At 67.2% G+C, this 904,081-nt stretch carries 816 protein-coding genes, 4 tRNA genes, 1 pseudogene and 1 riboswitch (2 of these 822 running past the window's edge); of the genes and pseudogenes, 473 read left to right on the top strand and 348 right to left on the bottom strand.

What is annotated here, in order from left to right:
* The 5 genes from BCEP18194_RS36020 to BCEP18194_RS36000 form a co-directional block, all read left to right on the top strand.
* Window positions 1-1,595: the 3' portion of a DUF2334 domain-containing protein gene (locus tag BCEP18194_RS36020; protein ID WP_011356247.1), read on the top strand. It extends 46 nt beyond the left edge of the window; 1,595 of the gene's 1,641 nt are visible here — the last part of the coding sequence; its start codon lies off the left edge, out of view; it ends in the stop codon at window positions 1,593-1,595.
* A 106-nt stretch (window positions 1,596-1,701) separates the two neighbouring features.
* Window positions 1,702-2,670 (top strand): hypothetical protein, encoded by a 969-nt coding sequence (locus tag BCEP18194_RS36015; protein ID WP_011356246.1) that lies wholly within the window; start codon window positions 1,702-1,704, stop codon window positions 2,668-2,670.
* 316 nt (window positions 2,671-2,986) lie between these two features.
* Window positions 2,987-4,186: a PLP-dependent aminotransferase family protein gene (locus BCEP18194_RS36010; protein WP_041493387.1), complete on the top strand. Its 1,200-nt coding sequence runs from the start codon at window positions 2,987-2,989 to the stop codon at window positions 4,184-4,186.
* 12 nt (window positions 4,187-4,198) lie between these two features.
* A complete protein-coding gene (locus BCEP18194_RS36005) occupies window positions 4,199-4,390 on the top strand; it encodes a hypothetical protein (protein WP_011356244.1) in 192 nt (63 codons plus the stop codon).
* A gap of 95 nt (window positions 4,391-4,485) precedes the next feature.
* Window positions 4,486-5,073 (top strand): pyridoxamine 5'-phosphate oxidase family protein, encoded by a 588-nt coding sequence (locus BCEP18194_RS36000; protein ID WP_011356243.1) that lies wholly within the window; start codon window positions 4,486-4,488, stop codon window positions 5,071-5,073.
* 35 nt (window positions 5,074-5,108) lie between these two features.
* On the opposite strand, the gene BCEP18194_RS35995 is transcribed toward BCEP18194_RS36000, so the two are convergent.
* Together BCEP18194_RS35995 and gcvA are read right to left on the bottom strand one after the other, a co-directional pair.
* Window positions 5,109-5,390: a hypothetical protein gene (locus tag BCEP18194_RS35995; protein WP_011356242.1), complete on the bottom strand. Its 282-nt coding sequence runs from the start codon at window positions 5,388-5,390 to the stop codon at window positions 5,109-5,111.
* Between the two features lie 33 nt (window positions 5,391-5,423).
* Window positions 5,424-6,356 carry a transcriptional regulator GcvA gene (gene gcvA / locus BCEP18194_RS35990; protein WP_011356241.1) on the bottom strand — a complete coding sequence of 311 codons (933 nt, stop codon included), beginning with the start codon at window positions 6,354-6,356 and terminating at the stop codon, window positions 5,424-5,426.
* A 134-nt stretch (window positions 6,357-6,490) separates the two neighbouring features.
* Here gcvA and BCEP18194_RS35985 point away from each other — a divergent pair, with 134 nt between their 5' ends.
* Both BCEP18194_RS35985 and BCEP18194_RS35980 read left to right on the top strand, forming a co-directional pair.
* Window positions 6,491-7,195, top strand: a complete 705-nt coding sequence (locus tag BCEP18194_RS35985; protein WP_034188601.1) for an SDR family oxidoreductase — start codon at window positions 6,491-6,493, stop codon at window positions 7,193-7,195.
* 204 nt (window positions 7,196-7,399) lie between these two features.
* Window positions 7,400-8,677: an epoxide hydrolase family protein gene (locus tag BCEP18194_RS35980; protein ID WP_011356239.1), complete on the top strand. Its 1,278-nt coding sequence runs from the start codon at window positions 7,400-7,402 to the stop codon at window positions 8,675-8,677.
* A gap of 95 nt (window positions 8,678-8,772) precedes the next feature.
* Here BCEP18194_RS35980 and BCEP18194_RS35975 read toward each other — a convergent pair whose 3' ends face one another.
* The 8 genes from BCEP18194_RS35975 to BCEP18194_RS35940 form a co-directional block, all read right to left on the bottom strand.
* A complete protein-coding gene (locus BCEP18194_RS35975) occupies window positions 8,773-10,167 on the bottom strand; it encodes a spinster family MFS transporter (RefSeq protein WP_011356238.1) in 1,395 nt (464 codons plus the stop codon).
* Between the two features lie 79 nt (window positions 10,168-10,246).
* Complete coding sequence (locus BCEP18194_RS35970; RefSeq protein WP_041493386.1) at window positions 10,247-10,438, bottom strand: hypothetical protein; 192 nt, start codon at window positions 10,436-10,438, stop codon at window positions 10,247-10,249.
* A 13-nt stretch (window positions 10,439-10,451) separates the two neighbouring features.
* Window positions 10,452-11,618, bottom strand: a complete 1,167-nt coding sequence (locus BCEP18194_RS35965) for a CaiB/BaiF CoA transferase family protein (protein ID WP_011356236.1) — start codon at window positions 11,616-11,618, stop codon at window positions 10,452-10,454.
* 2 nt (window positions 11,619-11,620) lie between these two features.
* The gene (locus BCEP18194_RS35960; protein ID WP_011356235.1) at window positions 11,621-12,859 is read right to left on the bottom strand and encodes a CaiB/BaiF CoA transferase family protein; all 1,239 of its coding nucleotides are present in this window, start codon (window positions 12,857-12,859) and stop codon (window positions 11,621-11,623) included.
* Between the two features lie 130 nt (window positions 12,860-12,989).
* Window positions 12,990-14,156: an acyl-CoA dehydrogenase family protein gene (locus tag BCEP18194_RS35955; protein ID WP_011356234.1), complete on the bottom strand. Its 1,167-nt coding sequence runs from the start codon at window positions 14,154-14,156 to the stop codon at window positions 12,990-12,992.
* Window positions 14,157-14,178: 22 nt separating this feature from the next.
* The gene (locus BCEP18194_RS35950) at window positions 14,179-14,640 is read right to left on the bottom strand and encodes a MaoC family dehydratase (protein ID WP_011356233.1); all 462 of its coding nucleotides are present in this window, start codon (window positions 14,638-14,640) and stop codon (window positions 14,179-14,181) included.
* 32 nt (window positions 14,641-14,672) lie between these two features.
* Entirely contained in the window at window positions 14,673-15,560 is an 888-nt protein-coding gene (locus BCEP18194_RS35945; RefSeq protein WP_011356232.1) for an HpcH/HpaI aldolase/citrate lyase family protein, read from the bottom strand.
* A gap of 571 nt (window positions 15,561-16,131) precedes the next feature.
* The gene (locus BCEP18194_RS35940; protein WP_244273019.1) at window positions 16,132-17,022 is read right to left on the bottom strand and encodes a LysR family transcriptional regulator; all 891 of its coding nucleotides are present in this window, start codon (window positions 17,020-17,022) and stop codon (window positions 16,132-16,134) included.
* 182 nt (window positions 17,023-17,204) lie between these two features.
* On the opposite strand from BCEP18194_RS35940, the gene BCEP18194_RS35935 reads away from it, so the two are divergent.
* From BCEP18194_RS35935 to BCEP18194_RS35880, 12 genes are all read left to right on the top strand, one after another.
* Complete coding sequence (locus BCEP18194_RS35935; RefSeq protein ID WP_011356230.1) at window positions 17,205-18,626, top strand: MmgE/PrpD family protein; 1,422 nt, start codon at window positions 17,205-17,207, stop codon at window positions 18,624-18,626.
* Window positions 18,627-18,667: 41 nt separating this feature from the next.
* A complete protein-coding gene (locus tag BCEP18194_RS35930; RefSeq protein ID WP_011356229.1) occupies window positions 18,668-19,009 on the top strand; it encodes a DUF4286 family protein in 342 nt (113 codons plus the stop codon).
* A 420-nt stretch (window positions 19,010-19,429) separates the two neighbouring features.
* A complete protein-coding gene (gene fabI / locus BCEP18194_RS35925; protein ID WP_011356227.1) occupies window positions 19,430-20,239 on the top strand; it encodes an enoyl-ACP reductase FabI in 810 nt (269 codons plus the stop codon).
* Between the two features lie 61 nt (window positions 20,240-20,300).
* Window positions 20,301-22,649, top strand: coding sequence for a DUF3141 domain-containing protein (locus tag BCEP18194_RS35920; RefSeq protein WP_011356226.1), 2,349 nt, complete (start codon window positions 20,301-20,303; stop codon window positions 22,647-22,649).
* Window positions 22,650-22,667: 18 nt separating this feature from the next.
* Window positions 22,668-23,606, top strand: a complete 939-nt coding sequence (locus tag BCEP18194_RS35915) for a phosphate acetyltransferase (RefSeq protein ID WP_011356225.1) — start codon at window positions 22,668-22,670, stop codon at window positions 23,604-23,606.
* 4 nt (window positions 23,607-23,610) lie between these two features.
* Window positions 23,611-24,789: an acetate/propionate family kinase gene (locus BCEP18194_RS35910; RefSeq protein WP_011356224.1), complete on the top strand. Its 1,179-nt coding sequence runs from the start codon at window positions 23,611-23,613 to the stop codon at window positions 24,787-24,789.
* A gap of 28 nt (window positions 24,790-24,817) precedes the next feature.
* Window positions 24,818-25,072 carry a hypothetical protein gene (locus BCEP18194_RS35905; protein WP_011356223.1) on the top strand — a complete coding sequence of 85 codons (255 nt, stop codon included), beginning with the start codon at window positions 24,818-24,820 and terminating at the stop codon, window positions 25,070-25,072.
* Between the two features lie 268 nt (window positions 25,073-25,340).
* A complete protein-coding gene (locus BCEP18194_RS35900; protein WP_011356222.1) occupies window positions 25,341-26,384 on the top strand; it encodes an alpha/beta fold hydrolase in 1,044 nt (347 codons plus the stop codon).
* Window positions 26,384-26,929, top strand: coding sequence for a cytochrome P460 family protein (locus BCEP18194_RS35895; protein ID WP_011356221.1), 546 nt, complete (start codon window positions 26,384-26,386; stop codon window positions 26,927-26,929). Before BCEP18194_RS35900 ends, BCEP18194_RS35895 begins: the two co-directional genes overlap by 1 nt.
* A gap of 303 nt (window positions 26,930-27,232) precedes the next feature.
* Window positions 27,233-27,577: a DUF4148 domain-containing protein gene (locus BCEP18194_RS35890; RefSeq protein ID WP_011356220.1), complete on the top strand. Its 345-nt coding sequence runs from the start codon at window positions 27,233-27,235 to the stop codon at window positions 27,575-27,577.
* A gap of 83 nt (window positions 27,578-27,660) precedes the next feature.
* Complete coding sequence (locus BCEP18194_RS35885; protein WP_011356219.1) at window positions 27,661-28,452, top strand: alpha/beta fold hydrolase; 792 nt, start codon at window positions 27,661-27,663, stop codon at window positions 28,450-28,452.
* Between the two features lie 76 nt (window positions 28,453-28,528).
* Window positions 28,529-29,929 carry an amidase family protein gene (locus tag BCEP18194_RS35880; protein WP_011356218.1) on the top strand — a complete coding sequence of 467 codons (1,401 nt, stop codon included), beginning with the start codon at window positions 28,529-28,531 and terminating at the stop codon, window positions 29,927-29,929.
* A gap of 175 nt (window positions 29,930-30,104) precedes the next feature.
* Here BCEP18194_RS35880 and BCEP18194_RS41500 read toward each other — a convergent pair whose 3' ends face one another.
* A complete protein-coding gene (locus BCEP18194_RS41500) occupies window positions 30,105-30,347 on the bottom strand; it encodes a hypothetical protein (RefSeq protein ID WP_157687372.1) in 243 nt (80 codons plus the stop codon).
* A 9-nt stretch (window positions 30,348-30,356) separates the two neighbouring features.
* On the opposite strand from BCEP18194_RS41500, the gene BCEP18194_RS35875 reads away from it, so the two are divergent.
* From BCEP18194_RS35875 to BCEP18194_RS35855, 5 genes are all read left to right on the top strand, one after another.
* The gene (locus BCEP18194_RS35875) at window positions 30,357-30,827 is read left to right on the top strand and encodes a rhodanese-like domain-containing protein (protein ID WP_011356217.1); all 471 of its coding nucleotides are present in this window, start codon (window positions 30,357-30,359) and stop codon (window positions 30,825-30,827) included.
* Window positions 30,828-30,855: 28 nt separating this feature from the next.
* Window positions 30,856-31,794 (top strand): serine O-acetyltransferase EpsC, encoded by a 939-nt coding sequence (gene epsC, locus BCEP18194_RS35870; protein ID WP_011356216.1) that lies wholly within the window; start codon window positions 30,856-30,858, stop codon window positions 31,792-31,794.
* Window positions 31,795-31,802: 8 nt separating this feature from the next.
* Complete coding sequence (locus tag BCEP18194_RS35865) at window positions 31,803-32,024, top strand: helix-turn-helix domain-containing protein (RefSeq protein ID WP_011356215.1); 222 nt, start codon at window positions 31,803-31,805, stop codon at window positions 32,022-32,024.
* A 138-nt stretch (window positions 32,025-32,162) separates the two neighbouring features.
* Complete coding sequence (locus tag BCEP18194_RS35860; RefSeq protein WP_006479760.1) at window positions 32,163-33,095, top strand: family 2A encapsulin nanocompartment shell protein; 933 nt, start codon at window positions 32,163-32,165, stop codon at window positions 33,093-33,095.
* Entirely contained in the window at window positions 33,070-35,070 is a 2,001-nt protein-coding gene (locus BCEP18194_RS35855) for a family 2A encapsulin nanocompartment cargo protein cysteine desulfurase (protein ID WP_011356214.1), read from the top strand. The genes BCEP18194_RS35860 and BCEP18194_RS35855 overlap by 26 nt, the downstream gene beginning before the upstream one ends.
* A gap of 59 nt (window positions 35,071-35,129) precedes the next feature.
* Here the strand turns inward: BCEP18194_RS35855 and BCEP18194_RS35850 are convergent, their stop codons facing one another.
* The 8 genes from BCEP18194_RS35850 to BCEP18194_RS35815 all read right to left on the bottom strand — a co-directional run bounded on the left by BCEP18194_RS35850 (window position 35,130) and on the right by BCEP18194_RS35815 (window position 42,097).
* On the bottom strand, window positions 35,130-36,023 hold the full coding sequence (locus BCEP18194_RS35850; protein ID WP_011356213.1) for an acetylglutamate kinase: 894 nt from the start codon (window positions 36,021-36,023) through the stop codon (window positions 35,130-35,132).
* Window positions 36,024-36,082: 59 nt separating this feature from the next.
* A complete protein-coding gene (locus BCEP18194_RS35845) occupies window positions 36,083-36,604 on the bottom strand; it encodes a PTS sugar transporter subunit IIA (RefSeq protein WP_011356212.1) in 522 nt (173 codons plus the stop codon).
* Window positions 36,605-36,736: 132 nt separating this feature from the next.
* The gene (locus BCEP18194_RS35840; RefSeq protein ID WP_011356211.1) at window positions 36,737-36,955 is read right to left on the bottom strand and encodes a hypothetical protein; all 219 of its coding nucleotides are present in this window, start codon (window positions 36,953-36,955) and stop codon (window positions 36,737-36,739) included.
* A 58-nt stretch (window positions 36,956-37,013) separates the two neighbouring features.
* Complete coding sequence (locus BCEP18194_RS35835; protein WP_011356210.1) at window positions 37,014-37,385, bottom strand: DUF6697 family protein; 372 nt, start codon at window positions 37,383-37,385, stop codon at window positions 37,014-37,016.
* A gap of 542 nt (window positions 37,386-37,927) precedes the next feature.
* On the bottom strand, window positions 37,928-38,542 hold the full coding sequence (locus BCEP18194_RS35830; RefSeq protein WP_011356209.1) for a LysE family translocator: 615 nt from the start codon (window positions 38,540-38,542) through the stop codon (window positions 37,928-37,930).
* Window positions 38,543-38,727: 185 nt separating this feature from the next.
* Complete coding sequence (groL, locus tag BCEP18194_RS35825) at window positions 38,728-40,368, bottom strand: chaperonin GroEL (RefSeq protein WP_011356208.1); 1,641 nt, start codon at window positions 40,366-40,368, stop codon at window positions 38,728-38,730.
* A 12-nt stretch (window positions 40,369-40,380) separates the two neighbouring features.
* Window positions 40,381-40,671: a co-chaperone GroES gene (locus tag BCEP18194_RS35820; protein ID WP_011356207.1), complete on the bottom strand. Its 291-nt coding sequence runs from the start codon at window positions 40,669-40,671 to the stop codon at window positions 40,381-40,383.
* Between the two features lie 142 nt (window positions 40,672-40,813).
* Entirely contained in the window at window positions 40,814-42,097 is a 1,284-nt protein-coding gene (locus tag BCEP18194_RS35815) for an alpha/beta fold hydrolase (protein WP_011356206.1), read from the bottom strand.
* Window positions 42,098-42,485: 388 nt separating this feature from the next.
* On the opposite strand from BCEP18194_RS35815, the gene BCEP18194_RS35810 reads away from it, so the two are divergent.
* Together BCEP18194_RS35810 and BCEP18194_RS35805 are read left to right on the top strand one after the other, a co-directional pair.
* Window positions 42,486-43,166 (top strand): class II aldolase/adducin family protein, encoded by a 681-nt coding sequence (locus tag BCEP18194_RS35810; RefSeq protein ID WP_011356205.1) that lies wholly within the window; start codon window positions 42,486-42,488, stop codon window positions 43,164-43,166.
* A gap of 120 nt (window positions 43,167-43,286) precedes the next feature.
* A complete protein-coding gene (locus tag BCEP18194_RS35805; protein WP_011356204.1) occupies window positions 43,287-44,405 on the top strand; it encodes a sigma-54 interaction domain-containing protein in 1,119 nt (372 codons plus the stop codon).
* Here the strand turns inward: BCEP18194_RS35805 and BCEP18194_RS35800 are convergent.
* The 4 genes from BCEP18194_RS35800 to BCEP18194_RS35785 are packed head-to-tail and all read right to left on the bottom strand — an operon-like array spanning window position 44,396 to window position 48,230.
* The gene (locus tag BCEP18194_RS35800; RefSeq protein ID WP_011356203.1) at window positions 44,396-45,184 is read right to left on the bottom strand and encodes an ABC transporter permease; all 789 of its coding nucleotides are present in this window, start codon (window positions 45,182-45,184) and stop codon (window positions 44,396-44,398) included. The genes BCEP18194_RS35805 and BCEP18194_RS35800 overlap by 10 nt on opposite strands.
* Before the next feature lie 16 nt (window positions 45,185-45,200).
* Window positions 45,201-46,016 (bottom strand): ABC transporter permease, encoded by an 816-nt coding sequence (locus tag BCEP18194_RS35795; protein WP_011356202.1) that lies wholly within the window; start codon window positions 46,014-46,016, stop codon window positions 45,201-45,203.
* On the bottom strand, window positions 46,016-47,122 hold the full coding sequence (locus BCEP18194_RS35790; protein WP_011356201.1) for a PhnD/SsuA/transferrin family substrate-binding protein: 1,107 nt from the start codon (window positions 47,120-47,122) through the stop codon (window positions 46,016-46,018). The genes BCEP18194_RS35795 and BCEP18194_RS35790 overlap by 1 nt, the downstream gene beginning before the upstream one ends.
* A 31-nt stretch (window positions 47,123-47,153) precedes the next feature.
* A complete protein-coding gene (locus tag BCEP18194_RS35785; RefSeq protein WP_011356200.1) occupies window positions 47,154-48,230 on the bottom strand; it encodes an ABC transporter substrate-binding protein in 1,077 nt (358 codons plus the stop codon).
* Window positions 48,231-48,685: 455 nt separating this feature from the next.
* Between BCEP18194_RS35785 and BCEP18194_RS35780 the strand changes: the two genes are divergently transcribed.
* The 8 genes from BCEP18194_RS35780 (at window position 48,686) to BCEP18194_RS35745 (ending at window position 57,816) form a co-directional block, all read left to right on the top strand.
* Window positions 48,686-49,858: an LLM class flavin-dependent oxidoreductase gene (locus BCEP18194_RS35780; RefSeq protein ID WP_011356199.1), complete on the top strand. Its 1,173-nt coding sequence runs from the start codon at window positions 48,686-48,688 to the stop codon at window positions 49,856-49,858.
* A gap of 50 nt (window positions 49,859-49,908) precedes the next feature.
* Window positions 49,909-50,955 carry an ABC transporter substrate-binding protein gene (locus BCEP18194_RS35775; RefSeq protein ID WP_011356198.1) on the top strand — a complete coding sequence of 349 codons (1,047 nt, stop codon included), beginning with the start codon at window positions 49,909-49,911 and terminating at the stop codon, window positions 50,953-50,955.
* Window positions 50,956-50,988: 33 nt separating this feature from the next.
* The gene (locus BCEP18194_RS35770; protein WP_011356197.1) at window positions 50,989-51,810 is read left to right on the top strand and encodes an energy transducer TonB; all 822 of its coding nucleotides are present in this window, start codon (window positions 50,989-50,991) and stop codon (window positions 51,808-51,810) included.
* Between the two features lie 41 nt (window positions 51,811-51,851).
* Window positions 51,852-52,568 carry a MotA/TolQ/ExbB proton channel family protein gene (locus BCEP18194_RS35765; RefSeq protein ID WP_011356196.1) on the top strand — a complete coding sequence of 239 codons (717 nt, stop codon included), beginning with the start codon at window positions 51,852-51,854 and terminating at the stop codon, window positions 52,566-52,568.
* Window positions 52,568-52,978 carry an ExbD/TolR family protein gene (locus BCEP18194_RS35760; RefSeq protein WP_011356195.1) on the top strand — a complete coding sequence of 137 codons (411 nt, stop codon included), beginning with the start codon at window positions 52,568-52,570 and terminating at the stop codon, window positions 52,976-52,978. Before BCEP18194_RS35765 ends, BCEP18194_RS35760 begins: the two co-directional genes overlap by 1 nt.
* Window positions 52,979-53,012: 34 nt before the next feature.
* A complete protein-coding gene (locus BCEP18194_RS35755; RefSeq protein WP_011356194.1) occupies window positions 53,013-54,089 on the top strand; it encodes an ABC transporter substrate-binding protein in 1,077 nt (358 codons plus the stop codon).
* Entirely contained in the window at window positions 54,086-55,303 is a 1,218-nt protein-coding gene (locus BCEP18194_RS35750) for an MFS transporter (RefSeq protein WP_041493385.1), read from the top strand. Before BCEP18194_RS35755 ends, BCEP18194_RS35750 begins: the two co-directional genes overlap by 4 nt.
* Window positions 55,304-55,494: 191 nt before the next feature.
* On the top strand, window positions 55,495-57,816 hold the full coding sequence (locus BCEP18194_RS35745) for a TonB-dependent receptor (protein WP_011356192.1): 2,322 nt from the start codon (window positions 55,495-55,497) through the stop codon (window positions 57,814-57,816).
* Between the two features lie 69 nt (window positions 57,817-57,885).
* Here the strand turns inward: BCEP18194_RS35745 and BCEP18194_RS35740 are convergent, their stop codons facing one another.
* On the bottom strand, window positions 57,886-58,845 hold the full coding sequence (locus tag BCEP18194_RS35740; RefSeq protein WP_011356191.1) for a LysR substrate-binding domain-containing protein: 960 nt from the start codon (window positions 58,843-58,845) through the stop codon (window positions 57,886-57,888).
* Between the two features lie 184 nt (window positions 58,846-59,029).
* On the opposite strand from BCEP18194_RS35740, the gene BCEP18194_RS35735 reads away from it, so the two are divergent.
* From BCEP18194_RS35735 to BCEP18194_RS35725, 3 genes are read left to right on the top strand one after another with little or no spacing between them, the layout of a single operon-like run.
* Window positions 59,030-60,151, top strand: a complete 1,122-nt coding sequence (locus tag BCEP18194_RS35735; RefSeq protein WP_050781682.1) for a M20 aminoacylase family protein — start codon at window positions 59,030-59,032, stop codon at window positions 60,149-60,151.
* 50 nt (window positions 60,152-60,201) lie between these two features.
* On the top strand, window positions 60,202-60,990 hold the full coding sequence (locus tag BCEP18194_RS35730) for an ABC transporter substrate-binding protein (protein ID WP_011356189.1): 789 nt from the start codon (window positions 60,202-60,204) through the stop codon (window positions 60,988-60,990).
* Window positions 60,991-61,042: 52 nt separating this feature from the next.
* Window positions 61,043-62,227 (top strand): porin, encoded by a 1,185-nt coding sequence (locus BCEP18194_RS35725; protein ID WP_011356188.1) that lies wholly within the window; start codon window positions 61,043-61,045, stop codon window positions 62,225-62,227.
* Window positions 62,228-62,280: 53 nt separating this feature from the next.
* On the opposite strand, the gene BCEP18194_RS35720 is transcribed toward BCEP18194_RS35725, so the two are convergent.
* Window positions 62,281-63,300, bottom strand: coding sequence for a zinc-dependent alcohol dehydrogenase family protein (locus BCEP18194_RS35720; protein WP_011356187.1), 1,020 nt, complete (start codon window positions 63,298-63,300; stop codon window positions 62,281-62,283).
* Window positions 63,301-63,426: 126 nt separating this feature from the next.
* Here BCEP18194_RS35720 and BCEP18194_RS35715 point away from each other — a divergent pair, with 126 nt between their 5' ends.
* The 3 genes from BCEP18194_RS35715 (at window position 63,427) to BCEP18194_RS35705 (ending at window position 66,976) form a co-directional block, all read left to right on the top strand.
* Window positions 63,427-64,338, top strand: coding sequence for a LysR family transcriptional regulator (locus BCEP18194_RS35715; protein WP_011356186.1), 912 nt, complete (start codon window positions 63,427-63,429; stop codon window positions 64,336-64,338).
* A gap of 232 nt (window positions 64,339-64,570) precedes the next feature.
* Complete coding sequence (locus tag BCEP18194_RS35710; protein WP_011356185.1) at window positions 64,571-65,464, top strand: DMT family transporter; 894 nt, start codon at window positions 64,571-64,573, stop codon at window positions 65,462-65,464.
* A 204-nt stretch (window positions 65,465-65,668) separates the two neighbouring features.
* On the top strand, window positions 65,669-66,976 hold the full coding sequence (locus tag BCEP18194_RS35705) for an MFS transporter (protein ID WP_041493652.1): 1,308 nt from the start codon (window positions 65,669-65,671) through the stop codon (window positions 66,974-66,976).
* Window positions 66,977-67,058: 82 nt separating this feature from the next.
* Here BCEP18194_RS35705 and csgH read toward each other — a convergent pair whose 3' ends face one another.
* The 6 genes from csgH to BCEP18194_RS38890 all read right to left on the bottom strand — a co-directional run bounded on the left by csgH (window position 67,059) and on the right by BCEP18194_RS38890 (window position 71,565).
* Window positions 67,059-67,379: a curli-like amyloid fiber formation chaperone CsgH gene (gene csgH, locus BCEP18194_RS35700; RefSeq protein ID WP_011356183.1), complete on the bottom strand. Its 321-nt coding sequence runs from the start codon at window positions 67,377-67,379 to the stop codon at window positions 67,059-67,061.
* Between the two features lie 71 nt (window positions 67,380-67,450).
* Window positions 67,451-68,824 carry a curlin associated protein gene (locus BCEP18194_RS35695; protein ID WP_011356182.1) on the bottom strand — a complete coding sequence of 458 codons (1,374 nt, stop codon included), beginning with the start codon at window positions 68,822-68,824 and terminating at the stop codon, window positions 67,451-67,453.
* Window positions 68,825-68,955: 131 nt separating this feature from the next.
* Entirely contained in the window at window positions 68,956-69,498 is a 543-nt protein-coding gene (locus BCEP18194_RS38895; RefSeq protein ID WP_011356181.1) for a hypothetical protein, read from the bottom strand.
* Window positions 69,499-69,527: 29 nt separating this feature from the next.
* Window positions 69,528-70,466, bottom strand: coding sequence for a CsgG/HfaB family protein (locus BCEP18194_RS35685; RefSeq protein ID WP_011356180.1), 939 nt, complete (start codon window positions 70,464-70,466; stop codon window positions 69,528-69,530).
* Window positions 70,467-70,491: 25 nt separating this feature from the next.
* Entirely contained in the window at window positions 70,492-70,914 is a 423-nt protein-coding gene (locus BCEP18194_RS35680; RefSeq protein ID WP_241026793.1) for a curli assembly protein CsgF, read from the bottom strand.
* Between the two features lie 45 nt (window positions 70,915-70,959).
* Window positions 70,960-71,565: a CsgE family curli-type amyloid fiber assembly protein gene (locus tag BCEP18194_RS38890; RefSeq protein ID WP_011356178.1), complete on the bottom strand. Its 606-nt coding sequence runs from the start codon at window positions 71,563-71,565 to the stop codon at window positions 70,960-70,962.
* A gap of 459 nt (window positions 71,566-72,024) precedes the next feature.
* Here BCEP18194_RS38890 and BCEP18194_RS35670 point away from each other — a divergent pair, with 459 nt between their 5' ends.
* From BCEP18194_RS35670 to BCEP18194_RS35640, 7 genes are all read left to right on the top strand, one after another.
* Window positions 72,025-72,744: an SDR family oxidoreductase gene (locus BCEP18194_RS35670; protein ID WP_011356177.1), complete on the top strand. Its 720-nt coding sequence runs from the start codon at window positions 72,025-72,027 to the stop codon at window positions 72,742-72,744.
* Between the two features lie 212 nt (window positions 72,745-72,956).
* Window positions 72,957-74,915, top strand: coding sequence for an arylsulfatase (locus tag BCEP18194_RS35665; RefSeq protein ID WP_011356176.1), 1,959 nt, complete (start codon window positions 72,957-72,959; stop codon window positions 74,913-74,915).
* Between the two features lie 16 nt (window positions 74,916-74,931).
* Window positions 74,932-75,981: a formylglycine-generating enzyme family protein gene (locus tag BCEP18194_RS35660; protein ID WP_011356175.1), complete on the top strand. Its 1,050-nt coding sequence runs from the start codon at window positions 74,932-74,934 to the stop codon at window positions 75,979-75,981.
* Window positions 75,978-76,787 carry a MetQ/NlpA family lipoprotein gene (locus BCEP18194_RS35655; RefSeq protein ID WP_011356174.1) on the top strand — a complete coding sequence of 270 codons (810 nt, stop codon included), beginning with the start codon at window positions 75,978-75,980 and terminating at the stop codon, window positions 76,785-76,787. Before BCEP18194_RS35660 ends, BCEP18194_RS35655 begins: the two co-directional genes overlap by 4 nt.
* Window positions 76,781-77,767 (top strand): YkgJ family cysteine cluster protein, encoded by a 987-nt coding sequence (locus tag BCEP18194_RS35650; protein WP_011356173.1) that lies wholly within the window; start codon window positions 76,781-76,783, stop codon window positions 77,765-77,767. Before BCEP18194_RS35655 ends, BCEP18194_RS35650 begins: the two co-directional genes overlap by 7 nt.
* Before the next feature lie 65 nt (window positions 77,768-77,832).
* A complete protein-coding gene (locus tag BCEP18194_RS35645; RefSeq protein ID WP_011356172.1) occupies window positions 77,833-78,159 on the top strand; it encodes an antibiotic biosynthesis monooxygenase family protein in 327 nt (108 codons plus the stop codon).
* 197 nt (window positions 78,160-78,356) lie between these two features.
* On the top strand, window positions 78,357-80,057 hold the full coding sequence (locus BCEP18194_RS35640) for a hypothetical protein (RefSeq protein ID WP_011356171.1): 1,701 nt from the start codon (window positions 78,357-78,359) through the stop codon (window positions 80,055-80,057).
* 91 nt (window positions 80,058-80,148) lie between these two features.
* Here BCEP18194_RS35640 and BCEP18194_RS35635 read toward each other — a convergent pair whose 3' ends face one another.
* On the bottom strand, window positions 80,149-81,081 hold the full coding sequence (locus BCEP18194_RS35635; protein ID WP_050781640.1) for a hypothetical protein: 933 nt from the start codon (window positions 81,079-81,081) through the stop codon (window positions 80,149-80,151).
* Window positions 81,082-81,249: 168 nt separating this feature from the next.
* A complete protein-coding gene (locus tag BCEP18194_RS35630; RefSeq protein ID WP_011356169.1) occupies window positions 81,250-82,182 on the bottom strand; it encodes a LysR family transcriptional regulator in 933 nt (310 codons plus the stop codon).
* Between the two features lie 211 nt (window positions 82,183-82,393).
* On the opposite strand from BCEP18194_RS35630, the gene BCEP18194_RS35625 reads away from it, so the two are divergent.
* The 4 genes from BCEP18194_RS35625 to pdeR all read left to right on the top strand — a co-directional run bounded on the left by BCEP18194_RS35625 (window position 82,394) and on the right by pdeR (window position 90,883).
* The gene (locus tag BCEP18194_RS35625; protein ID WP_011356168.1) at window positions 82,394-83,167 is read left to right on the top strand and encodes a putative hydro-lyase; all 774 of its coding nucleotides are present in this window, start codon (window positions 82,394-82,396) and stop codon (window positions 83,165-83,167) included.
* Between the two features lie 78 nt (window positions 83,168-83,245).
* Complete coding sequence (locus tag BCEP18194_RS35620; protein ID WP_011356167.1) at window positions 83,246-84,544, top strand: MFS transporter; 1,299 nt, start codon at window positions 83,246-83,248, stop codon at window positions 84,542-84,544.
* Window positions 84,545-84,664: 120 nt separating this feature from the next.
* Entirely contained in the window at window positions 84,665-88,315 is a 3,651-nt protein-coding gene (locus tag BCEP18194_RS35615; protein WP_011356166.1) for a hydantoinase B/oxoprolinase family protein, read from the top strand.
* A gap of 564 nt (window positions 88,316-88,879) precedes the next feature.
* On the top strand, window positions 88,880-90,883 hold the full coding sequence (gene pdeR / locus BCEP18194_RS35610) for a cyclic di-GMP phosphodiesterase (protein WP_011356165.1): 2,004 nt from the start codon (window positions 88,880-88,882) through the stop codon (window positions 90,881-90,883).
* 48 nt (window positions 90,884-90,931) lie between these two features.
* Here pdeR and BCEP18194_RS35605 read toward each other — a convergent pair whose 3' ends face one another.
* Window positions 90,932-91,795: a crotonase/enoyl-CoA hydratase family protein gene (locus tag BCEP18194_RS35605; protein ID WP_011356164.1), complete on the bottom strand. Its 864-nt coding sequence runs from the start codon at window positions 91,793-91,795 to the stop codon at window positions 90,932-90,934.
* A 476-nt stretch (window positions 91,796-92,271) separates the two neighbouring features.
* Here BCEP18194_RS35605 and BCEP18194_RS35600 point away from each other — a divergent pair, with 476 nt between their 5' ends.
* The 3 genes from BCEP18194_RS35600 to BCEP18194_RS35590 all read left to right on the top strand — a co-directional run bounded on the left by BCEP18194_RS35600 (window position 92,272) and on the right by BCEP18194_RS35590 (window position 95,508).
* Window positions 92,272-94,242, top strand: a complete 1,971-nt coding sequence (locus tag BCEP18194_RS35600; protein WP_011356163.1) for an APC family permease — start codon at window positions 92,272-92,274, stop codon at window positions 94,240-94,242.
* 158 nt (window positions 94,243-94,400) lie between these two features.
* The gene (locus BCEP18194_RS35595) at window positions 94,401-94,877 is read left to right on the top strand and encodes a DUF3617 domain-containing protein (RefSeq protein ID WP_011356162.1); all 477 of its coding nucleotides are present in this window, start codon (window positions 94,401-94,403) and stop codon (window positions 94,875-94,877) included.
* A 310-nt stretch (window positions 94,878-95,187) separates the two neighbouring features.
* Window positions 95,188-95,508 (top strand): DUF1840 domain-containing protein, encoded by a 321-nt coding sequence (locus BCEP18194_RS35590; protein WP_011356161.1) that lies wholly within the window; start codon window positions 95,188-95,190, stop codon window positions 95,506-95,508.
* A gap of 122 nt (window positions 95,509-95,630) precedes the next feature.
* Here the strand turns inward: BCEP18194_RS35590 and BCEP18194_RS41805 are convergent, their stop codons facing one another.
* From BCEP18194_RS41805 to BCEP18194_RS35580, 3 genes are all read right to left on the bottom strand, one after another.
* A complete protein-coding gene (locus BCEP18194_RS41805; protein WP_167316043.1) occupies window positions 95,631-95,789 on the bottom strand; it encodes a hypothetical protein in 159 nt (52 codons plus the stop codon).
* 45 nt (window positions 95,790-95,834) lie between these two features.
* Window positions 95,835-96,110 (bottom strand): hypothetical protein, encoded by a 276-nt coding sequence (locus tag BCEP18194_RS35585; protein WP_011356160.1) that lies wholly within the window; start codon window positions 96,108-96,110, stop codon window positions 95,835-95,837.
* Window positions 96,111-96,186: 76 nt separating this feature from the next.
* Window positions 96,187-96,372 carry a hypothetical protein gene (locus tag BCEP18194_RS35580; protein ID WP_011356159.1) on the bottom strand — a complete coding sequence of 62 codons (186 nt, stop codon included), beginning with the start codon at window positions 96,370-96,372 and terminating at the stop codon, window positions 96,187-96,189.
* A 374-nt stretch (window positions 96,373-96,746) separates the two neighbouring features.
* On the opposite strand from BCEP18194_RS35580, the gene BCEP18194_RS35575 reads away from it, so the two are divergent.
* The gene (locus tag BCEP18194_RS35575) at window positions 96,747-98,654 is read left to right on the top strand and encodes a DUF3857 domain-containing transglutaminase family protein (protein ID WP_011356158.1); all 1,908 of its coding nucleotides are present in this window, start codon (window positions 96,747-96,749) and stop codon (window positions 98,652-98,654) included.
* A 56-nt stretch (window positions 98,655-98,710) separates the two neighbouring features.
* Window positions 98,711-98,878 carry a hypothetical protein gene (locus BCEP18194_RS41800; RefSeq protein ID WP_167316042.1) on the top strand — a complete coding sequence of 56 codons (168 nt, stop codon included), beginning with the start codon at window positions 98,711-98,713 and terminating at the stop codon, window positions 98,876-98,878.
* A 200-nt stretch (window positions 98,879-99,078) separates the two neighbouring features.
* Here the strand turns inward: BCEP18194_RS41800 and BCEP18194_RS35570 are convergent, their stop codons facing one another.
* The gene (locus tag BCEP18194_RS35570; RefSeq protein ID WP_011356156.1) at window positions 99,079-100,128 is read right to left on the bottom strand and encodes an AraC family transcriptional regulator; all 1,050 of its coding nucleotides are present in this window, start codon (window positions 100,126-100,128) and stop codon (window positions 99,079-99,081) included.
* Between the two features lie 70 nt (window positions 100,129-100,198).
* Between BCEP18194_RS35570 and BCEP18194_RS35565 the strand changes: the two genes are divergently transcribed.
* Window positions 100,199-101,410, top strand: coding sequence for an MFS transporter (locus BCEP18194_RS35565; RefSeq protein WP_011356155.1), 1,212 nt, complete (start codon window positions 100,199-100,201; stop codon window positions 101,408-101,410).
* Window positions 101,411-101,440: 30 nt separating this feature from the next.
* On the opposite strand, the gene BCEP18194_RS35560 is transcribed toward BCEP18194_RS35565, so the two are convergent.
* The 4 genes from BCEP18194_RS35560 to BCEP18194_RS35545 form a co-directional block, all read right to left on the bottom strand.
* Window positions 101,441-102,286, bottom strand: coding sequence for a helix-turn-helix domain-containing protein (locus tag BCEP18194_RS35560; RefSeq protein ID WP_011356154.1), 846 nt, complete (start codon window positions 102,284-102,286; stop codon window positions 101,441-101,443).
* A 48-nt stretch (window positions 102,287-102,334) separates the two neighbouring features.
* Window positions 102,335-102,892 carry a carboxymuconolactone decarboxylase family protein gene (locus tag BCEP18194_RS35555; protein ID WP_011356153.1) on the bottom strand — a complete coding sequence of 186 codons (558 nt, stop codon included), beginning with the start codon at window positions 102,890-102,892 and terminating at the stop codon, window positions 102,335-102,337.
* Window positions 102,893-103,024: 132 nt separating this feature from the next.
* A complete protein-coding gene (locus BCEP18194_RS35550; RefSeq protein WP_011356152.1) occupies window positions 103,025-103,786 on the bottom strand; it encodes an isocitrate lyase/PEP mutase family protein in 762 nt (253 codons plus the stop codon).
* Between the two features lie 136 nt (window positions 103,787-103,922).
* Complete coding sequence (locus BCEP18194_RS35545; RefSeq protein ID WP_011356151.1) at window positions 103,923-104,390, bottom strand: MarR family winged helix-turn-helix transcriptional regulator; 468 nt, start codon at window positions 104,388-104,390, stop codon at window positions 103,923-103,925.
* Window positions 104,391-104,471: 81 nt separating this feature from the next.
* Between BCEP18194_RS35545 and BCEP18194_RS35540 the strand changes: the two genes are divergently transcribed.
* Window positions 104,472-104,840: a hypothetical protein gene (locus BCEP18194_RS35540; RefSeq protein ID WP_011356150.1), complete on the top strand. Its 369-nt coding sequence runs from the start codon at window positions 104,472-104,474 to the stop codon at window positions 104,838-104,840.
* Between the two features lie 88 nt (window positions 104,841-104,928).
* On the top strand, window positions 104,929-105,546 hold the full coding sequence (locus BCEP18194_RS35535) for a glutathione S-transferase family protein (RefSeq protein WP_011356149.1): 618 nt from the start codon (window positions 104,929-104,931) through the stop codon (window positions 105,544-105,546).
* A gap of 130 nt (window positions 105,547-105,676) precedes the next feature.
* Here BCEP18194_RS35535 and BCEP18194_RS35530 read toward each other — a convergent pair whose 3' ends face one another.
* The 4 genes from BCEP18194_RS35530 to BCEP18194_RS35515 form a co-directional block, all read right to left on the bottom strand.
* Entirely contained in the window at window positions 105,677-106,399 is a 723-nt protein-coding gene (locus BCEP18194_RS35530; RefSeq protein WP_011356148.1) for an HAD family hydrolase, read from the bottom strand.
* Window positions 106,400-106,421: 22 nt separating this feature from the next.
* The gene (locus tag BCEP18194_RS35525) at window positions 106,422-107,393 is read right to left on the bottom strand and encodes an ornithine cyclodeaminase family protein (protein ID WP_011356147.1); all 972 of its coding nucleotides are present in this window, start codon (window positions 107,391-107,393) and stop codon (window positions 106,422-106,424) included.
* 109 nt (window positions 107,394-107,502) lie between these two features.
* Window positions 107,503-108,633, bottom strand: a complete 1,131-nt coding sequence (locus tag BCEP18194_RS35520; protein WP_041493383.1) for a DSD1 family PLP-dependent enzyme — start codon at window positions 108,631-108,633, stop codon at window positions 107,503-107,505.
* Between the two features lie 128 nt (window positions 108,634-108,761).
* Entirely contained in the window at window positions 108,762-109,721 is a 960-nt protein-coding gene (locus BCEP18194_RS35515) for a LysR family transcriptional regulator (RefSeq protein WP_011356145.1), read from the bottom strand.
* Window positions 109,722-109,850: 129 nt separating this feature from the next.
* Between BCEP18194_RS35515 and BCEP18194_RS35510 the strand changes: the two genes are divergently transcribed.
* The 4 genes from BCEP18194_RS35510 to BCEP18194_RS38885 all read left to right on the top strand — a co-directional run bounded on the left by BCEP18194_RS35510 (window position 109,851) and on the right by BCEP18194_RS38885 (window position 114,565).
* Window positions 109,851-110,726, top strand: a complete 876-nt coding sequence (locus tag BCEP18194_RS35510) for a LysR substrate-binding domain-containing protein (RefSeq protein WP_011356144.1) — start codon at window positions 109,851-109,853, stop codon at window positions 110,724-110,726.
* 221 nt (window positions 110,727-110,947) lie between these two features.
* Window positions 110,948-112,090 (top strand): iron-containing alcohol dehydrogenase PsrA, encoded by a 1,143-nt coding sequence (gene psrA / locus BCEP18194_RS35505; protein WP_011356143.1) that lies wholly within the window; start codon window positions 110,948-110,950, stop codon window positions 112,088-112,090.
* A gap of 16 nt (window positions 112,091-112,106) precedes the next feature.
* Entirely contained in the window at window positions 112,107-113,552 is a 1,446-nt protein-coding gene (locus BCEP18194_RS35500) for an MFS transporter (RefSeq protein ID WP_011356142.1), read from the top strand.
* Window positions 113,553-113,710: 158 nt separating this feature from the next.
* On the top strand, window positions 113,711-114,565 hold the full coding sequence (locus BCEP18194_RS38885; protein ID WP_011356141.1) for a hypothetical protein: 855 nt from the start codon (window positions 113,711-113,713) through the stop codon (window positions 114,563-114,565).
* A gap of 27 nt (window positions 114,566-114,592) precedes the next feature.
* On the opposite strand, the gene BCEP18194_RS35490 is transcribed toward BCEP18194_RS38885, so the two are convergent.
* Window positions 114,593-115,507 (bottom strand): NAD(P)/FAD-dependent oxidoreductase, encoded by a 915-nt coding sequence (locus BCEP18194_RS35490; RefSeq protein WP_011356140.1) that lies wholly within the window; start codon window positions 115,505-115,507, stop codon window positions 114,593-114,595.
* 146 nt (window positions 115,508-115,653) lie between these two features.
* Between BCEP18194_RS35490 and BCEP18194_RS35485 the strand changes: the two genes are divergently transcribed.
* The 4 genes from BCEP18194_RS35485 to BCEP18194_RS35470 all read left to right on the top strand — a co-directional run bounded on the left by BCEP18194_RS35485 (window position 115,654) and on the right by BCEP18194_RS35470 (window position 121,466).
* Window positions 115,654-116,094: an Rrf2 family transcriptional regulator gene (locus tag BCEP18194_RS35485; protein WP_041493382.1), complete on the top strand. Its 441-nt coding sequence runs from the start codon at window positions 115,654-115,656 to the stop codon at window positions 116,092-116,094.
* Window positions 116,095-116,344: 250 nt separating this feature from the next.
* Window positions 116,345-116,878 (top strand): DUF2760 domain-containing protein, encoded by a 534-nt coding sequence (locus BCEP18194_RS35480; RefSeq protein WP_011356138.1) that lies wholly within the window; start codon window positions 116,345-116,347, stop codon window positions 116,876-116,878.
* The gene (locus tag BCEP18194_RS35475; RefSeq protein ID WP_011356137.1) at window positions 116,875-118,716 is read left to right on the top strand and encodes an Hsp70 family protein; all 1,842 of its coding nucleotides are present in this window, start codon (window positions 116,875-116,877) and stop codon (window positions 118,714-118,716) included. The genes BCEP18194_RS35480 and BCEP18194_RS35475 overlap by 4 nt, the downstream gene beginning before the upstream one ends.
* Before the next feature lie 5 nt (window positions 118,717-118,721).
* Window positions 118,722-121,466, top strand: coding sequence for an Hsp70 family protein (locus tag BCEP18194_RS35470; RefSeq protein ID WP_011356136.1), 2,745 nt, complete (start codon window positions 118,722-118,724; stop codon window positions 121,464-121,466).
* 90 nt (window positions 121,467-121,556) lie between these two features.
* On the opposite strand, the gene ctlX is transcribed toward BCEP18194_RS35470, so the two are convergent.
* Both ctlX and BCEP18194_RS35460 read right to left on the bottom strand, forming a co-directional pair.
* A complete protein-coding gene (gene ctlX / locus BCEP18194_RS35465) occupies window positions 121,557-122,558 on the bottom strand; it encodes a citrulline utilization hydrolase CtlX (RefSeq protein WP_011356135.1) in 1,002 nt (333 codons plus the stop codon).
* A 59-nt stretch (window positions 122,559-122,617) separates the two neighbouring features.
* Complete coding sequence (locus BCEP18194_RS35460) at window positions 122,618-123,697, bottom strand: ornithine cyclodeaminase (RefSeq protein ID WP_011356134.1); 1,080 nt, start codon at window positions 123,695-123,697, stop codon at window positions 122,618-122,620.
* 298 nt (window positions 123,698-123,995) lie between these two features.
* Here BCEP18194_RS35460 and BCEP18194_RS35455 point away from each other — a divergent pair, with 298 nt between their 5' ends.
* Together BCEP18194_RS35455 and BCEP18194_RS35450 are read left to right on the top strand one after the other, a co-directional pair.
* Window positions 123,996-124,427, top strand: coding sequence for an Lrp/AsnC family transcriptional regulator (locus BCEP18194_RS35455; protein ID WP_006479718.1), 432 nt, complete (start codon window positions 123,996-123,998; stop codon window positions 124,425-124,427).
* A gap of 432 nt (window positions 124,428-124,859) precedes the next feature.
* Window positions 124,860-125,504: a methyltransferase family protein gene (locus BCEP18194_RS35450; RefSeq protein WP_041493381.1), complete on the top strand. Its 645-nt coding sequence runs from the start codon at window positions 124,860-124,862 to the stop codon at window positions 125,502-125,504.
* 109 nt (window positions 125,505-125,613) lie between these two features.
* On the opposite strand, the gene BCEP18194_RS35445 is transcribed toward BCEP18194_RS35450, so the two are convergent.
* Genes BCEP18194_RS35445 through BCEP18194_RS35430 form a run of 4 tightly spaced genes read right to left on the bottom strand, consistent with a single transcriptional unit; the run spans window position 125,614 to window position 129,226 of the window.
* Window positions 125,614-126,207 (bottom strand): peroxidase-related enzyme, encoded by a 594-nt coding sequence (locus tag BCEP18194_RS35445; RefSeq protein ID WP_011356132.1) that lies wholly within the window; start codon window positions 126,205-126,207, stop codon window positions 125,614-125,616.
* Window positions 126,204-126,734, bottom strand: coding sequence for a CMD domain-containing protein (locus BCEP18194_RS35440; RefSeq protein ID WP_011356131.1), 531 nt, complete (start codon window positions 126,732-126,734; stop codon window positions 126,204-126,206). The genes BCEP18194_RS35445 and BCEP18194_RS35440 overlap by 4 nt, the downstream gene beginning before the upstream one ends.
* A 45-nt stretch (window positions 126,735-126,779) precedes the next feature.
* On the bottom strand, window positions 126,780-128,213 hold the full coding sequence (locus BCEP18194_RS35435; protein ID WP_011356130.1) for an NAD(P)-binding domain-containing protein: 1,434 nt from the start codon (window positions 128,211-128,213) through the stop codon (window positions 126,780-126,782).
* Window positions 128,210-129,226: a LysR family transcriptional regulator gene (locus BCEP18194_RS35430; RefSeq protein WP_041493380.1), complete on the bottom strand. Its 1,017-nt coding sequence runs from the start codon at window positions 129,224-129,226 to the stop codon at window positions 128,210-128,212. Before BCEP18194_RS35430 ends, BCEP18194_RS35435 begins: the two co-directional genes overlap by 4 nt.
* A 355-nt stretch (window positions 129,227-129,581) precedes the next feature.
* Here BCEP18194_RS35430 and BCEP18194_RS35425 point away from each other — a divergent pair, with 355 nt between their 5' ends.
* Genes BCEP18194_RS35425 through BCEP18194_RS35410 form a run of 4 tightly spaced genes read left to right on the top strand, consistent with a single transcriptional unit; the run spans window position 129,582 to window position 134,257 of the window.
* Entirely contained in the window at window positions 129,582-130,775 is a 1,194-nt protein-coding gene (locus BCEP18194_RS35425) for an ABC transporter substrate-binding protein (RefSeq protein WP_011356128.1), read from the top strand.
* Window positions 130,776-130,815: 40 nt separating this feature from the next.
* Window positions 130,816-132,627: an ABC transporter permease gene (locus BCEP18194_RS35420; protein WP_011356127.1), complete on the top strand. Its 1,812-nt coding sequence runs from the start codon at window positions 130,816-130,818 to the stop codon at window positions 132,625-132,627.
* Between the two features lie 11 nt (window positions 132,628-132,638).
* The gene (locus BCEP18194_RS35415) at window positions 132,639-133,496 is read left to right on the top strand and encodes an ABC transporter ATP-binding protein (RefSeq protein ID WP_011356126.1); all 858 of its coding nucleotides are present in this window, start codon (window positions 132,639-132,641) and stop codon (window positions 133,494-133,496) included.
* Window positions 133,493-134,257, top strand: a complete 765-nt coding sequence (locus BCEP18194_RS35410; RefSeq protein WP_011356125.1) for an ABC transporter ATP-binding protein — start codon at window positions 133,493-133,495, stop codon at window positions 134,255-134,257. The genes BCEP18194_RS35415 and BCEP18194_RS35410 overlap by 4 nt, the downstream gene beginning before the upstream one ends.
* Window positions 134,258-134,306: 49 nt before the next feature.
* On the opposite strand, the gene BCEP18194_RS35405 is transcribed toward BCEP18194_RS35410, so the two are convergent.
* The 3 genes from BCEP18194_RS35405 to BCEP18194_RS35395 are packed head-to-tail and all read right to left on the bottom strand — an operon-like array spanning window position 134,307 to window position 137,046.
* On the bottom strand, window positions 134,307-135,185 hold the full coding sequence (locus tag BCEP18194_RS35405; protein ID WP_011356124.1) for an NAD(P)-dependent oxidoreductase: 879 nt from the start codon (window positions 135,183-135,185) through the stop codon (window positions 134,307-134,309).
* A complete protein-coding gene (locus BCEP18194_RS35400; RefSeq protein WP_011356123.1) occupies window positions 135,182-136,408 on the bottom strand; it encodes an MFS transporter in 1,227 nt (408 codons plus the stop codon). Before BCEP18194_RS35400 ends, BCEP18194_RS35405 begins: the two co-directional genes overlap by 4 nt.
* Before the next feature lie 53 nt (window positions 136,409-136,461).
* Complete coding sequence (locus BCEP18194_RS35395; RefSeq protein ID WP_011356122.1) at window positions 136,462-137,046, bottom strand: TetR/AcrR family transcriptional regulator; 585 nt, start codon at window positions 137,044-137,046, stop codon at window positions 136,462-136,464.
* 245 nt (window positions 137,047-137,291) lie between these two features.
* On the opposite strand from BCEP18194_RS35395, the gene BCEP18194_RS35390 reads away from it, so the two are divergent.
* Entirely contained in the window at window positions 137,292-137,738 is a 447-nt protein-coding gene (locus tag BCEP18194_RS35390) for a hypothetical protein (protein WP_011356121.1), read from the top strand.
* Between the two features lie 42 nt (window positions 137,739-137,780).
* On the opposite strand, the gene BCEP18194_RS35385 is transcribed toward BCEP18194_RS35390, so the two are convergent.
* The gene (locus tag BCEP18194_RS35385; protein WP_011356120.1) at window positions 137,781-139,202 is read right to left on the bottom strand and encodes a sensor histidine kinase; all 1,422 of its coding nucleotides are present in this window, start codon (window positions 139,200-139,202) and stop codon (window positions 137,781-137,783) included.
* Window positions 139,189-139,854, bottom strand: a complete 666-nt coding sequence (locus BCEP18194_RS35380; protein WP_011356119.1) for a response regulator transcription factor — start codon at window positions 139,852-139,854, stop codon at window positions 139,189-139,191. The genes BCEP18194_RS35385 and BCEP18194_RS35380 overlap by 14 nt, the downstream gene beginning before the upstream one ends.
* A gap of 140 nt (window positions 139,855-139,994) precedes the next feature.
* Here BCEP18194_RS35380 and BCEP18194_RS41495 point away from each other — a divergent pair, with 140 nt between their 5' ends.
* From BCEP18194_RS41495 to BCEP18194_RS35370, 3 genes are all read left to right on the top strand, one after another.
* Window positions 139,995-140,144 carry a hypothetical protein gene (locus BCEP18194_RS41495; RefSeq protein ID WP_157687363.1) on the top strand — a complete coding sequence of 50 codons (150 nt, stop codon included), beginning with the start codon at window positions 139,995-139,997 and terminating at the stop codon, window positions 140,142-140,144.
* Complete coding sequence (locus BCEP18194_RS35375; protein ID WP_011356118.1) at window positions 140,141-141,157, top strand: ABC transporter substrate-binding protein; 1,017 nt, start codon at window positions 140,141-140,143, stop codon at window positions 141,155-141,157. The genes BCEP18194_RS41495 and BCEP18194_RS35375 overlap by 4 nt, the downstream gene beginning before the upstream one ends.
* 122 nt (window positions 141,158-141,279) lie before the next feature.
* Window positions 141,280-142,590: an MFS transporter gene (locus BCEP18194_RS35370; protein WP_011356117.1), complete on the top strand. Its 1,311-nt coding sequence runs from the start codon at window positions 141,280-141,282 to the stop codon at window positions 142,588-142,590.
* A gap of 12 nt (window positions 142,591-142,602) precedes the next feature.
* Here BCEP18194_RS35370 and BCEP18194_RS35365 read toward each other — a convergent pair whose 3' ends face one another.
* Complete coding sequence (locus BCEP18194_RS35365; RefSeq protein WP_041493379.1) at window positions 142,603-143,283, bottom strand: hypothetical protein; 681 nt, start codon at window positions 143,281-143,283, stop codon at window positions 142,603-142,605.
* A gap of 131 nt (window positions 143,284-143,414) precedes the next feature.
* Between BCEP18194_RS35365 and BCEP18194_RS35360 the strand changes: the two genes are divergently transcribed.
* Window positions 143,415-143,705, top strand: coding sequence for a prevent-host-death protein (locus BCEP18194_RS35360; protein ID WP_244273015.1), 291 nt, complete (start codon window positions 143,415-143,417; stop codon window positions 143,703-143,705).
* Between the two features lie 82 nt (window positions 143,706-143,787).
* Here the strand turns inward: BCEP18194_RS35360 and BCEP18194_RS35355 are convergent, their stop codons facing one another.
* Together BCEP18194_RS35355 and BCEP18194_RS35350 are read right to left on the bottom strand one after the other, a co-directional pair.
* On the bottom strand, window positions 143,788-145,572 hold the full coding sequence (locus BCEP18194_RS35355) for a sensor histidine kinase (RefSeq protein ID WP_011356114.1): 1,785 nt from the start codon (window positions 145,570-145,572) through the stop codon (window positions 143,788-143,790).
* On the bottom strand, window positions 145,569-146,213 hold the full coding sequence (locus BCEP18194_RS35350) for a response regulator (RefSeq protein ID WP_011356113.1): 645 nt from the start codon (window positions 146,211-146,213) through the stop codon (window positions 145,569-145,571). Before BCEP18194_RS35350 ends, BCEP18194_RS35355 begins: the two co-directional genes overlap by 4 nt.
* A 322-nt stretch (window positions 146,214-146,535) precedes the next feature.
* On the opposite strand from BCEP18194_RS35350, the gene BCEP18194_RS35345 reads away from it, so the two are divergent.
* Entirely contained in the window at window positions 146,536-146,988 is a 453-nt protein-coding gene (locus tag BCEP18194_RS35345) for a hypothetical protein (protein WP_011356112.1), read from the top strand.
* A 102-nt stretch (window positions 146,989-147,090) separates the two neighbouring features.
* Window positions 147,091-149,109, top strand: coding sequence for a VTT domain-containing protein (locus BCEP18194_RS35340; protein ID WP_011356111.1), 2,019 nt, complete (start codon window positions 147,091-147,093; stop codon window positions 149,107-149,109).
* 16 nt (window positions 149,110-149,125) lie between these two features.
* Here BCEP18194_RS35340 and BCEP18194_RS35335 read toward each other — a convergent pair whose 3' ends face one another.
* The 6 genes from BCEP18194_RS35335 to BCEP18194_RS41795 form a co-directional block, all read right to left on the bottom strand.
* The gene (locus BCEP18194_RS35335; protein ID WP_011356110.1) at window positions 149,126-149,455 is read right to left on the bottom strand and encodes a DNA-binding protein; all 330 of its coding nucleotides are present in this window, start codon (window positions 149,453-149,455) and stop codon (window positions 149,126-149,128) included.
* Window positions 149,452-149,784: a type II toxin-antitoxin system RelE/ParE family toxin gene (locus BCEP18194_RS35330; protein WP_011356109.1), complete on the bottom strand. Its 333-nt coding sequence runs from the start codon at window positions 149,782-149,784 to the stop codon at window positions 149,452-149,454. Before BCEP18194_RS35330 ends, BCEP18194_RS35335 begins: the two co-directional genes overlap by 4 nt.
* A gap of 355 nt (window positions 149,785-150,139) precedes the next feature.
* Window positions 150,140-150,694, bottom strand: coding sequence for a protein-tyrosine-phosphatase (locus tag BCEP18194_RS35325; RefSeq protein ID WP_011356108.1), 555 nt, complete (start codon window positions 150,692-150,694; stop codon window positions 150,140-150,142).
* A 212-nt stretch (window positions 150,695-150,906) separates the two neighbouring features.
* Window positions 150,907-153,357, bottom strand: coding sequence for a flavin-containing monooxygenase (locus BCEP18194_RS35320; protein ID WP_011356107.1), 2,451 nt, complete (start codon window positions 153,355-153,357; stop codon window positions 150,907-150,909).
* The gene (locus tag BCEP18194_RS35315; protein WP_011356106.1) at window positions 153,344-155,059 is read right to left on the bottom strand and encodes a GMC family oxidoreductase; all 1,716 of its coding nucleotides are present in this window, start codon (window positions 155,057-155,059) and stop codon (window positions 153,344-153,346) included. The genes BCEP18194_RS35320 and BCEP18194_RS35315 overlap by 14 nt, the downstream gene beginning before the upstream one ends.
* A gap of 26 nt (window positions 155,060-155,085) precedes the next feature.
* Window positions 155,086-155,241: a hypothetical protein gene (locus BCEP18194_RS41795; RefSeq protein ID WP_167316041.1), complete on the bottom strand. Its 156-nt coding sequence runs from the start codon at window positions 155,239-155,241 to the stop codon at window positions 155,086-155,088.
* 145 nt (window positions 155,242-155,386) lie between these two features.
* Here BCEP18194_RS41795 and BCEP18194_RS35310 point away from each other — a divergent pair, with 145 nt between their 5' ends.
* Together BCEP18194_RS35310 and BCEP18194_RS35305 are read left to right on the top strand one after the other, a co-directional pair.
* The gene (locus BCEP18194_RS35310) at window positions 155,387-156,418 is read left to right on the top strand and encodes an AraC family transcriptional regulator (protein WP_011356105.1); all 1,032 of its coding nucleotides are present in this window, start codon (window positions 155,387-155,389) and stop codon (window positions 156,416-156,418) included.
* Window positions 156,419-156,473: 55 nt separating this feature from the next.
* A complete protein-coding gene (locus tag BCEP18194_RS35305; protein WP_011356104.1) occupies window positions 156,474-156,983 on the top strand; it encodes a GNAT family N-acetyltransferase in 510 nt (169 codons plus the stop codon).
* Window positions 156,984-156,999: 16 nt separating this feature from the next.
* Here the strand turns inward: BCEP18194_RS35305 and BCEP18194_RS35300 are convergent, their stop codons facing one another.
* The 3 genes from BCEP18194_RS35300 to BCEP18194_RS35290 form a co-directional block, all read right to left on the bottom strand.
* Window positions 157,000-157,953 (bottom strand): hypothetical protein, encoded by a 954-nt coding sequence (locus BCEP18194_RS35300; RefSeq protein WP_011356103.1) that lies wholly within the window; start codon window positions 157,951-157,953, stop codon window positions 157,000-157,002.
* Between the two features lie 58 nt (window positions 157,954-158,011).
* Window positions 158,012-158,134 (bottom strand): hypothetical protein, encoded by a 123-nt coding sequence (locus tag BCEP18194_RS42335; protein WP_006766865.1) that lies wholly within the window; start codon window positions 158,132-158,134, stop codon window positions 158,012-158,014.
* 373 nt (window positions 158,135-158,507) lie between these two features.
* Window positions 158,508-158,963 carry an Lrp/AsnC family transcriptional regulator gene (locus BCEP18194_RS35290; protein WP_011356102.1) on the bottom strand — a complete coding sequence of 152 codons (456 nt, stop codon included), beginning with the start codon at window positions 158,961-158,963 and terminating at the stop codon, window positions 158,508-158,510.
* Window positions 158,964-159,080: 117 nt separating this feature from the next.
* Between BCEP18194_RS35290 and BCEP18194_RS35285 the strand changes: the two genes are divergently transcribed.
* On the top strand, window positions 159,081-159,626 hold the full coding sequence (locus BCEP18194_RS35285) for an RBBP9/YdeN family alpha/beta hydrolase (RefSeq protein ID WP_041493643.1): 546 nt from the start codon (window positions 159,081-159,083) through the stop codon (window positions 159,624-159,626).
* A 227-nt stretch (window positions 159,627-159,853) separates the two neighbouring features.
* Entirely contained in the window at window positions 159,854-161,122 is a 1,269-nt protein-coding gene (locus BCEP18194_RS35280; RefSeq protein WP_041493378.1) for a YbfB/YjiJ family MFS transporter, read from the top strand.
* Window positions 161,123-161,142: 20 nt separating this feature from the next.
* On the opposite strand, the gene hpaC is transcribed toward BCEP18194_RS35280, so the two are convergent.
* Entirely contained in the window at window positions 161,143-161,688 is a 546-nt protein-coding gene (gene hpaC, locus BCEP18194_RS35275; protein WP_039354714.1) for a 4-hydroxyphenylacetate 3-monooxygenase, reductase component, read from the bottom strand.
* 353 nt (window positions 161,689-162,041) lie between these two features.
* Between hpaC and BCEP18194_RS35270 the strand changes: the two genes are divergently transcribed.
* On the top strand, window positions 162,042-162,674 hold the full coding sequence (locus tag BCEP18194_RS35270; RefSeq protein ID WP_011356098.1) for a response regulator transcription factor: 633 nt from the start codon (window positions 162,042-162,044) through the stop codon (window positions 162,672-162,674).
* A 106-nt stretch (window positions 162,675-162,780) separates the two neighbouring features.
* Here the strand turns inward: BCEP18194_RS35270 and BCEP18194_RS35265 are convergent, their stop codons facing one another.
* The 5 genes from BCEP18194_RS35265 to BCEP18194_RS35245 all read right to left on the bottom strand — a co-directional run bounded on the left by BCEP18194_RS35265 (window position 162,781) and on the right by BCEP18194_RS35245 (window position 166,946).
* The gene (locus tag BCEP18194_RS35265; protein ID WP_011356097.1) at window positions 162,781-163,524 is read right to left on the bottom strand and encodes an SDR family NAD(P)-dependent oxidoreductase; all 744 of its coding nucleotides are present in this window, start codon (window positions 163,522-163,524) and stop codon (window positions 162,781-162,783) included.
* A gap of 59 nt (window positions 163,525-163,583) precedes the next feature.
* The gene (locus BCEP18194_RS35260; protein WP_011356096.1) at window positions 163,584-164,708 is read right to left on the bottom strand and encodes an amidase; all 1,125 of its coding nucleotides are present in this window, start codon (window positions 164,706-164,708) and stop codon (window positions 163,584-163,586) included.
* A 31-nt stretch (window positions 164,709-164,739) separates the two neighbouring features.
* Complete coding sequence (locus BCEP18194_RS35255) at window positions 164,740-165,261, bottom strand: nuclear transport factor 2 family protein (RefSeq protein WP_011356095.1); 522 nt, start codon at window positions 165,259-165,261, stop codon at window positions 164,740-164,742.
* Window positions 165,262-165,269: 8 nt separating this feature from the next.
* Entirely contained in the window at window positions 165,270-165,647 is a 378-nt protein-coding gene (locus BCEP18194_RS35250) for a hypothetical protein (RefSeq protein WP_011356094.1), read from the bottom strand.
* 105 nt (window positions 165,648-165,752) lie between these two features.
* The gene (locus BCEP18194_RS35245; RefSeq protein ID WP_011356093.1) at window positions 165,753-166,946 is read right to left on the bottom strand and encodes an acyl-CoA dehydrogenase family protein; all 1,194 of its coding nucleotides are present in this window, start codon (window positions 166,944-166,946) and stop codon (window positions 165,753-165,755) included.
* A gap of 156 nt (window positions 166,947-167,102) precedes the next feature.
* On the opposite strand from BCEP18194_RS35245, the gene BCEP18194_RS35240 reads away from it, so the two are divergent.
* The gene (locus BCEP18194_RS35240) at window positions 167,103-168,668 is read left to right on the top strand and encodes a sensor histidine kinase (RefSeq protein ID WP_011356092.1); all 1,566 of its coding nucleotides are present in this window, start codon (window positions 167,103-167,105) and stop codon (window positions 168,666-168,668) included.
* A 77-nt stretch (window positions 168,669-168,745) separates the two neighbouring features.
* Here BCEP18194_RS35240 and BCEP18194_RS35235 read toward each other — a convergent pair whose 3' ends face one another.
* From BCEP18194_RS35235 to BCEP18194_RS35225, 3 genes are all read right to left on the bottom strand, one after another.
* Window positions 168,746-169,132, bottom strand: coding sequence for a tautomerase family protein (locus BCEP18194_RS35235; protein ID WP_011356091.1), 387 nt, complete (start codon window positions 169,130-169,132; stop codon window positions 168,746-168,748).
* Between the two features lie 181 nt (window positions 169,133-169,313).
* Window positions 169,314-169,817, bottom strand: coding sequence for an aromatic-ring-hydroxylating dioxygenase subunit beta (locus BCEP18194_RS35230; protein WP_041493642.1), 504 nt, complete (start codon window positions 169,815-169,817; stop codon window positions 169,314-169,316).
* Window positions 169,814-171,097: an aromatic ring-hydroxylating oxygenase subunit alpha gene (locus BCEP18194_RS35225; protein ID WP_011356089.1), complete on the bottom strand. Its 1,284-nt coding sequence runs from the start codon at window positions 171,095-171,097 to the stop codon at window positions 169,814-169,816. Before BCEP18194_RS35225 ends, BCEP18194_RS35230 begins: the two co-directional genes overlap by 4 nt.
* 139 nt (window positions 171,098-171,236) lie before the next feature.
* On the opposite strand from BCEP18194_RS35225, the gene BCEP18194_RS35220 reads away from it, so the two are divergent.
* The gene (locus tag BCEP18194_RS35220; protein WP_011356088.1) at window positions 171,237-172,157 is read left to right on the top strand and encodes a LysR family transcriptional regulator; all 921 of its coding nucleotides are present in this window, start codon (window positions 171,237-171,239) and stop codon (window positions 172,155-172,157) included.
* Between the two features lie 187 nt (window positions 172,158-172,344).
* Here BCEP18194_RS35220 and BCEP18194_RS35215 read toward each other — a convergent pair whose 3' ends face one another.
* Both BCEP18194_RS35215 and BCEP18194_RS35210 read right to left on the bottom strand, forming a co-directional pair.
* Window positions 172,345-173,337 (bottom strand): PDR/VanB family oxidoreductase, encoded by a 993-nt coding sequence (locus tag BCEP18194_RS35215; protein WP_011356087.1) that lies wholly within the window; start codon window positions 173,335-173,337, stop codon window positions 172,345-172,347.
* A gap of 167 nt (window positions 173,338-173,504) precedes the next feature.
* On the bottom strand, window positions 173,505-174,902 hold the full coding sequence (locus tag BCEP18194_RS35210) for a spinster family MFS transporter (protein ID WP_011356086.1): 1,398 nt from the start codon (window positions 174,900-174,902) through the stop codon (window positions 173,505-173,507).
* A gap of 411 nt (window positions 174,903-175,313) precedes the next feature.
* On the opposite strand from BCEP18194_RS35210, the gene BCEP18194_RS35205 reads away from it, so the two are divergent.
* Window positions 175,314-176,432, top strand: coding sequence for a porin (locus tag BCEP18194_RS35205; protein WP_011356085.1), 1,119 nt, complete (start codon window positions 175,314-175,316; stop codon window positions 176,430-176,432).
* 44 nt (window positions 176,433-176,476) lie between these two features.
* On the opposite strand, the gene BCEP18194_RS35200 is transcribed toward BCEP18194_RS35205, so the two are convergent.
* Window positions 176,477-177,511, bottom strand: coding sequence for a LysR family transcriptional regulator (locus BCEP18194_RS35200; protein ID WP_011356084.1), 1,035 nt, complete (start codon window positions 177,509-177,511; stop codon window positions 176,477-176,479).
* Entirely contained in the window at window positions 177,508-178,482 is a 975-nt protein-coding gene (locus BCEP18194_RS35195; RefSeq protein ID WP_011356083.1) for an AraC family transcriptional regulator, read from the bottom strand. The genes BCEP18194_RS35200 and BCEP18194_RS35195 overlap by 4 nt, the downstream gene beginning before the upstream one ends.
* Before the next feature lie 149 nt (window positions 178,483-178,631).
* Between BCEP18194_RS35195 and BCEP18194_RS35190 the strand changes: the two genes are divergently transcribed.
* Together BCEP18194_RS35190 and BCEP18194_RS35185 are read left to right on the top strand one after the other, a co-directional pair.
* The gene (locus BCEP18194_RS35190; RefSeq protein WP_041493377.1) at window positions 178,632-179,747 is read left to right on the top strand and encodes an NAD/NADP-dependent octopine/nopaline dehydrogenase family protein; all 1,116 of its coding nucleotides are present in this window, start codon (window positions 178,632-178,634) and stop codon (window positions 179,745-179,747) included.
* Window positions 179,744-180,754, top strand: coding sequence for a 3-hydroxybutyryl-CoA dehydrogenase (locus BCEP18194_RS35185; protein WP_011356081.1), 1,011 nt, complete (start codon window positions 179,744-179,746; stop codon window positions 180,752-180,754). Before BCEP18194_RS35190 ends, BCEP18194_RS35185 begins: the two co-directional genes overlap by 4 nt.
* Window positions 180,755-180,978: 224 nt before the next feature.
* Here BCEP18194_RS35185 and BCEP18194_RS35180 read toward each other — a convergent pair whose 3' ends face one another.
* Together BCEP18194_RS35180 and BCEP18194_RS35175 are read right to left on the bottom strand one after the other, a co-directional pair.
* Window positions 180,979-182,316 carry an MFS transporter gene (locus tag BCEP18194_RS35180; RefSeq protein ID WP_011356080.1) on the bottom strand — a complete coding sequence of 446 codons (1,338 nt, stop codon included), beginning with the start codon at window positions 182,314-182,316 and terminating at the stop codon, window positions 180,979-180,981.
* Between the two features lie 144 nt (window positions 182,317-182,460).
* On the bottom strand, window positions 182,461-183,351 hold the full coding sequence (locus BCEP18194_RS35175; RefSeq protein WP_011356079.1) for a LysR family transcriptional regulator: 891 nt from the start codon (window positions 183,349-183,351) through the stop codon (window positions 182,461-182,463).
* A 101-nt stretch (window positions 183,352-183,452) separates the two neighbouring features.
* Here BCEP18194_RS35175 and BCEP18194_RS35170 point away from each other — a divergent pair, with 101 nt between their 5' ends.
* The 13 genes from BCEP18194_RS35170 to BCEP18194_RS35110 all read left to right on the top strand — a co-directional run bounded on the left by BCEP18194_RS35170 (window position 183,453) and on the right by BCEP18194_RS35110 (window position 197,751).
* Window positions 183,453-185,006: an AMP-binding protein gene (locus BCEP18194_RS35170; RefSeq protein ID WP_041493376.1), complete on the top strand. Its 1,554-nt coding sequence runs from the start codon at window positions 183,453-183,455 to the stop codon at window positions 185,004-185,006.
* An 11-nt stretch (window positions 185,007-185,017) separates the two neighbouring features.
* Entirely contained in the window at window positions 185,018-186,205 is a 1,188-nt protein-coding gene (locus BCEP18194_RS35165) for an acyl-CoA dehydrogenase family protein (RefSeq protein ID WP_011356077.1), read from the top strand.
* The gene (locus BCEP18194_RS35160; protein WP_011356076.1) at window positions 186,202-187,347 is read left to right on the top strand and encodes a CaiB/BaiF CoA transferase family protein; all 1,146 of its coding nucleotides are present in this window, start codon (window positions 186,202-186,204) and stop codon (window positions 187,345-187,347) included. The genes BCEP18194_RS35165 and BCEP18194_RS35160 overlap by 4 nt, the downstream gene beginning before the upstream one ends.
* A 44-nt stretch (window positions 187,348-187,391) precedes the next feature.
* The gene (locus BCEP18194_RS35155) at window positions 187,392-188,690 is read left to right on the top strand and encodes an MFS transporter (RefSeq protein ID WP_011356075.1); all 1,299 of its coding nucleotides are present in this window, start codon (window positions 187,392-187,394) and stop codon (window positions 188,688-188,690) included.
* Window positions 188,691-188,805: 115 nt separating this feature from the next.
* Complete coding sequence (locus BCEP18194_RS35150; RefSeq protein WP_011356074.1) at window positions 188,806-189,864, top strand: porin; 1,059 nt, start codon at window positions 188,806-188,808, stop codon at window positions 189,862-189,864.
* A gap of 37 nt (window positions 189,865-189,901) precedes the next feature.
* On the top strand, window positions 189,902-190,291 hold the full coding sequence (locus tag BCEP18194_RS35145) for a BON domain-containing protein (RefSeq protein WP_011356073.1): 390 nt from the start codon (window positions 189,902-189,904) through the stop codon (window positions 190,289-190,291).
* A 46-nt stretch (window positions 190,292-190,337) separates the two neighbouring features.
* Complete coding sequence (locus BCEP18194_RS35140) at window positions 190,338-191,687, top strand: serine hydrolase domain-containing protein (RefSeq protein ID WP_011356072.1); 1,350 nt, start codon at window positions 190,338-190,340, stop codon at window positions 191,685-191,687.
* Between the two features lie 423 nt (window positions 191,688-192,110).
* Window positions 192,111-193,238, top strand: a complete 1,128-nt coding sequence (locus BCEP18194_RS35135) for a porin (protein ID WP_157687505.1) — start codon at window positions 192,111-192,113, stop codon at window positions 193,236-193,238.
* Between the two features lie 39 nt (window positions 193,239-193,277).
* Window positions 193,278-193,490, top strand: coding sequence for a DUF3311 domain-containing protein (locus BCEP18194_RS35130; protein ID WP_011356070.1), 213 nt, complete (start codon window positions 193,278-193,280; stop codon window positions 193,488-193,490).
* Window positions 193,487-194,965 carry a sodium:solute symporter family protein gene (locus BCEP18194_RS35125; protein WP_011356069.1) on the top strand — a complete coding sequence of 493 codons (1,479 nt, stop codon included), beginning with the start codon at window positions 193,487-193,489 and terminating at the stop codon, window positions 194,963-194,965. The genes BCEP18194_RS35130 and BCEP18194_RS35125 overlap by 4 nt, the downstream gene beginning before the upstream one ends.
* A gap of 48 nt (window positions 194,966-195,013) precedes the next feature.
* Window positions 195,014-196,486 (top strand): amidohydrolase family protein, encoded by a 1,473-nt coding sequence (locus BCEP18194_RS35120; RefSeq protein ID WP_011356068.1) that lies wholly within the window; start codon window positions 195,014-195,016, stop codon window positions 196,484-196,486.
* Window positions 196,487-196,569: 83 nt separating this feature from the next.
* Window positions 196,570-197,034 carry an Ivy family C-type lysozyme inhibitor gene (locus tag BCEP18194_RS35115; RefSeq protein ID WP_011356067.1) on the top strand — a complete coding sequence of 155 codons (465 nt, stop codon included), beginning with the start codon at window positions 196,570-196,572 and terminating at the stop codon, window positions 197,032-197,034.
* 66 nt (window positions 197,035-197,100) lie between these two features.
* Complete coding sequence (locus BCEP18194_RS35110; protein WP_244273013.1) at window positions 197,101-197,751, top strand: GNAT family N-acetyltransferase; 651 nt, start codon at window positions 197,101-197,103, stop codon at window positions 197,749-197,751.
* A gap of 58 nt (window positions 197,752-197,809) precedes the next feature.
* Here the strand turns inward: BCEP18194_RS35110 and BCEP18194_RS35105 are convergent, their stop codons facing one another.
* Together BCEP18194_RS35105 and BCEP18194_RS35100 are read right to left on the bottom strand one after the other, a co-directional pair.
* Entirely contained in the window at window positions 197,810-198,895 is a 1,086-nt protein-coding gene (locus tag BCEP18194_RS35105; RefSeq protein WP_011356065.1) for a DUF1176 domain-containing protein, read from the bottom strand.
* Window positions 198,896-199,060: 165 nt separating this feature from the next.
* Complete coding sequence (locus BCEP18194_RS35100; RefSeq protein WP_011356064.1) at window positions 199,061-199,582, bottom strand: GNAT family N-acetyltransferase; 522 nt, start codon at window positions 199,580-199,582, stop codon at window positions 199,061-199,063.
* 203 nt (window positions 199,583-199,785) lie between these two features.
* Here BCEP18194_RS35100 and BCEP18194_RS35095 point away from each other — a divergent pair, with 203 nt between their 5' ends.
* Window positions 199,786-200,169 carry a hypothetical protein gene (locus tag BCEP18194_RS35095; protein ID WP_011356063.1) on the top strand — a complete coding sequence of 128 codons (384 nt, stop codon included), beginning with the start codon at window positions 199,786-199,788 and terminating at the stop codon, window positions 200,167-200,169.
* A 78-nt stretch (window positions 200,170-200,247) separates the two neighbouring features.
* On the opposite strand, the gene BCEP18194_RS35090 is transcribed toward BCEP18194_RS35095, so the two are convergent.
* The 3 genes from BCEP18194_RS35090 to BCEP18194_RS35080 all read right to left on the bottom strand — a co-directional run bounded on the left by BCEP18194_RS35090 (window position 200,248) and on the right by BCEP18194_RS35080 (window position 203,455).
* The gene (locus tag BCEP18194_RS35090) at window positions 200,248-201,018 is read right to left on the bottom strand and encodes an ABC transporter substrate-binding protein (protein ID WP_011356062.1); all 771 of its coding nucleotides are present in this window, start codon (window positions 201,016-201,018) and stop codon (window positions 200,248-200,250) included.
* A 134-nt stretch (window positions 201,019-201,152) separates the two neighbouring features.
* Window positions 201,153-202,382, bottom strand: a complete 1,230-nt coding sequence (locus BCEP18194_RS35085) for a cyanate transporter (RefSeq protein ID WP_011356061.1) — start codon at window positions 202,380-202,382, stop codon at window positions 201,153-201,155.
* 215 nt (window positions 202,383-202,597) lie between these two features.
* Entirely contained in the window at window positions 202,598-203,455 is an 858-nt protein-coding gene (locus BCEP18194_RS35080; RefSeq protein ID WP_011356060.1) for a helix-turn-helix transcriptional regulator, read from the bottom strand.
* A gap of 95 nt (window positions 203,456-203,550) precedes the next feature.
* Here BCEP18194_RS35080 and BCEP18194_RS35075 point away from each other — a divergent pair, with 95 nt between their 5' ends.
* Window positions 203,551-204,444: an SDR family oxidoreductase gene (locus BCEP18194_RS35075; protein ID WP_011356059.1), complete on the top strand. Its 894-nt coding sequence runs from the start codon at window positions 203,551-203,553 to the stop codon at window positions 204,442-204,444.
* Window positions 204,445-204,503: 59 nt separating this feature from the next.
* On the opposite strand, the gene BCEP18194_RS35070 is transcribed toward BCEP18194_RS35075, so the two are convergent.
* The 5 genes from BCEP18194_RS35070 to BCEP18194_RS35050 all read right to left on the bottom strand — a co-directional run bounded on the left by BCEP18194_RS35070 (window position 204,504) and on the right by BCEP18194_RS35050 (window position 209,291).
* Window positions 204,504-205,493 (bottom strand): zinc-dependent alcohol dehydrogenase family protein, encoded by a 990-nt coding sequence (locus BCEP18194_RS35070; protein WP_011356058.1) that lies wholly within the window; start codon window positions 205,491-205,493, stop codon window positions 204,504-204,506.
* Window positions 205,494-205,616: 123 nt separating this feature from the next.
* Window positions 205,617-206,519, bottom strand: a complete 903-nt coding sequence (locus BCEP18194_RS35065; RefSeq protein ID WP_011356057.1) for a LysR family transcriptional regulator — start codon at window positions 206,517-206,519, stop codon at window positions 205,617-205,619.
* A gap of 91 nt (window positions 206,520-206,610) precedes the next feature.
* Window positions 206,611-207,990 (bottom strand): FAD-containing oxidoreductase, encoded by a 1,380-nt coding sequence (locus tag BCEP18194_RS35060; RefSeq protein ID WP_011356056.1) that lies wholly within the window; start codon window positions 207,988-207,990, stop codon window positions 206,611-206,613.
* Between the two features lie 208 nt (window positions 207,991-208,198).
* Window positions 208,199-208,777 carry a hypothetical protein gene (locus BCEP18194_RS35055; RefSeq protein ID WP_011356055.1) on the bottom strand — a complete coding sequence of 193 codons (579 nt, stop codon included), beginning with the start codon at window positions 208,775-208,777 and terminating at the stop codon, window positions 208,199-208,201.
* 49 nt (window positions 208,778-208,826) lie between these two features.
* Window positions 208,827-209,291: a GNAT family N-acetyltransferase gene (locus BCEP18194_RS35050; RefSeq protein ID WP_041493374.1), complete on the bottom strand. Its 465-nt coding sequence runs from the start codon at window positions 209,289-209,291 to the stop codon at window positions 208,827-208,829.
* A gap of 151 nt (window positions 209,292-209,442) precedes the next feature.
* On the opposite strand from BCEP18194_RS35050, the gene BCEP18194_RS35045 reads away from it, so the two are divergent.
* Window positions 209,443-210,081, top strand: a complete 639-nt coding sequence (locus BCEP18194_RS35045) for a LysE family translocator (RefSeq protein WP_011356053.1) — start codon at window positions 209,443-209,445, stop codon at window positions 210,079-210,081.
* 87 nt (window positions 210,082-210,168) lie between these two features.
* Here the strand turns inward: BCEP18194_RS35045 and BCEP18194_RS35040 are convergent, their stop codons facing one another.
* Window positions 210,169-211,380, bottom strand: coding sequence for a hypothetical protein (locus BCEP18194_RS35040; RefSeq protein ID WP_011356052.1), 1,212 nt, complete (start codon window positions 211,378-211,380; stop codon window positions 210,169-210,171).
* Window positions 211,381-211,911: 531 nt separating this feature from the next.
* On the opposite strand from BCEP18194_RS35040, the gene BCEP18194_RS35035 reads away from it, so the two are divergent.
* Genes BCEP18194_RS35035 through BCEP18194_RS35020 form a run of 4 tightly spaced genes read left to right on the top strand, consistent with a single transcriptional unit; the run spans window position 211,912 to window position 216,999 of the window.
* Window positions 211,912-212,691 carry a DUF3348 domain-containing protein gene (locus tag BCEP18194_RS35035; protein WP_011356051.1) on the top strand — a complete coding sequence of 260 codons (780 nt, stop codon included), beginning with the start codon at window positions 211,912-211,914 and terminating at the stop codon, window positions 212,689-212,691.
* Window positions 212,692-212,701: 10 nt separating this feature from the next.
* Window positions 212,702-215,749 carry a DUF802 domain-containing protein gene (locus BCEP18194_RS35030; protein WP_011356050.1) on the top strand — a complete coding sequence of 1,016 codons (3,048 nt, stop codon included), beginning with the start codon at window positions 212,702-212,704 and terminating at the stop codon, window positions 215,747-215,749.
* A 3-nt stretch (window positions 215,750-215,752) separates the two neighbouring features.
* The gene (locus BCEP18194_RS35025; protein ID WP_011356049.1) at window positions 215,753-216,397 is read left to right on the top strand and encodes an OmpA family protein; all 645 of its coding nucleotides are present in this window, start codon (window positions 215,753-215,755) and stop codon (window positions 216,395-216,397) included.
* Window positions 216,394-216,999 carry a DUF2894 domain-containing protein gene (locus BCEP18194_RS35020; RefSeq protein WP_011356048.1) on the top strand — a complete coding sequence of 202 codons (606 nt, stop codon included), beginning with the start codon at window positions 216,394-216,396 and terminating at the stop codon, window positions 216,997-216,999. The genes BCEP18194_RS35025 and BCEP18194_RS35020 overlap by 4 nt, the downstream gene beginning before the upstream one ends.
* 33 nt (window positions 217,000-217,032) lie before the next feature.
* On the opposite strand, the gene BCEP18194_RS35015 is transcribed toward BCEP18194_RS35020, so the two are convergent.
* Entirely contained in the window at window positions 217,033-217,536 is a 504-nt protein-coding gene (locus BCEP18194_RS35015; RefSeq protein ID WP_011356047.1) for a DM13 domain-containing protein, read from the bottom strand.
* Between the two features lie 240 nt (window positions 217,537-217,776).
* Between BCEP18194_RS35015 and BCEP18194_RS35010 the strand changes: the two genes are divergently transcribed.
* Window positions 217,777-218,094: a DUF4148 domain-containing protein gene (locus tag BCEP18194_RS35010; protein WP_011356046.1), complete on the top strand. Its 318-nt coding sequence runs from the start codon at window positions 217,777-217,779 to the stop codon at window positions 218,092-218,094.
* Window positions 218,095-218,174: 80 nt separating this feature from the next.
* On the opposite strand, the gene BCEP18194_RS35005 is transcribed toward BCEP18194_RS35010, so the two are convergent.
* Window positions 218,175-218,747, bottom strand: a complete 573-nt coding sequence (locus tag BCEP18194_RS35005; RefSeq protein WP_011356045.1) for an NADPH-dependent FMN reductase — start codon at window positions 218,745-218,747, stop codon at window positions 218,175-218,177.
* A gap of 296 nt (window positions 218,748-219,043) precedes the next feature.
* Between BCEP18194_RS35005 and BCEP18194_RS35000 the strand changes: the two genes are divergently transcribed.
* Window positions 219,044-219,733, top strand: a complete 690-nt coding sequence (locus tag BCEP18194_RS35000) for a hypothetical protein (protein WP_041493641.1) — start codon at window positions 219,044-219,046, stop codon at window positions 219,731-219,733.
* 26 nt (window positions 219,734-219,759) lie between these two features.
* Here BCEP18194_RS35000 and BCEP18194_RS34995 read toward each other — a convergent pair whose 3' ends face one another.
* On the bottom strand, window positions 219,760-220,341 hold the full coding sequence (locus BCEP18194_RS34995; RefSeq protein ID WP_011356043.1) for a hypothetical protein: 582 nt from the start codon (window positions 220,339-220,341) through the stop codon (window positions 219,760-219,762).
* A 710-nt stretch (window positions 220,342-221,051) separates the two neighbouring features.
* Between BCEP18194_RS34995 and cml the strand changes: the two genes are divergently transcribed.
* Window positions 221,052-222,284 carry a CmlA/FloR family chloramphenicol efflux MFS transporter gene (gene cml / locus BCEP18194_RS34990; protein WP_011356042.1) on the top strand — a complete coding sequence of 411 codons (1,233 nt, stop codon included), beginning with the start codon at window positions 221,052-221,054 and terminating at the stop codon, window positions 222,282-222,284.
* A 66-nt stretch (window positions 222,285-222,350) separates the two neighbouring features.
* On the opposite strand, the gene BCEP18194_RS34985 is transcribed toward cml, so the two are convergent.
* Both BCEP18194_RS34985 and BCEP18194_RS40915 read right to left on the bottom strand, forming a co-directional pair.
* Window positions 222,351-223,634, bottom strand: a complete 1,284-nt coding sequence (locus tag BCEP18194_RS34985) for an isoprenylcysteine carboxylmethyltransferase family protein (protein ID WP_041493373.1) — start codon at window positions 223,632-223,634, stop codon at window positions 222,351-222,353.
* A gap of 120 nt (window positions 223,635-223,754) precedes the next feature.
* Window positions 223,755-226,157 (bottom strand): collagen-like triple helix repeat-containing protein, encoded by a 2,403-nt coding sequence (locus BCEP18194_RS40915; RefSeq protein ID WP_095211910.1) that lies wholly within the window; start codon window positions 226,155-226,157, stop codon window positions 223,755-223,757.
* A gap of 359 nt (window positions 226,158-226,516) precedes the next feature.
* On the opposite strand from BCEP18194_RS40915, the gene BCEP18194_RS34970 reads away from it, so the two are divergent.
* Window positions 226,517-226,915 carry a carboxymuconolactone decarboxylase family protein gene (locus BCEP18194_RS34970; protein ID WP_011356039.1) on the top strand — a complete coding sequence of 133 codons (399 nt, stop codon included), beginning with the start codon at window positions 226,517-226,519 and terminating at the stop codon, window positions 226,913-226,915.
* 57 nt (window positions 226,916-226,972) lie between these two features.
* Here BCEP18194_RS34970 and BCEP18194_RS34965 read toward each other — a convergent pair whose 3' ends face one another.
* From BCEP18194_RS34965 to BCEP18194_RS34955, 3 genes are read right to left on the bottom strand one after another with little or no spacing between them, the layout of a single operon-like run.
* Complete coding sequence (locus BCEP18194_RS34965) at window positions 226,973-227,956, bottom strand: alpha/beta fold hydrolase (protein ID WP_011356038.1); 984 nt, start codon at window positions 227,954-227,956, stop codon at window positions 226,973-226,975.
* 7 nt (window positions 227,957-227,963) lie between these two features.
* Window positions 227,964-229,538, bottom strand: coding sequence for a flavin-containing monooxygenase (locus BCEP18194_RS34960; RefSeq protein ID WP_011356037.1), 1,575 nt, complete (start codon window positions 229,536-229,538; stop codon window positions 227,964-227,966).
* Complete coding sequence (locus BCEP18194_RS34955; RefSeq protein WP_011356036.1) at window positions 229,535-230,437, bottom strand: SDR family NAD(P)-dependent oxidoreductase; 903 nt, start codon at window positions 230,435-230,437, stop codon at window positions 229,535-229,537. Before BCEP18194_RS34955 ends, BCEP18194_RS34960 begins: the two co-directional genes overlap by 4 nt.
* A gap of 103 nt (window positions 230,438-230,540) precedes the next feature.
* Here BCEP18194_RS34955 and BCEP18194_RS34950 point away from each other — a divergent pair, with 103 nt between their 5' ends.
* Together BCEP18194_RS34950 and BCEP18194_RS34945 are read left to right on the top strand one after the other, a co-directional pair.
* Window positions 230,541-231,182: a TetR/AcrR family transcriptional regulator gene (locus BCEP18194_RS34950; RefSeq protein ID WP_244273011.1), complete on the top strand. Its 642-nt coding sequence runs from the start codon at window positions 230,541-230,543 to the stop codon at window positions 231,180-231,182.
* Between the two features lie 63 nt (window positions 231,183-231,245).
* Window positions 231,246-231,713 (top strand): hypothetical protein, encoded by a 468-nt coding sequence (locus tag BCEP18194_RS34945; RefSeq protein WP_011356034.1) that lies wholly within the window; start codon window positions 231,246-231,248, stop codon window positions 231,711-231,713.
* A 130-nt stretch (window positions 231,714-231,843) separates the two neighbouring features.
* On the opposite strand, the gene BCEP18194_RS34940 is transcribed toward BCEP18194_RS34945, so the two are convergent.
* Complete coding sequence (locus tag BCEP18194_RS34940) at window positions 231,844-232,785, bottom strand: LysR family transcriptional regulator (protein ID WP_011356033.1); 942 nt, start codon at window positions 232,783-232,785, stop codon at window positions 231,844-231,846.
* A gap of 126 nt (window positions 232,786-232,911) precedes the next feature.
* Here BCEP18194_RS34940 and BCEP18194_RS34935 point away from each other — a divergent pair, with 126 nt between their 5' ends.
* The 11 genes from BCEP18194_RS34935 (at window position 232,912) to BCEP18194_RS34885 (ending at window position 249,328) form a co-directional block, all read left to right on the top strand.
* Entirely contained in the window at window positions 232,912-233,556 is a 645-nt protein-coding gene (locus BCEP18194_RS34935; protein WP_011356032.1) for a glutathione S-transferase family protein, read from the top strand.
* Between the two features lie 36 nt (window positions 233,557-233,592).
* Window positions 233,593-235,734: a pyridoxamine 5'-phosphate oxidase family protein gene (locus tag BCEP18194_RS34930; protein WP_011356031.1), complete on the top strand. Its 2,142-nt coding sequence runs from the start codon at window positions 233,593-233,595 to the stop codon at window positions 235,732-235,734.
* A gap of 122 nt (window positions 235,735-235,856) precedes the next feature.
* A complete protein-coding gene (locus tag BCEP18194_RS34925; RefSeq protein WP_011356030.1) occupies window positions 235,857-236,060 on the top strand; it encodes a DUF2970 domain-containing protein in 204 nt (67 codons plus the stop codon).
* A 603-nt stretch (window positions 236,061-236,663) separates the two neighbouring features.
* Window positions 236,664-238,895 (top strand): TonB-dependent siderophore receptor, encoded by a 2,232-nt coding sequence (locus BCEP18194_RS34920; RefSeq protein ID WP_011356029.1) that lies wholly within the window; start codon window positions 236,664-236,666, stop codon window positions 238,893-238,895.
* Between the two features lie 59 nt (window positions 238,896-238,954).
* The gene (gene pnuC / locus BCEP18194_RS34915) at window positions 238,955-239,587 is read left to right on the top strand and encodes a nicotinamide riboside transporter PnuC (RefSeq protein ID WP_011356028.1); all 633 of its coding nucleotides are present in this window, start codon (window positions 238,955-238,957) and stop codon (window positions 239,585-239,587) included.
* Window positions 239,588-239,628: 41 nt separating this feature from the next.
* A complete protein-coding gene (locus BCEP18194_RS34910) occupies window positions 239,629-240,819 on the top strand; it encodes a phosphotransferase enzyme family protein (protein ID WP_011356027.1) in 1,191 nt (396 codons plus the stop codon).
* 243 nt (window positions 240,820-241,062) lie between these two features.
* Entirely contained in the window at window positions 241,063-242,385 is a 1,323-nt protein-coding gene (locus BCEP18194_RS34905; protein ID WP_011356026.1) for a TolC family protein, read from the top strand.
* A gap of 34 nt (window positions 242,386-242,419) precedes the next feature.
* Complete coding sequence (locus tag BCEP18194_RS34900; protein ID WP_011356025.1) at window positions 242,420-243,886, top strand: efflux RND transporter periplasmic adaptor subunit; 1,467 nt, start codon at window positions 242,420-242,422, stop codon at window positions 243,884-243,886.
* A gap of 125 nt (window positions 243,887-244,011) precedes the next feature.
* Window positions 244,012-247,224, top strand: a complete 3,213-nt coding sequence (locus tag BCEP18194_RS34895) for an efflux RND transporter permease subunit (protein ID WP_011356024.1) — start codon at window positions 244,012-244,014, stop codon at window positions 247,222-247,224.
* Entirely contained in the window at window positions 247,224-247,907 is a 684-nt protein-coding gene (irlR, locus tag BCEP18194_RS34890) for a heavy metal response regulator transcription factor IrlR (protein ID WP_011356023.1), read from the top strand. The genes BCEP18194_RS34895 and irlR overlap by 1 nt, the downstream gene beginning before the upstream one ends.
* A complete protein-coding gene (locus tag BCEP18194_RS34885; RefSeq protein ID WP_011356022.1) occupies window positions 247,904-249,328 on the top strand; it encodes a heavy metal sensor histidine kinase in 1,425 nt (474 codons plus the stop codon). The genes irlR and BCEP18194_RS34885 overlap by 4 nt, the downstream gene beginning before the upstream one ends.
* 79 nt (window positions 249,329-249,407) lie before the next feature.
* Here BCEP18194_RS34885 and BCEP18194_RS34880 read toward each other — a convergent pair whose 3' ends face one another.
* Window positions 249,408-249,695, bottom strand: a complete 288-nt coding sequence (locus BCEP18194_RS34880) for a DUF4148 domain-containing protein (protein ID WP_011356021.1) — start codon at window positions 249,693-249,695, stop codon at window positions 249,408-249,410.
* Between the two features lie 141 nt (window positions 249,696-249,836).
* Here BCEP18194_RS34880 and BCEP18194_RS34875 point away from each other — a divergent pair, with 141 nt between their 5' ends.
* Window positions 249,837-250,241 (top strand): hypothetical protein, encoded by a 405-nt coding sequence (locus tag BCEP18194_RS34875; protein WP_244273009.1) that lies wholly within the window; start codon window positions 249,837-249,839, stop codon window positions 250,239-250,241.
* 200 nt (window positions 250,242-250,441) lie between these two features.
* On the opposite strand, the gene BCEP18194_RS34870 is transcribed toward BCEP18194_RS34875, so the two are convergent.
* On the bottom strand, window positions 250,442-251,602 hold the full coding sequence (locus tag BCEP18194_RS34870) for a porin (protein WP_011356019.1): 1,161 nt from the start codon (window positions 251,600-251,602) through the stop codon (window positions 250,442-250,444).
* Window positions 251,603-251,919: 317 nt separating this feature from the next.
* Between BCEP18194_RS34870 and BCEP18194_RS34865 the strand changes: the two genes are divergently transcribed.
* Window positions 251,920-252,195: a DUF4148 domain-containing protein gene (locus BCEP18194_RS34865; RefSeq protein WP_011356018.1), complete on the top strand. Its 276-nt coding sequence runs from the start codon at window positions 251,920-251,922 to the stop codon at window positions 252,193-252,195.
* A 65-nt stretch (window positions 252,196-252,260) separates the two neighbouring features.
* On the top strand, window positions 252,261-252,764 hold the full coding sequence (locus BCEP18194_RS34860; RefSeq protein WP_011356017.1) for a hypothetical protein: 504 nt from the start codon (window positions 252,261-252,263) through the stop codon (window positions 252,762-252,764).
* A 22-nt stretch (window positions 252,765-252,786) separates the two neighbouring features.
* Here the strand turns inward: BCEP18194_RS34860 and BCEP18194_RS34855 are convergent, their stop codons facing one another.
* A complete protein-coding gene (locus BCEP18194_RS34855) occupies window positions 252,787-253,512 on the bottom strand; it encodes a ZIP family metal transporter (protein WP_011356016.1) in 726 nt (241 codons plus the stop codon).
* 186 nt (window positions 253,513-253,698) lie between these two features.
* A complete protein-coding gene (locus BCEP18194_RS34850; protein WP_011356015.1) occupies window positions 253,699-254,994 on the bottom strand; it encodes an O-acetylhomoserine aminocarboxypropyltransferase/cysteine synthase family protein in 1,296 nt (431 codons plus the stop codon).
* A 132-nt stretch (window positions 254,995-255,126) separates the two neighbouring features.
* On the opposite strand from BCEP18194_RS34850, the gene BCEP18194_RS34845 reads away from it, so the two are divergent.
* The gene (locus BCEP18194_RS34845) at window positions 255,127-255,795 is read left to right on the top strand and encodes an O-methyltransferase (protein WP_011356014.1); all 669 of its coding nucleotides are present in this window, start codon (window positions 255,127-255,129) and stop codon (window positions 255,793-255,795) included.
* Window positions 255,796-255,831: 36 nt separating this feature from the next.
* On the opposite strand, the gene BCEP18194_RS34840 is transcribed toward BCEP18194_RS34845, so the two are convergent.
* The 6 genes from BCEP18194_RS34840 to BCEP18194_RS34815 all read right to left on the bottom strand — a co-directional run bounded on the left by BCEP18194_RS34840 (window position 255,832) and on the right by BCEP18194_RS34815 (window position 262,229).
* On the bottom strand, window positions 255,832-257,136 hold the full coding sequence (locus BCEP18194_RS34840) for an XAC2610-related protein (protein WP_011356013.1): 1,305 nt from the start codon (window positions 257,134-257,136) through the stop codon (window positions 255,832-255,834).
* A 62-nt stretch (window positions 257,137-257,198) separates the two neighbouring features.
* Entirely contained in the window at window positions 257,199-258,347 is a 1,149-nt protein-coding gene (locus BCEP18194_RS34835; protein ID WP_011356012.1) for a DUF1176 domain-containing protein, read from the bottom strand.
* Window positions 258,348-258,604: 257 nt separating this feature from the next.
* The gene (locus BCEP18194_RS34830; RefSeq protein WP_011356011.1) at window positions 258,605-259,417 is read right to left on the bottom strand and encodes a nucleotidyltransferase domain-containing protein; all 813 of its coding nucleotides are present in this window, start codon (window positions 259,415-259,417) and stop codon (window positions 258,605-258,607) included.
* A gap of 55 nt (window positions 259,418-259,472) precedes the next feature.
* Window positions 259,473-260,696, bottom strand: coding sequence for an RtcB family protein (locus tag BCEP18194_RS34825; protein ID WP_041493638.1), 1,224 nt, complete (start codon window positions 260,694-260,696; stop codon window positions 259,473-259,475).
* A 59-nt stretch (window positions 260,697-260,755) separates the two neighbouring features.
* Entirely contained in the window at window positions 260,756-261,898 is a 1,143-nt protein-coding gene (locus BCEP18194_RS34820; RefSeq protein WP_011356009.1) for a slipin family protein, read from the bottom strand.
* Window positions 261,899-262,156: 258 nt separating this feature from the next.
* A tRNA-Cys gene (locus BCEP18194_RS34815) sits at window positions 262,157-262,229 on the bottom strand.
* 336 nt (window positions 262,230-262,565) lie between these two features.
* Between BCEP18194_RS34815 and rtcR the strand changes: the two genes are divergently transcribed.
* On the top strand, window positions 262,566-264,182 hold the full coding sequence (gene rtcR / locus BCEP18194_RS34810) for an RNA repair transcriptional activator RtcR (protein ID WP_041493371.1): 1,617 nt from the start codon (window positions 262,566-262,568) through the stop codon (window positions 264,180-264,182).
* A 64-nt stretch (window positions 264,183-264,246) separates the two neighbouring features.
* Here the strand turns inward: rtcR and BCEP18194_RS34805 are convergent, their stop codons facing one another.
* On the bottom strand, window positions 264,247-264,837 hold the full coding sequence (locus tag BCEP18194_RS34805; RefSeq protein ID WP_011356007.1) for a nuclear transport factor 2 family protein: 591 nt from the start codon (window positions 264,835-264,837) through the stop codon (window positions 264,247-264,249).
* Window positions 264,838-264,965: 128 nt separating this feature from the next.
* Between BCEP18194_RS34805 and BCEP18194_RS34800 the strand changes: the two genes are divergently transcribed.
* Window positions 264,966-265,508: a MarR family winged helix-turn-helix transcriptional regulator gene (locus BCEP18194_RS34800; protein WP_011356006.1), complete on the top strand. Its 543-nt coding sequence runs from the start codon at window positions 264,966-264,968 to the stop codon at window positions 265,506-265,508.
* Between the two features lie 56 nt (window positions 265,509-265,564).
* Here BCEP18194_RS34800 and BCEP18194_RS34795 read toward each other — a convergent pair whose 3' ends face one another.
* Complete coding sequence (locus BCEP18194_RS34795; RefSeq protein WP_011356005.1) at window positions 265,565-266,776, bottom strand: IscS subfamily cysteine desulfurase; 1,212 nt, start codon at window positions 266,774-266,776, stop codon at window positions 265,565-265,567.
* A 255-nt stretch (window positions 266,777-267,031) separates the two neighbouring features.
* Here BCEP18194_RS34795 and BCEP18194_RS34790 point away from each other — a divergent pair, with 255 nt between their 5' ends.
* The 4 genes from BCEP18194_RS34790 (at window position 267,032) to BCEP18194_RS34775 (ending at window position 270,292) form a co-directional block, all read left to right on the top strand.
* Window positions 267,032-267,580 carry a flavin reductase family protein gene (locus BCEP18194_RS34790; RefSeq protein ID WP_011356004.1) on the top strand — a complete coding sequence of 183 codons (549 nt, stop codon included), beginning with the start codon at window positions 267,032-267,034 and terminating at the stop codon, window positions 267,578-267,580.
* 36 nt (window positions 267,581-267,616) lie between these two features.
* A complete protein-coding gene (locus tag BCEP18194_RS34785; protein ID WP_011356003.1) occupies window positions 267,617-269,095 on the top strand; it encodes a 4-hydroxyphenylacetate 3-hydroxylase family protein in 1,479 nt (492 codons plus the stop codon).
* Window positions 269,096-269,143: 48 nt separating this feature from the next.
* The gene (locus BCEP18194_RS34780; protein WP_011356002.1) at window positions 269,144-269,530 is read left to right on the top strand and encodes a hypothetical protein; all 387 of its coding nucleotides are present in this window, start codon (window positions 269,144-269,146) and stop codon (window positions 269,528-269,530) included.
* A gap of 72 nt (window positions 269,531-269,602) precedes the next feature.
* A complete protein-coding gene (locus BCEP18194_RS34775; protein WP_011356001.1) occupies window positions 269,603-270,292 on the top strand; it encodes a DUF2848 domain-containing protein in 690 nt (229 codons plus the stop codon).
* A gap of 20 nt (window positions 270,293-270,312) precedes the next feature.
* On the opposite strand, the gene BCEP18194_RS34770 is transcribed toward BCEP18194_RS34775, so the two are convergent.
* The 3 genes from BCEP18194_RS34770 to BCEP18194_RS34760 form a co-directional block, all read right to left on the bottom strand.
* Window positions 270,313-271,065 carry a class I SAM-dependent methyltransferase gene (locus BCEP18194_RS34770; protein ID WP_011356000.1) on the bottom strand — a complete coding sequence of 251 codons (753 nt, stop codon included), beginning with the start codon at window positions 271,063-271,065 and terminating at the stop codon, window positions 270,313-270,315.
* Between the two features lie 8 nt (window positions 271,066-271,073).
* On the bottom strand, window positions 271,074-272,489 hold the full coding sequence (locus BCEP18194_RS34765; protein ID WP_011355999.1) for a hypothetical protein: 1,416 nt from the start codon (window positions 272,487-272,489) through the stop codon (window positions 271,074-271,076).
* 83 nt (window positions 272,490-272,572) lie between these two features.
* Entirely contained in the window at window positions 272,573-273,199 is a 627-nt protein-coding gene (locus BCEP18194_RS34760; RefSeq protein WP_011355998.1) for a LysE family translocator, read from the bottom strand.
* A gap of 173 nt (window positions 273,200-273,372) precedes the next feature.
* Between BCEP18194_RS34760 and BCEP18194_RS34755 the strand changes: the two genes are divergently transcribed.
* The 3 genes from BCEP18194_RS34755 to BCEP18194_RS34745 all read left to right on the top strand — a co-directional run bounded on the left by BCEP18194_RS34755 (window position 273,373) and on the right by BCEP18194_RS34745 (window position 275,928).
* Complete coding sequence (locus tag BCEP18194_RS34755; protein WP_011355997.1) at window positions 273,373-274,173, top strand: AraC family transcriptional regulator; 801 nt, start codon at window positions 273,373-273,375, stop codon at window positions 274,171-274,173.
* A gap of 131 nt (window positions 274,174-274,304) precedes the next feature.
* On the top strand, window positions 274,305-274,724 hold the full coding sequence (locus BCEP18194_RS34750) for an ATP--cob(I)alamin adenosyltransferase (protein ID WP_011355996.1): 420 nt from the start codon (window positions 274,305-274,307) through the stop codon (window positions 274,722-274,724).
* A gap of 100 nt (window positions 274,725-274,824) precedes the next feature.
* Window positions 274,825-275,928, top strand: coding sequence for a LysR family transcriptional regulator (locus BCEP18194_RS34745; protein ID WP_081436716.1), 1,104 nt, complete (start codon window positions 274,825-274,827; stop codon window positions 275,926-275,928).
* Between the two features lie 89 nt (window positions 275,929-276,017).
* Here the strand turns inward: BCEP18194_RS34745 and BCEP18194_RS34740 are convergent, their stop codons facing one another.
* From BCEP18194_RS34740 to BCEP18194_RS34720, 5 genes are all read right to left on the bottom strand, one after another.
* A complete protein-coding gene (locus BCEP18194_RS34740; RefSeq protein ID WP_011355994.1) occupies window positions 276,018-276,812 on the bottom strand; it encodes a polysaccharide lyase family 7 protein in 795 nt (264 codons plus the stop codon).
* Between the two features lie 341 nt (window positions 276,813-277,153).
* Window positions 277,154-277,651 carry a shikimate kinase gene (locus BCEP18194_RS34735; protein ID WP_041493370.1) on the bottom strand — a complete coding sequence of 166 codons (498 nt, stop codon included), beginning with the start codon at window positions 277,649-277,651 and terminating at the stop codon, window positions 277,154-277,156.
* A 231-nt stretch (window positions 277,652-277,882) separates the two neighbouring features.
* Window positions 277,883-279,217, bottom strand: coding sequence for an argininosuccinate synthase (argG, locus tag BCEP18194_RS34730; RefSeq protein ID WP_011355992.1), 1,335 nt, complete (start codon window positions 279,215-279,217; stop codon window positions 277,883-277,885).
* Between the two features lie 329 nt (window positions 279,218-279,546).
* The gene (locus tag BCEP18194_RS34725; protein ID WP_011355991.1) at window positions 279,547-280,617 is read right to left on the bottom strand and encodes an FUSC family protein; all 1,071 of its coding nucleotides are present in this window, start codon (window positions 280,615-280,617) and stop codon (window positions 279,547-279,549) included.
* 163 nt (window positions 280,618-280,780) lie between these two features.
* Window positions 280,781-282,313 (bottom strand): sensor domain-containing diguanylate cyclase, encoded by a 1,533-nt coding sequence (locus BCEP18194_RS34720; protein ID WP_011355990.1) that lies wholly within the window; start codon window positions 282,311-282,313, stop codon window positions 280,781-280,783.
* Between BCEP18194_RS34720 and BCEP18194_RS41790 the strand changes: the two genes are divergently transcribed.
* The 5 genes from BCEP18194_RS41790 (at window position 282,252) to BCEP18194_RS34700 (ending at window position 287,018) form a co-directional block, all read left to right on the top strand.
* Window positions 282,252-282,494 (top strand): hypothetical protein, encoded by a 243-nt coding sequence (locus BCEP18194_RS41790; protein WP_167316028.1) that lies wholly within the window; start codon window positions 282,252-282,254, stop codon window positions 282,492-282,494. The two genes, BCEP18194_RS34720 and BCEP18194_RS41790, sit on opposite strands and share 62 nt — an antisense overlap.
* A gap of 409 nt (window positions 282,495-282,903) precedes the next feature.
* A complete protein-coding gene (locus tag BCEP18194_RS34715; RefSeq protein ID WP_011355989.1) occupies window positions 282,904-284,439 on the top strand; it encodes an amino acid permease in 1,536 nt (511 codons plus the stop codon).
* A gap of 264 nt (window positions 284,440-284,703) precedes the next feature.
* A complete protein-coding gene (locus BCEP18194_RS34710) occupies window positions 284,704-284,949 on the top strand; it encodes a DUF3717 domain-containing protein (protein WP_011355988.1) in 246 nt (81 codons plus the stop codon).
* A gap of 181 nt (window positions 284,950-285,130) precedes the next feature.
* Entirely contained in the window at window positions 285,131-286,048 is a 918-nt protein-coding gene (locus tag BCEP18194_RS34705; RefSeq protein WP_011355987.1) for a LysR family transcriptional regulator, read from the top strand.
* Window positions 286,049-286,157: 109 nt separating this feature from the next.
* A complete protein-coding gene (locus BCEP18194_RS34700; RefSeq protein WP_011355986.1) occupies window positions 286,158-287,018 on the top strand; it encodes an alpha/beta fold hydrolase in 861 nt (286 codons plus the stop codon).
* A 37-nt stretch (window positions 287,019-287,055) separates the two neighbouring features.
* Here BCEP18194_RS34700 and BCEP18194_RS34695 read toward each other — a convergent pair whose 3' ends face one another.
* From BCEP18194_RS34695 to BCEP18194_RS34685, 3 genes are all read right to left on the bottom strand, one after another.
* Entirely contained in the window at window positions 287,056-287,409 is a 354-nt protein-coding gene (locus BCEP18194_RS34695; protein WP_011355985.1) for a hypothetical protein, read from the bottom strand.
* A gap of 179 nt (window positions 287,410-287,588) precedes the next feature.
* Window positions 287,589-289,229, bottom strand: coding sequence for an intermembrane transport protein PqiB (locus BCEP18194_RS34690; protein ID WP_244273007.1), 1,641 nt, complete (start codon window positions 289,227-289,229; stop codon window positions 287,589-287,591).
* Window positions 289,230-289,252: 23 nt separating this feature from the next.
* Window positions 289,253-289,915 carry a DUF3313 domain-containing protein gene (locus BCEP18194_RS34685; RefSeq protein ID WP_011355983.1) on the bottom strand — a complete coding sequence of 221 codons (663 nt, stop codon included), beginning with the start codon at window positions 289,913-289,915 and terminating at the stop codon, window positions 289,253-289,255.
* A gap of 390 nt (window positions 289,916-290,305) precedes the next feature.
* Here BCEP18194_RS34685 and BCEP18194_RS34680 point away from each other — a divergent pair, with 390 nt between their 5' ends.
* Window positions 290,306-290,908, top strand: a complete 603-nt coding sequence (locus BCEP18194_RS34680) for a TetR family transcriptional regulator (protein ID WP_011355982.1) — start codon at window positions 290,306-290,308, stop codon at window positions 290,906-290,908.
* Between the two features lie 120 nt (window positions 290,909-291,028).
* Here BCEP18194_RS34680 and BCEP18194_RS34675 read toward each other — a convergent pair whose 3' ends face one another.
* Window positions 291,029-291,649 carry a TetR/AcrR family transcriptional regulator gene (locus BCEP18194_RS34675; RefSeq protein ID WP_011355981.1) on the bottom strand — a complete coding sequence of 207 codons (621 nt, stop codon included), beginning with the start codon at window positions 291,647-291,649 and terminating at the stop codon, window positions 291,029-291,031.
* Between the two features lie 94 nt (window positions 291,650-291,743).
* Between BCEP18194_RS34675 and BCEP18194_RS34670 the strand changes: the two genes are divergently transcribed.
* Window positions 291,744-292,985: a glycosyltransferase gene (locus tag BCEP18194_RS34670; RefSeq protein WP_011355980.1), complete on the top strand. Its 1,242-nt coding sequence runs from the start codon at window positions 291,744-291,746 to the stop codon at window positions 292,983-292,985.
* A 15-nt stretch (window positions 292,986-293,000) separates the two neighbouring features.
* On the opposite strand, the gene hutC is transcribed toward BCEP18194_RS34670, so the two are convergent.
* The 4 genes from hutC to BCEP18194_RS42200 all read right to left on the bottom strand — a co-directional run bounded on the left by hutC (window position 293,001) and on the right by BCEP18194_RS42200 (window position 296,075).
* Window positions 293,001-293,696, bottom strand: coding sequence for a histidine utilization repressor (gene hutC, locus BCEP18194_RS34665; protein ID WP_011355979.1), 696 nt, complete (start codon window positions 293,694-293,696; stop codon window positions 293,001-293,003).
* Between the two features lie 182 nt (window positions 293,697-293,878).
* Entirely contained in the window at window positions 293,879-295,006 is a 1,128-nt protein-coding gene (locus tag BCEP18194_RS34660; protein ID WP_011355978.1) for a porin, read from the bottom strand.
* A gap of 179 nt (window positions 295,007-295,185) precedes the next feature.
* On the bottom strand, window positions 295,186-295,500 hold the full coding sequence (locus BCEP18194_RS34655) for a hypothetical protein (protein ID WP_011355977.1): 315 nt from the start codon (window positions 295,498-295,500) through the stop codon (window positions 295,186-295,188).
* A 209-nt stretch (window positions 295,501-295,709) separates the two neighbouring features.
* Entirely contained in the window at window positions 295,710-296,075 is a 366-nt protein-coding gene (locus BCEP18194_RS42200) for a hypothetical protein (protein WP_244273005.1), read from the bottom strand.
* Between BCEP18194_RS42200 and kdpA the strand changes: the two genes are divergently transcribed.
* The 9 genes from kdpA (at window position 296,055) to BCEP18194_RS34610 (ending at window position 306,558) form a co-directional block, all read left to right on the top strand.
* Window positions 296,055-297,758 (top strand): potassium-transporting ATPase subunit KdpA, encoded by a 1,704-nt coding sequence (kdpA, locus tag BCEP18194_RS34650; protein ID WP_011355976.1) that lies wholly within the window; start codon window positions 296,055-296,057, stop codon window positions 297,756-297,758. The two genes, BCEP18194_RS42200 and kdpA, sit on opposite strands and share 21 nt — an antisense overlap.
* Window positions 297,759-297,768: 10 nt before the next feature.
* Window positions 297,769-298,470 (top strand): potassium-transporting ATPase subunit KdpC, encoded by a 702-nt coding sequence (kdpC, locus tag BCEP18194_RS34645; protein ID WP_011355975.1) that lies wholly within the window; start codon window positions 297,769-297,771, stop codon window positions 298,468-298,470.
* Between the two features lie 56 nt (window positions 298,471-298,526).
* Window positions 298,527-300,575 (top strand): potassium-transporting ATPase subunit KdpB, encoded by a 2,049-nt coding sequence (gene kdpB, locus BCEP18194_RS34640; RefSeq protein WP_041493368.1) that lies wholly within the window; start codon window positions 298,527-298,529, stop codon window positions 300,573-300,575.
* A gap of 80 nt (window positions 300,576-300,655) precedes the next feature.
* Window positions 300,656-302,362, top strand: coding sequence for a DUF4118 domain-containing protein (locus tag BCEP18194_RS34635; RefSeq protein ID WP_011355973.1), 1,707 nt, complete (start codon window positions 300,656-300,658; stop codon window positions 302,360-302,362).
* Window positions 302,359-303,111, top strand: coding sequence for a response regulator (locus tag BCEP18194_RS34630; RefSeq protein ID WP_011355972.1), 753 nt, complete (start codon window positions 302,359-302,361; stop codon window positions 303,109-303,111). The genes BCEP18194_RS34635 and BCEP18194_RS34630 overlap by 4 nt, the downstream gene beginning before the upstream one ends.
* A gap of 299 nt (window positions 303,112-303,410) precedes the next feature.
* Window positions 303,411-304,184 carry an ABC transporter substrate-binding protein gene (locus BCEP18194_RS34625; RefSeq protein ID WP_011355971.1) on the top strand — a complete coding sequence of 258 codons (774 nt, stop codon included), beginning with the start codon at window positions 303,411-303,413 and terminating at the stop codon, window positions 304,182-304,184.
* Window positions 304,185-304,358: 174 nt separating this feature from the next.
* Complete coding sequence (locus BCEP18194_RS34620; RefSeq protein ID WP_041493367.1) at window positions 304,359-305,048, top strand: ABC transporter permease; 690 nt, start codon at window positions 304,359-304,361, stop codon at window positions 305,046-305,048.
* Window positions 305,045-305,758, top strand: coding sequence for an ABC transporter permease (locus tag BCEP18194_RS34615; protein ID WP_011355969.1), 714 nt, complete (start codon window positions 305,045-305,047; stop codon window positions 305,756-305,758). The genes BCEP18194_RS34620 and BCEP18194_RS34615 overlap by 4 nt, the downstream gene beginning before the upstream one ends.
* Window positions 305,759-305,790: 32 nt before the next feature.
* Window positions 305,791-306,558 (top strand): ABC transporter ATP-binding protein, encoded by a 768-nt coding sequence (locus BCEP18194_RS34610; protein WP_041493635.1) that lies wholly within the window; start codon window positions 305,791-305,793, stop codon window positions 306,556-306,558.
* A gap of 71 nt (window positions 306,559-306,629) precedes the next feature.
* Here BCEP18194_RS34610 and BCEP18194_RS34605 read toward each other — a convergent pair whose 3' ends face one another.
* Window positions 306,630-308,948, bottom strand: coding sequence for a PA14 domain-containing protein (locus BCEP18194_RS34605; protein ID WP_011355967.1), 2,319 nt, complete (start codon window positions 308,946-308,948; stop codon window positions 306,630-306,632).
* A 390-nt stretch (window positions 308,949-309,338) separates the two neighbouring features.
* Window positions 309,339-310,379, bottom strand: a complete 1,041-nt coding sequence (locus BCEP18194_RS34600) for a LacI family DNA-binding transcriptional regulator (protein ID WP_011355966.1) — start codon at window positions 310,377-310,379, stop codon at window positions 309,339-309,341.
* 301 nt (window positions 310,380-310,680) lie between these two features.
* Between BCEP18194_RS34600 and BCEP18194_RS34595 the strand changes: the two genes are divergently transcribed.
* The 8 genes from BCEP18194_RS34595 to BCEP18194_RS34565 all read left to right on the top strand — a co-directional run bounded on the left by BCEP18194_RS34595 (window position 310,681) and on the right by BCEP18194_RS34565 (window position 317,886).
* Window positions 310,681-311,610, top strand: a complete 930-nt coding sequence (locus BCEP18194_RS34595; RefSeq protein WP_011355965.1) for an aldose 1-epimerase — start codon at window positions 310,681-310,683, stop codon at window positions 311,608-311,610.
* Between the two features lie 125 nt (window positions 311,611-311,735).
* A complete protein-coding gene (locus BCEP18194_RS34590; protein ID WP_081436693.1) occupies window positions 311,736-312,764 on the top strand; it encodes an ABC transporter substrate-binding protein in 1,029 nt (342 codons plus the stop codon).
* A 49-nt stretch (window positions 312,765-312,813) separates the two neighbouring features.
* Entirely contained in the window at window positions 312,814-314,370 is a 1,557-nt protein-coding gene (locus tag BCEP18194_RS34585) for a sugar ABC transporter ATP-binding protein (RefSeq protein WP_011355963.1), read from the top strand.
* 33 nt (window positions 314,371-314,403) lie between these two features.
* Window positions 314,404-315,381, top strand: a complete 978-nt coding sequence (locus BCEP18194_RS34580) for an ABC transporter permease (protein WP_011355962.1) — start codon at window positions 314,404-314,406, stop codon at window positions 315,379-315,381.
* 1 nt (window position 315,382) lies between these two features.
* Complete coding sequence (locus BCEP18194_RS34575) at window positions 315,383-316,378, top strand: ABC transporter permease (protein ID WP_011355961.1); 996 nt, start codon at window positions 315,383-315,385, stop codon at window positions 316,376-316,378.
* Window positions 316,379-316,461: 83 nt separating this feature from the next.
* Window positions 316,462-316,896: a cupin domain-containing protein gene (locus BCEP18194_RS34570; RefSeq protein WP_011355960.1), complete on the top strand. Its 435-nt coding sequence runs from the start codon at window positions 316,462-316,464 to the stop codon at window positions 316,894-316,896.
* Window positions 316,897-317,210: 314 nt separating this feature from the next.
* Window positions 317,211-317,348 carry an HHHH-motif protein gene (locus tag BCEP18194_RS41785; RefSeq protein ID WP_167316040.1) on the top strand — a complete coding sequence of 46 codons (138 nt, stop codon included), beginning with the start codon at window positions 317,211-317,213 and terminating at the stop codon, window positions 317,346-317,348.
* A 61-nt stretch (window positions 317,349-317,409) separates the two neighbouring features.
* On the top strand, window positions 317,410-317,886 hold the full coding sequence (locus tag BCEP18194_RS34565) for a DUF3761 domain-containing protein (protein ID WP_011355959.1): 477 nt from the start codon (window positions 317,410-317,412) through the stop codon (window positions 317,884-317,886).
* 105 nt (window positions 317,887-317,991) lie between these two features.
* Here the strand turns inward: BCEP18194_RS34565 and BCEP18194_RS34560 are convergent, their stop codons facing one another.
* On the bottom strand, window positions 317,992-319,347 hold the full coding sequence (locus BCEP18194_RS34560; RefSeq protein ID WP_011355958.1) for a polyhydroxyalkanoate depolymerase: 1,356 nt from the start codon (window positions 319,345-319,347) through the stop codon (window positions 317,992-317,994).
* Between the two features lie 288 nt (window positions 319,348-319,635).
* On the opposite strand from BCEP18194_RS34560, the gene BCEP18194_RS34555 reads away from it, so the two are divergent.
* The 10 genes from BCEP18194_RS34555 to BCEP18194_RS34510 all read left to right on the top strand — a co-directional run bounded on the left by BCEP18194_RS34555 (window position 319,636) and on the right by BCEP18194_RS34510 (window position 328,465).
* Window positions 319,636-320,298: a glutathione S-transferase family protein gene (locus BCEP18194_RS34555; protein ID WP_011355957.1), complete on the top strand. Its 663-nt coding sequence runs from the start codon at window positions 319,636-319,638 to the stop codon at window positions 320,296-320,298.
* 202 nt (window positions 320,299-320,500) lie between these two features.
* Window positions 320,501-320,887, top strand: a complete 387-nt coding sequence (locus BCEP18194_RS34550) for a hypothetical protein (protein WP_157687360.1) — start codon at window positions 320,501-320,503, stop codon at window positions 320,885-320,887.
* Window positions 320,888-320,901: 14 nt separating this feature from the next.
* A complete protein-coding gene (locus BCEP18194_RS34545) occupies window positions 320,902-321,285 on the top strand; it encodes a hypothetical protein (protein WP_011355955.1) in 384 nt (127 codons plus the stop codon).
* Window positions 321,286-321,338: 53 nt separating this feature from the next.
* On the top strand, window positions 321,339-321,806 hold the full coding sequence (locus BCEP18194_RS34540; RefSeq protein ID WP_011355954.1) for a lytic transglycosylase domain-containing protein: 468 nt from the start codon (window positions 321,339-321,341) through the stop codon (window positions 321,804-321,806).
* A 277-nt stretch (window positions 321,807-322,083) separates the two neighbouring features.
* Entirely contained in the window at window positions 322,084-323,328 is a 1,245-nt protein-coding gene (locus BCEP18194_RS34535) for a Crp/Fnr family transcriptional regulator (RefSeq protein ID WP_011355953.1), read from the top strand.
* 13 nt (window positions 323,329-323,341) lie between these two features.
* On the top strand, window positions 323,342-324,106 hold the full coding sequence (locus BCEP18194_RS34530; RefSeq protein WP_011355952.1) for a flagellar motor protein: 765 nt from the start codon (window positions 323,342-323,344) through the stop codon (window positions 324,104-324,106).
* A 39-nt stretch (window positions 324,107-324,145) separates the two neighbouring features.
* Window positions 324,146-324,826, top strand: a complete 681-nt coding sequence (locus BCEP18194_RS34525) for an OmpA/MotB family protein (protein ID WP_011355951.1) — start codon at window positions 324,146-324,148, stop codon at window positions 324,824-324,826.
* 169 nt (window positions 324,827-324,995) lie between these two features.
* Entirely contained in the window at window positions 324,996-326,858 is a 1,863-nt protein-coding gene (locus BCEP18194_RS34520) for a methyl-accepting chemotaxis protein (protein WP_011355950.1), read from the top strand.
* Window positions 326,859-326,963: 105 nt separating this feature from the next.
* Window positions 326,964-327,752, top strand: coding sequence for a hypothetical protein (locus tag BCEP18194_RS34515; protein ID WP_041493633.1), 789 nt, complete (start codon window positions 326,964-326,966; stop codon window positions 327,750-327,752).
* Window positions 327,753-327,844: 92 nt separating this feature from the next.
* Entirely contained in the window at window positions 327,845-328,465 is a 621-nt protein-coding gene (locus BCEP18194_RS34510; RefSeq protein ID WP_011355948.1) for an SLATT domain-containing protein, read from the top strand.
* A gap of 297 nt (window positions 328,466-328,762) precedes the next feature.
* Here BCEP18194_RS34510 and BCEP18194_RS34505 read toward each other — a convergent pair whose 3' ends face one another.
* The 3 genes from BCEP18194_RS34505 to BCEP18194_RS34495 all read right to left on the bottom strand — a co-directional run bounded on the left by BCEP18194_RS34505 (window position 328,763) and on the right by BCEP18194_RS34495 (window position 332,399).
* Window positions 328,763-330,025, bottom strand: a complete 1,263-nt coding sequence (locus BCEP18194_RS34505) for a metal-dependent hydrolase family protein (RefSeq protein WP_011355947.1) — start codon at window positions 330,023-330,025, stop codon at window positions 328,763-328,765.
* 12 nt (window positions 330,026-330,037) lie between these two features.
* Complete coding sequence (locus BCEP18194_RS34500) at window positions 330,038-331,354, bottom strand: MFS transporter (protein ID WP_011355946.1); 1,317 nt, start codon at window positions 331,352-331,354, stop codon at window positions 330,038-330,040.
* A gap of 133 nt (window positions 331,355-331,487) precedes the next feature.
* Complete coding sequence (locus BCEP18194_RS34495; protein WP_011355945.1) at window positions 331,488-332,399, bottom strand: LysR substrate-binding domain-containing protein; 912 nt, start codon at window positions 332,397-332,399, stop codon at window positions 331,488-331,490.
* Between the two features lie 207 nt (window positions 332,400-332,606).
* Between BCEP18194_RS34495 and BCEP18194_RS34490 the strand changes: the two genes are divergently transcribed.
* The 6 genes from BCEP18194_RS34490 to BCEP18194_RS34465 all read left to right on the top strand — a co-directional run bounded on the left by BCEP18194_RS34490 (window position 332,607) and on the right by BCEP18194_RS34465 (window position 335,513).
* Window positions 332,607-332,867 (top strand): hypothetical protein, encoded by a 261-nt coding sequence (locus tag BCEP18194_RS34490; RefSeq protein ID WP_157687357.1) that lies wholly within the window; start codon window positions 332,607-332,609, stop codon window positions 332,865-332,867.
* Window positions 332,868-332,910: 43 nt separating this feature from the next.
* On the top strand, window positions 332,911-333,138 hold the full coding sequence (locus tag BCEP18194_RS34485) for a hypothetical protein (protein ID WP_011355943.1): 228 nt from the start codon (window positions 332,911-332,913) through the stop codon (window positions 333,136-333,138).
* Between the two features lie 212 nt (window positions 333,139-333,350).
* Window positions 333,351-333,761, top strand: coding sequence for a TIGR02594 family protein (locus tag BCEP18194_RS34480; RefSeq protein ID WP_011355942.1), 411 nt, complete (start codon window positions 333,351-333,353; stop codon window positions 333,759-333,761).
* A 149-nt stretch (window positions 333,762-333,910) separates the two neighbouring features.
* On the top strand, window positions 333,911-334,543 hold the full coding sequence (gene yfcF / locus BCEP18194_RS34475; protein ID WP_011355941.1) for a glutathione transferase: 633 nt from the start codon (window positions 333,911-333,913) through the stop codon (window positions 334,541-334,543).
* A 144-nt stretch (window positions 334,544-334,687) separates the two neighbouring features.
* Window positions 334,688-335,311 carry a LysE family transporter gene (locus BCEP18194_RS34470; protein WP_011355940.1) on the top strand — a complete coding sequence of 208 codons (624 nt, stop codon included), beginning with the start codon at window positions 334,688-334,690 and terminating at the stop codon, window positions 335,309-335,311.
* Between the two features lie 7 nt (window positions 335,312-335,318).
* Window positions 335,319-335,513, top strand: coding sequence for a hypothetical protein (locus BCEP18194_RS34465; protein ID WP_041493365.1), 195 nt, complete (start codon window positions 335,319-335,321; stop codon window positions 335,511-335,513).
* A 50-nt stretch (window positions 335,514-335,563) separates the two neighbouring features.
* Here the strand turns inward: BCEP18194_RS34465 and BCEP18194_RS34460 are convergent, their stop codons facing one another.
* From BCEP18194_RS34460 to BCEP18194_RS34440, 5 genes are all read right to left on the bottom strand, one after another.
* Window positions 335,564-337,000, bottom strand: a complete 1,437-nt coding sequence (locus tag BCEP18194_RS34460; protein WP_011355939.1) for an efflux transporter outer membrane subunit — start codon at window positions 336,998-337,000, stop codon at window positions 335,564-335,566.
* A 19-nt stretch (window positions 337,001-337,019) separates the two neighbouring features.
* Window positions 337,020-338,594, bottom strand: a complete 1,575-nt coding sequence (locus tag BCEP18194_RS34455) for a DHA2 family efflux MFS transporter permease subunit (RefSeq protein ID WP_011355938.1) — start codon at window positions 338,592-338,594, stop codon at window positions 337,020-337,022.
* Window positions 338,595-338,607: 13 nt separating this feature from the next.
* Entirely contained in the window at window positions 338,608-339,702 is a 1,095-nt protein-coding gene (locus tag BCEP18194_RS34450; RefSeq protein WP_011355937.1) for an HlyD family secretion protein, read from the bottom strand.
* Window positions 339,703-339,766: 64 nt separating this feature from the next.
* Window positions 339,767-340,198 (bottom strand): MarR family winged helix-turn-helix transcriptional regulator, encoded by a 432-nt coding sequence (locus tag BCEP18194_RS34445; protein ID WP_011355936.1) that lies wholly within the window; start codon window positions 340,196-340,198, stop codon window positions 339,767-339,769.
* A gap of 81 nt (window positions 340,199-340,279) precedes the next feature.
* A complete protein-coding gene (locus BCEP18194_RS34440) occupies window positions 340,280-341,200 on the bottom strand; it encodes a LysR family transcriptional regulator (protein ID WP_011355935.1) in 921 nt (306 codons plus the stop codon).
* Window positions 341,201-341,290: 90 nt separating this feature from the next.
* On the opposite strand from BCEP18194_RS34440, the gene BCEP18194_RS34435 reads away from it, so the two are divergent.
* From BCEP18194_RS34435 to BCEP18194_RS34425, 3 genes are all read left to right on the top strand, one after another.
* On the top strand, window positions 341,291-341,719 hold the full coding sequence (locus BCEP18194_RS34435) for a MarR family winged helix-turn-helix transcriptional regulator (protein ID WP_041493364.1): 429 nt from the start codon (window positions 341,291-341,293) through the stop codon (window positions 341,717-341,719).
* A 187-nt stretch (window positions 341,720-341,906) separates the two neighbouring features.
* Window positions 341,907-343,154 (top strand): aconitase X, encoded by a 1,248-nt coding sequence (locus BCEP18194_RS34430; protein ID WP_011355933.1) that lies wholly within the window; start codon window positions 341,907-341,909, stop codon window positions 343,152-343,154.
* Window positions 343,147-343,611 (top strand): aconitase X swivel domain-containing protein, encoded by a 465-nt coding sequence (locus BCEP18194_RS34425; protein ID WP_011355932.1) that lies wholly within the window; start codon window positions 343,147-343,149, stop codon window positions 343,609-343,611. The genes BCEP18194_RS34430 and BCEP18194_RS34425 overlap by 8 nt, the downstream gene beginning before the upstream one ends.
* Window positions 343,612-343,661: 50 nt before the next feature.
* Here the strand turns inward: BCEP18194_RS34425 and BCEP18194_RS34420 are convergent, their stop codons facing one another.
* A complete protein-coding gene (locus BCEP18194_RS34420) occupies window positions 343,662-344,081 on the bottom strand; it encodes an ester cyclase (protein ID WP_011355931.1) in 420 nt (139 codons plus the stop codon).
* Window positions 344,082-344,236: 155 nt separating this feature from the next.
* On the opposite strand from BCEP18194_RS34420, the gene BCEP18194_RS34415 reads away from it, so the two are divergent.
* Window positions 344,237-345,127: a LysR family transcriptional regulator gene (locus tag BCEP18194_RS34415; RefSeq protein ID WP_011355930.1), complete on the top strand. Its 891-nt coding sequence runs from the start codon at window positions 344,237-344,239 to the stop codon at window positions 345,125-345,127.
* On the opposite strand, the gene BCEP18194_RS34410 is transcribed toward BCEP18194_RS34415, so the two are convergent.
* The gene (locus tag BCEP18194_RS34410) at window positions 345,124-346,224 is read right to left on the bottom strand and encodes an AraC family transcriptional regulator (protein WP_041493363.1); all 1,101 of its coding nucleotides are present in this window, start codon (window positions 346,222-346,224) and stop codon (window positions 345,124-345,126) included. The two genes, BCEP18194_RS34415 and BCEP18194_RS34410, sit on opposite strands and share 4 nt — an antisense overlap.
* A gap of 85 nt (window positions 346,225-346,309) precedes the next feature.
* Here BCEP18194_RS34410 and BCEP18194_RS34405 point away from each other — a divergent pair, with 85 nt between their 5' ends.
* Window positions 346,310-348,343, top strand: coding sequence for an NADPH-dependent 2,4-dienoyl-CoA reductase (locus tag BCEP18194_RS34405; protein WP_011355928.1), 2,034 nt, complete (start codon window positions 346,310-346,312; stop codon window positions 348,341-348,343).
* Between the two features lie 198 nt (window positions 348,344-348,541).
* Here BCEP18194_RS34405 and BCEP18194_RS34400 read toward each other — a convergent pair whose 3' ends face one another.
* Both BCEP18194_RS34400 and BCEP18194_RS34395 read right to left on the bottom strand, forming a co-directional pair.
* Complete coding sequence (locus BCEP18194_RS34400; protein WP_011355927.1) at window positions 348,542-348,946, bottom strand: DUF2471 family protein; 405 nt, start codon at window positions 348,944-348,946, stop codon at window positions 348,542-348,544.
* A 164-nt stretch (window positions 348,947-349,110) separates the two neighbouring features.
* Window positions 349,111-350,004, bottom strand: coding sequence for a LysR family transcriptional regulator (locus BCEP18194_RS34395; RefSeq protein ID WP_011355926.1), 894 nt, complete (start codon window positions 350,002-350,004; stop codon window positions 349,111-349,113).
* Window positions 350,005-350,090: 86 nt separating this feature from the next.
* Between BCEP18194_RS34395 and BCEP18194_RS34390 the strand changes: the two genes are divergently transcribed.
* Together BCEP18194_RS34390 and BCEP18194_RS34385 are read left to right on the top strand one after the other, a co-directional pair.
* Window positions 350,091-350,879: an NAD(P)H-dependent oxidoreductase gene (locus BCEP18194_RS34390; protein WP_011355925.1), complete on the top strand. Its 789-nt coding sequence runs from the start codon at window positions 350,091-350,093 to the stop codon at window positions 350,877-350,879.
* A gap of 149 nt (window positions 350,880-351,028) precedes the next feature.
* Complete coding sequence (locus BCEP18194_RS34385) at window positions 351,029-352,219, top strand: hypothetical protein (RefSeq protein WP_011355924.1); 1,191 nt, start codon at window positions 351,029-351,031, stop codon at window positions 352,217-352,219.
* Window positions 352,220-352,324: 105 nt separating this feature from the next.
* Here the strand turns inward: BCEP18194_RS34385 and catC are convergent, their stop codons facing one another.
* The 3 genes from catC to BCEP18194_RS34370 are packed head-to-tail and all read right to left on the bottom strand — an operon-like array spanning window position 352,325 to window position 354,726.
* Window positions 352,325-352,615, bottom strand: coding sequence for a muconolactone Delta-isomerase (catC, locus tag BCEP18194_RS34380; RefSeq protein WP_011355923.1), 291 nt, complete (start codon window positions 352,613-352,615; stop codon window positions 352,325-352,327).
* A gap of 43 nt (window positions 352,616-352,658) precedes the next feature.
* Window positions 352,659-353,561, bottom strand: a complete 903-nt coding sequence (gene catA, locus BCEP18194_RS34375) for a catechol 1,2-dioxygenase (protein WP_011355922.1) — start codon at window positions 353,559-353,561, stop codon at window positions 352,659-352,661.
* Window positions 353,562-353,592: 31 nt separating this feature from the next.
* The gene (locus BCEP18194_RS34370) at window positions 353,593-354,726 is read right to left on the bottom strand and encodes a muconate/chloromuconate family cycloisomerase (protein ID WP_011355921.1); all 1,134 of its coding nucleotides are present in this window, start codon (window positions 354,724-354,726) and stop codon (window positions 353,593-353,595) included.
* A 91-nt stretch (window positions 354,727-354,817) separates the two neighbouring features.
* On the opposite strand from BCEP18194_RS34370, the gene BCEP18194_RS34365 reads away from it, so the two are divergent.
* Window positions 354,818-355,708 carry a LysR family transcriptional regulator gene (locus tag BCEP18194_RS34365; protein ID WP_011355920.1) on the top strand — a complete coding sequence of 297 codons (891 nt, stop codon included), beginning with the start codon at window positions 354,818-354,820 and terminating at the stop codon, window positions 355,706-355,708.
* A 147-nt stretch (window positions 355,709-355,855) separates the two neighbouring features.
* Here the strand turns inward: BCEP18194_RS34365 and andR are convergent, their stop codons facing one another.
* Window positions 355,856-356,815, bottom strand: coding sequence for an anthranilate 1,2-dioxygenase regulatory protein AndR (gene andR / locus BCEP18194_RS34360; protein ID WP_041493362.1), 960 nt, complete (start codon window positions 356,813-356,815; stop codon window positions 355,856-355,858).
* Between the two features lie 213 nt (window positions 356,816-357,028).
* Here andR and andAc point away from each other — a divergent pair, with 213 nt between their 5' ends.
* From andAc to andAa, 4 genes are read left to right on the top strand one after another with little or no spacing between them, the layout of a single operon-like run.
* Window positions 357,029-358,300, top strand: coding sequence for an anthranilate 1,2-dioxygenase large subunit AndAc (andAc, locus tag BCEP18194_RS34355; RefSeq protein ID WP_041493361.1), 1,272 nt, complete (start codon window positions 357,029-357,031; stop codon window positions 358,298-358,300).
* A 12-nt stretch (window positions 358,301-358,312) separates the two neighbouring features.
* Window positions 358,313-358,801 carry an anthranilate 1,2-dioxygenase small subunit AndAd gene (gene andAd / locus BCEP18194_RS34350; protein WP_011355917.1) on the top strand — a complete coding sequence of 163 codons (489 nt, stop codon included), beginning with the start codon at window positions 358,313-358,315 and terminating at the stop codon, window positions 358,799-358,801.
* Window positions 358,802-358,821: 20 nt separating this feature from the next.
* A complete protein-coding gene (gene andAb / locus BCEP18194_RS34345; RefSeq protein ID WP_011355916.1) occupies window positions 358,822-359,148 on the top strand; it encodes an anthranilate 1,2-dioxygenase ferredoxin subunit AndAb in 327 nt (108 codons plus the stop codon).
* Entirely contained in the window at window positions 359,138-360,358 is a 1,221-nt protein-coding gene (andAa, locus tag BCEP18194_RS34340) for an anthranilate 1,2-dioxygenase system ferredoxin--NAD(+) reductase (protein WP_011355915.1), read from the top strand. Before andAb ends, andAa begins: the two co-directional genes overlap by 11 nt.
* A gap of 47 nt (window positions 360,359-360,405) precedes the next feature.
* Here the strand turns inward: andAa and BCEP18194_RS34335 are convergent, their stop codons facing one another.
* From BCEP18194_RS34335 to BCEP18194_RS34310, 6 genes are all read right to left on the bottom strand, one after another.
* Window positions 360,406-361,365: a DUF1177 domain-containing protein gene (locus BCEP18194_RS34335; protein ID WP_011355914.1), complete on the bottom strand. Its 960-nt coding sequence runs from the start codon at window positions 361,363-361,365 to the stop codon at window positions 360,406-360,408.
* A gap of 79 nt (window positions 361,366-361,444) precedes the next feature.
* The gene (locus BCEP18194_RS34330; protein WP_011355913.1) at window positions 361,445-362,590 is read right to left on the bottom strand and encodes a porin; all 1,146 of its coding nucleotides are present in this window, start codon (window positions 362,588-362,590) and stop codon (window positions 361,445-361,447) included.
* Between the two features lie 54 nt (window positions 362,591-362,644).
* Entirely contained in the window at window positions 362,645-363,400 is a 756-nt protein-coding gene (gene pepE / locus BCEP18194_RS34325) for a dipeptidase PepE (protein ID WP_011355912.1), read from the bottom strand.
* A gap of 47 nt (window positions 363,401-363,447) precedes the next feature.
* Window positions 363,448-364,632, bottom strand: coding sequence for an aminotransferase class V-fold PLP-dependent enzyme (locus tag BCEP18194_RS34320; RefSeq protein WP_011355911.1), 1,185 nt, complete (start codon window positions 364,630-364,632; stop codon window positions 363,448-363,450).
* Window positions 364,633-364,656: 24 nt separating this feature from the next.
* Window positions 364,657-366,276 (bottom strand): OPT/YSL family transporter, encoded by a 1,620-nt coding sequence (locus BCEP18194_RS34315; protein WP_011355910.1) that lies wholly within the window; start codon window positions 366,274-366,276, stop codon window positions 364,657-364,659.
* 67 nt (window positions 366,277-366,343) lie between these two features.
* The gene (locus BCEP18194_RS34310) at window positions 366,344-367,084 is read right to left on the bottom strand and encodes an IclR family transcriptional regulator (RefSeq protein WP_011355909.1); all 741 of its coding nucleotides are present in this window, start codon (window positions 367,082-367,084) and stop codon (window positions 366,344-366,346) included.
* 327 nt (window positions 367,085-367,411) lie between these two features.
* Between BCEP18194_RS34310 and BCEP18194_RS34305 the strand changes: the two genes are divergently transcribed.
* Window positions 367,412-368,698 carry a DUF445 domain-containing protein gene (locus tag BCEP18194_RS34305; RefSeq protein WP_011355908.1) on the top strand — a complete coding sequence of 429 codons (1,287 nt, stop codon included), beginning with the start codon at window positions 367,412-367,414 and terminating at the stop codon, window positions 368,696-368,698.
* 48 nt (window positions 368,699-368,746) lie between these two features.
* Here BCEP18194_RS34305 and BCEP18194_RS34300 read toward each other — a convergent pair whose 3' ends face one another.
* Both BCEP18194_RS34300 and BCEP18194_RS34295 read right to left on the bottom strand, forming a co-directional pair.
* Complete coding sequence (locus BCEP18194_RS34300) at window positions 368,747-369,046, bottom strand: addiction module antidote protein (RefSeq protein WP_011355907.1); 300 nt, start codon at window positions 369,044-369,046, stop codon at window positions 368,747-368,749.
* Window positions 369,047-369,049: 3 nt separating this feature from the next.
* Window positions 369,050-369,367 carry a type II toxin-antitoxin system RelE/ParE family toxin gene (locus BCEP18194_RS34295; protein WP_041493359.1) on the bottom strand — a complete coding sequence of 106 codons (318 nt, stop codon included), beginning with the start codon at window positions 369,365-369,367 and terminating at the stop codon, window positions 369,050-369,052.
* A 351-nt stretch (window positions 369,368-369,718) separates the two neighbouring features.
* Between BCEP18194_RS34295 and BCEP18194_RS34290 the strand changes: the two genes are divergently transcribed.
* From BCEP18194_RS34290 to BCEP18194_RS34235, 12 genes are all read left to right on the top strand, one after another.
* The gene (locus BCEP18194_RS34290; protein ID WP_011355905.1) at window positions 369,719-371,359 is read left to right on the top strand and encodes an acetolactate synthase large subunit; all 1,641 of its coding nucleotides are present in this window, start codon (window positions 369,719-369,721) and stop codon (window positions 371,357-371,359) included.
* A gap of 29 nt (window positions 371,360-371,388) precedes the next feature.
* On the top strand, window positions 371,389-372,822 hold the full coding sequence (locus tag BCEP18194_RS34285) for an aldehyde dehydrogenase family protein (RefSeq protein WP_011355904.1): 1,434 nt from the start codon (window positions 371,389-371,391) through the stop codon (window positions 372,820-372,822).
* 242 nt (window positions 372,823-373,064) lie between these two features.
* Window positions 373,065-374,648 carry a Na+/H+ antiporter gene (locus BCEP18194_RS34280; protein ID WP_011355903.1) on the top strand — a complete coding sequence of 528 codons (1,584 nt, stop codon included), beginning with the start codon at window positions 373,065-373,067 and terminating at the stop codon, window positions 374,646-374,648.
* A 483-nt stretch (window positions 374,649-375,131) separates the two neighbouring features.
* Entirely contained in the window at window positions 375,132-376,265 is a 1,134-nt protein-coding gene (locus BCEP18194_RS34275) for a hybrid sensor histidine kinase/response regulator (protein WP_011355902.1), read from the top strand.
* Window positions 376,266-376,388: 123 nt separating this feature from the next.
* Window positions 376,389-378,065 carry a methyl-accepting chemotaxis protein gene (locus BCEP18194_RS34270; RefSeq protein ID WP_011355901.1) on the top strand — a complete coding sequence of 559 codons (1,677 nt, stop codon included), beginning with the start codon at window positions 376,389-376,391 and terminating at the stop codon, window positions 378,063-378,065.
* Entirely contained in the window at window positions 378,062-378,574 is a 513-nt protein-coding gene (locus BCEP18194_RS34265) for a chemotaxis protein CheW (RefSeq protein WP_011355900.1), read from the top strand. The genes BCEP18194_RS34270 and BCEP18194_RS34265 overlap by 4 nt, the downstream gene beginning before the upstream one ends.
* Window positions 378,571-379,983: a CheR family methyltransferase gene (locus BCEP18194_RS34260; RefSeq protein WP_011355899.1), complete on the top strand. Its 1,413-nt coding sequence runs from the start codon at window positions 378,571-378,573 to the stop codon at window positions 379,981-379,983. Before BCEP18194_RS34265 ends, BCEP18194_RS34260 begins: the two co-directional genes overlap by 4 nt.
* A gap of 46 nt (window positions 379,984-380,029) precedes the next feature.
* Window positions 380,030-380,737 (top strand): chemotaxis protein CheW, encoded by a 708-nt coding sequence (locus BCEP18194_RS34255; RefSeq protein ID WP_011355898.1) that lies wholly within the window; start codon window positions 380,030-380,032, stop codon window positions 380,735-380,737.
* Window positions 380,734-383,043: a hybrid sensor histidine kinase/response regulator gene (locus BCEP18194_RS34250; RefSeq protein ID WP_011355897.1), complete on the top strand. Its 2,310-nt coding sequence runs from the start codon at window positions 380,734-380,736 to the stop codon at window positions 383,041-383,043. Before BCEP18194_RS34255 ends, BCEP18194_RS34250 begins: the two co-directional genes overlap by 4 nt.
* Window positions 383,040-384,059 carry a chemotaxis response regulator protein-glutamate methylesterase gene (locus BCEP18194_RS34245; RefSeq protein WP_011355896.1) on the top strand — a complete coding sequence of 340 codons (1,020 nt, stop codon included), beginning with the start codon at window positions 383,040-383,042 and terminating at the stop codon, window positions 384,057-384,059. The genes BCEP18194_RS34250 and BCEP18194_RS34245 overlap by 4 nt, the downstream gene beginning before the upstream one ends.
* A gap of 70 nt (window positions 384,060-384,129) precedes the next feature.
* A riboswitch (Fluoride riboswitch) is annotated at window positions 384,130-384,233 on the top strand.
* Between the two features lie 79 nt (window positions 384,234-384,312).
* Window positions 384,313-385,554 carry a voltage-gated chloride channel family protein gene (locus BCEP18194_RS34240; RefSeq protein WP_011355895.1) on the top strand — a complete coding sequence of 414 codons (1,242 nt, stop codon included), beginning with the start codon at window positions 384,313-384,315 and terminating at the stop codon, window positions 385,552-385,554.
* Window positions 385,514-386,218: a shikimate kinase gene (locus tag BCEP18194_RS34235; RefSeq protein ID WP_244273003.1), complete on the top strand. Its 705-nt coding sequence runs from the start codon at window positions 385,514-385,516 to the stop codon at window positions 386,216-386,218. Before BCEP18194_RS34240 ends, BCEP18194_RS34235 begins: the two co-directional genes overlap by 41 nt.
* Window positions 386,219-386,236: 18 nt before the next feature.
* On the opposite strand, the gene BCEP18194_RS34230 is transcribed toward BCEP18194_RS34235, so the two are convergent.
* Complete coding sequence (locus BCEP18194_RS34230; protein ID WP_011355893.1) at window positions 386,237-386,950, bottom strand: riboflavin synthase; 714 nt, start codon at window positions 386,948-386,950, stop codon at window positions 386,237-386,239.
* Between the two features lie 208 nt (window positions 386,951-387,158).
* Window positions 387,159-389,021: an ABC transporter ATP-binding protein gene (locus tag BCEP18194_RS34225; RefSeq protein WP_011355892.1), complete on the bottom strand. Its 1,863-nt coding sequence runs from the start codon at window positions 389,019-389,021 to the stop codon at window positions 387,159-387,161.
* 490 nt (window positions 389,022-389,511) lie between these two features.
* On the opposite strand from BCEP18194_RS34225, the gene BCEP18194_RS34220 reads away from it, so the two are divergent.
* Entirely contained in the window at window positions 389,512-390,393 is an 882-nt protein-coding gene (locus BCEP18194_RS34220) for a Dyp-type peroxidase (protein ID WP_011355891.1), read from the top strand.
* Window positions 390,394-390,495: 102 nt separating this feature from the next.
* Here BCEP18194_RS34220 and BCEP18194_RS34215 read toward each other — a convergent pair whose 3' ends face one another.
* Both BCEP18194_RS34215 and BCEP18194_RS34210 read right to left on the bottom strand, forming a co-directional pair.
* Window positions 390,496-390,897, bottom strand: a complete 402-nt coding sequence (locus BCEP18194_RS34215) for an OsmC family protein (RefSeq protein WP_011355890.1) — start codon at window positions 390,895-390,897, stop codon at window positions 390,496-390,498.
* A gap of 98 nt (window positions 390,898-390,995) precedes the next feature.
* Window positions 390,996-391,919 (bottom strand): LysR family transcriptional regulator, encoded by a 924-nt coding sequence (locus tag BCEP18194_RS34210; RefSeq protein ID WP_041493630.1) that lies wholly within the window; start codon window positions 391,917-391,919, stop codon window positions 390,996-390,998.
* 501 nt (window positions 391,920-392,420) lie between these two features.
* Between BCEP18194_RS34210 and BCEP18194_RS34205 the strand changes: the two genes are divergently transcribed.
* The 6 genes from BCEP18194_RS34205 to BCEP18194_RS34180 all read left to right on the top strand — a co-directional run bounded on the left by BCEP18194_RS34205 (window position 392,421) and on the right by BCEP18194_RS34180 (window position 398,446).
* Complete coding sequence (locus tag BCEP18194_RS34205; RefSeq protein ID WP_011355888.1) at window positions 392,421-393,350, top strand: helix-turn-helix domain-containing protein; 930 nt, start codon at window positions 392,421-392,423, stop codon at window positions 393,348-393,350.
* A 71-nt stretch (window positions 393,351-393,421) separates the two neighbouring features.
* Window positions 393,422-394,738 (top strand): Nramp family divalent metal transporter, encoded by a 1,317-nt coding sequence (locus BCEP18194_RS34200; RefSeq protein WP_011355887.1) that lies wholly within the window; start codon window positions 393,422-393,424, stop codon window positions 394,736-394,738.
* Between the two features lie 81 nt (window positions 394,739-394,819).
* Complete coding sequence (locus BCEP18194_RS34195; protein ID WP_011355886.1) at window positions 394,820-395,410, top strand: phosphatase PAP2 family protein; 591 nt, start codon at window positions 394,820-394,822, stop codon at window positions 395,408-395,410.
* Between the two features lie 469 nt (window positions 395,411-395,879).
* Window positions 395,880-396,668 (top strand): SDR family oxidoreductase, encoded by a 789-nt coding sequence (locus tag BCEP18194_RS34190; protein ID WP_011355885.1) that lies wholly within the window; start codon window positions 395,880-395,882, stop codon window positions 396,666-396,668.
* A gap of 37 nt (window positions 396,669-396,705) precedes the next feature.
* Window positions 396,706-397,722, top strand: coding sequence for an NADP-dependent oxidoreductase (locus BCEP18194_RS34185; protein ID WP_011355884.1), 1,017 nt, complete (start codon window positions 396,706-396,708; stop codon window positions 397,720-397,722).
* Between the two features lie 208 nt (window positions 397,723-397,930).
* Window positions 397,931-398,446, top strand: coding sequence for a hypothetical protein (locus tag BCEP18194_RS34180; protein WP_011355883.1), 516 nt, complete (start codon window positions 397,931-397,933; stop codon window positions 398,444-398,446).
* Between the two features lie 43 nt (window positions 398,447-398,489).
* On the opposite strand, the gene BCEP18194_RS34175 is transcribed toward BCEP18194_RS34180, so the two are convergent.
* From BCEP18194_RS34175 to BCEP18194_RS34160, 4 genes are all read right to left on the bottom strand, one after another.
* Entirely contained in the window at window positions 398,490-399,542 is a 1,053-nt protein-coding gene (locus BCEP18194_RS34175; RefSeq protein ID WP_041493358.1) for an AI-2E family transporter, read from the bottom strand.
* A gap of 236 nt (window positions 399,543-399,778) precedes the next feature.
* On the bottom strand, window positions 399,779-400,363 hold the full coding sequence (locus BCEP18194_RS34170; RefSeq protein WP_011355881.1) for a BPSL1445 family SYLF domain-containing lipoprotein: 585 nt from the start codon (window positions 400,361-400,363) through the stop codon (window positions 399,779-399,781).
* A 64-nt stretch (window positions 400,364-400,427) separates the two neighbouring features.
* Window positions 400,428-400,814: a DUF883 family protein gene (locus BCEP18194_RS34165; RefSeq protein WP_011355880.1), complete on the bottom strand. Its 387-nt coding sequence runs from the start codon at window positions 400,812-400,814 to the stop codon at window positions 400,428-400,430.
* Window positions 400,815-401,099: 285 nt separating this feature from the next.
* Entirely contained in the window at window positions 401,100-402,965 is a 1,866-nt protein-coding gene (locus BCEP18194_RS34160) for an ExeM/NucH family extracellular endonuclease (protein WP_011355879.1), read from the bottom strand.
* A gap of 204 nt (window positions 402,966-403,169) precedes the next feature.
* On the opposite strand from BCEP18194_RS34160, the gene BCEP18194_RS34155 reads away from it, so the two are divergent.
* The 8 genes from BCEP18194_RS34155 (at window position 403,170) to BCEP18194_RS34120 (ending at window position 410,397) form a co-directional block, all read left to right on the top strand.
* A complete protein-coding gene (locus BCEP18194_RS34155; protein ID WP_011355878.1) occupies window positions 403,170-403,523 on the top strand; it encodes a YciI family protein in 354 nt (117 codons plus the stop codon).
* 125 nt (window positions 403,524-403,648) lie between these two features.
* Window positions 403,649-404,068: a YciI family protein gene (locus BCEP18194_RS34150; RefSeq protein WP_011355877.1), complete on the top strand. Its 420-nt coding sequence runs from the start codon at window positions 403,649-403,651 to the stop codon at window positions 404,066-404,068.
* Between the two features lie 42 nt (window positions 404,069-404,110).
* Window positions 404,111-404,527, top strand: coding sequence for a VOC family protein (locus BCEP18194_RS34145; protein ID WP_011355876.1), 417 nt, complete (start codon window positions 404,111-404,113; stop codon window positions 404,525-404,527).
* Window positions 404,524-405,792 carry an RNA polymerase sigma factor gene (locus tag BCEP18194_RS34140; RefSeq protein WP_011355875.1) on the top strand — a complete coding sequence of 423 codons (1,269 nt, stop codon included), beginning with the start codon at window positions 404,524-404,526 and terminating at the stop codon, window positions 405,790-405,792. Before BCEP18194_RS34145 ends, BCEP18194_RS34140 begins: the two co-directional genes overlap by 4 nt.
* Before the next feature lie 435 nt (window positions 405,793-406,227).
* The gene (locus tag BCEP18194_RS34135) at window positions 406,228-406,650 is read left to right on the top strand and encodes a rubrerythrin family protein (protein WP_011355874.1); all 423 of its coding nucleotides are present in this window, start codon (window positions 406,228-406,230) and stop codon (window positions 406,648-406,650) included.
* A 123-nt stretch (window positions 406,651-406,773) separates the two neighbouring features.
* On the top strand, window positions 406,774-408,111 hold the full coding sequence (locus BCEP18194_RS34130; protein ID WP_011355873.1) for a heterodisulfide reductase-related iron-sulfur binding cluster: 1,338 nt from the start codon (window positions 406,774-406,776) through the stop codon (window positions 408,109-408,111).
* Between the two features lie 31 nt (window positions 408,112-408,142).
* Window positions 408,143-408,724, top strand: coding sequence for a DUF3501 family protein (locus tag BCEP18194_RS34125; RefSeq protein WP_011355872.1), 582 nt, complete (start codon window positions 408,143-408,145; stop codon window positions 408,722-408,724).
* A gap of 731 nt (window positions 408,725-409,455) precedes the next feature.
* Window positions 409,456-410,397, top strand: coding sequence for a transposase (locus BCEP18194_RS34120; RefSeq protein ID WP_011355871.1), 942 nt, complete (start codon window positions 409,456-409,458; stop codon window positions 410,395-410,397).
* A 122-nt stretch (window positions 410,398-410,519) separates the two neighbouring features.
* On the opposite strand, the gene BCEP18194_RS34115 is transcribed toward BCEP18194_RS34120, so the two are convergent.
* Window positions 410,520-412,046, bottom strand: a complete 1,527-nt coding sequence (locus tag BCEP18194_RS34115) for a mannose-1-phosphate guanylyltransferase/mannose-6-phosphate isomerase (protein WP_011355870.1) — start codon at window positions 412,044-412,046, stop codon at window positions 410,520-410,522.
* A gap of 428 nt (window positions 412,047-412,474) precedes the next feature.
* On the opposite strand from BCEP18194_RS34115, the gene BCEP18194_RS34110 reads away from it, so the two are divergent.
* The 10 genes from BCEP18194_RS34110 to BCEP18194_RS34065 all read left to right on the top strand — a co-directional run bounded on the left by BCEP18194_RS34110 (window position 412,475) and on the right by BCEP18194_RS34065 (window position 425,297).
* The gene (locus tag BCEP18194_RS34110; RefSeq protein ID WP_011355869.1) at window positions 412,475-413,848 is read left to right on the top strand and encodes an undecaprenyl-phosphate glucose phosphotransferase; all 1,374 of its coding nucleotides are present in this window, start codon (window positions 412,475-412,477) and stop codon (window positions 413,846-413,848) included.
* 80 nt (window positions 413,849-413,928) lie between these two features.
* Complete coding sequence (locus BCEP18194_RS34105) at window positions 413,929-415,341, top strand: UDP-glucose dehydrogenase family protein (RefSeq protein ID WP_011355868.1); 1,413 nt, start codon at window positions 413,929-413,931, stop codon at window positions 415,339-415,341.
* Between the two features lie 30 nt (window positions 415,342-415,371).
* A complete protein-coding gene (locus BCEP18194_RS34100; RefSeq protein WP_011355867.1) occupies window positions 415,372-415,815 on the top strand; it encodes a low molecular weight protein-tyrosine-phosphatase in 444 nt (147 codons plus the stop codon).
* Window positions 415,809-416,987, top strand: a complete 1,179-nt coding sequence (locus BCEP18194_RS34095) for a polysaccharide biosynthesis/export family protein (RefSeq protein ID WP_011355866.1) — start codon at window positions 415,809-415,811, stop codon at window positions 416,985-416,987. The genes BCEP18194_RS34100 and BCEP18194_RS34095 overlap by 7 nt, the downstream gene beginning before the upstream one ends.
* Before the next feature lie 50 nt (window positions 416,988-417,037).
* Window positions 417,038-419,263, top strand: coding sequence for a polysaccharide biosynthesis tyrosine autokinase (locus BCEP18194_RS34090; protein WP_011355865.1), 2,226 nt, complete (start codon window positions 417,038-417,040; stop codon window positions 419,261-419,263).
* 64 nt (window positions 419,264-419,327) lie between these two features.
* A complete protein-coding gene (locus BCEP18194_RS34085; protein ID WP_011355864.1) occupies window positions 419,328-420,287 on the top strand; it encodes a glycosyltransferase family 2 protein in 960 nt (319 codons plus the stop codon).
* Between the two features lie 49 nt (window positions 420,288-420,336).
* The gene (locus BCEP18194_RS34080; RefSeq protein WP_011355863.1) at window positions 420,337-421,473 is read left to right on the top strand and encodes a glycosyltransferase family 4 protein; all 1,137 of its coding nucleotides are present in this window, start codon (window positions 420,337-420,339) and stop codon (window positions 421,471-421,473) included.
* 10 nt (window positions 421,474-421,483) lie between these two features.
* Window positions 421,484-422,950 carry an O-antigen ligase family protein gene (locus BCEP18194_RS34075; protein ID WP_011355862.1) on the top strand — a complete coding sequence of 489 codons (1,467 nt, stop codon included), beginning with the start codon at window positions 421,484-421,486 and terminating at the stop codon, window positions 422,948-422,950.
* Window positions 422,947-424,131: a glycosyltransferase family 4 protein gene (locus BCEP18194_RS34070; RefSeq protein WP_011355861.1), complete on the top strand. Its 1,185-nt coding sequence runs from the start codon at window positions 422,947-422,949 to the stop codon at window positions 424,129-424,131. Before BCEP18194_RS34075 ends, BCEP18194_RS34070 begins: the two co-directional genes overlap by 4 nt.
* Window positions 424,131-425,297 carry a glycosyltransferase family 4 protein gene (locus tag BCEP18194_RS34065; RefSeq protein ID WP_011355860.1) on the top strand — a complete coding sequence of 389 codons (1,167 nt, stop codon included), beginning with the start codon at window positions 424,131-424,133 and terminating at the stop codon, window positions 425,295-425,297. The genes BCEP18194_RS34070 and BCEP18194_RS34065 overlap by 1 nt, the downstream gene beginning before the upstream one ends.
* A 131-nt stretch (window positions 425,298-425,428) precedes the next feature.
* Here the strand turns inward: BCEP18194_RS34065 and BCEP18194_RS34060 are convergent, their stop codons facing one another.
* Window positions 425,429-426,664, bottom strand: coding sequence for an MFS transporter (locus tag BCEP18194_RS34060; protein WP_041493357.1), 1,236 nt, complete (start codon window positions 426,662-426,664; stop codon window positions 425,429-425,431).
* A 153-nt stretch (window positions 426,665-426,817) separates the two neighbouring features.
* Between BCEP18194_RS34060 and BCEP18194_RS34055 the strand changes: the two genes are divergently transcribed.
* Both BCEP18194_RS34055 and BCEP18194_RS34050 read left to right on the top strand, forming a co-directional pair.
* Window positions 426,818-427,288 (top strand): winged helix-turn-helix transcriptional regulator, encoded by a 471-nt coding sequence (locus BCEP18194_RS34055; RefSeq protein ID WP_011355858.1) that lies wholly within the window; start codon window positions 426,818-426,820, stop codon window positions 427,286-427,288.
* A 68-nt stretch (window positions 427,289-427,356) separates the two neighbouring features.
* Window positions 427,357-428,292, top strand: a complete 936-nt coding sequence (locus BCEP18194_RS34050; RefSeq protein WP_011355857.1) for a hypothetical protein — start codon at window positions 427,357-427,359, stop codon at window positions 428,290-428,292.
* A 10-nt stretch (window positions 428,293-428,302) separates the two neighbouring features.
* Here the strand turns inward: BCEP18194_RS34050 and BCEP18194_RS34045 are convergent, their stop codons facing one another.
* The 3 genes from BCEP18194_RS34045 to BCEP18194_RS34035 all read right to left on the bottom strand — a co-directional run bounded on the left by BCEP18194_RS34045 (window position 428,303) and on the right by BCEP18194_RS34035 (window position 431,093).
* A complete protein-coding gene (locus BCEP18194_RS34045) occupies window positions 428,303-429,751 on the bottom strand; it encodes an MFS transporter (protein WP_011355856.1) in 1,449 nt (482 codons plus the stop codon).
* Between the two features lie 191 nt (window positions 429,752-429,942).
* Window positions 429,943-430,716 (bottom strand): helix-turn-helix transcriptional regulator, encoded by a 774-nt coding sequence (locus BCEP18194_RS34040; RefSeq protein WP_011355855.1) that lies wholly within the window; start codon window positions 430,714-430,716, stop codon window positions 429,943-429,945.
* Between the two features lie 35 nt (window positions 430,717-430,751).
* Entirely contained in the window at window positions 430,752-431,093 is a 342-nt protein-coding gene (locus tag BCEP18194_RS34035) for an FKBP-type peptidyl-prolyl cis-trans isomerase (RefSeq protein ID WP_011355854.1), read from the bottom strand.
* 581 nt (window positions 431,094-431,674) lie between these two features.
* Here BCEP18194_RS34035 and BCEP18194_RS34030 point away from each other — a divergent pair.
* Entirely contained in the window at window positions 431,675-432,592 is a 918-nt protein-coding gene (locus BCEP18194_RS34030; protein WP_041493629.1) for a metal-dependent hydrolase, read from the top strand.
* 450 nt (window positions 432,593-433,042) lie between these two features.
* Window positions 433,043-434,524, top strand: coding sequence for a sigma-54 dependent transcriptional regulator (locus BCEP18194_RS34025; protein WP_011355851.1), 1,482 nt, complete (start codon window positions 433,043-433,045; stop codon window positions 434,522-434,524).
* A gap of 28 nt (window positions 434,525-434,552) precedes the next feature.
* Here the strand turns inward: BCEP18194_RS34025 and BCEP18194_RS34020 are convergent, their stop codons facing one another.
* Together BCEP18194_RS34020 and BCEP18194_RS34010 are read right to left on the bottom strand one after the other, a co-directional pair.
* Window positions 434,553-434,939 carry a GtrA family protein gene (locus tag BCEP18194_RS34020; RefSeq protein WP_011355850.1) on the bottom strand — a complete coding sequence of 129 codons (387 nt, stop codon included), beginning with the start codon at window positions 434,937-434,939 and terminating at the stop codon, window positions 434,553-434,555.
* A gap of 1,130 nt (window positions 434,940-436,069) precedes the next feature.
* The gene (locus BCEP18194_RS34010; RefSeq protein WP_011355847.1) at window positions 436,070-436,852 is read right to left on the bottom strand and encodes an ABC transporter substrate-binding protein; all 783 of its coding nucleotides are present in this window, start codon (window positions 436,850-436,852) and stop codon (window positions 436,070-436,072) included.
* 233 nt (window positions 436,853-437,085) lie between these two features.
* Here BCEP18194_RS34010 and BCEP18194_RS34005 point away from each other — a divergent pair, with 233 nt between their 5' ends.
* Together BCEP18194_RS34005 and BCEP18194_RS34000 are read left to right on the top strand one after the other, a co-directional pair.
* Window positions 437,086-437,505 (top strand): MbcA/ParS/Xre antitoxin family protein, encoded by a 420-nt coding sequence (locus BCEP18194_RS34005; protein ID WP_011355846.1) that lies wholly within the window; start codon window positions 437,086-437,088, stop codon window positions 437,503-437,505.
* Between the two features lie 2 nt (window positions 437,506-437,507).
* The gene (locus tag BCEP18194_RS34000) at window positions 437,508-438,203 is read left to right on the top strand and encodes an RES family NAD+ phosphorylase (RefSeq protein WP_011355845.1); all 696 of its coding nucleotides are present in this window, start codon (window positions 437,508-437,510) and stop codon (window positions 438,201-438,203) included.
* Window positions 438,204-438,235: 32 nt separating this feature from the next.
* On the opposite strand, the gene BCEP18194_RS33995 is transcribed toward BCEP18194_RS34000, so the two are convergent.
* Window positions 438,236-438,967: a metallophosphoesterase gene (locus BCEP18194_RS33995; protein ID WP_011355844.1), complete on the bottom strand. Its 732-nt coding sequence runs from the start codon at window positions 438,965-438,967 to the stop codon at window positions 438,236-438,238.
* A 137-nt stretch (window positions 438,968-439,104) separates the two neighbouring features.
* Here BCEP18194_RS33995 and BCEP18194_RS33990 point away from each other — a divergent pair, with 137 nt between their 5' ends.
* Entirely contained in the window at window positions 439,105-439,758 is a 654-nt protein-coding gene (locus tag BCEP18194_RS33990) for a DUF1345 domain-containing protein (RefSeq protein WP_011355843.1), read from the top strand.
* A 24-nt stretch (window positions 439,759-439,782) separates the two neighbouring features.
* Here BCEP18194_RS33990 and BCEP18194_RS33985 read toward each other — a convergent pair whose 3' ends face one another.
* Both BCEP18194_RS33985 and BCEP18194_RS33980 read right to left on the bottom strand, forming a co-directional pair.
* Window positions 439,783-440,451 (bottom strand): glutathione S-transferase, encoded by a 669-nt coding sequence (locus BCEP18194_RS33985; RefSeq protein ID WP_011355842.1) that lies wholly within the window; start codon window positions 440,449-440,451, stop codon window positions 439,783-439,785.
* Window positions 440,452-440,590: 139 nt separating this feature from the next.
* Window positions 440,591-441,298 (bottom strand): class I SAM-dependent methyltransferase, encoded by a 708-nt coding sequence (locus BCEP18194_RS33980; RefSeq protein WP_041493355.1) that lies wholly within the window; start codon window positions 441,296-441,298, stop codon window positions 440,591-440,593.
* Between the two features lie 309 nt (window positions 441,299-441,607).
* Here BCEP18194_RS33980 and BCEP18194_RS33975 point away from each other — a divergent pair, with 309 nt between their 5' ends.
* The gene (locus BCEP18194_RS33975; RefSeq protein ID WP_041493628.1) at window positions 441,608-443,260 is read left to right on the top strand and encodes a DUF3459 domain-containing protein; all 1,653 of its coding nucleotides are present in this window, start codon (window positions 441,608-441,610) and stop codon (window positions 443,258-443,260) included.
* A gap of 73 nt (window positions 443,261-443,333) precedes the next feature.
* Here the strand turns inward: BCEP18194_RS33975 and BCEP18194_RS33970 are convergent, their stop codons facing one another.
* The 5 genes from BCEP18194_RS33970 to BCEP18194_RS33950 all read right to left on the bottom strand — a co-directional run bounded on the left by BCEP18194_RS33970 (window position 443,334) and on the right by BCEP18194_RS33950 (window position 448,030).
* On the bottom strand, window positions 443,334-443,918 hold the full coding sequence (locus BCEP18194_RS33970) for a thiamine phosphate synthase (RefSeq protein WP_011355839.1): 585 nt from the start codon (window positions 443,916-443,918) through the stop codon (window positions 443,334-443,336).
* Window positions 443,919-443,940: 22 nt separating this feature from the next.
* Window positions 443,941-445,284 carry a hemolysin family protein gene (locus BCEP18194_RS33965; RefSeq protein WP_011355838.1) on the bottom strand — a complete coding sequence of 448 codons (1,344 nt, stop codon included), beginning with the start codon at window positions 445,282-445,284 and terminating at the stop codon, window positions 443,941-443,943.
* A 76-nt stretch (window positions 445,285-445,360) separates the two neighbouring features.
* Window positions 445,361-446,140: a sensor histidine kinase gene (locus BCEP18194_RS33960; RefSeq protein ID WP_011355837.1), complete on the bottom strand. Its 780-nt coding sequence runs from the start codon at window positions 446,138-446,140 to the stop codon at window positions 445,361-445,363.
* Between the two features lie 67 nt (window positions 446,141-446,207).
* The gene (locus BCEP18194_RS33955) at window positions 446,208-447,131 is read right to left on the bottom strand and encodes a DMT family transporter (RefSeq protein ID WP_011355836.1); all 924 of its coding nucleotides are present in this window, start codon (window positions 447,129-447,131) and stop codon (window positions 446,208-446,210) included.
* A 41-nt stretch (window positions 447,132-447,172) separates the two neighbouring features.
* The gene (locus BCEP18194_RS33950) at window positions 447,173-448,030 is read right to left on the bottom strand and encodes a LysR family transcriptional regulator (RefSeq protein ID WP_011355835.1); all 858 of its coding nucleotides are present in this window, start codon (window positions 448,028-448,030) and stop codon (window positions 447,173-447,175) included.
* A 115-nt stretch (window positions 448,031-448,145) separates the two neighbouring features.
* Between BCEP18194_RS33950 and BCEP18194_RS33945 the strand changes: the two genes are divergently transcribed.
* From BCEP18194_RS33945 to BCEP18194_RS33935, 3 genes are all read left to right on the top strand, one after another.
* A complete protein-coding gene (locus BCEP18194_RS33945; RefSeq protein ID WP_011355834.1) occupies window positions 448,146-448,529 on the top strand; it encodes a tautomerase family protein in 384 nt (127 codons plus the stop codon).
* Between the two features lie 126 nt (window positions 448,530-448,655).
* Complete coding sequence (locus BCEP18194_RS33940; protein ID WP_011355833.1) at window positions 448,656-450,293, top strand: CHAD domain-containing protein; 1,638 nt, start codon at window positions 448,656-448,658, stop codon at window positions 450,291-450,293.
* 48 nt (window positions 450,294-450,341) lie between these two features.
* Entirely contained in the window at window positions 450,342-451,178 is an 837-nt protein-coding gene (locus BCEP18194_RS33935) for a TOBE domain-containing protein (RefSeq protein WP_011355832.1), read from the top strand.
* A gap of 167 nt (window positions 451,179-451,345) precedes the next feature.
* Here the strand turns inward: BCEP18194_RS33935 and BCEP18194_RS33930 are convergent, their stop codons facing one another.
* The 4 genes from BCEP18194_RS33930 to BCEP18194_RS33915 all read right to left on the bottom strand — a co-directional run bounded on the left by BCEP18194_RS33930 (window position 451,346) and on the right by BCEP18194_RS33915 (window position 454,436).
* Entirely contained in the window at window positions 451,346-452,047 is a 702-nt protein-coding gene (locus BCEP18194_RS33930; RefSeq protein ID WP_011355831.1) for a sulfate/molybdate ABC transporter ATP-binding protein, read from the bottom strand.
* A 64-nt stretch (window positions 452,048-452,111) separates the two neighbouring features.
* Window positions 452,112-452,789, bottom strand: coding sequence for a molybdate ABC transporter permease subunit (modB, locus tag BCEP18194_RS33925; RefSeq protein WP_011355830.1), 678 nt, complete (start codon window positions 452,787-452,789; stop codon window positions 452,112-452,114).
* Window positions 452,790-452,799: 10 nt separating this feature from the next.
* On the bottom strand, window positions 452,800-453,600 hold the full coding sequence (gene modA, locus BCEP18194_RS33920) for a molybdate ABC transporter substrate-binding protein (protein ID WP_041493354.1): 801 nt from the start codon (window positions 453,598-453,600) through the stop codon (window positions 452,800-452,802).
* 137 nt (window positions 453,601-453,737) lie between these two features.
* Window positions 453,738-454,436 (bottom strand): phosphatase PAP2 family protein, encoded by a 699-nt coding sequence (locus BCEP18194_RS33915; RefSeq protein WP_011355828.1) that lies wholly within the window; start codon window positions 454,434-454,436, stop codon window positions 453,738-453,740.
* Between the two features lie 247 nt (window positions 454,437-454,683).
* On the opposite strand from BCEP18194_RS33915, the gene BCEP18194_RS33910 reads away from it, so the two are divergent.
* On the top strand, window positions 454,684-455,793 hold the full coding sequence (locus tag BCEP18194_RS33910; protein WP_011355827.1) for an extracellular catalytic domain type 1 short-chain-length polyhydroxyalkanoate depolymerase: 1,110 nt from the start codon (window positions 454,684-454,686) through the stop codon (window positions 455,791-455,793).
* Between the two features lie 81 nt (window positions 455,794-455,874).
* Complete coding sequence (locus BCEP18194_RS40540) at window positions 455,875-456,051, top strand: DUF3563 family protein (protein WP_011355826.1); 177 nt, start codon at window positions 455,875-455,877, stop codon at window positions 456,049-456,051.
* Window positions 456,052-456,164: 113 nt separating this feature from the next.
* Here BCEP18194_RS40540 and BCEP18194_RS33905 read toward each other — a convergent pair whose 3' ends face one another.
* From BCEP18194_RS33905 to BCEP18194_RS33885, 5 genes are all read right to left on the bottom strand, one after another.
* The gene (locus tag BCEP18194_RS33905; protein WP_011355825.1) at window positions 456,165-456,584 is read right to left on the bottom strand and encodes an organic hydroperoxide resistance protein; all 420 of its coding nucleotides are present in this window, start codon (window positions 456,582-456,584) and stop codon (window positions 456,165-456,167) included.
* 156 nt (window positions 456,585-456,740) lie between these two features.
* Entirely contained in the window at window positions 456,741-457,193 is a 453-nt protein-coding gene (locus BCEP18194_RS33900; protein WP_011355824.1) for a MarR family winged helix-turn-helix transcriptional regulator, read from the bottom strand.
* 188 nt (window positions 457,194-457,381) lie between these two features.
* Complete coding sequence (locus tag BCEP18194_RS33895; RefSeq protein ID WP_011355823.1) at window positions 457,382-458,191, bottom strand: BPSS1780 family membrane protein; 810 nt, start codon at window positions 458,189-458,191, stop codon at window positions 457,382-457,384.
* Window positions 458,182-459,180 (bottom strand): homoserine kinase, encoded by a 999-nt coding sequence (locus tag BCEP18194_RS33890; protein ID WP_011355822.1) that lies wholly within the window; start codon window positions 459,178-459,180, stop codon window positions 458,182-458,184. Before BCEP18194_RS33890 ends, BCEP18194_RS33895 begins: the two co-directional genes overlap by 10 nt.
* A gap of 101 nt (window positions 459,181-459,281) precedes the next feature.
* Window positions 459,282-459,677: a hypothetical protein gene (locus tag BCEP18194_RS33885; protein ID WP_011355821.1), complete on the bottom strand. Its 396-nt coding sequence runs from the start codon at window positions 459,675-459,677 to the stop codon at window positions 459,282-459,284.
* Between the two features lie 129 nt (window positions 459,678-459,806).
* Between BCEP18194_RS33885 and BCEP18194_RS33880 the strand changes: the two genes are divergently transcribed.
* Window positions 459,807-461,333, top strand: a complete 1,527-nt coding sequence (locus BCEP18194_RS33880; protein ID WP_011355820.1) for an AMP nucleosidase — start codon at window positions 459,807-459,809, stop codon at window positions 461,331-461,333.
* A gap of 173 nt (window positions 461,334-461,506) precedes the next feature.
* On the opposite strand, the gene BCEP18194_RS33875 is transcribed toward BCEP18194_RS33880, so the two are convergent.
* The 3 genes from BCEP18194_RS33875 to BCEP18194_RS33865 form a co-directional block, all read right to left on the bottom strand.
* Window positions 461,507-462,478, bottom strand: a complete 972-nt coding sequence (locus BCEP18194_RS33875; protein WP_011355819.1) for an aldo/keto reductase — start codon at window positions 462,476-462,478, stop codon at window positions 461,507-461,509.
* 26 nt (window positions 462,479-462,504) lie between these two features.
* Window positions 462,505-463,308 carry an SDR family NAD(P)-dependent oxidoreductase gene (locus BCEP18194_RS33870; RefSeq protein ID WP_011355818.1) on the bottom strand — a complete coding sequence of 268 codons (804 nt, stop codon included), beginning with the start codon at window positions 463,306-463,308 and terminating at the stop codon, window positions 462,505-462,507.
* 64 nt (window positions 463,309-463,372) lie between these two features.
* Window positions 463,373-463,873 carry a cupin domain-containing protein gene (locus BCEP18194_RS33865; protein WP_011355817.1) on the bottom strand — a complete coding sequence of 167 codons (501 nt, stop codon included), beginning with the start codon at window positions 463,871-463,873 and terminating at the stop codon, window positions 463,373-463,375.
* Between the two features lie 122 nt (window positions 463,874-463,995).
* On the opposite strand from BCEP18194_RS33865, the gene BCEP18194_RS33860 reads away from it, so the two are divergent.
* A complete protein-coding gene (locus BCEP18194_RS33860) occupies window positions 463,996-464,928 on the top strand; it encodes a LysR family transcriptional regulator (protein WP_011355816.1) in 933 nt (310 codons plus the stop codon).
* Between the two features lie 278 nt (window positions 464,929-465,206).
* On the opposite strand, the gene BCEP18194_RS33855 is transcribed toward BCEP18194_RS33860, so the two are convergent.
* From BCEP18194_RS33855 to BCEP18194_RS33840, 4 genes are all read right to left on the bottom strand, one after another.
* The gene (locus BCEP18194_RS33855; protein WP_011355815.1) at window positions 465,207-465,770 is read right to left on the bottom strand and encodes a tautomerase family protein; all 564 of its coding nucleotides are present in this window, start codon (window positions 465,768-465,770) and stop codon (window positions 465,207-465,209) included.
* A gap of 149 nt (window positions 465,771-465,919) precedes the next feature.
* On the bottom strand, window positions 465,920-466,912 hold the full coding sequence (locus tag BCEP18194_RS33850; protein WP_011355814.1) for a GlxA family transcriptional regulator: 993 nt from the start codon (window positions 466,910-466,912) through the stop codon (window positions 465,920-465,922).
* Window positions 466,913-467,083: 171 nt separating this feature from the next.
* A complete protein-coding gene (locus tag BCEP18194_RS33845) occupies window positions 467,084-467,380 on the bottom strand; it encodes a hypothetical protein (RefSeq protein ID WP_011355813.1) in 297 nt (98 codons plus the stop codon).
* Window positions 467,381-467,773: 393 nt separating this feature from the next.
* Entirely contained in the window at window positions 467,774-468,532 is a 759-nt protein-coding gene (locus BCEP18194_RS33840; protein WP_011355812.1) for a TIGR00730 family Rossman fold protein, read from the bottom strand.
* 1 nt (window position 468,533) lies between these two features.
* On the opposite strand from BCEP18194_RS33840, the gene polA reads away from it, so the two are divergent.
* The 3 genes from polA (at window position 468,534) to BCEP18194_RS33825 (ending at window position 474,192) form a co-directional block, all read left to right on the top strand.
* A complete protein-coding gene (gene polA, locus BCEP18194_RS33835; protein WP_011355811.1) occupies window positions 468,534-471,287 on the top strand; it encodes a DNA polymerase I in 2,754 nt (917 codons plus the stop codon).
* Between the two features lie 271 nt (window positions 471,288-471,558).
* On the top strand, window positions 471,559-472,893 hold the full coding sequence (locus tag BCEP18194_RS33830) for an NAD(P)/FAD-dependent oxidoreductase (protein WP_041493352.1): 1,335 nt from the start codon (window positions 471,559-471,561) through the stop codon (window positions 472,891-472,893).
* 423 nt (window positions 472,894-473,316) lie between these two features.
* A complete protein-coding gene (locus tag BCEP18194_RS33825) occupies window positions 473,317-474,192 on the top strand; it encodes a dienelactone hydrolase family protein (protein WP_011355809.1) in 876 nt (291 codons plus the stop codon).
* Window positions 474,193-474,246: 54 nt separating this feature from the next.
* Here the strand turns inward: BCEP18194_RS33825 and BCEP18194_RS33820 are convergent, their stop codons facing one another.
* Together BCEP18194_RS33820 and BCEP18194_RS33815 are read right to left on the bottom strand one after the other, a co-directional pair.
* Window positions 474,247-475,116, bottom strand: a complete 870-nt coding sequence (locus tag BCEP18194_RS33820) for a sulfurtransferase (protein WP_011355808.1) — start codon at window positions 475,114-475,116, stop codon at window positions 474,247-474,249.
* A 117-nt stretch (window positions 475,117-475,233) separates the two neighbouring features.
* The gene (locus BCEP18194_RS33815) at window positions 475,234-476,340 is read right to left on the bottom strand and encodes an aromatic ring-hydroxylating oxygenase subunit alpha (protein ID WP_011355807.1); all 1,107 of its coding nucleotides are present in this window, start codon (window positions 476,338-476,340) and stop codon (window positions 475,234-475,236) included.
* A 270-nt stretch (window positions 476,341-476,610) separates the two neighbouring features.
* Between BCEP18194_RS33815 and BCEP18194_RS33810 the strand changes: the two genes are divergently transcribed.
* The 4 genes from BCEP18194_RS33810 to folE2 all read left to right on the top strand — a co-directional run bounded on the left by BCEP18194_RS33810 (window position 476,611) and on the right by folE2 (window position 480,735).
* Window positions 476,611-476,904, top strand: coding sequence for an exodeoxyribonuclease VII small subunit (locus BCEP18194_RS33810; protein ID WP_011355806.1), 294 nt, complete (start codon window positions 476,611-476,613; stop codon window positions 476,902-476,904).
* Window positions 476,901-477,785: a polyprenyl synthetase family protein gene (locus BCEP18194_RS33805; RefSeq protein WP_011355805.1), complete on the top strand. Its 885-nt coding sequence runs from the start codon at window positions 476,901-476,903 to the stop codon at window positions 477,783-477,785. The genes BCEP18194_RS33810 and BCEP18194_RS33805 overlap by 4 nt, the downstream gene beginning before the upstream one ends.
* 81 nt (window positions 477,786-477,866) lie before the next feature.
* On the top strand, window positions 477,867-479,771 hold the full coding sequence (dxs, locus tag BCEP18194_RS33800) for a 1-deoxy-D-xylulose-5-phosphate synthase (protein WP_011355804.1): 1,905 nt from the start codon (window positions 477,867-477,869) through the stop codon (window positions 479,769-479,771).
* Window positions 479,772-479,925: 154 nt separating this feature from the next.
* On the top strand, window positions 479,926-480,735 hold the full coding sequence (gene folE2, locus BCEP18194_RS33795) for a GTP cyclohydrolase FolE2 (RefSeq protein ID WP_011355803.1): 810 nt from the start codon (window positions 479,926-479,928) through the stop codon (window positions 480,733-480,735).
* A 91-nt stretch (window positions 480,736-480,826) separates the two neighbouring features.
* Here folE2 and tsaD read toward each other — a convergent pair whose 3' ends face one another.
* The gene (gene tsaD, locus BCEP18194_RS33790) at window positions 480,827-481,867 is read right to left on the bottom strand and encodes a tRNA (adenosine(37)-N6)-threonylcarbamoyltransferase complex transferase subunit TsaD (RefSeq protein WP_011355802.1); all 1,041 of its coding nucleotides are present in this window, start codon (window positions 481,865-481,867) and stop codon (window positions 480,827-480,829) included.
* A gap of 130 nt (window positions 481,868-481,997) precedes the next feature.
* Between tsaD and BCEP18194_RS33785 the strand changes: the two genes are divergently transcribed.
* The 7 genes from BCEP18194_RS33785 to BCEP18194_RS33750 all read left to right on the top strand — a co-directional run bounded on the left by BCEP18194_RS33785 (window position 481,998) and on the right by BCEP18194_RS33750 (window position 490,671).
* On the top strand, window positions 481,998-483,218 hold the full coding sequence (locus BCEP18194_RS33785; RefSeq protein WP_011355801.1) for an NAD(P)/FAD-dependent oxidoreductase: 1,221 nt from the start codon (window positions 481,998-482,000) through the stop codon (window positions 483,216-483,218).
* Between the two features lie 107 nt (window positions 483,219-483,325).
* Window positions 483,326-483,538, top strand: a complete 213-nt coding sequence (gene rpsU / locus BCEP18194_RS33780) for a 30S ribosomal protein S21 (RefSeq protein ID WP_006479415.1) — start codon at window positions 483,326-483,328, stop codon at window positions 483,536-483,538.
* 210 nt (window positions 483,539-483,748) lie between these two features.
* Window positions 483,749-484,195, top strand: a complete 447-nt coding sequence (locus tag BCEP18194_RS33775) for a GatB/YqeY domain-containing protein (RefSeq protein WP_011355800.1) — start codon at window positions 483,749-483,751, stop codon at window positions 484,193-484,195.
* Window positions 484,196-484,264: 69 nt separating this feature from the next.
* Window positions 484,265-486,133, top strand: a complete 1,869-nt coding sequence (gene dnaG, locus BCEP18194_RS33770; RefSeq protein WP_041493351.1) for a DNA primase — start codon at window positions 484,265-484,267, stop codon at window positions 486,131-486,133.
* An 88-nt stretch (window positions 486,134-486,221) separates the two neighbouring features.
* Window positions 486,222-488,648, top strand: a complete 2,427-nt coding sequence (gene rpoD, locus BCEP18194_RS33760; protein WP_011355798.1) for an RNA polymerase sigma factor RpoD — start codon at window positions 486,222-486,224, stop codon at window positions 488,646-488,648.
* A 129-nt stretch (window positions 488,649-488,777) separates the two neighbouring features.
* Window positions 488,778-488,853 (top strand) — tRNA-Ile (locus BCEP18194_RS33755).
* A 267-nt stretch (window positions 488,854-489,120) separates the two neighbouring features.
* Window positions 489,121-490,671 (top strand): phospholipase D family protein, encoded by a 1,551-nt coding sequence (locus BCEP18194_RS33750; RefSeq protein WP_011355797.1) that lies wholly within the window; start codon window positions 489,121-489,123, stop codon window positions 490,669-490,671.
* 22 nt (window positions 490,672-490,693) lie between these two features.
* Here BCEP18194_RS33750 and BCEP18194_RS33745 read toward each other — a convergent pair whose 3' ends face one another.
* The gene (locus tag BCEP18194_RS33745) at window positions 490,694-492,160 is read right to left on the bottom strand and encodes a PLP-dependent aminotransferase family protein (RefSeq protein WP_011355796.1); all 1,467 of its coding nucleotides are present in this window, start codon (window positions 492,158-492,160) and stop codon (window positions 490,694-490,696) included.
* A 319-nt stretch (window positions 492,161-492,479) separates the two neighbouring features.
* On the opposite strand from BCEP18194_RS33745, the gene BCEP18194_RS33740 reads away from it, so the two are divergent.
* A complete protein-coding gene (locus tag BCEP18194_RS33740) occupies window positions 492,480-493,130 on the top strand; it encodes a pyridoxamine 5'-phosphate oxidase family protein (protein WP_011355795.1) in 651 nt (216 codons plus the stop codon).
* 136 nt (window positions 493,131-493,266) lie between these two features.
* Here BCEP18194_RS33740 and BCEP18194_RS33735 read toward each other — a convergent pair whose 3' ends face one another.
* Window positions 493,267-494,928 carry a DUF3300 domain-containing protein gene (locus BCEP18194_RS33735; protein WP_011355794.1) on the bottom strand — a complete coding sequence of 554 codons (1,662 nt, stop codon included), beginning with the start codon at window positions 494,926-494,928 and terminating at the stop codon, window positions 493,267-493,269.
* 451 nt (window positions 494,929-495,379) lie between these two features.
* Window positions 495,380-497,212, bottom strand: coding sequence for a S53 family peptidase (locus BCEP18194_RS33730; protein ID WP_011355793.1), 1,833 nt, complete (start codon window positions 497,210-497,212; stop codon window positions 495,380-495,382).
* Between the two features lie 781 nt (window positions 497,213-497,993).
* On the opposite strand from BCEP18194_RS33730, the gene BCEP18194_RS33725 reads away from it, so the two are divergent.
* The gene (locus tag BCEP18194_RS33725; RefSeq protein WP_011355791.1) at window positions 497,994-498,788 is read left to right on the top strand and encodes an APH(3')-II family aminoglycoside O-phosphotransferase; all 795 of its coding nucleotides are present in this window, start codon (window positions 497,994-497,996) and stop codon (window positions 498,786-498,788) included.
* A 118-nt stretch (window positions 498,789-498,906) separates the two neighbouring features.
* Here the strand turns inward: BCEP18194_RS33725 and BCEP18194_RS33720 are convergent, their stop codons facing one another.
* The 6 genes from BCEP18194_RS33720 to BCEP18194_RS33695 form a co-directional block, all read right to left on the bottom strand.
* The gene (locus tag BCEP18194_RS33720) at window positions 498,907-499,377 is read right to left on the bottom strand and encodes a VirK family protein (RefSeq protein WP_011355790.1); all 471 of its coding nucleotides are present in this window, start codon (window positions 499,375-499,377) and stop codon (window positions 498,907-498,909) included.
* Window positions 499,378-499,456: 79 nt separating this feature from the next.
* Window positions 499,457-500,068 carry an ankyrin repeat domain-containing protein gene (locus tag BCEP18194_RS33715; protein WP_011355789.1) on the bottom strand — a complete coding sequence of 204 codons (612 nt, stop codon included), beginning with the start codon at window positions 500,066-500,068 and terminating at the stop codon, window positions 499,457-499,459.
* Window positions 500,069-500,145: 77 nt separating this feature from the next.
* On the bottom strand, window positions 500,146-501,681 hold the full coding sequence (locus BCEP18194_RS33710) for a catalase (RefSeq protein WP_011355788.1): 1,536 nt from the start codon (window positions 501,679-501,681) through the stop codon (window positions 500,146-500,148).
* Window positions 501,682-502,011: 330 nt separating this feature from the next.
* Window positions 502,012-503,499: an efflux transporter outer membrane subunit gene (locus tag BCEP18194_RS33705; protein WP_011355787.1), complete on the bottom strand. Its 1,488-nt coding sequence runs from the start codon at window positions 503,497-503,499 to the stop codon at window positions 502,012-502,014.
* A gap of 13 nt (window positions 503,500-503,512) precedes the next feature.
* Window positions 503,513-505,099: an MDR family MFS transporter gene (locus BCEP18194_RS33700; protein ID WP_011355786.1), complete on the bottom strand. Its 1,587-nt coding sequence runs from the start codon at window positions 505,097-505,099 to the stop codon at window positions 503,513-503,515.
* Window positions 505,092-506,213, bottom strand: a complete 1,122-nt coding sequence (locus BCEP18194_RS33695) for an HlyD family secretion protein (protein WP_011355785.1) — start codon at window positions 506,211-506,213, stop codon at window positions 505,092-505,094. The genes BCEP18194_RS33700 and BCEP18194_RS33695 overlap by 8 nt, the downstream gene beginning before the upstream one ends.
* Window positions 506,214-506,305: 92 nt before the next feature.
* Here BCEP18194_RS33695 and BCEP18194_RS33690 point away from each other — a divergent pair, with 92 nt between their 5' ends.
* Window positions 506,306-507,139, top strand: a complete 834-nt coding sequence (locus BCEP18194_RS33690) for a CerR family C-terminal domain-containing protein (protein WP_011355784.1) — start codon at window positions 506,306-506,308, stop codon at window positions 507,137-507,139.
* A gap of 27 nt (window positions 507,140-507,166) precedes the next feature.
* Here the strand turns inward: BCEP18194_RS33690 and BCEP18194_RS33685 are convergent, their stop codons facing one another.
* Window positions 507,167-509,632 carry a mechanosensitive ion channel domain-containing protein gene (locus tag BCEP18194_RS33685; protein WP_011355783.1) on the bottom strand — a complete coding sequence of 822 codons (2,466 nt, stop codon included), beginning with the start codon at window positions 509,630-509,632 and terminating at the stop codon, window positions 507,167-507,169.
* Between the two features lie 300 nt (window positions 509,633-509,932).
* Window positions 509,933-510,892 (bottom strand): LLM class oxidoreductase, encoded by a 960-nt coding sequence (locus BCEP18194_RS33680; RefSeq protein WP_011355782.1) that lies wholly within the window; start codon window positions 510,890-510,892, stop codon window positions 509,933-509,935.
* A 198-nt stretch (window positions 510,893-511,090) separates the two neighbouring features.
* On the opposite strand from BCEP18194_RS33680, the gene BCEP18194_RS33675 reads away from it, so the two are divergent.
* On the top strand, window positions 511,091-511,489 hold the full coding sequence (locus BCEP18194_RS33675; protein ID WP_157687354.1) for a lysozyme inhibitor LprI family protein: 399 nt from the start codon (window positions 511,091-511,093) through the stop codon (window positions 511,487-511,489).
* 21 nt (window positions 511,490-511,510) lie between these two features.
* Here the strand turns inward: BCEP18194_RS33675 and BCEP18194_RS33670 are convergent, their stop codons facing one another.
* On the bottom strand, window positions 511,511-512,242 hold the full coding sequence (locus BCEP18194_RS33670) for a GNAT family N-acetyltransferase (protein ID WP_011355780.1): 732 nt from the start codon (window positions 512,240-512,242) through the stop codon (window positions 511,511-511,513).
* Between the two features lie 1,034 nt (window positions 512,243-513,276).
* Here BCEP18194_RS33670 and BCEP18194_RS33665 point away from each other — a divergent pair.
* From BCEP18194_RS33665 to BCEP18194_RS33650, 4 genes are all read left to right on the top strand, one after another.
* A complete protein-coding gene (locus BCEP18194_RS33665; protein ID WP_041493349.1) occupies window positions 513,277-514,173 on the top strand; it encodes an NAD-dependent protein deacetylase in 897 nt (298 codons plus the stop codon).
* Window positions 514,170-514,811 carry a DUF938 domain-containing protein gene (locus BCEP18194_RS33660; protein WP_011355776.1) on the top strand — a complete coding sequence of 214 codons (642 nt, stop codon included), beginning with the start codon at window positions 514,170-514,172 and terminating at the stop codon, window positions 514,809-514,811. Before BCEP18194_RS33665 ends, BCEP18194_RS33660 begins: the two co-directional genes overlap by 4 nt.
* A 97-nt stretch (window positions 514,812-514,908) precedes the next feature.
* Window positions 514,909-516,321 carry an NADP-dependent phosphogluconate dehydrogenase gene (gene gndA, locus BCEP18194_RS33655; RefSeq protein WP_011355775.1) on the top strand — a complete coding sequence of 471 codons (1,413 nt, stop codon included), beginning with the start codon at window positions 514,909-514,911 and terminating at the stop codon, window positions 516,319-516,321.
* Between the two features lie 201 nt (window positions 516,322-516,522).
* The gene (locus BCEP18194_RS33650) at window positions 516,523-516,867 is read left to right on the top strand and encodes a DUF4148 domain-containing protein (RefSeq protein WP_011355774.1); all 345 of its coding nucleotides are present in this window, start codon (window positions 516,523-516,525) and stop codon (window positions 516,865-516,867) included.
* Between the two features lie 118 nt (window positions 516,868-516,985).
* Here BCEP18194_RS33650 and BCEP18194_RS33645 read toward each other — a convergent pair whose 3' ends face one another.
* The gene (locus BCEP18194_RS33645) at window positions 516,986-517,306 is read right to left on the bottom strand and encodes a hypothetical protein (RefSeq protein ID WP_011355773.1); all 321 of its coding nucleotides are present in this window, start codon (window positions 517,304-517,306) and stop codon (window positions 516,986-516,988) included.
* 425 nt (window positions 517,307-517,731) lie between these two features.
* Between BCEP18194_RS33645 and BCEP18194_RS33640 the strand changes: the two genes are divergently transcribed.
* Window positions 517,732-518,466: a peptidoglycan DD-metalloendopeptidase family protein gene (locus BCEP18194_RS33640; RefSeq protein WP_011355772.1), complete on the top strand. Its 735-nt coding sequence runs from the start codon at window positions 517,732-517,734 to the stop codon at window positions 518,464-518,466.
* 48 nt (window positions 518,467-518,514) lie between these two features.
* On the opposite strand, the gene BCEP18194_RS33635 is transcribed toward BCEP18194_RS33640, so the two are convergent.
* Window positions 518,515-519,153: a Pr6Pr family membrane protein gene (locus BCEP18194_RS33635; RefSeq protein WP_011355771.1), complete on the bottom strand. Its 639-nt coding sequence runs from the start codon at window positions 519,151-519,153 to the stop codon at window positions 518,515-518,517.
* A 225-nt stretch (window positions 519,154-519,378) separates the two neighbouring features.
* Here BCEP18194_RS33635 and BCEP18194_RS33630 point away from each other — a divergent pair, with 225 nt between their 5' ends.
* The 5 genes from BCEP18194_RS33630 (at window position 519,379) to BCEP18194_RS33610 (ending at window position 525,014) form a co-directional block, all read left to right on the top strand.
* Entirely contained in the window at window positions 519,379-519,915 is a 537-nt protein-coding gene (locus BCEP18194_RS33630; protein WP_011355770.1) for a cytochrome b, read from the top strand.
* A gap of 155 nt (window positions 519,916-520,070) precedes the next feature.
* Window positions 520,071-520,439 carry a DUF2946 domain-containing protein gene (locus tag BCEP18194_RS33625; RefSeq protein WP_011355769.1) on the top strand — a complete coding sequence of 123 codons (369 nt, stop codon included), beginning with the start codon at window positions 520,071-520,073 and terminating at the stop codon, window positions 520,437-520,439.
* A gap of 81 nt (window positions 520,440-520,520) precedes the next feature.
* Window positions 520,521-522,653 carry a TonB-dependent copper receptor gene (locus BCEP18194_RS33620; RefSeq protein ID WP_011355768.1) on the top strand — a complete coding sequence of 711 codons (2,133 nt, stop codon included), beginning with the start codon at window positions 520,521-520,523 and terminating at the stop codon, window positions 522,651-522,653.
* A gap of 228 nt (window positions 522,654-522,881) precedes the next feature.
* On the top strand, window positions 522,882-523,976 hold the full coding sequence (locus BCEP18194_RS33615) for a triacylglycerol lipase (RefSeq protein ID WP_011355767.1): 1,095 nt from the start codon (window positions 522,882-522,884) through the stop codon (window positions 523,974-523,976).
* Between the two features lie 3 nt (window positions 523,977-523,979).
* Window positions 523,980-525,014 (top strand): lipase secretion chaperone, encoded by a 1,035-nt coding sequence (locus tag BCEP18194_RS33610; RefSeq protein WP_011355766.1) that lies wholly within the window; start codon window positions 523,980-523,982, stop codon window positions 525,012-525,014.
* Between the two features lie 36 nt (window positions 525,015-525,050).
* Here BCEP18194_RS33610 and BCEP18194_RS33605 read toward each other — a convergent pair whose 3' ends face one another.
* Complete coding sequence (locus tag BCEP18194_RS33605; protein WP_011355765.1) at window positions 525,051-526,574, bottom strand: PLP-dependent aminotransferase family protein; 1,524 nt, start codon at window positions 526,572-526,574, stop codon at window positions 525,051-525,053.
* Window positions 526,575-526,682: 108 nt separating this feature from the next.
* Here BCEP18194_RS33605 and BCEP18194_RS33600 point away from each other — a divergent pair, with 108 nt between their 5' ends.
* The 6 genes from BCEP18194_RS33600 (at window position 526,683) to BCEP18194_RS33575 (ending at window position 533,804) form a co-directional block, all read left to right on the top strand.
* On the top strand, window positions 526,683-527,789 hold the full coding sequence (locus tag BCEP18194_RS33600; RefSeq protein ID WP_011355764.1) for an ABC transporter ATP-binding protein: 1,107 nt from the start codon (window positions 526,683-526,685) through the stop codon (window positions 527,787-527,789).
* 77 nt (window positions 527,790-527,866) lie between these two features.
* Window positions 527,867-528,913, top strand: a complete 1,047-nt coding sequence (locus BCEP18194_RS33595) for an ABC transporter substrate-binding protein (RefSeq protein ID WP_011355763.1) — start codon at window positions 527,867-527,869, stop codon at window positions 528,911-528,913.
* A gap of 102 nt (window positions 528,914-529,015) precedes the next feature.
* Window positions 529,016-530,272 carry an ABC transporter permease gene (locus BCEP18194_RS33590; protein WP_011355762.1) on the top strand — a complete coding sequence of 419 codons (1,257 nt, stop codon included), beginning with the start codon at window positions 529,016-529,018 and terminating at the stop codon, window positions 530,270-530,272.
* Between the two features lie 37 nt (window positions 530,273-530,309).
* On the top strand, window positions 530,310-531,146 hold the full coding sequence (locus tag BCEP18194_RS33585; protein WP_011355761.1) for an ABC transporter permease: 837 nt from the start codon (window positions 530,310-530,312) through the stop codon (window positions 531,144-531,146).
* Window positions 531,147-531,367: 221 nt separating this feature from the next.
* Window positions 531,368-532,786 (top strand): MFS transporter, encoded by a 1,419-nt coding sequence (locus BCEP18194_RS33580; RefSeq protein WP_041493624.1) that lies wholly within the window; start codon window positions 531,368-531,370, stop codon window positions 532,784-532,786.
* 85 nt (window positions 532,787-532,871) lie between these two features.
* Window positions 532,872-533,804, top strand: a complete 933-nt coding sequence (locus BCEP18194_RS33575; RefSeq protein WP_011355759.1) for a LysR family transcriptional regulator — start codon at window positions 532,872-532,874, stop codon at window positions 533,802-533,804.
* A gap of 14 nt (window positions 533,805-533,818) precedes the next feature.
* On the opposite strand, the gene BCEP18194_RS33570 is transcribed toward BCEP18194_RS33575, so the two are convergent.
* Both BCEP18194_RS33570 and BCEP18194_RS33565 read right to left on the bottom strand, forming a co-directional pair.
* The gene (locus BCEP18194_RS33570; RefSeq protein ID WP_050781676.1) at window positions 533,819-535,210 is read right to left on the bottom strand and encodes an MFS transporter; all 1,392 of its coding nucleotides are present in this window, start codon (window positions 535,208-535,210) and stop codon (window positions 533,819-533,821) included.
* Window positions 535,211-535,397: 187 nt separating this feature from the next.
* Complete coding sequence (locus BCEP18194_RS33565) at window positions 535,398-537,131, bottom strand: S53 family peptidase (protein ID WP_011355757.1); 1,734 nt, start codon at window positions 537,129-537,131, stop codon at window positions 535,398-535,400.
* Between the two features lie 287 nt (window positions 537,132-537,418).
* On the opposite strand from BCEP18194_RS33565, the gene BCEP18194_RS41485 reads away from it, so the two are divergent.
* The 4 genes from BCEP18194_RS41485 to BCEP18194_RS33550 all read left to right on the top strand — a co-directional run bounded on the left by BCEP18194_RS41485 (window position 537,419) and on the right by BCEP18194_RS33550 (window position 538,959).
* The gene (locus tag BCEP18194_RS41485) at window positions 537,419-537,634 is read left to right on the top strand and encodes a hypothetical protein (protein WP_157687352.1); all 216 of its coding nucleotides are present in this window, start codon (window positions 537,419-537,421) and stop codon (window positions 537,632-537,634) included.
* Window positions 537,635-537,773: 139 nt separating this feature from the next.
* Entirely contained in the window at window positions 537,774-538,097 is a 324-nt protein-coding gene (locus BCEP18194_RS33560) for an ArsR/SmtB family transcription factor (protein ID WP_041493622.1), read from the top strand.
* Window positions 538,097-538,528: an SRPBCC family protein gene (locus tag BCEP18194_RS33555; RefSeq protein WP_011355754.1), complete on the top strand. Its 432-nt coding sequence runs from the start codon at window positions 538,097-538,099 to the stop codon at window positions 538,526-538,528. The genes BCEP18194_RS33560 and BCEP18194_RS33555 overlap by 1 nt, the downstream gene beginning before the upstream one ends.
* Window positions 538,525-538,959, top strand: a complete 435-nt coding sequence (locus tag BCEP18194_RS33550; protein ID WP_011355753.1) for a DUF1801 domain-containing protein — start codon at window positions 538,525-538,527, stop codon at window positions 538,957-538,959. The genes BCEP18194_RS33555 and BCEP18194_RS33550 overlap by 4 nt, the downstream gene beginning before the upstream one ends.
* 104 nt (window positions 538,960-539,063) lie before the next feature.
* Here the strand turns inward: BCEP18194_RS33550 and acnA are convergent, their stop codons facing one another.
* From acnA to BCEP18194_RS33525, 5 genes are all read right to left on the bottom strand, one after another.
* A complete protein-coding gene (gene acnA / locus BCEP18194_RS33545) occupies window positions 539,064-541,781 on the bottom strand; it encodes an aconitate hydratase AcnA (protein ID WP_011355752.1) in 2,718 nt (905 codons plus the stop codon).
* 52 nt (window positions 541,782-541,833) lie between these two features.
* Entirely contained in the window at window positions 541,834-543,285 is a 1,452-nt protein-coding gene (locus BCEP18194_RS33540; RefSeq protein WP_011355751.1) for a bifunctional 2-methylcitrate dehydratase/aconitate hydratase, read from the bottom strand.
* 22 nt (window positions 543,286-543,307) lie between these two features.
* Window positions 543,308-543,823, bottom strand: a complete 516-nt coding sequence (locus BCEP18194_RS33535; RefSeq protein ID WP_011355750.1) for a hypothetical protein — start codon at window positions 543,821-543,823, stop codon at window positions 543,308-543,310.
* 230 nt (window positions 543,824-544,053) lie between these two features.
* Entirely contained in the window at window positions 544,054-545,061 is a 1,008-nt protein-coding gene (locus tag BCEP18194_RS33530; RefSeq protein ID WP_011355749.1) for an HpcH/HpaI aldolase/citrate lyase family protein, read from the bottom strand.
* Between the two features lie 184 nt (window positions 545,062-545,245).
* The gene (locus BCEP18194_RS33525; protein ID WP_011355748.1) at window positions 545,246-546,232 is read right to left on the bottom strand and encodes a malate dehydrogenase; all 987 of its coding nucleotides are present in this window, start codon (window positions 546,230-546,232) and stop codon (window positions 545,246-545,248) included.
* Window positions 546,233-546,520: 288 nt separating this feature from the next.
* Here BCEP18194_RS33525 and BCEP18194_RS33520 point away from each other — a divergent pair, with 288 nt between their 5' ends.
* From BCEP18194_RS33520 to gltA, 7 genes are all read left to right on the top strand, one after another.
* Complete coding sequence (locus tag BCEP18194_RS33520; RefSeq protein ID WP_011355747.1) at window positions 546,521-547,345, top strand: GntR family transcriptional regulator; 825 nt, start codon at window positions 546,521-546,523, stop codon at window positions 547,343-547,345.
* Between the two features lie 170 nt (window positions 547,346-547,515).
* Entirely contained in the window at window positions 547,516-547,932 is a 417-nt protein-coding gene (gene sdhC / locus BCEP18194_RS33515) for a succinate dehydrogenase, cytochrome b556 subunit (protein WP_011355746.1), read from the top strand.
* A 4-nt stretch (window positions 547,933-547,936) separates the two neighbouring features.
* Complete coding sequence (gene sdhD / locus BCEP18194_RS33510) at window positions 547,937-548,305, top strand: succinate dehydrogenase, hydrophobic membrane anchor protein (protein ID WP_011355745.1); 369 nt, start codon at window positions 547,937-547,939, stop codon at window positions 548,303-548,305.
* 3 nt (window positions 548,306-548,308) lie between these two features.
* A complete protein-coding gene (gene sdhA / locus BCEP18194_RS33505; RefSeq protein ID WP_011355744.1) occupies window positions 548,309-550,087 on the top strand; it encodes a succinate dehydrogenase flavoprotein subunit in 1,779 nt (592 codons plus the stop codon).
* 21 nt (window positions 550,088-550,108) lie between these two features.
* Window positions 550,109-550,810, top strand: a complete 702-nt coding sequence (locus BCEP18194_RS33500; RefSeq protein ID WP_011355743.1) for a succinate dehydrogenase iron-sulfur subunit — start codon at window positions 550,109-550,111, stop codon at window positions 550,808-550,810.
* Window positions 550,811-550,817: 7 nt separating this feature from the next.
* Window positions 550,818-551,090 (top strand): succinate dehydrogenase assembly factor 2, encoded by a 273-nt coding sequence (locus tag BCEP18194_RS33495; protein WP_011355742.1) that lies wholly within the window; start codon window positions 550,818-550,820, stop codon window positions 551,088-551,090.
* 53 nt (window positions 551,091-551,143) lie between these two features.
* Entirely contained in the window at window positions 551,144-552,445 is a 1,302-nt protein-coding gene (gene gltA, locus BCEP18194_RS33490) for a citrate synthase (RefSeq protein WP_011355741.1), read from the top strand.
* Window positions 552,446-552,534: 89 nt separating this feature from the next.
* On the opposite strand, the gene BCEP18194_RS33485 is transcribed toward gltA, so the two are convergent.
* Window positions 552,535-553,512: a helix-turn-helix domain-containing protein gene (locus BCEP18194_RS33485; protein ID WP_011355740.1), complete on the bottom strand. Its 978-nt coding sequence runs from the start codon at window positions 553,510-553,512 to the stop codon at window positions 552,535-552,537.
* A 72-nt stretch (window positions 553,513-553,584) separates the two neighbouring features.
* Between BCEP18194_RS33485 and BCEP18194_RS33480 the strand changes: the two genes are divergently transcribed.
* The 5 genes from BCEP18194_RS33480 to BCEP18194_RS33460 all read left to right on the top strand — a co-directional run bounded on the left by BCEP18194_RS33480 (window position 553,585) and on the right by BCEP18194_RS33460 (window position 558,500).
* Complete coding sequence (locus BCEP18194_RS33480; RefSeq protein WP_011355739.1) at window positions 553,585-553,974, top strand: VOC family protein; 390 nt, start codon at window positions 553,585-553,587, stop codon at window positions 553,972-553,974.
* Window positions 553,975-554,083: 109 nt separating this feature from the next.
* Window positions 554,084-555,334: a DUF1479 domain-containing protein gene (locus BCEP18194_RS33475; RefSeq protein ID WP_011355738.1), complete on the top strand. Its 1,251-nt coding sequence runs from the start codon at window positions 554,084-554,086 to the stop codon at window positions 555,332-555,334.
* 209 nt (window positions 555,335-555,543) lie between these two features.
* Window positions 555,544-556,302, top strand: a complete 759-nt coding sequence (locus BCEP18194_RS33470) for a dimethylarginine dimethylaminohydrolase family protein (protein ID WP_041493620.1) — start codon at window positions 555,544-555,546, stop codon at window positions 556,300-556,302.
* Window positions 556,303-556,400: 98 nt separating this feature from the next.
* The gene (locus tag BCEP18194_RS33465; RefSeq protein ID WP_011355736.1) at window positions 556,401-556,865 is read left to right on the top strand and encodes an Lrp/AsnC family transcriptional regulator; all 465 of its coding nucleotides are present in this window, start codon (window positions 556,401-556,403) and stop codon (window positions 556,863-556,865) included.
* A gap of 102 nt (window positions 556,866-556,967) precedes the next feature.
* The gene (locus BCEP18194_RS33460) at window positions 556,968-558,500 is read left to right on the top strand and encodes an amino acid permease (protein ID WP_011355735.1); all 1,533 of its coding nucleotides are present in this window, start codon (window positions 556,968-556,970) and stop codon (window positions 558,498-558,500) included.
* Window positions 558,501-558,598: 98 nt separating this feature from the next.
* Here BCEP18194_RS33460 and BCEP18194_RS33455 read toward each other — a convergent pair whose 3' ends face one another.
* Window positions 558,599-559,513, bottom strand: a complete 915-nt coding sequence (locus tag BCEP18194_RS33455) for a LysR family transcriptional regulator (protein ID WP_011355734.1) — start codon at window positions 559,511-559,513, stop codon at window positions 558,599-558,601.
* A gap of 215 nt (window positions 559,514-559,728) precedes the next feature.
* Between BCEP18194_RS33455 and BCEP18194_RS33450 the strand changes: the two genes are divergently transcribed.
* Together BCEP18194_RS33450 and BCEP18194_RS33445 are read left to right on the top strand one after the other, a co-directional pair.
* Window positions 559,729-561,114 (top strand): MFS transporter, encoded by a 1,386-nt coding sequence (locus BCEP18194_RS33450; protein WP_011355733.1) that lies wholly within the window; start codon window positions 559,729-559,731, stop codon window positions 561,112-561,114.
* A 15-nt stretch (window positions 561,115-561,129) separates the two neighbouring features.
* Window positions 561,130-561,528, top strand: coding sequence for a hypothetical protein (locus tag BCEP18194_RS33445; protein WP_011355732.1), 399 nt, complete (start codon window positions 561,130-561,132; stop codon window positions 561,526-561,528).
* A 50-nt stretch (window positions 561,529-561,578) separates the two neighbouring features.
* Here BCEP18194_RS33445 and BCEP18194_RS33440 read toward each other — a convergent pair whose 3' ends face one another.
* Complete coding sequence (locus tag BCEP18194_RS33440; protein ID WP_011355731.1) at window positions 561,579-562,304, bottom strand: glutathione S-transferase; 726 nt, start codon at window positions 562,302-562,304, stop codon at window positions 561,579-561,581.
* A 128-nt stretch (window positions 562,305-562,432) separates the two neighbouring features.
* Window positions 562,433-562,756 carry a cupin domain-containing protein gene (locus BCEP18194_RS33435; protein WP_011355730.1) on the bottom strand — a complete coding sequence of 108 codons (324 nt, stop codon included), beginning with the start codon at window positions 562,754-562,756 and terminating at the stop codon, window positions 562,433-562,435.
* Window positions 562,757-563,157: 401 nt separating this feature from the next.
* Between BCEP18194_RS33435 and BCEP18194_RS33430 the strand changes: the two genes are divergently transcribed.
* The 7 genes from BCEP18194_RS33430 (at window position 563,158) to asd (ending at window position 569,837) form a co-directional block, all read left to right on the top strand.
* A complete protein-coding gene (locus BCEP18194_RS33430; protein WP_011355729.1) occupies window positions 563,158-563,979 on the top strand; it encodes a hypothetical protein in 822 nt (273 codons plus the stop codon).
* Between the two features lie 32 nt (window positions 563,980-564,011).
* On the top strand, window positions 564,012-564,770 hold the full coding sequence (locus BCEP18194_RS33425; protein WP_041493619.1) for a hypothetical protein: 759 nt from the start codon (window positions 564,012-564,014) through the stop codon (window positions 564,768-564,770).
* Between the two features lie 221 nt (window positions 564,771-564,991).
* Window positions 564,992-566,401 (top strand): 3-isopropylmalate dehydratase large subunit, encoded by a 1,410-nt coding sequence (leuC, locus tag BCEP18194_RS33420; protein WP_011355727.1) that lies wholly within the window; start codon window positions 564,992-564,994, stop codon window positions 566,399-566,401.
* 3 nt (window positions 566,402-566,404) lie between these two features.
* On the top strand, window positions 566,405-566,551 hold the full coding sequence (locus BCEP18194_RS33415; protein ID WP_041493348.1) for an entericidin A/B family lipoprotein: 147 nt from the start codon (window positions 566,405-566,407) through the stop codon (window positions 566,549-566,551).
* Window positions 566,552-566,618: 67 nt separating this feature from the next.
* Window positions 566,619-567,269 carry a 3-isopropylmalate dehydratase small subunit gene (leuD, locus tag BCEP18194_RS33410; protein ID WP_011355726.1) on the top strand — a complete coding sequence of 217 codons (651 nt, stop codon included), beginning with the start codon at window positions 566,619-566,621 and terminating at the stop codon, window positions 567,267-567,269.
* Window positions 567,270-567,348: 79 nt separating this feature from the next.
* Window positions 567,349-568,416, top strand: a complete 1,068-nt coding sequence (gene leuB / locus BCEP18194_RS33405) for a 3-isopropylmalate dehydrogenase (protein ID WP_011355725.1) — start codon at window positions 567,349-567,351, stop codon at window positions 568,414-568,416.
* A gap of 299 nt (window positions 568,417-568,715) precedes the next feature.
* Window positions 568,716-569,837 (top strand): aspartate-semialdehyde dehydrogenase, encoded by a 1,122-nt coding sequence (gene asd / locus BCEP18194_RS33395; RefSeq protein WP_011355724.1) that lies wholly within the window; start codon window positions 568,716-568,718, stop codon window positions 569,835-569,837.
* A 104-nt stretch (window positions 569,838-569,941) separates the two neighbouring features.
* Here the strand turns inward: asd and flgE are convergent, their stop codons facing one another.
* Window positions 569,942-571,186 carry a flagellar hook protein FlgE gene (gene flgE / locus BCEP18194_RS33390; RefSeq protein WP_011355723.1) on the bottom strand — a complete coding sequence of 415 codons (1,245 nt, stop codon included), beginning with the start codon at window positions 571,184-571,186 and terminating at the stop codon, window positions 569,942-569,944.
* Between the two features lie 38 nt (window positions 571,187-571,224).
* Here flgE and BCEP18194_RS41480 point away from each other — a divergent pair, with 38 nt between their 5' ends.
* The 14 genes from BCEP18194_RS41480 (at window position 571,225) to BCEP18194_RS33330 (ending at window position 585,508) form a co-directional block, all read left to right on the top strand.
* A complete protein-coding gene (locus tag BCEP18194_RS41480; protein ID WP_157687349.1) occupies window positions 571,225-571,410 on the top strand; it encodes a hypothetical protein in 186 nt (61 codons plus the stop codon).
* Window positions 571,411-571,420: 10 nt separating this feature from the next.
* Complete coding sequence (locus BCEP18194_RS41475) at window positions 571,421-571,621, top strand: hypothetical protein (RefSeq protein WP_157687346.1); 201 nt, start codon at window positions 571,421-571,423, stop codon at window positions 571,619-571,621.
* Between the two features lie 412 nt (window positions 571,622-572,033).
* Window positions 572,034-574,241 (top strand): FimV/HubP family polar landmark protein, encoded by a 2,208-nt coding sequence (locus BCEP18194_RS33385; protein WP_041493346.1) that lies wholly within the window; start codon window positions 572,034-572,036, stop codon window positions 574,239-574,241.
* Complete coding sequence (gene truA / locus BCEP18194_RS33380; RefSeq protein WP_011355721.1) at window positions 574,241-575,053, top strand: tRNA pseudouridine(38-40) synthase TruA; 813 nt, start codon at window positions 574,241-574,243, stop codon at window positions 575,051-575,053. Before BCEP18194_RS33385 ends, truA begins: the two co-directional genes overlap by 1 nt.
* Complete coding sequence (locus BCEP18194_RS33375) at window positions 575,050-575,751, top strand: phosphoribosylanthranilate isomerase (RefSeq protein WP_011355720.1); 702 nt, start codon at window positions 575,050-575,052, stop codon at window positions 575,749-575,751. The genes truA and BCEP18194_RS33375 overlap by 4 nt, the downstream gene beginning before the upstream one ends.
* A gap of 54 nt (window positions 575,752-575,805) precedes the next feature.
* A complete protein-coding gene (gene trpB, locus BCEP18194_RS33370; RefSeq protein ID WP_011355719.1) occupies window positions 575,806-576,999 on the top strand; it encodes a tryptophan synthase subunit beta in 1,194 nt (397 codons plus the stop codon).
* A 9-nt stretch (window positions 577,000-577,008) separates the two neighbouring features.
* On the top strand, window positions 577,009-577,860 hold the full coding sequence (locus BCEP18194_RS33365; RefSeq protein WP_011355718.1) for a DNA-methyltransferase: 852 nt from the start codon (window positions 577,009-577,011) through the stop codon (window positions 577,858-577,860).
* 88 nt (window positions 577,861-577,948) lie between these two features.
* Window positions 577,949-578,764, top strand: coding sequence for a tryptophan synthase subunit alpha (trpA, locus tag BCEP18194_RS33360; RefSeq protein WP_011355717.1), 816 nt, complete (start codon window positions 577,949-577,951; stop codon window positions 578,762-578,764).
* Between the two features lie 64 nt (window positions 578,765-578,828).
* Window positions 578,829-579,701, top strand: coding sequence for an acetyl-CoA carboxylase, carboxyltransferase subunit beta (gene accD / locus BCEP18194_RS33355; RefSeq protein ID WP_011355716.1), 873 nt, complete (start codon window positions 578,829-578,831; stop codon window positions 579,699-579,701).
* A 100-nt stretch (window positions 579,702-579,801) separates the two neighbouring features.
* Entirely contained in the window at window positions 579,802-581,112 is a 1,311-nt protein-coding gene (folC, locus tag BCEP18194_RS33350; protein WP_011355715.1) for a bifunctional tetrahydrofolate synthase/dihydrofolate synthase, read from the top strand.
* A gap of 29 nt (window positions 581,113-581,141) precedes the next feature.
* On the top strand, window positions 581,142-581,987 hold the full coding sequence (locus BCEP18194_RS33345; protein WP_011355714.1) for an SPOR domain-containing protein: 846 nt from the start codon (window positions 581,142-581,144) through the stop codon (window positions 581,985-581,987).
* Between the two features lie 6 nt (window positions 581,988-581,993).
* On the top strand, window positions 581,994-582,488 hold the full coding sequence (locus tag BCEP18194_RS33340) for a CvpA family protein (protein WP_006491262.1): 495 nt from the start codon (window positions 581,994-581,996) through the stop codon (window positions 582,486-582,488).
* 51 nt (window positions 582,489-582,539) lie between these two features.
* On the top strand, window positions 582,540-584,072 hold the full coding sequence (gene purF, locus BCEP18194_RS33335) for an amidophosphoribosyltransferase (RefSeq protein ID WP_011355713.1): 1,533 nt from the start codon (window positions 582,540-582,542) through the stop codon (window positions 584,070-584,072).
* Between the two features lie 245 nt (window positions 584,073-584,317).
* Window positions 584,318-585,508 (top strand): O-succinylhomoserine sulfhydrylase, encoded by a 1,191-nt coding sequence (locus BCEP18194_RS33330; protein ID WP_011355712.1) that lies wholly within the window; start codon window positions 584,318-584,320, stop codon window positions 585,506-585,508.
* Window positions 585,509-585,618: 110 nt separating this feature from the next.
* Here the strand turns inward: BCEP18194_RS33330 and BCEP18194_RS33325 are convergent, their stop codons facing one another.
* Genes BCEP18194_RS33325 through BCEP18194_RS33315 form a run of 3 tightly spaced genes read right to left on the bottom strand, consistent with a single transcriptional unit; the run spans window position 585,619 to window position 588,723 of the window.
* Window positions 585,619-586,590, bottom strand: coding sequence for an NAD-dependent epimerase/dehydratase family protein (locus BCEP18194_RS33325; RefSeq protein WP_011355711.1), 972 nt, complete (start codon window positions 586,588-586,590; stop codon window positions 585,619-585,621).
* Window positions 586,577-587,623 carry a GDP-mannose 4,6-dehydratase gene (gene gmd, locus BCEP18194_RS33320; protein ID WP_011355710.1) on the bottom strand — a complete coding sequence of 349 codons (1,047 nt, stop codon included), beginning with the start codon at window positions 587,621-587,623 and terminating at the stop codon, window positions 586,577-586,579. The genes BCEP18194_RS33325 and gmd overlap by 14 nt, the downstream gene beginning before the upstream one ends.
* Before the next feature lie 35 nt (window positions 587,624-587,658).
* Window positions 587,659-588,723, bottom strand: a complete 1,065-nt coding sequence (locus BCEP18194_RS33315; protein WP_011355709.1) for an acyltransferase family protein — start codon at window positions 588,721-588,723, stop codon at window positions 587,659-587,661.
* A 498-nt stretch (window positions 588,724-589,221) separates the two neighbouring features.
* Between BCEP18194_RS33315 and BCEP18194_RS33310 the strand changes: the two genes are divergently transcribed.
* Genes BCEP18194_RS33310 through BCEP18194_RS33300 form a run of 3 tightly spaced genes read left to right on the top strand, consistent with a single transcriptional unit; the run spans window position 589,222 to window position 595,369 of the window.
* Window positions 589,222-591,414, top strand: coding sequence for a hypothetical protein (locus BCEP18194_RS33310; protein ID WP_041493345.1), 2,193 nt, complete (start codon window positions 589,222-589,224; stop codon window positions 591,412-591,414).
* Window positions 591,415-591,440: 26 nt separating this feature from the next.
* Window positions 591,441-592,907, top strand: coding sequence for an oligosaccharide flippase family protein (locus BCEP18194_RS33305; protein ID WP_041493344.1), 1,467 nt, complete (start codon window positions 591,441-591,443; stop codon window positions 592,905-592,907).
* A complete protein-coding gene (locus BCEP18194_RS33300) occupies window positions 592,904-595,369 on the top strand; it encodes a glycosyltransferase family 4 protein (RefSeq protein WP_011355706.1) in 2,466 nt (821 codons plus the stop codon). The genes BCEP18194_RS33305 and BCEP18194_RS33300 overlap by 4 nt, the downstream gene beginning before the upstream one ends.
* Window positions 595,370-595,908: 539 nt before the next feature.
* Here the strand turns inward: BCEP18194_RS33300 and BCEP18194_RS33295 are convergent.
* Window positions 595,909-597,084 (bottom strand): acyltransferase family protein, encoded by a 1,176-nt coding sequence (locus tag BCEP18194_RS33295; protein WP_011355705.1) that lies wholly within the window; start codon window positions 597,082-597,084, stop codon window positions 595,909-595,911.
* A 217-nt stretch (window positions 597,085-597,301) separates the two neighbouring features.
* Here BCEP18194_RS33295 and BCEP18194_RS41780 point away from each other — a divergent pair, with 217 nt between their 5' ends.
* Window positions 597,302-597,445 (top strand): hypothetical protein, encoded by a 144-nt coding sequence (locus tag BCEP18194_RS41780; protein WP_006479318.1) that lies wholly within the window; start codon window positions 597,302-597,304, stop codon window positions 597,443-597,445.
* A gap of 230 nt (window positions 597,446-597,675) precedes the next feature.
* Window positions 597,676-598,563: a UTP--glucose-1-phosphate uridylyltransferase GalU gene (galU, locus tag BCEP18194_RS33290; RefSeq protein WP_011355704.1), complete on the top strand. Its 888-nt coding sequence runs from the start codon at window positions 597,676-597,678 to the stop codon at window positions 598,561-598,563.
* A 606-nt stretch (window positions 598,564-599,169) separates the two neighbouring features.
* Here galU and BCEP18194_RS33285 read toward each other — a convergent pair.
* Window positions 599,170-600,288: an acyltransferase family protein gene (locus tag BCEP18194_RS33285; protein ID WP_011355702.1), complete on the bottom strand. Its 1,119-nt coding sequence runs from the start codon at window positions 600,286-600,288 to the stop codon at window positions 599,170-599,172.
* 257 nt (window positions 600,289-600,545) lie between these two features.
* On the opposite strand from BCEP18194_RS33285, the gene BCEP18194_RS33280 reads away from it, so the two are divergent.
* Complete coding sequence (locus tag BCEP18194_RS33280; RefSeq protein WP_011355701.1) at window positions 600,546-600,995, top strand: HU family DNA-binding protein; 450 nt, start codon at window positions 600,546-600,548, stop codon at window positions 600,993-600,995.
* 279 nt (window positions 600,996-601,274) lie between these two features.
* Window positions 601,275-602,066: an AadA family aminoglycoside 3''-O-nucleotidyltransferase gene (locus tag BCEP18194_RS33275; RefSeq protein WP_011355700.1), complete on the top strand. Its 792-nt coding sequence runs from the start codon at window positions 601,275-601,277 to the stop codon at window positions 602,064-602,066.
* Window positions 602,067-602,217: 151 nt separating this feature from the next.
* Here BCEP18194_RS33275 and BCEP18194_RS33270 read toward each other — a convergent pair whose 3' ends face one another.
* The 3 genes from BCEP18194_RS33270 to BCEP18194_RS33260 all read right to left on the bottom strand — a co-directional run bounded on the left by BCEP18194_RS33270 (window position 602,218) and on the right by BCEP18194_RS33260 (window position 605,579).
* Window positions 602,218-602,691: a VOC family protein gene (locus BCEP18194_RS33270; protein ID WP_011355699.1), complete on the bottom strand. Its 474-nt coding sequence runs from the start codon at window positions 602,689-602,691 to the stop codon at window positions 602,218-602,220.
* Window positions 602,692-603,082: 391 nt separating this feature from the next.
* Window positions 603,083-604,240, bottom strand: a complete 1,158-nt coding sequence (locus tag BCEP18194_RS33265) for a porin (protein ID WP_011355698.1) — start codon at window positions 604,238-604,240, stop codon at window positions 603,083-603,085.
* A gap of 403 nt (window positions 604,241-604,643) precedes the next feature.
* Window positions 604,644-605,579 (bottom strand): YihY/virulence factor BrkB family protein, encoded by a 936-nt coding sequence (locus BCEP18194_RS33260; protein WP_011355697.1) that lies wholly within the window; start codon window positions 605,577-605,579, stop codon window positions 604,644-604,646.
* A gap of 142 nt (window positions 605,580-605,721) precedes the next feature.
* Here BCEP18194_RS33260 and fdnG point away from each other — a divergent pair, with 142 nt between their 5' ends.
* From fdnG to BCEP18194_RS40515, 12 genes are all read left to right on the top strand, one after another.
* Complete coding sequence (fdnG, locus tag BCEP18194_RS33250) at window positions 605,722-608,793, top strand: formate dehydrogenase-N subunit alpha (RefSeq protein WP_081436691.1); 3,072 nt, start codon at window positions 605,722-605,724, stop codon at window positions 608,791-608,793.
* A 10-nt stretch (window positions 608,794-608,803) separates the two neighbouring features.
* Window positions 608,804-609,718, top strand: a complete 915-nt coding sequence (fdxH, locus tag BCEP18194_RS33245) for a formate dehydrogenase subunit beta (RefSeq protein WP_011355694.1) — start codon at window positions 608,804-608,806, stop codon at window positions 609,716-609,718.
* Complete coding sequence (locus tag BCEP18194_RS33240; protein ID WP_011355693.1) at window positions 609,715-610,341, top strand: formate dehydrogenase subunit gamma; 627 nt, start codon at window positions 609,715-609,717, stop codon at window positions 610,339-610,341. Before fdxH ends, BCEP18194_RS33240 begins: the two co-directional genes overlap by 4 nt.
* Window positions 610,342-610,448: 107 nt before the next feature.
* A complete protein-coding gene (gene fdhE / locus BCEP18194_RS33235) occupies window positions 610,449-611,384 on the top strand; it encodes a formate dehydrogenase accessory protein FdhE (protein WP_208860718.1) in 936 nt (311 codons plus the stop codon).
* A gap of 73 nt (window positions 611,385-611,457) precedes the next feature.
* Window positions 611,458-612,897 carry an L-seryl-tRNA(Sec) selenium transferase gene (gene selA, locus BCEP18194_RS33230; RefSeq protein WP_011355691.1) on the top strand — a complete coding sequence of 480 codons (1,440 nt, stop codon included), beginning with the start codon at window positions 611,458-611,460 and terminating at the stop codon, window positions 612,895-612,897.
* Window positions 612,894-614,819 (top strand): selenocysteine-specific translation elongation factor, encoded by a 1,926-nt coding sequence (gene selB / locus BCEP18194_RS33225; RefSeq protein ID WP_011355690.1) that lies wholly within the window; start codon window positions 612,894-612,896, stop codon window positions 614,817-614,819. The genes selA and selB overlap by 4 nt, the downstream gene beginning before the upstream one ends.
* Before the next feature lie 32 nt (window positions 614,820-614,851).
* Window positions 614,852-614,947: transfer RNA gene (locus BCEP18194_RS33220), tRNA-Sec, on the top strand.
* Between the two features lie 56 nt (window positions 614,948-615,003).
* Window positions 615,004-615,759: a Fic family protein gene (locus tag BCEP18194_RS33215; RefSeq protein WP_011355689.1), complete on the top strand. Its 756-nt coding sequence runs from the start codon at window positions 615,004-615,006 to the stop codon at window positions 615,757-615,759.
* Between the two features lie 110 nt (window positions 615,760-615,869).
* Window positions 615,870-615,965 (top strand) — tRNA-Sec (locus BCEP18194_RS33210).
* Window positions 615,966-616,591: 626 nt separating this feature from the next.
* Window positions 616,592-618,184, top strand: a complete 1,593-nt coding sequence (locus BCEP18194_RS33205; RefSeq protein WP_011355688.1) for a PAS domain-containing hybrid sensor histidine kinase/response regulator — start codon at window positions 616,592-616,594, stop codon at window positions 618,182-618,184.
* A gap of 27 nt (window positions 618,185-618,211) precedes the next feature.
* Complete coding sequence (locus tag BCEP18194_RS33200) at window positions 618,212-619,399, top strand: adenylate/guanylate cyclase domain-containing protein (protein WP_011355687.1); 1,188 nt, start codon at window positions 618,212-618,214, stop codon at window positions 619,397-619,399.
* A gap of 224 nt (window positions 619,400-619,623) precedes the next feature.
* Window positions 619,624-619,836 (top strand): hypothetical protein, encoded by a 213-nt coding sequence (locus tag BCEP18194_RS40515; protein ID WP_081436690.1) that lies wholly within the window; start codon window positions 619,624-619,626, stop codon window positions 619,834-619,836.
* A gap of 76 nt (window positions 619,837-619,912) precedes the next feature.
* On the opposite strand, the gene BCEP18194_RS33195 is transcribed toward BCEP18194_RS40515, so the two are convergent.
* Window positions 619,913-620,338 carry an NUDIX hydrolase gene (locus BCEP18194_RS33195; RefSeq protein ID WP_011355685.1) on the bottom strand — a complete coding sequence of 142 codons (426 nt, stop codon included), beginning with the start codon at window positions 620,336-620,338 and terminating at the stop codon, window positions 619,913-619,915.
* Window positions 620,339-620,660: 322 nt separating this feature from the next.
* On the opposite strand from BCEP18194_RS33195, the gene BCEP18194_RS33190 reads away from it, so the two are divergent.
* A complete protein-coding gene (locus BCEP18194_RS33190; RefSeq protein ID WP_011355684.1) occupies window positions 620,661-621,377 on the top strand; it encodes an SDR family NAD(P)-dependent oxidoreductase in 717 nt (238 codons plus the stop codon).
* A gap of 165 nt (window positions 621,378-621,542) precedes the next feature.
* Here the strand turns inward: BCEP18194_RS33190 and BCEP18194_RS33185 are convergent, their stop codons facing one another.
* The gene (locus tag BCEP18194_RS33185) at window positions 621,543-622,931 is read right to left on the bottom strand and encodes a nucleobase:cation symporter-2 family protein (protein WP_011355683.1); all 1,389 of its coding nucleotides are present in this window, start codon (window positions 622,929-622,931) and stop codon (window positions 621,543-621,545) included.
* A gap of 151 nt (window positions 622,932-623,082) precedes the next feature.
* Window positions 623,083-624,039, bottom strand: coding sequence for a LysR family transcriptional regulator (locus tag BCEP18194_RS33180; protein WP_011355682.1), 957 nt, complete (start codon window positions 624,037-624,039; stop codon window positions 623,083-623,085).
* A gap of 103 nt (window positions 624,040-624,142) precedes the next feature.
* Here BCEP18194_RS33180 and BCEP18194_RS33175 point away from each other — a divergent pair, with 103 nt between their 5' ends.
* On the top strand, window positions 624,143-624,880 hold the full coding sequence (locus BCEP18194_RS33175; RefSeq protein ID WP_011355681.1) for an SDR family oxidoreductase: 738 nt from the start codon (window positions 624,143-624,145) through the stop codon (window positions 624,878-624,880).
* A gap of 8 nt (window positions 624,881-624,888) precedes the next feature.
* Here the strand turns inward: BCEP18194_RS33175 and BCEP18194_RS33170 are convergent, their stop codons facing one another.
* On the bottom strand, window positions 624,889-625,866 hold the full coding sequence (locus tag BCEP18194_RS33170; protein WP_011355680.1) for a LysR family transcriptional regulator: 978 nt from the start codon (window positions 625,864-625,866) through the stop codon (window positions 624,889-624,891).
* 133 nt (window positions 625,867-625,999) lie between these two features.
* Between BCEP18194_RS33170 and BCEP18194_RS33165 the strand changes: the two genes are divergently transcribed.
* From BCEP18194_RS33165 to BCEP18194_RS33130, 8 genes are all read left to right on the top strand, one after another.
* Window positions 626,000-626,716, top strand: coding sequence for an SDR family oxidoreductase (locus BCEP18194_RS33165; RefSeq protein ID WP_011355679.1), 717 nt, complete (start codon window positions 626,000-626,002; stop codon window positions 626,714-626,716).
* A 250-nt stretch (window positions 626,717-626,966) separates the two neighbouring features.
* A complete protein-coding gene (locus BCEP18194_RS33160) occupies window positions 626,967-628,430 on the top strand; it encodes an MFS transporter (RefSeq protein ID WP_041493342.1) in 1,464 nt (487 codons plus the stop codon).
* Entirely contained in the window at window positions 628,427-629,968 is a 1,542-nt protein-coding gene (locus BCEP18194_RS33155) for an FGGY family carbohydrate kinase (RefSeq protein WP_011355677.1), read from the top strand. Before BCEP18194_RS33160 ends, BCEP18194_RS33155 begins: the two co-directional genes overlap by 4 nt.
* Window positions 629,969-629,986: 18 nt before the next feature.
* Window positions 629,987-631,666 carry a glycerol-3-phosphate dehydrogenase/oxidase gene (locus tag BCEP18194_RS33150; protein ID WP_011355676.1) on the top strand — a complete coding sequence of 560 codons (1,680 nt, stop codon included), beginning with the start codon at window positions 629,987-629,989 and terminating at the stop codon, window positions 631,664-631,666.
* Window positions 631,663-633,225 (top strand): FAD-binding oxidoreductase, encoded by a 1,563-nt coding sequence (locus BCEP18194_RS33145; RefSeq protein WP_011355675.1) that lies wholly within the window; start codon window positions 631,663-631,665, stop codon window positions 633,223-633,225. Before BCEP18194_RS33150 ends, BCEP18194_RS33145 begins: the two co-directional genes overlap by 4 nt.
* A gap of 5 nt (window positions 633,226-633,230) precedes the next feature.
* Window positions 633,231-633,806: a glycerol-3-phosphate responsive antiterminator gene (locus BCEP18194_RS33140; protein WP_011355674.1), complete on the top strand. Its 576-nt coding sequence runs from the start codon at window positions 633,231-633,233 to the stop codon at window positions 633,804-633,806.
* Between the two features lie 28 nt (window positions 633,807-633,834).
* Entirely contained in the window at window positions 633,835-634,170 is a 336-nt protein-coding gene (locus BCEP18194_RS33135; protein ID WP_011355673.1) for a putative quinol monooxygenase, read from the top strand.
* Entirely contained in the window at window positions 634,167-635,324 is a 1,158-nt protein-coding gene (locus tag BCEP18194_RS33130; RefSeq protein ID WP_011355672.1) for an iron-containing alcohol dehydrogenase, read from the top strand. Before BCEP18194_RS33135 ends, BCEP18194_RS33130 begins: the two co-directional genes overlap by 4 nt.
* Window positions 635,325-635,361: 37 nt before the next feature.
* Here BCEP18194_RS33130 and BCEP18194_RS33125 read toward each other — a convergent pair whose 3' ends face one another.
* Entirely contained in the window at window positions 635,362-636,543 is a 1,182-nt protein-coding gene (locus BCEP18194_RS33125; RefSeq protein ID WP_011355671.1) for an MFS transporter, read from the bottom strand.
* A 216-nt stretch (window positions 636,544-636,759) separates the two neighbouring features.
* A complete protein-coding gene (locus BCEP18194_RS33120; protein WP_011355670.1) occupies window positions 636,760-638,940 on the bottom strand; it encodes an ornithine decarboxylase in 2,181 nt (726 codons plus the stop codon).
* A 509-nt stretch (window positions 638,941-639,449) separates the two neighbouring features.
* On the opposite strand from BCEP18194_RS33120, the gene BCEP18194_RS33115 reads away from it, so the two are divergent.
* On the top strand, window positions 639,450-641,750 hold the full coding sequence (locus BCEP18194_RS33115; RefSeq protein WP_011355669.1) for an Orn/Lys/Arg decarboxylase N-terminal domain-containing protein: 2,301 nt from the start codon (window positions 639,450-639,452) through the stop codon (window positions 641,748-641,750).
* A 46-nt stretch (window positions 641,751-641,796) separates the two neighbouring features.
* A pseudogene (potE, locus tag BCEP18194_RS33110) lies at window positions 641,797-643,182 on the top strand (putrescine-ornithine antiporter).
* Between the two features lie 21 nt (window positions 643,183-643,203).
* Here potE and BCEP18194_RS33105 read toward each other — a convergent pair.
* Window positions 643,204-644,112 (bottom strand): LysR family transcriptional regulator, encoded by a 909-nt coding sequence (locus BCEP18194_RS33105; protein WP_011355668.1) that lies wholly within the window; start codon window positions 644,110-644,112, stop codon window positions 643,204-643,206.
* Window positions 644,113-644,286: 174 nt separating this feature from the next.
* Here BCEP18194_RS33105 and BCEP18194_RS33100 point away from each other — a divergent pair, with 174 nt between their 5' ends.
* Window positions 644,287-644,871, top strand: coding sequence for a putative glycolipid-binding domain-containing protein (locus BCEP18194_RS33100; protein WP_011355667.1), 585 nt, complete (start codon window positions 644,287-644,289; stop codon window positions 644,869-644,871).
* Between the two features lie 39 nt (window positions 644,872-644,910).
* On the opposite strand, the gene BCEP18194_RS33095 is transcribed toward BCEP18194_RS33100, so the two are convergent.
* Window positions 644,911-645,903, bottom strand: coding sequence for a sulfonate ABC transporter substrate-binding protein (locus BCEP18194_RS33095; RefSeq protein ID WP_011355666.1), 993 nt, complete (start codon window positions 645,901-645,903; stop codon window positions 644,911-644,913).
* A gap of 376 nt (window positions 645,904-646,279) precedes the next feature.
* The gene (locus BCEP18194_RS33090) at window positions 646,280-646,687 is read right to left on the bottom strand and encodes a DUF427 domain-containing protein (RefSeq protein ID WP_011355665.1); all 408 of its coding nucleotides are present in this window, start codon (window positions 646,685-646,687) and stop codon (window positions 646,280-646,282) included.
* Window positions 646,688-646,978: 291 nt separating this feature from the next.
* Here BCEP18194_RS33090 and BCEP18194_RS33085 point away from each other — a divergent pair, with 291 nt between their 5' ends.
* Window positions 646,979-648,640 carry an ABC transporter substrate-binding protein gene (locus tag BCEP18194_RS33085; protein WP_011355664.1) on the top strand — a complete coding sequence of 554 codons (1,662 nt, stop codon included), beginning with the start codon at window positions 646,979-646,981 and terminating at the stop codon, window positions 648,638-648,640.
* A gap of 99 nt (window positions 648,641-648,739) precedes the next feature.
* On the opposite strand, the gene BCEP18194_RS33080 is transcribed toward BCEP18194_RS33085, so the two are convergent.
* From BCEP18194_RS33080 to BCEP18194_RS33055, 6 genes are all read right to left on the bottom strand, one after another.
* Window positions 648,740-649,687, bottom strand: coding sequence for a TauD/TfdA dioxygenase family protein (locus tag BCEP18194_RS33080; protein ID WP_011355663.1), 948 nt, complete (start codon window positions 649,685-649,687; stop codon window positions 648,740-648,742).
* Window positions 649,688-649,845: 158 nt separating this feature from the next.
* Entirely contained in the window at window positions 649,846-650,799 is a 954-nt protein-coding gene (locus BCEP18194_RS33075; RefSeq protein ID WP_011355662.1) for a TauD/TfdA dioxygenase family protein, read from the bottom strand.
* A 148-nt stretch (window positions 650,800-650,947) separates the two neighbouring features.
* Complete coding sequence (locus BCEP18194_RS33070; RefSeq protein WP_011355661.1) at window positions 650,948-651,793, bottom strand: ABC transporter ATP-binding protein; 846 nt, start codon at window positions 651,791-651,793, stop codon at window positions 650,948-650,950.
* A gap of 38 nt (window positions 651,794-651,831) precedes the next feature.
* Window positions 651,832-652,653, bottom strand: coding sequence for an ABC transporter permease (locus BCEP18194_RS33065; protein WP_011355660.1), 822 nt, complete (start codon window positions 652,651-652,653; stop codon window positions 651,832-651,834).
* 39 nt (window positions 652,654-652,692) lie between these two features.
* Window positions 652,693-653,535: an ABC transporter permease gene (locus tag BCEP18194_RS33060; RefSeq protein ID WP_011355659.1), complete on the bottom strand. Its 843-nt coding sequence runs from the start codon at window positions 653,533-653,535 to the stop codon at window positions 652,693-652,695.
* A gap of 15 nt (window positions 653,536-653,550) precedes the next feature.
* A complete protein-coding gene (locus tag BCEP18194_RS33055) occupies window positions 653,551-654,618 on the bottom strand; it encodes an ABC transporter substrate-binding protein (protein ID WP_011355658.1) in 1,068 nt (355 codons plus the stop codon).
* A gap of 857 nt (window positions 654,619-655,475) precedes the next feature.
* Between BCEP18194_RS33055 and BCEP18194_RS33050 the strand changes: the two genes are divergently transcribed.
* From BCEP18194_RS33050 to BCEP18194_RS32995, 12 genes are all read left to right on the top strand, one after another.
* The gene (locus tag BCEP18194_RS33050; RefSeq protein WP_041493341.1) at window positions 655,476-655,658 is read left to right on the top strand and encodes a Flp family type IVb pilin; all 183 of its coding nucleotides are present in this window, start codon (window positions 655,476-655,478) and stop codon (window positions 655,656-655,658) included.
* Between the two features lie 88 nt (window positions 655,659-655,746).
* Window positions 655,747-656,220: an A24 family peptidase gene (locus tag BCEP18194_RS33045; RefSeq protein ID WP_011355656.1), complete on the top strand. Its 474-nt coding sequence runs from the start codon at window positions 655,747-655,749 to the stop codon at window positions 656,218-656,220.
* Between the two features lie 20 nt (window positions 656,221-656,240).
* Window positions 656,241-657,269, top strand: a complete 1,029-nt coding sequence (gene cpaB / locus BCEP18194_RS33040; protein ID WP_011355655.1) for a Flp pilus assembly protein CpaB — start codon at window positions 656,241-656,243, stop codon at window positions 657,267-657,269.
* Window positions 657,270-657,323: 54 nt separating this feature from the next.
* On the top strand, window positions 657,324-658,706 hold the full coding sequence (locus BCEP18194_RS33035; RefSeq protein WP_011355654.1) for a type II and III secretion system protein family protein: 1,383 nt from the start codon (window positions 657,324-657,326) through the stop codon (window positions 658,704-658,706).
* A gap of 15 nt (window positions 658,707-658,721) precedes the next feature.
* Complete coding sequence (locus BCEP18194_RS33030) at window positions 658,722-659,102, top strand: CpaD family pilus assembly lipoprotein (RefSeq protein ID WP_011355653.1); 381 nt, start codon at window positions 658,722-658,724, stop codon at window positions 659,100-659,102.
* Between the two features lie 20 nt (window positions 659,103-659,122).
* Window positions 659,123-660,346 carry an AAA family ATPase gene (locus BCEP18194_RS33025; RefSeq protein ID WP_041493340.1) on the top strand — a complete coding sequence of 408 codons (1,224 nt, stop codon included), beginning with the start codon at window positions 659,123-659,125 and terminating at the stop codon, window positions 660,344-660,346.
* Window positions 660,343-661,767: a CpaF family protein gene (locus BCEP18194_RS33020; protein WP_011355651.1), complete on the top strand. Its 1,425-nt coding sequence runs from the start codon at window positions 660,343-660,345 to the stop codon at window positions 661,765-661,767. The genes BCEP18194_RS33025 and BCEP18194_RS33020 overlap by 4 nt, the downstream gene beginning before the upstream one ends.
* A complete protein-coding gene (locus BCEP18194_RS33015) occupies window positions 661,764-662,741 on the top strand; it encodes a type II secretion system F family protein (RefSeq protein WP_011355650.1) in 978 nt (325 codons plus the stop codon). The genes BCEP18194_RS33020 and BCEP18194_RS33015 overlap by 4 nt, the downstream gene beginning before the upstream one ends.
* Window positions 662,738-663,682, top strand: a complete 945-nt coding sequence (locus tag BCEP18194_RS33010; protein WP_011355649.1) for a type II secretion system F family protein — start codon at window positions 662,738-662,740, stop codon at window positions 663,680-663,682. Before BCEP18194_RS33015 ends, BCEP18194_RS33010 begins: the two co-directional genes overlap by 4 nt.
* The gene (locus BCEP18194_RS33005; RefSeq protein WP_011355648.1) at window positions 663,679-664,557 is read left to right on the top strand and encodes a tetratricopeptide repeat protein; all 879 of its coding nucleotides are present in this window, start codon (window positions 663,679-663,681) and stop codon (window positions 664,555-664,557) included. The genes BCEP18194_RS33010 and BCEP18194_RS33005 overlap by 4 nt, the downstream gene beginning before the upstream one ends.
* Window positions 664,554-664,982: a TadE/TadG family type IV pilus assembly protein gene (locus tag BCEP18194_RS33000; RefSeq protein ID WP_011355647.1), complete on the top strand. Its 429-nt coding sequence runs from the start codon at window positions 664,554-664,556 to the stop codon at window positions 664,980-664,982. The genes BCEP18194_RS33005 and BCEP18194_RS33000 overlap by 4 nt, the downstream gene beginning before the upstream one ends.
* On the top strand, window positions 664,975-666,015 hold the full coding sequence (locus BCEP18194_RS32995) for a TadG family pilus assembly protein (protein ID WP_011355646.1): 1,041 nt from the start codon (window positions 664,975-664,977) through the stop codon (window positions 666,013-666,015). Before BCEP18194_RS33000 ends, BCEP18194_RS32995 begins: the two co-directional genes overlap by 8 nt.
* Here BCEP18194_RS32995 and BCEP18194_RS32990 read toward each other — a convergent pair.
* Both BCEP18194_RS32990 and BCEP18194_RS32985 read right to left on the bottom strand, forming a co-directional pair.
* Window positions 665,988-667,241, bottom strand: coding sequence for a glycosyltransferase family 87 protein (locus BCEP18194_RS32990; protein ID WP_011355645.1), 1,254 nt, complete (start codon window positions 667,239-667,241; stop codon window positions 665,988-665,990). The genes BCEP18194_RS32995 and BCEP18194_RS32990 overlap by 28 nt on opposite strands.
* Window positions 667,242-667,256: 15 nt before the next feature.
* Window positions 667,257-668,336 (bottom strand): glycosyltransferase family 2 protein, encoded by a 1,080-nt coding sequence (locus tag BCEP18194_RS32985; protein WP_011355644.1) that lies wholly within the window; start codon window positions 668,334-668,336, stop codon window positions 667,257-667,259.
* A gap of 347 nt (window positions 668,337-668,683) precedes the next feature.
* Here BCEP18194_RS32985 and BCEP18194_RS32980 point away from each other — a divergent pair, with 347 nt between their 5' ends.
* A complete protein-coding gene (locus BCEP18194_RS32980) occupies window positions 668,684-669,058 on the top strand; it encodes a phage protein NinX family protein (protein ID WP_011355643.1) in 375 nt (124 codons plus the stop codon).
* Between the two features lie 22 nt (window positions 669,059-669,080).
* Here the strand turns inward: BCEP18194_RS32980 and BCEP18194_RS32975 are convergent, their stop codons facing one another.
* Both BCEP18194_RS32975 and BCEP18194_RS32970 read right to left on the bottom strand, forming a co-directional pair.
* Window positions 669,081-670,067, bottom strand: a complete 987-nt coding sequence (locus tag BCEP18194_RS32975; protein WP_011355642.1) for an ABC transporter substrate-binding protein — start codon at window positions 670,065-670,067, stop codon at window positions 669,081-669,083.
* A gap of 168 nt (window positions 670,068-670,235) precedes the next feature.
* A complete protein-coding gene (locus BCEP18194_RS32970) occupies window positions 670,236-671,114 on the bottom strand; it encodes a LysR family transcriptional regulator (RefSeq protein ID WP_011355641.1) in 879 nt (292 codons plus the stop codon).
* Between the two features lie 100 nt (window positions 671,115-671,214).
* On the opposite strand from BCEP18194_RS32970, the gene BCEP18194_RS32965 reads away from it, so the two are divergent.
* Together BCEP18194_RS32965 and BCEP18194_RS32960 are read left to right on the top strand one after the other, a co-directional pair.
* Window positions 671,215-672,786 (top strand): MFS transporter, encoded by a 1,572-nt coding sequence (locus BCEP18194_RS32965; protein ID WP_011355640.1) that lies wholly within the window; start codon window positions 671,215-671,217, stop codon window positions 672,784-672,786.
* 87 nt (window positions 672,787-672,873) lie between these two features.
* Entirely contained in the window at window positions 672,874-673,815 is a 942-nt protein-coding gene (locus BCEP18194_RS32960; RefSeq protein WP_011355639.1) for an AEC family transporter, read from the top strand.
* A 135-nt stretch (window positions 673,816-673,950) separates the two neighbouring features.
* On the opposite strand, the gene BCEP18194_RS32955 is transcribed toward BCEP18194_RS32960, so the two are convergent.
* The 4 genes from BCEP18194_RS32955 to BCEP18194_RS41930 form a co-directional block, all read right to left on the bottom strand.
* A complete protein-coding gene (locus BCEP18194_RS32955; protein ID WP_011355638.1) occupies window positions 673,951-675,126 on the bottom strand; it encodes a LysR substrate-binding domain-containing protein in 1,176 nt (391 codons plus the stop codon).
* A gap of 61 nt (window positions 675,127-675,187) precedes the next feature.
* The gene (locus BCEP18194_RS32950; RefSeq protein WP_011355637.1) at window positions 675,188-675,916 is read right to left on the bottom strand and encodes an aspartate/glutamate racemase family protein; all 729 of its coding nucleotides are present in this window, start codon (window positions 675,914-675,916) and stop codon (window positions 675,188-675,190) included.
* Between the two features lie 22 nt (window positions 675,917-675,938).
* The gene (locus tag BCEP18194_RS32945; protein WP_011355636.1) at window positions 675,939-677,489 is read right to left on the bottom strand and encodes an NCS1 family nucleobase:cation symporter-1; all 1,551 of its coding nucleotides are present in this window, start codon (window positions 677,487-677,489) and stop codon (window positions 675,939-675,941) included.
* Between the two features lie 251 nt (window positions 677,490-677,740).
* Entirely contained in the window at window positions 677,741-677,935 is a 195-nt protein-coding gene (locus BCEP18194_RS41930; protein WP_208860717.1) for a hypothetical protein, read from the bottom strand.
* A 234-nt stretch (window positions 677,936-678,169) separates the two neighbouring features.
* Between BCEP18194_RS41930 and BCEP18194_RS32935 the strand changes: the two genes are divergently transcribed.
* Entirely contained in the window at window positions 678,170-678,700 is a 531-nt protein-coding gene (locus tag BCEP18194_RS32935; RefSeq protein WP_011355634.1) for a DUF3005 domain-containing protein, read from the top strand.
* 68 nt (window positions 678,701-678,768) lie between these two features.
* On the opposite strand, the gene BCEP18194_RS32930 is transcribed toward BCEP18194_RS32935, so the two are convergent.
* Window positions 678,769-679,533: a DUF4397 domain-containing protein gene (locus BCEP18194_RS32930; RefSeq protein WP_011355633.1), complete on the bottom strand. Its 765-nt coding sequence runs from the start codon at window positions 679,531-679,533 to the stop codon at window positions 678,769-678,771.
* 505 nt (window positions 679,534-680,038) lie between these two features.
* Here BCEP18194_RS32930 and BCEP18194_RS32925 point away from each other — a divergent pair.
* Window positions 680,039-680,371 (top strand): hypothetical protein, encoded by a 333-nt coding sequence (locus tag BCEP18194_RS32925; protein ID WP_011355632.1) that lies wholly within the window; start codon window positions 680,039-680,041, stop codon window positions 680,369-680,371.
* Between the two features lie 120 nt (window positions 680,372-680,491).
* On the opposite strand, the gene mmsB is transcribed toward BCEP18194_RS32925, so the two are convergent.
* The 3 genes from mmsB to BCEP18194_RS32910 all read right to left on the bottom strand — a co-directional run bounded on the left by mmsB (window position 680,492) and on the right by BCEP18194_RS32910 (window position 684,357).
* On the bottom strand, window positions 680,492-681,382 hold the full coding sequence (gene mmsB / locus BCEP18194_RS32920; RefSeq protein ID WP_011355631.1) for a 3-hydroxyisobutyrate dehydrogenase: 891 nt from the start codon (window positions 681,380-681,382) through the stop codon (window positions 680,492-680,494).
* Window positions 681,383-681,398: 16 nt separating this feature from the next.
* Window positions 681,399-682,925: a CoA-acylating methylmalonate-semialdehyde dehydrogenase gene (locus BCEP18194_RS32915; RefSeq protein WP_011355630.1), complete on the bottom strand. Its 1,527-nt coding sequence runs from the start codon at window positions 682,923-682,925 to the stop codon at window positions 681,399-681,401.
* 112 nt (window positions 682,926-683,037) lie between these two features.
* Window positions 683,038-684,357, bottom strand: a complete 1,320-nt coding sequence (locus BCEP18194_RS32910; RefSeq protein WP_011355629.1) for an MFS transporter — start codon at window positions 684,355-684,357, stop codon at window positions 683,038-683,040.
* A 157-nt stretch (window positions 684,358-684,514) separates the two neighbouring features.
* Between BCEP18194_RS32910 and BCEP18194_RS32905 the strand changes: the two genes are divergently transcribed.
* The 3 genes from BCEP18194_RS32905 to BCEP18194_RS32895 all read left to right on the top strand — a co-directional run bounded on the left by BCEP18194_RS32905 (window position 684,515) and on the right by BCEP18194_RS32895 (window position 686,953).
* Window positions 684,515-685,474, top strand: coding sequence for a LysR family transcriptional regulator (locus BCEP18194_RS32905; RefSeq protein WP_011355628.1), 960 nt, complete (start codon window positions 684,515-684,517; stop codon window positions 685,472-685,474).
* A gap of 115 nt (window positions 685,475-685,589) precedes the next feature.
* Entirely contained in the window at window positions 685,590-686,396 is an 807-nt protein-coding gene (locus tag BCEP18194_RS32900; RefSeq protein WP_011355627.1) for a hypothetical protein, read from the top strand.
* Between the two features lie 59 nt (window positions 686,397-686,455).
* Window positions 686,456-686,953 (top strand): SRPBCC family protein, encoded by a 498-nt coding sequence (locus BCEP18194_RS32895; RefSeq protein WP_041493615.1) that lies wholly within the window; start codon window positions 686,456-686,458, stop codon window positions 686,951-686,953.
* On the opposite strand, the gene BCEP18194_RS32890 is transcribed toward BCEP18194_RS32895, so the two are convergent.
* Both BCEP18194_RS32890 and BCEP18194_RS32885 read right to left on the bottom strand, forming a co-directional pair.
* The gene (locus BCEP18194_RS32890) at window positions 686,950-687,876 is read right to left on the bottom strand and encodes a hypothetical protein (RefSeq protein WP_011355625.1); all 927 of its coding nucleotides are present in this window, start codon (window positions 687,874-687,876) and stop codon (window positions 686,950-686,952) included. The two genes, BCEP18194_RS32895 and BCEP18194_RS32890, sit on opposite strands and share 4 nt — an antisense overlap.
* Window positions 687,877-688,015: 139 nt before the next feature.
* The gene (locus tag BCEP18194_RS32885) at window positions 688,016-688,738 is read right to left on the bottom strand and encodes a haloacid dehalogenase type II (RefSeq protein WP_011355624.1); all 723 of its coding nucleotides are present in this window, start codon (window positions 688,736-688,738) and stop codon (window positions 688,016-688,018) included.
* Between the two features lie 378 nt (window positions 688,739-689,116).
* On the opposite strand from BCEP18194_RS32885, the gene BCEP18194_RS32880 reads away from it, so the two are divergent.
* The 4 genes from BCEP18194_RS32880 (at window position 689,117) to BCEP18194_RS32865 (ending at window position 694,199) form a co-directional block, all read left to right on the top strand.
* The gene (locus BCEP18194_RS32880) at window positions 689,117-689,542 is read left to right on the top strand and encodes a hypothetical protein (RefSeq protein WP_041493338.1); all 426 of its coding nucleotides are present in this window, start codon (window positions 689,117-689,119) and stop codon (window positions 689,540-689,542) included.
* Window positions 689,543-689,615: 73 nt separating this feature from the next.
* On the top strand, window positions 689,616-691,250 hold the full coding sequence (locus tag BCEP18194_RS32875) for an LVIVD repeat-containing protein (RefSeq protein ID WP_011355622.1): 1,635 nt from the start codon (window positions 689,616-689,618) through the stop codon (window positions 691,248-691,250).
* The gene (locus BCEP18194_RS32870; RefSeq protein WP_244273000.1) at window positions 691,250-692,665 is read left to right on the top strand and encodes a DUF6765 family protein; all 1,416 of its coding nucleotides are present in this window, start codon (window positions 691,250-691,252) and stop codon (window positions 692,663-692,665) included. The genes BCEP18194_RS32875 and BCEP18194_RS32870 overlap by 1 nt, the downstream gene beginning before the upstream one ends.
* Before the next feature lies 1 nt (window position 692,666).
* Window positions 692,667-694,199, top strand: a complete 1,533-nt coding sequence (locus BCEP18194_RS32865; RefSeq protein ID WP_244272998.1) for a hypothetical protein — start codon at window positions 692,667-692,669, stop codon at window positions 694,197-694,199.
* On the opposite strand, the gene BCEP18194_RS32860 is transcribed toward BCEP18194_RS32865, so the two are convergent.
* Together BCEP18194_RS32860 and BCEP18194_RS32855 are read right to left on the bottom strand one after the other, a co-directional pair.
* Window positions 694,162-695,097, bottom strand: a complete 936-nt coding sequence (locus BCEP18194_RS32860) for an AraC family transcriptional regulator (RefSeq protein ID WP_011355619.1) — start codon at window positions 695,095-695,097, stop codon at window positions 694,162-694,164. The two genes, BCEP18194_RS32865 and BCEP18194_RS32860, sit on opposite strands and share 38 nt — an antisense overlap.
* Window positions 695,098-695,329: 232 nt before the next feature.
* Window positions 695,330-697,183 carry a sulfatase-like hydrolase/transferase gene (locus tag BCEP18194_RS32855; RefSeq protein ID WP_041493612.1) on the bottom strand — a complete coding sequence of 618 codons (1,854 nt, stop codon included), beginning with the start codon at window positions 697,181-697,183 and terminating at the stop codon, window positions 695,330-695,332.
* 134 nt (window positions 697,184-697,317) lie between these two features.
* Here BCEP18194_RS32855 and BCEP18194_RS32850 point away from each other — a divergent pair, with 134 nt between their 5' ends.
* Window positions 697,318-698,334 (top strand): LysR substrate-binding domain-containing protein, encoded by a 1,017-nt coding sequence (locus BCEP18194_RS32850; protein WP_041493611.1) that lies wholly within the window; start codon window positions 697,318-697,320, stop codon window positions 698,332-698,334.
* A 337-nt stretch (window positions 698,335-698,671) separates the two neighbouring features.
* Complete coding sequence (locus BCEP18194_RS32845; protein WP_011355616.1) at window positions 698,672-700,921, top strand: putative bifunctional diguanylate cyclase/phosphodiesterase; 2,250 nt, start codon at window positions 698,672-698,674, stop codon at window positions 700,919-700,921.
* A gap of 20 nt (window positions 700,922-700,941) precedes the next feature.
* Here the strand turns inward: BCEP18194_RS32845 and BCEP18194_RS32840 are convergent, their stop codons facing one another.
* Entirely contained in the window at window positions 700,942-702,009 is a 1,068-nt protein-coding gene (locus BCEP18194_RS32840) for a response regulator (protein ID WP_011355615.1), read from the bottom strand.
* 67 nt (window positions 702,010-702,076) lie between these two features.
* Window positions 702,077-703,081, bottom strand: a complete 1,005-nt coding sequence (locus BCEP18194_RS32835; RefSeq protein WP_011355614.1) for a chemotaxis response regulator protein-glutamate methylesterase — start codon at window positions 703,079-703,081, stop codon at window positions 702,077-702,079.
* Window positions 703,082-703,380: 299 nt separating this feature from the next.
* Here BCEP18194_RS32835 and BCEP18194_RS32830 point away from each other — a divergent pair, with 299 nt between their 5' ends.
* Together BCEP18194_RS32830 and BCEP18194_RS32825 are read left to right on the top strand one after the other, a co-directional pair.
* Window positions 703,381-703,701, top strand: coding sequence for a hypothetical protein (locus BCEP18194_RS32830; protein ID WP_041493337.1), 321 nt, complete (start codon window positions 703,381-703,383; stop codon window positions 703,699-703,701).
* A gap of 143 nt (window positions 703,702-703,844) precedes the next feature.
* The gene (locus BCEP18194_RS32825; RefSeq protein ID WP_041493610.1) at window positions 703,845-704,273 is read left to right on the top strand and encodes a hypothetical protein; all 429 of its coding nucleotides are present in this window, start codon (window positions 703,845-703,847) and stop codon (window positions 704,271-704,273) included.
* A gap of 46 nt (window positions 704,274-704,319) precedes the next feature.
* Here BCEP18194_RS32825 and BCEP18194_RS32820 read toward each other — a convergent pair whose 3' ends face one another.
* The gene (locus tag BCEP18194_RS32820; RefSeq protein WP_011355611.1) at window positions 704,320-704,544 is read right to left on the bottom strand and encodes a hypothetical protein; all 225 of its coding nucleotides are present in this window, start codon (window positions 704,542-704,544) and stop codon (window positions 704,320-704,322) included.
* Between the two features lie 348 nt (window positions 704,545-704,892).
* Between BCEP18194_RS32820 and BCEP18194_RS32815 the strand changes: the two genes are divergently transcribed.
* From BCEP18194_RS32815 to BCEP18194_RS32805, 3 genes are read left to right on the top strand one after another with little or no spacing between them, the layout of a single operon-like run.
* A complete protein-coding gene (locus BCEP18194_RS32815; RefSeq protein ID WP_011355610.1) occupies window positions 704,893-705,582 on the top strand; it encodes a DUF969 domain-containing protein in 690 nt (229 codons plus the stop codon).
* Entirely contained in the window at window positions 705,579-706,529 is a 951-nt protein-coding gene (locus BCEP18194_RS32810) for a DUF979 domain-containing protein (protein WP_011355609.1), read from the top strand. Before BCEP18194_RS32815 ends, BCEP18194_RS32810 begins: the two co-directional genes overlap by 4 nt.
* A gap of 19 nt (window positions 706,530-706,548) precedes the next feature.
* Window positions 706,549-707,571 carry a DUF2891 domain-containing protein gene (locus BCEP18194_RS32805; RefSeq protein ID WP_041493609.1) on the top strand — a complete coding sequence of 341 codons (1,023 nt, stop codon included), beginning with the start codon at window positions 706,549-706,551 and terminating at the stop codon, window positions 707,569-707,571.
* A 27-nt stretch (window positions 707,572-707,598) separates the two neighbouring features.
* Here BCEP18194_RS32805 and BCEP18194_RS32800 read toward each other — a convergent pair whose 3' ends face one another.
* Entirely contained in the window at window positions 707,599-708,057 is a 459-nt protein-coding gene (locus BCEP18194_RS32800; protein WP_011355607.1) for an SRPBCC family protein, read from the bottom strand.
* Entirely contained in the window at window positions 708,054-708,422 is a 369-nt protein-coding gene (locus BCEP18194_RS32795) for an ArsR/SmtB family transcription factor (RefSeq protein ID WP_244272997.1), read from the bottom strand. The genes BCEP18194_RS32800 and BCEP18194_RS32795 overlap by 4 nt, the downstream gene beginning before the upstream one ends.
* Before the next feature lie 82 nt (window positions 708,423-708,504).
* Between BCEP18194_RS32795 and BCEP18194_RS32790 the strand changes: the two genes are divergently transcribed.
* Together BCEP18194_RS32790 and BCEP18194_RS32785 are read left to right on the top strand one after the other, a co-directional pair.
* Complete coding sequence (locus BCEP18194_RS32790; RefSeq protein ID WP_011355605.1) at window positions 708,505-709,128, top strand: FMN-dependent NADH-azoreductase; 624 nt, start codon at window positions 708,505-708,507, stop codon at window positions 709,126-709,128.
* A 217-nt stretch (window positions 709,129-709,345) separates the two neighbouring features.
* A complete protein-coding gene (locus BCEP18194_RS32785) occupies window positions 709,346-709,669 on the top strand; it encodes a hypothetical protein (RefSeq protein WP_011355604.1) in 324 nt (107 codons plus the stop codon).
* 135 nt (window positions 709,670-709,804) lie between these two features.
* On the opposite strand, the gene BCEP18194_RS32780 is transcribed toward BCEP18194_RS32785, so the two are convergent.
* Window positions 709,805-710,629: an IclR family transcriptional regulator gene (locus tag BCEP18194_RS32780; protein WP_011355603.1), complete on the bottom strand. Its 825-nt coding sequence runs from the start codon at window positions 710,627-710,629 to the stop codon at window positions 709,805-709,807.
* 187 nt (window positions 710,630-710,816) lie between these two features.
* Here BCEP18194_RS32780 and BCEP18194_RS32775 point away from each other — a divergent pair, with 187 nt between their 5' ends.
* The 7 genes from BCEP18194_RS32775 to BCEP18194_RS32745 all read left to right on the top strand — a co-directional run bounded on the left by BCEP18194_RS32775 (window position 710,817) and on the right by BCEP18194_RS32745 (window position 722,429).
* Entirely contained in the window at window positions 710,817-712,472 is a 1,656-nt protein-coding gene (locus BCEP18194_RS32775; RefSeq protein WP_011355602.1) for a GMC family oxidoreductase, read from the top strand.
* Between the two features lie 127 nt (window positions 712,473-712,599).
* The gene (locus BCEP18194_RS32770) at window positions 712,600-713,904 is read left to right on the top strand and encodes an MFS transporter (protein WP_011355601.1); all 1,305 of its coding nucleotides are present in this window, start codon (window positions 712,600-712,602) and stop codon (window positions 713,902-713,904) included.
* Window positions 713,905-714,477: 573 nt separating this feature from the next.
* The gene (locus tag BCEP18194_RS32765) at window positions 714,478-715,893 is read left to right on the top strand and encodes an NAD(P)/FAD-dependent oxidoreductase (RefSeq protein ID WP_011355600.1); all 1,416 of its coding nucleotides are present in this window, start codon (window positions 714,478-714,480) and stop codon (window positions 715,891-715,893) included.
* Between the two features lie 180 nt (window positions 715,894-716,073).
* Complete coding sequence (locus tag BCEP18194_RS32760) at window positions 716,074-717,495, top strand: amino acid permease (RefSeq protein ID WP_011355599.1); 1,422 nt, start codon at window positions 716,074-716,076, stop codon at window positions 717,493-717,495.
* 241 nt (window positions 717,496-717,736) lie between these two features.
* Window positions 717,737-720,673: a molybdopterin oxidoreductase family protein gene (locus BCEP18194_RS32755; RefSeq protein ID WP_011355598.1), complete on the top strand. Its 2,937-nt coding sequence runs from the start codon at window positions 717,737-717,739 to the stop codon at window positions 720,671-720,673.
* A gap of 16 nt (window positions 720,674-720,689) precedes the next feature.
* On the top strand, window positions 720,690-721,436 hold the full coding sequence (locus tag BCEP18194_RS32750; protein ID WP_011355597.1) for a 4Fe-4S dicluster domain-containing protein: 747 nt from the start codon (window positions 720,690-720,692) through the stop codon (window positions 721,434-721,436).
* Between the two features lie 39 nt (window positions 721,437-721,475).
* Window positions 721,476-722,429 (top strand): dimethyl sulfoxide reductase anchor subunit family protein, encoded by a 954-nt coding sequence (locus BCEP18194_RS32745; RefSeq protein ID WP_011355596.1) that lies wholly within the window; start codon window positions 721,476-721,478, stop codon window positions 722,427-722,429.
* Window positions 722,430-722,461: 32 nt separating this feature from the next.
* Here BCEP18194_RS32745 and BCEP18194_RS32740 read toward each other — a convergent pair whose 3' ends face one another.
* Window positions 722,462-723,214 carry an IclR family transcriptional regulator gene (locus tag BCEP18194_RS32740; RefSeq protein ID WP_011355595.1) on the bottom strand — a complete coding sequence of 251 codons (753 nt, stop codon included), beginning with the start codon at window positions 723,212-723,214 and terminating at the stop codon, window positions 722,462-722,464.
* A gap of 186 nt (window positions 723,215-723,400) precedes the next feature.
* Here BCEP18194_RS32740 and BCEP18194_RS32735 point away from each other — a divergent pair, with 186 nt between their 5' ends.
* Window positions 723,401-724,390 carry an AAA family ATPase gene (locus BCEP18194_RS32735; protein WP_011355594.1) on the top strand — a complete coding sequence of 330 codons (990 nt, stop codon included), beginning with the start codon at window positions 723,401-723,403 and terminating at the stop codon, window positions 724,388-724,390.
* Window positions 724,387-726,219, top strand: a complete 1,833-nt coding sequence (locus tag BCEP18194_RS32730) for a cobaltochelatase CobT-related protein (RefSeq protein ID WP_011355593.1) — start codon at window positions 724,387-724,389, stop codon at window positions 726,217-726,219. Before BCEP18194_RS32735 ends, BCEP18194_RS32730 begins: the two co-directional genes overlap by 4 nt.
* On the opposite strand, the gene BCEP18194_RS32725 is transcribed toward BCEP18194_RS32730, so the two are convergent.
* The 6 genes from BCEP18194_RS32725 to BCEP18194_RS32700 form a co-directional block, all read right to left on the bottom strand.
* A complete protein-coding gene (locus tag BCEP18194_RS32725; protein ID WP_011355592.1) occupies window positions 726,105-726,872 on the bottom strand; it encodes a sulfite exporter TauE/SafE family protein in 768 nt (255 codons plus the stop codon). The genes BCEP18194_RS32730 and BCEP18194_RS32725 overlap by 115 nt on opposite strands.
* Window positions 726,869-727,903, bottom strand: coding sequence for a phosphate acetyltransferase (gene pta, locus BCEP18194_RS32720; protein WP_011355591.1), 1,035 nt, complete (start codon window positions 727,901-727,903; stop codon window positions 726,869-726,871). The genes BCEP18194_RS32725 and pta overlap by 4 nt, the downstream gene beginning before the upstream one ends.
* A gap of 128 nt (window positions 727,904-728,031) precedes the next feature.
* A complete protein-coding gene (gene xsc / locus BCEP18194_RS32715) occupies window positions 728,032-729,849 on the bottom strand; it encodes a sulfoacetaldehyde acetyltransferase (RefSeq protein ID WP_011355590.1) in 1,818 nt (605 codons plus the stop codon).
* Between the two features lie 160 nt (window positions 729,850-730,009).
* Window positions 730,010-730,408 (bottom strand): nuclear transport factor 2 family protein, encoded by a 399-nt coding sequence (locus BCEP18194_RS32710; protein WP_011355589.1) that lies wholly within the window; start codon window positions 730,406-730,408, stop codon window positions 730,010-730,012.
* A 374-nt stretch (window positions 730,409-730,782) separates the two neighbouring features.
* The gene (locus BCEP18194_RS32705; protein ID WP_011355588.1) at window positions 730,783-733,668 is read right to left on the bottom strand and encodes a GH92 family glycosyl hydrolase; all 2,886 of its coding nucleotides are present in this window, start codon (window positions 733,666-733,668) and stop codon (window positions 730,783-730,785) included.
* 482 nt (window positions 733,669-734,150) lie between these two features.
* Window positions 734,151-735,677 carry a PLP-dependent aminotransferase family protein gene (locus tag BCEP18194_RS32700; RefSeq protein WP_011355587.1) on the bottom strand — a complete coding sequence of 509 codons (1,527 nt, stop codon included), beginning with the start codon at window positions 735,675-735,677 and terminating at the stop codon, window positions 734,151-734,153.
* 271 nt (window positions 735,678-735,948) lie between these two features.
* On the opposite strand from BCEP18194_RS32700, the gene BCEP18194_RS32695 reads away from it, so the two are divergent.
* Window positions 735,949-736,296 carry a GNAT family N-acetyltransferase gene (locus BCEP18194_RS32695; RefSeq protein WP_011355586.1) on the top strand — a complete coding sequence of 116 codons (348 nt, stop codon included), beginning with the start codon at window positions 735,949-735,951 and terminating at the stop codon, window positions 736,294-736,296.
* A gap of 44 nt (window positions 736,297-736,340) precedes the next feature.
* Window positions 736,341-737,795 (top strand): phosphonoacetaldehyde dehydrogenase, encoded by a 1,455-nt coding sequence (phnY, locus tag BCEP18194_RS32690; RefSeq protein ID WP_011355585.1) that lies wholly within the window; start codon window positions 736,341-736,343, stop codon window positions 737,793-737,795.
* 45 nt (window positions 737,796-737,840) lie between these two features.
* On the opposite strand, the gene BCEP18194_RS32685 is transcribed toward phnY, so the two are convergent.
* Window positions 737,841-740,081, bottom strand: coding sequence for a TonB-dependent receptor (locus BCEP18194_RS32685; RefSeq protein ID WP_041493335.1), 2,241 nt, complete (start codon window positions 740,079-740,081; stop codon window positions 737,841-737,843).
* 324 nt (window positions 740,082-740,405) lie between these two features.
* On the opposite strand from BCEP18194_RS32685, the gene BCEP18194_RS32680 reads away from it, so the two are divergent.
* Entirely contained in the window at window positions 740,406-741,470 is a 1,065-nt protein-coding gene (locus tag BCEP18194_RS32680; RefSeq protein WP_011355583.1) for an asparaginase, read from the top strand.
* A gap of 114 nt (window positions 741,471-741,584) precedes the next feature.
* Here the strand turns inward: BCEP18194_RS32680 and BCEP18194_RS32675 are convergent, their stop codons facing one another.
* A complete protein-coding gene (locus tag BCEP18194_RS32675) occupies window positions 741,585-742,553 on the bottom strand; it encodes a LysR family transcriptional regulator (RefSeq protein ID WP_041493334.1) in 969 nt (322 codons plus the stop codon).
* Between the two features lie 141 nt (window positions 742,554-742,694).
* Between BCEP18194_RS32675 and BCEP18194_RS32670 the strand changes: the two genes are divergently transcribed.
* Together BCEP18194_RS32670 and BCEP18194_RS32665 are read left to right on the top strand one after the other, a co-directional pair.
* A complete protein-coding gene (locus BCEP18194_RS32670) occupies window positions 742,695-744,101 on the top strand; it encodes an aspartate ammonia-lyase (RefSeq protein WP_011355581.1) in 1,407 nt (468 codons plus the stop codon).
* 107 nt (window positions 744,102-744,208) lie between these two features.
* A complete protein-coding gene (locus BCEP18194_RS32665) occupies window positions 744,209-745,720 on the top strand; it encodes an amino acid permease (protein WP_011355580.1) in 1,512 nt (503 codons plus the stop codon).
* 52 nt (window positions 745,721-745,772) lie between these two features.
* On the opposite strand, the gene BCEP18194_RS32660 is transcribed toward BCEP18194_RS32665, so the two are convergent.
* The gene (locus BCEP18194_RS32660; protein WP_011355579.1) at window positions 745,773-746,456 is read right to left on the bottom strand and encodes an alpha/beta hydrolase; all 684 of its coding nucleotides are present in this window, start codon (window positions 746,454-746,456) and stop codon (window positions 745,773-745,775) included.
* Between the two features lie 656 nt (window positions 746,457-747,112).
* Between BCEP18194_RS32660 and BCEP18194_RS32655 the strand changes: the two genes are divergently transcribed.
* The 7 genes from BCEP18194_RS32655 (at window position 747,113) to BCEP18194_RS32625 (ending at window position 754,723) form a co-directional block, all read left to right on the top strand.
* Window positions 747,113-747,421 carry a DUF485 domain-containing protein gene (locus tag BCEP18194_RS32655; RefSeq protein WP_011355578.1) on the top strand — a complete coding sequence of 103 codons (309 nt, stop codon included), beginning with the start codon at window positions 747,113-747,115 and terminating at the stop codon, window positions 747,419-747,421.
* A complete protein-coding gene (locus BCEP18194_RS32650) occupies window positions 747,418-749,148 on the top strand; it encodes a cation acetate symporter (RefSeq protein ID WP_011355577.1) in 1,731 nt (576 codons plus the stop codon). The genes BCEP18194_RS32655 and BCEP18194_RS32650 overlap by 4 nt, the downstream gene beginning before the upstream one ends.
* Before the next feature lie 456 nt (window positions 749,149-749,604).
* A complete protein-coding gene (locus BCEP18194_RS32645) occupies window positions 749,605-751,986 on the top strand; it encodes an MCP four helix bundle domain-containing protein (RefSeq protein WP_011355576.1) in 2,382 nt (793 codons plus the stop codon).
* A gap of 7 nt (window positions 751,987-751,993) precedes the next feature.
* Window positions 751,994-752,737: a methyl-accepting chemotaxis protein gene (locus tag BCEP18194_RS32640; protein WP_011355575.1), complete on the top strand. Its 744-nt coding sequence runs from the start codon at window positions 751,994-751,996 to the stop codon at window positions 752,735-752,737.
* Entirely contained in the window at window positions 752,734-753,315 is a 582-nt protein-coding gene (locus BCEP18194_RS32635; protein WP_011355574.1) for a hypothetical protein, read from the top strand. The genes BCEP18194_RS32640 and BCEP18194_RS32635 overlap by 4 nt, the downstream gene beginning before the upstream one ends.
* A 42-nt stretch (window positions 753,316-753,357) precedes the next feature.
* Entirely contained in the window at window positions 753,358-754,317 is a 960-nt protein-coding gene (locus BCEP18194_RS32630; RefSeq protein ID WP_011355573.1) for a chemotaxis protein CheX, read from the top strand.
* 40 nt (window positions 754,318-754,357) lie between these two features.
* On the top strand, window positions 754,358-754,723 hold the full coding sequence (locus tag BCEP18194_RS32625; protein ID WP_011355572.1) for a response regulator: 366 nt from the start codon (window positions 754,358-754,360) through the stop codon (window positions 754,721-754,723).
* 46 nt (window positions 754,724-754,769) lie between these two features.
* On the opposite strand, the gene BCEP18194_RS32620 is transcribed toward BCEP18194_RS32625, so the two are convergent.
* Window positions 754,770-755,300 carry a DMT family transporter gene (locus BCEP18194_RS32620; RefSeq protein ID WP_011355571.1) on the bottom strand — a complete coding sequence of 177 codons (531 nt, stop codon included), beginning with the start codon at window positions 755,298-755,300 and terminating at the stop codon, window positions 754,770-754,772.
* 90 nt (window positions 755,301-755,390) lie between these two features.
* Between BCEP18194_RS32620 and BCEP18194_RS32615 the strand changes: the two genes are divergently transcribed.
* Window positions 755,391-756,299 (top strand): LysR family transcriptional regulator, encoded by a 909-nt coding sequence (locus tag BCEP18194_RS32615; RefSeq protein ID WP_041493333.1) that lies wholly within the window; start codon window positions 755,391-755,393, stop codon window positions 756,297-756,299.
* 150 nt (window positions 756,300-756,449) lie between these two features.
* Here BCEP18194_RS32615 and BCEP18194_RS32610 read toward each other — a convergent pair whose 3' ends face one another.
* The 3 genes from BCEP18194_RS32610 to BCEP18194_RS32600 form a co-directional block, all read right to left on the bottom strand.
* A complete protein-coding gene (locus BCEP18194_RS32610) occupies window positions 756,450-756,947 on the bottom strand; it encodes a YybH family protein (protein WP_011355569.1) in 498 nt (165 codons plus the stop codon).
* 77 nt (window positions 756,948-757,024) lie between these two features.
* Window positions 757,025-758,011 carry a zinc-binding alcohol dehydrogenase family protein gene (locus BCEP18194_RS32605; protein WP_011355568.1) on the bottom strand — a complete coding sequence of 329 codons (987 nt, stop codon included), beginning with the start codon at window positions 758,009-758,011 and terminating at the stop codon, window positions 757,025-757,027.
* Window positions 758,012-758,096: 85 nt separating this feature from the next.
* Window positions 758,097-758,711, bottom strand: coding sequence for a nitroreductase family protein (locus BCEP18194_RS32600; RefSeq protein ID WP_011355567.1), 615 nt, complete (start codon window positions 758,709-758,711; stop codon window positions 758,097-758,099).
* A 110-nt stretch (window positions 758,712-758,821) separates the two neighbouring features.
* Here BCEP18194_RS32600 and BCEP18194_RS32595 point away from each other — a divergent pair, with 110 nt between their 5' ends.
* The 4 genes from BCEP18194_RS32595 (at window position 758,822) to BCEP18194_RS32580 (ending at window position 761,881) form a co-directional block, all read left to right on the top strand.
* Complete coding sequence (locus BCEP18194_RS32595; RefSeq protein WP_011355566.1) at window positions 758,822-759,712, top strand: LysR family transcriptional regulator; 891 nt, start codon at window positions 758,822-758,824, stop codon at window positions 759,710-759,712.
* Window positions 759,713-759,891: 179 nt separating this feature from the next.
* Window positions 759,892-760,479, top strand: a complete 588-nt coding sequence (locus BCEP18194_RS32590) for a hypothetical protein (protein WP_011355565.1) — start codon at window positions 759,892-759,894, stop codon at window positions 760,477-760,479.
* Between the two features lie 10 nt (window positions 760,480-760,489).
* Entirely contained in the window at window positions 760,490-760,942 is a 453-nt protein-coding gene (locus tag BCEP18194_RS32585) for a DUF3592 domain-containing protein (RefSeq protein ID WP_011355564.1), read from the top strand.
* A 144-nt stretch (window positions 760,943-761,086) separates the two neighbouring features.
* On the top strand, window positions 761,087-761,881 hold the full coding sequence (locus BCEP18194_RS32580; protein ID WP_011355563.1) for an enoyl-CoA hydratase: 795 nt from the start codon (window positions 761,087-761,089) through the stop codon (window positions 761,879-761,881).
* Window positions 761,882-762,049: 168 nt separating this feature from the next.
* Here BCEP18194_RS32580 and alr read toward each other — a convergent pair whose 3' ends face one another.
* Window positions 762,050-763,171 (bottom strand): alanine racemase, encoded by a 1,122-nt coding sequence (gene alr / locus BCEP18194_RS32575; protein ID WP_011355562.1) that lies wholly within the window; start codon window positions 763,169-763,171, stop codon window positions 762,050-762,052.
* A 301-nt stretch (window positions 763,172-763,472) separates the two neighbouring features.
* Here alr and BCEP18194_RS32570 point away from each other — a divergent pair, with 301 nt between their 5' ends.
* Window positions 763,473-763,844, top strand: coding sequence for an MAPEG family protein (locus BCEP18194_RS32570; RefSeq protein ID WP_011355561.1), 372 nt, complete (start codon window positions 763,473-763,475; stop codon window positions 763,842-763,844).
* A 27-nt stretch (window positions 763,845-763,871) separates the two neighbouring features.
* Here the strand turns inward: BCEP18194_RS32570 and BCEP18194_RS32565 are convergent, their stop codons facing one another.
* Entirely contained in the window at window positions 763,872-764,834 is a 963-nt protein-coding gene (locus BCEP18194_RS32565; RefSeq protein WP_011355560.1) for a LysR family transcriptional regulator, read from the bottom strand.
* Window positions 764,835-764,953: 119 nt separating this feature from the next.
* On the opposite strand from BCEP18194_RS32565, the gene BCEP18194_RS32560 reads away from it, so the two are divergent.
* From BCEP18194_RS32560 to BCEP18194_RS32525, 8 genes are all read left to right on the top strand, one after another.
* Entirely contained in the window at window positions 764,954-768,493 is a 3,540-nt protein-coding gene (locus tag BCEP18194_RS32560; RefSeq protein ID WP_041493332.1) for an ABC transporter ATP-binding protein/permease, read from the top strand.
* 614 nt (window positions 768,494-769,107) lie between these two features.
* Window positions 769,108-769,860 (top strand): glutamine ABC transporter substrate-binding protein GlnH, encoded by a 753-nt coding sequence (gene glnH, locus BCEP18194_RS32555; RefSeq protein ID WP_011355558.1) that lies wholly within the window; start codon window positions 769,108-769,110, stop codon window positions 769,858-769,860.
* A 66-nt stretch (window positions 769,861-769,926) separates the two neighbouring features.
* Complete coding sequence (gene glnP, locus BCEP18194_RS32550; RefSeq protein WP_011355557.1) at window positions 769,927-770,583, top strand: glutamine ABC transporter permease GlnP; 657 nt, start codon at window positions 769,927-769,929, stop codon at window positions 770,581-770,583.
* Entirely contained in the window at window positions 770,580-771,308 is a 729-nt protein-coding gene (gene glnQ / locus BCEP18194_RS32545; protein WP_011355556.1) for a glutamine ABC transporter ATP-binding protein GlnQ, read from the top strand. The genes glnP and glnQ overlap by 4 nt, the downstream gene beginning before the upstream one ends.
* A 20-nt stretch (window positions 771,309-771,328) precedes the next feature.
* The gene (locus BCEP18194_RS32540; protein WP_011355555.1) at window positions 771,329-772,378 is read left to right on the top strand and encodes a C45 family autoproteolytic acyltransferase/hydolase; all 1,050 of its coding nucleotides are present in this window, start codon (window positions 771,329-771,331) and stop codon (window positions 772,376-772,378) included.
* 15 nt (window positions 772,379-772,393) lie between these two features.
* On the top strand, window positions 772,394-773,728 hold the full coding sequence (locus BCEP18194_RS32535; RefSeq protein WP_011355554.1) for an aspartate aminotransferase family protein: 1,335 nt from the start codon (window positions 772,394-772,396) through the stop codon (window positions 773,726-773,728).
* A gap of 32 nt (window positions 773,729-773,760) precedes the next feature.
* Entirely contained in the window at window positions 773,761-774,315 is a 555-nt protein-coding gene (locus tag BCEP18194_RS32530; protein ID WP_011355553.1) for a carboxymuconolactone decarboxylase family protein, read from the top strand.
* A 160-nt stretch (window positions 774,316-774,475) separates the two neighbouring features.
* Complete coding sequence (locus BCEP18194_RS32525) at window positions 774,476-775,255, top strand: hypothetical protein (RefSeq protein ID WP_011355552.1); 780 nt, start codon at window positions 774,476-774,478, stop codon at window positions 775,253-775,255.
* A gap of 95 nt (window positions 775,256-775,350) precedes the next feature.
* On the opposite strand, the gene ahpF is transcribed toward BCEP18194_RS32525, so the two are convergent.
* The 4 genes from ahpF to BCEP18194_RS32505 all read right to left on the bottom strand — a co-directional run bounded on the left by ahpF (window position 775,351) and on the right by BCEP18194_RS32505 (window position 779,160).
* Window positions 775,351-776,949 (bottom strand): alkyl hydroperoxide reductase subunit F, encoded by a 1,599-nt coding sequence (gene ahpF, locus BCEP18194_RS32520; protein ID WP_011355551.1) that lies wholly within the window; start codon window positions 776,947-776,949, stop codon window positions 775,351-775,353.
* Between the two features lie 125 nt (window positions 776,950-777,074).
* Window positions 777,075-777,638, bottom strand: coding sequence for an alkyl hydroperoxide reductase subunit C (gene ahpC / locus BCEP18194_RS32515; RefSeq protein WP_006488685.1), 564 nt, complete (start codon window positions 777,636-777,638; stop codon window positions 777,075-777,077).
* A gap of 287 nt (window positions 777,639-777,925) precedes the next feature.
* Window positions 777,926-778,135 (bottom strand): CopG family transcriptional regulator, encoded by a 210-nt coding sequence (locus BCEP18194_RS32510; RefSeq protein WP_041493331.1) that lies wholly within the window; start codon window positions 778,133-778,135, stop codon window positions 777,926-777,928.
* A gap of 128 nt (window positions 778,136-778,263) precedes the next feature.
* Window positions 778,264-779,160, bottom strand: coding sequence for a LysR substrate-binding domain-containing protein (locus BCEP18194_RS32505; protein WP_011355549.1), 897 nt, complete (start codon window positions 779,158-779,160; stop codon window positions 778,264-778,266).
* Window positions 779,161-779,337: 177 nt separating this feature from the next.
* On the opposite strand from BCEP18194_RS32505, the gene BCEP18194_RS32500 reads away from it, so the two are divergent.
* Genes BCEP18194_RS32500 through BCEP18194_RS32490 form a run of 3 tightly spaced genes read left to right on the top strand, consistent with a single transcriptional unit; the run spans window position 779,338 to window position 782,331 of the window.
* On the top strand, window positions 779,338-780,504 hold the full coding sequence (locus tag BCEP18194_RS32500) for a branched-chain amino acid ABC transporter substrate-binding protein (protein ID WP_011355548.1): 1,167 nt from the start codon (window positions 779,338-779,340) through the stop codon (window positions 780,502-780,504).
* Window positions 780,505-780,548: 44 nt separating this feature from the next.
* Window positions 780,549-781,073, top strand: coding sequence for an L-2-amino-thiazoline-4-carboxylic acid hydrolase (locus BCEP18194_RS32495; RefSeq protein ID WP_011355547.1), 525 nt, complete (start codon window positions 780,549-780,551; stop codon window positions 781,071-781,073).
* Window positions 781,066-782,331 carry a Zn-dependent hydrolase gene (locus tag BCEP18194_RS32490; RefSeq protein WP_011355546.1) on the top strand — a complete coding sequence of 422 codons (1,266 nt, stop codon included), beginning with the start codon at window positions 781,066-781,068 and terminating at the stop codon, window positions 782,329-782,331. Before BCEP18194_RS32495 ends, BCEP18194_RS32490 begins: the two co-directional genes overlap by 8 nt.
* A 92-nt stretch (window positions 782,332-782,423) precedes the next feature.
* Here BCEP18194_RS32490 and BCEP18194_RS32485 read toward each other — a convergent pair whose 3' ends face one another.
* From BCEP18194_RS32485 to BCEP18194_RS32430, 11 genes are all read right to left on the bottom strand, one after another.
* Window positions 782,424-782,903, bottom strand: a complete 480-nt coding sequence (locus BCEP18194_RS32485; protein ID WP_011355545.1) for a GNAT family N-acetyltransferase — start codon at window positions 782,901-782,903, stop codon at window positions 782,424-782,426.
* A gap of 34 nt (window positions 782,904-782,937) precedes the next feature.
* Window positions 782,938-783,771 carry a c-type cytochrome gene (locus BCEP18194_RS32480; RefSeq protein ID WP_011355544.1) on the bottom strand — a complete coding sequence of 278 codons (834 nt, stop codon included), beginning with the start codon at window positions 783,769-783,771 and terminating at the stop codon, window positions 782,938-782,940.
* A 502-nt stretch (window positions 783,772-784,273) separates the two neighbouring features.
* Window positions 784,274-785,542 (bottom strand): hypothetical protein, encoded by a 1,269-nt coding sequence (locus tag BCEP18194_RS32470; protein ID WP_011355543.1) that lies wholly within the window; start codon window positions 785,540-785,542, stop codon window positions 784,274-784,276.
* Window positions 785,539-787,362 carry a glutamine--fructose-6-phosphate transaminase (isomerizing) gene (gene glmS, locus BCEP18194_RS32465; RefSeq protein WP_011355542.1) on the bottom strand — a complete coding sequence of 608 codons (1,824 nt, stop codon included), beginning with the start codon at window positions 787,360-787,362 and terminating at the stop codon, window positions 785,539-785,541. The genes BCEP18194_RS32470 and glmS overlap by 4 nt, the downstream gene beginning before the upstream one ends.
* Window positions 787,363-787,479: 117 nt before the next feature.
* The gene (locus tag BCEP18194_RS32460; RefSeq protein WP_011355541.1) at window positions 787,480-787,968 is read right to left on the bottom strand and encodes a hypothetical protein; all 489 of its coding nucleotides are present in this window, start codon (window positions 787,966-787,968) and stop codon (window positions 787,480-787,482) included.
* Window positions 787,946-789,217, bottom strand: coding sequence for a poly-beta-1,6-N-acetyl-D-glucosamine synthase (pgaC, locus tag BCEP18194_RS32455; protein WP_011355540.1), 1,272 nt, complete (start codon window positions 789,215-789,217; stop codon window positions 787,946-787,948). Before pgaC ends, BCEP18194_RS32460 begins: the two co-directional genes overlap by 23 nt.
* Window positions 789,214-791,307 carry a poly-beta-1,6-N-acetyl-D-glucosamine N-deacetylase PgaB gene (pgaB, locus tag BCEP18194_RS32450; RefSeq protein WP_011355539.1) on the bottom strand — a complete coding sequence of 698 codons (2,094 nt, stop codon included), beginning with the start codon at window positions 791,305-791,307 and terminating at the stop codon, window positions 789,214-789,216. Before pgaB ends, pgaC begins: the two co-directional genes overlap by 4 nt.
* A gap of 15 nt (window positions 791,308-791,322) precedes the next feature.
* Window positions 791,323-794,010 (bottom strand): poly-beta-1,6 N-acetyl-D-glucosamine export porin PgaA, encoded by a 2,688-nt coding sequence (gene pgaA / locus BCEP18194_RS32445; RefSeq protein ID WP_011355538.1) that lies wholly within the window; start codon window positions 794,008-794,010, stop codon window positions 791,323-791,325.
* 105 nt (window positions 794,011-794,115) lie between these two features.
* Window positions 794,116-794,943: a hypothetical protein gene (locus BCEP18194_RS32440; protein WP_011355537.1), complete on the bottom strand. Its 828-nt coding sequence runs from the start codon at window positions 794,941-794,943 to the stop codon at window positions 794,116-794,118.
* A gap of 63 nt (window positions 794,944-795,006) precedes the next feature.
* Window positions 795,007-795,444 carry a hypothetical protein gene (locus BCEP18194_RS32435; RefSeq protein ID WP_011355536.1) on the bottom strand — a complete coding sequence of 146 codons (438 nt, stop codon included), beginning with the start codon at window positions 795,442-795,444 and terminating at the stop codon, window positions 795,007-795,009.
* Between the two features lie 720 nt (window positions 795,445-796,164).
* The gene (locus BCEP18194_RS32430; RefSeq protein ID WP_011355535.1) at window positions 796,165-797,163 is read right to left on the bottom strand and encodes a LysR substrate-binding domain-containing protein; all 999 of its coding nucleotides are present in this window, start codon (window positions 797,161-797,163) and stop codon (window positions 796,165-796,167) included.
* A 601-nt stretch (window positions 797,164-797,764) separates the two neighbouring features.
* On the opposite strand from BCEP18194_RS32430, the gene BCEP18194_RS32425 reads away from it, so the two are divergent.
* The 7 genes from BCEP18194_RS32425 to BCEP18194_RS32395 all read left to right on the top strand — a co-directional run bounded on the left by BCEP18194_RS32425 (window position 797,765) and on the right by BCEP18194_RS32395 (window position 809,018).
* Window positions 797,765-799,180, top strand: coding sequence for a circularly permuted type 2 ATP-grasp protein (locus tag BCEP18194_RS32425; protein ID WP_041493330.1), 1,416 nt, complete (start codon window positions 797,765-797,767; stop codon window positions 799,178-799,180).
* A 64-nt stretch (window positions 799,181-799,244) separates the two neighbouring features.
* Window positions 799,245-800,186: an alpha-E domain-containing protein gene (locus BCEP18194_RS32420; protein WP_011355533.1), complete on the top strand. Its 942-nt coding sequence runs from the start codon at window positions 799,245-799,247 to the stop codon at window positions 800,184-800,186.
* Window positions 800,187-800,194: 8 nt separating this feature from the next.
* On the top strand, window positions 800,195-801,184 hold the full coding sequence (locus BCEP18194_RS32415) for a transglutaminase family protein (protein ID WP_011355532.1): 990 nt from the start codon (window positions 800,195-800,197) through the stop codon (window positions 801,182-801,184).
* Window positions 801,185-801,280: 96 nt separating this feature from the next.
* Window positions 801,281-804,709 carry a DUF2126 domain-containing protein gene (locus BCEP18194_RS32410; protein WP_011355531.1) on the top strand — a complete coding sequence of 1,143 codons (3,429 nt, stop codon included), beginning with the start codon at window positions 801,281-801,283 and terminating at the stop codon, window positions 804,707-804,709.
* 215 nt (window positions 804,710-804,924) lie between these two features.
* On the top strand, window positions 804,925-807,531 hold the full coding sequence (locus tag BCEP18194_RS32405) for a circularly permuted type 2 ATP-grasp protein (RefSeq protein WP_011355530.1): 2,607 nt from the start codon (window positions 804,925-804,927) through the stop codon (window positions 807,529-807,531).
* Complete coding sequence (locus BCEP18194_RS32400; protein WP_011355529.1) at window positions 807,525-808,559, top strand: transglutaminase family protein; 1,035 nt, start codon at window positions 807,525-807,527, stop codon at window positions 808,557-808,559. Before BCEP18194_RS32405 ends, BCEP18194_RS32400 begins: the two co-directional genes overlap by 7 nt.
* Before the next feature lie 186 nt (window positions 808,560-808,745).
* Window positions 808,746-809,018: a hypothetical protein gene (locus BCEP18194_RS32395; RefSeq protein WP_011355528.1), complete on the top strand. Its 273-nt coding sequence runs from the start codon at window positions 808,746-808,748 to the stop codon at window positions 809,016-809,018.
* A gap of 61 nt (window positions 809,019-809,079) precedes the next feature.
* On the opposite strand, the gene pip is transcribed toward BCEP18194_RS32395, so the two are convergent.
* The gene (gene pip, locus BCEP18194_RS32390; RefSeq protein ID WP_011355527.1) at window positions 809,080-810,012 is read right to left on the bottom strand and encodes a prolyl aminopeptidase; all 933 of its coding nucleotides are present in this window, start codon (window positions 810,010-810,012) and stop codon (window positions 809,080-809,082) included.
* Between the two features lie 276 nt (window positions 810,013-810,288).
* Here pip and BCEP18194_RS32385 point away from each other — a divergent pair, with 276 nt between their 5' ends.
* The 8 genes from BCEP18194_RS32385 (at window position 810,289) to BCEP18194_RS32355 (ending at window position 815,841) form a co-directional block, all read left to right on the top strand.
* Complete coding sequence (locus BCEP18194_RS32385; protein ID WP_041493329.1) at window positions 810,289-810,537, top strand: helix-turn-helix domain-containing protein; 249 nt, start codon at window positions 810,289-810,291, stop codon at window positions 810,535-810,537.
* A 7-nt stretch (window positions 810,538-810,544) separates the two neighbouring features.
* Complete coding sequence (locus tag BCEP18194_RS40460; RefSeq protein WP_011355525.1) at window positions 810,545-810,700, top strand: LuxR C-terminal-related transcriptional regulator; 156 nt, start codon at window positions 810,545-810,547, stop codon at window positions 810,698-810,700.
* 169 nt (window positions 810,701-810,869) lie between these two features.
* Window positions 810,870-811,247: a hypothetical protein gene (locus BCEP18194_RS32380; RefSeq protein WP_011355524.1), complete on the top strand. Its 378-nt coding sequence runs from the start codon at window positions 810,870-810,872 to the stop codon at window positions 811,245-811,247.
* Window positions 811,248-811,355: 108 nt separating this feature from the next.
* A complete protein-coding gene (locus tag BCEP18194_RS38880; RefSeq protein ID WP_011355523.1) occupies window positions 811,356-812,663 on the top strand; it encodes a DUF2589 domain-containing protein in 1,308 nt (435 codons plus the stop codon).
* A gap of 61 nt (window positions 812,664-812,724) precedes the next feature.
* On the top strand, window positions 812,725-813,576 hold the full coding sequence (locus BCEP18194_RS32370; RefSeq protein WP_011355522.1) for a hypothetical protein: 852 nt from the start codon (window positions 812,725-812,727) through the stop codon (window positions 813,574-813,576).
* A 4-nt stretch (window positions 813,577-813,580) separates the two neighbouring features.
* Window positions 813,581-814,222: a DUF2589 domain-containing protein gene (locus tag BCEP18194_RS32365; protein WP_011355521.1), complete on the top strand. Its 642-nt coding sequence runs from the start codon at window positions 813,581-813,583 to the stop codon at window positions 814,220-814,222.
* Complete coding sequence (locus BCEP18194_RS32360) at window positions 814,219-814,458, top strand: hypothetical protein (protein ID WP_011355520.1); 240 nt, start codon at window positions 814,219-814,221, stop codon at window positions 814,456-814,458. Before BCEP18194_RS32365 ends, BCEP18194_RS32360 begins: the two co-directional genes overlap by 4 nt.
* Before the next feature lie 231 nt (window positions 814,459-814,689).
* Window positions 814,690-815,841, top strand: coding sequence for an acyltransferase family protein (locus BCEP18194_RS32355; RefSeq protein WP_011355519.1), 1,152 nt, complete (start codon window positions 814,690-814,692; stop codon window positions 815,839-815,841).
* Window positions 815,842-815,869: 28 nt separating this feature from the next.
* Here BCEP18194_RS32355 and BCEP18194_RS32350 read toward each other — a convergent pair whose 3' ends face one another.
* A complete protein-coding gene (locus tag BCEP18194_RS32350; RefSeq protein ID WP_011355518.1) occupies window positions 815,870-816,694 on the bottom strand; it encodes a hypothetical protein in 825 nt (274 codons plus the stop codon).
* 260 nt (window positions 816,695-816,954) lie between these two features.
* On the bottom strand, window positions 816,955-818,223 hold the full coding sequence (gene fabF, locus BCEP18194_RS32345; protein WP_011355517.1) for a beta-ketoacyl-ACP synthase II: 1,269 nt from the start codon (window positions 818,221-818,223) through the stop codon (window positions 816,955-816,957).
* Window positions 818,224-818,402: 179 nt separating this feature from the next.
* Between fabF and BCEP18194_RS32340 the strand changes: the two genes are divergently transcribed.
* Window positions 818,403-819,434: an AraC family transcriptional regulator gene (locus BCEP18194_RS32340; RefSeq protein ID WP_011355516.1), complete on the top strand. Its 1,032-nt coding sequence runs from the start codon at window positions 818,403-818,405 to the stop codon at window positions 819,432-819,434.
* A gap of 149 nt (window positions 819,435-819,583) precedes the next feature.
* Here BCEP18194_RS32340 and BCEP18194_RS32335 read toward each other — a convergent pair whose 3' ends face one another.
* Genes BCEP18194_RS32335 through BCEP18194_RS32305 form a run of 7 tightly spaced genes read right to left on the bottom strand, consistent with a single transcriptional unit; the run spans window position 819,584 to window position 826,793 of the window.
* Window positions 819,584-820,648: a 2-aminoethylphosphonate aminotransferase gene (locus BCEP18194_RS32335; protein WP_011355515.1), complete on the bottom strand. Its 1,065-nt coding sequence runs from the start codon at window positions 820,646-820,648 to the stop codon at window positions 819,584-819,586.
* Window positions 820,648-821,829 carry a phosphonopyruvate decarboxylase gene (gene aepY / locus BCEP18194_RS32330; RefSeq protein ID WP_011355514.1) on the bottom strand — a complete coding sequence of 394 codons (1,182 nt, stop codon included), beginning with the start codon at window positions 821,827-821,829 and terminating at the stop codon, window positions 820,648-820,650. Before aepY ends, BCEP18194_RS32335 begins: the two co-directional genes overlap by 1 nt.
* Complete coding sequence (gene aepX / locus BCEP18194_RS32325; RefSeq protein WP_011355513.1) at window positions 821,826-823,511, bottom strand: phosphoenolpyruvate mutase; 1,686 nt, start codon at window positions 823,509-823,511, stop codon at window positions 821,826-821,828. The genes aepY and aepX overlap by 4 nt, the downstream gene beginning before the upstream one ends.
* The gene (locus tag BCEP18194_RS32320) at window positions 823,508-824,275 is read right to left on the bottom strand and encodes an NTP transferase domain-containing protein (protein WP_011355512.1); all 768 of its coding nucleotides are present in this window, start codon (window positions 824,273-824,275) and stop codon (window positions 823,508-823,510) included. Before BCEP18194_RS32320 ends, aepX begins: the two co-directional genes overlap by 4 nt.
* Before the next feature lie 36 nt (window positions 824,276-824,311).
* Window positions 824,312-825,313 (bottom strand): HpnL family protein, encoded by a 1,002-nt coding sequence (locus BCEP18194_RS32315; protein ID WP_011355511.1) that lies wholly within the window; start codon window positions 825,311-825,313, stop codon window positions 824,312-824,314.
* Window positions 825,310-826,116 carry a HalD/BesD family halogenase gene (locus tag BCEP18194_RS32310; protein ID WP_011355510.1) on the bottom strand — a complete coding sequence of 269 codons (807 nt, stop codon included), beginning with the start codon at window positions 826,114-826,116 and terminating at the stop codon, window positions 825,310-825,312. The genes BCEP18194_RS32315 and BCEP18194_RS32310 overlap by 4 nt, the downstream gene beginning before the upstream one ends.
* On the bottom strand, window positions 826,113-826,793 hold the full coding sequence (locus BCEP18194_RS32305) for a CDP-alcohol phosphatidyltransferase family protein (protein WP_011355509.1): 681 nt from the start codon (window positions 826,791-826,793) through the stop codon (window positions 826,113-826,115). Before BCEP18194_RS32305 ends, BCEP18194_RS32310 begins: the two co-directional genes overlap by 4 nt.
* Before the next feature lie 653 nt (window positions 826,794-827,446).
* Here BCEP18194_RS32305 and BCEP18194_RS32300 point away from each other — a divergent pair.
* Window positions 827,447-828,961, top strand: a complete 1,515-nt coding sequence (locus tag BCEP18194_RS32300) for an acetyl-CoA hydrolase/transferase family protein (protein ID WP_011355508.1) — start codon at window positions 827,447-827,449, stop codon at window positions 828,959-828,961.
* A 36-nt stretch (window positions 828,962-828,997) separates the two neighbouring features.
* Here BCEP18194_RS32300 and BCEP18194_RS32295 read toward each other — a convergent pair whose 3' ends face one another.
* Window positions 828,998-830,527: a DHA2 family efflux MFS transporter permease subunit gene (locus tag BCEP18194_RS32295; RefSeq protein ID WP_011355507.1), complete on the bottom strand. Its 1,530-nt coding sequence runs from the start codon at window positions 830,525-830,527 to the stop codon at window positions 828,998-829,000.
* Between the two features lie 134 nt (window positions 830,528-830,661).
* Here BCEP18194_RS32295 and BCEP18194_RS32290 point away from each other — a divergent pair, with 134 nt between their 5' ends.
* Window positions 830,662-831,102: a MarR family winged helix-turn-helix transcriptional regulator gene (locus BCEP18194_RS32290; RefSeq protein WP_011355506.1), complete on the top strand. Its 441-nt coding sequence runs from the start codon at window positions 830,662-830,664 to the stop codon at window positions 831,100-831,102.
* A gap of 249 nt (window positions 831,103-831,351) precedes the next feature.
* On the opposite strand, the gene BCEP18194_RS32285 is transcribed toward BCEP18194_RS32290, so the two are convergent.
* Complete coding sequence (locus BCEP18194_RS32285; protein ID WP_011355505.1) at window positions 831,352-831,849, bottom strand: DUF2938 domain-containing protein; 498 nt, start codon at window positions 831,847-831,849, stop codon at window positions 831,352-831,354.
* A gap of 140 nt (window positions 831,850-831,989) precedes the next feature.
* Between BCEP18194_RS32285 and BCEP18194_RS32280 the strand changes: the two genes are divergently transcribed.
* Both BCEP18194_RS32280 and BCEP18194_RS32275 read left to right on the top strand, forming a co-directional pair.
* The gene (locus tag BCEP18194_RS32280; protein ID WP_011355504.1) at window positions 831,990-832,415 is read left to right on the top strand and encodes a helix-turn-helix domain-containing protein; all 426 of its coding nucleotides are present in this window, start codon (window positions 831,990-831,992) and stop codon (window positions 832,413-832,415) included.
* Complete coding sequence (locus BCEP18194_RS32275; protein ID WP_167316039.1) at window positions 832,337-833,299, top strand: hypothetical protein; 963 nt, start codon at window positions 832,337-832,339, stop codon at window positions 833,297-833,299. The genes BCEP18194_RS32280 and BCEP18194_RS32275 overlap by 79 nt, the downstream gene beginning before the upstream one ends.
* 1 nt (window position 833,300) lies before the next feature.
* Here the strand turns inward: BCEP18194_RS32275 and BCEP18194_RS32270 are convergent, their stop codons facing one another.
* Together BCEP18194_RS32270 and BCEP18194_RS32265 are read right to left on the bottom strand one after the other, a co-directional pair.
* The gene (locus BCEP18194_RS32270; protein WP_011355502.1) at window positions 833,301-834,203 is read right to left on the bottom strand and encodes a helix-hairpin-helix domain-containing protein; all 903 of its coding nucleotides are present in this window, start codon (window positions 834,201-834,203) and stop codon (window positions 833,301-833,303) included.
* Between the two features lie 181 nt (window positions 834,204-834,384).
* Window positions 834,385-835,920, bottom strand: a complete 1,536-nt coding sequence (locus BCEP18194_RS32265) for a sigma-70 family RNA polymerase sigma factor (RefSeq protein ID WP_011355501.1) — start codon at window positions 835,918-835,920, stop codon at window positions 834,385-834,387.
* A gap of 298 nt (window positions 835,921-836,218) precedes the next feature.
* Between BCEP18194_RS32265 and BCEP18194_RS32260 the strand changes: the two genes are divergently transcribed.
* Both BCEP18194_RS32260 and BCEP18194_RS41465 read left to right on the top strand, forming a co-directional pair.
* On the top strand, window positions 836,219-836,659 hold the full coding sequence (locus tag BCEP18194_RS32260; protein WP_011355500.1) for a hypothetical protein: 441 nt from the start codon (window positions 836,219-836,221) through the stop codon (window positions 836,657-836,659).
* Window positions 836,660-836,692: 33 nt separating this feature from the next.
* Window positions 836,693-837,520 carry an SH3 domain-containing protein gene (locus BCEP18194_RS41465; RefSeq protein WP_011355499.1) on the top strand — a complete coding sequence of 276 codons (828 nt, stop codon included), beginning with the start codon at window positions 836,693-836,695 and terminating at the stop codon, window positions 837,518-837,520.
* A 137-nt stretch (window positions 837,521-837,657) separates the two neighbouring features.
* On the opposite strand, the gene ilvD is transcribed toward BCEP18194_RS41465, so the two are convergent.
* The 5 genes from ilvD to BCEP18194_RS32230 all read right to left on the bottom strand — a co-directional run bounded on the left by ilvD (window position 837,658) and on the right by BCEP18194_RS32230 (window position 845,260).
* Window positions 837,658-839,517 carry a dihydroxy-acid dehydratase gene (gene ilvD / locus BCEP18194_RS32250; protein WP_011355498.1) on the bottom strand — a complete coding sequence of 620 codons (1,860 nt, stop codon included), beginning with the start codon at window positions 839,515-839,517 and terminating at the stop codon, window positions 837,658-837,660.
* A 284-nt stretch (window positions 839,518-839,801) separates the two neighbouring features.
* The gene (locus tag BCEP18194_RS32245) at window positions 839,802-840,824 is read right to left on the bottom strand and encodes an Ldh family oxidoreductase (protein ID WP_011355497.1); all 1,023 of its coding nucleotides are present in this window, start codon (window positions 840,822-840,824) and stop codon (window positions 839,802-839,804) included.
* Window position 840,825: 1 nt separating this feature from the next.
* Entirely contained in the window at window positions 840,826-842,409 is a 1,584-nt protein-coding gene (locus BCEP18194_RS32240; RefSeq protein WP_011355496.1) for an aldehyde dehydrogenase (NADP(+)), read from the bottom strand.
* Between the two features lie 75 nt (window positions 842,410-842,484).
* Complete coding sequence (locus BCEP18194_RS32235; protein ID WP_011355495.1) at window positions 842,485-844,110, bottom strand: APC family permease; 1,626 nt, start codon at window positions 844,108-844,110, stop codon at window positions 842,485-842,487.
* A gap of 229 nt (window positions 844,111-844,339) precedes the next feature.
* On the bottom strand, window positions 844,340-845,260 hold the full coding sequence (locus BCEP18194_RS32230; protein WP_006484863.1) for a dihydrodipicolinate synthase family protein: 921 nt from the start codon (window positions 845,258-845,260) through the stop codon (window positions 844,340-844,342).
* Window positions 845,261-845,511: 251 nt separating this feature from the next.
* Between BCEP18194_RS32230 and BCEP18194_RS32225 the strand changes: the two genes are divergently transcribed.
* The 4 genes from BCEP18194_RS32225 (at window position 845,512) to BCEP18194_RS32210 (ending at window position 849,194) form a co-directional block, all read left to right on the top strand.
* Complete coding sequence (locus BCEP18194_RS32225; protein WP_041493601.1) at window positions 845,512-846,444, top strand: 4-hydroxyproline epimerase; 933 nt, start codon at window positions 845,512-845,514, stop codon at window positions 846,442-846,444.
* Window positions 846,441-847,568 (top strand): NAD(P)/FAD-dependent oxidoreductase, encoded by a 1,128-nt coding sequence (locus tag BCEP18194_RS32220; protein WP_011355493.1) that lies wholly within the window; start codon window positions 846,441-846,443, stop codon window positions 847,566-847,568. Before BCEP18194_RS32225 ends, BCEP18194_RS32220 begins: the two co-directional genes overlap by 4 nt.
* A gap of 127 nt (window positions 847,569-847,695) precedes the next feature.
* Entirely contained in the window at window positions 847,696-847,929 is a 234-nt protein-coding gene (locus BCEP18194_RS32215; protein WP_011355492.1) for a 2Fe-2S iron-sulfur cluster-binding protein, read from the top strand.
* On the top strand, window positions 847,926-849,194 hold the full coding sequence (locus tag BCEP18194_RS32210) for an NAD(P)/FAD-dependent oxidoreductase (RefSeq protein ID WP_011355491.1): 1,269 nt from the start codon (window positions 847,926-847,928) through the stop codon (window positions 849,192-849,194). The genes BCEP18194_RS32215 and BCEP18194_RS32210 overlap by 4 nt, the downstream gene beginning before the upstream one ends.
* Window positions 849,195-849,405: 211 nt before the next feature.
* On the opposite strand, the gene BCEP18194_RS32205 is transcribed toward BCEP18194_RS32210, so the two are convergent.
* Window positions 849,406-850,350 (bottom strand): LysR family transcriptional regulator, encoded by a 945-nt coding sequence (locus BCEP18194_RS32205; protein ID WP_011355490.1) that lies wholly within the window; start codon window positions 850,348-850,350, stop codon window positions 849,406-849,408.
* A gap of 164 nt (window positions 850,351-850,514) precedes the next feature.
* On the opposite strand from BCEP18194_RS32205, the gene gtdA reads away from it, so the two are divergent.
* The 8 genes from gtdA to BCEP18194_RS32165 all read left to right on the top strand — a co-directional run bounded on the left by gtdA (window position 850,515) and on the right by BCEP18194_RS32165 (window position 856,979).
* Window positions 850,515-851,558 (top strand): gentisate 1,2-dioxygenase, encoded by a 1,044-nt coding sequence (gtdA, locus tag BCEP18194_RS32200; protein ID WP_011355489.1) that lies wholly within the window; start codon window positions 850,515-850,517, stop codon window positions 851,556-851,558.
* A 90-nt stretch (window positions 851,559-851,648) separates the two neighbouring features.
* Entirely contained in the window at window positions 851,649-852,347 is a 699-nt protein-coding gene (locus tag BCEP18194_RS32195; protein WP_011355488.1) for a fumarylacetoacetate hydrolase family protein, read from the top strand.
* Between the two features lie 25 nt (window positions 852,348-852,372).
* Window positions 852,373-853,014: a maleylacetoacetate isomerase gene (gene maiA / locus BCEP18194_RS32190; RefSeq protein ID WP_011355487.1), complete on the top strand. Its 642-nt coding sequence runs from the start codon at window positions 852,373-852,375 to the stop codon at window positions 853,012-853,014.
* Between the two features lie 19 nt (window positions 853,015-853,033).
* Window positions 853,034-854,242: a 3-hydroxybenzoate 6-monooxygenase gene (locus BCEP18194_RS32185; RefSeq protein WP_011355486.1), complete on the top strand. Its 1,209-nt coding sequence runs from the start codon at window positions 853,034-853,036 to the stop codon at window positions 854,240-854,242.
* A gap of 80 nt (window positions 854,243-854,322) precedes the next feature.
* Entirely contained in the window at window positions 854,323-855,684 is a 1,362-nt protein-coding gene (locus BCEP18194_RS32180; RefSeq protein WP_011355485.1) for an MFS transporter, read from the top strand.
* A 96-nt stretch (window positions 855,685-855,780) separates the two neighbouring features.
* Window positions 855,781-856,131, top strand: coding sequence for an ArsR/SmtB family transcription factor (locus BCEP18194_RS32175; RefSeq protein ID WP_011355484.1), 351 nt, complete (start codon window positions 855,781-855,783; stop codon window positions 856,129-856,131).
* The gene (locus BCEP18194_RS32170) at window positions 856,121-856,555 is read left to right on the top strand and encodes a YeeE/YedE family protein (protein ID WP_011355483.1); all 435 of its coding nucleotides are present in this window, start codon (window positions 856,121-856,123) and stop codon (window positions 856,553-856,555) included. Before BCEP18194_RS32175 ends, BCEP18194_RS32170 begins: the two co-directional genes overlap by 11 nt.
* Window position 856,556: 1 nt before the next feature.
* Window positions 856,557-856,979, top strand: coding sequence for a DUF6691 family protein (locus BCEP18194_RS32165; protein ID WP_011355482.1), 423 nt, complete (start codon window positions 856,557-856,559; stop codon window positions 856,977-856,979).
* Between the two features lie 153 nt (window positions 856,980-857,132).
* Here the strand turns inward: BCEP18194_RS32165 and BCEP18194_RS32160 are convergent, their stop codons facing one another.
* Window positions 857,133-857,483, bottom strand: a complete 351-nt coding sequence (locus BCEP18194_RS32160; RefSeq protein ID WP_011355481.1) for a hypothetical protein — start codon at window positions 857,481-857,483, stop codon at window positions 857,133-857,135.
* A gap of 203 nt (window positions 857,484-857,686) precedes the next feature.
* Between BCEP18194_RS32160 and BCEP18194_RS32155 the strand changes: the two genes are divergently transcribed.
* Window positions 857,687-859,171 (top strand): PLP-dependent aminotransferase family protein, encoded by a 1,485-nt coding sequence (locus tag BCEP18194_RS32155; RefSeq protein WP_011355480.1) that lies wholly within the window; start codon window positions 857,687-857,689, stop codon window positions 859,169-859,171.
* 81 nt (window positions 859,172-859,252) lie between these two features.
* Here BCEP18194_RS32155 and BCEP18194_RS32150 read toward each other — a convergent pair whose 3' ends face one another.
* The 3 genes from BCEP18194_RS32150 to BCEP18194_RS32140 all read right to left on the bottom strand — a co-directional run bounded on the left by BCEP18194_RS32150 (window position 859,253) and on the right by BCEP18194_RS32140 (window position 862,483).
* Window positions 859,253-859,528: a hypothetical protein gene (locus BCEP18194_RS32150; protein ID WP_011355479.1), complete on the bottom strand. Its 276-nt coding sequence runs from the start codon at window positions 859,526-859,528 to the stop codon at window positions 859,253-859,255.
* A 97-nt stretch (window positions 859,529-859,625) separates the two neighbouring features.
* A complete protein-coding gene (locus tag BCEP18194_RS32145) occupies window positions 859,626-860,963 on the bottom strand; it encodes a cytochrome-c peroxidase (protein WP_244273125.1) in 1,338 nt (445 codons plus the stop codon).
* Between the two features lie 56 nt (window positions 860,964-861,019).
* The gene (locus BCEP18194_RS32140) at window positions 861,020-862,483 is read right to left on the bottom strand and encodes a metallophosphoesterase family protein (RefSeq protein WP_011355477.1); all 1,464 of its coding nucleotides are present in this window, start codon (window positions 862,481-862,483) and stop codon (window positions 861,020-861,022) included.
* Window positions 862,484-862,684: 201 nt separating this feature from the next.
* Between BCEP18194_RS32140 and BCEP18194_RS32135 the strand changes: the two genes are divergently transcribed.
* Window positions 862,685-863,533, top strand: coding sequence for a class I SAM-dependent methyltransferase (locus BCEP18194_RS32135; protein ID WP_011355476.1), 849 nt, complete (start codon window positions 862,685-862,687; stop codon window positions 863,531-863,533).
* Window positions 863,534-863,632: 99 nt separating this feature from the next.
* On the opposite strand, the gene BCEP18194_RS32130 is transcribed toward BCEP18194_RS32135, so the two are convergent.
* The 5 genes from BCEP18194_RS32130 to BCEP18194_RS32110 form a co-directional block, all read right to left on the bottom strand.
* Entirely contained in the window at window positions 863,633-863,944 is a 312-nt protein-coding gene (locus BCEP18194_RS32130; RefSeq protein ID WP_011355475.1) for a hypothetical protein, read from the bottom strand.
* Between the two features lie 52 nt (window positions 863,945-863,996).
* Window positions 863,997-866,018: a BCCT family transporter gene (locus BCEP18194_RS32125; protein ID WP_041493600.1), complete on the bottom strand. Its 2,022-nt coding sequence runs from the start codon at window positions 866,016-866,018 to the stop codon at window positions 863,997-863,999.
* A 318-nt stretch (window positions 866,019-866,336) separates the two neighbouring features.
* Window positions 866,337-867,524 carry a porin gene (locus BCEP18194_RS32120; RefSeq protein WP_011355473.1) on the bottom strand — a complete coding sequence of 396 codons (1,188 nt, stop codon included), beginning with the start codon at window positions 867,522-867,524 and terminating at the stop codon, window positions 866,337-866,339.
* A gap of 103 nt (window positions 867,525-867,627) precedes the next feature.
* A complete protein-coding gene (locus BCEP18194_RS32115) occupies window positions 867,628-870,048 on the bottom strand; it encodes a glycoside hydrolase family 31 protein (protein WP_011355472.1) in 2,421 nt (806 codons plus the stop codon).
* Between the two features lie 27 nt (window positions 870,049-870,075).
* Window positions 870,076-871,347 carry an MFS transporter gene (locus BCEP18194_RS32110; RefSeq protein ID WP_011355471.1) on the bottom strand — a complete coding sequence of 424 codons (1,272 nt, stop codon included), beginning with the start codon at window positions 871,345-871,347 and terminating at the stop codon, window positions 870,076-870,078.
* 472 nt (window positions 871,348-871,819) lie between these two features.
* On the opposite strand from BCEP18194_RS32110, the gene BCEP18194_RS32105 reads away from it, so the two are divergent.
* The 8 genes from BCEP18194_RS32105 (at window position 871,820) to BCEP18194_RS32070 (ending at window position 881,164) form a co-directional block, all read left to right on the top strand.
* Window positions 871,820-872,764, top strand: a complete 945-nt coding sequence (locus BCEP18194_RS32105; protein WP_041493328.1) for a MurR/RpiR family transcriptional regulator — start codon at window positions 871,820-871,822, stop codon at window positions 872,762-872,764.
* Complete coding sequence (locus BCEP18194_RS32100) at window positions 872,761-873,768, top strand: isoaspartyl peptidase/L-asparaginase family protein (protein WP_011355469.1); 1,008 nt, start codon at window positions 872,761-872,763, stop codon at window positions 873,766-873,768. Before BCEP18194_RS32105 ends, BCEP18194_RS32100 begins: the two co-directional genes overlap by 4 nt.
* Window positions 873,769-873,797: 29 nt before the next feature.
* Window positions 873,798-875,699 (top strand): dipeptide ABC transporter ATP-binding protein, encoded by a 1,902-nt coding sequence (locus tag BCEP18194_RS32095; protein ID WP_011355468.1) that lies wholly within the window; start codon window positions 873,798-873,800, stop codon window positions 875,697-875,699.
* Between the two features lie 95 nt (window positions 875,700-875,794).
* Window positions 875,795-877,357, top strand: coding sequence for a glutathione ABC transporter substrate-binding protein GsiB (gsiB, locus tag BCEP18194_RS32090; protein WP_011355467.1), 1,563 nt, complete (start codon window positions 875,795-875,797; stop codon window positions 877,355-877,357).
* A 79-nt stretch (window positions 877,358-877,436) separates the two neighbouring features.
* Window positions 877,437-878,357 (top strand): glutathione ABC transporter permease GsiC, encoded by a 921-nt coding sequence (gene gsiC, locus BCEP18194_RS32085; protein ID WP_011355466.1) that lies wholly within the window; start codon window positions 877,437-877,439, stop codon window positions 878,355-878,357.
* Window positions 878,358-878,364: 7 nt separating this feature from the next.
* Window positions 878,365-879,258: a glutathione ABC transporter permease GsiD gene (gsiD, locus tag BCEP18194_RS32080; RefSeq protein WP_011355465.1), complete on the top strand. Its 894-nt coding sequence runs from the start codon at window positions 878,365-878,367 to the stop codon at window positions 879,256-879,258.
* Complete coding sequence (locus tag BCEP18194_RS32075) at window positions 879,258-880,340, top strand: P1 family peptidase (RefSeq protein WP_011355464.1); 1,083 nt, start codon at window positions 879,258-879,260, stop codon at window positions 880,338-880,340. Before gsiD ends, BCEP18194_RS32075 begins: the two co-directional genes overlap by 1 nt.
* Window positions 880,337-881,164 (top strand): M55 family metallopeptidase, encoded by an 828-nt coding sequence (locus tag BCEP18194_RS32070; RefSeq protein ID WP_011355463.1) that lies wholly within the window; start codon window positions 880,337-880,339, stop codon window positions 881,162-881,164. Before BCEP18194_RS32075 ends, BCEP18194_RS32070 begins: the two co-directional genes overlap by 4 nt.
* Window positions 881,165-881,202: 38 nt before the next feature.
* Here the strand turns inward: BCEP18194_RS32070 and BCEP18194_RS32065 are convergent, their stop codons facing one another.
* Entirely contained in the window at window positions 881,203-881,982 is a 780-nt protein-coding gene (locus BCEP18194_RS32065; protein WP_011355462.1) for an alpha/beta fold hydrolase, read from the bottom strand.
* A 142-nt stretch (window positions 881,983-882,124) separates the two neighbouring features.
* Here BCEP18194_RS32065 and BCEP18194_RS32060 point away from each other — a divergent pair, with 142 nt between their 5' ends.
* Complete coding sequence (locus BCEP18194_RS32060) at window positions 882,125-882,904, top strand: AraC family transcriptional regulator (RefSeq protein ID WP_041493327.1); 780 nt, start codon at window positions 882,125-882,127, stop codon at window positions 882,902-882,904.
* A 459-nt stretch (window positions 882,905-883,363) separates the two neighbouring features.
* Here BCEP18194_RS32060 and pcaG read toward each other — a convergent pair whose 3' ends face one another.
* The 3 genes from pcaG to BCEP18194_RS32045 form a co-directional block, all read right to left on the bottom strand.
* Window positions 883,364-883,957, bottom strand: a complete 594-nt coding sequence (pcaG, locus tag BCEP18194_RS32055; protein WP_011355460.1) for a protocatechuate 3,4-dioxygenase subunit alpha — start codon at window positions 883,955-883,957, stop codon at window positions 883,364-883,366.
* 3 nt (window positions 883,958-883,960) lie between these two features.
* Window positions 883,961-884,668, bottom strand: coding sequence for a protocatechuate 3,4-dioxygenase subunit beta (gene pcaH / locus BCEP18194_RS32050; protein WP_011355459.1), 708 nt, complete (start codon window positions 884,666-884,668; stop codon window positions 883,961-883,963).
* A 273-nt stretch (window positions 884,669-884,941) separates the two neighbouring features.
* Window positions 884,942-885,517 carry a YiiX/YebB-like N1pC/P60 family cysteine hydrolase gene (locus tag BCEP18194_RS32045; protein ID WP_011355458.1) on the bottom strand — a complete coding sequence of 192 codons (576 nt, stop codon included), beginning with the start codon at window positions 885,515-885,517 and terminating at the stop codon, window positions 884,942-884,944.
* Window positions 885,518-885,637: 120 nt separating this feature from the next.
* On the opposite strand from BCEP18194_RS32045, the gene BCEP18194_RS32040 reads away from it, so the two are divergent.
* The 4 genes from BCEP18194_RS32040 (at window position 885,638) to BCEP18194_RS32025 (ending at window position 888,298) form a co-directional block, all read left to right on the top strand.
* Window positions 885,638-886,375, top strand: a complete 738-nt coding sequence (locus BCEP18194_RS32040; protein WP_011355457.1) for a helix-turn-helix domain-containing protein — start codon at window positions 885,638-885,640, stop codon at window positions 886,373-886,375.
* A gap of 77 nt (window positions 886,376-886,452) precedes the next feature.
* Window positions 886,453-887,439: a pca operon transcription factor PcaQ gene (gene pcaQ, locus BCEP18194_RS32035; protein WP_011355456.1), complete on the top strand. Its 987-nt coding sequence runs from the start codon at window positions 886,453-886,455 to the stop codon at window positions 887,437-887,439.
* Window positions 887,440-887,569: 130 nt separating this feature from the next.
* A complete protein-coding gene (locus tag BCEP18194_RS32030) occupies window positions 887,570-887,929 on the top strand; it encodes a type II toxin-antitoxin system RelE/ParE family toxin (protein ID WP_011355455.1) in 360 nt (119 codons plus the stop codon).
* A 72-nt stretch (window positions 887,930-888,001) separates the two neighbouring features.
* Window positions 888,002-888,298, top strand: a complete 297-nt coding sequence (locus BCEP18194_RS32025) for an XRE family transcriptional regulator (protein ID WP_011355454.1) — start codon at window positions 888,002-888,004, stop codon at window positions 888,296-888,298.
* A 162-nt stretch (window positions 888,299-888,460) separates the two neighbouring features.
* Here BCEP18194_RS32025 and BCEP18194_RS32020 read toward each other — a convergent pair whose 3' ends face one another.
* From BCEP18194_RS32020 to BCEP18194_RS32010, 3 genes are all read right to left on the bottom strand, one after another.
* On the bottom strand, window positions 888,461-889,735 hold the full coding sequence (locus BCEP18194_RS32020) for an APC family permease (protein WP_011355453.1): 1,275 nt from the start codon (window positions 889,733-889,735) through the stop codon (window positions 888,461-888,463).
* Window positions 889,736-889,870: 135 nt separating this feature from the next.
* On the bottom strand, window positions 889,871-894,418 hold the full coding sequence (locus tag BCEP18194_RS32015; RefSeq protein WP_011355452.1) for a DEAD/DEAH box helicase: 4,548 nt from the start codon (window positions 894,416-894,418) through the stop codon (window positions 889,871-889,873).
* A gap of 201 nt (window positions 894,419-894,619) precedes the next feature.
* On the bottom strand, window positions 894,620-895,144 hold the full coding sequence (locus BCEP18194_RS32010) for a metal-dependent hydrolase (RefSeq protein ID WP_011355451.1): 525 nt from the start codon (window positions 895,142-895,144) through the stop codon (window positions 894,620-894,622).
* Window positions 895,145-895,538: 394 nt separating this feature from the next.
* Between BCEP18194_RS32010 and ggt the strand changes: the two genes are divergently transcribed.
* A complete protein-coding gene (gene ggt / locus BCEP18194_RS32000; RefSeq protein ID WP_011355450.1) occupies window positions 895,539-897,260 on the top strand; it encodes a gamma-glutamyltransferase in 1,722 nt (573 codons plus the stop codon).
* Between the two features lie 86 nt (window positions 897,261-897,346).
* Here ggt and BCEP18194_RS31995 read toward each other — a convergent pair whose 3' ends face one another.
* Window positions 897,347-898,270 (bottom strand): alpha/beta fold hydrolase, encoded by a 924-nt coding sequence (locus BCEP18194_RS31995; RefSeq protein WP_011355449.1) that lies wholly within the window; start codon window positions 898,268-898,270, stop codon window positions 897,347-897,349.
* A 353-nt stretch (window positions 898,271-898,623) separates the two neighbouring features.
* Between BCEP18194_RS31995 and BCEP18194_RS31990 the strand changes: the two genes are divergently transcribed.
* The gene (locus BCEP18194_RS31990) at window positions 898,624-899,073 is read left to right on the top strand and encodes a winged helix-turn-helix transcriptional regulator (protein ID WP_011355448.1); all 450 of its coding nucleotides are present in this window, start codon (window positions 898,624-898,626) and stop codon (window positions 899,071-899,073) included.
* Between the two features lie 39 nt (window positions 899,074-899,112).
* On the opposite strand, the gene BCEP18194_RS31985 is transcribed toward BCEP18194_RS31990, so the two are convergent.
* The 6 genes from BCEP18194_RS31985 to BCEP18194_RS31960 form a co-directional block, all read right to left on the bottom strand.
* A complete protein-coding gene (locus BCEP18194_RS31985; protein ID WP_011355447.1) occupies window positions 899,113-899,724 on the bottom strand; it encodes an ANTAR domain-containing response regulator in 612 nt (203 codons plus the stop codon).
* A gap of 6 nt (window positions 899,725-899,730) precedes the next feature.
* Entirely contained in the window at window positions 899,731-900,873 is a 1,143-nt protein-coding gene (locus tag BCEP18194_RS31980) for a transporter substrate-binding domain-containing protein (protein WP_011355446.1), read from the bottom strand.
* A 32-nt stretch (window positions 900,874-900,905) separates the two neighbouring features.
* On the bottom strand, window positions 900,906-902,465 hold the full coding sequence (locus tag BCEP18194_RS31975; protein WP_011355445.1) for a nitric oxide reductase activation protein: 1,560 nt from the start codon (window positions 902,463-902,465) through the stop codon (window positions 900,906-900,908).
* A complete protein-coding gene (locus tag BCEP18194_RS31970; protein ID WP_011355444.1) occupies window positions 902,462-903,301 on the bottom strand; it encodes a CbbQ/NirQ/NorQ/GpvN family protein in 840 nt (279 codons plus the stop codon). Before BCEP18194_RS31970 ends, BCEP18194_RS31975 begins: the two co-directional genes overlap by 4 nt.
* Window positions 903,301-903,783, bottom strand: a complete 483-nt coding sequence (locus tag BCEP18194_RS31965) for an AmiS/UreI family transporter (RefSeq protein WP_011355443.1) — start codon at window positions 903,781-903,783, stop codon at window positions 903,301-903,303. Before BCEP18194_RS31965 ends, BCEP18194_RS31970 begins: the two co-directional genes overlap by 1 nt.
* A gap of 68 nt (window positions 903,784-903,851) precedes the next feature.
* A protein-coding gene (locus BCEP18194_RS31960) for an aliphatic amidase (protein ID WP_011355442.1) crosses the window boundary here: on the bottom strand, window positions 903,852-904,081 show its final stretch. The gene runs 808 nt beyond the window's last position; only the last 230 of its 1,038 coding nucleotides appear in the window; its start codon lies beyond the right edge, outside the window — the gene reads right to left on this strand; the stop codon is at window positions 903,852-903,854.

Below are 904,081 nucleotides of genomic sequence, written 5' to 3'. Positions count from 1 at the left end.
AAATGACATTGCCGGGCACCGCGCACGCGCAGGCCACCACCGCCCATACGCTCATCCTGTACGACAATCCGGCCAACGATCCGTTTTCGAAGCTGGGACTGATGTACAGCATCATGCTGAGGAACCTGCTGGGCCACTTCAATACGACGGTCGATATGGTTCCGATCCAGAACTACACGGCCGGCATGGTCGGGAGCCACGACGCGACGTTCTATATCGGCGACTACTACAACAACCCGATTCCGACGGCGTTCATGAGCGACGTGATGACCACCACGAAGACGGTGGTCTGGTTCAAGTACAACCTGTGGCAACTGGCATGGAACACGGCCTACACGTTCAACCAGACCTTCGGGTTCAGCTTCCTGGGCCTCGCCGGGATGAACGCGACGCCTTCGGCGAGCAATCCGAATCCCGGTTTCTACGACACCGTCACGTACAAGAACCTGTCGATGGTCAAGTACTACGCGTATAACGCGTCGACCGGCGTCATCAGCGCCGATCCGGATGTCGGCCTGACCCAGATCAATACCACCAAGGCGCAAGCGCTCGTCACCATCAAGAACAGCCAGAGCGGGGCAACCACGCCCTACATCGTGCGCTCGGGCAACTTCTGGTACTTCGCGGACATGCCGTTTTCCTATATCGGACCGACGGATCGCTACCTGGTGATTTGCGACATCCTGCACGACATCCTGCAGACCAATGCACCGGTGAATCATCGTGCGCTCGTCCGCCTGGAGGACCTCGACGCGTACACGACCACGAGTTCGATGCAGCTGCTGACGAACTACATGTACTCGAAGAAAATCCCGTTCACGATGGCCACCATCCCGTTGTATACGGACCCGAACGGCTATTACAACGGCGGCGTGCCGGAGACGATCCACCTGGCGCAGGCAACGGGCCTCAAGAAAGCGCTGAATTACGCGCTCTTGCGCGGCGGCTCGATCGTGATGCACGGCTATACGCACCAGTACGATTCGACGCCGAACCTGCTGAATGCCGTCAGCGGCAGCGACTACGAGTTCTGGTATGCGGTGCAGAACCGGCCGGTCGATGAGGACTCCATCCCATGGGCGGAAGGCAGAATGGCCGATGGCCTGCTCGAGTTCACGACCAACGGCTACAAGATCGTCGGCTTTGCCGCGCCGCAGTACCAGATGTCGCCGGCCGCATCGGCAGCCACGGCGCTCACGTTCCCGACCACGTTCCAGCGGGCCGTGTATTACACCGCGACCAATCCGCAACTCGGAACGGGGGCGGCCAACCAGGACTTTTCCGCCGGGCAGTTTTTCCCGTACATCATCAATTCCGATTACTACGGGCAGCGGATCGTTCCGGAGAACCTGGGCAGCGTGCAGTACAACATCTGCAATATCGACCCGTTCTCGTGCATCACGTACACGTGGCAGCAAATCGTGACCAATGCGCAGTATGGCCTGGCGGTGCGGGACGGTTTCGCGTCCTTCTTCTTCCATCCGTACTGGCTTGAACCGGATCTCGGATTGCCGGCGTACCAGGACTTCCAGAGCATGATTACCGGCATTACGAATCTCGGCTACAAGTGGGTGGACGGCACGACGGCCAAGTGACGCCGACGTAGCGACAACCTCGTGCGACCCGCATTGGCAACGCGGGTCGCACGTTTGCGTTTGATCGGCTACGATGACGCGCAGGCATGCTTCCGGGGAACCAGCGATGACCACGTACGCGATCCCGGCCTGGCGCAGGATTCGACAGCGTATGGGCCGGTTCCGGCTTGCAGCGCGACCGGGCTCGCCCGCCGTCGCGCCGCGTTCGCCTCGCGCGGCGACGCTCGCGGCGATCGGTGCATCGCTCGTCGTGGCCGCCTGCAGCTGGACCGCGCACGACGTGCACGCGGACGGCATCGTCTGGCAGCTGGACAACGCGACGACCAATCCGGTCGGCAGCTGGCAGATACTCGGCATACACGATCTGCTGATTCAGTGGACCGTCGTCGACGATACGGCGTTCATCGCCAACACCCGCATCCAGCCTGCCGCGCATCTTCCCGACTGGGAACGTATCGGCCGTGAGCCGTGGGCCCGCAACGTGATCCTGGGGCTGGCCGGCTACCAGGACGAAAAACGGGCGCGCACCCATCTGTCGACGCTTGCCGACCAGTCGCTGGAAGTGGCGCACGCAACGGTCCCGCTGCATGTCACCGGCTACTACTTCCCGGTCGAGATCGATCCGACCTGGCAGGACGCGCCCAAGCTCGCCGCGATCCTGCAACGGCTGCCGCGCCCGCTCTGGGTGAGCGTGTACGACCAGACCAATATCGGCGGAAAGGCGCTCGCGGAGTGGCTCGCCGCGTGGCTGCCCGCGGACGTCGGCGTGTTCTTCCAGGACGGCTGCGGCGTCTATGCCCGCGAGCCGTATGTCGCGCGCAGCTACCTCGACGAGCTGGTCGCACGGTTGGGCAAGCAACGCGTGCGGGTCATCGCCGAGGCGTTCCGGCCCGCCGAGCGGGGCGGGTTCCGTTCAGCGAGCGCCGACGAGTTGAGCAAGCAGCTGGTGGCGTATCGCGGCTATCCCGTCTATCTGTTCGACGGTCCGCACTATGTGTCGGACGACCTCACGCACGCGCTTTCGACGTGGAAACCCAAGCCGCCGCCGGCCACGCCCTCCGGGACGCCGCACTGATTCGGTTCGATTCCGGCAAGCGGTGCAGGGTAAGCGCACAAGCGCATGGCGAAACAATCGTCGAGATTGGCTTTCCGCCGGCAACACACGCCCGCAACCCGGTGTCGTCGCGCCGCTGGACGGGGCGTTTCGCTGCTCCCGCCTGAGCCCCATGTGATGACCAAACCGCAAGACCTAGTGCATAGATATCGTTTGCCGCGGCCTTAATGACTATCGACAATCGTGGCTCGATTTCACCGCCGTGGCGCCAGAAGCGCCGCGGTGGCCGGTATCTGGCGGCTATCCCGGCCGTCCGCGCCATCCAGCTTACGACGACATGTACGCGTTCACTCCCTCATTCCAGAATCCCGCCGGCTCGCCGATCCGCGAGCTGTTCAAGTACCTGTCCGAACCGGGCATGATTTCCTTCGCCGGCGGCTATCCGGCCAGCGACCTGTTCGACGTCGACGGCCTGAACGCAGCCGCCGAGCGTGCGTACGCGCAGCCCGTGCGCTGCCTGCAATACGGCCCGACCGACGGCCTCGCCGAACTGAAGCAGCAACTGATCGCGCTGATGGGGCGCCGCGGCGTCGCGTGCACGCCGGCCGAACTGCTCGTCACGACCGGTTCGCAGCAGGGCCTCGACCTGCTGCTGCGCGTGATGGTGTCGCCCGGCGACGTCGTGCTGACCGAGCAACCGGCTTACCCGGCGACGCTGCAGGCAATGCGTCTGCAGCAGGCGCGCATCGTGACGATTCCGGTCGACGGCGCGGGCCTCGACGTCGATCGTCTCGGCGAACAGCTCGCGTCCGGTGCGATTGCGCAGCCGAAGCTGCTCTACACGGTGCCGACCTTCGCAAATCCGACGGGCGCGACGCTCACGCGCGAGCGCCGGCTGAAGCTGCTGCGTCTCGCGGTGCAATACCGCTTCCTGATCATCGAGGACGATCCGTACGGCGACCTGCGTTTCGCGGGCGAAGCCGTGCCGTCGATGCTCGCACTCGCCGATGAAGTGGACGGTGCGCGCGACTGGATCGTGCATTTCGCGAGCCTGTCGAAGATCGTCGCGCCTGGGCTGCGCGTGGGCTGGACGATCGCGCCGGCCGAGATCGCGCGGCGCTGCGTGATCGCGAAGCAGACGGTCGATCTGTGCAGCACGCCGTGGACCCAGGCGGTGGCCGCCGAGTATCTGGCCGACGGTGCGCTCGAACGCCATCTGCCGCGCATCACGGCCGCCTACCAGCGCAAATGCGAGGCGATGTGCGACGCGTTGCGCGACGGCCTGGGCGATGCGATCGAATTCCATCGTCCCGAAGGCGGGATGTTCGTGTGGGCGCGGATCGGCGCGGTGTCGTCGGACGTGCTGCTGCAACAGGCGATCGCGAACAAGATCGTGTTCGTGCCGGGCAAGGCATTCTTCGCGGACAACGTCGACGCGGCCTCGCTGCGCCTGTCGTTCGCCGCGCCGGACGTCGACGCGATCCGGGAAGGCGTGGCGCGCCTCGTGCGCGCGTATGGCGCGGCGCTGGCCGCGTGAGGAGACCACAACGTGAATATCACCGTCAATGAAGTCGTATCGATGAGCGCGGCGCCGGGCGCGGGCGATAACCGGCCGGTTGCACACCGGTCGTCGCAGATCAGCGCGGGGCCGCAGTATGTGGCCGACGTGCTCGGCCGCTTCGGCACGGAGCCGGCAGCCGACCTCGGCGAAGCCGCATCGGTCGTACTCGGCTACAACTGAGCTGCACGGCGACGGCGGGCGTGCCGCACGCGTGCCGTCGCCGCTGCAAACGGTTAAGCTGGCGCGATCGCAACCTGCACGATCGCTGCTTCGACATGCCCGACTCCACTTCCGAATCGCTCGCGCAAACGTACGAGCGCTTGTGGTCCTGCCTTGAATCCGGCGTGAGCGCGCAGCGCTCGCCGTTCACGATGCTGCAGGCCGCGACGCTCGGCATCGACGGCGCGCCGAAGGTGCGCACGATCGTGTTGCGTCAGGTGAGCCGCGTCGATCGCGTGCTGTCGTTTCATACCGATGCGCGTTCGGAGAAGGTCGCCGAGCTGCGCCGCGATCCGCGTATCGCGCTCGTCGCCAACGATCTCGATGCGCTCGTGCAGATTCGTGTGGAAGGTGTGGCATCGATCTGCAACGACGAAGCGCAACGCCGCGCGATCTGGCAATCGAGCCGTCCGCATACGCTGCTGATGTATCGCGCACCGTTGCCGCCGGGCACACCGGTCGAGTCGCCGGAAGCCGCGCATGTCGACAGCGCCGCATCAACCGATGACGGCTACGGCAACTTCTGCCTGCTTCACGTGACCGTGACGCGCATCGACTGGCTCGAACTGGCGCGCGCCGGCCATCGCCGCGCGGCATTCGACTTGCATGAAGGCGGCTACGAGGGCCGCTGGATCGCGCCCTGAGTGCGCTCGGGGGCCGTCCGTCAGGACGTGATCTTTCACGAGCCGCGTTCGACGAGATTGGCCAATGCCGCGGCGAGGTACTGCTCGGCGTCATCGATCGACGGGACCATCGCGGGCGCCGTGACTTCTCCCCAGAACGGCAGGCGCCACTGCGGATCGGAGCGATGCCCCAGGACGACGGCCCGATAAAGACCATCAGGCCGTCGGGCAATCAGCGTGACCAGATGGTGATCGGCGCGATGCGTTTCGGCAACGGACATCTCGCCGGGCATCAGCACGCCCGTCCAGATGCCACCGTACTTTTCTTCCCATCCCATCGGACCACCTCCTCACGCCATGACGCCCGGCGCCTAGGCGTTGTTTTCCGCGCCGCGACTGCTGGCTGAATCGGGGCGCTGCCCGTCCGACACCACCTGCGCGGCCATCCACTCGCGCATCACGACGATTGCATCGTCGTCGCGCCGCTCGGCCGGATACACGAGATAGAACCCCACCGATAGCGGAAACGCGAAATCGAACGGCTTGCACAGCCTGCCCGCGGCGATGTCGCGCTCGACGAGCGGATCGGTCGCAAGCGCGATGCCCTGGCCGGCGACGGCCGCATCGATCGCGAGCGACGTCTGGTTGAAGCGCAGCCCCTTGTGCGGATCGAGGTCGACGGGCTCGGGCATCGCGGCGAGAAACTCGGGCCACAGGTCGTGCGCGTCGTGCAGCAGCACGTGGCCCGCGAGCGCGCGCGGCGAGGCGGGCGCGGCCAGTAGCGCCGGGCTGCACACCGCACACACGTCGAGCGGGAACAGCGCATGCGTGGCGAGATGCTTGCCGAACGGTGGCTTGCCGTAGCGGATCGCGAGATCGACGCCGTCGTGGCGGAACGTCGCGATCTGCGGGTCGGCGATCACGCGCACGTCGTAGTCGGGATGCGCATCGGTGAACTGCGCGAGCCGCGGGATCAGCCATTTCGACGCGAACGACGGCGTCGTGCTGATGGTCAGCGCGGCGCGCCGCTTCACTAGCTTGTCGGTCGCGTCGGCGATCGCGTGCAGTGCGCGCTGCACGTCGGAGAAGTAGGCGGCGCCGTCGTGCGTCAGCGCGAGGCCGCGCGGCAGGCGTTCGAACAGTTTCAGGCCGAGCACGTCCTCCAGGTGGCGCACCTGCTGCGCGACGGCGCCCTGCGTGACGCCGATCTCGTCGGCGGCGGCGCGGAAATTGAGGTGCCGTGCGGACACTTCGAACGCGCGAAGCGCGTTCAGCGGCGGCAGGCGGGAGGGGCGAGGCGGCATCTTCAGGCTGTAGAAAAACTATCGGCTGGAGGCAGAAATACTGGTTCGACAGTCGTGATTGATGCGCCTACATTACCACCATGGCGCGCCGAACGGCGGCTGCGCGGTGGCGGGATTCGAACGAGGAGCATATCGTGACTGTAGAAAAAGTAGCGTTGATCACGGCGGCAGGCAAGGGCATGGGCGCGGCGATCGCGCGCGAACTGGCGGCGACGGGCTATCGCGTCGCGCTGATGTCGCCGTCGGGCAGCGCGGTGGCGCTCGGCGAGGAGCTGGGCGGGTTCGGCATCCAGGGCTCGGTGACGGAAGAGGCCGACATTGACCGGCTCGTGCAGGAAACGGTCGCGCGCTACGGTCGCATCGATGCGGTCGTGAACAACACCGGGCATCCGCCGAAGGGCGATCTGCTGGCGATCACCGACGACAACTGGCACGCGGGGCTCGACCTGATCCTGCTGAACGTGGTGCGCGTGATGCGCCGTGTGACGCCGATTTTCCAGAAGCAGGGCGGCGGCGCGGTGGTCAACATCTCGAGCTTCGCGGCGGACGCGCCCGAGCAGCCGATGCCCGTTTCGTCGGCATTGCGCGCCGCGCTGAGCGCGTGGACGCGTCTTTACGCGGAACGCTACGCGGCCGAGAACATCCGGATGAACGCGGTGCTGCCGGGCTTCATCGACAGCTGGCCGGAAACGCCGGAGATCGTCGCACGCATTCCGGCAGGCCGCTTCGGCAAGACCGGCGAGATCGCGAAGACGGTCGCATTCCTGCTGTCGGACGGCGCGGGCTACATCACCGGGCAGAACATTCGCGTCGACGGCGCGATCGTCAAGGCGCTCTGAGCGTTGCACCGGCGAGCGGCCGCAGGGGCCGGGCCGCTCGCCGCGCAACCGCTACAAACGCGTACAAATCAGACAAATCCGGGATACATCAGACCTTTCAAATGGGCGACGCCGCGTGACGAGGGCGCGCCGGATTGAAAGCCTGGGCGCGTTTCCCGCGCGCGGCATGTTCACTTTCCACTTCACGAAAGGAGATGCCGAACGATGTCTTCCACACCGTTTTCCCCAATGCGTCGCCACCTGCTGGCCACCTCCGTGGCCGCCGGGGTCTCGGCGATGCTGCCCACCGCGCTGCATGCGGCGACCGGCGCCAGCGGCATACGCCCGTTCACCGCGCACATTCCCGATGAAGCTGTGGCCGACCTGCGCCGTCGCATTGCCGCGACGCGCTGGCCGGGCCGCGAGACCGTCGCCGACGAATCGCAAGGCGTGCGGCTCGCGCGCATGCAGGCGCTGCTGCGTTACTGGGGCAGCGACTACGACTGGCGTAAGGGCGAGGCGCGCCTGAACGGTTTCCCGATGTTCATCACGGAAATCGACGGGCTCGACATTCATTTCATCCACGTGCGTTCGCGCCACGAGAACGCGATGCCGATGATCATGACGCACGGCTGGCCGGGCTCGATCTTCGAATTGCTGAAGGCGATCGGCCCGCTGACCGATCCGACCGCGCATGGCGCGAGCGCGGACGATGCGTTCCACGTCGTCGTGCCGTCGTTGCCGGGCTTCGGCTTCTCGGGCCGGCCGACGCAGACCGGCTGGGGTTCCGACCACATCGCGCGCGCATGGGGCGAGCTGATGGCGCGGCTCGACTATACGCGCTTCGTGTCGCAGGGCGGCGACTGCGGCTCGGTGATCTCGCACCGGATGGCGATGCAGCGCGTGCAGGGCCTGGCCGGGATTCACGTGAACATGCCGGCGACGGTGCCGCCGGATATCGCGACGCTGCTCGCGACCGATGCGCCCGCACCGGCTTCGCTGTCGCCGAAGGAGAAGGCCGCGTACGAGAAGCTTGCGACGTTCTATCGCGACAACTGCGGCTACTCGGCGATGATGGTCACGCGCCCGCAGACGGTCGGCTATGCGCTGGCCGATTCGCCGTCCGGGCAGGCTGCGTGGATGTACGACAAGATCTCGCAATGGACATACAGCGGTGGCGTGCCCGAACGCTCGATTCCGCGCGACGAGATTCTCGACGACATTTCGCTGTACTGGCTGACGAACACCGCGACGTCCGCCGCGCAGATCTACTGGGAGGATCACTCGAACAACTTCAACGCAGTGGATATCTCGCTGCCGGCCGCGATCACGGTGTTTCCGGGCGAGATCTATCAGGCGCCGCGCAGCTGGGCCGAGCGCAGTTATCACAACCTGATCTACTTCAACGAAGTCGACAAGGGCGGGCATTTCGCGGCATGGGAGGAGCCGGAACTGTTCGCTCGTGAAGTGCGTGCCGGGTTCCGGCCGTTGCGGCGCGTGTAAGCGAAGGGAGTGTGACGAACGCGGGCCGGGGGCATGCGGCCTGCGTTCGTTCCTGCCGTCCGCTTCGACGAGATCGTGAAGCCGGTCACATAGCGTCAATCCACTGCGTGCCCACGCCCTTCCTCAAGCAATCGCCGGTAGGGCGACAGCGCCGCGAACAGCAACCACGCGGCCAATGCCGCCGCGATCGTGCAGACGATGCCGATCGAATGGCCGGTCATCTTCGGGTTGCCGAATACGCGGTCCGTGACGAGCGCAATCAGCGTCGGTCCGAGTCCGAAGCCGATCAACTGGGCAAAGAACGAGTAGAGCGCCCCGACGATGCCGCGCATCCGGCTGGGTGCGACGTTCTGCAGTGTCGCGGCCATGCAGCCGGTCGGCAGGCTGAAGAAGAACACGGTGCCGGCCGCTGCCGCCAGCGCGCCCTGCGTGCCGGGTGCGAACGGAATGCTGGCGCAGCAGATCATCATGGGAATCATCGAGATCGCGGCGGTACGCAGCGGCGCATCCTCGTAGCCCCGATTTTCGAGCCGGCGGGAAATCCATGGCCCGGTCAGCACGCCCGCGATGCCGAAGCCGACGACCAGCAAGCCGAAGCGGAATCCGACCTGTGCCGCGGGCATCCCGTGCGCGCGAATCAGGTAAGCGGGCATCCACGCCGGCATGCCGAGCACGACGATCGCCAGCATGCCGACACCCAGCAGGATGCGCGCGTAGAACCTGCGTCGCTCCCAAAGAAACGCGAACGATTCGCGGGTCGAGTACTGACGCTCGTCCGTGCTGCCGCCGGCGACCTTGCCGCGCACCGGCTCCCGCACCGTCAGCCACACCAGCAACGCGAACAGGATGCCCGGCAACCCGATCAGCACGAACGCAAGCTGCCAGGTCTCGAATCCGGCGAGCATCGGGATATGCTGGTGGACGTCGCGCGCGAACGAGATCACGAGGCCGCCGGCGACGAGCGAGAGCCCCCCGCCGAGCAACGGGCCGAGGACGAAGACACTCATCGCGCGTGGCATCTGCTTGGCCGAAAAGCAGTCGGCGATCATCGACAGTGCAACCGGGAACACGCAGGCTTCGCTGGCGCCGACGCCGAAGCGCGCGAGGAACAAGCCTTCGAATGTCGTGGCCTTGCCGCACAAGGCCGTGAACATGCACCACAGACAGATGCCGATCAGCAGGATGTTGCGACGGTTGGTGATGTCGACGAGACGGCCGAACAGCGGCGACGCGATCAAGTACGCGGAAATGAACGCAATGCCCTGAACGAGACTGAGCTGGGTGTCGGAGATCGCCAGCGAATGGCGGATCGGGTCGACGAGCAGGTTGAGGAGCTGGCGATCGATGTATGCAAGCGAATACGCGAGCATCAGAACGATCAGGATGTACCACGAGCGCAGGCTGTCATGCCCAGGACGAACCGCGGTTCGGACCGCTGGCGAGTCGCTCGGGCCGCCGGCAGGCGGGACTTCATTCACGGCATGCTTCATATCTCCTCCGTTGTCATCATTCAGTTGTTTTAACTATTGTTTGGCGAACCCGGAAGACGCGGCACGGGAGACGGTAGGTTCATGCCGTCATTCGACGCAGCGTCAAACCGGTAAAGCGCGGCTTCGTCGAGCCGGTGGTCATGCGCTCGCGTTGCCGGACGATGCACCGCGCACCGCCGTCATGCGGATGGCCTGCATCGCCGGCGGACACGCGCGATGTGCGGTTGCCGGGGCCGAAGCCCAGCGCGGGCGCGACGGTCCGGGTCGTCACGCACGCGTCGTCGTCAGATGAACACCGCCTGCGCGCGATACGCGTCGATGCGTGCTTCAGGCAGCCAGTCCCGCAGTGCGACGACTGCGTTTTCGGTACTCAACGCCGCAGGCGCCTCGGGGCGCGCGGCCGGCGTGCGCGAAAAACGCGGGCCGGGCGCCGGGTGCGTCACGCCGTCCAGGTCGACGAACATGCCGCGTGCCTGAGCGTGCGGGTGGCTCGGTGCTTCGTCGAAGTCGAGTACCGGTGCGACGCACACGTCGAGGTGGCCGAGCCGTTGCGTCCATTCGTCGCGCGTGCGTTCCCTGAATTTCTCGGCCAGCACCTGCTTGGCCTGCGGCCACTGCGTGCGATCCATCTGCGCCTGCAGCAGCGGGTGGTCCTGCAGGTCGAGTTGTTCGAGCAGCAGCCGATAGAACTTGCTTTCGATGGGGCCGACGCTCACGTACTTGCCGTCCGCGCAGGCGTAGACCTCGTAGCAGTGCGCGCCGGTGTCGACCAGGTTGGTGCCGCGTGCGTTGTCGAGCATGCCGGCCGCATGCAGGCCCATCATCACCGTCATGATCGACGCGACACCGTCCACCATCGCGGCGTCTACCACCTGGCCCTGGCCGGAGCCGCGCGCTTCGAGGATGCCCGCGAGCAGCCCGAACGCGAGATACAGTGAGCCGCCCGCATAGTCGCCGAGCACGTTGAGCGGTGGCGTTGGCGCTTGCCCCGCGCGGCCCATCGCGTGCAGTGCGCCGGTGATTGAGATGTAGTTCAGGTCGTGCCCGGCCACCTGCGACAGCGGGCCGTCCTGCCCCCAGCCGGTCACGCGGCCGTAGACGAGGCGCGGGTTGCGCGCGAGGCACGGTTCGGGCCCGAGGCCGAGGCGCTCCATCACGCCGGGGCGAAACCCTTCGATCAGCGCGTCGGCGTTGGCGATCAGGTCGAGCACCATGTCGACGGCGGCCGGATCCTTCAGGTCGACGCGAATCGACTTGCGGTTGCGCAGCCCGAGATCGAACTGCACCGGGCGCGGTGCGCCGATGCCGGACGGCTCCTTGCGATCGACGCGGATCACGGTGGCACCGAGGTCGGCGAGGAACATCGCGGCCAGCGGCCCGGGGCCGATGCCCGCGATCTCGACGATCTTGATGCCGGCCAACGGGCCGGAACGGGAGGGGGCTGCGGGCATGATCAGATCACTCCCGCGTCGCGCAGTTGTTGCAGTCGCTCTTCCGGCAGCTTGAGCAGCTCCCGGTAGATCTCGTCGTTGGCGGCGCCGAGTGCCTGCGCGGGCTGGTCGAACTGTACAGGCGTCCCGGACAGCTTGATCGGCAGGCCCATGCCCATCGCGTTGACGTCGGCGAGGCCCGGGTGCTCGAGCCGCACCACGGCGCCGCGCTCCTGCAGCGCCGGGTCATGCAGCACCTCCTGGGGCGAGCGCACTTTCGCGGCGGGAACGCCGCGCTTTTCCTGCAGTTCGCGAATGACTTCCTCGCTCGTGTGCTGCTGCGTCCATGCTTCGATGAGCGTGTTCAGCCCTGCTGCGTGCGTCATGCGCGGGCCGCGCGTGGCATAGCGTGGGTCGGTCAGCAGCTCGGGTTGTCCCATGGCTTCCGTGAGGCTCTGGAACCAGTCGGGCTGGAACGCGACGAGTGCGACGTGACCGTCTTTCGTGCGGTAGACGCCGAACGGCACCAGGCGGTCCTGGAAATTGCCCGAGCGCTTGGGGTAGCCGTGTGCGTGGAAGATGTCGAAATGCTCCTCGGCCACGAGCGATGCGAGGCAATCGAGCATGGATACCTGCACTTGTTGCCCTTCGCCCGTCTTGCCCCGATGAATCAGTGCGGCGAGGATGCCGTTCACCGCGAACAACGGCGCGATCATGTCGGCCATCGGAATCCCGATGCGTGTGGGCGGGCCGTCGGCGAACCCGGTCACGTCCATGATCCCCGACAGTGCCTGGACGATGATGTCCATGCCCTTGAGCTTCGGGTAGGGGCTTGGCTCGCCAAACGCCTTGACCGATGCATAGACGATCTTCGGGTTGACTTGCCGAACACGCTCGTAGTCCACGCCCAGGCGCGCCGTGACGCCTTCGCTGGCGTTCTCGATGACGACGTCCGATTCCTTGACCAGCTCCATGAACAGCGCGCGGCCCTGTTCGGATTTCAGGTCGAGCGTGATGCTTTTCTTGTTTCGCGCGCGGTTGAGGGTGGTCAACGACACTTCGTCGTCGCCCTTCACGCCGAAGTGGACGCCGTCGTTGCCGACGTATGGGGGATTGTTGCGCGCGATGTCGCCGCCGCCGGGGGACTCGACACGAATGACCTCGGCGCCCAGGCCGCCGAGCAGCAGGGAGCCATAGGGGCCCGCGAGCGCGACGGTCAGGTCGAGTACGCGGATGCCTTCCAATGGTTTGGTAACTGACATACGTTGTCTCCGGAAAACCTGTGTGCGACCGAGGCCCGTCCTTGCTTCGACGAGCTCGCGTCCTCGACCGGTTTTTCTATTGGAACGTGGGCGCCCGTCGATCGCCGGACCGACGGGGGCTCACGGCTCGTCAGTACGATTTGGGCAATCCGAGCTTGCGCTCGGCGATGTTCGACAGAATGAGTTGCGGGGTGACGGGGGCGATGTAGCCGATCCACGCCTCCCGCATGAACCGCTCGACGTGATACTCCTTCGCGTAGCCGAAGCCGCCGTGCGTGAGGATCGCGGTCTGGCATGCCTGCATGCAGGCCTCGGACGCGAGCAGCTTCGCGGCGTTCGCCTCCGAGCCGCAGGACAGCCCCTTGTCGTAGAGTTCTGCGGCGGCCAGCATCATGTGATTGGCTGCCTCCAGCTCGGCCCAGTTGCGGGCCAGCGGATGCTGGACACCCTGGTTCTGACCGATCGGGCGACCGAACACGACGCGATCCTTCGCGTATTGCGTCGCGATCTTGAGTACGGCGCGGCCCATGCCGACCTGCTCGGCGGCAACGAAGACGCGCTCGGCGTTCATCCCGTGGAAGATGTAGCTCAGGCCCTTGCCTTCCTCGCCGATCAGCTCGTCCTTCGACACCGGCAGGTCGTCGATGAAGAGTTCGTTGGTGTCGACCGCCGCGCGGCCGAGCTTGTCGATCTCGCGGATGTCGACATATCGACGATCGAGCTTCGTGTAGAACAGGCTCAGCCCTTCGCTGTGTTTCTTGACCTGCTCGATCGGCGTGGTGCGCGCGAGGATCAGCATGTGGTCGGCCACTTGCGCGGTCGAGATGAAGACCTTCTTGCCCGAGATCAGGTAATTGCCGTCGGGCTGCTTCTTCGCGACGACCTTCAGCTTCGTCGTGTCGAGGCCGGTGTCCGGCTCGGTCACCGCGAAGCACGCCTTGTGCTCGCCGCGCGTGAACGGCGGCAGCCACGCCTTCTTCTGCGCGTCCGAGCCGAAATGCACGACCGGCTGCAGGCCGAAGATGTTCATGTGGATGGTGGACGCCGCGGCCTGGCCGCCGCATTCGGCTGCGGCGCGCAGAAAGAGGGCGGCTTCGGTCACGCCCAGGTTGGCGCCGCCAAACTCTTCCGGCATGCAGATGCCGAGCCAGCCGCCGCTCGCGACCGCGTCGAAGAACTCGTGCGGAAATTCGTGGTGCTTGTCCTTGTTGCGCCAGTATTCGAGCGGAAACTTCGCGCAGATTTTTTGCGCGGCGTCGACGATCGCCTGTTGGTCGTCGCTGAGTTGATAGTTCATGGTCTTCTCCGGTAGGGCGAATTCAGGCGTGGCTGGCGGGACGCAGCAGCATCAGGCCGGTGCGCAATGCGGTGCACACGATCTCGTCGCGCTGGTTCTTCGCCACGTGCTTGAACTTGACGATGCCGGAGTCGTTGCGGCTCTTCGACAGCCGCGTTTCGAGGATCTCGGTCTCGACGCGAATCGTGTCGCCGTGGAACGTCGGCTTCGGAAACGCGATTTCGCCGAAGCCGAGGTTGCCGAGCGTCGTGCCGAGCGTGGTTTCGTACACGGTGATGCCGGCCACCAGCGCGAGCAGGAACATGCTGTTCACGAGGCGTTGGCCGTAGAGCGAGTCCTTGCTGTATTCGGCATCGATGTGCAGCGGCGCGCAGTTGTAGGTCATCGCCGAGAACAGCACGTTGTCCGTTTCGGTCACGGTGCGGCGGATCGCATGCTCGATCACCATGCCGGGCTTGAATTCTTCGAAGTAAAGGCCTGCCATTTTTTCTGTCTCCTTGGGTGTCCGGGAAGCGATCAGCGATTGAACGACTCGGCGAGCGCGATGATTTCGCGTGCCGTCTTCGCGTGGGCGATGTCGATGTGTTCGCCGTCGTAGATGCACGATGCGCGCCCTTCGGCCTGGGCCTGGTCCAGCGCGTCGATCATGCCTTGGTAGAACGCCACGTCCTCTTCGGTCGGGCTGTAGGTGCGGTTGACGATCTCGACGTTCGACGGATGCAGCACCAGCTCGCCGCTCATGCCGAGCTGGCGGTCGTTCGCGGACGACACCTTCAGTCCTTCGAGGTCGCGCACCTGCTGCCACACGCCGCCGATCGGCAGCTTGCCGGCGGCGCGCGCGGCCATCACGACGCGCGATTTCAGGTAGTGGGCTTCGCGGCCTTCGAGCGACCACACGGTATTCAGCGCGCGGGCCACGTCGGCGTTTTTCGCGGTGGCACCGACGATGGCCGGCACGCGCTCGTGCTGCGCGATCTCGTACGCCAGTTGCAACGCGCGCGCGGTTTCCAGCAGCGGGATCACCTTCGTATGGCCGACCGGGACGCCCGCGCGATACTCGGCTTCGGCCAGCATCGACGACACGGTGTGGATGTCCTCCGGGCCGCAGGGCTTCGAAATGACGACGCCTTCGAGCGCCGGGTTCACGATCGCGAGGATGTCGTCGAAGTCGTACAGGTGTGCGCTGCGGTTGATGCGTACCCACACACGCTGCTTCTGCTCGGCCAGCCACGCGAGCTTGGAACGGACGATTTCACGCGCCTCGACTTTCTGTGCGGGCGGCACGCTGTCCTCGAGATCGAGGATCAGCGCGTCGGCCTTCGATTCGACGGATTTCTCGATCCAGGTCGGCTTGTTGCCTGGAACGAAGAGGAGGGAACGGATGCGTTTCGTTTGCGTCAACATGGTTGCGTATGCCCAATTGATCGTCGTTCATCAGGCGAGGGCCTGACTATTACGTCTGTTCAAAGGTCGGAACGGGTCGGCAGATGGCAACGTGCATGGGCTGTCTCCTGGGTGGGTGGCCTTGTCCGCAGCCATCGCATCGGTCGTTGCGACTATTACATTCGCAAGTCAGGCGGCAAGAAAGGCATCGAGGCTTATGAAAAAAATAAGCATCGGTTATGGGGCGGCACTTGCCCGGGAGATGAGGGGAGACAACGAGGGATGCGCAAACGGGTGGGGGGCTCGGGATATCAGGCCGTCCCGCTTGCTGTTTCCGGGGGGGGGGATTCGGGGGAATTTCGATGGCGGCGCCTGGTGCCGTGCGTCCGATGTTCCGTCGGCCCCCGGTACAGGGCGCGAGAACCCGTGGATGCACGCATGCGCGTTCACCGCAGGCGGCGCGGTGGCATGCCGTTGCGACTACGACACCATGAGCGCCTTAGGGCGCGCTGAGCCGCATGGATGCGGTCTTCGCGCGCGTAACCGGACTAAAGCGGGGTAGTCCGAATTTTCTTCACATGATTCTGGCGTGTCAGACCAGCGCGGACACCCAATTGCGATAAGCGGTCTCGACCAGCTTGCGCAGCCAGATGTGACTGGCGTCGCGTTGAAATCGCTCGTGCCAGATCATCCGCGACGTGAGCGTTCCGACCTCGAACGGCACGGGATGCAACCGGACTGGAAACAGGGCCGTCAACTGCCGGCCGGCCGGTTCTCCGACCGTGCAGATCGCATCCGTCTTCACCACGGTCTGGGCCGCGACGAAATCGCTGGACACGCTGGCCACCGCGTTCCGGTGAATTCCGGTGGCCTGCAGACGCTCCGAGATCGGGTCGGTGGTGTCGGCAATCCGGCGTACGCTGACATGCCGCCCGTCGATATAGTCCTGAAGGGTGAGCGGCGCCGTGGCCCATTTGCCCTGCGCCGACACCATGCACACCATCCGGTGTTCGGCGAGCCGTTGCTGACGCAGCGACGGCGCGGCGCCTGCGAGGCTGCCGGCCGCGAGGTCGACTTCGCCTTGCTCGAGCATCGACAGCAACTGGGAGTGGTGCACCCGGATTCCCCGGATACGGCATCGCGGCGCATGCAGCGCAAACTCGGCCGCGACGCTCGGCAGCACGGCAAACTCTGCCACCTCGGACAGGCTGACGATGAATTCCTGTTCGGCCGTCGCGGGATCGAAGCCGTCCGGCGGGCGCGAGAGCATGTCCAGGTCGCGAAGCAGGCGCGCAATGACGGGCTGCAGGGCGAGCATGCGTGGCGTCGGCTTCAGCATGTTGCCGCTCCGCACGAACAACTCGTCGCCGAAGTGCTCGCGCAGCCGGCGGAGATTCTGGCTGATGGCGGGTTGCGTCACGCCGAGCGCGATCGCGGCCTTGGAGGCATTGCCGGTATCCAGGATCGCCTGCAGCGTCGCCACGAGGTTCAGGTCGATGCGGCCTGAACGCCCGGATTGCCTCGACCTATACAAAGACATAAGTGCCGATTATGTATTTCATAAGCATGGGTGCCTTTCTTGTCAGCGCGCTTGCGCATGTAATAGCAGCCAATGACCAAGACGATGGATGCGCGCGGCAGTAGCCATCCATCACGGAGACAGCCATGACTACGATCGTCGAGCAATTGGCGAACTTTAGCACCAACACGCCATTTGACGACATTCCCGCCCCTGTCGTGGACGAAGCCAAGCGACTGGTGCTCGACTCCATCGGATGCGCTCTTGCCGCCGCCAGCCATCCCAAGGGGCACATCGGCATCGAATACGGCAGATCGATGGCGGGCCACGGGCACGCCACGATCATCGGCACGCCGCATCGGGCCGCGGCACTGGGTGCCGCTGTCGCCAACGGAGAACTGATCAACGCACTCGACATGGATGCCGTCGTGCCGCCCGGTCACGTGACGCCGTATGTGTTGCCCGGTGCGCTGGCCATCGGCGAAACGACTGGGGCCTCCGGGCGCGACCTGATCCGGGCAATCGCGGTGTCGCATGAAATGTCCTGGCGCATCGGCAAGGCCATGGACTATCTGCGCGACGTGAAAGACGGCCGGCTCGACACCCCGAAGGTGTTCGGCTTCGCGAGTACGATCTTTGGGGCCACGGCGGCCATCGGCATGTTGCAGCGGCAGTCAGCCGACCTGCTGGCGCATTCGTTGAGCATTGCCGGTTACGTGTCGCCGGTGCAGTCGATGATGGCCTTCTTTCACCACGCACCGAGCACGACGATCAAGTACACGATGGCTGCCGCACTGGTGCAGTCGGCGCTGCTGGCGGCGAACATGGGGTTGCTGGGCCACCGGGGCGACTTCCAGCTGCTGGACGACGCGGAGCATGGCTATGCCCGGTTCATCGGCACCCGGCGCTGGGCGCCGGAGCGGATCACGTCGGGCCTGGGCGAGACATGGGGCTTCGTGTCCGAGCAACTCTACAAGCTCTATCCGCACTGCCGCATCCTGCACGGGCCGCTCGACTGCCTGATCGATATCGTCGAGCGCAACGACATCCAGCCTGACGAAATCGACCATATCGACCTGCTCGTCGAGGGGTTCGTCGAGAAGCCGACGTGGCTGACGCAGGATATCCGGCATGTTCATGACGGCCAGTTCAGCATTGCGCACGGCATGGCCATCGGCGCACATCGCCTGGCGCCGGGACGGGACTGGCAGGATCCCGAACATGTGTTCAGTCCGTCCGTGCTGAGCCTGATGAAGAAGGTCCGGCACCGGGTGCATCCGGATTACCTCAAGGAATTGTCGTCGCATGCGTCGGCGCGTCCGTCACGGGTCGAGGTGACGGCGCGCGGCCAGACGTTCGTGGCCGAGCGTCTCTATCCCAAGGGAAGCCCGTCACCCGATCCGTCGAATCTGCTTTCCACCGACGAGCTAGTCGCGAAGTTTCATCGGAACGCCGACGGCGCGATGCCGCGCGACCGGGCCGATGCCGTCGTCGACGCGGTGATGGCGCTGGATCGCGACTGCAACGTGCCCGGGTTGATGGCATTGGTCGCGCCAGCCGCTGCGTAAGCCGTCCGTGCACGGACAACACATCGACAAGGAGACTCGGCATGAAATTCACGTATCTCGTCCTGACCAACCCGACGCCCGGGAACGACGCGGCGTTCAATCGCTGGTACACGGAGCAGCATGTGCCTGACGTCTTGCGTGTCCCGGGGGTGGTGAGCGCTCAACGCTTCAGGCGCACGGAACAACAGCGGGGATCGGGTGCGCAACCGTGGCAATACATGGCGCTCTATCAGTGCGAGGCCGCCGAACCGCAAGTCGTCACGGACGGTATCCAGGCGCGGTACAACACGCACGAGATGCCGATCAGCGATACGTTGGCCGACGTGCGCTATGCCTGCTACTTCGAACCCGTTACCGACGTGGTCTTGAAGCAGGGCGATTGAGCCGCGGCGATCGCTTGTGTCGGTGTGATGTGTGGTGCGGTGCGCGCGGCCGCAGCCGCTGATCACTTCAATTCCCCTCGCTCAGCCGCGTGACCTCACCGCGGCTGTGTTGTCTGTTGCGGGTGTCGCTCATCAAAGTGACCGCTTGATAGCGGACACGGCAGCGGCTTTATTGGGCGCTGCGGAATCAGCACGCCACTTCCGCGCACGATTGAATGACAGGTCGATGAAATCCATCCTTCCCGGGCGGAACATTCCATCGTAATTATTTGATTTCAAAGCGATTTTGATAAAAATCAAAAATATATCGCACGAATGATCTGAGGATTTGAAACCCTCAATACAATGATTCGCGACAGAAAGGCCAATCGGCCCTTTCACCGTTTCGCCCGGCGAAAAAATACGACCCGAGGTTTCGCGATGACGAACAACGACGTGCGCGCGTCGCGCGTGTCCGGCAATGGCATGCGGCCGCTTGAAGGCAAACGAGGCATCGTCGTCGGATTGGCGAACGAGCAGAGCATCGCGTGGGGATGTGCGCGCGCCTTTCACGCAGCGGGTGCCGAGCTGGCCGTGACCTGGCAATCCGACCGCGCGTTGCCGTACGTCGAGCCGCTGCTGGAGCAGTTGAAGCCGGCGATTGCGATGCCCGTCGATGTCAGCCGGACCGACCAGATGCGCGCGGTGTTCGACACGATCGGCGAGCAGTGGGGCGGCCTCGATTTTCTGCTGCATGCCGTGGCCTTCGCACCGCGGGCCGACCTGCACGGGCGGGTCGTCGACAGTTCGCCGGAAGGGTTCGCGCTCGCGATGGACACCTCCTGCCACTCGTTCATCAGGATGGCGAAGCTTGCCGAGCCGTTGATGACTTCCGGCGGCAGCCTGATGGCGATGACCTATATCGGCGCCGACCAGGTCATCGCCGAGTACGGCGTGATGGGGCCGGTCAAGGCGGCGCTGGAGGCCACCGTTCGCTACCTGGCCGTCGAACTGGGGCCGGCAGGCATTCGCGTGCATGCGGTGTCGCCCGGTGCATTGGCCACGCGGGCGGCCTCCGGGCTGCCGAACTTCGATCACCTGCTCGACGACACCGCCCGGCGCGCGCCATTGCGCCGGCCGCTCGACATCGACGACGTCGGCGCGCTGTGCACCTTTCTCGCCAGCGATGCCGCACGCGCGATGACCGGCGGCGTTCATTACATCGACGCCGGGATGCACGTGCTCGGCTGACGCGAGACGGCCGCTCGCGGAATGCGTCGAGATTCACCTTGCCCCTCTGGAGAACAGTGTTATGGATGCTGCCACGCAACTGGCGCGCAGTCATGAGATCGCCGCGGAGATCGTCCACGTCCTGCAAAAGCGCACGCAGCACGCGCTCGAACAGTACGGGAAGCGGTTGAGCGAAGCATTCGACGGCAGCGACAGCCCTGGCCACGACCCGGGCGCGGCCCCGTTCGCCACACCTCTTTCGCCGCTGAGCGCATGGCATTACGCAGTCGACGCCGTCCAGCGCTCGGTGCTGTTCTGGGACACGCTGCGCGAGCGCGGCACGCAATACGTCGAGCGCACGGCGCAGGGCCTCAAGCCGGTGCTGCATTTCGACTACGACGTCGTGCTCGACGGCCGGCAGTTCGAGCGGCCCGTCAATTACGCGCTCGTTCACATCCAGCCGCCGGATGGCGTGATCGTCGACGCCGCGAAGCGGCCTTACCTGATCATCGATCCGCGCGCGGGGCACGGCCCCGGGATCGGCGGCTTCAAGGACGATTCACAGGTCGGCGTGGCGTTGCGCGCGGGGCATCCGGTGTACTTCGTCGTGTTCTTCCAGGAGCCCGAGCCCGGCCAGACGCTGCTCGACGTGTGTGCGGCGGAACAGGCGTTCGTCCGGAAGGTGCGGGCGCTGCATCCGGACAGCCTCAAGCCGGCCATCGTCGGCAACTGCCAGGGCGGCTGGGCCGCGATGATGCTCGCGAGCTCGTCGGCGGACGACACGGGCCCGATCGTCATCAACGGTGCCCCGATGTCGTACTGGAGCGGTGCGTGGAGCGAGGGGCCCGGCGACAATCCGATGCGCTATGCCGGCGGCCTGCTCGGCGGCACCTGGCTCGCGTCGTTCTCGTCGGACCTCGGCAACGGCAAATTCGACGGCGCGTATCTCGTGCAGAACTTCGAGAACCTGAACCCGGCGAACACGTTGTGGGACAAGTATTACCACGTGTACGACAACATCGACACCGAGCCGCCGCGCTTCCTCGAGTTCGAACGCTGGTGGGGCGGCTACTACCTGATGAACCGCGAGGAGATCGAATGGATCACGCGCAACCTGTTCATCGGCAACAAGCTCTGGTCCGGCGAGGTGCGGGACGGGGCGGGCAACGCGTTCGACCTGCGCGAGATCCGCTCGCCGATCATCCTGTTCGCGTCGATGGGCGACAACATCACGCCGCCGCAGCAGGCGTTCAACTGGGTCGCGGACATCTACGGCAGCACGGAGGAGATCAAGTCGCGCGGGCAGGTAATCATCGGGTTGGTGGAAGAGGATGTGGGGCATCTCGGCATCTTCGTGTCGGGCAAGGTCGCGAAGAAGGAGCATGCGCAGATCGTCAGCGTGCTGGATGCGGTCGAAACGCTGCCGCCGGGCCTCTATGCGATGTCGATCGAGGAGGTGAAAGGCGCCGACGGGAAGGTCGCCTACGAGGTCACCTTCGCCGAGCACCGTCTCGAAGAGATCGCGCAACACTTCAACCGTTTCGGGCGCAAGGACGAACACGCGTTCGAGGCCGTCGCCGAGCTGTCCGAATTCACGCAGCGCGCGTATGAACTGTTCATGCAGCCGTTCGTGCAGCAGGCCTCGAACGAAACCACGGCCCGCCTGTTGCGCGATTTTCATCCTCTGCGTTTTCAGCGCTGGGCGTTTTCCGACCTGAACCCGTGGCTTGGCTGGCTGAAGCCGGCCGCCGACACGGTCAAGGCGAACCGCCCGCCGGCCGACGATATCGAGCCGTGGCGCAAGCTCGAACGCCGTGGCTCGGACGTCGTCAGCGCGTCGCTCGATTTTTTCCGCGCGATGCGCGATGCGAGCACCGAGTCGCTGTTCTTCACGCTGTACACGCAGCCGTTCATGCTTCATTTCGCGGAGCAGTATCGCGACCATCATGCCGCTTCGCCGGCGGCGACGGACCCCCGCGACCTGCCGTTCGTGAAGGATGCGCTCGCATCGATCGATCGGGGCGGCTACACCGAAGCGGTGGCGCGCGCGGCGTTCATGCTCGAACGCAGCGGCGAGCCGTTTCCGCTGGCGCAGCTGGCGACCGAGCGTGAACTCGCCGAAACCTACGCCGAGTATCTGCCGGACCTGCCGCCCGACCAGTGGCGGCGCATCTATGGCGAGCAGGAAATCATCGCGACGTACGCGCCGCAACAGGCCGTCGCCACGCTGCCGGCGCTGCTTGCCAGGCCGGAGGACCGCCAGCGGCTGCTGACGTTGCTGGACAAGCTGCTGGGAGATCCGCGCGTGCAGAGCGCGTCGGTGAGCGAGCAACAGTGGGCGGCCTTGCAACGCATCCGCGCGGTGCTGGGCGCACCGCCCGCGAAGCGGCCGGCCAAGGGGCCGGTGGCGGCCCTCGATCGTGTGCAGTGACGGACAGCAAGGAATGTGATGGAAACCAGACACGAGAAATATCACCGCCTCATCGAACACTGTCAGACCCTGGCGCCGATGCCGACGGCTGTCGTGCATCCGTGCGATCGAAGCTCGCTCGAGGGAGCGCTGGAGGCGGCGCGCAAGCGGCTGATCGAACCGATCCTGGTCGGCCCGCGTGCACGGATCGAAGCGACCGCCGCGGCGTGCGGGCTGTCGATCGGCGATCACGAGATCGTCGATGCGCCGTACAGCGAGGCATCGGCAGCGGCGGCGGTGCGGCTCGTGCGCGACGGGCGGGCGTCCGCGCTGATGAAGGGCAGCCTGCACACCGACGAGCTCATGGCTGAAGTCGTGCGTCACGATGCCGGGTTGCGCACCGGCCGGCGCATCAGCCATTGCTTCGTCATGGACGTGCCCGCGCATGCCGATCCGCTGATCGTGACCGACGCGGCGATCAATATCGCGCCGACGCTCGCGGAAAAGGTCGACATCCTGCAGAACGCGATCGATCTTGCGCATGCGCTGGCATTTCCGCAGGTCTACGTGGCGATCCTGTCGGCGATGGAGACGGTCAACCCGAAAGTGCCGTCGACGCTCGAAGCCGCCGCGCTGTGCAAGATGGTGGATCGGCGGCAGATTACCGGCGCGCTCGTCGACGGTCCGCTTGCGCTCGACAACGCGATCGATCCCGAGGCCGCGCGCATCAAGCAGATCGATTCGCCGGTGGCCGGGCATGCGAACGTTCTGATGGTGCCGGACCTCGAAGCGGGCAACATGCTCGCGAAGAGCCTGTCGTTCCTGGCCGGCGCGGACGCGGCGGGGATCGTGCTCGGCGCGCGCGTGCCGATCATCCTGACGAGTCGCGCCGATTCGTTGATCACCCGGCTGGCTTCATGCGCGGTCGCGATGCTCGTCGCGAACGTGCAGCGTGAAGCGACCACGCGCGAGGGGTGACGTCATGGCAGACGTGATTCTGGTGTTGAACGCTGGCTCGTCGAGCATCAAGTTTTCCGCATTCGACGTGCAGGGCGACACGCTCGGGCTGATCGTGCATGGCCAGGTCGACGGGTTGTACACGGCCACCGCGCACTTCAGCGCCGTCGACCATCACGCGGAACGTCACGAGCAGCAATGGGCCGGCGGCGAGTCGTTCGGCCATCACGAAGGGCTCGAGCAGATCGCCGTGTTCCTGGAGGCTCACCAGGAGGGGCATCGTCTCGCGGCGGTGGGCCATCGCGTCGTACACGGCGGGCAGCGCTTCAGCGGCCCGGTGCGCGTCACGCCCGAGATCGTGGCCGAGCTGGACAAGCTCACGCCGCTCGCGCCGCTGCATCAACCGCACAACCTGACGCCGATTCGCATCCTCGAAACGGTGCAGCCCGGTATCGAGCAGGTGGCCTGCTTCGACACGGCGTTCCACCGCACGCAGCCCGCGGTGACCCAGGCGTTCGCGCTGCCCGAATCGATCACCAGCCGGGGCGTGCGCCGCTATGGCTTCCACGGGCTCTCGTACGAGTACATCGCGAGCGTGCTGCCCGACGTCGCGCCACCGGCGGCGCGCGGGCGCACGGTCGTCGCTCACCTCGGCAACGGCGCGAGCATGTGTGCGCTCGTTGCAGGCAAGAGCGTCGCGAGCACGATGGGGTTCACGGCCGTCGACGGGCTGCCGATGGGCACGCGTTGCGGCAACCTGGACCCGGGCGTCGTGCTGTTCCTGATGGAGGAACTCGGGATGGACGTGCGCGCCGTCGAGGATCTGATCTACCGGCGTTCCGGGCTGCTCGGCGTGTCCGGCATATCGAGCGACATGCGCACCCTGCTCGCGAGCGACGATCCGCACGCACGCTTCGCGATCGAGCTGTACATCTACCGCATCGCGCGCGAACTCGGTTCGCTGGCCGCCGCGATGGAGGGCATCGACGCCATTGTCTTCACGGCGGGGATCGGCGAGCACGCGGCGCCGATTCGCGAAGGGGTGATGCGCCGTGCGGCGTGGCTCGGCGTCGAGATCGATGTCGAAGCGAACAACATGGGCGGGCCGCTGGTCACGACGGCGTCGAGTCGCGTACCGGTGTGGGTGATCCCGACCAACGAAGAACTGATGATCGCGCACCATACGCGCCGGCTGATCCGGTGACGGCGGTCGAATCAAGAAAGGAGCCGCGATGGCCGAACTGTTGCTGATCAATGTCGAAGAACACGCACGCGACGACGAGGTCGGCGCGTTCCTGACACGGTATGGATTTCCGCTGTTCGATTCGATCGAGCGGGTGCCGGCCGGGATCGGTGACCCGATCGCGCTGCTCCGGTTCAGTACGCTGTCGTCGGTGGCGCTCTACACGCTGCGCGCGCGGATCGATCACATGTCGTGGCGGGGGCGGTCGATCCGTGCGCATATCCTGCCGGATCGGAAGGTGTGAGCGGCTTCTCGCGTCGACGTGGTTGAAGGGGGGATGCGGGCCGACTCCCCCGCAAACAGGCGTCTCCAGCCTGATTTTTGAATCGCCGTGTGTCGTGTTCGCACACAGATACGTTGGGATACAAAGCCTCCCGAGGGCTCGGGTATAAATCCGGTGAAGCGATTCACACGGCGGCGCGGTGCCAGCGCCGCCGCCGAGAACGCCGATTCCCGAGCGCCCGCCCGTGCCGCGGGCCCCTTTCGTAGCGATCGACAATGGAGAACGAGTCATGCCTGATACCGTGAACACCCGCCGCCGCCTGATCCTGGGTACGACGCTGGCGAGCCTGAGCCTCGCCGACCTCGGCTTCAGCGCCCTCGCGCATGCGCAGTCGGCGCCTGATGCCTCGCCTGCGAAGCGTTCGGCCGGCGTCGCGTCGCTGGGCACGATTCACCAGATCGACGCGGGCGTGCTCAACGTCGGGTATGCGGACCTCGGGCCGAAGAACGGCCCCGTCGTGTTCCTGCTGCACGGCTGGCCGTACGACATCTACAGCTATGCGGAAGTCGCGCCGCTGCTCGTCGCGGCCGGCTATCGCGTGATCGTGCCGTACCTGCGCGGCTACGGGTCGACGACGTTCCGCTCGGCCGACACCGTGCGCAACGGCCAGCAGGCCGTGACGGCCGTCGACATCATCGCGCTGATGGACGCGCTGAAGATCGACCGCGCGGTGTTCGGCGGCTACGACTGGGGCGCACGTACGGCCGACATCATCGCGGCGCTGTGGCCGCAGCGCGTGAAGGCGCTGGTATCGGTGAGCGGCTACCTGATCGGCAGCCAGGAGGCGAACCGCAAGCCGCTGCCGCCGCAGGCCGAGTTCCAGTGGTGGTATCAGTTCTACTTCACGACCGAGCGCGGCGCGCTGGGCTACGCGGCGAACCGCGACGCGTTCAACAAGCTGATCTGGCAACTCGCGTCGCCGAAGTGGCAGTTCTCCGACGAAACCTATGCCCGCTCGGCCGCGTCGTTCCAGAACCCCGATCACGTGGCCGTCGTGATCCACAACTATCGCTGGCGCCTCGGGCTCGCGAAGGGCGAGGCGCAGTACGACGACATCGAGCGGCGCCTTGCCGCCGGGCCCGCGATCACCGTGCCGACGATCACGATGGAAGGCGATGCGAACGGTGCGCCGCATCCGGAACCGGCCGCGTACGCGAAGAAGTTCACGGGCAAGTACCAGCACCGGACGATCACCGGCGGCATCGGCCACAACCTGCCGCAGGAAGCGCCGCAGGCGTTCGCGGATGCGATCCTGCAAGTGGAGCATCTGTGATGCGGGCACGCGTGGGCGTGGTGCAGCGCGGCGCGCGCCGGGCGTTCGTTGCGGGCGTGCTGCTGATCGGTGCGTTGTCGGCCAGCGGTCCGGCCGCGTTCGCGGAGCAGCCGAAGCCAGCCGGCGCCGCCGCTTCGCCGATCTACGGCGTGACGATTCCGCCCGGCTACCGGAAGTGGGAAATGGTCGCGCCGGCCGAGGAGGCTGCGCCGCTCGATGAACTGCGCGTGGTGCTCGGTAATCCCGTCGCGATCCGTGCGCTCGAACAGGCGACGCTGCCGTTCCCGGACGGCACGATCCTCGTGAAGCTTGCGTACAAGCGCAAGCAGTCCGACGAGTTCGCACCGGCGACGGTGCCGGGCCAGGCGACGACCGTGCAGGTGATGGTGAAGGACTCGCGCCGCTATGCGTCGACGGGCGGCTGGGGCTTCGGGCGCTTCATCAACGGCGTGCCGGCCGATATCGGCCAGCATCAGACGTGCTTTGCGTGTCACCAGGCGCGTGTGAAGAACCACGACTACGTGTTCACGCGGCTTGCGCCGTGACGTGCGTGGTGTGACGGGTTCGACGGAAAGGCGTGCCATGCGTGGCACGCCTTTTTTCATGGGGGGCGCTTTTGGGGAGCACCTCGGCAGAGCGCGCCAGTGCGCCGACGCGGTAGGCGGGTTTGTATCGCACTGTATCTGCGGCCGTTCCTGAAAAACTGGCATGCAGAAAGCCCCGGTTTCGGAAACATGGCAGATACGTGCGCGGGTTCTACTGTCGACATGCAGGAAACGTTCGATGCCAGATGAACTGGATCGGATGCCGAATGATCGACTGACCTACCTCTCTCAAGGAGAACCCTCATGAAAGCCGCTCGAATCCTCGCCGTTGCCGTCCTCGCTGCCATCCCCGCCCTGTCGTTCGCCGATACCGGCCACGGCCTCACGCGTGCCGACGTGCGCGCCGAACTCGTTCGCCTGGAGAAGGCCGGCTACAGCCCGGCCACCAGCGAAGCGAACTACCCGAGCGATATCGCGGCCGCAGAGAACGCCGTCGCCGCGCAGCAGGTCGCGCGTTCCGATCAGAACGGCCCGTCGAAGTCGCAAGACGACAACGTGGCCGATGCGTCGACGCCTGCCAGCCATCGCGATGCGGCCCAGTCGCGTTCCGCACGGAATGCCGCCGACGACCTGTACGCACATTCGTGATCCGGTGCGCGCCCGCAGCACGGGGGCGCGGTCTCCCATGCAGCACTTCATTTGAATAACACGATACAAATAGGAGCATGACGATGGCCGGTTTGATGAAACGCGTTCTCGTGTCCACCGCAGTGATCGGCGGACTGTTCGGTGCGGTGGCGGCGCAGGCTGCGCCGAAGGACGACCTGAAGGGCACGAACGTCGTGCTCGTGCACGGCGCGTTCGCCGACGGGTCGAGCTGGAACCGCGTGATTCCGCTGCTCGAGGCACGCGGGCTGCACGTGGTGTCGGTGCAGAATCCGTTGAGCTCGCTCGCCGACGATGCGGCCGCAACGAAGCGCACGATCGACGCGCAGAAGGGGCCGGTCGTACTGGTCGGCCATTCGTGGGCCGGCGTCGTGATCAGCGAGGCGGGCAACGACGACAAGGTGAAGTCGCTCGTGTACGTCGCCGCGTTCGCACCCGACAACGGCCAGTCGATCGCCGACGTCACGCAGGGGTTGCCGGCCCCCGCGTGGGCCGGCGAGCTGCGCAAGGATGCGGGTGGCTTTGCGACGCTGTCGGACAAGGCAATCACGCAGGACTTCGCACCGGACCTGCCGCCTGCTCAGCAGCGCATCGTTGCGGCGACCCAGGGGCCGTGGTATAGCGGTTGCATCTCGGAGAAGATCACGCAGGCCGCGTGGCACGCGAAGCCGTCGACGTTCGTCGTCGCGACGCAGGACAAGATGATCGCCCCGACGCTGCAGGAAACGATGGCGAAGCGGATCGGCGCGACGGTCACGCGCGTGAACGGCAGCCATGTGTCGATGCTGAGCCAGCCGAAGGCCGTGGCCGACGCGATCATCGCGGCCGCCGAACGCGCGAAGCAGGATACGCAGTGAGTGAACATGGCGCCGCGCTTTCGTGGGGAAGCGCGGCGCCACGAGTGATTGTGATGTCCTTCCAAAAGGAGAAGTCATGACGCAACTCTGGCAACTGCCGGCAACCGAACTCGCGAAACGCGTGCGGCATCGTGAGGTATCCGCGCGCGAAGTGGCCGACGCGGTGCTCGATCGTCTCGATGCGGTGAATCCGGCGATCAACGCGGTGATCGAACACCGGCCCGACGAGGTGCGGCGGCAGGCCGACGCAGTCGATCGCGCGATCGCGCGCGGCGACGATCCGGGGCCGCTCGCGGGCGTGCCCGTTACCGTGAAGATCAACGTCGACCAGGCGGGTTTCGCGACGACCAACGGCACGCGCCTGCAGGAGCACCTGATCGCGCACGCCGACAGCCCGGTGGTCGGCAATATCAGAAAGGCCGGCGGAATCCTGCTCGGCCGCACCAATTCACCGACGTTCGCGTTGCGCTGGTTCACGTCGAATCTCGTGCATGGCCACACGCGTAATCCGCGCAATCCATCGCTGACGCCGGGCGGATCGAGCGGCGGCGCGGCGGCAGCCGTGGCCGCCGGGATTGGCCCGCTTGCCGTCGGCACCGACATCGGCGGCTCGGTGCGGTATCCGGCCTACGCGTGCGGCGTGCACGGGATCCGGCCGTCGCTCGGACGTGTACCGGCGTTCAATGCGTCATCGCCCGAGCGGGCGATCGGCGCGCAGCTGATGTCGACGGCGGGGCCGATTGCTCGCACGATCGACGATCTCTCGCTCGCGCTGCGTGCGTTCGCCGCGCCGGACCCGCGCGATCCGTGGCACGTGGCGGTGCCGTTCGACGGGCGCGAGGTGCCGAAGCGCGCGGCGCTGTGCGTGCGGCCGGGTGGCTTGCAGGTCGTGCCCGAGGTCGAGGCCGCGCTGCGCGACGCCGCACGGCGGTTGATCGATGCCGGCTGGACCGTCGACGAGATCGACGACACGCCGCCGATGCGCGAAGCGGCACTGTTGCAGGAGCAACTCTGGCTCGGCGACGGATTCGACGCATTGACGAACGCGGTCTTGAAGGACGGCGATCCGGGTGCGGCCGCCGTGGTCGAAGCCGTGCGCGGCAAGGTGCGCGATTTGCCGGCCGACGTGATCAGCCGCGCGCTCGTCCGGCGCACGACGCTGACGCGGCAGTGGCGGCTGTTCCTTGACGACTATGCGGTCGTGCTGCTGCCGGTGTCGTCGGAGCTGCCGTTCCCGGACGATCTCGACCGGCAGGGGCAGGGCGGGTTCGATCGCGTGTGGGAAGCGCAGCTCACGTTGCGCGCGCTGCCGGCGATGGGGCTGCCGGGGTTGGCCGTGACGACGGCGCTCGTGAATGGCGTGCCGGTCGGTGTGCAGGTGGTTGCCGCGCATCACCGCGAGGATCTGTGCCTGCTGGCGGGGCGCGATATCGAAGCGCGCGGCGTGCCGGTCGCCCCGGTCGACCCGGTGCAGTAACCGGTTGACGGACAGGCGAATGCATCGGCAATGCCCGTCGGGCATCGTGCCGATGCATTCCACCAGCCAGCCGGATTTCATCAGTCGTCCCTGCATGCGCGCCCGCGCATGCATTGCATTTCGGATTCCGTTGCAACGCGCTGTACGCCGCGTTGATCGTCTCCCTCGATACTTTTCAAAGTCCTTCGATGCTTGACATCGAACGGTCACCATTCTTCCCGTCCTGCTCGCCCGCGAACCCGCCCGAATAGCGCGCGTCTGCTATTGCATTCCCCGCGCCGCTGATTAGGAAATGAATTTTTATTGGTTCTGCTTGCCCGGCCGCACTCGCATAGTGGCGCTGACGGCTATAGACAGCACGCAAGCTGCAACGGCCGCTTTCCCGGTGTTTTTTGATCATACGAATCAACGAAAACAAGGAAGTGTCATGACGGTTGCATTGGAAGAACGAACCGCTGCGCAGCAGGCGCTCGAAGACGCGCGCGCAGCGGCGGCAGCGGCCGGCACGCCCTATGCGGGTGGCGTCGCGCCGGAAGCGGCGTGGGCGCTGTTCTCGTCCGGCGATGCATTGCTGGTGGACGTGCGCACCGCCGAGGAACGGAAATTCGTCGGCCACGTGCCGGAGTCGCTACACGTGCCGTGGGCAACAGGCACGAGCCTGACGCGCAACCCGCGCTTCGTGCGCGAACTGGAAGCGAAGACGGGCAAGACGGCCGTCGTGTTGCTGTTGTGCCGCAGCGGCAACCGCTCGGCGCAGGCGGCCGAGGCGGCGACGAAGGGGGGCTTTACGCAGGTATTCAACGTGCTCGACGGGTTCGAAGGCGACCTCGACGAGCGGCAGCATCGCGGCGGCAGCAATGGCTGGCGTTTTCGCGGCCTGCCGTGGGCACAGGACTGATTCACGGCCGTTACAGGGAGAAAGCAGCATGGCCGCATTCGACATCGACGACATCGTTCAATCGCTGCAGACCGTGCGCCGCGCATGGCGCGAGAAGCAGCGGCGCTCCCTCGAACCGGGTGGGCGCGACCTGCCGGCGCGCGAGGCGCTCGCGCAGATCATCGGCGCGCTGAAAGGCGTGCTGTTCCCGATGCGGCTCGGGCCGCCCGACCTGCGCCAGGAGAGCGAGAACTTTCACGTGGCCCATGCGCTCGACGCGGCACTGAATGCGCTGCTCGCGCAGGTGAAGCTGGAATTGCGCTACGCGGCGCGACAGCGCAATGCCGACGGGCCGGTCGATCGCGTCGATGACGTGGCGTCGACGGCCGTGCAGGCATTTGCCGCACGCTTGCCCGAGATTCGCCGGCTGCTCGACAGCGACGTGCTGGCCGCCTTCCACGGCGATCCGGCGGCGGGCAGTGTCGACGAGGTGCTGCTGTGCTACCCGGGCATCCTCGCGATGATCCACCACCGGCTCGCGCACGAGCTGTACGGCCTCGGCCTGCCGCTGCTCGCGCGGATCATCGCCGAGCAGGCGCATGCGGAGACGGGCATCGACATTCATCCGGGCGCACGCATCGGCGCGGGTTTCTTCATCGATCACGGCACGGGTGTCGTGATCGGCGAGACGGCGATCATCGGCGAGCGCGTGCGCGTGTACCAGGCCGTCACGCTCGGCGCGAAGCGCTTTCCGCGCGATGCGGCAGGTCACCTCGAGAAGGGGCTGGCACGTCATCCGATCGTCGAGGACGACGTCGTGATATATGCGGGCGCAACGATCCTCGGCCGCGTGACGATCGGGCGTGGCGCGGTGATCGGCGGCAACGTGTGGCTCACGCAGGACGTGCCGGCCGGCGCGAACATCACGCAGGCCGTGCTGCGCAGCGAAGCGAACACCGCACCGCGCGCGGCCGCGCGTGTCGCCTAGGAGGCGCGATGAGCGACCTCATCCATCACTTCGGCGCCAACGTGCGCAAGCTGCGCGAAGCGCGCACGTGGTCGCAGGAGCAGCTGGCCGAGCATGCGGGGTTGAACCGCTCGTATGTCGGCGAGATCGAGCGCGGCGAGGCGATCGCATCGATCGTCACCGCCGACAAGATCGCGCGCGCGTTCGACGTGTCGATCTCGACGCTGCTGCCGGGCGCGTACGTCACCTGAGGCTGCCCCGTTCCATTTCCCCTTCGGTTGCACGCGACATGACGGCTATAGCATGTTGAGCCGGCAGGTGCGTGCTTCCGATAATCACCGAGCGTCATAAGCAATCCCGTTTTTCATCTAAAGAACCCGGAGCCACACATGTCGACCGTTGCAAGCGGCACGGCCGCGCTGAGCGATCACGCCGCCCGCCAACTAGCGAACGCTACCAAGACCGTCCCCCAGCTTTCCACGATCACGCCGCGCTGGCTGACCCACCTGCTGCAATGGGTGCCGGTCGAGGCCGGCATCTATCGCCTGAACCAGGTGAAGAACCCGGAAGCCGTGCGCGCCGCGTGCACGCAGCTCGAGGACGAAAGCGTGCTGCCGCAGACCTTCGTGCCGTACGAGGAACAGCCGCGCGAGTATTTCCTGAACGCGGTGAGCACGGTGCTCGACGTGCATACGCGGATCTCCGATCTTTACAGCAGTCCTCATGACCAGATCAAGGAACAGCTGCGCCTGACGATCGAGACGATCAAGGAGCTGCAGGAAAGCCAGCTGATCAACAACCCCGACTACGGGCTGCTCGCCAACGTGACCGACGAGCAGCGGATCTTCCCGCTGACGGGCGCGCCGACGCCGGACGATCTCGACGAACTGCTGACCAAGGTGTGGAAGGAGCCCGCGTTCTTCCTCACGCACCCGCTCGCGATCGCCGCGTTCGGCCGCGAATGCACGCGGCGCGGTGTGCCGCCGCCGACGGTCAGCCTGTTCGGCTCGCAGTTCCTCACGTGGCGCGGCATTCCGCTGATCCCGTCGGACAAGGTGCCGGTTGCCGACGGCAAGACCAAGATCCTGCTGCTGCGCGTCGGCGACAAGCGCCAGGGCGTGGTCGGCCTCTATCAGCCGGGCGTCGCGGGCGAGCAGGGCCCGGGCCTGTCGGTGCGCTTCATGGGGATCAACAACCAGGCGATCGCGTCGTACCTGATCTCGCTGTATTGCTCGCTCGCGGTCCATTCGCCGGATGCGCTGGCTGTCCTCGATGACGTCGAAATCGCCAAGTTCCATGACTATCCCGACACCTACCGTTAATCCCGGCCTGGCCGGCGGCGACGCGCACGCGCTGCCGCATGCGCCGCTGCCGGCCGGCTTGCCCGACCCGGCGACGCTCGCGCGGCTCGCGTCGGAGTTCTTCGCGACGCCGCCCGGGCAGGCCACCGCGCCCGGGCTGTCGGCAGGCAGCGGCGCGGTCGGCGGCGTGCCGTCGGCGTTGCCGGCCGCCGCGCCGATCCTCGCGTCGGTCAGCAACCCGGTACCGGGCGGCTCGCCGCTCGCAGGGCCGGGCGGTGCGGGCACCGGCGTGCCCGGTCTCGCGCTCCCGCAAGGGAAAGTGCCCGGTGCGAACCTTGCGCCGTCCGCGCCGACGCACGTGCTGTCGCTCGGCAACCGCGCACCCGCGCTCGCGCCGCATGCGGCCGCGCAGAACGGGTTGCCCGACAACGTCGTGTCGATCGCACCTGCGCTCGAACCGCGCGTCGGCGGCGCGGCGCTCGGCGTGCCGCAAGTGAATGCGCCGGCACCGGAAGGCGCGGCGAAGGCATCGCCGTACTACTTCACGGACGGTTCGCTGCAGGGCTGGCAGGCGACGCCGCAGGACATCGTCGTGCCGTCGAACGGCCTTGCATCGCCGGAAGCGTTCGGGTTGCCGGGCGACGATGCGCTGCGCGCACTGCTCGCCGTGCATCGCGACGTGCCGGTGTCGCGCACATCGGGCGCTGACGTGCCGCGTTACTTCATCGACGATGCGCATGCCGCGGAGCCGCAAGGCCAGTTGCATCGCGGCGCGCACCCGCCGTTCGACGTGAACGCGATCCGCCGCGATTTCCCGATCCTGCAGGAACGCGTGAACGGCAAGCAGCTCGTGTGGTTCGACAATGCGGCGACGACGCACAAGCCACAGGCCGTGATCGACCGTCTCGCGTATTTCTATGCGCACGAGAACTCGAACATCCACCGCGCCGCGCATGCACTGGCCGGCCGCGCGACGGACGCGTACGAGCATGCGCGGGACACCGTGCGGCGATTCATCGGCGCATCGTCGCCTGATGAAATCGTGTTCGTGCGCGGCACGACCGAGGCGATCAACCTGATCGCGAAGACGTGGGGCGTGCAGAACGTCGGCGAAGGCGACGAGATCATCGTGTCGCATCTCGAGCATCACGCGAACATCGTGCCGTGGCAGCAGCTTGCCGCGCTCAAGGGCGCGAAGCTGCGCGTGATTCCGGTCGACGATTCGGGGCAGGTGCTGCTCGACGAATACCGGAAGCTGCTCAACGACCGCACGAAGATCGTGTCCGTCACGCAGGTGTCGAACGCGCTCGGCACGGTCGTGCCGGTGAAGGAGATCGTCGATCTCGCGCATCGTGCGGGGGCGAAGGCGCTCGTCGACGGCGCGCAGTCGATCTCGCACCTGCGCGTGGACGTGCAGGCGCTCGATGCGGATTTCTTCGTGTTCTCCGGGCACAAGATCTACGGTCCGACCGGGATCGGCGTCGTGTACGGCAAGCGCGCGATCCTCGACGACATGCCGCCGTGGCAGGGTGGCGGCAACATGATCGCGGACGTGACGTTCGAGCGCACGGTATTCCAGCCGCCGCCGAACCGGTTCGAGGCCGGCACCGGCAACATCGCGGATGCGGTGGGGCTGGGTGCTGCGCTCGACTACGTGAGCCGGGTCGGCATCGAGAACATCGCGCGCTACGAGCACGACCTGCTCGCGTATGCGACGAGCGTGCTCGCGCCGGTGCCGGGCGTGCGGCTCGTCGGCACGGCGCGCGACAAGGCGAGCGTGCTGTCGTTCGTGCTGAAGGGCTATGAAACCGAGGAAGTCGGGCAGGCGCTGAACGAAGAGGGCATCGCGGTGCGCTCGGGGCATCACTGCGCACAGCCGATCCTGCGGCGTTTCGGGCTCGAGGCAACGGTGCGGCCGTCGCTCGCGTTCTACAACACCTGCGATGAGGTCGATGCGCTGGTGAGTGTCGTGCGGCGTCTCGCGACGCGGCGTTGACGTCATGCGCTTGCGGCGGCCTTTGCGGGTCGCCGCAAGCGTTCCATCGCTTAAAAAAGTCAGAACCGCACGACCTGCTTCTGCTCGACGCTGAAGCCGTCGCGCAGCACGCTGGCCGAATCCGCGAAGTAGCGGCGGGTTTCCGACAGCAGGTCGGTGTTGCCGCGACGGCAGAACACGACCCCCGATCCTTCCTCCGTGAGCAGTTCGTCGATCAGCGATTCGGGTTGCCCGATATCGGCGAGATGGACGTTCTGCACGCCGTGTGCGAGCGCATCGAGCGCTTCGCGCACACAGGGCGCCGCGGTGGCGGCCGGGTGCTCGGCCAGCCAGTGCTCGAGTTCCGTGATGCCGTACAGCCCGGCGAGCTCGCCGAGTTCGCGCAGCAGCGTGCTGTCGACCATCATCACCAGCGTCACGGCGCCCGTGCGTTGCGCGAAGAGGCTGCCGAGCCGTTCCGCGCGCAGCAGGTGGTCACGGCCTGCGTCGTCCGGGGCGACCGGCATCACGACGGGTACCAGTCCGTTCTCGAGAAACGCATTCAGTGCGGCGCCGTCGAAGCGGGCGACCGCGCTCGTGCCGGTGCGGTCGGCATCCACGCTTGCCACGAGCAGGCCGCCGTCGTGACCGTCGATGCCGATCGCCTTGGCGCCGTGACTGCCGATCAGGCGCACCAGTTCATGATTGACGCCCGCCATCGCCGCGTGAACGGCGTGGATCGATTGCGTGCCGGATGTGGCCGGCACACCCTGGACGACGATCGGTCGAACGCCGGTGAGCGCGAGCAGCGCGACATCCTGCGCGAACGCCTGACGGGCGCGCGCATCGCTCGCGGCGCCGCCGTCGACGATGACGACGGTCTGCCCGTGCAGGGCCTGCATGAACGGCAGTGAGCGCGCCAGGCCGGCTACGCGACGGGACGTAAGAGTGGGACTTTCAGGGTCTGGGAACATGGGAATCCGGATGGATGAAGGGAGTGCGTGCCGCCGCACGGTGCGGCATCAATACGGCATCAATGCGTGTGTTGCATCAGCTGGTGAATCTCGTCGGGCGTCTGCGCGTCGCGCGATGCCTGCCGGAACGGGCGCTCGCTGAAGCACCGCGCCGCGTCGGCGAGCAGTTCGAGATGCGCGCGGTCGTCTTCTTTCGGGAGGACGAGCACGATGAATTCGCGCACGGGCTTGCGGTCCGGCGCGTTGAAGGTGAACGGATACTGCGCGCGAACGAACAGCGCGATGGCCGAGCGAAGCCCGTCGACACGCGCATGCGGAATCGCGACGCCCTGGCCGAGGCCGGTCGAGCCGAGTTGCTCGCGCTTGATCAGTTCGGTCCTGATCCGTTCCGCGGCGACACCGCTGCTGCGCTCGATATATCGCGCGACGAGGTCGAACAACTGGATCGCGCTTTCGACCGGTACGTCGAGCAGGATGTTGTCCGGCGGGCAGGCGTCGGCCAGCCGGGTCGCGAACGGTGCGCCGCCGCGTCGGTGGGGAAGGTCGGGGTGGCCGCCAGCGGCGGCCTGCTGCGTTTGCATGCGGATCTCTCCGTGTCGGGATGACAGGGAAATCCTAGACAAAAGCGCGTAAAGACGGTGTTAGATACGCGTGGGCCCGGCATTAAAATCGTGTATCGATCGCCGATGGAACCGAGCCCGACACGTATCGCTTCAGGTACCCGACAGCACGAACGGCAGCGTCGTCAGCAGGAAGACCGAAATGCCGACGACGGGCGCGCCGAACGCGATCGCCGCGAACGCCACCGCGGCGCTGGTCAGCACGAGCGTCCTCGACACCCGTCGGTGCCGGTCGTGTGCAGCCGCCCTGTCATCGCGGATTGCATCGGTCCGCGCACCGATCACGTGTTTCCAGAACGTCAGGCCAAGCATGATTGCTCCTGTATGAAAGTTGACCGGGACAGGGCGCGCAACGCGCCTGCCAGGCGGGTCAGCAGCGCTTGAGCTTGAGCACGCGCGAGATCTGCCCCGGCGTGAAGCTGCTGTTGCGCACGTACGGCGCGCAGTCGAGCGGGGCGGTGAGCGATTCGCTGACGACGTACTGGCCGACGAAACGGTATGCGTCCGTTGCCATGCGGATGAACACCGGAATCGCATTGCGTTGTGCGGCGAGAGTCCTGCCGGCCGCCCGCGCGGACGCGCTGCCGTCGCAGAGGATCACGTCGGGTGCGTGCGGGTTGAGGTCCGTGCGCAGGCAGGCGGCCACGACCTTGCCGTTCTTCGTCGGCAGGAACGCCTGTTTGCTGCCACCGCACGCGGTGTGGATGAATTCGCGGGTGTACTGCTTGTCGATCTCGAACATGTTCGGGCTCCGGTATCGGAAACTTACGTGGGTTAAATCAGGTATGCAAATCAATGCGGCCGGATCGACATGCCGGATGCAGGGATGCCGATCGATCATTGCCGGGGCGGCGGATCGATGGCGCGTCGTGATACGGAGATTTCCGCGCGAATACGCTCGCATGGCGCGATGCGCGGCTAACGCATCGACGTCGTGTTCAAGCGTGCACGGGAATGACTACGGCGCGCACCGTCCGCCTGCTGGCAGGACGGTGGCTCGGGAAAAGAGAGACGCAGGCGTCCTGCCTGTCAGGCAGAAAAGCAACTCGGAGGGCGAGGACTTCGGATGCGCATGTGCGTACTCGGTGAGGGATGGACTGCGAACACATTCTAGTGAACGCATGCGCGGGCGCAAGTAAAAAGGTCGTAAAGGTTGCGCGACCCGTGCGGGATCGCGCCGTGTGCTACGTGCACTGCCGGAGATGCTGGATTGTGCTGTCAGCGTGGCGGGGAAGCGGTGGGGGTTCGACGCGTGTGCGCTTGTGTGAACGGAAACGCAGCCGATCAGCGTCCGGCGAGCATCCGCCCACCAACGCCCATCAGCAGCAGCCCGGCCGTTGTATCGAGCATGGCCTTGCGTCGAACCAGCAGCCCGCGCACCGACGGGTGCGAGGCGAGCAGCGCCATCGTGCAATACCACGCGGCCGAGATCGCCACCGACAGCGTGACGACTGCGAGATCGAGCCAGGCCGGCGCGTGGGCCGGCACCATCAGCGCGAAGATGCTCCCGTAGAACGCGACCGATTTCGGATTCGTCATGCTGACGACGTAGCCCTTCTTCGCGGCGTGCCAGTCGGACGCGGCGGCCGGCGCGGCGACGGGCAGCGGCTTGCGCGCGGTCACGATCATCTTCAGGCCGAGCCAGATCAGGTAGGCGGCGCCCGCCAGCCGCAGCGCCGTGTGGACCCATGCGACATGCGTGACGAGCAAGCTGAGCCCGGCGATCGCGATCGCCGCCCAGGTGCCGGACGCGGCGGCCAGGCCCAGGCCCGTCATCACGCCGGCGCGGCGCGACTCGACCGCGGTCGACGTGACGATCACGAAGTTCGGCCCGGGGCTGGCGACGCTCAGCAAGAGGACGCCGGCAAGCGGAAGCAAGGTAGCGAGGGTGGTCGACATGGCGTGGAGGGCAGTGCGACGGGACGGGCGTTCATCTTACCCGAGCGCGGCCACCGGCCTGCCACGGCGCGGTTTCATCGATCCAATGAAAAAAGCGCGTGACGACTTTCATCGCCACGCGCAGGGGGAGTCTGCAAGGTCGCGCGCATGCCGGCGAACCGGCACACGGCACACACGTCACACCATCAGAAATCGAACCCGGGCCCACCCGCACCCGGCCCGCCCGGCGCCGCCGTCGGCGCCGCATCCTTCGGTGCTTCGAACACGGTCGCATCGGTCGTCAGCAGCAGCCCCGCGACCGACGCCGCGTTCTGCAGCGCCGTGCGCGTGACCTTGGTCGGATCGAGCACGCCCGATTCGACGAGGTCGCCGTATACGCCCGTCTGCGCGTTGTACCCGAAGTTGCCCGAGCCTTCGGCCACCTTCGCGACGACGACGCTCGCTTCCTCGCCTGCGTTCGTGACGATCTGGCGCAGCGGTTCCTCGAGCGCGCGCAGCACGATCTTGATGCCCGCGTTCTGGTCGGCGTTCACGCCCTGAAGCTCGCGGATCGCCTGCCGCACGCGGATCAGCGCGACACCGCCGCCCGGCACAATCCCTTCCTCGACGGCGGCACGCGTCGCGTGCAGCGCGTCGTCGACGCGATCCTTCTTCTCCTTCACCTCGATCTCGGTGGCGCCGCCGACCTTGATCACCGCGACACCGCCCGCGAGTTTCGCGACCCGCTCCTGCAGCTTTTCACGGTCGTAGTCCGACGTGGCTTCGTCGATCTGCACGCGGATCTGCTTCACGCGCGCCTCGATGTTCTTCGCATCGCCCGCGCCGTCGATCACGGTCGTGTTTTCCTTGCCGACCTCGATGCGCTTCGCCTGGCCGAGTTCGGCGAGCGTCGCTTTCTCGAGCGTCAGGCCCGTTTCCTCGGCGATCACCTGCCCGCCGGTGAGGATCGCGATGTCCTCGAGCAGTGCCTTGCGGCGGTCGCCGAAGCCCGGCGCCTTCACGGCGACCGTCTTCAGGATTCCGCGGATGTTGTTCACGACCAGCGTCGCGAGCGCTTCGCCTTCGACATCCTCGGCGATGATCAGCAGCGGCCGGCCCGACTTCGCGACCTGTTCGAGCACCGGCAGCAGGTCGCGGATGTTCGAGATCTTCTTGTCGTGCAGCAGGATGTACGGGCTTTCGATCTCGGCGATCTGCTTGTCGGGATTGTTGATGAAGTACGGCGACAGGTAGCCGCGATCGAACTGCAGCCCCTCGACGACATCGAGTTCGTCCGCGAGCGACTTGCCGTCCTCGACGGTGATCACGCCTTCCTTGCCGACGCGGTCGATCGCTTCCGCGATGCGCTGGCCGATCGATTCCTCGCCGTTCGCGGAGATCGTCGCGACCTGCGCGATTTCCTTGCTCGTGGTGGTCGGCCGGCTGATCTTCTTCAGCTCGTCGACGGCGGCCGCGACGGCCTTGTCGATGCCGCGCTTCAGGTCGAGCGGATTGAGCCCGGCCGCGACGTATTTCTGGCCTTCGCGGACGATCGCCTGGGCGAGCACGGTCGCCGTCGTGGTGCCGTCGCCGGCCGCATCGCTGGTGCGCGATGCGACTTCCTTCACGAGCTGTGCGCCGATGTTCTGCAGCTTGTCCGCGAGTTCGATTTCCTTCGCGACCGACACGCCGTCCTTCGTGACGACGGGTGCGCCGAAGCTGCGTTCGAGCACGACGTTACGGCCCTTCGGCCCGAGCGTGACCTTCACCGCATTCGCGAGAATGTTCACGCCTTCCGTCAGCTTGGCCCGTGCGACGTCGCTGAAAATGATTTCCTTCGCTGCCATGATTGCGCTCCGTTATTGGTTGACGACCGCGACGATGTCTTCTTCGCGCAGCACGAGAAACTCGTTGCCATCGACCTTGACGGCCTGGCCTGCGTACTTGCCGAACAGCACGCGCTCGCCGACCTGCAGGTCGGGCACGATGCGCTGGCCGTCCGCATCCTTGCGGCCGGGGCCGACGGCGATCACTTCACCCTGATCGGGTTTTTCCGCGGCGCTGTCGGGGATCACGATCCCCGACGCGGTGGTGGTTTCCTGGTCGAGTCGCTTCACGATCACGCGGTCGTGCAAGGGGCGTAGGCTCATTGGTTCGTCCTGTGCTGATCTGTTGAAATTGGCTGGCACTCTTTAACAGAGAGTGCTGACGAGTATAAAAATGCGCGGCGTCGCGATCCAATAACGGATTCCGAAATGCATTCGCGCCGTCGTGCAAAGCGCGTCGCCTCTGCTATTGCGACACGGCCGGCTGTGCGGCCGGCGTGCAGACCGGGCGGATCGTTTCGCCGGCGAGCACGCGCTTCACGAACGGAATCGAATCGGCGAGCGACGCGTTCACGGTGCCGTTGTGTTCACGGCCCGCATACAGGTGCGCCTCGACGGTCGTGCCCGCCGCGCATGCATCCTTCGCGAGCGCGAGTTCGAGCGGTGCGAGCCCGTCGTCCGCGCCCGCACCGATGAAGACGGGCGTGGCGATCTTCAGCGTCGGGTATTTCAGGTACTCATCCCACCATGCCTTCAGCCGCGCATCGCCGCCGGGCTTCACGGTGTTCGCATGCGTGAGGTGCGCGAGCGCCGCGTCGTCTTCGAGCGACGCGAGGCAACTGATGCGCGACTGTTCGAGGATCGGCAATGCGTGGTCGGTCAGCACCTCGTCCGCGCGCAGCGACGGGTCGATCTGCTGCGCGGAGAGCACCGAGTAGAACTGGTACGCGAGTGTCGGATCGACGCGTTCGGGATCGCGCCGGTACGCGCTTTCAAACTTCGGCAGCGACGCGAGCGTGGCGGGCGACGCGTTGTAGATCGTGCCGGTGGCAACCGTTGCGCGGATCGCGAGTTCGGGCGCATAGGCGGGGGCGTAGCCGGCCGCCGCGAACACGGCCGAGCCGCCTTGCGACTGGCCGACGAGCACGACCTCGTTCGCGAGGCCCCGCACGCCGCCGAGCACTGCGCGCACGCTGTCGAGCAGCGTATAGCTGTTCGAGCGGTTGTTGAGCTGCGGATTCGGGCCGGGCGTGCCGAGCCCCTGGTAGTCGGTCGCGACGACCGCGAACCCTTGCTGAAGCCACGTGTTCAGGTAGCGCACGTCGCGATACGAGCGGCCGAACCACGACGGCGCGCAGATGTCGGCCATCCCGAACGTGCCGTGCGCCCACGCGACGATCGGCCAGCCGCCCGCGGGCGGCGTGCCGCGCGGCACGAACAGCGCACCCGACACGGCGATCGGCGTGCGGCCGCCGACGCCGTCGGTCGATGCATAGAGGATGCGCAGCTGGCGGCCGGCGCTCGCGAGCCCGAGCGTCGCTGGAAGCGGCTCGGAACGCAGCAGCACGCCGGGCGTCGCCGGAATGTCGCGGTCCCACGTGTAGAACGCGGACACGCGGCCGTCGCCCTGCAACGGATCGGGCACGGGAACGCGGCCGGGCGAAGCCGCCTGCGAGAGGAGAGACGATACGGCGAGCGCCGAAGCCAGCAGCGTGCGCGCGGTGTTGCCGCGCAGGGGGAGGAGCGTCATGGTCGGATGGGTGTCGGTGAAGTCGGATCGGACGCGCCGGACAGCGCGCGGCGCGGGCCGACCACGACGCAAGTTTCGAACCAGCGCAGCCGTTGGGCACGTGGCGCGAGGTACGACGGGCCGCTGCGTCGTACGGTGTGCCGCACACGCTGTCGGCGGCTGCGCGTCGCGCAGCAATCCGGGCCGGCAGGCTGTTGCTCCCGCAACAGAGGCGCTCGCGTGAGTCGCACGGCGCGCGTCGTGCCAGGCGCACGCGCACCGTGGCGCGGGCCTTCGACGCGTGCATGCCCGGCTGGCACGATTGCTGCTGATCCGGTGGCCGTGCGTCGCGGTGTCACGACATCGCGATGCGAGCTCATCCGTCCACCCAATCAAGGAAACCGTCCTCATGTCCGTCACCTCAACCCTCGACAGCGGCGAACTCGTGGCATTCGTCGAGCGCGCCACGCGCGAATTCACGCAGGCCGAGCGCGTGCTGAAGGACACGCGCACGCTGTCCGCGACCAACACGTTCCAGGCGTTCCAGCGTGTGCCGGGCACCGAACTCATCGTCGCGCTGTCGGCGCCGAGCCCGTGGGCCGCGTCGCAGGAGATTCAGCCCGTCGTCGTGACGTTCGACGGCGACGTGCTGCACGGCGACGCGCGCGCGGGCGGCAACGGGCCGCGCTATGCGGACGTGTTCCGCGAGGCGCCGGAAGTCGGCGTCGTGATCCACGTGCACGGCCCGTACCTCGGCGCCTGGGCGAGCGCGCATCGCCCGCTGCCGATCCGCTATGCGCCGGCCGCGCGCTACACACGCGCCCGCGAGATTCCGGTGTACGTCGATCGTCGTCCCGGCGAGCCGCGCTTCATCGTCGACACGATCCGCCGCGACCCGGAGGTGCCGGCGATCATCGAGGCAAATGGCGGCGCGACGTTCTGGGGCAAATCGATCCTCGATGTTTCGAAGTACATCCTGATCCTCGAGGAGGCTGCGTATTTCCAGGCGCTTGCGGAACCGCTCGGCGGCTCGCTCGAATTCGGGCCGGGTGCGCTCGAGCAGCAATGGAAGATGACCGGCCTCGCGTGACGCCGCGCGGCGGCCGGCGCAATCCGGCCGCCGTCATACCGATAGCTCGATGAATTGGTTCGTGGCCGGCGCGCACCTTGCTATCGTCGAACCTTCCCCGTTCAACACGCCGGTCGTGCCATGGCCATCTTCAGCTTGCCGGACCCGACTTCGCACGCGATCACGATTCGTGCGAAGGCGCTGACGTTCGACGATCCCAAATCGCGGGTGCTGCTCGAGCGCATCCAGCTCGTCGCGCCCAGCGACGCGACCGTGCTCGTCACCGGCGAGAGCGGCACCGGCAAGGAGCTGATCGCGCGCCTCGTGCATTCGCTGAGCGAGCGTCACGAAGGCCCGTTCGTCGCGGTCAACTGCGGCGCGTTCTCCGAGACGCTGATCGAAAGCGAACTGTTCGGCCACGAGCGCGGCGCGTTCACCGGCGCGATCAACAGCCAGCCCGGCTGGTTCGAATCCGCGAACCGCGGCACGCTGTTTCTCGACGAGGTGGGCGACCTGCCGCTGTCCGCGCAGGTGAAGCTGCTGCGTGTGCTGCAGGAGCGCGAAGTGACGCCGGTCGGCTCGCGCAAGACCGTGAAGATCGACGTGCGGCTCGTCGCGGCCACCAACGTGAATCTCGAAGCCGCGGTGCGCGCGGGCAATTTCCGCGAGGATCTTTACTACCGCCTCAACGTCGTGAAGCTGAGCCTGCTGCCGTTGCGCGAGCGGCCCGGCGACATCGCGCCGTTGATCGAGCACTTCATCGACACCTATGCGAAGCGGCTGCGCGTGGCCGCGCCGACGCTGACCGATACCGCACGCGCCCGGCTGCATGCGCACGCGTGGCCCGGCAACATCCGCGAACTCGAGAACGTGATCCACCACGCGGTGCTGATCTGCGCGGGCGGTGCGATCGACGTGAGCGACCTGCAGTTCTCCGCGCTGTCGCTCGCGCCCGATGCCGGCGACCCGCGCACCGCGGCGGCGGCCCCGCCGCGCCGGGCGCGCGACGTGGCCGAGGCCACCGATGCGCTGCGCCACGCGGTGATCGAACTGCTGGATCTCGGCACGCCGGCACTGTGGCAGCACATTGAAGACACCGTCTATCGCAGCGTGTTCGACTACAGCGACCACAACCAGCTGCGCATGTCGCGCCTGCTCGACCAGTCGCGCAACATCGTGCGCGCGCGGCTCGCGCAGCTCGGCATCCTGAAGCCGCGCGACGCGGGCGACGCCGACGCGCGGCTGCGCCGTCAGGCGTGATCGCGCCAGCGCAGCGCGCGCTGCGCGATTCGCTCGCATAGCGCACTCATGCCGACGGCGAGCGCCGTCACCCCCAGCACGCAGACCAGCAACACGTCGGCACGCGCGCCGGCCTGCGCGTTCTGCATCAGGCTGCCGACCCCCGCACCCGCGTTGAACAGCAGCTCGCTACTGGTCGCGGTGATCCACGCAAACGGCACGGCCTGCAACACGCCCGCGAACAGGTCGGGCAGCGCGCCCGGAATCAACACGTCGCGCCACAGGCCGATGCGTGTCAGGCGATACGACTGCGCGAGTTCGACATAGCGCGGGTCGACGCGGCGCAGCCCGTCGAAGCTGGCGGTGGTCATCGGGTAGAACGCGGCGAGCGCGATGATGAACACCTTCGCGAATTCGCCGGTGCCGGCCCACAGGCTCAGCAGCGGAATCAGCCCGAGCAGCGGCACGTAGCGTAGCGCCTGGAACGCCGGTTCGCCGAGCTTGCGCGCGAGCGTCGAGCGCGCCATCGCCGCACCGAACACGAGCCCGAACGCGACGCCGGCCGCCAGGCCGAGGGTCGTGCGGCGCAGGCTCGCGCCGAGATCGGTCGCGAGTTCGCCGCTGCGTGCGAGTTCGACGAGCGCGGCGCACACCTGCTGCAACGGCACGAACGCATATTGATGGGCCGCATCGCCGGACGACGCGTATTGCCATGCGGCGACCAGCAGAGCCGGCACGACGAGGCCGCGCGCACGACGGCGCAGCGCGGCGAACGGGAAGGCGGGTAGGGCGAGGGTCATTCGGAAACCTGTTCGTTCAGCGAGTGGGTGTCTGCCAGCGCAATGCGTAACGTTGCACGAGCGCGATCGACCGGTCGATCGCGAAGCCGATCAGCCCGATCACCGCGACGTCGATGAGCACGACGTCGAGGCGCAGCATCTGCCGCGCCAGTTCCATCATCTGGCCGATCCCGCTGTCGGCGCTGAGCAGCTCGACCGCGACGAGCGCAAGCCACGCGCGCGCGAGCGCGATCCGCACGCCGGTCAGCAGCGGTGGCAACGCGGCGGGCAGCAGCACGTCGCGCAGCAGCGCGAAGCGGCCGAGCCCGTAGTGCCGCGCCATCTCGACGAGATCGCGCGGCGCGTCGTGCACGCCCGTGTACGCGGCCAGCGCGACCGGAAAGAACACGGCCTTGCCGACGACGACGAGCTTCAGCGGTTCGTCGACGCCGATCAGCAGGATCAGCAGCGGAATCAGCGTGAGCGTCGGCACTTGCCGCAGCAGGTCGAACGTCGGCCGCAGGTAGTCGGCGAACAGCCGGCTGCGCGCAAGCAGGATGCCGAATGCGGCACCGCCGGTCGCGCCGATCGCGAAGCCGAGCGCGAGGCGATGCAGCGTGATCAGCAGGTTGTCGCGCAGTTCGCCGGTGTCGAGCAGCGTGCGCAGCGTTGCCGCGAGCCGGTCGGGCGGCACGAGGAGCTGAGGCGGGAACCAGCGCTGCGCGCTCGCGAGCCACCACAGCGCGACGAACGCGACGGGCGTGGCCCACCACAGCGCGAGCCCGCCGAGCCGTGCCATGCCGGGCAGGCGGAGCGCGCGTGTGCCGTTCGACGCGAGGGCATGCATCGGCATCAGCGGCTCGCGACGCGCGCGGCGTCCGCGCGCCAGTAGCCGTCGAGCCCGAGCTGCTTGAGCGCGGTTGCGACGAACGTCGGCGCGAGCAGCGCATTCACGTCGACCGGCGTGGACGTCAGGCCGGCCTGGCGGCTGTACGCGATGACGTCGCGGTAGTGGCCGGTCAGCGCGGGCGTGAAGAGCGGCGTCCATTGCTCCTTCCACGGGGTCGCCTCATCCGCGTATTCGCGGCGCACGATGCTTTCCGGCTGGCCGGACGCGCTCAGGATCTTTACGTACGCGTCGCGGTTCTGCGGCTGCGAGATCCAGTGCGCCGCGCGCACGTAGGCGGTCGCGACGAGCTGCGTGATGTCGGGATAGCGCCGGACGAAATCGTCGGACGCCCACAGTTCCGCGCGCATCTTCCAGTCGTCGGGCGCGGTCTTGGTCGACCAGATGATCTTGCCGACGCGCTTGTCGACGAGCGAATACGCGTCGGACAGCGTGAAGAAGCCGTCGACCCGGCCGGCCGCGACGGCCGCCGCCCCGGCCTGCGGGTCGAGGTTGTAGATCTTGAAGTCGGACAGCTTCAGCCCGTTCTCGGCGAGCAGCTTGCTGAACGTGACTTCCCAGGGCCGGCCGCGATTGAGCGCGATGCGCTTGCCTTTCAGGTCGACGATCGACTTCGCGGTCGACGCGGCCGGCACGACGAGGTACGTGTTGCTGCCGACGCCGCCCGGCACGATCAGGCGCGTGTGCGTGCCCGACGCGTTGACGACAACCGACGGCAGGTCGCCGTAGCCGGCGAAATCGATGCTGCCGTTCGTGAACGCTTCGTTCACGAGCGTGCCGACCGCCGCGGTCGACACGGGCACCCATTGCAGCGTCACGTGCCGCGCGGCGAGCGCGTTCGCGAGCGACTTGTCGGCGTCGATCAACGCGGACGCGCCCGCGTATTGCGTCTTGCCGCCGCTCGAATAGGCGACGACGGCGATCCGCACGACCTTGGGCGCGTCGTCCGCCTGCGCGGCCGGTGCGGCGAGCGATGCCGCGGCGAACGGCAGCGCGGCGAACAGCGCGCGCAGCGGGCGGCGCAGCGACGTGAGGGAGAGCGTGTGTTTCATGGTGGTCCGGAACAGTGGGCGGAAAAGGGGCTCACGCGCGCTTCTGCAGCGACGGCCGCAGCACGTCGGCGAGCGGACGCGGGTCAATCCAGTCGGCGACGTCGAAGTCGGCTTCCAGAAAGCCGTGGTCGTGCAGGAAGGTCTTGAAGTCGTCGAGCGCGGCGACCGATTCGTCGTCGAGGTTGACGCCGAGATGCCGGTGCAGCTGGTTGCCGTACGCGGCGCGCACCCAGTCGATCGACGATGCGGTTTCGCCGGCCACGTAGTGCGCGGTTTCGTCGGGATGCGTGCCGGCCCAGTCGCCGGCTGCGACCACGAGCTTCAGGAAGCCGGCGACGATGTCCGGATGGTTCGCGAGCACGTCCGCGTTGACGGTCAGCGGGCGCGGCGTGCCGTTGTTGTTGCGGATCGAGCGCTCCGGATGAAAGCCGATGTCGATCACGACGTGCGCGCCGATCAGCTGCGCGATCTCGAGGCCGGTCGAACCCTTCACGTAGATCGCGTCGACCTCGCCGCGCAGCAGCGCACCGGCTTCGGCCGCGTACAGCGCGCGGCTCGAAAAGCCGTGCGGCGACACGAACAGGTCCGCCGCGCGCGCCGGCCCGACGGCCTGCAGCGTGCGCGCGTGCACATCGACGCGTTCGACGTCGCGCGTGGTCAGCCCGTCGAGGCTCAGCGCGTTGACGAAGCCGCGCAGCGCCGACGCGCGAAAGATGTCGATGCGGTCGTCGGGGCGGCTCGGAATCGCGATGCGGCGCCCACGCAATGCCTTCACCGAGCGGATGCCCGACTCGGGCCGCGCGAGGATCAACTGTGATTCGTCGACCCACGACAGCCCGATCACGCGCGTGTTCGCGCCGTTCGAGCGCGCCCACATCGCGGGGATGCTGCCGCCCTGGCGAAACGACTGCGCGAGCGTGTGATCGCTGATCGACGACACGTCGTGCCGCGTGGCGCCGCGCGGCGAGCGGATCGCGACGCCGTCGGCCGACGTCTCGCCGTTGAGCCAGCCGAGATGCACGGCGATGCCGAGCGGGGTCGGCACGGGCGATCGGGCGTACCAGAACGTCTGCTGCTTGTCCGATGACGAATCGGGCCTGTCTGTCATGGGTGAGATTCCCTCTCTGCGTAAGCATGGATGAAACCCGGTCGCGCACGGTGTCGGTGTCGCACGCGCGGGCCGGTCAACGTTGCAAGTTCCGGGCCAGTGAACGGAAACGGCGCGGCCGCACGCGGCGCGGGCGTCGCGCGGGAGGGGCGATGCGCGTGCCGATGCATGGCCTGTTGCGCCAGCAACAGTCGCGTCGGCCGCTGTTGCGCGCGCAGCAGCGGTGGGGTTGGTGCAGCAGCGCGGTGCGGGCGTGTTTTGCCGTGTCCGCGAACAACCGGTGAGCGCTGAGCGATTCCCGCTGATGCCCGACCGACAAGGCGTTGTGCACATTCATCGACGGGCCGGCACGCGCAGTGGCGAGCACGTTGGCACACCGCGTGCTTTACAGCGCAGCACACGCGCGGCACGCCGATGCCGCACGCAATCCGAATGGCCCGACCAGGAGAACTCCGATGGCTGTTGAATTTCTGTGGCGCCTGCCGATGCATGGTGACGGCCGGCGCGCACACGACCTGCATACGCGCGGCGAATGGAATCGCCAGCGCGCATCGCGCGTCGCGCCGAAAGTCGACGACGACGATTTCGGCTACATCGACTATCTGTCGCAGGTCGCGCGCGCGGCCGATATCGCCGGCTTCCACGGCGCGCTGATTCCGATCTTCCGCTTCACCGAGGAGCCGTGGGTCGTGGCGGCCGCGCTGGCGCGCGAGACGCGCCGGCTGCGGCTCCTGATCGCGTTGCAGCCGCATTTCGTGCATCCGGTCTATGCGGCGCAGATGGCCGCGAGCCTGCAGCGGATCAGCCGCGGCCGCGTGGAGTGGAACGTCGTCACCGGCGGCGGCGGCCCCGATCAGCGGGCATACGGCGATTTCATCGATCACGACAGCCGCTATGCGCGGACCGACGAATTCCTCGATGTCGTGAAGGGCGTCGCGGCCGGCGAGCCGTTCACGTTCGACGGCCGCTTCTACCGCGTCGAAGCCGGTGGCCTGCTGCCGCCGCTGAGCGGCCAGAAGCCGCCGCGCATCTACCTGGCCGGCGCGAGCGACGCCGCGCTCGCGGTCGCCGCGAAGCATGGCGACGTGCACCTGAACTGGGGCGAGCCGCTCGCGAAACAGAAGGAGGTGATCGATGCGGCACGCCGCGCGCTCGATCGCCAGCACGCCGAGCGCGACCTGCGCTTCGGCATGCGCATCGACATCCTCGCGCGCGACACCGAGGAGCAGGCGTGGGCCGAGTTGCGGCAGATGTTCGCGACCGTGGGCGACGCGACGCGCAACGGCTTCGGCGGGCGCGGCGAGTCGTCGGAATCGGTCGGCGCGAAACGCCAGTTCGCGCTGCACCAGGGCAACACGCAGCACTTCGACGACCTGATCGTCGGCCCGAACCTGTGGGCCGGGATGTCGCAGATTCGCGGCGGCCCCGGCTGCGTGATCGTCGGCAGCCACGAGCAGGTGGCCGAGCGGCTCGCGGAATACGTCGACATCGGCGTCTCGACGTTCATTCTGGCGAGCAACCCGCATCTCGAGGAGGCGTACCGCGTAGGCGAGGAAGTGCTGCCGCTCGTCGACGGCGCGCGAAACGCGCGCGCCACGCAGGCGGCGCTGCGTGTGGCCGGCGCATGACCGCAACGGCATTCCCGCGCCTTCCAACCCCATCGACAAGGACATTCACCATGACGACACTCGCTGCGCAGGCCACGGCCTGCGACGCACTCTGGTACACGCGTTGCCCGGTGCCGACCGCGCTCGGCATCGCCGTGCATCGCGGCTGGTTCGATGAGGAGTTCGGGCCGGACGGCATCACGCTGAATTCGCTGCAGGAGACGGCCGATGCCGGCAAGCGCGAATCGCATTTCGATCACAGCCTGCCGCACTCGTTCCGGCAGGGCGGCAACATTCCCGCGCTGTGGGCGCGAGCACGCGGCGCCGATACGCGCGTGATCGGCCTGTCGTGGACCAACGAATTCCAGGCGATCGTCACGTTGCCCGAGCGCGGCATCCGCTCGGTGCGCGATCTGCGCGGCCGGCGGCTCGGGTTGCCGCGCCATCCGATCAGCATCGACTTCTGGCGGGCGGCCGCGCTGAAAGGCTTCCTGAGCGCGCTCGAACTGGAAGGGCTCGGGCACGGCGACGCCGAATGGGTCGACCTGCCCGACGAACGCGAACGTCGCACGGGGCCCGCTTCGTTCACGCGCGGCCCGCACGAGTACGGGCTCGAGATCGCGGCGCTCGTGCGCGGCGAGGTCGATGCGGTGTTCGTGAAAGGCGTCGAGGGGCTCGAAACCGTGCATCTGATCGACGCGCAGGTCGTCATCGATCTCGGTGCGCACCCCGATCCGCTGGTGCGGATCGGCAACGGCACGCCGCGCACGCTGACCGTCGACCGCGCGCTGATCGACGCGCGCCCCGATCTCGTGAGCCGCTTCCTGTCGGTCGTGGTGGGGGCGGGCGATTGGGCCGCGCGCCATCCGGCGGAGACGGTCGCCTATATCGGCCGCGAGACGCGCGCATCCGACGAGTGGGTGCGCTATGCGTACGGCGCGGACGTGCATCGCCATCTGGAGACGGGGCTCGCGCAAACGTCGATCGACGGGCTGGTCGCGTTCAAGGACTTCCTCGTCGAATGGGGCTTTCTCGAACAGGATTTCGATGCGCGCGCGTGGATCGACCCGGCGCCGTTCACGCACATCGACCGGCAACGCCATGCGTGGGTCGCGTAGCGCGCCGCGGCGCGTCATTGCAAGGAGTCGAGCATGACAGGTCTGACGATCGAATACGGCGTGCCGCCGGCACGCCGGCATGCGGCGCGTGCTGCGCCGCGCGCAGGTGCGAGCGGGGTGGCGGGCAGGGCGGTGGCAGTGGCGCGTCCGCCGTCCGCTTCGCCTTCGCCTTCGGCACGGCCGGATCCGCGAGCGGCGAAGCCGGGCGCGTGGCGCGTCACGGGTGCGATCGCGCTTGCAGTCGCGGCACTGCATGCGGGTGTCGCGCTGCTGGCCGCGCGCGCGCCGGCCGCGCCGCCCGTGCAGCCGCCGCGGCCGCTGCCGATGACGGTCGAGCTGACGCGGCCGCCCGAACCGTTGCCGCAGGCCGCGCATCCACCGCCACCGGTGGTGCCGCCGAAGCCGCTGAAGCAGGCGCCGACGCCGACGCCGACGCCGCGTGCGGCCATCGTGCATCCGGCGCCTGCGCCCGCTGCCGCGCCGCAAGTCACCCGCGAGGCGGTCACCGCGACGGCGGTACCGGCCGTCGCTGCGCAAGCCGCACCGGCTCCCGCGCCTGCCGCACCCGTGCGTGAAACCGCACCGATCGGCGACGCGGCCTACCTGCGCAACCCGGCGCCCGACTATCCGGCGTTCGCGCAGGACCAGGGCTGGGAAGGGCGCGTCGTGCTGCGCGTGCACGTGCTCGCGAACGGCTCGCCCGATTCCGTCGAGGTCCGCACGAGCAGCGGCCGCCGCATGCTCGACACCGCGGCGGTGGCCGCGGTGAAGCGCTGGACGTTCGTGCCCGCGAAGCGCGGCGACGAAGCGGTCGACGGCTGGGTCAACGTGCCGATCGATTTCAAGCTGGGCTGACCCGCCGGGCGGCCCGCCACATTTTTCAAGGAACTCACATCATGAACGGTATCCCGACCACCTTCATCGTCCAGGGCGCGCTCTGGCTGCTCGTCGTCTTTTCCGTCGTCACGTGGACGCTGATCGTCGTGAAGGCGATCCAGAGCCTGCGGGCGAGCGTGCGCAACCGGCGTTACGTCAGCGCGTTCTGGGCCGCGAACAGCTTTCACGAGGCCGCCGCGCTCGACGGCGCGAACAGCCCGGTGGGCGAACTCGCCGCGACGGGCTTCGACGCGCTGCGACGCGCCGACGAGAGCAACGCGCACGATCTCGAACACAGCTGGAGCCGCCACGACCTGCTCGAACGGCATCTGCGGCAGCAGATCCACAACGCGCGCCGGCGCGAAGAGGCGGGGCTGGCGGTGCTCGCGTCGATCGGCAGCACCGCGCCGTTCGTCGGCCTGTTCGGCACCGTGTTCGGCATCATCCACGCGTTGACCGCGATCACGCACAGCGCGTCGGCGAGCATCGACGTCGTGGCCGGGCCAATCGGCGAGGCGCTCGTCGCGACCGGGATCGGCATCGCGGTCGCGGTGCCGGCCGTGCTCGCGTACAACTTCTTCGTGCGCCGCGTGAAGGCCGCGTCGGCCGATCTCGATGCGTTCGCCACCGATTTCGTCACGCTCGCGCAGAGGGCCGGCTTCCGCGTGCCGGCCGCGGCCGTCGCGCCCGCGCCGGCGCGCCGTGCCGGCGACACCCGTCAGGAGGCGTTCGCATAATGGCTTTCTCTTCTTCCTCCGACAACGACGACGTGCTCAGCGAAATCAACATCACGCCGCTCGTCGACGTGATGCTCGTGTTGCTCGTCGCCTTCATCGTCACGGCGCCGCTGCTCAACAACGCGGTGCACGTGAATCTGCCGAACACGGTCGCCACGGCGCCGGCCGATCGCAAGCCGAACGTCACCGTGAGCGTCGACGACAAGGGCGTCGTGTATCTCGACAAGCGCGTGGTCGCACTCGCCGCGGTGCCGGCCGAGCTGGCCGCGCTGAAGGCCGGCCGGCCCGACGTCGCGCTCGACCTGCAGGCCGACGAGCACGTGCCGTACGGCACGGTCGCGAAGCTGATGGCCGCGATCGAGCATGCGGGCATCACGCGGCTGTCGGTGCTCACCGCGCCGCGCGGCTGATGCGCGGCTGACGACTCTTTTTCCGAACGCATCCATGAGCATCACGGCTTCCCCTAACGTCCAGTCGATCTGGTACACCCGCTGCCCGGTGCCGACACCGCTCGGCATCGCCGCGCATCTCGGCTGGCTCGACAGCGAATTCGCCGGCGACGGCATCACCGTGCGCGCGCTGCAGGAGAGCCAGCACGCGACGCTGCATCACGCACATGTCGATCATTCGCTCGACAACGCATTCCGGCAGGGCGGCAGCATTCCCGCGCTGTGGGCGCGCGCGGCCGGCGCCGATACGCGCGTGGTCGCACTGACCTGGGTTGACGAGGCGCAGGCGATCGTCGCGCTGCCGGAAAGTGGCCTGACGCGGCCGAAGGACCTGCGCGGGCGCCGCGTCGGCCTGCCGCGCCGCGACGCCGAGCGCATCGACATCTTCCGCGCGGCGGCGCTGCGTGGCTTCGTCAGCGCGCTGTCGCTCGACGGGCTCGGTCCCGCCGACGTCGAATGGATCGACGTGCCCGCGTCGAACCTGCGCGCACCGGTGTCGACGCCAGCGACGCGCGACGCGGCATTCAGCCATCCCGCGAGCCTGTCGAGCCGCCGGCTCTATGCGGCCGAAGCGGCCGCGCTCGTGCGGGGCGAGGTCGACGCGATCTACGTGAAGGGATCGCTCGGGCTCGAAACCGCGCACCTGATCGGCGCGCAGCCGGTGATCGACATCGGCTTTCATCCCGATCCGCAGATCCGCATCAACAACGGGTCGCCGCGGCCGCTGACCGTCAATGCGTCGACGCTCGAACGGCATCCCGACATCGTCTGCCGCTTCCTCGCGCGCGTGACCGATGTCGAAGGCTGGGCGCGCGAGCACGAGCAGGAAGTGCTCGGCTATCTCGGCCGCGAGACGGGATCGGGCCATGACTGGCTGCGGCTCGCGTACGGCGCGGACGTGCACCGGCGGCTGCGCACGGACCTCGACGAAGCGTCGATCGCCGCGCTCGACGATTTCAAGCGCTTCCTCGTCGACTGGCGATTCTTGCCGGCCGACTTCGACGTGCGCGGGTGGATCGACCGGCGCGCACTCGACGGCATCGCGACGCTGTCTCGCGACGCCGCGCGGTGAGCGCGCCGGCACGCGTCGCCGACGCCTGGCGGCGCGAGCGCTTCACCGGCGGCTTCATGCTACTGGCGCTCGCGAGCGGGACGACGATCAGCATGGCGCAACTCGCGACGACGCTGTACGCGCTCGCGCTCGGCGTCGACAGCGCCCGGCTCGGCATCATCGCGGCGATGGAGCCGCTCGGCATCGCGTTGATGACGCTGCCGGCCGGGTTGCTCGTCGCGCGCTACGGCGCGCGGCGCGTGTACTTCGTCGCGAGCATGGGCCCGATGCTGCTCAATCTCGTCGTGCCGTTTACCGGCGCATGGCCGCCGATCGCGCTCACGCAAGTGTTGATCGGGCTGTGCATTCCGTTCCGGATCGTGTCGATCAACGGCGTGTTCCTCGCGCGTCTCGCGCAGATCGGCCTCGCGCGCGCCGGCTGGTACCGCGCGGCGATGTCGGTCGGGTCCGGCATGGTCGGGCCGTGGCTCGCGAGCTGGCTGATCGGCGCGCATGGCGCGGTCGCGACGTTCTGCGCGGCATCGGCAAGCTTCGCGGGCATGGCGCTGTTCAGCCGGACGCTGCTCGGCGACGCGGAGCGTGCGCCGCGCAGTGCGCAACCCGAAACCGGCGGCCTGCGCGCGTTGCTGGCGCTCGCATGGAGTCACGACGTGCGCGAACAGCTCGTGCTGGAAGCCGTGAACAGCGCGACGCGTTCGCTCGCCGCTGCCTATACGGTGGTGCTGGCGATCCAGTCGCTCGGGTTGTCGCAGACGAAGGCCGTCGCGCTGCTGACGCTGCAAGGCGTCGTCGCGGTGATCGCGCTGTTCGGGCTCGGGCATGTCGCGCAGCGGATGACGGCGCGCCGTTGCCAGGCGCTCAGTCTTGCCGGCGGCGTGACCGGGTTGCTCGCGCTGGGTCTTGCGCATGACGTATGGCTCGTCGGCGCGGGACTTGCCGCGCTGTGCGCCGGTTCGTCGCTGCTGCATCTCGCCAACATGCAGCGTCTCGGTCGTCACCCGGCCGACAAGAGCCAGGTGTCGAGCCTCTACAACCTCGCGTCGATGACGGGCGCGTTCTGCGGCCCGCTGGCCGGCAGCGCGCTCGTACCGGTCGTCGGGTTGCCGGGCGTGTTTCTGTGCTGGCTGCCCGTCGTCGTGCTGGTCGCGTTCGCGTTACGCGTCGCAACGGGGCGGCGCGACGCATCGCAGCCCGTGACTGCAAAGCTATCCTGACGACCTCATCGAGTGTTGCGTGACAAGCAGTTTGCTTCCCGTCACAGATGCGCATGCAACACCACCTGCGCCACACACATGCCGGAAGCCCCGTGCGACGGGCTTCTCGATGCTGGCATCCGAATTGCAATAGGTAACCCGTGCGTCGCGCACGCACGTGCGTTCAACCGATCAAACAGGATGACTCATCGATGTTCAGGAAAAAACTAATCGTCACCGCGCTGGGGGGACTGCTGACGGGCGGGGCCGTATCGTTGCCCGCATGGGCGGAAGAGGGCGCGGTGACGGCGGCGCCGGACGCGAAGCCGGCGCAACCGGGCGCGGACGATGCAGCCGCGGCCGCACCGGCGGCAGCCCGTGCATCCCGTGTGAGCCGCGGCACGGCGACACGCGAAACGAACCTCGGCACGGTGACGGTGACCGCGCGCCGGCGCAAGGAGAGCATCCAGGATGTGCCGGTCGCGGTGAGCGCGTTGAGCGGCGACACGATCAGGAACAACGAGCTGCGCGTGGTCAACGACGTCACGAAGTACGTGCCGAACTTCACCGGGCAATCGACCGAAGGCCGCGAGCGGCCGCGCTGGTTCATGCGCGGCGTCGGCAGCAACGATCCGTCGGACCTGTCGCTGAGCCCGATCGGCGTGTACTTCGACGACGTCTACATCAACAGCGTGTTCGGGCAGGGCTTCCCGTTGTTCGACCTCGATCGCATCGAAGTGCTGCGCGGCCCGCAGGGCACGCTGTGGGGCAAGAATACCGTCGGCGGCGCGCTCAGCATCACGTCGCAGAAGCCGACCTTCGACGTGAGCGGCTACGGCAAGATCGGGCTCGGCCAGTACAACAGCCGGCTCGCGGAAGCCGCGATCGGCGGCCCGATCGGCAAGAACGACGTGCTGGCTGCACGCGTGTCGGTGTATCACGAGAACGCCGACAGCTTCTACACGAATACCGTGCAGCAAGGGCGTTTCGGCGGCTTCCACGACAATGCGGTGCGCTTCCAGGTGCTCGCCGTGCCGACCTCGGATACCGACTTCCTGTTCAACATCCACGGCCGCAACTACACAGGCGGCGGCAATGCGTGGCACGCGCAGGGCGCGGGGACGGGCGGCGCGAACCAGTTCGGCTTCGTCGGGTCGAGCGATCCGTACACGGTGTCGCTCAACGCGCCGTCGAGCGATCACATCTCGACCTGGGGCACGTCGCTTACCGCGCACTGGCGCATCAACCCGGCGGTGACGCTGACGTCGATCACCGCGTTCGAAGGGCTACACCGCTGGTACCAGGACGACGAGGACTATTCCGCGTTCGACGCCGCGCGCTCGCACGATCGCTTGTCGAGCCGCCAGTTCTCGCAGGAATTCCGGCTCGAATCGCCGCAGAACGACCGGTTCAGCTGGCTCGTCGGCACGCACCTGTTCACCGAGCAACTGGCCGAGCAGGGGGCCGGCGGCGGCCTGCCGGGCTCGCCGTCGCCCGCGTTCTACCACTTGACCGACCTCACGCAGCACACGCAGAGCGCGGCGATCTTCGGCAGCGTGAAGTACCGGTTCACCGACCGCTTCAACGTGACGGGCGGGCTGCGTTACACGATCGAGCGCAAGAACATCAACCTGACCGGGTTGCAGGACACCGGCAACGTGACGTTCAGCAATCCGGGCAGCTGGTGGGATCCGTCGTCGGTGTCGTCGCCGCTGGCGGTCAGCGCGCGGCAGAACCAGACGAACACGTGGCGCGCGCCGACCTGGGACCTCACGCCCGAATATGCGCTCAGCAGCAACGTGCGCGCGTATTTCCGCTATGCGCGCGGCTTCCGGTCGGGTGGTTACAACGGCAATGCGTATACGCAGAGCACGATATCGACCGTGTCGCCGGAGTACCTGACCGACTACGAAGTCGGCATCAAGAGCGAGTGGTTCGACAAGCGGCTGATCGTCAACGCGAGCGTGTTCCACTACGACTATCGCGACATCCAGGTGTTCGCGCTGGCGCCGAACCCGTTCGGCGGGCCGCCGGTGTCGACGCTGTCGAACGCGGGGCAGGGGCGCGCGGACGGCTTCGAGCTGGAGCTGAAGGCGCAGCCGGTCAACAGCCTCTACCTGTTCGCGAACCTCGGGATGCTGAACACGCGCTACACGGAGTTCCGCTACGTGCCGACCGCCGTCGGCAACTCGTTCGCGCGTTCGCCGCATACGACGATCAACGCGGGCTTCGACTATCGCGTGCCGGTGTCGTTCGGCACGCTGACGGCCGGCGGCGACGTGAATTACCGCAGCCGCGAGTACTTCAGCGCGACGCGGCAGACGATGCCGCAGCTCTGGCAGGGCGGCTACACGGTGCTGAACGCGCACGTGTCCTACACGACGCCGAACCAGAAGTACATCGTGACGGGCTATGTGACGAACCTGACCAACAAGGTCTACAAGAAGCTCGAGCTGCTGCCGTCGTATGGCGCGTATCCGGTGCTGTACGGCGATCCGCGCACGGTCGGGATCACGCTCACGGCGAAGATCTGACGGGCAGCACGTGCATGAGGCGCAGGCGGCGGCGCGGCGGCGAGCCGCGACTGCCGCGCCTGCCGCGCGTCAGATCAGCAGCGACAGCGTCCTGAACAGCGCGAGATCCGCCTTGCGTGCCGATCGCGCATGTCGGCGGATCACGTGCAGCAGGCAGTCGATGAAGAAGCGCGCGGCGTCGCTGAGCGTGCTGCTGCGCCGCGTGACGATCCCGAGGTCGCGCGGCTCGAAGGTCTCGTTCAACTGCAGCGCGCGCATCCGTTCGCCGAACGACGGCACGGCCGCGAGGATCGTCGGGCACCACGTGCACATGTCGGCCTGCTCGAGCATCGTCTGCAGCATCGCCACCGACTGCGCACGCACGATACGCCGTTCGTCGATGTCGGCACCGTGGCGCGTGAACAGGTATTCGACGAGCGCGGCCTGTCCGTCGGCCGCGAAATTCAATACCCAGTCGTTATCGAGCAGGTCATGGATCGACCGCGCGTGTTCGAGCGGATGGCCGGCGCGCACCATCACCGCGGTCTCGTAGCGCAGCATCGGCTCGAATGCGAATTCCTGCGTGCCGCCCGGTTGCACGTGCCCGAGCGCGAAGTCCATGCTGCCGTCGCGCAACAGCGGCTGCGCAACGGCCATCAGCGCTTCGTAGAGTTCGAGGCGCACGTCGGGCATCTGCGCGCGAAAGCGCAGCACCGCTTCCGCGAGGAACGTCATCGTGAGCCACGGCGTGACGCCGATGCTCAACCGGCCTTCGACGCGGCCGCGCATGCGTTCGAGATCGCTCTGCGCGTGTTCGAGCTGTTTCAGCACGAGCTTCGCGTGCGTGAGCAGCGTCTTGCCGTATTCGGTGAAGCCGATCCCCTCCGGCGCGCGGACCAGCAGCGGCAGGCGTTCGCTGGCCTCCAGCTCGCGCAGCGCGCGTGTGACGGCCGCCTGCGACAGCCCGAGCGTGCGTGCCGCGCCGCGGATGCTGCCGGCCTCCGCGCTCGCGACGAGCGCCTGCAACTGATGCAGCTTGATCGTGCTCATGGTGCGATACCCGACAACGAAAGGTTGTCATCATAACGAAACCGCGGCTGTTCGCCGGGATTTTCGCTGCCTACGATGCGGCCACGATCGGTCATTCGGGCGATCGGCAACCGGAATGCATCGAGGAGAATCGGGGTTGGAACATAAACATATCCAGCCGGAAATGGCGGCCATCGAGGCGGAGATGATTGCGCTGCGCCGCCGGCTGCACGCGCATCCGGAGCTTGGCTTCGAGGAGCACGCGACGAGCGATCTCGTGGCCGGCTTCCTGACAACGTGGGGTTATCGGGTGACGCGCGGTCTCGGCGGCACCGGCGTGGTCGGCACGTTGACGCGCGGCCCCGGAAAACGGCTCGGGCTGCGCGCGGACATGGACGCACTGCCGATCCGCGAGACGACCGGGCTGCCGCACGCGAGCCGGTGCGACGGCGTGATGCACGCGTGCGGCCACGACGGCCATACGGCGATGCTGCTCGCGGCGGCGCGCTGCCTGGCTGAGCGCGAACGCTTTACAGGCACGCTGAACCTGATTTTCCAGCCGGCCGAGGAAGGGCTCGGCGGCGCGAAGCGGATGATCGACGACGGGCTGTTCGAGCAGTTTCCGTGCGATGCGGTGTTCGCGATGCACAACGTGCCGGGCCTGCCGGCCGGCGTGCTCGGTTTCTGCGACGGCCCGGCGATGGCCTCGGCCGACGAGGTGCGCGTGCGCGTGACCGGGCGCGGCGGGCATGGCGCGGCGCCGCATACGACGATCGATCCGGTGGTCGTGTGCGCGTCGATCGTGATGGCGCTGCAGACCGTCGTGTCGCGCAACGTGAACCCGCAGGACCTGGCAATCGTGACGGCCGGCTCGATCCATGCGGGCACCGCATCGAACGTGATCCCGCCACACGCGGATCTGGAACTCAGCGTGCGCGCGCTGTCGCCGGACGTGCGCGCGCTGCTGGAGCGGCGAATTCGCGAGATCGTGCACGGGCAGGCCGCGAGCTATGGCGCTACTGCCGAGATCGACTACCGGCACGAGTACCCGGTGCTGGTCAATCACGCAGAGCAAACCGCGTTTGCACGCGACGTCGCCCGCGAATGGGGCGGCGATGGCGCGCTGATCCCGCATCTGCGGCCGATCGCGGCCAGCGAGGACTTCGCGTTCATGCTGAACGCATGCCCCGGCAGCTACCTGTCGATCGGCAACGGCGACGGCGCCGCCGGATGCGGGCTGCACCACCCCGGCTACGATTTCAACGACGCATGCCTCGCCACGGGCGCGAGCTACTGGATCGCACTGGCGGAACGCTACCTCGCGTGATGTGCCCGTACGAATTTGACTGAAGATTCACACAAGGAAGGAGACTGGCAATGAAGCAATGGAAACGGATGGCGGCGCTCGCGATGGCGCTGGCGGCGAGCGCGGCGCATGCGGGCGACTGGGCGGGCAAGGAGATCCGCCTCGCGGTCGATCCGACTTACCCGCCGCTCGAATACAAGCTGCCCGACGGCACGCTGACGGGCTTCGGGATCGACATCACGAACGCGTTGTGCGCGGAGCTGCGTGCGCGCTGCGTGTGGGTCGAGTCGAGTTTCGACGGGATGATTCCGGGGCTGCTCGCGCGCAAGTTCGACGTGATTGCGTCGTCGATGACGATCACGCCGAAGCGGCAGCAGCAGATCGCCTTCACGAACCGGATCTCGAATGCGCCGGCGCGCCTCATCGCGCGCAAGGGCTCGCCGCTGCTGCCGACGGCCGATGCGCTGAAGGGCAAGCGCGTGGGCGTCGAGCAGGGTTCAGCGCAGGCCGACTACGCGGTCGCGAACTGGCAGCCGGCCGGCGTCCAGATCGTGTCGTACCAGAACCAGGACCAGGTCTATGCCGATCTCGTGACGGGCCGGCTCGACGCGGCGTTCCAGGCATCGATCGCGGCCAGCGACGGTTTCCTGAAGAAGCCGCAGGGCAAGGATTTCGCGTTCGTCGGCGCGGCGATCGACGACGTGAAGTACTTCGGGCAGGGCGACGGGCTCGGGCTGCGCAAGCAGGACAACGACCTGCGCGACGCCTTCAACCGCGCGCTCGCGACAATCCTCGCGAACGGCACGTACCAGCGGATCAACAAGAAGTACTTCGACTTCGACATCTACGGCGCGAAGTAAGCGGCGACGCCCGGACAACGGGCGGTCACGAAAATATAAATAAGGAAACCGAATGAACTGGAGATCGTTATTCGTCGCGATTCCGGCGCTGTGTGCAGCGCCCGCGTTCGCGCAAGGCAGTGTCACGCTGTACGGCCTCGTCGATGCGGGCATCGACTACACGAACAACGTCGGCGGCCACAGTGCGTGGCAGATGGCGAGCGGCTTCGCGCAGGGCAGCCGCTGGGGGGTGAAGGGCACCGAGGATCTGGGCGGCGGCTACAGCGCGCTGTTCCAGCTCGAGAACGGCTTCAACGTGAACACCGGCACGCTCGCGCAGGGCGGCCGCATGTTCGGGCGGCAGGCCTACGTCGGGCTCGGCAGCGCGCGTTTCGGCACGCTGACGCTCGGCCGGCAATACGATGCGGTGGTCGACTATCTCGCGCCCACGACCGCAAACGGCAGCTGGGGCGTCTACCCGTTCTCGCATCCGCTCGACAACGACAACACCGGCAACACGTTTCGCGTGAACAACACGGTGAAGTATGCGAGCCCGGATTTTGCCGGCTTCTCGTTCGGCGGCACGTACAGCTTCAGCAACGACACGGGCTTCGCGAACAACCGGCAGTGGAGCGTCGGCGCGCAGTACGAGCAGGGCGGGTTGCTCGTCGGCGCGGCTTTCCTGAATGCGGACAACCCGGGCGCAACGTCGGGCGGCGCGATCGCGGGCTCGGGATCGGTCGGCGCCGATGCGAACTTCGCGTCGGCGCGGCTGCGGATCTTCGGTGCGGGCATCAACTACACGGCGGGGCCGGCGACGGTCGGGTTCGCGTACACGAACAGCAACGTCACGCGGCCGACCGCGAACGTCGGCTACCTGTTCGGCGACGAAACGATCGAGCCGGTGACCGGCCCGCTCGCGGGTGGCACGGTGTCGGCGATCAAGTACCAGAACTTCGAGGTGAACGGCAAATACCAGTTCACGCCCGCGCTGTTCGTCGGTGCGCAGTACGTGTACACGACGGTACGCTATGACGCGACGACGGGCAGCGCGAAGCCGAAGATCCATTCGCTCGGGCTGATGGCCGACTACAACCTGTCGAAGCGCACGGACGTGTACCTGATGGGCGCGTACCAGCGGATCGCGGGCGATGCGACGGGGTCGTCGCTCGACCAGGCCTATATTCCCGGCGCGGCGGACCTGTCGTCGACCTCGAAGCAGCTGATGGTTCACGCGGGGATCCGTCACAAGTTCTGACGGCGCGATGACGGAAGAGGTGGCGGGCCGAACTGCCCGCCGCCTCGACGCGCTTACTGCGCGACGCGAATCACGACCTTGCCGAAGTGCTGCCCCGACTGCAGGTACGCATACGCCTGCGGTGCTTCGTCGAAGCCGAACACGCGATCGACCACCGGCTTGATCCGCTTCGCGTCGACCAGCCGCACGACGTCGTCGAGCATCGCGCGGCTGCCGACCATGATCCCGTGCAACTGGCGGATCCCGCCGATCAGCGACAGCAGCCCGAGTTCGGGGCCGGCGAAGCTGCTGAGGCCGCCGATTACCGACACGATGCCGCCCATCTTCGTCGCGGCGACCGAGCGCGGCAGCGTATCCTTGCCGCCGACTTCAACGACCAGACCCGCCCCCGCGCCGCCGGTGAGCCGCAGCACTTCGTGCTGCCAGTCGGGCGTCGCGCGATAGTTGATGGTTGCGTCCGCACCGAGTGCGCGGGCGCGTTCGAGCTTCGCATCGCTCGACGACGTGACGATGGTGCGCAGCCCCGCCGCACGCGCGAGTTGCAATGCGACGATCGACACGCCGCCCGTGCCGAGCAGCACGACGGTCGCGCCGGGCCCCAGGCCGCCGTCGGCGAACAGTGCGTTCCACGCGGTGATGCCCGCGCACGACAGCGTCGCCGCCTCGTCGTAGTTCAGGTGCGCGGGAATCGCGACCAGCGCGGCTTCGTCGGACACGAAATGTTCGGCCAGCACGCCGTCGAATTGTGCGCCGGGCGATCCGGATACTTTCCGCGGCGTCGGCGGCCCGTCGATCCAGTGCGGGAAGTACGTGTTGATCACGCGATCGCCCGGCTTGAAGCGCGTGACGTCGCGGCCGGTTTCGATGACTTCGCCGGCGCCGTCGGCAACCGGGATCAGCGCGTCCGTGCCGATGCCGAGATAGTCGCCGCGCGCGAACATCAGGTCGCGGTAGTTCAGTCCGGCTGCGTGGATCTTCACGACCACGTCGGTCGGCCCGACCGCGCGGCGTGTCGCGTCGATGCGCCGAAGCCCGGCCACGCCGTCGCCCGGTTTCACTTGCCATGCGTGCATGTCGACTCCTTTTCGAGATAGAGCGGACTATCATAGTGTTGCGCATGGGGACGCATTGGCGAGAAATCGGCCAATGACTGTCGCCTGTGCGGAAACAACCCTGTGACCCAACCGGAGCGGAATGGCATGGACGAGCGGCTGAGAGGCGTGGCCGAATTTGTCGACGTGGTGGAGTCGGGCAGCTTCGCGGCGGCCGCGCTGCGGCTCGGCGTCACGCGCTCGGCCGTCGCGAAGGTCGTCGCGCGGCTCGAACGCCGTCTCGGCACCCGGCTCCTGCAGCGCACGACGCGCCAGCTCGGCCTGACCGACGAAGGGCTCGTCTACTACGAGCAGTGCCGGCGGCTGCTGGCCGAACTCGGCGAGACGGAGGCCGCGCTCGACGCGGGGCAACGCGAGCCGGCGGGGCGGCTGCGGGTCAGCGTGCCCGTGCTGTTCGGGCGGCAATGCGTGGCGCCCGTCATGCGGCGCCTCGTCGAGCGCCATCCGCGGCTCGAGATCGACGTGTCGTTCAGCGATCGCGTGGCCGACCTGGTCAACGACGGCTTCGACATCGCGGTGCGCATCGGCGAGCTGGCCGATACGAGCGCGCTCGTCGGCCGGAAGCTCGGCGTGCAGCGCATGGGCATCTGCGCGTCGCCCGCGTATCTCGAACGTCATGGCCGGCCGGCGGGGCTCGACGCACTCGCGTCGCACGTCGGCATCGCGTATTCGCGCGGCGGGCAACCGACGCCGTGGCGGGTCGTCGGCGCGGACGGCGCGGTGCACGACCATCGCCCGGCCGGCCGCCTGCGGCTCGACGACCTGCTGGCGATCGCCGATGCGGCCGCCGCCGGCGCGGGCCTCGCATGGCTGCCGTGCTGGCTGATGGCGCCTTACCTGCGCGACGGCCGCCTCGCGCTCGTGATGGACAGCAACAGCGTGTCGGGTGCCGAAGTGTTCGCGGTGCGGCCGGCATCGCGCCAGGTGCCGTCGAAGGTGCGCGTCGTCATCGATGCGCTCGTCGACGAGATACCGCGCATGCTGGCGTCGGATGATTGAGGTTGGCGCGAGATCCCCACGAAGCATGATCGGCTGACGCGGCGTATGATCGTCGCACGCCGAATATACCGGGGGCATGCCGTGATGAAGCGGGAACCGCAGGTCGTCATCGTCGCGACCGTGACCGTACCGAACTTCACCGGTCACCCGGTGCGCCGCTGATGCGCGCACATACACGCGGCCCCGGCGCAAGCGGGGCGGATATCCCGGCGACGACACACTGGGAATGCGCATGACGGCGATCGATACTCCGAATGCCGCCCGGCAACCCGGCTGGCTGCGCATCGCGCCCGCGCTGTTCCTGCTGCTGTGGGCAAGCGGCTTCGTGTTCCTGAAGCTCGGCTTGCGCTATGCCGATCCGCTCACGTTCCTCGCGCTGCGCTATGCCTGCGTCGTCGCGCTGCTCGCCGGCCCGTTCCTGTGGCTGCGCCCCGCGTTGCCGCGCACGGCGCGCGCATGGCGCGATCTCGTCGTGGTCGGCCTGTTGCTGCAGGCCGGCTATTTCGCATTCACGTACCTGAGCCTGAAGCTCGGCATGTCGGCCGGCGCTGTCGCGCTCGTCACGTCGCAGCAGCCGATTCTCGTCGGGCTGCTCGCGCCGATGATTGCCGGCGAGCGCGTCGGCGTGCTGCGCTGGATCGGGCTCGCGCTCGGTGCCGCGGGCGCGGTGCTGGTGATCCTCGCGCGTTCGTCGGTCGACGTCGCGTCGCCTTGGGCGCTCGCGTTCGCCCTGTTCGCGCTCGCATGCATCACCGGCGGCACGCTGTGGGAAAAGCGCTTCGGCACCGACGTGCATCCGGTCACCGCGAACCTCGTGCAGTACACGGTCGGCCTGGCGGTCACCGCGCCGCTCGGGTTCGCGCTCGAACCGATGCACGTGCAATGGACCGCCGGGCTCGCCGGTTCGCTCGCGTACCTCGTCATCTGCAACTCGCTGATCGCGATCTCGCTGCTGCTCGCGATGGTGCGGTACGGCGAGGCGTCGCGCGTGTCGGCGCTGTTCTTCCTGATCCCGCCCGCGACCGCGCTGATCGCACTCGTCGCGCTGGGCGAGACGATCGGCGCGCTCGCGTGGCCGGGCATGGCACTCGCGGCCGCCGGGCTGTTTCTCGTGATGCGTTACTGAGCCGAATCGACCCATACGCACGCGGGGCGCCGATCGCCACACGCATCTCACATATCGAGATGACGTCCCGGTAATTGACGCGAAATTCACGCGGCTCCTAGACTGGCCTGGATGACGCCGCGCCTCACGCGGCGCGACGCTGCCGCCGCGTGCGGCGGCCGTACCGTCCCGCACGACGCGCGGGACGAACCAGGAGACACACCGATGACCGCTGCCGCCCCGCCGTTGCACGCCGCGACGATGCGACGCCTGAACCTGCGCCTGATTCCGTTCCTGATGCTGCTGTATCTCGTCGCGTATATCGACCGCTCGAACATCTCGGTCGCGGCGCTGCAGATGAACGCCGATCTCGGGCTGAGCGCCGAAATGTACGGGTTGGGCGCGGGGCTGTTCTACGTGACCTACATCCTGTTCGAGGTGCCGAGCAACCTGTTCCTCGCGCGCGTCGGCGCACGCCGCTGGATCGCGCGGATCATGATCACGTGGGGCATCGTCGCGGCCGCGATGAGCACCGTCCATACGCCGGGGCAACTCTATGCGATGCGCCTGCTGCTCGGCGCGGCGGAAGCGGGATTCACGCCGGGAATCATCTACTACCTGTCGGCGTGGTATCCGCCGAGCGATCGTGCGCGCGCGATGTCGTTCTTCTATATCGGCGCGACGCTCGCGTCGGTGATCGGGTTGCCGCTGTCCGGCGCGCTGCTGAACCTGAACGGCGTGCTGGGCATCGAAGGCTGGCGCTGGCTGTTCCTGCTCGAAGGCGTGCCCGCGCTGCTGCTCGGGTTCGTCGTGCTGCGCCGCCTGCCCGACACGCCCGCGCATGCACGCTGGCTGCCGGCCGACGAGCGCGCGTGGCTCGAAGCGACGCTGCGCGACAGCGCGCCGCGCGAGCACCTGTCGCATGGCGCCGCGCTGCGGCGTGCGTTCGGCGACGGCAAGGTGTGGGCGCTCGCCGCGTTCTGGCTGCTGCAGGCATTCGGCACGATCGGCCTCACGCTGTTCCTGCCGCTGCTCGTGAAGAGCCTGTCGGGACAATCGAGTTTCGCGGTCGGCAGCCTGTCCGCGCTGCCGTTCCTGTTCGCGTGCGTCGCGATGTACGTGAACGGCCGGCATTCGGATCTCGGCGGCGAACGCGCGCTGCATCTCGGCGTGCCGATGCTGCTGGCCGGCGCGTTGCTGATCGCGGCGATCTATACGCCGACGCTGCCCGTCGCGTATGCGCTGCTCGTGCTCGCGGTCGGCTTCAACTGGGCCGCGACGCCCGTGTTCTGGGCCGTGACGACCGAGTACGTGTCGGGGCTCACGGCCGCCGCGTCGATCGCGTTGATCAACGCGGTCGCGAACATCGCGGGGCTTGCGCTGCCGCCGGTGATGGGGCGGATCAAGGACGTCACGCATGCGTACGACCTCGCGCTGCTGCTCGTCGCGGTCGCGCTGCTGGCCGGCGGCGTGCTGGCGTTGCGGATCGCGTCGCGACGCACGATGCCGGTCGCGGCGGGGCGGGCCGGCTGACGACGGCGCGCGCGGATGCCGGGAGCGTCGGGCCGCCGACGCATGCCCGGCATGCGGCACGACGCGCCGGCGCCGCACCGGTTCAATTCGACGCCCGCTGCGGATTGCAGTCCACCGAATACTCCGCGTGCTCGCCATTGACGTGCAGCACCAGCGTCGCCTTGCAGATATCGCCCGAATCGACGCTCAGCCGCAGCGTCGCGAGCGGCCGATCCTCGCCGCCGGCGAGTCGCGATTCGCCGGAGCGTGTCAGCGAGGCCGAGCCGGCGCCGCCGGTTTTGGTGATGCGCAGGCTGTACGACACGTCGACCGGCGCGGCCGCCTGCACGTGCGGCACGATGTTCACGCCGCCGGCACTGGCGGCGACGTCGAAATAGGCGTTGAGATCGTGAATGCCAACCATGATCGTCCCCTGTCGAATGAAAAAAAGGCCGAACGGGCAACCGTCCGGCCTTTTCGTGACGCCGGCGGTGCTTAGTGCTGCTTGAGCGAAACGGTGTTGTAGGCGCCGTTCTGGTTGATGCTCGCGTAGTTCGCGTTGCCTTGCTGTACCAGCGTGGCGTTGTTGAAGTAGCCGTTCTGCGTCACGTAGCCCTGGTTGCCCGAGCCCGACACTTGCGATGCGTTGATGATGTTGAAGCCACCGGCCTGCGAGAGGCTCAGCACGTCATCCGCACCCGTCTGCGATGCATTGGCGTAGTTGCCGATGTCGCCCGACTGGCTCACCGTCGTCGACGAGCCCGATGCCGTTTGCGCCACAGACGCCTGGTTGTCCGCCGAAGCCTGCGTGATGGATGCCGACGAACCGGCCGAGTTGTTTTGCGAGATCGACGCCGTGTTGAACGCGGCCGTTTGCGTGATGGACGCGCTGTTGCCGTAGCCGTACTGCTGCGTGATCGTCGCGTTGTTCGACGCTGCCGACTGGTTGATCGTCGCGTTGTCGCCGAACTCGAACCACTGATTGACCGTCGCGTTGTTGCCGTCGGCGGTCTGCGTGATCGACGTCGTGTTGCCGGCCGCCGCGATCTGGTTCACCGTCGCGTTGTTGCCGTTCACGCCACCCGATTGCGAGATCGTCGTGTTGTTGCCGCCGCCGAACCACGAGCTCACGGTGGCGGTTTCGGTGCCGCTCTGGGTCGTCGTGACCCGGTCGCCACTTTCGGCGAACTGCGTCACGCTGGCGTTGGTCGTGCCGCCCGTTTGCGTGATCGACGTCGCGTTCCCGCCGGCCCAGGTCGTCTGGACGTTCGCGGTGCCGTTGTTGCCGGTCTGCGTGATGCCGACGGTGTTGCCGGTCGTGTCCGCCTGCGTCACCGTCGCGTTGTTGCCGATCGCCGACTGGCTCGGCGTGCCCTGGTTGATCGTCACGGTGTTCCAGCCGCCGCCCGATTGCGAAATCGACGCGCTGTCGATGTAGCTGTACTGGTTGATCGTGTTGGTGTCGTATTGCGGGCCGCCGGTGTAAACCGACGCCGATTGCGTGATGGTCGCCGAGAAATCGCCGCCGCCGGATTGCGTCACGTAGTTCCGCTCGTTCGACGTGTTCGTCTGCGACACGTTCACGCTCGAATACGGCTGCGCCCACCAGGAGTTCTGCTGGATCACGGTCGTGTCGCCGTTGCCGCCCTGGGTCGTCACGTTGGCGACGAACCCGTAGCGGGGATCGTTGCCGGCTGCCGACTGGTTGATCGTCACCGAATCACCGCTCGTCGCCGTCTGTTCGACGGTTGCCGAGTTGAAGTTGCCGGATTGTCCGATGTTCACGTTGTTCCCCGACGAATCGGCCTGTGCGGCAGCCGATGCGAGCATCAGCACTGCGATTGCGATTGCAGACTTGGTCACCTTCATTTGTTGCTCCTGATTCGAAAGAAAATTCGCCGGAAAAGTCGATCTTTAGCCGGCACCCCCGCCAATTGAGGACGCTCTCACGTCCACACCTCACACCACTTCGAGCAAAGCACGTGCAAACCGCGTAACCGTTACCGCGTCACCACCGTGGCGCGCGCGCCGTTGCCGGTCTGGATCACCTGGATGCCGGTGTTCGATCCGCCCTGCACGATGTTCACCGCGTTGTTGATGCCGTTCTGCGTGACGCGCGCCGACAGCGACGTGCCGACCTGCGTCGATTCGACCGAATTGCCGACGCCGTTCTGTTGCACCTGCAACGTGTTGCCGTTGCCGCGCTGGGTCGCATTCAATGTGTTGCCCAGGCCGACCTGCGACGCCGCGATCCAGTTCTGCGCACCGGTCTGCCGCGCGACGATCGCGTTGCCGTCGCCGGCCTGCCAGATCAGCGCACCGTTGTGGCCCGCCTGGTCGAGCGATGCGTTATTGCCGACGCCGCTCTGCCGGACCGCGACGATGTTGCCGCTGTAGTCGAACGCGGGTTCCGGCGGGCCGAGGTCGTTGAGCGGCACGGGTGCCGCCGACGCCGCCTGCATCGCTGCTGCTGCCCCCACGATCGCGAGCACCCGTCGCATCGCGCGGGCGCGCCCGTTCCGATCACGCTGTCGATTCATCATGTTTTCTCCGCTGGCCGGCGTGATGCCGGTTAATGAGTGGACGCAGCCGAACGATCGATCTTCTGCGGGTCGTACGCGGTGTTCGCGTCCTCCATGTCCTGCGCGTATTTCCGGTCTTCCTGCAGATACCGCTGCATCGTCGGGTCGTACCAGTCCTGATCGTTCTTCAGCACCCAGGTCTGGTTCGCGACGCCCTGGACGATCAGGTGCGTGAGCGCCGATTCGATCGCTTCGTTCACGCAGATCTGCGCGGGTTCATTACGCGTCAGCCCGGCTTCCGCCTGCAGCAGGTCCTTGAAGCCGACGAAGCGATAGATGCCCGTGTCGACCTGATAGGAGTAGACGGTCTTGGTCGTCGACACGCTGTTGAGCACCTGGCCCGTGCGGATGTCGATCGCGCGCAGGTTGACGGTGACCTGGTCGATCCGGTACTGCGTCGATCCGCTGATCCCGAGGTAGGCGACGCCGGCCCCGCCGGTCCGGACGTTCGTGTCGTAGCCGACGATGCCGCCCTCGAGCACGATGTTCGCGGGCATCAGCGGCGCCATCGCGTCGTTCTGCGCCTTCTTCGCATCCGAGCCGTCGGTGGCGCGCATGATCTTGCGTTCGGTCAGCAGATCCTGCAGGTTCTCGCGTTCCACCGGCGTGAACCAGCCGGAGTCGCGCATCGCCTTGACGAGGAACGACGCGCCGCCCTGCGTGACCTGCGACGAGAAGGAGCTGTCCGGCGAGGCCTTGTACTGCCCCGTCAGGTCGCGAAAGCCGTACACGGCCGCGACGATCTTGCCCTTCGGCGGCGGGAGATGCGTGAGGTCGCGCGTGGTGCGCGTCGGCGGCGTCAGCGTCGCGTTGCTCAGTGCCGGCATCGGCCGCGTGACGCAGCCGACCAGCGACAGCAGCAACACCGCACCCATCGCGATCCGTGTCATCCCCGTGTTGAAGCGAGTGCGTTCAGCATTTTTTTTCATGATTCGCTCAGTCGTTTTTTTCGATTTATTGGCCGTTGCTGACGATGAACGTCGAGGTCGCACCCGTCGTCTTGTCGGTGGTCGTCACTTGCAGGCTGCCGTTGCCGGCTGCACTCACGACGATCGTGAAGTTGCCGGTGCTGATCGTCCCCGGCTTGAGCTCGCCGTTGGTGCCGACGATCGAGTTCGTCACCGAGCCGGCGACGCGCGACAGGATCGCCTGCTGCAGCTGCGCATTGAACTGGTCGAGCGACGACGTGGACGTCGGCGACGAATACGCCGACAGCGACGGATCCGTGTGCTTGTTCTGCGCATTGGCCTCGTTGAGCAGATTCGGGCCGTTTGCCGGGTTGCCGCCGAAGTTCGGGTTGTTCGGCTGGTAAACCAGCGTCGACGACCACGCATACGGCGACACCGCGGTCATCGCGACCAGGGCGATCAAGCTCAATCTGATTCGATTCATTTTCCCTAACCCCTGTTTTTGATTAATCGACTAAATCTCGTCTTTGGCCAGATCCGAATCGGGAAACAACAAATTCGACAGATCGTCCTGAATGACGGTTTGAAAGGAAATATTGGCGGCGCTTTCCGCCACGGCCTTGACGTTGGCCCGTGCGATCGGCAGGAAGGTCTGGAATACGCGTTTTTGCTGGAATTCGACCCAGATCAGGCTGCCGTATCGCCCGGACGGGCGTTCGTGAATGGCGACCATGTAGCGCTCGCTCAGCGGGATTTCCGACCACGTCTGCGAGAAGTAGGTATAGAAATCGCGGCCGGCGAGCGTCACGGCATCGGTCGTGACCGTGCCGCCGAGCTGGTCTTCCGGAAGGGCATGGCGGGCGGCGGCCTGGGCACCGGCCGACGCGGCGCCGGTGGCCGGCTTCGCCGTGGCCGGGCCCGCGCCGGGCGCGGGCTTCGGTGCTTCGAGGACGCGTTCGGCGTTCAGCAGCGTCGAGGGCGGCGCAATCGGATGTCCGCCGTTCGCCGCGGCGGCAGGCGCCACGTCGACGGTGTCTTGTGCCAGTGCGTGTGCCGTCGCGAATAGCGACAGGCACGTCACGGCCCCCCAGGCCAATCGCCTGCTTGCGCTCGATACCATTTCCCCGACCCCGGAATCATTTGTACGAAATAAGGTGCCGCCCGATTTTCGGGTTATTCGTTCCTGGTCGAACGCGGCACATGGTGGGGGGAGTCAGCAAGAGGCATGCCTGCCGCTGTTTTAAACGGTTTATATTTTTAAGTCGTTATTCGTCTAATTTTTGGGTGCCATGTTTCTTTCACGTAAAACGTTTGCGAGTTCGATATTCATTAACAAACTTTCTTTTATAAATGGAGTATTACAATTAAATCAGACGATATTTCCGGAAAATCCTGATTTGGAAATTCCTGGCGATGCTGATCGAAGAAAACGTAACGTGTTGCTACGGGTTCGCCCGTAACGACACGACGTAACGTCCCGTTACGCACGTAGAATCGTCCGACGAAAGTGCAGGTTCCGGGCTTCCGCCCCGGAAACATCTCTCCACGCTATTCACATGAACGGACTTCGGGAGCACGCATGTCATCTCGCACCTATCTCGTCACCGGCGCATCGCGCGGCATCGGCCTCGCGGTCAGCACGTTGCTCGCCCGGCACGGTCATCACGTCATCGGCCTTGCGCGTCACGCGCAGGGCATCGACTTCCCCGGCGAATTGCTCGCGTGCGATCTCGCCGACATCGAGCAGACGGCGGCCACCCTGGCACGCATCAGCGAGCAGCACGATGTCGACGGCATCGTGAACAACGCGGGCATCGTGTTGCCGCAACCGCTGGGACAGATTGATTTCCAGTCGCTGCAGACCGTGTTCGATCTCAACGTGCGGGCCGCGATCCAGGTCACGCAGCACTTCGCGGATGCGATGAAGGCACGCGGCCACGGACGCATCGTCAACATCTGCAGCCGCGCGATTTTCGGCAGCCTCGATCGCACCGCGTATTCCGCCGCGAAGAGTGCGCTCGTCGGCTGCACGCGCACGTGGGCGCTCGAACTCGCCGAACATGGCGTGACCGTCAACGCGGTTGCGCCGGGGCCGATCGAGACGGAGCTGTTCCGGCAGACGCGGCCCGTCGGCAGCGAAGCCGAGCGCAAGGTGCTCGCGACGATCCCCGCGCGCCGGCTCGGCACGTCCGACGACGTGGCCGTGGCGATTGCATTCTTCCTGTCGGACGAGGCGGGCTTCGTCACGGGGCAGGTGCTGGCCGTGGACGGTGGCGGCAGTCTCGGCGGGCGCAGCTGAAGCCGGCGTCGACGCATCGGGCGCCGTAGACGCGGCGCCCGGCAGCGCCGGTTTCTGCGTGCTTTGCGGGCGCGCACATGCGTGTGCGCTGATGGCGGGCATTCTGCTGGCGCGCATATTCCGTCACCCCGTTAGCATGTGACGAATCGGACTTTGGGTGCCGCGTGCGCGACGCTAAGATCGCCGATCCCGTAGATCGAGCGTTCAGAACAATGAAAAAGTCCGCGTCGCCGTTACATGCTTTTCGTTTCCGTGTCGTCTGCGCCGCGATTGCCGGCGCGCTGTCGCTCGCATCGTGCGGCGGCGTCGACAGCGATCCGCCGCCGTCACCCACCAGCACCACGCCGCCGCTGGCTCAGAAGCGCCCGAACATCCTGTACATCATGGCCGACGATCTCGGCTATTCCGACATCCATGCATTCGGCGGCGAGATCAACACGCCGAACCTCGACGCGCTCGTCGCGTCGGGCCGCATCCTGTCGAACCATCACACGGGCACCGTCTGCGCGATCACGCGCGCGATGCTGGTGTCCGGCACCGACCACCATCTCGTCGGCGAAGGCACGATGGGCGTGCCGACCGACGAACGGCGCGGGCTGCCCGGCTACGAGGGCTACCTGAACGATCGTGCATTGTCGTTCGCACAACTATTGAAGGATGCCGGCTATCACACGTACATCGCGGGCAAGTGGCACATCGGCTCGGGGATCGTCGGCAGCGCGACGGGCAGCGGGCAGACGCCGGACCAGTGGGGCTTCGAGCGCAGCTACGTGCTGCTCGGCGGCGCGGCGACGAACCACTTCGCGCACGAGCCGGCCGGCTCGTCGAACTACACGGAAGACGGCCGCTACGTGCAGCCTGGCCAGCCCGGACAGCCGGGCGGCACGGGCGGCAGCCCGGCCGTGTTCTATTCGACCGACTTCTATACGCAGAAGCTGATTTCGTACATCGACTCGAACCAGCGCGACGGCAAGCCGTTCTTCGCGTACGCGGCCTTCACGTCGCCGCACTGGCCGCTGCAGGTACCCGATCCGTGGCTGCACAAGTACGCGGGCGTGTACGACGCCGGCTACGACGCGATCCGCAACGCGCGGATCGCGCGGCAGAAGGCGCTCGGCCTGATCCCCGCCGATTTCAAGCCGTTCGACGGCCTGCCTGAAACGACGGCCGCGTCGCCCGCGACCGCGAACAACGGCACGGCCGCCGCGAAATACATCAGCGCGGTGCATTCGGCCGCGGACGGCTACAGCGACTACGGCCCCGGCAAGGTCGACAAGCTGTGGTCGAGCCTGACGCCGGCCGAGCGCAAGGCGCAGGCGCGCTACATGGAGATCTATGCGGGGATGGTCGAGAACCTCGACTACAACATCGGCCTGCTGATCCAGCACCTGAAGGACATCGGCGAATACGACAACACGTTCATCATGTTCCAGTCGGACAACGGCGCGGAAGGCTGGCCGATCGACGGCGGCGCCGACCCGACGGCGACCGACACCGCGAACGGGCAGGACCCGATCTATTCGACGCTCGGCACCGACAACGGCAAGCAGAACGCGCAGCGCCTGCAGTACGGGTTGCGCTGGGCCGAAGTGAGCGCGTCGCCGTTCCGGCTCACGAAGGGGTATTCCGCTGAAGGCGGCGTATCGACGCCGACGATCGTCCGCCTGCCGGGCCAGACGCAGCAGTTGCCGACGCTGCGCGCCTTCACGCACGTGACCGACAACACGGCGACGTTCCTCGCGGTCGCGGGCGTCACGCCGCCGTCGCAGCCGGCGCCGCCGCTCGTCAACACACTGACGGGTGTCGACCAGAACAAGGGCAAGGTCGTCTACAACAACCGCTACGTGTATCCGGTCACCGGCCAGTCGTTGCTGCCGGTGCTGACGGGCACGGCGACGGGCGAAGTGCATACCGCGCCGTTCGGCGACGAAGCCTACGGCCGTGCATACCTGCGCAGCGCCGACGGCCGCTGGAAGGCCTTGTGGACCGAGCCGCCGCTCGGGCCGCCCGACGGTCACTGGCAGCTGTACGACCTCGCGTCGGATCGCGGCGAGACGACCGACGTGTCCGCGCAGAACCCGTCGGTGATCAGCACGCTCGTCGACCAGTGGAAGACCTACATGAGCAACGTCGGCGGTGTCGAACCGCTGCGTCCGCGCGGCTACTACTGAACCCGGGAGCGACACGATGCGGTTCCGGTTCTGGACGATCGGTGCGGCGCTGGCCGCCACGCTGTTCGCCGCCGCGTTCGCGGCCGGCTATGCGAATCCCGTCGCACCGGCGGGCGATGCATTCGACGACGCGAATCACGGCCGCGCGCTCGCGCCGCTCGGCACGGAGCGACAGTGCGCGCGCTATTCGGGGCTGCCGGCCAAGTGGCGCGACGACCCGAAGGCCGGGATGGTGCACTTGCGCGGCGGCGCGTTCGTGTTCGGCAGCACGCGCGGCTATGCGGACGAGCGCCCGGTCGGTGACGGCCGCACGCGTGTCGGCGGGTTCTGGATCGACCAGACCGACGTGACGATCGCGCAGTTCGCCGCGTTCGTGCAGGCGACCGGCTACGTGACCGAGGCCGAGCAGCAGGATGGGGCGGCCGTGTTCCATGTGCCGACGCGCGACGAGATGAACGCGCGCGACCTGGCGTGGTGGTCGTGGGTGAAGGGCGCATCGTGGCGTCATCCGCGCGGGCCGGGCAGCGGCGTCGACGGGCTCGGCAACCTGCCCGTCACGCTCGTGACGCAGCGCGATGCGCTCGCGTATGCGCGCTGGCTCGGCCGCGACCTGCCGACCGAGGCCGAATGGGAATACGCGGGCAAGGCCGGTCGCGACGATGCGTCGCTCGACGCGGCGCCGCGCGATGCGCAGGGCAAGCCGGCCGCGAACTACTGGCAAGGCGTGTTCCCGGTGCTCGACACGGCCGAGGACGGCCATGCGGGGCTCGCGCCGGTCGGCTGCTACGCGGCGAACGGGTTCCGGCTCTACGACATGATCGGCAACGCATGGGAATGGACCAAGGACGCATACACGGGCCCGCACCAGTCGCACACGAACGGCGACACGGCGGCCGTCGCGCCGCCGACGCGCCGGCACGATACGCCGATGGTCATCAAGGGCGGCTCGTTCCTGTGCTCGCGCGATTACTGCGTGCGCTATCGCGCGTCGTCGCGCGAACAGCAGGAAGCCGATCTCGGCGCGTCGCATATCGGGTTTCGCACGATTCTGAGGGATGCATCATGAAGCGTGTCTTGCATGACGTGGGCGCGTGGCTGATCGTTGCGTGCGCGGTCGGTCATTCGGGTTTGACCGCTGCCGCCGAATCGGCCGCACCGGCGGTGCGCGTCGGCGTGACGCGCGGTGTACATGCGCAGGTCCTGGACGAAGTGAAGCGGGTCGCCGCATCGCGAGGATTCGGCATCGACGTGGTCGAGTTCGACGATGCATCGCGCATCGACGCGGCGCTGGCCGACGGCCAGATTGACGCGGCCAGCTTCGAGGATGCACAACAGCTTGCCGCGACGCGCGCGCAGAAACGCTACGCGCTGACCGGCATCGCGCCGACCGTCACGTTGCCGATGGCGCTCTATTCGCGCAAATTGAAGAACCTGAACGAACTGCAGCCCGGTGCGACGGTTGCGATTCCCGCCGATTCGCGCGGGATGGCGCGCGCGCTCGTGCTGCTGCAGAACGATACGCTGGTGACGCTGCGCGAGCGGGCCGGCCTGCGTGCGACGCTGCGCGACGTGACCGGCAATCGGCTCGGGCTGAAGCTCGTCGCGCTGCGTCGCGATCGCCTCTACGCGGCGCTCGATACGGCCGCGTTCGTCGCGATCGACAGCGACGATGCCGCGCGTGCCGGGCTGCAACCCGCGCGCGACAGCATCAGCCTCGAGGATGCGCGCTCGCCGTATGCGAACGTGCTGACCGTGCGCGATGCCGATCGCGCGAAGCCGTGGGTGACGCAGCTCGTCGCCGCGTACCACTCGGACGACGTCGCGCGTTTCATCCTCACGCGCTACCAGGATTCGGTGCGGCGGCCGTGGTAGACACTTACCTGCTCGCGTGCAACGCCTGCGGACGCTGCTGCAACAGCGCGCCGACGCTGTCGTTGCGCGAACTGTTCCGGCATCGGCATCGCTTCGTCGGTGCGCTGACGATCCGTCGCGTGCCGAAGCGGCGCATCGGCGAGCGTTGGCGTGCGGGCGGCCGCGAGCATGCGCTCGATGCGGACGACGTCGCGGCGTCCGATGCGCTGGCGGCGCGGTTGTTTCATCGCACCGACGGCGCGGGGAACGAATGGATCGCGCTGACGCTGCAGGGCTACGACTATCCGTCGCTCGGCCGGTGCGCGGCGCTGGCCGACGACGGACGCTGCAGCGTGCATGCGGACAAGCCGTCGATCTGCCGCGCGGTGCCGCTCGATCCGATGCTGCCCGACCGCTTGCAGTCCCGCGTGCTGGCCGCGCGGCGTGACGATGCGGGATGGCTCGGCGCGAACTGCATCGTCGAAGCGGCGAGCGCGCGATCGTCCGTTGCATCTTCCTTTCCGATTCCGCTGGTGACGGCCGGGCAGATCGAAGACCGTGCGGCGCTCGACGCGTATCGCGATGCGCTCGTGTTCGAGCGCGCAGTGTGGCGGGATGCGGTGTTCGCATCGTTGACCGATGGCGGGCAGGACGTGCGGCATGCGCTGTCGCGGCTTGCGCCCGGCGGCTATCTGACCGTGTCGATCGTGCCGGTCCTGTCGGCTGTTGCATCGGTGTCCGCGCAATGCCACGCGCTGTGCATCGCATTCATCGACGCGCAACTCGCGTTGATCGGTGTGAACATCGAAGCAGCACTCGCGCGCCGGCATGCCGACGACCGGCCCGCGACGCGCGAGCTGCGGGGCTTCGCTCAGGCGCTTGAACGTGCACGGCACGCACTGGTCGCGATGCCGGCGCCCGCGGCCGGCCTGCGTGACGACGCACCGCGCATCGACGCGTGGCTCGCCGACCGTCCGGACCTCGGTATGCTCGCCGCGTAACAATCCCGACACGCTACATGTGCCTTACAATCGGCGCTCTTTCAATCGCTTTCGATGGAGCGGGCATGTACGCGTCGACCTTCATTTTCCGTGCCGGGCAATACGACGACGAATTCCACCGGCTCGACCGGCAGATTGCCGACATGGCGCGCGCGACGCCCGGCTATCTCGGCGAGGAGACGTGGGAGAACGCCGAAGCGGGGCTGATCCAGAACGTCTACTACTGGGAGTCGGAGGCGGCGCTGCAGCAGCTGATGCAGCACCCGGCGCATCTCGAGGCAAAGACGAAACAGGCACGCTGGCTGGACGGCTATCGCGTGGTGATTTCGAAAGTGTTGCGCGAGTATGGCGACGGCAAGCTCACGCAGCCGCATGCGGGGAAATCGGCCTGAATGGCTGTCTGATTCATTTCTTTCGCATTACGGATAAATAACAAGGCGCTGCACCGGGAAACCCGTATACGCAAGCGGGTTTCCGCGAGATCGCGTGCAATCAATTCTTCATCAAGCATGGCTAAGGTGGCGGGGCTTCACGTCGTCAGTCTGTCCACCAACAACGTCCTCACTCGATGTCGTACGGAGCCTTGTCCATGCCGAATTTCGCCTTGTCCGCGAAGCGCCGCCGCGCGTTGCGCGATCGTACCGTTCCTGTCTTTGCACTGACGCTGATTGCCGCGAGCATCGGCGCGCAGGCTGCCCCGCACGACAACGACGGCGACAGCCGTTTTACGCCGGGCTTCGTGCCGGGCTTCCTGGTCCTCAGCCGCAGCGTGTACGACAACGTGTCGAGCAACGTCCAGCCCGGCGCGATCCTGCCGCCGAACTGCGCGAAGACCACCGGCGGTTGCGGCGCGGCATCCGGCGCGCCGAACGACGGTACCTATCCGTATGTGTGGAACAACGACCGCTACGACGGCAGCTTCGGCATCACCTCGCGCATCTTCCTCGACCAGATCACGCCGGCCGGCGGTGTCGTCAGCACGCTCGAAGTGCCGAACAGCCTGCAGAAGGGCTTCGCGCACGACCAGATGGTGACGAGCTTCAGCTCGAAGTCGGAGCTTGGCCTGCACCTGTCGCTCGACGGCAGCTACCTGACGTTCATGGGTTACGTCGCGCCGGTCAACACGGTCGACGTGTCGAACTCGAACACGCCGCTCGCGGTCGATACGACGAACCCGGACGGGCAGAACTTCTACCGCGCGATCGCGCGCATCGATCGCCACGGGCATTTCCGCTTCACCGAGACGAATGCGTACAGCGGCAACAACGGCCGCGCGGCGATCCTGAACAATCGCGACGGCCGCGAGATTTACTACACGTCGGGCAACGCCGGCAACGGTTCGAACCCGCAGCCGGACAACGTGATCCTCGGCGCGGGCGCGCAGCTCATCGACGGCGCGAAGCATCACGAAGCGCAGCAGGATCCGGGCGTGCCGACGCCGCTCGCGAGCTTCTCGGTCACGGAGCTCGGCGCGAAGGCCGACAAGATCGGCAAGGACGACAACTTCCGCGGCATCGCGGTGCACGACAACGTCGTGTACTACACGAAGGGCAGCGGCGGCAACGGCGTGAACACGGTGTACTTCGTCGATACGACCGGCACCGCGTGCCCGTCGGGCGTCGGCGTGCCGTCGCCGAAGGCCGTGCTGCCGACGGCGCCGCTCGCGTACAACGCCGCCACGTTGCAGACGGCTGGCCTGCCGAACAACATGTGCGTGCTGGCCGGCTTCCCGACCACGCCGAACAAGACCGCGACGACGCTCTCCTATCCGTTCGGGCTCTGGTTCGCCGACGCGAACACGCTGTACGTCGCGGACGAAGGCGACGGTTACACGGGCGGCGCGGACCTGTACACGCATGCCGCTGCGCAGACGACGGCGGGCCTGCAGAAGTGGGTCTACGACGCAGGCACGAAGCAGTGGAAGCTTGCCTATACGCTGCAGAGCGGGTTGAACCTGGGCCAGCCGTATTCGGTCGCGGGCTATCCGGCGGGCAACAATTCGGCGACGGGCCTGCCGTGGGCACCGGCGACGGCCGGCCTGCGCAACCTGACGGGCCGCGTCGAACGCGACGGCACGGTGACGATCTGGGCGATTACGTCGACGGTCAGCGGCAACGGTGACGTCGGTGCGGACCCGAACCGGCTGGTGGCGGTGCGCGACGTGCTGAAGAACACGAGCGCGACGACGGCGGCGCATGAGCAATTCGCCGTGCTGCGGACTGCGAAGTTTGCGGAAGTACTGCGGGGTATCGAGTTCGCGCCGGGGACGGATACGGGGCGGTCGCACTAAAGAAGGTGACCCCGGCTGGCTGATGCCGGGTGACAGGGGCACGGCCGTGAGTCTCCACGTCCGTGCCCTTCAACTTTGCTGCGACGCGGATTCAGTCGGCCCGTTGCGCTTCACCGTCTTTCGCCTCCACCCGCGCCGCACGCTGCCAGATCGGGAACATCGCGTTCCTGACCGACGTCTGCGCGTCGATGACCTTGCGGTGATCGATGCCCGGCAGGTCGAGCAGCCGGTCGACCGCCGCTTTCGCGCCGTCGGCGCCCTGCGGGAACCCGCACGCGAACTGCTTGTTCGTATCGAACAGGATCCACCAGACGGACGACCCGTACGGCCCCTGGTCGTTGGTTTCGATCACGACCGCGCCAAGGTCGGACAGCGCGATTCCGTGCGTTGCGCCGTTGTGATCGGTCACGTCGATACGCGTATCGGTCGCGGTCACGGTCCAGTGGCTCGGCGGAATCGGCGAAACGGGCGGTGACGGTGCGGTGTCGAGTTGCGCCGCGCCGCCGGAATCGGCACGCTCGGCGGCCTCCATCGCATCCATCGGATCAATGAAATCCATCGGATCGATCGATGCGGCCGGGGCATCCGGCGCGATCGCCGCCGCTGGCGCGGCGGCATCCTGCTTCAGGCGCCCACCGATCCACGGCAACGCGGCGCCGCCGACCATCGCTGCCATCCACAGGTAGTACCCGATGCCGAACGCGTGGATCGGCTTGAAGTCCGGGCCGGTCGGGATCGTGTGCCATCCGAGCGCGAACACCACGGCCACCGCAATCAGCGCGGACACGATTCGGTTCGGCTTGATCAGCGCAACGAGCAGCAGCGGGTTGCCGAGCCACGCAAATTGCAGGTCGAGGATTGCGAGCGGGCCGATCGCGAGCACCATATAACCGCGCAGCCAGGTCACGGCGCCGGCCGCATTCGGCGGTTCGGCGGCGACCGGCAGCAGCAGTGACACGACGTACAGCGCGACGATGACGGCGCGCGCGAGGTTCAGGCGAGCGGAAGCGGTGCGTGTCTGCATGTTGCCTTCTTGTTGTGCAGGGGCGTGCGAAGCGGTCAATGCCGGACGGCCGTGCCGGCATTCACGACGCGTGGCGGCCACGCGTCGCTGGGGATTGTGGGCGATTCGCGCGGCGATGTCGAATGCGTGCCGGATGCCCGACCTCGCCATCCACCGGCCCGCACCGCATCAAAGCGCTTCGACCAGCAACCGCTTGCTCTTCTCGCAATACTCGTGACATGCGGCCCGCGCCGCAATCGACGCGCCATGCACGAACCGCGGCGCATCGGCTCGTCGCGACATCGACACGACGATCGACGGCGGCGACGGCTGTAGCGGCAGCTCCACGACTTCACCGCTTTCGATCAACGCATCGACGAACAGCACCGGAATCGCCGCCACGCCAAATCCGTCGCGCACGAGCTGCACGATCACCGAGATCGACGGCGACCCGGTGATGCGCGTGTCCGACAGCGGCACGCCGTGCGCGTGCGCGAGCGTGCGGACGATATCCTCGAGCGCACGATGGGGCGCCGTACCGCGCCCGTAGGTGAGAATCGGCTGGCGCAGCACCTGCCGCGCCAGCCCCGTGCGCGTGTTCGGCAGCAGCCCCGCGCGCGCGATCCAGCGCACCGGATAGTTCGCGAGCGCATCGCACACGACCGACGCCTCGTCGCTGCCTTCCACGCGGATGATCAGGTCGAGCTCGCCCGCCATCAGCCGGCGTTGCAGCACGACGCTGACGTCGACGGTCAGGTCGATCTCGAGCTGCGGATAGTCGGCCGCGAGCCGCCGCATGTAGTGCGGCAGCCAGCTGTGCACGACGGTCTCGATCACGCCGAGCCGCAGCTTGCCGCGCAGTGCGCTCTCGCCGGACGCGGCGGCCTGCAGCTCCTGGGTCGCCTCGACCACGGCTTTCGCATAGCCGAGCAGGTATTCGCCGTTCGGCGTGAGCCGGAACTCGCGGCTGTCGCGGTCGACGAGTACCGTCTGTAGTTCGTCCTCGAGCGCCTTCAGGCGCTGCGAGATCGCGGCCGGCGTCGCGTGCAGCGCGGCGGCCGTCGTGCGGAAGTTGCGCAGCTTCGCGAGCGTGACGAAGGTTTCGAGAAAACGCGTGTTCATGGCGGCCGGACGGAGGGTGGATGCGCACTTTGCCGGTGAGGAAAAGTGAACGAAGCCGGGGAAAACCCCAAGATCCGTTAAGAAATTCTATACACGAAGCGCAAAAAAACTCGTTGGCGACAAAATTTTTTCTTTTCTATTCTTCGCCGTATCCGATGACACGGCACCGTCATCCCGACGACATACCGATCTGCCACAAGCCTTGACCACCATGACGCCTTCCGAATTCCGCCAGTCCGTGCGCCACGGCGCGTTCCGCGGCCCGACCGCCGGCCACTGCGGCCCGTACGCGCAAGCGAACCTCGCGATCCTGCCTGAAGCGGTCGCGCACGATTTCCTGCGCTTCTGCCAGGCGAACCCGAAAGCCTGCCCGCTGCTGGGCGTCGGCGAACCGGGCGCGTTCCGGGTCGACGCGCTCGGCGAGGATCTCGACATCCGCACCGACGTGCCGAGCTACAACGTCTACCGCGACGGCCGCCTGACCGAACGCGTCGAATCGCTGGAAGCGCTGTGGCGCGACGATTTCGTCGTGTTCGCGATCGGCTGCTCGTTCTCGTTCGAGGACATGCTGGCCCGCGAAGGGATTGGCTTGCGCCACGTCGAGGAGGGGCGCAACGTGCCGATGTACCGCACGTCGATTCCGAATCGCCGCGCGGGGATCTTCGGCGGCCAGCTCGTCGTGTCGATGCGGCCGATGCGCGGCGCCGACGCGATCCGCGCGGTGCAGATCACGAGCCGGTTCCCCGGCGTGCATGGCGCGCCGATTCATCTCGGCGATCCGCGCGAACTGGGCATCGCCGATCTGAATGCCCCCGAGTTCGGCGACGCGGTGACGATCCGCGACGGCGAGCTGCCGGTGTTCTGGGCGTGCGGCGTGACGCCGCAAACCGCGCTGATGGACGCGAAGCTGCCGATCGCGATCGCGCATACGCCCGGCCACATGCTGATGACCGACATCACGAACGCGTCGCTGGCCGTATTCTGATTTCGGGCGACGACCACCCGCACGACAAACCGCACGCACGATTGCCATTCGACGGCGCATAACGACAGGAGCACCACCATGGAAAGCAAGACCCTCGCGGCGAACGCCGCGGAGCCCGCGAGCCCCGAGCGCAACGGCCTGTTCTCGTGGTACGCGGATGCGCAGCCGCGCGAGCGCCGCGCGTTCTGGAGCTGCAAGGTCGGCTACATGCTCGACGGGATGGACACGCAGATGCTGTCGTTCGTGATCCCGACGCTCGTCGCGACCTGGGGCATCTCGCTCGCGGATGCGGGCTTCATCGGCACGATCACGCTGCTCGCGTCGGCGCTCGGCGGCTGGATCGCCGGGATCCTGTCCGACCGGATCGGCCGCGTGCGCACGCTGCAGCTCACCGTGCTGTGGTTCGCCGTGTTCACCGCGCTGTGCGGGCTCGCGCAGAACTACCACCAGCTGGTCGCGGCGCGCGCACTGATGGGCTTCGGCTTCGGCGGCGAATGGACGGCCGGCGCGGTGCTGATCGGCGAGGTGATCCGCGCGCGCGATCGCGGCAAGGCGGTCGGCCTCGTGCAGTCGGGCTGGGCGATCGGCTGGGGGCTGTGCGCGCTGCTGTATGCGCTGCTGTTCTCGGTGCTGCCGGCCGAGCAGGCGTGGCGCGCGCTGTTCCTCGTCGGGCTGGCACCGGCGCTGCTGGTCGTCGCGATCCGCCGCTACGTGAAAGAGCCGGACGTCTACGAGAAGGAGAAGGCCGCGCAGGCGAAAGTGGCCGATGCGCCGCGCCTCACCGAGATCTTCGCGCCGAAGCTGATCACGACGACGCTGCGCGCGGCGCTGCTGACGACCGGCGCGCAGGGCGGCTACTACGCGATCACGACGTGGCTGCCGACCTTCCTGAAGACCGAGCGTCACCTCACGGTGATGGGTACCGGCGGCTATCTCGCGATGATCATCTTCGGCTCGTGGGTCGGCTACCTGACGAGCGCGTACCTGACCGACCGCCTTGGCCGCAAGCCGAACTTCATCCTGTTCGCGGTCGGCTCGATGGTGATCGCATTCGCGTACACGTCGCTGAACCTGACCAACGCATCGATGCTGTGGCTCGGCTTCCCGCTCGGCTTCTTCGCATCGGGCATCTTCTCCGGAATGGGCGCGTTCCTCACCGAACTGTTCCCGACCCGCGTGCGCGGCTCCGGCCAGGGCTTCTGCTACAACGTGGGCCGCGCAATCGGTGCGCTGTTCCCGTTCCTGATCGGCGCGCTGTCCAAGCAATACGGGCTCGGCATGAGCATCGGCATCTTCGCGGTCGCCGCGTACGGCGTGGTGATCGTCGCCGCGCTGACGCTGCCCGAGACACGCGGCCGCGAACTCGACGCCGCATAAGCGGCGGGGCGCTCCGCCCTTCGTTTTTCTTCCCCTTTGACCGACCCCGTGACACGGCGCGCGACGCGCGCCGTGCGGCGGCGCTCGTCCTACGATTCCACGACGCATCGACCCGACATCATGACTGACCGACACCTTTCCCCCGTTCCCTCCGACACCGCACGCTGGCAATTCTGGATCGACCGCGGCGGCACGTTCACCGACATCGTCGCGCGCCGGCCCGACGGCACGCTCGTCACGCACAAACTGCTGTCGGAGAACCCCGAGCAGTACCGCGACGCGGCCGTGGCCGGGATCCGCCACCTGCTCGGCCTCGCGGCCGGCGAGCCGATCACGCCCGCGCGCGTCGACATGGTGAAGATGGGCACGACGGTCGCGACCAACGCGCTGCTCGAACGCAAGGGCGAACGCACGGCGCTCGCGACGACGCGCGGCTTCCGCGACGTGCTGCGCATCGCGTACCAGAACCGGCCGAGGCTGTTCGATCTCGACATCGTGCTGCCCGACGCGCTGTACGAGACCGTCGTCGAGATCGACGAACGCATCGGCGCGCACGGCGACATCGTCGTGCCGTTCGATGCGCAAGGCGCCGAAGCATCGCTGCGCCGCGTGTTCGACTCGGGCGTACGTGCGCTCGCGATCGTGCTGATCCACGGCTATCGCTACACCGCGCACGAACGCGCGCTGGCGGAACTGGCGCGCCGCATCGGCTTCACGCAGGTGTCGGTGTCGCACGAGGTGTCGCCGTTGATGAAGATGGTGTCGCGCGGCGATACGACCGTCGTCGACGCATACCTGTCGCCGATCCTGCGCCGCTATGTCGAGCAGGTCGCGCACGAGATGCCGGGCGTGAACCTGCAGTTCATGCAGAGCAGCGGCGGGCTGACGCGCGCCGACGCGTTCCAGGGCAAGGACGCGATCCTGTCGGGCCCGGCCGGCGGCATCGTCGGGATGGTGCGCGCCGCGCAGGCGGCCGGCTTCGAGCGTGTGATCGGCTTCGACATGGGCGGCACGTCGACCGACGTGTCGCACTACCACGGCGAGTTCGAGCGCGTGTTCGAGACGCAGGTGGCCGGCGTGCGGATGCGCGCGCCGATGATGAGCATCCATACGGTGGCCGCGGGCGGCGGCTCGGTGCTCGGCTTCGACGGCGCGCGGCTGCGCGTCGGGCCCGAATCGGCCGGCGCGAACCCGGGGCCGGCCGCGTACCGGCGCGGCGGCCCGCTGACGGTGACCGACTGCAACGTGATGCTCGGCAAGATCCAGCCCGATCATTTCCCGCGCGTATTCGGCCCGCACGCGGACGAACCGCTCGACCGCGACGGCGTGGTCGCGAAGTTCGCGGCGCTCGCCGACGAGATCCACGCGGCCACCGGGCGGCGCGAGACGCCCGAGGCGCTCGCTGAAGGTTTCCTGGAAATCGCGATCGGCAGCATGGCGAACGCGATCAAGAAGATCTCCGTGCAGCGCGGCCACGACGTGTCGCGCTACGTGCTGACGACCTTCGGCGGCGCGGGCGGCCAGCACGCGTGCGGCGTGGCCGACGCGCTCGGGATGACGCAGGTGTTCGCGCATCCGCTCGCGGGTGTGCTTTCCGCGTACGGGATGGGCCTCGCCGACCAGACCGCGATGCGCGAGCGCGCGGTCGAGGCCGTGTTGTCGGACGATTCGCTGCCGGCGCTGAATGCGGCGCTCGACCGGCTGGCCGACGAGGCGGTCGGCGCGCTGCTCGAACAGGGCGTGCCGCCGGCGCGGATCGCGATCGAGCGGCGCGTGCACCTGCGCTACCAGGGCACCGATTCGGCGCTCGACGTGCCGGCGGGCAGCGTCGCCGAGATGCAGCAGGCGTTCGAGGCCGCATACCGGCAGCGCTACGCGTTCCTGATGCCGGGCACGCCGCTCGTCGCCGAGCTCGCGTCGGTCGAGGCGATCGGCCGCTCGGACGCGCCGGTGGAGATCGCGCCGCTCGCGCCGCGCAACGCAGGCAACGGCGACGATGCCGCGCTGCGCGCCCATTCCGCGGTGCGCTTTTATTCCGGTGGCCAATGGCACGACGCGGCGCTGTACGTGCGCGACACGCTGCTGGCCGGCGACGCGATCGACGGCCCGGCAATCGTCGCGGAGAAGAACGGCACGACCGTCGTCGAGCCCGGCTGGCGCGCCGAGATGACCGCGCAGGGCAACCTCGTGCTGACACGCACCACGCCGCTGCCGACGCGCCGCTCGCTCGGCACCGACGCCGATCCGGTGCGGCTCGAGATCTTCAACAACCTGTTCATGTCGATTGCCGAGCAGATGGGGCTGCGGCTGCAGAACACCGCGTACTCGGTGAACATCAAGGAGCGCCTCGACTTCTCGTGCGCGATCTTCGACGGCGACGGCAACCTGATCGCGAACGCGCCGCACATGCCCGTACACCTCGGCTCGATGGGCGAGAGCATCCGCACGGTGATCGAGCGCAACCGCGGCCGCATGCGCGACGGCGACGTGTTCATGTTGAACGACCCGTATCACGGCGGCACGCACCTGCCGGACGTGACGGTCATCACGCCGGTGTTCGCGGACGGCTCGGACGCGCCGCTGTTCTACGTCGGCTCGCGCGGTCACCACGCGGACATTGGCGGCACGACGCCGGGCTCGATGCCGCCCGATTCGACCCACATCGACGAGGAGGGCGTGCTGATCGACAACTGGCAGCTGGTGTCGGCCGGCACGCTGCGCGATGCGGAGACCCGTGGGCTGCTCGCGTCGGGCCGCTACCCGGCGCGCAACGTCGAGCAGAACATGGCCGACCTGCGCGCGCAGGTCGCCGCGAACCAGAAGGGCGTCGACGAGCTGCGCCGGATGGTCGCGCAGTTCGGCCGCGACGTCGTGCTCGCGTTCATGGGGCACGTGCAGGACAACGCGGAAGAAGCCGTGCGGCGCGTGATCGGCGCGCTGCAGGACGGCGCGTACCGCTACGCGCTCGACAACGGTGCGGAGATTCGCGTCGCGATCCGCGTCGACCAGGCGGCGCGGCGCGCGGAAATCGATTTCACGGGCACGTCCGCGCAGCTCGACAACAACTTCAACGCGCCGAAGGCCGTCTGCATGGCGGCCGTGCTGTACGTGTTCCGCACGCTGGTCGGCGACGACATCCCGCTGAACGCCGGCTGCCTGAAGCCGCTCACGGTGATCGTGCCCGCCCGCTCGATGCTGAACCCCGAGTATCCGGCGGCGGTCGTGTCGGGCAACGTCGAGACGTCGTCGGCCATCACCAACGCGCTGTACGGCGCGCTCGGCTGCGTCGCGTCGAGCCAGGGAACGATGAATAACTTCACATTCGGCAACGATCGCTACCAGTACTACGAGACGATTGCGGGCGGCAGTGGCGCCGGCGACGGTTTTGCGGGCGTCGGCGCGGTGCAGACGCACATGACGAACTCGCGGCTCACCGATCCGGAGGTGCTCGAATGGCGCTACCCGGTGCGGCTCGACTCGCACCGGATCCGCGCCGGATCGGGCGGCGGTGGGCGCTGGCGCGGCGGCGACGGCGCGGTGCGGCGCATCCGCTTCCTGGAGCCGATGACCGCGTCGATCCTGTCGAACAACCGGATCCACGCGCCGTTCGGTGCGGCGGGCGGCGAGGCCGGCGCGCTCGGCCGCAACACGATCGAGCGCGCGGACGGCACGGTCGAGGCGCTCGACCATATCGGCCGCGCGCAGATGGCGGCGGGTGACGTATTCGTCGTCGAAACGCCGGGCGGCGGCGGATACGGCGCGGCGGGCTGAGCCGTGCAACCGGCACCGGCGCCCCACGCCGGTGCTCGAACGGCATTGCAACGGACTGTGGAATAAAGTCGCGCATTAACGCACAAAAAGAATCAAATTCGACGGAAAGTCGGGTCGCTTGACGGCGATCCGACCCTGTCGTCATGGTCTTGTCACAGCGCTTTCCGCGATTGCCGGAATCAGCCGCAAACGCCCGCCTGGCGGGGCACTCAGCCCGATTCGCCGAACCCGTTGCGCACCGCCGCAACTGGAATTGAGCGAGCTGCCAATCATGAAAAATCCGGCTTGCCAATCGAGTCCCAATTCCTTGACACTCTGCTCTAAATGTGAGTGCCAATCCTGATCGTCATTTGATAAGATGGCTCTCATCATTCGTTAGGCAGCACCTGCGCGCATGACGCGCGAACGCCGGGTCGCATTAGCGGGAAACAAGTACGGGACGAGGCCCATCATCACGGCAATCACGGTCGCCTTGCCGGGCGCGCACGATGCGCGGCCCGGAACGGCGGTCGGCCGGCTCGCCTCCGTCTACACTGTGCGTTTTTTCTGGATCGGGGCGTCTTCATGGATGACGAAAACGATAGCGCGGTGCTCGAGGCGCACGTCGGTACGCGCAGCCCCTGCTGGCGTCTCGGCAGCGACAGCAATGCACTCGAACTGGCGGCCGTCCGCGGCCTGACCAACGTTGCCGTCGCGCTGACGGGCGAACAGGCCGCGCACATCCGCGCGCTGACCGGTGTCACGTCGCACCTCGTGCTCGACATCACGCTGTTCGGCGAACCGGTTCGCCTCCATCTCGTCGGCCGGAAGGTCGACACGACCAACTGGGCCGGCACGGCGTCCGCCTATTCCGATGCCGAGTCCGTCGCGGGCGATCTCGCGAACGGGCTTGCGTTCGCCGAGCAGGTCGTGTCCGAAGTGAATTCGCTCGTGGTGATTCTCGACCGCAACGGGATGGTGCAGCGCTTCAACCGCCTGTGCGAGGAAGTGACGGGCAAGCGCGAGGTCGACGTGATCGGCCGCAGCGCGTTCGAGCTGTTCATGACCCCCGAGCAGGGCGCGCAGTCGCGCAGCAACATCACGGGCTTTTTCGCGAGCAACCACTCGTTCGCGGTCGAGCGCTACATCAACACGGTCAACGGGCCGCGCCTGTTCCAGTTCCGCAACAAGTTCGTGCAGAGCGGCAGCGGCGTCGAAGAGCAGTTCCTGATCTGCTCGGGCATCGACATTACCGAGGAGCGCAGCGCGCAGCAGCGGCTCAGCGAACTCGCGAACACCGACGTGCTGACCGGCCTGCCGAACCGCCATGCGATCAGCGAGCGCATCCACGCGGCGATCGCGGCCGAGACGGCCGCGACGCGCGGGCAGGTCGGCATCCTGTTCCTCGATCTCGACAACTTCAAGCGCGTCAACGATCACTACGGGCACATCACCGGCGACCGGCTGCTGCAGGACGTGTCGGCGATCATCAGCGGTTGCCTGCCGTCCGGCGCGACGCTCGCGCGGCTCGGTGGCGACGAATTCCTCGTGCTGTTCGAGCACGGCACGCGGCCGCTGCTCGAAGCGACCGCGCAGATCATTCTCGAACGGCTGCGCACGCCGATTCATCTCGGGCTGATGGAGGTCTACACGAGCTGCTCGATCGGCATCGCGATGCATCCGCAGCACGGCGATTCGCTCGAGACGCTGATCCGCAGCGCCGATACGGCCATGTACGTCGCGAAGGAAGAGGGCAAGCATACGTATCGCGTGTTCTCGCTGGAGATGAACCAGAAGGTCGCGAAGTACATGTGGCTCGACACGAACCTGCGCAAAGCGCTCGAAGAGGAGCAGTTCGTGCTGCACTACCAGCCGGTCGTCGATATCGCGACCGGCGACGTGCACGGGGTCGAGGCGCTGGTCCGCTGGCAGTCGCCCGATCGCGGGCTCGTCGCGCCGGTCGAGTTCATCCGCTTCGCGGAGGAGTCGGGCCTGATCGCGCCGCTCGGGCGCTGGGTGATGCGTACCGCGGCCGCGCAGGCCGCCGCATGGAAGGCGAAGGGGCTCGGCATCCGGATCGCGGTGAACGTGTCCGCGCGGCAGTTGCAGGACATGAACATCGTGCACCAGATGGCGTCGATCCTCGACGCGGCGGGGCTCAAGCCCGGCCTGCTCGACATCGAGCTGACCGAGAGCTGCTTCATCGAGGACGAAGACGCGGCCAACGGCTTGATGCGGCAGTTCCGCCAGCTTGGCGCGGAGATCCATCTCGACGATTTCGGCACTGGCTATTCGTCGCTGTCGCAGTTGTCGCGCCTGCCGCTCGACGCGATCAAGCTCGATCGCACGTTCATCACGGCCATCGACCGCAATCCGCGCTCGCAGGCGCTGGTGCGCTCGGTTGTGTCGCTCGCGAAGGCGCTGAATTTCGCGGTGGTCGCCGAGGGCGTCGAAACGCATGCGGAAGCCGAATTCCTCAAGCAGCTCGACGTCGATCATGCGCAGGGCTACTACTACGCCCGCCCGATGCCGGCACAGGCGTTTGAGGCGTGGCTCGCGGAGACGAGAAAGCTCAGGCTGATCGCCTGAGCTTCGTTCACGAACGGGCGCCGCCGGCCAGCGGCGGCGCTCGCCGCGTTACACCGTGCGCAGCTTCGACACGCGCCGGTTCTGCAGCATCACGAGGCGTTCCATATACGCGAGATCCTTCGGCTCGATCGTGAACGCCGCATGCACCCACGCTTCCGTGATGTCCATCAGCTCGGAGCGCGTGAGCTGGAACACCCGCTCGCGCGCGCGCAGCATCGCGCGCACGCCGTTCAGCTTCGGCTTCATCACGTCGATGAAGGTGCGCGTCGCGAGATATGCGTCACCTGCGTCGAACGTCTGGTCGACCAGGCCGCGATCCTCGTACCACTCGGCTGCGTGCGCTTCACCGGTCGAGATCAGTTGCTCCGCAACGCCCCGATCGGCCTTGCGCGCGACGAGCGAATAGCCGCCCATGCCCGGGAACAGGTTGAACGCGATCTCGGGGAACCCGAGCTTCACGCCCTTCTGCGCGAGCATGTAGTGATGCGCGAGCGCGGCCTCGAAACCACCGCCGAGCGCGCTGCCCTCGACCATCGCGATCGAGATCGCCCCGGTGCCGAAGCCCGTGTAGATCTCGTACACGCCGTCGATGCACGAGCGCGCATAGGCCATCAGCAGGTCACGCTTGCCGCTGCGGATCGCGTCGACGAAAAAGCTCAGGTCGCCGCCGACGTTGAACAGCTCGGGGACGAGCGAGCCCGTCACCCAGAAGTCGAACGGCAGGCCCGAGTCGCGTGCAACGCGTGCGAGATGGATGATGTCGGTAACGAGTTGCTGGTTGAAGCACGGCCGCGGCTCCGATCGCAGCATCATCCACATGACATTACGTCCCTCTTCATAAAAGGCTGTCAGTTGCGTGAGTTCGCCGGCTTCATAAAACGGGCGGCACGCGGGATGGGATTGGAGTTGCATGGTATGTCCTCGTGAGATGTGGTTTTCGAAGACCGTCGCGCCCGGTGCCGTGCGGGAGGCGAGTTTCCCGCAGGGCGCCGGGCGCGAGGCATCGCCATTGTTGCGCGCGCACAAAAGTCGAATTGCGAGGAACCACGCACGACCGGGACGCGGGTGCCGGCCGCATCGGTGCGGGCGGGGAGGTGGGCGGCGAGCGGGGCGGGTCGGCTTCGGCCGGCGGCGGCCGATGCACCGGGCGGGGCCGGCACGCGTTTGAAGGCGGCCGGAAAGGTAGCCGGCAGGTTCGCCGTGTTGCGCGAATGCGTGTAAACGGACGATCCGGCGCGTGCCTGCCGGCGTTGTCCGCTTACATGCTGAAAGCGGTGCCGGGCCGCCGTGCGGCCCCTATGGAAGATGCGGACTGGCGCCGCGCCCGTGTGTCGATTAGCTTTAAAGGATCACGCAGCGCGTGGCGCCGGGCGTGCCGGGAGGGGACCATGACCACGTTCCAGAAGGTGTGGCAGTTGCTCGTCGGAAAGCCGCTCGACCCGCTCGATCCGCGCACGCGGCATGCGATTGCCGTGACCCCGTTGCTGGCGTGGGTCGGGCTCGGCGCCGACGGGTTATCGTCGTCGTGCTACGGCCCTGAGGAGGCGTTTCTCGCGCTCGGCCAGCACCATGCGCTCGCGCTGTTCCTCGCACTTGCGACCGCCGCAACCGTGTTCATCATCGCGCTCGGCTACAACCAGGTGATCGAGCTGTTCCCGACGGGCGGCGGCGGCTACCGCGTCGCGACGTCGCTGCTCGGATCGAAGCCGGGGCTGGTATCCGGCGCGGCGCTGCTGGTCGACTACGTGCTGACTGTCGCGACGTCGCTCGCGAGCGGGGTCGACGCGTTCTTCAGCCTGCTGCCGGTGAGCGCGCAGGCGTTCAAGCTCACGACCGAGATCGTGCTGATCCTGATGATGACGGGCCTCAACTTCCGCGGGATGCGCGAATCGATCATGGTGCTGCTGCCGATCTTCATCGGCTTCGTGATCCTGCACTTCGGGCTGATCGTGTACGGCGTCGCCGTGCACGGCAGCAACCTCGTGATGGTGGTGCCCGACGCCGTGCACGAAGCGCACGGCATGTCGCAGTCGCTAGGCCTGTTCGTGCTGCTCGCGCTGCTGATGCGCGCGTTCTCGCTCGGCGGCGGTACCTATACGGGCCTCGAGGCCGTATCGAACAACGTGAACATGCTGGCGGACCCGCGCGTGCCGAACGGCAAGGTGACGATGTGGTACATGTCGACGTCGCTCGCGTTCACGGCCGGCGGCATCATCCTGCTGTACATGCTGTGGCATGCGAAGCCCGTCGACGGCGAGACGCTCAACGCGGTCGTGTTCGGCAGCGTGATCGACCATCTCGGGCTCGGCTCGGCGTTCGCGCGCCACGCATTGCTCGCGGCCGTGCTCGCGTTCGAGGCCGGGCTGCTGATGGTCGGCGCGCAGACGGGCTTCCTCGACGGCCCGGCCGTGCTGTCGAACATGGCGTCGGATTCATGGGTGCCGCGCCATTTCCGCGACCTGTCGGGGCGCCTCGTGCGGCAGAACGGCATCATCGTCGTCGGGCTGTCGAGCCTGCTGATCCTCTTGTGGACGCACGGCAGCGTCGACGTGCTCGTCGTGCTGTACAGCATCAACGTGTTCCTCACGTTCAGCCTGTCGCTGCTCGGGCTGTGCACGTACTGGTGGCATCATCGCAGCCAGCAGGGCTGGTTCAAGCACTTCTTCCTGTCAGCACTCGGGCTGAGCGTGACGGCGACCGTGCTCGTCATCACGCTGATCGAGAAGTTCACGGCGGGCGGCTGGCTCACGGTGCTCGTGACGAGCGCGGTGATCGCGCTGTGCTTCATGATCAACCGCCACTACGCCTATACGCGCCTGCAGCTCGCCAAGGAAGACGAACTGTTCTCGGGCAAGCCGCCCGAGATCGACGAGGCCGACGCGCCGGGCAAGCCCGACCCGTTGCAGCCGACGGCCGTGTTGCTGGTCGGCAAGCATCGCGGCGCGAGCATGCACGCGCTGCTGTGGGTCAACCGGCTGTTTCCCGGGCACTTCCGCAACGTGATCTTTCTCGCGGTCGGCGAAGTCGATGCGAAGGCGTACGACGGTCACGAACATCTCGAACGGCTGCGCCATACGATCACCGATTCGCTCGACTACTATGTCGCGCACTGCCGCCGCCACGGCATCGCGGCCGACTACCGGATCGCGTTCGGCACGAATCCCGTCGTCGAATTCATGAACCTCGCATCGTCGACGCTCGACGAGTACCCGAACTCGGTGTGCTTCGCGAGCAAGCTGATCTTCCGGCGCGTGAATTTCCTCACGGCCTGGCTGCACAACCAGACGCCCGTCGAGCTGCAGGCGCGCCTGCATGTCGAGGGCAAGCAGATGGTGTTGTTGCCGATGAATGTCGGGTAGCGGGCGGGCAAAGCGGCTCCGCCGGCGGATGAAAACGATTCAACCTGACGTATCGCGTCAGATCGTAAGCAATAGAAAACAATTAGCCGGTTTCGTCGGAAAGATTTGGTAAGATTCGCGCGCTTCGAATCAACAACAAATCCTTTCCGAGAGACTTCATGACGATCGCCGCCACGACTGCCACCCGTTTCCTGCGCCACGGCGCGCGCGCATTGTCCGCCACCGTGCTCGCGGGCTTCGCCGCCGCGTCCTTTGCGCAGACCGTATCGCCAGGCATCTGGCACGACGACACCGCGTACACGCTGAACGGCAAGCCGCTGCCGCAAGGCACCGATCCGATGCCGGACCAGTGCCTGACCGATGCGGATGCGAAAAACCTGCGCAAGACGATGGCCGCCCGCCTGCAGCGCGACAACGTCCACTGCACGATCACGAACTGGGACTACGCGGGCACGACGCTGAAGGTCGCGCTGTCCTGCGCGAACGAACAGGGGCGCGGCAACGGCACGGTGACGGGCGCCGTCACGCCGACGAGCTACGACCTGAAGGGGCAACTGCACGGGCAGCACGCACAGGCCGGCGCGTACACGCTCGCGTGGACGTGGCGCGGCAAGCGCGTGGGCGACTGCAAGTAACGGGGAGAAGCGGCGCGCATCACACGGTGCGTGCCGCACCCGTCGGCGCATTCGCCACGGGATTGCGGCCATTCAGGGTCCGTACGCTTGAATACATCACAATGTGATATAAAATCAAAGCAGGCCTTGGTGGCATCCGGCCATTACGCCACAAACGAACCCGGCCGCGCGACGCGCGCATCGTGCCGGGCGAACGTCCGGTTCAGAAGAACGGGCGGCGCTTATGCGCAGCGGGATGGCCACCGGGCCTCGCCGCGACCGGCGGCACGATGCGCCGTACGGTTCGCGGCGACGACAAGGGGAAATGACGATGCTGATCACGTTTCGAACCTCCGCCGCACCCGATATCGTGATGTTGCGCGACCTGGCGCAGTATCTGCTGGGGCTGGTCGGCAAGGGGCTCGACGTCCGCGGCGTGATTTCCACCGACGAGCTGCCGGGTGCGATCGCGCGGCTCGAACAGGCCATCAGGGACGATGCGGCGCGCGAACGCGCACACGAGCATTCGACGCAGGCGCTGCGCGACGAGGTGTCGCCGCATGCGGGCGGGCTCGCGCAGCGCGCGTGGCCGCTGCTGGACATGATGCGTGCGGCTCGCGAGCAAGGGCGGCACGTGATGTGGGGCGTGTAGGCGCGCATCGCGCGCACCGCCCGCGGTACCGGACCTCCGCTGGAAGGCCGGCGGCATGCGCGTCGTTCGACGCGCGGCCGCCGGCCGATTTTTATGCGCGGTGCGGTCGCGTGATGACGCGATTACGGATGATGATGCGGATGCGAGCGTGACGAGCGTCGCGCGGGCCGGTGCAGCAGCTTGTCGCGCGTGCGGTCGCGGCCGCGCCCGGCCGTGAAGAACAGCACCGCAAACACGAGGAGCGCGAGCAGCAAGAGCGTCTGGACGATACCGTGTTCCATGTCGCCTCCAGCATGACGAAGGACGAAGGGCGTCGCGGCCGGCCGTCAGCCGGCGGGCATGAACGTGCCGGCGAGCATCGTGTCGATGAAACGCTTGGCCAGCGCGATCGAGATCCTGAGTGCGTCCGCGTCGTTGCGGAACACGTGATGTTTCGGGTCGAGCAGGTGCGCCTCGTGGCATCCGCTGGCGTCGCGCCACACCACGACGGCGAGCGGCTCGTACAGCGCGCCGAGTTCGAGCCCTTCGCCGGCCACCGGGTCGACGAGCGCGACTGCGCGAATCCCGCACTGGCGATAGGTCAGGCAGAGCGGCGAAGCCATGACGGCCTCCGTGTCGGGCGCCGGTCGTTCCGACCCCGCACGGCGCGTGATCGGACGAATGGGCGCCGGCCCGTGTTCATGTCAGCATCGGCATCGCTTCGATCAGCACGATGCCCAGCAACGCGCCGAGCGCGGCGCCGACCAGCTTCGGATGCCACCGTTCGAGATGCAGCGCCGTCAGCAGCGCGCCGAACAAGATCACGCCCAGCAGCGCGAACGCGATCACGAGGTAGCCCATTTCGAAGTCGCTATTGATCAGCATGATGTCTCCTTCCCCATGTCGGCGTGTCGCGTTCGGCGGAGTGGTGTTCCGCCGACGTCGCACGCACGGATGATCTGCCTGAATTATATATCGCAACGTGATACAAAAGGCACGCTAGCCCCGAGCAGGATGCACCGGGGCGGCAATGGCGGCGTGGCGACGCCGGCGCGGCACGCGTGGCACGTGTGGCCGGCTCGCCGCATCGCGCGCAGCCTCGTCGCCGCGCGGCTTGACGCTCGCCGGTACGTCACCCACACTGGTTCGCACGACGGGCACGCGGCGTGTGAGGTGTCGCGTGCTCGTCATGCGGATCGAACCATCCGCGCCGGCACACAGCCGTGGCGCCCGGCAATGAACGCGCGGAGCGCTTCGACGTGGTGCTTTTTCCTTCCGGATGGACCGGCCGCCTGCTCGCCTGCGCGATCGCGCTCGGCGCCGGCGCGGCCATGGCCGACGTGCGCGACCCGGGCGCCGCACGCGATACGGGCGGCGACGCGCCCGTCACGGTCGTCAGCGATGTCCACGAATTCGTGATCCAGCACGACGGCGCGCTCGACGAGCACGACGATTCGACGCTGCGCGCGAACGACGCGAACGGTATCGATGCCATCGCGCAGCGCTACGTGTGGTTCGACAAGAATCTCGAGAAGGTGGACCTGCTCGCGGCCGAGACGATCGATCGCGACGGGGTCGCGCATCCGGTCGGCGCGGACGGCATCCGTGACGTGCAGGAACCGCGCTCGGCCGGCGCGCCGACGTTCCAGGACGGCCTGCTGCGTACCGTCGTGTTTCCCGGCGTCGAAGCCGGGTCGAGCACGCGCGTGGCGTTCCGCAAGACCCGCACGAAGCCGGTCAACCGCGGCTACTTCGGCTATACCGTGGAGCCGTCGCGCGAGCCGGTCGACAGTCAGCGGCTGATCTTCGACGTGCCGGCCGACATGCCGCTGTACGCGGATGCACGCGGCTACGTCGCGCTGCCGCCGGTCACCGCGAATGGCCGCACGCGCTACGAATTCGACTACCGGCACGGCCCGTACGACCGCATCGAGAACGGCGCGGTCGGCTACGCGACCTACGGCGACCGGCTCGTCGTGTCGACGCTGCCCGACTATGCGGCGTTCGCCGCGCGCTATCGCAACGCGGCCGTCGATCCGGGCGCGGACGATCCGGCCGTGGCGCAACTGGCGCGCACGCTCACCGCGGGCGTGGCCGATCCGCGCGACAAGGCGCGCATCCTGTACGACTGGGTGCAGGCGAACATCCGCTATGTCGGGCTGTTTCTCGGCGAAACGGCTGCCGCGCCGCATCGCGTGACGGACATCCTGCGCAACCGCTACGGCGACTGCAAGGATCATGTCGCGCTGTTCGGCGCGCTGCTCGCGGCGGTCGGCATTCGCAGCGAACCGGTGCTGCTCAATCTCGGGTCCGTCTACACGCTGCCGTCGGTGCCCGGCTACGGCGGCGGTGCGATCAATCACGCGATCACGTGGCTGCCCGATCTCGCGCGCTTTGCGGATACGACGACGGCCGGCATCGCATTCGGCTATCTGCCGCCGATCGTGATGGACCGGCCTGCACTGCTGGTCGACACGGGCGTGCTGTCGCGCACACCGGCCACGCAGCCGCGCGGCCGCATCGCGCGGGTCGAGATCGATGCGGCCGGGCCGGGCGCCACGCGTTTTCAGGCGTACATCGAGGACGACGGCTGGACGGCCGAACTCGAGCGCAACCTGTTTCGCCGCGCGACACCCGACGGCATCGCGCAGCTCGCGAACAACCGTTTGCGGCAGAGCGGCTTGCGCGGCCGCGCGCAACTGTCGACCAGCGACCGGCGTGTAACCGACGGGCCGTTCGACGTGACGATGTCGGGCACGCTCGATCATTTCGTGTGGCCTGACGGCACGACTGCGTTGCCCGCACTGTCGAGCCTGACGGGCGGCATCGCGACGCAGGTCGAGAACTGGCTCGCCGAGCCCGTGCGCACGCAGCCGTGGGGCTGCATCGGCGGCACGTTCGACGAGACCGGCCAGATCGCGCTGCCGGCCGACGTCGCGGTGACCGACCTGCCGGCCGATACGGCCGTACACGACCGCTTCGTCGACTTCACGTCGCATTACGTATTCGATGCGGCCGCGCGCGCCGTGCAGGTCACGCGGCGGATGACGGCGAATTTCGGCCGTCAGGTGTGTACGCCGGACGAATTCACCGCGCTGCGCGCGTCGCTCGAGCGCATCGAACGCGACACGCAGGCGCAGATCGTCGTGCGGGCGAAAGGGCGTTGAACGGGCAGGGGATGTGAGCGCATCGATGCCATCGGTCGACGCGCAGGAGGAACATCATGACGGAACGGGACTACGAGATCGCCGATCTCTCGAAGGATTTGCTGGGTCGGATCGTGCAGGGCACCGTGGCGAGCGGGGCAGTCGTGGATGCCGAGCAGTGTGCGGCGCTTGCGGTGCAATGCGCGACGGCGCTGGTCGACAGGCTGGCAGCGCGCAACGATTGAACGCTGCGGTCACACGTGGCGGCGATTTGCGCGACGTGTGGCGGCAGACGCAAGCATCACGCGTCACGCATTACGCTTCGACAGGCACGTAGCACGTAGCACGTAGCACGCAGCACGTAGCGACTAAGCGCTGCCGTCACGCGTGATGACGACGACTTGCGCGACGCCAGGCAACCGCCGCGAGCATCACGTGTCACGCATTACGCCTCGACACGCACCTCACCGTCCGCGCGCACGGCGCCCGGCGGCTTGCCCACCACGCGCTTGAACGCGCGGCTGAACGCGGCGAGCGAGCCGTAGCCGAGCCGGTACGCGACGGCCTCGATCGTCTCGTGGTCGCGCGTGATCCATTGCGCGGCGAGCCGCATCCGCAATTCGGTCAGGTAGCGCACCGGCGTCATCCCGGTGGCCGCGAGAAAGCGTTCGGCGAACACCGAACGCGACACGCCTGCTTCGGTCGCGAGTTCCGCCACGCTCCAGTTGCGGCCCGGATCGCGATGCAGCGCGACGATCGCGCGGCCGAGCTTCGGCTCGCGCAGCGCCTGCACCCAGCCTGTCGCATCACCGCATCCGCACTCGACCCAGCCGCGCACGATGAACGCCGCGACCACATCCGCGAGCCGCGCGAGGATGCCCGCGAAGCCCGCGCGGGCCGAGCACGCTTCGCGCTCCATCGCATCGAGCATCGGGCGGATTTCCGGGTAGCGCGCGAGCAGCGTGCCGACGTGCATGAACTCGGGCATCGTGCCGACGAGCGGCTGCATGCCGCCGAGATCGAGCTCCATGCACGCGCTGAAGATCAGCGCATCGCCGGCGCCCGGCTCGGTCGTCGCGCAACTGGCGGGCGACACGCCGGCCGACGCCACCGACGCCACCGTATCGCAGATCTTCGCGACCTCGAAGCCGTTGATCTCGCGGCACGGTGCATCGGGGTCCGACACCAGCGCGTGCATGCCGCCGTGCGGCAACAGGATCGCGTCGCCGGCCTCGAGCCGCATCGTGTCGCCCGACGCGTCGCGCAGCAGCACGGGCCCGCGCCCGACGAAATGGAACTGCGCGCGGCCCGTCACGTGGCCGAAGTTCAGCCCGAACGGCCGCGCGACCTGGATGCGGCGGTACTGGACGCCGCTCAGGCGCATCCCCAGCAGCAGCTCGCTGACGAGGTCGTGCACGTCGGGGATGGGCGGAAGCAGGGGCTCGGACATATTGAGATTCGGACGTTCGATCAACAAGAACGGATTGTATGTCATAGACCGTCCTGATGTGGTTCCTTACGATACGCCCTCATCAGTACTTTCCCTAACCGACACGGAACCACGCATGAATCCCGGAATCTCCTCGGCCGCCTCGACGGCGGCCCCCCGCGAACCGGCCTGGGGCGCGGTATTCGCGATGACGCTCGGCGTCTTCGGGCTCGTCACGGCCGAATTCCTGCCCGCCAGCCTGCTGACGCCGATGGCCGACAGCCTCGGCGTGACCGAAGGCGTGGCCGGGCAGGCCGTCACCGCCACCGCGACGGTCGCGCTGGTCACGAGCCTGCTGATCTCGGCGCTGACGCGCACGATCGACCGGCGGCGCGTGCTGCTCGTGTTCTCGGTGCTGCTTGTCGCATCGAACCTGGCGGTCGCGTTCGCGCCCAACCTGACGCTGCTGCTGATCGGCCGCGTCGTGCTCGGCATCGCGCTCGGCGGTTTCTGGACGATGGCGACGGCCACCGCGATGCGGCTCGTGCCGACGTCGATGGTGCCGCGCGCGTTGTCGATCATCTTCAGCGGGGTGGCGGTCGCGACGATCGCGTCCGCGCCGATGGGCAGCTACTTCGGCCACCTGATCGGCTGGCGCAACGTGTTCCTGATCGCGGCCGCGCTCGGCGGCCTCTCGTTCGTGTCGCAGGTCGTCACGCTGCCGTCGATGCCGCCGAGCGGCACGACGCGGCTGCGCACGCTGATCGACGTGCTGCGCCGGCCGACCGTCGGCCTCGGCATGTTCGCGACGATCCTCGTGTTCACCGGGCACTTCGCGTTCTTCACGTATCTGCGGCCGTTCCTCGAGCAGGTCGCGGGCGTCGGTGTGAACGGGCTGTCGGCGATCCTGCTCGGCTACGGCATCGCGAACTTCGTCGGTACGTCGCTCGCCGGCCGCGTGCTCGAGCACCGGTTGCGGCCGATGCTGATCGGGATGCCCGCGCTGATGGTCGTGCTCGGCGTCGCGCTCGTCGCGCTCGGCCGCGCGCCGATGATCGACGCGGTGCTCGTCGCGTTGTGGGGGATGGCGTTCGGCGGCGTGCCTGTTGCCTGGTCGACGTGGATCACGCGTACCGTGCCCGATGAGGCCGAGAGCGCGGGCGGGCTGATCGTCGCGGCGATCCAGCTTGCGATCGCGACGGGCGCGGCAGCCGGCGGCGTCGTATTCGACGCGAACGGTGCGGCCGGCGTGTTCGTTGCCGCAGCCGTCGTGCTGGCTGTCGCGGTGGCGACGATCGTGACCGGTGTGCCGAAGCGTGTCGGCGTGGTGCCCGCGCTGGCGGAATGACCGGCACCGGCGGGCCGCCCGGCCCGCCGCTCAGCGCACCGGTGCGTGCGTGTCGAGCAGTTGCCGATGGCGCGCTTCGGTCGCGTCATCGGCGGGGAACATGCATTCCATGCGCAACTCCTGGGCGGCGGCGCTTTGCGGCGTCCCCACCGTCGTGACCAGCGAGAAGTAACGCAGCACGACGCCTTCGTGCACGAAGCCGATCGGGATGACCGGCAGCGACGGTGCGGCGGCCGGTGCCGGCGGCGTTTTCCAGTCACGCGGCGCATCGGGACTGGCGAGCAGGTCGTCGAGCAACTGCCGTGTGTCGTCATCGATCACGCGCCCGACCGATTCGCGATGCACGCGCTGCAACAGGCTGCGCGACACCGTTTCCCAGTCGGCCAGGAACGGCCGCATGCCGTGCGGATCGAACATCAGGCGCAGCAGGTTGCGCGGGCCGTCGCGTGCGGCCATGTCGATGAAGCAGCCAAAGAAGCGCGGCGCCGCGTCGTTGGTCATCAGCACGTTCCAGTGACGATCCATCACGATTGCCGGAAACGGATCGTGCTGGCGCACGACCCGTTCGAGCGCGCCGATCACGCCCTGCATCTCCTGCGCATCCCACGGCGCTTCCGAATACACGGGCGCATAGCCGGCCGCGAGCAGCAGCGCGTTGCGCTCGCGAAGCGGCACGTCCAGCGTTTGCGCGAGCGTCAGCAGCGTGTCGCGGCCCGGCACGCTGCGTCCGCTTTCGATGAAACTGATCTGGCGCTGCGAGATGCCCGCGTCGAGCGACAGGTCGAGCTGGCTCACGCCGCGCACGTCGCGCCAGTAGCGCAGCAACTGGCCCAGTTCGTGCGGCGGCGCGTGCGGTTCGCGGCGGCTGGCGTTCATCGTGCCTCCCAGGGCGTTCCGTGAGCGACGCGATCGACTATATCGGACTCACGCGGCGTTCGCATGCCATGCGAATGCGTCGAACGGCGCCTCGAGCGCGGGCTTCGTCACGCTGCCGACGTAGTTCGTGATCGTCGATGCGGCGACCACCGCGATCACTTCCAGCAACTGTTCGTCGCTGAAGCCGGCGTCGAGGAACGCTTGCCGGTCGGCATCGGCCAGGCGGCCGCGGGTGTCGATCAGCTTGCGTGCGGTGGCCGACAGCGCGGCCAGTTTCGCGTCGCCGGGCAGATCGCCGCGGCGGATCGCGTCGACGTCGGCGTGGGTCACACCCTGTTTCAGCGCAAGGGCGGTATGGAAGGCGACCGGCCATTCGCTCGCGTTCGTGACCGCGTTGGTGAGCAGGAGTGTCTGGATCTGCGGCTCGGTGAGGCTGCTCGCGTGCACGCGCTCGAACAGGCCGATGAAGCCGTTGATCAGCACCGGCGACGCGGCCATGGCCGCCGCGATGTTCGGGACGATGCCGAAGGTTTGCTGGAGCTGCTGGAGGACGGGCTTTGAGGCGGCCGGTGCCGAGTCGATGGTGTGAAGCGGATAGGCGGACATGATGTCTCCGGGGTGGTGAGCGCCGCCGGAATGGCGGCGCGACACCCGAAGCGTAGGAGCGGCCGTGTCGTGCGCCAATTACATGCAATGTAATCAGTCGATGCGCGCGAGGCCGTCCGCTCCGTGATTCTGTTACCCGCCTTGCCTGACCATCTCCGCCAGCGTGTTCATCGCCTGCAGGTACGGATACGGCCCGTGACTGATGCGGGCCACGCCGTATTCCGCGAATTCGGCGAGCGTCGGCGTTGCCGAGACGCGCATCACGTTCACCGGCAGCGGCGACGCGGCCGTCAGCGCGCGAATGAGTGCCGGCGAGCGCAGCCCCGGCACGAACAGGCCATCGGCACCGGCCGCGGCATAGGCGCGCGCGCGGGCCAGCGTGGCATCGAGCAGGCGCTCGTCGTGCGTGTCGGCCGGCGCCTTGAAGAACACGTCGGACCGCGCGTTGAGGAAGTAGTCGGCACCCGCGCGATCCGCGGCCTGCCGTGCCGCTGCGAGACGGGCTGCGGCGGCGTCGACGTCACGCAATTCGCCGGTCGCCGGGAAGCTGTCTTCGAGGTTGCAGCCGATCGCACCGGCTTCGATGCTCAGCGCGATCGTCTCGGCCACATCCTCCGGCCGCTCACCGTACCCGCTTTCGAGATCGACGGTGACGGGCAGGTCCGTCGCGCGTGTGATCCGCTCGAGCACTTCCATCATCAGCGCGCGCGGCATCTGCTCACCGTCGACGAAACCGTTGGCCGCCGCGACCGACCAGCTGCCGGTTGCCAGCGCGACGGCGCCCGCGTCGGCCGCCGTGCGCGCACTGCCGGCGTCCCACACGTTGAACAGCGCCAGCGGCTGGCCCGCGCGGTGAAGCGAACGGAAATACGCGCCTTTCTCATTGCTGCTCATGCCTGTGTCTCCTTGTGGAAAACCGGGTTGGTTGTCGTGCCGAGCGATATTGCCACCGAATCAAGCGCCGCGAGGGATTCGTCCGATCACAACTGACAAGGAATGGCAGGAGTCGAGCGACCTGCCGCGTGTAGGTTCAGCCGCGTTCAGCCGGATCGACCGACAACGCGCGCAACTGGCCGCGCAACTGATCGACTTCCCCCGGCGCGAACGGCCGTTCGATCTCGGCGTGCGTCTGCTGCCACAGCGGAAACGCTTCGGCGAGCAGGTCGTGGCCGGCCGGCGTCAGTTCGAGCAGGCGGCTGCGCCGGTCGTCCGGGTCCTGGATGATCGTGACCAGGCCGCGCCGCTCGAGCGGCTTGAGCGCGGCCGTGAGCGTCGTGCGGTCCATCGCGAGCAGCGACGCGACCGACTTCATCGGCGCCGGCTGGGGCCGGTTCAGCGACATCAGCAGCGAAAACTGGCCGTTGGTGAGATCCAGCGGGCGCAGCACATCGTCGAAGATCCGCGCAAGATTGCGCGCCGCGCGCTGCATGTGCAGGCACAGGCAGCAATCGCGCACCATCAGCGTCGTTTCGAAAGGGAGCTTTTCTTTTCGTGCCATGTTGCAATTGTGTTGATATCAACCTATCTTGTCAAGGTCGAGGCGCGGCAGCCCGTCGCGTCCGTCACCGGAGGAGACAGCATGAGTGCTCAACAGCAGTTGTATCTCGCGGTATTTCTCGGGACCAAGGATAGCCCGGCGATGAAGGCCTGGATGGCGTTGCCGGACGAGGAGCGACGCACGCGCGAGCGCGACGGAATCGCCGCGTGGCATGCCTGGGTCGACCGGCATCGCGACGCGATCGTCGAGATGGGCGGGCCGCTCGGCAAGACGAAGACCATCGATGCGGCCGGCGTCAAGGACACGGCGAATGCGATGAGCGGCTTTACCGTCGTTCGGGCGGCCTCGCACGAAGCCGCGGCCGCGCTGTTCGAAGGCCATCCGCATTTCACGCTGTTCCCGGGTGTGGCGATCGACGTGATGCCGGTGCTGGCGATTCCCGGCGCGTGAACGACACGCGAGGCCAGGCGTCGTGTATCGGCGAAGTGCCGTGGCCGGTAGGCGGAAGTTTTCCCGACATTCTGGATGGAGACTGGCGATGAAGCTTTACGGATTTGCCGGCACCCGCTCGCAACGCGCGCTGTGGGGGCTGAAAGAACTGGATGCCGATTTCGAGTTCATCTCGGTGAACCTGCTCCAGGGCGAGCACAAGCGGCCCGAATTCCTGCGCCTCAATCCGGCCGGCAAGGTGCCGGTGCTGGTGGACGGCGACCTCGTGATTCCCGAGTCGGCCGCGATCGTGCTGTATCTCGCGGACAAGTACCCGGAGAAGGCATTGCTGCCGGTTGATCCCGCGTTGCGGGCCGAGGCTTACCGGTGGGTCATGTTCGCGGTGACGGAGCTCGAGCAGCCGCTGTGGCGGATCACGCGGCATTCGTTCATCTATCCGCCGGAGAAGCGCTCGCCGGCCGATATCGAGCTGGCGCGCGAGGATTTCAAGACGATGGCTGCGATCCTCGACAAGCATCTCGAAGGGCGCGAGTTCATCGTCGGCGACACGCTGACGGTGGCCGATTGCGTGACCGCTTACCTGATCGACTGGGCGGGCGAGTGCAACCTGATCGAATCGTTTCCGCAATTGCGTGCGTATCTCGAACGGCTGTATGCGCGGCCGAAGGCACCGCAGCGGATCGCGGACGCGCGCAAGGCGGCGTGAACGTGCGGCGGTCGGCCATGCGCTGCATCGGCATGGCCGACCGCTACATCCGTGCAGTCGGCGAGCGGCAGTCTCGCCGCGTTCATGGTGGTGATGAAGCGTGCGTCGCGAACGCGGCGCACGCGAGTGTTCACGCGACGTCGTCAGGCCCGCCGAGCATGCGGCACAGCATCGACAGGTCGCTGAGCGTGAGGTGCGGCGTCGCGGCCTGTTGCTGCGCACGCTCCGCTTCCGGATGCGTATCGCGAACCACCCACGCGGCCTGAAGCCCCGCGTTCAACGCACCGACGATATCGAGGTGATAGTCGTCGCCGACATGCAGCAGTTCCGCCGGCTGCACGTCGAGCGTTTCCGCTGCCGCATGAAAGATCCCGGGCTCAGGCTTCGCGACGCCGAACGCCTGCGCGCTGAGCGTCGCACGAAAGAATTCGCCGCCGCCGGTCAGCCGGAGGTCCGCGTTGCCGTTGGTCACCGCGATCAACGGAAACCGCGCGCTCAGCCACGCGAGCGCCGGCAATGCATCGTCATAGAATTCGACCCGGTTGCGCGCGGCATAGAAGGCGGCGTACGCACGGTCGGTGAGCGCGACATCTTCGTTCGCACGCTCCAGCGCAAGCCTGATCGACCCGATTCTCATGGCACGGAAGTCGCCGGCAAGCTCGGGACACAATCGTTCGTATTCCTCACGCAAGTCGCTTAGCGACTGCTGCGTGGGCAGCACACGCTCGGTACCGGGCGCATGCTCGATCAGCCACGTGCGAAGCGTCGCTTCGGCCCGTACGACGGACGGCCCGAACGGCCACAGGGTGTCGTCCAGGTCGAACGAGAGAGCGGAAACTTGGGTGAGGCGCATGGCGATTGACGGGGAGTTTCGTTTACCAGGGCCACGGAATGGCGATTCCGGTGCCGTTTTCGAGGGCCTGCCGATACAGGAAGCGAGCGACGGTCAGGTCCTGCAGCGCGAGCCCGGTCATGTCGAAGACGGTGATCTCATGCGGCGCGCGGTCGACCGTCGCGGTTCCGGCGAGGATGTCACCGATTTCCGTGCGTGGCAAATCCGGCGCCCACTGGCACTCGCCGATGCTGCGGGCCTGGTCGTGATCGTCCACGACGATGCGCGCGCGTTCCAGCACGCCTGCCGGAAGCTCGCGCTTGCCGGCGGTATCGGTGCCCACGCAGGTCAGGTGGGTGCCCGGCTGAACCGCATCGGCGTCGAACAGCGGGCCGCCGCCAGGCGTGGCCGTGATGACCACGTCGCTAACGGCCACCGCGTCGTTCCGGTCGCGCGCCACGGCGATCGTGCATCGTTCCCGGAAGGCTGATTCGAACACCGGGTCGGGCTCGCCGCTGACGTTCACGTACTGCACCGTGCACGGTTGCGGCAGTAGCCCGAGTGCATAGTCGAGCTGGACGCGCGCCTGCACACCCGTGCCGAACACGCAGAGGCGCGTGCTGTCGCGACGCGCGAGCAATTGCAGCCCGAGGCCGCCGGCGGCGCCGGTTCGCGCGGTGGTGATCGCATTGCCGTCCATGATGCACAGCGGCCGGCCCGTGGCCGGGTCGAACAGCGCGACGGTGGCCTGATGCGGTTCGCCGCCGAGCCCGCGGTTGCCGGGCCAGAACCCGGCCGCCTTGAAACCGAGCAGATCCTGATTCGCGACATCGCCCGACTTGATGCCGAACACGCCGCCGGTGTGCAGTTTCTCGCGGACTACCGGGAACACGCGCCCGGCCCGTTGACTGTGCAGCACGAAGGCTTCGCGGACCGCCGCCGTCACTTGCGCGGCCTGGAGGGCGGGTGCGACGGCATCGCGGTCGAGAAGCAGGAGTCGGGCGTCTGTCGGCATGTTCAGGCAAGCGCTTGCGGCGCCAGGCGAATCGAGATGGTTTAAATTTTGTCCAGATTTGGATAAATGGTCAATTAATCGATGGAGCGACGCGGATACGTGGTCGGGGTCACCACCCGTAGAAGCGCGGCCACGTCTGCGCGCCGCCGTCTTCGGCGATCGCCTGATACTCGGGATGTTGCGCGCCGGTGGCGCACGCGTGATTCGGCAGGATGCGCAGACGGGTGCCGACCGGAAACCGTTGCGCGATGCCGGCGTCGGGCGAGCCCGCGCGCGACACGATTCCGTGCTCCTGGTTGGCGGCGCTCATCACGTAGTCGCCGAGCACGTCGCCGTGTTCGGTGCAGACCTGCCCGTAGCCGAAGTCGTGCGCCTGGCGCTGCGTGCCGCGGTCGCGGCTCATCGCCATCCAGCCCGCGTCGACGATCGCCCAGCCTTTCTCCTCCTGGTGCCCGATGACGGTGGTCAGCACCGACAGCGCGATGTCGGACAGGCCGCACACGCCGATGTTGTGCATCACGAGGTCGAACATCACGTAGACGCCGGCGCGCACCTCGGTGACGCCTTCGAGGTGTTCCGCCGCGAGGGCGGTGGGTGTCGAGCCGATGCTCACGACCGGGCAGGGCAGCCCGGCGGCCCGGAGGCGCTCCGCCGCCCGCAGTGTGCGGCTGCGTTCCTGCTCGGCAATCGCCGCCAGTGCTTCGGGTGTGTCGTATTCATAGCTGGAGCCCGCGTGCGCCAGCACTCCGCCGAGCATCATCCCGCCGTCGAACAGTGCGCGGCCCACGTCGATCAGCAGGTCGGCGTCGGGCGGAATCCCCGAGCGGTGGCCGTCGACGTCGACCTCGATCCACACGTCGAAGCGCTCGCCGTGCGCGCGCCCGAATTCGGCGATCGCGTGCGCGGCCGGCAGGCTGTCGGCGACCAGCTTCAGGTCGCAACCCTGCCGGCGCAGCGCGAGCGCCTGACCCAGCTTCGCGGGCACCATGCCGACCGCGTAGACGATGTCCCGGATCCCGTGCGCGAAAAACTGTTCGGCTTCCTTGAGCGTCGACACCGTGATGCCCTGCGCGCCTGCCGCGAGCTGGGCATCGACGACCTGCGTGCATTTGGTGGTCTTGACGTGCGGCCGGAACCTGACGCCGAGCGCGTCCAGATGCGCCTGCATGCGGCCGATGTTGTGACGCATGCGGCCCACGTCGATCAGGGCGGCCGGGGTGTTGAGGGTTTGAAGGTCCACGATGCGTTGCCTTGGAGTATTGCCGATGCGAACACTGTAGGGCCGTCGATGCGTCGCGTGTTTAACGCATCGCTAATTCGGTATTAAGCACAGTTTAATCAGCCGGATCGCGTGGACTGTGGCACGGCTCATGCGTCGCCGCGCCACGGCGGCGGGCTGAGAAACCGCGTCGCGGCTTCGAGAAACACCCGTTGCCGCGCGGAACGGCCGGTGCGCGACGGCAGCAGCGCGGTCACCGGCGCGGCCGGCAGGTGCCAGTCGGGCAGCAACCGGACGAGCTTGCCGTTCGCCAGCAGCGGCGCGACGTCCCACTCGGAGCGCTCGACGATCCCGAGACCGGCCAGCGCCCATTCCGTGATGACGGTACCGTCGTTCGAGGACAGCGCGCCGGTGACGCGGATCACGGCGGAGCGGCGCTGTTCGCCCTTGACGTCGCCGCCTTGCGAGAAGCGCCAGCGCGGGATGTCCTCGTCGTTCTCGCGCAGGCACAGGCAGTCGTAGCGGGCCAGGTCGGACGGATGGTTCAGTTCCTTGATGCGACGTGCGTAGGCCGGGCTCGCGCACAGAAAGCGCTCGTTGGGCGCGAGCGGATACCCGATCCACGACGACGACTTGAGGCTGCCAACGTGAACGACCACGTCGGCCCCCGACGCGCTGGTCAACGGGCTCTCCGACAGGTGGAGCGCGATGTCGAGCTTCGGATGCGCACGTTGCACGTCGCGCACGATCCGCGCGACGTACTTGCGGCCGAAGCCGAGCGGGGCGACGACGCGCAGCGTGCCCCGCACGTCGCCGTGGTCGCCTGAAATGCTGACCGGCAGCGCTTCCACGCGCTCGAGGATGTCGACGGCTTCCTGGTACAGCCGTTGCCCTTCGTCGGTCAACGCGATCCCTTTCGGCTGCCGCACGGCGAGCCGTGCGTTCAATCGCGCTTCCATCCGTTGCAGGCGAATCGTGACCGCGGGCGGCGTGAGATCGAGCAGCCGCGCGGCCGAAGCCAGCGAGCGCGACGTACCGATCGCGCGGACGAGTCGAAGGTCATCGAGGTCGAGCATTTCATGTCTCTTAATGCTGATGATGCCGGGCATTAAACCGCAGATCACGCGTCGCAGCCATCGAGGCGGCGGGAACGCGCGTGTCACATTCGCCCGATACATTGGGTTTCCCGATGCTTTCCGGCATTCGGCACGAAATTCCCGATCGATCGCCTGCCCCTCATGACCCTGACCCAGCTTCGCAGCTTCATCGCCGTCGTCCAGCATGGCGGCTTCACCGCGGCCGCCCGCGTGCTGTCCACCAGCCAGACGACGATCACGTCGCAGATCCAGACCCTCGAACAGGAACACGGCGTCGAGCTGTTTCACCGGCGCGGGCGGCGCGTCGAACTGTCGGCGGTCGGTCTCGAATTCCTGCCGATCGCGCGCCGCATCTGCAGCGACGAGACCGACGCCGCCGCGCTGCTGCGCGACAGCGGCGCGTTGCAGCGCGGTTCGCTGAAGATCGGCGCGGTCGGCCCGTTCCATGTGACGGAGATGATCGAGGCGTATCACGCGCTGCATCCGCACATGCACCTGTCGGTCGCGCTCGGCAATTCGGAAACCGTGCTGCGCGATCTCGACCAGTACGTGTGCGACGTCGGCGTGGTGGCCCGCGCGTTCGAGGACGCGCGCTACTTCACGCAGCGCTATGCGAGTTTTCCGGTGATCGCGTTCGTGCGGACGACGCATCCGTTCGCGAAGCGCGACGCGATCGCGCTGCATGAACTGGCCGGCGAGCCGCTGCTGATGCGCGAACCGGGTTCGACGACACGCCGCGCGCTCGAAGACGCGATGGAGGCCGCCGGCCTGACGCCGCGTATCGCGATGGACATCGGCAGCCGCGAGGCGCTGCGCGAGGCCGTCGCGCGCGGGCTCGGCGTCGGCACGGTGTCGAAGGCCGAATACGTGCCGGATGCGCGACTGCGGCCGTTGCGGATAGACGGCGATCCGGTCGTGACCCATATCCACGTGTGCTGCCTGAGCGAGCGGCGCGAAAGCCGGCTGGTCGCGTCGTTTTTCGATGCGGTCGCGCGGTGCCGGCCGCTCGATGCATGACGGCGCCCGGTCGCGCGCCGGCCCACGGCGCGACCCATCGAAAATTTCGGTCGATCCATAGCCGATAACCGGGATTTTCGATCACGAACGCGTCATCGCGGATGCCTAACCTGATGCTCAACCCCATTCGATCCAGGTGCGAGCATGAATTTCGATGATCCGTTACCCCATGACATGATTCGTCATACTGATGATGGTGCGACGCTCGCGGGAGCCGCGGCATGAGCGGCTGGCGCTTCCACAATCCCGTGCGCATCCGCTTCGGCGTCGATGCGCTGGCCGGCGCGAGCGACGCGCTCGCCGGCCGCAGCTACGCGATCGTCACGTATCCCGATGCGGTGTTCGCGCGGCTCGCCGACCGGCTCGAAGCGCAGCTCGGGCCGGCGCTCACGCGGATCGACTGCGTCGAAGCGAACCCGTCGGTGCCGATGCTGCGGCGCGCATGCGATCAACTCGCCGCGCTGCCCGGCAAGCCGGACGTGCTGATCGCCCTCGGCGGCGGCTCGGTGATCGATTCGGCGAAAGTGCTCGCCGCCGAGCACGGCGACTTCGAGCGCGTGCTGCGCATCCTGTCGGGCGATGCCTGCGCTGATCGCGGCGACGCGGTGCGACTCGCGCTGCCGATCGTCGCGATCCCGACCACGGCCGGCACCGGCAGCGAAGTGACGCACTGGGCGACCGTCTGGGATCCGCACAACGCGCGCAAGCTGTCGCTGTCGCGGCCTGACCTCTATCCGGAAACGGTGATCGTCGATCCGCGCCTGATGGTCGGCCTGCCGATGCAGCCGACGCTCGCGAGCGGCCTCGACGCGCTGTCGCACGCGCTCGAAAGCATCTGGAACATCCATGCGAACCCCGTCACACGCGGCCTCGCGGTGCAGGCGGCGCGCGAGCTGATCGGCGGACTTGGCCGCGTGAATGCGCATCCCGACGATCTCGACGCACGCAGCGACATGGCGCTCGGTGCGCTGCGCGCGGGGCTCGCGTTTTCGAATACGCACACGGCGCTCGCACACAACATCTCGTATGCGATCACGTTGACGCGCGGCGTCGCGCACGGGATCGCGTGCTCGTTCTGCCTGCCGGCGGTGATGCGGGCGGCGCTCGGCGTCGACGACGCATGCGACGCCGCGCTGCGCGAGATCTTCGGCGACACCGCATCCGCGCCCGCGCAGCTCGAGGCGCTGCTCGACACGCTCGGTGTCGCGAGCCACCCGGCCGCGTACGGGATCGACGCACACGAATGGGCGCGGATCGTGGATCACGCATTCGACGGCGCACGCGGCCGCAACTTCATCGGCACGCGCGCGCGCTTTCCGCATCTGGACTTCAGCCCGGAGCAGCCCGAACGGGCGCTTCACTGACGAGGAGCCACTCATCATGAAACCGTCTCACCCGATCGAAACGGACGCGCTCGCGCGTCTCGACAACCTGCCGTGGACGCGCTTCCACACGCTGATGCTGGTCGCGCTCGGCGTCGGCTGGGCGCTCGACTCGTTCGAAACCAACATCATCGGCAGCGTATTCGGCGTGCTCAAGTCGCACTGGCACCTGAGTGCCGCGCAGGGCTCGCTCGCGGTCAGCATCTGGGTGTTCGGGATGCTGGTCGGCGCGATCGCGTTCGGCTATCTCGCCGACCGCTACGGCCGCAAGCGCCTGTTTCTCGCGACGCTGCTCTGGTACGCGTTCTTCAGCGTCGCGACCGTGCTGTCATGGAACTACGAGTCGTTCCTGTTCTTCCGCGCGATGACGGCGCTGGCCGTCGGCGGCGAATATTCGGCGGTCACCGCGACGATGGGCGAATTCATTCCGAAGCGCCATCGCGGCCGCACCGACGCGCTGATCCTGTCGGGCTTTCCGGTCGGCGCGCTGCTGTCGGCGGCCGTGTCGTATCTCGTGTTGAACCAGTTGCCGGCCGAGTGGGCGTGGCGCGTGGGCTTCGGCCTCGGCACGACGATGGCGCTGGTGTTCTTCTGGATTCGCCGGGTGATTCCGGAGTCGCCGCGCTGGCTGATTCAGCAGGGGCGCGTAGCGGAAGCCGACGCGATCGTCGAGCAGGTCGTCGCGAGCGCGGCGCGCGATCCGCTGGCCCAGGCCGATCGCGCCCTGTTGACGAAGCGCTATGCGCCGACCCGCTACGCGCACCAGGCGCCCGCGTTCTGGCGCAACGTCGGCGAGCTGTTCGGCGCCTATCGCGCGCGCTGCGCACTCGCCGGGGCGCTGAACTTCTCGCAGGCGGCCGTCGTGTACGGCGTGCTGTCGCTGATGGCGCTCGTGATCCTGCCGTACATGAAGGTAGCGTCGACGGACATGCCGCTCTACTACATGATCGGCAACGCGGCGGCGCTTGCGGGCGGCATCGTCGCGGCTGTGCTGGTCGAGGCATGGGGGCGACGCGCGTCGCTGTTCGTGAGCTACACGTTCACAGTCGCGGCGATCGTGTTCATCTACGCGATGCATGCGCTGCCCGGCATGGTGCTCGGCTACTGCCTGATCCAGTTCGGCGTCACGTGGGCGTACATCTCGGGCTATGTCGTGTCGTCCGAGATCCTGCCGACGCGGATTCGCGCGACGGGGCTCGGCGTGTCGGTCGCGATCGGCCGGCTCGGCGCGGTGGTCGCGCCGCTGATGCTGACGAACGTCTATGCGATGTCGGGCTCGCCGTCGGCTGCGCTGATCGTGTTGCTCGTGCTCGCGTTGCCGGGGCCGCTCGCGGCCGGCCTGTGGTGGATCAACGGGCGCGAAACGCGACGGATTTCGCTCGAGGAATGCAGCACGGAAGCCGACGCGCAGCCGGCGGTGGACGCCGCGCCGCGCGTGGCGTGAATGGGCTCGATGGTGCTGGCCACGGGCTTAAAGAATAGTCGCGTCGCGCCGATATAGAGACGAGGTCCGGCCCTTTGCGCTCCGTGTCCGGACCAGCACGGAGCGTGTTGCCGAGGGCCGCGACATATTCCAACGACAAAAATGGAGCGTCTCATCTTATGAAGCCAGTCTTTTCCCGCCACTTGGCCGGCCGCATCGCAATCGTCGTCGCAGCCACTTCGCTTGCCGCATGCGGCACGACGAATCCGCTGCAGCAGGCTGGCCAGGGGATCATGGGGGCCTTGACGTCCGACGCCGGTCGGACCGACGTGTCGATCCTGAAGCCGATCGTCCTGAAGATCCCGAACGATGCCGGCATCCAGCCGCGCAAGGTCGCGCCGTATTCGACGGTCATTGTCCGCGACGTCGGCTACGACAGCCGCAGCGTGCAGGTCATCGCGAACGCGCAGTATTACCGGCTCCGGTTCGAGAACCTGACGCCCGGTTCGTTCGTCGTGCATGCCCGCACGGACAACGGCGTCGCCGGTTCGGGCGTGAAGTACGACGTCAACTTCAACGTGCAGGAATCGCCGAAGGGCTATCAGGTCGCGTTTCAGCCCATGACGCGCAATGCCTATCAGCAGGGGCTGATCGGCAAGTTCCCGGTGCCGAACTTCAACGATGCCGACCTGCGCACGCAACTGACCTCGTTGCAGATCGTCTATCGCTTCGAGGTCGATTCGCCGTACAACTCCGAATCGGTGACCGCGAACTTCATGCGTCTCGCGCGGCCGATGACAGCGCGGCAGGGCTGGGCAGACCCCGTGACGGGCAAGATCTACAGCAGCTACTTCGTGTCGACGCTGCACGGCCGCGACATGACGTACGTCACGCAGGTGTATCCGTATCACAACGGGTCGAAGGCTGTGATTACAGCGGTGATCACCGGCGTCGAGACCGCGCCGGATACGGTCGATTTCAGCGTGCTGATCAACGACGCGCGTCACATGCTCGAAGGCATCGCGAAGTCCTGATCGCGTGACATGCGGCTGCCCGCCCGCTTACGCGTGCAGCCCCCAGATCAGCGACCGGTGCGCGGCAACTCCGGCCATCACGCCCGACGCCGATGCGAACGTCGCATTGGTCATCGGTGTCGACGCGTCGCCGGCTGCGAATACGCCGGCGACGCTCGTCTGCTTCAATGCATCGACGCGCACGACCGGGCCGAGCGGCCCGTCGTCGAACGCGCAGCCGAGCTGCTGCGCGAGATCGCTCGCCATTACCGTGCGCGCGCCGACGAACAGCGCATCGATCGGCACGATCTGCCCGTCGGCGAGCCGCAACGCATCGATCCGCGGCGCATCGCCGAGAATTTCCACGACCGGCGAGCGCTCGATACGCACGCCGCGCGCGGCGAGCAGTGCGGCCTCTTCTTCGTTCGCTTCGGCCTGGCCCTGCGTGAACCACGTCGTCGGGCCCCAGTCCGGAATCAGGATCGCCTGATGCACGGACAGCGGATGCGAGGCCAGCACGCCGAGCCGCTGGCCACTCACCTCGTACCCATGACAATACGGGCAGTGCAGCACGTTGACACCCCAGCGTTCCGCAAGCCCCGGCAGCGCGGGCAACTCGTCACGGATACCGGTCGCGAGGATCAACCGGTCGGCACTCGCACGGCTGCCGTCGGCCAGCGTCACGTGGAAGCGGCCGTCCGCATCGCGCTCGGCCGTGCGCACGTCGCCTGCGATTCGCTGCACGGTCGGATATGCGGCGAGCTGCGCGGCAGCTTCGTCGACGATCTGCGCGGGCGGCTTGCCGTCCTGCCCGAAAAAGCCGTGCGCGTGCGCGGCAAAGCGGTTGCGCGGCTGGCCGGCGTCGATCACGAGCACGCGGCGGCGCGCCCGTGCAAGCTGCATCGCGGCCGACAGCCCGGCAAAGCTGCCGCCGATCACGATCACTTCATGATGGTCTTGCATGCACCCACTCCTTTCCTGAACCTGCGCGAATGACGGATGTGTCCCGGTGGCGATCCACTCAACTCATGAAACACGAGAAGTTGCATGATAGGGCGATGGTATCATTCACGCAACTTCAAAAGTTTCGAGAGAGGGGAGCACCGCTCGTGAGAACCGACAGTCGCTTGTCGCGCATGCTGCATGCGCTGATCCACATGGACCAGGTCGACGGCCCGATGACGTCCGAAGCGATCGCGACGATGCTGTGCACGAACCCGGTCGTCGTGCGGCGCCTGCTTGGCGGCTTGCGCGACCGTGGCTACGTGCAGTCGGAGAAGGGGCATGGCGGCGGCTGGGTGCTGAGCGTCGCGCTCGACGACATCACGCTGCTCGACGTCTATCGCGCGGTGGGCGAGCCGCCGCTGTTCTCCGATCTCGTGACCGACGACGAGGCCGAATGCCTGGTCGAGCAGGCCGTCAATGCGCACCTGTCGGCCACGCTGAAGGAGGCCGAGACGACGCTGCTGGCACGCTTCGGCGAAGTCACGCTCGGCATGCTGTCGCGCGATTTCGAAGCGAAGCACGCGAAGCGGCGCAAGCCGCGCTGACGCGCCGCAGCATCGCGGCCGGTCGCGCTTGACGCGCCCTCCGGCTCGGCCCAAAACGCTGCGCCGCGATGTTCTGTCCCCCAACTTCTGCCCGGTTCGCCCGCCACAGGGCAAAATACGGGTTTTCCGCACCCGCGAGGGCGCGACCGAATCACGCGCCGGGCGGCGGCAGTGCGCAATCCGCACGCCGCCGCCGGGCGCCCAGGCAAGATCGCTCGCCATGTCGCGAGCCCACAGGAGTCCAGACCCCATGCCCGAATCCAACCTGTCCTTCTTCGGCCGGCTGTCGCTGGCCGTCGGCACGTTTTTCTCCGTGCTCGGCAACCGCGAGTTCGCGGCCGGCGTGCTGCGCGTGCGCGATGGCGCCCCGGCACCGGTCGCGCCGGCACCCGAGTTGCGCGAAGCGAGCCCGCAGGCCGCACTGCAACTGCTCGGCCTGCTGCAGCGCGATGCGCGCTTCATCGACTTCGTCGAGGAAGACATCGCCGGCTACGCGGACGCCGAGATCGGCGCAGCCGCGCGCCTCGTGCACGACGGCTGCCGTGCCGCGCTGCGCGAACACTTCACGATCGTGCCGGTGCGCGACGAAGCCGAAGGCAGCCGCGTGACGCTGCTGGCCGGCTTCGACGCAACGGCCGTGCGCGTGACGGGCAACGTGGTCGGCGCCGCGCCGTTCACGGGCACCGTCAGCCATCGCGGCTGGCGGGTGGCCGACGTGCGCCTGCCGAAGCTGACGGGCAGCCACGACGCCTCGGTCGTCGCACCGGCGGAGGTGGAACTGTGAGCGATCCGCGCTATTCGATCGGTATCGATCTCGGTACGACCCACTGCGCGCTGTCGTATGTCGACAGCGCCGCGAGCGACGGCGAAACCATCACGCAGCAGGTGCTGCCGATCGCGCAGCTCACCGCGCCCGGCGCGCTGGAGTCGCGCGACCTGCTGCCGTCGTTCCTCTACCTGCCGCATGAAAGCGAACTCACGCAAGGCGACCTGACGCTGCCGTGGACGGCCTCGCGCGCGTTCGCGGTCGGCGAAATGGCCCGCACGCGCGGCGCCGGCACGCCGATCCGCCTCGTGTCGAGCGCGAAGAGCTGGCTGTGCCACCCGGGCGTCGATCGCCGCGCGGCGATCCTGCCGAGCGATGCGCCGCCGGAAGTGTCGCGCGTGTCGCCGCTGGAAAGCTCGATCCGCTACCTGACGCACCTGCGCGAAGCATGGGACCACAGGCATCCCGACGCGCCGTTCGCGGACCAGGACGTGACGGTCACGATCCCCGCGTCGTTCGACCCGGCCGCACGCGAACTGACGGCCGAGGCCGCTCGCGCCGCCGGCTACTCGCGGATGACGCTGCTCGAAGAGCCGCAGGCCGCGCTGTACAGCTGGATCCAGAAGAGCCAGGGCGGCTGGCGTAAGCAGGTGCAGGTCGGCGACCTGATCCTGTGCGTCGACGTCGGCGGCGGCACGACCGACCTGTCGCTGATCGCGGTGGTCGAGCGCGAAGGCAATCTCGAACTGCATCGCGTGGCAGTCGGCGAGCACATCCTGCTCGGCGGCGACAACATGGACCTCGCGCTTGCGCATATCGTGGCGCGCAAGCTCGCGCAGCAGGGCACGCAGGCCGATCCGTGGCAACTGCGCGCGCTCACGTACGCGTGCCGTTCCGCGAAGGAAACGCTGCTGTCCGACCCGACGACCGACGCGGTGCCGCTCGTCGTGCCGAGCCGTGGCTCGAAGCTGATCGGCGGGTCGATCCGCACGGAGCTCACGCGCGCGGAACTCACGCAGACGATTCTCGAAGGCTTCTTCCCGCAGGTGGACGTAGCCGCGCGCCCGGTGAGCCGCGCGCGTGTCGGCCTGACGCAGCTCGGCCTGCCGTATGCGCAGGACGCGGGCATCACGCGCCATCTCGCGGCGTTCCTCGGCCGCCAGGTCGCGGCGCTCGACTCGCTCGAAGGCGTGCAGCGCACGCTGCCGCAGGGCGCGACGTTCCTGCATCCGACGGCCGTGCTGTTCAACGGCGGCGTGTTCAAGTCGGCGCTGCTCACGCAGCGCGTGCTCGATACGCTCAACAGCTGGCTCGCCGCCGAAGGTGCGCCGCCCGCGCGCCTGCTCGAAGGCGCGGATCTCGATCTCGCGGTCGCACGCGGCGCGGCGTACTACGGCTACGTGAAGCGCGGCCGTGGCGTGCGCATTCGCGGCGGCACGGCGCGTGCGTACTACGTCGCGATCGAATCGGCGATGCCCGCGGTGCCGGGGCTCGAACCGCCGGTGCAGGCGCTGTGCGTCGCGCCGTTCGGGATGGAGGAAGGCTCGGACGCGGCGCTGCCGCCGCAGGAGTTCGGCCTCGTCGTCGGCGAACCGGTGCAGTTCCGCTTCTTCGGTTCGTCGGTGCGCCGCCAGGATCAGGTCGGCACGCTGCTCGACTACTGGTCGGCGGAAGAGCTGCAGGAACTGGAAGAAATCCAGGCGACGCTGCCCGCCGAAGGGCGCACGGTCGGTGAGGTCGTACCGGTGAAGCTGCATGCGCGCGTGACCGAAGCCGGCACGCTCGAACTCGAGGCGATCCCGAGCGGCACGAACGAGCGCTGGAAGGTCGAGTTCGACGTGCGCGGCGCCGCCTGAGCGCGATGAAGCGCTATACGGTCGGGATCGACCTCGGCACGAGCAATACGGTCGTCGCATACGTCGAGGCCGGTTCCGACGCGATCCGCGTGTTCGACGTCGAGCAACTGGTCGGCCCCGGCGCGGTGGCCGCGCAGCCGCTGCTGCCGTCGGTGCGCTATCACCCGGCGGCGGGCGAGCTGCCGCCGGACACGCTGCGGCTGCCGTGGGCGGCCCCTGCGAAAGCAAATGCGGCCGATGCGACGCCGGCCGTGATCGGCCGCTACGCGCGCACGCTCGGCGCGCAGGTGCCGGGCCGGCTCGTGACGAGCGCGAAGAGCTGGCTGTCGCACGCGTCGGTCGACCGGCTCGCGGCGATCCTGCCGTGGGGCGCGGCCGACGGCGTCGACAAGGTGTCGCCGGTCGACGCGAGCGCGAGCTATCTCGCGCACGTGCGCGACGCGTGGGACGCCCGTTTTCCCGATGCACCGCTCGCGAAGCAGGACGTGATCCTGACGGTGCCCGCGTCGTTCGACGACGGCGCGCGCGCATTGACGGTCGAGGCCGCACGGCGCGCGAAGCTGCCCGCGCTGCGGCTGCTGGAAGAGCCGCAAGCCGCGTTCTACGACTGGCTGTACGGGCAGCGCGACACGCTGCGCGACACGTTCGCCGCCGCGCGGCGCGTGCTGATCTGCGACGTCGGCGGCGGCACGACCGACCTCACGCTCGTCGATGTCGCGCCGGGCGACGACGGCGAGCCGACGTTCACGCGGGTCGGGGTCGGCAACCACCTGATGCTCGGCGGCGACAACATGGACCTCGCGCTCGCGCGCCTGATCGAATCGCGGCTGACCGAGCCGGGCACGCGACTGTCCGCCGCGAGCCTGTCGCAGCTCGTCGAGCGTTGCCGCGTCGCGAAGGAGCGGCTGCTCGGCAACGACGCCCCCGAATCCGTCAACGTCACGCTGCTCGGCGCGGGCAGCAAGCTCGTCGGCGGCGCGCGTTCGGCCGAGCTGACGCGGCAGGAAGTCGAGCAGATCGTCGTCGACGGTTTCTTCCCGCTGGTCGAAGCCGGCGAGTTGCCGCGCCGTGCGCGCGCCGCGATCGTCGAATTCGGGCTGCCGTATGCGAGCGATGCGGCCGTCACGCGGCACGTCGCCGCGTTTTTGAATCGTCATGCCGAAGGCCCGCTGCCCGACACGCTGCTGCTCAACGGCGGCGTGTTCCGCGCGGGCGCGCTCGCCGGCCGTCTCGCGCAGACGCTCGGCGCGTGGCGCGGCACGCCGCTCGACGTGCTGCACAACGCACATCCGGACGTCGCGGTCGCGCGCGGCGCGGTGGCCTACGGGCTCGCGCGTGCCGGGCATGCGCCGCGCATCGGCGGCGGTTCCGCGCGCAGCTATTTCCTCGTGCTCGACGACGGTGCCGAAGGAGCGGCGGCGCGCGGCGTCTGCCTGCTGCCGCGCGGTGCGGAAGAGGGCCACGAGATCCGGCTCGACGATCGCACGTTCGCGCTGCAACTCGGGCAGCCGGTGCGTTTCCACCTCGTGTCGACGGTGGCTGACACCGCGTACCGGCCCGGCGATCTCGTCGATCTCGACGGCGGCGATTTCGTGCGGCTGCCGCCGATCGCGACGGTCGTCGACGCGAAAGCGGGCGGCGATGCGCGCGAAACGCCGGTGAAGCTCACCGCGTCGCTGACCGAGGTCGGCACGCTTGAAATGCATTGCATTGCGACCGACGATGCGGCGCGCCGCTGGCGGCTCGAATTCCAGCTGCGCGGCGATGCGCCCGCGCAGGGCGACGACGCTGCACTCGCGCGGCATCCGCGTCTCGACCAGGCGATCGAACTGATCGAGCGCTCGTTCGGCAGCAAGGCCGCCGGCGTCACGCCGAAAGACACGCGCCGGCTCCGCGCGCAGCTCGAACAGGTGCTCGGTGCGCGTGAAGCGTGGGACGTCGCGCTCGCGCGCGAACTGTTCGATGCGTTGCTCGCGCGCGCACGGCGGCGGCGGCGCTCGGCCGATCACGAACGTGCGTGGCTGAACCTCGCCGGCTATTGCCTGCGTCCGGGCTTCGGCCATCCGCTCGATGCGTGGCGCATCGAGCAGCTGTGGCCGCTGTTCGACGACGGGATTCAATACGTGACCGACGGCCAGGTGTGGTCCGAGTGGTGGACGTTGTGGCGGCGTGTGGCAGGCGGCCTCGACGACGATGCGCAGACGCAGGTGCGCGACGCGATCGCATTCCTCGAACCGACCGACGACAAACGACGCAAGCTGCCGTTCGATCCGGGCAAGGTCGGGCCGGCCGACATGACGCGGCTGTCCGCGTCGCTCGAACGGCTGCCCGTCGAGCGCAAGGTCGAGCTGGCCGAGCGGCTGATTGCGCAATTGCAGAAGCCGGGCGAGCGTGCGCTGTGTGCGTGGGCGCTTGGTCGCATCGGTGCGCGCCGGCCGTTCTACGGCAGCGCGCACAGTGTCGTGCCGGCGGAAGTCGTCTATGGCTGGCTCGATGCACTGTTCGCGCTCGACTGGAAACAGGTCGAGCCGGCCGCATTCGCGGCAGCGCAGATTGCGCGGATGACCGGCGACCGTTCGCGCGACCTGCCGGACGACACACGTGAGGCCGTGATCAAGCGTCTGTCGGCCGCGAACGCGTCGACGGCGTGGATCGACATGGTGCGCGAGGCAATCGCGTTCGACGAAGCCGACACGGTGCGCGTGTTCGGCGAAACGCTGCCGGCGGGGTTGAAACTGCTGGCGGGGTGACGTTCAGTCACGAAACGGATGCTTCGACCTCACTCGCAGGACGAAGCATCCGGTTGCATCAGTCAGTGCGTAACGTGACGGCCGTTTCCTTCAGGCATGCGACACCGCTTCGCGCTGCCGTTCCACCGATTCGATTTCCGATGCATCGCGCGCTGTCGAACGCCGCGCGAGATGAATCCCCGCGAGCATGCAGCGCACCGATCCGCCGGCCAGTTCGATCGTCGGCACGTCGAGCGGCAGCAGCCGTGCGGAACGTTCGATCGTCGCGCGCTGCACCGGCGTGAGGCAGTCGTACGCACGCCGCGACAGCGCGAGCACCCGCCCTTCCTTGCCCGACAATTCCAGCGTATTGCCCGCGAAATTCGCGATCTGCGATGCATCGAGCGCGATCACCGTGCGCCCCGTTTCGGCCAGCCGTTGCGCGATTTCTTCACGACGGCGGCTGCCGGCGATGAAGTCGAGGCCGACCATCGCGAACTCGGTCGCGACACTCATCATCACGTTCGTGTGATAGATCGGCCGCCCGTCGGCATCGGCCGTATCGAAGCAGATCGGCTCGAAATTGAAGTTCGTGCAGAAGCGTTCGAGCGCGACCGGATCGGCGCGGCGCGAACGCGCGGTGTACGCGATTCGTGCGACGTGGTCGAGCACCATCGCACCGGTGCCTTCGAGGAACACGTCGTCGTATTCGAGGCCCGAATAGTCGATCACGTCCTGCACGCGGTACTCGGCTTTCAGCATCTCGATCACGTCCGCGCGCCGCTCACGGCGGCGGTTCGCGCTATACATCGGAAACAGCGCGACATGGCCGCCGGGGTGCGTCGAGAACCAGTTGTTCGGGAACACCGAGTCGGGCGTGTCGCGCTCGCCGTGGTCGTCGAACACGTGCACGCGCACGCCGGCGTCGGCGAGCGTCTGCGCAGCCGCGGTGACTTCGTCGCGCGCGGCGGCCGACACCGACGACGTGTCGTTCGCGGCGCCGCCGGACGTGCGCTGGAAAGCGTTGTCAGCCGCGGTCTGCGGGTTCGGCAGGAAGCGGTGCGGCCGGATCATCACGACGGCGGCCGGCGCCTGGATCGATACGAGATTCATGGAAGGCAGGAGCGAAAGGCAAGGGGCCGGGCGGCGCACGGGCCGCCCGGGGATGACGGTCAGCGCGCGAACGCGGCGACGGCTTCGGTCACGTACGCCGCGTGACCCTGCGCGATCGCAGCTGGGTCGTCGATCAGCGCGAACAGGTTCTTCGGGTCGACGGCCGGCGGAATCAGCGCGATCTCGACGCCTGCGTTGTGCTGCTGCGCGAGCGCATACAGGTAGCGCAGCGCCGAGTAATCCTCGAGCGCGAAGCCGACCGAGTCGAACACCGTGACTTCGTCCGCGCGTTCGCGGCCGGTCGTCTCGCCTTGCAGCACGCGCCACAGCTCGGTGACGGGGAAATCGGCCGGCATCTGCTGGATCTCGCCCTCGATGCGCGACTGCGGCTCGAATTCGACGAACACGCGGCCCGCATGCAGCACGCCCGCTTCGAGTTCGGTCTTGCCCGGGCAATCGCCGCCCACGGCGTTCAGGTGCATGCCGGGCTCGATCATGTCGGCGGTGACGATCGTCGCGTACGCCTTGTCGGCGGTGACGGTCGTCACGATGTCGGCGCCGCGCACGGCATCGGCGGTCGACGCGGCGCGCACGACGCGCAGCGCCGGGTACGCGGCGAGGTTCTGCACGAGCTTGTCGGTCGCGTGCGGATCGACGTCGAACACGCGGATTTCTTCGATGCCGAGCAGCGTGTGGAACGCGATCGCCTGGAATTCGCTCTGCGCGCCGTTGCCGATCAGCGCCATCGTGCGCGCGTCGGGGCGTGCGAGGGCCTGCGCGGCGAGCACCGACGTGGCGGCCGTGCGCAGCGCGGTGGTCAGCGTGAGTTCGGCGAGCAGCAGCGGGTAGCCGGTATCGACTTCGGCGAGCGCGCCGAACGCCATCACCGTGTGCATCCCGCGCGCGGCGTTGACGGGGTGGCCGTTCACATACTTGAACGCGAACAGCGACGCGTTCGCGACGGGCATCAGTTCGATCACGCCGTCGCGCGAGTGGCACGCGACACGCGGTGATTTGTCGAAATCGGCCCAGTGCAGGTAATCGGCGCGCAGCGTGTCGACGAGCTCGCGGAGGAACGTCGTGACGCCGGTTTTGGCGATCAGTCGGGCGGTGGCGGGAACGTCGAGGAAGCGGGTCATGCGTCTGTCTCCATATGCTCAGCGCCGGTACGGGTGTCCCTGGCGTTCTGGTCGACCGGGCGGGGCTTCGGCGCCGGTCCCGGCTTCCCGGAAAGCGGCGGCGCGGCCTGTCCCGCCGGTCGATAGAGTCATTATTTCCGCGAGTCGAGCCAACAAAAAGACGGCAAAAGTGGCAGATTTATCGATAGACTTGTCAAAATGATGGCCGAATCTGGCAATTTGACCAAGTTTCGCTGGTCGGAATGTGCAGTCTCCGGCACGCTGGCGGCCGGGATACGTTCAACAGGAAGCTCCGCTCATGATCACGCTCGACGACGTCGACCGGCAGCTCATCGCCCTGCTGCGCGACAACGCGCGACTGCCCGTCGTCGCGCTGGCGAAGGAATTGCGCGTCGCGCGCGCGACCGTGCAGAACCGGCTGACGCGGCTGGAGAAGAACGGCGTGATCGTCGGCTATACGGTGCGGCTGAAGCCGGCGGCGGAACGGCACCGGATCCGCGCGCTGATGTCGATCGCCGTGCAGGGCAATCGCGGCGCGGAAGTAGTGAAGGTGCTGCGCGGGCATCCGAACGTCGCGTCGATCCACAGCACCAACGGGCGCTGGGATCTCGTCGCCGAGCTGCATGCCGATTCGCTCGAGCACTTCGATCGCGTGCTCGGCGCGATCCGGCTGATCGACGGGATCGCGAATACCGAGACGAGTATTCTGCTGTCGACGCACAAGGCGTGACGCGGGCCTCCCTGCGAAGCAGCGGCGGCCGTGCAAAAGAGGGGGCTGGTGCGAAGTCTACGGCCGGCCGGGCGTCGTTGTGCCGTTGCGATCACAGCCGTCGCGTGCCTGATGTTGACCCGGCCCCAATTCATTCGGAATACAAGCCAGTCATTTCCGGAGGGCGGATGTTATTTCGTCCCCCAGAGCGTGAAACGCGCTGCGCATTGTCCCGCAACTGCGACATTCAACCCTGCCAGTTTTCCTTTTGTCCGTGTTCTCGGGACTTACACCAATCAACGTCACAAAGTCAGAACTTTGGTCTGCTTCAATAGGGTGAGCATGCTAATCTGAAACGGCAATATAAAAAGCCGTAATAAATGACGGGGCGATAAGATGAAACAGGCCATACAGGATGCAGGGGGGCGGGGAGAATGTGCGCAAAGTGCCCTGATGCCGCATGCTGCAGTTGCGGAAGGGGAGTCGGAGCCGATCAATCTGATTGAGCTTGGCGCTCGCGTGTCGTCGGTGACCGTGCTGGGCGTATTTGCCTATCTGACCTACATGGCATGGCGCCAGAATCCAGGCCGGATCACGTTGATCTTGCTGCTGGTCTCCTCGGCCTTGACCGTCGGATTGTCGGCATTTGCGAAATTGCCGAAGCGGCGCGACTGGCATCCCGTTGCGGTGTGCTTTTCCCTTGGGGGCACGTTCTACTACCTCACCTATCAACTGGACGCCAGTACACAACTGATTCCCCAGTGGGCCGGCGGAAGCCTGCAATTGTGCGGGATTGCGTTTCAGCTGTTCGCGAAGCTGTCACTGGGGCGTTCGTTCGGTCTGCTGCCCGCCAATCGCGGCGTCGTTTCGGTCGGCGCATACCGGTTCGTGCGTCACCCGATCTATGCCGCCTACTTGTTGTCCGAAATCGGTTTCGTACTCGCCAACTTCAGTCCCCGAAATGTATTCATGATCACCATCTGGATGCTGCTGCAGATCGGGCGCATCTGCCTGGAGGAACGCGTGTTGTCGGAAGACGCGGACTATCGCGCGTACAAGGAGAAGGTGCGGTACCGGCTGATTCCGGGCCTGTTTTGACGCGAATGCGGAGCGCCCGCCACACGCGTCGTCGATGACGCACATTGGCGCGGGGTGCCGCACCGCGATCGGGGCGGCCACCTGTCAAGGTGCAGGTGCCGCCATGTGGTCAGGCGCCGGCCGCCGGCTCCGGAAACACCGGTTCGCCTAGCGTCAGCATCAACCGGTTCGCCCACGCGAAGATCGCGACCGCGTGCGACAGGTCGAGAATCTCCTCATGTGTCAGCCCTTCGGCTTCCAGCGCGGCGATGTCGCGCGCGTCGACCGTATCGGGCCGCTCCGTCAGCGCGATCGCATAGCGGATGATCGCGCGTTCACGCGCCGTCGTGCCGGCCGTCCCTGGATCGTCGAATACCTGCTCGATCGCGTCGGTGCGTTTCGCGAGCTGCGTGAAGCGCTGCGCATGCACGGACGCGCAGTACACGCAGCCGTTCACGCGCGACACGGCCGTGCTGGCCAGTTCGCGCTCCGCACGCGACAGTCCACCCGGGCCGTACATGATCGCGTTGAATACGCCCGAACGTTGCCGCAGGATCTCGGGAAGATGGACGAGCAGCAGGTAATAGTCGGACGTCTTCGCTTGCGGGTGGCTCGCTTCGAGCACGGCAAGCTGATCCGGCGTCGCGGCGTCGAGCGAAACGGTGTCGAGCCACGCACGCCAGCCGAGCGTGTCGGACGTGAAGCCGTGGGCGGTCGTCGTCATGCGGCCTCCCTGGCGGTACGTGCCTGCAGCGCTTGCGCGGCAACGGCGACGCGCAACTGATATGCGACGAACGCAACGAGCTGCGACAGTGCGACGATCGCGGGCGTCGTGAGTCCGGCCGACTTCAGCGCGTCGAGATCGGACGGGCGTGCGTCGACGGGCGAGCGCGTCAGCAGGCGTGCATGCGCCAGGATTGCGCCGGTGCGGCGCGGCAGTGCGTCGAATGCATCGGCGTCTGCACGTGCGATATCGTCGAGCGTGCCGCCTGCGTCGATCAGTCGTGCGTGATAAGTGCCGGCCAATGTGTGCGCATTCGATTTGTGAGCGACATACCGTGCCGCGTGCAGTCTTTCGATCAACGAAAGATCGGGCAGCGCGGGATCGAACAGCGCAGCTTCGCTCAGCCGCGTATGAAGCAGCACCTTGTCGCGTGCGCGGCGCAGCGCGGCGACCGCATCGCCGTCGTGCAGCCCGGCTACCGCGTCGATCGTGTCCGGCGCAGCGGCCGGCGTGATGGATTCAGTCATCGTTTCGGGTTCCCTTCGTCGTCAGTGTGATCGATGGACGTGCGCTCACGCGTCGGCGTCGCGCCATTCGTCGCCTTGCAGTTCGGCGTTCGCGTACGCGACGAGCGCGTCGTAGTGGCGATCGCGGTCCGCGTCGAACAGTCGGCTCGCAATCCCGCGCGCGAGCCGCTTCGCGCCAGCACTGATGGCCGGGATGTCGCCGGACAGCTTGCCGTGGCTCAGGCTCGCCGCATGGTTGAAGCAGTGGATCCGCGTAATGGCCGCGCACGTGCCGGGCGCGCGCTCCTGGAATGCGAACGCGGGGCCGAGATCGGGCGACTCGGCGAGTTCGTCGATCCACGTGCCCGGCTCCGGTCGATAGCGATCCTTCCAGCGTCGCACCTGCGCGCCGAACGACGCGAATTCCGCGCGTGTCGTCCAGTCCGAATGAAAGCCGGTCGCGAAGATCAGGAAGTCGACCGTGTAGCGTCCGCGCGGCGTCGTCACGTCGAGTCCGCCTGCGTGTTCCGCGAGCGTCTCGATCGGGCTGCCCGCATGAAAATGCGCATGCTCGTGACGCGACACACGCAGCACGCTGTCGCGCGGCGGAGGTGTCTGCGACGTCAGCGCGTAGTGCATGAAGCGCCATTTCGTCGCGTCGTCGAGATCGGCGTAGCCGTGCACGAGGCCCGGGCTGCCGATACCCGTCAGCTTGTTGATGCGCGGAATGTCCGTGCGGCGGAAGAACAGGTCGACGCGTGCGGCGCCGGCTTCGAGCGCGGTGCCCGCATTGTCGAATGCGGACGCGCCCGCGCCGACCACGCCGATGCGCTTGCCCGCGAGCGCCGCGAAATCGATCGGTTCGGACGAATGGGCCCAGCGCGTGCGCGGCGCGCGTTGCGCGACGGGCGGTACGTACGGGCCGCCGAGCCCGTCGCGGCCGGTGGCGAGTACCACGTGCCGCGCGAGCAGCGTCTGCGCTTCGCCGTTGCCGCGCACATCGAGCGCGAGCAGGCCGTCGTCGCGCGGACGCAGCGCGACGAGCGTGGTGTCGTTGCGCACCTGCAGGTCGAGCACGCGCCGGTACCAGCGCAGGTAATCCATCCATTGCGCGCGCGGAATCTTGTAGAGCGCATCCCACGCGTCGCGGCCGTATTGCGCTTCGAACCAGGCGCGGAACGTCAGCGCGGGCAGCCCGAGCGCGGGGCCCGCGAGCTGCTTCGGCGAGCGCAGCGTGTCCATTCGCGCGAACGTGACCCACGGCCCTTCGTAGCCGGCCGGCGCGCGGTCGATCACGCACTGGTTGTCGATGCCGAGCAGGCGCAGTTCGGCGGAGGCCGCGAGCCCGGCCATGCCGCCGCCGACGATCGCGACGTCGAGCACGCGTGTGCCGTCGGCCTCACGCGGCGGCACCCACGACGGCGCGGGCAGGTCGAGCCAGCGCAGGTCCTGCGCGAGCCGGGCTTCGAGTGCGTGGAGTGCATCGTGCGGTGTCGTCATGCGGCCTCCGGGCGTGTACGGCGCGCACGCGTCGTGCGGGCCGCACCACGCGGCGCGCGCTCGGCGCGCAGCCGGTCGCCGCGCAGCAGGGCGTCGTGCGCGGCGGCTTCGTGAAAGGTCACGTCGCCGAGCAAGGTGCGCGTCGTACGGTGCAGCGCGTCGAGCAGCGCATCGACGGCGGACGTGCGTGCCTTGCCGGCCGGCGTCGCGACGCCGAACGCGAACGGGATGTCGACGTCGAGCGGGCGTGCGACGACGCCGTCCACCGGCAGTGCCACGCCCGTCGCCGGATCGACGATGCCGACCCCGATGCCTGCACGCGCGGCCATGACCGCATTCAGCGACGCATTGGTTTCGATGAAGACGCGTGCGTCGACCCGCGCGGCCGCGAATGCCGCATCGATCCGCTGGCGCAGCCGGTGCCGGTTCGCGACCGTCACGATGCGGCGGCGTGCGAGATCGCGCAGCGCGATGCGCGGCTGCGCCGCGAGCGGGTCGCCGGCGGGCAGCACGGCGACGCACGGCGTCTGCGCGATCCAGTGCACGTCGAGCCCCGCATGCGCCATCGGCAGCGTGACGACGCCGACATCGGCCGTGCCGGCCAGCACCTCGTGCACGACATGCTCGGCCGATTCGCTGCGCAACTGGTAGTGCGGTGCCTGCGCGCCGTCGGGCAGCGCGGCGAGCGCGGCCGGCACGAGCGTGGCCGCGAGCGAAGGGGTTGCCGCGATGCGGACGGGTTCGGCGGTTTCAGCGCCGAGCGCCCGGGCGCGCGCTTCGATCGCACGCAGGCCGACCAGCGAGCGCTCGACTTCCTCGTAGAGCAGGAACGCGCGCCGCGTCGGCGTGACGCGCGGGCCGTGCCGGTCGAACAGCGCATAGCCGAGATCGGCTTCGAGCTCCTGGATCTGTCGCGTGACGGCCGGCTGCGAGCGGCCGAGCAGTTCGCCCGCGCCGGTCACGCTGCCGGCCGACATGACCGCGGAAAAGGCTTCGAGTTGATGCAGCTCCATGACACCTTCCGATGATGCAATTTGCGCATTGTAGAAGTGTGAGCATGCGCGATTCATATAATGATTTTTGCTATCGACAGCGCGAAAACTTCGAAGCGCTCGATCGTCGCGATGCCCGGTGGTGCGTGCGTGTACGTCGGTTGCGACGGGTGACCTGAACGAAACGCCAATCGAATCAACGTGATGCGATCCAAGCTGACATATCGCGCGATGCAGGGCGTGCAGGCGAGCGTTCGCGAGCCCCCACCCCTTCGCGCCGCGCACGATATCGATATGCGCAAAACTTCGTTGGATCGTCCTGAACCGGATGGTTACATGCCCTCACTCTTTTCGACTGACTGAAGCTGGGGGACGCATGAACGTTTCGGGGAACGACGCACGCGGTGCATGGCGGCGCGTGCTGGGCACGGTGGCGGCGCTCGCTGCCGCATGGGGTTTGTCGACGGGCGGCGCGCTCGCGGCGGGCGTGTCGGGCGAGCCGGTGGTGATCGGCGTGAGCGGTCCGCTCACGGGGCAGGATGCGCAGTACGGCGAACAATGGAAACGCGGCTTCGATCTCGCGCTCGACGAGATCAACGGCAGCGGCGGCATTCATGGCCGTCCGCTGGCAGTCGACTTCCAGGACAGCCGCAGCGACCCGCGCCAGGCGGTGGCGATCGCGCAGAAGTTCGTCGCCGATCCGCGCATCGCGATCGAGCTGGGCGACTTCTCCAGCGCGACGTCGATGGCCGCGTCGCCGATCTACCAGCGCGGGCAACTGATCCAGTTCGGCTTCACGAACTCGCATCCGGACTTCACGAAGGGCGGCGACTATCTGTGGAGCACCGCGCTGAGCCAGGCCGAGGAGCAGCCGCTGCTCGCACGCTACGCGGTGAAGGAGCTCGGCTTCAAGCGGATCGCGGTGCTGTACCTGAACACCGACTGGGGCCGCACCAGCAAGGACATCTTCGCGAAGGCGGTGGCCGGGCTCGGCGCGCAGGTCGTCGCGGCCGAAGGGTATCAGCCGACGGAGAAGGATTTCCGCTCGACGCTCGTGCGGATCGGCGCATCGAAGCCCGATTCGATCGTGCTGATCTCGTACTACGCGGACGGCGCGCAGATCGTGCGGCAGGCGCGCACGTCCGGTGTCACGCTGCCGATCGCCGCAGTCGGTTCGGTGTACTCGCCGAAATTCCTCGAGCTGGGCGGCGCGGCCGTCGACGGCGTCTATACCGAATCGAACTTCTTCCCGGCCGAGCCGCGCCCCGAGGTGCAGGCGTTCGTGCAGCGCTATCGCGCGAAATTCCATGCGGATCCCGATTCGTTCGTCGCGCGTGCGTACGACGCGCTGATCCTGTCGGCCGAGGTGCTGCGCCGCTACGGCACGACGCGCCAGGCCGCGCACGACGGTTTCGCAAAAATCAGCGACGTACCGAGCGTGATCTTCGGCAAGGTGCGCTTCGATCCGCAGACGCGCCGCGTCGCGGGCGCACGTACCGTGTATCTCGTCGTGAAGCAGGGGCAGTGGGCGCTGTGGGACGGCGCGAAACCGCAGCTCGCCGCGCGTTGAACCGGAACCTGAACAGCATGCACGCAACGGACGCATCGTGATGGCTTCCTGGCTCGACTACACGCTCAACGGCCTCATCGTCGGCAACATCTACGCGCTGCTCGCGGTTGGGCTCGCGCTGATCTTCGGCGTGTCGCACCTGATCAACTTCGCGCACGGCTCGGTCTACATGGTCGGCGCGTTCATCGGCTGGCTGTGCCTGACGCGCTTCGGGCTGCCGCTGCCGGTCGCGCTCGCGGCGGTCGTCGTCGGTTGCGGTGCGCTCGGCGTCGCGATCGAGCGGATCGGGCTGCGGCCGCTGCGTCATGCGGCACGCATCGCACCGCTGCTCGCGACGATCGGCATCAGCTTCATTCTCGACCAGCTCGCGCAGCTCGCGTTCGGCGCGGACCCGCGCGCGGTGCCGACGCCGCTGCCCGACTGGCACGTGCGGATCGCCGGCGCGACGCTCGGCTCGCTCGACCTGCTGATCGCGGGCATCGGCATCGCGGCGGCCGCGCTGCTGTACGGCTTCCTGCGCTTCACGCGGCTCGGCTGGGCCGTGCGCGCGACTGCGCAGGATCGCGATGCGGCGCTGCAGATGGGCGTCGACGTCGACCGCGTGAACCAGACCGTGTTCGCGATCGCGTGCGCGCTCGGCGGCGTGAGCGGGCTGCTGGTCGGCATGTACTACAACAGCATCGATCCGGCGATGGGCTTCCAGGCCACGCTGAAGGGCGTGGTCGCCCTGCTGATCGGCGGGCTCGGCAACGTGCCGGGCGCGATCGCGGGCAGCCTGCTGCTCGGCCTCGTCGAAAGCTACGGCGTTGCGCTGTTCGGCACCAGCTATCGCGACCTGTTCGCGTTCGGGCTGCTGATCGTGTTCCTCGTATGGCGGCCGAACGGCCTGTTCAGCGCGAACCGCGCGCTGCCGCCCGAGCCGATGACGGGCACCTTCCTCGCGGCCGCGAAGGCCGTGCGCGTGCCGCGCCCGGTACTCGTCGCGCTGATCGCGCTGGCGGCCGTGCTGCCGTGGCTGGGAGCATCGCCGTACGTGCTGCAGACGCTGACCAACGCGTGGCTGTACGGGCTGCTCGCGCTGAGCCTCACGCTGGTCGCGGGCACGGTCGGGCAGATCTCGCTCGGCCACGCGGCGTTGCTCGTGATCGGCGCGTATGCGTCGGCGCTGCTGTCGTCGGATCTCGGCTGGTCGCCGGCCGTGACGATCCCGTGCGCGGGCGTCATTACGGCCGTGCTCGGCACGCTGCTCGTCTATCCGGCGTTCCGGCTGCGCGGGCACTATGTGTCGATCGCGACGCTCGGCATCGGCGAAGTGGTGAGCCTCGTGATCCTGAACTGGGACGGCCTCACGCGCGGGCCGCTCGGCATCACCGGCATCGCACCGCTGCCGTGGGCGACGACCGCGCGGGCCGCGTACTGGTTCACGTTCGCGGTGCTCGTCGTGTTCGCGCTCGTGCAGGTGCGGCTGCTGCGCTCGCATCTCGGCCGCACGCTGCGGGCGGTGCGCGAGGACGACGTTGCCGCGCGCGCGCACGGCATCGCGCCGAACCGCTACAAGGCGATCGCGTTCGCGGTCGGCGGCGTCGCGGCCGGTGTGAGCGGCGGGATTGCCGCGCATCTGTACAGCTACATCAATCACCAGACCTTCGACTCGCAGGTGTCGATCCTCGCGCTGACGATGGTGATCCTCGGCGGGCTCGGCAACGTGCTCGGCGGCATCGCCGGCGCGATCGCGCTGATCGGGTTGCCCGAGCTGTTCCGCTGGGCGGCCGACTACCGGATGCTGATCTACGGCCTCGTGCTGCTGCTGCTCGTCCGGTTCCGGCCGCAAGGCTTGCTCGGCACGGTGTGAGGAGGAACGCGATGACCATCAATCGACCCTTGCTCGACGTACAGGGCCTGACGCGCCGCTTCGACGGCGTGACCGCGCTCGACGGCGCGAGCCTGACCCTCGCCGATGGCGAACTGCTGAGCGTGATCGGGCCGAACGGCGCGGGCAAGTCGACGCTGTTCAACCTGATCGCGGGCGCCGACCGGCCCGATGCCGGCTGCGTGACGTTCGACGGCCGCGACATCACGGGCACCGCGCCCGAACGCCTCGCGGCGCTCGGCATCGCGCGCACGTTCCAGCACGGTCGCGTGTTCGGCAACCTGAGCGTGCTCGACAACGTGCTGATCGGCGCGCATGCGCGGCTGCGCGCGGCGCGGCCGGGCTGGCCCGCGCTGGGTGCTGCGGCCGAAGTGCTGCGCGCGCTCGTGCGGCCCGCGGCGGTGCGGCGCGAGGAGGCCGCGCTGCGCGACGAGGCGCGCGCGATCGTCGCCGGGTTCGGCGAGCGGTTGACGCCGCGCATCGATCATCCGGCGCACAGCCTGTCGTATGCGAACCGGCGGCGCGTGGAGATCGGTCGCGCGCTCGCGCTGCATCCGCGCCTGCTGCTGCTCGACGAACCGACGGCCGGGATGAACGAGACGGAAACGGCCGAGATGCTGCAACTGATCCAGTCGCTGAAGGCGCGCGGCCTGACGATCCTGCTGATCGAACACAAGCTCGAACTCGTGATGCGCGTGTCCGACCGCGTGATGGTGCTCGACAACGGCGTGAAGATCGCCGAAGGCGCGCCGCGCGACGTGCGGCACGATCCGCGCGTGATCGAGGCGTACCTCGGCCGCCGACATGCGGGTGGTGTGCCGGCCGACCGCGCAGCACAGGCGGCCGCATGACCGCACTTTCTTCCGAACCCGATACGACGATGACCGACGCGCTGCTGAAACTCGAACACCTCGACACGTTCTACGGGCCGGTGCAGGTGCATTTCGACGTGAACTTCGAAGTCGGCCGCGGGCAGATCGTCAGCCTGCTCGGCGGCAACGCGAGCGGCAAGTCGACGACGATGAAGCTGATTCTCGGACTGATGCGGCCGCGCCGCGGCGTCGTGCGTTTCGACGGCGACGACGTGACCGCGCTCGCGACGCCGCAGCGCGTGCGCCGCGGGATCGCGGCCGTGCCCGAGGCGCGGCGGCTGTTCGGCGACATGAGCGTGCGCGAGAACCTGCTGATGGGCGCGTATACGCGTGGCGACCGCGCGGCGGTGGCGGAAGACTACGAGCGCGTGCTCGACCTGTTTCCGCGGGTGCGCGAGCGGCTGACGCAGCGCGCGGGCACGCTGTCCGGCGGCGAGCAGCAGATGCTTGCGATGGCGCGGGCGCTGATGGCGCGGCCGAAGCTGATCTGCATGGACGAGCCGACGATGGGGTTGTCGCCGCTCTACGTCGACAAGGTGCTCGAACTGATCGACGCGATCAACCGGCAGGGCGTGACCGTGTTCATGGTCGAGCAGAACGCGAGCCTCGCGCTGGAGATCGCGCATTACGGGTACGTGCTGCAGACGGGGCGTGTCGTGCTCGAAGGGCCCGCGCAGGCGCTGCTCGACGACGAGCGGGTGCGCGATGCGTATCTCGGCGGGGAGGCGGCGCTCGCGTGAGCGGCGCGCGCACCGGCACCGCCGGCCGCGCACGCACGCGGATTCCACGCTATGCGAGGAACGACGCTGCCATGTCCTTGTCCCCGTGCCCCGCGTCGACGGCACGCCGGAATCGCGCGAGGCTTGCATTCGCGACGTCGGCGTGCATGCCGGCGTCATGCGCGGCCTGCGCGATCAGCGTGGCGTCCTTCACCGCATTGGCGACCGTGAACGCCGGGCGGAAGTCGTCGTTCAGGATCAATGCGCCCTTTGCCTGAAAGTAGCCGTTGTCCATCGGGCCGCCCGACACGACATCGATCACGTCGCGCGGATCGGCGCCGAGCGCGCCGGCCAGTTTCAGGCTTTCCGCGATCGCGTGCGTGAGCGTGAACGCATAGTGGTTGAGCGCGAGCTTGAGCCGGCTGCCTGCGCCTGTCGAGCCGTCGTCGGCGACCCACAGCGTGCGCCGGCCGATCGCGTCGAACAGCGGCTGCACCTGTGCGCGATCCGATTCGGGCCCCGCCGCGAGCACGACGAGTTGCGCATTTTCGGCCGGCTGTCGCGAGCCTTGCACGGGTGCATCGTAGAACACGAGGTCGTGCGTCCGCGCGAATGCCGCGAGTCGTGCGATGCCGCGCACGCCTACCGTGCTGACCTGAACCCAGATTGTTCCGGCCGCCAGCTTCGGCGCAGCGGCCTCCATCGCCTTCAGCACGCCGTCCGCATCGTTGAGCACCGTGACGACGACGCGCGCGTCGCTGACGGTCTCGGCCGGCGTGGCGAACGCGGCGACACCGTCGGCGGCGAGTGCGTCGGCTTTGGCACGCGTGCGGTTCCATGCGCGGACCGTGAATCCCTGCCGGGCCAGATTGCGGGCGATCGGTGCGCCCATCACGCCGATACCGAGGACGGCGACGGTGGTGGCGTTGCGTGTAGCGGACGTGCTCATGACGTTTCTCCTGTCGAACGTGCGTATGAAGCGGAAGAGGACGGCGCGTGCGGACGCGTCGATGCGAGTGCGAGGACCAGGGCCAGTGCGGCGAGCGCGACGCCGACCCAGACCGTCGACACGAAACCGAGCCCGGCGTTGATCGCGACGCCGCCTAGCCACGGGCCGACGGTGTTCCCGACGTTGAACGCCGACGTGTTCGCCGTCGTCGCGAGCGTCGGTGCATGCGGTGCTTCGGCGATCGCGCGGGCCTGCAGCGCGGGATTGATCGAGAACGCCGCGATACCGAACGCGGCCAGTGCGACGATCGTGCCGGTGCGGCTGTGCGCGAGCGCGCCGAACGCGGCCATCGTGACGATCAGCCCGACGAGGCCCGCGACGAGGATCCCGGCCGGATAGCGATCGGTATAGCGGCCGCCCACGACGGTGCCGGCAAAGCAGCCTATGCCGAACAGCGCCTGCAACGCCGGCACGGCTGCGCGCGCGAAACCGCCGAACTCGGTGAAGATCGGCGAGAAATAGCTGTACGCGGCGAACAGGCCGGCCTGGCTGAGCGCCGAGATGCCGAGCGCGGCCCATAGCCGCGGCTGCCGGAACGATGCGAACTCGCGCGCGATGCCGTGATACGGCGGCCGGCCCTGCATCGGGACGACGAGCGTGGTGGCGACGAGGCTCAGCACGGCGAGCGCCGTGACGACCCAGAAGCTCGCACGCCAGCCGTACTGCTCGCCGATCAGCGTGCCGAACGGCGCGCCGGCGATATTGGCGATCGTCAGCCCGCCGAACATCACCGCGAGCGCGCGGCCTTTCGCGTCGGGGCCCGCCAGGTCGATCGCGAGCAGCGAGCCGATGCCGAAGAACGCGCCCTGCGCGAGCGCCGCGACGACCCGCGAGGTCATCAGCAGCGCATAGTTCTGCGCGAGCGCGCCGAGCGCTTGCCCGGCGATGAAGACGCCGAGCAGCACGAGCAGGGCGGTCTTGCGGCGCGTGCGCAGAAACGCGAGCGTCATCGCGGGGCCGCCGACCACCACGCCGGCCGCATAGCCGGAAATCAGCAGGGCGGCCGACGGAATCGACACGCCGAAATCGCGCGCGAGCAGGGGCAGCAGGCCTGACACCATCACTTCGGTGGTGCCGATGCAGAACACGGTGAGGCCGAGCACGAAGACGGCAAGCGGCAGCCGCGCGCCGCGACGGGGAACGGAAGAGAGCGAAGCGTTCATCGGGGTTCCTTGTTGTGGAATGATCATTCCATAATGGCGAAAAATTTTTTTGGTCAGCCCAGTGCGTGCAGGGTCCGGTCGACGATTGCGACGAGCCGCTTGCGGTCCTTGCCAGACGACGTCCTGGCGAGCACCCGCAACCCTTGCATTGCATTGAACACGAACCACGCGAGATCCTCGGCGTGCGCGTTGGCATCGATTTCGCCGGCGGCTTGCCCGCGCTCGATCGTTTCCTGGATGCCCGCGTGCATGATCCGGAAGTTCTGTCGCACGAGTTCGGCGACATGCGCGTCGCGGCTCGCGCGCTCGATCGCTGTGTTCGTCGCGAGACAGCCGCGTTTTTCGGGCGCCTTCAGGTCGGCGTCGACGATGCTTGTCAGCAGCGCACGCAGGCGCTCGGTCGCCGGGCCGGGGGCGCGCAGCAGGTCGACGTTGTCGCGCGAGCGCTGGTTGTAGCGCAGCATCGCCTGCTCGAACAGGCCGTCCTTGTTCGTATAGGCCGCATACAGGCTGCCGCGGCCGAGCCCGGTCGCCTGCACGAGATCCTGCGCGGACGTCGCTTCGTAGCCGTGGCGCCAGAACGTGTCCATCACGGCGTCGAGCACCTGGTCTTCGTCGAATTCTCTTGGCCGCGCCATCGGGCTCTCCTGATTTTTGAACGACCATACCATAATTGACCGGCGTGCTGCCGTCAAGCCGGATGGCGCGAATCGGTTCAAAGGGCGCTGTGGTCGAACCGGTGGTTCAAGGGCCGCGCAGACCGCACGATGACATTCCACACTGGCGTCCGCGCGTCGGCGACGCGCAGCAAAAAGCTGACGAATACCGAAAATCGGCGTAGCTTGGCGATCTTCTGATCCTGAATGCCACGGAGCGCCGCGCCATGTTGACCTATTCCATTCAGAAAGTCGGCTACGATTTCAAGCAACTGGATTCTCAGGGGGCGACGGATTACCCGTCGTTCACGCAAGCATTCGACGCGTTCCCGTGGGCGGCGCAGCATGCCGAATGGGACGACAAGCAGGACGGCCCGTTGCCGGCCCTCGTGCTGCAGCATGCCGACGATCAGCGGGAATTGTGGGTAACTGCCCTGAGCGATGCGCATGCGGACGGCTTCCAGCTGAATGCCGTCTCCATGCGGATGAAGAAGGGGCTTTTCGGGATCGGCAAGGGCAAGCTGGAGCAGCAAGTCGACACGATCGACGTCAGGAAGCGTACCGACGTCGATACGTTGTGCCGGCTGTTCTGCGATCGTCAGTACGACGAGTTGGACCGGGAGGTGGCGCGGCACGTGGAGCGCAACCGCTTCGATGACGACAGCGACGATTGAGCGCCCACTGCGCAAGCGCCTGAACCGGCGCAGTCCGTCAAATCATGCCTGCTTTGCGACGCTCCCCGCCGCGCGCGGAAACGTCAGCACCACCGAAAACCCGCCCGCGTCGGGAAACGCAAACCCGACGCGCCCGCCGTGCGCCTTCATCACCTCCTGCACGATTGCGAGCCCGAGGCCCGACCCGGTGCGCCGCTCGCTGCCGTCCGGCGCGATGCGCACGAACGGCTGCAGCGCGGCGTCCCAGTGCTCGCGCGGAATCCCGCGACCGTTGTCGGTCACGGTCAGCGTGACTGCATCGTCAACGTTGAGCTGCGTCGCGACCGAGACGACGATGTCGTCCGCATGACCATGCAGCAATGCATTGTGCAGCACGTTCGACAGCGCTTCCTGCAGGCTGATCGCATCGCCGTCGATCCAGGCGAGCGGCGCGTCGCTCGCGAACGCGACGGCGACATCGCGCTCGCCCGCGAGCGGAATCGTGCGGCCGAGCACATCCTTCGCGAGTGCGACGAGTTCGACGGGTTGCAGCGGCACGGCCTCGGTGCGATGGATCACCATCGCATGATTGAGCAGCTGGCCGGTGAGCCGCCCGACGTCCGAGCAGGTCGCGCGCAGCGCGTCGAGCCGTGCCGCGTGACGCGCGGGATCGGCTTCGCCGTCGAGCAGTTCGATCTGCGCGTCGAGTCGCGCGAGCGGCGTGCGCATCTGGTGCGCGGCATCGGCGATGAAGCGCTGCATCGCGTTGATCCGCTCGGCGAGGCGGCGCATCAGCCCGTTGATCGACCCGATGATCGCGTCGATCTCGCTCGGTGTATCGACGGCCACCGGCCGCAGGTCGGCCGGGTCGCGCGCGGCGATGATCGTGCCGATCTGCGCGAGTGGGCGCAGGCCCCGCCGGATCGCGAGGCCGCTTGCGCCGATCGCGAGCACGCTCATCAGCAGGATCAGCGTCCACACCTTGAAACTCATGTCGTTCGTGAGCTGCTGGCGCGCGTTGGTGGTTTGCGCCACCGTCACGAGCGCCCAGCCCGGCGTGCTTTCCTCGGGCATGTAGCGCGCGATGGTCGCGGTGCGGATCCGGTGCCCCTGGTACATCCCGTTCGCGAACGCCGGGCCCTGTTTCGCGGCGGCAAGCGTCGCGGGGCTCGCGAGATCGTTGTAGCCGGCTACGACGATGCCGCGCGAATCGACCACCTTGTAGTAGACGAGGTCGTAGCGCGACAGCGTCGACAGCGCGGCCACCGGCGGATTCAGCGCGAGCACGCCGCCTTGCACGTAGAGGTTTTCCGCGACCTGGATCGATGCGCCCGCAAGCAACTGGTCGTATGCGCGTTCGGCCGCGACGCCCGCGTAGTAGCGCGCGATCGCCGCGAGCGCGAGCGCGCCGGTCGCGACGACGAGCGCGATGAAGAGCAGCGTGCGCCCGAACAGCGTCTTCGGGAACCAGTCAGTGCGCCGCAATCTGATACCCCATCCCGCGCGCGGTACGGATCTCGACGGAGCTGCCCTGCAGCTTCTTGCGCACGCGTGTCACGTACTGCTCGACCGCGTTCGCGGTCGGTTCGTTGCCGAAGCTGAACAACTGGTTCAGCAGTTCGTCCTTCGAGAAGATCCGCTGCGGGCGGCTCGCGAGGATTTCGAGCAGTGCGAACTCCTGGCGCGACAGCGACAGCGGCTGGCCGTCGAGTTCCGCGAGACGGCTGCTGCGGTCGATCACGAGGCCGCCGAGCGTCAGCACGTCGTTTGCATGGCCGCTGTTGCGGCGCAGAAGGGCCTGCACGCGCGCATCGAGTTCGCGATAGTCGAACGGCTTCACCAGGTAGTCGTCGGCGCCGAGGCCGAGGCCGCTCACGCGGTCGTCGATCGCCGAGCGCGCGGTGACGAGCAGCACGGGCGTCGTGCTGCCCGATGCGCGCAGGTGGCGCAGCACCGTGAAGCCGTCCATGCCGGGCAGGTTCGCATCGAGCACGACGAGGTCGAAGCGCTCGACGCGCAGCAACCCGTTCGCGGTCGCGCCGTCGGTTTCGAGATCGACGGCATGGCCGAGCCGCGCCAGGCGGTTGCGGATCGCCGCGCCGATTTCGGCATCGTCCTCCACGACGAGAATGCGCATGGTGCCGTTTCGCAGATGGGTGGGTTAGGGGTTTTCCCGAGGCCGGGATGTCAGCATTTTCTCAGACTCGATCGATAACCTGTGTCGAGCCGGACGTTGCAAGGACGGCCATTAATACCAGAACCACAGGAGACGGCAACATGCAGCAGCAAACGGGCGCGACGAACGCGCGGCGCAGCACGCCGCCGGCCGGCGCTCGCCGGGGCGGCGAAGCGGGCCGCAGCCGGATGGCGGTCGATGCGATGGCGTTCGCGGCTCATGCCGCGCGTGCCGGGCAGGCCGGCGCATGACGATGTTGCCGCGACGCCGCGCGTTGATCGCCGCCGGGCTTGGCGTGCTCGCCGCACCGGCGCTCGTGCGTGCGAAGCCGCGCACGGTGCGGATCTCGAAAGGCTATGGCGTGCTCTACCTGCCACTGCTCGTGATGGAGAAGCAGCGGCTGTTCGAGCGGCACGCGGCGCGCCACGGCGTGCGCGACGTCGCGGTCGACTGGGTGCTGCTCGATGGCGGCAATTCCGTCAACGACGCGATGATGGCCGGCACGCTCGACTTCGCGGGCGCCGGCGCGCCGGGTTTCATCGAGCTGTGGGCGCGGGCGCGCGGCATTCCGAACGTCGAGGTGATCGGCATCAGCGGGTTGTCGACCACGTCGCTGTCGCTGAACACGAACCGGCCGGGCCTCGTGTCGCTGCGCGACTTTACGCCGTCCGACCGGATCGCGGTGCCGGGTATCCGCACGTCGCTGTCGGCGGTGGTGCTGCAGATGGTCGCGAGCAAGCAGCTCGGCCCCGCGCATTTCGCGCAGCTCGATTCAATTACCGTGAGCCTGCCGCATCCGCAGGCGATGCAGGCGCTGATTCGCCGCGAGAACGGTGTCACCGCGCATTTCACGTCGCCGCCGTTCTCGACGCTCGAGCTGCGGCAGCCGGGCATCCACCGCGTCGTGAATTCGGTCGACGTGCTTGGCCCGATGACGCACGACGTCGTATTCGCGCCGAAGCGACTCGTCGATACGGAGCCCGCGCTGGCCGTCGCGTTTCTCGGCGCACTCGACGAAGCGAACCGCCTGATCGTGCAGGACCCGCGCGCGGCGGCGGCGCTCTTTGCGTCGTCGTCGGGCGTCGGCATGTCGCACGACGACGTGATGCAGATGCTCGCCGCACCCGAAACGCGCTTCTCGGTGCTGCCGAACCAACTGATGGACTACGTCGAATTCCTGTACCTGGCCGGCACGATCAAGGCGAAGCCGCGTGCGTGGCACGAGATGTTCGCGCCGATGCTCGACGCCTACCGGTCGGGCTGATACGGCCGCTCCCTTTCATCGACACACCTCGCGCCCGTGCATTCGTCGCGCGCGGCGCCGACTCAACCGAAATGCAACTGCCAAGCAACCGCTATGCAACCGATTCACGCAAGGAGCCTGAAGTGAACGCGACCGAAACCCTGGACCCCGCGTCCGCCGAAGAACAGCGCATCATGTCGAAGATGGCGCGGCGCCTGCTGCCCATCCTCGTCGTGATGTTCCTGATCGCGTTCATCGACCGGCAGAACGTCGGCTTCGCGAAGCTGCAGATGGTGCACAGCCTCGGGATGACGGAAGCCGCGTTCGGGCTCGCGTCGTCGCTGTTCTTCATCGGCTATCTGCTGTTCGAGGTGCCGAGCACGCTCGCGCTGCATCGCTACGGCGCGCGCGTGTGGCTCGCGCGGATCATGCTGACGTGGGGGCTCATCACCGTGCTGATGGGCTTCACGACATCGATGCCCGCGTTCTGCGCGCTGCGCTTCGTGCTCGGCATCGCCGAGGCCGGCTTCTATCCGGGCGTGATCTACTACCTGACGCTGTGGTTTCCGCAGAGCTATCGCGCGAAGGTGCTCGGCATCTTCACGCTCGGCAGCGCGCTCGCGAACATGCTCGGCTCGCTGGTCGGCGGCGTGCTGCTGAGCCTGAACGGCGTGTGGGGGCTCGCGGGCTGGCAGTGGGTGTTCGTGGCGACGGGCATCCCGGCGGTGATCGTCGCGATCGTCGTGTTCCGCGTGCTGCCCGCATCGGTGCGCGATGCGCGTTTCCTCGACGACCGCGAGAAGCAGATCGTCGAGGCCGCGCTCGAACGCGAGAAGCCCGCGCAGGCCGAGCACGGCCAGCCGTGGAAGGCGCTGCTCGATCCGCGCGTGATGCTGTTCGCGGCGACCTACATGCTGATGTCGACGTCGCTGTACGGCGTGACGTATTGGTTGCCGACGCTCGTAAAGTCGTTCGGCGTGTCGAGCACGACGAACGGCTTCCTGAGCATGCTGCCGTGGGCGCTTGCGGTGCTGCTGCTGGTGTGGCTGCCGGGGAAGCTGCGGCGCGCGAAGAGCATCCTGCGCACGATCGCGATCGTTGCAGCACTTGGCGCGCTCGGCTTCCTGCTGAGCCTCGTGCTGCCGTCGACGCCGCTGCGCTTCATCGCGCTCGTGCTCGGCGGTGCGTGCATCCCGTTGCTGTATCCGTGCTTCTGGTCGATGCCGCCGCGCTACTTCACCGGCGCGCGGGCGGCGGCGAGCGTCGCGGCGATCAACTCGATCGGCAACCTCGGCGGCTTCTTCAGCCAGAACCTGATGCCGTTTGCCGGCAAGGTGACGGGCACCGCGTTCGGCCCGATGATCGTGCCGATCGTGTGTCTCGCGCTGCTCGGGATCGGCGCGCTGGTCGCGTGGACGCGGTCGGAGCGGGGGATGGTGGCGACGCGGGCGTGACGGCGCGCGGCGTTACCGCTTCATCAACTGGTTTCCGACGAACGAGAAGTTGGCTGTCGCGTGCGTGTTCGACAGCAGGTACCTGAGCGCGTGGATGTCGGGGGCGGTCGTCGTGAAGCGGTTGTCGCCGTCGAAGATGAAGTCCCACGTGACGATGCCGCGGCTGGTGCCGGGATCGTCCACGTGAATCTCCTTCATTGACGCAAGCGGATACGCGCGCTCGTGCCAGTCGAACAGGTGCCGCACGTAGAGGTGATCCGCTGTGACGATCTCGTAGCGCCGCAGGAAGGGCGTTGCGATGACGACGAGCACCGTCGTGAAGATCAGCCACGAGCGGGCGCCGCGCCACAGGACGGCCCGCGCCGACGGGCGTCCGGGCACCATGACGCGGTAGCGCGCGTAGGTGGGCTGCAGGATAAGCGCCGTGCCGAACCACCAGAAGATCGCGATGAACCCGAGCGGCATGTTCATGTACGGCACCGAAAACGCGCCGACGAAGCTCGTCGGGAAATCCAGGAACCGTGCGGTCGATGCGAACCCGAGCCCGATGTAGCTGCCGGCCGGATGCGGGATGAACACGGCCGTCGTCAGGGCCTGCAGCGCGAGCAGGACGGGCCAGCACAGCAGCGATATGGTCAGCCAGACGGTCAGGGTGCCCAGGAAGAAAAGTGCAAGTTGCGGGATGGATTTCATCGTGGTGGAAGCGCGAGGTCCGGACGGCCGACGCGTTGGCGCGAGAGCGAGGCAGGACGGTGACAAATTGTAGCGTTGTGCCGAAGCGAATCATGCGGGCAATGTTGCCTTGGGCAGGCCGATGGCCGAGCATGACCATGCAGCGCATGCGTCGTGGTCAGGAGGCTGGAATTTTGTGCATCCTGTCGATCCGTTACGATGCGTCGCAGGCGTGGCTCATGGAACGGGAAATGAAAACGACGACGATGAACAGGTTGGGCGATGGCAGTTCGCGCCGACGCATGCAGCGCGAATTTGTCACACGTGGCCAGGCATCGCGCGACGAGGCGCGGCGGACCGGCGAATACTTCGATGCCGCGCACGTCCTTGCGGAACTCGAGCGCATGCTGGAAGTGGCACGCGCGACGAAAGCCGTCGATTAAGCCGGCGGATCAGGGGCGTATGTCACCTGGCAGGCACCGATCGTCGCTGTTCGGCACCCACCTCACCGCCTTCGCCGGGTTCCTACCCGCGCGCGCCCCCAACCCCGCCATGCGCGACCGTCACCTGCGCAGGCGACAGCGGAATCTCCACCTCGACCGTCGTTCCTTCGCCGAGTGTCGTCGCGATCCGCAGCGTACCGCCGACGAGATACGCACGCTCGCGTAACCCCACCAGCCCGAACGATCCCGACTTGCGTGGCACGCCTGGATCGAATCCCGCGCCGTCATCACGAATCGTCAGTTCGATCGCATGGTTCGCATGCACGAGTTCGACGGTCGCATGCGACGCGGCCGCGTGCCGCGCGACGTTCGCGAGCGCTTCCTGCGCGATGCGGAACACCGCCGTCGCGTAAGGCTCGTCGAGTTGCAGCTCCGGCGGGTCGACATGCAGCGCGCATGCGATGCCGTGACGGTGCCGGAAATCCTCCACGAGCCATTGCATGGCCGCGGCGAAGCCGAGATCGTCGAGCATCAGCGGGCGCAGGTCCGATGCGATGCGGCGTGTCGCGGCTACCGCACCGCGCGCAAGCGCGTGCATCGCCGCGATCTTGCGCGCCAGTTGCGCATCGTCCTGCGGCACGCGGTCGATCAGCCATTCGAGATCGTTCTTCAGCGTCGCGAGGGTCTGCGCGAGTTCGTCGTGCAGCTCGCGTGCGATGCGGCGCTGCTCGGCCTCGCGTGCGCTCGCGCTGATCGCGGCGATCTCGCGCAGCTCCTCGCGCGACGCCTGTAGCGCCCGCTCGGCGCGCACGCGGTCCTCGACTTCGCGTCGCAGGTCGCGGTTCGACGCGCTCAGTTGCGCGGTGCGCGCGGCGACGCGCTGTTCGAGCCGTTCGTTCGCGTCGTTCAGCTGCGCGCTCTTCTGCACGACGAGCAGATGCTGGTAGCGCGCGCCGGCCAGCGCGCGCACCGTCTGCGCATGCAGCCGGCCGTTCTCGAACAGCATCGCGAACAGCACGACGCCGGAGGCGACGAGGCCGTACGCGCGCCCCGCGTAGAAGCCGAGATCGTAGCGCCCGTGATTGAGCATCGACGACAGCGCGATGTCGAACAGCCACGCGACGAGCACCGTCATCACCCACAGGTCGAGCACGGAATGGCGTCGCCGCCGCTGCCACATCAGCATCAGCGCGACCAGGTTCAGCCCCCAGACGATCGTGATCGCGTTCGTCATCGTCGCGGCCATCCGGTTGCCGTTCATGATGCGCGGCAGCAGGTCGTGGCCGGCCGTCGCGAGCAGCGCGAGCGCGACCGTCGCGCCGACTGCGGCCGCGATGCACAGCATCACCGGAATCGCCGCGCGGCGCTGCGGGGCCGGGATCGGGCCCGGTGTACGCGACGTCGCGCGCAGCAGCGCGTACGCGGCGACCGCGAGCGGAAAGCCGCCGTGCCAGAACAGGTACAGCCAGGCGGTGGTCTGGTCGCGGGCGCCGAGCAGGCCGGTCGGCGTGAACAGCCCGGGAAAGGTCAGCATGTGGGTGCCGGCCATGAAACCTGTGAACAGGTAGCCGCCCGCGAGCACGAGCAGCGGCCTCTGGCGCAGGATCGCGTACTGGCCGAGCAGCAGGCCGGCCGTCACCATGTCGTTGACGACGATCGCCGACTGGTACACGGGGATGAACGCCGCGCCCGGCGCCAGCGGCCTGCCGGCGAAGGGTGCAAGCGCGGCGAAGATCACGGCGGAGATGAGCACGGTCGCGAGCGCGAGCCGCCGTTCGCGCCGGCCCGGCGGCAGCGACGACATGAACAGGTGCGACGCGTCCGGGTTGTCGTCGTCCGGGGGCGGGAAGCGGAACGCGGCCGTCATGCGTCGCCGCCGGGGTCGAGGTCGTGGCGCACCGCGTAGCGAACCAGCGCGGCTTCGTGCGGCAGCTCCATCTTCTCGAGAATCCGTGTCTTGTACGTGCTGACCGTCTTCGCGCTGAGCGCGAGTTCGGTCGCGATCTGCGTGACGGTCTGGCCCGCGACGATGCGGCGCATCACGTCGAGCTCGCGCGCGGACAGCCGTTCGTGCGGAAGCGTCGCGGCCGGCGTGCGCAGCGTGAGCGCGAGGCTTTCTGCCGCCGACGGGCTCACATAGACGCCGCCCGCGGCCACCTTGCCGACCGCCTCGACGAGCTCGGCGGTCGCGCTGTCCTTCGTCAGGTAGCCGGTTGCGCCGGCCTTGAACGCGCGCGCCGCGTACTGCGCCTCCGCATGCATCGTCAGCACGAGCGTGCGCAGCGACGGCGCCTGGCGCTTCACCAGCCGGATCAGCTCGATGCCGGTCGGCGCGGGCATCGACAGGTCGAGCAGCAGCACGTCGGCGGCGCCGCGCTCGACCAGCGCAAGCGTGGCCGAGCCGTCGCTCGCCTCGCCGACGATTTCGAAACCGCCGGCCGTTTCCAGGATGTAGCGCAGTCCGTCCCGCATGACTGCGTGATCGTCAGCCAGAATTACCCTGATCATCTAGCGATCCTCTTCGGGATGACGCCGCGCACTGCTGTCCGATGGTTGCCGCGGCCGTTCTTCTGATCAATATATTCCGCCGAATCCGAAAACGGTACACATCCGGGAAATTTTCGAGATAGAAGATCGCGGAATGTGTACTGAAACGAAATAATCGCGGGGAAAAGGTATGCGGTGGAGCGGGTGCGGATCGGGGTTTTCCCTAATGAGTGCGATGGCGGGAACAGGCAGGCGCCGCGCGTCGCGAGCCGCCCCGCGAGCCGTCCCGATTCGGGACTAAACTGGTGCCCGATGCCACTACAACGACCCGAGGAGCCCCGTGATGATCGATCTTGCCGATATCTTGCCGTCCGCATTGCCCGCCGCCGTCGCATGGGCCGAAGCCGAGGCGGCGCGCGGGATCGCGCAGGGGGCGCCGCTGACGCCGGCGCAAGCCGACGACGCGCGCACGGTGGGTGTCGCGCAGCCGGAGCGGATCCGCGTGGTGATCGTCGACCGCATGCCGTTCCCCGAGGTGCCGTCGCTCGCCGCGATCGCCCGCGACACGGGGCTCCTGGCGCCGGGAACCATCGGGCTCACGCTCGGCCATGCGGTGTACGTGCTGCGCGGGCAGGACACACGCCGCCTGTTGACCCACGAATTCCGCCACGTGCATCAGTACGAGGCCGCCGGCTCGATCGGCGCGTTTCTCGCGCGCTATCTGCAGGAGATCGCGACGGTCGGCTACCACGACGCGCCGCTCGAGGCCGACGCGCGGCAGCACGAGTTCGATTGACCCGTCACGCCGGCGCGACCGCGCGCACCTCCCGATGAACGTTCCCCATGCCATCGCCGGCCCGGTGTCCGCACACCGGGGCGCCCCGCCTTGGAGCGTGCGATGAGCGACACGATCCACGCGTGGATCGGCACGATCGGCGCACATCCGCTGCTCGTGCTCGCGATCGTGTTCGTGACGGCCTGCGCCGAGGCGATCGCGCTGATCGGCACGGTCGTGCCGGCCGGCGCCGTGATGTTCGCGGCCGGTGCGCTGATCGGCGCGGGCGCGCTCGACGGATGGACGACCATCGGTGTCGCGGCGGTCGGTGCCGTGATCGGCGACGGGATCAGCTACGAACTCGGGCGGCACTACCGCGGCGTGATCCGCAATGCGTGGGCGCGCTTCGGCTATGCGGCCGCCTACGCGCGCGGCGAGGAGTTCGTGCTGCGTCACGGGATGAAGAGCATCGTGCTCGCGCGTTTTCTTGCGCCGGTGCGCGCGGTTGTGCCGGTCGTCGTCGGCTGCGCGACGCTGCCGCGCCGGTCGTTCTATCCGGTCAACGTCATCTCGGCGCTCATCTGGGCGCCCGTGCACGTCGCGCCAGGCATCCTGTTCGGGGCGTCGGCCGCGCTGGCCGCGGCGATCAGCGTGCGGGTCGCCGTGATCCTGCTGGTCGTCGCGGCGCTGGTCGCGCTCGTGTGGATCGGTGTGCGCGTGGCGTTGCAGCGCGGCTGGCCGCTGCTGCGCCGTGCGCTCGTCGAAGGCGTGCACGCCTGCGCGCGCCGCTGGCCGCGGTTCGGCGCGCGGCTCCACGACGCGATCGCTTACGTACGCGGCCTGCCGGGCGCGGTGCCGGTGCTTGCGCTGCTGTTCGTCGGTTGCGTGTGGCTGTTCGCGGGCCTCGTGCAGGATGTCGTCGCGAACGATCCGCTGATGCACGCGGACATTGCGCTGTATGCGTTCCTGCAGAACCTGCGCACGCCGCCGGTGGACGCCGCGATGCGCGCGCTCGCCGTGCTGCACGGGCACGATACGGGGCTGATCGTCGCGGCCGCGTTTCTCGTCTGGCTGATGATCCACCGCTGCTGGCTGACGTCCGCGTGGTGGCTGGTGACGGTCGGCGTTGCCGTCGTGCTCGTGCCGGTGTTCGGCGCGGGCGTGCCCGGCGCGACGCCCGCGAGCTTGCCGCCCGGCGCGCTGCACGTGCCGCTGCCCGATGCCGACGCCGCGTTCGCGATTCTCGCGAGCAGTGGCCTCGGCTGGGTGCTGACGCGCGACCGGCCCGCGCTGTGGCGGATCCCGGTCGTGACGGCCGTGGTGCTGTGGATCGTGCTCGGCGGCTTCGCGCGGCTGTATGTCGGCGACACGTGGCTGTCGGGCCTGCTGGGCGGCTGGAGCCTCGGGCTCGCCTGGTTCGCGTTGCTGGCCGGCGCCTATGCGTACTGGCGCGTGCGCGAGCACGTGCAACCGAGGGGCGCGCTCGTCGCGGTGACGGTGGTGCTCGCGACGGCCGGCGTGTGGACGGTTCCGGTGCAATGGCAGCTCGATCGTGCGTCGCGCCCGCATGTCGGCGACGTGGTCGCGATGACCGTCGACCAGTGGCTGCGCGGCGGGTGGCAGCGCGTGCCGGTGCGGCGCACCGAGATTGGTGGCGACCGCGAGGAATATCTGCCGCTGCAATGGAGCGCGACGTCGGACACGCTCGACCGGCATCTCGCGCAGGCCGGCTGGCAGCGCGCGACGCCGTGGTCGCCGGCCACCGCGCTGCGCTGGCTGTTGCCGCAGGCGCCGGCCGATGCGCTGCCGGTGCTGCCGCGCTACACGCACGGCGAAAGCACGCGCCGCGTGTTCGTGCGCGTCGATCCGGCCCAGCCGGAAAGCCGCCTCGTGTTGCGGTTGTGGCGTTATCCGTACGTGCTGCAGGACGCGCTCGGCATGCGGCCGCTGTGGTACGGCGCGCTGTATCGCGAGACGCTGCACCGGCCGGCACGGCTGATGACGATCGTGCGCACGACGACGATCGACGATGCGGCGACGCTTGCGAAGGCGCTGTCGGTCGAGCCGACGATCGAGCATCCGCCGGCGGGGATGACGAACGCGCCGGCGGAGATGCTGCTGGTGTGGATGGTGCGGCCGTGAGCGGGCGGTGTGCCGCTTAGGCGTGCGCTGGCTGCGCGGGGACGACGGACAGGCGCAGGCCGACGGTCTTGAGCACCGCGAGCAGGGTTTTCAGAGTCGGGTTGCCGTTGGGGGAGAGCGTGCGATACAGCGATTCGCGGCTGATGCCGGCTTCGGCCGCGACGGCGCCGAGCCCGCCGTACGCTTCCGCGACCGTACGCAGCGCGAGCAGGCCGGCCGCGCGGTTGTCGGGATCGTCGAGCGACTCCATCGCGACGCGCAGATAGGCCACCGCGAGTTCGCGGTCGGCGCCGAGTTCGGCGACTTCCGCGTCGTGGTGCGATACCGCACCTTTGAGCTTGGTCATGTTTGCCTCCGTTTCCAGTTCGACCAGTGTTCCTTTGCACGCCTGATGTCGTCGGGTTGACTGCTTTTGTCGCCACCTGAAAGCAACAGCACCAGTGCGCCGCCGTACCGCCCGAAATACACGCGATAACCAGCGCCGACATGGACGCGCAGTTCGATCACCCCTTCGCCGACGGGCTCGCAATCGCCGAAGTTGCCTGTCTGCACGCGGCGCAGGCGTTCGCGAATCCGTGCCTGCGCAGGCTTGTCGCGCACGGCGTTCAACCATTCGGTGAAGGGCTCGCGACCGTCGTCGCGCTGGTAGCGAAGAAGTTCGAACTTGGAAAGCATTGTAACTTATAAGCTACAAAAAGGTGAAGGGTAAATGGAGTGGTCGTGTGAGCTGCCGGGTGGTGTGCGCGGGGGCGTGCGCGCGTTGCCGGGTCGGGGCGACACACAACACCGCATGCACGTTGCGGCGCATGCGGTGCCTTCGAAGTGCGAGATATCAGGCCGCGAAGCCGGCTTCCCGGACGAAGATCATTCTTTCATCCGGTGCGCAGGGTGACGATTCGGCCGGATGGCCAAAGTCGATGGCCCGGTGACGGGCACGCACGGTGAGTGGGGCGTATGGCGGGAACAACGTGAACAACAAACCTGTCGGTGCCGGCGCGTCGCGCCTCGCGAGCCGACAGGCCTCCTGACATTACTGCTTCGCCGGCGCGGCCGTCGCAACCTTGTCGAGCGCAGCGGGGATGTACGTGTCGAGCTGCGTGGTCACCGATTCGTAGAAATCGATCGGCTTGCCCCACGCGTCGGGCACGTCGACGTGCTTCCCGGATGCATATTCGGCGAGCGTGAACACCTTGCCGGCGGCCGACGGATAGAGCGCGAGCACCTTCTCCTTGTGCTTGTCGGTCATCGTCAGGATCACGTCGGAATGCTTGATGTCGTTTGCGTTCAACTGCACCGAACGGTGCGCGGACGTGTCGATGCCGCGGCGCTTCATCAGGATCACGCCGTTTTCTTCGGGCTTCTCGTCATAGGGATCTTCGTCGACTGCGCGTGAAATCACCGCGATGTGCGCGTGGCGTTGCGCGATCAACTGGCCGGCGATCGCTTCGGCCATCACGCTGCGCCCGGTGTTGCCGGTGTCGACGAATGCCACCTTCTTCGGCTCGTCGGCGAATGCCGAAGTCGCGCACTGGATGCCGACGCAACAGAGCAGTGCCAGCGTATTGAGGGTGTGCCTTCTTTTCATGATGTCTCCGCGAGGGTGGGGGAACCCCGGCGGCGCGCCGGGGCTTGCGGGAGATCATGACGGCCGCATGCGACGGAAAAAAATAAACGGCCGGTTTTTGCAAGACAGCGTCGCTTCGTGGCAAGCCGGCCCGGTAACGGCGCATGCGCCGCGCACCCGATCGGGGAGGCCGCGAACCACGGCCCCGATCGCGGCGCATGACGGCTTCATCGTCACGCCGTCACCGCCACCCGCTCCGCCGCAAACCTCGCCAGCGTCCGCAATGCGTCGCGCGCCGACCGCAGGTAAAACGCCTGCAGATGAAACACATGCCAGCGCGCCGCATGAACCTCCAGCCGGCACGGCACGCCACAGGCCTGCGCATGACGGGCCAGCCGCAGCGCATCCGACAGCAGCACCTCCTGGTCGCCGGCCTGGACCAGCATCGGCGGCAGGCCGCGCAGGTCGGTGTCGAGCGGGCCGCGGGCCGCCACCGAACCGGCACCGTGATACCAGCGCAGCCCCTGTTCGAGCCAGCCGCGGCGGATCATCGGATCGTCGTGGCGGCGCGAAGCCAGCGTCGCGCCGCCGAGCGCCGGATCGGTCACGGGCGAGATCAGCAGCAGCGCGGCGGCGGCCGGTTCGCCGCGCTCGCGCAGCGCGATGGCCAGCGCGAGCGCCAGCGCACCGCCGGCCGAATCGCCGGCGATCACGATCCGGTGCGGCGCATGGCCCTGCGCGCGCATCGCGTCGTAGACGGCCAGCGCATCGTCGAGCGCGGCCGGGCTCGGATGCTCGGGCGCCAGCCGGTAATCGGGCACCCACACCGGCAGGCCGGCCTCGTTCGCGAGCCGCGTCGTCACGCCGCGATGCGTGTGCGGCCCGCCGAGGCAGAATGCGCCGCCGTGCAGATAGAGGATCGCGCCGCCCGCGTCGCCGCGCTTCGGCGCCACGACTTCGACCGGCACGCGGTGCGCGGACGTGCGGTAGCGCAGCGTGCCGCTCGTGCCCGGCATCAGCGGCGACAGCAGCGCGACGACGCGGCGCTGCATGCGCGCGCCGAACGGCGGCCCGATCAGCGGCCGGAACGCCACACGCAGGAAGCCGCGCAGCGATGCGGCCGTGAGGGCCTCCAGCCGGCCGGCGGGCGGCGCGACCACCACGTCGCGCGCCGGTGCGACCGACTCGGGCAACGGATGCGTGAAGCGGTATGCGGACATCCCGGTGAAGCGCGTGATCCACCGGTAGGTCAGCGTGAAGCCCGGCCAGTTCGTGCTGTTGTGCCCCGACGCATCGACGTACCAGCTCTTGCAGCTGTTCCACACCGATCCTTCGAGCCGCTGCTGCACATGCACGTTGAAGCGCCGGTAGCGGCGCGCGTCGACGTCGATCTCGCGCGCACCGTCGCGCCGCATCGTGCGCAGGCAGCGCATCACGTGCGCGATCTGGCTTTCGAGCATGTAGACGATCGAGTTGTGGCCGAGATTGGTGTTCGGGCCGTACAGCATGAAGAAGTTCGGAAAGCCGGGCACGGTGAGGCCGAGATACGCCTGCGCGCCGCGTCGCCACGCGTCGTTCAGGTCGAGCCCGTCGCGGCCGGTGATGCGCATCGGCGACAGGAACTCGGTTGCCGCGAACCCCGTGCCGTACACGATCGCATCGACCGGATGGTGCACGCCGTCGACGGTCTCGATGCCGTCCTCCGTCACGCGCCGGATCCGCTGCGTGACGAGCTCGACGTTGTCGCGGCTCATCGCGGCAAGGTACTCGCTCGACAACAGGATGCGCTTGCAGCCGATCGGGTAGTCGGGCGTGAGTTGCGCGCGCAACGCGGGGTCCGGCACGTCGCGCGCGAGCAGCTTGTGGAACGGCCGGCCGACCGCGACCTTCATCAACTTGTGCAGGCGCGTGAACGCGATTGCGCGCGATTCGTAGCGCAGGTAGATCGATGCGCGATGCAGCTTCATCGCCCACGGCAACCTGCGGAACAGCGCCTTCTCCCACGGGTGGTACGCGCGGTCGGGGCGCGGCATCACGTAGGCCGGCGAACGCTGGAATACGACCAGGCGCTTCACGTCGCCCGCGATCGCCGGGACGAACTGGATCGCCGACGCGCCGGTGCCCACGACCGCCACGCGCTTGGCCGTAAGCGAATAGTCGTGATCCCAGTGCGCGGAGTGGAAGGCGCGGCCGCGAAACGTGTCGATGCCGGGCAGGTCGGGCATCGCGGGACGGCTCAACTGCCCGGTGCTGCTGACGAGCACGGCGGCGCTGAGCGTCGTGCCGTCGGCGAGCGTGACGCGCCACAGCGCAGCGGCTTCGTCGTAGCGTGCATGCGCGACTTCGGCGCCGAAGCGCAGGTAGCGCGCGAGGCCGTACTTGCGCGCGCAATGCTGCAGGTACGCGTGGATTTCCGGCTGCGGCGCGAACACGCGCGACCACGCCGGATTGGGCTCGAACGAGAACGAGTACAGGTGCGAGGGCACGTCGCAGGCGGCGCCCGGGTAGCTGTTGTCGCGCCACACGCCGCCGACGTCGTGCGAGCGTTCGACGATCGCGAAATCGTGGATGCCCGCACGTTGCAGCGCGATCGCCATGCCGATGCCGGCGAAGCCGGCGCCGATGATGATCGCCGCTAGCGGGGCGGCGGATTCGGCGGTGCGAGAAGTATCAGGCGACAACATGGCGGGTTTCCTCGGGCTGGATGGCATCGCGCGCGGCGCACGTGGCAGGAACGATGTCGCGATTCGTCGAAGTGTCGGTGCCGTCGTCCTGCGGCTGCGCGGTCGTGCGACACACGCCCCGGATCATGTCGACGGCCTTCTCGGCGATCATGATCGTCGGCGCGTTGGTGTTGCCGCCGATAAGCGTCGGCATGATCGACGCATCGACGATGCGCAGCCCCTGCAGGCCGCGCACGCGCAGTTGCGGATCGACGACAGCGAGTGCGTCGTGCCCCATCCGGCACGTGCCGACCGGGTGATACACGGTGTCGGTGCGCCGCCGCAGCACGTCGCGGATTTCATCGTCGGTGTTGACGTTCGCGGTGAACAGGTCGCGCGTGGTCCAGCCGGCGAGCGCCGGCGCTTCCATCAGCCGGCGTGTGATCCGGAAGCCCGCGACCATGTCGTCGAGGTCACGCGGATCGTCGAAGAACGCGGGATCGATGCGCGGCGCGGCGAGCGGATCGGCGCTGTTGAGCGTGACCGAGCCGCGGCTGCGCGGCCGCAGCAGGCACACGTGGCACGACAGCCCGTGACCGGCGTGCAGCTTGCGCGCGTGATCGTCGACGAGCGCGACGACGAAGTGCAGCTGGATGTCCGGCGCGTCGAGCTCGGCGCGCGTCTTCAGGAAGCCGCCGCCTTCCGCGAAATTCGACGTCAGCATGCCGCGCCGTTCGCGGCGAAAGCGCGCCAGCTCGCGCAGCATGCGCAGGCCGCCGCCCGCGGACACGCCCATCGTGTCGACGCTGCGCGTGCGGTAGCCGAAGATGAAATCAGGATGATCCTGCAGGTTGAGGCCGACACCGGGCAGGTCGGCGTGCACGGCGATGCCCTGTTGCTGGAGCGCGCGGCCCGGGCCGACGCCCGACAGCATCAGCAACTGCGGTGTTTGCAGTGCGCCAGCCGCGAGCACGACTTCACGCCGTGCGCGCAGCGTGCGGACCTCGCCATGCTGCCGCACCTCGACGCCGATCGCGCGCGTGCCGTCGAACAGGATGCGCAGCACCTGCGCGTGCGTCTCGACCGTCAGGTTGTCGCGGCGGCCGACGTGCGGCAGCAGGTACGCGCGCGCCGCGCTCCACCGCTCGCCGTGCTTCTGCGTGACCTGGTAGATGCCGATGCCTTCCTGCTGCGCGCCGTTGAAATCGTCGGTGAGCGGCAGGCCGGCCTGCTGCGCGGCTTCCAGGTAGCGCGCATGGAACGGGTTGCCGGTGCGCAGGTCGCTCACCCACAGCGGGCCGTCGCGGCCGTGCCACGCATCGTCGAAGCGCTCGTTGTGCTCGCTCAGGCGGAAGTACGGCAGCACGTCGTCGTAGCTCCAGCCTTCGTTGCCGAGCGCGGCCCAGCCGTCGTAGTCGACGCGGTGGCCGCGGATATAGACCATCGCGTTGATGGCCGACGAACCGCCCAGCACCTTGCCGCGCGGCTGGTAGCCGATGCGCCCGCCGAGGCCCGGCTGCGGCACCGTGTCGAAGGCCCAATTGTTGATGCGGGTCGGCATCATCGCGACCGCACCGGTCGGCACGTTGACGAGCGTGCCGTCGCCGCGGCCACCGGCCTCGAGCACGCAGACGGTCACGGCCGGATCCTCGGTCAGCCGCCCGGCGACGACGCTGCCGCCCGAACCGCCGCCGACGACGATGTAGTCGAAAGTCTTGCTCATGGATGTGTCCTCTGACGGTCGATGGATCAAGCGGGGCGCGGCAGCGCGCACTGGTCGCCGGCGAGCGGCAGGCGGGGCGCGAGTGGCAGGGCGGGGTCGCGGGCAAACGTGGCGAGCGAGGTGAATTCGGCGCGCTGACGTGTGAAGCGGGCTGCGGGATCGGTCGGGCGACTCGGTCGCATGGTGTCTCCTCCGGAGGGCGATGGCGTCGTTCGGATGACGACTGGATGACGCCGATGGTGCTGGCCGCATGGGAAAACACCAATACTGCTTCGGGACAATTGTTTTAGTATTTGGGCCAAATCGGCGCTTCGAGGGTTTCTCCGCATGAGCTTCTGGGATTTCACCCGGAGTCCGGCCAGCGCCCGGCTGCTGGTCGATTTCGGTGACGAACGCGGCGTGCCGCACGCGACGCTGCTGGCCGGCACGGGGCTCGCTGACGCGCAACTCGACGATCCGAAGGTCGAGGTGACGGCCGCGCAGGAACTGCGGTTGACCGGCAACCTGCTGCGCGCGCTCGGGCGCGTGCCGGGCCTCGGGTTCGAGGTCGGCCAGCGCTATCACTTCTCCGCCTACGGCGTGTGGGGCTACGGGCTGATCGCGAGCGCGACCGCGCGCGATGCGCTGGCGTTGGCGCTGCGTTTCCTGCCGCTCACCTATGCGTTCACGGTGATCACGTACCGTGAGGAAGACGGGACGTGCGTGCTCGGGTTCGGCGCGCCGGAACTCGACGGCACGCTGAGCCGGTTCGTCGTCGAGCGCGACATGATGGCCGCGACCGTGTTGCTGCAGGAAATCGGCGGCGACGCATTCGCGTTGTCGCGTTTCACGGTGCAGGCGGCGCGCACGCCGGCCATGGCGGTGCCGCGCATCGCCGGCGTCGAACCCGTGTTCTCGGCGCGCGCGAACAGCCTCGCATTCGATCGCGTGTTTCTCGACCGGCTGCTGCCGCACGCGAATCCGCTGACGGTATCGATGTGCGAGCAGATGTGCGGCCAGCTGCTCGACGCGCGGCGTGCGCGCGTGGGCACGTCGGAGATGGTGCGCCAGTACCTGACCGCGACGCCCGGCTCCGCGCCGTTCTCGCTCGAGGACATGGCGCGGCTGATGAACACGAGCCCGCGCACGCTCAAGCGCCGGCTGCAGGAGGAGGGCACGACGTTTCGGGCGCTGCTCGCGCAGGCGCGCGGCGCAATGGCCGAGACGCTGCTCGGCGACGCGCGCCTGTCACTCGCGGAAGTGGCGGAGCGGCTTGGCTTCAGCGACCTGTCGAGTTTCTCGCAGGCATTCAAGCGCTGGTACGGCGTGCCGCCGGGCGCGTATCGCAGCGCGGCGCAACGGGACAGCGGCCGTTCCTGAATCACGGTACGATCGCCGGCATGCCTGCCGACATTCCAATCACGAGAGACTCCGCATGATCACGATTCGCCCGATGACCGACGACGATTTCCCGCGCTTCTGGCCGACGTACCACGCCATCGTCGCCGCTCAGGAAACCTATGCATTCGATGCGGCGCCGACACAGGAAGCGGCGCGCGCACTGTGGCTCGATGCGCCGCTGTGCACGTGGATTGCCGAAGAGGACGGCGTGATCCTTGGCTCGTACTACCTGAAGGCGAACGCGGGCGGCCCCGGCAGTCACGTGAGCAACTGCGGCTACATGGTGAGCGAGGCCGCACGTGGCCGCGGCGTCGCACGCCTGATGTGCGAGCACTCGCAGCAGGTCGCGCGCGAGCGCGGCTTCCTCGCGATGCAGTTCAACTCGGTGGTGTCGACGAACGAGGTGGCGGTCGCGCTGTGGCAGAAGCTGGGGTTTGAAATCGTCGGGCGCCTGCCGCGTGCGTACCGCCACGCGCGGCTCGGCTTCGTCGACTGCCTCGTGATGTATAAGTGGCTCGGCGACGCGGAGGCCGCCGAAGCCTGAGCGCGCAGCCGCTTCGTCAGACGGCGAACGCGCCGTCGAATACGATCCGGTCGTCGAGCGCGAGCGTGCCGCGCGCGAAGATCAGGTCGAGATGGTGGCTGCCGTTCTCGCCGCCGCCGAGCCCGAGGTGCAGGCCCGGATGGCGTTCCTCGAACCCGGCGTTGCGGCCGTACAGCCCGCGAATCCCGAGGTTCGTGCCGATGCCGAATTCCTCGATCCGCCGGTGATTCGCATGCCGGTCGAGATACGTCGAGAAATCGCGCCGGAAGCCTTCGTTGTCGGTGTCGAACCCGACGATCATGCTGTTCTCGATCTGCAGCGTGGCCAGTTGTTCGGCCACCTTGTACTTGATCGCGAACGGCACGGTGCCGAGAAAGGTGCCGCTGAAGACGACCGAGCCGTTGAGATCCGTGACGTGCGTCGCGATCTCGCCGGGCACGACGTCGAGGTTGCCCATTCCGTCCACGCTCGTCCATTTCTGGTCCGGCGCGAGCGAGCCAGTCAGCGTGTTGCCGGCTTCGTCGATGAAGCGGATCTGCGATGCGCGTGCGGCCGCGTCGATCAGCCGGCCGTTGCGTGCCGCGATGTCGTCGAGCGATTCGGCGAATGCTTCGTCGAGATGCGGGCCGTAATCCTTGAACAGTACCGACTTGCTCCAGTGCTCGACGATCGCAGGGCGGATCGCGGCGAGGAACGGCGGCCCGCTCGGCGATGGCGTCGGCAGGCACGACGAGTCGTACAGCAGCACGAACAGATCGGCGCGATCGAGCGCGGCGGCAATATCGGCGGGCGGGGTGCTTTCGAGGCAGAGTGTGGTCGCGTCGAGCGAATCGGGCAGGGCGGAAAACGCGCGCAACGCGATGTCGCGGTTGCGGGTGTCATGGCCGACCAGCAGTTTTCCCGATTCGCCGCGCGCCAGCTTGTCGCGCAGCGCGGGGTGGAAGCCCAGCGCGCGGTGCAGGTTCAGCATGCGTGTCTCCGGAAACGGCGGAAGGGCCGCAGCCCTTCCGCGAGAACGGGTGGCCCGCTCAGACCGGCCAGAGCGCGGTGCCGAACGGCACCACGGCGTCCTCGACCATCATGTCGACGGCCTCGGGGTGCGTGTCTTCCTGCATCCAGTCAAGCAATTCGATCTGCTGGGTGTCCTGCATGTCAATTCTCCTGTGGTGAACATGAGTGATTCAACATGAAAGCGCGGCTAAAAAGTTGCCACTCCTCATCACACATTTCGTGAATGTGCGGCGAGTGGCGTTGATATTAGTCTGACGAATTTGCGAATGCAATGCGTTGCAAGGTTTTTAGCCGAGGCATGCTAAACACGGGGGATTGGCGGGGCGCGTGCCGTAAAACACGGATAAAGCGAATGACGGATTCGAGGTCATTTTTTCAATGACCTGAATCTGAAGCGATGCATTGCGTTCGGCGATTTTTTATCGGAAATTCAATCGCCGCGATCGATGGCGTTCGCGGCGACCATGCATGCGCGCGAACGCATCGTCGGTCATCGGCGGCCCGACGCCCGCGTCAACCGAGCAACGCCTTGCCGAGCGGCTTGGCCGGCTCGGACCGCAGCACCAGCGACGTCGTGACCGCGCCGAAGCGGGCAATCGCATCGATGATGGTTTCGAGTTGCCCCGGTGTCGGCACCAGGACCTTCAGCAGGAAGCAATCCTCGCCGGTCATCCGGTGGACCTCGATCACGTGCGGCATCTCGGCGAACGCGCGCAGCGCAGGCTTGATGTGTTCATGCGTGGTTTTCAGCCGGATGATGGCCATCATCCCCAACCCGAGCGCGGCCGGGTCGATCCGTGCGCCGTAGCCCGCGATGATGCCGCGCTCTTCCAGCCGCTTGACGCGCTCCGACGTGGCCGGTTGCGACAGCCCGATGCGCCGGCCGACTTCGGAAAGCGGCATCCGCGCATTTTCCTGAAGCGCCTCGAGGATCGAAAGATCCAGGCGATCGAGCTCTCCGTTCGACATGTCCGCTTTCCCGCTCCGTTAATTCATCGGCATATTGTCTCAATATCCGATGATTTGCCATTCCTGGTTGGTGTCCGGCAGGCCAGACTGCGAGCTCGCTTATTCATGGAGACGGAGATGGACCAGACGATCGTGATCGTGCCGGGGATCGGCAACTCGGGACCGGATCATTGGCAGAGCCACTGGGAGGCCGCGCTTCCGGGCGCCATCCGTATCGCGCCTGCGTCATGGGATGCACCCGACCTGCGTGACTGGATGGCGGCGCTCGATGAAGCCGTCGCGCAAGCCGCGACGCCGCCGGTGTTGATCTGTCATTCGCTGGGTTGCCTGCTGTTCACGCACTGGCGTGCGGCGTCGACGCGGGTCGTGCGCGCTGCATGGCTCGTGGCGGTGCCCGATCCGGGCGGCCCGCGTTTTCCGGCCGCGGCCAGGGCGTTCGCGCAGGTGCCTGAGGGCGATTTCGGCGGCTTGCCGGTGCTGGCGATTGCCAGTTCGGATGACGGGTACGACCCGTCAGGACGCGGCATTGCGTGGGCAAGCGAGCGTGGTGCGACGCCGTTGCTGCTCGGCCCGCGCGGCCATCTGAATACGGAAGCGGGATTGGCGGAATGGCCCGAGGGACGCGCTTTGTTCACCGCCTTCATGACGGGATTGCGGGGGTAGCGTCGGCAAGTGGCCCGACGTGCTCCCGCGATGGCCTGCGGCGGGCGATGCATGGGTGATCCCGCTGCTGAGGCCGGATGCCTGTTGCCGACGCATGCCGGCCCGCGACGGCTCAAGTATGATCGGTCGACAGAATCGGAAGCCTCGACAGTCGGGATTGGCGCATGCGGAACACCGGTTCCGCCGTCACGACCTGCCGCGGCTTCGAACGAAACAGGAGACATGCGATGCGCGCAGCGCCGCAACCGGAGCATGCCGGCCCGTCGCGGCCGGACACCGGCGCGACCGGCACCTACCCCGACCGTGACCCCAATCGCATGGCTGCATGGCGGCTCGCGATCTGCCTGTCGCTCGGCAGCGCGATCGCGCTTGGCCTCGCGCGCTTTTCGTATGCGCTGCTGCTGCCGCCGATGAAGGCCGATCTCGGCTGGACGTTCGCGCAGGCCGGCGCGCTGAACACGGCGAACGCGGCCGGCTACCTGGTCGGTGCACTCGCGTTTCCGTTGCTGTCGCGGCGCTGGCGAGCAGGCTCGCTGCTGGCGGCCGGGTGCGTGCTGACCGCGTTGCTGATGGCCGCGTGCGGGGTCACGTCCGGCATGCATGCGCTGCTCGTGCAGCGGCTCGCGACCGGCGTCGGCAGCGCGCTGATCTTCATCAGCGGCGGCGTGCTGGCTGCGCGGCTCGCGTCGGCGTCGCCGCGCGATGCGGGGTTGCTGCTCGGGCTCTACTACGGCGGCACGGGATGGGGCATCGTCGCATCGTCGCTGCTCGTGCCGGCGACGCTCTCACACGGTGTACACGGTTGGCAGCCTGCGTGGTTCGCGCTCGCGTTCGCGTGCGTGCTGTTCTCGGCGGTGGCCGTGTCGGCCGCACGCCGCATCGAGCGCGTGCACGCGGCACCGACCGCGCCGCGTGATGGCGCGGCGCCGGCCGCGACCGCGAGCCCCGCGCGCTTCGCACTCGCGCTGGCCGGCTACGGCCTGTTCGGTGTTGGCTATATCGGCTACATGACGTTCATCGTCGCGCTGCTGCGCGGCGCGGGGATGAGCGGTACGGTGGTCGCCGCGTTCTACGTGATGCTCGGTGTCGCGACCGTCGTGTCGGCGCGGCTGTGGTCGGGGCTGCTCGACCGGATGCGCGGCGGCCAGGCGCTCGCCGTGCTCAACGCGCTGCTCGGCATCGCGACGCTGATGCCGGCGATGTTCGTGCATCCGGTGGCCGCGTTTGCGTCGGGCGTGCTGTTCGGCGCGACGTTCCTGTCGGCCGTCGCATCGACGACGGCCTTCGTGCGTCACAACCTGCCGCCCGACGGCTGGGCAAAAGGAATCAGCGCATTCACGACGGTCTTCGCATTCGGGCAGATTGCCGGGCCGGTTGCGATCGGCTGGGTGTCGGACAGCGCGGGGCTCGCGCGCGGGCTCGTGTATTCGGCGCTGACGCTGTTCGCGGGCGCGGTGCTCGCGGCCGGGCAGCGCGCATTGCGGGCCGCCGCGTAATCACGCGCGATACGCGCCTTTCATCGCACGCACGCCGTGCGCGACACGCGATGAAACGCGCGGCTGAAGTAGATCAGGCTGTCGCCGTCGTCGCGCACGCGGATCGACGTCGCCTCGATGAACATCACCGAATGCGAGCCGACTTCCTTCATGTCGGCGATCGTGCCCTGCAGGCTCGCGAGCGCGTCGCGCAGCACGGGCACGTCCTGCTCGCCGCGATCCCACACGGGCAGGTCGAAGCGGCGCTCCATCGGCAGGTCGGTGAGCCCCGCGAAATGCCGCGCGAGTTGTTCGTGTTCGGCCGGCAGCACGTTGATGCAAACGTGGCGGTTGCGTTCGAACGTCGCACGCATCGCGCTCGACCGGTTGAGGCACACGAGCAGCGTCGGCGGCGTATCGGTGACGGAGCACACGGCGCTTGCGGTGATCCCGCAGCGGCCATGCGGCCCGGCGGTGGTGATCACGTTGACGGCCGCGCCGAGGTGGGCCATCGCTTGCCGGAAGGCCTTCTGCGCGTCGGTCGGTTCGACGCGTGCCGGTCGCTGGATATCGGTCGTGGAAGACATGGGCGCTCCTGAGTGGACGAAAGCGGCGATCGTGCGGCACTGCCGGTGCCGCGCCGGATCGCCGACGATGACCCAAGCGTACGTCGCGAAAATGCCGGCGACCATTCGCACGATTGACGATGGAGATGGCGTTCTCGCCAACGCGTCTAAAGGTTCTACCTAGATGCGCGGCGCACCGCGCGAAAAAAATCGGGATTGCGCGTTCGTGTGGCCCGTGAAGGGGTTTTCAGCGGGTTTTCGGCTCGTTATGATGTGCCGCACACCCCCAGCGAACGACGCGCGCGACGAGCCGGCACCCGGCCCTGAATGCGGCGCGTGCGATACCCATACCGATATTCAGTGAGACACCCGCGATGACGTCACCCGCACCGATCGTATACATCGTCGACGACGACAACGGCATGCGGACGTCGCTCGCGTGGCTGCTCGAATCGGTCGGCATCGCGTCCGAAGGATTCGCGAACGCGACCGATTTTCTCGCGCGCTTCGACGTGAACCTGCCCGCGTGTCTGGTGCTCGACGTGCGGATGCCGGAGAAGAGCGGCTTCGACGTGCAGGCCGAGCTCAACGCGCGCGGCGCGACGCTGCCGGTGATTTTCGTCAGCGGGCACGGCGATATCCCGATGTCCGTGCGCGCGCTGCAGAACGGCGCGATCGATTTCGTCGAGAAACCGTACAACTCGCAGCAGATGCTCGAGCGCGTGCAACGCGCGCTGCGGCTCGCGCAGCAGCGGCATGCGGTGAGCCAGCGTCACCGCGAGCTGCGCCAGCGGCTCGATGCGCTGACTGCACGCGAGAAGGAGGTGCTGCGCGGCGTGGTGGACGGCAAGGGCAGCAAGCAGATCGCGTCGGATCTGTCGATCAGCGTGAAGACCGTCGACGTGCATCGCGCGAGCATCAAGGAGAAGCTCGGCGCGACGTCGATCGCCGCGCTCGTGCGCGACGTGATGGTGGTGTGGGGCGATGACGGGGAAGCGTCGCGCTAGCGTACGTTCCCCTGTCCTGAGAAGTTCGTTCGCGGGCCGGCGCATAGGCTGCCGTTGGCGTGAACCGGCCCCGAGCGTCGCAGGAGACGCGACGAGGCCGTCGTGTTCAGCGCATGTACAACCCGCCGTTGATGTCCCAGCACGCGCCGTTTGCGAAATGAGCATCGCCCGACGCGAGCAGCACGGCCGCATCCGCCACGAAGCCGGCCGACCCGAGCTTGCCGCCCGGCAGGCTCGCGAGCACCTGGCGCAGTTTCTCCGGTGCGACGCTTTCATACACGATCGGCAAATCGAGCGGGCCCGGCGAGATCGCGTTGACGGTCACCCCCTGGGCGGCGAGATCGCGCGCAAATACCTTGGTCAGCGTCAGCGTGCCGCCCTTTGCGGCCGCGTAATGCGCGCCCGTCGCCGAGCCGCCGTTCTGCCCGGCGAGCGACGCGATGTTGACGATACGGCCCGCGCCGCGCGTCGCGAAGTACTGGCCGAACACCTGGCAGCCGAACAGCACGCTGCGCAGGTTCACGTCGATCACCTGGTCGAACTGCTCGGCCGTGATCTCCATCGCAGGCACGACCTTCGATGCACCCGCGTTGTTCACGAGCACGTCGATCGTGCCCCAGCGCGCGACGAGCGCATCGCGCGCGGCTTCGAAATCGCGTTTGGACGTGACGTCGAGCGGCAGCGCGATCGCGCGCTCTCCGCTAGGGTCGAGTTCGCGTGCATGCGCCTGGATGGCGTCGGCCGCGATATCGGCCAGCGCGACGCGGTAGCCGGCCGCATGAAAACGTTCGGCGATGACGGCGCCGAGCCCGCGCGCGGCGCCGGTGACGAGGACGACTCGGTCTGACATGGTGCGTGATTCCCTGGTTCGCGAGCGCGTGCTGGATACAGCCGCGCCCGCATCGTGGTTCATGCGGCAAGTGCCGCTTCGAAGTGTGCCGCGATCGCGCAGACCTGCTCGTCCGCGCCCTTGCGCCCGACGATCTGCAGGCCGGCCTTCAGCGGCGAACCGGCCAGCGGCAACGGCAGGCTGAGCGCCGGATGTCCGCTCAGGTTGAACGGTCGGATCAGCGACGACATCGCGATCACCGATACGCCGTCGCGCGCCTGCTGCAGCGTGATCGGCAGCGCGGGCAGCGTCGGCAATACGAGCACGTCCGCGTGTTCAAGCGCGGCATCGACTTGTGCGGTGAAGCGTGTGCGCACGGCTTCGGCTTCTTTCAATGCCGCAGGCGTGGTCGTTGCGGCCGCACGCAATCGCGCATCGAGGTCGGCGCCAAGTTTGCCGGTCGCGACCAGATGGCCGAACGCGCGCGACGTTTCCGCATTGATCACGGTGAGCCCCGCCGCGAACGACGCCGGCATTTCGTCGAGCACGACCGCGTGCGAACGCAGGCCCGATGCGCGCACGGCCGCGTCGAGCGCGGCAGCGATTGCCGGATCGGCATCGACCGTGATGTGCGCAACCGTGCAGCCTGCGGCAGAGGCCGCGGCTTGCACACGATCGAAGCCCGGCGCGATCGCGGCCATCACCGCAACCAGCGTGCGGATATCGCGTGCGAACGGCCCGACGCAATCGAGCGTCGTCTCGATGGGCGAGACGCCGCGCCGCGACACGCGGCCGAACGTCGGTTTCAGCCCGGCCACGCCGCAGCAGGCGGCCGGCCCGCGGATCGAGCCACCGGTATCGGTGCCGAGCGCAGCATCGACGGTACCGAGCCCGACGAGCGAAGCGGAACCGCTCGACGAGCCGCCCGGAATGCGCGTCGCGTCCTGCGGATTGACGGGCGTGCCAGTGTAGTCGTTGATGCCGGTCATGCCGAACGCGAGCTCGTGCATGTTCGCCTTGCCGGCGATCTGCCAGCCCGCGTCGAGAAGCAGGCGGACCACGTCCGCGTGCCGAGTGGCCGGCGGTGCATCGGCGAGCGCCCGGCTCGCCGCGCGGGTCGGATAGCCTGCGATGTCGATCGTGTCCTTGATCGCGATCGTGGGGCCGGGGCCGCCGAGCGTGAAGGTGTCGATGAAGCCTGTCATGGTCGGTATCGTGGGCAAGCGTTGGAAAGCGTCAGGACCGTGGCGCGGCGGCGAGCGGCCAGGGGCCGTCGAGCACGCGCTCGGTGCGGAAATGATGGATCAGCCAGGTCGAACCATCGCCAGCCGGTGCGAAATCGACGGTCAGCCGTGCGGCGATCAGTTCGGCCGAGCCGTCCGCGTAGCGCGACGCCTGCAGCATGATCCAGCGGCCCCGCGCGCTCGCGTTGCCGGCGCCGATCTCGATCGACTCCGACGTCAGGAAGTGCAGGTTCGCCGAGAAGTGCGGATCGGGCGGCAGGTAGCGGCCCAGCATCGCGACGATCGCGGCCGTGCCTTCGAGACGGCCGAACTTGTGCGCATACTGCGGGCCGATGCCTTCCCACACGGCATCGGGCGTGAACAGCCCGGCGAGCGACGGGCCGTCGCCGGCATCCTCGGGCACGTCGCACAGCGCCATGTAGCGCGTGATCGTCGCGCGCACCGCGCGTTCGGCGTCGAGCGCCGCCAGGCGCTGCGCGAGCGTGTCGATCAGGCCGGGAGACAGGTCGGTCATCGCGCGCCTCACGCCGCGGGCTTCGCGGCCGGCGGCACGGTCAGCGCACGGCCGACGCGCGCTTCGATCTTGCCGTAGCGCCACAGGTTGTATTCGCCGACCGGCGTCGTGCGATACAGGTTGCACACGGCGACCGTCGTGTCGAAGTCGGCGACGTCGGCCATGATGTAGAAGGTCCACGGCGCGCCGTCGGCCTGGCCGACCACGAGACGGTCGTCATCCATTACGCCGAGCACGCGCACGCCGGGCATCGCTTCGACGGCAGCCAGCATCGCGCCGTACGCCTGCCACACTTCGCCGATCTTTTCGCGCGGCAGGTCGAAGAAGTTTTGCGACACGCCACAGCAGAACAGGACGCGCAGCGGCAGCGGATTCGAATCGGACATCGTGGGTTCTCCAGAAGAATCGGTTGAGTGCACGAGCCGGCAGGCGAGAGCGCTTCGGCATCGGCGTCATGCACGTTCAGAAAAACAGCGCCGGTCAGGCGCAGGTTACAGATAGCCGGGAAACGGCGTGACGCCGGTGAACACCGCGCCGGCGCCGTCGAAGTTGCCTTCGCCGAGAAATGCGTGCTGCGTGACGACCATCGCATCGCGCAGCAGCCGCTGCAGCGGGTGCGTGCGATAGATCGCCGCCGTGCCGCCGAGGCGGTACGCGCGTTCGACGACGCTCGCGCCTTCGCGTGCGATCTGCGTGGCCGCGAGCCGCAGCAGGCTGACCTGGTCGGGCGTCACCGGGTTGCCGGCGAGGATCGATTGCCACACGCCGTCGGTTGCGTCGTAGAAGAACGCGCGTGCCGAGCGCAGCTGCGCTTCGGCCTTCGCGAGTTCGATGCGGTAGTACGCGCGATCGGCGAGGCGCGGTGCACCGGTCGTCGTCTGCCGGCCGCCCGACATCCGGTTCACGACGTCGAGCGCCGCGCGCGCGAGGCCGAGGTTCACGACGGCCAGCACCTGAGCCGCATACGCGACGGTCGGATAGCGGTACAGCGGCTCGTCGACGGTCGGCTCGCCGCCGCGCACGAAGGTCCACGCTTCGGGCACGAAGCGATCGTCGACGCGCAGGTCGTGGCTGCCGGTGCCCTGCATGCCGACCACGTTCCAGTTCTCGACGATCTCGACCTGGTCGGCGCGGAACACGGCCGTGCGCGGCTTGTTCGGCGCGGCGTCCTGCGCGCCCGGCACGGCGATGCCGACGCCGAGCCAGTCGGCGCCCTTGCAGCCGCTCGCGAATTTCCACGTACCGTTCACGCGCCAGCCGCCCGGCGCGGGCTGGGCCGGCTGCACGGGAAACAGGCCGCCCGCGAACACCTGGTCGGGGCCGCTCGCGTACAACTCGGCCTGGGTCTCGAGCGGCAGCGCGGCCAGATACACGTTCGCGGAGCCGAAGCTCGCGACCCACGCGGCCGAGCCGTCGGCGGTCGCGATCCGTTCGATCATGTCGAGGAACGCGGTCGGCGCGAGCGCATCGCCGCCGAAACGGCGCGGGGTGCCCGCGCGATAGATGCCGGCCTGCTTGAACAGCGCGATCACGTCGCGCGGCACGTGCGACAGGCGGTCGAATTCTTCGCGGCGCGCGGCGACGGTCTCGATCACGGCGTCGAGCGGCGACAGCCGGGCGGCCGGTTCGCTGGCCGCGTGGGGAGCACTCGGTGCGGTGTCGAGGGCGAGGGCGGCGTGGGGCATGGCTGTCTCCTGGGGGGCGAATGGGGTTCGATTGCTTGGGTCGCATGCGCATCGCATGACATTGCAACCAGTCTAGAAACGCCGAAAACACGCAGCAATTGGGACGAAAGGCCGTGCGACTGGTGACGTTCCGTGCCGCACTAAAGAAATCTTCAGATGCGGGCGGCGCGCGCCGGTGCTATGTTGGGTTTCCGGTCGCGCGATGCCGCGCGGCGTCATCCGAAGCCGATCATGAGTTTCCCCGACGAAGACGATTTCCACCGGCTGCTCGACGCGCTGACGACCTGCGTGCTGCTGCATGACGCGCATACCAAGGCGATCGTGTGGGCGAACCGCGCCGCGTGCATCGCGCTCGGTTTTTCCGTCGAGGAACTGCTGCCACTGAAGGCGCCGGACATGACGCGCCCCGAACCGAAATACCAGCGCGAGATCGCCGTGAGCGCGTGGGACCGCGCGCTTGTCGACGGGCCGCAGGTGTACGAGTGGTGCTACCGGTCGCGCACGGGCGTCGACATGCTGTCCGAGGCGACCGCCACCTACGTGCCGCTGCGCGGGCGCGACGTCGTGATGGTGCAGTTCCGCGACATCAGCGCGGAAGAAGCGGTGCGCCAGCAGTTGCGCCGCTACGAGGCGCGGCTGCGCGAATTCATGCAGGACCTCGACGAAGGCATCGCGGTCGTCACGCCGCACGGCGGGGTGCAGTTCATCAGCGAGTCGGGCCGCCGCGTGCTCGGGCTCGCGCCCGACGAAGCGCTCGGCGAGGTGCTCGACTACTGCTCCGAGGCCGATCGCGACCGGCTCGTCGCGCAACTGCGCGATGCGCCGTCCGCGTATCCGTCCGCGCCGCAGCGCTACCGGATCGTGCGGCGCGACGGCTCGCCGTGCTGGCTGCGCATCCTGTGCCGGCAGGTCGAGATCGAGGACGATCTCGACGGGCTGCTCGTGCAGTTCCGCGACGTGAGCGACGAGGTCGCGATCGAGGACGCCCGCCGTGCCGAAGCGCGCATGCTCGAACACGCGGGCCGTTACAACGCGATGGGCGAGATGGCGAGCGTGATCGCGCACGAGCTGAGCCAGCCGCTCGCGGCCGTGCGCAATTTCATCGAAGGCGCGGTGCAGCGGCTGAACGCGCGCGGCGCCATCGACGACGCGATCTGGGGGCTGCGCAGCGCGGACCGGCAGGCCGAGCATGCGGCGCTGATCATCAAGAGCGTGCGCGAATTCATCGTGAAGCGCGAGCCGGTCGTCGCGCTCGCCGACCTGCGCGACATCCTCGCGGACGTCGCGTACTTCATCGAGCTGCGCGCGAAGGAGGCCGGTGTGACGGTCACGATCGTGCAGGCCGATGTGCCGCTGCCGATCCGCTGCGAGCGCGTGCTGATCGGGCAGGTGATCCTGAATCTCGCGTTCAACGCGATCGAGGCGTTCGCCGGTTGCGAACGCGTGCCGCGCACGCTGACGCTCGGCACCGCGAACGTTGACGGGCATGCGGAGTTGCGCGCGATCGACAACGGCCCCGGTATCGCGGTGGGCGCGCACGACCGGCTGTTCGACGGCTTCTCGTCGTCGAAGGCCGGCGGCAACGGAATCGGGCTGTCGCTGTGCAAGAGCATCGTCACGCGCCACGGTGGCCGGATCGCTGCAAGCCCGGCCGATGGCGGCGGGCTCGACTGCCGCGTGACGCTGCCGCTCGCCGGGACGAAGGCTCAGGCGGACGCCTAGTCGCGGGCGAACGCTCGATGCCGCGGCCGCTCGGCGGCCGTTGCGCATGAGCGGGCAGGCACGCGCGCAGCGCATGATCAGCGCCCGAGCGCCCGTGCGGTTTGCCCGCCGATGCCGAAATCGGTGTTCGGGATGTCCTTGATCATCACGCGGGTGGCTTGCAGGGGCGCATCGAGCACGCTGGCGCTCGTCTCCGACAACGCGGCGATCAGCGCGCGCTTCTGTTCGTCGGTGCGGCCGGCGATCAGGATCGCGACGATCACGGGCAGCGACGGCGGCGCGCCGTCCGCGGCGCTGCGGCCGCCGAGGCCGATGTGCGTCGCGGGCAATTCGGTGAGCAGCACGCGCACCGATTCGATCGGTGCACCGATCGAATCGACGGTCGCACCGGTCAGCCGTGCGATCAGTTCGGCCTTGCGGGCGTCGTCATGGCCGGCCGGCAGGAAAACTTCGAGTGTGGGCATGGTCGTCCGGAAAGGTGAAGGTGACCGGCTCACCGTTGCGCTGGCGATGGGCGAACCGGTGGCCGCTTACAGGTGAAGGTGGCCGGCTCACCGTTGCGTTGGCGATGGGCGAACCGGTGGCCGCTCACGGGTGAAGGTGACCGGCTCACCGTTGCGCCGGCGACGGCAACCCGGCGGCCGCTTACAGCAGGAAGCCGATCGCGCTGAGCGCTTCGGTCGAATCGATCAGGCGCACGACCTTCTCGGCGATCCGCATCTCGCCTTCGGCGTCGACGTGCAGCTTGTGCGTGACGTCGGCCGCGAACAGCGTCGCGACGCCGCGCTTGTACGCGACGACGACCTGTGCCGATTTCAGCTCGACGGTGTCGGCGCTGCCGCTCTCCAGCGTGAAGCGCGATACGGTGCGCACCGTGCGCGCCGCGTCGGTCGCCGACGCCGAATAGCCCGACACCATCCGCTGCACGCGCTTCTCGCGCATGTCCTGGTCGTCGAACACGTAGTTCAGCGTGGCGGCGAAATCGGTCGTGTCGGGATCGATCGGCACCACGTAGTGGCCGGCCGGATCCCACAGGTCGAGCCACGCGCGATAGTCGCGGCGGTCGAGCATCTCGGCCTCGCGCCACACGAATTCGACCGCGCGGGCGAAGGTCTGCTCGGAAAAGAGGGCGTTGCGGTCGTCCATTATTGTTGCTCCATCATCTTGCGCCATTGCTGGTAGGCCTCGCGCATGCCGGTCTCGTCGGTCGCATGTGCGGTCTTTTCGCCGTTCGCGGCGGTCGTCTCGCGGTTCAGCCCGCGATTCACGAGGATCGGCACATCGGGGCCCGCATGCGCACCGCGTTGTACGCGTTCCCATGCTTCCGCGTCGTCGGGGCTGCCGAAACCGAACGGGCCCTGGAAGTGCTCGTGGATGCGCAGCCGCTCGCGGTTCGCTTCGTCGGGGCCGCCGTCCATCGCGAGCGCGACGTGGCGGATCTCGGTTTCGCTCGCCGAGATCGGCCGCAGCACGCGGAAGAACGCCATCGATAACGCGAGGTTCGGGAACAGGTTCAGGTTGAAGCCGACGCCCATCAGCGAGCGCACGATGCGGCGCACTTCTTCCGGCGAGTGGCGCTCGGCGAGCTTCGCCGCGAGCGGTGCGAAGCGCTCGGCCAGCGGTGCGCCGTCGTCTTCGTCGAGGTCGATCAGCTCGGGCATCAGCACCGCGAGGCTGTGGCCGTTGCCGAGCCCGCGGCAGAACGCGTCCTCGCTCGTCATGAAGCTCGTGATCGCGGCGGCCGTCTCGTCGTCGATCGACTTCATCCACGATTTGTGCACGACCGGGAAGTGATAGAGGTCGGTCGTGTTCTCGAGCTGGATCTTCCAGTTGCCCTTGAACTTGAACTTGTGCTCGCCGTTCGCCTTGATCGGGTAGCCGGCGCCCTGTTTCATGAACAGGTCGATCCACGGCTTTGCACCGCCGAGGAAATCCTCGAGCGGTTCGATCGCGTCGTTGAAGCTCGCGAAAATCAGCCCCTGGTACACGCCGACGCGCAGCTTCACGAGCGGCAGGTCGCCTTTCTCGCACACGCCCTCGTAGCCGTCGCCGTACGGCAGTGCGCGCAGCGTGCCGTCGAGCGCGTAGGACCAGCTGTGATACGGGCACGTGAAACCCTTCGCGTTGCCCTTGTGCGATTCGCACACGGTCGCGCCGCGATGGCGGCAGCGGTTCTGCAGCACGTTGATTTCACCGGTCTTGTCGCGCACGACGATCACCGGCTGGCGGCCGATCGTCGTCGTGATGAAGTCGCCCGGGTTCGGCAGCTCGCTCTCGTGCGCGACCCAGATCCAGGTGCGGTAGAAGATGCGGTCGAGCTCGGCTTCGAACAGCGCGGGATCGTGATACATCGCGGGCGCGATGCGGTCGGGTTGCGCGAAACCATGCAACGCGCTGGTGTCGATCGTCTGGTAGGAAATGTCGCTCATCGTTGTCGTGGGGAAAGAGTCGCGAAATCGGGCCGCGCAGCGCGCGGTTTCGAGTACCCAGTCTCGTCTCCCACTACATATCCGTCAAATTGATCTAAAATTGGCAGGTCAATAAATACGGCAAATGATGGAGGCTAGGATGACATCGGTCGATCATCTCGATCTGAACCTGTTGCGCGTATTCCAGGCGATCGTCGAGGAGCGCAGCCTGACGAAGGCCGGCGAGCGGCTCGCGCTGTCGCAGCCGGCCGTCAGCTATTCGCTCGGCCGGTTGCGCACACTGTTCGACGATCCGCTGTTCGTGCGCACACGCTCGGGCATGCAGCCGACGCCGGTCGCGCTCGAACTCGCGGGGATCGTCGGCAAGGCGCTCGACATGGTGCGTGTGGCGCTGCGCTACGCGGAGCGCTTCGATCCGGCCACCAGCACGCGCACGTTCCGGCTGTCGTTGTCGGATGCGGGCGAGATGGCGTACCTGCCGGCGATCTGCCAGGCGCTGCGCGAGCGCGCGCCGCGCGTGACGCTGAGCGTGCAGCCGCTGCCGGTCGAGGAGATCGAGGAAGCGCTGCGCGCGAGCCGGCTGGATTTCGCGATCGGCAACCTGCCGGAACTGATGCCGCGCACGCGCCACCAGGTGCTGTTCGAGGAAACCTACGTGTGCATGACGGGCCGCCGGCGCGGAGTGCCGAGCGGCACCGCGCTGAGCCTCGACCAGTTCGTGCGCGCCGCGCACGTCAACGTGAAATCGGTCGAGCACAGCCACCACGCGCTCGACGATGCGTTGCGCGCGCAAGGCGTGGGCCGCAACATCGCGCTCGAAGTGCCGCACTTCGTCGCGCTGCCGAGCGTGCTGTCGGTCACGGATCTCTATGCGACGCTGCCGAAGCGGCTCGCGCAGATCCTGAACCGCGACAACGCGTTCCGGCTTTACGACCTCCCGGTCACGTTGCCGCCCGCGCCGGTGACGATGCACTGGCACGAGCATTTCCATGAAGACGAGGGCAATGCGTGGATGCGCACGCTGTTGACTGAGCTCGTCGAGCGGTTCGACGATGCGTGATTCGTGGGGCGGAGGTAACGCGCGGATGGGCGAGCCGTTGGTGGAGATCGACGAGCGCTTCGACGACGCGTGACCCATGAAGACGAGGGCAACGCGCGGATGTGCGCGTTGCTCGCCGAGTTTGTCGAGCCATTCGCCGGGGCGAGACGTCCTGAACCGGCGTCGCTCGTGCCGCGCGCGTCGGTAATCAGAGATCCAGAACGAGCACCGCCGAGCGCGCACGCGACACGCAGCAGCAGATCACCGTGTTGCTCGCGCGCTCGGCCTTGCTGAGACAGTGATCGCGATGATCGGGCTCGCCGTCGATGACGGGCACCATGCAGGTGCCGCACACGCCTTCGCCGCATGACGTGTCGACCTCGATGCCGATGCGGGCGAGTGCGTCGACGATTGACGTGTCGGGCGTGACGCGCACCGACTGCCCGCTGCGCTGCAGGCGCACTTCGAAGCCGTCGGTGGCCGGGCCGGCGCCCGCATCGGTATGGCCCGCATCGGCGGCGGCCGGTTCCGCCGCGAAGCGTTCGAGATGGATCGAATCTTCAGGCAAGCGCGTCGCGGCTGCCGCGACGACCGCATCCATGAACGGCCCCGGGCCGCACGTATAGACGTGTGCGCGCGCGTCCACCGATTCGACGCAGCGGCCCAGCTCGGCCGCGAGCGCTGCGGGCTCGATGCCGTAGTGGAACGTCACGTGCGACGCGAACGGCTCGGCCGACAGTTCGGCGACGAAGGCCGCATGCTCGCGGCTGCGTGCGAAGTAGTGCAGCCGGTAGCTTGCGCCGCGCTGGTGCAGCGCATACGCCATCGACAGCAGCGGCGTGATGCCGATGCCGGCCGCGATCAGCACGTGCTCGCTCGCGTCATCCGTCAGACGAAACAGGTTGCGCGGCGCGCCGATCGACAGCTCGGCGCCGACTTGCACGTCGTCGTGCAGCGAACGCGAGCCGCCGCGCGACTGCGCTTCCTTTTTCACCGCGAACAGGTAGCTGCCGCGTTCGTCGGGGTTGCCGCACAGCGAGTATTGCCGCGTGATGCCCGACGGGGCGGTGACGTCGATATGGGCGCCCGGTTCGTATGCGTCGAACGGCTGGCCGTCGACGCGCGACACCCGGAAACAGCGGATGTCCTGCGCCGCGTCGATCAGCGCGTCGATCCGGACTTGGTGGCGGTTCGCTTGCATGGGGAAATCCGTGGGGTAGGGGAAACGCGGCGCGGCAGACACCGCGCCGTCATGCGATCGAGAATAGGGATGGGCATCGCATAAATCAAATCGATTAAAAATCGATGCCTGAATCAGTGGGATGGATGATGGTCGGGCGACCGATTATGACCGATCGCGCCCGGGGTTCAGCGCGCGGCGATCGCGTTGCCGGCCTCGGCCGCATGCGGCGCGGCTGCCGGCGCATGGCCGCGTTCGCGATCGAGGCTGCGGCGATAGTGCCGGCAGCCGGCGGCGAGCAGCAGCGCGGCGAGCGTGGCGGCCGCGACGTTGACGATCGACATCGAATGACCGACCGCCGCCGGCGCACCGAACACGCGATCGGTGAACAGCGCGACGACGGTCGTGCCGATCCCGAGTGCGATCAGGTTCGACACGAGCAGGAACAGCGCGGAGATCTGCGCGCGCATCTGGTTCGGCGCGAGCGTTTGCATCGCGGCGGTCGACGTCGGCATCGGGAACGACGCGAAGAACATCGCGACGACGAGCGTCGCGAGCGACGCGGGCAGCGAGTCGAGCTGCGTGAACAGCGTCGCGGGGATCACCATGCACGCGGCGCCGATCGCGCCGGCGCGCATCGGCGCATCCTCGCGGCCGCGCCGCAGCAGCCAGTCGTTGAGCCAGCCGCCGCAGAACACGCCGGCCGTGTTCGCCACCAGCAGCACGATGCCGAGCGTGTAGCCAGCTTCGACGGCCGTCATCCCGAAGTGGCGGATATAGAACGCGGGCGTCCAGCTCAGCAGGCAGTACAGCGTCATCGCGTAGAACGAGAAGCCGAGGTAGTGACACGAGAAAGTCGCGCGATGCGTGCCGACGAAGCGCAGCGAATCGCGCATCGACACGCGCCGCACGGCGCCCGAGCGATCCTGCGCGAGCCCCTTGCGCTGCGGGTCGCGCACGGTCGCGGCGAACAGCAGCGCGACGAGGATCCCCGGCAGCCCGACGATCAGGAACGTGACCTGCCACGCATGCACCTGCCCGACCACCGGCAACGTGAACGCGCTCGCATGCTTGAGCAGCGCGATCACGTAGCCGCCGATCAGGAACGCGACGCCGCCGCCGATGAACGAGCCGAGCGAATACACGGCGATCGCGCGCCCGAGCTTCTCCTTCGGGAAGTAGTCGGCGAGCATCGAATACGCGCCGGGCGACAGTGCGGCTTCGCCGACGCCGACGCCCATCCGCGCGATGAACATCTGCACGAAATGCTGGCTGAGCCCGCATGCAGCAGTCGCGACGCTCCACAGCGCGATGCCGAGCGCGATGATCCGCGGGCGCGCGTAACGGTCGGCGAGATAGGCGACGGGCAGCCCCATCACCGCATAGAACAGCGAGAACGCGAAGCCGTTCAGCAGGCTGAACTGTGTGTCGGACAGGTGCAGGTCGCGCTTGATCGGCTCGATCATCAGCACGAGGACCTGGCGGTCGACGAACGAAAAGACGTACGCGAGCATGCAGATGACGACGACATACCATTCGTACGTATAGCGCTTGCCGTCGGCAGCGCGGGCCGTGGATGCGGACATGCGGATTCTCCAGGAGCGGGCGGTGGAAAAGCGCGGCAGCGGCCTTGGCGGGCCGGGCGCCGTCGCGGCGCGAAAGCGTGCGGGGGCACGTGTCGGAGACGCAGCGTAGTCGGCCAAATTCGGCCGCCATAGCCGGAGTGACAGCCGCACCACACGGGCATTTACCGACCCGGATAAAGAAAACACCAGGGTCTCGCGCGCCGGCCGCCGCGCAGCGCGCGTGCGGCGGGGCGCGCGCCCATCATGTGGCGCATCTATAAGCGTTATAGAGCGCATTGCGTCGACGTCCGAAATTGTCGTTCCTAGACTCGGCCCGTTTTTGATCGGCAGCGTTGGCCCTTCGCGGCGAACGCGCATCACACCACGCGGCGCGACGCCGAACTGCGCCGGAAACTCTACGGGACGACGACGATGAACCAACCGAACGGGCGGGCCGACCGGCTTGCCGTACCGCTTGCCGCGCTGCTTGCCTGCGCGGCGCTGCCCGCATTCGCACAATCGAGCGTGACGCTCTACGGCCGCGTCGACACCGCGATCGAATACGCGAACGCCGGGCCGAACCACGTGACGCGCATGGGCAGCGGCAACCTGTTCGCGTCGCAGTGGGGGCTGAAGGGCGTCGAGGATCTCGGCGGCGGCTACGCGACGATCTTCAAGCTGGAAGATGGCTTCAACGCGGCAAGCGGCGCGCTGTCGAACAGTAGCGCGCTGTTCGGCCGCGAAGCGTGGGTCGGCATCACGGGGCCGTTCGGCGGCGTGCAGTTCGGCGAGCTGTACACGATCCTGCATACGACGCTCGTCACGTACAGCCTGCCGGGCCTCGGCGCGGGGCTTGCGTGGGGCAACGCGACGAACAACTTCGTCGGGCCCGCGTTCCTGCGCGTGCGCAACTCGATGCGCTACACGTCGCCGCGCTACGCGGGCTTCATGCTGCGTGCAATGGCCGCGCGCGGTACCAACGGCGCGGCCGGGCAGCCGGCGACGCTCGGCGATACGTACGGGGCAGGGCTCAACTACGTGCAAGGCGGGCTGTCGGTCGACGTCGACTACATGCAGCAGAAGTTCAGCCCGGTGGCCGCGTCCTCGCTCGGCGACTCGAGCCCGGCCGCGAACGGCAACTACACGCTGGGCGCGATCTCGTACGATTTCAGCGTCGTGAAGGTGGCCGCGCTGTACATGCGCCATCGCGGCGGCCCCGACGTCGCGACCGCGATCGACAGCCAGAGCGCATATCCGCACAGCGACATCATGGAGCTGAGCGCGACGGTGCCGATCGGGCGTGCGTCGCTGCTGCTGAGCGTCGGCCACTACCGCAAGGTCGCGGACAGCGACGGCAACGCCGATTCGTACGGCATCCGCTTCGACTATCCGCTGTCGAAGCGTACCGTGCTGTACACGGGTGCCGCGATGGTGCGCAACGGCGCGCATGCGCGCTTCGTCGTCAACGGTGCGGCGGGCGGCGGCGTCGCGGTCGCCAAGCCCGGCGCGACCGCCAGCTCGATCGTCGTGGGCATGCTCACGGCGTTCTGACCGTTTGGGCCGGCCCGAGTCCGCGTGCCTTTCCGCTTGCGCCGCTATGCGCAGGCGGGCGGCTGCGGCGCGAGCCATGCGTCGAACGGCGCCAGTTCGCCGATGTTGAACAGTTCGAGCAGCAGCGCGCGCAGCCAGCGATGGCCGGGGTCGGCGTCGAAGCGCCGGTGCCAGTAAGCGTTGACGGCCCATTCGCCGGCACCGGCGATCTCGTACAGCGCGCACGGCTGCCGCGCCGCGAACGTGATCGCGATCGTCTCCGGCAGGATCAGTGCGTAATCGCCGTCCTGCAGCAGCGCGGGCACAACCATGAAATCGGGGAGCGCCGCGCGCACGCGCGGCATCAGCCCGTGCCGCTCCAGCAGCTGCATCGATTGCGGATGCGACGTGACCGCGACGAAGCGCAGCGTATCGGGCGCCTCGCCATCGAGCACGTAATCGTCGGGTAGCCCGACGCGCTGCGCGGTACGGCGCGGCATCAGCAGCACGCAGCGCTCGTGCAGCAGCGCGGCGCGCTGGAAGTGGCTTGACGCATCGGCGAAATGCCCGAGCGCGAAGTCGATCCGCCCTGATTCGAGCGCGACGTTGAGCTGGCACTCGTCGACGTGCAGCGTTTCGATCACGGCACCCGGTGCGCGGCGGTCGAATGCGCCGAGCAGTGTCGGCAGGAACGCGCTCGCCGCGAAATCGCTCATGTGCAGGCGGAACACGCGCTGCGTGCTGTCGGGCGTGAAGCGCGAGCCTTCGTCGAGCACGTCCTGCAGGATCGCCAGCGCCTTGTCGACCGACACCGCGAGCCGCTGCGCGCGCGGCGTCGGCTCGACGCCGGTGCCGGTGCGCACGAACAGCGCGTCGCGGAACATCAGCCGCAGCCGGCCGAGCGCATAGCTGACGGACGGCTGTGTGACGCCGAGCCGCAGCGCCGCGCGGCCGACGTGCCGTTCCTCATAGACCGCGCGAAAGGTCTTCAGCAAGTTGAGATCGAGATCCTGCACGCGCAGTTCGGATGGATCGTTGTCGTGCGGCGCGGATTCGGCGCGGGTCGGGGCCGCCGGGCGGCCGGTTGCGGAGTGCGTCATCGGGGTTGCCTCGCGGTGACGGAAGGCGCGTGGCCGTAACGCCGCGCATACGCCTTCGCGAAATGGCCGAAGCCATGAATGCCGTGTGCGATCAGCACGTCGGTCACGCTGCGCGCGTCGCCGCGTTGCAGCGCCGCGTGCACGGCGGCGAGCCGGCGATCGCGCACGTAGGCGGCCGGCGTGGTGTGCAGGAACGCGCGAAACGCGTGCTGCAGCGTGCGCGGCGCGACGCCCGCGACGGCCGCCAGCGCGGCGAGCGCGAGCGGTTCGCCGAGGTGCGCGTCGACGTGATCGCACGCACGACGCACGTGCGCCGGTAGCGGCGGCGTGCCGCGCGCGAGCGCATCGCTGTACGAATGCGGCAGGTGCGTGAGCAGCAGCGACATCAGCCACGCGGTGAGGTCGGCGCCGAAGGTCGTCGCGGCCGTGCCGATGCCCGGTTGCGCGCCGAGCCGGCACAGGTATTCGAAGGTCGGCAGCAGCAGCGCCGCGCCCGCGCCGGCACCGCCGGCCGCGAGATCGAACTGCAGTGGCCGCGTGAGCGTGGCCTGCAGCATGTCCTGCAGCTTGCGTTCGAGCGCGCCGCGTTCGAGCCGCAGCACGAGGTTGCGGCAATCGGGGCTCGTGCTCAGCCGGCTCGCGAGCGCGGGTGACGACACGGTCAGCTCGCCGGGGCCGGCGCGCGCGACGACGCTGCCGGCCTGCAGCTCGCATGCGCCGGCGAGCGTCAGCCTGAACAGGAAGTGTTCGGCATCGTCGCCGAAGTCGATGCGCGTTTCGCGGCCGTAGCAGAGTTCGAGCAGCGCGCCGTGATGCAGCGGCACTTCGTACAGCTCCGCATGAAACGGATCGCGGCCGCGCGCGGCCATCCGGTGCGGCCCGAGACGGTGCGCGACCGCGCGTTCGACTTCGTCGGGGGCGTGCAGCGTGCCGAGCCGGTTCAGCGCATGGCGGGACAGGGCGATATCCATTGACGGACCTCGTAGCGGATGCGGGGGCGCGGCGGCATGCGCATCGCCGCGATTGCGTTGCGCGAACGGGCGTGCCGTTGCGCGTTTTGAAGCGACGCGGCGGGGGCGGCCGCGTAGTCTCGGTAGCACTCAATCACCGGGAGAAGACGATGAAGGTATGTGTTCTGGGCGGCGGCCACGGCTGCCATGCGGCGGCAATCGACCTGCTCGAGAAGGGCCACGACGTGACGTGGTGGCGGCGCGACCGCGAGCCGCATGCGCGGTTGCGCGAGCTCGGCGTGCTGAATGTGACCGACTATCGCGGCACGCGCGCGGTGCCGCTCGGCGATGCGCCGGGTGCGATCCGCCTGACCGGCGATCTCGCGGCCGCGTTGCGCGGTGCGCAACTCGTCGTGGTGCCGCTGCCTGCCACGTCGCACGACGCGCTCGCCGCGCAGGTCGCGCCGTTGCTGGAGGACGGCCAGGTCGTGTTCCTGCCGCCCGGCACGTTCGGCAGCTTCGTGTTTGCGCAGGCGGCGGCCGACGCCGGTAACCGTTCGCGCGTCGCATTCGCCGAGACGGGCACGCTGCCGTACCTGGTGCGCAAGCATGGCGACAACGACGTCGTGATCAGCGCGTACGCGACGCGCTTGCCGACCGGTGTGTTGCCAGCGAATGCGGCCGGCTGGGCGTTCGACGTGCTGCGTGCGGGCTATCCGTCGGTTGAGCCGGTCGAGGATGCGTTGTCCGGTGCGCTGATGAACGCGGGGCCCGTGATCCATCCGCCGCTGATCCTGATGAACGCCGGGCCGCTCGAACATTTCGACGCATGGGACATCCACAACGAAGGCACGCAGCCGTCGATCCGCCGCGTGACGAACGCGCTCGACGCCGAACGCATCGCGGTGCGTGAAGCGCTCGGCTACCGTGCGCCGCATTTCCCGCTTGCGGATCACTACGCGGCGGAAGGCGACGAATGGATGTACGGGCGCGGCGCGCACGGCAAGCTGACCGATAGCGGCGACTGGCGCGAGAAGATCGATCTGCGGTCTCATCGCTACATGCTCGAAGACACCCGGCTCGGGCTGTCGTTCATCGTGTCGTGCGGGCGCTGGGCCGGTGTGCCGACACCGGTTGCACAGGGGCTGCTGAGCATCGCGAGCGCGGTTGCGGTGCGCGACCTGTATGCGGAAGGCCGCACGCTGGAGCGGCTCGGGATCGCGGCGCTGTCGAAGGGCGCGATGCGGGCGCTGCTCGACAAGGGAGTCGCCGGAGTCGCCGCATGAGCGCGGCCGCCGAGGTGACGCGCATCCACGTACTCGGCGCGGGACGCATGGGGCAGGGGATCGCGCTCGTGTTCGCGTTTGCCGGGATCGATGTGACGCTGATCGACTTCAAGCGGCGCGATGCGGTTGGCCAAAGCGCGTTCGACGATCGTACGCGCGACGAGATTGCCAGGCCGCTGCACGCGCAGGTCGCGCTCGGCCGCATCGATGCCGCGCAGGCGGATGCGGTCGTCGCACGCATCGCGATCGTTGCGCGTGACGGTGCTGCGGAAGCCGTGCGCGATGCAGACATCGTGTTCGAAGCACTTCCCGAAGTGCTCGACGCGAAGGCCGATGCGTTGCGCTGGCTCGGCGAGCACGTCGATGCGCGCGCAACGATTGCGTCGACCACGTCGACGTTCGTCGTTACCGAATTGCAGCGCCATGTCGTGCGCCCCGAACGGATGCTGAACGCGCACTGGCTGAACCCGGCGTTGCTGATGCCGCTCGTCGAGATCAGCCGTAGCGACGCAACCGACCAGTCGGTGGTCGATGCGCTCGCCGCGCTGCTCGAACGCGTCGGCAAGAAGCCGGTGATCTGCGGGCCGGCGCCTGGCTACATCGTGCCGCGCATCCAGGCGCTCGCGATGAACGAGGCCGCGCGGATGGTCGAGGAAGGCGTCGCGAGCGCGGAAGATATCGACACGGCCATCCGCACGGGCTTCGGCCCGCGTTTCGCGGTGCTCGGGCTGCTCGAATTCATCGACTGGGGCGGCTGCGACATCCTGTACTACGCGTCGAAGTACCTGGCAGGCGAGATCGGCCCGCGTTTCGCGCCGGCCGCGAGCGTCGTGCGCAACATGGAAACCGGGCGTGATGGCGTACGCACGGGTGCCGGCTTCCACGACTATGCGAACGTGGACGTGCCCGCGTACATGGGGCAGCGGCTCGGCGAATTCGCGCGATTGCTCGATCATCTGGGGTTGGCGCCGGTGTTCGATGGCGGGCGGCGCGACTGGGACGCGTAGCCCGGCCGTCGCGGCCGCGTGCGTTCGCGGTGCCGCACAAGTGCGCATGTGGCACCGTGAACCGGCGTGTTGCGCACCCGGCGGCAAGGGCAAAGGCCCGGCCGTCGCGGTCGCGTGCGTTCGCGGTGCCGCGCAAGCGCGCACGTGGCACCGTGAACCGATGTGTCGCTCACCCGCCGGCAGGGGCAAGGGCACGGACTTGGTGGCCGGCGCGGGCCACATGCTCATGCCGTATCGCCGCGCGTATCGGCGGCCGGTGCGGCACGCGTCTCGCGCATCACGCACAGCGTCGCGACGGTCACGAGCCCGAGCGCAATGAGGAACAGCGAAACGGGCCACGACGCGTGATAGTGCGCGAGCAGCGCGGTCGCGATCAGCGGCGACATCCCGCCCGCGAAGATCGACGCGACTTCATGCCCGAGCGCGACGCCCGAGTAGCGCACCTCGGTGCTGAACAGCTCGCCGACGAGCGCGGGCAGCGTGCCGATCATCGCGCCGTGGCTCACGGCGGTGCCGACCGTGAGCGCGAGCCACACGAGCGGCGTCACGCGCGTATCGAGCAGCCAGAAGAACGGGAACGCGCATGCGACGAGGCTCAGCGCGCCGATCAGGTACACGGGCTTGCGGCCGATCCGGTCGGACAGCCGGCCCCACGCGAGCATCGCGCCCATCTCGACGATCATCGCGATCATCACGCCGGTCAGCATCACGCCGTTCGGGATGCCGACGTATTTGCCGTAGACGAGCGAGAACGCGAGGAAGATGTACGCACCGCCGTTCTCGGCCACGCGCAGCCCCATCGCGAGCAGGATTTCCTTCGGATGGCGACGGATGCATTCGACGATCGGCAGGTGCGTGTGCGCGCCGCGCTTGCCGGCCTGCTCGAAGTCGCGGCTTTCCGGCAGGTGGCGGCGGATATAGATGCCGATCGCGAAGATGACGATGCTCGCGAGGAACGGCAGCCGCCAGCCCCACGCGCGGAATGCGTCGTCCGGCAGCGCCTGCGCGGCGAGAAACGCAGCCGACGACAGCACGAAGCCGCCGCCCACGCCGAGCTGGCTCCACGCAGCGTAGTAGCCGCGCTGTTCCGGCGGCGCGTTCTCGCTGATCATCAGCACGCCGCCGCCCCATTCGCCGCCGGACGCAACGCCTTGCAGCAGGCGCAGCACGACGAGCGCGGCCGGCGCCCACACGCCGACCTGCGCATAGGTCGGCAGCAGGCCGATCGCGAAGGTCGATGCGCCCATGATCAGCAGCGTCCACACGAGCGACGCCTTGCGCCCGTAGCGATCGCCGACGTGGCCGAACACGATCCCGCCGAGCGGCCGCGCGACGAAGCCCAGCGCGAAGGCCGCGAACGCGGCGAGGCTGCCAGCCAGCGGCGACGCGCCTGGCGGAAAGAACACATGGCCGAACACGAGCGCCGCGGCCGTGCCGTACACGAAAAAGTCGTACCACTCCATCGCGTTGCCGGCGACGGAGGCGATGACGATCCGGCGCAGTTGCCGGTCGGCGAGCGGCCGGGCGGCGCTCGGGGATTGCACGGTGTCGGTCGGGTACATGGCGGACTCTGAAGGGGAGGCGGGCGCGTGCCGTCTGTGCAGCACTGCGGGCTAGTGTTGTCGGCACCGTGCCCCCGGTCAAATCCGCAGAAAAAGGGGAGGGTCATCACTCCCGCAAATGATGGTCGCGCCGCTTCCCCGCGCCTAGCCCACGCTTTCCCGCAGCAGCGCGATCATCCGCTGCGCCAGTGGCGGCACGTACGCGCCTGCCCGATGCATCGCGCCGATGCGGCGATCGAGTTCGAGCTCGCCGGCGCGCAGGTCGAGCGCGCGCAAGCCGGTCACCTGGTCGAGCGCATCCGTGCCGCCGACACACAGCAGCGGCGTGCCGCGCAACAGCTGCAGCAGGGACGTATTGCCGAAGTCCGTCTCGATGCGCAGGCGCGGCGCGGGCAAGCCGCGTGCGCGGAACGCGTCGTCGATCCGGTGCCGCACGGGAATCGTCGCTTCCGGCAGCAGCCATTCCTGATCGGCGAGATCCGCGAGCGTGAGTCCGCGCTTGCGCTGCAGCGGGTGCGCGGCGTCGGCGAGCACGGTCAGCCGGTCGTCGAACAGCGCGATGGTGTCGAGGCCGGCGTCCTGCTGCTGCGGCTCGGGCGCGATGACGAGATCGAGTTCGCCGGCCGCGAGCAGGTCGAGCAGTTCGCGCGCGAGCCGGCAGCGAAGCCGCAGCCGCGCGGCCGGCCGTTCGCGGATCAACTGCCGGCACGCACCGAGCACGAACGCGTTGGGCACGGTCGGCGAGTAGCCGATCCGCACCACGCCCTGTTCGCCGCCGCGGATCGCGCGCATCTCCTGCATCGCGTCGTCGAACTCGAGCGCGATCCGCTGCGCGCGCGCGACGAAGCGTGCGCCGGCCGGCGTCGGCGTCATCCCGTTCGCGGTGCGCTCGAACAGCGTCACGCCGACTTGCGCTTCCAGCCGTTGCACGGCTTTCGTGAGCGCCGGCTGCGACAGCCCCAGCGCCTCGGCGGCCTTGCCGATGCTGCCGTGCCGCTCGACGGCCAGCAGGTACTCCAGATCGCGCGTGTCCATCGAGGGATTCCTGTTGGTTATGACTTTATATCCGGTGATGCATTGTGGTGATGCCTGGGCATCTTACAGACTGGCGGCACTGTTCGACCAGGAGAATCGTTTTGAGCTTCGCCTACTTTCTGCGGCGCGCGGCCCGTTACTGGGGCAGCCAGCCCGCCGTGATCCACCGCGACCGCGCCGTCACGTACCGTCAGCTCGACGAGCGCTCGACCCGGCTCGCGAATGCGCTGCGCGGCCTCGGCTTCGCGCCCGGCACCCGCATTGCCGTGCAGGCGCGCAACTGCATTGAGCTCGTCGAGATCGAGTGCGCGCTGTACAAGGCCGGCCTCGTGAAAGCCGCGCTGAACCCGCGCTTCACGGCCGCCGAGGCCGCCGACGTCGTCGGCAACTGCGCACCCGCCGCGTTCATCGGCGGGCGCGGCTACACGGATTACACGCCCGATTCGCCGGGCTTTTCGTCGGTCGAGCGGTTCGTGTCGATCGGCGGCGCGACGACCGGCTATCTCGACTACGACACGCTGGTCGCCAAGGGCAGCGATACGCCGCCCGACTACCAGCCGGCGCCGGACGATCTCGCCGTGCTGCATTTCTCGTCCGGCTCGACGGGGCGCATCAAGGCCGCGATGCAGAGCTACGGCAACCGGCTCGCGTCGCTGCGCAAGATCGTGCTGGGAATGGACCGCCCCGTGCAGCCCGGCGACCGGCTCGCGCTGATCGGCCCGATCACGCATGCGTCCGGGATGCTGATGCAGCCGTACCTGTTCTGCGGCGCGACGCTCGTGCTGTTCGACGCGTTCGAGCCCGCGCATTTCCTCGCCGATGTCGCGCGCCAGCGCATCACACACACGTTCATGGTGCCGGCGATGGTCAACATGCTGCTGAACGCGCCGGAGCTCGCGCAGGCCGACCTGCGCAGCCTGAAGGTGCTCGGCTACGGCGCGGCGCCGATGGCGCCGGCGCGCATCGAGGAAGCCTGGGCGCGCATCGGCCCCGTGCTGTCGCAAGGCTATGGCGCGAGCGAATCGACGTCGGGCGTCACGCGGCTCGGCATTGCCGACCACGCGCATGCGCTGCTGCACGACCGCGAACGCCTCGCGTCGTGCGGCCGGCCGCTCGGCGAAACCGAGGTGCGGGTGGTCGATGCCGACGGACGCGAAGTCGAAGGCGACGCGATCGGCGAGATCGTGATTCGCGGCGCGGACGTGTTCCAGGGCTACTGGAATGCACCGGAGCTGACGCGCGAGGTGCTGGTCGACGGCTGGCTGCACACGGGCGACCTCGCGCGCACCGATCGCGACGGCTTCATCTATCTGGTCGACCGCAAGCACGACATGATCATTTCGGGTGGCTTCAACGTGTATCCGACCGAAGTCGAAGCGGCGCTCTACCGGCACGAAGGCGTGCTCGAGGCCTGCGTGGTCGGCGTGCCCGACGACAAGTGGGGCGAGGCCGTGAAGGCCGTGGTCGTGCTGCGCGCCGGCCGTGACGCGCAGGCGAACGATCTGGTCGTGCATTGCCGCGCGCAACTCGCCGACTACAAGCTGCCGCGCTCCATCGATTTCGTCGCCGAGCTGCCGAAGAACGCGAACGGCAAGATCGCCCGCAAGCTCGTGCGCGAGCAGTACTGGCGCGGTGTCGCGCGCCGCGTCAACTGAAGGAGCCCGCCATGTTCGATCATCTGCAACGCCCTGAATTCGTCGCGCTGCGCGCGGCCGTGCTGCGCTTCGTCGACGACGAACTGCGCCCGATCGAGCGCGAGCTGCGGCTCGACTCGGAAGACGTGTGGCCGCGCGACGTGCTGCGCCGCGTCTGGCAACGCTCGGCCGCGCTCGGCTTCTATACCGCGAGCCTGCCCGTCGAGATCGGCGGGCAGGGGCTGTCGATCGCCGAGGTGTGTGCGCTGAAGGCCGACCTCGCCGCGTGCGGCGCGGCACTCGCGCCGCACGTGCTCGGCGAACTCGGCGGGCCGCCGCGCGTCGGCAACATGCTGAAGTACGCGACGCCCGCGCAGCTCGATCGCTATTTCAAGCCGGTGATGCGCGGCGAGAAATCGACGTGCTTCGCGCTGACCGAACCGCACTCGGGCTCGGATGCAATGAGCATCCGCACCACGGCGGTCGAGGATGGCGATGCGCTCGTGATCAACGGCACGAAGCACTACATCAGCGGCGCGCCGTTCGCCGATTTCGCGATCGTGATGTGCGTGACCGATGCGTCCACGACGCCGCCGCAGATCACGGCCGTGCTGGTCGATCTCGACCTGCCGGGCGTGAGCGTCGAGCATGAGTACGTGCCGATGTCCGGCCAGCACATCGATGCGGACATCCGCTTCGTCGACGTGCGCGTGCCGCGCGAGAACGTGTTCGGCGGGCTCGGCAACGGCTTCCGGCTCGGCATGTCGCGCATCAACGTGAACCGGCTGCTGCATTGCCCGACGATGCTCGGCCTCGCGATGTCGGCGTACCGGGCGTCGCTCGATTACGCACGCACGCGCCGGCAGTTCGGCGGACCGATCGCGCGGTTCCAGGCGATCCAGCACATGCTGGCCGACATGGCCGCCGCGCTGTGGGCATGCGAAAGCATGATCGCGCATACGGCCGCGCTCGCCGATGCGGGCGCCGACCTGCGGATGACGGCCGCCGCCTGCAAGCTGTACGTGTCGGAGCGCTGCTTCGAGGTCGCGGACAAGGCCGTGCAGATCCACGGCAACGTCGGCGTCACGCGCGGCCATCCGGTCGAGCAGACGTTTCGCAAGCTGCGGATGTTCCGGATCCTGACCGGCACCAGCGAGATCCAGCGCAACACGATCGCGAAGGCGATTCTCGAACCGGCCGGCGCGGGAGGCGGCGCATGACGGCGCCCGACGACGCACGCGACGCGTGGCCCGCCGCCGCTGGCGACGCGCCGGCCTGGTCGTGCCTGCGCGGCGTGCGGATCGTCGATGCCGGCCAGCTGCTGCCCGGGCCGCATGCGTGCGCGTTGCTGCGTCAGCTCGGCGCCGACGTGATCAAGGTCGAGCCGCCGGGCGGCGACGCGTTGCGGCAGTTCGGTGACGACACGTTCGCGCAGTTCAACCGCGGCAAGCGCTCGATCGTGCTCGACCTGAAAACACCCGACGGCCGCGCCCGCTTTCTCGATCTCGTGCGCGAGGCCGATGCGGTGGTCGAAGGCAACCGGCCCGGCGTGATGGCGCGGCTCGGGCTCGGCTACGACGTGCTGGCGCACGCGAACCCGCGCGTCGTGCTGTGCTCGATCACCGGCTACGGGCAGGACGGCCCGTATGCGAACCGTCCCGGCCACGACCTGAACTTCCTTGCCGATGCCGGTTACTGGTCGGTGCCTGCGCAACTGCACGACACCGTTGCACGGCCGCGCGTGCGGCTGGCCGATCACGCGGCCGCGCTGCATGCCGCGCTCGCGCTGGCGGTTGCCGTGATGAGCGCCCGCGCGAGCGGGCGCGGCCAGCATCTCGACGTGTCGATCCACGACGCGATTTTCGCGTGGACCGCGCCGGCCGCGTGGGCGCTGCGCACCGGTCGCGATTCGCACGACACGGCGCGCTGGGTGATGCCCGACAACGATCTGTTCGAGACCGCCGACGGCCGGCACATCGTGCTCGCGACGCTCGAGGACAAGTTCTGGGCTGCGTTCGCCGATGCGCTCGGCGACGCGTATCCGGCGCTGCGCGAGCCGCGTTTCGCGCAGCGCGCGGGCCGGCAGCAGCATCGTCACGCGCTTGGCGCGCTGCTGCGCGCGACTTTCGCGACGCGCACGCAGGACGACTGGATGCGCGTGCTCGGCGCGCTCGGGCTGCCGGTGTCGCGCGTGCCCGACGCGGGCGCGGTGTTCGACGATCCGCACGTGCGCGCGCGCGGCGTCGCACGCGAAGTGACGGCCGACCGGTCGTTCGCGGTGCGCTTCCCGGTGAAATTCTCGCTCGGCCTGCCGGACGGCGACGACCGGGTGCCGGCGCCCGGCGAGCACGGCGGCGGATAGCGCGACGCCACCGGCCGCCGACGATAACGAAACAGGAGACAGCCATGACGAATGGTGCGCAGTACCGCCCCGGACGGGCGTGGTCCATCGCGACGATGCTCGCGCTGATGATGCTGGTGAATTTTCTCGACAAGGTCGTGCTCGGCCTCGTGTCGGTGCCGATGATGCGCGACCTGCATCTAAGCCCGACGCAGTTCGGCGTGATCGGCGGCAGCCTCAACTGGCTGTTCGCGGTCGCGGCGGTCGCGGGCGGCATTGCCGCGAACCGCTGGCCCGCGAAATGGCTGCTGTTCGCGATGGCGGCCGCATGGGCGCTGCTGCAGTTGCCGATGCTCGCCGCGAGCTCGATCTGGGTCGTCATCGCGTGCCGCGTGCTGCTCGGCATCGGCGAGGGGCCGGCGTCGCCGGTCGCGACGCATGCGATCTACAAATGGTTTCCCGATACGCGGCGCAATCTCCCGGTCGCACTGCTGCACCAGGGCAGCGCGCTCGGCCTGCTGATCGCGGGGCTTGGGATTCCGGTCGTCACGTCGCACTGGGGCTGGCGAGCGAACTTCGCGCTGCTGGCGGTGCTCGGGGCCGTGTGGTGCATCGCGTGGGCGGTGGTCGGCGAGGAGGGCACGCTGTCGCGCGGCCCGCGCGCGGCGGGCGGCGAACGCGTGCCGTACGGGCGGCTGCTGACCGACCGCACGGTGCTCGGCAACTTTCTCGGCCATTTCGCGGCGAACTGGATTCTCGCGATGACGCTCACGTGGATGCCGACCTACCTGCAGCTCGGGCTCGGCTTCGGGCCGCACGAGGCGGGGCGCATGTTCGCGCTGTTCGTCGCGGTCACGTCGCCGCTGAGTCTCGCGCTGGCCTGGTTGTCGCAAACCTTGCTCGCGCGCGGCATGCCGTCGCGGCACGGACGCGGCACGTTCATCGCCGTCACGCTCGCCATCGCCGGCGCCATGCTGGCCCTGCTGCCGGTGCCGGAGGTGCCGCGCGCGGCGAAGCTCGTGCTTCTGACGCTCGGCAGCGGGCTGACGCTGACGATGTACTCGGTCGGCCCCGCAATGCTCGCCGAGGTGACGCCGGACGCGCAGCGCGGCGGCGTGCTCGCGCTGAGCAACGGCTTCGCGTCGCTCGCGGGCCTCGGTGCGCCGGTCGTCACCGGGATGCTGATCGAGGCGAGCGGCGCGTCGGTCGCGCGCGGCTTCGAACAGGCGAGCGTCGTGTGCGGCGTCGTGCTGATCGCGTGCGGCGTGCTCGGCGCGTGGTGCCTCGATCCGCAGCGCTCGCTGCGGCGCCTCGCGGGCGACACGGCGCACGCCGCGCCGCCGGTCGGCGCGTGCGGCCGCTAGCGCCTGCCGCGTACATCGCATCGCATTCGGCGTACGGCCCGCCAGCCGGGCCGCGGCGCCTTTCGACGGGAAGCAGTACCACGATACGCCGCGCGACGACGCGGCAGGAGGAGACATGAAGAAGATGATCGCGGCGGCGCTGATCGGCGCGCTGTGGGGGAGCGCGCACGCGCAGTCGAGCGTGACGCTGTTCGGCCGGATCGGCGGCGGCGTGCGCTGGGTCAACGGCCTGCCGGGCGGCAGCCAGGTCGGCTACAACAACAACATCATCGCGGGCAACGAGTTCGGCATTCGCGGCAGGGAGGATCTCGGCGGCGGGCTGAAGGCGCTGTTCGTGCTCGACGGCGCGTTCAACAGCGGTACCGGTGCGCTCAAAACGTCGGGTACGCTGTTTTCGCAGGCCGCGTACGTCGGCCTGGCCGGCGATTTCGGCCGCCTGACGCTCGGCCGCCAGTTCAACGCCGCGGAGGATCTCGGCATCGCGCTCGATCCGCTCGGCGGGCGCGGGCAATCGCTCGCGGTCGAGCCGGGCGTGCAATTCGACGGCAACTTCTTCACGCTCGACTCGCGTTTCAACAACACGATCAAGTATCTCGGGCAGGTGGGCGGCCTGCGGTTCGGCGCGAACTATTCGCCCGGCGGCGTCGCCGGCAGCTCGCATGCAGGCACCAGCTATTCGACGGCCGCGATGTACACGTATTCGGACCTGATGGGCGGCGTGTCGTATGCGAAGACGTATAGCCCGGACGGCTCGCAGTCGGCGCAGACGATCCAGGCGGGCGGCACGCTGCAGCTCGGCCGTACGCGCTTCTACGTGAGCTACGCGTCGCTGAACGTGAGCGCGAACAAGGCCGGCGCGCCGTCGCGGCGCGATGACATTCCGTCGTTCGGCGTGGTTGTGCAGCCGCTGCCGTCGGTGCAGTTGAGCGCGGCCGCGTTCTACGACCGCGCGCGCAATCTCGGCAACGTGTCGGGCGCGGACGGTCACAAGCTGACGACCTACGCGATCGCCGAATACTTCCTGTCGAAACGCACGGAGCTGTATGTCGAGGTCGACCGTAACGGGATGACCGGGGCGTACATGCGCGACCCGGCAACGATCGCGGCGCTGAACCTGCGGCGCGGGGCGAGCGCGACGACCGGGGTGTCGATCGGGCTGATGACGCAGTTCTGAGTGCCTTTCAACGATTTTTCAGGAGTGTGATTCGATCATGCGTACTTCATCCCGACTGACTGTGGCGTTGCTGACGGCGGCATGCTGGACCGTCACCGCCCACGGACAACCCGATGCCGCGAGCGCGGCGATCCCGGCATCGGCGGAGGCGGCCGTACAGGCGTCGGCACCGGTGCCGGCCGACCTGTCTCCGGCACAACGCAAGGCGGCCGACCGCAAGCTGAAACGCCGCGTCAGCACGGCGCTCGCGCGCACGAAGAACCTCAACGTCACGCGCATCCTCGTGCGGGTGCGCGACGGCAGCGTGACGCTCAGCGGCTCGGTCACGGATACGAACCAGGTGACGCTCGCGGCGGCGGTTGCGCGGCGCGTCGACGGGGTTGCGTCGGTGTCGAACCTGTTGCGCATCGACGGCCAGCAGCCGTGATGGCCGGACACAAGGTCGTTTTCTTTCCACTACGAGACATGATTCGATGCGAATTCCTCGACGCTTTACCGCCGCCCGGCGCATTCGCCGGTTGTCCGGCGCCTTCGTTCTGGCCGGTGGGCTCGCACTCGCCGCGATCGCACACGCGGTGCCCGCTGCACCCGCTGCAACCGACACCGTCATGCCGGGCATGATGCACGGCTTCCCGCCGCCGGCCGACCAGGTCGTCAACAAGGCGAACGCATTCACGCCGGCGCGCCTGCGCTGGGCGTTGGGCAATACGCGGCTGCTCGCGCCGACGGCCGGCATCCGGCATGCGACCACGCCGATGCTGTTGCCCGAGCAGCCGGCATCCGGTCTCGACACGCTGCCCGTGACGATCGGCGGCGAGACGCTGACGCTCGACGCCTACCTGCGCGCGACGCATACGGACGGCTTCATCGTCGTGCAGCGCGGCCGGATCGTCTACGAGCGATACTTCGACGGCTTCCGGCCCGACCAGCCGCACGCATGGGCGTCGATGACGAAATCGGTGACGGGCCTGCTGGCCGCACAGATGATCGAATCCGGCGTGCTCGACGCGGGCGCGCCGCTTGCGCGCACGGTGCCGGAACTCGCCGACACGCCGTTCGGCGGTGCGACGCTGCAGCAGAACCTGGACATGGAGGTGCCGACCGCGTACGCGCCGGGCATCCCGCCCGATCTCGGCCTGTTCGGCGCGGTCGGGCTGGTGCCCCACCGTGAAGGCGCGCCGGCCAGCATCGCCGACTTCCTGCTGACCGTGCAGCGTGTGCCGGACGTGGCGCCCGGCGGCACGTGGTTCTACCAGAACGGTTCGCCGGAAGCCGTCGCGTGGGCGATGCAGCGCGCGACGGGGCAGCCGTGGAGCGCGCTGGTCGAGCGGTGGCTGTGGCGCGATTTCGCGGAAGACGATGCGTACGTCGTCGTCGACCGCAATGCGATGGCGATGGCGAGCGGCGGGCTGTACACGACGCTGCGCGATGCCGCGCGCTTCGCCGAGCGCGTGCGCACGGGGCTCGGCGGGGCACGCGGCGCGCTGCCCGCCGCGACGATTCGTGCGGCGCTGCAGCCCGCGCACAACGCGGCGCTGTTCGCGAAGGGCAACGTGATTGCGGGCAAGGACGGCTATGCGTATCGCGACTACTGGTACCAGGTGAACGACGGCGACGGCTCGTTCGCGGCGGCGGGGCGGTTCGGCCAGTCGATCCTCGTCGATCCGACGCATGCGCTGACGATCGTCAAGTTCTCGTCGTCGCCGGACTTCGCGCCGCGCTCGCTCGATGCGCACGGCGCATCCACACGGCCGCGCGCGGCGCTCGAACGCGGCGATGCGTTGAGCGCGGTGGCGCGCGCGGTCGACGACCGGCTGCGGTAGCACGCCGCGACAGCGATGTGCCCGGCGAGAGGGGCGGCGTTGCGTCGCCGCTCCTCGATCGCGTCGGCGATCGGGCCGAAGTCGCACTGCGATAGCGCGATGCACGGGCTATCCGGGAAAACCGCATAGGCGCATCACGCGTCGCCGTTTCGTCAGCTTGCTTACGCGAGCCATTCACGTCTGAGCAAAGCGTGCCGCGTCCAGCGGACCTGCGCGCTTTCGTTTCTCTTGCAGGGGCGCATCGTCCCCGCTCATCTCCCCGCCATTCGTTTTCCAACTGCCGCCCAGTTGAACATTTCATTTCTTGATGTGATTGCGGCTGGATACCATCCAGCGACTGTCTATACAACCTGATCGGGCGTATGGGCAGGATCAAAAAAACACAACACATCGATGAACAGGTTTGGAGAGGAGAAGACGGAGATGGTGCGAATGAAGGGTGGGAAGGCGGGCGCCGCAGGCGTGGGCGTAGCCGTTGCAATGCTGTTTGCCGGCGCCGCGCACGCGCAGTCGACGGTGACGCTGTACGGGATCGTCGACGCGGGCGTGACCTACACGAACAACGCGAAGGGTCATGCATTGTGGCAATTCACGGGCGGCAACGAATCGGGCCCGCGCTTTGGCTTGATCGGCACCGAGGATCTCGGCGGCGGCCTGAAGGCGAACTTCCGCCTCGAGAACGGCTTCAACGTCGCGAACGGCGCGCTCGGGCAGGGCGGCCGGATGTTCGGGCGTTCGGCGTGGGTCGGCCTGAGCGGCGCGAACTGGGGCGCGGTGACGCTCGGCCGCCAGTACAACTCGACGCAGGACATCCTCGGCTCGTTGCAGATGAGCAGCTTCCTCGCGCAGTACTCGACGCACCCGTTCGACAACGACGACATCAACAACACGTTCCGCACCAACAACGCGGTGAAGTACGTGTCGCCGACGATCGCGGGCCTGCAGGCGAACCTCGTGTATGGCTTCTCGAACTCGACCGGCTTCGCGAACGACAACAGCTGGAGCGCGGGCGTCACGTATGTGAACGGGCCGCTCAACGCCGGCGCCGCGTATGCGCGCGTGAACCATCCGGCGGTCAGCGCGAGCGGCGCCGTTGCTTCGGATAACTACTATCCGGCGTCGGAATCGGTGTTCGGTGCGAGCCTCGGGAACGCGATCCGCCAGCAGATCTGGGGCGCGGGCGGCAGCTACGCGATCGGGCCGGCGACGCTCGGCCTGTTGTACACGGGCTCGAACTTCGGGCAGGCGACGGGCGGCGCGCTGCGCTTTAACAACTACGAAGGCAGCCTGCGCTACATGATCACGCCGGCGCTGATGGCGGCGGCCGGCTACACCTATACGCAGGTCGCGCGCGCCAGCGACACCGGCCACTACCACCAGGTATCGGCCGGCATGCAGTACCTGCTGTCCAAGCGCACCGACGTGTACGTGAACGGCTTCTACCAGAAGGCGTCATCGGGTGTCGGGCAGGCGTGGATCGACGGCACGGACAGCGCGTCGTCGACGACGTCGCAGGTGGCGGTGGTGGTCGGCATCCGCCAGAAGTTCTGATGTTCTGACGCACACGCGCGTCTTCCGGAGGAGGCACTCATGAAACTCAAACTGTTGCTGGCGGCGTTGCCGTTCGTCGGGATGTATGCGGGTGGCTCGCTCGCCGAGGTGCGGCCGCTGCTGTTCGGGCTGCCGTTCCTGCTCGTCTGGAACCTGGTCTGGATGGCGGCCACCGCCGCGATCCTCGCGATCCTGTTCCATCTCGACGAGCGCGACGCGGCCCGCGCCGGCCGCCCGGGAGACGCGCGATGAACGCTTCGATCATCATCATCGCGGCGTTCGCCGTGTTCGCGCTCGCCATCGGCGTGATGGCGCGCCGCGGCCGCAAGCTCACGCTCGAGCAGTGGGCGGTCGGCGGGCGCGGCTTCGGCTCGCTGCTGACGTTCCTGCTGATGGCCGGCGAGGCGTTCTCGACGTTCTCGTTCCTCGGCGCGAGCGGCTGGACCTACAGCAAGGGCGTGCCCGCGTTCTACATCCTGTCGTACGGCTGCCTCGCGTTCGTGATCGGCTACTGGATGTTGCCGGCGATCTGGCGTTACGCGAAGGAGCGCGGGCTCGTGTCGTTCGCCGACTACTTCGCGGCGAAGTACGACAGCCGCGCGATCGGCGTGCTGGTGTCGATCGTCGCGGTGTTCGCGATGGTGTCGCTGCTGATGATCCAGTTGCGCGGGCTCGGCGTGATCGTGTCGGAGATGTCGTACGGGCTGATTCCGCAGGCGGCCGCGATCTGGATCGCCGCGACGCTGATGGCCGTGTACATGGTCGTATCGGGCATCCACGGCTCGGCGAGCATCGCGATCTTCAAGGACGTGCTGATCCTCGCGATCGCGATCTTTCTCGGCCTGTATCTGCCGATGCACTACTACGGCGGCCTCGGCGAGATGTTCGCCAGGATCGACGCCGCGCATCCCGAACTGCTGCGCATGCCCGAGCACGGCTTCAACCTGAGCTGGTACAACTCGACGATCCTGCTCACGTCGCTCGGCTACTACCTGTATCCGCACGGCTTTACCGCGATCTACGTCGCGAAGGACGAGCGCGCGCTGCGCCGCAACGTGATCCTGATGCCGCTGTACCAGGTGCTGATCGCGTTCCTGTTCCTCGTCGGCTTCGCGGCCGTGATGACCGTGCACGGGCTCGAAGGCGCGCAGACCGATCTCGCGCTGCTGCGACTCGTGAAGCAGACCTTCCCCGCATGGTTCGTCGGCATTGTCGGCGGCACGGGCCTGTTGACCGCGCTGGTGCCGGGCTCGCTGATCATGCTGAACGCATCGACGACGATCGCGCGCAATATCTACCGCGAAGGCTTCGCGCCGAACGCGACCGACCGCGAGGTGACGCGCGTCGCGCGGATCGCGCTGCCGATCTTCACGCTGGTGGTCGTCTACTTCGTGCTGCGCGGCGGTGCGACGTTCGTCACGCTCGCGATCTTCTCGTCGAGCCTGCTCACGCAGCTCGTGCCGATGCTCGCATCGAGCTTCCTGAAGCGGCCGTTCGGCACGCGTGAAGGCGCGTTCGCGGGCATCGTCGCCGGCGCGATCGTGATCGCGATGACGAACTACTATGGCGTGACGCTCGCGTCGCTGTTCCCGGGCGCGTCGAATACGGTGACGTCGATCAACCCCGGGCTCGTCGCGCTCGCGGTGAATGCCGTGGTGTTCATCGTGATCAGCGCGGTGCAGCGCAAGCTGAAGGCGCGGATCGCGGCGCCGGTCGGTTCGGCGTGACGGCTGGACGGCAATGAAATCAATCGAACGACAACAGGACACTGTGCGATGACTACCGAGGACAAGCGAGCGGACAACCGCGAAGCGATCGACACATTGATCGCGAACGGCTGCGTGATCACGATGGACCCGCAGCGGCGCGTGATCGAGCACGGCGCGGTTGCCGTGAAGGGCGATCGTATCGTCGCCGTGGGCAGCACCGATGAATTGCAGGCGCGCTACCGCGCCGCGCGCACGATCGACGCACGCCGCAAGGCCGTGCTGCCGGGGCTGATCGATGCACATGCGCATGCCGGCCACGCGATGCTGCGCACGATCGGCGGCGCGGACGGCGACGCATGGTCGGCCGCAGCCGAGACGATCTACACGCGTGCGTCCGACGAGGCGTTCTGGGAGGCCGAGTCGCACCTTGCCGCGCTCGAACGGCTGAAGGCCGGCGTGACGACGGGCGTGTCGCTGCTCGGCGGCGGCAACTCGATCATGCGCGTCGACGATCCGGTCTATGCACGGCGCCATTGCGATGCGGTCGTGCGCACCGGTACGCGCTCGATCGTCGCGGTCGGCCCGTCGCGTCCGCCCGCGCCGCGTGCTTATACGCGCCACACGCCGGACGGCAACGACACGCGCGACATCGATTTCGACACGATGTATGAAGTGTGCGAGCGCATCATCGACGAATGCCACGGCGATGCCGATGGCCGGATCCGCATCGCGCTCACGCTGCCCGTGTACGGGCCCGAGCATGATCCCGAACTCGCACAGTACGAGCACGAATTCCGCGACCAGGCCGCGCGCTACGGCGCGCTGGCGCGCGAGCGCGGGCTGACGTTCACGCAGGACGGCCACCGCGCGGGCACGCTCGCGTTCGCGCATCGCGAGCTCGGCTTGCTCGGCCCGACGTCGTTCATGTCGCACAGCATCGACCTGACCGACGACGACATCGCAGCGTGCGTCGAGACCGGCACCGCGATCGTCCACAACCCGAGCGCGATCATGTCGATCATCGGGCGCTGCCCGGTGCCCGAGCTGATCGATGCGGGCGTAACGGTGGCGATCGCATCGGACGGCGCGGCGCCCGATCGCGGCTACGACATGTTCCGCCACATGTGGCAGTGCATGCACTACCACCGCCGTCATTTCCGCGATCCGGACGTGCTGCCGCACGGCAAGGTGCTGGAGATGGTGACGATCGACGCGGCGAAGGCGCTGTCGGTCGATCACGAGGTCGGTTCGCTGGAAGCCGGCAAGCTCGCCGACATCATCCTCGTCGACCTGTTCCGGCCGCACATGATGCCGATGAACATGCCCGTCTATCGCGTGACGTGCTTCGCGAATGCTGCGGACGTGTGCATGACGATGGTCGGCGGAAGGGTGCTGATGGAGGATCGGCGCGTGTTGTCGGTCGATGAAGGCGCGGTGCTCGAGCGGGTGAACGAAGTCGCGGAACTCACGATCGAGCGCAGCGGGTTACGTCATTTGCTCGACGAACCGAAGACGCTGTGGGGGCGGAGCCGCTATTGATTGACAAAAGTTGACACGACGGGCAGAACTCCTTGCGGTGGTGCGGCACTAACGAATCCCCCCATCGCCAGGAGTAGCGTTAAATGAAATTCAGGATTCCTCTCGCCGCTGTCGCGCTGATCCTCGCCCAGGCCGCATCGGCCGCAGGCCCCGCGCCGACGAAAGCCTGGGCGATGAGCGCCATCCCCGGCGATCGCGCGGCGAGCGACGCGTTCGCCGCCATGAAGAAAGGTCACACGGTGCCGGCATGGGTGACGAGCGGCACTGAATCTCCGGGAACCACGGTCGTGTTCGGCGGGCACGACGTCTACGTGATGACGGCCTGCAAGCCGCACAACTGCGGCTCGGAGCGCATCGCGGTGCTGTACGACCCGCAGAAGAAGGTGATGTACGGTGTGCTGTCCGTCGCGGGTCCGAAGGACGGCACCGAGAAGCTGACCTGGCTCAATATCGGCGGCGGCAGCGAATCGATCGACGGACGGACGATCTTGTATGCGGCACTGACGGGTAGCCTCGAGAACCACCCGGACGCGTTCAATTACAAGTGACGCCGGCCGATTGACGGCCAGTCATGCACCAATCGCCGTCGCTGCACGAACGGGCCGGCCGAGGCAATGGCGCGGCGGCGGGTCGACGAGGTCGGCCCGTTCGTTCGACAACGCCGCCCGGATCGTCGACAATGCGCCGGTCGGCCGCCCCCAGCGTGGCGGCACTCCCCGGGAGCATGCCCGATGAATGAAATCGCCATCCGGTCGGCCGGTCTCGACGATGTACAGGCGGTCGCCGAATTTCACGTCAAATCATGGCGGCATACCTATCGGAATCTGGCGCCGCCGCACGCGTATGCGACCCTCGACGTGCCCTATCGCCGCAAGATGTGGACGGCCAAGCTGTCCGCCAACGATGGCACGCTGATCGTGCTCGTGGCAGAGCTGGCCGGCAGGATAGTCGGCATGGGCGCCGCAGGCGAATCATCGAAACCCGAATACGGTGGCCGTGGCGCGATCAGGTCGCTGTATGTCGATTCCGATTTCAAGCGTCACGGTATCGGCCGCACGTTGCTTTCTCGGCTCGCGCTTCATTTGACGAGCGCGCAGTATCGGGGCGCCGCGTTGAGCGTCGTCAGGGAAAACGCGCCCGCGATCGCATTCTATGAAGCGCTGAACGGGCGGCAGGTCGGCGAGTACGTCGATCCGGGGGCGGTCTGGCCGTCGCACAATCTCGTCTTTGCGTGGGACGACCTGGCGAGCCTCGTCATTCGCTGAGGTTCGATGGCGGAAAAGCGAGCGCATCGAGCCGCCAACACCGAACGAGATCGCTGCCTTACTTCTTTCGCGACCGATAGAGTGTGGGCCAGTCGCCCGGTGCCGTACCGCCGCACGTCTCCTGCTGCGACGCGGCCGAAATCTGAAATGCCCGGCCGTCCCAGATCCATTCGGCCTGAAAACCGCAGTCGGCCAGACCGCGCCCCTTGGCAAAAGTCGACAGGGTGCCGGTAGCCGGGTCAAAGTGTGGTTCGACCAGCGAGGGATCCATCACGCCTCCCACAGGGCCCCCCAGCTTGATCGGCTGCGGTGCGCCGCCACCGGTGCGTGGCGCGATGAACACGTCCGACGATCCCTGGTAGGCACCCGCGATGCAGGGAAGAAAGACCAGCGCATTCCGTGAGTCGAGCGCATAGGCGGCTTCTTCGAGATGCGCCGACGCATTCTCTTCGCAGCTGCTGGCGTCCTGGATACGTTTCGTGCGCGCGATCAGGCGCGCTTCCTCCTGATCGGACAACTGCGCAGCGATCTTCCGTGCCGGTACGACCGGTAGTGAAGGTGCGGGCGTCACTTGTGAGGCGGGCGCGAGGCCCTTGCGGATCAACGCGCTAACACCGCCGATGCGCCCCTGCCGGTCATCGATGCGCAACAGGGCGGCGGCCAGGCCGTCGAGGGGAACATAAGCGTTCGTATCCGAACCGACCTCGAGCCTGGCGCCGTTGCGAAGCCGGGATACGAAGGCTGCCACGGCTGCCGGCCGCTTTGTCGACAACGTCGCGATATCGTTGGTGGAGTCGAGGTTCACGCTCCAGGCCGACGCGTCCAACCGCAGCGGCTTTCCATCTACACGCAAATCATCGAGATCGATACTGGCATGAGTGACGACCTGCAGCCGCGCTTCGAGCGAGCCGTCCGGCCCGGCGGCCCGAATGAAGCGCAGGTCCGCACTGGCTTCACCACCGCTCGCGAAACCCTTCGCTTCGCAGGTCAGGCCGTTGTCGCACGCGACCCACCACGACTTGTAGGTGTCGTAGCTGGCCGCGCTGGTCTCCTGGGGAGGCGTTGCCTTGGCGACAAGCGGGACGGCTATGCCGGCGAAAAGCGCAATGAGCGCCGCGTTTAGCGCAATGGCACGCGTTTTCATGGATGTCCACGGAATTGAGGATGACGTGCATCGTAATGCGCGTGATGCCACGGGAACGAAAGGGCCCGGTGTCGCGTCGGTTCGAAATCAGGTCAAGCGACTCACGATCAGGACAATCCGATCGGCCGCGGCGTGTCGATTGCTCCGGCGTTTCCATCCACGGCATCAACGACGGTAGATGAACTCCAGGTCGGTCGCTTCACCGACCTTGAAATCGTACGTGCCGACGCGCTTGAAACCTGCTTTCTCGTAGAAGGCGATGGCCTTCGCGTTGCCGGACCACACGCCGAGCCACACCGGGCCGGGGCGCTCCGTGGCCAGATAGTCCAGTGCGGAATCGAACAACGCACGCCCGGCGCCGGTCCCTTGCGTCCCGCGCCGAAGGTAGATCTGATGGATCTCCCCGGAACCGTCGGCAACGTCCGGGTGCGGGAGCTTGCACGGCCCCGCTTGCGCATATCCCACCAACTGGCCGTCATCGCTTTCGGCGACCCACGTGCGGCACTGGGGATCGTTGAGCTGGCCCGTGATCGCTTCTACCGAGTAGGTCTTGGTCTCGTACGCAGCCAGATCGTGCGGCGGGTAGTCGATATTGAATCCGTCATGCAGAAAGGTTTCGCGAAACGTGTCGCGCTTCAATTCGGCAAGCGGGATGGCATCGGACGGCGTAGCAACGCGGATCAACATGGAGGATGGCTGGGTTCGTGGGTCGGGCAGACAGTTTATCCCGGCTGACGGGAGGCTTGCGAGCGCCGGGCCGACCTGCGTGCGAGCCGTGCCAGGGGCGTGTGTGCCCGAATCTGATCGACCGCAAGGCAATCGTGCCGATGCCGGTGGTTGACCGCCGACGGACATGCTAGGATTTCCGACAAACAACTTCGGAGACTGCCATGCCGTTCATCTGCGAAAACGTTGCATGCCGCGCCGTGCTGGCTCGCGGGCAGGTCAGACCCCATCAAGAGGACTCAGGATGGTGCTTCTACTGCCCGGACTGCAAAACGAGGAATGAGTTGATGTATGTCGACGTGGCCGGTGGCGCCGTCGAGCTGGTTCAGCCGGAGCGCGCCAGCCCTCCGCACAAGGTTGTTGCAACGGCCCGGCCGCTGCAGGATGGCAAATACGCAGCACAGTTGAGCGTTCAGCGGGCGCTCGCCGTGAGGGGAACGTATGCGGCCGAAGAACACTGGGATGAGCTCGGTGTGTTCGGCGACGCGCAAGAGGCCGTCGCGCATGCGAATTCTTTCGCAACGGACCTGTTGCAGCGAGCGGCATAGTCGACATTATTCGGTGAGCGAAGAAGAGGCGTCGCGCATTCATGCGTGACGCCTCTTTGCGTTATCCGTTCCCGCCCGTCAGTTATAGATATCGAACGAGAAATACTTCTTCGAGATCCGCTGGTAAGTCCCGTCCTGGATCAGGCTCGCCAGCGCCTGGTTGATCTGCGTGCGCAGCGCGTCGTCATCCTTGCGCACGCCGATCGCCGAACCCACGCCGAGCGTCTTCGGGTCATGCAGCGGCGGCCCCGCGAATTCGAAGTTCGCCCCCTTCGCGGTTTTCAGGAACCCGAGGTCGGCCTGCACCGACGATTGCAGCGACGCGTCGAGCCGCCCCGACAGCAGGTCCTGGTAGACGAGATCCTGCGTCTGGTACGTGCGGACGATCACACCCTTCGGCTCCCAGTACGTGCGCGCATACGTCTCCTGCGTCGAACCCTGCTCGACGCCGACGCTCTTGCCCTGCAGCGATTCGGGCGTCGGCTGCAGGTTCGAGCCGCGCCGTGCGACGAGCCGGGGCGGCACGTTGTTGATCTTGTCGGTGAACGCGATCTGCGCGAGGCGCTTCTCGGTCACGCTCATCGACGACAGCACGCCGTCGAACTTGCGTGCCTTCAGCGCCGGGATCATCCCGTCGAACGCGTTCTCGACCCACACGCAACGCACCTTCATCCGTTCGCAGATCGCATTGCCGAGATCGATGTCGAAGCCGACGAGCTTGCCGTCGGGCGCGAGCGATTCGAATGGCGCATAGCTGGGGTCGACGCCGAGGCGCAGGACCGCCGGGTCTTTCGCGGCGGCGGCGCCGGCCGTCAGCGCGAGCGCAACGGCCAGGACGAGCTTTTTCATGTCTGTCTCCAATACCGATTGATGTAGTTTGTTTTGAAGCGAACCAGCGGCCGATGGGCGTGACTGCCCGCGCCCGGCCATGCGCGGGCGGCTGGACGAGTGCCGAAGGCGCTCGCCCGGATTCGAAGGGAAAGTTATCGAGCGGCGCCGGTGATGCGCGCCATGCTGTGCCGGTAGCCGGCGGGCGAGAACGCGGCATTCAGCGCGGCCATTGCGGCGATCACGCCGAGATGCATCCACCACGCGATCGCGAAGCCGCCGCCCGCGTCGCGCAGCCAGCCGATCAGCCAGGGGCTCGCCGCGACCGTCAGGAAGCCGATGCCCTGCACGAACGCGGCGAGCGCGCCTGCGAGCCGTGCATCGGGCAGGTGGTCGAGCGTGACGATCAGGCTCATCGAGAAGAAGCCGCCGAGACCGAGGCCGACGCTCGCGACCCAGAACCACGGTGCGACCGCGGGCAGCGTCGCGAACCCGATGAAGCCGGCTGCCTGCAGCGCGAGCGTGAGCCACAGCACGGCGCGGCGGTCGGGCGAGCGTTTTGCAAGCATCGGCATCGCGAGTGCGCCGGTCGCCTGGAACAGCGCCATCCACGCGAGCAGGTTGCCGCTTGCTTGCGGACTCATGCCGATGCTGCGGTAGAACGCGGGCAGCCATGCGACGAGGCTGGCGTAGCCGCTGTTGCTGAGCCCGAAGAACAGCGCAAGCTGCCACGCGCGTGGAATGCGGGCGAACGCGGTGATCGGGGCCGATACGGCCGTCGCGTGCACCGTGTCGCGCGGCGCCTTCGCACGCCACAGCGCGAGGGTGACGAGCGCGGGCACGGCCCACACGGCGAGCGAGAGATGCCAGCCGCCATGCGCGGCGAGCCACGGGCTCGCGACCGCGCCGAATGCGCCGCCGCCGACCAGCGCAGCCGAGTAGAGGCCCATCGCGAGCGGCAGCCGGTCGACGAACCAGCGTTTCGCGAGGCCGGGCACGAGCGCCTGGATCACGGCGACGCCGGCGCCCGCGACGATCGCGGTCGCGATCAGGCCCGCGCTGCCGCCGGTCCACAGGCGCGCCGTGCAGCCTGCCGCGATCAGTGCCAGCGCGACCGTCAGCGCACGCTGTTCGCCAAAGCGTCGCGCGAGCCCGACTCCGACTCCGGCGACGACCCCCATCAGCACGAACGGCAGCGTGGTCAGCAGCGCGGCCGCACGAAAGCCGAGGCCCGTGTCGGCGCGCACGACGTCGAGCACGGGGCCGAACGCGGTCAGGAACGGTCGCAGGTTGAGGCCGGCCAGCACCAGCAGCGCGAGCGCGCCATAGGACACGGAAGCCGCATGCGGGCGGTGGACGGCTTGCGCGGTGCCGGGGTCGGACATCGGGATGCTCCAGGGAGGGGGCCGGGGGCCCGGTGATGCGATGCCGAAAGGGTAAGCGCGCGCTACGCCAGGTGAAAATTAAATATTCGACTGGGAATCAGTGCGGAATGCGATGGGTTCACCCGGGGCGATGGGGCCGGATGGGCGCAGCTGGCGGGGTGGGCGATACGGTGCGACGGCGCTTTTGCCTGACGAGTCAGGCGAAACGGGCGCCGTCATGCGACGGGCATCCGCTCGGCCAGCGCTTGCTTGCGTGCGGCCACCAGCGTCCGGACGAGCGCGCGATCGGCTGCCGTTTCCGGCGTAAAGATCACGAGCGTCTGGTCGGGCCGGCCGCTCACCGCGAACGCCGAGTATTCGAGCGCGATTCGCCCGACGGCAGGATGGTGGAGCTCCTTGGTCCCTTCCTCGTGCGAGCGGATATCGTGGTCGCGCCACAGCGCGTCGAACTCGGCGCTCGTCGCGCGCATCTCGTCGACGAACGCCTGCACGGCCTGCGTCGCGCCGCCGCGTGCGACGTCGGCGCGAAACGCGCCCACCGCGAACCGCGCGACGCGCTCCCAGTTCGCCTGCACGCCGCGCACATGCGGATCGACGAAGATGAGCCGCAGGATGTTGCGCCGTTCCGGCGACAGCGTCGTGTAGTCGGTCAGCGTCGCGGCCGCCGCATCGTTCCACGCGACGACGTCCCACGTCGCCGAGCGCACGATCGCGGGGCTCGCGTCGAGCGAATCGAGCACGTGCTGCACGCGCGGCGACACATGGTCGGCAGCGTGATAGCGCACTTCCGGCAGGTGGCCGACGCCGATCAGGAACAGGTGTTCGCGCTCGGCGTCGTTCAGCAGCAGCGCGCGGGCGAGCCGGTCGAGCACGTCGGCCGACGGCGCACCGCCGCGCCCCTGTTCGAGCCACGTGTACCACGCGGCGCTCACGTGCGCGCGCTGCGCGACCTCCTCGCGCCGCAGGCCAGGCGTGCGGCGGCGCGTGGCCGGCAGCCCGAGCGCGGCCGGGTCGAGTTTCTCGCGGCGGTCCCGCAGGTACGCGCCGAGCAGGTTGTCGGGGGCGTCAGCCATATCCTGTTAATTCGTTTACCGGTAAACCGTCACGACTTCACCGCGAGCGGCCGTCGACAGATAGTAAGCCTCCATGCCATCCGGAGGTGTTGAACATGCGTGTCTTTGTTACTGGAGCGTCGGGGTTCGTCGGCTCTGCCGTCGTGGCCGAACTCATTGCCGCTGGCCACGCGGTGCTCGGTCTCGCGCGGTCCGATGCGGCCGCAGCGTCGGTCGCGGCGGCGGGCGCCGACGTCCATCGCGGGTCGCTGGAGGATCTCGACAGCCTCACGCGCGGCGCCGAAGCCGCCGATGCGGTGATCCATACGGGATTCAATCACGACTTCTCGCGCTTCGCGCAGAACTGCGAGCTCGACCGTCATGCGATCGAGACGATCGGTGCGGTGCTCGCGGGCTCGGCGCGGCCGCTGGTCGTCACGTCGGGCCTCGCGCTCGTCGCACCCGGGCGCGCGGCGACGGAAGACGATCCGCACGTGCCGGTGTCGTCGACTTACCCGCGTGCGTCCGAAGCGACCGCGGTCGCGCTCGAAGCGCGCGGCGTGCACGCATCGGTCGTGCGCCTGCCGCCGTCGGTACACGGCGACGGCGATCACGGCTTCGTGCCGCGCCTGATTGCATTCGCGAGGGAGAAGGGGGCATCGGCCTATCTCGGCGATGGCGGCAACCGCTGGCCGGGCGTGCACCGGCTCGACGCGGCGCGCGTCTATCGGCTCGCGATCGAACGCGGCGCGGCCGGCGCGCGCTATCACGCGGTCGACGATACGGGCGTGCGGTTCCGGGAAATCGCGGAGGTGATCGGCCGGCGGCTGAACGTGCCGGTCGTCGCGAAAACGGCGGCTGAAGCCGGCGAACACTTCGGCTGGTTCGCGATGTTCGCGGGGATGGATGCGCCGGCCACGAGCGAGCGCACGCGTGCGTTGCTCGACTGGGCGCCGACGCAGCCGGGGTTGCTGGCCGATATCGACCGGCCGCGGTATTTCGAAAGCTGAGCATGCGGCGCGCGGCGGGCGTGCCGTCGTTGTCGAACGGCACGCCCGCCTTGCTACGTTCAGACCGTGACGACGATCTTCCCGACCTGCGCACCGGCTTCCATGTACCGATGCGCTTCCGCAATGTCGTCGAACGCGAACGTGCGATCGATCAGCGGCTTCAGCGCACCGGCTGCGAGCCCGTCGACGATGAAGCGCTTCGCGCGTTCGAGCCGCTGCGCATCGCCGGTGATTTCGAACAGCTCGTAGCCGCGCAGCGTCAGGTGGCGCGCGAGCAGGTCCATCACGGGCACCGGGATGTCGCGCGTGTCGAGCGCGCCGTACTGGAAGTACGTGCCGTTCGTGGCCAGCGCGCGCAGCAGGTTCGCCGCATCCGGGCCGCCGACCGGATCGAACACGAGGCGCGCGCCGGTGCCGCCGGTGAGGTCCGCCACGTGCTGCGGCAGGTCGGCAGGGCTGCCGACGATCACGTGCTTCGCACCCGCGTCGAGCAGCGCCTGGCGTTTCGATTCGCCGCGCGTCAGCGCGATCGGCACCGCGCCGACGTGGTTCGCGATCTGGATCGCCGCTTGCCCGACGCTGCTCGACGCGGCGCCGATCAGCACCGCGTCGCCGCGCTGCAGCCCGCCGAGCTCGATCAGCGCGCCCCAGGCCGTGACGAACATCATCCACGTCGCGGCTGCTTCCTCGAACGACAGCCCTGCCGGATGCCGAACTACAGCATGCACGGGCACGTTGACGACCTCGCCGTACATTCCGTAGTCGGCGAACGAGAACGCCGGCACGACGCTCACCGCATCGCCTTCGGCGAACGCCGTCACGTTGGAGCCGCGCGCCGCGACGATGCCCGATGCCTCGTAGCCGAGCGCTGCAGGGAAATGCGGCATGAATGTGTATTCGCCGCTGCGGTACATGATTTCCGCGCGATTGAGGCCGATTGCCTTCACGCGCAGCTGGATTTCATCGGGGCCGGGCGCGGGCACGTCGACGGTGTCGATCTGCAGGACGTCGGGGCCGCCGACGCGGTGGAAACGAACGATGCGGGACATGGAGGGCTCCTTCAATGAACAGGTGTCGATGAAGGAGCACTGTAGGCGGGTACCCGCGCCGGATAAACGCGCGACCCGATCATTGATTGTTATTCGACGAATAACAATCGACGCACACCTGTTCTACGCCGGATAACGCCGCGCAAACAGCTCGGTCAGCCAGTCGATGAACGCGCGTACCTTGTCGGACAGATGGGCGCGGTTCGGGTACAGCACCGACACCGGCTTCGGCTCTGCCGGCACGCCGGGCAGCAGCTCGATCAGCTGGCCCGAATCGATGCTCGGCTGCAGCGCGGGCCGCAACCCATGCACGATGCCGAGGCCGGCCAGCCCGCAGGACAGCAGCGCTTCCGAGTTGTCCGTGAGCAGGCTGCTCGCGAGCTTCACGGAGACCGTTTCGCCGTGCGGGCGGAACGTCCATTCGAGCAGCTTGCGATTGCTGCCGGTAAAGAAGTTCACGGCGCGATGCGTGCGAAGGTCGTCGAGCGTGCGCGGCAAACCGTGGCGGGACACATAGGCGGGCGACGCGCACGTGACCATCGGCACCGCGCCGACCGTGCGCGCGACCATGCTCGAATCCTTCAGCTTGCCGACCCGCACGACGCAGTCGATGCCTTCGCCGATCAGGTCGGCCGGCTGGTCGCTCGCGCCGAGCACGAGCTCGATCTGCGGATAACGCTGCTGGAAATCGGGCAGCGCCGGAATCACGACCGTCTTCGCCAGCGCGAGCGCGATGTCGATGCGCAACCGGCCCTTCGGTATCGCGCGCTGCTTCGGGAATGACGCGAACGCGTCGTCGATGCTGCCGAGTAGCTGGACGCAGCGCGCATGAAACGCCTCGCCTTCGGCGGTCACGCTGACGCGCCGCGTGCTGCGGTTCAGCAACCGCACGCCGAGCTCCTGCTCGAGCTGCTGCACGGCTTTCGTCACGGCCGGCCGATGCAGCTGCAGCGCGTCGGCGGCCTGCGTGAAGTTGCCGCGCTCGACGATCTGTACGTAGATCTGCATCGCTTGCAGGCGGTCCATGGCTTTCCCGGGTGTCGTGGCGAGCGGCCATCTTCGCATACCGCTCGCCACCGATACGACACCCGCGCGTGACCGCCCGTCGGGCCGCGCGTCATTCGACCGGATGCAGATCCTGCAGCAGCGTCGGCACGAGCTCCGATACGGTCGGGTGGATGTGCATCGCGCGGCTGATCGTCGTGTACGGCGCGCCGGCGGCCATCACGTCGAGCATCCCGTGCACGACTTCGTCGCCCGTCACGCCGAGGATCGATGCGCCGAGGATCGCGTGGCTGTCCGCGTCGACGATCACCTTCATGAAACCCTGGCTCTCGCCTTTTTCCACCGCGCGGCCGACGCGCGTCATCGGGCGCGTGCCGACGAGCAGCCGGCGGCCCGTCTGCTTCGCTTCCGCGAACGTCATGCCGACGCGGCCGAGCGGCGGATCGATGTACAGCGCGTACGCCGCGATGCGATCGGACACCTTGCGCGGATCGCCGTCGAGCAGGTTGGCCGCGACGATCTCGAAGTCGTTGTACGCGGTGTGCGTGAACGCGCCGCGCCCGTTGCAGTCGCCGAGCGCCCAGATGCCGGGCACGTTTGTGCGCAACTGTTCGTCCACCTCGATATAGCCGCGCGCGTCAGTCGCGACACCCGCACGGTCGAGCCCGAGATCGTCGGTGTTCGGCACGCGTCCGACCGCGAGCAGCAGGTGCGAGCCTGCGACCTCGCGGCCGCCGCCCACGCAGTCGAGGCCGACCGCGATGCCGTCGCCGTTGCGCCGTGCGCTCAGGCAGGTCGCATCGAGTTGCACGTCGATTCCTTCCTTCTCGAGAATGTCGCGCACGGCTTGCGACACGTCCTCGTCCTCGCGCCGGATCAGGCGCGAACCCTTCTCGACGATCGTGACCTTCGACCCGAAGCGGCGATACATCTGGCCGAATTCGAGCCCGATGTAGCTGCCGCCGACGATCACGAGATGGTCGGGCAGGAAGTCGACGTCCATCATCGTCGAGTTGGTCAGGTACGGCACCGTGTCGAGGCCCGGCATGGCCGGCACCTGCGCGCGCCCGCCGACGTTGATGAAGATGCGTTCCGCTTCGAGCAGCGCGTCGCCCACGCGCACCGCATCGGCGCGCTCGAAGCGGGCGTGACCCTGAAACACGGTCGTGTTCGCGAGGCCGCGCACCCATTGCTCGACGCCCTGGTTCGAGCGGCCGGAGATCTGGTCCTTGCGCGCCTTCACGGCTTTCATGTCGACGGTGACAGGGCCGCCGACCGACACGCCGTATTCGCTGCCCCGCCGCGCGAGGTGCGCGGCGTACGCGCTCGCGATCAGTGTCTTGGTCGGGATGCAGCCGGTGTTCACGCAGGTGCCGCCGAAGCGGCCGCGTTCGATGATCGCGACTTTCATGCCGGCGGCGGACAGCCGCGCGGCGAGTGGCGGCCCGGCCTGCCCGGTGCCGATGACGATCGCGTCGAAGTGTTGCGTCATGACGTCCTCCTGTGCGGGTGCAGCGAGGGAACGCGTGCGGGCGAGCCGCGTGCGGGGCCGGCGCACGGTCGCGCGACGGCGAGCGCTTATGGTAGTCCTGTTGGCGTGTGCTCGCGAGTGCGGGAGAAGCGGGGGATGACTGGGTCCGGCCGCGCCCGCGCCGGCCGGCGTGCGACGCAACCGGTTGCAGCGCGTTGCCCCGGCCGCGTCAGTCCTTGCGTTGCCACTGACTGAACGACACCGGCCGGTGCGCGTCGGCGCGCGTGACGGTGACGTGGTCGGGCTGGTCGTCGAGCGGAAACGATTGGGTGACGATCCGGTTCGAAAACAGCCACCCGTGCGTGCGCGGGTCGTAGCGGAACGTCACGTAGTCGCTCCAGTGCTGCCCGCACGCAACGAAGTTCTGCACGGTGAAATAGCGGCCTTTTATCGCGAAGCCGTTGTCGGCGGCGTCTTCCGGATCGAACGGATCGCACTGGCCGCCTTCATTCGCGCGCAGCACGACGTGGTCGTTGCGCGCGACGAGCCGGAATGCGTGATCCGGTTGCTCCTCGAAGATCAGCAGCGGGCGCGGCGACGGCTGTTCGCGCGTATCGACCGCCCGATGCACGACGACGAGAAAGCTGTGCCGCCCGTTGTCGAGCTCCGGCCCGGCATGCGCGAGCAGCGGCTGGTAGCCGGGCGGCAACTGCGCGGCGATCGATTTCGGCAGGTCGCCGGCGCGGGCGTTGAACGAAAACGCGGCGAGCAGCGGGAGGAGCACGAAGGGCAGGCGGGAAACGCGCATCACGGGGTGTCCGGTCGAAATGAAGAAAGAGGTGCCGATGGCGTGGCGGTTACAGGTCCCGCCCGAGAAACTCGGTGCCCGGCACCGGATTGAACGCGACCGGCGGCGCGGGCGTGAAGCCGAGCGATGCATACAGTTTCCTGGCCGCGACGAACTCCGGCAGCACGTCGAGGCACATGCGCGCATAGCCGGCCGTTTTCGCGTCGTGCAGCAGCCGTTCGACGAGCTGGCGGCCGACGTTCAGCCCGCGCGCTTCGGGGCGCACGTAGACGCGCTTCATCTCGCACGTCGTGTCGTCGATCTCGCGAAACGCCGCGCAGCCCACCACGCGTTCGCCGTGCCAGGCGAGCAGCAGCAGCCCGCGCGGCGCCGCGTACTTGCCGGGAAGCGCGGCGATCTCGGGCTCGTAGTCCTGGAATTCGAGGCTGACGGTGGGGCTCGCGATGTACTCGCGGAAGATCGCCTCGACGACGCGGGCGTCGTCGGGATAGCGGGCGGCGCGGATCTCGATCATGGGGGGCGGCGCGAATGACGGGAAAGAGGGCCAGCATAGCAGCGCACGGCGGCTTTCGGCCATGTGCGAAGCGTGCCAGAATCAGCGCTTCGACCGTCGGAAACGACACGCAGGCGTCGGCGATTCGGCGTCGCTCACCAAGGAGACTTCGATGACTGCATCGGCTGCCGTACTCGCCATCCTGGCTGCGCTGTTTCTCGGCGCGATGATTCCGGGCCCGAGCTTCGTGCTGGTTGCCCGCAATTCGATCGGGCTGTCGCGCCGCGACGGGCTCGCCACCGCGCTCGGCATGGGCATCGGCGGCATCGTGTTCGGCGGCGTCGCGCTGGCCGGGCTCTACACGCTGCTGCAGGCGGTCGAATGGTTGTACGTGGGCCTCAAGCTGGCGGGCGGCGCGTACCTGATCTACATGGCGTCGAAGATCTGGCGCGGCGCTGACCGGCCGATCGCGATGGACGATCCGCAGGCGATGGCCGGCGGCAGCGCGCGCAAGTCGTTCTGGACGGGCCTCACGACCCAGCTCAGCAACCCGAAGACGGCAATCTGGTACGGCAGCATCTTCGCGGCGCTGCTCCCGCAGCATCCGCCGCTGTGGTGCTATCTGGCGCTGCCGCCGCTCGTGTTCGGCGTCGAGTTCGGATGGTACACGATCGTCGCGCTGTGCTTTTCCACGCGCCGGCCGCGCGAGCTTTACCTGCGCGCGAAGAAGTGGGTCGACCGCGTCGCCGCCGGTGCGATCACACTGCTCGGTCTTCGACTGATCCTGAATGCACCGAAAGCGGGCATCTGACCGCTTCCATTCCGTATCCACATCGCACGGCGGCCGGCCATTCCCGTGGCTGGCTGCCGGCGCGCACCGCGCGAACGCGCATCGGCATCACGCTTCGCTGAACCGTGCCAGCAGCGCCGCGAACCGCGTGTCGTCCGGAAATGCCTTCACTTCATAGCGCACCGGGCGATGCCCGGTGGCCGTCATCAGGTCGCCGCAGGTGCGCAGCAACTCGGTCATCGGCACGTAGGCCGACTGTCCGGTCGACTCACGATGGAGCGCGACGATATCCGTCTCGGGCAGCAGGGACGGCACCCCCTCGCTCCACACGCCGACGCTGAACAGGCTGCCGTCCTGGCGCTTGTACACCGAGTAGCTCGCCACGAAGATGTCGGTGCCGTCGCGCTCATGCACGTCGTTGAGCAGCATCCGCTGATCCTGGTAGTCGCCCGCGAGCTCGCCGATGCGCAGCGCATGCAGCTTCGCTTCGAGCCCTGCCGGCACGAAGCGCTGCCAGGCGGTGCCATCCCAGCGCAGCATCAGCGGCGGCAGCGCGCGCGGCTGCGCCTGCGCCTGTTCGGCGAGGTCGACCATGGCGGCGAGCCCGGCCGGATTGCGGTCGCCGGTGAGCAGCAGCACCGCGCGGTTCGGCGCCATCACGACCGGCGCGCCGGCGATCGGCTGCCGGTGGAGCAGGTCGGTCAGCAGCAGCCGTGCCGCGTCGTAGGAATCGTCGAATTGCGACAGGAATACCCCGTTCGGCAGCGCGGCCCACGGCGTCGACGATGCGGCCCGCAGGTTGTCGATCGCGATGGCGCAGGCTTCGTCGAACGAGACGCCCCATTGGTCGAGCGTCGAGGTCGGCAGGCGCGCGATGTTGAACTCGCCGTCGTACGCGATGCCGATCTCGATGTTCTCGCACAGCGGCCGGAACGCCAGCGCCAGTATGCCGGGCTGCCCGGCCAGTTGCAGTGCGGTCACGCAGCGTTCGGTCGCGCTGCGGATCACGGGGCGCAGCTTCGCGCGCGCGGCGGCGAAATCCGCCGGGATCTCGTGCTGCATCATCGCGTTCGCCTGCCGCTTCAGCACGGTGTCCCGCTCGGACGGCTTCGCGGCCGCATAGTCGCGAAACAGGTTGTTCAGGTTGATGATGTTCGACGGGACATCCGACTGGACGAGACAGCCCTTGTCGTCCTCGTGGCGCCAGGTGCGGGTGTCGCCCGATGCGCGCAGCGTGGCGATCAGGCGTTCGGCGAAGGCCTGCGGGGTCGGCGGTTTGCCGAAACGGTCGCGCAGGCGCGTGACGAGATTGGCAAGCATCGTGGGCGGTCGGGCCGGGCCCGTCTGTTGTCGTTGTGGGTCGGTGGCGCCCGCTCTCAGGGGCGTCACCCGCGGCCGGCACGCGTGGCTCGACGGGTGCTGCGATGGTAGCGCAACGCGGCAGGTATCGTCGGACGATATTCGCAACCGGCGGGCGACGTGGTTGAGGGCGAGGGCGAGGTCGAGTTCGAGGGCGAGGGCGAGGGCGAGGGCGAAGGCGAAGGCGAAGGCGAAGGCGAAGGCAAGGGCAAGGGCAAGGGCAAGGGCAAGGGCAAGGGCAAGGGCAAGGGCAAGGGCAAGGGCAAGGGCAAGGGCAAGGGCAAGGGCAACGGCAACGGCAACGGCAACGGCAACGGCAACGGCAACGGCGCGGCCGGACCGTCGCCGCAGCCACCCCCGGTCGCCCGCCAAGCCTTGCGCGGCGGGCGTTCGCGTGTGTCGCGCGCCGCGCCGAACGGCGCCGCTTCCCCGATTCTGGCGGCCGACCTCCCGGCGACGTGTAAACTGCTGCCTTTTTTGACGGTTTGCAGCATGGTGCAAGCACCTCCGCGCCCGGCGCTGAGCGGCCCGGCGCTCGTCCGGCTGCTCGCGCGCCTGGCCGATGCCGACGTCGCGGAATCCCGGCAGACGCTGTCCGACCGGCTGAGCCAGTGGCTCGGCTGGACCGACGCGATCACGCTGTCGTCCGCACTGAATGCGAGCCCGCCGGGCGTCGCGGCCGGCGTGCGCGGCTACGACGCGGAGCGCGACGGCGCGCGCGTGCGCCACGAGCTCGCGCAGGCGATCACGGCCACCAACCGGCCGCGAGCGCGGCGCCGGCCCGGCGATCCGCCGCCGCCGGCTGCCGACACGGCCGATTTCGCGGACTTCCGCCAGCGTTATCTGTCCCTGCAGCAGGACATGGAAACGGCGATCGGCCAGTTGCGCGGCCGCCTGCGGGTCGCGGTCGCCGCGCGCTCGTCCGGGATGGCGCGGCTCGCGACGCTCGACGCGATCATGGAGCGCGTGCTCGGCGCGCGCGAGCGCAGCCTGCTCTCGGCCATTCCCGCGCTGCTCGGCACGCGTTTCGGGCGGCTGCGCGACGCGGAGCGGCAGGCGCTGGCCGATGCCGAATCCGCGGCCGCAGCCGCAGCAACGGCCGACCCGGCCGATGACGGCGCGGTAGTGGCCGATGGCACGGCCGTCGCGGCGATCGTGCCCGGCGCATGGCTCGATACGTTTCGCGACGAGATGCAAAGCATCCTGCTTGCCGAACTCGAAGTCCGGTTTCAAACGGTAGACGGGCTGCTCGCGGCCCTTCGCACCAGCTAATCAACACGCTATGTCCAGAATTCGCCTTGATCTCGTTGTCTTCGTCGCCGGTCTGCTCGCTGTGGGCTGGATCGGCGTCGGCTATGTCGCGTCGAACCCGCTGGCGTCGGCCGTCACGCTGCTGATCGCCGCGTGCTACGTCGCCGGCGCATGGGAGCTGCTGCGCTACCGGCAGGCCACCGCAACGCTGTCGCGCGCGGTCGCCGGCCTGAGCGAGTCGCCCGCGAAGCTCGACACGTGGCTCGACACGCTGCATCCGGGCCTGCGTGGCGCCGTGCGCGCACGGGTCGAAGGCGCGCGCGTCGCGCTGCCGGGCCCGTCGCTCACGCCTTACCTCGTCGGCCTGCTCGTGCTGCTCGGCATGCTCGGCACGCTGCTCGGGATGGTCGTCACGCTGAAGGGCACCGGCGCCGCGCTCGAAAGCGCGACCGATCTCGACGCGATCCGCGCGTCGCTGATCGCGCCGGTGAAGGGCCTCGGTTTCGCGTTCGGCACGTCGATCGCCGGCGTCGCGACGTCCGCGATGCTCGGCCTGCTGTCCGCGCTCGTGCGCCGCGAGCGGATCGACGCGGCCCAGCAGCTCGACGCGAAGATCGCGACGACGTTGCGCGTGCATTCGTCCGCGCACCAGCGCGACGAATCGTTCCGGCTGCTGCAGCGCCAGGCCGACGTGATGCCGGCGCTGGTCGATCGTCTGCAGACGATGATGACGTCGCTCGAGGCGCGCAGCGTCGCGCTGCACGATCGCCAGATCGAAAGCCAGCAGGCGTTTTTCGACCGGACCGAGCGCGCGTATGCGGGCCTCGCGTCGAATGTCGGCGACGCGCTGAAGGAAAGCGCCGCCGAAAGCGCGCGCGTGGCGGGTGCCGCGCTGCAGCCGGTCGTCGCCGCGACGATGACGGGGCTCGCGCAGGAGATGGCCGCGCTGCGCGATACCGTGACGGGCGCCGTGCAGCGTCAGCTCGACGGGCTGACGGACGGTTTCGAGAAGACCACCGGCAACGTGACGGCCGTCTGGAACCGCGCGCTCGACGAACAGCGCCGCGCGGGCGACGCCGTCGCGCAGCAGCTGCAGACGACGCTCGGCCAGTTCACCGATACGTTCTCGCAGCGTTCGACGGACCTGCTCGACGGCGTGGCGACGCGCCTCGAATCGACCGAAAGCCGCCTGTCGGACGCATGGCGCGATGCGCTGTCGCGCCAGGAGCAGGTCGGCGAGACGCTGGCCGGCCAGCATGCGCGCGCGCTGGGCGACGCCGCCGCGACGTTCGAACGTCATTCCGGCGCGACGCTCGCCGCGATGCGAGAGTCGCACGCGGGGTTGCAGTCCGACCTGGCGGCGCGCGACGAACAGCGCGTCGCTGCGTGGAACGATTCGCTGGCCGCGATGGCCGCGAAGCTCGGCGACGAATGGCAGCGCGCAGGTGTGCACAGTGCCGGCCGTCAGCAGGAAATCTGCGACGCACTGGCGCAAACGACGCGCGATCTCACGGCACAGGCTTCGACGTTCGAACAACGCTCGAACGAGCTGCTGTCGACGATTCGCGATTCGCATACGGGCCTGCAGACGCAGCTTGCCGCACGCGATGAAGAACGCCTGTCGGCATGGAACGATTCGCTGGCCGCGATGGCCACGAAGCTCGGCGACGAATGGCAGCGCGCAGGCGTGCATAGTGCGGGCCGTCAGCAGGAAATCTGCGACGCACTCGCACAAACGACGCGCGATCTGACTACGCAGGCATCGACGTTCGAACAACGCTCGAACGAGTTGCTGTCGACGATTCGCGATTCGCATACGGGCCTGCAGACGCAACTGGCGGCGCGCGACGAAGAACGTCTCACCGCATGGAACGATTCACTGGCCGCAATGGCCACGAAGCTTGGTGACGAATGGCAGCGCGCAGGCGTGCACAGCGCGGGCCGTCAGCAGGAAATCTGCGACGCACTCGCCCAAACGACGCGCGACCTGACCACGCAGGCGTCGACCTTCGAACAACGCTCGAACGATCTGTTGTCGACGATTCGCGATTCGCATACGGGCCTGCAGACGCAGCTTGCCGCACGCGATGAAGAGCGCCTGTCGACATGGAACGATTCGCTGGCCGCGATGGCCACGAAGCTTGGTGACGAATGGCAGCGCGCAGGCGTGCACAGCGCAGGCCGTCAACAGGAAATCTGCGACGCACTCGCCCAAACGACGCGCGACCTGACCACGCAGGCATCGACCTTCGAACAACGCTCGAACGAGCTGCTGTCGACGATTCGCGATTCGCACGCCGGCCTGCAGACGCAACTGGCCGCGCGCGACGAACAGCGCCTGTCCGCATGGAACGACTCGCTCGCCGCGATGGCCGCCGCGCTGCGCGACGAATGGGCGCAGACGAGCGCGCAGGCCGCGACGCGTCAGCAGGACATCTGCGACACGCTGGCCCGCACCGCGAACGACATCACCGCGCAGGCGCAGGTGCATGCGAGCGACACGATCAACGAGATCGCGCGCCTCGTGCAGGCTGCATCGGAGGCGCCGAAGGCCGCGGCCGACGTCGTCGCCGAGCTGCGCCAGCGTTTGTCCGACAGCCTGGTGCACGACACTGCGATGCTCGAGGAACGCAGCCGCCTGCTCGCGACGCTCGAAACGCTGCTCGGTGCGGTCAACCACGCGTCGACCGAACAGCGCACCGCGATCGACGCGCTCGTCAGCACGTCGGCCGACCTGCTCGACCGCGTCGGCGCGCGCTTCAACGACACCGTCGATGCCGAAACGCGCAAGCTCGACTCGGTGGCCGCGCAAGTCACGGCGGGCGCTGTCGAAGTCGCGAGCCTCGGCGATGCGTTCGGGATGGCCGTGCAGGTATTCGGCGAGTCGAACGACAAGCTGCTGACCCATCTGCAACGCATCGAGGCCGCGCTCGAGAAGTCGCTCGCGCGCAGCGACGAGCAGCTCGAGTACTACGTCGCGCAGGCGCGCGAAGTGATCGACCTGAGCATGATGTCGCAGAAGCAGATCGTCGAAGACCTGCAGCAGCTCGCCGGCCGGCGGGCGAGCGTCGGAGCGTAACGCATGCACGACGAAATCGACGGCGGCGCGTCCTCCGCACCGGTATGGCCCGCGTTCGCCGACCTGATGTCGGTGCTGCTCGGCGCGTTCGTGCTGATCCTCGTCGGCGTGATCGGCATGCAGCTTCAGCTCACGTCGAAGCTCGAGGAAGCCGTGCGCGCGCGCCAGCAGGAAGCGCAGCAGCGCAAGTCGCTCGAGCAGGCGCTCGCCGGGCCGCTCGCGGCCGGCCGCGTGACGCTCGTGAACGGCCGCATCGGCATCAGCGGCAACGTGCTGTTCGCGCTGAACTCCGACCAGTTGCAGCCTGCGGGCCGCGACCTGCTGAAGACGCTGGCCGCGCCGCTGGGCGCCTACCTGAAGACACGCGACGAGATCCTGATGATCAGCGGCTTCGCCGACGACCAGCAGGTGCATGCGGGCAACCGCCAGTTCACGGACAACTGGGAACTGTCGGCCAAGCGTGCGTTGACGGTCACGCGTGCGCTGATCGACGCCGGCGTGCCGGCGTCGTCGGTGTTCGCGGCCGCGTTCGGCTCCGAGCAGCCGGTCAGCTCGAATGCGGACGATGAAGGCCGCGCGAAGAACCGCCGCGTGGAGATCGCGCCGGTGCCGCGCAAATCGGCATCGAACGGAGGGAAGGCGCAGTGACCGGCGACGCGACGCACGTCCGCACGACGCTCGACGCTTGGCGCGAGCAAGGTGCCGACCGGCTCGATCCGGTGCGCTTTCACCGGATCGACGCGCTCGAACGGCGCGCGGCCGCGCTCGAAGGCGATGCACGCGCGTTGCTCGACGCACGGCTGGCGACGTTGCTCGAAGGCTTCGCGGAGGTGGTGGCGTGCGCTGGTGAAACGGCCACCGCAAGCGCCGCGGTAGAGGCGCCCGCGCGTGGCGCGCTGGCGGCACTCGTCGAGCGGCTCGCGCGCGATGCGCAGGCCGACCGGCGCGGGCTCGATCCCGAGCTGGTCGACTACTTCCGCACGATGTGGTCGAAAGTCCGCACGGAACAGCAGTACCGTCAGTCGCTCGACCAGGTGCCGCGTAACGCGGGGCCGCTCAATTCGAACAGTCTCGTGCACCGGTCGCTCGCGACGATGCGCGAGTTGTCGCCGGCTTATCTGCAGCAGTTCCTGTCGTATGTCGACGCGCTCGCGTGGCTCGAGGATCTCGCCGGCGGCGGCGCGCAGCCCGAGAAGGAAGCGCCGCGCGCGAAGGCGGTGAAGAAGGGCACGCGCGGCAAGAGCCGCTAGCGTGCGACCGCATGCGGCGGCGATCGGAGTCCGTTACATCGACACACGGCCCGACGTCGTCGCGTTCCGATACCGGGCCGCGCTGATGAACTTCGAAAAGCGCTCGCACCAGATCACGACCGACGTGTACTGCGCCGGGTTCACGTCGGCGGGAAGCGGCACGACGAAATTGCCGAATGTCTTCAGGTCAGCCACTCGTGCGGCACGCGCCTTGATCGCGAGGAACGACGCCCGGGTATCGACAAATTCCGGCACGAGATAGATCTTGTAATCGGGCCCCGGCGCAATGTCGCCTTCGAAGGCGATCGACGAATCGGTGATGGTCAGCTTGCCGTCGGCCCAGTGCAGCGCATCGCTGCCCGGCAGGTCGCGTTCGAAACGGCTGGTATGACGTGCGTTTTCGGCGGCCACCTGCAGTTCGACGGCGCTTGCGCCTTCCGATGCCGTCAGGATCGGAAGGACGTAGATGCCGGCGGCGAATGCAACGAGCCCCGTCGCGACGTGCGACGCGATCAGCATCCAGATTCTGGTTTTCATATCGGACCCCATGAGCGAGAACGGTGGTTGGCGCAAGGCCACAACCCTGTAGTCGCACGGGCCGGCAAAATCTGACACCCGGTCGGCATTCGCTTGCGCACGCCGTATGCATCGGGCAGGACGCCCGACTGCCGCACGGCGGCACGATGCCGAAAAAATTCAGCGGGCGCGTGTCATCTTTGCGCTGGCGGATCGACTCACTCTCCGTCGACAACGTCGTCGACGCTCAGGAGAGATCAGATGAACAAGCTTGCCCTGTATGTTCTCGCGACAGTTGCCGCGACCGCCTCCGTTTCCATTTCCGCATCCGCATGGGCCGCGCCGGAATCCACCGTGACGCGCGCGGAGGTCACGGCCGAACTGGCTGCCGTGCGTGCGGCCGGCTACCGTCAGACCGGCGAAGACCCGCACTATCCGGCGCGCCTCTCGGAGGCGCTGACGAAGATTGGTTCGAACGGGCCGTCGACGGCCGATACGAGTGGATACGGGACGATGTCGCCGACGGCGAGCGAATCGGGCTCGATTGCCCGCGAACTGCCGATCTATCGGGGACGATGAGCCGGGCCGGACATGATGCCTTTCGACCGGCGTCATGTCCGATTATTCCGGACTGCGACATGTTTTTTGAATGTGCAGCGTCAGGGTGATGGCTCGCCTTCCGTGATTGCCGCGCGCAGCGCATGCAACGCATCGGCCAGCGCCGACGCGAACGGCGGATGCGCGGCGATCCCGGCTGCGTCGAGCTGGCTTCCGAGGATCGGCAGCGTGATCGACGCGCGCTCGACGATGTTCGCCGACATCACCGACAGCGTTTCCCGCAGTGCCGCGTCCGCATGCGTCGCGCGCGGCGACGCATTCAGTACGGCGACCGGCTTGTACACGACGGCGTCGCACCCCACGATCCAGTCCAGCGCATTCTTCATCACGCCCGTTACGCCGTGCGCGTATTCCGGGCTCGCGATCAGCAGGCCGTCGGCGGCATTCACGCGGTCGATCAGGTCCCGCACGGCGGCCGGCGACGGAAATTCGGCGTCGGGATTGAACAGCGGGAATTCGCCGAGACGATCGAAGCGCACGATGCGCATGCCGCGCGGCGCGACGAGCGCGGCCGCATCGAGCAGCGCGGCGTTGTACGACTGCGCGCGGAGGCTGCCGCACAGCGCGACGATGTCGAGATGGCGGTCGGCGTGGGGGCGGGGATCGGTGGTCATCGATGTGCGTGTCGGTTGGCGCGTGGCGTAGCGGCGAGCGTCGCGCGGATCGCACGGATTATCGCACCGGTGTTCGAGCCGCGCTGCGCATGAACAGCTACCGCTACAATCGCTGGGATCGATCCCGTACGCGTGAGAGGGCGGATGCCTGGAAACGGAATGAAACAACAGGGGGCTGGCATGAACCAGTGTTCCGGAACGACTGTGGCAGCGCCGTGCGCTGCAATCAGGTGTGGGGGTACGGCCAGGCGTCGTGCCGTTGCACGCCGGTTGAACAGCAAGCGACAGTGACGTCGATGCCGTTCCGCAAACGCATCGGCCATGCCGACCTGCCGCCGACGGTTGTGGCAGCGATTCCGGCAGAAAGCTATCTAACGGCGCGCGATCGTCCCGACACGGCGACGTTGGTCGTCTGGGTCATCGATCCGACGCTCAATCGCCAGCGCGAACGCGAGTATTCGCATGCGACCGGCGCGTTCCTGACACTCGCCGAGCGTCACGCGCTGTGTCCGCCGAACCGGACGTTCGCGATGCCGGACGGGCGAGTGACCGTCCACGTCGGCTATCGCTTCGATCCCGACACGGGCGTCTGCAGCGAGACCTATGCGGCGTACGACAATGCAACCTCAGCGTTGCTCGTGCAGAGCGAGCAAATGTGTTTCTCGCCCGCGACGCGCGATCCGGAAGACGTCGTGCGCGATGCGCTGCGCAAGGCCGAGTTCCCGCGTACGTATGCCGGCTGGATCGTGCCGGAGCGAATCGGCTACTGGGTCGGCGTGCTGTACCGGCAGCGCCGTCAGGCCGGAGAGTCGGGCGCACACGAGGATGCGGCGTTCACGGCCGCGCTGGTCGAGCAGATGAAGCGTGTCGATCCGAACATCGAATGGCTGCTTCCGTCGGTGCTCGCCGAGCTCGCCCGGATGGAGATGACGGACGCACACCTCTTGCGTGCGGCGTTCAGCGAACGAACGGGCATCGCGATCTAGCGCGGCGTTGCCCGGTGCATGAACGCTCACATGCCGGCGGCACCGGCCATCCCCGTCACGCGCGCGAATTCCCCGATTCCCCATCCATTGCCGAGCATCAGCCGCCGCGTATGCAGCGCACCGTGCACGTCGTCGGCGACGGTTTCACCGAGATAACGCAACGCACGCCCGTCGATATCGACGAAGCCGTGCCGGTAATCCTGCGCGAGCGCCGTCCACAACTGCGCGGCGCCGACCGACTGGCGCGCGCCGCTGATCAGGCACAGGCCCGCGCCGAGCCCCCAGCGATACAGCGTCGTCGCGACACCCTTGCGTTGCGCGGACCCGCGCAGCCGCGTATGCGGCGCGCGCAGGTAGCGGTCGGCGCGACGCGGGATTTCAGGCAGGCGGTTGAATACCGTATAGCCGGCGAGCTGGCGCGCGGCCGGATCTTCGACATACAGGAAGTATTCGCCGTCCGCTTCGCGGTGGCGGACGATCAGGCCGGAGCAGCCGAGCGCGACCGCCGGCAGGCCGTGCAGGCGATGGCCCGGCTGGTGGAGACGCGCGTAGAGCGTGTCGAGTTCATCGTCGATGTCGTGCTGGGAATGCTGTACGTCGATACGCATGGCAAAGGTCGCCCGTCCCGGGCGGTCCGAGAAAGTGGTTCATCGCAAAAGGGGGAAAGGAATGGGTGCGGCCCCCGGGCTCGGCGAAGCGAGCCGGGGCCGCGAATCAGCTGGGGATGTGCTGGAAACCGGCGGCGATCGCGGCGAGGCCCGCGATGCAGAGTGCGAACAGGATCAGGACTTTGTGGATCACGTCTCTCTCCTCATGAATGCGCGGCGCCGAAGGGCGGCATCGCGGAGACGGTGAGCGGCGGGCACGGCCCGCGCGGCCGTCGTGCGGGACGACGGTCGAAGGTCCGGGCGACAGCGCGCGGGTCGGGCGCTGTATCGCACGCGGACGGCCAGCACCATACGCGACGCGATTCCGGTGGGCAATCGGACAGGAGATGAAAAGCGACGAAAGGCGAAGAATCGCGTCGTTTCGCGACAATTGGCCGCATGAGGTCGTGCCGCCGCCTGAGCGGAAGGCGACGCGGGCCGGCCCGGCGGGTGCGGTCGGGCAGCGCGCACGCGGCTGGTGCCGCTCAGTCGAACCGACTACACTGCGCAGTCAACGCACACCGCAAGGATTCCTCCATGGGAGCCGGCCCGTCCACGGATCGCTAAGCCGCAACGACCTTCGTCAACCGGTCGTTGCGGCGATCTCCCGTTGTCCCTCGCTGACCAGGCAGATCGCCGCCAGATTCCCTTTTCTGAGCGGATGCCTTGTCATGCCTGAACAATCCACGCCCGTCTGGGCCTATTCGTTGCCGTCGGCGCTGCTGCTGATGGCGCCTTTCGATCTCCTCGCGTCGCTGGCGATGGATGTGTACCTGCCGGTGATCCCGGAGATGCCGTCCGCGTTGGGTACGTCACCGGCCATCGTCCAGTTGACGCTGAGCGTCTACATGGTCGTCCTCGGCCTGGGCCAGATGATCTTCGGCCCGTTGTCGGACCGCGTCGGCAGACGCCCGGTGGTGCTGGGCGGCGCACTGTGTTTTGCGGCGGCTTCCCTGGCGCTTGCGATCGCCACCGGCGGCGGCTTGTTCGTCGCGCTGCGCGTGCTACAGGCACTGGGCGCGTCGGCCGCCCTCGTTGCCACGTTCGCGACCGTTCGCGATGTCTACGCCGATCGCCCCGAAGGCCGCATGATCTACAGCCAGTTCGGTGCGATGCTGGCGTTCGTGCCCGCGCTGGGCCCGCTGCTGGGCGCGGCCATCGCGACGGCCTGCGGATGGCGCGCGATCTTCGCGACGCTCGGCCTGCTGGGTCTGCTCGCGTGCGGCCGCGCGTGGCCACGCTGGCACGAAACGCGGCCGCGGACGGCGAACCGGCAGGGGCTGTCCGTCGCAACGATTCTCGGCAGCCGGCCTTTTCAGGTTCATACGCTCGCGTTTGCCGCCGCGATGGGGGCGTTCTTCGTGTTCTTCTCCACCGCGCCGCGCGTGCTGGTCGGCGGTGCCGGCTATTCCCGCGAGGCGTTCAGCGTGGCCTTTGCGACCGTCGCGATCGTGATGGTTGTCGTGTCTCGTTTCGCAGGGACGTGCGTGTCGAGGTGGGGCGAGGCGGGCTGCGTTGCGCGAGGGGCGCTCACGATGATGACGGGGGCGATCGTGCTGGCCGTCTGCACGGTCCTGGCGAAGCCGTCGTTCGCGACGTTCGTGATGCCGATGTGGCTGGTTGCGGTCGGTATCGTGCTGATGTCGTCGGTGTCGGCGAACGGTGCGCTGCGCGATTTCGGCGCTGCCGCCGGCAAGGCGGTTGCGCTCTACTACGCGGTGCAGGGCATGATCGTCACCGGCGTGGGGACGCTCGCGACGCTGGTCTTCGACGGCGCGACCGCGTGGCCGCTGGTGGCCTGCTGCTTCGGCATGGGCCTCGCGAGCTTCGTCGCGATCACGGCGCTGACGCGTGCGACCGGTCGCGCGTGTGACGGGCGCGACCGCGGCGCCTTGTTCGACTGAGCATGCAGCGCCGCGCGGCGTTTCCGTGAAGTGGCGGGGCCGCAGGCCCCGCCTTTTGCCGCCGCGTCAGGCCGGCGCGCGCTGCCCGAATGCCTGCTTGATCCGCGCGAACAGCCCGTGTTGGGCGATCCATTCGGCATACGCGCGATAGTCGGGATCGCGCATCAGGTGGCGCTCTTCCGTCTTCGCCCGCGTGTAGTAGATCAGGTTGACCGCGACGAGCCCCGCGCAATGCATGAGCCCGATCTGCCAGCCGAGCGGCTCGACGAACGGCACCGACACCATCCAGTACGACAGGTTCTTCGTGATGTACGCCGGATGCTTCGTGAAGCGGTACGGGCCCGACGTGATGATCCCGCGGTTGGTGAGGTTCGAGAAGCGCAGCCCGAACGAGATCGTGCACAGCGCGTAGGTCAGCAGCAGCAGGATGATCACGGCGCCCCAGATCACGCGCAGCGTCGGCGCCGACATCAGCCAGTTGTCCCAGAACATCGAGCCTTCGTAGCGGATGTAGTTGTTCGAGAACAGCGACCAGAACGGCTGGTAGCACATCAGCGCGGCCACCCAGCCGAGCGTCGTCGGCTCGACGGTGCGCACATGGCTGTCGAGGATGCGGAACGTGCACAGGTAGCCGACGGTGCCGAACATCAGGTCCATCGTGAACGACAGGTCGTACATGAACACGAAGGCCGCGATCGTCATCGGCGCGTGCATCGCGTTCGTGAGCGACGCGGTCAGGTGATCGGCGTCCTTCGACAGGTAGACGGTCATCAGCGGCAGGAAGAACGCCTTCACGCCCCAGCCGGCCAGCATCTCGCGCACCGGCTTCCAGCTCGCGGGCTGCTCGCGGCGGAACAGGTAACGGCCCCACAGCAGGTACGCGTCGTCGGTCTCGCGCTGGTGGCGGTCCATCCACGCGAAATAGAACGGCGCGGCGACGATCACGTACGGCGCGAGCGAGCGCAACAGCGACCAGAACGGCAGGTAGAACGCGCCGTGGTATTCGGGCAGCAGCCAGTAGATCGTGCCGATGCCCGCATAGATCGACGTCAGCGCGCCGAGCCGCGTCGCGACGCGTGCGATGCCGAGCGGCCGGACGGCCTGCCGCGACAGGCCTGCGCTCGGGCGCAGGTACACGCGCGAGATGAAGATTTCGTGCAGCGCGATCGTGCCGATGATCGCGAGGCTGGCGATGACCGCGCGCGTGGCTGCATCGAGCGTCGGGTGGTCGCGCGTGATCCACAGCGCGAAGAGCCCGGCGGCGATGCCGAGCAGGCCGGCGCGCAGCGGCGTGGCGGAACGGGGTGGGCGGTCCTGGACCGCGGCGATGCCGTCAAGCGTGGAATTCATGATCGGATCCTCGTACGGATGAGGGCCGGCGCCCCCGCTTGGCGGGTGACGCCGGCCGTCGGCCGGGCTTTGTATGGATGCGCGCCCGGCCATTGGCCTGTGGTTCTGATAGGTAAAGCGTTACTTCTTGTTGCCGCCGCCCAGCAGACCGCCCAGGAGGTTCGTCACCGGCGACAGCAGGTTGCCGGCGCCGCCCGCGGCACCGCCGTTCGAGCTGCCGGTCAGGCCGCCCACCACCGAGCCGCCACCCGCCGGCGTCGTGACCGCGCCGGCTGCACCGCCGGGGCTGGCCGTGCCGATGGCGCCCGCGGCGCCTGCCGGCGTCGTCAGCGCACCCGCCACCGTGCCGACCGGGCCGCTCGACAGCAGGCCGCCGAGCGTGCCCGTCACGTTGCCGCCCGGCGTCGTGACCGTGCCGGTGAGGCTGGCGCCGAGCGGGGTCAGCGAGTTGACGAGGTTGGTGACCGGCGCCAGCAGGCCGCCGATACCCGCGCCACCGATGCCGCTGGTGCCGCCCGTGCCACTCGTTCCGCCGGTACCGCTCGTGCCGCTCGAACCGAGGCCGCCGAGCGCACCCGTCAGCGAGCCCAGCAGGCCCGTGACCGGTCCGAGCGGGCCGCCGCTGCTCGTGCCGCTGGTGCCGCCCGAACCGCTCGAGCTGCCGCCGCCCAGGCCGCCCGTCAGCGTGCCGAGCAGGCCCGTGATCGGGGCGAGCGGGTTGCTGCCGCCCGTGCCGCTGCTGGAGCTGCCCGCGTTGTTGTCGTGGACGAGGCCGCCGGTGGACGTCACCGTGTTGCCGAGCTGCGCCACGACGCCGCCGAGACCGGCGCCGAGCGGGTTGTCGGTTGCGCCGCCGACCTTCGTGCCGGCGCTGGCGAGGCCGTTGCCGAGTGCGCTCAGCAGGCCGTTGAGCGGCGTGCCGAGCAGCGTGACGCCGCCGAGCGTCTGCGTGGCGCCCGGCGTCGTGACACCGCCGGTCAGCGTGTTCGTGATCGGGTTGATCACCTTGCCGACCTGCGTTTCGAGCTGCTGGACCGGCGAGCTGTTCAGCGCCGTGTTGAGGCCCGACGCGGTCGAGTTGACGGCGCCGCCGACGGTGTTGACGAGATCGCCGACGAGCGTCGTGACCGGCGACAGCGGCGACAGCGGGCCGGAGCCGAGGCTCTTCACCGCGTTGCCGAGATTGTTGACCGCGCCGCCGGCGCCGGTCAGCAGGCCGGTGGTCGACGTCAGCGTCGGTCCGAGCGGGTTGGCCGACACGCCGATCGAGCCGAGGCCGGCCGCGACGCCGTTGCCGAGCGCCTGCACGCCGTTGCCGAGGCTCGTGACTGCGTTGCCGACGCTGGTGGCCGTCGTCGGGTTCGTGCCGGGGATCTGCACGCCGCCGATCTGGCCGCCGCCGTTCGCGACCGTCGTGCCGACTGCCGTCACGAGGTTGCCGGATTTCTGGAGGACATTGCCGAGGGGGGTGATGCCGGTGCCGGAGGTGCCCGACGTGCCGGACGTGCCGGACGTGCCCGACGTGCCTGACGTACCGGAAGTGCCCGACGTACCGGAGGTGCCCGAGGTGCCGGAAGTACCCGACGTACCGGAAGTACCCGACGTACCGGAAGTACCCGACGTACCGGAAGTACCCGACGTACCGGAAGTACCCGACGTGCCGGAAGTACCTGAGGTGCCGGAAGTACCCGACGTACCGGAAGTGCCCGACGTGCCGGAAGTGCCCGACGTACCGGAAGTGCCCGACGTACCGGAAGTGCCCGACGTGCCGGAAGTGCCCGACGTACCGGAAGTACCTGAGGTGCCGGAAGTACCCGACGTACCGGAAGTACCCGAGGTGCCGGAAGTGCCCGACGTACCGGAAGTGCCCGACGTACCGGAAGTGCCCGACGTGCCGGAAGTGCCCGACGTACCGGAAGTACCCGAGGTGCCGGAAGTACCCGAGGTGCCGGAAGTACCCGAGGTGCCGGAAGTACCCGACGTGCCGGAGGTGCCCGAGGTGCCGGAAGTGCCCGACGTGCCGGAAGTGCCCGACGTACCGGAAGTACCCGAGGTGCCGGAAGTACCCGAGGTGCCGGAAGTACCCGAGGTGCCGGAAGTACCCGACGTGCCGGAGGTGCCCGAGGTGCCGGAAGTACCCGACGTACCGGAGGTGCCCGAGGTGCCGGAAGTACCCGACGTACCGGAGGTGCCCGACGTACCGGAGGTGCCCGACGTACCGGAGGTGCCCGACGTACCGGAGGTGCCCGACGTACCGGAAGTACCCGACGTACCGGAAGTACCCGACGTACCCGAGGTACCCGAGGTGCCCGACGTCCCGGAAGTCGTACCCGACGTGCCGGAAGATCCCGAGGTACCAGAAGAACCCGACGTCCCCGAAGTCCCCGAGCTGCCGCCCGTCCCTGACGTGCTCGGCTTGATCGTCGGCGGCGTCGTCGGTCCATCGACCGAGCCGCAGCCATAGAGTGCGAGCAGCGACGAGACGGCCATCGTTACCGTCGTCTTCTTGAAGAGTTTGTGCATGTTGGCCTCGACATTGGAAGTGTGTCCAAGCCTCCTCTGCAAATTCCGCGCCACGACAGCATTCCCGAAACGGTGGCGCGCTTTATTGCAGGAATCGGGAATATACGCGCGATTTAAACGGAGTTCCGGCGCTTTCGCGCGACGGGCACGCAGGGTGCGCCGGCGTGGCGGTTGCGATGTTCCCGAAAGCCGCCGTAACGCGCGGCGCGATGTTACGTAGCGTTCGATATCGCGTGACGCCGGCGGCCGCGAACCGAGGGCCGCATCTTTGACGAAACTGGCCGGCCCGATGAACATGGCGCGACATCCCCGGCTGCCGACGACGCCGCCGCAGCCACGACTCCACACAGGACACGGACATGAGCGAACAGGACAGGGAATACGGCAAGGCGCGACGCACCGACGTGATGGGCGAAGCGTTCGTCGAGCGCGCGATGCGCGACCTCGACGGTTTTTCGCGCCCGCTGCAGAACTGGCTGAACGAGCACGCGTGGGGCAGCACGTGGCAGCGGGGCGGGATCGACCTGAAGACGCGCAGCCTGTGCACGTGCGCGATGCTGGCGGCGCTTGGCCGTAGCACGGAACTGAAGGGTCACATTCGCGGCGCGCTCAACAACGGCGCGAGCCTCGTCGAGATCCGCGAGGTGTTGCTGCACAGCGCGCTGTACGCGGGCGCGCCGGCTGCGGTCGAGGCGTTCCGCAGCGCACGGGAGGTGATCTCGGATCTCGGGCTGTCGGTGCCCGACGACGAAGCCTGATTCCGCCGCCGCACCGGCGGCACGCCACGGAATCAGGCCCGGTCACGCGGTCGCGGCTTACGCGATGCGTGCCGCCGGCGCGGCCACCTCGACCGGCGCGGCAGCGACTTCGAGCAGCCAGTCGGCCGTCGCTTCCGGAATCGTGACCGGCAGCATGTGCCCGCCCTCGACGACCTTCAGCCGCACGCGCGCCGACTTTTTCGCGAGCGCTTCGCCGTGCTCGCGCCAGTTCAGGATCGGATCGGCACGGCCGTACAGCACGTCGACCGGCAGCGCGAGGTCCGGGTAGCGGCGCTCCATCGCGGGCAGGTCGACCGGTGCCGACAGCAGGTCGGTCGCGGTCGCATAGAACACGTGCGGGCGCATCCCGAGCAGTCCACCGCCCTTGACCGGGAAGTCGCGCGGCACGTCTTCCGGCGCGAACACCTGGCGCACGGCCTTGCGGCCGGTCAGGATCGTCAGCGGAATCGCGAAGGTCCACGACACGAAGCGGCGCACCAGCGGCGAGGGCAGCATCAGCGGCTTGAACGGCGCGGGCGGCTCGCTCTGCTCGTGCGACAGCGGCGCGATCAGCGCGAGCCGGCTCACGCGGTCCGCATGATTGAGGCCGACCGCGAGCGCGATCGCGCCGCCGAGCGAATGGCCGACCAGCACCGGTTTGTCGAGCTGCAGCGCGTCGATGAACGCGGCGACCGTGCGGGCCTGCGCGAACACGTTCGCCTGCGAGCCCGCGCCGCGGAGCGAGCGGCCGGCGCCCGGCCGGTCGATGAGGATCACGCGATGCTGCTGCGCGAGCCGCGCGAGCGGCAGGTACGCGAAATTGCGCAGTTGCCCCGCGAGCCCGTGGACGAACACGAGCGGCGGGCCGTTGCCGTATTCGACGTAGTGGATGCGGTCGCCGCCGATGTCGACGAAGCGGCCTTCGGGCGGAAACGCGCGCGTCACGCGGCGGGCCACGTAACCGGTAAACAGCGCGAGCGCGGCGAGCACCGCGACGACGCCGAGCAGCACGTTCTGGATCAGATGGAGCGTATGGGTCATGTCGGCCTCAGCGGGTTTCGAGTGCGGGTTCGGCAACCGGCGTCGTGGCGGCCGGGCCGGCTTTCGCGCGGCGTTCGAACTGCATCGCCGAATCGGCGAGTCCGCTGAACTTCAGCGATGCGAGATCGAGCACGTAGTTCTGGTGGAACTTCCACGGCTTGCTGTGCCCCTGCTTCGGCAGGATGCCGGCCGCGCGCTGGATGTAGCCCGAGCTCAGGTTGACGGCCGGCACGTTGCCGGGATCGCCGGTGCCGAGCCGTGGCACGCAGGTGTCGTAGCCGTTCGCGCGCATGTGGTTGAGGAGCCGGCACACGTAGCGCGCGATCAACTCGGCCTTCAGCGTCCACGACGCATTCGTGTAGCCGAACGACGACGCAAGGTTCGGTACGTCGCTGTACATCATCCCCTTGTACGACACGGTGTCCGGCAGGTCGACCGCGCGGCCGTCGACGGTGACGCGCGCGCCGCCGAGCATCTTCACCTTCAGCCCGGTCGCGGTGACGATCACGTCCGCGTCGAGCTGCTGGCCGCTCTTCAGCTTGAGGCCGGTCGGCGTGAAGCGCTCGATCTCGTCGGTGACGATCGACGCGCGACCCGAGCGGATCGACTTGAACAGGTCGCCATTCGGCACCAGGCACACGCGCTGGTCCCACGGCATGTAGCGCGGCGTCAGGTGTTTCGCGACGTCGAAGCCGGGGCCGACCTGCTTGCTGGCCGCGCGGATGATGAACTGCTTCGTCCGGTCGGGCTTGCGGCGCGACACGTTGTACAGGTACATCGTCAGCAGTACGTTCTTCACCCGCACGAGCCGGTGCGCGAGCCGCGACGGCAGCACGCGGCGCAACGCGTTCGCGATCTTGTCGCGGGCGGGCAGCGACACGATGTAGGTCGGCGAACGCTGCAGCATCGTCACGTGCTGCGCATCGGCCGCCATCGACGGCACGAGCGTGACGGCCGTCGCGCCGCTGCCGATCACGACCACGCGCCGGTTCGCGTACGACAGGTCCTTCGGCCAGTGCTGCGGATGCACGAGCTTGCCTTCGAACGTGTCCATCCCCGCCCAGTCGGGCAGGTAGCCGGCGTCATAGTCGTAGTAACCGCTGCACATGAACAGGAAGCGGCAGGTGTACACGAGCGTGTCGGTCGCGCCGTCCCGCGTGCGCTCGATGCGCACCGTCCAGCGCGCGCGGTTCGAATCCCAGTCGGCCGCGACCACCTTCTGGCCGTAGCGAATCGTCTTGTCGATGCCGTATGCGCGTGCGGTGTCGCGGATGTAGTCGAGGATCGTCTGACCGTCCGAGATCGCCTTGTCGCTGTGCCACGGCCGGAAGCTGTAGCCGAGCGTGAACATGTCGGAATCCGAACGGACGCCCGGATAGCGGAACAGGTCCCAGGTGCCGCCGATCGCGTCGCGCGCCTCGACGATCGCCACGCTGGCATACGGGCAGCGCTGCTTCAGGTGATAGGCCGCGCCGATGCCGGACAAGCCGGCGCCGACGATCAGCACGTCGAGGTCGTAACTGTCGCCACGGGCGTCGGGAGCGGGCGGCGCGGTGCGCCGGTCGGTCGTCGTCGAGGTCATGCGAGGTCCTTGGTCGGCGTGGTCGGGAGCGCGGCCGGGGTATCGGCGCGTTCAAGGTTGCGGGCACGGGCGCGGCGTACGTGGCGCAGCATCAGCCACTGGTAGCCGGCACCGAGCAGGCGCGCGATCCGGTCGAGCCGGCGCGCGTCGGCGCCGACGAGCACGCGGCGCGCATTGCGCTCGACCCCCGCGAGGATCTGCCGCGCGGCGTCGTCGGCCGTCGTCGCGTTGATCAGGCGGTTGGCCTGGCGGCGATGAGTCGCTTCGTCCTGGCCGGTGAGCGCATGGATGCTGGTATCGACGCGGCCTGCGTCGACGATGTTCGTCGCGACGCCGCCCGGATGCACGCAGGTCGCGCTCACCGGCGCACCGTCGAGTTCGAGCTCCATCCGCAGCGCCTCGGTGAAGCCGCGCACCGCGAACTTGGTCGCGTTGTACGCGCTTTGGGTGGGCATTGCGACGAGGCCGAACAGGCTCGACGTGTTGACGATGTGCCCGTCGCCCGATGCGCGCAGATGCGGCAGGAATGCCTGGGTGCCGTGCACGACGCCCCAGAAGTTGATGCCGACGATCCACTCGAGATCGGCGATGCGCGCGGTCTCGGCGCTGGCGGCCAGCGACACGCCCGCGTTGTTGAAGACCAGGTTGACCTTGCCGTGCTCGGCGCGCACGAAATCGGCCCACGCGAACACCGCATCGCGGTCGGACACGTCGAGCCGCCGCGTGCTCACGCGCACGCCGTGCTGCGCGCAGGCGGCCGCCGTGCCGGCGAGCCCGACGTCGTTGACGTCGCTCAGTGCGACCTCGCAGCCGCGCCGCGCGAGCTCGACCGCGAGGCTGCGGCCCATGCCCGAACCGGCGCCCGTGATCGCGGCGACTTTGCCGGAAAACCCGTTCATCTGTTGCTCCTCCCGTTCCGCTTGCACTGCGCCGGCGGCGCGTCTAATGTGGTGTTGTTCGTCACCACTTTAGTTTTCGGGTGTCCTGATGTCAAATAGCGGAATGGAGAAAGCACTCGAAACGGAAAAAAGGGGCCGGTCGTATGGCGGCGTGGCGCCCGAGGTGCGGGCCGCGGAGCGTCGCGACGCACTGATCCGCGCGGCGACGCGCGTGTTCGGCACGGTCGGATTCCGCAAGGCGACCGTGCGGTCGATCTGCCAGGAAGCGAAGCTGAACGATCGCTATTTTTATGCAGCGTTCGAGAGCACCGAGGATTTGCTGCGCTGCACCTACCTGCATCACGCGCAGCAGCTGCACGAAGCGGTCGCGCGGGCGGTGGCCGAGCGCGGCGGCGATCTGCGCGAGAGCGTCGATGCGGGGCTCGCCGCGTTCTTCGCGTTCCTGCGCGACCCGTGCGCGGCGCGCGTGCTGCTGCTCGAGGTGATGGGCGTGAGCGCGGACACCGACATGACCTACCAGCGCATGCTGATCGACTTCGGCAAGCTGATCATGGCGATCGGCGCGCCGCGCGAAGCGGCGACGCCCGCGGAGCGCATCGAGCAGCGGCTGATCGGGCTCGCGCTCGTCGGCGCGATGACGAACGTCGGCGCGGCGTGGCTGCTTACCGAATATCGCGATCCGGAGGCACAGATGGTCGCGAGTTGCAGGAAGGTGCTGCTGGGGACGCTGCGGGAGGCGGGGTAGATTCGCGGGAACGGGGCCGGTTGCCCGCGATCATGCATGCCGATAATCGATAACAAGGAACCTATGCAAGCACGAAACCGATGGTTGCGCCGCATGACGTCGGCAGGGATGGCTGTCTCTGCCCTGGGGCTGACGGGCTGCGGCTGCTGGCCGTTCAGCGAGTCCACGACCTACGAAACCGTGTGGAAATCGCAGACTTTCGCGGCGAAATTCAAGAACCGGGACCAGGAAGGGGATCGATGCCGCGATGCGATCTACACGCGACACCTCAAGGGCGCCATTGCGGCGTGCAAGAACGGGGAATATGAAAAGATCCGCAACGTCATTACCGGTGAGCCCGTGAAGCTCAGCCTGGCAAAGGCGACTTGCGAAGAGGCGCAGGACGAACTGGATCATGGCCTGCCCACCGGGTTTGACCAGCGGATCTTCAATCTGAAGCCGCTGCCCGACGAGTACGAAGCGTGCATGGCCGACAGCGGATTCAAGCGCGAACAGGTCGAGAAGAAGGCGTGCTACGTCAAGTTCATGTGACAGGCTTGCTGTCTGGCGAGACTGGCGTTGGACCATGGCAGCGGCGAAGCGGAACTTGCCGTCATGGATGTCGGATCATGCGACGCGCATGAAGAGATTCGTCCTCGGCCCGCCGCGCCGCCTTCTTTCGCTAAGCAGGGCGTGAACGCTTCGCCATGGGCGCCCCCACCGTCTCCCCGATCCTCGCCTTCATCGCATCGACGAACGCCCGCACTTTCGGCGAAGGCAGCCGCGTCGACGGATACACCGCATGAATCCCGGCCGGTGCCGAGCGCCACGCGGGCAGCAGCCGCACGAGCCGGCCGGCCGCGACGTCGTCGGCGGTCGAGAAATCCGTCAGCAGCCCGAAGCCGCCGCCCGCCAGCACGATCGCGCGGCACGCGGTGGCAGTGTTCGACACGACCTGCGCGACACAGCGCACGGAAGCGGTGCCGCCGTTCACATCTTCGAGTTCGACCGTTTGCGGGCGCGGCAGCGTCGACAGCATCACGAACGGCAGCGCGGCGAGCGCATCCGGATCTTGCGGTCGCCCGTGGCGCGCGACGAACGCGGGGCTGGCGACCAGCCATTTCTCGTACGTGCCGAGCTGCACCGCCCGATAGTTCGAATCGGCGAGGCGGCCGATGCGGATCGCGACGTCGAGGTTGTCCGCGACGAGATCGACCACGCGGTCGTTCGCGACGAGTTCGACGTCGAGCCCCGGATGCCGGTCGCGCAACGCGACGACGGCAGGCGCGACGACCAGCGCGCCATAGTCGATCGGCACGCTCACGCGCAGCGTGCCGCGCAGCGGCCCCGTGTCGGACGACACCGCGTCGAGCGCGCTTTCGGCAGCGCGCACGATGTCGCGGCACGCGTCGTAGAACGCCCGCCCCGCGTCGGTCACGCTCAGCCGCCGCGTCGTGCGCACCAGCAGGTTCGCCCCGACCTCGGATTCGAGGCGCTGCATGTGCGTGCTGACGACCGTCTTCGCCAGGCCGAGCCGCTCGGCCGCGGCTGTCAGTGAGCCGGCGTCGACCACCGCGACGAAGATCGCCAGCCGGTTCAGGTTCACGTCGCGCAGATCGGCCATCGTCGATTGTCCTATGAAAGCGGATAATGTTTCCTTGATTATCCGTCTTCTGGCGACGAACGGCGAGCGCTACGCTGCGGTTGTTCGTCGCCGATCCCCGGCGGCGCGAGATTCCGGAGTGTTTCCATGTCTGCCGCCAGCAAGCCTGCTTCGCCGATTCGTGTCTATTCGTTCCTGCTCTCGGGGCACGCCCATCGCGTCCGGTTGTTCCTGTCGCTGCTCGGCCTGCCGTCCGAGACCGTCGACGTCGATCTCGCTGCAGGCGCGCAGCGTGAACCGGCATTCCTCGCGCTCAATCCGCTCGGGCAGGTGCCCGTGATCGACGATGGCGGCACGGTGATCGCCGATTCGAACGCGATCCTCGTGTACCTCGCGAAGCGCTATGGCGACGCGCACTGGCTGCCCGACGACCCGGCCGGCGCGGCCGTCGTGCAGCGCTGGCTGTCGTATGCGGCCGGGCCGATCGCATCGGGGCCGGCCGCCGCGCGGCTCGTGACCGTGTTCGGCGCGACGCTCGACCAGGAGGCCGCCAAGCGCACGGCCGCGAAGGTGCTCGACGTGATCGACCGCGAGCTGGCCGGCAAGCCGTTTGCCGCCGGCGCACAGCCGACGATCGCCGATATCGCCGCGTATTCGTACATCGCACACGCGCCGGAGGGCGGCGTGTCGCTCGAGCCGTATCCGCACGTGCGTGCGTGGCTGGCGCGCATCGAGGCGCTGCCGGGCTTCGTCGCGATGCCGACGACGCGCGCGGGCCTGCTCGCCGCGTAACGCACACCGAAGCCGGGCCTGCTCAGGGAGAACGCGATGAACACCCCGACCGCCGTCGTACCGGGCTGGGAACTCGACAGTGCGCCGTTTCACGCGGGCGAACTCGCCGTGCAGCAGCGCGCGGGCGTGACGGAGGCTGCGGGTTCGGCCGGCCGACGCGGGATCCGGCGCTTCATGCCGGACCAGCACCGGACGTTTTTCGCGCAACTGCCGTTCTTCGTGCTCGGTGGCGTCGATGCGCACGGCCAGCCGTGGGCGACGCTACGGGCCGGCGCGCCGGGGTTCGTGACGTCGCCCGACGCGCGCACGCTGCGTATCGCGGCGCGCGCGCTGCCGGGCGATCCGCTGGCCGGCGCGTGGCAGCCGGGCGCGCCGCTCGGCGGGCTGGGCATCGAATTCGATACGCGGCGGCGCAATCGCGTCAACGGCGTCGTGCGCGCGATCGACGGCGATGCGTTGACGATCGCGGTCGAGCAGAGCTTCGGCAACTGCGCGAAGTACATCCAGGGCCGCAAGCCGACGTTCGTCGCACGGGAAGTCGATACGTCCGCCGCGCCCGACGTGTCGGACGCGTTGAACGATGCCGATCGCGCGCTGCTCGCGCAGGTCGATACGTTCTTCGTCGCGAGCGCGAACACGTCGGCGGACGCGGGCGCCGCGCGCGGCGCGGACGTGTCGCATCGTGGCGGGATGCCGGGCTTCGTGCGCGTCGACGATGCGCGCACGCTGACGACGCCGGATTTCAGCGGCAACCGCTTCTTCAACACGCTCGGCAATTTGCAGCACGATCCGCGCGCGGGGCTGCTGTTCGTCGATTTCGACAACGGCGACCTGCTGTATGTGGCTGCGCGCGCCGAGATCGTGTGGGACGGGCCGCTCGTCGCGTCGTTCGACGGTGCGCAGCGGGTCGTGCGGTTCCATGTGCGGGAGGTGCGGCGCATGCGCGCGGTGCTGCCGTTCCGGTGGTCGGCGGTCGAACGTGCGCCGCAGTTCGCGGCGATGGCGGCGGGTGCGGGTGCAGGCGCGAACGCAAACGCAAATGCAGCCGCAGCCGCAGCCGCAGTGGTGGTGCCGTCCGCATCCACACCCGAATCAACATCGGAATCAACATCAACATCAACATCGGCATCGACGCCCGCATCGACATCGGCACCCGCATGGCGGCCGCTGCGCATCGCAAAGATCGTCGACGAAGCGCGTGCGATCCGCTCGTTCCATTTCGAACCGGTGGACGGCGGCACGTTGCCCGCCTACGAAGCCGGGCAGCACCTGACGCTGCGCGTTGCGCTGCCGGGCAGCGATTCGCCGGCGATTCGTAGTTACACGCTCTCCGATGCACCGGGCGATGCGCATTACCGGATCACCGTGAAGCGCGAAGGGCGCGTATCGGCCTGGCTGCACGATCACGCGCACCTGGGCATGACGGTCGACGCGCAGATGCCGCGCGGCCGCTTCTCGTTCGATCTCGCGAGCCCGCGTCCGGCCGTGCTCGTGTCGGCCGGTATCGGCATCACGCCGATGATCGCGATGCTGCGCCGTGCACTGGCCGACGACCAACCGTCGCGTCGCGTGGTGTTCGTGCACGGTGCGCGCGAATCGGATGATCGCCCGTTCGCCGAGGAACTGGCACGCGTCGCGGCCACCGACGAACGGTTGTCACTCCACTGGTTCGACAGTCATCCTCAGGAAGGCTCGGCAGCCCATGCCGGCCGCATCGACATCGCTCAACTGAAACGGATCCTTTCGTTCGACGATTACGACTTTTACCTTTGCGGGCCGTCTGCATTCATGCGCGACTTGTACGACGGATTGCGCGCGCTGAACGTGCCGGACGAACGCATCCGTTTCGAGGCATTCGGGCCGTCGAGCGTGGTACGCAGCGCGACCCGCGCGGCCGCAACGCCAGCGGTGGCGAGCGTGCCGATCGTGTTCCGGCGTACGGGCCGCGAAGCCGCGTGGACGCCCGCCGACGGCACTTTGCTCGAATTCGCGGAGGGGCAGCGCGTGGATGTGCCGTCTGAATGCCGCTCCGGGTCGTGCGGCACGTGCGCGACGCGCGTGTTGTCCGGCGCGGTCGACTACGAGCAGGCGCCCGATGCACCGGTCGAACCCGGGTGCGCGCTGCTGTGCGTCGCGCGGCCCGTGCAAGGGTCGGAACCGCTCGTGCTCGACCGCTGACACACCCTGCGACATGCCGCCGCAGACGGCCTGCTGCGCGAAAAGCGCGCGCAACTGCTTCTTTTTTCGGATGCCGGTCGGATCGACGATAGCGTCAACCGATAGATGAAAGGAGCGCAATCATGAAACTGTTCGGCATGATCAAACTGGTCCTGTGGAGTTTCTTCGGCGTACGCAACAGCAAGGCGCACGCAACCGATCTCGCGAACGCCAACTTCACGCTGCTGCCGTTCGTGGCGATCATCCTCGCGGTACTCGTTGGGGCGGTCATCTACGGCGTCGTGCACCTGGTCGTCGATCCGACCGTGACGATGCAGGGGTTCTGACCAACCGGCCGCCGGATCGCGAGCGGGCACACGCTCCCGCTCCGAATCCCAGCCGCATGACCGGCGCGCACCTGCGCCGGTTATCGAGGCGGCCGTGCACGACGCCAGTCACGCGCACATCGGCACCGTCGCCGTGCCGCCCGAGTCGCACTTTCGCGATTCCCGCCTTCGACGCCTCCCATTTCGCCCGATTCCAGGGCGGCCAGCCCTGTCCGGGGTAAAATGCGCGCCGCGCCGCGATGTCGCGCGCGACGGGCACGCCGCTGTTCCATCGAACGGTGCGCGCAAGTACGTCGCGCCCGCACCGAGGCGTTCGAAGCGTCCCCCCGCATGACCAGACCGCGCGATGCAGCCGGCGCCCGACACGCCCCCGACGAATCCGTCGACGGCTGCGTCGGTTCCCGGTGCGTCACCTGAATCCGAGTCCCATCCTGCGTCTTTCCGGCCGAGCGGCCCGCTTGCGTGCCGTATCGTTCGGTTCGTCTGATGAATGTCGAGCCGGTGCATGCGTCCGGCGGAAGGGCTGGGTCCGGTCGCGGGCACGCTTCGCAGCTTCGTAACGGGTTTCGACAGGGTCGAGTGGCGAGTTTTCCATCCAGAACAATGACGGTGAATAGAACAACAGCGTCGCCCGCACGGCGGCGGCGCGCGAAGGTCGGGCTTGGCGTCGGTCTCGGCATCACGCTTTTCGCGGCACAGGCCGCCGCGGCGCAGGGCGACACGCCGGCGCCGGACGCCGACGCAGCTGGCAGCGCGACGCTGCCGACGATCACGGTGAGCGGCGAGCGCGGCAACGCGCTGCGCGTACGCAACGCGTCGGTCGCGGGGCTCGACGACACACCGCTGCGCGACACGCCGGCATCGGTGAGCGTCGTCACGCGCGCGCAGCTCGACGACCAGCAGGCGAAGCGGCTGAGCGACGTCGTGCGCAACGACGCGTCGGTCGTCAACGACTATGCGCCGGTCGGTTATTTCGAAGGCTTTGCGATCCGCGGCTTCCCGGTCGATCTTGCGAGCGCGATCCGGATCGACGGGCTGACGGTGTCCGGCGAGCAGAACGTGCCGCTCGAGAACAAGGAGCGCGTCGAGATCCTGAAGGGGCTGGCCGGCATCGACAGCGGCGTCGTCGCGCCGGGCGGCGTGATCAACTTCGTGACGAAGCGCTCGGCGAACGTCGCGAGCGTGACGGGTGGCGTCGACAGCCGCGGCTCGACGTCGGCGGCCGTCGATCTCGGCCGCCGCTTCGGCCCCGACAACCAGTTCGGCTTCCGGATCAATGCCGCGAAGGAGAACATGCACTCGTACATCGACGGCACGAACGGGCGGCGCACGTTCGGCTCGATTGCCGCCGACTGGGACATCAGCCCGCGCGCGAGCTTGCAACTCAATGCCGAATTCCAGCAGTGGATCCAGCGTTCCGCACCCGGCTACCAGCTGCTCGGCGGAACCGTCGTGCCGTCGATCAAGACGACATCGAAGGCACTCGGCACGCAGCCGTGGGCGAAGCCGGTGACGACCGACGCGCTGAACCTGAACGCGCGCTTCGACTACCAGTTCAACGACGACTGGAAGGCCTACATCGCCGCCGGCCGCAGCCGCACGATGATCGACGACAACAGCGCGTTCGCATACGGCTGCTCGTACGCGGCGAGCTGCACGGCCGGCGCGACGTCGCCGTTCTTCTTCGGCGCGAACGGCGACTACGACGTCTATGACTTCCGCAGCCCCGGCGAATATCGTCGCAACGACGACCTGCGCGCGGTCACGACCGGCAAGTTCGCGACGGGCCCGCTGCGACACGAGCTGACGCTCGGCGTGAGCGTGCAGCGCCGCGTCGTGAGCATGGCCGACGCCGTGTACGACTACGTGGGCAGCGAGAACGTCTACGGGCCCGACACGACGTTTTCGCCGTCGCCGAATTCGCCCGGCCCGTCGTATCCGCGCCTCGACGCGTGGCAGTACGGCGTGTTCGGGCTCGACCGCATCAGCATCGGCGAACACTGGCAGGTGCTCGCGGGCGGCAAGCAAGTGCTGCTGCGTCAGCGCAGCTGGAGCAGCCTCGACGGCGACACGACGCATACCGACCGCTCGGTGTTCCTGCCGCAGGTCGCGCTCGTCTACAAGCCGGTGAACGTGCTGTCGCTGTACGCGTCGTACAGCAAGGCGCTGTCGCTCGGCGACCAGGCACCCGTGCGCGCGACCAACGCGTATGCGTTCCTGCCGCCCGTCGAATCGCACCAGTTCGAGGTCGGCGCGAAATACGACTGGCTCGACCGGCTGAGCCTCACGGCCGCCGTGTTCTCGATCAGCAAGCCGTTCCAGTTCGCGGACCCGGATGCATCGGGCACCAGCTACACGTTCGTGCAGCGCGGCACGCAGCGGCATCAGGGGATCGAGCTCGGTGCCGCGGGGCGCGTGACCGAGCGGCTCGGGCTGACGGCCAGCGTCGCGGCGATTCGCGCGCGGGCATACGATTCGGGTTCGCCGGCGTATGAAGGGCACCAGATCATCAACGTGCCTGCACTGCGCGCGACGGTGTATGCGGATTACGCTGTGCCGGGCGTCGCGGGGCTGAACGTGCTGGGCGGCGTCGAATACAGCGCGGCCCGCAATGCGAACGAGGAGGGCACCGCGCGCGTGCCGTCGTGGTTCGTGTTCAATCTCGGCGCGCGCTATACGACGAAGATCGGCGGCCATCGCACGGTGCTGCGCGTGTCGGTCGACAACCTGTTCAACAAGTTCTACTGGCGCGACGCGGGCGAGCAGCAGAGCGATGCGTACCTGTTCCCGGGTGCGCCGCGTACCGCGCGCGTGTCGTTGACCTATGATTTCTGACCGTCCGGAACCGGCCGCATGACGCGCGGCCCCGGCAGCTAACCTGGAGAGCACAGACGATGTCCCCACTCGAAATCGCCGGCGTGATCGTCAGCGCGCTCGCGATCTGGCTGACCGCGAAGCGGCGCATGCTGTGCTGGCCGGTCGGGCTCGTGTCGGTCGCGCTGTACGGCTGGATCTTCTTCGACGCGAAGCTGTATTCGGACATGCTGCTGCAGGGCGCGTTCGCGGTGCTGCAGGTGTACGGCTGGCAACGCTGGCTGGCACAGCGCGCCAGCGAGGCCGACGGCAGCGCGGCGCCTGCGGGTGACGTCGCGCCCGTCACGGGCGTGCGGCCGATGCAGATGCTGCCCGACCTGATCGCGGCCGTCGTCGGCAGCGCGCTGCTCGGGGGCATGATGGCGCGCTGGACCGATGCGGCGCTGCCGTTCGTCGATGCCTCGCTGACCGCGTTCAGCCTCGTTGCGCAATACTGGACCGCGCGGCGCTACATCGCGTCATGGGGGCTGTGGATCGTCGTGAACGTCGTGTACGTCGGGATGTTCGTGTTCAAGGAACTGTATCTGACGGCCGGACTCTATGCGCTGTTCATCGGGCTGGCCGTCGTCGGCTGGCGCGACTGGAGCCGCACGGCCGCGGCGCTGCGCGCGGCGGCCGGCGGTGCGCTGGCAACGGGCGGCGGCGCGCGTTGAGCCACGCGTCGATCTGAATCAACCACGGAGCAACGTCGTTCATGTCATTCCCACTCGAGCCGGACGGATCCCTGTCGCGTGACGTCGCGCCGCCGCAATTCGGTGTCGACGGCGAGCTGGCCGAACGCGACTGGCCGCTGATGACGCACGACGAGGTGGCGGCGGTGCTCGCACGGATCGACGGCGCCGGCGAGCCGGCGCGGCTCACATGGCATAGCCCGCGGCAGTTCGCGGCGGCGGTCCTGGTGCAGATGACGGACGGGCGCGGGCTGTTCGTCAAGCGTCATCACGTGAGCCTGCGCGATGTCGAAGGGCTCGAGGAAGAGCATCGCTTCATCGCGCATCTGCGCGAACGCGGGATGCCCGTGGTCGACATACTCGCGGATCGCGATGGCGCGACCGCGTTCGCGTCCGGCGACTGGACCTACGAAGTGCACGTGCGGGCGCCCGGTGTCGACCCGTATCGCGGCGTGATGTCGTGGCAGCCGTTCACGCATCCATCGCACGCGTTCGCGGCCGGCCGCGCGCTGGCCGAGCTGCATCGCGCGTCGGCCGGCTACGATGCGCCGGCGCGGCCCGTGCGTACGCTGCTGTCGAGCTTTCGCGTGCTGTCGTCCACTGATCTGGCGGGTGCGCTCGAACGCTGGGTCGACGCGCAGCCGCTGCTTGTGCGCGCGCTCGGCACGCGCGACTGGCGCGGCGACGTGGCCGATGCGATCGGCCCGTATCATGCGCGCCTCGTGCCGCTGCTGCCTGCGCTTCCGCCGCTGTGGACACACGGCGACTGGCATGCGTCGAACCTGCTGTGGACCGAGGCTGGGCCCGGCGCGCAAGTGCGGACCGTGCTCGATTTCGGGCTGTCGGATCGCACCTGCGCGGTGATGGATCTCGCGCTCGCGATCGAGCGCAATACGGTCGACTGGATGGCGCCGGCCGATGCGCGCCGTGTCGAGTATGCGCAGATCGATGCACTGCTCGACGGGTATGAATCGCTCGAACCGCTGAGCGACGAAGCGTATGCGGCGCTGGTTGCGCTGCTACCGATCGTGCATACGGAGTTCGCGCTGTCGGAAGTCGCCTATTTCGGCTGCATCATCGATGCGCCGGCCATCGTCGACATCGCGTACGACGGCTACCTGATCGGTCACGCGCGCTGGTTCGGCGAGCGCGACGGCCGGCAATTGCTCGACTGGCTCGTGCAGCGGCGGCGCGCGAAGCAAGGCGCTGCCTGATTCGCCTGCGGGGGATCGCCGCGCACGCGTACCGATTCCCCGTGTCACCGCCATCTTCCGTGCGATCGTTGCGTCGCACGTTCATCGAATTCTCCTGATCGCCGAAGCGGGGCATGGCTCCCGCGGGTCGCTGCACGCGTGCGCGCGGCTGCGCCCAAGATGACGGAAATGTCATCTTCGCCTCATGTTCGCACTGCGGCCGGACCGTAGCATCGGTCGCGAACCGTTACCGCAGAACCGAACATGCTCAAGCTCAACCTCGCCGTGGCCATCGTCTTCGCGATGGCCGCGACCGCTCATGCGCAGCCGTCGCTGTCGCCGGGGCCGGCGCCGGCTGCCTCCGGCAGCGCCGCGCCGATCGGCGCACCGCCCCCCGACGCTCTCCCTTCCACTTCGTTGACGCTCACCGATGCGCTTTCCGTCGCAGCCCGGAACAATCCGGCGCTGCGCGGCGCGCGCGCGGACGTCAACGCGTCGGCCGGCGCGCTGATGCAGGCCGGCGCGCGCCCCAATCCCGAAGTGTCGTTCCTGCAGGAAGGGTTTCGTCGCGCCGAACGCACGTCGACCGCGATGATCAACCAGACGATCGAACTCGGCGGCAAGCGCAGCGCGCGGCTCGATGTCGCGTCGTACGGCAGGGAAGCGGCCAATGCATCGCTCGACGAGCAGGGCGCGGTCGTGCGCGCCGACGTGATCGCCGCGTTCTACGGGCTGCTCGCCGCGCAGCGCCAGCTTCAGGTGACCGAGGAATCGGCCGCGATCGCCGCGCGCTCTGCGGATCTCGCGAACCGCCGTGCGCAGGCCGGCAAGGTGTCGCCGGTCGAGGCGACCAAGGCGCACGTGGCGGCGGCCGGCGTGCAGATCGAAGTCGTGACCGCGCGCGGCCGTGTCGAGGTCGCACGCGAGAAGCTGAATGCGGTGATGGGCGAAGCGCGCGACGGCCGGCTTGCCGTGCAGGGCGATCTTGAAGCCGTGCCGCCGGTCGAGCCGCTGACCGCGCTCACCGCGCAGCTCGACGATGCGCCGCTCGCGCGGGTTGCGCGCGCCGAGATGCTGCGCTCGAACGCGGCCGTGTCGCTCGAACGCGCGCGGCGCATTCCGGACGTGACGATCAGCGCCGGCGTGAAGCGCGTGACCACGGGCGGCGTGCCGGACAACCAGGCGGTGGTCGGCGTGTCGATCCCGATTCCGCTGTTCAACACGAACAAGGGCGCGTTGCTCGAGGCGACACACAAGGCCGAGCGCGCGAATGCCGATCTCGATCGCGAACGTACGCGCCTGCGGCTGGACCTCACGCAGGCGTACACGAATTTCGAAGCCGCCGCGCAGGAAGCGCAGCGGCTGAAGGCCGACATCCTGCCGGCCGCGCGCCTCGCGCTCGATGCGATGTCGCGCGGCTACGAGCTCGGGAAGTTCAGCTTCCTCGACGTGCTCGACGCGCAACGCACGCTGTTCCAGGGCCAGTCGCAATACGTGCGCGCGCTCGCCGATGCGCATACGGCCCGCGCCGACATCGGCCGGCTCGTCGGTACGCCGCTCGCGCCGCTTGCACCGGTCGCGCAATAGCGCACCAGACGCCTCTCTTACCTGAAGGATCACCATGTCACGCAGCAGAATCCTGATCATCGCGACGGTCGTGCTCGGCAGTGCCGGGATCGTCCTCGGCGCACTCGGCGTCACGCGCAACAGCGGCGGTAACGGCGTGGCCACCGCCGTTGCCGCTTCATCCGCCGAAGCCGCCGGCGAGCGCGGCGGTGTCGTGCTCAAGCGCGGCAAGCTGTCCGTCGAAATCGTGATGACGGAGAAGCCCGGCGACGCGCGCCTCATCGTCTATCCGTTCGTCGACGGCAAGCCGGCCGACAAGGGCGTCACCGTGTCCGGCACGCTGGTTCGCTACGACCGCACGCACGAGCCTTTGCGTTTCGACGCTGCTGGCCAAAAGTTCGTGTCCGCGCAGTCGATCGGCAAGCCGCACGTGTTCGATGCGACGATCGACGTGAAGGCGGGCAATGAAGCCGCGTCGTTCCCGTTCGCCCGCGCCGATGGCGCGATCGCACTGACCGACGCGCAGCTCGCGACCTCGAAGATCGCGCTCGCGAAGGCCGGCCCCGCGCAGATCGCGACGCCGTTCCAGTTGCCGGGCGAGATCAAGTTCAACGAGGACCGCACCGCGCACGTGGTGCCGCGCGTGGCCGGCATCGTCGAGCAGGTGTCGGTGTCGCTCGGGCAGAACGTCGCGAAGGGGCAGGTGCTGGCCGTGATCGCGAGCACCGATCTTGCCGACCGGCGCAGCGAGCTGCTGACGGCCGAGCGCCGGCTGTCGGGCGCACGCGCGACCTACGAGCGCGAACGCACGCTGTGGAAGGAGCGCATCTCGGCCGAGCAGGACTACCAGCAGGCGCAGGTGCAGTTGCGTGAAGCCGAGATCGCCGTGCAGAACGCGCGGCAGAAGCTCGCCGCGCTGAACGCGCCGGTCGGTGCGGGTGCGCTGAACCGCTACGAACTGCGCGCGCCGTTCGCGGGCACGATCGTCGAGAAGCACGCGACGCCGGGCGAAGCGATCGCGGCCGATGCCAGCATGTTCGTGATTTCCGATCTCTCGACGGTATGGGCCGAGATGGCCGTGCCGGCGCAGCGGCTGAATGACGTGCGGGTCGGCCGCGACGCGACGGTGATCGCGACCGCGTTTGAATCGCGTTCGAGCGGCCCGATCGCGTACGTGGGGTCGCTGCTCGGCGAACAGACGCGCACCGCGCCCGCGCGCGTCGTGCTGCCGAACCCGGACGGCGTGTGGCGGCCCGGCATGTTCGTGAACGTGTCGGTCGATGCGGGCAAGCAGGGCGTGCCACTCGCGGTCGCGAGCGATGCGCTGCAGGACGTCGACGGCGCGCCGTCCGTCTTCGTGCGCTCGTCGAAGGGCTTCGTCGCCCAGGCGGTCGAAACCGGGCGGCGCGACGAACGTGCGACCGAAGTGTTGAAGGGCCTCAAGCCGGGCCAGGAATACGCGGCATCGAACAGCTTCGTGCTGAAGGCCGAACTCGGCAAGGGGGGCGCGGAGCATGAATGAGCGTTACGTGTGCGCCGTTGCGCGACTCGCGGCCCGATATGCGGCCCGCTTTCCGGCCCGCCGGGTGACCGGCCGGGCGGCCCGTCCGTCGAGGGTGACCGTGCCCCGCTTCAAGGAATCCCGTCATGTTTGAGCGCCTGATCCGCTTTGCGATTGCGCACCGCTGGCTCGTGATGCTGGCGATCGCGGCCGTGGCCGCGCTGGGCGTGTTCAGCTACCAGAAGCTGCCGATCGACGCGGTGCCCGACATCACCAACGTGCAGGTCCAGATCAACACATCCGCGCCCGGCTATTCGCCGCTGGAGGCCGAGCAGCGCATCACCTATCCGGTCGAGACCGTGATGGCCGGCCTGCCGGGCCTCGAGCAGACGCGCTCGATCTCGCGCTACGGGCTGTCGCAGGTCACGGTGATCTTCAAGGACGGCACCGACATCTATTTCGCGCGACAGCTCGTCAACGAGCGCATCCAGGAAGCGAAGGACAAGCTGCCGGCCGGCATCGCGCCCGCGATGGGGCCGACGTCGACGGGCCTCGGCGAGATCTACCTGTGGACTGTCGAAGCCGACGCCAATGCGCGCAAGCCCGACGGCACGCGCTATACCGCGGCCGACCTGCGCGAACTGCAGGACTGGGTCATCCGGCCGCAGCTTCGCAACGTGCGCGGCGTGACCGAGGTGAACTCGATCGGCGGCTACGTGAAGGAATACCGCGTCGCGCCGAATCCGGCAAAGCTGATGTCGTACGGGCTGACGCTCGCCGACGTCGTGCGCGCACTGGAGCGCAACAACGACAACGTCGGCGCCGGCTACATCGAGAAGCGCGGCGAGCAGTATCTCGTGCGCGTGCCGGGCCAGGCACGCACCGTCGACGATATCGCCAACATCGTGCTGACCAACGTCGGCGGCGTGCCGGTACGGATGAAGGACGTCGGGCTGGTCGACATCGGCCGCGAGCTGCGCACCGGCGCGGCGACCTCGGACGGCGAGGAGGTCGTGCTCGGCACGGTCTTCATGCTGATGGGCGAGAACAGCCGCACGGTCGCGAAGGCCGTCGCCGCGAAGATGGAGGACGTGAACCGCACGCTGCCGTCGGGCGTGAAGGCGATTCCGGTGTACGACCGCACGGTGCTCGTCGAGAAGGCCGTCGCGACGGTGAAGAAGAACCTGCTCGAAGGCGCGATCCTCGTGATTGCCGTGCTGTTCCTGTTCCTCGGCAACATGCGCGCGGCGCTGATCACCGCGCTCGTGATCCCGCTGTCGATGCTGATGACCTTCACCGGGATGGTGAACGCGAAGGTGAGCGCGAACCTGATGAGCCTCGGCGCGCTCGACTTCGGGATCATCGTCGACGGCGCGGTGGTGATCGTCGAGAACTGCGTGAGGCGGCTCGCGCATGCGCAGACGGCTGCCGGCCGGCCGCTGACGCGTGACGAGCGTTTCGCGGAGGTGTTCGGCGCGTCGCAGGAAGCGCGCCGCGCGCTGATCTTCGGGCAACTGATCATCATGGTCGTGTACCTGCCGATCTTTGCGCTGACGGGCGTCGAGGGCAAGATGTTCCACCCGATGGCCATTACCGTCGTGATGGCGCTCGCGGCCGCGATGGTGCTGACCGTCACGTTCATTCCGGCGGCCGTCGCGCTGTTCATCGGCGAGCGTGTCGAGGAGAAGGAGAACCGGCTGATGGGCTGGGCGCGGCGCGCGTACGAACCGGCGCTCGCCGCGTTCATGACGCGCCCGGCGCGTGTGATGATCGGCGCGGGCGTGATTGTGCTGGCCACGCTCGGGCTTGCCACGCGGCTCGGCAGCGAGTTCATCCCGAGCCTCAACGAGGGCGACCTCGCGGTGGCCGCATTGCGGATTCCCGGCACGAGCCTGTCGCAGTCGGTCGAGATGCAGAAGTCGATCGAGAAGACGCTGAAGGCGCGCTTCCCCGAGATCGAGCGCGTGTTCGCGCGCACCGGCACGGCCGAGATCGCGGCCGACCCGATGCCGCCGAACCTGTCGGACGGCTACATCATGCTGAAGCCTGCCGACAAGTGGCCCGACCCGAAGAAGCCGCGCGACCAGCTCGTGCGCGAGATCGAGGAAGCGCTCGCCGAACTTCCGGGCAATGCCTACGAGTTCTCGCAGCCGATCCAGCTGCGTTTCAATGAACTGATCTCGGGCGTGCGCAGCGACGTCGCCGTGAAGATCTTCGGCGACGACATGGCCGTGCTGAACCAGACCGGCGAGCAGATCGCGGCCGCGCTGCAGAAGGTGCCGGGCGCGTCCGAAGTGAAGGTCGAGCAGACCACCGGCCTGCCGGTGCTGACTGTCAACCTCGATCGCGACAAGCTCGCGCGCTATGGCGTCAGCGTCGCCGACCTGCAGGACTCGGTGGCCGCGGCCGTCGGCGGGCAGAAGGCCGGCACGCTGTTCCAGGGTGACCGCCGCTTCGACATCGTCGTGCGGCTGCCCGACGAGCTGCGCTCGGACATCGAGGCGATCAAGCGGCTGCCGATCGCGCTGCCCGCACCGGCGGCCGGCGCCAGCGCACCGCTCGCGGCGGCGCCGTACGTGCCGCTCGCGGAGCTCGCGACGATCGACGTCGCGCCGGGCCCGAACCAGATCAGCCGGGAGGACGGCAAGCGGCGGGTGGTCGTCAGCGCGAACGTGCGCGGCCGCGACGTCGGCTCGTTCGTCGCCGATGCGCGCGAGCTGTTGCAGCAGGACGTGCGCGTGCCGGCCGGCTACTGGGTGTCGTGGGGCGGGCAGTTCGAGCAGCTGCAAAGCGCGAGCGAGCGCCTGAAGCTCGTCGTGCCGCTCGCGCTGTTCATGGTGTTCGTGCTGCTGTTCGTGATGTTCAACAACGTGAAGGACGGGCTGCTCGTGTTCACCGGCATTCCGTTCGCGCTGAGCGGCGGCGTGGTGTCGCTGTGGCTGCGCGGGATTCCGCTGTCGATCACGGCGGCGGTGGGCTTCATCGCGTTGTCGGGCGTGGCCGTGCTCAACGGGCTCGTGATGATCTCGTTCATCCGCAACTTGCGCGACGAAGGGATGCCGCTCGAGGCCGCCGTGCGCGAAGGTGCGCTCACGCGGCTGCGGCCGGTGCTGATGACCGCGCTCGTCGCGTCGCTGGGCTTCCTGCCGATGGCGTTCGCGACCGGCACTGGCGCCGAGGTGCAGCGCCCGCTTGCGACGGTCGTGATCGGCGGTATCCTGTCGTCCACGGCGCTGACGCTGCTGGTACTGCCCGTGCTGTACCGTGTCAGCCATGCGGTGTCGTGGCGCGCGGCGTTGCGCGGCGGCTTCGGCCTGGGCGTGCTGCGCCGGCTGGGTTTCTTCAAGGGTAATGCGTGATGCGAATTCTGATTGTCGAAGATGAACCGAAGACGGGCGCGTACCTGCGCAAGGGGCTCACCGAGGCCGGCTATGTCGTCGACTGGGTCGAGGACGGCATCACGGGCCAGCACCAGGCCGAGACCGAGGAGTACGACCTGCTCGTGCTCGACGTGATGCTGCCCGGGCAGGACGGCTGGACGCTGCTGCAGAACCTGCGACGCAGCAAGTCGACGCCCGTGCTGTTCCTCACTGCGCGCGACGATGTCGGCGATCGTGTGAAGGGGCTCGAGCTCGGCGCCGACGACTATCTCGCGAAGCCGTTCGACTTCGTCGAGCTGACCGCGCGCATCAAGTCGATCCTGCGGCGCGGCCAGCCGCGCGATTCGAACACGCTGCGCGTGGCCGACCTCGAACTCGACCTGACGCGCCGCAAGGCCACCCGGCAGGGCGACACGATCCTGCTGACCGCGAAGGAATTCGCGCTGTTGTGGCTGCTGATGCGCCGCGAGGGCGAGATCCTGCCGCGCGCGACGATCGCGTCGCAAGTCTGGGACATGAATTTCAACAGCGACACGAACGTCGTCGATTCGGCGATCCGGCGGCTGCGCTCGAAGATCGACGACGCATACGACCCGAAGCTGATCCACACCGTGCGCGGGATGGGCTACGTGCTCGAGGCGCGCGGCAGCAGCACGACATGATCGCGCGCCTGCTGCCGCGCACGCTGCGCGGACGCCTGACCGCGCTGATCATCCTGTCGACGTCGGTGATCCTCGCGTCGAGCGGCGTCGCGCTCTACGAGGCGCTGAGCAATCGCGTCGAAACGACGGCGACCGAGCAGATGGCCGGTATTTCCGCCGCGTTGGGCGCGCACCTGGCCGAAGCGCGTTCGACGGCCGACGTCGCGCGCAACACAGATATCTGGATCGACCAGTTGCACGGCCATCCGAACATGGATCTCGCGATCTTCGATGCCACCGGTACGCGCCTGGTCGGCACACCCGGCTTCCGTCTGGTCGCGCCGCTGATGTCGCTGGATGCAGGGCGCGTACCGGTCGGTGTCGCACCGCCCGGCGCGCGGCAGCAGTATCTCGTGGCGACCGTGCCGCTTGCCGGCGCAGGCGCGCCCGTGGTGCGCGTCGTGGTGCAGTACGACCGTAGCGCCGACGTGCTGCTGCTGCGCACCCACGCTTACACGATTGTCGTGATCGAGGTGTTCGGCGTGGTGCTCGCAGCCGCGATCGCGTATGGCATTGCGGCGCTCGGGCTGAGTCCGCTGCGGCGCTTCGCGGCGCGTGCCGAACAGATGTCGACGAGCCGGCTCGCCCATCCGTTGCCCGAGCTGGATACCGCCGGTGAGCTGAAGGAGCTCGAGCACGCGTTCAACGGCATGCTCGAGCGGTTGAACGAATCGTTCACGCGGCTGAGCCAGTTCTCGTCGAACCTCGCGCACGACATGCGCACGCCGCTCACGAACCTTCAGGCGGCCGCGCAGGTCGTGCTGTCGCAGCCGCGCAGCGCGGAGGAATACCGGAACGTGATCGAGTCGAGCATCGACGAATACCAGCGGCTGTCGCGGATGATCGAGGACATGCTGTTTCTCGCGCGTTCGGAACAGGCCGGCACGTCAATCAGTGTGCGGCGCCTGGATGCGTCGGAGGAGGCGGGGCGCGTCGCGGGCTACTACGAGCCGCTCGCGGAGGATGCCGGCGTGACGGTGAAGGTCGACGGCCATGCGTGGGTCGATGCGGATCTGACGCTGTATCAGCGCGCGCTGAGCAATCTGCTGTCGAATGCGCTGGCGTACGCGCCGCGCGGCAGCATCGTGACGATCGATTGCGTGGAGCAGGGCGGAGGAACGACGATCGCCGTGTCGGATACGGGGCCCGGCATCGAGGCCCAGCATGTCGGGCGGATCTTCGAGCGCTTCTATCGCGTCGATCCGTCTCGGCACAACTCGGCGCAGGGTACCGGGTTGGGTCTCGCGATCGTCCGGTCGATCATGGACAATCACGGCGGCGAATGTGGCGTCGACAGCGACCCGGGCCGGCGCACGACGTTCTGGCTGCGCTTTCCGCGACGGCCGGCCGAGCTGAATCGGCCGGCGGCCATCCATACCTGACACCGCCGGCGGGCACGCCCGCGCGTTCGCCATGAGGCGGCCGCGCGCGGCGCGCTGCCAGCGGTGGTATGACCGAGCGTCATTTCTGCGCGGTCAGGTTGTCGTGATTGTCGGTCTGCGGCTTCTTCTCGCCGCCATGCACCGAAATCCCGTGAAGCTCCTTGTTGCGCGTGACGAGCTCGCCGGTCGGCGGGTACTGCGTCTTGCTCACCGGCACGACGCCGTCGTGCTGCGCCTGCTTCAGTTCATTGACGACCTGCGTGCGGGACTTGCCCTGCGTTTGCGTCTGCGCAAATGCGGCCTGCGTGGCCATGCCGAGCGACAGCGTGGCGGTGACGAACAGTGCTGCGAGTTTTGCCGTTTTCATCGAGTGCTCTCCTTGATCAGGGCCGCCGGGTGGCGAACCATGGACCCAGTATGCGAAAGCAGCCGTGCGTGATCGTGATCGCGAGATGAAAAATGCGTCAGATTGCGTGATGAGGAGATGCGCCGCTCGGACGCGACCGACATGACGCAATCGTCATGTTCGGGTCATGGGCGCGATGAGCGGGAAGCGGAACATGAAGTCTGCCGATGGTCGATGTGGCCGGCGGCATTCATGCTGTTCGCGATAGCTGTATGGAAAGCGTTCGGCCTTGTTCAGACTTCCCTTCCGGACCGAAAAGTGCATCGTCCCGCCATTCGCCTATCCTTGATCGCAGTCCTGATCGTCCCGTTGTTCGCGGGCTGCGCATCGACACGTTCCGGCACCACGCCCACTGCGCAGACCAAGCCCGCCACTGCGAAAAAACCGGCGCCGGCCGATCTCATGCCCGGCGAGCAGATCGACTACGCCGGCCATCGTTGCGGCAATCCGAACCTGTATGTGAAAACGCATACGTGCCTGTTCCCGCAACGCAATTCAACACGCTGATCGTCAAGAGCGCGACCAAAAAAAGGCCCGGCACTCGACGTGTCCGGGCCTAACGCGTGACGTGCCGTGCGGCAACGACCCGCTTGCGTGGTCTGGAACGGGCGCTGCCCGTCACGTTTCCGATCGTAGCGATACGATGCTTCGCGAACCTGATCGGAACATGAAATTTTCGTCACGCGGCGTGCGTCATGCTGCCGCGATCAGAACCGGTGGCGCAACCCGAGATTGACGATGCCCTGCGTGCGCGTTCCGCCGTAGCCATACGAGCCGATCGACGCCTGCGCCGTTTGCGTGCCGCCGTCGAGCGTGCGCTGTTCGCCGTTCGCGCGTTGCCATGCACCGACTGCATAGAGATCGGTGCGCTTCGACAGCACGTAATCGGCGCCGGCGGACACCTGATGGTAGGTCGCGCTCGTATCGCCGCGGGCGCGCGTGTAGCTGTAGCCGACACCGACGAGCAGACTGGGCGTCGCCTGGAAATTGAAGAAACCGCGAGCGGTGTCGTACTTCTGCGTGCTGTGAAACGCGGACATCGCATCGGCCTTGTACAGCGCGTTGCTGTAGTCGATGCCGACCGCGAACGGCGCGAAGTTGTAGCGCAATGCGCCGCGCGCGATGCCCATCGATTTCGCGGAGATGTAGCCGCCGTTGACCAGCGATCCGTCGAACGTGCCGTCGGAGGTACCGTTCCAGCCAGTCCGGATGCCATTGGCGAGCGACGAGCGATTGGCCGCGTAGTAGTAGCCGCCCGCCACGTCGACCGGGCCGTTGCTGTACGACAGGCCGGCCGACCAGGTTTGCCCGGCGCCGCTCTTGCCCGCTACGCCGCCGAGCGCGTACATGCCGACGAACTGGAATCCGTTGATCAGCGGTGACGTGTATTTCACCGCGTTGTCGGTGCGTGACGACGTGTCGTAGTTGTCGACGTCGCCGGGTGTCGCGTAGACGCTGCCGAAGTAGAAGTCGCCGGTGACCGGCCAGATGAGATCGGCGAGCGGGTCGTACTGGCGGCCGAGCGTCAGCGAGCCCCAGCGCGCGCTTTCGAGGCCGACGAATGCCTGCCGGCCGAACATCCGGTTGCCTTGCCCGAGCGCCCCGGTGTTCGGATTGAAGCCGTTTTCCAGCGTGAAGATCGCCTTCAGTCCGCCGCCCAGATCTTCCGCGCCCTTCACGCCGAAGCGGTTGCCGAGCAGGTTGCCGTTGCCGAGGCCGACGAGATTCTTGCCGTCCGCGTTGGCGTTCCATACGTACGTCAGCGACGTATCGAACAAGCCGTATAGCGTGACTTCCGACGCGTGTGCCGCGTGAGCGGTTGCGAGTAGCGCACCCGACATCATGGCGAGCCGAACTGGAGTTTTCATGGTGAGCCCCTGAATTTCAAGATGATCGTTTCGTGCATCGGTCGATTCGGCGCCGCGTGTCGTGCCGGCGGGCGCGGAATATCGCAATGGCGCTGCCGATTCTGGAAAGCGTTCGGATCGTGAAGGTGAGGGACAAATGAGAAAAATGTCATCGCCGCGTCATCAGTGCGGAAACGCATGACGAATTTTCATTCGCAGTGCGATGCAGGGCATGTCGCGGCGGTGACGAAACGGTCATGCTGCGATCACGATTCCGCACCGCTGCCGGATCAAAGTGAACGCTCCTGTAACGGATTTCCACGCAAGGAGCGAACAACATGAATATTCCGCGACCGATGATCGTCATCGCCGCTGCCGCACTGTCGATGGCGGCCTTTACGCAGGCCGTGGCCGCGCAGCAGAAGACCCGGCAGGAAGTCCGTCAGGAACTGGTGCGTGCGCGCCACGACGGCGTGATCCCGAGCCCGAATCACGACTACCCGGCGAGCCCGGCCACCATCGCGCGCAACCAGGAAATCCATCGCGCGACGGTGCATCGCGGCGAGACGGCGCCGCTGGTCGATGCGCACGACAACCGTCTTGCGGTTCGTTGATCGTTCATTCGCGGCCGCCCGGCGTGGTGCCCGCCGGCCGCATCCCACATGAAGAGGAGAGGGTCATGCGCAATTTCGCGAAAGGAATCGTGCTCGCGGCGTGCCTGATGTCGATGGCCGCGATGGCGGCTGGCTGGCCGGAGCGTGCGCTGTCGCACGCGTCGGCGCATGACGTCGGCCGGCGCGCGAACGAGCGGATGCGCTGCGAGTTCGCGGCCGTGCCGGCCGGTGCGTGGAGCGCGACGTTCACGCGCGGGCAGTGCGAGGTCGACAACGGCCGGCTGACGTTCGTGCCGGCCGATGCAGGCGACGGATCGAATGCCGCGGAGAAGCGGATCCTGCTGGGCGATGTCCGCACCGCGTCGCATCAGTCACGCAAGCTGAAGGAGCAACTGCAACTGACCACAGGCGACGAAGTGATCGCGCTGAACGTGCTGGCCGATGACGGCAGCCGCAAGTCGCGCGAACATGCGATCGACCTCTGGGCCGCGCTGCGCAACGAAGGCGTGACGCCCGTCAACGGCACGCGCATCGTCGAGACGTATCCGACGGGCGCGACGACGTGGTAGCCGGTGCGCCGCTGCGCCCGGCTTATCCGGCCTTCACCGATCCTTCGATCAGGAAGAACACGATGAAGCCGATGAAGAACGCGGCCGTCGCGTATGGCGTTTCAGGTACCTCGTGCGCTTCGACCAGCAGTTCTTCGGTGACGAGGTACAGCAGCGCAACGGTGCCCAGCCCGAGCAACGCCGCGTAGATATTGGACGGAAGTCCGGCGAACGCCGCGTTGCCGGCCACGGCCGCGATGCTCAGCAGCGCCGCGAGCCCGACCGGTACGACGATCGACAGCAGGCGGCCGATCCCGGCGGCCGCGAGCGCCGCGCTTACCGACAGCGCGAGGAACAGCACCTCGAGCGTCAGCGCGACGGTCAGGATGATGCCGCTTTCGTCGCTCGCGGAGAACGCGATGCCGAGCACGAGGCCGTCGATGACGAGATCGATCGCGGTGACGATGATGAGGCTCACGGGCAGCCGCGCTTCCTCGAAGCGCGTCTCGATCGCACCCGACAATGCACGGATCGCAAGCATCAGCGCGATACCGAGCACGAAGCCGACGACGACCGGAAACAGCGCATGTGCACGGTCCTGCGGCAGCAGTTCGAGCGCGGCGGCCGCGAACACGATGCCGCCGGTGAAATGCTGGATGACGCTGGAAGTTTTTGGGCCGGGCGCGCGCCAGGCGGCCGCGACGGCGCCGAAACAGGCCGCCAGCAACGGCGGTAACGTGAGCAGCGCAAGCTTCGCGGTCGGTGTCATGAGGCCTCTCGGACGGTTGGCGTACCGCAGCGGGCTCGGCGTCTGGCTGCCCGGCTGCAGGGTACGGTTGGTTCGTACACGCCGGGCGTTGCCCCGGCTTCAACCGGGGATTGAACACCTTGAAGCCGCTTCAAGGTCAACACATTCGATACGGGGCGCACCGGCAAGCCGGCACGCCCGTTTCTGTTACAGCTGCGCGAGCGCCTGGTCGAGATCGGCGAGGAGGTCGTCGATATGCTCGATGCCGATCGACAGCCGCACCGTTTCTTCCTTCACGCCGGCTTTCGCGAGTTCGGCCGGCGACAGTTGACGGTGCGTCGTCGATGCCGGGTGCGTCGCGAGCGATTTCGTGTCGCCGATGTTGACGAGCCGCGTGAACAGCTTCAGCGCGTCCTGGAACTTCGCACCGCCGTCACGTCCGCCCTTCACGCCGAACGTCAGGATGCCCGGCGCGCGGCCCGACAGGTAGCGCGCGACGAGCGGATGGTCGGGGTGGTCGGGCAGGCCCGCGTAGTTCACCCATTCGACGTTTTCGTGACGCGCGAGATGCTGCGCGATCTTCAGCGCGTTGTCGCTGATCCGCTCGACGCGCAGCGCCAGCGTTTCGATCCCCTGCAGGATCTGGAAGGCATTGAACGGCGAGATGGCCGCACCCATGTTGCGCAGCGGCACCACGCGTGCGCGACCGATATAGGCGGCCGGCCCGAACGCTTCCGTGTAGACGACGCCGTGATAGCTGACGTCGGGCTCGTTCAGCCGCTTGAAGCGGTCCGCATGCTCGGCCCACGGGAACTTGCCCGAATCGACGATCGCACCGCCGAGGCTCGTGCCGTGCCCGCCGAGATACTTCGTCAGCGAATGCACGACGATATCCGCGCCGTGCTCGAACGGGCGCAGCAGGTACGGCGACGGCACCGTGTTGTCGACGATCAGCGGGATGCCGTGGCGATGCGCGACTTCCGCGAGCGCGGCGATGTCGGTGACGTTGCCGAGCGGGTTGCCGACCGATTCCGCGAAGATCGCCTTCGTGCGCGCGTCGATCAGCGGCTCAAACGATGCGGGGTCGCGCGGATCGGCGAAGCGCGTCGTGATCCCGTATTGCGGCAGCGTATGCGCGAACAGGTTGTAGGTGCCGCCGTACAGCGAACTCGCGGACACGATGTTGTCGCCGGCTTCGGCGATCGTCTGGATCGCGTACGTGACGGCCGATTGCCCCGATGCAAGCGCCAGCGCGCCGATGCCGCCCTCGAGCGCGGCGATCCGCTGCTCGAGCACGTCCGTCGTCGGGTTCATGATCCGCGTGTAGATGTTGCCCTGCACCTTCAGGTCGAACAAGTCGGCGCCGTGCTGCGTGTCGTCGAATGCGTACGCAACGGTCTGGTAGATCGGTACGGCAACCGCGCGCGTGGTCGGGTCGGGACGATAACCGCCGTGCACGGCGATGGTTTCGAGGCGCCAGTTCGATGCGGCCTGATCGGTCATGGGTGCTCCGTCTATTGTTGTGGTGGTCGAGCGATTATAGGAGCACGCGCACAACTGCCCTTAGAACGAATGGTTTGTTGCTTATGGCGGTGCGACGCATAAAATGCCTGTTCCGCAAACAAGGGGTGCTCGATGAATCAGGATCATTGGAACCAGGTGGATGCGTATTTCTCCGCGACGCTCGTGCCGTCCGACGACGTGCTCGACGCCGCGCTGGCGGCCAGCGACGCAGCAGGGCTGCCCGCGATCAACGTCGCGCCGAACCAGGGCAAGCTGCTGCAACTGCTCGCGACGATCCGCGGCGCACGCCGGATCCTCGAGGTCGGCACGCTCGGCGGCTACAGCACGATCTGGCTTGCGCGCGCGTTGCCGCCGGGCGGCACGCTCGTGACGCTCGAACTGAACCCCGCGCATGCGAAGGTTGCGACGCAGAACATCGCGCGTGCCGGGTTCGCGGAAGTCGTGACGGTGGTGGTCGGCAGCGCGAAGGACAGCCTCGCGCGGCTCATCGACACAGGTGAAGCGCCGTTCGATTTCATCTTCATCGATGCCGACAAGGACAACAACCCGGTCTATCTCGATGCGGCGCTGAAGCTGTCGCGGCCCGGCACGGTGATCGTCGTCGACAACGTCGTGCGCGGCGGGCGCGTGGCCGATCCGGACAATCGCGAGCCCGACGTGGTCGGGGTGCGCGACGGGTTCGCGCGGCTCGTCGCCGCCCCGAACCTCACGACCACGGCCGTGCAGACGGTCGGGCAGAAGGGCTGGGACGGGTTCTCGATCTCGATCGTCGGCGCGTGACGTGATGGCGGTACGCGCGTGCGGTCGTATCGCACGCTAGTTCTTGTCGGGATTCTTCTCTTCGCACTGGTCGGGATCGTCGCGCAGCACGATGCGGCGGATGCGGCCGTTGTCGTAGAACGGCACATCGGGGCAGAACTTCATGCCAGCGCGGGTTTGCGTGCGCTTCCACGTGACCTTTTCGGTGCGCACAAGCGTCGGCGCGTGGCCGGGTGCGCCCGGCTTCCAGATATCGATGTACACGCGCGACATCCACGGTGAATCGTTCGCCTCGCACTCTTTCGGGTTGCCCAGCGTCGAACGCAACTCGGTGTCGGTCTGCTCGATGCGCTGCGGAAACTCGATGTAACCGTCGCCGTAACTGGGTACGACGTAGCAATAACGACGCGTGTTCCCGTCGAGCACGGGCAGCATGTAGCTGCTGGCCGTGTCGACCTCCTTCACGTCGTTGCCTTGCCAGCGGTAGGTCGTCACGCCGTGCTCGCAGCAGCTTGCGCGCCAGCTCGTCCAGATGATCCGGTGCACAGGATCGAAATCCGGCGACGTGATGCCCTGCAGCCCCTGGGGCGCATCGACGAAGCGCCGCGTCTTCGGGGCGAAGATCCACGTTTGGTAGGGAATATTCGGGCTCGCCCCCATTCCTTGGGCAAGCATCAGGTCGGGCCAGCCGTCGAAGTTCACGTCGGCGAATTCGGGCGTGGACAGGCCGCAGGTGCCTTGCGAATCGGTCTGCAGGGTCTGCACCAGGCGGCCGCGATCGTACAGGCGGATCGCGGAGACGTGTGGCGGGTCGTTGCACGAACCGCCGTCGTCCGGCAGCTTGTCCGCGACGAGGCGGATTTCGTAAGGGAACGGCCTGCCGTCTGGTTTCAGTGCGAGCGAGACGGGCAGTGTGCGCTTGCCGTCCGGCGATGCCCACGTGCCGGTCACGGCGTTGTCGAGGGACGGGACGCGCCACGTGCCCGTTACGCGATCCGCGTCGGCTTTCGCTCCGCTGTCGCGTTCCGACAGCGTCGCACCGTGCGCGTCGAGCGTTCCCTTCAATGCGAGCCGATAGCGTTTGTCGGACGTGCAGGGCGCGTAGCAGTACCAGCCCGAAACCGCGTCGGCGACGCGCGACAGCGAGACTTCGACATGCCGGTTGCCGATCGTGCCGGTCCAGTTACGCGACCAGAACGGGATTTCGACCGTATCGTCGGTGCTTGCCGCGTGTGCCGGCGAGAAGGCGAACGTGGTGAGTGCGGTGACGGCAATCAGCGCGAACGCAAGCGCGCTGCGCCAGCCGCGCGTGCGCCGCGTCGCGCTCGCGTGGCGCGACGCGGCGATGAACGGGTGATGCATGGTTCGGCCCCTCGGTTTGTTATGGGTTATCCATGCCGGCGTGTTTCGGTGCGATGCGCGCGTCAGCGGTTTCCTGCCGCATCGGCCCGTCGATACAGGCGTGGCCACTGATCGTCGAACAGGCCGTTGCACGTGCCGTGCGTGGCGATATCGCCGAGCATGAAGCGCCGGCCGTCGAAGATCCACGATGCGGTCGAGCCGCAATCGCCGGCACTGCGCAGCCGGACCTTGCTCGACAGCGTCGCGCTGGCGGAATCGTAGCCGGCCTCGGTCAGTTCGTTCGCGAACGATGCCGAATCGAGCCCCGCGTTCGCGTTCTCGCCGAAATTCATCGCCGTCGGCGAGTAGGGCGCAGTTCGTCGCACGCGATACCACAGGTCGGTGTGGTTATACATGCTGCTGGTCTGGCACGGTATTGCGACCAGCGCTTCGTCGGCGGAGATCGCGACGGCAGTCGACGCCTTCCTGCGATCGCTCGCCGGCATTTCGTCTTCGACATCGGCCGCACATTGCTTCACGTCGCCGCCGAACTTCGCGAGCACTGCATCGACGAGCGGGCGCTGCTCGGCGGCTGACAGGTTCGCGACGGCCGGTGCCGGCGTGACGGCGGGCGGCAATGCCGGCGCGGCCGGCACCGACGACGCGGGCCGGGTGCCCGGGCGCAGCAGGGCCGTGACGGTACCGACACGGCCCTGCGTGTCGTCGATCAGCAGCAGCGCGGCATTCAATCCCGTCAACGGCGTGCGGGCGGTTTGGGCCGACGCCGGATCGCCGAAGCTCAGCAGTTGCGCATTGCGCGATGCGGTGAGCCATGCGGCAACCGTTGCCGGATCGTTGGTCCGGATCCTGAACGGGTGCGCTTCGTCGTCATCCGGTTTGCCGCCGAACGCATGCCATTGGGCCGCCATTGCATCGAACGGGCGGCCATCCACGCGTGCGGTGCGCAGGTCCAGCGGCGCCGAGGCGTAAATGTCGAGCGAGGCTTGCGCATCGGGGCCGGCATCGCGCGTCACGCGCAGGATGAGGCTGGTGCGTGCGTCGTCGATATCGTCGGCGTGGCTTTCGGCAATGCAACGGTTGCCGTTGTCGCAGACGACCGACCAGTTCTTGAAATCGCGCTCGACCGGCGGCCGCGCGAGCGGGCGAGCCTGGGCAACGATCGGGGAAACGGCGAGGAGGGCGGCGATGGCGAGCGAAAGGCGGTGCGACATGACGGTTCGTATCGACTGTGGATGGGCGGGCGGAAGCGTCGGACTGCAAGCGCATCGTCAGCAAGCGGGGCAGGTCGAGGGCTGCGGCGCATGCGGCGGCGCGCTTTACCGAACGGCATCGAGTATACCGCCGCAATGGGCCGAGATCGTGACGGCGACGCGTAGTGTGCGGGCACGTCCATTGCTGGCCTGGATTGATCGGACAAGTGCGGATGCGAAAACGGCGCGATGTCCAAAGGCATCGCGCCGTTCGCTTTTCATCGACCGTCGACCACGTCGCGCAGGAACGCGTCGAGCATCGCCACGTCGCCCCACGGCCGCTTGTATTCGCGATCGTGTTCGGCATCGGCGAGCATCGTCTCGACGAGCGTGTGCACGGCCGGCCTGCGCGGCCCGTATTCGCTTTCGTTCGCGCTCATCTTCAGCGCGAGCAATGCGTCGAGTTCCGCGCGTACCGCCGGCTCGTGCACGGTGCCGTCGACGAGATCCACGAAGCGCATCGGCGGCATCCCGAGCCCCATGTCGATCCAGCGCACCGCGAGCAGCGGCCGCAGCACGTACAGGTACTTCTTGTAACGCACCGTGTCGCCTTGCAGATAGCCGCGAAAGTTCTTCTTCGCCATCGCGAGGTAGTGATGACGCCCGCGCACCGGCGAGAAGAACGCGGACGCCAGCGACCTGAGCCGTGGCGCCCAGCGTGCGTCTTCGCGATACACGACGGGCGAGTCGAGCCATTCGAGCAGCGTCGGGTTCGAGCGGCGCAGCAGTTGCAGCGCCTTGCGCAGTTCCCAGCCGCTGACGTCGAGCTCGTCGTCGAGCGGCCGCTCGATCACGTCGCGTTGCGGTTCGACGCTCAGGTACCAGTCGCGCCGGTGCGCATACACGAAGCGCACGTCGTAGTCGCTGTCCGGCGATGCGAACCCCCAGCCGCGGCTGCCCGATTCGCACGCGAACAGCACGCTCACGCCGTGGCGGCGCTCGACTTCCGCGAGCTCCGCCATCACGCGTGCCCGCACGGCCGGGTCGACCGGGTGCGCACTGCGCACCGCTGTCAATTTTTCCGTTTTCATTGTTGTTGCTTCCTTTTCGTTGTGCGCGGCCGCCGGCCATCGACCGCGCACCGCGCTATCCTTTCACGCACACCACCTGGCGCAGCGTATGCACCACTTCGACAAGGCTGCGCTGGGCCGCCATCACCGCATCGATGTCCTTGTAGGCCATCGGGATTTCGTCGACGACGCCCGCGTCCTTCCGGCATTCGACGCCCTGGGTTGCTTTCACCTGGTCGTCGACCGTGAAGCGGCGCTTCGCTTCGGTGCGGCTCATCGTCCGGCCCGCGCCGTGGCTGCACGAGCAGAAGCTGTCCGGGTTGCCGAGCCCGCGCACGATGAAGCTCTTCGCGCCCATCGAGCCCGGAATGATCCCGAGCTGCCCCTTCTGCGCGGACACCGCGCCCTTGCGGGTCACGAGCACGTCCTCGCCGAAGTGGCGTTCGCGCTGCACGTAGTTGTGGTGGCAGTTCACCGCGTGCTCGTCGACCGAGAACGGCTTCGCGATCACGCCGCGTGCTGCACCGATCACCGCGTCCATCATGGCCTGCCGGTTGCGGCGCGCGTAGTCCTGCGCCCAGCCGACTGCTTCGACGTAGTCGTCGAAGTGCCGGCTGCCCTCGGTGAAATACGCGAGGTTGCGATCCGGCAGGTTCGCGATGTGCTGCCGCATGTCGGCCTGCGCGAGTTCGATGAACAGGCTGCCGATCGCATTGCCGACGCCGCGCGAGCCGCTGTGCAGCATGAACCACACGTGGTCCGCTTCGTCGACGCACACTTCGATGAAGTGATTGCCGGTGCCGAGCGTGCCGAGGTGCGCGTAGTGGTTCGTCTTCTCCAGCTTCGGATACTTGTCGACGATCCGCTGGAAGCCCGGTTGCAGCGACTTCCACGATTCGGTCACGGCGGCCGGCGTGCGGTCGCCCCACGCGCCCGGATCGCGGCGGCCCGGCGCGCGGCCGTGCGGCACCGCGCGTTCGATCGCACTGCGCAGGCCCGCGAGCGAATCCGGCAGGTCGGACGCCGTCAGCGTCGTGCGCGCGGCCATCATTCCGCAGCCGATGTCGACGCCGACCGCGGCCGGAATGATCGCGCCCTTCGTCGGAATCACGCTGCCGATCGTCGAGCCCTTGCCGAGGTGGACGTCCGGCATCACCGCGACGTGGCTGAAGATGAACGGCATCTGCGCGGTGTTGCGCAGTTGCGCGCGTGCTTCGTCTTCAACGGCGACGCCTTGCGTCCACATCTTCACCGGCTTGCCGTTGGCCAGTTCCATCACCTGGTAATCCATTTCACTCATGTTCATCACCTTGCTACCTTGTTCGTGAGGCACGGCGCCCGTGCGCCGTGCCTGTCCATTCATTGCGCGCCCTTGATGCTGACGAGTCCGTTCAGCACCTGGTCGAGACCGCCGAACACCGAGATGCGGTCGATCCGTTCCGCGACGCGCTCGAGCGTTTCCAGCTCCTTGAGCCGCAGCGCGGTCGGGTTTTCTTCCATCACCTTCGCGGTGTTCAGCAGCGAACGCGTGGCCGCGGTTTCCTCGCGGCGACGAATCACGTTCGCCTGCGCGGACTTCTCCGCTTCGACCACCTGCGCGAGGATCGTCTTCATGTCGCCCGGCAGCACGATATCCTTCACGCCGACGCTGCGCACCTCCACGCCGGAATGGCCGAGGCGGGCGCGCACCTGCGTGATCACGACGTCGTCGATCGACTGCTTGTCTTCCAGCAGTTCGTCCAGCGAGCGCGTGCCGACCGCCGATCGCAGCGCGAACTGCAGCTCGCGATACAGGTGCTCGACCGGCTTCTGCAACTGGCCGAACGCGTGCAGCACGTCCGCATAGCACCACGTCGCCGACAGGTTCAGCCGCAGCGCGACCTTGTCGCGCGTCAGGATTTCCTGTCCGCCGACTTCGATCGCCTGCAACCGCAGGTCGACGAGTTCGACGGCGACGTCGCGGTTGAAGCGCCAGAACGCCGCGACGCCCGCGTCCAGCAACCGCTCGATCTTGCCGTCGATCTTCAGCACGCCGACGTGGTACGCCGGCACCTGTGCCAGCAGCACGCCCGTCAGGCCCGCCACACCGCGTGCACGCAGCGCCGGCTGCGCGATGCGCTTCACGAGCGCGGCCGGCAGCATGCTGTCCTGCGCGAGATCGACGCGTTCGAGGCGGTGCGCGGTCAGGCCGCGCCAGTACAGCCGGCGCGTACCCGGCGCCAGGATCTCGACGAGCACGTCGTCTTCGTAGCGCAGGCCCGCTTCATCGTCGGCGAGATCCATCGCGACGAAGTGCTGCGCGAGCACGTCCGGTGCGTCGTGACGCAGGTAATCGGCCAGTGCCGTGTCAGCGAGCGGCGCGTCGAGACGCGCGGTCTGCACCGACAGGCGCTTGAACGGATCGAAGGCCTTGAACACACCCGGTTCCAGCACCTTCACGAAATCGCCCTCATTCATCAGCAGCGCGCGTTCGTTCTTTTTCACTACATGTCGCATCCACATATTCTTGTCCTTTTCTTCAATGACCGCCGGGTGACACGCATCGTGCGGATCGCGGGGCGACGCAACCGGGCGGGCGGCGCGCTGGCCCGGCGTCGAAGTGCGCGGCGACGCATCCTGCATCGCGTCGTCGTGCGCCTTCGCGCGGGCCGTGCGGCCGTCCGGCCGATCGCGCGGAACCGCAACCGGTCCGACGCGCGGCGGGCCTTGCGGCCCGCACCGGCGGGTACTGCTTCTATCAAGAGACTGTCCTTGCGGACAGTGTTCGAGCGGGATTCGAACCCGCTACACACCGGCTTGCGCCGGCTGCTCTACCCAAATGAGCTACCGAACGGAGGGCGCCCCGGGACTCGAACCCGGGCGAAGTTCCAGTACGCGCCCGTTTGCCTTCGTCTGCCCATGGCGGCATGCGCGACCGCGACGAACCAGGTTCGGCGGCGGCGCACCAGCAGGGCTTTGTGAACCCTGGCTCGTGGGCCAGCGGGACATCCGGCGCTTTCTATTTAGCGAGGAGCGTGCCAGTGGGCGCGTTTGTGCTTCGGATATTTTTTAAGGCATTGAAAATAAATGGGATTTATTTTTTATGGGTGGTTGGGTGCCGATGCTTCCTGCATCTCGTTGCCGAGAAAATCCGATACAATCGGATCGCTTCTTATCCCATGAGATAAACATGCGAAAGACTGTTGCCATCGGCTTTCTCGGCACCGTGCTCGATCAGGGCGGCGGCTCGCAGCGCCGCTGGCGTAACTGGCGGCCGACGATTTCGCTGTGCGAGCAGCGCGACACGCCGATCGACCGGCTCGAACTGCTGCACTCGCCGAACTACGCACGTCTCGCGAACCGCGTGAAGCGGGACCTGGAGCGCGTGTCGCCGCACACCGACGTGCGGCTCATCCCGATGGAGATTCGCGATCCGTGGGATTTCGAGGAGGTCTACGCGACGCTGCACGATTTCGCGCGCGCCTACCCGTTCGATCTCGACCGCGAGGACTACCTGATCCACATCACGACAGGCACGCACGTCGCGCAGATCTGCTGGTTCCTGCTCGCGGAGGCGCGCTACCTGCCTGCGCGTCTCGCGCAGACGGCGCCACCGCAGAAGACCGATGAAGGACTGAGCGGTCCCGGCACGATGTCGGTGATCGATCTCGACCTGTCGCGCTACAACCGCATCGCGCAGCGCTTCACGCGCGAGCGCGACGAAACCGTGTCGTTCCTGAAGGCTGGCATCGCAACGCGCAACGCGCGCTTCAACGCGCTGATCGAGCAACTGGAGCGCGTGGCCGTGCGTTCGCGCGCGCCGATGCTGCTGGTCGGGCCGACGGGCGCCGGCAAGTCGTTTCTCGCGAAGCGCGTGTACGAGCTGAAGCGCGGCCGCCATCGGCTCGCGGGGCCGTTCATCGAGATCAACTGCGCGACGCTGCGCGGCGACGCGGCGATGTCGACGCTGTTCGGTCACGTGAAGGGTGCGTTCACGGGCGCGCAGTCGGCGCGTGCCGGGTTGCTGCGCGCGGCGGACAGTGGCCTGCTGTTTCTCGACGAGATCGGCGAACTCGGGCTCGACGAACAGGCGATGCTGCTGAAGGCGATCGAGGAGAAGCGTTTCCTGCCGGTCGGTGCGGATGTCGAGGCGACCAGCGACTTCGAACTGATCGCGGGCACGCACCGCGACCTGCGGCAGATGGTGGCGGCCGGCACGTTCCGCGAGGATCTCTACGCGCGGATCAACCTGTGGACGTACGAACTGCCGGGGCTCGCCGAGCGCCGCGAGGACATCGAGCCGAACCTCGAATTCGAACTCGACCGTTTCGGCCGCGAGCAGGGCGAGCAGGTGCGGTTCAACGTCGAGGCGAAGCGGCGCTATCTCGCGTTCGCCGCATCGCCGCGCGCGGCATGGGCCGGCAACTTCCGGGAGCTGTCCGCGTCGGTCACGCGGATGGCGACATTGGCCGATGCCGGGCGGATCACCGAGGCGCTTGCTGAACAGGAAGTCGAGCGGCTGACGCGCACGTGGTCGTCGCCGGGCGGCGCGGGTGCGTCCGATGGGTATGTCGACGCGGTGTTCGGCGCGCGTGCGGCGGAACTCGACCTGTTCGACCGTGCGCAGCTCGAGCGCGTGCTCGACGTATGCCGCGTGTCGGCAAGCCTGTCCGAAGCCGGGCGCACGCTGTTCGCGGTATCACGACAGAGCAAGAAGCAGCCGAACGATGCGGACCGGCTGCGCAAGTATCTTGCGCGGTTCGGGCTGGATTGGGAGGGCGTGCGGCAGGTGCTCGACGGGGTGTGACGAGTACGACGGCGCGAGCGCCGCACGGAGCCGGAGGGGCCCCGCACGCGGCCGACGGGATCGGCTACGCCGCCGCTGCTGCCTGCCGGAACGGCGCCAGAAATGCCCATTCCGGCTGCGCTGCAGCGACATCCGCGAGCCCGCGCGCGAATGCGTGCGCCGGTAGCCACGGATACCCGAACGCCGCGTGCAGCGCATCGAGTTTCGTCGACTGCGGATCGTCGATCGTATCCATCCGTGCGATATGAAGATGCAGCGCGGCAATCCGCGCGGCATCTTCGCCTTTGTCGTCGCCCGCGAATTGCCAGCGGTACGTGCCATGCCCGATCCGCAATGCGCCGTTGTCCTTCTGCCGCATCACGACGAGCCACGACATCCCGCTGACACCGTGCGCGTCGACTTCGGGTTCCGTGCAGACGTAATAGGTCCGGCATCGCTCGAACCGCTCGCCGAATTCCTCGACCAGCGTGCGCGCAATCGCAGCCGCGCCCGTGACGCGCGGCGGAAAATCGATGTCGTCGCTCGCGAGCGAAAAGCTCAGTTCGGCATCGGCCGCGAAGCAGTCGGCGATCAGCGCGGGCCGGTTCAGGTCCTTCGCTCGCAGATAGCATTCGAGCAGCGCGCGAACCGACGCGGGATGAAGTGAAAAGGGCATGGACGAGCCTCCTGTATCGGGAAATCGGGCCACATGTACCGGCCGGGTCTGGCCCGGAGCGCATGTGCCTTTGCCGTATAATTTCGTTTCAAAGCTAAATTCGCATGACCGTACGGAGCGTCGAAGTCATGGCCAAGCAGCAAGAGGAGTCCGTTCTGACCATTACCAACCCGGCCTGCCTGATCGACGGCACGGACACGGAGTTTCGCCACCTGATCAACGGGCTGCTGCCGTTCGCGGCCCGGCTGCTGTCGGTGCGCGACGGCTTCGGCTCGCTGATCGGCCTTACCGGCATCCAGTATTCGCTGCTCATTTCGGTCGCGCATCTGTCGCAGGACGACGTCGTGACCGTCAACCGTCTCGCCGATCACCTGCACCTGAGCGGCGCATTCGTCACGATCGAGACCGGCAAGCTGAAGAAGCTCGGCCTGATCGACAAACGCTCGGACCCCGACGACAAGCGCAAGATGCGGCTCACGGTCACGCCGGCCGGCTCGAAGCTGCTGAAGGCGCTCACCGAGACGCAGCAGCGCATCAACAACGTGCTGTTCGAGGGTGTGACGAAGACCGAATTCAAGGCACTCTGCTCGGTGATCGACCGCCTCGTCACCAATGGCGATCGCGCGACGCTCGATCTCGCCCACCTGATCGCGCGCCAGGAAAAAGGCTGACGCGCGAGCCGCAGGCCCGCCCGCGATCGCTGGCCGGCCTGACGCTTCGGCCGTGCTCAGTGCGCGGCCCACTCGATCGCATTCAGGTCGACCCCTTCGAGATGCATGTCCCACAGCGGGCTCAGCTCACGCAGCTTGCCGACCGTGTCGCGCACCTGCGCGATCACGCTGTCGACTTCAGCCTCGGTCGTGAAGCGGCCGAGCGTGAAGCGGATCGAGCTGTGCGCGAGCTCGTCGCTGCGGCCCAGCGCGCGCAGCACGTACGACGGCTCCAGCGATGCCGACGTGCATGCGGAGCCTGACGACACCGCGACACCCTTGATGCCCATGATCAGCGATTCGCCTTCGACGAAATTGAAGCTGACGTTCAGGTTGTGCGGAATCCGGCGGGCGAGATCGCCGTTCACGTAAACCTCGTCGAGCGTCGACAGGCCGGCCAGCAACCGGTCGCGCAATGCACCGACGCGGCGGCTTTCTTCCACCATCTCTTCCTTCGCGAGCCGGAACGCCTCGCCCATCCCGACGATCTGGTGCGTCGGCAGCGTGCCCGAGCGCATCCCGCGCTCGTGGCCGCCGCCGTGCATCTGCGCTTCGATCCGCACGCGCGGCTTGCGGCGCACGTACAGCGCGCCGATCCCCTTCGGGCCGTAGACCTTGTGCGCGGTCACCGTCAGCAGGTCGATGTTCAGTGCATTCACGTCGACCGGAATCTTGCCGGCCGCCTGCACGGCGTCGCAATGGAACACGATGCCGCGCGCGCGGCACAGCGCGCCGATCTCGGCCACCGGCTGGATCACGCCCGTTTCATTGTTCGCGAGCATCACCGACACCAGGATCGTGTCGGCGCGCAGCGCCTGCCGCACGGTATCGACATCGAGCAGGCCGTCTTCCCGCACGTCGAGGTACGTGACGTCGAAGCCCTGGCGTTCGAGTTCGCGGCAGGTATCGAGCACGGCCTTGTGCTCGGTCTTCACGGTGACGAGGTGCTTGCCCTTGCCCTGGTAGAAGTGCGCGGCACCCTTGATCGCGAGGTTGTTGCCTTCGGTCGCGCCGGAGGTCCACACGATTTCGCGTGGATCGGCGCCGAGCAGTGCGGCGACATGCGCGCGCGCTTCCTCGACGGCTTGCTCGGCGTCCCAGCCGTAGCTGTGGCTGCGTGAAGCCGGGTTGCCGAATTGCTCGTGCAGGAACGGCACCATTTTGTCGACCACGCGCGGATCGACGGGCGTCGTCGCGCTGTAGTCCATATAGATCGGACGGGATTGCATCGATGCGGCTCCGGAAAGCGGTGTCTCCCGTCGTGCCCGAAAGCACCGGGGAATAGGGTAGCCGCAGTGTACGTGGACATTCCCGGACACCGCACAACATCCATCTCGCCAGTAGGGTTGTCTTTCAAACAAAGCTTTCAAGGTCAGGGTTTACGACAACTTGAATCCGCCTTTGTGTTTACATTTAATAAAAGCTAAATAACAAAGCTAAATGACGGTGCTTTGTTGGACCGGATTCCACAGCGGAATCCGGCGATGCAACCCAAGGAGGACGAGATGAGCGAGAAGCATGCCGGAACCGGCGCGGGCACCGACGAGCAGCGGCGCTTTCGCACCGCGCTGTCGATGTTCGCGACGGGCGTCGCGGTGATTACTGCCCCGCGCAAAGAGGGGATGCCGATCGGCATCACGGTCGCGTCGTTCAATTCGGTGTCGCTGGACCCGCCGCTGATCCTGTTCTCGGTCGACCGTCGCAGCCTGAGCCTCGGCGACCTGGCCGGCGCGGGCGGCTATGCGGTCAACGTGCTCGACGAGTCGCAGCAGCACCTGTCGAACTGCTTTGCGAAAGCGAACGGCGACAAGTGGGGCTGGCGTGCCGACGCAGCCGATGACGATGCCGCGGTGCTGCTGCCCGACGCGCTTGCGACGTTCGAATGCGAACCCTATGCGCAGTACGACGGCGGCGATCACGTGATCTTCGTCGGCCGCGTGACGCGGCATTGCGCGCGTTCGGAAGGGCGCCCGCTGATCTTCTTCGGCGGCCGCTACCGCACGCTCGACGGCATGCACGCGCCGTCTGCCTGAATGCAACCCATGTTTCATTCCACCCTGGAGGACACCATGATCAAGAACGGGACTCAGCACATCGCGTCGCTGCGCGACGGACGGCAGGTCTACCTGAACGGCCAGCCGGTCGGCGACGTGACCGCGCACGCGGCATTCCGCAATTCGATCCGCAGCTACGCGAGCCTGTACGACTACCAGGCGCGCGACGAGAACGTCGAGAAGATGACGTTCGTGTCGCCCGACTCGGGCAATCGCGTCAGCCGAATCTGGCAACTGCCGACGTCCTACGACGAACTCGTCGAACGTCGCGCCGCGATGGAAGCGTGGTCGGAGCTGCATTACGGCTTCATGGGCCGCTCGCCGGATCACGTCGCATCCTGTCTTTCCGGGATGGTTATGGGCGCCGACGTGTTCGAGCAATACGATCCGGCGCGGGCGGGCGCACTGCGCGACTACTACCGCTATGCACGCGACAACGACCTGTTCCTGACCTACGTGATCGTGAATCCGCAGGCGAACCAGTCGAAGTCCGCACACGAGCAGGAGGACAAGTATCTCGCGGTCGGCATCGTCGATCAGGATGCCGAAGGCATCACGGTGCGCGGCGCGAAGATGCTCGCGACCAGCGGGATCATGGCGAACGAGGTGTTCTGCAGCTGTATCCAGCCGCTGCGCGAAGGCGACGAGATGTACGCGCTGTCGTTCGCGGTGCCGATGAACGCGAAGGGCATGAAGATCCTGTCGCGCAAGTCATACGAGGAGAACGCGACGTCGGTGTTCGACAACCCGCTGTCGAGCCGCTTCGACGAGAACGACGCGGTGCTGTATTTCGACGACGTGAAGGTGCCGTGGGAACGGATCTTCGTCGCCGGCAACACGGCGATGTGCGCGAAGCAGTTCCACGCGACGCCCGCGCACGTGTACCAGAACTACCAATGCCAGGTGCGGCTGATGACGAAGCTGCGCTTCCTCGTCGGGCTCGGGCTGAAGATCTCCGAGGTCAACGGCACGAATACGTTCCCGCAGGTGCGCGAAACGCTGGGCCAGCTCGCGGCCGAAGCGTCGATGGTCGAGGCGTGGGTCTACGGGATGGAAGCGAAGGGCACCGTCGTCAACGGCTTCTACGTGCCCGACCGCAACATGCTGTACGGCTCGCAAGTCGTCACGCAGCAGCTCTATTCGAAGGTGCTCAACACGCTGCGCGAGCTCGCCGGCGGCGGAATGATCATGCTGCCGTCCAGCGTGCGCGACTTCGAGAACCCCGACCTGCTGCGCATCATCGAGAAGACGCAGAAGTCGCCCGTATGTTCGTCCGAGGAGCGCGTGAAGTTCTTCAAGCTCGCGTGGGATGCGGTCGGCTCCGAATTCGCGTCGCGCCACAACCAGTACGAGCTGTTCTATGCCGGCGCGTCGTTCGTCACGAAGGGGCACGCGTATCGCACGTACGACTGGCAGCGCGCGTCGCATCTCGTCGATTCGATGCTCGGCAGTTATTCGTTGAACCAGGAACTGTCGACGCCGCGCGCCGCCTGATGCGTCGCCGTGCGTCCGACTCACCCGCTATCGCCACAGGAGAGACAGATGGCCATCAACAAGCTTCACGACGAATTCCATACGCTGGACATGCAACGCGACTGGCGGCTGCCGGAAGGCTATGACCCGGCGTCCGGCGCGCAGGAACTGATCCTGTCCGGCGCGCTCGACACCGAGCGCAAGCGCGGCAGCCGCACGCGCCTGCTGCGCCTGCCGGCCGGGCTGCACACGAAGAAGCCGTTCGTGCACGACTACTGGGAAGAGGTGTTTCTCGTCGAGGGCGACCTGACCGTCGGCAACGACGAGCACGGCAACGGCGGCACGCCGTTCAAGGGCTACACGTACGCGGTGCGTCCGCCCGGCGCATGGCACGGCCCGTTCAAGTCGAACGGCGGCTGCGTGCTGCTGGAAATCCACTACTACGACCCGGCGTAAGCACGGCCGATCAACGACATACGGCGGGCGGCGGCACGCAGCGCGTGCGCTGCCCGCTACGAGGAGCATTCGATGAAAACCATCACGTTCGCGATCGACGGTCGCGACGGCCGCACCGAGCGTGCGATCGAGATCGACACGCTCGTGATCGCGGGCTGGACCGGCCGCGACACGGTCGCCATGGAGAAGCACATTCGCGAGCTGGAGGAACTGGGCGTCAAGCGCCCGGCGACGACGCCCGTGTTCTACCGCGTCGCGGCCGATCGCCTCGATCCGTCTCCCGCGATCCAGGTATCGGGCGGGCAGAGCAGCGGCGAAGCGGAATTCGTGCTGGTGCGCGACGGCGGCGAGACCTTCGTCGGCATCGCGTCCGACCACACCGACCGTGAAGTCGAGACCTACGGGATCACCGTGTCGAAGCAGATGTGCGGCAAGCCGTGCGCGAATACGCTGTGGAAGTTCGACGACGTGGCCGGGCACTGGGATCAGCTCGTGCTGCGCGCGTACGCGACGATCGACGGCGAGCGCGTGCTGTACCAGGAAGGCAAAGTGACCGCGATGCGCACACCGGACGACCTGCTCGCGCAGTTCGCGCACCATGACGGCCGCTTCGTCGACGGCACCGCGATGCTGTGCGGCACGCTTGCGGCGATCGGCGGTATCCGGCCGGCCGAGCGGTTCGAGGTCGAGCTGGAAGATCCGGTGCTGGGCCGCACGCTGCGGCATGCGTATGCGGTGGACACGCTACCCGTGGCGGGCTGACGCGTTCGACGAATGCGTGGTTATGCGCGGCAGATCGCGATGATCTCCGCGCTGGTCGCGTCGTCGAACGGCGTGTGCTGCCAGTCGCCGTACCAGTCGGCCGACGAGAATCCGGTTGCGATCACGCGCGCCTGCAGCTCGGGTTGTGCGATGAAACGCAGCCGGCTCGTGTTCGTCAGCACCGTGTCGTCGCGGCGGAAGCGGTAGTGCGTGTCGAACGTCACGATCGCGCCGTCTACCGAGCGCACCGCATGATGAAGGTCGACGATGCCCGCTTCGCGCGACTCGGCGCTGCGAGCCGAGTGTGCCGGCGTCCACGCACGCCACGGCGCGACGCGCGGATTGCGGGTGTCGAACAGGAAGCGGCCGCCGTCGGCGAGTACGCGCCGCACGCCGCGCAGGGTCGCGTCGATGTCGGTGTCGGTCAGCAGGCACTGGAACGCATGCCCGGTCATCACGACTGCATCGAACGGTGGTGCGCCAGGCGGCAGGCTGTCGAGCCCGCACGCGAGCCAGCGCACGGCGTCGGCGCCTGGCTGGCCTCGGGCATATTCGATCATCGCCAGCGCGGGATCGATCGCGACGACATCGTGCCCGGCCGCCGCGAGCCGGCGCGCGAACGTGCCGGTGCCGCAGCCGAGATCGAGGATGCGTTGCTGCGCGGCGCCGATCACGGAAGCGTAGAACGCAAAATCCTGGTCGCCCGCGTTGAACAGGTCGTAGATCGCGACGAGGCGCGGGTCGGTGTAGAGGATGTCTGCATCTGCGGGCATGGGGGGCGTCAGTGGTCGGCGACGGGCTTCAGCACCGTGCGGAATTGCAAGTATGAACGTGCTTCGGCTTGCAGCGCGTCATAGGGCCTTGCCATCCAGCTCCTGATCTCGGCGAGCGCATCGCGCCCGGCCGCCCGCACGTCGGTGCTCGCGGCCTGCGCTTCCGGATTGCGGGCGATGTCGTCACCGCAGATTACGGCGTCGTCGCATGGTCGGCTCGTCGTCTGCGTGAACACGGTCTTGCCGTCGTGGAAATACTGGTCCCAGTGCGTATTGAATATGACGATGCCGTTTTCGGTGTTCATGACGTAGTCGATGTCGGCCGTGTAGCCGACGAGCGCGTCGTCGAAAAACGTCCAGCGTTCGGTGCGGATCGGCAGCATGCCTTTGACCGGCTGCGCGTTGTCGAAGCGCATGCGGACCTCGAGCTGGCGGTACGGGCCGAATTCGATCAGGTACGCATCGGGGCCCTCTTCATTGCGCTGATACCAGCGCGTCATCGCGGCGGTCGGCACGATCGGGCCCGACAGCCGCGTGGCGCCGTCCTGATGATCGAGGTCGAGCCCGACCTGCGCGCCGGCGATCCGGCCGGGCGGCAAACGGCCTGGTGTGGCCGGCACGCTGACGCCAGGGATCACATTGACTGCACGAAGGGCGTCGGCTGCACCGTCCGACAGCGCGCAGCGCGCGCTGCCGGTCAGCGATACGTGCGGCGATCCCGTCGTTATCGTGACGACGATCGGGATGCCGATCGAGGGCATGCCGCTCGGCAGGATCGTCTCCAGGCAGTCCTGCACGACTCGCGGCTCGCGGGCGGCCACCTGGTCATCGAAGCGGACTGCGTAGTTGAGGTGCGGCTCGACGTCGCGGGACGCCCCGGTGTCGGGCTGGCGGGTGCGCGCGAGCAGCGCGTGGTAGCCCGGCTGGCGTGTCAGCGCGTCCGCCGATAGCGACAAGTGAAACGAGACGACCGAATAGCCGCCATCGAGCCGGTGCGGCAGGTCGAAGCTGATCGTGCGTTGCGTGTCGGGGCCACCGCGCGGCGTGACGTGGGCGGGAAGGGTACGCATCGCGTCGTCGATATGCTGGTCCCATTGCGCACCGGGTAGGCAGCCGAGGCCTGCACTGCACGACAGCAGGCTGTAGGACGTGGTCGTATGCGTGTAGTGCGCGACGATGTCGACGCTGTCGGGCAGCCGGTTGCGCAGGTCGGCGTTTTCTTCCGGCGTGAGGAACGGCATGTAGAGATCGCTGAGCGCGATGGTCACGTGCGACGTGCCGGGCGGCGCTAGCACCTCGGGCGGCCGCGGATCGCGGGGCGTCAGCAGCCAGCCTGTCGCCGCGGCGAATACCGCGACGATGGCGAGCGGCCAGACGATGCGCCGGACAGTGCGTTTGCGCGGCGCGCGAGGGGAGTCGGCCATGTATCGGAGCGTCGCTGCCGGTTGTTGTCGTGTCGTTGTTCGGTTTGCCGGCGCTCGCCGGGCCGCGTGGCCCGCCGGTGCGCCTAGCGCTGCTGCACGGCCACGCGCAGCCCAAGTGCGATGAAGATCGAGCCGATGATCTTGCCCTGCCAGCGCGTGAGCCACGTGAGCCGCTTCACGAGGCGGCCGAGCGGGCGGATCGAGCACGCGATCAGCGTCGTGTAGAGCGAGCTGAGCACGACGAAGATCAGCCCGAGCACCGCGAACTGCACGAACGTCGAGCCGCGTTCCGGATGCACGAACTGCGGCATGAACGCGAGGAAGAACAGCGCGGTCTTCGGATTCAGCACTTCGGCGGGAATCGCCTGCAGGTACGCCTTGAGCGGCGTGACGGGCGACACGCTCGGCAGCGACGGATCGGACGGTTTCTCGATCAGCGCGCGCACGCCGAGATAGATCAGGTACGCGGCGCCGACCACCTTCACGACATTGAACGCAAGCGCCGACGTCATCAGCAGTGCCGACAGGCCGACGGCCGCGAACAGCGTATGCACGAAATCGCCGCTGGCGACGCCGAGGCCGGTCAGGATGCCGGTCTTGCGGCCGCCCTGCACGGTGCGGCTCAGCACGAGCAGCACGGCGGGGCCGGGAATCAGGAACAGGCCCAGGACAACGGCCGTGAAGGTGGTCAGCGTGGTCAGGTCGAACATGGCGGCTCCGGCAGGTGGGCGCAGCGACGGGGGGATCGGGGCATTGTATTCGCTTCGGCGTACGGCTGCAGACGTAGCCCGGGCAACCGCACGGCTGCACCGGCACCTTTCTGGTATAAGCACGAAAGGACGCGCGGGCAGCGCGTCCGGCTTCCTCCATCGTCCACCGTTTCATGCGCAAGCTTCCACCGACCACCGATCCCGCAGCGGATGACGAAGTCTTCCACGTGCCGCGCCCGCTCGTCGTGTTCGGCGGCTCGGTCGTCGAGCCCGAATGGCGGCTGGAGCGGCACAGCCATCCGCAGGCGCAACTGCTCTACACGTTGAGCGGCGTCATCTACTGCGAGATCGACGGCGGCGTGTGGAGCGCGCCGCCGCAATGCATGGTGTGGATTCCGGGCGACGTCCCGCATGCGGCGCGCGGCTCGGCCGGCGCGACGTTCTACGCGGTGCTGGTCGAACCCGACGCCGCGCTCGACCTGCCCGCGCGCTGCTGCACGCTGTCGGTGTCGCCGCTGCTGCGCGAGCTGCTGCTGAAGGCGGCGAGCTTCCCGAACCTGTACGACGTCGACGGGCCGCAGGGGCGATTGATCGCGACGCTGCTCGACGAACTCGTCGCGGCACCGGTCGAGGATCTGTACCTGCCGATGCCGGCCGATCGCCGGCTGCGCAAGCTGATCGACCATCTGCTCGACGATCCGGCCGACAAGTCGCCGCTGCCCGAACTCGCGCGACGCGTGGGCATCAGCGAGCGCAGCCTGACGCGGCTCGCGACGAAGGAGCTCGGGATGAGCCTCGGCGACTGGCGCCGGCGGCTGCACGTCGCGCTGTCGCTGCGGATGCTGACGACCGGCCGCCGCGTGCACCAGATCGCGATCGATCTCGGCTACGAGAGCGCGAGCAGCTTCGTGACGATGTTCCGCAAGGCGACCGGCAAGTCGCCGACACAATTCCTGACCGACCGGCAACGCTGAACGGCGCGGGCGGCGTGGCCCGCGCCACGCATGCGCGATTGGCCGGATTGAGCAAGCGGTTGGCCGGGGCGATAAATGACGCGGTGGGCCTCAATCCATAAAATGAGAATCGTTCTCATCTGGAGGCCAACATGCAAATCGTCACGACCGAATTCCCGTTTGTCTGGTTGCGTTATACCGGTTCGACGCACACCGATCCTGCCCACCTGATTGCCGAACTCGACGCGTTGCTGGCGCGTCGTGAACCGTTCGTTCTTCTGACCGACGACGCGCCGTCCGGCGACGATCGCGGCGGCGACGATCACGAGTTGCGCAAGCAGCTGGCGAAGTGGAGCAAGGCCAACCGCGCGCAGTCACGTGAATGGATCCCCGCGATGATCGCGATCGAGCCCGATGCAGCGCGGCGCGTGGCGCTCAATGCATTCTCGGGTGCGTTCGAGAAGGTGTGGGGCTATCCGCTGAACGCGGCGGCCACCCGCGACGACGCGCTCGCGCTGGCGCAGCGGCTGCTTGACGAACCGGCGCGCGGCGCCGTGGCGGCGAACGGCTGAACCGTCCCGGCCGCGCCGGCGGCGCGGCGTTGTTCCTCGATACGCATGCCCGGTGCGCGAACGCGCGCCGCGGCATGCGGCAAACATGCAGGGGTGTCCGGTGGACAATCCGATTCGCGCGATGCGCATTTTCACGCGCATCGTCGAAATGAACAGCTTTACGCGTGCGGCGCAGGCGCTCGGCATTTCGCGCGCCACCGCGACGCGGACCGTACAGGAGCTCGAAACGGCGCTCGGCATGCCGTTGCTGGTGCGTACGACGCGCGCGTTGCGGGCGACGCCCGAAGGCGACGCGTATTACCGGCGCTGCGTGCGTATCACGGCGGACGTCGACGAGCTCGAAGCCAGCATCCGCGGCGCCGCACTGCATCCGAGCGGGCCGCTGCGCGTCGAATTGCCGGCGGCGGTCGCGGACACAATCGTGCTGCCGGCGCTCGGCGCGTTTCATGCACGGCATCCCGACCTGGTGCTGACGTTGGGCGTCTCCGGGCGCGCGGCCGATCGCGTCGGCGATGCGATCGACTGCAGCGTCCGGCTCGGTGAGCTGCCCGATTCGTCGCTCGTCGCGCGCCGGCTCGGCATGCTCGAGCGCGTGACCTGCGCGAGCCCCGCGTATCTCGATCGCCACGGCGTGCCGCGCACGCTCGACGATCTGGCCATGCATCGCGCGGTCAGCCTGTCGTCCGTGCCGGGCCAGCGCACGGCCGAACTCGATTTCCTCGTCGATGGCGCGGTGCGCAAGGTGCGGCTCGACGGGATCGTCAGCGTGGACGACGAGCCGGCGTACCTGGCGTGCGGCGTGCATGGCCTCGGGCTGATCCAGCCGCCGCGCGTCGCCGCGCAGCCGCTGATCGATGCGGGGCGGTTGCGGGAGGTGCTGCCGCGCTGGCGGCCCGACGCGGTCGCGGTGTCGGCCGTCTACGTGAAGCGTCCGCATGTGTCGCCCGGCGTTCGCGCGTTCGTCGACTGGATTGGCGAGCGATTCGCGCAGGCTGCGCACGAGCATGAAGGGCTGGTGGCGGCCGGTGCGCCGGGATGGCGGGTGACGCAGGAGGGGCGTGTCGCGCACATGCCGGAATCGACTGCCGGGTCCGTGGCCGCGCTCGGCGACATGCGGCGCGGCGGAGTTGCCGACGGCGAGCGTCCTGTGTTCGCAGTCACCGCCGAGGATCTCGATCACGCCGCGTTGGCCGCAGTGAGCTGAGCTCGCAGCTCGCAGCTCGCCGCTTGTGCCTTAAAGCAGGGCAGGCACGCAGCGCGAGCCTGCCCGGATTCATGCATCGGGACGCGCGATCAGCTATGCGTGAGCGTCAGCGCATAGAACTTCACGATCGTGCCGGGCGTCGTCAGCGGCGTGCCGGACACGGCCGTCTGGTCGTAGTCGCCGGCCTTGAAGTAGAAGCTCTCGCCGTCGAAGCTCGAATCCATCGTGAAGGTTCTGGTCGTGCCGTTCGCCGTGACGGTGATCGTCGTCCCGCTCAGGCTCAGCGCGTAGCTGAACTTCTTGCCGACGCCGACGGTGGTGATCGGCGTGATCGTCGATTTGCCGCCCTGGTTGGTGCTTTCGAGCAACAACTGCACGACGCCGCCCGACGTGAACTGCAGCTCGCACAGCGGCTTGCTCGGGCCGGTGCCCTGGAAGATCTGGCCGATCGTCGTGTGATCGGGCACCTGCGTGACGGCCACCGTCGCATTCAGCCGGTTGGTGCCGGAGGTCGGCCAGATCGCGTTCTCGCGCAACTCGGTGCGCGGATGCAGCGAGCCGGACGTCGTCCAGCCCTGCGTCGGGTCCATCATCACCATCGATCCGTCGCTGCCGTCCGTATAGAAATACGTCGGGTTCACGTAGCCACCCGCGAGCGACGAACCGCTCACCGTGTCGACCTTGCCGGACGAGCCGGTCGGCAACTGCAGCGTGAACGGCGCGAGGTTGAAGTTCGAGCCGGGCGGGTTCGACGGGCTGAGCGCCATCGCGGTGGCCTGCTGGCGGGCGGCGGCGGCCGGGCTGGCCGGATCGTCGCCGCCGCATGCGGACAGGCAGGCAACGGACAGAACGGCGACGATGCACGGGATGATCCTGTTCTTCATGGTGTCTCTCTCTGATGGTCCGTGGCTGGGCGCCACGTTGTGGATAACGTTTTCCTATTCAGGCGTGCGATCGTCGAAGCGAGATCGGTTGCCCGTAGAAAGCACTCCAAAATACAGAAAGCAGGTAAGACTCGACGGCTGGAACAGCGATGCAGAATATTGCGCGGTTTCCAAGGCTTGCAATCGGCTTTCCGTGAACCCGCTCAGGCCGACCGAGGACGATGCTAGCAAGAAGCATCAGAAGAGTAAACGTTTTCCTATTTCGGCCGGAGGAGTTGCTTTCCACCGACGACCGCGAGGTATCCGCGTGCCGACTTGAGGGGCGCGGGCAGGTGTGCCGGTTACGACTCCGTCGCCGCGACGTGCTGCGCGATACGCGCCGCACAAACATCGGGCGTCGCATCGGACGTATCGAGCACCATCTGGCTGAACGGCCGCGACGCATAGCCTTCGCGATACATCTCGGCGATCCGGTTCCGCTCCCAGTCCGTCAGCGCGCGCGAGCCGCGATTCGACGACGCGACCGCTTCGGGCGGCGCGAGCGTCACGACGAACAGCCGCGCGTCGCGCGCTTCGCAGGCGGCGCGCAGCCGCTCGTATTCCGTTTCGCCGATCGGATAGGCGATGACCAGATGACGCTCACGCGCGTTCGTGATCTGCGTGACGAGACGTTCGAGCGCGATGGCCCACTGTACGTCGAACGGTGCATCCTCGGGCGCGTCGTGATCGTCGCCGTCGATGAAGCGTGCGTCGGGCAGCACATGCGCGAGCGCGAGACCGATCGTCGTCTTGCCGCTGTTGATTGGGCCGTTCAGGTGGATGACGGTAAGGGCGGTCATGAGTCGGCGCTGGAATCGGAAGACTCGCAGCTTGCCATGACTGGCGCGGCGATGCAGTGCCGTTGGTACGTCACACGGGGCGATGCGATTGCGGAGCGGAAAGGCGGAAAGGCGGAAAGGCGGGGAAGAGGCTGCGGGAGCGGCAGGCCGAGTGCGCGAAGACGATGCACCCACACAGCCTGCCCAACCGTACCGCATCGAGCGATGCGGTACGGCGTCGAGCGAAGCGACTTACTTGTCGTCGCCCTTGATCTGCGGCAGCGCCGACGTCTCACCCGGCGTCAGCAGGCCGACTTGCGAGTACACGCGCAGCTTGTCGCGCGTATCGGTGATGTCGAGGTTGCGCATCGTCAGCTGGCCGATCCGGTCGCGCGGCGAGAACGTCGACGCCACCTTCTCCATCGACAGGCGTTCCGGCTGGTACGTGAGGTTCGGCGACTTCGTGCTCAGGATCGAGTAGTCGTTGCCGCGGCGCAGTTCGATCTTCACTTCGCCGGTGATCGCGCGTGCGACCCAGCGTTGCGCGGTTTCACGCAGCATGATCGCTTGCGGGTCGAACCAGCGGCCCTGATACAGCAGGCGGCCGAGGCGGCGGCCGTTCTCGCGGTACTGCTCGATCGTGTCTTCGTTGTGGATGCCGGTGACGAGACGCTCGTACGCGATGTACAGCAGCGCGAGGCCCGGGGCTTCATAGATGCCGCGGCTCTTCGCCTCGATGATCCGGTTCTCGATCTGGTCGCTCATGCCGAGGCCGTGGCGGCCGCCGATGCGGTTCGCTTCCAGCAGCAGTTCGACCGGGTCGGAGAACTCGACGCCGTTCAGTGCGACCGGCTGGCCGGCTTCGAAGCGCACCGTCACTTCTTCCGCGGCGATCTTCACGTCGTCGCGCCAGAACGCGACGCCCATGATCGGGTTCACGATCTTGATGCCGCTTTCGAGGCTTTCGAGATCCTTCGCTTCGTGCGTCGCGCCGAGCAGGTTCGAATCGGTCGAGTAGGCCTTCTCGGCCGACATCTTGTACGCGAAACCAGCCTGGTTCATGAATTCGGACATTTCGGCACGGCCGCCGAGCTCGTCGATGAACGTCTGGTCGAGCCACGGCTTGTAGATCTTCAGATCCGGGTTCACGAGCAGGCCGTAGCGGTAGAAGCGCTCGATGTCGTTGCCCTTGTACGTGCTGCCGTCGCCCCAGATGTTGACGCCGTCTTCCTTCATCGCGGCGACGAGCATCGTGCCCGTCACGGCGCGGCCGATCGGCGTGGTGTTGAAGTACGTGACGCCTGCCGTCGTGATGTGGAACGCGCCGCTTTGCAGCGCGGCGATGCCTTCGGCGACGAGCTGCGCGCGGCAGTCGATCAGGCGGGCGCCGGCTGCGCCGTATTCGATCGCGCGTTTCGGGATCGCGTCGTAATCGTCTTCGTCGGGCTGGCCGAGGTTCGCCGTGTATGCGTACGGGACGGCGCCCTTGAGTTTCATCCAGTGCAGCGCTGCGCTGGTGTCCAGGCCGCCGGAGAAGGCGATACCGACCTTCTGGCCGGTCGGGAGGCTTTCGAGAATCGTGCTCATAGGAATAACCGTGGATTGAAGCCGGTGGGATCGTATTTCGCGGAATATGCGAGTATCGGCTGTCCGGGAGGTTGGGGCAAGGGCTGATTTTCGCGCGGAACCGACGTCGGGCCTGTCGCAGCGGGCCTGGCGGGCGGTTAACCGGGTGGAGAACACCGCGCAAACCGGCGCGAAATCGCAGTAAAAACAGGCCCCGACGCACCCGGCCGCGGGCCGTGTTTCCGGGGCCGGATCGGCCGAAAGGCGGGGCTTCCACCGTCAGGCTGCCGGCGCGCCATCCCGAAAGGCATATGAAAGATTGGCGCGCGAAGCCCGGATTCCCGTGAGCGTCAGATGTTCCACGACTGCGCGGTGTCGAGCAGTTTCTCGCGCAACTGTTCGACTTCCCCGGCCAGCTTGGCCGTGATCGACACATAGCCGGACAACTGCGGCGGCGGCGCGTCGTGCGGCGGGCCGGCCGGCCGGCGGCGCGGCGAGAGCCGGCTCGGCGTGCCGAACTTGAGCGCGCGGCTCGCGCCGACCAGCGTGTCGCGGATGCGCCGGTTCACGCCCTTCATGTCGACGCGCATGTATTCGCGGGCCGCGATGTCGTCGCGGGCCGGCACCGCGCTCGACAGGATCTCCAGATAGCCGATGCACAGGCGTAGGCTGCGCTGGATCGCCTCGAGCTGCGTCATCGACGTCTCGCATTCCTTCGACACCGACGGCATCAGCGAGCGCAACTGCACGAGCAGCGTGCTCAACGCGGCCATTTCCTTCAGGTGCGCATCGTCGCTGACGTGGCGGTCGCCCGCGAGCCGTGCATGCACGGCCGCGCACGCGCGCAGTGCGTCGGCGAGCTTGTAGCGCCACGAGTAGGTCGCATAGAGCGGCAGCGCGAACGAGAACGCCAGCGCGATCGCGATGCCGGTCAGCACGTTCACCGCGCGCCACAGGCCGTCGACGATCTCGTTGTCGCCGTGCCCGGCGACGATCACCATCGTGATGGCCGACAGCAGCGCGATGTAGCCGGCCTTGCCGATCGCGTGATACGCGCAGAAGCCGCACGCGAGCGCCATCAGCAGGTAGATCGCGAGCGGCGCGTGCACGAACGAATACAACAGGATCAGCCCGAGCCCCGCGAGCGCGCCGATCGACGTGCCGAGCGCGCGCTCGGCCGCCTTCTTGCGGATGTTGCCGTGGTGCTGCAGCCCGCCGACGACGATCAGCACGGTGATCGTCGACCACTCGCCGTGCGGTACGTTCAGGCCGGTGGACAGCGCAATCGACACGAGAATCGCAAGCGAGACGCGCGCCGCATGGATCAGCTTCGCGTGCCGGTAGCGGCGATACGGGTCGAGCAGCGGGCGGAGTGCGTTGCGCAGGAGCGGTGGCAGCCGGGTAGGGAGCGGGGTGGTCATGGCGGAACTGGAGTGGCCGGAACGCGCACGGCGGCCTGCGCGGGCCGGCGCCGCGCCGCATGCGCAGCAGATGTCACGCTAACCGAACGCGGGAGGACTGTCCACGGCGCGGTCATCCGGCCCGGCCGGCCGCCGCGTGGCTTCGCGTCATGTCATGGCGCCGTCATGCGTCGGCGGTGCTCGGCAGCGCCTCCAGCACGCGGTTGCGGCCGCCGGACTTCGCGCGGTACAGCGCCTCGTCGGCCCGCCGTAACAGCGTCGCGGCGTTCACGCGGCCGTCGGTGGAGGTCGCTGCACCGATGCTCGCCGTGACGCGCCCGTACGGGCTTTTCGCGTGTTCGATGCCGAGCGCCGCGATTGCGCGCCGGATGCCCTCGGCGACGGTCAATGCGCCTTGCGCATCGGTGTCGGGCAGCGTGACGACGAATTCCTCGCCGCCGTAGCGCGCGACGTGATCGCTGTCGCGGCGCAGGCAGCGCGATGCGGTCTGCGCGACGCGCCGCAGCACGTCGTCGCCGGCCGGGTGGCCGTAGTAGTCGTTGAACGCCTTGAAGTGATCGACGTCGACGAACAGCACCGACAGCGGGCGGCCGCTGCGCGACGCCCGCTGCGCCTCCTTCGCGAGCACCGTATCGAACGTGCCGCGGTTGTCGACGCCCGTCAGCGCATCGGTGTGCGCGAGCCGGTACAGCTTCGATTCGGCGACCTGCCGGCGCTTCAGTTCGCGCGACAGCGCCAGCGATCCCCACGCGATGAATCCGGTGAACAGGCACATCAGCACGACGGTCCAGACCGCGCGGTGGTGCCACGACGCGTAGATGTCGATTTCGGCGGGCGCGACGTCGACGATCAGCGGCAGGCCGGCGAGATGCTTGTAAACATAGATGCGCCGGATGCCGTCGATCGCGCCGACCCCGGTCAGCGCGCCGTCGCGGGTGCGCTGCGATTCGATGAAGAGTGGCGAGCTGTGCAGGTCGAGGCCGACCACGTGCGGGTCGTACGGCAGGCGCGACACGAGCGTGCCGTTGTCCTCGACGATCGCCGCGCTGCCGTGCTTGCCGACCGCAAGGCCGTCGAGCAGCGCACGGAAGTAGTCGATGCTGAGCGTGCCGACGACGATGCCGGCGAACGTGCCGTCGGGCCGGTTGATCCGACGGCTGAGCGCGATCGTCAATGCGCCGCTGCGCAGCCGGGCCGCGTATGGCTTGCTGATGTAGAGGCCCTGCGCGAGCCCGTCGCGATGCACGGCGAAATAGTCGCGGTCGGCGAAATTGCCTTGCCGCGCGGGCGACGCGCTCGAATCGATCACGATATTGCCGTGCGCATCCATCACGAAGATCGACCCGAGATACTCGCCGGTCGCTGCGCGGTCGAACAGCAGCCGGTGGCGCTGGCGCGGCGGCAACGTCATCAGTTCCGGGTCGGCAATGCCGTCGACGACGTTCTGCAGCGACAAATCGTAGAGTTCGATATTGCGCGCGATATCGCGTTCGATCAGCAGCATCAGGTTGCGTGCATTTTCGACCGCATGGTCATATGCATCGCGCCGCGCCTCGATTAAAAGCGACGTGGAAAGGCCCCAGCTGAACATCAGCAGCACGATCCCCGCAACGAGTACGCCGCGGGGCGACAGAATGCGTGCCACGATCGACGCGGTATGGCGGCGCAGCGCGGCGGGCAGCGTGAATGACTTCATCCTCGAGGGTGGCGGGCGGCGGATTTTCGCGTCGTTGGCGATTCCGTCCGCTGTTTATTTTGAATCGGGCCGCATTATCTCGCGAATTCCCGACATTCGCGTGCGCATGCAAAACATGCATGCGGATACGTCGATTCTAAATTGTTACGCATCATTACTGCTTTACGTGAGGGTGATTTGATTTGAATCAATCGTCGATATCGATTGTATTGTCTGAATAATCCCGTGATTACCCGGCGATTATGAATGCTGGAGCGGTATCGGGCGGATTGCGACCGGACAGTGGAGAAACACCGGGCGGATCGGAGAACCGGATAACCCTCTGATACGCGGGGTTTTCAAGCCGGCCGGCGACAACGGCCGGATTCGACGCGGCCAACCCCTTGATTCTGCGAAATCTCCGCGGTGGCGGCGGGCGGCGGCACCTGAGCTGTCCCCGTGACGAATCAGGTAGAATCCGCGCTTCGCCGCAGGCGCCCGCCGCGCAACGCGTATCGGGGCCGCATCGAATGCATCGCAGGACGCGCACCGCGCTCCGATTCCGCATGCGCCGGCTACGGATGCCGGCCCGCTCAACGTTCGTCTCGTTTATGTCCGCAATTCCGAAATCCGACCCATCCGGTTCGTCAGCGAACCCTCCCAAGCTTCATCGCGCGCTGAAGGCGCGCCACCTGACGATGATCGCCATCGGCGGCTCGATCGGCACGGGCCTGTTCGTCGCGTCCGGCGCGTCGATCTCGCAGGCCGGCCCCGGCGGCGCGATGGTCGCGTACATGGCGATCGGCCTGATGGTCTACTTCCTGATGACGAGCCTCGGCGAAATGGCCGCGTTCATGCCGGTGTCGGGTTCGTTCGCGACCTACGGCGCGAAATACGTCGACGAAGGCTTCGGCTTCGCGCTCGGCTGGAACTACTGGTACAACTGGGCCGTGACGATCGCGGTGGAGCTGGTCGCCGCGCAGCTCGTGATGCATTACTGGTTTCCCGACGTGCCGGGCGTGTGGTGGAGCGCGGCGTTCCTCGGCGTGATGTTCCTGCTCAACGCGCTGACCGTGCGCGGCTTTGGTGAAGCCGAATACTGGTTCGCGCTGATCAAGGTCGTCACCGTGGTCGCGTTCATCGGCGTCGGCCTGCTGATGATCTTCGGCATTCTGAAGGGCGCGCCGAGCAACGGCTGGGGCAACCTGACGATCGGCGACGCACCGTTCGCGGGCGGCCTGCCGGCGCTGATGGGCGTCGCGATGATCGCCGGCTTCTCGTTCCAGGGCACCGAGCTGATCGGCGTCGCGGCCGGCGAATCGGAAAACCCGCGCACGACGATCCCGCGCGCGGTGCGCCAGGTGTTCTGGCGGATCCTGCTGTTCTACGTGTTCGCGATCTTCGTGATCGGCGTGCTGATTCCCTATACCGACCCGAACCTGCTGAAGACGGACGTGACCGACATCGGCGTGAGCCCGTTCACGCTCGTGTTCCGCCACGCGGGCCTCGCCTTTGCCGCCGGCGTGATGAACGCGGTGATCCTGACGGCCGTGCTGTCGGCCGGCAACTCGGGCATGTATGCGTCCACGCGGATGCTCTACAACCTCGCAACCGAAGGCCGTGCACCGAAGATCTTCGCGAAGCTGTCGCGCGGTGGTGTGCCGCGCAACGCGCTGTACGCGACGACGGCCGTCGGCGCGCTGTGCTTCTTCACGTCGCTGTACGGCGACAAGACCGTGTACCTGTGGCTGCTGAACACGTCGGGGATGACGGGCTTCATCGCGTGGCTCGGCATCGCGGTCAGCCACTACCGGTTCCGCAAGGGCTACGTGAAGCAGGGCTACTCGCTCGACCAGCTGCCGTACCAGTCGAAGTGGTTCCCGTTCGGCCCGCTGTTCGCGTTCGTGCTGTGTCTCGTGATCGCGCTCGGGCAGGACTATCAGGCATTCCTCGCGAACCGGATCGACTGGGCCGGCGTGGCCGCGACCTATGTCGGCATTCCGCTGTTCCTCGTCGTGTGGCTCGGCTTCCGGTTCCTGAAGAAGAGCCGCCTGGTGCGCTACGAAGACATGGAAATCGCGCCGTGGATCGCCGCGGGCCGCGGTGCGCAGCAGCAGCCGGTGGCGAACCGCGAAACCGCGGGCTGACGCGGGCGCGGCCGGTGGCCGCGCGACGTGCGATGAAACGGGAAGCCGCGCGCTTCCCGTTTTTTTTGCCCGGCTTTTGCCTGCACGGGGTCAAAGCCGGTTATATTGCCCGACCCTACCGGGCTGCGGCCCGGCCGGCGCGAGGCGCGCAGCGCGGATCGGCATCCGGCGCGCGCGACGTGCGGCGGCCGGCGAAATGCCCGGCGTTTTCATCGTTCCATCCGGGCCGATACGGCCCGCGGAGCGCGCAACCCAGAGGAATCCATGAGCGCATCACCCGCCGAGCGGAAGGCCGGACCCGTTTCCATCGTGCGACTCGAAGCCGCGATCAACGCGTGGCGCGAAGTGTACCCGCCGGCGCCGGACGGCGAGGACGGCTACGCGCTCGACGCCGGCAGCAATTGCCTCGCGGAACTGTACGGCACGATGATTTGCTACAAGTTGCCGGACGTGCCGCTCGATTCGCTGAGCGACGAGCAGCGCGACGCGCTCTACGCGACCGAAGTGTGACGGGCGGTCGTGACGCCGCCGCGCCGCGGCGTCGATGAAACTGACGGGAAGCTCGCGGGCTTCCCGTTTTGCTTTGGGCGGCGCGGGGCCGCGCACGTGGCGGTTTGCGCCGCCTGCGGTATCGTGACGACATCATCCGGCCGGGATTGAACGCCGGATCGCTGTCCGGGAGGCATCGAACATGGAGTTGAGACACCTCCGCTACTTCGTCGCGGTTGCCGAGGAGCGGAATTTCACGCGGGCGGCCGAACGGCTGCATATCGCCCAGCCGCCGCTGAGCCGGCAGATCCAGCAACTCGAGGAAGCGCTCGGCGTGCCGCTGTTCGAGCGCAATGCGCGGCCGCTGAAGCTGACCGACGCGGGCCGCTTCTTCTATTCGCACGCGGTGCAGCTGCTCGCGCAGACGACCGAGCTCGAATCGATGACGAAGCGGGTCGGCAAGATCGAGCGCAGCATGTCGGTCGGCTTCGTCGGTTCGACGCTGTACGGGATGCTGCCGAAGATCATCCGGCGCTTTCGCAGCGAGTATCCGGCCGTCGAGCTGAGCCTGCACGAGATGTCGACGATGGACCAGATCAAGGCGCTGAAGGAAGGGCGCATCGACGTCGGGTTCGGGCGCATCCGCCACGAGGATCCGAGCGTGCGGCGCGTCGTGCTGCGCGAGGAGCGGATGATCGTCGCGCTGCCGGTCGGCCATCCGCTGGACAGCGCGAAGCCCGTGCTGTCGCTGCACGATCTCGTGAACGACACGCTGATCATCTTTCCGAAGGCGCCGCGCCCGAGCTATGCGGACCAGGTGCTCGCGGCCTTTCACGATCGCGCGTTGCAGCCGCGCAAGATCTACGAGACGCGCGAACTGCAGATCGCGCTCGGTCTCGTCGCGATGGGCGAGGGCGTGTCGGTCGTGCCGCACAGCGTGTACGGGCTGAAGCGCGACGACATCAGCTACAAGCCGCTCGACGATCCGAACCTCGTGTCGCCGATCATCATGAGCATGCGGATGCTCGACGAATCGGAGGACCTCCGCGCGATGCAGGCGCTGATCTACCGGCTGTACGACGAGGCGCAGATGGAGTATCTGCCGCCGCAACCCGAATGAACGCGTGGGCAGTGGGGGCTTGCTTGACGCTGCGCGCGGGCGCGGGCCACCATCGCGTGATCCGATAAGGCCGCCGAGTGGCGGCCGCTTTCATGCAGACGACACACACATGACCGATATCCTGATCGAGGAGACAACTGTCGAGACGCCGCAAGGGCGCCTCTTTGCGAAACGCTGGCGTGGTGGGGTGGCGCAACAGGCGGCGGGGGCGTCGAAGCAGCACGCATCGGAGCCGGCCGCACCTGAGTCGCTCGCACCTGCGCCGGCCGCACCGATCGTGCTGCTGCACGATTCGCTAGGCTGCGTCGACCTATGGCGCGACTTCCCCGCGCAACTCGCGAGCGCCACGCAGCGCGACGTGATCGCCTACGATCGCCTGGGCTTCGGTCGTTCCGATCGTCATCCGGGGCAACTCGGCACGACGTTCGTGCGCGACGAGGCCGATCACGCGTTCGCGGCACTGCTCGAACAACTGGGCGTCGACGCGTTCGTCGCGCTCGGCCACAGCGTCGGTGGCGGGATGGCGGTCGGGTGTGCGGCCGCGCATCCGCAGCGTTGCCGCGCGCTCGTGACGATCGCCGCGCAGGCGTTCGTCGAGGATCGCACGCTGGCCGGCATTCGCGACGCGGGGCAGCAGTTCGACGAACCGGGTCAGCTCGACCGGCTCGCGCGCTATCACGGCGACAAGGCCGAATGGGTGCTGCGCGCGTGGGTCGACACGTGGCTGTCGCCGGCGTTTCGCGACTGGAGTCTCGACGACGACTTGCCGCGCGTGCAATGCGCGACGCTCGCGATTCACGGCGAAGACGACGAATATGGATCCGACGTGCATCCGAAGCGGATCGCCGCGCGCGTCGCGGGGCCGTCGTCGTATCTGTTGCTCGGCCGGTGCGGGCACATGCCGCACCGCGAGCGAACCGACGACGTGCTGGCCGCCGTGACGACGTTCCTGCGCGACGCGCTCGCCTGAGCGCTGCTGCCACCGGCGGGCGTGCGCCCGCCGGCTATCAGAACGCGAGCTGGATCGCGAGGTCGATCGCGAGCAGCGCGATCGAGCAGCCGATACCGAGGACCACGTTCGGCAGCCGGTGCTCGAAATCGCGATGATCCTTTCGCATCGCGGCGCCGAGCAGGAAGATCGCCTCGACGACGATCTGCAGCCCGACGAACAGCAGCATCAGCAGATACTCGTAACCCATCTGCTTGAACGCGGCGAATTGCATCCCGTGATCGCGGATCCATTGGCCGACGCGCAGCAGTTCGTAAACGAACAGCAAGGCGGGAAACAGGTAGCTGATGAAATAGGTCGGCGCGGTGGCGTGCCGTAGTTCGAGGTGGAAATGCTGATGCGTGGTTGCCATCACGAATCCCTCCTTGCAACGCATGATTGCGGTCGCGACGGCAGCGCGACAACGTGCAAACGAAGGGATTACCCGAAGCGTCGTGCGCGGCCGTACGACATCAGCATACTGCTGCGCGGGAAATTTGGCATGCGATGCGTGCGTTCGTCGTAAAAATGCATCTGCGCCGTGCGACGCATCTATCGCGCCGCATTCGCCGCATTCGCCGCATTCGCCGCACTCGCCGTATTCGCCGGATGCGCTGCACCGGCTGGTTGCGTGGTGCTCGATGCATTCGGCAATAACCACTCGGGATGCTGCTCCATATCGTCGGCCAACGCGCGTAGCGCGCTTGACGTGCGTGCGAATTGCGTCAGCGTGCGGCGCACGTTCGATGTATCGGCACCTTGTTGCACGAGCATCGTCTGCGCGGCCATGAACGATTGCCGTGCGGTGCCCAGCGCGATGCGTGCATGCGGTGCGAGTTCGGTATCGAGTTGCTTGAACAGTGCATCGGTGCTCACGAGTGCCGCATTCATGTCCGTGCCGATGCGATCGAGCGGCAACCGGGAAAGCGTGCCGGCGATATCGGTCATCTGGACGCGCAGCACGTCGAGCGTGCCGGGCACGGTCGGCAACGCGATCGGCTCGCGATTCGTGTCGACCGATGCGGGCGGTGCATGCGGAAACATGTCGAGCGCGACATACGAGCGGTTCGCGATCGGGTTGCCGACGCGCAACTGGCCACGCAAACCGCGCGCGACGAGCGTGCGCAGCAGCACCTTGCCGGCTTCGCTGGCACCGTTGCCGAGTACGTCGCGGTAGCGCTGCCCGAGGCGATCGGGGTAGAGCGCCATCGTCACGCGCATCGTGACGTCGCCGCGTGCTGCGTCGTATTCGGTACCGACGGCCGTCACGTTGCCGAGTTCGATGCCGCGAAACTCCACCGGCGCACCGACCTCGAGGCCGCGCAGCGAACGATCGAAACGCATCACGACGGGCGCGGCCGGTGCGTTCGGCGTGCGCATCGCATCGATTTCGTCATCGGCCACGCGAAAGCGTGCGCCGTCTGGTGCCGCGACGCTTGATGCGCGCCCAGGCGGCGACGCGAACGCAAGGGCACCGCTGAGCAACGCGGCGATCGACGGCGTGTCGAGTGTCATGCCGCCCGCACCGAGCCGCAGGCCGAGGCCGCTTGCCTGCCACCAGCGCGCATCGACGTCGACGGTTCGGTCGAACGGCGCGGCGACGAACACGTCGATCGAGACGCCGTGCCCGTCGGCATCGAGCGCATAGCCGGTCACCTGGCCGACGCGTGCGCGCCGGTGATAGACGGGCGAACCGATCGCGACCGAGCCGAGCGATGTCGCGCGCAGCGTGTAGTGACGGCCGCCTTCTTCGGCGACCGGTGGCGCGTCGAGCCCGGTGAACGTCGTGCGCGGCTCGCGCGCATGGCCAAGCGCGGCCGCGATGTATGAACCGGACAACACCGCATCGAGACCGGAGAGGCCACCGGCCCCGATGCGCGGCCGCACGATCCAGAAGCGTGAATCCGCCACCGCCAGTGCCTGCGCGTCGGCGTTCAGTCGCACATCGATCGTCACGCCCGGTTGTCCGCGCAATGCGCGAACGCGCGTGACGCGGCCGATGTCGACATTGCGCAGCCGCAGCGTCGATCGGCCGGCTGCCAGCCCGTCGGCGCTCGCGAAGACGATCGTGATCGTCGGCCCGCGACTGCCGAGCGACGTGATGCCCCATGCGATGCAGAGCGCAGCAGCCACGAGCGGCACGATCCAGAAGCGCGCCGCTCGCGCGCGAGCCGGCACGCGTCTGCGCAACACGGGCCAACGTGTGCCGGCGGGTTTCAGTCGAATTGCGCGACGAGTGCATCGGCGCCCTTGTCGATGCCCGTCCTGGCCGCGCTGAGCGCACCGAAACTCGCACCGATGTTCATCGCATTCGGATACTGCTTCGTCACGTACGCGTTGATCAGCCGGTTCGTCGCCGCATCGCGGATCTCCACCGCGTACATGACCGAGCCCGTGAACGCGCCTTCGCGGCCGCGGATCGCCTGCACGCCGTTGTACACGTTGCCCGCGAGATCGAAGTGCGCGAATGCGCCGGCAAACGTCGTCGTCGTCACGGCGCCCGTCAGCGTCAGCTTCACGCGCAGCGTGCCGGGGCCCGGCGTGTTCGTCAGTTCGAAGCGCTTGCCGAGCTTCTTCGCGAACGTGTCGCCCATGTACGCGGCGAGCGTCGTCTTGTCCTGGTCGGTCAGGTCGCCGAACTGGTGGTCGGTGCCGTGATAGATGGCCACGGGGTCGAGGATCAGCTTGCGGTAGGAGTGCCAGTCAGCCGGCAATGCGTAGCGATAGGGCACGCGGCCGGACTTGTCCTGAGGATCGCTGCGCAGGTACGGCGACGATTCGATGCTGCTGTAGCGGGCGGGCTGGACGCCGGCGCATCCGGCGAGTGCGACGCAAAGCGCGACGTTGAGCAGGTGGCTGGACTTGAACAAGGGGTTCATCTGACGCTCCGGGTCGGGGTTCGCACCGGTGGAGCCGGGCGAAGGGTGGTGAAACAGGGCGGCATCGCCGCTTTCGGGTTTATGAAAAAAACCAACCAGACGGTTTGTTTTTGAGGCGCAATGCCCCCGTGAATCTCAGGGGCGGGAAGCCGTCGGGCAGGGGTTATCGACCGGACAGCCAGGCTGCATGCGGCGCTTGCATCACGCCGCGCGACGCGCGGTGCGGTCCGGCATCAGGCCGGGGCCGATGCGGGAGCCGATCGTAGCACCGCCATTTCCGGATGTAAACCGACCAGGCGGTTTGTTTGTGATAGACTCCGCGCACTTCCTTCATACGATCGTGCCGGTCCGGCGCGGTCGCATTGCACGACTCCATAGCGGGGACAGTTCATGGACAACCCGACGCGTTCCGAGCGAACGCGCACTGCCGCGATCCAGGCGGCGCTCGCGATCCTCGAGCGCGACGGCCCGGGCAAGCTCACGTTCGATGCGATTTCACGCGAAAGCGGTATCAGCAAGGGCGGGCTGATGCATCAGTTCCGCACGAAAGGCGATGTGCTGAACGCGCTGATGGAACATCAGCAGGACTACTACCAACGATTCCAGCGCGAGTATCTGGCCGCGCGCGATCCGGGCGAGACCCAGCCGACGCTGTCCGCGCAGATCGCGACGATGCGCGAAGTGATCGACCAGCAACCGTCGGCCGCGCTCGCGATCATGGCAGCGCTGGTCGAGGATCCCGCGCCGTTGCAGCAGGTGCGCGATATCGACGCCGAGAACGCGAAGCGCATCGCGGCCGAATCCGGCGATCCCGATCTTGCGTTGCTGCGCTGGAAGGCGGCCTGGGGGCTCGCGCTCTCGGCGATGTTCGGGCTGTGCCCGCTGTCGGCCGACGAACGGGCCCGACTGTTTGACCGATTGCTCGACGAGTCGCAATGGCCGTCGGGCGACAGCGCTGCCGCACCGGCCGCGAAATCGGCGCGGAAGAAATGAAGCGCGCATTCGTCGCATGTGGAGTGGCGGTCGTCCGCTTCGGGCGCTCGCTACTTGCGGTCGTGTTCGGGCGCTTGTGATCCAGTGAGCGCGTGACCGGCCACTGGCCACCGGCTCCCTTCAGCCTTTCGCTTCCGCGCCTTCGACGAACAGTTTCGCGACCGCCTGGAACTCCCGTTTCAGCGACAACCCCGGCACGGTCAGCCAGCGCAGCATCGCCGCGAGATACAGGTGATGGAACCACGTCGCGAGCTGGTCGGCCCGCAGCGTGCCGTTCAGTTCGCCGGATTGCTGCCCGGCTGCGATCAGTTGCTGCCACACGAGCGCGATATCGCTGCCGCTCTCTCCACTACTTTCCGACTCCACCGCGCCGATGCTCAGGAAGCGATGGCGCAAATACGCGAGCAGGTACGCGGGATGCTGCTCGCACCACGCGGCCGACGCATCGAGCACGCAGCCGATGCGCGACGCGAAGGTCTTGCGTCGCGCGACGTCGCGCTGCAAATGCGCGAGATCGCGCGCGAGTTCGCCTTCGAGCCAGTGCGCGAGCACGGCTTCCTTCGTTGCAAAGTGGTTGTACAGCGTGCGCTTCGCGACATCGGCCTGCGCGGCGATCTGTTCCATCGTGACGGCTTCGTAGCCGTGCGCGTCGAACAGGCGTGCGCCGGTGGCGGCGAGATGCGCGAGCATCTGGATGCGCTTGCGCGCGCGGCGGCCCGGATCGTCGGTGGGAGTCGTCATGTCGGGGGATTGACTGAAAGTGCACGAGTTGCATTAGTATACGACGTGCACTTTTCTGAATCCACCCATTGCCGCCGTGCACGAGGAGTCACGCATGAAGCTCGTCATCGCCACCTACGGCACCGAAGGCGACACGCGCCCGCTCGCGGCGCTTGGCCGTGCGCTGATCGATGCCGGCCACGATGTCCGGCTGCTGGCCGATGCGGCGACGCTCGGGTCGGCCGCTGCGCTCGGCGTGCCGTCGGCGCCGTTGTCCGGCGATATCCGTCGTGCGATTGTGCCGGATGGCGCATTGGCGGATGCAGTGCGCGGGCGCGGTGGTTTCAACGACACGTCGAAGGCGCTCGCGGCGATCGCCAATGCAAACACGGCTGCGTGGATGCGCGAAATCTCGGATGCGTCGGAAGGCTGCGACGCGATCCTCGTGTCGGGGCTCGCATCGTTCGTCGGCTTGTCGGTCGCCGAGTATCGTGGCGTGCCGGCGATCGGCACCGGCATGATTCCGATCACGCCCACCACGGAATTCGCGTCGCCGTTCCTGCCGCCGGGGAGGTTGCCGCGCTGGCTGAACCGCGCAAGCCACCGGTTGGTGAACGCGCTGTTGTGGCAGGCGTTCAAGAAGGCGACGAATGCGGCGCGAGCGAGCGTGTGCGGGTTGCCGCCGCGCAAGCATGTGTGGACCGATCATCCGATGCTGTACGGCGTGTCGCCGGCGCTGCTGTCCGGCCCTGGCGACTGGCCGTCGAATGTGCTGGCATGCGGCCAGTGGCGGATCGATGCGCATGCTTGGGAACCGTCGCCTGAACTTTCGGATTTTCTCGACGCGGGCGATCGGCCCGTGTACATCGGTTTCGGCAGCATGGCCGGCTTCGATCGCGCTGCGATGGTCGATGCGCTGACGCACGCGCTCGCAGGCCGGCGAGCGTTGTTCTACCCGGGCTGGAGTGGTATAGACGCATCGATGCTGCCGGCAAACGTGCACGCGATCGGCGATACGCCGCATGACTGGCTGTTCCCGCGCGTATCGATGGCGATTCATCACGGCGGATCGGGCACCACGCATTCGGCTGCGCGGGCCGGTATTCCTTCGGTCGTCGTGCCGTTTGCCGGAGATCAGTTCTTCTGGGCGAACCGGCTGCAACGGCTCGGCGTGGCGGATGCGCCGGTGGCGGGGCGGCGTGTGGACGCTGCCGCGCTGGCGCGGGCCATCGCGTTTGCCGAACGGGACGAAGCGAAAGCGCGCGCGATCGAACTCGGCGCGCGCATCGCGCAGGAGGACGGGTTGAAGCGGGCCGTCAGTGCGATCGAGCGATGGGGGCGTGCCGCAGCGCGGTGAGCCCGCCCATCGACATCAGAAATGCCCGGTGAACCGGTAACGGCTGCCCGGGTGCCACAGATTGGCGACCGACGCGACTATCCCCTGCGACCACGTGCGCCGATGCAGCAGCAGGCACGGCTCGCGGTCGTCCATCGTCAGGTGGCGGCGCGTTTCGGTATCGGGCATCGCGGCCTCGATCCGGTATTCGACGCGCTGCAGCGGCGCGACGCGCGTCAGGTACTGGTTCGGCGTCGTCGTCGTGAAGTCCTGCAACGCATACTCGGGCGCGCAGGCCGGATTGACCCAGCGTTCCTCGAGCTGCACCGGCGTGTCGTTCTCGAAGTGCAGCACGCGCGAATGGAAGATCGGGCTGCCCGTGTCGATTCGCAGTTCGTCGGCGAGCTTCGCATCGGCGACGGCTGCGCCCACCTGCAGCACCTGCGCGCGATAGTCGTGGCCGCGCGCGGCGACTTCGTCCGAGATGCTGCGGATCGCGACGAGCGTCGATTCGTACTTCGGCGATGCGACGTACGTGCCTGAGCCGCGCGTGCGCGTGAGCACCTGCTCGGCGGTCAGCTCGCGCAGCGCGCGGTTGACGGTCATCCGCGCGACGTTGAATTCGCGCGCGAGCTCATTCTCCGACGGCACCTGGTCGCCTTCCGCCCATTCGCCGGCATGAATGCGCGCGAGGATGAAGTCCTTGATTTCCTGATAGATCGGTGTGGTCATGGGATCACGATTCCAGAGTCGGCAGCGGCCCGCCGCCGAATGCCGATCCGGCGCGCGCCCGGCGCCGAGTGTACCGGTTTCGCGGACGCGCGGGCCCGGATTTCCCGAATGATCCCTGTTCGGCCGGCGCGCGTCCATGCGGGATTGCACAGAGCGGCCGGCTTTCGATGGCCGGCGCGCGGTCAGAACCGATGCCGGATGCCGACCGTCCCGACCACCTGCGTGTTGGTCGACGAAGCCGCGAGCCCCGTGACGTTCGCGAACCCGAGCGTCGCGCCCGACGGCACGCCGAACTGGTGCTGGTAGACGGTTTCCGCGTACACGTCGGTGCGCTTGCTCAGCGCGTAGTCGGCCATCAGCGTTACCTGGTGCCATTTCGGCCGATGGCTGCCGGTTGCGTCGTCGTAGCGGCCGTTGGTGAACGTATAGGCGCCCGCGAACGAGACGGCCGGCGTCAGCGCATAGCGCGCGTTGACCTCGAAGTTGTCGAAGCGCAGCGCGTTCAGCGCGCCGGGCAGCGACGACGCAGCCGTTTCATCGAACATCGAATGCGTCCACAGCGCGCCGACCGTCAGCCGGTCGAATGCGTAGCTGCCGCCCGCGCCCATCACGCGCTGGCGCACGGCCGGGAAATTCGGCCCGTCGTTGGTCGACAGCGCACCGCCGGCCGTCAGCCCGCCGCGGTTGAGCTGCAGGTACGCGGCGCCGAGGCTCACCGGCCCGTTCGCATACGACACGCCCGCGCTGTACGCGCGATTGTTCGCGAAGCCGCCGGCCGCGTTGCTGAACCCGTACAGGCCGCCGAACTGCCAGCCGGCGAGCGTCGGGCTCGTGTATTTCACCGCGTTGTTGATGTAGAACGAATCGTCGAGGTTGTCGTTGTCGAACGGATGCGAGGCGAGGTTGTTGCCGTCGCCGTTGTTCGCCATCGCGAGCGGGCCGAGGTAGTCGACCACGGCGTCGTACTGGCGGCCGAGCGTCAGTGCGCCGTACTGGTCGCTCTGCAGGCCGACGTACGCGCGGCGGCCGAACATCGTGTTCTTGTAGGACTGCGTGCCGTTGTTCAGGTTGAAGCCGTTTTCGAGGCGGAACAGCGCATGCAGGCCGCCGCCGAGATCCTCGTTGCCGCTCAGGCCGAAGACCGTATTCGACAGCAGGCCGCTGCCTTGTTGCCACGCGCTTTTACCGGACTGGTTGTTCGTATAGACGATACCCGCATCGAGCATCCCGTAGAGCGTGACGCTGCTTTGCGCGTGCGCGGCGGCGCTGAGGAATGCGAGGGAGAGGGTACCGGCGACTGCTTTTTTCATTGTGAGTGCTTCCTGGAAGGGCCCGTAGCGACGGGAACGACGATCCGGCGCGCGCACCGGTGGCGAACGGGCGCGGCTCGTGACGAGCCGCACGCGTTCGCGTCGGCAACGCGCGTTCGAATCGATGAAAGGGGAGCGGGCGCGTGATCCGTGTCACGCGCGGCCGCAACGGGCGCCGGCTAGTGTTGCAGCAGGCGGATCGTGCCGAATTCGGCGGCGGGCAGCAGGCGAAGGATCGACAGGATCGCCGGCGACGCCTGCGACCGTGCGACTTCAAGCTCGATGCACGCGCGCCCGGTGCGGTTGTCGATCGCGGCCGTGTAGAAATTGAGCGCGGTGCCGACCGCCTGGTGCAGCAGGCGCCGCACGACGGCGAGGTTGTCCGATTCGACGCGGATCGACAGCAGCACGAGCTCGTCGGCCGGGTACCGGCGCCGCGAACGAACGGGCGGCAGAGCGCGTGAAGCGGCGGATTCGATTCTGGTCGGTTTCATGCTGGCACCCCGGGTCGCATCGTGCTCCGCACCGCGGAGATCTCGTCTTGGACATGCCGCCCATTCTAGGAATCGAGGTGACGATACGGTGTATAGACTCGAACCGGCCCTGAAAATAACCTGTAAAAACGCCATCGCCACCAGCTTTCGTCTTTACAGCTTTTTTATTCCTTGTAAAGAAATTGAACACCGCTTTGATACGCGGATTTCTACACTGTCGCATCCCATTCGCCAGATGAGCATGGGGGCGTCACACGGGCTTGCGCCGATACGGCAAGGCCCGATACGCCGACGATCGCGCGGCGTTGCCGCGCATACGAAAAAAGGGGAAAGCCATGTTGTGGATCACCGGCGCGTTGTCGCTCGCGCTCTTTATCTATCTGTTTCATGCCCTGATCAAACCCGAGCGGTATTGATCGGCGCGATTCAACAGGAATTCGAAAATATCGGTGAATGTCATGAGCGATCTGCTTTTCATTTTGTTCACGCTCGCGTTCTTTGTCTTGACGGCGGGTTTCATCACCGGCCTTGACCGGATCTGAGCGAGCGTCGACATGTTCAACAATCTCATTCAATTCGCGATCGTTCTCGCGATCATGCTGGCGCTGGTGCCCGTCGTCGGGAAATGGCTCGCGCACGCCTTTACGAGCCCGCGCCACGCGTGGGTCGAACGCCGTACCTATGTGCTGCTCGGCGTGAACCCCGACGAAGCGATGTCGTGGCAGCGCTACGGGATGGTGCTGCTGCTCAGCAATGCCGGGATGATGCTGGTCGGCTACCTGCTGCTGCGCATCCAGGACGCACTGCCGTTCGACGCATTGCAGCGCGCGTCGCAAAGCCCCGACCTCGCCTTCAACACGGCCGCGTCGTTCATCACGAACACGAACTGGCAGGCGTACGCAGGCGAGAGCAGCCTGTCGAACTTCTCGCAGATGGCCGTCATCACGTTCCTGATGGTGGTTAGCGCGGCGACCGGCGTTGCGGCCGCGGGCGGCTTCATCCGCGGGCTGAGCCGCAAGAGCGCGACGGACATCGGCAACTACTGGGTCGACTTCACGCGCGTGACCTATCGCGTGCTGCTGCCGCTCAGCTTCGTGATGGCGCTCGTGTACGTGTGGCAGGGCATGCCGCAGACGCTCGCCGCCGATGCGTGGGCAACCACGCTCGAAGGCGCGCGCCAGCAGATCGTGACGGGGCCGGTGGCCAGCCTCGAATCGATCAAGCACATCGGCACCAACGGCGGCGGCTTCTTCAGCATGAACGCAGCGCACCCGTTCGAGAACCCGACGCCGCTCACCAACACGCTGCACATGCTGTCGATGCTGCTGATTCCGTCCGCGCTGACCTATGCGCTCGGCACGATGATCGGCCGGCGCCGCCAGGGCTGGGTGATTCTCGGTGCGTTCGTCGTGATGTTCGTCGGCTTCCTGGCCGTGATCTATTCGGCCGAGCAGCATGGCAATCCGCTCGTGGCCGGGCTGGGCGTCGACCAGCAGATGAGCGCCACGCAGCCGGGCGGCAACATGGAAGGCAAGGAGATGCGCTTCGGCATCGCGCAGACGAGCCTGTTCGCCACCGTCACGACGGCCGCGACCACCGGGTCGGTCGACGCGATGCATGACTCGCTGACGCCGCTCGGCGGGCTCGTGCCGATCGCGCAGATGATGCTGAACAACGTGTTCGGCGGCGACGGCGTCGGGCTGATCAACCTGTTCACGTTCGCGATACTCACGGTGTTCCTGGTCGGGATGATGATCGGGCGCACGCCGGAGTTCCTCGGCAAGAAGATCGAGGCACGCGAGATGAAGCTCGTGATGCTCGCGGTGCTCGCGCATCCGTTCAGCATCCTCGGTTTCACCGCGGTGGCAGCGATGCTGCACTCGACGCTGGACAGCCTCGCGAACCTCGGCCCGCACGGCTTCAGCGAAGTGCTGTATGCGTACACGTCGGGCACGGCCAACAACGGCTCCGCGTTCGCGGGCCTGAACGCGAACACGCCGTTCTTCAACACGACGATCGGCTTCGCGATGCTGATCGGCCGCTACCTGACGCTGCTGCCGATGCTCGCGGTCGCGGGCAGCCTCGCCGCGAAGAAGAGCGTGCCGGAAAGCGCGGGCACGCTGTCCACGTCGACGGGCCTGTTCGCCGGCCTGCTGGTCTTCGTGATCCTGGTCGTCGGTGGCCTCACATTCCTGCCGGCGCTCGCGCTCGGCCCGGTCGTCGAGCACCTGATGATGTCGGGCGGCCAACTGTTCTGAGGAAAACATCATGATGCAAGGCAATCGCCAGGCAGCGGCCGCCGCCGCGCCGGCACCCGGTTCTTCGTTCGGCGCGGCGACGCGCGGCCTTGTACGGCCCGTGATCGCTTCGTCGGTGCTGTTCATGCTCGTCACGGGTGTCGCGTATCCGCTGCTCACCACGGGCGTCGCGAACGTGCTGTTCCCGTCGCAGGCGCGCGGCAGTCTCGTGCAGCAGAACGGCGCGACGGTCGGCTCGGCGGTGATCGGGCAGAACTTCACGCGCGCCGGTTACTTCCACGGGCGGCCGAGCGCGACGGTCGGCACCGATCCGGCGGATCCGTCGAAGACGGTCGACCAGCCGTACAACGCGGCCGGCAGCGGCGCCAGCAACCAGGGCGCCACCAGCAAGAAGCTGCTCGCCAATATCGCGCAGCGGGTGCGCGCCTATCGGCAGGAGAACGCGCTCGCCGCCGGCACGCCGGTGCCGGCGGATGCGGTGACCGCGTCGGCGTCGGGGCTCGATCCCGAGATCTCGGTCGCAAACGCCCGGCTGCAGGCGGCACGCGTCGCACAGGCACGCGGCGTCGATGCCGCACAGGTCGCGGCGCTCGTCGACCGCATCGCGTTGCCGCGCCAGCTCGGTGTGCTCGGCGAACCGCGCGTGCGCGTGCTCGACCTGAACCTGGCGCTGGACCGCGCATTCGGCCACGCGGCCGGCGCGAAGCAATAGCAGGAACCACGGAGTCACTCATGTCCCATATCGAAACCCCGATCAATCCAGCGGCGATGCCGGTCGGCGGCGTGCCGTCGATGCGCTGGACGGCCGTGCTGCGCGAGGCATTCCGCAAGCTCGCGCCGCGCGTCCAGTTGAAGAATCCTGTGATGTTCGTCGTGTATCTCGGCAGCATCGTCACGACCGTGCTGTGGCTGCAGGCGCTGACCGGCACGGGCGACGCGCCGGCCGGCTTCATCTTCGCGGTCGCGTGCTGGTTGTGGTTCACCGTGCTGTTCGCGAACGCGGCCGAGGCGCTGGCCGAAGGGCGCGGCAAGGCGCAGGCCGACGCGCTGCGTGCGGCGCGCAAGCGTGTGTACGCGAAGGTGCTCGACGAGCCGAAGCAATTCGGCAGCACCAGCCATCGCGTGCCGAGCGACGAGCTCGCCGCCGGCAGCATCGTGCTCGTCGAGGCCGGCGACACGATTCCGGCCGATGGCGAAGTGATCGACGGCGTTGCGTCGGTCGACGAATCGGCGATCACGGGTGAATCCGCGCCGGTGATCCGCGAGTCGGGCGGCGATTTCTCGTCGGTGACGGGCGGTACGCGCGTGCTGTCCGACTGGATCATCGTGAAGATCACCGCGCAACCGGGCGAGGCATTTCTCGACCGGATGATCGCGATGGTCGAAGGCGCGAAGCGCGGCAAGACGCCAAACGAAGTCGCGCTGACGATCCTGCTCGTCGCACTGACCATCATCTTCCTGCTCGTGTGCGTGACGCTGCTGCCGTTCTCGCAGTTCAGCGTGCTGCTGAACGCGTCGGGCACGGCGGTGAGCCTGACCGTGCTGATCGCGCTGCTCGTCTGCCTGATCCCGACGACGATCGGTGCGCTGCTGTCGGCGATCGGCATCGCGGGGATGAGCCGCATGATGCGTGCGAACGTGCTTGCGACGTCGGGCCGCGCGATCGAGGCGGCCGGCGACGTCGACGTGCTGCTGCTCGACAAGACCGGCACGATCACGCTCGGTAACCGCGAGGCCGTGCAGTTCCGGCCGGCGCCGGGCGTGGACGAGCGTGCGCTGGCCGAGGCCGCGCAACTGTCGTCGCTCGCTGACGAGACACCCGAGGGGCGCTCGATCGTCGCGCTCGCGAAGCAGCGCTTCTCGCTGAACGTGGCCGCGACCGCCGGCAGTGTCACCGTGCCGTTCAGCGCGCGTACGCGGATGAGCGGCCTCGACATCGGCGAGCGTCAGGTGCGCAAAGGCGCGGCGTCGGCGATCCGCGCGCACGTCGATGCGCTCGGCGGCGTGTTTCCTCAAGCGGTCGAGACGGCTGTCAACGATATCGCGCGACGCGGCGGCACGCCGCTCGTCGTCGCCGACGGCTCGCGCGTGCTCGGCGCGATCGAGCTGAAGGACATCGTCAAGCACGGGATCGCCGCGCGCTTCGCCGAGCTGCGCAAGGTCGGCGTGAAGACCGTGATGATCACCGGCGACAACCGGCTCACCGCGGCCGCGATCGCGGCGGAAGCCGGCGTCGACGACTACCTCGCCGAAGCGACGCCCGAGGACAAGCTGCGGCTGATCCGCGAGCACCAGGCGAAGGGCCATCTCGTCGCGATGACGGGCGACGGCACCAACGACGCGCCCGCGCTTGCGCAGGCCGACGTGGCCGTCGCGATGCACAGCGGCACGCAGGCGGCGAAGGAGGCGGCCAACATGGTCGACCTCGACAGCAACCCGACGAAGCTGATGCAGGTGGTCGAGGTCGGCAAGCAGATGATCATGACGCGCGGCGCGCTGACCACGTTCAGCGTGGCCAACGATCTCGCGAAGTATTTCGCGATCATCCCGGCCGCGTTCGTCGCGACGTATCCGGCGCTCGGCGCGCTGAACGTGATGGGGCTGCACAGCCCGACGTCGGCGATCCTGTCGGCGGTGATCTTCAATGCGCTGATCATCGTCGCGTTGATCCCGCTCGCGCTGAAGGGCGTGAAGTATCGCGCGGAGCCGGCCGAGAAGCTGCTGGGGCGCAACCTGCTGATCTATGGCGTGGGCGGGATCATCGCGCCGTTCATCGGCATCAAGCTGATCGACATGCTGTTGACGCCGTTTATCTGACCGAACGCGCCGTCGCGGCCCCGCTCACGCCTTCGCGGCGTGCGCGGGGCCGTTCGGCGTTTCAATTGCCGGAAGCGATCATGGATGTGAATGTGAACGTGAGCGAAGCGAATCGACGGGCAACGGGGCAGCGGGATACCGCCGCCCGCCGCAGCGAGGCCGGCGTGCGCCGCGACCGCTGGCGCGGCGTGCTGCGCGCGTGCGCGACGCTGGCCGACCGCATCGCAGGTGCCGGGCCCGACAAGCAGCCGACGCTTGCCGTACGCGAAGCGCACCCGCGTACGCACGTGTGGGTGTCGGAATATGCGGTGCCGCTACTGCTCGCCACGCTGGTATGCGCGCTGGCGACGCTTGCGGCGAGCGCGCTGCTGCGCGTGTTCGACCTGTCGAACGTCGTGATGCTGTTCCTGATGACCGTCGTGCTGATCGCGCTGCGGCTCGGCCGGCTCGCCGGCGCGTGGGCCGCGTTCGTGTGCGTCGGTTGCTTCGACTTCTTCTTCGTCGAGCCGAGGCTGTCGTTCGCGGTGTCCGATACGCAGTACGTGTTCACGTTCGCGCTGATGCTGGCCGTCGCGCTGGCGATCGGCCAGCTCGCGGCGCGCTTGCGCGCGGAGGCACGCGCCGCGCGCGCGAACGAGAAACGCTCGGCGGCGCTCGCGCGCGTCGCGCATGACCTGTCGGCCGCGATCGAGACCGAGCAGATCGCGTCGATCTGCACCGGCACGATCGCGGCGCTGCTCGGCGTGCGCGTCGCGCTCGTGCTGCCCGATGCGGATGACCATCTGATGCCGGCGCAGCACGCACGTTTCGTCGAAGCACCGATCGCGCGCTGGGTCTACGAGAATGCGCGCGGCGCCGGGTGCGGGCTGCCGCCGTTCGAGCGCGCGGCCGCGCAGTACCTGCCGCTGAAGGCGCCGATGCGCGTACGCGGTGTGCTCGTGCTGTTCGGCGACGCGCAGCCGGTCCCCACGGACCCCGACGATCGCCGCCTGATCGACGCATTGTGCTCGTCGATTGCGATGGCGCTCGAACGTGTGCACTACGTCGGCGTCGCGCAGCACACGCTGGTCCGCATCGAAGGCGAGCGGATGCGCAATGCGCTGCTCGCTGCGGTGTCGCACGACCTGAAGACGCCGCTGACCGCGATCCGCGGGCTCGCCGAGACGCTGGAGCGGCCCGAGCGGCTGGCCGACGGTCAGCCGGCCGCGCTCGCACACGGCATCCGCAACCAGGCCGAAGCGCTGCACGGGCTCGTCGTGAACCTGCTCGATCTCGCGCGCATGCAGAGCGAGGGCGTGAGGCTGAATCGCGAGTGGCACATGCTCGACGAGATCGTCGGCAGCGCGCTCGCGCATTCGGCCGGCGTGCTGGCCGGCCGCGACGTGAGCGCCGACTTGCCGGCCGACCTGCCGCTGATCGATGTCGACGCGCTGCTGATCGAGCGCGTGCTGATGAACCTGCTCGACAACGCGTCGAAGTACGCGGGTACGGACGCGGCCGTGGCGGTGCGTGCCCGCGTGTTCGGCGAAACGCTTTACGTGTTCGTCGAGGACGACGGCCCCGGCTTCATTGCGCGCAATACCGAGCCGCTGTTCGAGCCGTTCGAGCGCGAACGCAAGGAGTCGTCGATCAGCGGCGTCGGGCTCGGGCTCGCGCTGTGCCGCAGCATCGTCAACGCGCACGGCGGCTCGATCCGCGCGGTGCCGCTCGATCCGCACGGCGCGCGGTTCGAGATTCGCCTGCCACTGGGCGCGCCGCCCGATATCGAACACGAGAGCCGGACATGATCAGATCGCGCGTACTTATCGTCGAGGACGAATCGGACATCCGCCGATTCGTGCGGATGGCGCTGGAACAGGAGGGGCTCGACACCTGCGAGGCGTCGACGGCCCGCGAGGCGCGGATGTATGCGTCGAGCAGCAAGCCCGATCTCGTGATCGTCGATCTCGGGCTGCCGGACGACGACGGCAAGACCTTCATCCGCGAGCTGCGCGAGTGGTCGACGGTGCCGGTGATCGTGCTGTCGGCGCGGCAGCAGGAGGTGGAGAAGGTCGCGGCGCTCGATGCGGGCGCGGACGATTACCTGCCGAAGCCGTTCGGCGTGCCCGAACTGCTCGCGCGGGCACGCGCGCAGTTGCGGCGCGCGGCGTTCGTGTCGGCCGACGGGCAATCGTCGTCGATCGTGCGGTTCGGCGACGTGACGGTCGATCTCGGCAAGCACGAAGTCGCCCGCGGCGGCGATCCGGTCCATCTGACGCGCCTCGAATTCCGGCTGCTCGCCGCGCTGATTCGCGCGCGCGGCGGTGTGATCGCCGCGCGGCAATTGCTGGCCGAGGTCTGGGGCATCCACGACGCGGACCGCGCGCACTACGTGCGCGTGTACATGACGAACCTGCGGCAGAAGCTCGAACCGGTGCCGGCACGCCCGCGGCACCTGCTGACCGAGTTGCAGTTCGGCTACCGTCTGGTCGGTCTGGAAACGGTCGGCATGGCGGACGGGCAGCGCGGTGCGGCATTGCCAGGTCTAGACAAGTGAAAGCTCGCGCCGGGTGGCGCGCGTACGGGTGGAGAAAGCTGTTGTTTAGCTTGTCGTAATTCGTAATTAATTGAAAATTAAGGAAAAATGCCATTAGTGAAACAATCCGCCGACAACTAGTGATAAACACGGATTGCTGGCTAACCTGCGGAAAAGGCAAAGTTGTATGTACAACTTGGAGTGTCGCCGGAAAGGGCGATTTCCGGGTTGGAAGGGTTCACGGCGGGGCGCCGTGCCGGCCACACCGGTGCGGATCGCCCGACGGGACCCCTGCCCAGTTCGCCTCTGACAGGAACGCCATGAAGAAACTCGCGCTCAGTATTGCCCTTGCCTGCATCGCGGTCGGTGCCCACGCCAAGGATTGGTCGACGATCCGGTTCGGCGTCGACGCCAGCTATCCGCCGTTCGAATCGAAGGACGCAAGCGGCAAGGTCGTCGGCTTCGACGTCGATCTCGGCAACGAGATCTGCGCGCGCCTGAAGGCGAAATGCGTGTGGATCGAGAACGACTTCGACGGGATGATCCCCGCGCTGAAGGCGAAGAAGTTCGACGGCGTGCTGTCGTCGATGTCGATGACGCCGGCGCGTGCCGAGCAGATCGCGTTCTCCGACAAGCTGTTCAACACGCCGACGCGCCTCGTCACGAAGAAGGGCGCGAACCTGCAGCCGACCGCCGAATCGCTGAAGGGCAAGTCGGTCGGCGTCGAGCAGGGCACCATCCAGGAAACCTACGCGAAAGCCTACTGGGCGCCGAAGGGCGTGCAGGTCGTGCCTTACCAGAACCAGGACGGCGTGTACCAGGACCTGATGTCGGGCCGCCTCGACGCGGCGCTGCAGGACGCGGTGCAGGCCGACATCGGGTTCCTGAAGACGCCGCGCGGCGCGAACTTCGAATTCGCCGGCAAGGACATCGACGATCCGAAGACGCTCGGCAACGGCGCCGGCATCGGGCTGCGCAAGGACGACGCCGACCTGAAGGCGAAGATCGACCACGCGATTGCCGACATCATCAAGGACGGCACGTACAAGAAGCTCGAGAAGAAGTACTTCGCGTTCGACGTCTACGGCGGCTGACCGTCCATGCGGCGCGCATCGGTTGCGGGGCGCGCCGCGTCGGTCGTGGGTGCAACCCGCGTCGCGTGATGCGTCCGACTTGATGAGCAGGCTGCATCAGGTAGTGCGCAGATATCGTTTGATGCGGGGTTAATGGCTGTCGAAAATCCAGCCACATCGTTCTGGATCCCTCATATGATCTTCCAAGGATTTGGCCCGCTGTTGTGGGCCGGCACGGTGGAAACCGTGAAGCTCGCGGTGCTGTCGCTCGCTGCGTCGCTCGTGCTGGGCCTCATCGGCGCAAGCGCGAAACTGTCGACGAACCGCATGCTCAAGTCGATCGGCACCTTCTACACGACGCTGATCCGCGCGGTGCCGGACCTCGTGCTGATGCTGCTGCTGTTTTACGGGATCCAGATCCTGCTGAACAACGTCACCGACATGCTCGGCTGGGACCAGATCGACATCGATCCGTTCGTGGCCGGCGTCATCACGCTCGGCTTCATCTACGGCGCGTACTTCACCGAGACGTTCCGCGGTGCGTTCCTCGCGGTGCCGCGCGGCCAGCTCGAAGCGGGCTTCGCGTACGGGATGAGCGGCTGGCGCGTGTTCCGCCGCATCCTGTTCCCGCAGATGATGCGCTTCGCGCTGCCCGGCATCGGCAACAACTGGCAGGTGCTCGTGAAAGCCACCGCGCTCGTGTCGATCATCGGCCTCGCCGATGTCGTGAAAGCGTCGCAGGACGCGGGCAAGAGCACGCTCGATTTCTTCTTCTTCACGCTGGCTGCAGGCGCGATCTACCTCGCGATCACGACGGTCTCCAACGTCGTGCTGCATCACCTCGAGAAGCGTTATTCCGTCGGCGTCCGGAGGCTCGCACTGTGATCGAACTCGTCAGCCAGTACTGGCAAAGCTATCTCTACACCGACGGCTACCGCTTCAGCGGCCTCGCGATCACGCTGTGGTTGCTGGTGGTGTCGATCGCACTGGGCTTCGCGCTCGCCGTGCCGCTCGCGATCGCGCGCGCGTCGTCGAACCGCTGGATCTCCGGCCCGGTGTGGCTCTATACGTACGTGTTCCGCGGCACGCCGCTCTACGTGCAGCTGCTGATGTGCTACACGGGCATCTACAGCCTGCAGGTCGTGCACAACCACGTGCTGCTCGACACGTTCTTCCGCAACGCGATGAACTGCACGCTGCTCGCGTTCGTGCTGAACGAATGCGCGTATGCGACCGAGATCTTCGCGGGTGCGATCAAGGCGACGTCGGCCGGCGAGATCGAGGCCGGCATGGCGTACGGGATGTCGCGCTTCAAGCTCTATACGCGGATCATCCTGCCTTCCGCGTTGCGCCGCTCGCTGCCGAGCTACAGCAACGAAGTGATCCTGATGCTGCACGCGACGACGCTCGCGTTCACCGCGACCGTGCCCGACATCCTGAAGGTCACGCGCGACGTCAATTCGGCGACGTACATGTCGTTCCAGGCCTACGGCATTGCAGCCGTGCTGTACGCCGTCGTCGTGTTCACGCTCATCTGGGCGTTCCGCAAGCTCGAGACGCGCTGGCTCGCGTACCTCTCGCCGCGCGGCCATTAATGCATTCGCAGATTCGCAAGGAAGGACCCAGCATGTACAAGCTTACCGTTGACAACCTGCACAAGAAGTTCGGCGACAACGAGGTGTTGAAGGGCGTGTCGATGAAGGCGAAGGCCGGCGACGTGATCAGCATCATCGGCTCGAGCGGCTCCGGCAAGAGCACGTTCCTGCGCTGCATCAACTTCCTCGAGCAGCCGTGCTCCGGGCAGATCACGATCGGCAGCGAGCCGATCCAGACCACCCGCGACCGCAACGGCTCGCTGCGCGTGGCCGATCAGAAGCAGCTGCAGCGGATGCGCACGAAGCTGTCGATGGTGTTCCAGCACTTCAACCTGTGGGCCCACATGACGGTGCTCGAGAACATCATCGAAGCGCCGATGGCCGTGCTCGGGGTCAGCAAGGACGAAGCGATCGCGCGGGCGCGCAAGTACCTGGAGAAAGTCGGCCTCGCGCCGCGTGTCGAGGGCATGTATCCGTCGCACCTGTCGGGCGGCCAGCAACAGCGCGTGGCGATTGCACGCGCGCTCGCGATGGAGCCGGAAGTGATGCTGTTCGACGAGCCGACGTCGGCGCTCGATCCGGAACTCGTCGGCGAAGTGCTGAAGGTGATGCAGAAGCTCGCGGAGGAGGGCCGCACGATGGTCGTCGTCACGCACGAGATGGGCTTCGCGCGCAACGTGTCGAACCACGTGATCTTCCTGCATCAGGGGAAGATCGAGGAAGAAGGGAATCCGCAGGAGATTCTCGTGAATCCGAAGAGCGAACGGCTCGGGCAGTTCCTGTCGGGGCGGTTGAAGTAAGGTCGCGCGTGAGCATTGCCTTAGCGCCCGTGACGCCGCAAGGGCGCCACGGGCGTTGATGCGAACGACGCCTACTGTTGCGCAAGCGCGTCCGTCAAAGGCCGCTGCGCGACCCGCACCAGATTGTCGCGGCCCGCGCTCGGGCTCGACCATTGCAGATGCATGCTGGCGGGCCCGCTCGCATGCACGTACTCGACGCGGATCGGCACGTTGCGCTTCTGCGCCAGGTGAATGCGGCCCTTCGCGGTCGCGAGCCCCGGCTGTTCCTTGTCGATCACCTTGCGGCCGTCGATCCACACGCGCGCGACGTTGTCGCTCGTCACGCTGAACGTGTAGTTGTCGGCCTTCGGAATGTCGAGCGCGCCGGTCCAGCGGATCGCATAGTTCGTCGCATTCATCCCCTTAGACGCATCCGGCGAATCGGTGCCGCGCTCGGTGTTCAGGTCGAAATCGACCAGTGGCGTGATCGACGAGAACACCGGTGTCGTGAACGTCGTGTCGTTGTAGTACGTCGCGTTCAGCACGCGCAGCCTCGAGCTGAATGCGCTCGCGAGCGCCTGCACCTCGGCCGTGCTCCACGGATGGCCGTCGGGGTAGAGCGTGCCCTGGAACGGCGTCGCCGGTTCGACGGTCGCGGGCGCGGACGCCGTCTGCCCCCAGTGGAAGCGCGTATTCGTGCGGCCGATCATCAGTTCCCACACGAGGAAGCCCGTCTTGCCGCCGTAAGTGGACGCGATGCCGGCCATCGTCTGTCCCGCCTGGCCGCCCGGCCAGCCGCGCTGCAATGTTTCCGAATTCAGGCTGTCGAGCAGGCTCGGCGGCAGCGAGTAGTCGGGCGTCGTCGCATTCTTCGCGTACGGATGGAATGCGTGGAAATCGGAGAAGTAGTCACCCTCCGGTTCCTGCACGTTCGGCGAATTGATCGGCTGCGTTGCGCCCGCATTGAGGATCGCGATGCGCGCGTCGTTCATCATCAGCGCGCGCGTCGGCTGCAGCGCGCCGTTGCCGCTGCAGCCCGGCTCGTTCATCGGTTCCCAGTACAGGATGCGCGGATCGTTGCGGTGCGCGGACACGAAGTCGGCGATGTAGTGCTGCAGATCCTGCTTGAACGTTGTCGATGCGCCGGCCGCGATCGGCTGCAGATACTGCTGCTCGACCGACTGCCCGGGCGACTGCACCCAGCGGCTGTTGTGCACGCCGAAGATCGGCGCGGCCTGCGGGCCGTACGCGGGATCGACGTGCCAGCAATCGTCGTAGAAGATCGGCGCGACCTTCAACCCGTGGCGCGCGGCAATGCCGAGCAGGCTGTCGAACTTCGCGAGGAATGCGTCGCGATCGTTGACCCAGTTCAGGTAGTGCAGGTACACGGTGATCGTGTTCATCCCGTACGTCTGCGCGTAGTCGAGCTCGCGGTCGACGGTGGCCGGATCGTAGTTTTCCCAGAAGTCGATCGCGTTGACCGCATTCCACGGGTTGTACACGGCGCCGACCACGCGCGAGAAGTCGTACGTTTTCGGTGCGACATCCGGATAGCGGCTGACCGTCACGTTGCTGAAGGCGACGCTCGCGCCGAAGCGGCGCAGCCCGAACGCACCCGCGCGCAGCGCGGTCGTCAGGCCGCTCGTCGCGTCGTTGACGCTTATCACCTGCGTGCCGTCCACGTACACGTCGATCGCGTTGTTGCGCGTGACGACCTTCAGGTGATGCGTGCTGCCCGCGACGACCGCGGGCGCCGGGTAGTCGATGAAGTCGGTCCAGTTGTCCTGTTCGCGGCCGACCTGTACCACGTGGCGCACCGCATCGAGCCCGATGTAGTAGCCCGTCAGCGCGTCGGTGCCGACCGTCGGGTTCGTCACGTGCACGATGAAGCCGGCGTTCGCGGTGGTCGCGCCCGGTGCCGGTGCGCCGATCGTGACGTCCGCTTCATACGATGCGTGGCCGTAAGCCGGATGCTGCGCGTTCGTGACGAGCTTCGCGCCGTCCGTGCTCGTGCCGCTGATCTGGATCGTGTTGCCGCCGCCGCTCGTCCAGGCCGGGCCGTAGGTATCGAAGTCGGCGAGCGTCAGCGTTTGCGTGTCGATTGCGACGGGCGGAGCCGGCGGCGCATACGGCGGCACCCCGCGCGACGACACGCGCAACGCGGGCGTCGGCCCCGGCAGGCCGAGCGTGACGAGCTGGTTCGGGAAACGCGACGGGCCGCCGTAGCCCGTATTCATGAAATCGCTGGAGGCGGCGGCAGTGGTGGCGGCGCTGTCGCTCGACGCGGCGTCGACGGACGCGCGTGCGGCGAGCGCCGAGGCCGATGGCGCGGACGAATCATCGCCGCCGCACGAGGCGAGCACGACGAGGATAGCCAGTGCGGCGGGCTTGAGACGAGACGTGATAGTCATTCTGGACTCCGGATCAATGAGGAGAAGCGGACGACTGGTGACTCGATGCGGATGAAACGGTGTCCGGACAGGAAGCGTCACGGGACGGTAGGCGTGTGAGGTGCGGACGGGCGGAGCGGGCAGCGCGGCGGGTTCGCGCGCATTCGCTTCCGGTCACCGTCTCGTCGTGCTGCTGTGTCGTGGCGCGGGGTTGTGCCCGACGCCGACGCAAGTATAGAAATGCTTTTAAATTATTACTAATAATTTAGTGATGGTGTTTACCCTGAAGCTGGCGTTGGAACAGGGGCGAGCGGGGCGGGGTAATGGCCGGGGAGGAATGGCGGGCGTACGGCAACACGAAGCACGGGCAGCGCATGCGCTGCCCGTGCCGTATTCAGGGGAGGGTGTGGCTTACGCGTTCGCCGACTGCGTGACCGTCTCGACGGCGCGCACCGACCCGCGCTCGACCAGCGGGCCGTCGAGCTTGATCGCGCGACGGCGCACGGGCATCCCGACCGCGCGGTTCTGCTCTTCCTGCAGCAGGATCTCGACCGCCCAGCGGCCGAGCTCATAGTTCGGCAACACGATCGTCGACAGCGGCGGGTGCGTGTGTCGCGCGATTTCCTGGTCGTCGTAGCCGAGCACCGATACGTCGTCGGGCACGCGCATCCCCAGATGCTTGACGGCCTCGATCGCGCCGAGCGCCATCAGGTCGTTCGCGCAGAAGATCGCGGTGGGCGGATGCGGCTCGCGTAGCAGCGACAGCGTCTGCTCGAAGCCGGTATCCGAACCCCAGTCGCCGTCGCGCACGAGTTCCGGCGCGAACGGGATGTCGGCCGTCGCGAGCGCGGTGCGATAGCCCTTCAGGCGGTCCTTCGCGGCGTCCTGCCACGGCTCGCCGTTGATGTAGCCGATGCGCCGGTGGCCCGCGCGCAGCAGGTATTCGGTGGCTGCATGCCCGCCCGCGACTTCGGCCGGCACGATCGACGACAGCCCGCTTTCCGCCGTGTAGCAGTTGAGCAGCACGGCCGGCACGCGCAGCAGTTCGGACGGCAGCGTGACCTTGCGCGTGTAGACGGTCGCATAGACGACGCCGAGCAGGTTCGGCATCGCGAGCACGGATTCGAGCACCTGGCGCTCGATGTCGACGTTGCCGTGCGTCGAGTACACGGCGAGCAGCTTGCCGTTCGCGTAGGCCGCGTCGCGCGCGCCGTCGATGTTGACGACCGGGTGCGGGCTCGTCGAGATTTCGTCGGCGAGATAGACGATCAGGTCGCGCTCGCCGTCGTGCGTCATCGCCACTTCGCGCGGCAGGAAGCGGTAGCCGAGCTCTTGCGCGATCTTCACGACCTTGTCGCGCGTGGCGTCCGAGAACTTCGTGCCCGCCGCGTTGTTCAGCACGAGGGAGACGGTGGATTGCGACACGCCGGCAAGCTTGGCGATGTCGGTCATCGTGGGGCGACGTTGAGTAGAGCGTTTCACGGTAGGAGCGCGGTCCGGCCTCGACAGGATGAACAAATAACGACGGCGATAAACAGCGGGTCGGATCAATCTGACCGACGGTAACATCGGCCAACCAGGCCGGCAATCAAGCTTTACGCGTGCCCCGCCAGGCACGCCGTTTCCCAGATAATAATATCAACAAATATTATTGACCGCGCGTGCCGCACCGTGCCATGCTTTGCCGCACATGCCCGCGGCCGGGTGCTGCCATCCTGCCGACGGGGTCGCCAGTGTCATCCCGGGATGAACGATGCCGATGGGAACGCCCCGCAACGCCGACCTGATCGAACTCGCCAGTGGCGCGACCCGCGTGTGCGTCGCGCCGCAGGCCGGCGGCTCGATCGCCGCGTACTACGAAGCCGCGCCCGACGGCCCGCGACACTGGTTCCGGCCGGCTACCGACGCGGCGCTCGCGAGCGGCGATCCGCTCGGCATGGCGAGCTTTCCACTGTTCCCGTACTGCAACCGCATCCGCGACGCGAAGTTCGACTTCGACGGCCGCACGATCGACCTGTCCGGCCCGGACGATGCGTATCGTCATGCGCTGCACGGCCACGGCTGGCGGCGGCCTTGGCAGGTCGAACGGCTCGACGACACGCAGGTCGACCTGCGTTTCGAGCATCGTCCTGAAGCAGGCCGCGCCGGTGACTGGCCGTTCCATTACGAGGCGCGCCAGTCGATCCGGCTCGACGGCGATACGCTGTCGATCACGCTTTCCGCGCGCAACCTCGGCGCGCTGCCGATGCCGTTCGGCATGGGCCATCACCCGTATTACCTGCGCACGCCGCACACCGTCGTGAAGGCGCACGTCGATGCGATGTGGCACGCCGATGCGGACGTGCTGCCGCTCCGCGTCGGCGCGCATCCCGCCGTCGACGCACTGCGCAACGGGATGCCGGCCGACGCATTCGATCTCGACAACAATTTCGTCGGCTGGTCGCGCGAGGCCACGGTGATCTGGCCGGAGCGCGGTCGCCAGGTCGTGCTGCGGGCCGAGCGGCCGTTCGACCAGCTCGTCGTGTACGCACCGGCCGGCGCCGACGCGCTGTGCGTCGAGCCCGTCACGAACACGACGGACAGCTTCAATGCGAAGGAACCTGCCTCGCTCGTCGGCGGCTGCGTGCTGGCGCCCGGCGAGTCGCTGCAGGCGACGTTGCGATGGACGCCGGGCCCCGCCTGACGGGTGCGGCGGTACGGGATTATCCCGAGTCGGGCGAGCGATAATATCGAGTAATAATATTAGTTCGTGAAGCCGATGCCGGCCATGTGCGACGGCGTACGGACCGATCACAACACTTGGAGACGATGATGCCGAGCCGTGCAAAGCTGCAACGTATCGTGGTGACGATGGGTGTGACGCTCGGATGCGTCGCGATCGCGCAGGCGCAGGACAATGCGCAGAAGGTCGGGTCCAGCTCCGCGCAGACCTGCACGAACCCGAAGCCGGGCAGCGTGAAGCTGAGCGATCTCGTAGTCGGCTTCTCGCAGTCGGAGAACGAGCAGAACCCGTTCCGCGCGACCGAAACCGCGTCGGTGCGGGCGGCGGCGAAGGCGGCCGGCGTCAAGCGGCTGCTGTATACGAATGCGAACGCGAACCAGGCGAAGCAGGTCGCCGATATCGAAAGCATGATCAACCAGGGCGCGCAGGCGCTGATCGTCGCGCCGAACGATTCGACCGGCCTGCAGCCCGCGCTCGCACAGGCGCGCGCGAAGGGCATCCCGGTCGTGACGATCGACCGGCAGACGGCCGGCACCCCGTGCCAGGATTTCATCACGTTCCTCGGTTCCGACTTCTTCCGGCAAGGGCAGCGCGCCGCGCAGGCGCTCGCCGATGCGACGGGCGGCAAAGCCACGATCGCCGAGATCCAGGGCGGCTACGGCAATACCGTCGAGAGCCAGCGCACCGACGGCTTCGCCGACGGCCTGAAGAAATTCCCGAACATGAAGATCGTTGCATCGCAGACGGCCAACTGGTCGGCCACCGAAGCGCAGAAGGTGATGGAGCAGGTGCTGCTCGCGCATCCCGACGTGACCGCCGTCTACGCGCAGGCCGACACGATGGCGCTCGGCGCGATGACCGCGCTGCGGCAGGCCGGCAAGCAGCGCGGCGTGACGGTCGTGTCGATCGACGGCACGAAGGATTTCGTCACCGCGATCGCGAACGGCTCGGCCGCCGCGAGCGTCGAGACGAACCCGCGCTTCGGCCCGCTCGCGTTCAAGTCGCTCGAAGCATGGTTCGCGGGCAAGCCGGTTGCGCAGAAGCAGATCATGGACGACGCGCTGTATGACAAGGCGAACGCGAAGCATTCGCTCGAAGCGAACCTCGTCTACTGACCTGTTGATCGACCGGCGCGCCAACGCGCCACCCTGAACGCGAGGCGCGATGGACGCACAGCTTCCCGCCGCAACCGATGCCGCCGATGGCGGCGAAGCGAAGCCCGTCGTGCTCGAGACGCGCGGCGTCGGCAAGACCTTCGGTGTCGTGCGCGCGCTCAACGGCGTCTCGCTGTCGCTGCGTGCGGGCGAGGTGCACGGGCTGATGGGCGAGAACGGCGCCGGCAAGTCGACGCTGATCAAGATCCTCACCGGCTTCCACCAGCCTGATGCGGGCGAGATCCTCGTCGATGGCGTACCGGTGTCGTTCGACAGTCCGCGTGCCGCGCAGCGTGCAGGCATCTGCGCGGTCTACCAGGAAATCAACCTGATCCCCGAGCGCAGCGTGGCCGAGAACATCTTTCTCGGTCACGAGCCGCGCCGCTTCGGCCCGTGGATCGACCGGCGCGAGATGCTGGCGCGCACGCGCGAAATCGTCGAGCGCTACGGGCTCGCGGTCGACCCGGCAGACAAGGTCGGGTCGCTCGGGCTCGGCCAGCAGCAGATGGTGTCGATCGCGCGCGGCGTGTCGCTCGGCGCACGCGTGCTGATTCTCGACGAACCGACGTCGGCGTTGAGCGGGGCGGAAGTGGAGGTGCTGTTCGGTGTCGTCGATCAACTGCGTGCGACGGGCATTGCGATCGTGCTGGTGAGCCATCGATTATCCGAGTGCTACCGGATGTGCGACCGGCTCACCGTGCTGCGCGATGGCGCGGTCGTGCGCAGCGATACGCCCGACCGGCTGCCGCGCATGGCGCTGATCTCGGCGATGCTCGGCCGCGAGGTTGGCGCGCACGGCCCACGCGAACAGGCGGAAGCGGCCGCTGCCGATACGACGCAGACACCGGCGCTCGCCGTCGACCGCTTGCGCTGGGGCACGCGCCTGCGCGACGTGACGTTCCGTGTCGCGCCGAAGGAAATCGTCGGGCTCGCGGGCTTGCTCGGCGCGGGCCGCACCGAAACCTTCAAGGCCGTGTTCGGCGCGCAGCAGCCGGACGGCGGCACGGTGCGCGTCGGCGGCCGTGTGCTCGACGGCGCGGACCCGGCGCGGGCGATTCGCGCGGGGCTCGCGTTCCTGTCCGAGGATCGCCGCTCGGAAGGCATTTTCTCGAAGCTGTCGGTGCGCGAGAACATCGTCGTGTGCGTGCTGCCGCGTATCGCGCGGTTCGGCTTCATTTCCGTGCGCAAGCAGGAGGCGCTCGTCGAACGCTATATCCGCGAGCTCGGCATCAAGACGTCGCATGCGGGCGCGCCGATCTCGACGCTGTCCGGCGGCAACCAGCAGAAGGCGCTGATCGCGCGCTGCCTGTCGACCGAGCCGACGGTGCTGCTGCTCGACGATCCGACGCGCGGCATCGACGTCGGCGCGAAGGCGGAAGTACACGACCTCGTCAAACGGCTCGCCGATGCGGGGCTGGCGGTGGTCGCGACGTCGTCGGAGATGGAAGAACTGCTCGAGCTGGCCGACCGGCTCGTGATCCTGCATGAAGGCGCGACGAGCGGCGAGCTGTCGACGCGTGGCGCGAGCCCCGACGACGTGACCGCGCTGCTCGCGAACCAGGCGTAACGCGCCGGACATCGACCAGAGGATGAGGAAAGCGTGAATCTAGCCAACCTGATGAGCGAACCGGAAGGCGCACGCCGTACGTCGCGCCGCTCGCTGTTCGTGCAGGCGCGCGACCACAGCGTGTATCTCGCGTTCATCGCGCTCGCGGTCTTCAACCTGATCGTCACGCCCGGGTTCTCGAATCCGCTCGCCGCGCGCAGCTTGCTGTTCCAGGCCGCGCCGATCGTGCTGATCGCGCTCGGGCAGAACCTCGCGATCGCGACGCGCGGGATCGACCTGTCGGTCGGGTCGGTGATGGCGCTGTCGAGCGCGATCATTGCCGTGTGTTTGCCATACGGAACGGGCGCCGCGTTCGCCGCGGCGATTGCGATCGGGCTCGCGGTCGGCCTCTTCAACGGCGGGCTCGTCGCGCGTCTCGGCATCGATCCGCTGATTTCCGGGCTGGCGTTGCTGGTTGCCGCGCGTGGGCTTGCACAGGCATTGCTCGGCGGTTCGCGCGTGAGCCTGCCGCCTTCCGATGCATTCGATTTCATCGGCATCGGTACGTTTTTAGGGTTGCCGGTCGTGATGCTGATCGCGCTCGCTTGCGCGGCGATCGTGTTCTTCGTCGTGCGCAACACGACCTTCGGGCGCTACACCATTCTCGTTGGCGCGAGCCGCGATGCCGCGCATCTCGCCGGCGTGCCGGTACGGCGCACGTTGCTCGCCGTGTATGCGGCGAGCGGAGCGCTTGCGGGGCTCGCTGGCCTGTTCGCCACCGCACGGCTCGGTGCGGGTGATCCGAACTACGTCGGCGTGAACTTCGAACTCGATGCGATCGCCGCGTCGGTGATCGGCGGCACGCCGCTCTCCGGCGGACGCGTGTCGATCGTCGGCACCGTGTTCGGCGTGCTGCTGCTGCAACTGCTCGATGCCAGCTTCATCATGAACAACATCAGCTTCACCTATGCGCAGATCCTGAAGGCGGCGTTCATCCTCGGCGCGCTGTACCTGCAGCGCTCGGGGGCCTGACATGTCGACCGCGCCGATTTCCACGCACACCGCGCAGGACGCGAGCCGCGCGCGACGCGCGCAGGTTGTCCGGCTCGTGCAGGCGCGCGGCGCGATCGCGATCCTCGTGCTCGTGTGCCTGATCGCCGGCCGCGTGTTCCCGCATTTCCTGAGCGCGCCGAACCTGCTCGACATCGTCGCGGCCGCCGCGTTCGTCGCGCTGATCACGATCGGGCAGAGCTTCGTGATCATCCTCGGCGGCTTCGATCTATCGGTCGGCTCGCTCGTCGGGCTCGGCACCGTGATCGCCGCGTATGCGGCGCCGTACGGCTGGGGCGCCGCGCTGGCCGCGCCTGTTGGCGCGGGGCTGATCGTCGGGCTCGTGAACGGCTGGCTGATCGCGCGGGCGCGGATGGCGCCGTTCATCGTCACGCTCGCCGCGTTGCTCGGGTTGAAAGGGCTGTCGCTCGTGCTCGCGAGCCAGGACATGCTGATCGCCAACCCGGGGTTCTTCGCGACGATCGCGAACGGTTCGCTGTTCGGCATCGGCAACCTGGTGTGGATCGTGGTCGTCGCGTATCTCGTCGCCGCGTTCGTGCTGAATCACACGCGCTACGGCGCGGGCGTGTTCGCGATCGGCGGCAACGAAGAGGCGGCGCGCATGCTCGGCGTGAACGTCGAAGGGCTCAAGATCGTCACGTACGGGCTGAGCGGGGCGCTGGCCGGGCTGGCTGGTGCGCTGCTCGCGTCGCGGCTCGATTCGGGGCTGCCGGGCGCGGGCAACAGCTATGAGCTGCAGTCGATCGCCGCGGCGGTGATCGGCGGCGTGCTGCTGACGGGCGGCGTCGGCACGCTGTTCGGGCCGCTTGCCGGCGTGCTGCTGCTCGGCGTGATCGAGAACGTGATCAACCAGGTCGGGACGTTGAGCCCGTACTACCAGAACCTCGCGAGCGGCGCGTTCCTGCTGCTCGCGGTGATCGCGCAGACGCTGCTCACCGGGAAGCGGCGCAAGCGGTAGCGATCGGGCGCGGCTTCGCGCTGCCGCACACTGGAACGCTAAATGCTTGTCACGCGGGATCCTTTCGATGAAGGAGCACCGCGATGAGCACACCGACCCCCACCGCTTTTTCCCATGTGAAGCCGCAGGACACCGCGTATCGAGGCGAAGGCCTGCGCGACTTCTTCCTGTACCGCGATCTCGGCATCGCGGCCGCGACGAACGGCAAGGTCGTCGCGCAACTCGTCAGGGCGAATCATGCACCGGAGGCGGGCACCGGCTGGCACCGTCACGAGGCCGAGTTCCATATCGTGATCATGCTGAAGGGCTGGGCGCGCTTCATGTACGGTGAACTCGAGACGCTGGTGGCCGCTGGCGACTGCGTGCACCAGGCGCCGGGGATCGTCCATTACCTGTTCGACTATTCGCCGGACATGGAGTACCTGGAGATCGTCGGGCCCGCCGATTTCAAGTCGATCGATGTCGAAGGGCCGTGCGCGGTGCCGCCGCCGACACCGTGGGGAGAGGCGGGGGCGTAGTTGCCTGGTTCCCCGAGACATGCACCATCGGTACGCCTGTTTGTGACAAACCGCCCTCGGGCGGTTTTTTGTTGGACCTTCCACGAAGGTTTCCGTGCGATCCGCTTTCCGTGCTTCACATTCTTTCGAATTCCGAACGGTCGAGAAGCTGAAGATCCGGAAAGAAAAGAAAGACATTCGTCAGCTTCGAAGCCTTGGCGGCGCCGCGATGTCAAAGATCGTCAATTGCAGGTGGATGCGGTGCACGGCCTGTCGACGACCGGCGTTAAGGAGGTACCAGCCGGATCACCGGTTGACTTACCCGGGAGAGTTTCATGAAGCGCATCGCGAAGATCCTGACGGCCACCGCAGTGGCATGTGCCGTCCTTGCTCCGGCACTGGCCGAAGCGCATTCGCACCGTGTGTGCCACGTCGATCATCACCACCATCGCGTGTGCCGCTGGGTGCGGTAATCGCGACTTTCCCGGGGATCCCCGGAACGCATTCCTTATTCAGGCAAATCAGGAGAGGACTATGAAAAAGACGATGTTGATCGCCGCGCTGGTCGCCGGCATGGGTATGTCGATCGGTGCATTCGCGCAGGTTCCGGCCAGCGCGCCGGCCGGCACGACCGGTCTGTGCAAGGACGGCTCGTTCTACTCGGGCGCGTCGAAGAAGGGCGCATGCGCGGGCCACAAGGGTGTGAAGACCTGGTACGGCGCATCGTCGGCGGCCGCCGCGAGCGCACCGGCCGCCGCGCCGGCCATGGCCGCCTCGGCAGCCCCCGCATCGGGCACCGCGCCGGCGAAGAGCGCAGCTGCAACGACCGCAGCGACCACGGCCGCAGCGCCGGGCGGCGGCCCGGGCAAGGTGTGGGCCAACGACAGCACGAAGGTCTATCACTGCTCGACCGACAAGTACTACGGCAAGACGAAGCACGGCAGCTACATGTCGGAAGCCGACGCGAAGGCGAAGGGCTATCACGCGTCGCACGGCAAGGCCTGTTCGTAACGCAGGCTGACGCGCGAGCCGCTCCTTCGCGCGTCGTCCGCCCGCCGCAGCACCTCACGCCCCGCCACCCCCGGCGGGGCGTTTCATTTTCTGCGCCGTACAGCTTCAGTGGGTGTGATGCGACTCCGTATCGGTCGCTGCATCGTGTGCGGTTGCGCGGGCATCGAGCAGCGCGCGCAGCGTCACGTAGTGCGTGCCGTTCGCATCGCCTTCCGCACCCGCGGTGCGATCGTATGGCTCGTTGTCGTGGATCGTCGCACGCACGATTGGATAAATCTGCGTTTCCCAGCGGCTGCCGTTGAACACGCCGTAGTGGCCTGCGCCCGTCTGCACGTGGTGCGTCTTCAGGTACGGCGGCAACCCCGAACACAGCTCCTGCGCGGCCACCGTCTGGCCGACCGCGCAGATATCGTCCTTCTCGCCTTCGATCGTCAACAGCGCGGTGCGATGAATCGCCGCCGGTTCGACGAGCCGCTCGCCGACCGTCAGCTCGCCGCGTGCGAGTGCGTATTGCTGGAACACCTTCTCGACCGTTTCCAGATAGAACTCCGCAGTGAGATCGGCGGTGGCGAAGTATTCGTCGTAGAAGTGCCGCAGCGTGTCGGCTTTCTCCGGATCGCCTTTCGCGCGTTCGTAATACAGGTCGGCGAACGACGCCGCGTGGCGATCGGGATTCATCGACATGAACGCGCCGACCTGCACGAAGCCCGGATACACGCATCGCTGCGCACCGACGAAGCCCGCCGGCACGACGCTGATCAGGTTCCGCGCGAACCATTCGATCGGCTGGCTCGTCGCGAGCGCGTTGACCTTCGTCGGATTCACGCGGCAATCGATCGGCCCTGCCATCAGCGTCAGGCTCGCGGGCTGCGCCGGATCGCCGCCGGCCGCCATCAGCGCGACCGCCGCGAGTGCGGCGACGGTCGGCTGGCAGATCGCGAGCACATGCGCGTCCGGGCCGATCTGGTGGATGAAGTCGATCACGTGCGCGACGTATTCGTCGAAGCCGAAGCGTCCGGCCGTCAGCGGGATGTCGCGCGGGTTGTGCCAGTCGGTGATGTACACGTCATGGTCAGCGAGCATCGTATGCACGGTGCCGCGCAACAGCGTCGCGAAATGCCCGGACATAGGAGCTACGATCAGCACACGCGGCTGACGCGCGACCGGCAGCGCCTTGCGGAAATGCAGCAGCGTGCCGAACGGTGTGGCCGCGGCGGCTTCCTCGACGATCGGCACCGTCTCGCCGTCGGCGACGATCGACGCGATGCCGAACGGCGGACGCCGATGCGAGAACGCGCAGCATTCGAGCAGCTCGCACACTGCGTCGAGCATGCGGCCGGTCGGCGTTGCGGTGGCGGGTGGCCACAGCGACATCGTCGCGCGTGCGGCGGCGGCCCATGCGCGCGCCGGGCGCGTGCATTCGGCAGACCATTGATAGAACGGATAGGCAAGCAGATTCATGGCCGTCACTCGTTGTGCCGCGTTGTATCGAACGAGGCAAGCGATGTGCCAGCCTGCGGCTGGCACGCGCGTTGCACGCGGTTCGGGAACGCTGCGATGCAGGCAGCATGCGACAACCGGCAGCCGCACGCAATGCGTGGCCGAGCCGATCCGGCGTGCGACACGTGCCGCGACAGCGTGCGGGGCTGCGCCAGTTCGGCGAATGCGCGGCACCGGCATGGTGCGGGCGATGCCGCGTGGTGTCCGTTTCGGTGCAGGGGCACGAACGGCTTTGAACAGGGGAGCGATATGGAAGTCACCGGACAGACGACGTTGACCATCAGCAGCCGCAACTACTCGTCGTGGTCGATGCGCGGCTGGCTGCTCGCGAAGCTGAGCGGGCTCACGTTCGAGACGGTGAGCGTGCCGATCGATGCCGCGTCGCGCGCAGAGTTGCTGCTGCTGTCGCCGTCGATTCTCGTGCCGTGCCTGACGCACGACGGCAACACGGTGTGGGACACGCTCGCGATCGCCGAATACCTGAACGAAATCCGGCCGCAGGCTCGGCTGCTGCCTGAAGACCGGCAAGCACGCGCGCATTGCCGGTCGATCTGCGGCGAGATGCATTCCGGTTTCAGCGCGTTGCGATCCGCGTTGCCGATGAACCTGCGCGCGCATTTCCCCGGCTTCCGGATCTGGTCGCGCGCGCAGCACGACATCCAGCGGATCGTGACGATCTGGCGCGAGTGCCTGGCCGCGTACGGCGGCCCCTGGTTGTTCGGCGCGGAGATCGGTATTGCCGACGCGATGTATGCGCCGGTCGTCACGCGCTTCCTGACCTACGACGTGAAGCTGGAACCCGATATCGCCGAGTACTGCATGCAGGTGCTTGCGCATCCGTTCGTGGCCGAGTGGATCGATGCGGCGAAGGCGGAGCACGAAGACATCGACGAACTCGACATGGAGTTCTGACGCGCCGGATCACGTGCGGCGCACGCGTCGTAACGCATGACGCGCTCAAATATCGGACGAATGGCGTCTGACCAAAGCGCGCTTAAATCGGACGAATCGCCGCACGGCGTGAGGCCCCGTGCGGCGGGCCTCGCACGCAATCGGGGTAAACATCCCGGGCGCGGTGCCGATAACGCAGGTCCAGTGACCGCAAGAGAAACACGTGAAACCGTTCGTCATGCTTGTCTTTGCCGCTGCGCTCGTCATGTCAGCCGGCTGCGCCCAACTTCAACCCGGACGCCAGGATGCGAATGCGCACACCGACGCACCTTCCGCGTCGACGTCGCTCGTCGATTTCGTCATACCAGCCGATGCCCTCGGCGCACGCGATCCTCAACTGACCGCGTTGCTCGCGAAAGTCGGCGCGCTGGCATCGAAGCAGACGCAACCGATGACGATACGCGTGGCCGCGTTACCGCAGGATTTCAGCTACCTGAACCAGTCGATCCGGCGTGGCATCGCGACGCCGCGTGTCGCATCGGTACGCGTCGAGAACGTCGCGGCCGGCAGTTGCCGGCCGTACAGCGTCCAGGTCGGACCGACCCAATAACAGGAGCCCCCGCGATGCTACGACTGTCGATCTGTGCCGCCATGCTCGTGTGCGGCGCCGCGTTTGCGGCACCACCCGGCGACGGTGCGCCGTTTGCCCCTGCCGCATCCAATCAGGTGTTTCCGCCGCTGCCGCCGTTCGCGTCGCTGCCGCCGGGAGCGGGCGGCGACGATGAGGTGCAGGCCCCCGCGCCGGCGGGCAGCCGTCACGCGAAGAAGCTGCGCCACGCACCGTCCGTGAAGAAGGCGCCGGAATTTCAGGTGCGTCTCGTCGTGACCGACGAGTCGCGCGCGGCGCTCGCCGCCGAAGACAAGAAGCTCGACGACGCGCTGGCGAAAAGCACGCACGAGCGGCGCACGACGGGAGCCGGTGCAGCTTCGCTGGCGATGACGCCATGAACCCGCGGCATCGAAGCGGCGGATACGTGACGGCCCGCACCGGGGTCGCCTCGATGCAACGACGCTGCACGCCATGGCTGTGGTTTGCGATGTTGTTGTTGAGCGCACTCTTCGTTGCGCCGGCGCGTGCGGACGACGCCGTGCCCGGTAGTGAATGCTTCGAGCGCGCGGCCGGCTATCAGGGCGTCAACCCGCAGATCCTGCGCGCGATCGCCTGGTACGAATCGAAGGGCAATCCGGCTGCCGTGCATCGCAACGCGGACGGCAGCATCGACGTCGGCCAGACCCAGATCAACTCGGTGCACTTCGGCGAGCTGCGCCGTTACGGTGTACCGCCGGGCGCGCTGAAGGATGCCTGCGTGAACATCTACGTCGCGGCCTGGATGCTGAAACGCAAGATGGTCCGCTACGGGAACACCTGGCAGGCGATCGGCGCCTATCACTCGGAAACGCCGCGCTATCGGGACGAATACGCGCGAAACATCCACGCGGTGCTCGTGTCGTGGGGCTTGCACGAGTGAGCCGATTTTTTGTGCGCATTGAAGGCCGAAAGTAAGGATCGCGGCGGGCCCGGCCGATTCGAGGAACGTGCCGCAGCCTGTCGTTTTCCCGAATGCATCAAGCCGTTTCCGCAGCGCAAACGTTTTGCATCAAATTCTGCTCACTTGACCCCTGCGACGAGGTTAAAGAACTCCACTGCGCGTGTCGTAAACGGGAGCACGGGGAACGGCGGCGACGATCGCGCATGCAGCGCGACGCGCCGCCGCACAAGAAAGCAAGCGCAGCAGGGGAATCGACTTGAATCGTCAGCAATCGTGGACGCGTACGGCGGCGCCCGGAGAAATCATTTACTCCGAGGGCTTTGCGGGTGAGCCCGTCATCTTCTTGATCACCGACGGCAAGGTCGAGCTGTCCACGCGATGCGACGACAAGCGCGTCGTCGTCGCGACGCTCGGCCGCGGCGAGTTCTTCGGTGAATCGGCGTTGCTCGCGGCCGAGCCGCGTGCCCATACCGCGAAGGCGCTTTCATTCTGTCAGCTGACGGTCGTGCCGGCCGGCATGCTCGACGAGGAAATCGAGCGCGTGTCGGCGCTGTTGCGCCACATCGTGCGGACGATGATCCGCCGCGTGAAGCGCAAGGACGACCAACTCGCCACCTACACGCATGCCGACTTCATGCCGGGTGTGCTGTCGTATGCGCATGTGCTGTCGCTGATGGCGGGCGCCGAAGCGCGCGATGGCGGCGACTCTTGGGCGCGCCGGCCGATGCAGACCCATGCGGCCGAAACCTCGGTGCCGCTTGCCGAAGTGATCCGCAAATGCCGCGCGATTGCCGGCCACTCGCGGCCGCACGTGCTCGCGATGCTTCGACGCATGGAGAAGCTCAATCTCGTCACGATCGAAGCGGCGCAGGCGGACCATGCAGGCGGGGCGGTCGACTATGCGGCGTCGTCGGATGCGCGCCAGGTCGTCACGTTCGATGCCGCGCGCGTGATCGATCGTGCGCAACAGGTGGCCGATCACGATCTCGACCTGTCGATCAACAGCGAGCTCGAGCTCATCGAGCTGGCCGATCTTGAAGCGCTGATCGGCGTCGAGAAGACGATGCTGCTTAACAAGTTGTCGAACGGCGAGATTGCAGACGAGTTGTTCGCGTTCCGCAAATCGAAGGTCCTCAGTTACGTCGAACAGAAGGGCGTGACGTACTTCTCGCGACGCAATGCGCGTCGCGGCGGCGACGTGCGCGCGCTGGAGGATCTCGTGTGGATCGACCAGCGCACGCTGTTCGACGTCATCAGCGCGTTCGATACCTACGATCTCGCGAAGCTGATCGCGAATCTCGACGATCGCGCGGTGGCCGACAAGCTGTTCTCCGTGATGACCGAGGCGCGGCGCAACGAGGTGTCGTGGGTGATGCGCCGCGAGCTCAAGCTCGATCCGATCGAGATCGAGGACATCGAGCGGCGCGTGCTGGATGCCGTTCGCGCGGCGAAGGCGCCGGCGGCGGGCACTGCGCCTGTCGCATCGGCATCGGATGCATGACGAGGAGGCGCGTATGGATCTGTTGACCCTGGCCGGTGTGGTGTTGGGCGGCGCGGCGATCGTGTTCGGTTTCGCGCTGGAAGGCGGCCATTTTTCGATGCTGTTCCAGTTCGAGGCGCTCGTGATCGTGCTCGGCGGCACGCTCGGCGCGGTGATGATCCAGAACACCTGGGCGCGCTTTTTCGACGCGGTGAAGCAATTGCGGCTCGCGTTCGTGCGTGCGCGCGAAGTCGATCGCAAGAACCTGTCCGACCTGCTCGAATGGGGCGACCGCGCGAAGCTCGACGGGCTGCTCGCGTTCGAATCGATGGACGTGAGCGGCATCCATCCGTTCGCGCGCCGTGGGCTCGAACTGCTGGCGAACGGTGTGTCGACCGCCGTGCTCGAAGACGCGTTGCAGCGCGAACTCGATGCCTACGAACGCAGCCGCCTCGCCGCCGCGCGTGTATGGCAGCAGGCCGGCGGGTATGCGCCGACGTTCGGCATTCTCGGTTCGGTGCTCGGGCTCGTGCAGGTGACGAGCCATATTCTCGAACCGGCGCAGCTCGGGCCGGGCATCGCGGTTGCGTTCATCGCGACGCTGTACGGGCTGGCGTTCGCGAACCTCGTGTTCCTGCCGCTGTACGGCAAGCTGCGCGCGCAGATCGACAGCGAGCTGCGGTTTCGCAAGCTGTATCTCGACGGCTTGCTGGCGATTTCGCGCAAGGAGTCGCCGCATACGATCGAGACGCGCCTGACCGGTGACGTCCGCGGGCGCGCGGTCGAATCGCTCGCGTGATGCGCGTGTGTCATACGACGAACCCGGAATTCCACTCGCATGACTGCTCGAACTGACGGTGCATCCGCCGTCGATCGCGACGACGACGAACTCGAAGGCGCGCAATCCGGCCGCTGGCTGATTTCGTACGCGGATCTCATCACGACGCTGATGGTGCTGTTTCTCGCGCTGTACGTGCTCCAGCTCGCGAAATACAACGCGCTCGATGCGCGGTACCAGACGCTCGCGCGGCATGCCGAAAGCGCGGCGAGCGCATCCGCTGCTGCTACCGCTGCCGTGACGCCTGAGCACGCACCGCCGTGGCTCGCGTTGCTCGATTCGTTGAAATCGAACGGCCGGATCTCGCTCGTGAAAGCGCCGCATGGCGTCGAGATTGGCATCGACGCGAAGATCCTGTTCAACGTCGGCGATGCGCGCCTGCTACCCGATTCGTCGCCCGTGCTGAACCAGATCGCGCAGGCACTGAGCGATCACGCGACCGGCGACATTCTCGTCGAAGGCCACACCGACAGCGTGCCGATCGCGAACGCGAAATACGAATCGAACTGGGAGCTGTCGTCGGCGCGTGCTGGGAGCGTCGTGCGCTACCTGACCGAGCGTGGCGTGGCACCGCACCGGCTCGCCGCGATCGGACGGGCCGATACGCAGCCGCTCGTCGCGAGCGACGATGCGGCCGCGCGGGCGCGAAACCGGCGTGTCACGATCTTCGTTGCATACTGATTCGCGCTGAATTTTCGTTGTTCGCGCATCTATAAGCGGCCGCATATGTCCGCCTGACAACAACATAACTAATCTCGCATGATGAACATGTGAAATCAGCGATGCGGTTCTGCGCGTGCATGCCGATAACCCAAGCTGGCTCAGACCGAGCGGCTATCGAGGGTTCCCCATGCATTTCTGGCGCAAGCTTTCCATACAGAACAAGCTGATTCTCAGCATGACGAGTTGCCTGCTCGTGTTCGTCGCGATCTCGAGCGGACTCAGCATCCGTCTGATCGGCAACGCGGTGCGCGATCGCGTCGTCCGCGAAGAGCTGCCGACGGCCGTGAACGGCATCCGCGCCGACGTGCAGCGGCAGATGGCCGGGCCGATCGCCGCGTCGCGGATTCTCGCGCGCGACGCGTTCCTGCTGCAATGGGAAGCCGACGGCGAACCCGACGCCGGCACGCGCAACTGGATCCAGCTCGCGAAGAACGTGAAGGACGAGCAGAAGGCGGCGTCGGTGCAGTGGGTGTCCGTGAAGAGCGGCAACTACTACAACGAATCCGGCCTGCAGCGGAAGGTGACCGACAAGGATCAGTGGCTGACCGGCTTCCTGTCGTCCGGCAAGGCGTTCGACGTGAACATGGACCGCGAGGTGACGGTCGGCGGCTACATGATGTTCATCAACAGCCGCGTCGAGCTTGATGGCGTGCCGATCGGTGCGGCGTGTATGAGCTTGTCGGTCGATGCGCTTGCGAAGGGTATTGCTGCGTACCGGATTGGTGAGACCGGGTTTGCGTATCTCGTGCGTCCCGATGGCGCGATCATGATGCATCGCGATACGGCTCTGATCGACGGCAAGCATTTCATGAAGGATCAGCAGGGGCTGCCGGGTGATGCGTCGTCGACGCTGTTGGCTGGGCAGCCGTATGCGTATCTGAGCTACAACGGCGACGGCGGTGCGCGGTTCATTGCGACGTCGTTCATTCCGGAATTGAATGCGTATGTCGTCGTCGAGGTGCCGCAGGCGGAACTGCTCGGGCCGGTGACGCGTGCGATTCGTAGCGCTGCGCTGGTTGCTGCGGTGGTGGGGCTGGGTGTTGCACTGCTCGTGATCTGGCTGGTGGGGCGTGCGATTGCCGCGCCGATTCGTCGCGCGGCGACGCTGCTGTCGGAGATCGCCAGCGGGCAGGGTGACCTGACGCGCCGGATGACGGTTGAGAGCGAGGACGAGATCGGGCAGTTGTCGGATGCGTTCAACCGGTTCGTGTCGTCACTGTCGACGCTGGTGCACAGCATTCGCGCGGCTTCCTCGTCGATTGCCACCGGGTCGGCGCAGATTGCAACCGGGAATGCTGACCTCAGCGAACGCACCGAAGGGCAGTCGAGCAACCTGGAGCGCACGGCTTCGTCGATGGAAGAGATCACGGCTGTGGTGCGGAACAACACCGAGACGGCGACGACGGCCGCGAAGATGATCAACGGCGCTTCCGATACGGCGGCGCGCGGCGGACAGGTGGTGGGTGAAGTCGTGACCACGATGCAGGAGATCAGCGACGCGTCGCAGCGGATCTCCGAGATCATCGTGATGATCGATAGCATCTCGTTCCAGACGAATATTCTGGCGCTGAATGCGGCGGTGGAAGCGGCGCGGGCCGGGGAGCAGGGGCGCGGGTTTGCGGTGGTGGCTTCGGAAGTGCGGAATCTGGCGCAACGCAGCGCGCAGGCGGCTAAGGAGATCAAGGTGCTGATCGAGCATAGCGCGGGGACGGTGAATACCGGGTCGCGGCTGGTCAGTGAAGCCGGGAAGGTGATGCGTGATGTCGTGTCGCAAGTGCAGGGCGTGAGCGCGATGATGAGCGAGATTGCCGAAGCGAGCCTGGAGCAGAGTGCTGGTATTGATCAGATCGGCGACGCGGTGCAGTCGCTCGATCAGATGACGCAGCAGAATGCGGCGCTGGTGGAAGAAAGCGCGGCGGCCGCGGCGAGCTTGAAGCAGCAGGCGGCGGAATTGACACGGCTGGTGTCGGCTTTCAAGGTGGATGAATAAAGTCTGATTCGCGATTTAGAATAGGGCGTTTCTGAGGGACGGCTGCCGTGGGTTCACGGCAGCCGTTTTTGCATGTTGGTGCGGGATTTGGTGACGTCTATAAAAATGAAACGCATTTCCAAGTGGAAGATCGGGGTGGGGGCGGCGGTGTTCGTCGCGGTGGCGGCTGCGGTGGGGGCGAAGGTTGTTGGGTCGCCGACGGATTCTTATCTTGCTTATCGGGAGAAGGTTGCGGCGGAGGTGAGCGGGGCCAAGATGGAAGATCGGGCGGATCTAGACAAGAAATATGCGGCCGAGGTGAATGCGCGGCTGGCCAAGCTCGTTGGCGCGGTCAAGGCGAAAGGGTTTTCCCGGAAGACGGGGAGTAACGTGCAAAGCGTTATGCCCGATGATGGGATGACGCCCGGGCCGGATGGGCTGTTCTTGAAGTCGGATGACGGGAAGGTGAGTCTTCTAGTTACGACAGTTCCGCTTTTGAAGGCTTGGGTGAAGAGGGCGGATGCGGGGATCAAGTCCACGGATGATGTTGCCGTTATCTTCGATAACGAGACCTTTTATACGGATGTGTTCGCCGATGATGCAGCGGCGTTTCGGTTTGCCGAGTTGCCGGTGAAGCGGAAGCCGGCTGATGCGGTTGTGAAGGCGTTGCTGCTCGGGGAAAGCCAGGATGGGGTGCCGGAGGGGCCGAATACGTTGGCTGTCTCTGTCAAGCGAGGAGAGAGGGTTTATGTCCTCTGGCGGGAGGTGAAGGTGCCGGGGATTGCGGCTTGTGGGGTGGGGCGGGTGGATGAGGAGGCGCGACAGAAGTGTTTTGCTAAACACTTACCGATACAGAGGAGCTATTCGAGGCTCGTGTCAGATGTGCAAGCAATTGTGGATGACGTTGTTGAGTAGATCATAGCCTCTCGATTCTGCTGGTGATTTGGCTTGGGTGTGTGTGATGCAGTAAAATTCGATGAAAATAACTGAGGAAACGGGGAGGGGATGTGAAAAAAGAGGCTGATTTTTCAAATTTATATAAAAAAATTGATGCGACATCGAAGACGCGATTTCACTCCTCGAGACGATTAAAGTTGCATACAAAGCTGTCCACTGCGACAATAGTATTTATTTCGTTGGTTTTGATATTTACATCTCTTATGCAGGCGTATGAGTTGGGTGTGAATATAAAGTCTAAATATTTGGCGCTGATACAAGTTTTTTCGTCGATAACGGTGTTGGTATACTCTTTATTGATCGACAAGAATGATTTCTCAAGTCTGTCGGAGAAGATGTATGCTTGTGCGGCTAGGCTTGGTGAGCTGAAGCAAAAAATATATCCACATATGGAGAGTGGGACTGTGGATCAATATGATGATTTTAAAGATGAATACCATTCCATACTAAAATTGTATGAGACGGCGGCCATCAATGATTTTCGGGCGGATTATGTTCGTGCGCAACTTGATATGCCTGAAAATTATTCATTCGGATGGTTGAGGCGTCGGTACTTGATGTCGAAGGTCATGGTTTTGTATGTAATTAATTTTGCGCAATACGTGTTTGTTTTTGTTGTGTTTGCATATCTGCTTTTTTGGTTGTGGTGCGGTCCGCTGGCTGATCGATGAGCCTTTGATCTGAATGTGACGGCGAGGAAGTTTGATAGGGGTGCCCTCCTACATCTCGATTTCCTTGCCGACAGCTAGAAGTAGGGCAACCAGGGCGACGGACAGAAACTTTACCGGTACATCATGTTCGTGGCCAAGTGCGAGAACTCGGCCCCCACCAATCAGCGGTAGTCGAAGAATCGGCCCTCGATGACCAGCGGGCAACCGAAGTGCATGCCCGGAGTTACGAAAACGGGCCCTTTCGCTCTCCTTCAGCTGCGGTTCTGAGACGAAGGCGAAGTACCCCGTCAGATTGCATCAGATTCTCTCCCGAGCCATGGTTCGCCGGAACTCACGTGCCTTCACGATCCTCCCTCGCTGCAATACATATTCAACTCGCTCACCCTGACCGGCCACCACCCCAATATCCTCAAGCGGATTCCCATCAAGCACGACCAGATCCGCGATCGCTCCCGCCGCCACGACCCCGAGCTGCCCCTGCATGTTGACGATCTCCGCTGCCACGGTCGTTGCCGACCTGAGCGCTTCCAGATTCCCCAGCACCTCGGCCCGGATCCGGAACTCTCCGCTTTGAAATTCGTGCATTTCCCCGAGCAGATCCGACCCGAACCCCATCTTCACGCCGGCGTTCGCATAGATTTCCAGCGATTCGCGTCCTTTCTGCTGAACGGAAGCCACCTTCGCCACCGATTCCGGCGGCATCCCGAACTCCGCGCCGTGTTTGGCAAGCGCGTCATAAGTGACAAGCGTAGGCACCACAAACGCCCCATGCTCATGCATCAACTTCGCCGCAGCCTCATCCACAAGATTCCCGTGCTCGATCGTCCTGACCCCACACCGCACCGCCCGCGCAATCGCCCGCCCCGTATACGCGTGCGCCATCACATAAGTATTCGCGGCCTCGGCTTCATCCACGATGGCCCGAATCTCATCCTCGGAGTACTGCGTGTTCGCAATCGGATCAGTCGGCGAAGCCACGCCCCCTGACGCCATGATCTTGATCTGCGTCGCGCCTTTCTGAATTTCTTCACGAACCGCGAGCCGCACACCTTCGACCCCGTCCACCACCCGAGCAATCGCCCCCGTCCTGAAACAGCAAGAACAAGGCTCCAGCAAATCCCCACGAGGCCGAAAGTCCCCATGCCCGCCGGTCTGCGACAACGCCTTTCCTGACGGAAAAATCCGCGGCCCCGACACCAGCCCGGTTTCGACCGCCTGCATCAAACTCCAGTCCGCGCCCCCAGCATCACGCACGCTGGTGAACCCGCGCGACAGCATCGCATCAAGAATCGGCAACGACCGAATCGCGGCAAGAATATTCGGCTGCGTCGCATTCGCGCCGAGATTCGCATTCGACGCCAGCACATGCACATGGCAATCGATGAACCCCGGCATCACGGTCTTGCCGCGCACGTCGATCACCTGCGCATTCGGAAAATCCACCGGCCGATCGGTGACTTCGACGATCCGGTCGCCGTCGATCACAACATGATGATGGTCGAGCAGCACGCCCCGTTCGAGATCGAGTACGTTGCCGCCTTGAAGCACGGTAATGGTCATGGAGAGAGATCCTTATCGATTGACGGAAGCGGCACGCTTGGCGTCCTTCACGAAGCGCGTCCCGATGAAGCTGACGGCCGCCGCGAGGGTCACGTAGAAGGCCGGCGCCATGTTGCTGCCGGTGCGGGCGATGAGCCACGTGATCAGGAACGGCGCGAAGCCGCCGAAGATCGTGACCGCGAAGTTGTACGCGACGGACAGCCCGGTCGACAGCACCTTGGTCGGGAACAGTTCGGCGAACGCCGCGAGGATCGGCCCCGTGTAGATCGCGATCAGCACGCCGAACACGGCCTGGAACACGATCAGCGACGTGAACCCGGGCGCATGGTTGATCCACGCGAACATCGGCCACGCGAGCACGAAGATGGCCAGCGCCGATCCGGACAGGAACACGCGCCGTCCCCACACGTCGGCGAGCCGGCCGACGATCGGCGAGCAGCACATGATCATCAGCCCGCCGACCATGCCGGCCGCGAATCCGGTCGATTGCGGCAGATGCAGCGTGCGCACGGAATACGTCGGCATGTAGAAGAGCAGCACGTAGGTGCAGACTGTCCACAGAATGACCATCGAAAAGCTCGCGAACGTCTCGCGCGGGTAGGTGGACAGCACTTCCTTCAGCGGCGAGCTCTCTTTCGCCTGCGCTTCGACGGCGCTGAAGGCGGGCGTCTCGTCGATATGGCTGCGGATGAAGTAGCCGACGGGCCCGACGATGATCCCGAGCAGGAACGGTAGCCGCCAGCCCCAGCTATGCAGCGCCTGCGCGTCGAGCGACGTCGTGACGAAAGTGCCGGTTGCCGCACCGAGCAGCACGGCGAAGCCGATGCTCGACTGGATCCAGCTCGAGTAGTACGCGCGCTTCTCCGGCGGTGCGTATTCGGTGAGGAATGCGGTGGCGCCACCCATCTCGCCGCCGGCCGAGAAACCTTGCAGCAGCCGCGCGACGACAATCAGCAGCGGCGCGGCGATACCGGCCTGTTCGTAGGTCGGAGCGAGCCCGATGAGCGCGGTGCCGGCGGCCATCATGAGGATGGTGAGCGACAGCGCGGCCTTGCGCCCGACCTTGTCGGCGTAGATGCCGAGCACGATGCCGCCGACGGGCCGCATGAAGAAGCCGACGCCGAACGTCGCGACGGTCAGCAGCACGGACGTCAGTTCGTTGCCGGTCGGAAAGAACAACTTCGCGATGATGACCGCGAAGAAGCTGTAGACGGTGAAATCGAACCATTCGAGACCGTTGCCGATCACGGTCGCGACGATGGCGCGGCGGCGCTGCTGCACCGCCGCATCGACGGCAGGCGCGGCGCGCGGGGAAAGCGTTCCTTGCATGGTCTCTTCCTTGGTCAGAAGACGGGACGGGCGCCCCGCGTGAACCCCATGCTAAGGACAGCGCGATTTTTTTCTGAAACGAAAGATTCGCATGCACGCATGCGCTGGACGCATGCGTCGTGTTCTGGATGCGTCAGGGCGCCGTCTGCCGCTCCGCCTGTTCGAACAGCCAGCGGGTGAACAGGCGCGCGGCATGGTTCTGCGCGCGGTCGTTGGGCGAGATCACGTAGTAGCCGCCGCCGTGGCTCGCGGATGCGTCGGTCACGCGCACGAGCAGCCCGGCCTCGATGCACGCGTCGATCATGTAGCGCCAGCCGAGCGATATGCCCTGGCCGAGGATGGTCATCTGCACGATCTGCGGATACGAGTTGATCGTGATGTCCTGCGGCTGCGCTTTCTGCCGGTCGATGTCGTTCTGGTCGAACCATTCGGACCACGACATCCACTGACGCTGCCCGTCCTCGAGGCGCAGCAGCGTCTCGTTCGCGAGATCGGCCGCGTCGAGCGTGCGGCCGGCCAGGTAACCCGGCGCGCAGACGGGAAACACTTCCTCGTCGAACAGACGGCGCGCGGTGTATTCGGCGGGCGCCTGCTGGCGCACATAGTAGACGCCCACGTCGAACTCCGCCGGCGACATCGACGCGAGCCCGTCGCGCACGATCAGCCGCAGCTTGATGTCCGGATACGCGGCGCGAAACTCGGGCAGGCGCGGCGTGAGCCACAGCAGCGCGACACCGGACGAGCACGCGATCGTCAGTTCGAGATCGCCGTAGGGTTTCATCACGTCGTGCGTGGCTTCCGCGCATTGCGTGAGGAGACGGTGCACCTGCTCTGCGTATTGCTCGCCGGCGATCGTCAGCCGCAGCGAACGATGTTCGCGCACGAACAGCGAGCGGCCGAGGAATTCTTCGAGCTGCTGGATCTGCCGGCTGATGGCGCTTTGGGTCAGGTGCAGCTCGGTGGCGGCGCGCGTGAAGCTCGCATGCCGCACGGCGGCTTCGAACGCGATGAGGCACTGAAGGGGCGGCAGGGGCGTGATGCGCATGGCGGGCGTGAAGGTCTCGTGGCTCGCGACATCATAAGCGCGGATCGAAAGGAAATCACAAGCTGACGCATGGGGGAAAGCCCGACCGTCCGGGGCGTAATACAGATTTACAAAGTCCGGGTGATGCGGCGTCAACAGTGGGCGGGGACGCGGCGTTCACTACTGCAGCAACAATCCTTTTCACGACAAGACGGAAGAACTGCACTCATGAAACTCAAATCCATCCCCGTGATTCTGTGCGCCGCTTTGATGGCGAATGCCGCGTTCGCCGACGAGCTTCACAACAAGGCGATGGCCGCCACGCACGATCTTCAGCGGTCCATCGAAGAGATGCACGTGATCCAGCAGGAGCATGGCGGCGAGTTCGGTGGCCACATGCAGCGTGCGGAGCAACTGGCCCGGCAAGCCGAGCAGGAACGGAATGCCGCGCTCGAGTACTACCGCGCGCGACATCCCGGCTGGCAGTAACCCCTGTTCGCTTCACATGGCCACGACGTTTGGATGATCGATCATGAAATCTAAAACCTGTTACACCCTGGTCGCGTCGCTGCTGCTGGGCGCGTCGCTGTCCGGCTGCGTGGTGGCGCCGGCTGAACCGCCGGCGGTCGCTCCCGCGGGCGTCGTCTACGTTGCGCCGGTCGGCGTGATGCCGGCTCCCGGTTATTCGTGGCGCTATCACCCGCACTATGGGTGGGGATGGTGGCATCCGCACTACGGTTGGCATCGCGGCTGGCGCTAAAGTGAGGTCGCGCGGGAATGCCTGCGCGACGAATGCGGACGTAGGAGCAAGGCACGGGGAGGTTTCCCCGTGCTTTTTTTTGAGGGCTTCACGCCATTGCGTCCGTCGCGGATCGCATTCATGCGAAGATTGACCGCACAACACACTCGCCCGAGAACGACGTGACCCTATTCAACCCTGAGAGCAAACCGGACGCCGCCCATCCGCCGTGGATGCCCGTCGCGATGGCCGAACTCGGCATCCGCCGCCATCCGCCCGGCAGCATCAACCCGCGCATTGTCGAATACAACAACCAGACGAACCTGGTCGGCTACGACGACAAGATTTCCTGGTGTTCGTCGTTCGTCAACTGGTGCATGACGCACGCCGGTATTCGCGGCACGGGCTCTGCACTCGCGCGTTCGTGGCTCGAATGGGGGAGGCCGCTGGAACGCCCAGTCTACGGCTGTATCGCGATCCTGACGCGTGACGATCCCGCGAGCTGGAAAGGGCATGTCGGTTTCTATCTGCGTCACGACGACGAACAGGTGTATCTCTTCGGCGGCAACCAGCTGGAAGAAGTGCGCGAACTCGCGTACCCGTTGGACGAAGTGATCGGCTACCGCTGGCCCGTCGCAGGATGATCTCGCCGCGATAGCGGTCACAAAACAGCAAACACTGCCTTTTCCGCCGCTGCTAATCTGTCACGCAATCACGCAAATAACGACCCACTCGGAGGCCGTCGGTGCATCAACGAGCAACCGCCGACCTCCGCACCCACAAGGAGCCAGCAGTGCAAACCGGTAATCTCCGTCTCTACGCAGATACGCAATACGCGAGCCCTTACGCGATGTCGGTCTTCGTTGCGCTCGAGGAAAAATCGCTGCCTTACGAACTGGTGACCGTCGATCTCGGCAACCGCGCGCATTTCGCGCCCGACTACGCGGCGACATCCCTGACGCAACGCGTGCCGACGCTCGTGCACGATGATTTCGCGCTGTCGGAATCGTCGGCGATTACCGAGTATCTCGACGAGACTTTCCCGGGCACGCGGCTCTATCCGGTCGAGCCGCGCCAGCGCGCACGTGCGCGCCAGGTGCAGGCATGGCTGCGCAGCGACTTGATGCCGGTTCGTACGGAGCGGTCGACCGAAGTGCTGTTCTACGGGCCGTCGAGCGAGCCGCTGTCGAGCTTGGCGCAGGCCGCCGCGCAGAAGCTGTTCGCAGCCGCCGACAAATTGCTCGCGCCGGGTGCGGCAAACCTGTTTGGCGAGTGGAGCATTGCCGATGTTGACCTGGCGGTGATGCTGAACCGTCTGGTGCTGAACGACGATCCGGTGCCGCAGCGCCTCGCCGACTATGCGCGTGCGCAGTGGGAGCGGCCGTCGGTGCAGCGCTGGGTGAAGTTGAAGCGGCCGCCGCTGTAATTCGTGGGTGCAACGAGCGCGGCGGCTCGAAAGAGCGGGGCTGGCTGCCGCCGCGCCGCGTCTCAGACCGTCCCGCATGCAACCAAAATCGGCGTGCTAGAGTAAGCCGGCTTTCCCCCTTCACTCGAATCCTCCCGAACCGCCATGAGCTATCTTCCCCAACTCGCCGCAGTCGGCGGCGTGATGTTGCTGGCGTGCGTCAGCCCCGGTCCCGACCTGATCGCCGTTTCGTCCCATGCACTCGGCAATCGCCGCGCTGGCCTGCTGGCCGCGCTGGGCATCGCGTCGTCGCATGCGGTTTGGGCGGCGATGGCGATTTTCGGGCTCGGGCTGATCGTCGCGAAGCTCGCGTGGCTGTACGAGGCGATCCGCATCGCCGGTGCCGCGTACCTGATCTATCTGGGCATCAAGACGCTGTCGGGCCTGCGCCAGTCGGCACAGCAGGCTGAAGCTGCAAGCCAGCCGATCGTTCGCGGCGGCGTGCACGCCTACCGGAAAGGGTTGCTGGTCGGCCTGACCAACCCGAAAGCCGCGGCGTTCTTCGGCAGCCTGTTCGTCACGCTGCTGCCCGCGCATGCGCCGGCATGGGTGCATGGCGCGACGCTGGCCGTGGTCGTCGCCGTATCGCTGACGTGGTTCTGCACGGTCGCCGTGCTGTTCTCGACGAACCGTGTGCAAGTCGGCTACGCGAAACTGCGCAAGCCGATCGACGCGGTGATGGGGACGATCCTGCTGGGGCTCGGCGCGAAGCTGGCACTCGACCGATAACGCTGCAATGAGTGTGCTCGGCCCGATCCTCATCGTGCTCCTGCTGGCTGCAGGCGTGTTCGTAGCGATCCGGTTCTGGCACAAACCCATCACGCGTATCTTCACCGTTATCGTCGCCGTTATCGCAGGACTGGGTATTGCGTGGGCGGCGGTTTATCTGATCGCGTTGTCGTCGGTCCAATGTCTGGGATCGTGTGGCTGACGGGCGGGGCGCCGGCAAGTGTTGATGCCGGCGCCGTATCGTGATCACGCTCAGTTCTTCGCCACCGCCTCCACCTCCGGCCCACCCGCGGCCTCATTCCTGCTCCACCCACCCCCAAGCGACCGATAAAGCGCCACCGCCGCCAGCGCATGCTCGCGCTTGACCTGATTCAGTGAATCCGAATCCCGCAGATACACCTCCTGCGCCGACAGCACGTCCAGAAAATCCGTCGCACCGCCCTTATAAAGCTGATTCGCCAACCCAAGCGCTTTATCCGAAGCAGCCAGCGCACTACCAAGCCTCCGCGACGCCTCATCGGAACTGACGAGATTCGCCCGCGCATCCTCGACTTCCCTCAACGCCTGCAGCATCGTCTGTCGCAACCCGAGTTCCGACTCGCGCATCCGGCTTTCGCTCTGCGTGATATCGGCGGTAATGCGCCCTGCATTGAAGATCGGGCTAGTCGCGCTCAACGCAGCGCTGAACAGGTTATCGGTCAACGTAGGCAACCCGAGATACGAAGCCGCCAGAATCCCGTCCGTCAGGTTCAACGAAAACTTCGGATACCGCTCGGCCTTCGCCACCCCGACTTGCGCCGCACGCCGCTCGACCTGCGCATACGCGGTCAGCACATCCGGCCGCCGCAGCAACGCCTGCGACGGCAACGTCCCCGGCGAGCCCACCGGCGGCGCCGGAATCTCCCCAGCCTGCGCGAGCACGAGCCGATCGACCGATTCCGGCGTGCGCCCCGAATACACGGCGATCAGATTGAGCTGATGCGAAACCTGCGCCTGCGTCGGCGGAATCCGCGCTTCGAGTGCATCGAGCTGGTTCTGCGCACGCGTGACGTCGAGCTCCGTCGACAGCCCGAACGCCTGCCGCTTGCGCGTGAGTTCGAGCGCATGCTGCCGGATCTTCGCGTTGTCCTGCAGGATCTTCAATTCCTGCTGTGCCCAGCGCAGATCGACATACGCGGAAGCCGCATCGGCCGCGAGCGCGAGCCGCATCGCATCTTCCGCATGCTTCTGCCCGACGAGTTCGGCCTGCGCGGCAAGCAGATCGAGCCGTTCGCCGCCGAACACATCAGGCGACCAGCTCAGCGCGAGCCCCGCACCGGCCTGCCGCACATAGCCGAGCGGCGGCGGCGTGTTCTGGCGTGCGTCGGCCGCATGCGCGGTCGCATCGAGTTCGGGCAGCAGTACCGCACGCTTCTGCACGGTCAGCGCCTGCGCCTGCTTCACGCGTTCGGCGGCCGCCTGCAGATCGAGGTTGTCATTGAGCACGGTGGCAATCAGCCGGTCGAGCACGGGATCGCGGAATTGCGCCCACCACGCGGCGGCGTCGATGTCCGCACGCGGCACATCGGTATCCCAACCATCCGGCGCGAGCGTTCGAACCGAATCCTGAAGCGCCGGATGCTGCGCGGGCTGCACCGCACATCCTGCGGCGAGTGCGCTGACGGCGAGGGCGACGAGAAGTTTTTTCATGATGGTGATGACCTCAACCTCAGTGCGCATCCGGCGGCGGCGCGTTCAGGGAAATGGGTTTGGAGAAGACGACCGCGATCAACGCGACGACGAAGCACAGCGACAGCGCGTAGTACGCATCCGCGTAGGTGAGCGTCAGCGCTTCGCGATAGATCAGGTGGTGCAGGTTCGCGAGCCCGGCTTGCGCGGTGTCCAGCGTGTTGCCGGCCACGGACGTCCAGTACGCGGCCTGGCGATCGAGCAGCGATGCGACCTGCGGCTGGCCGGCGCTCACGTGCTCGTTCAGGCGCAGGTAGTGAAAATTCAATCGGTCGTTGAGCATCGTCGCACTCACCGCGATGCCGATCGCCCCGCCGAGATTGCGCATCAGGTTGAACAGGCCGCTCGCCGATTTCAGGCGCGACTGCGGCAGCGAGCCGAGCGCCATCGTCACGATCGGCGGCACGCTGAACTGCTGGCCGATGCCGCGCAGCGCCTGCGGCAGCAGCAGTTCGCGCCAGCCCCAGTCGTGCGTGATCGGCGTGTACAGGTAGCAGCCGAGCCCGAAACAGATCAACCCGAACACCAGCAGCGCGCGCAGGCTGAAGAAGCGCGCGGCGAACGCATACGCACAGAGCGCGACCAGCTGGAACGCGCCGACCGACAGCAACGCCATGCCGATCTGCAGCGAGCTGAATGCGCGCACCTGCGCAAGAAAAAGCGGCGTCAGGAACACGGTCACGAAGATCCCGATGCCGGTCACGAACGACAGCAGGCTGCCGATCCCGAAGTTGCGCACGACGAGCGCGCGCAGGTCGACGATCGGATCCTTCGCGGTCAGCGCATGCACGATGAACAGGAAGCCGCAGATGCCGGAGATCCACGCGCAGATCACGATCGCGTCGTCGCCGAACCAGTTCTTGCGCGGGCCTTCTTCCAGCACGTATTCGAGGCAGCCGAGGAAGCCCGACATCAGCACGATGCCGAGATAGTCGCCGCGCTTGATGAGGCTGAGGTCGGGTTCGTCGATGTGCACGTAGCGCGGCACGAGCGCGGCCACAGCGATACCCGGCACGAGGTTCAGGTAGAACAGCCAGTGCCACGACCACTGGTCGGTGATCCAGCCGCCGATCACAGGGCCGATCGCCGGCGCGAGCGACGCGAGCGCGCCGATGGTCGTCGATGCGATCAGCCGCTGCTTGCCGGGGAACAGCACGAACGCGGTGGTGAACACGGTCGGGATCATCGCGGCGCCGAGGGCGCCCTGCAGCCCGCGAAACAGGATCATCGAGTTGATGTCCCAGGCGACGCCGCACAGCATGCTGGTGATCGTGAAACCGACCGCCGATGCAGCGAACAGCCAGCGCGTCGACATCACCTTCGACAGCCAGCCCGACATCGGGATCACGATGATCTCGGCGATCAGGTACGCCGTTTGCACCCACGACAATTCGTCCTGGCTGGCGGAAAGCCCGCCGCCGATGTCGCGCAGCGACGACGCGACGATCTGGATGTCGAGCGTCGCCATGAAGAAGCCGACGCACATCAGCGCGAAAGCGAACACGCGCTGCTTGGTGGGTTGCGACGCGGGGTCGCCGGAAAACGCGGTGGTCATCGTCGTCTCCCGTTCAGTTCGCGTGATCGGTATGCACGGTCACGACCGCGGACAGGCCGGGGCGCAGCACGTGGTCGAGTCCCGGCTGCGGATCGAGATGCACGCGCACCGGTACGCGCTGGACGATCTTCGTGAAGTTACCGGTCGCGTTCTCGGGCGGCAGCACGCTGAAGGTTGCGCCGGTGGCGGGCGCGAGGCTGTCGACGCGGCCGTGCAGTTTCGTGCTCGACGCATCGAGCGACACGTCGACGCGATCGCCCGCGTGCATCTTGCGAAGCTGGTCTTCCTTGAAGTTCGCGTCGACCCACAGTCCGGCAGCCGGCACGACCGTCAGCAGCGGCACACCGACGTTCGCGAGCATCCCCACGCGGCCCGTGCGGTTGCCGACGTAGCCATCGACCGGCGAGCGGATCGTCGTGTATTCGACGTTGAGCGCGGCGACACGCTGCGCGGCAAGCGCGGTGTTCACTCGCGCCTGCGCATCGGCGAGTTGCGCGCCGAGCACGTCGAGCTGACGCTTCGATGCGAGCAGCGCGGCGTCGCTGCGCTCGACGGCGGCGCCGGCCTTCGAGTAGTCGGCGTCCGCGCGTTCGACGATCTGGTTCGACACGGCGTCGGATTTGACGAGCTCGCGATAGCGCACGCGATCCGATGCGGCGCGTGTCAGCTCGGCCGACGACGCGTTCTTGTCGGCTGCCTGCTGGCCGATCACCGCGTATTGCAGTTGCTGCTTCGCCGCGAGTTCGGTCACGGCGGAGCGGGCGCTGTCGACTTCGGCACTGGCCTGCGCGAGCTTTGCGTCGTAGTCGCGCGCATCGAGCTGCACGAGCACGTCGCCGGCCTTCACGCGCTGGTTGTCGGTCACGAGGATCTTGTCGACGAAGCCGTTGACCTTCGGCGCGAGCACCGTCACGTCGCCGCCGACATACGCATCGTCGGTGCTCTCCTGGAAGCGCAGCACGAACAGCCAGTCGAGCGCGGCGGCGACGACGACGATGACGACGGCACCCACCGCGATGCGCATCCACGGCACGCGGCGCTGTTGCTTCGCGGGCTGGTCGAGTGTGGCTGCTTCACGGGATGTGGCAGCGGCTTGGGTCGTATCCATCGATTCACCTATGTATATGCACTTATCAAGTCGATCGACGACGGGTCGTCGATCGGGGAAGGGGCTAGCGTTCCGGCAGGTTGTGCGTGATCCGGAACAATTCGTCTCTCAGGCGGGCCGCCTGCGTCGACCCGAACCGCTGCTCGAACGCTTCCTGCGCGGCGAGCCAGTGCACCTGCGCGTCGGCGATTTTCGTTTCGCCGTGCGCGGTCAGCGCGAACGTCTGGCGGCGGCATCGCGGCTCGATCCGGCCGGCTACCAGCGCTGCGCCGACGAGCGGCTTGAGCGCGCGCAGCAGCGCGGTGCGTTCGATCACCAGCACGGCCGACAGTGTCGCCATCGTCAGGCCCGGCCGGTCGCGCAGCAGCGCAAGAATGCTGTACTGCGACGACGTCACGCCCGCCCGCGACAGATAACGCTCGTAGAACTGCGAGATCCGGCGGGCGGCTTGCCGGACCGCGAAGCAATCGTCATCGGTGAGCGTGGTCTTGTGCATGTACACATGTTAGGGGGCAATACCGCGCGAAGCGAGCGGCGGGGCGCGATCAGATTGTTGTCATGGCTGTACCAATCGGCGTCAGGCTGCCGCCGGAACGATCCAGCCTTCGCGGTCGCAGTAGGCGGCCGTGTAGTCGATGAATGCCTTGACCTTCGCGGGCAGCAGCGCGCGGTTCGCGTACGCGAGCTTGATCTCGACGAATTTGTCGACGAGATCGGCATCCGCGAGCAACTGCACGAGCGCGCCCGACGCGAGTTCGGCCTGGACGAGCGTTTTCGGCACGACGCCGATCCCGAAGTCGTGCATCACCATTTCGCGGTTGAAGACTGGGCTGTTCGACGAGATGTCGAAGCGGAACGGCACGGTCAGCAGGTCGCCGTCGACGCGGAACGACAGCGCGGGCCGGCGCAGCGACGGTGACATCGGCACGAACGGGTGGTCGGCGAGATCGGCCGGCATGACCGGGCGCGAATGGGCGCGCAGGTAGGTGGGCGTCGCGACGATCACGAGCGGAATCCGTTCGACCAGCCGCACGACGGTCGATTCGTTCGTCAACATGTACGGCACGACGATGCCGATGTCGTAGCCTTCGCCGACGAGATCGATGGGCCGCTCGGTCAGCGTCACGTCGAGGCGCACCTTCGGGTGCGCGGCCTTGAAGCCGGCGATCAGCGGCACCAGCCGGTTCAGCGCGGCCGTCGTGTGCGCGACGAGCCGCAGCAGGCCTTCGGGCTCGCGCGTCGGCGCCTGCGCTTCCGCTTCGAGCGAGTCGAGTTCGTCGAGCACGGCCGCGCAGCGCTCGTAGATGCGCTCGGCCGTTTCGGTCAGCGACACCTGGCGCGTGGTCCGGTGCAGCAGCCGGCTGCCGAAACGCGCCTCCAGATCCGCAACCGCGCGCGACACGACAGGCCGTGCGAGGCCGTGCATGTCGGCGGCGCGCGTGAAGCTGCGCATCTCGACCACCGACCGGAAAATCCGCAGCTTGTCGATGTAGTCCATGTCCGTCTCCTTGACGCGAGGCCGGCCACCGGCCTTGTTACGGCGGAGTGTACATTGACTTTATGCATATGCACATATAAATTGCGAAGCATGAACGACACCTCGATTGCCCACGCGTGCAACTGTCTCGCGCTGCGTCAGGCGGCGCGCTTCGTCACGCAACTGTACGAGCGCCATCTGGCCCCGGTTGGCGTCACGCCCGCCCAGTTCTCGATCATGGCGAACCTGATGCGCCAACCCGGCCTGCTGATGAGCGAACTCGCCGATGCGCTCGTGATGGACCGCACGACGTTGCTGCGCGCGCTGAAGCCGCTGCAGCGCGACGGCTTCGTCGCAACGGCCGCGTCCGAGCACGATGCGCGCGCGCACGCACTGAGCCTCACGAAGCTGGGCGAGCGCACGTTCGCGCAAGCGAAGGTCGCGTGGCAGGCCGCGCAGGACGAATTCGAGACGCAGTTCGGCCGCGACCGCGCGAAGGCGCTGCGCGACGAACTGTTCAGTGTGACCGCGGAACGCTAGACGGCGGGCTGGCGGCAAACTGGAGCGGAATTCGAGCCATTGGCCACTTCATTGGCGTTCCAGAGTGGGAATTGGTTTTTAAACTGTCCGGATCGATCGCGATCTGGACAGTTTTTATTTCCAGTTGTAGAGTCCTCTGACAGATTTCACGGGCCGGCGCCGCCGGTACGCGTCAGAGGAGCAACCGATGCTGCAGTTGAGTGACCGCGACAGCGCGATGCTGCGCGGAGATTTCGGCGATGGCGTCGCACGCGCGATGCGGATCGTCGCGCGCACGGCGCAAGTGATGTCCGCGCCGCACCTGATCGACATCACGTCCGCGCATATCGACGGCTGCCTTTATCACGGCCAGACCAGCCTCGATTTCGTCGAGTATTTCGTCGACACCGGCGCGAAGGTCGCGGTGCCGACCACGCTGAACGTCGGGTCGCTCGACCTGATCCATCCCGAGCTGTACCACGGCGACCGCACGATCCAGCGCGATGCGCAGCGCCTGATGGACGCGCATCTGCAGCTCGGCTGCGAATCGAGCTTCACGTGCGCGCCGTATCAACTGAAGAACCGTCCCGCGAAGGGCGAGCAGATCGCGTGGGCCGAATCGAACGCGATCGTGTTCGCGAACTCGGTGCTCGGCGCGCGGACGAGCCGGTACGGCGATTTTCTCGACCTGGCCGCCGCGATCACCGGGCGTGCGCCGTATGCGGGGCTGCATGTCGAAGCGAACCGCGCCGCGCGGATCGTGTTCAACGCGCCGGACTTCAGCCGCCTGCCGTCGCGCGACATCTATTTCGCCGCGCTCGGGCTGCTGATCGGCAGGATCGCGGGCGCGGTCGTGCCGGCGATCGTCGGGTTGCCGGCGGACACCACCGAAGACGAACTCAAGGCACTCGGCGCGGCCGCCGCGTCGAGCGGCGCCGTCGCACTGTTCCATGCGGTCGGCGTGACGCCGGAGGCGCCCACGCTCGACGCCGCATTGCACGGGCAAGCGGCGCAGCGCACGGTCGATGTCGCGATGGCCGATCTCGACGAGATTCGCCGCACGCTGAACCACGGCGCGGCCGGCGACGCGCTCGTCGCGGTGGCGCTCGGCACGCCGCATTTCTCGCTGGCCGAATTCCGCACGCTCGATGCGTTGCTCGATGCATTCGACGGCAAGCCGGCCTGCGATTTCTACGTGAACACGAGCCGGTTCATCTTGTGGGAACTGGACGAAGCCGGCCTCGCGGAGAAATTCGCTGCACGCGGCATCCAGATCGTCGTCGATACCTGCACGTACATCACGCCGGTGATGAAGCAACTGTCGGGGCTCGTGATGACCAATTCGGGGAAATGGGCGTCGTATGCGCCCGCGAACATCGGCGTGACGGTCGCGTACGGCAGCATGCGCGAATGCGTGCGTTCGGCGTACGAAGGAAAGGTGCGATTCGATGACTGAGGCCGCGCGCAAAGAATTGACGGGCGACACGCTCGTGCCGGGCAGCGCATGCGCGCGCCCGTTCGTGCTCGACAAGCCGCTCAGCTTCTGGGGCGGCTACGACTCGGGCGCGGGAAAGATCGTCGATCGCGGGCACCCTCAGGCCGGTGCGAGCCTCGCCGGCAAGGTGATGGTGATGCCGCACGCGAAGGGCTCGAGTTCGAGCAGCAGCGTGCTCGCGGAAGCCGTGCGCAACGGCACGGGGCCGGTTGCGATCGTGCTGAAGGAGCGCGACCTGATCATCTCGATCGGCGCGATCGTGGCGGCCGAGCTGTATGCGATCGCGGTGCCGGTGGTGTGCGTGACCGATGACGTGTATGACGCGATCGTCGCCGCGACGGGGGAGGTGCGGATCGAGGCGGGCGAGGGGGATGGTGGGGCGAGGATTGATCTGGGCGACGCGGCGCGTTCGGCCTGACCGATTCGCGCGCGGCACGGCGAGCGTTCCCGTTCGCCGCCGCCCGGGCGCTACAGCTGCGACCCCTTCAAGTTGCGGTGCACTTCGAGCGCATTGCGTTCGACCCAGTTGTGCTGCAGCAGCCCGTCGTCGCGCACGTGCCAGACGGCCGTGCCCGTCATGTCGATGGGCGACCCGCACGGGGCCGATCCCATGAACCCGTTGTTCTTCCCCGTCACGCGCCAGCGGCTCGCGACGCGGTCACCTGCTTCGTTCTGGAACGTTTCGACGACTTCGAACCGGAAGTCGTCGATGCTCGCGAGGAACGCCGCGACCCACGTCTTGAATGCCGTGCGCGAGCGGATGACCGTACCACCCGACGTGATCGCGAAATCCTCGGCGACGAGTGCGTCCACCGCGTCGGGGTTGCGCGCCTGCCAGACTTCCCGCCAGAAGTGCTCGACGATCTCGACCGAATTGCGTTTGCTCATCTTCCTGCTCCGTTGAAACAACGACGTTGATCCGTTTCCTGCCGCGACTCGCCATCGAGTCCGGCTGACACGAAGCCATTGTGTGAAGTTGCGAACAAGAAGACAAACGAATAATCTTTCTTGCATCTAGAAGATTATCGAATGGATGGGGCACGATGCTGGATCTGGATTTGCTGCACGCGTTCGTTGCCGTGGCCGAGACGGGCAGCTTCACGGCGGCGGCCGACGTCGTCGGCCGTTCGCAATCGGCCGTCAGCCAGAAAGTGTTGCGGCTCGAGGATGCGCTGGGCGTGCGCGTGTTCGAGCGCACGAGCCGCTCGCTGAGGCTGACGCAGGAAGGTGAGCGCGTGCTCGCCGGCGGGCGGCGGTTGCTGGCGCAGTACGACGCGTTCATGCACGAATTGCGGGAGCCGCCGCAAGTCGAGCGGCTGCGGCTCGGCGTGTCCGAAAATCTCGTGCACGCGCAACTGCCGCGCATCCTGGCGCGCTTCGGCGAGCGCTTCCCGGCCGTTCAGCTGGAACTCGTCACGGGATCGAGCCCGGAACTCGTCGACGCGCATCGGGCCGGCCTGCTCGACGTGTTTTTCGCCCGGCAGAAGCACGACGGCGCGCCAGTGCGCGGTCGCGTAATTTGGCGCGAGCCGCTGGTGTGGCTGGCTGCGAAAAACTACCGGAACGACCCGGGCCGCCCCGCGCGCCTCGTCATGATGCCGCCGCCTTGCGCCTATCGCGAAGTGATGACGGAAAGCCTGGATGCGGCACGCCGCGAATGGTCGGTGGGTTGCACGGCCAGCAATCTCGTCGGCGTGCAGGCCGCCGTCGCGGGCGGGTTGGGGGTCACCGCGCTGGGCAAGTCGTTCCTGCAGGCCGGCATGAAAATCCTGCCGACGTCCGCGCAATGGCCGGCGCTGCCCGCGTCCGAAGTCGCCGTGATCGGTGAGGACCCGGCCACGCAGCCCGTCGTCGAGCCGCTCGTCGGGATGTTCGTCGAGGTCCTGACGGCGCGTTCGTCGACGAGCCTGGATTCCGCGATCGAACCGGATTAGCGTGCGCTTTCCGGCTTCTGTACCGTCAGCCCCGCGGCCGCCTCCCGATAGGCACTCGGCGTCTGCCCCGCCCAGCGCCGGAACGCGCGCGTGAAATTCGCCGGGTCGGTGAATTGCAGCCGCTCGGCGATGGTTTTCAGGTCGAGATCCGATGCGGCAAGCAACTGTTTCGCGTCACGAAACCGCGCTTCATCGAGCAATTGCCGATAGCTCGAACCGGCGTCTTCCAGCCGGCGCCGCAGCGTGCGCGTCGACACGAGCAGTGCGTCGGCGAGCGTCTCCGGCCCTGGGTAATCGCCGGCTCCGCGTGCCAGCTCCGCCCGCACGCGTTCGACCAGGTCACCTTCCTCCTGGCGCACCTGCGCATACTCGCGCTCCACCTGCACGAGCGCTTGCCGGTGCGCGACTTCGTCGGCGAGCGGCAGCGGCCAGTCAAGCACGTCGTGCGCGATCCATAGCGCGTTGGCGGCACAGCCGAATTCGACCGGCGGCAACTGGTCGCGATAGCGCGCGAAATAGGGCGGCTCGGGCCACGCGAATTGCAGCTTGATCGACGGTGACGTGTGCCCGGACCATTGCGAGATGTTCTGCGCGAGCCCCGTCAGCACGAACTCGAACATCACGTGATGCTGCAGCACGGGGCTCGCTTGCACGCCGTGCAGTTCGAGCGTCGCGCCGCGTTCGTCTTCGTCATAGGTCAGCCGGTATTGGCGGTTGCGCATCCGGAAGTAGCGCTGCGTGACGGAGAGCGCCTCCCGGATGTCCCGCGCGGTCAGCGTCGCGTAGCCGAGAAAGCCGTGCACGGTCGGCTTCAGCAGCAGCCCGAACGCGAGCCCGATGCCCGGATCGCCACCGATCTCGATCGCATTGAGCACGAGCCGTCCCCATTGCGAGGGCGCGACGCGCGCGTCCGGTTCGGCCAGCACCGCATCGCGCAGGCCCGTGCCGGCGCGCACGGCGGCCAGATCGACTCCGCGCGCGGCCAGCGCCTGCAGCAGCAGGCGCGTATAGGCAACCGGAATCGTCGGCCGGCGCAGCCCGAGGCGGTCCTTGGCGAGGGGGGAGGTCATGTCGTTTTGGCCGGAAATGACAAGCATTATGGCTGTTTGCCCCCTCACGTTCAAGGCGGCGCGCGCCTACGATGTCACGCATCGCTTACCGGCACGAATTGGCACGCTCATCATGACCACGACCTTTCCCCACCTGCTTGCACCGCTCGATCTCGGCTTCACGACGCTGAAGAACCGCGTGCTGATGGGCTCGATGCACACGGGCCTCGAGGACAGCCGCAAGACGCTGCCGCGGCTCGCCGAATATTTCGCCGAACGCGCCCGCGGCGGTGTGGGCCTGATCGTGACGGGCGGCTTTGCGCCGAACGTGGCCGGCTGGACCAAGCCGTTCGGCGGCACGCTGATGACGTCGGCTGCCGCCCGGCGACATCGCGAGATCACGGACGCCGTGCACAGGGAGGACGGCAAGATCGCACTGCAGATCCTGCATACGGGCCGCTACGGCTATCACCCGTTTGCGGTCGCGCCGTCGAAGATCAAGTCGCCGATCTCGCCGTTTGCGCCGCACGAACTGAGCGCAGGCGGCGTCGAGCGGCAGATCCGCGCGTTCGTCCGCTGCGCGAAGCTTGCGCGGGAAGCCGGGTATGACGGCGTCGAGATCATGGGCTCTGAAGGCTACCTGATCAACCAGTTCATCTCGATGCATACGAACAAGCGCACCGACCAGTGGGGCGGTTCGTACGAGAACCGCATCCGGCTGCCGATCGAGATCATCGAGCGCACGCGCGAAGCGGTCGGCCGCGATTTCATCCTGATCTACCGGCTGTCGATGCTGGACCTGATTCCGGACGGCAGCGACTGGAGCGAAACCGTGCAGCTCGCGAAGGCCGTCGAGCGCGCGGGCGCGACGATCATCAACACGGGGATCGGCTGGCACGAGGCGCGTGTGCCGACGATCGCAACGTCGGTGCCGCGCGGCGCGTTCGCGTGGGTGACGAAGAAGATGAAGGGCGAGGTCGGCATTCCGCTCGTGACGACCAACCGGATCAACCGTCCCGAAGTGGCCGAGCAGATCCTCGCGGACGGCTGCGCGGACATGGTGTCGATGGCCCGCCCGCTGCTTGCCGATGCCGAGTTCGTGGTCAAGGCCGCGCAGGGCCGTGCCGACGAGATCAACACCTGCATCGGCTGCAACCAGGCGTGTCTCGATCACGCATTCAAGAACAAGATCGCGTCGTGCCTGCTGAATCCGCGCGCGTGCCACGAGACGGAACTGAAATACACGCCCGCCGCGCAGCCGAAGCGCATCGCGGTGGTCGGCGCGGGACCGGCCGGGCTCGCCTGCTCGACCGTGCTCGCGCAGCGCGGCCATCAGGTCGACCTGTTCGACGGCGCGGCCGAGATCGGCGGCCAGTTCAACATGGCGAAGCGCGTTCCCGGCAAGGAAGAGTTTCACGAAGCGCTGAGCTACTTCGGCCGCCAGGTCGAGCTGACCGGCGTGAACCTGCACCTGAACCGCCGCGTCGACGCGAGCGACCTGATCGCCGGCGGCTACGACGAGATCGTGCTCGCGACCGGCGTGGCGCCGCGCGATCCGAAGATCCCGGGGCAGGACGGGCCGAACGTGCTCAGCTACATCGACGTGCTCGCGGGCAGGCAGCCGGTCGGCCGGCGTGTCGCGGTGGTCGGTGCGGGCGGGATCGGCTTCGATGTCGCCGAGTACCTGGTGCAGGAGGGCGAATCGCCGGCGCTCGATCTGGACGAGTGGAAGGCCGAGTGGGGCGTGACCGACCCGGCCGCGACGCGTGGCGGCGTGACGCGTGCGCAGGTGACGGCGCCCGCGCGCGAAGTGACGCTGCTGCAGCGCAAGGCCGCGCCGCTCGGCAAGGGGCTCGGCAAGACGACCGGCTGGATTCACCGTGCGACGCTGAAGATGAAGCAGGTGAAAATGATCGGCGGCGTGAACTATGAACTGATCGATGCGCGCGGCCTGCACGTGTCGTACGGTGAGCAGCGCACCGATCACGAGCTGATCGAAGCCGACACGATCGTGCTCTGCACGGGGCAGGAGCCGCAGCGTGCGTTGCTCGCGCCGTTGCAGGCGGCCGGGCGTTCGGTGCACCTGATCGGCGGCGCGGAACTGGCGGCCGAACTCGACGCAAAGCGCGCAATCGATCAGGGTTCACGGCTCGCGGCACGGCTGTAACGGGCGGTCGCTGCAACGGGGGGCACTCGGACGTACTGCGCGAGGCGGTGATCCGTCTGCACGGCGGTTCGTGGCTCACCGTCCGCTGCACCGATTCGCTGGCGCAGGACCGGGAAGAGCCGCAGCGCTGGCCGCGTCGCCACGCAACGTGGCGGCGCTACCCCGACAGACCGTGACCGCGAACGGTCATCATCCGGCTCAGGCCGCTTCGGCCCGTTCTTCCTCTTCCGCGTCGAGCATCGCCTTGACGATCAGGTAGATGGCCGGCAGGTCGTCATCGTCGCGGCGCCAGTCGACCGGCTCCTCGACGTCTGCCGCGACCAGGCGGCTGTCGCGCAGCCGGATGAACGCGTCGACGACGGCCGGCTCGTTGCGGTTCAGGAAGCCGGCATTCGAGAATGCCAGCTCTTCGACGTTCAGCAGCGCCTGCCAGCTCATCGTGCGGACGGCCGCAGGATGGGTGCGGCGCCGCAGGCCAAGCGCCCGCTGCGCGGGACCGCCCGCGACACGTTGCAGATCGACGACCGCCCGCTGCGCGGCGCGCTCGAAGTGGACGGGGTTGAAGCCGGGTTGCTCGGGATCGAATGCGGATGCCTGGAACATGGTCGCCTCACAAAAGTCCGTTCGTCTGTGGATGACGGAATTCGGGTCAAATGGTGCAAAAGCACTGTAAATATATACAGTGTTCGGCGCGGTTTCAAGCCCCGGATGAAGGATTTCGTGCGATGGCGATCGACGCGGGCGGCCGCGCCAGGCGGTCGACCGATCTACACCGCTGCCGCGATCGTCTCCCGCAACCACCGATGCGCCGGATCGCGATGCACGCGTTCATGCCACAGCATCGACATTTCATAGCCGGGCACCTCGACCGGCGCTTCCACGACACGCAGCGCGGGCACGTCGCGCACCAGCCGCTCGGGCAGCATCGCGACGAGATCGGTGCTGGCCACGGCCGACATCACGAACAGGAAGTGCGGCACCGACAGCACGACGCGCCGCGTGGCACCCACCTTCGCGAGCGCTTCGTCCGTCACGCCGAAGAAGCCGCCGCCGTCGGGCGACACGATCACGTGCTCGAGCGTGCCGAACTGTGCGAGCGTCGGACGCCGCTTCAGCTTCGGATGCCCGGCGCGGCCGATGAGCACGTAACGCTCGGCGAACAGCGGCAAGCGCCGCATGCCGGGCGGCGACCCTTCGGTCGTATGGAAGGCGAGATCGATGCCATTTCGTTCGGCATCCTGCTCGATGCGCGGCGGTACCAGTTCGACCACGGCGAGCCGTGTGGCGGGCGCGGCCGAACGCAGCGTGCTCAGCGCGGGCAGCACGATCGTCGATTCGCCGTAGTCGGTCGCGGCCACGCGCCATGTGTTCGTCGCGGTCGCGGGATCGAACGGCGTGGCCGGAATGACCGCACGCTCGACGGCTTCGAGCGCTTCGCGCAACGGCTCGCGCAGCGCTTCCGCGCGCGCGGTCGGCCGCATTCCACGCGGCCCCGGCAGCAGCAGCGGATCGCCGAACAGGTCGCGCAGCTTCTGCAACTGCACGCTCACCGACGGCTGCGACATGTTCAGTTTCTCGGCCGCGCGCGTGACGTTGTGCTCGGCGAGCAGCACGTCCAGCGTGACGAGCAGATTGAGATCGAGTCGTCTGAGATTATTCATGGCTATACCTGGGATATCAGGAATTCATTTCAAATATACCGTTGGTCACGGCATCCTGCAGTCATTCAATCAACGGAGTACCGAACATGAACGTGCTGATCGTCTATGCCCATCCCGAACCGCGCTCGCTGAACGGCGCGTTGCGCGACTTTGCCGTCGAGCATCTCGAAGCGGCCGGCCACACGGTGCAGGTGACCGACTTGTATGCGATGAACTGGAAGGCGGCGTTTGATGCGGATGACCTGACCGGGCGCGAGCCGGATGCGCGTTTCGATCCGTCGAACGACTCGAAGCACGCGTTTGCATCCGGCACGCAGCGCGAAGACATCGTGCGCGAGCAGGACAAGCTGAGGTGGGCCGATGCGGTGATCCTGCAGTTCCCGCTGTGGTGGTTCTCGATGCCGGCGATCATGAAGGGCTGGTTCGAGCGCGTGTATGCCTGCGGTTTTGCGTACGGTGTCGGCGAGCATTCCGATACGCACTGGGGCGATCGCTACGGTGAAGGCTCGTTTGCCGGCAAGCGCGCGATGGTGATCGTCACGGCGGGCGGGTGGGAATCGCATTACAGCCCGCGCGGGATCAACGGGCCGATCGACGACGTGCTGTTCCCGATCCAGCACGGGATGCTGTATTACCCGGGCTTCGACGTGCTGCCGCCGTTCGTGATCTATCGCACCGGGAAGATGAACGACGCGCGCTTCGACGAAACGCGTGCGGCGCTCGGCAAGCGGCTGGATGCGCTTTGGACCACGCAGCCGATCCCGTTCCGGCGGCAGAACGCGGGCGATTACGCGATTCCGGCGTTGACGCTGAAGGACGAGATCGCACCGGGGAAGGTGGGGTATGCGGCGCATCTGGCGCACGAACATGGATGATGCATGGCCGGCCCGCGCGAGAAAGCGACGCGCGGGCGTATCGACACCTGCGCCGGAATCAAGTAGTTTCCGGAGATCGACGCGATTCGTCTGCACAATAGGCCGGCATGGCCCGCGCAGCGAATCGGTCTCGACGGAGAACAACAACGATGACTTTCGAACAACCGGGCCAGGCAGAACCGATCGATGACAACCGCGCCGTCCTGCTGATCGAACTCGAAGCCGGCGGTTATCTGACGGAGGAGCAGGCGGCGCGTGCCACCCAGCGTCTGAGGGATGCACCGGCCGAGTTTCCCGATACCGATTCCGTGCGCAAACTGCTCGACTGGCTGATCGCCGAGGGCTACACGACGGCGGAAGCCGAGGCGAAAGCCACGCATGAACTGCTGGACGGCCGCTACGCGAGCGGCAACGCGAAAATCGTCCTGCTGACGGTGCTGGAGGAGATCGATCCGCCCCGGTTCGAACAGCGTCGGAACGAAACGGTCGCATCGATGCAGCGCGAGCAAAAGAAGAAGCAGATGCTGATCGGCTTCGGCGGCCTGGCTGCCGCGCTGGCGGTGGGCGCCTACCTGTTGTGGCCCGCATCGGCGCCCGCGTGCAGCGCGTCGAGCACGACCAAGGCACTGAACTCGCTGATGTTCGACGCGCGCATGGACATGATGCGCAAGAACCCGATGCAGATGCTCGACCAGGGCAGCAAGTCGTTTCCGCACGTCAGCAACCCCCGTGAAGTCGGCTACGACGAGGCCAATCGCGCGCGCGGTTGCCTGGCGGACGTGAGTATCGCCGACGAGCACGCGACGCTCGGCTATGTGGTTCGGCACGACGACAAGGACAAGAGCGCCTTTGTCGTGCAGATGTTTCCGCCCGAATACGTGACGGTTCGCTACAGTGCGCAGGGCCTGAATCCGAAGCTCGGCGCACCGCTCGGCCGTGACGTCATCAGCACGGCTTTCATGGCGGGCGTCGCGCAACTCGACAAGGAGGTGTCGGCGCGCATGCCGAGCTATGGCAAGCCGATGTTCGGCGATGACAAGCCGACGACGCTGACGAGCAACGTGCTGGGCGTCATGCCGGCTGCCGACTGCAAGCAGATCGACGGCGACCATGTGTCGTGTCCATTGCTGATCGACTATCGCGACCGGCTGCTCGGCGCGATCGGTGCGCCGTCGATGCTGCAGTTGAAGGGCGATTTCACGTTCGTCAAGGACGGTAGCGGCTGGAAAACCGCCGACGATTTCGACAAGACGCTGATGGAGGCGATCGTCGCGCGACGCGTCGCGAAGGTGTATGGCGACGAAGTCGCCGACAAGATGGAGGCGGAGAAGCAGAAGTAGGGCGCGCGGCAACCTGATCCGCCGCTGCGGATGACGCAATGAAACGGGCGGCCTGCGAGGCAATCGCAGGCCGCCCGTTTTTCCTGTCAGTGCTCGACCGCCTGCTTAGCGATCGTCTTCCCGCACCGAAGACGGATGCCGGCACAGCGCCCGCACTTCCATCTCCATATACGGGAACAGCGGCAGCTGGCTCAGCAGGTCATGCAGCTGCTGCACGCTTTCGACGTCGAAGATGCTGACGTTCGCATACTGCCCGGCGATCCGCCACAGGTGCCGCCAGGTTCCTTCGTTCATCAGCCGCTGGCACATCGCCTTTTCTTCGGCCTTCAGCGTGGCCGCCTTGACCGGATCCATGTCGGTCGGCAGACGGACGGTCATTTCCACATGAAACAGCATCCTGCACTCCTTGCTTTATCGGTTCGTCGAATCGGAAGGCCACTCACGCCTGCGCGCGGGCTCGCTCGACTTCGCTGCCCGGCACGTCCTGCTTGTCCTTGAGCAGCGAGAAGTCGAAGTCGATCAGCGCGAACTGCCCGTCGACGCCATACGGCTTGCCTTCCGCGCCTTCGGCCTGCTTCACTGCCGGGATCAGCCCTTCGCGCGTTGCAAAGGCGAAGTCGTCCCACAGATGCGGATCGCCATCGATGTTGATCTGCGTCGTCAGCTTACGATAACCGTCCGCCGAAACGAAGAAGTGAATGTGCGCCGGACGATGGCCGTGGCGGCCGAGCTGGTCGAGCAGTTGCTCGGTCTTGCCGCCCGGCGGCACGCTGTAGCCGACCGGCAGCACGCTGCGGAAGCTGTAGCGGCCGTCGGCATCGGTGCGGATCGAGCGGCGCAGGTTGAACGCGGGCTGCGACTGATCGAAGTACGAGTAGTTGCCAAGATGGTTCGCATGCCACACCTCGACCAGCGCGTTCGCGACCGGTGCGCCGTCGTGGCCGAGCACCTGGCCGCGCATGATGAGCGTCTGGCCCGGATCGGTGCCGTCGTCGAGACGCGCATGGCCGACCGATTCCGGTGCGCCGGCAACATACAGCGGACCTTCGATCGTGCGCGGCGTGCCGCCCTGGATACCGGCCTTCGCTTCGGCTTCGTCCATTCGCACGTCGAGGAAGTGTTCGAGGCCGAGACCGGCGGCGATCAGGCCGAGTTCCTTGCCCGCTTCGTTCAGGTAGTTCAGCGCCGTCCAGAATTCGCTCGGCTGCACGTCGAAGTCCTCGATCGTGTAGCAGATGTCCTTCACGATCCGGTTGACGATCGCGCGCACGCGCGGGTTGCCCGGCTGCTCGGCGGCGTCGTCGAAGGTCTTCAGCAGTGCGTCGATGGCTTGCTTGTTCATCTGTGTCTCCGGTTTCGGTTGTCGTGTGGGGTCAACGGGCGTCGCGTCGCATCCGTTCGATGCGGGCCCAGTCGAAGGTGATGCCGAGGCCGGGCGTCGCCGGCAGGTGCAGCTTGAAATCCTCGTAGCGCAGCGGCTCGACGAGGATTTCCTCGGTGAGCAGCAGGGGGCCGAACAGCTCGGTGCCCCATTTCAGCGAGTCGAACGTGCTGAACAGTTGCGCGGACGCCATCGTGCCGGCCGCGCCCTCGAGCATCGTGCCGCCGTACAGTTCGATGCCGGCCGCCGCCGCGATCGACGCGACGCTCGCCGCACCCTGCAGGCCACCCGATTGCGCGATCTTCACCGCGAACACGTCGGCCGCGCGATCCTGCGCGAGTGCGAACGCGTCGACGGGGCCGTGCAGCGCTTCGTCGGCCATGATCGGCACCTGTGCGAGCTGCGTCAGGCGTTTCAGCCCCGCGCGGTTGGTCGCGGCGATCGGTTGCTCGACGAGGCTCACGCCGGCTTCCGCGAGCCGTGCGCCGGCCCAGATCGCGTCGGTTTCGCTCCATGCCTGGTTCACGTCGACGCGCACGTCGCCGCGCTCGCCGAGCGCGCGCTTGATCGCGATCACGTGCGCGACGTCGTCGGCCACGGCGTTCGAGCCGATCTTCAGCTTGAACGCGCGGTGGCGGCGCGCGTCGAGCATCGCTTCGGCTTCTGCGATGTCGCGCTGCGTGTCGCCGCTCGCGAGCGTCCATGCGACATCGACCGCATCCGTGCGGCGGCCGCCGAACAGCTCGGACAGCGGTACGCCGAGGCGGCGCGCCTGCGCGTCGAACAGCGCGGTCTCGATCGCGCACTTCGCGAAGCGGTTGCCCTGGAACAGTTTGCGGGCGCGCGCCAGCGCAGCGCCCGGACGCGTCGCGTCCATGCCCTGCAGCAGCGGCGCGAAGTAGGTGTCGATGTTGACCTTGATGCTTTCGGGGCTCTCCTCGCCGTACGCGAGGCCGCCGATGGTGGTCGCCTCGCCGACACCTTCGATACCGTCCGTGCATCGAACACGGACCAGCACGAGGGTCTGGCAATTCATCGTGGCGACCGACAATTTGTGGGGCCGGATCGTCGGCACGTCGACGAGCAGCGTCTCGATGCGTTCGATGGTGGCGGCAGTTGCTATCATGCGATTCCTCCTGTTGGTGCACATGGTAGGAATTCCCGCCCCGCGTCGTCCAACACTCTTTCCGACTACTTCCATACCTTTGAGGCATGAAATGGAATTGCGTCAGCTCCGCTACTTCATCGCCGTCGCCGAGGAAATGAACATCACGCGGGCGGCCGAGCGGCTGCACATGACGCAGCCGCCGCTCAGCCGCCAGCTCCAGGCGATCGAGGACGAGATCGGGCTGCCGCTGTTCGAGCGCGGTGCGCGGCCGCTGAAACTGACGGATGCGGGGCGCGTGTTCTATGCGCAGGCGAAGCGCCTCGTCGACCAGGCCGACGAGCTCGGCCCGCTGACGCGGCGGCTTGCGCAGCTGTCGGAGCGGGTCGTGATCGGCTTCGTGCCGTCGACGCTGTACGGCGCGCTGCCGGACGTGATCCGCGCGTTTCGCGAGGCGCAGCCGGACGTCGAACTGTCGCTGATCGAAATGTTCACGCTCGAACAGCTCGGCGCGCTGAAGGGCGGGCGGATCGACGTGGGTTTCGGCCGGCTGCGTTTCGACGACGACCAATTGGTGCGCGAGGCGCTGATCGAGGAAAAGCTGATCGCGGCGCTGCCGATCGGGCATCCGCTGGCCGATCCGGCCCGGCCGCTGACGCTCGCGGATATCGCGAACGAGACGCTGATCGTCTATCCGAGCACGCCGCGGCCGAGCTTCGCCGATCAGCAGCTGTCCGCGCTGCGCGACGGCGCGCTGGTGCCGGCGGCCGTTCACGAGGTACGCGAGCTGCAGACGGCGCTCGGGCTGGTGGCCGCGCAGGTGGGCGTGTCGCTGGTGCCGGAGAGCGTGGAAGGCGTGCGCGTGAAGGGCGTGGTCTACCGGCGGTTGCCGGAGCCGGCCGCGACGTCGCCGATCATCATGAGCCGCCGGCTGCACGGCGAAAGCGCCGTCACGGCGGCGTTTTGCGCGATCGCGCGGGAGATGATCGTGCCGGCAGGATGACGATCGTCGTTGTTTCTATAAATCGCAACTAACGGTCTGTTTCGGCAGGCACCCGCAAATGCGGGGAGCGCGTCGCGGTTTCATATCGTTCCGGGCAAGGTCGAGACCCGGCCGGGCAAGCCGCCGGCCGCGCGAGCGTACGCGGCGTCAGCGCTTCCCGTCGAGCGTTTCCGACGGCGATTCGCCAAACTTCTCCCGGTACGCGATCGCGAATCGCCCCAGGTGCGTAAACCCGCAATCGAGCGCGACATCGGCGATCCGCCGGTCGGACGCCGAGCCGCGCAGCAGCTCGCGCGCATGGTCGAGCCGCGTCGCGCGCAGGTATTGCATCGGGCTCATGCCGCGGAACTGCAGGAACGCGTCGCGCAGGGTCCGTTCCGGCACGTTGGCGGCCTGAACGATATCGGCGAGCTGCAGCGGCTGCGCATAGTGCGCGTTCACGAACTCCTGCGCGCGCCGCACGAAGCCCGGTGCCGGGTCGCGGTGCGACGCCCGCAGCACGGACGGCGGGTGGCCTTCGATCAGCAGGTCGATCAGCAGGTGCTCGAGCTGGGAGGCGACGCGCGGGTTCGCGTTCGCGCGTTCGAGCAGTTCGGGCGACCGTGCGACGAGCATCAGTTGCTGGCGCCACGCGGCAAGCGCGGCGTCGCTGACGTGCAGCACGGGATCGAGCGTCGCGCGCGGGTCGCCGGTCAGCGAGCCGACGGTCGCCGCGTCGATGCGCAGCACGAACTGCTCGCAATCGGCCGACAGCACCGCGTCGAAGCGCTCGCCGGGCGCGCACAGCACGCCGGTCTGGCCGTCGACGCCGAGCTGCCGCCCCATCGCGCGCACCTCGGCCTGGCCGGACAAACAGAACATCAGCAGGTAGTAGCCGTCGACCGCGTCGACCTGCACGCGCATCGCGTCGCCGAACGCGATCGTGCCGATCCCGAGCCCGCCGAGCCTGACGAAATCCATGTGCGACGCACCACGCGTGCGGCCGCTCGGCAGCAGCGCATGCGGCTGCATCACGCGCGAGATCCGCTCGCGCGTCTCGTCGAGATCGCGGGATTCGAACAGCCGGTGCGCGCGCAGCGCGAGCGGCTCGAACGACGTTGGGGACATGGGCATCAGCCTTGGTGTAGACGGCCTGCGCTTCGATCCGATCAATGGGTCGCGATCGTGCGCGGGGTCGTATGTGCCGTCATGCTAGCGCAGAAATCCGCCGAAAGTGGATATTGCACCGCCGCAATCGCACTTTCCGGATAGACGGCGAATATTAGCTTTTCAAAAATCGGCTCCATGCATTCAACGAAACGGATCGACCAGGAGTCCGACATGGAGCAGACAGAATCGCCCGTCGTTTTCGCCACGCGCGACGACGCATCCGACGTGACCTTTCCGCACGAAGACGGCTCGCGCGTGCCGTACAAGGTGTTCAGCTCGCGCGCGGTCTACGATCGCGAGCAGGAACGCATCTTCCGCGGCCCGACGTGGAACTTCGTCGCGCTGGAAGCGGAAATCCCGAACGCCGGCGACTTCAAGAGCACGTTCGTCGGCGATACGCCGGTGGTCGTCACGCGCACCGAGGACGGCACGCTGTCCGCATGGGTGAACCGCTGCGCGCACCGCGGCGCGCAGGTGTGCCGCAAGTCGCGCGGCAACGCGAACTCGCACACGTGCGTCTATCACCAGTGGAGCTTCGACAATTCGGGCAACCTGCTCGGCGTGCCGTTCCGGCGCGGCCAGAAGGGGATGTCCGGGATGCCGGCCGACTTCGACCCGAAGCAGCACGGGCTGCGCAAGCTGCGCGTCGACAGCTATCGCGGGCTCGTGTTCGCCACCTTCAGCGACGACGTGATGCCGCTGCCCGACTATCTCGGCGAGCAGATGCGGCCGTGGATCGACCGGATCTTCCACAAGCCGATCGAGTATCTCGGCTGTACGCGCCAGTATTCGAAGTCGAACTGGAAGCTGTACATGGAGAACGTGAAGGACCCGTATCACGCGAGCATGCTGCACCTGTTCCATACGACCTTCAACATCTTCCGCGTCGGGATGAAGGCGCGCTCGATCCCGGATGCGAACCACGGGCTGCACAGCATCATCACGGTGACGAAGACGGGCGACGACACGTCGGCCGCGTACAAGCAGCAGAACATCCGCTCGTTCGACGAAGGTTTCCATCTGGAAGACGAATCGATTCTCGACCTCGTGTCGGAATACGACGAGGACTGCACGAACCATATCCAGCCGATCTTCCCGCAGCTCGTGATCCAGCAGATCCACAACACGCTGGTCGCACGGCAGATCCTGCCGAAAGGCCCCGACAACTTCGAACTGATCTTCCACTTCTTCGGCTACACGGACGATACGCCCGAGCTGCGCGCGCTGCGCATCAAGCAGGCGAACCTCGTCGGGCCGGCCGGCTACATCTCGATGGAGGACACGGAGGCGACCGAGCTCGTGCAGCGCGGCACGGTGCGCGACGGCGACGCGACGTCGGTGATCGAGATGTCGCGCGGCAATCCGGACCAGCAGGACACGGTGATCACCGAAAGCCTGATCCGCAAGTTCTGGGTCGGCTACCAGAAGCTGATGGGCTATTGAAGCGGGAGCGGAATGATGGAAAACCTGACGGAAGACATGAAGACGTGGTTCGAGATTTACATGCTCCAGAACCGCTATATCGGGCACCTCGACAACAACCGGCTCGAAGCATGGCCGACGATGTTCACCGAGGACTGCACGTACGAAATCGTGCCGAAGGAAAACGCCGACCTCGGGCTGCCGGTCGGGATCGTCCACTGCACGAACCAGCGGATGCTGCGCGACCGCGTGGTGTCGCTGCGGCACGCGAACATCTACGAAGAGCACACGTACCGGCACATGACGTCGGGCCTGACGATCGTCGCGGAACGCGACGGCGAGATCGACACCGAGAGCAACTACGTCGTCGTGCAGACGCGCAGCAACGGCGAGTCGAACGTGTACCAGGCCGGCAAGTACTACGACACGGTCGTGCGCACGCCGGACGGGCTGCGCTACAAGACCAAGCGGGTGATCTACGACACGTCGCGCGTGCAGACGCTGCTCGCCACCCCGATCTGAAACGGAAGCAAGGAACAGACATGACCGAAGCAACGCTCGCCGAGTGGCATCCGCTTGGCGCTTTCGACGAATTCTCCGAAGACGAACCGGCGGCGCGCGTCGCCGGCCAGAAGCCGATCGCCGTGTTCCGGATCGGCGACGAACTGTTCGCGATGCACGACCTCTGCACGCACGGCCATGCGCGGCTGTCCGAAGGCTATGTGGAGGACGGCTGCGTCGAATGCCCGCTGCACCAGGGGCTGATCGACATCCGCACCGGTGCGCCGAAATGCGCGCCGATCACGGAGCCGGTACGGACCTATCCGATCCGGATCGTCGGCGGGCAGGTGGAAGTCAATGTCGGCTGATCCGTTCGTGATCGTCGGCGCCGGGCATGCGGCGCGGCGCACCGCCGAAGCGCTGCGCGAGCGCGATGCGGCGGCGCGCATCGTGATGATCGGCGCGGAGCGCGAGTTGCCGTACGACCGGCCCGCGCTGTCGAAGGACGCATTGCTGAGCGACGGCGGCGAGCAGCGTGCGTTCGTGCGCGATGCGGCTTGGTACGACGCGCAACGCATCGAGCTGCGGCTCGGCACGCGTGTCGACGCGATCGAGCGCGATGCGCAGCGCGTGCGGCTCGACGACGGCACGACGCTCCCTTATGCGAGTCTCGTGCTCGCGACGGGTTCGCGGGTGCGCACGTTCGATGGTGCGATCGACGAAGGCGTCAAGCCGCATTACGTCCGTACGGTCGACGATGCACGTACGTTGCGCGCGCAACTTTTGCCGGGGCGTCGAGTGGCGGTGCTCGGAGGCGGCTTCATCGGCCTCGAGGTCGCGGCGGCGGCGCGCCAGCTCGGCTGTGAGGTGACGGTGATCGATCCGGCGCCGCGCCTGCTGCAGCGCGCGTTGCCGGAAGTGGTCGGCGCGTATGCGCATCAGTTGCACGATGCGCGCGGCGTGGTCTTCCAGATGGCGACGCTGCCGCGCGCGATTCGTCGCGCACCGGGCGGCGGCGCGATCGTCGAGACCGATCGTGGCGACGTGCCGGCCGACCTCGTCGTGGTCGGCATCGGCGTCGTGCCGAATGTCGAGCTGGCGCAGGCGGCGGGACTCGATATCGACAACGGGATACGCGTCGACGCGGGCTGCCGCACGGTCGATCCCGCGATCTTTGCGGCGGGCGAGGTGACGATGCACTTCAATCCGCTGCTCGGGCGTCACGTTCGGATCGAATCGTGGCAGGTGGCCGAAAACCAGCCGGCTGTCGCGGCCGCGAACGTGCTCGGCGCCGACGACACCTATGCCGAGCTGCCGTGGCTGTGGTCCGATCAGTACGACTGCAACCTGCAGATGCTCGGGCTGTTCGGCAGCGAGCGCACGATCGTCGTGCGCGGCGATCCCGCAAACGGGCCGTTCACGGTGTTCGGGCTGGGCGATGACGGCAAGATCGTCGCGGTGGCCGCGGCGAACCTGGGGCGCGACATCGGCGCATCACGTCGTTTGATTGCGGCGGGGGCGGTGCCGGACCCGGTGAAGCTTGCGGATCCGGCGGTCAATCTGAAGGCGTTCATGTAACAGGGAAGGCGCGGCCCGATCATCCGGCCGCGCCGCGCGCTGCTTCGTCAAGCGGCCTTGCCGTACCCCTGGAACACGCTCAGGTCCGGATACACGTTGCGAATCTTGCGCCATTCGTTCGCATCGTAGAACTCGCACGCGCCGGCCGTGAAGCGCTTCGCGACTTCGACCGAGAAGCGCACGGCTTCGGCCAGATCGACTTCGTGGCTCGCGCTCGAATCGCTGCCGCCGACCACCGCACGCGCGGTGATCGCGACGCCGACCACCGGCTTGTCGGTGCCGACGTGCGGCTGCATGATGCTGTTGAAGTGCGACAGCCCGTTGTCGTACGGCGTGATGTCCTGCAGCGAGATCGGGAACGTGACGGCCGGCATGCCGGTCGTCGATTCCATGATCGACACGAGATCCGGCGCCATCCGCAGGATGTAACCCTGCATCGCGGTCGGCGACAGCGCGAAGCCGCGCTGCTTGACGATCCGGTTGCCCTTCGACGCATCGAGCGACAGGATGGCATCCATGTCGGGCGTCACTTCATGGCGGTTCATCGTGGCCGACGAAACCGGCATCCCCATGAACGGCACGCCGTTGTTCTCGCTCATCGATACATCGGTCGACAGGTGTGTCGTGACGATCACGTCGCCGGGCAGCACGTCGCCGTTCGCCTTCATCTCCGCGAGTTTCAGCGCGGCCGCGAGCGAGCCGATCGGGCCGTCCGCGTCCGACACCATCCCGAACTTCGCGGGCCGCGCGCCGATCGCGCCGTTGCGGCCGACGATGCCGAGCGTGCGGGCATCGCCGCCGGCCGTCTTGCCGCGCGAGCCGGGAATCACGATCGTGATGAAGTCGGTCGTCTTCGTCGGGTCTTCCGGCGGTTCGTTATTGACCGTGGTGACCTCGACCGTCACGCCATGCGCCGCATACGGCGCAAACAGCGCGGCAATGTGCTGCCCGTTGACGATCGCGCCATCGAGCGCGTCGAAAATGACGAGGGTCTGTTTCAGTGCCATCGAATGCCTCTTGATTCAGGTTGCCGATGCGGCGGTCGTGCGCCGCGCCGCGGGCCGCATCGGTCGAATGCGCGGTGGGTCAGAAGAAGTGCCGCAGGCCGAGCAGCACGGAAAGCTGCTCGTTGCGGCCGTTGAGTGCGGAGCCTTTCGCGGCTGCCGCGTTGGTCGTCGTGTTGCCGAACAGGCCGGACCAGCCGCCACGCGTCCATTCGTACGACGTTGCGACGTACACGTCGGTGCGCTTGCTGAGGCTGTAGTCGGCGACGCCGTACACGGTGCTGCGCGCGCCGTTGAAGCCGTCGGCGAGCGTGCGGTTGTGCATGCCCGCGACCACGAAGTTCCACACGGGCGTCGCGCGCCAGCTCGCGCCGACGGTGAAGAAGTCGTCACGGCGATGCGAGTCGAACACCGAGTTGATCGTGACGGCGGCGGTCGGCGAGCCGGACGCCATGCTCGTGATCGACGCGGTGTCGGCGCCGCCGTTCGACGAATCGAAGCCGGCATCGCGATCGCTGTGCAGGTAGTTCGCGAACACGTTCACGCTGCCGATCGCGGCCTTCGCGCCGGCGAGGTAGATCCGCGCGCGGCGGCTTTGCGTGTCGCGTGTCTGCTGCGCATCGCCGATCAGCGTCACCGGGCCCGATTCGTACTCGACGCCGAGCGACATCGACGAGCGTGCCCGCGTGTCCCCTGCGATTCCGCCGAACGCGTACTCGGCGATCACCTGCATCGGCCCGTAGGTGCCGGTGTAGCTGACCGCGTTGTCGTAGCGCTGGCCGACCAGGTAGACCTGCCATGAATTGGTCGGCGCGGCGCCTACGCCGAGCGGATCGACGTAGTACAGCATCGTGTTGCCGGTCGTGTACTGCCGGCCGAGCGCAAGCTCGCCCCAGCGCTCGTGACCGAGCTTCACGAACGCCTGGCGGCCGAACAGCTGGCCCTGCTGGTCGAGCTTGCCGTTGTTCGCGAGAAAGCCGTTCTCCAGCGTGAAACCGGCTTTCCAGCCGTTGCCGAGCGCCTCGTTGCCCTTCAGGCCGAAGCGGCTGCCGGACAGGAAGCCCTCGTTGCCCTGCTGCAGGCCGATCGTGCGATCGCCGGACGGATTGGTGTGCGTCTGGTAACCGATTGCGACGTCGATGACGCCGTACAGCGTCACGGTGGACTGGGCATGCGCGACACCCGTCGCGCCGGCCAACAGCGCGAGTCCGGCAAGCTGCTTCTTCATGAAAAGGTCTCCTAACCGATATGGGACTGTTTTTTTAAAAGGGGTAACCGGCGCTTATTTCTGGAAGTCAGGCCACGAGTCGATGCCGGCCGGGCCCGTGATCGACGCGAGCGGGAAGGTGGCGTTCTCCGCAAGCGTGCGCACGTCGGTCTTGCTCGCGAAATGCAGCGCGCCACGCTCACCGAGCACGGTGCCCGTCGTGCCGTCGGACAGCAGCGCGGAGCCCTCGGGCAACGCGAATACCTGCTCGGGCGCGTTGATGTCGAGGAATTCGCCGAGACGTTCCTCGCGGCTCTCGCCGTTGTGGCCGGCCGGCTTGCCGCTGATGAAGTGCGGGTTGATCTGGAACGGCGCGAGGCCGAGCGCGCGCAGCGTCGGCGGCTGCACGACCGGCATGTCGTTGGTCGTGCGGATCGTCGGGCACGCGACGTTGCTGCCCGCGCTCCAGCCGACGTACGGCACGCCCGCGTGCACGCGCGCGCGGATCGCGTCGACGATATTCGCGTCGTACATGCGCTTGAGCAGCGCGAACGTGTTGCCGCCGCCGACCGCGATGGCGTCGGCGTTCTCGATGGTCTTGCGCGGGTCGGTGCTGTGATGCAGCGATTCGAGCGCATAGCCGAGCTTCTCGAACACCGGCTTCACCATGCCTTCGTAGGTGTCGAAACTGAACGACACGCCGGCGTAGGGCACGAAGACGATCTTGCGCACTTCGTGGCGGAGCAGCGCGTGGATCTGTTCGGTCGCGTGTTCGAGATAGCCGAGCGCGTCCTTGCGGGAGCTGCTCATCAGCAGAAAGCGTTGGTTCATGGTGGCTCCTGTTTCTGTATCGGTAGTCGGGTCGGGTAGGGCGGGGGTCAGCAGGCCGCCGCGCGGATCAGCTCGGCGACGCGGTCGATTTCTTCGCGGGTATTGAAGTAGTGCAGCGACACGCGCGCCATCGTCGACACGCCGTAGCGCGCGAGGATCGCGTCGGCCATGAAGTTGCCGGCTTCGATGATGCAGTGCTGCGCCTCGAGCGCCGCGACGATCGTCGCGGGATCGATGCCGCGCAGGTTGAACGGCACGATGCCGATGCGGCGCGCCGCATCGCGCGGGCCGTACAGCTCGAAGCCGGGCAGCGTCGCGAAGCGCTCGACCGCATAGGCGGTGAGGTCGCGCACGCGTGCCTCGATCTGCGCGACGCCGATGCGCTGCGCATAGTCGAGCGCGGCGCCGAGGCCGAGGATCGCGGGCACGATCGGGCAGCCGGCTTCGAAGCGCTTCGCGCCGGCGACGAACGACAGCGCACCGGTCGTCCGGTCGTACGCGCCGTTCCACCAGCCGGCGAGCACCGGTTCGAGCGTGTCGATTTGGTCGCGCTGCACGTAGAGGAAGCCGGATCCTTCCGTCGCGCGCAGTGCCTTGCGGCCGCAGCCCGCGAGGAAATCGCAGCCGAGCGTGCGCACGTCGGTCTGGACCATCCCGACGCTTTGCGATGCATTGACGAGCGACAGCACACCGTTCGCGCGGGCGACCGCGCACAGCGCGGCGGCGTCCTGCAGCGCGCCCGACGAGTTCGGCACGTGCGAGAACGTGAGCAGGCGCGTGCGCGGCGTGATGGCCTGCGCGAATGCGTCCGGCGCGAGCAGCCCTTCGTCGTTCGCGGCGATCATCTTCACGACGATGCCGTGCGTCGCTTCGAGCCGCTTCCACGGCAGCAGGTTGCTGAGCATCTCGGTATCGGCGACGAGTACTTCGTCGCCCGGCTGCCAGCGCAGCCCCTGCGCGACGAGCGAGATCGCTTCGGTCGCGTTCTTCGTGAATGCGATCTCGTCGGCCTGTGCGCCGAGGAAGGTGGCGAGCTGCGTGCGCACGGCATCGACGCGCGCATAGGTGGCCTTGCGGAACGCGGGCAGGTAGATGCCGACGCGGCCGGTGTCGCGCAGATAGTCGTTGACGGTGTCGAGCACGGGCTCGGGCGGCAGCGACGCGGCGGCCGTATCGAGGTAGATCGTCGATGCGGTCAGCGGCGTATCGGCGCGGATTGCAGTGATGTCCATCTGAAGTCCTGTTGGTGAAACGGATTACTTGAGCTTGATGAGCGAGCGCGTGAAGCTGAAGAGCGCATCGCCCGCGATCACGCCGCCCGCGAACGCACTCATCTCGGCGATGTCGCGTTCGCCGCGCGTGCGCAGCAGGATGAAGCGGATCGCGAGGCCGATCAGCACGGCGAAGCCCGCGAGCGGCGACGTGAGCAGCATGCCGGTCGACAGCAGCACGCCGAGCTGGCGCTTCGCGCCGCCGAGCCACTGCAGCAGCGCACCGGGCACGGCCCAGATCGCGAGGTCGCGCGCGATGTCCCACGACGAGCCCGCCTTGATCGACGCCGCGTAGACGCGATCGACCGGCGGCAGCATGTCGCGGCTGAAGAAGCCGTGGTGGAACAGCACAACCACGATGCCGGCGACGACGAAGCCGAGCGTCGCCGCGAGGAACTGCTGGCGGCGGCCGGCCATTTCGAGGGCCGGGTCCTGGCCCGAGCCGCGCAGCAGGAACCCGGTCTTCAGGTCGTAGCCCATGTCGGCGAAGGCGGGGCCCGTCGCGGCCGAGAAGCCGACCAGCACCGCGAGCGCGGGCGCCGGGAAGCCGATCAGGATGCCGATCGTCAGCGTGATCAGCGCGACCGCGAAGGCCGGGAACCAGCCCGAGTGCATCGCGGCGATGCCGACGATCAGCTCGTGGATATACGCCGAAAACGCCGCATACAGCACGAACACGATCAGCATGCCGGTCGACATTTCCGAGAAGCCGCCGGTGCAGCCGACGATCACGAGCGCGATCAGCATGTAGACCACGTAGCCGAGGCCGAGGATGCGGCCAGCACGCAGCGGCGACACGTCGCTGGTGCCCGCTTCGTCGATCGGCGCGCGGCGCGCGCGGCGGATCTCGGTTGACACCTGCAGCATCGCGACGATGCCCGCGCCGATCATCACGCCGTGCGGGATGTAGGCCTTCGCGATGTCGACGCCGGTCAGCGCGACCGAGTAGCCGCGGATCAGCAGGCCGAGGCCGAACATCGTCAGTGCGGCCAGGTTGCCGAGGAATGCCGCGCCGAACGCGGACATCGGAATGCCGAGCCACGCGCCGGCGACGCCGACCGCGACGCCGATCCCGAGGAACGCGGCTTTGCGGCCGCCACGGTCACCGGCCCAGATCGCTTCGGCGGTCGCGACGCCCGACGGCCAGCTGCCTGTGGCCGGGAAGATCCGGCTGCCGAACAGCAGGTACAGCATCGTGCCGTCGACGAGCATCGCGGCGAGCGCGCCGATCAGCATCGGCGTCGCGAGTTCGGGCATGCCCATCGCGTACGGCACGCCGATCGGGATCATCAGCGAGTTCGCCGCGCCGAACGTGGCCGACGAGATGGCCGTCTGCACGAGGTTCTGGCGTTCGAGCACGCGAAAGCGCCGCGCGAGTTCATGCGGGATGCGCGAGAACACGATGGCGATCAGCGCACCGATGATCGACGTGTTTGCCGAGATGCCGAGCGACACGATCAGCTGCATGCCGATGATCGCGCCGAGCACGGACAGCACGACCGACACGATCAGCAGCACGGGTTCGGCGAAACGGACGCGCGTGGCGCCGGGCGGGGTGGCGGGCGCGGCGGGTTCGCCGGCCGGCGCGTCTTGAAGGGCGTTCATGGGTTCTCCTCCGGATGCCTGTCGTTTGTTGTGGTGTGCGACAGCGGTAACGGGTGGTGGAACGTGCTCAGCGCATCAGGCTGAGCACGCTTTCGATCTTGCGGCGCGCGTCGTTCAGCGCGTCGAGCAGGCGCGGCACGGCCGATTCGTCGAGGCGCTGCATTGGCCCCGAGATCGCGAGCGATCCGGCGACCGAGCGGCTGCCCTTTGCGGTGAGCGGCACCGCGAGGCCCGCGACGCCGGTGGCCGCTTCTTCGCGGGTATAGACCCAGCCGTTCTCGCGGATCACGTCGAGGCGTGCCTCGATGGCCGCGCGGTCGACCGTCTGGCCGGCCTTCGTCGCACGGGCGAAGACTTCGTCGCGCATCGCATCGGGCTGGAACGCGAGGATCGCCTTGCCGTGCGCGCCCGCATGCAGCGCGAAGCGCTGGCCTTCCTCGATCGAGAAGCGCAACTGCTGGTCGCCATGCGCGATGTCGAGGCACAGCCCTTCGTAACCGTCGAGCAGCGACAGGAACACGGTCTCGCCGCTTTGCTGCGCGAGCCGGTGCAGCGCGGGCTCGACGATCTGCGACGGCGACAGCGAGCGCCGCACGATCTCGCCCATCTCGAACCAGCGCAGCCCGAGCGCGTAGCGGCCCGCGTCGTCCTGGACGAGGTAGCCCTCGGCCGCGAACGTCGCAAGCACGCGATGGACGATCGCGTGATGCACGCCGCTTTCCTTCGCGAGTTCGCGGACGCCCCAAACGGCCTGCTGGGCGGTGAAGTACTGCATCAGTTGCAGCGCGCTGCTGAGTGTCTTGAGCATGATGTTCGTCTCTATATGAGAGACAGTGTCTCGAAATGTGAATACAGTCTGAGCGGACGCGACGACGTCGTGCTATCCGGGTAAACGCGAGATTGAGAGACAGTCCGGCTGGCAAGGCTGAGCGGGCGACTGGGCGTGTCCCGGCGGTCGTTGTGAAGGGAGGAAGCCAGCCGGAGGCGGGTGGGGCGTCGCCTGAAAAACGGGGGGGAATGGCTCGACCGCCTGGCTGGCGGCTGCTGCGATCAGGCCATTAAAAAGGGCCGGTCATTTGTCGGCGGCCGCCGACTCGGTGCATATTGGCGGCATCGTTCGCCCGACCGGTTGCCCATGACGCCAGACAAAGCCCTCGAACTGAAACGCAGCAAGCGCCGCGCACTGTGGCTGCTGCTGGCCGCCGTCGCGGTATTCGTCACGACGATCCTGTTGCCGCGCGGCCCGTGGGTCGATGGCGTCAAGGCCGTGGCCGAAGCCGCGATGGTTGGCGCGCTCGCCGACTGGTTCGCGGTCGTCGCGCTGTTTCGCCGCGTCCCGATCCCGTTCGTGTCGCGCCATACCGAGATCATTCCGAAGAACAAGGACAAGATCGCCGACAACCTAGCGGTGTTCGTGCGCGAGAAATTCCTCGGCCCGGACGCGCTCGCCGCGCAGATCCGCCAGCACGATCCCGCGCAGAAGCTCGGTGCGTGGCTCGGCGAGCCGGCGAACACCGAGGCCCTCGGCGGCTATGTGACGAAGCTGATGAGTTTCGCGCTCGACATGACCGACGACGCGCGGATCCAGTCGTTCGTGCACGACGCGTTTCGCGCGGTGATCGACCGGGTCGACCTGTCGCAATCGGCCGGTGCGATCCTCGACACGCTGACGAAGGACGGCCGTCACCAGGCGCTGCTCGACGATGCGATCGAACAGGTGGTCGACGTGCTCGACAAGGAGGAGAACCGCGAGGTGATCGCGGGCTTCATCGTCGAATGGCTGAAGACGCAGTACCCGAAGGTCGAGAAGATCATGCCGACGCAGTGGTTCGGCGAGAACGGCGCGCGGATGCTCGCGAGCGCGGTGAGCCGCGTGCTGGAAGGCGTGGCGGCCGATCCCGAGCACGAACTGCGGCAGCGCTTCGACCGGACGGTCGTGCGCTTGACCGAGCGGTTGAAGCACGATCCCGCCTTCATCGAGAAGGGCGAGGAGATCAAGCGCTATATCCGCGACGGCGCCGCGTTCAACGAGTATGCGCGCGACCTGTGGGATCAGTTGCGCGCGTGGCTGAAGGCCGATCTCGCGCGCCCCGATTCGACGCTGCACCGGCAGGCCGCGATGCTCGGCGGCTGGCTCGGTGCGCGGCTCTCGGAGAGCCCGGCATTGCGCGCGTCGCTGAACGAGCACGTCGAGAAGGCCGTGCACGAGATGGCGCCGGATTTCGCGGATTTCCTGATGCGCCATATCCGCGACACGGTGCGTAACTGGGATGCGGGCGAGATGTCGCGGCAGATCGAGCTGAACATCGGCAAGGATCTGCAATACATCCGCATCAACGGCACGCTGGTCGGCGGGCTGATCGGGCTCGGGTTGTACCTGGTGTCGCTGGTGCCGCGCTGGGCGGCCGGCTGGCTGCACTGACGCGGCCATCGGCATCGCGCGGTGGCCGCGACGGGCCGCGCCCGCCCATCATGCGTGCGCTTTCGAGCCGTGCAGTTGCAGGCCGAGCGCCTTGATGACCTTCAGGATCGTGCCGAAGCTCGGGTTGCCGTCGTGCGACAGCGCCTTGTACAGCCCTTCGCGCGACAGGCCCGCATCGCGCGCGACCTGCGACATGCCGTGTGCACGCGCGATCACGCCGAGCGCGTGCGCGATGAAGGCCGGATCGTCGCCGCCTTCCTGCAGGCACGCTTCGAAGTAGTCGGCCATGTCGTCTTCGGTTTTCAGGTGATCGGCCGAATCCCACGGCCGGGTGCTGATCTTGTCCATCGGTTACTCCATGTCGAGATGCGCGAGCATCGCGTGCGCGGCGCGGATGTCGGCCTGCTGTGTCGATTTATCGCCGCCGCAGAGCAGGATGACCCAGATCGTTCCGCGCCTCACGTAGTAGACGCGATATCCGGGGCCGTGGTCGATCCGCATCTCGACGACCGGCGAGCCGGCGGACTTCCAGTCGCCCGGATTGCCCATCGAGAGGCGGTCGATGCGCGCCTGGATGCGGCGCTTCGCGACGCGATCCGGCAGGCGGGAAAACCAGGCGTCGAAGACGTCGGTGGTCCGGATGCTGAACGTAGGCGCACTGTAGGGCATGGATTGCAGTGTGTCAACCATGGTTCACATGTCTGATGTGTCGAGTTTCGTTGCCGCTACAGTAGGGCCGCGCGCTTCGTTTGCGTGCCGATTGGCCGTTCGGCCGAAGTCGGGATCTTCCGAATCCGTCTACAATCAAAAACGTCTTTGCCGCCCGTGCGTGCTTGCCGCGCGCGGGCGGGTCCGTTTGTCCTCCGGCTTCCGGAGGCGCCGCCGTGCAGCGCGCGTTGCGCGGCGGGCAGTGCCGTGGTTTGTGTCCAGTAGGTAAAGCGTCCGCGTGCCGTAGGCCGGCGCGCGTTCTGAACGCTGCGTGTCCGTAGGCCGGGCAGGCGGCATCAACCGAGAGTCCCCATGAAAGCATCGGATCTGTTCGTGAAGGCGCTGGAAGCCGAAGGCGTCGAGTATGTGTTCGGCATTCCCGGCGAAGAAAACCTCGATCTGCTCGAATCGCTGCGGCGATCCAAGATCAAGCTCGTGCTGACCCGGCACGAGCAGGCGGCCGGGTTCATGGCCGCCACCTACGGCCGCCTGACGGGCCGCACCGGCGTGTGTATCGCCACGCTCGGGCCCGGCGCGACGAACTTCGTGACGGCCGCCGCGTATGCACAGCTCGGCGGCATGCCGATGCTGATGATCACCGGGCAGAAGCCGATCAAATCCAGCAAGCAGGGCCACTTCCAGATCGTCGACGTGGTCGACATGATGCAGCCGCTCACGAAGTTCACGCGGCAGATCGTGTCGATCGGCAACATCCCGTCGGCCATACGCGAGGCGTTCCGTCGCGCGGAGGAAGAGCGCCCGGGCGCCGCCCACCTCGAACTGCCGGAAGACATCGCGCACGAGGAGGGCGACGGCAAGCCGATCCCGCGCAGCTACAGCCGGCGGCCGGTGGCCGAGGAGAAGGCGGTCGCGCATGCGGTCGACGCGATCCAGGCCGCGCGCCATCCGCTGCTGATGATCGGCGCGGGCGGCAACCGCAAGACCAGCTGCAAGATGCTGCTCGAATTCGTCGACAAGACGGGCATCCCGTTCTTCACGACGCAGATGGGCAAGGGCGTGATCGACGAGACGCACCCGCTGTGGCTCGGCAACGCGACGCTGTCCGACGGCGATTTCGTGCACCGCGCGATCGAGCATGCGGACTGCATCATCAACGTCGGCCACGACGTGATCGAGAAGCCGCCGTTCTTCATGCGTACCGACGACAAGACCGTGATCCACGTGAACTTCCTCGGTGCGCAGGTCGACCCCGTCTACTTCCCGCAGATCGAGGTGGTCGGCGACATCGCGAACGCGGTGTGGCAGATGAAGGAGGCGCTCGCGCCGCAGCCGCACTGGGATTTCGCACGCTTCGCGATGATCAAGGAGCATTTCGACGCCCATCTGGAGAAGGGCCAGCACGACCCGCGCTTCCCGATGTACCCGGTGCGGATCGTCAACGATCTGTACAACGCGATGCCGGTCGACGGCATCGTCTGTCTCGACAACGGGATGTACAAGATCTGGTTCGCGCGCTACTGGCGCGCACACGAGCCGAATTCGCTGCTGCTCGACAACGCGCTTGCGTCGATGGGCGCGGGCCTGCCGTCGGCGATCGCGACGAAGATCGTGCATCCGCAGCGCAAGGTGATCGCCGTGTGCGGCGACGGCGGCTTCATGATGAATTCGCAGGAGCTCGAAACGGCCGTGCGGCTGAAGCTCGACCTCGTCGTGATGATCGTGCGCGACGACGCGTTCGGGATGATCCGCTGGAAGCAGGAGAACATGAACTTCCCCGATTTCGCGATGACGCTGCAGAACCCCGATTTCGTCGCGTATGCGCAAAGCTACGGTGCACACGGGCATCGCGTGGAAACGGCCGACGATCTCGAGCCGCTGCTGCGCGAGTGTTTCTCGTCGCCGGGCGTGCACGTGATCGACGTGCCGATCGACTACTCGGACAACGAGCGCGTGCTGAACCGCGAGATCAAGCGCCTGTCGGCGCAACTCTGAATGTCCCGTTCACAGGAAGGAGTCGTTCCATGCTGAAGGAAACCTATCCGTACTACCTCGCCAACGAAGCCGTCTACGCGAACACCGATCTGGAAGTGACGGACAAGTTCAGCGGCAAGGTCGCAACGCGTGTCGCGCTGGCCGATGCGAAGGCCATCGACGCGGCGATCGGCGCGGCGGTGGATGCCGCGAAGCCGATGCGCGAGCTGCCGGCCTTCAAGCGGCAGGCCGTGCTCGACCATTGCGTCGCGCGCTTTCGCGAGCGCTTCGACGAGCTGGCCGAGGCGCTGTGCATCGAGGCCGGCAAGCCGATCAACGATTCGAAGGGCGAAGTCACGCGGCTGATCGACACGTTTCGCGTGGCGTCCGAAGAATCGGTGCGCATCGACGGCGAAATCATCAACCTCGAGATCTCCGCGCGTGCGCAGGGCTATACGGGCTACACGAAGCGCGTGCCGGTCGGCCCGTGCTCGTTCATCTCGCCGTTCAACTTCCCGCTGAATCTCGCCGCACACAAGGTCGCACCGGCGCTTGCGGCCGGCTGTCCGTTCGTGCTGAAGCCCGCGAGCCGCACGCCGATCGGCGCGCTGATCATCGGCGAGGTGCTCGCGGAAACCGACTTGCCGAAGGGCGCGTTCTCGGTGCTGCCCGCGCATCGCGACGGCGCCGACCTGTTCACGACCGATGAGCGTTTCAAGCTGCTGTCGTTCACGGGTTCGCCCGCCGTCGGCTGGGCGCTGAAGGAGAAGGCCGGCAAGAAGAAAGTCGTGCTGGAACTCGGCGGCAACGCGGCCGCGATCGTCGATGCGGACCAGCGCGACCGGCTCGACTACGTGGTCGAGCGTCTTGCGTTCGGCGCGTACTACCAGTCGGGCCAGAGCTGCATCGGCGTGCAGCGGATCCTCGTGCATGCCGATCTGTACGACGCGCTGCGCGAGAAGCTGATCGCGAAGACGCGTTCGCTGAAGATGGGCGATCCGAAGGATCCGTCGACGTTCGTCGGCCCGATGATCTCCGAATCCGAATCGCGCCGGCTGTCGGGCTGGATGGACGCGGCCGTCGCGGCAGGCGCGAAGATCGTCGCGGGCGGCAAGGTCGATGGCGCGATGTTCGAGGCGACGCTGCTGGAAAACGTCGGGCACGAGCAGGACCTGTACCGGAAGGAGGCGTTCGGCCCCGTCGCGATCCTCGAGAAGTTCGACCGCTTCGACGATGCGCTCGCGCGCGTGAACGATAGCGACTTCGGGCTGCAGGCCGGCGTGTTTACCGATTCACTCACGCATGCGCAGCGTGCGTGGGACGAGCTGGAGGTCGGCGGCGTCGTGATCAACGACGTGCCGTCGTTCCGCGTCGACAACATGCCGTACGGCGGCGTGAAGGATTCGGGCCTTGGCCGCGAAGGGATCCGTTACGCGATCGAGGACATGACAGAGCTGCGGCTGATGGTCGTGCGGCGCCGGTAACACGCCGGTAACGCGCAGGCAGCGCGGTGCCGCGACGGCACTCGGGCGGGCGATCGGGCCGGCCCGCGTGCCGTTTTTCATGGCGCCGCACGCACCGGGCCGGCACCGGGCTTGCCATGTGCCCGTAGCGCGCTGCCCGAACGCGCTCGACTGCGGGTCGCGCCTCGTGATGTAATCGCGCCAAACTGCCGACCGGGGTACGACACCGGAAAGCGCGAATTCATTCTTCACGAGGTCGATTCATGTCTCCCGTCTCGGCATTCAAGCTGGTTTTGTTGTCATTCCTTGCGATCGTCGCGCTCGAATGCATCGCCAAGCGGCTGCGGTTGCCGCCCGCCGCCGCGCTGCTGATCGGCGGCATCGGCATCGCGTTCATCCCCGGCCTGCCGCCGATCAATCTCGATCCCGAACTGGTGCTGCTGGTGTTCCTGCCGCCGTTGCTGATGGATGGCGCGTACTTCTCGGTGTGGGAGGAGTTCAAGCGCAACGTCGGCGGCATCCTGCTGCTGGCGATCGGTGCGGTCGTGTTCACGACATTCGCGGTCGGCTTCGCCGTGCACTGGGTGGCGCCGTCGCTGCCGTGGGCCGCATGCTTTGCACTCGGCGCGATCGTGTCGCCGCCTGACGCCGTTGCGGCGAAGGCCGTGCTCGAGCGCGTCGCGCTGCCGCGCCGGCTGATGGTGCTGCTTGAAGGCGAGAGCCTGCTGAACGACGCGGCCGGCCTCGTGCTGTTCCGCTTTGCGGTTGTCGCGGCGCTGTCGGGCACATTCAGCCTCGGCCACGCTGTCGTGGGTTTCGCGGAACTCGGGCTCGGCGGCGTGGTGGTCGGCATCGTGGTCGGCAAGCTCGTCGTGTGGTTCCTGAAGCTGCTCGACGACGACTATCTCGTGATCACCGTTGCGGTGATCGCCGGCTGGATCGCGTATATCGCCGGGGAAATGGTTGAAGTGTCCGGCGTGATCGCCACCGTCACGGCCGGCATGATCGTCGGCTGGCACCAGCACGAGGTGTTCTCGGCAGCCGTGCGCACGCGCGGCACCGCATTCTGGCAGGTCATCGTGTTCCTGCTCGAAGCGATGGTGTTCGTGCTGATCGGGCTGTCGCTGCGCGGCGCGATCCACCGGCTCGGCGGCTTCGAGCAGGTGCTCGCCACGATGGTGTCGCCGATGTTCGCGGTGCTGGCGGCGGTGATCGTGTCGCGCTTCGTGTGGATCTACGCGGTCGAGGCGCTGAAGTGGCCGGTGCGCGGGATCGCGCGGCGCGGCGAAGCGCCCGACTGGAAAGCCGCGACGATCATGAGCTGGGCCGGGATGCGCGGCGTCGTCACGCTGGCGATCGCGTTGTCGCTGCCCGAGGCAATGCCCGGCCGCGACGTGATCCTGGTCGCGTCGTTCGCGGTGATCCTCGTCACCGTGCTGCTGCAGGGCACGACGATCGGGCCGCTGATCCGGCTGCTGCGCCTGCCGCAGCGCGAAGAACGCGCGGCGCACCACCTGACCGAGCCGCAGACGTGGGCGTACATCGAGGCGGCGCAGCTCGCGGCGATCCAGCCGCTCGTGCGCGACGAGAACGGGGTCGTGATCCATCCGCGCCTGCTCGAGCAGTACACGTATCGCGCGGAATTGACCGAGCGGGCGAAGAACGAGCCCACGTATCCGGCAGAAGTGCGTGCCGCACACTACGACGTCGTGCTGGCCGCGATCAAGGCGGGGCGTACCGAACTGTTGCGCCTGCACCGTTCGGGCCACATCCACGACGAGATGCTGCACGCGCTCGAACGCGACCTCGACCTGCAGGAAGTGTCCGCGCAGCACGCGCGCGGGTAAGGCCGCACGCCTTCGTCATTCCGCCATCGAGCAGCCGGTGCCAGCCGGCCCGAAGCGCGCCCGGGCCGATCGCTGCCCGGCGCGCTTTTTTTCTTTCCCGCACCCGCCGATTGCGCGGATTTTAATCCGGCCCTTGAATGCGGCAGGCAGCCAGCCTTGCAGCGCATGCAAACCTTATCGCGCCGGTGTCGCAAACGTTATCGTCTTTCGAATCCGGAAATGATCTGATTTAACTGTTTCCGTCTCATTCTGCATATTTGGCAAAACTAAACCGGAAGGAGATAGATGCTGTGTTCTAATTTCATTTAGAATCAGCCGGTTATGTTTATTGAGAGAAAGGATGCGGAGGTAATGCGGCCGCCAACGGGGAGAAATCGGCGTCCGGAGCCCTGCAAGGCAGCGCCGACAGGCCATATCGGCGGAATCAGGCGGGTTTTTCAACCGCCAAAATAAGATAGCGTCCAAGTCTGATAAACAACTCCTATGAAAGAATCGATTGGAGAATCGGCGTTTGAAACTGTATTTATGAAAGAATCGAGCGGTGATAATGCCTCGGATTGTCTTGAATCGGGGTTATCGGTCCTTCTCGTCGACGATCAACCGTTCGTCGGTGAGGTGATCCGCCGCGCGCTGCGCAGCGAACATGACATCGACCTGCATGTGTGCACCGATGCGCACCGGGCGATGGCGGTGGCGCGCGACGTGAAGCCGACTGTCATCCTGCAGGATCTCGTGATGCCGGAGATCGACGGCCTCGATCTGGTCCGCGCGTGGCGTGCGGACGCCGGCACCGCTCGCGTGCCGATCATCGTGCTGTCCGCGAAGGAGGAGCCGATCGTCAAGCGCGAGGCGTTCATCGCCGGCGCGAATGACTATCTGGTGAAGCTCCCCGACGCGATGGAGCTGGCCGCCCGCATCCGCTATCACTCGAATTCCTACCTGATGTCCCGGCAGCGCGACGAGGCACTCGATTTCCTGTCGCACGACATGCGTTCGCCGCAGACCTCGATTCTCGCGCTGCTCGACGTCTACCGGACCGAGCACGGCGAGATGCCGGCGATCATGGAGCGCATTGCCGGCCATGCGCGGCGCGCGCTCGCGCTGGCCGACGGCTTCATCCATCTGACCCGCGCGCAGTCCGAGCGCCGCGCGCACGAGGTCGTGAGTCTCAACGAGATCGTGCTCGACGCCGTCGACCAGTTGTGGGAGAAGGCGGCCGGGCTCGGCAGCCGGGTCGCCGCGCACGTGCCCGATACCGAATGCGTGACGATGGGCGACCGCATGATGCTGACGCGCGCGGTCGCGAACCTGATCGACAACGGGTTGAAGTACGGCCCGGCCGGCACGGACGTGCACTGTACGCTGAGCAGCGAGGACGGTGCATGGCTGATCGGTGTCGAGGATACCGGCGCCGGGATCGCGCCGGAGCAGCGCACGGCCGCGACCGAGACGTTCGTGCAACTCGAATCCGCGCATGGCGCGGCGCGCGGCGGCTTCGGCCTCGGGCTCGCGTTCGTCCGCGCGACGGCGGCGCGGCATCGCGGCCAGATCCTGATGCGCAATACGGCGCGCGGCTTCATGGTCGCGCTTCGGCTGCCGGCGCAAGCGGAGCGGTGATTTCGCGGCGCGGCCTGCCGGCGCCGCGCTGCCCGCAGACCCCGATGCGCTCGTGGCGCGCCGTCCGGCGCGCAGGCGGGCGCGGATTTTTTCAACGCAGATTTTATAAAGCCCATAACGAACATGGCCACCGTGACGCCCCGCGCGACCAATGAAAGCCTGCATCCGACGATCGGCGCTGCCCGGCTGACGCTCGGCAATCGCATCCTGCTCAGCTTCGGCGTGCTGTTCGTGCTGATGCTGGTGACAGCCGGCGTGTCCTACGAGCGCCTGCGCGCGATCAATAGCGAAGCCGTCAGCATCGAGCGCGACTCGCTGCCCGGCGTCTACCTCGCGTCGTCGCTGCGCGGTTCGGTCAACGAATCGTTCACGCTGCTGCAGCAGGCGACCTTCGTCGACACAGAGGCCGAAACCGTGCAGCGCGATCTCGCGAAGATCTCCGACGCGCTGAAGGACATCGAATCGCTGTCGGTCGACTACCAGAGCACGACGTTCCGCGACGACGACCGGCAGCGCTTCGCGGCGTTCCGCGGCGCGTACGACCGCTACGTGCCGCTGCTGAACGAAGCCGTGCAGAAGAGCCGCGTGTCGCGCGAGGAGGCCGTCGCCGCATACGCGAAAACGCTGCCCGCGTGGACCGAGGTCGTGCGCAACGCGAACGTGCTGGTGCAGGAAAACCGCAAGTTCGCCGAGCAATCCGCGAAGCTGATCCGCGAATCCGTGCAGGACACCGAAGTCGTGCTCGCGGTCGCGGTGGCGTTCGTGCTGCTGTCCGCGCTCGGTCTCGGCTACGTGCTGTACCGTTCGGTGACCGTGCCGATGGCGCGGCTCGTCGAGGTGCACGACGTGATGCGCACCGGCAACCTGACGCACCGCCTCGACCTGCGCCGCCGCGACGAATTCGGCACGCTCGAGACGGGCTTCAACCGGATGGCCGACGAGCTGACCGAGCTCGTCGCACGCGCGCAGCAGTCGTCGCTGCAGGTGACGACGTCGGTGGCCGAGATCGCGGCGACGTCGCGCGAGCAGCAGGCGACCGCGAACGAAACCGCGGCGACGACGACCGAGATCGGCGCGACGTCGCGCGAGATCTTCGCGACGTCGCGCGACCTGCTGCGCACGATGAACGAAGTGGCCGGCGTGGCCGAGCAGTCGGCGACGCTCGCGGGCGTGAGCCAGAGCGGGCTCACGCGGATGGGCGAGACGATGCGCAGCGTGATGGACGCGGCCGGTTCGGTGAACGCGAAGCTCGCGATCCTCAACGAGAAGGCGCTGAACATCAACCAGGTGGTGGCGACGATCACCAAGGTGGCCGACCAGACCAACCTGCTGTCGCTGAACGCGGCGATCGAGGCCGAGAAGGCCGGCGAGTACGGCCGCGGCTTCGCGGTCGTCGCGACCGAGATCCGCCGCCTCGCCGACCAGACGGCGGTGGCGACCTACGACATCGAGCAGACGGTGAAGGAAATCCAGTCGGCGGTGTCGGCGGGCGTGATGGGGATGGACAAGTTCTCCGAGGAAGTGCGCCGCGGCATGCTCGACGTGCAGCAGGTTGGCGGGCAGCTGTCGCAGATCATCGCCGAGGTGCAGACGCTCGCGCCGCGCTTCCAGATGGTCAATGAAGGGATGCAGACGCAGGCGAACGGCGCCGAGCAGATCACGCAGGCGCTGTCGCAGCTGTCGGAGGCCGCGCAGCAGACGGCCGAGTCGCTGCGCCAGTCGTCGCAGGCGATCGACGACCTGACGCTCGTCGCGAACCAGTTGCGCACCAGCGTGTCGCGCTTCAAGGTCGACGCGTGACGCGCGCCGACCCGCAGAACGGCGCCCACGCGCTGTTCCTGATGTTCGAGCTCGATGGCGAGCGCTATGCGCTCGACGCAGCCGGCATCGACGAGGTGCTGCCGCTCGCGGTCACGAAGGCCGTGCCCGGCGCACCCGAATGGATCGCCGGGCTGCTGATGCGCGGCGGCCAGCCGGTGCCGGTGATCGACGTGCCGATGCTGGCGCTCGGGCGCCGCGCGCATGCGTTGCGCTCGACGCGGCTCGTGATGGTCCGCTACCGCGCGGACGAAGCGGGCGGCGAGCGCACGATCGGGCTGATCGTCGAGCGTGCGACGCAGACGATGCGGATCGACCGCGCGGCGTTTCGGTCGAGCGGCATCTCGACCGCGCGCACGCGCTGGCTCGGGCCGGTCGCGAATACGCCCGACGGCGTCGTGCAGCAGGTATCGGTGTCCGACCTGATCGACGACGTCGCGCGCCTGTATCTGTTCGACGGCCTGCCGGGCCACGGGGGAGAGTCAGCATGAAAGAGTCCGAATCGCGATTTCGCGGCTGGCTGCTGCGCGAGACCGGCATCGACCCCGATTCGCTCGGTAACGATTTCCTGACCCGTGCGCTGACGGAACGCGTGCACGCGCTGCAGGCGGACGGCGAGCGCCTGCCGTCGGCGGCGCGGCCGCCCGTGACGCAGGACGCGCTCGATGCCTACTGGCAGCAGCTCAATGCGTCGGCCGATGAAAGGCGGGCGCTGATCGAGCTGTTCGTCGTGCCCGAGACCTGGTTCTTCCGCGACCGCGAGGCCTTCGCGACGCTCGCGCGGTTCGCGACCGAACGGCTCGCCGCGCTGCCCGGTCGGGTGATCCGCGTGCTGAGCGCGCCGTGCTCGACCGGCGAAGAGCCGTATTCGGCGGCGATGGCGCTGCTCGACGCGGGGCTCGACCCGGCCAGCTTCACGATCGACGCGATCGACCTCAGCGCGCGAGCGATCGAGCAGGCGCGGCTCGGCTGCTACGGGCGCAATGCGTTCCGGGGCACCGCGACGGAGTTTCGCGCGCGGCACTTCACGCCGACCCGCGACGGCTGGCTGCTCGACGAGCGCGTGCGCGCGTGCGTGCAGTTCAGTCAGGCGAACCTCGTCGAACCGGCCGTGGATACCGGCATTCGCTACGATTTCGTGTTCTGCCGCAACGTGCTGATCTACTTCGATCGCGACGCGCAGGATCGCGTGATCCGCTCGCTCGACGAGCGTCTGGCCGACGACGGCATGCTGTTCGTCGGGCCGGCCGAAACGGGCGTCGCGATGCGGCACGGGATGCGCTCGGCCCGCGTGCCGCTGGCATTCGCGTTTCATCGCGAACCCGCCGGTGCGGCGGCCGACGTATTCGCGGCCCGGCCGGCGGCACCGCTGTCGGCGGCCGCGCCGTACCGGCGCGCGGAGCGCTTCACGGTCGCGCCGCTCGCGGCAACGCGCCCGGTGCTGGCGGTCGTACCGCCGGCCTGGCTCGGCGATGCGGGTCAGCCGTTCGCGGCGGCGCCGCCGCCGGCCATGCACACGGCGGCGTTCGACGCACGGGCTGACCTGCCGGTGGCGATGGCCGAACCGGCGTCGTCGCTCGCACCGGTCGCCGAAAGCGCCGCGCCGACGCTGGAAGATGCGCAGGCGCTGGCGAATGCCGGCGCGTTCGACGAGGCCGAGCGCGTGCTCGCGCAGTTCTCGGCGCGCGTCGGGCCGCATGCCGATGCGTTCTACCTGAACGGGCTGATCGCGGATGCGCGCGGACGCGCCACGGAAGCCGGCGACTTCTACCGGAAGGCGCTGTACCTGCGGCCCACGCACCACGAAGCGCTGACCCATCTCGCGACGCTGCTCGACGTCGGCGGCGATCGTGCGGGCGCGCAATGGCTGCTCGAGCGCGCACGGCGCTCGGCCGGCTGACAAGACTACGGGTTGGGAACCGACACCGCGATGACCAGAGGACTTCATGAACCGCGCCGCCGCTGCCATTGACGAGACGACGATCGACGTCGACGACTGCTGGAACCGGATCGGCACGCGTGGCGACCGCACCTGCGAGCGGCTGAACGACTGCCTGCGCTGCCTGAACTGCTCCGTGTATGCATATCACGCGGCGAAGCTGCTCGAGCGTCCGCTCGATGGCGCCGAGATGGCCGACACCACGCGCCGGATGAGCGCGACCGGTGCGCCGCACGTGCACGACGCCGATGCCGATACGCACCACGCGGCGCTGGCGTTCCGCGTGGCCGACGAATGGCTTGCGCTGCCGATCGGCGTGCTGCGCGAGATCGCCGGCACGCGGCCGATCCATTCGCTGCCGCATCGCCGCAATTCGGCCGTGCGCGGCGTGGTCAACATCCGCGGCACGCTGCGCATCGCGATCTCGATCGGCGCGCTGCTCGGCCTCGATGCGGGCAAGGGCGGCAGCGGCGGTGACGATGGCCGCTTCACGCGGCTGCTGGTGGCCGCGCACCAGGGCGAGCCGGTCGTGTTTCCGGTCGACGAAGTCGAAGGCGTGCTGCGCTTTGGCCCATCCGACTGGGTGCCCGTGCCGGCGACGGTCGGGCGCGCGAGCGCCGGCCTGTCGCGCGGCGTGCTGTCGTGGCGCGGCAAGTCGGTGGGCCTGCTCGACGACGACCGCCTGTTCGACGCAGTCACACGGAGTATGCGATGAGCGGCGATGACGACCTGAGCCACCTGTCGCTGCTCGAGCTGTATCGCGAGGAGACGCGCACGCAGACCCAGGCGCTGTCCGAGCGGCTGCTCGCGCTCGAATCGGGCGAGCCCGATTCCGTTGCGCTCGAGGCATGCATGCGCGCCGCGCATTCGCTGAAGGGCGCCGCGCGCATCGTCGGCGTGCCGCTCGGCGTCGATATTGCGGGGCGGATGGAAGAGTGCTTCGTCGCCGCGCAGGCCGGCACGATCGCGCTGACGGCCACGCACGTCGACGTGCTGCTGGCGGGCGTCGATCTGCTGGTGCGCGTCGGCGATCCGCAGGGGCAACCCGTGACGCCGACGGAGATCGACGTGTTCGCGGCGGCGCTGACCGGCGCCGACGGCGCGCAGACGATGCAGGCGCCGTCCGCCGTCCCGCCGCCGATGCCGCCGTCGGTCGTGCCGTATCGCGAGCACGAAGGCGCCGCGAACGAGCCCGTCGGGGCCAGCGCCGCGGTGCCGCCGCTGGCTGTATCGGGCGGGGTGCCCGATCCGGCCCAGGCCGGCCGCGTGGCCGGCGCCGGCGCGATGCGCCGCGTGCGTGCGGATACGCTGAACCGGCTGCTGAGCCTGTCCGGCGAATCGCTGGTCGAATCGCGCTGGCTCAAGCCGTTCGCCGAATCGATGCTGCGCGTGAAGCGTGCCCAGCGCGACGCGGCCCGCTCGCTCGATTTGATGTACGAACAATTCGCCGACGATCTCGACGCGGGCATGCTCGCGTCGATGAACGAAGTGCGGCACATGCTCAACGACCTGCAGCGTTCGCTCGCCGAGCGTATGGACGAGTTCGACCGCTTCGAGCGGCGCAGCACGCATATCGCCGAGCAGCTTTACGACGAGGCGCTGCAGTGCCGGATGCGACCGTTCGGCGACGCGACGCGTGCGTACCCGCGCATCGTCCGCGATCTCGCGCGCTCGCTCGGCAAGCAGGTGCGTTTCTCGATCGTCGGCGAGGGCACGCAGGTCGATCGCGACATCCTCGACCTGCTCGACGCGCCGCTCGGCCACCTGCTGCGCAACGCGATCGATCACGGCGTCGATTCGCCGGACGCACGGCGTGCGCGCGGCAAGCCGGCCGAGGCGAGCGTGACGCTGGAGGCGCGTCACAGCGCCGGCTCGCTGCTGGTCAGCGTGATCGACGACGGCCCGGGCGTCGACATGGACGCGCTGCGCGCGGCCGTCGTGCGCCAGCGCCTGACCGACGACGAGACGGCCGCGCGGCTGTCCGATCCCGAATTGCTCGAATTCCTGCTGCTGCCGGGCTTCTCGATGCGCGATGCGGTGACCGACGTGTCGGGCCGCGGCGTCGGGCTCGACGCGGTGCAGGAGATGGTGCGCGGCGTGCGCGGCGCGGTGCGGATCTTCAACGAGCCGGGCGCGGGCATGCGCTTCGTGCTGCAGTTGCCGCTCACGCTGTCGGTGATCCGCAGCCTGCTCGTCGAAGTGGGTGGCGAGCCGTATGCGTTCCCGCTCGCGCACGTGCGCCGCACGCTCGAACTCGCGCACGACGATATCGACGTGCTCGAAGGGCAGCCGCATTTTCCGTTCGACGGCCGGCGCGCGGGCCTCGTCGCCGCGCACCAGTTGCTCGATGCGGGCGAGCCCGACGTCGCGCGCACGAGCACGGCGGTGGTGGTCGTCGGCGGCGAGCCCGAACTGTACGGCGTCGCGGTCGACCGCTTCCTCGGCGAGCGGATGCTCGTCGTGCAGCCGCTCGACAGCCGCCTGAACAAGATCCAGAACATCGCGGCCGGCGCGCTGCTCGAGAACGGCGACCCGGTGCTGATCGTCGACGTCGAGGACCTGATCCGCTCGGTCGACAAGCTTGTGCGCGGCGGGCAACTCGCGCGGCTCACGCGTGACCCGCAACTCGCGCTCGCCGACCGGCGCCGCCGCGTGCTCGTCGTCGACGATTCGCTGACGGTGCGCGAGCTCGAACGCAAGCTGCTGGAAAAGCGCGGCTACGACGTGACGGTCGCGGTCGACGGGATGGAAGGCTGGAACGCGGTGCGCAGCGATGCGTTCGATCTGGTCGTCACGGACGTCGACATGCCGCGCATGGACGGCATCGAACTCGTCACGCTGATCAAGGGCGATCCGATGCTCAAGCGCCTGCCGGTGATGATCGTGTCGTACAAGGATCGCGACGAGGATCGCCGTCGCGGGCTCGATGCGGGCGCCGACTACTACCTCGCGAAGAGCAGCTTCCACGACGAGGCGTTGCTCGACGCCGTGCATGACCTGATCGGGGACGCGCGCGGATGAACATCGGCATCGTCAACGACTTGCCGCTCGCCGTGGAGGCGCTGCGCCGCGTGCTCGCGCTGCGCACGGACCACCGCGTGCTGTGGGTCGCAACCGACGGCGACGAGGCGGTGGATTTCTGCGTCGCGCATCCGCCCGATCTCGTGCTGATGGATCTCGTGATGCCGAAGGTCGACGGCGTGGCCGCGACGCGCCGGATCATGGCGCGCGCACCGTGCGCGATCCTGGTCGTGACCGCAAGCGTCAGCGCGAACACGTCGTCGGTCTACGAAGCGATGGGCGCCGGCGCGCTCGACGCGGTCGACACGCCGACGCTCGCGCTCGGGCTGTCGACGGACGCGTCGCCGCAGGCGCTGCTCGCGAAGATCGACCAGATCGGCCGGCTGCTCGAAAGCCGCACCGCGGCGCTCGTGCCGCCGGGGCCGGCGCCCGAGCGCGGCCAGCCGACGCTCGTCGCGATCGGCGCGTCCGCAGGCGGGCCGACCGCGCTGACCGCGCTGCTGCGGGCGCTGCCGGCCGATTTTCCGGCGGCCATCGTGATCGTCCAGCACGTCGACCAGGCGTTCGCGCTCGGGATGGCCGAGTGGCTCGACGGCTATACGCGGCTGCCGGTGCGCGTCGCGCGGCAGGGCAGCGTGCCGCAGCCCGGCGAGGTGCTGCTCGCGGCGACCAACGACCACCTGTACCTGTCGCCGCGCGGCGTGCTCGGCTATACGCGGCATCCGGTCGAGACGCCGTACCGGCCGTCGATCGACGTGTTCTTCAACAGCGTCGCCGACGGCTGGCAGGGCGAGGCATTCGGCGTGCTGCTGACGGGCATGGGGCGCGACGGCGCGCTCGGCCTGAAGGCGATGCGTGCGAAGGGCTGCTACACGATCGCGCAGGACGAGGCGACCAGCGCCGTCTACGGGATGCCGAAGGCGGCCGCGGCGATCGGCGCGGCGTCGGCGATCCTGCCGCTCGAACGGATCGCGCCCCAACTGATCTCGCGCATCACGCGCCCGCTGCGCGACTGACGGCGTCCTGGGGGCGCGCGGCGCCATCCCGTGGCCGCATTGCGGGCGGCGCGGGGCGTCGCGTACAATGGCGGCCTGCGGAGATGGCATGCCTCCCTGCGGTCGTATGCGGCGCGTTGCGCGCGGTGCGGCCCTCAACCGCCGGTTAGCCCGGCTGATGATGCCTGCGTGTTCCTGGGTCGTCAGGAGGTCGCAGGCCGTCCATGCGGGTTTCTGCCGCCCAGGTTTTGATGTTCCGTCGAATCTGGAAATCATGTTTTTCACGACTTCTGCCGATCTTCTCGCGACCGTGCGCTATGTGTGCCGCTGGCTCGCGCTCTCGGCCCTGCTTGGCACGCTGGCCGGCACGGCTTCCGCCTTGTTCCTGATCGCGCTCGACTGGGCGACCGGCACGCGCGTCGCGCATCCGTGGCTGCTGTGGGGGCTGCCGGCCGCCGGTTTCGCAACCGGCTGGATCTACCATCGCTTCGGCCAGTCCGTCGCGCGCGGCAACAACCTGCTGATCGACGAGATCCACGACCCGAAGGCGCTGGTGCCGAAACGGATGGCGCCGCTCGTGCTCGTCGCGACCGTCGTCACGCACCTGTTCGGCGGCTCGGCCGGCCGCGAGGGCACGGCCGTGCAGATGGGCGGCGCGCTCGCCGATCGCATCACGCACGTGTTCCGTCTCGATCGAGAGCATCGCCGCGTGCTGCTGATGGGCGGCATCGCGGCCGGTTTCGCATCGGTGTTCGGCACGCCGCTCGCGGGCGCCGTGTTCGGGCTCGAAGTGCTCGCGATCGGGCGCGTGCGGTACGACGCGCTGCTGACCTGCGTTGCATCGGCGATCGTCGCGGACGTCGTCTGCCGCGCGTGGGGCGTGCATCACACGGCCTATGCGATTCCGTTCGTGCCGGCCGTGTCGGCGACGGGGCTGGCCGTGACGGTCGTCGCGGGCATCGCGTTCGGCGTGGTCGGGCGGCTGTTTGCGTTCGCGACGCACGCGCTGACCGCGTGGTTCAGGCGCGTCGTCCGCTATGCGCCGCTGCAGCCGGTGCTCGGCGGCCTGCTGGTCGCCGCGGCCGCCACCGCGCTGAACGTGCCGCAGTATCTCGGCCTCGGCATTCCGACGATCGAGGCGGCGTTTCATGGCCCGCTGCCGCTCTACGATTTCGCGGGCAAGTTCGCGTTTACCGTCGTCACGCTCGCGTCGGGGTTCAAGGGCGGCGAAGTGACGCCGCTGTTCTACATCGGCGCGACGCTCGGCAACGCGCTCGGGCAGGTGCTGGCGCTGCCGGTACCCGTGCTCGCGGGGCTCGGCTTCGTCGCGGTGTTCGCCGGTGCGGCCAATACGCCGATCGCGTCGACGATCATGGCGATCGAACTGTTCGGCGCGGATATCGGCGTGTATGCGATCGTCGCGTGTGTCGTCGCGTATCTGTTCTCGGGGCACGCGGGGATCTATCGCGCGCAGCGTGTGGCGGTGGGGAAGGGCGCGCGGGCGGACGCGGAGTGAGGCGGGCGCGGAAGGCAGGTTCGTCGCGGTTCCGCCGGGAACGCGACGCATGCGATGTCGGAGGGAGAGCGTGTCGTTGCGGGTACATCTGATCGGGCCGGGCGGCGCCGGCAAGACCACGGCCGGGGCGCTCGTCGCGGCGCGCCTGAACTGGCGGTTCGTCGATGTGGATCAATGCTTCCTCGCCACGCACGGGAACATCGCCGAGTTCATCCGGGATCGTGGCTATGCCGAGTACGCATCGCACAACGTCGGGCTGTACGAGCAACTCGAGCGCGACATGTCGGTGCCCACGATCTGCGCGGTTTCGTCCGGTTTCATGCTGTATCCGGACGATGTCGCGCCGACCTACCCGGCACTTCGCCGTGGGATCGAGGCGGACGGATTCACCGCGCTCCTGTTGCCGTCGTTCGACCTCGAACGCTGCGCGAAAGTGATCGTGGGCCGGCAAATGTCACGGCCGTATCTGAATGCGAACGAAGCCGACGAGATGCGCAAGATCCGCGATCGGTTCCCTGCGTTCATGCGCCTGAACTGCAAGCGGTTTGAGAGCGACGGACCACCCGAACAGGTGGCGGCCGACATCGAACGCTTCATCGTGGCGTCGATGCCGTCGCGGATCCGGTCGCGGGCGGGCGGCCAATCCCGGTGCTTCGGCGACTGACCTGAAACCCCCGGTCCGTTACTGCTTCGGCAGCCGCGCGACATGCCGCGCCAGCAGTTCCTCGATATCGATGCCTTTTTCCGCCAGCAATGCGGTGACGACGCCGTTCAGCTCGCCGAGCGTTTCCTTGACCGCTTCCCGGATCGTGTCGACGACCACCTGCGTGCTGCGCTCGATCTCGATGTTGACGGTGTCGTTGACACCCTTTGCATCAAAGGTCGTCGCGCGCCGCGTTTCGGGAATCAGCCAGACATCGAACCAGCCTTCTTCGCGGTTGACGTCGGACACCGTCAGGCTGCAGCCGTTGATCGCGATATAACCCTTTGCGAACACATACCGCTTGAACGCCTCCGGCACGCCGATGCGCACCATCCGGTTGTGTTCGGACATCGCGATGTGCCGGATGGTCCCGGTGAAGTCGACATGGCCGGACAGCGGATGCCCGCCGATTTCCGCGCCGTCCTTCGCGGCCCGCTCCACGTTGATGTGCGCGCCCGTCGCGAGATCGGCCAGCGTGGTGATCCGCAGGCTCGGCAGCATCACGTCGAAGTCGATCAGCTCCGGCGAATGGATGGTCGTCACCGTCAGGCAGACGCCGTCGACCGACACGCTGGCGCCGATCTCGATGTCGTCGGTAAACCGCTCCGGGAATTCGATGCTGAAGGTTCTCAGTTCCCCGTGATCGGCGATGGTCTTGATGGTGGCAACGCCCTGGACAATTCCTGTAAACATGGTCGATCCCTAGTCGCAAATTTCCTGGTCGACATGATAAGTGATCCGGGAAGCGGCGGCCTTGCGGCGCGTGGCGTCGGGGTGCCCGGCCCGATTCGCGGGCGCAAAAAAAGGCCGTGCACCTGGCACGGCCTCGATCCGGATCCGTTTATCGACGTGCGCCAGCGGTGATGACCGCACCGCCGGCGCGCGTTGCGACACGCTTGCGTCACACCTCGGCCGGCTCGCCCAGCGGCCCGGCAGCGTCGTCCGCCGTGCGCCGCGGCGAATCGGCGAGCCCCTTCGCGAGTTCCAGCGCCTGCCGCTCGAACAGCCGGCGATAGATGCCGCCGTCGATCCGGATCAGCGCGTCGTGGCTGCCTTCCTCGATCACCTTGCCGCGATCGAGCACCAGCAGCCGGTCGAGCGCGCGCACGGTCGACAGCCGGTGCGCGACCACGAGCGTCGTGCGGCCGACCATCAGCCGCTCCATCGCCTGCTGGATCAGCAGCTCGCTTTCGCTGTCGAGGCTCGACGTGGCTTCGTCGAGGATCAGGATCGGCGCATCGGCGAGGAACGCGCGCGCGATCGCGACCCGCTGGCGCTCGCCGCCCGACAGCTTGATCCCGCGCTCGCCGACGAGCGTGTCATAGCCGTCCGGCAGCGTCGCGATGAAGTCGTGCGCGCTGGCCAGCCGCGCGGCGCGCTCGATGTCGGCCCGGCTCGCGTCGGGGCGCGCATACGCGATGTTCTCCGCGAGCGTGCGGTGGAACAGCACGGGCTCCTGCTGGACGATCGCGATCTGGCTGCGCAGCGAATCCTGCCGCACCTGCGCGATGTCCTGGCCGTCGATCGTGATGCGGCCGCCCGACACGTCGTACAGGCGCTGGATCAGCTTGATGAACGACGTCTTGCCGGACCCCGAGTGGCCGACGAGGCCGACGCGCTCGCCCGGCGCGATCCGCATCGAGAAATCGTCGTACAGCGGCACCGGATGGTTGTCGTAGCGGAACGTCACGTGCTCGAAGCGGATCTCGCCTTGCCCGATCCGGATCGCCGGCGCGCCGGGACGATCGTCGATGCCGAGCGGCTGGCGTTCGAGCGCGACGAGTTCTTCCATGTCGTTCACCGAGCGCTGCAGGTTGCGGATGTGCATGCCGACGTCGCGCAGGTAGCCCTGCAGCATGAAGAACATCGTCAGCGCGAACGCGATGTCGCCGACGCTCGCCTCGTCGTTCGCCCACAGCCGCAGCGCGACGCCGATCATCGCGGCCTGCATCGCGACGAGCATCGCGCCCTGCAACCCGCCGTTGAACGTGCCGCGCACCCACGTGCGGCGCGTGCGTTGCCGCCACTTGCCGATCACGCGGGCGAGCCGCGCTTCCTCGCGGGTTTCCGCGCCGAACGCCTTGACGACCGCGTTGCAGCTCACGGCGTCGGCGAGCGCGCCGCCCATGCGCGTGTCCCACAGGTTGCCGAGCCGCGCGGCCGGCGCGACGATGCCGAGCGACACCGCCACCGTCACCGTGATGTACAGCAGCGAACCCGCGCCGACGACGAGCCCCATCACGGGCCAGTGCGTGCCGAGCAGCACGGTGGCGCCGACGAGCATCGTGACCGACGGCAGCAGCGCGATCAGCACGGTGTCGTTCAGCAGGTCGAGTGCCCAGATCCCGCGCGTGATCTTGCGCACGGTCGAGCCCGCGAAGCTGTTCGCGTGCCAGTCGGTCGAGAAGCGCTGCACGCGATGGAACGACGCGGCCGCGATCTCGCTCATCATCTTCAGCGTGAGCGTGATGATGTTCAGGTAGACGCCTTGCCGCAGTATCGTCGCGCCGAGCCCGAGCGCGGCGAGCGTGCCGAACGCGACGAGGGCCGCATGCCACGCGGCGGCGCGGTCGGTCAGGCCGGTCGACAGTGCGTCGACGAGGCGGCCGGCGAACAGCGGCGTGAGCACGTCGGCGAGGGCGGCGAGCAGCGCGAGGCTCGCGACCGTGGCGGTGCGGGCCGGCTGCTTGCGCCAGTAACGGAAGGTGAAGCCGAAGACGGCCTGGAATGCCTGGCCGCCCAGACGGGAGGTTTTTCTGGTCATTTATCGTTGCCCGGCGCATCGCGCGACGGGACTTTCCGGTTCGGAGAACATCGAAAACGCAACAGCCGGGCCGCGCGAAAATCGCGGGCGGAAAACGAAACGGGCTGTCGGGAAACGGCGCGGCTGACGGGTTAGCGGAAAACTCGGGAGCCGGCGCGGACGGCGGGCTGGATCAGCTGCGCCGTGGGACCACGTTCGGGAAGGTTGCTGGCATTCGGAACATCTGCACCTCCCCTGAAGTGAACGGTTGAAAGGACGCCGAAAAGACGTGAAAAGTTTCTATCAGCAGTGTCGGGCGCGCCGCAACGTCTGACGAATGCGGCGTTGCAGCGTCGATACGGTTAGTATTCAGGGTTTCGGCCCTTCTTTTGCGGCCTTTCCCCAGTGCGGCAGCGCAAGGGCCGGCACACGCATCGATTACACTTCAGCGTCTGCGGCGCACGCCGCCGCGGCCCTCGCAGATTCACCACGATACATTCCTGAGGAAACGATGAGCGACGTTCAGCAAGGCATCCTGACCCCGATCGATACGGCGGCCCGATACCTCACTTTCACGATGTCGAATGACGGCAATGTGGCGGCGGCGCTGGCCGCGCTGCGCGAGATCGTCGACGGACGCGACACGGTGGTCGGGTTCGGGCATGCGCTGGCGGCGCACCTCGGGCGCCCGGTGCCGGGCCTGACCGAATTCCCGGCGTTCGCGGTGAAGGACCGCACGCTGCCGGCGACGCCGGCCGACGTGTGGGTCTGGCTGCGCGGCGACGACCGAGGCGAGATCGTGCTGCGCGCGCGGGCGATCGAGCGCGCGCTGGCACCGGCGTTCGCGCTGCAGGATGCGGTCGATGGTTTCCGCTATTCGAACGACCGCGACCTGTCCGGCTACGAGGACGGCACCGAGAACCCGGAAGGCGACGACGCGGTGGCCGCGGCGATCGTGACGGGGCAGGGCGCGGGGCTGGACGGGGCAAGCTTCGTCGCGGTCCAGCAATGGCTGCACGACTTCGACCAGATGGAGCGCATTCCGTCGGGCGACATGGACAACATCATCGGGCGCCGCCGCTCGGACAACGAAGAGCTCGACGACGCACCCGAGTTCGCGCACGTGAAGCGCACCGCGCAGGAAAGCTTCGAGCCTGAGGCGTTCATGCTGCGCCGTTCGTCGCCGTGGTCGGACGCGCGTCGCGCGGGCCTCTACTTCGTCGCGTTCGGCTGCTCGTTCCGTGCGTTCGACGTGCAGATGCGCCGCATGAGCGGCGCGGATGACGGGATTGTCGACGGCCTGTTCCGCTTCACGCGGCCGCTGACGGGTGCGTATTTCTGGTGCCCGCCGCTGAAGGACGGCAAGCTCGACCTGTCCGCGCTGGGACTGTAAGCGCCTGACGGGTTCGACGAAACGGGGGGCCGCGCATCGTGCGCGGCCCCCCGTTTCTTTTTGCGCGGCGATCGTGCGCCGCGTGCTTTCGTGCGTTGCGTGTCAGTTCAACGTCGTATCGATCCGCGTGCCGCGCTTGATGAACTGCGTGACCGGCGTCTTCTCGCAGATTTCGGCGAGGCGCTGGCGTTGCGCTTCATCGAGCGGGCCGTCGAGCGTCACGACGCGGCGCACGTACTGCGTGCCGTCGCGATCGGCATGCAGCTCGGTGCGCACGTCGATGCGCGTGGCCGGCCACGTCTTGCGCTGCATGTACATGCGCAGCGTCGCGGCCGTGCATTGCGCGAGGCCGGCCAGCACGAATTCGTACGGCGCCGGCCCGCGATCCTGGCCGCCTTCGCGTGGCGCTTCGTCACCGGTCAGCGCGTGCGTGCCGGCCTGCAGCTGGACGACGTAGTCGGGCGCATCGGCGTCGAGGACGGCGGCGGCATGGATGAGCGACATGGCAAGTCTCCGGTCAGCAATAAGAAGGAAGCGGGCGCCGCGTGGCGGCGTGCAGCCGCCAGCATACCGTCCCGATCGTGACGACGCGCGCCGCGCGGCTACGCGTCGGCGGCGCCGGCGCTGCTGCGCACGAGCGCGGCGATACGTTCGCGCACCCACTGATGCGCGCGATCGGCGTCGCGCGACTCGTGCCAGTACGCGAGGAGCGGAAACGGCTTGAGCCGCAACGGCAGCGGCCGCACGACGATCGGCAGCAGCGCGGCCATCCGTAACGCATAGGTGTGCGGCAGCGTGACCAGCAGGTTGCCGGTCGCGGCGATCTGGCATGCGGCGAAATAGTGCTGGCAGGTGAGCCGGATATCGCGGAAGCGTCCGTCGTTGCCGAGCAGCACGTCGAGCGATTGCGGTGCGCCGAGCGACGACACCGCGACATGCTGCGCCGCGAAATAGTCGCCGCGCCGCAGCGGGTCGCGCGCAAGCGGATGATCGGCGCGCAGCGCGACGACGAGCGAATCGTCGAGCAGGTGTTCGGTGGCGATGCGCGGGCCGGTCGGCACGCGGCGATCGATGGCCAGATCGAGATGGCCCGATGCGAGTTCGCGCTCGATGTCGGCCACCGCGATGCGGCGGCTCACGAGCCGCAGGCCCGGCGCTTCGTCGGCGAACGCGGCGACGATCCGCGGCAGCGCGATCGATTCGAGCACGTCGCGAATGCCGACCGCGATGCTCAGGTCGAGCGTCGCCGGATCGAATGCCGACGGCGCGCGCGCGGTGCCTTGCAGGCCTTTCAGGTGCAACTGTACGTCCGCGATGATCGAACGCGTGCGCTCGGTTGCGACGACGCGGTTGCCCTGCCGCACGAACAGCGGATCGTCGAAGTGCGCGCGCAGCCGGTTGAGCGCATGCGTGACGGCCGGCTGCGTGAGGTGCAGCGCGCGGGCGGCCGCGCCGATGCCGCCGTGTACATAGACGGCGTCGAGCACGCGAAACAGGTTCAGGTCGAGACGGTGATCGGCGGGCACGGGCACGGGCGCGGGCGGCGTGGTGAAAGGTGGACCGATTCTAAAGGATGCGCAGGCAACGGATACGCGGGCTTTCCTGCTTGGCGACGGATGGCATTGGATAAGCGTCGTTATCGTTTGAGCCGATATTCGGTTGTGCATTTATCCGGATACCCGCCGCAATAAGTCGCAATGAAATGCGCCGATTGCGCCGCACACAATCGCAATAATTGACGATATCGGCCCGGGTAATTCCGCGCAGGCCTGCCTGTCACCCCTGACAGCCTGTAGTAATCCGCCATCATGCTGTCCACGTCGGCCATTTCGCGCCAAAGGCGCGACCCGTTCGGCTAAGATGCCGTCGCTTCATATTTCGGGATAGCCGTCCTGTCGCACGCATTCAAACCAAATATAAGCCTGACAGTTCGACGGTATTAGAAGAAGTCGAACAAGTCGGGGGCTTGGCCAGTGAATGCAGCAGATCAGAGATGGGTCGTTATCTATTTGAGTACGGGATTTTCGTTGGCCCAGGCCGCGCGTATTGGCGAGGCTTTCAACCTGGCGAATCGCCTGCACGCATACAGTGCTGACTACCAGCTGAAGTACGTGTCCGAAAGCGGAGGGCTGTTGCAGTCGTCCTCCGGCGTGAGCATCGCGGCCGATCCGCTCGGTGACGAGCACAGCCGCCGCGCGCTCGCGTTCTTTCATCTCCACGGTGACCGCGCGGCCATCAACTGGGACGACGCATTGCAGCGTCGCCTCACGGACATTCGCCGTCATGCGCGCTGGATCGTCGACGGGATGGACCTGCCCACGCTGGCGGCCATGCAGCGTCCGTCGGCGGCGATCGAAGGGCGGCCGGGCCGGGGCGGGCGACGGGTCGCCACGACGGTCGAGCTGGAGGCCGGCGAAGCCGATGTGTTCGCAGCCGTGCTCGACATGTTCCGCGTCGACCTCGGCGACGGCGCTGCGCAGGAGATCGCCAGCAACATGCTGCGGCCGGTCGAGCAACGCTACACGCAGTCGATGTGGGCCTTTCGCGAGCTGAGTGCGAGCCCGTCGATCCGGATGTCGGCGCAGCGGCTGCGCGCGCAGAGCGTGAACCGCATTTCGATCGCGAACGCCGCCCAGGCCGCCGCGATGAGCGAGCGCAATTTCCTGCGGCGCTTCAAGAAGGAGATCGGCGTGACGCCGACCGAGTTCGTCCAGCACGTGCGGCTCGAGCGCGCCTGCCACATGCTGGTCCACACGACGCTGCCGGCCGATAAAGTCGCGCGCCGCACCGGGTTCGGCAGCGGCGAGCGGCTCGCGAAGCTGTTTCGCCAGCGCATGCTGATGTCGCCGACCGAATTCCGCGTCAGCGAGCGCGAAAGGATCCTCACCCGTGGCGTGAGGCCGGCCGATGCGGGCGACGGGGCCAGCGACGGCACCGGGGAGCATTGCGCCGCGTGAGCGGCCACGCGGAAGAAAACCGGGCGGATACCCGTAGAATCGTCCTGTCGCGATCTCGATCCCCGGTTTCCATGTCCCTCCTCCCCACTACCGCCACCGCCCCGTTCTGCCCGTCGGAAGTAAAGGGCAGCATCACGATCGATGCCGGTGCGCCGCGCTGGCTGAAGCTCAAGCGCTTCTTCGGCCCCGGCCTGCTGGTCGCGATCGGCTACATGGATCCCGGTAACTGGGCGACCGACATCCAGGCCGGCTCGCAGTTCGGCTATTCGCTGCTGTGGGTCGTCGCGTTCTCGAGCCTCGCGGCGATCTTCCTGCAGATGCTCGCGGCGCGGCTCGGCCTCGTCGCCGGCAGGGACCTCGCGCAGGCCAGCTACGACCGCTACGGCCGGTTCGGCCGCATCGTGCAATGGGTGACCGCCGAAGTGTCGATCATCGCGTGCGACATCGCGGAAGTCCTCGGCTGCGCGCTCGCATTCAAGCTGCTGCTCGGCGTGCCGCTCGCGTGGGGGATCGTGCTGACCGCGCTCGACACGGTGATCGTGCTCGGCCTGCAGGGCAAGGGGTTCCGGCAGATCGAGGCGATCGTGCTCGCGCTGATCGCGACGATGGCGTTCTGCTTCGTCGCGCAGGTCGCGATCACGCCGCCCGACTGGCACGCGGTGGTCGGCGGGCTGGTGCCGGGCGATCCGGGCCACGACCGCAAGGACGCGATCGTGCTCGCGCTCGGCATCGTCGGCGCGACGATCATGCCGCACAACCTGTACCTGCATTCGTCGGTCGTGCAGACGCGGCGCGTGGTCGGCGGGGCGCGCGGGATGATCCGCGACACACTGGCGCTGGTGCGCATCGATACCTTCGTGTCGCTGTTCGTCGCGATGCTGGTCAACGCGGCGATCCTGGTTGTCGCGGGCGCGGCGTTCCACGCGACGGGCCAGCACAACGTGACCGACATCGAGCAGGCCTACAAGCTGATTACGCCGATCGCGGGCGGCGCGGCCGCGCTGCTGTTCGGCATCGCGCTGCTCGCGTCGGGGCAGAGCTCGACGCTGACCGGCACGATCGCCGGCCAGGTGATCATGGACGGCTTCCTGCATACGAAGATCCCGTGCTACCAGCGCCGGCTGATCACGCGCGGGCTCGCGCTCGTGCCGGCGCTGATCGGCGTGCTGTGGCTCGGCGACGGCTCGGTCGGGCAACTGCTGGTGTGGAGCCAGGTGCTGCTGAGCCTGCAGCTCCCGTTCGCGATGTGGCCGCTGATCCGCTCGGTCAGCGATCGCAACACGATGGGCGAGCACACGATCGGGCGCGGGATGCAAATCGCCGCGTGGGCGCTGTTCGCCGTCATCACCGGCACGAACCTGTTGCTGATTACCGGTGTCGCGGGCTGATACAGCCTGTCACAGGCTGACACAGTCGCGCGGCGCGCATGCGGTAAACTGCGGCCTTTCGATCGTCGTCCGAAGTCCGTTATGTGGAGTGAAATCAGCAACATCGGCGATGCCGCGCTGACCTTGCCGATCGCGCTGACGTGCGCGGCGTGGTTCGCGCTGTCCGACTGGCGCCTCGCCGTCCGCTGGGGCGTGCTGCTCGCCGCCGGCATGGGCCTCGTCGGCGCCACCAAGATTCTCTATGCCGGGTGCGGCATCGAGCTGCCGCAATTCGATTTCCGCGTGATCAGCGGCCATACGATGCTGTCGACGTCCGTGTGGACCGTCGCGCTGTCGATGCTGTGGCTGGCGTTCCGGCCGGGCAAGGCGCCCGGCATCGCGGCCGGGCTGGCCGTCGGCGCGGTCACCGCCGTCGCGCGCGTGTTCGATCATTCGCACACCGTTCCGGAAGTGATCGTCGGCTGGATGCTCGGCGCGCTGGTCGCGCTGCTGTTCCTGCGCGGCTACGACCGCGCACGGCAGCGCGCGTTCTCGCCGCGCGTCGCGGCCGTCTGCCTGCTGCTCGTGTCGGGCATCGCGTACGGGCATCGTGCGCCGTTCCAGCAGATGATCGATACCCACTCGCCGCAACTCTGCGCGTTCGTGCGCGCGCCGTCGGGCGACGGATTCTGACGATAACCGGTCGCGGCGCCCCGGCGCCGCTTTCTTGCCGCCGGCATTCTCCCGGCGGTTGCACGATTCCACACGGTTCATCTTCCCGATTGCTGTCGCGTCTGCGCGGAACGCAGCGCTCCGTCATTCCGTGAATCAACGAGCCGGCCGGTCTACACGACTCGCGGGAGCCGCCGGCCCGTGCATGCGCGCCGGCACACGAATGTCATGAACCATGTCTATGACCGGCCATAACGATTATTCATTTCATCGATTGGCGGCATTCGCGTACGCTGGCTGTCGTTCAACCGGGGCAGGCTGCCCGGCCCGTCCGGCACGCGTCAGGTTCCTCTCGATATACTCGTGGAAACCGTGCGGCGCCTCGCGTGATGTCGAGGCACGGTCAACCGGCCCGTGGCGGCCGGGGCAGGCACGGCAAACCCGTCGCGGCAGCGATCCGCGACGACGATTCACGATAGGAGCAGGTCACATGACAGTCGTTTCTTCGCGCCTTGCCGGCAAGTGCGCATACATCACGGGCGCCGCGGGCGGCCTCGGTCGCGCGATCGCGCGCCGGATGGTCGAGCAGGGCGCGCGCGTGTTCGTGACCGACATAGCCGACGCGGCGGTGCTCGACGCGTTCGCGCAGGAACTCAACGCGGGCCACGCCACGCCGGTCGCGTTCGCCGCGACGCAGGACGTGCGCGACGAAGCGCGCTGGCAGGCGCTGCTCGCGCAGGCGGTCGATGCGATGGGCGGGCTGTCGGTGCTCGTCAACAACGCGGGCGTCGGCTCGATCGGCTCGCCCGCGCAGATCGAGCTGGACGAATGGCGGCGCGTGATGGCGATCAACGTCGAGAGCATCGTGCTCGGCTGCAAGCATGCGCTGTCGTATCTGGCCGAAAGCCATCCCGCATCGATCATCAACATCTCGTCGGTCGCCGCGTTCAAGGTCGAGCCGGATTTCACCGCATACAACGCGTCGAAAGCGGCGGTCGCGTCGCTGACGAAGTCGGTCGCGATCGACTGCGCACGCCGCGAGATCGACGTGCGCTGCAACTCGATTCACCCGGCGTTCATCCGCACGGGGATCGTCGAGCCGCTGTTCCAGTCGATCGGCGAACGCGACGCGACGCGCAAGCTCGCGCGCGGCATTCCGCTGCGCCGGCTCGGCGACCCGGACGACGTCGCGCACGCGGCCGTGTATCTCGCGTCCGACGAGAGCCGCTTCGTGACAGCCGCCGAACTCGTGATCGACGGCGGCATGTGCGCGGTCTGACGCGCATCCCGAACTACAACGACTGGAGGAGAACATCGTGTCCACACCCGTGAACCGCCAACTGCTGCTGAAGACGCGCCCGGAAGGGCGGGTCGGCCGTGAACACTTTTCGCTCGTCGAGACGCCGGTACCGGCGCTCGCGGACGGCGAGGTGCTCGTGCGCGTGCTGTACCTGTCGATGGACCCGACCAACCGCGTGTGGATGAGCGACGTGCCGCAGTACCTGCCGCCTGTCGCGATCGGCGAGGTGATGCGCGCGCTCGGCATCGGGCGCGTGGTGGCGTCGCGCAATGCGGGGTTCGCGGAAGGCGATCTCGTGCAGGGGCTCGTCGGCTGGCAGGACTACGCGGTCGTGCCGGCCGACCAGGCCGCGCAGCTCGTGAAGCTGCCCGCGGCGTCGGGCCTGCCGCTGCCGACGCTGCTCGGCGCGTGCGGGATGAGCGGGCTGACCGCGTACTACGGGCTGACGGACATCACGCCGGTGCAGCCGGGCGAGACGCTCGTGGTATCGGCGGCGGCCGGCTCGGTCGGCTCGATCGCCGGGCAGATCGGCAAGATCCACGGCGCGCGCGTGGTCGGCATCGCGGGCGGCGCGGACAAGTGCCGCTACCTGACCGAGACGCTGGGTTTCGACGCGGCCGTCGATTACAAGGCCGACGATTTCCGTCAGCAGCTGAAGGCGGCGACGCCGGACGGCGTGCACGTGAATTTCGAAAACGTCGGCGGCGAGGTGATGCGCGCGGTGCTGTCGCGGATGGTGATCGGCGGGCGCGTCGCGTTGTGCGGTGTGATCTCGAACTACAACAGCGGGCGCGCGGCGGACGATGTCGGCGTGTTGATCTCGAAGCGGCTGACGATGCGCGGCTTCCTGATCCTCGACTATCGCAAGAGCCGCGAGGCCGTGCAGACGCTCGCGGGCTGGCTGCGCGATGGCCGCCTCAAGGCCGAGGAGACTGTTGCGGACGGTCTCGAGAACGCGCCCGACGTGCTGAATCGCCTGTTCGACGGCGACCATCGCGGCAAGCTCGTGCTGCGTGTCGATCCCGACGCGTGACCGGCCCGCGGTACGGCGTGCGATGCCGTTCGCACGCTGCCGCGAGCGCGTGTCGAACGCGGGGCGTTCGATCGATCGTGTCTTAGTTTCGGACTTGTCCCATATATTGTCCGGACGTCTCTCCCTAAAGTGATTGCCAGCAGACAGGCGGCGTGACCGACGCGTCACGCCGCCTTTTTTTCTGGTCACGCGGCAGAGGAGAGGGAACATGCGAAACGACGCGAAGCGGGCGGCATCGGTGGCGATGCGCAATCGAACGGTGTGGTGTGCCGGTGCCGTGCGGAAGATCGCAATCGGGCTTGGCGTGGTGTTCGCGATGTCGAATGCGGTGGCGGCCGGGCACGCCGCGTCAGGCGGTGTCGTGCGGTTCGCGGGTGCGCTCGTCGATCTCTACGACGTGACGCTCGACGCACGATCGGGCGTGGCGGTCGAAGGACGAGAGACGGCGCGCGGCGGGGCAGCGGCAACGCTGCGATTCGATGCGCATGGCCGGCGATTGCCGGGTGCCCATGTGGCGCTGGTCGGGCCCGACGGTGCGCCGTTCGCGCCGGAAGTCGCTTCGCGCGTGCGTGCAACGTGGCGCGATGCGCACGACGATCGAAGCGTGCCGCTGGTATCGGGTCGCACGTATCGCGTGGGTCCGTATGGCGGCGTGATGATGCTGGCGGCGGATGAAGAAACGGGCGCCGTGGCGCCCGTCGTGATTCGCATTCGTCATCCGTGACAGCGTGTGCCGGCGGGTGCGCGGCACGCGGCCACGCGATGCATCATTCGCCCTGTTCGGAGCGTGCGTAGATGTCCCAGCTCGCCATGAACAGCGCGGCGACCAGCGGTCCGATCACGAAGCCGGTGATGCCGAACAGCGCCATCCCGCCGAGCGTCGAGATCAGCACGACCCAGTCGGGCATCTTCGTGTCCTTGCCGACGAGGATCGGGCGCAGCAGGTTGTCGACGAGGCCGATCACGCCCACGCAGAACGCGACGAGGATCGCGCATTTCCAGAGCGCGCCGATCATCAGGAAATAGAGCGCGGCCGGCACCCACACGAGGCTCGCGCCGATCGCGGGCAGCAGCGACAGGAACGCCATCAGCGCGCCCCACAGCACGACGCCTTCGATCCCGAGGATCCAGAAGATCAGGCCGCCGAGCGCGCCCTGCACGAGCGCGACCGCGATGTTGCCCTTCACCGTCGCGCGCACGACCGTCGTGAATTTCGCCAGCAGCAGGTTCTTGTGCTCGTCGTCGAGCGGCAGCGCGCGGCGCACGCGGCGGCCGATCTCGCCGCCGTCGCGCAGCAGGAAGAACACCATGTACAGCATCACGCCGAAGCTCACGACGAACTGGAACGTGTTCTGGCCGATGCTGAGTGCCTGGGTTGCCGCGAGCTGGCTGATCTGCGCCGCGCCATCGGTCAGTTTCTTCTGGATGCCGGGCAGGTTGCTCAGCCCGTATTTCTGCAGCAGGTGCTGGATCGACGACGGCAGCGCGTGGATGATGTCCTGGAAGTATTGCGAATAGTTCGGCTGCGCGGTCTTGATTTCCTGGTACACGTACGCGATTTCCTGCACGAGCGTCGCGGCGACGAACACGAGCGGCAGGATCACGATCAGGACGATCAGCGACAGCGTCACGAGCGCGGCCAGGTTGCGCCGCTTGCCGAAGCGTGCAGCGAGCCAGCGCTGCACGGGCTGGAACAGGATCGCGAGAATGGTGCCCCAGAACACGGCTCCGGAAAACGGCGCGAGGATCCAGCAGAGTCCGACGGTGACCGCGGCCAGCAGGAAATAGAAGAATTTTTGGTGGTCGTGTCCGCTTTCCATGGATGACATTCGCGCAGATTGATGCGTGGTTTGATTGAATCTCGTTGCCCCGCGCACGATCGGTTCGCGATCGTCACGGGTTCGCGGCGAAATGCGCTGCGGGGCGGCCCGAAGCGGAGTATGCCCGCAAAGGTGCCGCCATCATAGCCGCTGCGGGTGGCGCATGCGAAAACGCCGCGGCCGAGGCCGCGGCGCTGCCGGGAAGCAAACGCGGCGCGGTGCCGCGTGCCGCATCGTCAGATATTGAGCTTCGTGACCTTGGTGCCGTTCACCGACAGGTCGCCCATCAGGCCCGCGTTGGTCAGGACCAGCACCTCGACCGGTGCGGTGGCCGTGTTGGAGTCGACCGCGCCGTTCGCGCCGACCTTCACGACCGCGACCGACGCGTCGGCACCTGCGGCCCAGCCTTCGGACTTGCGGAACGAGTCGAGCGCATCCTGCGTCATGAACAGGAACACGATGGCCTTCGACTGCGCGCCGGCCTGCAGGCCGACCGACAGCGACGACGTGTTGTAGTAGCCGACCGTGCTGCCGCCGACGCGCAGCGCGCCGTTGCCGGACTGGCCGCCCACGATGAAGCCGGCCTGCAGCACGTTCGGGAACACGAGCACGCCGCGCGATTTCGCGACGAGTTCACGCGAGCCCGGCACCGTCGAATAGAGGCGCGACAGCGTCGCGTTGACGCTGGCGTCGATCGACTGGCGCTTCGACGCGCTGGTCGACGCGTTCTCGGGTTTGTCGGGCGTGGTCGTGCAGCCGGCAAGCGCGAGGCTGCCGAGCAGGACGGCGGCGGCGGCTTTCATGGCAAAGGCTTTTTGCATGGCGTTTCTCCTTCGTTTGTCTGATTGAGGACGGACGGGGCGGGCGCGTGGTGGCCGGCTCCGTTCAACGGCGGGCAAGGAGCAGGCCCGCAACGAACGCGAGGCCGGCGACGACGCCGGCGGTTTGCCACGGGTTGTCTTGTACGACCTGCGACACGCGTTCGGCCGAATCGCGCAGCCGGGCGACCGCGCTGCCCGACGCATGGTCGAGCGTGCTGCGTGCTTCATCGAGCCGGGATTGCACGCGCTTGCGCAGCGCGGCGATATCGCCGTCGCCATCGTTTTTCAGCAGATCTTCCAGTTCGTCGACCAGCCCGCGCAGATCGTCGGTGACGTCGGCATGCAGGTCGCGGGCCGCCGAGCGCGTCGTGCGTCCCACGCGCCGGCCCGTGCGACGAATGTCGGACAGGCCGCGGTCCAGCTTGTGTTCGATCGAGTCGGTGAGCGCCATGGTGTTTATCCTCCTTCGATTCAAGGCAAATTTGAAGATAAGACGAATCCCAGCAACCTGTGTGATTCACTTGGCCCGATTTTGTTTCGAGACAAATTTTCAATTCGTCGGCAAGATTGCCGCGAAGCCCCGCCGTACGGGGCGGCACGGCGATTGAAAAAAATTCGCATTCCGGGCGAAGCGGCATATCGGGCTGCGGTACGCGGTGAAGGTCCGGTAAATATCGCGTCGCCAGGGCCATCAGGTAAATAGTGCCGTTGCAGGCCTTGTGCTGATGCAAATGCACTAATCGACGCTTGTTCGACGAGCACGGTTCGTGCCCGGGGTGGCGAACGTGCCGCTGTCGCCAAGCGCGACGTCGATCACGACGGGATCGTGATCCGATGACCGGTACGCGTCGGGTGCGTAATAAGTCGCCCGTTGAGCAGACGTTTTGTAATCGGGCACGGGTTGCAGGGCGACCGGTTCGTCGGCGTTGATGTGCCAGACGTGCACGGCCTTCACGCGCGCGGCGAGCGGCGGCGTGGCGAGCGCGTGGTCGAGGCTGCCCGCTTCGCCGCGAAATACGTAGCTGTACGCAGCATCGCCGACGAAGCGGGCGACCAGGTTCGCGTAGCCGCGCGATTCGAGCGCGCGCACCGGATCTTCCTTCGCGTAGCTGTTCAGGTCGCCGATCAGCAGGACGCCATCGGCCGCGGTGCCGGCAGGCGACGTGCCGAGCCAGTCGGCGACGCGTGTGGCGGCCCGCGTGCGCGCCGCATTCCAGCAGCCCTGACCGTCCGACTGGTCGCGATCGGCGCCGGTCGCGTTCGGGCAGTTCTTCGATTTCAGGTGATTGACCGCGACCGTGAAGGCGCGCGTGCCGCCGATGCGCCGGAATGTCTGCGCGAGCGGCGGGCGGTGCCGGCCGCCGAGTGCGACGGTCGCGGCGCGCCCGATCGGCTCGACCGTGCGGCTGTCGTACAGCAGCGCGACGGCGATCGCATCGCGGCCGAGCCGCGCGGTGCCGGGATCGATCGCGCGCCAGCCGTCGCCGAGTTGAGTGGCGAGACGCTGCACGGCGCTCGCGTCGCCGTAGCCGTTGTTCGCGATTTCCATCAGCCCGATCACGTCGGCACGCAGCGCGCGCAACGCCGCGACGATCTTCGCCTCCTGCCGCGCGAACGCGGCGGGCGTTTTCGCGCCGCGCTTGGCCGGGGCATCGAATCCGCCGCCATTCCCGTCGCCGTTGAAATAGTTGAATACGTTGAACGACACGATACGCACGTCGGCATCGGGATGCCGGGCCGGTGCGCCGGTACGCGGGTTCGCGGCGGCATCGAATAGCGGCGCCGCGCCGGCCACCGGTTGCAGCCGCCACGCGCCGTAGCGCAGTTCGAGCACGCCTTCGACGCCACGTACCGTGTAGCCGGCACGCAGCGTGTTGGCGGCACTCAGCGCGGGCGGCGGATAGCGCACGGTCGCGGGATCGCGGCGGTTCGAACCGTCGTCGAGCACGATGCGGTTGCGCGCGTTCGTGGTCGCGATCGCGGCGGCTTCGGCCGGCGGTGCAACGTGGGTCGGGATGCGCAGTCGGCCGTTGCTGAGGACGACGCTGCCGTAGCGGCCGAGTTCGTGGGTATCGCTGACCGTCAGCGTTTGCGGCAGGCGCACCCGCATGCCTTCAAGTGCGGCCAGCACGGATAGCGTGGCGACCGGCAGCGTGAGCGTGGCAGGCGTGACCTTTTGCCCGTGCGCGCAGACGTTCACGCCGCCCGACAGCGTGAATTGCGTCCGGCCGTATCGCTCGTCGACGCGGCCCGTGAGATGCACGAGATCGCCGGCCTTCGCACGCGCGTCCGGCGCGTACACGAACACGCCTTCCGGGACGCCCGGCCGGTGCCGGCGCTGCGCGTCGGCCTGCTGGACGAAGAAGCCGCCGAGGCCGTCGGCGCCGCCGAACGCCGCGGTGACGACCGCTTCGATCGAGGTCGTCTGCCCGGCCAGCGGCGACGGGCCGCCGGCGCCGCGAAGGTCGGCAATCGGCGTGGTTGCGCCGCCGCAGCCTGCGCTGACCGGCGGCGCGGCCGCGGCCGGCCGGGCGAAGACGGCGAAAAGGGCGGTGAAGGCGACGAACGGTGCAACGGCAAGCGGCACAAGCAGGCGTGACATGGGGCGGTCCACAGGAAGACAATCCGACGGTTCGGGAAAGCATCTTGACGGCAAAATGTCAGGAAGCGGCCGAATTGGCCGTCCGGCCAGTTGCCGATTGGCCGACGATGCAACGCGCACGGCGGCTGCTACGCTTTTGCCTCGGCCGGCGCATCCCGATCGCGCAGCGAACGCCGCCGCGCCCCGTTCCCACAGGAGAAGTCCATGTCTTACATGCTGTTGATTGTCGAGCCGACCGACCAGCGCGCCGAACGCACGCTCGACGAAGGTCAGGCGTTGTACGCACGGATGGTCGATTTCGCCGAGACGCTGAAGGCGCGCGGCGTGCTGCGCGGCGTCGAGTCGCTGGAGCGCTCCGAGCGCGGTACGCGCGTGCAGGTGCGCGACGGCGAGACGCGCCTGCTCGACGGCCCGTTCGCGGAGGCGAAGGAGATGGTCGGCGGCTTCTTCATCGTCGACGTCGACACGCGCGAGGAAGCGATCGAGATCGCGCGCCAGTGCCCGGCCGCGCAGTGGTGCACGGTCGAGGTGCGCGCGGTCGGCCCGTGCTTTCTGTGAAGGCTGAGACTAGGTATTTACCCTGATATGTCGCGGAATATGTCGATCCGGCTGTCTTCCGGCCGTCGTCCGGATAAGGCGCCGATGAACGGGCGCTGCTTTCCACCGACGACAAGGAGTGAACGATGCGATTCATGATCATGATCCGGGCGAACGCCGTCAGCGAGTCCGACGCATTGCCGGACAACCGGCTGGTCGAGGCCATGACCGTCTATCACGAGGAACTGGCCAAGGCCGGCGTGCTGCTCGACGCGAACGGGCTGCGCCCGAGCGCGAACGGCTGGCGCGTGCGCTACTCGGGCGGCAAGGGCACCGTGGTCGACGGCCCGTTCGCCGAAACGAAGGAACTGATTGCCGGCTATACGCTGATCCAGGTGCGTTCGCGCGACGAAGCACTCGAATGGACGCGCCGGTTTCCCGCGCCGTTCGGCGCCGAGATGGATTGCGAGATCGAGGTGCGGCCGCTGTTCGAGCTCGACGACCTCACGCCGAGCGACGCGGTCGAGCGGTTTCGCGAACTCCACGTCGGCCGCACCAGCGCCTGATTGATTGCCCACCTGAATCCAACCTCACTGGGAGCACCCGACATGCACAAGATGGTCTTCATCAACCTGCCCGTGGCCGACCTGCCGCGCTCGAAGGCGTTCTACCAGGCGCTCGGCTTCGAAGTCGTGCCGGCCTATACCAACGACCAGGCCGCCTGCATCAAGATCAGCGACACGATCTTCGCGATGCTGCTCGTACGGCCGTTTTTCCAGACGTTCACCGGCAAAACCATCATCGATCCGGCAACGCAGGTGCAGGTCCTGTCGTGCCTGTCGTGCGAAAGCCGCGCCGAGGTCGACGGCATCGTCGCCAAGGCGCTGGCGGCTGGCGGCTCCGCGCCGCAAGCGCCGCGCGAGTACCCGAACATGTACGGCCACGGGTTCGACGATCCGGACGGCCATGCATGGGAACTGATGGCCATGCCGCTGGACGCGTCCGCCGAGGGGCAGGCGTCGTGACGCGTGAGGCGACTCACCGTGCGATCGAAGCGGTCTGGCGGATCGAGGCGCCCAAGATCATCGCGCGCGCCGCGCGCGTGGTACGCGACGTCGGCGTGGCCGAGGAACTGGCGCAGGACACGCTCGTCGCGGCGCTCGAGCACTGGCCCGTCGACGGCGTGCCCGACAACCCGGCCGCATGGCTGATGACGGCCGTGAAGCGTCGCGCACTCGATCGTGTCCGGCAGGAGTCGCTCCACGCGGCGAAGCGCGACCAGCTCGGCCACGAGATGGACGCGCTCGAAGCGCATGTCGTCCCCGACATCGCGGAGGCGCTTGCCGACGCGAGCGAGGACGACATCGGCGACGATCTTCTGCGGCTGATCTTCACGTCGTGCCACCCGGTGCTGTCGACCGATGCGCGCGTCGCGCTGACGCTGCGGCTGCTCGGCGGGCTGACGACGGACGAGATCGCGCGCGCGTTCCTGACGCCCGAGCCGACGATCGCGCAGCGGATCGTGCGCGCGAAGCGCACGCTCGCGGCGGCGCACGTGCCGTTCGAGGTGCCGGCTGCCGATGCGCGGCCGGCGCGGCTCGCGTCGGTGCTCGAAGTGATTTATCTCGTGTTCAACGAAGGCCATGCGGCGACCTCGGGCGACGACTGGACGCGCCCGGCGCTGTGCGACGAGGCGTTGCGGCTCGGCCGCGTGCTGGCCGGGCTGGCGCCGGACGAGAGCGAGGTGCTCGGGCTCGTCGCGCTGATGGAGCTGCAGGCGTCACGCATGCATGCGCGCACCGACGCGCAGGGCCGGCCCGTGCTGCTGCTCGACCAGGATCGCAGCCGCTGGGATCCGCTGCTGATCCGGCGCGGCCTTGCTGCGCTCGAACGCGCGACGAAGCTCGGCGGCGTCCGCGGGCGGTATGCGTTGCAGGCCGCGCTGGCAGCCTGCCATGCGCGCGCGCGGCAGGCGTCGGATACGGACTGGGCGCAAATCGTCGCGCTGTATGACGCGCTTGCCGAAGTCGCGCCGTCGCCCGTCGTCGAGCTGAATCGCGCGGTGGCCGTCGGGATGGCGTTCGGGCCTGCCGCGGCGCTCGAACTCGTCGACGCGCTGCGCGACGATCCCGCGCTCGCGCGCTATCACTGGCTGCCGAGCGTGCGCGGCGACCTGCTGGCGAAGCTGGGCCGCGCCGACGAGGCGAAGGCCGAATTCCGCCGCGCGGCGGAACTGACGCGCAACGAGCGCGAACGCGAATTGCTGCTCAGGCGTGCGACGGACGCGTGACCTACGCGGCACGCGTGAACGCAGCGCACCGAGCACCGAGCGCTGAGCACCGCGCACCGAGCACCGCGCACCGAGCACCGCGCACCGAGCACCGAGCACCGAGCACCGAGCACCGAGCACCGAGCACCGCGCACCGCGCACCGCGCACCGCGCACCGCGCACCGCGCACCGCGCACCGCGCACCGCGCACCGAGCACCAAGCCCCAAGCCCCAAGCCCCAAGCCCCAAGCCCCAAGCCCCGCGCCCGCCACCGCGCCCAGCGCCCCACCTCCCGCCAAGCACTATCGCCCGGATTGAAAAAGCCTATTGGGGGATGCGAACGCGAGCGCCTAGATTGAAGAGCACGATGCGCGCGCCCCGGCGCACGCATCGTTCCCCACATACCTGATCGGCCCGGCTTCGCACGCGGCCGCGCCGACTCGAACGGAGGCGCAAATGGCTCAACTCAAGGGCAGCAAAACCGAAGAGAACCTGAAGGCCGCATTCGCGGGCGAATCGCAGGCGAACCGGCGTTATCTGTATTTCGCTTCGAAGGCTGACGTCGAAGGCCAGAACGACGTCGCCGCGCTGTTCCGCTCGACCGCCGAAGGCGAAACCGGCCATGCGCATGGCCATCTCGAATACCTGGAAGCCGTCGGCGATCCGGCAACGGGCTTGCCGTTCGGTTCATCGCGGCAGAATCTCGAATCGGCGATCGCCGGCGAAACGCACGAATACACCGACATGTATCCGGGCATGGCGAAGGCGGCGCGCGACGAGGGCTTCGACGAAATCGCGAACTGGTTCGAGACGCTCGCGAAGGCTGAACGCAGCCACGCAAACCGCTATACGAAGGCGCTGGACAGTCTCGTCGACTGACGGGCCGCCGCGGGCCGCACGGCAGGCCGTGCGACCGGCAAGCGGCCGGCTGTTCGTTCATCGCTGCCCGCATCGCGCGGGCGGCGCTGGCGCGCATGCGCGCCACGCTCGATGGAGCGCCCCATGCCCCACAAGGAAGGCAGTCTCGAAGCCCCGACCCGGCATCCGCTCGACTGGCAGTCCGATGCGTTCTACGACCAAGCCGCGATCGATGCGGAAATGACGCGCGTGTTCGACATCTGCGCCGGGTGCCGGCGCTGCGTGTCGTTGTGCGGCGCGTTTCCGACGCTGTTCGATCTGGTCGACGACACGCCGATGGGCGATATCGAGGAGGTGCCGAAGGAAGCGTTCGGCAAGGTCGTCGACCAGTGCTACCTGTGCGACCTCTGCTACATGACGAAATGCCCGTACGTGCCGCCGCATGCATGGAACGTCGACTTCCCGCACCTGATGCTGCGCGGCAAGGCCGCGCGCTACAAGCGCGGCGAGGCGACGCTGCGCGACAAGGTGCTGTCGAACACCGACGCGCTCGGTCACTTCGCCGGCATCCCGATCGTCACGCAGGCGGTGAACGCGGTGAACCGCACGCCGCCCGCGCGCCATGCGCTCGAGGCGACGCTCGGCGTCGACCGCAACGCATGGCTGCCGGAATTCGCGCCGCGCAAGTTCCGGCGCACGGCGAAGCCCTCGGACGGCTTGCCGGTGCGCGACGGCGAACGCACGCCCGGCAAGGTCGCGATCTACGCAACCTGCTACGTGAATTTCAACGAACCCGGCATCGGCCACGACCTGCTCGCGATCCTCGCGCACAACGACATCCCGTACGAGCTCGTCACGCGCGAAGCCTGCTGCGGGATGCCGCTGCTCGAGCAGGGCAATCTCGCCGGCGTGGCCGCGAAGAAGGACGTGAACCTGCCCGTGCTCGAACGCTATGCGCGCGAAGGCTATGCGCTGATCGGCGCGATCCCGAGCTGCGTGCTGATGTACAAGAGCGAGCTGCCGCTGATGTTCCCCGGCGACGAAGCGGTGCGTGCGGTGGCCGAAGCATTCTGGGATCCGTTCGAATACGTGATCGCGCGGCATCGCGACGGACTGCTGAAGACCGATTTCAAGACGGGCCTCGGCACCGTGTCGTATCACGTGCCGTGCCATGCGCGCGTGCAGAACATTGGCCGCAAGACGGCCGACGCGCTGTCGCTCGTGCCCGATACGCGCGTGAATGTCGTCGAGCGCTGTTCGGGCCATGCGGGCACGTTCGGCGTGAAGAAGGAATTTCATGCGGACGCGATGCGGATCGGCGGCCCCGTATTCAAGGCGATGGCCGAGCCGCAGCCGGATTTCGTGTCGTCGGACTGCGCGCTGGCCGGCCATCACATCGTGCAGGGCATCGAGGACAAGGGGCTGCCGTCCGCGCCGCTCGCGCATCCGCTCACGCTGCTGCGCCGCGCATACGGCATCTGAGCCACGGCCAGCCGACCCACGAGGACCTCCCATGACGTTGACCCGCGACTCCCTGCTGACGCTCGAAGCGTACGCGAAGATCCGCAAGGCCGAACACGCGCGGCTCGTCGCGTACAAGCGCCGCCGCGCGGTGGCGCTCGGCAATCACCTGCGCTTCCTGTTCGAGGACGAGACGACGATTCGCTATCAGATCCAGGAGATGCTGCACATCGAGAAGATCTTCGACCAGGCCGGCATCGAGGGCGAGCTGGAGGCGTATCTGCCGCTCGTGCCCGACGGCACGAACCTGAAGGCGACGATGCAGATCGAGTACGAGCACGAGATCGAACGGCGCGCGGCGCTCGCGCGGCTGATCGGTGTCGAGGATCGCGTGTACCTGCAGGTCGACGGGCATGCGAACGTCTACGCGATCGCCGACGAGGATCTCGACCGCGACAACGCCGAGAAGACATCGGCCGTGCACTTCGTGCGCTTTGAGCTCGGTGCGCCGATGCGGGCGGCGCTCAAGGGCGGGGCGGCGCTGTCGATCGGCTGCGATCACCCGGCCTACACGATGCCGGCGCAGCGCGTGGACGCGGACGTGACCGCCTCGCTGGCCGGCGATCTGCGCTGACGCGTCCGCTGTACGTTCGGCACCACCTGCCCACCGGTTTCTTTTTTCGTTCCGACCCGAAACGGGATTTCCGCTTCCGATACGGCGCGATCGCTCGCCTGCCGCCGCGAAGATGTAACAGACGTCACGAGTTTGCGCGTGGCGAAAGATGTGCATCGCGCGTCACCGGGCTTTCATCACTCGCAGAGAAACAATAAAAAGATTGTGCACGGAGATAATTAAAATCGGCGGAATTTGAATGATTTACCGATTCGTGAATATCTTGTTACGCTTTTTTCCCTGATTTACCGATGTCCGGAAGCAATGCGCGGGATTGTTGCCGGCAAGGGTCGGAGCGGCCCGAAAATGCCCATAAAAAGGTATTCTTCATACGCTGCGAAGCCCCGCCAGACGGGCCTTTGCAGCGACGGGCATAAAGATCTCGCAAAAAAATTCAAGCGTAAATACATTACGCACCCATGGCAGGTTGTTTCAGTGCGTAACATTAAGTCATTGTCATATTGAGATAAACCCTGAGGATGGTATGCTTCGTGCACAAAAATTCCCACATTGGAGTGAGACCGTGATTTGTGCGTCATTGCCGGGAATGGCGGCACCGTGAAAGTGCGGTGCTGCACCGGCATGCACAACACCGGATAACCATAATGTGCAACCTGGCCGCCCCGCGACGCGATGTGTCGCGACGGCGCCGCCAATCGCAGCCCCGGCCTGGCTGCGTGGAGAGATCTACTATGTTCTTCGATGAGCTTAACGATGAAGAGTGGTTTCGTCTTTCAACGCTGATCGCCGATGAACCCATCCGGCTGAACCGTCGTGGGCGTCCACGAGCCGAACCGCGCGTCGTTGCCAACGCGGTGCTCTGGATCCTGACGACCGGTGAAGCCTGGTCGAAGCTGCCCGGTCGTTATCCGTCCGGGCCGACGTGCCGTCGCCGTTACGAGGAGTGGCTGGCGTCCGGCACGCTGCTGCAGATGATCGACGTGCTGACCCAGTTCAGCGGGCGCACGTTCGCGTATATTCCGCCGCCGCCGGTGCCGGTCGTGCCCGCGCGCCGTGCCGAGCCCGTGCCCGACAACGATCGCTTGCGCGGCGTGTTCTGGCAAAACCCCGAATCGTGGCAATTGCCGGTCGCTCAGGCAAACGTTTGGGAGGGCGAGGGCGCGTCGCTGAGTGCGATGCCGGTCGACGAAGCGGTCGATTCGTCGGCCGTGTCGTTCGAGGTGCCCGGTGCGCCGTCGACAGAGCTGCGCCATGCGCATGCGTCGTCGGCGAGCTTCGCCGCGGCCGAACCGCAAGTCGACGAATATCGCGGCTATACGATCTGCGGCATCGCGCAGCCCGTGCAGAACCTGATGTATCGCGCGTGGGCCGAGATTTCGCAGGAGGACCGGCGCGTCGAGCGCTCGGGCCTGATCGGCCCGCGCTTCACCGATGCCGAGGAAGCCGAGCAGTTCGCGCTCGACTGGGCGCGCCAGTGGATCGATCGCCATGGCGCGAGCGACGAGCCGGCGCGCGAGCCGCAAGGCGAGGTGCTGGCCGGCCTGTCCGCGCTCGCGCGTGCCGAGTCGGACATCCAGCGCTTCATCGCCGAGCGTCATGCGAGCGCGCTGTCCGAAAGCCGCAACGATCCGGTGCAGCCGGAGCGCCGCGAGTACGTCTACCGCGTCGGCTGATCGCCGGCCCGCTGAAACGCGCGGGCCGTCGTGTGCCACGACGCCCGCGCGGAAGTTCCGTCTTTCCATGCTTGCCTTGCCTGGGGCGCCGCCGTCGAAGCGGCGCCCCATGTGCACGTGCGTTACTGCCGGCCGTAGGTATCGTCGAAGCGGACGATGTCGTCCTCGCCGAGATACGCGCCCGACTGCACTTCGATCAGCTCGAGCGGCATCATGCCCGGGTTCTCCAGGCGGTGCGACACGCCGAGCGGGATGTACGTCGATTCGTTTTCGGACAGCAGGAACGTTTCGTCGCCGCGCGTGATGCGCGCGGTGCCGCGCACGACGATCCAGTGTTCGGCGCGATGGTGGTGCATCTGCAGCGACAGGCGCGCACCCGGTTTCACGACGATGCGTTTCACCTGGAAGCGTTCGCCCATGTCGATCGAATCGTAGTGGCCCCACGGGCGATGCACCTTGCGGTGATCGGTCGCTTCCGCGCCGCGTTGCGCCTTGATGTGCCCGACGATTTTCTTCACGTCCTGCACGCGCGACTTGTCCGCGACGAGCACGGCGTCGGGCGTTTCGACGACGACGAGGTTCTGCGTGCCGAGGCACGCGACGAGCCGGCTTTCCGAATGCGCGAACGTCGATTCCGCGCCTTCGAACAGCACGTGGCCGCGGCCGACGTTGTCCGCGTCGTCCTTCGGCGAGATCTGCCAGATCGCGTCCCACGAGCCGACGTCCGACCAGCCCGCGTCGAGCGGCACGACGACGCTCTCGCACAGTTGCGGCAGGCTCGCGATCGGCTCCATCACCGCGTAGTCGATCGAGTTCGACGGCGACGCGGCGAATGCATCGCGATCGACGCGGAAGAAATCGCCATCGGCCTTGCCCTGGGCGACGGCCTGTTCGCAGGCCGCGTAGATCGCCGGTTCGAGCTGGCGGATCGCCTTCAGCCAGACCGAGGCGCGCACGATGAAGATGCCGCTGTTCCACCAGTATTCGCCCGATGCAACGTACTGCTGAGCGAGTTCGAGATGCGGCTTCTCGACGAAGCGGTCGAGGCGGCGCACGTCGAGTTTGCCGGTGGCGGCGTCGCCGAGCGGCGCGCCGACGCGGATGTAGCCGTAGCCGGTTTCCGCGTGCGTGGGCACGATGCCCATCGTCGCGATCTTGCCTTGCATCGCGCAGTGCACGCCGGCCGCAACGGCCGCGTGGAAGCGCGGCAGGTCGGCGACCGCATGGTCGGCCGGCATCACGGTCATCACCGCATCGTTGCCGCCGGCGACCAGCCGCAACGCGGCGAGCGTCAGCGCGGGCGCGGTGTCGCGGCCGATCGGCTCGAGCATGATCGACGCCGGTTTGCCGGTCAGGCGCAGCTGCTCGGCAGTGGTGAAGCGGTGATCCTCGCCGCATACGATCAGCACGTCGTCGTTCAGCGGATGGTCGGCCGTCAGGCCGTCGAGGCGCAGCGCGGTCGACTGCAGCAGCGAATGTTCGCCGAGCAGGCCGATCAGCTGTTTCGGAAAACGTTCGCGCGACATCGGCCACAGGCGCGTGCCGGACCCACCGGCGAGAATCACCGGTTGCACGGCGACGCGCGTGCCGGCGGCGGGGGCGGTGGAAGAAGAATGGCGCGTTTCGGCAGCCACGGCCGGAGCATTCATGAGGACACTCTCCACGGTTGAAGTCAGTGCCTGTCGTTGTAGCATGAAGTAAATCGACAATAAAACCGGACCCATTGCCTGATATTCGCCAGGCATTCATCAGGAAGAATTTTCCGCGCTAGCATCCGATGCAAATAAAAAATTAAAAAATAAATCCGTGAATCGGCTGGTCTTGACCGCCCGCAAAGGGTGAGCGGAAATCGTAAAGCTTCCGAAAAATTCCCGATTTCCGAGCATTTCGGGAAAACGTGCCGAATTAATTCAAAAACTTCGCGGCAAGAATTTCCGATTATTTTTCGAAATACTTGTGCGCTTGAGGAGGAATTTTCTTGTCGCTTCAATAGCGTCATGCAACGTTTGAATCGAATGTGCGGCACGGGTCGCACAAGGAGCTGTTCGGCAAACGCCTGTTCAAAGAGGAAGCAGACATGTTGAGCGTGCTGGCGAGAGTCATCGATATCGCGATGGTCGTGATGGGGGCGCTGATCGCCGCCACGCTGCACGGTGGCAGCATCTGGCTCAACGACCTGCAGCGCACGATGATGCTGTTCGATTGCCTGCTCGTCGTCGTGTGCTTTCCCGCGTTCGGCATTTACCAGTCGTGGCGCGGCAAGCGTCTCGTCGGGCTGGTGGGGCGGGTCGCGTTCGCATGGCTGGTGGTCGAGCTCGCGGGGATCCTGCTGAGCTTCAGCTTTCATCAGTCGGGCGACCTGTCGCGGCTGTGGCTGGGTTACTGGGCGCTCGTGACGATGGCGCTGCTGGTCGGTTCGAAGGCCTGCGTGCACGTCGTGCTGCGGCAACTGCGCCGCGGCGGCTACAACCTGAAGGCGGTCGCGATCGTCGGCGGGACGCCGGCGGCGCGGCGGCTGATCGCCCAGATGCGGGCGCGGCCGGAAGCCGGTTTCAATCCGGTGTGCGTGTACGACGAAAGCGAAGCGCCGGGCGAAGTCGCGCTCGACGACGTGCGCATCGAGCGGCAGTTCGAATCGCTGGTGTGGCTGGTGCGCAGCCGCGCGATCAGCGAGCTGTGGCTCACGCTGCCGATCACCGAAGAGCGCCGGATTCACCAGATCGTGACGGTGTTCCGCCACGACTTCGTGAACATCCGCTTCATCCCGGACGTGCGCACGCTGTCGTTCTTCAACCAGGAAGTGGTCGAGGTGCTCGGCGTGCCGGCGATCAACCTCGCGGCGTCGCCGATCACCGACGTGCGGATCCTGCCGAAGTTCGTGTTCGACCGGGCGTTCGCGCTGGTGGCGCTCACGGGCCTCGCACCGGTGATGTTGCTGATCGCGTGCCTGATCAAGCTGACGTCGCGCGGGCCGGTGTTCTTCCGCCAGAAGCGCAAGGGCATCGACGGGCATGAGTTCGAGATCTACAAGTTCCGCTCGATGAAGGTGCACCAGGAAGTGGCGGGGCAGGTCACGCAGGCGAAGAAGAACGATTCGCGCGTGACGCCGGTCGGCCGGTTCCTGCGCCGCACGAGCCTCGACGAGCTGCCGCAGTTCATCAACGTGCTGAAGGGCGAGATGTCGGTCGTCGGCCCGCGCCCGCATGCGCTCGCGCACGACGACATCTACAAGGATCTGGTCAAGGGCTACATGTTCCGCTACCGGATCAAGCCGGGCATCACCGGGTGGGCGCAGATCAACGGCTTCCGCGGCGAGACCGACCAGATCGAGAAGATGATGGGACGCGTGAAGCTCGATCTGTACTACATGCAGAACTGGTCGTTCTGGCTCGACATCAAGATCGTCGTGCTGACGCTCTGGAAAGGTTTCACCGGCAGCAACGCGTACTAAGTACCGAGCACCGAGATCGCGCCACGCAGGCATTCCGGTTTTACGAATTTCGAATCATTGGTCAAGAGGCCCGACACATCATGAATCTGACTATCATCGGCAGCGGTTACGTAGGTCTTGTCACCGGCGCGTGTCTCGCCGACATCGGGCACGACGTGTTCTGTCTCGACGTCGACCAGGCAAAGATCGACATCCTGAACAACGGCGGCGTGCCGATCCACGAGCCGGGCCTGAAGGAAGTGATCGCGCGCAACCGCTCGGCCGGCCGCCTGCGCTTCTCGACCGATATCGAGGCCGCGGTCGCGCACGGCGACGTGCAGTTCATCGCAGTCGGCACGCCGCCCGACGAGGACGGTTCGGCCGACCTGCAATACGTGCTCGCGGCCGCACGCAACATCGGCCGCTACATGACCGGCTTCAAGGTGATCGTCGACAAGTCGACGGTGCCGGTCGGCACGGCCGAGCGCGTGCGCGCGGCGGTGGCGGAAGAACTCGCGAAGCGCGGCGGCGACCAGATGTTCTCGGTCGTGTCGAATCCGGAATTCCTGAAGGAAGGCGCGGCGGTCGACGATTTCACGCGGCCGGACCGCATCGTGATCGGCTGCGACGACGACGTGCCGGGCGAGCGCGCCCGCGAGCTGATGAAGAAGCTGTACGCGCCGTTCAACCGCAACCACGAACGCACGCTGTACATGGACGTGCGCTCGGCCGAGTTCACGAAATACGCGGCGAACGCGATGCTCGCGACCCGCATCTCGTTCATGAACGAGCTGGCCAACCTCGCCGACCGCTTCGGCGCGGACATCGAGGCCGTGCGCCGCGGGATCGGCTCCGATCCGCGCATCGGCTATCACTTCCTGTATGCCGGCTGCGGCTACGGCGGCTCGTGCTTCCCGAAGGACGTCGAGGCGCTGATCCGCACGGCCGACGAGCACGGGCAGGCCCTGCAGATCCTGAAGGCGGTGTCGTCGGTCAACGCCACGCAAAAGCGCGTGCTCGCCGAGAAGATCGTCGCGCGTTTCGGCGAGGACCTGACCGGCCGCACCTTCGCCATCTGGGGCCTCGCGTTCAAGCCGAACACCGACGACATGCGCGAAGCGCCGAGCCGCGAGCTGATCGCCGAGCTGCTGTCGCGCGGGGCGCGCATCGCCGCGTACGACCCGGTCGCGCAGCAGGAAGCGCGCCGCGTGATCGCGCTCGATCTCGCCGATCACCCGAGCTGGCTCGAGCGCCTGAGCTTCGTCGACGACGAGGCGCAGGCCGCACGCGATGCCGACGCGCTCGTGATCGTCACCGAATGGAAGATCTTCAAGAGCCCCGACTTCGTCGCGCTCGGCCGCTTGTGGAAATCGCCGGTGATCTTCGACGGCCGCAACCTGTACGAGCCGGAGACGATGAGCGAGCAGGGCATCGAATACCACCCGATCGGCCGGCCGGGCTCGCGCCAGGCCGTCGCCGCCCGCGTGCCGGGCACCGCGCCCGCGAGCGCGTAACCCGTTTCCCGTCACTCGTAACGAGACGCCATGTTCCGGAACATCCTGATCGTCTGCCACGCGAATGTCTGCCGCAGCCCGGCAGCGGAAATGCTGTTCAAGTCGCACGCCGCGTCGCGCGGCGGCCCGCGCCCGACGTTCCACTCGGCGGGCGTGCATGCGAACGACGGCGACGGCATCGATCCGGTGATGCGTCAGTTGCTCGCCGAGCGGGGCGTCGATGCGACGACCCATCGCTCGCGGCGGCTGTCGCGCCGGATCGTGCGCGACGCCGACCTGATTCTCGTCAGCGAGCGCGAACAGATCAAGGCCGTCGAATCGGTCGATCCGTTCGCGCGCGGCAAGGTCCACCTGCTTGGCAAGTGGGAAGGGGCCGAGATTGCCGATCCGCACGGCGGCCCCGAGGCCGATTACCGCGAGAGCTACTCACTGATCGAACGTCTGGTTCAAGGATGGCTACAGAAACTATGCTGAAACGCCCGATGCGCCCGGTGGCGCTTGCCGTCGCGCTGACGACTTTCCTGTCAGCCTGTGCAACCGCGCCCGGCAACTACCTCGACTCGTCGAACCTGAAGGACGAAGGCCGCCAGCAAGCGGCTGAAACCTATCCGGTTCATTACATCGACGCCAAAGTGGTGATGGACCAGCTGCAGAAAGCGCAGGTCGATCATCCGCTGCCGCCGGGACGTTATACCGATCCGTCGGAGTACGTGTACCGCGTCGGCCCGCAGGACATCCTCGGCGTGACCGTGTGGGACCACCCCGAGCTGACGACGCCGCAGGGCCAGTCGTTCTCGAGCGGCGGCAACACGACGCAGACGGTCGCGGGTGCGCTGCAGCAGCCGTATACGACCGCGCTGCCGGGCCAGGCCGATCCGTATGGCCAGACGGTCGCCGCCGACGGCACGATCTTCTTCCCGTTCGTCGGCCGCATCAAGGTGGCCGGCAAGACGGTCGCGCAGATCCGCGAGCAGATGGCGACCACGCTGTCGCGCTACGTGAAGAATCCGCAGCTCGACGTGCGCGTGCTGTCGTTCCGCAGCCAGAAGGTGCAGGTGACGGGCGAGGTGAAGCAGCCGGGCCCGCTCGCGGTGAGCGACGTGCCGCTGACGCTCGTCGACGCGATCTCGCGCTCGGGCGGCTCGACCAACGAGGCCGACCTGCAGCGCGTGCGCCTGACGCGCGACGGCAAGCTCTACACGCTCGACGCGAACGGCGTGCTCGATCGCGGCGAAGTGAAGCAGAACGTGATGCTGCAGCCGGGCGACATCGTCAACGTGCCGGACCGCAGCGACAGCCGCGTGTTCATCATGGGCGAGGTCAAGACGCCGGTCACGGTGCCGATGCTCAAGGGCCGCCTGACCATCGCCGACGCGCTGACCGCGGGCGGCGGCATCCTCGATACCGACGCGAACCCGCGCAAGATCTACGTGATGCGCGGGATGCGCGACAACCCGACGAAGCCTGAAGTGTTCCGTCTCGACATGACGCAGCCCGATGCGCTGATGCTGTCGAGCCGCTTCCCGCTTCAGCCGCTCGACGTGGTCTACGTCAGCACGGCCAGCTCGGTGCAGTTCAACCGTGTGCTGCAGCAGGTGCTGCCGACGATCCAGACGATCTTCTTCATGCGGCAAATCACGCGCTGATAGCCCGCCGGGGCGGCGCCTCCGCCCCGGCACCACTCAAGCGGGAACGAATGGTGAACACGCAAGCGAAACACTCCTACGCGGATCTGTCCGCGAAAACCGAGGAAGAGGACGTCGTCCTCGGCCAGCTGCTCCAGGTGATCATGGACGACATCTGGCTGCTGCTCGGCATCGCGGTGACGGTCGTGGCGCTCGCCGGCCTCTACTGCTACATCGCGAAGCCGGTCTACCAGGCCGACGTGCACGTGCGGGTCGAGGGCAACGACAACACGTCGCAGGCGCTCACGCAGACGCAGACGGGCGCGATGATCAACAGCGGCCCGCAGCAGGCGCCGACCGACGCGGAAATCGAGATCATCAAGAGCCGCGGCGTCGTCGCGCCGGTGGTCGAGCAGTTCAAGCTGAATTTCTCGGTCGTGCCGAAGACGCTGCCGGTGATCGGCAGCCTTGCCGCGCGCATCGCGACGCCGGGCGAACCGGCGCGGCCGTGGCTCGGCCTGAAGTCGTACGCCTGGGGCGGCGAAGTCGCCGACGTCGATTCGATCAACGTCGTGCCGGCACTTGAAGGCAAGAAGCTGACGCTGACGGCCGGCCCGAACGGCACCTATTCGATCGTCGACCAGAACGGCATGCGGCTGCTGTCGGGCCATGTCGGTGAATCGGCGCAGGGCGGCGGCGTGACGCTGCTCGTGTCGAAGCTCGTCGCGCGCCCCGGCACGCAGTTCACGGTGGTCCGCTACAACGATCTCGACGCGATCAGCGGCTTCCAGACCGGCATCCAGGTGACCGAGCAGGGCAAGCAGACGGGCGTCGTGCAGATCTCGCTCGAAGGCAAGGATCCGGACCAGACCGCCGCGATCGCGAATGCGCTCGCGCAGTCGTACCTGAACCAGCACGTGGTCGCGAAGCAGGCGGAAGCGACCAAGATGCTCGACTTCCTGAAGGGCGAGGAGCCGCGCCTGAAGGCCGACCTTGAACGCGCGGAAGCCGCGCTGACGCAGTACCAGCGCACGTCGGGCTCGATCAACGCGAGCGACGAGGCGAAGGTCTACCTCGAGGGCAGCGTGCAGTACGAGCAGCAGATCGCCGCACAGCGCCTGCAGCTCGCGTCGCTCGCGCAGCGTTTCACCGATTCGCACCCGATGGTGATCGCCGCGAAGCAGCAGCTCGCGGAGCTGCAGGGCGAGAAGGACAAGTTCAGCAACCGCTTCCGCAGCCTGCCGGCCACCGAAGTGAAGGCCGTCCAGCTGCAGCGTGACGCGAAGGTTGCCGAGGACATCTACGTGCTGCTGCTGAACCGCGTGCAGGAGCTGTCGGTGCAGAAGGCCGGCACGGGCGGCAACATCCACCTGATCGATTCGGCGCTGCGTCCGGGCGATCCGGTCAAGCCGAAGAAGGTGCTGATCCTGTCGGCTGCCGTGTTCCTCGGGATGATCCTCGGCACGGGCGTCGTGTTCCTGCGCCGCAACATGTTCCAGGGCATCGAGGATCCCGACCGCATCGAGCGCGCGTTCAACCTGCCGCTGTACGGGCTGGTGCCGCAAAGCGCCGAGCAGGTGAAGCTCGACGCGCAGGCCGAAAAGGGCGGCAGCCGTGCGCGGCCGATCCTCGCGAGCCTGCGTCCGAAGGATCTCAGCGTCGAGAGCCTGCGCAGCCTGCGCACCGCGATGCAGTTCGCGATGATGGATGCGAAGAATCGCGTGATCGTGCTGACGGGCCCGACGCCCGGCATCGGCAAGAGCTTCCTGACGGTCAACCTCGCGGTGCTGCTCGCGCATTCGGGCAAGCGCGTGCTGCTGATCGACGCCGACATGCGCCGCGGCCTGCTCGACCGCTACTTTGGCCTCACGTCGCAGCCGGGCCTGTCCGAGCTGCTGAGCGACCAGTCGGCGCTCGAGGACGCCGTGCGCGAGACGCCGGTGCAGGGCCTGTCGTTCATCTCGGCCGGCACGCGCCCGCCGAACCCGTCGGAGCTGCTGATGTCGACGCGCCTGCCGCAATACCTCGAAGGGCTCGGCAAGCGCTACGACGTCGTGCTGATCGATTCGCCGCCGGTGCTGGCGGTGACCGACGCGACGATCATCGGCCGCATGGCCGGCTCGACGTTCCTCGTGCTGCGCTCGGGCATGCATACCGAAGGCGAGATCGCCGACGCGATCAAGCGCCTGCGCACCGCGGGCGTCGATCTGGAAGGCGGGATCTTCAACGGCGTGCCGCCGAAGGCGCGCGGCTACGGCCGCGGCTATGCGGCCGTGCACGAATACCTGAGCGCCTGATCCGCATCGCACGTAACCGGCCGGGCAGCGAGCGTTGCCCGCCCGGCCGACAGGAGAACCAACGATGAAAATTTCCGTGCTCGTTCCGACCTATCGGCGTCCCGCCGACCTCGCGCGCTGCCTGCTGGCGCTGCAGCGGCAGCATCGGCTGCCCGACGAGGTGATCGTCGTCGCGCGCCCGGAGGATGACGCCACGCACGAACGGCTCGCCGATCCGGCGGTCGGCGGCGCGCTGCCGCTGCGCATCGTGCCGGTCGACGTGCCGGGCCAGGTCGCCGCGCTGAACAAGGGGCTCGACTCGGCGAACGGCGACATCGTCGCGATCACCGACGACGACGCTGCGCCGCACCCCGACTGGCTCGCGCGCGTCGAGTCGGCGTTCGAAGCCGATCCGCGCGTGGGCGCGGTCGGCGGGCGCGACTGGGTGCACGAGAAGGGCCGCGTGCTCGACGAATCGCGCGAGCTCGTCGGCCAGCTCACGCTGTCCGGCAAGATCGTCGGCAACCATCATCTCGGCGTCGGCGGCCTGCGCGAAGTCGACATGCTGAAAGGCGCGAACATGAGCTACCGCCGCGCCGCGATCGAGCGGCTGCGCTTCGACACGCGGCTGCGCGGGGCCGGTGCGCAGGTGCACAACGACATGGGTTTCAGCATGCACGTGCAGCGCGACGGCTGGAAGCTCGTCTACGACCCGGCGATCGCGGTCGATCATTTCCCGGCCGAGCGCTTCGACGACGACCGGCGCGATGCCGCGTCGCTGAATGCGATCAGCAACGGCGCGTACAACATGCACCTGATCCTGCGCGAGCATCTGCCGCCGGTCCGGCGCGAGATCGCGTGGTGGTGGTGGACGCTGGTCGGTACGCGCGTCTACCCGGGCCTCGCGCACGTGCTGCTGTCGCTGCATACGGCGAAGCGCGAGCGGATCCGCGAGCACTGGCGCGCGGTGCGCCGCGGCGCGCGCGACGCTCGCCGCGCCAACCTTGCCCCCCATCGTGCGGCGATGCCGCCGGTGACGTCTTGAACGCGCCGCGCGCGCAACGCCGCGCGGCCGAACCCGGAGGAGGGCTCGAATGACTGCAACCAAGGTCCACGTTCACCTGTTTTACGGCGCCGATCCGCGTACTTACCGGAAAGGCGAGAACATCGGCTGCCTGTACGGCTATCACCATGCCGAATCCGACGAATTCCGGCTGACCTATTCGCAGGACGGCGGTGAGAGCCGTGTCGCCAGCCTCGCGCGCCGCGCGCTGAAGGCGGCGCTCGGCTTCGACGTCGTGCATGCGTGGCGCAACCGCGCCGCGCTGCTGAACACCGACGTGATCTGGACGCACACGGAGCAGGAGCACCTGGCGGCCTCGCTGATCCTGAAGCTCGCCGGCGCACAGGGCAAGCGCCCGCTGCTGCTCGCGCAGAGCGTGTGGCTGTTCGACAAGTGGAACAGCTTCGGCGGCCCGCGCCGCTGGCTGTACCGCAAGCTGATCGCGCGCGCCGACGCGCTGACCACGCTGGCCCGCGACAACGCCGACCTGTGCCGCCGCTATCTCGGCCGCGACGCCGAGTTCGTCTACTACGGGCTGAACACGCAGGATTTCCCGATCACCGAGCCGCAGCAATGGCAACCGAACCGGCCGCTGCGGATCGCGGCGATCGGCAACGATCGCGATCGCGACTGGCGCACGTTCCTCGCCGCGTTCGGCGGCGACGAGCGCTACGACGTACGACTCGCGACGCGCCGCCGCGTGCCGCGCGAGTGGCATGCGCCGAACGTGAAGATCGGCTCGGCATCGGGGCTCGCGAAGCAGCACGAGCTGTACGCGTGGGCCGACGTGATCGTCGTGCCGCTGCGGCCGAACTTCCATGCGTCGGGCATCACCGTGATGCTCGAGGCGGCCGCCGTCGGCAAGCCGATGATCGTGTCGGACGTCGGCGGGCTCAGCGATTATTTCCCGCACGATACGGCCGCCTATGTGCCGGCGTTCGACGCGCAGGCGATGCGCCAGGCCGCCGATCGCTTCGTGGCCGATCCGGTCGCTGCGCTCGGCTGCGCGCAGGCTGCCGCCGCGTGCCTGCGCGATCGCGACCTGACCACGCAGGCGTTCGCCGAGCAGCACGTGCGGATCACGCGCGACATGCTGCGCCGGCGCCGGACGCCGGCAGCCGCGGGCCGGGCGATGCCGCTCGCGGATTCGCGCCCGTCGTCGCGGTGAGAGCGGATCGATGAGTACGATTACCGCCGAACGCGCACCGTCGCGCAAACGCAACTGGCTGCCCGAGCCGAAGCATTGGGTCGGGCAGGCCGGGCTGTGGACGTTCACGGCCGCGCTGATCGCCATTCACCAGGGCAAGGTACTGACGCTCGCGTTTCCGGTGCTGGCCATCGCGGTCGGCATCTGGCTGTATTTCAAGAGTCCGGCGCGCTACGTCGGCTTCATGTGGTGGGTATGGTTCCTGAGCCCGGAAGTGCGGCGTCTCGCCGACTGGTCGAAGGGCGCGTTCACGCCGACGAGCCTGATCCAGGTCGCGCCACTCGCGGTGACGATGATCGCCGGCCTAGGGCTGATCCGGCATTACCGCGTGCTCGCGCAGCGGCGCGGGATCCCGATCCTGCTGATGCTGTTCGGGCTCGCGTACGCGTACCTCGTCGGGATCGTGTCGAGCGGCGTGATGGCCGCGACCTACGACCTCGCGAACTGGGTGTACCCGGTGCTGATCGGCTTTCACATCATGGTCAATGCACGCGACTACCCCGAGTACCGCGACGTGCTGCTGTCGACGTTCATGTGGGGCATGCTCGTGATGGGCGTGTACGGCGTCGTGCAGTACTTCGTGATGCCGCAGTGGGACGTGCTGTGGATGATCGGTTCCGACATGGGCTCGCAGGGCGAGCCGGTGCCGTACGGCGTGCGCGTGTTCAGCACGATGAACTCGTCGGGGCCGTTCGCGTTCGCGATGATGGGCGCGCTGGTGTTCGTGCTCGCGGCGCCGCAGAAGATCCGCTGGTTCGCCGGGGCAGCCGGTTTCGTGTCGTTCGCGCTGTGTCTCGTGCGCTCGACATGGGGCGGCTGGGTGATCGCGCTCGCGATCCAGCTCGCGCAGTCGAACAACCGTGTGCGGATGCGGATCCTGATCAGCGGTGTCGTGCTGGTCGGGCTGTGCGTGCCGCTGCTGACCGTCGGGCCGGTGGCCGATCGGCTCGGCGCGCGTCTGCAGTCGATCACGAACCTGAAGGACGACCGCAGCTACGACGACCGCAACAAGTTCTACGCCACCTTCGCACAGACCGCGTTCACCGACGTCGCCGGCGAAGGGATGGGCGCGACGGGTGCATCCACGAAGCTGTCGAGCGACAGCGGCGAGCTCGGCAAGTACGGCAGCTTCGACAGCGGCGTGATGAACGTGCCGTTCGTGCTCGGCTGGCCCGGCACGCTGCTGTATCTCGCCGGCGTCGTGATGCTGTTCGGCCGCACGCTGCGCGCGGCGTTCAAGCTGCGCAAGGACAAATTCGTCGGTGCGTGCCTGAGCCTGTGCCTGTCGACCTTCGCGATGCTCGTGTTCACGAACTCGCTGATCGGCACGGGCGGCCTGCTGATGTTCACAGCCATTTTTTCGATTCTTTCCGCGGCGCACTGGCAAAAGGCACAACGCCTGCTGGGCGCCGCGCGTTTACGGGGAGGCGACCATTGAGAATCGCGATCGTCACGCACGTCGTGCGACATAACGACGGGCAGGGCCGCGTCAATTACGAAATCGCGCGCGCGGCGCTGGCCGAGAACTACGAGGTCACGCTGGTCGCGTCGCATGTCGCGCCCGAGCTGCTGGCCGACCCGCGCGTGCGCTGGGTGCCGGTGAAGGTCGGCGGCTTCTGGCCGTCGAATCTCGTCAAGCAGCAGGTGTTCGCGCTGAAGAGCGCGGCCTGGCTGCGCGCGCACCGCAGCGAATACGACGTGCTGCACGTGAACGGCTTCATTTCGTGGATCAAGGCCGACGTGAATACCGCGCACTTCGTGCATGGCGGCTGGTTCAAGAGTCCGTACTATCCGTTCGGGCCGACGAAGGGACTGTGGTCGGCTTACCAGTATGTCTATACGCGCGTGAACACCACGCTCGAACGCTGGGCGTACCGGCGTTCGCGCGCGATCACGGCCGTATCGCAGAAGGTGGCCGACGAGATCGCCGGGCTCGGCATCGACAGCCGCAAGATCAGCGTGATCTACAACGGCGTCGACGCCAGCGCGTTCGCGGGCGCACAGGCCGACCGTGCGGCGTTCAAGCTGCCGGACGATGCGTTCCTGCTGCTGTTCGTCGGCGACCTGCGCACGCCGCGCAAGAACCTCGGCACCGTGCTGAAGGCGCTGACGAAGCTGCCGGCGAACGTGCACCTGGCGGTGGCCGGCTACCTGCCGGGCAGCCCGTACCCGGAGGAAGCGCGCGCGCTCGGCATCGATTCGCGCGTGCATTTCCTCGGTCTCGTGAAAAACATGCCGACGCTGATGCGCTCGGTTGACGCCTACGTGTTCCCGTCGCGCTACGAAGCGATGAGCCTGTCGCTGCTCGAGGCGATGGCGGCCGGGCTGCCGGTCGTCACCGCGCGCACGGCGGGCGGCGCGGAAATCATCACGCGCGAGTGCGGGATCGTGCTGGAGGATCCGGACGATCCGGCGGCGCTCGCGCAGGCGATCGGCTCGCTCGCGGCGTCGCGCGACACCTGTCGCGCGATGGGCGAAGCCGCCCGCGAACTGATGACCCGTTTCGGCTGGGCGCACATGGGCGCCCAGTATGTCGCGCTCTACCGGCGCATCGGCCAACCCACGCAGCCGTCCGCCTTCGAGCGGGCGGAGCATGCAGTCACGCAGGAGCAAACGTGATGTCCCAATCTTCCCGGCCGATCAAATCGTTGCAAATCGGCATGCACTGGTTCCCCGAACGCGCGGGTGGCCTCGACCGGATGTACTACTCGCTCGTCGGCGCGCTGCCGGGCGCGGGCGTCGAGGTGCGCGGGCTCGTCGCCGGCTCGCCGAAGGTTGCCGACGACACGGACGGTGCGATCCAGGGCTTCGGCCCCGCATCGGAGTCGCTCGCGCGCCGGATGCTCGCCGCGCGGCGCGCGCTGCGCGAGGAGATCCGCAGCGAGCGGCCGGACGTGATCTCGTCGCACTTCGCGCTGTACACGTTCCCGGGCCTCGACGTCACCCGCGGGATTCCGCAGGTGTCGCACTTCCAGGGGCCGTGGGCCGACGAAAGCCAGGTCGAGGGCGCCGCGTCGCTCGGCCAGCGCGCGAAACGCTATCTCGAACAGGCCGTCTATACGCGTTCGTCGCGGCTGATCGTGCTGTCGCAGGCGTTCGGCCAGATCCTGACGAACCGCTACGGGATCGATCCGTCGCGTGTGCGGGTGATTCCCGGCTGCGTCGATACCGCGCAGTTCGATACGCCGCTCACACCGGCCGAGGCGCGGCACAAGCTGCAACTGCCGCAGGACCGGCCGATCGTGCTGGCCGTGCGCCGGCTCGTGCGGCGCATGGGGCTGGAGGACCTGATCGATGCGATCGGCCTGCTCAAGCACCGTCACCCGGACGTGCTGCTGCTGATCGCCGGCAAGGGCAAGATCGGCGAGGAACTGCAGCAGCGCATCGATGCGGCCGGGCTGCAGGACAACGTGAAGCTGCTCGGCTTCGTGCCCGACAACCATCTCGCGGCGCTGTACCGCGCGGCGACGGTCAGCGTCGTGCCGACGGTCGCGCTCGAAGGCTTCGGGCTGATCACCGTCGAATCGCTCGCGTCCGGCACGCCCGTGCTGGTCACGCCGGTCGGCGGGCTGCCGGAGGCGGTGGCCGGGCTGTCCGACGATCTCGTGCTGCCGTCCACGGGCGCGGATGCGATCGCGGAAGGGCTCGGTGGCGCGCTGTCGGGCGCGATCACGCTGCCCGACGAGGCTGCATGCAAGCGCTATGCACGTGATCATTTCGACAACGCGGTGATCGCGCGGCGCGTGGCCGGCGTGTACGAAGAGGCGATCCAGGCGGCAGGCTGAGTGCGCCGCGGCGCGCAGCCTGCGCGCCGAACCGAATGCCGAACCGGCGCGCGTGCGCGGCCGGTTCGCGTGCCGGCCGCCCGCGAAGGGCGTGCCGGCCTTCTCCATCCGATCGGCAGCGCCGGCACGCGTCACGCGCGCCTGAGCGTCGCGGCCCAGACGCCGAGCGCCGCCATGCTCACAACCGCGCCGAGCACGCAGACGCCCGTCCATCCGGCGCGCGCATACATCATCGTCGACGCAATCGCGCCGAGCCCGCTGCCGGCCGAATAGAACAGCATGTAGCAGCCGACGAGGCGCGCATGCGCATCGGGCCGCGCGCCGAGAATCATGCTCTGGTTGACGACGTGGACGGCCTGCCCACCGACATCGAGCAGCACGATGCCGACGATCAGCCATGCAATCGACGTATCGCCGAACGCGAGCGGCAGCCACGAGCACGCGAGCAGCGCGAGCGCGGCGCCCGTCGTCGCTTCGCCGCGCCCGCGATCCGCGAGCCGGCCCGCGCGGGCGGCCGCCGCCGCGCCCAGCGCGCCGACCAGGCCGAACGCACCGATCTGCGTATGCGACATCGCGTGCGGCGGTGCGCTCAGCGGCAGCACCAGCGCGCTCCAGAAGATGCTGAAGGCGGCGAACATCAGCAGCGCGATCGCGCCACGCACACGCAGCACGCGCTCATTGCGCAGCAGCGCCACCATCGATCGCAGCAGCGCCGCATAACCGATGCGTTCGCGGGGCCCGTTCTCGTTCGGCAATAACCGCGACAGCACGACGAGCATCACGATCGCGAGCGCCCCCGACACCAGATAGACGGCCCGCCAGCCCGCGATATCGGTGACGACGCCCGCCAGCGAGCGGGCGGCCAGCAACCCGACCACGACGCCGCCCTGTGCGGCGCCCACCACGCGCCCGCGTTCGCCGGCGCCCGCGAGCGCGGCCGAGCACGCGATCAGCCCTTGCGTCATCGCGGTGCCGAGCAGCCCGACCGCGACCATCCCCGCCAGCAGCGCGACGCGCGTCGATGATGCGGCGACACCGATGCAGGCCGCCGTCAGCAGCAGGAGTTGCACGGTGATCAGGCGCTTGCGGTTCAGCAGGTCGCCGAGCGGCACGACGAACAGCAGCGCGAGCGCGCAGCCGAGCTGCGTTGCGGTGATGACGCCGCCGACGGCCGCCTGCGACACGCCGAAATCCCGCGCGATCGAATCGAGCAGCGGCTGCGCGTAGTAGACGTTCGCGACACTGGCCGCGCAGCAGACGGCCAGCAACGCGACGCGCGCCGAGGACAGGCGGCCGCCGTCGGCCGGATGCGCAGCATGTGTCGGCACGTTCGATGCAACGGTGCCGGAATGACAGGAAGATTCCACGGGTTCCCTCGTGCAAAGTAGTTGCAAATTGAAATTGGTATGGAGTGTAGGAAAAGTAGTTTTAAAATGCAACCTGTTGTGTGGCGGGCGGTGGCTCGTGCACGGATGGCCGGCGTTGCCGCGAAGGCGGCCGGCAAGATTGCGGAGAGGAACATGGCCAGGCAGAAAAGTCTTGCGGATTCGCCGTGCCCGGTGGCGCGGGCGACCGATATCGTCGGCGATCGCTGGGCGTTGCTGATCGTGCGCGATGCGTTCGACGGCGTGCGCCGGTTCGGCGATTTCCGCGCGAGCCTCGGCGTCGCGAGCAACATCCTGTCCGACCGGCTGAAGATGCTGGTGGACGCCGGTGTGTTCGACGTCGTGCCGGCATCCGACGGCACCGCGTACCAGGAGTACGCGCTGACCAAAAAGGGTGAAGGGCTGTTTCCGGTGATCGTGATGTTGCGGCAGTGGGGCGAGGCGAACCTGTTCGCGCGCGGCGAGCCGCATTCGGTGCTGGTCGACCGCAGCACCGGGCGCGCCGTTCGCAAGCTCGCGCTGCGGCATGACGACGGCCGGCCTTTGAAGGCGGCGGAGACGGTCGTGAGAAAAGTCGGCGACGAAGCCGACGCGCCGCGGCGATAAGCGTCGTGCGCGACGGCTGCACCGTCCGCTAGACTGTCGCGATCGTCGTTGACCGGAGCCGCATCGCCATGTCCCACCCGCTGGATTCTGCCGGCTATCGGCAATTGCTCGACCTGCAGCGTCGTATCCACGACTACCGCGAGCGCGAGGGTGCCGAGGACGGGCGCGATCATGCCGATCCGGCGGAGCCGCTTTGGCAGACCGATTTCAACCATCTGACCGTCGCGCCGATGCGGGCCGGGCTGCATGTCCGGTACTTCGGCGGCGCGTGGGACGAACCGTTCGACTGGACGCTGCAATGCCTGGCAGAGCGAGACGTCGCGGATCTCGTGACCGACCTCGCGTTCAGCGGTGTGGACGAAGGCGCGAACGGCACGCGCGAATGGGATTTCGGTCCGCTGCTCGATTCGGGTGCGCACTTCCCGATGCTGCGCTCGCTGTATGTGCGGCCGACCGAGCCGGCCGATCACAACCAGTCGATGATCGTGCGCCGCGACCTGATCATGCAGGAGGGCGGCGAGATTGCCCGCTTTGCCGCGAAGGCGCCGTTTCTTACCGAGCTGACGGTGCCGAATGCACCCGACGCGCGTTTCTTCGACGTACCGCTTTCACATCTCGAGCGGCTGCGCATCGGCGGTGGCGACGACACGCAGCAGTTCATCGATCGTCTTGCGGACAGCGACAACCTGTCGTCGCTCGGCTGGCTGGATTTCTCCGAATCGACGGCGTTGCACTCGACGTGGAAGCGCGAGCGCGATGCCAACAGCGTGACGTCGTTCGCCGCCTACGAGCGCTTGCTGAAGAGCCGGGCCGGCCAGCGGCTCCACACGCTGACGCTGAGAAACACCTGTCTCGATCGGGAGGCGCTCGAAGCGCTGCAGGCACTGCATCCGCGGCTGTCGTTCATGGTGATCCAGGCCGGCAGCGGCGGCTATGTGAGTCACTTCAAGGGCAACGTGTTTCCGTGGCGTCACCTGATCCAGCGCGACCCCGGCGACGCATGACCGCACCCGTTCAGTCGGCCGCGGCCACCGCCTGATGCGCGGGCGATGCGCCGCGATGCGCATCGGGTCGCACCAGCGTCGCGAGCAGCGCGGCGGTGACGAGCAGCGCGACCGACACGCCCGTTTCGATCCGCAACCCGTCCACGACCTGCGCTGCGCCGCCACCGCCGGCGAGCGCGCCGAACGCGGCCACGCCCATCGCGCCGCCGGCCTGCCGCGCGGTATTCAGCACGGCCGACGCGATGCCGGCCCGCTCGGGCGCGACCGACGCGAGCACGGCGGTCGTCATTGCCGGCACCGCGAAACCCATGCCCGTCGGAATCAGCAGGAACGGCACGAGCAGGACGGCCAGCGGCGTCGACGCGTCGATGAAATGCAGCGACCCGTAGCCGAGCGCGGCGACGAGCGCACCGGCCAGCATCGGCGCCCGTGGGCCGTGGCGCGCCACGACGCGGCCGCTTGCGAGGTTCGACAGCAGGAAGCCACCCGTCAGCGGCAGGAACGCGAGGCCGGCCTGCAACGCCGATTCGCCGCGTGCGCGCTGCAGGTACAGCGCGAGCACGAACACGGTGCCGTAGTACGTGAGGTTCACGCAGATCCCGAACAGCACGGCCGCGCTGAACGTGCGATGGCGGAACAGCGACAGCGGCAGCATCGGCGTGGCCGTGCGCGCTTCCACCGCGACGAACGCGAGCGCGGCGAGTGCGGCCAGCGCGAAGCCACCGGCGACGACCGGATGCGTGAAGCCGAGCGGCCGCCATTCGATCACGGCACCGGTCAGCGCGGTCAGCATCGCGATCGCGATGAACTGGCCGCGCAGGTCGAGTGAGCGGATGGAACGGGCGGGCGCGGCCGGCGCTGCCGCTGCACGGCGCGCGGGGATCCATGCAAAGGCGGCCGCCAGCCCGGCCGCACACAGCGGCAGGTTCACGAGGAAGATGCCGCGCCAGCCCCACGCCGCGATCAGCAGGCCGCCGACCACCGGGCCGGCCGCGATCGAAATCGAGCCGGCCGCCGTCCACCCGCTCACGGCTCGCGCCCGCAGGTGCGGGTCGTGCCGGCATGCGTCGTTGAGCAGCGCGAGCGAATTGGGCAGCATCGCCGCGGCGCCGACGCCTTGCAGCGCGCGCGCCGCGATCAACATCGCGGGTGCGCTCGCGGCGCCGCACGCGAGTGATGCCAGCGCGAACAGCACGAGGCCGGCGATGTACAGGCGGCGTGCGCCGAAGCGGTCGCCGAGCGCGCCGCCCGACAGCATCAGTACCGCAAACGCGAGCGTGTACGCATCGACGACCCACTGCAGGCCGGCAACCGGCAAGTGCAGGTCGCCGGCGAGATGCGCGAGCGCGATGTTGACGATCGTCACGTCGAGCTGCGTGACGACGAAACCGGTGCTGACGGTCGCGACGACGCGGGCGAGCGCGGAAGGGAAGGCGGGGGTGGGGGCGGTCGTATCCATGTGTCAATCGTAGGACGCGACCGGCAGGCGATGTTTCAGCGGGACGTGAAGCGTCGAAACGCCGGATACGAAGCAGGGGGAGCGCAGCGGGAACGGAAAAGGCTGCGGCCGGGCCGGCGCGAATGCGATTGGCCGAAGAACCGTGCCGCTACGGGCATCGATGCGCGCTCAGCGCGGGCCGGCTGCTGCGTTCAATGCCGCTCGCCGCGCCAGCGTCCCGGCGCCACGCCGAAGCGCTTCGTGAACGCGTGCGTGAACGTGCTTTGATCCGCGAAACCGACCATCCCGGCGATATCGACGAGCGGATACCGGCCGTCCGCGAGCAGGATCACGGCCGCGTCGAGCCGGAGCCGCTGCAGGTAGCGGTGCGGCGTTTCGCCGAACGCTTCGACGAACAGTTGATGAAAGCGGCGCATCCCGTAGCCGCAGTGCGCGGCGAGATCGGCGATGCGCAGGGGCTCCGCAAGCCGTGCACGCAGCCAGCGGTCGATGCGCGCGAAATCGAGGCCCGAAGCGGGTGCGGCGATGGCGCGTTCGTCGAGCAGCGCGCCACACAGCCGCGCGGCGGCCTGCCACTGGAAACGGTGCGCGGCCGCGTGCTGCGCGTCGCCGGCGCTTGCGCCGAGTTGCGCGGCGGCCGCGGCGATCTGCGCGACCAGCGACGTCAGTGCCGGATCGATCGTCACGGCGCGCGCGCTGTCGAACAGCCGCTGCGGCACCGCGAGCGAGGCGAGGGGAAGGTTGAGCACGAGCTGGCGGTTCTCGCCCAGGCCCGCGTAATCGTGGCGCGCGCCGGCCGGAACCAGCCACGCGCCGTGCCGGTCGAGACGCTGGCTGACGCCGTCCACCGCCATCACCATCGCACCGTCGATGCCGAGCACGATCTGGTGAAAGTCGTGCACGTCCGACGCTTCGAGCGTGTCGTAGCGTTGCAGTGCGACGGTGGGGGACGGAAGGTGTGCCATGGGGCAGGGCGTCAGCAGGCGGCTCGAATACCGTGTCAGATGTCGAGCAGTTCGACTTCGAACACGAGCGTGGCATTCGGCGGAATCACGCCGCCTGCGCCGCGCGGGCCGTAGCCGAGTTGCGGCGGGATCGTCAGGCGACGCACGCCGCCGACCTTCATGCCCTGCACGCCTTCGTCCCAGCCCTTGATGACCATGCCGCCGCCGAGCACGAACGCGAACGGGTCGTTGCGATCCTTGCTCGAGTCGAATTTCTGACCGTCGGTCAGCCAGCCCGTGTAGTGGACGCTGACGGTCTGGCCGGCTTGCGCTACGTCGCCGGTGCCTTCGGTCAGGTCTTCGTATTTGAGGCCCGATTCGGTCGTGATGACAGACATGACTTCTCCTGAAAAAGGATGGGTAAAACCGCTATTGTAGGCGAGCGCGCAGCGGGCCGCCGCTCATGGCTTTCGGCCGATCGCGCGCGTGTCGCGGACGGCGCCGGGCACCCACGGCCGCGGTCGCCCGAAATGCAAATGGAACGCCTGTTTGAATTTTTCCCGAGCCTCGCGACAGCGGTTGCACCGTACGCGTGCGACGCGTGTATGAATCGGTGCTACCGGGGTGCCCGGCAGCGTGCCGTGCGGCGCCGCCGATTTCCGTGAAACGCCCGCCACTCGGAGCTTTCGGGCCATCTGCATGACACGGCAGCGAGCCGCGCATATCGCTCCCGAGCCACTGCGCGCGTTCGAATCCCGCCTCGTCCGGACGCCGTTCGAGCGCCGTTTTTTCCGCCTTTTCGACCGTGCCCTGTTTGGAAGCGCGCATCTACCGCGCGGCTTGCGTGCGCCGCCGCGGGCGGCCTATCTTTACAGCTGTCGATGTCAAGATTTTGGCGGTGCGTGACGCGCCGCCCGAGCCCGCGCCGGCGGCGTCGGACGATGCGCCGGGCCGCTCCGGAACCAGGAGAACGATGAACATGAAGTCAGCCGCTTCCGCCACCGCAGCCGGGATCATGCCGGTGCGCCGCGACCTGCGCTTCGACCTGCCGGTCGAACGCGCGAAGGACTGGCATGGCCTCGGGTCGCACGTGACCCATTTCTTCAACGCGCTGTCGCTGCTGTTCCCGGCCGGCGAGCGTTTCTTCATGGATTCGGTGCGCAACTACCGCGACCGGATCGACGATCCCGTGCTGAAGCAGCAGGTGCTCGGCTTCATCGGCCAGGAGGCGATGCACACGCGCGAGCACGTCGAGTACAACGAGCTGATGCAGGCGAACCACCTGCCCGCGCGCAAGCTCGACAAGCGCGTGTGGACGGTGCTCGGCTACATGAAGCGCAAGCTGCCGCATTCGGTGCAGCTCGCGCATACGGTCGCGGCGGAGCACTACACGGCGATGCTCGCCGACTGGCTGCTGCGTGACCCGACGCGCCTCGACGGCTCGGTCGAGGGCTACCGCCAGATGTGGATCTGGCACGCGCTCGAGGAAACCGAGCACAAGGCCGTGTCGTTCGACGTATGGAATGCCGCGATGGAACCGGGGCTGCGCCGTTACCTGATCCGCATCGGCGTGTATCTGCTGACGACGCTGACGTTCTGGCCGACCGTGTTCCTGATGCACGCGACGCTGCTGTGGCGCGATCGCGGCGCCGGCCATCACGTGCGCGGCATGCTGCGGATGATCGCGTTCCTGTACGGGCCGCGCCGCGGGCTGTTCCCGCGCATCGCCGGCGAATGGCTGAGCTTCTTCCGGCCGGGCTTCCATCCGTGGGACCACGACAATCACCACCATCTGGCGCGCGTCGACGCGCTCGCGGCCACCTATGGCGAACAGGGCGGCACGCCGGCCGGCCGCGGCCGCGCGAACGCGCCGGCGCCGCTCGCATCGGGCCGCTGAGGCCGCCGCTGCGCCAGCATGCACGGCATCGGGCCGCGCATGTTGCGTGCGTGCATCAGCCGCGTTCCTCTGACGATTGACCGAAATCAATTCGCACCGGCTGCACGGGCGCCTGGCGGGCCCGTCGATCCGTTGCGCACGCATGCGCGGGTGAGCCGATCCGGCGTGCGCCGCATCGCCCGCGAGTGCCACGCGCCAGCACCGGCGCGGCTGTGCGCGCCGCGCAGCCGCCCGTTCAGGGTTCTCGCCGCATACGCCACCGGGATAACACCCATCTAGCCGCGCGCCGGCCGCATCGTTATACCGTTCATGACAATGTCCACCTCACGCGCGATTCATGCACGGGGGGATTTTATTCGGACGGAAATGCGGCCAATATGTCGGTTCGATCGAGGTCCGTCGCGCGCGACGGCGAGCCGGCGCGATACCAACGCCAAGCGGGGAACAACGATGGTTGCTAGGTCACCTGACGCAAACGGGCAAGCGGTGTCCGAGATGACGCATGTGTCCGTCACCGCGCCCGAAGACGGACGCAAGCTGTTCGTGATCATGCGTTCGCCCGATGAGCCGTTGCTTGCGCAACTGCGCGGGCTCGGCTGGGAAATCTCCGTCGCGAAGACGGCCGGCGCCGCGCAGAACATGACATCCGGCGTGAGCGTTGCCGCCGGCCTGGTCGATTTCACCGGGTTCACGTCGCGCGACTATCCCGCGCTGAAGGCGTGCCTGAGCCAGCCGTCGATCGGCTGGATTTCCATCGCGCAGGCCGGCATCACGATCACGCCCGCGGTGCGCGAGCTGATCCGCAGCTATTGCTTCGATTACGTGACCCTTCCGTTGCCCTACGAATGGATTTCGCACGTGCTCGGGCATGCGCGCGGGATGGCCGCGCTCGATCGCGTCGACGGCGCGGCCTATGCGGCGTCGATCGGCGAACACGGGATGATCGGCAACTGCGAGGCGATGCAGCAGCTGTTCAGCACGATCCGCAAGGTCGCGAAGACCGACGCGAGCGTGTTCATCTCGGGCGAGTCGGGCACCGGCAAGGAGCTGACGGCGCTGGCGATTCACGAGCGCTCCGGCCGCGGCAAGGGGCCGTTCGTCGCGATCAATTGCGGCGCGATTCCGCATCACCTGCTGCAGTCGGAATTGTTCGGCTACGAGCGCGGTGCGTTCACCGGCGCGAACCAGCGGCGCGCGGGCCGGATCGAATCGGCGAACGGCGGCACGCTGTTTCTCGACGAAATCGGCGACATGCCGGTCGAAAGCCAGGCGAGCCTGCTGCGATTCCTGCAGGAAGGGAAGATCGAGCGGCTCGGCGGGCAGGAATCGATTCCGGTCGATGTGCGGATCATCTCGGCTACCCACGTGGATCTCGACGGCGCGGTCGAGGGCGGGCGCTTCCGCGCGGACCTTTATCACCGCCTGTGCGTGCTGCGCATCCACGAGCCGCCGCTGCGCGCGCGCGGCAAGGACATCGACATCCTCGCGCACTACGTGCTGCAGAAATTCAAGTCCGACAGCGGCCGCAAGATCAGCGGCTTCACGTCGGCCGCGCTCGATGCGATGCGCCGCTACGAGTGGCCCGGCAACGTGCGCGAGTTGATCAACCGCGTGCGGCGCGCGATCGTGATGGCCGAGAGCCGGCTGCTGACGCCGCACGATCTTGGGCTCGACACACCGGGCGAAACCGAGCCGGTGACGCTCGAACAGGCACGGGCGCTCGCCGAGCGCACCGCGATCGAGAATGCGCTGCTGCGCAACGATCACCGCATCAACAAGGCCGCGGCCGAACTCGGCATTTCACGCGTGACGCTCTACCGGATGATGATCGAGCACGGGCTGAACGATCACGACAACAACGGCGGGAACGGCGACAACGGCGGTCACGACGGCACGCCGTCCGGCGACGCGGGGCATCAGCGGGTCGGCTGAGCGGCGCACGTGCGGCGCGTGAACCGGCTCAGCGATAGGTCCAGAGCCGGTGCAGCACGAACGTGACGGGCGGCACGCACAGCACGACCGCGACGATGCTCCACGCGCGGGCGAGGCCGAGCGTCTCGGTGCCGTGCGCCAGCAGCATCGTCATGCCGAGGCCGGCCATCGCGACGGCGAGAAAGCGCACGAAGTTGCCCCACGTCACGGGCGACGAAAAACTCCACAGCGTGTTGGCGAGATACGAGAACGCGGTCGAGCAGGTGAATGCGACCGCGTTCGCGCTCACGGGCGTCGCGTCGAATAGCGCGAACATCGCGGTCGCGATCAGCGCATGCAGCGCGGTCGAACCGACGCCCGACACCCCGAAGCGAATCAGCCTGGCGCGTTCGGCGGTATGGAGGGGGCGGATCATCGGGCGCGGTCGTTCGGGCGGCGTGGTGGCGTGTGGAGCGGTATCACGGGGTGCCGCATGCGCCGGCAACAGGTGCCGACGCAAACATGACGCGCGCCGGTTTCGCAGTATAGCCATGCGGTCGGCCAACCCGGCACCGGCCGATGGATGCGCGGACAACCCGCGGCTCGCGTACCGCCGACGGCATGTAAAGCGCATGAAACATTTCGCCTCGGCAGCCCGGCCAATTTGCTCGGCAAATCGGGGTGAACGGCCGGCTGCCTATCGGTAAAAATGCCGCGCTGCATTGTTCAGCCTTATCCGGCAAGGCCGGGCCGCCGCGCGGCCGATGCATGCCGCGCGCCGCGTGTTTCAGTTTCGTAACTTCCCGCCTTCCGCACCCGTTCCGGCCGCCACGCTGCCCGGTCAAACCCTTGTCCGGACGGGCTCGCGCGAAGCTGGCCCGCTCCTTGCGAAAGTGGGCGTGCGAAAGGTGACGATGCACGGTCCGTCCGGTTCGGCAGCGAACCCTGTCAGTACCGGTGAGGACACAGTCCGCGGGGATGCGGCGGCGGAGCGCGGCACGACAGCCGCGTTCCGGCGAGCACGGAGCGTCGTCGCCTGATCGTCGGAGCACCGGCTTCGTCCGGTTGCTGGAACAACCATCAGACTGATACGGGGAAGAAAAATGATCGATCGCCACACGCCGCGGCCGGCAGGCCGCGATCGCAGTGATTCGGAGCATCGCCGGTCGAACGTCGTTCTCGCAGCCGGCCGGCATGCATCGACAGGCCATCTCTCCGCGCCCGGTGCGAGGCGGATCCGGCTGATTGCCGGTCATCCGCGCCGGGTCGGCACTTTCCTGCACGCGAACCCGATACGCAAGGGCATGTGCGCACGGGCGCCGGTACCTCGACGCCCGATCTTCGCCTATTGACTGAAGCTGCACGATATTCGTTCACGTCGGGCATTGCCCACGCGAACGATCGATCTGCAATCCGAATGAAATGCGCAGCGTCGTGCCGCACGGACGACGGATGATGCATGCGATGTGACGGCAAACGGCATCATGCGCTCGCCGTCCGGTTGTGAGGGGAGGGGCGGTCGGACGCGCGCGACGGGAGTGGCGCCCGTACGCGCGCGACGCCGTTTCAGCCGCCGTAGATGTCGAAGTCGAAGTACTTCGACGCGAGCCGCTTGTAGGTACCGTCCTTGACCATGTCGAGGATGGCGCCGTCGATCTTCGCCTTCAGGTCGGTGTCCTCCTTGCGCAGCCCGATGCCGGCGCCGATGCCGAGCACCTTGTCGTCGACGAGCTCGGGGCCGACGAACGTGTAGTTCGCGCCGCGCGACGATTTCAGGAACCCGATGGCCGCCTGCACTTCATCCTGCAGCGCTGCGTCGAGGCGGCCCGAGGTCAGGTCCGCGTACACGCCATCCTGGTTCTGGTACGACACGACGTTCGCGCCTTGCTTGCCCCAGTACGCCTTCGCGTACGTTTCCTGCGTCGTGCCCTGTTCGACGCCGATCGATTTGCCCTTCAGCGATTCGGCCGTCGGCAGCAGCGGCGAGCCCTTCTTCACGACGAGCCGCGTCGGCTGGTTGTAGATCTTCGTCGTGAAGCCGATCTGCTGCGCGCGCTGCGGCGTGATCGACATCGACGACAGCACCGCGTCGAACTTCTTCGCCTTCAGCGCCGGAATCATCCCGTCGAAATCGTTCTCGAGCCACACGCACTTCGCCTTCAGGCGCGCGCAGATCTCGTTGCCGAGGTCGATGTCGAAGCCGACGAGCTTGCCGTCGGGTGCCTTCGACTCGAACGGCGCGTAGCTGGCGTCGGTGCCGAAGCGGATCGTGGTCCAGTCCTTCGCGACGGCGGGGCCTGCGGATACCGCGAGCAGGGCGATCGAAACAGCGGCAATCAGTCTCTTCATGGTGCGTTCCTTGGCGGGTGCTTCCGGGTTCTGTGCGACACGGTTTCACGGACACGAACCGCGTCTGCGCGCGGTGTCCGCACGGCCATTAACGCAGAAAATAAAATCAGAGTCCAGAATGGACAAAAAATATCGTTTCGTCGGATGGGCGGACCGATCGGCGGGTCTCGACCCTTGCAAAAATACGAAAATGGACTAATCTTGTTAGTAAATTCGTTTCGAGACTAACGGTCATGTCACAGCCCGCCTATGAATCGCACTCCGCCCCGCCGCAGGCCTCGGTCGCGCAGATGTCGGCGGCCGGCCTCCGTGCGTTTTTCAACATCGCACGCGACTGGGAACTGACGATCGACGAGCAGATCGTGCTGCTCGGGTCGCCCGGCCGTTCGACATTCTTCAAGTGGAAGGCCACGCCGGAATCGGCGCGGCTGCCGCGCGATACGCTCGAGCGCCTGTCGCTGCTGCTCGGCATCTACAAGGCGCTGCAGATCCTGCTGCCGCAGCCGGCCGCGGCCGATGCGTGGGTCAAGCGGCCCAACGACGCGGCGCCGTTCGGCGGCAAGCGCGCACTCGACCGGATGCTTGCCGGCAACGTCGGCGATCTGGTCGCCGTCCGGCAATATCTCGACGCGATGCGAGGTGGCTGGGCGTGACAATGCCGATCCAAGCACAACAATGGCCCACGACGGCGGTCGACTGGGCGCCAGCCTATCGCGTGATCCCCACTCGTTTTCCGGCGATCAACCTGTTCGACCGCGTGGCCTCGGCGGACGATTTCGACGCGCTTTACGCGCTCGAATCGCTGACCAACGACCGCATCCGCAATGAAGTCGGCGCACTCGATCTCGTGCCGCCCGCCGAGCGCCGCTACGGGCAGGGCTGGGGGCCGATCATGGCCGCGTTCACGCACCTGAATCCGCAGGGCAGCCGCTTTTCCGACGGTAGCTATGGCGTGTTCTACTGCGCGCGTTCGCGCGATACGGCGATCGCCGAAACGCGGTATCACAGCGCGCTGTTCCTGGAAGCGACGAAGGAGCCGCCGATGCGCCAGCAGATGCGGCTCTATACGGTGATCGCACAAGGCGACGTGGCCGACCTACGCGCGTGGCCGAAACGCGATCCGGCGTTGCTGCACCCGCTCGATTACAGCGCCGGGCAGGCGCTCGGCCGCGCGGTGCGCAATGCGGGCGGCGCGGGGATCGTCTATCCGTCGGTGCGCGACCCGCGCGGCGAGTGCCTGGCGGCGTTCCGCACCGCGCTGCTGCGCGACTGCCATCACGCGGCCTACCTCGAATACAACTGGAACGGCTCGGCCGTCGATGCGGTGTTCGAGCTGAACCAGGTCGGCTAGCGCGCGCTTGCGGGCATCAAGGCATCAAGGCATCAAGGCAGCGGCCAGTCGCCCGCGTGGCGTTCGCGCGCTTCGGCCTGCGTCATCGACCAGGTGCGTCCGGTGCGCGGCTCGGCGAGCGTGAGCCGCCCGGCCGGCGCGAACGCGCCCGTGTCGATGAACCACTGCGCGCCGATCCGCTGCGGCGCGCGCACCGGCGTGTGCCCGGTGCAGGTCAGCGACAGCCCGGCCTGCCGCGCCGGATCGGCGAGCCCCTGGACGAGATCGCGGCCCCAGATCAGCCGCTCGCGCACGTCGTGCGCATAGCTGCCGGTGTCGAGATCGGCGTCCGAGCCGAAGAATTCCGCATGCAGCACGTTGAAGCGCCCGGGGCCGTCGCCGATCACGCGCACCAGCGGCAGCGCGTCGACGCGCGCTGCATGTGCGTGCAGCCGTTCCGGCGGCAGGTCGGCGCCCCAGTCGCCGCCGATCCCGCGCCACGCGTCGGGCGACAGCTTGCCGCGCGCCACGAGGCTCATCACTTCCTCGTGATTGCCGCGCACCACGTGGCACCACGGGCGGTCGAGCAGGTCGAGCGTGGTTTCGGAGGCAGGGCCGCGGTCGACGAGGTCGCCGACCGAGAACAGGCGGTCGCGGGCCGGATCGAAGCGGGTGTCGTGCAGCAGCGCGCGCAGCACATCCACGCAGCCGTGCAGGTCGCCGACGACGAAGTCGCGGCCGACCGTGTTCGCCGGATGGTGGCAGAGGGGGGCGGTGGCAGTCATCCCATTATCTTAGGCGCTCGTGCCCATCGCCACGTCACGATGGAATGACGATAATCGGGGCAGTACCCGCCGGTGCGGCGCAGCGGGCGATCCCGCACGCCGGCCGAAACCTTTCCATCCGCTTTCGGAATCACACGATGACGCTCTATCCGCAGGTATTACGCAACCGGCCGCGCATGGTCGCGGCGTTCGTCGCCGGCGTGCTGTGCGCGCTGCTGCTGCCGTTTCAGCTGCGTCCGACCGTGCGTGCGCTGATCGGCTGGGATTGTGCGATCTGGCTGTATCTCGTGCTGATGTGGGTGCGCATGGTCACCGCGCACCATCACAAGGTGCGCGAAGTCGCGATCCGCGAGGATGAAAACGCGACGACCGTGCTGACCGTCGTGTGTCTCGCGACCGTCGCGAGCGTTGCCGCGATCGCGATCGAGCTCGCGACCGCCAAGAGCGTGGGCTTCAGCGCGGGGCTCAGCCACTACGCGATCACGGCCGCGACGCTGTTCGGCGCGTGGTTCCTGATCCCGACGATCTTCACGCTGCACTATGCGCGGCTCTATTACGGCTCGCCGAGCGGCGATCGCGCGCTGCGCTTCCCGGACCAGAACCCCGAACCCGATTACTGGGATTTCCTGTATTTCGCGTTCACGATCGCGGTCGCGTCGCAGACGGCCGACGTGTCGATGACGAACCGCTCCGCACGGCGCTCGGTGCTCGCGCAGTCGATCCTGTCGTTCTACTTCAACATGGCCGTGCTCGGGCTGTCGATCAACGTCGCGGCGGGCCTGCTGAGCTGACGCAGGCCGAGGTCATCCACAGCGTTACTTGAGCAGGTCGTACGGGCCGCCGCGCTCCAGCGCCCGCTGGTACGCGGGCCGCGCGTGGATCGCGTCGAGGAAGCGCGCGATCGCGGGATACCGGCTGCCGCCCCCGCGCGCGGTCGCGGCTTCGAGCGGAAAGCTCATCTGGATGTCGGCTGCGCTGAAGCGATCGCCAACGAACCAGCCGGTGCGGCTCAACGTGTCGTCGAGATAGCCGAGATGCAGGGCGATCTGCGGATCGACGAAGCTCGACTGCAGCGTGTCCGCGATCTTGCGCGAGATCGGCCGGGCGAAGAACGGCATCGGCGCATGCGCGATCCGCAGCGCGACGAGCTTGAGCAGCAGCGGCGGCATCGCCGACCCTTCCGCGTAGTGCAGCCAGTACGTGTAGTCATGCCGCTCGGGCGTGCCGGGCGGCGGCGCCAGGCGCCCGTTGCCGTAGCGTTCGACCAGGTATTCGATGATCGCGCCCGATTCGGCGTACGTGCGGCCGTCGTCGGTGACGACCGGCGACTTGCCGAGCGGATGGATCGCGCGCAACTCGGGCGGCGCGAGCATCGTTTTCGGATCGCGTGCGTAGCGCACGATCTCGTACGGCACATCCAGTTCTTCGAGCAGCCAGAGCACGCGCTGCGAGCGCGAGTTGTTCAGGTGATGGACGGTGAGCATGTCGACGCCGGAAGTGGGGGCGGGAACGACATCATACCCAGCGCGCGTGGCGCGTACGAGAAACGCATCGCGCGCCGCGACGAGCTGCGCCTGGCCGATCGCGCCTAGCCGACCGCGCCTGGCCGGCCGCCCCGCTTCATCATGCGCGCCGCACCGCGATCCACGCGCCCCAGAACAGGCTCGCGAAAAAGCGCAGCGGCGCATCGAAACCCGCATCGCGCAGCAGGCCGAACACGGCGTCCTCCGACGCGGGCGGATCGGCGCCCTGCAGGATCTTCGCGAGTTGCGCGCGCACCGCGTCGGGCGTCGCGCCTTTCATGCGCCAGCGCTGCTGCCATGCGTCGAGCAGGCGAGGGTGGTCCGCGTAGCGGCGATGGTTGCCGGCGAGCACGAGCGGCGCGCCGGGTTTCAGGCGTCGCGCGATCGCGTGCAGCAGCGCCGCCTTCGCTTCGTCGCCGGGGACGTGATGCAGCACGCCGATCAGCGTCGCGCCGTCGAACGCGGGCGTATCGGGCAACGCATCGACGCCGTCTTCGACGAACGCCGTGCGTGTGCCGCAGCCCGCGGCCTCGACGTTCGAGCGCGCCAGCGCGAGCATCGGCGCGGACGGGTCGACGGCCGTGAACCGCCAGCCCGGCTCGAGTGCGGCCGCCACGCAGATTTCCTGCCCGGTGCCGCCCGCGCCGGCAACGAGGATCCGCGCCTCGGGTGCAGCGATTGCCGATGCGAGCACGCACGCGGTGAGCTCGTGGCACGCATCGTAGCCGGCGAGCGCGATACGGGATTGCTCGGCGTATTCGTGCGCGCGTGCCGGATCGAATTTGGCGGCGCTGGCGGGAAGCGACATGGCGGGTTCCTCGGGTCGGGCGCGGACGACGCGTCCGCGAGCATGGCGCAGAGCGTAAGCGTGCGCGACCGCTGCAACAAGGCGAGCAGTCATTCCGGTATGGCGGCTACCCGACTCGTCGGGACCTGCATGCGTGCGGGTTTTCCCGGGGTCGATTCGTATTTAAAAATGTCCGGGAGCGATGCATCGCGGTGGCGAAACCGGCGCATACTCGGTTCTCTCCCCCCGCCTGGCCGTCGCTTGCCGGGCCCCGATGCGCCGCGCCCCGCTGGCGCGGCCATGCCGCTCGGTACGCACGAGGAGCGCATGATGTCCGATTGTCCGCACGATCCGTATGCGCAGCACTACATTCACTGCTTGCCGTTTGGCGCCCAGCCCTGTGGCGCGCTTGGCGTGTCGCCGCGCACGCATTTTCGCGTGTGGGCGCCGGGCCGCACGCAGGTCCAGCTCGAACTCGATACCGGCTTCGGCCCGTTGCTCGTCCCGATGACGGCGGCCGGCACGAACTGGTTCGAAGTCTTTGCCGATTGTGGTGCGGGTGCGCTTTACCGCTATCGCCTCGACGATGCGGTATCGATTCCCGATCCCGCGTCGCGCTCGCAACCCGAAGGGCTCAACGGCCCGAGCCAGGTCGTCGATCCGCGCGCGTTTACGTGGCGCAACACGTTCTGGCACGGGCGCGCGTGGGAAGACATCGCGCTCTATGCGATTCGTCCGCACGCGGTGGGCGGCTTCGACGGCGTGCGCCGGCGCTTGCCGCAACTCGCGCGCCTCGGCGTGACCGCGCTGGAGCTGCTCGCGTCGCCGCACGACAGCCTGCCGTTCGCGCCGCTCGCGGCGGAAGGCGGCCCCGACGCGCTGAAGGCGCTGATCGACGACGCGCACGGCTACGGTCTCGCAGTGCTGCTGGAGCTCGACTATGCGCGCTTCGGCAGCGGCACCGATGCGCTGCGTCACTACGCAGCACCGTTCTTCCATACGCGCGACGATCCGCTGCAGGCGCCGCCGCTCGCGCTCGATCATCCGGAAGTCTGCGATTTCTTCTGCGACAACGCGCTGTACTGGATCGACGAGTACCGTTGCGACGGGCTGCGGCTGCGCGAAGCCGACCGGATCGGCGTGTCGTGGCTGCGCGAGATCGCGGACCGCGTGCGCGCGGCCGTGCCGGCCGACCGGCTGATCCATCTCGTACTCGGCAGCGAGCGGCATCCGGCGCATCTTGCCGATACCCATTTCGATGCGCAGTGGAACGGGTGCGGCGAACGTGCGCTGCACCGGCTGACGGGGCGCGATCCGTCGGCCCACGAAGGCATTTCCACGCACCAGTCGATCCACACGCTTGCCCGCGCGCTGACCGCGGCCGGGGCCGCATTCCAGCCGGCCGGGTCGGGAGAAGGCATGGCTGCCGACAGCGGGCTGTCGTTGACGTCGCTGGTGCTGTCCGATGGCGCGTGGCGCGACAGCGGGCAGGGCGACCACGGGCAGGAGGCCGGTCTGGCCGCACTTGCGCTGTCGCTGCTCACGCCGCAGATTCCGTTGATCTTCGATGAAACCGCGCGCGATGCCGATCGCGCGCATTTCGTGCAGTCGGCGCTCGCGGTGCGCGCGAAGTTGATCGCGCCGCGATTGTCCGATTGCCGGCCGCAGGAGGCGCATGCGCTGAAGTCGGACGGCGATGGCGATGCCGACGCGCTGCTCGCATCGTGGCGGCTCGCCGACGACGAGACGCTGACGATCGCGTTGAACCTGTCGCCCGAGGCGGTACCGTTCGACGCACCGAGAGGGCGAGTCGTGTTCGAGACGCCGGCGCGTGCGCGCGACCGGGTCGATGAAGGGGTGTTGCCGCCGTATGCGCTCGTCGCGTGGCTGACGGGTGACGTCAACCGGTATGCGCTCACGCACGATGCGCGTCGCATCGACGACGGCATGTGGCGCGGAATGCGTCCGAACCTGAACGCATGACGATTTGAGCGAGTAAAAGAATCTGAGAGGCCGGGCGCATTCGCGCCCGGCTGCACTGCAGGAAATTCCCGAATTACCAGAACCCGCGTATGCCCGCGATGCCGTATGCGCCGTGGTGGCGTGCATCGTCGAGGTGGGTGCGCGTCATTCCGCCGAGTGCGAAGACGGGCATTGCGGCCTCGGCAGCCAGCGCGCCGAACTGTGCCCAGCCGAGCGTCGGTGCACCGGGATGGCTGAGCGTCGGCAACACGGGCGACAGCGTGACGAAATCCGCCCCCGCGCGCGCGGCCAGCAGCAGGTCGTCGCGCGTGTGGCAGGCGGCGGATACCCATCTTCCGGCCGGCAACGGCCGCTGCGCGGCGGCGCGCAAGGCGGTGCCGTCGAGATGCCAGCCGGCGCCGTCGAGCCGTATCACGCCGGCCGCATCGATCGGCCCGTTCAGCATCAGGTGCGCGCCGGCCGCGTTGCAGCGCGCGAGCGCCTCGGCGGCGAGTCGCGCAAACGCGGCTGCATCGAGCGATTTCACGCGCAGTTGCACGAGCGTCTCGCCGCGCGCGAGCACGGCCGACAGCCGGTCGAGGAACGCCGCGCCATCGGCTGCCGACGCGGACGCCGGCTCCGGCGTGATCACGTAGCAGCGCGGCAGCGTGGCGTTCATCGCGTGCCGCGAAGCGCGGCCGTCATTCGTCGGCCTCTTTCGCGATCTTCGGGTAGACGCGCACGAGCACGATGCGCGGCCCGTTCATCTTCTTCACAACGACGTCGAAACGGTCGAACGACACGCGCTGCCCTTCGGTCGGCAGGTCGCTGAGCGCCTGGATCACGAGGCCGCCGACCGATTCCGCGCGGCCTTCGTCGATGTCGATGCCGAGTGCCTGTTCGAGCGATACGACGGGCAGGCTGCCCTTGCCCATCAGCGTGCCGTCGTCGAGGCGGCTCCAGTCGGCGTCGCCCTGGCGGAACTCGTCGTGGATCTGGCCGACCAGCGCGCCGAGCAGGTTGTCGAGTGTCAGGAAGCCGATCGGCTTCTCGCCCTTGTTGCCGACCAGCGCGAAGTGCGGCGCGCCCTTGCGGAAGCGGCGGAACAGGTCGAGTGCCGGCGTGTCGGGCTTCACGTACTGCACGGGGCGTACGTAATCCGACAGGTCTTCGAGTGCTGCGCCGGCATGACGCGCGAGCAGCAGGTCCTTCAGGTGGATCAGCCCGCTCACCTGTTCGCGCGACGCATCCTCGAACAGCGGATAGCGGCTGAAGCGGTGACGCGCGACGATTTCCATGTTGTCGGGCAGCGGCAGGTCGCGGCGCAGGCCGATCATTTCATGGGCCGGCCGCATCAGGTCCGACACCGTCATCGACGAAAAATCGAGCGAATGCGCGAGCGTGTTCCACTCGTCGTTGCTGTACGTGCCGCGCGCCGGCTGGGCCGGATTGCCGGCCGTGCTGCGGCGGCTGCGCAGGATCAGCTTCAGCTCGTCGGTCGAGTAATGGGCGTCGCCGCCGTGGTCGGCGGACAACCCCGCGAGCCGCAGCACCGCGTTGGCGCTGTTGTTGAGCACCCAGATCGCCGGATACATCGCCCAGTAGAACGCGTAGAGCGGCAGCGCGACCCACAGGCCGACCTTCTCCGACTGGCGGATCGCCATCGATTTCGGCGCCAGTTCGCCGACGACGATGTGCAGGAACGAGATCAGCGAGAACGCGAACACCAGCGAGATCAGGTGCACGACACGTTCGGACTGCACGCCGATCAGGTCGAGCAGCGGGCCGAGCAGTTGCGCGAAGGCCGGTTCGCCGACCCAGCCGAGGCCGAGCGACGCGAGCGTGATGCCGAGCTGGCACGCGGAAAGATACGCGTCGAGCCGGCCGTGCACGATGCCGAGGATGCGGCCGCGCAGGCCGTGCTTGCGGGCCAGTGTCTTGACGCGCGTGGCGCGCAGTTTGACGAGGCCGAATTCGGCCGCAACGAAGAACCCGTTCAGGGCCACCAGGAACAACGCGCCGATGAGCGCGAAGATCTGTAACAAAGAAACACTCCGGTTATGACAGGCCCATCAGTATAGAGCCAGAAAGGAATTTGTAATGTGTCGGGCGGCCGATTGCTTACACCGGCGCCTCACCGGGGACGGAGAACGTGAGGGTGGCGGTTGCGCCGTCGGCGAACGCGTCGTGCGAGAACGTGCCGCCGTGTGCGAGCGCGACGCGCTGGCAGAGCGCGAGCGTCCAGGCAATCCGCTTGGCGTCGCGCTCGCGCAGCATCTCGCGTCGTGCGAACGATTCGAACGCGTGCGGTTGCGCGGGATCGGCGAGCGCACCGGCGTTGACGGTGCAGGTGGCGCGTGCGGTGAACTGCACACCGTCGCGGGCGCACGCGAACGTCACGCGGCTGCCGGCGGCGCTGGCTTCGACCGCGGTCGTCAGCATCGTCCAGAGCGCCTGCGCGATGCGTTCGCGGTCGGCGGTCAGCGACGGTTCGCCATCCGGCAGCGTCGCATCGAGCGCGACCTGTCGTGCGTCGGCGAGCGCGAAACGGACGAGCGCGATCGTGTCGTCGAGCAGCGCGCGCAGCGCGAACGGCTGCGGCTTGAGGGTGAGCGTGCGCGTGTCGGCGCGCGGCGCGTCGAGCACGTCGTCGATCAGCGCGACCTGCTGGTCGATGCCGGTGCGGATGCCCGCGAGCGCGCGCTGCAGGTTCGGATCGGCGTTGGCGAGCTGGCGCTCGAGCACGTACGCCCAGCTATGCATGGCGTTCAGCGGGCTGCGCAGGTCGTGCGACGCGGTGGAGAGCGCCTGGTCGCGCAGGAACAGCGCCGCCTGGGTGGCGTAATGCGCTGCGCGTTCGCGCAGCAGGTCGGCGGCGGGATCGACGGAAGTGGACGTCACGGAGCTGGCCTGTCGGAAGCGGTTGGCGTGGAAGTCACGCGAACCGCCATTATAGGGACGGTGCGTGTCACGCCGGCAGCGCGTCCTCGTCCTTTTTCCGGGCGTCGCCGTTCGGCAGCAGCTGGCACGCGAGCAGGCCGGCCAGCATCAGCGCGCAGCCGATGAGCGCCCGCAGCGTCAGCGTTTCGCCGAGCGCAGCCCAGCCGGCGATCGCCGCGAACACGCCTTCCATGCTGAAGATCACGGCCGCGTGCGCGGGCGCTGCATCGCGTTGCGCGACGACCTGCAGCGTATAGCCGACGCCGACCGACAGCAGGCCGCCGTACAGCAGCGTCGGCAGCGCGTTGCGCAGCATCGTGCCGCTGACCGGCTCGACGACGAGGCCGACCGCGAGGCACGCCACGCCGCACACGACGAACTGCATGAACGCGAGCACGAGCGGATTGTGGCGCTTCGCGAAATGGCCGACGGCCATCACGTGCGCGGCGATGATCACCGCGCCGGCGAGCTGGAACCAGTCGCCGTACAGCACCGAGAAGTGCTCGTTGATGCTGAGGAAATACAGGCCGATCGCCGCGAGCAGTGCGCCGAACCACGTGCCCGGGCCGATCCGGTGACGGGCGAACATACCCATCAGCGGCACGATCACGACGTACAGCGAGCTGATGAAGCCCGCGTTGGCGATGCGCGTGTACTGCAGGCCGATCTGCTGCAGCGAAATCGACACTGCCAGCAGCCCGCCGAGCGCGAGGCCCGGCAGCAGCAGCTTTGGCTCACGGCGGATCGCCGCGAGTTGCGTGCGCGACGCCGTGTTCAGCATCAGCAGCGGCACCAGCACCAGCGCGCCGAGCAGGAATCGGAGCCCGGTAAACAGGAACGGCCCGATCACGTCGAGGCTCAGGCGTTGGGCGACGAAAGCCGAGCCCCAGATCGCGGCGGCGGCGAGCATCAGCAGGTTGGCTCGGAGGTGCTTGCGGGCTTCGGGCTTCATTGGAATTCTTCTGGAGATTGCGGGCGGCGTAATCCGCTAGTTTACGCCGAGATTGCAAGGCTGTCGGCAAACCTGCGCAATGCGGCGGCGGCGCGTGCGTCGCGTACGCGCGAATACAGCACGACCTGCGACAGCGGCAGCGGCGGCAGCCCGAATTTCGCACCGACGTCGACCAGCGTGCGCGGCGCGACACGCCGCGCGAGCGGGCAGACGGCCAGCCCCGCGGCGGCGGCGGCCGTGACCGCCGCCACACCGCCGCCGGTAAAGCGCTCGCGCCACGGCCGCCCCGCATGGTCGAGCGCGCGCAGTGCGGCGGCCCGCACGCCGCACGGGCCGGCCAGCACCGCAAGCGGCAGCGGCTCGCCCGCGCGCGGGACCCAGTCCGGCGCGGCGAGCCAGGCCAACGGTTCGGAAAACAGCAGCGTGCCGTCTTCGCGCGGCGGGTCTTCGCCCGGCTCGTGCCGCACGATCACCGCATCGAACCGGCGTTCGTCGTATTGCGCGAGCAGGTTCGTCGACGTGCCGAGATGCATTTCGAGCGACAACCCCGGATCCTGCCGGTGCAGGCTCGTGAGCACGGCCGGCAGGTCGGGCACCGCGACATGCTCGCTGACGCCGAGCGACAGCCGGTGCGTGCCGGCCGAGATCGCGCCCAGCGCGTGATCGTGCGCGTCGAGCAGCGCGCGGGCGGCCGGCAGGAAATTCTCGCCGTCGGCGGCCAGCTTGACAACGCGCGGCGTGCGCGCGAGCAGCGGCTTGCCGAGGTGGGTTTCCAGCCGCTTCAGCTTCAGGCTGACGGCCGACTGCGTGGTGCCGAGCGCATCGGCCGCGCGCGTGAAGCTGGCGAGATCGGCGACCAGCACGAACGCGCGGACAGCATCGAGGTCCAGGACTTTCATTTTCGATGTAAATGGATGAAATATTCATCGATGACTGTTCATTATAGTTCGGCGAGCCTAACCTGACGCTGTGTTTCCGTTCTTCAACGTCAACTTCACCGACAGGAGCAGGACCATGCCATTCACCCGTATCGCAGTCCGCGAAGGCAAGCCGGCCGCCTACCGTGCGGCGCTCGTCGACGGCGTGCATCGCGCGCTGATGCACACGTTCAACGTGCCCGAGGACGATATCTTCATGGTCGTCACCGAGCATGCGGCCGAGAACTTCGTGTTCGGTCGTCACTACCTCGATATCGAGCGCAGCGACGATCTCGTGATGATCCAGATCACCGCGAACAACACGCGCACGCTCGAGCAGAAGCGGGCGCTGTACCGGGCGATCGCGGACAATCTCGCGCAGCAGCCCGGCGTGCGGCAGCAGGACGTATTCATCAGTCTTGTTGAGGTGTTGAAAGAGGACTGGTCGTTCGGCAACGGCCTCGCGCAATACGCCGTTTGACCTGCGACAGCACGACAGGGCCAGATCGTCGCCCGCGAGTTTTGGCGACGTGTACTATGGAAGCAGCTTCACGGGTGACGCCGGCGCGATCGATGCGCCGGCGATTCTTCATGTGCAGGAGCCTCCATGTCGCGTGTGCTGGAAATCGTGTTGTCGCTGTCGCTGGAAGGGTGGCCGGTCAAGGCTGCGAGTCGCGCCCGGGGGGCACAGCGCGATTTCGGCGCCGAACTCGTGCGCGCGTGGCGGATCTGCCCGCAGGTCCGGATGCGCCGCGGCCATGAGCGCGTGACGATCGAGCCGTGCCAGATCGAGGAGGCCGAGCCGAGCCCCGGCGCGAGCTGGTGGACGTGGGTCGAGTCGAATGCGCACGGCAGGCGGGTCGTCGCGTCGCGCACGAAGGCGTTTGCGCCCGGTGTCATTGCGCGCGAACTGTTCGACGCGGAGCATGCGGGCATTGCCGTTGCGATGCCGCTGCCGGTACCCGAGGCGGCCGTCGCAGCCGAGGCCGTCGTCGCGACAGGCGAAATCGACGGCACCGCGCCGGATACGGCCGGGCGCCCGGAGGAGGACGGTACCCAGCCCGAAGTGTCGGCGCTGCGCCTCGTCAGCGAACGGCGGCGCGGGCGCTGGGCCGACGACAGCGGCGTCGTGGTCGAGATGACGCTCGACGACGTCACGCTGCATCGCGGGAGCGAGCCGCCGCGACGCTACGTCGAGCTGCGCCTCACTGCGCCCGACTGGGAAACCTTGCCCGCGCGCACCGCCGCGTTGCATGCGCTGTTTGTCGCGGCGCGCGAATTGAGCGGCGCGTGGCCCGCATTCGTGCAACTGACGAGCGTGATCGATCGCATATGCGCGGCCGAGCCGGCCGCCGACGGGCCCGTCAAGGCAAAGCTCGTCGACCTGACCGGCGTGCGTACGCAGCGCGCCGCGCTGTTCGCGCTGTCCGGCGACATCACCGCGCAATGGCTCGGCAACGAGGGCGGGGTGCTCGAGCAAGACGATCCCGAATTCGTGCACCAGATGCGGGTCGCGCTGCGCCGCCTGCGCACGCTGATGCGCTTCTTCCCGCTCTTTGCCGACCGCCAGTGGCGCGACACGCTCGGTGTCGACCTGCGCTGGCTTGCTTCGTTGCTCGGCACGGTGCGCGACTGGGACGTGTTCGCGACCGAAAGCCTGCCCGCGCTGATCGCGGCCGACGGCGGCGACGGCGAGTGGAACGGCACGCTCGACGCCGCGCGCGCGCAGTGCGCGGCCGCGCGGGTCGAGTTGCGGCAGGCGCTGCATTCGGCCCGTTATGCGCGGCTGACGCTCGGCTGGCTCGAATGGCTGAGCTCGCTTGCGTTGCCGCCCGCCGAAGACGGCGACGCGCCCTCGCTGCGGCGCCACGCGACGAAGCGCGTGCGGCGGCTGTTCGGTCATCTATACGCGTCGCCGTCGCTCACGTCGCTCGATACGGCCGCGCGTCATCAGGTGCGGATCGATGCGAAGCGGCTGCGTTATGCACTCGAATTCTTCGCGTCGTTGGCGTCGCGCCGCACGCGCACCGACACGGTCAAGACGCTCACGCGCGTGCAGAGCGTGCTCGGCGAAGCGAACGACACGATGGTCGCGCTGCATCATCTCGAAAAACTCGCAGCACCGCCGTACCAGCTCGGTTTCGTGCGCGGATACGGCGCGGCGCTCGAGCAGCGCGCAGCGCGCGACGCCGAGACACTGCTGGCCAGCCTGCGGCCGCCGAAGCTCGACGGCAAGCCGGGTTGACCGGCACGCGCTCACTATAATGGCCCCCCGATTTCCGTACGCATCCTGATGACCGACGCACCGCAATCTTCCCCGTCCTCCGAACCGCTCGAACTGGGCGGCGAGCTGTGGCTGCGCGCAGGCGAGCAGACGCTCGGCGGCGCCACGCGCATCGCGTTGCTCGCGGCGATCGGCGACACCGGTTCGATCACGCGCGCGGCGAAGGCCGTCGGCCTCAGCTACAAGGCCGCGTGGGATGCGGTCGACACGATGAACAATCTTGCCGGCGAACCGCTCGTCGCGCGTTCGACGGGCGGCAAGGGCGGCGGCGGCACGACGCTGACGCCGCGCGCGACGTCGCTGATTGCCGCGTTCCGCACGATCGAGCGCGAGCATCGCCGGTTCATCGAGGCCGCGAGCGCGGCCGTGTCCGGGTTCGACGTCGACTGGGCGCTGATCGGCCGGATCGGGATGAAGACCAGCGCGCGCAACCAGTTGTTCGGCAAGGTCGCATCGATCGTGCGCGGCACCGTCAACGACGAGGTCACGCTGACGCTGCCCGGCGGACAGCCGATCGTTGCGGTGCTGACGCACGAGAGTGCCGATGCGCTCGGCCTGCAGGTTGGCGCGGACGCGTGTGCGCTGGTGAAGGCGTCGTGGGTCGTGCTCGCGGTCGACGACGGCGAGCACGAGCTGAAAGTGTCCGCGCGGAATCAACTGCGCGGCAGCGTGGAAACCGTTGCGGCGGGTGCGGTGAACAGCGAGGTGACGCTGGCGCTCGATGGCGGGGGGACGCTGACGGCCGTCGTGACCAACGACAGCGTCGATGCGTTGCAACTCGACGCCGGCCGGCGGGCGATCGCATTGTTCAAGGCGTCGAGCGTGATTCTTGCGGTGACGGGCTGACGTCTCAGGCTGGACGGCGCGCTTCGACGATCGTATGACGGGCGGGGTGAAGCCGGCATCGCACAGCGCCTGCACGGCACCGGCTTCGTTTCCGCGTTCTGCCTATGCCGCTACGCGCGGCTTCTCTCAGGCTCCAACCTGCCTGCCACGACCACGGCCTCGCGCGCTCACGTGACGCGCGTCGGCCACTCGGCGTGCGGCGGAGCCGCCTGCACGCGTCCTTCGCTCAACTGCACGACCTGGTCGCCGAACGCGGCGACGTCGTCGGGATCGTGCGAGATCAGCACCATCGGGATATCGAGCCGCGCCTGCAGCTCGGCGAGTTCGTGGCGCATGCGCTGCCGCATTGCGCCGTCGAGCGCCGCGAACGGTTCGTCGAGCAGCAGGATCCGCGGCTGCGCGACCAGTGCGCGCGCGAGCGCGACGCGCTGTTTCTGCCCGCCCGACAATTGCGACGGATACTGCCCCGCGAGCGCTTGGAGATCGAACGCCTGCAGCCAGTACGCGACTTCCGGCGGCACTGTCTTCGCGCGCGGGTTGCGCAGCCCCGACGTGAGCCCGAACGCGATGTTCTGGCGCACGTTCAGATGCGGAAACAGCGCGTAATCCTGGAACAGGTACGCGACACGGCGCTCGCGGGTCGGCACGTCGATGCGGCGCGCGGCGTCGAACAGCGGTTCGCCGTTCAGCGTGATCGTGCCTTCGTCGGGCGACAGCAGGCCGGCGATCGCCTGCAGCGTCATGCTCTTGCCCGCGCCGGACGGCCCGAACAGCACGACGCGCTGCGTCGTCGCCGTGAACGACATGTCGAGCGTGAAGCGGCGCTCGGCGTTCGCGTAGGTCTTGCGGATGTCGACGACGAGGCTCATGCGGGCCTCCACCGACGCAACCCGGCTGCCGGGCGAAGCAGGCGATACGGACGAGAAATGCGCTTCATGTCAGCTGGCTCCGCCGGGCACGCGACGGCACGAGCCAGCCGGTCGCGAGCAGCACGAGCACGCAGGTGATCGACGTCACCAGCACGAGGAAGTTGGCGGTGCTGTCGTCGCCGGCCTGCACGGCCGCGTAGATCGCAACCGACAGCGTCTGCGTGCGGCCGGGCAGGTTGCCCGCGATCATCAGCGTCGCGCCGAACTCGCCGAGCGCGCGTGCGAACGCGAGCAGCGCGCCCGCGAGAATGCCGCGCGTGGCGAGCGGCAGCGTCACGCGGAAGAACACCGCGACTTCGCCGAGCCCGAGTGTGCGCGCCGCGCGCTCGAGATGCGGATCGACGCCTTCGAACGCAGCCCGCGCCGACTTCAGGATCAGCGGAAACGCGACGACCATCGACGCGATCACCGCGCCTTGCCACGTGAAGACGAGTTCGATGCCGAGCTTGTCGAGCCACGCGCCGAACACGCCGCGCCGGCCGAGCAGCACGAGCAGGTAATAGCCGAGCACCGTCGGCGGCAGCACGAGCGGCAGCGTCAGTATGGAATCGACGACGTCGCGCAGCGGCGAGCGCCAGCGCGCGAGCATGAACGCGGCCGCGACGCCGAGTACGATGTCGAGCGCGGTTGCCCAGCCGGCAACCTTCAACGACAGCAGCAGCGGTACCCAGGCGTCTTGCATCGCGCTACGCTCACTTGCCCGCGGGCTTGAAGCCGAACGTCGACAGCACGGCCTGGCCCTGCGGCGACGCGACGAAGTCGATGAACGACTGTGCCTGCGCGGCGTGGCGGCTGTCCTTGACCACGGCGATCGGATAGGTGATGGCCGTCTTCGTCGGCACGGTCAGCGCAACTTTCACGCGGCCCGGCATGATCGCGGCGTCGGTACCGAACACGAAGCCCGCGTCGACTTCGCCGCGCGCGACATAGTCGAGGCTCTGGCGCACGTTGGCGGCCAGCACGCCCTTCGCGCTGACGGCATCCCACACGCCGGCCGTGCGCAGTGCGCCTTCGGTGTAGCGGCCGACCGGCACCGATGCCGGGTCGCCGTACGCGATGCGCTTCACGCCGGGCGCCGTCAGGTCGTTGAGCGACGTCGGCGCGGCGGCCTTGCTGTCCGCCGGCACGATCAGCACGAGCGAGTTCGCCGCGAAATCGCGACGCGTGCCGGGCACGATCACCTTTTCATCGGCCGCCCGATCCATCGCCTTCTGGTCGGCCGACGCGAACACGTCAGCCGGCGCGCCCTTGGCGATCTGCTGCATCAGCACGTCCGACGCGCCGAAGTTGAACAGCACCTTGGTATCCGGATGCTGCTTCTCGTACGCATCGCCGACGGCCTTGAACGCGTTCGTCAGGCTGGCGGCGGCCGACACGACCAGTTCGTCGGCGGCGGAAGCGGGCGCGCTGAACGCGATACCGGCAGCGGCAAGCGTGGCGATCGGCAGCAGGCGAAGCAGGGTGCGGCGAAGCGGGCGGACGGTTGAGCGCATGGTGGATTCGTTTTGGTTGGGTGGAAACCGTAATCGTAATATAGGGCGGGTTATAACGCTCGACATACCGCTCATGCGACGGTGCGCATGTAATGGTCAGACGTGAAAGCGGACTGGCGTGACGGCCGGGCGGCCGGTCAGGTACGGAGCGTTTGCGGCGACGATTGGGTGCGCTGCAGCGATGACGGCTGCGATGCAGGGCGGTAGTTCGGGTTGGCCTTCCAGCGCGCGCGGACGAACGGGCGTTCATGGCCCGACAGTTGCAGCGCCACCTTGGTGACCCAACGATGCGACGGCACCGTGATGCCGTGCAGCGCCACGGTGACGAGCGCGAGGCTCGCGACGACCGCGGGCACCGACCAGCGGTGCGGCACCGCGCGCCACGAGCCGGCGATGAACGCGAGCGCGGCGATTGCGCCGACGATACAGCCGGTGATCGATTCGGACGGCGAATGGGCGTCGAGTGCGACGCGCGACACGCCGACCGCGACGCCGGCCGCGAGCCCGAGCGCGATGCCGGCGAATCGCACCGGCGTGCGCGTGCGGATCAGCGCCAGGAAAATCGCGACCGGATACACCGACGTCGACAGCATCGCATGGCCGCTGAACCCCGTGAAATCCCACTTGCGGATACCGATCCCCCAGCCGAGGAACGCGATCTTCGTGAGCGCGACCACCCCGATCGCGGCCGCGAGCACGCCGAGCCACGCGGCCGCGCGCTGCCACGAGTAGCCGAGCGCGAGCCAGACGGCGATCGTGATCGCGAGCGGCAAGGTCAGGCCGGCGCCGCCGAACGCGGTGATCATGATCCACAGGTGAGACGACAGGTCGAACATCGGGAAGGGGACGAACGAAGGCGGGGAAGATGCTTAAATCAACGCGCGAGCCGGGAAGAACGACTACAACGGATACAAGCGGCGAAACCCCAGTATAGCGCCGCGTGCGCATGAGCCCCGTTTTTTGCGCGGCCGGAACTATCCGCGTGCAGGAAAAATCCCAGAAACAATGTTATGGTGCATTGCACAAAGACGAACGCTGCATCCGTTGTGGTGCCCCTATTTTTCCTGACTGCGAGCCCGATCGATGACCAAAAGTCTGACCAAGGTGTGGCTGGGCGGCATGAAACGCATGCTGTCTCCGGCCGCCCAGCGCGCGGCGCGCGATGCGCAGCGCATCACACGCGACGCCCTCGAGGCGGCGGCCTCTCCCGCCGTATCCGATCTGTCCCCGCCGCGCGAATCGCGCGTGCGACCGCGCGCAGCCGCCTGGGCGGCCGGCGAGTGGACGCGCGGCGAACATCCGATGGCGCCCGCGCTCGGGCGCCTCGTCCAGAATCTCGCGTACGGCCTCTACGTGCCACCGGGCCGCCGACGCGGCGCGATGCCGCTCGTCGTGATGCTGCACGGCTGCCAGCAGTCCGTCGACGAATTCGTGCAAGGCACGCGGATGAACCTGCTGGCCGACAAGCACGGCTTCGCGGTGCTGTATCCGGAGCAGTCGCTGCGTGCGCACGCGCACGGTTGCTGGCACTGGTATGAAGATACCGACCGCGCTGGCCGCGGCGAGGCGAACGCGGTGGCGTCGCTCGTCGACGCGCTCGTCGACGAACGCGGTTTCGACGCATCGCGTGTCTATGTCGCCGGGCTGTCGGCCGGCGCGGGCCTCGCGTCGCTTCTTGCACTGCACCATCCCGACCGCTTTGCGGCGGTGGCGCTGCACTCGGGCCCTGCGCTCGGCGAGGCGAGTTCGGGCATTACCGCGATGGACGTGATGCGGCGCGGCGTGCGCCAGAACCCGGCTGCGGCGGTCGATGCGCTGGTCGATGCCGCCGCGTATCCGGGCATGCCCGCGCTGATCGTCCAGGGCGACGGCGACCACGTGGTCGCACCGAAGAATGCCGACCAGTTGACGGTGCAGTTCATGCGCCTGAACGGGCTCGCCGACAGCCGCGGCGCACTGCGCGGCGGCGAACGCGTCGAGACGCGCGACGCGGGTGCGCAGATCACCGATGTCTGCCGCGACGGCGAGCCGGTCGTGCGGCTCTGTCATGTGAAAGGGCTCGACCATGCGTGGGCCGGCGGTGATGAAGCCGTGCCGTTCCACGCGGCGGTCGGCCCCGATGCAAGCGCGATGATCTGGGCCTTTTTCGAAGCACATCGCCGCACTGTGGCGACCGAACGACGCATCGCTTGATCGACGCTGGCCAAAGGCTAGGGTTTTCCCTATAATTCGGGAAAACCCTAGTCAAAGAACCTTTGGATTGCGAGATCAACCATGTACCTGCTGAGCCACCTCTTCCTGATGCTGACCAAGAACGCTGAAAAGGCCTCGAAAGAGCGCGCCGAGGCGTACCTGGCCGACGCGACCGACATCTATGATCTCGAATTCCGCATGCGCAAGATCGATCGCGAAGCGGCGATGAACCGCCCGTACACGTTCGGTTCGCGCTAAGGCGCGCAGGGCGGGCAGTCAGGTCCGCCGTTCCGGCGAGTCACGCAGCAAAAAAGGGCGCGTGCGGCTACATGCCGCACGCGCCCTTTTTGCATTGCAGGCCTTGTGTCGCGTCAGACGACCGTCAGGCGCACCGGCACGTTGTTACGCGTCGCGTTCGAGTAAGGGCACACGTGGTGCGCCTTCTCGACCAGCGCTTGCGCGTCGGCCTTGTCGAACCCCGGCAGCGACACGCGCAGTTCGACGTCGAGCCCGAAGCCGCCTGCGTCATTCGGGCCGATGCCCACTTCCGCCGTGACCTGCGTGTCGGCCGGCAGTGCCTTCTTGTCCTGGCCGGCGACGAATTTCATCGCACTCAGGAAACAGGCCGAGTAACCTGCGGCAAACAGTTGCTCCGGATTCGTGCCTTCCGCGCCCGTGCCGCCGAGTTCGCGCGGCGCGGCCAGCTTCACTTCCAGCTTGTTGTCAGCGGATACCGCGCGGCCGTCGCGGCCACCCGTGCTCGTGGCGCTGGTCTTGTACAGAATGTTCATCGTGCAGCTCCTGTCTGGAAAAGGGAGGAAAAGCGGTCCGGTCGAACGGGGTGTCGCCGGCCACGAGTAAACAATAGAACACAAATCATTTGTGTGCAAATGAATTTTTGAAGAAAAGGCCCAGCACTGCCGGGCCGGTTCATCGAGGCTCGCCTGTCAGCGTTCGTTGGCGGCCGACAGTGCGTCGCGCAACTGCTGGAGATCGGCGCGCAGCCTGACCAGGAAGTCGGGCGATTGCTGCATCGCGCAAAAGAGATCGGCGGGTACCGAGCGCGCACGGTCCTTCAGCGCACGGCCTTCCGGCGTCACAAGCACGTTCACGATGCGCTCGTCGGTCGCGCTGCGTACGCGCTCGACGTAACCGAGCGCCTCCAGCCGCTTCAGCAGCGGCGTGACCGTGGCCGGGTCGAGGTCGAGCCGCGCGGCGATGTCCTTCACCGCGATGTCGTCGCGCTCCCACAGCACGAGCATCGCGAGATATTGGGGATAGGTCAGCGACAGCTTGTCGAGCAGCGGCTTGTACGCCTTCGTCATCGCGTGCGAAGTCGAGTAGAGCGCGAAGCAGAGTTGCTCGTCGAGCGTCTGGGGCAGCGGGGGCAGGCGGTCCATGATTCGGAGGGCGCGTCGAACGCGCGAACAATTTGTACGCAAATTATTTTGCGCGCAAAAGATCGGGATGAACAGGGGCGGCCGGCGAGGACCGGTAGCTGACGGAGGCGGCGGAAGGGCGGATGCGCCGGGGAGGCAACCCGGCGCGGAGAGCGGCGGGCCGGCGACGCGCGCCGGCCGGGGAGACTTCAGCGGCCCGACGTGGTGGTCGTCGCGCCCGGTTCCTGTACGCCGAAGCAGCCGCGATAGGTCGCGTAGAACGAGCAGTACAGCATCGTGACGATGATGATCGTCACCGGCATCATGATCGTCAGCGCATAGGCGCCGGCGCCCAGTGCCTGCAGCAGCAGCGACAGCGCGAGCGACGTGCCAAGCGCGACGGCGAACCACAGCACGCCGTACACGACGAACGCGCCGCGATTGCGCCAGCAGCTGACGACGCTGAAGAACAGCGCCTTGGCGGGCGGGACGTCATGCCACGCGACCAGCACCGGTGCGAACCAGAACAGCATCGCGACCGGCAGGTAAAGCAGCGTCGCGAAGAACAGCGCGCCGAGCGTGCCTTGCGCGGCGAGCGCCTCCGGCGTCGTGCTCGCTTCGTCGGCCGCGCCCATCATCACGTGGAACAGCGCGCCGCCGTCCACGAACGACGAAGCGGCGAACACGACCACCATCGACGCGACGTAGATCACGCCGAGCACGAGCAGCCGCTGGGTCGCGACGGTACCGTACGAGCGGAAGCCGTCGACGAGGATCGTCGGCATCACGGGCTTGCCGGCCACCGTGTCGCGGCATGCGGCCATGAAGCCGACCGCGACGCCGGGAATGAAGACCAGCGGCAGCGCGGAGCCGATCACGGGCACCATCGATATCAGCGTGATCGCCAGCAGGTACGTGAAGAACAGCGTGATGAACGCGAGCGGGTTCCGGCGGAACAGCCAGATGCCTTGACGGAACCAGACATAGCCCGTTTTGGCGGGCACTTCGATCAGTTGCATGCGGTTTGGATCTCGGGAAGCGCGGGCGTATGCGCGATACGCTCGCGCAGGATGCGTTCGAAATGGCCGGGGTCGTGCGGCTTGAGCATCTCGGCCGCGCGCGGCAGGTAGAAGTCGTACAGGCGCGACACCCAGAAGCGGTACGCGCCCGCGCGCAGCATGTCGCTCCAGTGGCGGCGCTCCTCGGCCGTGAACGGCCGGACCGTCTGGTACGCGCGCAGCAGCGCGTCGGCGCGCGCGACGTCGAGCACGCCGGTCGCGAGGTCGACGCACCAGTCGTTGACCGTAACCGCGACGTCGAACAGCCACTTGTCGCAGCCCGCGAAATAGAAGTCGAAGAAGCCGCCGAGCCGCACGTCGTGGCCGGTGTCGGGCGCCGCGTGCGCGAACAGCACGTTGTCGCGGAACAGGTCGCAATGGCACGGCCCGGCCGGCAGCGCCGCGTAGTCGTCCGACGCGAAGAAGCCGGCCTGGTGCACGAGCTCGCCTTCCAGCAGCGCGCGCTGCTCATCCGTGATGAACGGCACGATCGCCGGCACGTTCTCCTGCCACCACGGCAGGCTGCGCAGGTTCGGCTGGTTGCGCGGATAGTCGCGGCCGGCGAGGTGCAGGCGCGCGAGCATCTGCCCGACTTCGATGCAGTGTTCGACCCCCGGCGCGAGTTCGGCCGAGCCGTCGAGCTTCGTGACGATCGCGGCCGGCTTGCCGTGCAGCATGCCGAACAGCGCGCCGTCGTCGCGCGGGATCGGGTCGGGCACGGGCACGCCATGGCCGGCCAGGTGGCTCATCAGGTCGAGGTAGAACGGCAGCTGTTCCGCCGTGAGCTTTTCGAAGATCGTGAGGACGTACTCGCCGCGCGTCGTCGTCAGGAAGAAATTGCTGTTTTCGATACCGGACGGAATGCCGCGAAACGCGAGCACGTCGCCCAGTTCGTAGTGGCGCATCCATTGCGCGAGATCGGAGTCGGAAACAGCAGTGAAAACGGCCATGCGGGATGCGTCAGGTCAGGGTGTCGGCACGCGGGCGGCGTGCGTCGCAACAGCAGGTGAAGGGAGGCGGCGCGCGGCGTTCGGTGCCGCGCGCCCCGGAATCAGTAGCGCAGGTTCAACGACGGCAGGCGCGTGATCGGGATGCCCGCGTCGTGCGGCTTCGGCGACGTGTCGGGCGTCGAGCTCATCTGGTAGCGCGTGCCGAAGTTCGACTTCACGTCGATCTCGACCGGTTTGCCGCGATCGCGGTACTCGGTGACTTCGGTGCCGTTCTTGCTCTTTTCGTGGAAGCTCGGCGTGCGGCGGATATCGTCGAAGTCGACTTTAGACGTGACTTCGGCGCCCGGCCGGTTGATCTTGCGGAGATCGGGCAGGCCGGCGGCCTCGTTGGCCTCGGCCCGAGCCTGCGCGTCGGCGTCAGGCGTACCGCCGGCGGCGTAAGCGGCGCTGGCGGCGGCAAACGCGGCGGCAGCGACGACGAGAATGAGCGGCTTCATGATGAGTCTCCAGTGAACCCACCGATTTTAGCAAATACTGCGGCCCATCCGGCCCTCGCGTGCGTAGGGGCAGCCATAAGGGCGACCGGGTTCCGTGGTAATGTCGTCGGATCAGACGAGGTGATGAAAATGAAGAACGATTTGAGCCGCCGGCACCGAGTGCTGACGCCCGAGAGCCCGTCAGTCGAGGCTTTCGACGATCCGATCGCCGCCGTCGCGCGGCTGTCCGCCATTTACGACACGAACACCGGCTTCCTGCGCGACGCATTCGCGCGCTATCGCCGCCACGAACCGATTACCGAGCACGTCCGCGCGTGCTACCCGTTCGTGCGGATCCGTACCGACGTCAACACGCATGTCGATTCGCGCCGCTCGTACGGCTTCGTCGCGGGCCCCGGCGTGTTCGAGACGACGGTCACGCGCCCCGATCTCTTCGCGAACTACTATCGCGAGCAACTGCGCCTGCTGGCGAAGAACCACCATGTGAAGATCGAAATCGGCGTGTCGTCGCAGCCGATTCCGATCCATTTCGCGTTTCCGGAAGGCATCCATCTCGAGGGCGAGCTCGACCGCGACCGCCTGCTCGCGATGCGCGACATCTTCGATACGCCCGACCTGTCGTACCTCGACGATCGCATCGTCAACGGCACGTTCGAGCCGGCGCCGGGCGAGCCGCATCCGCTCGCGCTGTTCACGGCCGCGCGCGTCGACTTCTCGCTGCACCGGCTGCGCCACTACACGGCGACGTCGCCCACGCACTTCCAGAACTACGTGCTCTACACGAACTACCAGTTCTACATCGACGAGTTCGTGAAGCTCGGCCGCACGGTGATGACGGAGAGCGACGATCCCGAGGTGCGTGCCTATCGGAGCCAGTACAGCTCGTTCGTCGAGCCGGGCGATGTCGTCACCTACAACGCGAACCTCGGCAGCGAGCCGGCCGAGGGCGCCGCGCCGCCGCGCCTGCCGCAGATGCCCGCGTATCACCTGAAGCGCGCGGACGGCAGCGGGATCACGATGGTCAACATCGGCGTCGGCCCGTCGAACGCGAAGACGATCACCGATCACATCGCGGTGCTGCGCCCGCACGCGTGGGTGATGCTCGGTCACTGCGCGGGGCTGCGCAACACGCAGCGTCTCGGCGACTACGTGCTCGCACACGGCTACGTGCGCGAGGATCACGTGCTCGACGCCGACCTGCCACTGTGGGTGCCGATTCCGGCGCTCGCCGAAGTGCAGCTCGCGCTCGAGCGCGGGGTGGCCGACGTCACGCGGCTGGAGGGCGCTGAACTGAAGCGCGTGATGCGCACGGGTACGGTCGCGAGCGTCGACAACCGCAACTGGGAGTTGCGCGATCATCGCGAACCGGTGCAGCGGCTGTCGCAGAGCCGTGCGGTCGCGCTCGACATGGAAAGCGCGACGATCGCCGCGAACGGCTTCCGCTTCCGCGTGCCGTACGGCACGCTGCTGTGCGTGTCGGACAAGCCGCTGCATGGCGAGCTGAAACTGCCGGGGATGGCCGACACGTTCTATCGCGGGCAGGTCGACCAGCATCTGCAGATCGGCGTGAAGGCGATGGAGATCCTGCGCACGAACGGGCTCGACAAGCTGCATAGCCGGAAGTTGAGGAGCTTTGCGGAAGTGGCGTTTCAGTAAGTGCGATGGCCGGCGGGCCCTGTGCGGCCCGCCGGGGTTGACGTTTTCCGGTTTACCGTACTGGTTGACGTGACGGCGCATGCGATTTCGCGGGCTGGCAGCGTGCGGTCGCGTACCTGTCATCAGCGAAGCGACTTCGAAACCCCGGCTGGATCGGATTGCCGGGGCCTTGGTCACCATTGCACCGGTTCGACTGTCCGGTCGAATGCAGCCTCGAGCAACGCGGTCTCGCGATCGTCGAGTCTCAGGTCGAGTGCCGCGAGCGCGTCGGTCGGGTGATGAGGTTTTGACAACCCGACGATCGGTGCGGTGATGCCTGGCCGGCTCAGCACCCAGGCCAGTGCGATCCGGGCGGGTGCCATCCCGCGTGCCTGCGCCACCTGCCTGACCATATCGACGGTCGCCGCGACCGCGTCGCGACCGTCGTACCAGGACACCATTTGCTGGTCGGTTGCGGCCCGCGTCGTCGCGGCATCGCGCGAGCCGGCCAGCAGCCCGCGGCCGAGCGGGGACCACGGCGTGTAGGCAATCCCTTCTTCGATGCAAAGCGGCAGCATGTCGCGCTCATCGTCGCGGCAGATCAGGCTGTATTGGCTCTGCATCGAAACGAATCGGGCGAGGCCGTGGTGCCGCTGAAACGCGAGCATCTTCATGAATTGCCACGCATGCATCGACGACGCGCCGAGATAGCGGACCTTGCCGCTCCTCACGAGGGTATCGAGCGCATCGAGCGTTTCTTCGATCGGCGTGTCCGGATCGAACCGATGGATCACGTAAAGATCGACGTAATCCGTCCCGAGGCGCTCAAGCGACGCATCGATGCCGGCGAGCAGATGCTTGCGCGACAGCCCGCGCGCATTCGGCCCGTCGCCGGTCGGAAAGAACGCTTTGGTTGCGATCACCACATCGTCGCGCGTCGCGAAATCTCGCAGCGCGCGCCCGAGAATGCGCTCGCTCTCGCCGCTCGAGTAGATATCGGCCGTGTCGAAGAAATTTACCCCCGCATCGAGTGCCGTGCGAATGAAAGGGCGGGCCGCCTCCTCGTTCGCGACCCACGGACGCCATGACGAGTCGCCGTAGGTCATGCAGCCCAGGCAAAGCCTCGACACCTTCAGCCCGGACCTTCCCAGCTTCACGTATTCCATCGGTTCCTCCTATGTCGCGGCGCCGGTCAGCGCATGCCGCCGATCGTGTAGCCGCCGTCGACCAGCAGCGATTCGCCCGTCACGAAGCGCGCTTCGTCGCTGCAGAGCCAGACGGCCGCGTCGGCCACGTCCTCGGGCGTGCCGATCCGGCGTGCGGGCGTAAATGCGGCGAACGGGCGGAACATCTCGTCGTCGCCGAAGCGGCGCGCCATCGGCGTGTCGATGATGCCGGGGTTCACGTTGTTGATCCGGATGCCGTGCGGGCCGCCTTCGAGTGCGACCGCGCGCACCAGCGCATCGAGCGCGCCCTTGCTGGCGGAATAGGTCGACGAGCCGGCAAGCGCGCCTTTCGCGAGCCACGACGACGTATTGACGATCGCGCCGCCGCCATGCGCGAGCATCGCCTCCATTTCATATTTGATCGACAGCCACGTGCCCTTGAGGTTGGTGGCGATCACCTGGTCGAAGTCGGCCTCGGTCTGTTCGACGATCGGCGCGAACGTGCCTTCCGTCCCGGCATTGTTGAACGCAGCATGCAATGCGCCGTAGCGTCCGATCGTTGTGTCGACGAGCGCGCGCACGCCATCGGCGGATCCGACGTCGATGGCCATCGCGAAGGCTTCGCCGCCGCGCTCGGCAATGGCGTGCACGGTTTCGTCGAGCGGCGCCGCGCGCCGTCCGGCGACGACGACGCGGGCGCCTTCACGCGCGAATGCGAGCGCGGCCGCCCGGCCAATGCCGGTGCCGCCGCCGGTGACGAGCGCGACGCGTCCGTCGAGCCGGGGCCGCGTCGCGGCGGGAGAGGATGACAAGCTGCGTGAATCAGGCATGACGAGTGTGGCTCCATGTAAACGGAAGCGAACTGGCCGGCGGGCCGGCGCATGGTCGAGGTGCTTAGTCCCGGTGGTCGGGCACTGTCAGGGGCGTGCCGGGCGAGCCGGCGTAGAACACGATCAGTTCGGCTCGCTCGTCGCCGGTTTCCCCGCGATGGGCGCCGTCGACCATTTCCGGCACCACGTCGCCCGGGCCGAGCGCCAGCCGCTTGCCGTCGCTGCGGCGCACGGCGGTCAGGTGGCCCGACAGCACGTAGCCGACGTTGATCGACGGATGCGTATGCCACGGCAATACCGCGTGAGGCGGAATCGTGTAGCGTACGACCGTGATCTCCGGTTGTTCTGGCGGGTAGGAGCGATATCGCGACCCGTCCCACGCATGCGTGGTTCGCAGCAGTACCGTCTCGGTCGCACGGCTACCTGCGTCCGCGTCCTGTGCGGTTGCCCGTGGCGAACCAGCGACAATCAATGCGGCCGCGACGACGGTTCGCGAAACGACTGAAAATGAAAGTGTGTGCATGGCGGCGGGCCGTTTGGCCCCGGGTATCGAAGACAGCGCCATTGTGCGAAGCAGCGTGCCGAGCGAATAGCACCTGACCGGTTGAAACCGATTCAACCGGTCGGACAGGCGTTGCGATGCCGTGGACGATCGCCCGGGTGTTTCGGGCTTGACGGGAGCTGCGAATGGATCGATTGAAGGCGCTGACGGTGTTCGTCCGTATCGCGGCTGCGGGCGGCATCAGCGCGGGCGCCCGCGAGTTGGGCATGACGCCGCAAGCGGCCAGCAAGCAGGTCGCAGCGCTGGAGGCGCTGTTGAACGTGCGGCTGCTCCAGCGCTCGACGCGCGGGATCGTGTTGACGCTCGAGGGTGAACGCCTGCTGGCACAGTGCCGCGGCGCCGTCGGGGAACTGGAGAGCGCGCTGCGCATGCTCGACGACGATCGGGCGCCCGCGGCCGGCACGATCCGTGTTGCGGCGCCGTATTCGCTGGCCCGGCGCTTTCTCGCGCCGCTGCTCGGCGAATTCTGCGATCGGCAGCCGGGCGTCACGGCCGAGCTGATCGTCAGCGACGACATGGCCGACATCGTCGAACAGCGGATCGACATCGCCGTGCGGACCGGCAATCTGCCGGACAGCGGGCTCGTTGCACGGCGCGTCGCCGATCTGCAATTGATCGTCTGCGCGTCGCCTGCGTACCTGCGTCGCCATGGCGAGCCGCAGACGATCGACGCGCTGCGCGATCATCGTTGCACCGCGTTCCTGTATCCGCGCACGGGCAAGCCGTTTCCGTGGGAATTCCTGGTTGATGGTCGTGTCGACACACGACAGATCGACCCGTTCATCGCGACCAACGACATCGATGCGGAACTCGACACGGTGCTGAGCGGCGCCGCGATCGGCCAGTTCTTCGGCTATTCGGTTCACGCGCACATTCGCGAGGGGCGTCTCGTGCCGCTGCTGACCCGGCACGTGACCTGCCGTTACGGCCTCCATCTATGCATGCCGCAGCGCATGCACCTGCCGCGCAGGAGCCGTTTGCTGATGGATTTCCTCGCCGACCGGCTTGGCGGGCATCCGGATCTTGCACCGCTTTCGTTTGCGGAAGCGTCGGCGTGACACGTGCCTGATCGCGGGCGAGCCTCCGGGGGGGGCTTGCCGGCCGGGCGGTTGCGCGTCGCCGCTTCGTGCTCGCCGATCTTCAGGAACCCCGGCGGGCAATGACAGTCGGCATGGCCGCGATCGGCGCGTTCGTCGGGCCGAGCGAAGTCGTCACGGCCGCCGCGAACCCCGATGGCGAGCCGGGCGAGGGCGCCGCGCCGTTGCACGCGCCGCACATACCCGCATTACCTGAAGCCGGGTTCGGGTGCCGGGACGCGGCACGCGCTCGCCGGGCATCAGTACGACAACTTGGCGTCTCCAACGCGCGATACGTCTTGATGCGTCTCGCGCATCGCGGCGAGTACGGCCTCGAGCGCCACGATCGCATCCGTGCGCCGCTTGATCGCCATCCGCTGTTCCCCGAGCGCCCGCAGCGGCGCGCCGCCGAAATAGTCCATGATGTCCGGCAGGCGCCGGACCACACCACGGCTGCCCCAGCAGCCGTCGTCGATTTCCGTCGGAAAGACCCACACGCGCGTCGCGACGCCATCAATCGGCACGCCTTCCGCGTGAGCGACGGCAGCGGTCACGTCCGCGATCAGCCCGGCGCGTGCGGCGTCCGTGTACTGACCTTCCGGCACGGTCGGCACGATCCGGTAGATCGGTGCAGGCGCGACAGCTCCGGCGCGATACACGGCTGCCGGCCGATGGACGAAGATCCAGGTCACGTCCCGCACGCGCGGATTGTCGGGGTCGAGCCCCTCGTGGCGGATCAGCGTATTGGTCAGCGCTTCCATCAGTTGTGCTTCGGCCTGCGGTGCGAGCGCACCTTCGGGAATGGTGACGTCGATCATCGGCATGACGGTGTCCTGGTTCGGTGGGGAGGGCGTCGCTCCAAGGCGGGACGACGCGAATCCAGTGTATGAACCTCTTGCCGATACGCGCAGTGGCGAAACTGCCATTCGACGATGCCGTTTCCGACACCGTGCCCAAAGTGTGTTGCGCGCGGCTATTGCGTGAAGCGACGGCGATACTCGCCGGGGGAGATGCCGGTCTCACGCTTGAACAATTGCCGGAAGCCGCTGATGTCCGCGTAGCCGACGCGCTCGCAGATGGTGTCGATCGCGAGCTTGGTTTCCGCGAGCAACCGCTTCGCGACTTCGATCCTGAGCGTCTGCAGATACCTGAGCGGCGGCGCGCCCACGGCGTCTTTGAAGCGGCGATGGAGCGTGCGTTCGCTCATCGCGACGTGATCGCTCAGCCGGGCGAGGCTGAAGGGTTCGCGCAGGTGCTTTTCCATCCAGCGCTGGGCACGCGCGATGGTCGCGTCGTCGTGCCCGCGATGGCCCATCCGGTCGAGTTCGATGAACGAATCCTGCGAGACGCGGTTCATGTCGATCAGCATGAGCCGGGCGACCGACGCGGCAAGGCGCGCATTCGCCAGTTTGTCGACGATTCGCAGCGCGAGATTCTGGTACGAGGTGATGGCGCCGCCGCACAGGATGCCGTCCTGCTCGGTCAGGATGTCCGACGCACGTAGTGCCACGTCCGGGTAGCGTGCGCGAAAGCTCGATGCTTTCGACCAGTGCGTCGTGGCAACGCGGCCGTCGAGCAAGCCGGCCTCCGCGAGCAGGAATGCGCCGGTGCAGTACGTCGCGATCAGCGTGCCGCGCGCGTGTTGCCGGCGCAGCGCGTCGAACAGCGGCGCGAGTGCGGCGGGCCGGTCAAGCAGACGCTCGAGATCCGCGACGAACGGGCTCGTGAGCCAGATCGCGTCGGCGGGACTGCTGCCGTCGATCACGCCATCGACAGGGATGACCTGGCCGGAAGCCGCGCGCACCGGCCGCCCGCCGATCGATTCGACGCACCAGCGAAACGGTGCGCTCGCGCGGGCCTGCGATGTCGTCGAGGCGAGATGGTTGGCCGCCGTGAGGACGTCGGTCGGCGCGGCGACGCCGGATGCAAGGGCATGTTCGACAGCCCAGATTCGGATGAGCGGCATGAGTGGCAGAATTGACCTCGAGCGAGGCCAATGCTACCACCGGGCGACAAGCGATTCTTGGCTGCCGGCAATGCCGCCCATTCATGCGGCTAGCAGTCGAAAATCAAAAGGCCGCCCGGCGCCGAAGCGCACGGGCGGCCTTGTGCAGGTCGAGCGGCCGCGCAGTGTTGCTCAGCACTCACCCTTCTTCGCGTGTCCCGGCGGGCAGTGATAGCCGCGATCGTCGTGGCCGCGATGACGCTGGTGGTCTTCCCACTCGCGGCGTTCCCAGTAGCGGTGGCCGTCGTAGTAACGATCGCCATGCCAGCCGACGATTACCGCGGGCGCCGGGGCGACCATGACGGGCGCGGGCGCGACGACGACCGGTGCGGGCGTGCCGATGTTGACGTCGACGTTGACGGCGTGGGCGAGGCCGGACAGCGAAAGGCCGAGGCCGGCGAAGGCAAGGGCGATCAGCGAGCGTTGCATGTTCTTTTCCGTGATGTTGTTGTAGAAGGTCGGCGCGACACGATGGAAGCGAGGGGGGATCGTTCCACCGGGGGGAAACGCCGCACCGACACATGCAGTGTGCTGGCGCGCGACGGAAAACGCGAGGCGGGTTTGTTACGGCGGATTGGCGGCCGGCAGGCGCGGGGTGCGGGCGTCGGGCCGCGTCATTTGACAATGGCGGCCGGCGTGCGCGGACGATTGCGCGCGTGTCGCACAGCACCGGCAGTGCGGATTTGACATTCCGCGGCGCACGGTCGCGAAGCGCGATTAATCGCGCGTTACAAAGTGACACGCGGCAGGTGGCGGGATCGCCATGCCTGCCGCGCGGGAAGCGGTACGCCGGCCGTCGGGCCGGCAGTCGTCACGGATGGATTACAGGTAGAACATCCGGTCTTCGTCCGGGCGCGGCGGATGGCCTTCATCGTCCGAGCCTTCTTCCTCGCCGCTGTCCTCGTAGAACGCGAGCACCGCGTCGAGCACCTGGTCGGGATCGTCGATCACCTGCATCAGGTCCATGTCTTCCGGATTGATCAGGCCCATCGGGATGAGCTGGTCGCGGAACCACTGCAGCAGCCCCTTCCAGAACTCGCTGCCGACGAGGATGATCGGCACGAGGCGCGACTTCTTCGTCTGGATCAGCGTGAGCACTTCCGACAGCTCGTCGAGCGTGCCGAAGCCGCCCGGCATCACGATCACCGCATCCGAATTCTTCACGAACGTGACCTTGCGCGTGAAGAAGTGGCGGAAGCGCAGCGAGATGTCCTGGTAGTGGTTGCCGGCCTGTTCGTGCGGCAGCTCGATGTTCAGGCCGACCGACGGCGCTTTACCGGCGTGCGCGCCCTTGTTCGCGGCTTCCATGATGCCGGGGCCGCCGCCGGAGATCACGGCGAAGCCGGCGTCGGACAGCTTGCGCGCGATCTGCGCGGCGAGCTTGTAGTGCGGCGTATCGGGTTTGAGGCGGGCAGAACCGTAGATGCTGACAGCCGGGCGGATCTCCGACAGGTACTCGGTCGCCTCGATAAACTCTGCCATAATCGTGAACATCTGCCACGATGCGCGCGCCTTCTTGGCCGTCGCGCGTTCTTGATCTGCGAGCGAACGCAGACTCGGAATCACTTTTCTCTTGTTCATAATGCCTGAAGAACGAAATCTGGAAGGTAAGACCCTGCTATTGGTTGACGGTTCGAGCTATCTGTATCGGGCTTACCATGCGATGCCTGATTTGCGTGGCCCTGGCGGGGAGCCGACCGGAGCGCTCTACGGAATCATCAACATGCTGCGCCGTATGCGCAAGGAAGTCAGTGCAGAGTATAGCGCTTGCGTGTTCGATGCAAAGGGCAAGACGTTCCGTGACGACCTTTATGCCGACTATAAGGCAAACCGTCCGTCGATGCCGCCCGACCTCGCATTGCAGGTCGAACCGATCCACGGCGCGGTGCGCGCGCTCGGCTGGCCGCTGCTGATGGTCGAAGGCGTCGAGGCCGACGACGTGATCGGCACGCTCGCGCGCGAAGCCGAGCGGCACGGGATGAACGTAGTCGTGTCGACCGGCGACAAGGATCTCGCGCAGCTCGTCACCGACCACGTCACGCTCGTCAACACGATGACCAACGAGACGCTCGACCGCGACGGTGTGATCGCGAAGTTCGGCGTGCCGCCCGAGCGCATCATCGACTACCTTGCACTGATCGGCGACACCGTCGACAACGTGCCGGGCGTCGAGAAGTGCGGGCCGAAGACGGCCGTGAAATGGCTGGCGCAGTACGACAGCCTCGACGGCGTGATCGAGCATGCGGGCGACATCAAGGGCGTGGTCGGCGACAACCTGCGCCGCGCGCTCGACTTCCTGCCGCTCGGCCGCACGCTCGTGACCGTCGAGACGGCTTGCGATCTCACGCCGCATCTCGAATCGATCGAAGCGTCGTTGAAGAGCGACGGCGAAGCGCGCGACCTGATGCGCGACATCTTCGCGCGCTACGGCTTCAAGACCTGGTTGCGCGAAGTCGACAGCGCGCCGGCGGAAGGCGGCGGCGCCGATGCGCCGGAAGGCGAGCCGGCGCCGGTGGTGGCGGCCGACATCGTGCGCGAATACGACACGATCCAGACCTGGGAGCAATTCGACGCGTGGTTCGCGAAGATCGACGCGGCCGCACTGACCGCATTCGACACCGAGACGACCTCGCTCGACCCGATGCTCGCGCGGCTCGTGGGCCTGTCGTTCTCGGTTGAATCGGGCAAGGCCGCGTACCTGCCGGTCGCACACCGCGGCCCCGACATGCCCGAGCAGCTTCCGCTCGACGAAGTGCTCGCGCGCCTGAAGCCGTGGCTCGAATCGGCCGATCGCAAGAAGGTCGGCCAGCACCTGAAGTACGACGCGCAGGTGCTCGCGAACTACGACATCGCGCTGAACGGCATCGAGCACGACACGTTGCTCGAATCGTACGTCGTCGAGTCACATCGCACGCACGACATGGACAGCCTTGCGCTGCGTCATCTGGGCGTCAAGACGATCAAGTATGAAGACGTGGCCGGCAAGGGCGCGAAGCAGATCGGTTTCGACGAAGTCGCGCTCACTCAGGCCGCCGAATACGCGGCCGAAGATGCGGACATCACGCTGCAGCTGCATCACGCGCTGTATCCGCAGGTTGCGCGCGAACCGGGCCTCTTGCACGTGTACCGCGAGATCGAGATGCCCGTGTCGCTCGTGCTGCGCAAGATGGAGCGCACGGGCGTGCTGATCGACGACGTTCGCCTGCAGGCGCAGAGCACCGAAATCGCGACGCGCCTGATCGAGCTCGAAGCGCAGGCGTACGAACTGGCGGGCGGTGAATTCAATCTCGGCTCGCCGAAGCAGATCGGGCAGATCTTCTTCGAAAAGCTGCAGTTGCCGGTCGTGAAAAAGACACCGAGCGGCGCGCCGTCGACCGACGAAGAAGTGCTGCAGAAGCTGGCCGAGGACTACCCGCTGCCGAAGCTGCTGCTCGAGCATCGCGGGCTGTCGAAGCTGAAGTCGACCTATACCGACAAGCTGCCGCGCATGGTGAACCCTTCCACGGGCCGCGTGCACACGAACTACGCGCAGGCCGTCGCCGTCACGGGCCGCCTTGCGTCGAACGATCCGAATCTTCAGAACATTCCGGTGCGCACGGCCGAGGGCCGGCGGATCCGCGAGGCGTTCATCGCCTCGCCGGGCCACCGTATCGTGTCGGCCGATTATTCGCAGATCGAACTGCGGATCATGGCGCACATCTCGGGCGACGCGTCGCTGCTGCGTGCGTTCTCGCAGGGCGAGGATATCCACCGCGCAACGGCCGCCGAGGTGTTCGGCGTGACGCCGCTGGAGGTCAATTCCGACCAGCGCCGGATTGCGAAGGTGATCAACTTCGGGCTCATCTACGGGATGAGCGCGTTCGGGCTCGCGTCGAACCTCGGCATCACGCGCGATGCGGCGAAGCTCTATATCGACCGCTATTTCGCCCGTTATCCGGGCGTCGCGCAGTACATGGAAGACACGCGCTCGGTGGCGAAGGAGAAGGGCTACGTCGAAACCGTTTTCGGTCGCCGCCTGTGGCTGCCGGAGATCAACGGCGGCAACGGCCCGCGCCGCCAGGCGGCCGAGCGCGCGGCAATCAATGCGCCGATGCAGGGCACGGCGGCCGACCTGATCAAGCTGTCGATGATCGCGGTGGACGACTGGCTCACGCGCGACAAGCTGGCGTCGCGGATGATCATGCAGGTGCACGATGAACTGGTGCTCGAGGTACCCGACGGCGAACTGTCGCTGGTGCGCGAGAAACTGCCGGAAATGATGTGCGGCGTGGCGAAGCTGAAGGTGCCGCTGGTCGCCGAAGTGGGCGCCGGTGCGAACTGGGAAGAGGCACACTGACGCACCGCCGCGCGGTTCCCGATTCCTGCGGCATATTGTTGCAGGGATGCTGAATATCGAGATGGTTTGCTTGTGGTCAACGCGCAAGCTCCCGGACAATGCATGTCATTGACACGGGGGCATGCGCGCCCCGCGTTCCGGGGTTGGAAACATCGAAGTGCTTCGAACTGCACATCGATGATGTCCGAACCGGTTAATCCACCGGGTCGCGCGAATGCATCGCGTTCGCACTGTCCGGCGGCAGCAGTTTCGAATCGCAAAGGGGGAACAGATGCATCGGATCATCATCGTAGGCGGAGGCGCGGGCGGCCTGGAACTGGCGACGCGGCTCGGCGACCGTTACGGCGCGCGCGGTAATCGTTCCGCGCGTGCGCTTGTCACGCTCGTCGACCGCAATCCGACCCACATCTGGAAACCGCTGCTGCACGAAGTCGCGGCCGGCAGCATGGACCCGTTCACGCAGGAGCTCGAATATGCGGCGCAGGCGCGCTGGCATGGCTTCGAATTCCAGCAGGGCGGGCTGACCGGGCTCGACCGCGCGGCGAAGCGCATCACGCTGTCGCCCATCAACGACAGCGACGGCGAGGAGCTGTTGCCGGCGCGCGAGCTGGAATATGACACGCTCGTGATTGCGATCGGCAGCACGACTCACTTCTTCGGCGTGCAGGGCGCGGCGGAAAACGCGATCGCGCTCGATACCGTTGGCGAGGCCGAGCGCTTCCGCAAGCGGCTGATCGCCGCGTGCATGCGCGCCGAGCATCAGCCGCCGGCGCCGACTGCGCCGGGTGAAGCAGCCGAGCCGCGCATCCAGGTCGCGATCGTCGGCGGCGGCGCGACCGGCGTCGAGCTGTCCGCGGAACTGCGCAACACGGCGCAGGTGTTGTCGGCCTACGGGCTGCACAAGCTCGACCCGCGGCACGACGTCGGCATCGTGCTGATCGAATCGGGGCCGCGGATCCTCCCGGCATTGCCGGAGCGCGTGTCGTCGGCGACGGCCGAACTGCTCGAAAAGATCGGCGTGCGGCTGATGCTCGCCGAGCGCGTGACCGAGGTGGCGCCCGGTGCCGTCCATACGGCGAGCGGCAAGACGGTGCGTGCCGACCTGACGGTCTGGGCAGCCGGCATCAAGGCGCCGTCCGTGCTCGCCAATCTCGATGGCCTCCAGGTCAACAAGCTCGGCCAGCTCGACGTGCGCCGCACGCTGCAGACCTTTACCGACGACAACGTGTTCGCGCTCGGCGATTGTGCGGCATGCGCATGGCCCGGCAACGAGCGCAACGTGCCGCCACGCGCGCAGGCTGCGCACCAGCAGGCGAACTTCCTGCTGAAGGCAATCGGCTGCCGGCTCGACGGGCGCCCGCTGCCCGAATTCACGTATCGCGACCTCGGCTCGCTCGTGTCGCTCGGCCATTTCAGCGCGGTCGGCAACCTGATGGGCGGGCTGATCGGCGGCAACATGCTGATCGAAGGGCTGTTCGCACGCTTCATGTACATGTCGCTGTACCGGATGCACATCGCCGCGCTGCACGGCTATCCGCGGATGATGCTCGACACCGTCGCGCACTGGCTGCGGCGCACGACGCTGCCGCGCGTCAAGCTGCACTGAGTGCGCGTTCGCGCGGGAAGCGGGCGGGGAGTGCGCACGTCGTGCGCAGTCTTCGCCCGTTGTTCTTTGCGGGTAGCCGGGCTGCCGTGCCTGTGCGTGACGGGCAATATCGATCGCGTGCTTTTCGTTTCAATTCGCAAGCATCCGATCGCACAACGGCGATCGACAGGCGGTTTGTTGCATCGCGATTCGACGGGCCGCCGGCGGGTTTTTGCGTGACGATCGACGTGTCGAATCAACATGTCGTAATCGAGTCTTACATATCCGACAGTTGACGTGACAACGGATTATTAGGCATCTTGTCCGGGTTTCCGTTTGCGGCGGGGTGCCAACCGCCGCAACATCCGCGCCGCGCGACGGCGCGATGCCCCGTCATGCCGTGTCCGTGATCGTGACGGCGGCGCCCAATCGAGGAGTGCATTCATGTTGAAACCCGAAGTCGACAGCCTGGTTCCCCACGTTCCGTTCTCGCGCCGCAAGTTCATGCAGGCCGCGCTGGGCGGTGCCTTCGCGGCGGCCGTGCTGCCCGTGTCGGCGCAGACGGTCACGACCGACAGCGAAGGGCTGGACGTCGACACCGTCGAGATCCGCTCGGGCGACGCGAGCGTGCCTGCGTATCGCGCGCAACCGAAGGACAAGACGAACCTGCCGGTCGTCATCGTGATCCACGAGATCTTCGGCGTGCACGCGCACATCGCCGATGTCTGCCGCCGCTTTGCGAAGCTCGGGTATCTCGCGATCGCGCCGGATCTGTTCGCGCGGCAGGGCAACGCGGCGAAGTATCCGACGATCAAGGATCTGGTCGAGCACATCGTCAGCAAGGTGCCGGACCGGCAGGTGACCGAGGATCTCGACGCGACCGTCGCGTGGGCCGGCAAGAACGGCGGCGACCTGTCGCGTCTCGGCGTGGTCGGGTTCTGCTGGGGCGGCCGTCAGAGCTGGCTGTATGCGGAGCACAACCCGCACGTGCGTGCGGCCGTCGCATGGTACGGGTTCGTCGAAGGCAAGACCGACGAGATGACGCCGTTCAACCCGGTCGATCATGCATCGATGCTGAAGGTGCCGGTGCTCGGGCTGTATGGCGAGAAGGATACGAATATCACGCAGGCGTCGCTCGCCGACATGCGCAAGGCGATCCAGGCGAGCGATTCGAAGCTCGCGCGCGAATCGGAGATCGTCGTGTATCCGGACGCCGGTCACGCGTTCTTCGCCGATTACCGGCCGAGCTATGTGAAGGCCGACGCGGAGGAGAGCTGGACGCGCGCGATCGCGTGGCTCCACAAGTACGGCGTGATGTAAACGGCAAGCGGCGGCACATGCCGCCGCTTCGTTGCGCTTGCGCCGCGACGGCGCTTACGGTGTCGGGCCGGTTGCGATCGGCCGCGACGGGTCGGCGCTCCATTCGCTCCACGAGCCCGGATACAGCGACGCGCCGTGCAGGCCCGCAACCTCCAGTGCAAGCGCGTTGTGGCATGCGGTGACACCGGAGCCGCATTGCAGGATCACGCGATTCGGTTCGGTGCCCGCCAGCACGGCGGAAAACGCCTCGCGCAGTTCATGGCCGGTCTTGAAGCGGCCGTCGGCGGTCAGGTTGTCCTTGAAGAAGCGGTTGCGCGCGCCGGGGATGTGGCCGCCCACACGATCGATCGTTTCGTTTTCTCCACGGTAGCGATCGGGTGCGCGCGCATCGATCACGACGCGCGTGGGTGCGTTCACATTGGCGAGCACGGCTGCCGCGTCGACCGTCGATTCGAGCGGCGCAGCCGCGCGGAAATCGCCGGCGGCCGGATGCGATACGTCGGTTGCCAGCGGCTGGCCAGCTGCTTCCCAGGCTTGCAGGCCGCCGTCGAGCACGGCAACCGAATCGTGGCCCAGCCAGCGCAGCAGCCACCACAGGCGCGCCGCATAGGCGCCGCCTTGTGCGTCGTATGCGACGACCTGTTGGCCCTGCTTGAGGCCGCGGCTCGCGAGCAGCGTGGCGAGTGCGTCGCGGGTCGGCAGCGGGTGGCGGCCGTTGGTGCCCGTCTTGCGGCCCGACAGGTCGCGGTCGAGATGGAGGTATTGGGCGCCGGGGATATGACCGGCCGCGTACGCGGCTTCGCCGGCAGCGGGATCGACGAGATCGAAGCGGCAGTCGAACAGCGCGACGCTGCCGGGCGCCGCCGCCAGGCGCTCGGCGAGATTGGCGGCGGAGATGAGCGTGGTGTAGTGAGTGTGTGGCATGACGGCTCCCTGGAGTGCGAATGGCCTGACATTCCAAGTCTAAACAAAAAAAGACGGGCCGAAGCCCGTCTTTTCGTCTGCCGGATGCCATGCAGCGTCAAAGCGCCGCACCGGTTGTCAGATGTCGCCGAGGTGGCGGCGCAGGAACTCGTGGAAGTGCTGCATGCCGTCTTCCATCGGGCTCTGGTACGGGCCGACCTGCGATTCGCCGCGTGCCATCAGCGCACGGCGGCCTGCGTCCATTCGCATCGCGATCTCGTCGTCCTCGACGGCCGTTTCCATATAGGCGGCGCGTTCCGCCTCGACGAATTCGCGTTCGAACAGCGCGATTTCCTCGGGGTAATAGAACTCGACGATGTTGGTCGTCTTCTGCGGGCCTTGCGGAATCAGCCACGACACGACGAGCACGTGCGGATACCACTCGATCATCAGACCCGGGTAGTAGACCATCCAGATCGCGCCGAACTCCGGCGGCACGCCGTTGCGGAACTTCAGCACCTGCTCGTGCCATTTCTGGTAAGTCGCGCTGCCCGGTTTCGCGAGGGCGTTGTGCACGCCGACCGTCTGCACGCTGTACCAGTCGCCGAACTCCCACTTGAGGTCGTCGCACGACACGAAGCTGCCGAGGCCCGGATGGAACGGGACGACGTGGTAATCCTCGAGGTAGACCTCGATGAACGTCTTCCAGTTGTAGTCGCACTCGTGCACTTCGACGTGATCGAAGTGGTACTCGGAGAAGTCGAAGTGATGCTTCGTGCCGAGGTTGGCGAGGTCGCGCGCGACATTCCGGCCTTCGGCCTCGAACAGCAGCCCCTGCCAGTTCTGCAGCGGGCTCTTGCCGAGGTTCAGGCACGGCTTGTCGGGGAAGTGCGGCGCGCCGAGCAACTCGCCTTCCAGATCGTACGTCCAGCGGTGCAGCGGGCACACGATGTTCTGCGTGTGGCCGCGCCCGTTGAGCATGATCGCCTGCCGGTGGCGGCAGACGTTCGACAGCAGTTCGATCTGGTTCGCCTGGTTGCGGACCAGCACGCGGCCTTCCTTCTCGGACGGCAGCGCAAAATAATCCCCCGCCTCGGGCACCATCAACTCGTGCCCGACGTAACGAGGTCCTTTCTTGAAGAGGGTTTCGATCTCGCGCTGGAGCAGCGCCTCATCGAAGTATGCAGTGACTGGAAGCTGGCTGTGAGCCGACTTCAACTGAAGCGCATCGCTCAGATTGGACATTCCCACTCCCGGTGTTAGCGTGAAAGCAGTGAACAACCCAACCATCGAAAAATCGATTTAGGGAAACGGGGAATTATACCCGGTTCGCCTCGCAAGGCTAGGATTAAGTGCCTGATTTGTGTCAATTTTTTGTCGGGCGACAATCGGGAGGCGCACAATGTGTGTCGAAGGTGGGGCCGGAATATGTGCCGGGTGCCCACGACGGCAGGTCGGAAAATTCTCTTTTGCCGTAGAATGTCCGACTTGTTTTGAAATTTGACACCCTCGTCCATGGCGAAAACCGCATCCCCAGGCGCCACGCCGCCCGGCAATGGCACCGAACCGTTGCCGGACAATTACGAGATGGCGCTCGCGGAACTCGAGACGCTGGTTGCCCGGATGGAAGGCGGCGCGTTGAGCCTCGAGGATTCACTGACGGCGTATCGCCGCGGTGCGACCCTCGTTGCGTTTTGCCAACAGCAGCTCGAGAAAGTGGAGCAGCAGGTTCGCGTGCTCGACGGCGCGACGCTGAAGCCGCTTTCGTCCGGAACGGCCGCCACGGACGGCGAAGACGACGATCTATGACATTCGAACAATGGATGCGGTCTGTGCTTGACCGTGTCGAGGACGCACTCGGCCACTATTTGCCCGCTGAAACCGCGGTGCCGGAGAAACTCCACGAGGCGATGCGCTATGCAGTCCTCGGCGGCGGCAAACGCGTTCGCCCGCTGCTGTGCCATGCAGCAGGCGAACTGACCGGCGCGACGGAAGCAGCGCGAAATGCAGCGGCAGCGGCGCTGGAGATGATCCACGTCTACTCGCTCGTGCACGACGACATGCCGTGCATGGACGACGACGCGCTGCGTCGCGGCAAGCCGACCGTGCACGTGCAGTACGACGAGCCGACGGCACTGCTGGTCGGTGACGCGCTGCAGTCGCAGGCATTCGTCGCGCTGACCGACGCCGCTGCGCTGTCGCCGGTGCAGCAGGCCGCGCTCGTGCGCGAGCTGGCGCTGGCAAGCGGCTCGATCGGCATGGCCGGCGGGCAGGCGATCGACCTGGCGAGCGTCGGCCTCAAGCTGACGCGCGAGCAGCTCGAGACGATGCACCGGATGAAGACGGGCGCACTGCTGCGCGCGGCCGTGCGGATGGGCGCGCTGGCCGGCGAGACGCCGTCCGCGGAAACGATGGCTGCGCTCGATGTGTACGCGGGGGCCGTGGGTCTGGCCTTCCAGGTCGTCGACGACATTCTCGACGTCACGACCGATTCGGCGACGCTCGGCAAGACGGCCGGCAAGGATGCGGCGAATGACAAGCCGACCTATGTATCGATCCTCGGCCTCGAGGCGTCGCGCGAGCTCGCAGCGCAACTGCGCACCGAAGCGCACGACGCGCTGAAACCGTTCGGCGCACGCGCACAGCGTCTCGCCGAACTTGCCGACCTGGTAGTGAACCGGGTCAGCTGACGCGAAAGCCCGCCGCCGCGCACATGCTACGGTGCGTGCAACAGAATGCGGGCGCGTTTGATTTCCTACAATGGAACGACGATGTACGACTTGCTGAAAACCATCGACGACCCGGCGGATTTGCGCCGCCTCGATCGTCGCCAACTTCAACCGCTCGCGGATGAACTGCGCGCGTTCGTGCTCGACAGTGTGTCGAAGACGGGCGGCCATTTGTCGTCCAACCTCGGGACGGTCGAGCTGACGATCGCGTTGCACTACGTGTTCAACACGCCGAACGATCGGATCGTCTGGGACGTGGGCCACCAGACCTACCCGCACAAGATCCTGACGGGCCGCCGCGACCAGATGCATTCGCTGCGCCAGCAGGACGGTATTTCGGGCTTCCCGCGTCGCAGCGAATCCGAATACGACACGTTCGGCACCGCGCACTCGAGCACGTCGATCTCGGCCGCGCTCGGCATGGCGATCGGCAGTCAGCTGAACGGCGACGACCGCTTCTCGATCGCCGTGATCGGCGACGGCGCGATGACGGCCGGCATGGCGTTCGAGGCGATGAACAACGCGGGCGTGTCGGAAGACGCGAAAGTGCTCGTGATCCTGAACGACAACGACATGTCGATCTCGCCGCCGGTCGGCGCGCTGAATCGCCATCTCGCACGCCTGATGTCGGGCCGCTTCTATGCGGCTGCGCGCGCGGGCGTCGAGCGCGTGCTGAGCGTTGCACCGCCGGTGCTCGAACTTGCACGCAAGCTCGAAGAGCATGCGAAGGGCATGGTCGTGCCGGCCACGCTGTTCGAAGAGTTCGGCTTCAACTACATCGGCCCGATCGACGGTCACGATCTCGATTCGCTGATCCCGACGCTGCAGAACATCCGCGAACTGCGCGGTCCGCAGTTCTTGCACGTGGTGACGAAGAAGGGCCAGGGCTACAAGCTCGCCGAAGCAGATCCCGTGCTCTATCACGGCCCCGGCAAGTTCAACCCGGCCGAAGGCATCAAGCCGTCGACCACGCCTGCGAAGAAGACGTACACGCAGGTGTTCGGCGAGTGGCTGTGCGATGAAGCCGAGCGCGATACGCGCGTCGTCGGCATCACGCCCGCGATGCGCGAAGGCTCGGGCATGGTCGAGTTCGAGAAGCGCTTCAAGGATCGCTACTACGACGTCGGCATCGCCGAGCAGCACGCGGTGACGTTCGCGGGCGGCATGGCAACCGAAGGCCTCAAGCCGGTCGTCGCGATCTACTCGACGTTCCTGCAGCGTGCTTACGACCAGCTGATCCACGACGTCGCGCTGCAAAACCTGCCGGTCGTGTTCGCGATCGACCGCGCGGGCCTCGTCGGCGCGGACGGTGCGACGCACGCGGGCGCGTACGATCTCGCGTTCATGCGCTGCATCCCGAACATGACGATCATGGCGGCGTCCGACGAGAACGAATGTCGCCAGATGCTGCACACGGCGCTGCAGCAGCCGAACCCGACCGCGGTGCGCTATCCGCGTGGCGCGGGCACGGGCGTGCCGACGGTGAAGGAATTCACCGAGATCCCGCTCGGCAAGGGTGAAGTGCGTCGCCAGACGTCGCAGCCGGAAGGCAAGCGCGTTGCGATCCTCGCGTTCGGCACGATGGTCGCACCGTCGCTCGCCGCGGCCGAGGAACTCGATGCAACCGTCGCGAACATGCGCTTCGTGAAGCCGGTCGATGCGGCGCTCGTGCGTGAACTCGCCGAGACGCACGACTACCTCGTCACGGTCGAGGAAGGCTGCGTGATGGGTGGCGCGGGCTCGGCCTGCGTGGAAGCCCTGATGGAGAGTGGGGTTATCCGACCCGTACTACAATTGGGCCTCCCTGACCTGTTCATCGATCACGGCGACCCCGCGAAGCTGCTGTCGCAATGCGGCCTCGACGGCGCGGGTATCGCGAAATCGATTCGCGAACGCTTTCTGAATCCGGCGGCTGACGTCGCCGGTCAGGCGAAGCGCGTCGCATAAGCTGGCGCCGCCCGCGGGCGGTGCCGGTGCGACTGGCGCAACCGGTCTTCATTGATGCGGAAAACATGGGCCTGCGGGCCCATGTTGCTTTTCCGGCTGCCGCATGACGCGGCGTGCGCGTCGTCGAACGCGCGGCTTACAAGGATTGAACAAGATGAACCAGATGAATCCCGCCTTCGTGATGCCCGACGTGCAGAGCACGGTGGATACCCGCCAGATTCCGATTCAGCGCGTGGGCGTGAAGGCGGTCCGGCATCCGTTGACGGTGTGTACCGAAAGCGGCGACGTGCAGCCGACCGTCGGTGTCTGGAACCTCGATGTCCGCCTGCCGGCCGACCAGAAGGGCACGCACATGTCGCGCTTCGTCGCGCTGCTCGAAGAGAACCGTGCGCCGCTGACGGTCGAGCGTTTTCGCGCGATGCTCGCATCGATGCTCGAGAAGCTGGAGGCCGAGGCCGGTCGCATCGAAGTCACGTTCCCGTACTTCGTGAACAAGACGGCGCCGGTGTCGGGCGTGCAGAGCCTGCTCGACTATGAAGTGACGCTCGCGGGCGAAAGCCGCAACGGCGACACGCGCCTGTTCCTGAAGGTGCTCGTGCCCGTGACGAGCCTGTGCCCATGCTCGAAGAAGATCTCGCAGTACGGCGCGCACAACCAGCGCTCGCACGTGACGATCGACGCGGAGCTCGCGGCCGACCTGCCGGTCGAGGCACTGATCCGCATCGCGGAAGAAGAGGCGTCGTGCGAGCTGTGGGGCCTGCTGAAGCGTCCGGACGAGAAGTTCGTCACCGAGCGTGCGTACGAGAACCCGAAGTTCGTCGAGGATCTCGTGCGTGACGTCGCGCAGCGTCTCGACGCCGACGAGCGTGTGGCGGCGTACGTGCTCGAAGCCGAGAACTTCGAGTCGATCCACAATCACAGCGCGTATGCGCTGATCGAACGCGACAAGCGGCAAGCTGCATAACGCCGCGGCGTTTTGTCGCGCCGATAAAAAAGGCCGCTCGAACGAGCGGCCTTTTTGTTTGCCGGTGCGACGTTGCGTCGCGTCGCATGGCTCAGCGCGCGAGCGATGCGAGATCCCAGCGCGGCTTCACCGTGAATGCGTAGTCGGCATTTGCCTGCTCGGGCCAGCGGCCGAGCCGCAATGCGCCTGCGAGCGCGATCATCGCGCCGTTGTCGGTGCAGAGTGCGAGATCGGGGTAGTGCACATCGAAGCCGCGCTTGGCCGCGGCGGCCGACAGCGCAGCACGCAACTGGCGGTTCGCGCCGACACCGCCCGCGACCACGAGGCGCTTGAGCTTCGTCTTCTTCAGCGCGGCGAGCGACTTGGCGACGAGCACGTCGACAGCCGCGTCGACGAAGCCGCGTGCGAGATCGGCCTTCGCGCGTTCGAGCGCTTCACCTTCGAGCTTCGCCGCTTCGAACTTCTTCATCTGCGTGAGCACGGCCGTCTTCAAGCCGCTGAAGCTGAAGTCGAGGTCGCCCGAATGCAGCATCGGGCGCGGCAGTACGACCGCACCCGGCGTGCCGGTTTCGGCGAGCTTCGACACTTCCGGGCCGCCCGGGTAGCCGAGGCCGATCAGCTTGGCCGTCTTGTCGAACGCTTCGCCGGCCGCGTCGTCGAGCGTTTCGCCGAGCGTCTCGTATACGCCGACGTCGGTTACGCGCATCAATTGCGTATGGCCGCCGGATACCAGCAGCGCGACAAACGGGAATGGCGGCGGCTGGTCGACGAGCAGTGGCGACAGCAGGTGGCCTTCGAGGTGATGGATGCCGACGGTCGGCTTGTTCCAGGCGAGCGCGAGCGCATTCGCGATGCTCGCGCCGACCAGCAGTGCGCCGGCAAGGCCGGGGCCCTGCGTGAATGCGATCGCATCGATGTCGTCGCGGCGCGTGCCGCTTTGCGCCATTACCTCTTCGAGCAGCGGCAGCGCGCGGCGGATGTGGTCGCGCGACGCGAGCTCGGGCACGACGCCGCCGTATTCGCGGTGCATGGCGATCTGCGAGTGGAGCGCGTGCGCGAGCAGGCCGCGCTGCGTGTCGTAGAGCGCGAGGCCGGTTTCGTCACAGGAGCTTTCGATGCCGAGAACGAGCATGGGTACGGGCAGGGCACGCCGTATCGGGCGCGCCGCAGGAAGGTCAACGTAACCGGAAAGTATAGCAGGCGAGGGCCTGCTGCCGCTGGCCAAGGCCCGGGCCCGATGCCGGGCAGGTACAATCCGCGCCATGGAAACTTATGACATCGCCGTGATCGGCGCGGGCGCCGCCGGGATGATGAGCGCCGCGGTTGCCGGGCAGCTCGGCCGCCGCGTCGTGCTGATCGATCACGCGCCGCGGCTCGCCGAGAAGATCCGCATCTCGGGCGGCGGCCGCTGCAACTTCACGAACCTGTACGCCGGCCCCGACAACTACCTGTCGTCGAATCCGCATTTCGCGCGCTCGGCACTGGCGCGCTATACGCCGCGTGACTTCCTCGGGCTGCTTAAGCGCCATCACGTGACCTGGCACGAAAAGCACAAGGGCCAGCTCTTTTGCGACCACGGCAGCGACGCGATCATCGACGTGCTGAAGCACGAGTGCGATGCGGGCGGTATTGCGTGGCGCCGGCCGGTCGTCGTCGACGCGGTGCGCCACGCGCCGGCCGACGGTTTCACGCTCGACACGCAGCAGGCGGGGACGATCAGTGCGCGCGCACTGATCATCGCGACCGGCGGCCTGTCGATCCCGAAGATCGGCGCAACCGACTTCGGCTACCGGATCGCCAAGCAGTTCGGTCACAAGCTCATCGATACGCGGCCCGCGCTCGTGCCGTTGACGTTCGCGCAGCAGGACTGGGAGCCGTTCGCGGCATTGTCCGGCGTGTCGCTCGAGGTGCGCGTATCGACCGGCGACAAGAAGCGCGGCGGCGAATTCGTCGAGGACCTGCTGCTGACCCATCGCGGCCTGTCCGGGCCCGGGATCCTGCAGATCTCGAGTTACTGGCAGCCTGGCGACCCGATCCGCGTCGATCTGTTGCCGCAGCGCGACACGGTGGCCGACCTGCTCGACGCGAAACGCACGTCAAAGCGCCAGATCGGTTCGCTGCTCGCGGACTGGGTGCCGTCGCGCCTCGCGCATGCGTGGCTCGACACCCACCGCGTCGCGGCCGACGCGCGGCTCGCGGACCTGCCCGACAAGACGCTGCGCCAGGTCGGCGACGCGCTGTCGGGCTGGACGCTGACGCCGAACGGCACCGAGGGCTACAAGAAGGCCGAAGTGACGAAGGGCGGGGTCGATACGCGCGACCTGTCGTCGGCGGCGATGATGAGCGCGCGCGTCCCGGGGCTGTTCTTCGTCGGCGAGGCGGTGGACGTGACGGGCTGGCTCGGCGGCTACAACTTCCAGTGGGCGTGGGCGTCCGGCACGGCGGCCGGACAAGCCGCGGCGGAGTATTCGCGCGGTGCCTGACGGGGCCGGGCCGGCGCCGTTTTGGCGGGATCAGGCCCCGTGCCTTTAGGCAATCGCTCTGCTATACTCGGTAGCCTTTCCCTGCAATCCTTTATTCGTGTCGGATCATGACGATCATTCGCGTTAAAGAGAACGAGCCGTTCGAAGTTGCAATGCGTCGCTTCAAGCGCACGATCGAGAAGAATGGTCTGTTGACCGAGCTTCGTGCGCGAGAGTTTTACGAGAAGCCGACCGCAGAGCGCAAGCGCAAGAAGGCTGCTGCAGTGAAGCGTCATTACAAGCGTATTCGCAGCCAGACGCTGCCGAAGAAGCTGTACTGAACGATTGGGCGCCGCGCGGTTCGCTGAGCGGCGCACCGGCGACTCCGTGCGATCGGGTGATCGCGAAAGATCGAGCATGATCGTGCGACCGATCAGGCGAGCCGCCGATGCCGGATTCGAGCAACCCGCTTGAGACACTGTCCCAAGCGGGTTTTTGTGTTGACGCCCTTTTGGCGGGCGTCGGATTCACATTTCCTTCCCGGGTGAAAGATGAGTTTGAAAGAGCAGATCAGCGAAGACATGAAGGCCGCGATGCGCGCGAAGGAAAGCGAGCGCCTGGCAACGATTCGCCTGCTGATGGCCGCGATCAAGCAGCGCGAAGTCGACGACCAGATCACCCTCGACGACGCGGGCATCACGGCCGTGATCGACAAGATGATCAAGCAGCGCAAGGATTCGATCAGCCAGTTCCAGGCAGCCGGCCGTGACGACCTCGTCGCGAAGGAGCAGGCCGAACTGGTCGTGCTGGGCGGCTACATGCCCGAGCAGCTGTCGGAGGCCGAGGTGGCCGCCGAAGTCCAGGCAGCGGTCGCGCAGACGGGCGCCGCCGGCCCGCAGGACATGGGCAAGGTGATGGGCGTGCTGAAGGGCAAGCTCGCCGGCCGTGCCGATATGACGGCCATTTCCGCGCTGGTCAAGGCCGCGCTCACGAAGTAACACCCGTTTCCCCGGCGCGCAGTGCGTGCGCCGGGGTGTCGTATTGTCTTTTTTTCGCTCGATCCCACGGTGATTCCGCATTCGTTCCTGCAGGACTTGCTGAACCGCGTCGATATCGTCGACGTGGTGGGCAAGTACGTGCAGCTCAAGAAGGGCGGCGCCAATTTCATGGGGCTGTGCCCGTTCCATAACGAAAAGAGCCCGTCGTTTACCGTCAGCCCGACCAAGCAGTTCTATCACTGCTTCGGTTGCGGGGCTCACGGCACGGCGATCGGCTTCCTGATGGAACACGCGGGGCTTACGTTCCCGGAGGCGGTGCAGGATCTCGCGCAATCCGTCGGGCTGACCGTGCCGCACGAGCCGTCGATGCGCGGCGGTGGTGGGGGCGGCGGCGACTATCCGGCGCCGGTGTCGAAATCGGTCGCGACCGCGTTGTCCGACGCGATGACCGCGGCGTGCGACTACTACCGCAAGCAGTTGCGGGGCGCAACCGTCGCGATCCAGTACCTGAAGAACCGTGGCTTGACCGGCGAGATCGCCGCGCGCTTCGGGCTCGGCTATGCGCCGGACGGCTGGCAGAATCTCGAAGCCGCGTTCCCGGACTATCGCGACGAGTCGCTCGTCGAGTCGGGGCTCGTGATCGTCAGCGAGAAGACCGATGCGCAGGGCGCAGCGCGCCGCTACGACCGGTTCCGCGAGCGGATCATGTTCCCGATCCGCAACGTGAAGGGGCAGGTGATCGGCTTCGGCGGGCGCGTGCTCGGCAGCGGTGAGCCGAAGTATTTGAATTCGCCTGAAACCCCGCTGTTCAACAAGGGCAGCGAACTGTACGGCCTGTTCGAGGCGCGGCTCGCGATTCGCGAGCGCAAGTACGTGCTGGTCGTCGAAGGCTACATGGACGTCGTCGCGCTCGCGCAGCTCGGGTTCCCGAACGCGGTCGCGACGCTCGGCACCGCATGCACGCCGATTCATGTGCAGAAGTTGCTGCGCCAGACCGATACCGTCATTTTCAGTTTCGACGGCGATTCGGCCGGGCGGCGTGCGGCTCGGCGCGCGCTCGAGGCCTGCCTGCCGCATGCAGGGGACAACCGCACGATCCGGTTCCTTTTTCTGCCGGCCGAGCACGATCCGGACAGCTATGTGCGCGAGTTCGGCGAGGAGGCGTTCTCCCAGCAGGTCGAACGCGCGATGCCGTTGTCACAATTTCTGCTGAACGAAGCAATTTCCGGCAAGGCGCTCGATCAGCCGGAAGGCCGCGCGAAGGCGCTGTTCGACGCGAAGCCGTTGTTGCAGGCGCTGCCCGCGAATGCGTTGCGCGCGCAGATCATGCACATGTTCGCTGACCGCCTCGATATTCCGTTCGAAGAGGTCGCAGGGCTGTCCGACGTCGATACGCGGATCGCGGCACCGCCGCGCCAGGCGCCCCCGCGCAGCGAGCGCCGCCGCGTGACGGACAGCGAAAAGCGTGCGCTGCGCACGCTGGTGATGCATCCGCGCATCGCGTCGCAGCTCGACGACGAACAGCTTGCGACCCTGCGCGCGTTGCCGCGCATCGGCGAACTGTTCGCGGAAGTCGTCGATCATGCGCGCGCGCTGGGCGACGGCGCGGAGTTCCGGCTGCTGTCGGATGTCCTGCGGACGTCCTCGAATGGAGCGACTTACGAGGAAATCTTCCGCGAAATTCTGGACTATGATGAAAACGTCCGCGACTTGCTGTTACAGAATCCGGAAGACGAGACGGTGCCCGAGCGGCAGCGTGAACAGGAACGGATCGCGGGGGAGGAACTGCAGGCGGCGGTGCTCAAGATGCGTTACGACGCCTGCTGCGACCGGCTTGACAGGCTGGCGCGGCAATCCACCTTCACACCCGAGGAATTGGCCGAATTGACGGAATTGAACCAGCAGCGAACCGACATGAAGCGTCGGCTCGGGCTGTAGGCGGCCGGGGAGCTTAGAGAGGGTTCCCCTGCGTGCTATAATATAAGGTTTCCAGCGGTTTGTTTTCTAAGCAGAGGCGAGAATCGCGATGGCAAAGACGACAGGCGGAAAGAAAGCAGCAGGCAAGGGCTCGACGGAGCCGACCAAAAAGGTCACAGCGGCCAAGTCTGCTTCTTCCACCAGGACAACGTCTTCAGCCACGTCAGCCCCTGCAGGAAAGAAAACCGTGGCCGGCACTGCTCAGGCTGCGCCGGCTCCGGCAGCCAGAACACGGGCTGCCGCCAGACCCGACTCCGGGCCGGCCAAGCCGGCGGCGAAGCGGGCAAGTGCGAAAAGCGCAAGGGACACGACTGCCGCCGCGGACGAAACGGCAGTACGTACTACTCATGCACCCACGGTTCAACCGGCTGTCGTCCAGCAGCCGCGAGTCGATATAGCCGGTACGGCGAACTCCATGACCAAAAAGCTGAACGAAGTATCCGTCGAAGACGACGCAAATCAGAGCGACGAGCAGCCTGCAGCAGCACCGGCTGCACCGGGCAAATCCAAGGTGCGCGATCGTCGCGCCAAGGAAAAGGCGCTACTGAAGGAAGCGTTCGCGACGAGCACGCCGGGTACGGCCGAGGAGCTCGAAGAGCGCCGCGTGAAACTGCGCGCGCTGATCAAGCTCGGCAAGGAGCGCGGCTTCCTCACGTACGCCGAAATCAACGACCACCTGCCGGACAACTTCACCGAGACCGAAGCCCTTGAAGGCATCATCGGTACGTTCAACGACATGGGCGTGGCGGTCTACGAGCAGGCGCCGGACGCGGAAACGCTGCTGCTGAACGACAACGCACCCGCCGCGTCGTCGGACGATGAAGTCGAAGAGGAAGCCGAAGTCGCACTGTCCACCGTCGATTCGGAATTCGGCCGCACGACCGATCCGGTTCGGATGTACATGCGTGAAATGGGCACGGTCGAGCTGCTCACGCGCGAAGGCGAAATCGAGATCGCGAAGCGGATCGAGGACGGCCTGCGCCACATGGTGATGGCCATCTCCGCGTGCCCGACGACGATCGCCGACATCCTCGCGATGGCCGAACGCGTCGCGAACGAAGAGATCCGCGTCGACGAGCTCGTCGACGGCCTGCTCGATCCGAATGCTTCGGACTCCGCCGATACCGACGGCTTCTCCGCGAAGGAAGCGGAAGCCATCGAGAACGAAGACGAGGAAGCCGAAGAGGAAGAGGAAGAGGAAGAAGAGGAAGAGGAGGAAGATGACGGTGCCGCGCAGGCATCGGCCAACGCCGCCCAGCTCGAAGCCCTCAAGCGTGCCTCGCTCGAGAAGTTCTCGCAGATCAGCGAGTGGTTCGACAAGATGCGCCGCGCGTTCGAAAAGGAAGGCTACAAGTCGAAGGCCTACCTGAAGGCGCAGGAAACGATCCAGACCGAACTGATGACGATCCGCTTCACCGCGCGTACCGTCGAACGCCTGTGCGACACGCTGCGTGCGCAGGTGGACGAAGTGCGTCAGGTCGAGCGTCAGATCCTGCACATCGTCGTCGACAAGTGCGGCATGCCGCGCTCGGAATTCATCGCACGCTTCCCGGGCAGCGAGACCGATCTCGACTGGTCCGAAAAGATCATGGCCGAAGGCCATTCGTACAGCGCGGTGCTGTCGCGTAACGTTCCGGCGATCCGCGAACAGCAGCAGCGCCTGCTCGACCTGCAGGCGCGTGTCGTGCTGCCGCTGAAGGACCTGAAGGAAACCAACCGCCAGATGGCGGCCGGCGAACTGAAGGCGCGTCAGGCGAAGCGCGAAATGACCGAGGCGAACCTGCGTCTCGTGATCTCGATCGCGAAGAAGTACACGAACCGCGGCCTGCAGTTCCTCGACCTGATCCAGGAAGGCAACATCGGCCTGATGAAGGCGGTGGACAAGTTCGAATACCGTCGCGGCTACAAGTTCTCGACCTATGCGACGTGGTGGATCCGTCAGGCCATCACGCGCTCGATCGCGGACCAGGCGCGTACGATCCGTATTCCGGTTCACATGATCGAGACGATCAACAAGATGAACCGCATCTCGCGGCAGATCCTGCAGGAAACCGGTCTCGAGCCGGATCCGGCAACGCTCGCCGAGAAGATGGAGATGCCGGAAGACAAGATCCGCAAGATCATGAAGATCGCGAAGGAGCCGATCTCGATGGAAACGCCGATCGGTGACGACGACGATTCCCATCTCGGCGACTTCATCGAGGACACCAACACGGTCGCGCCGGCGGATGCCGCGCTGCATGCGAGCATGCGAGACGTCGTGAAGGACGTGCTCGATTCGCTGACGCCGCGCGAGGCGAAGGTGCTGCGGATGCGTTTCGGTATCGAGATGAGCACCGATCACACGCTCGAGGAAGTCGGCAAGCAGTTCGACGTCACGCGTGAGCGGATCCGTCAGATCGAGGCCAAGGCGCTGCGCAAGCTGCGTCACCCGAGCCGTTCCGACAAGCTGAAGTCGTTCCTCGAAGGGAACTGATTTCAAGCGTCTCTCCTGCGAACGCCACCGGTATCCGCGTGATACTGGTGGCGTTTGTCTCCTTTGTTGTTACAATGCCGGCCCGGCTTCTTCGTCGGGGCGGCGTGTGACACGCTTCGCTTCTCATCAGGGCTTGTAGCTCAGCGGTTAGAGCAGTCGACTCATAATCGATTGGTCGCGGGTTCGAACCCCGCCGGGCCCACCAGATTTCATGCGCGCGATTGCGCAGCATGCCGAAAACCCGCGATGGCTTCATGCCTCGCGGGTTTTTCTTTGCGTGGGCGCGTGACGAGCGTCGTGATCAGGAAAGTACCGAGAGGGTGCCGCGCTGCAGTCAATCGAAGGTATGCTGTAGCGCGGCCGTTCCACACGCGACATCGGTTGCGGCCGAAGGCAAGCCAAACCAAACAGCCCCCGCGATCCATTCGGCGGCGAGAATAAACAGACTTCGGCCGGGAGTGGGACGGCAATCATGACCATGCTGCGTTCGTGGGGTGCGATTCTTTCGTTGCTGGCGCTCGTTGCATGCGCGAGCCTGCCGCTGCAGGCCGATCGCGCGCAGACGCACGCATACACCGATACGGACAACACGCGGCTGGGTGTCGCGTTCCAGCAGCAGGCCAGTACGCATCCGGGGCAGGACGCGTTTCATCTGCTGACCGATCCGGTCGACGCGCTGGATGCGCGCGTGTTGCTGGCCGATCGCGCAGACCGTTCGCTCGACCTTCAGTACTACATCTGGCACGACGACCTGACCGGACATGAACTGGCCGACGCGATCATTCGCGCGGCCGATCGCGGCGTGCGCGTCCGTGCGCTGCTCGACGACCTCGGCACGAACGCGGACGATCGCAAGCTGCTCGAGATCAGTTCACATCCGAACATCGAGATCCGGCTGTTCAATCCGGTCGCCACGCGCCGGTTCAAGAAGATCGGCACGGTGTTCGAGTTCTCGCGCGTCAATCGGCGCATGCACAACAAGGCGATGATTGCGGACAACCAGGCGGCGATCGTTGGTGGCCGCAATATCGGCGACGAGTATTTCGGCGCATCGTCGATGCTGGAGTTCGGCGATCTCGACGTCGTCGTTCACGGCCCGGTCGTGAAGAACATCTCGACCGAATTCGATACGTTCTGGAATTCCCCGTACGCGTACCCGATCAGTGCACTGGTCGGGCATGACGCGGCGCCTGGCGGGCTGGACCGCGAGCGCGAACGGTTGCGCGACTACCTGAGGGCCATGGAGGACAATCCGTACGTGCTCGAGGCCAGGCAGCGACTCGACCGGATCGTTCATGGGCAGGGCACGGAACTGTCGTGGGGCCATGCGACGGTGCTGTACGACGATCCGTCGAAGATCGCGCACGCGCCGAAGGACAGCGATGGGCACCTGATGCCGCAGTTGCGGGCACTCGCATTGCAGCCCGAACACGACCTGCTGATCGTGTCGCCGTATTTCGTGCCGGGCAAGGAAGTCGTCGAGCGGCTGCGCGCGCTCACGGCGCGCGGCGTGCGCGTGACGGTGCTGACCAATTCGCTCGCGTCGACCGACGTGGCGGCCGTGCATGCGGGCTACCGGCACTACCGAAGCGATCTCGTGGCCGCCGGCGTGCGGCTTTACGAACGGCGGCCGTCGGGCGACAAGAGCATTTCGAAGCAGGTCATCATCGGGTCGTCGCGTGCGTCGCTGCATGCGAAGACCTATGTGTTCGATCACAAGAGCATTTTCATCGGATCGATGAATCTCGATCCGCGCTCGCTGAACCTCAATACGGAGATCGGCGTTTACTGCGAGAGCCCGGCGATTGCGTCGCAGGTGGCCAACGATCTTGAAGCGCGGCTCGATCGAATCGCGTGGCGCGTCGAGCCAAGGACCGATCCGGCGGGCAAAGGGCCGCTCAAGTGGATTCAGACCGATTCGGACGGCAAGGTCACCGTGCTCGATCACGAACCGGAAGTGTCCGCCGCGCGGCGGATGGAAGTCTGGTTCCTTGGGCTGTTCCCGATCGAATCGCAACTGTGAGCGACGATGCTGCGCGCGCCATTCAGCAACGCGTGCGGCCGTGGTGCTCGATGACGGCCGCGAGCTGCATCGTCGCGGTCTCGATCGTCGCGTCGTTCAGCCCGGAGTATCCCAGCACGAAGCCGTTGTACGGCCGGCCGTCGCCGACCCGATAGCTGCTCAGCGGCTGAAGCAGCAGGCCATGCGCGGCTGCGGCGCGGGCGACGTCGGTATCGTGCAGCGGCAGCGCGAGATCTGCCGACAGATGCATGCCCCCCGGGCTTTCGCGAACGCTCAGCACGGTGCCGAGGTGGCGGGCGAGTGCCGCTTCGAGGCTGCTCCGCCGCTCGGCATACAGCGTCCTCATCCTGCGCAGGTGTCGCGCAAAGAGGCCGGTGTCGATGAATTCGGCCATCGCCAGTTGATCGGCCGAGTGGCCGCGATGGACGAGTTCGCGCAGCGTGCTGGTGAAGCGGTCGACCAGAATCGGCGGAACCACCATGAAGCCGAGCCGGAGGGCGGGAAACATTGTCTTGCTGAAGGTGCCGAGATAGCAGACCGGTGCGTCGGCATGCAGGCCCTGGATCGCGGGCAGCGGCTGGCCGCCGTGGCGGAACTCGCTGTCGTAGTCGTCCTCGATGATCCACGCGCCGCACGCCTGTGCGTGCTCGACAAGTGCCGCGCGCCGCCGGGGGCTCATCAGCGCGCCGAGCGGGTATTGGTGTGACGGTGTCGTATAGATCAGCCGGGGCGGCCGGGTGCGCCACTGTTCGTCGGTTGGCGCCATCCCTTCGTGGTCGACCTCGATCGGCACGAGATCGAGGCCGGTCGAGCGGAATGCGGTTCGGGCGCCGTTGTAGCAGGGGTTCTCGAGCCAGCCATATTCACCGGGATTCGCCAGCATGCGCGCGCACAGTTCGAGGCTGCTTTGCGTGCCGTCGGTAATGAACACCTGGCCGGTTTCGCAGCGCACGCCTCGCGAGACCCGGATGTAGGCGGCCACGGCACGCCGCAATTCGGGCAGCCCTTCGACGGGGCCGTAGGCGAGTTGAGCGGGCCTGATGACTCTCCACGCGCGCTCGATGCATCGGCGCCATTGGGCAACGGGGAATTCATCGAGCGAAGGGAGGCCGGGAACGAACGGCAGCATGCGTTCGGGTTCGGGATCGGTGTTCTCCAGACCGTGCACGCGCTCGGACAATCGAACCGGGGCCGGGCCGCTTTCGAGCCCTGCGCCAGGCCGGCCGCATCCGTCCCATAACGTGATCGTGCCGTTGCGCGTGGCCGCCACGAAACCTTCCTCGGCAAGGCGCTCGTACGCATAGACCGCCGAGTTGCGCGCGATACCCAGCTCAGCCGCGAGCACGCGCGTCGACACGAGCCGCGTGCCGGGCGGAATGTGTCCGTCCAGCAGCATGTTGCGCAGGCTCCGGTAGAGGGCTTCCTGCTGGCTGTGGCGTGTCGAGCCGTCCTGTCTGGAAAGCGAGGAGATGAGCAGCGCGAGATCCATGGGCTGGTTCCAGAATTTTTCGTTGAGCTGGTTCTTTTGAAGATTCGACGCGCATCGTATCGTTCACGTTCTCGCGGTGCCGGCCGGTGCGCGGGCATTCCCGGCGATCGTCACGGATAGCGGCACGCGCGTATTTTGATCGATTTGGCAAGCGACTGTCGATGGGTTGATCGATCGGGCGCTCAGGCGTGGAAGTCGCACTTCTCCGATTCGATTAGATTAGATTCGGAGTGCAAATATATTTCGAGCGAGTGCCCGAGTCTTACCGGAACGCGAGCAGCCCGATGCGCGCAAGGTCGCGCGAACAGGAAAACGAAACATGAAAGACCAGACCGTCATCTCTCCCACACCCCGCACCACCATTCGCCGACTGCCGGAACTGGCAAACCACGATCGCGAGAGGCTTCATCGCATCGTGGACGAGGCCTACGTCTGCCACATCGCGTTCGGTGCAGGCGAGGACACGCACTGCATCCCGACCGCGCACTGGAGACGGGGCGATGACCTCTATATTCACGGGTCCAACGGCAGCCGGATGATCAAGGCGCTGTCGGCGGGTGCACAGGCCTCCGTCGCGATTACGTTGCTGGACGGTCTCGTGTTGGCCAGGTCGGCCTTCAACCATTCGATGAATTATCGATCCGCAGTGATCTACGGGCGGTTCGAGATGGTGGAGGGCAGTGCGGACAAGCTGGTGGCCCTGGATGCATTGATGGACAAGATCGCACCCGGTCGCCAGCATGACGCGCGGCCCGGCAACGAGAAGGAACTCAATGCGACCAGCGTGCTGCGGATTGCCCTTGCGGAAGCCGCTGTAAAAGTCAGCGATTCAATGCCGTCCGACAAGGAAGAAGATCTTGCGCTCGCTGTCTGGACGGGGATCCTGCCGTTGAAGATGACGCGCGGCGCACCGGTTCATGCCGACGGCGACTTGCCGGTGCCGGACTACGTCCGGAACTGGGCCGAGTAGGTTGCGCGGCATGGCCGCGCGGTATTGCGGAAAACGGCGGCGCGCGGTGTTGGGGCGCGCGGGTTCCGCATGGTAGCGAGACGCTGGTTGCGCCGGCCGGCAGCGCGAATGCCGCGCTGCCGTGACGGGGGGCGTTTCACTCGGTGCGGTGCTCGTGCTCGTCGTGCGGCGGATGCGACTCCGCAGGGTGCGGATGCGGCGCGGCCGCGTGCTCGGGGGCCGGTTGCCGCGGCTGCGGGGCCGCGTGCTCCTGCGGTTGTGCCTCGTTGCGCGGCGACGTTTCCTTGCGTTGTTGCTGCTGAGCCTCGTTGCGTTGCTGCATTTCTTCGCGCTGCTGTTGCTGTGCCGCATTGCGTTGCTGCAGTTCCTCGCGTTGCTGCTGCTGTGCCGCGTTGTGCTGTTGCATCGCTTCGCGTTGCTGCTGAGCCTCGTTGCGCTGTTGTTGCTGCAATTGCTGCTGCTGCGCGGCCGCGCGATTTTCTTGCGCGGCGTGCTCCTGCTGCATGGCCTGCTGCCGCTCGTCGCGCATCGCGCCGGGTGCATGCTGCGCAGGTGCTTCGGCATGCGGTTCGTTCGCCCGGTTCTGCGCGAATGCGTCGGGCGACGGCCGTGCGCCAGGGCGTGTGTCGTTCGCGCCGAAGTGCGGCATCGTCATCGGCACGGCGCCCGGGCGTTGCTCCATGGCCTGCCCGCGCATCGGCTGCGCGCCCGGCTGCATCGCGTTGCGTTCGACCGTCGTGTTCGTCGTGTTGTTGGTGACGTTGCCGCCGTAGTTGTTCGTGATCCGCGTATTGCGAATGTTGGTGATGTTGTTGATCACGGTGGTCGACTTCGACACGTACGTGGTGTGGTTGTACACCACGGCCGGGCGCTGCCAGCCGCCGTGCCAGCCGGGGCCTTCCGGACGCGGCGCGCCCCAGTTCATGCCCCAGGCATGCCAGCCCCAGTCGTGGTGCCCGAAGATCGCGGCGCCGACGGCGATGCCGACGCCGAACGTGATCACGCCGGCGGCAACCACCTCACCCGTGCTGTATGAAGGCGGTCGATACACGTAGCCGGGATAGGACGAAACCGGCTCGCCGTAGACGACCGTCGGGTTGTAGGACGGGACATAGACGACGTCGGGCTGTGCGGACTCGATCTCGATGGCCTGCGCAGGCGGCGGCACGATCGCCGGCCCGGCGTAGACCACGGGCGCATCGGTGGCCGGCGTGTAACCGGTCGGTGCGGCCTGCTCGACCTGCGTGACCCGCATCTGGCCGCCCGAGCGGAGATGGCCGGACGTCTGCGCGCGCTGACGCATCACCTGGATCGCGTTCATCACGTCGGTGGGGTCGTTGTAGTAAGCCTGGCCGAGCGAGGTGGTCCAGGCCGGATTCGACGCCATCTGCGACAGCACCGCGGGGAACGCGGTCAAAGCCTTGACGGACGGGTCCCACGGCTGCGTGTCGGCGGCGGTTGTAAGTGCCTGTCCCTTCAACGACGGATTCTGCATGACCCAGTTGTTGGCGGCCGTGACCTGGTCCGGGTAGGTTGCACCCGCAAGCACCAGCGCGACGAGTTTGTCGGGGAACAGTGCGATCGGCGCGACCATCTGGTAGAGCTGGTCGGCAGTCGGCGGCGTGTAGGCGACGGGCGTCGATGCGGGCTGGGCCGCCGCGGCCGCGCTCGCGTCGCTGGCCGGAGCAGCGGTGCTGCTGTCGCCGTTCTTGTTGCAGGCCGAGAGGCCGAGCAGCGACACGATGAGGGACGACGCGATCAGCGTCCTGACGGGGCGGTGTGCACGTGTGTTGTTCATGTTGTTCGTTCGGTGTTGTGTCGGCGTTGGCAGGCACGCGGGCCGCGCGATCGGCTTGAGCACTGTGCCGCGACCGTCCACGCCTGTTCCGGGGGCATCGGCCGGGGCAGGCGGCAAGGTCGTGTTCGCATGGTGATTGTCCCGCGACGAATCGATATATCCAGTTAAACGCGCGACACGCGCGGAGGTTGTCCGGGTGTTGTGTAACAGTGTGTGTACCTTGCAGTCCGTAAGCGGGCTGGCACTGCCCGGGTAATGAACATGAAAGTTGCTTGCGCAACGATTGCAAGGTCGGAGAGGGGGCGTCGCGCCGGAAGCTGTTCCGCGAGAGTAAGCGGAACGCAAAAAAACCGCGAAGGCTTTGCGGCCGTCGCGGGTTGTTCAAACGATCACGTCCGGTTCCCTGCATGCGCTGCGGTGCGCATGTGGAACCGCGGCGGTCATCGATCCATCAGCGTGCGAAATCCGATGTGCTCTGGATGAACGTGTTCAGCTTCGAGATGTTCACGCTGCCGAAGCCCGTCGTCGCGTCCCAGCCGGCCTTCGCCTTGTAGCCGTAGGTGCCGCTGCCGTTGTTGCCGGACGTGACGTCGTGCAGCAGCGCCGCGTTGCTCGGGAAGTACTTGTAGATGCTCGACGCGGGGAACCCGAGCGCATTGTTGTTCGCGGACTGCAGGCGTGCCCAGATCCCCGTGAAGATCGGCGCGGCGAGGCTCGTGCCGCCTTCGTTGTTGAGGTAACCCGAGCCCCACAGCGTGTCGGACGTCTGGCCGTTCACGACGAGAATCGCGCCGGTGCGCAGGTCGGCGTCGAAGCCGACGTCAGGCAATGCGCGCTTGGTCGATCCCGTGAGGCTCGACGATTGCCACGACGGCGCGGCTTCGTACTTGCTGTACCCGCCGCCCGTCGACCACACGGTGCCCGGCTGCCAGCTCGGATCGTTCCAGACGATCTCGCTGTTGTACGCGTTGGTCGACGTATTGGTGAACAGCGTCGTGCCGCCCACCGCGATCACGTACGGCGACGTTGCCGGTTCGCTCACCGTGTAGGTCGAGCGCGACGGCGTGCCGCTCGCACATTCGTACGCGCCGTGGTCGCCGGCGGATACCGAGAAGGTCTGGCCCTGCGCGACGGCCTGCTTGAAGATCGTGTCGTCGGTTGCCTGCGAGCCGGTGCTGTTCGCGGACGATTCGCACACGCCGAGCGACACGTTGATCACCTTCGCGACGTTGTCGGTCACGGCCTTATTGTACGCGGCGGTAATCGCCGTGAGCGTCATCGACGGCGCGACGTAGAACACGACCTGCTTCACGCTGCCGCCGGCCGCGCCGACGATCGACTGGCTGTCGAGGTTCCATTCGACGGTGCCGTCGGTGTCGGTGTACGAGCTGCCGGACGGGCCCGTCTTCACGATGCTGCTGCTGATCGCGCCGAGGCTGTTGTTTGCGGCGAACGTATTGAGGTCGCTCACCGTCTGCGACAGGTCGCCTTCGGAGATGATGCCGACGGTGGTCTGTGAGGCGGTCGGCGTGCCGTCGCCGCCGTAGATCGACGAGAATTCGGTCGGGTTGTGCGGCACCGCCGATGCGCCGGCCGGAATCGTCAGGTTGCTGGTGTTGCCTTGCGGCTGGCTGCCCGCGCCCGTGTGCATCAGCTCGACGTTCTGCAGGCCCAGCACCGAACCCACGACGCCGCCGATCGCGTTCGGCACTTGCGCGGCGTCGGTATTTGCGTAGACGCTGCGGCCGTTGCGCGTGAAGCGCTTGAGCGTCGTGCGGAACGCGGACTTGATGGTAGCCGCGGTGCCGGACGCGGAGACCAGCAGGCGGTTCGGCGCGACCACGATGTTCACGAAGCCTTCCTTGCGCAGATGCGCGACGACCGAGGCGACCTGCTGGTCGGTCGGCGCATATTGCGCCGCGAACTGCGCCGGCGTGAGGAACTGCCGGTAGTGCGGTGAACCAGGCGTGTGCAGGTCGTGCAGATACTGGTCGAGTTGCGCCTCGTTGCGCAGGTTCAGGCCGAGCACGATGTCCACCGACTCGCCCGGCGCCATCTCGATGGCTGCTGCTGCAGCGGCCGCGGTGCTCGCGGCCGGCGCGCCGGCGGTACCGGCTTCGTTCTGCTGCACGAGCGGCAGGAAACCCTTGGTGTGCGTTTCCGTCCAGCCGGCCGCAGGCGCGGCGTAGGCGGTCGCCATGCCGAACGATGCGGCGGCTGCGGCGGCGAATGCGAGCTTGACGAAGCGATTGTGCTTTTGATTCTTGTCTGCAACCTGATTCATTTGAATTACCCCTCCGGTTGAACATCGAACAGCACGAACAACAACGGTCGACAGCGGTGCGGGTCATGCACCGCCGATTTCTGTCGCACGCGTGCGGATGGCACGGACGCGACAGGGCCTTTCGCCCGATCCGGAAAGGTGTTTTTTCTCCGGGGGCGAAATACGAAAAACGCGGTAACGGGAAGGCTGCGCCGCGATACGACGCAACCGCGCCGGACAGGGCGCGGGCGGGATTGCTAGAGCAATAGTTTCGTTGTCCTGCTCATTCGATTCGATCCTTCGGCCGCTGCCGGATGGCAGTTGTCCAATGAGATGCATCGGGATGTTGCATGCGCCGGCGCGCGAACGAGACAGCCGGCGGCGAGCACTGCGGTGCGGCGGAAGCGAAAAAACGTAGAGCGGAAGCGATTGCGTGGTGAGCAATTTGTCAGATTGCTTGCATCGGACGGTATCAAGAACGAAAGCTGGGTGTCAAACTTTTTTTGATTATATGAAACTAAATTAAAGCGAATATGTGCAATGTTTTTGAAAATATTGGCAGTGTTTTGTAATATTCGAGGCCGCCAAAGAAAGTAATGCGGAATTCGATTTGCCGATCGTTTCTGGTTTGATGCGTAATGCGTGCAATTGGCCGATCGTGTTCGAGGCCTGACTCGAATCCGGGGCGCGGCGGAGAAGGTCGAGTCCGCGCGCCGCACGAAGCGCCGCACGAAGCGGCGCATGAAGTCGCGAGATGTCCGACGCTCCGCATATCGGCCCAGTCAACGAGGATTGAACCTGCGTGATCGATAACGACAAGCTTTGCATCGAAGTACCCGTGACCTGGAAGGCCGCGCTGGCCGATTGCGGATGGACGCAACAGACGGAAGGGCAATCGGATGCGGCGGTGTTCCGGCTCGACGCGCGTGATGGATCGCGTCGGTTCGTCAAGACGGAACCGGCGGGACCGCTGGGCGAACTGAGCGACGAGGCCGCCCGACTGCGCTGGCTTGCGACGACGGGGTTGCCGGGCGCGCAGGTGCTCGATGTAGCATCGGCGGCGGGGCGCGAGTGGATGCTGCTGAGTGCCGTGCGTGGCGAAAATCTCGAAGTCGCGCGGCTCGGGCCGGCGGCGAAGGTGGCGATCATCGCCGACGCGTTGCGTGCACTGCATCGGCTCGATCCGATAACCTGCCCGTTCGATCATGGCGCGGCGTCTCGTATCGAGCGCGCCCGTGCGCGGATGAACGAGGGTCTCGTTGACGAGGACAACCTCGATGACGCGAATACAGGTGTGCCGCTCGATGAACTATTCGCGAGGCTTCAGGCGAGCAGGCCGTTGATCGAGGACAGGGTCGTCACGCACGGTGACGCGTGCCTGCCCAACTTCATGGTCGAAGACGGTCGCTTTTCGGGTTTCATTGACTGCGGACGCCTCGGTGTGGCCGATCGCTATCAGGATCTGGCGCTGGCAACGCGTGATATCGAAGCGGATCTCGGCAGCGAATGGGTCGCGCCTTTCTTTGCCCGGTATGGAATCAAGCAACCCGATGCGGGTCGAATCGCTTTCTATCGGCTGCTCGACGAATTTTTCTGATTCCGCAGGTGTTCACGGGCGATGCACGAGACAGTTTTCCTGTCCCGTGCATCGCCTTGTTTCGTAGTAGTCCTGCTTTTCAATCGAAGATTTTCACGTTCTTTACGGATATCCTCCGTCAGTCACGCTCGCGCGATGCATAGGCGAAGCGAAGGCCTTCGCCGAGCGTGCACTGGAAGACCTGAGCTGGCGCGACCGGCTGATACGTGGTTGGCGAAAGCGAGCGCACCGTCACCGTCGCGCTTTCATCCTGCATGACGCGGTACTGGATCAGTTCCAGCACCGGCGAGCCGCTGGGCTGGACGGTAAGGTGCTGGTTGGCGAATGCGAGCGTATTGCCGCCGACCTCCATGAAGTCGCGTATCGCGAAGCCGCCCGATACGGTGGGCACCGTTGCTGTCGCTTGAGCCGGCTGCGCGTTCCGGCACTGGTTCGGTGAAAAGATTGCAGTCACCGTCACGCCGGCAAACAGCCGCGTGCGCAACTGCCGATACGAATTGACGTTGTCCGGCTGGGGGCTCGCGGCTGTTGCCGCGAGACTGGTTGCCGCGCCGGCGGCAACAAGAACAATGGCGAAGCGATTCAGCATTTTCCTGTCTCCGTGCGATGAAACCACGGGCACGATAGCACGGTGCGCAGGCATTGTTCAGACGGTTCGATCGCGGCAGCTACTGCGCCGCACCTGCATTTCGCAGCACGTCCATAGCTTCCGTGTTGTCGTGTGACCGCGCGAGCTGCAGCAGCGACTGTCCGCGCCGATCGACATGGTTCGGATTCGCGCCACGTGCGACGAGGAGCGGAATCAGGTCGAATCGATTGAACAACGTGGCGAACCCCAGCGCAGTTTCCCCGGCGCCGTTCGTCTGGTCGATCGGGCATTGCGTGTCGATCAGGCGCCGCGCGATGTCGGGTTCGTTCTTGAATAGGGCACCCATCAGCGCCGTGTTGCCGTGGCGGTCGCCGGCGCATGCGTTTGCGCCGGCCGACAGCAGATAGTCGAGCGCGGCAGGCTGGCCGTCGTAGGACGCGAGTATCACGGCCGTAAAGCCGCGGCTGTCGGTGGCGTCGACGGGATAGCCGGCGTCGTGCAAGGCACGCAGGATGTCGACGCGTCCGACACGGGCGGCATCGAACCAGTCGCTGTCGTAGCGGCGCAGCGCGGCAGGATCGGCCGGCGTGTACGCCGGCTGGTCGGGAAGGTGCGCACAACCGGCGAGCGCGGCCAGCGCCAGGACGGTTGCGGTGGCGCGGATCGCGCGCGTCAGGCGTTCGGATTGCATGAGGATGTCCTGATGTGTGGGTAAGGTCGACGTGCGCGGCGCAACCCCGCACGTCGATAGCGACCGGAGCCGCGGGATCAGTTCTCGCTCAGCTTCGCTGCGAGCGCTTGCACTTGCCCGACGTCGGCGTGAACGGCCTGCGCAAGACGCGTGCCGTAGTCGGCATCGGCCTTGTAGAAGTACGACAGCATCGCGTACTGGTTGTGCGCGTTCGTCACCTTGCCGAGATCACCGGACAGCGCGGTGATCAGGTCGTCCCTGTCCTGCTGCGACAGGCCTCGGTAATACTCGCCCGCCTGACGGAATCGCAGCTTCTTGTGGATCGCTTCCTGCTGCGTCGTTCCGCCTAGCGCCATGCGCACGGACTTGTACTGCGGATTCGGTGCGAGTTCATGCAGCGTCGACGGTTCGTAGTTCACCTCGCCCTTGCGGTCGCCGGCGTTCATCTTGCCGTCCTGGTTGTTGTTGACCACCGGCACGACGGGCCGGTTTATCGGCAGGTCCATGTAGTTCGCGCCGAGCCGGTACATCTGCGTGTCGGCGTACGCGAACAGGCGATCCTGCAGCATCCGGTCTTCAGACGGCTCGATGCCGGGCACGAGTCGCGACGGCGCGAACGCCGATTCCTCGGTCGACTGGAAGTAGTTGTCGGGTACGCGGTTCAGCGTCATCGTGCCGATCTTGCGCTCGGGGACGCCGGTCCACACCTTCGTGTCGTCCAGCGCATCGAAGTCGAACCGGTTCAGGTCCTGCGGTGTGAGCACCTGCACGTACAGGTCCCACTTCGGGAAGTCGCCTTGTTTCAGCGCGCCGTACAGGTCGTTCGTCATCATGTTCCAGTCGCGCCCGATCGATGCGTCGATGTCTTGCGGACGCAGTCCGTGCACGCCTTGCTGGCTTTTCCAGTGGAACTTCACGTAGTGCACGTCGCCGTGCGCATTGACGAACTTGAACGCATGCACCGCGAAGCCGTCCATGTGACGATACGAATCGGGCATGCCCGCATTCGTGTACAGCATCGTCAGCATGTTCGTCGCTTCGGGCGTGTTCGCGAAGAAGTCGAATGCGAGGTTCGGATCCTGTACGCCGGTCACGGCGCTCGGCTTGTTCGCGTGAACGAAGTCGGGGAACTTGATGCCGTCGCGAATGAAGAACACGGGCCAGTTGATGCCGACCATGTCCCAGTTGCCCTGTTGCGTATAGAACTTCACCGCGAAGCCGCGCGGATCGCGTGCCTGTTCGGGCGAGCCGCGATAGCCCATCACGGTGGAAAAGCGCACGAACACGGGCGTGCGGGTGCCGGGTGTGAAGACCTTCGCCTTCGTCAGGTTCGAGATGTCGGCGGTCGGCACGAACTCGCCGAATGCGCCGGTGCCGCGTGCATGCACGACGCGTTCCGGAATGCGTTCGCGATCGAAGCGCTGCAGTTTCTCGATGAGTGCGGAGTCTTGCAGGAGTACGGGGCCGGCAGGCCCGGCCGTCTGCGAATTCTCGTTGTCGCCGACGGGGGCGCCCGTGTCTCGAGTGAGTTCGGCGGCATGGGGGGACGCGGAAAGTGCAACGCAGATCGCAGCGACTGCGTGTCTCAGCACGCGATGGGAGGTTGAGGACATGACGATGGAACTCCTTGAATCCGATCGGTGGTGGGGAAGCCGACTGAATTAGAAGAGATCGTCAGATGATTGGCTAATTGATATTCGATATGTTTCCGATAGCGGCGCCGTCGATGCGGCGCGAGCGTGGTAGTTACCGGTGGTGATGGCGAATATTGTTGCGCACGCAATGAGTTGTTTCGTCACGCATCGTGAAGCGATCCGTGAGCGTCGCACACAGGCGATCGAGCATGCGATGCCTCAAGTGGGCTTTGCGATCCGCATTCCATGGATCGGTGCCGCAGCGGCCCCGAAAGACCCGGCCGCCGCGTGGTACCGATCAACTCGCCGTCAACTCGCGCCTACCTGCCACCCGAGCCCAAGGCTCTTCTGCACCGACACGTAGTCCTTGATCAGTTCGGCCTGCCCGGCGATCACGTTCTGTTGCGCGGACAGCGCTTCGCGTTGCGTATCGAGCAGGTCGATCATTGACGCGACACCGGCACGATAGCGCTCGTCCATCAGCGTTCGGGAATGCACGGCCGACGTCTGCACCTTGGTGAGCGCAACGACGTGCTCGCGCTGGTGCCCATAGCGCTGCAGTGCCGTGTTGGCGTCCTGCAACGCACCGAGCACCGCCTTCTGATAGTTCGCTTCCGCTTCGTCACGCGATGCTTCGGCCGCGCGCACCGCACCGCGCGTGCGCCCGAAGTCGAGAATGTTCCACTGCAGATACGGTGCGCCGACCCAGGTGAAGTTCTGCTTGCGGAACAGGTGACCTGGGTCGGTCGCGCTGAAACCGAGATCGCCGAGCAGCGTCACCTTCGGGAAGTAATCGGCGACATGCTCGCCGATCTGCGCATTGCTCGATGCAAGCCGGCGCTCGGCCGCGCGAATGTCGGGGCGCTGTTTCAGCAGCGTGGCCGGATCGCCGATCGCAACGCTGCCGGGCAGCGTCGGCAAAGGCGCGTCCGATGTCGACAGCGTTGCGTCGAGCGCGCCGGGCGCGCGGCCCGTCAGGATCGCGAGCCGGTCGAGCGACTCCGTCACCTGCGCGTCGAGCGGGATCAGCGACGCGCGCGTGGTTTCGACCTGTGTGGTCAGGCGTTCGATGTCCACGTCGGCCGCGACGCCGCGCACACGGCGCTGCTGCGTGAGTTCGAGCATCTGTTGTTGCAACTCGGCGGTGCGCTGCGACAACGCAAGCCGCTGCTGCTGGTCGCGCAGGTCGACGTACGCGTTCGCGACTTCGGCCGCGATCGACACTTGCGTATCGGCGAGGTCGGCGTCGACTGCTTCCGCCTGTGCGGACGCGGCTTCGACCGCGCGGCGCGTACCGCCGAACAGGTCGATTTCCCAGGTTGCGTCGAAGCCTGCCGAATAGAGCTGCAGCGGACCCGAGCCGCCCAGCGACGGCGATGTGCCACCCGACTGGCTCGAGCCGTTCGACGGCAGCAGCGAACCGAGCGCGCTGACGTCCGGCTCGCGCATGCGGATGGCGGCAACGGTGGCCGACGATTTCGGCAACTGGGCCGCGCGCTGTTGCGAGAGCTGCGCGCGCGATGCGCGCAAGCGGGCCTGCGCAGCGTGCAGATCGGGGTTGTACGCGAGCGCGGCGGTGATCAGGTCGTCGAGCTGGCGATCGTTGAGCGCATGCCACCATGCGCTCGGCGCGGGCGCAGCGGTGTCAAAACCGGAGGCCGGCGCGCGCACGAAGGTCGGCGCATCCGGTGCGGCGGGCGCGCCGCGGTAGTCGGGGCCGACCGTGCAGCCGGCGAGCAGGCACGCGGCCGCGCACAGCGTGAGCGCAGGGCGACGGGGCAGAGAGAAGGGTTTCATCGCGTAAGACGGTTCAATGGCCGGACGACATCGGTTGCGGCCCGCGCGGCGTTCTCAGCAGCAGCGCGAGCGGCACGCAGGCAAGCAGCGCGAGGCCCAGCAGATAAAAGGTTTCGGAATAGGTCATCACGACCGCCTGGATCTGGATCTGCTGCGCCAGCTGTCCGAGCGCGCGCATGTTCGAATACGCGAGGTCGCCGGTGTGCGAGAACCAGTTGGCCGCGTAGGCCGACAGCCGATCCTGCCCGATCAGCGAGTTCGCCGTCACCGATTCGCGGAGCGCGGCCGTATGAAAGGTCGTGCGCCGGTCGATCACGGTGCCGATGATCGCGAGCCCGATCGAGCCGCCGAGATTGCGCGCCATGTTGTAGAGCCCGGCGGCATCGCCCGAGTCTTCGCGCGCGACGGCTGCCATCGATGCCTGGTTGAGCGGCATCATCGCGAGCATCTGCGCGACACCGCGGATCAGTTGCGACCAGACGAAATCGTGGCCCACGCTCTGCGCGGTCAGGCTGATGTCGAGCATGCAACTCAGGCAGAACAGCAGCAGCCCCGAAATCACGAGGATCCGGAAATCGACCTTGCCGAGCAGGCGCGGCAGGATCGGCATCACGAGAAAGGCGGGCAGCCCCGACAGCAGCATGATCGAGCCTGCCTGTTCCGCGTTGTAGCCGGCGACGATCGCGAGGAACTGCGGCAGCAGGTAGGACACGCCGTACAGCCCGGCACCGACCGCGGACACGATCACGATCACGCTCGCGTAGCGCGGGTTGCGCATCAGCGACAGCCGCATGATCGGCCGCTTCGCAAAGATCTGCGACAACGCGATCAGGATCATCCCGGCGAGCGACACGAGGCTCAGCGTGACGATCATCTGCGATTCGAACCAGCGTTCGCGCTGACCTTCCTCGAGCACGACGGTGAGCGAGCTCAGGCCGATCGCGAGGCCGAAGATCCCGAGCCAGTCCGCGTTGAGGAATGAATGCCATTGCGGACGGTCCGACGGCAGCCCGAATATCAACAGCGCCATCAGCAACAGGCACACCGGCAGGTTCAGGAAGAAGCACCAGCTCCAGTTGACGTTCTCCGCGAGCCAGCCGCCGAGCACGGGGCCGAACAGCGGCCCGAGCAGCACGATCAGGCCGAACAGCGTCATGCCGACCGGCAACTGCGACAGCGGCAGCCGCGTGCGGATGATGGTCTGAGCGGTCGGGATCAGCGCACCGCCGGTGAAACCCTGGCCGATCCGGCCGGCGATCATCATCGGCAGCGAATGCGACCAGCCGCACATCATCGAGAACACGATGAACAGCGCGGAGTTCGTCAGCAGGAAATTGCGCAGCCCGAACACGCGCGTGAGCCACGCGGCGAGCGGGATCATCACGATCTCCGACATCAGGTAGCCGGTCGAGATCCACGTGCCCTCGGTGCCGGTCGCGCCGATTTCGCCCTGGATCTGCGGCAGTGCGGAGTTCGTGATCGAGATGTCGAGCGTCGCCATCAGTGCGCCGAGCGCGCCGGCTGCGACCGCGATCCAGTCGGTCACGCTCGCGCGGCCTTCGTGCGGCGGCACGGGCATCGTGGCGGACGGTTCAGCCATGATGCGTCTCGTCGCGAGCCGAGCGCGTATCGACGTCGACCGTCACCGACAGCCCCGGCAGCAGCATGCGCTGCGCGCGGGCATTCGCGGCGAGGCGGATGCGCACCGGCACGCGCTGGACGATCTTCGTGAAGTTGCCGGTCGCATTCTCGGGCGGCAGCAGTGCAAACTGCGCACCCGTGCCGGGCGCGAAGCTGTCGACGACGCCGGACAGCGCGCCATCCGGCAGCGCGTCGACGTGCAGTTCGACGGACTGGCCGATGCGCATGTTGCCGATCTGCGTTTCCTTGAAGTTCGCGACGAGGTAGATCGCGTCGACGGGCACGACGGTCAGCAGGCGCGTGCCGGGCTGCACGTATTGACCGACGCGCACCGTGCGATCGCCGACGCGGCCGGCGAGGGTGCTGCGCACGATCGTGTTGTCGAGATCGAGCTGCGCCTGCGCGGCGCTGGCCTGCGCCGCTTCGAGCTGCGCGCGCGCCTGCTGGAGTTGCGCGGTGAACGATGCGATCTGCGTGCGCGCGGCAGCGATCGACGCATTGTTTGCGGCGAGCGTCGCGGCGGCCTGATCGCGCGTGCTCTTCAGGTCGGCCACGCGTTCGTGCGTTTCCGCGCCGGTCGCGGCGAGCGGCGCATAGCGCGTGTATTCGTCGCTGGCGTGCTGCGCATTGATGCGCGACACCTTCGCCTGCGCGTCGGCCTGGTCGAGATTCGCATGCTGCTGGCTGATGTCGGCCTCGGCGCGAGCGATGTCCGCGCGGCGCGCGTCGACGGTCGCAAGCGATTGCGCAAGCGCGACCTGGTACTGGCGAACGTCGAGCCGCACGAGCGGATCGCCGGCCTTCACGGCCTGGTTGTCGCGCACATACACGTCGGTGACGTAGCCGGCGACCTTCGGCGCAGCGGTCATGCTGTCCGCCTGCAGGTATGCGTCGTTGGTGCTCTCGATGAAGCGGCCGACCGTCCACCAGCGGCCGAGCCAGACGGCGCCGCCGATGGCCGCAATCACGGCGACGACGAGCAGGACGCGCCGCTTCGATCCGGTTCCGCTGCGCGGGGTTGTTCCGTTTTCCTGACGATTTGCTTTCTGTGGCGGGTCTTGCAGCGTCGACATGCTGGCGTCCAATTTATTCCGAGTGGAAGAATTATTCCAGTTGATAAAATTGTGTCAAGTAGAATGTCGGTCGATCGAATGACGAGGAAGGCATGAACGAAGCGAAGAAGCTGCGCCGTACGTCGGCGAGCGGCTACGCCCGCGGCGACGAAACGCGCCAGCGGATCATCGAGGCGGCGATCGAACTGTTCGGCGAACGCGGGTTTGCGGGGGCATCGACCCGCGAGATCGCCGCGATGGCCGGTGTGAACGCGCCGGCGCTCCAGTACTACTTCGAGAACAAGGAAGGCGTGTACCGCGCGTGCGTGGAGACGATCGCGGAGCACGGCTGGGAGGTGTTCGCGTCGGCAGTCGGCCATGCGAGGGCGATGCTCGATGCAAAAGCGGACGTCGACATGCTGATCGACGCGTTCGTCGGGCTGCTGCGCGCGTTGTCGGACCGAATGTTTACGGCGCCGAAGACGATGAACCAGCGGATGTTCTTCGCGCGCGAGCAAAGCGGCCAGGAGCCGGCGAGCGCGAGCGAAATCCTGATGAAGCGCATGCGCAAGCCGCTCAACGACGTGAGCGCCGAGCTGATCGGCCGCATCTCGGGGCGACCCGCCAACGATCCCGTCACGCGCTTGCGTGCGCTGAGCCTGTTCGGGCAGCTCACGGTGTTCCACCTTGCGCAGCGTTCGGCGCTGCAGTTGCTCGAATGGGAGGCGTTCGAGGGCGAGCGCGCGGAATTGCTGATCGACACGATCGCCGAGCAGACGCGCTTGCTGCTCCAGCAATGGCACGCGCAGCGCGACGAATTGGCGGCCGATCCGGAAGCCGATTCGAAGCGGAGGCCAGGCGCGGCGGCGAAACGCGCGGCGCAGCCGGGAGCGTCGACGCCCGCCGCGAAAAGCGCTCGGCGTGCGAACAAGCCCGCCGCGCGTTAAACGCGGCGTGCCGTCAGCCGCGGCCGGTCAACCGGGCTTGCGCGCCGGTTCGGCGGGCGACGGCGGTCGGGCCGCCGGTTCGGCAGCATGGCCGTTGTCACCGTTGCTGCCGATTTCGTCATCGACCACAGGCCGCGATCCGTCCGCGTACGCGACGACGCTGCGCTGCGGATTGGCGATCCGGATACCGCGTTCGCGGAACGTCTCCGCGATCCGCCGGTTGAATTCGCGCTGCACGCTCCAGCGCGTCGAGTCCGTGCATTGCATCTGTCCGGCCAGCGCGAGCGTCGCGCCGTCGACCTGGTCGATACCCCAGTAGCTGAAGTCCGACAGGATGCCGTCGTGGTACTTCGGATCGTCGCGCAACGCGGCGCCGATTTCCTTCAGCGTCGCGATCGCGCGATCGATATCCTCGCCGTAGGCAATGCTGATCTTGACGGACGCGTTGCCGAGCCCGCGATTCGTATTGTTGACGGTCGTTACCGAGCTGAACGGGATCGTGTAGAGCGACCCGTCGCCCGCGCGCAACCGCACGGTGCGGATCGACAGGTACTCGACCGTGCCCGACACGCCGGCGAGCGTGACCCAGTCGCCCACCTGCATCGCGTTTTCCATCAGCAGGAAGATCCCGGTGATGAAATCCTGCACCAGCTTCTGCGAGCCGAAGCCGAGCGCGACGCCGAAGATGCTGGCGCCGGCAAGCAGCGGGCCGACGTTCACGCCGAGCTGGCTGAGGCCCGTCAGCACGACGACGAGCGCGATCATCACGAACAGCAGCGAGCGCAGCATCGGCAGCAGCGTGCGCAGCCGCGCCGCGCGCATGAGATTGCCTTCGCGCGTCCATCGCTGCAGCCGGCGCTCGATCGCGATGTTCGCGGCTTCCCACACGATGAGCGCGACGATGGCCGCGATGGCGATCGTCACCAGCGCCGACGCGAGCCGGTGGCCGATCGTGCCGGTTTCGAACGCACGGAAGATCGGCACGCCCCAGATCTGCAGCAACAGCAAGAGGGTCACGATGCCGATCGCGCCCGACACGATCTGGCGTAGCAGCGGGTAGTAGCGGTACGCGTGCGCATGGACGAGCGTGCGATCTTCGTCGCGGCCCTGGAACAGCCGCGCGAGCGCGCCGAACACGACGATCGACACCATCCGCATGCCGATCATCACGGCGATCGAGCGGCCGCCGAGCGTGATCAGCACGCGGTAGCCGTTGTGGACGTCGAGCGCCCACACGAACCACAGCGCCATCACGACGAATACCGAGACGGGCGCCCATGCGTCCGCGAGCGTGTTGGCGATCATCGTGAAGGACGGACGATCCTCGGCGGCCGAGCGGATCCGCGCGGCGACCGGCAGGCGGCACTGCAGGATCAGCGCCGAGACCATCAGGTGCCCGACGAGCGCGACGGCTTTCAGCAGCGCGACGTGACCGGCGTCGCTGAGACCGAAGTTCGCGGCAATCTCGACCGCGGCCGTGCAGGCGCCGACCACGATCACGATCCGCGCGATCGAGCGTTGCGCGAAGTCGGCCCATGCGTCGCTGATATGCAGCAACCGCAATTGCCGCGCATCGGGCTGGAAGAACAGCCGGCTGACGATCGTGACGAGCCGGCAGATCACGTAGATGTCGATCAGCGCTTCGAGCGCGGATTCGATCGGGGTGCCCGTATCGCCGATCACCGACATCGTCAGGCTCGCGACGCCGACGAACACGAGCAGTGGCACGGCACGCAACGCAAGGCTGACGAGCGCGCGCGGCATCCGGTGCAGCAGCGTGGTGTGGCGCCGCGCGTGGCCGCGGCCTTGCGACGAGGCGGGCGCGGCGTCGGGGGCGGCGGGCGGGGTGGGGGTGTCCGGCGGCGCGTCGTCGTCGTCGGGCGGCGCGGCACCGGATGTAACGGCGTCGGGCGGGGTGAGGCGCGACGTGTCGGCACGCCGAGCCGCCACTGCGGCCAGCGCGCGTCGCAACAGCCGCTTCGCGAGCCATTCGACGAAGAGTGCGGGCACGAGCACGGCGAGGATGATCCAGAGCGCGTGTGCAAGATCCGCGCGTTCGTCGGCGCGCACCAGCCTGTCACGCCACCAGCTTCCGACCGAGCCGACATCGAGCAGCGAGTGCAGCGATTCCTTCAGCGCACCGCCGATTTCGACGGTCCAGCGCGATCCCTGCCGGACGAGCATCGATGCGAGCCCATTCGACGTCAGTGCGGTCGGGGCCGCGGCGGCCGACGCGGCGCTGGCCGCAGCCGCATCGCTCGCCGCGATTGCGGGTGCGCTCAGCGCGCCGACGGCCGCGATCGCACGCAGCGTCGTTTCGACCTGCGCGCGATCGCGTGGATTTTCGAGCACATTGAGTGCCTGCTGCGCCTGTTGCGGTGTCAGCGCGGGCGCGGTGCCGGAAGCGGCCGACGCGGCGGCAGGGGCGGGAGCGGCCGCGTGGGCGGCCGAGACGACGGCGGCAAGCAGCCAGCCGAGGAGGATATGTCGCATGGAGTAGGCATGCGGGCGCGCATTGGCGCGCGGCCCGCCAGGCTGAACGATGGACGGAAGTTAACATGATCGCGTTCGGAGCCGAATAGTTCCATCGACGATCATTCGAATCGGGCATACCCGACGTGGCGCGGACGTTTGCGGTGTGTTTGCGCAGTCATGTGTCCGACACGGACTGTAGGCCGCCAAACAGGTCGGGGCGTTTCAATTGCCAATATGTAAGGTTTTTGTAACGCCGGGCTTGTCGACAATTGTGAGCGATGCACTTGCCGCGTCGAATTAATCTGGAATCCTGCCGAATTACGCTGGCTCGTCGTGAAAAGCCGGCAGAACGTGTTCCGCGATTTCTTCGATGACTTCGCGCACGGGCCGGTCCGAGCCCGGATTCAGCGTGACGTGATGCGTGCCCGCCGCGCGCATGTCCCGCAGGATGTCGATCAATGCGCGGCGTCCGGCTGCATAGCCGAGCGGCAATGCGGTGGCTGGCGCCTCGGGATCCGCGAGGAGGTCGAGCCGCATCGATACGCCGAATGCGCGAAAGGCGGGCGACGCGAGCCGGTCGACCGCTGCGCGCCACATCGAATAGCGGACGCGCTGCGTGTCCGGATCGCGGTGGTACGTCATCCAGCCGATCGAGTGCCGTGCGATCCAGTCGACGCTTTGCCCGCCCGAGCCGACCGCCAGCATCGGCACCGCGTCGTTGCCGCGCGGCAGCAGCGTGAATTCGGGCGCATCGGGCGGCGCTTCGTCGGGCAGCACGCGAGATGGCACGCCGAGCGCGGCCGCGACGACGTCCCAGTGCGCGCGGTAGCGGTCGCGCCGCGTCTCCGCATCGACGCCGAACGCCGCATATTCGGGCGGCCGGTCGCCGGAGCCGAGCCCGAGGATGAAGCGGCCGCCCGATAGCGTCGCGACCGACAGCGCGCCTTTCGCGATATGCAGCGGATGACGCAGCGGCAGCACGATCGCACCGCTGGCGAGCGCGATCCGGCGCGTGCGTGACGCCAGTGCGCCGAGCAGGACCCACGGATCGAGGTGGCCGACCGGGTCGGGGTAGTCGGCGCTGTTCAGCGGCACGTCGCGAATCCACAGTGCGCGAAAGCCGAGCGTGTCGGCCAGCGCCGCGAGTTCGAGCTGCTCGTCGAAGTCGGCGACGATATGGCCGGTGCGAAGCAGCGGAAGCGTCAGGCCGATCGACAACCGTCCGTCCGAAAAGACGCGATGCGCGACGTCGGGGCGGGCAGGGGCGGGCGTAGTCATGTCGAGTCCTTGGAGGCGGCGCGAAGCGAACGCGCGACGTTGCGTGTCCGAATGCTAGCGTGTTTGCACGACGGTTGCGCGGCACGGCGTGCGCCGGGACCGACCGAGCCTGACCGGTTGGCGTACACACAATGAAAGTGATGCGGAAAGCGGGCCGGGCATAATCGATGACCTCCTTCATTGAAACAACGAATGCGGATGAATGCGCTTCAACACAGGGTGATCGGTCTGACAGCGGGCGCTTTGTTCTGCGCGGTTGCGTCCAGTGCGCTCGCGGACGAAGCAGAGCGAGCCGCTATCTGCAAGACCGCCGAGGAAACGGGCTACACGGCCGACATCCGCAATTGCTTGCGGCTGAAATACGAAGCGGCCGACAGGCGGTTGAATGCCGTCTACAAGACGAAGATGGCGAACCTGGACGAGCAGGGCAAAGCGAGACTGCGCAACGACGAGCGCCGCTGGCTCAAGGCACGGGATGCCACATGTGCCGAATCGCGGCAGCCCGATGCGGGCGGCACGCTCGGGCTCGTGGAACACGACAGTTGCTTCGTCGACGAAACCGAGCGTCGCGTCAAGGTGATCGAAGCTTTTCGTTGAGGTGTCGCGCCGGCCGCGGCGCTAAGCCACCCGCAGCGTCGTGCCGCGCAGCGTGAGGCCGAGGCGCGACGCCACGCGTTGTGACGCGCGGTTGTCGCTGTCGGTGCTGTAGAACAGCGTGCGCGTTTGAAGCGACGGCAGCCGCGACCACGCTGCGGTCACCGCCGCCGCGAGGCCACGCCCCCGAAACGCAGGGGCCGTCGCGAGACCGAGTTCGGCACCGATTTCGGACAGCCGCGCGGCGAACGCGACCGAGGCGACTTCTCCGTCGACGACGGCCGCGCACCACGGTGCCCACAGATCGGCGACGTGCCGAAACCCCATCGAGAACAGGCCTTCGGGCATGCCCTGCGTGGACAGCGCATGCAGCAGGTGCCGGCCCGCGTCGCTGTCGCCGTCGATCAGCGCGACGCATGGGGCGGTGTCGAACCGGAGTGCGTGCGGCAGCGGGTAGACGAGGCCGATATTCCAGTGCGGAACAGAGGCGAGCAGCGCGAGATAGCGTTCGAGATGCGCGGGCTGCATGCGGTCCGCCAGCGGCGGTTCGCTATCGGCCAGGCGCACGAGTGCGTCTGCGATCGGGGCGGGCACGTCGGCGCGTACGCCCGCCAGGCTGCCGTCCGCGCATCGGCCGAGCCAGAAGCGCGGGGCAGGCGAGCATTCGGGATCGTTCTCGCGTTCGATCCGGCGATCCGGATGCAGCCGGAACAGCGTGCGGTAGTCGATATCCAGCCAGTCGTTTGCGTCAGGCATGCGTCGAGTAGGGGCCTCCGGTCAGGTGCTGCGCGCTGCGCGAGGAATGCCGGCACGGGGCCGCGCGCCGCATTCATGCGGGACTGTGGGGCGATTGTAAGCCGTTCGGCGATCGCGCGCAGACGCAACGCCGCGCTGCCCGCGCGGGCTGGGCCGGTGCGGCGTGACGGCACGCGCGGCCGACGTTCGTCGATCCGGCAGGCGTTTCAGTTTCGAAACGTTCGCGCTGCTTGCCGGTGCGCGATTCGCGTCGATTGCACCCAATCCGCCCGCGCGGCCTTGCGGCGTGAAGCATGGTGCGCTCCTTGCATATCTGTGCAGGCCGTGAGCGCGGTCGCGGACGCAGTCGGTCCGGCGATCGCTTCAGTGGGTCGGACGTATCGGAGACGGGGACAAGAGAATGAAAACAGACCGAATCGCAACGTGTCGTGTTGCAAACATGAATCGCCGACCTGCCGGGCTATTCGCTTCGCCGTTTATCGAGGCGACGTGAGCGCGCGGCTTTCCGTTCCATCCGAGCAATCGGGTTTGTTCTGAACGACGACGTGCTGGTGTAACGCACGAGGCCGACTGGTGCCAGTCGGCCGTCGGGGATGAACCGTGAATGCTTGCGGATGGCCCGGCCCGGATCCCGGATCGTCAATCTGCCGCGCGCAACGCGAGTCGTCGCGCGGCGTAGGCGTGTGTGCGCCGTGCATCGCGTCGGCGCGACGGGGCCGAACCGGATCGCACCGGAAAGCCGGCAGCGCATCGATGCATTCGGCATCGCGGAACACAGGCAGTCCAGGGGAAGCGTTCACCGGCCGCAGCAGGGCGGACGCCGCGAAATTGTGCTGTCAGTTGATCCACTACCCCGATGGATCAATTGTTGAAGCGCCCATCGCCATGTGGCGATGGGCGTCTTTTTTTGTGCGCCGGTTTGCGACGCGAGCCATCGGCCCGATCGCGCGGCGTTCTGTATCATGTGCTGGCGTGCCTGGCCGCCCGTGCGGGCGCACGGTGCTTGCCGGCGCGTCCGATCACGCGTTGCCAACATGAACGACAAAGCCTTGCACGACCCTTCAACCGCCGACGTCGATCCGGCCGCACTCGATGCGCTGCACACGTTCGTCGAGCGTCATCCGCGCCTGCTGGTGCTGACCGGCGCGGGCATCAGCACCGACTCCGGCATTCCCGGCTATCGCGACCGCAACGGCCAATGGATGCGCTCGCCGCCGATCCAGCTCCACGAATTCCTCGGCTCCGATGCCGCGCGGCGGCGCTACTGGGCGCGCAGCATGATCGGCTGGCCCGTCGTCGGCCGCGCGCAGCCGAACGGGTCGCACGTCGCGCTCGCGCGGCTCGGCCGCGCGGGACGGATCGAGCGTCTCGTCACGCAGAACGTCGACGGCCTGCACCAGCGCGCGGGCAGCGGCGACGTCATTGAACTGCACGGCGGAATCGACGGCGTCACGTGCCTCGGCTGCGGCGCGCATCACGCGCGCGCGACGATCCAGGTCATGCTCGAGCGCGACAATCCCGAACTGCTGGGCGCGGAGGCCGAGCCGGCCGCGGATGGCGACGCGCACCTCGAATGGGCCGCGCTCGACACGTTCCGCATCCCGGCGTGCCCCGCATGCGGCGGGCTGCTGAAGCCGGCGGTCGTGTTTTTCGGCGAAAACGTGCCGCGCGAGCGCGTGGCACTTGCGTCGCAGGCGCTCGATGCAGCCGATGCGCTGCTGGTCGTCGGCTCGTCGCTGATGGTGTATTCCGGCTACCGCTTCTGCGTGTGGGCGCAGGCACAGCACAAGCCGGTCGCCGCGCTCAATCTCGGCCATACGCGCGCCGATCCGATGCTGACGCTGAAGGTCGAGGCGCGCTGCGCATCCACGCTCGACGCGCTGACTGCGCGGTTGGGCCTGACGGGCCACGCACCGGAGCAGGCATCGTGACCGATCCGACATCTTCTCCCGATCCGTCCGCGCGGCTGTCGGCGCCGGCAGCCGAACGCAATCGCGGGCCGATCCTCGACGTCTTGCGCCGCGTGTTGCCGGCGAGCGGTCGCGTGCTCGAAATCGCGAGCGGCACGGGGCAGCATGCGGTCCACTTCGCGCAGGCGTTGCCGGGCCTGCACTGGCAGCCGAGCGATCCCGATGCGCAGGCGCGGCGCTCGATCGCGGCGTGGGTTGCCCATGCGGGCCTCGCCAACGTTGCCGGGCCGCTCGCGTTCGACGTGCGCGACGCGTCGTGGCCGGTCGACGCGCTCGATGCAATCGTCTGCATCAACATGATTCACATCTCGCCGTGGGCCTGCACCGACGCGCTGTTCGCAGGCGCGTCGCGCCTGCTGCGGCCGGGTGGCGTGCTGTTCCTTTACGGGCCGTATCGCCGCGAGGGCCGGCACACGGCGCCGTCGAACGAAGCCTTCGACCTGCAACTGCGCAGCCGCGACCCGTCGTGGGGTGTGCGCGATCTCGAGACCGTCGTCGCGCTCGGCCTCGATCGCGGGCTCGACTGCATCGAAGTGGTCGAGATGCCGGCGAACAACCTGAGTGTCGTGTTCCGGCGGCTGCCGCACGTGGAGCAATGACACGGAAGCGCGCATCGACGCCGGGTTTCCACTATCCTTTCGCCTGTGCGCGCGGCCCGGTTCGGGTCGCGCCCCGTTTTTTCCGGAGAATTGACTAATGGGCAAACAAGCAATCGGTGTGATCGGGCTCGCGGTGATGGGCCGCAATCTCGCACTCAATATCGAGAGCCGCGGTTACGCGGTGTCGGTGTACAACCGCAGCCGCGAGAAAACCGACGAACTGATCGCCGAATTCCCCGGCCGCAATCTGGTGCCGACCTATACGCTCGAGGAGTTCGTCGCGTCGCTCGAAACGCCGCGCCGGATCCTGATGATGGTGAAGGCCGGCGAAGCGACCGATGCGACGATTGCGTCGCTCAAGCCGCTGCTCGAGAAGGGCGACGTGCTGATCGACGGCGGCAATACGCACTTCACCGACACGATCCGCCGCAACCAGGAGCTCGCGCAATCGGGCCTGCACTTCATCGGCACCGGCGTGTCGGGTGGCGAAGAGGGCGCGCTGCGCGGCCCGTCGATCATGCCCGGCGGCCAGCGTGACGCATACGACCTCGTCGAGCCGATCCTCAAGCAGATCGCCGCCAAGGCGCCGTCGGACGGCGAGCCGTGCGTCGCGTACATGGGCCCGGACGGTGCAGGCCATTACGTGAAGATGGTCCACAACGGCATCGAATACGGCGACATGCAGCTGATCGCCGAAAGCTATGCGGTGCTGAAAGACGTCGCGGGCCTGACCAACGACGAACTCGGCGCGGTGTACACCGAGTGGAACCAGGGCGAACTCGACAGCTACCTGATGGAGATCACGTCGAAGATCTTCGGCAAGAAGGACGAGGAAACCGGCAAGCATCTGGTCGACGTGATCCTCGATCGCGCCGCGCAGAAGGGTACCGGCAAGTGGACGAGCCAGAATGCGCTGGATCTCGGCGTGCCGCTGCCGCTGATCACCGAATCGGTGTTCGCGCGCGTGCTGTCGTCGCTGAAGACCGAGCGCGTCGCGGCCAGCAAGGTCCTGTCGGGCCCGGCCGCCGCACCGTTCGACGGCGATCGTGCCGCGTTCGTCGAAGCGGTGCGCCGCGCGCTGTACCTGAGCAAGGTGATCTCGTACGCGCAGGGCTTCGCGCAACTGCGCACGGCGTCGGAAGAGTACGGCTGGAACCTCGATCTCGGGACGATCGCGAAGATCTTCCGTGCGGGCTGCATCATCCGTGCGCGCTTCCTGCAGAAGATCACGGACGCGTACGCGAAGGATCCGGCGCTCGCGAACCTGCTGCTCGATCCGTACTTCAAGGACATCGCCGCGAACTACCAGGCATCGCTGCGCGACGTCGTGGTCGCCGCGGTGAAGGCCGGCGTGCCGGTACCGGCGTTCGCGTCGGCGGTCGCGTACTTCGACAGCTACCGCTCCGAGCGGCTGCCGGCGAACCTCGTGCAGGCGCAGCGAGATTTCTTCGGCGCGCACACGTTCGAGCGTACCGACAAGCCGGGCAGCTTCCACGCGAACTGGTCCTGACCGGCTGGCGGGGACGGTATTGTTGCGAAAATCTATTCTCTGAGTAGGGTTTTTCTATCCCGGATGCCGACATTGTTGGCTCCGGGGAAACAGTGTTTTCGTTGATTCATGGTTTTCCCTAGGGGACGCCGGGACTAAACTCTGTTCCATCGCTGCAGACATGGTGTGTGCGGCGGAGCAAAAAAAATCCCGGAGGTAATCATGAAATCGCTGATCGCAACGTTCGCTGCAGCTGCCGTCCTCGCCGTTCCCGCCGTCTCGTTCGCTCAACAGAACGCGCCCGTCACCCGTGCACAGGTGAAGGCCGAGCTGGTCGCCGTGCAACAGGCCGGCTACAAGCTGGGCAGCGACCGTACGAACTACCCGGAAGGCATCCAGGCTGCTGAAGCCCGTCTGAACCCGCAACAGAACGTCGCCGCTGCCGACACGACCGGCTACGGCGCGCAACCGGCTGCCGCGCAAGAATCCGGCGCGCCGGCCAAGGCCAAGACCGGCTGGCAAGTCAAGCGTATCGCTGACGACGCCCCGATCTACAAGGGTCGTTAATGGTGCGGCCGCATCGGCGGCCTGATCCGACCCTGGAAGTGCAAACAGCCCGACGTTCCGTCATGCGGAACGTCGGGCTGTTCTCATTGGCGGCGCGCGTATCGCGCCAGCCGTCAGCTCAGTGCAGCGCGCGCCGGCCGCGCCCGATATCCCGGAACAGCGCTTCGGCCGGTTCCAGCACCTGCAGCCACGTTTCATCGTAGCCGCTCAACGTGTCGAGCGCATCGCGCAGCCGCTCGATCGCGAGGATCGGCAGCTCGACGCTGTGGCGCGTGGCACCGGTCATATGCGCGACGCTCGCCAGCTGGACGAGCGCATCGGCCGCCTCGGCGACATCGGTCGCGAACAGCAGGTGCCGGTTGAGCAATTCGACCAGGCCGCTGGAACCGGAGAAGTCGTCGGCGTTGAGCTGCACGGAAAGAAACGTCGCGTTGTTCATTGTCATGCTCCTCGTTGTCGTTGGATCGCGCAGTGCATCACCGAGTATAGGTGGCGATCGAAGGGGGGAATGTGACGGGATCGATACTGCCTGCGAGGGCGGCACGGCACGCGGGAGATCCGCCGCAGGCCCGCCCGGCGGCCCGCGCGGCGGGGCTTGCAGGCCGCCGGCACACGGGTGCGGCGACGCAAGATTGTTGCCGGATCGGGCACCTGACGCGGCCTTGACCGCCACAAATGGTATCTTTGCCGATTGGGACGACGCGAAAGAGGGGCCGGTGAGCCCATTCGCACCAATGTCCCGCTGTGGAAACTGACGGCCGCGAGAGCGGTCGGATACTGGTTGGTCCGGCCGTTCGGCCGGACATCGTGCGTCGCGCGCCGGGGGGCGGTGGGCGGCGCAACGACGCAAATCCGGGAGGACCCTTGAGAGAAACTATTCCCATCCACGATGCGCTGACGCGCTGGCTGCCGCAGGCGGCGCTTGTTGCCGCAGCCATCGCGCTGACGGGCTGCACGATGACGCCGTGGACCGACAGCTGGCAGCCGGCGCGCCAGTCGGCACCTACGTCGGCCGCGACGCCGGGCGTGATTGCCGGCTATTACCGCGTGAATCCGGGCGATACGCTCGCGGGCGTCGCGAACGCCTACGGGCAGCGTGTCCAGGACGTGGCGAGCTGGAACCACATGGCACCGACCGATGCCGTGTATCCCGGCCAGGTGCTGCGCGTCGCGCCGCCGCCTGCCGCGACGTCGCTCGGGCAGCCGTCCGCGGCGGCCGCGCAGCCGGGCTCGCTCGCATGGCCGGCCACCGGTGTCGTGGCGACGCCGTTCTCGGCCGGCAAGACACGCGGCATCGTGATCGTCGCCTCCGGGCCCGACCATTCGGTGCGGGCCGCGGCGGCCGGGCGCGTGGTGTACGCCGGGTCCGGCGTCAAGGCCTACGGCCCGCTCGTGATCCTGAAGCATGAGAACGGGCTCATCACGGCCTACGGACACAACGGCAAGCTGCTCGTCAACGAAGGCGACGCGGTGCGCCAGGGCCAGCCGGTCGCCGAAATGGGCTCCGACGCGAGCGGCCGTTCGACGTTCGAGTTCGAAGTGCGCCAGAACGGCAAGGTCGTCGATCCGATGAACTTCCTGCCGCGCAACGGCGGCTGACGACCCGCATCACCCCGTGTGCGCCGGGCGGCGCACACGATTCCGCCTTCATCCTTTCTTGAGCGTCACCGCACCGGACTGTCTCGCGTGATTGCCGAGCCAGCGAATGCCCAGTGCGAGCGCCGCCGCGCCTAGCGCGATCAGCGAGCACTGGATCGCAACCGGCAGGTAGCCGTGCGGCCGCGGATCGACGAACGGATAGGGGTACCAGTTCTCCAGCGCGCCACGCACCAGCGTATAGCCGAGATAGACGATCGGGAAACCGAGCCACGCGAACGCGCTGCGCCACGGGATAGGCTGGCGCGGCTCCACGTACAGCCAGTCGCACAGCACGACAAGCGGCACGATCCGGTGCAGCACCCAGTTGTTGAATGCCGGCGTGACGTGGCGCAGCGCATCGAGCCGCGCGAGCAGGAGTTCGTAGACGATCGCGGTGATCAGGACGTACAGCACCGCGGCGCCGCGCATCGATTCGTAGCGGGCCGAGCCGGGGCGTGCGATGCGCCAGAGCCCGGTGGCGAGCATCGCGGCCGCGTAGAGGCTGCTCAGTTGCGTGAAGTAGCTGAGGTAGTTGCCGAGATGAAAGCCCGGCAGGTGCCAGTAGTCGGCGACGCTGTGCAGCGTGGTGGATACCGCGAGCAACGCGGCGGTCAGCCGATAGGCCGCAATGAAGAACGCCTTGCTCATGATGCCCGCGCGCCGTCGCACCAAAGCTCCATCGTGCCACAGCCGTTTGGGCGCGCGATGCGGATTTTCCATATGAAGCCCCGCGCGGCGCACGTAGGCAATTCGTCGGATATTTGCGCGCGTCGTGCAAAACCGGGCGCCCGTGCGGCTACAATCGGGGCAGTTTTGCCGGGCGCAGGCCGGTGGCTGCATGCGTCCATCCCCGCATACAACACGAGACGAAGCATGAGAAACATCCTCGCGAAACAGACGCGCTACAGCTCGCCCGCGATCTTCTTCCACTGGGCCGTCTTCCTGCTGGTGGCGCTGGCCTACCTGGCGATCGAGATTCGCGGGCCGAAAGGCAGCGACAGCCGGGTGTTCTGGATGAACGTGCATCTCACCGCGGGCACGCTCGTGCTCGTGCTGTCGGTGCTACGCGTGCTGTGGCGAGCCGTCAGCCGTGTGCCGGAGGCCATTCCGCAAGCGACGCTGCTGCGCTGGCTGTCGAAGCTCGCGCATGTCGCGCTCTACGTGTTCATCATCGCGCAGCCGCTGCTCGGCATCATGATGATCAACCTGGGCGGCAAGCCGGTGTCGCTCGACTGGCTCGGCATTTCATTCACGCTGTTCGGCCCCGACAAGGCGCTGCGGCCGACGATCAAGGAAGCGCACGAGCTGATCGGCAACGCGTTCTACTTCGTGATCGGCCTGCACGCGCTGGCCGCGCTCTACCATCATTTCATCCGGCGTGACGACGTGCTGCGGCGCATGGCGCCCTGAACGGCACGTTCCGCAAGCCTGCAGCAGGCGGGGGCGCATGGTTGCGTTGACAACCATGCGCCCCCGGTCCGTTTACCGGTATCCGCGCTGGTCATCGCGTTAAACATTCTGTAACATCTCGGCTGTTTTTACATTCCGCTTACTCGTTGCCGAGCATGCTGCACCGACATCGTCACCTGACCGCCTGGCTTGGCGTGCTCGCGATCTGGTTCGCGATCGCAGCGCCGCTGGTGTCGCAGTGGCGCGTCGCGCAGGCGGCTACACCCGACGCAATCGTCTGCAGTACGGAGCATGGCGCGCATCAGTCGCCCGATGCGGGCCGCATGCACGATCATGCGTTGCATCTCGATGCGTGCGGCTACTGCGGTTTCTTCGCGCACAGCCCCGCGATCGGCGGGCCTGCCGCCGCGGCACTCGCTTCCGTTCCCTTCGTTGCCGTTTCCGCTGTCGCGCCGCCTGCCGTCGCGGCGCGCACCGACCGCTATCCGCGCGCGTACCCGCGCGCACCGCCCGAGCGCGCCTGACGCGCTGTTTCCGTTCTATTCACCGCTGAATCCGTGCGGCCCGTCGAGGCCGCGTGGAGGGCGTCACTCGGGCTTTCGATCATGACCATTTTCCAGTTGCGTGCGCCGCGGGCGTCACGCAATGCCTGTGCGCGGCGGTTGCCGCGCGTGCTGAAACTCACCGTTCCCGCGCTTGCTGTCGGCGCATTGGCCGCGAGCGCCGCGGCCGCCGAAACGGCGCGCGCACCCGGCGCGCCGACCGACGATACGGCCGCGCCGCTACCGGCCATCGAAGTCGTCGCATCGCCGCTGTCGACGCCGCTCGTCGTCGTCACGGATCCGAAGACTCCGCGCCAGCCGCTGCCTGCCAGCGACGGCGCGGATTACCTGAAAACGATCCCCGGCTTCACGTCGATCCGCAGCGGCGGCACCAACGGCGACCTCGTGCTGCGCGGGATGTTCGGCTCGCGGCTGAACATCCTGGCGAACGGGATGTCGACGCTCGGCGCCTGTCCGGGCCGGATGGATGCGCCGACCTCATACATCGCACCGGAAAGCTATGACAAGGTCACCGTCGTGAAGGGGCCGCAGACCGTGCTGTACGGTCCCGGCGCGTCGGCCGGCACTGTGATGTTCGAGCGTGTGACGCCGCGCTTCGACAAGCCCGGCATGCGTTTCGACGGCAGCCTGGTCGGCGGGTCGTTCGGCCGCAACGACCAGAACATCGACGTGACGGCCGGCACACCGGACGTCTATGGCCGTGTGACCGCGAACCACGCACACTCGCAGGACTACAAGGACGGCAACGGCAACACCGTGCCTTCGCAGTGGGACAAGTGGAATGCCGACGCGGCGCTCGGCTGGACGCCGGACGACCACACCCGCGTCGAGCTGACTGCCGGCACCGGCGACGGCTATGCGCGCTATGCGGGGCGCGGGATGGACGGCGCGCATTTCCGTCGCGAGACGTTCGGCCTGTCGTTCGACAAGAAGCATCTCGGCGACGTGCTCGACCGGATCGAGGCACGCGTGTACTACAACGAAGCCGATCACGTGATGGACAACTACACGTTGCGGCAACCGGACCCGACCAGCAGCATGCCGATGCGGATGGCGTCGGAGGTGCGGCGTCGCACGGTCGGCGCGCGCGCGGCCGCGACGTTCCGTTTTACTGACGACTTCAAGCTCGTGACGGGCGTCGATGCGCAATCGAACCGGCTCGACTCGCGTTCGGCGATGGGGCGGCAGAACTACGGCGACAAGCCGTGGGATGCGCAGGCGACGATGTGGAACGCAGGCGTGTTCGGCGAACTGACGTGGTACGCGAGCGACGTGTCGCGCGTGATCGGCGGTGCGCGCGTCGACTACGCGAGCGCACGCGACAAGCGTGCGACAACGAGCGGCATGATGATGAGCAAGCCGAACCCGACTTTCGACGACGATCGCACGCGCGTGTTGCCGAGCGGCTTCATCCGCTACGAGCGCGATCTCGCGTCGCTGCCGGTCACGTGGTACGCGGGCGTCGGCCATACGGAGCGCTATCCCGACTACTGGGAACTGTTCTCCGCGAAGCGCGGGCCGGCCGGTTCGATCAACGCGTTCTCGGCGGTGCAGCCGGAGAAGACCACGCAACTCGACATCGGTGCGCAATACAAGAGCGACCGGCTCGACGCCTGGGTGTCGGCCTACGCGGGCTACGTGCAGGATTTCATTCTGTTCAACTACGCGGCCGGCATGATGGGCCCGACCACGCAGGCAACCAACGTCAACGCGCAGATCATGGGCGGCGAAGCGGGCGTGTCGTGGAAACCGGTTTCGCCGCTGCGCGTCGAGACGTCGCTCGCGTACGCGTGGGGGCGCAACGTGGCAAGCGGCGACCCGCTGCCGCAGATGCCGCCGCTCGAAGCGCGCATCGGGCTCGAATACACGCGTGGTGCGTGGTCGGCAGGGGGGCTGTGGCGCATCGTTGCGCCGCAGCATCGATATGCACTGAACGAGGGCAACGTGGTCGGCAAGGACTTCGGCCCGAGCGCCGGATTCGGTGTGCTCTCGCTGCATACGCAATACAACGTCAGCAAGACCGTGCAGATCTCGGTCGGCGTCGACAACGTGCTGAACAAGGCCTACACCGAGCACCTGAACCTCGCCGGCAACGCGGGCTTCGGCTATCCGGCGAACTCGCCGGTGATGGAGCCGGGCCGGACCGCATGGGTGCGCGTGAGTGCGAAGCTGTAACGCGTTGCGCGTGTGCGTTGCAGCATGCGCACGCATGAATGCGGCCCCGCCCGAACGGGCGGGGTACGTCAACCGATTAGAGAACCGTATCTAGTCAGGGCGCAAACGTTCGCGAGTCGTGATTCACTCCCGCATTCGACGCACACGGTGGTCGCGACGTTTGCGACGCATAGTGCATGTCGATCCGGCTTCATTCGCACCGGCAGCACAATAATCAGGAGAACATGCATGGCCAAAACGATGCGTTCCAGGGTGGTGGCAGGGGCAGTGGCATGCGCGATGAGCATCGCGCCGTTCGCGGGGACGACTGTAGCAATGACACTCGCGACGACGCACGCGGCGATGGCGGCGAGCTCGCCCGCCGATGGCTACACGGCGACGCGTTATCCGATCATCCTCGTGCACGGGCTCTCGGGTACCGACAAGTACGCCGGCGTGCTCGAGTATTGGTATGGCATCCAGGAAGACCTGCAACAGAACGGTGCGACCGTCTACGTCGCGAACCTGTCGGGGTTCCAGAGCGACGACGGCCCGAACGGGCGCGGCGAACAGTTGCTCGCTTACGTGAAGACGGTGCTCGCGGCGACGGGCGCAACCAAGGTCAATCTCGTCGGCCACAGCCAGGGCGGCCTCACGTCGCGCTACGTCGCGGCCGTCGCACCCGATCTCGTTGCGTCGGTGACGACGATCGGCACGCCGCATCGCGGCTCCGAGTTCGCCGACTTCGTGCAGAACGTGCTTGCCTACGATCCGACCGGGCTTTCGTCATCGGTGATCGCCGCGTTCGTCAATGTGTTCGGGATCCTGACGAGCAGCAGCCACAACACGAACCAGGACGCGCTCGCCGCGCTGCAGACGCTGACGACCGCACGGGCCGCCACGTACAACCAGAACTATCCGAGCGCGGGCCTCGGTGCGCCGGGCAGTTGCCAGACCGGTGCGCCGACTGAAACCGTCGGCGGCAACACGCATCTGCTGTACTCGTGGGCCGGTACGGCGATCCAGCCGACGCTCTCGCTGTTCGGCGTCACGGGTGCGACGGACACGAGCACCATTCCGGTGGTCGACCCGGCCAATGCGCTCGACCTGTCGACGCTCGCGCTGTACGGCACGGGCACGGTGATGATCAACCGTAGCTCGGGGCAGAACGACGGGCTCGTGTCGAAGTGCAGTGCGCTGTACGGCAAGGTGCTGAGCACGAGCTACAAGTGGAACCACCTCGACGAGATCAACCAGCTGCTCGGCGTGCGCGGCGCGTATGCGGAAGATCCGGTCGCGGTGATCCGCACGCATGCGAACCGGCTGAAGCTGGCGGGCGTGTAATCGATGACGGCACGAGGAGGGCGCGCGCCGCTGGCGCGGCGCGCCATGGTCTATGGTGTCGTGGGGCTGGCGGCGATTGCCGGCGTGGCGATGTGGAGCGGCGCGAGCTGGCATCGCGGGACAGGCGCCGCCAGCGATTCTCCGGATGCGCCGGTGGCGGGCGGATTGGCTGCCGCACCGCCGCAAGCCGCCGTGCCGGCAAGCGCGGGCCTGCCGCCGTCGCTCGCCGGCTCCAGCGCGCCCCGGTTGCCGCTCGATGCCGGCGGCCATCTCGCGAAGTCGCGCGCAGTGCGCGACTTTTTCGACTACTGCCTGACCGCGCAGAGCGACCTGAGTGCGGCCGCGCTCGATGCGTTCGTCGTGCGCGAGATTGCCGCGCAACTCGACGGCACCGTCGCGCAGGTCGAGGCGCTCGACGTATGGCACCGCTATCGCGCGTATCTCGACGCACTCGCGAAGCTGCGCGATGCCGGCGCGGTCGACAAGTCCGATCTCGGCGCGCTGCAGCTCGCGCTCGACCAGCGCGCGTCGATCGCCTATCGCACGCTCGGCGACTGGAGCCAGCCGTTCTTCGGTGCGGAGCAGTGGCGACAGCGCTACGACCTCGCGCGGCTGAAGATCACGCGGGATCCCACGCTGACGGATGCGCAGAAGGCCGAGCGGCTCGCAGCGCTCGAACAGCAGATGCCGGCCGATGAACGCGCTGCGCAGAAGCGTATCGACAAACAGCGGGCGGCGATCGACCAGATCGCGCAATTGCAGAAGAGCGGGGCGACACCCGATGCGATGCGCGCGCAACTGACGCAGACGCTCGGCCCCGAAGCCGCCGCGCGTGTCGCGCAGATGCAGCAGGACGACGCATCGTGGCAGAGCCGCTACACGGACTACGCGGCGCAACGGGCGCAGATCGAGTCGGCGGGCCTGTCGCCGCAGGATCGCGACGCACAGATCACCGCGCTGCGGCAACGCGTGTTCACGAAGCCCGGCGAAGCCGTGCGCGCGGCATCGCTCGATCGCGGGGCGGGCAGCGCGCGGTAAGGTGGCCAGCGCGGGCGACGCGGCGCATGTCCGCCGCTATGCCGCGCGCGTGAGGTCCCGCGGCAGGTGTTGCTCGATGGTATTCGCGAGCGTGTCGAACGCGGGCCCGATGCCTTCGTGCGCAACGCACGCATAGCCGAGCAGCAGGCCGCGCCGCGCGGTGTCGAGGCTGCTGTAGTAACTGGTGAGCGGGCGCACGATCACGCCCGCATCGAACGCGCTCTGCGTGACCGCGCGATCGTCGCAGGCATCGGGCAGGCCGAGCACGAGATGCAGGCCTGCCTCGTCGCCCATCACGGGCAGCGCGTCGCCGAAGCGCGCGCGGATCGCGTCGATCATCAGTTGCCGGCGCTCGCCGTACAGCGTGCGCATCCGCCTGACGTGCGAAGTCAGGTGGCCATCCATGATGAATTCGGCAAGCACGGCCTGCTGCATCAGCTGGCCTTCCCGATACAGCTCCGACAGCCCGGTGCGGAACGTGTCGACCAGATGCTCGGGCACGACCATGTAGCCCATCCGGAGCCCCGGGAACAGCATCTTGCCGAGGCTGCCGACGTAGATCACGCGGCCGCCGTCGTCGAGCCCCTGCAGCGACGCGAGCGGGCGGCTGCCGTAGCGGAACTCGCTGTCGTAGTCGTCCTCGATGATCCAGCAGCGGTGCTGACGCGCATATTCGAGCAGCATCCGGCGTCGCGCGAGGCTCATCACCATCCCGAGCGGGTACTGATGCGACGGCGTGACGAGCACGAGCCGCGGCGGATGCTGCATGTCGCTGGCGCGCGGGTCGAGCCCTTCCTGGTCGACCGGCACCGGCGTCAGCGTGAGGCCGGCCGCCTGCAACACGCTGCGCACGCCCCAGTAGCACGGCTCCTCGACCCAGGCGCGATCGCCGATATCGGACAGCAGCCGCACCGCGAGATCGATCGACTGGTGGATGCCCGTCGTGATGATGACCTGGTCCGGCGAGCATTTGACCGAGCGCGCGACGCGCAGGTAATCGGCGAGCGCGCGCCGCAACGGCCGGTAGCCGCCACCCGGCGCGTAGGTCAACAGCTCGGGGTTCGCTTCCTTCCACAGCCGCGCCTGCAGGCGGCTCCACGTCCGGCTCGGGAATTCCGACACGTCCGGCACGCCCGGCATGAACGCGCCCCACTGGCGCCGCGACACGCCCGCGTGTTCGATCAGTTGCCGGCCGCGCATCGACAGGCCGCCCTGCGCGTCCGGTAGCGGCGCTTCATCGGCGCTCGACACGGGCGGTGAAGCGCCCGGTACGTGGATCGCGGCGGCGTCCGGCCGCGTGTCGGCCACATAGGTGCCGCTGCCGGTGGTCGTCAGCACGTAGCCTTCGGCCGTCAGCTGGTCGTACACGTGCAGCACGGTATTGCGCGCGATCGACAGGTCGGCCGCCAGCGTGCGCGAACTCGGCAGCTTGGTACCTGGCCCCAATTCACCGGTCAGGATGGCCTGCTGCATCTGCTGCAGCAACTGGCGGTACATCGGCTCCGGCGAGCTGCGGTCGAGGCGGGCGGAGAGCCAGTCGGCGAGGATCACGGTATCCAAAGTGGTCCTACTTGGAATATTGAAATGGTTCCCTAGTATAGAACCGTGCGCGCCGTATAGTGGCTCGCATCTCAAAATCAATTGTCGCGAATCAAGGGGACAGCCACGATGAAGTCCGATGATGTGATCGTCAGCTTTCGCGGCGTGCGGAAGACCTACGACGGCGAAACGCTGGTCGTCAAATCGCTCGACCTCGATATCCACCGCGGGGAATTCCTGACGCTGCTCGGGCCGTCGGGCTCGGGCAAGACCACCTGCCTGATGATGCTGGCCGGCTTCGAATTCCCGACCGGCGGCGAGATCCGCCTCGACGGCGAACTGCTGAACAACGTGCCGCCGCACAAGCGCAACATCGGCATGGTGTTCCAGAACTACGCGCTGTTTCCGCACCTGACGGTCGAGCAGAACGTCGCGTATCCGCTGACCGTGCGCAAGCTGCCGGCCGGCGAGCGCGCGGAACGCGTCGCGCATGCGCTGAAGATGGTACAGATGGAGCGCTTCGCGAAACGCTACCCGGCCCAGTTGTCGGGCGGCCAGCAGCAGCGCATCGCGCTGGCGCGCGCGCTCGTGTTCGAGCCGAAGCTGGTGCTGATGGACGAGCCGCTCGGCGCGCTCGACAAGCAACTGCGCGAACACATGCAGTACGAACTGAAGGCGCTGCACGAAAAGCTCGGCGTAACTTTCGTGTACGTGACGCACGACCAGGGCGAGGCGCTGACGATGTCCGATCGCGTCGCCGTGTTCGACAAGGGCATCGTGCAGCAGCTCGACACCGTCGACCGCCTGTACGAATCGCCCTGCAACGAATTCGTCGCGAACTTCATCGGCGACAGCAACCGGCTGCGCGGCACCATCGCGCGCGTCGACGGCGAATTCTGCGAATTCCGGCTCGACGACGGCACGAAGCTCGTCGGCCGCCGCATCGGCGATGCGGCCGAGGGGGCGCCGGCTGTCGCGTGCATCCGCCCCGAACGCATGAGCCTCGCCGCGCACGGCGCGAACGGGCACGCGAACGGCTCGGCCGCCAACCGGTTGAGCGGCGAGGCGCGCAGCCTCATCTATTTCGGCGATCACGTGCGCATGCGCTGTGCGCTGCCCGGCCAGGACGAATGCTTCGTGAAGGTGCCGCTCGGCACCGGCGCGATCGATGCGTTCTCGCCCGGCGCACCGGTCGCGCTCGCATTTGCACCCGAACACCTGCGCGTGTTCGCTTGAGCAGGGTTTTCCCGATTTTCCGTAGCACGTCGTCAACAACAACTGCCCACTTCCACCACGAGAGGAGAGGAACCACCATGAACCGAGCAAGCTTTACCGCACGGCGCACCGCGCTGGCACTGGCGCTCGCCGTCGTCGGCGCATCGGCATCGGCTGCCGAACTCACGGTCGTCAACTTCGGCGGCGCGAACGGCGACGCACAGAAGACCGCGTTCAACCAGCCGTTCGAGAAGGCGACCGGCAACAAGGTCACGGCCGTCGAATACAACGGCGAGCAGGCGAAAGTGAAGGCGATGGTCGAGGCGAAGCACGTCAACTGGGACGTGGTCGAAGTCGAATCGGGCGACCTGAACCGCGGCTGCGACGAAGGGCTGTACGAGAAGCTCGACTGGTCGAAGATCGCGAAGAAATCCGACCTGATTCCGGAATCGCCGCAGGTGTGCGGCGTCGGCTTCTTCGTGTGGTCGACGGCGCTGTCGTACAACGCGGACAAGCTGAAGTCGGCACCGACCGGCTGGGCCGATTTCTGGAACGTGAAGAAATTCCCCGGCAAGCGCGGCATGCGCAAGGGCGCGCGCTACAACCTCGAATTCGCGCTGATGGCCGACGGCGTCGCGCCGAAGGACGTCTACAAGGTGCTCGGCACGAAGGCTGGCCAGGACCGCGCGTTCAAGAAGCTCGACGAGCTGAAGCCGAACATCCAGTGGTGGGAAGCGGGCGCGCAGCCGCCGCAGTTCCTCGTCGCCGGCGACGTCGTGATGTCGACCGCGTACAACGGCCGCATCGACGCCGCGCAGAAGGAAGGCAAGAACCTGAAGGTCGTGTGGAACGGCAGCATCTACGACCTCGACTACTGGGCGATTCCGAAGGGTTCGCCGAACAAGGCGCTGGCCGAGCAGTACATCGCGTACACGCTGACGCCGAAGCCGCAGCAGGGCTACGCGCAGCACATCGCGTACGGCCCGGCGAACATCGCGGCGATCAAGTCGCTCGACGCGAAGACGCTCGCGAACCTGCCGAACTCGCCGGCCAACGGCAAGAACGCGGTGCTCGAAGACATCGGCTTCTGGACCGACCACAGCGACGAGCTCGAGCAGCGCTTCACTGCGTGGGCGACGAAGTAACCGCCGTTCAGGTGTCCTGATGCAACCGGCCGCGCGACACGTCGATCGTGTCGCGCGGCATTCCGCCGGAACGTGCCCGGCCGGAGAGAAACGTTGAATACGATGACGATCGCGCCTTCCTCGCCGTCGAACGCCGCGCTCAAGCGCGAGCTGAAGGCCGCCGAGGCCCGCAAGCGCACGATGGCACTGCTGCTGGTCGCGCCGCTCGCGATTTTCCTGCTGCTGATTTTCGTCGTGCCGATCGGCACGCTGCTCACGCGCGCGGTACAGAACCCGGAGATCGCGACCGCGTTGCCGAACACGGTCAGGGCGCTGTCGGGCTGGGACCGCAAGACGCCGCCGGCCGACGCCGCGTATGTCGCACTCGCGGCCGACATGACGAAGGTGGCCGACAGCGAGGCGATGGGTGCGCTCGCGCGACGCCTGAACACCGAGATTCCCGGCTATCGCTCGCTCGTCGCGAAGACGGCGCGCGCGATGCCGCTGAAGGGCGAGGGCGACGCGGCGCTGACGCCCGCGCAGACGCGCGAAAAAATCGTCGAACTCGATTCGCGCTGGGGCGACGTCGCGTACTGGCAGTCGATCGCGAAGAACGGCAGCCAGGTGTCGCCGTTCTACCTGCTCGCCGCGCTCGACCACAAGCAGGACGGCTTCGGCAACATCGTGCAGGCCGATCCCGACCAGTCGATCTATCTCGCGATCTTCGGCCGCACGTTCGTGATCGGCGTCGCCGTCACGTTGTTCGCGCTGCTGCTGGGCTATCCGCTCGCGTACTGGATCTCGACGCTGTCGGAGCGTCGTGCAAACCTCGTGATGATCCTCGTGCTGATTCCGTTCTGGACGTCGGTGCTCGTGCGGGTCGCCGCGTGGATCGTGCTGCTGCAGAGCGAAGGGCTCGTCAACAAGGCGCTGATCGGCAGCGGGCTGATCTCGCATCCGCTGACGCTGCTGTTCAACCGCGTCGGCGTATACATCTCGATGACGCACATCCTGCTGCCGTTCATGATCCTGCCGCTCTACAGCGTGATGAAGTCGATCCCGCCGACCTACCAGCGCGCAGCCGTGTCGCTCGGCAGCCATCCGTTCGCCGCGTTCTGGCGCGTGTACGTGCCGCAGACCTACCCGGGCGTCGGCGCGGGCGCGCTGCTCGTGTTCATCCTCGCGATCGGCTACTACATCACGCCCGCGCTGCTCGGCGGGCCGAACGACCAGATGGTCAGCTACTACGTCGCGTACTTCACGAACGTGACGATCAACTGGGGCATGGCGTGTGCGCTCGGCGGGTTGCTGCTCGCGGCAACGCTGGTGCTGTACGCGGTGTACGGGCGCTTCACGCGCACCAACGTGAGCCTCGGTTGAGCGCCGCGCACTACGAAACGGGAAGGGGATTCGGACCATGAAACTCGCCAGGCCGCTGTTTGCGCCGCACATGTCGTTCGTCGAGCGCGCGTGGTACGTCGCGCTGCGCGTGCTCGTCGTGCTGACGCTGCTGTACCTGATCCTACCGGTGCTCGCGATCGTGCCGCTGTCGTTTTCGTCGAGCACGTTCCTCGTCTATCCGATCCCGGGCTTCTCGACGCGCTGGTACGAGAACCTGATTGCATCGGACGAGTGGCGGATGGCCGCCAAGAACAGCTTCATCGTCGCCCCGTCGGCGACCGTCGTCGCAACCGTGCTCGGCACGCTCGCCGCGATCGGTCTCACGAAGGCCGATTTCCGCGGCAAGGGGCTGCTGATGGCCGTGCTGCTGTCGCCGATGATCGTGCCGGTCGTCGTGGTCGGTGTCGGCATGTACCTGTTCTTCGCGCCGCTCGGGCTCGCGAACACCTACACGGGGCTGATTGCCGCGCATGCGGCGCTCGGCGTGCCGTTCGTCGTGACGACGGTTGCCGCGACATTGCAGGGCTTCAACCAGAACCTCGTGCGCGCGAGCCTGTCGCTCGGCGCGAATCCGGTGTCGACGTTCTTCCGCGTGACGCTGCCGGTGATCGCACCGGGTGTGATGTCGGGTGCGCTGTTCGCGTTCGCGACGTCGTTCGACGAAGTCGTCGTCACGCTGTTCCTCGCGGGCGCGGACCAGACGACGCTGCCGCGCCAGATGTTCACGGGCATCCGCGAGAACATCAGCCCGACGATCGCTGCGCTCGCAACGATCCTGATCATCTTCTCGACGAGCCTGCTGCTTGCGCTCGAATGGCTGCGCGGTCGCAATGCGCGGCGCGCGGTGACCTGACGCGGGGCGTCTGCCTGTTGCAAATGCGTGGCCGCCTGTCCTGCGCGGCAACGCATTTGCTTTCATTTCGCTGACTGACGAAGCGGCCGCCTGCACGTTCGATGCGGCTCTGCAACAATACGGGGCGCGGCGGCGCGCGTTCCATGCGGTGCGACCGGAACGCCGCCGCGAGTCCAATCCGCGACGTGGCGCAACGCGTCGCTCGTCAGCCGAGCCTCATCTTGTCCGAATTCGCTTCCCCCGCCGGCGCCCATGAGCCGGCCGTCAACTGGCGCGCGATGTCCGCCGTGCTGCTGGCCGTCGCGCTCGCGACGCTCGACACCGCGATCGCGAACACCGCGCTGCCCGCGATCGCAACCGACCTGCATGCATCGCCGGCCGCGTCCGTATGGATCATCAACGCGTACCAGCTCGCGATGGTCGCGACGCTGCTGCCGTTCGCCTCGCTCGGCGACATCGTCGGCCACAAGCGCGTGTATATCGCCGGGCTCGCGGTGTTCACGCTCGCGTCGCTCGGTTGCTCGCTCGCCTCGACGCTGCCGATGCTGACGGCCGCGCGGATCGTGCAGGGCTTCGGCGCGAGCGCGATCATGAGCGTCAACGTCGCGCTGATCCGCGGCCTGTTCCCCGCACACCGGCTCGGGCGCGGCGTCGGCTTCAACGCGCTCGTGGTCGGCGTGTCGTTCGCGGTGGGGCCGACCATCGCGTCGCTGATCCTGTCGGTCGCCGCATGGCCGTGGCTGTTCGCGGTGAACGTGCCGCTCGGCGTGTTCGCGCTTGCAGTGGCGATTCCGTCGCTGCCGCAGACGGCACGCGGCAAGCACGCGTTCGATCCGGTTGCGGCATTGTTCAACGTGATCACGTTCGCGTCGCTGATCTTCGCGCTCGGCGAATTCGCGCAGCGCGGGCCGCTTTCGATCGTGTTCGCGGCGGCCGCGGTCGCGCTCACATTCGGCTGGCTGCTGATCCGCCGCCAGGCCGGGCACCCCGCACCGATGCTGCCGGTCGACCTGTTTCGCCGGCCCGTGTTCACGCTCTCCGCGCTGACCGCCGTGTGCGCGTTCGCTGCGCAGGGGCTCGCGTTCGTATCGCTGCCGTTCTATTTCGAAACCGTCCTGCATCGCAACGCGGTCGAGACGGGGTTCCTGATGACGCCGTGGTCGGTGATCGTCGCGTTCGCCGCGCCGATTGCGGGGCGCTTGTCGGATCGCTATCCGCCGGGCCTGCTCGGCGCGATCGGTCTTGCCTTGCTGAGCGCGGGCATGGTGTCGCTCGCCGCGTTGCCGGCGGCGCCGGGCGTCATCGACATCGGCTGGCGGATGATGCTGTGCGGCGCGGGCTTCGGTTTTTTCCAATCGCCGAACCTGAAGGCGCTGATGTCGAGTGCGCCGCCCGAGCGTAGCGGCGGCGCGAGCGGGATCATCGCGACCGCGCGGCTGATCGGGCAGGCGACGGGCGCGGCGCTCGTCGCGCTGTCGTTCGGGATCGCGGGACGCCACGGGCCGACACTCGCGCTGATGCTCGGCGCGGGCTTCGCCGGAGCCGCAAGCGTCGCGAGCGGGTTGCGGCTCTTTGCGCCGTCGCATCGGGCCGGCGTGCCGGCCGCGTCGGAGCGCGTGAGCGAGCGCGCGACGGAGTAGCGGGCGGCGCGCGGTATGCCGTCGTCATTGACCGAACGCACGGCCCGGTGCAACGTGGACGTTTACATCGAATTCGCGAGCCACTATGAATCTGCGCAGTGTTGACCTGAATCTGCTGGTTGCACTCGATGCGTTGCTGACCGAGAAACACGTGACGCGCGCCGCGACGAAGGTGGGGTTGAGTCAATCGGCGATGAGCAGCGCGCTGGGACGTTTGCGAATCCTGATGCGCGACGAGTTGCTGATACGCAATGCAACCGGCATGGAGCCGACGCCGCGTGCGCTGGAACTGGAAGAGCCGCTGAGGCAACTGCTGCACCAGGCGGAGCGGCTCCTCGAATCGGATGGCGCGTTCGATCCGGCAACGACGGCCGGGCACTTCCGGCTGAGAATGTCCGACGTGCTCGAGTACCTGCTGATGCCGCCATTGCTCGCGCAACTCGAGCAGGAAGCGCCGGGCGTGACGCTCGACGTGGTGCACCTGTCGCCGGGGCAGACCGTGACCGCGCTCGAAGCCGACGATATCGACGTCGCGGTGAGCATGGATCTGGAGCATGCGGGCGCGGTGCAGGCGATGCCGCTGTTCGACGACCGCATGGTCTGCGTGATGGCGCGGGACCATCCGTGCGCTGCTGAAGCATTGACGCTCGACCTGTTTCTTTCGCTGCCGCATCTCAAGGTGTCCATCAGTTCGACCGACGGGCGCTATGTCGACGCAAAGCTCGCCGGGATGCGCCGCGCGCGGAACGTGGTGCTGAATGTGCCGCACTGGCTGGTCGTGCCGCATCTGTTGCGCCATTCGTCGATGGTCGCGGTGATGTCCGCGCGCCTGGCCGAACGTTTCGCGGCAGACGGGCTGGTGCTCAAGGCGCTCCCGTTCGAGTCAGCGGGGTTCCATTGGTCGATGTATTGGCACCGGCGCCACGACAGCGTGCCGGCGCAGGCCTGGCTGAGAGAGAAGATTCGCGAGGCGGCGGAGCCGATGCGGTTGCTCGACGCGCAGCGCACGGCGGGTTGAACGCAGTCGATGCATCACGGGTGTCGCCAGCACGGCAATTGCCGAAGGCAGCTGATCGCTGTACCCGTCAGTGCAAAGGCGCTGCCGATCCACAACGCGGCGATCGGGCCGCCCGGCCCGGAGACGTGAAAGGACAGGGCGACCAACGCCGCACCGAGCGTCTGTCCGAGCAGGCGGGCCGTCGCGACGATGCCGCTGGCGCCGCCGCTGCGCTCGGCCGGCGCACTGCCCATCAGCGCCTTGAGGTTCGGTGCCTGGAAGAAGCCGAATCCGGCGCCGCACATCATCATGCGCCACACGATATCGAGCGTCGAAGGTGCGGGCGGCAGCATGGCCAGCGACGCCATGCCGATGCACAGGATGAAGAGGCCGACGGTGCCGAGGATACCCGCCGGGTATCGGTCGGCCAGGCGACCGGCAACGGGCGCCATGATGGCCACCACGACAGGCCACGGCGTCATGAGGAAGCCGGTGTCGACCTGACTGTTGCCGAGGCCGGCTTGCAGGAAGAACGGCAGCGACACGAACGCGAGGCCTTGCGTCGCAAACGAGCAGACCGACGTGGTGGCGGAAAGGGAGAAGACCGGCCGCCGGAACAGGTCGGCGGCGAGCAGCGGCGCAGGGTGATGTGCCTGGCGCTTCAGCAGCGCGTAGCCGAACCCTGCCGCGACGATCCATTCAGCCATGACCGTCGGCGACAAGCCATCATGCGAAACCGTCCCCAGTCCGAGGATCAGTAATGCGAAGCAACCGGCGCACAGCAGTGCGGCGATGACGTCGAAGTCATGCCGGGCGCGATCGGTGATCGGCAGCGTGCGGACGGCCAATGCGACGGAAAGCAGGCCGATGGGAACGTTGATCAGGAACAGCCAATGCCATGACGTGATCGAGAGAATGGCCGACGCAACGGTCGGCCCCACGGTGAACGAAACGGCGACGACGAGTGCATTCAATCCGACACCCCGCCCGAGCAACCGGGCCGGATAGGCGAAACGAATCAGCGCGGTGTTGACGCTCATGATCGCGGCCGCACCGATGCCTTGCAACGCACGTGCGGCGGCAAGCGAGGCAAGGGACCCGGCGACGCCACACGCAAGCGAGCTTGCGGTGAACAGGACCAGCCCGGCGATATAAATGCGCCGATGGCCGACGATCTCGCCGAGTGACGCAAACGGCAGCAAGGTCGCGACCATCGCAAGCTGATACGCATTGACGACCCAGATCACCGACGCAGGATCGGCACCGATGCTTCTGCCGATGGTCGGCAGCGCGGTATTGGTGATGGCCGTATCGAGGTTGGCCATTGCGACCGCGAGCGAGAGGGCGATCAACGCCGCGATTCGCTGTCGCGTCGGCAGGCCATCGTGAACGGGCGGGCTGAGGGAGGGCAGGTTGGTGGTCGACATCGCGGGCAGCACGGGTTGTGTGAATGTCCACTGTCGCATCCGTTCGGAAATTGATCCAACGGATGTTTGTCATGTCGATATTGACGCGGTGGATAGTGGTGACGCCGCGCATCGAGCGGGGCTCTTGCTGCTGTCCGTCAGCCGGCGCGCGGCCCACCACCGCTGCGCGCCGGCCTTCACGCTTCGCTTAGAACCCGCCCGACTTGATCAGCTGGTTGAGGTTCGCGATGTTCAGGCTGCCGAAGCCGGTCGTGTAATCCCAGCCCGTGCCTGCGTTATAGCCATACCCCTGATAGCCGTTGTTCCCCGACACGACGTCGTAGCGCACGAGCGACGGGTTCGACGGAATGTCGGCGTAGAACTTGCCGGCCGGGAAGCCGAGGCCCGTGCCGTTCGCTGCGAGCAGACGCGCCCAGAGGCCCGTGAAGATCGGCGCGGCGAGGCTCGTGCCGCCGATCTGCTGCAACTGGCCGTAGTTGTAGATGTACGCACCTGTGCTTTGCGCGGCGTCGAACGACACGTCCGGCAGCTGGCGGTTGCTGCCCGACTGCCACGACGGCGCGGGCAGGATCGTGCTGACGCCGCCGCCCGTCGCCCACAGCTTGCCGTTGCCGTCGAGCCCTTCGTTCCACACCGTTTCATTCGAGAACGCGCCCGACGACGTCGTGTAGAGCGTCGTGCCGCCGATCGCGACCACGTGCGGCGACGAGGCCGGCCACGACACCGTGTAGTTCGAGCCGTCCGGATAGCCGCGGTTGTTGCACTCGTACACGCCTTCGTCGCCCGACGAAACCGAGAACGTCTGGCCTTGCGCTGCGGCGGTCGTGAAGATCTGTTCCTCGGCGTCGATCGTGCCGTCCGCGTTCGCGTCGGTCTCGCACCAGCCGAGCGACACGTTGATCACCTTCGCGGTGTTGTCCGACACGGCCTGGTTGAACGCCTGCGTGAGGCCCGTGTTGCCGCTGGCGTTGAGGTCGGCCATGTAGAACACGAGCTTGCCGACCTTGCCGCCGGCCGAGCCGACGATCGACTGGCTGTCGAGATCCCACTCGCCCTGGCCGTCCTGGTCGTCGGTATAGGTGCCGCCCGAGCCGTTGGTCTGGACGGTCTGCGTCGAGACGGTGCTGTAGCCGTTGCTCGACGTGAACTGCTTCAGGTCCTGCAGCGTCTGTGACACGCCGCCGATCGTGATGATGCCGACGGTGACGCCGGCTGCGGTCGGCACGCCGGTTGCGTTGTAGAGGCCCGGGAATTCCTTCGGATAGTGGCCGGTCGCCGTGCCGGCCGCGAGCGCCTGCGGCTTCGACACGTTGCCGATGTGCAGCAGCGGCCGAGCGTGTGCGACGCTCTGCAGCCCGAGCACCGAGCCGACGACGCCGCCGAGCGCGCGCGGCACCTGTGCGGTCGACGTATTGGCGAAGCCCGCGCGGCCCGCGTATTCGAAGTGCACGAGCGACGTGTTGAATGCGGTCTTCACGGTGCCGGCCGTGCCGCGTGCGGATACCAGCAACCGGTTCGGAGCGACCTCGACGTTCACGAAGCCGCTCTTGTGCAGATAGTCGACGACCGACTTCACCTGCGCTTCGGTCGGCGCGTAGTTGGCGAGGAACTGCGCATGCGTGAGGTACTGGCGGTATTGCGCGCTGCCCGGCCGGTTCACGTCGCGCGACAGTTGCTTGAGCTGCGCGGCATTGCGCAGCTTCAGGCTGACGACGACGTTGGTCGTTTCGCCGGCCGCAAGTTCGAGCGACGGCGCCGCGCTGCGCGCCATCAACTGCGGGCCGGTCAGAAAGGCCTTCGTATGGGTGTCGACCCAGTCCGTCGCCGCATGCGCCGCAGCGGCGGCGAACACGAGCGGAGCCACGCACGCAAGGCGGCGGGGCGACGGCAGGGGCAGGGCAAACCAGGCGTTCCTTTTCATCGGGAGTCCTTTTTAGGAGAGACGACGTTGCTGGAGCCCTCGACCCTTGTGGGATCGCGAGCGGTGACGAGCGTAGGGCGTCACCGCCGTTCAGGTAGCTGCCATTTTCCATAGCTGTCAGTTCTGACATCGGCGCGTGTGCGCGGATGCGTTGCGTCATCCGCGCAAGCGATCGCGGCAGAGGCGAACGGAACCGGTTCGCGATACGACGGCGCGCAAAGCGCGACGTTCGCACGCGCGAGTCGCTCGTCGCGGCGCCGGAACGTGCGTGATCGCGGAGCGGATCGATGCATGAACGCATCGTGCGCGACCGGTCGTTGCCGCGTGCTGCGTCGCACTATGTGGTCAAACGAAGCGACGCGGCAGGTACGGATTCGGATGTGCACAAAAAAGGGGCGGGTCGATCGCAAACGTTTCCCGAACTGTGGAACGGCGCTTGCGACAGTCTTGCGGGCTGCTTTCGGATCGCATGCTGCAGTCGCAAATTAGAGGAAATGCTCTAATCCCGCGGCGTGTGCGCGCCGACGCGGCAGACGGCGGGCCCGCGCAAGATCGCACGACGTCGTTTGTGAAATTCCGCCTTGACGCGCGTCGAGCAGCGGATATGCTTCGATTCATAACCATCGGGTTATGGATTTGGACATGCAGAACGCACACGACATGCTTTTCAGGACACTTGCCGATCCCACGCGCCGCGCGCTCTTCGAGCGGCTGTGCGCGGACGGCGAGCTGACGGTTGCCGCGCTGACGGCCCATGCGGGCGTTTCGCAGCCTGCCGTCTCGAAGCATCTGGGCGTCCTGAAGCAGGCCGGGCTCGTGAGCGATCGTCACGAAGGCCGGCAGACGCACTACAGCGCGCAGCCTCAAGCGCTGGCCCCGTTGATCGACTGGACGAGCCAGATGGCCGGCTTCTGGCAGAACCGGTTCGATGCCCTCGAAGATCTTCTGAAAAGGATGGACCAGTAATGAACCAGGCCACCACCGAAACGCGCTCCGTCGTCGTCGACCGGGAGCTGCCTCATCCGCCGGAGAAGATCTGGCGCGCGCTCACGCAACCGCACCTGATCGAGGCGTGGCTGATGAAGAGCGATTTCGAGCCCGTCGCGGGCCGCGCCTTCAGCTTCCGCGCCGACTGGGGCTCGGTCGACTGCACGGTCCTGACGATCGAGCCGCCGCATGCGTTGTCCTATACGTGGGCCGCGTACGGCCTCGAAAGCGTCGTCACGTGGACGCTCACCCCCACACCGGCCGGCACGCACCTGCGGATGGAGCAGGTCGGCTTCCGTACGGATCAGGAGCAGGCTTACCGCGGGGCGCAGCACGGCTGGGTCCGGTTCTTCGACTCGCTCGAACAGGTGCTGGCCCGCCCGGACGAAGGCACGGAGGCCCGCGCATGAGCACAACCGACCTCACGCCGTCGGAGCGCATCGACGCGCTGATCGCCGGCATCGACGACTGGCGCGGCAAGACCTTCGCCGACCTGCGCCAGACGATCCTCGACGCGCAAGCGGGCATCGTCGAGGAATGGAAATGGATGGGCAGCCCCGTATGGTCGTGCGACGGGATGATCGCGGTGGCGAACGCGCACAAGGGCAAGGTGAAGGTGACCTTCATGCACGGCGCGCAGCTGCCCGATCCCGACCAGCTGTTCAACGACGGCCTCGACGGCAATGCGCGGCGCGCGATCGATTTCTTCGAAGGCGACAAGCTCGACAAGCGGGCGCTGAAGAACCTCGTCCGCGCGGCGATCGACTACAACCGCACGCATCTGAAGAAGAACGCGCGGCCCGGCGCGGGTGCGAAGCCGCGCAGCAGCAAGGCCGCATGATGCGCGCCTGACGCGCGGGCAAAAAAATGCCCGACACGAGGTCGGGCATCCAAATCGGCCGCAACCGCCGCGAGGCGGCTGCGGCACCTGCAAAAGCAGGGCGCTTACGCTGCGAGCAGCGAGCGCAGCACGAACGGCAGGATACCGCCGTGCTTGTAGTAGTCGACTTCGATCGGCGTATCGATGCGCAGCAGCACCTGCACGCGCTGCGACTCACCGTTCTTGCGGTTGATCACCAGCGTGACGTCCTGCTGCGGCTTGAAGTCGTCGCCGAGGCCTTCGATGTCATACGTTTCGTCGCCGGTGATGCCGAGCGACTGGATGCTGTCCGAGCCCTTGAACTGCAGCGGCAGCACGCCCATGCCGACCAGGTTCGAGCGGTGGATGCGCTCGAAGCTGCGTGCGATCACGGCCTTCACGCCGAGCAGTTGCGTGCCCTTCGCGGCCCAGTCGCGCGACGAGCCCGTGCCGTACTCTTCGCCTGCGAACACGACCGTCGGCGTATCGGCGCCGACATACTGCATGGCCGCGTCGTAGATCGACTGCTGTTCGCCGCTCGGCTGGTGGATCGTCAGGCCGCCTTCGACGCGCGAGCCGTCTGCCTTCGCCGGGATCATCAGGTTCTTGATCCGGACGTTCGCGAACGTGCCGCGCATCATCACGTCGTGGTTGCCGCGGCGCGAGCCGTAGCTGTTGAAGTCGGCCTTCTGCACGCCGTTTTCCTTCAGCCACTTGCCTGCCGGCGAATCTTCCTTGATCGAGCCTGCCGGGCTGATGTGGTCGGTCGTGACCGAGTCACCGAAGATGCCGAGTGCGCGTGCGCCCTTGACCGTCGGGATCGATGCAGCCGGTTCCATCGAGAAGTCGTTGCCGAAGAACGGCGGCTCGGCGATGTAGGTCGACTTCGGCCAGTCGTAGACCTGGCCCGATTCGCCCTCGATCTTGCTCCAGAGGTCGCCCTTCTTGGTCAGCTTCGAGTAGTTGTCCTCGAACTTCTTCGGGTCGAGCGCGAACTTGAGCAGCGCGTGGATTTCTTCGCTCGTCGGCCAGATGTCGCCGAGGTAGATGTCACGGCCGCCCTTGCCCTTGCCGACCGGTTCGGTCATCAGGTCGCGCGTGATGTTGCCGGCGATCGCGTAGGCGACGACCAGCGGCGGCGACGCGAGGAAGTTCGCGCGGATGTTCGGGTGGATACGCGCTTCGAAGTTACGGTTGCCCGACAGCACGGCTGCCGCGACGATGTCGTTCTTCGTGATCGCTTCGTTCAGCTCCGGCGTCAGGTCGCCCGCGTTGCCGATACAGGTCGTGCAGCCGTAGGCCGCGACTTCGAAGCCGAGCTTCGACAGGTAGGGCAGCAGGCCCGTCTTCGTCAGGTACTCGGTGACGATGCGCGATCCCGGCGCGAGCGAGGTCTTGATCTTCGGATCGACCGTGAGGCCGGCCTCGACCGCCTTCTTCGCGAGCAGGCCTGCAGCCAGCAGCACGCTCGGGTTCGACGTGTTCGTGCACGACGTGATCGCGGCGATCAGCACGTCGCCGTTCTTCACGTCGACGCCGTTGCTCGTCGTGTATTGCGTGGCCAGGTCGTCCGCCTTCTTCGCGAAGCCGTTGTCTGCCACCGGCTTCGAGAACAGGTCGGTGAACGTCGACTTGACGTTGCCGATCTCGATGCGGTCCTGCGGGCGCTTCGGGCCGGCCAGCGACGGTGCGACCGTCGCCAGGTCGAGCGTCACGACCTTCGTGTAGTCGATGTCGCCGGCCTTCGGGATGCCGAACAGCTTCTGCGCCTTGAAGTAGTTTTCGAACGCGGCGATTTCCGCCTTCGTGCGGCCCGTGCCTTCGAAGTAGTCGATCGTCTTTTCGTCGACCGGGAAGAAGCCCATCGTCGCGCCGTATTCCGGCGCCATGTTGCCGATCGTCGCGCGATCCGGCAGCGACAGCGATTTCGTGCCTTCGCCGAAGAATTCGACGAACTTGCCGACGACCTTCTCCTTGCGCAGCATTTCGGTGATCGTCAGCACCAGGTCGGTGGCCGTGACGCCTTCGCGCAGCTTGCCCTTCAGCTCGACGCCGACGACGTCCGGCGTCAGGAAGTACACCGGCTGGCCGAGCATGCCGGCTTCCGCCTCGATGCCGCCCACGCCCCAGCCGACCACGCCGATGCCGTTGATCATCGTCGTGTGGCTGTCGGTGCCGACCAGCGTATCCGGGTAGTACACGGTGTCGCCGCCGTCCGCCTTCTTGTGGACGCCGCGCGCGAGGTACTCGAGGTTCACCTGGTGGACGATGCCGACGCCCGGCGGCACGACCTTGAACGTGTCGAATGCCTGCATGCCCCACTTCATGAACTGGTAGCGCTCGTTGTTGCGCTGGAATTCCAGTTTCATGTTCAGGTCGAGCGCGTCCTTCTGGCGGAAGTAGTCGATCTGCACCGAGTGATCGACGACGAGATCGACCGGGACCAGCGGCTCGATCTTCTTCGGGTTCTTGCCCGTACGCTCGGCGACGCCGCGCATGGCCGCGATGTCGGCGAGCAGCGGCACGCCAGTGAAGTCCTGCAGCACGACGCGCGACACCACGAACGGAATCTCGTCGACGCGCTTCTCGGTCGGCTTCCAGTTCGCGAGCTGCTCGATGTGCGCTTCGGTGATTTTCTTGCCGTCGTAGTTGCGCAGCACGGACTCGAGCACGATACGGATCGACACCGGCAGGCGTTCGATCTTCGTCTTCAGTTCCTTGCCGAGCTGCGGCAGCGAGTAGAACTTGCCTTTGCCGGAACCGCTGTCGAATTCCTTGAGGGTCTTGTGGAGATTGTGGGCCATGGTGATTTTCCTGGGTTTAAGGCTAGGAAACAAAGTGTCCTGTAGATGACGGCTATATCACATACAGATCGACGTACTCATCGACCGGCATTGCTTCGAGCTTTGCCTGGTCCAGCGACACGTCGAGAATCGCTTGTTGCTGCTTTGCCGGGAAGCGGCGGGCAAGGTTGGTCCTGAACTTCTCGACCAGGAGCGGGACGCCTTCGGTCCGGCGCCGCCGGTGACCGAGCGGGTATTCGACCGCCACCTCGGCAAGCTTCGACCCGTCCGTGAACTCGATCGTCAGTGCATTCGCGATCGAGCGCTTGTCCGGGTCGTGGTAATCCTTCGTGAACTGCGGATCCTCGACGCACACGGTTTTCGCGCGCAGCGCGTCGATGCGGGGATCGGCGGCGGCCGAATCTTCGTAGTCGGCCGCGGTCAGCCGGCCGAACAGCAGCGGCACGGCGACCATGTACTGGATGCAGTGGTCGCGGTCGGCCGGATTGGCGAGCGGGCCCTGCTTGTCGATGATGCGGATCGCGGCCGCGTGCGTGCGGATCGTGATCCGGCTGATGTCGTCGGTCGTGCGGCCCGCGGCGGCGAGCTGCGCGTGCAGCTGCAGCGCGGCCTCGGCGGCCGTTTGCGCGTGGAATTCGGCGGGGAATGCGATCTTGAACAGCACGTTTTCCATCACGTACGTGCCGTACGGGCGCTGGAAGCGGAACGGCTTGCCGTCGAACAGCACGTCGTAGAAGCCCCAGGTTTTTGCGGTGAGCGCCGACGGGTAGCCCATTTCACCCGTTTTCGCGATCAGCGCGAGGCGCACCGCGCGGGATGTGGCGTCGCCCGCCGCCCATGATTTGCGCGAGCCCGTATTCGGCGCGTGGCGGTAGGTGCGCAGCGCCTGGCCGTCGACGAACGCGTTGGACACCGCGTTGATCAGCTCGTCGCGCGTGAGCCCGAGCAGCCGGCCGACGACGGCCGTCGATGCGACCTTCACGAGCAGCACGTGGTCGAGCCCGACCGCATTGAACGAATTCTCGAGAGCGAGGCAGCCCTGGATCTCGTGGGCCTGGATCATCGCGACCAGCACGTCGCGCATCGTGAGCGGCTTCCGGCCGGCCGCGACGGCCGTGCGGGAAAGCCAGTCGGCCGTCGCCAGGATCCCGCCGAGATTGTCGGACGGATGACCCCATTCGGCGGCGAGCCAGGTGTCGTTGAAGTCCAGCCAGCGGATCATCGCGCCGATGCCGAATGCGGCCTGGACGGGATCGAGCTGGAAGGACGTGCCGGGCACCTTCGCGCCGTTCGGCACGATCGTGCCCGGCACGACGGGGCCAAGCAGCTTGGTGCAGGCAGGGTAGGACAGCGCCTCGAGTCCACATCCGAGCGTGTCGATCAGGCAATGACGCGCCGTCTCCAGCGCGAGCGCGCTGTCGATGCCGGCATTCAGCACGTAGTCGACGATATCGACGAGTACCGTATCCGGAGCAGGGCGGACGTTGGAGACCGGGGCGGACATCGAGGGGCCGATGGGAACGCGCTTAGTTCGTTGCCGGCTTCAGCTCGTTCGACTGCGTCGGTGCCGGCGTGCCTTGCGTCATTTCCGGCGTCACGCATTCGTCCGCGAGGCGTTCGCCGCCGTTTGCGTCGGAGAACAGCATCGCCTTGGTCGGGATCACGATCAGCTTGAAGCCTGCTGCCGGATCGTAGAACGTGTCGGCACCCGTCGTCGTGGCCTGACGCGGCAGCTTGTAGTTCTTCTTCGCCCAGTGAACCGTGACGACCTGGTCGCGCTTCATGTCGCCGGCGAGGTCGAACGACAGACCTTCCTTGCAGGACCACTTGACCGCGCCGTCCGGTACCGGATCGACCTTCGCTGCGGCACGTGCCTGTGCCTTCTTGCTGCGCGGGATGATGCGCTTGGCCGGCGCCGGGCGCTTGGCCGTTGCCTTCTTCGCGGTCGTCGTGGTCGTACCCTGGGCAAACGCGCTCGGAGCCGACACCAGCATCGTGGCGGACAAGGCGCCGATGGCGGTAGCGATCAGGAGTTTCTTCATGGAGTCAGAACCTTTCGATAATCAGTTGACAAGGGCCGGCAATCGAAACTGCCGGCCGGTTTGAAACTGCACGCGCCCCGAAAGCGCGCAGCGGCCGCTATTTTCACCTATTTGGCCGCGCATATATCAGGTTTTCGGGCTCCGTTACGTTTTTTGTCGTTTCGCAAACCTCTATCCGGTTTGCGCCTCGTCGAATGCATGAAACTCGTGTATCGGCCGGCGGCGCGCGCTTACGGCGCGCTGCCCGCGGCGGCCGGGCCGAACAGCGGCGCGGCCTCGGCCGGTACGGGCTGGCCGGTGGCCCGCGCGCGGCGCAGCACCGACCAGTAATACCGGTAACTCGCGCGATCGTGCAGCGTATCACCGTGGCGCGTCGGGCCCCAGTCAGCGGCCTGCGCGGCCAGCAGGATCTCGGCGGCCAGCGCGACCTCGTCGGTGCGCGGCGCGAATGCGTCGACGATCGGGCGGATCTGCGCGGGGTGGATGCTCCACATCCGCGTGAAGGCGAATTCGTCGCGCGCGCGGCGTGCATCGGCGGCGACGACGCTCATGTCGCGCACCTCGGTCGTCACGTTGTGCGACGGCGTCTTGCCGTGCGCGTGGCAGGCCGCGGCGATTTCCAGCTTCGCGCGGCGCACGAGCGGGTGCTCGAACTGGCCGGGCGAGCGCATCGCGGAATCGGGAATCGCGCCATGGTGCGCGGAGACGAAATCCATCAGCCCGAAGCTCAGCGTGCCGACCGTCGGCAGCGCGGCGAGGGCGGCCGCATGCGCGAGCGCGCCGTGCGTCTCGACCAGCACGTCGACCGGAATCGGCTGCGCGATGCCCAGCTCGCGGCGCGTGCCTTCGATGAACGCGGTCATTTCGGCGGCGTCGGCGGCACTCGCGATCTTCGGGAGCGTAATGTAGGCGGGGGCGCGCGCCGCACGCAGCACGATGCGCACGTCGTCGCGCCAGTGCGGGTGGGAAAAGTCGTGGATGCGGACGCCGACGCGGCCGAAGCGGTTCTCGTCGCTGCCGAGGATGTCGGTGACGAGTGCCGCATGCGCGGCTTCCTGGCCGACGGCCGCGCCGTCTTCGCAGTCGAGCGTGATGTCGAACACGGGGCCCAGCTCGGCCTGCAGCGCGAGCGACTTGCGCATCAGCTTTTCGCTGCCCGCGTAGTGATCACAGCAGGGCAGGATCGCGGGCGGGGACGCCCCGTCGTACAGCACTTGTGCGGGAGTGAGCGCGGCCATCTCGTCTACGTCAGGGAAGCGGGTCAACGTGGAGAAAATCGGATTCGGGCGCGTTCTGGGCCGGTGCGCGGCAAGCGCGGGGCGGCAAAACGTGCGCGGATCGGATCGGGCGGCCGGGCCGGCGGCATGCCGGCCCGGGCCGAAACCGGGCTGCCCGAGGGTAGCCCGGCAATACGCGTGATGCTTAGTTCTTCAGCAGGTGGGCGACGCCATCGCGCTCTTCGAGCAGCTCGGCCAGCGTACCGTCCATCTTCTCGCGCGAGAACGCGTCGATTTCCAGGCCTTCGATGCGCTTGTACTCGCCGTTTTCGCAAACGACCGGCACGCCGTAGATGATGTCTTCGGGGATGCCGTACGAGCCGTCCGACGGGATGCCCATCGTGACCCACTTGCCGTTCGTGCCGAGGACCCAGTCACGCACGTGGTCGATCGCTGCGTTCGCTGCCGACGCTGCCGACGACAGGCCGCGCGCTTCGATGATCGCCGCGCCGCGCTTGCCGACGGTCGGGATGAACGTGTCGCGGTTCCACACGTCGTCGTTGATCAGCTTCAGCAGCGATTCGCCTTCGGCGGTCGCGAAGCGGAAGTCGGGGTACATCGTCGGCGAGTGGTTGCCCCACACGGCGAGCTTCTCGATCGAGGCGACCGGCTTGCCCGACTTCGCGGCGAGCTGCGACAGCGCGCGGTTGTGGTCGAGGCGCAGCATGGCCGTGAAGTTCTTCTTCGGCAGATCCGGTGCCGACTTCATCGCGATGTAGGCGTTCGTGTTCGCCGGGTTGCCGACGACCAGCACCTTCACGTCGCGGCTGGCGACTTCGTTCAGCGCAGCGCCCTGAACCGTGAAGATTTCGGCGTTTGCCGACAGCAGGTCCTTGCGCTCCATGCCCTTCGAGCGCGGACGTGCGCCGACCAGCAGTGCGACGTCGGCATCCTTGAATGCGACCTTCGGATCATCGGTGATCACGACGCCCGACAGCAGCGGGAACGCGCAATCGTCGAGTTCCATCACGACGCCTTTGACGGCACCTTGGGCTTGCGGGAGGTCGAGCAGTTGCAGGATGACCGGCTGGTCCTTGCCGAGCAGGTCGCCGTTCGCGATGCGGAACAGCAGGGAGTAAGCGATTTGACCTGCGGCGCCGGTGACGGCAACACGCTTTGCGGGCTTAGCCATTGAAAATCTCCAGGACGGGTGAAGCGTTGGACACTCGCGAAAACGCCATTCTATGCGCGTTGTGCGGAGTGTTGCATTGAAGCAGGGCGGAGGACTCGCGATGGCAGACGCGGTGAACCTGGAGACGGCCGTGGCACGTAGCCGGGGACGCGCTTTTGCACCCGCGAACCCTTGCTCGACCCGGAGTGTAGGAGCCGTCTCGCTCAAAGTCAAACGGTATCATATGTCTTATATAAGACAGATGTTTTGCGGAAATTGAGTGGACTTAAAAGTGCGGTTTGTGATGAAATGCGCGCCATGACATCGAACCAGGCGAATACCGCGAATCAGACCGGCGCAGGCGGCCCAGGGCAGCCGGGCGCGAGCGATCCCGCATCTTCGCCTGCGGCTGCGCCGTCGCCGACGTTCAGCCCGTTATACCAGCAGATTAAGTCATTAATCACGCAAAGTCTCGAAACCGGTGAGTGGAAGCCGGGCGAGATCATCCCGAGCGAAGTGGAGCTCGCGGCCCGCTACAAGGTCAGCCAGGGCACCGTCCGCAAGGCGATCGACGAGCTGGCTGCCGAAAACCTCGTGGTCCGGCGGCAGGGCAAGGGTACTTTTGTTGCGACGCACAATGAAGATCGCGCGCAGTTCCGCTTCCTGCGGCTGCTGGCCGACGACGGTGCCGAGCATCCGCACGTGAGCCGTCTGCTCGAATGCCGGCGCCTGCGCGCGCCGGCCGAGATCGCGCGGCAGCTCGACCTGAAGCCGGCCGATCCCGTCGTGCAGGTGCGCCGCCTGCTGGAGTTCGAGAACGAAGTGACCGTGCTGGACGAGATCTGGCTGCCGGGCGCGATGTTCCGCGGGCTCACGTTCGAGCGGTTGAGCGAGTACAAGGGGCCGCTCTACGCGATGTTCGAGACGGAGTTCGGCACGCGGATGATCCGCGCGACGGAGAAGATCCGCGCGGTGGCGGCAGAGCCGGCGGTGGCCGACCTGCTGCACGTGCCGGCAGGTTTTCCTTTGCTGTCGGTCGAGCGCGTGTCCTATACATACGGAGACCGGCCGGTGGAAGTGCGTCGCGGCTGGTATGTCACAACCGGGTACTACTATCAGAATGACTTGAGTTGACGGTGTATCGGCTCAAGCCGAGTGCGTTCGCGATCCCCACGTTCGCGAAGCACGTTTCGGGCCGCCTTTGTTCTTGTTCGCGCAACTATCCAGAGCAGACTTTCGCTGCAGCGCGATATAAAAAGGCGCTAAAATCGCGGATTAGTGTGACAACATAGTAGGGGTCTAGCATGACTGATGCAGTAAGAAAGCCGAGACCGGAATACCGGAACATCGGATTCGGCGATATCACGATGAAATATCGCATGCCGCTGGCAGCGATATTGTCGATTCTCCATCGAGTCAGCGGCGCGCTGCTGTTCTTGTTCCTGCCGTTCCTGCTGTTCCTCTTCGACCAGAGTCTCACGTCCGAACTCAGCTTCGAAGGCTTCAAGCAATTCCTCTCCAACATCATCGTCAAGCTGATCGTCCTCGCACTGTCGTGGGCCTTCTTCCACCATTTCTGCGCCGGCATTCGCCACCTGCTGATGGACGTCAACCACGACGCCGTCACGAAGGAAGGCGGCAAGCGGACGGCAGTCGTCGTCTTTGTCGTCTCGATCGCCCTGACGATCGCCATGGCACTCAAACTGTTCGGAGCATTCTAAGAAAATGGCAGCCAATAACCGAATCGGCTCGAAGCGCCTCGTCGTCGGCGCTCACTACGGCCTGCGCGACTGGCTTGCGCAGCGCATCACCGCCACGATCATGGCGGTCTACACGGTCATTCTGCTCGTCCTGTTCTTCGGCGCGCACGATTTCTCGTACGAAGGCTGGGCATCGATCTTCGCCGCGCAATGGATGAAGCTCGCAACCTTCGTGATGCTGCTTTCCCTCTTCTACCACGCATGGGTCGGCGTGCGCGACATCTGGATGGACTACGTGAAGCCCGTCGGTGTGCGCCTGCTGCTGCAATCGCTGACCATCGTCTGGCTGCTCGCATGTGCGGGCTATGCCGCGCAGATTCTCTGGAGAGTGTAAAGAATGGCTGCAATCAAATCTAACCTCCCGCGTCGCAAGTTCGACGTGGTGATCGTCGGCGCGGGCGGCTCCGGCTTGCGCGCAGCGCTGCAACTGTCGCGCGCGGGCCTGTCGGTCGGCGTGCTGTCGAAGGTGTTCCCGACGCGTTCGCACACGGTGGCCGCGCAGGGCGGTATCGGTGCGTCGCTCGGCAACATGAGCGAAGACAACTGGCACTTCCACTTCTACGACACGATCAAGGGCTCCGACTGGCTCGGCGACCAGGACGCGATCGAATTCATGTGCCGTGAAGCGCCGAACGTCGTGTACGAACTCGAGCACTTCGGCATGCCGTTCGACCGTAACGCGGACGGCACGATCTACCAGCGCCCGTTCGGCGGCCACACCGCGAACTACGGCGAGAAGCCGGTCCAGCGCGCATGCGCGGCCGCCGACCGTACCGGTCACGCGCTGCTGCACACGCTGTACCAGCAGAACGTCGAAGCGAAGACGCAGTTCTTCGTCGAATGGATGGCGCTCGACCTGATCCGCGACGCGGAAGGCGACGTACTCGGCGTGACGGCCCTCGAGATGGAGACGGGTGACGTCTACATCATGGAAGGCAAGACCACGCTGTTCGCGACGGGCGGCGCAGGCCGGATCTTCGCGGCATCGACCAACGCGTTCATCAACACCGGCGACGGCCTCGGCATGGCTGCGCGTTCGGGCATCGCGCTGCAGGACATGGAGTTCTGGCAGTTCCACCCGACCGGCGTGGCCGGCGCGGGCGTGCTGATCACCGAAGGCGTGCGCGGCGAAGGCGGTATCCTGCGCAATGCGAACGGCGAGCGTTTCATGGAGCGCTACGCGCCGACGCTGAAGGATCTGGCGCCGCGTGACTTCGTGTCGCGTTCGATGGACCAGGAAATCAAGGAAGGCCGTGGCGTGGGTCCGAACAAGGATCACGTGCTGCTCGACCTGTCGCACATCGGCGCCGAGACGATCATGAAGCGTCTGCCGTCGATCCGCGAAATCGCGCTGAAGTTCGCGAACGTCGACGCGATCAAGGAACCGATCCCGGTCGTCCCGACGATCCACTACCAGATGGGCGGCATCCCGACCAACATCCACGGTCAGGTCGTCGGCACGACGCGCGGCGGTCACAAGGATCCGGTCAACGGCTTCTACGCAGTGGGCGAATGCTCGTGCGTGTCCGTGCACGGCGCGAACCGCCTCGGCACGAACTCGCTGCTGGACCTCGTGGTGTTCGGCCGTGCGGCCGGCAACCACATCGTCGAGCACGTGAAGAACCAGAAGGAACACAAGCCGCTGCCGGCCGATGCAGGCGAATTCTCGCTGGCACGCCTGGCGAAGCTCGACAAGTCGACCTCGGGTGAATACACGCAGGACGTCGCGAACGACATCCGCGCAACGATGCAGAAGCATGCAGGTGTGTTCCGCACGTCGAAACTGCTGAAGGAAGGCGTCGACGAGATGGCCGGCCTGGCGGCGCGCGTGCAAAACATCCACCTGAAGGACAAGTCGAAGGTGTTCAACACCGCGCGCGTCGAAGCGCTCGAGCTGGAGAACCTGATCGAAGTTGCTCGCGCAACGATGGTGTCGGCGGAAGCGCGCAAGGAAAGCCGTGGCGCACACGCCCACAGCGACTACGAACACCGCGACGACGAGAACTGGCTGCGCCACACGCTGTGGTACAGCGAAGGCGATCGCCTCGACTACAAGCCGGTTCAAATGAAGCCGCTGACGGTCGAATCCGTGCCGCCGAAGCCGCGCACGTTCTAAGCCGAGTCAAAGGAATCCGAAATGGCAAAACGCATTTTTGAAGTCTACCGCTACGATCCGGACAAGGACGCAGCGCCGCGCATGCAGACGTACGAGCTGGAGCTCGAGCACGAGCGCATGCTGCTCGACGCACTGGTCAAACTGAAGGCCGTGGACGAGACGCTGTCGTTCCGCCGTTCGTGCCGTGAAGGCGTGTGCGGTTCGGACGCGATGAACATCAACGGCAAGAACGGTCTCGCGTGTCTCACGAACCTGAACGACCTGCCGCAGAAGATCGTGCTGCGTCCGCTGCCGGGCCTGCCCGTCGTGCGTGACCTGATCGTCGACATGACGCACTTCTTCAACCAGTACCACTCGATCAAGCCGTACCTGATCAACGACGCGCCGCCGCCGGAGAAGGAACGTCTCCAGTCGCCGGAAGAGCGCGACGAGCTCGACGGCGTGTACGAGTGCATTCTGTGCGCAAGCTGCTCGACGTCGTGCCCGAGCTTCTGGTGGAACCCGGACAAGTTCGTCGGCCCGGCGGGCCTGCTGCAGGCTTACCGCTTCATCGCGGATAGCCGCGACACCGCCACCGGCGAGCGTCTCGACAACCTGGAAGACCCGTACCGTCTGTTCCGTTGCCACACGATCATGAACTGCGTCGACGTTTGCCCGAAGGGCCTGAACCCGACGAAGGCGATCGGCAAGATCAAGGAACTGATGGTCCGCCGCGCGGTTTAAGGTCGGCATGAGCGACGATTCGCATCAATCCGACCCGCACCGCCGCGCGCGCCTTCGCTGGCGCGCGCGGCGGGGTCTGCTGGAGAACGACATCATTTTCGAGCGTTTCTTCAGCAGATACGAGCATGACCTCACCGATGCAGACGTAGGCGCGTTGTCGCGCCTGCTCGATCTGAGCGACAACGACCTGATGGACTTGCTCCTCGCGCGCAAGGAACCAGAAGGCGACCTAGACAGCCCGGACATTCACCGGCTGTTGGAGATGCTGCGCAACGTGTAACGCGTTACGCCCGTTATCGAATCCCGTTTCTTTATTTCGATTGAGGATGTGCCATGACTCCGTCTGATGTTAAAGCCACGCTATCGTTCAGCGACAACTCGCCGAGCGTCGAACTGCCGATTTACAAGGGCACGATGGGCCCGGACGTAATCGACATCCGCAAGCTGTACGGCCAGACCGGCAAGTTCACGTACGACCCGGGCTTCATGTCGACGGCAGCTTGTAATTCGGCGATCACGTACATCGACGGCGACAAGGGCGAGCTGCTGTACCGCGGCTACCCGATCGACAACCTCGCGCAAAATGCGGACTTCCTCGAAAGCTGCTACCTGCTGCTGAAGGGCGAGCTGCCGAACGCCGCGCAGAAGAAGGAATTCGTCGACACCGTCACGAAGCACACGATGGTGCACGAGCAGATGCACTTCTTCTTCCGTGGCTTCCGTCGCGACGCGCACCCGATGGCGATCCTGGTCGCTGCAGTCGGCGCGCTGTCGGCGTTCTACCACGACTCGCTCGACATCAACGATCCGCGTCACCGTGAAGTGTCGGCGATCCGCATGATCGCGAAGCTGCCGACGCTCGTCGCGATGGCGTACAAGTACAGCATCGGTCAGCCGTTCGTGTACCCGAAGAACTCGCTGTCGTACAGCGCGAACTTCATGCACATGATGTTCTCGAACCCGTGCGAAGAGTACAAGGTCAACGACGTGCTCGTCCGCGCACTCGACCGTATCCTGATCCTGCACGCAGACCACGAGCAGAACGCATCGACGTCGACCGTCCGTCTGGCCGGCTCGTCGGGCGCGAACCCGTTCGCCTGTATCGCTGCCGGTATCGCCTGTCTGTGGGGCCCGGCGCACGGTGGTGCGAACGAAGCCGCGCTGAACATGCTCGAGCAGATCGGTTCGCCGGACAACATCCCCGAATTCATCAAGCAGGTGAAGGACAAGAATTCGGGCGTGAAGCTGATGGGCTTCGGTCACCGCGTGTACAAGAACTACGACCCGCGTGCGAAGCTGATGCGCGAAACGTGCTACGAAGTGCTGAACGAACTGGGCCTGCACGACGACCCGCTGTTCAAGCTCGCGATGCAGCTCGAGAAGATCGCGCTGGAAGACGAATACTTCGTGTCGCGCAAGCTGTACCCGAACGTCGACTTCTACTCGGGCATCGTCCAGCGCGCGCTGGGCATCCCGACGTCGATGTTCACGTGTATCTTCGCGATGGCACGTACGGTCGGCTGGATCGCACAGTGGAACGAAATGATCGGCGATCCGGAACAGAAGATCGGCCGTCCGCGTCAGCTGTTCATCGGCGATACGCCGCGCGAAGCGAAGCCGCTCAACGCACGTTAAGTCGTGCGCCGCGCGAACGGCCGGCAGGCCGCTCGCGTGGGCGATCGCAACGCCACGACACCCCGACGGGTCACCCCGTCGGGGTGTTTTCATTTGTGCGGCCGCGGTTCGTTCGGGGCGGCGCGGCGCTCGAGCGATGGCGGGCGCGTGTCGAGTGCGGGTGCGTCGTCGTCGGGTGCGTGGCCGTGCTGCACGAAGAACTGCCGGTATGCGCCGGGCGTCATCCCGCGCGCGGCGAGGAACTGGCGGTTGAAGTTCGCGGCATTCGGAATGCCGCAGCGCGCGGCCACGGTCGCGATCGGCCAGTCGGTGCCGACGAGATGACGGCACGCGTGCGCGAGCCGCAGCCGCTGCACGTAGCGGCCGACGCTTTCGCCGAGATGCCGGACGAACAGGCGCTGCAAAGTGCGTTCGGACATGTGCGCAGCGGCGGCGAGCGCGTCGATGCGCAGCGGTTCGTGGAAGTGCCGGTCGATCGCGTCGAGTACGCGGTCGAGTCGTTCGGCTTCCGGTGCGGCCACGTTGGCGGGCGGCGTCGTGCCGTCGGCCCGGTCGTACGCGTGCGCGGTGGCGAGCGGTTCGCCGCCGGCTTCCGCGAGATCGGCGAGCGTGTCGAGCGCGGCCGCGAGCCGTGTGCGGGGCGACGGATCGAGCAACTGCGGCAACCGCGCGCGCATCGCGCGGGCCGCGTCCGTGTCGAAGCGCAGGCCCGGTGCGGCACGCCTCAGCAACGAGCGCAGCGGCGCGTATTCCGGGCAACAGTCGGCCAGACGCCGCGCCCAGTCGCCGTCGAACCAGATGACGAGCGCGACTTCGGGGGCATCGCGATCGATGCGGGCATTCGACGACCAGGTATGCGGCAGGTTGGGCGGCACGAGCACCAGGTCGTCGTCCGCGTAGTGCGCGACGTGATCGCCGATGAAGCGCCGGCCGCGGCTGTTGAGCGTCAGCGTCAGTTCGTACTCGGGATGGCGATGCCACTCGAACGGGATGCGCGCGAGCTGGCGGTGATAGACGCGGATCGAACAGCCGGGGGCGAACGTCACGTGCTCGTACTGCGGTTTCATCACGGCCTCCGGGCGAGGGCGGGCATTGCGCCGTGGCATGATCGTGAGCGATCGTCACGACGGAGCGATGCCATGTTTTCACATGTTTGCGTGGGTGTGACCGACACCGCGCGCGCCTTCGATTTCTACGCGCCGCTGTTTGCGGAACTCGGGCTGCGCCTGAAATTCCGCGAGCCGGATGGCTGGTCGGGCTGGATGCCGGCCGACACCGACCGGCCGTTGTTCTTCTTCGGCCAGCCGCTCGATGGCCGTGCACCCGAACCGGGCAATGGCCACACGATCGCGTTCGTTGCGCCGACCCGCGCGCACGTCGATCGCTGCCACGCGCTCGCGCTGCGTCACGGCGGCGCCTGCGAAGGGCCGCCGGGCCTGCGGCCGGACTATCACCGCGACTACTACGGCGCCTATTTCCGCGATCCGGACGGCAACAAGCTGTGCGTGGTCTGCCATCGTCCGGAGTGATGCACGGTTGTCCGGATTGTATCGGTAGTTGGCCGGATAGTGGCAATCGCGGCCGCGCACCGGCCGTACGCTGACAGCACACACGACACCTGTCAGCGAGGAGACCACGATGCAACTGACGATTGACGACCTGCCTGCCGCCATTCGCGACGCGAAACGGGCACTGCGCGCCGACCTGCCCAATTACGCGGTCACGTTTCGCGAACTGGAGGGCGATATCGCGCGCCAGGTCGACGCGATCCGGCGTGCGCATGCGCAGGGCCATGACGTGATTCCGGTGGTGCCGTTCGCGGACATCGCGGGCGGATCTGTCGATCCGCAAGCGATTGCTGCGATCCGCACGCATGGCGCGGTCGTGATCCGTGGCGTATTCGATGCGCAGCAGGCGCGCGACTGGAACGACGAGATCGGCGCCTACCTGGACGCGAACCGCTTCGCCGAACGGTTGCACGCACGTGCCGAGGACCGCTATTTCGGCAACCTCGCGTCGGGCCAGCCGCAGATCTACGGCGTCTACTGGTCGAAGCCGCAGGTGGCTGCGCGCCAGTCGCCCGCACTGACCCAGGCGCGCGTGTTCCTGAACCGCCTGTGGCGGCACGCGGACGGCGGGCGCACGCACTTCGATCCCGACCAGGTGCCGGCCTATGCGGACCGGATTCGCCGCCGCCCGCCGGGCTCGACGTCGCTCGGGCTGTCGCCGCACGTCGATGGCGGTTCCGTCGAACGCTGGCTCGGCGCGAATTTTCGCCAGGTCTACCGACACGTGCTGGCCGGCCGCTGGCGCGATTACGACCCGTTCGATGCGGCGTTCCGGCCGGACGTCGAGGAGATTCCGTCGCCGGCCGTGTGCTCGATGTTCCGCACGTTCCAGGGCTGGACCGCGCTGACGCCGCAGGGGCCCGGCGACGGTACGCTGCAGTTGATCCCGGTCGCGAACGCGATGGCCTTCGTCGTGCTGCGTGCGCTGCAGGACGACGTGGCCGACGACGACCTGTGCGGCGCGCGTCCGGGCCGCGCGCTGTCGATCCGGCCCGAATGGCACGCGCTGCTGCTCGACGCGCTGGTGCCGATCCCGCACATGGAGCCGGGCGACGCGGTGTTCTGGCACGGCGACGTCGTGCACGCGGTCGAGGATGCGCACCGCGGTAGCGGCGACAGTAACGTGATGTACATCGCCGCTGCGCCCGGTTGCGCGAAGAACGACGCATACCTGCAGCGCCAGCGGGCCGCGTTCCTGCGCGGCGAGAGCCCGCCCGATTTCCCGGCCGATCATTTCGAGGTCGAATTCGACGGGCGCGGCGGGGAGGGTGATCTCACGGCGCTCGGCCGTTCGCAGATGGGGTTCGGGGCGGGCGTGTAGCCGGCGTGCCGCAGGTGAAAGCGGCCGTTCGCCAGGCGATGAACGGCCGTCTGCCGAAACCGCTGCGTGCCGCGCGTAATTCGACGTAATCGGCTGTCTGTGCAGCTGAAATCGACGCGAATTGCGCAATTTGGCTTCCGATAATGGTCTGGACACAACGCAGCCGCCCCGTGTGAAGCACGGGTGTGGCACTGACCATGGAGGAGTCGATGCAATTCACGCAAGCGATCGTTCGCCGTCCCGCGCCGTCCTGTGGCGCGGGCCTGACCACCGCCGAACTCGGCGCGCCCGATTACGACAAGACGCTCACGCAGTTCCACGCTTACTGCGACGCGCTGCGCACGCTCGGCGTCGAGCTGACCGAACTGCCGCCGCTGGACGCGTTCCCCGATTCGCACTTCGTCGAGGACACCGCAGTCGTGACGCCGGAATTCGCGGTGATCACGCGCCCGGGGGCACCCGCACGGCGTGGCGAGACGGTGCACATCGAAGCGGCGCTGGCCGCGCATCGCGACTTGCTGCCGATGCAGGACGGCCGTCTCGACGGCGGTGACGTGATGCAGGTCGGCAAGCGCTTCTACATCGGCCTGACGGGCCGTACCGATGCCGAAGGCATCGCCGCATTCGACTCGCTGGTGTCGCGCTACGGCTATTCGGTCGTCGCGGTGCCGGTGGGTGCCGGCCTGCATCTCAAGTCGGTCGTCAACGCGCTCGGCGACGACACGCTGCTCGTGACCGAAGCGCTGGCCGCGCATCCGGCATTCGCCGACTATCGCCGGATCGCGATTTCGGCCGCCGACGAATACGCGGGCAACACGCTGCGCGTGAACGGCACGTTGATCACGCCGGCCGGTTACCCGCGCGTGCACGATGCGATCGCGTCGCTCGGGCTGCCGCTGCACGTGATCGATACGAGCGAGTTCCGCAAGATGGACGGCGGCCTGACCTGCCTGTCGCTGCGGTTCTAGCCGATTGGCGCGCGGCCGCTTCGGCCGGATAATGTGGCCCCCGCGCGGAACAGGAGACGTTCCGCGCACCAGCCACGACCCGACCGGAGCGAACGCGGATGACCGACAAGAAGATGCAGCTCGACAAGATCGATCTCCGGATCCTCGACATCCTGCGCACCGACGGGCGGATTTCCTACCGGAAGCTGTCGGAGCTCGTGAACCTCACGCCGCGGCCGTGCCAGGCGCGCGTGGAGCGGCTCGAGGCGCTCGGTGTGATCGAAGGGTACCGCGCGGTGATCAAGGCGCCGCGCGCGACCAAGCCGATCGTCGTGATCGCGCAGATCACGCTGGCCGACCACGGGCGTTCGCAGGCGCCGTTCGAGGACGAAATGCGTGCGAATCCGGCCGTGCTCGATTGCTGGCTCGTCAGCGGCACGTTCGATTTTCTCGTGCGGCTCGCGTGCGAGGATCTCGACGAGTACCGGCGGATCGCGAACGTGTGGCTGGAGAGCCCGCGGTTCCGGATCGAGAAGATCGTGACGACGGCCGAACTGCAGGCGATCAAGCGCAGCGTCGTGTGATGCGGCCGGCCGGGAAGGGCCGGTTTCGACGCGAATGACCCGGCCTGACGATTTGCATTCCGAATCAAATCGCCAGGCCCGAATCCAATCAGGGTGAACACTATGGATGCATTGCAAGCGGCAGCGGAGACGGCCGCACCGTCCGGAACGGCGCTGAAGCGCCGTCTGCAGGGCCGCCACATCGCGATGATTGCGATCGGCGGCTCGATCGGTACGGGGCTGTTCGTCGCGTCGGGGGCGTCGGTCGCGCAGGCGGGGCCGGGCGGAGCGATCGCCGCGTATATCGCGATCGGGCTGATGGTGTACTTCGTCGTCACGGGCCTCGGCGAGATGGCCGCGCTGATGCCGGTATCGGGCTCGTTTGCGATCTACGGCGAGAAGTACGTCGACGAAGGCTTCGGCGTCGCGCTTGGCTGGACCTACTGGTACAGCTGGGCCGTGACGATCGCGATCGAGCTGGTCGCCGCGCAGATCGTGATGCGCTACTGGTTTCCGACCATACCCGGCATCTGGTGGGGCGCGGGCTTCCTCGTGCTGATCTTCCTGCTGAACACGCTGTCGGTACGCGGTTTCGGCGAATCGGAATACTGGTTCTCGCTGATCAAGGTCGTCACCGTGGTCGCGTTCATCGCAGCCGGGCTGCTGATCGCGGCCGGCCTGATCGGGAACGGGCATCCGGTCGGCATGCGCAACTTCACGACGGGTGACGCGCCGTTCGTCGGCGGTGTGCACGCGATGATGAGCGTCGCGCTGATCGCGGGCTTCTCGTTTCTCGGCACCGAGCTGGTCGGGATCACCGCCGGTGAATCGGAAAACCCGCGCAAGACGATCCCGCGCGCGGTGAAGCAGATCTTCTGGCGGATCATGCTGTTCTACGTGTTCGCGATCTTCGTGATCGGCCTGCTGGTGCCGTACACCGACCCGAACCTGCTGAAGAGCGACGTGACCGACATCGGCGTGAGCCCGTTCACGCTGGTGTTCAGCCATGCGGGTTTCCGGCTCGCGGCTGGCGCAATGAATCTCGTGATCCTGACGGCCGTGCTGTCGGCCGGCAATTCCGGCACCTACGCGGCCACGCGGATGCTGTACAACCTCGCGGCGGAAGGGCGCGCGCCGGCGATGTTCGCGACGCTGTCGCCGGGCGGCGTGCCGCGCAATGCGCTGTACGCGACGATGGCCGTCGGCGGGCTGTGCTTCCTCACGTCGCTGACCAACAACCAGAGCATCTATCTGTGGCTGCTGAATACGGTCGGTATCACGGGCTTCATCGCGTGGCTCGGCATCGCGGTCTGCCATTACCGGTTCCGCAAGGGGTTCCTGAAGCAGGGCTACAGGCTCGATCAGCTGCCGTACCGTGCGAAATGGTTTCCGTTCGGGCCGCTGTTCGCGATCGCGATCTGCATCGTGATCTCGCTCGGGCAGGATTACCAGGCGTTCTTCGCGGCCCGCATCGACTGGATGGAAGTGCTGTCGATCTACGTGTGGATTCCGCTGTTCGTCGCGATCTGGTGGGCGTATCGCCGTGCGCGCAAGAGCCGGCTCGTGCGCTACGAGGAGATGGACATCGGGCCGTGGCTGACGCGTTCGGTCGAGGCCGTCGATGCGACGGTCACGCAGCACGGGCAGCCGCACTGATTGCCGGGTACCGAAAGCGCGGTAACAGGAGCCGGCACGTTTCGCACGGCCGGCTCCGATGCGTGACGCTGGCGTGCAGTGACGCTCGCAAACCGCGCTTAGCGCCCGTGCTGCAACTGCGCCTTCATGAAATCCACCCACGCGCGCACTTTCTGCGGCACGTGCCGCGTCGCGACGTACAGCGCGTAGACGTTCTGCTGCGGAAACCGGTACGCGGGCAGTGCATCGACCAGTGCGCCGCTGTCGAGATCGTCGCGCACGAGCCATTCCGGCAGTAGCGCGACGCCGCTGCCCTGGCGCGCCAGTTCACTCAACACCGATGCGTTGTCGACGACGATGTGAGGCTTCGTCGCCGGTCGAAATGCATGTTCGTTGCCTGCGGGATCGGTGAGCGTCCATTCGGCGATTCGCTCGAGCCGGCTGTGGCCGAGCTGGGGCAGGCGGGCCAGGTCGCCGGGCGACGCCGGCGGCGGGAGCCCGGCCTTGGCAGGCAGGCCGGGCGCCATCACGGCGAGCACGTCATAGGTGGCAAGGCAGGCGCCGCGATAGGGCAGGTCGCGAAAATGCTCGTGGCGTCCGAGCCGGATCGCGACGTCGAAGCGGTCGCGCACGAGATCGGCCTGCGAAGTATGGGTTTCGAGCCGCACGCGCAACGCGGGATGCCGCGCGGTGAACGCATGCAGCATCGGTGCGAGGACGCGCGCTGCATATTCGACCGTCGACGTCACGCGCAGGATGCCCTGCATTCCGCCGTGCTCGCCGCGCACTTCGTCGATTGCGCCTTCGGCTTCTTCTAGCACGCGCAGGCAGCGCTGGTAGAAGCGCTCGCCGGCGTCGGTCAGTTCGACACGCCGGGTCGTCCGTGTGAGCAGCGTGACGCCGAGCTCGGCTTCGAGTTGCTTCACGTTAAAACTGACGGCTGCCCGCGCCTGGTTCAGCGCGGTTGCGGCGGCCGTGAACGAACCGGCCTCGACCACGGCACGGAAGACGGCGAAACGATCGAGGCTCACCATGGTTGGGGCGGGGGTCCTGTCTATGCGTTGGATCGCTCGAAGGGTACCCGAATGTGCGGCACGCGTGCGGCGTGCGGTGCGTTGCAATGGACGCGCGGCGTTGTGGCGGCCTGAGCCGATTGTCAAAAAATTTCGACGGGACTCGTCGAATCCGGCCGCTTACCGATGTGCGTGCCGGCTTCTACACTGCGGCGTTTCATGATGTTCCCGCCGCCATGCCCGACCGCTCCAGAATCGCCGCCGTCTACCTGCTCGGCTTCGCGATCGATCTCGCGAACATGTTCATGCTGAACGCCGCGTATCCGGCGCTGCAGCGCGAACTGCACGCGTCGGTCGCGCAGCTTGCGTGGGTCGGCAACATGTACGTGCTCGGCCTGACCGTCGTGATTCCGTTCGGCACGTGGCTCGCGCGCCGCTGCGGTGAGCGGCGCGTGTTCGCCGCATCGTTGCTGCTGTTCGGGCTCGGCAGTGCCGGCGTCGGCGCGTCACCGTCGATCGAAGCGCTGCTCGCGTGGCGGCTGGTCCAGGGGCTCGGCGGCGGGCTGCTGATTCCGGTCGGGCAGACGATGGCCTATCGCGCGTATCCGCCTCAGGCGCGGGCGCGGCTCACGTCGATCGTGATGATGGTCGCGCTGCTCGTGCCCGCGTTGTCGCCTGCGATCGGCGGGGCCATCGTCGATCGCGGGTCGTGGCGCGCGATCTTCTTCGCGATGTTGCCGATCGCGGCTGCGACCTGCGCGCTCGCGTTCGCGTGGCTGCCGGGCGACGGCGCGCGTGACCGGCCGCCGCGGCTCGACTGGCCGGGGCTCGGGCTGAGTGCGGTGGCGCTCGTCACGTTGCTCCTCGGGCTGACTGCGGCTGGGCAGCACGGCGGCGCGGCATTCCCGCTCGCGATGCTGGCTGTCGCCGTCGCGGCAGGCGCCGGGTATGCGGCGCATGCGCGTCGGGCCATGGCGCCGGTGGTCGACCTGCGCCTGCTCGCACAGCCGCTGCTGAGGATCGGCGTGGTGGTCTATCTGTGCGTGCCGGGCATCTTTACGGGCGTCAACCTCGTCGCGTCGCTCTATCTGCAGAATGCGCTCGGATTGAGCGCCGCGCATGCCGGTGCGCTGATGCTGCCGTGGGCGATCGCGGCGTTCTTCGCGATCGCGACCACGCGCCGCTGCTTTCCGCGCTACGGCGCGAAGCCGTTGTTCGCGAGCGGGATCGCGATCGATTGCATCGGCATCGCACTGCTCGCGACGCCGTGGGCCGGCGTCGAAGCCGTGCGCATCGCGGCGTTCGCGGCGATGGGGTTCGGCGCGAGCCTGTGCACGAGCACGTCGCAGAGCGCGGCATTCGTCGACGTGCCGGCCGACCGGATGGGCGACGCGAGCGCGCTGTGGAACATCAACCGCCAGTTGAGCTTTTGCGTCGGCGTGGCCGCGCTCGGCAGCGCGCTTAATGCGTTGCTGGCGCTCGATGCGGGCGGCCCGTCGCTCGCGCCGTACCGTTGGTGCTTCGGGCTGGCGGTCCTGCTGACGTTGCTGCCGCTCGGCCTGATCGCGCGGCTTCCCGCACACCCTGCGCCGGTCGCGCAACCTGCTTCATCCCATTCCTGAGAACCTGAGAGCCTTATGAATCTGCCGAATCCGTATTTCAAGGAAGTCGTCGACACCATTGCCGACATCGAGTGCTGGTTGTCCGGCCGTGCCGGCCCCGAGCGGCTCGCGACGCTGATGGCGCGCTTCTCGCCGGGATTTTCGATGATCACGATGTCGGGTACGGTGCTCGATTACGCGGGCGTCGATGCGCTGTTTTCACACGGGCACGGCGCGCGGCCGGGGCTCGCGATCGACATCGACGAATTGCGCGGGCTGGCCGTGTGGTCCGATGGCGCGACGATCGGCTATCGCGAGACGCAGACCGACGCGCAAGGGCGGCGCACGGAGCGGCGCGCGACGGTCGTGTTCCGGCGCGAGGCGGATGGGCTGATCGTGTGGCGTCATCTGCACGAGACACCAGTCGCCGCGTGAGCGAGGGCATCCGCCGCCTTGCATGAAGTGGCGCGGATGCCGTGCCGACGCTACTTGTCCAGCTCCGGATAGTGCCGGAAGATGCCCATGTCGTTGAACGGGATACGGCGTTCCGACTCGAGATAGAGCGCGACAGCCGGATGCAGTGCGACGCGGTCGTGCAGCGCGACGAGTGCCGCGATCTTCCGCTCCGCACGCTTCATCGCTTTCGGAAACGCGTAACGCAGGCCCTCGATCAACTGGAACATCGACAGGTCCGCATAGCTGAGTGCGTTGCCGGCGAGGTAACCGCTCTTGTGCGGATTCTGGTCGAGTACGCGCTCGAAGTAGCCGAGGAATTTCGGCAACCGGTTTTCCAGAAAATCGGCCGCGCGTTCGGCGGCTTCCGCCTGCTGATCCTCGTAGTAGAGGCCGCTTGCGATCGGATGGTGCGTGTCGTGGATCTCGGTGACGAAATCGGCGACGGTCAACTGCAACTGGTGCACCCACAGCCGGCCGGCTTCGTCGCCGGGCGCGAGCCCCAGCCGCGCGCCGAGAAACAGCAGGATGTTCGCGGTCTGCCCGATGACGACGTCGCCGGCTTTCAGGAACGGCGGCGCGAACGGCACGCATTCGGCCTTCGTGCTGTCCATCATGCGCATCATCGCCGGCACGCCCATGCCGCGCCCCGATTCGCGCGCGACGTCGACATAGTCGGCTTCGGCCGCTTCGAGCGCGAGCCGCACATACTCGCCCCGGCCCTGGATCTCGGGCCAGTAATACAGTTCGTATCGCATGCTGTCTTCCCGTTCGTTGAACCGGCTGCCACCGGCATCGTGACGACCGGGCGGCCGCGTGTCGCGCGCCGCCCGCTGCGAATAGACAGTCTAGGCGATCGCAGGAAAAGTGCCGCGCGCACCGCGCGCTACGCGTTGCGCTCGCCGCCTTCTGGGCCGTAGAAGAACACCCACGTCGAGAAGTCGTCTGAGAAGCCGATGAAGCGGTGCTCGGCGTGGGCGGGGACAAACAGGACGTCGCCGGCCGCGACTTCGCATTCGCGCCCGTCGACGACGAAGCGCGACGTGCCCGTGGCGATCGCGTAGACCTCGTCGCGCGTATGCGGTTTCTGCTTGTCCTCGATGCGCGGCCGGTACAGCTCGACGTCGAGCGTACCGTGGCGAAACAGCGTCGTGAACAGCGTGCCTGCTTCATCGAGGCGGGCGAGCGATTCGTTCAGACCGAGCTTCATGGCGGGGGGCTCCGGATTGTGGGGGCTGAGCATGCGCGTTTCGCCATCGTATCTCGAAATAAGGAGCGCGATGTTCCGTGCCCGGCGAAGCAGGCGAATCGCGTTGCTCGCCACCAATGAAACGACGACCGCATGTGCTCGCCACGGATGAAACGCGTGCGTCCATCGATGAAACAGCGTGACGATCGTCCGCATTCGATCGACAGGTTCACCGCGATTTAATAAACGCCGACTACGATCCCGCATCGTCAATCGACCGATGCGCAGCGATTCGATTCGAGCGTCGACCCTGCCATCCATCGCCCAATCGCGCGACGCGTCAGGTTGTCATTTCCCGTGAACCCGCGATTTGCAACGCCGTGGCCGGCTGCCGGCGTTGCTCGCATCATTTCGTATTTCTCATGAATCTGAACCCCTCAGCTTCTTTACGCAGAAAATTCCTGGCTGCCGCGCCCGCGGTTGCCGTGGCCCCGTTGTTGAGCGCATGCGGCGGTGACGACGTCACGTCGGCCCCCGTGACCGATGCGGCGCTGGCCGCCCAGATGTCCGCGAAGCTCAACGCGCAGCTTGGCGACGCGGCGACGGTCAATGCGATCGTGCCGGCGCTGACCGATGTCGGCTTCACGTGGGATCTGCCGACGGTGCCGGCCGCGCAGATCGGTGCGATCGTCGCGTACAGCTTCGGCAATCGCCCGAACGCGGCAAGCGGCAACACGTCGAGCACCGGCAGCAACCAGTCCGCGCTGCCCGACCCGGGGCCCGTCAACGAAGCACTCGCGGATGCCGTGTACCGGATTCGCCAGTTGAAACCGGTGAAGGTCTACGCGCAGTGGGAGATCGCGCGCTTTCTCGTGTCGAAGTACGGAATGGGGGCCGACGTGCTGTCGTCGGTCGAGCCGGTGATCGCGAGCGACGGCTCGATCGTGTACCTGAGCACGGCCGGTGTCGCGGCCGTGGCGGTGTCTCGCGCGGGCGGCGCGGCCGCGATGGGCACCGTTGCCGTGGTCGGCCATCGCGACCATGCGAAGCGCTGCATCCAGACCTCGCAGCAGGCGGGCATGAAAGCCGCCGCGGTGGCCGAGGTGTCGCTGCCGACGATGTACGACCCGCAATCGGGCCAGCCGTGGACGCGCAACCGCAGCCTCTATCTCGTGCACGACATGTATGCGCAGATGCTTGGCCGCGCGGTGACCGCGACGATACAGGCGTTCCCGAAGGGCTGACGCCTTCCGCTCCTCACTCGATTCTCATGACCATGACGACCCGCCGCCATTTCCTGGCTTCCACTTCGCTGCTCGCCGCCTCGTGTGCATCCGTTGCTCCTGCCTTCGCGAGTGACGCCCCTGTTTCCGACGCGGAATTGCAGCGTCAGATGCTCGGCAAGCTGACGAACGAACTGAACGATCGCGCGACCGCTACCGACGAAACCGGCTATCTGTTCGACACGTTTTTCTCGTGGACGCCGCCGTCCGTCGACGCTGCCGGCATCAACACGATTGCCGCGTTCAGCTTCGGCAGTCGTGCCGCAACATCCGGCACCACGCCCGTGCCTGGCCCCGTGAACGAGGCGATCGCCGACGCCGTGTTCCAGCTTCGGCAGAAGGTCCCGGCCCCGATCTACGCGCAGCAGGAAGTCGCGAGCGTGCTCGCATCGAAGTACGGTCTGACGGCCGGCGTCACGTCGATCGCGACCCCGGCCCTGGCTGCCGGCAGCCCGATACCGACGCCCGACGGCGTGGCCGCCGCGATCGTCAAGCAGGCCGGCTCGGCCGCGGCGCTCGGCAAGGTCGGCGTGGTCACGCATGCGGATCAGGCATCGATCGCCGTTCGCGTGTCGACTGCGGCAGGGATGCAGGCAGCGGTGCCGGCCGGCCTCGCGCTGCCGTCGCTCTACGACACGTCGGCGGTGATGCCGGCTTTGCGGCGGCGCGATCTCTACCTGCTGAGCAACGCGGGCGTGCAGCTCGGCATGCTGCGGCTGGATCTGATCAATCGCGAGTACCCGAACGGCTGAAGCCGCGACGCATCGGCGCGCGCGATCCGCGATTCATGATCGCGCTGCGCCGGATCCTGCGTGCCCCGTTTGCCGGGTAATGCCGATACAGGTATTGGCACTACCAGCCAAACCACTGTTTTTAATGGGTTTTTTCGCATCCGGCCTGCGCCGTGACGCGTTCTGCGTGGCATAATCGACCGCATCCGCAAGGCTTGTAGTCACAACGACCCCGCATACCCATGGCACAGACTCTCTACGACAAACTGTGGAACACCCACGTGGTCCACACCGAGGAAGACGGCACGACCCTGCTCTACATCGACCGTCAGCTGCTGCATGAAGTCACGAGCCCGCAGGCATTCGAAGGGCTGAAGATCGCGCAGCGTCCGGTGTGGCGCATCAGCGCGAACCTGGCCGTGTCGGACCACAACGTGCCGACCACCGATCGCAGCCACGGCATCGCCGATCCCGTCTCGAAGCTTCAGGTCGACACGCTCGACGCGAACTGCGATGCGTTCGGCATCACGCAGTTCAAGATGAACGACGTGCGCCAGGGCATCGTCCACATCATCGGGCCGGAGCAGGGCGCGACGCTGCCGGGCATGACGATTGTGTGCGGCGATTCGCATACGTCGACGCACGGCGCATTCGGCGCGCTCGCACACGGCATCGGCACGTCGGAAGTCGAGCACGTGCTCGCGACGCAAACCCTGCTGCAGAAGAAGAGCAAGAACATGCTCGTGAAGGTCGAAGGCACGCTGCCGCGCGGTTGTACCGCGAAGGACATCGTGCTCGCGATCATCGGCAAGATCGGCACGGCCGGCGGCACGGGCTACGCGATCGAATTCGGCGGCTCGACGATTCGCGCGCTGACGATGGAAGGCCGCATGACCGTCTGCAACATGGCGATCGAAGCCGGTGCGCGCGCCGGCATGGTTGCCGTCGACGACACGACGATCGATTACCTGAAAGGCCGCCCGTTCGTGCCGACCGGTGCGGAATGGAACCAGGCCGTCGAATACTGGCGCCAGTTCAAGTCGGACGACGGCGCGCAGTTCGATCGCGTGGTCGAGCTGAACGCAGCCGAAATCGTCCCGCAGGTCACGTGGGGCACGTCGCCGGAAATGGTCACGTCGATCGACGGTCGCGTGCCCGATCCCGAGCGCGAGAAGGATCCGGTCAAGCGCGATGCGATGGAGCGTGCGCTGGCCTACATGGCGCTCGAGCCGAACACGCCGATCGAATCGATCAAGGTCGACAAGATCTTCATCGGCTCGTGCACGAACGCGCGAATCGAAGACATCCGCGCAGCCGCCTATGTCGTGAAGAAACTGAACCGTCGCGTCGCGTCGAACGTGCGGCTCGCGATGGTCGTGCCGGGCTCGGGCCTCGTGAAGGCACAGGCCGAGCGCGAAGGGCTCGACAAGGTGTTCACGGACGCGGGCTTCGAATGGCGCGAGCCGGGCTGCTCGATGTGCCTCGCGATGAACGCCGACCGGCTCGATCCGGGCGAACGCTGCGCGTCGACGTCGAACCGCAACTTCGAAGGCCGGCAGGGCGCGGGCGGTCGCACGCACCTCGTGAGCCCCGCGATGGCGGCAGCCGCGGCGATCGAAGGCCACTTCGTCGACATTCGCCAGCTGGGGTAACGCGTGACGGCATCGAAGGTCATTGCGCGGCTGGTTGCCGTGCTGGCGCTGGCGGGGCTGGGTTTCGGCCTCGCGGGCTGCAACACCGTCCGAGGCTTCGGTGAGGACGTCAATGCGGCCGGCAACGCGCTTCAGCGCGCTGCGGACTGACGCCACCGACCGAGAATTTGCGATGGGCGCCGGCTGGATGCCGGCCCCTCAACCGGATAGACGGATCATGGAAAAATTCACTGTGCATACCGGCGTCGTGGCGCCGCTCGATCGCGAGAACGTCGACACCGACGCGATCATCCCGAAGCAGTTCCTGAAGTCGATCAAGCGCACGGGCTTCGGTCCGAACGCGTTCGACGAATGGCGTTACCTCGATCACGGCGAGCCGGGCCAGGACAACTCGAAGCGTCCGCTGAATCCCGACTTCGTGCTGAACCAGCCGCGCTACCAGGGCGCATCGGTACTGCTCGCACGCAAGAACTTCGGGTGCGGCAGCTCGCGCGAGCACGCGCCGTGGGCACTGCAGCAGTACGGCTTCCGCGCGATCATCGCGCCGAGCTTCGCTGATATCTTCTTCAACAACTGCTACAAGAACGGCTTGCTGCCGATCGTGCTGACCGAGCAGCAGGTCGATCACCTGTTCAACGAGACGGTCGCGTTCAACGGCTTCGAAGTGACGGTTGACCTCGACGCGCAGGTCGTGCGCACGGGCGACGGTCGCGAGTATCCGTTCGAGATCACCGCGTTCCGCAAGTACTGCCTGTTGAACGGCTTCGACGACATCGGCCTCACGCTGCGCCACGCGGACAAGATCCGCCAGTTCGAGGCCGAGCGCCTCGTGAAGCAGCCGTGGCTCAACACCAAGCTGGTCGGCTGACAGCACCTTTCGGGCGGGCGCGCCGGCGGCGCGTTCGCCGGCCTGCCTCCATAAAAATCTACCCAGTCAGGAATTTCGCATGAAGATTGCAGTGCTGCCCGGCGACGGCATCGGTCCGGAAATCGTCAATGAAGCCGTGAAGGTGCTGAACGCACTCGACGAGAAGTTCGAACTCGAACAGGCGCCGGTCGGCGGCGCGGGCTACGAGGCAAGCGGCCATCCGCTGCCGGACGCGACGCTGAAGCTCGCGAAGGAAGCCGACGCGATCCTGTTCGGCGCGGTGGGCGACTGGAAATACGACTCGCTCGAGCGTGCGCTGCGCCCCGAGCAGGCGATCCTCGGGCTGCGCAAGCACCTCGAGCTGTTCGCGAACTTCCGCCCGGCGATCTGCTATCCGCAGCTCGTCGATGCATCGCCGCTGAAGCCCGAGCTGGTCGCGGGCCTCGACATCCTGATCGTGCGCGAACTGAACGGCGACATCTACTTCGGCCAGCCGCGCGGCGTGCGGACTGCACCTGATGGTCTGTTCGCCGGCGAACGCGAAGGCTTCGACACGATGCGCTATTCGGAACCGGAAGTGCGCCGCATCGCGCACGTCGCGTTCCAGGCGGCGCGCAAGCGCGCGAAGAAGCTGCTGTCGGTCGACAAGGCGAACGTGCTCGAGACGTCGCAGTTCTGGCGCGACATCATGATCGACGTGTCGAAGGAATACGCGGACGTCGAGCTGTCGCACATGTACGTCGACAACGCGGCGATGCAGCTCGCGAAGGCGCCGAAGCAGTTCGACGTGATCGTCACGGGCAACATGTTCGGCGACATCCTGTCGGATGAAGCGTCGATGCTGACGGGCTCGATCGGCATGCTGCCGTCGGCGTCGCTCGACAAGAACAACAAGGGCCTGTACGAGCCGTCGCACGGTTCGGCGCCGGACATCGCGGGCAAGGGGATCGCGAACCCGCTCGCGACGATCCTGTCGGCCGCGATGATGCTGCGCTACTCGCTGAATCGCGCCGAGCAGGCCGATCGCATCGAGCGCGCGGTGAAAACGGTGCTCGAACAAGGGTACCGGACGGGCGACATCGCGACGCCGGGCGGCCAGCAGGTCGGCACGACGGCGATGGGCGACGCGGTGGTCGCGGCGCTGTAACGCAATCATGTAGAAAGGGTGCGAACGGGCCGCGAAATCGGCCGGTTCGCATACGGTTGGCCGTTGTGCGGGCCACCGGCTTTGTGTAGACTCGAACGATGGCGCATTTTTCCCTGATCTCCCCGGTCTTGAAACTCCACGGCAACATTGCCCGTGCGGGTGCGCGCGCCATCGTCATCACGAAAACCATTACCACGAAAACGATCATTAAACGCTGATCGTCCGTCGTGCCCGCCTATTTCCCCGCGCGGTCACACCGGGGACGGAAATGGCGGGGAAGCTCCATCAAAGGGTTAGTCATGAACGTAGGTCTCGTAGGTTGGCGCGGCATGGTCGGCAGCGTCCTGATGCAGCGCATGCAGGAAGAGGGCGATTTCGACCTGATCGAACCGGTGTTTTTCAGCACCAGCAACACGGGCGGCAAAGCGCCGTCGTTCGCGAAAAACGAGACTACGCTCAAGGACGCGACCAACGTCGACGAGCTGAAGAAGTGCGACGTGATCATCACGTGCCAGGGCGGCGACTACACGAACGACGTGTTCCCGAAGCTGCGGGCGGCCGGCTGGAACGGCTACTGGATCGATGCGGCATCGTCGCTGCGGATGAAGGACGACGCGGTCATCATTCTCGATCCGGTCAACCTCGACGTGATCAAGGACGCGCTCGTCAAGGGCACGAAGAACTTCGTCGGCGGCAACTGCACGGTCAGCCTGATGCTGATGGCACTCGGCGGCCTGTTCCGCGAGAACCTCGTCGACTGGATGACGGCGATGACCTACCAGGCCGCATCGGGCGCGGGCGCGCAGAACATGCGCGAGCTGCTGTCGCAGATGGGCACGCTGAGCGGCGCGGTGAAGGAGCAGCTCGCCGATCCGGCTTCCGCGATCCTCGACATCGACCGCCGCGTGCTGGCCGCGATGAACAGCGATGCGATGCCGACGAGCAACTTCGGCGTGCCGCTCGCCGGTTCGCTGATCCCGTGGATCGACAAGGATCTCGGCAACGGGATGTCGAAGGAAGAGTGGAAGGGCGGCGCGGAAACCAACAAGATCCTCGGCAAGCCGGCCATGGGCGAGCCGGGTTCGATCCCGGTCGACGGTCTGTGCGTGCGGATCGGCGCGATGCGCTGCCACTCGCAGGCGCTGACGATCAAGCTGAACAAGGACGTGCCGCTCGACGAGATCAACGGCATCCTCGCATCCGCGAACGACTGGGTGAAGGTTGTGCCGAACGAACGTGAAGCGTCGATGCGCGACCTGTCGCCGGCGAACGTCACGGGCACGCTGACGGTGCCGGTCGGCCGCCTGCGCAAGCTCGCGATGGGCGGTGAATACCTGTCGGCGTTCACGGTCGGCGACCAGCTGCTGTGGGGCGCGGCCGAGCCGCTGCGCCGCATGCTGCGCATCCTGCTCGACAAGTAAGTTGCGTGTCCGGCCCGCGAGACGCGGGCCGCGGTGCACAAGATGGCGCGCCGCGTCGGCCTCGACGATATCGAGGCTGGCGCGGCGCGTTTTTCATGCGCGGGTCAGCGCATGTTCAGGAGCGTCTGGTCGACGGTCTGTTGCGTCTTGATCGTCTGCGCGTTGGCCTGGTAGTCGCGCTGCGCCTTGATCAGGTTCACAAGCTCGGTCGTCAGGTCGACGTTCGAGTTTTCCAGCGCGCTTCCCTGCAGCGTGCCGTGGTTCGTGCTGCCCGGCGCGGAGATCTGCGGCACGCCCGACGCGGCGGTTTCCACATACTGGTTGCCGCCGATGTTCTCGAGCCCGTTCGGGTTGTTGAAGTTCGCGAGCGCGATCAGGCCGAGCACCGCACTCTGGCCGTTCGAGTAATTGCCGGTCAGCTTGCCGTCGGTGCCGATCGAGAACGTCGTCAGCGTGCCGCTCGCGAAGCCGTCCTGTGCGAGATTGTTCACGCCGCTCTTTCCGCCGAACTGCGTCGTGCCGCCCAGGTCGAGCGTCAGGTTTTGCGGATTGGCGCCGCCCGACGCGTTGGGGATCGAGAACGCGAATTGGCCGAGGCTCGGCGTCGGTTGGCCGGTGGCGGCCGACGTCGTCGAGCTGATCCGGCCCGATGCGTCGAACGTGACGGTGCCGAGATTCGTCGGCGTCTGGCCTTGCACGCCCGCATAGGCCTGCCAGGTGCCGGCTGCGTTCTTCGTGAAATACATCGAGACCTGTTGCGCGCCGCCGAGCGAGTCGTACACCTGGATCGACGAATTGTAGTTGTACGTGGTGTTGTCGCCCGCGTTGAACGGCGTCTTGGCCGGCACCTTGTCCTGCGAGTTCAGGTTGAACTGGCCGGTGATCTTCGTCGTCGCCTGCGGCGAGATGTTGCTGGTCGGCGCCTGCAGCGGCACGGTCGCCGCGGTGTTGATCGCGCCGCCCGGGCCGGCCGCATAGCCCATCAGGTTGCGGTTTTGTGCGTCGACGATGGCGCCGCTCTTGTCGCGGTGAAATACACCGTCACGCGAGTATGTCGTCACGCCGTTGTTCGACATCTGGAAGAAGCCGTTGCCGTTGATCGCGATGTCGAGCGACGACTTCGTCGAGTTGATCGTCCCCTGGCCGAATTGTTGCTGCACCGACACGAGCCGCGTCCCGATGCCGATCTGCGTGTTGGTCGACGTCGCGACCGAATTCGCGTACATGTCGGCGAAGTTCGCGCGACCCTGCTTGAAGCCAACCGTGTTTGCGTTCGCGATGTTGTTGCCGATCACGTCGAGATGGTTCGCCGCGCCGGCCAACCCGCTCAAACCCTGTTGATAGCCCATGTTCGATCCCCGTAACGAGCTGGTGAATAAATGCAGTCGTGCGACTGCGCGATGCCTCCCTGGCACCTCACGGCGTCAACCCGGCCGACCGCGTGCCCGCTTTTGCGGCGGTTGCGAGCGCGATGGTCGAACTGCGCCGATTCTTGTTTGAAGACGATCCTAGCGACAGCAATTATTTGGTCTGTGTAATTTTGTGTAATGTAATTGAATTGCTGTCGAAATGATTGATTTCGTATGACCAATGAAGTGGTGGCGAGGCTGGAGAGCCTTGTGGGGCGGGGGTTTGGCGGCGGAAATGTTCAATTCGACGATCAGAGAGGGGAATTGGCCTCTTATCGATCAATTGAAATTTATTTGAATGGGATTGGTGGGCGGCGGGATTTATTTTTATTGTCGGTTGTTAATCCATTAACGGCGGGAGGCGCGAATTATTGAGCAAATGCGCACGATTTTCCGGTCGTGGCGCGGGATCGCGCCTCCGGTTGTGCGGCCACCCGGTGAGCGAGCAAACGCCGCGGCCATCGTTCCGGATGCGATGCGGCCGGGCTTTTTTTCAACTGCGGGAGGCGTGCATCCGATCGATCGCGGGCGCTGGTCTCGGCGTGCGCACCGGAGCATCGGCGCGGCCCGGTCGCAGGGTGCGCCGATGTGCGAGAGTGGCAGGTTGCACCCATCGGCGATGAATTCGGCCCGAACCCGATCGCGTGAAGTAAACTACGCGGTTACGACGCACAGACCCGCCGAAAGCGTCGCGTTCCACGCGACGCTTTTGCATTTCTGCGGCAACTTTATTGACGCTTTCAACCGCGAATCCGAGCCGCGCCCGCGCGCGGCGATAGAGCCAACGATGTCCCGAATTTCCTTGTTTCCGCGTCAGTCCCGTCTGTCGCGCGCCGTGCGTGGCGCGCTGGCGATCCTGGCGCTCGGCGCAACCGCATCGGCCTGGGCGGCCGGCACCGGCGAAACGCCGGCGTCCGCTGCCGGCGACGCAGTGCCGCTTACCGTGACGGTCCAGCCGGGCCAGTCGTTGAACGACATTGCGAAAGCGGCCACGCAGTCGCGCGATCCCGGTGTGCTCGCGCGCGCCGGCCGCGCACTGTTCGACGCCAATCCGCAGGCGTTCATGAAGCACGACGCGAGCCGCCTGAAGGTCGGTGCGACGCTGACCGTGCCGGCGCTCGACGCGACAGGCGCGGCACTCGTGCCGGCCGGTGCATCCGCTGCATCCGCAGCGTCCGGTACGGCGGCAGTGTCCGCGCCCGCCGCTGCATCGGGCGGCGCGGCAGTCGCGCAGCATGGTGCGTCCGCACCGCATCCGGGGTCGACCGTGCAATCCGCGCCGGTGGTGCCCGTGCATGCGGCGCCTGTCAGCGGTGCGAGCGTCACGATGGCCGCCGGCGCGTCGGCATCGGCCGGTGCTTCGGCTGCACACGGCGCATCGGCTGTCGAAAGCATGCAGCCGGCAGCGCCTGTTGCCGGTGCAAGCGGTCCGCACGTGTGGAGCGGCACGATCCAGTCGGTGCCGTCGTCCGCGAGCGGTGCCGCAATCTCGCCTGCATCGGGTGGCCAGGTTCCGGGCATGAACGAACCGGCTGGCGCGGCGCCTGTTACGGGCGCGTCGCAGCCGCGGCCGTCGAGCCTGCAGCAATTGCTGGCGCTGAAGAATCGCGTGCTGATGGAGTTGCAAAAGCACGGTATCGGCAAGCCGGCCACGACGAACGACGTCACGCCGGCTCCGGCGCCGGCACCGGCACCGGCACCGGTCGCACCACGTCCGGCCGCGAACGATGCGGGCGCGTCCGCTGCCGCGCCGGCGGCAGGCGAATCCGCGTCAGGCGTCGCCGCCAGCGCGGTGCAGCCGGCATCGGCATCGGCGCCCGCGCAACCGGCCGCGCCGGTGGCGGCACCTGCACGCAGTACCGAGCAGATGGACTGGCGTCCGGCCGCGGTGGCTGGTGCGGCCGTGCTCGTCCTCGCGGCAGGCTTCGCGTGGCGCAAGCGCAGGAAGAGCCGGCGCACGGACGAGGCGGGTACGGACACGGCGGCTACCGCTACGGCAGCGGGCGGTGTCGCGGCTGCGGCTGCTACTGCGCAAGCCGAAGCCGCGCCTTCTGTCGAACCTGAACTGCCGATTCGGCCCGAGATGCCGGTCGCGCGTGATGCCGCTTCTGACTTGAGCCTTGCCGCGGCGACTGCCGCAGCGGCGGAACCGGTCGAGACGCCTCAGACGCCGGATACGGATGTGTCGGCCGCAACGGAAGGCGAGAAGCCGCATGTCGCGCAACCCGAATTGCCGGCCGCACACGCGGTAGTGCCGCCCGTGAGCGAGGCGGCTCCGGTTTCGCTCGATGCTGAGCCGATCGAGAAGGTCGCGGCCGAAACGCAGACCGAAAAGTCGGCCGAGACGCCGATCGACACGTCGGCGGAGACACGGGTAGCGACGCCGGCAGAGACGCGTGTCGAGACGCCGGCCGCACCCGCGGCCACCGAAGCGCAGCACGCGACGCTGATGCAGAACGCGATCAGCGCGCTCAACAGCCTCGACATGCCGTTGCCGCCGCGCACGCCGGACGAGCCGTCGCTGGCGGCGGATGAGCCGGCTGCGCAGGCAGGGCACTCCGACACCCATAAAATCGCAACTAACGGTCAAGCCGCCCAGCGCCTGCCGATTGGCTCGATCGATCCGGCCCCGGAACATCCGGCCGACCAGGATGACGAGTTCGATTGGGATCCGGACGCCGCGACGCCCGCAAGCCACGCGGGCAGCCCGTTCGCGACGTCGTCGCTGCCGCCGCTCGGCGGCGCGCAGTTCGGTGCGCTGAAGCTGGATTTCGATCTCGACCTGCCGTCCGCGCCGGGCGCCGTGTTGCCGGCACTGACGCCGGACGAGCTCGCCCGCATCGCGCGCAACAAGCTCGATCTCGCGTCCGAGTACGTCGAGCTGGGCGACCTGTCCGGTGCGCGGACGCTGCTGCAGGAAGTGGTCGATGCGAACGACGTCGCGACGCGCGACGATGCGCGCGCGCTGCTCGCGAAGCTGGCGGACGAGGCGTGATGCGGATCGCGCTCGGCATTCAGTACGACGGCGCGGCGTTCTGCGGCTGGCAGGCGCAGCCGCACGGCAAGACCGTGCAGGATCGGCTCGAGCACGCGCTGGCCGAGTTCGCGCGCGTGCCGCTGCATACGACGGTGGCCGGGCGGACCGACACGGGCGTGCACGGGCTCGGGCAGGTCGTGCACTTCGATACCGACCTCGATCGTGAGGTTTTCTCGTGGGTGCGCGGCACCAACGCGTTCCTGCCGTCGACCGTGGCAGTGCAATGGGCGAAGCCGATGCCGGAAACGTTCCACGCGCGTTTCTCGGCGTTCGAGCGTACCTATTACTACGCGCTGTATGTGCATCCCGTGCGCTCGCCGATGCTGGCGGGGCGTGCGGGCTGGATCCATACGCCGCTCGACGACGACGCGATGCGCGCCGCCGCCGCGCACCTGATCGGCGAACACGATTTCTCGTCGTTCCGGTCGTCGGAATGCCAGTCGAAGACGCCGGTCAAACACCTGTACCAGATCGACGTGCGGCGCGTGGGCCATTTCGTTCATTTCCGGTTTCGCGCCAACGCGTTCCTGCACCACATGGTGCGCAACCTGATGGGCTGCCTCGTCGCGGTCGGTCGAGGCCGCTATCCGGCCGACTGGCTCGCCGACGTGCTGGCCGGGCGCGACCGCAATCTTGCGGCGCCCACGTTCATGGCCGACGGGCTGTATCTCGCCCACGTCGGCTACCCGGCGGAATTCGCCGTCCCGCCCGCGCAGCTCGGCAGTGTGCCGTGGAGCAGCGTCTGGGCTGATCTGGACCCGCAATCATGACGGATCACGCCGTGTCTCCCTCGACTCCCGCCGCGACCGGCCTGCCGCCGCGCACGCGCATCAAGCTGTGCGGGCTGTCGCGCCCCGAGGACGTGCTGCACGCGGCCGCGCTCGGCGCCGATGCGATCGGACTCGTGTTCTACCCGAAGAGCCCGCGCGCGGTGTCGATCGCGCAGGCGGCCGAGCTGGCGCGTCTCGCGCCGCCGTTCGTGTCGGTGGTCGGACTGTTCGTGAACGCGACCGAGGCCGAGATCGAGGCCGTCGTGCGCGACGTGCCGCTCACGCTGCTGCAGTTCCACGGCGACGAGACACCCGAACAGTGCGACGCGCTCGGCCGCGCGGCGCGCCTGCCGTGGCTGCGCGCGGTGCGCGTGGGCCCCTCGACGCAATCGGCCGATTTGGTAGAATCGGGTCTTCATTATTCGAAAGCGCGCGGCCTCCTGTTCGACACCCTGGTGCCGGATTACGGTGGTAGCGGCAAGGTCTTCGATTGGTCTCTTATTCCCGCAGAGCTCGCGCATCGGGCCGTTTTGAGTGGTGGCTTGAGCGCGCAAAACGTCGGTGATGCGATTCGCCAGTTGCGCCCGTTTGCTGTCGATGTCTCGAGTGGCATCGAAGTGGAGGGCGCGAAGGGCGTGAAGGATCACGCCCGGATGGCGGCGTTCGTACGCGCGGTGCGCGAAGCGGACGCCGGGTGATGCAAGCGGTGCGGCCCCGAAAGCGGGGCGCATCGACCGATCGAGAGAGACACCATGTACAACCTTCCTGATGATCGCGGCCACTTCGGCCCGTATGGCGGCACGTTTGTCGCCGAGACGCTGATTCACGCGCTGGACGAACTGCGCGCGGCGTATGAAAAATTCCAGAACGATCCCGATTTCGTCGCCGAATTCGAGCGCGAGCTGAAGCATTTCGTCGGCCGCCCGTCGCCGATCTATCACGCGCAGCGCTGGAGCGAGACGCTCGGCGGCGCGCAGATCTACCTGAAGCGCGAAGACCTGAACCACACCGGCGCGCACAAGATCAACAACGTGATCGGCCAGGCGCTGCTCGCGAAGCGCATGGGCAAGAAGCGCGTGATCGCCGAGACGGGCGCCGGCCAGCACGGCGTCGCGACCGCGACGATCTGCGCGCGCTTCGGGATGGAGTGCGTCGTCTACATGGGTTCGGAAGACGTGCGCCGCCAGGCCGCGAACGTCTACCGGATGAAGCTGCTCGGCGCGACGGTCGTGCCGGTCGAATCGGGTTCGCGCACGCTGAAGGACGCGCTGAACGAAGCGATGCGCGACTGGGTCACGAACATCGAGAACACGTTCTACATCATCGGCACGGTCGCGGGCCCGCACCCGTACCCGATGATGGTGCGCGACTTCCAGCGCGTGATCGGCGACGAGTGCAAGGTGCAGATGCCGGAAATGACCGGCCGGCAGCCTGACGCGGTGATCGCCTGCGTGGGCGGCGGCTCGAACGCGATGGGCATCTTCTATCCGTACATCGACGACACCTCGGTGCAGTTGATCGGCGTCGAAGCAGCCGGCGACGGCCTCGACACGGGCCATCACGCGGCGTCGCTGATCGCCGGCAGCCCGGGCGTGCTGCACGGCAACCGTACCTACCTGCTGCAGGACGACAACGGCCAGATCATCGAGACGCATTCGGTGTCGGCGGGCCTCGACTATCCGGGCGTCGGCCCCGAGCACGCGTGGCTGAAGGATAGCGGCCGTGCGCAGTACGTCGGCATCACCGACGAGGAAGCGCTGAAGGCGTTCCACGACTGCTGCCGGATCGAGGGGATCATTCCCGCGCTCGAGTCGAGCCACGCGATCGCGTATGGCGTGAAGCTCGCGCCGACGTTGCCGAAGGACAAGATCCTGCTCGTCAACCTGTCGGGCCGCGGCGACAAGGACATGCACACGGTCGCCGAGCGATCGGGCATCGAACTCTGACCCCGACCGATGCGTGACCTGATCGAAGAACCGGGCGGCGGTGCCGCGAGCGAGGCGGGGGCGGTTCAGCCCGCCGCTGCCGTGCCGCGCGCGCTGCCGTCCGGTATCGAACTGCATAACCGCGATTTCCTGACCCATGCCGCGCACCTGCCGGACGCGTCGATCGACCTGATCGTCGCCGATCCGCCGTACGGTCTCGGCAAGGACTACGGCAACGACTCGGACAAGCGTTCGGGCGACGACTTTCTCGCGTGGACGCGCGAGTGGCTCGAGCTCGCGATTCCGAAGCTGAAGCCGAGCGGGTCGATGTACATCTTCTGCACGTGGCAGTACGCGCCGGAAATCTTCAGTTTCCTGAAGACGCAGCTCACGATGGTCAACGAGATCATCTGGGACCGGCGCGTGCCGAGCATGGGCGGCACGACGCGCCGTTTCACGTCGGTGCACGACAACATCGGCTTTTTCGCGGTTTCCAAAGCGTATTACTTCGATCTCGATCCGGTCCGCATCCCGTACGACGCCGACACGAAGAAGGCCCGCTCGCGCAAGCTGTTCGAAGGCAGCAAGTGGCTGGAGATGGGCTACAACCCGAAGGACGTCTGGTCGGTCTCGCGCCTGCACCGGCAGCACGCGGAGCGCGTCGATCATCCGACCCAGAAGCCGCTGGAAATCATCGAGCGGATGGTGCTCGCAAGCTGCCCGCCGGGCGGCCGCGTGCTCGATCCGTTCATGGGCAGCGGCACGACCGCGGTGGCCTGCGCACGGCAGGGGCGCGACTTCGTCGGCTACGAGATCAACGAAAGCTATTGTGCGATCGCGCACGAGCGCGTGAACGCGCTCGCTGCGCCGGCGTGCGCGTGAATCGCGCCGCCGCATCGCCGAACGCTGCTTTGCATGGGACCGGAGTAAGCGCTAAAGCGCTAACTCCGGTCGACAAAGGAAAATTATCATGAATCGTATTCAGCAGACCTTCGCCGCGCTCGCCGAACAAGGCCGTAAGGGCCTGATCCCGTTCATCACGGCCGGCGACCCCGATCCCGCCAAGACCGTCGAATTCATGCATGCGCTCGCCGAAGGCGGCGCGGACGTGATCGAACTCGGCGTGCCGTTCTCGGACCCGATGGCCGACGGCCCCGTGATCCAGCGCTCGTCGGAACGCGCGCTCGCGCGCGGCGTCACGCTCAAGAGCGTGCTCGCCGACGTGAAGCGTTTTCGCGAAACCGACCCCAAAACTCCCGTCGTGCTGATGGGCTATGCGAACCCGATCGAGCGGATGGGTGTCGACACGTTCGCGGCCGAAGCCCAGGCGGCCGGGGTCGACGGCGTGCTCGTCGTCGACTATCCGCCGGAAGAAGCGGGCGTGTTCGCCGAGAAAATGCGTGCCGCGCAGATCGATCCGATCTTCCTGCTCGCGCCCACGTCGACCGACGAACGCATCGCCGACGTCGGCAAGATCGCGAGCGGCTACGTGTACTACGTGTCGCTCAAGGGCGTGACCGGCGCAGGAAATCTGGATGTTTCGAGCATTGCGGGTAAAATCCCGGCCATCAAGTCGCGCGTGCCGGTTCCGGTCGGCGTCGGCTTCGGTATCCGCGACGCCGAAACGGCGCGCGCAGTGGCCGAAGTGTCGGACGCCGTCGTGATCGGCAGCCGCCTCGTGCAGCTGCTCGAAAGCGCTGCGCCGGAGGGTGCCGCCGCCGCGCTGAAGACTTTCATTGCCGAGCTGCGTGCCGCCCTGGACGGCGCGGGCAAGACGGCGCGATAAACACAACACAGGAAGCGGGAACGGGCCACACGGCCCGCCCCGCCACGGAACAGGAAACCATACGATGAGCTGGCTCGACAAACTGTTGCCGCCGAAGATCAAGCAGACCGACCCGAAAAGCCGCAAGGGCATTCCGGAAGGCCTGTGGGTCAAGTGCCCGTCCTGCGAGGCCGTGCTGTACCGCAACGACGTCGACGCGAACCTGCACGTGTGCCCGAAGTGCGATCACCACATGCGCATCGGTGCGCGTGAGCGCCTCGACGGGCTGCTCGATCCGGAAGGCCGCTACGAGATCGGCCAGGAAATCGTGCCGGTCGACACGCTGAAGTTCAAGGACAGCCGCAAGTACCCCGATCGTCTGAAGGAAGCGATGGACGACACGGGCGAAACCGACGCGATGGTCGTGATGGGCGGCGCGATCCACACGCTGCCGGTGGTCGCGGCCTGCTTCGAGTTCTCGTTCATGGGCGGCTCGATGGGCTCGGTGGTCGGCGAGCGCTTCGCACGCGGCGCGCAGAACGCGCTGGAACAGCAAGTGCCGTTCATCTGCTTCACCGCTTCGGGCGGCGCGCGGATGCAGGAAAGCCTGCTGTCGCTGATGCAGATGGCGAAAACCACCGCGATGCTGACCAAGCTGGCCGAAGCGAAGCTGCCGTTCATTTCGGTGCTGACCGACCCGACGATGGGTGGCGTGTCGGCGAGCTTTGCGTTCCTCGGCGACGTCGTGATCGCCGAACCGAAGGCGCTGATCGGCTTCGCCGGCCCGCGCGTGATCGAGCAGACGGTTCGCGAGAAGCTGCCGGAAGGCTTCCAGCGCGCCGAATTCCTGCTGAAGACGGGCGCGATCGACATGATCGTCGACCGCCGCAAGCTGCGCGACGAGATCGCACAGCTGCTCGCGCTGCTGCAGCGACAGCCGGCCGACGCGCTGGCTTGACCGGCGCAAGATGGTGAACACTGCGCGTCGCCTGGTTTCAGCGCCAGGCGGCGCGCTTCGTTTTTTGGCGTAGTGGCGGTCCCGATCCAGATTTGAACCGATGAGCACTTTTCCCACTCTCGACGCGTGGCTTTCGCATCTCGAACGCGCGCACCCGGTCGGCATCGACATGGGCCTGACCCGCATCGGGCAGGTCAAGGCGGCGCTGCAGCTCGAATTCGCGTGCCCCGTCATCACCGTCGGCGGCACGAACGGCAAGGGCTCGACCTGTGCGTTCCTCGAGACGATCCTCGTGCGCGCCGGTTACAAGGTCGGCTGCCACACATCGCCGCACCTGCTCGAATTCAACGAGCGCGCCCGCGTGAACGGGCAGAACGTCACCGATGACGAGCTGCTGCCGCACTTCGAGGCCGTCGAAGCCGCGCGCACGTCGCTGCCCGAGCCGGTGTCGCTCACGTACTTCGAATTCACGACGCTCGCGATCCTGCACCTGTTCGCGTCGCGCGGGCTCGACGCGGTGATCCTCGAAGTCGGCCTCGGCGGCCGGCTCGATGCGGTCAACATCATCGATACCGATTGCGCGATCGTCACGAGCATCGACATCGACCACACCGAATACCTCGGCGACACGCGCGAGAAGATCGCGTTCGAGAAGGCCGGGATCTTCCGCTCCGGCAAGCCGGCTATCTGCGGCGATCCGGCCGCGCCGCAAACGCTGATCGACCACGCAGAAGCGGTCGGCGCCGACCTGTGGCTCGTCGGCCGCGATTTCCGCTACGAGGCGCAGGCAGGCGCGGAGCGCCAGCAGTGGAGCTACCTCGGTCGCGAGAAACGCTATCCGGCGCTTGCGTATCCGGCGCTGCGCGGGGCGAATCAGCTGATCAATGCATCGGCCGCGCTCGCCGCGCTCGAAGCGCTGCGCCCGGTGCTGCCGGTGTCGGCGCAGGACATCCGGCTCGGCCTCGCGAACGTCGAACTGCCGGGGCGCTTCCAGGTGCTGCCCGGCAAGCCGGCGATCGTGCTCGACGTCGCACACAACCCGCATGCATCGGCCGTGCTGGAGCAGAACCTCGGCAACATGGGCTTCTTCCCGTACACGTACGCGGTGTTCGGCGCGATGCACGACAAGGACATCGACGGCGTGCTGCAGCACCTCAAAGGCGAGATCGACCACTGGTGCGTGACCGACCTGCCGCTGCCGCGCGCGGCCTCTGCGGAGCAGCTCGAAGCCGCGCTGCGCAAGGCCGGCGTGGAGGAGGGGCCCGATTCGAGCGTCACGCGTTACGCTTCGCCTGCCGAAGCGTTTCGCGATGCACTAAAAAGAGCATCCGAGAATGATAGAATCGTGGTTTTCGGCAGTTTCCATACGGTTGCCGGCGTGCTGGCCTACCGTAAATCGCAGCAACACTGACTGACGGGCAGTTTCGGACTCAGCCATTCATGGGAATTTTCTCGTTCGGCAAGAAAGACGACGACGCGCCCCCGCGGCGCGGCGGTCGCACCGGGACCTCCCGGAACGTGCGCACGGAGCGCACCACTGAACGCGTCGAGCGACGCTCGCGCCGCACCGAGCGTCCGGAATCGGACGCACTGCTCCTCGATCCGACCCTTCCAGAAAAGCAACGCGCGCGCCGTCGCCTCGTCGGCGCGATCGCGCTCGTCGTCGCAGCCGTGATCGTGCTGCCGATGGTGCTCGATTCGCACCCGAAGCCGGTCACGGACGACATCGCAATCGACATTCCGAACCGGCCCGCGCACCAGGCGGTCGCGCCGCGCGACGATGACGCCTCCGACGTACAGGCGGGCGTCGCGCACGACGAGCCGCCGGCATCCGATGTGGCCGTTGCGGCTGCACCGGCGCCCGCGCCGAAGGATGCCGACAAGCCGGCCGCGAAGCCCGATACCACGACCACGGCGAGCGTGACGCCGCCGAAGCCTGCGCCGAAACCGGCTGCCCCCGTGGCGAAGCCGGCCGCGCCGAAGCCTGCACCCGCGCCTGCGGCCGTCGCGAATACCGACGCGGCCAGCCCGGACAGCAGCGATGCTTCGTCGCCGTCGTCGCCGGCCGGTGCGCGTTTCGCGGTGCAGCTCGGATCGTTCAAGGACGACGCGACGGCCCGTTCGTGGGCCACCAAATTGAAATCGGCGGGCGTGCCCGCATATGTCGAGCATCGCAAGCAGGCGGACGGCAGCACGGCTACACTGTTGCGTGCAGGCCCGTTCGCGGATCGTGCGGCGGCTTCCGCCGCGATCGCGAAGGTGCGCGAAGCCGGTCTGACGCAGTAACGCACGATGCTGACGGCTTTCGACTACGCTGTATTGGCGGTGATCGTGTTGTCGGCGCTACGCGGTGCGTGGCGCGGCTTCGTATCCGAGATTTTCGGGCTGATCGGCTGGATCGCGGCGATCGTGATCGCGGGCCGCTACGTCGGACTGGTCGTGCCGTATATCCCGGCGAACTGGCCGGGCGGTGCGCTGACGCAGTGGGTGATCGCCTTCGCGTTGGTCGTGATCGGCGTGGTGCTGGTCGCCGGTGTTGCGAACGCGCTGCTGTCGCGGATCGCGCAGGCGAGTGGCCTGGGCGGCGTCGACCGCTCGCTGGGCATGATGTTCGGGCTCGTCCGCGGCTGCGTGCTGGTGGTGCTGCTGGTCGCGGCGGCCGGGCTGACCGAACTGCCCAAACAGGATTTCTGGCGCAATGCGCTATTGCGTCCTTTCGCCGAGCAGGGCGTGCATGAGCTGAAGCAGCTCCTGCCCGACGGCATGGCCCAGTACGTACGCGTGTGACGACGCGGCCGGGCAGGACGGAACCGATTTTGTCATTCTGAAGGACATGCCATGTGCGGCATCGTAGGCGTTATCTCCCAATCCCCGGTCAATCAGCTGATCTATGACAGCCTGCTGCTGCTGCAGCATCGCGGTCAGGACGCGGCGGGCATCGCGACGGCGGACGGCAACAATTTCCACATGTACAAGGCGAACGGCATGGTGCGCGACGTGTTCCGCACGCGCAACATGCGCAGCCTGCCCGGCACCTACGGGATCGGCCAGGTGCGCTACCCGACCGCCGGCTCGGCGTCGAGCGAAGCCGAGGCACAACCGTTCTACGTGAACGCGCCGTTCGGGATCATCCTCGCGCACAACGGCAACCTGACGAACTGGAAGCAACTGAAGGACGAGATGTTCCGGATCGACCGCCGGCACCTCAACACCAACTCCGACAGCGAAGTGCTGCTCAACGTGTTCGCGCACGAGCTGCAACTGTCGACCACGGGCCTCGAGCTCGACCCGGCATCGGTGTTCAAGGCCGTTGCGGGCGTGCATCGCCGCCTGCAGGGCTCGTACGCGATCGTGTCGCTGATCGCCGGCTACGGCCTGCTCGCGTTCCGCGATCCGTTCGGCATCCGCCCGCTGTGCATCGGCAAGCTCGAAACCGAGCACGGTACCGAGTGGATGGTCGCATCGGAGTCGGTGGCTGTCGAAGGCATCGGTTTCGAATTCGTCCGCGACGTGCAACCGGGCGAAGCGATCTTCATCGACCCGGCCGGCAACTTCCACAGCCAGCAGTGCGCGGAGCAGCCGACGCTGAATCCGTGCATGTTCGAATACGTGTACCTCGCGCGTCCGGATTCGTGCCTCGACGGCGTGCCGGTCTACAACGTGCGTCTGCGCATGGGCGACTATCTCGCCGAGAAGATCAAGCGCGAGCTGCCGAACGTGCCGATCGACGTCGTGATGCCGATTCCCGATTCGTCGCGCCCGGCCGCGATGCAGGTCGCTGCGAAGCTCGGCGTCGAGTATCGCGAAGGCTTCTTCAAGAACCGCTATGTCGGCCGCACGTTCATCATGCCGGGCCAGGCCGTGCGCAAGAAGTCGGTGCGCCAGAAGCTCAATGCGATGAGCATCGAGTTCAAGGACAAGAACGTGCTGATCGTCGACGATTCGATCGTGCGCGGCACGACCTCGCATGAAATCGTGCAGATGGCGCGCGATGCGGGCGCGAAGTCGGTGATCTTCGCGTCGGCTGCGCCGCCCGTGAAGTTCCCGAACGTGTACGGCATCGACATGCCGACGCGCGGCGAGCTGGTTGCGCATGGCCGTACCGACGAAGACGTCGCGAAGATCATCGGCGCCGATCACCTGATCTATCAGGACGTCGACGACCTGCGCCGCGCGGTGCGCGACATCAACCCGAAGCTCGAACGCTTCGAGGCGTCGTGCTTCGACGGCAACTACATCACCGGCGACGTGACGCCCGAGTATCTCGATGCGATCGAGCGCGCGCGCCTCACGCCGGCATCGCAGGCCGATCGCGACACGGCTGGCGACACCGAACGCTCGCAGATGAACCTGCAGCTGTCGGTCGAGTGACACCGGCGCACGCTTTTGACGAGGCGTGATAGGATGTGGCCTTGCGTCGATTTGATATCAGCTTGCGGACGCGGGGCGACTTCCCAAAACAGCTAAAGCGAAGGCCGGTGGCAACCGGCCCGAGTCGATCGCTGTCGTACCGCACCGAAGCCCGCTGATGCCGACGCATAGCGGGCTTTTTGTTTTGGCCTGGTTTTGACTGGGTTCGCGCCACTCGCGCGGCCATCGAATACGGAAAACGGAACATGGACGACTCCCTCAACTTCGACACGCTTGCCGTGCGCGCGGGCACGCTGCGCAGCGACTTCAACGAGCACTCGGAAGCGCTGTTCCTCACGTCGAGCTTCTGCTTCCAGAGCGCGGCCGACGCGGCCGAGCGCTTCGCGAATTCGGAAGACTACTTCACCTATTCGCGCTTCACGAACCCGACCGTCACCATGTTCCAGGAGCGTCTCGCGGCGCTCGAGGGCGGCGAGGCCTGCATCGCGACGGCGTCGGGGATGGCCGCGATCATGTCGGTCGTGATGGCCGCGCTGCAGGCCGGCGACCACCTCGTCAGCTCGCGCAGCCTGTTCGGCTCGACGCTCGGCATGTTCTCGCAGATCTTCAGCAAGTTCGGCATCACGACGACCTTCGTCGACCCGACCGACCTGAATGCATGGAAGGAAGCCGTGCGGCCGGAAACGAAGATGTTCTTCCTCGAGACGCCGTCGAACCCGCTGACCGAACTCGCCGACATCGAGGCGATCGGCAAGATCGCGAAGGCATCGAACGCACTGTTCGTCGTCGACAACTGTTTCTGCAGCCCGGTGCTGCAGCAGCCGCTGAAGCTCGGCGCGGATGTCGTGATGCACTCGGCGACGAAATTCCTCGACGGCCAGGGGCGCGTGCTCGGCGGCGCGCTGGTCGGCTCGAAGGAATTCATCATGGGCAAGGTGTTCCCGTTCGTGCGCAGCGCGGGCCCGACGCTGTCGGCGTTCAACGCGTGGGTGCTGCTGAAGGGGATGGAGACACTGTCGCTGCGCGTCGAGAAGCAGTCGGCGAACGCGCTGGAGATCGCGCGCTGGCTCGATTCGCATCCGGCCGTCGCGCGCGTGTTTCATCCGGGCCTCGAATCGCACCCGCAGCACGAACTCGCGAAGCGTCAGCAAAAGGCGGGCGGGTCGATCCTGTCGTTCGAGCTGAAGGGCGATACGCCTGAGCAGCAGCGCGCGAATGCGTGGCGCGTGATCGACAACACGAAGCTGATCTCGATCACCGGCAACCTCGGCGACACGCGCACGACGATCACTCATCCGGCGACGACCACGCACGGCCGCATCACGCCGGAAGCGCGTGCGGCAGCGGGGATCAGCGAAGGGCTGATCCGGTTGTCGGTCGGCCTCGAAGACGTGGGCGACCTGCGCAAGGATCTCGCGCGCGGCCTCGAAGGCTGAGCAGGGCAGGTCACGCGTGTCGTGACGTGATTTGACGTGACAAATGGACGAAGGGCCGTTCGCTTGAGCGAACGGCCCTTCGTTTTTGTGTCGATGCGAATCGTCCTGGCTTACCCGGCGCGATGCTCGCCCGCGTGCGCGTCGTCGCGCATCGCCTCCACCATCCATCGCAGTGTTTCGTCGAGCGGCGTGACGGGCAGCTCGCCCACCGCGCGCCGCAGCTTGTCGCGCGACCCGCTCAAGCTCTTCACCTCGTTGTGCCGCACGAAACGCGGATCGACCGTCACGTCGATCACGTAACCGGCGATGCGCGACAGCATCGCCAGCACTTCCTTCAGCGAATACGCACGCTCCGAGCAGACGTTGAACGTTTCACCAGCCGGCGCGGCTTCGACCAGCTTCAGGTACGCGGCCGTCACGTCGCGCACGTCGGAGAAATCGCGGCTCACGTCGAGATTGCCGAGCGAGATACGCGGTGCGTTGCGCGCGTAGTGCGCGACGAGCTTCGGCAGCAGGTATGCATCGCTCTGGCCGACGCCCGTGTAGTTGAACGGCCGCGCGATCACGATCGGCAGCCGGTCCGCCCACAGCCTCGCCGCGTATTCCATCGCGAGCTTGCTGACCGCGTAGTCGTTCGCCGGGGCAGGGGCAACGGTTTCGTCGAGCACGCCGGCCGTCGAATTACCGTAGATATTCGCGCTGCTGGCGAGCAGCACGGCCGACGGGCGGCGGTCGAGGCCCGCGAGCGCGGCCAGCAGGTTGCGCGTGCCGACGATGTTGACCGCATAGGTTTGCGACGGCTCGTCCTGCGCGACGTGCGCGCGGGCGGCGAGATGCACGACCGCATCGGGCCGCGCATCGGCGGCCGCCGCGCGCATCGCATCCGCGTCGAGCAGGTCGACGGGCAGCAGCGTGCAGTGCGCGAAGGCCGGATCGTCCGGTTGTGCCGTACCGGGCGCGACCGTACCCCAGACCTCATAGCCGGCCGCGTGCAGGCGCTCGGCCATGTAGCGGCCCGTGAAACCCGTCAGGCCCGTGACGAAAGCACGGCGCGACGGGCGTCCGGCTTCAGAACGTGTCATGGTGTTGATTCCGCGTCAAATCCGCTTCGACCATCATCTGGCAAAGTTGTTCGAGCGTCGTCTTCGGTTCCCAGCCGAGTTTGCTCTTTGCCTTGTCGGCGCAGCCGATCAGCAGGTCGACTTCGGCGGGGCGGTAGAACTTCGGGTTCACTTCCACGAGCACGTTGCCGTTCGATGCGTCGAGGCCGCGCTCCTGTTCGCCCTTGCCGGTCCATTCGATCTGGTAGCCGGCCGCCGCGAACGCCATCCGCACGAAATCGCGCACGGTCTCGGTGCGGTTGGTCGCGAGCACGTAGGTGTCGGGTTCGTCGGCCTGCAGCATGCGCCACATGCCTTCGACGTACTCGAGCGCGAAGCCCCAGTCGCGCTTCGCGTCGAGGTTGCCGAGCTCGAGGCGGGTCGCCTTGCCGAGCTTGATCTTCGCGATGGTGTCGGTGATCTTGCGCGTGACGAACTCGCGGCCGCGCAGCGGCGATTCGTGGTTGAACAGGATGCCGCTGCTGCCGAACAGGCCGTACGACTCACGGTAGTTCACCGTCATCCAGTGCGCGTAGAGCTTCGCGACGCCGTACGGGCTGCGCGGATAGAACGAGGTCGCTTCCGTCTGCGGAATCGACTGAACCTTGCCGAACATCTCGGAGGTCGACGCCTGGTAGAAGCGCGTCTTCGGGCTCACGACGCGGATCGCCTCGAGCAGGTTCAGCGGACCCAGGCCCGTCACTTCGGCGGTCGTCGCCGGCTGGTCGAACGACACGCCGACGAAGCTTTGCGCGGCGAGGTTGTACAGCTCGTCGGGCTGCGTGCGTTCGAGCAGGCGCAGGCTCGAGCCGGCGTCGGTCAGGTCGTGTTCGACGAGCGTGAGGTTCGGGTGCGTGTCGACGCCGAGCTCGGCGATGCGCCAGAAATTCACCGAGCTGGTGCGGCGGTAGGTACCGGTGACCTCGTAGCCCTTGTCGAGCAGCAGCTTGGTCAGGTAGGCGCCGTCTTGCCCCGAGATCCCGGTGATGATGGCCTTCTTGCGAGTTTGGCTCATGACGTTGTCCTGATAGAAACGATGGATGAGGAAATTCAGGCGGTCGTGCTGGCGGCGGCCGGCAGCGCGCGGCGTGCGGGGCCGCGCGTCAGGCGCCGTTCGAAGCCGTACCAGCTCAAGGTCGCGTACGCGAGCGTGATCGCGAGTGCCAGCGCGGCCGTGACGAAGCGGTTCAGGTGCAGCGGCCACAGCGCGTACAGCACGCTGAGGTGGATCAGGTACACGGTGTAGCTGACGGTGCCGACGTAGACGAGCATCGGGTTCGTCAGCACGCGCTGCACGATCCCGCGGCCGCGCAGGGCGATCACGACGATCGACGTGCACAGCAGCAGCGAGATGCTGTAGAGCGCCGCATTCGACAGCGGCGTGTTCGCGGCGCGAAAGCGCGGGAACGACAGGTGCAGCCAGCCGAGGATCGCGAGCGACACGAGCGCGCCGACGATCGCGAGCGGATAGAACGGCTCGAGCGCGCGCCGGTCGCGGCGCAGCACGATCGCGAGCAGCGCGCCTGCGGCGAGCAGGTCCATCCGGAACGGCGTCAGGTAGTAGATCGGCCAGAACGAGTCGAACCACGGCGTCGCGATCGCGCGCAGCACGGGGGCCGCGACGACCAGTGCGGCGGCGACCCACAGTAGCGCGCGCTCCGAGCACCACAGCACGACGAACGGCCAGAAGATATAGAACTGCTCCTCGACCGCGAGCGACCACAGCACGTTCAGGCTGTCATGGCCGATGCTGCCGAGCGACAGCCCGATGTTGGTCGAGAAGAACGCGAACCACGGCCAGTGAGGCAGCCAGCTCGCACCGAACAGGAGCGTCGACACCACCAGCAGCAGCACGTACGGCGGCAGGATGCGACGCACGCGGCGGGCGTAGAAGTGGCTGAAGTACGACTGCCCGCGCGCCTTGCGATCGAGCAGGATGCCGGTGATCAGCAGCCCGCTCAACACGAAGAACAGGTCGACGCCCATCCAGAGCGGCGCCTTCAGCGCGTGCTGCAGGAACACGGCGCCTACCGCGATCGCGCGCAGCCCGTCGAGCTGCACGATGCGGCCGTGTTGCGGCGGGGTGAGGTCCGCGGGTCGCGAGATGCCCGTCATCGCGCCGCTCCTTCGCGACGCGCGGCGTGAGCCGGGGCGTGTCGCACATCCGATGCGTAAACGTGAACGTAATGCATGCCATTAAATGAAATATCGAATCGAAATCGATTCTAGGGAAAAGAAATCGGCAAAAAAACGCGCGTCATTTATCTGACGACAAACATTCAAATGCCGGTTATTTCGATCGCGGGGTGAAAGGTCGGTGCCCGGGCGGCCCCGTCAGGCGGCGCAAAGCGGCATTTTCTACGGGTCGGAAATTGAAAGGCGGTCGTTATTGCCGTTTTCGGGCGTCTTTTTGCCTCTGTTCCGGTTCGATATTTCAGGCGGAAACATCCCCAAATATTTCCAAATTTCTTGTGATTATTTTTGCTTGTAACCTGCATCGCGACGTTTGAAACCTATTTAGCGACAGGGTGCGCCGGCAGCAGTCCGTGGCGGCGCCGGTCGCTGTTGCATCAAGTCTGGAGAAGCGCATTGCGACGTCTGATTCTGGTAGGCATGACGGTATGCGCGACGCTGCTGACGAGCGCCGCACCGGCCGAAACGGTGTTGCCCGCGACGACGTCGTGGATCGGCAACACGTTCGGCTATGGCGACGGCAGCTGGACGCAGATCGACATCCGCGCGATCGCGGTGACGCCTGAAGGCAAGGTGTATACGAATGCGCCGTGGGACGAGAGCGGGGCCGAGGCGAGTGTCTACCAGGACGGGAAGATGCTCGGCTTCGCCGGCGGCACGCACGGCTGGGGCAACCTCGGCGGCAGCGCGATCGCGGTGAACAGCAAGTACGCGTACGTTGCGATCGGTGTCGGCAACGAGCGCGGCCACCTGCAATCGCCCGGCATCTGGCCGGACAAGGGCAAGCAGTGGTTCGGCATCTCGCGCCGCACGATCGGCGACCTGAAGCAGCCCGCGCCGTTCCGCGCGGCGCCGCAGGTCGCGCCGGGCGGTCGCGCGGACACCGGCCGCGCGCGGATGGCCGCGAGCTTCATGATGATGAACGAGGTGGCGGCGCCCGCGCGCTCGGAAGTGGGCGAACAGAAGGCGGAAGTCGGCGGCCTCGCGGCCGACGACAAGACGCTGTTCGCGACGAATCCGTCGCGCGACGCGGTAGACGTGTACGACGCGGAAACGATGCAGCAGAAGGGCACGTGGAGCGCGCACGAGCCGGGCCGCATCGCGCTCGCGGGCGACGGCACGCTGTGGCTGCTCACGGACACGATCAACGGGCCCGCGCACCTGGTGCACGTGCGCGCCGATGGCCGCAAGCTCGACGACGCGCCCGCGCTGCCGGAAGGCACCGACGCGGTGGACGTGGCGGTCGACGCGAAAGGGCGCGTGCTTGTCGCGGACAACGGCCCGCGCCAGCAGATCCTGATTTTCTCGAAAGGCGGCAAGGGCTATGCGCAGTCGGGCTCGCTCGGCGAGCGCGGCGGCATCTTCGCGGGCCCGGTGCCGGGCCGGCCGGGGCCGCAGCGTTTCAACGGGCTGACGGGTGTCGGCGTCGACCGCGCGGGCAACATCTATGTGTCGATGAACGGCATCGGGCCGCGCCACGACACGATCGGCGCAGGGCTCGGCGCGGTACTCGAAAGCTATACGCCGGACGGCAAGCAGCGCTGGCAGGTGCAGGGGCTGCTGTTCGTCGACGGCGCGTGGCTCGACCCGGCGCGGCCGAACAGCGTGTACACGGGCAACAAGCGCTTCGAGCTTGACCTGTCGAAGCCGCCGGGCCAGGACTGGAAATACGTCGGCTTCCTGTCGAACCGCTTCAAGTATCCGGACGATCCCGTGTTCCACACGGACCAGTATCCCGGCATGCCGTTCGCACGTCGCCTCGACGGCCGCACGTTCCTGTACCTGACGGACATGTACGCCGATCACCTGAAGATCTACCGCTTCGACGCGAAGCGCGACGGCGAAGTCGCGATTCCGTCGGGACTGATCGCGGGGCGTGCGCGACCGGTCGACAAGGTGCCGAACAAGCCGCCGGGCGGCGACTGGCTGTGGCGGGACGCGAACGGCAACGGCCGGATCGATGCCGACGAGGCCGAGATCAACACGACCGGCAAGGCGAAGGCGGGTGGCTGGGGCTGGTGGGTCGACACGAAGGGCGACATCTGGCGCACGAGCGACGTGCGCGGCATCCACCGCTTCAGTTACGGCGGCGTCGACAAGGCCGGCAACCCGATCTACTCGTACGACAAGGTCACGACCTACCCGATGCCGCAGCCGTTCACGCAGCTGCGCCGCTCGATCTACGACGCGCAGACGGACACGCTGTACGTGACCGGCTACACGGCCGACGCACCGCCGGCGCCGGGCATCAACAAGGAAGTGGGCCGCGTGCTGGTGCGCTTCGACAAGTGGTCGACGGGCTCACCCGTCGTGCGCTACCAGGTCGCGCTGCCGTGGCAGCTCGACGCGAAGCCGATCTTCGACCTGATCGGGCTCACGGTCGAGGGCCGCTACCTGTTCGGGGTGGAGCCGGTCGGCAAGATCCACGTGTACGACAAGGAAACCGGCAAGGAAGTGGGCGTGATGAGCCCCGGCGCCGAGGTCGGCAAGGCCTCCGGCTGGGTCGACGTGCCCTTCGGCATCAGCGCGTTCCGGCGCGAGAACGGCGAGTACCTCGTGTTCGTCGAGGAAGACGCGCGCGGCAAGGTGCTGATGTATCGCTGGAAACCGTGACGGGCGACGTCACACAAGGCAGAAGCATGGACAAAGGCATACTCAAGAACGTTTCGATCAACTTCATCGGGCTGATCCTGCCGACCTTCGTGTCGCTGGTGACGGTGCCCGCCTATATCCACGCGCTCGGCGTCGAACGCTACGGCGTCGTCAGCCTCGTGTGGACGCTGATCGGCTATTTCGGGATCCTCGATCTCGGGATGAGCATGGCCGCGCAGAACCACATCTCGAAGGCGCTCGCGAGCGGCAACGCCGATGAAAGCGCGCGCGTGTTCTGGAGCGCGTTCTGGCTGAACCTCGGCACCGGCATCGTGGGCGGGCTGCTGATCTATTTCGGCGCGTTCATCTACACCGCGTACTTCACGAAGGTGTCGGCGGCGATGCAGCACGAGGTGTATCTCGCACTGCCGTGGCTCGCGCTCGCGATTCCGCTGGCGAACGTGTCGTGGGTGTTCGCCGGTGCGATCAACGGCGCCGAACGCTTCGGCGTGTTCAACACGAACCAGACGATCGGCACGTTCCTGTTCCAGCTGCTGCCGCTCGGCGCCGCGTGGTGGATCGCGCCGAACCTGCAGACGGTGCTCGCCGCGGCAGTCGTTGCGCGCCTGGTCGCGGCGATGATGCTCGGCCACGCCAGCATCAAGGTGCTCGGGATCCGGCGCATCGATCCGCCGCAGTGGGGCACCGCGAAAGGGCTGTTCAACTTCGGCGGCTGGATGCTGATCGCGAGCACGACGAGCATGATTGCCGACACGCTCGACCGCGTGATGCTCGGCGCCGGCATGGGTGCAAAGTTCGTCACTTACTACACGGTGCCGCAGAACCTCGTCACGCGCCTGAACATGCTGCCGAACGCGCTCGTGCGCACGCTGTTCCCGCGCCTGTCTGCCGTCGGTCGAGACCACGCGGACACGCTCGCGCGCCAGTCGCTCGAATTCCTGAACGGCGTGTTCACGCCGGTCGGCATCGTCGCGATCTTCGCGCTCGCGCCGTTCCTCACGCTGTGGGTCGGCCCGGATCTCGCCGCGCATTCGGCGCCGGTCGGCCGCGTGCTGGTGATCAGCGTGTGGCTCGTCGGCCAGGCGAGTGTCACGCGGATCCTGATCCAGTCGCAGGTCAACCCGGCCCGCGCAGCGTTCGCCGGGCTCGTCGAGATGCCGTTCTTCGTCGGCGGCCTGTGGTACGGCATCCATCACTTCGGGCTGATCGGCGCGGCGGTGGTCGTCGCGGCGCGCGCGCTCGTCGACTACGGCGTGCTGCTGACCCTGTCGGCGATCCGGATGCGCGCGATCGTGCTCGACATGCTCGCGCACCTCGCGTTCCTGCTGGCGAGCCTGTTCCTGGCGCAAGCGTGGCCGGGGCTCGTCGAGTCGATCGGCATGTGCGCGGTCGTGCTGCTGTTGAACGTCGCGTGGTCGCTCACGATGACACCGGGGTTGCGTGCGCTGGTGCGCGACCTGTTTGTCCGTCTCAATGCGAGGAAAACCGCATGAATCGCGATCTGGCGGAACACGCCGTATTGAATCTCGCCACCGCCGATGCGGCCGTGGCCGAAGCCGGCGATGCCACCGCGCTGCGCCGGGCACTGCCGGCCGAACGGGCCAGCGCGCGCCATCCGACGCGCGCGCTGCGCGTGGCGATCGTCCACGACTGGCTCGTCACCTATGCGGGCGCCGAGCGCGTGCTCGAGCAGATCGTCGCGTGCTTTCCCGACGCGGATCTGTTCAGCCTCGTCGACTTCCTCGACGATCGCGCGTTCGTGCGCGGCAAGCCGGTGACGACATCGTTCATCCAGAAGCTGCCGTTCGCGCGCACCAAGTACCGCAGCTACCTGCCGCTGATGCCGCTCGCGATCGAGCAGCTCGACGTGTCGGAGTACGACCTCGTGATCTCGAGCAGCCACGCGGTCGCGAAGGGCGTGCTGACGGGGCCGGACCAGGTGCACATCAGCTACGTGCATTCGCCGATCCGCTATGCGTGGGACCTGCAGCACCAGTATCTGGAACAGTCGAACCTCACGCACGGGCCGAAGTCGCTGCTCGCGCGGATGATCCTGCATTACATCCGCAACTGGGACACGCGCACCGCGAACGCGGTGGACGGCTTCGTCGCGAACTCCGCGTTCATCGCGCGGCGCATCAAGAAGGTCTACCACCGCGACGCGGCGGTGATCTTCCCACCGGTCGACGTCGACGCGTTTTCGCTGAACGCGGAGAAGGAGGATTTCTACCTGACCGCGTCGCGGATGGTGCCGTACAAGAAGATCGACCTGATCGTCGACGCGTTCTCGCGCACGCCCGGGCGCAAGCTGGTCGTGATCGGCGACGGCCCCGAGATGCAGAAGATTCGCGCGAAGGCTGGCCCGAACGTCGAGATCATGGGCTACCAGCCGTTCGCGGTGCTGCACGACCGGATGCGGCGCGCGAAGGCGTTCGTGTTCGCTGCCGAGGAGGATTTCGGGATCTCGGTGGTCGAGGCGCAGGCGTGCGGCACGCCGGTGATCGCGTACGGCAAGGGCGGTGCGCTCGAAACCGTGCTCGATCCGCAATCGAACCTGAACCCGACCGGGCTCTTTTTCGACGAACAGACGCCGCACGCGATCGTCGCGGCCGTCGACGATTTCGAGCGTGCGCCGCAGCGCTTCACGCCGAACGCCTGTCGCGTGAACGCGGAGCGGTTTTCCGCCGATACGTTCCGGCGGCGCTTTCTCGACTATGTGGAAGCGGCGCTGCCCGGCTCGACCGCGCAGCGCGGTACGGCCATCGCGCCGATGCCGGCCGCGCGCGGCCCGGCGACGCTCGTGCTCGACCAGAGCGGCGTGCTCGGCGGCGCCGAGCTGTCGCTGCTCGAGATCATGAAGCACATGCGGGCGAATGCCGACGTCCTGCTGTTCGACGACGGCCCGTTCCGCGCGGCGCTCGACGAGATCGGCGCGCGCGTCGACGTGGTCGACCAGGGCGCGCTCGCGGGCGTGCGCAAGCAGGGCGGCGTGTCGCTCGGCGCGTTGAAACAGCTCGTGGGGCTGGTGCGCGACGTCGCGCGCCGTGCACGCCGCGCCGAAGTGATCTACGCGAACACGCAGCGCGCGATGGTGGTTGCCGCGCTGGCCGGGCGGCTCGCGCGCAAGCCGGTGGTGTGGCACCTGCGCGACATCGTCAGTACCGACCATTTCGGCAGCAAGCAGTTGCTGGCGATCAAGTACTGCGCGCGGCTTGGCGTCACGCGCGTGATCGCGAACTCCGACGCGTCCGCGCAGGCGTTCCGTACGCTGACGGGCTTCACGCCGCAGCACGTCGACGTCGTGTTCAACGGCATTTCGGCCGAGCCGTTCGATGCGCTGGAAGGCGTCAGCCAGGCTGCGCTGCGCGCGCGGCTTGGGTTGCCCGAGCACGCATGGCTGGTCGGTTCGTTCAGCCGCCTCGCGCACTGGAAGGGGCAGCACGTGCTGCTGGAGGCCGCCGCGCGGCATCCCGACATGCACGTGGTGCTGGTAGGCGCGCCGCTGTTCGGCGAGGACGAATACGCCGCGCAGCTGCATGAATACGTTGCCCGGCACGGGATGGGCGCTCGCGTGCATTTCCTCGGGTTCCAGCGCGACGTGGCCGCGTGCATGACGGCGGTCGACGTCGTCGCGCACACGTCGATCACGCCCGAGCCGTTCGGGCGCGTGATCGTCGAAGGGATGCTTGCGCGCCGGCCGGTCGTCGCGGCTCGCGCGGGCGGTGTCGTCGAGATCATCGAGGATGGCGACAACGGGCTGCTCTGCGCGCCGGGCGATGCGACCGCGCTGGCCGATGCGCTGGATACGCTGAAGCGCGACGGCGCGCTGCGCGAGCGGCTCGTCGCGAGCGGGCGTGCGACGGCGGTGCGCCGGTTCGGCACTGAAACCTACGTGGAGCGGGTCGAGAAGATCCTCGCGGATACGGCGAAGGCCGCGAAGGCGAAGAAACAGTAAGCGGCGCGAGCCGGCGGGAAGCGAGCCCTCATGCGGCGGTGTGCTGCGTGGGGGCTTTGTTTTTCAGTGCCGGGGGCGTTTGTCGGGCGGGTGGTGGGCAGGGTGTTGTGCGCCGTGTAAGGCGGCGTGCTTGGCCGATCGTCGATTGGGAGGGAGTGGTTGGCGACGGGAGAGGGTGATGCGAGAAGGTGATGCCAGAAGGTGATGCCGGAAGGTGACGCCAGAAGGTGACGCCAGAAGGTGACGCCAGAAGGTAACGCCAGAAGGTGACGCCAGAAGGTAACGCCAGAAGGTAACGCCAGAAGGTAACGCCAGAAGGTAACGCCAGAAGGTAACGCCAGAAGGTAACGCCAGAAGGCCGCGCCCAGGTAGTCCCGACGGTGAAAGCCGGTCGAGGACGGCTCATGCGGGCCGTAGCGCGGCCCGCCGCCGGAGGGCTACCCCACGGCGCCAACCCGGCATGCCGGCGCGCTCAGGCCATGAAAAAGCCCCCGCGCAGCGGAACGCCGCACGGGGGCTCGGGAAAGCGTGCCGCCGGTTCAGACGGCCCGTTCGGGCGCCGGCGCGACGACGCGGGCGGGACGGGTCGGCTTGAAGCTGGCCGACCACGTCATCGCGGGCCGCTCGAACATCCGGTAGAACACGTACGCGACCGGGATCGCGGCGGCCATGAACGCGAACGACGGCCAGATCGACAGCTGCAGCTCGGAATGGAACAGCACCGAGCCGAGGCAGACGAACAGCGGCAGGTGGATCAGGTACAGCGAGTAGCTGAAGTCGCCGAACCAGCTCAGCACGCGCAGCGGCGGCGTCGGGCGCGGCGGGCGGGCGAGCGCGCGGTACAGGAAGCACGCGAAGCCGGCCGACCACAGCTGGAATGCGCCGTACTGGCCGAAATGGAACGCGCCGCAGCCGGCAGCCAGCAGCAGGGCGGCCGCGCCGTACCACGCGCGCGACGGCACGGTGGCCGCGCCGCGCGCCTGCTGCGCCCGCACGTCGGCGATCCACGCGCCGATTGTCCAGGACAGCCAGTACGACGTGAAGAACTGCAGGTCGTGCCGTTCGAGCAGCCACGCCGACGCGACGTTGACGAGCGCGATCGCGGCCACGACCGCCGGCATGCCGATGCGCCGGCGGATCGCGAACAGCAGCGGGTAGATCGCGTAGAACTGCACTTCGAGCGACAGCGTCCACAGCGCGCCGTTCGATCCGTACGTGTAGCCGGCGACGCCCTGCAGCGAGAACAGGTTCACGAGGAACGCCATGAGGCCGACGTCGCGGATCTTGTGGCTGACGGGCTCGATCTGCAGGCTGACCGAGTCGAGCGCGAGCGTGAACAGCAGCGCGGCGAGCAGCACCGGGTAGATGCGCGCGAACCGGCGCACCCAGAAGTTCGGCGCGTCGAGCCGGTAGGCGGGATCGGCCGCGAGCTTGAGCGCCGCGTTGCGGTGGATGCAGTAGCCGCTGATCACGAAGAAGATCGGCACGCCGGCGGAGCCCCACGCGAACGGGAAGGTCAGGTAGCCGGCGATCGCGCTCGGGGTGAGCGCATGGCCGTAAGCGTGATGGAAGCTCTGCATGCCGACCCAGACGACCTGGCGGCAGTGGAAATAAGCGACGAGCAGCGCCGCGAAGCCGCGCATCGCGTCGATTACGTGTTCCTTGTGATCGGCGACGGGCGGCGCGGTCAGAGACGATCCGCTGAGAGCTTGCATGCGATTCGATTCCTTGCGACGGATGGACGGGAAGTTTCATCCAATCGTAATGCGCAAGAATTCGATCAATGAATAAAAAAATCTCGCCGGGAAATATCGGAATTCCACATCATGGGTTTATCGCGTTCAGAAAGCGGTTCCGCGAGGCGGGTCAATTATTTACCGATTTTTTTCTGATAGTTTGAAGCTCCAGTTGATTGATGCAAGGAGCGGCAAGATGGACATGCATTGGATCGCGAGCGCTGCAGTACTGCTGGTCATGGCCGTGCTGTCGGCGTACCGCGAGGCGCTGAAGAACGAACCGATTCGCCCGGGTCTCGAACGGGGCGGCGTGCCCTATATCGAGGAATTCGAATCGTAAGAATTTGTATCTGGAAAATCGGTAATTTGTTTCTGCTTCGGCACTCGGTCCGGCAATATCGACCGGGTTGAAAGGATTATATTTTTTCCGGAATCATTGGGCAATCAGTCCATATCGAAAATGAGCGGAGTCGAATTGGCAGTACCGTCGATTCTCGATATGCCGTTCGGAACACAATCGCGCCGGGTCGCAGGTCGACGCGGCGCAGTCAACGCAATCAGGATGCGAACATGTTGAAAGTCACCAAGGCCGTGTTCCCCGTTGCCGGTCTCGGCACGCGGTTCCTCCCGGCAACGAAGGCGAGCCCGAAGGAAATGTTGCCCGTCGTCGACAAGCCGCTGATTCAGTACGCGGTCGAGGAAGCGATCAACGCAGGTATCACCGAGATGATCTTCGTCACCGGGCGCAGCAAGCGCGCGATCGAGGATCACTTCGACAAGTCCTACGAGATCGAGGCCGAGCTCGAGGCACGCGGCAAGGAAAAGCTGCTCGAGCTCGTGCGCGGCATCAAGCCGAGCCACGTGAACTGCTTCTACGTGCGCCAGCCGGAAGCGCTCGGCCTCGGCCACGCGGTGCTGTGTGCGGAGAAGCTGGTGCACGGCGAGCCGTTCGCGGTGATCCTCGCCGACGACCTGCTGCATGGCGAACAGCCGGTGCTGAAGCAGCTCGTCGACGTGTTCGACCACTATCACAGCTCGGTGATCGGGGTCGAGACGATCCCGCGCGAGGACAGCCGTTCGTACGGCGTCGTCGAAGGCCGCGAATGGGAAGAGGACATCATCAAGCTGTCGGGCATCATCGAGAAGCCGGCGCCGGAAGATGCGCCGTCGAATCTCGGCGTGGTCGGCCGCTACGTGTTCATGCCGACGATCTTCGATCACCTGCGCAAGCTCAAGCCGGGCGCCGGCGGCGAGCTGCAGCTGACCGATGCGGTCCAGTCGCTGCTCGCGAACGAGCAGGTGCTCGCGTATCGCTACTTCGGCACGCGCTTCGATTGCGGCAGCAAGATCGGCTATCTCAAGGCCACCGTTGAACTCGCGCTCCAGCATCCTGAAGTGAGCCGCGAATTCGAGGCCTACCTGCGTACCTGTTTGCCCGCGCTGGCTGCTGTCGCCTAAGCAGTCGCGCGCTCCGTTGTTTCAGGTGGTGGTTGTTCCGTTGGCCCCGGCCGCTCGCGCGCCGGGGCTTTTTTGCGTTTGCGGGTGCCGGGGGCGTGTTCGTGGTGCGCGCCGTCGGCGAGTTTGCCGTGACGGGTTGGCTTCGCGAGCGGAGCCGCGTGCGGAGCGGGGCGCGCCGACAAGAACGGGCGCCACGTCTGAAACCGGTGCCGCGGCGATCGACCGGATCGGCGGTCCGGTTGCGCGATGCGCTTCGACAGTCGTGACCGCACGGAATCTGTCGGCGTCGGTCGATGACGCGAAGCCGCGTCTCGTTCGCCGCGTGTCAGCTTCCGCGCATGGTCAGATTCGCGATTTTCCGTTCGATTGTTGCCGCGTCCGTGCAGCGTTCAACGCGCCGACGTGCTCGGCCGCGCGACGAAACGACGGGCCGGCATCGCGGCAACCGGCTTCTTGAAGTCGATCAGCCGCTTTATGACGCGACGCCACGTCTCGTTCGCCGGGCGTCAGCTCCCGGTTGTGACCTGAATCGCGGTTTCCACGTTTAATCTTGCCGCGTCCGCGTCCGCGTCCGCGTCCGCGTCCGCGTCCGCGTCCGTGCAGCGTTCAACGCGCCGACGTGCTCGGCCGCGCGACGAAATGCCGGGCCAGCATTGCGGCAACCGGCTTCTTGAAGTCGAGCAACCGCTTTTCGAGATAGCGCCAGGACAGGTGCGCGAGCAGCACGGCCAGCGCGAACTGCAGCATTTCGGGCAGCGTGTCGCGGACGATTTCCGGTATGGCCACGTGCGCGACGTGCGCGGGCAGCGCGCCGAAACGCGTCGGAATCAGGTTGTGGAACAGGTAGAAGCCGTAGCTGATCGTGCCGAGATAGACGAGCGGCCCCCAGTCGAGCAGCGCCACGACCGGGTGCTCGGGTTCGCTGACGATCCACAGCAGCAGCGCGCCGAGCGAGGCGGACAGGCCGAGATCCGCGAGCCCCGCGATCGCGTCGGGCAGGGCGGTGCAGGCGGGCAGCACGAGGAAGAACACGACGCCTGCCGCGCCGAGCCAGCCGGGCGGAACGCGGCGCACGGCGGCCGTACCGCGATCGGCAAGCGCCATCGCACCGACGCCGCCGAGCGCGATCAGCGCGAAATTCCACGGGGAAAATGCGTAGATCAGCACCGGTGACGCGTCGGCGAGGTAGAGCGCGAGATGCGCGAGCGCACACAGCACGACGGCCGCGATGCCGAGCGCGACGTGTCGCGCGGCGGGCACCGCGAGCAGCGCGAGCGGCGCGATCAGATAGAACTGCTGTTCAACCGCGAGGCTCCAGAAGTGCGACGTGGAGCCCGGCCAGCCGTCCTTGACGACGCCGATCCAGTAGTTCGACAGGAACACCGCGTGCCACGCGAGCCCGAGATTGACGCCGCGCTGGTAGAACAGCGCGTGCGCGATCGCGAGCGCGGCGAGCAGCAGGTAATAGACGGGAAAGATCCGCAGCGCGCGCTTCGCGAGGAACAGCGCGAGCGCATGGCGGCGCGTCATGGTGCCGCACTCGACCGCCTGGCGGTTGCGATGCAGCTCGCCGACGATCAGGAATCCGCTGATGAGGAAAAACGTCCACACGCCAAGCTTGCCGACGTCGACGGCAAGGACGTGGCCCTTGTGGGACAGGAAAACGAGGATGACGGCGAGGGCTCGCAGGCCGTCGAGTCCTTTGACGTATCTGGCTTCGCGCATGGAGGCATCCGGGCATTGAGCGAGCCCAGTATAGGTGCGCAAATATCGAACGTAATTCGCAATCGGGTGCCTACGTGAAGGCGTTTTTTGATGCTGGAGCGTCGATGAAATCGGTCGCATGCAAAAAAACCTGCGGGAAACCCCGCGAAAACGCATAAAAGTACTGCACGAAGCATCAAGGCGCTTGTAGAATCCGGCGTTGAAGCGCGCGCGTTGCACGCTTCGTGTATCCAACGACCACACCTGGTAGGAGAAACATGGCGACTTCCGCAAAAAAGGTGGCCAAGAAGGCTGCCGCACCGGCCACCAAGAAAGTGGCTGCCAAAAAGGCTGCGCCCGCGAAGAAAGTAGTAGCCAAGAAGGTTGTCGCGAAGGCGGCACCGGCTGCTCCGACGCCGCTGAAGGACAAGTTCACGAAGGCATCGCTCGCAACGCACATCGCTGAGCGCGCAGCTGTCGAAGTGAAGGCTGTCAAGGCAGTGCTCGTCGCACTCGAGAACGTCGTGCTGGGCTCGGTTCACAAGAAGGGCGCGGGCGAGTTCACGCTGCCGGGTCTGCTGAAGATCACGGCACAAGTCGTGCCGGCGAAGAAGAAGCGCTTCGGCAAGGATCCGTTCACGGGCGAAGAGCGTTGGTTCCCGGCGAAGCCGGCCAGCGTGCGCGTGAAGGCACGTGCGCTGAAGAAGCTGAAGGACGCGGCAGCGTAATGCCGCGCAGCGGTTGCCGAATGCATGTCGGCAGCCGTTGCGATGTCCGACGATCCCCGTACGCGAAAGCGTGCGGGGATTTTTATTGCGCTGCGCAAATCGCGCGACAGCGAAGCAGCGAAATGGCGGAAGGTCGGGTTCGACGCGTGACGCACGACGGAAGACGCGCTGCGCACGCACGATGACGAACGCTAATCTTCTTCCGCGCATGCGGCGGATCCGCCGCTGCCCGTCGCGCTCGCGGTGCCGGTTGCGTGCGCATCGCGAGGCACACGCATCGTGATTGAATTCATTCCCGACGAAATCGCAGCCCAGGTCGCCACTGCGTGTGACACGATCGAGCGGCATCTCGGCGCGACGCTGATGGCGATCCATCTGTTCGGATCGGCGCTCGACGGCGGGCTGAAACCGCGCAGCGACGTCGACCTGCTGGTGACGGTGTCCGCCCGGCCCGACGAGCCGACGCGACGCGCGTTGATGCTCGACCTGCTCGCGGTGTCGGCGCCGCCCGGTCGCGTCGACGGCATGCGCGCACTGGAAGTGACCGTCGTCGCGCACGACGAAGTCGTGCCGTGGCGTCACCCGGCGCGGCGCGAACTGCAGTTCGGCGAGTGGCTGCGTTGCGACCTCGAAGCCGGCATCGTCGAGCCGGCGCTCGTCGATCACGATCTGGCGATCCTGTTGACGAAGGTGCGGCAGCATAGTGTCGTGCTGGCCGGCTCGCCGGCGGCCGCGCTGTTCGAGCAAGTGCCCGCACGGGATTTTGTCGCAGCGCTATTGGCCACCGTTGCGCAGTGGAATGCCGAACCGGATTGGCGCGGCGACGCGTGCAACGTGGTGCTCGCGCTCGCGCGCATCTGGTACAGCGCCGCGACCGGCAGGATCGCGCCCAAGGACGTCGCTGCGACATGGGTGCTGGAGCGCCTGCCGGAAACATACCGGCCGGTTGTCGCGGCGGCGCGTGCCGCCTATCTCGGCGGCGAGGAAGAGGCGGCGATCCCGTCGGGCGAACCTCTCGCTGCGTTCATCGGCTACGCGCGGCGAACGGTCGAATCGATGCTGTCGACGTAGCGGCAGATGCCGCGCACGTGATCGGCTCGCGGGCGACGCCGATGAAGATCGTCGGCATTTGCGCGGCAGCCGCACGCGCATGCGGTCGAGCCGGACGCCGGTCGGCGACCCGGCGCGTCATCGCGCACGCGCTGTGCGACGGGCTGATTCGTCAGCCCGCCGTACCGGCGTAGGCGGCTTTCAGCGTGGCGTCGTCGAGCTTGATCATCTGCATCATCGCGGCGGCCACGCGCGTGGCCTTGACGGTGTCCCGGTCGGACATCATCGGGATCAGCGTTTCCGGAACGATCTGCCACGACACGCCGTAGCGGTCTCTCAGCCAGCCGCAGGCGTCGGCCGTGCCGCCGTTGTCGAGCAGCGCGTTCCAGTAGCGATCGAGTTCCGCCTGGTCGGCGCAACTGACCAGCAGCGAAATCGCGTGGTTGAACGTGTCGGTGCGCGGGTGGCTCATCGCGAAGAACGGCTGCCCGAACAGCTCGAACTCCACCATCCGCGTGCCGTCGGTGCCGGGCACCGCGGTGACGCGCACGATGCGCGAATCCGGAAAGATGCCCGCATAGAAAGCGGCGGCTTCTTCGGCTTCCGCCGCGTACCAGAGGAAAGGCGTGATCTTCTGAATCGTCATGGCGTATCTCCTGTCTGTATTGGCCGGGGCGCAAATCGCGTGCCGACCTCGATACGACGAATGAAGATGGTCGAAATCGACACGCCGGGGCGAACGGCCGTCGCACCGGGTCCATGGCACCGACAGTGCGGATGGTAGTCGTCCGGCGCGCACATGGCGAGAGCGCCCTGCATCAGGAAATCGTGTTGCCGGTGCATTGCAGCCGCCAGGCGCCGCTGTCAGGCGGGTGACGTGCATCGGGTGCCCGGGTGTCGGCCGACGGCGGGGGCAGGCCATGCCGGCCCGCTGGCGACGGACGAAAAAAAAGCCAGCCACGGCCGAAACCGATGACTGGCTTTCCAGTTCGGCGGCAAGGCGTCCGGAGACGCCATGCACACCGGATACGTCGTTTTTAGAACTTGTGGCGAAGGCCGAGTGCGACCATTTCGGCCGAGCTCTTGCCGGCGAAGCCGTACGAGCCGATCGAAGCTTGTGCGCTTTGCTGCACGCCGTTGACGAGCTGCGTACCGCTTGCGTGCTGGTACGCGCCAACCAGGTAGACGTCCGTGCGCTTCGACAGCGAGTAGTCCGCACCCAGCGAAACCTGGTGGTACTTGGCGTCCGTGTCGCCGCTCGCCTTCGTGTACGAATAGCCGAGGCCCAGCAGCAGCGGCGGCGTGACCTGGTACGTCACGAAGCCGCGGCCCGTGTTGTACTTCTCGGTCGAGCCGAAGCCCGAGAATGCGTCCGGCTTGTACTGTGCGTTGCTGTAGCCGAGGCCGACCGTCACCGGGCCGATCACGTACTGACCTGCAACTTGCGCGATACCGATCGACTTGGCCGATGCGTAACCCGAGTTGATCGGGCCGTCGACGATGTTGTCCGACGTCGTCGAGCCCCAGCCCGAACGGAGGCCAGCGGTCGTCGGCGACGGGTTGTTCGCGTAGAAGTAGCCTGCAGCAACGCCGACCGGGCCGTTGTTGTATGCAGCTGCGACCGACCACGTCTGGCCAGCGCCCGTCTTGCCTGCGACGCCGCCGAGGGCGTACATGCCTTCAGCCTGGAAGCCGGCGATCACCGGCGACGTGTACTTGATTGCGTTGCTCACGCGCAGGCTGTTGTCGTTGTTGTCGACGTCGCCCGGCGTTGCGAACGTGCTGCCGAAGTAGTTGTCTGCCGTGACTGCCTGGACCAGGTCGACCAGCGGGTCGTACTGGCGGCCGAGCGTCAGCGTACCGTACTGGTTGCTTTCCAGGCCGACGAATGCTTGACGGCCGAACATGCGACCGCCTTGGTTCAGCTTGCCGGTGCCCGGATCAAAGCCGTTTTCCAACTGGAAGATCGCCTTCAGGCCACCGCCGAGGTCTTCTGCGCCCTTCAGGCCGAAGCGGCTGCCTTGCAGGTTGCCCGACAGCATTTGCCACGAATTGTTGGCTTGACCGTCATTCCCGTGCACCCATGCGATCGACGTGTCGATCACGCCGTACAGCGTGACGCTCGATTGAGCGTGAGCAGCGCCAGCGGCACCCAGCAGGGCGAGCGAGAGGGTCGAGAGAGCGAGTTTCTTCATCGTTGAGTATCTCCACGCAAGTGATTCATCGTTATTTGTTGCGGATTGGAGAATAGCTCAGTGCCATCGGCGCAAGAAAGCTTAAAAAATAAAGTGTCTCGAAAAGGTAACAGCGAGAAAAAGTCTATATATATCAAGCACATTAACGACTGTTTCTGTTTTTGAAAAAGTTGACATTTGCTGCGGTGCGATTGTTTCGATAGTTGATGCGCATCGCAGCAGGACGCCTGTTTTGGCCCGTTGTCGCACGGAAATGGAAGCTTGCAAACGTTTGCGGTTGCGGCAACGGATGCGTGCGCATGCAAAGAGCGTGTCAACACCGCGCGAATGCGCTGTGGACAGCGTGGTTGCAAAGCGGCGGACGAGTGTGAGCGGGCGTGCCGCGACGTTTTGAAAGGGCGGGTCAGTCGTCGCGCGTGCGATCGGCGGGGCGATCGGTTTGCGCAGAAGCGCTCGGTGCGACGGTACCCGCGAGTCGATGCGCGTTGCCTCGAGCGGCCGCGAATTCCGCACCGAGCAGCAGCACGATCGCGGAGACGTACAACCACATCAGCAGGACCGCGAACGATCCGGCTGCGCCGAATGCGCTTGCGGTGCCCGCATGCGCGAGGTACAGCGCGAACAGCTTCTTGCCGCCGGAGAACAGGATCGCGGACACGATGCCGCCGATCGCGGCGTCGCGCCACGCGACGCGCGCATCGGGCAGGAACTTCATCAACGATGCGAACGCGGCCGCGAGCACCGCGATGCCGACGAAGAACTGCACGAGGTTCGTGACGATCACATACGGCGAATTGCCCAGCAGCCAGGTGCCGACGAACGTGATCGCGGTGTCGAGCACGAGCGACACGATCAACAGGAATGCGACGCCGAGCACGAGCCCGAACGAGATCAGCCGCACGCGCACAAGCCCGAGCATGCTCGACCAGCGGTTCTCGGTGGCCGGCCAGATCACGCTGAGCGCGGCGCTGAGCGACGCGAAGGTGGCCGACGCGCCGATCGCGAGCGCGGCGAACGAGATCAGGGTGGCCAGGCCGCCGCGCTCGCCCGCGCGGTGCGCGTTCTGCACGATCGTCTGGATGCTGGCCGCCGCGTCGTCGCCGATCAGCTGGTGCGCCTGTTCGAACACCTGGCCGCGCGCGGCATCGTCGCCGTAGAACCAGCCGGCCACCGCGATCACCATCACGAGCATCGGCGCGAGCGAAAACGCGGAGAAAAATGCGATGCCCGCGGCCATCGCGGAGCAGCGGTCGGACGAGAAGCGCCTGAACGCGGTGAGGGCCCAGTTGGCCTGTTGTTGCGCGAGACGGGTGGCTTCGGAGGTGATCTGTCGTTTCATGACGGTTCGGTGGCGCGCGGAACGCGGATCATCGTTGGTAATCAGACAATTCAGTATTGATCCGAGGATTCGAACATAGTTGCGCGAACTGTCTATAATTCCTTTCAGTTTCCCCACCCCCACAATAACGCCGAGACCAGCCATGCTACAAATGTCCCGGCGCCAGTTCCTGAAGGTGACGGCTACGTCGCTTGCCGGATCGAGTCTAGCCCTGATGGGCTTCTCTCCATCCGAAGCGCTCGCCGAAGTCCGACAGTACAAGCTGGCGCGCACAGTCGAAACGCGCAACACCTGTCCTTACTGTTCAGTGGGTTGCGGCATCCTGATGTACAGCCTCGGAGACGGCGCGAAGAACGCCCAGCCGAGCATCATCCACATCGAAGGCGATCCCGACCATCCCGTCAATCGCGGCACGCTGTGCCCGAAGGGCGCGAGCCTGATCGACTTCATCCACAGCCCGAGCCGCCTGACGCACCCCGAGTATCGTGCGCCCGGCTCGGACAAGTGGGAACCGATCTCGTGGAATGACGCGCTCGACCGCATCGCGAAGCTGATGAAGGCCGACCGCGACGCGAATTTCGTCGAGACGGCGGAGGACGGTGCGAAGGTCAACCGCTGGCTGACCACCGGCATGCTGGCCGCGTCGGCAGGCAGCAACGAGGTCGGCTACCTGACGCACAAGACGGTCCGCAGTCTCGGGATGCTCGCATTCGACAATCAGGCGCGTGTCTGACATGGCCCGACGGTGGCAGGTCTTGCCCCGACGTTTGGCCGTGGAGCGATGACGAACCATTGGGTCGACATCAAGAACGCGGACGTGATTCTCGTGATGGGCGGCAATGCAGCCGAGGCCCATCCGTGCGGTTTCAAGTGGGTAACGGAGGCGAAGGCGCACCGCAAGGCGCGGCTGATCGTCGTCGACCCGCGCTTTACGCGTACGGCCTCGGTGGCCGACTACTACGCGCCGATCCGCACCGGCACCGACATCGTCTTCCTGGGCGGCGTCATCAACTATCTGCTGACGAACGACAAGATCCAGCATGAGTACGTGAAGAACTACACGGACTTCTCGTTCATCGTGCGCGAGGATTTCGCGTTCAACGACGGCATCTATTCCGGCTACGACGCGGAGAAGCACGCGTACCCGGACAAATCGAGCTGGGACTACGAGCGCGGCGACGACGGCTTCGTGAAGGTCGACCCGACGCTGCAGCATCCGCGTTGCGTGTACAACCTGCTGAAGCAGCATTACGCGCGCTATACGCAGGACATGGTCCAGCAGGTCTGCGGCACGCCGAAGGAGAAGTTCCTGAAGGTGTGCGAGATGCTCGCGACCACCGCCGTTCCCGGCCGCGCCGGTACGGTGCTGTACGCGCTCGGCTGGACGCATCACTCGATCGGCGCGCAGATCATCCGCACCGGCGCGATGGTGCAGCTGCTGCTCGGCAACATCGGCATCGCCGGCGGCGGGATGAACGCGCTGCGTGGCCACTCGAACATCCAGGGGTTGACCGACCTCGGGCTGATGTCGAACCTGCTGCCGGGTTACATGACGCTGCCGATGCAGGCCGAGCAGGATTTCGACGGCTACATCAAGAAGCGCGTGCAGCTGCCGCTGCGGCCGAACCAGTTGAGCTACTGGAAGAACTACAAGGCCTTCCACGTCAGCTTCATGAAGTCCTGGTGGGGCGACGCGGCGACCGCCGAGAACAACTGGGGCTACGACTACCTGCCGAAGCTGGACAAGCAGTACGACCTGCTGCAGGTGATCGAGCTGATGAATGCCGGCAAGATGAACGGCTACATCTGCCAGGGCTTCAACCCGCTTGCGGCGTCGCCGTCGAAGGTGAAGACGGCAGCCGGCCTCGCGAAGCTGAAGTGGCTCGTGATCATGGATCCGCTCGCGACCGAAACCTCCGAATTCTGGAAGCATCACGGCGACTACAACGACGTCGATTCGTCGAAGATCCAGACCGAGGTGTTCCGTCTGCCGACCACGTGCTTTGCGGAGGAAAACGGTTCGCTCGTGAGTTCGAGCCGCGTGCTGCAATGGCACTGGAAGGGCGCGGAGCCGCCGGGCGAGGCGAGGAGCGACCTCGAGATCATGTCGGGGCTGTTCCTGCGCATGCGCAAGATGTACCAGACGGACGGCGGCAAGTATCCGGATCCGATCGTCAACCTGACCTGGCCGTACGCGAACCCGGAAAGCCCGACACCCGAAGAGCTCGCGATGGAGTTCAACGGGAAGGCACTCGCCGATTTGCCCGATCCGAAGGATCCGGCCAAGACGCTCGTGAAGAAGGGCGAGCAGCTGGCCGCGTTCGCGCAGTTGAAGGACGACGGCACGACCGCGAGCGGCTGCTGGATCTTCTGCGGTGCCTGGACGCAGGCCGGCAACCAGATGGGGCGGCGTGACAACTCCGACCCGACCGGCATCGGCCAGACGCTGAACTGGGCGTGGGCGTGGCCGGCGAACCGGCGGATCCTGTACAACCGCGCGTCGTGCGACGTCGCCGGCAAGCCGTTCGACCCGACCCGCAAGCTGATCGGCTGGAACGGCAGCGCGTGGAAGGGGGCCGACGTGCCGGACTTCAAGGTGGACGAATCGCCCGAAAACGGGATGGGGCCGTTCATCATGAACCCGGAAGGCGTCGCGCGCTTCTTCGCACGGGCGGGGATGAACGAAGGTCCGTTCCCCGAGCACTACGAGCCGTTCGAGACGCCGCTCGACGCGAACCCGCTGCACCCGAACAACCCGCAGGCGCTGAACAACCCGGCTGCCCGCGTGTTCCCGGACGACCGCGCGTCGTTCGGCAAGGTGGCGGATTTCCCGCACGTGGCGACGACGTACCGGCTGACCGAGCATTTCCACTACTGGACCAAGCATGCGCGGCTGAACTCGATCATCCAGCCCGAGCAATTCGTCGAAATCGGCGAAGACCTCGCGAAGGAAGTCGGCGTCGCGCATGGCGAGCGCGTGAAGGTGTCGTCCAAGCGCGGCTACATCATCGCGGTCGCCCTCGTCACGAAGCGGATCAAGCCGCTGACGGTCGACGGCAAGAAGGTCCAGACGGTCGGCGTCCCGTTGCATTGGGGCTTCAAGGGTCTGACGAAGCCCGGCTATCTCGCCAATACCCTGACTCCGTCCGTGGGTGACGGCAACTCCTATACACCGGAATTCAAGTCGTTCCTGGTGAAGGTCGAAAAGGCGTAAGGGGGAAGAGATGGCATTGCAATCGCTGGATATCAAGCGCGTCTCGGCCACCACGACGCCACCGCCCACGGTGCGCGAACCGGTGACCGGGAGTGTCGCGAAGCTGATCGACGTATCGAAGTGCATCGGCTGCAAGGCATGCCAGACGGCGTGCATGGAGTGGAACGACCTGCGCGACGAAGTCGGTACCAACGTCGGCGTGTACGACAACCCGGCCGACCTGACCGAGCATTCGTGGACGGTCATGCGGTTCTCCGAATACGAGAACCCGGCGGGCGACCTCGAGTGGCTGATCCGCAAGGACGGCTGCATGCACTGCGAGGATCCGGGCTGCCTGAAGGCGTGTCCGTCGCCGGGCGCGATCGTGCAGTACAACAACGGGATCGTCGATTTCCACGAGGAGAACTGCATCGGTTGCGGCTATTGCGTGACCGGTTGCCCGTTCAACGTTCCGCGGATCTCGAAGAAGGATCATCGCGCGTACAAGTGCACGCTCTGTTCCGACCGCGTCGCGGTCGGCCAGGAACCGGCCTGCGTGAAGACCTGCCCGACGGGCGCGATCGTGTTCGGCACCAAGGAGGACATGAAGCAGCACGCGGCCGAGCGGATCGAGGACCTGAAGGAGCGCGGCTTCGAGCATGCGGGGTTGTACGACCCGCAAGGCGTCGGCGGCACGCACGTGATGTACGTGCTGCACCACGCCGATAAGCCGTCGCTGTACCACGGGCTGCCCGACAATCCGTCGATCAGCCCGATGGTGAAGCTGTGGAAGGGCATCGCGAAACCGCTCGCGGTGGCCGGCATCGCGCTGACCGCGCTTGCCGGGTTCTTCCACTATGTGCGGGTCGGTCCGAACGAGGTGAGCGACGAAGAGGAACAAGCCGCGCGCGACGAGGCGCGACGCATCAAGGAGGACGCGAAATGAATCACGACGACCCCAACCTGATCGTCCGCTACTCGGCGAACGAGCGCACGAACCACTGGATCACCGCGATCACGTTCGTGCTGCTCGCGTTGTCCGGGCTCGCGCTGTTCCATCCGTCGATGTTCTGGCTGACCGCGCTGTTCGGCGGCGGCCAGTGGACGCGGATCCTGCATCCGTTCGTCGGCCTCGTGATGTTCGTGTCGTTCGCGATCCTGGTGGTGCGCTTCTGGCATCACAACGCGCTCGACGCGGACGACCGGCAGTGGCTCAAGCAGATCGGCGACGTGCTGACCAACCAGGAAGACAAGCTGCCGCCTGTCGGGCGCTATAACGCCGGGCAGAAGCTGCTATTCTTTACCTTGGTGGCATGCCTGTTGCTGCTCCTGCTGTCGGGAGTCGTGATCTGGCGGCGCTACTTCTCGTTCTACTTCCCGATCGGGGTGATCCGCGCGGCCGCTGTCGTGCATGCCGTGGCGGCCTTCGTGCTGATCGCGAGCATCATCGTGCACATTTACGCGGCGTTGTGGGTGAAGGGCTCGATCGGCGCGATGGTGCGCGGCACCGTCACGCTGGGCTGGGCTCGCAAGCATCACCCGAAGTGGTTCCGTGAAAGCGTGAAATAACGCACCGGAGCGGGGCGGCTCGCCGATCGCGGCGGGCCGGCCCGTCAGCCGTCGGAACCGCCTGAAGCGCCGACCTGTCGGCGCTTGTTTATTTGGAAGACATTTTTGTGACACAACGCATCCTCGAACCGACCGAGATCTCGGCACTCGATCAATCGGCCATCCCGCGCTTTCGCCTGCCGGAGCGCGCCACCGTGTTCTCGGCGCGCGCCGCGCGGCTGCGCAAGCTGGCCGACCTGAACCCGATCAGCGGCTACCTGCGGCTGATGGCCACCGTCGCCGATGCGCAGCACGCGACACTGCAAACGCTCGACCTGCCGCTGCCGTCGAAGGAAGCGATCGCGCGTGCGCAGGAGCATTCGATGCCGCTCGTGCCGGCGCTCGACGGCGAGCGCGATCCGCGCTGGCGTGCCGTGCTGTACGAACTGCTCGATCGCGTCGACGGCGCCGGGCTCGTCAACCCGCAGCTCGCGAAGCTGCTCGACCGGCTCCGCCTGATGGCGCCTGCCGAACTCGACGCGCAAGCCGACGCGATCCTCGCGCTGCGTTTCGCCGAAGTCGACCCGGCTACCGCGCCGTTCCTGATGGCCGCGCTGCAGGTCGCCTGGACGGACCTCGCCAGCCGCGTTGCGCCGGCCGACGTCCCGTATCTCGACCAGCCGGGGCTGTGCCCCGTGTGCGGCACGCATCCTGTTGCGAGCGTCGTGCGGGTCGGCGGCCAGTACCAGGGCTACCGTTTCCTGCAATGCGGGCTGTGCACGACCGAGTGGCACATGGTGCGCACGAAGTGCTCGCACTGCGATTCGACGAAGGGCATCGCGTATCACGGGATCGAAGGCGGCAGCGAAGCCGTCAAGGCCGAATCGTGCGACGAGTGCAAGACCTATCGCAAGATCGGCTATCAGGAGAAGGACTACGAGTTCGAGCCGCTGGCGGACGATCTCGCGAGTCTCACGCTCGACCTGCTGATGAACGAAGCCGGTTACCAGCGTAGTTCGCCGAACCCGCTGCTGTGGCCGGATGTTTCGCGGGAAGCGGATTGACGGCAGGGGCCGGGGCGGTGCGCGAGCGCCGGCGCCGGCCCGCTGCGAAGCATGAGACTGGAGCCACCCCGACGTGACCGAACCCGGTTTGAATGAACTGAATGCCGTGCTGGCGCGCGTGCCGTCGGTCGAGCGCGTGCTGTCGTCGGCGCCGCTGCAACCGCTGCTGGCCGACTACGGCCGCACGCGCGTGCTGAACGCGGTGCGTGCCGAGCTCGACCGCTGGCGTACGGCCGCGCAGCACGATCCGGCCGCGGCCGAACCGCTCGACGAGCCGCGCATCGCCGCGGCTGTCGCGCGCACGCTGGCCGCGCAGAGCGCGGGCGCGGTGCGCGCGGTGTTCAACCTGACCGGCACCGTGCTGCACACGAACCTCGGGCGCGCGCTGTTGCCCGACGATGCGGTGCGCGCGGTGGTCGACGTGCTCACGCGGCCGGTCAACCTCGAATTCGACCTCGCCACGGGCCGCCGCGGCGATCGCGACGACCTGATCGACGATCTGCTGTGCGAACTGACGGGCGCGGAAGCCGCGACCGTCGTCAACAACAATGCGGCGGCCGTGCTGCTGGCACTGTCGGCGCTGGCGACGAAGCGGGAAGTCGTCGTGTCGCGCGGCGAGCTGGTCGAGATCGGCGGCGCATTCCGCATCCCCGACATCATGAGCCGCGCGGGCGCCAAGCTGCGCGAAGTCGGCACGACCAACCGCACCCATCTGCGCGACTACGCGGACGCAATCGGCCCGCGCACCGCGCTGCTGATGAAGGTGCACTGCAGCAACTATGCGATCAGCGGCTTCACGAAGGAGACGACGCTTGCCGAACTCGCGCCGCTCGCGCGCGAGCACGGGCTGCCCGTTGCCGTCGATCTCGGCAGCGGCACGCTCGCCGATCTGTCGCAATGGGGCCTGCCGCACGAGACGACCGTGCAGGAAACCGTCGCCGCCGGAGCAAACGTTGTCACGTTCAGCGGCGACAAGCTGCTCGGCGGGCCGCAGGCCGGCCTGATCGTCGGCGATCGCGCGTTGATCGCGAAGATCAAGAAACATCCGCTCAAGCGCGCGCTGCGCGTCGGCAAGCTGACGCTCGCGGCGCTCGAGCCGGTGCTGCGCCTCTACCAATCACCCGAGTTCCTGCGTGACCGGCTCACGACGCTGCGCCTGCTGACGCGCCCGCATCGCGAGATCGCCGACGCCGCCGAACGCGTGCGTCCGGCGCTGCAGGCCGCGCTCGGCAGCGGTTTCGACGTGACGGTCGAGCCGATGTTCAGCCAGATCGGCAGCGGCGCGCTGCCGGTCGACCAGCTACCGAGCGCTGGGCTCGTCGTGCGCACGGCGGACGGCAAGCGCGGCGGCCGTGCACTGGCGCAGCTCGAGAAACGGCTGCGCGAATGGCCGCGCCCGGTGATCGGCCGCGTGGCCGACAATGCGTTGCGGCTCGACCTGCGCTGCCTCGAAGCCGCCGACGAGGCGGTATTCGTCGCGCAATGCGTGCCGCTCGCGGGGTCCGCTGCATGATCGTCGGTACCGCCGGACACATCGACCACGGCAAGACGACGCTGGCGCGCGCGCTGACGGGCGTCGACACCGATCGCCTGAAGGAAGAGAAGGCGCGCGGCATCTCGATCGAACTCGGTTACGCGTATACGCCGCTCGACAACGGCGACGTGCTCGGCCTGATCGACGTGCCGGGCCACGAGAAGCTGATTCATACGATGGCGGCCGGCGCGTGCGGGATCGACTTCGCGCTGCTGGTGATTGCGGCCGACGACGGCGTGATGCCGCAGACGCGCGAGCATCTCGCGATCCTGCAGCTGCTTGGCGTTACGCACGGTGCCGTCGCGCTGACTAAGTGCGATCGCGTCGACGCCGCGCGCGTGGCCGAAGTGCGCGACGAGATCGTCGCGTGGCTGAACGACTCGACGCTGGCCGGCGTGTCGATTTTCGAAACGCGTGCGACGGCTGTGGACGATCCGGGCGTCGCCGCGTTGAAGCGCTACCTGGCTGATGCAGCGATCGCGTGGCGTGCCCGTCGCGACGACGGGCTGTTCCGGCTCGCGGTCGATCGCGTGTTTACGCTCGCGGGGCAGGGCACCGTCGTGACGGGTACCGCGTTCGCGGGCCGCGTCGCGACCGGCGACACGCTCGCGATCGTGCGCACGGGCGGCGCGGCGCGCGTGCGCAGCATCCATGCGCAGAACCGGCCGGTCGAGGCCGGCCGCGCGGGCGAGCGTTGCGCACTGAATCTGGCCGGGGTCGACAAGGCCGATGTCGCGCGAGGAGACACCGTCGCCGATGCGCGGCTCGTCGCGACGTCGCCGCGTCTCGACGTCGACCTGACGCTGCTCGCGGAGGCTGGGCTCACGCTGACGCACTGGGCGCCGCTGCACGTGCATCTCGGCACGCTGCATCGCGTCGCGCATGTCGCGCTGCTCGACGGCGACACGCTCGCGCCCGGCCAGCGGATGCGCGTGCAACTGGTATTCGACGAGCCGGTGTTTGCGCTGCCGGGCGACCGGTTCATCGTCCGCAATCCGCAGGCGACGCGCACGGTTGGCGGCGGTCGCGTGCTCGACCCGTTTGGCCCGGCGCGCAAGCGTCGTACGCCTCAGCGCCGCGCATGGCTCGACGCGCTGGCCGAATGGCTCGACGAAGGCCGTCTCGATGCGCTGCTCGCGCAGGCGCCGCTCGGCATCCCGCGCGCGACGCTCACGCATCTGACGGGTTTCGCGCCGAATGCGCTGGCGCTGCCGGAAGACGCGCTGGCGATCGGGCAGCGCGATGCCGCGTCGAACGACGGCGCGGTAATTGCCCAGGCGCACTGGCGTGCGTTGCAGACGCGGGCGATCGATACGCTGCGTGCGTATCACGAGCGCATGCCCGACGAGCAGGGGCTCGACGCCGCACGCTTGCGGCGGATGGCTGCGCCGCTCGCCGGCGATGCGCTGTGGCGCGCGCTTGTCGACGCGCTGGTGGCCGGCGGCGAAGTCGCGCGAAGCGGGCCGTGGCTGCACCTGCCGTCGCATTCGGTGAGCCTCGAGCCGCGCGAGGAGGCGCTGGCGCAGCAACTGCTGCCGCTGATTCACGCGGGGCGCTTCGGTCCGCCGTGGGTGCGCGACCTGGCCCGCGACACGGGCGCGGCCGAGGACGCGGTGCGGACCTTGCTGCGCAAGCTCGCGCGGCGCGGCGACGTGCACCAGGTCGTGCGCGACCTGTTCTATCACGCGGATGTCGTGCGCGAGCTTGCGGAGCTGGTTGCGCATCTCGCGACGTCGCGCGACAGCGGGCTCGATGCCGCGACGTTCCGCGACGCGACGGGGCTCGGCCGCAAGCGCGCGATCCAGATTCTCGAGTTCTTCGACCGGGTTGGGTATACTCGCTTCCACCGCGATCTTCACCTCCTGCGGCCTGACAGCGGTTGGGTGGGTATTCAGGCGTAGGCGCTCGTTGTTCTTTTGATTCTTTTTCCCACGGAAGGCATTCGTATCCGGTGGTACGGCCGGGCTTCAAACCCGGTTGGGGGTGTCAGACACTCCCGGGTAGGTTCGACTCCTGCTGCCTTCCGCCAGTCGCCACTCCCGACGCGGAGTAAAATGGCGCGCATTGGTCGATTTTGGTGATTTCATGGATTCGTCCGTATCGCTTCTGCTGGAAGCCGTCGATGCCGACAAGGCAAAGCTGGACGCGGCGCGACCGCTTCCGCCGCATACGCTGGCGTCATTGCGCGAAAAGCTGATGCTGGAATGGACTTATCACTCGAATGCGATCGAAGGCAATACGCTGACCTTGCGGGAAACGAAGGTTGTGCTCGAAGGTATTACGGTCGGCGGAAAATCGCTGCGCGAGCATTTCGAGGCCACCAATCATCGCGACGCGATTCTCTATGTCGAAGAAATTGTCGGCAAGCAGGAGATGCTGTCCGAGTGGCAGATCCGGAATATTCACGGGCTGGTATTGAAGGGAATCGACGACGGCGAGGCTGGCAGGTATCGTCGGGAGAACGTCGTGATCGCAGGCGCAAGCACGACGCCACCGGATTTCCTGCATTTGCCGGCTGAAATGGCCGCGCTCATCGATTGGGACACGCAGGCGGGAGCGATGCATCCTGTGGCACGGGCCGCCGAACTGCATACGCGGTTCGTGAAGATCCATCCGTTTGTCGACGGCAATGGAAGAACGGGGCGGTTGCTGCTGAATTTCGAACTGATGAAGTCTGGCTATCCGCCAGCGGTCATTCGCAAGGAAGATCGGCTGGCTTACTACGATACGCTGGACGAGGCGTGCACGATCGGCGACTACAGCGGCATTACGCGCCTGGTGGCCGAGTCGGTGCAGCGCTCGCTCGATGCCTACCTCGGCGTGCTCGGGTTGCGCACGTAGAGAGCCATTCCGAACGCTTGTCAGGTTGGCTCGATCACTGCGGCGTCCTGTCCGGGCCCGTTAGTTCGACTCCGGTAGATGTGCCGTCTGCCTGGCGTACTTTTCTCCACGGAAGGCATTCGTATCCGGTGGTACGGCCGGGCTTCAAACCCGGTTGGGGGTGTCAGACACTCCCGGGTAGGTTCGACTCCTGCTGCCTTCCGCCAGTCAAGGCTATCCGGTATTCCGATAGCTTCCGCAGACACCCTCTCTATCCTTGATTTCGGCGTGATTCATGAGCGCGGTGCGCTTGCGACTACCGTTTGACGTCCCGCGCATTGTCCTCATGAAGCAGGGGTAGCAATGTGGGTTTGCGGGTAGGGGCGACAGGGTTGGACGACAGTTGCGTCGACGCAGCGCACTGCGGTTTCCGAACGAGGTGACGCCGGGTCATGACCCGGATGGCAGTGGCCGGTATGGGCAGATTGCGAACCGCGGGGTGCGGAAACCGGCCGTCGGGTACCGAGACTCTGTCGGAGACCTGATCGATCCCGTCCTCGCGCCGAGCGAGCAGCCGTGCAGATCGTCGCCCGCTATAGCGCCGGATATCAACGAAACGATTCGTGAAGCAGCGGAAGCGTTGGTCTGCGCGCCCTTGCACACTGCCTCGTACTTGGCGCATTGTTGATGCTTGCGAGATGCTGAGGGCCGTGACATGGCAATGCGCCCGGGTGGACTCGCAGTCGAATGTCGTTAGACGGATCGCTTCTGATCCTGGAAGCACCCAAACCCGTGCCCACGGGGTTCAGTGGCTTCGTCACAGTTGCTGCCGCGTTTGATTTGGGGTTGCATCATGACACAACCGCTCGTATCGACGAATCGCGCTTGTCCGGAAACCGAAGTTGACGACACCGAGCGGCGTTTCAGGTCGTTTGCTGATGCGATACCCCACATCGTATGGACGGCCAGGCCCGACGGCTCGGTCGACTATGTCAACCGCCGGATCGAAAAATATACGGAGCTGGGGTTTGCTCAAGTAGAGGGGTGGAACTGGATGTCGACGATCCATCCGGATGACGTGCAAACCGAAGTCGCGCACTGGGAGCGCGCGATTGCAAGCGGGACTGAATACGAAATCGAAATGCGCATCTGGCGAGCGTCCGATTGCACGTATCGATGGCACCTGGAACGTGCGTCGCCGTTGAAGGATGCGAACGGCAATATCGTGAAGTGGGTCGGCACGGTCACCGACATCGACGACCGCAAGCAAGCCCTGGCCGCGGCCGAGCGAGCCAACCGCGCGAAATCGGACTTCCTGTCCAGCATGAGCCACGAGCTGCGCAGCCCGCTCAATGCGATCCTCGGGTTCGCTCAACTGATGGCGACCGATTCTCCACCGCCCACCCCGTCGCAACAGGCGAGCATCGACCAGATCCTGCGGGCAGGATGGCATCTGCTCGAACTGATCAACGACGTGCTCGATCTCGCGAAGATCGACGCCGGGCAAGTGGCAATCTCGCCCGAATCCGTATCGCTGGACGACGTCCTGCGAGAGTGCGATTCGATGATCGTGACGCAGGCGGGGCAACGGGGTATCCGGATGACCTTTCCGCAGGGCGAGGCGCCATGCCATGTCCGCGCCGACCGCACGCGCGTCAAGCAGGTGCTGGTCAATCTGCTGTCGAACGCGGTCAAATACAACTGCCCGTCGGGCGCGGTCGACGTCACCTGCAGCGCGCCCGTGCCGGGTCGGGTTCGCGTGAGTGTCAGTGACACGGGGCCGGGCCTGTCTCCGGAGCAGGTGGGCAGGCTCTTCCAGCCGTTCAACCGCCTCGGACAGGAAGCCGGCCCCGAAGAGGGCACGGGCATCGGTCTGGTGGTCGCGAAGCGGCTGATGGAGTTGATGGGGGGCGGCATCGGTGTCGACAGTACACCCGGAAAGGGGAGTGTCTTCTGGATCGAGCTGGATTCGGCGCCTGCGCCGGAAATGGCCGCGACACGTGCCACACAGCCCGGCACGCCGGCCTCGGGCGGGACCGGCAACGATGCAGCCGGGGCGTTCGTGCATACCGTGCTCTATATCGAGGACAATCCGGCCAACCTGAAGCTTGTCGAGCAACTGATCGCGAGGCGCGCGGACCTGCGCATGCTCGGTGCCCCGACGGGCCGGCTCGGCGTGGAGCTGGCGCGCAGCGTGCAGCCGCGGGTGATCGTGATGGACATCAACCTGCCCGACATCAGCGGGATCGAAGCGCTCGGCCTGTTGCGCAAGTATCCCGAGACGGCGGACATTCCGGTCGTCGCGCTCAGTTCGAATGCGATGCCGCATGACGTCGAGGAAGGCCTGGCGGCGGGTTTCTTCCGCTATCTGATCAAGCCGATCAAGATCGCCCCGTTCATGCGCGCGCTGGTTGAAGCCATTGCGCTGGCGACGGCGCGGAAATAGTGTGGACAGGTCGTCAGGGCTGGAACCATGATCGATTCGTCAGCGATTCTCGACGCCCGGATCCTGGTCGTCGATGATCTGGAAGCCAATATCCTGCTTCTCGAGCAGATCCTGCGCCGGGCGGGGTATGCACGCGTCGAATCGACAGCGGATGCATCCGTCGTCCACGACCTTCATCGCCGGCGCCACTACGATCTGATCCTGCTGGATCTGCAGATGCCCGGCACGGACGGTTTCCAGGTCATGGAAAGCCTGAAATCGCTCGAGGCGGACAGCTATCTCCCGGTCATCGTGATCACCGCGCAGCCGGCTCACAAGCTGCGCGCGTTGCAGGCCGGTGCGAAGGACTTCATCAGCAAGCCATTCGATCTGGCGGAAGTGTTGATGCGGGTTCGCAACATGCTGGAAGTCCGGTTGCTGCACCGGGAGTTGCGCAAGCGCGGTGACGCACTCGAGCAGAAGGTGCGGGAGGTGGAGGCGAGCCATGTGCTGATTCGCCGCCAGAGCAGCGAATTGCAGAGCCTGTATGCGAAGGTCGTGGCCGAGCAGAAGGTGTCGGAGCGGCTGCTGCTCAATATGCTGCCCTATCCGATCGCCGAGCGGCTGAAGGTGCATCTCGACGACATCGCCGGGAGTTTTCCGGAAGTGATCGCGGACCGCTTCGCCGATGTGTCGGTATTGTTCGCGGACATCGTGGACTTCACCGGCTTCTCGGCCGGCATGCGTCCCGAGCAGCTCGTCGAAATGCTCAACGAGATCTTTACCGGCTTCGACACCATTGCCGACCACTGCGGCCTCGAGAAGATCAAGACGATTGGCGACGCGTACATGGCGGCCGCGGGGCTACCCGTTCCTGCTGCGGATCACGCGACGCGGGCCGCCCACATGGCACTCGACATGATCGATGCGCTGGCCCGTTTCAACGCGGCCAGACACTGCAACCTGAAATTGCGAATCGGCATCAACAGCGGCGAGGTCGTGGCCGGCGTGATCGGCAAGCGCAAATTCATCTACGACCTGTGGGGGGCGGCCGTCAATCTCGCGAGCAGGATGGAATCGCAGGGCGTCGCCGGGCGTGTGCAGGTGACGGATGCGACGCGAGTCATGCTCGGTGAAGCGTTCGTCTTCGAGGAGCGCGGGTTGATCGCGGCGAAAGGGATGGGCGAATTCCGCACGTGGTTCGTGGTCGGCAGAGCCGGTTTGTCGCCCATTTGAGGCTGGAATGAATGACCGGTGCGGATCGACATGCCATTTCGCCGGTTGTCACGGCATCGAATGAAAATGAAGCGCGGTAGTGCCAGCGAATGCGACGGGCGAAACTTGATCGGGAAAAGCACTAAAAGTTTGCGAATTTTTTCCGGGCTATAGTCGAATCACTGAAGGTAGACGCGGCGTCCCTTGCCGATACCGTTCAGGTAATGACTGTAGACGGGTGCTGTATGAAAACTAAAATCGACAAGACCACCGGACCGATCTGGGGCGTGGCTGCAGGATTGCTGCTTGCTGTCGCAGGATTGAGTCTCGGCATTTTTCCTGAAGTCCTGCGCAACTCGGGAAGCGCAAATGACTTCATGGCGTCCGGCGCCGCGATGCTGGGCATCTTTCTGGTCGTCTATTCCACGCACGAGTTGCGAAGAAGGCGTTCGCACTGAGCGCTCACGCCCGCTGATCCACGCAGGGTGATCCGGGCCGGCCCGCCGGCTCATGGGGGCGCGTGCCCGTCACGCGCTACGCCTTGGTGATTTCGTGTTGGTAAACGAGTTCGACGATTCGCTTCGTCGGAATGCTGGCGCGCAACCCATCGACGCTGTCGATCGGAAACCACTTGCATTTCTCGATCTCGTTGTTCGCTTGCGGCATCTGGTCCGGGCCGACTTCCGCGAAGAACACGTGATGGATCTTGGCGAGCCCGGTGAACTGCATCGAGTAGACGAGATGCTGGCCGGTCATGCCGGTTTCTTCGCACAACTCGCGATGCGCGGCTTCGAGCGGCGTTTCCCCGCGCTTGATCGTGCCGCCCGGGAGAGCCCAGCGCGACGCTGCGCGGGCAACGAGCAAGACTTGTTCGCCGCGGTAGCAGACGACGGTCGCGCGTTCCTTGACCGGGACGGCGCTCGCTTCGGGGGCGTTGGTGGGTACGGGGACTTGGGACATATAGTGATTCTAACCAGCACAAAACGATCGGCCAAGCCGGCCTGACCGGGTTTGACGTTTGATCGCCGTCGACACGCGGCCGATTGTCCGGAGACACGTCGAACATGCCGGGTGGGGTGCGGGACACATGGCATGGTCCGGCCGGGCCGGACGCCCTTGCGACGGTTGGGGGTATGCCGCTTCGCATCGCCGCGATACGTTACGATCGCCGGACTGTCCGTATGCGCTTTCCCTGCGAGCCAGCTTCGCAGGGAGCCCGATACGGCGCGCTCAAATGCGGCCGCCGGTAACGTGGGTCGCGACAATCATCGGGAAACCCGCCATGAGAATCATGATTGTCGGCGCCAGCAGAGGGCTGGGCCGTGCGTTCGTTGAAGGCGTCTGCCGTGCCGGCGACACCGTCATCGGCGTATCGCGCAGGCGTCCGGACGCAATGACGTTGCCGCCGGGTGTCGAGCTTCAGTGGATCGAGGCCGACATGGCGTCGCCTGCCGAAGCCGCCGCGCACATTGCGCAGGCCGCACCGTCCGCGTTCGATGTGCTGATCTGCAACGTGGGCATCTGGGAGGCGGCAGCCTTCACGCGCGACTATGCGTTCCTGGACGAGCCGGACGACGCGATCGTCGATCTGGTGAACGTCAACATCACGGCCACGCTGCTGCTGCTCAAGCGCCTGGTGCCGCGCTTGCTGCAATCACGCAAGCCTCAAGTCATCCTGACCGGTTCGACGTCCGCGCTTCGGCAAAGCGGGCGGCCGGAAGTCGCGTTCGGCGCGTCGAAGTTCGCGCTGAACGGCGTGGCCGATGCGTTGCGCGAAGGATTCAGAGGCAGCCGGCTGGCCGTCACGTGCCTGCAACTCGGCAACCTGAATACCGACGATGCGTTGTCCGTTCCGGTCGACGAGGCCGCAGCGCGCGGCGATGGCGGGCTGGTGCCGGTTCACGACGTGGTGGCTGTCGTGCGTACGCTGCTGCATCTGTCCGATGCGGCGTTCGTACGGGAATTGGTGATGCCGGCGATAGCGGACGAGCGGTTTTGAGGGGGACGCGGCCCCGAGTGTCATCGGGGCGACGGGTGGCGTGACCGGAATCGGCCGGTTGGCGATGCGTTGATCGCGCAGCCTGCACCGGGCGTTGCGGGTGCCGACCGGTACGACGCGCGGCGCAGCCCGTCAGGCGCACCGCGCGTCGTGCGGTTCATCCGGTTACTTCTTTTCCGGCAGGAACCAGTTCATCACGAGCGCGCAGATGCCGCCCGTTGCCACGCCCGATTCCAGCACGTTCTTCAGTGCGTGCGGCAGGCTGTTGAGGATGTCCGGCACCTGCGACACGCCGAGGCCGAGCGCGAGCGACACCGCGATGATCAGCAGCGCGCGACGATCGAGATGGACGCCTGAGAGGATGTTGATGCCCGATGCGGCCACCGCGCCGAACATCACCATCGCCGCGCCGCCGAGCACAGGCTCCGGCACGGCCTGCAGCACGCCGGCGACGACCGGGAACAGGCCGAGCACCACGAGCATCCCCGCGATCCAGATGCCGACGTGGCGGCTGGCGACGCCGGTGATCTGGATCACGCCGTTGTTCTGCGCGAACACCGAGCTCGGGAACGTGTTGAACACGCCGGCCAGCAGCGAGTTCGCGCCGTTGACGAGCACGCCGCCCTTGATCCGTTGCATCCACACCGGGCCTTCGACCGGCTCGCTCGAAATCTTGCTGGTGGCCGTGACGTCGCCGATCGCTTCGAGCGAGGTGACGAGGTAGATGATCAGCATCGGCACGAACAGCGACCACGAGAAGCCGATGCCGAAGTGCAGCGGCGTCGGCACCTGGAACAGCGCGGCCTGGTGCATGCCGGTGAAGTCGAGGCGGCCGAGGAACGCGGCCGCGAGATAGCCGATGACGAGCGCGATGACGAGCGCGGTGCTGCGCACCCACACGATCGGCACGCGGTTCAGCAGGATGATCGTGCCGAGCACGAGGCCGGACAGTGTCAGGTTCTCCGCGCTCGCGAAGGTGCCTTTCGCCATCGCGCCAAAGCCGCCGCCCATGCTGATGAGGCCGACCTTGATCAGCGTGAGGCCGATCAGCAGCACGACGATGCCGGTGACGAGCGGCGTGATCAGGCGCTTCACGAACGGCAGGATGCGCGATACGCCCATCTCGACGAACGACCCGGCCATCACGACGCCGAAGATCGCGGCCATCACGGTCTCGACCGGCGTGCCTTGCTTGACCATCAGGCTGCCGCCGGCGATCAGCGGGCCGACGAAGTTGAAGCTCGTGCCCTGGACGATCAGCAGGCCGGCGCCCAGCGGGCCAAAGCGCTTGCACTGGACGAAGGTGGCGATGCCGGAAATCACCAGCGACATCGACACGATAAGGGTCGTATCGCGACTGGAGACGCCGAGTGCCTGGCAGATCAGCAGGCCGGGCGTGACGATCGGCACGATGATCGCCAACAGGTGCTGCAGCGCGGCGACGAAGGCGACCATCGGCGCCGGCCGGTCGTTCGGGCCGTAGACGAGGTCGCGGGCCGAATCTGCGGCGTCGGCGCCGTGGGCGGCGGGTTGGGCGGGGGAGGCGGGTTGCATGGCGAGCGGGCCGGACAAGGTGGAAAGTGCGGCATTTTAGCCGAACGGCCCGTCGCCGCCGCCGGGTGGGCTGCAGTAGCGGGGATTCGACGGAGCGGAAAAACGGTGGCGGATCGGTGCCCGGGCCGGCCGTGTACGCGGCGCCCGCCGGTCAGCGGGGCTGCCGCGATGCGGGCGCGGTCGGGGTGGTGGTCGGCGCGGTGGTCGCATGGAACCCGGGCAGCTCGGGAATTCGCTGCTCCATGAACTGCAGGAACGTGCGGGTCCGGAGCGGCAGATACCGGCGCGACGCGTACACGAGGTGCAGCGTATGCGGTGGCACCATGTCCCACTTCGGCAGCAACCGGACGAGCTGACCGCTGTCGATCAGGTCCTGAACGAGCCACGCGGGCCCGCTGCCCACCGCGTGGCCTGCCAGGAAGCATTCCCGCAGTGCCATCGAGCTGTTCACGCGATACCGGCCGCGCACCGGAACGACGACCTGCTCGTCGCCGCGCGCGAAGGCCAGTTCGTTGGCGATGTCGGCGCGCGCGTAGCCGACATACTCGTGCTTCGCGAGGTCGTCCGGCCGGCGGAGCTTCGGCGCCTGCGACACGTACCCCGGCGTGGCGACCAGCAAGCGCGGCGACGACGCGATGTGGCGCGCCACGGCATCCGGCGGCAGCAGGTTGCCGAGGCGAATGGCGACGTCGACGCCTTCTTCGACCAGGTCGATCACGCGGTCGGTCAATTGCAGCTCGACCTCGATCTCCGGCCACGCGGCGAGGAATTCGAGCACGAGTGCGTTCAGCCTCAGTTCACCCAACCCCAGCGGCGCATTGACGACCAGCTTGCCGACCGGTCGCACCGTTTGCCCGCGCACCTCGGCCACCGCGCTCGCGTATTCGTCGATCACGCGCTTGCAGCGATCGTAGAACCGGCGGCCTTCGTCGGTGGGTGCGAGGCTCGTGGTCGAGCGTTCGAGGAGGCGAACGCCCAGTTCCTTTTCGAACGCGGCGACGATCTTGCTGATCGTCGGCTGGCCGGTGCCTTCCTCGCGCGCAACCGCCGAGAAATTGCCGAGCTCGATGGCGCGAACGAACACGCGCATGGATCGCAGTGAATCCATCTTATTCCTTTATGGCATGAACCTTATTCAAGTCTCCCACGTTCCTGCGCAATGGGGAATGACCTAACGTTCGTGAACCTTCAATCCCTGATGAGGAGTCGACATGAACGAGGTAACGCAATCTTCGGCACTGGATGGTGCGCACGTCGTGGTATTCGGCGGGAGCTCCGGCATCGGCCTCGAGGCCGCGGCGGCCGCGAAGGCGAAAGGCGCCAGCATCACGCTGGTCGGCCGGACCCGTGCGAAGCTCGAGTCTGCCGCGCAAGCGATCGGCGGCGCGCACGTCGCGGTGGCCGACATCGCGGACCGGCATGCAGTGCAGGCCGTATTCGACACGATCACGCGCGTCGATCACCTGGTCGTCACGGCCGGCCGGTTCATTGCCGGCAAGCTGAACGAGACCGATCCCGATCACCTGCTCGCCGCACTGCAGGAGCGTATCGCCGGGCCGGTCTACGCGATCCGGGCCGCGTTGCCGCTGATGCCCGCGACCGGCTCGATCGTGTTGACCGGCGGACAACTGTCGGATCGTCCGGCCGCGCAGGGCGTGTCCGTCATTGCCGCCGCCGTGCGCGGCGTCGAGGCGCTGGCGCAGTCGCTCGCGCTGGAACTGAAGCCTATTCGCGTGAACGTCGTCGCGCCGGGCTTCGTCGAGACGCCGCTGTACGACGCGTTCGGCCCGGAAGCGCGCGACACGATCCTCGCGGGTGCCGCGGCGGCATTGCCCGGCGGCCGCGTTGGGCGCGCCGATGAAGTGGGGGAAGCGATCGCGTTCCTGCTGGGCAACGGCTTCATGAACGGGGAGATCCTGCACATCGACGGCGGTGGCCGGCTGGTCTGAGCCGCGTGTCATCCTGCCGTGCGCGTGCCGGTGCGGCGTGCCGGCGGGCGTGGCGCGCTGGCATCCGGATAGGCCCGCTGGCAGACGACGATGACCGCATCGCGCAGGCGACGGTGCACGGGGTCGCCGTGCATGCGCGGATGCCACAGCGCGGATACGAGGATCTCGGGCAGGCGCACCGGGGTCTCGAAGCTGCGCAGCCCGAGGGCTTCCGTGAGCCCCGGTGAGAACGCGTTGCCGAGGCTCGAGCGCGGCACGAGTGCGATCAGGTCGGTGCTGGCCGCGACGCGCATCGCATCGGGGTAGCCCGGTACGACGACGTGCACGGTGTGGCCCGAGCCGGCCTTGTCGGTCGCGTCGTCGGCCGGCCCGCCGAAATCGCCGAGCTGCGACGCGATCACGTGACGGTAGGCCGCATAGCGCGCGGGCGTGAATCTCCCCGATGCGAACAGCGGATGCCCGGCGCGTGCCACCGCGACGTGCCAGTCGTGAAACAGCATGCGGGTGTGCAGTTCGGGGGCATCGTCGCCGCGCTTGCCGATTTCCAGGTCGACGGTGCCGTCGCGCAGCGCTTGCGGATCGCGGTCGGGTTTCGGGACGAAGCGGATGCGCACGTGCGGCGCGAGTTCGCCGAGTGCGGCGACCACCGGGCCGGACAGCATTTCCATGAACGAGGCGGCCGCGCGGATGGTGAACGTGGATGCGTGCGTCGCCATGTCCACGTCGGCCGTCGCCGGCCGCAACACCGCGCGCGCATCGCTCGCGATCGCGTGCACGCGGTCGCGCAACGCGGCGGCGTGCGGCGTCGGCACGAGCTTGCGTCCGGCGCGCACGAGCAACGGATCGCCGGTGGAGATCCGCAGCCGCGTGAGCGTGCGGCTCATGGCCGATGTGCTCAGGCCAAGCCGGCGCGCGGCGCCGGTCACGCTGCCTTCCGACAGCAGCACGTCGAGCGCGGTGACGAGATTCAGGTCTATGTCTTCCATGGCGACAGGATACGCTTCTGCACGGTTTGGAATGGCGTTCGACGCAACTATGGATTGAATCCGGTGCGTCTGGCGCCTGCCGTGATGCGCACCTATAGTGGCTGCGTGACGAAACCCGGCAAAGGCGGAAACCATGCAATCAACTGAATCGAACCGGAACGTACCTGCGATCCTGCTCATCGCGGCCTCGCGCGGCCTTGGCCTGGCGATGGCGGAGGCGTTCCTGGACAAAGGCTGGCGCGTAACGGGCACCGTGCGCGCAGGATCGGGGCGCACGAAGCTGCACGACCTCGCCGACCGGTTCGACGGCCGCCTCGACATCGAGACGCTCGACATCTGCGAGCCCGTGCAACTGGCCGCGTTGAGCGAGCGGCTGTCGGGTCGTCGCTTCGACGTGCTGTTCGTGAATGCGGGCACGACGAACGAGCCGACCGAAACGATCGGCGAAGTGACGACCGACGAGTTCGTGCGCGTGATGATCACGAATGCGCTGGCGCCGATGCGCGTGATCGAGACGCTGCAGGATCTCGTGACTGCGGACGGCCTGATTGGCGCGATGTCGTCGGGGCAAGGCAGCGTCGCGAACAACGTCAGCGGGATGCGCGAGGTCTATCGCGGCAGCAAGGCCGCGCTGAACCAGTTCATGCGCAGCTTCGCGGCGCGTCAGGCCGATACGCGGCGTGCGATGGTGCTGATGGCGCCCGGCTGGGTCCGCACGGAACTGGGCGGGCCCGATGCGCGCCTGACGATCGAGGAAAGCGTGCCGAGTCTCGTCGACGTGGTGATCGCAAAGCGCGTGCGCCCGGGGCTCGAGTATCTCGACTATCTGGGGCGGACGGTGCCGTGGTGAGCGCGCACTGACGCCGGGCGGCGCGGCCGGAACGAGCGGATTCACCGTCCCCGGGAAACTACCGATATGGTTGCGTGCGCAACGACACTCGCTGCGTCGCACAACCGGATGCGCTTGACATACCCGCGTCCGGCGCCGTAAATTGCCCCGGCAGATCTAGATAAGAGACTATCTGTAAGATGGTCTCTCCATGCGTCGATCGCATCTGCAATGTCGAGCCTCTTACAGAACAAATATACGGAGGCCGATTGTGCAAACGATCGCGGTCAAGCTTCATGGCATTGAAGACGTCATCTCCTTTCTCGACGCGCGCCCCGGTATTGCGGGCAGGGCGGGACTCGTCTGGTGGCTGTCGCTCGGCGGGCTGTTTCTCGACGCATTTTCCAACTCGGCATTGAGCGCCGGCCTCGGGCCGATGACGCACGAATTGCATCTGTCGGCCGCGCAGGTCGCGTGGATGACGTCGTTTGCGTCGTGGGTCGCGATCGCGTTCAACCCGATCGGCGGCTGGATGGCCGACCGGTGGGGGCGCGTGCGGCCGCTGATCGCCGCGAAGCTGCTGTCGGTGATCGGTGCGCTGCTGGTGGTGTTCGCGCCTGATTTCAACGCGATTCTCGCCGGGCGCTTTTTCGTCGGGATGGCGTACGGAATCGACTTCGCGATCGCGATGGCGATGCTCGCGGAGTTCACGCCGGGCCGCCTGAAGAGCCGGCTCAATACGTGGCAGGGCATGTGGTACACGGCCGTGTGCCTGAACCTGCTGCTCGCGCTGCTGTTTCACGCGTGGCAGGTCGGCGATTCGATCTGGCGTTACTCGGTGGCGGCCACCGCGGTGTTCGGCGTCGCGATCCTCGCGCTGCAATGCGCGTTCCTCGTCGAAAGCCCGATCTGGCTCGCGCGCAAGGAGCGTCTCGACGACGCCGCCCGCGCGATGACGCGCATCTACGGGCAGGCATTCGTTGCGGCATCCGCGCATGAACGCACGCCGATCGTCAATCCGGCCACGCGCGGCCTCGCGAACGTGCTGCTGATCTTTCGCGGGGTCTACCTGCCACGCACGATCCTGGCCGCGACCGTACAAATCGGTCAGTCGATCGAGTACTTTGCGATCGGCTGGTATCTGCCGCTGATCAGTGCCGCGCTGTTCGGCAAGGACTTTGTCTACGCGACGCTCGGCGCGCTCGTGTTCAACCTGTTCGGGATCGTCGGCGGCTTTTCGTCGTCGGCGGTCGGCCGCCGGGTCGGCCTGCGGCGCGCGTCCGCGATCGGTTTCGCGGCGGTCTGCGCGATGCTCGTTGTGCTCGGGCTGTTCCATGCGCGCATGCCGCTGTGGCTGTCGGTGGTCGTGCCGTCGTTGTTCATCCTGTTCCACTCGGCCGGCCCCGGCGCGAACGGCAAGAGCCTGTCGTCGCTGTCGTTTCGCGGCGAGCTGCGCGCGGGCGCGAACGGCATCGTCGGCGCGCTCGGCTCGATCGGCGCGGCGCTCGGCCTGCTGGTCTTCCCGCTGTTTCGTGCGCGCTACGGCCTCGAACACACGTTCCTGATCCTCGCGATCGTGCCGTGCGTCGCGAGTGCGATCTGCTTCGCGATCCGCTGGGATCCGACGCGCACGACGATCAATCCCGACAACGAACCCGACGCGCCGCACTTCGGCGACGACGCACGCGTCACGTCGGCCTACCTGAACCCCGCCATCGAGAAAACGCCGCGATGACCGCTTCCCGAAACGTCATTCTCGCCATCGACGAAGGCACGTCCGGCACACGTGCCGCGCTTGTCGACGCGAGTGGGCACGTGTCGTGCCTTGAATACCTGCCGCTGTCGGTCGACAGCCCGCGGCCGGGCGTCGTCGAACAGGATGCGAATGCCATCCTCGACAAGACGCTCGCGGTCTGCCGCGCCACGCTCGCGCATGCGCAGCGAATGGGGGTACGCGTCGTCGCGCTGGCGCTCGCGACGCAGCGCGCGACCGCCGTGCTGTGGGATACGCGGACCGGGCGCGCACTCGTGCCCGCGATGGTCTGGCAGGACACGCGTCATGCCGCCGAGCTCGACCGTCTCGCGGCCGACTGGGATCGCGTGCTCGTGCCGCAGGTCGGCCGGCCGGCCGGCGTGCGTTCGCCGTATCTGTGGGCCGTGCACCAGATGCGCTCGTCGCGGGCGGTCGCCGATGCGCATCGTGCCGGCTGTCTCGCGTTCGGCACGATCGATACGTGGCTGCTGTGGCACCTGTCGGATGCGCGCGAGTGCGTGACGACGCCGACCAACGCAACCTCCGCCAGCGCGTACCTGCTCGGCGAGCATCGGTATTTCGATCCGTGGCTCGAGGCATTGGGTTTCCCGCACGCGTTGTTGCCCGCGCTGCGCGAGGATGCCGACGCGTTCGGCCGCACGCGCGAAGACGTGCTCGGTATCGGCGTACCGATCCTCGCGTGTGCGGGCGACCAGTTCGCGGGCGCCGTCGGTCTCGGCTGCGTCGAGCGTGGCCAGGCGATGTGCGTGCATGGCACCGGCAGCTTCGTCGACCTGTTGACCGGCACGGTACGCCCCGACGCCGGATCGCACGCACAACCCGGTCACGCGCACGACGGCACGCTGGCGATGACCGCGCGGCGGCATGGCGGCGTGTCGCATTACTCGCTCGAAACCTTCGTCGCGACGACCGGCTCGGCGTTGCGCTGGGTCTGCGAAAAACTGCGCTGGTTCGACGATCCGGCGCAGATCAGCACGCTGGCCGGCACGGTGCAATCGGCGCGCGGCGTGACGTTCGTGCCGGCGCTCACCGGCCTGCGTGTGCCGCGGATGGAGCCGAACGCGCGTGCGCTGCTGTCGGGCATCTCGATCGCGACGACGCAGGCCGAGGTGGCGTACGCGGTGCTCGAAGGCATCGCGCATTCGGTCGCGTCGTGCATGGAGGCCAACCAGGCCGTCGCGCGGGCCGACGTATCGGAGCTGATCGTCGGCGGCGGCCTCGCGGGCAGCGACACGCTGCTGCAGATCCAGGCCGACGTGAGCGGCGTACCCGTGCGCCGGATGCGCGAGGGCGATCGCGCGAGCCTGCGCGGTGCGGCGTTTCTCGCGGGTGCGTCGGGGCTGTTGTGGGATTCGCTCGACGCGGCCCGCGCGACGCTCGTCACCGACGCCGTTTTCGAACCCTCGATCGATGCGGACAGCCGGCAGCGCCGGCGCGCGGCCTGGCATGCGCGGATCGCATCCGAGCTCGCGCACGCGGCCGATTTCGCTCATGCGTGAGCACGGAGAACGACCAGCATGATGTTTTTGCCATCCAGAAAACCACAGACGGACCGCGCCGGCATGACGGGGACCGAGCCGCTGCGCGTGAATCGCGACGAGCACCTGGCGCGACTCGAGACGGATACGTTCGACGTGCTGATCGTCGGGGGCGGCGTGACGGGCGCGTATGCGGCGTTCGACGCGAGCCTGCGCGGGTTGCGCGTCGCGCTCGTCGAGAAAAGCGACTTCGCATCGGGCACGTCGTCGAAATCGTCGAAGATGGTGCACGGCGGGCTGCGCTACATCGAGCAGGGCAATCTCGGGCTCGTGCGCCATTCGCTGCTCGAGCGGCAGCGGCTGCGGCGCAACGCCCGCCATCTCGTGCAGCGGCTGCCGTTCCTGTTCCCGGTGATGGAGCGCGAAGGCGTGTTCGATGCGCGTCTCGCGAAAGCCTTCGAAAGCCTGCTGTGGACCTACGACATCGCCGGCGGCTGGCGCGAGGGCATCCTGCACCAGAAGCTGACGAAGGCCGAGGTCCTGTCGCATTGCCCGACCTTCAACGAGACGTACCTGACCGGCGGCTTCCTGTACTTCGACGCGCGCGTCGACGATGCGCGCCTGACGCTGAACCTCGTGCGCACGGCCGCGTTTCACGGTGCGGCCGTGGCGAACCATGCACGCGTGGTCGAGCTGACGCGCGATGGCCACGGCAAGGTCGATGGCGCGATCGTGCATGCCGACGGCCGCGAGCGGCGCATCCGTGCGCGCGTGGTCGTGATGGCGACGGGCGTCTGGCTGCGCGACTGGACCGGCGCGCGCAAGGGTGACACGGCCGCGTTGCAGGTGCGCCCCGCGAAGGGCGTACACGTTGCGATTCCGTGGCTGAAGATCCGCAACGACTGCACGGTGACGATCCCCGTGCCGGGCCGCAACCGCCGCGCGACGATCACGCGCTGGGGCAACGTGTCGTATCTCGGCACGACCGACGAAGACTACGACGGCGATCTCGACGACGTGCACTGCACGCGGCAGGAGCTCGATTTCCTGCTCGAAGGCGCGCGTTCCGCGTTGAAAGTCGACCTGAATGCGGACGACGTGGTCGGCAGCATCGCCGGCTGCCGGCCGCTTGTCGGGCCGCCCGGCGGCAAGACGATCGAGATGAAGCGCAATCACGAGATCCACGTCGCGCCCGACGGGCTCGTGACGATCGTCGGCGGCAAGCTGACGACGTCGCGGCACATGGCCGAGCAGACGATCGATACGGTCGGCAAGCTGCTCGGCCGCCGCACGCGCTGCCACACGAAATCGGCCTACCTGCTGGGCGCGGCCGGCTATGACCCGCAGGCGATCGTCGCATCGGGTGGGCTCGCCGCGCATCTCGGCGAACGCTACGGCACCGAAGCGCGCTTCGTCGGCGACCTCGCCGATGCGGCACCGTCGCTGCTTGCGCCGATCGTCGAAGGGCTGCCGTACAGCGAAGCGGAAGTGCTCTACGCGGTGCGCCACGAATTCGCGCGCAGTGTCGACGACGTGCTGTCGCGGCGCACCCGCGCGCGGCTGATGGCGCGCGACGCGTCGGCGCGCGCGGCACCGCGCGTCGGAGAAATACTCAAGGCGGAGCTCGGCCTGTCCGATGCGGCCGTCGCCAGCCAGGTGCGCGACTACGTCGCCGCCGTCGCCCTCGAAAAATCCATCCTCATGGGAGATATCGGATGATCAGCAAGGAAGCCATCAAGCGCGGCTACAACCGCGGCAACTACGTCGTCGGCGCGCACACGCCGCCGCCATACTCGCTGAACCTGCCGGCGGCAGGCAGCGCGCCGGTCGAGGCCGGCATGCAGCGCGCTCCGGTCACGGTGTCGCCGCAGCAGGTCGATGCGCTGTGCGCGGTGGCCGACGAGGTGCTGGCGCAGCCGGCCGACGTCATTGCGTGGACGCGCGACTGGTGGGCCGCGTCGATGGTCGCCGAGACGGGGGGCCGGCCGGCGACGCCGCACGCGGTCGTCGTGCGCGTGTCGACCGTCGAGCAGGTGCAGGCCGTGATGCGCATCGCGCACGCGGCGACGATTCCGGTGACGGCGTCGGCCGGCCGCAGCAACGTGACGGGCGCGGCGCTGCCCGTGCGCGGCGGCATCGTGCTCGATGTGTGCGGGCTGAACCGGCTGATCGGCGTCGACACCGAGAGCCAGATCGTCGATGTCGAGGCGGGGATGTTCGGCGACGTGTTCGAGGAAACGCTGCAGCGCGAACACGGACTGACGATGGGGCACTGGCCGTCGTCGTTCGGGATCAGCACGGTGGGCGGCTGGATCGCGTGCCGCGGCGCGGGGCAACTGTCGACGCGCTACGGCAAGATCGAGGACATGGTGTTCGGGATGGACGTGGTACTCGCGGACGGCAGCCTCGTTACGCTCGGCGGCGGTTCACGCGCGGCGGTCGGCCCGGATCTGCAGCAACTGTTCATCGGCAGCGAGGGCACGCTCGGCATCATCGTGCGCGCACGTTTGAAATTGCACCGCCTGCCGGACTACGGCCGCGCGATCGCGTACGGCTTCGACACGTTCGCGGCCGGCCTCGACGCGTGCCGCGAGATCCTGCAGCGCGGCGCGAACCCGGCCGCGCTGCGGCTCTACGACGAACTGGAAAGCGGCGTGCAGTTCGGCCTGCCCGATACGAACGTACTGTTGATCGCCGACGAAGGCACGCGGGAGATCGTCGACGCGGTGATGGCGATCAGCGCGCGCACGTGCGAGGAAAGCGGACGCAGGCTCGACGGCGACGCGATCTTCGAAAAGTGGCTCGACACGCGCTACCTGACCGGCAAGAGTGCGGAAGGCTTCAAGCGCAGCCCGGGCTTCGTCGCCGACACGCTGGAGATGTGCGGCCGCTGGCGCGACCTCGCGGCGATCTATCGCGACGTGGTGGCCGCGCTGCAGGCCGTGCCCGGTACGCTGGCCGGATCCGCGCACCAGTCGCATGCCTACGCGGACGGCGCGTGCCTGTATTTCTCGTTGCGCGGCGATGTCGCGGTGGCCGAGCGTGCCGCGTGGTACCGGGCGGCGTGGGACGCGGCGAACGCCGTGCTGATCCAATACAATGCGACGTTGAGTCATCACCACGGCGTCGGGCTGCTGCGTTCGCCGTACATGCGCGATTCACTGGGCACGGCGTTCCCGGTGCTGCAGACGGTGAAGCGCGCGCTCGATCCGAAACATATTCTCAACCCCGGCAAGCTCGGCCTCGGCGACGAGACCGGCCCGCGAGTCGACCGGTAAACGTCATGGACAAGTCGCTGGGCGCGCGTCTCGCCCGTCATCCCGTCATCGCCACGCTGTATGGCGTCGAGCAGGCGGACAGCTTCATCGATAGCGCGGCCGAGGTCGGCATCGTCGCGAACGTCGATCTGCGCCGGCTGCAGGCGGTGGTCGTGGCGCTCGCCCGCGCCGGCAAGTTCGTGATCGTCAACATCGACAGTTGCGACGGGCTGTCGCAAGACAAGGGCGGCGTCGAATATCTGGCCGATATCGGCGTCGCGAGCCTCGTCTCCACGCGCGTCGCGACGATCCAGCGCGCGAACCGCGCTGGGCTGATCACGATGCAGAAGGTATTCGTGACCGACCGCTCGACCTGGCCGCGCAGCGTGAAGGCGATCGAGCAGAGCGATCCGAACCTCGTGCAGCTGATGCCGGCGCCGATGCTCGCGCACCTGAGCGAAGCCGACCGGCAGGCGTTGCCGCCGATCGTCGCGTCGGGCTTCGTCGGCAACGCGGACGACGTGCGCAGCGCAAGGCGGCACGGTGCAGTCGCGGTGTCGACGAGCGACAGCGCATGGTGGAATTTTGACCCGTCGTCGTGACGGCCCCCAGTCGAACACGGAGCGCAACATGAACGAACCTTACCTGCAGGTCATCGCGCATTTCTACGCCAAACCCGGCAACGGCGATCGCGTGATCGAATTGCTTGCGGAGCTCGCGCCGCTGACGCGTGCCGAGCCGAAGAATCTCGACTACGCGTATTTCCGGTCGCCGGAGAACCCCGACCACGTCGTGATCCTCGAACGCTACCGCGACGCGGACGGCCTCGACGTGCATCGGGAAACGCCGCATTTCCAGCGGATCGGGTTCGGCGCGATCATTCCGTTGCTCGATCGCCGTGAAGTGTCGAGCTACATGGTGAAGCCGGACACCGGCACGGCGACGCCACCGGGAGGCACTCGATGAACCCGTTTCAATTCCGTACGGTTCCGACGCAGGTCGTCGAATTCGGCGCCGCGCGCCGGCTCGGCGAGTTGTTGCGCGAACGCTTTCCGGCGCTCGTGCGGCTGTGTGTGGTCACCGATGCCTTCCTGCATCGCAGCGGCGTGCTCGCGCCCGCGCTGGAGAGCCTCGCCGCGCACGGCTGGCAAGTCACCGTGATCGACGACGTGATCGCCGATCCGCCCGAGCACGTGGTGCTGGACGCGACCGAACGGGCCGTCGCGGCCGATGCGGAGATCGTGCTCGGCCTGGGCGGCGGATCGTCGATGGACGTCGCGAAGCTGATCGCGGTGCTCGCGCCGGGGCGGCAGGCGCTGGCCGACATGTACGGCGTCGACAAGGTGACGAGCGCGCGGTTGCCACTCGTGCAGATGCCGACGACGGCCGGCACCGGCTCCGAAGTGACGGCCGTGTCGATCGTCACGGTCGGCGAGGCGCGCAAGATGGGCGTCGTGTCGCCGCACCTGTTCGCGGATGTCGCGATCCTCGATGCCGAACTGACGCTCGGCCTGCCGCGTGCGGCCACGGCCGCGACAGGTATCGACGCGATGGTGCATGCGATCGAGGCCTACACGTCCGCGCGGCTGAAGAACCCGGTGTCCGACATGCTGGCGACCCACGCGCTGACGCTGCTGTCGCGCAACCTGCTCGCGGCATGCGACGACGGCCACAACCGCCACGCGCGCGAGGCGATGCTGGTCGGCGCGATGTTCGCGGGGCAGGCGTTCGCGAATGCACCGGTCGCGGCCGTGCACGCGCTGGCCTATCCGGTCGGCGGGATCTTCCATGTGCCGCACGGGCTGTCGAATGCGCTCGTGCTGCCGCACGTGCTGCGGTTCAACGCGCCGGCCGCCGCGCCGCTGTATGCGGAACTCGCGGCGATCGTCGCGCCGTCGGCGACGGGCAGCGATGAAGCGCGTACGCACGCGCTGATCGCCGAGATCGACCGGCTGATCGTCGCGACGGGCATCCCGCGCACGCTGCGCGAAGTCGGCATCGGGGAAGATGACCTGCCGAGGATGGCGTCGGATGCGATGCTGCAGACGCGCCTGCTCGTGAACAATCCACGCGAGGTGACGGAGGCCGACGCGCTGGAGATCTACCGGCAGGCGTGGTGATGCGGCGGGCGGGCGCGTTGCGCCGCCCGCCATGCATTCACGATGCGCGCGCGGCCTGTCGCGCGGGCCACGCCGCGAGGCAGGCGCACGCGAGCGCCACGGCCACGAGCCCGCATCCGGCCCACGGCGTGACGCGCAGCGCGTCGTGTTCGACGAGCACGCCGCCGAGCGCCGAACCGACTGCAACACCCGCATGCATGGCCGACACGTTGATGCCGACGCTCGCATCGGCCAGCGACGGCGCAGTGTGGATCAGGTAGTTCTGCACGATCGGCGAGATCGACCAGCTGATGCCGCCCCACAGCATCATCGCGGGCACGAAGGCGAGCGGCGATACACCAGCCGCGGGCAGCACGGCCATCGCGACGAGAAACACGGCCGGGCACGCCCACAGCGCACGCGATGCGCCGAGCCGGTCCGAGAAGAGTCCGCCAAGCCATGCGCCGGTCACGCCGGCGATTCCAAATGCGACGTACAACCCTTCGAGCGCGGCTGCGCTCGGCGACAGCACGGCCTGCAGATACGGCGTGAGATACGCGAACAGCGTGAAGTGACCGCCGATCATCGCGATGGAGACGAGTTGCGCAGCCACCAGCCGAGGGCGGGCGAGCACCGCGCGATATGACGGTGTGCCCGCGGCATCGGCAGCAGCGGTGGCGGTGACGGCAGCCGGCGCCATGCGAGGCAATCGCCGGCCAAGCCAGATCGCGAGCGGCAGCGCAGGCAAGGCGATCGACACGAACACCGCGCGCCAGCCGGCCCAGTCGGCGATCCGCATCCCGATCGGCACGCCGAGCACGAGCGACGCGCTGATCCCCATGAACACGATGCCGATCGCGCGGCCGCGTTGCGACGCCGGCGCAAGTTCGGCCGCGAACCGCGTCGCGACGAGGATCAGCGTCGCACAGCTCGCAGCCATCAGCACGCGCGCGGCGAACAGGCTCGCATAGCCGGGACTGGCCGCGGCGCACAGGTTCGCGGCGGCGAACACGCCGAGCGACGCGAGCAGTGCGGTGCGCCGCTCGACACGCGCGACGCAGGCTGCCGCGACGAGCGCGGCCAGCGCGAACACGGCGGAGAAGATCGTGGTGAGCTGGCCGGCGGCGGCGATCGAAACGTGCAGCCCGGCTGAGATGGCTGGCAGGATGCCGACGCAGATGTTTTCGGCGACGCCGGCCAGGAACACGGCGGCGGCCAGCAGGTAGATGCGAACGTCCAACGGAACCCCTCCTGTACGCGCGACGCGACAGCGCCGGGCAGGGGGCGGGGCCGCATCGGAACGAATCGACGGATGGGTTTCGAGGCGAGGCTTCGGTTATCCCGGAAAGCAGGACGGTACCGCACGGTCAGGCGGTGCGCAAGTGCGGATTCTTGCGCGCGCGCCGGTGCCGTGCGGTGGCCTCGAAGAAGGGCGGTGAGTGCCCACCGGGCCCGGTTACGCGCGTGACGCGTCGGTGCCGGTTGCCACGACGTAAGCGGAAGCCTGCTTCGTGCCGTCCGGCAGCGTTTGCAGATAGACGCCCTGGATTTCCGGCTCGAAACCCGGCAGTGCGTTGATCCCGGCTTCGAGCGCGCGGAAGTAGTCGAGCGCCGGGCCGCCCCATGCTTCGCCGGGCACCACGCAGAAGATGCCGGGCGGATAGGGCAGCGCGCCTTCCGTCGCGATCCGGCCTTCGATGCGATCGAGCGTGACGAGCTCGACGTTGTTGCGAATCAGCTCGGCGTTGGCGGCCTGCGGCAGCATCGCCTGTTTCGGGAACTGCGCGCGCCGGAACATCAGCTTCTGCAGATGCTTCATGTCGTGGCTGCGGTAGAAGTCGTGCATCCGCTGGCACAGCTGCCGCAGGCGCATGTTGCCGTACAGCTCCGGATACGCTTCGCACAGTGACGGAATGGCTTCGCGCAGCGGTGTGTCCTGGTCGAGATGGCGCTCGAACTGCGCGAGGTGCGCGATCAGATGCTGCAGCTTGCCGAAGCTCTCCGACGGCGTGAGCAGGAACAGGATCGTGTACAGGTCGGCCTTCTCGGGCACGACGCCGTGCTCGCGCAGGTAGCGCGCCAGGATCGGCGCCGGCGCGCCGAACGCCGCGTATTCGTGCGTGTCGCGATCGATGCCGGGCGTCGTCAGCAGCAGCTTGCACGGGTCGACGAAATACTGGTCGTCCGCATAGCCTTCGAAGCCGTGCCACGTGTCGGCCGGGTGGAAGCGGAAGAAGCGCAGGTCGTCGACGATCTGCTCGGTCGGGTAGTCGGCCCACGGGCGGCCGTCGATGTTCTGGGGAACGAACGGTCGGATCTGGCGGCAGGTCTTCAGCAGCAGCTTGCGCGCATCGACGCCGTGCGCCACGCAGTCGCGCCACAGGCGCTTGCCGGCCGGGCCGGCGTGCATCTGCGCGTTGACGTCGAGTGCCGCGAACATCGGGTAGAACGGGCTCGTCGACGCATGGATCATGTACGCGTTGTTGAAGCGCCGGTGATCGCAGAAGCGCTTCTGGCCTTCGATGTGGCTGTCCTTCTTGTGGATCTGCGACGTCTGCGAGAAACCGGCCTGCTGCTTGTGCACCGACTGCGTGACGAAGATGCCGGGATCGTCGGGGCCGAGCGTCAGCATCAGCGGCGAGCAGTCCTGCATCATCGGGATGAACTGCTCGTAGCCGACCCACGCCGAGTCGAACAGGATGTAGTCGCACAGATGCCCGATCCGGTCGACGATCTCGCGTGCGTTGTAGATCGTGCCGTCGTAGGTGCCGAGCTGGATCACCGCGAGCCGGAACGGCCGCGGCCGGTCGGCGCGTTCCGGTGCGACGTCGCGGATCGCGTCGCGAATGCGCGCTTCGTCGAGCGCCGCGCTGTCGACGCCGCCGATCAGGCCCCACGCGTTGCGTGCGGTTTCGAGGTAGACCGGCCGCGCGCCCGACAGCACGAGCGCGCCGAGGTGTACCGACTTGTGGTTGTTGCGGTCGAACAGCACGAGATCGTCGGGGGCGAGCAGCGCGCTCGTGACGACCTTGTTCGACGTAGACGTGCCGTTCAGCACGAAGTAGGTCTTGTCCGCGTTGTAGATCCGCGCGGCATTGCGCTGCGCTTCCAGCGCCGGGCCTTCGTGGATCAGCAGGTCGCCGAGCCGGACGTCGGCATTGCAGAGGTCGGCGCGAAAGATCGTCTCGCCGAAGAAGTCGAAGAACATCCGGCCGAGCGGATGGTTCGAGAAGAACTGGCCGCCCTGGTGGCCGGGGCAATCGAATTCGACATAACCGCGCTGCACGTATTCGCGCATCACCTTGAAGAACGGCGGCAGCAGGTTCTCGCTGTAGATGTCGGCGGCGGCGGAGATCTGCCGGCCGTAGTAATGGCGTCCGCCGTGGCGGAGCTGGATCACGCCGCTGGCGCTCGGCAGGATCGACGGCGGCACTTCCTGGTCGGGCTCGACCGCGACGAAGAACGGAATCGCGAATCCGGTTCTTTCGACGGTTTTAAGCACCTGTTGCGCCGAATCGATTCCGACGACGATTGCCGCGATATTCGTGAAATCGGTCTGAAATACATCGACCTGTTCGTGCGTGGTGAGGAAGGCACCAATCAGCGCCGGCTCGACTGCGATTTTCAACAGGCTCACGCGAACTCTCCCGTAAATGTGCGGAAAACGGGAGCCGCATTCGCACCGGTGCGTAATCCGCGTAATCCGACACGCGCTGCGCCGATTGAAACGCTCCCGCGAATGCTGAATGCCGAATGGCGCGCCGCACGATGCAGCCTTGCGCGGCGCGGTGCAGCCGCCACCGGTCAAGGCACGGCGCAGCCGATCGTAGCAACAAAACGGGGCGAATTCAATCGACCGGAATCGACAATGCCGGCTCGGGATGAGAACGATCAAATAATCGGGAATCGGCGTGCTGCAATGCACATCAAAATGAACCGATCGTGAAATGCGATTTGAAAACGGCCGACCGTTTCGCCGAATCGTCTGCTTTTCATCAAATGGCATCTATGGCATAGTCGGCTCCGAATTGGATGGCGAATCAAACCGGATTTGCGAGCGTCTCACGCCGCCGCCCGTGGCCTGCTGTCCGCGTGCTCGTGAGACGCATCACCCCAACGAAGCATCGGAACAACGAGGGCAAAAACATGAATACCTCCGTCGGTGGCATTCGTCGTCTCGGCATGCGCGCGCTTCTGGTCGACGACGAGATCACGCAGGAAACCGCGACCGGGCGTGCGGTCCGTACGCTGAGCGCGGAACTCGTGCAGCGCGACATCGACGTGCTCACGGCAACCTCGGCCGACGATGCAATCATGCTGATCCGCTCCGATCCGTCGATCCAGTGCGTGCTGCTCGACTGGGATCTCGGCGTGGACGGCCACGGGCCGTCCGAGGCCGTGGTCGACGCGATCCGGCATCGCAACGCCAACGTGCCGATCTTCCTGCTGGCCGACCGCAGCGTCGCATCGACGGTGCCGTCCGCGGTGATGGGCAAGGTCGACGATTTCGTGTGGCTGCTCGAAGATACGGCCGACTTCATCGGCGGGCGCATCCATGCGGCGATCGAACGCTATCGCGCCACCGTGCTGCCGCCGATGTTCGGCGCGCTCGCGAAATTCTCGCGTGTCTACGAATACTCATGGCATACGCCCGGCCACACGGGCGGCACGGGCTTCCTGAAATCGCCGGTCGGCCGCGCGTTCTTCGAATACTTCGGCGAAGCGCTGTTCCGTTCCGACCTGTCGATCTCGGTCGGCGAACTCGGCTCGCTGCTCGACCACTCGGGCCCGATCGGCGAAAGCGAGCGCTACGCGGCGCGCGTGTTCGGCGCGCATCGCACGTATCACGTGACGAACGGCTCGTCGACGTCGAATCGCATCATCCTGATGGCGAGCGTGAGCCGCGACCAGATCGCGCTGTGCGACCGCAACTGCCACAAGTCGGCCGAACATGCGATGACGATGTCGGGCGCGATCCCGACCTACCTCGTGCCGACGCGCAACCGCTACGGGATCATCGGGCCGATCGCGTCGGAGCGCCTCACGCAGGCGGCGATTCGCGAAGCGATCACGTCGAACCCGCTCACGGCCGGGCTCGCCGACCGCCAGCCGAAGCATGCGATCGTCACCAATTCGACGTACGACGGCCTGTGCTACAACGTCGCGCGCGTCGAGGAGCTGCTCGGCGCGAGCGTCGACCGGCTGCATTTCGACGAAGCGTGGTACGGCTACGCGCGCTTCAACCCGATCTACCGCGATCGCCATGCGATGCACGGCGACCCGCGCGACCATCATGCGGACCGCCCGACGGTGTTCGCGACGCAGTCGACGCACAAGCTGCTGACCGCGCTGTCGCAGGCGTCGTACATCCACGTGCGCGACGGCCGCAACCCGATTCCGCATGGCCAGTTCAACGAAACATTCATGATGCACGCGTCGACGTCGCCGAACTACGCGATCATCGCGTCGAACGACGTCGCGGCCGCGATGATGGACGGCCCCGGCGGCGCGGCACTCACGCACGAGTCGATCGAGGAGGCCGTCGCGTTCCGGCAGATGATCGCGCGGATGAACAGCGAGTTCGGCGCGAAAGGCGACTGGTTCTTCGAATGCTGGCAGCCCGACACCGTGCTCGAGACGCGCACCGGCCGCACGCTGCCGTTCCACGATGCGCCGCCCGAGCTGCTCGCGAGCGACCCGTCGTGCTGGGTGCTGCGCCCCGGCGCGCAATGGCACGGCTTCGGCAATATCGAAGACGGCTACTGCATGCTCGATCCGATCAAGGTGTCGATCGTCACGCCGGGCGTCGCGCCGGCCGGCGGGCTGATGCCGGTCGGCATTCCGGCGAGCGTCGTGACCGCGTATCTCGATGCGCGCGGGATCGTCGTCGAGAAAACCACCGACTTCACGATCCTGTTCCTGTTCTCGATCGGCATCACGAAGGGCAAGTGGGGCTCGCTCGTCAGCGCGCTGTGCGACTTCAAGCGCGACTACGATGCGAACCTGCCGCTCGACATGGCGATTCCGTCACTGGTGAAGGAGCACGGATCGCGCTACGCGGGCATGGGGCTGAAGGACCTGGCCGACACGATGTTCGCGGCGATGGAGCAGCTCGGCACGACGCGGCTGATGTCGGAAGCCTTCTCGATCCTGCCGAAGCCGGAGATGAGCCCGGTGCGAGCGTACGAGCATCTGGTGCAGGGCCGCGTCGAGCAGGTCACGCTCGAGGAGCTGGCCGGGCGCACGGTCGCCACCGGCGTCGTGCCGTATCCGCCGGGCATTCCGCTGCTGATGCCGGGCGAGAACGCGGGGCCTGCGGGCGGCCCGGTGCTCGGCTACCTGAAGGCGCTCGAAGCGTACGACCGGCGCTTCCCGGGCTTCGCGCACGACACGCACGGCGTGGAAGTCGAGGACGGCACGTACCGCGTGTATTGCCTGACGGCCTGAACGAGCGACCGGCCGCGCGACGGCCTCACATCGAAGGATCGACATCATGGAAAACACAGCGCGCATGTCCGACGCGGCCCCCGCGGCCGCGCCGAAGAACCGGATGAACGTCTGGCAGCTCACCATCCTCACGGCGGTCAACATGATGGGCTCCGGCATCATCCTGCTGCCGTCGAAGCTCGCGCAGGTCGGCACGATCTCGCTGCTGTCGTGGATCGTCACGGCCGGCGGCTCGCTTGCCCTGGCCTATGCGTTCGCGCGCTGCGGGATGTTGAGCCGCAAGCCGGGCGGGATGGGCGGCTACGCGGAATATGCGTTCGGCAAGGCCGGCAACTACATGGCGAACTACACGTACGGGCTGTCGCTCGTGATCGCCAACGTCGCGATCGGCGTCACGGCCGTTGGCTACGGCACCGTGCTGTTCGACGCGACACTGTCGCCGCTGCAGACCGGCCTGTGGACGATCTTCCTGCTCGTGCTCACGACGGTCGCGAACTTCGGCGGCTCGCGCATCACCGGCCGGATCGGCGCGGTGACGGTGTGGGGCGTGATCATTCCGGTCGTCGTCGTGTCGCTGATCGGCTGGTTCTGGTTCAGCGGCGCGACCTGGGGCGCCGCATGGAACCCGAACAACATCCCGTTCGGGCCGGCCGTCGGCAGTTCGATCGCGGTGACGCTGTGAGCGTTCCTCGGGCTCGAATCGGCGTGCGCGAACTCGGACGCCGTCGAGAATCCGGAGCGCAACGTGCCGATCGCCGTGCTCGGCGGCACGATCGCGTCGGCGATCTTCTACATCGTGTCGACCAACGTGATTGCGGGGATCGTGCCCAACGCGATCCTCGCGAAGTCGAACGCGCCGTTCGGCATCGCGTTCGCGACGATGTTCACGCCGACGGTCGGCACGATCGTCACCGCGCTGATGGTTATCGCATGTATCGGCTCGCTGCTCGGCTGGCAGTTCACGGTCGCGCAGGTGTTCAAGAGCTCGGCGGACGTCGGTTACTTCCTGCCGGTGTTCGCGCGGGCGACGCGCACCGGCACGCCGATCGTCGGGATGGTGATCCTGCTCGTGGCGCAGGTTGCGCTGGCGCTGATGACGATCAGCCCGGAGCTGAGCAGCCAGTTCCAGAAGATCGTCGATCTCGCGGTCGTCACGAACCTCGTGCCTTACGTGATGTCGATGGCCGCGCTGATCACGATCCAGAAGGTTGCGAAGGTGCCGCCGGCGAAGGCGTTGCTGACCAACGCGATCGCGATGGTGGCCACCGCGTACAGCTTCTATGCGCTGTTCAGCTCGGGCGAGCAGGCGCTGATGCTCGGCGGCCTGTGCGTGTTCCTCGGCTGGACGCTGTTCGGCTTCGTCAGCGCGCGCTTCTACCAGATGGAAGTCGACGCCCACGTGAAGGAGCCGGGGAAGTCGCTGCAGGCGTGACGGGGGCGGCGCTCGCCGCCGTTACCGGGCAGGGCGGGCCAGCAGCGGCGGGAGGTCCTGCTTCAGCAGGTCGACGACGGCCCGCACGCGCGGCGGCAGCGGCCGCTGCGCGTGCACGAGCACGTTGAGCGCGAAGTCGGGAATCACGTAGTGCGGCAGGAGCTCGACGAGCGTGCCGGCCGCGAGCGCCTCGGCGCAGGCCGGCTGCTGGACCACGCCGATGCCGCCGCCGGCCACGATCGTGTCGAACATCGGGCGCCAGTGGCTCGTCGTCATGATCGTGCGGATGCGTGCGTAGTCGAGTGCGTCGCCGTCGCGCTGCAGCGGCAGCCGCTCGCTGGCGAACACGCCTTTCACGCGGATGAACGGATGGTTCGCGAGTTCGGCCTTCGAATCGATCGGGCCGTGCCGCTCGAGATACGACGGCGCGGCGACGAGCCGGCGGCCGACCGCGCCGACCGGATGCGCGACGAACCCGCCGTCGCCGAGCTGGCCGACGCGGATCGAGATGTCGACGCCTTCCGTGACCGGATCGACGATGTCGTCGTTCAGGACCAGATCGATGTGCAAGTTCGGATACGCGGTGCGGACATGCATCAGCACACCCGGCAGCACGACTTCGCCGACGCATTGCGGCGCCGCGAGCCGGATCGTGCCGTCGAGCGCGTTTTCCGTCTTCGACACCGATGCGACCGCGTCGTCGGCTGCTTCGAGCAGCTCCTTGCTGCGATCGTAGAAGATCCGGCCTTCTTCCGTGCACGTGAGGGTGCGCGCACTGCGCAACAGGAGCCGGGTGCCGAGATGCTTCTCGAGTCGCTCGATGCGCTCGCTGACGGCCGGCTGGCCCATGTCGAGATCCCGCGCCGCGCCGGACATCGTGCCGCGCTCGACGACCCTCACGTAGATGCGCATCGTCGCCAGCAAATCCATGAAGTCGCGCCCCTTGTCCGGTTCCGGTTGATGCCGATCGACGGATGGTACCAAAGCAGGGCTGCGCGATGGTGCGCGGCGAGCCGATACTGACCATCGGTTGGCGACGCCGCGTGTATTTGCCGGTGCGATGGGTGACAATTCGCTTCCGTGCGATCGACTGGAGACGAAGACATGACGCAACAGGATGACGCGGTGCGCACGCGCTGCGTTGCATGGCAGATCGTGCGGACGTGGCAGGCGGCCGAATGGTGCCGGCTTGGCGAATCACGAACGGGAGTCGACCTGTCCGGTGTGGTGTCGGGGGCGATCGACGGCTCGCCGTTTCGGGTCGAGTACGCGATCGCATGCGGCGCCGACTGGCTCACGCGCTCGGCACGCATCACGCAGTGGGGCGGCACGCAGCCGCCGCGGCAGTGGGATATCGCATGCGACGCGGGGCGCTGGACGATCGATGGCGTCGACGTACCGGCGCTCGCGGGCGCGACCGACCTCGATCTCGGTTTCAGCCCGTCGACGAATACGCTGCCGATCCGGCGGCTCGGATTGGCCGTCGGTGACGCAGCCGTGATCCACACCGCGTGGCTGCGCTTTCCGGATTTCGAATTCGTGCGCGGCGAGCAGCGCTATACGCGTACGGCGGAGCGCGTGTACCGCTACGAAAGCGGCACGTATGCGGCCGATATCGCGGTCGACGATGCGGGCCTGGTCACCGACTACGACGAATGGCGGCGCATCGGCGCGGCACCCGCGCGTTGATTCACGCGTACCGCGCCGTGCGTCGGCAGCGGCGGTGCGTCAGCGTGCGCTCGCGACCGACAGCTTGCCCGGAATCAGCTTCAGCGTGCTGAACGTATCGGCGATGGTCTGCTGATACGCGAGCGTCGCGTCGCTGATCGGCTGCACACCGTAACCGGCGCGCTTGAGCGCGACTTCGAGCGTCGGCGCGTCGAGGCCGACGAGCGGCGACAGTTGCGTGGCGACTTCGGGCACATGGTCGCGCGCCCAGCGATCGACCGAGTCGACTTCGTCGAGCAGCGCACGCAGCACCTGCGGGTGAGCGGCCGCGTATTTGCGCGCGGCGAGGTAGTACTGCGTATTGCGCACGAGCCCTTCGCCGTTCGCGATCACGCGCGCGCCGATCTGCCGCTCGGCGGCGGCCAGGTACGGATCCCAGATCACCCATGCATCGACGTTGCGCTGCACGAACGCGGCGCGCGCATCGGCGGGCGTCAGGTAGATCGGCTGGATGTCGGCATACGTGAGGCCCGCATGTTCGAGCGCCTTCACGAGCAGGAAGTGGACGTTCGAACCCTTGTTGAACGCGACCTTCTTGCCGCGCAGCTGCGCGACGTTGCGGATCGGCGAATCGGGCAGGACGACGATCGCCTCGCCCTGCGGCGCGGGCGGCTCATTGCCGATGTAGACGAAATCGACGCCGCCCGCCTGCGCGAAGATCGGCGGCGTCTCGCCGACCGTGCCGACGTCGATCGCGCCGGCGTTCAGGCCCTCGAGCAATTGCGGGCCGGCGGGAAATTCGAGCCACTGCACGGTGACGCCCTGGCTTGCAAGCCGTTTCTCCAGCGTGCCGCGTGCCTTGAGCACGACGAAGTTGCCGTATTTCTGGAAACCGATGCGCAGCCGCGTGCCGCTGTCTTGCGCGTGTGCAGGCAGGCCCGCGAGCGGGCCGAGCGCGAGCCCGGCCAGCCCGGCGGCCGCGCCTTGCAGCCACTGGCGGCGATGCGGGTTCGCCGGGGTCGGTTCAACGTCTGCGTGCGGTAAGTCGTTCATCGAGGCGTCCTGCGTGCGGGTTCACGGGCCGCGCGGAAAGCCGTCGCGGTCGGCGCAGGGCGGGGCCCGATGCGGGCGATGCGCGCCGCGGGCCGGCCCGCGCCGGATTCAGGACGATACGGCCGTGCGGGCCGGCGGCCAACCAACGAATCCGCATATGCAAATCAGCGGCGGGCTCGGTGGTGTTGTTCGGGCCGGTGATCAGCGGAAGAATCCGCCGGAACCCGCCGGAACCCGTCAGAGCACGCCGGCACGACAGCACGACAGCACGACAGCACGACAGCACGCCAGCACGCCAGCACGACTGGCCGCGTCGGCGAAATCGCGACTTGGCGCGCGTGGCCGCCCGGCATTCGACGAACGACTGCCGCGACCCTCAATCGGAGCCGGCGGGGCTTTCCTCGATCGAATCGACGCGATCCGGATAGAACGCGAGGTGCCCGCGGATCGCATCGACGGCCGGATAGGGCGCCTCGTAGGTCCAGACGGCGTTGACCGCGCGTTCGCCGCCGGCCGGAATCGAGTAGTAGGCGGCGTCGCCCTTGTACGGGCAGTACGTCGCGTGATTGGTACGCTGCAGCAGCGTCAGGTCGGCGTCCTCGCGCGGGATGTAGAGCACGGCCGGGTAAGCGGCTTCGCGCAGCGCCAGCGCGCGGCGCGTATCCGCGACGACCCTGCCTGCCGCCTTGACCACGACGCGCCGCGGGTGCGGTTCGACCGTGATCGGGTGATCGGGGCCCGGCGTCTTCACGGGGCGAGCGGACGTATCGGAGCTGACAGGCATCGTGGGTCCTCCTGGAATCGGCGGCGCGGCGGCGCCGGGCGGATCCCGGTGCGTCCGTACCGACGTTGGCCAGACGATACGATGCGCCATTTCGGGAGAATCTGCAGGGGGCCGGAAGACGGCGGCGCGAGACGGCCGCCCGGCGCTCGCGTGGACGTTTTCATGCACGGGCAGCGGGATGCATCCACGACGATAAGCAACGCGAAATTAATTGGTAAGCGATCGGCGGGAGGCGCGCGAAGATCGGCCGTCGTCATTTGCATGACAGCCCTCTCTCCTGTCTCCGCCACCATGAAGAACGCTTTCGTTTCGTCAGCTGCGCGTCGTGCGCGTGGCGTACCCCATGCTGCTGCCACCCTGCGCTGCATCGCGGCGTCGCTGCTGCTTGCCGGCGCGGCCACGCACGCGCTTGCCGCGCCGTCCGGCAAGACGCTCGTGTATTGCACCGAAGGCAGCCCGGCCGGCTTCGATCCGGGCCAGCACACCACGAGTACCGATTTCGACGCGAGCACGTACCCGATCTACAACGGGCTCGTGCAGTTCAAGCGCGGCACGCTCGATCTCGAGCCGGCGCTCGCGACGAGCTGGGACGTATCGCCCGACCAGCGCACGATCACGTTCCACTTGCGGCGCGACGTGAAATTCCAGACCACCGCGTGGTTCAAGCCGACGCGGCCGTTCCAGGCCGACGACGTCGTCTTCACGTTCCGCCGGATGCTCGATCCCGACGATCCGTTCCGCAAGGCCTATCCGGTCAGCTTCCCGTATTTCAGCGACCTCGGCTTCGATCGCAACGTCGCGCGCATCGACAAGGTCGACGACTACACGGTGCGCTTCGTGCTGAAGACGCCCGACGTCGTGTTCGTGCGCAATCTCGCGATGGCGTTCGCGTCGATCCTGTCGGCCGAGTACGCGTCGCAGCTCGCGGCGCGCCATCGCGAGGCCGACATCAACCAGTTCCCGGTCGGCACCGGGCCGTTCCTGCTGCGCACTTACCAGAAGGACGCGCTGATCCGCTACGACGCGAACCCCGACTACTGGAAGCCGGACGACGTGAAGCTGTCGCGCCTCGTGTTCGCGATCACGCCCGATCCGGCCGCGCGCCTGCAGAAGCTGGTGGCCGGCGAGTGCCAGGTATCGGTGTTTCCGCGGCCGGCCGATCTCGACACGGTGCGGCGCGACCCGAAGCTGACGTTGTTCTCGGGGATGGGCTTCAACGTCGGCTTCGTCGCGTACAACACGCAGCATGCGCCGCTCGATCGCGTCGACGTGCGGCGCGCGCTCGACATCGCGATCGACAAGTCGGCGATCGTGAAGACCGTGTTCAACGGCGACGCGAAGATCGCGACGAACCCGATGCCGCCCTCGCAATGGTCGTATAACCCGCGCCTGAAGGATGCGCCGCGCGATCCGGCGGCCGCGAAGGCGCTGCTCGCGCAGGCCGGGTTCCCGAACGGCTTCGACCTGACGCTGTGGGCGATGCCGGTGCAGCGTCCGTACAACCCGAATGCGCAGTTGATGGCGCAACTGATCCAGCAGGACTGGGCGAAGATCGGCGTGCGCGCGAAGATCGTCAGCTACGAATGGGGCGAATACAACCGCCGCGCGAAGCACGACGGGCAGCACGACGCGATCCTGTACGGCTGGTCGGGCGACAACGGCGACCCCGACAACTGGCTGGGCACGCTGCTCGGTTGCGACGCGGTGCACGGCAGCAACCTCGCGAAGTGGTGCAACCAGGATTTCGAAAAGCTGGTGGACGCGGCGCGTTCCAACGGGGACGTCGCGAAGCGCACGGCGCTGTACGAACAGGCACAGGTCGTGTTCAAGGACCAGGTGCCGTTCACGCCGATCGCGACGTCGATCGTGTCGCTGCCCGTGTCCAAGCGTGTGCACGGGCTGACGTTCTCGCCGCTGGGCGGGCACCGCTTCGATGGGGTGTGGCTGGATTGAGGGGAGCGCCGCGCGGACGGCGCTCTCGTCCGCGCGGTGTGAAGGCAGCACAGGCCGGCGCGATGCAGTACGCGCCGGCTGCCGTCAGGTCCGGTCAGTTCAGTTGAGTGCGACCGCCGCCGCCGCTTCGACCGGCGAGCCTTCGAGCGCGACTGAAGGCCGGCCGTCGGGGCCGACCGGCACGTCGCCGATGAGCGTCGTGCGATAGAGCTGGCGATCGAAGTCGAGATCGAAGATGTCGACGGGCGCGAGGTGGGCGGTCGCGCGGTTGTCCCAGAACGCGATGCTGCGTGGCTCCCACTTGAAGCGGATCGTGAATTCCGGCCGCGTCACGTGTTCCCACAGCAGTTCGAGCAGTGCCTGGCTCTCGCGCGGCGTCAGCCCGATGATCGATTTCAGGAAGCTCGGGCTCACATACAGCGCGCGTTCGCCGGTTTCCGGATGCACGCGCACGAGCGGATGCTCGGTGACGAGCGGGCGGCGTTCGACCGCGTCGTCGAATGCACCGGTCGCACGCGCACCGGCCGGCGGCGTGAAGCGATGAATGCCGCGCAGCCCGTCGACGAAGCCGCGCAGCGGCGCGGACAGCGTTTCGTATGCCCGCACGAGGTTGGTCCAGTGCGTGTCGCCGCCGTACGGCGGGATCGTCACGCCGCGCAGGATCGATGCCCACGGCGGGTTCACGGCGGCCGTCACGTCGGTGTGCCAGCCGGTCCACGGGCGTCGCACCGGTTCGCCTTCGAAGCGCGTCGCCTTGCGATGCTTCGCGATCGAGTAGACGGCCGGATGCCCGTCGACGTGCCCGAACACCGGGTGGCCGATCGTCGGCTCGCCGAACTGCGCGGAGAACGCGACGTGCTGCTCGTGCGTGAGGAATTGTTCGCGGAAGAAGATGACGCGCCACTTCAGCAGCGCGGCGCGGATCGCCGAGATCTGCGCTGTGGTCAACGGTTGCGTGAGGTCGACGCCGCGAATTTCCGCGCCGATATGGGCGGACAGCGGGATCACGTCGACCGGCTGGGCGGCGGGTTCGAGTAAGGCGCTCATGCGACGCTCCTGGCGGAAGTGGATGGGGCGGAGGGCCGACATCGTGGCGCGTGTGCGCGTCGGTCCGGGGGCGGGAAGTGCATGGTCGGTGTCCGGTAGCGGAAAGCGGGGCAGGCGCGGCGGCGCGCACGGAGCACCGCCGCCGCGCGACGCGGGCGTTATTGCAGCGTCGCGCCCGGCCCCTTCAGCACGACGCTCTGGCGGCCGTCGATGCCGACCGGCACGTCGCCGTGCACGGTCGCGCGGCGCACGACGCGGCGCGCATCGCCGTAGTCGTTGATCGCGTAGTGCTGCGTCGCGCGGTTGTCCCAGATCGCGACGTCGCCTTCCTGCCAGTTCCAGCGCACGGTGTTCTCGAGACGCGTCACGTGCTCATGGAACACCTGCAGCAGGTGCGCGGAATCCTGCGCCGACAGCCCCTTGAGCCGCTGCACGAAATGCCCGAGCACGAGCGTGCGTTCGCCGGTTTCCGGATGGACGCGCACGACCGGGTGCTCGGTTTCGTAGACGGTCGACGTGAACACTTCGCGGTAGCGCTTCAGTTGCGTATCGTCGGCATGCACGTGCGTCGACGCGTAGTCGTATGCGTTGGTGTGCAGCGCCCAGAGCGTGTCGGCGAGCGCGCGCAGCGGGTCGGGCAGGTGCGTGTACGCGGCGGCCGTGTTGGCCCACACGGTGTCGCCGCCGAACGGCGGAATCGCGACCGCGCGCAGGATCGAGATCTTCGGGTACGCATCGACGAAGGTCACGTCGGTGTGCCACGAATTGGCGCGCGCGCCGTGCGCGGAATCGAGTTCGAGCAGGTGCGCGCTGCCGTCGACGGGCGGCACGGTCGGGTGCGCAACGATATCGCCGAAGCGGCGTGCGAACGCTTCCTGAGCGGTGTCGTCGAGATGGTGCTGGCCACGGAAGAACAGCACCTTGTGGCGCAGCAGCGCTGCCTGGATCGCGTCGAACGTCGCGTCGTCGAGCGTGCCCGACAGCCGCACGCCGGCGATCTCTGCGCCGATGCGGCCGGCGACCTGGCGAAGCTGGAGCGGGGCGGCGGCCGTGCGCGGCGCGGCGTGCGAAGCATGCGAAGACGGGTGAGCGGCGTGCTGGACTTCGGACATCGGGAGTCTCCTGGAGTCGGGTCGGTCGAGTCTCCATTCAAGCAGGGACCGCGCGCAATCGGAACCGATGAATCGTCACAACCTTAGCGTGTGCGCAGCGCTGATCGATATGCATCGTCATGCTGAGCAATTCGGCGCGTCGTGCGCGCTACCACGCCAGCCGCCATTCGCCGATCCGGTGCGGGCGCGGCGCGTCGATGCGCTTGCCGCCCGGGCGATCGTCACCCGGCGGGTCGAGGTCGTCGAAATCGGCGAGCACGGTGTCGCGCAACCGCGCGAATTCCGGCGAATCGCGCCGGCGCGGGCGGGGCAGCGCGACATCGACGATGCGTTCGATGCGGCCCGGGCGCGGCGCCATCGTCACGACACGGTCGCCGAGATACACGGCCTCGTCGACGTCGTGCGTGACGAGGATCATCGTGATGCGCTCCTGTTCCCAGATGCGCAGCAGCTCGTTCTGCATTCGCGCCCGCGTCTGCGCGTCGAGCGCGCCGAACGGCTCGTCGAGCAACAGCACGCGCGGGCGGTTCACGAGGCCGCGCGCGATCGCGACGCGCTGCGCCATCCCGCCCGACAGCTGGTTCGGATACGCGTGCTCGAAGCCGTTCAGCCCGACGAGCGCGATGTGATCGGCGACCGCGCGCCGCTTCGCGGCCGCATCGAGCGGGGCGTTGCGTAGCGCGGCCTCGATGTTCTGTGCGACGGTCAGCCACGGGAACAGCCGGTGATCCTGGAACACGATCCCGCGCTGCAGCGACGTGTCGTGCACGCGCTCGGCGCCGGCCCGGATCTCGCCCGTGTAGTCGGCGTCGAGCCCGGCGATCAGCCGCAGCAGCGTCGACTTGCCGCAACCGCTTGCACCGACGATCGTGACGAATTCGCCGGCGCGCACGTGCAGCGACACGTCGTCGAGTACGGCGAGCGTGGCGCCGCGTTGCGCGTAGTGCTTGCTCACGTGGAGGATGTCGAGCGAATCGGAGGCGAGGGTCGTCATGGCGGTACGAGGAAAGGGGGCAGGGAAGGAAAAGTCGATCAGCGCGTCAGGTCGCCGCGCCGGGCCAGCACCTTGCGCTCGATCGCACGCGCGATCGCGTTGAGCGCCCAGCCGGTCACGCCGACGACGATGATCCCGAACAGCACGAGATCCATCCGGAACTGTTCGCTGCCGTCGATCAGCGTATTGCCGATCCCGCTGCCGGCAACCAGCAGGTATTCGGCGCCGAGCGTCGCGAGCCACGAATAGATCAGGCCGAGATACAGCCCGGTGAAGATCGACGGCAGCGCGGCCGGCAGGATCACGTAGCGCACGAGCTGGAGCCGCGAGTAGCGCAGCGCGCGGGCGACGTCGACATACGCGCGCGGCACCGCGTGAATGCCGTCGCAGGTGTGCGCGGCGACGGGCAGCAGCGCGGCGAGCGACAGGAACACGACCTTGGCGACGTCGCCGAGGCCGAACCACACGGAAATCAGCGGAATCCATGCGAACAGCGAGATCTGCTTGAACGTGTCGAAGCTCGGGCCGACGATCCGCGCGGCGACGCGTGACAGCCCGAGCGCGGCGCCGAGCAGCAGCCCGCTCGTCGCGCCGATCGCGAACCCGCACGCTTCACGCGCGAGCGACGCGGACAGCGCGCGGCCCAGTGCGCCGCTCGTGGCCTGCGCCCATGCGGTGCGCAACACGTCGGCCGGGCCGACGAGCAGCCCGCTGCTCACGAGGTGTGCGGAAGCGACCGCCCACCACAGCGCGAACGCGACGAGCGGCAGCACGAAGCCGCGCCAGTCGGGCGCATGCAGGCGGCGGGCGGTGGTGGTGGCAGGCGGGGTAACGCCGGGCGCGGCAGCAGAATGCGTCAAGGGTGGGACTCCTTCGGTTACGCGGGCTGGGCCGGCAGTTCAGCCGCGGAACGCGGACGGCACGCCGCGGCGCAGGCGTGCTTCGAGCGTATCGAGCAGCCGGTTGATCAGCAGGCCGACCGCGCCGACGACGATCACGGCCGCCATCACGAGATCGAGCTGGAACAGTTGCCGCCCGTACACGATCAGGTAGCCGAGCCCTTCGGACGATGCGACGAGCTCGACGACGACGAGCGCGAGCCACGACTTCGTGAACGCGAGCCGCACGCCGGTCGCGAGCGTCGGGATCGCGGCGGGCAGCACGACGTGCACGATGCGTTGCCGGCGCGTGTAGCCGAATACGCGCGCGACTTCGTCGAGCGCGGGCGGTGTCTGGCGAAACCCTTGCAACGTGCTCAGCGTGACGGGGACGAGCGCCGCATGCGCGATCAGCAGGTACTTGAGCGGTTCGCCGACGCCGACGAGCAGCAGCAGGAACGGCAGCCAGCCGAGCACCGGAATCTGCACGAGCGCGTTGAAGCTCGGCAGCACGTAGGCCTCCAGCGTGCGCGACAGGCCGAGCGCGACGCCGGTCGCGAAGCCGAGCAGCGTACCGGCGGCGAAGCCGACCAGCACGCGCTGCAGGCTGATCAGCGTGTGGCGCACGAGGTCGCCGCTCGTCGCGAGATCCCCGAGTGCGTCGAACACGCGTTCGGGCGGCGGCAGGATTTGCGGCGCGATCCAGCCGCGTGCGCTGCCGACGCTCCACAGCACGAACAGCAGCGCAGGCAGCAGCCACGGCGCGAGCCGCCACGACCACCGCTTCACGGCCGCCGATCGATGCGGCGGCACGGCGAGCGCATGGCGCCCGGATGACGGGACGGAAAACGCGGTGTCGCTCATCGTGACGGGTCCGGTTCAGGAAAGGGGCTTGCCGGCCGCGTCGTAGCGTTGCCAGTAGCTTTCGAGCTTCAGCGTGCGCAGCGCATTGTCGAGATACTTCGGCTCGAACCAGCCATCGACGTCGACCGGCTGGCGGATCAGCTTCAACGCCAGCGCATCCTGCGCGACGGACTTGTAGCGCGCGACGACGAACGGATCGATCAGCGGCGACAAACGGTCCTTCAGCCGCTGGTTCGCATAGTCGGCCTGCCACGACGAAACCGGCACGCCGCTCTTTGCCCACAGCTTGAACAGCGCATCGCGGTTCGCTTCATCGGACGACCATTGCGCGCCCTTCACGAGTGCGTTGACGACGCGCTGCACGATGTCCGGATGCGCGCGCTCGAAATCGTCGAGCACGAGCAGGTGGGTCTGGCGCGTGAGCTGCGGGCCGTCGTTCTGCGATTCGTAGATGATCTTCGCGAGCCCCGCGTCGCGCAGCTTGTACAGCTGGTAGTCGCCCACCGACGCATCGATGCCCTTCGACGCGAGCGCGGCAAGCGAGCTCGCGGAGTCGAGATTGATCACGCGCAGGTCGCGTTCATTGAGACCGTTTTTCGCGAGCGCATTGTCGGCGACGAGCTGCAGGTTCGTGCCGCGGAAGATCGACACGCGACGGTCCTTCAGGTCCTTGATCGAGCGGATGGTGGAGTCGGGCGGCACCGCGATCTTGACGCCCGAGCGCACGCTCGCGGCGAGCAGCAGGCGCGTCTTGATCCCGTTCGCCCGGGCGAGCACGGCGGGCAGGTCGCCCTGGTACGCGAAGTCGAGCGCCTTGTTGGCGATCGCCTCGTTGACGGCCGGCCCCGCGCCCTTGAAGAACAGCCACTGCACCTTGATGCCGTCGGCCGCGAACTCCTTTTCGACCAGTTGCTGCAGCTGCGCGGTGGCGGCACTCGATCCGCCGAATGTCGGCGGATCGCCGGCGCCTTGCTGGGCGACGCCGATGCGGATGGTGGCGGGTTTGTCGGCGTGCGCGGCGGCGGCCGGCAACGCAATGAGGGAGGCGATCAGCAGCGATCGAAGCAGGCGCAATGGAAGCATGAATCGACGAATCCGGAACGTTGGGGAGCGTGGCCGGGCCTCAGCCCGTCGGCGCATTCTCGATGACGTGCCGGGGCCGGACAAGAAACGAATTGAACTATGCTTATCGCCGTTTTCCGGGTTGCTGCGCCGCTTGTTTCGTTCTATCCGGATGAGAACGGCATTCACATGCATCTGACATTCAATCAGGATTCCAATCAAGTCGATTGAAGCCGGATGCGGAATCAGGCAATGGCCGATTGGAAAGTTGCGACGGAGACGCGCGTCGATTCTCGCGGGAATCACGCGCCGAATCAGCGTGAAAAAACGGGGCGGGTAGTCAGGGAAATGTGCTGCGGTCCCGTTGTGTTTGCCGGGGGCGGCAGGTCAGGCGCGGCGAGGCGCGCGCATGCGGATCGGCCGGGAATGCCGATAAATCGAATGGAAACAGGGTCGGTAAATCACGCGCTGCAACAGTCGGCATGCCTGTTCCGATTTGCGAATCATTCGATATGTTGTGAGAAAAAATGACCGTAAATGAGCGGCTGAAATTTCATCGTTGCAGGGTGAAATCCATAAATACATTCCGACGCCAAATAATTTGAATTCGCCTGAAAAATTGTCTATACCCTAGACGAATCAGCGCGGTTGCATCGGGCGCGGAATACCGCACCACGAATGCCGGCACGCAACGATCGAAGATGTCGTTGCACACCGCGTGTTGCAGTGATCGAGAGGATTCCGGGGGATGCGAACGACCTCGTGCCAGGGTCGCGCGCATGCGTCGCAACGGGCGAACGTCCTGCGCAACCGCCGGAGCAACGGAGCGTTTTTTGCGTTCAATGGTCGGTCATCGACCCCGTTACACGGAGGTTGCCATGCTGCAATACGTCAAGTCCCTGCTGCGTGACGAACGTGGCGTCAGCTCGCTCGAATACGCCGTGCTGGCCGGTATCGTCGTGGTCGCGCTGGCGGCGGTCGGCGTGATCCTCAGCAGCACCAGCGGCGGCTTGCCGAGCGTGTTCACGACGCTGATCAACAAGGTGACGAGCCTGATCTGATCCCCTGAACCCGCGCGCCACCGACGAACACCGGGATCCGCAGCGGTAGAACGTATCCGGCCGGGGCGTGTCGACGGACGGCTCTCCCATGCTCACGCTCGTGCAGTCGGTGGCCACGGTCTTGCTGGCCTCGCTCGCCGCGCAGGATCTGCGCGACCGGCGCTTGTCCAATCGCGGGGTGCTGGCGTTCGCGGCGCTGTATTTCGTCGCGGCGGCGCTCGCCCGCGACGGGTTCGCGCCGCTGGCCGGCCATGTCGCGACCGGTGCGGCGATGCTGCTGCTGTTCGGCGGCATGCGCCACGCGGGCTGGATCGGCGGAGGCGACGTCAAGCTGGCGGCGGCGGTATTCCTGTGGGCCGGCCCGGCACTGGCGTTTCCGGTGCTGACGGGCGTCGGCGCGGGCGGTGTTCTGTGCGGCGTCGCATTGCTGGCGTCGCGGCCGCGGCGCGCCGCCCCGGTTCGCGCGGTCGCCACGCGCGGCGTGCCGTACGGCGTTGCGCTCGCGCTCGGCGGCACGCTGGCCGTCTGGGCGTCGTTTCCACACACGGTTTCGCTTACCTAGCCGGGGGGACGCACGCCGCCATGCCCAAACCGCTGAGACTGGCCGTGCTCGTCGTTGCCGCCGGCATCGGTGCGTTCATCCTGCGCGAACTGTACGTCGCCGCGTCGACGCCGTCGGTGGCCACCGAAACGGATCAGGCGCGCGTGCGGGTCGCAGCCGCCGATCTGCCGGAAGGGCTGCTGCTGCGCGACAACGATCTGGCGTGGAAGCGCATGCCGCGCGCACAGGTGCCGGCTGGCGCATTCGTCGAGTCGCAGCCGGGCGCGGACCTGAAGGGCGCGCTGCTGCGCAACCACGTCGGTGCGGGCGCACCGATTCGCGTCGAGAACGTGATACCGGCCGGGGCACCGGATTTTCTTGCGGCCGCGCTGCAGCCGGGCATGCGCGCGATCTCGGTGCCGGTCGACGACGTGTCGGGCAACGCGGGGCTGATCCAGCCGGGCGACTTCGTCGACGTGTTGCTGACGCAGCAGATCGGCGGCTCGGCGACGTCGCCCGGCACGTTCGAAGCCGAGACGGTGGTGCGGCGCGCGCGCGTGCTCGCGGTCGGCTCCGAATTCCAGCGCGCGAAGGCGCCCGCGAGCGCACCGGATGCGACGGCGCGCGCACGCACGGTCACGCTCGAGGTCGCGCCGCGCACCGCGCAGGTCGTGCTGGTGGCGACCCGCCTCGGCTCGCTGTCGCTCGCGCTGCGCAGTTTCGCGACGAGCGACCGGCGGCAGCCGGCAGGCGGCGACGAACAGGAGCCCGATACGCAGCCCGTGTGGGCCGGCGACGTGTCGCGCGCGGCCCGCGAGGCCGCACGCGAGCCGTCCGCCGGGCCGGAGTCGGGCGCGCGGCCGGCGTGGCGGAGCAACGCGGTCGTGATCTATCGCGGTTCGTCGGTCGACGACGGATCGCGTGGCGGCGGCACCGGCACGCCGGGCCTGCCGCCGCTGCCGTCCGGGTTGCCGACCTGGCCGGCGATGCCCGCGACGCCCGCGACGACGGCCGGCGCCAATGTCGCGGCGGAGGCGACTGCGCAGCCGCCGGCGGTGGCGGCGCAATGACGGATTGACGATTCGGGCCGGCCGCCCGGCGGCCGGCATTTGACGGGAACACGCATGGTGCGCATGGTTCGTTGGATCGCTTGCTGGTGCCTGGCCTGCATCGTTGCGTCCGGGAGCGCGTTCGCGCAGGGCGCACGCGCGCCGGACGCGGGCGCGGCGCTGTCGATCGCGACCGGCAAGGGGGAACTGCTGTCGCTGCCCGAGCCCGCGACCGCGATGTTCGTCGCCGATCCGGCCATCGCGGACATCCAGGTGCCGTCGCCGCGCACCGTGTTCGTGTTCGGCAAGAAGGCGGGCACGACCACGCTGATTGCGCTCGGCGCGAACCATCGCCCGATCCTGCGCAAGACGGTGATCGTGCAGGTCGACACGGCGTCGCTGCAGGGCGTGCTCGACAGCCGCTTTCCGCAGCTGAAGCTGTCGGTGTCCGGTGCGCCGGGTTCGCTGATGGTGTCGGGCAAGGTGCCGAGCGCGGCCGATGCCGACGCGGTGATGCAGTCGCTCACGCCGTACCTGCACGACAAGGAAAAGATCGTGAACCGGCTCACGCTGTCGCGCCCGATCCAGGTGAACCTGCGCGTGCGGGTGACCGAGGTGAGCCGCAACATCACGCAGCAGCTCGGCATCAACTGGAGTTCGCTCGGCGGCGCCGGCAACTTCGTCGGCGGGCTGTTCAACGGGCGCACGCTGTTCGATCCGACGAACGGCCTGTTCAACCTGTCGCCGACGGGCGCCTTCTCGGTGCTCGGCGGATTCCGCGCGGGGCGCTGGTCGATCGACGTCGTGCTCGACGCGCTCGACCAGGAAGGCCTGATCACGATGCTCGCCGAACCGAACCTCACCGCGATGTCCGGCGAGACCGCGAGCTTCCTCGCGGGAGGCGAGATTCCGATTCCCGTCGCGCAGGCCGGTTCGTCGACCGGCGCGATCACGGTCGAGTTCAAGCCGTTCGGCGTGTCGCTCGACTTCACGCCGACCGTGCTCGCCGACAACCGCATCAGCCTGAAGGTGCGGCCGGAAGTGAGCGAGATCGATACGAACAACAGCGTGACGACCGGCGGCGTGAAGGTGCCGGGGCTCACGGTGCGGCGCGTCGACACGACGGTCGAGCTGTCGAGCGGGCAGAGCTTCGCGATCGGCGGGCTGCTGCAGAGCCAGACGGCCGACACCGTGTCGCAGATTCCGGGGCTCGGCCGGCTGCCGATCATCGGCCGGCTGTTTTCGTCGAAGAACTTCCAGGACAACAAGACCGAGGTGGTCGTGATCGTCACGCCGTACATCGTGCAGCCGACCGGGCCCGGCCAGCTCGAGCAGGCGATCGACACCGTCGCGCGGCCGAGCAGCGACCTCGAGTTCGCGGTGCAGCACAACCTGGGGCTCGACCTGCTGTCGGGCGATACGCCGCGCCTCGTCGGCGCTGCGGGCTTCGTGTACTGAACCGGAGGAGCGCGCATGCGAATTCGATCGACCGTTGCCGCACTGGTGCCGCTGGTGTTGGCAGGCTGCCTGTCGGCACCGCCGCCGGTCAACCTGCCCGATGCGCGCTCGATCGGCTTCGACGGCGCGCACGCGGTGGCGCCCGATTGCGCGAAGCTGATGCAGCCGTCGCATCTCGTCGATGCGGGGTTCGCGCGGCCCGGCGTGCCGTTCGGCTGCGCGACCTACTCGAACCTCGCGGCCATGCTCGCACGGCCGGAGGATCTCGTCGCACCCGTGCCATACGGCGGCGCGGACGCGCAGACCGCGGCCGACGCGGTGCGCCGCTACGTCGAGGATCGCGTGAAGCAGCCGACGCCAGGCAAGACGCAGACGACCGGCTCGCCCAGCCATTGACCGACCCGGATGCCATCACGATGCCGCCCATGAACCTCCTCGACCGTCAGAACACCCGGCGCGCCGCGTCCGCGGGTGCGGCCGATCTTGTTGCGGTCGTCTCCGATTCGGGCAGCGAGGACGTGATACGCCGCGTCACGCAGGAGCTGTCGATCACGCGCACCCACCTGCAGCCGGGCACCTGCGACGATGCGATCCGGCTGCTGCAGCAGTACGAGCGTTCGCCGCGCCAGCTCGTCATCGACGTGTCGGATTCGGTGCTGCCGGTGTCGGACCTGATGCGGCTCGCCGACGTATGCGATCCGTCGGTGCGTGTCATCGCGATCGGCACGCAGAACGATGTCGGGCTGTTTCGCAACCTGCTCGGCATCGGCGTGCAGGATTACATCGTCAAGCCGCTGACCGTCGAGTTGATGCGGCGTGCGCTGACCGCGACCGAATCGGTCGTGCAGGCGCGCACCGGCAAGGTCGTCAGTTTCGTTGGCGCGCGCGGCGGCGTCGGCGCGACCACCATCACGGTGAGCCTCGCGCGCTTCCTGGCGAGCGAGAAGCGCCGCCGCGTGGCCTACGTCGACCTGAACCTGCATGGCGGCGGCGCGAACTCGATGTTCGGGCTGTCCAGCAACAACGGGCTGATCGAATTGCTGAACATGGGGCAGCGTCCCGACGACGCGTTGTTCGAGCGCATGTTCGTCACGAAGGGCGATCGGTTGCACGTGCTGTCCGCCGAGCTGGCCTACGGTGCCGATGCACCGTTGAGCGACCAGGCCGTCGCGCGCCTGGTCGACATGCTGAAGGACCGCTTCCACTACGTGCTGTTCGACGTCGGCAGCAGCGCCGGCAAGCTGCTCGAGGACGCACTCGTGGCATCCGATCTCGTCCACGTCGTGGTCGACCGCTCGGTGCACGCCGCGTACGAAGCCGCGCGGCTCGTGCGCTTCGTGCGGGAACTGCCCGGCGAGCGGCTGCTGTCGATGGTGCTGAACAATCCGCTCGCACCGGTCGCGGGCCGCGTCGAGCCGGTCGATTTCGAGGAGGCGTTCGGCGGCGCGAAGCTGCACGAGCTGCCGCACGAGCCGCAGACGCTCGCGGTTGCCGAGAACCTCGGCGAGCCGATCGAAGGCGCGAAGCGGAACGGCTTCCTGGACCAGATCCGGCAGCTCGCGAACGGCATCACCGGCGAGCCGATGGTCGTCGCCGAGCCGTGGTATGCACGGCTCGTCAAGTGGAGGAAGGGAACGTGACGTTCGGCACCCGCAACCGGCCGCCGGCGGACCCCGCGCCGGCCGAGACACAGGCCGCGACGCCCGCCGTGGCGCGCGAGCCCGCGCCGGCCCCGACTGCGGCCGACACGCCTGCGCCGACCCCGGCCCGCACGTCCGTGGCGACCGACACCCACGAAGCGCTGATCCGGTCGAGCAAGTTCGACGCGATCCGCACCGCGGTGTTCGCGTCGATGAACATGTCGGCGGCGCTGATGAAGACGCGCGACGAAGTGCGCGCGGGCATCGAGCAGGTGGCTGCGCACACGGTCGATCGCGAGCGCCTGAAGATCACGGCCGGCGAGCAGGTGCTGATCGTCGATGCGATCCTGAACGACATGTTCGGCGTCGGGCCGATCGAGCCGCTGCTCGCCGACGATACGGTCACCGACATCCTCGTCAACGGGCCCGACCAGGTCTACGTCGAGCGCGCGGGCCGGCTCGAACTCACGTCGTTGAAGTTCCGCGACGATGCGCACGTGGCGAGCGTCGCGCAGCGGATCGCGGCGGCGGTGGGGCGTCGTGTCGACGAGAGCAGCCCGATGGTCGACGCGCGGCTCGCCGACGGCAGCCGCGTGAACGTCGTGCTGCCGCCGATCGCGATGCGCGGCCCGTCGATCTCGATCCGCAAGTTCGCGAAGCGCGACATCACGCTCGCACGGATGGCGCAGCAGGGCAACATCTCGCATCCGATGCTGCAGGTGCTGAAGGTCGCGTGCGCGTGCCGGCTGAACATCGTGATCTCGGGCGGCACCGGCTCCGGCAAGACGACGCTGCTCAACGCGCTGTCGCAGCACATCGAGCAGCACGAACGGATCGTGACGATCGAGGATGCGGCCGAGCTGCAGTTGCTGCAGCCGCACGTCGTGAGCCTCGAGACGCGGCCGGAGAATACCGAAGGGCTCGGCGGGATCTCGCAGCGCGATCTCGTGCGCAACGCACTGCGGATGCGGCCCGACCGCATCATCCTCGGCGAGATTCGCGGCCCCGAGGCGTTCGACGTGCTGCAGGCGATGAACACGGGGCACGACGGCTCGATGACGACGATCCACGCGAATTCGCCGCGCGACGCGATCAGCCGGCTCGAGAGCATGGTCATGATGGCGAACGCGAACCTGCAGCTGCTGTCGATCCGGCGCCAGATCGCGAGCGCCGTGCACCTGTTCGTGCAGATCGAGCGGATGCGCGACGGCGTGCGGCGCGTCACGCGGATCACCGAGATCGTCGGGATGGAAGGCGAGGTAGTGATTACGCAGGACCTGTTCGCGTTCCGCCAGGAAGGCGACACGACGCGCGATTCGGTGAAGGGCGTGTTCGAGGCATCGCCACTGCGGCCGGGATTCTCGGCGCGCGCCGCGTATTACGGCGTCGAGGATGCGCTCGCCGAGGTGTTCCGGCAATGAGGGCCGCCGACCTGTTCGCGGTGGGCGCGTTCGCGATGATCCTCGCGATCGGGCTCGTGCTGTCGTCGCTGTTCGATCGCGCGAGCCACACGCCGGCCCAGCGCATCCGCGCACGGATGCGGCGGCTGTCGCCGTCGCTCGCCGGGCGCGACGGGCACGCGTCCGCCACGCCCGGGGTCGCGCTGTTCAACCTCGAGCGCCGCCAGGGCCGCCTGCGTGCGTGGCTGCAGCGCCGCGTGACGCGCGTGCGCGCGGTCGGCGGCAAGGGCGGCGTGAGGATCGTCGTCGCGAGCACGATCGCCGGTGCGATCGCGGCGATCGTCGCGGTGAAGCTGATCGGGCCGCCGGGCTTCCTGCGTCCGCTGATCTACGCCGGGTTGCCGCTGGTCGCGATGCGCGCCAGCTACCGTGCGCTGGTGGAGCGCTTCCGGATCCGTTTTCTCGAAGCGTTCCCCGACGCGATCGACGTGATCGTGCGGGCCGTGCGCGCGGGCATTCCGGTCACGCAGGCGATCAGCATGGTCGGCGACGGCGCGGCCGAGCCGGTGCGCGCGACGTTCCGCTCGATGGGCGACAGCCTGCGTGTCGGCGCGGATCTCAAGGACGTGCTGACGCAGGCGGCGGACCGGCTGATGATCGCGGACTTCTCGTTCTTCACCGTCTACCTGCTGCTGCAGCGCGAGACGGGGGGCAGCCTCGGCGAAACGCTCGACGAGCTGTCGAGCATCATCCGCACGCGTCGCGACATCCGCCTGAAGACCCGCGCGCTGACCGCCGAAGGGCGCATCACGACGAACATCATTTCGGCGGTGCCGTTCGTGATGATCGGCGCGCTGTTTCTCGTGAACCGTGACTACGTGATGCTGCTGTTCTCGACGCACCCGGGGAACACGATGCTGACGATCGCGGCCGGGTTGCTGACGGTCGGCCTGCTGGTGATCCGCAAGATCTCGAAACTGGATACCGCGCGATGACGATGTCGATACTGGCCGCCCGTGGCCTCGAGTTGCTGTTGTTGCTCGGCTGTGTCGCGGTGGCGCTCGGCACGCCCGGCGGCGGCACCCGCCAGCGGATCGCCGCGCGCGTGCGGCAGGCTGCCGGGCAGCATCCGCCGGCATCGGTGGCGGGGTGGCTGCAGCCGGGCGGCGTCCGCCTGGACCTGACGCGCCGGCTCGCGCAGCTCGGCGAACGGTTGCCGGTGCTCGACCCGATGCAGCGCGTGAAGCTCGGCCTGCAGCTGACGCGCGCGGGTTTTCGCGAGCGCCGCACGGTGTCGGTGATGATCGGGATCAAGCTGAGCTGCGGCGTGCTGTTCGCGTGCGGCGCGATCGTGTTCAGCCCGCTGATTCCGCGCTTCGGCGACTACTTCGTGATCCGCGCGCTGGCGATGATCGCCGCGTTCGTGATCGGCGTGATCGTGCCGGAATACGTGCTCGGCGCGATGATCCGGCGGCGGCGGCGGATCATCGCCGCGTGCTTTCCCGATGCGCTCGACCTGCTGGTGATCTGCACGATGGCCGGCAACAGTCTCGCGTCGGGCATCCGGCGCGTCGCGCACGAACTGGCGCGCATCTGCCCGCCGCTCGCCGACGAGCTGACCGTGTGCGCGGACGAGCTGACGCTGAGCGGCGATGTGGCCGCGACACTCACGCATTTCGCGATGCGTGTCGATTTCACGTCGGCGCGCTCGCTCGCGACGACGCTGACGCAGTCGCAGCGGTTCGGCACGCCGATCACGCAGGCGTTGCGCACGCTGTCGCGCACGGAGCGCACCGAGCAGATCGTCGCGCTCGAGGAACGGGCCGCGAAGCTTGCGCCGAAGATCACGCTGCCGATGATGCTGTTCATCCTGCCGACGGTCTGCCTGATCGCGGCGGGCCCGGCGGCGATTCGCCTGCTCGAGGTATTCAGATGACACGATCCGTCGTACGCGCGTTCGCGCTTGCGGCCGTGCTGCCGGTGCTGGCCGGCGGCTGCGGCGCACCGGGCATCCAGACGCGGCCGGTGCTGTCGCACAAGAGCGACGACCCGCAGGCCGAATTGCGCATCGCCGACAGCGCACTCGCCGGCGGCAACGTCGATCTCGCGTCGACGCTGTACGAGAAAGTGCTCGCGAAGCATCCCGATTCGCTCGCGGCGCGCCTGGGGCTCGGCGACGTCAACTACCGCGCGGGCGACCTGGAGCGTGCGCGGATCCTCTACGACGAAGCGCAGCGGCAGGCGCCCGCGGAACTCGGCCCGCGGCTCGGGCTTGCGCGCGTCGCGTTGCGGCAGCGGCGTCTCGACGAAGCGGCGCAGCGCTATCGCGACCTGCTGGCCGCGCAGCCGAACCATCCGCTCGCGGCGGAAGGGCTCGGCACGGTGCTCGACCTGCAGGGGCGTCATGCGGATGCGCAGGTCGTGTATCGCGACGCGCTGCGTGCGCACCCGGACGCGCAGGGGCTGCGTGTCGACCTCGGGCTGTCGCTCGTGCTGAGCAACCGGCCGCGCGAAGGCGTGAACGTGCTGCTCGACGTCGCCGGGCTGCCGTCCGCGCCGTGGCAGGCGCGCCAGAATCTCGCGTTCGCGTACGGCGTGCTCGGCAACACCGATTCGGCGAAGAAGCTGCTGTCCGCGGAGTTGCCCGCGTCGGCGGTGGCCGACAACCTGCGTTTCTACCAGGCGGTGCGCGCGCGGCTCGCGTCGCGCGGGGGCGCAGGGGGGGGCGGAAGTGCCGGTAGCGCGCCGCCGCTGTCCGGCGCGGCGCTGGAGCCGGGCGTCGTGCCACCGGGTGCGGGGGCCGCAAAATGACACGCGGGGTGGCGGGCGCGCGCCACGCGCGCGGCGTCGTGTCCCTCGAGTTCGTGCTGATGCTGCCGTTCCTGCTGATGGTGCTGATCGGCATCATCGATACGAGCCTGATCCTGTGCGACAAGGCCGTCATCACGAACGCGAGCCGCGAGGCGGCGCGCGCCGGCGTCATGCTGCGCGTGCCGATGCTGACCACGACGCAGATCGCCAGCATCGCGCAGAACGCGATGCAGAACAGCCTGATCACCGGCGGCACCGCGACGACCCCGGCGGTGACCGTGACGCAGGCGAACGGCACGACGGCGGGCACCGCGCTGACGGTGACGGTGACCTACACGTACTCGGGGCTCGTGCTGGGTTCCGCGTTCAGCGCGCTCACCGGCCCGGTCACGGTCTCGGCGACGTCGGTGATGCTCTATGAATGACGCGATCGCCACGCAACCCGCCGGCGCCGAACGACAGCGCGGTTCGGTCGCGCTGTTCTTCCTGCTGTTCCTGATTCCGCTGCTGTCGTTCGGCGCGCTGGCGATCGACATCGCGTGGGTGATCACGGTGAACAACCAGTTGCAGAACGCGGCCGACGCGGCTGCGCTGGCGGGGGCCGATGCGATGATGTCGCCGAGCGGCGGCGCGGTGAACTGGTCGCAGGCCGCGCCGGCGGCGAACGGTGTCATTGCGCAGAACTCGGCGGCCGGCGCGGCGCTGTCGACCGGCACGGTGACCACCGGATACTGGAACGTGACGCGCAGCCCAGCATCCATGCAGCCGACGACCATCACGCCCGGCCAGTACGACGTGCCGGCGGTGCAGGTCACCGTGTCGCGCACGCCCGGCGTGAACGGCGGCTCGATTCCGCTGTTGCTGGGCGGACTGCTGGGGATTCCCGGCGCATCGGACAGCGCGACCGCCGTCGCGGTGCTGGCGGCGCCGGGCGGGGTCGGGGCAGGCGGGCTGTTCCCGGTCGCGATCGACCAGTGCGTGTACAACCTGTACTGGAACGCGTCGACCAACCAGCCGCTGATCAATCCGCTGACGGGCCAGCCGTTCGAATTCTCGATCACGAACGGCCAGGTCTACGGCCTGCTGTGCATGGGCGGGCAGTGGACGTCGTTCCAGTCGACCGCGACCGATACGACGACGATGGGCGGCCTGATGACAACCGGCAATCCGACGACGCTCAACATCGGCGACAGCATTAATCTCGCGACCGGCGTGAAGGCGACGCTCTATACGTCGGTGCCGGTCGGCACGACGGTGGTGCTGCCGGTCGTCACGCAGACCGCGACCAGCACCACCGTGCCGATCGTCGCGTTCGCGCCGTTCCATATCGACGTGTCGCTCGGCGGCTCGTACAAATACATCCAGGGTCATTTCGTTGCCGGCGTGAAGATGACGGGCGTTGCGACCGGCGTCGGGCCGTACTACGGCATCTACGTGCCGCCGCGGCTCGCGTTCTGAGCCCCGGGACCGGCGCGGCGCAGCAGCACGAGGAGCGCGAACAGCGTCACGACCGGGCCGACCTGCGGCCATTGCAGCCACGGGTTCAGGTATTCGACGACCGGCAGCAGCCACATGAGCGCGATCGCGGCCTGCTCGCCGCGCAGCCAGCCGTCCTGCCAGCCGATCGCCAGCATGCACGCGATCGCGATGCCGAGCCAGGCAAGCTCGTAGTGCCACACGTACGGGTTCGCCGCGAGCGTGGCGACCGCCAGCACCGCCGCGCGCAAGCGGATGTCGCGCGAGCGCGTCCACACGATGCAGGCGGCGGCGATCGCCAGCGCCGCGATGCACGCCTGCGCGGCATACGCGACACCAGGCGGCAGGCCCGCGAGGCGGAACGCGGCGAACGGCGCCGGCGACGCGAGCCAGAACACGACGCCTTGCTCGAGGAGGAGCGTGCGCACGATCGCCGTGCCGGCGACGAACAGGTGTAGCGACTCGACGCCGCAGATCAGGACGCTCAACGCCGCGAACGCGGTGGTGGCGAGCGCGGCCCACGCGATCGTGCGCCAGGCGCGCGTGGCGACCAGCACGAACGGAAACAGCAACGCCATCTGCGGCTTGGCCGACAGCAGGCCGATGCAGAGGCCGGCCCACATCGGCCGACGATCGGCCCAGCAGACGGCCAGCGCCGCGCACGACGCGGTCAGGAACGCGTTCTGCCCGAACATTCCGGTGACGAACACGAACGGGGCGGCGACCAGCGCGAACCCGCCGATGCGCGATGCGCCGGGAATCGCGCCGAGCCCCGATACGCGCGATGCGGCGAAGCCGAACACGATCACACCGAACGCGACGAACAGCGGATAGCCGATTGCATAGGGCAGCAGCGACAGCGGTGTCACGAGCAGCAGGTTGGTGGGCGGGTACAGCCACGCGACGAGGTCTTCGCGGCGGAACTGCGGGAACAGGTCGGCGGCCAGCCGCGAGAAGGTCGGCAAGTCGTACGCTTGCCACGGCGAGCCGTGCAGCATCACGTACGACGCCGACCAGAACACCGCATAGTCGGCCCCCGGGCGTGACGGCGCGGTGGCGGGCGCGTGACGGACGACGGCGACCCAGATCGCGACGAACAGCGCATAGCACGCGAGCGCGACGGCGCTGTACGCAACGACGCGCCGCGGTGTCAGCCACGCACGGACGGGAGGGGCCGCCGATCGTATCGATTGCCGGGCGAGATCCATGCGTCGCGCGCGCGGTTACTTGACGGACGCTTTGCGCGCGACGCCGTGGCCGGCGGCCGCGGGCGGCGCTGTCCGGCGGCGGGCCGCGTGCGTGCGCTTGAGCGGGAACTGCAGCAGCTTCGACGCCGGATGCGCGGCGGCGTCCCGCTGCGCGTGATAGCGCCGCCGCACGAGATAGACCGGGCGCTGCTTCGACTCGTGGTAGATGCGGCCGAGGTATTCGCCGATCACGCCGATGCCGATCAGCTGGATGCCGCCGACGAACAGCATCACGGAGATCAGCGACGCGTAGCCATGCACGGGATTGCCGAACAGCAGCGTGCGCAAGACGATGAAGGTGCCGTAGACGAACGACAGCGCGGCGAACGCGAGCCCGATGTAGGTCCACACGCGCAGCGGCACGGTGCTGAAGCTCGTGATGCCTTCGAGTGCGAAGTTCCAGCGCCGCCATCCGGAGAATTTCGAGCGGCCGCCGCTGCGCGGCGCACGCGTGTATTCGATGATCTCGGTGCGATAGCCGACCCACGCGAACAGGCCTTTCATGAAGCGCCGCCGCTCGGGCAGTGCGCGCAGCGCGTCGACGACCTGGCGATCCATCAGGCGGAAATCGCCGACGTTCTCGGGCATCTCGACTTCGGAGAGGCGGTTGTGCACGCGGTAGTAGAGCGCGGCGGCCACGCGCTGCATCAGCGGGTCGCACATGCGGTCGGTGCGCTTCGCGGCGACGACCTCGGCGCCGGCGAGCCAGCGTTCGATCATGGCGGGGATCAGCGCGGGCGGGTCCTGCAGGTCGGCGTCGATCAGAATCACCGCGGTGCCGGCGGCTTCGTCGAGGCCGGCGGTGAGCGCGGCTTCCTTGCCGAAGCGCCGGGTGAGATCGACGATGCGCACGCGCGGGTCGCCGGCGGCGACGTCGATCAGCCTGCCGAGCGTATCGTCGCGGCTGCCGTCGTTGATGCAGACGATCTCGAAACGGACCGACTCGACCGATTCGAGGATCGGCAGCGTCGTTGCAAAGAATGCATCGATGGCTTCGTCCTCGTCGTGGAACGGCACGACGAGCGAGACCAGTGGCTTTCTGGCATGCGCGGACATACGTCCCCCGAGAGATCCGGCCTGCGCTGCACCGTATGGATCCGGTTGTCGTCCGCGGCAGGCCGGACGACTGGCGTTCTGAACATTGTAGGCAGGAATCGGGGATTCGTAACACGAATCGATGCGGGTGCGGTGGAGGCGTCGACGGGGGGCGTCGACGTCGGTGTCGTGCGACGCAGCGGCCGGGTTTCGACGCCTGGCCGCCCCGCGCGGAAGGAGCAGGGCGTCACGCTTGAGCGACAGGACCGGCCGCGCTCGTAGCGCACGGCGGCGCCAGCGGAGACCGCAACGTACGCATGTGCAACGGTTAGCATGTCGACTTGACGACGACCGTCACGGAGACAGTCATGCAAGTCCAGGAGCTGACAGGTGCGCCGCTGGATTACTGGGTCGCGGTCGCGGAAGGCCACGACGCCCCGCGCGTCGATGCGTCCGGGTGCACGTCGATTCGTACCGCGGGCGGTGTGCCGACGCCGTTCGCGCCGTCGACTGCGTGGGCGGACGGCGGCCCGATCGTCGAGCGCTCGCCGTTCGCCGGATTCGAGCGCGACGGCGGGCGCGGCGCGTGGCGGGCCGTGCTGCACCGGGCCGTGCCGGCCGCGGGCGAGCGCTGCACGTTCAACCAGTCGGGGCCGACGCTGCTGGTCGCCGCGATGCGCACGCTCGTCGCGTCGAAGTTCGGCGACGACGTGCCGGATCTCGATATGGCGCGCCCACGCTGAACGTGGTCACGCGCGTCATCGTTCAGGCGGACACACTCCGGATCGCGATCGATCCGACGTCGACGCGGCGCGGCAGGATTGCGTCGGCCGCCGCGCGGTCGGCGACCCGCTGCAGGACATCGATGTCCGCGCTGCTGAGGCTGCGCTGCGCGAGCGCGGCCCGGCGCGCGATGTCGGTGGCCGCATCGGGCGGCAGGCGCGTGAGCGACGCATAGACGCTCGCATAGTCCGCCGGATGCGCAAGCGCCCATTGGCCCGCGCGGGCGAGCCGCGCCAGCACGTCCGCGAGCGCCGCGCGCTTCGCGCGATCGTCGAGCGTGTCGACCGGCGACGTGAGGAACGCCAGCCCGGAATTGATGCCGCTGCCGTCGCGGACGATGCGCGCGCCGCGCCGTACCGCATGCCCGTAGTACGGGTCGAACGTCGCCCAGATACCGATCCGCTTCGCCTCGAATGCGGCGAACGCGTCGACGGGCAGCACGAAGCGCACGTCGACGTCACGCGGCGCGAGGCCGTGTTCGCGCAACGCGCCGTACAACTGGTACTGCGAGATGCTGCCGCGCGCGGACGATACGACGATGGTTTGCCCTTTCAGGTCGGCGACGGTGCGGACCGCCGAATCGGGCTGCACGACGATGCCGAGCGATGCCGGCGAGCCGACGCGCGTCGCGACGATCCGCAACGACGGGTCGCCGAGCGCGGCCGTCAGCACGGGCAGGTCGCCGGCCGGTGCGAGATCGATTGCGCCCGCGCGCTGCGCTTCGAACAGCGGCGCGGCACCCTGGAAGTTGGCCCAGCGGAACCGGTAGGGCGTGCCGTCGAGCACGTGCGCGGCTTCCGCGAGCGCACGCAGGCCGCCGGCCTGGTCGCCGAGCACGAGCGTGACGCCCGACAGGTCGGCGCCGGACGCATGGGCGGGCTGTGCGATACCGCTGGCGAGCGGTGCGGCGGCGAGGGCGGCAAGACGCTGCAGCACGCGGCGGCGTGCCGGAGCGGAGGATGAATTCATCGGCGGGGTGTCCTCGGTGATCCGCGCGCAGGCGGCGCGGCTGCCGGGCAGGTTACGGAATCGGTTTCCGGCCGACAAACATCGAATCGTGCAATGCATATTCGTGCGGCGACGGCCGGCATGGCCGCCATCGCCACATGCGGGCTGTGTGCGGGCTGTATACGGGGCTTACGCGGCCGACGGAACCGTCCGCAGGAACGCGCGTACCGCCGGCGCCTTCTCGAAGCGCCGATGCGCGAGCGCCAGTTCCGACGTGATCGGCTTGCCCGCGATCGGCCGGTACACGACGCCCGGCAGCGACACGCAGCCGGCGAGCGCATCGGGAATCACGGCCACCCAGCCGTTCACGGACACGCACGCGAGCACCGCGAGCAGGCCGCCCGGGCGTGCGGCGATCAGCGGTGCGAAGCGGCCGCGGCGCGCGACTTCGAGCGTGCCGCGCTCCTGTTCGGGTACCGCGAAGCGCGCGTCGGCGAGGTCGGCGGCGCGAATGGCGGCCATCGACGCATAGCGCGACCCGGCCGGCACGGCCGCGACGAACACGTCGCGCTGCAGCGTGACGACCCGCAGGCCGCCGGGCAGCGGCAGCGGCGGGCGCACGTACGCGAGGTCGAGCCGGCCCGTGTCGAGCTGGCTCGCGACGTCGTCCATCGGCACTTCGCGCAGGTTCAGCTCGATGCGCGGGTGCGCGTCACGAAACGCGCCGACGGTGCGCTGCAGCGTGCCCGAATAGACGGCCGACGACACGTAGCCGATCTCGATCCGGCCGAGTTCGCCGCGCTCGGCCAGGGCCGCGAGTTCGCGGCCGCGCTGCAGGTGCTCGACTGCCGCGCTTGCCTCGGCGAGATAGGCCTCGCCGGCCGCGCTCAGCGTGACCGCGCGGCGCGACCGGTGAAAGAGGCGCACGCCGAGCACGCGTTCGGCCTCCTGGATCTGCCGCGTGAGCGCGGGCGGCGCCATGTCGAGCGCTTCGGCCGCACGGGCGAAGTGCAGATGCTGCGCGACGCTCAGGAACGCGCGCACGTGGCGGAATTCGAGCCGGTCCATGATTGCAATTTTCGTCAATAAAACAGCATCGGAGTGTCAATGACAGGCAATACCGGGCAAGCCTAGCATACGACTCGTCGATCTTGTTCCGGAGTTGCCGATGTCCCAGTCTTCCCCGGCGTCGCGCGCAGGCGCGGCTGCCGCCCCGCGCACCGGTGCCCGCCTGCCCGCCGCCGCGACGCTCGCCGTCGCGTCCGCGACCTGCTCGCTGATCGTGCTCGACACGAACGTCGTCGCCGTGTCGCTGCCGAGCATCGCGCGCAGTTTCCACGCGAGCTTCGCCGATATCGAATGGGTCGTGAGCGCGTACATGACCGCGTTCGCCGCGTGCCTGCTGCCGGCCGGCGGGCTGGCCGACCGCTTCGGGCGCAAGCGGATGCTCTTCGCAGGGCTCGCGCTGTTCTTTCTCGCGTCGCTCGGCTGCGGCGTCTCGCCGTCGGCCGGCTGGCTGATCGCCGCGCGGGCGGTGAAGGGCGGCGGCGCCGCGCTGCTGCTGACGGCCGCGCTCGCCGTGATCGCGAACCGTTTTCCGGAAGGGCGCGAACGGGCGCGCGCGTGGGCGATCTGGGGCATGTGCATGGGGATCGCGACGGCCATCGCGCCGCTCGTCGGCGGCGCGATCACGCAATGGATCGGCTGGCGCTGGGTGTTCCTGCTGAACCTGCCCGTCTGCCTGCTGCTCGCGGCCGGTGCGCGTGCCGCTATCGACGAGTCGTGCGATCCGCACGCGAAGCGCGTGGACGCGGCCGGCAGCCTGCTGTTCGGCGCGGCGCTCGCATGCGCGATCGCGGCGCTGATCGGCGCGCCGTCGCACGGCTGGCTGTCGGCCGCGACGCTCGGCCGGCTCGCGCTGGCCGCCGCGCTGTTCGCGGCGTTCATCGGCGCGGAGCGCTGGCAGGCGCGGCCCATGATCGATCTCGCGCTGTTCCGCCAGCCGCGCTTCGTCGGCGCCGTGCTCGCGATGTTCGGCTATGCGGCGTGCGCGCAGGTGATGATGACGTTCCTGCCGCTGTACCTGCAGAACGCGTTCGGGATGTCGGCGATCGACGCGGGGCTCGGGATGCTGCCGTTCGCGTTCGCGATGATCGCCGGGCCCTCGCTCGGCGCGGCGCTGGCCGCGCGCGTGTCGTCCGGCGGCGTGCTGGCGGGCGGGCTCGCGCTGATCGGCGCGGGCAACCTCGCGACCGCGGCGCTGACGGCCAGCGGCGACTACCGGCTCGTCGCGCTCGGCATGTTCGTGACGGGCTGCGGCGCGGGCATCATGAACGGCGACACGCAGAAGGCGATCATGGCGTGCGTGCCGCCGAACCGCACCGGCATGGCATCGGGCATCAGCACGACGACACGCTTCTCGGCGATCGTGACGGCCGTCGGCGTGCTCGGCGCGGTGCTGGCGGCGAGCACGCATGCGCGGCTCGACCGGCTGTTGTCGGCAGCACCCGGCTTGCGCGCATTCGCCGATGCGCCGTTCATGTCGAGCCTGCTGGCCGGCGACCTGGCGCGGGCGCTCGAGCGCGTGCCGCCGTCGGCCGCCGGTGCGCTCGCGCAGGCGGCGCCTGTCGCGTTCGCGAGCGGGTTCGCCGACGCGCTGACGGTGAGCGGCGGGCTCGCGCTGGTCGCGGCCGTCGTGGCCTACAAGTTGCTTACGCAACCGATGCGCGACGGCGCGTGACGCTCGGGGCAGCACGCGCCGCACATTGGACGTGATTCGGCGGAACCATTAAGCTGGCGCGTTCCGGTTTCACGCAGCGTATTCCAGATGTCATCGACGATCGAGATTCTGTTGCCCGTGTTCGGGCTGATCGCGGCAGGGTTCCTGTGCCGCCGGCGCGGCGTACTCGGGCCGGCGGCGGCCTCGGAACTCAACCGCTTCGTCGTGTGGCTCGCGCTGCCCGCGCTGCTGTTCCAGATCATGGCGCATGCGTCGTGGCACCAGCTGTATCAGCCGGCCTTCGTTGCCACGTTCGCGCTGACCTGTGCGCTCGTTTTCGTCGGCGTGCTCGCATGGCGCCTGCTCGCGGGGCGCGGGCTCGCCGATGCGAGCATCGACGCGATCGCCGCGTCGTACCCGAACACCGGGTATCTCGGCTTCCCGCTGTGCCTGCTCGCGTTCGGCACCGACAGCCTCACGCCAACCACGATCGCGACCATTCTCGTAGCGTGCGTGTTGTTTGCGGGCGCGATCGTGCTGATCGAGATCGGGCTGCAGCGCGACCGCGCGCCGCTGAAACTGATGTGGAAAGTCGTCGGCGCGCTGCTGCGCAACCCGCTGATCGTCGCGCCGCTGGCCGGTGTTTGCGTGTCGGCCGCGCAGGTGCCGCTCGGTGCGCCGGTCGATACGTTCCTGAAGCTGCTCGGCGGGGCCGCGAGCCCGTGCGCGCTCGTCAGCCTCGGGCTGTTTCTCGCGGAGAAGCGGGAGGCGTCCGGTGCGGCGCCGCGCGGCAGCGTTGCGCTGACCGCGGTGAAGCTGTTCGTGCAGCCCGCGCTGGCGTGGTGGCTTGGCGTGCGTGTGTTCGCACTGCCGCCGGTGCTTGCGCAGATCGCCGTCGTGCTCGCCGCGCTGCCCACCGGCACGGGGCCGTACATGCTGGCCGAGTTCTACGGGCGCGAAGCCCAGGTGACGTCGCGCACGATCCTGCTGTCGACGCTCGGGTCGATCGTGTCGTTGTCGGTGCTGCTCGTGCTGGCACGGCACGCCTGATGTTGCGCGGTCGATCGTTCGCGTAATACGTCAGCGCACAGCGCGTCTCGCGATCGGTTGTCGTGCCGTGCTGCCCGTCGGCGGGGCTCGAGCCTGCCTATGTTGGCTTTTCGTTGCGTCTGTCGATCGCGCCGGTCAATGCGACTTCGTCGCAAGCCGGTGGATACGTGCCGCATGGGCGACACGCGGTTGACGCGATGCGTGGCAATGCGTCGCCTGTCTGCGGCGCGTACGTCGTGTGGGCTCGGGCGTATCGGCGATGGCCGGCGTGGTCGTCCGGGCATCCGCATCGGTCCCGGCGGCGGCCACCGCCGCAACCGCCGGCAGCCTCGCTTCCGCGTCGAGCCACGCGCGCGTCGCTTCCGCGATCAGCCCGCGCAACCAGCGCACGCCCTCGGTGCACTCGCCCGATTCGTTCCACGTCATCCGGTACACGATGTCCGGCGGTTCGGCCGGCAGCGCGACGGCAGCGAGCGGCAGCAGCTTCGCATAGTGCCGCGCGAGCCGGTACGTGGTGGTCAGCAGCATGTCGGTGCGCACGAGCGCATGCGCGGCGAGTTCGAAGTGCGGCAGCGTGACGACGATCCGCCGCTGCAGGCCCACGCGTTCGAGCTGCTTGTCGATCGCGCCGGACGCTTCGAGCCACGACGGCGTCGGGCACAGCTGCGGCGCTTCGGCAAAATCCTCAGCCGTCATCGTGCCGCGCCGTGCGAGCGGATGCGTCGCGCGCATCAGGCACACGACGCGGTCGTCGAACAGGTCGTCCTGCCGGAACCGCGACGAGCGTGCCGGGCGATTGTCGATCACGACGTCGAGCTCGCCATCGGCCAGCGCGCGCTCGTCGTCGAAGCCGTCGCCGAGCGGATGGAACACGAGCTGCGCACTCGGCGCGCGATCGCGAAACAGCGCGACGAGCTTCGGCACGAACAGCACGTTCAGGTAGTCGGGGCAGCCGATGCGGTAGGTGCGCACCGACGTGCGTGCGTCGAACGTCGGCTGCTGGATGCGGATGAAGTCGATCACGCGCAGCGCGTTGCGCAGCGGTTCGATCAGCCGCGCGCCGAACTCGGTCGGCACCATCCCGTAGCGGCTGCGCACCAGCAGCGGATCGCCGAGCAGCGTGCGCAGGCGCTTGAGCGCGGCGCTGGTGGCCGGTTGAGACATGTTCAGGCGCACGGCCGCACGCGACACGGTGCGCTCGGTCAGCAGCACGAGCAGGATGCGCATCAGCCGCGCATCGAGCACGTCGAGCGCGCCCGCGGCGTCGGACGCGTCGCGGGGCAGGGCGTTCGGATCTAGTGGGTCCCGCATGCCGAACCACCTCCTGGCGACCCGATGCCCGAGTGCGACGCAGCAGCGGGCCGGCGGCGCGTCATTGTGCGAAGGTGCCCGGCCAGCCGACGATCCGCTTCGGACGCGGCGGCGCGTACGTGCGGACCTTCGACGTCTTCAGCTTCAGGCGCACCAGCGACTCGGCGAGCGCGACCGCGGCCGAGACGCCGTCGACGACCGGCACGCCCGTGCATTCCTCGATCTGCCGGTCGAGGCCGGCCATCCCGCCGCAGCCGAGGCAGATCACTTCCGCGTGATCGTCCTTCACCGCGCGCTGCGCCTGGCCGACGATCGACTCGATCGCGCGGGCCGGGTTCTCCTCGAGCTCGAGCACCGCGAGGCCGCTTGCGCGCACCGACGCGCAGCGCGCATCGAGCCCGGCGAGCTTCAGGCGATCCTCGATCAGCGGCACCGTGCGGTCGAGCGTCGTGACGACCGAGTAGCGGTGGCCGAGCAGCATCGCGACGCTCGCGGCCGCTTCGGTGATGTCGACGACGGGCACCGTCAGCAGTTCCTGCAGCCCTTCGCGACCGTGTTCGCCGTAGCCGGCCTGGATCACCGCGTCGTACGGCTCGTCGTAGCGCATCACGCGATCCATCACGGCGATCGCCGCGAGGTAGCTCTCGAAGTTGCCTTCGATCGATTCCGCGCCGAAGCGCGGCGTCAGCCCGACGATCTCCGTGCCCGGCGATGCGGCGGCCTGCGCCTGCGCGGCGATCGCGTCGGTGATCGACTCGGTCGTGTTGACGTTGACTACCAGGATCCTCATTGCGACTCCGTATGCATGTGTTTCAGTGTTGGGCGCAGGCGACCGCGATGGGCTCGCCCGAACGCTCCTCGTAGTGCCGGTTGCGATCGGCCAGCAGCCAGTACACGGTGCCCGCGATGGCCGCGCCGAGCAGCCACGAGAACGGCGTCATCGCGCTGAAGGCCGGCACGACGGCGAGCGTGATCGAGATCAGCGCGGACGGCACGAGCGCCGCGAGCGCCTTGCGGTTCACGCCGCGCGTGTAGAAGTAGGTGCCGGTCGGCGCTTCGGTATAGAGGTCGGGCACGTTCACGCGCTGCTTGCGCACGAGCCAGTAGTCGACCGTGATGATCCCGTACAGCGGGCCGAGCAGCGCGCCGAGGCCGGACAGGAAGTAGACGATCACGATCGGGCTGTTGTACAGGTTCCACGGCAGGATCAGCACGGCGACCGTTGCGCTGATCAGGCCCGCGCGGCGGAACGACAGGCGATGCGGCGCCAGGCTCGTCAGCACGAAGGCCGGCGCGACGAAGTTCGCCATGATGTTCACGGCGACCGTCACGATCAGGAACGCGAGGCAACCGAGCACGAGGAACAGCTTGTTCGGCACCGTCGCGATGATTTCCGTCGGGCTGTGGATGATGTGGCCGTTCAGCTTGAACTGCGCGCCGGCGAGCACGAAGCTGATCGTCGCGAACACGAGGATGTTGACCGGCAGGCCCCAGAAGTTGCCCACGCGCACCGTCTTCGCGCTCGGCGACGAGCGCGCGAAATCGCAGAAGTTGAGCACCAGCGTGCCGTAGATCGCGAGCCACAGCGAGCCGCCCGCGAAGATCTCCGTCCACATCTTGAAGCCGGTCAGCGGCTTGCCGATCGACATCGCGAGATGGCCGCCGGTGCGGCTATACATCCATGCGGCGAGCGACAGTGTCGTGACGAGGATGACCGGGCCGGCCAGCCCTTCGTACTTGCGGACCATTTCCATCCCGTACGTGAGGATGCCGATCTGCACGAGCCAGATCGCGACGAACGTGACCCAGCCGAGCGTCGACAGCCCGAAGATCGCGTTCTGGTCGAACGCGGCGAGGCTCGGCCAGATCGCGGTGAGCAGCACGCGCAGCACGACCGACGCGAGATAGGTCTGGATCCCGAACCATGCGATCGCGATCACCGCGCGGATCATTGCGGGCAGCAGCGCGCCGTAGATGCCGAAGCTCATCCGGCTGATCACCGGGAACGGCACGCCGGTCTTCTGGCCCATGTAGCCGGTGAGGTTCATGAAGCAGTACACGAGCACCGCGCCGATCGCGAGCGACGCGAGCATCTGCCAGCCCGACAGGCCGAGCGCGAACAGCCCGATCGCGAACGAGTAGTTCGCGATGTTGTGCACGTCGTTGGTCCACAGCGCAAAGATGCTGTAGCGGCCCCACGTCCGGCCCTCGGCCTTGGTGGGTGCGAGGTCGGGGTTGTGCAGCCGCGGGCTCAGCGCGGGGTCGCGCGCGGCCGAATCGGTTCGATACGATGCGTCGTCCGCGCCGAGCACGATGCCCGGGCGGTGGGTGGCTTCCAATTGCACGCCGTTGTCTCCTTCCATGTGCGGGGCGCGAAACCGGCCGCGTGGGAACGCTGCGCCGGCCCGGCCGCCGTGGACGTTATGTCTCGGATTTGTTCGCGAGTATGGAAGGCCGGCCCGGTGATGGGAAATTAAATATTCGGTTAGGCGTCATTTGAAAAATGAATGGAATGCGGGTGCCGGCGGCGGCCGGTGCGGCACGGGAATTGCTCGCCAGCGGGCTCCATCCACATCGACATCAGCGGAGGTGTCATGCAGCGATATTCACTTCGTCATGTATCGCGAGCCGTCTTCGCCGGCCTCCTGATTGCGGGCCTGGCGGCGGGTGCGGGCTGCCAGAAGAAGAGCGAAAGCGACAGCAGCAGCGCGAGCTCGGACACGAGCGCAACGGGCGGCATGTCGGCCGCGCCATCGGCCGCGCCGAGCAGCGGCGCGGCCGGCAGCAGCGGCGACAGCGGCGCGAGCATGCCGGGCGCGGCCTCCGCGCCGGGCGGCGCGAGCGGCGGCTGACCCGCCGTTGTCTCGTGTGGCGGACGGCGTGCCGTCCGCCTTTCAGGTGCCGTGCCGGCCTGGCACGTGCGCCGGGTGGTGTGTGCGTGCTTTGCCGAGCACATGAAAGATTTGCAAGGACCGTTGTAGCGATTCCCGGACCGGCGGCGCCAGCCTGATGCCGGCGCGCGCCGGCCGGACAAGGAGGTGCGATGCAGAACGCGGAATCGAACCCTGACCCGAAATATCGGCGAGACGAGGCGGCGAAGCGCCCGGCGACAGCGCCGGCGGCGCGCCGCATGCCCGATCCGGCGAGCGGGCACCCGTTGACGCCCGAAATGGTTGCCGCGAAGACGCCGACCGGCCTGCCGCCGATCGAGCGCGGCACACATGCGCCCGACAGCGCCGACCCCGTACGGCGGGCGGCTGCCCGGATCCCGACGCTCGACAACGCGAACATGGCGATGACCGACAGCACGGTCGACGTCGACGGCAAGGGCATGGAAGCGGCCGCAGGCGCGTCGAAGTGGCATGACAACGTGATTTATTCGAACGCGTCGCTCGACGAAGCGGTCGAGACGCCCGACGAGGGGCTCGGCGGGATCGAGAGCCGGCCGTCCGGCAACCTGCCGCAGATCGCGACGCGGCCGGGCTGGCACGTGCGTCACGTCGGCGCGGTCGACGTGACGCACGGCGACGGCACGCGCGCCGAGCATGTGATCGTCCTGGAGCGCAACAACTGACTGCGTGACGAGAAGGTGCGGCGGGCGGCACGATCGCGCCGGCCGCCACAACCGTTGGCTGGCGGTCCCTACTGCGGGCCGAGCTCCTGCGCGGACGTATCGGCGTCGTTGCCCTGCGCAACCAGCACGTGGATATCGTTCGGCGTCACGTCGCCGACCCCGCCCGACGGGATCGTCAGCAGCAGCCAGTCGGCGTTGTTGTTGATGGTGACCGGCGCGGTCTTGAGGATCGGCGTCTTGCTGCCGGCCGTCGTGACGATCACCTGGTAGCTGCCGCCGTTCAGGTAGATCGAATCCTGCGTCGATGCCGGCACCGCGTTCTGGTAGGCCGCGCCCGCGAGCGTCGGGCTTTGCGTCGTGATGTCGGTGCCGGGCGGGACGACGTACATGTCGACGTTCTGCGCGTTCGGCGACGCGTTGAAGCTGCGCACGCGCGCCTTGTCCGACAGCAGGCCCTTGTCGTACGGATCGTCGATCACGGAGATCAGCGACGTCGTGCTCGGCAGCGCGATCGTCGTGTAGTGATGGCCGTTTGCCGCGCTGAACGATTGCGCGGCGATGGTCGACGTCGTGCCGGAGATGTCGTAGCTCGCGTTCTGCGTGCCGGAGTCGACGTCGTGATAGCGCGTCACGCCCTTGTACGCGATACCGCCCTGGTCGAGCTTCGCGTTCAGGTAGTAGTCGAGGTTCGGCCCGGCCGGCACCGCGTTGATGAAGCGCGCCTGCGGCTTCGAGATGCCGAGCTCGGTGCCGACGTCGTTGCCGTCGCCGCCACATGCCGCGAGTACGGAAACGACCGAGCACAGCGCGACCAGCGTTCGTATTGATTTCATGTTGTCCTCTCGTTCAGGGAACCTGCTTGCGATGCGGGACCGCCGCGCGAAGGGTCGCGCGGTGCGCAGCGCCGGTTGAGGGAAGGATGCTGTCCGCCGGAGCGGCGGGCGCGTGGATGGCGCAAGCGATGTGCCTGCGGGGCTGCGCACCGGGCCTGGGGGATGGTTTCGACGGTCTGCCGATGGCCGACCTGCCGCGCCCGTCCGCGCCATGCGCTGAGGGCAGCCGGCATGGCGGCGCCTCGTGGAAATACCGGAAGGATCCGGCAGCGAGCCGATCCCCGGATCGGCCGCCGGAGAGCGCGATGCGGCGGGGCGACCGGGCAAAACTACCCGCCGGCGCGATCTGGCCCGGAATTGAGGCGGAAATATTGCCCCATTTTCATCATCGTTTAACCATTCGAAACAATGTGTTCACTGAAAGGGGCATGATCTCCGGCGATCGAGCAGGCATACTGTCGCCTATGTTGCTCAATGCGCGTCGAACGGCGCGCGCTTTCTCCCCATGTCCACTCCAGTTTCCTTTCGAACCTTGCGATGGTTGACCATCGCGGCTGCTGCATGCTTGCTCGCCGCGTGTTCGACCGCTTCCGACGTGACCGCGACGTCGAACCCCAACGTGTTCACCGTGACGACGCGCACGGTCGGCGTGTCGACGACGTGGGCCGATGCCCACACGAAGGCCATCGACGAAGCCACCAACTACTGCACGCAGCGCGGCATGCGCGCGAGCATGAAGCAGGAATCGCTGACCGGCAGCAGTCGTGTCGGCGCGCGCTCCGAACTCGCGTTCGAGTGCCATCCGACCTTCGAGACGGCGTCGAACCCGCGCAGTTGAGCGACCGGCGGCGCCGACGCGCCGCCACCGCCCGCGTTTTTCTTCCCCGCATGCGAAACGACCCGCGATGCCGTTCAGGCACATCGCGGGTCGGCGCGCGTCCGGTGCAGGCGGCGGTGCTTACGCCGGCTGCGCCTCGTACAGCTTCACGCATGCGGAGAAGTCGAGCGTGCCGAGCCCCTGCTGGCTCATCGACTGATAGAGCTGCTGCGCGAGCGCGCCCATCCACACCGGCTGGTGCGCGCTGCGCGCCGCTTCGGTCGCGAGCCCGAGATCCTTCAGCATCAGGTTCGCCGCGAACCCGCCCGCGTAGCCGCGCGCGGCCGGCGCGGTGTCGCTCACGCCCGGATACGGGTTGTACGCGTCCGAGCTCCAGCAGCGGCCGGTCGACGTATTGATGATGCCGGCCAGCACCGCCGGATCGATCCCCAGCGCGGCGCCGAGCGCCATCGCTTCCGATACGCCCATCATCGAGATCCCGAGCAGCAGGTTGTTGCAGATCTTCGCGATCTGCCCGGTGCCCGTGCCGCCGCACTGCACGACGTTTTTGCCCATGTCGAGCAGCACGGGGCGGATGCGCTCGAACAGCGCGGCGTCCGCGCCGACCATGAAGGTCAGCGTGCCGGCTAGCGCGCCGCCGGTGCCGCCCGACACGGGCGCGTCGGCGAGCGGGAAGTCGCGCTGCGCGGCGGCCTCGGCCACCGCGCGCACGGTGCCCGGATCGATCGTGCTGCAGTCGATCAGCGCGGCGCCGGCGCGTGCGCCGGCCAGCACGCCGTCGTCGCCGAGATAGACCGCGCGCACGTGCTGCGCGGCCGGCAGCATCGTGATCACGATCGCGCCGCGCGCGGCCGCTTCACGCGGCGAGCCGGCGGCCGTTGCGCCAGCGCGTACCGCGACGTCGACCGCGTGCGCGTCGAGGTCGAACACCGTCAGCGCGTGGCCGGCTTTCAGCAGGTTGGCGGCCATCGGGCCGCCCATGTTGCCGAGTCCGATGAATGCGATTTCCATTGACAGGCTCCCTGGGTCAGCGCAGCGCGATCGTCGTGTTCACGCCGCCGGCCGTCGCGTCGTCGTCGAACCAGCGCGCGGTGACCGTCTTGGTCTGCGTGTAGAACTGCACGACCTGCTTGCCGTACGGGCCGAGATCGCCGAGCTTCGAGCCGCGCGAGCCCGTGAAGCTGAAGTAGGGCACCGGCACCGGAATCGGGATGTTGATGCCGACCTGGCCGATGTCGATCTCGCTCTGGAACTTGCGCGCGGCCGCGCCGCTCTGCGTGAACAGCCCCACGCCGTTGCCCATCGGGTTGCGGTTGACGAGCGCGATCGCTTCGTCGAGCGTGTCGGCTTCGAGCACGACCACCACCGGCCCGAAGATTTCTTCCGTGTAGATCGACATGTCGGTCGTCACGCCCGAGAAGATCGTCGGGCCGACGAAGTTGCCCTGCTCGTAGCCGGGCACCTTGACGTCGCGGCCGTCGAGCAACAGCGTCGCGCCTTCCTTCACGCCCTGGTCGATCAGCGACAGGATGCGTTCCTTTGCGGCCTTCGACACGACCGGCCCCACGTCCGTGCCGGCTTCCGCGCCCGCATTGACCTTCAGCGCCTTCGCCTTCTCGACGAGCTCCGGCAGCCAGTCGCGCGCCTTGCCGACCAGCACGACGACCGACGTCGCCATGCAGCGCTGGCCGGCCGCGCCGAAGCCCGCGCCGACGAGTGCGTTGATCGACTGCTCGCGGTGCGCATCGGGCAGCACGACCGCGTGGTTCTTCGCGCCCATCATCGACTGCACGCGCTTGCCGTGCTGGCTGCCGAGGTTGTACACGTGCGTGCCGACGCGCGTCGAGCCGACGAACGAGATCGCCTTGATGTCCGGGTGCGTGCAGAGACGGTCGACCACCGTCTTGCCGCCGTGTACGACGTTGAGCACGCCTTGCGGCACGCCGGCCTCGATCGCGAGCTCGACGAGCTGCATCGTCGACAGCGGGTCCTGCTCCGACGGCTTCAGCACGAACGTGTTGCCGCACACGATCGCCATCGGGAACATCCACAGCGGAATCATGCCGGGGAAGTTGAACGGCGTGATGCCCGCGCACACGCCGATCGGCTGGCGCAGCGTGTAGGTATCGACGCCGCCCGCGACGTTCTCCGCGAATTCGCCTTGCTGCAGCGTGCCGATCGAGCACGCGTGCTCGACCACTTCGAGGCCGCGGAAGATGTCGCCCTGTGCGTCGGGCAGCGTCTTGCCTTGCTCGGCCGTCAGCGTGTGCGCGATCCGTTCGAGATTGCGGCGCACGAGATCCTGGAACTTCAGCATGATGCGCAGCCGCGCGCCGATCGGCGTCGTCTTCCACGTCTGGAACGCGCGCTGCGCGGACGCGATCGCGGCATCGACCTCGTCGAGCGTCGCAAACGGCACGCGGCCGATCACTTCCTGCGTCGCGGGGTTGACGATGTCGCCCCATTCGGTGCTTTGCGATTCGACGAACGCGCCGTCGATCAGCAGCTTGGCGGTGGGCAGGGCGAGGGTGGTCTGGGGAACTGCGGCGTTCATGGAACTCTCCGGTAATCGGTGTGACGACAAAAAGGGTGTCTGCTACCGCCGCGCGAGCATGCGCGGCGGTCGGCAGGCTGAACTGAAATCGATCGAAGGCAGGCCGGCGTGCTCAGGCGCGTGCCGGGCGCATCAGCGCGGTACACACGAGCGCGAACACGCCGAAGCCGACGAGGTACGCGATCACGTAATGCGGCTGGCCGCCGCCGGCCTTGAGCAGCGACGTCGCGATCATCGGCGCGAAGCCGCCGCCGATCACGCCGGCCAACTGCACCGACAGCGAGATGCCGCTGTAGCGGATTTCCGCGGGGAACTGCTGCGCGAACAGCAGCGATTCCGGCGCATAGAGGATCGGGAACACGACGCCGAGGCCGAGCACGATCGCCCACCATGCGTACGACGTCTGCTGCGTGCCGAGCATCATGAAGAACGGTGCGGCGAACATGCACATCAGCACGAGGCCGATCGCGAACATCCGGCGCTGGCCGATGCGGTCGCTCAGGTGGCCGCACAGCGGCATCGTGACGAGCGACAGCGCCGCGCCGGCCGTGATCGCGTGCAGCATCTCGGCCTTCGGCAGGTGCAGCTGCTGCGTCGCGTAAGCGAGTGCGAACGTGACGACCATGTAGAACCAGGTGTTCTCGGCGGCACGGGCGCCGACGATCGTCAGCACCTCGCGCGGATGGCGGCGCAGCGCGGCCGTCACCGGCGACTTCTCGGCCTTGCCCTGGCGCCGCATCTTCTCGAAGTCGGGCGATTCGGGCACCTTCGCGCGGATGAACCAGCCGAGGCCGACGAGCGCGATGCTCGCGAGGAACGGTACGCGCCAGCCCCACGACAGCATGTCGGCTTCCGGCAGCGCGGCCACCGCGGCCATCGCGACCGACGACAGGATCAGGCCGAGCCCGACGCCCGTTTGCGGCAGGCTGCCGAACAGCCCCTTGCGGCCCTTCGGCGCGTGTTCGACGGCCATCAGCACCGCGCCGCCCCATTCGCCGCCGACGGCCATCCCCTGCAGGAAGCGCATCGCGATCAGCAGCGCGGCGGCCCAGTAGCCGATGCTGTCGTACGACGGGATCAGCCCGATGATCATGCTCGGCACGCCCATCAGCAGCAGCGTGATCATCAGCATCGACTTGCGGCCGATACGGTCGCCGAAGTGGCCGAACACGATGCCGCCCATCGGCCGGCCGATAAAGCCCACCGCGAACGTGCCGAATGCGGCGAGCGTGCCGACGACCGGGTCCAGCGACGGGAAGAAGATGCGGTTGAAGACGAGCGCGGCGGCCGTGCCGTAGAGGAAGAAGTCGTACCACTCGATCGTGGTGCCGGCCATGCTGGCCCAGCCGGCCAGCAGGTAGTGCTTCGCGGTGCGCTCGGGCGCCGGCGCCGCGACTGTCGCATGCTCATCGAGGGTGGATCGCGTCTGCATGGTGTCTCCGTGGTGGTGCCGCGGCTCGTGGTCCGCAGGTCACGGTCGAGTATAGTTATGCGCAGATTCATCATGTACCGATAAAGAAACCGGTTGGATGTGCATTTATGCATATCGACGGCCGGCCCGGAGATTCCAGCCCCTTTTTCCCTCGCCGATGCGACACGCCACCGAGCCGGTTTCCGGCAACCTGAACTGGGACGACCTGCGCTTTTTCCTCGAAGTCGCGCGCACGCAGCGCGCGAGCGGCGCCGCCAAGCGGCTGGGCGTCGACTACACGACCGTCGCGCGGCGCATTCGCGCGCTCGAGGCCGCGATGGGCACGCTGCTGTTCGACAAGTCGCGCTCCGGCGGCTTCACGCTGACCGCCGAAGGGCAGCGGCTCGTCGCCTATGCGGACGCGATGGAGACGACCGTGCAGTCCGCGTGCGACCAGGTCGCGAACACGGGCGAGGCGCTGTCGGGCCACGTGCGGATCGGGTCGACGGAAGGGTTCGGCTGCTTTTTCCTCGCGCCGCAGCTCGCGCAGTTTCGCGCCGAGCATCCGCACGTGACGGTCGACCTGCTGCCGGTGCCGCATTTCGTCAACCTGCCCAAGCGCGAGGCGGACCTGGCGATCACGCTCGAGCGGCCCGAGCGCGGGCCTTACGTGGTCACCAAGCTGTGCGACTACCAGCTGCGGCTCTATGCGACGCGCGACTATCTCGCGAACCACGATCCGATTACCTGCACGGACGATCTCGCGCAGCACGCGTTCATCAGCTACGTCGACGATCTCGCGTTCAGCAACGAACTGCTGTACCTGGACCGCGCGGTGCCGGGCGCGACGGCCGGGCTGCGCACGACGAGCGTGATCGCGCAGTATTTCGCGGCGCTGCAGGGCGGCGGGCTCGCGATCCTGCCGTGCTTCATGGCGGCCACGCAGCCGGCGCTCGTGCCCGTGCTGCCGGACGACGTGGTCGTCACGCGGTGCTTCTGGCTGACGTGCCGCGAGGATCTGCGCAAGCTGCGGCGCGTGACCGCGCTGTGGGATTACCTGCGGGCGGCGGCGGACGCGAATCGCGCGCTGCTGTCGGGCGAATCGGGGAAACTGAGATTCGTCGGCGAGCCGGCATAGCGCGTGACGTGGCCGCGGCGAAGGCGGCCGTGCGGTTCATGGCGTGAACACGACCCGGCGGCGAACCTGCCGGCAAGCGAAGCATTGAAGCATCGGGGAACCGGGGGCGAGACAGATGGCATTGACGCATGCGGGCAAGGTCTTCGTGGTGTGTGTGGCGGTCTTTGCCGTGGCCGCTTATTGGCTCGCGTCGCGCATGGTGCGCCGCCAGTCCGGCGCCAGGCGCGGTGCGAAGGGGGCGCCGAATCGCGGCGCGATCGCGTTCTGGTGGCTCGTGTGCTTTTGCCTGGTGTCGCTGTTCTTCCCGTTCGCGTACTGGATCGGCGACGAGTTCTACGTGCTGGCCGTCTCGCCGAAATACGAGGCGACCGTCGTGTCCTACACGTCCGAGTGGGATACCTGCGAGCGCCGCGACAGCGACGGGCGGACCGAACGGTATCAGTGCCTGAAATACACGTCGATACTGGAAGCCGCGCTGCCCGACGGCAAGCGCGTGGTGATGCCGGGCAACGTCCGTTCCGGCGGCGCGCCGGAAATCGGCGAGCGGATCGATGTCGTGTGGCCGCCCGGTGCGGCTCAATGGCACGAACGCAGCGTGCGCAGCGTCGGCCTGCTGGCCGGCGGCGCGGTGATGGTCGCGATGATCGGGTACTTCCTCTACCTGATCGCGGCGTACGGCGCCGGCCGGAACATCGACGGCGCGGCGCGCTTCGGCGTGACGGCGGTGATGAACGGGCTCGTGCCGCTCGCCGCGCTGCTGATGGAAATCGGGTTCCTGAGCGTGCCTTACCGCTACTGGTTGAAGGGGAATCCGGAGGCGTGGCCGGTGTGGGTGCTGGCGCTCTGCCTGCTGTTCGCGCTCTCGCTGCTGCCGTTGCTGATCATCTACGCGCGAACCGCCTGGCGGGCGGTCGTGAAGTAACGGAAGTGGTGGGGCCGTTGTGCCATCATGTGCGAACCGGCAACCGCCAGGAGACGGTCGTGGAAATTCATTCGCAGTGGACGTTCGATTGCCGGCCCGAGCATGTCTGGCCGCATTTTCTCCATGCCCGGATGGACGACACGCGGCCGTTGCTGTTCCGCCTCGGCGTGCCGAAGCCGGTCAGTTGCCGCGTGCTCGAAGGCGTGCCGGCCGTCGGCAACACGCGACAGTGCACGACCGATCGCGGCACCATCGACCAGCGGATTCTCGTGCTCGACGAGCATCGCCGGTTGCGTTACCGGATGGTGGCGTCGACGGTGTGGTGCCGCGACTGGGTCGGCCTGCTCGAGGACGAATTCACGCTGACGCCCATCGACGGCGGCAGGACCCGCGTCGAACGACGCACCGTGTTCAGTGCGCGGGGCCTGTTCAAGCCGGTCCGGCAGATCGGGTTGTGGCTCGCGTTGCAGCAGGCGCACCGGTATGCGGCCCGCAACTGGCGGCGTCTCGCGATGGCGGCGCAGGGGCAGGCAGTCGCGATGGCGCCGGCGCGCTAGGGCTGGCGCGCCGCGGGCGCGTAGTAGATTTGCCCGATATCCGTGTCACGCACCTGGCCGTTGCGTTCGGCCCGGGTGCGCGTGTCGAGGAAATCGAGCGTGCACAGATCCGGCCGGCCCAGCGCCTTCAGGATGCTCGACGTGCGCCACGCCGGCAGCCAGTCGGACCACGACAGCCGCACGCCCACGAGCAGCGCGAGCAGGACGCCCACCGCGAGCGGCCCGCCCAGCAGCATGGCCAGGTCGACACCCAGGTCGGAAAAGCCACCGTCGCTGGTCCATAGCACCAGGATCATGATCGGGATGAGCAGGCAGTTCATGCCGACGAACATCCATTTCCACGCCAGCCACAGGCTGTGCGTGAGGCCTGCCAGCCCCGTGTCGCTGCACGCGTGATCCATCACCATGCGGTGCCGGTCGGGAGACGACAGCGCGAACAGGCGGCCGCGGCGATCGACCACGGCAACCACGTCGTCGCCGACGTCGAAGCACTGCCCGCCCAGGAACCCGCGGTACGACTCGTCGCCGATTTCGATTTCCACCGGAAGCTTCGCGAACAGGATCTTGCCGTTCTTCCCGACGGTCACGAACGCGTTTTCCGAGACGAAAGTTTTGGTCTCGCGCAGGTTCGCGTATGACCACGTGGCCGGATGCTCGACCTTGTCGGCCGCGGCGTTCAACCGGGCCAGGATGAGGTCTTCGTCGGTTTGCTGAAACACCAGTGCGTTGGCGGCGGCCCCGTTGCCGGTGAGTGCTGCCATGACCGGCACCACGTTGTGCGTGAACCAGTAGCCGAGCGATTTCTTGCGGGCTTCAGGGTCGACGGGCGGCACCTGGCGGCTGCCGGCCGTGCCTTGGTCGGGGCGCTCGAGAAAGCGCATCGCGGTCAGTTTGCCTTCGACAAGACGCAGGGGTGACGACATAAGGGTAGGCGGCCGCGACGGGACAGGGTTTGCGGAGTCTACCAGTCGTTTGTCGCCACGCTTGACGCGCTCGATGCGCCCTCCCGCCAGCGCTGCATCGCGGCCGGCAGTGCCGCGATTGCGCGCCGGAATCCGGCATTCAGCCCGGGCAGCCCAGCCGGTCCGCGAGTTCGTTCAGGTCCCTGACGTCGAAGTCCCACGCGTCGTCGGCTTTCAGGTCGGTAGTCTGGCCGGGCCCGTGTTCGGTCGGCCGCAGCACGAACGCGGTCGACAGCCCCTGCCGGCGCGCGGCCGCGAGATCGCCGTTGTGCGCGGCGACCAGGCACAGCTCGGCCGGTTCGACGCCGAGAATCTCGACCGTCTCGCTATAGACCTGCGGCGACGGCTTGTATGCGCGGACGACTTCCGCACCGAGAATCGCATCCCACGGCAGCCCCGCGCGCTTCGCGACGTCGACCATCAGCCGGATGTTGCCGTTCGACAGCGGCGCGATGATGAAGCGTCGCTTCAGCCGTTGCAGCGCCGCGACGGCGTCGGGCCACGGGTCGAGGCTGTGCCACGCGAGGTTGAGCGTGTCGATGTCGGCGTCCGGCACGTCGACGATCCCGTAGCGGTCGAGCGTGCGGACGAGGTTCTCGCGGTGCAGGACATCGAGCCGCACGTAGCGGCGACGCCCGCTGCGGATTTCTTCCATCGACGGTGAATATTCGGCCCGCCACGCATCGGCGAATTCGAGCGGGTCGAGCGCGGGTGCGTAGCGATCGAGAAACGCGGCGGCGCCGCGTGCAACGCCGCTTCTCCAGTCGACGATCGTTCCGAAGACATCGAAAACGAGCGCCTTGATTTCGGCAGGGTTCGTCATGGTGATCCAGTGAAGGTCAATCGATGAGGTGTCGAATCGCCGAGCCGCCCGACTGCGCGACGCCGGTTCGATCGTCATTGAATCACGGATACGGAAAGGCGGTTTGAACGGTCGCCGGATCGAGCGGCCCGGCGGCGTGGCGCGTGAACTGTCCGTCGGGTGTCCGCGGCGCGCGAGCTTCGTGTGTGACGCATCCGTCATCCTGGGTGCGACCCTGTCCGGCCGCGCCGGCTCGGGTTACTCCGGACGCAATTTTCCGACAACCCGCAATAAGCAGATAGCTCTGCACCGGGCCGCTCTCTACCATTCGTCGAACGGCTGAGCGCCGCGCGGATGGCCGGCCGGCGGGCACGACGATCCCGCACGGCACGCAGGCCGATGGAACGGAGCGCCGCGATGGAGGAGAGGAATCTGCGACCGCGGCGCCGACTCGTCGCGTTGATCGCGACCGTGTCGGCGCTGGGGTTCGCCTACGGTGTGGCACGACATCTGTCGCACGCGTCGACACGACCACCGGATCAACAGGTCTTTTCCGTCGACGTCGATCGGGACAAGGCGCCGTGGGAGCGATCGGTGATCGCGATTCGCGAAGGCATGCCGGCGCATATCCGGGTGCATTCGCGAGAGGCGGGCGTGCTGATGGCGCATGAAATACCGGGTGCGCTCGCGGCTTGCACATCCGGAACCGATCAGTCGATGGACATTCTCCCGGTCGGGATCACCGGGCGCTTTTCGCTGCACTTTCACAGCCGGAGCGGCGAGCAGATCGAGGTGGCTGTCATCGAGATATATCCGGACAACTAACGATAAAGGCGGATCGAAAAAAAAACATTCGAAACGATATTCGAAACGAAGTTCGAAACAGGAGGAGGCAAAGATGCACGCACTGAATCGCCTGGCGATCGCGTTATCGCTCGGCACACTCATGCTCGCCGGCTGCGGCGGGGACGACAACGTCACGACGAGCGCGGCGCCCGCCGTATCGGTGGCGGATTACGTCGTGCCGCGCGTACCGGGCTGCAGCGCGGGCGATACGCCCGAGACGGCGCTGCAAGGGCAGGTGCCCGCCGCGCTGCGCCAGTCCGGGTTCGGCGGCTTCAACTGCAACCTGAAGCGTGTCAGCCAGGTGCAGGGCGAGGGCGCGTCGTGGTCGGCGGCGACCTACACCGACCGGCAGGGTCGGACCTGCTTCTACCACGCGACGATGGGCGCCACGCCGGCCTTCAACAACCCCGATGCGCCGCCGCGCGTGAATCCGGGCGTGCCGGTGATCGATATCACCGATCCGGCGAAGCCCGTGCGGGTGAGTTCGCTGACGTCCACGGCGATGATCGATCCGTGGGAATCGCTGCGCGTGAACGTCGCGCGCGGGATTCTCGCTGCCGACAACGGGCTGGGTGGCGGTGGCGGCCCCGAAGTGGACCTGTACGATGTGGCGACCGACTGCACGCGCCCGCAATTGCTCGCCAGTGTTCCCGTGGGCACGGGCAGCGACGGCGGCATCATTCCGGCCACCAAGCAGCTCGGCCACGAAGGCGGGTTTTCTCCGGACGGGTTCACGTACTACGTCGGAGGCGCTTTTACGAAATCCTATTACGCGATCGACCTGACCGTGCCGGCCCGGCCGAAGATGATCTCGGCCATCTCGGTGTCGGATCTTGGCATGGGGACCATTTCTCACGGCCTGTCGGTGAGCCGGGACGGAAACCGCGCGTACTTCGTCGCGTCGGGGAACGGCGGCACGGCGATCGGTATGAGTGCGCCGCCGCTGAACAACCCGAATGCGACCGGCGACAACGGGTTCTTCGTTGTCGATACCAGTGAAGTGCAGAGCCGACGTCCCAATGCGCAAATGCGCCGAATTGCGACTGAACCGGTGCGGGACGGTAGCGTTGCACAACATACGATCCCGTTTTCCGTGGGCGGCAAGCCGTATCTGATCGAGGTCGATGAAGGCGGATCGGGCGGGCTTCAGGATCCCGGCGCGACGGCCGTGAAGGCCGCATGCAATGCCGGGGTGACGCCGTTCCCGCTGGGCCACATCTATGACATGTCGAACGAAGCGGCGCCCAAGCTCGTCTCCGAACTGCGACTCGAAACGCACGCAGTGCAGAACTGCAGCAAGGTGATACCCGACATTCTCGGCCTTTCCACGTTCACGTACGGGTCGCACTACTGCAGCGTCGACAACCGGGAGAACGCCACGGCGCTCGCGTGTAGCTACTTCAACTCCGGCGTGCGCGTGTTCGACATTCGCGATCCGGCGAAGCCGAAGGAAATCGCGTACTACAACCCGCCTTCGGCAAAGTCGCCCGGCGCCGGTTCCGCGCACCTGATGTTCGGCCAGTACCGCCCGGGCGGCCCGGACTGGTGTGCGTCGCGTCTCGATTTCGACTTCGACCGCCATCTGCTGACTACGGCGTGCCAGGACAACGGCCTGCTCGTGCTGTCGTTCGAAAACGGCGCGTGGCCGTTCCCCGAAAGCACGAAAGCGACGGAGATCGGCAATTGATGCACGGCAGACAGGTTGCTCGCGGGCAGTCGCGCGAAGGGGGCGCAACCGGCAGGGCAGGCGCGCGACGCCGCGCCCGGCGCAATCCGGGCGTTGCCGCGCTGGCCTTGCTGGCGGCGCTCGCCCTGCCGATGACGTGCTCGGGGTTCGAAGCGGACGTGCATTTCGGTCTGACGTTCTGGCTCGCGAGGCAGGCGGGGTTCGCGTCCGGCGAGGCCGACGCGATTGCGCTCGCCGACCAGCGGATGGATGCCGGCTCGATCGAGTACATGACGTCGCCGCTGCAGTTCGCCTGCCTGTCGCGCTTTGCGCCCGACGCGCAGGATACCCAGGCGGCGCACTATCCGGGCGAGACCCGGGTGCCGGCCGCGGCGGCAGCCCGGGTCGTGGTGCCGGACGGCCCGGCTTCACGGGCTTGGGTCGACGCTACGCTGCGGCGTGCCGAAGGGCGCAACGCGGGATTCATGCTGGGCGAGTTCGGCCGGGCGCTGCATGCGCTGCAGGATGCATGGGCGCACCAGGGCACGCCGTCCGTACCGGACTGGCGCCGCTACGGCATCGACTGCGACGCCGGCCTCGCGATGGCCGCACCGGTCGAGCGCGGCGGCCCGGCCGGCCATGCCGCCGAGATGACGTGGCGTTGGCCCGTCGATACGGAAGCGATGGCGAAGGCGACGTATCTCCAGATGATTCGTTATCCGAAGATCGATGGCGCGTCGAGAAATGCGCTGCCGTGGGAGCAGGTCCGGCCGACGCTCGCCGGTTTCATCGACGCGCGAACCAAGCACGCGAAATCCGGCTGGTTCGTCGCGAACGGCGTGACGGACACGTCGTTCCTCGACGGCATGAGCCTGCCGGACGGCCCCGCGTGGCAGGCCGTCCGCTGGCACGGCCGGCGCGACGTGCCGAAGCCGGTCTCGCCGAGCGCGCAATCCGGCGTCGACAAGGGGCTCGCCGATTTCTACGCGCGCTTCTTCAACGACTGGGTGACGACGTCGCCGGTGGACAAGCGCTGGCTGCCCGCGCTGGCTGCCGGCCGCACCGGCAAGCCCGACGGCACGCTGGTCGAGCAGTTGACCGGCTGGCGCCTGCGGGATCACGGCGCCTACCTCGCCATCGGGACGCCCTCGCAGCCGACGGCGAGCGCCAGCGCGATCTTGCGCAACCGTGCGTCGTTTGCAGTCTTCAAGTCGCTGAACGATGCGGTGCTGCCGCTCATCGTGGAGGGCGACAAGCCGTCGCCGATCCTGCCTTTCCTGGTGTTTTCGCTGCCGGATTCGGCCGACGGCAACAAGCGTGCCGTCGCGTTGATCAAACTGCTCGATGCGCCGTACGACACGATCGGCGTGTTGGCGGAGCGAAGCAGCGGGGCCGGCTGGAAGGTCACGGGACTGATTTCGTCATCCGACTACTGATATGCACGACGCCTTCGAATACGGTGCGCGCGGCGCGACGGCCCCCGTCGACGTCAACTTCCGGGTACCGCGCTGCAACGCGTGGCGGGCTGCGACGGCCACGGCGTTCCTCGCATGCGTGCCGACATGCGCCGATGCGCATGCGTGGAATATTCCCTACTTCCTGCCGGTGCCGTTGTGGCTCTATGCGTACGCGGCCACCGGCACGCTCGTGGTGTCCTTCATGATCCTCGCGTTCGCATCGGGCTCGGGATCGGGCGCCCGGGTTCCGGACACACGAGCGCCGACGATCCGATGGCGCGGGGAATGGCGGATACCGGCCGTGGCGCTCGCGGCGGGGCAGGCCGCCAGCCTGGGCTTCGTCGTCCTGCTGATCGTGTCGGGCCTCGCCGGCACCCAGAACCCGTTCGTCAACCTCGGCATGTCGGGATTCTGGCTCTGGTTCTATCTGGGGTCGATCTACGTGAGCGCGGTGTTCGGCGACCTCCATGCGCTCACCAATCCGTTCGCGTTGCTGCTGCGGATCGCGGCGCGCGGCATCCCGTCTATCGACACGGGCCGATATCGCTATCCCCGGGGCCTCGCCTCGTATCCGGCGCTGCTCGCGTACGTTGCCCTTATCGCGCTGGAACTGTTCGGCGCGGCAAGGCCGCGAGACGCAAGCCTGTTTCTCGTCGGCTACGCGGCCAGTGCGCTGGCCGGTTCGTTCTGCTTCGGCCGCGACGTATGGCTCAGGCATTTCGATGCATTCGGCATCCTGTGCGGATTGTGCGGACGACTGTCGCCATTCGAATGGCGCCGCGTGTCGGCGTGCGAAATCGGCGTCAGGCTGAGGAATCCGGTCGCCGCGATGGCAGCGCAACGGCCGCTGGACACCAGCCTGGTGATCTTCCTGTCGTTCATGCTGTCGTCGACGGCCTACGATGGCCTGCGCGATACGGCCGTGTGGAACACCTTCTTCTGGCGCGGCATCTATCCGCTGATCGTCGCGGTGTTTCCGGCGTTGAAAAACGACTATGCGATAGCGGGAGACCTCGTGCTCGCCGGGCAGTGGGCCACCTTTGCCTTGGTCGGGCTGGCCTACCACGGCCTGTTCCGGGGCTTCTGCGCGCTCGGTGCGGCGGGATCGCGTGCGGCGCTGGATGGCAACGCGTTTGCGCGGCAGTTCTGCCTGTTGCTGTTGCCGATCGCGCTGTTCTACAACGTGTGTCACTACTTCACGCTGTTCATCGACCAGGGGCGGCAGATCGTGTCACTGCTGTCCGATCCGCTCGGCATCGGCTGGAACCTGCTGTCGATCGAGCCGGCGCAGGTCGCGCCGACCGCGCTGCTGATCGACGTCGGCTATATCTGGCATGCGCAGGTCCTGCTGATTCTCGCCGGCCATGTGCTGAGCGTGGTCGTCACGCACGCGATCGCCGTCCGTCATCGCGTGCTGGCCGGCACCGTGGTGCTCAATCAATTGCCGTTGCTGGTGCTGACGATCGCGCTGACGATCAGCGGCCTGTGGATCCTGTCGCTGCCGCTCGCGTGAGGTTCGCGGCACGCGGCTTGAGCCCGGACGGCGAGCATCCCCACCGTTTGCGGAACGTTGCCGAGAAGTGGCTCGTGGTCGAAAAGCCGCACGCGAGCGCGGCTTCGGTCACATCGCATCGTCCGCGTTCGATCAGGTCGCGGGCGGCTTGCAGCCGGGTTTCGACGATGTACTGGTGCGGCGTCATCCCGTTGGCTTTCTTGAAGTTCCGGATGAACGAATACAGGTCGCCGGGATAGTCGACCGCTTCGGCGAGCGTCACTAGCGTCAGCGGATCGCGGAAATTGTCGCGGATGTACTCGACGGCCCGACGCATGCCCTGCGCGTGCGTGTATTCGCGGGCCTTGCGCGTCGACTCGAGATACGACATGCGGCCGAGCGCGGCCGCGCCCAGGGATTCGACGTAGGTCGGCCCCGACGGCATCCCCGCGACCGCATCTTCATGGATGCTCCTGATGATCTGCACGAGCAGATCGTCGTTCACGTCGAAGCGGGGCGCGGCGGGGACGGTCGGCGTGCCGGTCAGCAGGCCGGACTTCGACAGCCAGGACACATCGAAGTGAACGGCGAGCCACTCGATGTCGTTCGACCACCGGCTGGAACAGGCGAAGCCGGGCGGCACGTAAGTTAACGGCGTGCGCATCACGTGCGCGGCCCATCCGCCGCCGTCGGTGCGCATCTCGAACCCGGTCGGCGCGCGCAAGTGCAGTGTGAAGACCGGCTCGGTCGTCTCGAGATCGATCAGCTCCGATGCGTTTGCGATGTAGTGATCGATCGCGACGACGCCGCGCGACGGCGTCGCAAGCTGCCGTTTCCAGCCCGCCGGCGGTTGCCAGTTCGACCGGCGTCCGTCGGGGTGTTTCGCACACACGTAGCTCAACGCTGGCCGGTTCTGCATGCCGTTTCCCTTGATGTTGCCTGGACCCGGGCGAAGCGTGCGCTCGCCGTGATGATCCGTCCTGGAGAATCAGCACACTGTAGGGCGTCATGCTTACTCGATGCTTACCTGTCCCGGCTGACGATGAAAAGGGCGGCCCCGCGTGCGGTCGAACGGAACGACCGCACGGCAGGGGCTCACGGGATGCGGAATCGTCCGATGGTTAACGGTTCCGTCAGGCGGCCGGCCGCCTTCAATGCCACTTGCGGATCTGCACCTGCACCTTGCCGTCGCGGATCGGCATGACGTCGGGGCTGTCGTCGCCGACTTCGCTCGCGATCAGGTCGTTCAGGCGGCCGTTCATCGCGAGCAGCAGCTCGCCGTGCTGTTTCCGGTCCATCGCGAGATTGCGCATCTCGCCCGGATCGCTCGCGATATCGAACAGCTCGACGTCGTTGCGCGCGAACAGGTCCTCCATCGTCGTCGGCCGGTTGAATTCGAGCGGCGAGAAATAGCGCGTGAACCGGTAGCGGCCGTCGAACACGCTGCGGATCGTGCCGCGCAACCGGAAATCCGGCTGCTGCGCGAGCGCGCGGCGCAGCAGCTCGTCCTCCGGCACGCCTTTCTGGCGCATCGTGCCCAGTTCCTTCAGCATCCATTCGCTGTCGTAGTAGAGCAGCATCGCGTAGTTGAACAGCGTGGCATCACGCGCCGCGTGCAGCTTCGCCCCGGCCGGCTTCGCGAGCCAGCGCGTGAGGTCGTGCCCCTTGAGTGCGCTGCCGCGGATCGACGCGAGACGCGCGTCGTCGAGACCGGTGAGCCCGAGCAGCGTCGGCGCGATGTCGATGTGCGATGTCAGCGCATCGCACTGCATGCCGCCCGGATACGCGGGATGGCGGATCACGAGCGGCACGTGGTTCTGCGGCTGGTACGCGGTGGCGCCCTTGCCGACGAGCTGGTGCGCGCCGATGTGATCGCCGTGGTCGGCCGTCATCACGACGATCGTGCGTTCGTCGAGGCCGAGCGCCTGCAGCGACTGCAGCAGGCGCACGACGTGCGTGTCGCAGTCGCGCACGCAGTTGAAGTAGTTGTCCTGATAGATGCGCAGGCGTTCGTCGGTGAACGGATAGCGCCCGACGAGGTTCGCATGCGCGGCGTTGAACATCCCGTGCGCGGGCGGCCGTCCCGGTTCGTCGTACGGCTGCCGCCGCGATGCCGCGAGCGGCTTGTCGTGCCACGACGTGCGATACAGCGCGTCGTTCGGCGGCGGCGCGTTGCCGAGCATCGGGTGGTTCGCGTCCTGCACCGTCGAGCCGTTGGTGTCGGTGTTCACGAACATCGCGTCGTGCGGGTTCACCAGATTCACCGCGAGGAACCACGGCTTGCCTTCCTTCGCGAGACGCGGCGCGTGGTTGCGCATCCAGCTCACCGCGGCCTCGGCCGTGATCCCGTCGTACTGGTAGCCGCCGCGCACCATCCCGATCAGGTCGCCCACGCCGAAATAGTCGTCGAAACCGTACGACCGGATCGTGCGGTTGTAGTCGGCCACCGGCGCCGTGTACGGGCTTGCGGTTTCGTGCATCGACGCGCTCAGGTGCCACTTGCCGAGATACGCGGCGTAGTAGCCGGCGTCGCGCAGCATGTGGCCGACGGTGCGCACGTCCGGCGACATGTCCTTCTGCCAGGGCACGCCCGCGTTGTCGAGCACGCCGGTGTGCTGGATGTGCTGCCCCGTGTAGACCGTCGAGCGCGACGGCGAGCACACGCATGCGGCGATCTGGTGATGCATGAACGTGATGCCGTCGCGGCGCAGCGCTTCGCGGCCGGGCACCGGAAACGGCCAGCGGTCGAAGTGGCGTTCCTGGTCGGTCAGGATGAACAGGATGTTGTAGCCGGCGGGCGGCGCGGCGGGCGCGGTCGTCGCGCCGTGGAATGCGGGCACGGGATCGACGCCCGCGCCGGCGGCAACCGGGGCGGCCGGCGGCGTGCTCGCGGCCAGCGCATCGGTGCCGAAGCCGGCCGCCGCGACCGCCGCGCCGGCCAGCTTGAGGAACTGGCGCCGCGGGGTGGGTTCGGCGGCGGCGGGGGTGTCCTGATCGTCTTTCACGTCGGCTGTCTCCTGATCGTGCCGGCTCGTGCCGGGGGTTTTCATGCGGACGACTATGCGGCAGGATCGCGTATCGATCGATGAAAGATCGGGGTCGATTGATAACCTGATGAACATGAATGACGGAGACGCCCGTGACCCACGACCCACGCGGCCCGGCCGGCCGCACGCGGCCGGAGCCGCTCGCGCCGCCCGGCGCGCCGGCCCACGAGCAGCGCATCGCGCAGGCGCTGCGCCGGCTGCGCGTGCGCGACATGGAAACGCTCGACACGCTCGGGCGCACGCGCAGCTTCGCGCGCACGGCCGAGGCTGCGTCGATCACGCAGCCCGCGCTGTCGAAATGGTTGCGCGAGCTCGAGGAGTCGCTCGGCCTGCCGCTGTTCGAACGCACGTCGCGGCGCGTCGCGCCGACCGTCTACGGCGATGCGCTGCTCGAATGCATCGGCCGCGTGCTGATCGACATGCGCGGCGTCGCGCCCGCGTTCGACGCATTGCGTACCGGTACCGGCCGCCCGGTGTCGATCGGCCTGCTGCCGAACATGGCGCCGCAACTGATTCCGGGCGTGCTGGCGTGGCTGCGGGAAGCCGGCCGTCCCGTACAGCTCAACGTGCGCGAGGACACGCTCGACCGGATGCTCGCGCAGGCGCAGCACCGCGAGCTCGACCTGCTCGTGTGCCGGCTCGATGCATCGGCACTGAGCGCGGGGCTCGACGTCGCGCCGCTGTACCGCGACGACATGATCGTCGTGTGCGGGCCGCGCCATCCGCTGCTCAGGCGCGCGCGGATCGGCTGGCGCGACGCGGCCGCGTTCCCGTGGATCGCGCCGCCGCTGGGGGCGCCCGCCCGCACGGCGATGGACGCCGAGTTCGCGAAGGCGGGCCTGTCGCCGCCGTCGGTGCTGATGGAATCGGTGTCATGGCAGACCAACCGCGCGGTGGCCGAGCAGTCGCCTTGCCTGTTCGTGCAGTCGGCCCGCGCGTTCGAGCTGGCCGTGCGCGCAGGGGAGCGCGTCGGCCGGTTGCCGCTGAAGCTGTCGACGATGCCTGAAACGGTCGGCGCGTTATATGCGGCGCCCGCGAGCGTGTCGGTGACGGCCGCGATCGATGCGCTGAAGGCCGTGACGCGCACGGACCCCGGCGCGAACGACTGAGCGCGAACCGAGCCGGTGCGTCGCCACAATCTGACGAATCGATTGCAAACGCGGTGCGTGCGAGCCGCTGCCTTGCCGAAGGCCGTGGCACTGCGCGCAAGTCTTTCGGCGGGCTGACTGGCGGCTGCAATCGCGATGCCGACCACGCGTAACCCCTGATACGCGCGGATGCGCCGCTTGTCATGGATTGGTGTTAAATGTATTTCGGCGCGCGTTGGCACCGCGCGCAATACGGGGCGCACTGGGCATCGGCGTAAACCCGGAGCGAAAAACGGCACGAAGGATCGAAAACGAATCGGGCGCATCAGACCCGATCGGACAGACGGCAGGATTCATCTTGAATACCGAACCGCAAAGTTCTCGTTACAGTCTCGGGCTCGCGGCGGAAGTGCTCGCGTCCGAGCAAAGCGTGCTGAGACTGATCACGCGCAACACACCGCTGCCGGAGCTGTTGGTCGAAGTCTGCCGGCGTGCCGAGGCTTTGCTCGGCGACGGTGCGTCGTGCACGATCCTGCTGCTCGATACCGACGGCGTGCACGTGCACGTCGGCGCTGCGCCGTCGTTGCCCGCGCAGTACAGTGCGGCGATCGAAGGCGCGTCCATCGGGCCCGTGGCCGGCTCGTGCGGCACGGCGATGTACCTGCGCCGGATGGTCGTCGTCGAAGACATCGAAACCGATCCCCTGTGGGCCAACTACCGGGCCGTTGCATTGCCGCTGGGCTTGCGCGCGTGCTGGTCGGTGCCGTTCCTCGACGATAGCGGCGCCGTGCTCGGCGCGTTCGCCGTCTATTACCGCACGCAGCGCCGGCCGGGCGACGAGGAAACCGAACTGTTGCGCGACATCGGCAACAGCGTCGGCCTCGCGGTGCACCAGGACCGGATCGCGCGACAGCTCGCGCGCAGCGAGGAACATCACCGGCTCGTGGTCAACAGCCTGCACGAAGGGATCCTCGTCGTGTCGCGCGACGGCGTCGTGGTCGCGAGCAACCCGAGTGCGAACCGGATGATGCGCGTGAAGGGCGACCTCGTCGGCCGCCGGCTGTCGACGGTGATCCTGCGCAAGCTGCACGAGGACGGCACGCCGATCGCGCCCGACGAATGGCCGAGCCGGCGCGCGCTCGAGACGGCCACGCCGCTGCTCGACTACACGGTCGGCTTCGGCCTGGCGGACGGCGACATCATCTGGGTGCGCGGCAACGCGGTGCCGATCGTGAGGCCGGGCGAGAAGCTGGCCGACTCGGTGATCGTGTCGTTCAACGACATCGGCCCCGTGCGTGAAGCGCAGCAGCAGCTGCGCTACCTGGCGACGCGCGATGCGCTGACCGGCCTCTACAACCGCCGCTGGCTCGGCGACCGCATGCGCGAGCTGTTCGGCGGGCACGACGCGGCCGGCGGGCCCGCGCGCGTCGCGATCCTGTTCATCGATCTCGTCGGCTTCAAGAAGGTCAACGACACGGCCGGCCACGACGCGGGCGATGCGCTGCTGCGCAGCGTCGCCGCGCGGCTCGCGGCCTGCGGGGGCGGCCAGTACGCACTGACGCGCGTCGGCGGCGACGAGTTCGTGATCCTCGTCGACGATTGCGACGATCCCGACCGGCTCGCGGTGCTCGCACGCGAGGTGATCGACGCGATCGCGAAGCCGTTTGCGATCGCGAACAACGAATACTGGCTCGGCGTGTCGATCGGGATCAGCGTCGCGCCGCGCGACGGCGACGATGCCGTCACGCTGATGCGCAACGCCGATTCGGCGATGTATGACGCGAAGCAGCGCGGCCGCAACCACTTCACGTTCTTCACCGCGCAGCTCAACCTGCGGCTGCAGCGCCGCTTCGCGATCGAGCAGTCGCTGCGGCGCGCGCTGTCGTCGGACATGCTGCGGCTCGCATATCAGCCCGTCGTCGACGCGCGCAGCGGCCGCACGGTCGGCGCCGAGGCGTTGCTGCGCTGGACGAGCCCGGAGCTCGGGCCGATGTCGCCGGCGGAGTTCATTCCGGTCGCGGAAGATACGGGGCTGATCGTCGCGATCGGCCAGTGGGTGCTCGAAACCGCGTGCCGGCAGGCGGCCGAATGGCGCCGCACGATCGCGCCCGACCTGATGCTGGCCGTCAACCTGTCGCCGCGGCAGTTCCACGAAGGGCTCGTCGAGTCGGTCGATCGCTGCCTCGCGCAGACGCAGCTCGATCCGTCCGCGCTCGAACTCGAGATTACCGAAGGACTGCTGATGAACGACACGGACACCGTGCTGCCGATGCTCGAGGCGCTCACGGACATGAACGTGCGGATCTCGGTCGACGATTTCGGCACCGGCTATTCGTCGCTCGCGTACCTGAAGCGCTTTCCGTTGCACAACCTGAAGGTCGACCGCTCGTTCGTGTCGGGCGTGCCCGATCATCACGATTCGGTGGCGATCACGCAGGCCGTGGTCGCGATGGCACATTCGCTGGGGATGAAGGTCACGGCCGAAGGCGTCGAGACGCAGGCGCAGTCGTGGTTTTTGCAGCAGATCGGCTGCGACATGCAGCAGGGCTATCTGTTCAGCCGTCCGCTGGACCCGAACGACTACGCGCGCCGGCTCGGCGCCATGTGAGCGCGGGTCGCGGCCGGCGTTCAGTCGACGCGCGGCCCGCCAAAACCGCCGGGGAGCGGCGTGGTCGGCGTCGCATCGATCTCGACGCGGTTCTTGCCTTCGTGCTTCGCGCGATAGAGCGCGCGGTCGGCGGCCTCGATCAGCACGGTCGTCGGCAGGCCGGGTATCGGCACGATGCTCGCGCCGCCGATGCTGATCGTCACGGTGTTGCCCGTCGACGAATGCGCGTGCCGCAGCCGCAGTGCCTCGACCGCGAGGCGGATCTTCTCGCCGAGCAGCCGCGCGGCGCCCGGCGACGTGGCCGGCATCACCACCGCGAATTCCTCGCCGCCGAAACGCGCGGCAAGATCGCCCGACTGGCCGAGACAGCGCTCGATGGTCGCCGCGATCTGCTTGAGCACGCTGTCGCCCGACACGTGGCCGTACGTGTCGTTGTACAGCTTGAAGTTGTCGACATCGATCATCAGCAGCGACAGCTCGCTGCGCTCGCGCGTGCCGCGCCGCCATTCGGCGGCGAGGTATTCGTCGAGATAGCGCCGGTTCGACAGCCCGGTCAGGCCGTCGGAATGCGTGAGGCGCCGCAGCTCGAGATTGGCTTCGAGCAACTGCTGCTGCGATTGCCGCAGCGCGCGATAGGCCTCGTCGCGCTGCAGCAGGTTCATGTACGAGCGCGAGTGGTAGCGCACCCGCGCGACGAGCTCGATGCGGTCGGGCAGCTTCACGAGGTAATCGTTCGCGCCGGCTGCGAACGCGGCGCTCTTGATCACCGGCTCTTCCTGCGTCGACAGCACGATGATCGGCACGTCGCGCGTCGCCGGATTCGTCCGGTACGCTTTCACGAGGCTCAGCCCGTCGGTGCCGGGCATCACGAGGTCCTGCAGGATCACGGTCGGCCGCGTCTCGATCGCGGTGGCCATCGCGTCGTCCGAACGCGGGCAGTAGTGGAAATCGATACCTTCCTCGTCGACGAGCGCGCGCCGCACGGCTTCCGCGACGATCGTCTGGTCATCGACCAGCAGCACCATCGCCGGCACGTCGGCGGGCGGCGTGTAGGGGCCGCCTGGCGGGCGAGTCAGGTCAAGGGTCATGGTCGATGCGGGTTGTTGCGGTTGTTGCAGGGGCAGCCGAGGGTGTTGCGCGTGTTCATCGTCGGGCTCAGATTCTCGCGAGCGCCGCCAGCTCGCCCGCGATGCGCCCGAGCGGCAGGATTGCGCGCGCCGCGCCGAGTGTCGCGGCCGCCTTCGGCATGCCGTACACGGCGCTCGTCGCCTCGTCCTGCGCGATCGTATGGTAGCCCTTCATCCGCAGCGCCTTCAGGCCAATCGCGCCGTCGCGTCCCATCCCCGTGAGCAGCACGCCGATCACGCGGCCGGGCCAGTGCTCGGTGAGGCTGTTGAAGAACACGTCGACCGACGGGCGATACGGCGTGGCGGCCGGCTCGCGCGTGTATTCGAGCGTGCCGGCGCGCGTGATGCGCAGGTGGTCGTCGGTCGCGGCGAGCAGCGCGACGCCCGGCTGCGGGCGGTCGCCTTCGCGCGCGACGCGCACGGCGAGCGGCGTCTGGCCATCGAGCCATTGCGCCATGCCTTCGGCGAACGCGCGGTCGACGTGCTGGACGATCACGATCGGCGCACTGAAATCGGCCGGCAGACCGCCGAGGATCGACGCGAGTGCGCCGGGGCCGCCGGCCGATGCGCCGATCGCGATCAGCGGGCCACCGCCGGCGCGCGCGGCCGTGCCGGCGAGGCGCGTGCCGCCGGGTGCGTCGAGCAGGCGGCCGATCTGGTCGATCTTCGCGAGCAGCAGTTTGGTCGTGTCACCGGCCGCGCCGTCGCCGAGCCGCGGCGTATCGACCGCGTCGAGCGCGCCGGCGCCCATCGCCTCGAACACGCGCCATGCATTCGCGCCGATGCAGCTCGTCACGATCAGGATCGCGCACGGTCGTTCGGATCGCATGATCCGCCGCGTTGCTTCGATCCCGTCGAATTTCGGCATGATCAGGTCCATCAGCACGACATCAGGCGGCTGCGCGGCGCACAGCTCGACGGCTTGCGCGCCGTCGGTCGCGACCCACAGCACGCGGTGCTCGGGCCGGCGCGCGATCGCGCGGCGCATCGCCTCGACGGCAAGCGGGAGGTCGTTGACGATGCCGATGTTCACAAGCGGAATTCTCCGGTCGGTTCGTAATGTTGGAGGTGGGCCGGGTTCATGGAAGGGGCTGCCTGTTCGGCGCCGCCGAGCGGCATCGGCGGCCGGACGGCACGGCATTCTTTTCGGTTGGCGACGCCCGCATGCTGTCATGCGGCGCGGGCGGCGGCAATCGAAAATTTTGCGCATGGTGCCGTTTCAGTGCGTTTCCTCTATGACAGTGCAGCGTTTCAGGCTGGCAACGGGCACGGGCCGCCGAAGCGGACATGTTACCGTGCCGCCTTCGACAAAAAGAATGGCCGCCACGACACATGGGGTACGGAAAGAGAGACCGCGACATCAGCGCCACGTATTGCCGCAGCTATCTGGTGACGCTCGGTGCTGCGTTTGCGGGCGGCAGCGCGTTTTTCCTGTCTGCCGCGCGGGTGGGCAACTGGCCGGGGTGGGGCATCGGGCTGCTCGCGGCGCTGCTGGTCGGCGGCATGCTGCTGCTTGCCATCGGGCTGTTCGGTTCCGAGCGGTTCGCGCGCCGTTGCGCCGAAACGGCGTCGGGGCACGAGGCCGCGCTCATCGTCATGGCGCTGGCCTATCCCGTGTATCTTCTGCTGCGCCTGGTGTACGACAGGCGCTAGCACCGGTGGGTGTGCGACCGGCAGCGTCGCGCAGCACTTTTTCCAGCAGACGGAGAATCACGACAGATGGCTTTCACGGACGGCGCATGGCAGGCAGTCAGGACGGGTGCGGGCAACCGCATGGCGAGCGCAAGGCACGCGCGATGACTGCGCCCGACACGATACTCGTCAGCCGCGACCCGTACGCGCCGATCGTGACCGAGCACGACGGCCGGTTGATGTACCGGATATACATCGAGAGCGGGCACGCGTCGTTCTACCGCGATTTTCCGGTCGATCCGGACGCGGTGCGCGTGCTGCGCGACGACGCCGAGCGCTTTTACTTCCTGTTCGCGGCGCTCCACCATCCGTACCAGCTGAGCGCAACGAACCTGTCCGACGCGGAACGCGAACGCACCTTTCGCACGATCCTGTTTGCGGGCCGCGACGAAGTCGAAGCCTTCATGACGGAACTCGACCGCGCCAGCAACGGCGCGGTCGCGAACCTGCTTAGGATCTTCACGCAGGCCGACTACCGGCAACTGCGCGCGGGCCGGTGGTTCGACATGGGTGCCGGGACACCGGCCGCGTAGCGCCCGCGCCAGCCCGTCATCCGCTTCAACGGGGGCGGGCGCGCCGTCAGTGGCTGCGCGCGTAGCCCTGGATCAGCGCGCGCATCATCCCTTCGACCGTCGCGTCGAGCAGGTCGGTTTCCTGCTCGGACTCCTCGACGAGCGCGGCATACGCGGTCGCGAGCGTCACGCGATCGACCTCATGGCGTTGCTCCATCAGCGTCACCATCCCGTCCTTCGCCAGATGAGCGGAGAACGCGCGGCTGCCGATGGTCTGGAATACGTCAATCATGGCGGCTCTCCCGTCCGTTGCCGATGTTTTCCAGTTTAGTCGGCGCACCGGGGCTTCGCCACGCGCGGCGGCCCGTCGCGCGCCGCCCCCGGGAGCGGGGACGCGCGTGCCGCGACCTGCGCATCCGCGCGGGCATGCCGACCACTGATCCGCCACCGATTCCTCGGATGAAACACTGCCGACACATGGCCCGGGCACGGTATTCGCACGCTTCAACGTTTACCCGAAGCAGCAAATTGTCGACTATTTGTCGATAAAGTCTCGTGTTAGATTGCGCCGACTGAATCCGGTCGAAACCGGGCAGGCGGCGCGTTGCCAGGCGCCGTGCATTCGACACAAGGAGGAGCAATGCTGGTGCTGATTGGGGTGCCGATCGTCGTGATCGGCTTTGCGCTGCGCTTCAATGCGCTGCTGGTGGTCACGATCGCGGGGCTCGCGACGGGGCTGGCGGGCGGGCTGAATCTCGTCGACATCATCAGCGCGTTCGGCAAGGCGTTCACCGAAAACCGCTACATGGGGCTCATCTGGCTGACGCTGCCGGTGATCGCGCTGCTTGAGCGCAACGGGCTCAAGGAGCAGGCGAAGCGGATGATCTCGCGCGTGCAGGCGGCCACCACGGGCCGCGTGCTGATGCTGTACTTCGTGCTGCGCCAGGCGACGGCCGCGCTCGGCCTCACGTCGCTCGGCGGCCATGCGCAGATGGTGCGGCCGCTGATCGCGCCGATGGCCGAGGCTGCTGCCGTCAACCGGCACGGCGAACTGCCCGAATCGGTGCGCCAGCAGATCCGCGCGCATGCATCGGGCGCCGACAACGTCGCCGTGTTCTTCGGCGAGGACATCTTCATCGCGATCCAGTCGATCCTGCTGATCAAGGGCTTTCTCGAGCAGAACGGGATCTCCATCGAGCCGCTGCACCTGTCGGTGTGGGCGATCCCGACCGCGATCGCCGCACTCCTGATCCACTGCACGCGTCTCGCGCTGCTCGACCGCCGGCTGGCGCGCGGCTTCGGCCTGCTGCCGCAAGAGGGCGCGCGATGATCGGCCTCGAATCGCTGTACACGCTCGCGGGGCTGATGTTCGCCGCATTCGCGTTCTTCAACCTGACCGACCGCACGAACCCGCGCCGCATCGTCAATTTCGCGTTCTGGGCGATCTACGCGGTCACGTTCCTGCTCGGCGGGTTGCTGCCGCATTTCGTGACGGGCTGCCTCGCGATCGCGCTCGCGGTGATCGCCGGCTCGGGCAAGCTCGGGCGCGGCAAGTCCGACGAAGCCGGGGAAGCCGCGGCCGTGCGGCGCGAGACGCTCGCGCAGCGCTTCGGCAACAAGCTGTTCCTGCCCGCGCTGCTGATTCCGGTCGTCACGCTGATCGGTACCTTCGCGTTGAAGCTGGTGCCGTTCGTCGACCAGAAGAGCGTGACGCTGATCTCGCTCGTGCTCGGCACGCTCGTCGCGTTCGCCGTCGCGCTCGCGATGCTGCGCGATTCGCCCGTGCATGCGGTGAAGGAGGCACGCCACACGATGGACGCGGTCGGCTGGGCCGCGATCCTGCCGCAGATGCTCGCGGCGCTCGGCGCGCTGTTCGCGGTCGCGGGCGTCGGCAGCGTGGTGTCGGGGCTCGTGAAGGAGTGGGTGCCGATCGATTCGGCGTTCGCGGTGGTCGCGGCCTATACGGTCGGCATGGCGCTGTTCACGATGATCATGGGAAACGGCTTCGCCGCGTTCCCCGTGATGACGGCCGGCATCGGCCTGCCGCTGATCGTCCACCAGTTCCACGGCAACCCGGCGATCATGGGCGCGATCGGGATGCTGAGCGGCTTCTGCGGTACGCTGATGACGCCGATGGCCGCGAACTTCAACATCGTGCCCGCGGCGCTGCTCGAATTGAAGGACAAGAATGGCGTGATCAAGGCGCAGTGGCCGACAGCCGTGCTGCTGCTCGCCGTGAACACGCTGCTGATGTATGTGTTCGTATTCCGCTTCTGACTCGATGGACGAGATGCCCATGACCGACCGACTCACGCCCGAACTCGCCTCGAAATTCGCGTCGCTCGCGCTCGCGCACCTGACCCGCGAATATCCGAACAAGCTCACGCATTCGCTCGAAGGTCCGCACGACGTGCAGGGGCCGCGCGCACTTCACCCGATCTTCTACGGCAGCTACGACTGGCACTCGTGCGTGCACGGCTACTGGCTCGTGCTGCGCGTGCTCGAACGCTACCCGGCATTGCCGGAGGCCGAACGCATCGTCGCGATCGTCGATGCGCACTTCACCGAGGCGAATGTCGCCGGCGAGCGTGCGTATCTCGCGCTGCCGCACAACGCAGGCTTCGAGCGTCCGTACGGCTGGGCGTGGCTGCTCGCGCTGTCGGCGCAACTGGAGCGGCTCGCGCTGAAGGGGGCGATGCCGCAGGCCGCGCGCTGGGCGAAGACGATGGCGCCGCTGACCGACCTGTTCGTGTCGCGCTTCGAGACCTTCCTGCCGAAAGCGACCTATCCGCTGCGGGTCGGCACGCACTTCAACACCGCGTTCGCGCTTGCGCTCACGCTCGATTTCGCACGCGATACGCAGCGCGACGGGCTCGCGGCGCTGATCGTCGATACCGCGAAGCGCTGGCACCTGAACGATGTCGCGTGCCAGGCGTGGGAGCCGTCGGGCGACGAATTCCTGTCGCCCGCGCTGATGGAGGCGGAGCTGATGCGGCGCGTGCTGCCGGCCGCCGAATTCGACGGCTGGTTCGCACGCTTCCTGCCCGATCTCGCGCGCGGCGAGCCGGCGACGCTGTTCGAGCCGGCGACGGTCAGCGATCGCAGCGACGGCAAGATCGCGCACCTCGACGGGTTGAACCTGAGCCGTGCGTGGTGCCAGCGCGCGCTTGCCGGCGCACTGCCGGAAGACGATGCGCGCCGCGCGAAGCTGCTCGAGGCGGCCGACCGGCATCTTGCGAGCGCACTCGCGCACGTGGCCGGCGATTACATGGGCGAGCACTGGCTCGCGACGTTCGCGTTGCTGGCGCTGGAGGCGTAGCGCGCCGGAAGGGGGCGGCCCCGCGGTTCAGGCCCTGGGCTGCACGATCGCGTTGGCGCCCGGGGCCTGCAGCGACGCGTCAAGCTTGTCCAGCATCTGCCGCCAGCCGATCGATACGCCCTTCGGCGCGAGTTCGGACGGCACGCGCTCGTGCGTCAGCACGAGCTCGCACAGGCCGTCGCGGTCGAACAGATCGACCGTGACGAGCGTTTCCTGCTGGTTCATGTACGACGACTGCCACGTGAATACCAGCTTCGACGGGCGGTCCAGCACCCGGTATTCGCCGGAGTGCGCGTATTCGATGCGCGACGAGCGCATGAAGATGTGAAAGCGTCCGCCGACGCGCGGTTCCAGCATCGCGTCGCAATGCTTCATCGTGCCCGGCAGCATCCACGCGCACAGGCCCTCCGCGTCGAGCCACGCGTCGAATACCTCGTCGCGCGACGCATGGAGCAGCTTGCGGACCGTGATCGCATGACTGCTCATGACCGGGGCGGCTTCTGTTTGCGCCTGGCCGCGAGATGCCGGTCGAGCGCGTCAAGCCGCTCGCTCCAGAACGCCGTGTAATGGTCGAGCCAGCGCTGTACTTCCTCGAGATTCGCTGCGTCGAGCTGGCACGTGTGCTCGCGCCCCCGGATTTCGCGGCGGATCAGCCCCGCTTTCTCGAGCGTCTTGACGTGCTTGGAGATCGCATTGAGGCTCACGTCGTAGGGCGCCGCCAGCTCGCCCACGGTCAGGCTGCCGTCGCGCAGCCGTCCGAGTATCGACCGCCGGGTCGGATCGGCAAGCGCGCTGAAGATGGCGTCCAGCCTGTCGGGCGAACGATCGTTTGGATTCATGGAGAGACTCATGGCGGAATTATATTCAACCATAAGGTTGACAATCAACCTTTGGGTTGAATAACATCGGATCGCCTTCAACCGGAGAATTCCGATGTTCAAGTTATTGCAGATCGATTCGAGCCCGATGGGCGATGCGTCCATTTCGCGTCGACTGACGCAGGAGTATGCGCGCAACTGGCTGCGTGCGCATCCCGACGGGCGGGTCGTGGAGCGTGATCTGTGTCGCATTGCGATGCCGCCGATCGACGCGGCGTGGATCGCGGCGAACTTCACGCCGCCGGACAGGCGGACCGCGCAGCAGAACGAGATGCTGGCCTTGTCGACGACGTTCACGACCGAGTTGCGCGATGCCGACGAATACGTGATCGGCGTGCCGATGCACAACTGGGGGCCGTCCGCGCATTTCAAGCTCTGGCTGGACCATATCGTCAGGCAGGGGGAGACCGTTGAAACGACGCCGTCCGGGCCGCGCGGGTTGCTCGGCGGGCGACGCGCGACCTTCGTGATCGCGGCGGGATGGCGGTACGGGCCGGATGCGGAGCGGGCGCAACGCAATTTCCTCGAACCCTGGCTGCGGACGCTGTTCGGTTTTCTGGGCGTCGAGGACATGCGTTTCGTGATGGCGGACGGTGCCGCGGATGTGTTCACCGGCAAGGCCGATAGCGCGGTGTTTCTCGCGCCCCACGTCGACGCGGTGCGCGCGTTGTTCGCCTAGGTTGAACGGCATTTCGCGAATACGCGCGCTCACGTGGCCCGCGACTGGATGGGCGGGCGCTGGCTTGTTGTGACGTTCGCATTGCTCGCGCTGGACGCGTCGCGCGCGAAACCCCGCCGGCGGCAAGGTCTTCGGGGCGCGGCTATACTCGCCGCTCGGGTTGCATCGCGCCGCATGCGTTGCGCGATGCGGCCATCCGTTTCCTTGCCGCCTCGCCATGGACAAGCTCATTTCCTACGTCGCTGCGATCCACGGACTCTCGGGCCCGGTGTCGATCGTGTCGCACACGACGTCGCACGACCGCTGGACCGACGACGACGTTGAGGTCACGCGCGACGAAACCGAATACCGCTTCGACAACGGCGCGATCGTGCGCCGCTCGGTCGAGCAGGACCGCGCACCGTCCGATCTGCTGTGCGCGGAATGCTGGATCGACTACGACGTGCTCCGCCATCCGGATGCGCAACCGATCGGCCCGACGCGGATAACGTTCGACAACGCCTGTCGCGAAACCTTCTGGTTGCGTTATCACCTTGCGTGACTGCGTGACTGCGTGACTGCGTGACTGCGTGACTGCGTGACTGCGTGACTGCGTGACTGCGTGACTGCATGACTGCATGACTGCATGACCGCATGACCGCATGACCGCATGACCGCATGACCGCGCGCAGCCGCGTCAACCCGGCGTCACGCCATCTGCCGCATGCAGCAGCGGCGCCAACCGCGTCGCCGCTTCCCGCATCTTCGGCACGTTCTCCAGCAAGTCGTTGAGCGTCGCGCGCGCGGTCGGCGCGTGCACGGCGAGCGCCGCGAGCACGCGGCCGCTTGCGGCATCCTTCACCGGCACGGCAACCGCCACCATCCCGCGCACGAATTCCTCGTTGTCGATCCCGACGCCGCGCGCGGCGAGCCGGTCGAGCTCGGCCGCGAGCAACTGCGCATCGGTCAGCGTCCGGTAGGTCATCTTCTTCAGCGTGAGCCGCGCGAGCATCACGTTGCGCTCCAGCGCATTCATCTGCGACAGGAACAGCTTGCCGCTTGCCGTGCAATGCAGCGGCACGCGCATGCCGGGCCGCATTTCGAGCCGCAGCGGCTCGGTCGTCTCGACGCGTTCGACGTACAGCACCGTGTCGCCGTCGAGCGCGGTGAGGTTGCAGGTTTCGCCGAGCACGTCGACGAGCGCACGCAGCACCGACCGGCAGCCGCGCGTGAACGTGTTGTTCGACAGGGCCGCGAGCGCGAACTGCGCGGCGCGCGGGCCGAGCGCGATGCCGCGGTCGTGGCCGCGCGAGTCGGGCATGTGGATCACGTAGCCGCGCGTTTCGAGCGATTCGATCAGCCGCAGCAGCGTCGCTTTCGGGATATGCAGCCGCGCGGCGAGCTGCGACAGCGTGACCGGCTGGCCGGCCGACGCGAGCGCTTCGAGCACCGCGAGGGCGCGCAGGACGCGCGCGTCGTCGGCGGGCGCGCCATCGGGCGGCGCGGGGGCGGTTTCGCGCATGTGTCTCCTCCGTCGGGATCGGCGTGCGTCCCGGGATGGTGTGTGCGAGGGAAATGAAACGAATTGAACGGTTTTTGTACCACATTCGCGGCGTGGACAATAAATCGGCTTGTATGCGTTCCGTGTGCTCAATAAATTTGGACGAAACATACCGGATTTTTCCAATACCCCGGAACGGAGACACGGAATGACACGCAGCTTCGACTATGTCGTGGTCGGCGCGGGATCGGCCGGTTGCGTCCTCGCCAACCGGCTGTCCGACGGCGGCCGCCATACGGTGTGCCTGCTGGAAGCCGGCCCCGCCGACAACTACATGTGGATCCACGTGCCGATCGGCTATGGCAAGACGATGTTCCACCCCGTGTACAACTGGGGCTTCCACACCGATCCCGATCCGAACATGCACAACCGCCGCCTGTACTGGCCGCGCGGCCGCACGCTCGGCGGCTGCAGCTCGATCAACGGGCTGATCTACGTGCGCGGGCAGCAGCAGGACTACGACCACTGGGCCGCGCTCGGCAATCGCGGCTGGAGCTGGCGCGAGTGCCTGCCGTATTTCCGCAAGCTCGAACACAACACGCTCGGAGAAGGGCCGACGCGCGGCACCGGCGGCCCGCTGTGGGCGTCGGCGATCCGGCAGCGGCACGAACTCGTCGATGCGTTCGTCGCCGCGTCGAACCGGCTCGGCGTGCGCACGGTCGACGATTTCAACACGGGCGACCAGGAAGGCGTGGGCTACTACCAGCTCACCACGCGCAACGGGCTGCGTTGCTCGACGGCGGTGGCCTACCTGAAGCCGGCGCGCGGGCGCCCGAACCTGCATGTCGAAACCGATGCGCAGGCGCTGAAGGTGCTGTTCGACGGCGCGCAGGCGTCCGGCGTGCGTTACGTCCAGCATGGCAAGGTTCACGAGGTGCGTGCGTTGCGCGAGGTGATTCTCGCGGCCGGCGCGCTGCAGTCGCCGCAACTGCTGCAGGTGTCGGGCGTCGGGCCGGCCGCGCTGCTGGACCGGCACGGGATTCCGGTCGTCGCCGATCGCGCGGGCGTCGGCGAGAACCTGCAGGACCATCTGCAGATTCGTCTGATCTACGAAGTGACGAAGCCGATCACGACCAACGACGAACTGCATTCATGGGTCGGCCGCGCGAAGATGGGGCTGCAATGGGCACTGTTCCGCGGTGGCCCGCTCGCGATCGGCATCAACCAGGGCGGGATGTTCTGCCGTGCGCTGCCGGACGAATCGGCGACGCCCGACATCCAGTTCCATTTCTCGACGCTGTCGGCCGATTCGGCGGGCGGCAGCGTGCATCCGTTTCCCGGCTGCACGTATTCGATCTGCCAGCTGCGGCCCGAATCGCGCGGCTCCGTGCGCATCCGCACCGACGATGCGCGCGACGCGCCGTCGATCCAGCCGAACTATCTCGACACCGAGCGCGACCGCCGCACGACGGTGGCCGGCGTGCGCTTCGCGCGACGCGTCGCGGCCACCGAACCGATGGCGCCGCTGATGAAGCGCGAGGTACGGCCGGGCGCGGACGCGCAAACTGACGACGAACTGCTCGAGTTTTGCCGGGAATACGGACAGACGATCTTTCATCCGTCCGGCACCGCGAAAATGGGCGTCGCGAGCGATCCGCTCGCGGTCGTCGACGAGCGGCTGCGCGTGTACGGCACGCGCGGGTTGCGCGTGGTCGACTGCTCGATCATGCCGACCCTCGTATCGGGCAATACCAACGTGCCGATCGTGATGGTCGCCGAGAAGGCGTCCGACATGATCCTCGAGGACGCGCGCGCGGCCGATCGCGGCCACAGCGTCGCGCCGGCCGCCGAGGCGCTCGCGTAGGGCGTCGCCACGCATCACCCGCGTGGCCCGTGCTCCTGCGCCCGGACGGCCGCCGCGCGTTCATCGATGCCCCCGCCGGCAAGGCGCCGGGGCAGGTTGCGGCGCATCCTTACCTGGAGAAGCTCGCATGGCAATCGATTCCCGGGTCGTCCGACGCGTGGCCGCGGCCAGCGTGATCGGCGCGACCGTCGAGTGGTACGACTTTTTCCTGTACGGCGTGGTCGCCGGCATCGTGTTCGACAAGCAGTACTTTCCGTCCGGCGACGCGTTCGTGTCGACGATGCTCGCGTATGCGACGTTCGCGGTCGGCTTCGTCACGCGGCCGCTCGGCGGCTTGCTGTTCGGCCATCTCGGCGACCGCGTCGGGCGCAAGTCCGCGCTGATCCTGACGATGCTGATCATGGGCGTGTCGACGGCCGGCGTCGCGTTCCTGCCGACCTACGCGCAGATCGGCATGTGGGCGCCGGTGCTGCTGTTGACGCTGCGCGTGCTGCAGGGCATCGGCCTCGGCGGCGAGTGGGGCGGCGCGGTGCTGATGGCCTACGAGTACGCGCCGCCGCACCGGCGCGGGCTGTATGCGAGCCTGCCGCAGATCGGGCTCGCGATCGGGCTGTGCCTCGCGGCCGGCGTGGTCGCGGCGCTGTCGCGTGCGCTGCCGGACGCCGCGTTCCTCGCGTGGGGCTGGCGCGTCGCGTTCGCGGCGTCGCTGCTGCTGGTGGCGGTCGGGTTCTACATCCGCACGCGCGTGGCCGATACGCCCGAGTTCGTCGCGCTCAAGCGCCAGCGGCGCGACACGAAGCTGCCGGTCGTCGAGCTGCTCGCCAACTATCGTCAGGCGATCCTGCTCGGGATGGGCGCACGCTATATCGACGGCGTGTTCTTCAACGTGTTCGCGGTGTTCTCGATCGGCTACATGACGCGCAACCTGTCGATCTCGCGCGGCGACGCGCTGCTCGGCGTGATGAGCGCGGCGGTCGTGATGTGCGTGTTCATCCCCGTGTTCGGCAGCCTGTCGGACCGGCTCGGCCGCGCACGCGTGTACCGGTGGGGCGCGACGCTGTGCGGGCTGTCGGTGCTGCCCGCGTTCTGGCTGCTGCAGACGCAATCGACGAACCTGCTCGCCGTGTGGCTCGCGCTGGTGATCCCGTTCGGGATCTTCTATGCGATGGCGTACGGGCCGGAAGCCGCGCTGTTCGCGGAGCTGTTCGACGCGAACGTGCGTTATACGGGCATCTCGTTCGTCTACCAGGTGTCGGGCATCTTCGCGAGCGGCCTCACGCCGATCGTTGCGACCGCGTTGCTGCGCGTGAACGGCGGGGCGCCTTGGCTCGTCGGGGTTTACGTGATGTTGTCTGCACTCCTGTCGATCGTGTCCGTGCGAGCGATCGAGAAACGCGGCGGCGTGGACGGCGTCGCGGTGCGCGCGATGTGACGGCGGGTGGGGTGGATGGGGCGGGGCGCGGCGTGGGGTCGTATCGGCGGCGTGGTCTTTCGGTGGTGTCATGCCTGTGCCGCTGACCGACGCCGTCTGCCGGTCGTGCGCTGTCGCCCGCGGTTCGGTGTCCCGGTCGTCCGGCCGCGTCGTGCCCACGCCGCTGCCCCTTGCCGATCGACTCCGTCTGCCGTCCGCCCGATGTTGCCCGCCGTTCAGCGTCCCGATCGCCCGGTGGCGTCGCGCCCACGCCGCTGATCCTTTTTGACCGAGGGCGCCGACCTGTCGCCGGCTGTTACCAGCCGTTCGGCGCCCCCGCGCGCTGGTCCAAGCGAATCCGGTCCACTGGCCCTACCTGCGAAAAATCGGCCTGCCTACACTTTCCTCGACAGATCGCCGCATTGAAGCATCTGCACACGATCGACCCGAAGAGAACGATCAGGAGACAGGCATGACCAACAGGCAGTCGGCAGCATTCGCCCGTGCGGCGAGCGCGCGCCTCGCATCAGTCAGTCGAATCGCCTCGCGCGCCCGTTGCGGCGCGGCAGGCAAGCCCGCGTCGGAGGTCTGAGCATGTCGACCCCTTCCATCGAACGGTCCGCGAGCGGCTTTGCCGGCGGCCGGGCCAACGATACGCGTTACGACCCGACCTACGATCCGCTCGTGTCGCCGGGGCCCGGGTGCGGCAAGCAGTACGCGCCGACCTACTGGGTCGCGACGGCCGGCACCCCGCCGCCCGACGACGGCCCCGTCACGCGCGATCTCGATGTCGACGTCGCGATCATCGGCGGCGGCTACACGGGCCTCGCCACCGCGCTGTGCCTGGCTCGGGACCACGGCATCAAGGCCGTCGTGCTCGAAGCCAACCGCACGAGCTGGGGCTGCAGCAGCCGCAACGGCGGCCAGGGGCAGAACGCGTCGGGCCGGCTGTCGCGCTCGCAGTGGATCGAGCGCTGGGGCAAGGACGTCGCGCTGAAGATGCACGAAGAGATCCTCGAGGGCTTCGACAACTTCAAGTCGCTCGTGTCGGAAATCGACTGCGATCCGCAGCCGGGCGGCCATTTCCTGATCGCCCACCGTCCGCGCATCATGGCCAAGCTCGCGGCCGAAGCGAAGGTGTGGAAGGACGTGTTCGGCTATCCGTCCGAGCTGCTGAGCGCCGACACCTTCCGCCGCGAATTCATCAACGACCACGAGGCGGCCGGCGCGCTGCACGAGCCGGAAGGCATCGGCATCCATGCCCTGAAGCTCGCGTTCGGCTACCTGCGTCTCGCGCGCGAAGCCGGTGCGAAGGTGCATACGAGCAGCCCCGTGCTCGGCTTCGAGACGATCGACGGCGTGCACCACCTGCGCACGCCGGGCGGCGTCGTGCGGGCCCGCGCGGTCGGCATCGCGACCGGTGCATACACTGCGCAGACGCTGCATCCGTCGCTGCGCAGCAAGGTGATGCCGATCCTGTCGAACTCGATGGTCACGCGTCCGCTCACCGACGCGGAGATCGACGCGTGCAATTTCCGCACGACACAGGTGCTGACCGATACGCGCACGCTGCGCTTCTACTACCGTTTCCTGCCCGATCGCCGCTTGCAGATCGGCAGCCGCAGCGCGATCACCGGTGACGATGCGCCGAACCCGCGTCACTTCGACTTGCTGAAGGAAGGGATGGGGCGCAAGTTTCCCGCGCTGCGCGGCGTGGAGATCGATTATTCATGGTGGGGCTGGGTCGACGTCAGCCACGACATGATGCCGCGCGTGTGCCAGCCGGACCCGCGGCAGTCGGTGTACTACGCGCTCGGCTACGGCGGCAATGGCGTGTCGTATTCGCAGCAGGCCGGCCGCCGGCTGGCCGAGCAGATCGCGGGGAAGGGCGCACGCCAGACGCTGCCGATCTTCACGTCGCCGCTGCCAGGCCACCCGTTCGCGCCGTTCCGGCGTATCGGGCAACGGATGCTCTACCTGTCGTATTTCAGGAACGACGAAAAGCCCTGAACGTAGCGCATATCGCCCGGCGCGACACAGCGCGCGCCGGGTCGTCCAACACAATAAAAGCAACAGAAATCCGTGCGGCCGGGGCTGCAGGCGCCCCTGCACGCGCCGTCGCCGGCGGCGCCCGCGCTCACCCGACGGTGGCGTGCGGGCGGCGTCCGGACAACTGGATATGGAGAAGACATGCAACCCTCGAATCAGAGTGACCTGAAGTGTGGACTCAAGCAGCGCCACATGACGATGATCGCGCTTGGCGGCGTGATCGGTGCCGGGCTGTTCGTCGGCAGCGGTGTGGTGATTCAGCAGACCGGGCCGGCGGCGATCCTGTCGTTCCTGATCACGGGCGGGCTCGTCGTGCTCGTGATGCGGATGCTCGGCGAGATGGCCTGCGCGATGCCGGCCGTCGGTTCGTTCTACGAATACGCGCGGCTCGCGTTCGGCAACTGGCGCGGCCCCGGCAAGATGGCGGGCTTCTTGACCGGCTGGATGTACTGGTATTTCTGGGTGATCGTCGTCGCGCTCGAAGCGGTGGCCGGCGCCAAGCTGATCCAGTTCTGGCTGCCCGATACGCCAGCGTGGATCATCAGCCTGGCGCTGCTGGTCGTGCTGACGCTCACGAACCTGATCTCGGTCGGCAGCTACGGCGAGTTCGAATTCTGGTTCTCGTCGATCAAGGTTGGCGCGATCATCGTGTTCCTGTTCCTCGGCGGCCTCTACGTGCTCGGCCTGTGGCCGGCGTCGATGCACACGACGTCCGTGCTGCCGACGCTGCTCGGCCACGGCGGCTTCATGCCGCTCGGCATCGGGCCGGTGATGAGCGGGGCGGTTGCGGCGACCGGCTTCTACTTCGGCGCTGAGATCGTCACGATCGCGGCGGCCGAGGCCAAGGAACCGGCGAAAGCGGTTGCGAAGGCCACCAATTCGGTGATCACGCGCGTGCTGGTGTTCTACGTCGGCTCGGTGGCGCTCGTCGTCGCACTGGTGCCGTGGAATTCGCATCAGATGGCCACGCCGTACGTGAGCGCGCTCGAAGTGATGGGCCTGCCCGCTGCCGCCAACGTGATGAACGCGATCGTGCTGACGGCGGTGCTGTCCGCGCTCAACTCGGGCCTCTATGCGGCGTCGCGGATGCTGTTCGCGCTGACCCGCCACGGCGACGCGCCGGCCGCGCTCGCGAAGGTCAACAAGCGCGGCGTGCCGGTGCGCGCGATCCTGCTCGGCACGGTGTTCGGCTATGTGTCGGTCGTGATGTCGTACGTGTCGCCCGATACCGTGTTCGCGTTCCTCGTCAATTCGTACGGCACCGTCGCGCTGTTCGTGTATGTGCTGATCGCGTTCTCGCAACTGCGCCTGCGCAAGCGTCTCGATCCGGTGGCCGCCAGCAAGCTGCGCGTCAAGATGTGGGCGTATCCGTACCTCACCTGGGTCGCGATCATCGGCATGGTCGGCATCCTCGTCGCGATGGCATTCATCCCGGACCAGCGCAAGCCGCTGTGGCTCGGTGTCGCCAGCCTGGGTGTGCTGGTCGTCGCTTACGGGCTCACGCGCCGCAGCCGCCGCGAGCATCTCGACGACAGCGAACTGCTCGCCTATCCGCCGCGGTGATGCATGGTAATGCGCGGTAATGCATGACGCAGAAGGCCCGGCCCGCAAGCCGGGCCTTCGCGCATGCGGTTTCCGGCCCGAGCCGATGGATGGCCGGGGCAACTATCGGGTCGACCGATAGCACCGATCAGAGGATGCGACTTTATGTCGGCCGCGTGCCGGCATAGCATGGATGAACCGATTCACGGGTGCGCCCCGGCGGGCGCGCCCTCATCCGCGAATCCGCGAACGAGGACAGACGATGGAACATCGGGCACGCGAGCGGGACGAGCAGGCCGAGATCAAGACGACGACGTGCTACATGTGCGCGTGCCGCTGCGGCATCCGCGTGCACCTGCGCGACGGCGAGGTGCGCTATATCGACGGCAATCCCGAGCATCCGCTGAACCAGGGCGTCATCTGCGCGAAAGGTTCGTCGGGAATCATGAAGCAGTATTCGCCCGCGCGGCTCACGCAGCCGCTGATGCGCAAGCCGGGCGCCGAGCGTGGCGACGCGCAGTTCGAGCCGGTGTCGTGGGAGGTCGCGTTCGACGTGCTCGAAAAGCGCCTCGCGCACCTGCGCGCCACCGATCCGAAGCGCTTCGCGCTGTTCACCGGCCGCGACCAGATGCAGGCGCTCACCGGCCTGTTCGCGAAACAGTTCGGTACGCCGAACTATGCGGCGCATGGCGGGTTCTGCTCGGCGAACATGGCGGCCGGGATGATCTACACGATCGGCGGCTCGTTCTGGGAATTCGGCGGCCCCGATCTCGACAACGCGAAGCTGTTCTTCATGATCGGCACCGCGGAAGACCACCATTCGAACCCGCTGAAGATCGCGCTCGGCAAGTTCAAGCGCGCGGGCGGCCGCTTCATCGCGATCAATCCGGTGCGCACCGGCTACGCGGCGATTGCCGACGAATGGATCCCGATTCGCCCCGGCACCGACGGCGCGCTGTTCATGGCGCTGATGCACGAGCTGATCGCGCGCAACGCGTTCGACCTCGAATTCGTGTCGCGCTTCACGAACGCGGCCGAGCTGGTCGACCAGCGCGACGGCGCCGACACGTTCGGGCTGTTCGTGCGCGACGCCGGCGCGCCGGAGGTCAATGCGCTGTATCCGCAAAACCGGATGTGGTGGGACACGAAGACGAACCGCGCGGTGCTGCATCACACGGAAGGCGCGGAGCCTGCGCTCGACGGCCGCTATACGCTCGACGACGGCACGCCCGTCGCGCCGTCGTTTACGCTGCTGCGCGAACAGGTGGCCGAATGCACGCCCGAATGGGCGGCCGACATCACCGGTATCGCGGCCGACACGATTCGCCGCCTGGCGCGCGAGATGGAGACGGTTGCGCGCGACCACGCGATCGAGCTGCCGGTGCGCTGGACCGATTCGTGGGGCAAGGAGCACGAATCGGTGAAGGGCGTGCCGATCGCGTTCCATGCGATGCGCGGGCTCGCCGCGCATTCGAACGGCTTCCAGACGATCCGCGCGCTCGCCGTGCTGATGTCGCTGCTCGGCACGATCGACCGGCCAGGGGGCTTTCGGCACAAGGCGCCGTATCCGCGCGCGGTGCCGCCGTCGGCGAAACCGCCGAACGACCCGGCCCAGATCAAGCCGAACACGCCGCTCGCCACCGGCCCGCTCGGCTGGCCCGCCGGCCCCGAGGACCTGTTCGTCCATCCGGACGGCACGCCCGCGCGGCTCGACAAGGCGTTCTCGTGGGAATACCCGCTTGCGGTGCACGGGCTCATGCATTCGGTGATCACCAATGCGTGGCGCGGCGATCCCTATCCGATCGACACGCTGCTGATCTTCATGGCCAACATGGCGTGGAATTCGTCGATGAACACGACGGAAGTGCGCAAGATGCTGGTCGACAAGCGCGACGACGGCGAATACCGGATCCCGTTCCTCGTCGTGTGCGATGCGTTCGCGTCGGAGATGACGGCGTTCGCCGACCTGATCCTGCCCGACACGACTTACCTCGAACGGCATGACGTGATGTCGGTGCTCGACCGGCCGATTTCCGAATTCGACGGGCCGGTCGACTCGGTGCGCGTGCCCGTGGTGCCGCCGACCGGCGAATGCAAGCCGTTCCAGGAAGTGCTGATCGAGCTCGCGAGCCGGCTGAAGTTTCCGGCCTTCACGACCGCGGACGGGCAGCGCAAGTACCGCGACTATCCGGATTTCGTCATCAACTTCCAGACCGCGCCGAATTCGGGCACCGGCTTCCTGATCGGCTGGCGCGGCAAGGACGGCGACAAGGCCGTCGTCGGCGAGCCGAACCCCGACCAGTGGAAGCGCTATGCGGAGAACAACTGCGTGTACCACCATCGGCTGCCGGAACCGCTGCAATACATGCGCAACTGCAACGGCCCGTACATGCAGTGGGCGGTCGACAACGGGATGCGCAAGTTCGGCGTGCCGATCGTGATCCAGCTCTACTCGGACGTGATGCAGAAATTCCGGCTCGCCGCGCAGGGCCGCACGTCGGGCCGCCAGCCGCCCGACCATCTGCGCGAGCGCATCGCGCGCTATTTCGATCCGCTGCCGTTCTGGCATCGCTCGCTCGAAAGCGGGCTGACCGATGCGAACCGCTATCCGCTCGCGGCGATCACGCAGCGGCCGATGGCGATGTATCACTCGTGGGATTCGCAGAACGCGTGGCTGCGGCAGATCCACGGCGAGAACCACCTGTTCGTGAACCCGGTGACGGCCGCCGCGCAGCAGATCGAAGACGGCGCGTGGATCTACGTCGAATCACCCTGGGGCAAGGTGCGTTGCCGCGCGCGCTACAGCGAAGCGGTCGAGCCCGGCACCGTGTGGACCTGGAACGCGATCGGCAAGGCGGCCGGCGCGTGGAATCTCGGGCCGCAAGCGGGCGAGTCGCAGCGCGGCTTCCTGTTGAACCACGTGATCACCGACGAACTGCCGGATGCGGCACGCGGCGGGGCGCGGATGTCGAACTCCGATCCGGTGACGGGGCAGGCCGGCTGGTACGACGTGCAGGTGCGGATCTATCCGGCCGAAGCCGATGCGGCGACGACCTTGCCGCAGTTCGCGCCGATGCCGGCGCTGCCGGGCACGCCGCGCGTGCTGCAGCGCGTGCAGGCGTATTTCGCGGGAACCGGCGCATTCGCCGCGCGGCTGCGGCGCGCGACGTCGGCCGGCCCGAAGTCTGAAGATCGCTGATCGAAGGAGCACCACCATGACCCAGATGGCCCTCGTCATCGACCTGAACGTGTGCGTCGGCTGCCATGCCTGCGTGACGAGCTGCAAGGAATGGAACACGTCGGGCGAAGCCGGCAGTCTCGCGGACATGCGCCCGTACGACGACGACCCGTCCGGCACGTTCTTCAACCGTGTGCAGACCTACGAAGCGGGCGTGTTCCCGATGACCGACACGATCCACTTCCCGAAGTCGTGCCTGCACTGCGAGGATCCGCCGTGCGTGCCCGTCTGTCCGACCGGCGCGAGCTACAAGCGCAAGTCGGACGGGATCGTGCTGGTCGACTACGACAAGTGCATCGGCTGCAAGTACTGCGCGTGGGCGTGCCCGTACGGCGCTCGCGAGCTCGACGAAGGCCGCAAGGAGATGACGAAGTGCACGCTGTGCGCGGACCGCATCGACAACCAGGCGTTGCCCGAACGCGACCGGAAGCCGGCTTGCGTGCTCGCGTGCCCGACGTCGGCGCGGCTGTTCGGCGACGTGCACGATCCGGAGTCGGAGGTGTCGCGCGCGATCCGCGAACGCGGCGGCTATCAGCTGATGCCGGAATGGGACACGCGGCCGTCGAACCATTACCTGCCGCGCGTGAAGACCGAATCGTCGTGCGGGTGCGGGAGTAGCGGCGGGTGCGGCAGCGGGTCGAACGGCCGCGACGAGGACGCGTCGTTCGAGGCCCGCGCGGCGCGCGGCGACATCGATCTCGTGTCGCTCGCGACGCAGCGCTGAGCGCGAAGCCCTTCACTCATACGAACAAACGGAGTCCCCATGCGTCCAGCCTTTTCGGTCGTTTTCCTCACCACGCTGTGCGGTGCCGCACAGGGCCTGCTGCTGACGCTCGTGATCGTCGAGGCGCTGGCGCGACTGGCCGGCGTCGACGTGGCCGCCGCGTTCTACGTGACGGGTGCCGCGCTGTCGGTCGCACTCGGCGCACTCGGCCTGCTGGCGTCGTTCTTCCATCTCGGCCACCCCGAACGCGCATGGCGCGCGATCGCGATGTGGCGCACGTCGTGGCTTTCGCGCGAATGCATCGCGCTGCCGGTGTTTCTCGCGTGCGCGTTCGCGTATGGCGCGGCGCACCTGTTCGGCTGGCCCGGCACGTTGCTGATCGGCGCAGTGGGTGCGCTCGCGAGCGTCGCGCTGTTCGTGTGCACCGCGATGATCTACGCGTGCCTGCGCTTCCTGCAGGAATGGGCGAGCCCGCTGACGCTCGTGAACTTCGTGCTGCTCGGCTGCGCGTCGGGCTGCACGCTGGCGACGGCGTGCGCCGCGTGGCTCGCGCCTTCGCTGGTCGGCCGGCTCGCGGTGGCCGCCTGCGTGCTGACGCTCGCGGGCGGCGTGGCACGGCTCGCGTCGCTCGCACGCAATGCACGGCTGCGGCCGAAGTCGACCGTGCAGAGCGCGACCGGGATCCGCAGCGACAAGGTCGAGCAGAAGTCGCGCGGCTTCACGGCCAGCGCGTTCAATACGCGGGAGTTCTTTCACGGGCAGGGCAACGGCACGCTGCGTGCGGTGAAGGCCGGTTTCCTGATCGGCGCATTCGCGGTGCCGTTCGTGCTGACCGGCGCGGGCGCGCTCGCGCTCTCGCCGACGTCGGTCGCGGCAGCCGTCGCACTTGGCGCGGCATTCGTGATCCAGTATGCGGGGCTGGTCGCGGAACGCTGGTTCTTCTTCGCGGATGCGCGGCATCCGCAGAACATCTACTACCAGCGCGCGTCATGACGTTGCATGTGCGCCGCCACGCCGTGCGGGAACTAGAACGTTTCCGCGAGCGCGCGCGCCGCTTCCTGCAAACGCGGCACGTGGTCGAGCAGCCGCGACAGCGGTGCGCGCGACACGGGCGCATGCACGGCGACCGCGGCGATGCACGCGCCGTCGTCGCCGACGATCGGTGCCGCGATGCACACGATGCCCGCGACGAATTCCTCGTTGTCGATCGCGACGCCCTTGTGCGCGGTGCGGTCGAGTTCGGCTTCGAGCAGCTCGGGATCGGAGATCGTGTTCGGCGTGTAGCGCGGCAGCGCCAGTGCGTGCACCAGCGCGGCGCGTTCGTCGCGCGGCAGCAGCGCGAGCAGCAGCTTGCCGCTGGCGCTGCAATGCGCGGGCACGCGCGAGCCGGGTTTCAGGTCGAGCCGCAGCGGCCAGTCGGCCTCGACGCGGTCGAGATAGACGACTTCCGTGTCGTGCAGTGCGGTCAGGTTGCAGGTTTCGCCGAGATCGGCGACGAGCCGTTCGAGGATCGCGTGGCGCAGCCGGCGCGCGCCCGCATGCAGCATCACGCCGGTGCCGAGACGCGCGAGGCGCGGGCCGATCGCATATGCGTTCTTGCGGCCCGGCTCGCGGATCACGAGGCCGCCGGCTTCGAGCGACGCGAGCATCCGGTGCAGCGATGCCTTCGGGATATCGACTTCGCGCACGAGATCGGCGAGCGATACGGCATCGCCGGCCTGGACGAGATGTTCGAGCAGCGCGAAGGCGCGCAGCGTGGGCGTATCCGCGGGCAGCATGGCAGGCGTTCCGGAAACTGGATTGCGGCCATTGTACCGAACGGCCCGACGGGTCGGCCGCGCGGGGCGGCGGGGCCGTTGAACCGGACCGTATTTTCAGCAACGGAACGAATCGTTCCGTAAACAAGACAGGCGCGGCGCGACGATCGACGCCTGCGCACGACGCAACGACAGGAGCGCAACGCAATGGATGGGGTAGCGAACAAGCCGGACTGCATGGTGTCGGTCCGCGAACGGTTCGGGTTCGATTCGGACCTGATGGTGCCCGCGTTCAGCACGCGCGACGATCACGTGCCCGATATCGACGACGCCTACCGTTTCAACCCGGACGTCACGCTCGCGATCCTCGCCGGTTTCGCGCGCAACCGCCGTGTGCTCGTGCAGGGGATGCACGGCACCGGCAAGTCGACGCATATCGAGCAGGTCGCGGCCCGGCTGAACTGGCCGTGCGTGCGGGTGAATCTCGACGGCCACATCAGCCGGCTCGATCTCGTCGGCAAGGATGCGATCGTCGTGCGCGACGACGTGCAGGTGACCGAGTTCCAGGAAGGGATCGTGCCGTGGGCGCTGCAGCGGCCGGTCGCGCTGATCTTCGACGAATACGATGCGGGTCGGCCCGACGTGATGTTCGTGATCCAGCGGATTCTCGAACGCGACGGCAAGTTCACGCTGCTCGACCAGAACCGCGTGATCCATCCGCATCCGTCGTTCCGGCTGTTTGCGACCGCGAACACGGTCGGGCTCGGCAACCTGAACGGGCTCTACCACGGCACACAGATGCTCAACCACGCGCAGATGGACCGCTGGAACGTGGTCGCGACGCTCGACTACCTGCCGCGCGACGAGGAGATCGGCATCGTGCGCGCGCGCGTGCCGGAACTCGCGGATGAAGCCGGCCGCCCGCTGCTCGAATCGATGGTGAGCCTCGCGGAACTGACGCGCAACGGCTTCGCGACCGGCGACCTGTCGACGCTGATGTCGCCGCGCACGGTGATCAACTGGGCCGAGAACTGCCAGATCTTCCGCGATCCGGCGCTCGCGTTCCGGCTCACGTTCCTGAACAAGTGCGACGACGCCGAGCGGCCGGTCGTCGCCGAGTATTACCAGCGCTGTTTCGGCGACGAGCTGGCGGTCGCGTCGCGCGTCGGCGGCGTCGAGCCGGGAGCCGGGCGGTGAGCGCCGATCGCGACGCCGCGCGCCGCGCGTCGGCGCGCGAAGCGCTGGGCGCGTCGACGGTACGCGCGCTGACACGCGACGCGGCGCTGCATTACCGCGCGGGCCGTGTGTGCCGCGACCTGCGGCCGCTGCCGATCCATGCGCCGCACCTGCGGGCCCAGGCCGCCGACGACGATCTCGCATCGTGGCGCGGCGCGGCCGACGGCGCCGCGCTGCGCATCCTGCATTCGGATGCCGACCTGCATCGCGCGCTGTCCGGCGACGATCCGGTCGAACGCGTGCTGTTCGAAATGCTCGAGCAGTTGCGTTGCGAATCGCTCGCGCCGCCCGCCATGCGTGGTGTCGTGCAGAACCTGCGTCATCGTTTCGAAACCTGGTCGCGCGCGTTTCACCGGTCGGGGCAGGCCGATACGCATGTCGGGATTCTCGTGTACACGGTCGCGCAGATCGCATGGTCGCGGCTGACGGGCTGGCCGGTGCTCGAGGAGACGGAGGACCTGATCGAAGCGTCGCGCGCGGCGATCGTGCCCGAGATCGGTGTGCAGCTCGCGGGGCTCAAGCGGTGCCGGCACGATCAGCGCGCATTCGCGGAACATGCACTCGCGCTTGCGAAGCACATTGCGTCGATGATCCGCGACGCGCGTGCGGCCGTCGTGGAAACGGCGACGGATGACGCACGCGAGCAGGACGATGCACTGACGAATTTCTCGCTGTGGGTCGATTTCGACGAGACAGGCATCGATTTGCCGGCACTCGTGGAAACGGGCGACAGCGTCGTGCTGCAAGGCGGCGACGCCGTCTACCGTGCGTACACGACGCGTTACGATCGCGAGCTCCGGCCGGCGGCGCAGATCCGCGCGGCACTGTTGCGCGAGTATCGCGACCGGCTCGACGGCCAGGTCGCCGCACAGCGGATCAACGTTACGCGGCTCGCCCGTGTGCTGCGCGCGGCGCTGGTCGTGCCGCAGGCCGACGGCTGGTCGTTCGGCGAGGAGCACGGCCGCCTCGATGGCCGCCGGCTCGCGCAACTGGTCAGCTCGCCGGCCGAACGGCGGCTGTTCCGGCTCGAACGCGTGCGGCCGCACGCCGACTGCGCGCTCGCGTTCCTGATCGACTGTTCCGGGTCGATGAAGACGTGGATCGACGGTGTCGCGCTGATGGTCGACACGCTGGCCCGCGCGGGCGATGCCGCCGGTCTCGCAACCGAAGTGCTCGGCTTCACGACGCTCGCCTGGAACGGCGGTCGCGCGCGGCAGGACTGGCTTGCGCGCGGCAAGCCGCGCCATCCGGGCCGGCTCAACGAAACCGGCCACCTGGTGTTCAAGGACGCGGATACCCGCTGGCGACATGCACGCACGGGCATTGCCGCACTGTTCAAGGCCGACCTGTTCCGTGAGGGCGTCGACGGCGAAGCGGTCGAATGGGCGTGCGCGCGGCTCGCGGCACGGCCGGAGGCGCGCAAGATCCTCGTCGTGATCTCGGACGGCAGCCCGATGGATGGTGCGACGGCGCTCGCGAACGATCCGTTCTACCTCGACAACCACCTGAAGCAGGTGGTCGCGCGCCAGGAGGCGGCCGGCCGCGTCGAAGTCCTCGGGCTCGGCGTCGGGCTCGATCTCGGCCCGTATTACCGGCACCGGCTGGCGATCGATCTTGCATCGGCGCCCGATATGAAGCGGCTCGTCGAAATCGCCCGCTTCACCGCCGCGCGACGTCAAGCGCGATGCAGCAGCGGCGGCAGCGACGTCGCGATCAGCCCGATGCCGATCGCCATCAGCACACCGAACGCAAGCCGGCGCAACGCGACCGGCGACAACGGCGGCGGGTAGTGGCGCGCGGCCACCGTCGTCAGCATCACGACCGGCGTGGCGATCGCGGCCAGCAGCCAGATGTCGCGATCGAGCTGGCCTTCACATGCGCTGTACAGCACGCGCGTGGCCGAAGTCGTCGTGAACAGCACGATCAGCGCGCAGCGAATCTGCACGAGCGTCAGCGGCTGCCGGTAGAACTGGAAGATCAGCGGCGGTCCCGATACGCCGAACATCCCGCTCAGCAACCCGCCGAACAGGCCGCTGACGAAGAAGCTGCGATTGTCCGAGCGCTCCGTGAGCGGCGCCGGCCGCAGCGCGGCGCTCAGGCCGCCGTACAGCACGACCGCGCCGAGGATCAGTTGCAGCAGGTCGGCCGCCGAGCGGCTCAGGCATTCGAGCAGCAGCACGCCCGCGACGACCGACGGCAGGATGCCGAGCGTCGCCGCGCCGACCGCGCGCCAGTCGATGTGATGCAGCCGGCCGGGCAACGCGGTCGCGCCGTTCGCGAGCGACACGACGCTCATCAGCGTGGCGACGGTGGCGAGTGGCGCGAGCCCGAAGCCGCTCGTCGCGCCCATCACGATCATCCCGAGCCCGAAGCCGGTAACGGTCTGGAAATAGCTGCCGGCGCCGATCACCGCGATCAGGATCGCCAGTTTGTCGGCTGTCATGCGTGTGCGGCCTCGCCGGTCGCGGCGCGCTGCGCGGCCGCCTGCGCCTGCACGGTGGTCGCCGCGATCACGTGATACACGTCGTCGGCGCTGCAACCGCGCGACAGGTCGTTCGCGGGGCGGCGCAAGCCTTGCAGCAGCGGGCCGACGGCCTTTGCGCGACCGATCCGCTCGGCGAGCTTGTAGCCGATATTGCCGGCTTCGAGGCTCGGGAACACGAGCACGTTTGCGTGGCCGCCCACCTGCGAATGCGCGATCTTGCGCTCGGCGATTTCCGCGACGATCGCCGCGTCGAGCTGCACGTCGCCGTCGATCGCGAGCGTGGGGCGCCGTTCGCGCACGTGCGCGGTCGCGGCCGTCACCTTGTCGACTGCCGCATGATGCGCGCTGCCGCTCGTCGAGAACGACAGCATCGCGACGCGCGGCGCCTCGCCGAGCAGCGCGTGCGCGCTGTCGGCGGCAGCCATCGCGATCTCGGCGAGCTGGTTGGCATCCGGATCGACGACCAGCGCGCAGTCGGAGAAGATCAGCCCGCCCTTGATCGTGTGAAACGGCTCGCACAGCATCATCAGGAAGAAGCTCGACACGATCCGGAACGCCGGATCGACGCCGATCAGCTGGATGGCTGCACGCACGACGTCGGCCGTCGCATGCACGGCGCCCGCGACCGAGCCGTCCGCGTCGCCGAGCCGCACCATCAGGTTCGCGTGGCAGAGCGGGTCGAGTACCGCATCGCGCGCGGCATCGGCCGTCATGCCCTTGTTCTTGCGCAGCGCATGCAGCGTGTCGGCATAGGCATCGCGTTGCGCGGCGGTGGCCGGGTCGACGAGCGTCATGCCGTCGAGGTCGATCGCGTCGCGCGCAGCCGCGGCGTGAATGGCCGCACGGTTGCCGACGAGCACGATGCGGGCGATGCCGTCGTGCGTCGCGCGCGCGGCGGCCTGCAGCACGCGCGGATCGTCGGCTTCGCACAGCGCGATGCGCATCGGCTGGCGGCGCGCGGCGTCGAGAATGCGGTCGAGGGCTTTCATCGTTCGCTCGGGTAAAAAAGAAAAAACGGCCGGATGCGGCGGCCCGCACGGGGCACGGCGTCCGGCCGGAGGGCCGGCCGCGCGAGAGGGGCGCGCGACCGGCAACGGGTTGCGTCAGCGACGCGGCATCACACGTAGTCCTTGTACTTGTCGAGCGTGCGCACAGGCTTCGACAGCGCATCGCGGCGGAACGGATCGCCGAGTTCGCGCGTGCACATGATCTCGATGATCGTCGTCTTGCCTTCGTTCATCTGCATGTCGATCGCACGCTTGAGCGCCGGGCCCACATCTTCGAGGCGGTCGACCGTGATCCCTTCGGCACCCATTGCACGCGCGATTTCCGCGAAGCTCTGGTTGTCGAGTTCGCCGGCGACGAAGCGGCGGTTGTAGAAGTCGACCTGGTTCTTCTTCTCCGCGCCCCATTGACGGTTGTGGAACACGACGGCCGTGACCGGGATGTTGTGGCGCACGCAGGTCATCGTTTCCATCAGGCTCATGCCCCACGCGCCATCGCCCGCATACGACACGGCCGGGCGGTGCGGTGCCGCGACCTTCGCGCCGATGATCGTCGGGAACGCATAGCCGCAGTTGCCCCAGCTCATCGCCGCGAAGAAGCTGCGCGGCTTGTTGAAGCGCAGGTAGCTGTTCGCGACCGAGTTGATGTTGCCGATGTCGGTCGACACCATCACGTCCTCGGGCATCGCCTTCTCGAGTTCGCGCAGCACCTGGCGCGGATGCAGGTACTGGCCGCCGCTGAACGGCTTCTCGTGCTTCTGCTCCTCGATCATGTCGAGGCTGTACGCGTCGCGCTCGTGCGTCCAGTCGTCGAGTTCCTTTTCCCACGCGGCCTTCTCGGTCGCGATCTGGTCGGCGCGATCGCCGCGCGAGCCGTCGCACGCGAGCGTGCGGCCTTCGAGGCGTTGCGTGAGCGCGACCGCCGCGGCCTTCGCGTCGCCGCAGATGCCGACCGAGATCTTCTTCACGAGGCCGAGCATCTTGTGATCCGCGTCGATCTGGATGATCTTCGCGTCCTTCGGCCAGTAGTCCATCCCGTGCTGCGGCAGCGTGCCGAACGGCCCGAGGCGCGAGCCGAGCGCGATCACGACGTCCGCGCGCGACAGCAGCTTCATCGCCGCCTTCGAGCCCTGGTAGCCGAGCGGGCCGCACCACAGCGGATGGTTCGCCGGGAACGAGTCGTTGTGCAGGTAGCTGTTGACGACCGGCGCGCCGAGCCGTTCGGCGAGCGCCTTGCATTCCTCGATCGCATCGGCCATCACGACGCCGCCGCCCGAGATGATCACCGGGAACTTCGCCTGCGCGATCAGCGCGGCCGCATCGTCCAGGCTCTGTTCGCCGCCGGCGCCGCGATCGAGCCGGCGCGGTTGCGGAATCTCGACCTTGACCTTGCCGTAGAAGTAGTCGCGCGGGATGTTCAGCTGCGTCGGGCCCATCTCGGCCTGCGCGCGGTCGAAGCAGCGCGCGGTGAATTCGGCCATCCGCGCCGGGTGCGTGACATGGCCCTGGTATTTCGTGAATTCCTGGAACATCGGCAGCTGGTTCGCTTCCTGGAAACCGCCGAGGCCGATGCCCATCGTGCCGGCTTCCGGCGTGACGATCACGACCGGGCTGTGCGCCCAGTACGCGGCCGCGATTGCCGTCACGCAGTTGCTGATGCCGGGGCCGTTCTGGCCGATCACGACGCCGTGGCGGCCCGATACGCGCGCATAGCCGTCGGCCATGTGGCCCGCGCCCTGTTCGTGCACGACCGGGATCAGGCGGATGCCGGCCGGCGCGAAGATGTCCATCGCATCCATGAACGCGGAGCCCATGATGCCGAACATGTCGGTCACGCCGTTGGCCGCGAGGGTCTCGACGAAGGCTTCGGACGGCGTCATGTCCTGCGGACCGTTCGCCGATGCACGCAGGGAAGTGGATTGTTCGCTCATGGGTTGTCTCCGATTGTTCAATTAACGGAACGTCTTGTTCCAGATGCTATTTGCTGGGGAAAGCCGGTCAAGTCATTCCGCCCGCTGCCGGGGAATGTGGAATGAAATGAAATGATTCGTTTCAAAATGCGCGTGGGGCACGGTGGCCGGGGCGGTCCGTTCAGGCTGGCTGCTTCGGCCGTTCCTTGCGGAACGCGCGCTTGACGGCGATCAGCCCGTCGCGGAATTCGAACAGGTCGCAGCCTTCGGCTTCGATGCGCCAGCCTTCGGCGTGCGTGCCCGTGAACACCCATTCGGAGACGCCGCGCTCGCCGGCGACGTAATGGCGGTCGCGACCCCAGTGCGCGTCGGGGAAGGTCTTGAACACGGCTTCGAACGCAGCGCGCACCGCGTCGCGGCCGACGAAGCGGGTGCCGTGGATGTCGGGGCCGCCGGCCGCGTCGAATACGCAGTCTTCGGTCATGAAGCCCATCAGCGCGTTGGCGTCGTGCCGGTTGAATGCGTCGGAAAATGCCGCGAGCGTGGCGGCCGTGACGGGGCCGGTGAGCGTGTCTGCCATAACGTGTCTCCTGTCGAATGGTGGGCGGTGCGCAAGGCGCTGGCGCGCATGCGGCACGCGGTATCGACACGTTAGTGAGCGCTCGTTTTTGGCGGTAGCGCCAGTCGGGAGGTTTCGCTTGGGCCAGGGGGAGACGCCGGGCCGGCGCGCCTGTCTATCGGCGCCCCGTGGGTTCCCGGCGGCGGGTTCGTTGACGCGCATCGACAGGAATCATCGACGCGGAGCGATGAGCAAAATGATCTGCTGCGGGGAATATCGCGAAACCGTTGCAGTGGCGCGATGAGTCGCGGTGGCCGCCGATCGCGCGGCAGCGATGCCGGCCGGCGAGGGGATGCATCGGAAGGCCCGATGCACCCCCGCCGGTCATGTGGCCGTCAGGACGCCGCCATCCCGACGCCGAACACGTGCATCTTCCCGGCGCTCACCTGGCGCGGCAGCACGATGCTCGTCACCACCTTGCCGGGCGGCACCGGAATCTTCTGCGCAAAGATGTAGGTCTTGACGTTGTCCTGCTGGCCGCCACCCGAGTTGCGGTACGCCATCGTGACGGTGATCGCCGCGCTGGCGTGCGCGCTGCCGCCGTTCAGCGTCCAGTCGTCGAACGCCAGCGTGACAGCCTGACTCGAGCCATCCGCGAAATTCAGCTGCGCGGTGCCGCTGCTCGGGCCATTGTTGGACGAGCCGAGCACCACGACGCCGGTGCCGGCCGATCCCGGCGGCAGCATCACGGTCTGGCCGACGGTCACGGTGTTGTCGAGCGAGAGCGGCCCGCCTGCCACCGCCACGCTGGCGCCGGCCACCGCGAACGGCTTGCCGGGCTGCACGCCCGCCGCTGCCAGCGCATTCAGCGAGTAGCTGAACAGGCTGCCGTCGAAGTCCGCGCCCTGGCCGTCGGTATTGGTTGCACCGTCCGCGCTGAAGCCGCGATTGTTGTAGCTGTCGACCGCGTTGACCGCCACCGGCACGCCGAACGACGGCGGCTGCTTCCGGCTGCCCCATTGCGACGGCGCGCTGCCCATCGCGAAGTGCAGCGTCGCGCCGTTCGCGATGTCGTCGTACGCGACCCACGGCACATCGTGAGCGCGACCGTTGATCGACAGCGACTGCACGTAGCTGGACGCGGGCGCACCCTCGGCGCGAATCCGCCACGTGCGGCCGTTGCCGAGCCGTACGTCGATCTGCGGGAACTGCGGACTGCCGATCGCCAGGCCCGCCACGCCGGGGATCTGCGGATACAGGCCCAGCGCGCCCCAGACATACCAGCCCGACACGGCGCCGAGGTCGTCGTTGCCGGGCAAGCCGTCGGGGCCGGTGCCGAACGCGCTGGCGAGGATCTGCTGCACCACGCGCTGCGTGCCCGACGGCTGCCCGGCCCAGTTGTAGAGCCAGGGCACCTCGAAGGTCGGTTCGTTGCCCATGTAGAAGTTGGGCAGGCTCAGGCCGGCATTGAGCACCGTGAAGAACTGGTCGAGCCGCGACGTCACCGCCGCATTGCCGCCCAACTGCGCGAACAGGCCGGCGCCGTTGTACGGCACCATCCACGTGTACTGCTCGGCATTGCCTTCCACGTAGTTGTCGCCGCTGCTCGGCGTCTCGGGAATCCACGCGCCGTTCGACTGGCGTGCCGCGATCAGCGGCGGCGTCAGCGCGGTGTTGAGCAGGTTCTGCCAGTAGGCCGAGCGGCTCAGCAGCATGCGCTGCGTGGCGGCATCGCCGAGTGCCCCGGCGAAGCGCGAGATCGCGAAATCGCTGCTCGTGTATTCGAGCGTGGACGAAGCCTGTCCCCACTCGCCGTTGGTGATGTAGCCGGTCTGCAGGTAGCTTGCGCGACCGCCGTTGGTGGTCACGTTGTTGCAGGCCGTGCCGGGGATGTTCGCCATCTTCACCATGTGCTGCAGCGCGGATTGCGTATCGAAGCGCCGCGCGCCGAACGCATAGGCATTCGAGACGATCAGCGAACCGGCGTCGCCCGGCATCACGCCGTCCTCGACGTTGTCGTTGACCCAGTGCGGAATCGCGCCGCACTGATCCGCGTCGTTGACCAGCGACTGGATCATGTCGCTGGTTTCGGACGGGTTGAGGATCGACTTCAGCTGGATCAGCGAGCGGTAGATGTCCCAGCCCGAGAACGACGAATACTGGGCCTGCTGGCCCTTGGCGACCTGATGCACGGTGTTGTCGAAGCCGATGTACTGGCCGTTCACGTCGCTGAAGATGCTCGGTGCCCACAGCGCGTGATACAGCGCCGTGTAGAACTTCTTCTTTGCGTCGAGCGTGCCGCCCGCCACGCGGATGCTGTTCAGGCGGTCATTCCAGATGCGATCGGCCTGCGTTCGCATGCCCGCGAAGTCCCAGCCGCGATTTTCCGCGTCGAGGTTGGCTTTCGCGTTCGCGACGCTGACGTAGGAGATGCCGATCTTCATCCTGACCGTCTGGCCGGAGCGGAACCCAAGCTGGGCCACGCCGTGCGAAATCGAGGCCGACGTGAAGGCCTGGTCGAAGGCGGCGTAGAAGTAGACGGGCACCGGTACCGAGTTGCCGCAGAAACCGCCGCCGACCGTGCTGCCCGAGATGGCGCTGTCGGAAACCTGCGTGATGGCGCCGGTGGTCGAAGTCTTGGTGTTGGTGCGGGTGGCGTCGAGTACCAGCAGGGCCGGTTTGCCGGCCGGGTACGCGAACTGGCCGAAGCCGGTGCGCAGGGTGGCGGTCAGCTCCACCTTGATCTGCGAGTCGAGCAGCACGGCATAGTAACCCGGCCTGGCCGTTTCATTCGCATGACTGAAGGTCGGCACGAGCTGTGTCGCGTCGGTGGTCGGCATGACCGGAAATTCGCCGTTGTTGCCGCTGCAGCCGGCGCCTGGCATGTGGGTCAGGCTGAAACCCTGGATCGAGTGGATGTCGTAGTAGTAGCCGGCGGGCGAGTTCGGCTCCTGGCTGCTGTTCGGCGCGGGCGTGGTGTTGGTGTCGGGCGCCCACTGCACCATGCCCGACGGCAGGCCGGCGGCCGGTTCGACGCTGCCGGCCTGTCCCGCCGGTACCGGGTTCGGCGAATTGCTCGCGAGCGTGCCGATCAGCGGATCGACGTACTGCGTCAACGACAGGTTGCGGTTGTCATCGAGATTAGTTGTGTCGGCCACGGCTTCCGACGGGCGTGTCGCCAATACCGACGCCGCAGTTCCGTCGCTGCCGTCACCGCCTCCGCACCCGCTCAACGCGTACGCCGCGGCCAGGATTGCCGCGAGCGTCGTGAATCGAATCATGATCGCCCCCTCCGGTTGTCCACGCACTTTTTTCTTTGGCAATCCAATCGATCGAACCGTTGATTCGTCGTCGCGGGTTGCCGTCTTTCAGCGTCGTAACACTAGGATTTGGACGAATCCGTTGTCAACCGGAATTGGAGAGTTGTAATGTTTTTATTGGATTTACTAAACGAATCGAAACGAGACGAATCCCGGTGATGTCGTGTCGAAATCGCAAGGTAGCGACGTGCAAAAGCGAGCGACGCACGTGGTGTCCAATGAGGCGGCAGGTAAATAACCTGCCAGTCGGATCGATGCATTTCGCGTTCACGCCTGTCGTTCACCGATACCCGAAAAGATGATCCGCGAGCGCGCGGCCGTGAGTCACCCCGCAGGGTGAACACGGCCGATCGTCGAAACGGGTTGGCTGACCGCCGCACACGCGACGTTCGTGCTTCCGGTTGACTGCACAGCGCCGGCGCACGACGCCTTTGCGCCTGAGGTCAGGCCCCCGGACGTTGCGTGCGCACACATTGCGCGAGCGCACGCACACCCGGCTCGATCCGCTCGAGCGGGATCGCGGAAAATCCCATCCGGAAGCAGCGTCGCGCATCGCCTTCGTCGTTCATGAAGAACACGCTGCCCGGCTCGATCAGGATGCCGGCTTCCTGCGCATCGGCGGCGAGGCGCGTCGCATCGAGCCACGGCGGGCCTTCGACCCAGCACGACGCGCCGCCCGTCACCTGCACGTAGCGCGCTTCCGGCAAATGCGCGTCGAGCGCAGCCATCAACGCCTGCGAGCGCTCGCTGTACGCATGCGCGAGCCGGCGCAGCAATGCGTCGTGATGGCCGAGCGCGAGAAAGGTCGCGAACGCGCGCTGGATATACGCGACCGGGTGGCGCACCATCAGCCGCCGCAGCGCACGCAGCTCGCGGATCAGCTCGCGCGGCCCGACCACGTAGCCGAGCCGCAGCCCCGGCGCGAACGTCTTCGACAGGCTGCCGACGTAGATCACGCGGTCGGCCGTGTCGAGGCTCTTCAACGCCGGATGCGGTGTGCCGGAAAACGTGTTCTCGCTCTCGTAGTCGTCCTCGATGATCACGAAATCGTGCTGCTGCGCGCAATCGAGCAGCACGCGGCGCCGCTCGACCGGCATCGTCGCGGTGGTCGGGCACTGGTGGCTCGGCGTCACGTACACGTAGTCGCAGCGCGAGAGCGTATCGCCGAGCGTGGCGGGTGCGATCCCGTGGCCGTCGACGGGCAGCGGCAAGAGCCGCGCGTTGCGGTTCTCGAAGATGTTGCGCGCGTCCGGATAGCCGGGATTCTCGAAACCGACCGTCGTGTGCTTGCCGCACAGCAGATCCGCGATCAGGTACAGCGCCTGCTGGCAGCCGTTCGTGACGACGATCTCGTCGGGCATCGCGAACACGCCGCGCCGCGGCAGCACGCGCGTGCGGATCTGCTGGATCAGCGATTCGTCGTCGCGTTCGATCAGGTCGGGCGCCCAGTTGCGGATCTCCATCACCGACAGCGCCTTCAGGCAGCATTCGCGCCAGTCGTTGGTCGGAAACAGCGACTGGTCGAATTGCCCGTAGATGAACGGAAATTCGTAGTGCTGCCAGTTCGCGGGCTTCACGATGTTGCGCTGCCTCGACGGCGGATGCGCGATGCGCTTGTCCCATGCGGGGCGGCCGGGCGTTTCGTCGCCGCCGCCGGGCTGTGCAGCAGGCTTGGCGGCCGCGAAGCCGGGCAGGCCCTCGAGCATCTTCGGGTTCACGAAGTGCCCGCTGCGTTCGCGCGAGATCAGGTAGCCCTCTTCGACGAGCATCTGGTACGCAAGCACGACGGTGTTGCGCGCGACGCCGAGCTGGTCGGCGAGCTCGCGGCTCGACGGCAGCGCGGCATCGGGCGCGAGCTGGCCGTCGAGGATCGCGGCCACGAGCATCCGCCGGATCTGGTCCTGCAGGCTCGACGCCGACGACCGCCGGAACTGCTGGGCCCATAAGGCGGTCGGGGTACGACTCGGCATGCTTCCTCCTGTGATCGGTGCGGGAAACGCGAGGCGGTGCGCGTGGTGCGCGCGCGGCCCGCGAGGGGCGCGGTGTCGCGAGAATACGCGCGTCGCGCCGCGGATGTGGACTCAATGAAATGTGTCGTCTGGCACTACTGCGCGCCGACGTGGCAAGACGATACTCAAACCGTCGCCCCTGGACGATCCGGATAAGTCCCCGGTTCGCGGGCGCAGGGAGGCGTGCGCGCATCGCGTTCGCCTGCAGCGTGATGCAAAGGAGAGGGACGCCATGCACGTCGTCGTGTTCAGGGATCGCTGCGAGCGCGTGATCCGCATCGTGTTCGACGACGCACGTGCGACGGCGGTCGCGTATCGCGACGACGAGGCGATCGGCGAACTTGGCATCGACGACGACGATGGCGGTGGCGGTGCCGCGCGATCGCCGGCGCTCACGCGGCTGTTCGTCGAACCCGCGTATCGGCGCAGCGGCATCGCGCACACGCTGCTGGCGTGCGCGTCGCGCGAATTCGGCCGGCCGATCCGCATCGATGCCCGCGCGCGTGAATGGCCCGATACGCCGGCATGGGCGACGCTGTGCCGCTGCCTCGAATACGAAGGGCTGGTGGTGGTGCGGTAACCGAAAGCGTGGCCACGATCACGCTACACGAAGACGGAGACGACATGAGCACGGTCCTGAAGCCGATTCCCGCATCCGACGTGCGCTACGAAGCGTTGCGCATCGACGGGCAGCGCGTGTGGCGCGACGCAGTCATCGACGTGCGCAACCCGTACGACGGCTCGCTGGTCGGCACCGTGCCGAAGGCGACGCTGGACGACGTCCGGCGCGCGTTCGCGGTCGCACGCGCTTACCGGCCAACGCTTACGCGCCACGATCGTTCGGCGATCCTGCGTCGTGCAGCCGACATCGTGCGTGCGCGTACGGCCGAGATTGCCGGGCTGATCACGGCCGAGTCCGGCCTGTGCGTCAAGGATTCGACCTACGAAGCCGGCCGCGTGGCCGATGTACTGACGTTCGGCGCGGGTGAAGTGTTGAAGGACGACGGGCAGATCTTCTCGTGCGACCTGACCCCGCACGGCAAGAAACGCCGCGTGTACACGCAGCGCGATCCGCTGCTCGGCGTGATTTCCGCGATCACGCCGTTCAACCACCCGATGAACCAGGTCGCGCACAAGATCGTGCCGTCGGTCGCGACCAACAACCGGATGGTCGTGAAGCCGTCGGAGAAGGTGCCGCTGTCGTGCTACCTGTTCGCGGACATCCTGTACGAAGCCGGCCTGCCGCCGCAGATGCTGCAAGTGCTCACCGGCGACCCGAAGGAGATTGCCGACGAGCTGATCACGAACCCGGCGATCGACCTGATCACGTTCACGGGCGGCGTGTCGATCGGCAAGTCGATCGCGTCGCGGATGGGCTACCGGCGCGCGGTGCTCGAACTCGGCGGCAACGATCCGATCATCGTGATGGACGATGCCGATCTCGACGAAGCGAGCACGCTGGCGGTGTCGGGTTCGTACAAGAACTCGGGGCAGCGATGTACCGCGATCAAGCGGATGCTCGTGCACGAGTCGGTAGCCGACCGCTTCACGGAGCTGGTGGTCGAGAAAACGCGCGCGTGGTCGTATGGCAATCCGGCCGATCCGTCGGTCGACATGGGCACGGTGATCGACGAGGCGGCCGCGAAGTTCTGCGAGCAGCAGGTGAACGATGCGATCGCGCGCGGGGCGCGGCTGCTGGTCGGCAACGTTCGCAACGGCGCGCTGTATTCGCCGACGGTGATCGATCGCGTGACGCCCGACATGCCGCTGGTGAAATACGAAACCTTCGGCCCCGTATCGCCGATCATGCGCTTCAGCGACATCGACGAAGCGATCCGGATGTCGAACAGCACCGACTACGCGCTGTCGTCGTCGGTCTGCACGAACCGCTTCGACCACATCACGCGCTTCATCACCGAGCTGGAAGTGGGCAGCGTAAACGTGCGCGAAGTGCCGGGCTACCGGCTCGAGCTGACACCGTTCGGCGGCGTGAAGGATTCGGGGCTCGGTTACAAGGAAGGCGTGCAGGAAGCGATGAAGAGCTTCACGAACGTGAAGACGTACTCGCTGCCGTGGTGAGCGTGGCGGGGAAGGGCGTACCGCGCCCTCCCGCCGCCAACGGCATTACTGATAGAAGTTGAGCGTGACCATCGCCGAACGGCCCGGCGCCCACGTCGCGTAGATCGGATACGCGCTCGAGTAATACTTCTTGTCGAACAGGTTCTGCACGTTGAGCTGCACGTCCATCGTCTTGTTCACGCGCCAGGTTGCGGCCGCGTCGAAGCGTGCGTAGCCGGGCGTCCATTTCTTCGTCGTCGCGGATACCGACGCGTAGGTCTGGCTCATCACCGTCGCACCGGCGCCGAGCGTGAGCTTCGGCATCACGTCGTAGCTCGTCCACAGCGTGAAGTTGTGCTTCGGCACCATCACCATCGGCAGGCCCGACGCACCCGGGCTGCCGGGGCCTGCATCGGTCGTGATCGCGTTCAGGTACGAGTAGCCGCCGAACACGTGCCACTTCGGCGTCACATTGCCCGCGAAGCCGAATTCGACGCCGCGCACGCGTTGCTTGCCCGCATTGACCGTGTGACCGAGGCCGTCGCTCACGCGCGCATTGGTCTTCTCGGTCTGGAACAGCGCCGACGTCAACGACAGCTGATCCTGCAGCACGTCCCACTTCGCGCCGATCTCGATGTTGCGCGAGCGCTCCGGTGCGAGATCCTGGTTCGTCGCGGTGATCTGGTCGGTGCCGCCGCCGAGGCCGCCGTTCGAACCCGGCGGGTTCGACGACGTGCCGTACGACGCATACAGGCTCACGTTGCTCACCGGCTTGAACACGAGGCCGAACTGGTAGCTGAACAGGTTCGACGTGTTCGACAGGTCGGCCACGCCGGCCTGCTTGCCGGTCGTGTCGTAGCGGTCGAAGCGCAGCCCGGTGTTGAACTGCCAGCGCTCGGACAGCTTCACGGTATCGAAGATGTACGCGGACACCGTGTCGGTGCGCGTGTTCGTCGTCGGGCCGGGGAAGCCCTTGTCGCCGTTCAGCACGATGTTGCCGGTCCACGGCATGTTCGGGTTCCAGCCGCCCGCGAGCGGCGTGCAGTTGCCGGCCACCGAGCACGGGCCGCCCGAGCGGATGTTGTTGCCGGCCGAATCCGACACGAGGTAGCCCTCGTAGCGCGCCTGTTCATGGCTGAACTCGACGCCGGCCGTCATCGTGTGCTTCATGCCGAACAGGCTCGCGCTGCCGGTCACTTCGGTCTGGTTCGAGAAGCCGTTGAGCGCGTACTTGCCGCTCTTCGCCTGCAGGCTCAGCATGTTCGGGTTCGACGCGAGGATCTGCGGGTTCGTCGCGACGTAGTCGAGTGTCGAGCGGCCGAACATCGTCGTGTTCTTCAGCTTCCAGTCGTCGTTGAGCTTGTGCTCGACGCGCACCTGGGCGGTGTCGGTCTGCCCGTAGCGGTAGTCGCGCGTGTTCAGCCCGAAGAACTGCCCGCGATCGGTCGGCACCGGCGTGCCGCCCGACGCGCGGAACGGCACGCTGAAGTCCGGCATGTCGTACGAGTTCATGTGGTAGTAGCTGACCGTGACCGTGGTCGGCGTATTCAGCCCGAACACGATCGACGGCGCGACGCCCCAGCGCTTGTTGTACACGTCGTTGCGGCCGGCCTGGTTCGCGTCGTGACCCATCACGTTCAGGCGCACGGCCGTCGTGTCGTTGATCTTGTGGTTCGCGTCGACCGTCGCGCGCTTGTAGCCGTCGGTGCCGAAACCGATGCTGCTGTTGATGAAGTCGTCGTTCTTCGGCGTCTTCGTGACGATGTCGATGCTGCCGCCCACCGAGCCGCGGCCCGCATAGACCGAATCGGGGCCCTTGATCACGCTGATCTGCTCGACCGCGAACGTTTCGCGGTTCTGCAGCCCCGAGTCGCGCATTCCGTCGACGAAGATCGAGTTGCGCGATTCGAAGCCGCGGATCACCGGGCGATCGGCCGACGGGTTCGCGGCTGCATCGCCGCCGAGGAACGTGATGCCCGGCACCGAGCGCAGCGCGTCGGCGAACGACGTGACGTTCTTTTCCTTGATCAGTTGCTCCGGGATCACCGTGATCGAACGCGGCGTGTCGAGCAGCGGCGCGGTGAACTTGTACGACGGCGAACGCTTCACCTGCAGGTCCGACGGTGCGGTCGACTTGACGTTGATCGTCGGCAGCGTTGCTTGCACGTCGGCGGACGGGGCAGGCTGGTCGGCGGCGGGGGCGGAAGCAGGGGCGGTTTCGGCGGAGGCGAGCAGCGGCGTCAGGAAAACGGAGCAGGTCAGCGCCGACACGAGGGCGCGAGGCCTCGTCTTGAACTGGGCGGGCATATCGAGAGGCAGCAGAAGGTTCGGTGAGCAGGTGCGTCTTCTCGATACCGGCCGGGCCGCGCCGAACATCGGAAAACGTCAATGTAAATGCGTATGATTCGCGTTTGCGGTCGCAATTGTACGGATTGGTACCAATTCTGTAAACGATCGAATGGGTTTTGTACTAATTTGGTCAGGTCTTCGTGGGGGCGGGATCGCCTTTGCGTCGCGTGCAACACGGCTTTCCATCGCCCGCCCGTGCGTGCGGCGGCAGTGACTCGATACACTGCCGTACCGGTTGGACGGGCCCCGGCAAGCAGGCCCCGAGCAAGGAGACAACACACGATGGACACCCCACGCGCAGCAGTCGTCACGTACCGAGGCGAAGCGATCGAGAACACGCACGTCGCCCATGTGGCGGTGGTCGATGCACGCGGCAAGTTGCTGGCCCGGTTCGGCGATCCGTTCCGGATGACGCTGGCGCGCTCGGCGGCCAAGCCGGCGCAGGCGCTGTCGGTGATCGAGACGGGTGCGCCCGAACGCTTCGGCTTCGACGATGCGGACATCGCGTTGATGTGCGCATCGCACAGCAGCGAGGACCGGCATATCGAGCGCGCGCGCGCGATGCTCGCGAAGGTCGCTGCACACGAATCGGACTTGCGTTGCGGCGGCCATCCGCCGTTGTCCGACGCGGTGTACCGCTCATGGATCAAGCGCGACTACACGCCGACCGGCGTGTGCAGCAACTGTTCGGGCAAGCATGTCGGGATGCTGGCCGGCGCGCAGGCGATCGGCGCCGCGATTGCCGATTACCATCTGCCCGATCATCCGATGCAGGTGCGCGTGAAGCACGTGGTGGCCGATGCGTGCGGGCTGCGTGACGACGAAGTGGGCTGGGCGATCGACGGGTGCAACCTGCCGACGCCGGCGTTTTCGCTCGACCGGCTCGCGCGGCTCTACGCGTCGCTGGCCGACGGCGCGGATACGGTGGAGGCGGGCGGTGACGCGATCACCGATCGCGTGCGTGCGCTGGCGCGGATTCATCGTGCGATGACCGCCTATCCGGAGCTGGTTGCCGGCGACGGGCGCTATTGCACGGTGCTGATGAACGCGTTCGACGGGCAGGTGGTCGGCAAGCTCGGCGCCGATGCGTGCTACGGGATCGGCGTGCGGGCGTCCGAGCGCACGCGGGCGCTGGGTGCCGACGGCGCGCTCGGCATCTCGGTGAAGATCGAGGACGGCAATCTCGACGTGCTCTACATGGTCGTCAGCGAACTCCTCGAGCGGCTGCAGATCGGCACGGCCGCGCAGCGCGCGCCACTGGCCGGCTTCCATCGGCCGCGGATGGTCAACACACAGGGCGTCGAGATCGGGCACGCCGCGTTCCCGTTCGAATTGCAGCCGGGCTGAACGGTGCGGATGCGCTGACGCCGCCGGCCCGCGACCCGGGCCGTGCGTGGCGGCGTGCGCGCGCGTCTGCCTGTCGGTCGGCGCGAGCGTGAAGGCGAGCGCGTGCGCTACGCGCTAAGCGCCGCGAATCTTCGTCAGTTCCAGCGCCGACAACTCGCCGACATGCGCGAGGTGTTCCGCGAGAAAGTCCTTCAGCACGCGCAGCTTCGCCGAGCTGCGCCGGTTCGCGAGATACGCGATGTAGATGTATTCGCCCGTCAGCCGGTTCTGCAGCCGGTAGCGCGGCAGCACGGCTTCGAGCCGGCCGCTCGCGAGCAGGTCGCGCACCAGCCAGATCTCGAACTCCGCGATGCCGAGCCCCGCGCAGGTCGCTTCGAGCAGCAGCTCCGAGTGGTCGGTGACGAGGTTGCCGGCCGGCAACAGGCTGTGATGCGCATCGCCGTTCACGAGATCCCAGCGCGGATCGCCTTCCGGATGCACATAGCGCAGGCAGTTGTGTTGCTTGAGCTCGTCCGGCGTGGACGGGCGCCCGCAGCGGTCGAGATAGCCGGGCGTCGCGCACAGGATGCTGTCGTTGCGCGACAGGCGGTGGACGACGAGGTTGTCCAGGTAGTTCTCGCCTTCGTGAATGTCGAGATCGAAGCCGCCGGCCACGAGGTCGTTGTGGTTGTCGGTGAGCCGTACGTCGAGTTGGATCGTCGGGTAGCGCGCGAGAAACGGTGCGACCAGCGGCGCCAGATGGCGGCGGCCGAATGCCACCGGCGCGGTGAGCTTCAGCGGGCCGCTCGGCTGCGCATTCAGCTCGGCGACGACGCGCAAGGTGTCGTCGAGATCGGCGATCAGCGTGACGGCGCGTTCCAGGTAGATATGGCCGGCTTCGGTGAGCGTCACGCTGTGCGTCGAGCGGTGCAGCAGCGCGACGCCGAGGGCCTCCTCGATCGCCGTGACCTTGCGCGCGACGGTGGACGTCGACACATGCATCTCCTTCGCGACCGCCGAAAAACTCCCCGTTTCGACCACTCTGACGAACGCGCGCATCGCGCCCATGTGATCGATGCCGGTTTCTCTCGCGCCTTTTTTCATTCGATTCTCGCTGTTGCGTCCCACGCAAAACCGCTTTCGATAATACAGAAGCGAGCTTGTTTTTGCAAAGGCATAGAATGCGAACCCGTCGCGTCGGGAAGCGGCGAACGACGAGCGGCACGAGACACCCAGGAGGGCACGATGACAGAAAACGGCTTCCGCGTCGAAGCGGATCTTTTAGGTAAACGAAGTATTCCGGACGACGCGTACTACGGCGTCCATACGCTGCGCGCGAAGGAGAATTTCGACATTTCGGGCCGCACCATTGCGTCGCTGCCGTACCTCGTGATGGCGCTCGCCGCGGTGAAGGAGGCCGCAGCCGACGCCAACTGCGAGCTCGGGCTGCTGCCGCAGCCGTGCCGCGATGCGATCGCCGCCGCGTGCGTCGAGATCCGCGAAGGGCGCCTGCACGACCAGTTCGTCGTCGACATCATCCAGGGCGGCGCCGGCACGTCGACCAACATGAACGCGAACGAGGTGATCTGCAACCGCGCGCTCGAAATCATGGGGCACGCGCGCGGGCAGTACGAATACCTGCATCCGAACGAGCACGTGAACCTTGCGCAGAGCACCAACGACGTCTATCCGACCGCGATCCGCGTCGCGACCTGCTTCGCGGTCGAGCACCTGCTCGAAGCGATGGCGCGCCTGCGCGATGCGTTCGCCGAGCGGGCCGACGCGTTCGCCGGCTTGCTGAAGCTCGGCCGCACGCAGCTGCAGGACGCGGTGCCGATGACGCTCGGCCAGGAGTTCTCGACCTACGCGGTGATGCTGACGGAAGACATCGCGCGCCTGCAGGAAGCCGGCTGGCTGATTCGCGAGATCAACCTCGGCGCGACCGCGATCGGCACGGGGATCACCGCGCATCCGCAGTACGCGGAGAAGGCGCTGGCGGCGCTGCGGCGCATCACCGGGCTCGACCTGAGCACCGCGCCGAACCTGATCGAAGCAACGCAGGATTGCGGCGCGTTCGTCCAGGTGTCGGGTGTGCTCAAGCGGATCGCCGTGAAGCTGTCGAAGATCTGCAACGACCTGCGGCTGCTGTCGAGCGGCCCGCGCGCGGGGTTCGGCGAAATCAACCTGCCGCCCGTGCAGGCCGGCTCGTCGATCATGCCCGGCAAGGTGAATCCGGTGATCCCGGAAGTCGTCAACCAGGTCGCGTTCGAGGTGTTCGGCAACGACCTGACCGTGACCTTCGCCGCCGAGGCCGGGCAGCTTCAGTTGAACGCGTTCGAGCCGGTGATCGCCAGCGCGCTGTTCCGCAGCTTCAGCCACCTGACGGCCGCCTGCACGACGCTCGCGCAGCGGTGCGTGAGCGGGATCACCGCGAACCCGGAGCGGCTGCGCGAAACGATGGAGCGCTCGGTCGCGCTCGCGACCGCGCTGAACCCGTACATCGGTTACAAGCGCGCGACCGCCGTGGCGGCCGAAGCGCATGCGACCGGCAAGTCGATCCGCGAGGTCGTGCTGGAGCGCGAGTGGATGACCGATGCGCAGGTCGAAGAAGCGCTGCAGCCCGAAGCACTGATCCGGCCGCGCGTGCTTTGACGCCGACTGCGCGGCGCCGGCGCATGCCGCCGGCGGCCCGCGCGCGATAGAGCCAGAAGCGCGCCCCGCGCGGGGCGCGACACATCAAGAAACATTGGAGACTCACAATGACCCACAACAGCGAGCGCCCGGCCGATCCGGCCGGCGGCGCGGATTCCCGTCATGCCGACCCCGATGCGATGTTCGCGTCGCACGAAGCCGGCTACGCGAAGCAGTTGAAGCCGCGGCACGTGCAGATGATCGCGATGGGCGGTGCGATCGGCACCGGCCTGTTTCTCGGGGCGGGCGGCCGCCTGCAGCACGCGGGGCCCGCGCTCGCGCTCGTGTATCTCGTGTGCGGCGTGTTCGCGTTCCTGATCATGCGCGCGCTCGGCGAGCTCGTGATGCACCGGCCGACCAGCGGCAGCTTCGTGTCGTACGCACGGGAGTTCATGGGCGAGCGCGCGTCGTTCGTCGCGGGCTGGATGTACTACCTGAACTGGGCGACGACCGGCATCGTCGACATCACCGCGGTCGCGATCTACATGAAGTACTGGGCCGTGTTCACGGACGTGCCGCAGTGGGTGTTCGCGCTCGGCGCGCTCGGGATCGTGTCGGTGATGAACATGATCGGCGTGAAGGTGTTCGGCGAGATGGAGTTCTGGTTCTCGATCGTCAAGGTCGGCACGCTCGCGGTGTTCCTCGCGGTCGGCGCCGTGTTTCTCGCGAGCGGCCATCCGGTCGCCGGCCAGATGCCGGGGCTGCATCTCGTCGCGGATCACGGCGGGATCTTTCCGCACGGCATCCTGCCGGCCGTGCTGATCGTGCAGGGCGTCGTGTTCGCTTACGCGAGCATCGAGCTCGTCGGCGTCGCGGCGGGCGAGACCGCCGATGCGCGCAAGGTCTTGCCGAAAGCCATCAACAGCGTGATGTGGCGCATTGCGCTGTTCTACGTCGGCTCGGTCGTGCTGTTGACGATGCTGCTGCCGTGGACGGCGTACAGCGCGCACGAAAGCCCGTTCGTGACGTTCTTCAGCAAGCTCGGCGTGCCGTACGTCGGCACCGTGATGAACGTCGTGGTGCTGACCGCCGCGCTGTCGAGCCTGAACTCCGGCCTCTATTCGACCGGGCGCGTGCTGCGCTCGCTCGCGATGGGCGGTTCCGCGCCGCGCTTCGTGTCGCGGATGAACGCACGCGGCGCGCCGTACGGCGGGATCCTGATCACGGTCGCGATCAATGCGATCGGCGTGCCGCTGAACTACATCGTGCCGGCCCAGGCGTTCGAGATCGTGCTGAACATGGCGTCGCTCGGGATCATCACGACGTGGGGCTTCATCGTCATGTGCCAGATCCTGTTCCGTCGCGCGGTCGATCGCGGCGAGCTGAAGGCCGTGTCGTTCCGGATGCCCGGCGCGCCGTTCACGTCGTGGCTCACGCTGGCCTTCCTCGTCGGCGTGCTGGTGCTGATGGCATTCGACTATCCGGGCGGCACGTGGACCATCGCGACGATTCCGGTCGTCGTGCTCGCGCTGGTGGTCGGCTGGAAGCTGGCGAAGCGCGGTGCTGCGCGGGAGCAGGTGGCGGATGCACGTGCGTCCGCGGCCACGCACGCCGTCGCCGATCCGGCGCGGGGCGCTTAAAGAAGGGGCGCGCCGGGTCGTTCGCGGCCGGCGCCCCGGCGTGCCGTGACAGTCAGTTCAACCCGGTGCGCTCGCCGACCCAGCGGCCGAAATCGCCCGCCATCTCCGCGGTCAGTTCGTGGCCGGCCGCGTACAGCCGCGTATCGTGCGCGACGCCGAGCGCCGTGAGTTTCGCGTCGGCGGTGTCGGCCCATGCGACGGGCAGCTTGTCGTCGTAGCGGCCGTGCACGATCAGCGCATGGAGCGGGCGGAGTGCATCGCGCGGCGCGATCAGCGGATCGATTTCGGGCAGGATGCGCCCGCACAACACCGCGAATGCGGTGACGTCCTGCGGCGACGTGAGGCCGACGCTCGCGCTCATGATGCCGCCCTGGCTGAAGCCGGCAATCACCGTCGGCAACGCGGCGCCCGCGTCACTGCCGGCGTGGAAGGCGTGCAGCAGCGTGATCAGCTTGGTGCGGCTCGCGTCTGCACGGGCCGCGTCGATTTCGGGGCCGTTCGGGCCGAAACGCACCGGAAACCACGCGTGCTGGTTGGGCCCGAACGTGAGCGGGCCGCGCAGGAATGCGATCTCGATGCGCGGATCGATGACGTCGGCCAGGTTCAGCAGGTTGGTTTCGTTGCCGCCGACGCCATGCAGCAGCAACAGGCGGGCGGCGGGGCGGCCGGTGGCCGGGCGCAGGCGGTACTGGAGGCCCGACTCGGGATCGGTGGTCAGCGGCAGGACGTCGGTCATTGCGTGGGTCCGGAAGGGGGAGCGATGCGACAGTCTAGGGCGTGCGGACTGCGACGTGAATCGCCGGTGTGCGATTGATTGTTTCCTGAATGGAATGAATGCGGTGCCGCGAGCCGGGCGTGCCGTCGTCTCCTGAACCACAGCCATGCCGCCGCCGGCGAAGGGCGTTGACGGGATCCAGAACCTGGCCGTCGTTTGAAGCAGTTTCACGACGAGCGTCGGAAACTCACTGACGGCGGCAGTCTTTTTTCGGTTGATTGTCGTTTCACAAAATCCGTCGCCGTTTCGGCGCCGCGAGCGTGCGACATGGTTGTCTCGGCTTCGTCGTTGCCGCACGGATGCCGACTCCCGGATACGTGCATGCCCCTCCACCAACTCGATCGATGCGAGTGACCGTCCTTGCGCGGAAGTATCCGTTTATTGAGGACTATCGAAAAATTGCGTCCCGACTAACCCGCATCGCTACGCCGAAACAGCGGCGACGTGACAGCGCGCCTTGCGCACGGTCGCGTACACGCATCAAGCGCGACAGCGACACAGCACCCGGTACCGCTAGGGAAAACCATAGTGCGCTCGTGAAAGATCGAGTAAGCGCGCAGTCAGCTTCGCTGTTCAGAATCGCCGCACTCATTCAAGAGCAAACCAGGAGACAGGCGATGCATGATGGGTTGGTGAAAAAAATCGAAGCGCATCCGAAGTATGCGCAGCTCAAGCGGCGGCGCAATACGCTCGGCATCTTCCTGACCGTGCTGATGCTGATCGTGTACTACGGCTACATCGCACTGATCGCATTCGACAAGTCGTTCCTCGCGAAGCCCGTCAGCACCGGCGTGACGAGTGTCGGCGTACCGGTCGGCATGGCGGTGATCGTGTTCACCGTCGTCATCACCGGCATCTACGTGCGCCGCGCGAACAACGAATACGATCAACTGACGCAGGACATCCTGCAGGACGTCGCCCAATGAAGAAGACTCTTTCGATGACGCTGGTCGCGCTGCTGGCAGTAGGCGCGTGCGGCATGGCCGTCGCGGGCGGCGGCGATGTCGGGCAGACCGCCAAGCAGGCAACCAACACCACGGCCATCGTCCTGTTCGCGCTGTTCGTCGCAGGGACGTTGTGGATCACCAAGTGGGCGGCTTCGCGCACGCGTTCCGCCGCGGATTTCTACACCGCCGGCGGCGGCATTACCGGATTTCAGAACGGTCTGGCGATCTCGGGCGACTACATGTCGGCCGCATCCTTCCTCGGCATTTCCGCCGCGGTGATGACGTCGGGTTACGACGGCCTGATCTACTCGATCGGCTTCCTGGTCGGCTGGCCGATCATCACGTTCCTGATGGCCGAGCGGCTGCGCAACCTCGGCAAGTTCACCTTCGCCGACGTCGCGGGCTACCGCTTCGAGCAAGGGCCGATCCGCAGTTTCGCCGCAATCGGTACGCTGGTGGTGGTGGCGTTCTACCTGATCGCGCAGATGGTGGGCGCGGGGCAGCTCATCAAGCTGCTGTTCGGTCTCGACTACTGGGTGGCGGTGGTCATCGTCGGCGCGCTGATGATGGTCTACGTGCTGTTCGGCGGCATGACGGCCACCACCTGGGTGCAGATCATCAAGGCGTGCATGTTGCTCGCGGGTGTGACGTTCATGGCGATCATGGTGCTCGCGCAGTACGGCTTCAGCCCGGAGGCGCTGTTCGCCCATGCGGTGGAAGTCAAGACCGCGATTGCCGCGAATGCCGGCAAAGCGCCGGACGACGCGACCCGGATCGGGCTGTCGGTGATGTCGCCGGGCGGGTTCATCAAGGATCCGATCTCGGCGATCTCGTTCGGCATGGCGCTGATGTTCGGCACCGCCGGCCTGCCGCACATCCTGATGCGCTTCTTCACGGTGCCGGATGCGAAGGAAGCGCGCAAGTCCGTGTTCTGGGCGACCACGTGGATCGGCTACTTCTACGTGCTGATCTTCATCATCGGCTTCGGTGCGATCACGCTGGTGCTGACCAATCCGGAACTGGCCGACGTCGCGAAGGGCGTGATCAAGGGCGGCGCGGGCACGGCCAACATGGCGGCGGTGCTGGTGGCCAAGACGGTGGGCGGCGACGTGTTCTACGGCTTCATCTCGGCCGTGGCGTTCGCGACGATTCTGGCGGTGGTCGCCGGGCTCACGCTGTCGGGCGCGTCCGCGGTGTCGCACGACCTCTACGCCACCGTCTTCAAGAACGGCAACGCGAATAGTGCCGACGAGCTGAGGGTGTCGCGCATCACGACGCTGGTGCTCGGCGTGATCGCCGTGCTGCTGGGCATCGCGTTCGAGAAGCAGAACGTCGCGTTCATGGTGTCGCTGGCGTTTGCGGTGGCCGCGTCGGCCAACTTCCCGGTGCTGTTCCTGTCGATGATGTGGAAGGGTTGCACCACGCGCGGCGCGGTCATCGGCGGCTTTCTGGGGCTGGTCTCGTCGGTGGGGCTGACGATCGTGTCGCCGTCGGTGTGGGAAGCGACGCTGGGTTATCCGAAGGGTTCGGCGTGGTTTCCGTACACGTCGCCCGCGCTGTTCTCGATGACGATCGGCTTCGTCGGCGTGTGGCTGTTCTCGGTACTCGACACGAGCCTGCGCGCGAAGGCGGAGAAGGGCGCGTTCGCCGCGCAGCAGGTGCGTTCGGAAACGGGGCTGGGGGCGACTCGCGCCAGCAGCCACTGACCGGTCGTTAGCCTGTCACGCCCGCCCGGGGCTGACGATGCAGCGCATCGCATCGTCGGCCCCAGGGCGGGCGGTATCGTTTTCATCCGTTCGTCGAATCACACTTCGGAAATAAAAAATCGCGAATTCGACCGAATTCGTCGATAATGCGCAAACGTTTTACGAAAGCCCGATTTCGGTTAATCCGCGGATTAAATAAATAAAAATCAAATATCCGTATCTAGGATTTTCCGGCCGAGCAGGATCGCCGCGTGAAGCCTTGTGGCATGAGGTTAACGGCAGATTTCGGCGATACTTTAGGGCTCTTTCGGCACAATTATTCATTTCATTTTTATCAATGAATGATTGATTTCCGGTCATCGGAGCGTCATACACCATCCCCGATAATTCGGCGCTCACATTCTTTCAATAGACCAAACGGCGATCGAAGCCGAATCGCTGCGGGGAGCTGTACTCATGACCATTCGTCATCGCATTACGCTGCTAGTCGTCCTGACGTTCTTCGCGCTGTCCGCGATCGGCATCTATGCCGTGTACCAGACACGCAAGAGCGCGTCCGAGGTACGCCAGGTCACCCAGGGAATCGTGCCGAGCGCGCTCGCGTCGGCGGATCTCGTCGCCGATGTGAAGAACATCCAGATCGCGACGATGACGCTCGTCTACGCGCCCGACGCGAACACCGCCGCCCAGGCGCGCGACGAGCTGAAGGCGAAGCAGGGCGCGCTGCGCGCCGCGCTCGACGTGCAGGCGAAGTCGGCGGTCGGCCAGGCGCAGGTCGGGCTCGTCTCGCAGGCGAAGGAGAGCGCCACGAACTATTTCGCGGCGATCGACGACACCGTGAAGATGAAAGCCGACGGCAAGCCCGAGATGGCGCAGGCGTACCTGTTCGCGAACGTCGCGCAGTATCGCGATGAACTCGAAAGCATCGTCGACACGCTGCGCGTCGAGAAGAACCGCCAGAAGGACGACGCGATCAGCGCGCTGAACGGGATGCTCTCGACGACGGCGACCGCGATCGCGGGCGTCGCCGGCACGGTGATCGTGCTGCTGACCGCGCTCGGCCTGCTGCTGTATCGCCAGATCACGCGTCCGCTGATCGGGATGCAGACGGCGATGAGCGAGATCGCGACGAGCCAGGATTTCACGCGCCGCGTGCCGGTGGGCCGGATGGACGAAATCGGCCATTCTATCGTCGCGTTCAACGGGATGATCGAGAAGATCCAGGAGAACTCGGCGCAGCTCAAGCAGAAGACGGCCGACATCCAGGCGATGCTGCAGAACATGCAGCAGGGGATCCTGACCGTCGTCGAAGGCGGCGTCGTGCATGCGGAGTATTCGGCGTACCTCGAAACCATCTTCGAGACGAGCGACATCGCGGGCCGCGACCTGATGGCGCTCGTGTTCGACGACTCGAACATCGGTTCCGACGCCCGCTCGCAGGTCGATGCGGCCGTGCATGCGTGCCTCGGCGAAGACAGCATGAACTTCGAGTTCAACGAGCACCTGCTGGTGAACGAAGTCGCGAAGCGGATGCCGGACGGCCGCGACAAGTGGCTCGACCTGAGCTGGTCGGCGATCACCGACGAGACCGATACGGTTGTGCGCCTGATGCTGTGCGTGCGCGACGTGACCGAGATTCGCGAGCTGACCGCGCAGGCCGGCGAGCAGCAGCGCCGCCTCGAGATGATTGGCGAGATTTTGTCGATCAGCCAGGACAAGTTCCACGACTTCGTGCACAGCGCGAAGGGCTTCTTGAGCGAGAACGAGCGGATGATTCGCCAGCACGAACGCGCCGATCACTCGATCGTCGCGGCGCTGTTCCGCAACATGCACACGATCAAGGGCAATGCGCGCACGTACAGCCTCCAGCACCTGACGAACATCGTCCATGAAGCGGAGCAGGCGTACGACTCGCTGCGCCGCGCGGACGGCGGCCCCGAGTGGAACCGCGACGCGCTGATGGACGACCTGGCCCGCGTGCGCGACGCGGTCGAGCACTACGCGACGATCAACGCGGTCACGCTCGGACGCAGCGGCGAGGCGGTGCAGGGCGCCGACTTCCTGATGGTCGAACGCGCGCACATCAGCGAGAGCCTGCGCGTGCTCGACGGCGCCGATCCGGCGAACGCGGCCGATTGGCATGCGGCGCGCGACGCCGTGCGCCGCATGCTGAGCCAGCTCGGCACGCAGGGTATCGGCGATGCGCTCGGCGGCGTGATCGAGTCGCTGCCGTCGCTCGCGGCCGAACTCGGCAAGCCGGCGCCCGTCGTGCATATCGACAGCCACGGCCACCGTGTGCGCAGCGAGATCGCCGCGACGCTGAAGAACGTGTTCATGCACCTGCTGCGCAACTCGATGGACCACGGGATCGAATCGTCCGACGAGCGGCGCGCGGCCGGCAAGGCAGCGTCCGGCACGATCGATATCGCAGTCGGCGTGGGCGGCGGCGAGCTGTGGTTCGTGCTGAGCGACGACGGCCGCGGCCTCGCGCTCGACCGGATTCGCGGCATTGCCCGCGAGCGTGGCTGGATCGATGCCGACCACGACGCGGCGCTGTCCGACGACGCAGTGGCCGAGCTGATCTTCCGGCCGGGTTTCTCGACCGCGAATGCTGTGACCGAAGTGTCGGGCCGTGGCGTCGGCATGGACGCGGTGCGCAACTTCCTGAAGCGCGACGGCGGCGATATCGCACTGCGTTTCACCGACGATCGCGTCGGCGCACCGTATCGCGCGTTCGAGACGATCGTGTCGCTGCCGGCCCGCTTCGCGGCGGACGGTGCTGCCCAGGGCGTCGCGCACGAACGTGTGCGCAGCGCGGATATCGGCACGGTGGAGTGACGACGTGATGGTGCAGGCGTGGATGATCCAGATGGCGGCCGCACTGGCGGGCGGTGCCGTCGTCGCAATCGTGGCGGCGGTCGTGTTTCGTGTGACGCGCAAGCGGCTCGTCGGGGCGCTTGAACGTGATACGGCGCAGTTGCGCGGCGCGCTCGACGCAGCCGATGCGCGCGTCGCCGACGCCGCGTCGGTGCACGCGGAGGCGGCCGACGCATGGGCGCAGCGCGAGGCGCAGCTCGAGGATGCGCTGGCGCGCGAGACCTCCGCGACCGGCACGCAGCGCGACGCCATGCAGGCGCTGTCGGCCGATCGAACGGCGCTCGCGCAGCACGCGATGAAGATCGCCGACGAAGCCGCGCGCCTGCGCGGGCTCGCCGGCACCTTCGAGCGCTGGCACGAGCAGATGATCTCGCTGACCACGCAGAACCAGGACATGCGCACGAAGAACCAGGAGCTGTCGGCGATCGTCGCGCACGTGTCGATCGTGTCGCTGAACGCGTCGATCGAGGCCGCACGCGCCGGCACGGCCGGGCGCGGCTTTTCGATCGTCGCGAGCGAGGTGCGCGGGCTGGCCGCGCGCTCGCAGCAACTGTCGAACAGTTATCGCGACAGCCTGAACCGCAACGATCTCGTGACGGCCGCGACGTTCCAGGACATCCAGGCCGGCGGCAAGATGATCACGGCCGCGCTCGCGACCGTCGAGACGCTCGCCGGGCAGCTGCACGCGCGAATCGACGGAGGCGCGGCGTGATCAGCGCGCAGGCGAAAGCCGGCTTCGAGCGGATTTTCTTCGACGCGGCGCGCACGCGGCTCGCATCCGGCGGCGCGTGCGACATCCGGCCGTCCGCCGGCCACACCCACGACGGGCAGGATCACGCGCCCGCGAAGTCGCGGTCGAAGCCGAAGGTGCCCGAGCATGTCGCGGTGCTGACGATCTCGGCGCTGCATTTCCGCCTGCTGCTCGCGCTGCGCTTCAGCGACGACGATGCGACGCGCCGCCATTTCGCCGGCGCGACGGCGGGCACGAGCAGCCAGCGGCCGCTGCCCGAAGCATTCATGGAAGTCGCGAACCTGTGCTGCGGCGCGATCAACCAGGCGCTGACCGCGCCGTTTCCCGACCTCGGGATGTCGACGCCGTATCTGCTGAGCGGATCGAGCATCGACTACCTGCCCGCACTTTCGCCGGATCACGTGGCTGCCTACGACCTGACGCTCGACGGCGACGTGCGGGTGGGTGCGACGTTGTGCGTGTGCGCGAACGCGCCGGTCGATTTCCATGTGCCGGCAACGGCCACGGTGGATACCGGCGGCGAGCTCGAACTGTTCTGACCGACTCCGACCGACCCAGACCGACCATTAGGAACCCTTGAGATGACCCTGGACAAACCCGTCAGCAAGGTGCTCGTGCTCGATGACAGTCGCGCGCATGCCGACGCGATCAAGCGTTTCTGCGACGAGCACAACCTGGTCGGCCTGACCGTACGGCGCAACCGGTTGCTGAAGGTGCTGCGCTCGAACATCGACCTCGGTGCGATCCTGCTGGCCGAGGATTACGGCGGCTCGCCGGCCGAGAGCGCGATCATCGCGACGCAGATCGATGCGCTGCGCCCCGAGCTGCCGATCATCCTGCGCCGCGAGTCGCTCGCATCGCGCGACGGGCTGCCGGAGGCACTCGCGCGCGTCGCATGCGCGGCCTACGTCGCGGACGACATGACGCCGCTCAAGCGCGCGATCGACGAGTACCTGTTTGGCCGCGACTACCCGAACGCACTCGTGCGCGGCATCTCGGAGATCACCGAGGCGCGTATCGACAGCCTGTTCCCGGGCATGACGATCGAGCACGAAACGCCGTGCATCGTGCGCGACCAGATCATCTTCGGCGAAGTGTTCAGCCTGATCGCGCTCGAAAGCGCGTGGTGCCGCGGCTACATGCTGCTGCAGACGAGCGAGCAGCCGCTGCTCGACATGCTCGGCGGCACGCGCGACGACGGCCGCGCACCGGATTTCCGCGACGTGAACAGCGTGCTCGGCGAACTGACCAACCTCGTGTGGGGCGCGTTCAAGAACCGCTATCTCGGCGACGCCGAGGCGCTGGCCCGCCATCCGGTGCAGGTGCCGCTCGTCGTCAATCACAAGCAGAAATTCATCTCGTTCGGCGGCGACTGCCCGCAGCTCTGCTTCAAGTACCGGATGACCGATCCGGCATCGGGGCGCTCCGTCTGTCTCGACCAGCGCTTCGTGTTCAGCCTGAGCTGGTCGCCGGAGGATTTCCGCGAATCGGTGCAGGACGTGGGGCCGATGGTCGAATCGGGCGAACTCGAACTGTTTTGAATACTGAAGTCAGCAACAAGGAAAGGAAGGGGAATACGACATGGCAAAGATTCTGGTGGTCGACGATTCGGGCACGGTGCGCGACGAGGTCGCGGGCTTCCTGCGCAATCACGGGCTTGATGTCGCGACGGCTGTCGACGGCAAGGACGGCCTCGCGAAGCTCAAGGCGACGCCCGGCGTGCGCCTCGTGATCAGCGACGTGAACATGCCGAACATGGACGGCCTGACGATGGTCGAGAAGATCCGCGGCGAACTGGCGAACTCGACGGTCAACGTCGTGATGCTGACGACCGAAAGCAGCCCGGCGATGAAGGAACGCGGCAAGGCCGCCGGTGTGAAGGGCTGGATCGTGAAGCCGTTCAAGGGCGACGCGGTGCTCGATGCACTGAAGAAGCTCGCGGGCTGACACACATCGCCTTTCGGCAGCCGCGCGCCCGCTGCCGCCCGCGCGTTCAGTGCTGTGGTTCGGGTTGCACGGCTGCCGCGTCGCCGGGTGCGGCCGGCACGCGTGGCGCGGGCGTTTGCCATTGCACGACGATCATCCCCGCGAAGATCAGCGCGACGCCCGCGATGCGGCCGGGTGTCGCGAGCCGCTGCGCGAGCCCCATCAGCCCGTAGTGGTCGATCAGCAGCGACGCGAGCGTTTGCCCGGCCACCACGCAGACGATGAAGGTCGTCGCGCCGAGCCGCGGCGTCAGGATCAGCGCAAGCGTGATGTAGATCACGCCCGCGAGGCCGCCGAGCCACGTCCACAGCGGGCGCTGTAGCGCGTCGCCGATCAGCGGCGCGTGCGCACGCGTGGCCAGCAGCACGGGCAGCACCACGAGCAGGCTGACTGTCAGCGACGCGACGCTCGCCCATAGCGGGTGGCCGAGCGCACGCCCGAGCGCGGCATTGCTGCCGCCTTGCAGCGGCACGAGCGCGCCGGCGACGAAGGCCGCGACGGCGAGCGGAAGGGTGGCGAAGGAAAGGGAAGTCGTCATCTTGGTCGGTCGTGAAAGGAATTCGAAATGATTGTTATCCATTAAGATGGCGAATGGAAATTCGTTCTTCGGATGCTTCATATTCCTTTCATGAATAACCTGGCCCGCATCGACCTGAACCTGCTCGTGACGCTGCACGCGCTGCTGAGCGAAAAACACATCTCGCGTACCGCCGTCCGGCTGCACCGCAGCCAGCCGGCCGTGAGCCATGCGCTCGCGCGGCTGCGCGAAATCTTCGGCGATCCGTTGCTCGTGCGGCGCGCGGGCCGGCTCGAGCTGACTGCGCGCGCGAACGAACTGGTCGAACCGCTGAACGACGTCCTCGGCCGGCTCGGCGCGCTGATCGAGCCGCCGGCGTTCGATCCGTCCGCGGCCACACGCGTGTTTCGCATTGCGATGTCCGACTACGGCGCGCGGATCGTGCTGCCGGCGCTCGTGAAGACGCTGCGCGCCGACGCGCCGGGCATCGAGCTGATCGTGTCGCAGGCCACGCGCGAAGCGATGCGGATGCAGCTGATGGACGGCGAGGTCGATCTCGCGCTCGGCGTGCTGCCGGCGGTGCAGCGCGACCTGCATGCGCAACCGCTGTTCGTCGAATCGTTCGCGTGCGTGGCCGATGCGAGCCGGCTGCCGCGCCGTGGCGAACTCGCGCTCGACGCGTGGCTCGCACGGCCGCATGCGCTCGTTGCGATGCGCGACGGGATGGACAACGAGGTCGATCGCGCGCTCGCGCGGTTGAGGCGCGAGCGGCACATCGCGGTGATCCTGCCGTTCTGGGGTGTCGCGAACGACCTGATCGCCGGCACTGACCTCGTGCTGACCGTCGCGCGCCGCAACCTCGACCGTGTGCGCGACGATGCGCGGCTGCGCGTGTTCGAGCCGCCGTTCCCGATCGATTCGTTCGAATTCGCGCAGCACTGGCACGCGCGCCGGCACGGCGACGCTGCGCACATCTGGCTGCGGCAGACGATCGCGCGCGTCGCGAGCGGCGGGTACTGAGGCGACGCGCCGGGTAACGACGCATGGATTGATCCAGCGCCGGGTGCCGGATTACGCCGCAGGATTTATCGCAGCCCTGGGAGACCGATGCCTGCCGTCATACTCGGTGCGGACAGCGAGGGCGATGAATGTTTTCATGTCGACTCCTGGTTACGGTCCGGAGGTCTCGACGGATTTCGGGCGATTGGTTGTCGAAAAAATGTATCGAGCAAACTGCCATACGCCGTCCTTGGCGCGATGGAAGATGAAGATTTCCTGGTTGCCTTCGGCGCTTTGCTGATGGTTGCTCAGCACCGTCTGGGTGCCGCTGGAACGGGTTCTGGCGAAGGCCCAGTCGTTCGAGAGCGGCTTGATCTCGTCGATCCTGAACGTGACGTTCAGTTTGATCGTCCTGAAGATTGTTTCGTATGCCTTTCGAACGTTGTCCTTGCCGATTACCGTCGGAAAGTTCTGCGGCATGAAAACCGCGTCGTCGGCATAGAGTTTCATCACTTCGTCCGTATCCGACGAATTGAGCGCCTTCTCATATCGCCGGAGCTGGCCGGCAATCGCTTCGGTCGCGACGCGATTGTTTTCGGGCGGGGCCGCTGACACGGCCACCGGCAGGATGGCAAGCGCAGCAACCGATGCCCTCAGGAATGTGTGCATGGGAATCTCCGGACGGGATAGCGCATAAGGAAATGGACGGCGCGGATCACGACAGGCGATCCGCGCGGTCCCGAAGATCACACCAGGACGACGAGCTTGCCGAGCGCGCGGTTGCTTTCGATCAATTCGTGCGCCTGTCGAATCTCGTCGAATGCGAAGGTACGTTCGAGCAATGACGGAATCTGCTTGTTGGCAACGCCGTCCACGATCATTCGCAGCGGTGCGTCGTCCAGCGGCAGCGAGGGCGTGCCGAACAACTGGCTCGGGAAGAAACTCAGCTTGACCGCGGGCGGCAGGTCGGTCATCAGGTTCAAATGCTCGAGCACCGGCGGCCCGCCGAGCAACCCGACGACGGCGACAGCGCCAAACGGCCGCAAGGTATTCGCGGTGTCGCGCAGCGTCGCCGCGCCGACGACCTCGAGCGCTGCATCGATGCCGTTGGGGAAGCGGCGCCGCACATCGTCCGCGATCTCGCCGCCGTCGACGACCACGTCGTCCGCGCCGGCCAGGAAGAGGCGATTTTCGTTCCTGGCGGAGCGCGTCGTTGCGACGACATGGAGGCCCGACGCCTTCGCATAGGTAATCGCGGCGAGGCCGACCGTGGACGTCGCGCCGCGCACCAGCAGCGTCTGGCCCGCTTCGATACCGAGACTCCTGTTCAGTGCGCCCCAGATTGTCAGGTAGGCCTGCGGCAACGCCGCGAGTTCTTCCCACGACAACGTGGTGCCGTCGAGATCGATCACGTTGGTGCGCAATACCGTGACCTCCTCGGCATAGCTGCCTGGGCGCGTGAACTGCAATCCGCCCATCGCCGTCGCGACGCGCTGACCGATCCGGAACGTGCCGGACGGGTCTTCGACGACTTCGCCGACCGCTTCGACACCCGGCACGCGGGGGCCGTCGATCGGGCCCATCTTGCCCGCACGCAGATACGTTTCGGCACGGTTGAGGCCGAACGCGCGCACGCGGATGCGGACTTCGTCGGCCTTCGGCGCGACCGACGGGATATCGCGGATTTGCAGGACGTCGGGGCCGCCGGCTTGCTCGATGACATAGGCTTTCATGGTGTTTCCTTGTCGAATGTGAATGTTGGGGGAGGGCATGCCGGCGCACGTCGACAGGACGCCGGCATCGGTTTTCGGTGTCGTGTTACGCGAATGACAGGACGTCGGACGTCGACTTGCGCGGCTTCTGCGGCCAGTTGCCGGGCGCGGCATGGCCGACGGTCACGAGCATGACCGGCACGTCGGTGGGTTGCAGGTGGAATGCAGCGGCGACACCGGACGGATCGAAGCCGATCATCGGCCCCGACGCGAGCCCGCGATCCTGCGCGGCCAGCATCAATGTCATGGCGGCGAGCGATGCCGAGCGGATGGCCTCGTCGCGCTGAAATGCGGGGTTGTCGCCATACATGCTGTTCGCGGCGCCGATCCAGCCTTCATAGATTCCCTTGTCGAGAATGCCGTGCTCGACGGACGGCTTCAGCGCGCCAGGCAGCGTGACGTGCGGCTCGAGCGTGCCGCAGACGATGAACGTCACGGCCGCGTCGGCGACCTTCTGCTGTCCGTAGGCCAGCGGCAGCAGCTTCGCCTTGCCGGCGGCGCTGCGTACGGCGACAAACTTCCAGTTTTGGAGGTTAAAGGCGGACGGGGCAGTCGTTGCGAGTTGAATCAGTTCGTCGATCTGATGGTCGGTCAACGCCCGGCCGGAATCGTACTTGTTGGTCGAAACCCGCGATTTCAAAAGCGTTTCCAAGGTGGACATGGCTATCTCCGGTGATCGGTTGTGAGGTACGCGTAGCCACTATGCGGGTTCGGATGACATTCAGGAATCGCCGAATCCGATACACTGCCTATCAAATTTGAGAGGATGATATGGACCTCAATGCCGTCGAAATGTTTGTGACTGTGGTGCAGGCCGGGAGCCTGTCCGCTGCCGCATTGCGCACCGGTGTGCCGTTGCCAACCTTGAGCCGCCGGGTTCGGGAGCTTGAAAGGCAACTCAGCGTTCAGTTGCTCGAGCGTTCGGTTCGCGGCACCAAATTGACGGATGCCGGCGTCCGGCTTTACGAACACGCGAGTCGTGGAATCGAGGCGCTGATCGAGGCGAAGGAGGCGGTGGTCAGTGCCCAGCATCAGCTGAAGGGATTTCTGCGCTTGTCGTTGCCGCCGACGTTCGATATCTGGTGGGATTTACTGGCGGCGTTCCAGGTGCGTTTTCCGGGCATCCGGCTCTTTGTCTATACGACGGAGCGGCGCGTCGACCTGATTGTCGACGGCATCGATGTGGCGCTGCGCGTGGGAGCGATCGAGCATGAGTCGATGGTGGCGCGCAAGATCCTGCAGTACCGGCATCGGCTGGTCGCGAGCCCCGCGTTGCTTGAACAGTACGGCCGTCCCGCCACGCCGGAGGATTTGCAACTGCTGCCGTGTGCAACCTGGGGACTTGGCGCCTACGCGCAACCGGTCTGGAATCTGGGGGAGACGCCATTTCATCCGCGTCCGCTGTTCGCCACGAACGACTATGCGCATCTTCACCGTCGGGCGCTTGCCGGAGACGTCGTGACCGAGCTTCCGCCGTTTCTGGTCATGGAGGATCTGCGTACCCAGCGACTCGTTTCCTTGCTCGACGAGCATCCGTTGCCGGAACAGGAACTCAACCTGCTTTACCCGTCTCATCGGCATCCGTCGTCGGTCGTGCGTGCCTATCTGGATTTTTGTAAGGAATACTGGAAAGAGAAGGCGCATGGCGATTTGTTCGGGTAGTCGACACGATTCCGGTCGCCGCATCCATCATTCGATTTCCGTGCGACGTTCACCGGGTGGGCGATTTACATCACCCGGCAATGTCCGTATCCTGCCGGATGCCGAGGGCGGTGTGCCCGTGCGACCTGCGCAGCACGCCCGGCATCCACAACAAACAATCAGGAACGGGACACCTTCCCATGACAATCAAAATCGACCGGGCAGCGCTCGTGCGCGGGGCATGCGTGGCGCTGATGGCTGCGCTGGCAGGTGGGTGCGCAAACACCACCGGGCAGCAGAATGCACAACAGGCTGCTGCCGGCAGCGGTTCGTCGTACACGTGCAACCCTACGCCGGCCGACGGGCTGGTGACGGCCGGGACGGGCATCAACGGGTGCTATTTCGTGCTGCACGATCCCGAGACAAAACAGCCGCTGCCGAACACGCACTATGCGTTCGCGCTGTACACGAGCGCGGCCCAGGACAACCAGGAACTCGAAGTCGAAGGCACGACCGACGCGCAGGGGCGCACGGCCTACGTGCGTTCCGCCGCGGCGATCGATGCCGCGCGCATGGTGCTCGTCCGCACGATCGGCGACGGCCCGACGGGGCGTATCCCGGTACTGGTCCGGCCGCAGGACGGCAAGCGCATTCCGTTCGCGAAGTACAAGGTCACCGGCTGCAACGGCCCGTACGAAGGCACGACCGACGAAACGGGGCGCGGCGTGATGTACCGCTGCAACGCGCAGTCGAAGATCGCCGTGTCGTTCTATCAGTCGCGTCCTTGAGGTGGGCGGAATGGTGTCCGATTCCGGCCGCACGACTGCGCCGCAGACGGAAACGCTGATCGCGAAGGGCGTCGTTTTTACCGTCGTGGGTACCTGCCTGCTGATCGGCGCTGCCCTGTACGCGCAGTCGACGCGCGAATTCCTGCGGACGTCGGTCGTCGTGCCGGGGCGGGTCATCAAGCTGGATGCGGGCCCGCATCATCCGGAGATCGCATTCACGACACTTGCGGGTGAGCACGTCGAGTACCCGCAGGGCGGCGAGGTCAGCGTGGAGGACGGCGCGACTGTCGAGGTGCGCTACGCACCCGACGCCCCCCATATGACCGCGCGGATGAACACGTTCGGTGCGATCTGGGGAGGCGTACTGACCTTCGGCGGGATGGGCGCCGTCTTTTTCCTGGTCGGTGTCAGTCAACTGCGCTCGGGCGTGCGCGCGTGGCGCAGCGGGCGCAAGCGCGCGTGACCGCGTGAGCCTGCTGCGCCACGTCTGGACGTCGCACGGAATGTGGAGGACCATTTCATCCTCACGGTGCCGTGAACGGGCCCGCATCATCGCCGCGCGTTCACGCCGCATCGAATCCTGCCGAACCCCATCGAGCGGAACATCATGACATCCGATCAAGAGACTGCCGAGCCGATCCTGTTGCGCGACGCGCACGACGGCGTCGTCACGCTGCGGCTGAATCGTCCGCAGCAGTTCAACGCATTGTCCGAGGCGATGCTCGCGAGCCTGCACGATGCATTCGAGTCGCTGGCGGCCGATCCGCATGTGCGCTGCGTCGTGCTGGCCGCCGAAGGCAAGGCGTTCTGTGCAGGCCACGACCTGCGGCAGATGCGCAGCCAGCCCGAGCTCGACTACTACCGCACGCTGTTCGCGCAATGCAGCCGTGTGATGCTCGCGATGCGCGCGTTGCCGGTGCCGGTGATCGCGCGCGTGCACGGCATTGCGACGGCGGCCGGCTGCCAGCTCGTCGCCGCGTGCGATCTGGCGATCGCGGCCGATACCGCGCGCTTCGCGGTTTCGGGCATCAACGTCGGGCTGTTCTGCTCGACGCCGGCCGTGGCGTTGAGCCGCAACGTCACGGCGAAGCGCGCGTTCGACATGCTCGTGACCGGGCGCTTCGTCGATGCGGCGACGGCCGCCGCGTGGGGGCTCGTCAACGAGGCCGTACCCGAAGATGCGCTCGACGCGGCCGTCGCGCGCAAGGTCGCCGAGATCGTCGCGAAGAGCCCGGCGGCGGTGCGGTATGGCAAGCAGATGTTCTATCGCCAGCGCGAGTTGCCGCTCGACGAAGCCTACGCGTATGCGGGCGACGTGATGGCGCGCAACATGATGGAAGAGGATGCGGGCGAAGGCATCGACGCGTTCCTCGAGAAGCGCAAGCCGACGTGGCATTCGTAGTGCATCACCGGTGGAGTGTGTCGAGCGAAGCAGAAGGGCCGTAACCCACACCTTTCGCTCGGACGGAAAAGCAAACGGGCCGCCAATGAACTGCACCCCAAGGCGGCCCGCAACCGAAGCGGCACGTCAGGCGACGCAACAGCATGTGCGCCGCCGCATCGACGCCGGTCAGCGCCCGTAGCTCCCGGTCCGCAGCGTCGGCTGTTCGCTCGACGCACCCGGCGGCACGATCACGACCGGCACGCGGCGCGCGAGCGCGCACATCAGCTCGTAGCCGATCGTGCCGCTGGCTTCCGCCACGTCATCCACCTTCACCTGGTCGCCCCACAGCTCGACGCTCGACCCGATGCCCGCGTTCGGGCACGGCGTCAGGTCGACGGTCAGCATGTCCATCGACACGCGGCCGACGACGCGCGTCATCACGCCGTCCACCGCGATCGGCGTGCCGGTCGGTGCGTGGCGCGGATAGCCGTCCGCATAGCCGCACGCGACGACGCCGATCCGCATCGGCCGGTCGGCCGTGAAGCGGCGGCCGTAGCCGACGGTTTCTTCCGGCGACAGCGTCTGCACGCCGATGATCTTGCTCGTCAGCGTCATCGCGGCCATCAGCGGCGTGTCGGCGATATCCCGCGCCGCACCGGTCGGCGATGCACCGTACAGGATCGTGCCAGGCCGCACCCAGTCGCGGTGCGCGCGCGGATGCCACAGCACGGCGGCCGAGTTCGACGTCGAGCGCTCGCCCGGAATCCCCGCCGTGGTCGCATCGAACTGGTCGAGCTGCCAGTCGACTTCGCCTTCGTCGGCGTTCGCGAAATGCATCATCAGCGTGATCTTGCCGATCGACGGCGCGCTCGCCGCGCGTTCCCATGCGGCACGGAAAGCGGCGGGGCGGTAGCCGAGCCGGTTCATCCCGGAGTTCATCTTGAGCTGGATGTCGATCGGCTGCTGCGGCCTGGCGGCGATCAGCAGGTCGAGCTGCTCGTCGCAGTGCACGGCCACCGTCAGGCGGTGGCGATCGGCCAGCTCGACGTCGGCCGGCTCGAAGATCCCTTCGAGCAGCAGCACCGGCTTGTCCCAGCCGAGCTCGCGCACGCGCACCGCCTCGTCGAGATCGAGCAGCGCGATGCCGTCGGCGGCCGCGAGGCCCGGGTAGATCCGCTCGATGCCGTGACCGTACGCATCGGCCTTGACCACGCCCCACACGCGCGATTGCGCGGCGGTGCGGCGGATGAAGTCGAGATTGTGGCGAACGGCGTCAGGGCGGATATGGGCGACGATGGGACGGGGCATGGCGATGTCTCGGATCGGATGTCGTTTGGTGCGCGCGGCGGCGCAGGTTCGGCGGCCTGGCGCGACAATGCGCCGGACCAGTGTTGAACGCTATCTTATTGGTGTTCGACCAGTTTTAATTAACGTTTTTGTCGACGATTTGGTGGAAATTTGGGTGTCGAACCAGGCTTGTCGCGGCTGCCGGCGGGCCTCGCAGCCGAGTCTCCCGTCTAGAAAACCGGTGCGCGAACAGCACGGCGCAATGCTAAGCTCTCGGCGATCTTGTCATTGATCAATGTAATCATAAAGGAGGAGACTTTTGATGACGACGTCCCAGCTGTGCCTGTTCATCGTGGCGCTGTTGCCGTTCCCGATGACGTTTCTCGCAAAGGCCCGCAAGGGCTACGACAACCGCGCGCCGCGCGACTACCTGGCGAAGCTCGAAGGCTGGCGTGCCCGTGCGCAGGCCGCGCACCAGAACGCGTGGGAAGCGCTCGCGCTGTTCACGGCCGCGCTGGTGGTGGCGTGGCACAACGGCGCGAACGTGCATCGCGTCGACCAGCTTGCGATGGCGTTCGTCGCGATCCGCATCGTCTATATGCTGATGTACCTGCTGAACTGGGCGTCGCTGCGTTCGCTCGTGTGGTTCGGCGGGATGGCGTGCGTGGTTGCGCTGTTCTTCGCTGCGCCGTAAGCGGCGCATGCGGGCGAGGCCGGCGCGTTACTTGCCGGTCGCGCCGCCCGTACCGCGCACGAGACTGTCGTTGGATGCGGGCGCAACGATCGGGCCCGCGATCGGCGCGGCTTCCGCGTCTGCTTCGCGGCGCAGGAACTCGATCAGCGGATCGAGCAACCGGTGCCGCGTCGACGGGTTGCGGCGCAGCACGAAGCGCCACGACGCGGCGCGTTCGATGCCCGGCTTCAACGGCACCAGGCGTCCGCTGCGCAGTTCGGGCTCGATCAGCGGCATGCGGCCGAGCGCGATGCCCGCACCACCGACCGCCGCGCCGATCACCTGGCTGAAGCTGCTGTACCGGACGATCTTCGTCTCGAAGTCGCCCGGCAAGCCGAATTCCGATGCCCAGTTGCGCCAGTCGATCTCGGGGCTGTTCTCGTGCATCTCCTGCAGCAGCCGTGAGCGGCACACATGCCCCGATGCGTACGGGAACAGCTCGGGGCTGCAGACCGGGAACACGGTCTCCTGGATCAACACGTCGTCGTCGGCCTGCAGCCGGTGCGCGGGCACGTGCACGATCGCCAGGTCGACGCCGCTGCGCGCGTAATCCGGTTCGTCGTCGAGCACGACGGCATGCAGCGGCGTGTCGGGATGAAGCGACGAGAATTCCGCGAGGCGGCGTGCGAGCCACATCGCCGAAAACGGCGCGTTGGCGGAGACGGTGAGCCGTTGCGCGGTGCCGCGAATCTCGGCACAGGCATCGGTCAGCCGCGACAGCGCGTCGCTGACGGCCGGCAGCAGGCGTGCGCCGGCCGGCGTGAGGCTGATGCCGCCGAGCCCCGTGCTGCGTTCGAGCAGCCGCGCGCCGAGCGATTCCTCGAGCGCGCGAATCTGGTGACTGACCGCACTCGTCGACACGTTTAGCTCGACCGCCGCGCGCGCGAACCCGCCGAGGCGGACGGCCGCCTCGAAAGCTCGCAATGCGCTGAGGGGAGGGAGGTGCGACATGCGGGGTATTGTAGTTGACTCAACACCCGTTGAAAAATCATCTTTTGCCGCGCATGGGCCGCGCGGGTAGCCTCGATCCGGTCAAGAAAAAGCATCATCAGACACTACCGGAGGGGTTCATGTATTTCGACCGACGACTATGGGCAATGATGGCTGGGCTGCGCTGGCGGGTTGCTGCCGCCGTCGCGCTCGGCCTGCTCGCGATGGGTGTCGGCATCCTGCGCTTTGTATTTCTCGGCCGCGTGCTCGCGCTGGTCTTTTCCGGCGCGCCGGCACGCAGCATCGGCGAAGCCGTCGTTGCAACGGCGGCCTGCGTGCTGCTGCGCGCATGGCTCGACCATCGCCGCACGGTGCTCGCGCAGCACACGGCCGGGCGCGTGCAGGCCACGCTGCGCGCGCGGCTGTTCGACCGGATTGCCGCGCTCGGCCCCGCGTGGTTCAGCGGCGAACGCACGGGCGGCGTGATGCTGGCCGTCGTCGATGGCGTCGAGCAATTGCAGACGTTTTTCGGCACCTACCTGCCGCAGCTCGTGATCGCCGCGTGCGCGCCGGTGATGATCTTCGCGGTGCTCGCGTGGTGGGACGTGCCGACGGCCGCGATCCTGCTGGTCGCGGCGCTCGTCACGCTCGCGCTGCCGCAGCTCGTGCATCGCGCCGACAAGCGCGCGGCGCTCGCGCGCTCGAAAGCGTTCAAGGCATTCGGCGAGGAATTTCTCGACGCGGTGCAAGGCCTGCCGACGCTGAAGGCGTTCGGGCAAAGCACGGCGTTCGGCGCGAAGCTGGCCGCGAAGGCGCGCGCGCTGTCCGACAGCACCTTCTGGGTGCTCGCGCTCGGCCTGCTGACACGGCTCTTCACCGATCTCGGCACCGGCCTCGGCGCGGCCGCCGCGATCGCGGTCGGCGCGTGGCGCGTGCGGCACGGCGACATGAGCCTCGAGGCGCTGCTGATCGTGCTGATGGCCGGCAGCGAAATCTTCCGGCCGCTGCGCGACCTGCGTTCCGTGCTGCACCAGGGGATGATCGGCCAGTCGGCGGCGAATGCGATTCACGCGCTGCTCGACGCGGATAGTCACGCGCCGGCCGCTGACGCGCCGCGCGTCGCAAGCCTGCGTCCGGAGATCGCGTTCGACGCCGTCAGCTTCGCGTATCCGGGGCGTCGCGCGGACGCACATGCGGCGCTGAGTTTCTCGGTACGCGAAGGCGAGACGGTGGCGATCGTCGGGCCGAGCGGCGCGGGCAAGTCGACCATCGTGCGCCTGCTGCTGCGCCAGCACGATGCGCAGGGCGGCGCGATCCGCATCGGCGGCCACGACGTGCGCACGCTCGATGCCGGCCAGGTGCGCGAGATGATCGCGGTCGTCGCGCAGGATGCGACGCTGTTCGACGGCAGCGTGGCCGACAACCTGCGGCTCGGCCGCCCCGATGCGAGCGACGCGGACATGATCGCCGCCGCGCGTGCCGCCAACGCACACGATTTCATCTCGGCGCTGCCCGACGGCTACGCGACGCGCATCGGCGAACGCGGGCTCATGCTGTCGGGCGGGCAGCGCCAGCGCCTCGCGATTGCCCGCGCGCTGCTGCGCGATGCGCCGATCCTGCTGCTCGACGAGGCGCTGTCGTCGGTCGATGCGGAGAACGAAGCGCTGATCCAGCAGGCGCTCGACCGGCTCACGCGCGGGCGGACCACGCTCGTGCTCGCGCACCGGCTGTCCAGCGTGATCGGCGCCGACCGCATCCTGGTGCTCGACCAGGGGCAGGTGGTCGACGAGGGCACGCACGCGGCGCTGATCGCGCGTGACGGCCCGTATCGCCGGCTGATGGGGCCGCAACTGGAAGCGGTCGCCGAATCGGTCGGCGCGGCGACGACGGCCGGCGCGACCGCGCGCGCGTCGTCGGGCCCGCAGGTGCGGCCGCTGAACGACGATGCGGCCGAGATCGGCTGGCCGGAAACCCTGCAGACGCTGCTGCGCTTCGTGCGTCCGTGGACGGGCAAGGTCGTGCTGACGGTGCTGTTCGGGATCGGCCGCGTGCTCGCGTTCATCGGCGTCGGCGTGATCGGCGCGCTGGTGGTCGGCGCGGTGCCGGGCGGCCAGGTGAGCCCGGCGCTCGTCACCGCGCTGCTCGTGATCGCGCCGGTGGCGGCCGTGCTGCACTGGCTCGAATCGTGGCTCGCACACGACATGGCGTACCGGCTGCTCGCGGAAATGCGCATCGCGCTGTTCGCGACGCTCGAACGCCTCGCGCCGGCCGGGCTGCTGCGCCGCCGGTCCGGCGATCTCGTGTCGCTCGCGACGCAGGACGTCGAGACGGTCGAGTATTTCTATGCGCACACGCTGGCGCCCGCATTCGTCGCGGTGCTTGTGCCGGCCGCTGTGCTGGTGCTGCTCGCGTCGGTCGCGTGGCCGCTCGCGCTCGTGCTGCTGCCGTTCCTGTTGTGGGCCGGGCTCGCACCGGTGCTGGCGCGGCGCGATGTCGACCGGCTCGGCACCGGCGCACGCGAAGCGCTCGGCCAGCTCGGCGCGCACCTGACCGAAACGATCCAGGGGCTTGCGGAGCTGACCGCGTTCCAGGCCGTCGCGCGCCGGCGTGAAGCGTTCGTGGCCGAAGTCGATGCGTACCGAAAGCAACGCGCAAGGCTGCTCGACGACCTGTCGGCACAGAGCGCCGCGCTGGAAGTCGCGAGCGGGCTCGGCGGGCTGGTCGTCGCGGCGCTCGGCGCGCTACTGTGTGCACGCGGCTGGTTTCCGCGCGAGTCGTTGCCGCTGCTGGTGCTGGTGGCGGTGGCCGCCTTCATGCCGGTGGCCGAAATCGGTCAGGTCGCGCGCCAGCTCGCCGACACGATCGCGTCGACGCGCCGCTTGCGCGCGCTGGAGAAGGAGCCGGTGCCGGTGACGGACGGCTCGCATGCGATGCCTGCCGATCCGGCCGTGCGCTTCGAAGCGACGTCCTTCACTTACCCGGGCCGCAGCGTGCCCGCGATCGACCGCGTGAGCTTCGAGGTGCCGCGCGGCAGCACGGTCGCGCTGGTCGGTGCGTCGGGGGCGGGCAAGTCGACGGTCGCGAGCTTGCTGCTGCGCTTCTGGGATCCGCAGCAGGGCCGTGTGACGCTCGGCGGCGTCGACCTGCGCGACTTGCGGCTTGACGACTTGCGGCAACACATCGCGCTGGTTGCGCAGGATACCTACCTGTTCAACGACACGCTCGAAGCGAACATCCGGCTTGCCGCGAACGACGCGTCCGACGCGGACGTGCAGCGCGCGATCGACCATGCGGCGCTCGGCGACTTCGTCGCGCGGCTGCCGGACGGGCTCGCGACGCGTGTCGGCGAGCGTGGCGTGCAGCTGTCGGGCGGCCAGCGCCAGCGTGTCGCGATTGCGCGCGCGTTCCTGAAGGATGCGCCGGTGCTGATCCTCGACGAAGCGACGTCCCATCTGGACACGATCAGCGAGCAGCAGATCCGCGCGGCCCTGGAAGACCTGATGACGCAGCGTACGTCGATCATCATCGCGCACCGGCTGTCGACCGTGCGCAATGCCGACCTGATCCTCGTGATGGAGCACGGCGGCGTGATCGAGGCCGGACGGCATGCGGACCTGATGGCGCGGCAGGGCGCGTATGCGCGGCTCGTGTCGCATCAGGCGAGCGGGGTGGCGGCGTAAGCGACGCTGCATCGGCGCGCGGCCGGCCGGCGGGGCCGCGCGCTTCCCGCAACATGTGTTGAACCGCGCCGGCGGTTGCCGGCATCGCGGGGCAGCCGCCCCGGCACGGCGCCGGGTGTCGAAGCACCGAAGATCGGTGCTGACAGAGGCGCTGACAAAGGTGCTGACAGAGGCGCTGACAGAGGCGCTGACAAAGGCGCTGACAGACGCACTGACAAACGCACTGACAAACGCGCGGGCGGCGGCGATCGACGCCGAACGATTGCGCCGCCATCATCCTCTCGTGCGTGATGCCCGGGACGGCAATCTGGCCCGCCCCGACCAGCCACCGCCAACTGCACGTCAGACGCCGCCACCCGCCGGCGCAGCACGATCCGGCCCGTCCGCTTCGCCGCGAGCCACACTCCCTTTCCTCCGACTTATCGGCCCCGTGCGCCCCGGGTTTGTCTCGATGCATTTACCCGTTGCGGACTTTTTTGTTGTCGTAGTATCGCCATTGACAACACTTGTTGCACTAAGGTCTAATTCGACATCGCATGTTGCGGTGCGGCTTGATGTCGTCGTTCCGCCGGCTCCCTGGCCGGTCACATCGCTCAATCATGCGGAGAGAAACCATGAGTCGCCGTTCCTTCCTGAAAGCCGTCGCGGTCGTTGCCGCGCTCGGCGCAAGCCTCGCGCACGCGGACACCAAGACGCTCGTCGTCGGGACCGACACGTCGTTCATGCCGTTCGAGTTCAAGCAGGGCGACAAGTACGTCGGCTTCGATCTCGACCTGTGGGCGGAGATCGCGAAGGACCAGGGCTGGAAATACACGATCCAGCCGATGGATTTCGCGGGCCTGATCCCGGCGCTGCAGACGCAGAACATCGACGTCGCGCTGTCGGGCATGACGATCAAGGAAGAGCGCAAGAAGGCGATCGACTTCTCCGCGCCGTACTACGACAGCGGCCTCGCGGCGATGGTCCAGGCCGACAACACGACGATCAAGTCGATCGACGACCTGAACGGCAAGGTGATCGCCGCGAAAACGGGCACCGCGACGATCGACTGGATCAAGGCGCACCTGAAGCCGAAGGAGATCCGCCAGTTCCCGAACATCGACCAGGCGTACCTCGCGCTCGAAGCCGGCCGGGTCGACGCGGCGATGCACGACACGCCGAACGTGCTGTTCTTCGTGAACAACGAAGGCAAGGGCAAGGTGAAGGTCGCGGGCCAGCCGGTCAGCGGCGACAAGTACGGGATCGGCTTCCCGAAGGGCAGCCCGCTCGTGCCGAAGGTCAACGCGTCGCTCGTGAAGATCCGGGCCGATGGCCGCTACGCGCAGATCTACAAGAAGTGGTTCGGTGCCGAACCGCCGAAGATGTGAGCGTGACGCCGCAACAGCGCGCGGCCGGGTGGCCGCGCCGGTCTTGAATCGAACGGGGAGCGACAAGTGAATTTCGATTGGTCGGCGATCTGGGCGGCGTTGCCGGACCTGATGGACGGGGTCCGGTTGACGGTGTTCATCGCATTTTTCGGGCTGGTGGGCGGCTTCATCGTCGGGATGATCGCGGGCATGTTCCGCGCTTACGGACCGAAGGCGATGAACGTGCTTGCACAGGTTTATATTGAATTGATCCGCGGCACGCCGATCGTCGTGCAGGTGATGTTCCTGTATTTCGCGCTGCCGTTGCTCGCGCATATCCGCATCGACGGCCTGACGGCCGCGATCATCGCGATCACGGTGAATTCCGGCGCGTATCTCGCGGAAGTAGTGCGCGGCGCGCTGCTGTCAATCCCGAAGGGGCTGACGGAAGCGGGGCTCGCGATGGGCTTGTCGATGCCGCGGGTGCTGCTGAAGGTGGTCGGGCCGCTCGCGTTCCGGCGCCTGATTCCGCCGCTCGGCAACCAGTGCATCGTGAGCCTGAAGGACACGTCGCTGTTCATCGTGATCGGCGTCGGCGAACTGACGCGCAAGGGGCAGGAAATCATCGCGGGCAATTTCCAGGCGGTCGAGATCTGGACTGCGGTGGCTGTCATCTACCTGTTGTTGACCGGCGCCATGACGTTGACGCTGCGGCTCGTCGAAAAGCGGATGAGGATCCTATGAGCATGATCGAATTCCAGAACGTGTCGAAGAGCTTCGGCCACGTACCGGTGCTGAAGCATATCGACCTGAAGATCGACGCAGGCGAAGTGGTCGTCGTGATCGGCCCGTCCGGCTCGGGCAAGTCGACGATGCTGCGCTGTATCAACGCGCTCGAGAAAATCACCGGCGGCGAGCTGCTCGTCGACGGGCAGAGCGTGCGCGGCAACGCGACGACGATCCGCAACATCCGGCTCGAAGCCGGCATGGTGTTCCAGCAGTTCAACCTGTTTCCGCAGATGACCGCGCTCGAGAACGTGATGTTCGGGCCGATCCAGGTGCGCGGCGCATCGCGTGCCGATGCACGCGACCAGGCGATGGCGCTGCTCGACAAGGTTGGTCTCGAATCGCGCGCGAATCATTTCCCGTCGGAGCTGTCGGGCGGCCAGCAGCAGCGCGTCGCGATTGCGCGCGCGCTCGCGATCCGGCCGCGGCTGATGCTGTTCGACGAACCGACCTCGGCGCTCGATCCGGAATTGCGCCACGAAGTGCTGAAAGTGATGCAGGATCTCGCTACCGAAGGGATGACGATGATCGTCGTCACGCACGAGATCGGCTTTGCGAAACGGGTCGGCACGCGCCTGCTGTTCATGGATCAGGGCGGGATTGCCGAGGACGGCCATCCGGTCGACCTGATCGACCGGCCGCCGACCCCGCGCCTGAAGGAATTCCTGAAACACGTGTCCTGAACGAAACCGAACCCTCCGACATGCCGCTTTCCCTTTCTCCCGTCATCGCCGGCACGCCGTTCGACATCGGCGTGCGCCTCGGCGAGCTCGCCCGCCCCGTATTCGATGAATACATGCAGCAGAGCAGCGCGTGGCAGGCCGTGCGCCGCTGGCGCGGCCATCCGTTCGTCGCCGCGCTGCGGCAGGCTGCGCTGGCTGCGTATCCGGATCTCGTCGCGGAGCTGGACGGGATCGCGGCGGGTGTCGGCTGGCCGGCCGAGGACATCTTTCTGTGGAACTGCCGCGGCGAGCTGATCCACAACGCGCCGGACGGCTGCACGACGCTTGCCGCGCGCGACGCGGCCGGCACGCGCTGGATCGCGCACAACGAGGACGGCGATCCGTACCTGCGCGAGCGCGGCCTGCTCGTCGACGTGCAACCAGAGGGCAAGCCGGGCTTCATCAGCTTCTATTACCCCGGTTCGCTGCCGGGCCATACCTTTGCCGCGAACCGCGCGGGTATCGCGCAGGCGATCAACAACCTGCGGATCCGCACGCCGGCAGCGGGCGTGCCGCGGATGATCCTCGCGCGCGCCGTGCTCGACGCGACGTCGCTCGACGCGGCAGCCGACGTGCTGCGCGGTCATGCGCGTGCAAGCGGCTTTCATCACACGCTGGGCGCGACCGGCGATGCGCGGCTGCTGAGCATCGAGGCGAGCGTCGCGCGCTGTTCGGTGATCGACGTCGCGCGGCTCGCGGGGCATGCGAACCATCTCGTGCATCCCGGCTGCGACGCGGAAGCGCAGATCGTCACGCAATCGTCGGCCGACCGCCAGCGCCGCGTCGACGCGCTGACGCCCGCCATCGACGCGATCGACGAAGCCGCGCTGCTGCGCGTGCTCGGCGATCGCGCGCCGGAAGGGCTGCCGATCTACCGCGACGATCCGGCCGACCCCGACGACGAGAACACACTGGCCACCGGCGTGTTCGCGATCGGCGCGGCATCGATCGATTTCACCATTCACCAACAGGGCGCGCAGTGTTTCGCGACGCGCATCGTGCCGTCCGGACGCGCGCACGACGCATCCTGATCCATGAGGCAACGCATGACGACCGTTTTCCATCGCGCTCCGCGCGCCACCTTGCCCGTTGCCGTCGCAGGCGACGGCATCGAGATCATCGACTCGACCGGCAAACGCTATATCGACGCGTGCGGCGGCGCGGCCGTTTCGTGCCTCGGCCACAGCAACCAGCGCGTGATCGACGCGATCAAGCGGCAGGCGCAGCAACTGGCGTATGCCCATACGTCGTTCTTCACGACCGACGTGGCCGAGGAACTGGCCGACCGGCTCGTCGCAGCCGCACCGGCCGGCCTCGAACACGTGTATTTCGTGTCGGGCGGCTCCGAGGCGGTCGAGGCCGCGCTGAAGCTCGCACGCCAGTACTTTGTCGAGAAGGGCGAGCCGCAGCGCCGCCATTTCATCGCACGACGCCAGAGCTATCACGGCAACACCCTCGGCGCGCTCGCGATCGGCGGCAATGCATGGCGGCGCGAGCCGTTCCTGCCGCTGCTGATCGAGGCGCACCACGTGAGCCCGTGCTTCGCGTATCGCGACCAGCAGGCCGGCGAAACCGACGAGGCCTATGCGCAGCGCCTCGCGGACGAGCTCGAGCAGAAGATCGTCGAACTCGGTGCGGACAACGTCGCGGCGTTTGTCGCGGAGACGGTGGTGGGCGCAACGGCCGGCGCGGTGCCGCCGGTGCGCACGTACCTGAAGAAGATTCGCGCGGTGTGTGACAAGTACGGCGTGCTGCTGATCCTCGACGAAATCATGTCGGGGATGGGCCGCACCGGCTATTTGTACGCGTGCGATGAAGACGGTGTCGCGCCCGATCTGCTGACGATCGCGAAAGGGCTCGGCGCGGGCTACCAGCCGATCGGCGCGACGCTCGTCAGCGACCGCATCTACCGGACGATCGTCGACGGCTCGGGTTTCTTCCAGCACGGCCACACGTACCTCGGCCATGCGACCGCCTGCGCGGCCGCGCTTGAAGTACAACGTGTGATCGCCGAAGAGAAGCTGCTCGACAACGTGAAGGCACGCGGCGAGCAACTGCGCGCGTCGTTGCGCGATCATTACGGCGCGCATCCGCATATCGGCGACGTGCGCGGCCGCGGGCTGTTCGTCGGCGTCGAACTCGTGCGCGATCGCGACAGCAAGGCGACGTTCGATCCGGCGCTGAAGCTGCACGCGGCGGTCAAGCGCGAAGCGATGCAGCGCGGCCTGATGGTGTATCCGATGGGCGGGACGATCGATGGCGTTCACGGCGATCACATCCTGGTCGCACCGCCGTTCATCTGTACCGCGCAGCAGATCGATACGATCGTCGAGCGGCTGTCGGGCGCGATCGGCGCTGCGCTTGCGTCGGCCGGCGCGTGACCGCATTCATCGAACCCTGTCCGGACCTCGCCATGACCAACAGATTGCCTCCGTTCGATCCCGCATCGGCCACCGATGAGCAGAAAGCCGTGCTGGCCGACATTCTCAGCGGCCCGCGCGGCAACCTGAACGGGCCGTTTCTCGGCTGGATCGCGAGCCCCGAGCTCGCTCAGCACGCGCAGAAACTCGGCGCGTTCTGCCGCTATCGCACGGGCCTGCCGCTGCGCCTGTCGGAACTCGCGATTCTCGTGACGGCCGCGCGCTGGCGCTCGCAGGCCGAGTGGCACATCCACCATCCGATCGCGCTCGAGGCGGGCGTGCCGGCCGCGACGGCCGACGCGATCCGGCGCGGTGTCGCACCCGCATTCGAGTCGGACGACGATGCGCTGATCCATGCATTCGCGAGCGAGCTGTACGACACGCGGCGCGTGAGCGACGCGACGTTTGCGCGGGCGGAAGCGCGCTTCGGCCACGCAACCGTCGTGAATCTCGTTGCGTTGCTCGGCTACTACGCGCTCGTCGCGATGACGCTGAACACGTTCGGCATGCGCGCGGAAGGGCAGACCGAATTGCCGTTTCCGGAGTGACGCCCGCGCGTTGATCCGGCTGGAGCAGCGGAGGCGATACGTCTGACGAACGTGTTGCCGGCCTGCTCCGGCACAATGCAACCAAATGTATTCATGCGGGATCGACGGCCGATCGCCGTGTATGATGGCTTGTTCACGTCGATATGAGCGGTGAGCAAGCATGACGAGTACCCGCAAGACCTTGATGATCGCCGGTGGGCTCCTGGTAGCCGCGGCCGGCACTGCCTACGTGATGCTCCTGCGTGCGGACCACCGCGCGATCGAAGATTCCGGCATCGGCGATTCGGCCGCGCCTGTTGCCGCAGCGCCCGCGGGCAACGATCACGCAGTGCAGGGCACCATCGCGCCGCCGGCCCCGGCCGCCGCGATGGCACCGAAGCAGGCGGCTGTCGCGCCGCCACCACCGGCACCGGCACCGGCGCCTTCTGCGCCGGCCGAAACCGCGCGCGTCAGCGCAGCGCCTGCCGTGCCGGTTGTCAGCGACAAACCGCAGCCGGTAACTAAGCCGAGCGCACCGCCGCCGAAGGTCAACGTCGTGACCGTCGATGCGCAGGATTCGACCCCGCCGGCACCGCCGCCGGCAGCCAAACCTGTGCAGCAGGCCGCACCTGCACCCGCACCCGCGCAGGTCACGCAGCGCGCGCCGCGCAAGCGCGATGGCCTCGAACGCCACGCGGCCGCCGCCCCCGCTGCAACGAAATCCGAAACGCCGGAGACCGCCGCCCTTGTCAGGGAATCGGCGAAGCTCGACCCGTCGTTGCCGCCGCCGTCGATGACGTCGACGCCATCGAGCAGCGGTTCGTACCGGCAGGGCAGTTCGTCGTCGGGCGCGAATCCGGTGGCTGCTGCGATGACCGAGCAACTGGTCAGGCAGTCGAGCAATTTCAACTCGGCACCGTCACCGGTACCGGCAAACAGCGGCCCGACCACGACCAAGTAACCGCGATCGCTTCCGGAATAAAAAGGACCCCGCACGCCGACCAAAGCATGCGGGGCCAAGAGAGACAAACCGTTGTGCCGACGGGCTGACGCGCGTTACGCGGTGACCGCTTCCTCGGCTTGCGGCTGCGCGGCGGCAACCGGTGCAACGTCCTGCCGGATCAGGTGGTCGAACGCGCCGAGCGATGCCTTCGCGCCTTCACCCACGGCGATCACGATCTGCTTGAACGGCACCGTCGTTACGTCGCCGGCGGCAAACACGCCCGGCACCGACGTCGCACCGCGAGCATCGACGACGATCTCGCCGTGCTTCGACAGTTCGACCGTGCCTTTCAGCCATTCGGTGTTCGGCACGAGGCCGATCTGCACGAACACGCCTTCGAGATCGATGCGCTGCGTGTCACCCGAGCGCAGATCCTTGTAGACGAGCCCGTTCAGCTTGCTGCCGTCGCCGGTCAGCTCGGTCGTTTGCGCCTGCGTGACGATCGTCACGTTCGGCAGGCTGCGCAGCTTGCGTTGCAGCACTTCGTCCGCGCGCAGTTGCGCGCCGTATTCGATCAGCGTGACGGCCTTCACGATACCGGCGAGGTCGATCGCGGCCTCGACGCCCGAGTTGCCGCCGCCGACCACCGCGACGCGCTTGCCCTTGAACAGCGGGCCGTCGCAGTGCGGGCAGTACGCGACACCGCGGTTGCGGTATTCGCGCTCGCCCGGCACGTTGATTTCGCGCCAGCGCGCGCCGGTCGCGAGGACGATCGTCTTCGCCTTCAGCACCGCGCCGTTCGCGAGGCGGATCTGGTGCACGTCGCCCGGAATCAGCGCGTCGGCGCGCTGCACGTCCATGATGTCGACGTCGTACTGCTTCACGTGCTGTTCGAGCGCGGTCGCGAACTTCGGCCCTTCGGTTTCCTGCACCGACACGAAGTTCTCGATCGCCATCGTGTCGAGCACCTGGCCGCCGAAACGTTCGGCGACGACGCCCGTCGCAATGCCCTTGCGTGCCGAGTAGATCGCAGCGGCCGCGCCTGCCGGGCCGCCGCCGACGATCAGCGTATCGAACACCGGCTTGTTCTCGAGCGACTTCGCGGCACGTGCGCTGGCGCCCGTATCGAGCTTCGCGAGGATTTCCTTCACGCTGCTGCGGCCCTGGCCGAACGAGGCACCGTTCAGGAACATCGTCGGCACGGCCATGATCTGGCGCGACTCGACTTCGCTCTGGAACAGCGCGCCGTCGATCGCGACGTGACGGATGCACGGGTTGATCAGCGACATCACGTTCAGTGCCTGCACGACTTCCGGGCAGTTCTGGCACGACAGCGAGAAATACGTCTCGAACGCGTACTCGCCGTCGAGCGCGCGGATCTGTTCGATCACGTCGTCGTCGAGCTTGATCGGGTGGCCGCCCGTTTGCAGCAGCGCGAGCACGAGCGACGTGAATTCATGGCCCATCGGGATGCCGGCGAAGCGGATGCCGGCCGGCTTGCCGGGCTCGCCGATCGAGAACGACGGCTTGCGCTCGGCGTCGTCGCGGCGTTCGGTTACGGTCACGCGATCCGTCAGCGACGCAATCTCGTTCAGCAGCGCCAGCAGTTCCTGCGATTTCGCGCTGTCGTCGAGCGAGGCGACGAGTTCGATCGGGCGCGTGATCTTTTCGAGGTACGCTTTGAGTTGGTTCTTGAGATTGGCGTCGAGCATGGCGTTTCGGATTCCGTATTAATGATTCTGGTCGGGCACGTCGTGCCGGAGGAGGGCGCGGGCCGCATGCCGCAGCGGCCCGTAGTGTGTCTCGCGCGCCTCGTGCGAGGCGCGCGGCGCGATCGTCAGATCTTGCCGATCAGGTCGAGCGACGGGGTCAGCGTTTCCGCACCCGGCGTCCACTTGGCCGGGCACACTTCACCCGGGTGCGCCGCGATGTATTGCGCAGCCTGCACCTTGCGCAGCAGTTCGCCTGCGTCGCGGCCGATGCCGTTGTCGTGGATTTCGCACAGCTTGATCTCGCCTTCCGGGTTGATCACGAACGTGCCGCGCAGGGCCATCCCTTCTTCCTCGATCAGCACGTCGAAGTTGCGCGACAGCGTGAGCGTCGGGTCGCCGATCATCGGGTACTTGATCTTGCCGATCGTGTCCGACGTGTCGTGCCATGCCTTGTGCGTGAAGTGCGTGTCGGTCGACACGCCGTAGATTTCGACACCCAGCTTCTGGAATTCCGCGTAACGGTCGGCGAGGTCGCCCAGCTCGGTCGGGCAGACGAACGTGAAGTCGGCCGGGTAGAACACGACGACGGACCACTTGCCCTTGAAGTTCTCTTCCGAGACGGGCACGAAATCGCCATTGTGGTAAGCGGTTGCCTTGAACGGCTTGATTTGGGTGTTGATGATCGGCATCTGGAGAATTCCTTTGCTTCAGTGGTGAGTGGAGTGTTGCCAGTATCCGGGTTCACCCTGAGTTTGTGAAATTGCTTGTTTCAATCCGGGGCATCAGGAATTTCTATCTGCTTCCGGCCCTTGATTGGCGCGGGGTGTGCGGGGAGGTCATTGAAGCGTGGGTGTGTGGACGAGCGGCAGCCGGGCGGAGATGCGGCGAGAGGGATTGCGTTGAAAGTAAAAAGCAGCAGGTGGAGCGACTCGAGGCGGCGCCGAAGTTTGTTCGGTAGGCGGATGCTAGGGCGCGTTCACCACTCCGAGCGCAAGTCTTCCTGGTCGACGACGTCGCGCCCCTTCCAGAGGCCGAACACATTGTCAGCAAGTGTCCGGTCCTGCTGCGCGATGTAGGCATCGATCGCGTCCCGGATGATCTCGGCGGGGGAACTGCTCTGGCGCGTGGCGATGCGGGTCAACGCCGCATGCTGGTCATTTGATAGATCGACCGGAATTCTGATCATTGCAACCTCCGTGACGGGACGCGGCCATCGTGACGATCCGGCCGGGCAAGTGCAAGTGCGCGGCGCGTCCGATGCGAATGCGGCTTCCCGAATCGGCTGACTGTCGGAGCGGTATCGTTCTGCCCCGCTCAAATTCCCGCCATCTTCCTCAACCACTCAGCCAGCCTCCGCGCCCCGTCCGGCATGTCCGCATCCTCGCGCGTGCACAGGTAGTAATCGCGCCCGTCGTCGAGCGCGTGATCGAACAGCTTCACGAGCTCGCCATTCGCCAGCTCGCGCTCGACCAGCGGCGCGCGCAGCAACGCCGCGCCGAGATCCGCGCGCGCGGCGCTCAGCGTGAGCTGGCCGTCCTCGAACATCGGCCCCACCGCATGCGACACATGCTTGACGCCCGCGCCCTGCAGCCAGTTGACCCACGTGCTGCGATCCTCGTCGTGCACGAGCGGCGCGCGCGCGAGATCGGCCGGCGTGCGGAACGGCCCGTGGCGCTTCAGGAACGACGGGCTGCACATCGGCACCATCGCGCCCGGCAGCAGCCGCTCGCAGCGGTAGCCGGGCCAGTCGCCGGTGCCGAAGCGGATCGACAGGTCCGATGCATCGCTGCGGTAGTTGCGGTGATGCGCGTACAGCACGGTCACGTCGACGTCCGTGTTGTCGGCCAGGAATGCGTGCAGCCGCGGAATGAACCAGCCGATGCCGAGCAGCGGAATCAGGCTGACGGTGATCTGCCGCAGCGACGAGCGGTCGCGCACGAAACGCGTCGCGCTGCGCAGCACCGAGAACGCGGCGCTGATCGAGCGGTAGTAGTCGCGGCCTTCGTCGGTGAGCGCGAGCAGCCGGCCCTCGCGCACGGTCAGCGGCGTCTGGATGAACGCTTCGAGCAGTTGCAGCTGATGGCTGACCGCCGACGGCGTGATGTCGAGCTCGCCCGCCGCCGCGGTGACCGACCCGAGACGCGCAAACGCTTCGAACGCACGCACCGCGCGCAGCGGTGGATCGTGAGGCAATTGTTCGATATTTTTCATGTGTCGAATTTTATCGAAAAGTCAGGGTAACCGACAACATGAAAATATCCTGTATTTACAGTGGTGTAGGTTAATGTGTCGGGAACGGTATAAGCATCCAACAATTGGGTATTTGGGGTTTGGGTGCTGAATATTTAATATTTTTCATGTTTTGATCCGATTCACCGATCCCCGCACATGAAAATCGCTTTTCTCCACGCCAGCCTCGCATTCTCGGCGGCCGCTCTGGTCGCCTCCGTTCCCGCGTTCGCGCAATCCGCGCCGCAGACGATCCTGATCGGTCTCGCCGCGCCGCTCACCGGCCCGTCCGCGCGGATCGGCAAGGACCTGCAGAACGGCGCGCAACTCGCGATCGACGATGCGAACGCGAAGCATCCGACCATCGGCGGCAAGCCGGTCGTCTACAAGCTCGTCGCGGCTGACGACCAGTCTGATCCGCGCACGGCCGTCGCGGTTGCGCAGCAGCTCGTCGACAAGCATGTGATCGGCGTCGTCGGCCACTGGAACACAGGCTGCAGCGTGCCGGCGTCGCGCGTCTATCGCGATGCGGGCATCCCGCAGATCGCGCCGGCGTCCACCGGCCATCAATACACGCAGCAGGGTTATGCGACGGCCTTCCGCATCATGGGTCACGACGATGCGGGCGGCAATTTCACCGGCGCGTATGCGGTGAAGACGCTGAAGGCGAAGCGCATCGCGGTGATCGACGATCGCACGTCGTTCGGCTCGGGGCTCGCTGACCAGTTCATCAAGGGCGTGCAGGCGAACGGCGGCGCGATCGTCGATCGCCAGTACGTGAACGACAAGACGACCGACTTCAGCGGCGTGCTGACCGCGATCAAGGGCAAGCGCGCGGATCTCGTGTTCTTCGGCGGCCTCGATGCGCAGGCCGCGCCGATCTCGCGCCGGATGCGTCAGCTCGGCGTGAACGCGCCGCTGCTCGGCGCGGGCGGCTTCGTGAGCCAGACCTTCCTGTCGCTTGCCGGCAAGGACGGCGACGGCGTGACGGCGCTCGAACCGGGCCTGCCGCTCGACCGGATGCCGGGTGGCAAGGCGTTCGACACGCAATACCAGGCGCGCTTCCGCGCCCCGATCGAGCTGCATGCGCCGTTCGCGTACGACGCGGCGGCCACGCTGATCGCAGCCGCGCAGAAGGCCGGCACGACGCAGCCGGCGAAGCTGGTCGCGGCGGTGCGTGCGATTGACCGGCCCGGCGTGACAGGGCGGATCGCGTTCGACGCCGAAGGCAACCTGAAGGATCCGGCCTTCACGATCTACCAGGTGCGCGGCGGCAAGTGGACCGTCGTCGACGTGCTCGGCGGCTCGCGCACCGCGACCAAGTAAACGACATAGCGCGACACAGCGATAAAACGACCAAGACGATCCCCATGACCGAAGCCACCCAGACATCCGCCGCCGCCCCCGAGGACACGCGCCTCGGGATCCTCGCGCGGCGCCGCATCGAAGCGGAAATCATCAAGCCGATCTACGAGATCATGAAGCGCGAGTTCGGCGCCGAGCGCGCGCAGGCCGTGATCGCGGAAGCCGTGCGCGGCGCGGCGGTCGACGCCGGCCGCACGTTCGCGGCGCAGGAGCCTGGCGGCACGAGCGTGAAATCGTTCATCGCGCTGCAGGTGCTGTGGGAGAAGGACGATGCGCTCGATGTCGAGGTGCAGCGCGCGGACGACGCGCACTACGACTACGACGTGCATCGCTGCAGCTACGCGGAGATGTATCACGCGATGGGGCTCGGCGAGATCGGGCACCTGCTGAGCTGCGCGCGCGACAGCTATTTCATCCAGGGCTATGCGCCGGACATCGCGCTCACGCGGACGAGCACGATCATGCAGGGCGGCAAGCGCTGCGATTTCCGCTACGCGCGGCAAGCCGCGCCGGAGAACGGCGATGCGTGACGACAACGTAGTGGTTGAGCGCGTGAGCGCGCCGCGCGTCGACGGCGATCGCCTGTGGGCGTCGCTCGACCGGATGGCGCAGATCGGTGCGACGCCGAAGGGCGGCGTCTGCCGCCTTGCGCTGACCGATCTCGATCGCGAATCGCGCGACCTGTTCGTGCAATGGGCGCAAGACGCCGGCTGCACGGTGCGCGTGGACCAGATGGGCAACGTGTTCGCGCGCCGCGCGGGGCGCAATCCCGACGCCGCGCCGGTCATGACCGGCTCGCACGCCGATTCGCAGCCGACGGGCGGCCGCTACGACGGCATCTACGGCGTGCTCGGCGGGCTCGAGGTCGTGCGCGCGCTGAACGACGCGGGCATCGAGACCGAGCGCCCGATCGACGTCGTGATCTGGACCAACGAGGAAGGCTCGCGCTTCGCGCCGGCGATGGTGTCGGCCGGCGTGTTCTCGGGCGTCTATACGCTCGAATACGGGCTGTCGCGCACCGACGGCACGGGCAGGACGATCGGCGAGGAGCTGGCGCGGATCGGCTATGCGGGTGCCGAGCCCGTCGGCGGCTATCCGGTGCATGCGGCGTACGAGCTGCATATCGAACAGGGCGCGATTCTCGAGCGGGCCGGCAAGACGATCGGCGTCGTGACGGCCGGGCAGGGGCAGCGCTGGTACGAGGTGACGCTCACCGGTGTCGACGCGCACGCGGGCACCACGCCGATGGAATTCCGTCGCGATGCGCTGGTCGGTGCCGCGCGGATGATCTCGTTCGTCGAAGTGCTCGGCCGCCGTTACGCGCCCTACGCGCGGGCAACGGTCGGGATGATCGAGGCACGGCCGAACTCGCGTAATACCGTGCCGGGCGGGTGCTTCTTCACGGTCGAATTCCGTCATCCCGACGACGCGGTGCTCGACGAACTCGACGCGGCGCTGCGCGCGGAACTCGCGCGCGTGGCCGACGAATCAGGCCTCGGTGCGCAGATCGAGCAGATCTTCACGTATGCGCCGATCCCGTTCGCGCCGCGCTGCATCGACACGGTGCGTGATGCGGCCCAGGCGCTCGGGCTGTCGCACATGGATATCGTGTCCGGCGCAGGTCATGACGCATGCTATGTGGCGCGCGTCGCGCCGACGGGGATGATCTTCGTGCCGTGCGTCGACGGGTTGAGCCACAACGAGGCCGAAGCGATTACGCCCGAATGGGCGGCGGCGGGCGCCGACGTGCTGTTGCGCGCGGTGCTGCAGAGCGCGCAGGAAAGCTGAGTCTGAATGTGACGGCGGTGGTCCGGCGGAAGGGTGTTCGCCGGGCCGGGCCGCGTCGCTTTCCGCCTGACGACGCGAACGCGCGGTTCGCGTCAGCCCGCCGGCGATTGCCGATCGATATACCGCCGCATCACATGGAACGCCATGTCGGTGCGCCCCGGCATCGTGATCGTCGCGTCATCGGCTGCGAAGCCGAGCTTTTCATAGAACCGGTACGCGGTCTCGCGTGCCGTGCACCACACGAGCGCGGCCCCGCGCGCTTCCGCGTGCCGCACGCAGACCTGCACCAGCACGCGCCCGAAGCCCATGCCGCGCACGGCAGGGTGGACGGCCATCCCGCGCAGCCGCCACGCCGGTTGCGCACGATCGTCTTCGCGCAACTCCTCGCAGAGCGAGGCAACGGCAACGATGCCCGACGCGTCGCGTACGCCGACATGCAGGGTCGTCGGCGCTTGGTCGCCGGCCAGCGCGCTCGCGTCCAGATCGCCATTCAGCAGGATCATCGCCCGGAGCGGGTGCGTCTGCGCGGCGTCGATCGATTCGATGGTGAACAGCGTGTCGCCTGACGTCATCAACATTCCTTGAGTGCTTCGATTCAACCGCGCGTTACTTGCCGGCCTTGCGCCGCGCCATATAAGCGAGATACGCGACGATCTGGTCGAGTTCTCGGTCGCTCAGCTGATCGGGCGGAAACGCCGGCATGCTGCGGCCCGGCCAGTCGCGCACCGATGCCGGGTTGCGGATATAGCGGCGCAGCGCGGCGGGCTGGAAGTAGTCGACCGGATTCATCGGCGTGTTCAGGTCGGGGCCGGCATGGCTGCTGCCCGCGCCGTCGACGCGGTGGCACGCGAGGCATTGCGTGACGAACAGGTGCTGGCCCGCGCGAGCCGGATCGTTCGCAGGCAACGCGGCATCGACGGCGAGCGACGGCCAGCGCGCGATCGGCGACGACTCGATCGTGACGCGCACGATCTGGTACGGCCACTGCTCGCCGCGCACCGACGACGCGTCCGGGCCGAGCCAGACCAGGTAGAACGGCCCGGCGCTGACTTTCTTGCCGGGCAGCTTCGGCCACGGATGCGCGGGATCCTCGATCGCGAGCCACGGAACGGCACCGGCCGGCGTGTGGCTGCGCACGAGCTCCAGCGGCAGTTGCGCGGCGAAGCCGTCGGCGGCACGGGTTTCGAGCACGCCGTCGGCCGGCAGCTTGTCGCCGAGCAGGTCGGCAAACGGCACCGCGCGGAACGTCATCGGCCGGCCGTACGCGATGTCGCGCGGCACGTGGATGTCGGTGGCATCGGGGCGCGCGAGCAGCGTCTGCCGGGTGAGGGCGCGGGCCGTGCCGTCCGTCTCGAGTTCGAGCGCGGACTGGGCCGACGCGCGTTGACCGATCAGGCAAACCGTCAGCAGCAAAAGCGAAAACCACCGGCGCTTCAGCATTCGTTCTCCGGGAAAGGGCGTTCCGGCGGCGACAGGAGGAGCAGGTCGCGGCCGATCGAAGGAATCGGGCGACAGTCTATCCGGTACGCGCGGCGCTGGCGACTGCGGCGCGGGAAGGGCGCGGCCGGTCATGATCGGGCAAGCCGCCGGCAGCGCGCCTGGCGGCCGGGCTGCGCGGAGGATGAGGTATTGCGCGGCTGGGTTTGAGCGCGAAGGAGCGGAAGGAGCGGAAGGAGCGGAAGAGGCGAAAGAGGCGAAAGAGGCGAAAGAGGCGAAAGAGGCGAAAGAGGCGAAAGAGGCGAAAGAGGCGAAAGAGGCGAAAGAGGCGGAAGAGGCGGAAGAGGCGGAAGAGGCGGAAGAGGCGGAAGAGGCGGAAGAGGCGGAAGAGGCGAAGGAGGCGAAGGAGGCGAAGGAGGCGACGCGACGAGGCAACGAGCAGGCCGGCGGGAGAGCATGCCGGCCCACCGCGTCTACGGCGATCCCGCCCGTTACCCAGCCGCCGTCAATGACTCGAACAAGGCACTTCGCTCTTCGGCATCGGCGTTTCCTGGGCCGGTTCGAAATCGGCTTCACGTGTGCCCGTTGGCGTCAGCGACACGAAATGCATCGTGGTGCCGCGCGCCGGGAACCCGGCGATCCCCGTCGAACCCCACGGAATCGGCGAGCGCTGCACGCCGCTCACTGAAATGTCCGCCGGCCCGAGCGTCAGCGTCAGCAGCCGCCCGTCGCGGATCGGCACGTACGCATGCGTGCCGGACACCCCGATACCCGATTCGCGCACCGACGCCGGCAGGCAGTCGAGCGTCGCCGTGCGGCGGCCGTCGGGCGCGATCAGCATCGCGACGCCGCGATCGTCCGCCGTCGTCGTGACGACGATGAAGCGGTCGATTTCCGGCACATAAGCCGACGAGTACACGTAGTACTGGATCGCGTCGTTCAGCGTCCCCAGCTTGTCCAGCTTCGCGGTGACCGGGTCGAACATCGCGTATTCGAGCGTCGCGTCCGTGCTGCCTTCGATGTACTTCTGCCACACGAGCAGCGCGGTGTGCGGTGAGCCCGCGACGACGGGCCACCACTCGCGGCGGTGCGGCACGACCGCGACATGGTTCAGCACGCGCCCGGCCGCGTCGTAGGTTTTCACGTACACGCCGTTGCCGGTGCCGAGGTTGTCGACGCCGCCGCCGTCGATCCAGTCGGTGGAATAGAACACGACGAAGCGGTCGGCCGCCGTGGCGACATGCCCCGAGTGGCCGCCCGATTCGACGTCGTTCGGGTAGGGCTTGATCGGCTTCAGGTCGCGGCGGTAGACGCCGTAGCGCTGGCTGACTTCCTGCGGCGCGTTCCAGCCGTCCTCGAACGTGACGAAGATGTCGCCGTGCGCGTTCTGCGCGATCGACACGGGTTCCTGCGCCTCGGGGCGGCTGATGAACGTATGGACGTGCAGCAGGTGCGGCTTGCCGGGCAGCCATTCGCCGACGAACACGTCATGCGGCCAGTTGCCATTGTGCAGCGCGCCGCGCGGCACGATCCCCGAGCTGCTGAAGAACACCCAGCGCTTGCCGTTGCCGGCGTCGGCCACGCCGATGCCGTGCATGAAGCTGCGCGGGTCGACGCCCGGGTGGGGCGACGGGGCGTCCTGCACGGTGACCGTATGCACGGCCGGCGTGGCGGCGAAGGCCGGCGGCGGCGCCGTGACGATGCCGCATGCGCCGCACAGCGCGGCCGCGACGCACCGCGCGACCGCCTGCGCCGGGCGCGTTCGTCGCATCATTCGACGGTCACCGATTTTGCGAGGTTGCGCGGCTTGTCGACGTCGGCACCGCGCGTGCAGCCGACGTGATACGCGAGCAACTGCAGCGGGATCACATTGACGATCGGCGACAGCAGGTCACCCGATTCGCGCACGCGGATCAGGTGCGTGTCGCGGTCGGCGTCGATCCCCAACTGATCGCCGGCCAGCACGTAGAGCCGCCCGCCGCGCGCGCGTACCTCGGCCATGTTGGATTTCAGCTTCTGGAACAGGCGGTCGTCCGGCGCGATCGTGACGACCGGCATCGCGCTCGTGACGAGCGCGAGCGGGCCGTGCTTCAGTTCGCCGGCCGCATAGCCTTCCGCGTGGATGTACGACACCTCCTTGAGCTTCAGCGCGCCTTCCATCGCGATCGGGAAGTGAATGCCGCGCCCGAGGAACAGCGCGTTCTCGGTGCGTGCGAATTTCGCGGCCCAGCCCATGATCTGCGTTTCGAGCGCGAGCGCGTGGCCGATGCGTTCGGGCAGCGCATGCAGCTGCTTCAGGTGCAGCGCGACCTGCTTCGCGTCGAGCCGGCCGCGCAGCTGCGCGAGTGTCAGCGTCAGCACGAACAGCGCGACGAGCTGCGTCGTGAACGCCTTGGTCGACGCGACGCCGAGTTCGATGCCGGCACGCGTCAGGAACCGCAGCGGCGCGTTGCGCGCGATCGTGCTGGTCGCCACGTTGCAGATCGCCATCGACAGTTCCTGGCCCATGTCGCGCGCCCGTTCGATTGCGCCGATCGTGTCGGCCGTCTCGCCCGATTGCGAAATGCCGACGACGAGCGTGCGTGGGTCGGCCACCGTATCGCGGTAGCGGAATTCGCTGGCGATCTCGACCTGGGCGGGCACGCCCGCGATGGCCTCCAGCCAGTACTTCGCGGTCAGCCCCGCGTAGTAGCTGGTGCCGCAGCCGAGCAGCAGCACGCTCCTCACTTTCGACAGCAGCGCGCGCGTGCCGTCGGTCGCGTCGAACAGCGCCGGCGAGATCGTGTCGATGCCGTCGAGCGTGCTGTCGATCGCCTTAGGCTGCTCGAAGATCTCCTTCTGCATGAAGTGCTGGTACGGGCCGAGCGCGGCGTCGCCTTCGCGTGCCTTCACCTGGCACAGCGGGCGCTGGGCTTCGTGGCCGACCGAGTCGACCACGGCGATGCGATCCGGCGTGATCAGCGCCACATCGCCGTCTTCCAGGTAGACGAAGCGGTCGGTCAGGTCGCCGAGCGCCGCGCAGTCCGACGCGAGGTAGTTCTGTTCGGCGCCGATGCCGATCACGAGCGGCGAGCCGGCGCGCGCGGCGACGAGGCGCTGCGGTTCGCGCGCGCTCAGCACCGCGATCGCGTACGCGCCATGCAGCCGCTTGACGGCGCGCATGACCGCGTCGAACAGGTCGTCGCGATAGAGGCTGTGGATCAGGTGCGCGATCACCTCGGTGTCGGTCTGGCCGCGAAACGTATAGCCGCGCTCCCGCAACTCCACGCGCAACGCGTCATGGTTCTCGATGATGCCGTTGTGCACGACCGCGATCGTGTCGCCGGACATGATCGGATGCGCGTTCATTTCCGACGGTGCGCCGTGGGTCGCCCAGCGCGTATGCGCGATGCAGGTCTGCGCTTCGAGGCCCAGCGTCAGCACGCGGGCCTGCAGGTCGGTCACGCGCCGCAACGTGCGTTCGCTGCGCAGGCGGCCGTCGTCCTGTACGGCAATGCCGCACGAATCATAGCCGCGATACTCGAGCCGGCTCAACGCATTGACCAGTTGCGGCACCTGATTGTTCAGGCCGCTTGCTCCGACGATTCCGCACATGATTCACCTCGTCAACAAAAGGTTGCCGCCCTGCCGGCCAAGCACGGCAGTCCGGTGTCAGGAGCGGCGCTGCGCGGCACGATGCAGTCCCGTGCGCGGCGGCGCGTCTCCGCTGACCTACTCGCGGGGCTGCGGCCCCGCGTGGGTTACCCATTCGATGCCGGAAATCGAGCCGTTCGCGTCGTGCGACGCGACGAGAATGCGCGTGGTGCGCCGCGCGCCGCGCCGGTGGGCGCCGGCCAGTGCGTTTGCCGGCACCGAGCGCACCTTGGCGCTGGCCGAGCGGCGCAGCATCTTCGACACGCGCAACCGGTACGCCAGCGGATGCACGACGCGCCCGGCGATCAGCCACGTGACGATGGTGCCGGCGATGATCGCGATGGAAGTCGCGTAGAACACCATCTGTTCGATCGGCATTTCTGCCGGGTTGAACGGCAGCAGGTAGCGGTACGTGTAGATGCAGATCGATGCCCACACGGCGCCCACGAGTGCCGGCCGCAAGAGCCGGAACCAGATGATCAGGGCGGTCCCGACGAGGCGACCGCGCTCGGCGATCATGTCGCGCGGTGCGCGCAGGGAAAGGTCAATAATCGGCGCGTTCTTCATGTTGAATGCCTCGGTCGGGGCTGACCCATACGGCCCGCTTGCCGCGGCCCCGCAGCACGATGGCAGGCAGGGCGACGACGGTGGTGATCATGCTGATCAGCCAGAAGGCGACGGGATACCAGACGGTGTCCAGGAAATACATCAGGAGTTTTTCGTCGTAACGACGATCGATCATGCTGCCGATGATCAGTTGCAGGATGCAGGTGGCGACCAGCAGCATGCCGTGCCAGTGCGGCACGACCGATACGTGCCAGCTTTGCGGCAGCGGGTACACGACATCGATGAGCGCGAGCAGCAGGATGAACGACATCGAGTAGGCCCACGCAATGCCGATCAGGTACTCGGCGAACAGCGGCCACATCATCATCTGCGTCGGCCGCGCGAGCGTGCCCGCATACTTCATCAGCACCTGGATGCCGCCCTTCGACCAGCGCAACCGCTGCCGGTACAGGCCTTTCAGCGTCTCGGGCATCAGGATCCAGCTCAACGCGTGCGGCTCGTACACGACGCGCCAGTCGCGACACTGCAGCTTCCAGCTGATGTCGATGTCCTCGGTCAGCATGTCCGAGCTCCAGTAGCCGACGTCGGCGAGCGCGGTCTTGCGGAACATCGTGATCACGCCAGATACCGTGAAGATGCGGCCGTACACCTGCTGCGTGCGCTTGATCAGCCCGACGATCGACGAGAATTCGCCGACCTGCATGCGGCCGAGCAGCGACGTGCGCGTGCGGATGCGCGGGTTGCCGGTCACCGCGCCGACGCCCGGATCGGTCAGGAAGTGCTCGAGCATCCAGCCGATCGCGTCGTGCGCGAGCAGCGCATCGCCGTCGATGCACAGCAGGTATTCCGCATTCGACACGGCTGCCGCCGTCGTGAGCCCGACCGCCTTGCCTTCGTTGCGTGCGTGATGGATCACGAGCAGCCGCGGGATCTCGACGGCCAGCTCGTTGAGGATCTCGCCGGTGCGATCCTGGCTGCCGTCGTTGACCGCGATGATGTCGTAGTTCGGATACTGCATCCGGTCCAGGTGGCTGATCACGCTGCGCGCGTTCGCGGCTTCGTTGAAGCAGGGCACGACGATCGAGATCTTCGGAATGCCGCTCGCCGCGATCGTCCGCGTGGACAGCTCGCGGCCTTCCTCGAGCAGGAAGTAGTGCACGACGCCGCCGATCATCCATAGGTACGACATGAAGAACGGATAGTAGAAGACGAAATCCTGCAGGCGCTGGATGATGCTGTGGGTTGTCATGGCGTCTTCGTCCCCTGGTTTTTCTGCATTTGCATCAGTGCGTTGATCGAGGTCGGGTCGAGGCGCGACTTCAGCGACATCACGTCGCGCATCGCATCGAGATCCGGCTGATCGTTCAGGAAGTTGTCCGGGTAGTAGCCGAAATTCACCGCGCCCTCGCTGCGCAGCCGCCGCATCTGCGCGAGCAGCGTGCTGGCCGCCACGTCCTTGTGCGCGTGCCAGTCGTACGACTGCAGCTCGAACACGGTGCGCCGCAGCCCGAGCTTCTTCGCACGGACGGCCCGCACGAGCTGGTCCATCCAGTCTTCGGGATCCTTCGCCTGCTCCATGTACGGCATCGCCATCAGCGCGACGTAGTCGTAAGTGGCGAGGAAATCGTCGTAGTTCTGTGCGTACCACGCTTCCGATTCGGGCTTGAGCACCGGCATCGCGAAGATGTTGCGCGCGGTCAGCACGTCGCCCACGTTCTGGTGGGCCAGCACGACCTGTTCGAGCTGGCGGGTCAGGTCGATCAGGTAGCGCGACTTTTGCCGGGTCCAGCGTTTCAGCAGGTCGGGGTTCTCGCGGATCTTGCCGACGTCGGCCGGCAGCCCCCATTGCGAATAGATGCGCAGCGCGTGCCGGCCCGCATCCTCGTAGTCGTCGAGCACCGCGTCGTCGCTGAACAGGATGCCGCTGAACGAAGCGTGCTTGCTGAGATCCTCGTAGATCTGCTGGATCATCAGCCGCGCATCGGGATCGAACGGGCTCAGCCGGAACGTGCGCGTGCCGTTCTCGCGGGCCGGCGCACCGCCGTAGGCAGTCACGGCCTCGAGCCCGCGCTGCTTGTCGGCCGGCGGCCGGAACGCGAGCACCGGCATCCAGGCGTACACCTGCACGTTGGAGCGCGTGTTGAGCTGCCACGCGGCGCGCGAGAACAGGTCGGCGCGCATCGGCAGGTGCCGGTTCGGGAAATACACGGATTCGGCCACGCCCGTGCCTTTCGGGTCCGCAAACGCCTGCAGGTAGACCGATTTGGGCTGCATCCGGTAGATGCGTTCGATCAGCTTGCCGAGATTCGCTTCCTGCCGCGCGGGGTCCGGATCGTAGACCTGGTCCAGGTCGACCTGCACGGTGCGCTCGGGCACGTCGACGTCGCCGCGGTTCGACGCCGGCTCGCGCATCGAGCGCTCGAACCCGCCGATGTCGACGTCGTACATCATCAGAATCCGCCGCAACCGGTCCAGCGGCACGTCCGGCGTATTCGGGCCGGCATCGAGGCTGAACTGGATGTCCATGCCGAGTGACGTCGATATCTGGCGCACGGGCTGGTTTTCCGCGCCGTATGGCCACACCATCGAGCGTGCGACGATGCCGGTATGTTCGCGGATCTGGCGCACGCATGTCTGCAGGTCGTTGTGCACGCGCGCTTCGAATTCGGCGTCGGTTTCATAGCGCTTCTCGTCTTGCAGGTAGAGGTGCGACGTGGTCGCCGGCAACTCGTTGCCTTGCGGATTCGCGACCGCGCCGTGATGGAGGTTGTGCGTGTGGCAGCCGAGTTCGACGAACGGCGACTGGCCGACCTGCTTCACGTCGTCCCACGACATGAAGTAGTCGCGCGGCACCTGGACCTTGTCGCTGATGCGGATCGGCGTATCCGCCGGCGTATCGATCCACGCCGTGACGATGCCCATCACGGCCGGATACTTGAAGCGCTCGAGCAGCGGCAGCACCTTCGTGTAGTGGCTGCGAAAGCCGTCGTCGAACGTGAGGAGCACCGCGCGCGGCGGCAGCGGCTTGCCGCCGTGCCGCGATTCCTCGATCTGCTTGACCGTGATGGTGTGGTAGTTGTTGGTCTGCAGCCACGAGAAGATCGCGGTCAGCGTGCCGGTATCGACCGCGAACGGGTCGATCATCGCCGACTTCGAGGAAAACGACGCCATCAGGTTGTCGCGCACGTCATGCATGCAGATCACGCGAAACGTCTTGCCGTCGGCCGGGTCGGAAGGCGGCAGCAGGTCGATCATCTTGGCGTTGGTCACGCCAGGAAACAGCGAACAGGCGGCAAATGTACCGAGGCATCCGCACATGAAGGTCCGTCTGGATTGCATTGTTCGATCTCCTTGCTAGAACGGCAGGTTGACCGACATGAAGCCGGTTTCGGAGCGTTCGCGCTCGCCGTCGTACGCGTGGCTGCTGACCTCGACGCCATAGCTCAGCGTGATGTCGTGCTTGAACGTCCACGCGTGCTCGAGGCGCGCGCTCCACAGGGCGCTGGTGCCGAAGCCGCGCTCGTTGTACACGCCGCCGGACACCGAGACGCGCTGCTGCAGCCCCATGTCGCCCTTCTTCCACAGGGTCAGCTGGTGCATGACGGTCGCCGCGGCTGCATAGTCGCGGCTCGGGTTGAAGTAGGGCGCGTCCTGGCGCGTGTTGCTGTCGGTGCCGAGATCCAGCGAGACGTTGACCTGCTGGTTGGCGCTCGTGTACACGCGTTGCGTGGCGGTTGCCGAGATCTCCTGGTGCAGGTTCGAATCGCTGTAGCGGCTCACGCCGTAGCTCAGCTTGACCTCGCGACGGTCGTTCTGGCGATACACCACCGAGACGTTCGCCGAGCGGCCCCAGATGTGCGCGGCATACGCCTTCCACGGCAGCGAGTTGTCGTTGGTGTCGAGCCCGCCGCTGACCGTCCAGTAGTCGTTCAGCGCGTAAGCGATCGACCCGCGGCCGCCGGTTCGGCCGTCCGTGCCGAACGAGCGCGTGACTTCGCCCTGGACCGTGAGCGGCCCGTGCCGGTAGTCGCCGCCGACGCCGGTGCGCGTGCGGCTGACGTTGCCGGAGTCGGTCTGCGCATAGCCGAAGAACGTATGCGAGAAGACGCGCCAGTTGTCGCCGAACGGTTGCGAATACACATAACTGTCCGACGTGAAGCTGTTGTCGGCCAGTGCGCTGTTGCCGTGCTCGTAGCTCAGGTCGGTCGTGAACACGGGGCTGCGGTACGCGTTGTAGTCACGCTTGAAGCTGCGCACCGCGCCGCTGTCCGGGAACGTGTTGTCCAGCGTCTGGTCGACGTTCTTCGCGGTCGCATAGTCGTCGGCCGTGAGCGCCGCGCGGCCGAGGCCTGCGAGCATCTCGACGCTGTCCGGGTGGTCGGTCAGCGACGCGCGGTACATCGCGATCGCCTGGCGGGGATGCGACTGGCCGGACACCGCATCGGCGTGCGCGGCACGGATTTCCGCGTTGAACGGCACCTGTTTCTCGAGTTCTTCGAGCGCGGCGATCCCTTGATCGACGTGACCGGTGAAGATCAGGTATTGCGCGCGCAGCCGGTAGTAGCGCAGATAGTCGCTTTCCTCCGGGCCGACGGTTTGCACGTCTTTGGCCGGCGGCAGTGCGTTGCCCATGTCATCGAGCACCTGCTTCGCATCTGTCGCGCGCCCCTGGTCGATGTACGACCAGAACAGCCCTTCGCGCAGTTCGATCGGGCGCGTGCGTGCGCCGTACTGGAAGCCGCGGGTCGCGCGATCCGTCGGCGACGCGGTTGCCTGCTTCAGCGCGCGCTGGTACACGGCGTTCGCCTTGCCCGGTTCGCTCAGGTACAGGTAGGCGTCGCCGACGGCCGACAGCGCGTCGATCGAGATCTCCGCATTGGACGGAATGGTCTCGAACGTCGTGACGGCCGTCTTCATGTCGCCGCGCGCCGCATAGGCGACCGTGCGGTCGCCCGCGAGCGCCGTCCGGACCGGCGTGTACTCGGGCGTGTTCGGCATCCGCTTGTCGAGATCGTCCGCCGCGCGCAGCGCGTTGTCGATCCCGTCGAAGCGGTCGGAACTCGTCATCGAGCGTGACTTGTCGCGCCCGCCGCGCACCTGCTGGCGAATCGCCAGTTCTTCGAGTTGCGCGATGTCGACGGCGGAGAACGCATCGGGCCGCGCCTTCGCTTCGTCGAGCGCCTTGACTGCGCCGCCGCTCGCCGCGAGGCCGAACACGTCATTGCGCACGGTCTCGACGTCGGCGGTACGGAGATTCGGTGCCTGGGGATTCGGTGTCTCGACGTCGGGGCCTTGCGATCGTTGCGTCGGTTCGCCGGGCAGCTGGGCGCCGGGCGTCTGCGAGTTCGGCGCCGGGGACGACGGCGGCGGCGTGCCAGGCATTTGGGGAACCGGCGCAGGCGAGTTCGGCAACGGGGTGCCGGATGCCTGCGCGGTTTGCGTCGGCGCTATCGACGGCGCGGTGGGCGCGGCTTGTGCGGTCTTCGGCGGGGTGTCCGAAGCCGGCGCGATCGGCGCCGGCGAAGGGGGCGCAGACATGTCGGACATCGTCGAGGCGGGCAGCGTCGATGCGTCGGGTGGTTGGGTGTTCTCGGCCTGCGCAAGCAGCATCGGCGCGTCCGGAGTCTGTGCAACCGGTGCCGGCGTATTCGTCGCTTGCGCGGCCGGCACCGGAGCGCTCGATTGTGGCGCTTCCGGTTCCACCACGACCGTGGTCGGCATGGGCGGCTGCGGGTTAGACGCCTGCGCGATCTGCATCGACGCATCCGACGCCTGCGCGATCGGCGTCGTTGCATGAGGGGGCGGGACGCTGTCGGCTTGGGCGATCTGGATCGACACGACCGTTGGCTGCAGGTCGCGCGGTGCCGCATTCGGCGTGCCGTTGGTCCCGGCGATTTCGTTGACGCGGCCCGCTTCCGTCTCGCCGTCGGCGGAGAAGCAGGGGCCGGACGCGACGAGCAGCAACACCAGCGGCGCATGCAGGAGGATCCGCCGGTTGGACGGAGCGACGGTGGTGCATTGTTGTCGACGATTGTTGTCCACGAGGTGCCCTCCTTTCGAAACGATCACATCGGTTGCTCGCCTGACGACGCATGTCGTCAGGCGTCGCGCGGCCGGGCTGCGAGTGCCCGGCGACGCGGCCCCGGCTTACAGCCGGTTGCGGATCGCCTGACCGAGCAATGCACGCGATTCGCTGTTCTTCGGGTCGATCGCGAGCGCCCGGCTCGCGTTCTGTTCCACACAGTTCCATTCGTCGATCACCGCGCACGAGCGCGCCTTCGCCAGTGCCCGCGCGCTTTCCAGCTCCGCGCGCGTGATGCTGGCCGTCTGCATGTGCACGGTGTCGGTGCCATACGGCCGGGGCTTGGGCGCGAAGTCCATGCGCCGGCTCGTGCCGGCCAGCATTTCGGCACGCTGCGTACGATGCGCGGTACCGTGCCGCGTGGCGGCACGACCGTAGGTCGATGTCGCATGCGTACCGGCCGCGAGCGTCACGGGCGGTGCATGCGGCGACTGCCGGTGTTTCGCGACGGCACGGGGTGCGGGCCGCAGCGCGGCTTCCGGTTCGACCGCCAGCGTGACGGGCGGCACGGTGGCTACCCCGGGCGCAGCCGAAGTCGACGCTACCTGCAGCGGCGGCGCGGGCGGAGTGATCTGCGCGCGTGCCGGGGCCGGTTCGGGCGCCGCTGAGGTTCCGGATGTGCTGGTTGCGGAGGTGCCGGTTCCGGACGCGCCGGTTGCGCGCGAGGCAAGGGTCACGATCGCGTTGCGGGTTTTCCCGATGGCGGTTCCGATCACGCCGGAGATGTCGTGCGTCACGCTCGGATGGCCGACCGTCGTGTCCCGTTCGGCGTAAGCGAAGATGCCGAAGATTGCGGCGAACGCAACGAAGCTGAGCGCCGCGTTCTTGCCAGGACCCCAGGTGGGTTTCGGCGGGTAGGTGGGCGAGTCGTCTTGTCGTTCTGCACGAGTCATTCAAAGCTCCTCGATTCGATACGTTGCGGTAAAAGTCGCGATCCGGACGGGGTCAGGTGGTACTCACCATTTCAACTGCGTGGTCAGTGCACCTGTTTCGACGATCGCGAACTGGGTCGCTCCCTGATAGGTTCCTTCGACCCGGTAGCTCGCATCCGGCACGCTGAACAGGCAACGCGACCCCGACGCATTGAATTCGACGAGAACGCGGCCATGTCGCCGCAGGCGCACCTGGACGTTGGCGAGTGGCTGCCCGGTCTTGGCCGAAGCAAACGACACGCCCAGGTTGTACGGCCGGCCGTCAGGCGGCAGTGGTGCGGTACCGTCGATCCGCGCATCGCCGCAGATATACGAAATGACGTAGCGGCCCGCACCCGGGTCGGACGCGGGGGCAGGGGTGGGTGGCTGGGACGCGAGCGTCTGGGCCATCGCATTCATGCAGAGCACGGAAAGGGCGGCGCTCAGGAAAGGGCGAGCATGCTGTCGAAACGAGGAAGACATTGCAACCTCCTGTCCGGAATCAATGGCGAGCATTTATTCCGAGTCAGATTTGCCAGCGTTCTTTTTGCGACACGCTATTGATACACGATGGATTTTGAAGCAACAACCGCGTGTGGCCGGAATGGGACGGCGGTTAAAGATCCTATTTAAATAGGATAACGACGGATTCGTATGAATCTCTTAACTATGAAGAAAGTCGATTTTGCCGAATATGAATATTGCTATTCGGTAGAGATGATCCAGTACGCATTGAATCACGTCGGAGGTATCGACTTCCATGCCGAAAAATAACGACTGATAAAAGGAATTTTTGCGGCTGTATTCCAGGGGAATTGATATCGATCCGGATACAGGTCGCACGATATGAAACGGGGACGCGACGTCTTTGGTATTTTAGATTGTTACAGGTAAATCGAAACTTTTAATTTGTTCTGTAACAGGGTATTTCTGTCCTGATAATCAGACGGAATATGCTGGCGTGCAATGTCGCGTGTAAAAGAATCATCCCGGAAACGCAAACGATTGCGATTCTTCTGATAACGATTACGGGTCCGGCGTAGTCATTTTTCAGGCAATAGCGGGATCGCTGCTTGCTACCGGGGAGAGGGTCGCATGCGCAGGGAGGCGACGCGGATGCATGCGCATACCGGATTGATGCAAACCGCGTTCGCGATCGCGTCGTCGACGAACACGCCGCGAACGCAAACGCAAACGCGAAGATCAGCGACTGCCGCCGGCGCTGCGCCGCGCGATGCGCATCGCCGGCGCAGCTGCGGGTTCGACCGCGCCGACCGCACCTTCGACCGGCGTACGCGGCCGGTTCATGATGTAGGTCCACAGTTGCTCGGCTGCGAGCCCGCGCTTGCGGGCCGACCGGTACAGGCGGATTTCGAGCTCGGTGACCCAGTCGCCGGAACCCGCGCACACGAGCGTGCCTTCCGCGAGCTCCTTCGCGACGCAGCTTTCCGGCAGCCAGCCGATTCCGTGCCCGGCCACGACCATGCCCTTCAACGCCTCGGACATGTGCGTCTCGAAGCACCGGTGCAGCACGTACGGCTCGGTGGCGTTCAGCAGCAGCATCTCGACGATGTTGCCCAGAAACGCGCCCGACGAATACGCGAGCAGCGGCAGCGGGGCATCGGGGGTGCCCGGCAGCTGGAATACGGGCTTGCCGCGCGCGTCGGGTGTCGACACGGGCAGGATCCGTTCGACGCCGAGGCTGACGAACGGAAAGTGATTCGGGTCGAGCACGATCGGCAACTGCGGGTGGTGATAGCCGAGCAGCAGGTCGCATTCCCCTTCGACGAGCTGCTGCACGCCTTCCGGCACGTTCACCGCGTTGACGCGCGCGGTCACGTGGCCGACCTCGCCGTTGAGCTGCTTGAGCCATTCGGGAAACAGCGTGAACACGAGCGTGTGGGCAACCGCGAAACGCACGACCTGATCGCTGGCCGCGAACTGGTCGTAGCCGTTCACGAGATTGCGTGCCGCATACATGCTGCGCAGGATGTCCGCGGCGAGCCCGCGGAACATCTGGCCGGCCGGTGTCAGCGTGATCGGGTTGATGCTCCGGTCGACCAGCTTCGCATCCATCCAGGTTTCGAGTGCGGCAATTCGTCTGCTGAATGCCGACTGCGTGAGGTGCCGGTTACGCGCGGCCCGGGAAAAGCTCTTGGTATCCGCAAGGCTCAGGAAATCTTCCAGCCACTTTGCTTCCATTTCGATCTTCGCTTTTTATAGTCGGGCGCCTGAAAGGCGGCGGCACCGTTTGCTGCACCAATTTTCTAGCGTACCGCGCCTCGCGCCGGTCGACCCGATGTTTTTTTTCGATGGGTGTCAGTCGAAATATGCATGAGCGTTGTCGGCGGGATTACGGCTGCATAGCGTTGAGGTGCCGGACCCGGCTAACCGGACAGTTCATCGCGTCGAACTGCCGGTGCGGCCGCAGACGGTACTTCCCCCCAGGGCCGGTTGCGCCGTGTGCGTGCCGGCCCGCCTTCCGATCCTTTCGTTGCGGTGGTCCGGTGCCCGGGCGGCCCATTTTTTGTGCAGTGCAGATTGCACATTCATGACACGCGGGGGAACTATGTTCGAAAGACGCGGCGCAGCATGAACCGTGCGCGCCGGCGACGCACCGTCGTCGCCCGTTGCGTCGGGCGCTGCACCGCGGTGGTGCGCAATGCCGCGCGGGCGTGCCTGGCGCGGCGCAAAAAGGGGGGATTATCGAGGGGATCGCGCAAGGCACGTTCCTTGCGACGCAGTCGTTACGCCGGTCCGGCATGCGCAATGCCGGGGAAAACGATCGATGGAGAAAAGATCGATGAAGCCATTCGATGAAATGCTGCAATCCGGCGACATGGTAAGGGCGCCCTACGCGCGCCTGAAGCAGTGGCTCGACACCCAGAATCCCGCGAGCCTCGCCCAGAAAGCCCACGACGCGGAAGGCGTGTTCCGCAAGACGGGCATCACGTTCGCCGTCTACGGCGACGCGGAGGCCGCCGAGCGGCTGATTCCGTTCGATATCGTCCCGCGCATCATTTCGGGTGCCGAATGGAGCCGGCTGTCGCTCGGCATCGAGCAGCGCGTGATGGCGCTCAACGCCTTCCTCGACGACATCTACCATCGCCAGGAAATCGTCCGCGCAGGCATCGTGCCGAAGCACCTGATCGCGCACAACGAAGCATTCATCCCGGAGATGATCGACTTCCGGCCGCCCGGAAACGTTTACACCCACATCATCGGCGTGGACATCGTGCGCACCGGCGAGAACGAGTTCTACGTGCTGGAAGACAACGCGCGCACGCCGTCCGGCGTGTCGTACATGCTGGAAAACCGCGAGACGATGATGCAGCTCTTCCCGGAGCTGTTCCAGCAGGTGAAGGTGCGCCCGGTCGAAACCTATCCGCAGATGCTGCGTCAGTCGCTCGCGGCCGTGTGCCCGCCGGGCGGCAACGCCGACAACCCGACCATCGCCGTGCTCACGCCCGGCATCCACAATTCCGCGTACTACGAACATTCGTTCCTCGCCGACCAGATGGGCGTGCACCTCGTCGAGGGCAGCGACCTGCAGGTGATCGACGGCCGCGTCGCGATGCGCACGACCGAAGGCTTCCGCCCGATCGACGTGCTGTACCGCCGCGTCGACGACGCGTTCCTCGATCCGCTCACGTTCCGCCCCGATTCGGTGCTCGGCGTCGCGGGGATCATGGACGTGTACCGCGCGGGCAACATCACGATCGCGAACGCGCCCGGCACCGGCATCGCCGACGACAAGGCGATCTACTCGTACATGCCGGAGATCGTCGAGTTCTACACGGGCCGCAAGGCGCTGCTCGAGAACGTGCCGACCTGGCGCTGCGGCGAGGCCGACAGCCTGAAGTACGTGCTCGACCATCTCGACGAACTGGTCGTGAAAGAAGTGCACGGCTCGGGCGGCTACGGGATGCTGGTCGGGCCGTGCGCGTCGAAGGCCGAGCTCGAAGCGTTTGCCGCGAAGCTGCGCGCGCGCCCCGCGAACTACATCGCGCAGCCGACGCTTGCGCTGTCCACGACGCCGATCCTGACCGAAGCCGGTCTTGCGCCGCGCCACGTCGACCTGCGGCCGTTCGTGCTGGTGTCGGACCGGATCCGCATCACGCCGGGCGGGCTCACGCGCGTCGCGCTGAAGGAGGGATCGCTCGTCGTCAACTCGAGCCAGGGCGGCGGCACCAAGGACACCTGGGTGCTGGCCGACTGAGCCGGACGCGACCGCATGCGCCGTAACTGGCGCGCGAACCGAACGAAGACGGAGTGGACACGAGATGCTTCTGGGACGAACTGCAAGCGGTCTCTACTGGATGTACCGCTATATCGAGCGCGCGGAGAACATCGCGCGCATCGTCGATGCCGGGCTGCGGATGGCGCTCACGCGCACGTCCGACGCGCCGGCCGAATGGTCGTCGGTGCTCGTCAGCTCAGGCACGGACGACGGCTACCGGCAGAAATACGACGCGTACGCGGCCGATACCGTGACCGACTACCTGCTGCGCGACCGCGACAACCCGTCGAGCGTGCTGTCGTGCATCGAGGCCGCGCGCTCGAATGCGCGGATGGTGCGCACGGCGCTCACGCGCGAGGCGTGGGAGAGCGTGAACGGCGCGTGGCTCGCGCTGCGCCGCGGGCTCGCGCAGCCGGTGCCGGAGAGCGAACTGCCGGCCGTGCTCGACCAGGTGAAGCGCGAAACCGCGCTGATCCTCGGCAGCTTCTACAGCACGATGCTGCGCAACGAGATCTTCGATTTCGCGCAGATCGGCGCGTTCGTCGAGCGCGCGGACAACACCGCGCGGATCATCGACGTCAAATACCACCTGCTGCTGCCGTCGGTGTCGCACGTCGGCACGATCCTTGACAACTACCAGTGGGAGACGATCCTGCGCTGCGTCGCCGCGCACCGTTCGTACCGCTGGGTGTACGACGTGCAGTACAAGCCGATGAACATCGCCGACTACCTGATCCTGAACGGCCGCATGCCGCGCTCGCTGCGCTATTGCTACGGGCGCGTCGTGTCGAGCCTGAACCTGCTCGCGAAGGATTACGGCGTGACACATCCGTGTCACGACACGGCCGCGAAGATCCTGCAGATGCTGTCCGACACCTCGGTCGAGCGGATCTTCAAGAGCGGCCTGCACGAGTTCCTGACCGACTTCATCGGCCGCAACAACAGCCTCGGGCTCGAAATCGCCCAGGCTTACAACTTCGACTGAGACTTGCCATGCGACTCGCCATCCGACACATCTCGCGTTATCAGTTCGACGATCAAGCCACCCATGCACTGCAACGGCTGCGGCTGCGTCCGCAGTCGGGACCGGGGCAGACGGTGCGCGCGTGGCAGGTCACGATCGACGGCGTCGAGCCGTCGCTGTCCTATGCCGACGGGCTCGGCAACCGGATCGACCTCGTGCGGCACGACCGCGGCGCGAAGGCCGAGATCGTCGTCATCGCGGCCGGCGTCGTCGAGACGCAGGACCGCGCGGGCATACTCGGTAATCCTGAAGGCTATGCGCCGCCGTGGATATTCGAGCGCGAAACCGCACTCACGAAGGCCGGCGATACCGTGCGTGCGCTTGCGCAAGCGTTGCCGATCGAGCCGCACAGTCTCGACGCGCTGCACTGGCTGATGACGGAAGTGCACGACCGGATCGCGTATGCGCCGAACCTGGCCGCCGAAGCCCCCGTCGATGCGGAAACCGCGCTGCAAAGCGGCGAGGGCACGAGTCGCGACCATGCGCATGCGTTCATCGCGGCCGCGCGCGTGCTGAAGATTCCCGCGCGCTATATCTCGGGCTACGTGCTGGCCGACAGCGCGATGCAGCGCATCGCCGACGCGAAGCAGAGCGCGGGCGACGTCGAGGAGGAAGAAGCGCTCGCACTGCAGAGCGGCGAGGGCATGCAGCAGGTGCTCGGCGCGTCGCATGCCGCGCAGTCGCAATCTCAGTCGCAGGGGATGCCGCAGCCGGCGCACGGTGCGCAGCCGCAGGCGGCCGGGCTGACGCAGCAACCGGCCGGCCATGCGTGGGCCGAGGCCTATGTCGAAGGGCTCGGCTGGGTCGGGTTCGATCCGTTCATGAACCGCTGCCCGGACGAACGCTACGTGCGCATCGCGGTCGGCCTCGACTATCGCGACGCGCAGCCGGTGACGGGGCTCGGCGCGACGGCCGTCGGCGTCGAGATCAGCGTCGTGCAGACGCCGGAACTCGTCTGACCCGACGCGCGCTTTCGCCGAATCCGCCAGGCCGGGCCACCGCGTCGCATCGAGCGCGACGCGGTGCGCGGCCGGCCCAACCCGAACCGAGCTCCCATGTCCATCCACGTCGCGCTGCATCACACCACCCGCTATCGCTACGACCGGCTCGTCAACCTCGGCCCGCAGGTCGTGCGGCTGCGGCCCGCGCCGCACTGCCGGACGCCGATCCTCGCGTATTCGATGACGGTCGAGCCCGCGCAGCACTTCATCAACTGGCAGCAGGACCCGTTCTCGAACTATCTCGCGCGGCTCGTGTTTCCGGAGCGCACCGAGTACTTCGAGGTCACGATCGATCTCGTCGCCGAGATGTCGGTGTACAACCCGTTCGACTTCTTCCTGGAAGCGAGCGCCGATCAATACCCGTTCAGCTATGACGACGCGCTGAAGACCGAGCTCGCGCCGTATCTCGTGTGCGACCCGCAGACGAGCGCGTCGCCACTGTTCCGCACGTATCTCGATGGCGTCGACCTCACGCCGGCCGGCACCGTGAACTTCCTCGTCGCGCTGAACCAGCAATTGCAGCGCGACATCGGCTATCTCGTGCGGATGGAGCCGGGCGTGCAGACGCCCGAGCAGACGCTCGAACTCGCGTCCGGCTCGTGCCGCGACAGCGCATGGCTGCTCGTGCAGCTGTGCCGCCATCTCGGCATTGCCGCGCGTTTCGTGTCTGGCTACCTGATCCAGCTCACGCCCGACGTGAAATCGCTCGACGGTCCGAGCGGCACGTCGGTCGACTTCACCGACCTGCATGCGTGGTGCGAGGTGTACCTGCCGGGCGCCGGCTGGATCGGCTTCGACCCGACCTCGGGCCTGCTCGCCGGCGAGGGCCACATTCCGCTGGCCTGCACGCCGCAGCCGACGAGCGCCGCGCCGGTCGAGGGGCTGATCGACGAATGCGAGGTGTCGTTCGAGCACGAGATGACTGTGACGCGCGTGTACGAATCGCCGCGCGTGACGAAGCCGTATACGGAATCGCAATGGGACGGCGTGTTGGCGCTCGGCACGCAGGTCGACGGTGCGCTGGCGGCCGGTGACGTGCGGCTCACGCAGGGCGGCGAACCGACCTTCGTGTCGATCGAGGATCGCGACGGCGCCGAGTGGAACACCGACGCGCTCGGCCCGACCAAGCGCGGCTATGCGACCGAACTCGTGCAGCGGCTGCGCGCCGAATACGGCGACGGCGGCTTCCTGCATTTCGGGCAGGGCAAGTGGTATCCGGGCGAGCAGTTGCCGCGCTGGGCGCTGTCGATCTTCTGGCGTGCCGACGGCCAGCCCGTGTGGCACGATCCGTCGCTGTTCGCCGACGAGCGCGAGCCGTCTGCGTATACGACCGACGACGCGAAGCGCTTCATCGATGCGCTGGCTGCACGGCTGAACCTGACCGACGAATTCATCCGGCCCGGCTACGAGGACGTCTGGTACTACCTGTGGCGCGAGCGCCGGCTGCCGGTCAACGTCGACCCGTTCGACTCGCGCCTCGACGACGAGCTCGAACGCGCGCGGCTGCGCAAGGTGTTCGAGCAGCAGCTCGACAGCGTGGTCGGCTACGTGCTGCCGGTCAAGCGCGCGGACGACGCGCGGGGCCGCCATCGGCCGGGTCTCGAAGGGGCACGCTGGCAGACGGGCCCGTGGTTCTTCCGCGACGAGCGGATGTACCTCATGCCCGGCGATTCGCCGATGGGCTATCGGCTGCCGCTCGATTCGCTGCCGTGGGCGAGCCGCGCCGACTATCCGTACCTGGTCGAGCGCGATCCGTTCGCGCCGCGCGAAGCGCTGCCGGACGCCGCCGCGATCCGCGCGCGTTACGCCGGCCCGGCCGATGCGCCGCGCTACCTGTCCGGCGTGCATCGCGAGGCGGCCGCGCAGACCGTGATGCAGTGGCGCGACGACGGCACGGCCGGGAACGGGCGGCCTGCCGCGCGCGACCCGAGTCGCCTTCTCGAGCGCTTCGAGTCGGCCGCGTGGATCACGCGCACCGCGCTGTGCGTCGAAGTGCGCAACGGCATCCTGTACCTGTTCATGCCGCCGCTGGCCGCGCTCGAGGATTATCTCGAGCTGCTCGGCGCGATCGAGCTGACCGCGCACGCGCTGGGCGTGAAGCTCGTGCTGGAAGGCTATCCGCCGCCGCGCGACGCGCGGCTGAAGCTGCTGCAGGTGACGCCCGATCCCGGCGTGATCGAGGTGAACATCCATCCGGCCAGCAACTTCGACGAGCTCGTCGATCATACGGAATTCCTGTATGACGCCGCATGGCAGTCGCGGTTGTGCAGCGAGAAGTTCATGGTCGACGGCCGCCACGTCGGCACGGGTGGCGGCAACCACTTCGTGCTCGGCGGCGCGACGCCGGCCGACAGCCCGTTCCTGCGCCGCCCGGACCTGCTCGCGAGCCTGATCGCTTACTGGCACAACCATCCGTCGCTGTCGTACCTGTTCTCGGGGCTTTTCATCGGGCCGACGAGCCAGGCGCCGCGCGTCGACGAAGCGCGCAACGACCAGCTCTACGAGCTCGACATCGCGTTTGCCGAGATCCAGCGCAACAAGCTGCTGTTCGGGCAGGACATGCCGCCGTGGCTCGTCGATCGCGTGCTGCGCAACCTGCTGATCGACGTGACCGGCAACACGCACCGCAGCGAGTTCTGCATCGACAAGCTGTATTCGCCGGATTCGTCGACCGGCCGGCTCGGCCTGCTCGAACTGCGCGCGTTCGAGATGCCGCCGCATGCGCGGATGAGCATCGTGCAGCAATTGCTGCTGCGCGCGCTGGTTGCGCGTTTCTGGGCCGCGCCGTATTCGACGCCGCTCACGCGCTGGGGCACCGCGCTGCATGACCGCTTCATGCTGCCCGCGTTTCTTCAGATGGATTTCGACGACGTGCTGACCGAACTGCGCGACGCCGGCTTCGCGTTCGATCCGGCGTGGTTCGCGCCGCACTTCGAATTCCGCTTCCCGCTGTTCGGCCAGATCGCGGTGAACGGGATGGAGCTGTCGCTGCGCGGCGCGCTCGAACCGTGGCACGTGATGGGCGAGGAGGGCGCGCCCGGCGGCAACGTGCGCTACGTCGATTCGTCGGTCGAACGGCTCGAAGTGCGCGTGACGGGGTTGAACGACAACCGGCACGTCGTGACCGTCAACGGCCGCGCGCTGCCGCTGCAGCCGACCGGTACCGTCGGCGAATACATCGCGGGCGTGCGCTACAAGGCGTGGTCGCCGCCGTCCGCGCTGCATCCGACCCTCGGCGTGCATGCGCCGCTCACGTTCGACATCGTCGATACGTGGCTGCAGCGCTCGCTCGGCGGCTGCCGCTATCACGTCGCGCATCCGGGCGGGCGCAACTACGCGACGTTCCCGGTCAATGCCTACGAGGCCGAGAGCCGCCGGCTCGCACGCTTCGTCGAGATGGGGCATACGCCGGGACGGATGGATGTCGCGGCCGCCGCGCCAAGCCGCGAATTCCCGTTCACGCTCGACCTGCGGCGGCCGTGACCGGACGATGACAGGACGGACGACGATGCGCGGTTCGCAATACCCGGCGGTTCCGGTCGCTGGCGGCCCTGCCGGAATGCTAGGATGCGGGCAGATTGCGGCCGCGCGCCGCAGCCCGCCGCCCCGGGTGGCGGCGCGCGTGCGCGGCCGCGCCCTGACGACGGAACGACACCGTGCCGCCCATTGACACCGATCATCTCGCCGCCCCCGACGCGATGCCCACGCTTTTCGATACCGGCGCGCAGCCGGATGCCGCCGAACTGGCCGCCGCGCTCGCGGCGCCGGCCGCCGCCGGCCGCTACGACGAACTGCGCGGCAGCGCGGCCGGCCTGAACGCGCCTGCGCTCGCGCCCGCGTGGCGCAGCTTCTTCACGTCGATCGGCAGCGACGGCGTGGCCGACCTCGATCGCCGCGCCGACGCGCTGCACCGGCGCATGCGCGAGAACGGCCTGTTCTATCAACTGCACGAGCAGCGCGCCGGCGACGGCGCGGCCGGCCCGTGGTCGCTCGACCTGCTGCCGCTGATCGTCACGCCCGAGGACTGGGTTGCGATCGAGCGTGGCGTGCTGCAGCGCGTGCGGTTGCTCAACGCAACGCTGGCCGACCTGTACGGACCGCAGACGATCCTCGAACGCGGGCTGCTGCCGCCCGCGCTGGTCACGGGGCATCCCGGCTACCTGCGCGCGATGCGCGGCGCACGCGTGCCTGGCGATACCTGGCTGCATGTCGTAGCGTTCGATCTCGCGCGCGGCCCGGACGGGCAATGGCGGATCGTCGCGCAGCACACGCAGGGCGCGGCCGGCCTCGGCTACCTGCTCGAAAACCGGCTGATCGTGTCGCGGCTTTTCCCGCGCGGGTTTCGCGGGCTGCGCGTGCAGCGGCTCGCGTCCGCGTACCGCGCGCTGCTGCAGAGCATGCAGGCGCTCAGCCCGGCCCGCAAGAATTCGCGGATCGTGCTGCTCACACCTGGGCCGCACAGCGCGACGTATTTCGAACACGCGTATCTCGCGCGCTACCTCGGCCTCACGCTCGTCGAAGGCGGCGACCTGACCGCGCGCGACAACCGCGTTTTCCTGAAGACGCTGCGCGGGCTCGAACCGGTGCACGGCATCCTGCGGCGCGTCGATGACGCATGGCTCGATCCGCTCGAACTGCGACCCGATTCGATGCTCGGCGTACCGGGGCTGCTGCAGGCCGTGCGCGCGGGAAACGTGCTGCTCGCGAACGCGCCGGGCTCGGGTTTCCTCGAATCGCCGGCGATGCTCGGCTTCATGCCGCGTCTCGCGGAAGGGCTGCTCGGCGAAACGCTGACGCTGCCGGCCGTGCATTCGTGGTGGTGCGGCGAGGCGGCCGCGTGCGACGACGCGCTGCCGCGGCTCGCGCGCAGCATCGTCAAGGCATCCTATCCACCCGACGTGCAGGCCGGCGGCGCGTTCGAGCCGGTGATCGGCGCGCGGCTCACGCAGGCGCAGCTGGCCGAGTGGCGTGCGCGGATTCTCGCGCGGCCCGAACACTACACGGTGCAGGCCGACCTGCCGCTGTCGCAGGCGCCGACCTGGCCGCGCCAGGATGCGCCCGACGGCAACGGCGGCGCGCGCATCGTGCCGAAGCCGGTGCTGATGCGCGTGTTCGCGCTCGCCGACGGTGCGCAGCGCTGGCGGCTCCTGCCCGGCGGGCTGTCGCGGGTCGGCACGCGCGACACGCTGTTCAACGCGCCGATGCCGCGCGGCGGCAGCACCGTCGATACATGGGTGATGACCGAAGGCATCGTCGATTCGACGACGCTGCTGCAGACGCACCTCGGCCCCGACGACCTCGTCGAACGTCCGCGCGCGATCGCGAGTCGTGCGGCCGAGAACCTGTTCTGGCTCGGCCGCTACACCGAGCGCGCGACCAACCTGATGCGCCTCGCGCGTGCCGCGCTCGAACGGCTGCGCGGCGAGGACGACGTCGATAGCCCCGCGCACCTGGAATTGCTCGACACGCTGTGCCGCGACACGGGCCTGATCGCGTCCGATGCGCCGAACGCCGTCGATGCGCCGCGCGCATTCCAGCACACGCTCGCGACGTCGCTGACGCGCGGCGCGGATCGCACGTCGGGCATCGCGTCCTGCCTGTTCGGGATGCGCGGCGCGGCCGCCGCGATCCGCGAACGGCTGTCGAGCGATCAGTGGCGGCTGATCGACGACGCGACCCAACTGTTCGCGGACAGCGCGGGCCAGCCGGAAGCCGAGGAGCAGATCGGCAACGAGGCGCTGCAGTTGCTCGAGCGCCTTGGCCTGCTGCTCGGGGCGATCACCGGCGCGCAGACCGACAACATGACGCGCGACGACGGTTGGCGCTTGCTGTCGATCGGCAGGCAGATCGACCGGCTGGACTTCCTGTGCAGCGTGCTGAAGGCCGCGTTCGACGAAGGCGCGGTGCACCGGCAGGACGGCTTCGAGCTCGTGCTGGAGCTGTTCGACAGCACGATCACGTTCCGTTCGCGGTTCCAGCGCGGCTTCGACGTCGCGCCGCTGCTGTCGCTCGTCGTGCTCGATACCGACAACCCGCGCTCGCTCGGTTGGGTCGTGCAGGCGCTGCGCGGCCGGCTGACGAAGGTCGAGCGCAGCGAAGGCTACGCGCTGTCCGAGCTGGCCGAGACGATTCCCGACGTCCCCGCGTGGTCGTTGCACGAGCTGTGCGAGACGGCCGACGGCGGCCGGCACGACAAGCTGCTCGATGCGCTCGACACGACGGTGAAGGCGGTCTGGGAACTGTCGAACCGGATCGGCGAGCGCTATTTCAGCCACGTGCGCGAGGCGGGCAGGACGTTATGGTGACGACGAAAGGCGCGGCGAAAGTGCCGCCGGGCTCCGGCAATGCACGACAGGCAGCGTCACCGGCCGCACCGGCCGCCGTTGCCCCCGGCCGGTTGCTGCGCGTCACGCACGATACCGAATACCGTTACGCCGCGCGCGTCGAATCGGCGCAGCACCAGGCTCGCCTGCAACCGCTCGTCACGCCGCGCCAGCAGGTGCTGTCGTTCGCGCTCGACATCGATCCCGCGCCGGAATCGGTCGGGACCGAGATCGACGCATTCGGCAACGCACGCGCATCGTTCGCATTGAACCAGCCGCACGATGCGCTGCTCGTGCGCAGCCGCAGCACGGTACGCGTGACGCCGCCGGTGTGGTCGCGCGGCGCGCGCGGCGAGCCGCCGCCCGCCATCGCGAATCCCGACGGGAAACAGGCGATGGCGTGGGAAGCCGTGCGCGACCGCTTGCGGTTCCGCGCGGGGCAGCCCTACGACGCGGCGAGCGAATTCGTGTTCACGTCGCCGCATGTCGCGTGCGATCCCGAACTCGCCGCGTATGCGGCATCGAGCTTCACGCCGCAACGGCCGCTCGTGCAGGCCGCGTGGGAGCTGATGCGGCGCGTGCATGCCGATTTTGCGTATACGCCGAACAGCACCGACATCACGACGTCGGCGCTCGATGCGCTGCGCTTGCGCAAGGGCGTGTGCCAGGATTTCGCGCACGTGATGATCGGCGCGCTACGCTCGCTCGGGCTGGCCGCGCGTTACGTGAGCGGCTACCTGCTCACGCAGCCGCCGCCCGGGCAGCCGCGATTGATCGGCGCCGACGCGTCGCATGCATGGGTCGAGGTGTACGACCCGGCCTGGCCCGAGGACAACGGCTGGCTACAGCTCGATCCGACCAACGATCGTGCGCCGGGCGACGACTACGTGATGCTGTCGATCGGCCGCGACTATGCGGACGTGACGCCGCTGCGTGGCGTGATCCGCGGCGGCGGTGCGGATCAGGAGCTGAAGGTCGGTGTGACGGTGGAGCCGCTCGACGCGCCGTAACGCATGCCGTATGCCGCATTCCCGCACGAATCGCCGTTTAAGTCTTCGTTAATACTGCACGCCTAGCATGGTCATGCCGGCGAACGGATCGGACTCGATCCGGGGCACCGGCGGCACGCGCGGGTGCGTCGACGTCACGGCGCCGCACCGTCGCGCATCGCCATTCCCTTGCAACGGCGGCGAATCATGATCAAGACCTTCGACTACACGCTCGGCAGCGACACGATCGCGCTCTGCGCGAGCTTCGGCGCGGGGCCGGCGTGGCGCCGCGTGCTCGTGAGCCGGGCGGATTCGATGGAGACGCTGGTGGTGCTCGATGCGCGCGGCCTGTCGGGCCTGCTGAAGGTGGCGACCGAAGCGCCGGAAGGGTTGCTCGACGATGCGATCCGCAAGGTCGGCGATGAACAGCTCGTGGAGCGGGCGATCAGCGGCAAGGCGATCGTCGAAGCTGCGCTTTGAACGGGCGGTGCGTGAGCGTGCCGGCAGGCACGGCCGAACGCACCGCGTTGCATGGCGTTGATTATGCGGCGAACCGGTCCGTTGCCGCGACCAGCGCTTCCAGGATCCCCGGCTCGTTGTACGCATGCCCGGCGCCGGGCACGATCTCGAACGTCGCATCCGGCCATGCCTTCGACAAATCCCATGCGGTACGCACGGGCGTCGCGACGTCATAGCGGCCCTGCACGATCACGCCCGGGATGCCGGCGAGGCGATGCGCGTCGCGCAGCAGCTGGCCTTCCTCGACGAAGCCCTTGTTCACGAAGTAGTGGTTTTCGATCCGCGCGAACGCGAGTGCGTAGTGGCCGTCCGCGAAGTGCGCGGCGAGCTTGGGGTCGGGCAGCAGCGTGATCGTGCGACCTTCCCAGATGCTCCACGCGCGCGCGGCTTCGAGCTTTGCCGCTTCGTCGTTGCCGGTCAGCCGGCGATGGTAGGCGGCCATCAGGTCGCCGCGCTCGGCTTCCGGAATCGGTGCAACGAAGTCTTCCCACAGGTCGGGGAACAGCCACGACGCGCCTTCCTGGTAGTACCACAGCAATTCCGAACGACGCATCGTGAAGATGCCGCGCACGACCAGCGCACTCACGCGCTCGGGGTGCGTTTCGGCATAGGCGATCGACAGCGCGCTGCCCCACGAACCGCCGAACACGAGCCACTTTTCCGCGCCGACCATCTCGCGCAGGCGCTCGATATCGGCGACCAGATGCCATGTCGTGTTGTTCTCGAGGCTGGCGTGCGGCGTCGAGCGGCCGCAGCCGCGCTGGTCGAACAGCAGGATGTCGTAGCGCTCCGGATCGAACAGACGGCGATGGTCGGGGCTGCAGCCGGCGCCGGGGCCGCCGTGCAGGAACACGGCGGGCTTGCCGGCCGGGTTGCCGCAGCGCTCCCAGTAGATGCGATGGCCGTCGCCGGTGTCGAGATGGCCGTGGGCGTAGGGTTCGATCGGTGGGTACATGACGTTTCCTGATTGAAAGGTCGGTGGGGTGCCGAAAGCAGTACGCCATTATGCCCAACTCGCCGTAATGGCGTGTTCCGGTTCCGGCATGCCGGACGACTGCCGTGCTTGTCGATCGATATTGAAAAAATCCGTAAAAAACCGCATCGCATCGTTCACGCATTCCGATTCAATATGCCTTTGTGTTTCGTGTGCGTGCCACGCATGAAATGCATTCATGACGCTGGCCATGCGTCGCGGATCAATGAGAAATCAAAATAATTCCGGGGATTGTGAATGGATAGCGATTCTCTGACGAGGAAGGAGCGCGAGATCGTGTCGTTGATCGCGCGGGGGATGCGCTGTACGGAGATTGCCGCGGCATTGGGGGCCGCGCCGATGACGGTGCGCAAGCACCGCGCGAACATCGTGCGCAAGCTCGGCCTGACGGGCACTGCGCAACTCGTGGCCTATGCGGTCGAACACGCGCCGCCGCTCGCGGACGACCTCTCTCCTTGCGAAGATCGCCGCGCTCGGGCCGCGTGAGCGGGATGTGCTGCGCCTGATCGGCGCCGGTCTCGCGAGCAAGGAAATCGCAAGATTGCTCGATGTCAGCCCGCGCACGATCAGCAAGCATCGTGAAAACATCATGCACAAACTGTCCATTCACGAACTTGCCCGTCTGGTGAAAATCGGTCGCGAATTGTGATTCCGGCGATCCGTATTTTCGCTACGCAATCGGAGGTATTGAGCGGTATTCGTATTCGGCGCAATTTGAATGCCGAGCGGATATTGCATTGCATTCGCTCACGGACGGGCGAATGCGCGATATTCCGAGGGCGAATTCACCCGATTTTCGAAATGAAAAGGAGTGAAAAATGGAAAGTCAGAGTCCGATTGTCTGGAAGGACGATCGCGCCACGCAGGTCGCAGTGGCGCAACTCGTCAATGTGTCGACTGGGGAGTTCGTGGTCGACGTCACCGAACCGCCGCAAGTCAAGGAGTGGACGAGGCTGCTCGAATCGCGGGCCGCCGAGGATCACATGGAAGGGGACGCCGCGCTGCTCACATGGCCGCCCCGTCCCGTGTCGAGGCCCGCGATCTACGGTGGCGTGATCGTCTCGACGGTCAGCACGTTCGCGCTGCTGACCGGCTTCGCGATCTGGCGCAACTACACCGTGAGCGCGGAACTGACCCCGGACCGGATGCGCTTCCGTCTGCGTCCGCCGCCCCCGCCGCCCCCGCCGCACGCGTAAAGCAGCCCGGCCGCCGCCCGTTCGGGCGCGGCCGCCGCGTGACGTACCGCACGCGCCGGCGAGACAGCACGGCGGCGCGTGCGGAACCGAAATCACAGGAGATCAATCATGCCAGTTGACAATTCGGCGGCCGAGTCCGCCCGGAGTCTGTTGAACGGTATCGACTACAGCGCGCTGATCGGCGGTCCGTTGCAGGCCGCGATCACCGCTCAGGCGATGGCCGCGAAATCCACCTACGAGTTCATCGACAAGGTCGGCCTCACGACCGACAAGGACGGCGTGAAGCAGGCCGTCAACGTCACCTTCCTGTACCAGAAGGACGGGCAGATGGTGAAGCTGATCGTGCCGTTGCTGACGATCGTGCCGGTCCCGCTGATCCTGGTCGACGAAGTGACGATCCAGTTCAAGGCGAACATCAATGCTGCTGCGTCGTCGACGTCGGAAGAGTCGAAGTCCGAAGCGATCGCAGGCGAACTGTCGGCGCAGGGCAAGATCGGCTGGGGGCCGTTCAGCCTGTCGGCGCAGATGAAGGCCAGCTACTCGAGCAAGAAGGATTCGAAAGCGACGCAGGACTCGCGCTATTCGGTCGAGTACACGCAGGACGTGTTCGTGCATGCGTCGCAGGCCGGCGTGCCGGCCGGGCTCGCGACCGTGCTCAACATCCTGTCGAGTGCCGCGACCGGCGCGAGCCGCAACGGTGACATGCAGGTCAGCCCGGCGTTGTCGACCGTGATGTCCGGCGATCCCGCGCAGCAGCAGATGCTGCAGGTGCGCCTGCAGAATTCGAGCGGGCTGTTCGCCGGCGATACGGAAGTCGTGTTCCAGATCGATCCCGCGCTCGCCGACAAGTTCCGGATGAGTCGCGCGCCGTTTGGTTCGACCATCCCGTTCGATCAAGCGGGCAAGATCGCGTCGTTCAAGACCGACGGCGACGGTTCGCTGTCCGTCCTGTTCTGGGCCGAGGGCGAGGTCGACGCGCAGGCAATCGACCTGACGGTGTCCGCGTCGATCCCCGCACCGGACGGCGGCAAGGCCGACGCAAAGACGGTCGTCGTGCCGGTGCGCGTGCTGCACCGGTTGCCGCCGCCGTCGGCGCCGTCGCTCAAGAGCGCGCAGGCCACGCTCTCGATCGCCAAGGACGCTTCCGACAAGGATGTGCTGACCGCGCTGCGGCCGGACGGCACGCCAGCGGCGGATGTCGAGCTGAGGTTTGCGTTCGACGCCAGCGGCACGGCGTTCGAGGTCACGGCGAACGGCAAGAGCGTGACGAGCGATCCGCCGAAGACCGATGCCGACGGCAAGGTCGAGATCGATTGCAAGGCGCTCGACGACAACAGCAAGTCGATCGTGACCGTCAGCGCGACGATCGACGGCGCCGGCGTGTCCACGAGCCTCACGCTGCAGGCCAAGCCCTGATCCGTCCGATGTGACAACCCACCCGTGCCGGCCTGCCGGCGCGGGTTAGAGGAGAACACCGATGACCAATCTGCGGGATATTGCCGCCGCGTTCCTCGACAGTCTCGCGGGCGCGCAGCACGAAGCGAACCTGTATTCGAAGCGCCTCGCGGTGAAGTATCGCGAGGATCCGTTGCTCAAGTATTTCCCGGTGCCGAACGGTCTGCTCGACGAAGCGGACGTGACGTTGCGCTTCGCGGTGCCGCCGGGCGCCGCCGACGACGAGCGGTCATCGCGGCTCGACGTGGACACGCCGACGGCCGATGCGCTGCCGTCGCAGGTCGCCGTTGCCGACCTGGCGACGGAGGCCGGCGCGCTGCTGCTGCGGGATCTCGCTGGCGCGCTCGGCCCCGTGCTCGGCGCGAGCGGGGCGGCCGGTGAGGGCGCCGACCCGCTGCGCGACCGGATCGACGCATTGCGTTCGTCGCGCGTCGCACGCGAGCTGGGCAGCAACCTGCACGCGCTGCTCGGCGATGCACTGACGCAGGCGATGCGTCGCACGGAGCCGTCGCTCGATGCGCTGCGCGCGGGCCTGCTCGACGTGCTCCACGCGTCGCTGGACGGTAGCCTGGCGGACGTGTTCGACGTGAGCGATCGCAAGGATGCGGGACGCGCGTCGTTCGATGCGGCGGTCGACGCGAGCTGGGAGGCGCTGCGCAGCCTGATCGACGCGGCCGCCGAGCGCCAGCGCGGGATCCAGGCGGAGACCGCGCGTGTGCCGTCGCTCGCGGTGACGCTGGACCCGGCCGCGCTGCAGGGCATTCCGGCCGAATTCGTGCAGACGCTGACGCTGCGCGCGAAGCTGCGCAACTACAAGTGGGTGCTCGTCGGCGAAGGCGGGCGCGAGCGCGACGAACTGGTTGTCACGGAGTGATGCCATGACCGATTCCATCAGCCCCGTCGTCGATCTGCAGTACTTGTTTGCCGCGCCGATCGAGGCCGTGATCGAAGCCGACTTCATGGCGGCGCGCCAGTTCGTCCGGTACGTCCGCGAGTTTGGCTTCGTGCAGAACGCGTCCATTGTCTGCGAACCGGACGACCCGGATGGCACCGACTTCGGCGAACTGCGGATGATCACGTTCTTCTACGAACAAGTGGTCGGCAAGGACAAGACCGAGTGGCGCCGCGTGCAGGTTCCGGTGCTGTCGCTGATTCCGTTGCCGCTGCTCGAAGTGAAGACCGCGACCTTCGATTTCGGTGTGCGTCTGCTGCTCGCCGAGCGCGTGCAGGCGCCGTGCGCGATCCCGCTGCTGCCCGGCGATGCGGACGACGCCGCGCCACGCCGGTATCGCTGGAGCGCCATGCTCGCGCGCGGCCGGCCCGAGGCCGGCAGCCAGTCGCGCGAGGACGTGTCGCCGTTTCTCGAGGCGAACATCGGCGCCAAAGTCGAAGTCGGGCAGGCCGGCATCCCGGCCGGCATCGGCAACCTGCTGGCGCTGCTGGGCATGAATACCCAGGTCGGCGGCGCCGGCACCCAGGCCACCGGCGAAGGTGGCGATCACGCCAGGAGGGAGTCATGAAGACGAGCGAGAAGATGCTGAACGACGCGCCGGGTTTCACGTGCCCGGTCTGCGCGCGCGGGCGGGTGAAGTTGTCGCTGGCGGATTTTCTCGGTAACAGCGAGGTCCGCTGCCCGATGTGCGGCACGTCGTTCCAGATGGACAAGACGGGCTGCGCGGAACTGGTGGATCGGCTGCAGGATCTCCAGGTTGCGCAGCAGAACGTCCGGCTGCTGGAGAAGAAAGCCGACCGGTGAAACGGGGCGAGTTTGCTGCGGCCCGTGGGTCGTTGCGCTGCAGCAAACGGCCGACCGAGCGCCACCCGCCCCGGGCGTTCCGCCGGGGCGACCTGCATGCCGGGATGGCAGCGGGATTTTTGAAGCAATTTCATTCCGATATTTTTCATACAAAATCCCGGCGGCATATCGGCGTGCCGAAGCGGGGGCGCCGGTCTGCTGCCCATCCACCGTGCCAACGGAAACCAGCCGATGAACCATCGCGTCACGCAGTTGACCGGGTTGCGCGCCGTCGCGGTCGCGATGGTGGTGATCGGACATGCCGAGCACGTGCTGCCCGGCGGCTACACGGGCTGGTACGCGCCGTTGCGGCTGATCGCTGACGGCCGGCTCGGCGTGCTGATCTTTTTCGTTCTGAGCGGCTTCCTGATCACCAACGTGTTGCGCGCCGAGTTCGCGCGCACCGGTGGCATCGCTCTGACGTCGTTCTACGTGCGCCGTGCGCTGCGGATCTGGCCGGCCTGCTACGTCTATCTCGCGGCGGTCGCGATCGTGGCCTTCGCGGGCTGGTTCGACGTCGACCGCCGGCAGTGGCTGTATGCGGCGCTGCACCTGTGGAATTACTCGGCGTGGTTCGGGCTGACCGGCGACAACACGCTGCATCCGGACGGCGCGTGGTATCTCGGCCATTTCTGGTCGCTCGCGCTCGAGGAGCAGTTCTACTGGTTCTGGCCGCTGCTGTTCGTGTACGGGATGCGCCGTGGCGGTACGCGCTGGCTGGCCGCGTTGATCCTGGTCGTGCCGCTGGTGCGCGCTGTGACGTATTTCGTTGCGCCCGCGCTGCGCGGGCAACTCGGGATGATGCTGCACACGGGCGTCGATCCGATTCTGATCGGCTGTTATGTGTCGCTCAATCGTGAGCGGCTTGAAGCGTGGATTCGTACGTGGCGTGGCGAGACGCGTATCGTGACGGCGATCATCGTTGTCGTGCTGATCGGCATGCCGCTTGCCGAACATCGGCTCGGCGGCTTCTGGAATGCGACGTACGGCGTGACGCTCGAAGCCGCGCTGATCGCGATCGTGATCGTCGTGCTGAATTTCCGTAACGAGTTCTGGTGCGCGCGATGGCTGCGTACGCGGCCGGTCGTGTTCGTCGGCACGATCTCGTTCAGTCTTTATCTGTGGCAGCAGCCGTTCGCGAATCCGGATCTGGCCGTGCCGCATGCATTCCCGCTCGGGATCGTGTGGGCGTTGATGGCCGCGACGGCGAGCTATTTCCTCGTTGAGAAGCCGTTCCTGCGGTTGAAGGATCGATATTCGGCGCGCGAAGCGCGACGCGTGCGGGACGACGCGCTGCGGATGCCGGCGTCGGGCGAGGCGATCGGCGCGAAGGTGGCGGAGTAGGCGGGCGGGGCGGTGCCCCGCCTGGGCCTTACTTGAAGCGCTTCATTGCGGCAGGCGAATACCAGAAGTTTCGGAACATATCGATTCCGTACGTCTTGCCGTCGTAGTGGACGACCGTGCGCGCAGTGCGCTTTCCCGTATCCGAGTATTCGCCGTCCTTGCGCTGCGTCTTCGTGATGTGAGCGGTGATCGACAGATCGGCGAAACCATGGCTCGACGTTTTATCGACGGCGACTGTCATTCGGGCCTCTTCGCTGCTCGCATCGCCGACGCCCGGGCCGCAGGATTCGCCTTCGACACTGACCCACCCGCGGAGGTTGGTGCCGAATACCGAACGGATGTGGTTGCCTTCACGTACCCATAGCGTCAGTTCCCCGTCCGCGTCGGCATCGGGACAACTCGCCCCTCGCGCGCTGCTGGTGAACACAACGCCGAATGCGCGCAGGTCAGGCGACAACTGGTACCGCGCCGTATCGATGCGATAGCTGTTCTCGCCGATTTCGGTCGTCGCATCTTCCTGGACCACCGACTTTTCTGCCGCCACGACCTTGCCACCTTCGACGAGCGCGACGACCTGCAGCTTTTCGCTATCGTCGGGATTCTTGCTCTTCGGCAACGAATCGAACGCGACGGCTGCGATCGTCGTTTCGGGCGCATTCGGCATGACCTTGCACGCCGACGCGACGACGAGCCGGTCAGCGTCGCGCGTGGCGAGACGTGCGCTCGCGATGCCGGCCCAGCGCGCGACGGCAGTGACGGTATCGTCGCCGCAAACCTGGCTGTCGGCAGCCTGAACGGCGGGGGCGGCGACGAGCGCCAGCAGTGGGGCGAAGCGGAGGATTCTTGTGGTCACGATGGGAACAGGTTCTTCACGGGTTGTCGTGGATGTCGCTTACCGACCCGAAGCGTACCGCAGCACGCAGAAAGATCGTCCGAGTGCTTGACCGCATCTGTGCCGCCACATGTATCGGACCCGCTTCGCGGGCGCAACGCAGCCCCGATCTCATTCGGCAAACGTGGACGGATGCGCGCGGAACCTGCAGCCCGTCGCATCCTTCGCTGATGATGGCGCTGGGGCCGGTGTTCGAGCGTTTCCTTCGGCTTGAAGCCGGATCAAAGTCGACGGAATACCAGACTGGCATTGACGCCCCCAAAACCAAAGCCGTTGGAGATCGCATATTCCGTCGATATTCTGCGGGCCGATCCGGTGACAATATCGATGCCTTCAGCTGCCGAGTCCGGCTGGGTCAGGTTCAGCGTAGGAGGCGCGAGCTGGTCGCGCAGCGCAAGGACGGTGAAAATCGCTTCCACGCCGCCGGCAGCCCCAAGCAAATGTCCTGTCGACGCCTTGGTGGCTGAAACGGCGGGACCGCGACCCGATCCAAATACGGTCTTGATGGCCGCCAGTTCGCTGATGTCGCCGACGGGCGTGGACGTCGCATGGGCGTTTAAATGCCCGATCAGCTCAGGTTCGAGATTCGCCTGCCGGATCGCGAGTTCCATCGCGCGTCGTCCCCCGGCGCCGTCCTCGGGCGGCGATGTCATATGGTATGCATCGGCGCTCGTGCCATAACCGAGTACTTCGGCGATGGGGGTGGCGCCTCGCCGCAGCGCGTGTTCCAGCGCTTCTATGACGAGCATGCCGGCGCCTTCTCCCATGACGAAGCCGTCTCGCCCGGCATCGAACGGGCGGGATGCCTGCGCAGGATGATCGTTGAAGCCTGTGGACATGGTTCTTGCAGCGGCGAACGACCCCAGGCTGACTCGATCGATGCAGGCCTCCGCGCCGCCGCACACGGCAATGTCGGCTTCGCCCGCCCGAATCAGGCGCGCTGCGTCGCCAATCGCCTGTGCGCTGGCGGCACAGGCCGTAACCGGTGCGCCCAGGGGGCCGCGAAGGCCGTGGCGGATGGAGATGTGGCCAGCGGCCATATTGGCCAGGAAGCTGGGTACGGTGAAGGGAGAAAGCCGTCTTGGCCCACGGTCGTCAGTGATCCTGACCGCCTCCACAATTGCACCGAACCCGCCCACGCCAGACGCGACGATGGTTGCGGTTCGTTCGCGAGCGCTTTCGGTTTCAGGTCGCCACCCGGATTGATTCAAGGCCTCTTGCGCGGCGCCCAGCGCAAACAGGCTGAACCGGTCCATCTTCTTCTGGTCCTTGGGGTCTGCAGCGAGGGCAGGATCAAATCCCCATGGACAGTCAGGCGTCAGCACGGGCACGACGCCACCGACCTTCGACGCAATTCCGTCCGTGACATCGTCGGGCAAGCTGACCACGCCCGAATGGCCCTTCAGGAGACGGCTCCAGACGGATTCGACTCCGCATCCCAATGGCGAAACCATACCCATGCCAGTCACGACAATGCGTCTTGTGTTCAAACCGTGCTCCTCTTTTGACCGATGAAGACAGGCCGCCGGCGATTGGCGCAATGCGCCAGCCGACAACTATCACGAAGTTCAGAAATCACGAAGATGTCGCGTCAGTATAGGTATGGGGCGGGTAAGGAATTCGCACATCGCGCCAATTAATATGCAAAACGCGCCATAATGATCCAATCATGAATCTGCCCCGCCAACGTCCTCTGACTGTTTCGGCGCACTTCCTGCACGGGATGTTGCGTGCCGTTCGCACGCGTCACGGAGAAGACGTGACGGCACAGGTCCTCGCGAGCGCCGCCATCCCGCAGTCTCTTCTCAATCAACCCGATGCACGAATCACGCGGCAGCAGTACGTCGCGTTGTATCGGACGGTCGCGGCGTCGCTCGATGACGAGATGCTGGGGCTATGGTCCAGGCCAATCAGGGGCGGCACGTTGAAGTACCTGATGCTCAGCCTGCTGGACGCGCCAACGGTATTGGTCGCGTTCAATCGTTTTGTTCGTTTCTGGAATTTGCTGCTGGATGACTACCGGTTGCACATCTCAACGAAGAATGATCTGGTGCGGCTGGCGCTGGTTGAGCGGATGCCTGGCACGCAGGTTACGCCTCTTGGGCATGAGTTGATGATGAAACTGGCTCACGGCATAGCGTCCTGGCTACTCGGCAGGGAACTTGCGCTGCAACGGGTCGAGTTCAGTTTCGCCAGGCCCAGGTACGTAGAAGACTATGCATTCCTGTTTCCCGGGGCGGTGCAGTTCGATTCCGGGATGACGAGCATCCATTTCTCGTACCAGGATTGTGCCGAGCCGTTCAAACGCGAAAAGCACGAACTATGGGCTTTCCTTAACGCCGCACCCGGAGCCTGGACTTTCAGCGTATTTCATCATGGTTCGATCGTTGCCAAAACGCGCGAGCATCTTGAACGGAATATCGCGCAGCCGTTGACGATACAGGCGCTCGCGCAGGCGTTGCATACGTCTGTGCGCACGCTCAATCGTAGATTTGCGGAAGAGGGCACCCATTTCCAGCAGGTGAAAGACGGACTGCGGCGGGATATCGCGGTCGATCGGCTGACAAATTCGAACACCAGCGTGGCCGTGCTGGCATTTGATCTTGGCTTTTCCGACGCAACCGGTTTTTGTCGTGCGTTCAAACACTGGACTGGCAGTAGTCCTACGGATTATCGCAAGGATACGCGTCGAGATGAGTGACGAGAACACGTCGGGCATTGACGGCACGTGTCGAATAGCCGGAGCTGGCCGAACACCGGCAATGAGGGCCTGTGTTTTCGAGAAATCCGAGAAGAATAAAAAAGGCCCTTGCGGGCCTTTCGTCGACGGCTGAAGGGACGGGCGAACGCTTACCGCGTCAGCGCCGTGAACCCCTCCAGCAACCGATCGACATCAGCCGCCTGAATCGCGCCCATCGTCGAGATGCGGAACAGTTCCTTCGACAACCCGCCTTGCCCCGCGTAGATCACGAAGCCACGTGCCTTCAGCCCGTCGTGCAGCGTCTCGTACGTGACGCCTTTCGGCAACCGGTACGCACGAAGAACAACCGACGATTCCCCTTCCGCCAGCACCAGCGGCATCCCGCGCGCGGCAAGCCCGGCTTGCGCCTGATCAGCCAGCGCCTTGTAATGCGCATGCCGCGCACGCCAGCCGCCAGCCTCATCGAACTCACGCAGCGCCTCGACGAGCGCGTAATACGCGTGCACGGAAGGCGTAAACGGCGTATTCCGCTGATCCTGCAGCTTCGCGAGACGACCGAGGTCGAGGTAATACGTACGGCTTGCGGCCTTCGCGAGCGCGCTGCGGCGCACGATCACGAACGCTGCGCCCGGCACGCCGTGCAGGCACTTGTTCGCGGTCGCGGCAACGGCATCGATATCGCCGCCAGCAAAATCGATCGCTTCCGCGCCGAAGCTGCTCACACCATCAACGAGCATTTTCACGCCACGCGAACGGCAGACCTCGGCAATCGCACCGAGATCGTTCAAGCGGCCCGTCGTCGTTTCATGATGAATCACCGCAACGTGCGAATATCCACCCGCATCGAGCTTCGCACCAATCTGCACGAGATCAGGTGCCTGCATCCACTCATGCTTGAGCACCTCATGCGCGATCCCATACTGCGTCGCGATCTGCGTGATCCGCTCGCCATACACGCCGTTCTCGATCACGAGCAGCTTGCCGTCCTTCGGCACGAGCGCCGCGATCATGCTTTCGACCGCGGCCGTGCCCGACCCCGTCATCAGCACGGCCGTCCACTCAGCCGGATCGAGTTCATACGCGGCGACGAGGCGCGCACGCGCCTCATCCTGCAGATCGAAGAATTCGCTTTCGCGATGGCACAGATCGGGTTGCAGCAGGCTGCGGCGCACGCGTTCGGTGAGCGTGACCGGGCCGGGGTTCAGCAGCAGCATCAATGGGCTCCTTCAACGTGGGCTTCGGTCTGCGCGGCGCCGATGTGCCGCATCAGACGATTCTTGACCTCGACCGGCGTGACGGTCGGGCGGGGCAGGCCGTCAGGCACGCCGGTGCGGATCGCGAGCCGCACGAATCGCGTACCGTCGGCCGGCGCGGCCAGCGCCGTGTCCAGCACGTCGAGCGTGTCACCTTCGACCGCCGACGCATACCCGCACGCGGCTGCGACACCCGCGAACGAAACATGTTGCGACACGGTGGCCTGGCCACCCGTCGATTCGTGCGCGCCGTTGTCGAGCAGCACGTGCGTGAGGTTCGCCGGGCCGTAGGTGCCCAGCGTCGCGAACACGCCCATGCGCATCAGCGCGGCGCCGTCGCCGTCGACCGCGACCACGCGCAGGTCGGGGCGCGCGAGCGCGAGGCCGAGCGCCATCGGCGTCACGCAACCCATCGAGCCGACCATGTACAGCTGGTTCGGACGATCGTCGATTGCGTAGAGTTCGCGGCCGCAGAAGCCGGTCGACGCGAGCACGACGGTCGAATCGACCGGCGTGTGCGCGATCACGCGCTGCAGCGCGTCCTGGCGGGTCGGCCACGCGGCAGGCGATTCGGCACGTGTCGCCGATTGCGCAGCGACATGCGCGCGCGGCTTCGCGGCCGGGTTCGCCTTCAGCTCATACGGCGCGACGCTGCCTTTCTGCATCACGAGCGCGTACGGGCGGCCCGTCGCGTCCATGTGCGCGATCGCACGGTCGAGTGCCGGGCCGACCTGTTCCGGGTCGGTCGGGAACGTCTCCCACGGGATCTCCATCGTGTCGAGCATCGCGGGCGTGATCGGACCCATCAGCGCGTGCTGCGGCTCGTCGGCCACGCCCGGCTGGCCGCGCCACGTGACGATCAGCAGCTGCGGCAGGCGGAACGTCCACGTGAGCGACGTGAGCGGGCTCACCGCGTTGCCGAGCCCCGAGTTCTGCATCATCGCGATCCCGCGCTTGCCGCCGAGCGTCGCGCCCGCGATCAGCGCGACCGCGTCGCCTTCGTTCGCGGCCGACACGTAATTCAGCGTCGGGTCCTGCAGCACGTAATTGATGAACGGCGTCAGGTACGAGCAGGGCACGCCCGCGTACCAGTCGAAACCGCGCTCGCGCGCGGCCTCGACGAACTGGGCCGCTTCGATCATTGCGCGCCCCCGTTGCCGGCACCCGGTTCGGACAGCGGCGTTTGACCGTGCGCGAAGTCGCCCGCGCGGCGGAAGTCTTCGAGATCGTTGACGCCGCGCCAGTGGCCGTGCACGTACTGCACCTCGATCTTCTCGCCGGCGGCGATCAGTTCGTTGAGCAGCGACGGGATGTCGAGCGTGTCGAAATCAGGACGCGCCTGCAGCGTCGCGAGCATCGCCTTCAGGCGGTCGACGCCGGCGCCACGCACGTTCAGCAGGCCGATCCAGCGGCCGTGCGGCGTGCCTGCGGCGACGTCGCTCGAGACGCGTTGCAGGTAGGTCTTCTGGCCGAACAGGCCGCGATCGTCTTCCGCCGAGCAGAGTGCGAAATCGCGCACGCTCTGGTTGGTCTCCGTCAGCGACGAATCGACCACCACGCTGAACTCGGCCTCGCTCTCTGCGAGGTCGCGCACGATGTAGCTGCGGAACAGCAGGTCGCCGTACGAGATCACGGTGTCGCCGGTCAGGCGTTCGGCCGCGCACGCGAGCGATGCGAGCTCGCCCGTCTGTGCATGGCGTTCGTTGACGACGAGCTTGACGCCCGACGTGTCGATCGCGTCGGCGCGATAGCCGCCGACCACGGTGATGTCGTTCACGCCGTGCGTCTTGAAGCCGTCGACGAGCCAGCGCAGCAGCGGCTTGCCGGCGACCGGCAGCATGACCTTCGGCTTGTCTTCGGTCACGGCTTCGAGGCCCTTGCCGCGGCTGGCTGCCAGCACGATCGCCGCGTTCGACGCGCGCGACGACGACGACAGGTAGATACGCTCGGCCGCCGAGTACTCGTCGGCGTCCTGCAGGCGGAAGATCTCGTTGACCGATGCAACGCGGTCTTCGACGTTGATCAGCGTTTCGCTTTCGTGGATCTCGCGTGCAGTCGCCTGCATCGCGGATGCCGACGCGCGGATCAGGTGGTTCGCCCAGATCACGGTGCTGATGCCGGCCTGGCGGAACACGTCGGTCGGCGTGCTGTAGTACTTGGTCGGCACGATCACGAGCGGCGCCTTGCCGCTCCATTCACGCGCGAACTGCAGGATCTCGTCCGGGCGCGACAGCTTGCTGTGGATCAGGATCGCGTCCGCGCCGGCTTCCGCATACGCGTTCGCGCGGCGCAGTGCCTCGTCCATCCCCCAGCCGGCGATCAGCGCTTCGACACGCGCGACGATCGAGAAGTCGGGATCGGTCTGCGAATCCTTGCCGGCCTTGATCTTGCCGCAGAACTCGTCGATTTCGGCGAGCGGCTGGCGCTCGCCGCCGATGAAGCTGTTGGTCTTCGGGAACTGCTTGTCCTCGATGCAGACGCCGGCGATGCCGCGCTGCTCGAGCTTCTTCACAAGGCGGCGCACGTTGTTGAAGTTGCCGTAGCCGGTGTCGCCGTCGAGCAGGATCGGCAGATCGCTCGCGTCGGCCATGAATTCGAGCACGTCGACCACCTGGGTCCAGCTGGCTTCGTTGTTGTCACGCACGCCGAACTGCGCGGAGATCGCGAGGCCCGATGCCCAGATGCCCTTGAAGCCGGCTTCGCGGACGATCCGCGCGGACAGGCCGTTGTGCGCTTCCATCAGGAATTCGAGGTCGCTGCTGACGAGCATGCGGCGCAGGCGTGCGCTGCGCGATTCGGTGAAATTGGGTTCGCGTGCGTTCATCGTGCGACTCCTGCGGTGGTGCGTTGAATCAGGGGGAGGATTTCTTGCGTGGCGCGAGCGACGTCGTTCGGGAAGTCGATCTCGATCCACGGCGAGCCGGTGACGTCGGCGACGTCGAACGAATGACCGCCTTCGAGCAGCAGGTCGCGCACGGCTTCCTCGTGCGGCATGTTCGCGCGGCCGCTGTCGACGTAACCCGCGACGATCGTCGCGAGGCGGCGCGCGGTGCCTTCGGTGAAGCGGAAGAAGCCGACCGATTCGCCGATCGTGTCGTACTCGAGGTCGACCGCGAGCTGCTTGCGCAGCTCGACCGGCACGCCGTTCTTCAGGCACAGCTTGACGGGTTCGTCGCCGGCCTCGAAGTCGCGGTCGATCAGCAGGCGGTCGACCGCCTTGTCGGAATCGGCCACCAGCGCGTGCAGGATGTTCTCGTCATACAGCACGTCGGCGTCCATCAGCAGCACGTCGCCGCCGCGCGTCATCGCCTCGGCGACGGTATGCACGGTCAGCACGCTGCCGAGGTCGTAGCGGTCGTTGATCACGATCTCGGCCTGGCGGCCGAGACGCTTCAATTCCTGCTCGACCTTCTCGTGCTGGAAGCCCAGCCCGAGCACGATCTCGTCGACGCCCGCGGCATCGAGTACGCGCAGATGGCGCTCGAGCAGCGACACGTCGTCGAAGCGCAGCAGGCACTTCGGGAACTGCGCCTCGGGCGGTTGTTGCAGGCGCAAGCCGAGGCCTGCCGCAAGAATGATGGCTCGCATGGGTTCTCCAACCAAAAAGCCGGCGGATCTGAACGATCAGTCGGCGAGCGGCTGCGGCGCACGGCGCCGCTGCCAGTTTCTTTCACTGAAATGCAGATAGAGCAGGCCGGGCAGGCCGAGCGCGAGTTCGCGCGCGCGTTTCGCAAGCGACAGCGCGAGCGCCGCGTCGGGCGGCAGTCCGACCAGCGGCGCGAGAAGCAGGTAGCCGCCTTCCTGCGCGCCGAGCGAGCCCGGGATCGCGAAGGCCGCGCCACGAATGGCCTGGCCGACGCTCTCGAGCAGCAGCGCGTCGAGCCAGCTCACCGGATGCCCGAGGAAGTGCAGCGCGAGCCACACTTCCGCGGTGCCGACGATCCAGCCGACGAGGCTCAATGCGAACGTCTTCGCGACCTTCGCACGATCGCGGTACAGCGCGCCGACCGCGTCGTCGATCGCATCGGCGCGGGTCGCCAGCGACGACCAGTCGCGCGGGCCGAGCAGCTTCGACGCGAGGCGCAGGCCGCGGCCGAACAGCCCGCGCCGCTGCGCGACGTAGAACAGCGCGGCGAGGGCGCCGAGCACGCCGGTGGCGATCAGCGCGGGCGTGCGCAGGTGCGCGACCGATTCGTGCGTCGCATACAGGCTGAACGCGGCGATGCCGATCAGCGCGAACGCCATCTGCGAGAGCGCCTGCATCGTCGTGCTGACCGTGACGGCTGCCGCCGCGTCGGCCATCCGCGTGCCGCGCTGCGCGAGGTGGCGCACCATCAGCACGGGGCCGCCGATCTGCCCGGCGGGCAACAGGCTGTTCACCGATTCGCCGACCCAGCGCGCGCGCAGCGCGTTGCCGAGCTCGGCGCCCGGCTGGCCGGGGCGGAACATCACGGAAATCGCCATCGCGTCGATCGCGAGCGGTACGACGTGGAACGCCGCGACGAGCGCGAGCCCCCAGCCGGCCGCGAGGAATGTGGACGCGACCGCGCCGACGCCCTGCCATGCAAGGAGTGCGACGAAGAGTGCGGTCCCGAGGGACAGCAGGATGAGGCCGGCGCGTGTCATGACCCGGTCGTGCGTCGCGTTGCCAGTTGCTTGAACACCTGGCGGAAACCGAAATACGCGATCGCGTCCTTCATGTTCGAGATGAAGCGCTTCCACGGCCGCATGCCGGGGTTCGTCACGTATTCGAAGGTGAGCGACACGCGCATCTCGTTCTGGCCGAGCGGCGTGATGCGGTGGCGCAGCTTGTCGCCGTCGAACAGCACGATGCCGCCGTCGGCGATCTGGACGGAGCCCGGTTCGTCGGCCACGTCGGGGTTGCGCGTGTGCAGCTCGTAGTCGAGCCGGCACGACGATTCGTCGATCACGCCGATCAGCAGTGTGTAGCGGCGGCCGTCGTAGTACGACGTGTCGTAGTGCCAGCCGATATGGTCGCCGGGCTTCGTGTAGTAATACAGCGCGTATGCGTGCGGATCGTCGTCCGGCGACAGCATCAGCTTGTCGCCCGTGACCTTCTCGAGGAAGGAGATGAGCGCCTTCGAGCGATACAGTTCGGCGATGTACGGCGCCTGCTCGTCGATCGTATGGCGGCTCACGCTGCCACCTTGCTTGTGGCCGGGCAGGTAATTGCGGTTCAGGCCGGCCTGCATCGCGCGCGCGCCGTCGGCCAGCTTCGCATGTGCGTCGGCCGGCAGGAATGCGTCGAGGTACAGGAACGAGCCCTGGCGCGTGTAGTCGCCGCGCAGGCGGTCGAGGTCGAGCGTGCCGACACGGTCGGCCACGGTGCGATCGGGGTCGGCTGCGGCCGCGCGCACGGGCGCGGGGCGTGCCGGGCTCAGCACGGAGTCGTCGCGCGTGCTATTCATTTGGAAGCCTGGATTTCGGTTGGATTCTGAGCAACGTTGCTGCGCCGGACGATGCGCCACCAGTCGATCACGACCCACGCGGCGAACAGCGGGGCGCCGATCGACGCCGCGAGCAGGAACGGCTCGACGCCGTCGAACAGCGTCACGAGCGGCAGCAGGTAGAGCACGTCTTCGGTTTCGAAGCCGCCGGCGAATGCCTGCTTGGTGCCGGCCTTGCCGGCGAACGATTCGATGCGCATGCGCAGGAAGAAGATCAGCGCGACAGCGGCACCGGCCACCGCGCCGAGCAGCACCGGCGACGCCGCCATCTGGCCGCCCTGGGCGACGATGCCGACGCCCATGCTGACGAACAGCGCGACCGTGACGAGCGCGTCTGCCGCGAGGTCGTAAAAATGACCGATCTTGCTGGATTTCCCGCTGATGCGCGCGAGCTCGCCATCGGTGTGGTCGACGAAGTTCGACAGCACGATCAGGAACGCGCCTGCATTGCTCCAGCCGAAGCCGCCTTGCGCGAGGCACCAGGCGCCGGCGAGGCCAATCAGCAGACGAACGGTAGTGAGGTGATTCGGGGTGACGGGCGTGTCGACGAGCGGTCGGACAAGCGAGCGCGCGAGCCGCGCATCCCAGGTGCGTGGCAGGGGCGGTTCGGAACGTGTGGCGGTTTTTCTTTGGTCCATCGGCGAAATATATACGGAATTGTAATTTGTTGCTTTTTATTCGATCAATGTCCTGACATGAGGGAGTGTTACCGCGTCTTGCAGCGATCGGCCGGCCAAAAAGCGCGTGCGCGAAAGGGCGGCCGAACGGGGCGGCGGGATCCGTATTCCAGTGTGGTTCGCGTCGCGCGACTGTCAAGGACGGACGGGCCTCGGAGGCTGATGCAGCGGTGCTTTTCGCGTTTCCCGATGCGCGTCGCGCGGCGCGTGCGAGCTTGACGTGTGTCAGGTCGGGACAAGCCGCATCGGGTGACAATTGGCCGCGCCGGACGGGTGTCGGTCATTACCGATAGAGGGGCGATAAATTCGACTGGAAATCCGTCGATTGATGCGCGTGGGTTGTCGATCGTCGACCGATCTTTCTGCTCGATGCTTTCGCGCACCTTTCGTGCGCATCCGATTTAAACGGAGCGCCTGTCACAGAACGGTCGTTCGATACCCGGCAAATCCGGCAAGGATCTTTTTCATTTGGCGGACATTTCGCGGCGATTGCCTCTGCGATACTCCGACCGTGCCTGTGGTGCCGGCCGCCCCTCGCGGCCCCAAGGGCTTCATGTCGCTCAGGAGACACCCCCCGCGACGTCAACGACAGACCCAAGCGTCAGAAACCAGCCATGTCTTCATCACGCATCCTCGCTCCCGCCCTGCGTTCGCTCGTCCGCACCGCCGACGAAGCCGCCGCGCTGATCCGCCCCGGCATGACCGTCGCCATGAGCGGCTTCACCGGTTCGGGCTATCCGAAGGCCGTGCCGGCCGCGCTGGCCACCCATATCGACGCGGCGCACGCGCGCGGCGAGGACTTCCGGATCAACGTGCTGACCGGCGCGTCGACCGCACCGGAACTCGACGGCGCGCTCGCCCGCACCAACGGCATCTCGATGCGCCTGCCGTACCAGTCCGACCCGACGTTGCGCGACAAGATCAACGGCGGCGAAGTCGACTACCAGGACGTCCACCTGAGCCACGTCGCGCAGTACGCCTGGTTCGGGCTGTACGGCGATCTCGATGTCGCGATCGTCGAAGTCGCGGGCATCCGCGAGGACGGGCTGCTGATTCCGTCCGCGTCGATCGGCAACAACAAGACCTGGCTCGAACGCGCGAAGCACGTGATCCTCGAGGTCAACTCGCGCCAGCCGCTCGGCCTCGACGGGATGCACGACGTCTATTACGGCACTGCGCTGCCGCCGCACCGCAAGCCGATTCCGCTGACGAAGAGCGACGACCGGATCGGCGAGCCGTACCTGCGCTGCCCGGCCGACAAGATCGTCGCGATCGTCGAGACCGACGCGCCGGATCGCAGCAATGCGTTCTCCGCACCGGATGCGACGTCCAAGCAGATCGCGCATCAACTGATCGACTTCCTGCGCCATGAAGTGAAGCGCGGCCGCCTGCCGGAAAACCTGCTGCCGCTGCAGTCGGGTGTCGGCAACATCACGAACGCGGTGCTCGCGGAGCTCAGCTCGGCCGGCTTCTCGAACCTGACCGCGTACACCGAAGTGATCCAGGACGGCATGCTCGACCTGCTGCAGGACGGCACGTTGAGCTTCGCGTCGGCCACCGCGCTGTCGCTGAGCCCGGCCGCCGTGCAGCGCTTCGCCGACGAAATCGCGACGTTCCGCGAGAAGATCGTGCTGCGCCCGCAGGAGATCAGCAACCATCCGGAACTCGTGCGCCGGCTCGGTTGCATCGCGATGAACGGGATGATCGAGGCCGACATCTACGGCAACGTGAATTCGACGCACGTGATGGGCACGAAGATCCAGAACGGCATCGGCGGCTCGGGCGACTTCGCGCGCAACGGCTACCTGTCGTGCTTCATGTCGGCGAGTACCGCGAAGGGCGGTGCGATCTCGCGGATCGTGCCGATGGCGAGCCACGTCGACCATACCGAGCACGACGTCGCGGTGGTCGTCACCGAGCAAGGCCTTGCGGACCTGCGCGGCCTGTCGCCGAAGCAGCGTGCACGCAAGGTCATCGCGACCTGCGCGCATCCCGACTACCGGCCGATGCTCGAGGATTACTTCGAGCGCGCGTCGCGCGACAGCTTCGGCAAGCACACGCCGCACCTGCTCGCCGAGGCGCTGTCGTGGCACGAGCGCTACGTGCGCACGGGCACGATGAAGGCCTGACACGGAGCGAAAGGGCGCGCGCCGCGTGTGCGCCCGTCAATCCATCGCCGCATGCGCGATATCCACGCTCGCCGCTTTCTGCGGCGGGCGGATCAGCAGCAACAGCGGAATCATCAGCAGCGTCGCGACGAACATCAGCTTGAAGTCGTTCAGGTACGCGATCATCGACGCCTGCTGGTTGATCGTGCGATCGAGCAGCGCGATGTCGAGGCGGCTGCCGGCGATCGCCTGCACGGCCGGGTTGAACGGCGTGATGTGGGTCGCGAGGTCGGCATGCGCGACCTGCGTGTTGCGCGTCATCAGCGTCTGCACGATCGAGATGCCGATACTGCTGCCGATGTTGCGCATCAGGCTGTAGGTGGCCGTGCCGTCCGCACGCAGGTCGGGCGGCAGCGTCGAGAACGACAGCGCGCTCAGCGGCACGAACACGAGGCCCAGCCCGAAGCCCTGCACCACGCCGGGCCACACGATGTCCGCTTCGGACAGCACGACCGTGTACTGCATCATCTGCCACAGCGCGAGCGCGGAAATCGACAGCCCCGCGAGCAGCAACATCCGCGCATCCACGTATTTCAGCAGCCTGCCGACGAACAGCATCGCGATCATCGTGCCGGCGCCGCTTGGCGCGGTGACGAGGCCCGTCGTCGCGACCGGGTAGCCCATCAGGTTCTGCAGCATCGGCGGCAGCAGCGCGCGCGTCGCGTACAGCACCGCGCCGACCACGAAGATGAACAGCGTGCCCGTGGCGAAGTTCGGGTCGCGCAAGAGTTCCGACTTGAAGAACGACGCCTTGCCGACGGTCGCCGTATGCACGAGGAAGAACGCGAAGCTGAGTGCCGCGACGATCGCCTCGATGCGGATCTCGTACGAGCCGAACCAGTCGAGCTGTTCGCCGCGGTCGAGCATGGCCTGGAACGCGCCGATCGCGAGCGCCAGCGTCGCGAAGCCGAACGCGTCGAACTTCACGTGCGGGCGCGGCGCGCGCGCGGGCAGGAAGGTCATCACGCCGGCGAGCGCGAATGCGCCGATCGGCACGTTGATGAAGAACACCCAGCGCCAGTTGTAGCTGTCGGTGAGCCAGCCGCCGAGCGTCGGGCCGAGGATCGGGCCGACCATCACGCCCATCCCCCAGATCGCCATCGCCTGGCCTTGTTTCTCGCGCGGATTGATGTCGAGCAGGATCGACTGCGACAGCGGCACCAGCGCGGCGCCGAACACGCCCTGCAGCAGACGCGCGCCGACGATCTGCACGAGCGTCTCGGACAGCCCGCACAGCGCCGATGCGACCGTGAAGCCCGTGATCGACACGATCAGCAGCCGTTTCACGCTGAGCCGGTCGGACAGCCAGCCGGTGAGCGGGGTCGCGATCGCCGCGGCGACGATATAGGAGGTCAGCACCCACGTGATCTCGTCCTGCGACGCGGACAGCGTGCCCTGCATGTGCGGCAGCGCGACGTTCGCGATCGTGCTGTCGAGGGTCTGGATCAGCGTGGCGAGCATGATCGACAAGGTCAGCATCGGCCGGTTCAGTGCGGGCGAGGCGGGGGCGTCGGCGGCGGGGTTCAAGCGGGTGTCTCCACGGGGCGGTCGCCGTGGGCGGCGATCCGGTAGGGCGGGAATTATAAGCACGCTTATTATATATCCGCTTATCGCCGGGCCGCGAGCCGAGGCTGTTTCAGGCTTGACCCTATAATCCGCGGATGGACAAGACTTACGAGAACCGGATCGGCTATCTGATCGCCGACGTCGCCCGCCTGAACGGACGCCTGTTCGACCGGCGTGCGAAGCGCATCGGGCTGACACGGGCGCAAAGCCGCGTGCTCGCGTACCTGACGTGGAAGGGCGAGATGAATCAGGCGCGGCTCGCCGAATGGCTCGAGATCACGCCGATCTCGCTCACGCGGCTGCTCGACCGGATGGAAAGCTATGGCTGGATCGAGCGCATCGCGAACGACGACGATCGCCGCGCATTCGTGATCCGGCTGACCGACAAGTCGCGCGAGATCTTTCCGCAGATGCTCGAAGTGGGTGACACCGTCGCCGACGACGGGCTGCGCGGCTTCACACCCGACGAGCGCGATACGCTGGTGCGGCTGCTCGGGCGCGTGCGCCACAACCTGATCGACTGCGGCGGAGAGTGATGCGGGCCGCCATGAGGGCGGGCCGGATGAACGACTTGACAACACCGGCGGCAGCGCGTGAGCACGCCGAGTTTGCTCGCATGCCGGCACGCCGCGTTGTCATCGCCGTTGCGCCGGTGCCGATGCCCGGCGCGGCCTTCGTCCGGCTGGCACGGGACGAAGTGCCCGTCATGTTCGACGATGCGCGTGGGTGGGCGTCTACTCGGTTGAGTCGACGCTACTTGTCACGGTCTTGGCGAGTCGATGTGCTCAACGGGCCAGCGCCGCGAGCGTGAACGCCGCCAGATAAAGCCCCACACCGTAGGACAGGTGCGTGATGAGACTGCGGCGGCGCGCGACGCCCGGGTGCGGCGTGCGTGATGCGGCGATGCCGAAGCCGAATGCGGGCTGCATCACGAAGAACGGTGCGACCACGCTGGCGAGGCCGGCGACGAGCGCGGGGAGCGGGGTCGGCGTGCCGATCCATTCCGTGCCCGCGATCGCGACGGGCAGTGCCGCGAACGCGATGCCGATCGCGTAATGTGCGATCCAGCCGAGCGCGCGTTCGCCCGGCACGGGCGCCGCGGCGCCGATCGACACATGCCGGAACCGGCCTTGCTTCATGTGACCGATCCAGCGGCCGACCAGCGCATAGTCGAGCGACGGAATGCCGAAAGCGCGCCGGCGAAACAGTGTCCAAAGATCCATCACGAGCGTGGCGCCCGCACCGATCAGCAACAGGTTGAGCAGGACGTCGGGCGTGCTCATCGCGACCCTCTGCGGAGAAGGGAACGGGCTGCGTGGTGCAGCGGAATACAGCGTGGTTTCAGCGGTTTCATGGCAGTACGGGCTTGTCTTCATGGAGTCGAGCGACTATCTTGCAACTTCAAGTTCACTTGAGGTCAAGCATGAGCCGATTGGACATTGCAGATGTGGCGCGACGCTCGGGATTGCCCGCGTCGACGTTGCGCTACTACGAGGAAAAGGGGCTGATCGTCCCGACCGGTCGCCACGGGCTGCGGCGGCAATACGACGAGTCGGTGCTGGAGCGTCTTGCGCTGATTGCCCTGGGCCGAGAGGCCGGCTTTTCGCTCGACGACATCCTCACGATGGTCGGCACGGAGGGCCTGCCGGCGATCGATCGCGCGAAGCTCGACGGCAAGGCGGACGAACTCGACCGCACGATCCGCCGTCTCGGCGCCGTGCGCGATGCGTTGCGGCATGCGGCCGTGTGCCCGGCAGCGAACCATCTCGAATGCCCGTCGTTCCAGAAGCTGCTGAGGATCGCCGCGCATCGCCATCCGGCGCGCCGCACGAAGACGGAAGGCGCGTAGGCGGCGAGCGTGCATTGACGGGTTGGCGTGGCAGCAGGGGGCGCGCCAGGTCACGCCTTGCCGGACATCGAAAACAGGAACAATGGGGTTGCCGCGTGGGGATTTTCGTTGTGTTTTGTGTACTTCCGGCTGTGTATGCGGCATCGAAGGTCGGCCCGCATTACGGGGCGCTCGCCGGGTGGGCGACATTGGCCGCCGTGCTGGCGACGCAGACTGCGCTGCTGATGTGGGTGGCCGACTGGGTGACGCGGCGGCTTGGGGTCGATGGGCAGCCTGACGCGACCGCGCCGTCCGATAGTCTGGATGACGAACCGGCTGACGAGCCCGGCGACGAGCCCGATGTGCCGCTTCGATACGGCGAGCAGGCACGATTCAAGCAACTGGTTCTGATTGCCGACACCGAGCGGCCCGACGTCACGCGCCGTTTCTACGACAAGGCGAAGCGGGCGATCGATGCGTACGTGGATGTCGAGACGGGGCGCGACGGTTCGGGGGCGGCGATGGTGTCGACGGCCGACCTCGCCCCGGCAGACGGCCTGCCCGCCGCGCCGCAGGACGAAACGCTGATCGTGTTCGTGTCGAACGACGGCGCGTGGTCGGGGTTCCGCGTCGGCGACGACAGCTTCCGGTTCCGCCACGGCGCAATGACGAGACTGCGATTCACGCATGTGATGCCGGTTCGCTGGAGCGGCGACTATATGGTGACGTTCTGGTTCGACGTGCCGAAGCGGGAGCACGCGACCGATTTCAACGCGTATTCGACGGGGTTCGATATCGGGGTGAGCCGTGCCGGACGCCGTTCACGCACGCTTACCCATGCATGTCGCGAGATCGCGTCGGTGCTCGGCGTGGCGTTCGACGTCGACGAGGTCGGCGACGACTGACTCATCCCGCGTAGTACACGCGACATTCCTGCTCGCGCCCGCGCACGATGCGCTTGCCGACGAGCGAGCCGTACGTTTCGGTGAAGACGGTGCGCTGGTGCTCGCACTGCAGCGCGTCGTAGAAATAGAGCGACACCCAGTCGGTCGGGCGGGACGCCTCCGGCGTGCGCATCGCGGCATGCAGGCACAGCGCGGTGAAATGCCAGCCGCCCTTGGTCATGTGCATCACGGGCAGCGGCACGTAGCCGTCCGCGTTCGGGCGCCGGTGCGCGGTGGCGCGTTGCACGACGCCAGGCGTCGGCAACACGCCGGCGGCGGCCTTGTTGCGGTACAGGCGGTCGATGTAGAGCAGCAGTTCGACGGGGGGCTCCGTGCCGGGTCCGGCGTCCTGCACGTGGCCCTGCCAGCGCCGGCGGCGGCTCAGCACGTCGTCGAGCGCGGTGCGGATGCCTGCCGCGCGCCGCGGGCCGACGCCCGAGATCGTCTCGAGCTGGCCGTTGCGGGCCGCGCGCTCGAGCTCCTCGAGCGTATCGATGTGCAGCAGGTCGTGAATGCGCAGCGCGAGCGCGTGGCCGATGCCCGGCACCGCTTCGAATGCGGAGGTGCGTTCGGCGTCGCCGCATAGCCGGTCGAGCTGGCGCCAGCGCCCCGTCACCAGCAGCTCGGCAATCGCCTGGGCGACACCCGTGCCGATCTCGGGCAGCATCCCGAGCGCATCGACGCCGCCGGACTCGAACAGCACACGGATGTCGAGGTCGAGCGCATCGACCGTCTCGGCCGACGCGCGGTACGCGGCGACCCGGTACGGATTCGCGCCCTGGTCAGCCAGCCGTTGCGCCGCCTCGCGCAGGCAGGTCGCGATATGGCGGTTTTCCTCGTACGTTTGGCTGGCGGTCGTCTGCATGTCGAGGGACCCGGGGAAGCACAAACGGAATGGACACGGCGAACGATGCGCCGGTCGGCTTTTCATCATTGTCGCGACACGCGATGAAGAAAACTTGACGCACATCAATGGCAAACGTAGCACAGGTTCGAAGCGCACGGTCGTGCCGGAAGGGGGCACGACCGTGCGTCGCGTGGCGCGATCACGCGTCGAGGAACGACTGCGCGTTCTCGGCCTCGGCAGCCGTGCGCAACGCGGCGAGCGCCCGTTTCTCGATCTGCCGCACGCGTTCGCGCGACATGCCCGCGTCCTGCGCGATTGCGTCGTAGGTATCGGGCTCGGTGCCGCCGAGGCCGAATCGCCGGCGCAACACGTCGGCCTCGGCCGGCGTAACCGACCGGAGCAGAGACCTCACGCATTCGCGCATGCGCGTGTCGGCCAGTTGCTCGAACGGGCTGGCCGATGCCTGGTCCTCGATCAGTTCCACGAGGCCGGTGTCCGCGTCAGGCAGCGGCGCGTCGAGCGACACGGGCTCGGCAGGCAGTGCGAGCACCGCGCGCAGCTTGTCCTCGTCGAGGCCGGTTTCGGCCGCGAGTTCGGCCGGCGTCGCCCGGCGGCCCGTGCGCTGGCGAAAACGCAGCGCATGCCGCTGCACACGCTGGTACTGGTCGCCGACGTGCACGGGCACGCGGATCGTGCGTGCGCGATCCGCGACCGCGCGCGTGATCGCCTGACGGATCCACCAGGTCGCATAGGTCGAGAACTTGAACCCGCGCCGGTATTCGAATTTCTCGATCGCGCGCATCAGGCCGAGGCTGCCGTCCTGCACGAGATCGGGCAGGTCGACGCCGCGGTTCATGTACTTGCGCGCGATCGACAGCACGAGCCGCAGGTTCGCCTCGAGCATCGCGCGCGTGGCATCGCGTACCTTCTGCTGGCCGTCGGTGAGCGCCGCGGCGAGTGCCCGCCGCGCGACCGTGTCGAAGCTGGCGGCTTCGCCGGTCGCCGTGCCATGCGGCGTAGACGCGAGCGCGCGCACGATGCCGCTCGCGTCGTCGACGGCCGGCGCGACCCAGGCGATCGAGCCGAGCAGGGTGGCGATGTGGTTGCGCGCGTCACGGTATTCGGCCGAACGGAAGCCATGTGTATGCAACGCGCCGCGCAAGGCCGCGACGGCCGCCTGCAGCGCGTCGTAGCTGGCCGGCGCGGGCGTGTCGGCGGCGTCGTCATCGTGCGATCCGGCGGCGGCGGTCGCAACCGGTGCGCGATGACGCGCAAGCAGCGCGTCGACCGCCGCCGGATAGCCGGCGAGCGCGTGCAGGATCTGGTGGCGGCCCGTCTCGATCTCGCGCGCCAGCACGATTTCGCCTTCGCGCGTGAGCAGCGGCACCGCCTGCATGCGCCGCATGTAGAGCGCGAGCGGATCGGTCGACGCGCCCGTGCCGCGTGCGAGGTCGCCGAGCATCGCGCGGCCTTCATCGAGCGCATCGCGATCGACGTCGACAGGCGCCGAACCGGCGAACGGCGCAGGCGCGGCCGGCTCGTCGAGCACGGCGATGCCGATGTCGGCGAGCGCGGCGCGCACGACGTCGAGCGCGTCGGGGCTGTCGCTTTCGGGCGGCAGCGCGTCGACGAGGTCGGCGTGGGTCAGATATCCCTGTTCGCCGGCGAGCGCCAGCAACTGGATGATCGGATCGAGCGGCGTGTCCGCCCGGGGAGTGGGGCGTGGCGTAGTCATGTCGATGGCGGCGTGAGCCGCGTTCCTGTCTGGGCGGGCCGAAGTCCGCTGGTTTCGGGCCGCCGGTTGCTCGCGAACCCCCGTCCGCGCCGGCCAGCCTGACATCGTTCAAGTTGAGGGCATTTGCGCGAACTTCAACGCGAGTGCGGCAGACCTGCCAGCACGCGGCGTGCCCGCGCGCCCGTCCGGTGCAGGAAACAAAAAGTAACCGATCATACCGAGCGGAAATCTGCAGGGGACGTAAGCTAGAGTCAGGCGCGCGCCTGGCGGCGACGCGCGGATTCTGCCGGAGCAACACATGACCCCGATTCCTGCCGCGAGGTGTGCGGTATTCGCATTGACGACGCTGACCCTCGGCGGCTGTTATTACACGAGTCCGTATGGCTATGCCCCGTACTATGCGCCGGCGCCGGCCACGCTGACGCAGCGCGAGATCCCCGTCACGCCGGCTGTACCGGCCACCGCTGCGCCGGGCCCGACCTCGGCGGCGGTCGCGCCGCCCGTGGCCGACCCGGCTCCCGTCTACGTCGCGCCGGCCTATCCGCCGCCGTATCCCTATCCGTATCCGTACTATGCCCCCGCGTATTACCCGGGCTGGTACGGCTGGGGCGCACCGGCGATCTCGGTCGGCTTCTGGGGCGGATGGGGCGGCGGCTGGCGCGGACGCGGCGGGTACTGGCATCGTCCGTGGGGCGGCGGCGGCCACTGGGGTGGCGGCTGGGGCGGGCATCGGCATTGACCGGCGCGCGGCGGCACCGCGCGGGAGAGCATCATGAGGAACACGATTGTCCGAAGTCTGTGCGTCGTCCTGCTCGGCCTGGCGGCCGCGCCAGGCATTGCGCAGGCACAGAGCACCGGCTACACGAATTCGCCGGCCGAACTGTTCGCCGGGCCGGCGCCCGACTATCCGGTGGTCGCGCAGATTCCGCCGGGCACCGCGCTGGACGTGTTCGGCTGCCTGAGCGACTACACGTGGTGCGACGTCGCGCTGCCGGGCGTGCGCGGCTGGATCGACGCGCAACTGATCGACTATCCGTACCAGGGCGGTTACGCGCCGCTGCTCGACTATGGCGCGATCATCGGCGTGCCGATCACCGGGTTCGCGATCGGTGCGTACTGGGATCGCTACTACCGTAACCGGCCGTGGTTCCATGACCGCGATCGGTGGGAGCACCGCGCGGAACCGCGGCTCGGCCCGGGCGGGAGACCGCCGGGACAGGGGCGCCCGCAACCGGGCGGGGCCGTACAGGTCACGCCGGGCGGTCCGCCGCCCGTGCATGACACGCGGCCGTCGGCTGCGCGTGGCGGCTGGAACGGCGCGATCCGCACGCCGCCGCCGGCCGCGCCTGCGCCGATGCCGGGTGCGGGCAATGCGCGTCCGGCCGGGCCGCCACCGGCCGTCATGCGCCCGCCGCCGGCCGCCGTTTCGCGTCCGCCGCCCGCACCGGGTGGCGAGGTCCGCACGATGCCCGCGCCGGTGCACCCGGGCGGCGGTGGTTACGGCGGCGCGCGGCCGCAAGGCGGCGGGAATGGCGGCGGAAGCCACGGCGGTGGCGGTGGCGGAGGAGGCGGCGGCGGTCCGGAAGAATTCCGTCACTGACGATGCCGGCGCTTTCTGCCGACGCGGGACGAAAAAAAGCCGCTCCGGAGAGCGGCTTCTGGATCGGCGAGCGGGCGGTCGTACGGCCCGCGGCCTGACCGGCTGCGCGTGGCGGGCAGCCGGTCGTGCCAGCGCTGTCAGTCGTCGAGCAGCGACAGGTCGCGCACGGCCCCCTTGTCGGCGGACATGACCAGCTTCGCGTAGGCCTTCAGCGCAGCGGACACCTTGCGCGGACGCGGTTGCGCCGGCTTCCAGCCCTTCGCGTTCTGCTCTTCGCGGCGGCGCGCCAGTTCCTCGTCCGACACCAGCACGTTGATCGTGCGGTTCGGGATGTCGATGCGGATCTTGTCGCCGTCGCGCACGAGGCCGATCGCGCCGCCCGCTGCCGCTTCCGGCGAGCAATGGCCGATCGACAGGCCCGACGTGCCGCCCGAGAAACGGCCGTCCGTCAGCAGCGCGCATGCCTTGCCGAGGCCCTTCGACTTGATGTAGCTGGTCGGGTAGAGCATTTCCTGCATGCCGGGGCCACCCTTCGGGCCTTCGTAGCGCACGATCACCACGTCGCCCGCCTTGACCTTGTCGTTCAGGATGTTTTCGACTGCTTCGTCCTGCGATTCGGTCACGTGCGCCGTGCCTTCGAACACGAGAATGCTCTCGTCGACGCCGGCCGTCTTCACCACGCAGCCGTCGAGCGCGATGTTGCCCGTCAGCACGGCGAGGCCGCCTTCCTTCGAGAACGCATGCTCGTACGAGCGGATGCAGCCTTCGGCGCGATCGAGGTCGAGGCTCGGCCAGCGCGTGTTCTGGCTGAACGCGACCTGCGTCGGGACGCCGGCCGGGCCGGCCTGGTAGAACGTGCGGACCGCATCGTCCTGCGTGCGGACGATGTCCCACTGGTCGAGCGCATCCTTCAGCGACGGCGTGTGTACGGTCGGCACGTCGGTGTGCAGCTTGCCGGCGCGGTCGAGCTCGCCGAGGATCGCCATGATGCCGCCTGCGCGGTGCACGTCCTCGATGTGGTACTTGTTCGTGTTCGGTGCGACCTTGCACAGCTGCGGCACGACGCGCGACAGGCGGTCGATGTCCTTCATCGTGAAGTCGATGCCGGCTTCCTGCGCGATCGCCAGCAGGTGCAGGATCGTGTTGGTCGAGCCGCCCATCGCGATGTCGAGCGTCATCGCGTTCTCGAACGCCTTGAAGCCCACCGAGCGCGGCAACACGCGTTCGTCGTCCTGCTCGTAGTGCTGGCGGGTGAGTTCGACGATGCGACGGCCGGCGCGCTTGAACAGTTGCTCGCGGTCGGCGTGCGTGGCCACCACCGTGCCGTTGCCGGGCAGCGACAGGCCGAGCGCTTCGGTCAGGCAGTTCATCGAGTTCGCGGTGAACATGCCCGAGCACGAGCCGCAAGTCGGGCAGGCCGAGCGTTCGACTTCGGCGACTTCAGCGTCGGAATACGACGGGTCGACCGCAATCACCATCGCGTCGACGAGGTCGAGCTTCTTCACTTCGATGGCCTTGGTGACCGGGTTCGCGAGGCGCGTCTTGCCCGCTTCCATCGGGCCGCCCGACACGAAGATCACCGGGATGTTCAGGCGCATCGCGGCCATCAGCATCCCCGGCGTGATCTTGTCGCAGTTCGAGATGCACACCATCGCATCCGCGCAGTGCGCGTTCACCATGTATTCGACCGAGTCGGCGATGATGTCGCGGCTCGGCAGCGAATACAGCATGCCGTCGTGGCCCATCGCGATGCCGTCGTCGACCGCGATCGTGTTGAATTCCTTCGCGACGCCGCCGGCAGCCTCGATCTCGCGCGCGACGAGCTGGCCGAGATCCTTCAGGTGCACGTGCCCCGGCACGAACTGGGTGAACGAGTTGACGACCGCGATGATCGGCTTCGAGAAATCGTCGTCTTTCATGCCGGTGGCGCGCCAGAGCGAGCGCGCACCTGCCATGTTGCGGCCTGCGGTGGAGGTTTTGGAACGGTAAGTGGGCATTGTCGTTGCTGAAGAAATATCGCGGGAAAAGGGTGGAGGCACGGGGAATAAAGGCCTCTCTCGCGCCCGTGCGAACAACCTCTTGAGCTGCGCCCAGGGCAAACCGGGCGATTATCCCACAGCCGCCGCAGGCGTGGCGCCCACGGGGCCGGCAACTGGCGCGGGCGGCGCGCCCGTTGCGGAACGCGTGTGCGGTGGCGGTACGCTCGCGCGACCGGCCCGCGAGAAGGCCGGATCGCGTCTCGATCGCGGATGAATGCGCGATCCGGCCCCACGTTTCGCGATCAGTCGAGCAGCGTCAGGATCTCGTCGTAGAGCGCCTTCGGAATCCGCACGCCGTGCGCGATGCTGCGCGCGCGGGCGTCGAAGCGGCGTTGCGACGGCAGCCGCGCACCCTGCGCGACGATCGAGTCGAACATCCGTTCGCCGCGCGCGAGCCCCGTGTCGAGATCGTCGCCGAGGAACACCTTCGGGTCGAGCGCGATCACGAGCTCGCCGTGGCACGGCGTCGCGCCGACGCCTTCGTCGAAGTCCATCGATTCGCGGCTCGTCATGTCGCCGATCAGCGCACCGCCGAGCAGTTCGACCATCGCCGCGAGCGCCGAACCCTTGTGGCCGCCGAACGTGCGCATCGCGCCCTGCAACGCGGCTTTCGGATCGGTGGTCGGCCGGCCGTCGGCGTCGATTGCCCATTCCGGCGGGATCGCCTTGCCTTGCTTCGCATGCAGCTCGATGTCGCCGCGCGCGATCGCGCTCGTCGCGAAATCGAACACGAACGGCACGCCGCCCGGGCGCGGCCACGCGAACGCGATCGGGTTCGTGCCGAACACGGGCTCACGGCCGCCTTCCGGCGCGACCCAGCTATGGCTCGGATTCATCGCGATGCCGACCAGCCCCTCGGCCGCGATGGCCTCGACCTCGGGCCACAGCGCGGAGAAGTGGTAGCAGTGGTTGATCGTCATCGCGGCGATGCCGTGCTGCTTCGCCATTTCGACGAGCACGGGCAGGCCGGTTTCGAAGCTCAGCAGCGAAAAGCCGCGATGCGCGTCGACCGAGACGATCGACGACGACAGCCGGCGCAGCGTCGGCACGGCCTGCGGATCGACCTTGCCCTTCTTCAGCGACCGCACGCAGACGAGTAGCCGGTACACGCCATGCGAATGGCATTCGTCGCGCTGACCCTGCGTGATCACGTTGGCGATCGCCCGCGCATGCGCGTCGGACATGCCGTTGTGCGTCAGCACGCGCAGCGCGAGCGCGTGGACTTCATCGAGCGACAGGACGACTTCGGCGGTGGATGCGGTCATGTCACGCCTCCCGCGGCGCCGGCACGCCGTCGATGCGTTGCGGCACATTCAGCGGATTGCCGTTGCGGATCGCTTCCGGCAGCAGCGCATCTGGCAGGTCCTGATACGACACGGGGCGCAGGAAGCGTTCGATCGCGCGCGCGCCGACGGACGTCGTGCGCGTGTCGGACGTGGCCGGGAACGGGCCGCCGTGCACCATCGCATGGCCGACCTCGACGCCCGTGCCGAAGCCGTTGACGAGAATGCGGCCGGCCTTGCGCTCGAGCAGCGGGCGCAGCGCGGCGAACAGCGGCGCGTCGCCGTCGGCGAGGTGTGCGGCGATCGTCAACTGGCCTTCGAGCGACTTCAGTACGCGATGCAGCGTGTCGGCATCCGGGCAACGGACGATCAGCGAAGCGGGGCCGAACACCTCGTCGCGCAATTCGGGATGCGCGATGAATGCATCCGCCGAGGTCGCGAGCAGCGCCGCGCGGGCCTGCAGGCGATTGCCTTCGGCGCCTTGTGCGAGTAGCTCGACGGCAGTGTGATCGCGCAGCGCTTCGACACCTTGTTCGTAGCTGGCGTGGATGTGCGGCGTCAGCATCGTTTGCGCGGGCGCTGCACGTACCGCAGCGGCGGCCGTTTCCTCGAATGCGCGCAGCGCGGGCCCGTCGACGGCGAGCACGAGGCCCGGGTTCGTGCAGAACTGACCGGCGCCGAGCGTGAGCGATGCGACGAACGGCGGCGCGATCGTGTCGTGGCGCGCGTCGAGCGCAGCGGGAAACAGCAGCACGGGATTGATCGAGCTCATTTCCGCATAGACGGGAATCGGCTCGGGGCGCGCGGCTGCGATGTGCATCAGCGCAACGCCGCCGCGGCGGGAGCCGGTGAAGCCGACGGCCTTGATGCGCGGATCGGCAACGAGTGCCTGGCCGATTTCGCGCGACGCGTCGAACAGCAGCGAGAACACGCCGTCCGGCATCCCGCATTCGCGGGCGGCCTGCTGGATCGCGCGGCCGACGAGTTCCGACGTGCCCGGGTGCGCCGAATGCGCCTTGACGATCACCGGGCAGCCGGCCGCGAGTGCCGATGCCGTATCGCCGCCGGCGACCGAGAACGCGAGCGGGAAGTTCGACGCGCCGAACACGGCGACGGGCCCGACCGCGACGTTGCGCAGGCGCAGGTCGACGCGCGGCAGCGGCTTGCGCTCGGGGCGTGCCGGATCGATCCGCGCGTCGAGAAACCCGCCGTCGCGCACGAGCGACGCGAACAGCGCGAGCTGGCCGACCGTGCGGCCGCGCTCGCCTTCGATGCGCGCGCGCGGCAGGCCCGTTTCGACGACGCAGCGCTCGATCAGGTCGTCGCCGAGCGCCATGATGTGGCGGCCGATTGCGTCGAGAAACGCGGCGCGGGCTTCGAGCGACGTTTCGCGATACGTGTCGAAGGCGTCGTCGGCGAGCGCGCAGGCCGTCTCCAGGTCGTGCAGGCTCGCGCCGCCGAAGGCGGGTTCGAGCCGTTCGCCGGTGGCGGCGGCGATCGCGTGGAGGGTGCCGTTCGGTCCGGCGACGGCGGACTGGCCGATCAGGAGCTGACCTGTGAGTTGCATGGTTTTCCTCGGAAAAAACAGGGGCCGGGCGTGGGGCGCCCGGCCGAAGGGATCATGGGAAAAGGGACGAGTGCGTCAGTCTTCGTCGTCGTCGAGTTGCAGCTTGTCGGCGCGTACGCCGGTATTCGCGCCCCAGTAATAGATGACGAGCGCGACGGCGGCGACGACGACCGTGTCGTACGGATGTGCCAGCTGGCCCGTGCCGCCGAAGCCGCCGAGATACGACAGCACGATCATCGCGGCATAGAACGCGATCAGCCACGCGGACGAACGCACTTGCTCGGTGAGGCTCAGGTGCGCGGTCGGCACCCAGCGGCGGCACGCGAGATAGATCACGAACATCACGATCTGCAGGCCGAGCAGCCAGGACACCGTGCTCCAGCCCGACCAGTAGACGATCAGCGCGGCGATCACGAACGACGCGGGGCCGGTGATGCCGAATGCGCTTGCGCGGAACGGTCGCGGCAGGTCGGGTGCGGTGCGGCGGAGTGCGGCGACCGACACCGGTGCGACCGCATAGCTCAGCACCAGCGCGGCCGACACGATGTTGATCAGCGCTTCCCACGACGGGAACGGCAGCGTCCAGAAGATCGCGAGGCCGAACGTGAGCCACAGGCCCGCGCGCGGGATGCCCGACGCTTCGTCGACGCGCGTGAACACCTTGAAGAAGGTGCCCGTCTTCGCCCAGCCGTAGACGACCCGCGGCGTCGCGTTCATGTAGATGTTGCCGCAGCCGCTCGGCGAGATCATCGCGTCGGCGACGACCATCACCGCGAGCCAGCCGACGCCGAGCGCCAGCGCGATGTCGCGGTACGGCAGCGAGAACGCCTTGCTCACGTCATGCCAGCCGGCGGCCAGCATGGCGGTGGGGATGCTGCCGATGAAAGCAAGCTGCAGCAGCACGTAGATCAGCGTCGACAGCAGGATCGACAGGATCAGCGCGATCGGGATCGTGCGCTGCGGATTGCGCACCTCGCTCGCGACCGACACGATCGGCGTGAGCCCGAGGTACGCGAAGATGATGCCGCCCGCCGACACGGCCATCTCGATGCCCGGCATGCCGAACGGCGCGAAGCCGTGCACGGTGAGGTTCGCGGGCTTGAAGAACGTGAACAGCACCGCGATCACCGCCAGCGGCACGATGAACTTGAAGATGCTGATGATGTTGTTTGCCTTCGCGAACGTCTTCACGCTCGAATAATTCAGGTAAAAGAAGAAGCACAGAAGCGCGGCCTGCACGAGCCAGCCGAGCGTGGTCGGGTCGCTCGATCCTTCGACGGTCAGGCCCGGAAACCATGCGGCCGCATACTGGCGCGCGGCGACGACTTCGATCGCGATCAGGCTCGAAAAGGCGATCAGCGTGATGAAGCCCATCAGGTAGCCGAGCAGCGGGCCGTGCGAGAACACCGGGTAGCGGACCACGCCGCCCGCGCGCGGCAGCGCAGCGCCGAGTTCGCAGTAGACGATGCCGAGCAGCAGCACCGCAAAGCCGCCGAGCAGCCACGAGAAGATGCCGGCCGGGCCCGCGATCGTCGACACGTGACTTGCGGCGAACAGCCACCCCGAACCGAAAATGGCGCCGAGACCGATGAACGTCAGGTCGGTCAGCGACAGCTGTTTCTTGAACTTGCCGTGACCCGCGTCGGGGTGCGCGGAACGGGAAAGCGGGACAGACGGGTGAGCGTTGCCTTGGCCTGGCATGGGCGTGTCTCCTAGGGGAATATCGGCACAGGCTTGAGGTACGCCGCGCTCCGACGGAGCAGCGGCGCCAGCCTGCCGGCCGGCGTCGCCCGGTTCGAACGACCGGGGCGGGACGCGGGCCGTTCACGCGCGGCGCGGGCTGGCGCCGGTGCGAACGGGCCCGCGGGCCAATGCCGGACCGGAGACGGCGGCGTGCAGGGAAGCCCGCGCGCCGCCGCAGGGGAGTCGATCAGAGACCGACGTCGGGCAGCGCCGGGCGCGTTTCGAGCGCCTTCGCGACGATGGCCTTCACTTCCGCGAGCGTGTCGCCCTGCAGTGCGAGGCGCGGCGGACGCGTGATCGCGCTGCCGCGGCCGACCAGCTCTTCGCACAGCTTGATGCACTGCACGAGATCGGGGCGTGCATCGAGGTGCAGCAGCGGCATGAACCAGCGATACAGCGCGAGCGCTTCGTCGAAACGCTTCTGCTTCGCGAGGCGGAACAGCGTCTCGCCTTCCTTCGGGAACGCGTTCGACATGCCCGACACCCAGCCTTCGGCGCCGACGGCAATGCTCTCGACCACGACGTCGTCGAGGCCCGCGAACAGCACGAAGCGATCGCCGACCGCGTTGCGCAGGTCGATGAAGCGGCGCGTATCGCCCGACGAATCCTTGAAGCAGACGATGTTTTCGCAATCCTGCAGCGCGATCAGCACGTCGGGCGTCACGTCGTTCTTGTAGATCGGCGGGTTGTTGTAGACCATCACCGGCAGGTCGGTGCTGGTTGCGACCGCGCGGAAGTGGGCGGCGGTTTCGTGCGGCTTCGCCGAGTAGACCAGCGCGGGCATCACCATCACGCCGTCGACGCCGACGCGCTGCGCTTCACGCACCGTGTTGCGTGCGAATTCGGTCGTGAATTCGGCGATGCCGGCGATCACCGGAATCTTGCCGCCGGCTGCGTCGCGTGCAGCCTCGATCACCTGGAGCTTCTCGCTCGTCGACAGCGACGTGTTTTCGCCGACCGTGCCGCAGACCACGAGGCCCGACACGCCGTCGTTCACCAGGTTCTTTACCACGCGGTGCGTGGCGTCGATGTCGAGGGAAAAGTCCGGCTTGAACTGGGTGCTGACGGCCGGGAAAACCCCGGTCCACTGAATGGCGTTTCGGCTCACTTCAATCTCCTACGTGTTTGTATCGGTCGGCCGACAGGTGTCGGTGTGGCAACCAGTATCGCCGCGCAAATGCCCATCACGCTTGAGTCGTATCGCGGAGCAAAATGACGAAATCGGCACAGCGACCGGACGGCGCGGGAAGGGCGCTTCGCACTATGCCGATTTCGTCGTCGTCCTCATCGAAAAGCCACAAGCGGGCGGACGCGCGACGGAGGAAGCTGTGCTCCTTTCCCCACTTCGGACGGCTCATGATGAAGCGCATCCAGATCATCGATTCGCACACGGGCGGCGAACCCACTCGGCTCGTCGTGTCCGGTTTCCCCGCGCTCGGCAGCGGCACGATGGCCGAGCGCCGCGACGTGCTCGCGCGCGAGCACGACCGCTACCGCACCGCATGCATTCTCGAACCGCGCGGCAGCGACGTGCTGGTCGGTGCGCTGCTGTGCGAACCCGTGTCGCCCGATGCGGCGGCCGGTGTGATCTTCTTCAACAATAGCGGCTATCTCGGGATGTGCGGGCACGGCACGATCGGCGTCGTGCGCACGCTGCACCATATGGGGCGCATCGCGCCCGGCGTGCACCGGATCGAAACGCCGGTCGGCACCGTCGAAGCGACGCTGCACGACGACCTGTCGGTCAGCGTGCGCAACGTGCCCGCGTATCGCCACGCGCAGGGCGTCGCGCTCGACGTGCCGGGTTACGGCCCCGTAAAGGGCGACATCGCGTGGGGCGGCAACTGGTTCTTCCTGATCAGCGACCACGGGCAGCGCGTCGCCGGCGACAACGTCGCGGCGCTCACCGCGTATGCGTCTGCCGTGCGAGAAGGGCTCGAACGCGCGGGCATCACCGGCGCGAACGGCGGCGAGATCGACCATATCGAGCTGTTCGCCGATGACCCCGAGCACGACAGCCGCAGCTTCGTGCTGTGCCCGGGCCTCGCATACGACCGCTCGCCGTGCGGCACCGGCACGAGCGCGAAGCTCGCGTGTCTCGCGGCCGACGGCAAGCTCGCGCCGGGCGCCGTATGGCGGCAGGCGAGCGTGATCGGCAGCGTGTTCCGGGCGAGCTACGAGCAGGCCGAAGTCGGCATCGTGCCGACGATCCGCGGCAGCGCGCACCTGAGCGCGGAAGCGACGCTGCTGATCGAGGAAGACGATCCGTTCGGCTGGGGTATTGCGCCGTGAGCGACACGAAGACGGATGTCGTCGTGATCGGCGCCGGCATCGTCGGTGCGGCGTGCGCGCACGAACTCGCGCAGCGCGGGCTGCGCGTGCTCGTCGTCGACGACGCGAGCGGCGGCGCAACCGGCGCGGGCATGGGGCACCTCGTCGCGATGGACGACAACGCAGCCGAACTCGCGCTGAGCCATTACTCGATCGAACTGTGGCGCGCGCTGAGCGGCGAGATGCCCGAAGGGTGCGCGTACCGCAACTGCGGCACGCTGTGGCTCGCCGCCGATGCGCACGAAATGGATCTGGCGCGCGCGAAGCAGGCGACGCTGGCCGCGCACGGCGTGGCGGGCGAACTGATCGACGCGGCGACGCTCGCGCAGCTGGAGCCGATGCTGCGTGCGGGCCTTGGCGGCGCGTTGAAGATTCCCGGCGATGCGATCCTCTATGCGCCCGTCACCGCGAACTGGCTGCTGCAGCGCGCGCCGCGCATCACGTTGCGGCGCGACCGGGCCGTCGCGGTCGATGGCCCGAGCGTGACGCTCGCGAGCGGCGACACGCTGCGCGCGGAGCGAGTGCTCGTCGCGAACGGCGTTGCCGCGCGCACGCTGCTGCCCGAACTGCCGCTGCGCCCCAAAAAGGGCCATCTGCTGATCACCGACCGCTATCCGGGCCAGGTGTCGCACCAGCTCGTCGAGCTGGGCTATGCGGCGAGCGCGCATGCGAGCGACGGCACGTCGGTCGCGTTCAACGTGCAGCCGCGGCCGACCGGCCAGTTGCTGATCGGATCGTCGCGCCAGTTCGACACCGAGGACGCGCAAGTCGAACCGCCCGTGCTAGCACGCATGCTGCGCCGCGCGGTGGGTTATCTGCCCGATCTGGCCGACCTGAACGGCATCCGCGCATGGACGGGGTTCCGTTCCGCGAGCCCCGACGGGCTGCCGCTGCTCGGCGAGCATCCGGCGCGGCCGGGCGTGTGGCTTGCGGTCGGGCATGAAGGGCTCGGCGTGACGACGGCGCCGGGCAGCGCGCGGCTCGTCGCTGCGCTGATGGCCGGTGAACGGCCGCCTATCGATATCGAACCGTATTTGCCGGGACGCTTCCTGAGCGCGTCCCTTGTAGCCGGAGCGCTGACATGAAACGACCCCCACGCTCACTTCGCTCTCTGTCGACCGCAGTGGGCGCTTCAGCGCTGACTCCGGTCCCATGCGCGGCGCCCCCGGCGGGGGCGGTCAGCCCCCTTGGGGCGGCCCGGCGGAGGCTGACATGATCATTCATCTGGACGGCCGCGCGCTGACGGTGGCCGACGGTGCGACCGTCGCGGCCGCTGTCGCGGCGAGCGGCGACGACACGACGCGCGTGTCGTGCACGGGCGCGGCGCGTGCGCCGTTTTGCGGGATGGGTGTTTGCCAGGAGTGCAGGATGACGATCGACGGCCGCCGCCGGCTGGCTTGCCAGACGCTGTGCCGCGACGGGATGCAGGTGGAGCGCACGCGATGAAACAGGAACGACTGAGCGTCGACGTCGCGATCGTCGGCGCGGGCCCGGCCGGGCTGTCGGCCGCGCAGGCTGCCGCGCGAAGCGGTGCGACGGTCGCGATCGTCGACGACAACCCGCGCGCGGGCGGGCAGATCTGGCGGCAAGGCGCAGCGGCGACGCCGACGCCGGCCGCCGCCGGGCGGCTCGCCGTGTTGCGGCAGCCGAACGTCACGCATCTCGCGGCGACGCGCATCGTTGCCGAAACGCAGCCGGGCACGCTGCTGCTCGAAGATGACGAGCGCGGGCTGCTGCTCGATTTCCGCACGCTGATTCTCTGTTGCGGCGCGCGCGAACTGTTACTGCCGTTTCCGGGCTGGACGCTGCCGGGTGTTACCGGTGCGGGTGGCTTGCAGGCGTTGATCAAGTACGGCCTCGACGTGCGCGGGCAGCGCACGGTGATCGCGGGCAGCGGGCCGCTGCTGCTGGCGAGCGCGGCGACGGCCCGTCAGGCCGGCGCGCGCGTGTTGCATGTGCTCGAACAGGCCGCGTGGGGCGACGTGGCCGGTTTCGGGGCGGGGCTGTGGCGCTGGCCGTCGAAGCTCGTGCAAGCCGCGAAGCTCGTTACCGCCGCCTATCGGCCCGATGCGCATGTCGTCGAAGCGTTCGGCGACATGCGGCTCGAACGTGTGCGGATTCGTCAGGGCGATCGCGAGTTCGAGGTCGACTGCGACCGGCTTGCGTGCGGCTTCGGCCTCGTGCCGAATACCGTGTTGCCGAGCCATCTCGGCTGCCGGATCGACGACGGCGCGGTGGCAGTCGATTCGCACCAGCGCACGAGCCGCGACGGGGTTTTCGCGGCGGGTGAGTGTACGGGTGTCGGCGGTAGCGAACTGGCGATGGTCGAGGGTGAAATTGCCGGTTGTGCGGCGACCGGGCAGACCACGGAGTTGGCCGCACTCGTTGCGCGACGAGCACACTGGCAGGCGTTTGCAGATGCCGTACGCGAGCGTTTTGCGATTCGCGAACCGATCCGCCGGCTCGCGCGGCCCGACACGCTGCTGTGCCGTTGCGAGGACGTGCGTTTCGATGCAGTCGCGCAAGCGCCGGGCTGGACGGCCGCGAAACTGCAGTCCCGCTGCGGGATGGGGGCGTGCCAGGGGCGCGTGTGTGGCGCGGCTGCGCAGGCGCTGTTCGGCTGGACGCCGCCGGTGCCGCGTACGCCGCTCGTGCCCGCACGGGTCGGCACGCTGATGCTGGACGGCACGGCATCCTGCGACGGCGCGTGATGCAACACGGCAACACGGCAACACGGCAACACGGCAACACGGCAACACGGCAACACGGCAACACGGCAACACGGCAACACGGCAACACGGCAACACGGCAACACGGCAACACGGCAACACGGCAACACGGCAACACGGCATCACGGCATCACGGCATCACGGCATCACGGCATCACGGCATCACGGCCCGGTTGACACCGGGCCGCGCTATTCATTCCACCTTCACTTTCTCCCATCCACCGACCTGCGGGGCCGCACAGGCCCGCAGGCACTCGATCGTCGCGGCCACGGCCGCGCGATTCGCGCTGTCGGGGTGCCAGTACATCGACACCGCGCCCTGGCCTTCGAGCTGCATCGGCAGGATCCGGATCGCGTTCAATTGCGCGAAGCGCTGCGCGGCACGGTGCGACGCGACGCCGAGCAGGTCGGTGTTGTTCAGCAGCGTGAGGTTGAGGATCGACGAATTCGATTCGACGCAGTGCGGCGGCCGCACGCGGCCGGCGGCTGACAGCGCGGCCTCCAGCGCATTGTGCACGGGCGTGCCCGACGGCCACACGATCCACGAGTAGGCGAGCACATCGTCCCAGCCGACCGACGTCGCACCGGCGAGCGCATGGTCGGGCCGTGCGACGAACACGACCGGATCGACATACAGCGCTTCGGCATGCAGCAGCGGATCGACGAATGTCGATCCGGAGCGGCCCACGACGATATCGAGTTCGCTGCGTGCGAGCTGCGGCATCAGCTGGTTCATCGTGCTTTCGGTCATCCGAACCTGTGCGCGCGGCATCCGTTTCAGCAGTTGCGACACCGCGAGCGGCACCGTGTCGGCCGCCGCCACGCCCGACGTGCCGATCGTCACGAGGCCGCTGCCGCCTTCCCGAAGCGCGGCCATGTCGTCGCGCGCGACGTCGAGCTGCGCTTCGACGCGGCGCGCATGCTCGATCAGCGCTTCGCCGTACGACGTCGGCCGCAGGCCGCGCGCATGCCGCTCGAACAGCGGCAGCCCGACATCCTCTTCCAGTTCCTTCAGCCATTTCGACAGCGCGGGCTGCGTGGTCGCGAGTGCGACCGCCGACTGGCTCAGATTGCCGGTGCCGGCAAGGCTCAACAGTACCTGCAGATGCCGCAGTCGCAGCCGGTGGGTCCAGTCCATCGCATGCCTCGTCGCGAGTAGGTATATCCAGAATTATATGGATCAGATGATTTGACCATTTTACCGGGTATGTCTGGGTCGAATATAAATCACCTAACGGACTGCCGCATGGTCCTCGCCCCGACATAGCGCCGACGCCGATCGGCCGACTCCAAGGAGACATCATGACGACCCACCCGGACGCGTCGCGCGCCGCCTACTACGCACGGATCGCCGAGCAACGCCTGGCGCCGCTGTGGGAATCGCTGCACAACCTCGTGCCGAAATCCCCGCAGCCGGCCGTGCAGGCTGCGATCTGGAAGTACGCGCAGGTGCGCGACCTCGTGATGCAGGCCGGCAGCGTGATCAGCGCCGAAGAAGCCGTGCGCCGGGTGCTGGTGCTGGAGAACCCGGGGCTGCCGGGCAAGTCGAGCATGACGCCGACCCTCTACGCGGGCCTGCAGCTGATCCTGCCGGGCGAGATCGCGCCGAGCCACCGGCATACGCAGTCGGCGCTGCGCTTCATCGTCGAAGGGTGCGGCGCGTGGACGGCCGTGAACGGCGAGCGCACGACGATGCACCCGGGCGACTTCATCATCACGCCGTCGTGGGCGTGGCACGACCACGGCAACCCGTCGGAGGAAGCGGGCGGCGAACCGGTCGTGTGGCTCGACGGGCTCGACATTCCGCTGCTCGCGAACCTCGACGCAGGCTTCGCGGAGAACTACCCGGAAGCCGTGCAGCCAGTGAATCGCCCGGAAGGCGACAGCCTCGCGCGCTTCGGTCACAACATGGTGCCGGTGCGGCATCGCGTGAGCGATCCGACGTCGCCGGTGTTCAGCTATCCGTATGCCCGTACCCGCGAAGCGCTCGACGCGCTGTACCGGAACGGCGAGCTCGACGCATGGGACGGCGTGAAGCTGCGCTACGTGAACCCCGCGACGGGCGGCTGGCCGATGCCCACGATCGCCACCTTCATGCAGTTCCTGCCTGCCGGTTTCGACGGCCGTACGTACCGCAGCACCGACGCGACGATCTACTGCGTCGTCGAAGGCAGCGGCACCGCGCACATCGGCGGCAACGCATTCGAATTCGAACCGCACGACATTTTCGTCGCGCCGTCGTGGGTGCCCGTGCGGCTGTCTGCGTCGTCCGACAGCGTGCTGTTCAGCTACTCCGACCGGCCCGTGCTGTCCGCGCTGAACCTGCTGCGCGAAGCGCGCGACTGACGCCGGCCCTTTCAACGATTCGTTTCCCGTTTCCCGTGCGTCGTCGCCGCGGCGCGCTCCCCTTCATTCGTATTTACGCTGGAGCCATTCATGACTTTCGTTTTCCCGCCTGAAGCGCCCGTGGCGCTCCCCGTTGCCGGCAGTGACGCGCAGTTCGCGGTGCGCCGTGTGTATTGCGTCGGCCGCAACTACGCTGCCCATGCACGCGAAATGGGCTTCGATCCCGATCGCGAGCCGCCGTTCTTCTTCTGCAAGCCGGCCGATTCGATCGTGCCGGTCGCGTACGGCGAAACGCTCGATCTCGAATATCCGGCGCAGACTTCGAACTATCACTACGAAGCCGAACTCGTCGCGGTGATCGGCAAGGGCGGCTCGGACATTCCGCTCGAGCGCGCTCTCGAACACGTGTGGGGCTATGCGGTCGGCCTCGACATGACGCGCCGCGACCTGCAGATGAAGATGCGCGAAATGGGCCGGCCGTGGGAAATCGGCAAGGCATTCGACCGTTCGGCGCCGATCGGGCCCGTGCATCCGGCAAGCGATGTCGGTCATTTCGAGCAGGGCGGCCTGTGGCTGACCGTCAACGAGGCGACGAAGCAGAAGAGCGACGTGTCGCACCTGATCTGGTCGGTTGCGGAAACGGTGGCGGACCTGTCGAAGTTCTTCCGCCTCGAACCCGGCGACGTGATCTTCACGGGCACGCCCGAAGGTGTCGGCGCGGTGGTCGCGGGCGACGTGATGAAGGTCGGCGTGGAACGGCTCGGCGAACTGACCGTGCGCGTGGTCTGACGCATCTTCCTCGAAAGGCGACATCGTGCAACTGCATAGCTTCTTCAACAGTTCGACATCCTACCGGGTGCGTATCGCGCTCGCGCTGAAAGGGCTGCCGTACGACACGCTGCCGGTGAACATCCGTACCGGCGAGCATCGCGAGGCGGCCTACGTCGCGAACGTGAACCCGTCGGCCGCGGTGCCGGCGCTGGTCGACGGGGATTTCCGTCTCGGGCAGTCGCTCGCGATCCTCGACTACCTCGACCAGATCCAGCCGACGCCTCGACTGATTCCGCTCGAACTGCGCCAACGCGCCCGCGTGCTGGAACTCGCGACGCTGATCGCATGCGACATCCATCCGGTCAACAACCTGCGCGTGCTGCGCTATCTCGACAGCGAGCTGAAGGTCACGCCGCAGCAGAAGACCGCGTGGTACCGGCACTGGATCGCGGAAGGGATGGCCGGCGTCGAACGGCTGCTCGCGCGTGCGGACGAGGGCCCGTGGTGCTTCGGCGACACGCCGACGCTCGCCGACGTATGCCTCGTGCCGCAGGTCGCGAACGCGTTGCGGATGGATTGCGACCTGAGTGCGTATCCGCGCAGCCTCGCGGTGTTTGAACACGCGCGGCACGAGCCGGCATTCGAGGCCGCGCAACCGCAGCGACAACCGGATTACGTCGCGTAACACAAAGCAGGAGACAGACATGGGCGAGACAAAAGACAACGGCCGGCGCGTGCTGGTAATCGGCGGCGGCATCGGCGGGCTCGCGACGGCGCTCGCGCTCGCGCGCCAGGGCATTCGCGTGAAGCTGCTCGAACAGGCAGACCAGATCGGCGAGATCGGCGCGGGGATCCAGCTCGCGGCGAACGCGTTCAACGCGCTCGACGCGCTGGGTGTCGGCGAGGCTGCGCGCAGCCGGGCGGTGTTCACCGACTGGCTGCAACTGATGGACGCGGTCGATGCGCGCGAGGTGGCGCGCATCGATACGGGCGCCGCGTACCGCGAGCGTTTCGGCAATCCGTATGCGGTGATTCATCGCGCGGACATTCACCTGTCGGTCTATGAGGCGGTCAAGGATCATCCGCTGATCGAATTCCGGACGAGCACGCAGGTGTGCGGCTTCGAGCAGGGCGGCAACGGCGTGACCGTGACCGACCAGCACGGCGAGCGTTATCGCGCCGATGCCGTGATCGGTTGCGACGGCGTGAAATCCGCGATCCGTCATGCGCTGATCGGCGACGCGCATCGCGTGACGGGCCACGTCGTGTATCGCGCGGTGGTCGACGTCGACAACATGCCGCAGGATCTGCAGATCAATGCGCCGGTCGTGTGGGCGGGCCCGCATTGCCATCTCGTCCACTATCCGCTGCGTGGTGGACGGCAGTACAACCTCGTCGTCACGTTCCACAGCCGCGAACAGGAAACCTGGGGCGTGCGTGAGGGCAGCAAGGAAGAAGTGCTGTCGTACTTCGACGGCATCCATCCGCTGCCGAAGCAGATGCTCGACCGGCCGACGTCGTGGAAGCGCTGGGCGACCGCCGATCGCGATCCGGTCGAACGCTGGAGCGAGGGCCGTGCGACGGTGCTCGGCGACGCCGCGCATCCGATGACGCAATACATCGCGCAGGGCGCGTGCCAGGCGCTCGAAGATGCGGTGACGCTCGGCGCGGCCGTCGCACAGACCGACGGCGATTTCGAAGCGGCGTTCGCGCTGTACGAGCGCGTGCGGATTCCGCGCACCGCGCGTGTGCTGTATTCGGCGCGCGAGATGGGGCGGATCTATCACGCGAAGGGCGTCGAGCGGCAGGTGCGCAACGGGCTCTGGGTCGGCCGCACGCAGGCGCAGTTCTACGACGCGCTCGACTGGCTGCACGGCTGGCGCGCGAAGGATTGCCTGAAGTCCGTCGCGTAACGCGGCGCGGTTGGCCCGATTCCGGCGGCGCGCATTTCAACGACACGACGCGCGACCGCCTTCCTGGAGGAGACACCATCATGGCCGATACGCTGTCCATCGACGTCAGCGAATGGATCGACCGGCATCGCGTTGCGCCGTTTCAGGCCGCGATCGTCGCACTGTGCTTTCTGATCGTCGCGATCGACGGTTTCGATACCGCATCGATCGGGTTCATCGCCCCCGTCATCCGCGCGGAATGGGGGCTGTCGCCCGCGCAACTCGCACCGGTGTTCGGCGCGGGGCTCGCCGGGCTGATGGCCGGCGCGCTCGTGTTCGGGCCGTTCGGCGACCGGTTCGGCCGCAAACGCCTGCTGCTCGCCTGCGTGGCGTGCTTCGGCATCGCGAGCGCCGCGTCGGCGAGTGCCGGCGGCCTGACCGAGCTGATCGCGTGGCGCTTCGTGACCGGGCTCGGGCTCGGCGGCGCGATGCCCAATGCGATCACGCTGACGTCCGAATATTGCCCGGCGCGGCGCCGTTCTCTGCTGGTGACGACGATGTTCTGCGGCTTCACGATCGGCTCCGCGCTCGGCGGGCTCGCGGCCGCGTCGCTGATCGAACACCACGGCTGGCGCTCGGTGCTCGTCGTCGGCGGGGCGGCGCCGCTGCTTCTGCTGCCGGTGCTCGCGTGGCGGTTGCCGGAGTCGGTGCGCTATCTCGTCAACACCGGCGCGGCGCGCGAGCGGATCGCGGCGATGCTCGGTCGCATCGCGCCGGACCCGCACCTTGCGAACGCGTCGTTCATCGCGCCCGCCGGCAAGCCGGCCGGGTCGCCGCTCGGCCGCCTGTTCAGCGCCGACCTGCTGCGCGGCACGCTGCTGTTGTGGCTCACGTTTTTCATGAGCCTGCTCGTGATCTACCTGCTGTCGAGCTGGCTGCCGACGTTGCTGCGCACGACCGGCGCGACGTTGCAGACGGCCGCGCGCGTGACCGCGATGTTCCAGGTCGGCGGCACGCTCGGCGCGATCGTCCTCGGCGGGTTGATGGACCGTTTCGACCCGCATCGCGTACTGGCCTGCAGCTATGCGGCGGCCGGTGTATTCGTCGCCGCGATCGGTGTATTTGCCGGATCGCCGTGGGGCGCCGCGCTTGCCGTGTTCGCGGCCGGCTTCTGCGTGTCGGGCTCGCAGGTCGGCGCAAACGCGCTGTCGGCCGCGTTCTATCCGACCGAGTGCCGCACCACCGGCGTGAGCTGGGCGAATGGGATCGGACGTGGCGGCTCGGTCGTCGGATCGATGGCGGGCGGCGCGATGCTGGCGATGGGCGTGCCGTTGTCGACTGCGTTTGCCGTCGTCGCGGCGCCGTGCGTGATCGCGGGGATTGCGGTGCTGGCGCTCGGCGTGGTCCGTGCCGATGCGGCGCGCATGCCTGCCGCGAAGGCGATCGCGGGCGAGCAGGCCTGAGCGAAGGAGGGCGCAAGGCCGCCTGTCGGCAAGCGGCGGGGAGCATCATTATATAAATCAATATAATATTGATTCTTTAATTGTTTCCCCGCCCCGATGAACGACGATCTTTCCACCGGGTTGCCGGACCCCGACCAGATGCGCGCGGCTGCCGAATCGGCCTGCGCGCTGCTCAAGGTGCTGTCGAATCCTGACCGGCTGCTGCTGCTCTGCGAACTGTCCCAGGGCGAGCGCTGCGTGAGCGATCTCGAGACGGCGCTGGATATCCGCCAGCCGACGCTGTCGCAGCAGCTCGGCGTGTTGCGGGACAACGCGCTGGTTCGCACACGCCGCGACGGCAAAAACATCCACTATTCGCTCGACAGCCCGGCCGCGATCGCGGTGATGGGCGTGCTGTATGAACAGTTCTGCGGCCCGGCCGCGAAGGGGCAGCGCGATGCAGCTTGATGCGCTTCATTTCACGCCGTGGCTGTCGCTGGCCGGCGGCGTGCTGATCGGGCTCGCGGCCGCGTGGCTGGTCGCGTTCAACGGCCGGATTGCCGGCATCAGCGGCATCGTCGGCGGTCTGTTCACCGCGCGCGCCGGTGAGCGCGACTGGCGCGCCGCGTTCGTCGCGGGGCTGATTGCCGCACCGCTCGTGATGTACGTCGCCGGGAACCGCCTGACGCCGCAGGTCGACGCAGGCTGGGTCGAACTGGTGGCGGCCGGGCTGCTGGTCGGCGTCGGCACGCGGTACGCGGGCGGCTGCACGAGCGGTCACGGCGTGTGCGGGATGTCGCGCGGTGCGCTGCGTTCGGTGGTCGCGACGGTGGTCTTCATGGTCGCAGGCTTCGTGACCGTCTTCGTGCGACGGCACGTGCTGGGAGGCTGACATGCAGGCAGGATTCGCGTTTCTGGCGGGGCTGCTGTTCGGCGTCGGCCTCATCGTGTCGGGCATGTCCAATCCGCAGAAGGTGCTCGGCTTCCTCGACCTGGCGGGTCGCTGGGATCCGTCGCTCGCGTTCGTGATGGCCGGCGCGATGGGCGTGGCCGTGTTCGCGTTCGCCTGGGCGAAGCGCCGGACACGGACGTGGCTCGGTTTGCCGATGCAGTTGCCGGCCGTGCGGGCGATCACCGTGCGCCTGGTTGCCGGAAGTGCCGTGTTCGGCATCGGCTGGGGGATCGCCGGGTTCTGCCCGGGGCCTGCGATCGTGTCGATCGGTTTCGGATCGGCGAAGGGGATCGTGTTCGTCGTCGCGATGCTGGCCGGGATGGCGGTGTTCGAGTGGATCGAGCGTCGCAGGAGTGTGCGGTGAGGTGATGGCCACCGCGTGCCAAGCAAGCGGTGGCGGTTGATCGGTCAAGGCCGGTCGATCTGCACGAGCGCGGCCGAACCGGATCGCGTCAGATCTCCATCGGATGATGCGGTGTCAGCCTGACGCTTCTCCTTGACGCAGCAAGTCGCGATTTCACGAATGCTCGCGCACACGATGGCCGCCGCGCAATCTCTCGGACAGCCGGCGTAGGGCCGCACGCCATCCCGCGAGCACGCCGGGCTGTCCGGCCGGCTCCACGATCGCCGTACTGACCGCACCCGTGCCGCTGGCAGACAGCGCCACATGACCGGCCGTCTCGAACGTCAGGCATTCACCTTCGTCGAGCACGCGGCGAATGTGCTGCGGCGCGTCGGGTAGCCAGTCCAGCCCGCCGTGGCGCAGCGTAACCGCCAGCGCGCCATCGAGCACGATCACCTGACTCCCCTTGTCGAACCACGCAAAGTGGCTTTGCCCGGCGTCGAGCCGGATGTGATGCGTTTGCATGGCGATTCCCTTTCCCGGTTGCGCGGCCTCGCGACGGCGAGGCGACAGCGTGCAATCAGGTTAGGGAAACGGGCCTCGGCACGACAGATTCAGGGGCCGGGAATCTGTTGCGGTGCAGGCGACGATTTTGCATCGCTGTATCGGTGGGTTTCCCCGGAATCTGTATCTGGCGTGCGATCGGCCATACGAGCACGATCGTCTGCATGACACCTTTCACCGACTCATCCCGCCCGCCCTTGCCGATGGACGGCGAACCGCTTTACGAACGGCTCGCCGAGCATTACCGCCGCATCATCGCGGCCGGTACGCTGTCGCCCGGCGACCGGATGCCGTCGGTGCGCGCGTTCATGGCACAGCACGGCGTGAGCCTGTCGACCGCGATCCAGGCGTTCCGGCGGCTCGAGGATACGGGCTGGTGCGAGGCGAAGCCGCGCTCCGGCTACTTCGTGCGGCGCCGCGCGGCGGTCGCGCTCGCAACGCTGCCGGAAAGCGACGGGCCGCCGCTGAGCGTCGAGCCGCCGTTCGCGGGCCTGCACGAACGTGTGTCGCGCGTGATCGATCGCGCGAACGCGGCGCCCGATGCGCTGAATCTCGGCGGCGCGTCCGCGCTGGCCACGCTGTATCCGGCCGAGCGCCTGCAGGCGCTCGCGATCCGGCTGTTACGGCGCAAACCCACGTTGCTGACCGACGCGGGGCCCGTCGGCGGTTCGCCCGAGTTCCGGCAGACGATGGCCAAGCGCGCGCTGTCGTATGGCGTGACGGTGACGCCGGACGACGTGATGTCGACGAGCGGCGGCGTCGATGCCGTGAATCTCGCATTGCGCGCGGTGGCGCGCCCCGGCGACACGATCGCGATCGAATCGCCGGCCTTCTTCGGCTTGATCCAGTTGCTCGAAAGCCTCGGCTTGCGTGCGCTCGAAATCCCGGCCAGCCCGACAACCGGCCTGTCGATCGAGGCGCTCGAAGTGGCGCTGACCGCGTACCCGGACATTCGGGCCGTGGTCGTCGTGCCGAACCTGCAGAACCCGCTCGGCTGCGTGATGCCCGACGAGCGCAAGGCTGCGCTCGTCTCGCTCTGTTCGCGCCACGGCGTGGCCGTGATCGAGGACGAGCCTTATCGCGAGCTCGTCGAGGCGCCGCAGCCGGTCAAGCCGGTGAAGGCATGGGACCGCGACGGCACGGTGATCTACTGCCCGTCGTTCAACAAGGTGCTGGCTCCCGGGATGCGGCTTGGCTGGATCAGCGCGGGGCGCTGGCACGCACGCGTGAAGATGCTGAAGTTCGCGCACAGCCGGCACAACGCCGCGTTGCTGCAGGCCGTTGCGGCCGAATTCGTCGGCTCAGGCGCGTTCGATCGCCATCTGCACCGGTTTCGCGAACAGTTGCGCGTGCAGCGCGACGTGACGATCGATGCGATTGCACGGCATTTCCCGGCCGGAACCCGGATGAACCAGCCGCCGGGCGGGATGCTGCTGTGGATCGCGCTGCCGGACGGCGTGCGCTCGGAGCCGCTGTTCGACGCCGCGCTCGCGCACGGCGTCAGAATCGCGCCCGGCTCGATCTTCTCGAATTCCGACCGCTTCGACGGCTATATCCGGCTCGCTTGCACGCGCGTGTTCGATGCGGCGCACGAAGCGGCGTTCGAAACGCTGGGCCGCCTCGTACGGGAAGCCACCGCGGCCACGTAAGCGCGGTGTCGGCCGGTCGGGCCAGCGAATGCTCAAGCCCACCGGTTTTCCGAGCCACCGACGCGGCAAGCCGCCGCCATTTCATCGGCTGGCCGAATGCGTGGCGAGGTGCTGGCGGATCAGCGACAGGTAACGATCGCCGACCGAGAAATCGCGTGCGGCGCGCGGCCGTTCGGCCTGGCGCAGCGTGGCCGGTGCGCTCATGCCCAAATACCGGCAGACGGCGGACGGGAAGGGCTTGCGCGTATGCCCGAGCTGGCGAGCCGCGCGCTCGACGCGGGCATCGCCGACCTGGGCGCGGAGCCACGCCAGCACTTGGCGATCGGCTTCGTTGACGATACGGACCAGATGTTCCATCGCGCACCTCACTGTTCATAAATACAGTACTGTAAATATAACCAGTGTTTGCGGCGGCCGCAAGCGGGTGCGCGTGAGGCTGGCCGTTCGGCCAGGGTCAGCGGGCCGGCACGGCGGTTCGCGTGATCCGGCCAGCAGGGGCCGCGGGCGCCACGGGGGCGGCAACCTTCGTATAGCGCGCGTCCGTCAGCGTGCCGAGGAACGCGACGATGTCGTCGATTTCCGCGTCGGTCAGCGCGGGCGGCGTGCCGGGCCGGCGGTTCATCGGCGTCGAGTTGACGTTGATGTTGCCGCGATAGGCGGCCGGCACGTCGTCGAACGTTCTGGCCCCGTGATACCAGAAGCCCGGGTCGGTCGAGCGCGTGTTGTAGAACGCGACCGCGTCGCGCAGCGTCGTGAACACGCCGTTGTGCATGAAGGTCTGCTTGACCGCGACGTTGCGCAGCCCCGGCGTGCGCAGGTAGCCGCACCATTGCGTCGGCTCGGGCCAGCGCAGCCGCCGTGCGGTGTCGCACAGTCCGTTGTCGAAATGGCGCGGATCGCGGTTCGCCGGCAGCGCGCGGTTGCGCGGCACTGCGATCGCGTCGTAGCCGAAATCGGTAAAGAGCGAACGCTCCGGGCGGCTCGACGTCTCCGACAGCGTATGGCAGCTCATGCAGTTGCCCTTGTCGGGATTCCGGAACAGCGCGAGGCCGCGCATCTCGGCCGGCGCGAGCGGCTTGCGCGTGCGCAGGAACGCGTCGAAGCGCGACGTGAACGGCGCCATCTCGTCGCTCTGCAGATAGGCCTCGACGGCCAGGCCCATCGCACGCACCAGTTGCTCGGGATCGCGCCGCACCGGCGCGCCGAAGCGCGCGGCGAGATCAGGCGCGAGCTCGGTCGCGTCGACCTTGCGCAGCAGCGCGGCCGGCGACCGGTTGTTCATCTCGTTCGGATCGAACAGCGGCCCGCGGATCTGCTCGGCGAGCGTATCCGCGCGGCCGTCGCTGAACAGGCCACCGAACGGCGACGGTGCGGGCGCATCGTCGTCCTGGTAGAAGTGGCGGCGCGGCACGTAGCGCACATAGAGCAGCGACGGGGCGTTGCGCTGGCTGAAGCGTCCGGGCCGGCTGCCTTCTGGCACGCCCGGCCCCGCGAGCGAAGCGGCCGACAGCGTCGGCGCGAACGCGCGGCCGGCGTCGTGGCAGCCCGCGCACGACATGCCGCGCGGCTCGGACAACCGCGGGTCGAAGAAGATCCGGCGGCCGAGTGCGACGAGCGTCGGATCGGGTGCGAAGCGTGCGGTGGCCGCATCGATCTTGCCCGTCACCTGCGGCGTGCCGTTGCCGATCGTGTCGACGACTCGCGAAGGCGGCGCACCGGGAAGCAGGACCGTTTCGGCCGGCGCGGCGTGAGCGGCGAGCGCCAGGCCGGCGAGCACGGCCGCCGTGGCCAGCGCGCGCAGCGTTTGCAGGCCGCCTGCATCACGGCCGTCACATCGAACTCCTTCACTCACGGCGCAATGAACCCCGTCTTGTCGCAGGCGAGCGTCGTGCCCGACTGGTTGCACGACGCGAGCAGCTTGCCGGCCGCCGAGTACGCGTGGAACACCCAGCCGGTCGCCGGGGCGGCGCGGCGTTCCATGATCAGGAAGCCGAAGCTGTTGTTGTGCGACAGCCGCTCGATCACGGCGCCCGGTGCGGGCGTCAGGCCGGCCGGGAACGGGTCGGGCAGCGCGACGTCGAGATTGTCGCCGCCGTTACCGGACACGATCGTCGCCGGATGCCCGGACGAGAAGTTGATCGCCTGGAAGTCGTGCACGTGCCCGTGCAGCGCGACGTGCACGCCGGGCGGGTAGTACGCCTGCGCGTTGAGGCTCGACATCACCGATTGCAGCGCGAGGTTGCCCGGCGCGGGCGTGCTGCCGGCGATCGGCGCGAACGCGAGGATCGGATGGTGGTTCGTGAAGATCGTCGTCGTCATGCCGGCCTTCGACGCGAGCGCGGCGACCGTCTGGAACTGCTTCTGGTAGATGCCGAATTGCGCGTCGGTCGTCTTCAGCGGCGTGCGGCCGACCTTCGCGGTGTCGAACACGATCACCTGCGAGCCGCCGCCGAGCGACACCGCATAGGGTTCCGAATAGTTCGCGTTGTTGTCGTTGGCCGGATCGTCACACGAGCGCGCGGCCGAATACGGGCGCGGATCGAGGAAGCGGAACCAGCCCTGGCCCGCGCGCGCACATTCCTCATGGTTGCCGCGCACGACGACCCACGGTGCCTTCGCGAGCAGCGGGGCGGCCGGGCGGAACAGGTCGGCCTGCCACGTATCCCAGCCATAGCCCCACGGGCTGTCCTTGCAGCCGGCGATGTCCGGCGGGCACGCGTTCTCGCGATAGTGGTAGTCGCCGATGTGCATCACGAGATCGGGCGACAGTTTCGCGACGCTGGCCGCGATCGTGTCGAGCGGCCAGACCGACGCGTCGTTGCACGCCTGCCACGCGTTGTCGGCTTTCTTCATGCGGCAGCCGGTGTCGGCGATGATCGCGATGCGTTGCGGCTGCGCCTTCGGCAGCGGCAGCGTGCGGCCCGCGACGCTTGCCGCCTGCGCGCCGGCCGGCAGCGTCATCTCGCAGACGGACACCGGGAAGCTCGACGGCTTCGAATCGGACGGGTCGCTGGCGGTCGGCCGCTGGGCGATGGTCGCGGCGCCCGTGCGCAGCGACATGCGCGACAGCTTGCCGTCGACGGTCAGTTGCGGGCACAGCGGATCGCTGGCCGACGCGGGCGTGTAGTTCGTGATCACGCGTGCAATCGCCTGGTTCGACTCGCCGATCTCGACCCATGCCGCCTGGACGTTGACCGACGCACTCGCCGGATCGGCCGGCGAATCGATGTGGTTCGAGCACGCGGACAGCGCGGCGAGGGCAACAAGGGGAGCGCAGCGCACGAGCAGCGCGCGCGTGAGGAGTCGTCGCATGGGAGGCACCGTAGGAAAGTCGTCAACGATACGCAACGCGAATGTAAGAAATGTGAAAAAAACGGGGTGCGACAGGGGGCTTGCATGCTGGCCGGGCGTCGATATTGCAGCAGCAGGTCGCGGCCGGAGGGCCTTGACCTCAAGCCGGCTTGAAGCAGCACAGTGCGAGGCACGATCAACGAACCAGAAGGGGAATCGACGATGGAAACCAGCCGGCCCAATGATGAACAATCCGCGCTATGGAACGGCCCGTCGGGGCGCGCGTGGGTCGATACTCAAGCGCCAATCGACCGGATGTTCGAACCGCTGGAGAAGTTGCTCGTGGATGCGGCGGCCCCGTCGTCCGCGCGCAGCGTGCTCGACGTCGGCTGCGGCACGGGCGCCGTCACGCTCGCGATCGCGCGGCGGCTCGGTGCGGACGTGCAATGCACGGGTATCGATATCTCGGCCCGGATGATCGACGCCGCACAGGCGCGTGCCGAACGAAGCAGCGTTCCCGTCCGCTTCGTGTGCGCGGATGTGCAGACGCACGCGTTCGAGCCCGCGAGCGTCGACCTGATCGTGTCGCGCCTCGGCGTGATGTTCTTCGACGATCCGGTTCGGGCTTTTGCGAATCTGCGGCGTGCGGCGCGGCCGGATGCGCGGATGCGGTTCGTCGCGTGGCGCGGCGCGGCCGACAATCCGTTCATGACGATCGCCGAGCAAGCCGCCGCGCCGTTGTTGCCGAACCTGCCCGCGCGGCGGCCTGGCGCGCCGGGGCAGTTCGGGTTCGGGGACCGGCAGCGGATCGCGTCGGTGCTGTCGAATAGTGGCTGGGCGGACATCGCGATCGAGCCGGTCGATCTGGCGTGCGCGCTGCCGGAGCCTGCGCTGGACGACTACATCACGCGGCTGGGCCCGGTCGGGCTTGCGTTGCTGGAGGTGGACGAGGCGACCCGGCGGCGCGTGGTCGACACGATGCGTGCCGCGTTCGCGCCTTACATCGACGGCGCGGCGGTGCGCTTCGACGCAGCATGCTGGCTCGTGACGGCACGCGCACCGTCCGTGTAACGCGTCGCGGTACAGAGGCGGATCAAGGAAGGGGCGGCCGGTTCGCCCCGCGCGTGGTCGTTCGCGCGGGACGAAGCCGGGCCGCGTGACGAACGCGCGTCAGCGTCGCCGCGCGCGCAGCATCAGCCACGCGCAACCGCCGGCGACCAACGCGAGACCGAGCAGGACGGCTTCGACGCCGAGCGCAAACCCGGGCGGCATGTCCCCGGTGTCCGGCATCGGCGACAGGTTGATGCCCATCGCGATGGCGCCGCCGGCGAGCAGCGCCGCGCAGACGATCCAGTAGACCTTGCCGCGCGGCGCCGCGGCCCGGATTCGCCACAGCGCGATGCCGGCGCCGCCAAGGTAGAGCAGGGCGAGCGTGCCGAGCGCGATGACATCGGACGCGCGGCTTTGCAGGAGCCCGGTCATCGTGCGGCTCCGTCGCGCGTAGCGGGTCGCCCCGGCACACCAAAGGCGGGATTCATTCGGCCTCCGTCGCGTGCCCCGGCGCGCGGCTCAGCAGATGCGTGCGCTTGTCGGCCGCGAGCGACACGTAGCGTTCGTACTGGCGCAGCACGTCGGCAATCACTTCGTCGCCGCGCAGGTATTCGACGTCGTAGCCGAGTCGCCCGTCCTCGAAGAACGTCACGATCCCGTACACGTGTGCCCGTTCCGCTTCCGGCTCGGCCGCCTCGCGCACCAGGAACGCAGCGGCGGATTTCACGGTCACGCGCACGCCGTATACGAAATCGCGGTGGTCGGCGGTCGGCACGGTGAGCCGTACGGCATCGTCGCTGTCGCGCTGCACGTTTGCATCGACACCGCTCGCGCGCAGCTCGTCGGCGACTTTGCGCAACGCGGGCTCGACCGTCTCGGCGACGAACTGGCGCGCTTCGGCTTCGGTCGTCTGCCGCAGGATGTGGGTCAGGCGGTGGCGCCAGTGCTGGCCGGTCCAGAAGCTCGTCGCGGGCGCGACGTCCTGCGAATAGTGCACGCGGTCGGCCGCGAGCCCGCGCCACAGCCCGTAGCAGAGCGCGATCATGATGATCGCGACCGGCAGCGCGGCGATCAGCGTCATCGCCTGCAACGCGCCGAGCCCGCCTGCGACGAGCAACACCGCGGCCGTCACGCCGAGCAGCGCGGCCCAGAACAGCCGTTGCCACACGGGCGAGTGCGCGTTGCCGCGCGTCGCGATCTGGTCGATCACGAATGCGCCCGAATCCGCGGACGTGACGAAGAACACCGCGATCAGCACGATCGCAACGATCGACAGCAGTTGCGGCATCGGCAGGAAGTCGAAGAAGCGGAACAGCAGTGCGTCGACATTGGTGGCCGTCTGCGCGAGCGCGCCGGCCGCGCCGTGGGTATCGAGCCAGATCGCGCTGTTGCCGAACACGGTCATCCATACGAGGTTGAACGCGGTCGGCACGAGCAGCACGCCGATCACGAACTGGCGAATCGTGCGGCCGCGCGAGATGCGCGCGATGAACATGCCGACGAACGGCGACCACGACACCCACCATGCCCAGTAGAGGATCGTCCAGCCGCCGAACCAGCCTTCCTCTCGCGGCGGTGCGTATGCGTACGTGCGGAACGACAGGTCGATAAGGCTCGACAGGTACTGGCCGATGTTGTCGCCGAGCGCGCGCAGCAGGAAGGCCGTCGGGCCCGCGACGACCACGAACGCGAGCAGCAGGAACGCCAGCAGCAGGTTCAGCTCGGACAACCGTCGCACGCCCTTGTCGAGGCCGGTCGCGGCCGATACGCCCGCGAGGATCACGACGACCGCGACGAGCCCGATGCGAAACAGGTTGCTGCCGGTATCCCAGCCGGCGACGGTATGCAGGCCCGCGCTCAGCTGCATCACGCCGTAGCCGAGCGTCGTCGCGATGCCGGCGACCGTGCCGACCAGCGCGAACGCGTCGACCGTGTGGCCGATCCAGCCGTTGATGCGCTCGCGCAGCACCGGATACAGCCCGGAGCGCAGCGTCAGCGGCAGGTTGTAGCGGAAGCCGAAATACGCGAGCACGAGCCCCATCAGCCCGTAGATCGCCCACGCATGGAAGCCCCAATGGAAGAACGTCATCAGCATCGCCTCGCGCGCGGCGGCTGGCGTGCCGGGGTCGACGGTCGGCGGTTTCAGGAAATGCTGCATCGGCTCGCCGACGCCGAAATACATGAGGCCGATGCCCATGCCGGCTGCGAACAGCATCGCTGTCCACGATACGAAGCTGAATTCGGGTTCGGCATCGTCGGGGCCGAGTCGAATGTTGCCGAAGTCGCTCGCGGCGATCAGCACGAGAAACACGAGGAAGCCGGTGACGGCGAGCACGTAGAACCAGTCGAAGCGCGCGATGACCCATTGCTGGCCGGCGGAGAACAGCGCGCCGGCTTCGCTCGGGCGCAACGCGCACACGACGAGCAGCGCACCGATGACCGCGAGCGCGGGCAGGACGACCTGCGGCTTGAATGTCGTGCGGGGCAAGGGACGGGAATCTGGCATGGCGGGCATCCAGTTGTGGGCGCAACGAGGCGCGACGCCGCCCGGCGCGTACGTCACGCGTCGGACCCTGATACGGCGTGCGTCGAGTGTACCGCGGTGTCAGGACTGCAAGAAGGGGGCATGCAGAAGGGAAAGCCTGACGAATTGTAAGGTATTGAGGGGATCGAGAAAACCCGTGGGGTTCGCCCGGCGGGCTGACAGGGCGCTGAAAACGCGGTGGCGGACGTGTATCGGGCGCCCGGACGGCACGCGTGGAGTGCGAGAAATGCGTGTCGTCCGGGGTAAGGGCGAGCGCGGCGAAGGCGCTGCCGCGCGGGTTCAGAACGTGACGGCGATGCCGGCCATGCCGACGAACTGGCCGTGCGTCGTCGACGGCGTGAGCTGCTGAGAATCGCCGACGATCGGTGCCGCATCGATCACGTGGCCGGCGCCTTGCGCACCGAGCGTCTGCCCGCTCGAATGCGTGTACGCCTGCAGCGCATAGAGCGTCGTGCGCTTCGACAGGCTGTACGACTCCTTCAGCGAATACTGCTGGTAGCGCGCCGCACTGTTGACGCCGTTCGCCTTCGACGCGAGCGTGTACGCGAACGCGCCGGCCACCGAGAACACCGGCGTGAAGCGGTACGCGGCGAGCGCGCCGTAGGTGTTGAACACGGCCGTGTCCGTGAACGCGGAGCCGTTGCCGGGCAGGTACTTCACGTTCGAATAGTTGAGACCCACCGTCAGGTCGCCGAGCGTGTAGTTGCCGGCCGCCGCGACCTGCTCGACGGCCTTCGCGGTGAGGTAGCCCTGGTTCAGCACGGACACCGCGAAGCTGCCCGACGCGGCAGTCGCCGGATTCAGGAAGCCGGCCGACGAGCCCGAGCTGTTGATGCGCAGATAGCCGGCCGCGACGCCGATCGGCCCGTTCGCATAACGCAGCGCGGCGCTGAACGTGTTGCCCTTGCCGGTCGCGCCCGCAATGCCGCCGAATGCGTACATCGCGCTCGCGGTCAGCCCGGCGAAGGTCGGCGACGTATAGGTGACCGAGTTGTTCACGCGGGTCGTCGTGTCGAGGCCGTCGATGTCGCCCGGATGCGCGCCCGTCGCGCCTGTCAGCCAGCTGCTCGACGCGTACGGGCCGACGAACAGGAAGTAGGGCGTGTACTGGCGGCCGGCCGTCATCGTGCCGTAGTGATCGTTGCGCAGGCCGACGAACGCCTGGCGATTGAAGATCAGGCCGGCGGCGGATTGCGCACCGTTGTTCAGGTTGAAGCCGGACTGCAGGTCGAAGATCGCATGCGTGCCGCCGCCGAGATCCTCGTCGCCGCGCAGCCCGAACTTCGACGCATACAGGTTGCCGTCGCGCATGTAGAGGTTCGAATGGCCCTGCTGGTTGTTCACGTACGCGAGCGAATCGTCGACGACGCCGTACAGCGTCACGCTGCTCTGTGCGTGCGCGGCGGTCGTGCCGAGCGACGCGGCCGATAAAATGAGGATTGCATAGCGGTTGACGGGTGCTTTCATTGACGATCTCCAGATCTCTTCATCTTTTCAAAGGGGCGGGAGGCTCGGTCGCCTCCTCTGCGGTGGGCGGCGGGCCGCGTGAACGGCCCGCCTTGCCCGGGTTTCAGCTATCGAATGCGACGACGAGGCGGCGCCACGCGCCATCCTGCGCATCCTGCTCGACGCGCGCACCGCGCACGGCGACCGGGCCTTGCAGCGACGCGGGCAACAGGATCTCGACGCGGTCGGCCGGGCGTGCCGGGCGGCCGTCCCAGCGCACCGATACGCCGAGTACGCCCGACGCCTCGCGGCCGGTCTCGATGCGCCACAGCCCGTATTCGCCGTCGCGCCATGCTTCCGTCTCGCCGTCGTCCTCGACGCATTCGCCGTACGCAACGCCGTCCTCGACGCGCGGCGCGACGAGGAAGCCGCGCGTGTCGGCACGTGCGCCGAAATGCTGTTCCGCGACGTTCAGCGGCAGCACGCGGCCTTCACGCAGCAGCATCACCGGCGTGTCGAGCGGCGCGGGCAGCGTCACGCTCGTACCGCCGTCGAACGACTGCGCGCTTGTGCAGCACATCCAGCGCGCGCCCGACGGCAGGTAGACGGTGCGCTCCGCCAGGCCGGGATCGACGACCGGCGCGACGAGCAGCGCGTCGCCGAGCATCATGTCGTCACCTTCGTCGTAGCAGCGCGCATCGCCGGGGAAATCGGCGAAGGTCGGCCGCAGCACGGGCTCGTAGCGCGTCGTCGACAGCCACAGCAGGTGATAGAGGTAGGGCAGCAGCCGGTAGCGCTGCTTGATCAGCGACGCGATCTGCTCGGTGATCTCCGGGTACATCCACGGTTCGTTGACGGTGCCGTCGTCGTTCCATGAATGGATGCTGAAGCGCGGCATGAAGATGCCGAACTGCACCCAGCGCAGCAGCAGTTCGGGCGACGGCGCGGGCCCGGAGAAGCCGCCGATGTCATGACCGATGTTCGACACGCCCGACAGCGCGAGCCCGAGGCCCATCTTCAGGTTGTAGCGCAAGGTTTCCCACGACGTGTAGTTGTCGCCGGACCAGGTCTGCACATAGCGCTGCATGCCGGCGCCGCCGGAGCGCGACACGAGGAACGGCCGCTGCGCCGGCGCATGCGCGCGCTGCGCTTCGCGCGACGCGCGCATCATCAGCATCGTCTGCAGCACCTTCGCCTCGCGCGCGGGATACGGCTGGCCGAAGCCGTGCGCGATCGCATCGGGCGACCAGATCTCGTACTCGTTGTTGTCGTTCCAGGTCGACTCGATCCCGTATTCGAGCAGCGCCGACGTGACCTGCTCGCGCCACCAGCGGTACGCGTCAGGCTGCGTGAAGTCGAGATACGCACCGACCTCGTCCCAGAACTGCACCCATGCGGGCTCGCCGGATGCCGAGCGGATCAGCAGCCCGCGCTTTGCGGCGTCTTCGAATGCGGGATGGTCGCGCAGCAGGCACGGTTTGATGTTCGCGCACAGGCGGATGCCGTGGTCGCGGTAATGCTTCACGAAGCCCTTCGCGTCGGGAAACTTGTCGCGGTTCCAGTTGAACACGTAGCGCTTCGCGCCGATCGACGTATAGCCCGACGACAGGTGGAACGAATCGCACAGGATGTCGTGCGTGTCGCACTGTTCGACGAACTGGTTCATCTGCTGCTGCGCGTCCGGCGCATCGGTGTAGCTCATCGTCGAGCCCGAATAGCCGAGCCCCCATTTCGGCGTGCGCGCGGGGCGCCCGGTGAGCCACGTGAAGCGCCGCGCGGCCGCGAGCGGCGTGTCGGGCGACGCGATGAAGTAGTAGTCGAGATCGCCGTGCTCGGCGACGAAATAGCGGTACGGGCAGTGATAGTTGTCGAGCTCGCGGCCCATGTCGAACGAGCAGTCCGACAGCGTGTCGTAGAACAGCCCGAACCCCTGGCATGCCTCGGACGACCACGTAATGTAGAACGGGATGTGCTTGTACAGCGGGTCGGTGTGCTTCGCGCTGTAGCCCATCGCGTCGATGTTGCGCATCTCGAAGCGCGCGCCGGTGCGGTCGAGGTTGCCCGCGCGTTCGCCGAGGCCGAACACCTTGTCGCCACGCTCGCGGGCGACGTAGTGATACGCATGATCGTCCCACCAGCCGAAGTTGTACGCCTGCGTCGCGCGGTCGGCGAGGGCGACGCGCCACGTGCCGTCCGCGCCGCGCATCGACCACGTGCAATGGCCGCCTTGCCGGCGGATCGCGACGCGGATCTGCGCGGTCTCGATGCACACGCCGTCGTCGTCTTCGACGAGCGTGTAGGCGGGCAGTGCGAAGCCGTCGAGGTCGAGGCGGTCGCGCCCGTCGAGCGGTACGTCGTCGAGGCCCGGTGCGATCGACCACGTGCGCGGGTTGCGCGCCGTCGCGTCGGGCAGCACGCGCACCCGCACGATGTCGTCCTCGAGCACGAAGATCTCGACGGTTGCGCCCGCCTCGGACGCGAGCAGCACACGGTTCGCGTGCTGGCCGGCGACGCGGAACACGGGCGGATGAAGAAGCGAAGTCATGAATGCGGTTCCTGGTGAGAGCGAAGGTCAGGCGTGCCGTGCGAGCAGGCGTTCCTGCTTCGACTGCCCGCGGATCAGCACCGCGAGCAGCGTGACGCCGATGAGGTCGAACAGGCCGAGGCATGCGAACAGCGGCGCATAGCCGACCTTGTCGGCGAGCGCGCCGACCAGCAGCGAGAACCCGAGCCCGCCGATCCACGCGGCCATCCCGGCGAAGCCGCTCGCGGTGCCGACTTCCTCGGAATCGAACACGTCGGCCGACAGCGTGTTGACGAGTGCGGAGATCATCTGGTGCGCGAAGCCGCCGACGCAGAACAGCGCGATGGCCGTGTACGGCGACGCCACGAGCCCGATCATCGCGGGCCCGAGCATCAGCACCGCGCCGAGCGCGACGCCGGCAACGCGCGACCACACGAGCGGCAGCTTGAACCGCTTCGCGAGATACGGCGACAGGTAGCCGCCCGCGATGCCGCCGAGGTCGGCCGCGAGAAACGGCATCCACGCGAAGATCGCGATCTGCTTGAGTTCCATGTGGCGCTCGGTCGCGAGATACAGCGGAATCCAGAAGCTGAAGGTCTGCCACGCGGGCTCGGCGAAGAAGCGCGGCAGCGCGATGGCCCAGAAGCGCCGCGCGGTGACGACGTCGCGAATGCGGCGCTTCGACACGGGCGGCATCGTGGCCTGGCCGTCGCGGATCAGCGCGCGCTCCTGCGGCGTGATGCGCGGGTGGTCGGCGGGCGACCGGTATTGCGTGTACCAGAGCGCGGCCCACACGAAGCCGAGCGCGCCGGTCGCCATGAACGCGGCCTGCCAGCCGAACCGCATCGACAGGAACACGACGAGCGGCGGCGCGATCGCGGCGCCGAGCGACGTGCCCGCGTTGAAGTAGCCGACCGCGACGGATTTCTCGCGATCGGGAAACCATTCGGCGACAGCCTTCATCCCGGACGGAATCGCGGCGGCTTCGAACAGGCCGAGAAAGCCGCGCAGGATGCCGAGCGACAGCCAGCCCGACGCGAACCCGTGCGCGACGCCGACCACCGACCAGAGCATCGCGAACAGCGCGAACCCGAGCCGCAGCCCGATCAGGTCGACGACGAAGCCGCACACCGGCTGCATGATCGTGTAACCGATCTGGAATGCGCCGACGATGTACGAGTATTGCTGCGTCGAGATCGAAAAGACCTGCTTGAGCTCGGGGGCGAGCACCGCGAGGGAATTCCGTGCGAGGTAGTTGAGGATCGTGCCCAGACATACGAGCACGATGATCCACCAGCGCAACGCCTTGACTGTCTTCACTGCTGTCTCCTGTCGGGCAGGGCCGGCGCGTGGCGCCGGCCCGATCCATGACGACCATCCGTTCGGGATGGCTTGTTTCGATTTATTCGTACGATGTCCGATCTTGATGGGTGCCATTTTTCCCGATTCGCGTCGGAATAATGGTGTTCAAGCGAACATTTCGTCGTCGTCGGAGGCTAATGTTATCTGACGACTGATCATTTTCGAACATCCTATGTTCGAATTCGAATCCGGTCAACGTGAAATTGCATTCGAACGAACTTGCTCGGGGTTTTCCCCATGAGCGAGGGCCGGCAGTACACGTGACGACGTGCGGCGATTCCGCGCCAAAAGCCCACGGGGCGGGGCTGTGCGAGCGATCGGGCGATCGACGGACGCGGACAGGAGCGTGACAACCCTGATGAAAATTTATTTCTTTTCCGGATCGGAGTTGTGTAAATTCATTTTCACTATCCTTGCAATAACCCTTCGCATGACGCCTCTCGTTCCGCACGACGCCAGTCAAGACGAACCCGCGATTGCCGAGCGGATCGCGTCGGCGATGCCGTTGATGACGCCGATCCATCGCCGCATGGGCGAGTTCGTGCTCGCGAACCCGTTCCGCGCGGCGACGATGCGGATCGACGAACTCGCGCAGGCCGTGAACGCGTCGATCGCGACCGCGAACCGCTTCGCGAAGGCGCTCGGTTTCGACGGCTATCCGGCGATGCGCGCGGCGCTGGTGCGTGGCTTCGAGGCGACGCTCGGGCCGGTCGAGCGGCTGCGTTCCGCGCAGGAGCAGGAGCCTGGCGTACGTGGCGCCGTCTGGATCGACGCGGTATTCGACCAAGCCGTCGCGAACATCGAGAACACGCGTGCGCAGCTGGATGCAGCCGATGTCGAGGCCGCGGTCGAGGCGATCGTCGGTGCGCGTCGAGTGCTGATCCTCGGCGCGGGGTCGAGCGCGTTTCTCACCGGGCTGATGGAGCACGGGCTGTCCGTCTGCCATGACAACGTGCAGTCGCTCGCGTTGCTCGGCGGCCCGTCGCACGCGGCGCGGCGCTTGTATACGGCCGACTCGCGCGATCTCGTGATCGCGCTCGCGTTTCCGCGCTACGTGAAGGACACGATCGAACTCGCCCGCCGCGCGGCCGCGCGCGGTGCACGCGTGCTGGGTATCTCCGACGGCCCGCAATCGCCGCTTGCGCCGATCGCGTCGCTGAACCTGTACGTCAAGGCCGAACGTCGCTTCGCGGCCACGTCGGAAGCGGCCGTGCTCGCGATGATCGAGGCGCTGATCGACGCGGTCGCGCTGCGCACGCACCGGTCCGCGAAATCCGCGGCCGAGATGACCGAATTCCTGCTGCCGTGGCTCATGCAGCCGCAAGCGACGCCACCGGCAGCCAATCCTTCTACTCACCGTCCGAAAAAAACATGACTTCACCCGCGATCGTTGCGATTCACGGCGGCGCAGGCACGATCCTGCGCGATGCGATGGATTCCGATACCGAACGTCAGTACCGTGCCGAATTGACCGCGATCCTGACGGCCGCGCAGCAGGTGCTGGCCGATGGCGGCAGCGCGCTCGACGCTGTCACCGTCGCGGTGCGGATGCTCGAGGACTGTCCGCTGTTCAACGCCGGGCGCGGTGCCGTCTATACGGCCGAGGGCAAGCACGAACTCGACGCGGCGGTGATGGATGGCGCGACGCTCGGCGCCGGCGCGATCTGCTGTGCGACGCGCGTGCGCAATCCGGTGCTTGCCGCGCGGCGCGTGATGGAAGCCAGCGAGCACGTGCTGTTCGCCGGTGAGGGCGCCGATGCGTTCGCCGCTGCGCAGGGGCTCGAACTCGCGGAACCGGGTTACTTCCACACCGAGGCGCGTCACGCGCAGTGGGTCAAGGCGCGCGCAGCGGCGGGCGCGATGCTCGACCACGACGCGGCGACGTTCACGTTCGGCGCTTCGCAATCACAGCAGCAACAGCAGCCGCCCGAACCGCTCGATCCGGACCGCAAGCACGGCACGGTCGGTGCGGTCGCATGCGACCAGCATGGCCATATCGCGGCGGCGACGTCGACGGGCGGCATTACGAACAAGCAGCCGGGGCGTGTCGGCGATTCGCCGATCATCGGCGCGGGCTGCTATGCGGACGACGCAACCTGCGCGGTGTCGTCGACGGGCACCGGCGAGATGTTCATCCGGCTCGCGACCGCACATGACGTGGCTGCGCAGATCGCGTATCGCGGCGCGTCGCTCGCCGACGCCGCGCACGACGTCGTGATGAACAAGCTGCCGCGCCTCGCGGGCCGCGGCGGGATCATCGCGGTCGACGCGCAGGGCAACGTCGCGATGCCGTTCAACACCGAAGGGATGTACCGCGGCTACGCGCGCGTCGGTGAAGCGCCGGTGGTCGGCATCTATCGCGACGACGATACGGCCTGAAGCCGGACCGCACGAGGAGGAGACCCACGATGACTTCGAGCCGTAACCCGTCCGGCCTGGTGCTGCCCGAGCAGCGCGTGGTGGCCGTCGACGACCTGTCGGTCACGTTCCGCCGCGAAGGCGCGACGTTCGACGCGGTGCGCAACGTGTCGTTTCACGTCGACCGCGGCGAGACGCTTGCGATCGTCGGCGAATCGGGCTCGGGCAAGTCGGTCACGTCGCTCGCGCTGATGCGGCTCGTCGAGCACGGCGGCGGCGCGATCACGAACGGCCGGATCGCGTTCCGCCGGCGCGGCGGCGCGCTCGTCGATCTTGCGCAGGCCAGCGGCGCGACGATGCGCGGCATTCGCGGCGCGGACATCGCGATGATTTTCCAGGAGCCGATGACGTCGCTGAACCCGGTGTTTACCGTCGGCGACCAGATCAGCGAGGCGATCGCGCTGCATCAGTCGAAAAGCATGTCGGAAGCGCGCGCGGAGACGCTGCGGCTGCTCGAACTCGTGCGCATTCCGGAGGCGCGCCGCGTGTTCGCGCGCTATCCGCACCAGTTGTCGGGCGGGATGCGGCAGCGCGTGATGATCGCGATGGCGCTGTCGTGCCGGCCGTCGCTGCTGATCGCCGACGAGCCGACGACCGCGCTCGACGTGACGATCCAGGCGCAGATCCTGCAACTCGTGCGCGGGCTGCAGGACGAAATGAACATGGGCGTGATCTTCATCACGCACGACATGGGCGTGGTGGCCGAAGTGGCCGACCGCGTGCTCGTGATGTATCGCGGCGAGAAAGTCGAGGAGGGCGAATCGGATCGCATCTTCGCGGCCCCCGAGCATCGCTACACGCGTGCGCTGCTCGCGGCCGTGCCGAAACTCGGCTCGATGCAGGGCACCGATGCGCCCGAGAAATTCCCGCTGCTGAAGGTGGAGGGCGCAAGCGCGGCGGCACCGTCGCCCGCTCCCGCGGCAAACGACGATGCGCAGCCGCCCGTCGATCAGTCCGCGCCGCCGATCCTGCGCGTAAGCGATCTCGTGACGCGCTTCCCGGTGAAGAGCGGCGTGTTCGGCCGCGTGTCGCAATACGTGCATGCGGTCGAGCGCGTGAGCTTCGAACTGCGCGCGGGCGAGACGCTTGCGCTCGTCGGCGAATCGGGCTGCGGCAAGTCGACCACCGGCCGCTCGCTGCTGCGCCTCGTCGAATCGCAGAGCGGCTCGATCGAGTTCGACGGCCGCGACATCAGCGCGCTGAAAGGCCCGGACCTGCAGGCGCTGCGCCGGAATATCCAGTTCATCTTCCAGGATCCGTTCGCGTCGCTGAACCCGCGCCTGACCGTCGGCTTCTCGATCATGGAGCCGCTGCTCGTGCACGGCGTCGCGAGCGGCCGCGAAGCGCAGGCGCGCGTCGACTGGCTGCTCGACAAGGTCGGCCTGCCGCCGGAGGCCGCGCGCCGCTATCCGCATGAGTTTTCGGGCGGCCAGCGCCAGCGGATCGCGATCGCGCGTGCGCTCGCACTGAATCCGAAGGTCGTAATCGCCGACGAATCGGTGTCGGCACTCGACGTGTCGGTGCAGGCGCAGATCGTCAACCTGATGCTCGACCTGCAGCGCGAGCTCGGCGTCGCATACCTGTTCATTTCGCACGACATGGCCGTGGTCGAGCGCATCAGCCATCGCGTCGCGGTGATGTATCTCGGCCAGATCGTCGAGATCGGCCCGCGCCGCGCGGTGTTCGAGGCACCGCAGCACCCGTACACGAAGAAGCTGATGAGCGCGGTGCCGGTGGCCGATCCGGCGCGCCGGCATGCGCCGCGCCAGCTCGCGGCGGACGAGATTCCGAGCCCGATCCGCGCGGTCGGCGACGAGCCGGTCGTCGCGCCGCTGGTCGCGGTCGGCCCCGATCATTACGTCGCGACACATCGCGTCGGCGGCGCGTACTGAAGAAATGCATCGCCACGGCGATGCGCGAGCTTGCAGGAAGTCGAAACCGAAACGCCCGTGAGGCGTCACCGATTCACCGTTAGGAGCCCAGCAAAATGACCAAGCAGCATCCGTTCCCGATGTTTCGTCCGCGCGCGTGTTTCGTCGCGCTCGCCGGCGCGTTCGCGCTGTCGGCCGCGGTGCCCGCATTCGCGCAGCAGACCGCGGTGATGGCGGTGGATTCGACCTTCACGACGATGGACCCGTACGACGCGAACGACACGGTGTCGCAGGCCGTCGTCAAGTCGTTCTACCAGGGGCTGTTCGGCTTCGACAAGGACATGAAGCTCGTCAACGTGCTGGCAACCAGCTACGACGCGAGCCCGGACGCGAAGGTCTACACGATCAAGCTGCGCCAGGGCGTGAAGTTCCACGACGGCACCGATTTCAACGCGGCGGCCGTGAAGGCGAACTTCGACCGCGTGACCGATCCCGCGAACCACCTGAAGCGCTACAACATGTTCCGCGTGATCGAGAAGACCGAAGTGGTCGATCCGTACACGGTGAAGATCACGCTGCGCGAGCCGTTCTCGGCGCTGATCAACACGCTCGCGCACCCGTCGGCCGTGATGATCTCGCCGGCCGCGCTGAAGAAGTGGGGCCGCGACATCGCGCTGCACCCGGTCGGCACGGGCCCGTTCGAGTTCGTCGAATGGAAGCAGACCGACGACCTGAAGGTGAAGAAGTTCGCCGGCTACTGGAAGAAGGGCTATCCGAAGATCGACGCGATCGACTGGAAGCCGGTGGTCGACAACAACACGCGTGCGGCGCTGATCAAGACGGGCGAAGCCGATTTCGCGTTCCGCATCCCGTTCGAACAGGCAGCCGACCTGAAGGGCAGCCCGAAGGTCGACGTCGTGGAGCGGCCGTCGATCGTGCAGCGCTATGTGTCGCTGAACATGCAGCAGAAGCCGTTCGACAACCCGAAGGTGCGCCAGGCGCTGAACTACGCGGTGAACAAGGAAGCGCTCGCGAAGGTCGCGTTCGCCGGCTTCGCGACGCCGTCCACCGGCGTGGTGCCGCAGGGTGTCGACTACGCGACGAAGCTGGGCCCGTGGCCGTACGACCCGGCGAAGGCGCGCGCGCTGCTGAAGGAAGCCGGCTATCCGAACGGCTTCGAGACGACGCTGTGGTCCGCGTATAACAACTCGACGTCGCAGAAGGCGATCCAGTTCGTGCAGCAGCAGCTCGCGCAGGTCGGCGTGAAGGTGCAGGTGCAGGCGCTGGAAGCCGGCGAGCGCGTCGCGAAGGTCGAGAGCGCGCCGGACCCGGCGAAGGCGCCGGTGCGGATGTACTACATCGGCTGGTCGTCGTCGACGGGCGAGGCGAACTGGGCGATCACGCCGCTGCTCGCCGGCGCGTCGGCACCGCCGAAGTTGCTGAACACCGCGTACTACAAGAACGACACGGTCGACGGCGATCTTTCGAAGGCACTGGAGACGGTCGACCGCGCGAAGAAGACCGAGCTCTACACCGATGCGCAGAAGCAGATCTGGACCGATGCGCCGTGGATCTTCCTCGTGCAGGAGAAGATCGTGTATGCGCGCAGCAAGCGGCTGCAGGGCGCGTACGTGATGCCGGACGGCTCGTTCAACTTCGACGAAATCTCGCTGAAATGACAGTGGTGATGACGGCGGCTCGTCCGCCACGCGGTGCCGGCGGCGCGAGCCGCCGGCACGCTGATTCGATCGGTGCCCCATGCTGAATTTTCTCGTCAAACGCCTGTTCGGCCTGCTACCCACGCTCGCGATCGTCGCGGTGCTGGTGTTCCTGTTCGTCCACCTGCTTCCGGGTGACCCGGCGCGGCTCGCGGCCGGGCCCGAAGCCGACGATGCGACGGTCGCGCTGGTGCGCACCGATCTCGGCCTCGACCAGCCGCTGCCCGCGCAGTTCGTGAACTTCTTCGTGAAGATCGCGCACGGCGACTTCGGCCTGTCGACCCGCAGCAAGCGGCCGGTCTCGACCGAGATCGGCGAACGCTTCATGCCGACGCTGATGCTGACGCTCGTCAGCATGGTGTGGGCGACGGCGTTCGGGATGGCGATCGGCATTGCGTCGGCGGTGTGGCGCAACCGCTGGCCCGACCGCCTCGGCATGACGCTCGCGGTGTCGGGCATCTCGTTTCCCGCGTTCGCGCTCGGCATGCTGCTGATGGAAATCTTCTCGGTGAAGCTCGGCTGGCTGCCGGTCGTGCCGGACGGCTCGTGGAAGAGCTACGTGCTGCCGTCGCTTACGCTCGGCGCCGCGGTTGCGGCCGTGATGGCACGCTTCACGCGCGCGTCGTTCGTCGAGGTGCTGAACGAGGATTTCGTGCGTACCGCCCGTGCGAAGGGCGTGCGCGAGCCGATGGTGGTGCTCAAGCACTGCCTGCGCAACGCGATGATCCCGGTCGTCACGATGATGGGGCTGCAGTTCGGCTTCCTGCTCGGCGGCTCGATCGTCGTCGAGGTCGTGTTCAACTGGCCGGGGCTCGGCCGCCTGCTCGTCGACGCGGTGACGATGCGCGACTACCCCGTGATCCAGGCGATCGTGTTGCTGTTTTCGCTCGAGTTCATCCTGATCAACCTGACCGTCGACGTGCTGTACGCGGTCATCAACCCGACCATCCGGTTCAAGTGAGGCGCGCATGAACGCGACAGTCCAGACCGCGGCGCCGGCCGCACCGACCGCGATCCGCACGCCGTGGCGCGAATTCTGGCGCAAGTTCCGCAAGCAGACCGTCGCGCTCGTCGCGGGCGGCTTCGTGCTGGCGCTTGTCGTGCTGGCGTTCGTCGGCCCGCACATCGTGCCGTTCGATCCGGAGAACTATTTCGACTACGACGCGTTGAACGCGGCGCCGTCGGCCGTGCACTGGTTCGGCGTCGATTCGCTCGGCCGCGACATCTTCAGCCGGATCATCGCGGGCACGCGCATCTCGCTCGCGGCCGGCTTTTTCTCGGTCGCGCTCGGCGCGGTGATCGGCACGTTCTTCGGGCTGCTCGCCGGCTACTACGAAGGCTGGTGGGACCGCATCACGATGCGCGTGGCCGACGTGCTGTTCGCGTTCCCGGGCATCCTGCTCGCGATCGGCGTGGTCGCGATCCTCGGCAACGGGATGATCAACGTGATCTGCGCGGTCGCGATCTTCAGCATCCCGGCGTTCGCGCGGCTCGTGCGCGGCAACACGCTGATGCTGAAGCACATGACCTATGTCGAGGCCGCGCGCAGCATCGGCGCGTCGGACTGGACGATCATCATGCGGCACATCCTGCCGGGCACCGTGTCGTCGGTCGTCGTCTACTTCACGATGCGGATCGGCACGTCGATCATCACGGCCGCGAGCCTGTCGTTCCTCGGGCTCGGCGCGCAGCCGCCGACGCCGGAGTGGGGCGCGATGCTCAACGAGGCGCGCGCGGACATGGTGACGGCGCCGCACATCGCGATCTTCCCGAGCCTCGCGATCTTCCTGACGGTGCTCGCGTTCAACCTGCTCGGCGACGGGCTGCGCGACGCGCTCGATCCGAAGCTGGAGCGCCGCTGATGCGCATCGCACCCATGTGGACGGCAACGCTGCCGGCCGGGCCGCGCGGCACGATCGCCGACGTGCCGGGCGTGACGGTCGGCCATTGCACGCTCGATGCGGGCAACGTGCAAACGGGCGTGACCGTCGTGAAGCCGCATCCGGGCGACGTGTACCGCAGTAAGGTGCCGGCGGGGGCTGCCGTGATCAACGGCTTCGGCAAGAGCGTCGGGCTCGTGCAGGTCGACGAGCTCGGCACGCTCGATACGCCGATCGCGCTGACCAATACGTTCGGCGTCGGCGCGGTCGCGCAGGCGCAGATTCGCGCGGCGATCGCGGCCAATCCGCAAGTCGGCCGCGACTGGTCGACCGTCAACCCGCTCGTGTTCGAGTGCAACGACGGCTATCTGAACGATATCCAGGCGTTCGCGGTCACGGCCGCGCATTACGACGACGCGTGCCGCGCGGCATCGCGTGACGTCGCACGTGGCGCGGTGGGCGCTGGGCGCGGGATGTCGAGCTTCGACCTGAAAGGCGGGATCGGTTCGGCGTCGCGTGTCGCTGTTGCGGCCGGGCGGCCCTATACGGTCGGCGCGCTCGTGCTCGCGAATTTCGGCCGGCTGCCGATGTTGACGCTCGGCGGCGTGCCGGTCGGGCAGATCGTCGCGCAACGGCGCGCAGCCGAGGCCGCGCATGCGGCACCGCCCGAGCAGGGCTCGATCATCCTGTTGCTGGCCACCGACGCGCCGCTCGATGCACGGCAACTGTCGCGGCTCGCGCGTCGCGCGGGTGCGGGGCTGGCCCGCACGGGCTCGGTTTACGGGCACGGCAGCGGCGACATCGCGCTCGCATTTTCCACCGCATACACGATCGCGCACGACGCATCGACCATCGCGCTGCCGGCCCTCGTCGCCGATGCGGCGCTCGATCCGCTGTTCATGGCCGCGGCCGAAAGTGTCGAGCACGCCATTGCCGACGCGCTGCTGCAGGCCGTGACGGTGGCCGGGCGCGACGGCCACGTGCGGCAATCGCTGCGCGACGCGGTGCCCGATCTCGATCGCCTGTTCAACGAAGGCCACGAAGGACGTCTTACCCAGTCATGAAGATCCTGATTTCGACCGACATCGAAGGTGTTGCCGGCGTATTCGCCACCGAGCAGACGCGTGCCGGCAATCCGGAATACGAGCGTGCGCGCCGCTGGATGACCGCCGAGGCGAACGCGGCGATCGAAGGCGCGTTCATGGGCAGCGCGCAGGCCGTGTGGGTCAACGATTCGCATGGCGGCTTCCGCAACCTGCTGCCCGACGGGCTCGATGCGCGTGCGCGCGTCGTGCTCGGCAAGCCGCGCACGCTCGGGATGATGACGGGCCTCGAACAGCAGCCCGACCTCGTGTTCATGATCGGCTATCACGCGAAGTCGCAGACACGCGGCATCCTTGCGCACACGATCAACAGCTTCGCGTTCACGCAGGTGTGGCTGAACGGCGTCGAGCTTGGCGAAGCCGGGCTGTACGGTGCGTTGGCGCGGGAATACGGTGCGCACGTCGCGCTGGCCACGGGCGACGACGTGTTCGCCGAGGAAACCCGGCCGCTGTTTCCGGATGCGCATTTCGAGGCGGTCAAGACGGCCGGCGGCGCATCGAGCGGCGATACGCTCACGCCCGCCGCGTCATGTGCGCGGATCGCAACGGCTGCGCGCGAAGCGGTTTCGCACGCACTGTCGGCAGGCGTGCGCGCCGGTGCCCATCGGCCTGCGCCGGCCACTTGCACGCTGCGCGTGCAGACGGCGGCGCTGGCCGACCTGTTCTGCGTGCTGCCGTCGCTGGAGCGCGTCGACGCGGTAACGCTGCGCTTCGACGGGCCTTCGGTCGAGCATGTGGTGCGCACGCTGAACAGTTTGTCGGCGATGTCGTTCATGTTGCGGTGATGCGCGTTGCCACCGTGCTGCTTGCGCGCCGCGCGTCGTCAGTGGTTGCCGACGGGGTTTGCCGTCACCGCGAGCAGGAACGCCTCCATCGCCGCGACCAGCGCGAGCGGCGTCTCGTTCATTGGATAGTGGCCCGCATTGCGCAGCACGTCGACGGTGGCGAGCGGATAACGCCGCAGGTAGGTGCGGGCCATCAGTGCCGCGTCGAACGCCGGATCGTGCTCGCCGATCAGCACTTTCACCGGATGGATGCCGGCGATCTCGTTGCTGAAATCCGTATCGGCCCATGCGCGGAAGTACGCGCCGAACGCCGGCGGCGACGAACGGGCTGCCGAATACGCCGCTTTCCACTCGATCCAGGCGGCGGGCAGCCGGCCGCCGGTGCTGCGATCGATGATGGTTCGGCGATCGGTGACGTGGTCCGCGGCGCGCGCGAATAGCGCGCGTTTCTCCGCGTCGAACGGCAGGCCGCCGCACGGCACGGGCGTGATCGGTACCAGAGCGCGCACCCGCCTGGGTGCGATGACGGCGATTCTCTCGGCCGCCATCGCGCCCATCGAATGGCCGACGACGCTGAAGGTCGCGAAACCGAGCGTGTCGGCCAGCGCAAGTGCGTCGGCGGCGATCTCGTCGATCGTGTAGTGGCCCGCTGCGTCGCGCATGCGGCCGTAACCGCGGTAGTCCATGAAGACATAGCTGAAGTGTTCACGCGACAGCCACGCTTCGACGGGTTCGAACGCGTGAGCGTCGCCGAACCAGCCGGGTAGTACAAGAACAGGGTGGGGGCCGTCCCCCACGCGATGAAACGTATTCGGCATGTCCGCTCCGATGCAGTGGTAATCCGGCCGATCAGGCCGACGGGTCCTGCGGCCGTCAGGTCGCGCAAGGGTGGAGCGGATCGTAGATCACGCGAAGGAGACCCGCCTTCGATATCGGGTCATTGATGATGGAATTCGGGCCGTGAGAAATACGCTGCTAGATCCCTACGAAAATATTCCCAGGAGCGTGGTCGTGACCGCGAACGACTATGCGGCGGGCACGACGTTTCCGGAGCACGCGCACGGGCGCGGGCAATTCGCGTTCGCGTCGCGCGGCACGATCAGCGTGTCGACGCCGCACGGGCGCTGGCTGGTGCCGCCGCAGCGCGCGTGCTGGGTGCCGGCAGGCGTGCGGCACGAAATGACGATGACCGGGCCGGTCACGATGCTCAACACGTTCGTGTCCGGCGACGCCGCGCAGGAGGCGGGCTTGCCCGAGCAGTGCGGTGTCTATGGCGTGTCCGCGCTTCTGCGCCAACTGATCGACGATGCGATCGACCTGCCGGCGCTGTACGACGTCGACGGGCGCGCGGGCAAGCTGATGGCGTTGCTGGTCGCGGAAATCGCGACGATGCCGCGCCTGTCGCTGCATGCGCCGCTGCCGGCCGACGCCCGGCTGGCGAAGGTGTGCCGGCACCTGCTCGCGTCGCCGTCGATCGCGGCCGATCTCGACCAGGTGGCCGCCGATGCAGGCGTGAGCCGCCGCACGTTCACGCGGCAGTTTCGCGCGCAGACAGGCGTGAGTTTTGCTGCATGGCGCCAACAGGTGTGCATGCTCTCGGCGATCGCGCGCCTGAGCGACGGGCAGCCGGTCACGCGCGTCGCGCTCGATCTCGGGTACGCGAGCGCCAGCGCGTTCACGTCGGCGTTTCGCCGCATTCTGGGCGATACGCCGAGCCGCTATCTGGAGATTCGGCGCTAACCGGAAGGAATCGGCGCACGCCACACCGGTGCGCCGGTTGCCGCAAAAAAATACGCGCCTGCCAACTTCGGTCAGACGCGTTTAAAGGCACTCGGTCAGAAAAAAATGTGCGCACGGCCTGCCGGGCGGTGTCGCGTATTACATGCGTAATTGTTGCCGATTCGGATTTAATCTCGTTGGTGCGTTGCGGATAACGAAGAATACGCCGCATAACGCGCAAACGATATCCTGCTGGATCGACGAGTTATGTGCAGTCGCAGCATGCGTTTCAATCGAGCGTTCGATTCAGGAGATGGAGGCATGTGACAACGGGTATGGGCACCCGTGATCCGGCGCGACGCGCCGCAGCATCGAATGATGGCGACGGGCACGAAAAACGCCGCGTGGTGCGATGCCTGTTGGTATCGCGCCACGCGGCGTCGGGGTAGCGGGCGGAGCCGGCGTATGCCGGCTCGCGCGTCACACGTCGAAGAACACGGTTTCGTCCGGCCCCTGCATGCGGATGTCGAAACGGTAGACGACCGGTCGGCCCGGCTGCGCGTCGCGTTTCGCGACGAGCGTCGCGCGGCGTTCGGCCGGCACGGCGTTCAGCACGGGGTCGGCTGCGTTCGCGGCGGCTTCGTCGTCGAAGTACACGCGCGTGAACGCGTGGGTGAGGATCCCGCGCATCATCACGGTCACGTTGATGTGCGGCGCTTCGTCGGCGGCGAGGCGGCCCGGCTTCACCGTCTCGACGACGAAGCGCTGCTGCGCATCGGTGCCGGTGCCGACTCGCGCGAAGCCCGTGAAGCCGGATTTCGCGATGTCGTCGCGCGACGCGGGGTAGCGGCCCGCGCCGTCCACCTGCGTGAATTCGAGCACCGCGTCGCCGACGACGTTGCCGTCACCGTCGAACACCTGGCCGACCAGCAGCACGTGCTCGCCTTCGGCGTGCGCCGCGGCGATCGTCGGCGTGAACAGGCTCTTCAGGTCGTAGTCGTATTGCTGCGGGCACAGGCCGTATGCGAAGTACGGGCCGACCGTCTGCGAAGGGGTTTGCTTCAGCGTCGTCATGGTTCAGCGCTCCATCGGGGTAGCGTCGCGGCCGCGCAGCACGATGTCGAATTCGTAGCCGAGCGCATAGCCTTCTTCGGTGAGGTCCATCGAGAAGCGCGAGATCAGGCGATCGCGCGCAGCCTCGGGCGTGCCCTGGAAGATCGGGTCGTACGCGAGCAGCGGGTCGCCGGGGAAGTACATCTGCGTGACGAGACGCGAGCCGAAGTAATCGCCGAACAGCGAGAAGTGGATGTGATTCGGGCGCCATGCGTTCGGATGGTTGCCCCACGGGTACGCGCCGGGCTTGATCGTCAGGAAGCGGTAGCGACCTTCGTCGTCGGTCAGGCAACGGCCGGCGCCGAGGAAGTTCGGGTCGAGCGGTGCGTCGTGCTGGTCGATCTTGTGCACGTAGCGGCCGGCCGCGTTCGCCTGCCACACCTCGACGAGCGTGTTGCGCACGGGCTTGCCGCCTTCGTCGAGCACGCGGCCGGTGACGACCATGCGCTCGCCGAGCGGCTCGCCGTTCTTCACGGCATTCTTCGTCAGGTCATGGTCGAGCGCGCCGAGATCTTCGGCGCCGTAGACGGGCGCGTACTGGTCGCGCAGCTTCTCCTTCAGCGGGATCAGCGGGCGCGTCGGGCCGCGCTTCACGGACGAACGGTATTCGGGGTGGACATAGGCCGGATGCGATGGCCAGTCGCGCGGCGTGAGGATCGTGGGGGAATCCATCGGGCGTCTCCTGATAGGTATTTCGCGAAGGGGATGGCACGACTTTAGCCAATCCGGAAAGTTATGCAAAATGACCTTTTTTCGCGAATCGCATAACTGTTCGTTATGTTTGACGCACCAATGAAAATTCCGCCGGACAGGATGCCTGTCCGGCGGAAAAAGCGATCGGGCTTCGCGTCGTCGGTGACGACCCCGTGCACGGCCCTCCAGCCAGCCCGTCGCTGCTTTTTTGTGTTGTCGTTATTGTTGTTATCCGGTCTCCCTGAGCGCCTGTTATGACTGGCGGCCGGGATCGAACACGATCCCGTCGAATTCGAGTGACAGCGTGCCGCTGCGCAGCAGTGCGGCCGGTGTCGCATCCCGGTCGACCCCGAGCACGTCGCTCACGTAATCGGCGCAGAACCCGCGCCGCGTCCGCACGTTGAAACGGTTGCCGAGCAGCGCGTCGATCCGCCGTTCAGCCGTTGAATGAATCTGGCGCTGCGCATCGGTGGTCGGTGCCGCGACGCGACGGGCAAGCGCGATGCGTCCGCCGTCGGTCCGGGCGACGAAGCGCGACAGCGGCGTCAGCTTCGTCCACGCAAACGCGGCTTCGGCGATCAAGGGCTCGTCGCCCGACGTATCGACGACGATGCCGAAGCGATTGGCCCACGTACCCGCCGAGCTCGTCGTGCCTGCTGCATCGCGCGGTGCATTCGCCGGTACGCGGATGAACACGAGATCCCCGACGTGCGCGCTGGCGGCCAGCGTGCGGACCGTGGCGAGCGGCATCGTGCGATCGGTGTCGCGGGCATCGCGCGGGGCGGTGCGATGCGATTCGTAGGCAGCGGTTTCGGTTCGGGTGGTCATTTCGGCTCCGTCGTTCGGTGACAGCACGGAGCGGATTATGCAGACAAGTATCCGAAAGTGTTCATCTGCATGCGCAGGTAGCCTAATATCTGACCTTGAGCATCATTTTTCGATACCAAAATGACTGAAACCGCCCAACTGATCGAAATGCTGAAGCGCCAGCTGAAGGCGCAGGGCATGACCTACCGCGACGTCGCGCGTGCGCTCGACGTTTCCGAGACCAGCGTGAAGCGGCTGTTCGCCAGCGGCCGCTTTACGCTGGAGCGCGTTGTCGAGATCGCTCAGCTGCTCGGCTATACGCTGGCCGAGCTCGTGCAGGAGGCGTCCGCATCGGCGCCGAGGCTGCACGTGCTAACCGAGCAGCAGGAGGCACTGCTCGTGTCGGACGACAAACTGCTGCTCGTCGCCGTCTGCGCGATCAACTACTGGACCGTGCAGGACATCGTGTCGGCCTATCAGGTGACGAAGGCCGAGTGCGTCAAATATCTGCTGATGCTCGACCGGATGAACGTCGTCGCGCTGTTGCCGGGCGACCGGATTCGCGTGCGCGTCGCGCGCGATTTCGACTGGCTGCCGGGCGGGCCGATCCGCCGGTACTTCCATGCGCACGCGCTTGGCGATTTCCTCGACAGCCGCTTCGACGGGGAAGGCGAGACGATGACGTTCTCGCAGGGGATGCTGACGGAGGCTGCCTCCGCGGAGCTCGAACTGGAGCTGCGCCGGCTGCGCAGCAAGGCGGCCGCGCTGCATGCGGAATCGTCGTCCGCACCGCTCGCGCAGAAGCACGGCACCAGCTTGCTGATCGCGAAGCGGATGTGGGAGCCGGCCGGTTTCCAGGCACTGCGGCGTCATGCGTGACGCATCGTCGAGTGCTTGGGGCTATCCGGAAAGTTATGCAAAATGGCATTTCATCGTCAATCGCATAACCACCCGTTATGAATAACCGTATCGCCGACGGCCGCGTCAAGTTCCGGCACTTGCAATGTTTTCTCGCGGTCGCGCAGCTGGGCGGCGTGCAGAAGGCGGCCGAGAGCCTGTCGATCACGCAGCCGGCTGTTTCGAAGACGATCGCCGAGCTGGAGGCGATCCTCGGCGTGAAGCTGTTCGAGCGCGGCCGGCAGGGCGCGCAGCCGACTCGCGAGGCGCAATTGTTCATGCCGCACGCGAATGCGTGCGTGCTGGCGCTGCGGCAAGGGGTCGGGCTGCTCGCGCGCGAAGGCGGGGCTGCCGCGGCGACGCTGGAAATCGGGATGCTGCCGACTGTCGCGGCGTCGCTCGCGCCCGCGTTGATGAAGGCGCTCGCCGAGCGCTGGCCGCGCGTCGTCGTGCGGATCGCGACGGCCGCGAACGCCGATCTGCTCGAGCGCCTGAAGTCCGGTGCGATCGAGTGCGCGATCGGGCGGCTGTCGGAGCCGGAGCGGATGATCGGGCTCGCGTTCGAGCAGTTGTACAACGAGCCGCTCGTCGCCGTCGTGCGCGCCGGGCATCCGCTGCTCTCGAGCGCGGCGCCGGCGGCCGAGCTTGCGCGCTATCCGGTCGTGCTGCCGCCATTCGGCACGCTGATCCGCCAGTCGGCCGAGCAGCTGCTCGGCGCTTGCGGCGTGCCGCCGCTGGATTCGTTCATCGAGGTGTTGTCGGTATCGGTCGCGCGGGCGCTGGCGCTCGAGAACGACGCGGTCTGGTTCGTGCCGCTCTATGCGGCCGAATACGACCTGTCGGCCGGGGCGCTGGCACGCCTGCCGCTGCCGTCGGCGGGCACCGACGAGCCGGTCGGGCTGGTGCTGCGCACCGATGCGCAGCCGTCGCCGGTCGCGCGAACGCTGATCGACGCCGTGCGCGACATCGCGCGGTCGCGGTTCGGGGAGACGCGTGAGCGCGGGATGTCACGTGCGGCGCGCAAGCCGGTTCGTCGCGACGATTGACCCGGCGGACCGCGCGGCAAGCGCGGCCGACCCCGTTCCCGGCTACTGACTGGATTGGCCATCCGGTCAGTAGCCGACCTCGTGGTGCTTGGCATATCGTACCGATTTTGATACGATTGGTGTCAGGACGATGACGAGACAGCAGATCCAGGTCACGCTCGGCGTGCGGTTCTTCCAGACGGCTCGTGGCAACGAGCCGGTGCGCGAATGGCTGAAGGCGCTCGGGCAAGCGGAGCGAAGGGCGATCGGCGAAGAGATCAAGACCGTTCAACTCGGCTGGCCGCTCGGCATGCCGCTGGTCCGGAAGATGGCGCAGGATCTGTGGGAGATCCGCGTGATGTTGCCGGGGCGGAGCGCCCGCGTGCTGTTTACGGTCGTCGGCGACACGATGGTCTTGCTGCACGGCTTCTTCAAGCAGTCGCGGGCCACGCCGTCGGACGATCTCGATGTCACCGTCGCGCGCCTGAAAGCGCTGATGCGCGCCATCTGAATTCCCCGGTTGCGCCGGAACGCACCGTCTTCGACGGTCAGCCCGCCGGCAACGCCATGCACTGGAGTACCCATGACGACCACGAACAATCCGCATATCGGCAGCGATTTCGATACCTTCCTCGAGGAGGACGGCAATCTCGAAGCGGCCACCGCCACCGCGATCAAGCGGGTGATCGCCTGGCAGATCGGGCAGGAAATGAAGGCGCAGCACATCACGAAAACCGCGATGGCCGCACGGATGAAAACCAGCCGCGCCGCGCTCAACCGTCTGCTCGACGAAACCGACACGAGCCTCACGCTGGCGACGCTCGCGAGCGCGGCCGCCGCGCTCGGCAAACGGCTCAGCTTCGAGCTGGTGCCCGCCTGACGGGCGCGAAGAACCGGCGGACGGCCGAGGCCGCGCTTCTACGCGCGATGCGCACGGCGGAGTGGCCGGCAATCCGGCCGGCGGTTCGGCTATCGGTTCGATCATGATCAGCCCGTGTGTCTCCGCGAGCGGGCAGGTATCGGCCCGCGCGCATCTGCCGGGTCACTGACGCGGCCCGGCCACCTGCAGATAGAGCAGCGCACCGCCCGCGAGCAGCAAAGGGCACAGGATGTACCAGCCGGTCGTCAGGAACAGCCCGGCCACCGCGACCAACGAAATCCATGCACAACGGTAAGCGATGCCGCCACGCGGCAGCAGTTTCAGCGCGGCGGCCGCGCCGAGCCCGTACACCATCACGAAGCATCCGGACGTGACGAGCACGAGCGGCTTCGGCCCGACGTCCGACAGCGTCGTCGCCGCCAGTGCGACCACGGCGAGCAGGGCGATCACGCCGAGGCTGCGGCGCGGGACGCCGCCGACCTGGCTGCCTTGCGCGAGCCACGCGGGCAACGCGCCGTCGCGCCCGAGCGCCGCGCCGAGCTTGGCCGCGCCCGCGAAATACGCGTTCATGGTGCCGAGCGTGAGCAGCAGTGCGGCCACGGCGGCCAGCACCTGCGCATGGCCGCCGATGCCGCCCGCGATCAGTTCGGCGAGCGGCGCACCCGATCCGCCCGCGGTCGGCCCGAGCACCGTCACGCTCGCGGCAGCAACCGACAGATACAGGAACCCGACCACCACGACCGCGATCCCGGCCGAGCGCGGCATGTCGTGCGCGGGCCGGCGGAATTCGGCCGCGAGATGCGTGATCGCTTCCCAGCCGGCGAAACTCCACACGAGCAGCGCGGCCGCCTGGCCGACCGCGAGCCAGCCGTGCGGCGCGAACGGATGCAGGTTCGCGGTGCGCGCATGCGGCGCGGAGGCGAGCACCGCGGCAAGCAGCAGCGTGACGAGCAGTGCCGACAACACGAGCTGCATGCGGCCCGACACGGTGACGCCGAATGCATTCGCGGCCGACACGGTCGCGATCAGCGCGGCAGCCGTGACGATGATCGTCGTGTGCCCGCCGCCCGTGACGGCCGCGACGTATGCGCCGCCGAACATGGCGGCAGCCGGTGCGCCGGCCGGTACCGCGAAGTAGAAGCACCATCCGACGATTGCCGCAGCTTTCGGCCCGAATGCGCGCCGCGCATAGGTCGATACGCCGCCCGCGTCGGGATAGCGCGCGCCGAGTGCGGCGAAGGTGGCCGCGAGCGGCCCGGACAGCACGACCAGCGCAGCCCAGGCGAGCAGCGAGGCCGGGCCCGCGACCTCGGCGGCGAGTGCGGGCAGCGCGATCACGCCGGTGCCGAGCACCGCGCCGATGTAGAGCGCAGCGCCCTGGAAAATCGTCAGCGAGCCCGCGTGATGAGCGGCGGGCGAATCGACATGCGAGGGCATGGACAGCAGTCTCCGGAAGTCTTGTTGTGTTTGAGCGCGGGAGCCCGCGCGGAAAATCGTTCGATGCTACCCGAACGACGACGGCAGCGCGGCCCGGCGATCAGTAGTCCGTGCGGTGTCGCGTGTCAGCCGGTGTCAGCAGTGGCGTGCGAGCCGCAGGCGGGCATCCTCGCGCGCGGCGGGTGACAGTTCGGGTACGTAGTGGAACGCGCCCGAAACCAGCGATGCGACGGGTATGCCGTCGCGGAACAGCACACGATTGCCGGCCAGCGCCGGCACCTTGTCGCCGGGCAGCAGCGTGCCGGCAAGATTCAGCGGATCGGCGCCCGTCACGCACACGTATTGTCCGTCGCCCGGTTGCCGCCGCAGTTCGCGCAGGATCGGAATCGCTTCGGGCAGCGCGAACTGTTCGCCCGCGAGCCCGGCGACGAAGCGTCCGCCGCGAATCTCGCCACGCGCTTCGAGGCGCTGCAGCACCCGCACGAGTTCGCGCCAGCTCGGCAGCCAGTCGGCTTCGCGTTCGAGCAGCCGCCAGAACACGACGCCGTAACGGCGCAGCAGCGTCCATGCGATGTGTTCGAGCGCGTCGGGGTCGGTCGCGGCCTGGCCGCGTTTCGGCAATGGCGTTTCGTCCGGCGGCGCGTGACGCTGCACGAGTGCCCAGCGGCCCGCGTCGTCCATCCCGCCAATCAGCGCACCGCCGCGCCGGGTGCGTGGCGCATAGGTCGCGCTGCGCTTGACGGCGGGCTTCAGCAGCGCACGCAGGCCCGCGTAGCTGTCCGCATTCACGAGGCCGGCCGCCACGAGTTCGCCGAGCGCCTGTTCGAGTTCGACGGGCAGTATATGCAGGTCGTCGAGCAGCGCGTCGAAGAACATCGCACCGTGCGCGGCGAGGGCGTCGCGCACCTGGGCGGCGCGCGCGGACAGCGCCGGTTGCGCATCGGGATCGCGCAGCGCTTGCCATGCGGAGAGGTGGCGGCGCGGCAGCAGCACGATCGGTGTCGTTTTCACGGGGGTGCCGGCGGCGCGCGCCGGTGCGCCGATGCGTGTCCACACGAGCTTGCCCGAGCGGCACAGCTCGTCGAGCCCGCCCGCCATGTAGTCGGTCAGCCGCGCGGGCAGCAGCGCGTCTTCCCACGCACTCGCCGCGGCCTCGTAGCCTTCGAGCTGTTCGACCACGGCCGCGAGTGCATCGCGGCCCGTGCCGCGCGTGTCGGGCGTCAGGTGTTGCCAGTGGAACAGGAAGCGCATGAAATCGGCGCGCTCGACCGGCTCGATCTCGCGGCGCAGCCGCTTCACCGTATAGCGATGAATGCGCGCAAGCAGATGGCGTTCGCACCATTCGTCCGTCGTCGTGCCCGGTGTGAACCGGCCGCGCATCACATAGCCTTCGCGTTCCAGCGCCGCGAGTGCCGTCGCGATCGACGCCGGCGGCAGCCCGAGCGGTGTCGCGATCGAATCGAGGGCCAGCGGGCCGAAGCCGGTGAGCCGCGCGCGGATCACGTCGACGAGTGCGGCATCGGCTTCCCACGGTTGCGCGCAGGCGGCAGGCACCTTGAGCGCCGGCGCAATGCGCGCGTCGGGATGCAGTGCACGCATGCACACGAGCCGTTCGACCGGCACCCACAGCGCGGCACCGCCGGGCGTAACGAGTTTCGTCGCACGGCGGCGTTCGGCGAGTTCCGCGAGCCGGTCGGGCCAGCCTTCGTGTTCGCGTGCTTCGCTGTCGGCGATGCACGCGAGCGTGAGCAGCGCGTCGTGCATTTCGTCGGCGTCGCGCACGAGCGGCCAGGCTTCGTCGCGCACGGCATCGATCGCATCGGCGTCGAGCGCGCCGAGATCGTCGGCCGATTCGGGATCGCTCCAGCGGCGCGACTGCACGGCCTGCGTGCGGCGTTCCTCGAGCGGTGCATCGTCGAGGAACGCGTACGGTTTCGCGTTCAGGATCTCGGCCGCGAGCGGCGACGGCGCGGGCAGGTCGCGCGCGACGAGTTCGATCGCGCCGCTTTCGATCCGGCGCAGCAGCGCAAGCCAGCCGTCGGTATCCATCGCGTCGTGCAGGCAGTCGTCGAGCGTCTGGTCGACGAGCGGGTGATGCGGAATCTCGCGCTCGCCGACGATGTTTTCGAGGCAAGCGACCTGATCGGGGAACACGGTTGCGAGCAGATCCTCGCTCTTCATCCGCTGCAGTTGCGGCGCGGTGCGCTTGCCGCCGGTGAAGCGCGGCAGCGCGAGCGCGGTCGTCGCGTTCCAGCGCCAACGCACGCCGAACATGGGCGCGTCGAGCAGGGCCTGCACCAGCACGTGCTCGGCGCTGGCCGAACGCAGGTAGCGCCACACTTCGTCGAGCGCGAAGCTGTGCGCGAGCGACAGCGACAGGATGATCGCGTCGTCGGTCGCGGCGGCCTGCAGCTCGAAGTTGAAACTGCGGCAGAAGCGCTTGCGCAGCGCGAGCCCCCAGGCACGGTTGATGCGGCTGCCGAACGGCGAATGGATCACGAGCTGCGTGCCGCCCGATTCGTCGAAGAAGCGCTCCATCACGAGCGTGTCCTGCGTCGGCAGCGCGCCGAGCGCCGCGCGGGTGCGGGCGAGGTAATCGGCGATCTGGTGCGCGGCGTCCGGTGACAGGTGCAGATCGTCGACGAGCCAGCGCAACGCCGGCGCGAGGCGGCCTTCGGCGGTGCCGGCGGCAACGGTGTCGTGCCGCAAGTCGATCGACGCGTCGGTATCGACGTTGATCCCGGCCTTTGACTTCGCATTGGCACGGGCTTTGGCGTCGGTCCGGGGCGAGGGCTTTCCGCCAGTCCCAGTCCCGGTCCCGGTCCCGGTCCCGTCGCCGATGCGTTCACGGTCCTTGCCCTGTGCCTGCCGGTCGCCGTCGGCGAACAGTCCGTCCAGCCGTGCGCGCAGCCGGCCGACCGCCGCCGACAGCTCGTCGCTGCGCCCCGGCGCCTCGCCGAGCCAGAACGGGATGTTCGGCGACTGGCCCTGCGCGTCCTCGACACGCACACGGCCCGTTTCCACGCGAATGATCCGGTACGACTGGTTGCCCAGCTGGAACACGTCGCCGGCCAGGCTCTCGATCGCGAAATCCTCGTTGACGGTACCGACCTGAATGCCCTGCGGTTCGAGCAGCACCGCGTAATCGGCCATGTCGGGGATCGTGCCGCCCGACGTGGTGGCGGTCATCATCGCGTTGCGGCGCCCGCGCACGGTGCCGCCAACCACGTCGCGATGCAGGTATGCACCGCGCACGCCACGCCGGCTCGTGAAGCCTTCGGCGAGCATCTTCATCACTTCGTCGAAGCGCTCGCGCGTCAGCCGTGCGTACGGCGCTGCGCGCGTAAAGCTCGCATACAGCGCGTCTTCCTGCCATTCCGTGCACGCCACTTCGGCGACGATTTGCTGCGCGAGCACGTCGAGCGGCGCTTCGGGAATGCGCAGCGCGTCGAGCTCGCCGCGTTGCACGCAATCGAGCAGCGCTGCGCACTCGACGAGTTCGTCGCGCGACAGCGGGAACAGCCGGCCTTTCGGCACACCGCCGACATGGTGCCCCGAACGGCCGACGCGCTGCAGGAACGGAGCGATCCCGCGCGGCGAGCCGACCTGGCAGACGAGATCGACGTCGCCGATATCGATGCCGAGTTCAAGTGATGCGGTGGCGACGAGCAGCTTCAATTCGCCGCGCTTCAGGCGCTGTTCGGCATCGAAGCGGTGTTCCTTCGCAAGACTGCCGTGATGCGCGGCGATCGCTTCCTTGCCGAGCCGGTCGGCGAGGTGGCGCGCCATGCGCTCTGCAGTACGCCGCGTGTTGACGAACACCAGCGTCGTGCGATGCGCGGCCGCGAGGCCGGCGATGCGGTCGTACACCTGTTCCCACACGTCGGTGGCCATCACGGGCTCGAGCGGCACGTTCGGCAGTTCGAGCGCGAGGTCGCGCTCGCGCGTGTGGCCGGTGTCGACGATCGTGCAGTCGCGCGGCGCGTCGGCCGGGCCGCCGACCAGGAAGCGTGCGACCGCGTCGATCGGCTTTTGCGTGGCCGACAGCCCGATACGCGGCAGCGCACGGCCGGCCAGTGCGTCGAGACGCTCGAGCGACAGCGCGAGATGGCTGCCGCGCTTCGATGATGCGAGCGCGTGGATTTCGTCGACGATGACCGAGTGCACGTTCGACAGCATCTGCCGCCCCGACGTGGACGACAGCAGCACGTACAGCGACTCGGGCGTCGTGACGAGGATGTGCGGTGCGCGCTTGCGCAGCGCGGCGCGCTCGGCCTGCGTCGTGTCGCCGGTGCGCACGGCGGTGCGGATCGCCGGCACCGGCAGGCCGAGTTGCGCGAGCGATTCGGCGATGCCGGCCAGCGGCGCGTCGAGGTTCACGTGGATGTCGTTCGACAGCGCTTTCAGCGGGGACACGTACACGACGAGCGTCGCGTCGGGCAGCGTGCCGTCGTGCGCCAGCGCATCGCGCACCAGATCGTCGAGCGCGCACAGGAACGCGGTAAGCGTCTTGCCGGAGCCGGTCGGCGCGGCGACCAGCGTCGAGCGGCCCGCCTTGATGTGCGGCCACGCGAGCGCCTGCGCGCCGGTGGGCGCGGCGAACGTGCGTCGGAACCACGCGGCGACGGCCGGGTGGAACACGTCGAGCGCACTGGCGGCAGGGCGGGTAGCGGTGACGTCCATCGGAGCGTTGAAATGGGGTGCAAGCGCGCGGAGGGCGCGCGCACGAATCGAATCGTCAGTGTGCCAGACGTCGCGCGTGCGTGCCGGGCACGTGTGGCGACGATTCGAATTCAGATGGGGGCCATCACCGCACTTTCAACGAACGGAAAGTTGCATGCGTGTCGGCATGCCGATCGCGTGTCGAATGGCGTCGAATTGCAACTAAACGCGATTCAGCCAGCCGAGCCAGTGCTCGAGCAGCGGCGCACGCGAGCACAGCGACTGCGCGAGCCACAGTGTGCCGCCCCATGCGGCGGCCACGACGATCAGGTCGCAATGCCCGCTCTTCCACAGGTTCAGCGAGTGACGCCGCCAGATCCACGGCACGCCGAGCGGGTTCGGCCAGTCGGCGAGCAGGTGCATCAGGCCGCCGCATGCGAAGCCGAACAGCGGCGCGGCCCACAGCGGATGCGGATGATGAATGAGCCCGTGCCACCCGAGCGCAAACAGCGCGATCCAGCCGATGCCCCAGTGCGTGACGGTGCGATGCGTGATCCACAGGCGGCGCTTGCGGCTCCACCATGCGACTTCGAGCCAGTCGGGCGCGGTGCCGCCCGCGACGCCGGCCACGAATGCGGCGAGCATGCCTGAGTGCCACGGGCCTGTTGCACCGGTTTGTGCGACGAGGACGGCGGCGGCGACACCGGCCGCGATGCCGGACGCATGATGCGCGTTGTGTGATGCCATAGGAAGCGAGACGAAAAAAACGTGAAGCGGTGCGTGCCCGAAAAATGATGCAGCGCGAAAGCGGGGCGCTATCTTCGCAGATCGGCCCGTGCCGCGGGAGGGACGTTTGCAGATTTTTTTGCACGTATCGCGTGGCCTTCCGTGCAGTTCGCAACTTTCGGTTTTTTGTGCGCTGCGTGATGACGTATCCCGCGTGCAATTTCGACCGATCCGCAGACATGTTCGGGAGCAGCTTGACCGCGCACATGATGAATACGCTTTCGCTGCACGCCCCGTGTTCGACCCTTTTTGTCCCCCTATACTACGAAACCGGAGATGGCCGTCGGCGTGCCGGCGACCATGAGCGGAACAGGTGCTTTTCCTGCCTGAAGGAGATCCACATGGGGGACATGCAATGACTACGCTGAATCGCTTCAAATCATCCGCTGTCGTGCTCGCGACAGTGGCCGGCATCGGCTTCCTGCCGAACGCGCCTGTCTATGCGAAGGGGCCGCAGCCCGCAGTCCTGACGAGCTCGGCAGTCGCGGTGGCCGACAAGTACAGCGCAGATGCCGCGGAGCGGATCTTCAAGGAAGGCGGCAACGCGATCGACGCGGCCGTCGCGATCGCATTCACGCTCGCCGTCACGTATCCGGAAGCCGGCAACATCGGCGGTGGCGGCTTCATGACGATCTACAAGGACGGCAAGCCGTACTTCATCGACTACCGCGAGCGCGCGCCGCTCGCCGCGACGAAGGACATGTATCTCGACAAGGACGGCAACGTCGTCAAGGGCATGAGCCTGTACGGCCCGCGCGCGGTCGGCGTGCCGGGCACGGTCGCGGGCATGTGGGAAGCGCAGAAGCGTTTCGGCAAGCTGAAGTGGAAGCAGGTGCTCGCGCCGGCGATCCACTACGCGCGCGATGGCTTCGTCGTCGACGAACAGCTCGCGCAGCGCGGCGTCGACGCATCGAAGGAGTTCGGCGGCAAGACCAACTTCGACAAGTATTTCTCCGGGCTGAAGGCCGGCGTGAACTTCAAGCAGCCGGATCTCGCCGACGTGCTCACGCGCATCGCGAACGACGGCGCGGAAGGGTTCTACAAGGGCAAGACGGCCGAGCTGATCGCCGCGTCGATGAAGACCGGCGACGGCAACGGGCTGATCACCACCGAGGATCTCGCGCAGTACCGCGCGGTGTGGCGCCAGCCGGTGCAGGCGAAGTGGAACGGCTATGACGTGATCACCGCGCCGCCTCCGAGCTCGGGCGGCATCGGCCTCGTGCAGTTGCTGAAGATGAAGGCCGACCTCAAGCAGGACTTCGAGGGCGTGAAGCTCAACTCGCCGCAGTACATCCACCTCGTCGCGGAAATCGAGAAGCGCGTGTTCGCCGATCGTGCGCAGTATCTCGGCGATCCCGATTTCTACAAGGTGCCGATCGCGCAGCTGACCGACGACGCCTACATCGCGAAGCGGGCAGGCGAAGTCAACCCGAAGGAGCCGTCGGATACGAAGAGCGTGCAGCCGGGCCTCGGCACGACGATGCCGGAGAAGGCTGAAACGACGCACTTCTCGGTGGTCGACAAGTGGGGCAACGCAGTGTCGAACACGTACACGATCAACGGCTATTTCGGCTCGGGCGTGATCGCGGACGGCACGGGCATCGTGCTGAACGACGAGATGGACGACTTCTCTGCGAAGCCGGGCGTCGCGAACATGTTCGGCGTGGTCGGCAGCGACGCGAACGCGATCGAACCGAAGAAGCGCCCGCTGTCGTCGATGTCGCCGACGATCATGACCAGGGACGGCAAGGTGTCCCTCGTGATCGGCACGCCGGGCGGCTCGCGCATCTTCACGTCGATCTTCCAGGTGATCAACAACATCTACGACTTCAAGATGCCGTTGAAGGAGGCGGTTGGCGCGATGCGCTTCCATCACCAGCTGCTGCCGCCGAACACGATCTTCTGGGAGCCGTACCACCCGATCGAAGGCGAACTCGCGAAGCAGATCGAGGCGCGCGGCTACACGCTGAAGGGGCAGGATTTCAGCGGCGACATCCAGGTGATCAAGATCGACGGCAAGACGCCGGAGGCGATGGCCGACCCGCGCGGGCGTGGCGTGACGCGGATCATTCACTGACGTGAAGGGGGCGTGCGCAGTTGCGATGGCGGCCGCGCACGCCGTGTTCCGCAGCCGGATCTCGTGCCGCCGGCCGCGGCGCGCACTCAGCCGGTGGTCCGGATGAATTCGGCAATACGTGCCGCGATGGCGTCGGGCGCATCTTCGAAGCAATAGTGCCCGACGCCCGCCAGCCGCTCGACGGGCGCGGACGGAAACAGTGCCGTGAAGAGCGGCAGGAAGTGTTCGGCGCCGAGCGTTCGATCGGCGTCTCCCCAGATCGCGAGCGCGGGTTTTTCGCGTATCGCGCGCAGCGCCGCCGCATCGGGCTCCTCGAACCGGTGCGCGCCGGCGGCAAACCCGCGGGCCCATCCGATCGCGCCGACGCAGTCCTTCGGTTGCGCGAACGGCGCACCGTATGCGGCGATCCACGTGTCGTTGATGATCGCGTGATTTTCGAACCCGTTCAGCTTCAGCGTGCTCAGGATGTTGAAGCCGAGCTGACCGAGCACCGTCTCCAGCGTATCGTCCGCCGCCGCGCGCATGATCCACTGGAACCACGGCGCATCGCGACCGTTCGCGTTCAGGCGGTCGGCCAGATCGGGCTGGCCGAATGGCGTCGGCCCGTTCGCGGACACGATCCGCCGGATGCGATCCGGATGCCGGGCGGCAAGCCCCATGCCGACCGGGCCGCCGAAGTCGTGCAGCACGAGTGTGATGCGATCGAGACCGCGCGCGAGCACGAAGCGCTCCAGGTTGTCGATATGGTCCTGCAGCCAGTAGCTGCGGTCCTGCGGCGTCGCGCTTTTGCCGAATCCCATGTGATCGGGGACAACGACGCGGTGCGTCGGACTCAGCGCGGCAATCAGATGGCGGAACAGATAACCCCACGTGGGTTCGCCATGCAGGCACAGGATGGTTTCGCCGTCGTGCGGACCTTCGTCCACGTAGTGCATCCGGAAGCCGGATGCGTCGTCGAAATGCGGGGCGAATGGAAAGGTGCCGTCGAACGTAGCATCGGACCGGATCATCGAACGCTCCTTCGGTTAGTCGGATAGGTTGGTTTCAAGTTGGAACCGAACTGAAGCGTAGGATATTGGGTTTCAAGTTGCAACCAAAATTGTGGCTGGGCCGCTAGCCGAATGACTGGCGTGCTAGTGTGCGAAGACGTGCCAGAAAGGAACGCAGCCGGAAAGTATTGGTCGGACGTATGAGTTGAAGCGCCAATCAGACCCGAATCGACCAGTCCATTCGTTGATAGCGAACAGTCGGGCCCGGTGCGATTGATCTTTCGTGCGACGAGTTTTATATTGCAACCATTCATTTCAACGGAAACGACCACCGTTCGGCCCGCATTCCGGGAACGGAGTCGCCCCATGCCTCGATGAACAGACGAACCACGCACGAAGATTCCCCCTGCGGCGTTGCCCGCCCGCTGGACGCGATCGGCGACTGGTGGTCGTTGCTGATCGTCCGCGATGCGTTCGACGGGCTACGTCGTTTCGGTGAATTCCAGAAGAACCTCGGGCTGGCCAAGAACATCCTGGCTGCGCGCCTGCGCAACCTGGTCGCGCACGGGATCATGGACATCGTGCCGGCCGCGGACGGCGGCGCGCATCACGAATACGTGCTGACCGAGAAAGGGCGCGGCCTGTTTCCGCTGCTCGTCGCGCTGCGGCAGTGGGGCGAGGATTTCTTCTTCGAACCGGACGAGGCGCACGTGCTGCTCGTGGACCGGAAGGCCGGGTTGCCGGTCAGGAAGCTCGAACTGCGTTCACAGGACGGCCGTGTGCTCGGGCCGGAGGACACGGTCGTGTTGCCGCCGCCGGACTGACGTGCGGCGGTCGCGGCGGTCGCAGCAATCGCGCCCGCGTTACCGTTTCAGCAGCGCGTGCGCGTGCACGATCTGCTCGGCGAGCTGGTTGATCGAGATGCGCCGTTCCATCGCCTGCGAGCGGATCTGCTGGTAGGCCTCTTCCTCGCTGATCGCGTTGTGCTGCATCAGCAGCGTCTTCGCTTCCTGCAGCGTGCGCGCGGACATCACGCGCTGTTCGAGCTGCGCGATGCGGCGCCGGTATTCGTCATGCCGGCGGCTCTGGTGACACGCGAGCGCCATCGCGCTCAACAGGCCGAACGAGCGCACCGGCGTCGTCACCGCGCTCTGCGCATCGATGCGCAGCATCAGTTCGAGGATCGTCGGGCTTTCGTAGGTCGTGACCGCGATGAGCGGCGGCCGTGCGTCGTCTTCCAGCCACGGAATAGACAGATGCAGCAGGTCGGGCCGGACCGCGAGAATCACGAGGTCGACGCTTTCCGGCAACGCGGCGGGCGGCGGCCAGCGCTGCTCGGTCGGGCAGCCGATGCGCGAGAGCTGCTCGACGAGCAGCAGGCCGTTGTCGTCGTCCGGGTAGTACACCATCACGCGCAGCGAGCGCAGTTCAGCGAGCAGGCGCGGCGTCGAGCGGATCGGGGTGCGGGCGCGCATCGTCGGTTACGCCTTCTGTTCGTCGGGCGCGTGCACGCGGTCGCCGAGCGAATGCGTGACGAGGTACGGATCGGGATGCACGCGCCGCGTCGCTTCGCGCACGATCGTGAAATTGCCGTCGGCCGTCGCGCAGCCGATGCGCGGGTAGAGGCACGTATGCTGCGTGAGCCGGTCGATCTTCACGCGCCCCTGCGGCGCGTCGAATTCCGCATCCGCGAGATGTTCGACGAGCCGGTCGCGCTGGTCGGTGCCGGCACGCGCGAGTGCATTGGCGAACAGGTGAACCTGGAAATACGCGGCTTCCCACGGCGCGGACGCACTCGCGTCGTCGCCGAAGCGCGCCTTGAGCTGCGCGATGCAGCGCCGGTTCACGTCCGAATCGATGGTCTGGAAATAGGGCGACGACGTGTAGTGGCCGGCCGCGGCCGCGCCCATCTGGCCGAGCTCGATCTCGGAGGTCGTCAGGCTCGCGATCGGCATCTTGCGTGCATCGAGGCCGGCTTGCGCATACGCGCGGTAGAACGCGGCCGTGCTGTCGCCTACCAGCGTGCTGAACACGAAGTCGGGCGCCTTCGCGCGGATGTCCTCGACCACCGCCGCGAAATCGTGCTCGGACGCGACGAGCGGCATGTACACCTCGCCGAGGATCTGGCCTTCCGGATGCTGCGTGACGAGGTCGATCATGATGCGGTTCGACTCGTACGGGTAGATGTAGTCTGACCCGACCAGGTACACGCGCGCGCCGAACTGCGCGGTCATGAAGGCAGCGAGCTGCACGCTGTTCTGGTTGGGCGCCGCGCCCGTGTAGATCACGTTCGGCGAGAACTCGAAGCCTTCGTAGAGCGTCGGGTAGAACAGCAGCTTGTCCCACTTCTCGACGATCGGAATCAGCGCCTTGCGGCTGCTCGACATGTACGCGCCGAACAGCACGTTCACGCGTTCGGTGGCGATCAGCTCTTCGGCGAGCCGCGCATAGACGGCCGGGTCCGAGCAGGCGTCGCGCACGACGGGCACGATCTCGCAGCCGTTCGCGCCGCCCGCTTCGTTGATCTCGGCGATTGCCTGCAGCGTGCCGCGCAACTGGCTCTGGCCGAGGTGCGACGTGCATCCGCTCTGCGAGAACAATACGCCAACCTTCACACTGTTCATTCGGTCTTTCCTGTCTCTTCCGGGTGGGGCCGTCACGCGGTCAGGCGCCCGGCCGCGTGCGCAACGACGGCCGGCAATGCGTCGCCGTTCGCCGCGTGGACGCAGCTCGGGCCGACGCCAAGTATTGTAGACAACCCGGGCGGCACGCCGAACGACAAACCGGCGATCGCGACGCCGCGCTGCCGGCCCTGGCGTGCCGCGTGGCGCGCATCCTCGACGAGGTAGCGCGGGTCGAACACGTCGATGTCGGCGGCTTCGCCGTCGCCGATCATCAGTACGGCGGCCCGTGCGCTCGCGGCTTCGCGGCGCAGCAACGCCAGCGCATGCCGCAGTGCGGCGCCGGTGCGCGTGCTCATCCCGCTGTCGGCGGCCAGCAGCGCCGCACGGCGGCCGGTGTCGAACGCTTCGCCGAAATCCTTGAAGCGCGCGTAGTACACACGATGCCGGCCGTCCGACGTGTAGCCGTGTACAGCCCAGCGCCGCCGCTGCCGGTCGAACAGGTCGCCGAGCACGAACGCCGCGCGCTTCTCGAGCGTGGCGACCTGCGCGGCCGTCGATGCCGACAGGTCGAGCAGGATCAGCACGGGCCCGCGCGCGTCGTGCGGCACGCGGCGGCGGAATACACGCGGATCGGGGGCATGCCCGGCGCGGCGTGCGATCCGTGCGGCGATCGCCGCATCGACGTCGAGCGCATCGCCGTCGAGCTGGCGGCCGACGCGTCGCATCGGCTCGGCCGCACGCGGAGACGGCACCCGCTTCGCTGTGCGCCGGTCGGCTTCGATCAGCGCGGCAAGCGAACGGGGTGCAACCGACGTGGCCGGCGCGCGCTCGACGATGGTTGTCCAGTCGCGACGTTCGCGCTGCGTGTGGCAATTCCACTCGGGATAGCGCGGCGCATCGGGCGCGGGCGGCGGTTCGTCGTCGGGTTCGTCGCTGTGGCCGCCGGTCGATGCCGACATCTCGACGCCTTCGTTGCCAGCCTGTTCGGCCGCCACGGCGGCTGGCTGTGCCCACAGCCACGCGTTGTCGTCGCGATAGGGCAGCCATGCGCCGTCGTCAGGCTCGAAACGCACGCGCATCTGGCCGAGATCGTTCGATAGCCGCGATGCGATCGTGCGGAACGCGCGGTAGTCGTCGAGCGTGTCGCGATGTGCGTTGAACAATTGCACACCCTTGTCGACCCACGGGTTGCCGTCGCGATACGACGGATCGAACAGCGCTTTCGCCAGTCGCGCGCACAGGCGGCCGAACGTGAGCCCTTCACGGTCGATCGGCACGAACGCGGGCGCCCAGAAGGTGGCGAGTCCCGGCCATGCGCGTGCGAGCAGCGCTTCGACGCGCGCATCCTCGATCAGCCCGGCGACGGCGAGACCGATCGGTGTCAGCTTGTCGACCGGTTCGCCGGATGGCGAATGCAGCCAGTGTGCAAGCGCGTGCGCGGCCGCCGCGACGCGTGCATCGGGGGCCAACGCACCCGGCACGCGCAGCGCGGCATGGCCGAGCGTCGCGCGCAGCGCCGCATCGTCGAGCCGCACGTCGGTCTCGTGCGCGGTCATCCCGTGCAGGAAGCGGGCGAGTTGCAGCGCGTTCATGCGGCGAAGTGCGCGGCGGCCATCGTCTGCAACGCGGCGCGCGTGTCGGCGTCGTCGGTTGCGGCGTCGCTGATCGCGATCCGGCATGCATCGAGCGGCGCGAGCCCCGCGACGATCAGCCGGGCCGCGTGCACGAGCAGGCGCGTCGACGCGCCTTCGTCGAGCCCGTTGCCGGCCTGCGCCAGCGCGCGCGTGCGGTGGGCGAGATCGACGAGCCGGCGTGCGGTTTCGCGGTCGGTGCCGCTTTCGCGCACGACGACGTCGGCTTCATGCGCGGCATCCGGATAGCCGAAGTCGATCGCGACGAAACGCTGCCGCGTCGACGGCTTCAACCGCCGGTGCTCGCCGTGATAGCCGGGGTTGTACGAGATCACCAGATGGAAATCCGGATGCGCATGCACGACCTCGCCGAGCCGGTCGAGCGGCAGCACGCGCCGCGAGTCGGTCAGCGGATGGATCACGACCGTCGCATCGGGGCGCGCCTCGACGATCTCGTCGAGATAGCAGATCGCGCCATGCCGCGCCGCGAGCGTGAGCGGCCCGTCGGCCCAGTAGGTGCCGTCGGCGTCGAGCAGGTGCCGGCCGGTCAGGTCGGCGGCCGACGTGTCGTCGTTGCACGCGACCTGGATCAGCGGCAAGCCCATGCGCCACGCCATGTACTCGACGAAACGGGTCTTGCCGCAGCCCGTCGGCCCTTTCAGCAGGACCGGCAGGTGATGGCGGCAGGCCGTCTCGAACCAGTCGGCTTCGGCGCCGGCCGGCTGGTAGAACGGCGCATCGGCGATGCGGTGTCCGGCGAGCGGATCGGTGGCAAGCGGCGTATCGCGTGCGCTCATTACCACCTCCCGGTCATCATCAGCATGCCGGGCAACCAGCAGGTGCCGACGCCGATCGCGATCGTGTAGCCGGGCAGGAAGCGCACGCGCCGCTTCAGCCCGAGCGCGACGAAGAACAGGAACCACAGGCTCGACCACAGCAGCCACATCGTGCCGAAGCGCACGTCATGCGACGTGCCGGCATAGACGAGCGCGCTGATCGCGACGAACAGGCAGTACCAGCCGAGGCCCGCGCCCTGCAGCCCGCGCCATTGGACGGCGGCGAGGTACAGGTACGTGAATGCGAACAGCAGGCCGCCCGCGCTCGAGAAATAGTGCTGCGGCTCAGTGGCTTGCACGAGGCCGACGAGGTTGATCAGCAGCGCGAGCAGCCCGACGAGCAGGTTCAGGCCGGCTGCGTCACGCGGTTCGATGCGGCCGGTGAGTGCGACGCCGTTGACGACCAGCACCGCACCGATGAAGAAGAGAGCGACACCGAGCATGATGAAGGCTCCAGAGTGGGACGGAGCCGTTCGCGCACGCGGCGCGAACGGCCGGGCAGGGCGCGGGCTCAGCGGTGCGCGGGCGCTTCGGACGGAATGCCTTCGATCGGGCATTCAGGCGTGCCGGGTGTCGCGCGCGTGAGGCGTTCGACGGCCTGGCGCGTGCCGTCCGGATCGTTCACCCAGTTCGCGTAGAACTCGAACGGGCATTGCGCGACGCCGTTCGGCGATTCGCCGGAACCGATCTTGCCCGTGTAGCCGCGGTGCAGCAGCTTGTACAGGTGGTTCTGCGACTGCA

The organism is Burkholderia lata (assembly GCF_000012945.1).
GTDB classification, from domain to species: domain Bacteria; phylum Pseudomonadota; class Gammaproteobacteria; order Burkholderiales; family Burkholderiaceae; genus Burkholderia; species Burkholderia lata.
The sequence above is the reverse complement of the archived record's forward strand: the minus strand, read 5'-3'. Positions and strand labels throughout refer to the sequence as shown.

Excerpts from the sequence above, each read along its gene's own strand:
- BCEP18194_RS36015 (WP_011356246.1), top strand. The coding sequence starts at position 1,702 with ATGACCACGTACGCGATCCCGGCCTGGCGCAGGATTCGACAGCGTATG.
- BCEP18194_RS36010 (WP_041493387.1), top strand. The coding sequence starts at position 2,987 with ATGTACGCGTTCACTCCCTCATTCCAGAATCCCGCCGGCTCGCCGATC.
- BCEP18194_RS36000 (WP_011356243.1), top strand. The coding sequence starts at position 4,486 with ATGCCCGACTCCACTTCCGAATCGCTCGCGCAAACGTACGAGCGCTTG.
- BCEP18194_RS35995 (WP_011356242.1), bottom strand. The coding sequence starts at position 5,390 with ATGGGATGGGAAGAAAAGTACGGTGGCATCTGGACGGGCGTGCTGATG.
- gcvA (WP_011356241.1), bottom strand. The coding sequence starts at position 6,356 with ATGCCGCCTCGCCCCTCCCGCCTGCCGCCGCTGAACGCGCTTCGCGCG.
- BCEP18194_RS35980 (WP_011356239.1), top strand. The coding sequence starts at position 7,400 with ATGTCTTCCACACCGTTTTCCCCAATGCGTCGCCACCTGCTGGCCACC.
- BCEP18194_RS35975 (WP_011356238.1), bottom strand. The coding sequence starts at position 10,167 with ATGAAGCATGCCGTGAATGAAGTCCCGCCTGCCGGCGGCCCGAGCGAC.
- BCEP18194_RS35965 (WP_011356236.1), bottom strand. The coding sequence starts at position 11,618 with ATGCCCGCAGCCCCCTCCCGTTCCGGCCCGTTGGCCGGCATCAAGATC.
- BCEP18194_RS35960 (WP_011356235.1), bottom strand. The coding sequence starts at position 12,859 with ATGTCAGTTACCAAACCATTGGAAGGCATCCGCGTACTCGACCTGACC.
- BCEP18194_RS35955 (WP_011356234.1), bottom strand. The coding sequence starts at position 14,156 with ATGAACTATCAACTCAGCGACGACCAACAGGCGATCGTCGACGCCGCG.
- BCEP18194_RS35950 (WP_011356233.1), bottom strand. The coding sequence starts at position 14,640 with ATGGCAGGCCTTTACTTCGAAGAATTCAAGCCCGGCATGGTGATCGAG.
- BCEP18194_RS35945 (WP_011356232.1), bottom strand. The coding sequence starts at position 15,560 with ATGTTGACGCAAACGAAACGCATCCGTTCCCTCCTCTTCGTTCCAGGC.
- BCEP18194_RS35935 (WP_011356230.1), top strand. The coding sequence starts at position 17,205 with ATGACTACGATCGTCGAGCAATTGGCGAACTTTAGCACCAACACGCCA.
- BCEP18194_RS35930 (WP_011356229.1), top strand. The coding sequence starts at position 18,668 with ATGAAATTCACGTATCTCGTCCTGACCAACCCGACGCCCGGGAACGAC.
- fabI (WP_011356227.1), top strand. The coding sequence starts at position 19,430 with ATGACGAACAACGACGTGCGCGCGTCGCGCGTGTCCGGCAATGGCATG.
- BCEP18194_RS35920 (WP_011356226.1), top strand. The coding sequence starts at position 20,301 with ATGGATGCTGCCACGCAACTGGCGCGCAGTCATGAGATCGCCGCGGAG.
- BCEP18194_RS35915 (WP_011356225.1), top strand. The coding sequence starts at position 22,668 with ATGGAAACCAGACACGAGAAATATCACCGCCTCATCGAACACTGTCAG.
- BCEP18194_RS35910 (WP_011356224.1), top strand. The coding sequence starts at position 23,611 with ATGGCAGACGTGATTCTGGTGTTGAACGCTGGCTCGTCGAGCATCAAG.
- BCEP18194_RS35905 (WP_011356223.1), top strand. The coding sequence starts at position 24,818 with ATGGCCGAACTGTTGCTGATCAATGTCGAAGAACACGCACGCGACGAC.
- BCEP18194_RS35900 (WP_011356222.1), top strand. The coding sequence starts at position 25,341 with ATGCCTGATACCGTGAACACCCGCCGCCGCCTGATCCTGGGTACGACG.
- BCEP18194_RS35895 (WP_011356221.1), top strand. The coding sequence starts at position 26,384 with ATGCGGGCACGCGTGGGCGTGGTGCAGCGCGGCGCGCGCCGGGCGTTC.
- BCEP18194_RS35890 (WP_011356220.1), top strand. The coding sequence starts at position 27,233 with ATGAAAGCCGCTCGAATCCTCGCCGTTGCCGTCCTCGCTGCCATCCCC.
- BCEP18194_RS35885 (WP_011356219.1), top strand. The coding sequence starts at position 27,661 with ATGGCCGGTTTGATGAAACGCGTTCTCGTGTCCACCGCAGTGATCGGC.
- BCEP18194_RS35880 (WP_011356218.1), top strand. The coding sequence starts at position 28,529 with ATGACGCAACTCTGGCAACTGCCGGCAACCGAACTCGCGAAACGCGTG.
- BCEP18194_RS35875 (WP_011356217.1), top strand. The coding sequence starts at position 30,357 with ATGACGGTTGCATTGGAAGAACGAACCGCTGCGCAGCAGGCGCTCGAA.
- epsC (WP_011356216.1), top strand. The coding sequence starts at position 30,856 with ATGGCCGCATTCGACATCGACGACATCGTTCAATCGCTGCAGACCGTG.
- BCEP18194_RS35865 (WP_011356215.1), top strand. The coding sequence starts at position 31,803 with ATGAGCGACCTCATCCATCACTTCGGCGCCAACGTGCGCAAGCTGCGC.
- BCEP18194_RS35860 (WP_006479760.1), top strand. The coding sequence starts at position 32,163 with ATGTCGACCGTTGCAAGCGGCACGGCCGCGCTGAGCGATCACGCCGCC.
- BCEP18194_RS35855 (WP_011356214.1), top strand. The coding sequence starts at position 33,070 with ATGACTATCCCGACACCTACCGTTAATCCCGGCCTGGCCGGCGGCGAC.
- BCEP18194_RS35850 (WP_011356213.1), bottom strand. The coding sequence starts at position 36,023 with ATGTTCCCAGACCCTGAAAGTCCCACTCTTACGTCCCGTCGCGTAGCC.
- BCEP18194_RS35845 (WP_011356212.1), bottom strand. The coding sequence starts at position 36,604 with ATGCAAACGCAGCAGGCCGCCGCTGGCGGCCACCCCGACCTTCCCCAC.
- BCEP18194_RS35840 (WP_011356211.1), bottom strand. The coding sequence starts at position 36,955 with ATGCTTGGCCTGACGTTCTGGAAACACGTGATCGGTGCGCGGACCGAT.
- BCEP18194_RS35835 (WP_011356210.1), bottom strand. The coding sequence starts at position 37,385 with ATGTTCGAGATCGACAAGCAGTACACCCGCGAATTCATCCACACCGCG.
- BCEP18194_RS35830 (WP_011356209.1), bottom strand. The coding sequence starts at position 38,542 with ATGTCGACCACCCTCGCTACCTTGCTTCCGCTTGCCGGCGTCCTCTTG.
- groL (WP_011356208.1), bottom strand. The coding sequence starts at position 40,368 with ATGGCAGCGAAGGAAATCATTTTCAGCGACGTCGCACGGGCCAAGCTG.
- BCEP18194_RS35820 (WP_011356207.1), bottom strand. The coding sequence starts at position 40,671 with ATGAGCCTACGCCCCTTGCACGACCGCGTGATCGTGAAGCGACTCGAC.
- BCEP18194_RS35815 (WP_011356206.1), bottom strand. The coding sequence starts at position 42,097 with ATGACGCTCCTCCCCCTGCGCGGCAACACCGCGCGCACGCTGCTGGCT.
- BCEP18194_RS35810 (WP_011356205.1), top strand. The coding sequence starts at position 42,486 with ATGTCCGTCACCTCAACCCTCGACAGCGGCGAACTCGTGGCATTCGTC.
- BCEP18194_RS35805 (WP_011356204.1), top strand. The coding sequence starts at position 43,287 with ATGGCCATCTTCAGCTTGCCGGACCCGACTTCGCACGCGATCACGATT.
- BCEP18194_RS35800 (WP_011356203.1), bottom strand. The coding sequence starts at position 45,184 with ATGACCCTCGCCCTACCCGCCTTCCCGTTCGCCGCGCTGCGCCGTCGT.
- BCEP18194_RS35795 (WP_011356202.1), bottom strand. The coding sequence starts at position 46,016 with ATGCCGATGCATGCCCTCGCGTCGAACGGCACACGCGCGCTCCGCCTG.
- BCEP18194_RS35790 (WP_011356201.1), bottom strand. The coding sequence starts at position 47,122 with ATGAAACACACGCTCTCCCTCACGTCGCTGCGCCGCCCGCTGCGCGCG.
- BCEP18194_RS35785 (WP_011356200.1), bottom strand. The coding sequence starts at position 48,230 with ATGACAGACAGGCCCGATTCGTCATCGGACAAGCAGCAGACGTTCTGG.
- BCEP18194_RS35780 (WP_011356199.1), top strand. The coding sequence starts at position 48,686 with ATGGCTGTTGAATTTCTGTGGCGCCTGCCGATGCATGGTGACGGCCGG.
- BCEP18194_RS35775 (WP_011356198.1), top strand. The coding sequence starts at position 49,909 with ATGACGACACTCGCTGCGCAGGCCACGGCCTGCGACGCACTCTGGTAC.
- BCEP18194_RS35770 (WP_011356197.1), top strand. The coding sequence starts at position 50,989 with ATGACAGGTCTGACGATCGAATACGGCGTGCCGCCGGCACGCCGGCAT.
- BCEP18194_RS35765 (WP_011356196.1), top strand. The coding sequence starts at position 51,852 with ATGAACGGTATCCCGACCACCTTCATCGTCCAGGGCGCGCTCTGGCTG.
- BCEP18194_RS35760 (WP_011356195.1), top strand. The coding sequence starts at position 52,568 with ATGGCTTTCTCTTCTTCCTCCGACAACGACGACGTGCTCAGCGAAATC.
- BCEP18194_RS35755 (WP_011356194.1), top strand. The coding sequence starts at position 53,013 with ATGAGCATCACGGCTTCCCCTAACGTCCAGTCGATCTGGTACACCCGC.
- BCEP18194_RS35745 (WP_011356192.1), top strand. The coding sequence starts at position 55,495 with ATGTTCAGGAAAAAACTAATCGTCACCGCGCTGGGGGGACTGCTGACG.
- BCEP18194_RS35740 (WP_011356191.1), bottom strand. The coding sequence starts at position 58,845 with ATGAGCACGATCAAGCTGCATCAGTTGCAGGCGCTCGTCGCGAGCGCG.
- BCEP18194_RS35735 (WP_050781682.1), top strand. The coding sequence starts at position 59,030 with ATGATTGCGCTGCGCCGCCGGCTGCACGCGCATCCGGAGCTTGGCTTC.
- BCEP18194_RS35730 (WP_011356189.1), top strand. The coding sequence starts at position 60,202 with ATGAAGCAATGGAAACGGATGGCGGCGCTCGCGATGGCGCTGGCGGCG.
- BCEP18194_RS35725 (WP_011356188.1), top strand. The coding sequence starts at position 61,043 with ATGAACTGGAGATCGTTATTCGTCGCGATTCCGGCGCTGTGTGCAGCG.
- BCEP18194_RS35720 (WP_011356187.1), bottom strand. The coding sequence starts at position 63,300 with ATGCACGCATGGCAAGTGAAACCGGGCGACGGCGTGGCCGGGCTTCGG.
- BCEP18194_RS35715 (WP_011356186.1), top strand. The coding sequence starts at position 63,427 with ATGGACGAGCGGCTGAGAGGCGTGGCCGAATTTGTCGACGTGGTGGAG.
- BCEP18194_RS35710 (WP_011356185.1), top strand. The coding sequence starts at position 64,571 with ATGACGGCGATCGATACTCCGAATGCCGCCCGGCAACCCGGCTGGCTG.
- BCEP18194_RS35705 (WP_041493652.1), top strand. The coding sequence starts at position 65,669 with ATGACCGCTGCCGCCCCGCCGTTGCACGCCGCGACGATGCGACGCCTG.
- csgH (WP_011356183.1), bottom strand. The coding sequence starts at position 67,379 with ATGGTTGGCATTCACGATCTCAACGCCTATTTCGACGTCGCCGCCAGT.
- BCEP18194_RS35695 (WP_011356182.1), bottom strand. The coding sequence starts at position 68,824 with ATGAAGGTGACCAAGTCTGCAATCGCAATCGCAGTGCTGATGCTCGCA.
- BCEP18194_RS38895 (WP_011356181.1), bottom strand. The coding sequence starts at position 69,498 with ATGATGAATCGACAGCGTGATCGGAACGGGCGCGCCCGCGCGATGCGA.
- BCEP18194_RS35685 (WP_011356180.1), bottom strand. The coding sequence starts at position 70,466 with ATGAAAAAAAATGCTGAACGCACTCGCTTCAACACGGGGATGACACGG.
- BCEP18194_RS38890 (WP_011356178.1), bottom strand. The coding sequence starts at position 71,565 with ATGGTATCGAGCGCAAGCAGGCGATTGGCCTGGGGGGCCGTGACGTGC.
- BCEP18194_RS35670 (WP_011356177.1), top strand. The coding sequence starts at position 72,025 with ATGTCATCTCGCACCTATCTCGTCACCGGCGCATCGCGCGGCATCGGC.
- BCEP18194_RS35665 (WP_011356176.1), top strand. The coding sequence starts at position 72,957 with ATGAAAAAGTCCGCGTCGCCGTTACATGCTTTTCGTTTCCGTGTCGTC.
- BCEP18194_RS35660 (WP_011356175.1), top strand. The coding sequence starts at position 74,932 with ATGCGGTTCCGGTTCTGGACGATCGGTGCGGCGCTGGCCGCCACGCTG.
- BCEP18194_RS35655 (WP_011356174.1), top strand. The coding sequence starts at position 75,978 with ATGAAGCGTGTCTTGCATGACGTGGGCGCGTGGCTGATCGTTGCGTGC.
- BCEP18194_RS35645 (WP_011356172.1), top strand. The coding sequence starts at position 77,833 with ATGTACGCGTCGACCTTCATTTTCCGTGCCGGGCAATACGACGACGAA.
- BCEP18194_RS35640 (WP_011356171.1), top strand. The coding sequence starts at position 78,357 with ATGCCGAATTTCGCCTTGTCCGCGAAGCGCCGCCGCGCGTTGCGCGAT.
- BCEP18194_RS35635 (WP_050781640.1), bottom strand. The coding sequence starts at position 81,081 with ATGCAGACACGCACCGCTTCCGCTCGCCTGAACCTCGCGCGCGCCGTC.
- BCEP18194_RS35630 (WP_011356169.1), bottom strand. The coding sequence starts at position 82,182 with ATGAACACGCGTTTTCTCGAAACCTTCGTCACGCTCGCGAAGCTGCGC.
- BCEP18194_RS35625 (WP_011356168.1), top strand. The coding sequence starts at position 82,394 with ATGACGCCTTCCGAATTCCGCCAGTCCGTGCGCCACGGCGCGTTCCGC.
- BCEP18194_RS35620 (WP_011356167.1), top strand. The coding sequence starts at position 83,246 with ATGGAAAGCAAGACCCTCGCGGCGAACGCCGCGGAGCCCGCGAGCCCC.
- BCEP18194_RS35615 (WP_011356166.1), top strand. The coding sequence starts at position 84,665 with ATGACTGACCGACACCTTTCCCCCGTTCCCTCCGACACCGCACGCTGG.
- pdeR (WP_011356165.1), top strand. The coding sequence starts at position 88,880 with ATGGATGACGAAAACGATAGCGCGGTGCTCGAGGCGCACGTCGGTACG.
- BCEP18194_RS35605 (WP_011356164.1), bottom strand. The coding sequence starts at position 91,795 with ATGCAACTCCAATCCCATCCCGCGTGCCGCCCGTTTTATGAAGCCGGC.
- BCEP18194_RS35600 (WP_011356163.1), top strand. The coding sequence starts at position 92,272 with ATGACCACGTTCCAGAAGGTGTGGCAGTTGCTCGTCGGAAAGCCGCTC.
- BCEP18194_RS35595 (WP_011356162.1), top strand. The coding sequence starts at position 94,401 with ATGACGATCGCCGCCACGACTGCCACCCGTTTCCTGCGCCACGGCGCG.
- BCEP18194_RS35590 (WP_011356161.1), top strand. The coding sequence starts at position 95,188 with ATGCTGATCACGTTTCGAACCTCCGCCGCACCCGATATCGTGATGTTG.
- BCEP18194_RS41805 (WP_167316043.1), bottom strand. The coding sequence starts at position 95,789 with ATGGAACACGGTATCGTCCAGACGCTCTTGCTGCTCGCGCTCCTCGTG.
- BCEP18194_RS35585 (WP_011356160.1), bottom strand. The coding sequence starts at position 96,110 with ATGGCTTCGCCGCTCTGCCTGACCTATCGCCAGTGCGGGATTCGCGCA.
- BCEP18194_RS35580 (WP_011356159.1), bottom strand. The coding sequence starts at position 96,372 with ATGCTGATCAATAGCGACTTCGAAATGGGCTACCTCGTGATCGCGTTC.
- BCEP18194_RS41800 (WP_167316042.1), top strand. The coding sequence starts at position 98,711 with ATGACGGAACGGGACTACGAGATCGCCGATCTCTCGAAGGATTTGCTG.
- BCEP18194_RS35570 (WP_011356156.1), bottom strand. The coding sequence starts at position 100,128 with ATGACATACAATCCGTTCTTGTTGATCGAACGTCCGAATCTCAATATG.
- BCEP18194_RS35565 (WP_011356155.1), top strand. The coding sequence starts at position 100,199 with ATGAATCCCGGAATCTCCTCGGCCGCCTCGACGGCGGCCCCCCGCGAA.
- BCEP18194_RS35560 (WP_011356154.1), bottom strand. The coding sequence starts at position 102,286 with ATGAACGCCAGCCGCCGCGAACCGCACGCGCCGCCGCACGAACTGGGC.
- BCEP18194_RS35555 (WP_011356153.1), bottom strand. The coding sequence starts at position 102,892 with ATGTCCGCCTATCCGCTTCACACCATCGACTCGGCACCGGCCGCCTCA.
- BCEP18194_RS35550 (WP_011356152.1), bottom strand. The coding sequence starts at position 103,786 with ATGAGCAGCAATGAGAAAGGCGCGTATTTCCGTTCGCTTCACCGCGCG.
- BCEP18194_RS35545 (WP_011356151.1), bottom strand. The coding sequence starts at position 104,390 with ATGGCACGAAAAGAAAAGCTCCCTTTCGAAACGACGCTGATGGTGCGC.
- BCEP18194_RS35540 (WP_011356150.1), top strand. The coding sequence starts at position 104,472 with ATGAGTGCTCAACAGCAGTTGTATCTCGCGGTATTTCTCGGGACCAAG.
- BCEP18194_RS35535 (WP_011356149.1), top strand. The coding sequence starts at position 104,929 with ATGAAGCTTTACGGATTTGCCGGCACCCGCTCGCAACGCGCGCTGTGG.
- BCEP18194_RS35530 (WP_011356148.1), bottom strand. The coding sequence starts at position 106,399 with ATGCGCCTCACCCAAGTTTCCGCTCTCTCGTTCGACCTGGACGACACC.
- BCEP18194_RS35525 (WP_011356147.1), bottom strand. The coding sequence starts at position 107,393 with ATGCCGACAGACGCCCGACTCCTGCTTCTCGACCGCGATGCCGTCGCA.
- BCEP18194_RS35515 (WP_011356145.1), bottom strand. The coding sequence starts at position 109,721 with ATGCCCGGCATCATCAGCATTAAGAGACATGAAATGCTCGACCTCGAT.
- BCEP18194_RS35510 (WP_011356144.1), top strand. The coding sequence starts at position 109,851 with ATGACCCTGACCCAGCTTCGCAGCTTCATCGCCGTCGTCCAGCATGGC.
- psrA (WP_011356143.1), top strand. The coding sequence starts at position 110,948 with ATGAGCGGCTGGCGCTTCCACAATCCCGTGCGCATCCGCTTCGGCGTC.
- BCEP18194_RS35500 (WP_011356142.1), top strand. The coding sequence starts at position 112,107 with ATGAAACCGTCTCACCCGATCGAAACGGACGCGCTCGCGCGTCTCGAC.
- BCEP18194_RS38885 (WP_011356141.1), top strand. The coding sequence starts at position 113,711 with ATGAAGCCAGTCTTTTCCCGCCACTTGGCCGGCCGCATCGCAATCGTC.
- BCEP18194_RS35490 (WP_011356140.1), bottom strand. The coding sequence starts at position 115,507 with ATGCAAGACCATCATGAAGTGATCGTGATCGGCGGCAGCTTTGCCGGG.
- BCEP18194_RS35480 (WP_011356138.1), top strand. The coding sequence starts at position 116,345 with ATGCCCGAATCCAACCTGTCCTTCTTCGGCCGGCTGTCGCTGGCCGTC.
- BCEP18194_RS35470 (WP_011356136.1), top strand. The coding sequence starts at position 118,722 with ATGAAGCGCTATACGGTCGGGATCGACCTCGGCACGAGCAATACGGTC.
- ctlX (WP_011356135.1), bottom strand. The coding sequence starts at position 122,558 with ATGAATCTCGTATCGATCCAGGCGCCGGCCGCCGTCGTGATGATCCGG.
- BCEP18194_RS35460 (WP_011356134.1), bottom strand. The coding sequence starts at position 123,697 with ATGACCCGCTTCCTCGACGTTCCCGCCACCGCCCGACTGATCGCCAAA.
- BCEP18194_RS35455 (WP_006479718.1), top strand. The coding sequence starts at position 123,996 with ATGATCACGCTCGACGACGTCGACCGGCAGCTCATCGCCCTGCTGCGC.
- BCEP18194_RS35450 (WP_041493381.1), top strand. The coding sequence starts at position 124,860 with ATGCCGCATGCTGCAGTTGCGGAAGGGGAGTCGGAGCCGATCAATCTG.
- BCEP18194_RS35445 (WP_011356132.1), bottom strand. The coding sequence starts at position 126,207 with ATGACGACGACCGCCCACGGCTTCACGTCCGACACGCTCGGCTGGCGT.
- BCEP18194_RS35440 (WP_011356131.1), bottom strand. The coding sequence starts at position 126,734 with ATGACTGAATCCATCACGCCGGCCGCTGCGCCGGACACGATCGACGCG.
- BCEP18194_RS35435 (WP_011356130.1), bottom strand. The coding sequence starts at position 128,213 with ATGACGACACCGCACGATGCACTCCACGCACTCGAAGCCCGGCTCGCG.
- BCEP18194_RS35430 (WP_041493380.1), bottom strand. The coding sequence starts at position 129,226 with ATGGAGCTGCATCAACTCGAAGCCTTTTCCGCGGTCATGTCGGCCGGC.
- BCEP18194_RS35425 (WP_011356128.1), top strand. The coding sequence starts at position 129,582 with ATGAACGTTTCGGGGAACGACGCACGCGGTGCATGGCGGCGCGTGCTG.
- BCEP18194_RS35420 (WP_011356127.1), top strand. The coding sequence starts at position 130,816 with ATGGCTTCCTGGCTCGACTACACGCTCAACGGCCTCATCGTCGGCAAC.
- BCEP18194_RS35415 (WP_011356126.1), top strand. The coding sequence starts at position 132,639 with ATGACCATCAATCGACCCTTGCTCGACGTACAGGGCCTGACGCGCCGC.
- BCEP18194_RS35410 (WP_011356125.1), top strand. The coding sequence starts at position 133,493 with ATGACCGCACTTTCTTCCGAACCCGATACGACGATGACCGACGCGCTG.
- BCEP18194_RS35405 (WP_011356124.1), bottom strand. The coding sequence starts at position 135,185 with ATGAGCACGTCCGCTACACGCAACGCCACCACCGTCGCCGTCCTCGGT.
- BCEP18194_RS35400 (WP_011356123.1), bottom strand. The coding sequence starts at position 136,408 with ATGAACGCTTCGCTCTCTTCCGTTCCCCGTCGCGGCGCGCGGCTGCCG.
- BCEP18194_RS35395 (WP_011356122.1), bottom strand. The coding sequence starts at position 137,046 with ATGGCGCGGCCAAGAGAATTCGACGAAGACCAGGTGCTCGACGCCGTG.
- BCEP18194_RS35390 (WP_011356121.1), top strand. The coding sequence starts at position 137,292 with ATGTTGACCTATTCCATTCAGAAAGTCGGCTACGATTTCAAGCAACTG.
- BCEP18194_RS35380 (WP_011356119.1), bottom strand. The coding sequence starts at position 139,854 with ATGCGCATTCTCGTCGTGGAGGACGATGCCGAAATCGGCGCGGCGATC.
- BCEP18194_RS41495 (WP_157687363.1), top strand. The coding sequence starts at position 139,995 with ATGCAGCAGCAAACGGGCGCGACGAACGCGCGGCGCAGCACGCCGCCG.
- BCEP18194_RS35375 (WP_011356118.1), top strand. The coding sequence starts at position 140,141 with ATGACGATGTTGCCGCGACGCCGCGCGTTGATCGCCGCCGGGCTTGGC.
- BCEP18194_RS35365 (WP_041493379.1), bottom strand. The coding sequence starts at position 143,283 with ATGAAATCCATCCCGCAACTTGCACTTTTCTTCCTGGGCACCCTGACC.
- BCEP18194_RS35360 (WP_244273015.1), top strand. The coding sequence starts at position 143,415 with ATGACCATGCAGCGCATGCGTCGTGGTCAGGAGGCTGGAATTTTGTGC.
- BCEP18194_RS35355 (WP_011356114.1), bottom strand. The coding sequence starts at position 145,572 with ATGACGGCCGCGTTCCGCTTCCCGCCCCCGGACGACGACAACCCGGAC.
- BCEP18194_RS35350 (WP_011356113.1), bottom strand. The coding sequence starts at position 146,213 with ATGATCAGGGTAATTCTGGCTGACGATCACGCAGTCATGCGGGACGGA.
- BCEP18194_RS35345 (WP_011356112.1), top strand. The coding sequence starts at position 146,536 with ATGATCGATCTTGCCGATATCTTGCCGTCCGCATTGCCCGCCGCCGTC.
- BCEP18194_RS35340 (WP_011356111.1), top strand. The coding sequence starts at position 147,091 with ATGAGCGACACGATCCACGCGTGGATCGGCACGATCGGCGCACATCCG.
- BCEP18194_RS35335 (WP_011356110.1), bottom strand. The coding sequence starts at position 149,455 with ATGACCAAGCTCAAAGGTGCGGTATCGCACCACGACGCGGAAGTCGCC.
- BCEP18194_RS35330 (WP_011356109.1), bottom strand. The coding sequence starts at position 149,784 with ATGCTTTCCAAGTTCGAACTTCTTCGCTACCAGCGCGACGACGGTCGC.
- BCEP18194_RS35325 (WP_011356108.1), bottom strand. The coding sequence starts at position 150,694 with ATGAAAAGAAGGCACACCCTCAATACGCTGGCACTGCTCTGTTGCGTC.
- BCEP18194_RS35320 (WP_011356107.1), bottom strand. The coding sequence starts at position 153,357 with ATGTTGTCGCCTGATACTTCTCGCACCGCCGAATCCGCCGCCCCGCTA.
- BCEP18194_RS35315 (WP_011356106.1), bottom strand. The coding sequence starts at position 155,059 with ATGAGCAAGACTTTCGACTACATCGTCGTCGGCGGCGGTTCGGGCGGC.
- BCEP18194_RS41795 (WP_167316041.1), bottom strand. The coding sequence starts at position 155,241 with ATGCGACCGAGTCGCCCGACCGATCCCGCAGCCCGCTTCACACGTCAG.
- BCEP18194_RS35310 (WP_011356105.1), top strand. The coding sequence starts at position 155,387 with ATGAGCTTCTGGGATTTCACCCGGAGTCCGGCCAGCGCCCGGCTGCTG.
- BCEP18194_RS35305 (WP_011356104.1), top strand. The coding sequence starts at position 156,474 with ATGATCACGATTCGCCCGATGACCGACGACGATTTCCCGCGCTTCTGG.
- BCEP18194_RS35300 (WP_011356103.1), bottom strand. The coding sequence starts at position 157,953 with ATGCTGAACCTGCACCGCGCGCTGGGCTTCCACCCCGCGCTGCGCGAC.
- BCEP18194_RS42335 (WP_006766865.1), bottom strand. The coding sequence starts at position 158,134 with ATGCAGGACACCCAGCAGATCGAATTGCTTGACTGGATGCAGGAAGAC.
- BCEP18194_RS35290 (WP_011356102.1), bottom strand. The coding sequence starts at position 158,963 with ATGTCGAACGGAGAGCTCGATCGCCTGGATCTTTCGATCCTCGAGGCG.
- BCEP18194_RS35285 (WP_041493643.1), top strand. The coding sequence starts at position 159,081 with ATGGACCAGACGATCGTGATCGTGCCGGGGATCGGCAACTCGGGACCG.
- BCEP18194_RS35280 (WP_041493378.1), top strand. The coding sequence starts at position 159,854 with ATGCGCGCAGCGCCGCAACCGGAGCATGCCGGCCCGTCGCGGCCGGAC.
- hpaC (WP_039354714.1), bottom strand. The coding sequence starts at position 161,688 with ATGTCTTCCACGACCGATATCCAGCGACCGGCACGCGTCGAACCGACC.
- BCEP18194_RS35270 (WP_011356098.1), top strand. The coding sequence starts at position 162,042 with ATGACGTCACCCGCACCGATCGTATACATCGTCGACGACGACAACGGC.
- BCEP18194_RS35265 (WP_011356097.1), bottom strand. The coding sequence starts at position 163,524 with ATGTCAGACCGAGTCGTCCTCGTCACCGGCGCCGCGCGCGGGCTCGGC.
- BCEP18194_RS35260 (WP_011356096.1), bottom strand. The coding sequence starts at position 164,708 with ATGACAGGCTTCATCGACACCTTCACGCTCGGCGGCCCCGGCCCCACG.
- BCEP18194_RS35255 (WP_011356095.1), bottom strand. The coding sequence starts at position 165,261 with ATGACCGACCTGTCTCCCGGCCTGATCGACACGCTCGCGCAGCGCCTG.
- BCEP18194_RS35250 (WP_011356094.1), bottom strand. The coding sequence starts at position 165,647 with ATGTCCGATTCGAATCCGCTGCCGCTGCGCGTCCTGTTCTGCTGTGGC.
- BCEP18194_RS35245 (WP_011356093.1), bottom strand. The coding sequence starts at position 166,946 with ATGCCCCACGCCGCCCTCGCCCTCGACACCGCACCGAGTGCTCCCCAC.
- BCEP18194_RS35240 (WP_011356092.1), top strand. The coding sequence starts at position 167,103 with ATGCGGGCGGCGCGCGCCGGTGCTATGTTGGGTTTCCGGTCGCGCGAT.
- BCEP18194_RS35235 (WP_011356091.1), bottom strand. The coding sequence starts at position 169,132 with ATGCCCACACTCGAAGTTTTCCTGCCGGCCGGCCATGACGACGCCCGC.
- BCEP18194_RS35225 (WP_011356089.1), bottom strand. The coding sequence starts at position 171,097 with ATGAGCGACATTTCCTACCAGACGATCGACACCAGCGCGTTGCATGGT.
- BCEP18194_RS35220 (WP_011356088.1), top strand. The coding sequence starts at position 171,237 with ATGACATCGGTCGATCATCTCGATCTGAACCTGTTGCGCGTATTCCAG.
- BCEP18194_RS35215 (WP_011356087.1), bottom strand. The coding sequence starts at position 173,337 with ATGCAAGCGAACCGCCACCAAGTCCGGATCGACGCGCTGATCGACGCG.
- BCEP18194_RS35210 (WP_011356086.1), bottom strand. The coding sequence starts at position 174,902 with ATGTCCGCATCCACGGCCCGCGCTGCCGACGGCAAGCGCTATACGTAC.
- BCEP18194_RS35205 (WP_011356085.1), top strand. The coding sequence starts at position 175,314 with ATGAACCAACCGAACGGGCGGGCCGACCGGCTTGCCGTACCGCTTGCC.
- BCEP18194_RS35200 (WP_011356084.1), bottom strand. The coding sequence starts at position 177,511 with ATGACGCACTCCGCAACCGGCCGCCCGGCGGCCCCGACCCGCGCCGAA.
- BCEP18194_RS35195 (WP_011356083.1), bottom strand. The coding sequence starts at position 178,482 with ATGGATATCGCCCTGTCCCGCCATGCGCTGAACCGGCTCGGCACGCTG.
- BCEP18194_RS35190 (WP_041493377.1), top strand. The coding sequence starts at position 178,632 with ATGAAGGTATGTGTTCTGGGCGGCGGCCACGGCTGCCATGCGGCGGCA.
- BCEP18194_RS35185 (WP_011356081.1), top strand. The coding sequence starts at position 179,744 with ATGAGCGCGGCCGCCGAGGTGACGCGCATCCACGTACTCGGCGCGGGA.
- BCEP18194_RS35180 (WP_011356080.1), bottom strand. The coding sequence starts at position 182,316 with ATGTACCCGACCGACACCGTGCAATCCCCGAGCGCCGCCCGGCCGCTC.
- BCEP18194_RS35175 (WP_011356079.1), bottom strand. The coding sequence starts at position 183,351 with ATGGACACGCGCGATCTGGAGTACCTGCTGGCCGTCGAGCGGCACGGC.
- BCEP18194_RS35165 (WP_011356077.1), top strand. The coding sequence starts at position 185,018 with ATGTTCGATCATCTGCAACGCCCTGAATTCGTCGCGCTGCGCGCGGCC.
- BCEP18194_RS35160 (WP_011356076.1), top strand. The coding sequence starts at position 186,202 with ATGACGGCGCCCGACGACGCACGCGACGCGTGGCCCGCCGCCGCTGGC.
- BCEP18194_RS35155 (WP_011356075.1), top strand. The coding sequence starts at position 187,392 with ATGACGAATGGTGCGCAGTACCGCCCCGGACGGGCGTGGTCCATCGCG.
- BCEP18194_RS35150 (WP_011356074.1), top strand. The coding sequence starts at position 188,806 with ATGAAGAAGATGATCGCGGCGGCGCTGATCGGCGCGCTGTGGGGGAGC.
- BCEP18194_RS35145 (WP_011356073.1), top strand. The coding sequence starts at position 189,902 with ATGCGTACTTCATCCCGACTGACTGTGGCGTTGCTGACGGCGGCATGC.
- BCEP18194_RS35140 (WP_011356072.1), top strand. The coding sequence starts at position 190,338 with ATGCGAATTCCTCGACGCTTTACCGCCGCCCGGCGCATTCGCCGGTTG.
- BCEP18194_RS35135 (WP_157687505.1), top strand. The coding sequence starts at position 192,111 with ATGGTGCGAATGAAGGGTGGGAAGGCGGGCGCCGCAGGCGTGGGCGTA.
- BCEP18194_RS35130 (WP_011356070.1), top strand. The coding sequence starts at position 193,278 with ATGAAACTCAAACTGTTGCTGGCGGCGTTGCCGTTCGTCGGGATGTAT.
- BCEP18194_RS35125 (WP_011356069.1), top strand. The coding sequence starts at position 193,487 with ATGAACGCTTCGATCATCATCATCGCGGCGTTCGCCGTGTTCGCGCTC.
- BCEP18194_RS35120 (WP_011356068.1), top strand. The coding sequence starts at position 195,014 with ATGACTACCGAGGACAAGCGAGCGGACAACCGCGAAGCGATCGACACA.
- BCEP18194_RS35115 (WP_011356067.1), top strand. The coding sequence starts at position 196,570 with ATGAAATTCAGGATTCCTCTCGCCGCTGTCGCGCTGATCCTCGCCCAG.
- BCEP18194_RS35110 (WP_244273013.1), top strand. The coding sequence starts at position 197,101 with ATGGCGCGGCGGCGGGTCGACGAGGTCGGCCCGTTCGTTCGACAACGC.
- BCEP18194_RS35105 (WP_011356065.1), bottom strand. The coding sequence starts at position 198,895 with ATGAAAACGCGTGCCATTGCGCTAAACGCGGCGCTCATTGCGCTTTTC.
- BCEP18194_RS35100 (WP_011356064.1), bottom strand. The coding sequence starts at position 199,582 with ATGTTGATCCGCGTTGCTACGCCGTCCGATGCCATCCCGCTTGCCGAA.
- BCEP18194_RS35095 (WP_011356063.1), top strand. The coding sequence starts at position 199,786 with ATGCCGTTCATCTGCGAAAACGTTGCATGCCGCGCCGTGCTGGCTCGC.
- BCEP18194_RS35090 (WP_011356062.1), bottom strand. The coding sequence starts at position 201,018 with ATGAAAAAGCTCGTCCTGGCCGTTGCGCTCGCGCTGACGGCCGGCGCC.
- BCEP18194_RS35085 (WP_011356061.1), bottom strand. The coding sequence starts at position 202,382 with ATGTCCGACCCCGGCACCGCGCAAGCCGTCCACCGCCCGCATGCGGCT.
- BCEP18194_RS35080 (WP_011356060.1), bottom strand. The coding sequence starts at position 203,455 with ATGGCTGACGCCCCCGACAACCTGCTCGGCGCGTACCTGCGGGACCGC.
- BCEP18194_RS35075 (WP_011356059.1), top strand. The coding sequence starts at position 203,551 with ATGCGTGTCTTTGTTACTGGAGCGTCGGGGTTCGTCGGCTCTGCCGTC.
- BCEP18194_RS35070 (WP_011356058.1), bottom strand. The coding sequence starts at position 205,493 with ATGTCCCGCATCGTTCGTTTCCACCGCGTCGGCGGCCCCGACGTCCTG.
- BCEP18194_RS35065 (WP_011356057.1), bottom strand. The coding sequence starts at position 206,519 with ATGGACCGCCTGCAAGCGATGCAGATCTACGTACAGATCGTCGAGCGC.
- BCEP18194_RS35060 (WP_011356056.1), bottom strand. The coding sequence starts at position 207,990 with ATGACGCAACACTTCGACGCGATCGTCATCGGCACCGGGCAGGCCGGG.
- BCEP18194_RS35055 (WP_011356055.1), bottom strand. The coding sequence starts at position 208,777 with ATGCGCGTTTCCCGCCTGCCCTTCGTGCTCCTCCCGCTGCTCGCCGCG.
- BCEP18194_RS35050 (WP_041493374.1), bottom strand. The coding sequence starts at position 209,291 with ATGATCGAGATCCGCGCCGCCCGCTATCCCGACGACGCCCGCGTCGTC.
- BCEP18194_RS35045 (WP_011356053.1), top strand. The coding sequence starts at position 209,443 with ATGACTGCATCGGCTGCCGTACTCGCCATCCTGGCTGCGCTGTTTCTC.
- BCEP18194_RS35040 (WP_011356052.1), bottom strand. The coding sequence starts at position 211,380 with ATGCTTGCCAATCTCGTCACGCGCCTGCGCGACCGTTTCGGCAAACCG.
- BCEP18194_RS35035 (WP_011356051.1), top strand. The coding sequence starts at position 211,912 with ATGGTGCAAGCACCTCCGCGCCCGGCGCTGAGCGGCCCGGCGCTCGTC.
- BCEP18194_RS35030 (WP_011356050.1), top strand. The coding sequence starts at position 212,702 with ATGTCCAGAATTCGCCTTGATCTCGTTGTCTTCGTCGCCGGTCTGCTC.
- BCEP18194_RS35025 (WP_011356049.1), top strand. The coding sequence starts at position 215,753 with ATGCACGACGAAATCGACGGCGGCGCGTCCTCCGCACCGGTATGGCCC.
- BCEP18194_RS35015 (WP_011356047.1), bottom strand. The coding sequence starts at position 217,536 with ATGAAAACCAGAATCTGGATGCTGATCGCGTCGCACGTCGCGACGGGG.
- BCEP18194_RS35010 (WP_011356046.1), top strand. The coding sequence starts at position 217,777 with ATGAACAAGCTTGCCCTGTATGTTCTCGCGACAGTTGCCGCGACCGCC.
- BCEP18194_RS35005 (WP_011356045.1), bottom strand. The coding sequence starts at position 218,747 with ATGACCACCGATCCCCGCCCCCACGCCGACCGCCATCTCGACATCGTC.
- BCEP18194_RS35000 (WP_041493641.1), top strand. The coding sequence starts at position 219,044 with ATGCCGTTCCGCAAACGCATCGGCCATGCCGACCTGCCGCCGACGGTT.
- BCEP18194_RS34995 (WP_011356043.1), bottom strand. The coding sequence starts at position 220,341 with ATGCGTATCGACGTACAGCATTCCCAGCACGACATCGACGATGAACTC.
- cml (WP_011356042.1), top strand. The coding sequence starts at position 221,052 with ATGCCTGAACAATCCACGCCCGTCTGGGCCTATTCGTTGCCGTCGGCG.
- BCEP18194_RS34985 (WP_041493373.1), bottom strand. The coding sequence starts at position 223,634 with ATGAATTCCACGCTTGACGGCATCGCCGCGGTCCAGGACCGCCCACCC.
- BCEP18194_RS40915 (WP_095211910.1), bottom strand. The coding sequence starts at position 226,157 with ATGCACAAACTCTTCAAGAAGACGACGGTAACGATGGCCGTCTCGTCG.
- BCEP18194_RS34970 (WP_011356039.1), top strand. The coding sequence starts at position 226,517 with ATGAGCGAACAGGACAGGGAATACGGCAAGGCGCGACGCACCGACGTG.
- BCEP18194_RS34965 (WP_011356038.1), bottom strand. The coding sequence starts at position 227,956 with ATGACCCATACGCTCCATCTGATCCAGAACGTGCTGCTCGGCGTCGTC.
- BCEP18194_RS34960 (WP_011356037.1), bottom strand. The coding sequence starts at position 229,538 with ATGACCTCGACGACGACCGACCGGCGCACCGCGCCGCCCGCTCCCGAC.
- BCEP18194_RS34955 (WP_011356036.1), bottom strand. The coding sequence starts at position 230,437 with ATGAACGGGTTTTCCGGCAAAGTCGCCGCGATCACGGGCGCCGGTTCG.
- BCEP18194_RS34950 (WP_244273011.1), top strand. The coding sequence starts at position 230,541 with ATGGAGAAAGCACTCGAAACGGAAAAAAGGGGCCGGTCGTATGGCGGC.
- BCEP18194_RS34945 (WP_011356034.1), top strand. The coding sequence starts at position 231,246 with ATGCAAGCACGAAACCGATGGTTGCGCCGCATGACGTCGGCAGGGATG.
- BCEP18194_RS34940 (WP_011356033.1), bottom strand. The coding sequence starts at position 232,785 with ATGGCCGATCTGCGCGACGTGAACCTGAACCGGCTGGCGATCTTCGTC.
- BCEP18194_RS34935 (WP_011356032.1), top strand. The coding sequence starts at position 232,912 with ATGTCTGCCGCCAGCAAGCCTGCTTCGCCGATTCGTGTCTATTCGTTC.
- BCEP18194_RS34930 (WP_011356031.1), top strand. The coding sequence starts at position 233,593 with ATGAACACCCCGACCGCCGTCGTACCGGGCTGGGAACTCGACAGTGCG.
- BCEP18194_RS34925 (WP_011356030.1), top strand. The coding sequence starts at position 235,857 with ATGAAACTGTTCGGCATGATCAAACTGGTCCTGTGGAGTTTCTTCGGC.
- BCEP18194_RS34920 (WP_011356029.1), top strand. The coding sequence starts at position 236,664 with ATGACGGTGAATAGAACAACAGCGTCGCCCGCACGGCGGCGGCGCGCG.
- pnuC (WP_011356028.1), top strand. The coding sequence starts at position 238,955 with ATGTCCCCACTCGAAATCGCCGGCGTGATCGTCAGCGCGCTCGCGATC.
- BCEP18194_RS34910 (WP_011356027.1), top strand. The coding sequence starts at position 239,629 with ATGTCATTCCCACTCGAGCCGGACGGATCCCTGTCGCGTGACGTCGCG.
- BCEP18194_RS34905 (WP_011356026.1), top strand. The coding sequence starts at position 241,063 with ATGCTCAAGCTCAACCTCGCCGTGGCCATCGTCTTCGCGATGGCCGCG.
- BCEP18194_RS34900 (WP_011356025.1), top strand. The coding sequence starts at position 242,420 with ATGTCACGCAGCAGAATCCTGATCATCGCGACGGTCGTGCTCGGCAGT.
- BCEP18194_RS34895 (WP_011356024.1), top strand. The coding sequence starts at position 244,012 with ATGTTTGAGCGCCTGATCCGCTTTGCGATTGCGCACCGCTGGCTCGTG.
- irlR (WP_011356023.1), top strand. The coding sequence starts at position 247,224 with ATGCGAATTCTGATTGTCGAAGATGAACCGAAGACGGGCGCGTACCTG.
- BCEP18194_RS34885 (WP_011356022.1), top strand. The coding sequence starts at position 247,904 with ATGATCGCGCGCCTGCTGCCGCGCACGCTGCGCGGACGCCTGACCGCG.
- BCEP18194_RS34880 (WP_011356021.1), bottom strand. The coding sequence starts at position 249,695 with ATGAAAACGGCAAAACTCGCAGCACTGTTCGTCACCGCCACGCTGTCG.
- BCEP18194_RS34875 (WP_244273009.1), top strand. The coding sequence starts at position 249,837 with ATGACGCAATCGTCATGTTCGGGTCATGGGCGCGATGAGCGGGAAGCG.
- BCEP18194_RS34870 (WP_011356019.1), bottom strand. The coding sequence starts at position 251,602 with ATGAAAACTCCAGTTCGGCTCGCCATGATGTCGGGTGCGCTACTCGCA.
- BCEP18194_RS34865 (WP_011356018.1), top strand. The coding sequence starts at position 251,920 with ATGAATATTCCGCGACCGATGATCGTCATCGCCGCTGCCGCACTGTCG.
- BCEP18194_RS34860 (WP_011356017.1), top strand. The coding sequence starts at position 252,261 with ATGCGCAATTTCGCGAAAGGAATCGTGCTCGCGGCGTGCCTGATGTCG.
- BCEP18194_RS34855 (WP_011356016.1), bottom strand. The coding sequence starts at position 253,512 with ATGACACCGACCGCGAAGCTTGCGCTGCTCACGTTACCGCCGTTGCTG.
- BCEP18194_RS34850 (WP_011356015.1), bottom strand. The coding sequence starts at position 254,994 with ATGACCGATCAGGCCGCATCGAACTGGCGCCTCGAAACCATCGCCGTG.
- BCEP18194_RS34845 (WP_011356014.1), top strand. The coding sequence starts at position 255,127 with ATGAATCAGGATCATTGGAACCAGGTGGATGCGTATTTCTCCGCGACG.
- BCEP18194_RS34840 (WP_011356013.1), bottom strand. The coding sequence starts at position 257,136 with ATGCATCACCCGTTCATCGCCGCGTCGCGCCACGCGAGCGCGACGCGG.
- BCEP18194_RS34835 (WP_011356012.1), bottom strand. The coding sequence starts at position 258,347 with ATGTCGCACCGCCTTTCGCTCGCCATCGCCGCCCTCCTCGCCGTTTCC.
- BCEP18194_RS34830 (WP_011356011.1), bottom strand. The coding sequence starts at position 259,417 with ATGAAAACGGAAAAATTGACAGCGGTGCGCAGTGCGCACCCGGTCGAC.
- BCEP18194_RS34825 (WP_041493638.1), bottom strand. The coding sequence starts at position 260,696 with ATGAGTGAAATGGATTACCAGGTGATGGAACTGGCCAACGGCAAGCCG.
- BCEP18194_RS34820 (WP_011356009.1), bottom strand. The coding sequence starts at position 261,898 with ATGTGGATGCGACATGTAGTGAAAAAGAACGAACGCGCGCTGCTGATG.
- rtcR (WP_041493371.1), top strand. The coding sequence starts at position 262,566 with ATGCGAAAGACTGTTGCCATCGGCTTTCTCGGCACCGTGCTCGATCAG.
- BCEP18194_RS34805 (WP_011356007.1), bottom strand. The coding sequence starts at position 264,837 with ATGCCCTTTTCACTTCATCCCGCGTCGGTTCGCGCGCTGCTCGAATGC.
- BCEP18194_RS34800 (WP_011356006.1), top strand. The coding sequence starts at position 264,966 with ATGGCCAAGCAGCAAGAGGAGTCCGTTCTGACCATTACCAACCCGGCC.
- BCEP18194_RS34795 (WP_011356005.1), bottom strand. The coding sequence starts at position 266,776 with ATGCAATCCCGTCCGATCTATATGGACTACAGCGCGACGACGCCCGTC.
- BCEP18194_RS34790 (WP_011356004.1), top strand. The coding sequence starts at position 267,032 with ATGCAACCCAAGGAGGACGAGATGAGCGAGAAGCATGCCGGAACCGGC.
- BCEP18194_RS34785 (WP_011356003.1), top strand. The coding sequence starts at position 267,617 with ATGATCAAGAACGGGACTCAGCACATCGCGTCGCTGCGCGACGGACGG.
- BCEP18194_RS34780 (WP_011356002.1), top strand. The coding sequence starts at position 269,144 with ATGGCCATCAACAAGCTTCACGACGAATTCCATACGCTGGACATGCAA.
- BCEP18194_RS34775 (WP_011356001.1), top strand. The coding sequence starts at position 269,603 with ATGAAAACCATCACGTTCGCGATCGACGGTCGCGACGGCCGCACCGAG.
- BCEP18194_RS34770 (WP_011356000.1), bottom strand. The coding sequence starts at position 271,065 with ATGCCCGCAGATGCAGACATCCTCTACACCGACCCGCGCCTCGTCGCG.
- BCEP18194_RS34765 (WP_011355999.1), bottom strand. The coding sequence starts at position 272,489 with ATGGCCGACTCCCCTCGCGCGCCGCGCAAACGCACTGTCCGGCGCATC.
- BCEP18194_RS34760 (WP_011355998.1), bottom strand. The coding sequence starts at position 273,199 with ATGTTCGACCTGACCACGCTGACCACCTTCACGGCCGTTGTCCTGGGC.
- BCEP18194_RS34755 (WP_011355997.1), top strand. The coding sequence starts at position 273,373 with ATGCGCAAGCTTCCACCGACCACCGATCCCGCAGCGGATGACGAAGTC.
- BCEP18194_RS34750 (WP_011355996.1), top strand. The coding sequence starts at position 274,305 with ATGCAAATCGTCACGACCGAATTCCCGTTTGTCTGGTTGCGTTATACC.
- BCEP18194_RS34740 (WP_011355994.1), bottom strand. The coding sequence starts at position 276,812 with ATGAAGAACAGGATCATCCCGTGCATCGTCGCCGTTCTGTCCGTTGCC.
- BCEP18194_RS34735 (WP_041493370.1), bottom strand. The coding sequence starts at position 277,651 with ATGACCGCCCTTACCGTCATCCACCTGAACGGCCCAATCAACAGCGGC.
- argG (WP_011355992.1), bottom strand. The coding sequence starts at position 279,217 with ATGAGCACGATTCTCGAAAGCCTCCCGACCGGCCAGAAGGTCGGTATC.
- BCEP18194_RS34725 (WP_011355991.1), bottom strand. The coding sequence starts at position 280,617 with ATGACCACCCCGCTCCCTACCCGGCTGCCACCGCTCCTGCGCAACGCA.
- BCEP18194_RS41790 (WP_167316028.1), top strand. The coding sequence starts at position 282,252 with ATGCGTGCCACGATCGACGCGGTATGGCGGCGCAGCGCGGCGGGCAGC.
- BCEP18194_RS34720 (WP_011355990.1), bottom strand. The coding sequence starts at position 282,313 with ATGAAGTCATTCACGCTGCCCGCCGCGCTGCGCCGCCATACCGCGTCG.
- BCEP18194_RS34715 (WP_011355989.1), top strand. The coding sequence starts at position 282,904 with ATGTCCGCAATTCCGAAATCCGACCCATCCGGTTCGTCAGCGAACCCT.
- BCEP18194_RS34710 (WP_011355988.1), top strand. The coding sequence starts at position 284,704 with ATGAGCGCATCACCCGCCGAGCGGAAGGCCGGACCCGTTTCCATCGTG.
- BCEP18194_RS34705 (WP_011355987.1), top strand. The coding sequence starts at position 285,131 with ATGGAGTTGAGACACCTCCGCTACTTCGTCGCGGTTGCCGAGGAGCGG.
- BCEP18194_RS34700 (WP_011355986.1), top strand. The coding sequence starts at position 286,158 with ATGACCGATATCCTGATCGAGGAGACAACTGTCGAGACGCCGCAAGGG.
- BCEP18194_RS34695 (WP_011355985.1), bottom strand. The coding sequence starts at position 287,409 with ATGGCAACCACGCATCAGCATTTCCACCTCGAACTACGGCACGCCACC.
- BCEP18194_RS34685 (WP_011355983.1), bottom strand. The coding sequence starts at position 289,915 with ATGAACCCCTTGTTCAAGTCCAGCCACCTGCTCAACGTCGCGCTTTGC.
- BCEP18194_RS34680 (WP_011355982.1), top strand. The coding sequence starts at position 290,306 with ATGGACAACCCGACGCGTTCCGAGCGAACGCGCACTGCCGCGATCCAG.
- BCEP18194_RS34675 (WP_011355981.1), bottom strand. The coding sequence starts at position 291,649 with ATGACGACTCCCACCGACGATCCGGGCCGCCGCGCGCGCAAGCGCATC.
- BCEP18194_RS34670 (WP_011355980.1), top strand. The coding sequence starts at position 291,744 with ATGAAGCTCGTCATCGCCACCTACGGCACCGAAGGCGACACGCGCCCG.
- hutC (WP_011355979.1), bottom strand. The coding sequence starts at position 293,696 with ATGACCACACCGATCTATCAGGAAATCAAGGACTTCATCCTCGCGCGC.
- BCEP18194_RS34660 (WP_011355978.1), bottom strand. The coding sequence starts at position 295,006 with ATGAAAAAAGCAGTCGCCGGTACCCTCTCCCTCGCATTCCTCAGCGCC.
- BCEP18194_RS34655 (WP_011355977.1), bottom strand. The coding sequence starts at position 295,500 with ATGAAACCGACCAGAATCGAATCCGCCGCTTCACGCGCTCTGCCGCCC.
- kdpA (WP_011355976.1), top strand. The coding sequence starts at position 296,055 with ATGTTCAACAATCTCATTCAATTCGCGATCGTTCTCGCGATCATGCTG.
- kdpC (WP_011355975.1), top strand. The coding sequence starts at position 297,769 with ATGATGCAAGGCAATCGCCAGGCAGCGGCCGCCGCCGCGCCGGCACCC.
- kdpB (WP_041493368.1), top strand. The coding sequence starts at position 298,527 with ATGCCGGTCGGCGGCGTGCCGTCGATGCGCTGGACGGCCGTGCTGCGC.
- BCEP18194_RS34635 (WP_011355973.1), top strand. The coding sequence starts at position 300,656 with ATGGATGTGAATGTGAACGTGAGCGAAGCGAATCGACGGGCAACGGGG.
- BCEP18194_RS34630 (WP_011355972.1), top strand. The coding sequence starts at position 302,359 with ATGATCAGATCGCGCGTACTTATCGTCGAGGACGAATCGGACATCCGC.
- BCEP18194_RS34625 (WP_011355971.1), top strand. The coding sequence starts at position 303,411 with ATGAAGAAACTCGCGCTCAGTATTGCCCTTGCCTGCATCGCGGTCGGT.
- BCEP18194_RS34620 (WP_041493367.1), top strand. The coding sequence starts at position 304,359 with ATGATCTTCCAAGGATTTGGCCCGCTGTTGTGGGCCGGCACGGTGGAA.
- BCEP18194_RS34610 (WP_041493635.1), top strand. The coding sequence starts at position 305,791 with ATGTACAAGCTTACCGTTGACAACCTGCACAAGAAGTTCGGCGACAAC.
- BCEP18194_RS34605 (WP_011355967.1), bottom strand. The coding sequence starts at position 308,948 with ATGACTATCACGTCTCGTCTCAAGCCCGCCGCACTGGCTATCCTCGTC.
- BCEP18194_RS34600 (WP_011355966.1), bottom strand. The coding sequence starts at position 310,379 with ATGACCGACATCGCCAAGCTTGCCGGCGTGTCGCAATCCACCGTCTCC.
- BCEP18194_RS34595 (WP_011355965.1), top strand. The coding sequence starts at position 310,681 with ATGCCGATGGGAACGCCCCGCAACGCCGACCTGATCGAACTCGCCAGT.
- BCEP18194_RS34590 (WP_081436693.1), top strand. The coding sequence starts at position 311,736 with ATGATGCCGAGCCGTGCAAAGCTGCAACGTATCGTGGTGACGATGGGT.
- BCEP18194_RS34585 (WP_011355963.1), top strand. The coding sequence starts at position 312,814 with ATGGACGCACAGCTTCCCGCCGCAACCGATGCCGCCGATGGCGGCGAA.
- BCEP18194_RS34575 (WP_011355961.1), top strand. The coding sequence starts at position 315,383 with ATGTCGACCGCGCCGATTTCCACGCACACCGCGCAGGACGCGAGCCGC.
- BCEP18194_RS34570 (WP_011355960.1), top strand. The coding sequence starts at position 316,462 with ATGAGCACACCGACCCCCACCGCTTTTTCCCATGTGAAGCCGCAGGAC.
- BCEP18194_RS41785 (WP_167316040.1), top strand. The coding sequence starts at position 317,211 with ATGAAGCGCATCGCGAAGATCCTGACGGCCACCGCAGTGGCATGTGCC.
- BCEP18194_RS34565 (WP_011355959.1), top strand. The coding sequence starts at position 317,410 with ATGAAAAAGACGATGTTGATCGCCGCGCTGGTCGCCGGCATGGGTATG.
- BCEP18194_RS34560 (WP_011355958.1), bottom strand. The coding sequence starts at position 319,347 with ATGAATCTGCTTGCCTATCCGTTCTATCAATGGTCTGCCGAATGCACG.
- BCEP18194_RS34555 (WP_011355957.1), top strand. The coding sequence starts at position 319,636 with ATGGAAGTCACCGGACAGACGACGTTGACCATCAGCAGCCGCAACTAC.
- BCEP18194_RS34545 (WP_011355955.1), top strand. The coding sequence starts at position 320,902 with ATGCTACGACTGTCGATCTGTGCCGCCATGCTCGTGTGCGGCGCCGCG.
- BCEP18194_RS34540 (WP_011355954.1), top strand. The coding sequence starts at position 321,339 with ATGCAACGACGCTGCACGCCATGGCTGTGGTTTGCGATGTTGTTGTTG.
- BCEP18194_RS34530 (WP_011355952.1), top strand. The coding sequence starts at position 323,342 with ATGGATCTGTTGACCCTGGCCGGTGTGGTGTTGGGCGGCGCGGCGATC.
- BCEP18194_RS34525 (WP_011355951.1), top strand. The coding sequence starts at position 324,146 with ATGACTGCTCGAACTGACGGTGCATCCGCCGTCGATCGCGACGACGAC.
- BCEP18194_RS34520 (WP_011355950.1), top strand. The coding sequence starts at position 324,996 with ATGCATTTCTGGCGCAAGCTTTCCATACAGAACAAGCTGATTCTCAGC.
- BCEP18194_RS34515 (WP_041493633.1), top strand. The coding sequence starts at position 326,964 with ATGAAACGCATTTCCAAGTGGAAGATCGGGGTGGGGGCGGCGGTGTTC.
- BCEP18194_RS34505 (WP_011355947.1), bottom strand. The coding sequence starts at position 330,025 with ATGACCATTACCGTGCTTCAAGGCGGCAACGTACTCGATCTCGAACGG.
- BCEP18194_RS34500 (WP_011355946.1), bottom strand. The coding sequence starts at position 331,354 with ATGCAAGGAACGCTTTCCCCGCGCGCCGCGCCTGCCGTCGATGCGGCG.
- BCEP18194_RS34495 (WP_011355945.1), bottom strand. The coding sequence starts at position 332,399 with ATGCGCATCACGCCCCTGCCGCCCCTTCAGTGCCTCATCGCGTTCGAA.
- BCEP18194_RS34490 (WP_157687357.1), top strand. The coding sequence starts at position 332,607 with ATGAAACTCAAATCCATCCCCGTGATTCTGTGCGCCGCTTTGATGGCG.
- BCEP18194_RS34485 (WP_011355943.1), top strand. The coding sequence starts at position 332,911 with ATGAAATCTAAAACCTGTTACACCCTGGTCGCGTCGCTGCTGCTGGGC.
- BCEP18194_RS34480 (WP_011355942.1), top strand. The coding sequence starts at position 333,351 with ATGCCCGTCGCGATGGCCGAACTCGGCATCCGCCGCCATCCGCCCGGC.
- BCEP18194_RS34470 (WP_011355940.1), top strand. The coding sequence starts at position 334,688 with ATGAGCTATCTTCCCCAACTCGCCGCAGTCGGCGGCGTGATGTTGCTG.
- BCEP18194_RS34465 (WP_041493365.1), top strand. The coding sequence starts at position 335,319 with ATGAGTGTGCTCGGCCCGATCCTCATCGTGCTCCTGCTGGCTGCAGGC.
- BCEP18194_RS34460 (WP_011355939.1), bottom strand. The coding sequence starts at position 337,000 with ATGAAAAAACTTCTCGTCGCCCTCGCCGTCAGCGCACTCGCCGCAGGA.
- BCEP18194_RS34455 (WP_011355938.1), bottom strand. The coding sequence starts at position 338,594 with ATGACCACCGCGTTTTCCGGCGACCCCGCGTCGCAACCCACCAAGCAG.
- BCEP18194_RS34450 (WP_011355937.1), bottom strand. The coding sequence starts at position 339,702 with ATGGATACGACCCAAGCCGCTGCCACATCCCGTGAAGCAGCCACACTC.
- BCEP18194_RS34445 (WP_011355936.1), bottom strand. The coding sequence starts at position 340,198 with ATGCACAAGACCACGCTCACCGATGACGATTGCTTCGCGGTCCGGCAA.
- BCEP18194_RS34440 (WP_011355935.1), bottom strand. The coding sequence starts at position 341,200 with ATGGACTACATCGACAAGCTGCGGATTTTCCGGTCGGTGGTCGAGATG.
- BCEP18194_RS34435 (WP_041493364.1), top strand. The coding sequence starts at position 341,291 with ATGAACGACACCTCGATTGCCCACGCGTGCAACTGTCTCGCGCTGCGT.
- BCEP18194_RS34430 (WP_011355933.1), top strand. The coding sequence starts at position 341,907 with ATGCTGCAGTTGAGTGACCGCGACAGCGCGATGCTGCGCGGAGATTTC.
- BCEP18194_RS34425 (WP_011355932.1), top strand. The coding sequence starts at position 343,147 with ATGACTGAGGCCGCGCGCAAAGAATTGACGGGCGACACGCTCGTGCCG.
- BCEP18194_RS34420 (WP_011355931.1), bottom strand. The coding sequence starts at position 344,081 with ATGAGCAAACGCAATTCGGTCGAGATCGTCGAGCACTTCTGGCGGGAA.
- BCEP18194_RS34415 (WP_011355930.1), top strand. The coding sequence starts at position 344,237 with ATGCTGGATCTGGATTTGCTGCACGCGTTCGTTGCCGTGGCCGAGACG.
- BCEP18194_RS34410 (WP_041493363.1), bottom strand. The coding sequence starts at position 346,224 with ATGCTTGTCATTTCCGGCCAAAACGACATGACCTCCCCCCTCGCCAAG.
- BCEP18194_RS34405 (WP_011355928.1), top strand. The coding sequence starts at position 346,310 with ATGACCACGACCTTTCCCCACCTGCTTGCACCGCTCGATCTCGGCTTC.
- BCEP18194_RS34400 (WP_011355927.1), bottom strand. The coding sequence starts at position 348,946 with ATGTTCCAGGCATCCGCATTCGATCCCGAGCAACCCGGCTTCAACCCC.
- BCEP18194_RS34395 (WP_011355926.1), bottom strand. The coding sequence starts at position 350,004 with ATGAATAATCTCAGACGACTCGATCTCAATCTGCTCGTCACGCTGGAC.
- BCEP18194_RS34390 (WP_011355925.1), top strand. The coding sequence starts at position 350,091 with ATGAACGTGCTGATCGTCTATGCCCATCCCGAACCGCGCTCGCTGAAC.
- BCEP18194_RS34385 (WP_011355924.1), top strand. The coding sequence starts at position 351,029 with ATGACTTTCGAACAACCGGGCCAGGCAGAACCGATCGATGACAACCGC.
- catC (WP_011355923.1), bottom strand. The coding sequence starts at position 352,615 with ATGCTGTTTCATGTGGAAATGACCGTCCGTCTGCCGACCGACATGGAT.
- catA (WP_011355922.1), bottom strand. The coding sequence starts at position 353,561 with ATGAACAAGCAAGCCATCGACGCACTGCTGAAGACCTTCGACGACGCC.
- BCEP18194_RS34370 (WP_011355921.1), bottom strand. The coding sequence starts at position 354,726 with ATGATAGCAACTGCCGCCACCATCGAACGCATCGAGACGCTGCTCGTC.
- BCEP18194_RS34365 (WP_011355920.1), top strand. The coding sequence starts at position 354,818 with ATGGAATTGCGTCAGCTCCGCTACTTCATCGCCGTCGCCGAGGAAATG.
- andR (WP_041493362.1), bottom strand. The coding sequence starts at position 356,815 with ATGTCCCCAACGTCGTTCGAGCCGCTCGCGCTGCGCGCGCACCGGCTG.
- andAc (WP_041493361.1), top strand. The coding sequence starts at position 357,029 with ATGGAGCAGACAGAATCGCCCGTCGTTTTCGCCACGCGCGACGACGCA.
- andAd (WP_011355917.1), top strand. The coding sequence starts at position 358,313 with ATGATGGAAAACCTGACGGAAGACATGAAGACGTGGTTCGAGATTTAC.
- andAb (WP_011355916.1), top strand. The coding sequence starts at position 358,822 with ATGACCGAAGCAACGCTCGCCGAGTGGCATCCGCTTGGCGCTTTCGAC.
- andAa (WP_011355915.1), top strand. The coding sequence starts at position 359,138 with ATGTCGGCTGATCCGTTCGTGATCGTCGGCGCCGGGCATGCGGCGCGG.
- BCEP18194_RS34335 (WP_011355914.1), bottom strand. The coding sequence starts at position 361,365 with ATGGCACTGAAACAGACCCTCGTCATTTTCGACGCGCTCGATGGCGCG.
- BCEP18194_RS34330 (WP_011355913.1), bottom strand. The coding sequence starts at position 362,590 with ATGAAGAAGCAGCTTGCCGGACTCGCGCTGTTGGCCGGCGCGACGGGT.
- pepE (WP_011355912.1), bottom strand. The coding sequence starts at position 363,400 with ATGAACCAACGCTTTCTGCTGATGAGCAGCTCCCGCAAGGACGCGCTC.
- BCEP18194_RS34320 (WP_011355911.1), bottom strand. The coding sequence starts at position 364,632 with ATGGACATCACTGCAATCCGCGCCGATACGCCGCTGACCGCATCGACG.
- BCEP18194_RS34315 (WP_011355910.1), bottom strand. The coding sequence starts at position 366,276 with ATGAACGCCCTTCAAGACGCGCCGGCCGGCGAACCCGCCGCGCCCGCC.
- BCEP18194_RS34310 (WP_011355909.1), bottom strand. The coding sequence starts at position 367,084 with ATGCTCAAGACACTCAGCAGCGCGCTGCAACTGATGCAGTACTTCACC.
- BCEP18194_RS34305 (WP_011355908.1), top strand. The coding sequence starts at position 367,412 with ATGACGCCAGACAAAGCCCTCGAACTGAAACGCAGCAAGCGCCGCGCA.
- BCEP18194_RS34300 (WP_011355907.1), bottom strand. The coding sequence starts at position 369,046 with ATGGACAAGATCAGCACCCGGCCGTGGGATTCGGCCGATCACCTGAAA.
- BCEP18194_RS34295 (WP_041493359.1), bottom strand. The coding sequence starts at position 369,367 with ATGCCCTACAGTGCGCCTACGTTCAGCATCCGGACCACCGACGTCTTC.
- BCEP18194_RS34290 (WP_011355905.1), top strand. The coding sequence starts at position 369,719 with ATGAAAGCATCGGATCTGTTCGTGAAGGCGCTGGAAGCCGAAGGCGTC.
- BCEP18194_RS34285 (WP_011355904.1), top strand. The coding sequence starts at position 371,389 with ATGCTGAAGGAAACCTATCCGTACTACCTCGCCAACGAAGCCGTCTAC.
- BCEP18194_RS34280 (WP_011355903.1), top strand. The coding sequence starts at position 373,065 with ATGTCTCCCGTCTCGGCATTCAAGCTGGTTTTGTTGTCATTCCTTGCG.
- BCEP18194_RS34275 (WP_011355902.1), top strand. The coding sequence starts at position 375,132 with ATGAAAGAATCGATTGGAGAATCGGCGTTTGAAACTGTATTTATGAAA.
- BCEP18194_RS34270 (WP_011355901.1), top strand. The coding sequence starts at position 376,389 with ATGGCCACCGTGACGCCCCGCGCGACCAATGAAAGCCTGCATCCGACG.
- BCEP18194_RS34260 (WP_011355899.1), top strand. The coding sequence starts at position 378,571 with ATGAAAGAGTCCGAATCGCGATTTCGCGGCTGGCTGCTGCGCGAGACC.
- BCEP18194_RS34255 (WP_011355898.1), top strand. The coding sequence starts at position 380,030 with ATGAACCGCGCCGCCGCTGCCATTGACGAGACGACGATCGACGTCGAC.
- BCEP18194_RS34250 (WP_011355897.1), top strand. The coding sequence starts at position 380,734 with ATGAGCGGCGATGACGACCTGAGCCACCTGTCGCTGCTCGAGCTGTAT.
- BCEP18194_RS34245 (WP_011355896.1), top strand. The coding sequence starts at position 383,040 with ATGAACATCGGCATCGTCAACGACTTGCCGCTCGCCGTGGAGGCGCTG.
- BCEP18194_RS34240 (WP_011355895.1), top strand. The coding sequence starts at position 384,313 with ATGTTTTTCACGACTTCTGCCGATCTTCTCGCGACCGTGCGCTATGTG.
- BCEP18194_RS34230 (WP_011355893.1), bottom strand. The coding sequence starts at position 386,950 with ATGTTTACAGGAATTGTCCAGGGCGTTGCCACCATCAAGACCATCGCC.
- BCEP18194_RS34225 (WP_011355892.1), bottom strand. The coding sequence starts at position 389,021 with ATGACCAGAAAAACCTCCCGTCTGGGCGGCCAGGCATTCCAGGCCGTC.
- BCEP18194_RS34220 (WP_011355891.1), top strand. The coding sequence starts at position 389,512 with ATGAGCGACGTTCAGCAAGGCATCCTGACCCCGATCGATACGGCGGCC.
- BCEP18194_RS34215 (WP_011355890.1), bottom strand. The coding sequence starts at position 390,897 with ATGTCGCTCATCCATGCCGCCGCCGTCCTCGACGCCGATGCGCCCGAC.
- BCEP18194_RS34200 (WP_011355887.1), top strand. The coding sequence starts at position 393,422 with ATGTCCCTCCTCCCCACTACCGCCACCGCCCCGTTCTGCCCGTCGGAA.
- BCEP18194_RS34195 (WP_011355886.1), top strand. The coding sequence starts at position 394,820 with ATGTGGAGTGAAATCAGCAACATCGGCGATGCCGCGCTGACCTTGCCG.
- BCEP18194_RS34190 (WP_011355885.1), top strand. The coding sequence starts at position 395,880 with ATGACAGTCGTTTCTTCGCGCCTTGCCGGCAAGTGCGCATACATCACG.
- BCEP18194_RS34180 (WP_011355883.1), top strand. The coding sequence starts at position 397,931 with ATGCGAAACGACGCGAAGCGGGCGGCATCGGTGGCGATGCGCAATCGA.
- BCEP18194_RS34175 (WP_041493358.1), bottom strand. The coding sequence starts at position 399,542 with ATGGAAAGCGGACACGACCACCAAAAATTCTTCTATTTCCTGCTGGCC.
- BCEP18194_RS34170 (WP_011355881.1), bottom strand. The coding sequence starts at position 400,363 with ATGCAAAAAGCCTTTGCCATGAAAGCCGCCGCCGCCGTCCTGCTCGGC.
- BCEP18194_RS34165 (WP_011355880.1), bottom strand. The coding sequence starts at position 400,814 with ATGGCGCTCACCGACTCGATCGAACACAAGCTGGACCGCGGCCTGTCC.
- BCEP18194_RS34160 (WP_011355879.1), bottom strand. The coding sequence starts at position 402,965 with ATGTCACGCCTGCTTGTGCCGCTTGCCGTTGCACCGTTCGTCGCCTTC.
- BCEP18194_RS34155 (WP_011355878.1), top strand. The coding sequence starts at position 403,170 with ATGTCTTACATGCTGTTGATTGTCGAGCCGACCGACCAGCGCGCCGAA.
- BCEP18194_RS34150 (WP_011355877.1), top strand. The coding sequence starts at position 403,649 with ATGCGATTCATGATCATGATCCGGGCGAACGCCGTCAGCGAGTCCGAC.
- BCEP18194_RS34145 (WP_011355876.1), top strand. The coding sequence starts at position 404,111 with ATGCACAAGATGGTCTTCATCAACCTGCCCGTGGCCGACCTGCCGCGC.
- BCEP18194_RS34135 (WP_011355874.1), top strand. The coding sequence starts at position 406,228 with ATGGCTCAACTCAAGGGCAGCAAAACCGAAGAGAACCTGAAGGCCGCA.
- BCEP18194_RS34130 (WP_011355873.1), top strand. The coding sequence starts at position 406,774 with ATGCCCCACAAGGAAGGCAGTCTCGAAGCCCCGACCCGGCATCCGCTC.
- BCEP18194_RS34125 (WP_011355872.1), top strand. The coding sequence starts at position 408,143 with ATGACGTTGACCCGCGACTCCCTGCTGACGCTCGAAGCGTACGCGAAG.
- BCEP18194_RS34120 (WP_011355871.1), top strand. The coding sequence starts at position 409,456 with ATGTTCTTCGATGAGCTTAACGATGAAGAGTGGTTTCGTCTTTCAACG.
- BCEP18194_RS34115 (WP_011355870.1), bottom strand. The coding sequence starts at position 412,046 with ATGAATGCTCCGGCCGTGGCTGCCGAAACGCGCCATTCTTCTTCCACC.
- BCEP18194_RS34110 (WP_011355869.1), top strand. The coding sequence starts at position 412,475 with ATGTTGAGCGTGCTGGCGAGAGTCATCGATATCGCGATGGTCGTGATG.
- BCEP18194_RS34105 (WP_011355868.1), top strand. The coding sequence starts at position 413,929 with ATGAATCTGACTATCATCGGCAGCGGTTACGTAGGTCTTGTCACCGGC.
- BCEP18194_RS34100 (WP_011355867.1), top strand. The coding sequence starts at position 415,372 with ATGTTCCGGAACATCCTGATCGTCTGCCACGCGAATGTCTGCCGCAGC.
- BCEP18194_RS34095 (WP_011355866.1), top strand. The coding sequence starts at position 415,809 with ATGCTGAAACGCCCGATGCGCCCGGTGGCGCTTGCCGTCGCGCTGACG.
- BCEP18194_RS34090 (WP_011355865.1), top strand. The coding sequence starts at position 417,038 with ATGGTGAACACGCAAGCGAAACACTCCTACGCGGATCTGTCCGCGAAA.
- BCEP18194_RS34085 (WP_011355864.1), top strand. The coding sequence starts at position 419,328 with ATGAAAATTTCCGTGCTCGTTCCGACCTATCGGCGTCCCGCCGACCTC.
- BCEP18194_RS34080 (WP_011355863.1), top strand. The coding sequence starts at position 420,337 with ATGACTGCAACCAAGGTCCACGTTCACCTGTTTTACGGCGCCGATCCG.
- BCEP18194_RS34075 (WP_011355862.1), top strand. The coding sequence starts at position 421,484 with ATGAGTACGATTACCGCCGAACGCGCACCGTCGCGCAAACGCAACTGG.
- BCEP18194_RS34065 (WP_011355860.1), top strand. The coding sequence starts at position 424,131 with ATGTCCCAATCTTCCCGGCCGATCAAATCGTTGCAAATCGGCATGCAC.
- BCEP18194_RS34055 (WP_011355858.1), top strand. The coding sequence starts at position 426,818 with ATGGCCAGGCAGAAAAGTCTTGCGGATTCGCCGTGCCCGGTGGCGCGG.
- BCEP18194_RS34050 (WP_011355857.1), top strand. The coding sequence starts at position 427,357 with ATGTCCCACCCGCTGGATTCTGCCGGCTATCGGCAATTGCTCGACCTG.
- BCEP18194_RS34045 (WP_011355856.1), bottom strand. The coding sequence starts at position 429,751 with ATGGATACGACCGCCCCCACCCCCGCCTTCCCTTCCGCGCTCGCCCGC.
- BCEP18194_RS34040 (WP_011355855.1), bottom strand. The coding sequence starts at position 430,716 with ATGGCACACCTTCCGTCCCCCACCGTCGCACTGCAACGCTACGACACG.
- BCEP18194_RS34035 (WP_011355854.1), bottom strand. The coding sequence starts at position 431,093 with ATGTCTGTCATCACGACCGAATCGGGCCTCAAATACGAAGACCTGACC.
- BCEP18194_RS34030 (WP_041493629.1), top strand. The coding sequence starts at position 431,675 with ATGAAGTCAGCCGCTTCCGCCACCGCAGCCGGGATCATGCCGGTGCGC.
- BCEP18194_RS34025 (WP_011355851.1), top strand. The coding sequence starts at position 433,043 with ATGGTTGCTAGGTCACCTGACGCAAACGGGCAAGCGGTGTCCGAGATG.
- BCEP18194_RS34020 (WP_011355850.1), bottom strand. The coding sequence starts at position 434,939 with ATGATCCGCCCCCTCCATACCGCCGAACGCGCCAGGCTGATTCGCTTC.
- BCEP18194_RS34010 (WP_011355847.1), bottom strand. The coding sequence starts at position 436,852 with ATGAAGAGACTGATTGCCGCTGTTTCGATCGCCCTGCTCGCGGTATCC.
- BCEP18194_RS34005 (WP_011355846.1), top strand. The coding sequence starts at position 437,086 with ATGTCACAGCCCGCCTATGAATCGCACTCCGCCCCGCCGCAGGCCTCG.
- BCEP18194_RS34000 (WP_011355845.1), top strand. The coding sequence starts at position 437,508 with ATGCCGATCCAAGCACAACAATGGCCCACGACGGCGGTCGACTGGGCG.
- BCEP18194_RS33995 (WP_011355844.1), bottom strand. The coding sequence starts at position 438,967 with ATGACTGCCACCGCCCCCCTCTGCCACCATCCGGCGAACACGGTCGGC.
- BCEP18194_RS33990 (WP_011355843.1), top strand. The coding sequence starts at position 439,105 with ATGACGCTCTATCCGCAGGTATTACGCAACCGGCCGCGCATGGTCGCG.
- BCEP18194_RS33985 (WP_011355842.1), bottom strand. The coding sequence starts at position 440,451 with ATGCTCACCGTCCATCACCTGAACAACTCGCGCTCGCAGCGCGTGCTC.
- BCEP18194_RS33980 (WP_041493355.1), bottom strand. The coding sequence starts at position 441,298 with ATGTCGCTTCCCGCCAGCGCCGCCAAATTCGATCCGGCACGCGCGCAC.
- BCEP18194_RS33975 (WP_041493628.1), top strand. The coding sequence starts at position 441,608 with ATGTCCGATTGTCCGCACGATCCGTATGCGCAGCACTACATTCACTGC.
- BCEP18194_RS33970 (WP_011355839.1), bottom strand. The coding sequence starts at position 443,918 with ATGAACGCCACGCTGCCGCGCTGCTACGTGATCACGCCGGAGCCGGCG.
- BCEP18194_RS33955 (WP_011355836.1), bottom strand. The coding sequence starts at position 447,131 with ATGAAGCCCGAAGCCCGCAAGCACCTCCGAGCCAACCTGCTGATGCTC.
- BCEP18194_RS33950 (WP_011355835.1), bottom strand. The coding sequence starts at position 448,030 with ATGAAAGTCCTGGACCTCGATGCTGTCCGCGCGTTCGTGCTGGTCGCC.
- BCEP18194_RS33945 (WP_011355834.1), top strand. The coding sequence starts at position 448,146 with ATGCCATTCACCCGTATCGCAGTCCGCGAAGGCAAGCCGGCCGCCTAC.
- BCEP18194_RS33940 (WP_011355833.1), top strand. The coding sequence starts at position 448,656 with ATGTCGCGTGTGCTGGAAATCGTGTTGTCGCTGTCGCTGGAAGGGTGG.
- BCEP18194_RS33935 (WP_011355832.1), top strand. The coding sequence starts at position 450,342 with ATGACCGACGCACCGCAATCTTCCCCGTCCTCCGAACCGCTCGAACTG.
- BCEP18194_RS33930 (WP_011355831.1), bottom strand. The coding sequence starts at position 452,047 with ATGAGCCTCGTCGTCGACATCCGCAAGACCTACGCGAACGCCGAGCGC.
- modB (WP_011355830.1), bottom strand. The coding sequence starts at position 452,789 with ATGCAAGACGCCTGGGTACCGCTGCTGCTGTCGTTGAAGGTTGCCGGC.
- modA (WP_041493354.1), bottom strand. The coding sequence starts at position 453,600 with ATGCGCTCAACCGTCCGCCCGCTTCGCCGCACCCTGCTTCGCCTGCTG.
- BCEP18194_RS33915 (WP_011355828.1), bottom strand. The coding sequence starts at position 454,436 with ATGTTCGACCTGTCGTCTCACCTGTGGATCATGATCACCGCGTTCGGC.
- BCEP18194_RS33910 (WP_011355827.1), top strand. The coding sequence starts at position 454,684 with ATGACCAAAAGTCTGACCAAGGTGTGGCTGGGCGGCATGAAACGCATG.
- BCEP18194_RS40540 (WP_011355826.1), top strand. The coding sequence starts at position 455,875 with ATGTACCTGCTGAGCCACCTCTTCCTGATGCTGACCAAGAACGCTGAA.
- BCEP18194_RS33905 (WP_011355825.1), bottom strand. The coding sequence starts at position 456,584 with ATGAACATTCTGTACAAGACCAGCGCCACGAGCACGGGTGGCCGCGAC.
- BCEP18194_RS33900 (WP_011355824.1), bottom strand. The coding sequence starts at position 457,193 with ATGGACCGCCTGCCCCCGCTGCCCCAGACGCTCGACGAGCAACTCTGC.
- BCEP18194_RS33895 (WP_011355823.1), bottom strand. The coding sequence starts at position 458,191 with ATGCAACTGATCGAAGTGCCCGCCAAAACGGGCTATGTCTGGTTCCGT.
- BCEP18194_RS33890 (WP_011355822.1), bottom strand. The coding sequence starts at position 459,180 with ATGGCCGTTTTCACTGCTGTTTCCGACTCCGATCTCGCGCAATGGATG.
- BCEP18194_RS33885 (WP_011355821.1), bottom strand. The coding sequence starts at position 459,677 with ATGAAGCCGCTCATTCTCGTCGTCGCTGCCGCCGCGTTTGCCGCCGCC.
- BCEP18194_RS33880 (WP_011355820.1), top strand. The coding sequence starts at position 459,807 with ATGAAGAACGATTTGAGCCGCCGGCACCGAGTGCTGACGCCCGAGAGC.
- BCEP18194_RS33875 (WP_011355819.1), bottom strand. The coding sequence starts at position 462,478 with ATGGAATACGTGAAGCTGGGAAGGTCCGGGCTGAAGGTGTCGAGGCTT.
- BCEP18194_RS33870 (WP_011355818.1), bottom strand. The coding sequence starts at position 463,308 with ATGCCTGATTCACGCAGCTTGTCATCCTCTCCCGCCGCGACGCGGCCC.
- BCEP18194_RS33865 (WP_011355817.1), bottom strand. The coding sequence starts at position 463,873 with ATGGCGCTGTCTTCGATACCCGGGGCCAAACGGCCCGCCGCCATGCAC.
- BCEP18194_RS33860 (WP_011355816.1), top strand. The coding sequence starts at position 463,996 with ATGGATCGATTGAAGGCGCTGACGGTGTTCGTCCGTATCGCGGCTGCG.
- BCEP18194_RS33855 (WP_011355815.1), bottom strand. The coding sequence starts at position 465,770 with ATGCCGATGATCGACGTCACCATTCCCGAAGGTGCGCTCGCACCGCAG.
- BCEP18194_RS33850 (WP_011355814.1), bottom strand. The coding sequence starts at position 466,912 with ATGCCGCTCATCCGAATCTGGGCTGTCGAACATGCCCTTGCATCCGGC.
- BCEP18194_RS33845 (WP_011355813.1), bottom strand. The coding sequence starts at position 467,380 with ATGCAACGCTCGCTGATCGCCCTTGCCTTCGCCGGCCTCGGCCTTTCG.
- BCEP18194_RS33840 (WP_011355812.1), bottom strand. The coding sequence starts at position 468,532 with ATGAACAAGAGAAAAGTGATTCCGAGTCTGCGTTCGCTCGCAGATCAA.
- polA (WP_011355811.1), top strand. The coding sequence starts at position 468,534 with ATGCCTGAAGAACGAAATCTGGAAGGTAAGACCCTGCTATTGGTTGAC.
- BCEP18194_RS33830 (WP_041493352.1), top strand. The coding sequence starts at position 471,559 with ATGCATCGGATCATCATCGTAGGCGGAGGCGCGGGCGGCCTGGAACTG.
- BCEP18194_RS33825 (WP_011355809.1), top strand. The coding sequence starts at position 473,317 with ATGTTGAAACCCGAAGTCGACAGCCTGGTTCCCCACGTTCCGTTCTCG.
- BCEP18194_RS33820 (WP_011355808.1), bottom strand. The coding sequence starts at position 475,116 with ATGCCACACACTCACTACACCACGCTCATCTCCGCCGCCAATCTCGCC.
- BCEP18194_RS33815 (WP_011355807.1), bottom strand. The coding sequence starts at position 476,340 with ATGTCCAATCTGAGCGATGCGCTTCAGTTGAAGTCGGCTCACAGCCAG.
- BCEP18194_RS33810 (WP_011355806.1), top strand. The coding sequence starts at position 476,611 with ATGGCGAAAACCGCATCCCCAGGCGCCACGCCGCCCGGCAATGGCACC.
- BCEP18194_RS33805 (WP_011355805.1), top strand. The coding sequence starts at position 476,901 with ATGACATTCGAACAATGGATGCGGTCTGTGCTTGACCGTGTCGAGGAC.
- dxs (WP_011355804.1), top strand. The coding sequence starts at position 477,867 with ATGTACGACTTGCTGAAAACCATCGACGACCCGGCGGATTTGCGCCGC.
- folE2 (WP_011355803.1), top strand. The coding sequence starts at position 479,926 with ATGAACCAGATGAATCCCGCCTTCGTGATGCCCGACGTGCAGAGCACG.
- tsaD (WP_011355802.1), bottom strand. The coding sequence starts at position 481,867 with ATGCTCGTTCTCGGCATCGAAAGCTCCTGTGACGAAACCGGCCTCGCG.
- BCEP18194_RS33785 (WP_011355801.1), top strand. The coding sequence starts at position 481,998 with ATGGAAACTTATGACATCGCCGTGATCGGCGCGGGCGCCGCCGGGATG.
- rpsU (WP_006479415.1), top strand. The coding sequence starts at position 483,326 with ATGACGATCATTCGCGTTAAAGAGAACGAGCCGTTCGAAGTTGCAATG.
- BCEP18194_RS33775 (WP_011355800.1), top strand. The coding sequence starts at position 483,749 with ATGAGTTTGAAAGAGCAGATCAGCGAAGACATGAAGGCCGCGATGCGC.
- rpoD (WP_011355798.1), top strand. The coding sequence starts at position 486,222 with ATGGCAAAGACGACAGGCGGAAAGAAAGCAGCAGGCAAGGGCTCGACG.
- BCEP18194_RS33750 (WP_011355797.1), top strand. The coding sequence starts at position 489,121 with ATGACCATGCTGCGTTCGTGGGGTGCGATTCTTTCGTTGCTGGCGCTC.
- BCEP18194_RS33745 (WP_011355796.1), bottom strand. The coding sequence starts at position 492,160 with ATGGATCTCGCGCTGCTCATCTCCTCGCTTTCCAGACAGGACGGCTCG.
- BCEP18194_RS33740 (WP_011355795.1), top strand. The coding sequence starts at position 492,480 with ATGAAAGACCAGACCGTCATCTCTCCCACACCCCGCACCACCATTCGC.
- BCEP18194_RS33735 (WP_011355794.1), bottom strand. The coding sequence starts at position 494,928 with ATGAACAACACACGTGCACACCGCCCCGTCAGGACGCTGATCGCGTCG.
- BCEP18194_RS33730 (WP_011355793.1), bottom strand. The coding sequence starts at position 497,212 with ATGAATCAGGTTGCAGACAAGAATCAAAAGCACAATCGCTTCGTCAAG.
- BCEP18194_RS33720 (WP_011355790.1), bottom strand. The coding sequence starts at position 499,377 with ATGCTGAATCGCTTCGCCATTGTTCTTGTTGCCGCCGGCGCGGCAACC.
- BCEP18194_RS33715 (WP_011355789.1), bottom strand. The coding sequence starts at position 500,068 with ATGCAATCCGAACGCCTGACGCGCGCGATCCGCGCCACCGCAACCGTC.
- BCEP18194_RS33710 (WP_011355788.1), bottom strand. The coding sequence starts at position 501,681 with ATGTCCTCAACCTCCCATCGCGTGCTGAGACACGCAGTCGCTGCGATC.
- BCEP18194_RS33705 (WP_011355787.1), bottom strand. The coding sequence starts at position 503,499 with ATGAAACCCTTCTCTCTGCCCCGTCGCCCTGCGCTCACGCTGTGCGCG.
- BCEP18194_RS33700 (WP_011355786.1), bottom strand. The coding sequence starts at position 505,099 with ATGGCTGAACCGTCCGCCACGATGCCCGTGCCGCCGCACGAAGGCCGC.
- BCEP18194_RS33695 (WP_011355785.1), bottom strand. The coding sequence starts at position 506,213 with ATGTCGACGCTGCAAGACCCGCCACAGAAAGCAAATCGTCAGGAAAAC.
- BCEP18194_RS33690 (WP_011355784.1), top strand. The coding sequence starts at position 506,306 with ATGAACGAAGCGAAGAAGCTGCGCCGTACGTCGGCGAGCGGCTACGCC.
- BCEP18194_RS33685 (WP_011355783.1), bottom strand. The coding sequence starts at position 509,632 with ATGCGACATATCCTCCTCGGCTGGCTGCTTGCCGCCGTCGTCTCGGCC.
- BCEP18194_RS33680 (WP_011355782.1), bottom strand. The coding sequence starts at position 510,892 with ATGACTACGCCCGCCCCTGCCCGCCCCGACGTCGCGCATCGCGTCTTT.
- BCEP18194_RS33675 (WP_157687354.1), top strand. The coding sequence starts at position 511,091 with ATGAATGCGCTTCAACACAGGGTGATCGGTCTGACAGCGGGCGCTTTG.
- BCEP18194_RS33670 (WP_011355780.1), bottom strand. The coding sequence starts at position 512,242 with ATGCCTGACGCAAACGACTGGCTGGATATCGACTACCGCACGCTGTTC.
- BCEP18194_RS33665 (WP_041493349.1), top strand. The coding sequence starts at position 513,277 with ATGAACGACAAAGCCTTGCACGACCCTTCAACCGCCGACGTCGATCCG.
- gndA (WP_011355775.1), top strand. The coding sequence starts at position 514,909 with ATGGGCAAACAAGCAATCGGTGTGATCGGGCTCGCGGTGATGGGCCGC.
- BCEP18194_RS33650 (WP_011355774.1), top strand. The coding sequence starts at position 516,523 with ATGAAATCGCTGATCGCAACGTTCGCTGCAGCTGCCGTCCTCGCCGTT.
- BCEP18194_RS33645 (WP_011355773.1), bottom strand. The coding sequence starts at position 517,306 with ATGAACAACGCGACGTTTCTTTCCGTGCAGCTCAACGCCGACGACTTC.
- BCEP18194_RS33635 (WP_011355771.1), bottom strand. The coding sequence starts at position 519,153 with ATGAGCAAGGCGTTCTTCATTGCGGCCTATCGGCTGACCGCCGCGTTG.
- BCEP18194_RS33630 (WP_011355770.1), top strand. The coding sequence starts at position 519,379 with ATGAGAAACATCCTCGCGAAACAGACGCGCTACAGCTCGCCCGCGATC.
- BCEP18194_RS33625 (WP_011355769.1), top strand. The coding sequence starts at position 520,071 with ATGCTGCACCGACATCGTCACCTGACCGCCTGGCTTGGCGTGCTCGCG.
- BCEP18194_RS33620 (WP_011355768.1), top strand. The coding sequence starts at position 520,521 with ATGACCATTTTCCAGTTGCGTGCGCCGCGGGCGTCACGCAATGCCTGT.
- BCEP18194_RS33615 (WP_011355767.1), top strand. The coding sequence starts at position 522,882 with ATGGCCAAAACGATGCGTTCCAGGGTGGTGGCAGGGGCAGTGGCATGC.
- BCEP18194_RS33610 (WP_011355766.1), top strand. The coding sequence starts at position 523,980 with ATGACGGCACGAGGAGGGCGCGCGCCGCTGGCGCGGCGCGCCATGGTC.
- BCEP18194_RS33600 (WP_011355764.1), top strand. The coding sequence starts at position 526,683 with ATGAAGTCCGATGATGTGATCGTCAGCTTTCGCGGCGTGCGGAAGACC.
- BCEP18194_RS33595 (WP_011355763.1), top strand. The coding sequence starts at position 527,867 with ATGAACCGAGCAAGCTTTACCGCACGGCGCACCGCGCTGGCACTGGCG.
- BCEP18194_RS33590 (WP_011355762.1), top strand. The coding sequence starts at position 529,016 with ATGACGATCGCGCCTTCCTCGCCGTCGAACGCCGCGCTCAAGCGCGAG.
- BCEP18194_RS33585 (WP_011355761.1), top strand. The coding sequence starts at position 530,310 with ATGAAACTCGCCAGGCCGCTGTTTGCGCCGCACATGTCGTTCGTCGAG.
- BCEP18194_RS33575 (WP_011355759.1), top strand. The coding sequence starts at position 532,872 with ATGAATCTGCGCAGTGTTGACCTGAATCTGCTGGTTGCACTCGATGCG.
- BCEP18194_RS33570 (WP_050781676.1), bottom strand. The coding sequence starts at position 535,210 with ATGTCGACCACCAACCTGCCCTCCCTCAGCCCGCCCGTTCACGATGGC.
- BCEP18194_RS33565 (WP_011355757.1), bottom strand. The coding sequence starts at position 537,131 with ATGAAAAGGAACGCCTGGTTTGCCCTGCCCCTGCCGTCGCCCCGCCGC.
- BCEP18194_RS41485 (WP_157687352.1), top strand. The coding sequence starts at position 537,419 with ATGCATGAACGCATCGTGCGCGACCGGTCGTTGCCGCGTGCTGCGTCG.
- BCEP18194_RS33560 (WP_041493622.1), top strand. The coding sequence starts at position 537,774 with ATGCAGAACGCACACGACATGCTTTTCAGGACACTTGCCGATCCCACG.
- BCEP18194_RS33555 (WP_011355754.1), top strand. The coding sequence starts at position 538,097 with ATGAACCAGGCCACCACCGAAACGCGCTCCGTCGTCGTCGACCGGGAG.
- BCEP18194_RS33550 (WP_011355753.1), top strand. The coding sequence starts at position 538,525 with ATGAGCACAACCGACCTCACGCCGTCGGAGCGCATCGACGCGCTGATC.
- acnA (WP_011355752.1), bottom strand. The coding sequence starts at position 541,781 with ATGGCCCACAATCTCCACAAGACCCTCAAGGAATTCGACAGCGGTTCC.
- BCEP18194_RS33540 (WP_011355751.1), bottom strand. The coding sequence starts at position 543,285 with ATGTCCGCCCCGGTCTCCAACGTCCGCCCTGCTCCGGATACGGTACTC.
- BCEP18194_RS33535 (WP_011355750.1), bottom strand. The coding sequence starts at position 543,823 with ATGAAGAAACTCCTGATCGCTACCGCCATCGGCGCCTTGTCCGCCACG.
- BCEP18194_RS33530 (WP_011355749.1), bottom strand. The coding sequence starts at position 545,061 with ATGGCCGCGCTCACTCCCGCACAAGTGCTGTACGACGGGGCGTCCCCG.
- BCEP18194_RS33525 (WP_011355748.1), bottom strand. The coding sequence starts at position 546,232 with ATGGCTAAGCCCGCAAAGCGTGTTGCCGTCACCGGCGCCGCAGGTCAA.
- BCEP18194_RS33520 (WP_011355747.1), top strand. The coding sequence starts at position 546,521 with ATGCGCGCCATGACATCGAACCAGGCGAATACCGCGAATCAGACCGGC.
- sdhC (WP_011355746.1), top strand. The coding sequence starts at position 547,516 with ATGACTGATGCAGTAAGAAAGCCGAGACCGGAATACCGGAACATCGGA.
- sdhD (WP_011355745.1), top strand. The coding sequence starts at position 547,937 with ATGGCAGCCAATAACCGAATCGGCTCGAAGCGCCTCGTCGTCGGCGCT.
- sdhA (WP_011355744.1), top strand. The coding sequence starts at position 548,309 with ATGGCTGCAATCAAATCTAACCTCCCGCGTCGCAAGTTCGACGTGGTG.
- BCEP18194_RS33500 (WP_011355743.1), top strand. The coding sequence starts at position 550,109 with ATGGCAAAACGCATTTTTGAAGTCTACCGCTACGATCCGGACAAGGAC.
- BCEP18194_RS33495 (WP_011355742.1), top strand. The coding sequence starts at position 550,818 with ATGAGCGACGATTCGCATCAATCCGACCCGCACCGCCGCGCGCGCCTT.
- gltA (WP_011355741.1), top strand. The coding sequence starts at position 551,144 with ATGACTCCGTCTGATGTTAAAGCCACGCTATCGTTCAGCGACAACTCG.
- BCEP18194_RS33485 (WP_011355740.1), bottom strand. The coding sequence starts at position 553,512 with ATGAAACCGCAGTACGAGCACGTGACGTTCGCCCCCGGCTGTTCGATC.
- BCEP18194_RS33480 (WP_011355739.1), top strand. The coding sequence starts at position 553,585 with ATGTTTTCACATGTTTGCGTGGGTGTGACCGACACCGCGCGCGCCTTC.
- BCEP18194_RS33475 (WP_011355738.1), top strand. The coding sequence starts at position 554,084 with ATGCAACTGACGATTGACGACCTGCCTGCCGCCATTCGCGACGCGAAA.
- BCEP18194_RS33470 (WP_041493620.1), top strand. The coding sequence starts at position 555,544 with ATGCAATTCACGCAAGCGATCGTTCGCCGTCCCGCGCCGTCCTGTGGC.
- BCEP18194_RS33465 (WP_011355736.1), top strand. The coding sequence starts at position 556,401 with ATGACCGACAAGAAGATGCAGCTCGACAAGATCGATCTCCGGATCCTC.
- BCEP18194_RS33460 (WP_011355735.1), top strand. The coding sequence starts at position 556,968 with ATGGATGCATTGCAAGCGGCAGCGGAGACGGCCGCACCGTCCGGAACG.
- BCEP18194_RS33455 (WP_011355734.1), bottom strand. The coding sequence starts at position 559,513 with ATGGTGAGCCTCGATCGTTTCGCCGTCTTCCGTGCCGTGGTCGAGGCC.
- BCEP18194_RS33450 (WP_011355733.1), top strand. The coding sequence starts at position 559,729 with ATGCCCGACCGCTCCAGAATCGCCGCCGTCTACCTGCTCGGCTTCGCG.
- BCEP18194_RS33445 (WP_011355732.1), top strand. The coding sequence starts at position 561,130 with ATGAATCTGCCGAATCCGTATTTCAAGGAAGTCGTCGACACCATTGCC.
- BCEP18194_RS33440 (WP_011355731.1), bottom strand. The coding sequence starts at position 562,304 with ATGCGATACGAACTGTATTACTGGCCCGAGATCCAGGGCCGGGGCGAG.
- BCEP18194_RS33435 (WP_011355730.1), bottom strand. The coding sequence starts at position 562,756 with ATGAAGCTCGGTCTGAACGAATCGCTCGCCCGCCTCGATGAAGCAGGC.
- BCEP18194_RS33430 (WP_011355729.1), top strand. The coding sequence starts at position 563,158 with ATGAATCTGAACCCCTCAGCTTCTTTACGCAGAAAATTCCTGGCTGCC.
- BCEP18194_RS33425 (WP_041493619.1), top strand. The coding sequence starts at position 564,012 with ATGACGACCCGCCGCCATTTCCTGGCTTCCACTTCGCTGCTCGCCGCC.
- leuC (WP_011355727.1), top strand. The coding sequence starts at position 564,992 with ATGGCACAGACTCTCTACGACAAACTGTGGAACACCCACGTGGTCCAC.
- leuD (WP_011355726.1), top strand. The coding sequence starts at position 566,619 with ATGGAAAAATTCACTGTGCATACCGGCGTCGTGGCGCCGCTCGATCGC.
- leuB (WP_011355725.1), top strand. The coding sequence starts at position 567,349 with ATGAAGATTGCAGTGCTGCCCGGCGACGGCATCGGTCCGGAAATCGTC.
- asd (WP_011355724.1), top strand. The coding sequence starts at position 568,716 with ATGAACGTAGGTCTCGTAGGTTGGCGCGGCATGGTCGGCAGCGTCCTG.
- flgE (WP_011355723.1), bottom strand. The coding sequence starts at position 571,186 with ATGGGCTATCAACAGGGTTTGAGCGGGTTGGCCGGCGCGGCGAACCAT.
- BCEP18194_RS41475 (WP_157687346.1), top strand. The coding sequence starts at position 571,421 with ATGACCAATGAAGTGGTGGCGAGGCTGGAGAGCCTTGTGGGGCGGGGG.
- BCEP18194_RS33385 (WP_041493346.1), top strand. The coding sequence starts at position 572,034 with ATGTCCCGAATTTCCTTGTTTCCGCGTCAGTCCCGTCTGTCGCGCGCC.
- truA (WP_011355721.1), top strand. The coding sequence starts at position 574,241 with ATGCGGATCGCGCTCGGCATTCAGTACGACGGCGCGGCGTTCTGCGGC.
- BCEP18194_RS33375 (WP_011355720.1), top strand. The coding sequence starts at position 575,050 with ATGACGGATCACGCCGTGTCTCCCTCGACTCCCGCCGCGACCGGCCTG.
- trpB (WP_011355719.1), top strand. The coding sequence starts at position 575,806 with ATGTACAACCTTCCTGATGATCGCGGCCACTTCGGCCCGTATGGCGGC.
- BCEP18194_RS33365 (WP_011355718.1), top strand. The coding sequence starts at position 577,009 with ATGCGTGACCTGATCGAAGAACCGGGCGGCGGTGCCGCGAGCGAGGCG.
- trpA (WP_011355717.1), top strand. The coding sequence starts at position 577,949 with ATGAATCGTATTCAGCAGACCTTCGCCGCGCTCGCCGAACAAGGCCGT.
- accD (WP_011355716.1), top strand. The coding sequence starts at position 578,829 with ATGAGCTGGCTCGACAAACTGTTGCCGCCGAAGATCAAGCAGACCGAC.
- folC (WP_011355715.1), top strand. The coding sequence starts at position 579,802 with ATGAGCACTTTTCCCACTCTCGACGCGTGGCTTTCGCATCTCGAACGC.
- BCEP18194_RS33345 (WP_011355714.1), top strand. The coding sequence starts at position 581,142 with ATGGGAATTTTCTCGTTCGGCAAGAAAGACGACGACGCGCCCCCGCGG.
- BCEP18194_RS33340 (WP_006491262.1), top strand. The coding sequence starts at position 581,994 with ATGCTGACGGCTTTCGACTACGCTGTATTGGCGGTGATCGTGTTGTCG.
- purF (WP_011355713.1), top strand. The coding sequence starts at position 582,540 with ATGTGCGGCATCGTAGGCGTTATCTCCCAATCCCCGGTCAATCAGCTG.
- BCEP18194_RS33330 (WP_011355712.1), top strand. The coding sequence starts at position 584,318 with ATGGACGACTCCCTCAACTTCGACACGCTTGCCGTGCGCGCGGGCACG.
- BCEP18194_RS33325 (WP_011355711.1), bottom strand. The coding sequence starts at position 586,590 with ATGACACGTTCTGAAGCCGGACGCCCGTCGCGCCGTGCTTTCGTCACG.
- gmd (WP_011355710.1), bottom strand. The coding sequence starts at position 587,623 with ATGAGCCAAACTCGCAAGAAGGCCATCATCACCGGGATCTCGGGGCAA.
- BCEP18194_RS33315 (WP_011355709.1), bottom strand. The coding sequence starts at position 588,723 with ATGACGGGCATCTCGCGACCCGCGGACCTCACCCCGCCGCAACACGGC.
- BCEP18194_RS33310 (WP_041493345.1), top strand. The coding sequence starts at position 589,222 with ATGACGGTATGCGCGACGCTGCTGACGAGCGCCGCACCGGCCGAAACG.
- BCEP18194_RS33305 (WP_041493344.1), top strand. The coding sequence starts at position 591,441 with ATGGACAAAGGCATACTCAAGAACGTTTCGATCAACTTCATCGGGCTG.
- BCEP18194_RS33300 (WP_011355706.1), top strand. The coding sequence starts at position 592,904 with ATGAATCGCGATCTGGCGGAACACGCCGTATTGAATCTCGCCACCGCC.
- BCEP18194_RS33295 (WP_011355705.1), bottom strand. The coding sequence starts at position 597,084 with ATGCAAGCTCTCAGCGGATCGTCTCTGACCGCGCCGCCCGTCGCCGAT.
- BCEP18194_RS41780 (WP_006479318.1), top strand. The coding sequence starts at position 597,302 with ATGGACATGCATTGGATCGCGAGCGCTGCAGTACTGCTGGTCATGGCC.
- galU (WP_011355704.1), top strand. The coding sequence starts at position 597,676 with ATGTTGAAAGTCACCAAGGCCGTGTTCCCCGTTGCCGGTCTCGGCACG.
- BCEP18194_RS33285 (WP_011355702.1), bottom strand. The coding sequence starts at position 600,288 with ATGCGCGAAGCCAGATACGTCAAAGGACTCGACGGCCTGCGAGCCCTC.
- BCEP18194_RS33280 (WP_011355701.1), top strand. The coding sequence starts at position 600,546 with ATGGCGACTTCCGCAAAAAAGGTGGCCAAGAAGGCTGCCGCACCGGCC.
- BCEP18194_RS33270 (WP_011355699.1), bottom strand. The coding sequence starts at position 602,691 with ATGACGATTCAGAAGATCACGCCTTTCCTCTGGTACGCGGCGGAAGCC.
- BCEP18194_RS33265 (WP_011355698.1), bottom strand. The coding sequence starts at position 604,240 with ATGAAGAAACTCGCTCTCTCGACCCTCTCGCTCGCCCTGCTGGGTGCC.
- BCEP18194_RS33260 (WP_011355697.1), bottom strand. The coding sequence starts at position 605,579 with ATGAAACGACAGATCACCTCCGAAGCCACCCGTCTCGCGCAACAACAG.
- fdxH (WP_011355694.1), top strand. The coding sequence starts at position 608,804 with ATGGCATTGCAATCGCTGGATATCAAGCGCGTCTCGGCCACCACGACG.
- BCEP18194_RS33240 (WP_011355693.1), top strand. The coding sequence starts at position 609,715 with ATGAATCACGACGACCCCAACCTGATCGTCCGCTACTCGGCGAACGAG.
- selB (WP_011355690.1), top strand. The coding sequence starts at position 612,894 with ATGATCGTCGGTACCGCCGGACACATCGACCACGGCAAGACGACGCTG.
- BCEP18194_RS33215 (WP_011355689.1), top strand. The coding sequence starts at position 615,004 with ATGGATTCGTCCGTATCGCTTCTGCTGGAAGCCGTCGATGCCGACAAG.
- BCEP18194_RS33205 (WP_011355688.1), top strand. The coding sequence starts at position 616,592 with ATGACACAACCGCTCGTATCGACGAATCGCGCTTGTCCGGAAACCGAA.
- BCEP18194_RS33200 (WP_011355687.1), top strand. The coding sequence starts at position 618,212 with ATGATCGATTCGTCAGCGATTCTCGACGCCCGGATCCTGGTCGTCGAT.
- BCEP18194_RS40515 (WP_081436690.1), top strand. The coding sequence starts at position 619,624 with ATGAAAACTAAAATCGACAAGACCACCGGACCGATCTGGGGCGTGGCT.
- BCEP18194_RS33195 (WP_011355685.1), bottom strand. The coding sequence starts at position 620,338 with ATGTCCCAAGTCCCCGTACCCACCAACGCCCCCGAAGCGAGCGCCGTC.
- BCEP18194_RS33190 (WP_011355684.1), top strand. The coding sequence starts at position 620,661 with ATGAGAATCATGATTGTCGGCGCCAGCAGAGGGCTGGGCCGTGCGTTC.
- BCEP18194_RS33185 (WP_011355683.1), bottom strand. The coding sequence starts at position 622,931 with ATGCAACCCGCCTCCCCCGCCCAACCCGCCGCCCACGGCGCCGACGCC.
- BCEP18194_RS33180 (WP_011355682.1), bottom strand. The coding sequence starts at position 624,039 with ATGGATTCACTGCGATCCATGCGCGTGTTCGTTCGCGCCATCGAGCTC.
- BCEP18194_RS33175 (WP_011355681.1), top strand. The coding sequence starts at position 624,143 with ATGAACGAGGTAACGCAATCTTCGGCACTGGATGGTGCGCACGTCGTG.
- BCEP18194_RS33170 (WP_011355680.1), bottom strand. The coding sequence starts at position 625,866 with ATGGAAGACATAGACCTGAATCTCGTCACCGCGCTCGACGTGCTGCTG.
- BCEP18194_RS33165 (WP_011355679.1), top strand. The coding sequence starts at position 626,000 with ATGCAATCAACTGAATCGAACCGGAACGTACCTGCGATCCTGCTCATC.
- BCEP18194_RS33155 (WP_011355677.1), top strand. The coding sequence starts at position 628,427 with ATGACCGCTTCCCGAAACGTCATTCTCGCCATCGACGAAGGCACGTCC.
- BCEP18194_RS33150 (WP_011355676.1), top strand. The coding sequence starts at position 629,987 with ATGATGTTTTTGCCATCCAGAAAACCACAGACGGACCGCGCCGGCATG.
- BCEP18194_RS33145 (WP_011355675.1), top strand. The coding sequence starts at position 631,663 with ATGATCAGCAAGGAAGCCATCAAGCGCGGCTACAACCGCGGCAACTAC.
- BCEP18194_RS33140 (WP_011355674.1), top strand. The coding sequence starts at position 633,231 with ATGGACAAGTCGCTGGGCGCGCGTCTCGCCCGTCATCCCGTCATCGCC.
- BCEP18194_RS33135 (WP_011355673.1), top strand. The coding sequence starts at position 633,835 with ATGAACGAACCTTACCTGCAGGTCATCGCGCATTTCTACGCCAAACCC.
- BCEP18194_RS33130 (WP_011355672.1), top strand. The coding sequence starts at position 634,167 with ATGAACCCGTTTCAATTCCGTACGGTTCCGACGCAGGTCGTCGAATTC.
- BCEP18194_RS33115 (WP_011355669.1), top strand. The coding sequence starts at position 639,450 with ATGAATACCTCCGTCGGTGGCATTCGTCGTCTCGGCATGCGCGCGCTT.
- BCEP18194_RS33105 (WP_011355668.1), bottom strand. The coding sequence starts at position 644,112 with ATGGATTTGCTGGCGACGATGCGCATCTACGTGAGGGTCGTCGAGCGC.
- BCEP18194_RS33100 (WP_011355667.1), top strand. The coding sequence starts at position 644,287 with ATGACGCAACAGGATGACGCGGTGCGCACGCGCTGCGTTGCATGGCAG.
- BCEP18194_RS33095 (WP_011355666.1), bottom strand. The coding sequence starts at position 645,903 with ATGAACGACTTACCGCACGCAGACGTTGAACCGACCCCGGCGAACCCG.
- BCEP18194_RS33090 (WP_011355665.1), bottom strand. The coding sequence starts at position 646,687 with ATGCCTGTCAGCTCCGATACGTCCGCTCGCCCCGTGAAGACGCCGGGC.
- BCEP18194_RS33085 (WP_011355664.1), top strand. The coding sequence starts at position 646,979 with ATGAAGAACGCTTTCGTTTCGTCAGCTGCGCGTCGTGCGCGTGGCGTA.
- BCEP18194_RS33080 (WP_011355663.1), bottom strand. The coding sequence starts at position 649,687 with ATGAGCGCCTTACTCGAACCCGCCGCCCAGCCGGTCGACGTGATCCCG.
- BCEP18194_RS33075 (WP_011355662.1), bottom strand. The coding sequence starts at position 650,799 with ATGTCCGAAGTCCAGCACGCCGCTCACCCGTCTTCGCATGCTTCGCAC.
- BCEP18194_RS33070 (WP_011355661.1), bottom strand. The coding sequence starts at position 651,793 with ATGACGACCCTCGCCTCCGATTCGCTCGACATCCTCCACGTGAGCAAG.
- BCEP18194_RS33060 (WP_011355659.1), bottom strand. The coding sequence starts at position 653,535 with ATGAGCGACACCGCGTTTTCCGTCCCGTCATCCGGGCGCCATGCGCTC.
- BCEP18194_RS33055 (WP_011355658.1), bottom strand. The coding sequence starts at position 654,618 with ATGCTTCCATTGCGCCTGCTTCGATCGCTGCTGATCGCCTCCCTCATT.
- BCEP18194_RS33050 (WP_041493341.1), top strand. The coding sequence starts at position 655,476 with ATGCTGCAATACGTCAAGTCCCTGCTGCGTGACGAACGTGGCGTCAGC.
- BCEP18194_RS33045 (WP_011355656.1), top strand. The coding sequence starts at position 655,747 with ATGCTCACGCTCGTGCAGTCGGTGGCCACGGTCTTGCTGGCCTCGCTC.
- cpaB (WP_011355655.1), top strand. The coding sequence starts at position 656,241 with ATGCCCAAACCGCTGAGACTGGCCGTGCTCGTCGTTGCCGCCGGCATC.
- BCEP18194_RS33035 (WP_011355654.1), top strand. The coding sequence starts at position 657,324 with ATGGTGCGCATGGTTCGTTGGATCGCTTGCTGGTGCCTGGCCTGCATC.
- BCEP18194_RS33030 (WP_011355653.1), top strand. The coding sequence starts at position 658,722 with ATGCGAATTCGATCGACCGTTGCCGCACTGGTGCCGCTGGTGTTGGCA.
- BCEP18194_RS33025 (WP_041493340.1), top strand. The coding sequence starts at position 659,123 with ATGCCGCCCATGAACCTCCTCGACCGTCAGAACACCCGGCGCGCCGCG.
- BCEP18194_RS33015 (WP_011355650.1), top strand. The coding sequence starts at position 661,764 with ATGAGGGCCGCCGACCTGTTCGCGGTGGGCGCGTTCGCGATGATCCTC.
- BCEP18194_RS33010 (WP_011355649.1), top strand. The coding sequence starts at position 662,738 with ATGACGATGTCGATACTGGCCGCCCGTGGCCTCGAGTTGCTGTTGTTG.
- BCEP18194_RS33005 (WP_011355648.1), top strand. The coding sequence starts at position 663,679 with ATGACACGATCCGTCGTACGCGCGTTCGCGCTTGCGGCCGTGCTGCCG.
- BCEP18194_RS33000 (WP_011355647.1), top strand. The coding sequence starts at position 664,554 with ATGACACGCGGGGTGGCGGGCGCGCGCCACGCGCGCGGCGTCGTGTCC.
- BCEP18194_RS32995 (WP_011355646.1), top strand. The coding sequence starts at position 664,975 with ATGAATGACGCGATCGCCACGCAACCCGCCGGCGCCGAACGACAGCGC.
- BCEP18194_RS32990 (WP_011355645.1), bottom strand. The coding sequence starts at position 667,241 with ATGGATCTCGCCCGGCAATCGATACGATCGGCGGCCCCTCCCGTCCGT.
- BCEP18194_RS32985 (WP_011355644.1), bottom strand. The coding sequence starts at position 668,336 with ATGTCCGCGCATGCCAGAAAGCCACTGGTCTCGCTCGTCGTGCCGTTC.
- BCEP18194_RS32980 (WP_011355643.1), top strand. The coding sequence starts at position 668,684 with ATGCAAGTCCAGGAGCTGACAGGTGCGCCGCTGGATTACTGGGTCGCG.
- BCEP18194_RS32975 (WP_011355642.1), bottom strand. The coding sequence starts at position 670,067 with ATGAATTCATCCTCCGCTCCGGCACGCCGCCGCGTGCTGCAGCGTCTT.
- BCEP18194_RS32970 (WP_011355641.1), bottom strand. The coding sequence starts at position 671,114 with ATGGACCGGCTCGAATTCCGCCACGTGCGCGCGTTCCTGAGCGTCGCG.
- BCEP18194_RS32965 (WP_011355640.1), top strand. The coding sequence starts at position 671,215 with ATGTCCCAGTCTTCCCCGGCGTCGCGCGCAGGCGCGGCTGCCGCCCCG.
- BCEP18194_RS32960 (WP_011355639.1), top strand. The coding sequence starts at position 672,874 with ATGTCATCGACGATCGAGATTCTGTTGCCCGTGTTCGGGCTGATCGCG.
- BCEP18194_RS32955 (WP_011355638.1), bottom strand. The coding sequence starts at position 675,126 with ATGCGGGACCCACTAGATCCGAACGCCCTGCCCCGCGACGCGTCCGAC.
- BCEP18194_RS32950 (WP_011355637.1), bottom strand. The coding sequence starts at position 675,916 with ATGAGGATCCTGGTAGTCAACGTCAACACGACCGAGTCGATCACCGAC.
- BCEP18194_RS32945 (WP_011355636.1), bottom strand. The coding sequence starts at position 677,489 with ATGGAAGGAGACAACGGCGTGCAATTGGAAGCCACCCACCGCCCGGGC.
- BCEP18194_RS41930 (WP_208860717.1), bottom strand. The coding sequence starts at position 677,935 with ATGCTCGCGCCGCTGTCGCCGCTGCTGCCGGCCGCGCCGCTGCTCGGC.
- BCEP18194_RS32935 (WP_011355634.1), top strand. The coding sequence starts at position 678,170 with ATGCAGAACGCGGAATCGAACCCTGACCCGAAATATCGGCGAGACGAG.
- BCEP18194_RS32930 (WP_011355633.1), bottom strand. The coding sequence starts at position 679,533 with ATGAAATCAATACGAACGCTGGTCGCGCTGTGCTCGGTCGTTTCCGTA.
- BCEP18194_RS32925 (WP_011355632.1), top strand. The coding sequence starts at position 680,039 with ATGTCCACTCCAGTTTCCTTTCGAACCTTGCGATGGTTGACCATCGCG.
- mmsB (WP_011355631.1), bottom strand. The coding sequence starts at position 681,382 with ATGGAAATCGCATTCATCGGACTCGGCAACATGGGCGGCCCGATGGCC.
- BCEP18194_RS32915 (WP_011355630.1), bottom strand. The coding sequence starts at position 682,925 with ATGAACGCCGCAGTTCCCCAGACCACCCTCGCCCTGCCCACCGCCAAG.
- BCEP18194_RS32910 (WP_011355629.1), bottom strand. The coding sequence starts at position 684,357 with ATGCAGACGCGATCCACCCTCGATGAGCATGCGACAGTCGCGGCGCCG.
- BCEP18194_RS32905 (WP_011355628.1), top strand. The coding sequence starts at position 684,515 with ATGCGACACGCCACCGAGCCGGTTTCCGGCAACCTGAACTGGGACGAC.
- BCEP18194_RS32900 (WP_011355627.1), top strand. The coding sequence starts at position 685,590 with ATGGCATTGACGCATGCGGGCAAGGTCTTCGTGGTGTGTGTGGCGGTC.
- BCEP18194_RS32890 (WP_011355625.1), bottom strand. The coding sequence starts at position 687,876 with ATGTCGTCACCCCTGCGTCTTGTCGAAGGCAAACTGACCGCGATGCGC.
- BCEP18194_RS32885 (WP_011355624.1), bottom strand. The coding sequence starts at position 688,738 with ATGACGAACCCTGCCGAAATCAAGGCGCTCGTTTTCGATGTCTTCGGA.
- BCEP18194_RS32880 (WP_041493338.1), top strand. The coding sequence starts at position 689,117 with ATGGAACGGAGCGCCGCGATGGAGGAGAGGAATCTGCGACCGCGGCGC.
- BCEP18194_RS32875 (WP_011355622.1), top strand. The coding sequence starts at position 689,616 with ATGCACGCACTGAATCGCCTGGCGATCGCGTTATCGCTCGGCACACTC.
- BCEP18194_RS32870 (WP_244273000.1), top strand. The coding sequence starts at position 691,250 with ATGCACGGCAGACAGGTTGCTCGCGGGCAGTCGCGCGAAGGGGGCGCA.
- BCEP18194_RS32865 (WP_244272998.1), top strand. The coding sequence starts at position 692,667 with ATGCACGACGCCTTCGAATACGGTGCGCGCGGCGCGACGGCCCCCGTC.
- BCEP18194_RS32860 (WP_011355619.1), bottom strand. The coding sequence starts at position 695,097 with ATGCAGAACCGGCCAGCGTTGAGCTACGTGTGTGCGAAACACCCCGAC.
- BCEP18194_RS32840 (WP_011355615.1), bottom strand. The coding sequence starts at position 702,009 with ATGACCCTTGACCTGACTCGCCCGCCAGGCGGCCCCTACACGCCGCCC.
- BCEP18194_RS32830 (WP_041493337.1), top strand. The coding sequence starts at position 703,381 with ATGGGGTACGGAAAGAGAGACCGCGACATCAGCGCCACGTATTGCCGC.
- BCEP18194_RS32825 (WP_041493610.1), top strand. The coding sequence starts at position 703,845 with ATGACTGCGCCCGACACGATACTCGTCAGCCGCGACCCGTACGCGCCG.
- BCEP18194_RS32820 (WP_011355611.1), bottom strand. The coding sequence starts at position 704,544 with ATGATTGACGTATTCCAGACCATCGGCAGCCGCGCGTTCTCCGCTCAT.
- BCEP18194_RS32815 (WP_011355610.1), top strand. The coding sequence starts at position 704,893 with ATGCTGGTGCTGATTGGGGTGCCGATCGTCGTGATCGGCTTTGCGCTG.
- BCEP18194_RS32810 (WP_011355609.1), top strand. The coding sequence starts at position 705,579 with ATGATCGGCCTCGAATCGCTGTACACGCTCGCGGGGCTGATGTTCGCC.
- BCEP18194_RS32805 (WP_041493609.1), top strand. The coding sequence starts at position 706,549 with ATGACCGACCGACTCACGCCCGAACTCGCCTCGAAATTCGCGTCGCTC.
- BCEP18194_RS32800 (WP_011355607.1), bottom strand. The coding sequence starts at position 708,057 with ATGAGCAGTCATGCGATCACGGTCCGCAAGCTGCTCCATGCGTCGCGC.
- BCEP18194_RS32795 (WP_244272997.1), bottom strand. The coding sequence starts at position 708,422 with ATGAGTCTCTCCATGAATCCAAACGATCGTTCGCCCGACAGGCTGGAC.
- BCEP18194_RS32790 (WP_011355605.1), top strand. The coding sequence starts at position 708,505 with ATGTTCAAGTTATTGCAGATCGATTCGAGCCCGATGGGCGATGCGTCC.
- BCEP18194_RS32785 (WP_011355604.1), top strand. The coding sequence starts at position 709,346 with ATGGACAAGCTCATTTCCTACGTCGCTGCGATCCACGGACTCTCGGGC.
- BCEP18194_RS32780 (WP_011355603.1), bottom strand. The coding sequence starts at position 710,629 with ATGCGCGAAACCGCCCCCGCGCCGCCCGATGGCGCGCCCGCCGACGAC.
- BCEP18194_RS32775 (WP_011355602.1), top strand. The coding sequence starts at position 710,817 with ATGACACGCAGCTTCGACTATGTCGTGGTCGGCGCGGGATCGGCCGGT.
- BCEP18194_RS32770 (WP_011355601.1), top strand. The coding sequence starts at position 712,600 with ATGGCAATCGATTCCCGGGTCGTCCGACGCGTGGCCGCGGCCAGCGTG.
- BCEP18194_RS32765 (WP_011355600.1), top strand. The coding sequence starts at position 714,478 with ATGTCGACCCCTTCCATCGAACGGTCCGCGAGCGGCTTTGCCGGCGGC.
- BCEP18194_RS32760 (WP_011355599.1), top strand. The coding sequence starts at position 716,074 with ATGCAACCCTCGAATCAGAGTGACCTGAAGTGTGGACTCAAGCAGCGC.
- BCEP18194_RS32755 (WP_011355598.1), top strand. The coding sequence starts at position 717,737 with ATGGAACATCGGGCACGCGAGCGGGACGAGCAGGCCGAGATCAAGACG.
- BCEP18194_RS32750 (WP_011355597.1), top strand. The coding sequence starts at position 720,690 with ATGACCCAGATGGCCCTCGTCATCGACCTGAACGTGTGCGTCGGCTGC.
- BCEP18194_RS32745 (WP_011355596.1), top strand. The coding sequence starts at position 721,476 with ATGCGTCCAGCCTTTTCGGTCGTTTTCCTCACCACGCTGTGCGGTGCC.
- BCEP18194_RS32740 (WP_011355595.1), bottom strand. The coding sequence starts at position 723,214 with ATGCTGCCCGCGGATACGCCCACGCTGCGCGCCTTCGCGCTGCTCGAA.
- BCEP18194_RS32735 (WP_011355594.1), top strand. The coding sequence starts at position 723,401 with ATGGATGGGGTAGCGAACAAGCCGGACTGCATGGTGTCGGTCCGCGAA.
- BCEP18194_RS32725 (WP_011355592.1), bottom strand. The coding sequence starts at position 726,872 with ATGACAGCCGACAAACTGGCGATCCTGATCGCGGTGATCGGCGCCGGC.
- pta (WP_011355591.1), bottom strand. The coding sequence starts at position 727,903 with ATGAAAGCCCTCGACCGCATTCTCGACGCCGCGCGCCGCCAGCCGATG.
- xsc (WP_011355590.1), bottom strand. The coding sequence starts at position 729,849 with ATGAGCGAACAATCCACTTCCCTGCGTGCATCGGCGAACGGTCCGCAG.
- BCEP18194_RS32710 (WP_011355589.1), bottom strand. The coding sequence starts at position 730,408 with ATGGCAGACACGCTCACCGGCCCCGTCACGGCCGCCACGCTCGCGGCA.
- BCEP18194_RS32705 (WP_011355588.1), bottom strand. The coding sequence starts at position 733,668 with ATGATTCGATTCACGACGCTCGCGGCAATCCTGGCCGCGGCGTACGCG.
- BCEP18194_RS32700 (WP_011355587.1), bottom strand. The coding sequence starts at position 735,677 with ATGCCGAGTCGTACCCCGACCGCCTTATGGGCCCAGCAGTTCCGGCGG.
- BCEP18194_RS32695 (WP_011355586.1), top strand. The coding sequence starts at position 735,949 with ATGCACGTCGTCGTGTTCAGGGATCGCTGCGAGCGCGTGATCCGCATC.
- phnY (WP_011355585.1), top strand. The coding sequence starts at position 736,341 with ATGAGCACGGTCCTGAAGCCGATTCCCGCATCCGACGTGCGCTACGAA.
- BCEP18194_RS32685 (WP_041493335.1), bottom strand. The coding sequence starts at position 740,081 with ATGCCCGCCCAGTTCAAGACGAGGCCTCGCGCCCTCGTGTCGGCGCTG.
- BCEP18194_RS32680 (WP_011355583.1), top strand. The coding sequence starts at position 740,406 with ATGGACACCCCACGCGCAGCAGTCGTCACGTACCGAGGCGAAGCGATC.
- BCEP18194_RS32675 (WP_041493334.1), bottom strand. The coding sequence starts at position 742,553 with ATGAAAAAAGGCGCGAGAGAAACCGGCATCGATCACATGGGCGCGATG.
- BCEP18194_RS32670 (WP_011355581.1), top strand. The coding sequence starts at position 742,695 with ATGACAGAAAACGGCTTCCGCGTCGAAGCGGATCTTTTAGGTAAACGA.
- BCEP18194_RS32665 (WP_011355580.1), top strand. The coding sequence starts at position 744,209 with ATGACCCACAACAGCGAGCGCCCGGCCGATCCGGCCGGCGGCGCGGAT.
- BCEP18194_RS32660 (WP_011355579.1), bottom strand. The coding sequence starts at position 746,456 with ATGACCGACGTCCTGCCGCTGACCACCGATCCCGAGTCGGGCCTCCAG.
- BCEP18194_RS32655 (WP_011355578.1), top strand. The coding sequence starts at position 747,113 with ATGCATGATGGGTTGGTGAAAAAAATCGAAGCGCATCCGAAGTATGCG.
- BCEP18194_RS32650 (WP_011355577.1), top strand. The coding sequence starts at position 747,418 with ATGAAGAAGACTCTTTCGATGACGCTGGTCGCGCTGCTGGCAGTAGGC.
- BCEP18194_RS32645 (WP_011355576.1), top strand. The coding sequence starts at position 749,605 with ATGACCATTCGTCATCGCATTACGCTGCTAGTCGTCCTGACGTTCTTC.
- BCEP18194_RS32640 (WP_011355575.1), top strand. The coding sequence starts at position 751,994 with ATGGTGCAGGCGTGGATGATCCAGATGGCGGCCGCACTGGCGGGCGGT.
- BCEP18194_RS32630 (WP_011355573.1), top strand. The coding sequence starts at position 753,358 with ATGACCCTGGACAAACCCGTCAGCAAGGTGCTCGTGCTCGATGACAGT.
- BCEP18194_RS32625 (WP_011355572.1), top strand. The coding sequence starts at position 754,358 with ATGGCAAAGATTCTGGTGGTCGACGATTCGGGCACGGTGCGCGACGAG.
- BCEP18194_RS32620 (WP_011355571.1), bottom strand. The coding sequence starts at position 755,300 with ATGACGACTTCCCTTTCCTTCGCCACCCTTCCGCTCGCCGTCGCGGCC.
- BCEP18194_RS32615 (WP_041493333.1), top strand. The coding sequence starts at position 755,391 with ATGAATAACCTGGCCCGCATCGACCTGAACCTGCTCGTGACGCTGCAC.
- BCEP18194_RS32610 (WP_011355569.1), bottom strand. The coding sequence starts at position 756,947 with ATGCACACATTCCTGAGGGCATCGGTTGCTGCGCTTGCCATCCTGCCG.
- BCEP18194_RS32605 (WP_011355568.1), bottom strand. The coding sequence starts at position 758,011 with ATGAAAGCCTATGTCATCGAGCAAGCCGGCGGCCCCGACGTCCTGCAA.
- BCEP18194_RS32600 (WP_011355567.1), bottom strand. The coding sequence starts at position 758,711 with ATGTCCACCTTGGAAACGCTTTTGAAATCGCGGGTTTCGACCAACAAG.
- BCEP18194_RS32595 (WP_011355566.1), top strand. The coding sequence starts at position 758,822 with ATGGACCTCAATGCCGTCGAAATGTTTGTGACTGTGGTGCAGGCCGGG.
- BCEP18194_RS32590 (WP_011355565.1), top strand. The coding sequence starts at position 759,892 with ATGACAATCAAAATCGACCGGGCAGCGCTCGTGCGCGGGGCATGCGTG.
- BCEP18194_RS32585 (WP_011355564.1), top strand. The coding sequence starts at position 760,490 with ATGGTGTCCGATTCCGGCCGCACGACTGCGCCGCAGACGGAAACGCTG.
- BCEP18194_RS32580 (WP_011355563.1), top strand. The coding sequence starts at position 761,087 with ATGACATCCGATCAAGAGACTGCCGAGCCGATCCTGTTGCGCGACGCG.
- alr (WP_011355562.1), bottom strand. The coding sequence starts at position 763,171 with ATGCCCCGTCCCATCGTCGCCCATATCCGCCCTGACGCCGTTCGCCAC.
- BCEP18194_RS32570 (WP_011355561.1), top strand. The coding sequence starts at position 763,473 with ATGACGACGTCCCAGCTGTGCCTGTTCATCGTGGCGCTGTTGCCGTTC.
- BCEP18194_RS32565 (WP_011355560.1), bottom strand. The coding sequence starts at position 764,834 with ATGTCGCACCTCCCTCCCCTCAGCGCATTGCGAGCTTTCGAGGCGGCC.
- BCEP18194_RS32560 (WP_041493332.1), top strand. The coding sequence starts at position 764,954 with ATGTATTTCGACCGACGACTATGGGCAATGATGGCTGGGCTGCGCTGG.
- glnH (WP_011355558.1), top strand. The coding sequence starts at position 769,108 with ATGAGTCGCCGTTCCTTCCTGAAAGCCGTCGCGGTCGTTGCCGCGCTC.
- glnQ (WP_011355556.1), top strand. The coding sequence starts at position 770,580 with ATGAGCATGATCGAATTCCAGAACGTGTCGAAGAGCTTCGGCCACGTA.
- BCEP18194_RS32540 (WP_011355555.1), top strand. The coding sequence starts at position 771,329 with ATGCCGCTTTCCCTTTCTCCCGTCATCGCCGGCACGCCGTTCGACATC.
- BCEP18194_RS32535 (WP_011355554.1), top strand. The coding sequence starts at position 772,394 with ATGACGACCGTTTTCCATCGCGCTCCGCGCGCCACCTTGCCCGTTGCC.
- BCEP18194_RS32530 (WP_011355553.1), top strand. The coding sequence starts at position 773,761 with ATGACCAACAGATTGCCTCCGTTCGATCCCGCATCGGCCACCGATGAG.
- BCEP18194_RS32525 (WP_011355552.1), top strand. The coding sequence starts at position 774,476 with ATGACGAGTACCCGCAAGACCTTGATGATCGCCGGTGGGCTCCTGGTA.
- ahpF (WP_011355551.1), bottom strand. The coding sequence starts at position 776,949 with ATGCTCGACGCCAATCTCAAGAACCAACTCAAAGCGTACCTCGAAAAG.
- ahpC (WP_006488685.1), bottom strand. The coding sequence starts at position 777,638 with ATGCCGATCATCAACACCCAAATCAAGCCGTTCAAGGCAACCGCTTAC.
- BCEP18194_RS32510 (WP_041493331.1), bottom strand. The coding sequence starts at position 778,135 with ATGATCAGAATTCCGGTCGATCTATCAAATGACCAGCATGCGGCGTTG.
- BCEP18194_RS32505 (WP_011355549.1), bottom strand. The coding sequence starts at position 779,160 with ATGAAAAATATCGAACAATTGCCTCACGATCCACCGCTGCGCGCGGTG.
- BCEP18194_RS32500 (WP_011355548.1), top strand. The coding sequence starts at position 779,338 with ATGAAAATCGCTTTTCTCCACGCCAGCCTCGCATTCTCGGCGGCCGCT.
- BCEP18194_RS32495 (WP_011355547.1), top strand. The coding sequence starts at position 780,549 with ATGACCGAAGCCACCCAGACATCCGCCGCCGCCCCCGAGGACACGCGC.
- BCEP18194_RS32490 (WP_011355546.1), top strand. The coding sequence starts at position 781,066 with ATGCGTGACGACAACGTAGTGGTTGAGCGCGTGAGCGCGCCGCGCGTC.
- BCEP18194_RS32485 (WP_011355545.1), bottom strand. The coding sequence starts at position 782,903 with ATGACGTCAGGCGACACGCTGTTCACCATCGAATCGATCGACGCCGCG.
- BCEP18194_RS32480 (WP_011355544.1), bottom strand. The coding sequence starts at position 783,771 with ATGCTGAAGCGCCGGTGGTTTTCGCTTTTGCTGCTGACGGTTTGCCTG.
- BCEP18194_RS32470 (WP_011355543.1), bottom strand. The coding sequence starts at position 785,542 with ATGATGCGACGAACGCGCCCGGCGCAGGCGGTCGCGCGGTGCGTCGCG.
- glmS (WP_011355542.1), bottom strand. The coding sequence starts at position 787,362 with ATGTGCGGAATCGTCGGAGCAAGCGGCCTGAACAATCAGGTGCCGCAA.
- BCEP18194_RS32460 (WP_011355541.1), bottom strand. The coding sequence starts at position 787,968 with ATGAAGAACGCGCCGATTATTGACCTTTCCCTGCGCGCACCGCGCGAC.
- pgaC (WP_011355540.1), bottom strand. The coding sequence starts at position 789,217 with ATGACAACCCACAGCATCATCCAGCGCCTGCAGGATTTCGTCTTCTAC.
- pgaB (WP_011355539.1), bottom strand. The coding sequence starts at position 791,307 with ATGCAATCCAGACGGACCTTCATGTGCGGATGCCTCGGTACATTTGCC.
- BCEP18194_RS32440 (WP_011355537.1), bottom strand. The coding sequence starts at position 794,943 with ATGACTCGTGCAGAACGACAAGACGACTCGCCCACCTACCCGCCGAAA.
- BCEP18194_RS32435 (WP_011355536.1), bottom strand. The coding sequence starts at position 795,444 with ATGTCTTCCTCGTTTCGACAGCATGCTCGCCCTTTCCTGAGCGCCGCC.
- BCEP18194_RS32430 (WP_011355535.1), bottom strand. The coding sequence starts at position 797,163 with ATGGAAGCAAAGTGGCTGGAAGATTTCCTGAGCCTTGCGGATACCAAG.
- BCEP18194_RS32425 (WP_041493330.1), top strand. The coding sequence starts at position 797,765 with ATGAAGCCATTCGATGAAATGCTGCAATCCGGCGACATGGTAAGGGCG.
- BCEP18194_RS32420 (WP_011355533.1), top strand. The coding sequence starts at position 799,245 with ATGCTTCTGGGACGAACTGCAAGCGGTCTCTACTGGATGTACCGCTAT.
- BCEP18194_RS32415 (WP_011355532.1), top strand. The coding sequence starts at position 800,195 with ATGCGACTCGCCATCCGACACATCTCGCGTTATCAGTTCGACGATCAA.
- BCEP18194_RS32410 (WP_011355531.1), top strand. The coding sequence starts at position 801,281 with ATGTCCATCCACGTCGCGCTGCATCACACCACCCGCTATCGCTACGAC.
- BCEP18194_RS32405 (WP_011355530.1), top strand. The coding sequence starts at position 804,925 with ATGCCCACGCTTTTCGATACCGGCGCGCAGCCGGATGCCGCCGAACTG.
- BCEP18194_RS32400 (WP_011355529.1), top strand. The coding sequence starts at position 807,525 with ATGGTGACGACGAAAGGCGCGGCGAAAGTGCCGCCGGGCTCCGGCAAT.
- BCEP18194_RS32395 (WP_011355528.1), top strand. The coding sequence starts at position 808,746 with ATGATCAAGACCTTCGACTACACGCTCGGCAGCGACACGATCGCGCTC.
- pip (WP_011355527.1), bottom strand. The coding sequence starts at position 810,012 with ATGTACCCACCGATCGAACCCTACGCCCACGGCCATCTCGACACCGGC.
- BCEP18194_RS32385 (WP_041493329.1), top strand. The coding sequence starts at position 810,289 with ATGGATAGCGATTCTCTGACGAGGAAGGAGCGCGAGATCGTGTCGTTG.
- BCEP18194_RS32380 (WP_011355524.1), top strand. The coding sequence starts at position 810,870 with ATGGAAAGTCAGAGTCCGATTGTCTGGAAGGACGATCGCGCCACGCAG.
- BCEP18194_RS38880 (WP_011355523.1), top strand. The coding sequence starts at position 811,356 with ATGCCAGTTGACAATTCGGCGGCCGAGTCCGCCCGGAGTCTGTTGAAC.
- BCEP18194_RS32370 (WP_011355522.1), top strand. The coding sequence starts at position 812,725 with ATGACCAATCTGCGGGATATTGCCGCCGCGTTCCTCGACAGTCTCGCG.
- BCEP18194_RS32365 (WP_011355521.1), top strand. The coding sequence starts at position 813,581 with ATGACCGATTCCATCAGCCCCGTCGTCGATCTGCAGTACTTGTTTGCC.
- BCEP18194_RS32360 (WP_011355520.1), top strand. The coding sequence starts at position 814,219 with ATGAAGACGAGCGAGAAGATGCTGAACGACGCGCCGGGTTTCACGTGC.
- BCEP18194_RS32355 (WP_011355519.1), top strand. The coding sequence starts at position 814,690 with ATGAACCATCGCGTCACGCAGTTGACCGGGTTGCGCGCCGTCGCGGTC.
- BCEP18194_RS32340 (WP_011355516.1), top strand. The coding sequence starts at position 818,403 with ATGAATCTGCCCCGCCAACGTCCTCTGACTGTTTCGGCGCACTTCCTG.
- BCEP18194_RS32335 (WP_011355515.1), bottom strand. The coding sequence starts at position 820,648 with ATGCTGCTGCTGAACCCCGGCCCGGTCACGCTCACCGAACGCGTGCGC.
- aepY (WP_011355514.1), bottom strand. The coding sequence starts at position 821,829 with ATGATCGAAGCGGCCCAGTTCGTCGAGGCCGCGCGCGAGCGCGGTTTC.
- aepX (WP_011355513.1), bottom strand. The coding sequence starts at position 823,511 with ATGAACGCACGCGAACCCAATTTCACCGAATCGCGCAGCGCACGCCTG.
- BCEP18194_RS32320 (WP_011355512.1), bottom strand. The coding sequence starts at position 824,275 with ATGCGAGCCATCATTCTTGCGGCAGGCCTCGGCTTGCGCCTGCAACAA.
- BCEP18194_RS32315 (WP_011355511.1), bottom strand. The coding sequence starts at position 825,313 with ATGACACGCGCCGGCCTCATCCTGCTGTCCCTCGGGACCGCACTCTTC.
- BCEP18194_RS32310 (WP_011355510.1), bottom strand. The coding sequence starts at position 826,116 with ATGAATAGCACGCGCGACGACTCCGTGCTGAGCCCGGCACGCCCCGCG.
- BCEP18194_RS32305 (WP_011355509.1), bottom strand. The coding sequence starts at position 826,793 with ATGGACCAAAGAAAAACCGCCACACGTTCCGAACCGCCCCTGCCACGC.
- BCEP18194_RS32300 (WP_011355508.1), top strand. The coding sequence starts at position 827,447 with ATGTCTTCATCACGCATCCTCGCTCCCGCCCTGCGTTCGCTCGTCCGC.
- BCEP18194_RS32290 (WP_011355506.1), top strand. The coding sequence starts at position 830,662 with ATGGACAAGACTTACGAGAACCGGATCGGCTATCTGATCGCCGACGTC.
- BCEP18194_RS32285 (WP_011355505.1), bottom strand. The coding sequence starts at position 831,849 with ATGAGCACGCCCGACGTCCTGCTCAACCTGTTGCTGATCGGTGCGGGC.
- BCEP18194_RS32280 (WP_011355504.1), top strand. The coding sequence starts at position 831,990 with ATGAGCCGATTGGACATTGCAGATGTGGCGCGACGCTCGGGATTGCCC.
- BCEP18194_RS32275 (WP_167316039.1), top strand. The coding sequence starts at position 832,337 with ATGCCCGTCGTTCCAGAAGCTGCTGAGGATCGCCGCGCATCGCCATCC.
- BCEP18194_RS32270 (WP_011355502.1), bottom strand. The coding sequence starts at position 834,203 with ATGCAGACGACCGCCAGCCAAACGTACGAGGAAAACCGCCATATCGCG.
- BCEP18194_RS32265 (WP_011355501.1), bottom strand. The coding sequence starts at position 835,920 with ATGACTACGCCACGCCCCACTCCCCGGGCGGACACGCCGCTCGATCCG.
- BCEP18194_RS32260 (WP_011355500.1), top strand. The coding sequence starts at position 836,219 with ATGACCCCGATTCCTGCCGCGAGGTGTGCGGTATTCGCATTGACGACG.
- BCEP18194_RS41465 (WP_011355499.1), top strand. The coding sequence starts at position 836,693 with ATGAGGAACACGATTGTCCGAAGTCTGTGCGTCGTCCTGCTCGGCCTG.
- ilvD (WP_011355498.1), bottom strand. The coding sequence starts at position 839,517 with ATGCCCACTTACCGTTCCAAAACCTCCACCGCAGGCCGCAACATGGCA.
- BCEP18194_RS32245 (WP_011355497.1), bottom strand. The coding sequence starts at position 840,824 with ATGACCGCATCCACCGCCGAAGTCGTCCTGTCGCTCGATGAAGTCCAC.
- BCEP18194_RS32240 (WP_011355496.1), bottom strand. The coding sequence starts at position 842,409 with ATGCAACTCACAGGTCAGCTCCTGATCGGCCAGTCCGCCGTCGCCGGA.
- BCEP18194_RS32235 (WP_011355495.1), bottom strand. The coding sequence starts at position 844,110 with ATGCCAGGCCAAGGCAACGCTCACCCGTCTGTCCCGCTTTCCCGTTCC.
- BCEP18194_RS32225 (WP_041493601.1), top strand. The coding sequence starts at position 845,512 with ATGAAGCGCATCCAGATCATCGATTCGCACACGGGCGGCGAACCCACT.
- BCEP18194_RS32215 (WP_011355492.1), top strand. The coding sequence starts at position 847,696 with ATGATCATTCATCTGGACGGCCGCGCGCTGACGGTGGCCGACGGTGCG.
- BCEP18194_RS32210 (WP_011355491.1), top strand. The coding sequence starts at position 847,926 with ATGAAACAGGAACGACTGAGCGTCGACGTCGCGATCGTCGGCGCGGGC.
- BCEP18194_RS32205 (WP_011355490.1), bottom strand. The coding sequence starts at position 850,350 with ATGGACTGGACCCACCGGCTGCGACTGCGGCATCTGCAGGTACTGTTG.
- gtdA (WP_011355489.1), top strand. The coding sequence starts at position 850,515 with ATGACGACCCACCCGGACGCGTCGCGCGCCGCCTACTACGCACGGATC.
- BCEP18194_RS32195 (WP_011355488.1), top strand. The coding sequence starts at position 851,649 with ATGACTTTCGTTTTCCCGCCTGAAGCGCCCGTGGCGCTCCCCGTTGCC.
- BCEP18194_RS32185 (WP_011355486.1), top strand. The coding sequence starts at position 853,034 with ATGGGCGAGACAAAAGACAACGGCCGGCGCGTGCTGGTAATCGGCGGC.
- BCEP18194_RS32180 (WP_011355485.1), top strand. The coding sequence starts at position 854,323 with ATGGCCGATACGCTGTCCATCGACGTCAGCGAATGGATCGACCGGCAT.
- BCEP18194_RS32175 (WP_011355484.1), top strand. The coding sequence starts at position 855,781 with ATGAACGACGATCTTTCCACCGGGTTGCCGGACCCCGACCAGATGCGC.
- BCEP18194_RS32170 (WP_011355483.1), top strand. The coding sequence starts at position 856,121 with ATGCAGCTTGATGCGCTTCATTTCACGCCGTGGCTGTCGCTGGCCGGC.
- BCEP18194_RS32165 (WP_011355482.1), top strand. The coding sequence starts at position 856,557 with ATGCAGGCAGGATTCGCGTTTCTGGCGGGGCTGCTGTTCGGCGTCGGC.
- BCEP18194_RS32160 (WP_011355481.1), bottom strand. The coding sequence starts at position 857,483 with ATGCAAACGCATCACATCCGGCTCGACGCCGGGCAAAGCCACTTTGCG.
- BCEP18194_RS32155 (WP_011355480.1), top strand. The coding sequence starts at position 857,687 with ATGACACCTTTCACCGACTCATCCCGCCCGCCCTTGCCGATGGACGGC.
- BCEP18194_RS32150 (WP_011355479.1), bottom strand. The coding sequence starts at position 859,528 with ATGGAACATCTGGTCCGTATCGTCAACGAAGCCGATCGCCAAGTGCTG.
- BCEP18194_RS32140 (WP_011355477.1), bottom strand. The coding sequence starts at position 862,483 with ATGCGACGACTCCTCACGCGCGCGCTGCTCGTGCGCTGCGCTCCCCTT.
- BCEP18194_RS32135 (WP_011355476.1), top strand. The coding sequence starts at position 862,685 with ATGGAAACCAGCCGGCCCAATGATGAACAATCCGCGCTATGGAACGGC.
- BCEP18194_RS32130 (WP_011355475.1), bottom strand. The coding sequence starts at position 863,944 with ATGACCGGGCTCCTGCAAAGCCGCGCGTCCGATGTCATCGCGCTCGGC.
- BCEP18194_RS32125 (WP_041493600.1), bottom strand. The coding sequence starts at position 866,018 with ATGCCAGATTCCCGTCCCTTGCCCCGCACGACATTCAAGCCGCAGGTC.
- BCEP18194_RS32120 (WP_011355473.1), bottom strand. The coding sequence starts at position 867,524 with ATGAAAGCACCCGTCAACCGCTATGCAATCCTCATTTTATCGGCCGCG.
- BCEP18194_RS32115 (WP_011355472.1), bottom strand. The coding sequence starts at position 870,048 with ATGACTTCGCTTCTTCATCCGCCCGTGTTCCGCGTCGCCGGCCAGCAC.
- BCEP18194_RS32105 (WP_041493328.1), top strand. The coding sequence starts at position 871,820 with ATGACGCCTCTCGTTCCGCACGACGCCAGTCAAGACGAACCCGCGATT.
- BCEP18194_RS32100 (WP_011355469.1), top strand. The coding sequence starts at position 872,761 with ATGACTTCACCCGCGATCGTTGCGATTCACGGCGGCGCAGGCACGATC.
- BCEP18194_RS32095 (WP_011355468.1), top strand. The coding sequence starts at position 873,798 with ATGACTTCGAGCCGTAACCCGTCCGGCCTGGTGCTGCCCGAGCAGCGC.
- gsiB (WP_011355467.1), top strand. The coding sequence starts at position 875,795 with ATGACCAAGCAGCATCCGTTCCCGATGTTTCGTCCGCGCGCGTGTTTC.
- gsiC (WP_011355466.1), top strand. The coding sequence starts at position 877,437 with ATGCTGAATTTTCTCGTCAAACGCCTGTTCGGCCTGCTACCCACGCTC.
- gsiD (WP_011355465.1), top strand. The coding sequence starts at position 878,365 with ATGAACGCGACAGTCCAGACCGCGGCGCCGGCCGCACCGACCGCGATC.
- BCEP18194_RS32075 (WP_011355464.1), top strand. The coding sequence starts at position 879,258 with ATGCGCATCGCACCCATGTGGACGGCAACGCTGCCGGCCGGGCCGCGC.
- BCEP18194_RS32070 (WP_011355463.1), top strand. The coding sequence starts at position 880,337 with ATGAAGATCCTGATTTCGACCGACATCGAAGGTGTTGCCGGCGTATTC.
- BCEP18194_RS32065 (WP_011355462.1), bottom strand. The coding sequence starts at position 881,982 with ATGCCGAATACGTTTCATCGCGTGGGGGACGGCCCCCACCCTGTTCTT.
- pcaG (WP_011355460.1), bottom strand. The coding sequence starts at position 883,957 with ATGACGACGCTGAAGCAAACCCCTTCGCAGACGGTCGGCCCGTACTTC.
- pcaH (WP_011355459.1), bottom strand. The coding sequence starts at position 884,668 with ATGGATTCCCCCACGATCCTCACGCCGCGCGACTGGCCATCGCATCCG.
- BCEP18194_RS32045 (WP_011355458.1), bottom strand. The coding sequence starts at position 885,517 with ATGACCACCCGAACCGAAACCGCTGCCTACGAATCGCATCGCACCGCC.
- BCEP18194_RS32040 (WP_011355457.1), top strand. The coding sequence starts at position 885,638 with ATGACTGAAACCGCCCAACTGATCGAAATGCTGAAGCGCCAGCTGAAG.
- pcaQ (WP_011355456.1), top strand. The coding sequence starts at position 886,453 with ATGAATAACCGTATCGCCGACGGCCGCGTCAAGTTCCGGCACTTGCAA.
- BCEP18194_RS32030 (WP_011355455.1), top strand. The coding sequence starts at position 887,570 with ATGACGAGACAGCAGATCCAGGTCACGCTCGGCGTGCGGTTCTTCCAG.
- BCEP18194_RS32025 (WP_011355454.1), top strand. The coding sequence starts at position 888,002 with ATGACGACCACGAACAATCCGCATATCGGCAGCGATTTCGATACCTTC.
- BCEP18194_RS32020 (WP_011355453.1), bottom strand. The coding sequence starts at position 889,735 with ATGCCCTCGCATGTCGATTCGCCCGCCGCTCATCACGCGGGCTCGCTG.
- BCEP18194_RS32015 (WP_011355452.1), bottom strand. The coding sequence starts at position 894,418 with ATGGACGTCACCGCTACCCGCCCTGCCGCCAGTGCGCTCGACGTGTTC.
- BCEP18194_RS32010 (WP_011355451.1), bottom strand. The coding sequence starts at position 895,144 with ATGGCATCACACAACGCGCATCATGCGTCCGGCATCGCGGCCGGTGTC.
- ggt (WP_011355450.1), top strand. The coding sequence starts at position 895,539 with ATGACTACGCTGAATCGCTTCAAATCATCCGCTGTCGTGCTCGCGACA.
- BCEP18194_RS31995 (WP_011355449.1), bottom strand. The coding sequence starts at position 898,270 with ATGATCCGGTCCGATGCTACGTTCGACGGCACCTTTCCATTCGCCCCG.
- BCEP18194_RS31990 (WP_011355448.1), top strand. The coding sequence starts at position 898,624 with ATGAACAGACGAACCACGCACGAAGATTCCCCCTGCGGCGTTGCCCGC.
- BCEP18194_RS31985 (WP_011355447.1), bottom strand. The coding sequence starts at position 899,724 with ATGCGCGCCCGCACCCCGATCCGCTCGACGCCGCGCCTGCTCGCTGAA.
- BCEP18194_RS31980 (WP_011355446.1), bottom strand. The coding sequence starts at position 900,873 with ATGAACAGTGTGAAGGTTGGCGTATTGTTCTCGCAGAGCGGATGCACG.
- BCEP18194_RS31975 (WP_011355445.1), bottom strand. The coding sequence starts at position 902,465 with ATGAACGCGCTGCAACTCGCCCGCTTCCTGCACGGGATGACCGCGCAC.
- BCEP18194_RS31970 (WP_011355444.1), bottom strand. The coding sequence starts at position 903,301 with ATGAGCGCACGCGATACGCCGCTTGCCACCGATCCGCTCGCCGGACAC.
- BCEP18194_RS31965 (WP_011355443.1), bottom strand. The coding sequence starts at position 903,783 with ATGCTCGGTGTCGCTCTCTTCTTCATCGGTGCGGTGCTGGTCGTCAAC.